This window comes from Desulfitobacterium hafniense DCB-2 (assembly GCF_000021925.1).
Classification (GTDB): domain Bacteria; phylum Bacillota; class Desulfitobacteriia; order Desulfitobacteriales; family Desulfitobacteriaceae; genus Desulfitobacterium; species Desulfitobacterium hafniense.
The window spans coordinates 1195244-2117989 of the sequence record NC_011830.1 but is presented as its reverse complement, the minus strand read 5'-3'; the positions used below and the strand labels follow the sequence as shown (position 1 = coordinate 2117989).

Sequence of the window (922746 nt, the reverse complement as noted above, 5' to 3'; positions counted from 1 at the left end):
CATACCCCGGTTCAGAGCATGCACCATAACCACGGAACCCAAGCCGTTATCCCCATCCACTTTAAGAAGTACCGGAGTCCTCTGCTCCATGCTTATTTGAGGCTGAGGGTTAACCGCGCCCATTTGGATGCGTCGCAAATACACAGGAAAACGGCTTACACCATGGCTCTTGATTCCCCGCAGTTCCGCGTAGAGCAGGTTATCTACTACAATTTGCCCATCGGCTTCTGATACCCCGCAGGCGGTAAAGGCTTGCTCCATAAACCTTCTCAGGGTATTGACTTCATATCTGCTGCTGTGTTGCAATACTGCCACTCCTTCCGACACCGATCATCTATTGTCCGAACAGTCAAATCCATTTTAACATTCAGAAACCTTTTTTCTCAATAAATTAATTATCTTATGATGTTCAGACGAAAAAAGGGGCCAGCAACGGGATGCAGATGATGATAATCAGCAGGCGCACCAATTGCAGTATACTGATGGTCAGAGAATCGGCCTTCATCTCTTCGGCAACCACAAGCATTTGATTCAGGCCGCCGGGCGCCGAACTCAACAGACAGGTGATCATATCCCAATGGGTCAGGTGACGGATATACCAGCCCACAGCAAGATTGCTGAGCACAATCAGGAGAGAGAACCCGACAATCGGCAGGAGCATCTCCCGAATCGTCCGGACTATCTCCGGCGAAAACTCCAACCCGATACTCATTCCAATTCCCAGCAAGGCGATTTGCATCACACTATTGGGGAATTTATACTGCTTTTTAAACAGTACATTGGTTATGGCCAAGGCAGCCATAGCTCCGATGACTCCACCCCCGGGAAAGTTCAAAGCCAGCAGAAGCAATCCTCCCAAAGTGCCTATCAGGTAAAGGGGAAGGATTTGCCAGGTGGTTAACGCGGATACCGGCTGCTCCTGAGCAGTTTTTGACTCCGGCCCCTGGGAATCTTCCAAGTCCGCTCCCCCCAGAACAGCTCCGGCAGGCTCTTGATCAACCGCGAGGTCTTTGCTTTTCTGTCTTCCCTGCAGCCAACGGGCGATTAAAGGCACCACACTGATAATGACCACTAAACGTACAAATTGATAAGTGGACACAATGGGCACCGCGGCGTCGTAAACTAAGGCCAGCACTGTCATTTCCGAGATTCCGCCGGGGGCAGCCGCAAAAAGAGCCGTGGCCATATTGGGTGTGAATTGATGAATAATAAAGGTCATGCCAAAGGTTGACAACAAAGTCCAAACTGCGATAACGAGAGACGGCCGCAACACTTTACCCAGATCGGCCAGCTTCTGATCATTGATTCTGGCCCCTAAAGACAGACCGATCACGATCTGCAGGATATTAACGATGGTCAGGGAGAGTTCAGGGAGTCCTCCTCCTAAAACCTGATATATTCCTAAGATCATCATCGGTCCCATAATGGAAGGCGCCGGAAAATTAATCTTCCTAAACAATCCATAGCCTGCAACTGCCAGGCCAATCATCAAGCCTAAATCCAATAAAAACAACATCGCTTTACCTCTTCTTTAATCCGTTCTTTGCTTATTTCTTCCGATTGCTATATTCAGCCTATTCCCTTGGATTTCCTTCCGGGAAGATAAAATTTCATTTTTAGTAAGAATCACGGCAAGAACCGTCACCCTTGAGAGCGCCGAATAACAAAGCCGGTTTTTGGCAATAAAAAAGGGCGGCAGCTTGACGATTGCTTTCCCCCTAATTTAATTATACCATTAAATTTTTTCAAATAACATTCTTATAATCCCCAGCCATTATGTGTAACATAGGTGAAGAAATGTCATGAACAGGGGGTTGGGCTTTGGAGAAAATTCAAATGGAACAAGAATTGGAAAACAGGCGTCTGGAACAAACCCTAGCCATCGTCGAGGAACAATTGGCTGCAGCCAGACTAAGGAGCGAGGATAATAAGGCTGAGATACTTGCCGCCAAGCAGGAAATGCGGGAAGATACCTCTCATTCCATCTCCGGCCTCTGGTCCATGGATAATTTTCACGCCCTTGTGGAGTTAAGCCAGTACGCCAATCCCGTGTCGGCAAAAGTCTCCGAATATGAACGGGACGCCAACAAGATCCTGATCCTGGAAAAGTTGCTTGATTCACCTTACTTTGCCCGCCTGGATTTTACGTTCGCTGACGAGGAATCCCCGGAGCAGATTTATATCGGGCGGTCTTCCCTCCAGGATGACAAAACCCATGACATCACTATCTATGACTGGCGATCACCCATCGCCAGTGTCTTTTACCGTTTCGGCACAGGGGAAGCCTTCTATGAATCTCCCGGCGGCAGAATAAGCGGAACGGTCAGCTTAAAACGTCAATATGAGATCCATAAAGGGAAACTGGAGTATTTTTTTGACGCAGATCGGCAAATCATGGATGAGTTCCTGCGCAAGCTGCTTTCCCAGAATACTTCCCCGACCATGAAAACCATCGTCGAGACCATCCAGCAAGACCAGGATCGGGTGATCCGCGATCTGGAAATGGAATTGCTGATGGTCCAGGGAGCTGCCGGCAGCGGCAAAACCTCCGTTGCCCTCCATCGCGTCGCCTATCTGATGTATCAGGGTCTCGCGACTAAGTTATCCAACAACGACATCGTCATTATCTCCCCCCATACCCTCTTTGCAAAGTACATTGCCAACGTCCTGCCCGAACTGGGAGAGAGCAATGTTCATTCTTTGGTAGTTGATGAAATACTGCGCAAAGTGCTGCAGCGGGAAACCATCCAAACCAGGAATCAATTTCTGGAATCCCTGCTCTCCCCCGGCCGCTCCCAAGACAGCCCTCAAAAGAGAATGCTCCTGAAAAACAGCCTGGCCTTTAAAGCTTCGAGCCAGTTCACTGAGATCTTAAAGCGTTTTATTGCCGACTTGCCCCAGCGCTGGAACCGGTTCAGCGATATCTATTATGACGGGAAGTGCCTGGCCAGCCGGCAACTCTTAAAAGCACAACTCCTTAAAGACCAGAAACGGACTCCTGCTCCCTTGAGCTATTCCCTGCAGCACCTGGAGAAATCCATTTTAAAATCCGTCCACAAGCAGCGCGCACATCGTCTGGAAAAGCTGAAAACCTTCATTGGGGAACGGACCGGGCAGGAGTTTGCCGTGGAAGAAAGGGCCCGCAGGTTATCACTTCTGGAAAGCACCGCTTTGCTTAAGCAAATAGAGAAATTCACCCAGTTCGATTGTGCCGAACTTTATCAAAAGCTCTTCAGTGACAAACCTTATTTTTATCGTTTGGCCAAAGGCTTGGAGCTGCCCGACTGTATAGAGGAGATTATTGACTTTACCTGTGCCAATCTTAACCGGGATGTCCTGGCTTATGATGACGCCCTGGCCTTAACCTTTCTCCACCTGAAGACAAAAGGTTATAACGGCTATCAAGGGATCAAGCAGGTGGTTATCGACGAAGCTCAGGATTATGATCCTCTTCATTTTGAAATCTTTCAGGCTCTGTTTCCCCAATCCCGCTATACCATTTTAGGGGATATCAAGCAAACCATCGGCAAGCAGGAAGATCTATCCCTTTACGACCGGGCAAGGCAAATATTCAATAAGCAGCACTCAGCCCTGGTAACCTTGGATAAAAGCTTCCGCTGCACCAAGGAGATCTTAGAGTACAGCACCAGGTTTCTCGAGCCAAGCTTTAAACTCAACAGCTTCAGCAGAAAAGGCGATCCTCCGGCCGTCCTGACCGCTCCCGATCAAGAGAGTCTCGATCAGCTGATCATTAAGGAGATTAACGCTTGCCGGGAAAAGGGATATCCATCCATCGGGTTAATCTGCAAAACTGAGCAAGACGCCGGCTCTCTGTATGAGCGGCTGAAGGAGCAGGTTCCTCTTCAGTTGATCAGAAACGACGTGGAGATGGAGTTGAAAGGTGTGTTCGCCATCCCCGTCTATTTATCAAAAGGCCTGGAGTTTGACGCTGTACTCATCTGCGATGCCGATCAAGAGCATTATGACAGTGAAGATGACAAAAATCTTCTCTATATCGCCTGCACCAGAGCCCTGCACCGGCTCAACCTGTTTTACACCGGGGATATCAGCCCCTTGCTCTAAAGCAAAGCTTTTAGGTAAAGCACTTGGCGCTGCCCACAGGGCATGTGTACAAAGGAAGACCTGCCCTCCAAAAAGAGCAGGTCTTCCCTATTATTCTAATCCTTTACTGATTAACGATTATTGATTACTGATTGGCAGCTGCATACATTTCCGCGGCGATGCAGAGGTAGTAGCAAAGCCCCAGCTGCTGACTTTCCAGCATACCGCGATGAAAATCATCCTCCAAAAAGAATCTGGCTTGAGCGGCAAAGGTCTGGGCATCGACAGGATGTCCATGGTCCTTTAAAAAGGCCAAATGCTCCTCTATCTTTTTTTGCAGCCTGGGATCATTCCCTTTCCAGCCGGCCCGCAGGGCCTCGGCCAGGAAATCCATAAACTGCTTGGCTTCAGCGGCACTATCGTTCATCTCCTGGGCTTGCTCAGTCTCTACTTTGGGCAGCTCATACCCATAGTGATCCTTAAGGTATTGACTTTGCTCCGCCAGAGCGGTATTCCAGGCATCGGCGTTAAGTCCCTGAAACATTGCTGATTTTTCCATAATTTCTCCTTTCTTGGTGAGAACAATCGACTCGCCAATGGTCTTCAGCAAACAATCCAGTCTCTGCCTGCGCGCTATAAGCAGTTCCTGTTGTTTGGTCAGACACATCAAGCGGCCCGGTTGGTCCTCCAGGGCTTTTTGGATATCGCTGAGGGAAAAATCAAGCTCACGGTAGAACAAGATCTGCTGTAAACGCTCCAATTCCTCCGCCCCATAGAGACGATAGCCGGCATCCGTGATCTCACAGGGCTTGAGCAATCCTATTTTGTGATAGTGATGGAGTGTTTTGACCGTAACTCCCGCCAATCCGGCGACTTCTTTAACCGTGTACAGCATCATTCTTCACCTCGCGTTAAGCATAAGCCCTCCTCCAAGGTAAGAGTCAAGGCTTTTTCCCACTGTCTTGGAGACCGCTTCTTCATCCTCTACTTACAGGACAGCTTCTTAATCCTATACTTACAAAAGTTTTCGTAAGGCATTCACCTCTTGGGCTTTGCGCAGATACTCTTCATGAAGGCTTTTTTTATCCTCTTCTCCCAATCTTTGATTGAGCTTTCCGCCGAGGCAGGCCAAGTCACATTCAAGCTGGAGAATGCGGTTGCGAATTGTCACCAAATCCAACCCGCCCTTATTCTGTGCCCCTTCATTTTTTCTCTTGCGCAGATAATCATCATAATTTCCCTCATAGATCTTTAACGCTCCCTGCTCCAACCGCATAATTTTCGTGGCCATCCTTTGGACAAAATACCCATCGTGAGAAACCAACAAAATGCCGCCTGCATAGCGCTCCAGGACCGCTTCGATTTTTTCCTTAGCCCCCATATCCAAATAATTGGTCGGTTCATCCAAAACCAGAAAATTGGCTCCGGAGAGAATCAGCCTGGCCATGGCGACCCGGCACCTTTCCCCCATACTCAGCCCCTTAACCTTTTTAAAAACATCGTTTTTCCTGAAGAGAAGGCAGGCCAGCAGGGTTCGGATATTTTCTGCCGATTTATCGAAGGTTTTCATGTTTTCCAGGATCGTACCGCCCAGGTCAAGTTCTTCAAATTCCTGGGAAAAGTAACCGATGCGCAGAGCCGGGTCCAGGGAGAGCTGTCCTTGAAAATCGCGGTCAACCCCACAGAGAATTTTTAAAAGCGTGGTTTTTCCCGCTCCATTATCCCCCAGCAAAGCTGCCTTTTCACCCCTGCCCATGGTAAAGGATACATCGGTAAAGACGGTATGGTCTCCATAGGCCTTCGTTAATTGGCTGGCGCGTATGACAAGGGGCGACAGCTTCTGGTTCTGAACAGGAAATTTGTTGATAAAGTCAAAGGCCGGGAGGAGGGCTTGCCGGGGTTTGGGGATTTTGTTGCTTAATAACCGGGCCAGCTCTTTTTCTTTGGCTTTAATGGCGCTGGCCTGAGTTTTGGCGGCATTCTTATAGTCGGAGTTTTTTTGAGCGCCGGCCAGCCAGCTTCTTCGCTGGCGAATCCCTTCGGTCAACTGCCTGATTCGCAATTGCTGCTTTTCATACTCTTTGGCGGTATGCTTCTCTTCATTTTCTTTTTGGGTTTTATATGCGGAGTAATTGCCTTTATAGGCTTTCAAACCTGAGGGCGTCAGTTCCCAGATCCGGTCTGCCACACGGTCCAGCAGGTACCGGTTGTGGGACAGGATTAAAACAGATTGTTTGATCCCTTTGATAATCCTTGCCAAGGTCGCCGCACTATCCATATCCAAATGATTGGTAGGCTCATCAAGAATCAGCAAGTCAAAATCCCTGGTCAGGGTTTTACAGAGCATCAGCTTGGTTTTTTCGCCGCCGCTCAAACTTGCTGCCGGGAGCCCCCACAAAGATTCATGGACCTCGAATTGATGCAGGGATTTCTTTACCATGGTGTCCAGCGGTCCGTAGACATTGGCATTTTTACTGACTGCTTGATAGAGTTCCTCATACACGGAGGCACCTGGTTGAAAATCGGAGTATTGCTGCAGATAGATGATCAGCCCATTAGGGGGCGTATACTCAATGCTGCCCTGATCCGGGGTTTCCGCACCGGCCAGGATCCTGGCAAGGGTCGTTTTCCCTATGCCATTGCTGCCAATCAGACCAACCTTCTCCCCTTGATTTATGCCACCGCTGACATTTTGCAGGACCATCCTGTCATGATAACTTTTAGACACTCCCTCAAATACTATATTCATTTGCCCTAGCTCCTTTTTTAATGTTCTGGGGAGAAGGGCACAAAAAAAGACGATAGAGAACATCTTCGTCTTGGTTGCTTAACCGGATTTTGTAACTGGATTAATAGCCTAAGAAAAGGTATAGGAAAAAACAGTCAGCAAACTAAAGATGTGCCCCCTCCTGAATTTCTGGATTTAATTTGTGGTTCTTCGCGATCAATTCAGTGTTACACATCGTTCTGTACCTCCTGTTCTTAAGGATAGATTAAGGATATCATAGCACATTTCACATTGCAAATAGATTAACACCCCTCCAGTTTAAAAATCGGCTGTTTTTAAAAATGACGAAGCCTGCTTCCTCATTTTTAAAACAGCTGAATTTTAACACAGTGCCTAATCTATCCTATGATCTCCTGCAACAGCTTCTTCCCCTTTTCTGTAAGCAAGGGATAGAGCAACCCCCAGGCCTGCCGTTGAAATGTGGCCGGCTGCCCAACCTTTTGCTTTAACTCACCAAAGGGTATCCAATAAATGCAGGCCAGCAGCAGGGAGTCGATGATTTGTTCATACTGACCGAGAAAATGCTCGTCAAGGAGCACTCCATCTTTATTGAAGACAGCAAAGGCCTGCCTGAACAATTTGGTGTTGGTTTGATAGACCTTGCTCTGCTGTTCCCGTATTTTGGGGGACACTTGAGCAAGCTGGGCATGGTGCCAGAAATAAAAGGCATTGTCTTTCACCAGCGTCTGAAGATGCATAAACAGAGCGTTCATTTCGCCCAGTGATTGGGGAACTTGCGGAGGCCGGTACTGACCGGACATTTCATCAAGGATCGCTTCAATAATGTCTTCTTTCTTTTTAAAATGATAGGTCAGATTTCCCTTGCTGATTCCCATGACGCCTGAAATATCGCGCAGAGATACGGCATTGAAACCTCGTTGATTAAATAAGTCCTTCGCTGTTTTCAATATTTCCTGTTTTGTGCTGTTTTCCATCATGACTGCTCCTATAATTACTCCCTACAATCCATTCCTATAGCTATTCCTCTAACCTACTTCTATAGCTATTCCTTAAGCGTTCCTCAACTATTCCTGGCAATCCCCGCATCCGGTACTTGCTTAAGCTGCAGCCCGGTCATGATGCGCATTTCCCTGGCTGCAAACAGGATAACCAAAACCACCGCAATGCCGTCCGCCAGAGGTCCGGCCCATAAAACGCCGTTGATTCCCCAAAAGATGGGCAGAATCAGCAGCAAGGGCATCAAGAGTATAACCTGCCGCACCAGGGACATCCAAAAACCCATCCTGGCTTTGCCAATCGAAGAAAAGAAGGTTGAGGTCACCGGCTGAATTCCGTTGGCGAAGGTCATAAACAGGTAGATATGCATGTACTGAACGGCAAAATCATAAAACAAAGGGTTGCCGGACCCGAAAATGCTCAATATAGGGCGGGGGAAGATCTGGATGCACAAAAAAGCGATGACCGAAACCATCGTGGCATAGGAAACCGCCAGCTTATAAGCTTCTTTGACCCGGTCATACCGCTTGCTGCCATAATTATAACTAAATATAGGCTGGCAGCCAAGGGATATCCCGATCACCACCGACATGAGGAAAGCCATGACCTTGATCACCGCTCCCGCCGCGGCCAGGGTGGCCTCGCTTCCGTATATGGATTGAGCACCATAATAGCGCAAGGCATTGCTTTGGACAATCTGCACTGCCGCCGCAGCCAAATGGGTGAAAAATGCGGCAGATCCCAAGGCACAAACCCCTTTGATCACAGCACCCCGCAGCTGGAAACCTTCTCTCTTTAAAGAAACAGACTTGAATTTTACGCGCAGGTAGTAAATGGCCACCGCGCTGGACAGCATTTGCCCCAGGGTCGTAGCCAAAGCAACTCCCCCAATCCCCATCTCCAACCCAAACAGAAACACAGGCGCAGCGATCAGATTAAAGATCACCCCTGATAGTACGACCAGCATGGAAAAGGACGGGCTGCCATCGGCCCGGATCAGGTAAGATGCTCCTACCGCCAGAATTCCGAAAGGAATACCGATGTTGGTGATCAGGGTATAGGGTATAGCATACGTCATAATCGCCTCGGTGGCCCCAAAGGCATACAGCAAGGGCCGCAGGAAAACCGTTGCGGCGATGCTGACTGCCAAACCGCTGACCACCATTAAAACAAGGGCATTGCCAATAGTTTGGCTTGCTTCCTCCGGCTTGCCCTGACCCATATAAAGGCCGAACTTCGCCGCGCCCCCCATCCCAAACAAGGCGGAAAGAGCAGTAATCAGGATCGCCAGGGGAAAAGCCACATTGGTGGCCGCTATGCCTAGATCCCCTACACTCCAGCCGATATAGACCTGAGCAATGAGATTATAGACCTGATTGGTCATAGCACTAATGATCGCCGGAATGGCAAATTTCCAGATCATGCCGGGGATCGGCTGCGTACCCAGCACGTTATTCCCTTGATTCATTTTGACGGACGGCATACCGCCACCTCCATTAGCCCAACCGTACTAATTTTAGTTTAGCCCATCCGTCCTAATGCGTCAAGGAGCAGTGAGAACTTTCCTATTTCACCTTATCTTCACCAAGGCAACCGGGCCCTGCCCTTGTGCCTGGCTACAATTTCCCGACCCGGCCCCTGCGGGGGAGGTTCCAATGAGGGTTTAGGCCACAGCTTTTCTATAGACATTGACTGCCCAGCTGAGGGTGATCCCCAGTAAGGGTATCATCACCCCAAAGGCCCAAAAAACTTTCCCATCCCAAATTGTGCCGCCGGCCAGGACGCGGGAAGCTTCCACCACATAGTACAGGGGATTCAGATGAGCCAGCACCTGCAGCCAGGCCGGTCCAAGGGAAATAGGCAGCAAAACCCCTGCCAGCAGGGTTACGGGAAGCTGCAACCCTGTGACCACAGCGGCTATGGTACCAATGTCCTTGGCTACAAGCCCCAGACTGCTGCTTGCGGCAGATACCACCGCTGTCAGCAGGCAAAGCAGCACCAGCAGTACGGCAAGCCCGCCGGCGTGAATATGAAATCCGGCAAAGCTGACAACAATGATCACGATCAGGGCCGGCAGCAAAAAGGTAACGATGTCTTTCAGCACATTTCCCATCAGCAGGGAAAAGCGGCTGACCGGTGAAACCCTGAAGCGTTCGATAATCCCTGTCTTCAGCTCATGATTGATGATCCAGCCTATCCCGGTCCCGCTGCTTAAGGCAAACAAGGCCAGCAAGCCGGGTACGAAAGCATCGGCGACACCTGCGCCACCAACTGTAGGCAGCCCGCCCAAAAGAGGTGCAAACAAAGCAAGATAGAGCAAGGGTGTTGTCAGCCCCATAAACAGCCAAATGGGCGAGCGGATTTGCTCCAAAAGCCTCCGCCGGCAAAGCAGTCCTGTTTCAAGAGCGATTTTCATGCTATGTCCTCCTTTCCATCACGCAACAGTCTTCCCGTTTGTTTAAGAAACACATCATCCAGGGATGGGGTGGCTATGCTGACCGATTGGGTTTGGACACCTTCGGCTTCCAGCATTTCAAAGATGCGGGGCAGAACCTGAGCTCCGTTCTTAGCATAAAGATAGATGTCCTCCCCTTCAAGACGGATTTCATTGATAAAGCTCACTTTGTCAAATAGTCTCTTTGCTTGTTGGGTCCGATCGTCGGCAAGCCGGATTTGAATAACGTCGCCGGAAATCTGCTCCTTGAGCTCCTGGGGGGTCCCCTCGGCCACGATGATTCCGCAATCCATAATAGCCAGCCGGTCGCTTAAAGCATCCGCTTCATCCAGGTAATGAGTCGTCAGGAAGATCGTCGTGCCGCCTTCTTTCAGTTTGCGGATTTGCTCCCAAAGATTGGCACGGTTCTGCGGGTCAAGCCCCGTTGTCGGTTCATCGAGGAACAGTACTTCCGGCCGGTTGATCATGCCCAGGGCGATTTCCAGCCGGCGTCTTTGTCCTCCGGAATAGGTCCTCACCACCCGATCCGCCAGCTCGGCTAATTCAAATACGGCCAGCAACTCCCCGGTACGTTGTTCAGCATCATGCCGTTTCATTCCGTATAGCTGCCCGGCCAGGATCAGGTTTTCGCGCCCCGTTGCTTCCCAGTCCGCCCCGCCCAACTGGCTGACATAGCCAATATGGCGCCGCACTTCCTGGGGCTGACCCACAAGATCATATCCGCAAATAGTCCCTTTACCTTCATCAATCGGCAGAAGTGTTGTCAGCATACGCAGGGTTGTGGTTTTTCCCGCTCCGTTAGGACCGAGAAAGCCAAAAATCTCACCTCGTTTCACCGCCAGCGTGACACCACGCACCGCTTCCACTTTGATGATTCTGCCTTTTGCTTTGACCGAAAAGCTCTTTCTCAAGTCCGTAATTTCAATAGCATTGGACATGCAATCACTCCCTCATCGCCAAAATAATATTTTCGCAGTATTCAACAGCATTGGTAATCAATTATATTGAATACCACTATATAATAACATAGAGTAGCTGGCCATTCAAGAGGTCAGACAATTCTCCTAAGCTTTCGCGATAATCTGTGTGAACCTCTCCGGCCTGCGCTGCGCCTTCCTCTATTCTTCTGATCCCCGACTCGGGACCAAAATCAAATTTAATATTATGTTAATGATTAATAATAATTCGTTAAGATTTTACTGCTATAATTTAATTAGTCGAACTTTTCACAATACGAAATGACCCCCACGGCGGGCAGAGAAAGGAGGTTATGTTCAGCTCATTTTGTAATAATTTTCACTATATAATAATTTAAAGGAGGCCTAACAGTATGGATTTGATCGATCGAATCACCAATGCTAAATTAAGTCGACGCTCCTTCATTTTAGCCAGTGCCGCCGCCACCGCCGGCCTGTCTCTTACCGGCTGCGGCAGCAGCTTAACCCAGGCCACAGCCGATCAAGCCGCCGGCAAAGAAGGCAAATGGATCACCGCCGCCTGCTGGCATAACTGCGGCGGGCGATGTCTTAACAAGGCCTATGTGGTGGATGGGGTGGTCATCCGGCAAAAAACCGACGACACCCACCCGGACAGCCCGGACTATCCGCAACAACGGGCCTGCGTGCGGGGACGCTCCCAACGGCAGCAAGTCTTTGGCGCCGATCGCTTAAAATACCCGATGAAGAGAAAAAACTGGGAACCGGGCGGGGGCAAGAAAGAGCTCCGGGGCCGGGATGAATGGGTGAGAATCTCCTGGGATGAAGCCCTGGACTCCATCGCCGGCGAAATTAAACGCATCAAGTCCGAACAAGGCAATCGTGCTTTCTTTGCCGACGGCGGCCCCGCTGCCAAAGTTCTGGCCCTCTATGGCGGCTATGTAGCCAATTGGGGGACAACTTCACTGGGTTCATGGACTTATACCCCGGGTCCCGTCGGTTTCAGCTCCTCCAGCGGTGACAGCATCAATGACAGGCTGGATATGCGCAATTGTGACACGGTGATTATGTTCAATATGAATCCTGCCTGGAGCTCCGCCGGTAATCCGGTCTATCATTTCCTTCAGGTTAAAAAAGCCGGAGCCGATTTTATCGCCATTGATCCCTTTTATAATGATTCCTACGGCCTGCTGGAAGCCGATTGGATTCCCACCCGGCCGGCTACGGATACAGCTCTGATGATTGGGGTGGCCCACACCTTAATCGTCGAGGATGATCCCGTCAAAAACCCCTTAATCGACTGGGATTTCCTCAAAAAATATACCATAGGCTTTGACGCCGACTCCATGCCCCCGGGCACCGATGCCAAGGACAACTTCAAAGACTATGTTCTCGGCACCTATGACGGTGTCCCCAAAAATGCGGAATGGGCTGCCGAAATCAGCGGCGTCGCCCCGGACAGAATCCGCTATCTGGCCCGGGCCATGAACAAAAACAAAAAAGTAGCCCTTCTCTATGCCTGGTCTGCCGGAAGAACACAAAATGCCGACAACTTGCCGCAAATGGCGATGATTCTCGGGGCCATGACAGGCCATATGGGGAAATCAGGGCATATGTGCGGAGTGAGCTGCCACAGCGGTGCCGCTAACGGCGGGGATACCTTAGTATCTCCGGGTAAAAACGGCCTGCCTACTGTAGACAATCCTGTCAAAGACAGTATCAACCATACCGAAATGTGGCGGGCCATCGTCGATGGCAAATACAATTTTACAGGCAACAAAAAATTCCTGAAGGGCGAAATGAGAGATATCGATATCCGCCTCATCTACCATGATAATAATGCCCGGCTCCAATCTGCCGACGGCATGACCAAAGGGATCGAAGCTCACCGCAAAGTGGATTTGGTCGTCAGTCACGGTCAGTTCCTCACCACTAACGCCAAGTATTCCGATTTTGTCCTCCCCGTCACCACGGAATGGGAAAAAATCGGCGGTTTTTTGACCGGTAATCGTGAAATGTTGATCATGTATTCCCAAATTACCGAGCCTCTCTACGAGGCCCAAAGTGATGAATGGATTGCCAGAGAACTGGCCAAACGCCTGGGTGTAGATGCTTCTAAAGCCTTTCCCATCGACGCCAAGCAGCAGTTCTTCAACCAAATCGCCGGCAGCACCGTCATTTTGCCCGATGGTAAAACGGCCGCTCCCCTTGTCACCATTACGGCAGAAGACATTGCCCAGTGGGGTGTCCAGGGCAAACCACAGCAAGGCCAGATCAGCCTCAAGGAATTCCAGGAAAAAGGACTCTATCAGATTGAGCGAAAACCGGGAGATAACTACGGCTACATCGCCTTTAAGGATTTCTGCGACGATCCCGAGGCCAATCCCCGTCCTTCCGCCAGCGGTAAATTCGAATTCTACTCACAGGTATTGGCCGACACGGTCAATGCTATGGGCTATAGTGAGATCAAGCCCATACCCACTCATATTCCCCCTGTGGAAGGCTATGAGGCAACCTTTAAAGACTGGCAGGGCAAAATCAAAGGCGACTATCCTTACCAGGTGATCAATCCCCACTACCTCCGCCGCTCCCACACCGTCTTCGATAATGTGCAGTGGCTCAGAGAAACCTGGCCCAATCCGGTCTACATCAGCACCCAGGATGCCAAGGAAAAAGGGCTTGCCGATGGGGATACGGTCTTACTAACCAGCCAGCACGGCAAAACCCTGCGCACCGCCTGCCTTACCGATCGCTTTATGCCCGGCGTCATTGGTCTGCCCCATGGCTCCTGGGTCGATATGGATGAAAAAACCGGCATCGATACCGGAGGAGCGGACAATATTCTCTGCGGACCGGTCTCCACCGGCCAAGGGGTCTCCGGCTGGAACAGCTGCGTCTGCAATATGGAGAAATATTCCGGCGCCTCCCTAATCGCCGATGTGCAAAAACCCCAGCGGATTATTCTCTAAGAAAGGAGCGTGAAGGATTATGAGTCAATACGGATTCTATTTTGATATGACCTCTTGCATCGGCTGCCGCACCTGTCAGGTGTCCTGCAAGGATAAAAACGATCTGAACGTGGGAACGATCTTCCGTCAGGTCAAAGCCTTTGAAACCGGTTCCTATCCAAAGCCAGGGATTTTTCACTATTCCGGCACCTGCAATCACTGCGAAAACCCCAAATGTGTCGAGGGCTGTCCCACCCAAGCCCTGCACAAGCTGGAAAACGGCATTGTGGATCATGATAAAGCCAAGTGCATCGGCTGCCGCTACTGTACCTGGAACTGTCCTTACGGCGTCCCCCAATTCATCCCCGAACTGGGACAAATCAGCAAATGCAACATGTGCAAGGATCTCATCGAAGCAGGGGAAAACCCTGTCTGCGTGGATGCCTGCCCCATGCGCGCCTTAGAATGGGGAGACTTAGAGGAGCTCAAGGCCAAACACGGGGACAGTGTCCAGGAACTCCCCTTCCTGCCTGCTGCGGCGGTCACCAAGCCCGCTCTGCTGATTCAAGCCAAAAACAACGCCAAGCAAAATGATTTCAAAGCAAAGGAGATCTAACTATGGGCGAAACCAGTTTATTGATCTTTTCCTTCTGCATGCAAGCCGCCATTGGGATCATGTTCTTTATCACCATCAGCAAACAGCTTTACCAGGATAAGACCTTTAAAACAGCTTCCTATGCTGCCGCAGGGTTGAGTCTCGTCGGCATTCTGGCCTCCCTGCTGCATCTGGGCCGACCCATGGCTTTCTTAAATTCCCTCTCTCATCTGGGCACATCCTGGTTAAGCAATGAAGCCCTTTTATGCGGCTTCTTCGCCGGCATCGCCGTCCTCTATGCCCTGGTGCAGCACTTTAAGCCTGGCAACGCCAGCCTGGATCTGCTCCTGCGCTGGGGAGGCAGTCTGGTCGGTCTGGTCGCCGTCTTCTCTATGGGGAAACTCTATTCCTCCACCACGGTGCCGGTCTGGCAGGGAGCCAATACCTTCATCGATTTCTATACCACGACCCTTGCCATCGGTGCTCTGCTCTTTATCGCCACCAGCCTCAAGGAATTGCAGAGTGTGGATAAAAAGATCTACGGAGCCATTGTCCTGGCTGCAGTGATCTTTCAGGCCGTCTCTGCCGTTCCCCATGCCTTAAGTTTAGGTAAGGCAGGCATGGCTGCCCAAACCAGCGCAGCCATCTTAAGCAGCATGACCATGGTTATCGCCCTCAAATGGCTGCTGATCCTGGGGGGCGCGGTGCTCCTCTTCTGGCCCTCCAAGCAAAAGTCCGGCAGCGGCTTTAAAGCCGGTCATGTTTATCTGGCCTGTGCTCTCCTGGTCTTTGGCGAACTGATTGGGCGGTATGTCTTTTATGCGGCGATTGTGACCACAACCATCGGCATTACCTGATCATCCTGATTACCCTGATCATCGTGCCCAAGTAAACGATAAGGCCCTTGACCTTCCCGGCAGGAAGTGTCAAGGGCCTTATCTTGATCTTATGCAAATAATAATCTCCCTTTGGGTTTTGGAATGGTTCTTCCTAAGGATTTTGCAGTTTCTATCCATTCGTTAATAACTATTTCGACATTCCTTAAAACTTCCTGGTGCGTTTTGCCGTCAGCACAACATCCTGGCAATTCCGGCACTTCTGCAATATATGCCTCGTCTTCATCGCTCCAGTAGATGATTATCTCATATTTATGCATCAATACCACCTCCAAGTTTATATTTCAAAATAATTTGTCTTACCTGCTTAACTTGATACGGCTTTGCTTTAGACCCATTTGGTTGAATATTTATAATTTCATCCATGCCGTCTTTATGAAAAATATGATGACTACCGCTAATACGTTCCTTAAAATCAAGGTGTCCCAACACTTTGCAGAGATCAGCAAAATCTATATCTTTACAGTAGCGTTGCATAAAGATAGCAACGAAAAAGTCAAGGTTTAAATTTGCTCATATTTAAGCAAATTTCCTCGAAATCACCGGTTATTCCTAATTATTTCTGTAAACATCATGAAAAAATCCTTATAATAAGAGATAGGGTAGTCCTTGCCCAAATCTCAAATTATAAGGAGATAACAATGCAGGACAAGGATACTACGCAATCCACATTTATGCAAGCCTTTCAGCCGTTTTTTTCGAAAGATCTATGGGAAACTATTCACCGGGAGGTCCCTGGCCTTGACCTTCGGTCTCAAAAACTAACAACCAATCAACTCACTCTCCTCATTAGCCATGCTCAACTTCAAGAATACAGAGCTTTGCGAAAGATCAGTACAAGTGTTCACCATGACAGTTTAGGTCAAGCTATCGGACTCGAAAGCATTAGTCACAGCCAGATTTCCCGAAGGTTAAAGACCTTACCCACTCAAGTTCCGGAAATGCTTTTTAAGGGCACTTTACATAACGTAGCTCAAAAGCAAGGGTATGGGAAGATTCGGCAGCAACTCGGAAAATTGTACATGATTGATGCATCCACCATGAGCCTATGCCTTTCCCGCTACCCCTGGGCAGTCTTTAGAAAGAGCAAAGCCGGTGTCAAAATGCATCTGCGTTTAAGCTTTGATGCAATGGCTGTCCCGGATGAAGTGCTCGTTACCCCGGCCAAGACCGCCGACCGCAAGAAACTGGATGAGCTCATTGTTCAAGACCAAGAGGCTTTGAATATCTTTGATCGGGGTTATGTGGATTATAAGCTCTTTGATGATTACTGTGAAAAGGGAATACGCTTTGTGACTCGTCTCAAAAACAACGCGGTGATAGAGTTTACTGGAGTAGAACGTCCAGTCAAAGAAGATGGGCTCATCGAAGAGGACGTGGATGTCATCTTAGGAGCAGGTTCTCGAAAAATGAAGCATACCCTTCGGGAAGTGACGATAGATGATAACGTCCATGAACCCTTCACCATCCTGACGAATGATTTTAACCTAAGTGCCGAAGAACTCGGTGAGATCTATCGCTATCGCTGGCAGATTGAGTTATTTTTTAAATGGCTCAAGCAGCATGCTCAAATTAAACACTTTTACGGCACGAGTGAGACCGCAGTCATCAACCAAATCCTCCTAGCCCTGATGATGTATTGCTTATTAGTTCTGCTCAAGCTTGAGGCGGGCTATCCAAGAGATTTACTCACTTTGCAGCGACTGCTGATCGCCTGTCTGTTTGAGAGGTATGAAGAGTTTTTGGAGAAGCTGCGACGACGAAGGAGAAAGGGCTCCAAACGAATCCGTTATGAGGAGATCTATAGAATGACGGAGCATTCTATCTTGAAAGAAGAAGAGACCCAATGGCTCGATGATTTAACCTATGACCCAGTGATACTGTAAAGCATATGTGTAAAAATGTGGAATAGGACTGCCTTTTAGGTGAATGTTCCTTTTGGCAGAAGAGAGAGAAAGCAAATGGTTGTATACACCATATAAGGGATTTATGAACAATTGAAATTATGAGGGTTTTTCTATTGACATAAGCTTTTTATTTCAATGCAACGCTACTGATATCTTTATCTTTTGTTCCACATAGTATTTTTAGTAACTCAACTTTCGCACCCCAGTTGAGGGAATAGAGCCTTGATATAACTGGGTAATGCAGCAATCCACTTTTGTAATTGACTGAGTGATTCGTTATTCTCTGGTTTATTGGGTAGTAGATTAAGAACAAACGTCATTAACTGACGTAGTGCTGTTTTCAAGTCTAAATCCATAACCTCATCAGCAAAAAGATAAAAGAGTCCCCCAAGAGAGCGTTCATCATTGTTTTCTCTTCGTTCCCACTCCAGGATGAGGTAACGGGTAAAGACTATGGTTGTGTGACTAACCATCATATCGAAGGATCGGCCCTGAAATTCAGTTCCTAGCTTCAAATGCGATTTGGCCATTTTGAAAAACGTTTCGATACTCCAACGCATCCCGTAAATTCTTACGACTTCAGTAGTTTCTAAGGAAAGATCGGTGGTTAAGATCGCTAACCACTCTCTTCGGTTGTTTCGATTCTGGACGAAAACAACTTTTAAAGCTAAGCCTGAAGGGGTATGAACACGCACTGAACCCAGTATTTCTGCTTTCGGGTTCTTTGGGACTCTCGCGTAGAGCTCTCGTAAACTGAGTGATTTTCCTTCAAAGAGATAACGCTGCTTAAGTTCTTTAACCATTCCAATAACGTGAAGCTCCTTATCCCTTAGCTTTTGCAAAAGTGGAGCATGGGTAAACCAACTATCCATTAGGACGTAATCCGCTGAGAATCCGGCTTTGAGAGCTCGTTCAAGCATTTGAACCACGGTGTCCGGTTTAGGGCTCATCGCTTCCAGGCGACGCTTATAGCCTACGGAGCGTTTGTCTAAGTCCTCTCTCATTTCACAAAGACGATTTTTAGCTTTTGCAGAACTCATCAATGTAAAATCAAGGGGTGCGAAGCTGAACCCGTCAGACCAGCCCAAGGTTAGTAAGGTGTAACCGCGAACAAAGCGGCCCGAAACATGGTCAAACACTCGGGCTAAGAGTTCAACTTTCTTGCTTCGTTCGCGCTCCATTACAGAATCATCTACGATAAAAACACGGATACGCTGCGCAGAGGTGAGCTTTTCAAAGCGTCCGACCATCTTGAGGCTGAGTAACTGGTAAAAACGCCTCCAGTTATACCGAGAGTCATTGAGAAACCGATAAACAACATCTTTACCTGGAAGAGATTCTGCCCGGCTTCCTTCTAACAGCCGAAACAGATTTCGACCTTGAAAAACGAGTTGGAAAATGATTTGGAAGACAACGAAGCTTGAAACCCCATAGGACTTGCGGATCCCAGCGGCTCGAAGCAGCTGACTAAGCTTAAGGGAAGAAAAAATTAAAGAAAGCTGATTTTGATGCTGTTCAGGCAGAGAGTTGTGTTGTAACATGGAGATACGCACCTTTCTGTTTTGGAAATTATGGTTGTTTGGTCACTTCCATTTTACCAATTCGAAAGGTGTTTTTCTGTCAATGAACAAAATATTTTTAGCCTAATCCAGTAGTAGACTGAGTTTGAACAGATTTTCGCGCTGCGAAAGTTGAGTTAGTAATATCTTTTCGAATTGACCCATCTGCCCGATCCTCCTACATGACCATTATACCAGTTTTCTGTAATACAATATAAGAAGTATCTTACATATACTTCGTTGTATTTACAGTATTTCCCTCTTGGTTATCTACTGGACAGTAAAAAGTTCTAAAACTTTAAGAAGCGAGAGCATTGTGCACAAAGCTAGCCCTATCCTGCCTGGATTGAAGCGTTGCTGCATAAGCCTCACTCCCTTCTTCATAATATTTCCATTCTATTATACCATTTTCTAACTCTGATATCATCTTTTTTGCCGGTCAACGGGATTCAACAGCAAACTACGCAACAGATCATCCTCCTTCACCCCACTTCGGGCCAAAATGCAATTTTAATACTATGTTAATGATTAATAATAATTGGTTAAGATTTTACTGCTATAATTTAGTTAGTCGGACTTTTCACATACTATATCGTGCGATACCTACATAAAGAAAGGAGGCCACATTCATTCAGTCTATTTAGTAAAATCTTTCACTATTTTGTAATTTTAAGGGAGGCTTAACAGATGGATTTCATTGACAAAATCACAGGTGCTAAATTAAGCCGGCGCTCCTTCATTTTAGCCAGTGCCGCCGCCACAGCCAGCCTATCTCTTGCCGGCTGCGGCAGCAGCTTAACCCAGGCCACAGCCGATCAAGCCGCCGGCAAAGAAGGCAAATGGATCACCGCCGCCTGCTGGCATAACTGCGGCGGACGATGTCTTAACAAGGCCTATGTGGTGGATGGGGTGGTCATCCGGCAAAAAACCGACGACACCCACCCGGACAGCCCGGACTATCCGCAACAACGGGCCTGCGTGCGGGGACGGGCTCAACGGCAGCAGGTTTTTGGCGCTGACCGTCTGAAGTATCCGATGAAGAGGAAGAACTGGGAACCGGGCGGAGGCAAGAAAGAGCTCCGGGGTCAGGACGAATGGGTGCGGGTATCCTGGGATGAAGCCCTGGATGCCATTGCCGGAGAAATAAAAAGAATCAAAGCGGAAAAGGATAACCGTTCACTTTTTGCCGATGGCGGCCCCGTCTCCAAGGTTTTGGCTTTATACGGGGGATATGTGCCCCATTGGGGAACCACATCCCGGGGTAACTGGACTTATACTCCCGATGTCATCGGTTACAGCCCGGAGTCCAATTCGGGGATCAATGACAGGTTGGATATGCGCAACTGTGATACCGTTATTATGTTTGGCCTCAATCCGGCCTGGAGTTCCGCCGGCAATCCCGCCTATAATTTCCTTCAGGTGAAAAAGGCCGGGGCCGAGTTTATTGCGGTTGATCCTTATTATAACGATACTTATGGCCTGCTGGAGGCGGATTGGATTCCCTGCCGGCCTGTTACGGATACGGCACTGCTTCTGGGAGTTGCCTATACTTTACTGGAAGAAGACGATCCGGTCCACAATCCTTTAATTGACTGGGAATTCCTGAAAAAGAACACCCTCGGTTTTGATGCTGAGAGTATGCCGGAAGGCACCAACCCCCAAGACAATTTTAAAGATTATGTTCTCGGCACCTATGACGGTATCCCCAAAAATGCAGAATGGGCTGCCGAAATCAGCGGCGTCGCTCCGGACAGGATCCGCTATCTGGCCCGGGCCATGAACAAGAATAAAAAAGTAGCCATTTTAACCGGCTGGGCCTCTGCCAGAACTCAAAATACGGATAATCTGCCTCAGCTCTTTATGACCATCGGAGCCATGACCGGACATCTGGGAAAATCCGGCCATATGTGCGGAATCAGTTGCCACAGCCGCTCCAGTAACGGGGGCGACATGCTGGTAAAACCCGGCTCCAATAAATTGCCTTCAATTAAAAACCCAGTTGACGACAGCTTTAATGATACGGAAATGTGGCGGGCGATTGTCGACGGCAAATATAACTGGACAGGTCATCAGAAGTATTATAAAGGGGAAACACGGGATATTGATATCCGCCTGATTTATCACGACAGCGGTGCGGCCTTGCAATCCAGAGACGGGATGACCAAAGGTATTGAAGCTCACCGCAAAGTGGATTTGGTCGTCAGTCACGGTCAGTTCCTCACCACCAACGCCAAGTATTCCGACTTTGTCCTCCCCGTCACCACGGAATGGGAAAAAATCGGCGGGTTTTTAACCGGTAATCGAGAAATGGTGATTATGTATTCCCAAATCACCGAACCCATGTATGAATGTCAAAGTGACGAATGGATTGCCATCGAACTGGCCAAACGCTTAGGGATCGATCCGGATCAAGCTTTTCCCATCGATGCCAAACAACAGTTTTTCAATCAGATTGCCGGTGCAACCACCACCCATGAAGACGGGATAAGCAAAATCCCCATGGTCACCATCACGGAGGCCGATATTGCCGAATGGGGTGTTCAGGGCAAGCCTCAGGAAGGACGGATTGGTTTAAAAGAGTTCCAGGAAAAGGGTATTTTCCAAGTTGAACGAAAACCGGGAGACAACTATGGCTTTATCGCCTTTAAAGAATTCAGAGATGACCCGGCAGCCAATCCCCGCCCCAATTCAGCCAGCGGTAAGATGGAAATCTACTCTCAAGTGCTGGGAGATACCATCAATAACCTGGGCTATAGTGAGATCAAGCCCATACCCACTCATATTCCCCCTGTGGAAGGCTATGAGGCAACCTTTAAAGACTGGCAGGGCAAAATCAAAGGCGACTATCCTTACCAGGTGATCAATCCCCACTACCTCCGCCGCTCCCACACCGTCTTCGACAATGTGCAGTGGCTCAGAGAAACCTGGCCCAATCCGGTCTACATCAGCACCCAGGATGCCAAGGAAAAAGGGCTTGCCGATGGGGATACGGTCTTACTAACCAGCCAGCACGGCAAAACCCTGCGCACCGCCTGCCTTACCGATCGCTTTATGCCCGGCGTCATTGGTCTGCCCCATGGCTCCTGGGTCGATATGGATGAAAAAACCGGCATCGATACCGGAGGAGCGGACAATATTCTCTGCGGACCGGTCTCCACCGGCCAAGGGGTCTCCGGCTGGAACAGCTGCGTCTGCAATATGGAGAAATATTCCGGCGCCTCCCTAATCGCCGATGTGCAAAAACCCCAGCGGATTATTCTCTAAGAAAGGAGCGTGAAGGATTATGAGTCAATACGGATTCTATTTTGATATGACCTCTTGCATCGGCTGCCGCACCTGTCAGGTGTCCTGCAAGGATAAAAACGATCTGAACGTGGGAACGATCTTCCGTCAGGTCAAAGCCTTTGAAACCGGTTCCTATCCAAAGCCAGGGATTTTTCACTATTCCGGCACCTGCAATCACTGCGAAAACCCCAAATGTGTCGAGGGCTGTCCCACCCAAGCCCTGCACAAGCTGGAAAACGGCATTGTGGATCATGATAAAGCCAAGTGCATCGGCTGCCGCTACTGTACCTGGAACTGTCCTTACGGCGTCCCCCAATTCATCCCCGAACTGGGACAAATCAGCAAATGCAATATGTGCAAGGATCTCATCGAAGCAGGGGAAAACCCTGTCTGCGTGGATGCCTGCCCCATGCGCGCCTTAGAATGGGGAGACTTAGAGGAGCTCAAGGCCAAACACGGGGACAGTGTCCAGGAACTCCCCTTCCTGCCTGCTGCGGCGGTCACCAAGCCCGCTCTGCTGATTCAAGCCAAAAACAACGCCAAGCAAAATGATTTCAAAGCAAAGGAGATCTAACTATGGGCGAAACCAGTTTATTGATCTTTTCCTTCTGCATGCAAGCCGCCATTGGGATCATGTTCTTTATCACCATCAGCAAACAGCTTTACCAGGATAAGACCTTTAAAACAGCTTCCTATGCTGCCGCAGGGTTGAGTCTCGCCGGCATTCTGGCCTCCCTGCTGCATCTGGGCCGACCCATGGCTTTCTTAAATTCCCTCTCTCATCTGGGCACATCCTGGTTAAGCAATGAAGCCCTTTTATGCGGCTTCTTCGCCGGCATCGCCGTCCTCTATGCCCTGGTGCAGCACTTTAAGCCTGGCAACGCCAGCCTGGATCTGCTCCTGCGCTGGGGAGGCAGTCTGGTCGGTCTGGTCGCCGTCTTCTCCATGGGGAAACTCTATTCCTCCACCACGGTTCCGGTCTGGCAGGGAGCCAATACCTTTATCGATTTCTATACCACGACCCTTGCCATCGGCGCTCTGCTCTTTATCGCCGCCAGCCTCAAGGAACTGCAGAATGTGGATAAAAAGATCTACGGAGCCATTGTCCTGGCTGCAGTGATCTTTCAGGCCGTCTCTGCCGTTCCCCACGCTTTAAGTTTAGGTAAGGCGGGTATGGCTGCCCAAACCAGCGCAGCCATCTTAAGCAGCATGACCATGGTCATCGCCCTCAAATGGCTGCTGGTCCTGGGGGGCGCGGTGCTCCTCTTCTGGCCCTCCAAGCAAAAGTCCGGCAGCGGCTTTAAAGCCGGTCATGTCTATCTGGCCTGTGCTCTCCTGGTCTTTGGCGAACTGATTGGGCGGTATGTCTTCTATGCGGCGATTGTAACCACAACCATCGGCATAACCTGAGCATTGTGAGCATCGTGCCAAAAAATCGAAACCACTTTATTTTCTTCCGTCTGTCCACAAAAAAACCTTGACAAAAGAATCCGCCCCATGATACTTTATTAAAAACCGTTGATGTAGAGATCAAACCGTGAAGCGCACTTACAGAGAGCCGGGAGGGCTGGAAACCCGGCAGAAAGCGGTACGGCAAATGGACTACAGAGGGCGCATGGAACGAAAGCCTGGGCTTTTTAGTATGATGCGACGCAGGCCAGCGTTATGAGGCAGGAGTGTGTTGGCACTCTGGAAGAGTTGGGTGATAGTAGTCTATTACCAAGCAAGGTGGCACCGCAGGTATAAGCCTGTCCTTGATTACGGGTATCCGTATCATGGGCAGGCTTTTTTGCATATTCCCGACACCTTCTGATCTCAAAAAACCAACAAAAAGAGGAGAGGAAGATAAATCATGAAAAAAACACTGGCAAAAATCCTTACTTTAATGCTGCTTCTGGCTGCTGCCGGCTGCAGTGCGGAAACCACCCCCAAAAACAGTGACTCGGCCAATGCCATCCAGGTCGGTTTAGTCCAGCTGGCCGATAATGGTGCCTTCACGGACATGCGGGAAGGATTTATCGACAAGCTGCGGGAGCTGGGGTATACGGAAGAACAATTGGTCATCGACTACAAAAACGCCAATGGGGACACAGCAACCCTGAATTCCATCTTTCAAACCATGGTGGATGCTCAAAAAGACCTGATCGTGACCATCGGAACCCCCGCAACTCAGGCCATTGTCAATATGGACAGCGGCATTCCCGTGTTTTTCATCTCCGTTTCCAACCCAGTAGGGGCTAAAGTCATTACGGATATGTCCACACCGGATAAACATGCCACCGGCACCTCCAACGCCATCCCGGTCAGCGAAATGTTCAAGCTCTCTGATCAGCTGACACCTGACCGCCAAACTTACGGGTTGATTTACAATACCGGTGAAGTCAATGCCGTAACCACCATTGAACAGGCTAAAAACTATCTGGACTCCGTCGGCTTAAACTATAAAGAAGCTATCGTCACCTCTTCCTCCGAAGTTCAGCAGGCCGCCGAGTCTTTGGTCGGCAGTGTGGATGCCTTCTTCATTCCCAATGACAGCATGGTGCAAAGTGCTATGCCCCAGGTTGCTGAAATTGCCAAGCAGGCCAAGCTGCCTGTCTACGGAAGTTCTGCCGTCATGGTCCAATCCGGCGCCTTTGCCACAGTCAGCATCGATGACATCACTATCGGCGGCATCACAGCCGAAATGGCAGTGAAGTTCTTAAAGGGCACGCCAATTGAACAGATTCCGGCCATTACAGTGTCCGACTTTACCACTGTCATTAACCAATCCACCGCGGACGCTATCGGCGTGACCATTCCCCAGGATATACTAAGCCATGCCGCCATCATCGAATAACCACCCTGACACATATTCTCACAGGAGGTAGGATTATGACTTTGCTTCTCGGCTCCGTCCAGCTCGGATTAATCTACGGCATGCTGGCTCTTGGCATCTATATTTCCTTCCGCATCCTCAACATTCCGGATCTTACCGCCGATGGGAGCTTCACTCTCGGACTCTCTGTGTCCGCTGTCATGACCCTGGCCGGCCACCCTTTTCTCGGTATTCTGCTGGCTGTTGCCGCCGGGGCTGCCGCGGGAACCGTAACCGGGCTGCTGCAGACCAAACTGGAGATCCATCCCATCCTTGCCGGAATTATTACCATGAGCAGCTTGTACAGTATTAATCTCTATATTCTCGGGAGCCGCTCCAACCTTTCCCTGATCGGCAGTGACAGCCTCTTCAGTCCCCTGGCCTGGCTTCCGGCCAACAAGGAAGTATTGAAGACCCTGGTCCCCTTTATCGTTTGCTTTCTTTGTGCCGCCGCTCTGATTTGGTTTTTCAAAACCCATCTCGGCCTCTGCATACGGGCCACCGGGAATAACGAAGACATGGTCAGAGCTTCCTCCATCAATGTGGATGCCATGAAAATCACGGCCATAGCCATTTCCAACGCCTGCATCGGACTGTCCGGCGCCGTCCTTGCCCAGTATCAGGGATATGCCGACATCAGCTCCGGCATTGGCATCATGGTGGTCGGTCTCGCTTCCGCTATCATCGGAGAAGCCATTTTCGGACGGCGTTCTTTGACGATAGGGCTGCTCTCGGCCATCTTCGGCTCTCTTATTTACCGCTTCATCATCGCCGCCGCCCTGAAATCCAGCATTTTCCCCGCCTATATGCTCCGGGTTGTCTCAGCCGTGATCGTGGTGATTGCTTTATCCCTGCCCGTGATTAAAAAACACCTGGAATTACGCAGCATGAGAAAGCAGGTGGAGCAGGATGCTTAAGATCATCAACGCAACCAAAGTCTTTTTAAGCGGCACACCCAACGAGCATATAGCGCTGAATAACATCAGCCTCTCCCTGGCCCAAGGTGAATTTGTGACCCTCATCGGTTCCAACGGTGCCGGAAAATCCACCCTCTTTAACGCCATCGGCGGCACTTTCTGGCTAAACCGCGGCCGGATTTTTCTGGAAGAGGAGAACATCACTTACCTGGCTGAGCATAAACGGGCCGCCATGATCGGACGTTTGTTTCAGGATCCACTGAAGGGAACCGCTCCCGATATGACCATCGAGGAGAATCTGGCCCTGGCTTATAACCGCCAAGGCCGGAATGGTCTGCGCCTAGGCGTGCACCCTCAGGATGTGAAAATCTTCCGTGAGAAAATCGCCCAATTGGATATGGGCCTTGAAAACCGCCTGCGGACCAAGGTAGGACTGCTCTCCGGCGGCCAGCGGCAGGCCCTTTCCCTGCTCATGTCCACCATTGCCGGCCCCCGCCTGCTCCTGCTCGATGAGCATACTGCAGCCCTGGACCCGGCAGCTGCCGAAAAGATCATGGCGATTACCCGGGACATCGTCAGTCAGGAGGGCATCACCACCATGATGATCACCCACAATATCCAGACCGCTCTGACAACCGGCTCGCGAACCATCATGCTGGACCAGGGCAAGATCATCCTGGATCTCGCAGGTGAGGAGCGCAAAGAAATGACGGTTCCCCGTTTGCTGGAATTGTATTCTCAGCAAAGTAAAACCGCCTTCGCTAATGATCGCATGCTGTTAAGTTAAGTTTAAATCCAGTTTATATCTCTTAAGCCTCTTAAGCCTCTTAAGCCTCTTAAACCTTTTAAGCTTTTTAAGTCTGTAAGTCTGTTTAAAACTAAGCATTCCTATTCCGGCAAATAATTCCGCATACTGCTCACCCCGGTGGCTACCGTGGAGAGATTGTGCAGCAGCGCCGAGCTGCCGGGAGAGATAATCCCCAGCACACCAAGTGTCAACAGACCGGAATTAAAGCCCACCGTAAAGCGGAAGTTATTTTCGATCCTTCTGATCAGCAACGAGCTTAACCGGCGCAAGGCAACGATGGATTTTAAATTGCCCTGGGTTAAGACCACATCGGCGATATCCCGGGCGATATCCGCGCCGTTTTTCATGGCAATCCCTACATTTGCTGAGGAAAGGGCCGGCGAATCATTGATTCCGTCTCCCAGCATCATGACTCTTCTGCCTTGCCGCCGCAGCGAATTAATATAGTCGGCTTTTTCCGCCGGCAGCACCTGGGAGCGATAGTCATCGGCATCAATCCTTCGGGCAATGGCCTGAGCCGCTTTCTCACTATCTCCGGTGAGAAGAGCGATATGATGGATGCCCAGAGCCTTCAGCTCACCAACTATCCCGGCGGCTTCAGGCCGGATGGGATCTTCGATGCAAAGCATTCCCGCCAGTCTGCCCCCTACGGCCAGAAACAGCAAAGAGTACGCTTCCGCCTTCTTATCAATAACCTCCTGCTCGGCAGCTGTTACCTCCACCTTTTCATCCTCGAAAACAAAATGCCCGCTGCCGATGACGACACGCTTGTCCTCCACATAAGAAGCAATCCCATGGGCTACAATGTACTCCACATTGGCATGCATTTCCCTGTGCTTCAAATTCTTTTCATTGGCTTTGGCCACCACAGCAGCCGCTACCGAATGGGGGAAATGCTCCTCCAGACAGGCCGCCAAACGGAGAACCCGGTCACGCCGATACCCGCCAAAACCGATCACATCAACTACATAAGGCTTGGCCTCGGTCAGGGTTCCGGTTTTATCGAAGACAATGGTATCGACCAAAGCTGCTTCTTCAAGGAATTTCCCGCCTTTGATAACAAAACCGTGCTGAGTTCCCTCCCGCATCGCTGTTAAAATAGCGATGGGCGTCGTCATCTTCAGCGCACAGGAGTAATCTACCATGAGAGCCGCCGAAGCCAGGGCCACACTTCTGGTCGCCAGATAAACACCTCCGGCGATCAGAAAGCTGTAAGGCACGATGGCATCGGCCATGTTTTCGATTTTTGATTGTACCGCCGCTTTCAGCCCCTCGGATTCATCGATAAGTTTTATGATCTGATTCAGTTTTGTTTCACTCTCTAAGGCGGTTACCCCGATCAGCAGCTCGCCCTCTTCAATGACCGTGCCGGCATAAACCGTATCCCCTGGGATACGCCTCTGCACGAGGGACTCCCCGGTCATAGTGGATTGATTGACCATGGCCTCCCCTTGGAGGACCACACCGTCCACAGGGATATAGCTCCCCATTCTGGCCACCACCTGCTCGCCGATGGCAATATCCTTCAGGTTGGCCAGACTTTCCTGCCCATTGCGTCTGACCCAGGCGGAATTCACTCGCAAAGCCAGGCCTTTGGCCAGATCATCCCGGGATTTCTTGTGGGTCCATTCTTCCAGCAGATTGCCTACGGAGAGAAAAAACATGACACTGCCTGAAGTGTCATAATCTCTCTTTAAAATGGAGACGCTGATTGCCGCAGCATCCAACACGTCCACATTGAGCTTTTCTCTGCTCCAAAGCCGCTTAACCGCCTTCAAGACATAGGGCAAGGCTCCTTTCATCATCCAGAAAGCCTTCAATCCCGACGGCATATAGAGCTTTGTCAGGACCCTTTTGCCAATCATATATACCAGCTGGTTAAGGTATTGATCCGTGTAAGCATTGTAAGGAACTTCTCCCACCGGCAGCTCATAGTCTTTCAATTCCGCCCTCTTCAGCGCGGCTACGGCCTCAATGACCTCTTCGCGGCACCCTTCTTCGTAATTCACGGCAAGGCTGCCGGAGAGCCGGTAGGGCTGGACCTTATGTATAAAACTGTTCTTAGCAAGACTATGGCATAACGCTGCCGTTTCCTCTTGGGAAAAACCGCCTCCGGGAAATTTAAAGCGAATTCTTCCGGGAATATCATGGCTTATTGTATAGTTCATATCCGGCACCCAATGAATACTTGTCTATTCATGCTCGGAGACAAGCTTTGCCTCGGCCATGATATCGTCCACATTGGCCTTCGCTTCTTCAATCATTTTGTCGCATTCAGCCTTGGCCTTTAAGCCGGTGGCCAGGGTCTTAACATAAGCTTTCTTGGCCGTTTTGCTTGTCGCCAGCTTCAGGCCAAAGGTTCCCGCCATTAGCCCCAATCCGAACAAAGTTATTTTTTCTTTCCCTAACATCATAAGTTCCTCCCTTTCATTATTAAAAATGCATATATAATGATAATCATTATCATTATTTTAATAGAGTATACTACTCCCTTTTTTCTCTGTCAAGAGCATAGCAGGGGTCGCGCCTGGAAAAGATCCGGACTAGCAGCACTAGAACGGATTCAAAATAATCTCTGGCCATAATGAATAGTGCTATGATATAGTGAGTTAAAGAAAGAGGGAGTGTATTGATGTCGGTAATTCTGTAAGGGTTTTAAGTTAAGAACATGAAACGAGCAGATTGTTCTGCTTTTATTAGTGTTGTCAAAAACTGCCTTACAGATTGAATGAGCATCCATTATTTATAATGGTGTAATTTGTAGCGCAGTGTCACACTGTGCTTTTTTTGTTTTCTTTCTATAAGGCAAAAATTAGAAAGGAGCATACCATGTATACATTTACAAACCAGTTTATTTCTAATGATAAAAATGTTGAGTTCCTGAAAGCCGCTATGATGGGGCCAAATGCCATGCGCTTAGCGGAGGAATTGTCATCACACCTGAACATTGATGAGACTATGCGCATACTTGACCTCGGCTGCGGGTGTGGTCTTTCCACCCTTTTGTTAACGAAAAAATATGGCGCCTCCGTTTTCGCCGCCGACCTTTGGATCTCGCCAACTGAAAACTATGAGCGTTTTCAATCTCTGGGGATTGCTGATAAAGCCGTGCCAATTTCCGTCGACGCGACCAAAGGGCTGCCTTTCGCCAAGGGCTATTTTGACTTGTTGTTCACCGTGGATGCCTACCATTATTTCGGCGATACGGCGGCAATGCTCCCTTCCCTTATTCCTTTTGTGAAAAAGGGGGGCTATATCGCCGTGGCTATTCCTGGATTAAATTACGAATTTGAGGATAAGGTTCCCGATGAAATGCAGCCGTTTTGGAATAGCGAGATGGCAAGAACCCTGCACTCTCTTGATTGGTGGAAAGATTTGTGGAAGAAAGCAGAAGGCATTGAAATGGTGGACAGCCGCGAAATGGCCTGCTGCAGAGAGGCGTGGCAGGAATGGCTGACCGCTTATCATCCCATTGTCGCCGAGGACATCAAAATGATGGCGGCTGAAGACGGAAAGTATTTTAATCTTGTTCAGTTGATTGCTAAAGTACTCTAATACCTTTGTTCCAAACTTTGCCCCTCAAAATGCCAAAGACGGACTATCAGCTTTACGCCGATAGTCCGTCTTTGGTTGTCACATTCCCCTTGTCTACTGCCCGATCTGAATGCTCCCTTTTTTCTTACCGCACCGACCAGCCCAAACTTTCCTGCTGGATGTTAAAGAGCTTTTTATACAGACCGTTTTTCTCAAGGAGGCTCTCATGAGTTCCCTCTTCAGCCACTCTCCCCTGGTCCAGGACAATAATCTTGTCGGCGTTGCGGATGGTGCGCAGACGGTGAGCGATGACAATCACCGTTTTGCCCCGGATCAGACGGGAAATGGCCTGCTGGATGGCGGCCTCGCTCTCCGGATCCAGAGAAGCGGTGGCTTCGTCCAGCATGACGATGGGAGCATCCTTCAGCAAAGCCCTGGCAATGGAGAGGCGCTGGCGTTCGCCGCCGGATAAAGTGGAACCGTTCTCACCCAAAAGGGTATCATACCCCTCGGGCATCCGGCTGATAAACTCGTCGCAGCGGGCAGCTTGGGCGGCGGCCAGAACCTCTTCCCGGGAGGCCTTCATGTTGCCGATGCGAATATTGTTGTACACCGTATCGTTGAACAGGACCACATCCTGAAAGACAAAGCTCATATAGCTCATCAGATGCTCCGGGTCCAAGGTCCTGACATCCACTCCCCCCACTGTGATCCGGCCCCCGCTCACATCCCAGAAGCGGGCAATCAGCTTGGAAACCGTGCTTTTGCCGCTGCCGGAAGGCCCTACCAGGGCCGTTATTCCCCCAGCGGGAATGGTTGTGGTCATATTGTGGATGGCCCCTTCCCCTTCCCGGTTATATTGGAAATCCACCTTTTCAAAATTAATGGTAAAGTCCTTAAGCTCCAGCTCCTTGTTCCCTTCCATGGGCTGGATGCTCATCAGCTTCTGCATGCGCTTTACGGCGATGCGATGATACAGAAACTCCGGCAAAAGAGCCAGTTCGGTTACGATGGGACCATAGATGCGCACCACAACCAGCATATACAGCAGCATAGGCACAAATTCAATCTGGCCCCCGGTGAGCAGGGTTGTTCCCACCAGGACGGTAAGACCGATACCCGCCTGCAGAACCACCTGAGCCCCGGTCACGAACACCCCGGTACCGAACTCCATAGCTATGGCCAGTTTTTTCATGGTCCGCAGGGCTTTTTCCAAGGCGCTGAACTTCTCTCCGTCCAGATTGCAGGCGCGAATGACCTTGATTCCTTCAATATATTCCTGCACCTGTCCGGCCGCCGCCATCTTGGCCTCCAGGTGCTTTTTGTGAAGCTTGCCATAGAATCTGCGGCTGATAAAAATAATAGCGAAGGCCAGGGGCACCGTGATAAAGATGGCCAAAGCCATCCGCCAATCATAGAAGGCCATCATCACACAAATCACGGTGACCGAGATGGCATTCGCTGCAATCTGGGGCACCACATGGCTGAGGACATGTTCGCTGGTGGCCACATCATCCATCAGATGGGTGGTGACTTCGGAAATATCTTTGTCATTGAAAAAGCTCATGGGCAGCTTGCGGATCTGCTCCGCCAGAGTAACCCGGGTATTCTCGCTTTCCAGATAAGACACGATATAGGTCTTTTTATAATCGTTTCTCAGGCTGAGGAAGATGAGCAAGGCCGCCAGAATCCCGGCCCCCAAAAGCATCCACATTTTCGTCCAGGCTACCTCTCCCCCGGAAAGAGGTTTGATCAATTCTATAATCATCTGGATCATGACGATAAAAGAAAGCATCATAGAAAAATTGCTCAGGGTGCAGGCGGCAATGGCCTTTTTCAGATCCTTGTAGCCTTTATCGGTCAGCATAAAGGCGGCTTGTAATTTAGGCATGAGCGAAAACCTCCTCCTGACTCATCGTCCAGCTGGCGGTGTCCATATAGGTCTTCCACATAGCGGCGTATTTGCCGCCCCTGGCCAGCAATTCCTCATGGGTTCCTTCCTCGCACACCTTGCCTTCCTCCACTACCACGATCTTATCCGCACCCTGCACCGTAGACAGGCGGTGAGCGATCATAATCACAGTTTTATCCTTCATCAGCCTTTCAAAAGCCTTTTGAATCAGGTGCTCATTTTCTGGATCAGCAAAAGCCGTAGCCTCATCCAGTACCACTATAGGAGCATCTTTCACGATAGCCCGGGCGATGGCAATCCGCTGCTTTTCACCTCCCGACAAATGCACTCCTCTGGTGCCGATCACCGTGTCATACCCCTGGGGCAGCTTCATAATAAAATCGTGGCATTGGGCGGCTTGAGCCGCTTCCCTGACCTCCTGATCGGAAGCCTGGGGGTTGCCCATGCGGATATTGTCCATGACACTTTGTTTAAAAAGGAACACATCCTGAAAGACAAACGTCACCTTCTCCATCAGGTAATGGCTGTTCATCTGCCGCACATCTACACCGCCGATGGTGATCTGTCCCCCGCTGACATCAAAAAACCGGGGAATCAAATGGGCGATGGTGCTTTTACCCCCGCCGGAAGGGCCCACAATCGCGGTGATCTGCCCCTGCTTCGCCACAAAGCTCACCCCGGAAAGAGCCTCGGTTTTCTTGTCTTTGTCGTAAGAAAACACCACATCCCCAAAGTTCACATCATATTGGGTCACCGTTTGGGGATTAGCCGGCTGAGGGAGCTCCGGTTCCGCCAAGACCCTGTCCATGGCCTCCACCCCGCCGATGATCTTCATGGCGTTGCCGTTGACATACATGATCTTCATCAAAATCGTGGCCACCGACTGGACAAAAATCAAATAGAAAATAAAATTACTTAAAAAGCCGATATAGTCCGTGGTTCTCATCCCGATGAAAATTCCCACCGGCACCACAAAAAGATAGATATTGTTGACCAGGGCGACAAACGCCGAAAAAGAGTTTTGCCAGCTTAAGGTGTAAGGGATGACCATGGAGGTATAGGCCTTGATGGTGTCATGAAGACGGCGGAAGGAATAGACCGTCTGCCGGAAAGCCTTCACCACCGAAATTCCCCGCACATACTCTACCGAAGCGTTGTTCATATCCTCCAGAGAGGCCTGATATTTTTTCATCATGGCCTTGGACCCTTCATTGCCATAGACGGACATCTGGATCAAAAAAGCGACGATAACTCCCGCCAGGGCCGCCAGCCCCAGCCGCCAGTCCACCGCCAGCAGAATCACGATCATCACCACCGGCGCCACAAAAGCGGCCACCAGATCGGGCAGTTGGTGGGCAATGAACCCTTCCACCTTTTCAATATTATCATCGGTGATTTTCCGCAGCTTGCCGCTGCCGATCATCACATGAAAACCCAGGGGAACCTTGGCCAGATGGGTGGCAAAGTTGACCTTCAGTTCGTACAGGGTGCCGAAGGCCGCCAGATGGGAGCAGCTCAGGGCCCCGAAATAAAGCAGGATATTTCCCACCACTCCGCCAAAGGCCAGCCAGCCATAGCGAATCATCAGAGCACTGTTCAGGACCTCCAGATCCGGCAAAGCGGTTAAGACTTCCTTCACAATCAGATAGATAGCGATATAGGGCACAAAGCTCACAATGGATGCCAGGGCCGACAATACTCCGGCGCCAATGATCAGCGGTTTTTTGGTACCGGCAAGTTCGAGCAGACGCGCCGTGCCGGTTTTTTGCTTCCCAGCGGATGACATAACAGATATCTCCCCTTTCAGTGAACAGCTCTTTTTTGAGTTAGTTCAAGTAATCAACTCTGGTTAGCTAAAATTAGTGCAAGGAATCGGCTTTAGTTAGCCAAAGCTAACCTTGTGTTAAAAAAATAAACCCCTGCGATGAAACTTTCCTGCCTCCTTTCTCTTCCCGGGTTAGCGTAAGCTTCTTAGGTTAACAGCCTTTTTAGTTAGCTTATGCTAACCAGTTGATTTTATATTCCCCCTTTCCTATAGAGTTGGAAAGAGGGAATTATGCACCGATAAACAGTTTTTTCCATCCTGCCGCAAAAAAGCGGAAGATACTGCTGGTATACTCCACAGCCCGCTCCCGGGGAACATCGTGAAGCACCATCTCGAAAAAGGCGGAAAACTGCGCGTTAACAAAAATGTGAATTACTTCTCTGGAGACATCCTTGATCATGTAGCCCTTTTCCCGGGCCAGTCGGATATACTCCAAGGTCATATCCACTTCCATCTCGATCAGGATATGGACAAAGCTCTCATAAGCGGTTTTTTCCGCTGCCGAGAGGAGCAATTTAAAGACCTCCAGATGGTCATAGATATATTCTGTCCACCTCAGCAGACTTTGCTCCGAGGAAGACCAGTTATGGTCAAAATCATAGGAGTCCTGCCCCCGGAGATAGTCCTCCCCTTGCTGCCGGAACATTTGGATAAAGCCATGAAAACAAGGAGCCACCAAAGCCTCAAATAAGGCGGCCTTGTCTGTAAAATGACGGTACAGCGCACCGGTCGTCACCTCGGCCCCCGTGGCAATCTTGCGCAGCGAGGCAGCGGAGAAGCCCTTGGCCAAAAATTCAGCTTGAGCGCTTTTCAAAATAGCTTCCCGTGTCTGTTCTCCGTCACGAACCATGTCCTGAGTACCTCCATGCTTTACATTAAGATAACATCGTTATCTTAATCCTTAACGGTTATTTTGTCAAGGACCTTCGGCAAATTATTGCTCTTCTTCTTCTTCTCAAAGTCTGCATGTTCGACCGGTCTTTGGGCTCATAATACCATAATAAGCATAAAAACGAAGGAGTGAACAGATTTGGATTACTTAATTATCGCGCTCCGCATTATCTCTGTTATGGCACTGTTCCTGTTTTTGGTTCTGAAAACCGGCCGGCGCAAGATCGCCGAGCTTCCTGTCTATGACTTTTTATCGATTATCGTGCTGGGCAGCGTGATCGGCGCCGATATTGCGGAGCCCAATATTCCTCATCTCCCCGTCTTATTCGCGGTAGTACTCATCATAGCCCTGCAATATCTGGTAAGCTCCCTCTTGATCAACAACAAAAAAATTGCCCGTAAAATCACCTTCGGCCCCACTGTCATCATCCAGAACGGCCAGTTTATCAAAGCCAACATGAAAAGACTGAAATACTCCATCGAAACTGTCCTGATGCTATTGAGGGAAAAGGATATCTTCGACCTAAATGAGGTTGAATATGCTATCGTCGAGGGCAGCGGCAGTATCAGCGTTCTTAAAAAACCTCAGTATCTGCCCTTGACTCCTTCGGACATGAAGCTTAAGCCTGGCGCCAAAGGCCTGCCTCTTCCTCTGATTATTGATGGCAAGGTCCAGGACGGCAATCTTCAGCAACTCAAGCGTGACCGCTCCTGGCTCGCTGCAGAATTGGCTCAGGCCGGTATCCCTGATTTCAATGAGGTGTTTTACGCCGATTGCACCAGGGAGGGCAGATTATACATATCAAAAATAGTACAGGCCCAAAACTTCCATGATGACTTCACGTTGTAGTTACCTGTAAGCAAGCACTCCCTATCCGGTTTTGAGCGGACAGGGAGTGCTTTTATTATTAGATGTTGGTCTTTAATTACTGGGTGTCGGCCTTTAATTGTCGTGTGCCGGTCTACTTAATGAGCTCTCTTAGCTTCTGCTCTATCTCGGCATTGATGACCGCCTCTCCTCCAAATATTGTGGCTCCGGTCATCTCCCTTGACTTTAAGTAGTCCATGACGTCATTGGGTATCGTGTCGTTTAACAATAAGATGGGTGCATTATGGTTGGCTGCATAGACACTGCCGGCCAGGGCATCGGGGAAGTTGTTGCCCGTGGCAATGCCGATATTTTTGCCCGATAAGTTAAAATACTTTGCTACGGCCAGGGAGGTCTGATACCGGTCCGGGCCGCCAATTCTGATGATGTTTTCTTGCTTCAGAGAGGTTAATTGAGCCACTTCATCTTCGACCTGCTGGCTGATGACTCCTTCCAGGCCGATGATATAAACTTTGATGGGTTTGATCTGAGCTAGTTTGTTTTTTACTCCTTCACTGATGCCGTTTTTCTCCACCAGGAGAATGGGGCTTTGGATTGCGGCGGCGGCACTGCTTACGGATAGGGCATCGGGATAGTTTCCGCCATAAGCCAGAATGACCGGCCTGCCTTGTTCCACATCAAGTTCTTCTGCAATCTTCAGAGCTGTTTCGTAGCGGTTGGCTCCGCCCAGCCGGACGACCTGGCTGTATCCATGGGCTTGGATTGTTTCTTCCACCGCTGCCGGGACGGCACCGGTGCCTCCCAGGATGATGATGGTTCCTGCTGTTTCTACATGCTCTTTCAGGTAGTTCAACAGGCTCTCCTGATCCTGGGCTGTGCTGCCTACCAGCAGCAGAGGAGCATTGAGTTTGTAAGCCAGGACGCTTCCCGCCAGGGCATCCGGGTAATTATTGGCTGTGGCTAAAACTACATTGGCGACTTTGCCCGGATAATTGGCTTGGGCGATGGCGATGGCCGTTTCCACCCGGTTAGAGCCGAAAAGCCGTTGGACTCCGCTCAGGGATTGATGCATTTTGAAATCCCATTTGACGATGTCCTGCTCTACGGTGATGATGGGGCTTTTGTAGCGTTCATAGCCTGCTTTGGTGGCTAAGAGATAGTAGTCCGACTCGGGAAAGACCATATAGGCATAGGCGCCATAGCTGTTGCTGACCTGAGGATTGGCATTGTCGTTGGGCTCAAACCCGGTAAGGGTCGGCAGCGCCACCAGGGTATCCGGGGTTTTGCCGCCGGCCCGGTTGCGGGCAGTATCGGCATAGTAGAGTTTGACGTCCACTCCGGTGATAGGCTGGTTGGTGGCGGAGTCCAGGATGATGCCATAGGGGTCGATTAAGGTGCTGGTCAAACTGATGGCTCCGTCCTTGTCTACTTTGACCTCGATTCTCCCAATGGCAATTTTCTGTCCGTTGCCCAGATCAAAGGTGACCTTAAATTGGGATTCGGTTCCGTTGGCCAGGTTTTTCACCTGGATGGTGCCGTCGGCGGAGAGGCTGATGGAGGAGGCTGTTCCTTGGTCTGGAGCAAAGCCTACTTTGTCAAGATTGCCGAACTCCGTTCTGGTACCGTCGGGTTTCTTTTCCAGGATGGCTTCCTGGGATTTGAAGGAGAGAGTCTTGGTGCCATTGCTGTCGTTGGTGATCTGGGCATTGATGGTCTTCGTGGTTGAGTTGGCGTGATTATCGGTGACATTCACCGGGATTGCGGCAGAGTTTGCCGGTGTTGTGGGTTGGGTTGGCGTTGGATTTGAGGTTGAGGGTGAGGAATCGTCATCATTATCACCCCGCGAGGATGCCTCCCGGTTGATGGTTACTGCATAGTATTGGACGGTGGTTCCGTCTTGCGCTGTGACCTTGATGTAGGCTGTGGTGGCTCCCCCAGAGGTAAGAGCCAGGGTGGAACTTCCTGTTATTTCTTGGCTAAATTCTGCATCGGTGTACAGCTTCACTGTGGCGTTGGCTGCTGCTCCTATGTCTGTAAGTCCGATACTGGATTTGGCATGGGCTACGTTCACAGAAGCTGTCTTCGGTGCTTCTTTTGTACCGGCTTGATTGCCCGCTGTGATCGCCGTTCCTGCTATAGTAGCAATGCCCGCGTCATTGCTTGCCGGTGTTCCTGTGTATTCAACCTTGACCATCAGTCGGGTCACTTTTATGGGTTCACCTGTGCACTCCTCATTGTCATACCACTCAATAATCCTGAACCGGTCTGCCGGGTCTTCCAGTATTCTGGAATTGTCACTCTGCCTTGCGCTGGCGATTTGGCTGTACAGAGGTACAAAGGCTATAGTTTTCCAATAGTCATTATGGTTGGCTGCTTTGCCTGAAGCCACTGTTTCCTGGTAGTTCGGATTGCTGTCGATCAGTGAATCCTCCGCCACTTTCAGCATTTGTCCGTCCAGTCTCAGGGTTTTCACCGCTTTGGCTCCCTCAGGCGCATTGACGAAGATGCCGATGAAACGGGCCTTGTTTCCATTGTCCGGATGGCCATTGTTCGTATCAATGGCGGTATACACCGGTCCGGAATACAGCCTTGTGTCTTTCGCGTAGGTGCTGTTGCTTATGGTCACCATGCCGGGATTTGTCAGCGCCCTGCTGAAGGTCGGGAACATATTGGGCTCATTCACCAAATCCAAGTCCTTCCCTGCGGCCAGTGCTCCATAGAACGTGCTGTTGGTGTAGGTGTCATAGCCTTCCTTGGTGATGGTTAAGGTATAGGAATCATAATAGGTCATGCCGCTGACGGACAAGGTGTATTTTCCGTTGGCATAGGTTGCACTGTTTACTGTGACAACAGTGGTCGGTGTGGTATCATTGCTGATGGCAAATGCGTCTGCATCCAGTCCGATGTCAGACATAGTAATCTCAAGGGTAGCCGGAATTGGCGTCTGGCTTGCCACAAAAGAGGCTACCTTTACACTGCCTACGTTCATCATACCGGCTGTACTGTTCAGGGTGCCGGAATTTTGCGTATCATTGCTGACAACATTGACATTAGCATCTATATACCCTGCCGCGGACAGGATCCGGGTGCCTTCAGGCAGCCAGAGGGATGCCGTCCCGTCAGAGGCCGCAACGGCACGGTAGGTATAGTCTGCCGCCTCCCCGCCGCTCACTTCGCAGCGGATCTCGACGGCTGCGGCTGGGTTGGTGGTGACTTTGACGAGATAGACATCATCACCTTCGAACATATTTTTAATGAAACGAGGCGGATTGGTTCCCTCCATCACTACAGGACCGATGTTGCCGGTGCCGATATAGACATACTTGCCCATTATGGACGCCCGCTGTTCAGACGCCCCCTCACCGCCTCGTATATAGACGTTTCCAGCGCTGTTGGCAATAGTGACGGTATTGCCCGAACTATTCCCGTTAGCACGCACGCCGACACCGCCGAGGCCCGTGCTGCCATTGCCGCCGCTGGCAGTCACATTGGCTCCGTTTCCAATGGTGACAGTGCCGAAATGGGCGTATACCGCATGTGAGCCATTGACATGCCCGCTGCCACCAGTGACAGTAACCGTACCGCCGCTGATCTCCAGATTGCCATCATAGACATTAACAGCTGTATTGCCCGACCCGGCATCGCTGCCGCCGCCGGTTGCTATGACAGTACCACCACTGATAATCATATTGCCTTCACGGGCATAAATAGCCGCACCGCCCGGTCCGGCATTGCTGTTACCGCCGGCAGCGGTAACCATTCCGCCGCTGATCTCCAGCCCAGTGAACGCATAAACACCGACTCCGCCGTAATTGTTAGCAGAGTTGCCCCCGCTGGCTGTCAAGACACCCCCCGTAATGGTGATTTTCCCACCCTTGGAATGGTCGGTTGACGGAAAAGACGCCTCAATCCCATTACCGCCACTTGCATTGGTTACTAAGCCTGCACCGCCGATGGCGTTGACGGTCCCATTCACGATGGCGATATTACCCCAGCCGATAAGGATGCCTCTGCCGCCCACACCAGCCGTATTATTACCACCTGTAGCATTGACCGTGACACCCCCGTCGATGGTCAGCTTTGCACCGGACGCGGTAACAAAGGGGATGGCGCTAATCACGTTGATGCCGTCACTCCCGTATAAGGCTGCAGAATCACCCCCGGTTGCATACAGCGTTCCTGTGCCGGTAATGAGCAGATGCTGGTCTTGCTCAGAAGCAATCCCAGGGCCAGAATCGTTGCCCTTAATTCTACATATACCGGACACGTCGATTGTCATCGTGTCTGCTTCGGTGTCCGTCTTTTTGAGCAATAGCCCCGTATTCTCCCTCCACTCCGAACTGCCTGCAGGAGCCGTAATGTCAAGGTTATGCAGGTTCAGCGTGATATCGTTGGACACAACCACATATGTGTTGATACAGGGGATTGAATTGCCGTCTATTGTGACATTTGAACCGTCATCCGATTGGACATCAATTTTGACGACGGCGGTCGGAGCCTTGAATATGGTAAGGGTATCGCTGTTCCCCGCTAAAACGATCGTTTGATCGCTGCCCGACCAATTATAGCTTTCGTTGTTTATTCTATAATCCGGATCTGCCGGCGGAGAGCCGGAACCAGTGACAGTGCAGGTTGCGTTCACAGTACTGTTCAAAAAAGGAATGTTCAGTGTCCCTGTGGTTTGGCCGTTCGTGCCGCCGCCGCTCCATGCATAAGTGTAACTCCCCGCGCCTGTGCCGGACGCTGTGATGGCGACGGACGTCCCCGCCAGCACCACTGCCCCGTTGCTGATGGCAGTCCCCCCCGCCGTGGCATTAATACTGCTGCCTGTAGCTGTCCCAGAAGGGGTCGCAGAAAAGCTGACCGTATAATATCTCAGCGTCGCAGTGCTATTACCAGCGCTGATGTTGAGCATTCTTCCCGTATCGACGCCATTAACATAAATAGAATAGTAGCCGTTGGGGAGCGAAGCGGTATAGATTCCGATTCCGGTTTCGCTTTTCGAGGCGGTGATGGTGGTGGTACCCTGCTTCAGTTCCACGCTGCCCGTGACATCTGCAGCCAAATTGTCAATATCGTGGTAAATCGTTGCGGTATAGGTTGCCCCTGCAGGGCTCACCGTAAAGCTCACATTAAAGCTCTGAGCCATGACAGTACTGCCCGAAACCGTCACCGTAGCCGTGTAAGTTCCTATCGCCAGCCCCGTATTGGGCCGCACAGTAAAGTTGGTGTTGGAACCTGCCGCAATATCGGAAATACTGGTTTGGTCAAGGGTAAAGCTGCCTGGGTTTTCTCCGCTCAAAGTGATGGTCAGTGCTCCTGTCCCCTCGGCACCAGTATTCATTACGGTTACAGAGTAAACTGGCTGCGGTCCGTATCCCTCTGTTGCGGCAGTAAAGGTAAACTCGGGTGCAGTAACCAGAGATATTCCCGATGCTGTTGTGAAGGTGACGGCATTGGAATAACCGGTGATTACCGCATTTGGCGTCTGACCATTGTTATGAGTCATTTTCACTCTCAGGGTGTAGGTTTTATTGGCCTCCAGGTTCACTACAGCCGAGGTGGAACTGTTGTCCAAGGTCCCTTCGACTGAAGCTGCCGTCCAGCTTAGCCCATTATCCTCGGATTTTTCAACTTCAATGGTTATAGCTGAAGAAACGAGTTCTATTGCACCTGCTGTCTGGGCAAAATTCAGTGTCGGCTCAGTTGTATTGGTTCCGCTTACCGATAAAAATGGAGCATAATATACGAAAGCCTCGTCTGCATCGTCTTGATCCAGTTTTATGAAGATATCAGCTCCGGTGCTCCCGCTTATGGTATTGGAAGCTTTCAAAGCCTCACCAATTTTGAAGCCGTTATCTTCTGTATCAAGCTCTATTTGATTAATTGTAACATTAGGGGCTGGAGTTAAGGCTTCCCAGCCTCCGACGATTTCCAGTCCGACTGTGTTTCCTTGGATAGTATTGTCCTCTAGGGTAGCATCGGTATCATTATAGGGGAGCAAAGCGATGCCTGCGCTGGAATACCCCGGAATCTTATAGCTGTCGTAATAGCGGACGGTATTATGGGTTACTGTGTAGTTTCCTCCATACAAATACATCCCGTATTCAAATGCATCCGATTCTCTCAGGCGATCAGGATAGTTCGTTCCGGTAAAGGTATTGTAATCAAGGGTGACATTGTTTGCGTTATAAATGTGTACTGCATCACGGAATGCATTTGAGCTGCTAAAAATGCTGTGGTCGATGGTAATATTCCCTGTACAATTATAGTCGCCATAAACACCGTAGCTCAGATCCGAATAGGTAGTGTAGCCGCCAAGCCCCTGGGCGGCAAGCAGGTTATTCTGCTCCGCAAGTTTGCTGTTTTTAAACCAGAAATTATCAAAGACAACACCTGAAACATCAAGATCGGCATCATCATTCAGCAAGATAGCCGCAAATACGCCTGTAAGTCCCTGGGCATTTTCTGTAATTGCCGCATTCCTCAGAGTAAGGTTTTCTACCGTGAGGCTTCCGCCATCCTTGACATACCAGAAGATGTTCCCCCGGTATCGGCGGTTGCCGTCTTTGTCGGGCATGCCGAGGTGATAGATGGTCTGATCGTCAAAGCTCTGTCCCACACCGCTCAGAACCTCAATCGTCGCACCATTGCCCCTTATGGTCAAGGGACGGTTGATCTCCGCTCCTCCGATCTGGTAAGTTGTGTTGGACGTCAAAATTATTGTGGCCACAGCCGGATTATTGATTGCCTCCGTAAGCTCGGCAGAATTCATGGCATTTACCGACGTGCCTGAAGTATGATTCACGCCGACCTGGATGGTGCGGGTCGCTGTGGCTGTCCCGTCACTGACCTGAATCGTAAAGCTGTCATCGCCCACATAGTCCTGGGCCGGTGTGTACGTGACGGCTGTAGGTATTCGGGTATCTGTACTTCCTACTGTTCCATAGATGCCCCCCGAGCCATTGGTGCTGGCGGTTGCCGGGAAGCCATCAAGGGTACCATGGCTGGGGCCGCTGACTACTGTCCAAGTCAGGGTCTGGCCTACATCAAGGTCACTGACGTACAGCTGATCCCGAAGGTCGGTAGGGTTTGGATATTGACGTACAGCGATGGTTGGAGTTCCCCCGACAAATTGGGGGCCTGAGGAATATGTCGTTGCCGAATTTGAGGGTGAGCTGATTACGCCGTTGATCGTTTGTTGTACATAGTATCCGTTGCCCGGAACGACATTACTAAACTGATGGGTAGCCGTTGTAACATTGTTTGCCGTCTGTATTACACCATTGGGATCATACAGAGTGATGTTTGCGCCAGGAAATATATTGCTGACGGTAATCTGCCCGTTGCCGCCGCTGATGGAGGGAGTACGCAGATCGACTCCAAAGAAGGGGCAATTTGCACTTTCGATAGTATTGGCGTATTGGGTTACATAAAAGCCTGCACTATCGGGGGTTATATTTTCAAAACGATAGGTTCCATTTCCCACTGGTGTGGGGCTTTCTGATATTAATATGTCTGGGTCTGTTCCTTCGACGACTTTATACAAGCGGATGGTTGCATTTGAAGATACATTGGTGACATCTACAGATTCTACTCCTTTTGTGGCCACAGGTATTCTAAAAGTGGGGTTCACAAATGACGATAAGCTCTCCTGTCCGCCTACCGACTTTGTGACATAATACCATGAACTGTGGGGCAATACATCTTCAAAACGATAGGTTCCATTGCCCAAATCCCGATAGGTGGTGGATGCTAATTGGCCGCCCACAATATAAAGTTTAAGCTCCGCACCGGCTTCAACGTTTGTTACATCGATATATTCTGCTCCCCCTGTGACAGTGGGAGGCTGCGGTGTTTGGGCAGCGGCGTCCCTGGTAATGGTGACTTTATAATACAGAGTTGTTTCGTCTGCTGCTTCCACCTTGATATAGATGTCCGTTGTGGCTCCCGCTGTCAGATTCACGCTGCCTGTTGCTTCTGTAGCAAAGGTGCTGTCCGTCCCGTAGAAGGTTACGATGGCTCCGGCATCATGCTTCACGATATTGATGGCGGCTACGGTCGTTGTTGTATTGGTTACCGTGATGGCTGCGGTCTTCGGTTCTCCGCTGGTTCCGGCTTCACCGCCTGCCGTGATGATCTGTCCCAGTACGCTGCTCAAGCCTGCGTCATTTGAAAGAGGATCCGTTGTCAGGTCAGTTATATTATGTAAATCCAGATTGTCTATACTATATCCAATTGCATATTCCATTCCGGTATAAGTTAATGTAAAACTGCTTATTCCGGTAAAGTCTGCTCCTGAAAAGTTTAGCTGTTTGAGTGTGGGCGCACCATTATCAAGTGCGATTCCTCCTGAATCTGATCCACCTTTATTGGTGGAAATAGTATACTCAGCATCTTCATCTGAAAGCTCATTCCACAAATCAAAAGACTTAAGATCAAAAACCTTTCCCGGTATCGAAACAGTAAGAACGATAGGTCCTTTTTCTACTTCATTCAATACGGTCCATGACTCTCTATCATCAAATTCATAGCTGCCTAACATTTGTGTGCTTGATCCTGTCACTGAAAAATCAAGAGTATAGCCGCCTTCAGTCCACTGGGCATGAGTTGGATCTGAGAAACTCTCTAAGCCGTTAGCAATATCGAATGTGAAAACTTTCGATCCCGGATCCGCATACACCGGTGTACTCCCCACGAAGCCCTGCAAAAGAAGCAGCAGGGACAGTATCAAGCTTACTAATCCGCGGGCTCCTTTTCCCCTTCGCTTGTTTCCTTCCTTTGTCATATAATCGCATTCCTCCTCAAAATAACTTTGATCACTAAGAAGTTTACATTGCTGATGAGTTCGTTATAGTTAAGATCCTTTTCTTCTTTGTTTTCTTTTGCCATTATGGCCCCCTTTTAACTCTTTATTGGTCCCCCCGTGTCTTATGGGCAAAAACAGCTTGACTATAATTGTAGCAAGCGTTTCTCGCAAAAAACTCTCAAACCTTATAAGATATTTTTGGCGAAAAAAATCACACATAGGATAATAAATTCTCCTAATGTGCGTTCATTCGTGCTTTGGCGGTTGCCGAGGGGGTCAGGAAATAATGTGCCCCATTTTTAAAGTGACAATCTCCTGCAATAAAAATTTTTGATTTATTATAATTTCTTCCTTACCCTTATTCCATATTAATATTTTTAGCCATTTCTCATAGTCAAAAATCTGTGAAAAAATCGATTCTTTGGCCAAATATTTAGTTGACAAAACCCGTTTTACACTTGTAAAATTAAATCATTCGACATTTGTAAAATAAGGAGCGGCAGATATGACAGACCTACAAAAAATTCCCGATAGTGAGCTGGAAATTATGATGATTATCTGGGATGCGGATGAAGGAGTAACCTCCGATTACATTATGGATCGCCTGGATAAGACCTGGCAGAAAACCACCGTGCTTAATTTTTTAAGCCGGCTTGGCGATCGCGGCTTTTTAACAGTTCATAAGCAAAGCCGGTTCAATGTTTATGAAGCCCTGGTAAAAAAAGAGGATTATCTGCAAAAGGAAAGCAAGACATTTTTGCAGAGAATGCACCACAATTCCCTGACCAGCCTGGTTGCCTCCCTCTATGACGGCGCCGGCATTTCCAAGGAAGATTTGCAGGAGCTGAAAAAATTTATCGAGGAGGCGGAATAAATGCTGGGGAATATTCTCCTGGTTTCCCTCACCCTGTCGCCGGTCATTGTCCTGCTGCTCATGATTTCGCCGTGGTTACATAAAAGGTACAGCGCCCAATGGCGTTACCTTGTCTGGCTGGTATTAGCCCTCCGCCTGATCATTCCCTGGCGGTTTGAGCTGCCTGACGCCCCTGTCAACCTACCCGCGCCGCCCCAGCAAACGATTATGTTTCAACAAGACGATCGGCCCGGCCTGTTCATGGGCAACAGCCACCTGGAGAACAGCCATAACCCGCCTGGGACTGCCTCCGGTTCTGCCCCGGTCTCTGCCTCCGATTCTGCCTCAGCCCCAGTCTCTGCCTCCATTTCTGATTCAGCCTCTGATTCAGTTTCAACTTCGTCCCTGGCCCCGGCAGATAACACCTCTGTGATCACCCTGCAGGAACTATTGCTTATCCTTTGGGCTTTGGGGGCCGTGTCCTTCTTCCTGTTCCATCTAATCAGCTATACACGGTTCAGGAGAAAAATCAAGCCATATTGCCGCAAGACTGATTCCGCGGTGCCGGACAGCGTTTTCGAAAGTGTCTTGCTTGATCTAAAAATCAAAAGCAGGCCCCAGCTTCTCAACTGTTCTAAAATCGCCAGCCCCATGCTGACAGGCTTTTTCAAGCCGGCAATCTTATTGCCTGACCTGGAGTATACCCGGGAGGAATTGTCCCTCGTCCTGCAGCATGAGCTTACCCATTACAAACGGGGCGATACCTGGTATAAGCTGCTTTTGCTGGCGGCCAATTCCGTCCACTGGTTCAATCCCCTCATCTATTTCATGGTCAAGGCGGCCAACCGGGATCTGGAGTATTCCTGCGATGATCTGGTGGTCAAAAACAGCGACCTGAGTTTCAGAAAAGAATATTCCCTTACCATTCTGAAAACAATGCAAAACCAGCAAACGCCAGTCCTTTCCACAGGTTTTTCCGCAAGCGGCGAGAATGCTAGGAGCAGATTTGCCAATATTTTAGACGGCCAAAACAAAAAAAGAGGGATTTGGGCCCTGGTTTTGGTGCTGGGTCTGGCCGCTGTCAGCAGCACCCTGGTCGCTTGCAATCAGGTGCAGGAAAGCGTCAATAGCCTGGAAAGTACCAATATCCAGGAAAGCGCCAATAGTCAGGAAAACAACCCAGTCCGGCCGCCGGGCAGTTATGCCGAAAATCTATATCAATATAAAGGCACTGATGTGGACGATAAGGCGAGAGTAAGTGCCCTTGTCCAGGCACTCCAATTTACGGATTTGCCTGTTCAATCCATCGAGATCAAAACGGACAGCGAACCTTATCGGATTACGGTCAAGTATCAGGTGGGCAGCCGGGCCGATTATCGCTTTCCCCAGGATACTCTCACCGGCTTAAGCAGAAATGCGGCCGTGCTGTTCAGCTTAATTCCCAAGGTCGACCATATCTTTTTGGATCTTTATGATGAGTATGGCTACTTCAGCGGAAGCCCTTATAGCCGGGAGGATTTAGATACATATTACGGCATGGACTATTTTACAGCCGATCAGGTGAACGAAGCCGCAGACAGCCTGGAGTCCTTTACCAATTACCTGGACCAGGTATCTGCCCTGAAAAACGCGGAAGAATTTTACAGTGAGGATAAGCTGATCAGGAAGCAACACGAGGAAAGGATGAAGCAGATCTATGCTGTGATCGGGGATGACTGTGAACTCGTCGCGACCAGCTTCATCACCAACAACCCCATGAATTTCCAGGGAACCCTCACCGAGGCCATAACCGTAAGTCCCGAAATCCGGAAACTGGTGGAGCAAAACAATCTGCTCACCCAATACAAAGACAAAGAGATAACCTTCTCAGTGGATATTAGCCGCAATTTTAAAATAGACGGCCCCTACACCAATTATTTGTTTGCCTTTGACGGAGAGAAAATGATTGCTTATATGGAACTGTAAACAGCCGGCGCCGTGCGCCTATATAGATACATTAAAAGAAGGAAGATGACCATGCCAAATGAATTAAAACGCTGCGATTGGGCGGTAAAAAGCAAGCTGGAACAGGAATACCATGATCAGGAATGGGGCGTTCCCGTTCATGATGACAAAAAGCTGTTCAAAATGTTAATTTTGGAGGGTAAGCAGGCAGGGTTGAGCTGGGCTACCATCTTGGCAAAAATGGCTACTCTTTGTGCCGCCTTTGACGATTTTGACCCGGCGATTCTTGTGACTTATGATCAGGCAAAAGTAGAAGAACTTCTCCAAAATAACGGAATTATTAAGAACAGACAAAAAGTCAATGCTGCTATCAGCAACGCCAAAGCATACTTCACAATCTGTGAGCAATTCGGTTCTTTAGACAACTACTTATGGTCCTTCGTCGATCATAAACCCATTGTTAATTCCTGGCTTACCCTGGAGCAGGTTCCCTCCAGCACCTCTGTCTCAGATGCCATCAGCAAGGACTTGAAAAAGCACGGTTTTAAATTTGTCGGAACGACCACCATCTATGCCTTTATGCAGGGTGTGGGGATGGTCAATGACCATTTAGTTTCCTGCCCTTTTTATCAGCGCAGTCAGCTTTCGTCATAGAAACCAAGGCCTGTTCAGCCCTTCTGTTTAAAAATCCGGCAATTCTGAGCCGACTCATCTAGATGAATAAATTTCAAAAACGGTAATTTTTAATGATCCCCTGGGATACCCCTTCCACCACATCTTTCCAGAGGTTGACCGGTTCCCTGGCCAGTTCTGTCTGCACCGTCTCCCTTAAAGGGGCCTGGCTGCCGCAGATTTGGCTGTCTTGATAACGCTGTTTAACCTGCCGGACTGCTGCCGCTACCTGATCATCATAGTGATTCTGTTCCAGGATCTCATCAGCGATGACCCGGCCTAATTTGGCTTCAAGGCTTTGCTCCAGGCTCTCCTCCATGATATTTTCCGGTCGGTATATAATTCAGGAAAAATTGAAGCCTAAGAACGGGAAAACCGATCTTAGGCTTCAATTTTTCCTTTTCACTTGGAAATATGCCACTTAATCCTTCTAAACCCTGCGCTTCCATTGGAAATCAATCTTTTAAGCTCCTGATATCCTTTTCAGACAACCCCGTCGCTTCGGCAACTTTCGTTATTTCAAAGCCCAGGTCTAAGAGCTTTTTGGCCACTTCTGCTTTACCTTCCGCTTTACCTGCTGCTATGCCTGCCGCTCTGCCTTTTTCAAGGGCTTCTTTCAACCGAAGCTCAGCCTCTCTGATGGCTGCTTTTTCATCCAGCACAGCCTTGCGCCGATCAAAATAGGCTTCTCTGATTCTCGGATCATCACTCGTTTCCTCCCAAGCGGTCATCGCTTGATGCAGTACGGGATCTTTCATAGCAATCTCCTCCAATGTCTGCAAGATTTCCTGATTATCCGCTCCTTCCAGGAGCAATAACCAGCGTACCAATTCATTTTCCCAGGGACTGATTTCCCGGTTTCTCCACTTTGCCAGCAACTTGGGCAGCTCCATGAAGTGCATTTCCAGAGCATCGGTCAGCTGAAATTTCTCTTCATCTTCATAGAGATGAAACACATTGTGGTAGTTTGAAGTCTGCTTCAAATAATTAAAATCCAAAATATTGATCGTAACTGCTTTGGCTAGTTCTTTATAGGCCATACCTTCGCGAATCTGACGAGAGTACATCTCAGCCCAATAGTAAAGCGAGCGTTTCTCCATGTCATATTGATTGCTCAATTGGATTTCAATATTAATCTGCATCCCTTCACTGGTCTCGGCCCGAACATCAAGGATCGATTTTTTATCTCCTTGGTATTCTTTGTTCAATTCCGGATTCATAATCGTAATTGCTTCGATCCGGCGTTCCTGGGGCAACTTGAGGGCAGCATTGAGAAAGGCGATCAGGATGGCTTCATTGCCTTCTTTGCCAAAAATAAGCTTAAAGGCGTAGTCGATTTTAAGACTGATGAACTCCTTCATACTTTCACCTGCCTTTCTCATTGAACATCTCCTACAGTAGGCTACCCATATTATACCATAATCTTTTCATGCAGACATGATTAATCTCTGTTCGATGGATCATTCAAGGCCAGGCCCATCCTAATGAGTAGGGATGGCCAATGTCAGCTTTAGGCATAGAAGTTCACCCGCCTATCTCATTCATGTTGCGTAAAACCGGCTCATAATCTTCGTTTTGCATCGAGTGTCGATTGGGTTTGGCAAAGACACCATCCAATAAAAATCTTTCGTAATCTTCGCCATAATTGCGGATATCCAATTCAAGATCAGAATGCAGACAGGGTTTAAGCTTACCATCAGGGGTAATTCTAATTCGATTGCAATAGTTGCAGAAATGATTGCTCAAGGGGCTGATGATTCCCACTCTGCCTTTGCTATTGGGAAGTTTATAAAGGCGTGCCACTGCTCCCTGCCCTTTAACAGCTAAAGGCATCAATTGTGGCACTCTTTTTAAAATCTCCGTACCTGACAAAAAATGTTCCCGATCCCAGCCGCTTGCTTCTCCTATGGGCATGAGTTCTATGAAGCGAACTTCAACATCATCTTCCCGGGTCAAATTCACAAATTCTTCGATTTCATCATCATTGAATCCGCCGATAAGGACAACGTTGATCTTCAGAGGCCATAACTTGGCCTCTTTGGCCGCTTGAATTCCTTCAAGGACAGAAGAAAGCTTGCCGCCTCTCGTAATCTGGGAATATTTCTCCGCATCCAAGCTATCGAGGCTAATATTCACTCTTGTTAGTCCCATTTTCTTGAGTTCATCGGCATACCCACTGAGTAAGGTTCCGTTCGTCGTTAGTCCTAAATCTTTTAATCCCCGTGATTTAAGCTGAGCGATCTGATGAATAACGTCGATAATTCCCTTCCTGACAAGAGGTTCTCCTCCTGTAATTCTTATCTTTTGAAAGCCTAAATCAACAGCGCTGAAAGCTATTTGCTCAATTGTTTCGAGGCTGAGAATTTCCTTATGGGCCTTCTTCTTGATTCCCCCTTCCGGCATACAGTAGCTACACCTTAAATTGCACATCCCTGTTACAGATATCCGCAGATAGTTAATATCTCTTCCATGGGAATCCAGCATAATTCCACACTCCTTAAACATAAGGGCTGTCTCTGTTTCTCTAATATAATGCAATTAATATGCCAAGCCGGTATAAGCAAAAGCAAAACCAGCAAACGCCCGTTAAATAAGGGTTTTATGGCCGTTCTCGTAATTATTACAGCAAATTCATTTTTGTCTTTTGTCATTTTTGAAAACTTTTTCTTAAATTGAAACAAATGGGACAAAAGCAAAGCTGCCTTAAACTTTTATGTGTCGAGGCAGCTTTGCCTTTGTCCCTGCTCATTATCACTGACCGTGATTACGCCCTTGGCTTGCATCTTCTGTATGCTTTCCATGGTGAGCAGACTGACCTGGCGATGCCAATACCGCCAAGATAAATAGCCAATTTATTCTTGATTAAATAGCTATAATCATTTATATTAATAGCTAACATGATGAATGGAGGTGGCCCCATGCGGATCAATGCCACAGACCTGCAAAACGCCTTCGGCAAATATCTGGCCCTGACCGAAAAGGAAGATATCATTATCACCAAAAACGGCCGGAGCGTCGCCAAGCTCACCCGCTATAACGAACCGGATTATTTTCTGCTCCACGAAGAAGCGCTAAAGTACAAAACGACCAGAAAGATCAGCTACGAAGAGTATAGGGAGCTGGTGGAATCCTCCGATCAGCGCTACGAACTGATCGACGGTGAAGTCTACCTGCTGGCCTCCCCTGCTTTTGACCACCAGGTAGCAGTCAATGAGATCGCCTGGCATTTTTACAACTATTTTAAAGGAAAACCCTGCCGGTCTTTGACCGCGCCCCTGGACGTAAGGCTCTTCGGCTATGCGACTAAATTTGAGGAAGATCCCAATGTGGTGCAGCCGGATATCGTGGTGGTCTGCGACGAAGAGAAAGTCAATGCCGACAACCGCTACGAGGGGATTCCCTCCCTGGTGGTGGAAGTCCTGTCCCCATCCACGAAAGGCAAGGATATGGTGACGAAGTTAAACCTTTACATGAAAAGCGGCGTCCGGGAATACTGGATTGTGGATTTGGCGGAGCAGAGCATCACTCACTATGCTTTTTCCCCGGAAAGGGATATCGAAGGTCTGACCATTTTCCGGGAAGATGAAACCGTCCGATCTCCGCTTTTTCCAGGCCTGGAGATACACTTGCCGGATCTTTTTGGGGAAATTCGGCCCAAGTCCCGGCAGGACTGAGTAGTAATGCCGGCTCTATACGCTTACCGTCCCCCTGGGCCAGGTATGTAAAGCCCGCGTCCTTTCGTGGTGTCCGCCGCAGTATCCCGGGGATTGACCCCCGTTTCCGCACCAATGTTGTTGGCGCCGCTAACGGGGTTACCTGTCCAAGATTCGAATCCGGTTTCCAATCTTGGACAGACCTTTTCCCTGCGCGAAGATTATTATTTGTTATTGCACCTGAGAAATCCTCCCAACAGGGCGTCTTCAATCTCATCTTCAGTGCCTTGGACGATGCGTTCCCGGTAGGATACCTCCCCAGGGCTTTCCTGGGGCCATAGGTCATCAAACCATCTTATAAATGCCTCATGATCGTAGCGGAGGGGTAATGCTTCAATATAAAGTCCCCCGACTTTACCGCGATATAAAGCGTCCTGATGGGGCAAAGCTGCAATCCGGGTGATTAAACCGCCAAACTGCCCTTTGAAATTCGGCATACCTGCCGCGCCGTTATTGATGACCGCTCCATGCCCCCAGGCCAGGGCGGCAGGCGCGCAGGTATGTGTTGTCGCCAGCACATCTATCCTGCGCTCGGACATCCAGCGGGCGAGTTCGGTTTGCCGCCCGGCTTCCGCTAAAAATTCCCTGGAGCACCCCCATCCCGCCAGAAACTGTTCATCACCGTGAGAGATCGCCACTCGTTGCTTCCCGACTTCAACAACAGCGACACCGGGGCGCCTTGCCAGCGCAGCTTTATATTCGGGCAGGAACGCAAGCGCCTCTTTTAATTCCCGATGAATGAGATTGGAACGCTCCACGGCCTCCTGGGAAACACAGTCCGGATAAGCGCATCCGCAGCCTGCACCGATGTCGGTTTCCCGTCTGAGTTCCGCCTCCACGTTGCCGATCAGCTTGATGTACGGCTCAGCCAATCTCTCCGTATGGATAAAATCCTGAGCAGTCTTGTCAAACCAGTGCATGTCTCCGTTAACCACCACCAGGGAAGCATTCTCTTCATCAGCTAAAAGCGCAAGCGTTTTCAAGGCTTCCGGATTGCCGTATATCCCGCCGGCCACATAGAGTGTATCACAATGGCCACAAGGTTCGGCCTCAAAAAGTTTGGGCGGCAGGGCATAATCGGCGGGACAGCTTCTTCCTGCTGAAATCATTTCTTAAGCACGCTCCTCTATTTCGCCTGCCGCTGCAATCGCTTCGTGTGCTGAGCCACTCGGTCCACTTTCTTTCGCCTCACGGGCTGAGACAATCAGCCCCGGAATGATATAACCCAGAGTGCACAAAATGAGCCCGTACAGGTTCACGGCCAGCAGAACCCCATTGGTGCCGCCGCCGATCCCAATGCTTGAGGGAACCGCGCCGACAGTAAAGGCGATACCTAAAACGATACCGGTCCAAAAACTCAAATGAAAACCCAGCCGGGTAGGCTTTACCAATCCGTGCAGCAAAAAGATCGGCGCCAGCCCCATCACCATGGTTCCGCTGATTGTTGTCGCTTTCAAAATATCTGTTCCGACAATCATGGGCAGATTTCCGATTAAAGCAAAGACGAGCATGACAAACATGCCGATAATGCGCGCTTTATTGCCGAAATCTTTTCCTGCCAGGGCGGGCAGCTCCTGGGCGCATAGTTTGGCCAGACTTGAGAAAGTGGAATCCAGAGTCGAACCGGCGGCGGAAATCATAATGACCGCCATGAAGAAGAACATTGCCGTGGACATCACTTTACCCAAGGCAGCAGGAACATTCCCTGAAGACGGCAGACCCAGCAAGGTGTAATGAATGCCGATAAAGCTGAAGATCAAAATAGCGAAAAAACCCAGCACGCCGGAGGCAATAAAAGCTTTCACCATAATTTTTTCTTCACTGATGAAGCCGCGGTCAGTCAAAACCGGGTCGTGAAACGGGTAACTGAAGATCTGCAAAAGTGTTACCAGCAGCATGTCTACACCCGTGCTGAGACCCCACACGCCCGATGAAACATATTCACCGATCGGATGCTTAGGTACAATCCAAGCGATGACGAATACTAAAACCACAACGAATAAAACGGCCTGAATCGTGTCGGTAACAATAGAACTGCGCAACCCTCCCCGCATGGAATAAGCAAGCGTGATAAGCGTAAAGAGCACCGCTCCCCAAATAAATGCCGTGCTGCCGCCGTCACCGTAATAAGCACCAACCACTGAAGAATTGCTCCAAACCTCATTGAACAGGCGAATCAGAATGGCTGCCGAAAAAGCCAGCGCCGCGGCCGGACCGTAATTTGAGGTGAGGAAACTAACCAAACCTTTGGCTGCGAATTTGGTACGCAGGCGATAAATGGCAAAACCGGCCAAAGGTATGCACAGCCAGTACGAGGCGTAGGCAAGTCCGCCTACAATGCCGTACTGAGCGCCCAGATTGGCCGCATTGGTGACGGATTTGGCAAAAATCCAGCTGATAAAGATACTGGCGGTCAATAAGAAGGGTGATGAGGCACGTCCATGCTTATCTTCACCGCGGAAAAAACCGCCCAGTGTTATGACACGAGGAGAAATAGCCATCATAATCATTCCGTAAACAATTAAAAAACCCCAAAATAAGTAGCCTTGAAAACTTTCCATTACGCAATCTCCTTTTTCATCTGATACCATAAACTCTGCTTTATACAGTCGCAACGGTCATTGCTCTTTCGCATCAAGCCGCCATCATCATGCCGAAGCCCCGAACATTACCGACGGTCCCTCCAGGACCTCCCACCCGGCCTCTGTCAACACTTCCTGGGTATTTTTTACAGTCCAGCCGCGCACCGTGCTTTCGCTGGTATCCCGGGGATTGGAGCCCACCTCGGCCCACAGGAGGCTGGCTCCGGCCATAGCTCCGATCTTATTGGGCTCATGGGTGCAATTTCCTACCACATCGTAACCCACAGCCAGACGGACCGCCGCCAGGATAGGCGCCATTTGCGCATAGGACAACGAGCCATGGGCCGCCAGGGGCGAACCCGGGATATTGACCCGCCGTCCGGCACCGCTGTAAGCCGGTTTCATATCCCGGGTGATGAGGGTCTTTTCCACCAGTTCCTCCAGGGTATGCTCCGGTCCTACCGGCTCCAGGCAGGTTCCAACCTTTAAGCCTGCCTTGGCGGCCAGGTCGATGGTTTGCAGCCTTTTCCGGGGATCAATTTTTGTAATGACACCCTCCCCCAGGCGCACCGCATGGTAAATTCCGTCGAAGCCGCTCTTTTTCAAAGCCCTGGCTTCATCCTCGTCAAAATCCCCCACATTGGCAATCAGGGGAACTGCTGTTTTTAAAGCCTGCTTCACTTCCCTGCCCACCTTCAGGAAATCGGCAAATTTATAGGTAGCGGTGGCCATCAGATAAATGGCGTTGGCACCTCCCGCTTCGAAATTCAAGCAACTTTCGATAATTTCTTCCAGAGGGCGTACTTTGGAGCTGGTAAAAATCTTATTCATGGCCGCAAAAGAACAGAATTGACAGTCCCGGGGACAGGAACCAGAGTTCAATCCTACCTGGGCATGGACTTCCGCTTTGCCCTGGCAGGCGTCATCGCTCATTTTGCGGGAAGCATATTGAATTAAATAGGATTCTTCAGACAGGTAATCGACAGCAAACAGCGCTCTCAATTCAGCGGCGCCGATTTCTCCGCCGCCCAGAGCCTTATCTACGATTTCACGAATAGTTTTATTCATCATCTCTTCCTCCAACTCTTTTATTTGGCTTTTACACGACAGACCCGCCGCAGCTTGAACCGCTGCCGGCCGTGCAGGCATAACAGTGATTGTGAACCGTGATTTCCCGCCGGCAGAGATCTTCTTTCCGGCAGGCGGAGATATGCTGGGGGGAATCGGGCAGCCCCAGCATCTGATTAAAATCACAATCATAAAGATAACCATCCCAGCTGAGGGAAACCATATCCCGGCACATGACATTTTGGACGGTGGACGGATTAAAGGCCCCCGCCAGCTGTTCCATGTAGCGCTGGAGATTGCCGGAATTCTTCAGGAAAGTTAAAAACCGGCCCACCGGGAAATTGCCGATGGCAAATAAACTATTGAAGGTAATGCCATGCTGATCCAGCAAAACCCGGCGGTAATCGGCCTCGATCCCCTGCTGGGCCGCCGGCAGAAAAGCGCCCCCCGGATTGTAGACAAGGTTCAGCTTTAAACTGCCGCCCTCCCGGCCATAGCCCAGTTCATTGAACTTTTTCAGCAGTTTGATCGAGGACTGGAAAACCCCATTCCCCCGCATGCGGTCGGCATCCTTCTCCGTATAATAAGGCAGGGAGGAAACAACTTCCACCTGATGCTCCGCGTAAAATTCCGGCATCCATCCATATTTTTCATCGTCCAGTACCGTCAGATTGGTTCTCGTCATCACCTGGCGGTTCAGTTTTTTCGCTTCCTGAATCAGCCAAGGAAAATTAGGATTTAATTCCGGCGCGCCGCCGGTGATATCCAAGGCCTTGATCCCATGGTCCGCCATGACCTGTAAGCCTTGGGCCATAACAGCCTGGGACATGGATTCCCTCCGCAGCGGCCCCGCTTCCACATGGCAATGCTTGCAGCTTAAATTACAGATCTTGCCCACGTTCATCTGCATGGTCTGAATCGCCTCTTTGCTTTTCAGAGGAAGAACGCCGCTCTCCTGCAATCTTTCCAGAAAAGGTTTGATGTTTAAATGATTTAAAGATTCCAGTTGGGAATCGCTGTTTTGTGCTGTTGCCTGCAACAAGCCCACACCCCTTTCTCTCTCCTTCAGAAACGCTGATAACTCCGAAATTGTCAGACCTAGAATCCAATTTTCTTCACGATATTTTTCATTTGGACGCCGTGCACAAGAGAGGCCCCGCCGCGAATGGCACAGGCCACATGGATCGCTTCCGTCATCTGTTCCTCGTTGGCGCCCTTTTCCAAAGAGCTCTGGGTATAAGCTTCGATGCAATAGGGACATTGCACGGCGGTGGCCACTGCCAAAGCAATCAAGGCTTTTTCCCGCGGGCTCAGGGCACCTTCCTCAAATACCGAACCGTAATAGGCCATGAATTTCTGCCAAAGGTCCGGTGCTTCCTCACCCATGGTGGCAAATTTGGCCAGATCAGCAGAATTGTAATAGGTATCCATTAAACATTTCTCCTCTCGTCCGCACGTTGTGCGTTTCATATAAAGACTATAGAAAGACTGTGACATATAAAGACTGTTTCACCTCTCCTGCTATTGCAAATGTCCATCAGCAATGGCAACAACTTTGTCCGCCCGGGCAGCCAGCCCCAGATCATGGGTGACAACCACCAAAGCGCAGCCTTGAGCCGGCAAACCCAATAAATAATCACCCACCCAGGAGCATAATTGGGGATCCAGGTCGTTGGTGGGTTCATCGGCAAACACCACTGCCGGATCAAGAAGCAAGGCCCGGGCAATGGCCACCCGCCTTTTCTGCCCGACACTCAGCTCACTGGGGTAATAATCGAGCCGGTGTCCCAGTTCAAATTCCTGCAACAGATTAACGGCCTTCTCTTTCATTTGCCTGTTTTTGGCCAGATAGGCAGGAACCAGCACATTGTCGAGAACGGTTAAAGAGCCGATCAGATTGGCGCTTTGAAAGATGAAGCCAAATTCCTGATTGCGCAGACGGTCCTTGCGGTCTTCCGCCAGTTTGCCAATGTCTTCGTTTTTATACCATATTTCGCCGACCGTAGGGCTCAGCATCAGTCCCAGCAGGGACAGCAGAGTGGATTTGCCGCTGCCGGAGGGCCCGGTGACCGCCAGGGATTGTCCCCCATCAAGTTCCAGGGAAATTCCCTGCAAAATCACTTCTTCACCATAGGTCTTGCCGATATTTTTCGCTGAAAGCAACATGTCTGAACTCCTTTGCCTCCTATTAATCAATGTCACCCCGCTGGATAGCCAGGGACGGATCGATCTTTCCTACCTGCCCCAGGGGCACGCTGACCGCAATGAAACTGATCAGGCTGAACAGACAAACCAGTCCGAAAACTCCTGCCACCAGGGTCGGGCCGCCGGGTGCACGAAAAGGAAAGGTGCTTTGGGTTTGCAGCAGATTCAAGATCAGCCGGTACAATCCCCCGCCTGCAGCCAAGCCAAGCAGGATGCCGCCGGCCGTAAGCAGCAGCGCTTCCCCGGCAATCAGCCTGCGCAGATCCTGCTTCGTAGCCCCCAAAGCCCTGTAGAGCCCCAGTTCGCTTTTGCGGTCCCAGGCCATGGACAGAAAACGCCCAAAGAGCTGGAAGATGGAAGCCAGGACCAATAAAATTCCGCAGCCCAGCATGATCAGGAAGACCACCTGCATCTGACCCTGGATTTCTTTAAAAACGCTGCTCTGCTCAATCACCTTAAACTTTCCCAGACGGGAGATCTGATAGGCCACCGTGGCCGACCGGCCTTCTTCCACCTGGACCAGCAGGGCGGAAACCAGGGTTTCCGGTTCTCCGTACCTTGCCCAGAAATGATCATATCCGGCAATGTTTTTCGAAAAAGCCCGCACGGTATCCATATCCATGAGAATCGACTGATCCATGCTGGTCCCGGTAAAGTCCAGGCGGGCCGCCACTTGGACGGGATTGCCGAGGATATTGGCGGAAGCAGCCTCAAACCCGCCCACATTGCTGCCGATAATAATCTCGTCGGCAGCCAGCTTACGGCCGATCAGCTGATCGGTCCAGGGCTGGATCAGCCAATCGCTCTCAGGGTCAAAGCCGATCAAGCGCACCTCACCGGTAGAGGAACAGCAGCTTTCATTCAGGGTCTGGCCAAAAAATTGCGGCGTCACCCGGACTACCCCATCGATTCCTGCCACCTGCCCAGCAACGTCTTCAGTCATATAAATCACCGCCGGGGCTCCTGTAAACAGCAGGTCCGTATCCGTAAGCATAGTTTCCGCCTGAGCAGGGATCACCAGAATATCGGCCCCCAAACGCTGTTTGCTGGTTGCGATGCCTTCCGTAACCCCGTAGTAGACAATAAAAAGGGCCAAAAGAACCGCCACGCTGACGGTCACCGACAGCATGGTCGCAAGGGACTGCACCCTGCGCTTGTTCAAGCTGTGGAGAATAAGTTTTCTCATAACTTTCGTCATGCCTTTCTAAGCAAAAATACCGGCAATCATTAGAACGTTCTCTTATGCCGCTGAACATCCTCCGCTTTGAACAGTTGAATACCGGCGGCAAGGATTAAAAGGCCATAGATGATCCTGCAGAACAAGGCCGTGGTATGGCAAGCCATCCCTTCTTTCATACAGATACCGATGACTGCATCCGTCGTGATGGCAATGCCGGCAGCCCCTAAGCCTATGATCACGATTGAGGACAAACGGCGGAGCTGCGGTTCCTTCAGAAAAAACTGTCCGGCAGATACTAAGAGCAAAAGAACAGCCACCGGGATTTCCGCCCGGAAGGTCCAATGACATTTCATGGGCACACTGCCCCCCGCAGCCGTCTCGATCAACCCGCTGCAAGGAGGAAAGACAAACATGCCGGCCAATAGGATAAGGGAAAGGGCGGTGGCCAAACCGGCGAGGATCCACCATAGTTTTGAGGACAAAGGATCCACCTCTTTCTAAACAACTAGTGTTCTCCCATGAAGGAGACCATCTGGACGTAGAGCCCGTCAATATAAGTATCCAAGTCGGCAGGCGCCTTTTCCAAGGCTCCGGCTCTGGCAATCTGGTGCCAGATTTCTCTGAAGCTGTCGTCCACTGTCTTCTTGTCCCCGGCAATCCAGGTATAATCTTTGATCAATTGAGCGTTCAAAGCAGCGTCACCGGCAATATAGCCTTTATCCATAACCATTTGAGCGGCTTCATCAGGCTTTTCTTCCAGATATTCGCAGGCTTTGGTAAAGGCTTGTGACATGCGTTTGCCGATCTCGGGATTAGCGTCCAGAGTTCGCTTGTTCATGCCGATAAAGCAGCAGAGAGTATCTTTCAGGCCCGGATCAAAGGTATTGGAATAAAATTTGATTTTTCCATTCTGAACAGCCATTTCCGGGAAAGGATCGTAAGTAGCAAAAGCGTCCACTTCTCCTTGATCCAGGGCCTGCTCCATTTGGGCATTGGGGTAAGAAAGCCAGGTCACCTTTTTTGGGTCTTTCCCCAGTTTCACCATTTCCGAGGCAATTTGGATCTGAGCAATACCGCCAATAGCGGCCGCAACTTTTTTTCCTTCCAGATCGGCTACGCTTTGAATGCCGCTTTCCTTGGCAGCCGCTCCCTGAATACATCCTTTGTGCAGGGAGTCGATAATCATTAATTCCAATCCCTGTTCCATAGGTTTGAACTTATCAGGAGTCAGTTCAAAAGCATCCAATTCGTCATTGGCCATCAAAACCGCCACATCACCGGTAATTTTCAATAATTTAACATCAAGGCCGGCTTCCTTAAAAAATCCCTTTTCATAAGCCACAAAAATGGGGGATTCGCAGGTTCCGCCCCAATAACCGACCACAGCCGGTATTAAATCGCTGTTTTCACCCGTCTGCGGGGTGTTGTCAGTGGGGGTTGTGTTGGCCGGAGTGGCATTTCCACCCCCACTGCAGCCGGTCAGGACCAAAGCCGCTGCCAGCAGCAAAACCAAAAGCAAACTCAACCTGTTTCTTTTCAATTTAACTCTCCTCCAATTTAATTGTTTTATAGTTTGGATTTATATTGCAGCATTCCAGAATAGCCATGATCTCCCTGCGCAAGCGGACAAACTCAGAAGAGGTTCTGTCCCGGGGATGTTGGAGGCCGATAGTCACTTCCCCAATTGCCTTACCGGGCCGGGAGGACAGAATAACCACACGGTCGCTTAAGTACACCGCCTCCTCAATATCATGAGTTACCAGAATGATAATGGGTTGATCCCGTTGCCATATTTTAATGATTTCATCTTGAATGGCCATGCGGGTGAAGGCATCAAGAGCGCTCAGGGGTTCATCCAGCAGAATCACCCCCGGGTCCTGAATAAATGTGCGGGCCAGAGAAGTGCGGCTGGCCATGCCTCCGGAGATCTGATGGGGATAAGCCTTCTCAAAGCCCTGCAAGCCCACCAGTTCGATATATTCCTGTACTTTGGCCTGCTCCTGCTTAAAAACCCTGCGGGCCTTGAGACCGAAAGCGATATTGTCGTAAACCGATAACCAGGGAAAGAGGTTGGTGTCCTGAAACACGAACCCCCGGTCATAATGAGGTCCGGCAATCATCTCCCCGTTATAGCTCAATGTCCCGCCCTGGGGTTGATCCAATCCTGCCACAAGGCGCAGGAAGGTGGACTTGCCGCAGCCGCTGGGTCCCACCAGAGCCACGATCTCTCCCCGGGTAATTTCCAGATTAAACTGAGCCAGAGCATGAACCTCCTTGTTGTCTGTGTCATGATAAATGCGCGTAATATTGTCAGCCAGCAAATGGCGTTTCCCTACCATCTCACAGTCCCTTTCTGCCATTTCAGCAGGCGGTTGCGCAGTCTAAAGAGGGTATCCATCAGGATAAAGAAAATTATAATGAAGATGCCCACCGTGCTGAATATTTTAGCGTATTCACCCCAGGCCTCGGCCCATTTGATATACCAGCCCAGTCCTGCTTCCACCCCCAGCATCTCCGCAATAATCAAGGCTCCGAAGGAAGAGCTTAAACCCATGAACAAGCCGGTGAACATGGCCGGCAAGGCGGCGGGGAGCGCCACATGGAGCATGATGTAAACTTCACCGGCACCCAAAACCCGGGCCGTCTCGACGAGCCGTTTATCCGTATCGCGGATGGCCGAACTGACCATCAGGGTCAAAGGAAACCAAATGCTTAAAACGATCAGGAAAACGCTGGCTTGGCGGCTGGTGGCAAAGAGCACCATGACGATGGGCAGCCAGGCCGCCGAAGGAACCGGCCCGATCATTTTCAAAACCGGCATGAACCAATAATTGCAGATCTGGCTCCAGCCCAGCAGGATCCCTGAAATCATGCCGCTGATGATGCCGATCACAATTCCCGTAAACAAGAGTTTCATGGAAAAGTAAAGACTCACCGCCAAGGTCTCCAGGTTGGACGTCACAGAGCTCAGAATCTTGTCGGGGCTGGGGACAAAAGGCAGGCGGAAATGCCCCGTTTTCAGGGTGGCCATATCCAGCGCCGCCACCAGCAAGACGGCCGCCGTCAGGAGCCAGGACAAATACAGCATTTTGGCCCGCAGCTTCGGCAGCAAAAAGGCAGCCAGACCAAAAATCATATATATTCCCAGGCAGGTTTTTAAGAAGGCGGGATAGGTCACGGATTGGTAGCCCTTGGGATAGACATTGGGCAGGGTCAGATGCAGGATCAAGGCCGCCAGAAGCGCTCCGGCCGGGGCGAGCATCTGGAGAATCTGCGGCAAACTTGCCGTACGTTTTACCTCTGCCTGCTTTGCTTTTGGCAAACGATAGTTTCTATCACTCTCTGTTATAGCCACTGGATTTGATCAGCTCCTTCCCAATTAAAATTTGCAGTGGCGCTCCTTTTGCTTCAACCTAAATTTCCGCCAAGTTATCTATATTAACAAGTTATTTACATTAATTAATAACCCGAAGAGCTTTCTGCAGCGGCTCAAAATTTTTCACACCTGAATTCTGCCTGGAACCAGGCTTGTTTGCTTCACGAAAATGGGAATTTCTTTGACAGAACATCCCTTTGGCATTTTTTTGCTTGCGGAGACTTACCAAATACTTATACAACCCGTTCACCTCCCGGCAATTATACAAAGCATGCCTTGCTTTATTATCCTACGATTGTCCCATATCTGTAGGTGGGATTAGGGCGTCCCGGTTTCAGGCATTTTAGAACAGCGATAGTGGCGGTGATCTTATCTGCCTGGACCTTAGCAATCTCTTCTTTCACAATCTCCTCCAGCAGATCCGGCTCCATCTGGACCCGGGCGTTCAAGGTCAGTTGAGCCTTCCGGCCGGTGCCGGCGGATTCACGGATATCCAGGGAATCTTTCGCGCCGGTGATATTGCCGATGACATAGCCTTGGTCCGTGGCAATCAGCAATTTCACATGGCCGATGGCCGCATTGAGGCTGCCAAAGCGGCTGCGCAGGGAATTCAGCAGGTTCCTGCCCAAAGTATCCCAATCTGCCCCTTGGCTTTGCAGCTCAATGGTGGCATTCAACCAACCCAAAACCGCTTCTCCTTCTGCGTAAGTATCGTAATCCACTTCCGCCAGATGGGTCCCGGCTCCGCTGCGCTGCTGGGCCTCATGGAGCCAGGCTGCCAGGCCCTCTCCGGTTTTGGCGCTGATGGCGTATACGGAAGCCAGCGGCCACTCCTCTGCCGTGCGCTTCTTCAGGATCTCCACCGCCAGTGGGGTTAACAAGTCCGTCTTGTTGATAACAATCAAATCCGCTTCCTCAAGTTGTTTGCGCAGAATATAAGCGGCACTGGGATGAAGTCCTGCCGTCCTGCCGTCCAGAATATCCGTCAGCTGCCGTGGGTCCACCAGTACAGAAAGGGGGGCAACACTGAGTTTATCCGCAAATTTTTCTTTTAACGGCTGCAGAATAGTTGCCGAAAGATCAGTGCAGCTGCCCACCGGCTCGGCAATAATAATGTCGGCAGGTTTATGGGCATTGACATGGTCAATCGCTTCCATAAAGCCTGGAAAGTTGCAGCAGAAGCAGCTGCCGCTCACCTCGGACACTTCAGTGCCGGTTTGCTCCAGATAAACGGTATCCACCAGTTCGGAAGCCTGATCATTGGTAATAAGCCCGACCTTTCTGCCCGTTTGACTGAGCCGGCGGGCTGCCTCGCCGAGCAGTGTTGTTTTTCCCACACCTAAAAATCCGCCGACTAAAATAAGCTTGGTTTTCATACGCATCCTTCTTTCCGTTTATACTTGTCATCTTATGCTTGTCATTCTTTTCACGATTCAAGATAATTTTGATAATGCCGATTTGTTATCCAGTTAAGTTACTGACTCCTTATCCAATTGAACTAATTGAGGCTGGGGCTTACCCTCTCCGCTAATTCTTCTTCACAGCATTGGCTTTCGGTCTTTCTCATCAAAGGTTCCAATACCCAGGTAAAGAGGAGTCCGGCTGCCAGCCCGCCAAGCACAGGTGCCAGAATATAGACAAAGAAAAACCCGCCGGATTGATCAGGAAAAGCAGCCGCACCCCAGCCGAAAATCCACGCCACAAGACGGGGCCCGAAATCCCGGGCCGGGTTCAAGCCGGCCTGAGTCAAAGGAGCGATCAGGCAAAGAACTGAGGTTACCGTCAAACCGATAAACAGCGGAGCTAAATTGTTGTCCGGTCTCCCCAGGTTGCATCCTTCCGTCAGGGAAAAGATCATCAAGACCAGTAAAAATGTACCGACAATTTCAGCACCGATGGCCAGGGGCATGGAGACAACCGCAGTGCTCCCGGGCAGTTGATAATATTCTCCGAACATTTTGGCTATCGACATGGACTCAGGTGTACCGCGGACAATTTGCTGGGCGCTTTCCAAAGCAACGATGGAAGGATTAAAAAGGACATAGATAAGCAGCCCGGCGCAAAAAGCGCCTAAAAATTGACCCATCAGATAGACAGGCAGTTTCTTGACCGTCATTCTTTTCGTGGCCACCATGGCCAGGGTGACTGCAGGGTTGAGGTGTGCGCAGGATAAATGACGGGTGGCATAAATAGCTAAGCTGACGCCGATCCCCCAGATGATCCCGATTTGCAATAAACCGGTATGAGAATTAAATAAGACCGATACGGCTACCGAGCCACACCCGAACAGGACCAATAGAAAGGTACCCAATAGTTCACCGAGAAAATCACGTTGATATTTCATTGGCAAAACTCCCTCGTTGTTATTTATGGTTATAGACAAATGACCATAGACCATTAACCAAGCGGCATCCATGTTCTATCAGCAGCAGCAACCACCTCCCGAACCGCCATAATGATAAGTAGGAGCGGTCACCACCACATCCGTCCGCTCTAACCGCCGAAAGTAAGCGGCTGTTTTCTGACACACGGGGTGGGGAATATCCCTCGGTACAATGCTGCCTTCATCATCCCATAGCCGCTCTTTGCCGAAATAGATGATTGTTTCCCCGGCAAAAATACGGGCCCCTCCCTCAGGCACCGGTTGCTTATAGGCAACCAATTCCAGGGATTCCAGCAGGATATTTTCGGTTAAGGAATAGCGCTCTTTATCTAAAAGCCGGTAAGGCCTGCGGGCTCTGATTTCAATAGTGCCAAATCCTGCCCCGCTGATTTGCTGCAGATAGTCCTCATAGCTCAAGGCTCCGGACAAGCACATGGCCCTGAGGCGTTCATTCTGCCGCAAGTGCTCCGGTATGGGCTGGGAGGCAATCGGGTCGGATATATAAAGCCGCCCCCCCGGCTTTAAAACCCTGTGCATTTCCAGAAGAGCCCGGTTCAAGTCTTCTCCTTCAAAAATATTAAAGAGGCAGTTTTGGGCAGCCACATCCACACTTTCATCCGCCACAGGCAGATCAAGGGCATCCCCTTCCCGCAAGTCAATAAAAGCGGATTGAAACCAGCTGTTGGCTTCCTCGGCAAGCTTAAAGTTAGAACGGGCTTTGGCCAACATTTCCGGCACCCGGTCCACAGCAATGACCGAGGCGGCCCGGCGGGTAAAGTAAGCAAATTCCAGAGCTTCCAGACCACCGCCCACACCGACGTAGAGAATGGTGTCCTGAGGCTTAAGCTCCCCCAAGTGAACCGTGGTGCCGCAGCCATAATTCATCTCACTCATGGCCGTCGGCACAGTCAGCCCGGGAAGATAACGGCTGGGTTGTGAGATGCAGCATAGGGAGGCCTGGGGTGTCAATGCCGCCTCTTTGTATAACTCGTGAGTGATCTTTAAGTAACTCATGATTTTCCTGCCTTCTTTCTTTGTCTCATTTCAGTGCATCACAGTGGGATACAGCGCATCAAAACTGTACACCGGCTCCGGGGAATCCTGCCCAGGAGTTTGTCCACTAACTCAGTAAATTGTTGTCACGATTCTCTCTGCTCAGGCTGACTCTGCGGTCAAAGACCTGATCCACCAATCTTACGGTTCGTTCCGTATTATCCAAGGATGGGAAAATAACATAGGATTTGATAGCGGCTTCGACCTGCTGACGAACGACTTTGGTCAAGAGCTCGGTATTCTTTTCATAGACCCTCTCTGCCAATGCTCTATTGATTAACTTCCGAACCGTATCGGATACGGTCTCTCCCCTTTTCTCGGCAATCCATTTGAGTTGATCCACCATGGCTGCAGGCATTTTTACCGTGACAGATTTAAGTTCTGATCCCATCTTAGATTCCTCCTGATTTTCGTCTTACCGGCTAACTCCTTAATTATCAACTTATTAAAGGATACTTAATGCTTTTTGTCTTACCGGCCCTTTCACACCAGAAACATATGCAAGAAACATGCCAAACGCGGTCAAGTTCACAATCCCTTGTCTATCAGGCTTTTCCAGCCTTTTGCCCCAGGAGCGCCTGGCCTGATTATGTCTCAATATAGCAAAGGTTTTTCATAATGAAACTTCGCCCGGACCGGCAGATGCCGACAGGGCCTGACGCACTACGTTATGAGCAACGTTTTGCATCAGGCCCTTTTCCTTTAGGTATCTATATACTTCATTCAGGTGTCTATACTCTCATCAGGTATCTATACACTCATTTGAATCACTTTGGCCCAATCCGGAGCTGTTCCTTCTCCTGACAACACGACGATAACCCTCATTCCTTGCGGCGGCTGCGGCGGCCAGGATGTATAACCGTCGGTCAGCACGATTCCCACCTGGGGCAGCGGCCTCAGTCTCGATGCACCTTCCAGGCCGGCCCCCATATCTGTTCCACCACCGCCGGCAAGCCGGATTTGCTCCGGACGAAACATCCTGCGGCAGGATTGAACCGTATGATCCACGGCCAGGACCTGAACTCCTTCTTGCTGGCCTAATGCTTTAAGAATGCCGGAAATCTCGGCAAGGGTCCGGGCCAGCATCGAATCGGATATACTGGCGCTGGTGTCCGCTATGATGGCAACCGCCGGCACAGGCCGCCGCAGGGAGGGCAAAATAACCTCTCCCTTGCCAACCTTTCCCTGGCGCCGGGAGGGACGGCTGTAAGAATAATCCGTGGCTCCTGCCGTATCCGCTACAGTGCGGCGGATTGCCGAGGCAAGCTGCTTTTTCCAGTCGATTTTGGGGCGGAGCTTTTCCTCAGCCCACCGTACTAAATGTCCGGGAACCTTTCCCTGACCTCTGGCCTGTTCTTCGATTTGATGGGCCACATCCCGCCGGATCAGCTCTCCCTCCACCGGGCTGATACCGGATGCTGAACCTTTGCCGGGAGGCTCCTCCTCCCAAGGTGCCCTTTGACCTGTAGCACAGGAACCGCAGCGGCCTGAACCAGGCATAGGCCGTTCCTCTTCTTCACAACTTTGACTGTTTTTCTTCATAGGATCCTTCTTCCCCGGATCTTTCTCCCCTTGACCATGCTTCTCATGGGCTCTCTCCGCAGCCTGGGCATCCTGGCCATTCTCATTATGGGAATTGCCTCTGTTATTTTGATCACTCTCCTGCCCGGGTGCATCCGTTTGTTCATTCTCTGGGGAGCCGTCTGCAGATTGCTTTTCCTGACCCGCCAATGCAGTATAGTACTCCTCTGCAAGCAGATTATCCGGCAGGCCGAGGGATTGAGGGGTAACCGGCTGCACAGGAAACTTGACCCCTTCACGGATCAGGTCATCGTTGATTTCCGCATCAGCAGCCAGATTGCTTAATTGGGGATTAAAGTATTTCATTCGCTCCGGATGATCCCGAAGCAGATGACAAATCTCATGGTAAAGAACTCCCCCCATTATTTCCGGGGTCCACTGGGATAAAACTCCAGGATCATAATAGAGCCGCCAATACATATCCACGGCCAGAGTCCCCAAGCCCGGCTTTGCTGCCGGTTGGAGAGCCCATGCTGCCGAAGCCAGATAAGGGCGTTCTTTGATCAGGCGCAGACGGGCTGCCTGCAATTCCTGCGGAAAAGTCACGCCATGAACACCTCCAGGCATTTTAAGGCTTCAATGGTTTCCAGGAGTCCGGAAGAATCACCGGCCCAACAGGCACCTGTTTGCAAGGTATTTTCATCCGCCGTGATTTTCCGGGTTTCTTCCCTCTGCCTGCTCATCTCTTCCCCCAGCCGGGTTGAAGCTTTGTTTAAGCTATAAAAAGGAAGGTACCCCGGAAAAAAGTAAGTATAGCGATAGTTTTTGAGTTTCGGCAGAAAAACCGGGGGATAGTTCTCGATAACCTTTTTCAGAAGAGGGGCAACATCCTCGGCCCCAATGGAAAAGGAGTGAATCCGGCTGTTGGCAATACTGATCCGTGATGAGCAAATGGGCTTATCCTGTTTAAGGGTATAAAGGCGGTATTCTTCCCATCCCTCTTGATTAAGGCAGACTTCTGTCTTCCATAAACCGGGACGTTGACGATGAATTTTTTCAAGTTCTTCAACCCAGCCTTCACCCAGAGTGATTTTAAAAACCACATAGATAAGATAGGCCGGCAGATTTGAACTTGTGCTGTTATAGAAATCCAGTCTTGGCTCATGGCCGGACCCCATGCCCACGACGACCTGGCCATATTTATAAATTTTTGAGGCATTCTCCGCCCAGGGAAGGCTTTTATAATGGATGGCTGGAGGATTCACATCAGGCCCCCTTGCTGCAGCAGCGGGACAAACTCATGAAGCTCTTTTTGGGGCAGAGGAAATTCGGGCCTTCGCGCCGCAGCTAATTTTTTGGCGGCCACCGCTGCCACATCTTTTTTCCCCTGCTCCGCAGCCAGAGCAAGGACGATCCAGGCGGCGGCCCAGCGTTCTTTCGTCAGCCTTCCTGTAGCTGCCGTTATGACTGCGGTCAATATGGCAAAGGACTGATCTCCCCGGTCCGGCAGTTTAAGCCGGGTTGGGTCGGCCAGTATTTCTTCCGGATCCGGCAGATCCAAATCTTTGCGCCAGGCGAGGAATTCCAGGCAGGCACCCTCCCCGATGCAGCCCGCCAAAAGTGCGGCCACCACATCATCATCTGCCGTCACGGAATCTGCTGCCGCCAATAACCGGGCAGCCATGGCCCATGACCTTGGCGACGGCCAGGCACGGCCGGCTTGACTTTCATCATGGGGCACCTGCAGCAGCAAATGAGGTCTGTGCCGGATAAAGGAGGCAAGCAGCCCTTGTTTAGCCGTCACGGCATCTTCCCAGCCTTGAGGGAGCCGGGCTAAATGGCTTATAGACCATCCATGAATCATGCCATCAATCCACCCCTGGGTGTCCAATGACCAATAAAGGTGGCAGAATCGGTTGGCCAGCGGGGGGGACAGATCCCATCCGCCAACCGCCTGTTCCGGCGGATTGGCCGAGGCAACCACGGAAACACTGCCGGGCAAAGTCAAATCGCCCACCGCCCTTTCCAAAACAACCCTCAATAAGGCAGACTGAACAGCCGGTGGGGCTGTGGATAGTTCATCCAGAAAGAGCACTCCTTTCCCGGCTCGTACCAGGCGATGGGCCCAGGCCGGAGGCTCCAGGTGTACGCCTGCTTCACCCACTACAGGCAGGCCGGAAAAATCCGCAGGTTCACGAATGGAGGCGATCACCACTTCCAGCGGCAGCTCAAGAGCCTCCGCAAGAGAAGTTATGGTCGCTGTTTTTCCCACACCGGGAGGACCCCAGGCAAGTATGGGAACCCCGGCCTGCAAAGCAATCGATAAAGCAGGTACTATGGACATTGTCTTGCACCTCATTCATTCTGTAGGTTCATTCTACAAGTTATATTTTGCCAGATACTTTCCGGATTTATAACTTAAAGCAGCCATAATGCCTTATATCCAGCCAATCGAATAGGAGGTCACCCATTAGGTGCTTTGAGCCATCTTTCAATATAAAGTCGTATCCACAGTTCTTTAACATGTCTCTTAACCACTCTCATTAGCAATTCATGGTCTATGTTATCAAATAATCCCTTGATGTCGAGTTCTATGAAAAAATCATATTTCCAACATCTTTGTCTTGCCTGTCCAACCGCATTTATAGCCGCTCTATTAGGACGATATCCATAGGAATTTTCGTGGAATATTGGCTCTACCACTGGCTCAACATACGCTGTTCTTAATCCACTAAGTTGCCTCGTTTAACGAGGCGGTGCGACTACCTGGCGCACAAAAAACACCCTCAATCCATAATGAGGGTGTTTGATACTTTTGGGTTTTGATAGCAAGGCGGATCTGGAAATTAATAGAGTGCAGGTTTAATTGAGGTTGTGCTCAATCCCTATTTCGGTGAAAATATGACTCGGTTGGGTTTCAAGGCCAGATGGGGCGTCAATTCCTCGATGGTTCCGAACTGCATGCATCCTGCCTGGCAGTTGTGGACGCAGCCGGGCAACCGGCCTGAGGCTACACGGGTCTCGCACAGATCACAAAGCTTGGTAGGAAAAGGGATGTAATTCCACTCCCACTGATCAGGATAGACCTCGGTAGGACCGTGTTGCAAAAGCTTGATCCCGTATTTGCCGAAAGGAAGTTCTAATTCCTTCTTGCAGGCCACCTCGCAGGAATGGCAGCCTGTGCAGAATTCATAATCGATTAATAAGGCGTATTTTTCAGTATTCGCGGACATAGCTGAACCCTCCCGTCTTGATCAGTCTTTCCGTGAGATTTTCATCGTTTTCCGGGGTGACTTTGTAAACCTTGCAAAGCTGGGTCTTATAGGGGGCACCGTAAGCGGTCGGACCAAATTGATATTGGGGGATCAAATTATTGGGGTTGCTGTCAAAGGTTCCATACAGAGAAGGTTCTGCGCCTGCTCTTTCCGGATACCACCACCCATGCTCGGCCCGGCACTGCCGCAGATCGAGGGAAGGATTTAGTTTCAGCTTTTGTTTGCATTTGCCGCGCTGGTTTTCCATCCATACCCAGTCACCTTCGGCCAGGCCGTATTTTGCGGCGGTATCGGGATGAAGCTCGCACAGCGGCCAGGGGTGGAACTCTCTCATGGTCGGCTGATTGCGTCCTTCGGAATGGAAGAATTCATAGGAGCGGTGGCCTGCAGTGAAGATCAGTGGATACTGTTCGAATAACTGCGGCGTGCTGTAAGGGCTTTCCGGCGGTTCCTCGTGAGCAGGCAGCGGGTCGAATTTGCCCCAGGCGGCGTAAGCTGTCACATAGAATTCATATCTGCCGGTTGGCGTATTGAATCCGGGCTGGCCATCGGCTCTTAACAGGCCTTTTTTGTATTTATAGTAGGTGGCGTTCCAATCGTCATACACGTAACCCAGGTTGGGACCATTAACGACATCGTCGAAGGTCAGATCACCCTCGCTGGGCTCTGCCCACTGTCTCAGGTAAGCGTTGACAAAGTCGATGTCGGTTTTGATGTTTTTGAATCCGCCTTCGGGATCGAGCACATGACCCAGCTCGGCAGTGATTTGGTCGTCGCTTTTGGCGTCATAGTATTGAGTGAATTTGCTTTCGATCTTGAGCGGGACAAAGTTATGACTGGCGGCATTGCGTTCAGCGCTCATGGCAATCGGCAGAACGAGATCGGCGCAGGCGATATTGGTAGGCGTCATGTAGTAATCCAAGCTCATAACGAAGTCGACTTTCTTCAGCGCTTCTCTGACTCTGGGAGCTTCAGCCGCCATGTTTGATATGGGGTTGGTTCCGAATAGGACGATCATTTTTATTGCATAGGGGTCGCCGGTTTCGATGGCCCTTAAGATGGCGTCAGGCTGGGCGGTTGCGCCCTGATGGCCGACGGTAAAGGGCGAAACATTGGCACCCAGGCGTTTGTTTTCCAGATCTTCTTTAGGAACATACTCGATAAGGGAATTCATTTGGGAATCCAGAGCATTGGTGTGGCGAATTAATAGGTCGCCGCCGGGCACGTCCAGATTACCAGTTAAGGCTCTCAGGTGATGAACCGCATGGCTGGCCGCCATTCCGTTCTTACACTGGTCGAGCGGCAGTCCCCATTCGATGCTGGCCGGTTTGGCTTTGCCATACAGGCGGGCCGCTTCGATGATTTTTTCTTTGGGACACCAGCAGATGTCGGCTACTTTTTCCACCGGGTATTCGGCACAGCGCGCGGCAAATTCCTCAAAACCATAGGACCACAAGTCGCAGAACTCTTTATCATATAATCCTTCCTGGATAATGATATTGGCCATACCCAGAGCCAGCGCGGTATCGGTGCCGGGGCGGATTCTCAGCCAGACGTCGGCACGGGAAGCCAGCCAGGTCAGACTGGGATCAATCACGATCAGCTTGGTGCCCTGTTTCATCAGGTCAACGATCCAGTGACCCAGCGTACCGTCGGCATTGCAGGCCAGGCCGTTCTTGGCCCAGTTGACGATGACTTCCGGCACTTCAAACTCGGGGTGCTCGTAGCCGACCGGATGCTGGGCAGCGGTATCGATAATTGTTCTGGCGCCGCAGGCTTTGGCAGCAGCCAGCATCCGGGGAATATAGCAGCAGGAGCCGCTGAGGAAAGCCAGGGAAATATTTGGGGAGTGGAACCCTCCATAATTCAAAGCAGAGGACTGGATACAGATATTACGACCGGTACCGTTGATGGTCGCAATGCTCTCCGCGCCAAATTCCTTGGTATATTGGCTTGATTTTTCCTTTACGAGGGCGTAGGCTTCATCCCAGGAGATACGTTCCCATTTATTTTCGCCCCGTTCGCCAACTCTTTTCATCGGGTATTTCAGGCGCTCGGGATGATACATGATTTCCGGCAGATTCAGACAGCGCATACAGGTTTTTCCCCGGTTAAACGGATGGGTGTGGTCGCCCTCCACTTTGGCTACTTTGCCGTCTTTGAGGTAATAGAGTATGCCACAGGAGTTGTGACAGCCCGGAGCGGTAAACTGCTGATCGCGTACAACAGTGTATCCGTCTTCCTTCCAGGTTTTTACTCTTTTCCCGTAAACATTTTCGTTCCGCATATAAACTTCGTTGTTGGTCGGTGGTTTTTGGTATTTCATTCAGACACTCCTTCCTAAAATCAGTCTTTCTTCCAAAATTTCTGACCGATTTGCACCTCCCTTCATTAAGTTTTCAACGGGAATCTTGAAATGGTTTGCAGGACTCTAGACCCTTATCGTGGATAAAGCTGCTAAGTTTTGAGCATTAGTGCCAACATCCGTAACTGCGGCCGTTATTTCTTCAGTGGCGGCCGCTTGGTTTTCGGCAATGCTGCCAATAGCGTTAATTTCTGCGATGATCTCTTCAATAGAGTCCTTCATCTGAGTAAGAATTTGGGTCACCGTTTTGGCAGAAACGTTGCTTTGCATGGCAAGCTTTCTCATTTCTTCGGCAACTACTGCAAACCCTCTTCCATGTTCTCCTGCCCGGGCAGCCTCTATGGAGGCATTTAAACCAAGCAGGTTGGAATACGAAGATATATCGGAAATAGCGCTTATTACGGTATCAATTTCTTTAATTTTAATTGCCGATTCATTTGCTAACTTGACCGCGGTATTGATTTTTAGGGAAAGGCCCTGGGAACCGGCAGCGACTTCTTGTAAGCCGGCATCGACTTGTTGAAGCGTAGCAGCCAAACCGTGTGATATCTCTTCAATTTTATGTTCTCTTTCCAGGCTCTTGCCAATTCCGACGCATCCGATTATTTCTCCATTGGCCCCTTCAATCGGATAGGCGATTGATAAGAAGGGAAATCCCATCTCATGCTTGGGCACGATAGTGACTTTCCGCTTCCGTGCTTTCATAGCTTGCAACAGATGGTTATCCGGCAATAATTCTGTTTTGGCATGAGGGTCTTTTCCCTTTATGGCCATTTTATTCCCGGGAAAATAACGATAGCTATGTGTTTTGTTGGTGATGGTGGCCATCATATCCTCGTTCAGCAAATCTTTTAAATGAATCAATACCTCTTCATAATTTTCCAGTATTTCCTCATCGCTTTTCTCGCAGTAATCCAATGAACTGATCTCCTTTTCAGAGTATTTGGCTCATACCCGGACACTGTACCGATTGACTTTCCAAAATGCGTATTTTGTCGGGATTAATGCCTGTTGGGATCAAATTCTTAATTAGTGCATTAAATATACCAGGCGAAAGTTGGACTGAATTGAAGAAATTCCCACTCGAAATATTGTGTCATAATGATGCCGTGTCAATTTGACGCATCTAAAATTCCAGAGAAATTCAGATGAAGAGGGGCTATCTCCAAAAGATACATATCATTAGGAGATAGCCTTGCAACCGACGGGATTTTCAATCTTATCGAAAAATTGTCCGGAACGATCGGCAGATTGAGCTTTGATATGAAAACGCTTATTTGGGAGCAAACAGGAGCATTTTCGGTTTATCCTTCATCAAAGCGGCAAGCTCTTCGACAGGGCCGTAGCGCATTACCAGAGCCTGGCAATGATGTACACAGGTTGGCAGCTTTCCGGCCGCCACGCGGTCTTCACATAGATTGCAGAGAGTGGTGGGCACAGGGATAAAGGTATACTCCCACTGATTATCATCAATTTGCCAGGGGCCAATCTGGGAAACCTGAATGCCCCACTTTCCTTTTGGCAATCCCAGTTCTGTCTTGCATGCCATTTCACAAGTATGGCATCCCGTGCAGAATTCGTAATCAATTAATATTCCATTGCGTGACATACGCTATTCCTCCTCGTCCTTGTAGATAAATTTGATCATTTTAAAGTTAAGCCTTATAGACTTTACAAATCTGGTTTTTATAGGGCGCACCGTAAGAAGTCGGACCATAATCAAACTGTGTGGTCAAACAATTTGCATTGGACTCAAACACGCCGTAAAGGCTGGGTTCCGCTGCTTCTCTTTCCGGGAACCACCAGCCGTGCTCAGCGTTCACCACGCCCTTGAGCATGCCGGGATGGAGTCTCGCCTTTAGTTTGGCCTTGCCATGTTTGTTTTCCAGATACACCCAATCTCCGTCTTTGATGCCTAAAGCCGCAGCGTCTTCCGGGTTGATTTCCGTGATCGGATCGGGATGGAATTCCCGCATGGACTCCAGCTGACGATGTTCGGAGTGGAAGAATTCATAACATCTTTGTCCGGTGGTGAGAACAAACGGATAGTCTTTCATCAGTTCAGGCGTGGAAACCGGGCTCTCGGTAGGCTCCGCCCAATACGTTACAGCGGGAAGATCAAAATCTTCAAACATGGTCGCTTTGAGTTCGATTCTTCCGGTGGGCGTATTGAAACCGGGCTGTCCATCGGGACGCAGTAAACCGTTTTCATATTTGCGATAGTGAACTTCGGTATAATAGCCGGAAGGGCCCAGTTTTTTCAGTTCATCAAAAGTTCCTTTATAGGTAGCGCTCTGCAAATCCGTCAGAACATAATTGAGAAGCTCCGGGACATCAGCCCAGGGTGCATCCTCCGGGTTGAGGCGTTTCACGAGGTCCAGCGCGATTTCCTCATCGGATTTGACATCCCCGCCGTCAATAACTTTGGTAATTGTGCGCAGAGGATTCCACCAGCCGCGCAGGCCCCAACGTTCCGGACTCATGGCCACGGGGAGAAAAATGTCGGCACAGGCTACGGCAGTCGGCGTCATGAACAAGTCGGCCACCACAATGAAATCAACGGATTTCATGGCGTCATAAACTCTTTTCGCTTCGGCGCCCATATTGGCGAAGGTATTCGTGCTCATGATATGCAGCATTCTGACCGGGTAAGGTTTCCCGGTTTCGATAGCGGCCAGCATGGAGTCGGTCATATGCTGATTGATAAAACCATATTTACGGATGGGGAATTCATCGCCGAAGCGGTCTTTGGAAATATCAGGACTGACGTTGTGCATCATAGCGGCTCTGACATCGGATTGGATATAGCCGGTGTCCACCAGGACGCTGCTTCCCGGAATGTCGATGTTGCCGCTGAGCGCCATGATGGAAACGATAGCCTGGGAGGTAGCGACGCCGTGCTTGGCCTGGTCAATGGGCACGCCCCACTGCATGGCCCAGGGTTTGGTGGTGCCCAGCTTTTTCGCAATATCTATAATCTTTTCCTCGGAAGTCCAGGCAATCTCGGCTGCTCTGGCCGGGGTCATATCTTTGACCGCTTCCTTAAGCTCTTCAAAACCATAGCACCATTTGTCCACAAACTCACGATCATAGACACCTTCATTGATCATATAATTCAGTATACCCATCGCCACGGCGCAGTCGGTGCCGGGACGGATTTGCAGCCAAACCTCCGACTTGGCGGCGAGCCAGGTCAGACGGGGGTCAACCGTAATCAGCTTGCTTCCCAGCTTCATGGCGTCGACGACCCAGTGGCCAAAGAAGCCGTCGGAATTGCTCATGATCGGGTTACAGCCCCAGAGAACAATATATTTCGGCGGTTCCCATTCCGGATGATCATATTGTTGTTCAAAAAGCTGGCCAAGGTCGGCGATAAAAGAACCGCCCAAGAAGGTGTGCATAGCCATTAAACGGGGTGCATAGCAGGAGTCACCGCTTAGGAATCCGCCGCCGATATTGGGGCTCTTATATCCTACCAGGCTCAAAACCGGGGACTGCCAGGTTGCATTGCGTCCGGTACCGAAGCAAGTCACAATAGATTTGGGCGTATATTCTTCCCAGATCTTTCTGACCTTGCTCTCAATGATGTCGTAAGCTTCATCCCAGGTAATTTGTTCCCACTTATTTTCTCCTCTTTCGCCGACGCGTTTTTGCGGATGGATAATCCGGGTCGGATGATAGGTTGCCTCCGGTACGGCAAAACAGCGCATGCAAAGTCTGCCGTTGTTGATATTGCTGTTGGGGTCGCCTTCGACTTTGATCAGTTTATTATCTTTGGTATAAAACAGTACTGAGCATCCCTGGTGGCAGCCTGGACCAGACCATTGGCAGGTTCGGGTTACGGTATATTCACCTTCCTGCCACTGCCAGTCCTTCTTATAGACATCCTGGTTGATGGGATTCCTGAGATTCCACATATTGATTTCCTCCTTAATACAATTCCTTAATACAATTCCTTAATACAATTAGTCAAAATTAATGAATAAATGTGCGAATTAATCAGTCACACACAGGGTTAGCGGCCGGGTTCAATCACCTCCTTTTTTGATTACTAGAAACAATAGGGAATTAATGCTCATCTACCAATGTTTGCAAAAAACATGCCAACCATTTCACATAAAATCCGCCTAAACATTTAAAGACTGCTCATAATGTGTTTTTACGGAAATTCCCGCTAAAGAATGCAAAATAACCATAGGCTCAACAGGTTTTTTACGGTATATTTACAGCCGGTTTATTATGTCATTCTGAAGCTTCTCAAATTGGCATAAACGTAATTTGCCAATTTGAGATAAGAAATTGGCTTGATTGCCCGAATCTCCAGTACAAGGCAGGGGGATTTTGCCTCTAAAGGCTGGCACAAATTTTGCACTATTATGTTTTGCGAGCGCAATACAATAAACGCATACCAGTATTTATAACCCCGGAAGCACTGTTATCTTTGTTTTATTGTTTGAGCTTGGAATAATACGGGTTAATGCTTGAAAATATTTAAAAAGAGGTGATCGTTCTACATTCTTCAAATTTATGAATTATTACGCTTATGAATTATTACGCGTCATGTTAGGAAGCTGCTTCCTGTTGGATGAACAGGACAAGCAAAAAGTAAATGAAGGAGGATTAATGGATGGATAATAAGGCAGTGAGTTCAAACAAGCCTACTCATTCAATGACTACAATGACCTTTACCCTTAATGTTCAATATGGAGAGGAAACGAAAGCCTTTACTTTTCAATATGAAGATTTTTTCAAAGCAGTTTTAGCAAAATCATTGGAGGCCTTTGGTATTCCCGAAGCAGATTCCGCCAAATATATCCTGAAATATGATGGAAAGCCTTGCTTCAAATCCGTCAGAATTTACGACTTTGCGGAAATCGTTGATAATTCCACGGTTACGCTTGAACTCAAATAACAACCGATCTGAAAAACAAATGATCGGAACAGCAAAAATAAATAATACGAAAGAAAGAGACGCAACAAACCTTGTTTTGTTGCGTCTCTTTCTTTCGGCACGGGTTTTCTGTTTTATAAAACTTATAGCTGTTTGGAAAAATAATCTTATCTTTTCATTTTACCAAGAAGAGATTGCAGCCGCTGCTGACTTTTGAAGCTGTCTCTTCCCAGGAAAAGGTAACATAGTAAAGCCAGCAGCACAGGAATAACCAATAATAGAAACATTGTGCTGTATCCCGTCGCCTTAGCGATAAAACCACAGGCAATCATCCCAAAGGCTGAACCGATATCCATTCCGCAATAGAATGTGCTGGTAGCTGCGCCGCGTCTGGCAGGAGAGGCTTTGCGCACAGCCATTGTCTGAAAGGCTGGGAGAAGTCCGCCATAGCCTATACCGTAGCAAATGGCTGCAATCATAAAGTGAGAGAAGTCCCGGGCAAAATACAAAACGATCAGCGCTGTGGAGGTTAAAATAATTCCCGGGATTATGGAGTAACTGAAACCTTTCCTGTCGCTTAACAATCCGAAAACCGGTCTGGTAAGCAGAGAGGAAATGGCGTAAAGCGTGAAAAATATACCTATGTTCGATATATTTAAGGAGTCGGCGTATAAGGAAACAAAAGCTATGATCGAAGCGTGGGTGATAATGACAAGCAAGATCATGACAGTAGGCAGATAAGCATTTTTTTCTAAAAAGAAAGATGTTGGCTCATTGGGTCGGGGTGTGATTTTCTGGGGATACTTGACAAACATTGCTGAAAAAGCGCCCAGGCCCGCTATAAAAGCAGAGACGTGAAAAAGGGCGCTGGCACCCCAGGAATGAAAAATAAATAAACCGACGGCAGGAGAAACAGCCATTGAGATCACGGTGGCAAGTCCGTAATAACCCATACCTTCCCCCAGTCTTGAATTAGGAACAAAATCAGTGACCATGGCCCCGACCGCTGTTGTAGACAGACCGAAGCCTAAGCCATGAATCAAGCGAAAAGTAAGGATAAATGGGATAACGGGAAAAAGACTGTAAGCAAATACAGACGAAACGATGATTGCCGCACCCCATAAAAAAATAACTTTTCGTCCTTTGGTATCCACTGCCCGTCCGGCGAAAGGGCGAATGCCAAGAGCCGTAACCGTAAAAACGCCCATAATTAATCCAATAATATCTTCAGTTGCATCCAAGTGCCGGACAAAAAGCGGCAGGGTAGGTAAGAGCATATGGAAACTTAAACAGACGAATTGGTTGGCGAAGAGCGTAAAAAGATAATTTCTGGTCCAGAGACGGGGTTTGGTTACAGTATTTTGAGAGCTTTGTGCAGACATTGGAGATAGTCCTCCTGGTAATAGTTAATCCTTCAAGCGGAAAGCAGGAATGGTTTTGTCGGGTCGTATTACTTGGGCTGAGTCCATTTGGCCCGGCATCTGAATTGAGAACCGCCTTCATTGGAGCGGGTGACCAGTCTGCATGGGAACTCGCACATCATTTTATTATAGACGCAAAAAACCTTTTCCGGCGGTTCAAAGATAAAGCCGCAATCATTACATTTTTCTCCGGCCTTAACGATGAGCTTGCCGCAAGAAGGGCAGGTGAGAGATCGCCATTTCGGCATAGTCGGACAAAGTCCGCAATTGTTGCACCCTCCCAAACACATTCTTAATCACTCCTTTGAGATTGTTTGTGCCGTGATATTGAAAATAATCCTCTATAAAATCAACTAATGTGCAAGAACCATGCCAAAAGGGGCCGTGACTGTAGTCACGGCCCCTTTTCAGATAAATATTTCTGATAAAAATAATTTGGATCACATATTAAGTTCTCTTAAACGGCGATATAAGGTTGACTTGCTGATGTTCAGGATTTTTGCCGCCTTCGTTACACTATTATTCGTTTTTTCTAAAGCCATAATAATGGCATTTAATTCCATTTCCTGTAATGTGGATGAACGACCATAAGCTTCATGGGTTGCAGGTATTTCCATAGCCGGAGGCCGTTTGGGCTTTTCGACTTTATCGGCTCCCAAGATATCTGTCGGCAAATGCCTGGCTTCAATGAGAGAGTTATCCGATAGATTGATACCATAAATAATCGCATTCTCCAGTTGGCGGATATTGCCCGGCCAGCTGTATGAGGTCAACAGATACAGGGCCTCTTCGGACAGAGCTTTTTTTCCGTATCCGTTGCTTCTACAGTAATTCGACAAGAAATACTGGCATAATTTTTCGATATCGCCGCTTCTTGTCCTAAGCGGCGGAATGTGGATGGTCAGAACCGATAAGCGAAAATAAATATCTTCGCGAAACGTTTTCTCCTGCACCATGCGCCGGAGATCTTTATTGGTTGCAGCAATGACGCGGAAATCCACATTTTTTGCTTTTCGTCCACCAATCCGTAAGACCTTCCTGTCTTCCAAAACACGCAGCAGTACCGCCTGAATATCCAGGGGCATGTCGCCTATTTCGTCCAGAAACAAAGTACCCTTGTCGGCCAACTCAATTTTACCGGGGCGGCCGGTGCGATCGGCACCGGTAAACGAACCGCTCTCATAGCCGAATAATTCGCTTTCGATTAACGACCTAGGGATAGCGGCGCAATTCAAGGCGATAAAAGGTCCCTCCGGCCGGTAGTCGTTGTGAATGGATTGCGCAAGCAGCTCTTTGCCGGTGCCGCTTTCTCCCAACAACAAAATATTTGCAGAGGTTTTGGAGAATTTTTTAGCTAAGGATAAAGTCCCTTTAAACGAGGGGCTCTCCCCGATCAGGTCATCAAAATGGAAACTGGCATTGGTTCCGGCTCTTTTCGTAGCGTTCAGATTATACGTTCTGGCATTCTGAAACCTCAGTACCGCCAGTCCCCCATTTTTATTGTCACCCAGAACCACTTTCATGCTGACAATATAGGATTGGGGCGTATTGCCGAAATAGAATATTTCTTCCTTATCGGTAAGATCTTTGCCTTCAGCAACCCAGTCTAACAGTAAACAATTCTTGGACAAATAGCCGGTAATATTCACATTTTCTTGAGAATCGGGTGGTATCTGCAGTATTTTCCGGGCGGTTTCGTTCATTTCTAAAATATTGCCCTGGCAGTCAATTGTGATGATTGCCTCGCCGGTCAAAGACAAAGTAGTCCGCAGCAGATCATGGGTGGTGAGAATTTGCTGATTCGCAGCAGAGAGCTCGCTATTGGCCAGAAGTAATTGCTGATTATTATCCGCTAATTTTTCATAACTCTTATGGAGCTTGAGCTGGGCTTCAATAGCCTTGGTTATGGCTGTAATCAGAGCGAGGGTATGGGTACAGAGAACTTGATACCCTTCCGCCCAGGGGGAGTCATTTAAATGCTGGATCAGAGACAAGGCGGCGATGACTTCGTTGTTCTCGTTAAAAACCGGAGCCGATGAAGCTACAATGTCCTGCAGTTCCCAAAGGTAGTGTTCCGGGCCGAACAGCTGCACCGGTTTTTTGTGCCGTAAGGCAAGCGCATGGGCGCATGTTCCGGTAGTGCTTTCACTGCTGGATAAGGTGAAATGCAAGTCTCTCTTCTCAAGAGGATTCATGAGATACCTATAGCTGTTTTCATTTAGGAGACTGTTGCCTGCGGTATCGATTAAATGCATTTCATAATTGGAGGAGTGAATAAGATTTTTGAACACGTCGAAAAGTGGTTTGGTCACCTCAATGAGAAATGCGCTCTTCTTCACTATTTTTTCGTACTGTTCACGATGCAGATAATGATTAACGGCATTTTTATAAGGATCAACCCCAGCTAGGCGGGATCTTATCCATGATTCCGCCACCATCTTGTCCAGATGCGGACAGGCAAGCGGATCGGCGCCGCTATCGGCGACAAATTGCGCCTTAAAAGCAAGAATGCCTTCCCAGCGTTCTTTAGTCATTACCGGTTTATTCCAAGTCTGATTTGGGGTTCGTTTTAATTTTTTTTTAACGGGAATCATAAACACATTATTCCCCCTTATTTAATAATTCTTTATATTTACTGTTGGTCTGACTACGGTAACAGCTAAAACGATTATAATAAAATTCACAATTATATTATAACAAACAAACATCAAGATTTCTATTAGTTTACAAACATGGCGAAGAACTTTGATTTCATGCAAGTATCTTAGGTGAATATACTTAAAATTAATCGATAAATTTCAAATTAACACGTGTCATTTTGGTTCGTATCATTCTGGCTGTGTTTGCAAAGGCATAGAAAAAAGAGGAAGCAATACATAAACGCATTGCTTCCTCTTTCAAGTTTTAATTTACGTTTTTTAAGCTGATTCCCAAATAACTTAAAAAAGCATTAAGATTCCGGCTTTTTTGGAGGCGCCGGTGGAGCTGAGTCCAAGCCCCCCGCTTGACCGGGAAGAGGCGGCAGGCCTCTCAGTTTTGCCCCGCATTTAACGCAGACAGGCGCGGCTGCGGGATTTACTGCGTTGCATTTCGTGCAGATGTTTTTCATCTTTTCCGCTGTTGCAGGTCTAAAGCACATTCTTACCACTCCTTTCAATAAAATGAATAACATGCTTAGAAAATAATAACAGGGGTTTTGTCTAAGCGAACTGTCAGTTAAAAGTTTATTGCAAGAAATATGCCAGATATTGATCAACCGGAAACAGTCCGGGACCGGAAAACAAAGTGCAAATTAACACGTGCCATTTTGGCTCGCGTCATTTTGACCATAATGTTTGAAGATATACAATAAAGTGCAAGAGGATGTTTGGTAAGGCACCCTCTTTTCAGTATATTTCAAGGTTGATTTATCTATATAAAAAAATTTTAAAAAATTAAGGAGTTGATCTTAGGGAGGCGCCGCCAGGGTTGAGGCAAAGCAATTGAATAAAACAGCATCGTGAATACCGGACATCGGGACAAAAGATTACTTTGGCATTGTCTTTGCATGTAAGTTAATTTAGAAACCTGATTTTGGGATCAAAACTAGGAAAGGAAAAAGGTGTTCATTATGATCAAAAATAGTACCGGATTTTTGTAGCGTAAATTCTTTCATTTAATCCCCACGATCATCAGAACAAAGCGTGCAAATCATGTTGGATTCATCTGATTTATTGATTAGGAGGTCAAGTTTATGAATGAGTTTATAGCGATCTTCAAAGAAAAAGGTAAGGTATTGTTACCGATTCTCTTATTTATTGTTTTCCAAAGTGCATTTAATGCCTTTTCTCCAGTCTTAAAAGGAATTTCCGCGGAATTCCCCGAAGTGTCCGTTACCCTTATTCAAATGGTCATCACGCTGCCTTCCTTATTATCGTTGCCCATGCAACTTTTAAGCGGTGTTTTTTCTACTTACCTCCGCAAGAAAACCTTGGTTCAGATTGCGCTTTGTTTCATGCTTATCGGCGGGCTAGCACCGATTTTGGTTCATAGCAGTATTTATGCCATATTTGTCAGCTGTGGGTTGATCGGGCTGGGACAAGGATTGCTGATATCGGTCTCCGCGGCATTGATTACCGAGCATTTTGACGGGAATCAGCGTGGCACCGTATTTGGCTTCAAACAAGTCGCCAGCAGCGCAGGCATAATGTTCCTGACTCTTTGTATTGGTTATTTAGCAATGAGTGCCTGGTACAACGCTTATTGGGTCTACCTTTTGGTCATACCGGTATTAATTGTGGTGACAATGTATCTTCCTAAAGGCGAGCTGGATGCCAAACTTTTGGGTAAAGGCGTAGGAGCCAGCACTGTTAAGGCTATTTTGAATCCTTCCTTTTTCTATATGTGTTTCATGCTCTTTTTCATGGGTGCCTTATTATTCACATTTTACACCAATATCTCTATGATGGTGGTAGAGAAAGGATTGGGGGAAGCTTCCGCGGTAGGTCAGGTTACCGCCCTCAATTCATTTATGACCATAGGTGTCGGTTTAATTATTGGCCTTGTGCTTAGAGCAGCGAAAAAATATTTGATGGTTGTAGCCATGGTCGTCCTAAGTATTGCTTTTTTCATTCTTTTTTCAGCAAATACCTTTGCGGTTGTTTGCTACGGCGGTATTGCGTTTGGTATAGGCGCAGGTTTGCAGCAGGCCAGTACGCTATATTTTTTGTCGGAAGCCGTTCCCAAGTCGTCCAGTACGTTAGGGATTGGCCTTGGAATGGCCTTTATCAGCTTTGGAGTTAATTTTTCACCTCTGATGGTTAACACCCTCAAAGGCGTCATTTTTAATATGCCGAATGCTTCCGGCAGTATGCTGGTAGCCGCCTGTGGGTACATCGTTCTGATGATTATTGATATTATCCGGGAAACATTTTTTAACAAAGATTCTAAGATTGGGTATCCTGCGTCTAAAGCAATTTAATAACTCAAAAATGCTGTGAGGCATGTTCGGGAAAATCCTCCTTTGCCAGCCCGTTTTCCGGTGAGGCTTAGGCAAAGGAGGATACTATCCGAATCTGCGACTCGAAGTGGGTTCAGCTGTAACTCATATGGGAACGAGGTGAACGTTCTATCGGACAAGGATAATGGCGGACAGCATGACTGTTTAGTTAAAGAAAAGCGAAAGGCCTGATGACAATGACAGGATCAGATCAAAGTGCTCCAACCTATTTTGACGATATGAAGCTCACTTCTTCTCATAAGAGAATGTTATGGTTGGCAGCAATATGTTACATGTTTGACCAGATGGACGTAGGTACCTTTGCTTATGCAGCACCGGTATTGGTTAAAACCTGGGGACTTACGATGGAACAAATTGCTCAAGTAAATTCCTACGGTTTTGTGGGAATGTTTTTGGGAGCTATTTTTGGCGGCTGGATTGCGGACAAGATAGGACGAAAGAAAACGATCATCTTATGCGTTGCCATATTTTCACTCGGATCCCTGGGAAACGCTCTGGCATTCAATTTTCATACATTAGCGATCACCCGTTTTTTTACCGGCCTGGGTGTTATCGGTATGTTGGTCGTGGCGATGGTTTATATAGCGGAAATGATGCCAAGCGAGCATAGGGGAAGATATCAAGCCCTAACCATGGCCTGTGGAACGATCGCCATCCCTGTGGGTGCGGCATTTGCCCGGTGGGTTGTTCCGCTGAGTACTGAAAGCTGGCGTTATATTTTCGTCCTGGGCGGCACCAGTATTTTATTATTGCCGTTTTGTTTCATTGTTTTTAAAGAGTCCCCGCGTTGGCTGGTGTCCAAAGGACGGATAACGGAAGCAGAAAAAGTTATTCGCGAAATTACCGGGCGAGAGGTTGATTTAAGTTCGGAAGTCCCGGAGAAAATTAAAAAAAGCAGCAGTCTATCCACCTTAAAACTAATACTCAGTAAGGAATATCTTAAGCGGACCATTATACTTGTTATTATCACGGATGGAGTAGTATTGGGGGCCCAGATGTTAGGCGGTTTTTATCCTGCTATCCTGCAGGAATATGCTGGGTTTCAGTTAACATTGGTGTTGTCGATCATGGCCTTATCCTGGTGGGGAATACCTTTTGGCGATCTGTCCGCTTCTTTGGTTTCCGATAAGGGCGGTCGCAAGGGGCCTTTGGCTTTATTTTCAATTATTAATGGGATGACCTTTGTCGTATGCGGCTTTTTTCCAACACCGGCAGTCATTATCGCAGCGGTATTTTTAAGCAGGGTCTTTGGCGGCGGCTCGGTGTCTATCCTTTATACTTATCTGGCTGAATCCTATCCTACCCACATCAGAAGCACCGCCGTAGGGTTAATTATGGGACAAGTCCGCATCCTGTCCGCCGTCATTGTGCTTATCGTCCCGCCGATCTTGGCGACATATGGCTGGTTGGGGGTTCACTTGGTCAATGCAGGAATAATAATCGTCACAGCAATCGTCGCTTTGATATTTGGACAGAAAACAAGCAAAAGAACCTTGGAGGAAATAAACAAGGCGCCGGGATAAACAGCAGGCATGCAACCAACTTTATCTGCATTCCCGTTGTATCTGATAGTTAAAAAAATAATTTTTAGGAGGTTTTATTTTATGAGTATTCCAAAATTTGACCCCAGTGAACTTAAAGTCATTGCTGAAATCCCCAATCGTTTTGGATACCAGCCCATCCCCATCTACAATTTTCCTGTCACAGGCAAGGAAGCGATCAAAGCTTTGTTTGAAAGAAAACCGATTTGGCAGGTTATGCTGAACATGGGAGTGGAAGCGGCGCCATTTACGCCGCCTATCCACCCGGATTACGTAGCCAGAGCGCTGGTCATCGATGGAACATTTGTTCCTGGGGTGACCAATACGACAGGCGGCAAGGATCTTTTCGGCATTGAGTGGGAATACGTGCCTTCGGCGAGAGGCTCCATGGTCCGGCCCGGCAAGCCGTTTATTGAAGATGCCAATGAGCTTAAGGATAAGGTCATTTGGCCTGATATCGCCAAATGGGATTGGACGGGCTGTCAAAAGGCCAATGAAACGTACTTAAATAAGACGAATGCCATCCACGGTATGCTTTTGAACGGCTGGTTCGAACGCCTGATTGCTTTTATGGATTTTGAAGGCGCGGTGCTGGCCATCAGTGATGAGGACCAGCAGGACGCTGTTAAGGAATTTTTTGACAAGCTCACAAACTTATATATTGAAATTTGTGATAAACAGCTTAAACATTTTCCTCAGATTGACTATTTTGTAATCCATGATGACTGGGGTTCGCAGAAAGATACCTTCTTTTCTCCGGCAACCGTTAGGGAAATGATTGTTCCTTATATGAGAAGGCTGACTGATTTCCTTCATTTTAAGGGCAGATACTGCGACCTGCACAGCTGCGGCAATCTGATCAAACAGGTTCCCAATATGATCGAGGCGGGCTTTGACTCCTGGAATCCGCAGTTAATGAACGATATTGGAAAAATCTATGAACTGTACGGGGATAAAATCATTATCGCCACCGCGCCTGACGATTTGTTTGATCCGGAGACAGCTTCGGAAGAAGAGCAAAGAGCTTCGGCCAAAGCATACGCGGAAAAATACTGCAATCCGAATAAACCCACTACGTTCAGTCAGTACGCCCAGGCGGACCTTAAGATCATGACGACTGCCTTCAGAGAAGAGCTTTATAAGCAGTCCCGTCTTCTATATGGCGTCTAACAGCTTTGGAAAAATAATTTTAGGAGGAAATTCATGATTATCATTGGCGAAAAAATCAACGGCGCTATTCCTTCCGTCGCGAGAGCCATTGCGGAAAGGAATTCTGACTTCATTCGCAACCTGGCAAAGATTCAAGCCGATGCCGGCGCAAACTTCATCGATGTCTGTGCCTCCACCGATGTTAATATCGAAGTGGAGACTTTAAGATGGCTGATTGATCTGGTGCAGGAAGTGACCGATACCCCGATCTGCATCGACAGCCCCCATGTACAGGCGATCGTCGAGGCTATTCCGTTCTGCAAGCGCCCTGGTCTGATTAATTCCGTATCGGGAGAAGGAGATAAAATCGATGTAATCTTCCCGCTCATTGCCGATACCAAATGGGAAGTAGCAGCGCTATTATGCGATGACAGCGGCATTTCCAAAACCGCGGAGAAACGGCTCGAAGTCTTTTCCCACATCATGAAAAGGGCCGGAGAATTTAATATCGCGCCGTCCCGCCTGCACATCGACCCCCTGGTGGAAATGCTCTGCACCTCGGAAGACGGCATCAACATGATTGTCGGCGTCATGAAGGAAATTAAACGCCAGTATCCGTCTGTTCATATCACCGGCGGCTGCAGTAACGTTTCTTTCAATCTGCCGGTCCGTAAACTGGTTAATCAGGCCTTCCTGGTCCTGGCCATGAATGCGGGTATGGACAGCGGCATTATCGACCCGACCAATCAGGATTTAGCCGGCATGATCTTCGCGACCGAAGCCCTCCTGGGACAGGATGAATACTGCATGGAATACATCAGTGCCTTCCGTGACGGAAGATTCGGCCAGAAAAAATAACTTATCTGATTTCATTAAGGAGGAATTTTAAAAATGGCGAAAATAGAAGAAGTCAAAGCAATGGTAGAGGCCGGAAAAATGAGACAAGTTCCCGTTCTGGTTCAGGAAGCGCTCGCTGAAGGAAGTGCGGCTCAGGATATTCTGCAAGCCATGGTTGATTCGATGAGTGTTGTTGGAGACAAATTTTCCGCCGGAGAAATTTATGTTCCGGAAATGCTGATGTCCGCTAAAGCCATGGCTAAAGGCGTCGATGTTTTGAAACCGCTCATGGCAAACGGCAGCGGCAGTTCCTTAGGCACCTGCATCATCGGAACTGTCGCCGGTGACCTGCACGATATCGGCAAAAACCTTGTTTCTATGATGATGGAAAGCGCCGGGTTTGCAATAGTGGATCTGGGTGTCGATGTGCCGGCAACGAAATGGATTGAAGCAATTAAAGATCATAAGAACGTCACCTTAGTGGCTTGTTCGGGGCTTTTGACCACCACGATGCCGGCGTTGAAAGAAGCTGTCCAGACCATCAAAGGAAGCGGACTTACAGGATTCAAAGTGATTGTCGGCGGTGCTCCTGTTAGCCAGCAGTTCGCTGATGAAATTGGTGCTGATGGATTTGCCCCGGATGCCGGCAGTGCCGCGGTCAAAGCGAAAGAACTCGTATCTTGACAGTGAGAGAAGGACTATTTACTATTTTGAAGCAGCAGTAACATCGGATAGTTGTCTAAAAATCCGCACCCATAAACAAGCAAAAAAGGGCCGTTGTTCACGAACTGGTTAGTTCGTAAGCAACGGCCCCTGGTTTCTCCTCCTGCCTGCCGGAGACATCATCCCTGAAGCCTCCCCATCTAATTCAATTGGCCTGTCGCCGCTTTCACCGTGGCTGCCGTTATCAGGCCATTTTATTACCTTCCCTGATCACAGCATGTTCCAATAGATAGTGGAATGCTTTTTCCGCTTTAAGATCATACTCTACTTTATTGACAAGAGGCCCCAGATTTTGTCTGGCATTCTCCGGCGCCATATTAATACTGAGGGCAAATTTCTCACAGCCTTGGTTGAGCTCTTCTTCGCTGACGGTATAGCCCTTTTCTTTAATGACCTTATCCAGGATATAGTCTGCTTTCAGAGAATTCTCGGCATCTTGCCAAACTTCTCTTTTGAAGTCTTCGCTTTTTCTATTCATCAGCTGGAGATAAAGATCCAAGGTTCCCCCTTCAGCCTCCAACTGGCCGGAGAATTGTTCCAGCATGCTCATGGCCCGTTGCATGATCAGGGACTCCGGGATCTTGACTTGGCATCTCTTAAAGAGCTCACTCAAAATGGCATTATTGCGCTGCATTTGTACCCGTTGGGCTGCAGCTTCCTCAAGATTTTTCTTAATTTCAGCGCGGAATTCTTCCATTGTGCTCACGTTGCCCACCGTTTGAGCAAAGGCGTCATCCAAGGGCAGCATCTCGATTCTCTCCACCTTTTTCACTGTGACGTTAAAACAGGCCGTTTTGCCCGCAATCTGAGGCTGCAGATGATCCTGAGGAAAAACTTGTTCGATAGTAAGGATATCTCCCTTTCGGGCACCCTTAAGCTGGAGTTCGAAGCCCATGGTGTCCGGGCTGTCGTCAAGCAGGGCTTTGTAATCCACGACCGGTTCAAATTTTGTACCATCCAATTCACAATCATAGTCTACGGTAACTGTATCACCCTTTTCAGCCGGCTCCATCTCTTTATCGGTAATCTTTTTATTCTTGTACTGAAGTTCCTCCAAAGACTTTTCAATATCGGCTTTCTTTACTTCCCTGGCCTTCGGCATGACAACCTCTATTCCTTCAAGTTGTCCCAAGGTCACTTCCGGTACGACGGGTACACTGGCTTTTACACTTAATTCTTGCCCTTTTTCGATCTCTCCTACTTCAATATCCGGATCCCCAATCGTATCGAGAGCCAGACCCTCCACTGCTTTCTTATATTCATCAGCCATGATCAAGTCCAGAGCTTCCTGGTAAAAGACTGTGGAACCATATTGGGATTCGATGACGGAACGGGGGACACTTCCTTTACGGAACCCTGCCACCTGATAGTTCTTCTTATTCTTCTTATAGGTTTTCTCCAGAGCGTCCGCAAAGACTTTGTAGTCAATCGTAAACCGGAAGTGGGCTTCACTGTTCTCAATGTTTTCTAATACGGCATTCATCAGCTCATACTCCCTTTCTCTAAATCGCCTGATAAGGGCAGGTTCCGGAACCCATCCTGACCCATTCCTTGTAAGCCCACTCATTCTCTTTCAAGAGGGTACGGCCCACACCGACAAAATCGGCAATACCGCCGGCGATCATTTCATTGGCTTTATTCCCTGTTTTAATTCCGCCGGTAACCATAACCGGAATAGTGACCTGGGGCTTGATCGCTTGGCCCATATAGGCAAAGAAGCCCTCTTCCCCATGGCGGAGATAACCGGAAATGCCCCCGGAGAGATCCAGACAGTCCACTCCTGCCGCCTCTAAAGCCTGTGCCGCAAGGGCACTATCCTGGACTGTGTTGCCGCCGGGGAGACGGTCGTCTGCTCCCAGGCGATAAAATATGGGCATACTTTTACCTACGACACGCCGCACACTTTTGACCACTTCCAAGGGGAAAGTCAAGCGCCGTTCCAGTGAACCGCCATACTCATCGTGACGGATATTGGTGAGAGGGGAGTAAAACTGGTTGACTAAATAGCCATGGGCACCATGAATTTCCACGAAATCAAAACCGGCTTTTTGGGCCCGGCGGGCGGCCCGGGCAAAGTCCGCAATAATTCCTTTGATCCCTTCCTGATCCAGCTTCCTGGGCAGGACCCGGCAGTTTTTCCGATCAGCCTCTCCGAATCGTGTCAGATATTGGGATTGGATACTGGAGGGACCGCAAATATTCCCCATGGATCTCGCTCCCCCATGGCTGATTTGGATTCCCACCACCGCTCCCTGCTTATGGATTTCGGCAGCCAGATGCTCCAGGGCTGGAATTAAGTCATCCCTATGAATTCCTAACTGACGGGGATGAGCCTTCCCCTCAGGGTTAACATAAGCATGCTCGACAATAATCATGCCCACACCCCGGGTGCGCATCCGATAGTGCTCGATTAATTTATGGGTTATGGCACCCTGCTCTGTGGCAATATCCAGAGCCATAGGGGGCATAACGATGCGGTTCTTTATTTCTAAATCTTTAATCCGGATCGGCTCAAATAATGGCAGCATAACTATCACCCCCTAATCTTTTCGATGGTCTATCATTTAAACCGGCTTTTTTTCCGGCGGTAAAGCCACCGATTCAATGCCCAACTGATTTAAAATCCCAATGGTTCTGTGGGGCACCATGATTAAATCATCATAGCGGGCGGCATGTTCTATGACCCGCAGCATCGGGATCTGGCTGGCCAAATCCACAGGGATATCCACATCGGGAACTTCTTCCACATAGGCTAAAGGAAGCTCTTCTCGGATGGCTTTGGCAGCCAGCATATCCAAGGCGGTGACCCCATCCATATTGTAGAAAACGGAATGGAAGTCAAAATCCGTCGTACAGGTCAGCCCCACTAAGGAAAAACCGCCTTCCTGACAGGCTCCTTCAACCAGAGCGGCACCAATCTCCATCCCGTCTTGATCCTGAACCTTCCTGAGGGCAACCTTATATCCTGCTTCGCTGTGACTCAAAACCTCAAGCTTTTTCAGGGCATCTTTAAGGATATGGGGCTGGAGGGTAGGTAAATCCCCGCCGCTGATCAAAACCGCATCGGCCAGCCGCTCCTGGGCGCCGGACTTAAGAATATAATCTGTAGCATATTGCATGCAATCATCAAAGCTCCCTCCCTGATCGGAGAAGACCCCGGCAATTCTCTCCGGGTGCTTAACCTGAGCCAAAAGAGTATCCAGATAAGGGCGATCCCCATCCATGTTATAACAAATCCAAAAATCAGCTTCTTCCACGGAAAGGCACACATCCATCACATCCAGCACACAGGCCTCATAGAACTGGGTGGCCTCCTCGTAGGTAAGAATACCTCCCCGGGCTTCTGTCAAACGGGTCTTGCAGTCCCCTACCCGCGGTACTTTCGTGAATACTAAGATTGCTTTTTTCATTTTCGCTCTCCTCCACTATAAATCATCGGCATTGGCTCACAAGTACTCCGCTCGGGACATTCCTCACATTGATCCCGATACCATTCCGGGATCTCTGCCGGTGTACAGGCTTGAAAACCCATCTTTTCATAGAAACCCAGCGCATATCCTCTTGCTAAAGTTGACACAGTATACTCCCGGTTATTTTCCTGTTCAGAAAATGCATATCGGCAGCATTCCCAGGGATTCGCCAGGATCTTCCCTAAGAGCAGCCTGCCGGCACCCTGGGATCGCTTCCCATCCTTCACCCCGATAACCTCCAGAAAAAACCTGCCCTCAGCAAACTCCGCGATCTTGGCCACGGCCGTTATTTCTTCATTCTCTTGAACGGTGAGCAGTTCTTCAACATCTCCAGGTATGCCCATACCATAGGCACCTAAAATTCCCATCACTTGCTGTTCACTTTGCCCTTGGGCAAAGGCAATGGTTGCCGCCATGGAGCCAGGCCTCCTTCTTTGTTTACTTTGTTACTTTGTTATATTTTGTAGTACCTCGCTATACCTTGCTATTGTTATACCTTGGCAACCCTGCAGGGAATCCCGTTATAGGTCCAGGTCCCTACTAAGGGATCCGAAGCGTCAAAATCCCCACTGGTGAGCAGATTGGCATTGGCCAGCCAAATCCCCCCCAGTTCCGGTTCCGACGCCTTCATCTCCGGATACCACCAGCCATACTCCACGCTCACCACATGATCGCACATGGGAACAAACCGGGTCCTGAAACGGGCTTTCCCTCTCTCTGTCTCCACATCCACCAGGGAGCCTTCCTCGATGCCCAGTTTCTCTCCCGTCACCGGACTCATTTCCGCAATCGGCTCCGGATGCAGCCGCCGCAACTTTTCCAGCTGATGATAGCTGGAAGCGTAGTAAGGCTGGAACCGGGCACCGCTCATGAGCATCAGGGAAAAGTCTGCATTTCCTTGGGGAAGTGCCCGGGGACTGGGCAGGGGATCCGCTCCCATTTCCCGGAGCAGTTCGCTGTAGATCTCCACCTTCCCGCTTACCGTGGCAAATCCTTGGGGTTTTCCCTGCCCATCGGGCTCCTCATATTTCAGATACTCATTGTCCTGATAATAAAGTCCGCTGCCGGAAAAATCATCCCAGGTAGTGCCCAGGGGGGATAAACTGTATTCCAGGGCTTCACGGTAAGTCTGCCAAGGCCATGCCTTTTCCTGCCCCAGTCTCAGTCCTAACTCTCTCCAGAAATCATAGTCCGGGCGGCGTTCATAATAAGGCCCGACGGCCTGATCCCCTCCATAAGCAATATTGGCCACCCCGGCCTTAGTCTCCAAAAGGGGCCGCTCCAGCACCCCGGCGCTGGGCAGCACATAATCCGCCAGCATGGAGGTGGGGGTTTCAAACAGCTCCAATACCACCAAAAGGTCCAGACTCTTTAAGGCTCTGTAGACCAGCTGAGTGTCGGCTTGAGTCAGGAGTGGGTTGGAAGCCATCACGATCATGGAGCGGATGGGATAAGGCTCTCCTGTCAGCATGGCCTTCCAGACGCGATGGGGATGGGCAGAGGTTAAATAGCGCATGGGCAGGCGCTTCTTGTGCTTCATGGTCTGCTCGCGAACTTTGGCATAGCCTTGATAGGATTGCAACAGGAGCTTCTCCTGGGATACCGACCGAGGAGATGTTGCGGCATAGGGTTCGCTGAGTTCCAGCTCCAACTCCGGAATAAAATCAGGCATCTCACTCAAGTGGGAAGCCCCGGGCACATCCAGATTGCCGGTGATGGCTCTTAAGATGGCCAGGGCACGATGGGTGGGAAAACTGTTTAAGCCCAGTTGATCGATCCCTCTGCCGCTGTACAGGCAAGCCGGGGTACTTTTTCCATAGAGGCGGGCAGCTTTGACAACATCCTCTGCTTTCACACCCGTAACCTCTTCCACATAAGCGGGAGTATAAGGAATGAGATGGTCACATAACCGCTCAAAACCATGACACCAATTCTGCACAAACTCTTCAGCATAGAGTTTCTCTTGAACAATCACATGCAAAAGCCCTAAAGCCAGTACCGCATCCGTCCCCGGACGCACCGGCAGCCACAGCTGAGCTTCCTGTGCCGTCCCGGTTAAACGGGGATCCACCACAATTAAGGGTTTGCCCCGGCGTTTAAATTCCTGAACGGTATGCCAGAACAAAGAGTTATCCGACTGAGAGGGGTTAACCCCCCAGAGGATAGCGCATTCCGTCCCCTCCGGGTCCAGCTCCATATCCACAGGCCAGCCATAGGTCAGGGTATTGGCCCAGATGCCGGGGTTCCAGCAGATTTGACCGATGCCCATATTGTTGGGACTGCCAAAAAGAGCCAAAAACCGGTGCAAAGGCCAGAAGGTGGTGTGGGGTCCGCCGATACTGGTGGCCAGGACCTCCGGGCCAAACTCTTCCTTGAGACCGGCCAGCTTAGCGGCTATTTCGTCCAGGGCCTGTTCCCAGGATATTCTTTCCCAGCGGCCGCTGCCTCTTTCCCCGACCCGCTTAAGAGGATAGTTGATTCTTTGGGGATGCTCCATCACTTCGCTAATCAACGGCCAACGCTTGCAGCCCCGCATGATCCCGGCATTATGGGGATAGCGGGAAGAATCCGGCTGCACTTTGCGGACTTTGCCATTCTCCACCGTAGCCAGGAGTCCGCATTGATAGCCGCAGAAGCGGCAGTTGGTCGGAACGACTTTTCTTTCACTCATACGCCTTCACCTTGATGCTTTCTGATTATCATGATGTTTTCTGATTTCGGATAGCTTTTCGCCATGGATATTGGTCAATTGATATCCGCAAAAAGGAGTCAGCCCACCGGATTTGCCGGCAACGATCATGCTGCATTCCCGCAGTTTTTTTAAGTCCATCGTGCGGGCATCAATATAATTTTCGATGAGGATGGTTAAACCCGGTTCAAGATCCGGATAGTTCATCAAAGCAATATCGGCAAAAACCGAACCTTGGGGACTCTGGGGATTAATGGCTTCCCTGTATTCCCGGGGAGTGAGCCGCCGCGAAAGGGAGGCGATTCTACCCTGATCCTCCACCAGGTAAGCGGAGCTGGAACATAAAGGATTGGAACAGCCCAAGGGCCAAAAATCATAGGGTTCGAGGATACCCTCACTCTGCTCAGCCAGCATAAAGATCACATCTCCCATAGTCAAACGCTTGGACAAGGGCACATCGAACCGCCCGGAACCAAAGGCCGGCTGGTACGCAATTCCCACAATCACATCTTTGTTGGCCAGGGCAAACTTAAGCACTTCCCCCAGCTGCTTTTCATTGATTCCTTCGATCACCGTCATGGCTAAAACCACTTGTACCCCCGCCTCACGGCAGTTGGCAATGGCTTTAAGCTTGGCGGGCAATAAATTCTCACCCCGTATTTGCTCATAGACCTCCCCTGTCAACCCGTCAAATTGGAGATAGATGCCGCTGACTCCTGCCTCGGCAAGTTTCTGCAGATAATCCGGGTTCCGGCCGATCACCACCCCGTTGGTATTCACTTCAATAGCCTGAAAGCCGATCTCCCGGCCTAAACGGATAATATCGGCCAAATCCTCACGGGTGGTGGGTTCTCCCCCCGTCAGCTGGATACTGGTATCGGGGTTGGTGTGTCTAAGAATATAACGGTACTTTTCCCCAAGTGCCTCTAAGCTTGGATTGGGATCGGGACGAAAATCATTGGCTGCCATAAAACAGACCGGGCAGCGGAGGTTGCACCCTTCCGTTACCTCAATCTCCACTAGGGTCGGCTGGCGCAGATGAGCCTCGCACAACCCGCAATCACTGGGACACCCATCCCGGACGGCCACAGGCGAATGAGGAGGCAGCGCCGGCAGGTTAAACTGCTGCATCCATTGATAATGATTGACATCCGGCCATAAATAAACGGTAAAATAGCCGTGCTCGGAACATTCCTTCTCCATATAAACCGCCTGATCATGAACGGTAATCCGGGCCTGGACAACCTTCAGACAGAGGGGACAAACGCTTTGTGTCTGCGCTAATGTCGTCCCTTCTTCCCATTGCAGCTTCATACACTTCTTCCTCCATTTTGCAAATCAAGTTATTTTCATCACTTAAGCTATTAAAATTGCCTCTGCCTGGGAACGATGTTTCCGCAGCAGCCAGCTGCTGCGGAAACAAGTACAACCGCCCTTTAAATCTGTTTTGTCCAAACCTTTTGTAAGAAAGCTTCATCACCATGGGGAAGTCTTGACCGATATTTTTCTTCTCCGGGCAGCCAGGTGCGATCCTGACCGGCATAGACCACCAGATTGCGCATGATTACTCCGCCCAGGATTGCCAGGATCCCGGCCACTCCTGTGGAGAATCCATTAGGAATGAGAAACAGTACCAAGGGCACCACCGTGCCCAGGAACATAAACCCGATCCGGAAAGGGTTGGCAAAGTTCCCGCTGGTCCAGCGCTTAACAGCCGCCACTTCCCGCTCAGTAGTTCCCGAACTCTTAATCCAAAGATAGCCGATCCATATAACCAATTGGAAAGCACAAAGCCCCGCCCCTATGGCCGGGAAAGCACTATAAATCACAGGTGCCGCCCCGCTCAGCCAACCTACTACCACATAGGCGGATAGGCCCGTCAATAAAGAAGAGGTTAAAAAGAGCACCATCATGCCCGGCCCATTCCAGAAAGGACGGGCTTTATGCCGTGCCAGGAGTGCCCCCGGATAGGCAGCAACTACAAAACCGGTGAAAATACAGACAATGGCCAGGATTTTACGAAATCCGACCAGGCCGAACCAAGGAAAAGCTTCCAGCCAGGACGTACCTAAAAAGAGGCCGGCGACAATGGCGATGGACATATTCCATGCCCCAAAGGTTAAGATGGCTTTAGGGTTCATAAATACCCGCAAAGCCTGGAAAGGTCTCCCTAATTCCAGGACTAACAACCCGGCTCCCATAGCGATAAACACTGCCCCGGCCAGAATCCCCACCGTGGAGAGATTGCTGCCTGTCAATAATTCGGCGATCCCGGCAAAGAGCAGCATGGCGGCCCCCATGCCGGCAAAAAAGAAGTCCACGGCTAACATCCAGCCCCATGTTTCATGTTTTTGGCTCATTTCTATCCCTCCCATCAATAAAGATAATAGACAAAGGGTTCAGTCCCCAGTTCTTCCAACAAGCGCCCTGTGGTCTTGGTTTTATTGACCAGTTTGAATACTTCGCTGTCCTGATCCTCAATATCGCCAAAAATCCGGGCTTTTTGGTGACAGGTTTGCACACACCAGGGCACTTTGCCTTGATCAACCCGGTCATCCTTACAGAAGTTGCATTTCTGGACGGTTCCCTTTGCCCCATTGGACACACGGGCCCCATAAGGGCAGGCCATGACACAGGCTTTACAACCCACGCATTTGTTTTCTTCCACCCAGACGATGCCGTCTTCACGCTGCTGGGATGCCCCGGTGGGGCAGGCATCCACACAGGGAGAATTGCCACAATGCATACATAAAGAAGGAATATGGACCATCCTCACATGAGGAAATTTTCCCAGGGGCCCATGGGTCATGACCGGATTATAAATCATATCGATGGGCAGTTCATTATTGACCCGGCAAGCCACTGTGCAGGACTGACAGCCCGTACATTTCCGTGTATCAATAACCATTGCATAACGTGCCATCTTATTTGTCCTCCCTTCTGTCTGAGCTGCTTACCTTATAGACCTTGCACAAGAGACCGCGGTTGGCCCAGCTGCCGCTCAATGGATCACAATCTTCATCTGCCGTACTGGTAAGAACGTTGGTGTTGGATTCCAGACAACCACCCAATTCCGGATTGCGCAGATCTCTTTCCGGATACCACCAGCCCCGTTCCGTGAAGACTGTGCCGGGCCTGATGCCTTCGGTTAAGCTGGCTTTTTGTTTAATGCGGCCCCGCCGGGTCTCCACCCAGACCCAATCCCCTTCCTGAATGCCATACTCTGCCGCAGTATCAGGATTGATTTCCATATGGGGTTCATGGCGGATAAAGCGCAGTTCCTTAATATTGAAGTGTTCCGAATGATGAAAAGGCATTACACCTGCCCCTGTGGTTAGGATTAAAGGATACTCTTTAGCAAGTTCCGGATAATCCACCTCATTTTCAACGGGAGCTATATAGGGTGGCAGGGGGGGATAGCCTAATTCCTCCAACACACTGGAGTAGATCTCCACTTTACCCGAAGGGGTGCCAAATCCGCCTTTTTCTTTGTATTTGAAATACTCCCGTTCCGGGAAGTGGAAACGGTAATACTCCACGAATTCATCATAACTTTCCACACCATAGCCCAGATCTTTAATCCGGTAAAAATAAGCATCTTCAAGAGTTTCCCAAGGCCAATGCTCTTTTTGCCCCAGGCGGATGCCCAGATCCCGCCAGAATTCAAAATCGCTGTGCCGCTCATACATGGGCTGAATGGCCCGTTGTGAACACATTAAGAAATCCGAACAGCCATAGGTGGAGGTAATCGTCGGCCGCTCAAAGGAGCCCGCCATGGGCAGCACATAATCGGAAAGCATGGCGGTGGGGGTCAGCCAATAGTCGCAGGTTACCATAAAATCCACCGCTTTTAAGGCGGCCAGGACCTTTTGGCTTTCACCATAGGAATTGACCGGATTCGTCGCCGAAACCAGCAAAGCTTTCACCGGATAGGGTTCTCCGGTCAGGATAGCGTTAAAGACTGTGGGAGGATGGGCCTCACACATCCATTCTGCGGTAGGCGCCTTGCCCCAATACTTCTTGGCTATTTCGGCGATGCGGCCGTATCCGGGCCAGGTTACCAGTTTGAATTTATCCGAGCCCAGTTGCTTGGCCCGCTGCTCTTCCGTTAAGAACTCATTGAGTTCCATTTCTTCGTCAGTCACAAATTCCAGACTGGGGCCGGTGAGAAGATCCGCTCCGGGGCAGTCCAGGTTGCCGGTAATGGCTCTTAAGATGGCCCGGGCATGCTGGGTAGCGCCGGCAGGTTTGCCGATTTGGTCAAGAGCCGTACCCCACTGGATATTGCCGGGTTTGTTCATGGCGTACATCCGTGCCCCTTCACGAATAAGATCGGCGCTGACTCCGGTCAAAGGTTCAGCCCATTCAGGAGTGAATTCTTCCACATGAGCAGTCAATTCATCAAAACCCTGACAGTATTCATAGACAAAATCATAATCAGCTAAGCCTTCATAGATGATGACATTGATCCAAGCCAAGGCTAAAGCCAGGTCTGATCCAGGGCGTACGGGTATCCAGAGATCCGCTTTGGCGGCTGTTTCCGTATAGCGTGGATCAATAACGATGACTTTCAGCCCGTTCGCTTTAAGGCCGCTGACGCCGCTCATTTCAGGCAAAGTGGATATTGCCGGATTCTGTCCCCACAAGACCAGACATCGGCTGCTGCCCAGGTCAATTTCAAAAGGACTCCAGCCATAAACGGCTGTTTCGATCATAAAGGTGGGAATCCAGCATAAATGGGCGTTGTGGAAACCGTTAGGGCTGCCGAAAAGATTCATAAAGCGCCGCCGTGCCCAGTCATCGGTACGGGAAGTTCCGCCGGCTGTGGCTACAGCCTCTGCTCCATAATGTTGGCGAATCTCTGCTAATTTGGTGCCGATTTCATCGATAGCTTGTTCCCAGGTAATTCTTTCCCATTCCCCCGAACCACGCTCCCCCTTGCGTTTCAACGGGAAATTAACCCTTGCTTCATGGTCCAGATGGATGAGATTGACATTGCCGCGACAGCATAAACCGCCGGAATTGGTTGGGTACTCCGTGTCTCCTTCGAAATGAAGGATCTTGCCGTCTTTGACATAAACCAAGCAGCCGCAGTTCTGGTGACAGAAATAGCAGCAGGCTTTTTTGACTTCGACACCTTCTTGTTCCAAATCAATTTTCGTGCTCATTTTTTCCCTCCATTGTTCAGTAATGGGATCGTGAATTTAATAATAATGCCCCTATTGAAATACAATGCAATTTTCATGCCAAGCTCGCAATCGCTACAAAGGGCCTAAAATCAAGGCCTTTGCTTGTACTGCATTAGTGAACTCTTTCATTTTGAAAAAAACAGTTTCTTTTTAGGAATTTTCCCTGGAAGTGAAAACTGCTTCCGGCTGGAAGCAGTTAGTGGAAGCAGCTTTCTCAAAGGCAAGCCAGTGGTTTAACTGCCGGCCTTTAAAACATTTTCTTCTTGAATTTGATCGATACTCTTGCCTTTGGTCTCATTTCTAATCAAGAGGAAGGCCGCCAGTAAACCGAAGAGCAAGGGCACGACATAGAAAAGAAAGGCACTTGAGTAACCCAGATTTAAACCGATAATCATACCGGCCACAATGGGGGCAAGGGCTCCGCCCAGCCGGCCAAAGGCTTGACACCAGGACACCCCTGTGTTGCGGATATCTGTGGGATATCCCTCCGCCATCAGCGGCTGAACTGCTGTAATGGAGTAGTTGATGGCAAAGCCAAGGAAAATATTAGCCGCTAAGATTGCCCAAAAACTACTGCCCACGAAAGCCATGATCAAAATAGCCACAATTCCTAATCCATAGCTGCCGATCAGATTTTTTCTGCGGCCAATCACTTCAGCCACAAAGCCTGTTGAACAGTTGGCAATGACCGCAGCGGCATTTTGAGCAATGGATAGTCCATAGGCTGAGGACAGCTGCAGACCTTTTTCCAGCATTAAAGAGGGCAGCCAGGCGTTAATGCCATAGACCGTAAAGCAACCGCAGAAATAGGTAATCCAAACACCGGCCGTTGTCATGCGGTAAGTTTTGGAGAAAAGGGCCTTCGGTCCGACGACTTTGGATTTTGGAGGGACAACCAGGGCGTTGGGATCCCAATTGGTAACCTTGCCCGTTGCAACCTTCTCAATTTCCTGAAGTCTCTTGACCGCATCTTCATTTCTCCCTTTGTTGGCTAACCAATAGACGGATTCTTTCATTTTGAAGTGCAGGAAGATCGAGTAGATGAAGGGGAAACCGCCTACCAGATAGCACCATCTCCAGCCCACCCGGGGAACCAGATAGGTAGCCACCAAGCCTGCTAAAACCCAACCGACAATCATCCAGGCCATCCCAAAGGTAATGAAAAGGGCGCGGCGGTTGGTAGGAGTGGATTCAGAGAAGATCGTTGTGACGACCGGAATACAGGCTCCCAAGCCAAGGCCGGCCAACACCCGGAATAAAGCATAGAAGCCGAAGCTTGGTGCAAAGAAAATCGGAATGTTCAGCAAGGAATAGATAGCGATAGAATAGACTAAGGTCCTTTTCCGCCCTATCTTGTCTGAGACTATACCGGATATGGCACCTCCAATAATTAAGCCAAAAAGGCTCCATGAGGATAAGCTGCCTTTTTCCACAGCGCTTAATCCCCATTCCGCAGAAATCTGGGGCATAGTATAGGAGACGATCATATAGTCATACCCATCAAAAACCATCGCCAATCCCAAGAAGAAGAAGATAGACCATGTAAACTTATTGACCCCAAAGGAATCCATGACTTCGGAAATGCTGAAATTTTTCATTTTCAGTAAATTCTCCCTTCACATCGCACCTTAGTTCCTGTACCTGCCGAAGCTTATCCTTCAGCACCTGACATGATAAACTTTTCACATTTATGAGCGACTGGATGTATTTCCGATGTGTTTCATAGATCAGCATCACCCCAGCTTCAGAAGGCAGTATAGAGCGGTTACACCGTACTCTATACTACCTTTGTGAATCAAGGATTGCAACCAGTTTACGTTGCATAGGCTTCTCTTCTCTTACTTCTCTGTACCTGCTTCACCCTCAGGTTTTTCCTCCGGTTTTGCTTCCACCTGAGTTAAATCGGTTTTGCATTTTGGGCATTTTTTCTGTTTAACTCCGCCTACCACTGGAACCTTCATTCCACAATTAGGGCACTCAATAGGTCTTGATGCTGATGCCGGTCTAAAACACATATAAAACTACCTCCTCATAAATTTTGTACTGGATATTCAAAACATCATTTGGCACTTTCTCCACCGACAGATACCGCCGCCTGCTTTTTCAATGAGGGCAGTGAAAAGGCGACCAGGGATGCCAGCAGCATGGCTGCAGCTCCTACGCCAAAGGCGCCTGTAATGCTGCCCGTAGCATCAGCCGCATAACCGGCAAGCATGGGGCCAAAGAAACGGCCCACCAGTCCCATGGTGGAAACAACCCCTGCACCGGAGCCGCCGACTTCTGTGGGGAAATAATCCGAGAAACTGGCCAGGATGACCGGAACCATGCCCATGCCCACTCCCATCACACCGATGAGGATATACATGGCGTTCAATGTACTGCCATAAATAAACATGTAACCCAAGGTTGCTGCAGTCCACCAGATGCCTGCAATGCAGATCACCGTTTTCCGTTCCAACCGATCGGACAGGGGCCCCCATATTTGTTGCCCGATTAGCTGGCATAAGTTATAAATCGTTACAGCCAAACCACCTTGTACAGCCGTAAAACCGGCATTGACAAAGGATACCGCAACGAAAGCCGTGGCTGTCATATAAGCAACCTGCCAGAAAATGAACATACTGGACACATGCCAGGTAACTTTCATTTTAAGCACATCTTTGAAGCCGGCATCTTTCATAGCCGGAGCAGCTTTCACAACCTGATCGGCGGGGGTTCCCACCGGAATCAAACCTTTTTCAGAAGGCTTATTTCTGACGACTAAATAGATTACAACAGTACAAATAATGGCCAGCACTCCTAAAATGACAGCGGCTGTTTGCCAGCCATAGGCCTTAGCCAATTGGGGCAGCACAATTCCGAAAGCTGCTCCCGTCAGCACGCCCCCTGCCGTAATGGTGCTCATGGCTCTGCCCCGTTTGCTGGGATGGAACCAGGCACCAATCAACTTGGGAATCGTGGCACTGTAGACACCGGCCGCCCCGAAACCGACCAGAGCAATGATCAGCACTGCTTTGAGGAAGCTGTCGGCAAGCAGTCCAAAAAGTATGACGGCAATGCCTAAGACCAGACCGGCCAGAGATACGGCTGTTCTCGCCCCTGCCCGGTCAGCCAGATATCCCCAAATAAAGGAACAGCCGGCATAGCAAAGGCCAAAGACGGATACGATAGTGCCTGCCGATGTATTCGATAATTCCAGGGACTGCTTAATCGGCGCCATCAGGATAGGAACAAATTGGACGCCGCACATGAGAATAATCTGGGTTAAAAACCCTCCGAAAACAACAAGCCAGCCATAGTGTAATGAACTTTTTGACTGAGTCAATCTACATTCCTCCATTACGCTTATTCATTGGCAAAAATAAATACAGCACTATTGCATGATGTACCTTGAAGTCAATTAATCCGATCAGCTATGATGTAGTTATATGGATGATAACTTCAAGTACACTCAAAGCAATAGTGCCGGTGGATTTAATTAACTTAAAGCCCTATTCAAGGATGAATTTAACTCTTTTCATTGCCGCTGCGTACGGTGGTTTGATAGCCCCTCATCGGCTTGAGCATGAATTTATCTTTGACATAGTATAATCCAAATTTCTCGAATTCCTTTTTCGTCATCTTAAGCGCTGCGGAGATTTCATTGAAACTTAGACCTTTGCCAGCTTCTTCATTGAGATACTTGAGCTGTGCTTTGCCATCGAGTGCCAAAAATTCTTCTTTAGTCATACCTTAACCTCCGTTCAACAAAACATTGGAGCTTATTTTCCGGGCAACCTTAACCTTAAGGAAGAAACATAACTACCTTTTTACCTTTTTCAGCCATCTTTTTGGCTAGTTCTTCCACAGGGCCGTATTCCATAGCCTGACCTAAGCAATGCAGGACACAAGAAGGTTTTTTTCCATCTTTAATGCGCTCTTCACACACATCACAAAAGTTAGTCGGAACAGGAACATAGTTCCATTCCCATTTTTCCGAATCAATTTTCCAGGGACCCACCTCGGTCAGTTTGATCCCCCATTTTCCGACGGGAAGATTCTTTTCGTTTTTACAGGCAACTTCACAAGAGTGACAGCCAGTACAATATTCATAATCGATCATCAAGCCATATTTCGCCATTTTTAGTTCCTCCTTTCTTCAGTTCATCTTAAGCTTCTCTGTAAACCTTACAGAGAATACTCTTAAAGGTATCGCCGAAACCGAGTTTTCCATTATGTTGGTGGGGCATCAAGGTATTGATATTGGATTCCCACACGCCAAAGAGGGACGGTTCTGCAGCTTCTTTCTCCGGGAACCACCAGCCATGAGTAGCATGGACAACTTTGGGATGAATGGCCTCAGTAAGATGAGCGACCATTCTGGCCTTCCCAAACATGTTTTCAATAACGACCCAGTCCCCTTCGATGATGCCTAACTCAGCCGCGGTTTCCGGATGGATTTCCATTTCCGGGTTAGGATCAATTTCCCGCAAGGTTTTGAGCTGTCTGTGTTCTGAATGGAAGGAGGTATATTTTCTGGCGCCGGTTGTTAAGGTCAAGGGATATTCTTTAGCAAGCTCCGGTGTGCTGTAAGGGCTGTAAGGCGGCTCTTCATGATAAGGCAGAGCATCATCGCCCCAGGATTCAAACAGAGTAGAGCACAATTCAACCATTCCGGTAACCGTATTAAATCCAGGCTCGCCATCAAATCTCAGGAGACCCTTTTCATGTTTTTTATAGGTATAGCCGGGTTGATAGAGGCCTTTTTCACGCAGCTCTTCAAAGCCAAACCCTGTATCAGGTTTAAGCTGCTCAGTGAAGAAATCGGAAACATTGTCCCAAGGCCAGGCTTTGGGATTGAGTCTTTTACCCAGTTCAAAACAGACTTCGAGGTCAGACTTTGTTTCGCCCACCGTTAAGGCTTTGTTCATAGCGCCTGCAAATACGGCATTCCGTCCATAGTGAGTCAGAACCACGCCATCATGCTCGGCAAAGGTGGGCAGCGGTAAGAAAATGTCGGCAAAAGCCATGGCCGTAGGTGTCATGAAGGTATCCTGTACAACACTGAACTCCAAGGACTGCAGGGCCCGATACCAACGATCCGGTTGAGCTGAGTTGGTGGGGGTGATGAAGTTGCTGCTGTTGAACCAGCCCATTCTCAATTTGTAAGGCTTACCTGTTTCCAAAGTATTCAAGGTTTCATCGGGGTGAGTTGTCGCCAAAGCGGTGCTCACTGCTGGCCATTGCTCTGCCCCAATTCTCTTATTCCAAAGTTCTTCGGAGAGATTTGAACGTGATTCAACACGCCATTTGCCCATAAGGGATGCAGGTGGTCCGATTGTTACTCCACCAGGTACATCAAGGTTACCGGTGATCGCAATCATAGCCAGTAAGGCATGACCCAGTTGAACCCCATTGGGATTCTGGTCGACAGCTAATCCCCAGCCAAGGCTTGCCGGTTTAGCTTTGGCGAAGACACGGGCCACTTCATAAATCTTTTCAGCAGGAACCCAGGTGATTTCGGAAACCTTCTCAGGTGGGTATTCCATAACCCGCTCTACGAATTCATCCCAGCCATAGCACCAGTTTTCTACAAAATCATGATCGTAAAGCTCTTCTTTAATGATTACGTGAAGCAGTCCTAAAGCAAGGGCGGTGTCCGAACCGGGTCTGAGTTGAAGGACATGCTCAGCTCTGGTAGCGAGCCAGCTGATCCTTGGGTCAACCATGATGATCTTGGTTCCCAGCTTCATCATATCAATAACAGAGTGACCGAAGAAGCCGTCGGGATTGGACTTCAGGGGTTCTTTACCCCAGAGCATGAGATATTCAGGAGCCTTCCAGCCCGGATGGTTATAGCGGTCTTCAAAGTGACCGGCAAAGTCGATTTCAGGATAGCCTGCACCCAGAATATAGTCGGTGATAGCACAGCGTGGGCCGTAGCAGGACCAACCGCTTTGCGGGTAGCAAACGTTTGGTGTGCCGATGGAAGCAAAGCCCAGGGGGTAATAGTACAGACAGGCTTCACGGCCCGTTCCGCCAAAGACAACGATGGATTCAGCACCATGGTTCTCTTTGAAATAATTGATTTTGTCGACGATGGTATCCCATGCTTCATCCCAGGAGATCCGTTGCCATTTGTTTTCTCCTTTGGCACCAAGGCGTTTCATCGGATAGATAACCCGTTGGGGATGATGAGTATATTCTGGGAGAGTCAGACACCTCACGCACAGTCTGCCATTGGTGATGGGATGTTCAGGATCTCCTTCTACCTTGATGAGTCTGCCTTCTTTGACAGTCAGAATCATACCGCAACCTACAGGGTGATCTCCCGGCGGTGACCATCCACATGTTCTCACGGTATACGAACCGTCGTCCAGCGTTTTTTTCCATTGTTTTTCCATTTTGTTTTCTCACCCTTTCGTATTTTCAGGTAGTCTCATGATTTAGATAGAATTTAACGGACACCCCCCTTAAAATCCGGCCCACCCTTGCTGACCGTGGAAGGGTTCCAGCCGGAATTAATAAATTTAGGTTGTACGCCACTGTTTAATGCAATAAGCGTGCCAACTTAATACATCGATCTACAACCCGCATAATGACTGGGTTCCGCCCTTATCTGCACTTTTTGCGGCTTTGTGTTTCATCTTAATTTGAGATGACCAGGATTGTATAGGACTTCACAAATGGCTCAGCTCCGCCTTTTTCTCAAGCGTCCTCTTTTGTGATTATTGTGTCATTTTCGAATCATTTTCAGATCGGCTGCCCAGGAATAATAGCAACTATAACAACAAAACCCCCTTGCCCATATTAGTTTGAGCAGGGGGTTAAACCTATTTCTTTATGAAGAGTGATGTTTCAGAGTGAAGTCTTCACTGGGGATTATATTTACAAGGCCTTACTATCCCATCCTCCGGCGCCGTCTTATATTTATTGCAGGGGTTGGAGCAGCTTATACCGGCCAAAAGACAGTGCACCACAGGACGAGGCGGACGCTTGGGCAACTCTCCTCCGCATTTCTTGCATTTTACGGCTTCATCGGGATCATCAAAGTTCAGGGTTTTGCATTTCGGACAAACTTTAGGGCGGGGTTGGGGCGGTTTACAATTCCCACAGAATGGATTGCACGACCAGCACATTTTACCAACCTCCTCCTATTTCCTTTACAAAACCGCAGTCTGCCTTCAGCCAAGTAGTATAGATATCCTCCACAAAATCATCCCGATGGCGAAGTGTTGGCAAGTGGATCGTTTGCCCTTCCTGCCTGTTATCCGTGGGGCATAATAAGCCTTTGCTGATCGTTTTGGTACTTAAAGAAATGATTTGCTGCTGATCTTCAAAAAACTGCGGATTGACAAGATAGACCGCCGCCACAAGATCCCCCAGATAAAAGCAATTGCTTTTTAGATGCAGCATCGTGTATTCCAGCCAGGAAATGGAGCGTTCCACTATATAGCGGCCGATTGGACTCCGATTCCTGGTCAGTCTGTGGATGAAATCCGCAGTAGATACAGAAACATTAATGTCCATATCCCGTGTGATGAGAAAAAGATCTTTTCCTTCCTTTAAAACCCAATGGGTGGCTGCCGGGTCAACTGATAAGTTCCACTCATCAAATGCTTTCCCGTCCGGTATTACGTCATGAGTTAACCCACCCATGACCACCAACCGATCCAATTTCCTGAAAAAATTCTGATCTTTAATATAGGCCGCGTAGAGGTTGGTCAGGGCTCCTGTTGCTAAAATAGAGATTTCACCAGGGTGATCGTTCACCATCTTTACCAAATAATCCGTTGCCTCACTATCAAGCCCATAGCGATTAGTACACCCTTTGTACACAGGAATATCCCTGCGGCCGATCTCACTGAGCATATTCACTGTATTTTGATAAACGATATCGACTTTGCTGTTGCCATAGGTGGTGGTAATTGCGCAGATGTCGAGCTCCTCTTTACCCAATAAATAGAGTAAAGACAGTCCGTCAACTATATCGCACCCTGGAACACCCATGGTGTTATCACAATCATAGATTATCTTCATTTCCTATCCCTCCGCAAGTTATTGCTGCCAGCGCCTCTGCAATAATTTATATGCAAAATCCGTGCCAAACCAACAAACCCGCTCTCTGTCAGATCTGAAGGTTAATCCTCATAAATTTTTGTCCCAAAACGTGTATTATTTTTAGAAATAATTTTCAATATGAAAAACCCTCTGCCTCAGCAAAGGGTTCTTGGGTCTTCAGTACTCAAAGCCATAATCTTTTAATTTCCGATATAAGGTTGAGCGGCTGATCCCCAATAATTTAGCGGCATCCGGTATGGAATTTTTAGCATGAAGCAGCGCAGTTTTTATAGCATTTTTTTCCAAATGTTCCAAAGATAGGGAATCAGTTGTGAAATTAGGCTCATCCTGAAATGGACTGGAGTCCAGCAGGATATATTGAGGGAGGCTATCGGTATCGATAACATCATTGTGGGCCGAGTTGACGGCATAAATCAGCGCATTTTGCAGCTGTCTTACGTTGCCCGGCCATTCGTATTCCTGAATCTTCCTGAGGGCTCCTTTCGTGATCTTAGGGGTCTTCCACCCCTGCTTTTGACAGTAGTTTTTGATGAAATATTGACTCAGCACATCAATATCATTTTTTCTGTTTCTTAAGGAAGGAATAGTGATGGTCAATACAGAAAGCCGGAAATACAAATCTTCCCGATATTGTCTTTCCTTGACCATTTTGAATAAATTTTTATTGGTGGCGGCAATCAGTCTGAAGTCTACTTTTTTGTAGCGCCGGCCGCCGATCCGCATGATTTGCTTATCTTCCAAAGCTCTCAGCAAAACGGCCTGGAGCTCAAGGGGCATGTCCCCAATTTCATCGAGAAAAAGTGTGCCGCCATGGGCCAACTCGATTTTCCCCGGTCTGCCAGTCCGTTCAGCCCCGGTAAAGCTTCCCCCTTCATAGCCAAAAAGCTCGCTCTCAATCAATTCCCGGGGCATGGCCGCACAGTTGACCGCCATAAAAGGTCCCAGCGGGCAGGAATGATTATGGATCGCTTGGGCAAAAAGTTCCTTGCCTGTCCCGCTTTCACCCATGAGCAGGACATTTTCCGATGAGGTTGCAAAACGTCTGGCAATGGAGACGGCTTTCTTTATTTCTTCAGATTCACCGACGATGCATTCAAAGCTATAGGTGGCAATGGAACCCGTACGATTGGCCGCTTGAGCATTGACTTTATCCACATGATTGAGCCGTAAGACAGCGGCTTCGATCTGCTGGGTCTTTTTGTTCAGCACCGGCCGGATATTAATTATATAGGGTTGCTCATCATTGCCGATGACGAGATTTTCTTCAATGTCCACACTTTTTCCGGCCGTGATCAGGGCTGCAACCTGAGAGTGTGTATGCAAAAATTCATTGATGTTTTTATGAGATTTTTCCTCGGGCCTTATTTTAAAAATCCGGGTTACCTCCCGATTCATGTTAATGATCCTTCCTGAGGGATCAAGGGTGATAATCCCTTCGTCCATGACTTCCAGTGTCGTCTCCAGGGTGTCCATCGTGGTGTTTAACTCGTGAATTACCTTAATCAGATTACTGTTGCTCTCTGTCAGCAATTCATTGGTTTGATTAAGCTTCAGCTGAGTCTCAATCGCTTTAGCCAAGGCAGTAATCAGTCCCAGGGTGTGGGAGAGAAAATTATTGAAATACTCTCCTTCCAATCGATACTCAATCGGTTGACCCAGGATGATTGAAGCAATAACTTTTCCCGATTCATCCATAATCGGTGCCGCTGAACCGACAATATTATGCAGTCCCACGCAGTAGTGTTCCGGGCCCAATATTTGGATCGGTTTTTTCAACTCCATACATATGGTATGAGCACAGGTGCCGATGGTGCTTTCATTCCAGGCCACCCCTTCAGTGGGGACTCTCACCATATCCCCGGCTTGAAGTAAAAATGCTCCCGTATAATCGCATAAGTATAAAATGAAGCCACTTGGCAGCACTGCCATATCTCTGAATTTCTCCATCAGAGGTTTGGTGATTTCGATTAACGGACGGTTTTTTACAATTTTTTCAGCGTGCTCTCTCGAGTTGGGATAGGGCTTGCTCATGGAGTTATAGGGATCGATTCCCCTGTCTCTTGACCTTAGCCAGGATTCCGCCACCTCATTGCTAATGTCATCACATTCACGAGGATCTACGCTATGGGGTTCGTTTAGAAATTTCTCCTTCCACCTTAATATATTGTCAATCCGTTCCTGGGTAATCAATGCTGAACGCTGTTTATTTGTCAGGGAGTCCGAACCTCGGTTATTTACCATTGGCGATCACTCCTAGTAAATAATAACGTTACGGGGTTAGGTTATACGATAGTTCGACAATGTACAAAGCAAATCCTCTTTGGCATTAAGCTTTGTTACTTAAACCGCTCAGATTGTCAGAACCATGCCGTCATAGGCCAGGGACACCTGGGCATAATCCTTTAATTTCTCCTGGAGCTGAGCCGCTGTGATCGGGGTACTGTAGTGCATGGCCAGATGGGTTAATACCGTATGCTGGGCCCGGATGCTCTCCCCTAAGGCAATAGCTTCCTGCCAATTCATATGGCTATGGGGAAACCAGTTGGCGCCGTTAAAGGTGGCGTCGCAGATCAGGGTATCCACACCTTGAAGCTGCCGGGCGGTTGGGGCAGGCAGCCCGGACGTATCTGTAAAATAAGCTGCTCTTTTTGCTCCTGCCAGGAGGATGCCTCCGGTCTCGATACTGTGCCTGGCCGGTAAAACGGTCAGTTCTATGCCTTCAAAAGCGTAGCTTTTGCCGAACTCCCAGGGTTCGATCACAAAGACCTCTTCCAAAAAAGGATAGGCCTTAGCGAAGTCATCTACAGCGCTTGGCGGTAAAAACAGGGCAACCGGCCGCTTCCGTTCCAGCTTGACATAGTATTCCAGATCCCCGATACCACCGAAATGATCATAATGCCAATGGGTAACGAACAGATAATCAACAGATTGAATCCGTTCCCTGAGCAATTGCTTGCTTAAATCAGGGGAGGCGTCGATGAGAATGTTCTCTTTTCCCGTCTCCAGAACCGCCCCGCTGCGGGTTCTGGCCCAAAAAGGGTCGGCCCGGGCTTCCCGGCAAGCTATACAGTTGCAATGAAAAGCCGGAACACCGAGTCCGGCAGTGGTTCCCATTAATGTAAACTTGACTCCCATTCCCTATCCCTCCTTAACTCCTTAATTATAGGAAAGCTGAATCGCTTGTTGCGGGCACTGCCCCACACAGGTATAACAAGCACTGCAGGCATCGGGATGCAGTGCTTGAGCGACTTTCCGGTCTCCTGCCTCCACCATGGCCAGGACTCCTGAAGGGCAGAAATCCACGCAGAGTCCATCCCCCATACATCGTTCGGTATCCACAAAAAGCTCAACCCGTGCCCCTTCTCCCTGAGACTGAGCTCTTCGGGAACCCACTTTATCCATAACAGGGTGGAGGTAGATTTTCTTTCTCTCCTCCGGAATACTCTTTTGGGATAGCTTCAGCAAAGCCTGAGCTATAGGCTCAAGCAAGGCTGTGGGGATGGCAAGATACAGTTCAAAATCGTCAATCTCACTGGAAGCCCGGGCACCATAACAGCCAAAGGAAATATTCATTTCCCCCGAGGTCATGGTCTGCACAATTAAATCGGCGCAGGCCGAATTGAACCCTGAGGTTTTAAAATCCTGACGCTCCCCGGTGGCGTAGGTTTGCGCACAGCAAAGCCACATAGCCTGCTCGGGCCACAGAGTAAAGACCACCACATCGGGTTCGAAGGCTGCCTTCTCTAAAGGAGCCAGAAGGGTGGCCTCATAGCTTCCCGCTTTAAATTCAGGACGGGAGCTGATCATTTGACGGGCGGTTTCGATATTGGGCATCTTTTTAAAGAGCAGATAAAGATCCCCTGATCTCAGTTTGGGAGACATCTCCACCAAGCCCAGAACCCCGGTTCCGTCAGGGCAGGCATGGCTGCGGGGGGGCATATAGAGACAGTTGCCCCGGCGTGCGGTAATGATGGATTGGCAATGGCGCAAGGGCACGGTAGGTTCGATCCCTTGGGCCGGCTTTTCTTCTCCAGGCCTCATCATTCTTACCGCCACCGGATCCCAACGCAGGGAAAGAGTCTCTTTGAAAATCTTATTTAATTCCTTATAGTTCATGTTGAAATCTCCTTTAGCACCTTAGTTAATCTGCCATAACTCTTTCCCATAATTTTTCTCCTTCAGGCCCTTCAAGCAGTGATTGAGCTCTTTTCTTTAAGCCGGCAAAATCCTGCTCAAACTCCAGGAGCAGGTTTAAAACATGCTGGACCGGGATCTGGTTTTGGTTCTTGCTTAGATTGAGGACACACCCTAAGCAATAAGCCGTAAGGATTTCCACCTTAGATGCTTCAACTTCCCTTAACCGGGCCTGCACAAGACTTTGGGCCAGTTCCGGGTCAAAATGGGACACTTGCCCGCCGCTTCCGCAGCACAGGGCTCTGTCGCGGTGATGCTCCATTTCAACCAAGGAATAGCCTTTCCCGGCCAGGGCTTTTCTGACCTGGCCGGCAAATTTACCGGCCGGCCGGTCAGGACATGAATCGTGGACCGTAACAATTTTTCTCTGGTGTTCTGCAAGTGGAGCATTCACTAATTCCGAATCCTCCAGAGCCTCATAAATCGTCTGGATGGCAATGCCCATTTCCAGCGCCATAGGTTGCAGCTGATAGTAGCAATTAGGGCAGGCAAAGATCAGTTTTTTTACTTTAAGTCTGAGGAGCTTATCCTTTAATCCTTGGCTGAAGCGGGCTTCTCTCTCCTTTAAACCCAGCTGATACAGGGGTAAGCCGCAGCAATCGGTTAAAAGAGAAATAGTCTTACTCTCTTGTTGAAGGGTTTTGAATAAGACATGAACCAAGTGCGGATCGTAAGTGAGCATGCTGCATCCCGCAAAAAAGGCTGTATCACACTCCCGGTCCGGATTCAGCTCGCCATACCCGATGCCATTGGCTTCACGGATCAGTTTCATAACGTTTAAAGGCCGATCCGGAAACATATACCGGAAGTCCTCAATCTCTATTTCTCCTTTAGCTACAGATTGCTCGCGTAGTGCGGCAAACATATACTTAGGGCTTAAGCCCGCTGGGCAGACACTTTCACACAGTCCGCAAAGGGAGCAATTATAGGCTTCTGATACAGTCGGCTGACGTGTGGCAAGGCTCACTAAGCTCTCATCAATCCTCTCTAAGAGTTGGCACTCTGCTCTACACAGGCCGCAATCCGTGCAGTTATCGATGATTTCCTGACAGGCGGCCAGAGTTTCTTCAGCATGATTCATGATTCTCTCCTCTTCTTTCCTCAGCCTAAATCCAGGTTGTTTCAGCATTTTCATGTCATTTCTTTCACGAGAAGCCATCCGTTGGCTAACTGGTTCCCCTATGGAAGCGTGACCAGTGCTCTGTACACCTAAGCCTCGCATTGCTCGACGATGTTACAGAGTGCTAATCTTGAAAGAGCTTAAGATAACGTTCATACCCCTCCTCCCCTTCAAACATTTGGGCCGCCTTTCCTTTGACTTCACTGTAATCTTCTTCAAAACCCAGCAAGGTATTAAGTGCATGGCGTATTTTGATTTTACGATCGGCAATATTACCGAAATTCAACACACAAGCATGACAGTAGGCTAATAAAGTATCCGCTCCGGCCTTACCGGCTTCCTCCAAGTTCTGCACTTCATGCTCCGTGGCCCATTCCGGTCGGAAATGACCGAGTTGACCACTGCTGCCACAGCAAACTGAGTTTTTACCATGGTGCCTCATCTCTGCCCGCTGATAATTTCCCCGGTCCAGGGCTTCTCTGACCTGCCTGCCAAAGATGCCCTCAAAACGATCCGGGCAGGAATCATGAATGGCGTAAACTTCCGAGCCTTGGTTGGCTATAAACTCATCCGCCAAGGCCTCGTAGACCGTAATAACCTCCAGATCCGGCAAGACCCCTTCTTTCTTGAACTGATAGTAACAGTTAGGGCAAGCAGTAATCAGCCGCTTTACCCCTAATTGACGTACTTTCTCCCCTAATTCTCCTTTGATTTTATCCCCTCTTTCCGGAATCCCAATATGATACAAGGGAATACCGCAGCAATGATCAAGAAGCAACACTTTTTCATACTTTTCAGCCAATGCTGCATAGACCTTTTTCGTCAACTCCGGAGAATAGGTCAGCATGGTACACCCCGGTAAAAACCCGGTCTGCGCCGGCAAGGATGTGTTCAGTTCAGAATAATCAATCCCGTAATACTCTCTGAACATGCTCATTACCGTGACCGCACGGTCCGGAAATAAATATTGATATTCCTCAATAGTTATTTCCCCCTGCTGCACCGCCTCCACTCTGCGCTGCTCAAACATTCGCCAAGGACTCAAACCCAGGGGACACATGGCCTCGCATTTCCCGCAAAGCGCGCACCCATAGGCTTCATCCATCTCTATACCTCTCCTGGCGATCTGCCCCGGAGACTCATTAAGCTCTGTTAAGATACGGCAGCTTTCCGCACACTGGCCGCAATCAGTGCACTCAGCACCTATCCTTTTTGCCCAGCCCTTTTCCTGATTCAATGAGTTCACCTCGTTAATTTTGTCCAACTTGAAATTAGTGCTGCTTATATTTACATGCAAAAATTGTACCAGCTTGATTTGAACGTCCCTGAGTAAATCTCAGGAGCTTAAAACACCAGTGGATTCGCCTTACGGCGGCTTTCAGCCGTTCTCGAACCAAGGCTGCCTCAATACTCAAAATTCTCTTTTTGACACTTTTAGTCCTAATTTGAAAAAACAATCCCCAGGATCCGGAGCTTTTCCGAACTATAACCCGATCAAGGCACCTAATGGCGGCAAGATAAAAGCAGAAACCAATATCACAGCGATCGTAGGAATAATACCGGCCTTTACCATATCGACCATCTTGTAATACCCTTTACCATAAGTAATCAATGGGACACAATCCAGAGGGAGTAAAAAAGTTATACCTGCACCGAAAGCAACAATAATCGTCAATACGGCCGGGCTGGCATTAATAAGCTCTGCCAAGCCGGAAATCGGTACGGTAGCCATTCCGCAAATTGCCGGACCAACCGGACAGATCCCATGAAGGACGGCCATCACCGTTGCCGTAACGCCGGCCAACATCGGATAACTCCAGCCGGAAGCCCCTCCCATTACGCTATCTACAATCCAGGCAGCTGCTCCAGTAGACATAATGCCTGCTGCAACGGCATTAACACCGCCGATCATCAGCACCACTTCCCAGGAAACCCCTTTGATAAACTCATCCCAACTAAGAACTTCGATGCCGGGAAAGAAAAAGGCGATCAGGCCCATGACCGCAATTCCAGTAGCGTCCAGCCAGGGAATCCAGGTACTGGCGATCCAAGCTGCAAGCATTACTGCAATAATTATAATAATTTTCTTTTCTTCTTTATTTAATTTTTCCGTTGTTACGACCCTATTCTGAAGGATATCGATAGATTTTTGACTAATGTCTTCCGGCTTAAAGATCATGATCAGTGACAGCCAGCAGACAGGTACGATAATGATCGCGAAAGGAATTCCCATCAGCATCCAATCCAAGAAAGAAATTGTTATGCCGGTTGCTTCCTCCAGCAAACCCATTGCCATAATATTGATGGAAGTTCCTGCGGGAGTCATCGTCCCTCCAATCATCGCTCCAAAGGGTATCCCGATCATTAAACATTTACCCAGATTGCTTTTTCCCGGGATGGCATTGTCGGTAATCAGAATGGATAAGGCTAAGCTCATAAAAAGAGAACACGCGGGAACATTATTGCAAACTGCGGATAAAAGTGCCGTACCTGCCATAAATCCCAATACTAAACGCTTTGAATTCCCTTGAGACCATTTGATTAGAACCCCGGCAATTCGTGTCGCTAAGCTGGTCTTGATTAAAGCAACGCTGATAGCGAAGGTGGCAATAATGAAGAAGATTACAGAACTGATAAACTTGGACCACGTTGTACTCCAGTTGAAAATTTCGAAATAGGGCATGCACACCATCAGGAGCAATGCGGTAATAGCAAGGGGCATCACTTCAGTGACCCAAAGCACAATACCAGCCATCAGAATGGCAATAGACATTTTACCCGGTTGCGTCAACCCTGCTGTCTCAGGCCAAAAATACCCGGTGAACAAAATTAAAATTCCTAATCCTAGTCCTAACCACTTTTTCTTCATTCCGATCATCCCTTCAAGCTGTATAGTTAGCAAGAGACTATTAATAATTTGCCGTTACCTTTTGGTTTGGCTCTAAGAAGTTAGTGAAAAAAAGTATGAGTATGAATAGAGCAAGGCATTTCCTAAGAAATGCTTGCTCTGTTTATTTATAATTAACTTACCGTGTTACCCTAATCTTCATTTTTGGGCTTTTGTTTTGAGGGATCACCTGAACCTTCCGTTCCGTCAAAGCCGCATTTTTTACATACCTTCATGGTCGGTGGATTATACATTCCGCAAGCCGGGCACTTTACCGGCTTGTTAGCCGTTGGTGGTCTAAAACACATCGTTCTTCCTCCTCAATCTAAACAATCTTATTTCAAAGCCTCCAGAGCAATGGAACCAACATTCAAACTCTTGTCCACATTAAGCTCCGTCATCGCATAAGGTTTAAACCCTTGAGCCTCTATCCGGAGCGCATATTTTCCGGCAACTATTCTCTTGAACCAGAAATCGCCGAAATCATCCGATTGGCAGGTCCAGCTCTGCCGGGTGGCTAAATCCGTCAAGGTGATGGCTGCATTTTCAATGATTTCATTAGCCTGGGGATCATAAACTTCTCCGGCAACAAACAGCTTGGGAAGGTTCACATAATAAACACGGGGTTTCAGGCCAAGCTCGGGTTGCATAAGTTCTGCCTGAGCAATCAAATCCTTAAATTCTTCTTCTTCACCAAACTTAAGCGCTTCGGTGGCGCAGGCATCCACACAGCGGGGAACTTCTCCTTCATCCACGAGATGAGCACAGCCGGTACATTTTTGGGGAATCTCCAAAGCTTCATTCCAATAAATTGCACCATAGGGGCAGGTGTCCACCAACTCCTTCTTCCCCCGGGCTTTTTCGGGATCGATAATCACTAATCCGTCTGTACGTTTATAGACAGCTCCCTGATCTTCCGGGCGAATACAGGCGGGATGATCACAGTGCATGCAAGGCCGGGCCACATACTCCACTTTTACTTTAGGCACACTGCCATGGACCGTTTCTTTGACTTTCATCCAGAATTGCCCCATATCAGGCTGCGGTTTGGCGACGGGTGACCAGTCATTATCGACATGCTCATCCTTGCAGACTAATTGACAGCCATAACAGCCATTGCATCTGGAGACATCGATCACAAATACTTTCATTATTCTGCACCTCCTACAATCCAGGATGAAAGGCATACACCGGTGCCTGGATCGTATTCTCTGTTAAAGGCCTCGGGGTATTCAGCTTTTAAAGCATCCAAATCACATTTTTCGATGTTTATCAGAAATCCGCTGGTTACTTCACCGGCACAATTTTTGGAGACAGTATTGGAAACACAAATCAAGTTGTTAGCCCCGCCACGGTCACCTTCGCCGGCTTTGATCGGATCCAGGCGTGCCCCGTGATCCTGGTAAATGGCACCCGGTCTGATTCTTTCGGTGACATAGGCGCCGCCGAGAACCCAGCCATTATCGTTAAACAGTTTCACGATATCTCCACTTTGGATGCCATGCTTTTCTGCATCCACAGGGTTAATCCAGACCGGTTCATAGAGATAGCCGTCGGGTCCTGCCACCTTGCAGGTTGGAATTTCTCTCAGCCAGGAGATATCATCCAGATTGGCATGAACTCTCCAGCGTGGGTGGTTGGAAACGATAAGATATGGATATTTTTCAGATTTTGGATGGAGCAAGCTTTCCGAATGACTTTCCCCGAAAGCAATCCATTGGGGATATGGCTTGCGCTCTTGATCATCGGGGAATACATCAGCCAGGTCCTGAGAGAAAATTTCCAACAATCCGGAAGGAGTCTCTAAAGGATATTGCTTGGGATCCTGATAAAATTTGCCGAATCCGGGGATATCGTCTTCCCAGCCATCCGCTGTAGGAATCATATAATACCCTTTTGCCAAGAATTCTTCGAAGCTGATCTTAGTTTGAACACCGGACTCCATAAAGCCTTTTTCGATTAGATCCATCTCCGACATGCCATCAGTATACTGTTCCAGAAGCCCTAACTTTTGAGCTACTTCACAGACGGCTTCCCAGTCACTCTTGGCTTCGCCAACCGGCTCAATACATTGCTCTTCATAGAAAAGATGGTTGAAATTGCCGCTTAGGGTATCGACGGAGATATCACGGCTCTCCATCTTGGTGCTGGTGGGGAGAATAATATCGGCAAACAAGCAATCATTCTCCAACCAGGGGTGTTGGGCAACTATGCACTCAATTTTAGAATTGCGCAGCGCTTCGATCATCTCATTGCCACCGGTCCAGCAGGTGGTCCAGCAAGGAGTATCGGTCCAGATCATATGAATTGGGGCTCCACCTTCAATGGGATACTGGTACTCGATAAACTGATCTTCCCGTGGGTAACCTGCCATGGTTTGACCATACCAGGTAAGGGGTTCATCACTTTGAATAGCTTTGGGAATCAAGGTTTTGGGCAGGAACTGTGGTGACATGGTATAGCGCCAGCCCGTATAAGCAGATTTTACGGTTGGAATAAATTCGCTTCTGGGTGCCGGCATTTGTTCGTTGCTTCCGAATAATTGCCATTCAATGAATTTGAACTGATTGCGGCCCGGCTTTCCTAAGCCCTGCATCGCCAGGAGGCAAACCTCCATGCGCGCCGGCTCATGGGAATAGCAGGAACGGATGTAAGAACCCCCATTGCTGTGGGCAATAGTTGTTGCCTCTTTAGCCCATTTTCTGGCTAAGGCCTTAATGGTCCGGGCGGGAACACCACAGATTTTTTCAGCCCATTCCGGAGTTTTCGGTTCGGTTCCATCTTCACCGAGGGCATGGCGTTTCAAATAGTCAAACCCGATGGTGTGGGTTTCAATATAGTCCTTGTCATAACTATCTTCTGTGAGCCAGATATAAGCTATAGCAAATTGCATCGCCAGATCCGTATTAGGGAGAACCGGAATCCATTTATCAGCGTGAACGGCTGCTCCGTAGTTGAGGTCCGGGCAAATATATACGGATTTAATTCCGATATCTGTAAACCAGTAAGAAAGACGGCTGGCTTGCTGACCGCCCCAGCCCCAAGGAGTTGTTTCAGGATCACATCCCCAGAACAAAACCATTTTAGAGTTTTCGGAGATATCTTTAAAAAGATTAGTCTGTTTTCCTTGACCTACCGGGTCCTGACCCCAGACATGCTTTGCCCCCCAGTACCAGCCTTCCCAGCTGTCGGCATTCCGCGCTTGGAGAGTATAGCCGCCCAGGAGATCCAACAGCTTCATCTGACAACCATGGGCTGCGTGAACGGTTTTGGTTTCTCCATGACCATCCCCTTGAGCCAGGACGGTATAGGGGCCATATTCCTTATACACTCTTTTCAGCTCTTTAGCGATCAGATCGGTTGCTTCATCCCAGGAAATGCGGACGAATTTGCTTATTCCTCTATTTTGGGGATTGCGCTCTCCCTCAGGATCCCAATCCACTCTTTTCATAGGGTAGGGTATGCGGTTTTTGGAATAGGTTCTTTTCTTATAAATCATGCTATAGGGCGGTAACAGAGATTTCATGGTAGGTTCAAATATCTTGTCGTTGACCTGGAGCCGCCAGGGTTTCATTTCCTCCGGAGTATATTCTTTATCGTAGCGGAAGTTGCGGATTCTGACCACCTTACCATCCTGGACATCCACTGCGGCGGAATTTGAGCCTGAGCCGAATCCGCACAAGCCGATACCTTTAATACAGGTTTTTTTGTCTTTTTTACTCACCGATTTATCCTCCTTTACGAGCTGTCATGGGGTTAATTGTCATGGGGTTAATATGGATTATAAAAATTAAGTTGGTGAAGTTCCCTCCTTTTATTGACAAATTCCTAACTAAAATTATGAATAACTTGTCATTTTAAATCGTAATCTTAGCTCTTCTGTCAGTCGAATCTATCTATTGCAAATTTCGTGCCAGCCTGCCAAAAATCAGAAACACACGGGAGTCCCCAGTCTTATGCAGCGCAAGGCCGGCATTAATCATTCTCATCGCCTTCCTATTCTTGAGAAAAAACCGAAATCTGCACAACACTTTATCAATACTGAGATAGCTTAGATGCCGATCAAAGGACCCAGTACGGGCAAGACAAAAGCACAAACCAAGATCATGGCAATGGTAGGAACGATTCCGGCCTTCACCATATCGCCCATCTTGTAATAGCCTTTACTGTAAGTGATCAAAGGCACACAATCTAAAGGAAGGATAAAGGTGATGGCCGCACCGAGAGCTACAATCATCGTTAATACCGCTGGACTGGCGCCTGCCAGAAGGGCTAAACCAGAAATCGGTACAGTGGCCATGCCGCAAATTGCCGGACCCACCGGACAAATGGCATGGAGAATTGTCATGACCGATGCCGCAGCCCCGGCCAACATGGGTGTGCTCCAGTTGGCAGCTCCTGCCATAATACCATCCACCAGCCAGTTGGCGGCGCCTGTAGCCATAATCCCTGCTGCTACTGCCTGGACACCACCGATCATTAAAATAACTTCCCAGGATACCCCTTTGACAAATTCATCCCAAGTAAGGACCTCAATTCCCGGAAAGAAGAAGGCAATCAATCCCATCACCGCGATTCCGGTTGCATCAAGCCATGGAACCCAAGTGCTGGCAATCCAGGCAACGAGCATAACGCCGATAATTGTAATAATTTTCTTTTCCTGGCTGGTCAGCCTTCCTGCACTAATGACCATGTTATTGATCGTATCTTCAGATTTCTGACTAATGGCTTCCGGCTTGAAGATCATAACGAGAGAAAGCCAGCTGATCGGAACCATAATGACAGCAAATGGTATCCCCATCAGCATCCAATCCAAGAAGGAGATCGTCATGCCGGTGGCCTCTTCCAACAGACCGATGGCCATAATGTTGATGGAAGTACCGGCAGGAGTCATTGCACCGCCGATCATGGTGCCAAAAGGAATCCCGATCATTAAGCATTTGCCAAGGTTGCTTTTGCCTGGTATGGCGTTGTCGGTAATCAGGATGGACAGCGCTAAGCTCATAAACAGCGAGCAAGTCGGAACATTATTGCAAACTGAAGATAGAAGAGCACTCCCCACCATAAATCCCAGCACCAAACCCTTGGGATCTCCTTTGGACCATCTGACGAGAACCCCGGCGATACGCGTTGCCAGGCTCGTCTTGATTAAGGCGACAGTAATAGCAAACGTGGCAATGACGAAAAATATCACAGAACTTATAAATTTAGACCAGGTTGTGCTCCAGTTTAAAATATCGAAATAGGGCAAGCACACCATAAGCAGCAAGGCGGTGATTGCTAAAGGCATCACTTCAGTCACCCATAAAACAATCCCCGTCAGCAAAATAGCAATAGCCATTTTGCCGGCTTGAGTCAGCCCAGCAGTCTCAGGCAAAAAATAGGCGATCACCATGATTAGAATTCCCAGACCAAGACCCAGCCACTTTTTCTTCATTAAGACCATCCTTTCAAAATGCTTGTCTGACTGACAGAACTCGATTTAAAATGACAACCCCATTAAATGCAAAAACCATACCAAATTGCAGATGTATATAAAAATAAGAAGAAGAGGTGCATTCGGGTAACGTTTTTCTATATTAATTCACCCCTTCTTACCCCAACCAACCTTTTCATTTCTGCGAAAAGGTTTAAGTTTTAAGAAGGATTTTATTACTTCTAGGAAATCGTGAAAAAAAGTTTTTAAAAGCAATGCATAATCTTCATTTGTAAGGTACAATGTAACCATCACAACATCGGAGGTCAGAAGATGCATTATCAATCTAACGTAGAAAATGTCAATCCATATATTGGCCCTACTGCAGATATAGACATCTCTGGTCGATGGCGGGGTATTATGCAAAGCAAAAAGGACTTCTTGGAAAAAGGTACGGATCCTCGTCTCTCCCCTTACGTCAGAGATGAAATCGCCAATTCCTGGATTCGCTCCCAAAGCTATAACCTAACCCCTGAATCAATGGGTACGGCGCCAACGATTAGTTCCCGTGAGCTAAACTCCATATTTGAGCAGAATAAAGAGTTGATCGACATCGCCTTCCCTCTGTTAGACAGTTTTAAACCATTGCTCACGGAATCCGGTTACATGGTATCTTTGGTCGATGGCAGCGGGATAGTACTCTACCGCAACGGTAATACAAAAATGGTCGATCGCTATGGAAATACTATTGGCCCGGGTGTCCTATGGAATGAGGCGACGATTGGAACCTGCGCTCATGTCTTGAGCATTCGTCACAAAAAACCTATCTCTTTGTTAGGTCCGGAAAACTTTCCCGCTTATTTCCAGAACGATATCACCTCCACTGCTCCTTTATTTGATAGTGACGGAAAAGTTATTGCCGTTTTGATCTTACTGCAAAAACTTGGTGATGACCCTTGGGATCTTGATCTCCACAACCTGCAGTATCTGACTCTAGGGTGGGTCACATCTCTGGCTATGGAAATCAAAACTCAGCTCAATCTGAAACTCAGCAATTCATTGTTCAAGAGTACGAATACCGCTTTACAGACTGCCATCAAAATGATGACCGAAGGGATGGTTATTGTTAGCCGGGAAGGGCTTATACAGCATATAAATTCTCCTGCGGCGCAAATATTTAACTGTAATACGAATGAGGCAATCGGCCGCAATATCATGGAATTTCTTGTGAAGAACGACGCATTGGCAGAAGCTCTGCGGCAACTTAAAATGATCCATAATATTGAAGTCGAAGTCCTTAATGACTACGGAACCCAAGGCTATACCTTTTCGATACAGCCACTCCCCGCCGATTCTTCCGGCTCCAGTGGTGGTGTTGTCAAAATCGTCGATACCGAAAAAGCCAAAAACATGGTATCCTCAAGCAGCGGAGCCAAGCTGGATTTCGATTTTCAAAGCATTAAAGGCGCCAGCACCAAGATGCTGCGGACCAAAAGCCTGGCCCAACGCTTCGCCAGATCACCGGCCAATATCCTATTAATTGGCGAAAGCGGCACTGGAAAAGAACTCTTCGCCCAAGCCATTCATAATGAATATCGGCCTTCAGGGCCCTTTATTGTCCTTAATTGTGCCGCTATTCCCAAGAACCTCATTGAAAGTGAATTATTCGGGTATGACAGCGGTGCCTTTACCGGCGCCAAAAAAAATGGCAGCCCGGGAAAAATAGAGCTGGCCGAAGGCGGAACCCTTTTCCTGGACGAAATAGGTGATATGCCTATAGAAATTCAGGCGGTATTACTGAGAGTCTTGGAAAATAAGCAGGTTATGCGCATCGGCGGCAGTAAATACCGGGCCGTCGACTTCCGCATGGTGGCCGCGACTAACAAAGACCTGGCAACCTTAGTCCAAAGCGGTCAGTTCAGACAAGATTTATATTATCGTCTGTCCGTACTCAGAGTGGATATTCCGCCCCTTCGCCAGCGGGATAGTGACGTGCTTTCTTTAGCCGAGTTTTTTATCCAGAAGTACAATTGGCGCAGCAAACTTCCCAAGCTCAGCCATGAAACCAAAATAAAGCTCATGGAGTACACTTGGCCGGGCAATGTTCGCCAGTTAGAGAATGCCATTATCTATGCCTTGAATGTGTCAGAAGATGAATTGATTCTTCCAGAGCATTTGCCTGACGAAATTATCCACAATAAAAATCATCCTGCCTCCTTATCCTTGAACCCCATTGAACTCTCCAAAGAAAACAACCTGAACGAGGCCGAACTCAGAGATGTGGTCTCCCTGAAGGAAGCGGAAAAAATAGTCGTACAGAATGCTCTGGCTAAGTCGGGGAATAATATCTGTATTGCCGCCGAATTATTGGGATTAAGCAAGTCCACTCTTTATCGCAAATTAAAGCTCCTCGGCATCGATGAATAATTAGATTACGCCCATGCTGGGCGAACAAGCATAGGCTGCCGACCGGGTAATTGGTCGGCAGCCTTATTGTAATACTTATATCAACCCTTCCTGTTTAAAAAACCCGGAGGAGCGGAAGAATTTTTGGCCTGCCATGATGTTGAAAACATGATCAAACGAGAACTGCTTGGATTTTGGCGGCTTTCAGCCGTCCACGAACCAAGACTTCCTCAACAGTACAAAATTCTCTTTTGATACTTTAGTCCTAATTTGAAAAAAGGTAAGCCATTATTCCGAATAAGCTCCGGCTAAGGGGCGCGAAAAGGAATATGCGCTTTATTTCCTGCTATTCGCCAGTATGATATACTGAACATACTATTTTAATGGCCGGGAGGGACACTCATGGTACCAGCCTCAACGATCCTGATCATCGATGACGACAATGATATATGTGAAGTCATTGGAGCATTGCTGCAGAGTGAGGGCTTCCTGACCTTGCGGGCGCGTAATGGACAAGAGGCTTTATCCTTGCTGAACAGCAGTGTCGATCTGATTATTTTGGATATCATGATGCCCGGTGATTCCGGTTTTACGATTTGTGAAAAAATGCGCCGAATCACCACTGCCCCCATCCTCTACTTAAGCGCTAAAAGCTTGACTGCAGATAAAGAAATGGCCTTTGATTCGGGCGGCGATGATTACCTGACCAAGCCCTTCATCCCGGCCGAACTCTTAACAAGAGTCAAGGCCATACTCCGGCGCTATCAGGTCTATCGGGGAAAAAAACTCAGCTCCAAGTCCGACAGGGATTTGATCAGGATCAACAATCTGGTTGTGCATCCTACCTCCGGGGAAGTGTTTCTGAACGGAACACCCTTGCTTTTGCGGCCTAAAGAGTACCAATTGCTGGCCTTCCTGGTCCGGAATCGGGGGACGGTTTTTTCCGTCCAAAACCTCTATGAACAGCTTTTGGGGGAATCCTATCTCCCCTCGGCCAACAATACCGTCATGGTACATATCCGAAACCTGCGGCAAAAAATAGAGGCAGATCCTCAACACCCGAAATATATCCTTACGGTTTGGGGGGAGGGGTATAAATTTGCTTGAGATCAAATTAGGCACCAAATTAGCCCTTTGCGCCTTGTCTGCCTTTATAATTGCCGCGGTGGTTTTTTTTATTGTCCATAAAGCCGGCACACTGTGGATTGATCATAAGTTCAGCGATCCTGCCTTTGTCGAGCAGCAACAGGATTTGGAAATCCAAAACCTTCAGGAATATATCACTAACAGTCAGGCTTCCGCCTTGGATTATCATGTTGTATCCAACTGGGTGAAAGAGCGTCAGCTTACCACTTTATTCCTCTACTACGGCGACCGCCTGATTTATGATTCGACGATCACTTATCATGCCGGAAATTTAGCAAGCGGCAGATTAACCTCCCCTTTACCCTGGCAGAAAACCTATCCTCTACAATTCAGTGATGTTGAGGTTACCGCTGTTGTCAGTACATTGGCCCGTCACCGCTTTGTCGATCAGCTGAATATTATCGGCCTGACCGTATTCTTTTTAACCTTCCTCCTCATTATGCTTTACTATGTGCGCAGAAAGGTGGTTTACATCCATCAATTGGCTCAGGAGATCAAAAACATCGAAGGGGGCAACCTTAATTTCCCCATTACCATAAAGGGGGAAGATGAACTTGCCTCCCTGGCCCAGGATGTTGACAAAATGCGCCATGCTCTGTTGAAGCAAATTATCCGCTTTCAAAAAGTGCGCAAGGATCGGGATCAATTTGCCGTACACATGTCCCATGACCTGCGTACGCCCGTAACCAGCCTGATCGGTTATCTGGATATTGTCAATCAAAAACGCTGTCCCAGCAAAGTAGTCCAGGAGCAGTATCTGCATAAGGCGGAAGAAAAAGCGCTCCAGCTGAAAAGCCTTTCGGAAAATATGTTCACGCATTTTTTGACCAGCATGGATGAATCCAAAGCGGAGGACATCTTTTGCGACAGCGCCGCCATCAATCTTTTAATCGATGATGGACTTATTCTTCTGGAATCCCATTTATTCCAGTGCCTTGCTTCAAAATACGAGGGAGAAGCGGCCTTCTTTGCCATTGGCAAGACTTCCCTGGAGCGGATCCTGGACAATATTTTCTCCAATCTTCTCAAATATGCCGATCCGGCCTTTGCCATCGAGATTTCCTGCCACAGAGGGGAGCAGGGTTTGGCCATCTCCTTTGGCAACCCTATCCGCACAGAAGAAACCGGCGCTGTTGCCAGCGCCGGAATCGGCCTGAACAGTGCCGGTGAGATTGCCCGGCAAAATGGCGGCTCCTTGCACATCCATAAGCAGGACGGAGTATTCCAATGTACTCTTTTTATCCCGGAAATCCCTTAAGGCTGGACAGCGTTAAGAGCCGGAAGGCCGATGATCCGTGTGCAGGCCTTTTGTGCCAGCGCTTCACTGTGGGTGACCACGATCATTCCCATTTCACGCTCTTCCACCACCGAAAGCACCAGCTGCCAGATTTGCGCCTGGGTGATAACGTCCAGCATGGTGCTGATTTCATCCGCAAGCAGAAATTTGGTTTGGGGCCCCAGGATCCGGGCAATGCAAAAACGCTGCAGCTCGCCGCCGCTCAGCTCATTGGGCCAACGGTTAAGCCACTGCTTTTCGATGCCGATTTTTTGCAGGAAGGCCTCATCGGGAACCCAGGACTCCTCCAGAATCTGGCGCATTCTCCAGCGGAAATTCACGGCCTTTTCCGGATGCTGATAAATGAGCTGGACAGGGCAGTAGCCGGTGGTAGGCAAAGGCTTGCCCTCAAACAGAATTTCCCCCTCCGTAGGAGCCAGATAACCTGCCAAAAGCTTGGCAAGGGTGCTTTTACCATAGCCGGAGGGGCCCACAAGGCCCACCCGTTCTCCTTTATCCACGGAAAAGCTGACGTTTTTTAGAATCAAATCCTTTTTAGAATAGCCGAAGCTGATATTGTTGACCTCAAGTAACATGCTTGCATCTCACCTCTCCTCCCCGCACTTCACGCATTTCCACATTGCCTGCGCAGCTGTCGGTCCGCTGCCGGCAGCGGGGAGCAAAGGGGCACCCGCTGGGCAGGCTGCCCGCATAGGGCTGGAGGCCGGGAATAGGAACAAAATCATTCTGAGGCAAAGCATCCCACAACGCTTTCGTATAGGGATGGCGCAGCTGCTCCTTTCCGGCGATAAAATCCTCCACAGGTGCTATTTCGATGGTGGTTCCCGCATAAAACACGGCAATTCTATCGGCAATACTGAGGGCTAAATCAATATCGTGGGTGATGAGCATGACCGCACTGCCTCCATCGGCGATCTCACGGAAATAGCGCATGGTCTCTGCCGCCACTTCTGGATTAAGTCCCGGGGTAGGCTCGTCGGCAATGATAAGATGGGCGTCCGTGATAACCGCCGTAGACACCAGTACCCGGCGCGCCATACCGCCGGAAAGCTGAAAGGGATATTTCTCCGCCGTATCCGGTGCAAGATTAAAGCGCCGGAACACCTCCTGCTGCTGTTTTTCCGTGCCATAAATGCCGCGGACCTGTTTGCCGACCCGCATGATCGGGTCTAAAAAGCCCACCGACTGAGGAACCAGGGCTATTTCTTTACCCCGCAGTTTCTTTTGCAGGCGGGGGGTAAGCTCCTGTCCGCAATACTTCATGGAGCCGGAATAGGAGCTGTTGTAAGGTAATATCCCTAAAATAGCATGAGCCAGCAGGCTTTTGCCGCTTCCCGACGAGCCGACGACCGCCAAAATTTCTCCTGCATTGATAGCTATATCCAAGCTGGATATGACTTTCAGCTCCTTTTGATTCAATCCCCGGTCGTACATCCGGAAAGAAATGGATAGATCCTTTACCTCCAAGACGGGTGGCTTTGCTTTGTTCTGTGACATAGTTCCTCCTATTCCTGTGCGCTGTAGGGATCGATAATCGTCCGCAGATTGTCCCCGATGGCATCGAATAACAGCACAATGGCCAGGAGAGCCGCACCGGGCAGTACCGTAAGCCACCAAACCCCGGAAGTCAGATAGCGCATGGATTCAGATAAAATGACGCCCACCGCCGGCTCTTCCGGAGACAGTCCAAAACCCAGAAAGGTGATGGAAGCCTCGTGCAAAATGGCATGGGGGAACAATAAAATAAGTCCGACGATATACTGAGGAAGCACATGGGGCAGGATATGCCCCACGGCAATAAACATGGGGCTGCGCCCCATCCTGCGGGATGCCTGGACAAACTGCCCATTCTTTACCGCCAAAACCTCGGCCCGGACGATACGGGCCAAATTAGGCCAATGGGTGATGGCGATGCCGATCATAACCCCCTGCAGCCCCTTGCCCAGCATAAAAGAGATGAGCATCAGCAGAATCAGGTGAGGAATGCCCTGCACCATATCAATCAGCCATAAGACCACTTGATCCGCTTTTTTCCCCATCACTGCCGAGAGGGTGCCCAAAATGACCGCAATCACAGAACTGATGCCTGCCGCTAAGACACCGATCAGAATACTGGTGGAAAGTCCTTTGACAGTACGGGCCAGCATATCCCGCCCCATCCAGTCCGTACCGAACAGATGGGAGAAGGAGGGCGGCTGATTTTTGTTTTCAAAATTAGTGGCATAGGCCTCCGGCGACATGAGAACGCCCGCTGCCGCTATCCCCACCAGTATCAGCACTGCCGACGTGATAATGGTTAAAGTCCAGGTGCGGCGATTGATTAAAGGCCTCTTGATTGTAACTGTTTCATTCACCATGAGCTGCCTCCCTGATTTGAGGGTCGATCACCGGATAAAGGAGATTGGCAATCATATTCCCGCAAAATACAAACAATGCGCTGAACAACGCGATTCCCATCAGCAGCGGCGTATCCCCGTGGGTTCCTGCCAACACCGCCGCTTGCCCCAGACCGGTGTAGGAAAAAACGTTTTCTGCCAGCACCGAGCCGCCGAACAGCTCACTGATGGCCGCAAACTGCAAAGTCACCGCCGGCAAAAGAATATTGCGGAACCCATGACGGCGTATGGCCTGCCATTTCCCCTCCCCTCTCGCTTGGGCGAAAAGCATAAAGTCGCTTTCCAAAATGTCAATCAGCTTCTGCCGGGTGTGCAGGGCAATACCGGACACACCGGTGATCGAAAGTGTCACCGCCGGCAAAACCAGATGATGAAGCCGCTCCCAGATGGTCACCTCGCTGGCCAGCTTGCCGATGGGGGCCGAAAGCCCCAGGGGAAACCAGCCCAGCTTCACCGCAAAGACCATCATCAGCAGCAGCCCCAGCCAAAAGGGCGGACTGGAAGACATTAATAAACACACGGTTTTGATCCCTTTATCAATCGGATTATGGCGGCAGGCAGCGGCAATGACACCCAGCAAAAAGCCGAAAATGCCAGAGAGCACCCAGGCAACCCCCATCAGCATCAGGGATTGGGTAAAACGCTCTCCGATCACCGCCGTCACCGGCTGCTGAAAATAGTAGGATTTCCCCATGTCACCCTGGGCCAAGGCTTTAAGCCAGCTTACCAGACGGCCTGCCGGAGGCTGGTCAAGGCCCCAATACCGGGCAATCGCCTCTCGTTGCTCTTCACTGATCGCACTTTCTGATCCCACATAAGCACTGATAGGATCAATGGGGGATGCGTCTGCCAGCAAAAAGGTAACAATGACCACTGCAACCAGCAAAGTAATCCCTCGTAAAAAGCTCACCCCGATCATTTTTGCTATGCTTTTATTCATCGCACTCTCATTTCTCCCTTTTCATGCAAAACGCGGCCAACCACAACCGGGTATGGCCGCGTTTTACCGATCCTTCGTTCCGGTTTATTTCACAGAGCTCCAATCCATGATGTTGCCCAATACCGCAAAGCCGTGGTCGTGAGGATGGATCTTCTGTTCCCCGATGCTGATTCCATCCCGGACAAAATACAGATGGCTGATATTGACGATATAAATATAGGGCGCGTCACCAAGGATACTACCTCCCGTGGTTCCATCCCACTGAGCTTTCTGCCAGTATTGATTGGCTTCTTCCTGTGTAGTTGCCGCTACGGCTGCCTCCAGATACTTGTCCACTTTTTCATTTTTGTAGGCAACAATATTATACCAGCCGCCTTTGGCCGCATAAGCGCCATAAAGTGCATTGTATACAGGAGTGGGGTTATAATCGCCGCCCCCCAGCATAAAGGCGTCCTTATGCTTGCGGGGGTTACGGTCGGCGGAGGAAAGCCCTTCGGTAATCACATTAATGCCAAAGGCCTTGGCCTGCTCTTTGAAAGCCATGGAAATCGATTGGCGGGTCGAATCGTCCGAGGCATAGATCAAACTGAACTCCGCTTTCAAGCCATTCTTTTCGCGGATCCCATCGCCGTCCGTATCCACCCAGCCGGCGTTTTCCAGAATCTGCTTGGCAGCTTCCACATTGCCGTCGGTGAGGATAACCTCTTTGTTATCCCAGGGCAGGCCCTGAGCAATGGTATAGGCGACGTCTCCATAACCGTTGAGCACCGTATCGATAATCTTCTGACGGTTGATTCCGTTGGCCAACGCCTTGCGGATGGCGGGATCACTGGTCACTTCATTGCCGATGGGGTACCCTTCTTTGCTGGTTTCACCAGGCTTTTGCACAGGCAAAGCAACTGTACGGAAATCATTGGTTTTGCAGTCGACCAGATTGTAGCCGGGCATTCCCTTGACCGCCAGATTTTCTGAGATTTTCGCTACATCGACTTGTCCGGCCTGCAATGCCGCATAGGCCGCATCGTCACTGAGGAACAGGAGCACAAGGCGTTTGAAGGAGGGCTTCCCGCCGTAATATTGCTCATGAGCCTCCACAATCAGCTGCTGCCCTTTATCCCACTGTACGAATTTATAAGGACCGGAACCGATGGGCGCCTGGGCATAAGCGGCCGGATCGCTGTAAGCATGCTCCGGTACAATTCCCAGGGCGGCCGTCTGATAGATAAAGGTGGACATAGGGGATTTCATATGGAACATGACCGTCGTATCATCAATGGCCTCGGCCTTGTCCAGCAGGGTCAGATCAATGGTGGAAATGCCGTTTTCCTTGGTTTTGTTGTAAGTAAAGGCCACATCCTTGGCGGTGAGCTTTTCACCGTCGTGGCAAATGACATCATCTCGAACAGTGAAAGTCCAGGTAAGGCCGTCCTCGCTGACTTCATAGCCGGTGGCAAGGTCATTTTTCAACTGGTTATTGGTATCCGTATCCAGCAGCTTACTTTGAAAAAGCGGAGTACCGTGGCTGCCCCATCCGGTGCAAGGGTCATAGCCCGATTCCTTCTCCCCGCCCACGGCGACGATGACTTCGTCTTTTGCAGCTGAAGGGTTGCCGGAAGATTGGGCTGAGTCCGCCGGTGTTTGTGCAGAGCAACCTGCGGCAAGAAGCGAAATAACCATCAGCCCTGCTGTCAGTTTGGTTTTGATCCATTGTTTCTTCATAAAACTTCGATCTACCTTTCCATCTTTTAGTGGTTAGCTTCACCTAACTCTATAAAAGATTATAGTTTTCTTTGGCTTTTGTCTCAATCCTTAAGGAGCAGATTTAAGATTATTTAAGAATTGTCCCACGGACCGAAGGCTGCTGGTCGATATATGGCCTTTCAGCGAATCACAACAGGTGGGTCGGAGGTAAACCACAAGAGGGCTCGTAAGATTCGAAACCGGTTTCGAATCTTACGAGCCCTCTTGTGGCCGTACTTTCGCAATTCCGGCAGCTGCCGGTTAAGATATTATATATGCTCACCGTTTCAAAGGGTCTCTCCACCTTTTCTCTGTCCCGGCTTATGGACTGCCATTGTTTCCTTGTTATCAATGCCTGGAGATCTTTCTGAGCCCCTCAAGATCTTTGATGACAATATAGCCTCTGCCCTTGTCAATCAGGCCTTTTCTTGAAAAATTGTTTAGGTGCTCAGTGACCTTGGGCCTTGTCGTGCCGATGAAGCCGGCCAGTTCATCATGCTTGATGAACAGTCTCGGGTCCTGCGCATTGTGCACAAATATGCCGTACTTCTTATAATTCAGAAGCAGATAAGCCAGTCTCTGCGGGATATTCGAAACGATTTCCTGGGCCTGCACCTGCATGCTTCTTATTTTTAAGGCCATATACTTTAAGATCAGCATCATCAGCTCAGGTTTGGAAGCAAGCAATTCCTGGGCTTTTTCTCTCGGAATAAACACAATTTTTACTTGTGTCACGGCCACCGCGCTGCAAATACTTGTACCGCCGTCGATCACTGCCGTTTCTCCGGTAATACTGGGGGCTTCAAGAATGCACAGGGTTTTTTCCGTCCCATCCGAATAAAGAAAAAAGTTCTTTATCTTTCCTTCATCCAAATACACAAGCCCCGAAGCCGGCTCATCCTGGTAATAAATCATTTCCCCAGGCCCATACTCAAGAGGAGTCCCTAAATGCTTTAAAATATCTCTCGTATTATCATCGAGGTTATAGTATTTTGTATAAATAGCTAACACCTCCTGGCCCCATTAAAATTGAGTCCTCCGGCAAAGGAAGACTCAATTCATACTGATAGTTTAGAGAATAATGATCTTGGGAGCTGTTTTATGAATTTTCTCTGCACCGTGTTCCGTCACATAATAATTGTCGTTGATATATACGGTTTGCACTTGATCAATAAAATAAGGGTGCAGGGAGATATTCATTCCGGTCCTGATTTCCATGGTTTCTTCGCCAAATTCATGGGCTGCCATAAAGGCAGGACGCTCAACCAGGTCATAGCCCTGGGAATGTCCGTACAGGCGCCCTTCCTGACTGTAGCCTCTTTCGGCGACAAACTGATTGTATTTGGCGACGATTTCCTTAGCCGGCCTGCCGGGAGTCAAAAGGTCCGCAGTCAATTGCTGAGCCTGTACCGCTACGTCCCAGGCTTCCTGCAATTCCTGATAAGGCTCCCCGAAGCAGAAGTTTCTGGCGGATTCGCAGTAGTAGCCTCCGGGGCCGGATACTTCCACCAGGAGCACACCATAGTCTCCTTCCTGAACTCTTCTGTTGGCATATTGGAAGGTAGACATGCCGCAAGGTTTGTACGGCTGCGCCGTGGCCATGAAGAGCAGGTGTTCTTCGCTTCCCAGGTTCATCAGAAGCTGCATGACCTCCGCTCTGATCTGATACTCCATCATGCCGGGTTTGACAATGGCAGGCAGCGCTGCCCATACCGCATCATGTATTCTGGCCGTTTCCCGGACCAGTTCCATTTCTTCAGCGCTCTTCAGCCCTTTGATCATATCGAATTCATCGGTGATGTCGACGAATTCGATATGCGGGAATGCTGCCAGTACTTTTCCCATCAGTCCTGCATTGATGGAAGCTTTGCCGATCCAGCCCACTCTTTTGGGGTTTCTCTTGCGCAGATAGTCGATGACCAGGCCCGCTTCCAGGTCAGCCGTATAATTCAGGGTGGGGCAAAATGGGGCATAGAGTACTTCTTTGACTCCTCTCAAAGCCCATTGAGGAATTGGGGAGCCGCTGGTTCTGACCAGGGTCATTTCCTCATCTGCCGGGAATAAAACCGTCATGTGATAATTATATTCGGCTGGTACATCGGTCAGCCAACGGACATATCCTCCCAGGTGCATGTTGTTGCCTTGAGTAAAGGCACTGTCCAGATCATATTTTTTCAACAGCTCCTTCGTTGCGCCCCATCTTCTTCTGAGTTCCCGGTCGGATATGGGCCTCCTGATTCTTTCAGCTGCACTCATTGTGTTCACTCCTTTCCTGCTTTTAAGTCCGGAAGATTGTTAATGGTGTCCGGTGCAGTTTCTGCGGTCCGCTTGGCTTGAGAATGAAGCTGTCGGCACAATAGACGGTTCTTTCAGCGGATATGAGGCTGGTATTGGCTGCCAGGCACATATCTTTAGCCAGCTTCATGGTTTCACCAGGCTGAATGCTGGGTCTTTCAATATGGTCATAGCCCTGGCCGTAAACAAACAGGCCGGTCTCCTGATTATATCCTTTGCTTTCCAGGTAAGCGTTGTATTGACCGAAGATCACCTGGGGATCCGCACCGACCTGGAGCAGGCCCGCCAGTTTTTCCTGGGCGGCAGCGGCTTCTCTCCAGCCCTGTTCCAGGGCGCCGGAAGGCTCGCAGCCGATGGAGAACATCCTGCCCACGGTGGTAAACAATCCCCCCGGTCCACTGCATTGCAGTTTGACATAGAGCTCGTCTCCCGTCTGGAGTTCCCTGTTCTGAAAGAAGCTGGGCAGCAAGCTGAATTTTTCCCCTCTGGGTGCGCTGCCCATGATGACGATCATTTCTTCCCCACCATGGTCGGTAACCAGCTGCATGATTTTCGCTCTGACTTCGTATTCCCGTACGCCCGGCTGGATCAGGGCAGGCAGATAGCCCATGACTTTATCCTGAAGGGCTGCGGATTTTTCCAGAAACTTGATTTCATCTTCGCTCTTGACGGCGCGGATTTCATCAAAAAGGGAGGAAGCATCCACGATTTCCACGCCGGGCAGCTTTTCGGCAATGTAGTTGTAGTAGTTCCACATAATCATTTCCATACCGGCGATTCCGACTTTTTGGACATTGTTCTCCTGGACCCATTTGACGAATAGTCTGCCTTCCCAATCCCAGGTAAAATTGAATACGGAAAAGTAGGGTGCCGCGGCCCAGGGTTTTCCGATCCGCAATAGGTGGGAAGGGGGATAGAGATCCAGGGGCGGGCCGCTGCAGGCAATATAGCCGATGTCTCCGTCCTTGGTCAAAAATGAGGACTGGGGGTAATGATTTTCTGCCGTTGTGTCCGTCAGCCAGCGATTGCAGCCCCCCATGTATTGAGTGATGTTCTGCGCCAGGATGCAGTCAATGTTTTCTTTTTTCATGACTGCCTGCAGTTCACGCGAGCGTCTTGCCAATTCCCTGGTGGGAATGGGTGATTTCAGCCTTTCATGAAATACTTCTGCCATGGTGTTTCCTCCTTTGATTTTTTAGAACTGAGGTTATTTTGTTGCCGGCGGATGAATGGAATGATTTGCTCCTTCATCCGTTTTTATTGTCCTTGATTATGGCCTGCTTCTCCGTCCCGGATAGAACATTCCCCAAAATATATTTCAGAAAACCAGGGAAAGGCAAGATTCAGCCCACAAGATCAGGATCCTTTTTCGTAAGCAGGATTGCGATGCAAGCAATCACGGCGGGAATAATGAAAGTCAGGAAAACGCCCCTTACAGGAAGATTGGCCGTAAGCAATACACCGACAACGGTCGGGGCAACGGCGCTTCCCAACCGGGAGACTGCGGAGCCCCACCCCATGGCCGTGCCGCGGAAAGCTATGGGATAAAAGTCCGGAGCTGCTGCCAGAGTCATGCTTTGAACCAAAGTAACAGCGCATCCGGCCAGAAACAGCAGTGTATAAAAGATAAACGTGCTCATCTGAAAGCTCAGGAGGCTGACCAAAACCGCCGACATGGCATAGAGAACCGGCATGACCTTTTTGTAGCCGTATTTATCGCCCAGCATGCCCACAAAAGGGGTGGTGAGGACTCCCCCCAGAAGGAAGATGGCCAGGAACATCACGCTGGATTTCAAAGGATAGCCCAGCATGGTCATCAGTTTCGGAAGCCAGGTGGAGATTCCGAAGAAGAGATACAGGTTGCAGAAAAAGGCGATCCAGATATAAATGGTGTTTTTGGCATAACCGGATTTGAACAAGCTCCCCAGGGAAGCCTTTTGCTGGTTGACAATGCTTAATTCGTATACATCTTCCTCAGTCTGCTCAAAGTCCGGGTTGGCTTTAGCCAGTACTTTCTTAATGGTTTTTGTTTCTCCTCTGGGAACATAAAATTTCATAGATTCCGGGACATTCCAAACAACAAAAGCAATCATAATCAAGGCGATTAAAGTAGCCAGATACAGAACACGCCAGCCGATGGATTCCAGAAAGGCAACGCCTGCCAGTGAAGCAACCAGCTGGCCGAGGGGTATCCCTACCATGACCATGGTCAGAAGCAGGGTTCTTCTGGACCTGGGCGTGTACTCAGACAGCAGGCTTATGACCACCGGAGTCAAAGCGCCCATCCCCATCCCGGCGATAAAGCGCACGACTGCAAAGATGGAGGCACTGTGGATAAATGCAACTATACCGTTAAAGACAGAATACACAAAAATGCCGATGATAATGGTTTTTTTGCGGCCGATCACATCGGACAGCATCCCGAAAAGCAAGGCGCCAAACATCATGCCGAACATGCCCGCACTGGCCAAAAGACCGGTCTGGGTGGCATTAAGGTTTAATTCCTTCATGACCGACGGAAGGGTAACGCCGTAAATCCCCATGTCATACCCGTCAAATATCAAAGCAAGCAGCAGCAGAACGAATATAATCAGAAAATAACGGTTGAACTTAGCCTCATCAATAACCTTATTTACGTTTATTTTTCGCATCTTTCTATCCTCCACTTCAAATCGTTGGGATATCGGATATTTCATTATCGATGATGTTTGATTGTCCGGTCATAATTGGCTTCTAAAGCACGGATCAGGCGGGCAATGGTCTCAACCGCCGGGGTAGGAACCCCCAGCTTTTTCCCTTCATTGGCAATGGCTTCGTTAATGCAGCCAATCTCGGTCTTTTTCTTATTTAAAATATCAAAGACCATGGAAGGGACATGCCCGGGCACGGCGTAAGTCACTTTCATCACATGCTTTAAGGCTTCTTCCCTGCTGATGTTCATCCCCTTGGCCCGCGCCACATCTGATACTTCAAAAATGATCTGCCTGGCAATCTCATAAGATTCCGGCGTATTGATCATCAGGTCTGTGACATTGACCTTCAGTATGGCGCAAAGGGTGTTTTCGCAGGCGTTTACCATCAGCTTGCGCCAAATGCGTTCATTGACATCCGGTGCGATGTCCGCATTCAGGTTCACTTGATTCATCAAGTCCACTAATTTTTCCAATTTCGGGGTCACAACGCCGTTCAGAGGCCACATCGAAGTTCCCACTTTGCTTAAGGTGGTCATTTCGATATGACCGGGAGCTTTCACATCGCTTGTCAAGGTGCTTAAACCATATACGATCTGGTCTTCGGGAATATATTCTTTGATAATGTCCACATTGCCGATGCCATTCTGCAGAGTCACGACCATGGTGTTTAGGGTGACACAGCTGACCATGGCATCCTGAACCGCCTGACGGGTGCCGGTATATTTAACATAGATGATTGCAACGTCAGCTTCGCCAATCTCTGCAGGATTACTGGTGGCCCGGGCTTTCACAACCCATTTATTATCTCCTTGGGTCATAATCAAACCGTTTTTGTTTACAGCCTCCACATAAGCTTTGTTTGTGCTGTAAAGACACACTTCGTCGACGACGCCGGCCAGGGAGCCGCCAAACAGGCTCCCCATGGCGCCGGCACCAATAATGGCTACTTTCAAAACCTACCACCTCACAGTTTTTTTAATAAAATAGTTTAATAGTTTTTTTGATGATGGGATGATCCTTAACTCGAGTTTGACAGTAACGCCTTAAAATTTGTTATTGTTAAATTGTAATTATGGCTCCCCATGCGGATTTGAAATGTACAAATGAGTAAAATACCTATTCGAAAACCAAAATGTAGTGCCGCACAATATGAATATTTTTATTGAAGAATATAGATTGATTTGGTATAATTGTAGTGATATGTTTGCGCGAATTAAAACGGCCTACAACCGGGACGGCTCACCACGCCGTTACCTTCAACTTGTTGAGAGTCGCCGCGAAGAGGGTAAAGTTCGTCAGAAAGTCCTTTGTAACTTGGGGAGAGTGGAGGATCTCCAAAATGGGAAACTTGACGACCTTATTCGCTCTCTAGCGAAGTTCTCAGATACGCTCGCAGTGGTTGATGCTGCGGAAGATCTTTTTGCGGATTGGAGCAAAGAGTTTGGTCCTTCTATGGTCTTTCGTCGGCTTTGGGAAAACCTTGGCCTCCATACAATTCTCGATGGACTCTTTAACGAGAGAGACTTGAGCATCGATGTTCAAGAGGCTATTTTTTGTATGGTCTTAAATCGTTTGACAGAGCCTACCAGTAAATTGGGGGTTAGCGATTGGAAAGATTCCGTCTATCGCCCTGAATTTGAAAGCTTAAAGCTTCACCACTTCTATAAAGCCATTGACTTTCTCGATGAAAACAAAGACACCCTCGAAGAACAGTTATTTTTTCATCATACCAATTTATTCACACAACAGCTGGATTTGGTGTTCTTTGATACCACCTCCACCTATGTCGAAGGAGATGCCGGAGCCTTTGACCTCTTGGAATACGGTCATTCTAAGGATCATCGTCCCGACCGCCTTCAGGTCATGATTGGCCTATTGATGTCCAGAGACGGGATTCCCATAGCTCATCATGTGTTCCCAGGAAACACATCGGATACCGATGCCTTTATTGAAGCGGTGAGTGATTTGAAAAAGCGCTTTACTATCCAGCGAGTCATTGTTGTTGGGGATCGGGGCATGATGGGAAAACGAACGTTGGAACTGCTCGAAGAATTACAACTTCACTACATCCTTGGGGTTCGTATGCGCAATGTAAAGGCCGGCCCAGAACTCGCAACCTCTCCGGAACCTTATGTCTTCACGAAGGATAACCTAAAGGTTAAAGAAGTCCTCCATCAGGGTAAACGCTATATCGTGTGTTTAAACGAAGAAGAAGCCAAACGCGATCAGTGGGTCCGAGAGCAAATCGAAGTGAAACTGAGAAGCAAGCTGGAGCATGGAAGTATTAAGGATTTAATCGGCCATAGTGAATACAAAAAATATCTTAACGTGTCTGCCGAAGCAGCCACGATTAATACCGATAAATTGAAGCAAGCGGCCGTTTTTGATGGACTCTATATCCTCCAAACCAATACAGAGCTCCCAACGGAAGAGGTAGCCACAGCGTATCGTGACCTATGGCAAATAGAACGGGCCTTCCGGAATCTTAAGAGTACTCTCGACTTACGCCCTGTTTACCACTGGAAAGAAAGGCGAATCTCTGGTCACATCATGCTTTGCTTTTTAGCCCTAGTGGTCCAGATCAGGTTCCAGAAACTCCTGGAAAACTGCGCAAGCGAGTATGGCTATACGGAGGTAATAAGAGCTTTAAGAAAAGTTCATGCCGTTAAGCTTAAACTAAAGGACCAGGATCATTTAGTCAGAACGGAAATCCATGGAGCAGCAGCTATGGCTTTTAGGGCAGTGGGGCTTCGGGTTCCTGAACGAGTACAGAAGATGCAAGATAATTACCATAAATAGTTAATTGTAGTGGCACGCCCAAAAATGAACCTTTCAAACCCTTGAAATTCAATAGTTTCAGTTTTTGAGGTGTCAAACTCGAGCTTAAGCATTCACTCCCTTTTATTCTTTTCAAAGGTTTATCTAAATCTTCTTATAAGTCAATCAAGACATCTGTTGCCCACACCACAATTCAAAAAAAATTGATCTTAAAATATTAAACATCAATCCAGATAAAATAAAAAAAAGAAACTTCGAATTGTTAGTCCGATAGTTTCTTTTATAATAAGTAGGCTAGAAAAGCATCAAAAAGGCAGTTTAAGCATTGCTATATTAAATGCAATCACTCAAATTCAAAGCTTTTTCGTTTGCTTTGTGACCATATAAATATTCCAGTAAACCGATCTGGTTTTTGATGATAATATTGCGATATTGTTTATCAATAAACCCCTGTTTCTTTAAGGAATTAAGTGTTTTGGTAACGGTTGTTCTACAAGCTCCTACTAAACCGGCAAGCTCTTGATCAGAAAATTTAATGGATAAGCTGATCCCATCCTGGGTTGTTGTTCCAAAATCTGCTGTCAGTCTCAACAACATATGAATGATTCTTTGCTCCGCCTCCAAAAAAGCCATCTCCTGAATTTGAAAAGAAAGCATGCGTATTTTTCTTGTCAGTGACTGCAAAATTATAAAATACAAATCCGCATCGAATTTCAGCAGTTTTTTCAATTCTTCTTGTGTTAAAGCAATAATCTCTGAACTAATCATCGCACTTGCACAGCATGGTCTGGGGAATAAGTCTATGGCAGAAGTTTCTCCAAAAAAGCCTCCCTGTTCATGAATCGAAAGGGTCTTTTCACTCCCGTCTCCCTTTAAAATATATACTTTTACCCTACCGCTTTTAACATAGAAAAAGGTATCTCCGGGATCGTCCTGAATATAAATCGTTTCCGATGCACTGTAAACCTTGGTTTTGCAGATTCCATGAAACTTCAAAATGTTCTCAAACCTTTTTTGATCTCCCTTAATCCAGGGAGAATCATTATTGTCAAACATTCAACTCACCTCCTTTACAGAGATATCTACTCAGAAGAGGATGGTTTCAAAATCTCATGACCCTGCTATTGATTAAGCAATTATAGATTACACGATCTATTATCTATATTCTAATCAGTCTCCCGTAAAATCAATGTCCCATCCGGTACATAAACAACCTATGATGATATTGTTCTTTTCGTTTTTCTTCCTCTGCAAAGGAAATTCCTCCACAGTACATTTTTCGGCTGTACCGGTGATAAAAAAGCGTACCATTGCTTCGCTGGGCTTCATGCCGGCCTGCTTACTTTCTCGAGCAAAGAGGCCATTCCGGGTTCCATTTTTTCCATATCCATATTAAAAACGATGGCCACAAGGTTAAGCGAAAGATCCGCTAAGGTGAAGCCCTCACACTCGCCCAGGGACTGGAATATTCTGTTGTATACTCTGCAGAATATTTCCGGTTAAAGGGAGTGTAACCAAAATGGATGTTGAATTATCTGCCCGGACGCCAACACAAATTGCGTCTGAAATTAACTTAATTAAAAGCCGGACCGACAAAATCATGCTCCAAAGCTGTGTCCAAATCGGGCGCTGCCTGACGGAAGCCAAGGCAATGCTCCCCTATGGGGAATGGGGGGAATGGCTGAAGGAAGAGGTCAGTTATTCCCAGCGGACAGCCAATCACCTGATGCGGATCTATCGGGAATTCGGGTCTAAATCCGCCTCACCCGGCGTGAGCTTGCCAGATTCGAATCCAGATTCGAATCTTAATTTCTCCCAGGCGGTTATCCTCCTGGGAATTCCGGCGGAGGAGCGGGAAGAATTTTTGGCCTGCCATGATGTTGAAAACATGAGCAAACGAGAACTGCAGGCGGCTGTTCAGGAAAAAAAGCAGAGCACGGAACTGGTCCCGGTCGTCAAGGTAACTCCAAAGGTGAGAAAAATACAGCCCAAAACCGTGCAGCCAACCGCCGAAACCTACACCGAAAGCATGAAGTATGACGAGCAATTTGCCCTGCACCGCGACAACATGATCAGCGCCTATAGTGAGATGCTGAAAACACTCGTTGCCCAGAGCAGGATAGACACGGCGCGAAAGGAAGTCAACCGGAAAAAGGCCTTGGAAATTGCGACCAACATGGTTGCGACACTGCAGGAATACCCCCCTGCCATTAGAACGAATTTATCCGTTAAAACAACTAACCCGGAATAATGCCATAAAGCAGCTACCCTTGGGCTACGCTTTAGGGGGGCACGATGATGGCTATCTCGATGCCGTGTGTAGCCTCCTGGGCCAGGAAGAGGATTTCCTTCATGCCGCTATGGTTGATCCTTACATCCGGTTTCAGCCCCCGTTCAACAAAATGGCGCTCAGCCTCCTCAATATCGTCCACCCGGAAGGCGATGCCGGTGATCCCTTCGCCCTTGCGCTCCAGAAGCCGGGTCGCACCAATGGCGTCATTGCTGCGCGTCGGCGCCACCAGTTCAGGCTCCCCACGCCGGGGCAGCGCCACGGCAAGACCCGGCCCGGAATCGTCGAGAGGACCGTAGAACTCTAAGCCCAGCAGCTCTTCCATGTCTTGCTTGGCCTTATGAATATCCCGCACATTAACGATGGTACGCCGAAAGACACTCCCTAGGTTTAGGTTGGAAGTGTCTTTATTGATTCAGGAATATTTTCATTGATTGTTGCTATTATCGACTAAACCGATAACGAGCGCAAATTTGCGTTCATTATTTTCTTGTCGGTGCCTTGAAGGTATAGCCAAAGCAACTATACCTTCAAAAGATTCGGTTTAATAATTAAACTTAATTTGATCATATGCACTGGTACTGGCTGTCAGAGTAATTATATTTGGTTTCTCAGCGTCAGAAGGATCATTATGGATTATCTTACCTTTTCCTTCTAATGGATATAAATTACCTCCTGTCCTAAATGCATATATGCGAATATCCTATCTGCTGAAATTGTTTTTTAATATCTTTGCCATCCTCAAATACCAGAAATTTGAAGGTAGTTTCTGCCGCGCCTACTTGTAAATCGTTCATAATTATATCATGGGAGACTTCGTTTTTAACACCTGGAACAGACGAGCCTGACACGCTCTAGTCACTTAATATTTGCTTGCCGTCTTTCCAACAGTCATAGGACGTACCGAGCAGCCCTTTCCATGGCCCATTCTCGTTATACTCATAATATAAATAAATCCACCGTAACCTCTCTCCATCAGAAGGGTCCTCAAATTTTATCGTTCCTTTTTTTTCCGAATAGTTTAAGGTTACCGGCAGTTTCCCCTGCATTGTTGCTCGTTCTTTTAAAGTCTCTTCTAAACTATCTAAGGTTACCGGTAGTATCTCATCCTTCACTTCTCTTTTAGGAGCAAACGCATCTGCTCTCAGAGTGACAAGCTCAGTAATATCCTCACCATTTTTAAGAAGCTGAAACTTAAAGGTGGCTTCGGTCGCGCCAATTTTCAAATCGCTTATTGTTAATTCAAACTTATCAAAATCTAAGTTATTGCCGAACGATGCATTATTGTATACCCCTACATTACAGCTAGCCGTCTTTCCCCCGTTCTTAACTGTTACCGTAATAACTGTTGTCCCCTCTTTTAAGCCTGCAACCTTTCCTGAGTCGCTTACTGTCGCTACCGCTGGATTACTCGAAGACCACGTTACGTTACCGCTATTTCCATATACCGGGTTACCAGATGCGTCAGAGGTTTCCAATAGAGCCGTCAGCGTTTCGCTTCCCCCAGCCGGTATGTTTAGTATACTTTTGTTTAAACTTACACCTGTTGGATAAACACTATCGCTCCAAACAGTACTTCCCTGGTTTAAATTTTCTATCACACGCTCCGGTACAATCCCTGTTCCGCCAAATACATTAACTTTATTTGCCTTAGCCGCTCTTTGTTGGTAATAGCTCTTTGTATTATCTGGAGGATCATTATTTACCAGAATGACCGGCTCCCCAATCTTGGCCGCATACGCTCCGCCGGATAAAGCATCGGCAAATACTTCTCCTGTAGCCAGACATATCTTTTCTGATTTAAATTCATTCTCAAATCTTTGATTTACGGCTATATTTCTAGAATATTTATCCACTCCCAAGATTCGCTCTGCTTTGGGAAATTCATTGTACACCAAATCGCTAACGACATCCGAATAACCTATAACATAGCTTTTATTCACATTTGCACTAGAAACATAATTCTTTACCGAATCCGGAACTCCGTCACTTGGCACCATGATAATCGGCATTTGTTTAAACCCAGCAATCGAACCCACAGATAAAGCGTCGGGATAGTCCTCTCCTGTTACCACAAACAATTCCAGAGAATCTTGGGCAGCAGTAATTTGTTTGGCAACCTCCACGGCTGTCTCATATCTATCACAGCCAAAAACGCGGTTAACATCGATACCCATTGCTTCTAATTCCTCTTCAACCGACGCATAGATTACACCTGTTCCGCCTATGATGATTACATTTTTCACCTGTAAACCGCTTATGACCCGCTTTGTCACTTCCGGCATACTATTTGATTTTGTTAATAAAATCGGTGCATCATACTTGTATGCTAAGGGGACAGCCGCCAAGGCATCTGGATAGTTTTCCCCATAAGCCAGTACAGCATAGTCCGATTTTGTCCAGCCAGATTTGGCAATTTCGGCTGCCGTTTCGTACCGATCGTAACCAGCCAATCTTATTACGGTCGGCGACGTGTCCGCCATGGTTACCGCGGGGAAACAAAACGTAAAAACAAATGCGAGTATGAGTAGTGAACCCGTAATTATTTTGCGCATGGACATAACAAATTCCCCCTCCATTTTTATTTTTTCTTCGTAAAATATATCACATCTACTACCCTTATCAGACTGCGTAAGTGGCATTCTTTCCATCGTCATGGAGCCATTAACCTCATCAGTTCACCTCACAACCTACCAACGGCAATTGACCAATGGAAGGCTATCTTTTGCGGGCATATATCCTGACCTGTAGCCCACTCCAAAGTTATATCCTTTTCCTTGATGGTGTTAAACAAGCTTTAATTCTTCAACTTGCTGTAAAAAGGCATTTCAAGCAATGCCGGCATATCATAGATCTTTGTTTCACCGTTTTCAAAAAACACTTGCAGGCAGTAGTTTTCCAAAGCTTTAACTTCCTTTGGCCTTGGCACCATATGAATCTCTCCCTGTGTATAATTACTCTCTTGTATACTTTATTCTATCACAAAACTGACACAAAACTGATGCAAAAAATAACTGTTCTTCTACTATCAGTTCGTTGATGATGTGCGCAGCTTCCTTGCTTTGAGGCAACCTGGCGTTTACCCGCATCAGCCGGCTCTTTAAACAGTTATTCAGCAGGAAAGGCCGCCCTTTTATTTAAAAGAGCGACCTTTCCTCTAAACATGCTTTTATTTACAGATTACTTCTTAAAAACAGGACGAGGAATCCTTTCCACATCGAAGTTCTCGTTTCTGTCCTCCTTGATATAGGGCAACAGCATTACCTTAGCCTTAATTCTCATCTGTCTTGTTCCGGGGTTGCCCCAGAGAACCTCAACCACTTTGCCTTCCACAGCATAATCCTGATCGATGGTGCACAGAGAAAGCATTTCCCGTGTTTTAGCGGAGAGCATGCGTCCGGAGGAAGCTCCAATCATTCTATCGCCGTCATATACAGCATCAATGTGCATACCACCATTGTTGCGGACATAGTCGTAGTCGCCCACCATATCCATGATATCACAGCTGTTTCCGGCCTCAAATGCCGTGGCAATGACCTTCAGCACATCCACCTTATCCCAGATAAGGTGGACCATGGTGTTATGATGTCCATCCAGCTCCGCCTTGAGCGCTTCTTTTCCTACAAAATCATGGCCACCCGCAGGCTCGATATCCGCTCTTTTAATTCTTTTTTCGTAGCATTTAGTTCTATGATGTCTTTGAATAGGCCGAAATAGGGAATTCTTTGCATGGCTGTTCTGCCGCGATAAAGCATCTCAAACAAAACAGACTTGCAGAGGATGACTAATAACTCGGGATCATCATCCTGAGCCGGATTGTTTTCAACCATGATAACAAAACCAATAACGCTGTCCTTATCCCGTATTCTACAGCCAAGAAAGCGTTGTGGAAAAAAATCAAATGAGCCAAAAACAGGTTTGTCATCATTCAATAATTGCGCATATATTTCCAGCCTTCTCAACTTTCATCAGGTCATCAAATACCAAATGGCCATCAGGGAACAATACAGCCCATGTCTCTTCATCTTCCGCTCTGGAATTGCTTCTGGCAAGAATCTTCCAGCTTATATCGTAAACGAAGACCGGATTGCCCATGACCTCTGAAGCGACATTGACAATATGCTGCAAACCATGGCGTTCAATCAGAGCGTTCAGTATTATTGCTTTTTTCTCAGGAAACTCCATATCGTTTCTCCCATTTTCTTCATGGCATCCTTAGTGCGAATTGCACCCAAACGACAGCACTGCTGCCTGAACCCGATTGGTGACCTTATTTCCAGCTTATATCCGCTTCTTTCCTGGGCACCGTTCTGAAATATCTCACAGCCGGATAGCCGATGACCATACAGGTTACAATCTTCTTGCCCTCTTTTATCCCGAGAAAATCGAGAATCCTTTGGTTATCCTGAGCAGCCCTGATAAAGAATCCGGAAAATACGGTACCAAGCCCCAAAGCATTGGTCATAAGCTCCATATTTGAGGATGCTAAGACCCCATTCACCTCAGAATTCGCTGTAACGATGATTACCGCTGGGGCATTAAAGAAGAGCCTATCGTTTTCCTGCGGATTGGCCTGAAAGCCCTCATACATTTTTAGCCACAGTTCCGCGTATCTTTTTAAACCCAGCGTTTGGGGAGCTGGATTGGCCAGGAGCGCCTCGCCTGTTTCTTTCAGACTTTCTATTGCTAAGGCTGTCAATTCCTGCAGTCCTTCCCTTACCACAATATAAGACACATCCTGCAGATTGCTGCCGGTTTGAGTATATCTGCCGGCTTCGATAATTTTGGAAATTTTCTCCTCTTCTACTTCTTTATCTATAAATTGTCTGCACGACCTTCTGTACTTAATAAAATTCAGAAGGATATCTGCATCAACAGAAAATTCCCTTCGATCATAAGCTTTTACCTCTGCCATGTTATATTCAATCATGGATACGGCATCCTGAGGGCATATGGCAATACAATGTCCACATTGCATACACTGCTTATTCTTAATCTGCGCTTTGCCCTCAACTATAACAATTTTGCCGGGAAAGCAATCTCTGACACATAACCCACAGCCAATGCATTTTTCACTGTCTATATTCACCATAATCTTCATCCACACCTTCATGAACCCTCTATCTCCCCGGGAAGCGGGAGACACGAGTTAGAGTAAAGTTACACGCTTTTGCCTATAGTTTAACACAGGTCATTCCAGTTGCAACACTGAACAACAAGCCCATTTTTCTTAACTGCCTCCGACGCCTTACAAAACACAGCTGATCCGGCAGGAAAACCACAGCTGCATTCTTTGATTTTCCGGCAATTGCTGGACATCCATAGCGATGGTTTCAGCGATCTTCTCCAGCCGGTAAGCATGGGTATTGCGGTGCATAAACAGCTCTTTGCCGGTCTGGGCAATATTGCAGCCGTTGAAAATATAGGTGCGCAGGCAGCGGACGAAGTCCGTGCCATATATGTTATCATGCTCGTGAACGCGCAGTATATTGGGATGGCACAGGCTTTTCAGACTGGTCGAATTGTCCAGTGCGCCGATCAGATCAGCAAAATAGTAATCGCCGAAATTCCAGAGAATATTTTCCGGGCTACCCTTTTCCCCCTCATAGAGTGCTGCTTTGCTTTGGATATAATAATATCTCAGTTCACTGAAACGGTCAAAAATATGACTGCATCCGCAATGAAGTCCAAGCTTGGACAACAGGTCGGTCAGTCTTTGTTGATATACTTTATTCCTTTCTCTTTTTGATTGCCTTGTTATGACGATAATGGAATTTTCATAAGAGAAACTAAATCACATCTTCCTGAAGCTTTTTGATGCGGAAGAGACAGAATTCTGCCTACTTCCACCGCATGATTTCGATTTGCTGCCTGGATACCGCTTATACGGAGCTTGGCACCGAGGTCCTGGTCCTCTGGGGCGAACCCGGCACCCGTCAGAAGAAGATCCGGACCAAAGTCGCCCGTTATCCCTACAACAACGTCCTGCGCAACGAAAGCACGGATGTGGCGGCCCTGCCCAAAGCCCAGCCTCTAAAGTAAACCATCAGCGGATACGCCTGCGGTATAATTCTGCCGCAGGTGTTTCCTGTTGAGTATAACGAATGTAATTATCGGTTTATCTTGACTCCATCGGTAAGATAACGGCTTAATGTTGCATTTTGGGGCTCATGTGATATACTGATGTGGAATATTTGAATAGAGTGCCTTAACTATTGCCCAACAGCAAAACTGAGCACACCTGAATGCATTCCAGCCAGGAAATGAGGAATGCCGTTCAGGTTTTTTTGTTTTTAAGGAGATGATTGATTGGCAAAGGATATGACACAAGGCAGTCTTGTTAAAGTGTTGGTGAAGTTCAGCCTTCCCCTGCTTCTTAGCGGCTTGCTGCAACAACTGTATAACTGGTCGGATGCCTTTATGGTTGGTAATGTCGAAGGTGAGCTCTCGCTTGCGGCCATTGGCTCAACCATTCCTATATCCAATCTCATAATTATGATGATTACGGGCTTTTCATTGGGCATCTCTATATTGTCCGGCCATCTATACGGAAGTGGAGAGCATTCAGAACTGAAAAAAGTTCTGTCCTCTTTTACAGTCGTGCTGAGCGGAGTATTTTTGTTTGTGGTGGTTGGCGGCATTATATTTATGAAGCCACTTCTCCAACTTCTGCAAACGCCTGAAGATATATTTTCGATTGCCAACAGCTACTTATGGATTATCTTACTTGGCATGCCCTTCCTTGTCGTCTACAATGTGTATTCTACTGTACTGCGCGGTATGGGAGACAGCAAAACATCATTTTTAGCGATTGTGGTTTCTTCTGTGATCAATGTCCTTCTTGATATTTTATTTGTCGTCATACTCCATTATGGTGTGATAGGGGCAGCAGTTTCGACCCTCATCGCACAGGTATTAATGGCTGTATTCATGGTCTGCTACTCTACAAAAAAATATCCTATCATGAGATTTCGTATAGAAAAGCATTGCCTGGATGGGAGTATACTACGCAGAGGGCTTTCTTTAAGTTTGCCGACTGCAATGCAATCCAGCGTTCATTCAGTAGGCAATCTCCTGTTACAAAATCTCATGAATGGGTTTGGGACACAAACCGTAGCCGCAATTACAACGGCATACAGAGTGGACGGGGTGATTATGCTGCCGATTATCAACCTTGGTTACGGAATTTCCACAGTAGTAGCCCAAAATACAGGGGCCGGAAACCATCAACGTGCAAAAAGAGGGGTCTTTGTTGGTATGGGCATCATTGCAGCTGTTGCCATTATTCTTACGGCAGCAGTAATTCCCACCGGCGGGGCCTTGGTTTCCCTATTTGGTGTAACAGATGAATCAGCAGCTATTGGCAGAACATTTTTTAATATCATTGCGCCGTTCTATCTTGTGTTTGGCATTGCGATAGCAATAAGAAGCTTTCTCGAAGGTGTTGGGGATGTATTGTTTACCAGTATCGCAAGCATTGTCGCACTGGGAATAAGAATTATATTGACTTATACCTTGGCCGCACCATACGGAAACAGCATTATTGCACTTGCGGAAGGCTTATCATGGGGAGCATTGCTCTTGATGTGCTTTATGCGGTTTGTGTGGAAGCACAGGAAATCAGCCTCGAAGGGTTAGCCCAAATCGATAGGAAAAAAACAACCAAGGCCTGTTCAGCCCTTCTGTTTAAAATCCGGCAATTCTGAGCTGACTCGTCTAGATAAATTAATTTTAAAAACGGTAATTTTTAATGCTCCCCTCGGATACCCCTTCCACTACATCCTCCCAGCGGTCGATCGGTTCCTTGGCCAGCTCCGCCTGCACCGTCTCCGTTAAAGAGGGGCATGGCGGCCACAAGTCCGGCTGTTGTGATAGTGCGGCTTAACCCGCCGGACTGCTGCCGCTACCTGGCCTCTTCAAGGGTGAAGGTAAAAACCGTCCCTTCATTTTCTACGCTTTGGGCCATAATATCGCCGCCAAGCCGGCGGATGATGGTTTGGGCTATGGACAAACCCAGTCCATAGCCTCCATTTTCTCCTGTGCGCGACTTATCGGCCCGATAAAACCGGTCAAAAATTCTCGGTAAATCTTTTGGAGCTATGCCTTTGCCGCTGTTCCTGACTGAGCAAATCACTCCATATCTGCTTTTCTCCAGGGATACAAGGATTTCCCCGCCCGGCTCGGAGTATTTGATAGCGTTTTCCAATAAAATCGCCAATACCCGGCGAATCATCTCCCGGTCGCTGTTTATGACAATACCCCCTTCAATCGCCTTGGACAGCGTAAGCCCCTTTTCGGCTGCCGCCGCTGCCATGGACGCCATATCCCTGCTGAGGGTATCGCTTAGATCAAAAGGCGCCCTGGACACCTCAACGCCTGCGTTCTCCATTCTGGCAAGGGTTAACATGTCGTTGATGAGCTTTGCCATTCTGTCGGTGCCGATTTTCATATAATCAAGCCATTCATGCTGGCTCCGTATGGTTTCGTCCTGATTGGACAGGAGTGCATCATAATTTGCTGTGATAATCGAAAGAGGCGTTTTCAGTTCATGGGAAGCATCGGCGACAAACTGCCGTTGCTTTTCCCAGGCCGCAGCGATAGGTTGTATGGAGCGGTTGGCAAAATAAAGGCTTATCAGAAAAATAACGGCCAGCATAACAAAGCCAACCAAGACAAAGGTAAGCAATAAATCTCGTAAAGTCTTTTGGGTATCCGTAATATCCAAAAACGAAATCTTATAATTATCATCAGAAGTTTTGGTAACGGAACGTCCATCCTCATATAACTCGGTTACGCTCAACTGGGTAACGGCATACAGCCAAAGCCGTCCCGACAGGCTGACGGTGGATTGCCCCCCCTTTTGCCAGGCAGCCGCGGCGGCCTCCGCAAAGGTTTCTGCCGGCAGGTCCATAATGGTGTCGATATTGACGATGCTGCCGCCCTTATCCACAATCAGGGTAAAAGAAGGTGAATAGTCCGCTGAAACCATGTTGATCATCCGGCCCGATTCCGGCTGTTCAGGAGCATTTTCCGAAGATACCATCAGCGACATCGACATGCTGTTCAGCTTTCTTTGGTTTTCAGTATGCATATTATTGGCTGTCGTCAGATAGACCGCACTAAAGGCCACGAGCATAACCAGGGAAGTAATCACCATGTTGAGTATGAGAAACCTGTTGCGCAGTTTCTTAAACATTTACCTCCCTGCCTCCCCGGCAAGCAAGGTATAGCCCGCGCCCCGTATGGTGCGTATCATACTCCCTGAGTGAATTTCCGACAGCTTTTTCCTGAGCAGTGAAATATGCGCCTCCACGTGGTTGTCCGCGGCATCGGTATCATGGCCCCAAATCTTCTCTATGATCGCGTCCTTTGACACAATTATATTTTTATGATTGATCAGCAGCTCCAGCAACTGAGCTTCCTTTAGGGTAAGCTTGATTTCCTGTCCGTTGCTTTTCAGCATCAGAGCATGGGGTAAAAGCTGCAGGTCAGCAAAGGAGAGCGCCCCCTCATTAAGCAGGGCGGGAGGTCTTCCGGGTTGACGGTGGTGCTGAAACCGTCGGGTGCTGTAGTGCTCCATGTTTGGCCGCCGTCGCTGGAATAGCTTATCACGGCTTTCTTCTTCGCTCCGTCAATACAAAAACCGATTGTATACTTTATTTTTGCCGCCATCTATGCCTTTATGCAGGCTGTGGGAATGGTCAACGGGAATAAAAAACTCATTGCGTAAGCTTCAAATTACATCGCGTAACCGGGTAGCTATATCGTAGATTTAGGTAATCAGATGCTCTCTCTTTACGACAGCCTCTTTGCTTTCAAAAATTTTGCGAACAAGATTTTTTGATTAGCAAGGCGGCTGTCACTTTAAGTTTTCAATTACTAGAGATTCAATTTATCTGCCAACCCGTTAAAAAGTCGCGGTAAAAATAAAGACAACGGCAAGGCTGTGAGAAAGCCAATCGGCCACCGGGTTAGCCAAACTCTTAAAAGAATATCTGTAAAGCCCACATTGACAATGGCCATAACAAACGACATGACCATGGAAAAGGTTAAAGCCATACAAACACTTATGAATAATGTCCGCTTATTAATGAATTGTCCGACTTTAACCTGTGCATTCTCCTGTACATTCATTGAACTGATCATCTCCTCTTCATTGCTGCAAATATTAATTGGGAGTTCCCATTTGCAAGTTCAGCACCAGGCGATGAGACAGATGAAATTGCACTGGGGGATGCCCTATAACTATTGAGAAATGCGGGACGGAATCCAATGCGCGGCAAATTCGGCAACGGCCCTGAGGTTTTCCTGCTTGGCTTTCCGCAAATCGTCTTCTTCAAGCGGCCCAGGCTCCTCGCTTTAGGGAGCTCCTGGAGATATTCATACAAATGCCTTCCTCCTTCCTTTAATTGATATGGGATATAATTAGAGGTGTTAAATTAAGTATAGGATTTATTCAAAAAATATGGTAATATGTCTAACACTCCCTTTTGAGGATAACTCTTCTTATCGTCAAATCCATATCCCAGCCGGTTCTCATACCCGTTCTGACCCGCCGATGAGCCGGATGATTTACTCCGCTATCCTGAGCGGTCCAATCTTATTCTTACGGTACGCATTTGCAAATTTTCGGCAGTATTGATCCTGCCCTAATAAAGCTTCCGCAGCCAGCAAAGCGGCCATTAAATCCCTGTCCAAAGGATCCATGATAGCCGAATTCATACCTGCAAACACTGCCAGTGTTAAAAAATTTTGATTCACTACCTTTCTTAGCGGCATCCCAAAGGAGATATTGCTCAAGCCTGAAGTCACATTAATCGTAGGATAAAGCTCTTTAATTTTCCGGGTTGTTTCCGCAAAATTAAGCAGGGATTGATTATCCGCCGACAAAGCAATCACCAATGGATCCATATGTATTCTGTCCGGTGCGATGCCATAGTCTTCTGCTTTTTCAATAATTTCTTTGGCTATATCCACCCTTGTCTGAACATCTTTGGGAATTCCCGCATTATTACACGTTAACGCTATTGTCTGCCACCCTGAGTTCTGCATCAGGGGAAAGATTACCTCGCATTTATCACCTTCCAAAGATATAGAGTTTATCAATCCCGGCCGTTTGGCATGATGAATAACTCTTTCTATAGCTCTGGCATTGGGGCTGTCAATACAAAGAGGCGTATCTGTCACATCCTGAACTATATCCATCAACCATAGCAAGGTTTCTGTTTCAGCTTCCGGTGCTGTACTTGCACATACATCAATGAAGTCAGCCCCGGCTTCAGCTTGCTTTATCGCCAGTCCCCGTATAAAGTCTTCATCTCTGGCTTCTATTGCCTTTTTGACACTAGGAATAGTGCCATTGATTTTTTCACCGATAATGATCACGTTGATTACACCCTCTTACTTGTTTCTTATTCATTAACATCCTCCCGCCTGTTTAATGGCTAATTAACAAAACAGCATGGCTAAAATCATACCTAATTCCATTCCCTCTTGAGCCTGTTCAGTCGGTAGGAATTTGGAAAAAATAGTTTCTCTTGCTAATTCCATCACCTGTTCCATATCGCTTTTTTCAACAATAGTGTTCGGCATTGAGTCTAGCATACAAAATCCCTCCTTGTCCATAATCACACAAACAGGGTATCTAATAGGAACCATACTGCAGGGCAAATTCAGTAACGGCTCTAAGATTCTCCGGCTTAGCATCATTAGGTGACATCAGACCTTTATCCGTTGTCAGAATAAACCCGCCCCCCGGAGCCAAATCATCAATCAGCCCTTTTACTACATCAAGACAATGCTCTCTTGTTCCATAACCTAAATCATTCGTCTTAAGCCCGCCGGCAATGCACATGGTTTTGCCAAGAGCTCTCTTGGCTTTGCGCAAATCATCCTCCTCAAAAAAGCCAAGGATTTTGCCTTTCGGCAGATCTTGAATATATTCGTATAGATGCTCCCAATTCTTCTCGAATAAGATAACTATTTTATGCCCGCGGCCTGTTACGGCATCTACATATTTTTTAAACGAAGGCCAGTAGACTTTTTCAAATTCTCGAGCTCTGATAAATTGCGGCAAGTGCAAAAACAGTTGAACATATCTGTCATCGGCTGGCTGAGGCGCTGTTCCAAACGTTTTTTTGATCATCAGATCCACCAATACATCGCTGGCCTCCGCGACTTTCTCCGGACATCTCTTGATATCCTGCATAATTCCTTTAAAATCCCGTAGATAATTCATGATGGCATCGGTGGCCATGCAACTGCACGCGCCGTTGTTAAACACAGGAAACCCGTGTTCTTGTTTATACCTTTCACTAAGCATTCCCCGAGTCTGGACATACTGCATAAAAGCACCTACGGCCTGAGCGTATTTGCTGAATTTCTCTTGAACGGTTCCTTCTTGGAAAATTTTGTGCTTTCTGGGCAAAAGAGTATCACGGATAAATTTTATAGGATCGGCAATCAAAAGATCGTACTCATCGGCGCCCATAAGCTCCGCATGCCCGGTAGCTATTTGAATGGTATCCATTTTATTATTATAAATTCCGCCCCCCAAGGAATAAACGAAATTCAAAGGAAACGTAACCCCCCCGAAAATCGCTCCATCAAAAGAAAAATCTGTAAACGGCTTGGAATATGCCTGGTACTCCTGCTCCACATCTTTTAAAGCGTTTTCCAAGGTTATGCCGTAATAAGAAAGTGCCCAGTTATCTATCTGCGATAAAACAGGAACTCGGTCAGGCTCCCTTAATTCTATGGCGTCATTGACTCTACGTACCCTTTCTTCGTACAGGTTTAATTTTTCTGACATACATATATACCTCTCTTCATGAGATTTATACACTAATGTGCGCTATCCCTATCAGCTAACCCAACCCTGACATATTTTTATCCCTTCAGCAGCATTGGTGGTGAAAGCGTCAGCAGCTATCTTCTCACAGGCTTCCTGGGTTACAGGGTTCCCCCCAATAATAATTTTGACATCCTTTCTTAGACCCGCTGCTTCTAATGCTTGAACTGTAGTTCTCATCGATTCTAAAGCCAGGGTTAAAACTCCGCTCATGCCGACAATGGCCGGTTTATTTTCTCTTACTTTTGCGACGAACTCCTCAGCCGGGGTATCAATGCCTAAATCAATAACCTTAAAACCAGCGGCCTCTGCCATGCATCTAAAAATATTCTTGCCGATATCATGCAAATCACCTTCCACCGTGCCCAGAAGTATAGAAGCTATTTCCTTTCCTGTGGCAGAACCTAAAGAGGGTTTCAGCTTTTCAATGATATCAGTCAACAGGCTCCCGGCAAAAACCAAATCTCCTACGTAATATTCACCTTGCTCAAACAAATCGCCAATAACAGCCATTCCACCTTGACAGGCAGCCACAACTTTTTGGGTCTCTTCCTGAGAGGGATTCGTCTTCAGAAACTCCCCCAGCATTGCGAAGACTTTCTCCTCCTCCAATGCCCCAACGGCGGCGGTCAATTCCTTGAGATCAATCATAGCCATTCCTCCCCTTTTTACTTAACCTATACCTAAATCAGTAAAATAATCTGAAGACAAACATCATTACCGCATCCTCATAGTCTTGCAACGTGCACACATTTTCAATATCCGCAATGATCGGGTATTTTTCCTGATACTCTTCCCAAGGTGTATAATACTTGGAACGAATCATGGATTCCATGGCCGTCTCCTTTCTTTAATACTCACCGTACTTTCTTACAGTAGCAATAACAGCTCTCAAATTCTGCATAGAATTTTCATCAAGAGATAAAATGGGCTTATCAAAATTAAAGATATAGTTGCCGTTTTGGCCTAGGATTTCAACTGTCTTTCTAGCATAATCCATACATTCTTTTTCACTGCTGGTTTCAAGCATCGTGACTGGGTATAGGCCGGAGATAATATGCTTTTTATTGGTTCTTTCCAACACCTCTTTCATATCTCCGTACTCATGCCTGACTTCGGGATTTCCAGGGAGTTCGTTTATATAATCAATATACCGAACCATATCTCCCTGCAGTAGAAGCCAGCAATTGGAGCCTCTCTCATAGATGAACTGAACAAGTTGCTTGAAGGAGGGCCAAAAATATTTTTCAAACTGCTTGGTATTCATAAACGGCGGCATATGAACGGGAATCATGGTGCGATTGTAGTTGGAAGACATTGGAGAAACGGCGCACCTCTGCAGGTAAGGCAGCACTGCATCGCATGCTTCAGCAATTTTGTCCGGACAGCGGCGAATATCCTTGGAAATCTCTGTGAAGGAGCGGAGAACATCAGCCAAAAAGTCATAGGGAGCTTCTGTCACTCCTCCGATGGGTAAATGGGCATAACCATATTTTTCGTTGATTTTGGACATGGCCACCAGCTGAGCTTTCTTATAATCTTCATAAGCCGCCATAGCCTTAGCCAGATTAAGACTCTTCCTTACCGGGTCACCGCCGAATCCTTTATATACTCGGGGCAGAGCTTTGGTTAATATAAAGCTGTAGGGATCCTCAATAAACTCATCATATTCCTTAGCTTCCATGGACTTAACTTCAGGGTGTTGAAGAACACCGCTTGAGCTCATGACAAAGGCTTCCGATTCCAGAATCTGATAATAGGCCGGGGTTCGCACATTCATGGAAACAGGTGTCAGATCCGTTTCCAATTGGGCTGATACTTTGTCCATGAAGGAAAAGTAAGCCGTCTTATCCCACTGAGTGTGTTTTAAATCCATTTTGCAATATTGAATAGCGGCTTCGTGCGTTACCTGGATGCGAATTGGTATGCGCTTGGGTTTGAGCCCATCGTAGATGTCGGTAAACAGTTGATTCCGTTCTTGCTTTAATTGAATCATCGGTCTCTCCACTCACTCTCCAAAAGATTACCCTATACATCCAGCTTAAACAGGCGAATTGCGTTGCCGCTGGTGATGAGTTCTCTCTCCTTCTCCGTGATGTCCAGACTCTTCACACACTCAATACCTTGCGACATCCAATTGTAGAATACAGGGAAAGAACTGCCGAACAAGACATGGTCGGCACCACAAACCTTAATCGCACACTCTACCTGGTCTTTGCCCCAAGAGGCTGGGTGAGTCATATCGAAGTAGATATTATTCTTTAGATACATCTTAATGCGGTCGGATTCCGAAATATCCAGACGCAGCATGGCTTCTTCCTTTTTACCCTTGTGGGGCATGAGCAGATTGTAGTTGGCAAACCAATTGCCGCCAAACATCGTGTGAATAAATTTAAGATTGGGGAACTCTTCGAACATGCCGCTAAACAGTTCCCTGCCCACTGCTGTAGCCTGGTCAATGATCCGCCCGAGCTCACGGCGCAGATTTGTGTATTCATAAACGGATTGCCAGTAGACCGGCAATGGTGTATGATGCACAACCACGGGTACATTCAGCTCATTGAGCACTTTCATATAAGGCTTAAAGGCCTCATCATCCAGATAAAGCTGTCCGTAATGACAAGCAAGCTGAACACCTACCATTCCCAAATCTTTGACGCAGCGCTCCAGCTCATACAGATTGTCCTTTCCACCCCAGGGAGGGACGCAAGCGGTAGCGTAGAGACGTCCCGCCGAGCGTTTGCACATCTCAGCAGCGTTGTCGTTGACGATTTTGCAGGTATCCACCTTTAACCATTCTTGCCAAACCGGTACCCGCAGAATTGCTTTGTCTACACCGTTGTCGTCCATGGCCTGAAGCTTAGCCTCAAGTGAGTAGTCACCCTCAACATAATTAAGGTTCTGATAACCCTTGGGTTTTTCCAAAATGATTTGACGCTTACCGGTCTCCGGTATGGTCCCTAATGAGGCAATTTCTCCATATGAGCGGGGGGCGGTGCTCAGAAAACCATCCAAGATCTTCTCATTCGTAAATAGATCTTCCGGGAGATGATGCATATTGATATCGATAATCATGACTTTCCTCCTCCATTCCAACTTCTTGCTTTTTAGGATAGGCCATAGTTATAGTATAAAAGTTGTTGAAAAATTTTAAAAATACAGTATAATTCTACCTAGATATAACTTTTAATTATACCTGAATGGAGGTATTGTTCATGAACTATCTCCGTCTAAAATATTTTACAGTGATTGCTAAACATCTTAATTTCTCCAAAGCCGCTCAAGAACTCTATATCAGTCAGCCCGCCTTAAGCAAACATATCATGGAATTGGAAAAGCACTTCGGTACCGCTCTGTTCGTCCGGACAAACCGTAATCTGATCCTTACCGCGGCTGGAAAAGTGCTACTATCTGAAGCTGAAAAAATCTTCGCTAGGGAGCCAGAAGTTTTTCACCTGGTGAAGGAAGCCTCTGCCAAAGAAGCAGGAAAATTGAGCATTGCCTTTGTCAGCACCAGCTTGTCTTTTCACATACCCTTGCTGGTCAAGCATTACAATCAGGATTATCCGATGGTTGATGTAAGCCTGCAGCGGCTCCCCTGGGGTAAGGTGGAACACGCCGTTATCAATAATCAAGCGGATATTGGCTTTATTATATCTTTTGACGATCATTATCTGCCTTTTTTGGATTCTCATGTGCTCACCCGCACTTATTCCGCAATCGTCGCAGCCCATGACCACCCTCTTGCCACGCAGGACAAAGTTCATATTTCTCAGCTAAAAAATGAACACTTTATCCAAGTATCGCCGAGCACCCAACCCATTCCATATAATTACATTATACTGTTGTGTGAAAACGCCGGCTTTACCCCTAACATTGCCACCACTTGTCCCTTAGTGGAGACGGTTTTAATGATGGTACAGGCAGGTCTCGGCATCTCAGTGCTTTCGAGGCTTGCCCCGGTCAAAGGCATGGATAACCTGAAATTCATTGATATCGAGGGAGTAACCCCTTCATCTTTTTCGGTAGTATGGAAAAAAGACTCGAACAATCCTTATTTAGAGAGATTTATTAATAGGATAAAACAATATCAATGGCCGGAATTTGTCTAAAAACCAAAACTCCGCGCTTCCTGTCCCGAGGCATTCTACTGACTTTGCTGCAGTGTCATAGCTGTCCAACAATAAAAAAGCTGAAACTTACCCCAAGTAAAGTTTTCAGCTTTTTTGTTTCAAGGAAATAATACCCCTAAAAAAGCACATCATGTTCCATGAGATAGTGAAATGCTTTTTCCGCTTTAAGATCGTGCTCCACTTTATTGACAAGAGGCCCCAGGTTTTGCCTGGCATTCTCCCCAGCGGACAGCCGATCACCTGATGCGGATCTATCGGGAATTCGGGCCTAAATCCGCCTCACCCGGCGTGAGCTTGCCAGATTCGAATCCAGATTCGAATCTTAGTTTCTCCCAGGCGGTTATCCTCCTGGGAATTCCGGCGGAGGAGCGGGAAGAATTTTTGGCCTGCCATGATGTTGAAAACATGAGCAAACGAGAACTGCAGGCAGCTGTTCAGGAAAAGAAACAGAGCACGGAACTGGTCCCGGTCGTCAAGATAACTCCAAAGCTGAGAAAAATACAGCCCAAAACCGTGCAGCCAACCGCCGAAACCTACACCGAAAGCATGAAGCATGACGAGCAATTTGCCCTGCACCGCGACAACCTGATCAGCGCCTATAGTGAGCTGCTGAAAACACTCGTTGCCCAGAGCAGGATAGACACGACGCGGAAGGAAGTCAACCAGAAAAAGGCCTTGGGAAATTGCGACCAACATGGTTGCGACACTGCAGGAATATCCCCTCGCGATTAGAACGAATTTATCCGTTAAAACAACTAACCCGGAATAATGCCATAAAGCAGCTCCCAGACTACCTATCCCAAGGTAGCTGCCATTTTTCTCATGTTATGAGCTATACAATGTAATCCCCATTCTAATTTGACCTTTGCCAGGCCCTTAAGCATAAATCGTTGCATACCAAAATTGCCTTTGATGTCACCAAAAACACTTTCTACTCCTATAGACCTTAGGCTGCGCATTTGAAGCCCATATTCACTCTTCAAATTTGCCCCAGCCTTAGCTTTGAGTTCATTGCCGCGTCGATTGATGTAAATCCTTTTGTTGTATTCCGGTTTATCGGTCTGTTTTATGCATCGATCACGGTAAGGACATCCTTGGCAGTCGCGACTTTCATAAACCCTTATAGTGCTCTTGCAGCCATGTTTACTGTTCTGCGTACGCGTAGAGTTGTAGATTAGCTCCCTTCCATAGCTGTAAAGGTATTCCTCCTTTTCTTCATTATACTAGTTTTCTAACGTGATGTAACTTTGTTTATGTAAAAGCTCAATCACTTCACTAAAAATATCTACCAGAACATATTTATCTTCATAATTCGTTAAAAAACGCTTGAAATCTCTTGATTTCAAGCGTTTTTTCGGCTGTGTTTTCACACAGCCCCTTTTTCGTCAGACATTGCCCCTAAGCATCGTAGGTGTAGTCTACCAGTGTTAGTTTCCATAAAAAAGAGAGCTGATTGCCAGCGATAATTAAGCACTCCTAAAAGGATCAACATTAGGAAGGCCTTTTTACTTTAAAGAATGACTGACCGTATTTAAGCAGCTCATCTTCAATGATTTTTGTTCTTTCAGGATGTGCCACAGTCTTTACTGAAATTACAGTACCTACACCCGGAAGCATCTTATCCGCAACTTCACGTACGTGTGCGCATATCTCCTCTGCCGTCATACCGGCTAAGTCTAAGAATTGGCCGTCACAAATCCCGCCTACTAATGCAAGTTTATCACCAAACTTCTGCTTGCACGCATAGGTATTATTAGAGACATGGACAACATTCCATGAGGATGCGCCCATATCAGCTATTTCTTCCGCCAGAGGAGCCATAACTCCGCAGCAATGGTGTTCATACATTACTCCCTGAGATGTAACATTATCAATGATTCGTTGCAAATGTGGCTTAATAAGTTGGCGCCAGGTATCAGGCGACATGAATAGCCCCTGTCCCGAACCGTAGTCGTCGTGCATGCACAATGCATCGGGCTTGTAATATTTAATATAATGATTATGAAGCTTGATTTTATGGTCAGCAATGATTCCAAAAAATTCGTAACATGCCTCGGGCTCAATTATCAAATCACAAAGAAGATCCGCTATTGGCGTCATGGAAAAGGCTCGTTCCCACGGTCCTTGGCCATCCTTGACTATTATAAACTTATTTCTGTCTAAACTTATAGCATCGGTTGAAAATTTAGCTTCCCAGTCTATCTCCTCAACATCGGGAATATTAACATATTCCTTCCATTTTGTAATATCTTTGACTATATACTGAGTTGCATCGGGATTAAATGCGCCTATCTTTGGCTCAAACTTCCAATTTTGTCCGAACCAATCGACTGCATCATTTGAACCTGTGGCTTTTCCTTCGTATACCACATGCAAAAAACCAGGCTCAACAGTGCGAATATATTGAATATCTTTCATCAAAGGTAGAAATTCCGGTACTTTATGTTGATAGACAAGCAACATATTTTCTCTAGGTGTTATAGTCATGTGTCTTTACTTCCTTTCAGCTTCCACTATTTTTTAGCCGGTGTGGCAAAAACCCATGTAATATCAAATCATCTTAAATTTTTCAAACAGATATACTTTAGCTAAAACAAGTATACATTTCTTTCACTTTCCGAGCAGCACCTGGTGCGTCGGAGGCATATCCGTCTGCACCGATGTGATCTGCATAAGATTGTCTTACAGGGGCTCCACCGACAAGAATTTTCACCTGATTTCGCAAACCTGCTGCAGTTATTGCTGCGACGGTATTTTTTAAGGATTCTAAAGTCGTTGTAAGCAGCGCTGAACATGCGACAACGTGACAGTCGGGATTGGCATTAATCGTTTCAATAAATTTGTCAGCAGGTACATCAACTCCTAGATCAATTACTTCGTAGCCGGCACTCTCTATCATCATAGCGACGAGGTTTTTGCCTATGTCATGCAAGTCACCGGCCACGGTACCAATTATGCATTTGCCCGCTTTCGCTCCCTCACCTTCTGTCATCTTGCCTTTTAGGATTTCCACACCTGCCTTCATCGCCTTTGCGGCTACAAGCATTTCTGGAACATAAATCTCTCCCGCTGAAAATTTTTGACCTACCTCATTCATAGCATCGGTCATTCCGCCAATAATTTCATTAGCTGCGATTCCTTCATCAAGTGCCTGCTGAACCAGTCCAGGAACAACTTTAATCTTTCCACCTGCTACGGCCTTTGCGATCTCTTTTATTTTTGTCATATTGTTACCTCCCATTATTATTTAAAATGCACTTTGGATTTGAATGGTATGTTTAAAGTTAGATGAACAATATTTCAGCTAGATCATTGCTTAATAAGTAAAAATGATTAACAAAGATAGCAATTTATTCTGTTATTCAATATATAATATAGCTTATTTAGCACATCACTTGTATTCCGAAAATTCAATAGATGTCATAAAGGCAGACTATACACTAATGTAAAATGATATATTCAAAGAAGTCCAACTAGTCAAACTAGTAAAACAACCGACGATAGTGTATTATAGAATTAACTCAATAAGCGTGGGGGTATTGTTATGCGACTTGAGCAATTGCGTTATCTTGTGGAAATCAGCCATACCCGCTCTATCACAATAGCGGCCGATAATTTGTTTATGTCTCAACCAAGTTTAAGCATTGCTATGTCATCCTTGGAGAAAGAGCTGGGCGTCAAGTTGTTTATACGTTCCAAAACCGGTGTTACCCCCACCGCGGTTGGTGCAGAGATCCTCGAGTTGTCTCAGGATGCTTTGATGAAAATCGAAAAAATTTACGTTGTCGCTTCTAAAGAACAAAAAACCGAGCAGCTTAACATACGCGCCCTCCCAGCTATTAACTGCGGCATTATGCCTAAAGCTTTATCAAAATTTCAAAATAGCCATCCTTCGATCCGAACCTACGTCCGAGAAGATAAAACGCAAACCATATTAAGCACTTTATTTCAACAAGGGAAAGATAAGACTCGCAATTTCGGTATTGTCAGTATAAGTGACGCTGTAAATGCCCTTTTTGAAGACAGATTCGCTGAATCAGGTGTAGCTAAAGAGTATCTGTGTTCTGATGAGCAGGTCTGTTTTGTCGGTGCCGCTCATCCCTTAGCTGAAAAAAAACAAATTACGCAAAGTGAGATCCACAAGTTACCCAAGATAAGGTATCAATATTATGAAAATGAGCCTAACGACTATTATGCTTCCCTCATAAGATCGACAAATGATAAGTCCTTTCAATCTATGTACACTACAGAACCTGTTTTAACAGTCGGTACGGTGGACAGCTTGAAAAAACTTGTAGCCGAAAATCTCGGCGTGGCCATTATGCCTAGCATTCTTGCTTACGGTGACAATTATTTTCAAAGTGGCCAACTTAAGATCCTGAAATTTTCCGATATTACTATACCAATGCATTACTATATTGTTTATAAAGCCAAATATCCGTTGAATCCAATTGAGAAGGCCTTTATCCATTATGTAAAGGAAGTTTTTCAGGAGTTTAACGATATGAGGGCTCAATTTGAAATTTGAAATTGCCTGACAGATGCACGACAAAGAAGCCTGCCAGCAGGATGCTAGGGGCTTCTTTTGATTTTCCAGACTTAAGGTTTTACTGCCTTCGTAAGGATTATTAACCGATTGAAGTTCTTAACCTTTCATCACTTCTGCAATCTTTTCTTCTATTTGATCCCCTTCTGCCTTTCCGGCCATTTTCCCTTTATACTCGCCATCATTGAAAAAAAGGATCTGCGGAACCCCTTTAAGAGAAAATCGTTGAAACAAAGCTTGGTCCTCTTCCACATCTACATAATAAAAGCCAAATTCGCCCTTATACTTGGGAGCTAATTCTTCTATTTCAGGTACGACTTCCTTGCAGACATGGCAGCTTTTTCTAGAGTAAACGACCAGGCAAGGTTCACCTTCATCATAGATAATTTCTTCAAAACTATCGAAATCGAGTTGTTGTATAGGCATTTTTATATCCTCCTCTAAAATCGGAATCAAGAGGAAACTCCTGAATCAGAGCTTCCTCTTGGATATGTGTGATGTTTTTAAACCTAAAGGAACAATATTTTAGCCAAAGGATAACCGATAAAGATATATAAAAGTAAGGCAATAACAGTAACCGGGAAACCAATACGCAGAATATCTTTGGTCTTATAAATATCCTTGTTTCCAAACGTCATGGCAGCTTGAGGAGAAGCGCCAGGGGTTAGCATGGCCAAAAATACAATTGCGCTTAAGACCATGGCCGCCGATTTTGGATCAATACCAAATTGTTCACAGAAGACGAAGATAATCGGCATCATAAGGAGAGCTATGGCAGCGTTGTTGGCAAAGCTACTTATGAACACAGCAAAGGTGAACAAAATAGCAATAAAGAGCAGCTCCGATTTCCCGCTTAAAAATGGAGTCAGGATCTGAATTAATAAATCTTTAAAACCAGTGGCATCGCTGGCCAGAGCAGCAGAGCCGTAAAGCGAGGATGGGATCATGAAAAATACGCCCCAGTTAAAGTGTTTGGCAGCCACTTCTTTATACTCCAATAGCTGGCGGTTTTGAAAGTGAACAATGCTAAAGAAAACAACCCAGAAGACAGTTACGCCCAAGGGACCGATGGTCTCCAGGAATGCCACAATGGGATTGCTGGTGGGCAGGACAGAAGGAGCCATTAGCATGAAAATGTAAATCGGAATCATTGCTAAATACAGCTTTTGGGGCAGACCTATCGGGGGCAATTCTTGTCCCGCTGCCAATTTTTCAACGCTGACGTCTCGTAATTTGCTGACATCAGGACGAATAATGAATTTTAGCCCGAGCAAATAGAGCGACGTAAACAGGAAACCCATAATGGTGAGAAAAACCATAAATTGCACGAAAATTATCGGATCCGCATTGCCGCTCAACTCATTATACGTACCTAAGATAGCGACCATCACACCTTTGTAAGGGAAGACGGATCTCGCAAAATTGATTACAAGAAACAACCCAACAAAGAAATAAGGCCAAATCTGATCATCCGAATTGACATCCAGGCCTTCCATTAATCGCAAGGTAATCGGCCACATCAATATCAGCGTAGCAACAGCAGACGTGACACCGGTTATGAAAAAAGCGGCAGCAAACACCAGAGCCATAAACACATAGGGACGGCCATTGAGAATCTTTCTGGTTAGAATCCAACGGGCAATATACTTGGGAGCGCCGGACGCGGTAAAGGCGCCGAACAAAACCATGGCAACCATGACGAGCAGGACTATATTGTTACCAAATGCGCTGGTAAAAACACTTGTAAATCCCTTGGCACCGTTTCCGGCATAGCCAGACAGACCAATAAACAGCAATCCGCATATACTGGGCCATATGGTGCTGACAGTCGACCACCAAATAATCATAGCGAAAAAGGTTCCGGCAACTTTCATCCCCATCGGTGTAAGAGGTTCAATTGGAGGCATAACCCAAAATACAGCAATAATGATAAAGCCGATGAGAGTATAGATATGAGTTTTGTTCAAAGGCATTCCTGCTTTGGAGTCAACTACTTCCTTATTCAATTTATTCGAATTATTCACTTCGATCACTCCTTATCGTAGTATTAAAACTATAGGTCTAAAGTTCCTCGCCGAAAGATACGCAAAGTTCCTGTTTATCACCGTAACCGGTGGTTCCGGCAACCTTAATCTGGTTTGCCAGCTGACCTGCGGCCGCACCAGGTACCCTGAAGGTCTTGATATCCAATCGGGGGATTGGGGTTTCCTGGGGCTTTGCCAGGTGTGGCACATAGCTGTATGGATAGCGGTAAGTCCGATAGACAGTTGGCGCAACAGCATTAGTGAAGGGCGACCAGAATTCCCAAACCACCTCATGATCCGCGGTAACTTCGAAAACCCGAAAACCAGTACCTTCTGTAATAAGCGTATTGCCATTGGGCAGACGCTGGGCAGAGCTTGTCAGAGGGCTGTAGAAACGGTAGTCAAAGATACCGGCTGGTTTATAACCCAGCTCACTAGCGGTCAACTGCCAAACAACTTCCATCGTGACAGGATTTAATTCAATCACTCTGGATCGATCGGCGTGGTCGGCTTTAATGCCGTCTTTTGACACGTTGCTGGGAGTCCCGTAACCCCCCCAACTTCCGTTGTCAAAAATCAGGATATTACCCGCGCCAGGCAAGCCTTTTGGAATCATATGGACATGATGCTGTCCGATAATTTGACCGATGCGCCGCAATTCTTTGGTGGCGGAAAAATCAGGCCCCATTTGCCAGACAATGACACCGCTTTTCTTGTCGATGATGGCGCTAATGTTAGCTTCACGACCGTCCCAGATGATGTTTTCCGGATGGAACCGTTCGTCGCCGGCATCGTACCATTGGTTGGGGCCAAGATAGCTCATGGAATTGATATGGAGCCAATCTCCCATCCCGCCGCCGTTTTCCAGCATATTAGGGTTGCGGTACATAGCATTTTTAGCCGCATCAGAGAAGTTCATTTCTTCAAAATGATCGCTGGCCCGCCATGACCAAAGGATGTTGCCTTCCCAGTCTACTTCGATAAAGCAGTCATCTAGCAAACGTTTTTCGGAAATTTTGGTATTGAATAAATTTTCATGGCAAAGGATGAGAGTATTACCGCCGTCAGTTCGGCACTCCATGCCCGGAATATAATAACCGACCGGATTGCCGTCACGTTGGTAGTCGTGGTGCTGTCTGACCATCCATTGTGGTTTGTTGTCGGGATCTTCGATATACTCCAGCCTATTGAATTTCCAAACCACATTACCTTCCCAGTCAACCTGCACCAAGTCCGTCTGATCCTGGTACCCATACGCCGGATCCCGAATACCCAGGCTGCCAATGACATAACCGCCGGGCAGCAATTTGTTGGGAAAGCCGTGCAAATCTTTCCACAACCGTACCACATTCCCGTTCATATCGATCAGACCGGCTCCCAACTCTCTTATAGACATTAACGTGTAGCCGTTGAAAGCTTTTTCCGGATTATATAAGGTAACTCCCGTAGGGTGAACGAAAGAATAACCCATTACTTAAAACACTCCTTTATTTAAGATTGGATACGCACATATCCATTTTTTTAGCATAGCCGGTTGTTCCTGCCACATCTACGACGTTTTCAACAGTACACGCTGCCGCTTCCGGTACCCGGAAGCGGCGGTTATCCAGCCTAGGGATCGGAGTTTCCATCGGAATGGGAACCTGTGGAACATAGCTATAAGGATAACGGTAAGCCCGGTAAATGTAGTCAACCTTAGCTTCAAATGGTGCCCAATACTCCCAGACGATTTCTAACTCCGGGGTAACTTCAAAAAGACGAGCGCCAACGCCTTCCGTAATCAGTGTATTGCCATTCGGAAGCCTCTGCGCGGAGCCGCCCAACGGACTATAGAAACGATAATCAAGAATACCGGGGCGACCGTATCCCAACTTGCTGGCGGTAACTGACCAAACCACCTCCATGGTAACAGGATCAATTTCTAAGATCCTGGAACGATCCATGATGTTGACTTTCACGCCGTCGAAAGAGGTGTTATTAGGCAGACCATAACCAGCCCAACCGCCGTTATCAAAAACCAGGATATTGCCCTCACCAGGCAAGCCTCTCGGAATCATATGAACATGATGCTGTCCGATAATCTGACCGATGCGCCTCAATTCTTTGGTGGCGAAAAAATCAGGTCCCATCTGCCACACAATAGCACCGCTTTTCTTGTCGATGATGGCGCTAATATTAGCTTCACGAGCACTCCAGATGATGTTTTCGGGATGGAACCGTTCGTCGCCGGCATCGTACCATTGGTTGGGGCCAAGATAGCTCATGGAATTGATATGGAGCCAATCTCCCATCCCGCCACCGTTTTTAAGCATATTAGGGTTACGGTACAACGCGTTTTTTGCAGCCTCGGAGAAATTCATTTCTTTAAAGTGATCACTTGCCCGCCATGACCAAAGGATGTTGCCTTCCCAGTCTACTTCGATAAAGCAATCGTCCAACAGGCGCTTGTCAGAAATTCTCTTTTTGTAAATTGTTTCGTGGCAAAGAAGTAAGGTGTTGCCATCGTCTAGACTGCATTCCATGCCGGGGACATAACTGCCGACTGGGTTGCCTTCCCGCTGATAATCGTGGTGCTGTCTGGCCATCCAGCGTGGCTCGTATGCCGAATCTTCAATGTATTCTTTTTTGTCAAATTTCCAGACTACATTACCGTCCCAATCAACTTGCACTAGATCTGTTTGGTCTTGATAACCAAAAGCTGTGTCCCGAATCCCCAAGTGTCCAAATACCTGGCCACCAGGCAACAATTTGTTGGGAAATCCCTGGAGGTTCACCCAGTTGCGGATGACATTGCCGTTCATATCGATTAGAACGGCCCCCACACCGGCGACGGGCATGATGGTATAGCCACTCCAGGCTTTTTCAGGATCATAGATGGTGACCCCGGTGGGGTGTATAGAAGGTTGACCCAAAATAAAACACTCCTTTAAAAATAGGATATTGTTGTATCAAGTAACCTTACGCCAACCTTAGGTTAAGGTTGCCACTTCCAATATTTTCTCAATTAAGTTACTCGTACAACTTTCCATCTGTTGCTTTTTCTTGTTTCAAATACCAGCTTCCAACTTCTTTATTTGCCAAGCCCTCCTTTTTCCGTCCTTCCCAAGATGTTCATGACCATCTTGGTACATGACTTTGCTGACTTCCAACTGTTCAGCCATACATCACTGCATGGGGTATCATGTTGAAAATCTTGATAACTTTAGATGGACACCCTTGACTTCGACTGGTGGCTTACACTACCAAGCCCACCGCGGACTCACCGCCCAACCACAGGCCGGGCGCAAGTGAAAAAAAAGACTTAATTTGGTAAAAATGATATATAAAAATAAGTTATTATTAATATAGCTTATTTAACTCATCTCTTGTATTTCAAAAATTAAATAGATACATAAAGGCAAACTATGCACTATAGCGAAAATGGTATATTCAAAAAAAGATAATAAAAGCCTGAAACAGATAATGGCGGGGAAATTAATTTCCCCGCCTGCTCAATATATGTGGTAACTTTAAAACTAGAGGAACAATATTTTAGCCAAAGGATAACCGATAAAGATATAGAAAAGCAGTGCAATAACCGAGACCGGGAAACCAATCCGCACAATGTCTTTGGTTTTGTAAATATCCCTACGTGCAAACATCAGAGCCGCTTGAGGAGACGCGCCTGGGGTTAGCATGGTCACAAAGACTATCGCGCTTAAGATCATGGCCCCCGGCTTTGGATTAAGACTCATTTGTTCACAAAAGACAAAGAAAATCGGCATCATAATAAGCGCTATGGCAGTGTTGTTGGCGAAGTTGCTTATGAACAAAGCAAAGGCGAACAGGATGGCAATAAAGAGTATCTCCGATTGCCCGCCCAAGATTGGGGTCAAGATCTGAGTCAAGAACTCTTTAAAACCAGTGGCATCGCTGGTCAGCGCATTGGCGCCGTAAAGAGAGGCCGGGACCATGAAAAATACGCCCCAGTTAAAGTATTTGGCAGCCACCTCTTTATACTCCAATAGTTGGCGGTTTTGAAAGTGAACAATGTTAAAAAAAACAACCCAGAAGACAGTTACGCCCAAGGGACCTATGGTCTCCAGGAATGCCCCAATGGGATTGGTGTTGGGCAGGACGGAGGGAGCCACCAGCATGAAAATGTAAATCGGGATCATCCACAAATATAGCTTTTGGGGCAGTTCTATCGGGGGCAATTGTTGTTCCGCTGCCATTTTTTCGACGCTGACGCCTCGTAATTTGCTGACATCAGGACGAACCATAAATTTTAGCACGAGCAGATAGGCGGCCAGAAACAAGAGACCCATAATGGTGAGTAGAATCATGAATTGCAAAAAAATGGCCGGATCCGTGCTGCCGCTCAATTCATTATACGTGCCTAAGAGAGCGGCAATCGTACCTTTATAAGAGAAGATCGGCCTCCCAAAATTGATCATAAGAAATAATCCAACAAAGAAATAGGCCCAAATTTCATCGTCCGAATCAACTTCCAGAGCCTCCATCAAGCGCAGGGTAATGGGCCATAGTATTATTAGGGTAGCAACGCTCGACGTGAAACCGGCCATGAAAAAACCGATCAAAAACACGAAGGCCATAAACACATAGGGACGGCCATTGATAACTTTTCTGGTCAGGACCCAACGGGCAATATATTTGGGAGCGCCAGACGCAGCAAAAGCGCCGAACAAAACCATAGCAAACATGACGAGCAAGACTACATTGTTACTGAATGCGCTGGTGAAAACACTTGTAAATCCCTCTGCACCTCCTCCGGCATAACCGGATAGACCAATAAGCAGCAGTCCGCATATACTGGGCCATATGGCACCGACAGTCGACCACCAAACAATCATAGCGAAAAAGGTGCCGGCAACTTTCATCCCCAGCGGTGTGAGAGGTTCAATGGGAGGCATAATCCAAAATACAGCCACAATGACAAAACCGATGAGGCTGTAAATGTGCTTTTTGGTGGATACTTCCCCTTCGCTTTCGACTACTTCCGTGACCGGTTTGTTCTTATTCATAACTTTGATCACTCCTTAAACAATAAAGGCTAAGCGCAGAATTTCTGTTTGTCGCCATAACCAGTGGTGTCGGTAACTTTAACCCGGTTCGCCAATCAGCCTGTTGCCGCTCTGGGTATCTGGAAGGTCTGATATCCAATCCGGGAATCGGGGTTTCTTGGGGTCTGCCAAATGTTGTGCATAGCTGTGGTGATAGCAGTAAATCCGATAGACCGTTGATTCAATGGCATTGGTAAAGAGCAGCCAGAATTTCTAAACCACCTCATGATCCGTGATAACTTCGAAAGACCGGAAACCGCTCCCTTCGGTACTAAGAGTATTGCCATTGGCAGACGCTGGACAGAGATGGTCAGTGGCTCTAAACTTCCATCGCGACAAGGTTTAATTGATCACTCTGGAACGATCACCCAAACTTATTTGTGATAAAATTAACTATCGTTTTAATAATACCTTACATATTGCATCCCTTGTATTCCAAATATTTTATAAATGTCATAAAGATAAACTATCTCAACGTGCCTTGAGGATACAAAAAATGTTTATCCACCTCGTTCTCTTTTGCGGACAATCGGTCGGACACACTCTTGAATGCGCTTAAGTAGGTTTTTCTCGCTTTTGGCAATACGTTCTTGGCCTCTTTGTCACCCCTTATCTTGGCGATTATTGGGATCCAGTTTTCCTGAAAAAGGCAGGATAAAATCGTCTATAGTAAGCTGTAGGCTCAGTTTACGGTACGTAATTTTACCTTCAAGTGCACGGTTTTTATAACCAAAATCGATATTCTATGCACTAAGAATGGCAAAAATGCCCGAAAACCCTTGCCAAATCAGAATTTCCCTAACTTTTAACGCCCTTTAGCAAGCCCTAATTATTAATTTTTATCGTTTTAAAAAACCATAGGTCCAGCTTATAATTCGTAATCGATTCCGAATTTGCCCGTACCATACAAAGAATCTCCGGTTCAATTAGTGCAAAAAAGGCTGTCACCGAGACAGCCTACTTTTTTGCTACCTTATGCCTTGAGGATATAAAAATAATAACGTCATTCTAAAGGGGCCGTGTGAAATCTTAATTTTCTCACGGCCCTCTTTAAACCCAAAAAGGTGATTTAATCAAAAAATAAATGGCAAGACTACCTATCCCAAGGTAGCTGCCATTTTTCTCATGTTATGAGCTATACAATGTAATCCCCATTCTAATTTGACCTTTGCCAGGCCCTTAAGCATAAATCGTCGCATACCAAAATTGCCTTTGATGTCACCAAAAACACTTTCTACTCCTATAGACCTTAGGCTGCGCATTTGAAGCCCATATTCACTCTTCAAATTTGCCCCAGCTTTAGCTTTAGCTTTGAGTTCATTTCCAGGATTTTATGCTACACCCTTTGGCTTCGATGCACTGGCCGGCAATTTCGCAATACAGCACATTTTTCAGCTGTACCTCTGATAAAAAAGCGCCTTTCAGTTTCAATTGAAGCTAAAAGGCGCTTATATGCTATTCACTTTGTCGGGATTAATTCTCTTTGTTGGAGCTAATTTATATCCTGCCCCGGCTGAATTATGTCGGGATAGAAATAGGCTGCCATTGCCGCGTATTGATCCTGTGCCGACAGGCAGGTATCCCTTAGATATCCTTTTTCTCTTTTGTATTCCTTGAGGCCACGGTAATAAAACACCTTATGCTCATGGTCAATGATCAAGGGCATGATATCATGCTTCAGGCATTCCTTAAACATAATGATTCGGCCCACTCGTCCATTACCATCCTGAAAGGGATGTATACTCTCAAACCGATGATGGAAATCGACAATATCCTCTATGGTAACCTTCTCTTTATCATGATAATCGGAAAGAAGTTTGCCGACCTCCGACGGTGCCGTTGTCTCCATGTCCCCAACCATATTCGGTCTTGTTTTATAATCTCCGACCCGAAACCATTCCTTGCGCTCATCCGACGTACGACCTTTCAGGAGCCGGTGGAATTCTTTGAGCATTCCTTCCGACAGTTCCCCATCCACATTGGCAAGCATATAATCAAAGCAGAAAAAGTGATTGACTGTTTCAATAATATCGTCAACGCTCGCCGCTTCATTCGGTTCCATAGTGATCGTGTTCGTTTCATAAATATACCGGGTCTGTTCTTCAGAAAGGTGGCTGCCTTCAATCCGGTTGGAGTTATAGGCCAGTTTGATCTGGGTCCGATGGTATAGACCGCCTTTCAGCTTCATTTCCTTTTCTTCCAGCAGCCGAGCCAATAAGCGTTGTTTCATAAGCCTCACTCCTTTCTGCATAATATTTCCATACTAATTATATCACTTCCCAGCCCTTTTATCATCTTTTTGTTTGTTATTTGAGCTCTTTCACCTTCTGTCACGCCTAGCCGGTGAGAAGCAAGCATATCTTATATTGTGAACCATAAGAGGGCTCGTAAGATTCGAATCCAGATTCGAATCTTACGAGCCCTCTTATACAGCCCGCCCTCTTGGAATTTCAAAGTTCATTCTTTTTTAAGATGCTGGCGAAATTCCGAGGGGGAAACCCCGGTTTGCTTTTTAAAGGCTTTACTAAAATAGAGATTATCGGAAAAGCCCACGCATTCGGCCACCTGTTTCACCGAAGAACAGGTTTGCAGCAGATCTTTGGCCCGTTGGATGCGCAGCTCGGCCAGAAATCTGGCCGGCGCTCCTTTTTCATATTTACCTGCCCTGTTCTCCCCTTCATCAGTGGTCATCTCCATCCTCATTGCTCCACAGGTTGACCAAATGAACCGCGCCGCGAAATCCGACCAAAGGCGGGTCATAAGGGTGCAGCCGCCATTTAGTGTCGGGATTGGCAATCTGCATGTCACCGTTGCGCCCCGCCCATTCCAGAGCTTCACCGCTGGCCATGAGCAGGCCTTTTTTATGCTCCCCGATCACCTGTGACCATTGGTCTTCCCCAAAATAAGGAATCTCTTCACTTCCCATCTCGGGACAATCACACCAGCAGGTTCCTTGGGGAAGGGAAAGCTCCTTACAGCCAAATTCCAGAATCCCTTTGACCACATCGGCATGCCCGCCCAGAGAGAGCATCGCTTCCTCCGGATGGGAGCGTGTGATGTGCCGGAAATGGGGGATCACCGGTGCCAGCTGGCTGCGGGCAGTTTGCCGCTCCTGGTTGAGGAAGGCTGCATCCACCGGGATTCCGGACAGTTGAGCGATCTGTTCCAGCCAGAGGCGGGTTCCCTCCAGGCCATAGGGACGCCCGAGCAGATAAGGTGTGCCGAAGCGCTTTTGCAGATGCCTGGCGGCGGGTTCCCCCTCCCGGCGCAGGACCAGGTTGATATGGGCGCTCCCCATGCTCTCGATCTCTTCCACAGAGGTATGGGAAGTCATCACGCAAACCGCTTTCATACCGAAGGCTCCCTCCATCAGGCGGAGGATCTCCCCGGCATCAGCCTGGAAGCGGAACAAATCGGCACAGGAGCCGATGATATTAAAGGTAGGCCGCTCTGTTTTTTCGATGGTTACCGGCAAGGTTTTGGCCAGGAGAAGCAGAGCTTCCTGGATGCCCCGATGCTGATTGACCGCAAAGCCGCCATAACCGAAAGGCAGTAAACGGACATCAGGGTAATCCCCCTGCAGTTCCTCGCAGAGGGCCGGAAGATCCGTCCCGATGACCTCGGGAATAGCGGAGGGCAGCAGAAAAATCACCCGGGGCCGATCCTGCTTTAAGACATGATCGAGGGTATGGTTGAGCCGGCCTGTTCCTCCCAGAGCAATATCCGCCTCGTCGATATGGGTGGAGTAAAGTTTGCAGCCGTCGTGAACCCCGGCCCGTTTCAAGGTGACACCGCTGTAAAGCATATGCCCCATACAGCCGAATTCCACAAGAGCAGCACCCTTGATCGTGGCCAGGGTCCACAATGTGCCCATCCGCCCCGAGGGTACCGGTTTAAACCGATGCAGTCCCATAAGCCATTCCTCCTTGCTCCTTATTCTCCTTATTTTCCTTTGACTCCTTATTTTCCTTTTTCGCCGCTACCCCTAAAATCCTTGTCAATAAACTCCGCGTCCGCTCATAACCCACCTGTCCGTAATAATCCATCATATTGGCTACACAGGGAATCCTGATATCCGTATAGGACATATAGCCTATACATAAATCCGGATTCAGCTTTTGCAGAATAGGCAGCTCCGCCTCCTCATTGACCATCCGGCAGACCAGAGGGTCCTGCCCCCTGGCAATAAGTTGCCCGGCATGATCTTTATCCTCAGGATAATACTCCTCCAAATGGAGCAGCAGGGGTTCCATACCAAGGCCGGTCAGGTAAACTGACAGGGGAATAGGCAAGTCGACCCTGGGCGCGCAGACAAACCGCAGCCCGTCGAGCCTTTGTTGGGCCTGATTTTCCAGAGCCAGGGCCCGCCGGCGCTCTTCGGCAAAGGCATCCCCCCAGGACAGGCCGAAGCGTTGGGCGATGTCCTCATAGGCCTGGTCGATATCCTTTACTGCATAACGATGGTGCAGACTGACATAGGGAATTCCCAATTCCTCCTGCATCTGCACGGCAAGGGGCTGGGTATAAGGAGACAGCACCAGATTAAGCGCTGCATCCCCTGCGTTCTGCAGATCCTCCAGGGAGGCACCCGGTGCCAGATAACGCAGATTAATGCCCTGCCTGACCAGCTCAGGAAGCAGTGAGGGCTCAGGAATATGGTCCTCCTCCGGTGCCCGGCCCAGCACATTGATGCGCCTGAGATCCGTGGCTTTCTTTTCCATCAGCAACCCCAGAGCCTTCATGGTTTTCCAGGAGCCGGGGGGATGGCTGACATTCTTGAATTGACCCAGCATCACATAAGTAACCCGTGCCGACAGTTCCGGTTGAATTTCCTGAATGATTCCTTCCATATCCTCGCCGATTAACTCCGGAATACAGGTGGCGATGAGCAGAATCGCTCTGGCCCCTGCCTGATCCATCTTTTTCAGGGCATCCCGCAATCCTTCCCGGCAGCCAAACACCACCTCTTGATCACTGAGAGTATACAGCCAGTGCAATTCCCCCTGCCTGCCCTCCGGATGGGGGTTAAAGAGCCGGGAATGAGTGGCACACTCCTGAGTTCCCACCAGCAGAGAGGAAAGGCCTTGAATATCCTTGACAATCACGGAGGCGATCCGCATCGGACAGTGGGACCCGGGTGAAACGGCAGGGGTCAGGAATTTAATCCCCGTGCCGGATTTGACTGAGGACAGATGCTTTAAATGCTTTAATTCTTTCAAGTCTTTTAACTCTTTTAACTCTTTTAATTCCTTCATACCTTAGCAGCCCCCTCCAGCAGGTGTTTGGCCAAAGCCCTATAATGCCCGGCCATCTCCGAATCCGGGAAAGCCTCCACCACGGTTTTGCCCTGGGCTTCGGCCTGCTGCACCGCCGGATCCCGGGGCAGACGGTAAAGAACCGGCGCTCCAATCTCCGCCGCCGCCTTGTCCACCAGTTCCTGCTCTCCTGCAAAGTTTTTGGCATTGAGAATCAGCCCGCGCAGGGAAGCATAGCCCCGCTTGCCAAAGCTTTTGACGGCGTGGGAGATGTTGGCCGCCGCATACAGGGACATCATCTCACCGGAAGTGACGATACACACCTCATCGGCGTAGCCGCCCCGGATCGGCATGGCAAAACCGCCGCAGACCACATCGCCCAGGACATCATACAGAACCACATCAGGCCGGTAGATCGTATAAGCGTCCAGCTCCTCCAGCTTCTCAAAGGCCGTGATGATCCCCCGTCCGGCACACCCTACCCCCGGCACAGGTCCCCCCGCCTCCACACACAATACTCCGGTGCTGCTTTCCACTACCAGCTCCTCAAGGGTGGCGTCGCTTTGCTCCCGCAGGGTATCCAAAACGGTGGGGATATTTTTCCCGCCGGTCAAATTACGGGTGGAATCAGCTTTCGGATCACAACCGATTTGCAGTACCTTCAGACCCATGGCCGCCATGGCTGCTGATACATTGGATACGGTGGTGGATTTGCCGATGCCGCCCTTGCCGTAGATTGCAATTTTTTTCATGTCAAAGTTCCTCCGGATACTTTCTTTTGCTGCTTCTGCTGATCGATCAGGTCATAGAAAACACAAGTAGGCCTCCCGGTCCGGGATTCCTTAATAATCATCGCCTCAATCTGGAAGGCTTCCCGCAATACCTCGACGGTCATTACTTCCTCCGGCGTTCCGTGACGGATGATTTTCCCGCCCCGGATGGCCACCATATAGTCGGCAAACCTGGCCGCCAGGTTCAGATCGTGGAGGACCATGACGATGGTGCAGCCCTGTTCCCGGTTGAGCTGGTAGAGCAGCTGCAACACTTCCAGCTGATAAGAGAGATCCAGATAGGTGGTAGGCTCATCGAGGAGGATCAGATCCGTCTGCTGGGCCAGGGCCATGGCGATCCAGACCCGTTGACGCTGGCCTCCGGAAAGATTATCCACGGCCGTCGTTTCCAATTCCGTCAGTTTGGTTACCTCCAGGGCCCAGGCGATGATCTTCTTATCCCCGGCCTTAAGCTTGCCCATGCCCCGCTGATGAGGAAAGCGCCCGTAGGCCACCAATTCACCTACCGTCAAACCGGCCGGAGCCTGGGGAGACTGGGGCAGAATCGCCATCTTCTGGGCCACTTCCTTGGTGGACAGGCGCCGGATATCCTCGCCGTTCAGATAGACCATGCCTCCCTTAGGCTTGAGGATGCGCCCCACAGCCTTCAAAACCGTTGATTTTCCGCAGCCGTTGGCTCCGATAATGGTGGTGATCTTTCCCTGGGGAATCTGCATATCCAGATTGTCCACCACCATTTTATCTTCATAGGCGATGGCCAGACACTCTGTGGCAATACTGTTCATCTACTTCAGCTCCTTTCATGCTGTTTTGCTTTTGGCCAGCAAGTAGAGAAAATAGGGTGCGCCGATCACGGCCACCACGATACCGGTAGGAATTTCCGCAGGCTGGACGATCACCCTGGCGATAGTATCCGCCACCGCCACCAGCACCCCTCCTACCAAAACACAGGCGGGAAGCAAAATGCTATGCTTCGGACCCACCAGCCGCCGGGCTAAATGGGGAGCGATCAATCCCACAAAACTGATGCTGCCGCTGACCGCCACTGAGGAAGCCGCCAAAGCAACGGCTGCAGCCAGGAGCTTGCGCCGTTCCTGTTCCACCGCCACCCCCAAACCGCAGGCCTCATCCTCACCCAGATTCAGCACATCCAGCACCCGGCTTTTCATCATGACATAAGGAATAAGCAGGAGCAGCCAGGGCAAAAGGGCCAGTACATAATTCCAGTTGGATCCCCAGATACTACCCGCCTGCCAGGTGGCGACAAAATCGAACTGGGTGTCGTCCAGCTTAACCACCAGAAGGGTGGTAAGAGCCGAAATTCCCGCCTGGACCGCCACACCGGTCAGGACCAGACGCATGGGCGCGATTCCTTCCCCTTTTTTGAAGGCCAGGATATAGACAAGAACCGCAGTAACCCCCGCTCCTATTAAGGATAAAAAGGGTAAAGTGAAGATGGACAGAAAGGACTGGGCACCAAAAAACATGACATAGAGAATGACCATCAGTCCCGCACCGGCATTGATCCCCAGGAGTCCGGGGTCCGCCAGTCCGTTCCTGGCAATACTCTGGATAATGCAGCCGGATAAAGCCAGCCCCCCGCCGATAAGCATCGAGATCACGATCCGGGGCAGCCGGAAGCTGAACAAAATCAGATTTTCCTTGCCCGTACCGCCCCCAAACAGGGTGCGCAGGGTATCCAGGGGAGTCAGCTTGGCATAACCCGAGTTCATACTGATCAGCAAAGAAAGAAGGAGCAGAGCCACACATCCGGCCAGGATCATCCGATGACGCCGGGCTACTTTCCTTTTGTACAGTTCGTTTTTTTGTTGTTGAATGTTCAGTTGAGTGTTCATTACAATGCCCTCTTTTGCCTGCGTGCGAGATAGAGAAAGAAAGGAACGCCGACCACAGCGATCAGAGCGCCGACGGGTGTCTCAAAGGGGGGATTAAGCCTCCTGGCCCCCAGATCCGCCAGCACCATGAGCAAAGCCCCCATGACCGCCGAAGAAGGAATGATCCAGCGATAATCCACACCTACCAAATAACGGACAATATGGGGAATGATCAGTCCCACAAAGCCCACGGCACCCACCACAGCAACGGAAGCCCCGGCCAGGATGACCACGATCAGAGAACAGAGCATACTGATGGTCAGGGTGTTCAAGCCCAATCCTTTGGCCACCTCTTCACCAAGGCTGAGCAGGGAGATGGAACGGGAAAGGATCATGGCCCCCAGCAGGGCGCCCAGGATCCATGGTGTCATGATCTTAATCTGAACCCAGTTGGAACCGGCCACCCCTCCCACCGTCCAAAACATAATATCCTGAGCTACGTCAAAATACAGAGCAATGCCCTGACTGAGGGCGATCAAAAGAGCGCTGACCGCGGCACCGGCCAGCACCAGCCGCATGGGAGTGGCTCCTCCCCGCCTCATAGAGGCGATACCGTTGACCAAAGCCGCCCCCAGAGCCGCGCCTAAAAAGGAAAAAAAGATAACCTGCATATACCCCATACCGGGAAAAAAAGCAAAGCAAAGAGACAGGGCAAAGCCGGCCCCGGCATTGAGCCCCAGCAGCCCGGAGTCCGCCAAAGGATTGCGGGTTATCCCCTGCATAATGGCTCCGGCCACAGCAAAGGCCGCCCCGACCATGGCACTGGCGATGACCCGGGGCAGACGGAGATCCACGATAATTAAATGCTGAGTATTCATAGAGTCAAAGCGGAACAAGACATCCCCGATCACGGAGAGGGGGATTTCCGCCGCTCCCTTGGTGATGGAAAAGGCCATCAGCAGTATAAGCAGTCCCGTTCCGCCCAGAATAATGAGGCTCCCCGCCCAGGTACGGCCTTTTTTCTTGTCCTGCCCTGCCTTAAGCAGTTGCGCTGACTCTTTGGTATGTTTCATTGACTGACAGCCCCCTTGTTGCTATGCACCGACCTGCGCCCTATGCAAATTGCTGTAGATGCCATTTTTCCGTAAAAGCTCCTCATGGCCCCCTTCTTCGGCAATACCCTCCTCCGTCAGGACCACGATCCGGTCGGCATGGCGAATGGTCGCCAGCCGGTGGGCAATGATCAGAGTGGTACGCCCCTGGGCCAGCTCCGCCAAAGCTTGCAGAATCGAAGACTCGGTCAGGGTATCCAGGGAGGACGTGGCTTCGTCCAGGATGAGAATGGGCGGATTTTTCAGGAACATGCGGGCAATGGCGATGCGCTGCCTCTGTCCTCCGGAAAGCTTTACCCCCCGTTCTCCGATCAAGGTATCCATGCCCTCAGGCTGTTCCCGGATGAAATCGTCCAGCTGGGCCCGGCGGGCCGCTTCCCATAGTTCTTCTTCTGTGGCACCAAGCTTGCCGAAGCGGATGTTCTCCCCAATGCTGCCGGAGAAAAGGAAAACATCCTGCTGCACCACCCCGATCTGCTGCCTTAAAGAAGCCAGCTTAAGCTTGCGGATATCCATCCCGTCAATGGTGATGCGCCCTTCATCCGCTTCATAGAAGCGCAAAAGCAGACTGCATAAGGTGGTTTTACCGGCACCCGATGTCCCTACGAAAGCCACCGTTTCACCGGCCCGGACAGACAGATCGATAGTGTTCAGGACCGTGCTGTCCTCACGATAACCAAAGCTCACCTGCTCATAGCGGATATCCCCCCGCAAGGAGGATACTTCCACCGCATCCGGAGCATCCTTGATCTCCGGCTCCGTATCGATAATTTCCACAAAGTTCTTAAAACCTGCCATCCCATTGGGAAAGCGGACGGAGAAAGCCGCCAGCATGCGGATGGGCATGACCATCACATTGGCAATGAGAATGAAGCTGAACAGTTCACCGCCGGTCATCCTGCCATTCAAAGTAAACCAGCTCCCCCCCAACAGAGCCAGCACCGGCAGCAGACTGATAAACATATAGGTAACGGCTTCGTTTTGAGCGACATTCTTGAACCCGTCAATTTTGGCTTCACAAAAACGTTGATTGTCCGACACAAACAGCCTTTTTTGATGGTCTTCGTTAGCAAAAGCCTGCACCACCCGGATGCCGCCGATACCATCCTCCAGCCTTGACAAAAAACCGCCGACAGCGCCGAACATGCGCTTTCTGGTCACTACCAGCCGGCGCATAAAATGCATATTGATCGCCAGCAGGATCATCACAAACAGGCTCAGAGGCAGGGCCAGCTGCCAGTTGGCGTGAAACATCATCACCATGGCACCGGCCAGGGTAAAGGTGGAGATCAAGAAATGCTCCGGTCCATAATGGGCCATATTGCCGATATCCATGAGGTCGTTGGTAATCCGGGAGGCCAGTTGGCCCTGCTTATGATTATCAAAAAAGCGAAAGGACAGCTTTTGCAGATGAGTGTAAATCTCAATCCGCATATCCGTCTCGATGTAGAGCCCCAGTTTTTCTCCCCAATACCCTACCACAAATTTCAGCACTGTATTCACGATATAGATCAACCCGAGCAGGATACAGGCCCCCAAAATCAGCTTCCACTCTCCCCTGGGCAGGAGGGTATCGACAATATGTTGGACCGTAAAAGGAAAAAACAATTCCAGCAAGGCGGCCGCTACAGCACAGGAGACATCCAGGAGAAACAGTCCCTTGTAGGGGCTGTAGTACCGCAGAAACCGTCTGATCATCATGATTGATTTGCCCCTTTTTTCGTCAATAGTTGAAGGTTTCAGCAAAGAGAAACCGAGCGTTGGCCGTCCGAACAGGCAACGCCCGGTAAATTTTCTACTTGCTTGTCAGCTCTTCAACAAGGGCGCGAATCCCGATTTCCATGCCCAGAGGTCCGCCGGAAAAGGAGGAGCGATCGACAGAAATCACCTGCCCCGCTTTCACTGCAGTCAAGGACTGCCATACGGAGCTGTTGGCATTTAAATCAGCCAGTTTATCTTCATCCACGGTATTGGTTATTTCGTCATAGAGGATGATAAAGTCAGGATTCAAATCCGCCAGGCTCTCCAGGGATAATTGCCCCGGTTTTTCATAAGGGCTTTTCAGGCCGATGCCTTTTTCCGGGTTAAAGGCAAAATCCGGCATCCAGGAATAGATATCCTTTTCCTGAAGTCTGATGAAGACAAAGGTTTTATCCTGATAAGGAGCAAGCTTGACTTTGGCATCCGTCAGCAAGCCCTCTAATCTGGCAATTTCAGCCTCAGCTTTTGCTTCTTCACCCAACATCATGCCATACTCTCTGATCACCCCCTGCCAGGTGGACCAATTCTCACCATAGCCGGGGATCGGTCCGCCGGCCACGGCTATGACGGGGGCTATTTTTTTCAGGTCTTCCACAATAGCGCCCTGGGTGCTGTCAATATAGAGGATGACATCCGGGTTGACTTCCACCAATTTCTCCAGATTGGGGGCTTTCGTGGCCCCTACATCGATAATTTCAAACTTCTCCGCATAAGGGATCAGCGACCCCCACCCTTTGTAAACCGTCTCCGTATCCGTAGCCGCCACAGGAATCTGGCCTAAAGCCACAATGGCTTCGTAATTATGAAAATTGAGCAGAGCAATGCGCTCCGGCTTCTTATCCAAAACGATTTCATTGCCCACGGCGTCCACATAGGTCCTGGGCCAGGCTGCTTCCTCCCCTGTCCCCGGCGTGTTTTCCGACGGAACCTCAGCATTAGTGTTGGCCGGCGCTCCGCCGCAGCCTGTAAGCAGTCCCAGCATCAGTGAGATGGACACTATCAGTACCCTTAGTTTTTTCATGATCATACCCCTCCAATAGCGTTCGAGTTAGTTGTAGCTAACTCATCAGTGTCAGTATAGCAAGGGATACTTTAAATTGAAATGGACTAAAATTCAAAACCCCATGGATTTTTGCTGACTCTGCTCCTGCCTGGCTAAGCTAACTTATAGGGCAAAGCCCTCCCGGTATTCCGACGGCGAAACCCCCGTGTATTTCTTAAACGCTTTGCTGAAATAAAGACTGTCCGTATAGCCGACCCATTCCGCCACCTGTTTCACAGAACAGCCTGGAGAGCCCAACAGCTCTTTGGCTTTGCTGATCCGGCATTCGATTAAGTAATGGATGGGACTCATTCCCGTATGACGTTTGAATAAATAGGAAAACTGCCGCCTTTCGACGCTAAACTCATCAGCCACTTTTTGCACGGTCAGTTCATCGGCATAGTTCAAGCGGATATATCCCATGGCCTCTTCGATCAGCTTGCTGTTCTCTTGGCCAGGCTGCCCGCAGGCTGCTGTGAATATTTCCTGCAATAAGGAAAGGAAAAGGACTTTGGTCTGGAACTTCGCCGCCGCGCCAGGTATGCTTTGGATGTCGAGAATCTGCCGTACCAGATGGGGAACTTTGGCGCTGCGGCCATGAGCCAGTGAAAAATCCTTGTGAAACAAAGGATATTCATCCCTCTCATGCTGGGGAATATGGTAGTGAATCACAGCATACTCCCATTCCCGGTCACCGATGACTTCCTTGCTCAGCCGCATGCCGGGACCGGCATGAACGACCATCCCCGGCTCTATAACATAAGGCTTGCCGTCGAAGGTAAAACAAGCGCTGCCGCTGAAAGGAATAACCAATCCTCCCCCAGCCGGATTGGTATGCCGGTCGAGGACTTTCAACTGGGGGGATACCCTCTCCCCAAAGGCTCCCACAAAAGAGACATCCGCTTTGGCATAATAGTCGATAATTTCATTAAGGCTGATTTCCAAGGCTTTTTCCTCCAAGGGGCTTATTATTTTAGCAGCAACCGCTTTTTCTGCGTATGATAATCATTATCATTTAAATTAAAATATACTACACCCTTGTGGGGATGTCAAGGATGCTAAGTCTTTTTTGTGGATTACTTCCACCCACCTGTGCAATTGAAAACGGCTGCATTTTTTTCGTAATGCAACCGCTTATTTGGGAATTTACTGTCTCCAATTTTCCGACCTGTATTTTCATCCATTTTCCTTGAAAACTATTACCTGGCTAAGGGTTTCTTTTCCAGTGCCTAACTTCCCCGGTAATGGCATCAATATAGCGAATTGGAGTTCTTGATTTAACATCACATAGTCGGTAAACAAGAGTATCTGACTCTTCTTCGCCATAGTTATGATCCCATTTCAACTCAAAATCCAAATGACTCATAAATATTTCCTTGGCTCTCTCTTCTGTCAGTGCCGGTTTTATCGGCAACTGCCGCAACTGTTCACTATCAAAATCAGGTCCGTTGTAATAATCAACCAGCCCTGTGGTACGGTTGACAGTAACTGTGACTATGGAGTCTACAGGTATGCCATGACCATTGTGAGCTGTGAAAACGAACGCTTCCTTTATATCATCATCTATATCATCATCCCAATTTTCCTGTTCCTCATTTTCATCTCCAGCTTTGGGTACCGTTAGTTGAAGGAAGCCGAAATACTCCGGGATCACCCATTCTAAAAACTCAATGGCAATGGTATAGCATTCTTCGCGGGTCAGCTGCCTATCACCCTTCCGCTCCATAAACCAGATAAAGCTCCTCACTTTTCCAGAACGTTTGGAAACAAAAGCCTTAACCGTATCTTCTGTTTGCCGCCTGAAAAAGCCGTCCATGGACAAATCCTTTTCCATCACCTGCCAATTACGATCCCGCCAGACAATGCCCCTCTCTTTCCCCATATCCACTTCACGGATCATCTCAAGGTTTTCCGTAATACCCACCACTTCTGCAATTCCTAAGTCTCGGCGAACCTTCTTTAATGAGAAGGTTGGCAGGGGAACATAGGTTTCGCCTTCGCCTTCCCCTTCATCACTGCTCATTTTTGTTTCCGGACATAAATTAGCTGCTCGATATTTCCGGAAAACGGCATTTGGTTCATATACCAAATAAAGACCGCCTTGTTCCACATCATGGACTTCACTATGCAATGAATGAATCTTGAGTCGGAATTGAAGAGTATGGCCTATGTGTTCCTTCAATTTTTCTTTAGATATTAGGGTAGAAGGTATTTCCGGAATTCTCCTTACTCCTTTATAGGAAGAGGAAAAGGTTACAACCTCTCCTAATGGGTCGATATCCATATAGCACCCGGCATGCTCTAAAGGTAAGCCCATCACGATTTGTTCGTAATAGAAACGATCAGCATGGGACAGTTTTTTTGTTTTAGAGAAGGTTAAATCTTTCCAAGCATCCGGGTAATGAGTACATAAAAATTGCTCCGCACATTTTCTTTTTTCAACTTCATCCATGGCTATGGCAGCGGGTTCTTTCTCTTGCCGATCAATGGATAAATAGGTTAAGTTCCCTTGAGCATCAAGGTGAACAGAGATCGCCTCATCCCGCTTTTGACCGGTCCATAAAAAAATGGCTTCTCCTTCTGCGTTTTCGCTTTCAAGATAATCCTCAATAGTCAGCTCATAATCGTCAGGAATCTTTACTACTGAATTTGCGATTCTTAATAATTCCTTTTTCGGCAAACTTGTCACTCCTCTGTTATCTGACCTAGGAGGCCCCTATATTCAAAGGCCGCCAAGGATGGCGGCCCCTTTTACTACAGCTTTGTTGTAAATTCCTCTAAAGTAATTCCTGCCTGCTCAAGTATGCTCTGGAGCGTGCCTTGCAACATACCAATCGTCATCTTTCTGAACAATGACAGTCACTTTATAAGTCATACTTATCTCACTCTCCATATAGGATTCTAACCTTATTCTACCATAAACTCAGAGTATAATGTCATCTTATAAGACCTCTCTGAAAATGTTCCCGTACAAAATGAAGTGCATGGATGCGCTTCCCCCTGCGTCCTATGTCATAATGAAGTAAACTGCGAACGCCGTTAACAGAGATGGTAAACCCAGTAAAAAAAGCTTTGTTGATATACTCATTCTTTTTCTAAAGTCATCTTCACCGGAATAATTACCTCTCATTCTATCTCCGCTAACAAATACTCCGGCAAATAGGGCCGAAATCGCCGTCGGAATTAAGCCAATAATTAATAACGCATTTACTGTATTTTCCGGATTCCCAACCAACCACGAAATTATTAGTGTCGCTAAACTTACGATAATTCCAATTCCCAAAAACTTTATTTCCCATCCCTCCTTCGCCAATAGATATAAGAAAAATATTCTGCAATAATTCAATCCTTAACATATTGAATTAGATTTAATGACTCAATTTTGATATTAATTGGAGAGTCCAATAGCTCCCCTGTTTTAAGATAAATACTAAATGTCTCACCCGCCCCTATTCCTGCTACTGAGCCAAAATCCTCCTCCAGTAACTTATGGTCATTATCATATCCAGTAACTCTGCCTATTGTTGGCGTAAATCCTCGCTCACTGACTGAATAACAACTTACATAGCTTCCGCCTTTTGTGTTGAAATTCTGCTTAATCTCGAAGCTGGCTATAATATGACCTCCATCGCTGTTTCTATCATAATGATTAAAGATAGATGTAAGGTAAATAGAGGAGCTATAATCCTGGTAAACCAGGTGATTTATTTGTTTGGTTTCATTCTCATCCATTTCAGGAATCCATGCAGGCTGAAATACAAAATTTACGTCAATAACCGGGTCTTGTTGAGTAATTTCAAATCCTTTCTGAAAAGGTATCCGTTTGCTTAAAGCCTCTTGAGAATATAGATTATTCCAGACAAAAAATACTGCTAGAACTGCAATTATAATAAGAACCATCCATCTATACCGCTTCATGATTTCCCTCCTTAAGCAAATATATATAAATTCCGACTGCTGTTAGCCGAAGTCTAACCTTTCATCTACCCTTTAACATCTATCTGCCCATCTAAACGGATCGTAACCTGGTTTATACCAACCTTTTCATTTAATTTTGCTTGGGAACCCAGGCAATTAATTAATTGCTGTTCTGCATACCGCCTGACTCCCTCTGGCACATTTGAGTTTGAGATAACTGCACTTGCACGCACAATAGCTTCAATGTTTCGAGCAGATTGTCCAATTTGTTCATTAAGAAATATTTGTCTGGCTCTTTCTTCTCTCTCCCCGGCATAAACCAAATCAATCAATGCCCCTACCACGCCTTTAGCATCTACTTGGAAAGGTGATTGCTCGGTAAACGAAGTTATTCTTACTGCCTCAGGATAAGTAAAATCATAGAGGGGGATCTTCCGGTTTCCATTATTATAAAAAACCACTGGTCTTTTATAGCTGGAAATGACCTTCCAAAAACTATCAGGAGATTTTTCATTATCAGCCATAACTACATAATCCCTAAAAGAGCTGTCCAATAAAGACTCAGATGGAAAAATCTCTGCGGAACTTGCTGCTACTGAAAAACGATAATTTTCTATACCTCTGGCCGAAAGCTCGCAAATTCTTTGTACGGTAGTCAATTTCATGTGATTCAAACATGTTTGTTCAAGGTAATGAATAATTCCCCAAACCGGAACCCCTTCCTTACCTAAACAACTCACACTACCAATTTGTATTTCTTCAAACTCCGGATAATCTTCCATCTATTATTCTCCTCTTAAAAATTCTATATCTTTTGATTTCGCTAAGGTTTTCATTAATATAGTTTCTTAAATCATAGAAGCTTCTCCTTCTTTTTGTTGTAAAATAGTTACAAGTTCCTTGCCGGAATCCCAAGCGCTCATGATTCGACAATTTTCCTGCGTGTACAATGCATAGGTTTAAATAACCATTCTGCGATCTTAAAAGGCGCCGGGGAGGATATTAACATGTGCACAGCGATCACGTTACAGTCCCAACAGATGGAGAATTTTTTCGGGCGAACCATGGACTTTTCTTATTGGATTGAACCACAGCTCTATGTAGTACCCAAAAATTATGTATGGACTAATATTTTAAACAACCATAGGTTTTATAATTATTACAGCTTCATCGGCATCGGCCAGGAAAGCGATGGTGCACTGGGGTTTTTCGATGGTGTCAATGAAAAAGGCTTTGCCGCTGCAGCACTCTATTTTACCGATTATGCCCAATACGCCATGCCTATGATCCATTTGGGAAAGAAGCCTGTTGCCTCTTTGGATTTTCTTCATTATATTTTGGGAAGATGTGGATCTATCGAAGAATTAAATATAATCCTGCAGAACCTCTCTCTCATTGGTCTGCCCGATCCTATAACACAGACTGTTGCCCCCTTGCATTGGCTTGCCACAGATAGAAGCGGGCAATGCCAGTGAGACCTACTGGGGAAACATTCAGTTAAAGCCCTTCGGTCAGGGAGCAGGAACCCGGTTGCTGCCGGGAGGTTATACCTCCCCGGAACGATTCGTAAAAACTGCCTATCAAAAAACACATATACCACTGCCAAAGAACAGAATAGAAGCAGTAATGGCCGTCTTCCACCTTATGGAAAGCGTTTCTATTCCCAAAGGAGTCATTATCACCGAGCGCAATACTTACGACTATACCCAGTATGCAGCTTTAATGAATACACATACTTGAGAATACTTCTTCAGGACGTATGACAACAGCCAGATTGCAACGGCAAGCCTTTGGGATCGTTATGAATATAGTGTACGGCCAATCTGCCTGGGAAAACTGAACCGTCCGGTTGTGTTTGAGAAAGTGCCTAATCCATAGCTAAGCAGACACCACGGCAAAGCAGGATTAAAGTAAGCGGAGATTCCGCCTAACGTTTCAAGGGTTTGCGACGTCGGGGTATTACATTCATATTACTCCCCAATGTCGCAAACCCTCTGTTGTGAAGTCCCTGTTTCCTATTTAAGCTCATTTAACATTTGGATTATCAAAGGCTTCGTTCTAGGCAAATCACTCTTAATTATCTCCCAAACTATCTCTGAATCAACTCCGAAATATTCATGAATTAATATATTCCTCAATCCTATCATGCTTCTCCAAGAGATATCTGGATAATTACTGACTGTCTCTTCTGGGATACTCTTCGAAGCTTCTCCTATTACCTCTAAATTACGAATAACAGCATCGAACACTAAGCTATTCTTCGTAAAATCCTCATATGATAATTCCCCAACATACAGTTCTATCTTCTCCATGCAACCAATAATATCTTCTAAATACATAACATAATTTCTCTTGATCATTGGTATGATACCTCTCTCAGTATATTTTCCTTGATTTGAGGTTTAAGTGCATTAGGAGTTACTAAATCAACTTTTCGATTTAGAATTTCTTCTAAATAAAGCTTTAATTCTACAAATTGAAAACCTACTGGTCGCGTAAACTCAACTATTAAATCTATATCACTGTCTTCATTCTGCTCATTTCGAGCATAAGAACCGAACACACCTATTTTCTTAACAGAATATCGCTTTTCAAGTATCGGCTTATACTCTCTTAACCTTGCTTCAAGAGCATTCTTATCAAGCATAAATAATCACTTCCTCATTAAAAGAATTCTTCATGAAACTTGCTTTTCCTTCAAGCAAGACCCCCTCCCACTAATATTATATACATAAAATGGGATTTCATAATCATGGTCATATGGGCTGAGCTTGCCGTCTGCACGCTTGCGACGAGTTCAGGAGACATTCCTATTTGTTTGGTTACTTCCACTTGGAGATTAATTAACATCGCATTAGACGCTACGTTACTCCCGGTAAGAAAACCGCCGAGCCCGCCCATAACCGGCGAAAACACTATAAATGCGATCGTTGATAAGGTTACCGGAACCCATTGTTTTAAAGACAGCTGAACCGCTCTCTTGATAACATGCTTTTTAATTTTGAATAAAGCAATGGTTCCTGAAGATTGTTCCATATCGCCAAGGGAAATATCATTTTTTGTCGAATATAAGCATTAAGATTCCTTTTTCCGCCCCAGCCTCCTCTCCCTTTTGGGTGATTGTGATCACTTGCATTTAAATGGAGTTGTGGAGGTCTGTTTTTTCGCTGGCCAAAACGGAGCTCTCGTTGTACTGGAGTACCAGGCCTTTGAACTGGAGGATGTTATATGATTACAATTCAAGATGTCCTTAATGCTGATGTTTTTCAAAACTATAATGTTCTGGCCGGTGAAAACGGTCTCTTGCGGGAGGTCACAACGATCACCATCGCCGAAGTTCCGGATGCGGCCAAATGGTTAAGAGGAGGTGAACTTGTCTGTTCAACAGCCTTCTTTATCAGCAACACGGGCTTAGAACAAAGTGAATGGGTTGAAAGTCTAATCATCAATGGCGCATCCGCTTTAGCCATTAAAACCAGCCGCTTCCTTGGCGTACTGCCCAAAAGTATCATTGAATGCGCCAATAACCATAACTTTCCGATCATTGAACTGGATCATGAAGTTACATGGCCGGCAATCATTGAATCGTTTATGGATTATGTAACAAATCAACGGATAAAAATAATGCAGCTTATTGAAGACGTCCAAAGGGATTTAATCAATCTTGTTTTGGAAAACAACACCATACAGACCCTTGTGAATAAAATCTCCGAATTAGTAGGGAATACCATCATCATCGAGGATGCCAAACTCAACGTGATTGCCGTGAGCAATGTTGAAGGAGATATCCAGTCTAACCTCGACTCCCCTGTTTTTAAGGCAAGGATTAACGAACATTTCAGGCAAAACGTCTTGAAATCCAACTTTTATAAAGCCGTCAAAATGGGCGAAAAAAAAGAACATCTTGAAATCAATCTCACCATACCTCATTCAGAAAAAATAAGAAACTACATGTTTCCCATCTTTTCCAATAAAACAATTTACGGTTTTATTTCCTTGTTAGAGAGCCAGCAAATTTACTCATCCACCGATCTGATGGTATTAAAAAACTCATCAACTGCCATCGCCCTCCAATTAATGAAGCAGTACCTGAACCAGCAGACATACAGAAAAAAGAACCTGGCCCTTATTGAAGATATCATTCATGGACGGATTCATACCCAAATTGTCTTTGAATATGATTTTCTTAACATAAATTTAGCTAACCCTATGGTCGCTGTCCTCATGGACTATGCAGAACCTAATCTTGAAAACAATTATTTTTGGGAACGCTCTGAAGATCTCATCACCATGACGATCAGAAAACATCTCTATAAACACTTTAATCAAGTGATTATCGGCAATAATGGCTCATTATTTACTTTACTGGTCTCCTTTCAGCCGAATCAGATTGAGAAAGTAAATTCCCTGGTTAAAGAAGCTGTAGAACATGCCTTGGCAGAACTAGCGAAGCAATTTGGCGAGGATAAATTCAGCATCGGGATTGGCGGCGCTTATCCTCAGCCGGAACTGGTGGAAAAAAGCTTTAAAGAAGCCAAAACCGCTTTATCTGTAGCCAAGAAATGTAAGATCAGGCGGGGTAATGTGCTTCTTTTTGAAGAAATAGGTATTCATCGCATTATTTTTATGGTTCAGGATACCGCCAAAATAAGAGAGTTTTGTGACGATCTCCTCCTCGAACTAAAAAAATACGACGAAAAAAACAGCGATGTTCTCTTGGAAACCCTTCACGAATTCCTCTTGTGCGATTGCGTAGTGAAAGAGACAGCCAAGAAAATGTTCGTCCATCCCAACACGGTAACCTATCGCATCAAGAAAATAAAACAACTCCTTAAACATGACTTAGCTCTCCCGGAATTTAAAATGGCGTATTTATTCGCTTTAGAAGCCAATGATTTCCTGAAGGAATTATTTTAAGCTTTTTATTGAAAGAGCGGATGCCGCGCAGGCATCCGCTCTGAAGTTTCATATCGGCAGGAATTACTTCAGTCGTTTTTAACCAACCTTTCGTAATGACTTGGTTTCCGATCATAGACCAGGTGAGTACCGGGCACCACTGATTTCATGCGGGCATTGCAGAAATTGCAGTAAGCTCCCGTGGCATGAAGGGGCTTATTAAGCAATGTTGAGGCAATGATACTTCCCGATGGATCAACGATAAAACTTGCCCCATCTGCAGAATTGCCCAGAACGCCGGAATAAACGGCAATAATAAAAATCCGGTTCTCCGCCGCCCTGGTTCGGGCTAAGGGAACTGCCTTGGCCAAGGACATGCCATGCTGCCAAAGAACGGCATCAGCCCCTTTAAGCATCAAGCAACGGGCAGCTTCAGGCAACAGCATCTCTTGTTCGTGCAGAAAGCCTATTCTGCCCATGGGCAGATCTTTAACCACGGGGAATTGGTTTTCCGGGTTAGCAACGTCCTGTTGAGGAACCGAATCCGTTGTACGATAGCCTGCTAAGACTCCCTTGTTGGAGATTAAGCGGCTTTTTGTTTGCCCATCTGTGGAATCAGTCACAACAATAAATTGATTGTCTGCCAATAAACCTTGATAAGGTGCAACTTCTTCTTCACCCCTTGCCGTGGGCAAAACAATCAGATTCGGCTCCAGTTCCAAAAGGCGTTTAACATGGGTCATCCGGGCATCTTTTAAACCGCCGTCAGTGAGGGAACTGCTTACGGTGACGAATGGGGTTAAATCTTCGGGAATAACAGGCTCTGTCAAATAGCGATACATCGGCAGCTTTGCTGTTTCAGTGGTTAAAATACCGTACAAGTCCGGACACCTGGGGGGCAGTTCCTCATCGGCAGCACATTGAATCTCACCCTGGGCATCCGTAGGAATTTCTACCGATACGATCCCATTCTTATGGGAGGGGGCCTGGGCCACACAGGTTCCCTCCGGGCTATAAACAGCGGAACGGCCTGCATAGGTAACCGTATCTGCTTCCACGCCCCATTTATCGGACACTGCCAGCCACACTTTATTTTCACGAGCTCTGGTAGCCAGCATATAGTCGATTTGCGCATTACTTAGTTTTTCAATCTCCGGTCCGGATGCCGTAAGATTGGCCAGGTCAATAATCAGCTTAACCTTTTCCAGGGCCACGCTGCGGACCAATTCCGGCAAACGGGCATCTGCGCAGATGATGAGACCCACCTTGCCGAACTCCGTATCTGCTGTGACGACTTCTGCTCCTGGTTTAAACCATCTTCTGTCAAAATGCCAGAGATTGCTTTTGGATTTTCTGGCGATCTCCTCCCCTTGGGGGTTAAAAAGACTGGCCAGGTTTTCATTCTTATCGGCATAACCAAAAGCAATATAGGTATGGGTTGTCTGACAGATTTCCTTTATCTCAGCCAAAATCTTTTCCACTGCTTCTTCATACTCCGGCTTGTCAAGGGGAGCTAAAAAGTAAGCAGGATAAACGCTCTCCGGAACAATCAGCAAATCATGATGTTGAGACGCTTCAAGAATTGACTTTCTTATTTCAGCCCAAGCCTGATGAGAGTCTTGCCAGGCCTGAGCCTCAACTTGTAAACATGCTAATCTCATATGTTATTCACCCTTTACTTGGAAACATCCACATCTCATCCGTATTTATTTGTGTGTTATTTCCTTTCATCCGCTGCTTCTCTATGGATTCATCTTGCGATAAGGGAATTCTAACTGATTAAACTGCATCGCTTATTTGTCTTCCCCTCTAAAACTGCATCAATACCACGTCTTATGGATGCAACAGAGCGTTCGATCAAGTCCTCCTCTTCCGGCAGTAAATCGATGGGCAATATCTTTTCCACTCCCTGCCGCCCAATCACAGCGGGAACATTCAGCACCAGGTCTTGATAGCCCAGTTCACCTTCCAAGTGAACTATACAAGGCATGACCCGATGCTTATCCAGCAGGATAGACTCGATCATTTCTGTTAAGGCGGCAGCGGGAGCATAATAAGCACTGCCATTGCCTAATAAATTGACGATTTCCGAACCGGCCTGACGTGTCCGTTCCATAATTTTTTCAATTTCAGCTTCCGGCAATAGCTGCTGAATGGGTATACCATGGACAGAACAATAGCGTACCAGCGGTACCATATCGTCCCCATGAACCCCCAGAACAAATCCTGTTACATCTTCGGCAGATACCTTAAGCTCGCTGGCTACAAAATAGCGGAAACGCGCTGAATCAAGAACTCCCGATTGTCCAATAATCCTGTTCCGTTTAAACCCCGACTCTTTGAAAGCAACGTAGGTCATAATATCCACGGGATTGCTTAAAATGATCAGAGTACTATTGGGCGAATGTTGAACAACCTGCCGGACGACATGGGTGACGATTCCAGCATTGATATCGCATAGTTCGTTGCGCGACATTCCCGGCTTACGGGCGATACCGGCCGTGATCACCACAACATCCGAATCAAGTGTATCCTGATAATCTGAGGTACCCGTTACGCGGACACTGGAACGAGTCAAAGGACCGGCTTCCATGATATCCAGAGCTTTCCCTTTCGTCGGATTTTCGTTTGCCTGGGTATCCAGTAAAACAATATCTCCCAACCCTTTCATAGCCAGCATAAAAGCAGTTGTTGTACCTGTGAATCCGGATCCGATCACTGATATTTTTGCCATGAAACCGACCTCCTTAGGCACGCTTCACATAGTTGCCATCCCCTGGTTTTCCCAGTAGTTTACCTTCGGACATAATGATTTGGCCTCTCAATAAAGTCATGACGGGTTTGCCGGTGCATTGGAAACCGTTGAATGGCGACCATTTGGCTTTAGAGCAGATCCCATCATCCTGAATGGTCCACTTCTTTTTCATATCGACCAAGACAAGATCCGCATCTGCTCCCACCCGAATGCATCCTTTTTTCGGGTACAGTCCGAGAGCCTTAGCCGGATTCTCGGCATACATCCGGACAAATCCGGCCAGGGAAAGTTTATTGTTATTAACCGCTGTCAGCATTACCGAACTTGTGGTATCGATACCCGGCAGGCCGAAGGGGGATGTCCAAATAGACCCTGAATCTTTATGTCTTTTAGTTGAAGGAGCATGATCGGAAGCTAAAATATCCAGCTCTCCCTTACCCACCAATTCCATTAATTCCTGGGATTCCCGGGCTGAGCGGGAGGGCGGGGTAAATTTACCAAAGGAGCCCCGCGCGGCCAGGGTATTTTCCTCAAGGTATAAATATTGGGGACATATCTCAGCAAGCACCTTGGCCCCGGCCTCTTTTGCCTCCTGAACTATACCCACAACATCGGGGTGGCTTAAATGGGCAATGGTTACATGGGCTCCCGTCTCTTTGGCGATAAAGCAAACATTGGCCACGGAGATAGCTTCTGCAGCTTTGGAACGCCATTCCTGGATTACATGGCCGTCATCCCGGTTATTTCCCTTAAGAACTTTTTCATTCTCCGCAGTTAATGAGTCGTCTTCACAATGAACCAAAACCCTTCCTCCGAAGGAAGCAACTTTGGTAAAAGCACCATGGAGGCTGGCGCTGTTTTGTCCGGGAACACCATGGGTTGTGCAGGTAAATACCTTAAAATAAGCTATCCCTTCCTGCCAAAGCTTTTCCAACTGGTCATATTGACCTGGCCAGATATGCGCAGCAAAGCCAAAATCCACTAAGGATCGCTCTTCAATATAGCTCTTATATTTTAAGAAATCTTCAACCGTAAGGATGGGGCGGCTGTGGGTATGTTCAATGACAGTGGTCACCCCGGCCATGGCCGCCGCTGTCGTGCCATGAATAAAATCCTCACGATCGGTTTCCGTTGGATCCATAAAATGCACATGTTGATCAATAAAGCCCGGCAACACGAGAAGCCCCTCAGCATCAATGGTTTGCTTGACATTTGCCAAAGGTGAAGAGCTTATTGCCTCGATTTTCCCGTTATTAATTGTAATATTGCCTTCAATCTGCCCCTGCTCTGTTTGGATTTTTGCGTTGATAATCTGAATGTCGTACATAAGTTACACTCCTAGTTCGTCTGATTTAATTACCTTAATTTTGATCGCCTTAAATGATGGTTAAACCCCGCGGATGTTTCGTCATCCGTTTTGCCCCGTCAGCGGTTACCACAAAATTATCGCCGATCTGAACGGAAGCGCCTTTAGCTTTTACCGTGGGATGAATGGCAAGGTACATATTCTCCTGGAGAACCATGGGATCAAAAGCATCAAAATAAGGGCGCTCCACCAGCCCGTAGCCCTGGCCGTGTCCGCACAAACGAATTTCGGGATCAAATCCGTTCCTGGTCAGCCAGTCGTTGCAGGCGGCAAAAACCTCTTTGCCTCTGACACCCGGTTGGCAAAGCTTGGCGAGATAGTCCTGAAGCTCGATTCCGGCTGCCGCAACCTCCAGCATTTCCGGAGCAGGCGCACCGACATTGAAGTAACGGTGAAGATCGGCATAATACCCCACCATCGTCGGCACCTCGAACAATACATTGAGAGCGTCCCCCGCTTCAATGATCTTGTTCTGATAATGAAGGGCAAACATAGGACCGGCCAGTCGTGACGAACCAACAAAAAGATTGGAGAGGTACTCGTCCGCACCCATTAACAGGGCAAGCCGGTAGAGGTCTGCACCAAATTCCCGTTCCATGCGCCCAGCGTAAACAAGGGAAGGAATAGCATAGGCGGCCGCATCGTGCAAGTCACAGGCATCCTGCAGGAAACCCAGCTCTTCTGCCGATTTGACGGCAACCAGATAGTCAAACTCATCGGTAACGTCCACGGTCTCGGTTCCCGGAAGCCCTTCCAGAAGGTTATTGTAGAAACCGGCGGTAATCAGGTTCATGCCGATCAAGCCCAGCTTCCGGCAGCCTTTCTTTTGGATGACCTCCACTGCTTTTTCAGCGGCAAAGGAATCTGCATAACAGGCATTATTAAAAACAGGGATGGCGATATTATTGGTCAGGCCAACTTCCCAAGGTATGGCTTTGCCGCCTGTTCCGCCGTGACTGATCATGGTCATGGCTCCGTCTTTGTCAAATAAAAGGTAAGTGTAGTGCAGAGAACGCACCTCGGCAAACCAGCGGACATATTGGCAGAGGACCCCTTCATTGGCCTGAGTGACAAGGTAATCCAGCCCCCGCTCCTTCATGAATTCTTTAGCCAGCTGCCAGCGGCGTTCCATCTCCGCCTTTGCAGGTCTGCCCTGAAAACGAACATTATGCTCAATTTTTACCATGTTAACGCTCTCCCTTACTGCAAATTTTTACAACTTCCATTGCTTTGAAAACCGCTTCCGCTGTTGCGAAGGTATTGGCGGTTCCGCCCAGATCTTTGGTCCGGGGGCCGCCGGTGGTTAGATTGTATTCCACAGCCTTCTCAATCAGCCTGGCACCCCTTCGTAAATTGTCATCGCCGCGCTCATTGCCAAGGGTGTCCAGCAACAGGCCGGCGGTAAGGATACTGGCTAAGGGATTGGCAAACCCCTTACCTACTGCCCGGGGGAATGTACCATGATTAGGACGAAACTGCGGAGTTACTCCCCCTACGTCCGCCGTGGGGGTAATTCCCATGCCGCCGGTAATATAGGCGCCGATATCCCCGATAATATCCCCGATCATATTCTCACAGGCAATGACATCAAAGCGGTCCGGATCCTTGATCAGATGCTCTGCCAAAGCATCCACCTGGGTGAATTGCAGCCCTATATCCGGGTAACCGGCACTTACTTCCGTGAAAATCTTCCGATAGAAGTCAAAGCAAGTAACATTGCCATGCTTATTGCCCAAGGTCACCATCTTTTTACCATCCTGGCGGCGTCCATGGCGGCCGCGGGCGAGCCGGAAACAGGTGTCGGCAAATTTCTCCGTGACGTTACGGGTAACGACAATCGTATCATAAGCTGCGTCCTCTCCGATCATATGACCGGGGCGGATATAGAACCCTTCGGCCAGCTGGCGTACCAGAAGCACATCGATCTCTTCTCTGTTCCTGAGGGGACAGTCGATGCCTTTGCGAAGTCTTAAGGGGCGCAGGCCGATACTGTTGCCCATGCCACTGCGCAGGAATTGCAGAACCTGCATACCGGTCTTATATCCCGGATATTCGGACTTGGACATGTCTGCATCATAGTGACCTGCCGAGCCACAGAGCATGGCATCTGCTTTGGCAATGTCTTCTCCTAAGTTATCCTCACACATCTTGCCGGTTTTGACTGCGTACTCAACGCCCGCCTCATAGTATCGGCAATCCAGTTCAAATCCGCCGAGTATCTCCTGTGCCTTCTGCATTGCTTTGGCACCCAGCGGAATCACGTCTTTACCTACCCCATCCAAAGGGATTACCGCGATAGTGTACTTTTTCATAGGTCTCCTCCTCCCGGTGCTGTTATGGACCCAGCAAATTCAACTAAATTTAACCAAAAAACTTCAGCAGATTGGGCAGCCACAGGGCTACTCCCGGCATATAAGTGAAAATCAACAAGCTTATTAAACTAAGGATAACGAAGGGCATAAGGGCTCTAACCATAGTTATATAACTGACATTGAACTTACTGACTCCAGCGAAAATGTGTATTCCAAAGGGTGGTGTATTGGTTCCAATCGCTGTGTTTAAAACAATCAGCAAGCCGAATAGGGCGGGATCCATTCCCATTCTTTGAATAACCGGGAAAAGAATGGGGACCATGATGACCATGGCCGAGAAGCCGTCAATAAACATACCCAAAATGATGAACACTAAGGTGATAATCAACAAAACCATGGAGTCGGGAACATTTAAGAGCAACTGTCCAACCGTTTGCGGAATTTGGGCAATGGTCATAACCCATGACATGATTGTTCCGGCCGAGATTAAAACCAAAATCATGGTGCTGGTCTTAGCCGATTCAATCGCAATGCTAAAGATCTCTTTCAGCTTAAAGGAGCGATAGACAAACACTTCGATGATCAAGGCGTATACCACGGCTAAAGCGGCAGCCTCCGTAGGGGTAACAAATCCACCGTAAATACCCCCTAAAATAAGCACTGGAGCTATAATCGTCCAAAAACCTTCTTTTAAACTTTTTAAAAAAGCCTTCAAATTGAATTTACCGGTCACAGGAATTTTATTTTTAACAGCATAGAAAACACCATAGGCAGCTAAAATAACACCGAAAACTATGCCCATACTGAGTCCGACTAAAAACACATCCTGTACCGACGTTCCGGTGATCGTAGCATATAAGATCATGGCGACTCCGGGGGGAATCAATGAAGACAGACTGCTGCTGGTGCTGATCAGCCCGTAAGAAAAAATATCATCGTAATTACCCTGCCGTAAGGCGACAAGGAAGACACTGCCCAGGGCCAGCATGGATGCCGTTCCCGATCCTGATATAGCTCCAAAAACCAGAGAAGCAAGTACTACGGTTATGGCAATCCCGCCTTTGAGATGGCCTACCATCTCCTTTGTTAAATTAATAATTTTTTCGCCCATGACACCTCTGGCAATAATATCTGCCAAAAGCACGAACAAAGGAAGACTTAATAAGGTAAAGGAATTGACCCCTGAAATCATTCTCTGCACCACAATAGTCGGTTCTACTCCTGTTATAAATAAGTGAATGGCTAAAGCCGCAGGCATAGCAAGAGCTATAAATACAGGAAAACCAATGAATAACAAGGCGATCATCATAATTACCAAAAAAACACCTGTTGTCAATTTATTTCCCCCCCGATTGCTTGTCTTAGCTTAATAACCACAAGCTTTAATGCATTAATAGCCATAAGGAGCACACCAACCGGGAAGCCTAAATACACCCACACCATCGATGCGTTAAGGGTTGTCATCGTTTGCCCGGTACTATAGACATCCAACGTCATATTCCAGCCGATATATACCAAGTAGGTCAAAAAAGCACATACCACGGCATAAATAAAGATATCCAAATACAAGACCGTTTTTTTCGGAATAAATCTTGCAATCAAATCCATGGTTACATGCCCGGTGGACCTCATGAGAAGGCTTGCTCCGATGAATATGACCCAAACCATGATATATTGTGTGATCTCGGCTGCCCAAGGAAGTGTTGAGCCGCTCACAGCGCTATACAAAATATTGATAAATAAAATTAATGTTGCTGAAATCATCCCTAAGGATACTACTGTCTTTTCTAGCTTAGTTTGGATGGTATCGAGTGAAATAAGGGCTTGAAACCTGGATGAGTCTTTAACAGTATCACCCATTGATAGTCACTCCTTTTTGTAATTCCGGAGGGTTGGACTGTGCCCAACCCTCCGGAGAAGTCTTTTAATTCAGCACTTGAACCGCCTGTTTAATCCCATCTAAAATTTGCTTGCCTTTTTCTCCATTTACTTTTACGTATTCCTCTTCCATCTTGCCGGTTTGCTCTTTGAGTTGATTGACCAAGTCATCGGTTGGTTGATAGAATTGAACTCCCGGCATATCCTTCCTGGCTTTTTCTGTCGTAGCGTTAACCACATTGGCTGCTTCAGGAGCAGCCATTTCTGCAGCATCGCCAATAATCTTTTGCAGATCTTCGGGAAGAGCGTCATACCAGCTTTTATTAACCATGACCAGGCTTGTTAAGGCAAAATGTTTCGTCTCCGTCATGTTTTCACATACTTCATAGAACTTGTTTTCATACATCTGGGAGATAGGGATATCCAGTGAATTGATCCGGCCTGTTTGTAATGAGGTATATACTTCGGAAAATGCAATAACATTGGGAGGAACGCCTAAGTTGGTGTAATAGGTTTTAGCAATGTTGCTGCCGATAATGCGAAGCTTCATATCCTTTAGCTGACTTGCTTCAGTAACCGGTATCTTAGACGAAATTGTTGCATAGCCTTCAAACAAGGTGGCTAAGGCCTTGAACCCTTTGTCGTCGCCTGCAGCCATAAATGTTTTAAAGGCGTCAGATTTATACAGTTTTAATAGCTTCTCTTGATCCGTAGGGAACAGATAGGGAATATCAGGCAAAGTAAAAATGGGTTGGAAATCTGTTACCGATGTTGTCGGGAAAACAACCATCTCAATAGATCCTGTTTGCAAACCCTCAACTTGCTCCTTTGAATTGCCAAGTTGGGAATTCGGATAAATTTGCACAGCTATTCTGCCGTTGCTTTCTTTTTCTACATATTCTTTTATCTTTAGTGACACGGCGTGGCGCGGACTTTGTTCAATTTGGGTGTGTCCTATTTTCATAACGATCTGCTTTTCGTTTGACCCTGCCATCGCAGAGTCTCCATTATTATTGGTTTTTGAAGCACATCCAGTGAAGGTAAGGCTTAAAGCAAGGGTCAGCACTAACCCCAACACCTTTTTCATCAATAATTACCTCCCTAAAATTTAAAATTCATCTTTTAACACTGAAAGCAATAATGAGCTCCTTTAAAAGGTACATTCCCCCCTTATCAGAATTTACTACCAAAATTTTAAAGAATAGCCTGCTTCAAATCTTGGTATCCAACCCTAAAGTGAATCATTTAAGAACTTTAAATAGTTTTAGCTTTTTCAAATTTTCAAGTTCTTACGATTTATTATACATTGGAAATTTTCAGATTTAATTATCGCTAAGAACCAAAAATATACGGGATAATTTGTTCGTGATAAATAGGGCTAGCTGAAAAAAGCCTAAAAGCACAATCCGCGGCATTATAATCAGCAAAAAGAGGCTATGTTTCTTAACAAGAAAAGCATAGCCTCAAAACTAGTTAGTCTACGGAGCATAGATTGTTTTCGCCAGGTTCAGCCTCTACAATAAAGCCGAGGTGAACATGATGGATATCAAAAGAAAAAAACAACTTCTTGAGGAATATAAGAACAGAAAACCCGAAATGGGTGTCGTTTCTTTCCGCTGTACTGCCACAGGAGAAGCTTTCCTGGGTATTGCCAAAGATACCAGAGCTGTTTTCAACAGCACCCGCTGTAAACTGTCGGCCAACGGGCACCCTAATCAACGGCTGCAGGAGCTTTGGGACCACTATGGAGAAAGCGGATTTGAATTGTCTGTGCTTAAGGTTTTGAAATACGAAGATCCTCAGGCTGATCACACAGATGAACTGGAAGCGCTGCGTGAGCAGTGTCTGGCCCAGGATAAACAAGCAAGGAGGATTTGGCGATGAACAAGGATATCGTGATGACTGCCGAGCAGTATGACCTCATCGACGGGAGAAGGGCTTATCGGTCGGATATCAAACGCCTGACCCTGGGCGCACCCATCATGGCCGACAACCAGGCTATGCCGATTGCCGCCCAAGTATGGAAAGAAACAACAGAGGGCAGATTAGAAATCAGTACAGAGCTTCCCCTTCATCAACTCATCGATCTGATGATTCTCCTCAGCCGCACCCTGCTGCATTTTCGCGAAGCTTACCGGCTGCCCCTGCTCTATGATCCGGAGAAACCGACTGTGGAACGCCTTGGTGTTCAGGGGGGTGTTCTCTCCGTGGCTGTTTGCACTGAAAACCTGGATATCAGGGAGGACATTCAGAAATTCTCCCAAGCCCTCAATGATCTGGGCGAACTGACCGGAGAACGGCTGCGCGTGCTGTCCCGCATCTTAGAAGAACTGGAGTAGTTTACTTTAGAAGAATTTGGAGTAGCTTACTTTTAGAAGAATTGGAGTAGTTTACTATGGAAAACAGGTGGATTCTGTCGCCGGCCAGACAGCTGACAGAGGAAGAGACATCCCTTGTCTGGCAAAAGCCCGCCACTCACATCGAAAGTGAGGCTGAGCGCCGCATCTCTGCAGAAGTGTACCGGAATTGGACACGGGGTGAAATGAAACTAACCACTATCCTTTTGGAAGGAGATGCCGGCTCCGGCAAGACACAGCTTGCCAAAGCCCTCTCGGCCAACTTTGGTCTGCCTTATACGAAAGTGACCTGTTTCGCCGATATGGACAAATCCGACATCCTGGGTTCCATCCTGCCCGTACTGCCGGAGGACGGAAACAAGGCTGAAGCCGTAACCTACAACTATTATCCCTCGGAAATTGTCCAGGCTTATGAAAAGGGATGGCTGTTGGAGATTCAGGAACCTACGGTCATCCGGGACGCGGCGGTGCTGATGGCTCTTAATTCGGCCTTGGAGCCGGAGGGCAGTATCAATCTGCCCACCCGGATTGCCCATCGTCATCCCGATTTTATCGCAGTCATTACCACAAACCGCGGCTACAACGGCTGCCGCCCTCTGAACGAGGCTTTGCGTGACCGTGTGCAGCACAGTGAGAAGATGGATCTGCCTGCTGTGGAAGTCATGATGGAACGAGGGTTGGCTAAAACCGGCTGCACCGATCAGGAACTTCTGCTGACCTTTGCCCGGGCTATCGTTTTGCTGGATCAAACCGCCAAAGCCAACGCCATCAAAGGTGTAGCCGGTATGCGTTCCTATTTTTTCTGGGTGGATGCCGTTCTGCAGGGTTCAAAAACGGTGGAGGCCCTCTATCACAAGGTGATTTATAAAATCACCACCGATCCCGATGAAATCCTGATTCTTGAGCAAGCTCTGGCAAAACAGGGCATGTTGGCAGCCCTGGAAAAGGTGTCCCAACAGTCAGGAAGAGCCCAGGGCGAAATCATGGAAATCCACGCCGAAGGAACTATGGATGCCCAGTTCTCCGCCCCGGCACCGGATGATATGCCGGCGGTTGCCTTGCGCAAGTCAGCCGACAGTGAAGGACATGCTAATGATGATGGAGAAAATACCAGCTCTACTCAAAGCTCGGATCAGGGTGAGAACGGCAATCCCATCTACCACGAGCTGCAGCCAACTTCCCCTGAGGAATTGGAGCGGCAAAAGCGGGATTTCCGCAAGCATCTGAACCAGCAAGCCCGGGAAATGGTCAAAGGATCCTGCCACGAGAAGGTCAATCTGATTGTCCACCGTCCGGAAGCAACTCTTGCTCATCGGCGTGAATATGAGCAGATTGCCTCCGGCTTGCTGCCGGTCATCCGGGAATTGGTGCGCAAAACTGCTCCCTTGTTGGAACATGAAGTGGCCACGGAATTCGGGAAATCCCGTCTTTATGGAACGAAGTTCCATGCCGAAAAGCTGGCTTCTCCCGATTTTCGCTGCTTTTCCCAGAAGTGCCCGCCTAATGAAGAACCTTCTCTGGCGGTAGCACTGCGCATTGACGAATCGGCCTCCATGAGTGCCTTTGGACGGTTAACAGCCGCCAAACAGGCGGCTGTGGCAGTTTATGAATTTTGTACAAGCTGCGGCATACCCACCTTGATTTACGGGGATACGGCAGATCGCTCACCTTTGGAGCGGATGTCCCTATACTCCTATATTGACTATGAGAACCCATCCCTCAACGACAAGTATTCCCTCATGGCGATTCAAGGACACAGCAACAACCGGGACGGCATGGCCCTGCGCATCCTGAGCGAAAAACTGCTGCAAGCTCCCCAAAAGACCAAGCTGCTCATCAGCATCAGCGACGGTCAGCCCAAGGCCCTGCCCGACTACACCGGCGAGGTTGCCCTAGCCGATATGAAAGAGGTCATCAGGGACTACAGCCGCCAAGGCATCGTATTTCTGGCCGCTGCCATTGGGCAGGATAAGGAGACCCTTTGTGATATTTACGGGCCGGAACGCTATCTGGACATTACCGATTTACGGCAACTGCCGGCCCGGCTGGTTCAAGTCATTGCCAAATATCTCTAGCTGAATCTATACTGGACTTACCGCCCTTGAAACCCGCTGCCTATAGAGGCAGGGGTCTTAGGGCGGATTAGTTCAGTGATAAACGTATAACTTCCTGGAGGTGATCACGATGGATTGCGCCAAAGTGGGGCGTTTAATTTTACAATTGCGCAAAGAAAAGGGTCTGACTCAGCAACAGGTTGCGGATATGCTGAATATCAGCAACAAGACGATTTCCAAATGGGAGCGCGGCTTGGGCTGCCCCGATGTTACCCTCTGGTCCGGGCTTTCCGCAGTGCTGGGGGCGGATATTCAAAAAATGCTGGAGGGAAAGCTCGATCCCAACTCACCCGATGTGGGGAAGATTGATAAAACTCTATTCTATGTCTGCCCAGCCTGCGGCAACATTCTGACCAGTACGGGGAAAGCCTCCCTCGCCTGCTGCGGACGAAAACTCCAGCCCTTAAAGCCGGTGCCCTGTACCGCAGATCATGCCATCACCGTGGAGAAGCTGGACATGGACTATTTTATTACCATTGACCATGACATGATGAAAGACCACTATATCCCCTTTGTGGCTTATGTACTTTATGACAGAATGCTGCTCACCCGCTTGTATCCGGAGCAAAGCGCGGAAGTCCGTATTCCCATACTGAAAAAGGCCGGCCATCTGTACGTGTATTGTACAAGGCACGGCCTGCAAAAATATTCCGGTGTTTTTGAGTAAGTTTTCAGAGCCATGCCCATGAGCGAATTTTGTTCATGGGCATAGTGAAATAAATTTGTCATAAAGACTGGTTTCAGTAGGAAAAAACTCCTTTATGTCGAAAATGACAATTATAAATGGTAGATTACTTGAGGGCAGAACAACATTAATTGAGGGGTTTTTCTATTATTTATACCTTCCCCTATATTAAGCAGCAGGCTATACATTCTATACCCTATAAAATAAGCCGATTAAGATCATGTCCCAATCGGCTTGCTCTGTACTATTATTGCTTAATCAGGCATTTTTCCACAGGCATAATAAAGCAAATACCGTTGGCGGGGGAGTTCAGCCCCGCTTTTTCCTGGATGGCGGCCATGATATTTTCCACGGCATCCTCGTTGACGATACTTAAGATGATTTCTTTTTCAGTATCGACGGTAATTCCCATAATCGATTTATGCACCGGGCCGGAACCGCGGGCGTTGATGACGGTCCCTCCTCCTGCTCCTGCCTGGCGGGCGATTTCCACCACCTCGTCGGCGAAGCCGGCGTTGACGATGATGTAGAGAGCTTTAAGGTTGTTATCGTTTTCCATTTTCAATAGTCTCCTGCATTTTTTTAATAAGATCACTCAAAGCGCCTGGAACCTAGCAGCGCTTAGCAACCGATAACCCTTCCACAGGTATTGTAAAGGCAATTCCTGTATTCGGTTGATCAAAGTTGAACTTCTTGATCAGCATTTCCAGCACAGCATCGGATTTTTCGCCAGGCAACAGGCAGGTTATGACCACCTTGTTTTCTTCCGGCACCATCCCCAGTATGCTTTTAAGGTATCCCGCATTGATCGTACCCCTGCCATAGACGATGTTGACCAGCCGCCCTCCCCTCTCCGTGAGAGCGTCTAAAAGTGCCTCTTTTTGTTTTCTTCCGGCGATCAGCGTCAGAAAAACCAAGCCGTTTAAACAATTATTCATGACGATCCTTTACCTCCATGATGAAGCTCTCCTCATTTGTTTCCTTTTTTTGAACATCCCTTGTTTCAGTTTTCCCCGCCTGGGCAGCAAGTGCAGCCAGTTCCTCAAGCTCCGCTGCCTCGGCCTCAGTGATGAGCTTCCGTGTCTTGCTAAGCCGTATATCATAAATTATGCCTAAAGCCTGCACAGCGATTAAGGGTGTAACCGAGATAAAGGCAATGATCCCGAACCCGTTGATCAAAACCGACTGGGCACCCGGTCCCGCTGAGGCCGCTACAGCCTGGGCCGTTCCGAGGGTAAGGGGAGTTAAAAAGGCCGATGTCAAGGCGCCCCCTGTAACTCCCCCCGAATCGAAGGCCAGACCCACGAACAGCCGGGAGGAAAATCTGAGCATAATCAGCGCTATGGCATAGAGAGGAATCAAAAACCAAAGAATATTGATTTGGGTCAGGATCTTCACCATGCAGATCAAGGCGGCAAAGCCTATACCGATAGCCAGGGTGATGCGTATAGACATTTTTGTAATATGACCGTTGGTTATTTCTTCAAGCTGTTCCCCCAGTACGGTGACGGCCGGTTCCGACAGGGTAATGGCAGCGCCCAGCACAAACCCCACCAGCAACAGCAGCCATTTAAACCAACCAGGACGGGCAGCATCCAGAAAAACTTCACCAATGTATTTGCCGGCAAAGGCAAAGCCGAAGTCGATTCCCGACAAAAAGATAAGCAGACCGACATATACGACGAGGGTTCCCAGCAGGATCTTGATGAACTCCCTTTTGGACAGCTTAATCAGAAACAGCTGAAAAGGCAAAAATACAATCACAATCGGAAATAGGGCCAGGGCAACGCCTCCCATATTGTCCAGGATGATTTCACCCAGATGCTCCACAGCTCCCGGATTATACAGCCCGGCGGGAGGAATTACTCCGCCGTAGACCCCTTTGAGCACGATGCCATAAATAAACACCGCCAGAATCGGACCTACTGAGGCCAAACCAATGATGCCGAAGGTGTCTTCGTTGGTTTTGGATTTGGACATAGTGGCGGAAATCCCTAGACCCAGCGCTAGGATAAAGGGCACTGAGACATCACCCGTGGTGGCTCCGCTGCCATCGAAGGCCAAAGCGATGAACTGTTCGGGAACAAAAATAACCACAATAAAGATCACGATATAAAACACGGCGAAAACGATTTTGATATTCAGGTCTTTCAGAATTCTGAACAGGGAAAACCCGACAAACAGACCTATTCCCGTGCTCAGAACCCATACGAAAACCATTTCGTTAACGCCTGCCATAATCATGTGGGTCTGCTTCGCCAATACCCACAGGGCCGGTTCGGCGACGGTGGCCAGAAGTCCAAACAAAAAACCGACGATGATAATGAAAAGGGCTTTTTTCAGCCGGATCAGCGAACTGCCCACCAGCTTTCCGATGGGCAGAATACTGATATCAAGTCCGTTCAAAAACAAGGCCTGTCCGACAACCACACCCAGATAGCCCACGGCCAGCTTTACGTAATCGTAAGCATTTTCCATGGGCGCTACAAAACCGCACACAATGATGATCACTGCGGCCAGGGGCAGGGACGATATGAAAACTTCTTTAAGGGTGTTAAAGTATTTCATGCTGATTATTATAGCACAGGCACAAGTATCTTGTCTTTTTCTGCCAACACTTTATCACCGGAAGAATTCTCGTTCAGCCACCAGAATAGCCAAACATTATAGACAGAACCTCCCTTATAGTGTAAAATTACACCATAAGGGAGGTCTTTCTTATGACTGAACATCAGTTTTCCACCGCTCTGGCCTACATAGAGAAGAAGTTTAAGAACATGGTGCTGTCATGACCAGTATCCTGTTTGATGTTTTTTACCGCTCCTATGATAACTTTATGAAAACTTTCCGGCTGGACGATCATGAGGCTATCCTCAGCCAGCTCAGGGCTCTGGCCGCTAAAGGCCGGCCCGGCCCGCCAGAACCCTTTAAGATCGCCGACATCGGCGGGGGTACGGGGGTATTGGCTCATAGCCTGCTGGAGCTGGGCCATGACGTTACCATCATCGACCCGGCCCAGAGGATGACGGCTATCGCTAAAGAACGAAACCCCCGGGTTACAGTCATTAATGAAGCCTTGGCGAAGGTAAGCCCGGAGCCCCTCTACGATGTAATCATTTTAAGGGATTGTTTTCACCACATTGCCGACCAGGGGCCGGCACTGAGCAAGCTCTCCCAAATCCTTCAGGATGACGGGCTGCTGATCATTCAGGACTTCTCTCCTAATAGTTTAAGAGCTCAACTGCTCTTTACACTGGAACGGTGTCTGCTGGAAAAAATATATCCCATTCCTTCCTCCGACCTGGCCGCCATGATGGCCCGGGCCGGTTTTAGCGGCACCATTATCCGGCTGAACAGCCGCGATTATTTGGCGATAGGGACTAAATCAAGTAAGCAAAGCACTAAAGAAAAACCTGCCGAGGTGGAACAATGAGCAAACTTCGTTTGTATCCTAAAGTGGCCCGCTTGTTTCTGGGAGGGCACATCGTAGCCGGCGAGGACATCGCCAACTCCTACAGTCTGGTCAGCCCCGGCTACGAGCAATGGTTTTTAAACACCATGCACCGCTACAATGATGAAATGATTGGGGAATTAAGCAAACACCTGGACCCTTCCCAATCCTTACAGATTCTGGACCTGGCCGCAGGAACCGGCTATAATGCCCAAGCCATGCAGGGGTTGTTTCCTGCCTCCCGGCTGACCCTGGTGGATATTTCCCCCGGCATGCTGAAGGAAGCCCGCCAAAACCTTGGTGAAGACGTTTCCCTGATCACCTCCGATATGCTGAACTATTTGGCAAACTGTGCTGACAACACTTTTGATGTTGTGATCTGTGCCTGGGCCATCAAATACCGGAATCCCCTGCACGTCATCCGGCACTGCCACCGGGTTCTGAAACCGGGAGGTTATCTGGCCGTTATCGTCAATACCAAAGACACCCTGCCCCAAGTGGCCCGCATTTACCCCCAGCTGTTAGCCCGGCATGTCCCTAAAATCACCAAGTTGATGCTGCCCCTGCCCAATCCCCGGGATTTGGCAGCCTTCGATGGCTGGTTCCGGAAATATTCCTTCACTAAAATCAAGAGCCAAAAGGGCTTTCAGGATTTTATCTTTCCGACAAGCCGGGAGTTAGCTGAGTTTATCGTATCCACCGGAGCCCTGGCGGGCTTCGATGTCATGCTGGATTTAAGAGACCCCGCCGTTTTTGCCGATCTGGTCCAGCTCTTAGCAGACCATCATTTTACCGGAACCACCCACCGCTATGTGTACGGGATTTACCAAAAACTCAGCTGCAGCCAACGCAATCTTCGGAGGAGGAAAGCCAATGAATAAACGGATGATCGCCCGCATGTGCCTGGACAAAGGGACTCTGGCCAATTTTCTGGAAATCCACCGCCGGTTCTCCCCCTCCCCCAACTACCGGCTGAGGAACATGGTAAAATGCGGCCTCAACGCCATTAAACACGACCGGTTGATCCGGCATGAGCAGAGCTATCTCCTGAACTCCTTTATTCCCCCCCTTAATTCTCCCGCCTTTTTGAACATAGCCCTGCAGGTACCGGGAGAAGGGCCGGATTTCTTCGATAATCATGTTCAGGGAAAGCGCCTGGCCCCCATTTCCACTTATATCGCCGTCACCGGAAAATGCCGGTACAATTGCTGGCATTGCAGTGCGGCCTCCGCCGGACAATCTGCCGGACAAAAGGAACTGAGCACCCCGGCCCTGATCAGGATTGTGCAAAAACTGCAGGATCTAGGGGTGGGAATCATCGGTTTTACCGGCGGCGAGCCCCTGCTCAGGGATGATCTGGAGGAGATTGTTGCTGCTGTGGACCGGCAGAAAAGCATGGTCCTGGTGTTTTCCACCGGCTTTAACCTGACTTTAGAGCGGGCGGCGGCTTTAAAGGGGGCAGGATTATTCGGCATCGCCCTCAGCCTGGATTCCGTGCGGAAAGAGAGGCACGATGAGCTGAGAGGCTATCCGGGAGCCTACGACCAGGCTTTGAACGGGATCAGGAATGCCCGGCAGGCTGGACTGTATACTATGAGCCAGACGGTGTGCACCCGGGAGCTCATGGCAGAGGGGGAAATATTCGAACTGGCCGAAATGCTCAAAGGGTCAGGAATCCACGAGATGCGGATCATGGAACCCCTTCCCTGCGGCAGATTGTCCGGTCCCAGCTCTGCCCTGCTTTCTGCCGAGGAACAAAACCAGCTCAAACAGCTGCATATTACATTAAACGGCGATCAACGCTACCCGAAGGCTTCCGTTTTCCCTTATTTTGAATCCGCCGAGCAGTTCGGCTGCGGTGCCGGCACCCAGCACAGCTATGTGGATGCCGCGGGCAACTTCGGGCCCTGCGACTTTTTAGAAGACCTCAGATACGGAAACCTTTTGACCGACGATGTCCGGGAAGTATGGCAGAAAATGCACCAGGCTTCCGGCGGACCAAAATGCTCCTGCCTGGCTAAAGACCCGGAACAGTGCAACTCTGCTCTCCCTAAATTTTATCGCCTGCTGGGTGGGATTCGGCCATGAAATCAGGCCATGGCACCCTAACCTATGGCGGCTTTTCTATCCATTACGCCTTATACGGCAAGGGCAACCCTCTCCTTTGCCTCCATGGCCTGAACTTAGATGGAAGGATGTTTGCCGGCAAAAATATGAAAGAACTCTTTCCGGACAGGATGATCGTAGCCCTGGACCTGCCCGGTTATGGCCGCTCCGACTTTATCCCCGGGGCAGGGGTATTGGAAATCAGCAAGCTGATCGATCAGTTAGCCGACAAACTGGATTTAAACCAGTTTGAGTTATGCGGATTTTGCCTGGGAGGAATTTTTGCCCTGGATTATGCCATCCGCAACCCAGACCGTCTATCCAGACTGTACCTGATCGAAACCATGATCTATCTGCCCTGGTGGATGACCCTCTGCAATACCTCTGTTTTCCATATTCTTTACAGAGGGTTCAGCCGGAACAGGTTGTGCCTTGCCCTCCTGGAAATGGTCCCCGCCCTGAAGGGTCTGAGAAAAATGCAGAGCCTGAAGCTTACCTCCAGGCTCTGGAACAACCGGGTTAATTCTATCTATATCAACATGATGAAGGAATACCAAAAAATCGATCATCTGCAAAGAAGCAAAGCGGTGTCCTGCGAGACCATGCTGATCTTTTCCGATCAGTCTTTCAAGATGATTCGCAAGACAAACTATGGCTTACAGGCAGCACTTAGACATTCTACTCTATATCGGCTTCCTGCCGGCGGGCATTTTTCTCCGGTATCCGGCTTGACCTTCCCGATCTGCCGAGGAGGCCGGTAAGAACAATCAATCTTAAAAAACTCACGGTAACGCGCTTAATACTTAATGCCGGCCGCATCAAAGCAGGCCTTAGCGGCTTTGACGACCGCATCGGAGGTCACGGTTGCACCGGAGACGCTGTCTACAATGGGAGCATTTTTCTCAACGATGGCCTTGGCCAGGGTAGGCGCGGCGAGCTGTCCGATATCAGGCGTCTCGTTAGCTGCGTCCACATCGCAGGCAGTAACCACACCTTTATCAAAGGTGATAGTAACCTTCACTTCGCCCATGCCTGAAGCAGTGGCTTCCTGAGTTCCGGTGTAAGCCGCACTGGTAGGTTCTGCGGTCGTGCCGGAGGCCGGGGAGTTTCCGCAGCCGGTCATCGTAAGGGCCGTTAAGCAAATAAGAAACGGAACAATAACTTTTTTCACAAAAAACATCCTTTCTCTTAGGGAAACCTATAGTGTACTGGGGATTATGCTTCTTTCAGTCTCTCAGCCAACAGATAAGGGAAGGTGTTGCAGGTGCTGGACAGATTGTGACCGCAAATAGCGAAATTATAGGTGTTGGCATACATATCGCCTACCATGATCCCGATGTTGTACAGACCTTCAATAGGCTGGTCGTTTTCGTCGCAGACCTGCATTTCCGGATTAGTGCGCAAACCGCCGGTCACGCACAGGAAATTGGCGAAGCCGATGGTATACTTCATGCCATAAAAGGGACCGGTCTTGATGGGGGCCAGTTCTTTGGCATTTTTTAAGAAGTCGGGATCGTAGCCTGCCTCGCAATACTCATTGTATTTTTTGAGGGTTTTCAGGGCCTGCTCGCCGTTTAAGCCTTCCAGCTTGGTGACCAGCTCCTCCAGCGTATCGGCCTTGACATAAGTGCCCTTCTCGACTCCTTCTTCCCAAGCGGCCAGCATTTCTTCCGGCGTCTTGGTTCTCGGACCGTTCCAGGCATTGTCTCCGCCCAAAGTGGTGCCGAAGGTTGCCCACTCGTCATAATGGTGGGCATAGGCAGAATCCCAGATATAGTAGGCAGCTTTTCCGGGCTGCTGCTTGGTGGCCCAGGCGGAATAGGAGCACAAGGTATCCTCATTCATATAGCGAAGGCCGTCCGCGTTGAGGTTAATGGTGCATACATTGCTGATCCCCTTGCTGTAAGGACCGTTCAGATTATCGACCATGGCTGCGTTGGGATAAGCTTTCTGCCAAGCTGCGCCGGCCCACAGACCCATCTTGTGCCCGTCACCCGGATACAGACCGCCGAACTGGAAGCCGGCATTGTAGTCGATTTCCCTCTCGGCCAGAATATCCAGAGCCTGAGGACAATAGGCCTCCATCATTTCCTTGTTTTGAGAAAAATCACCTGTAGCCATGACAATCGCCTTCTTGCCCACATACTTGATATACCGGCCGCCGGAGTCCTTAGCGATTACGGCAGTAACGCGTCCGCTCTTGCCGTTGGCCTTGTCGCCGCGGATCAGATACAGCGCGGTAGTCTCGAAGTCAATCTTCCCGCCGTTCTTGAGAATCTCGTACTGATACATATCGTTGACCAGCGCCTGGCCAAAGGCGGCCCCGAAGAACGGGTTGCTCTTGAAGACCTCGCTTGTGCCCTCAGGAAAGACAAAGTTGTGGGAAGCGGGAGCAAAGTCAAACAGGTAATCCTCGTCATGGTAGCCAAGCTCCAAAGTGACGCCGGCACCATGGTTTTCCATCTTGTCGATCAGCCAGTTCATGGATTCGGTATTGTGCTTCAGCCAGGTACTCCACTTTTCCTGATCCACGTTGTATCCGGCCGCCATGAATTCCTGCTTGAGACGGTGGGCCATATCTTTCGCCTTATAATTGATACCCTTTTTCTGCTGGGTTTTGGTATCAATACCGTGGTTGGAACCGCCGCGCTCAACATGTTTGGCGGAGGCAGCAAAGACGATGACGGAGGAGCCCAGCTCAGTGGCCCGGCAAGCCAGGCACAGACCGGAGACTCCGGCACCGATCACAATGATGTCGGCGGTTTTGGTTTCGTCTATCTTATCCTCCGGAATGGCCTCCGGCTCCATCATAAAGGAGGGGACGCCGGCTTGAGCCTGGGAAGCTCCCGGAGTGTCTGCACCCGCGGGAGGCGGATTGGTGCTGCCGCAGGCAGTCAACAGGCCCAGTGCACCGGCGCCGACCGTTGCTGTAGACATACCTTTGATAAAGTCGCGGCGCGAAAAATTTTTCATCATTCATGCCTTCTTTCCTTTGTCTTGGGGTTAAATAGTCAACCCGATTGTGTTAATCTTAACAAAGAGCCAATACTTGAAAAAGCACTTTATGTTTGACATAAAGCAACTGCAAGTTGCATGTTAAGACCAAAGGAGAGAGCTTATGATTGAACTGCATCAGCTCAGGTATTTTTCGCGTGCGGCAGAGACCCTCAATTTTTCGCGGGCAGCCGCAGAACTCTTTATTTCACGGCAGGCACTGACCAAAAGCATTCAAGTACTGGAGAAAGAATTAGGATGGAAGCTATTTAAAACGAACAACGGCAAGATTTCATTGACACCTATGGGGGAGGTCATGCAGGCTCAGTGCCAGCCGGTGTTGGCAAGCTACGACATGATGCTGGTGCAGCTGGAGCACTATGCACCCCACAAAATGCGCCTTCTGCGTGTCGGAGCTGCCGTGGGTACCATTCTTTCCCTGCCGGAAAATTGCATCCAGAGTTTCTGTGATGCACACCCTGATGTGCAATTGGCGATCGAACAGACCTCAACGGACAATGTGCTGCAGATGGTGCACAGCGGTGAAGCAGATGTGGGGCTTGTGGGAAGCATTCCCGACTATCTGAACGGCTTCAGCATACAGCGCCTGGTACAAAAGGGGACCTATGTCGGCATTTGTCCCGGGCATCCGTTGTATGGACGGGACAGCCTGGAGCTCCGGGATTTGAAAGATCAGCCCTTCGTCACTGCCGGAGCGAATAATCATCTGCACCGCTTCCTTGTGCAGGCTTGCCATAATGCGGGATTTTCTCCCGCCATCGCCTTTATGAGCAGCAGTGAGGATGTATTGCTTCAATATGCGCTGGAGCACAAAATGTTATTTTTTGCTTTTGGGGACTGGACTTGCCAGATACCGGACGGCCCCTTGCAAATAGTGCCTCTTAAGGTCGAAAAGGGAAAGAGTTTCGGCACCTTTCTCGTCTGGAAAAATGAGTTGAAACCGGTCTCGGAGCAGTTTCTGGCGTACCTGCTGAAGACTGTGGACACTACTATGTGAAAGAATTTGCTCAGGCACAAGTCTGTGCTGAAAAATTTTAGTTATTTTACCCCCATCCTTGCCATAGCATAGCAAAGACGGGGGTGAATCCATGCCTTTCAGTCTTGGTGAATTATTGGTTGTTACGCTGATCATTCATATGATCGATACCTTTGCCTACGCCGTGCGCCTGAACTCTGTCAAAACCGGCCAGTTTGCTTTATCCGTTACCCTGTTCAACCTCTTTTACCTCATCTCCCTCGTTGCCCATACCATTCAAGCCCCTTTGATCGGCAGCTTGATCGACAGTTCCCTCAGCCAGAGCATAGATCCCCTTCCTCAATTGCGCAGGCTTATCTTGGCGGCCACGGCCGGCACCTTTGCCGGTATCCTTTTTATGCCCACCTTTTTGCAATTCTTCCACCGCGCCGTATTTAATTTGGAGAGAGCGGGTTCTGTTCCTGCCATTGTGCGGGAAGCTGTAAAGATACGCAGCCCGGGCCGGTTGCTGCATTATTTTACTTTGCCGAGCAAAAAAATGGTTCGCAATCTCCCCTTCCAAAAGATCCCCAAAGAACTGATCGCTCTTAACGCTCTGGTTACCGGCATATACACCGTCGGGGGCATGTCGGCCTATTATGCCGCTATCCTTGTTCCGGAAGGACACCGCCTGGCGGCGGCTGCTTCAGCCGGCTTCCTTAACACCTCAGCCAATATCATTTTTATGCTTTTTGTCGATCCTAAGTCTTCGATTATCACCGATCAGGCCTTGCGGGGCAACCGCCCCTATGCCGATGTCAAAGCCCTGGTCGTTTTTTTGATGAGTGCCAAGCTCCTGGGAACATTCCTGGGACAATTGCTGCTGGTTCCGCTGGCCCAGGCGATTGCCGCTTTTTATCTTTAAGTGATGGTTGTACCTTCTGTACATTCTGGTCATACTGTGCATAAGGTACAGCATATGATACCATTGGAGGTGAGGGAGGAATGACCATGTTGACTGAATTACAGTTTACTGAAGCCAGAAGTCAGTTTTCAACCCTGTATGACTCTGTATTCAACTCTTTCAGCCCGGCTATTGTTAAAAGGAAACAGACTGAACAAATCGCAATGCTTCGGGTTGATCTGCTCAAGATGGTGCTGGAAGATTACAAATTAAATCCGGAAATTATTCAAGAAGATGATGGCTCAATAACACTTGCTCTTGACGCACTTGAGGTTTATGTCAACAACTCAACATTAGATTTAGCCGCTGCGGATTTAATTGAAGACCTTAAGCTCTATGCTCAAGATTATTTAAAACGTTCCCAGCTATTTCTCCATTCGCCAAACCGAACACACCATTTTCCCTATATATTGAGGATTATGTTGTGCGAAAACGATGATGAAATCCGTGCGCTGGCAGGGTTATAAACTATGGCACCAAAGTTTGGAGATTTGAAGCGTTTTTGTGATAAAAACGGTTGGATCATGGTCCTGAACACGGATCATTGGTACTATGAAAAAGTCCTGAATGATGGAACTCTTCTGCGAACCAAAATAAGCCATGCCGTTAGCAAAGAGATTCCCCAAAATCTATGGGATAGAATTCTGCGCAAACAACTTCACATAACTGAGAAAGACTTTTGGAAAGGACTTTAATTGACCCTAAAAACCATATGTATCATCCAAAGCAGCCCTAACCGGCTGTTTTTTTGCTCTGCCGGCTTTCATTTGGCCCGCCTTTGCATGACAGACCCTATACCAGCCGCCAATAACCCCACAACGGCTGAAACCAGCGCTTTAAAAACCACCATATGCTTTACGCTTTCAACAAAGTATTCCATCGGCGGAGCATATAATTTAATCCGAAAACCCGGCCAATAGCAAAGCATCAAATATACGGCGATAAACACAGCAACAAATAACATTAAAGAAGTAATCGGCTTTTTCATTGATCCCTTCCTACTTTCCCACTTCAAAATATAACTTATCTTGTCTATGATTTCGGATAATACCTCGTAAATTCACTGTCACACGATATATCGTGCAGAGTCGTGGGCGGCGTTGTATCGCTTTCCTCCCCCGCTTGAAGCAAGGGCTCATACATCATCAGCGCATGATTCTCTGTGACAAACTCATCGGCGAGCAAGCCGCCACTTAGATCAAACGTCTTCCGCTTGATCACATTGTGCCTTGTATAAGCGCCCCACCATTCCTGCTTGATTAAGTGTTCGCTTTCGTAAATTTGGAAGGTGCGTGAACTGGGATGCTCACATCGCCATTCCCCTTCCAAATCATTATCCCCTACTCTAACCAGCAGTTGATATTCATAGGGAGTATCATTTCTGATCTGGAGATCCACGTAATTATAGACAACCGTTGCACCGCTGCCGAAGGGCTGAGTCCGGTTGGCATCGGGAAAAACGTCATGGGTGTGGCGCCAGCGTTCTATGATCGTCAAGGAGGTATGAAGAGTCATCCAATAGATCAGATTGGAGAGCTGGCACAAACCGCCACCTACACCCGCCGTAAATGAGCCGTTTGTCAAAACCATTCCTTTTTGATAGCCTTTAGCTTGCGTCGGCTTTCCGACCAAGCGCCAAAAGGAAAACGTCTCCCCTGGCCTCACTATGATCTTGTTAAGTTTTCCACAGGCCAGCTTCAAGTTAATTGCTTTATTTTCCTGCAGCCACATATCCACATGGCGCAAACGCCTGTACAATGGCGTTTTATGGACTGCCACACTATGAGCAAGCTCCCTCTCTCCTGAGCTCAAGGCATATCTGTTTGACCGGTTAAATGTCCACTGCCAATATCGCCGCCAGGTGAAATATATCCTCCCTAAGATCATGCGCAGTTTTGAACGGGAAACCGGCTTGCTGGTTTGATAACGATAGTCCAAGCCATTTACCCCCTCTCCATTAAAGAGTCCTGCAAGTACCAGGTTGGAACAGGGTTCCTCATATCATCAAACCAGCCTAGTACCTCCTCTGCCTGTTTCTTCATTGTGACAACTTCTTCTTCGCCGAAGGGAATGGCCCAGGGAATTGAGGAGAGCAGGTTGCTGGAAATGTAAAATGCCAACAGCCTGAAAAATTCAAGGGGAGGTTTCCCGCCAAAATAGCCGTCCAGCTGACCTGTGGCGAATTGAGGACTGACTGCTGCGCTCCACACGATGCGATTGAATTCCTCCCAAGGGTCGCCGAAATCAAAGCGGTTGAAATCAATGATGGACAGGGTATTCTCTCCTGAGACGATCATATTGCCTGTGTGATAATCGCCATGCTGATAGTACTGTGGTCTGCCGGCAAGGAGATGACGGTTATTTTCGATATATCCAGTCATTTCAGTGTCACCGTTCAGCTTTATCCCGCAAGCCTTATATTTTTCAATTTTCTGGCTGGCCTTGCGGTTAAAGCGGCTGCTCCATTCTTCCCCTTCTTCCGGAGCGGGAAGGGAATGAATCCGTTTGAGCAGTTCACCGGACTCTTTTCCCAGCCGATACTGCTCTTGCTCCGTCAATCGTGGCAGAACAATCTCCGCATCCTCGCCTTCACACCATGTAAGCAGCAAATACACACTCCTGCCATTGTCACATATTCCAAAATCTACAGGTCGGGACATGGGCACACCTAAGGCCGCAACCTGCCCCATCATGGCAAACTCGGTCTTTTTTCTGCTGTATTCCGAGCTATCGGCTATGCGCAGAAGGAGCCTCCTGCCCTCCGCAGTTTCTATGTAATATTTCTGATCACCGGACCAGCCTTTATGGAGCGGCTCTACTTTGACAAAGGTTTCATAACCCCTGATATTCTTCATTTGTCCCCCTCCTTTTAGACTCCAAATGAGTAAAATCATCTTCTTCAACCCCATTATGTTTAGCACCAGGGTTATAAGTGGCAGACACAAGGAATAAGGAAAGCTGCACTAGTACATCCCCCCTTATTCTAAACATAAAAAGGCGGCTAAATCTATAGGAAGATCATTGAGATCAATTCCCAAGAGATAACCGCCTATCGTGTATAGTAGGATAACTTTCTTTCGACCCGGCCAAATCAGCCTGATATTTTTCGGTACTCACCAGGCTGCAAACCCGTGTTCTTCTTGAAGAGCTCGGCAAAACGGCTGGCACTTTTATACCCCACGGTTTGGGCAACCTGACCGATGGTAAGATCCGTCCCGGAGAGCAGATATTGGGCCTGGCTCATCCGCCGCTGCTGGATGTACTCGGTGATGGTGCAGTCATGAACGATCCGGAAAGAGGTTTTCAGCTTGGTCGTGCCCATGCAGGCAATTTTGGCGAGCTGTTCCAGGGGCAGTTCGCAAGGGTAGTGGTCGTTGATATAGGCGGTTACGGTTTCGATCTGCTTTCTGTCACGGTCTGCCAGTTGGAGCTTCGTGCTCTGAAGATGTCCTTTATGCCGCTCTACCACCAGGGATACCGCCTCGGCGACCTTGCCTTCGTAAAACAGCTTAGCCGCGATACCATTGCCCCGATAGTTTTTCACCTGATCCAGCAGCCGCACCATCTCCGGGAAATGCTCGGTCTGGTCAAGAGTTTGAAAGGCCGCCAAAGGATTCACATACTCCCCGGGATATTGCCGCCTCAGATAATCCTCATAATAGGCCGGCATAATCTCAATGCCAATGCAGCGAACGGGGATTCCCCCGTGAATCAGCACCCGGCAAGGAGCGTCGCCTCCCACAAAGGCCTTGGTGCATCCGGCGCTCAGGGGACGACAAGGGCTCAGCTCCTCACCCGAAACCGACTCATAATAGGTAATGCTCAGACAGGCCGGCAAACGGAACTCAATCATCATGTCCTGATTAAAATAAAAGTCATGGATCTTGATATCAAACAGATCTCTTTGCCCATAGGTCCAGTAGTATCCGGCGCCATGCTCCCCGATCAGCTCCCAGCACAACCCCATTGCACCGAAACGCTTATTTTCCGGTCTGGGAACAAATCCGTTTTGAGTAAGGATGGGGGCATAGACTTCCTCAATAACATCGGTCACTGGGATCACCCTCCTGCCACGATCGGACGCAATTTTATCGGAAACAGACGAAGCTCCGCAAGAGCCATTGCCCGAAAATCCCCGGCATAGTATGTTTGAGATATCACAGTTAGCTTCGTCTAACTGTGATATTAGCACATATCCAAATTGCCGTCAATCGGAGGGATATGCCAGCTTTTATTGAGGAGGATTTATTTATGGCCAATCAAACTTACCTGAACAAGCAGGGCCTGACCGTTAAGGATCTGGTCACCATCGGCATTTTTACAGCCCTGCTCTGGGTTACCATGCTCATCGGCGGACTGCCTCTGGCTCCCAACCCGGTCACCACATTTTATATGCCTTTGAGTGCTGCACTCTTGGGCGGCCCCGTGTTTCTGCTGCTTGTGGCCAAAGTGCCCAAGCGAGGCCCCATCGCCCTGGCGGGGATATTGATCGGCATCATCTGGTTCGCCGCCGGCATGCACTGGGCCATGGATCTCGGGTATGTCCTGGGCAGCATTCTGGGAGATTTCCTGGCCGGAACGAAGAAGTACAAGAGTGTCAAAATGAATATTCTGGCCTATATCTGCCTGAGCCTTGGCTGCACAGGTTCCTATCTCTGCTTTTTTGCCGACCCGGTCACCTGGGGCAGCTATATGCTGGAGGGCGGCACCTCGGCAAGTTATATCGACACCATGAATGCCGCAGCCCAAGGCTGGATGCCCTACGCAATCCTTCTTGGCACCGTGGCCGTGGCGGCCTTCAGCGGCTGGGTGGGGAGCAGGCTGCTCAAAAAACAATTTGCCAAGGCAGGCATCACGGCATGAACGGAAGCCCACTCCTTAGGTTCGATCCCCGGACCAAAATCCTGCTGATTCTGCTCTGTGTCCTCTCTACCGCTATGGCTCCCAGCCTGAACTATGTACTGGGGCTGGTGTCGCTGATTGCTCTCCTGGGGATTTTAGGTGGGAAAGGACTCTACGCCTTGGTCGGGCTGATGGTCTACGCTGTCCTTTTTCTTTTGACAAAAGCCGCCCTTGCCGGCGGGGAGACAACCCTGCATACCACTCTGATCGCCTTTCTGGGCCTCTTCCATAAGGTCTACCCCTGCGGATTTCTGGCGGGGATCGTGATTGCCACCACTAAAGTCAGCGAATTTCTTTCCGCTATGCATCGAATCCGCGCCCCCCAATCCCTGACCATCCCTCTGGCGGTCATGCTGCGCTACCTGCCCACTATCCGGGAGGACTGGCGTTTCATTAAAGACGCCATACGTCTGCGAGATGTGTCCCCTTCCCTCAAAGGGCTCCTCACCCAGCCTGTCATGACGGTAGAATGCCTGTACGTCCCCCTCATGATGTCGGCCTCCCGGGCCGCGGACGAATTGTCCATTGCCTCGGTCACCAGAGGAATTGAGAACCCTGCCCCCCGCACCTGTCTGACCCAGATCCGCTTCGGGTTCGTGGATTTGTTGACGGTGTTCTGCTTTGGGGTTTATTTTGCCACGGGGCAGTTCCTGTAAGGAGGTGAAACTGTGATCCAGTTTGAAAATGTTTCTTTTGCCTATGCCGGACAAACCTCCGGGAACCTCAGGGAGTTAAACCTTACCATTGAAAACGGCGAATGTGTGCTGTTCTGCGGCCGCAGCGGCTGCGGAAAAACCACCGTCACCCGGCTGGTCAACGGTCTTATTCCCTACTTCTTCGCCGGGAAGCTGAGCGGACGGGTGGTGGTCAACGGTCTGGACATTGCCCGGACCCCCATGTACCAAATCGCCGGGAAAGTGGGATCCGTCTTCCAAAACCCGCGCACCCAGTTTTTTAACGTGGACACCGACAGCGAAATAGCCTTCGGCATTGAGAACGAAGCTCTGCCAACCGAAGAGCTTCACCGGCGGGTCAAGGGAACGGCAGAGGACCTCCGCATCAGTCAGCTGCTGGGACGGAATATTTTTGAACTGTCCGGCGGCGAGAAGCAAAAAATCGCTTTTGCCTCTGTTTATGCCATGAATCCGCAGGTCTATCTGCTGGATGAACCCTCTTCGAATCTGGACATGAAAGCCATCCGGGAACTTAAGGACCATCTGCAGCTGATCAAGAGCCAGGGAAAAACAGTGCTCATTGCCGAACACCGGCTCCACTATCTTATGGATCTGGCGGATCGGATCGTCTATCTGGAGGAAGGGCGGGTCGCCGGAATCTACACCCCCTCCCAGCTGGCAGCTTTGCCCGATGATGCGCGCTCCCTCATGGGCCTGCGGGCCGTGGACCTCAATAGGGTCCATCCTGTGGAGAAGCGCACCCTTACCGGCTCCCCTGTCCTGACCCTGCAGAATGTAGATTTGCGCTATAAAAAGCACACCATTCTTGAGAATATCTCCCTGCAGGCTGCCGGCGGCGAAATCATCGGTGTGGCCGGGCATAACGGGGCGGGAAAAACCACTTTCTCCAGAGCCCTCTGCGGCCTGCACAAGGACTGCGGGGGCAGCTTTTTTTGGAAAGGCAAGGAAACTCAGCCTAAAGCCAGGCGAAAAAGCGCCTATATGGTCATGCAGGATGTGAATTATCAGCTTTTTGCTGAGAGCGTGGCCAAAGAGTGCGCCTTCGGCATCAAAAATCCGGATCACTCTCTGATCGAGAGGACTCTCACAGAGCTTGGCCTGCAAGGACTGAAGGAGCGTCATCCCAACACCCTCTCCGGCGGACAGAAACAGCGCGTCGCCGTAGCGGTCAGCATGGTATGCGGCAAAGAGGTGCTGGTCTTCGACGAGCCCACCAGCGGCCTCGACTATGACAGCATGGCCCAGGTGGCGGAACTCCTGAAAAAGCTGGCCCAGCAGGGCAAAATCATCTTTGTGGTGACCCATGATGTCGAATTGATTGGCCAGGCTTGCTCCCGGGTCCTCCATTTCGACGCGAAGGGAGTGCCGCAAGATCTGGCGGTAACCCGTGATAACGAGGCTGGACTCCGGGCTTTGTTCGGGATGGCCCAGCCTCAAATTGCAAACAAGCACTGAACACAGTTGTTCAGTGCTTAATCTAATAATTCCATTTGGTCACGTTTCGCCATAATATCATTAATCGCTCGCATAATTTCACCCCAAGCATATTATACCGTATTTTTCCATAACAATAAACCCTTTGGGCTATCGTATAACGTCCCGGGAAGTTCCGCGGCGTCATCTTACATTCATTAACTCTTAGGTTCGGAAACTGCCTGTTATGTAATTGCCATGGATGGCAGCCGGCTCAATCAACCCCTCTCTTTTTCTGGGATTTCGTTGAGATTATGGAATAGTGCCTGTATTATCGCATCAATACGGATAAACTGGTCCATTGACTACATCGCTTGCATAGTCCCCTCGATGTTCAGGTTTTGTTGCTAGATTTTCTAACTGCTCATGGTCAAGCAATTCATTAATACATGCCTGTGAACCACCAATATAAGTCCATCTGAAATCGATCTCGGTCGCTACACACCAAGTACGGTCATCCGGCCACCACAAGCTGGGACTGAGAGGCTCTAAACCATTTTTGTCCATAAACACACCTTTGGCAATCTTATTTAACGGTACATTCAGTAAGTAATAGCTTCGATCTGGTAGTTGAATACGAGGCACAGCTTTATTGACACGTTGCATAGCCTCATTGATACCTCCATAACCCTCCCAAAAACAAACCCAACATCGCTGTGGGCTATTCGTGTAAATCGATAGCAGCTCTGTTAGCGGAATTAGCACTTCCCTTGGACATTGGCCCACCAATGGTGGATTACTCCATGGTTTTGGAGCTACTGTAGAACTAACAGGTTTAATAGTATAGGTGGTGTATATCGGATTACCCACGCCGTTGTTCGTGCAACATGCGATTTTAACGCATCCCCTGTCCGCTTGTCAGGATAAAGGATCTTGACCCTAATTAGCAGAGAGTACTAATGAAAAGCAGAAATTTTCAAACTATACTAAAATACATAAAAGTATGGGATCTCCTTCCATGAGAGCACCCAAAATTAGTGAAGGTAAGATCAATTGTAAGGAGGATGATAACTTGAAGCTGACAGTTCTGGTAGATAACAACACGATTTTGTCCAATAATCCCCATTTCCAAGACAGGTACTTTCTAAGCGAACCCGGGCTTTCCATCTTTATTGAAGCAGACGGAAAAAAGGTTCTTTTTGATACCGGTCATACCGGTATTTTTCTGCAGAATTCTGAAAAAATGAATCTTGACCTTTCTGACCTTGACTATTTGGTTCTTTCCCATGGGCATATCGATCATACGGGAGGTTTAAAAAGTTTAATTGATTTTTATCAAAATCAAGGAAAAACCAACTTAAAGGATAAACCAACTTTAATCGCCCATCCGGAGTGCTTTTTGTCTAAAATAGACAGTCCCTGGGGTGAAATAGGCTGCGGAATTCCTGAAGCCGAAATAACTTGTCATTTTCAACTGCAACTCAGCAGAGAACCCTTATGGCTTACCGAGAATTTAGTATTTTTAGGAGAGATCGAACGAAGCAATGACTTTGAAAACCTCACCCCCTTGGGGAAAGTCCACAAGAATACCGAAGGTCAGGACGATTATATCCTGGATGATTCAGCCCTCGTCTACAAAGGCAGCAAAGGGTTGATTATTATCACCGGCTGTTCTCATGCAGGAATATGCAATATCACGAAGTATGCGCAAAAAGTCTGCCGGGATGAACGTGTTATTGATATTATAGGTGGGCTTCATTTAATCAATCCGGGTCCTATCCAGATGGAAAAAACCAAAGAATTTCTTAAAAACGTTGCTCCCCAGACCATTCGGGCCTGTCACTGTACCAGCTTGCGGCCCAAAATCGCCTTGGCAGAAAGTTTAAATATGGAAGAAGTCGGGACGGGATTGCAGCTTGAGTATTATTAATCTGCGTCGGTTTTGATTGGGGTAGATGTCCGTAAAATCCTCCTGGAACTCTTCTCTATATACACCCAAAAATTCCGCAAGGGAAACTGATCGGAAAAATAGGACTCTACCTTGCGTTCATAACTGCCGTCGATTACCTCCTCAATATGAAAAACAGGCCATTGGGCTAAATAGCGCCGCTCCTCTTTCGAAAAGGTCTTATCCGGCAGAGCCAGATGCAAGATCAACATAGCAAGTATCAATAAAAAAGGAAGCATACCGACAGCATGCCGGAGCATGGCAAAATTTCCTTTGTTCTTCATTCTTATATCCTCATATCCATATTTTTGTATTCCTCGTATTCTCATCTCCTCATATCCTTATATCCCCATCTCCTCATATCCTACTATCCTCATCTCTCCATCTCCTTCCTCCGAGCTAAAATCGAAAATAGATAAAGGGGTTATAGGTTGACCCCACCATAGAGGCCGTCGCCAAAAACAGCAGCACACAATAATACAGGCTTACCGCCCATTGATGGTTACCGCCACAACCTCTTTGCCATAACGATGCCAGCTTCCCCGGTCCAGGCGATGCGGCAAGGATACCAACGCTGTATAAAAGGGCATAAGCTTTTAGCTTCATAATGGCTTGAGCATCAATAAACCCCTTTCCTCCCCTTCCCAACATACTTCCCAGAAAACCCAACCCATCCGCCAGGCTGGTAAATTCAAAGAACACCCAGCCTATAACGACCAGCAGCAACAGGTAGCTGTGCCGGACGGCCCGGGGCCAGCCCGGCAGCCGGGTCTGCAAAAACAACTTTTCTATACCTATTAAAGTTCCAAAATAAAGCCCCCATAAAACGAAATTCCAGCTTGCACCATGCCAGAGCCCGGTGAGAAACCAGACGATGAGCAGATTCCGCAGCAGTTTCCATTTCCCGGCACGGCTCCCGCCCAGGGGAATATAGACATACTCCTTAAACCATGAGCCCAGGGAAATATGCCACCTCCGCCAAAATTCCGAGACGCTTTGCGCCATATAGGGATGCCGGAAGTTTTCCTTAAAGCGGAAGCCAAACATCTTGCCTAAGCCGATGGCCATATCGGAATAGCCGCTGAAATCGAAATAAATCTGCAGGGTAAACGCTATAATCCCAGCCCAAGCCAAAAAAGCCGACATTTCTGTACCGGGCATGGCTTTTACTTCGGCCCAGAGCAGGCCCAGAGGATTGGCCAGCAGCATTTTCTTGGCCAGGCCGCCCAGGAACCGCCCCATCCCGGCGTACAATGCCTTGACGGTCATGCTCCGGTTCCCTAACTGGGATTCGATGTCTGCATACTTCACAATCGGCCCGGCCACCAGCTGGGGGAACATAGCAATATACAAGGCAAAAAGCAGCAGGCTTTTCTGAGGTTTTATTCTTCCCCTATACACATCGATCCCATAGGATAGGGTCTGAAAGGTGTAAAAGGAGATTCCCAGAGGAAGGGCCGGTGCTTCCCCCGGCACATTCCAGCCTCCCATGGCTGTGAATGTACTTAGGATCATGGCCAAATACTTAAAATAAATGAGGGAGCCTAAATTAAACACCAGGCTGATGATTAAAAAGAGCTTCCTCTTTCCTCCGCCGGCCTCATCGCTGCCCCAAAAAGTGCCCAGCCCATAATTGACCAGGATGGAACCGCAGAGCAACAACACATAGACGGGCTCTCCCCAGGCGTAGAAAAACAGGCTGGCCGTAAGCAGAACACTATTCCTCAGCCGCCTTCCCAAGCAATAATAAAGAAGAACGGTGACCGGCAAAAAAGCAAAGGTAAAGAGCAGGCTGCTGAAAAGCATCGGTCTCTCCTCTATAAGGATTCAGAGAGTTTCTGCAGCCAGAGCTGATAAAATTCTTTCTGAAAGTGGATACCATCTTCAGCATATAAAGCGGGATTTTCCCTGGCCAGGACTCCGATATCGACATAATGAACCGCTGATTGGCCCGCCACCTCTTTTAAGATCCCGTTATATTCCCCGATTCCTGCATAGCGGGGTTCTTGTTCTAAGGCTTCCTGAGTTACAGGGGTTATGGATTGGAGATAGATTTCAGTGCCGGGCAGCTCTTCCTTGATCCTGTTGATCAGCTTCGTTAAATCCTCTCTGAATAATTCCTGAGGATCCTCCACCGGCATGAGGATATCCACGGACCCCAACATGATAAAGACCTGATCCGGCTTCTTCTCAGCCAAAGCATCCAGATCATCATAAGAAAAGCCGGCTGTGGCCCCCGCCCCCGCGATAACCTGTTCTTGGGGGAGGATTTCATTAAAGGCAAAACCTTCGGTAAGGGAATCGCCTATAAATACACTGTTCTCAAATTTGGCCGCGCCATCCGTCACCTTAGCCACATCCTCTTCGGCAGTCCCGGTCCCCTTCCCGCAGGCCGTCATACCCAGCAGAAGTATCCCCATCAGGAAACCTGCGATTATCTTTTTCATCTTAACAACCCCTCTTTTCTTGATCGGATGAACAGATGTTACTACAGCCAAATGCAGAACAGGTGCAGATGAGGTCAAGTTGGGATATGTCTTAGGCTACATTGCAGTTTTTATTAAACGGAACAACTAAAACAGGCCGGCGTTGTCACTGCCGGCCTGTTTTGCTGTACCTCTGCTTATCTTATTCTCTTTTTTGACATTTCCTCTACTCCCGCTGGGCAAAATTTAGGAAAGAAAAAAGCCGGTATCCAACCCTGTTATTCATAGCGAAGAGCTTCGATGGGATCAAGTTTGGCAGCTTTATTGGCTGGATAGTATCCGAAAAATACGCCAATCACCATGGTTACCGAAACGCTTAAGATGATGATGCCGATGGAGGTGCTGGCCGGATAGCCTAAAAGGGTCGAGCCGAGCATCCCCAGGATAAGGCCCAGGATAATCCCGATGATACCTCCTATCACACAGATAATCACCGACTCCACGATGAATTGCATCTTGATATAAGAATTCCTGGCCCCCAGGGCTTTCCTTGTCCCGATCTCACGGGTGCGTTCTGTAACCGATACCAGCATAATATTCATCACACCGATACCACCGACTAACAAGGATATGGCAGCGATGATGGAAATGGCGATGGAAACCGTGCTCAGCATGGAGGTCATACTGGAAATCGTACTCTCCATGTTCATGACGCCCACTTCCCATTTCGTGTTTTTTTCGTAAACCTTGGTGAAGTAGCTTTTGATGTCTTCGGTAAAGGTGGCGGCATTCACACCGGTTTTGGTAACGATGGTAAAGGACTGATAGTTTTTGGTGGTGCTGTCCTGTTTGGCTAAACTGACCGGTATATAAAAGTTAGTCCTTGTATCCCGCTCTGAAGAAGAGTCAGGTCCAAAGGCCGAAGCTTCATATTGGTAAACCCCAATAATGGTGTAGACTTCGATGTCGTCTGAAGAATAGATTTTTATTTCCTGGCCTAAGGGATCTACTCCGGCTGAAAACATGTTATTCACCAATTTATCCGATACCACGGCAACTTTTTTTACGGACTTCACATCTTTCTCCGTTATAAACCGGCCGAAGAGAAGATCTAGATTATTGGCCTTTTCATAGCCATCATTAACTCCGGTTACACTGATATTGGCATAGAGCCTGCCGTCCTGAGCTTTCGCACTGCCCACACCTTGAGATAAACTGATGGCTTCAACTCTGTCCCCGAATCGTGAGGCAAAGGCTTCAATCGTGTCCTCTGAGAAAAGATCGCTTTCTTCCGGGGTAGCCGCAGCCTGGTTGGGGCCACGAGGTCCGCCGCCAAACTCATCCCCGCCGCGTTCCCTGACACTGACCACAATGGAATTAGCCCCCATCTCTTCCATCGTGGATGTGATCGAAGCCGTCAGGGAGTTGCCGACGGTTACTATGGCGATGACTGAGGCGATGCCGATAATGATCCCCAGCATGGTTAAGATTGCCCGCATTTTATTGGCCTTTAAGGCGGCCAAGGCCAGTAAGATATTTTCAACCATGTTCACCCGTTCTCACCTCGCTCCTCACTCTGGCACCCGCTGCCTATAGAGGCGGGGGTCTTAGGGCGGATTTGTTCATCGATAATTATGCCGTCTTTCAGAGTCACGATCCGATCTGTTTCTTCAGCCAACTCGTAATTATGGGTGATCAGGACAATGGTGGTGCCTTTGGTTTCATGGATCTGATGAAAAAGGTCCATGACCATCCGTCCTGTGACCGAATCCAGGGCGCCCGTGGGTTCATCCGCCAGGATGATCGCCGGATCATTGGCCAAGGCCCTGGAGATGGCGACCCTTTGTTTTTGTCCGCCGGAAAGCTCATTGGGCAGGTGATCCAGGCGATCTTCCATCCCGACCAGTTTTAAAAGCTCTTCAGCCTTTTCTCTTCTTTCTCTGCTGCCCATTCCTGCATAGAGCATGGGCAGTTCAACATTTTTCAGGGCGGAATTGCGGGGGATGAGATTAAAGGTCTGAAAGACAAAACCTATTTTCCTGTTTCTAATATCGGAAAGCTCGAGATCCGACATATTCTGGATTGGCGCGCCGTCCAGTATATATTCACCTGAGGTAGGGCGATCCAGAGCACCGATGACATTCATCAGGGTACTTTTTCCCGATCCGGAGGCTCCCACTATGGATATGAATTCCCCTTTCCCTACCGTGAGTGAAATATTCTTTAAAATTTCCAATTCATTGGGGGTGTCAATATAAAACTTTTTGACAAGGTCGCGAATTTCTATCATCTTTTCATTCATAATGCCTCCGCCTTATTTCATAGCTGCCCCGGGGCGGGCCTTATCCCCGGTTCCGGCACTGGCAGCATTATTCACCACCAGGACACCGTCAGCCAGCCCTTCTCCGGAAATCTCAGTATAGTAATCTGTCATCATGCCCACTTCTACCACCGTCTCTTCCATCCTTTGCCGGCCATTTTCCCCGGTGAGGATATAGACAATACTTTGTCCCTGGTTGTTGACACTGACAGCATCATAAGGTACTGAGTATACATCAGCTTTCTTTTCGATAATGATGTTAAGCCGTGCGTTCATGCCGATTTTCAACTGGTCATCAGGCTCTAAAATATCAACTTCTGTCTCAAACTCTACCGTTGTATTGGAAGTATCCGTGGTGCCATTGGCGGTCTTGGTGGAGGCAGGGGAAATTCTCACCACCTGACCGGCAAAGAGTTCATCTTCAGTTGCATCTGTTTTAATATTGACCATCTGCCCCGGCTTGACTTTATCGGCGTCATATTCTTTGACATAGGTTGTTATGGTAAGCTTCTCCGCATCCTCAACCACGAATAAGAGACCGTTTCCCGGCGAACCCGCTTCAGCATACACGGCGGTCACAACACCGCTTATGGGGGCTTTGATGGTGGCGTCGGCGAGATTTTTTTCCAGCTTATCCAGCGCTATTTTCTGGCTGTCATTGTTATAGTCAGCCAGAGCACTGTTGTAGTTTGCTTCGGCTGTTTTTACATCCTGGGCAGCCTTTATTTTGGCGGCTTCCAGGCTTGCCGCCGCTTTATTATAGGTGTTCTGGGCCAGCTTGTAACCGGCTTCCGACTGATCCAGCTCCTGTTTGGATACCGCGCCGAATTTATAGGACTCTACATTGTTTTCATAGGTATTTTTCTTCGTTGTTAAATCATTTTCTGCCGACTTCAGACTGTTTTCTGCATTGAGCAGTTCCGTATTCATGCCATTTTCATATTGCTTTTTCGTATCTTCATAGATCCGCTTTTTGCTTTCTAGATTGATGGTTCCGGTTTTTTGCGACGCTTCAAAGGTGCTGCGCTGTTGCGCTATATCAAGCTCTAAGGACGATGTGTCCAGCTGAGCCAGGGGCTCCCCGGCCTCAACTTTGTCCCCAATATTGACATAGATTTCTTTGACTGAGTAGCTTAAGGTTGAATAGACTTTTTGGGTGTTTTTGCTTTTAATACTCCCTGATACATCGACACTATTGATCAATTCAGTTTTAGCGAGTTTGGTATGGGCGACATTGGCAGAAGCGCTTTTATTCCCCCCCAACAAAGCTGTTATCCCCCATATGCCAATGACCACAACCGCCAGAGCGGCTATAAGGGTTGTTCTTTTGGGTTTTCTCAGTTTTTTCAGCAATTTTGATTTATCCATCCTGGCTCCTCCTCAATTACGTTTCTGTTTTTAATTTTGTGGAACTATCCATTACTTTAAAAAGAACTTAAGTTTCTATGATTATTCAAGCGGTCTACAACTAAAATAGGGAGGTCGGGAAAGGCCTGGTGAACTTCGTAGACAAAATTCCCCGGTTCCATTTTTTCCGGCTCCCCTACTACCAGCTGCCTGATGCACTCGTGCCTTATATAATCGATGGCTATCCGGTTGACATCCTCTCCCCAGTATACCTTCATTTCCGCATTCATTGACTTGCACACATTAAACAGATATTCCAGATAGGTATCTTCAAGTTTTTGCACCTCTTTAGATGGCTGTACGCTTAAGATCTTCATCTTCATGGCCAGGGATTTGGCAAGGGTATCCCCTGCTTTTATGAGCCTTGCACAGTTTTTCTGGTCTGTGACACACACTAAAATTAGTTTTTCCAACCCCATTCCATTCACCTGATTTCTTTGCTTAATAACTAAAATCATAACAAAGCATTGTGGCAAGAAAATGGCATGAGGATGAAAGATTATGGCAAGCATAAACATACAAGGGCAGATAACTTCCGGTATACGGGAGTCATCTGCCCTTGTAAACTATTGTTAGGCATTATATTTTACTACCTAACTTATACTCATACGATAGCGTTCTGATTAAAAGAAGCATCTCGTCGGCGGGTTTGCATTTCAGGAGGCCGAAGCACCGCTGCAGGATAACGTGAACGTAAAGGTACTGCCTTCATTCAAATGGCTTTCCACATAAATTTCTTCACCTAAACGCTGACTGATTTCAAAGGCGATGGCCAGCCCCAACCCTGTTCCCTGCGTGGAGTGGGCCTTATCGGCTTTGTAAAACCTTTCAAAGATATGGGGGAGGTCTTCCGGAGCAATCCCCATTCCCGTATCCGCTACAGACACTTTAACCCTATCTTTATCGAGGACAGTGCCTAAGGAAATCCTGCCGCCTGATTGAGTATACTTTATGGCATTATCCAGAAGAATGATCAGAACTTGTTCAACTAAATCCATGTTGCTCATGACTTTCAGATCATGGACCAAGGGTGAATAATCAAATCTTAAGCCTTTTTTCTGGGCCAGCGGTTTATACCGTTCAGCTACACTGCCCGTTACCTCGTTGATCAGGAATGCTTCGGTGTGCACCTGCTCTGTGTGAGACTGCAGGCGGGACAGGGTAAGCAGATCGTTGATCAGTCGTGTAAGCCGCATGGTTTCATGGAGCATATGATTGTAATAGCGGTTTTTGGTCTCCTCATCACTTACCATGCCGTCGGCCAGTGTTTCCGATAAAGCCCTGAGGGCCGATACGGGTGTGCGCAGTTCATGAGAAACATTGGCAACATACTCGCGCCTGGTTTGCTCCAACCGTTCTGATTCTGTTATATCGCGGAATAAACCAACGACACCGGCAATATGATGGGTTTCATCCTCCAGCGGACAAATTGTGACTCTTAAAAGCATCTGCTTCCACTGCAAACTGCGGACGATGGTATATCCTTGGGCGAGAACAGCATCAAAATCTTCCCATAGTTCTTGACTGGGTATTAAACTCATCCGTCCCTCGCCTGGGTTTTTACCAAAAATCCTCTGGATCGACGGGTTAATATGAGTAAAATTCCCCTCATTATCTATGGCCACAATTCCTTCGGCGAGACCATCAATGGTTTGTTTCAGCCGGTTTCTTTCCAATTCCAATGCGGAAATGGTCTCAGATAACCTTGCGGATAAATAGTTAAGGGAGTGGGCCAGTTCGCCGATCTCTCCCCCATATTTTTCATTGGCCTGTTCCTTAAGATTGCCGTTGGCCATACTAATGGCTACATCACGCATTTGTTTTAATGGATGAGCAATATACCGTGCGGCTCGATAGAGGGGAAAAGATAACAGCAAAAGAACACCTAAGGCGCTTATCCAGATGGAGCGGTTAAGTCCGGATAGGGCAGTAAAAATCTCTATCTGCGGCTTGCCCAGGAAAACCATGCCAACAATGCTGTCGTTATGCGCAATGGGCTGGCCTACTATCAAAAAGGGCCCCTTGTTAGCAACCACACTATCCCCGGATAAAACGGAGCTGAAATATTCTTTCAAAACAGGGTTAAGGTTCAGCCCAATCTCCGCATTTTTTCCCCGGAACAAAGTGGTTAAAATTTCTTCATTTTTAATAATCAGGTTGCCCTGCCCATCATAAACATGAACAACAAAGTTCCATATCCCTTTGTTAAGATTAAAATGTTCCTCAAGGTCATCTTTGCTCATAGTCCCCTGTTGATATTTCAACACCAAATCAGCGATGGCTTCCGCACTGGGTTTAAGTTCGCGGGTTTGCAATTCTCTAAACATATCATTGGTTGTAAACCAAAAAAAGATGGTGATCAGGAAGCTATACAAGGCAATTGTGGTGATCATTAGTATTAGGATGCGCTTGAGAAACGAGCTCTTCTTCTTCACGGTACTTCCATTCCTGCTGTAGCAGCCTCTAGTGATGGCTGCAGCCTTTGCAAAGATTGACTGCATCTACAGCAAATCCTTTTGTATAATTCACTTTTGTTAACTTAATACCTCAAATTTGTACCCTACTCCATAAATGCTTTTAATGCCCCACTTCATCTTCTCACCGGCCAGTTTTTGGCGAATGCGCTTGATCTGTGTATCCACGCTTCGCGTATCGCCGAAGTAATCGGAACCCCAGACATTCTGAATGATCTGCTCCCGGTTAAACACCTGGCCCGGATGAGCGGCAAGCAGATATAAAACCTCAACTTCCTTGGGCGTGCAGCTGACCGGCGTTCCATTCAGGCGCAGTTCATAGGATGAGATATTGATCTCCAGTCCGTCATATTTCAAGATGGGCTCAGTGTCTTTGCTTTGGGGAAGCTTGCGGCGCAGAACGGTTTTTACCCGGGCCACTACCTCCCTGGGGCTGAAAGGCTTGACAATATAATCATCCGCTCCCAGCTCAAGCCCCAGGATCTTGTCGATCTCCTCACCCTTGGCAGTCAGCATGATGATGGGGACGTCCGTGGTTTTGCGCAGGGTCCGGCAGACTTCCATGCCGCTGAGTTTGGGCATCATCAGATCAAGGATAATCAAATCCGGTGCGGTTTCATAAGCTTTTTGCAGAGCCTCTTCCCCGTCATAGGCCGAACCGTAAGTAAATCCTTCCGCTTTCAGATAAGCTGCAATCGTCTCGTGAATGATCAACTGGTCATCACAAATCAAAATATGTCCCGCTGTGCTCAATGAAACTCACCTCAAACCTATTTTGTCAATAAGCTGTTTAATTCATCCGCCGCTAAACTATAAGCATTGATTGCTTTTTGGAGCTTAACTTTTTGCTGGTTTAAGGCAATGGTATCGTCCACGACACTGCTCCCTTTGGCCGTTCCCAATCCTTCCTTGGATTGAGTGATACTCAATGTGTACTCAGCATCCTCAAGGTTGATTTTTGCTATTTCCAGATCCCCTTCAAGATTCTTCAATTCATAGTACTTATTCCAAAGGGTTGCTTCCAGATTGGGCTTTACTTGTTCCAGTTTAGCCTGGTTATTGCTGACGCTTGCTTCAAGCTGGTGAAGCTGATTCAGGTTATTGTCTATATAGGTATTATACCTGATGATATCACATTCTATCTCGGCTAGTTCCAATTGGCCCTGCTGGCTTAGATAGTCATAGCTGTCTTCCCAAGCTTTGCTTATCTCGTTGGCAATATCCCCATCATCAAACAGCACCGGTTCTCCAGCTAATGGTTCCAGCTTTGTTTGCCCGGCCAGTTTTACGCCCAGATCCCTTTCCAGCCCCTTGAGATTAAGGCTGATCTGCCTCTGGGTTGTTTCTATCTTGGACAGCATCTGAACTCTTTGCGCGTCATATGGCTTTAAGGCTGATTGGGGAAGACTCCCTGAGTTGATTTGGGTCTGTGTATGTTCTATGGTTTTATCCAAGGCGGCCAGCTCACTCTGAGTATTGGCCAGCTCTTCCTGAAACACGCCTATCTCCAAATACTGTTTCTTGACACCGGCTTTCAATTCCTTTAATTTTTCTTCTCTTTCATGTTTGGCCCCATCCAGTTCAAGCAATCTTTGTTTGGGATATAAAAGCTCTTCTTTCCTATAGGTTACATTCTGCTCTTCATCGCCACCAACAGATTTTCCCCTGGCCCAGTTTGATCTGTCCACGGCCTCCTGGTATTGCTTTTCATAGAGGTTAATTTTGTCATTCATCAGTTTTAATTCCTGGTTATGTTCTTCGATAGTCTCATAAGCTTTCTCTAAAGTCAGGGTATCAATCACTGTAACTGGCTCAACTGACTCAACCGTCTCAACTGCTTCAACGGTCTCAACAACCTCACCTGTCTCACTCTTAACCGTTGTATTATCCGCACCTGCTGTTTCCTCCCCGGCCAAAGTCGCCATAGGAACGGAAACTGCAATCATTACTATCAAGGCCATGACCAGGCTTAGTATCTTTTTCATGATATACCCTCCCTATTCGTCTATTGTGATATGCCAGGGCCTATGCCGCTGGCCAGCTCCATCTTCATTTGAAAAAGCCAGGCATCCAATTCCGCATTTTTCACCTGGATCTGAGCCTCCATATAGTCTTTTTCCGCAGTGATCAGCTCGTCCTTGCCTGCTCTTCCTAAATCATAGTTTTGTTTGACAAGATCATAATCACTTTGCGCCGACTCCAGGAGGATTTTGGTGTTTTCCCAAGTCCTCAGCCGTGACTCAAGTTCGCTGTATCCTGAAGTCAAATCAAGCTCTACCTGGATCCTGGCTTTAGCGATTTCATTTTGCCCCTGGGCCAGGTCATACTGGGTTGTGGCCTGATAATAATCAAGGGGCATGCTCTGGCTTTTATCCGGAGCCTCGATGGCCTGCCTAACTTTGGTTACTTCCAGAGAACTCTCAGCACTTGTCACTTCATATCTGCTGGCTAGACCGGCTTGGATATAGTCCTCCAGAGGTCTGAGGGTGGCCGACGGTTTGATGTTTTGGTCTATAAAGTTTGCGTATTTATTCAGCACCGGCTCTCCCATAACTTTATTTAAATTAATCACATCGGCATCGTAGGATCTCTGGTATTTTTTAAGGGTAATCCGTTCCTTGGCCAGATTCGCGGCGATCATCCCGGCATCATATTCCGATATCCCGCCGGATTTAAGCTTATTCTCCGCATCTTCATTTTCAATTGTAAGTTTATCCACAAATTTCTGCTGCAGCTCGACTTTGTATTTGTTTTTCAACATCGTTATGTAGTGCTGATAGGCACTCAATCTTACCGAGCTTTCGGTTATTTGCAGGTCTCCGTAACTCAGATCAATCTGATACTGGGCATTCAAGGGAGCATAGATCACACTGCTTGCGCTCCAGGCATTGGTCACATGCAAGTCCTTGCCGTATCTGTCAAGAGTAAGATCGGCCGCACTTGCTTTAGCTTTAACCTCTGTTGAGTATTGGATCGCTTTGATGGCAACTTTTTCGATATCCAGACTATCCTCTGCTCCATAGGCCGTGTAAGCACCAAATACCATGATCAAGGCCGCAGAAATCCCTACTATGTATTTTTTCACCGTATTCACCTGCTTTGTTAATGTATTGTATCTTGAACAATAGCAAAAGAATATGGCGGAAAAATGGCATGGCTATGAAACATTGTGGCAGACTCAGCGTTAAATAATTACAAATTAATAAAAGACAAGGGGTTTAGAGATCGCCCAAAACGGCGGAAATCTAAACCCCTCGATACAAATCAGGGCTGCACCGGCAAGGTAAAGAAAAAGCGGACGCCGTCCCGGGTATTTTCCACACCATAAACCCCATGATGAAGTTCCAGTATCTCCTTGGACAGAGCAAGTCCCAGACCCGTACCTGCTTTGGCTGCTCTCGCCTCCCCGCGGTAGAATTGCTCCCAGATCTTTTTCCTGTCTGCTTCTGCCAGGGGGCTTCCCTGGTTTTCTACACTGATTTCCGCGGTCTGCCCCTTGTCACTGACGGCAATGGCGATGGCCCCGCCCTCCTCCGTATGCCGGATGGCATTACTGAGAAAATTGGTGATCACGCGGCTGATCAGTCCTTGATGCCCTACGACCCGCAGAGAACAAAGGTTTAAGGTAAGGGTGAGATTTTTCTCCCCGATGGGCTCAGCCAATGACCTGGCTGCTTCGGCAATCGCCTGATCGATGGCAAAAGGAGCCATTTCCGGCTTATAGGTGCCTGAGGCAAACTTAGCCAGATCCAGCATATTCACAACCAGCAAATCCATCCGCTCTATTTCCTCTTCCATGGCCTGAAAATAATGTTCCCTTTTTTCAGCGGCAATGCCGTCTTTGATAATCGCCAGGCAACTTTTCATCACAGCCAGGGGGGTTTTCAGTTCATGAGATACTCCGGCGATAAATTCCTTCCGTGTCTTTTCCAAGCGCTTCTCTTGATCGAGATCCCGCTTCAATTGCTCAATATATCCTTCCATCCGGCTGGACAGGTGATTGATATTTCGGGATAACTGGCCGATTTCATCCTCAGAACCCACCGGCAGCTTTTCGGTAAAATCCATCGCCGCTATCTTCCCGGTGATCCGGTTGATGGATAGGAGGGGCTTGGCCAGCCATTTGGAAAGAACGAAGGCCAAAACCAGCATGCACAGCAAGGCAACTCCCAAAAAGTAAGGGTAGAATTGCCGGATCACACCGATGGCCTCATCCACCGGCTGGAGAGAAGTCATGGCGAGAATATATCCCTTTGCCCCATGTTCCCTAATCGGTTCGCTGATCAGCTTATACTCCGCAAAATTCTCTACAGCCCCCCATTCTTTGCTGTCCTGAAGAGGCTGCCCCTGCTCAGCCAGCAGACCGGCTTGAAATTCTTTGACCTGTTCCAAAAAATAATGTTCCTGATAGGGAAAGGCAATATCTTCCGGTCGTTCCGGAAATACGGTTTCTGTTATCGTTCCCTTATACAGCCCGGTGCTCAGGTGACTATAAGCCTGATCGGCCTGAGGCCCATGGAGCTTGTGGGCAAGGTTTAAATTGACAACACCCGTCGAGCCGGTCTGGATATGATAAGGTATCCTTTCCTCACCTATATTGACAGTATCAATGATGACCTCGTCGCCGACCGTTAAGGATGATAGAACATCGGCAGAAAATTCCCCGGCAAAAGAGTACATGGGTATCCGCCAACGACCCTGCGCTTCATCCTTCAACTTCACTTCAATATAGTAATCTTCTACATCGCGGATCCGTCCATATTCATCCAATTCCGTAATCCAGACCCGGTTATGCTTATAGAGCTCTTGGGAAGCCGCTTCCGCTCCCATCATTGCCGCCCGCTCTGTGTATTCCTTCATATCCAGTCTGAGAGTATCAGATTTCCTGTCAATATAATACTTCTCAAAAAAGTAATTCTGGGTGATGCCCATGACTAAAAACAGCGTGGAGAATAAGAGAGCGGTCAGCAGGAACCATTTAAAGACAATGCTTTTCGTCATAGCTGTTCCTCTGTGAATTTATATCCCGAACGGATCACCGTAACAATGCTGCTGCCTTTGCTGCCCAGCTTGGAGCGCAGGTTGCGGATATGGCTGTTCACTGTCTTTTCATCACCATAAAAATCATAACCCCATAGTTTCGTGATCAATTGTTCTCTGGTTATGACCAGCCCTTTGTTCTGCATTAAGTAAGCGAGAATTTCGAATTCCGTATGGGTCAGATTGATGGGATCGCCCTCTACGGAAACACATCTTGACCCCAGATTGAGGAGAATTCCGCCGGCTGAGATCTGCATTTCCTCCACAGTGTCTGAGGTTTTTTCCAGAAACCGTTTTACCTTGGCCATGAGCACCCGGGGACTATAGGGTTTGATCAGATAATCATCCGCACCCAGCTCATAGCCCAGGAGAGAGTCATCCTCATCGGAACGGGCCGTCAAAATGATAATGGGGATACCGGAATTCCTGCGAATTCTGCGGCATACCGACCAACCGTCAACCTTGGGCAGAACAATATCCAAGATCACCAAATCCACGGAGTTGGCTAGAAAGAGCTCTAAGGCTTTTTCTCCGTCTGCAGCCTCTAAGGCCTGATATCCATTCTCAACCAAATAATCGACGATCACTTCGCGCAATATATCTTCATCTTCAACCACCAATACTTTATTCATCCCATACCTCATCTGGCTTATACCTCAGCCGCCTTCCTGCAGCAGTTTTTCCCATGGGCTTTGGCCATATAAAGGGCCTGATCGCAAAGTTTATAAAGCATATCAATCGTTGTTTCCTGATCCGGAGTGATGCTGCAGTACCCCACGCTTATGGTATAGTTTATTTTAAGGCCGGTGTCAACAGAGGAGTTCGCGATGGTCCCCCGCAGCCGCTCCGCAACTTCTTTAACCTGTTTCTCATCTGTCCCGGGAAGCAATATGGCAAATTCCTCTCCCCCATATCTGCCGAACAAGTCATAATCCCGCAATTGTTTTCTAAGGGTATCGGCAAAATCCTGCAGTACGGCATCCCCGACAAAGTGCCCGTACTTATCGTTGATTTTTTTAAAGTCGTCAATATCAATCAGCAAGAAAGCGATTTGCTCTTGCTCTCTCAAGTACAATGAAATAACCGCATTGGAGCGCTCGATAAAGGTTTTGCGGTTCAATATATTGGTTAAGCCGTCAAAGGACGCCGCTTTCAGCAGTTCCTCGTCCTGTTTTTCTTTGTCCAAGAGAATAAACCCGGTGCTTCCCACCAGCATTACGATGTAGAGGAGTAAAAACAGCCAGGTATTGAAAATGCTTGTCGAGGCCAAATTCATATCCATGTCTGTCGTTAAAGCCGCAACCGCCCTGAAGAGCAGAAACAGTATGGTAATACTGTAAAGGACGGCAATTCCTTTCTGCAGCCGGGAAGCTTTCTTATCTCTAAACAGCTTATACACGGGATATACCATCAATATGGCTGTGATCGAGGAGGCAAAGGTGATCCTGACGTTCTCCTGAAAGCCGTATGCTGTCACCCCAATAAAGACAACGATACACCCAATCAGCAGGGCGTTATAGGCCCGTCTTACTTTTTCGGTATAGTTATTTTTTAACATCATCAGGGCGATCAGCTCCAAAGCCGCTCCCGTAAACAAGGCTGAGTTGCCCACCGCTACCAAAGCCATGCTGGGCACAGCACCTCTCAGGCCGAGAATAAGCCAGGCCATTGGCTGGAGAAATTTCGCCAATAGAAACATATTGACCGCCCTGCTTCGGTCTTGCGGCCCTATATAGGCCATAATGAGCGCTCCTGTTAAAAGATGGCCTAAAACGAGAACCACTAAAATCGTCGCCATATTGATGTTGTAAAGAATCATTCTGTATCCTCCCACAGTTATGAAACTAAATCTTAATTAGAACAGTTGTTATTATACAGCAAAAGAAAGTCAGGGAAAATATTCTGAGGAACTGTAAAGAGATAATTTTTCTCTTTTTAAATATTTATCGCTAAAGAGCTGTCGCAATAAAGATCCAGCGTAAAAAAATAAAGCAGGAAAAGTCCTGCTTCAAGATCAGCCATTCCCCCGTTGATCCGCTTCCTGCAATTTCATAAAAGCTTCGTAACGGGTGCGCAGGGCCTGCTCATGCTCTTCTTCATCCCTTTTCAATTGTTCAAAGAACTTTTTGACCTTCGGGTCCGCCGCATTTTCAGCCAGCGTTTGATAATGTTTCTGGGCCTTTATCTCATCCTCGATGGCCTCTAAAATACCATTCAATATTTGCTGCATACAAACTCCCTCCTCTCCTCGGCCAATGCTTAGCTCAGTTTTACTGCAACCAATGTGATATCATCCCTGATTTTTTCATAGCTTAAAAAACTGGTAAAATCTTTATGAATTTCTTCCACTATCTGAGTGGGCTTCAAGCAATAAATTTCTGTGATCAGCTTTTTTAAGCGCTCCTGATAGAGCCCATTCTCAGACTGCTGCTCAGGCAATCCATCGGACATAATAAACAACGTCATGTTTGGCGATAAATGGTGGCAGGAATCCCCATACTTTAACAGGTCAGGGTGTATACCTGTGGAAACAGGCAGTCCCCCATTATTCAGCTCTATGATATGCTCTTCATCCTTGATTAATAGAGGGCAAATGTGAAACCCCGCATTGCAATAAGTCAATTCTTTGGTCTTTAAATCAAAAACAACCATGAACAGGCAAACCAGGTATTCTTCGGGATACCCCTCTTTTAGATAGTGCTCAACAAAAAAATCCACGATTTCCTGGGGAGACAGCATCTGTCCCGGGATATGCTTCAGTCGGAAAAAACTATTGATCGTGTCTTTGACAAAAATGGCCAGCATCGCGCTGTCCAGGCCATGTCCGGAAACATCGGCTATGTAACATACATATTGTTCAAAATAATCATTGAGCAGCCCGTGATCGACTCTAAAAGCATCGAAGATATCTCCGCCCAATTCTTCAGCCGGAATATATAAGGAAGCAAAAGAGATCTGCTCCGTATCAGGAAGGCGCTCCGGCAGGGTGCGTTTATGAATCTTAACCGCATTCGCTATTTCAACATCCAGCTTTTTTCGTATTCTCTCATACTCAATATATTTTTCATTGCCATAAATATAGATATACTCTTCCTTCAGCAGAAATTTGAGGTGAAGGCTCACAATCCCTTGCTGGCCTTTCAACAAAAACCTCTCCCAGCCGGATGGCTCCGCCGCACTGGCTATAAAGGCTTTGGCCTTATCACCATGCCTGTCTTCAACGATATCCCAAAAACTCTTATGTTCTAACTCTGCTTCTTGATAGCCTAAGCGGGCCTGCATGATCCGATTGGCAAACACAATCTTCCCTTCAGTATTGCAAACCAGGATATGGTCATCCAGCATATCGGTTATGGTTTTCGTTATTTTTACCAGCTCAAAGTTGCTCTCCACCGATATGTACCTCCCAACCCTTTATAACGGGTTCTTCCTTCCATCTCGAAAATCCTCTTTGATCCAATTATAACATCTTATCCAAAAAATGCTTTAAAAAATCGTCTTAAATTTGCATTTTTCGACAAACGAAGTTCTATTTATTTTTTCTTGTAATTACTTTGATATCCAAGTAATATAGAGATAAAGATAGTTTGATATCAAAGTAAATGGGGGAATTTCAATGAATCGTTATCTGGGTGAACTGAAATTAATTGCAGAAGCGAAAACAGGTTTTCCTAAAGGCATCACCAAAATTACGGACCGGGTTTATTTTATGTTGGGCTATGGCGGCAGTACCGCAACCTTGATCGAAGGCCAGGAAAGTTGTGTCCTGATCGATACCCTGAATGGGCGTGAAGCTGCTGAAGAGGCCTTAGCGGAACTTCGCCAATTCACAGCTAAACCGATTAAAACCATTATTTTCACCCATTACCACCACTTTGACCATACCGCCGGCGCCGGGGTTTTCGCTGCCGGGGGGTGTGAGATCATCGCCAGAACTCCGCTCTATCCCCAATACACACGCTCTGAGCTGCTCAAAGATATCGCAGCTATCCGGGGAGCAAGACAATTTGGAGTGGGCCTGACACCGGGGGAGATCATTTCTATGGGCATAGGCCCTATGAATGAGCTCAACAGCACCAAAGCCATCCTTAAGCCGACACGGTGGTTTTCCGAAGATCGCTTGACACTGAACCTCGACGGCATTGAAGTACACCTGGTTGGGGCCCCCGGAGAAACCGATGACCAGTTGTTCGTTTGGCTGCCCCAGTTTAAGGTGCTGTGCAGCGGAGATAATTATTACCATTCCTGGCCTAATCTTTACGCCATTCGCGGCGGGCAATACCGGGATATCAGTCAATGGGTAAGCTCACTTGACGCCATGCTTGCCTATGATGCCGAGCATCTCTTACCAGGCCATACCAGGGTGATCAGCGGCAAGGAAGCTGTCCGGGAGAATCTGACCAATTACCGTGATGCCATTCAGTACATATTGGAAGAAACCTTAAAAGGCATGAACAAAGGAATGACCATCGCTCAGCTGGTTGACACAGTCAAATTGCCTGAAAAGTGGGCGGTCCTGCCCAATCTCCAGGAGTATTACGGCACCGTGGCGTGGACTGTCCGCTCCATTTACACAGGCTATCTGGGCTGGTTTGACGGAAATCCTACCAAACTGGGATCTTTGCCGGTCAGAATTAAAGCGGAAAAAACCCTGGCCATCATGGGCGGGGCTGAAAAAGTCTATGCCACAGCCAAACAGGCTATTGAACATGAGGATGAGCAATGGGGCGTTGAACTGTGTGATATCCTCCTGGATGCCGGAGAAAAGGTGGCAGAAAGCAAAGCCCTTAAAGCGGAAGGCCTCCTCCATTTAGGTCGGATGCAGGTCAGTGCCAATGCCCGGCATTATTATCTGGCATGTGCCAAAGAGCTTCTGGGCCAGAGCGGTCCGGCTAAACTGGCCGGCGCAGCCATGGACATGGCTAAGAGGAACGAGGGATAAGAGTTCCCCATAAGTGATAACCAGCATAAGTGATAACCAAAATTCAAAAGCAAAAAGCAAAAGTAAATTTAAAAGCAACCAAGTTTTGATCTGCCCCTGTCAAACGGACAGCCCTCAGTCTTGGTTGCTTTTTTTGATGGGCATTATTTCGATACCTTCTTTATCCCGATGTTATATTGATCCCGATGCCCTATTGATCAGGAAAAGTTCATATAGATGCGCTCCAGGACCTTTCGGAAGATTTCCCTTTCTTCAGCACTGATCCCCTGGTACTCCAGCATAGCCAGGCTTTGGGAGATCTGAAAAAAGGCCGGTTCCAGCTCTCTTCCTTTTGGAGTAAGAAAAACCAGGGTTGACCGGCTATCCTGAGCATTCTTCATGGTGGCCAGATAACCTGAATCGATCAACTTATTCACCGAATTGGTGACTGTGGAACGATCCCGGTTGACTCGTTGGGCAATTTCGCTCATGGTTAATTCGGAGTCCCGGAATAAAGCGGCCAACACAGCCCCGTGGGAAGGAGCTATATCCGTAATCTCCCGCTTTTCAAGCTCTGCGAGGATAAAACGATTGGCCCGCTCATTGATTCTGCTCATTAGATTAATTGTATTATCTGTCTCTATCTGCTTCATAAACAAATTATAATTTGATATCAAAGCAAATGCAAGCCGTTCCTTGGCTATTCTCCCAGCAGATAATTATTCCCCTCATTGGCTTCTGCCAAGGTTCTCATCTCAAAGGATTTGCATCCTGAGGCAATAAAAGGATCCGCTTGAGCTATACTGGTAGCTTCAGCTAAATCCTCAGCCAGGAGAACGACCATTCCCCCAGGATAATCTGTAAAAGGCCCGCAAAGTACAAGTCTGCCCTGACTCTTCAATTCTTTTAAATATTCCACGTGGTCCTTGATGATTTCCTCATGAAGAGGCTTTATGTTCTTCATTAAATATACATACATTATCGTCCATCTCCCTTGTTCACACCTTACAAAATTGCTTCCAGCTTTCCTCTTCTACTCGATAAGTATCTCCCACGTGAATGTGCAGCCCATTTTCACCGGTATACTTGATTGGCATACCGGGAGCGCATATACCAAATTAGGGATATAAAATAGCCGATGATCGGTGACAGACCATATCCCATCAAGGGGACGGGAAAGTTGCCAGGCACTGTGGCAACGAGAATGATGAGATAATAAACGCCGATGCATCTTGAAATTAACCCGGCATTTTCAGGAGGAAATAATAGAAAAGGTATCGGTAAGATTGCCAGGGAAACCATTGCCATAATTAACCACAAGAACCCTATATCCGCTACCATACTTACTATTCCCTCCACATGATTTACTGGAGGCAGATTGTCCAAATACACCCAGGATAAAATAGTACATACTGAAAAAACGCTTAGTATAAATAAACGTAATCGTTTACTTTTCGTCTGGCTGCCGATCAAAATCATCATTGGGATCGCAAACCCAGCCAATTGGGAAGCATCCGGCTGAAGAAGCAACATAAATACTGTCCCTATTGCCGCAATGCTGCCCAACCCAAGTTCTTTCGTCTGCACTAGCTGTCCTATCCTAATCATAATTATTGGCAATACAATCATGGCGATGTTAAGCCTTATGATTCCAATCGATATCCACCGGTGTACGCCTTCCATGCCGGGGTTTAGAAAAGTCAACAATATAAGGCACATGGCGAGGGACAAGAGGATGGTTTTATGTTTACTGCCACTGAAGAAATCAAACTTGTATGTAACCACTATCCAGTAAATCAAGCACATTGCCAGAAAACAGACAATATTTTGGCCCCAAACCAGAGCTGGAACATGATTTAGATACATGGCCAGCACTCCTATGGCTATAGAAGGCACCGCTGTCATAATTGGTATCAGCCTTTGTAAGAGCAATGGATTCACTTTCCTTTCGAGCACCATAATCCATGGGGCCGGGACCTGGCTATTCCCTGCCTGGCTATTTCCCTTGCCGGACAGATCCGGCAATTGTTCCCGATCCTCTGTCGGCTCTTTCCCAAAAGAGCCTCTGAGCAGAGTTCAAATGTTGCAGCGCTGCATCATTTGAACTCTTCCCCATCGGCTGGTGGAGAGCATCCGCTCGTGCGTTACCGAAAATCAGCTATCTTCTTCATCAGCACATCGGGGCAATCAATTAATGGAGAGTGACCGCTGTCTTTTAAAACGATCAGCTCCCCTTTTTCTCCCAAAGCCTCAACAGTTCCTTTGGCAGCAGCTTCCGATATGATACTATCCTTCTCACCCCAAAGGCTCAGCACCGGGGCCTTTATTTTATTGATCAGGTTAGTGCCCTCCGTGTACCCATTGTGTTTATCAGAAATATTAAATAAGGCCAAGGCCCAGTAGATATCTACTAAATTCCGCTGCTTTAAGGTTGCATTGATATACAGTTTATTGTCTTCCGGCAAGGGTTTGCGGTGAGAATAAATAGCTCTGTCCCATAAAATGCTCATCGTCTGAAAATTCTTATTTTCAATCGCCTGAAGGCAGGGAGCGACTTCCGGGTCTTCAGCCATTTCCGCCCTATCTTTATAGACCTGCCCCATCAGCACTTTCCCCTGCTCATCTTTTTTAAACAGAGGGCAGCCGCTATGGCCTACAGAGTCTATCAGTACGATTTTCTTTACTCTATCCGGATAATCGGCACTAAACTGCAAGCACACGCTTCCTCCCGCAGACCAGCCTATTATTGTAAAATTCTCCACTGCCAATTTATTGACAAAGGCAGACAGATCATCAGAAAGCTCTTTGATCGTATCGATTCTATTATTATAGGTGCTGTCGCCAAACCCTCGCAAATCGATGATATAGGCTTTGAAGCCCGGCGGCAGTCTTTCAGCTATGGGCAGAAAATGAACTCCCGAGCTCATATTGCCATGTACCAGAAGCAAAATATTATTGCCATTGCCGGCTTCCCGATAAGCCAATGTTTCACCATTTTCCAACTTCAATTGTTTTACCGTTAAATGAGCAGCCATTTCATAAATCTCCTTAGATATGGTGCTTGGTTCCCTATACTTATTATATACTTTCCCGGCCTTAATAGCGATAATGGCCCCTATGCTATCGGTTCTTCTCACTCCTGGCGAAAAAGAAGGTGCCGATGATCAGGCAAAGCACTGTCAGCCCGACAATGGCGGCAAAATTGACCACCGGATTAAACATCACCACACTGCTGTATTCCGGTGTACCCCTATACACCACCGCCCGCACCAGGTCCAGGCAATAGGTCATGGGCATCATCCGGCTCAAAACCAGTAAAACCCCGCTGGAATGATTAATGGGAATAATTGCGCCCGATAAAAACATTTGCGGCATGGTGATCAGCATAACAGCCAGGTTCGCCGTCTTTCTGTTTTGAATAAGCCCAATCAGAATCATGGCCAGGGCCCCGGCCGAAAGACAGATCAAAGGAGACAGGGCCAAAATCAACAGCAACTGGGTGAAGGGCAGGGTGATGCCCATAACGAGCCCGACAATCAGCGTTCCCACCATACTGAGGACAGCGCCGAACATGGAGCCAAAAATCTTGCCGATCACGATCCCATAGCGGGATACCGGAGCAATCAGCATCTCTTCACTGAAATTAGAGTCATGGTCGTCCACTAAGGAAGCCACTCCCATGGTGGTGGTCATAAACAACATGTTCACCAGCATCCCCACCAGCATGAAGGTGCCGAACTGAAAGCCGAGGCCCCCCGCCATGTTCTGCATCAGATTGCCGCCGATCATGCCCATCATGATCATGGGCATAGCCAGGCTCATGATCAAAGTGCCGGGGGATTTCAAGGCCACGGTAACCTCCCTTGCGAAAATCGCCAGAACTGTACTTGCCTCCCGATAGATCCGGGACTTTTTCCGGGTTAAAACCTGCCCGCTCATTGTGCTTCACCTCCTGATTTGTTTAAGAATTCGATATAGGCATCCTCTAAGGACGGCTCATGGATTCTGAGTACCGTCAGCGGTGTTTGCAGCCTGGCGATCAGTTCCTGAGCCCTTTGCCCCTGGAGGGGGACACTAATCTGTCCGTTGAGTTTATAGGACAGATTTAACCCGGACAGTTCAGCGGTTAAAGCGTTCCTGTCGGCAGCGTCCACAATCAGCTCCTGGCGGAGCAGGCTTTGCTTCAGTTCCGTCGGGGACTGGCAAGCCGCGATTTTGCCGTGGTTGATAATACAGACTTTATCCACCTTTTCCGCTTCGTCAATATAGTGGGTGGTGAGGAACACCGTGGTGCCGTATTCCTGGCGCACCCTATCGATGTAATCCCACAGCCCCCTGCGGCTTACCGCATCCAGTCCCTGGGTCGGTTCGTCAAGGAACAGCACCTCCGGCGTGTGCATCAGGCTGCGGATGATTTCCAGCTTGCGCTGCATTCCGCCCGAAAGGTTTTTAACCGGCTTGAACAAGGCATCCTCAATGCCCACAATTTCAGCTAAATCCAACACCCGCTTGCGATAGGCGGCCGGCATGAGTTTAAAGCTGGGTTGATAGGTGCACATGCCATAGAGTGCGGCGTGGAAGCGGATATTCTGTTCCGCGGTAAGCTGGACGTCCAGGCTGGGCTTCTGAAAGATGATGCCTATTTTTTCCCGCACCTGCCGCGCTTCTTTTTCTACATCAAACCCGGCAATGTTCACTTCTCCGGAAGTCTTGGCAAGGGTGGTGGTGAGAATAGAGATCGTGGTGGTTTTGCCTGCACCATTGGGGCCGAGAAAGGCAAAGAACTCCCCCTTGTTCACCGTAAAGCTGACTCCATCCACAGACGGGGTTTTGGCGTTTTTGTACTGCTTAACCAGATTCTTCACCTCGATTACGCCCATGCCGACCCCTCCTTTTTGCCCAAAATAAAACGTATTAGTTTGTTCATTCCATAAACTAAGAGCATAATCACTGACATAGCAAAACCTCCGTTTTCTTTGATACCCTTATGGTAAAGGTTCAAAATTAACGGAGGTTAAATGGAGTTTAAACGCAATGTAAACCGGGCAGAAAAACTTCAAAGGTTGTTCCTTCGCCGATGGTGCTCTCGACCCTAATGCTTCCCCCATGCAGGTCCACAATCTTCTTGACCAGGGAAAGCCCCAGCCCGTTGCCGCCTGCCGAACGGGCGCGGGCTTTGTCGGCCTTGTAAAACCGCTCAAAGATATGAATCCGGTCCTCCGGCCCAATCCCGATGCCGGTATCCCCAATGGTCACCTGGGCTGCATCGCCTTCCTGTTTCAACCCTATGCTGATCTGCCCGCCTTCCGGCGTAAACTTAATAGCGTTGTGCAGGAGGTTGGTCCATACCTGGGACAGCAAATCTTCATCACCGCAGAGAATGCATAGAGGCAGCTCCGCCTCCAGGGTCAGGTTCTTTGCCGACCATTGGGGTTCTAACAGCAGGGCGACATGTTCCAATTGTTTATCCAGGCGGAAATCCTGCCTGTTCAAAGGCAGTTTGCTGTTATCCAAGGTGGTCAGCTTCAGCAGGTTTTCACTCAGGCTGGATAACCGCTTGCTCTCCCCTTCAATAATTTCCGCATAGCGCCGGCGCTGTTCGGCGGACAAATCCTCTTTTTTCAGCAGCCCCGCAAACCCACTGATGGAGGTGAGGGGCGATTGGATCTCATGGGAGACGTTGGAGATAAAATCCTGCCGCATGGTTTCCAGATTGCCAAGTCCCCGGGCCATGTCATTGATGGCTTCGGCCAGGTCATGATGCATATTGGTTGCTTTGGCGTCCAGAAATACATCAAAATTTCCCCGGGCGATCTGGGCCAGAGCATCGGTCAGGATATCATGGATGTTTTCATGGGGCCTTTGTCCCCTCCCCATGCGCCACGAGGCTGTCAGCCCCATCACCATGGCAATAAGGGCCAACGCCGTGAGACCGGAAAACACTTGCCGCAGCAGCTCCGACGGCGGCCCTGTGACACGATAAATCTGGGCCGTGATCCCATATCCTCCCGCCAGAGCGCTGCCATAGATCAGGATCAGCATCAAAATTCCCCGGATCACAGAAGGAGGCCCCGGTCTGGGACGTTCATTCCTCATACCTGCACCTCCAGCCGATAGCCCAACCCCCGCACGGTGGTAATCTTGAAGCCGGATTTTTCGGCGGGGAACCGTTCGCGCAAACGGCCAATGTGGACATCCAGCGTTCGTTCATTGCCGTCAAAATCGTAGCCCCACACACCTTCAAGGAGCTGGTCCCGGGTAAAGGTCCGTCCGGGAAAGCCTCCCAGTTTGAACAGCAGCTCAAATTCCTTCATAGGAATATCCTCACCCACCCCGTTGAGGATGACGGAATAGCTGTTTTTGTCAAGGGTGACATAACCGATTTGAATGGTTTGGGAGGCTTCAATTCTGTAGCGCCGCATCAGCGCTTTGACCCGCAGGAGCAGTTCGTCCCCATCAAAGGGTTTCGTCAGATAATCGTCCGTCCCGGCTTCAAACCCTTTCACTTTGGCGGGCTTTTCATGTTTCGCCGTCAGCATCAGGACGGGCAGATCTTTGTAACCCTGCCGCAGTTGGCGGCAAAGCTCATAACCGTCCATATTCGGCATCATCAGATCAATCACCGCCAGGCTGGGGTTCGCTTCGCTTATTTTTTCCAGCGCCTCGCGCCCGTCCCTGGCTTCACACGTTGCAAACCCGTCGTTTTTGAGAAGGGTGCAGACCAGTTCCCGGATCGTCGGGTCATCGTCCACAATCATAATTTTGCTCATAAAACTTCACCTCGCCACTGCGTCACTTTGTATGCAGGGTACTACACCAATGTAAACGGAAGTTAAACGAATTGAAGTAATCAGCGGGACTGTTTAGCTTTGACGTATTCTTTAGCTTCCTTGCCGGTGATGTGTTCGACGTCAATAGCCATAATGTAAGCCTGGGTGCATTTGCTTATCTCCTGCTGTTTGGCTTCTTCAGACTGGTCCCCTGAATACTTTTCCACCAAAGCCTGAAAAGCCTCCAGCCGTTCATCCCCTTCGACAATTCTTGCTTTGCCGAAAGCGATCACGCTGCGGAAATAGGACGTATATTCTGCACTTACTATGGTGTCTTCATCGATTACGGCAAAAGATACCTTAGGGTTCTTCATCATGGCCTCGAATTTATGGCCGGCTTTTGCCGAATGAAAATAGATTTTATCATTGCAATAGACATAGTTGAAGGGGACGGCATAAGGGTAATCATCATCACCCAGGCAAGCCAGGACACCATTGGTGCACCTGTCCATGACGGCCACGGTATCTTCCCTTGATAATAATTGTTTGCTTCTTCTCATCTCTCTGAACATTGGTATTTCCTTCCTTCTATTCCTGAATTCCTGACCGGTACCGGTACGCACAAGTCCGCGAGCCGTAAGCCGCCTGCCTTATATACAGTCATGGACCATCTGCCCACCGGCTCGTTTTGCTGATTTACCATCTAGTATTCCATAATACCCCATTGCTTGTAAAGGATTTAAATCCAGAAGCCAGAAAAGCCCATTCACCCGAAATGAATAGGCTTTTACAGCACCTTTATTAATCAATTCCACTAAAGTTTTTCTATTTTGATCTCAACATCTCTGGGTAACGCCAACCCGCAGGCGACCTCAATCCCTTTTATGACAGCGGATGGTACGGGACAGGCAGGATGCTTGCAGTATTTCTTGCCCAGTTCATAGACCTGGGATTCCCCCAGCTTGGCAAAACATTCTTTAAATCCATCCACTTCTTTCAGTTCCTGTTCCAAAGGCTTAAGATTAGGGCAGGCTGTCTGAAATTCAATCAGGGCCTTTTGCTTATCTTCGGAACTCACCTTGATGAGCGATTTCAGACCACAGACACCCGGGTTCACTTTCACTTCCACCATATACTTCCAACTCCTTTCTCTATTTCCCCATTATATCCCCTTCCAGCCATTGCCCAAAAGGGGAACTTCCGCTTTTTCAGATCACGTTTGACAGTGTTTTTGGGCTCTAATCCCATCTCTTATAAAAACATGTCTGCCAGCGCTACCTTCAGGCCCTTAAAATATCCCGACTCCACATAGTCATGAGCCCCTTTATGAAAGGCCGCGCTGTCGGTTATCTCATTTTGGTCAAGGCTATAAATGGTTACCAGATTGTTTTTCGGATCGACCATCCAGTATTCCTTAATTCCGCATTGCTTGTAAAGTTCCAGCTTTTTCAGGATATCCTTACTTCTGGTGGAAGGTGAAAGAACTTCAACCACCAGGGTTGGCACCCCTTGATACTTGCCTTTTGGGTCCATATTATCCCTGTCGCAGATCACGATGATATCCGGCTGGACAACACAAATATTGTCTTCGGCCTTGAACAGGGTAATGTCAAAGGGTGAAGTGAGAGGAATGCATTTTTTATTCTTGAACCAGTTATAAAAGGTGCCAAATAGTTCGTGAACAGCATATTGGTGCTCGTAAGAAGGAGACGCCAGATTATAGATGACGCCGTCGATCAGCTCGAACCGCTGCTCGGAAGCCTCCACCAGTTCCAGAAATTCTTCGTAAGTCACCCTTCCCTCACGGGTTTGATATTCAGCGGCCCCTTCCGCCACCAGACTTTTCCGGGGGTCGTCACAGGACAGGATTCTGGCGATATCCTTGCCGTTTTTGGTCACAATGATCTCTTCATTGACCTCCACAAACTTTAAATACTTGCCAAAACTATTCTGGACCTCCGTCGAAGGAACTCTCATCATCAGCCCTCCATATTAGCTATTCAACTACAATTATTCATAAATTTAGCTAATATGTCAAGTTCATCTTTTTACAATTAGCTAATCAAAATTCGTCAGCTGGATTTCACTTATCTCCTGCTTCTTATTTTTCCACCTCCGCCCCTGGCAATTTTACATTGGGAATGGGAATGCACTTCCCGAAGAGCAATCCGGTATATTCCGGGGTGGTGTACTTTTGGGCGAGGGACTGCATCACTGCAGCGGCTTCTTCTCACCCTCGCCCAAGGCCTTAACCATGCTCACTACCATCAGGATCATAATAAGCATGAACGGAAAACTAAAGATAAAGGCAACTGTCTGAACTGCGGAAAGCCCGCCGGCTACGAGGAGCATGGCAGCTATAGCTCCCTCCACAACACCCCAGACGATTTTCAGCCTGGCATCCGGATTAAGATCGCCGCCGGAAGTAAACATGCCGACAACGAAGGTCGCGGACTCAGCCGAAGTGATGAAGAATATCGCCAATAAGATCATTGTCAGCAAAGCCACGGGACCGCTTAAAGGGAAATGACTGAGCATGGCAAAAATACCGCTGGAGACATCTTCGGCAACGGCGGCGCTGATTCCTCCACTGCCAAACAACTCGATGTGAAGAGCGCTGCCCCCGACGATGCTGAACCATATGGCACTTAACAAGGGGGGCGCAACAAGGATACCCAGTACAAATTCACGAATGGTTCTCCCTCTGGAAATCCGGGCAATAAAGCTTCCCACAAAGGGTGCCCAGGTGATCCACCAGGCCCAGTAAAAAACCGACCAGGAGCCAATCCAATCATAACCTGTACGTTCGGCCACTGCTCCCTGGGTATCCAGAAAAAAGCTCAGGGACACAAAATTTTGCAGATAATTACCCATCGATTCAAAAAAAGTATTCAGGATATATTTTGTCGGTCCGACGATCAGGAGGAAAAGCATCAGCAGGAAGGCAAGAACCATATTGGTATTGCTGACGAATTTAATGCCTTTATCAATTCCGCTGGCAGCCGCGATGGTAAACAAAATGGTGATGATCGCGATTATTACCAGGGCCATAGAGGTGGTGTTCGGCAGACCATAGACGTAATTCATTCCGGTGGTAAGCTGTTGGGTGCCCAGTCCGAGGGATGTGGCGACTCCGAATAGCGTTACGACAACGGCAATGACATCAATGATTTTGCCGATCGGGCCTCTGATGCCCTTCTCTCCGATTAACGGGTAAAATGTGGAGCTGATTAGGCCGGGCAGGCCTTTGCGGAATTGAAAATAAGCCAGGGACATTGCCACCACTCCATACAAAGCCCAGGGATGCAGTCCCCAGTGGAAAAACACCGTACGCATGGCAATGCTGGCTGCTTCCGGCGTTCTGTTGGCTGCGAAAGGAGAGGTGTCAAAATGCATAATCGGCTCGGCAGCGCCCCAGAACACCAGACCGACGCCCATGCCTGTAGCAAACAGCATGGCAAACCAGCTGCCCCGGCTGTACTCCGGCTCTTCATCATCCTTACCGAGCTTGATATGGCCGTATTTGCTTACGGCCAGACCAATACCAAAGGCAACAAAGGCAGCCGCCGATAACATATAGGCCCAACCCAGATTCTTAGTGAAAAAAGAAAAAATAGCATTGAGGATTTGGGAAACACCCGATGGCGTCACCAGTGTAGCGATGATAAAGGCTGACGAAACGATCAGTGAACTCCATACTATCGTTTTATCTACTTTGCTTGCACTTTTCATAAAACCCTCCATAGAATACTCCACTCTACAACAGAGCCCGGATTCATCCGGGCAATAGCATCAACCTGTCATTCAAGTTCTTGACAACAGCGTATTTATGTTTTTGATCAAAAGCTTCATCAAATTATTCGCTCGTACATATCCGGATCATATACAGCTTTTCTGTTAGGACATTGTTTAGGACATAACATACAATTCTCATAGTTCTCGTTGGGAAACCAAATCCCGGAAATAGATTTCAAGGGCAGCAGCAAGGAACTGCTTGTCAGCTCGACCCCTATCAGTTCTTTGACATCCCCGATTATGGCCAACAGTTTCCTTTGTTCCAAAATACTCCAATCCACAACCGAACCCGGATTCATCTGGGCCAGGGACTCTGTTTTATAATTCTCCTGCAAATGAACCTCCAGAGCGGCCTTGGCGGAACGCATGGCTTTTTCACTCAAGGCATTGGCCCAGAAGTTTAACACCATGTCATCAATGGAATTCGCCCATGCCGCAAGCTCCTCGCCACAGGTCACAACAGCCGGGAAAAAGTCACTCACCTCACGCAAATTAACCCTGAGCACCCGGCTGTTTAGCTCAACTCCCTCAATCACCACAGAGCTGTCCCCACTTGCTTCCAGGACAGCTTTTTTATACACCGCCTTAGGACGGGCGATGGCCGTGGCCTCTTCAACCAAGGCTTCAAACTTATCCACATAGGATGGTCTGACATGCAGCTCTTTCAACAGATCGGGCAGACTGACATTGAAAGAAACAGAGTCCAGAACAACCGGTTCCATCTTCAGCACCTCCTTGACCTGACCGGCAAGCTAATCGGCATCCAACCAATGGGGACGGCCTATAATCGCTGCCTGAACTTTCGTATAAAGGTACAAACCTTTGGCATAACTTGTACCGGCCAGATGCTCATCGGCAAAATTCACCATCACTTCGTAATCAACAACACCCGCCTTCTCTGCCGAACACGCCGCCGCTTCTTCGAATTGCCGGCGGGCATAGTCTTTGGCTTCCGTCAAATCGGCAAAAGTTCTGCGTTCCCAAGGACTATGCAGGATAAAATCGCCTTGGGCGGTGTGCCGAATCAGGGCCTCCAGGGTCTCTATTTGCCAGCCTGAAGCAGCTCCTACGGCATTCGCCACTTCAGAATGTTCGGGAATAATCAGGCGGCACTGTAACTTCTCAGCAACCTTAGGCAAATAATCCTTGACCGGCGCCCCGATGGCGATCACCGGGAAGTTCACCTGCACTGACAGATTTAAAGGTCTTTCCGGACAAGGCGCAAACAGCTCATCCAAAAAAATTTCCGCTTGAAGGCTCCCCTTGCTGTGACCGGACCCTTTTGTATAATTCAACATACTCGCCAACAAAGCCAGGCTCAGCTTTTCGGTCACCTGATGCAGTGCCAGGTCGATGAACTCCTCAGCAGACACACCCAGTCTGTGGGCCATCATCTTTATCCCCAGTCGGGCAGCGCTGACATTCCCCGGAGTATAGGACCCCCGGACATGCAGAAGATCCGTGGGGGTAACCGATGCTTTAACCAGCAGCCCAAATTCCACGAGACGTTGCAGATTTAAAAAATGCGGCTCTATACCCAGCTGTTTGGCCAGGGTTAAATGAGTATGGGGTCCGGATTTCAGGTTTTCCAGGGCTGCCGATTCCACCTCATTCAAGGTCAGGGGAGTTTTGTCTTTGAGAAAAATATAACTGTCCGCAGGCTGGGCAAAAGGCACCGTCCACACCGCCTCCAGCTGCTCCTGCAGCTCTTCAACAAGGTAAGGGTACTGCCCCGCAGCCATGGCCAAGGGCCAGACCCGCTGGGGGCCAACCAATACCTGACCTTTGTTATCGATCTTAATATAGCTGTCGCCGCCCAGTCCGTAAGTAAAGATAGCAGCGGCCCGGACCCGGGTCAGCCATCCCCCCACAGTCGCCCCGGCCGGGTTCACCTTGGGAACACCGTCTTTTAACACGGCGATATCTGTGGTTGTTCCCCCCATGTCCAGAATGATTGCCCGCTCAGCCCCTGTTAAAGCCGTCGCCCCGACAATGCTGGAAGCGGGACCGGAAAGAAGGGTCTCAATGGGCTTCGCCATGGCCCCTTCCTCTGTCATTAGGGTGCCATCCCCTTTAACGATCATCAACCTGGCCTGAATCTTAAATTCCCTTAATACTGTTTTTACCGACACCATCAATGCTTGGATGACGGGAATCAGTTTGGCATTTAAGACCGCCGTAACGGTACGCTCCTGGAAACCCAAAGACGACGTAAGCTCATGGGCACACACCACCGGGACACCTAATACTTCACCCACAAGCTCCCGTACCCGCAGTTCGTGTTCAGGGTTTCGAACGCTTAAATACCCTGAAATGGCTATGGCATCCACTTTTCCCTGCCATTGAGCGAGGGTTGCGCGGATTTCCCCGGGATTCAGATCGGCTTGGGGATTGCCGGAGATATCGTGCCCTCCCTGCAGCACTGCATAATGCTGGGTGGGGAGGGTGCCGGCAGGTTCACCTCCGATCAATAATAGCCCTGCCTCGCACCCGCGCCCTTCCACCACAGCATTGGTCGCTAATGTCGTCGATAAAGAGACAAGCCTGATTTGCTGCCAATCATGGACCTGCTTCCCGTCATGTTCCTGAAGATTAATCAGGCAATTGCGGATACCAATGACCAAATCCTGATGAGTGGTCAAGGCTTTGGCCTTGGCGATGACCTGCTGCCTGGAGTCTAAAAGCACACCATCGGTATATGTTCCGCCTGTATCGATCCCTAATAGCAAAGGAATCCCCCCTAACCAACCTCTGCTCTGCAAATCAGTCTTCGTATAAGCCCTTGCGATGAGCCGTCAGGTAATTCATACAATAGGAGTCCTGACCCAATAAAGCCAGGGATGCATAGACAACCCCCATCATCCCTTTATCGGTGGGATTGAGAATATAACCATCCATCCCCATGGTCATGGTCTGGACCACGAACAGCCTGTTTAATACTTTGCGGTTGGGCAGCCCATAGGAAACATTGCTGAGACCGCAGGTAAAATGCACCTTAGGGTATAACTGCTTAATCAGTTTGATGGACTCCAATACTTCCACACCTGCTTTTTCCACCGCACTGATCGGCTTAACCAGGGGATCAAAGTAAATATTCTCGTCGGAAACACCGGCTGCCGTAAGTTTCTGATAGAGGCTTTGGGCAACACGCACCCGATCCTCGCCGGTTTCCGGCATGCCCGTATCATCCATGCATAAGGCCACAAGTTTCGCCTTGTACTTAACCGCTGAGGGCAGGACCGCCTCAAAACGCTCCTTCTCGTCGGAAATGGAGTTGATCATGGGCTGACCGTATTTAGCAAGCCTTAAACCCGCTTCAATGGCTTTGGGATCGGGGCTGTCAATACTGAGGGGAGCCTCCACCGCTTCCTGGACCGTATTAACCAGCCATTCCATGACCTCGGCCTCGTTATTCACCATCGTTCCGCAGTTGACATCAATATAATTGGCTCCGGCTGCCAACTGCTCCCTGGCCACTTGTTTGATATACTCGGCATCCTTCTTTTCTACTGCTTCTTTAATCGCTTTTCTGCTGGTATTGATCAGTTCTCCGATAATTAGCATCTCATAACCCACTTTCTCTTCATTTTATTTTCCCGGACAGTAAGTTCAAAAGGGTTCAGGTAGTGGTATGACTACCTGAACCGTATCCCGCTGGTACTCTGCAACACTTAAAACTCGCCTTGCCTGCTCAGTTAAACCGGCGTTAAACCGCCAGTTTCTCACACAGCTCCTTGGCGGCCATGGCATCCGCCGCATAGCCGTCCGCACCGATTTGGCTGGCAAATTCCTGGGATAAAGGCGCTCCGCCCACAATAACCTTCAAGTTCTTGCGCAAACCGGCTTCCGTCAGGGCATCAATGGTATCCTTCATCGCCGTCATGGTCGTCGTCAACAAGGCGGACATGCCAATGACCTGAGGATTATATTGCTTGGCCGCTGCCACGAATTTTTCCACCGAGACATCCACACCCAAATCCACAACCTTAAAGCCGCCGCTTTCCAGAATCATGATCACCAGATTTTTGCCGATATCGTGAAGATCCCCGGCCACCGTGCCGATGAGGACCGTTCCCTTGGAAGGAATATCCGCATCCTGAATCAAAGGCTTAACCACCTCCATGCCCACGGCCATGGCTCTGGCCGCCATCATAACCTCCGGCACAAACATTTCCCCGGCTTTAAACTTAGGGGCCACGATATCCATACCGGCGATCAGTCCCTGATTGATGATGGTTAGAGGCTCTACTCCGCTATCGATAAGCTCCTTGGTGATTTGACCGGCGCTGCCAAAATCTCCCCGGAAAACGGTATCCGCTAACTTAGTTAAATCGCTCATGACTATTCCTCCTTCAAAACACATGATATTTTATATCTTTTCAGATACACTCAGCTTACCATTACACCCGGCTTACTGTTTGTCGGATTCTTCTCCCCAGGATTTCCCCGCAGTTTTGAAAAACCCGATCAAGATGATGGCCATAATGATCATCGTCGGCAAAGAACCAGCCGTTGCCGCCGTTTGCAGGGGTGTCAGTCCTCCCAGGAACATTAAGGTCAGAGAAAGACCGCCAATGATGATGGCCCAGGATAAGCGGTTCCATTTCGCCGGATCTTGCCCTTTTTCTAATTTGTTCGATGAAACCATGGCCAGGGTGTAAGCAATGCTATTGATGGAAGTAGCCGTGGAAATAAACACAAGTATCAAAATAGCTACCAGGAAAACACTGCTGAAGGGCAGGGTACTCCAGATTTCTACAGCAGCTCTGAAACCGCCTGATTCCGCAACAATTCTGCCAATGTCAACTTTGTTGTTCACGAAAGCGTCGATGCTGTAGTTACCCAGGACAGCGAAATACAAGAAAGCGCAGAGGACACCTGAGAATGTTGCGCCTAAAGTAAATTCTCTTACCGTTCTTCCTTTGGAAATCCTGGCCAGGTAAATTCCTGTGCTGAGGGCAAAAGCTAAAAACCAGGCAAAGAAGAAAATCGGCCAGTTTTGAGGAAATCCCGTTCCCAAATGGGCGTCAGTATAAAAGCTCATCCGCAAAAAATCGTTCAAGTAAACGCCAAGGGCGTCGAAGGTATTGTTAAGCATAAAAGCCGTTGGGCCTAAAATGGCGACCAAAGCCAAGATAGCATATCCTAAATAAATCCGGAAATTACTTAAACGGGCTATCCCTTTTTCCAGACCACCATAAACGGATATGGCAATAATAACTGTCCAGATTAGGATGATCACAGCATCCACTGCGAGAGTACGGGGTTGCCCGGATAATTTAGTGAAAATTTCACTGATGATCGGGGTACCTAAACCAATGGAGGTAGCAACACCGGCGATGATCCCGATCATGTAGAAGATATCGATCACTTTTCCTAAAGGACCGTGGACGCGCTCGCCTAAAAGACCCTCGCAGGCAGTACTTGGTCTGAAGACATCCTTTTTGAGAACGTAGAAAAAGTAGCCAAAAACCACACCAACAGCCACATACAAACCGTAAGCGCTTATTCCCCAATCGAAGAAGCTGAAAGCCAAAGAATACTTCCAGGCTTCCGGGGAGAGTGGCTCCGCCCCAAAAGGCGGAGCCGTGAGGAAGAAATAAAATTCCATGCTGCTCCAATATAAAATCGTTCCCGTGGTTCCGGCACTGAATAACATGCCTAACCAGGTCAGGGTACCAAATTCCGGTTTTTCATCTCCCAATCGTTTATTGGCGAATTTGCCAAAGATAAAATAGAGAATGATCCCCAGGTTGGCAAAGACGAACAGCTCGTAAGCCCATCCCAAATCCCCGGTAACGAAAGCAAACACCTTGTTGATTGTAGCGCTTCCGGCTTCAGGGTATTTAATAATATAGGCACATATTAATGAAACTAACACTAACGGGGGAAAGAATATTTTTTTATCTATTTTGATGGAACCTTGTCCCTCGTTCATAACTTCCCTCCTCGTAAATGAGAAACTGAAATTCACTGCTTTTCTTTCAGTTTCAAGTATAATCAGCCTGCTTTGTCATGCACTTAACGTCATTGCCCCATCCTTATGCTTGAAGTTCCTTGATCAGCTGTTCATTAAATCCGCAGCCAAGGACATACTCTGTTAACTTATCCTTTATATCTGCCGGCATTTCAGGCTTGCAGTAGCTTTCCAGCATTTTATGTTCTTTTTTCTGGACATTATTGAGGAGGCTTTCACCAGGATCACCGGCAACCGAGCCTCTTAAGCTGATATCAGGCAGGAAAGGCTCCTTACGGCAATGCTGCATCGTGTGCACCGAACTTAAAAACTCTCCGGCTACCCCCACCTCCTGTATCACATCCAGGGCCAGGGTTTCTTCATTGACCGCTAAGCCGGCCACATAGCGTTTGACCATCCCGATGATTTCCAGGTCAACGATAAACTTCTCATAACTCATGGCGTTGTAGCTGTCCATAATCCCGGCACTATGAATAATGACATTTGTTTTTGCCGTATAGGTGGCCAAAAATGTCAGCATACTTTCATACCCGGCCTGAACCGACAAGGCCTTGGCATCACTGATGGCACCGCCGCCCCGGCAAGGCAGACCATAGGCCTTGGCTAAACGGGCGGCATACTGATAGCACAACGCCCCTTCCGGCGAGCCGCAGGCAATACTTCCTGTTTTCATATCGGAAGTCGTGGATTGGGAACCGTAAATGACCGGGGTCCCCGGATTGATCATTTGGGCCACGGCAATGCCCGCTAATACTTCCGCATTGGTGATCGCTATGGTGGAAGCAAGAGTGACCGGTGCCGTCGTCCCCGCCATTGCACAAGCGGCGATAACGATGGGCTGTTTATATTTGTTGAACACCATCATGGTATCCAGCATATTGGTATCCAGCTGGAGGGGGGAATTTGTATTGACTATGGTCAGACATCTGGGTTTCTCCATTAAAGCTTCTTTACCGCCAAATACAATGGCGAGCAGATCCATCAGCTTCTCTGTATCTTCGGCACTGCCCGAACCCGCAACAAGTACCTTGTCCGAGTGCACTATCGCGGCATAAAGCATGGCCACAATCTGAGACTTTGCGATGTCATTAGGCTGAACCACTACTCCGCCATTGGCCTTATGATGCTCTGACTGATGAAAAAGCTTAAGGAATTTAACATAGTCACTCATTAATGCATCCCGTTTTTTTCCGTCTGCACTGCACACGAAAGGAGAACCATATCCAGGCAAAAGCTCTACATGGTCGCCGCCAACTTCAAAGTCATACTTGGAATTTCTGGCATACATCTTAAATTGACGGGGCGCCTTGCTCACCCATTCCATGAGCTGTGTGCGGGTAAAGAAAGCAGTTGACCCCTCAACTTTGATGCCCTTTTCTTTCAACATTTCCACTACTTTAGGGTGGTTGAACCGCATACCTGTTTGTTCCAGGATAATCATCGAGGCTTCGTGAATTTGTTTTAAATCACTATCCATCGTTTCAAGCGCCATCATAGAAAAATCCTCCCTTATCCTGCCAGCTTTTTATCCTGCCAGTTTTTCGCACAGTTCCTTGGCGGCCATGGCATCCGCCGCATAACCATCCGCGCCGATCTGGCTGGCAAATTCCTGGGATAAAGGCGCTCCGCCCACGATAACCTTTAAGCTCTGCCGCAGACCGGCTTCCGTCAGGGCATCAATAGTATCCTTCATCGCCGTCATGGTCGTCGTCAACAAAGCGGACATACCGATGACCTGAGGATTATATTGCTTGGCCGCTGCCACGAATTTTTCCACCGAGACATCCACACCCAAATCCACAACCTTAAAGCCACCGCTTTCCAGAATCATGATCACCAGGTTTTTGCCAATATCGTGGAGATCCCCGGCCACCGTGCCGATGAGGACCGTTCCTTTGGAAGGAATATCCGCATCCTGAATCAAGGGCTTAACCACCTCCATGCCCACGGCCATGGCTCTGGCCGCCATCATAACCTCCGGCACAAACATTTCTCCGGCTTTAAACTTAGGGGCCACGATATCCATACCGGCGATCAGCCCCTGATTGATGATGGTTAAAGGCTCTACCCCACTATCGATAAGCTCCCTGGTGATTTGCCCGGCATTGCCAAAATCCCCCCGGAAAACGGTATCCGCTAACTTCGTTAAATCGCTCATGATTATTCCTCCCGTGTATCTTTTATTGAACGTTCTTATTCGTAGGGTTGACTCAAATTCAACCTATTTCTCTTTATATTTTCTTAAGGCGGCATCAACGTCTTTGTCCAGAACCGGTTCTACATAGTCATCGATCAGCTTCTTCCAGCGGATGTTGGCTCTCTTTTCTGCCGTAAGAGCACCGTCTGCTTCCCACTGGGTGGGATTATTGCGATCGCTGAGGACCGGGCGGTAGAATTCCTTGCGGAAATGGGTGAAGGTATGGACATGGGTGAGGAATTGGCCCTGGGGACCGACCTCCTTGGTGACATCGAAGGCCAGGGTGTCTTCATTGACTACCACGCCCTGATCAATGCGGCGGACCATGCCGATGATTTCATCATCGATCATCATCTTTTCCAGGGAAACCGTGTTATAGGTGTCGATGATTCCGGCGCCATGCAGGATGAAATTGCCGCCGGCCATTTGGGCCATGCTCAAGGTCAGCATCGACTCGTAAGCCGCCTGGACATCGGCGCATTTGCTGTCGGAAAGAGCGCCGCTGATCCGGCAGGGCAGGTTATAGAATTTAGCCAACTGACCGTTGACAAGGGAGAATACCGCATCTTCCGGGGTGCCAATGGCCAGGGAGCCGTTGCTCATCTCGGCATTGGAAGAGGATGCGGAATAGATGATCGGTGTTCCTTCACTGACCAGCTGGGAGAGAACGATCCCGGCGAGAACTTCCGCATTCTGAAGGGCGACCGTGCCGGCTACTGTAACCGGAGTGGTGGCCCCGGCGATGCAGAGAGAGTTCACTAACTGAGGCTGGCGGTGTTCCGCATAGGCGATAATAGCCCCGGCCATTTTGTCATCATAGCTGAGAGGGGTTAAGGTGCAGGGAATGCCGACCACAATGGGCTTGTCTTTAATGGCCTCCAAACCGCCGAAAACGATGGATGCCATCTCAATGTTCTTTTTGGTCATCTCATAGCCCAAAACGGTGGCCATCAAGGGCTTGTCACTGTGTTTCAGGGTCTGATAAACCATCTCCAGACTGCGCATCTCCGGGTCCACGTCCTGAGGTTCGCAGGGAATATGGCTCATGATGTCGATGTTGTTCATCTTATGTTCAAGCTTGCAGAGATTAATGAAATCCTGCAGCTTAGCTAAACGCCGGCCATTGTCCATATCCATGACAAAGGGCGCTCCATAAGGACCCACATAAGCTGTGTTCTCAGTATTGATCAAAACATTCTTCTCGGGATTCCTGGCGTAAAGTGTGAAGGAAGAAGGCGCTTTCTTTCTTTCCCTTTCCACCATAGCTCTGGGGAAATAGACCTTTTGCCCATCAACCTTGGCCCCTCCTTTGGCCAAAATTTCCCGAGCCGGAGCATAACTAAAAATCACACCCACTTCCTCCAGAATCCGTAAGCTTGTCTCGTGGATTTGTTCAATTTCATTCTGGGACAGAATCTGATACCTTTGCATCGCTGCAACCTCCCTTTAATTTTTTAATGACCCACCCTAATTTTATGCAAAATTCATGCCATTTTAAAAAGTCAGAATTATACCCTTGTCTTTGGCCCTGAGCGCAGGTTTTTGACTAAAATCGTTTAGAGTTAACAACTATTGTCTAATATTGTTTAGCATTGTTTTGAATTTATGGAAAGATTGTGCATCAAAAAAAGGGTTAGTTTTTTCAACTAACCCCCGCTCATAGCCGGTAAAATGTTTTATGTAATTTTATATTTTTTAATCCTGTAGATCAGGGACTGACGATGCATCCCCAACTGCTTGGCCGTTTTGGAAACATTCCCTTGATTCTCCATTAAAGCTTTAATGATCTGCTCTTTTTCTTTCTGAACAATGGCTGAAAATACACCGGTGCTTTCCGGTTCCGGAGGTTTACTCTCCCTGTTTCTATCCACAGGCTCTTTGGGGAAGCTGCTGCCCTGGGCTCCATGGTTCGCTGCATTATCGATTGAAAACAGATACACCGGCAGGTGGTCCTTACTGATTCTAAGATCCTCATCGGTAACGAAGTTCATGGCCGATTCGATGCAATGCTTCAGCTGCCTGACATTGCCCGGCCAGGGGAATTTCAGAAAAAAACCCAATACTTCATCATCAAGGGCCAGGATATGTTTTTGGAAGCGCTCGTTAAACACGGAAATAAAATGATTGGCCAGCAGGAAAATATCACTTTTGCGCTCAGCCAAGCTGGGGATCATAATATTGACCACAGCCAGGCGGTAGAAAATATCCTCCCGGATCTGTTTGCTGCTGATCGCCTCCTGAGGGGGAGTGTTGCTGCTGCTGATAATACGCACATCGACTTTAATGCGTTCATTGCTCCCCAGATGAGCGATCTCCTTTTCTTCCAGGACGCGCAGCAGCTTTGACTGTGACACCAGGGGCATGGAATTGATTTCATCCAAAAACAAGGTACCCCCTTCAGCTTGCTCGAAAAGGCCTTTCCGCTCCAAGGCCCCGGTATAGATTCCTTTCGAGGTGCCGAAAAGGATGCTTTCCAGAAGGGTTTCGGGAATAGCGGCACAGTTAATGGCCAGGAAGGGCCCTTTGCTCCTGTCGCTGTTCTGATGAATACAGCGGGCAAAGAGCTCTTTCCCGCTGCCCGTTGCTCCGGTCAGCAGCACGGGAGAATCGCTTTTGGCAGCCCTGATGGCCATTTTCTTGCATTCCTTAAAGAGAGGATGCTCGCCGATCAGACTGTCGATGCCAAACCCTTCAGAATCACTTATGGGTGAAAACATCTCTTTCTGAAAGCGGATATTCCGCTCGATAACCTCCATAAGATGGGTCACATCTTTTTGGATGGTATAGGCGCCAAACTTTTTCCCGTCTAAAAAAATGGGACGGGCATTGCAGATTTGATAAATCTCACGGCCATTAACATCATAGCGGAAACTTATATCCTCCAAAGGCTTTTCGGAAGTTAAGGCCCTGAGCATCGGGCTTGTTTCCTCATCCAAACCATAAATCTCAGTAACAGTACGTCCGTAAAGCTCTTCGTTGGTATAACCATCCAGCCGCTCGGCAGCTTTGTTGACATAGAGCAACCGGCCATTATTATCACACAAATAGACTGAGGCATCAATCGTATTGAGTATATCGAAGAAAAATGGGTATTGAGCTATGATCTCCTTGAGCCTGGTCTTCATGCCATCACCTCATTCTGTCACGTTATGATCCAGAAGGGACTTTAGAGGTAGGTCAATAGTTCTTTCTGATGAAAATTATGGGATACTCCCCATCTTGTTCATCTTACCATGACTCTATTTTTGCTGTCCAGCCAAGGCATAAAGCGTAATAAAAGTTTGATCTTTCAACAACAGCTATTTCACTTTTGAAATATAGATGGACAGATTGACCGTAATGATAATCATTTCATACCGTTTAATTTCGGAAGCTGAACAACTCTGAAAATCAGAAGGAGGCGTATTTTCATTAGAAAATACGCCTGGTCCGCTCTCAATCTTAAACATGAATCATGTCAGGAATCAGAAGCTTCTGGAAAAAAGATCATCATCGTCGTCATCTTTTAAGGACAAATCCTGATCTGCGGCAGCTACGCAAGCTTGCTGCATGGCAGGATAGCCGATGGTTCCTTCCACGCCTACGACATGCTGCACTTCGCAGGACGCAGCTCCGGGAACACGGAATTTCCGGATATCCAGCATGGGCACAGGAGTTTCTTTGGGTTCGGGAAGCTGCGGCACATAGCTGTAAGGATAACGGTAAGCGCGGTAATAAATCGTGGCCGGATTAGCATTAAAGGGCGAGATAAACTCCCAAACCACTTCCTTCATCCGGGTCACCTCAAAGAAACGTCCCCCGCACCCTTCCGTAATCAAGGTATTGCCATTGGGGAGGCGTTGGGCCGCACTGGTTAAAGGACTGTAAAAGCGGTAATCGGAAATTCCGGGCTGTCCGTAATCCATCAATTCGCTGGCCTTGAGCTGCCACACCACTTCCATGGTGACCGGATTCAGCTCAAGGACCCGGGAACGATCGGCCATGTCTACTTTGGTTCCATCTTTTGAGACATTATTGGGGGCGCCATAGCCCGCCCAGCCTCCGTTGTCAAAGATCAGGATGTTGCCGGCACCGGGGAGACCTTGGGGGATCATATGAACATGGTGTTGCCCGATGATTTGGCCGATCTTCCTCAGTTTTTTATCCTGGGCAAAATCCGGCCCCATTTTCCAGACCACTTTGCCGGTTTCTTTGGAAATGATGGCCATAATATTGGCTTCACGGGCATCCCAGATGATGTTATCCGGATGGAACCGCTCATCCCCTTTATCATACCATTTATTGGGACCCAGGACACTGGCGGAATTAATATGCATCCAGTCCCCCATGCCGCCCCCGGCCTCATGCATGTTGGGATTGCGGTAAAGAGCTAATTTCGCTGCCGCACTGAATCCATACTCATGAAAATGATCGACGGCATGCCATTCCCAGACAATATTCCCATCCCAGTCCACTTCAATGATCACATCATCCAAAAGCTGCTTATCCGAGATTTTTTTGTGATAGCAATTTTGATGACTAAGGATTAGGGTGTTGCCACTGTTGGTCTTGCACTCCATTCCCGGAACATAATACCCTACAGGGTTTCCCTCTCTTTGATAGTCATGATGCTGACGGGCCATCCACTGGGGCTTTTCCCCTTCATCTTCAATATATTCCTTTTTAGCAAATTCCCAAACCACTTGGCCATCCCAGTCCACTTGAACCAGGTCAATTTGATCCTGATAGCCGAATTTGCCGTTCCTACGGCCACGGCTGCCCATCACATAGCCTCCGGGGAGCAATTTATTGGGAAATCCATGCAGATCCTTAAAGACGCGGACCACATTTCCATTCATATCGATTAAAACGCAGCCTAAACCGGGGGCCTGCATAATGGTATAACCATTAAAGCATTTTTCAGGATTATAGATGGTCACTCCGGTAGGATGCACAAAAGGCTGACCCATTTCAACCACACTCCTTATCCTTTAATGAAATCCAGGAATCTCCTTTTGCCTGAGCTTCTTAATTTATTCACCTAATTTATTCACCTATGAATCATTCACTTATCCTTCACTTATTAATTAAGGAAGGAATCGTTCCCTGAGTCCTTCACCTCAGGAGCAGGCTTGCGTATGGGGGAGTTGTCCGCCCGCCAGATGGCAAAACCCGTATAGCCATAGATTATGGAGAATATGGGGACAATCCAGCACATAAAGGCATAGGGGGCGTATTCATAAGCACTGACGCCGAGGACGCCCAGGATATAAAAAGCATGCACGCTCCAAGGCAGAAGAGGGCTGGCAATACAGCCGCTGTCTTCCACAGTTCGAGAAAGAACCCTCAAGTGCAATCCTCTTTCCTTAAATACAGGTGCATAGGCCCGGGCGGGAATAATCATGGCAATCGCCTGGCTTCCTGTCCCGATCAACATGATATAGCTGGCAAAAATGACCGAAACAATGAGCCGTCCAGTCGTTGTCGCCCACTTTAAGCTGGCATCAACAATAACTCCCAGCACCCCGATTTTCTCCAACACGCCGCCAAAGGAAACCGCTGAGATCAACAGCATCACTGTGCCGGTAATACTATTGATTCCCCCACGGGTAAGCAGGGAATCCAGTTGGGCCACACCGCTGCTGCCCACATAGCCCTTGATGGTTGAGTTAATAATTGCAATCATGGACTGCCCCTGGAATAAGGCGGCCACAATGGCCCCAAGCACAACCGATACCATAAGCAAGGGGACTGCCGGAACCCGGCGATAAGCCAGAAGGATCAATAACACAGGCGGCACCAAGGTCCATAGGGAAAGATTAAAGGTCGTTTCCAGTGATTGCAGGAGAATGGTGACATCCGCTCCCAAATCGCTGCCGCCGCTGTGATTGATACCCATGATGATGTAAATGACGGCGGTTACTACCGCGGCAGGTATAGTGGTCCACATCATCGAACCAATATGGCTGAATAAATTCACTTCACAAACAGAAGAAGCAATATTGGTTGAATCGGATACCGGAGACATCTTATCCCCAAAATAAGCTCCGGAAACGATGGCACCCACTACTAAGGGCAAGGGATAGCCAAGAGCCTGACCAACGCCCAGTAAGGCAATACCGACTGTTCCCATGGTGCCGAAGGAGCTTCCTGTTGCCGTTGAAGCAACAATACACAGTAAGAACGCTGTCACCAGATAACCGGACGGGGAAATAAGCTTTAGCCCCCAGTAGATAATCGTCGGAATAGTACCGGCAAGAATCCACACACCAATAAGCATACCTACAGCTATTAATATTAAAATCGCGATATGAACCCGGTAAATAGAATCAAACATCCCTTTTTGCATTTCATCCCAGGAATAGCCCCAAAGCTTACCAATCAGGCAGGCAATTGTTGTGGCAATAATAATGGGAAGAAGCGCAGGCAGCTTGGCAAAAACTACCCCCCAAAGGATAACAAGTACCGGAATGATAAAAGCTACGACAGCCAACATAAGCCCTGGTTTTTTTCTGCTACCATCATTATCCATTAACTGACCCCCATTCAATTATAATTTAACTCCATGCATGGACCCTTCTAAGGCGATTATATTATCTGAATCTTTCTAAATCTGTTGTCGGATTAACATCTTGAAAATTTATTTTATTTTTTATCCTTAAGTTTTTAAAATCTTATCCTATTCCATCGAAGAGCAATCATAGCAAAAGGGAGTACCGCCTGCCGCCTCAAAAAGCAGCCAAGGGGTACTCCCTTCATGAATTGTCCGGCTCAGGGGTGCTCAGGCTTCCATAACCTCTTTTAATTTCTCCGGATCATGGATGATGATAAGATGGGTGTGTTCTTTTAAGGCCTGGATCTCTTTCAAATGCTTCAGGGCCTGATTGACCGTCACCCGATGCATCCCCAGGGTATTGGCTATATCCTCTTGCGTAAGAGGAATGGATGAACTTCCTCTTTTATCCTCAAGGATACGTCCTTGATGGAGAAGATAAATCAATTTAGCCACACGGACAAGAGGTTTATTAAAAACGCAGTCTTCCACCTGGGTGGATAGGATATGAACCTTGCGGGAAAGGGTTTTGATAATAGATAGGGTGAGGTCAGGAAATTTAGGGATGATCTCCTGCATAATTACCTCCATGGGATAAATATATATTTCACAATCCGTGACGGCAAAAAAGTTGTAATCACAGGGTTTGCGGTTAAAAAAAGGCGTCTCGCCGAAAATAGACCCGGCTTCAATATACCAAAGAATTTTTTGACTGCCGGAAGGACTCTGGGCCACTGTTTTGATCCGTCCCTTATGCAAATAATAGATGTAGTCTATTTGATCACCGCTATGGATAATGATTTCCTTCTTTTTGAATCTTTTAAACATCCCATGTGCAGCAGGGGCAGTCCAGTTAGCGTGCGGATTTTCGCATATCCAAGGTGAACCCAGCAATTCGAAATCATTTGATCCATCATTCACAAAAATCCCTCCCCCACCTGATTCCGTTAATTGCTTTTAAAATAGCATACTTTTCAAAACCAAGCAATCACCTATTCTCTTTCCGGAATTCTGCAGAATAACGATAAAACAAGGAACCACCAGGAACACATGCCTATTTATCTAAAAATAAAAAATTCTTTAAAAGATGTTAATCTGACAACAGAATAAATAAAAGACAGCTCCTATAATCATTTTTAGAGGGGTGCCAAATCCCGTCGACAATCTTTTAAACGATAATGAAATGTTAGGAGAGATGATCATGAAAACCTATCCTGCAGAACCCTTTCGGATTAAGGTCGTTGAACCCGTTCGGTCGATGAAGCGGGCAGAGCGTGAAGAGGCCATGAAAGAAGCAGGCTACAACACTTTTTTGCTGAAGAGTGAGGATGTCTATATTGATCTGCTCACAGATTCCGGCACTACTGCCATGAGCGATAAACAATGGGCCGGTATGATGATCGGTGATGAAGCCTATGCCGGGAGCAGGAATTTCCTGCACCTGGATCGGGTGGTTAAAGAATATTATGGCTTCAAGCACCTGGTCCCTACTCATCAAGGACGGGGGGCGGAAAACCTGCTCTCCCGGCTGATGATTAAACCCGGGGATTATGTGCCCGGCAATATGTATTTTACCACCACAAGATACCATCAGGAAGCCAACGGAGCTACCTTCAGAGATATTATCATTGATGAAGCCCATGACTCAGCCAACCGGCATCCTTTCAAAGGAAATATCGATCTCAGGAAACTCCAGACCTTAATCGATGAAGTAGGCGCGGAGAAGATTCCTTACATCTGCCTTGCCGTTACTGTCAATCTGGCCGGAGGACAGCCCGTTTCTCTGGAAAACATGAAGGCGGTCCATGAGCTTGCCCACCAACACGGCATCAAGGTGTTTTTTGACGCTACCCGCTGTGTGGAGAACGCTTACTTCATCAAGAAGCGGGAAGCAGACTACCAGGACAAGACCATCAAAGAAATTCTCTTGGAGATGATGAGCTATGCCGACGGAGCCACCATGTCGGGTAAAAAAGATTGTATGGTCAATATCGGCGGTTTTCTGGCCATGAATGATGATGAATTGTTCCTCAGGGCTAAAGAACTGGTGGTGGTCTTTGAAGGAATGCCTTCTTACGGCGGCATGGCCGGCCGGGACATGGAAGCCATGGCCATCGGGATTACGGAATCGGTGGATTATGCTTATATTGAACACCGTGTGGAGCAGGTGGCCTATCTTGCCGATCAGCTTTTAGCGGCGGGGGTTCCCATTGTGGAACCGGTGGGCGGCCATGCCGTCTTCCTTGATGCCAGACGGTTTTTGCCCCACCTTGAGCAGGACCACTTCCCGGCACAGGCTCTGGCCGCCCAATTATATATAGAATCCGGGGTACGCTCTATGGAAAGAGGAATCATCTCCGCCGGACGTGATCTTAAAACAGGGGAAAACCGCCATCCTAAACTGGAGCTGGTAAGGCTGACGATTCCCCGCCGGGTTTATACTTACGCTCATATGGACATCGTGGCCAGAGCGGTTATTGAGCTTTACCAGCAAAGGGAGACCATCAAAGGGCTTAAATTTGTTTACGAACCGGAAATGCTTCGTTTCTTCACCGCCAGATTTGAACACATTTGATTAATGCTTCACCAGCTCATGAATCTGATACTCCAAGGTGGCCTGAACCGATTCTGAGTTCCCGACCACTGTGGCCTCTGAGATATATCCCTTATTATAAAGCAGAGAATAGCTGACAGCGGCAGGAAGGCTGTCCTGGGGAACACTCATGACGCAGCCCCCTGCTTTGGCGGCTAAAGCGGCAGCCAATAAAGCGTCTCCCTTAGGCTTTCCCTGAACTGCATCCTGAGGAGAAACTAAACTCGAAGCGATATAAACGGGAATTTCATGGGTGAGGAGATTCTGGAAGATGATCTGCTGGGTTCCATAGCGATCTGCTCCGCCCCAGCGCTTCACAGCGTATTGGCCGCTAAGCTGGGTTTCCACAGCGGAACTGATGATGCCGGTCCCGCCGAGCAGCACAACTTCCCCAGGCGAGATTTGCTTTAACCGGTTTTGGGTCTCTTCCGGCAGGCTGTGGGTATCCGTCAGCAAGATGGAAGCTCCTTGGGCTGCCGCAAAGGAGCTTACGGCAATAGCGTCAGGCTCTCCGTATCCGTAAGCAAGATAGACTCTATCTGATGGACCGACCAACTCCGCTATTTGCGCAGCTGTATCATAACGGTTGGCACCTGCCAAGCGCTGGGTGGTTATCCCGAAGGTTTGCAATTCGCTTTCAATTTCGGCGGAGATGGCACCCGTTCCCCCGATCATATAGACTGTTTCCGCCCCCAGATTGAGAATTTCATGAAGAACTTCATTGCTCAGGCGCTGGGAAGAGGTCATTAAAATGGGAGCATCATATTTTTTCGATAAGGGCACGGCGACCATAGCATCTGCCACCACATCGTCCCGGGTCAGAATAACGGTGGAGGCCTTTGCCCATCCGCTTTGAGCCACTTCCACCGAGAGCTGCATGTTATCGGCAGCCTGAGCGCCGATGCGGCTGCCCGGGGTGTAGGCCGGCACAACTTCCACAGTCCCCACCACATGCCCGCCATAGATAATGCTGACAGTGCCCGTCTTTTTGGGGGTGATGGTAAAAGTAAAGGTGCCGTCAAATAACGTAGTGTAGTTCGACGAGCCGGCACCGACTTCTGTCCCGTCCACAGTAAGGGATTGGCGGGCAAGGACTCTGCCATCAGGGTCAGCAATCTTTACGCTTACCTTGCTTTCCGAATGAACCACCGGCTTGCCTGTTAGGGTGATGACCGGTTCAACCACTTTAACCGTCCCGCCGGCATAATTATCATATTGATCCCACAGAAATATGGAGTAGCTGCCCAGCTTATCAAAATTAAAATTGGCTATGGAATAGCTCCCCTGACCCCCGCTTATGGAAACATAAGTCACCTCATCATCAGGATCGGTAATATAGCCGGATACCGAGCCGCTATAGGGATCGCCGTTCAAATCATACAATCGGAAATGGATGGTATCCGCAGAACCGATCACCGTTTGCGCATCCCCTGCATCCACGACTAAATAGGCCAGCACCCCTTTGTTCCAATCCACATCATCATCAGCTGCCCGGACGGTTCCGGGAATTAGGGTTACCAGCAGGACAAACAGGCATACTGCAAGAGCCAGGCTCTTTTTCTTTTTGGCCACCACTCAGATTCTCCTCTCTTCTTAGTACTCTATAACCACCTAATTCCTCATTCCTCCGCCTTGTCCTACGAAAATTTTCCCCGCCGGGCAAGGCAAGGTTAAGGTGTTACAGAGCACTGGCGCAAAATCACTCATACCGCAAGGCCTCAATCGGATTCATGGCAGCGGCCTTTTTGGCCGGAACGACGCCGAACACAATCCCGATCAGGGCGGAAAAGCCAAAGGCTATGCCCACCGAGGATAGGGATACACTTGTTGTTACACCGAAAAGCCTGCTGGCGACCAGAGAGCCTCCCCATCCCAAAAGGATACCGAGCATCCCGCCAATCAGGCTGAGCACCACCGACTCGATGAGGAACTGGAAGAGTATATCCCCTTCCCCGGCTCCGATGGCTTTGCGTATGCCAATCTCCCGGGTCCGCTCCGTAACGGATACCAGCATAATATTCATCACACCGATTCCCCCCACCAGCAGGGATATTCCGGCGATGCCCCCTAAGAGCAGGGTCATGGTCTGGGATATTTCTTCCATGGACTCCAGAACTTCGGCCTGGCTGGTAATGGTAAAATCATTTTCCTGGCCGCTTTGAATCTTATGAGCCAGCTGCAGGGCATAGGTAACCTGGTCCTGAGCCTCAGTCATCAGCTGAGCCGACTCGGCTTCAATATAGATCTGGCGCACGCTTTTGCTCCCCACCAGACGGGACTGTACGGAGGAAATAGGCGCATAGATCATATCATCATTATTAGTCATCCCGGACGAGCCCTGGCTCACCGTAACGCCAACCACTTGATAGGGAATATTGTTCAGTTTGATGTTTTTGCCGATAATATCCGTGTTGGCATCCCCGAAAAGATTTTCAACCACGGTAGGGCCAACAACCGCCACACGGGCGGATTTCGTGATATCCTCTTCGGTTATAAACCTTCCCTGGGCTATTTTGATGCTGCGGACATCGGCATATTCCGCAGTTGTCCCCATGACACTGGTGGAGGTATTGCCCGTGCCATAAACCACCTGAGCATTGGTATTCACCACCGGAGCCACCGCCTTGACCGCGGAGCCGGCAGCTCTCACCTTCGCCACATCCTCCATGGTCAAGGTGTTGGCACTCCCCGCCCCGCCCCGCACCCCGCCAAAGCTGGACTGCCCTGCAGAGACAATGAGCAGATTGGAGCCCAGCCCCTGAATATTGGCGGTTACGGATTGGGTCGCCCCATTGGCTATGGCCACCATAATAATCACGGCAAAAACGCCGATGATAATTCCCAGCATGGTCAAGGCCGAGCGGAGCTTGTTGGCATAAAGAGCCCGTAAAGATACTTTCATCAATTCCAGGAAGTTCACACCGCTCCTCCTTTCTCCCGGTCAAGGGGAGCATTAGCCACGCGGGAGTTTTCGACGGCTTCGTCTTTCTCGATCTCCCCATCCCGGAAGCGGATAATGCGTTGGGTATACTCCGCTATATCCGGCTCATGGGTAACCAGCACAATGGTATTCCCTTCCCGGTGCAGACGCTGAAAGATGGCCATCACTTCCTCGCTGGCCTTGCTGTCCAGGTTTCCGGTGGGTTCGTCGGCTAAAATAATGGCCGGCCGGCACACCAGAGACCGGGCAATCGCTACCCGCTGCTGCTGGCCTCCCGACAGCTCTTTGGGCCGGTGGTATACCCTGTCTCCCAAACCCACCGACTCTAATGCTTCCACCGCCCTTTGATGACGCTCTTTAGCATTGATCCCGGCATACAGCATGGGCAGCTCCACATTCTCCAAAGCCGTGGTGCGCGGTAAAAGATTAAATCCCTGAAAGACAAAACCGATCTTGCGGTTGCGGATTTTGGCTAATTCTTTGGCTGTGGCCTTGGCCACATCCACACCATCGAGAAGATATTCTCCTTCTGTGGGAATATCCAGACAGCCCAGGACATTCATCGTTGTGGATTTCCCTGAACCGGAGGGCCCCATGATGGATACGAACTCTCCGGCCTTGATGTGAAAGTCCACCCCCCGCAATGCGTGGACCTGAATATCCCCGGTTGTATAGATTTTCTTAATTCCTTTAAGCTGGATCACCCTTGGTCCCCCCTATCTCATGGGCCGTGCGCTTCCGCCAAATCCGCCGCCGCCGCCCATACCGGGCATCACTCCGGCGGGGGAGTTCATATTCCTGTTGGAATTGGCATTCGTGTTGGAACCGGATGAGCTTGTTCGTGTCCCTGCCACAATCCTTTGCCCTTCTGTTAAACCGCTTTTAATCTCTACATTGGTCCCATCATCCAGACCCGTCTCGACGGGAACAAACTGTGCTGTCCCCTGGGGTGCGGACCTCTCCGAATTCCTGGGTTCAGCGGCTCCTGCCTGAGCGCCTTCCCCTTGAGCCTGTTCCTTTTGAGCTTCTGCTTGTTCCCCTGGAACTTGTTCCCTTTGGGAAGGCCTTCCCTGCATCTGCCCCTCTGGGGATGGACTGCCTGAAGATGGCGGATTGGAGAGCAGGAGAACCCCTTTCTGATCTCCCTGGGTTTGTACGGCTGAACTCGGTACGATGAGGACATCTTTGGCTTCGGCTATGATAATCCCCACATTAGCATTCATTCCCGGCCGTATGGCGTCTGTTACTTCATCCATTTGCATCGTCACCTGGAAAGTGGTTACATTTTGAGTCGTTGTTCCTTTTAGGGCCACCTGGGTCACCGTTGCGCTCATATAATCCTCCGGCGCAGAATCCAGGGAGATATTGGCCTTCTGACCTGTTTTAATCTTTGTCACTTCATCCTGAGAGACATAGGATTCTACGATCAACAGCTCTCCTCCGGTGGCTAAATTGAGCACGGTGGTCGTATCGCTTAAGGTCTGCCCTTCTTTTACCGGAATTTCAATAATCACACCATCTGAAGGCGCAACCAAGGTTGCTTTGGCCAAATTCTCCTGTGCTTTCACCACGGCGGTTTCTGCCTGGGCCAGGGAAGTTCTCTCCTGAAGACGGGCTAATTTCACTTCGGCGATTTCCAGATCGGCTTTTGCTGAGTCCACAGCCTGTTCCGCTCCGCCATTATATGTATTTTGAACATTGATCAGGTCAGACTGGGCCTGAGTGAGGGCGGTTTTGGCCTGTAAGATACTCGATTCATCTCCGCTTAGTTGGCTGGCGGCCAGATTATTGCCGGCAATCAGCAGACTTTGTTCCGCAATGGCCAGCTGATTCTGCAAATAAGCCGGATCAGCGTTTTGCTCCGCTGTCCGGAGCGCTTGCCTGGCTTTAACCAGCGTCCCTTCTGCTTCCACTTTCTGTTGCTGCCAGTTCAGCTCAGCTTCTTTCAGACTGGCCATACTCTCGGTCACCTCCTGCTGCAAGGTTTCCGTATCCATCTGGGCCAGAGCCTGACCTGCTGTTACCGCATCGCCGACTTTTACATAGATTTCCCGCACCTTGCCGTTTTGTTCGAAGGCCAGGGGAACCTCTTCAGGATACATCACAGTGCCTGTAGCCGTAATCTCCTGGATAATATCACCCTTCTTAACTGTGGTTGTCATTAAAGACGTTTGTTGGGGTTTCTCCTGAAAATGCTGGTAAGCCCAGAAACCCCCTCCGCCCAATACAACAACTCCAAGGACCAGAGTAATCACCAACTTTTTTTTCATACCCTCTCTCCTCTATCCCTTGTTTCTGCCCAGACTAACTGTTTCGTTAATAGTTTCCAGATTGCTCCTCCATAATTATAACGGTCCATGCTTAAAGACTACTTAGTGTTAGCTGAAAATTAACTGAATGTATGCCGGGGGACCTGGGACGCAAAAACGCCGCCCATCCTGATGAGCAGCGTTTTGGGGTGTTATCATACGGATTGCCACACTCATTGCCTTAGTGATAAGATTAACTTAAGAACACATGGGGGCACTGAAATAACCATGAGGTGTAACAAATGATATATTTAGAACAGTTTACCTTTCCCGACGGAGACAGGGAATCCATCTTCTTCCAGGACAAGGTTAAACGAACCTGTTACGACTCCTATTATCCCTTTCAGGTCCTGCCGGGACGGGGGCTGGAAAGGCTTGATTTTGATCTCATCACCATTTTATATGGAGGAAACGGCTCGGGAAAATCGACCCTCTTAAATATCATCGCCGAAAAAACGGAAATCCCCCGGGATGCCATCTATAACAAATCCAATTTCTTCCCCGACTATGTCGCCATGTGCGAAATGCAGCTTAAAGTCTTCCTTCCTGAACACAGCCGGATCATTACCAGCGATGATGTGTTTGACTATATGCTTAACATACGCAGCTTAAATGAAGGAATTGACCGGAAACGGGAACAGCTTTTCGACGACTATCTGGAAGCGAAATATTCCCGGTTCCAATTGAAATCCCTGGCCGATTACGAGGAGCTGAAAAGAGTAAACCATGCCCGGTTTAACTCTCAGTCCCGTTTCGTCAGAAATGAATTGATGGATAATGCCCGGGAGTATTCCAACGGGGAAAATGCCTTCCGCTATTTCACGGAAAAAATAGATGAAAAGGGCCTTTATCTTCTGGATGAGCCTGAAAACAGCCTTTCCCCAAAGCGTCAGCTGGAATTAGTGCAATTTATCGAGGACTCGGCAAGGTTTTGGCAATGTCAGTTTATAATCGCCACCCATTCCCCTTTTCTCCTGGCCCTCAGGGGAGCCAAAATCTATAATCTGGATGAAACCCCCGTGGCTGTAAAGCGCTGGACGGAGCTGGAAAATGTCCGCATCTACTATGATTTTTTCAAAAAACGAGAAAGGGAGTTTTGATTGACCTTTTAGTAAATAAAGTCATGATAGTGGTTAGGCCACTGTCATGACTTTTTATCATATACGGCGAAAAGACTTTCTTGCCGTATAGATACATTGGAATCTTTTTAGAAGAATAATCTTGAATCATACACATAAATATTAGGGACAACCTTTGCCCAAGGAGGATGAAGTGAAGAAAAATCTTTATAAATACATCGTTTTGGGGATCATTTATATAGCGTTTTCCTTTATATCTTCAAGCCATATCTGCCTGGCTGCCGCCGAGATATCATCATCCCCTTCAGAGAAACAAGAAAAAATGGTCCGAGCAAGAATTATCAGCATTGATCTGCAAAAGCATCAAAACTCCGCTCAGTCTGTCGAGTTAATTACCTTAGAGGGGGCGCATAAGCAGCAAAGATTTGTTACGAGTTTTTATGCTACCGGTATTTTTTACGGAATTACTCTTAGAGAAAACGACGAGGTGTTCGTTACCCTTTTTCTTAACGGGGATGGGGCTGTGGAGAAAGTGAGTATTACAGAGATTGCCCGCGATAAGTATATGACCTACCTCTTATTGGGTTTTATTGGGCTTCTCGTATTAATCGGAGGATCCAAAGGCATTCGGGCTATTCTTTCCCTGCTTGCAACCTACTTTGCGATTATTTACGTTCTTTTTCCGCTTATTTTACAAGGCTATGATCCAACCTATATTACGATCGGTTTATGCTCGGTTATCGCAATTTTTACGTTGCTCTTAGTCGGAGGCCATAATAAGAAAACTTTTGCCGCTCTTATCGGAACCCTCTGCGGTCTCTGCGCTGCAGCCTATCTTACAATCACAATCGGCGATTTAGCACATTTTACCGGAGCCATTGATGAGGACTCCTATCTGTTGGAATATCTTCCCCAAGATTCTATATTCAGTTATCAAGGCTTGTTTTTTGCCGGAATCATTATCGGTTCTCTCGGCGCGGTCATGGATGTCAGCATGTCCATTGCTTCAGCCGTAAATGAATTGAAAGAAAAGACCTATTCGTTAAGTTCTTTCCAATTAATCAAAGCAGGTATGAATGTCGGAAAAGACACCATTGGTACCATGGCCAATACCTTGATCTTGGCTTATACAGGCGGTTCCATCTATATGCTGCTCCTTTTATCTGCCGAGAATATATCTTTGCATCAGCTTATCAACCGGGAAATCATTGCTTCGGAAATCTTAAGGTCTATGGCCGGAAGCATCGGCCTTACGATTACGGTTCCAATAACTGCGATTGTTGCCGGCCTCCTTTTTCAACGGCAACATCCCTGACCAGACTTTTCATCGTCCTGTTCTTGCCCTGGCTTTTGGCGCTGTACATGGCCTCGTCCGCTTGGGTGATCAGCTCTCTGACCGGAACCCGGCCTTCCGCCAGGCCGATGCTGAGGGATAGGGTCAAATCCCCGTAGTGCTCCGGCAAGATCAGAGCATTCACCTTCGTCCTGATTGCCTCCGCCGCCAGGTAGGCCTCATCCTTCCCGGGATTTGCAAAGATCACCACGAACTCATCCCCGCCGAACCGTATGACCTGTGCCTCGCTCCCTATGCTGCACCTGATGCATTCCGCCACGGATTTCAGGATACTGTCCCCGGCCAGGTGTCCGTAAAGATCATTGATGGATTTAAAATTGTCAATATCGATAAACAGCAAAGCCGTATTGCCCAATTCCGGACTTTCTGCCTTATCATAGTCCAGCATATACTGCTTATTGAAGAAGCCGGTCTGCGGATCGATGGAAGACCGTTTCATCAGCAGCTCTTTTTCCTGCTTCAGCTTCAGCTTGGCGGAGGTTATATCGTTGACCACCAGGAGCTTGGTTGAATCCCGATCATCCGGGTCTATGGGATGCTGAGTCATTGTGAGATATTTTTCTCCGCTTTCCACCACAATGGTTATCTCCTGCTGTTTATAATTCGTGTCAAAATCGTAGGTTTTGATCAGCTGCGTTATCTTATCCCCCGGCTCAATGGCCTTATTCTCCAGAATTTCTTTGGCCAGGTTGTTGATGCTGACGATGGTTAAATGCCGGTTGATGATGAGGATGCCTTCGCCGGAATTTAAAAACAACCTTCTGTACACATAGTCGGACTGTATATTCAGGAATTTGAACTTGATGATGGAGCGGAAAATATAAACAATAAAAATAAGAATGGCAAAATACATGAGAGAAAGATTGCTCTCCAGCCCAAAGTAAGCAGGCAGGATGTATTCGGAAACTATGCTGATCAGACAGGCCAGTCCGGTCCCGCTCAAAACGAATCGCAATTGGGTTCTTAATTTGCCGTCCTGCGTCATTTTATAGTGCCGCACAATAAGAATCAGGGCGAACACAGCCGGCAGACTGAACAAGGCGGACATGACCGGCGCGACGACCGGGTCGGTCAGCCGCCAGAAGGTCGGATCCGCATAATCGATGGGAAACAGGTACCTGGCCAGAATGGTCAGGGTGTTGATGGTCACCGACATATAAAATAACCCGTCCAGCTTCCTGCCGATAAACCGGTAGATAAACAGCAAAAAAGCAACCGCCATGTTGAGCATGCTGTAAAAATAGATCGTTTTCAGCACCAGCCCCAGGGTGGAAATATCGTCGCCGGCGATGCTTATGCTCAGAACCATCCAGAGGATAACCACGGTTAAGAAGCCCAAAAAGGACTCATTGACTTTATCCTTGCTTTTATTCAGATACACAAAAGTCCAAATAAATATCATAATCCCATAAACGATGGAAAAGGTAATATACTGCACGTTGCGCCCCACTTCTTTCCGCCAGGTGTCCGGGGTATTTCAGCCCAAACGGCCTTATACCTAATTATATGGATTTTGGCGGGCAAATCCAGAGAAAAAAGTACGGCGGCGGGGTCCCCTTTGCGGCGGAAGGCAGGATGTTTGCGGCACCGGTGTATATGAAGCCGGAGTAAGGGCTGTTCCCTGCGGTTTCCACCGTTAAAATCCGGCAGTTTGCAAAATTACGAAGCCTGCTTCCTGATTTTTAAAAAGGGCGGATTTTCAACATGGTTTCCGACAGATCCTCCACGATGTCCTGCCAGTGGCTGACCGGCTCCTCCCGCACTCTCTCTTCCAGCCCGGTCAGCCGCTCCTCCCAATCGGCTTTGACCTGCCGGACCGCTTCCGCCACCCGGCCCCCATGGTTATGCTGTTCCAGGATCTCCTGTGCGATGACCCGGCTGATTCCGGCCTCCAGGCTTTGTTCCAGATTCTCCCGCAGGACGGATTCGGGCGGTATCACCTTTCCTTTGTCGTAACGCTGCAGCTTTTCCTCCAGCCAGGCCAGAAACTGGGGGGTGCTCATGGCATTCAGTTCCACCCTGTTCCCCTGCAGCCAGCTCTCCCACTGAGGCTCAATATAGCTGGCCACCCCTCTTCTGCGTCCTGATTTTTCCACCTTTTCCACTTCCAGTTCCATAGCCACAGCTTCTTCGGGCTCCAGCCCCAGATTGATGATCTTTACCTTTCTGCCGGGCCGGGCTCCCGTTTCGTTTTGCAGAGTTTCATAGATAGTGGTGCCATAGGCGTCCGCGTCATGAATGCAGAAAAAGATGATCTCCTCTTCGGCATGTTCCCCCAGAGCATCCAGCAGGTCCCGGACCGCCCGGCTGGCATACCCTTTGCTGGTGAGCAGGGCCATATCGTATTTTTCCGGGATTTTTCTTTCCTTGAGCACATTGAAGAAACCCTCTTTTTCGATATAGAGAACTTTGTTGAACGTCCAGAGGGGCTTGCGGTAATTCTCCACCGCAATAGTACCGATGGAGATATCCTCGCCGCGATGGGGATGATAGAGGGTTCCCCGCTCATCCCGGTACATGAGGGGGATGTCGCCGTGCCGTGCCTCATAGCCCCCCACCAGGTCCCGGCAGAAATAGTTGTAATCCGGCTCTCTGCCGGTCTCCCGGATTACATAGGGCCTTACGGCATAATAAAGCTGGCGCAGGCTGAAGCGGTACTCGCCGTTGCCGCTGGCTTTGGCAATGGCCCGCTCCAGGCAATCCGCCACGATCTCCTTATGGGATCTCTTTTTGCCCACAGGCAGCTCCGTCAGGACTTTCCCGGCCCGGCGGACGGCCCGGGCGGCTGTCTCCCTGATGACATCCTCCACGACGGAAAGATCCGGCTCCTTCCCATCCGTCACCAGCGGCATATAGGGGGTTATGATATTGACGAGAAGCCGGACAGGTTTGCTCCGAAAAGAGAGGTACAGCCCGCAGCCCAACAGTCCCAGTTCATGCTTCTCCCGATCGTAGAGACTGACTTCGCCCGTGATGGGGGATTTGTTGAGCAAGACCGTTATGTCGGGGCTGGAAGAGGCTTCGGCGTAGACTTCGACCGCAAAGGGGATTTCCGCTCTATGTTCCCCCTTGGCACTCTCCACATAAAAGACGCCCTCCCCTTTGCTGTAGCTGCACCATTCCTCCCGCTCCCCGATCCGTCCCAGTCTCGCCGGCCTGACATTTTTGACCGCTGTTCTCATTTCCCCCAGCAAACCTTCCGTCTCGGCAAAGGTCAGGTCCCCGGCGGGAGTTTTGGGATAGAGGGCAGCGATTTTCCCTCCTTTGCCCCCGGTGCAGCCGTCAAATTGCTGGATAAGCTCCCGGACGGTGCCGCCGAAGGCCTGGAACAACTCGAAGAAATTCTCGCTGGTGTACCACCAGGGGGAGGTCTTTCCCCGGTAGCTCTCCCCACCGGCATAGCGAACCGCCGTCTGCGCCCAGCTTGAGTTGATGGGCAGTCTGCCCAGCTGGAAGCTGATCATGGTCCCCATTTCCTGAGCATCGCCCAGGCTCTCGGGCCGGGCCGTCCCGTCGGGCTGAAAATGAATCCGGTAACGCCTGCCCCTTGTGGAAACATACAACTCTCCCCCTGAGGCGGCCACCGCTCCGGCCACCACCCGCAGGCCGTTCCCCAGCGCTCCCCGGGTGGGCAGCCTCAGGTATTTAGAGGATCTTAAGGGCCTGTTGATGGAAAAGAGTGCGGGATCCAGCCCAGGTCCCTGATCCCTGACATAAAAAAAACCGTCTTCAAAACCGATCTCACAATGACCGCACACATCCAGGGCATTATCCGCCAGTTCCTTGCAGACCAGCATGGACAATTTGCTTTTGGGTACTCCCGCCTTTTGGGTCAGTGTCTCCATATTCCGGAACAGTTTCCAGTCTTCACGCTCGAAAAGCATATCCTGCACTCATCTCCCTGCATAGATAAGGATGTCGGCAATTTATGGAATATGATATGCTTCTACCCCCGCAAAGGGGAACCCCTGCAGCACGAAAAGACGCCCGCCTTCCCTGGGCAGGAAAAGCCGGGCGTCCTGAGTACAACGGTTCCCATCAACAAGATGAGGCGATTAATACAGTGAAACTACCACATATAATGCGGTAGTTTAAAAAGCAGCCTAAAATCTTTCGGGTTTAACGGACAGCTCTTTCCCATAAAAAGTGGCGGGCTATGTGTCGCACAGCTCCTTTAAAAACGGTGGCACATGGGTGTTGAAGATGTGCACCACGGTCTCCACCGGCACAATCATGCCGTCTCTTCCCCACTTTGTAGTGAGGGAGGCCAGCGCCCGGATGGTATAGTCAAGTTCAAGCAGCTCCGTTTCCGTCCAGTGGTGATGTTTGCGGACCGCAACATTGCGCTTCACCGCGGAATATCCTCCCCTGTAGCCGTATTCCAGGATCGAATTGTTGTCGTTTTCCCAGTAGATTTTGCTGAAAAGAATCTTATGCTGCAGAATGTTCTCAAACATAATACGATGACCCTCGTCCCAAGTAAGGCCGTCACCGATCTTATAAAGGGAATGTTCCATCATGTCGTCCCATATCCACTGCGGAACAGAATAGATATCACAGAAATAGGAATAAAAGGTTGATCTCGGTATGCCGCTCAAGCGGCAAACATCCATTACCTTAATCTCCGAAAGGCTCCTTGTCTGAAGCAATCTTTCCAGAGTTTTTTCCAGAGTACTGCAGAGCTTCATCTGTCCTTCCCGCTGCCTTACCCCACTAAGATTCACCTCCAGTTGTGGACGCTTCTATCCTACAGAGGCATCCGGACATTTAATTTTATGTACATTTTATCACAAATCTTTGAAAATGTGAATCATTTATAGCATCCCAGCAAACCTGGCTTGGCCTTCTTTGGACAGTTTTCAGTATCTGTCCAGAGCCAATAACTTTATAGACAAAATAGCGGAACTGTACGATGAAATTTCCGGCAATGATTTGTAAAATGAAATCGCGCAATTATATTATCAATCGTTGGGAGGAGAAAAAACAATGAGCACCACTATCTCACGCAGGGACTTTTTTAAGACTGCCGCTTTAGGGGCAGCCGGCATCGGCCTCATGGGACTGACAGGCTGCGACACATCCGTAGTAAATGAGACTCCCGGGGCGGACCCCACATCACCGGAAGGCTCCGCCGCGCTTCCCGACCCTTTCACCCTTGAAGAGTTTAAGGATTCACTGGTACAGCTTGACCCTATTGCCAGTTTTGTTGGCGAGGTTACAGTAGACATCGTCGTTGTCGGCGCCGGTGCGGCCGGTGTACCGGCGGCAGTCACCGCCGCTGAGGAGGGCAATTCCGTCGCCGTGCTGCAAAAGCAGAGCACGGTCGTCTCTCAAGGCAACTGCGGTTCCGGTCTTATTATCGACAAAAGTGACACCGAGGGGCTCCTTCGTTATGTCCAGCAGACCAACAGTCTGAACAGCTGGCGCTCCGACCCTGAGCTTCTTAAAGCCTACGTTATGCATTCCGGCGAGGCCGTGCAATGGGTATACGACCGCGCCCGCCTGACCGGCACTTCCGCCGGCAAGCCCAATGACAAAGGACTCTTCGCTTACCTGGACACCAGCCAGGATTTCACCGGAGAATGGACCGACCATCGTTACAGCAAGTTCGACTACGGTACGGCTAAAGCCCATATGTATGCGCCCTGGATGGGACCGAAACCCAATAATATCGGCACGTACCTGAGCTACGTGCTGGACGAGGCCGCCCAGCAATATTCCGACCGCATGAAGATTTATTACAGCACTCCGGGGGTTCAGCTTATTGTGGATGCCGGCCGGGTGAAGGGCGTCGTTGGCAAGCTTGCCGACGGGACTTATGTGAAGTTTAATGCTAATAAAGCCGTTATCCTCGCCACCGGTGACTATCAAAACAACTCTGCCATGGTGAAGCACTGGTGCCCGGATGTAGAGAACTTCGACAAGAAACAGTTCCAGAAGACGGGCGACGGCCACCTCATGGCGGTCACCGCCGGGGCTGTCATGGAAAAACTCGGGCATACCAAAATGCTCCACGACTTTGATGCCGGCCTCATGTATGAGGAGCCCTTCCTTTCCGTCAACATGAAAGGCAAGCGCTTCTGCAATGAGTTCATCGGTTTTGTCTACATGAACGACATGATGCTCCATCAGGATATGTACAAGGGCGGCAAGAACTACGACGTTCCGGAGAAGGGTTCTCTCGGGTGGTATTGCCAAATCTACGACAGCGACTACATGAGCCATGAAGCTTTCGAATCCTTAGTCCCCCCTGCCGTCATGGAAAAATACATGCCGGGAATTACCGATGAACACTATGCCGCCTCTCATAATGGCGCAGCCCGCACAGGCGTCTTCCCCCACCTGATCGACACCTGGCGTGCCGACAGCCTCGACGAGCTGGCCGACAAGCTCGGCATTGAGGATAAGCAAGCGTTCCTGGCCACTATCGAGCGCTACAACACGTTGTGCTCAAAGGGTGCGGATGAAGACTTCGGCAAGGATAAAAAGTGGATGAATGCTATTAAAAAACCTCCTTTTTATGGAATCCGGCGCCATCTGCGCGTCTCGGCCCTCTGCTCCGGTGTCTATATAAACGCCAACGGACAAACTCTCGATGAAAACAAGACACCTATCGAAGGACTTTATTGTGCCGGCAACCTGGGCGGACAGTTCTACGGCGCGGCGGATTATCCCTTCCATGCTACAGGCCTCTCCATCGGGCGCTGCTTCACCTTTGGCCGTCTGGCCGCTAAGCACGCCGCCTCCCTTTCCGGCGGCAGTGGCAAGATCGCCGAGTCCGGCACCACCACCGTTGCCGCAAGCTCTGTCGGTTCTTCCGGCAATTGGAAGGACGGCACCTATCAGGGCAAGGGCTCCGGGGTCTTCGGAGACGATATTAAGGTGAGCGTCACCATCGCCGGCGGCAAGATCACCGCCATCACCGTAGACGAGCAGAAAGAAACCGAAACCATCGGCGGCGTGGCATTGCCCACGTATATCGAAGCGGTGATCGCCAACCAGTCCACCGGGATTGACGCGGTCTCCGGCGCTACTATGACACTAAAAGGTTTCACTGACGCAGTAAACGATGCCCTGGCCAAAGCATCTGCCTAATGACGTAAAAGCAAACCATTTCTTAAGATACAAAGACTGCCGCCTAAGCCTTAATAGGGCCTTGGCGGCAGTCTTTTTGTCAACTTATCTGATAAACTCCTGATCCACCACATCATACAGTCCCCGGGTGGTGATGCGGATCTCCGGGATCACCGGGAGGGCAATAAAGGACAGGGCGATAAAAGGATGGGTATGGGCCGGCACCCCCATCTCATGGGCATAGCCGATCATTTGATTCAGAGTATTCTCTACAGCCTGGTATCCGGCATCGCTGATTAAACCCATGATAGGCAGGGGCAGGGTGGCCAGCACCCTTTGCCCACGGATCATGGTATAGCCTCCCTGGACTCTCTGCAATTCCTGCAGGGCGAGCAGGATACTTTCATCGTTGTCACCAATGGCCACCACATTATGCGAATCGTGGGAAACGCTGGTGGCGATTGCTCCCTGCCGCAGATTAAAGCCAAGCACGGGAGCCACGGCGAAATGTCCCGTCCCTTTGTGGCGCTCCACCACAACCACCTTGTTGTATTGGGCATTGGGAACAAAGCAGCCATCCTGGGCGGGCAGAACATCCCGCACATGCTTCGTAGTGATTTGACCTTCGATCATTTGAATCAGGGAGGACGGGGAGTCAGGAACGGCTAATTTCAGATCATCGGCACTGAGGTTGGGAAGGTGGACGGTCCGGCGCAGCTGCTCCGGACAGGGCTTAATTTCAATCTTCTTTTCCCGATCCACCTTTTTCCCTTTGTGGTAGACGGCATGAACCGCTACCTCTTCCAGGCTGTCCAGGATGACGAAATCCGCCTGATATCCCGGGGCAACTGCCCCCAGTTTCGTCAGGTTGTAGCATCTGGCCGTATTGATGGTGGCCATTTTGATGGCTTTAAGAGGCGGAATGCCCAAGGCGATGCTCTTCTTGATGTTATAGCTGATATGCCCTTCCCTCTGGATATCGTTGATATGTTTGTCATCGGTACAGAAGGAAAAGTTCCCTGTATCCATGCTATTGTCCCGAATCCCCCGGACAATAGCCTCCAGGTTTCTGGCACCGGAGCCCTCACGGATCAGGACCTGCATACCGTTGCGTACTTCCTCCAGAGCATAGGCATAGTCGATGCATTCGTGGTCCGTTTTGATACCGGCCAGGGCATAGGCCGCCAGCTGTTTGTCCTGGAGATAGGGGGCGTGCCCGTCTTTGATGCGCTCCCGGAAAAGGCGGAGTTTTTTCACCATGCCTTCTTCTGCTTCGATAACGGACACATAATCCATCACCTCACCCAAGCCCAGAACACGAGGGTTAGCCAAATAGGGTTCCATCTTTTCCGCTGAGAAAACACCACCGTTTTCTTCAAAAGGCACCGCCGGAACACAGGAGGGCAGCATCAGAAAGACATTAGCCGCCAAACCTTCGGTCTGCTCCAGCATATAATCCAGGCCCTCTTCACCGGCCACGTTAACTACTTCATGGGGATCAATGATAAACGTAGTGGTTCCCCATTGGAGGGCGGAGTGAATGAGCTCCGGCGGTGCAACCAGGGTGCTCTCCAAATGGAGGTGGGCGTCGATGAAGCCCGGGCAGAGATACTTCCCGCTCAGATCCACTTCTTCCCGGCCCTGGTACTGCCCCACACCCACAATCACTCCGTCTTCAACGGCAACATCCCTGACCAGAATTTCCTCTGAGAACACATTGATGACCTGGGCGTTCTTCAGCACAAGCTGTGCCTTCTCCCGCCCCAGGGACTTTGGCGCCAGCTTTTTTAAATTCCTATCGTTCATAGACCATACCTCCCCATCTATCTTCCTGTTCCTTTATTTTCTGATTCTGTATCCATCCCATCAACTACTTAAAAGGCAATAAAAAAGATTATAAAACATTTCAAATAGAACACAGCCGGCAATTGAAAAACTGCCGGTCATTCCGTTCGAAATTTTTATAATCAACTATTTACGGTAGTTGGTAGAGACGTTCAACCCATTATGAACTTATATAAAAATTTTATTATTCAGTTCAGTTCGATTTTTTCCCGGACTTTTCTCTGGTTATGATCACGCTTGCCGCTAATTTTGTTCTATATTATAAGCAGTGAAAAGGTAAATGTCAAGGAAAGAAAGTCCATGTTATAATGAATGACAAGATACCTGAAGAATGATAGAAATCAGGAGGATGGATCATGAGCATTACCGTCAGAGAATTTACACCTGAAGATATTCCCGCCATGCTGCCCATTTGGAACGAGGTGGTAGCTACCGGGATTGCGTTTCCCCAGATGGAACCCCTGGATGAAAAAACCGGCCTGGAGTTCTTCGGCGGCCAATCCTTTACCGGGGTGGCCATCGAAGAAGCTACAGGCAACATGGTGGGATTGTATATCCTCCATCCCAACAATGTGGGCCGCTGCGGACATATCTGCAATGCCAGCTATGCCGTTAAGAGTGAAGAACGGGGAAAACGCATCGGTGAAATTTTGGTTAAGCACTGCCTTGCCAAAGCGAAAGAAATCGGGTTTCAGATCCTGCAGTTCAACGCCGTCGTCAGTACAAATACGGCAGCCCTGCAACTCTACGCCAAGCTGGGTTTCGTTCAGCTTGGGGTCATTCCCGGAGGCTTTCTTATGAAAGACGGAAGCTATGAGGACATTATTCCTCATTATTATCTGCTGTGATATATGCTGTGAGAAAATATAGTCCTCACTGAACCACGAATCCATTTCTGAATTGCCTAGTTCAGCTCAGCCCGATGCCTGAGCAAGATTTTTCCTGGCAATCGCCATCATCAGCTTAATGCGGTTAAATTGGTTGACATCGCTGGCACCGGGATCGTAATCGATGGGAACGATATTGGCCAGTGGGTTGGACCTGCGCAGCGCTCCGATCATGCCTTTGCCTGTAACATGGTTGGGCAGGCAGGCAAAGGGCTGTAGGCAGACAATATTGGGAACGCCGCTGTCCACAAGCTCCACCATCTCCCCGGTCAGCAGCCAGCCCTCACCGCATTGATTGCCCAGGGAGACCAAGGTTTCGGCCTTCCTGGCGATTTCTTCGATGGGCAGGGGCTGCCGGAAGCGGCGGCTGTTTTGGAGTGCTGCTCTGGCCGGTTTTCTCAGCCATTCGATGAGGCGGATTCCGAGCCTGCCCAGATGCATGCCTTGCTTCGTACCGGTGAGGAATTCATAATTGAAGCCCTTGCTGTACATATCGGCGAGGAAAAAATCCATAAGATCCAGCACCACGGCTTCGCCGCCTTCTGCTTCAATAATGTCCACAAGCTGATTGTTGGCGTTGGGATGGTATTTGACCAGTATTTCACCCACCACGCCGACTTTGGGCTTTATCTCATGGTTCACTTCGATCCGATCAAAATCAGCGATCATCTCCTTCACCAAGCGGCGATAACCACCCACACCCAGGCGGGGCATCGCCCCGACCATGCGCCGGGTCCAGCGGGCCGCCAGATCGTCTGCCGCCCCTTTGTCCCGCTCATAGGGCCTGGTCGCATAGAGAACGCGCATCAGGACATCGCCCAGCAAAACGCCCAGCACCAGTTTTACCAGCAGCCCCGATGAGATTCTGAAACCGGAGTTGGTTTCGAGGCCGGCATGACTGAAGGAGATCACCGGCACCTGTTCCATGCCCAGATTCTGAAGAGCCTTGCGCAGCATGCCGATATAATTGCTGGCCCTGCACCCCCCTCCCGTCTGGGACATAAAGATGGCGGTCTTATCCAGGTTGCATTCCCCTGATTTCAAATAGGAAATCACCTGGCCCAGGGTCATGATCGTCGGATAGCAGGCATCATTATTGATGTATTTCAGCCCCTCATCCACCGCGTGACTATCTGCCTCCGGAAGCAGCTTGGCATTATAGCCAAAGGAATTAATGGCGGCCTCCACCAGATTGAAATGGATGGGGGACATCTGGGGCAGGAGAATGGTATAGCGTCCCTTCATTTCCTTCGTAAAATACCGGCGTTCAAAGGTGTAGGGTTTATCCACCGGATGCACACCACCCCGCCGGCGCTCCTCTGCCGCAGCCTTCAGGGATCTGATCCTGATCCTGGCCGCGCCCAGATTGGCCCCCTCATCGATCTTCAGCAGGGTATAGAGCTTATTTTTGCAGCTGAGGATCTCCTCAACCTGGTCTGTGGTCACCGCATCCAGACCGCAGCCGAAGGAATTCAGCTGGACCAGCTCGATATCCTCGTGTCGGCCAACGAATTCCGCCGCCTTATATAAACGGCTGTGATACATCCATTGATCCAACACCCGCAGCGGCCCGGACAGCGTCACACCGCCCGCCACGCTGTCCTCGGTCAGCACCGCCATCCCCAGGGAGGTGATCAGGGTATCCATACCATGGTTGATCTCAGGGTCCAGATGATAAGGCCTTCCGGCCAGCACTACGGCTTGCAACCCCTCTCTTTTGATGACGGCCAGAGCCTTTCGGCCCATCTCAGCAATATCTTTTTTAAACCGCTCATCTTCTCTCCGGGCAGCCCGGAGAGCTGCTCCGACCTCCTCCGGCTGCACACCATAGCCGGCCAGTTCATCAGCCAGTCTCCGGGCCAGTTTTTCGTCCGCGTCATAGGGCAGAAATGGATGCAGAAAAGTGATCCCCTTCTCCGCAAAATGGGGTTGCATGTTACCGCCGATGACTTCGGGATAGGTGGCGACGATGGGGCAATTATAATGATTGTTGGCCCCAGGATCTTCTCTTCTCTCATAGTTGATGGCGGGGTAGAAGATCACCGGGACGCCCTTGTCGGCCAGCCACTTGATGTGCCCATGCACAAGCTTGGCAGGATAGCAGGCCGTATCCGAGGTAATGGTATCCATCCCCAACTCATAGAGGGTCTTTGAGGAGGCTGGGGAGAGCAGGACAGAATAGCCCAGTTCCGTAAAGAAAGTGAACCAGAAGGGATAATTCTCATACATGTTGAGCACTCTGGGGATACCGATGACTCCTCGGGGTGCGACCTCCCGGGGTAGGGGCTGGTAAGCGAAGAGCCTTGCGTATTTCCGGGCATAGAGATTGGGCACCTGGGGCCCCTGTTTTACCCCGCCGCTCCCCTTCTCGCACCGGTTCCCGGTGACGAACTTTTGCCCATTGGCAAAGCTGTTGATGGTGAGCAGGCAGTTATTCTGACATCCCCTGCACCGGGAGTTGGAACTGCCGGCTTGAAACTCTGCCAGCATTTGTTCTGAGAGCAGGCCGGACCCGGACTCCGGCGCAGCTTTTTCGAGAGCGATGAGAGCGGCCCCGAAGGCGCCCATAAGCCCCGCGATATCCGGCCGTATCACCTGACGCCCTAAGACACTCTCGATACTCCGCAGCACGGCATTATTCAGGAAAGTGCCTCCCTGCACCACAACCTTTCCCCCCGCATCCCGGGGATCTCTCAGCTTGATGACTTTGTAAAGGGCATTCTTGATCACCGAATAGGAAAGCCCTGCGCTTATATCGCCAAGAGTCGCCCCTTCCTTTTGGGATTGCTTGACTTTGGAATTCATAAAGACAGTGCAGCGGGTGCCGAGATCCACCGGAGACCGTGCTAAAAGGCCCTCCTCAGCAAACTTCTCCACACTCATATTCACTGACTTGGCATAAGTCTCAATGAAAGAGCCACAGCCTGACGAGCAGGCCTCGTTAAGGATAATATGATGGATGGCCCCATCCTTCACCCTTATGCACTTCATATCCTGTCCGCCAATATCCAGAATGAACTCCACGCTGGGTAAAAACTCCTCGGCAGCTTTGTAATGAGCTATGGTCTCAATCTCGCCGTAATCCACACTGAAACCGGCTTGAATAAGCCCTTCACCGTAGCCTGTAACCACCGAATTGGCAATATAGGCCCCTCTGGGGAGGCTGGCGAAAAGTTCCTTGAGCATCATTCTTACCGTACCCACCGGATTGCCTTCGTTGCCTTTGTAGAAGGTATACAGCAGTTTCTTATCCTTGTCGATAAGGGCCCCTTTGGTGGTGGTGGATCCTGCGTCGATGCCGAGATATACAGGACCGTGAGCCTGGGCTATATCCCCTCTCACCGCTGCGTGCCGTCTGTGACGTCTCTCAAACTCCGCCAGTTCCTCCCCACTGGCAAACAAGGGAGGGAGGTGTCTGCTTTGCGTGGATACCGAAGCTCCGGCAGCGGCAATCCTGTCCAGTATCTCCGCAACCCCTATTCTATTCTGGCCTTCGGACAACAGCGCCGCGCCTATGGCGACAAAATACTGAGAATGCTCAGGGAAAATAACCTCCTCTTCCTTCAGTCCGAGGGTCTCTGTGAACCGCCCTCTCAGTTCAGACAAAAAAGACAGAGGGCCGCCGAGAAATGCCACGTTGCCGCGGATGACCCGGCCGCAGGCCAGACCGCTGATCGTTTGGTTGACAACGGCCTGAAAGATCGACGCCGCCAGATCGCTCACGGGCACCCCCTCATTGATCAGGGGCTGAATATCGGTCTTGGCAAAAACGCCGCAGCGGGCTGCGATGGGATAGATCACCGTGTGTTCCTTGGCGAATCGGTTGAGACCGGCCGCATCCGTATTGAGAAGAACAGCCATCTGATCGATGAAGGCTCCCGTCCCCCCCGCACAGGTTCCGTTCATGCGCTGCTCCACCGCGTCCTTGTAGAAGGTGATCTTGGCATCCTCACCACCCAGCTCAATGGCCACGTCGGTTTTCGGGATGAAAACCTCCACTGCTTTTGAGCAGGCGATCACTTCCTGCTCAAAAGGCAGATCAATAAGCCGGGAGAGCAATAACCCCCCTGAGCCTGTGATGCATGCCGTGACCTGCAGTCCCGGAAAATCCCCTTCAAGATCGGCGATAAGCTCGCCGACTTTAGCAAATACGCTGGACATATGACGCTCATAGCGGGAAAAAATCAGCTCCCCCCTGGGGTTGAGGAGGGCGATCTTAACCGTGGTGGACCCTATATCGATGCCAAGTTTCAAGCCTTCGTTTTTATCTTCTTGACCAATTATGGTATTCATAAGGAATCATAACACCTCGCTTTACAGAAGCCCATTGTAACCAACAGCACGTTATAATCAACATGTGTTGCTTATTTTATATATGTATATTACAATAGAACTGCCGTAAAGCTCAATAATCAATAAAGAGAGGTTTGTTTTATAATCAACAGATTAGCATTTCTGTTGATAAAAACAGAAAAATAATATGAATAAACATGATGATTTACGGGTTATCAAAACCAGAAAACTGATTAAGGAGGCTTTCTACGAAGCCGTCCATGAAAAAGGCTTCGATAAGATCACGGTCAGCGATATTGCCGGCAAGGCCATGATCAACCGGTCTACCTTTTATCTGCACTACAAAGATAAGTTTGATCTGTTGAGAAGTCTGGAAGATGAAGTGCTGGAGGATATTGAAGAGATTTCTTTATCCGTTACGAGAGAATCTATTCAGGCCAGCCGCCTTACCGGAGCACCTTTTCCCCACATTGTTAAGCTGCTTACCTATGTCCAGGAGAACTCCGAATTCTTCCAATTAACGGTGCGTGATAATACCTATCTGTCTTTTTACAATAAGATGGGGGATCTGATCAGTAAAAGAACCTTTGAGGTTATCTTTCCTCAACTGACATTGGATGGGTTATTTTCTAAATATCTCAAACATATTGTCGTAGCCATTTTCAGCAGCATTATCAACCAATGGATTAAAAACGGCATGCAGGAAACAAAGGAAGACATCGCCTCTCTGATAACCAAAATAGCTCTGTCGTTTTTAGCCATCAACTGACCTATAGACAGCAAAAAGGAGCCTGCCCTTGGGGTAAGCTCCTTAACTCTCACTTTTTTATTGATTCACATTATACCTTATGGTGTTCTCCACTCATCAGCGGTATTATGAAAATCCCCTATATAAACTGAAAAGAACTATATTCTTGCGCTGAGAATCTCCGCAATATCGGCTATTCCCATTTTCTGTTCAGCCTCTTGCCGCCCGCTCTCCCGTTCAAAGGTTATCCTGCAGTACGGGCAGGCTGTGGCGATTAAATCCGCCCCCGTATCCAGCGCTTCCTGCCAACGATGTTGACCGATCACATTTTCCTTGTCCTTTTGCACCCAGAAGCGTCCCCCTCCCCCTCCACAGCAGAAAGAATCCTCTTTATGCCGGGGCATCTCGATCAGGCGGATACCGGGAAGTGCCCGGAGGAGCTCCCGCTGTTCCTCATAGAAGCCGTTATAGCGTCCCAGATAGCACGGGTCATGATAAGCAACCACAAGCCCCGGCCCCTGGGACGGTTTTATTTTTCCCCTCGCCACTAATTCCGCCAGCAAAGCCGTATGGGGTATCACCTCATAACTGCCGCCGAACTGAGCATACTCATTCTGCAGAGTATTAAAGCAATGAGGGCAGGCCGTGACTATCTTCTTAATCCCCTTCTCCCGCCAGAGTGTGATGTTTCTCCCCACCGTTTGCTGAAAGAGTCGTTCATCGCCCAACCTCCGCGCCGTTTCCCCGCAGCACCATTCCTCAGCACCGAGAATGGCAAAATCGACCCCGGCCCTTTGCAATATTCCGGCAAAAGTAACCGCCGTCCGGCGGGCAAGGAGGTCAAAGGCAGGAGCGCACCCTACGAAATACAAATACTCGGCCCCAGGATGTTCTGCCCAAGTCGGAATCCCCATCTCCCGGGCCCAGGTATAATCCACATCTTCAGAGCGTTTGCTGCCGGAAGGAATCCCCTGTTCAGCAATCCCGGCCAAAACTTCCGTCACCTCCGGAGGGAGCTCCTTATCCCGTGATACAAAAAAACGGCGGATATCAATGATCTTGGTCAGGTGCTCACAGGACACCGGGCAGACTTCCATACAGGCTCCGCAGGTTGTACAGCTCCAAAGATATCCTTCTTCAATAATTCCGCCGGCAATTCTGCCCTGACCTTTAGCTTTGTTTTGACCTTTTTTATGTCCCTTTTTGCTTTGCTTTTCTTTATCCTGCTTTGAGACTTGGAAAACAGCCGAGCGCTTCTCCATATATTTGCGGAGACGCCCATTCATTCTCTTCGGCTTCAATTCCTCACCGCACTGATAGGCAGGGCAGCTGCCGTTGCAGCGCCCGCATTTGGCACAGCTGAAAGCGTCAAACAACTGTTTCCAGGTGAACTCCTCCGGCTTGCCGACCCCGTAACGGCCGCTTCCGTTTTCCCCGCAATGAACGGGCGGCAAGGCTCCTTGGGGTGCCAAGGTATGCCAGTAAGTGTTAAAAGGCGCAAACACAATGTGCAGATGTTTGGAAAGAGGTATCAAAAAAAAGAACGCAAATATGGCCAGAAAATGAACCCACCAGCTGATTCCTTTCAGGAGAACTTCATCGCTTTTCCCGTAATAAAGCCACTCACTGATGACGATCACCAAAATCAGAGCCTGAATGATAAAAGCCTCAGCATTGTTTTTCAGCCACTCGGGCTTGACCAACAAACGCCGCGTCAGGCTGGCGATAACTCCCCCAATAACCAGCACAAGGAAAACATCTCTGACCAGCACGAATCCCGGTGTACTGAACACAGCCGGAAAAGGCCGGTCAAAAAGACGGCTGCTCACCATATGAATACTGCTGAAAATCAAGAAAACAAACCCCCACATGATGAAAATGTGCGCCACGCCAAACAAAGGATGTTTCCTTATTTTCTGATGCAAGACCACTTGCTGAAAAAAATAGCGCCAGCGTCTGAGCGGCCGGTCACCCCGTTCCTCCGCCCGTCCCGCTCGGATGACACGAAGTTTTTCATAGATCGAAACAGTGAAAAATCCAAGCGAAACCGCCGCCAGGATAAAAAAAATAATGCGTTCCATCATCTCTTGCCTCTCCATAATCTATACCGCTCAGCGTTTCATACAGGTGAAGGAGCTTTCTGTCCAGCGTCTGAACCGGCAATTATAACAGGAAATCTCCTCTTCGGCAGTCTGCTCATCTTCATGATCCGGAGCGAAGCAGGGACACCCGCCGGCGATTTCCGCCGCCCGGGCCCAATCCTTTTTTCCCCCGCCGTACTGCCATTGTCCTTTTTCATTGATGATCCAAATGCCCATTCCGCCTCCATCCCTCATTCCTTTCCTCTTATACTCAGTATTCTTTTTCAGTCCTCTTCTTCGCTATCCCTTTCAGCCCTTTTCCTCAGTATTTTTCCAGATGATTATTCAGGCAGGTTTCCCATTCCCGTATCCCTTCGCGGCGATAGACCAGAAAAACACGTTTGCCGTCCAGCAAAACGGTCTTTAATTTATCGCCCATCCGGACCTCCTCATCCTCGCTCAAAATGTATCCATCCAGGCTTTGCACAACATCCATCGTCCCCCTGCCGATCATTTCCCCCACCTTAACCAGCATTCCCGGCTCTTTGATTTTCAGTTTACCCTGGAACCGCCCGTCGTTATTGGTCATGCGCAGACCCACCCCGGCCAGCGCCCCGATCACGCCCAACCCTGTCCCGCCATGCTCTGATAAATGAATATTTGCTTTCTTGGCCAGCTCATAAGCCTCCGCCTTGGTGACGACTCTTTTCTTAGCCTCATAGCCGAAATCAATCAAAGCGTCTTTTTCCCGGATTTGCTCCTCTATGGCCAGACAAAAACCCGGATCAGAGCCAGGTGCACTCTCCCGCTTCAAGAAGCTGCTTATATCCTGCATTAAGGCTTCTATACATCCTGTTTCCATATCGGCCACAAAACACATGGAGCTATTGTGGGAAGTATAGGGAATGTCAGGATGAAGATAAAGCTGATGGCGCGTCACCGCCTGACAGCATCCCCAATGTCTGCTTTCGATCAGTTCAATCAAATGATTGGCTGTCTCGCCGGTGGCTCCTACCTCCAGATTGTCCGTATCATCGATACCAATATATGTAAGCACCAAGCTGTCTCCCTTCCCCATTGCACTTTTGTCTGATCAGCCTGAGCCCTTATCCCCACGAGACCAGGCGCGGCTTGAGGCGTTTAATCAGGATAGAGGCAATCACTCCGCCGATGGCTCCGAAAATCAGATGCAGGATGGCGGCATAGCTGAAGCCCATCGCCAGAAAAACCATCGGAATGTCCAGAATCACGCCCAAGGCTATACTGGCAAGGAGCTTGGAAAAACTGATGAGTGCCCCGATAATTGCTCCCACCCAAACCGAACCCAGCTTAAGCAGGAATAAAATAGCCAGAAAATCAATCAAAACCCCGGGCACAATGCACTTGAAAGCCAGCAAGGGACCTTCTTTGCCCAGTCCAAAAACTATAGCCAGGATTCCCGAAACGATTCCCATAATGGTCCCGGAACCGAACTTGGGGATCAGCCCTTTTCCCAATACCAAAAGCCCCATCCAGTAGATGCTGGAATGGCCCGGCACCCCAATCGGCAGCTGCAGCAGGAAACGGCTGACACTGATCAGCGTACCGAACATCGTTAACCTGATGACATCCGCCAGGCCCAACCGGAATAAAAAGGGCGAGGATTCTTCCATGATGTCCATTTCGCCTGAATTCACAGACTCCTCAATTTTCATAGCATTCTTTCCTTTCTCTGCCCTGCTGCTTTAATCCGCAACATACAGCTTGCCGACAATTTTAATCAGCACTTTGTCACCCTGCTCCGGATCGAGCAGAGATACGGTACCATCGGTACCGGGCCGTAAAACCACCTTAGCGGCCTCCTGACGGGTCAGGCTCAGGCTGCTATCAGGGTCCGCGATATCCCCTATCTCCACCCGGCTGTAGGCAGCAATGCCTGCCGAATTAAGCACAAAATCCAATGAAGCAGCCTGATCATCACGCTCCGCCGCAGCTTCCCCTTTGACTGCCTTCTCCTGTTCACTCAGCTGGCCGACGGCTCCGCTGTCCACATAAGCCACTATCGCATCCTGCTGCACCACAGGGACCAACTGTCCGGTCATACTGCCCTGAGCTTTAGCCTTGGCTTCAAAGAGATAGGATCCGCCGGCAATCAGTGCAATCGCCATCAGGCCCGCCGCAACTCTAAAAGCAAATGACGGTTTCTTCATTATTCCGCCCCCCGGTTATCTCTATTTTTTCTGCGCCGGAGGATCTCATAGATTATCCAGGCCCCGATAATGGCCAGACAGACCCAGGCGAAATACTTGGCGAAGATAGCCTGGGGGCTTGGTGTATAGCCCGATTCCTGAACAGGTTCATGTGCATCGCCCGATTTCTGTACCGTCTCCGGTGCCGGGGCCGGCTGCTCAGATTCTGCCGCCGCAGGCTTTACCGTGTCTGGGTCTGCTGAGGCAGACTCTGTCACGGGAGATTCCGGTTCCGTCGCCCCAGGTTCTGTGGCAGCGGGCTCTGTCACGACGGACTCCGGCATGGTCGGAGTGGCCTGCTCAGGGGCCGTTTGAACAGGGTTGACCTGCTCCGGTTCAGTCTGAACAGGTGTGACCGGGCCTGCCGCCGCCTTTTCCCCGGCAGTTTTAAACCGGATCGTAAGACCTTTGCCATCCGTGGTGGAGGCCAGCAAAGAGCCGCCATTTTTGGCGATCAGATCGGGGGCCACATAAAGGCGGTAGTTGGTTCCGGGTTTTAAAGGTTCCACCGGCTCGACCCAGATATATTGGCGCTTGGAAAAATCCACAGTGTCATCGATTTTGGTGACACTGATAGGGACTTCCTTTTCCTCATCGTCATACAGGTGAAAACATTCCTTATTGCGGCTCCAATAAATCAGATAGACCACATTTTTATCAAAATGCAGTGTGAACTTGGGCTTTAGGGGCACGTTCTGATGATCCATGGCGTTGGTGCCATCCTCCAGAGTTGCCGATGTCAAGCCCAGCGGTTTGAAAACGCCGTTTACCAGCGGTCCCGTGCCGTCCCCTCCTGCGGCATACACAGCGGCAGGCCAGGCACTCAGCAGCATGATCAGCAGAATAACTGCGAAAAATCTGCGGTAACCCCTATCATTACTGTATCGATTAGCCATAGGCTCCCCCTCTTTCTTTTGGCTCTCTTATCACTGAGCTAATCCGCCTTTGACCCAGATTTTATAGGCGACAGGTGCCCAAGGACTGCTAAGTCCAACCATTAGGTAGTTTGCTTGAGCAGCTTATCTGCCCGGAATAAGCTCATCTGCCCCAGAATAGAATCAGGGGCAGGACGCAGAAGAACAGAATAAACAGCGCCGCCTGCCCGTCAATACGCTGAAAGCGCAGCTCCTTGGCCCGGTTGAAGCTGGAGCCGCCGCTATAACACCGGCTTTCCATGGCGGCCGCCAGGTCGGTGGCCCGCTGTAACGCGCCGATAATGAGCGGCACGAGCACCGCCAGCCCGGTTTTAATGCGCAAAAGCTTATTGGTGGAATGAAAAGGGGCTCCCCTGGATTTCTGAGCGCGGATAATCATTTCCCCTTCCTCCAGAATCGTCGGCACAAAGCGCAGGGATATGCTGGTCATCATGGCAAACTGGCTGACGGGAAGTCCGACATGCCGCAGCGGCGCGAACAGGGCCTCCACCCCGCCGGCCATCCGCATGGGCGATGTTGTCATCGTCAGCAGGGTGGAGTTCAGATAGATAATCAATAAGCGCAAAAATGTAATGACACCCCTGTACACACCTTCCCAGGTCAGGGTAAGGGGACCGACGCTTAAGATAGGCCGGCCATCGGTGGCAATAACCTGCACGGCGAAGCTCAGAAAAAAGACCAGCCACAGCCATTTCAAGCTGCGCAGCACGGAGGGCCAGCCGATCTGTGACAGACTTATAGCCACAATCATGAGCAGCGTGCCCAAAGCCATCACCTGCCAACCGTCGTCGATCAGAATAGCCAGGATGATTACGAACCCGCCAACCAGCTTGGTACGCGGGTCAAGACTGTGAATCGGGGAATCTCCCGGCACATATCTGCCAATTTTCACTCTGGCCATCTGCATGCGCCTCCTTGGTTTCCCAGCCTGTTCCTGACCCGTTCGATCTCTGCGGCCGCTTCCTCCAGCGTTAGTTGCCCGCAATGAACCGGCCAGCCTTTTTCCCGCAAATCCGTCAGCACATTTAAATATTCGGGCAATATTACCGCCTCGCCCAGCGTACCGCTCAAGACTTCCCGCACCTTCCCCTGGGCCTTGATCCGGCCTTTCTCCAGAACAGCGATCCGATCGGAAAAGAGTATCAGCTCATTTAAGCAATGGGATACCAGAAGCACCGTGATCCCTTTTTCCCGTTGCAATCTCTTGACGGTCTCCAGGATTTGGCTGCTGCCTTCCGGGTCAAGCCCGGCGGTGGGCTCATCAAGAACCAGAATCTCCGGTTCCATAGCCAGAATACTGGCTACCGCCACCCGCCGGCGCATCCCGCCGCTTAAGCTGAAGGGCGATTGCCCGCTGACCCCCGCCGGCTCAATGCCTACACCCAGAAGCGCTTCCTGTACCCGCCGATCGATTTCCCCTTTGGCCAGGCCCATATTTTTAAGTCCATAGGCCAGCTCATCATAAACCGTCCCTTCAAACAACTGCTGCTCGGGGAACTGGAACACCAGCCCCACCTTCTGCCAGAGCTGTTCACGGTATCCCTTGTCGGCCACCGATCTTCCCAGTACCATGAGTTCACCCGCCTCCGGTAAAAGCAAACCGTTCAACTGCTGGATAAGGGTGGATTTTCCTGAACCGTTGGCACCGACCAGGCTTAGGAATTCACCCCGCTCCACAGTAAGAGTGATTCCGTCCAGGGCTTTCTTGGCATGAGAAGTTCCCGGATGATAGGTATAGCTTATTTCCCGTGCCTCGATCACCAGCATAGCGCATCCACCAATTCCCGGCGCACCGTGATCCGGGGATCAAGGCTTCCGCCCCTTTCATTCAACTGCCGGACCAACCGGGAAATATCCGGCGGACGCAGCATACCGGGCAGGCTGTCCCGGCCGAAAACCTCCCAAGGCGGAGTATCGGATATGATCTTTCCTTCGTCCATGACGACCAGACGATCCGCTTCCGCCAAATCTTCCATGTTGTGAGTGATGAGCACCGTCGTCATACCCCGGCGGCGGTTCAAAGTCAGCAGATAGGTCATCAGATCCTTGCGGCACCAGGCATCCAGCATGGAAGTGGGTTCATCCAGGACCAGCACATCCGGCTGCATGGCCAGAGCGGAAGCGATGGCCACCCGCTGCTTTTGTCCGCCGGAAAGAAGATGAGGGGCATGCTTCCTGAACTCGGTTAACTGGAGCAGTTCCAGAACCTCATCCACCCTGCGGCGAACCTCGCCTGCCGGCAGATTCAGGTTTTCCGGCCCAAAGGCAATCTCTTCCTCGACTACCGGATTGACAATCTGATTTTCCGGATTCTGAAAAACCATGGCCACTTTTCGCCTGATTTCCATCCGGTATTGACGTCTTCTGGTATCCATCCCGCTCACCATAACCCGGCCCCGGGTAGGAAGAAGCAGTCCGTTCAACAGTCTGGCCAGGGTGGTCTTGCCGGAAGCGTTTTTGCCGGCAATCCCCAGGAATTCTCCCTCCCGGATTTGCAGGTTGATGTTTTTAATGGCCGGGACCGCACCACCCTGAGGGGTGGGGTAATCCTTGCCTGCACCGATCAGTTCAATCATGGACTCCCTCTTCTTTCCGCAGCTGATTTTCCGCCTGGATGCTATCACTGGAGTGACTCTCAGTGGGAGAAGGAATCCCCCACTGAAAGAAGTCTCATTCAATTACTGGTGGTCGTGAATTCGAAGGAATAGGTTTTACTCGTTTTATTGCCGTTATTGAAGGTAAATCCGGCCAGAATCTCAATCACATAGGTCGTGTCAGGCTTCAGTTCCCGGCTCTTCAGGGTCAGCCCCAGAGGCGCATGACCGCCAATCCGGTCGAACCACCAGTCTGTGATCTCCATATGCCCTTCACCGGTGATAGGTATCGTTACCACATTAGGGAGATCAACCGCTGTTTTGGTCTCCTTTTCATAGAACTTGACATAATTCTGCAGATTGGACTCAAAGGTGCTGAAGAAGCCAAAGGAGAAGTACCAGACCAGCTCAACCCGGTTATAAGGAATGAGGTTATTGTAACGATACTGGATCCTGTCCTCACTGTCCTTAAGCACCGTCGCTTCCGGTACAAAGTCATCGAACATTTCCGCCGGACGGCTGTTGGCTCCTGAGCCATCCCCCGTACCATCTCCTGCACCGCTGCCGGCGCCGGCCAGTATGGCGGAGCGCATAGCACTTTCCTGGATGCTGCTGACAGCACCGTCACCACCCACCATGATCAGGTTGGTGATTTTGCCTTTATGATTCAGCAAGAAATCAGCTGTGGGGCGCGGGATTTCCTTATCCACCAAAATGATGGGGGACAAGGTGCGGGCGGATAAGTTGCCTGCCACCAAAGCATCGGCAAAATTCAGAGCAGTAACCACATAAACCTGGCTTGTACTCAATCCCAGTCCTTCAGCCACCAAAACAGAGGTTTCATAGGCATTCTTACCGCCATAGCGGGTGGCTTCCGGCAGACGATCCGCCAGGGCCTGGGGGATTACTCCGGTCCCGCCTACCACAATGGTCCGGGATACTTTCCCATCGTCCAGGGCCTTAGCGGTGGCCGCCGGTAAGCCGTCACTGCGGGTAAAGAGAATAGGAACTCCGTAATATCCCGCATAGCCTGATATGGCCAAAGTATCCGTATAGCGTCCCTGCTCGGTGTTCACGATGATCGCCTGACCTGTGCTTCCCAAAGCCCCAGCCAGCAGAGCTGCCGTCTCGTATCTTTCCTGACCGCCGTAACGTGTGACATTGGCTTCACCGTACAGCCCGGTCAGCTCGGCTTCCGCCGCTTCGGAGATCACACCGGTTCCCCCTGCCAGGACAACTTTTTGGACACCCAACCTTTGCAGTTGGGCAAGGGTTTCCGGGGTGATGCGGTCTTTTTCGGTAAACAGGATCGGGGCATTGAGCTTATAGGCCAAAGGAACGGCAGCCAAGGCATCGGCATAAGCATAGGCATTGACCAGAACCGCTTGATCGGCCCTGCCTTTCCAACCGTAATCTGCCACCTGATTGGCGGTATCAAATCGTGTGCTTCCGGCCAGCCGCAAAGGCCTATCCACCGGATCGGCCATCACGGCATAGGTAGAGAAGTGATAGGTCGTTATAGAAATCGTTCCCGCAGCGGCATCATAGACTCCGCCTAACTTGACCCAATCTTTTTTATCCGGATTCCACCAATAGATGGCCAGTTGCTCGAATTGGGTTCCGCCGGGCAGATCTGCGGAGGTGACCGGGAAGCTTACGGTAATGGGAACATCAAACTGAGCCTCTCCCTCATTGATCCCCTCAATGCTGAACTCCCGTTGGAATTTTACCGGATCGAGCATCAGTGAGGCGGACTCAGCCTTGGGAACTTCGGTCACCGAACCGATCTCTACTTTGAAGCGGACCGGACCGGCACCTTGTTCTAATCCTGCCAGTCCTTGCAAAGCTCCGGGCGGAATCACCAGCCTGACCCCATCGTTTGTCTGCAAGGTCTGCTGAGACGTTTCCCCAATTCCGGCCTCGGCATGACCTTCTGTGAGACGGGCCGCCTGTCTCTGCTCTTCCGTCACCTTGGCCAGATTCTCCAGAATCTTCTTGTTGGCTTCCGAATTATCGGGAGCGTTAGTGGCTGTGCCCTGATTTGCCGGTGGGTTGTTGGGAACCACTGCCGGAGTTCCTCCGGCTGTAAACTCGTAGGTATAATCCATGCCTAAAGTGCTGCCGTTATTGGCCGTAATACCTGCTCCGGCTTCCACCACATAGACGGCATCCTTTTCCAGGCCGCGGTAGGTCAGGGTCAGCCGGCGCAGCCGCTTGTCCGCCGAAACACCGCTGTCTCCGTAGTGGTGATAATTCTCGGTCGCGTAAGCAATAGGAGTCGTTGTGTCTTTTTTATAAAGCTTGATTTGGGAAAGGTTGGCAAGATAATGGGCATCGCTTAAACGATTGGCAATATTGTCCGGACTCATAAAACCGGCGGTGAAATCAAACTGGATGACCGCGTTGTTCGGGTCTGTGTTCAGTGCTGTGATTGTTACAGTGAACGAGCCCACGTTCTGCCCGCCGACGATGCAGGACAGAGCCGTACTTTCATTACCCGCCGCATCCACTGCCTTAACCTGGACAGTAACCTGGCCGGAACCAATATCAGTAATATAAGCGCTGGTCACGGTTCCTGCCACAACTTTAATCGGGGTATCCTCACCGGCGAGATAAATCCGATACTCTGTCACACCCACATTATCCCGGGCCGCCGTCCATTTCAAATTGGCATTGACCTGCTTATCCTTGTCTCCGGTCAGGGAAGCACCCACCGGCCAGGTAGGGGGAAAGATATCCGCACCCCCGCCGGGTGTTCCGGTTCCCGAGCCGGCAGTCAGCTGGGTAACGGATGTATCAACATATCCCGTCGCTTTAATCACAATGGAATGGGAGCCGCTGCTGTCAATAACACCTTCCCGAATATGGAGAACTCCTGGGCTAAGTGTGTACTGAGCAGAAGTCAACGATACGCCGTCGAGCAGAACATGGGTCACTGCCTGCCGCCAGGCCGCATTATCCGTGAAACGAATATCAACCGCCTGTCCGGGCAGTTTATCCTCACTGTCCGGTGTCAGCCCAGGCGCCGGCTGCTGTGTCTCATCCGGCGGAGTGGTCACCGTGGCATGGAGGTTGACCTCACTCTTATTGCCGGCAAAATCCTCTGCCTCCACGCTGAAATAATAACTTGTTCCGGGGGAAAGCCCGCTGACTTCATAAGTGGTCTCCGTGCCGCCCACTGTAGCAAGAAGCAGTCCATTCTGATAAATATTATAGCGCAGATTATTATAGGCTGTACCATGATTATCCTGGGCATCCGGCCAGCTTAAGGTCAGGGCAGCACCCGGAGTCGCCGCCATCAGACCGAAGGACAGAGCGGAACCCGTGGTCACCGGTGCCGGATCGAAAGACAAAGCCGAACCTGTGGTCACCGGCATCAGACCGAAGGGCTGAACCGATGCAGCACCTGCCTGCATCGTCCCCAGGTCGTAGGACAGAGCGGCACCAGCGTTCCAGTAAGGCTTCGTCAAAGACTCCGCTGCGGTGGTAAATTCAAAGATATATGCAATATCCGTCAGGCTGCCGTTGTTGAATTCAAACCCTTTGGCGATTTCTATCACATAGGTGGTAGATGGCTTCAATGCCAAACTCTGGAGTTTGAGACCCAGTGGAGAGTGTCCTCCGATCTGCTCAAAATACCAGTCCGTCATTTCCAGCCAACCAGTCCCGCCAGAATGGACAACTGTCCCGATATTGGGCAGCTCAACCTCTTTGAGCGTGTCTTTTTCAAGAAGCTTTACTTTACCGCTTCCATCTGCCCCGGTACCATTCAGGTTTTTATCAAAGCTTCTAAAGAAACCATTGGTCAGATATAAGATGAGATGGACATCGTCATAGTCTACCGGCTCTACAAACCGATATTTCATCGTCATCGCTGCTGAATCATAGGTGATCTCGTTAGCTACCGGCGCAAAATCCACCACACCGTTGCTAATCTGGACAAGTTTATTGTCCACCGGCTGATCTATAAAGTTCTCCAAAACTCTGCCGTCAGTAGAACGCACTTGTTCCTGACCGCCAATGGTATAACTCAGAGTAACATCTTGGGGAGTGCTCATGGTATTTGCCAGCGCATTCCATTGAGATAGAGTCAAGATGATTTGATTTGGAGTGTCACCAAGATTGACAGCAGCTATAGCGGCCTCCACCCCATTAACCTTAGCCCGGAACTGAGCCGCTAGTCCTGAGACGTCCTCCACCGGCCCATCGAATTCAAGCACGATGTTCTTGCCAATTCTATCTGTAACAGTGCTTGTGATCTGAAGCGGTGTAACCGCCACCCCGGTCACAGGCAACGTGAGCTTATTGCTTGTAACATTGTTTACACTGACCTGAACTTCAATATCTCCTGCATTGGAAACAGTCAGGGTATGATCACTGATGTAAGCATTGGCTGTATTGGTAATGGACCATTCCGCATCCAGTCCTGTCACATCAAAAGGCTGATCATCCTCCCCCACCCCCGCGATGGTCAGATCATTAAGATCATAGGTTACGGGAATTCCACTGTAGTTCAGGGCAGGAGCACCGCTTATGGTAAGGGTTTTCAGTTCCGGTGTGGGGTCAAGACGCATATAGAGAATCCGGCTGTTGCCATCAGCGATATAAAGATTGCCCCTATCATCCCAGGCCAATCCATGCGCTGTAAATACAGAGGATTTAAGGCTGTCATTAGCAGGCGCTGTAGGAGTGTTTTTATCGGCAACTATGGCCAATTGACCGGAACTGTCGATTGTATAGATATAACCGCTGCCGCATAAATAGAGAGTCCCAGCATGAAAGCCCAGCCAGTGTGTGCCTGGAATCTTAGAGTCTTCAGCTGGTCCGGGAGTAGGATCGCCATTGGTTTCCTTTCCGGCAATGGTGGTAATAATCCCTTGCGGATCGACCTTGCGTATCCGCCTATTCCCACTATCACTGATATACATATTCCCTGCGCCATCAAAAGCAAGAGCGTTTGGTGTCTTAAGCTGTGCCGCAGTTGCCGGACCGCCGTCACCTGAATAGCCTGTTGAAGTTCCCGCCACCGTATAGAGCTTATTGGCTTCCATTGCAGTGGCAATTCCATACAAAGCCTCTTCCGCCCCATAATCTCTTGCCGGAATTATCCCAATTCTAGCACCATTGATAATATAGAGATTGCCCGCGTTGTCCATGGCAATATCTTTGGGTTGTATACTTACCGCATTGAGGTCGGCACCATCATCCCAATTAGATGATGTGGATGACCCGGTCCCGGCAAGGGTATAGATATTCCCCGCCACCAGATCCGCACCATGTTCTATTCCCCATAATGGACCATGCTGAGCCGGTATGATGCGCACGCTGTTTTTATCCGCAAGGTATAAATTGCCCGCCGGGTCAAACATGGTTTTGACAGTCCCATTTATGGTAGCGGCGCCCGCCGGTCCACCGTCACCGCTGGAAGAAGCCGTTCCATTTCCCACCACAGTATGAATATAGTTTTTCTTAACATCGATACCGTACAAGGTACCGTCCTGAGCCGGAATCACCCTGATCCGGTTGTCAGTTGGAATATACAGATTCCCGGCATCATCAAAATTGAGGCCGCCATTGGGGATTCTAATTGTGGCATCTTTGGCAGGGCCATTATCCCCTAATTCCCCTGTCGCTTTTTTGGTCCCCGCTACAGTAGCGATTTCTCCCACGCCAATTCCAGGGAAACTCAATAAAGGAGCCGGCTGCGCAGCTGCCGCATACACCCTTGCCGAAGGAAATGTGCCCCAAAGGCTGAATACCATAATCAATAAAGTAAACCAGGCAACAGCTTTCCGCTTATAGACTTTTGCTGGAGACCACTTTGAATTCATCTCTTTTATCCCCTTATTTCTAAATATCAATCATCATCCACTTTGTTTATAGCTACTCTGGCCTGTCCTAATCTGCTTAAAAGGAAAGTTTCCCCGAAGTTAACCGAGGAAACTTTCCAGTTTTTTGGCCACCTTACGGAGAGAAATTAGTTATTTGGCCGCTCCTGATCCGGCCCAGGAGAATCCTACTGAACCCGCAGCATTGACCGGCACAACACGCACATAATAGGTTCTGTTGGAAACAAGGCCGGTTAAAGTTGTCGAATCACCGATAACACCGCTATCTGCTAAGCTGTACACTGCCGTCAGCGGGTCAGCATAAACTGTTGAATCGGCAATATACACATCAAAAGTATCGGTATACGGAGTAATGTTGCTATAATCCCAGGCAACATCCAGTTCCCCAGAAGATGTACCTGCCACAGCTGTCGGGATATTATCCAGCCACCCTGGCAGATCATCGCTCACTGTAGTAAAAGAAAGCGATCCTGGGGTACTGAAGGTATTGCTGCTCACATCGGTAAAGCTGGGCAACGTCAGGCTGTAGCTGTGGCTGGCATCATCGGCCCGGTTATAGACAGGATTGGTGTTGCCGTTCACCGTCTCAGGAAAGAAAAACGTAGTTTGGGCTGCATTGGCATGAGGGGTATAACATTCCGCATTGGCGGTTGCCGACCCGTTAATCGTTGGATCCTGGACCACGGCAGGACTGCCCATAAGATCCGTCCGGACATAGTTGCTGCTCAGGTCAGACAGGAATGTTGAAAGTGACGAAGAGTCGATAGGCCTGTCAAAAACAACCCCCAGATTGGATTCATAGCTCCAGTCCGTCCCAGCAGCCGGACCGCCGAAGAAGGTCACGACGGGAGCCACATTGCTGTAACCTCCAAGTGAGTCAGGTGTTCTGAAGGTGAAGGTAAAGCCCACCCTGTCGGTATAGTTGCCCAGGGTTTTTCCGGGGCCGCTTCCTGAGCCGCCACCGCCGGCACCTTGGGCATCAGCCAAAGTGGCGGCATTGATGACCACATCATACAAGGTATCGTCTGCCAAAGCGGAAGCGAAGCTCAGGGTAACCGTGCTGCCATTGGTCAGACCCGAATCGGTCACACCGCTTGCATTACTGCCCACCTGTAAATTGGTGTAAGTGAAAGAAGCCGGCGTATAAGGAGAGTTGTGCAGCTTAACCTGAAACTGTCCCCCTGTCACCTGGCTGGAGGCTAAGGATTTATTGAAATAGAGATTCAAGGTTGCCGTACCGCCGGTTTTGGTATATTCATACCCGTTAAAATCCAAGGACTTATTGCCCGTACCGGAGCCTGTGCCGTTGTAATTCAGCGCGAAGGCTGAAGGAACAAAGGAAGCGATCATCAAAACCGCCACCATGAGAACTGAAAAAAACTGCGTTCTTTTACGGCTTAAGAATTCTTTCATCATAATTTACCCTCCTTTAAAATCAGAGCAGGAGCACTCCACCGGGTCCTACTGATAGGCTTATCCCCGTCATTATCAAACACCAATCTTACTCTTCTTCCTGCTTCACCTTGATTGCAAAGCACTTTTCTTCCCTCCTTTTCAAACGTGAAGGCCTATCCGTTTCCAGACACACCCTGAGGACTTTCGTCCTGGCCGGCAACCGTAGAATTCCCTTAGGTCTCACCAGCTTGGAGATATATTATATTGGTGCCTGAACCTTATGTATTAGGCATATATTATATATGCCTTTAGTCAAAATCATTATAACACAATATAACCAAATTGAAAGTACTTTTTATTAGCTTTCAAGATGGTTTATATTAGTTTATGTAGATTTTTATCCCCTTTCTTTTCCTAAAACAATAGAAAAAGAGTTTTTTACTTGTCATGTTGGCATAAATACAATATGACTTTAGGCATTATTTGCTATAGCACCGGCTTTCAAAACAGCTGTTGTGCACTATTTCTATTACAAGTTCTGGTTCATTTTGATGGGAGCGATATTTCTTTTCAGGAGCTCAAGCCTTGATGATTGCTGCAATTCATGGCATAATATCCCATAGGAGGTGAGCCACCAAGTGGATTTTGGCAGTCACTTAAGACAACTAAGAGAGAATCATATGCTTTCAACCTCCAGGTTATCTAAGCTATCCGGCTTAAGCCAATCCTTTATCTTCAGGATCGAGTCTGGAGAAAAACAACCGACCCTGGAAACCCTGCGCAAGTTGGCCCAAGGGTTGGGCATCAGCCTGGGAGAGCTGCTCGGTGAGGAAATGCTGAGCGAGCCTCAATCACCAAAAATCAGCCGGATTATCGGTAATATACGAAAACTCCCCGTTGAGCAGGTGGATGCCCTTGATTTATTTTTGGCTTCCCTTTCTTCCAGTTACGCCGTGGGGGAAAACCCGCTGACAGTACAGGCCATTAATCTCAAAAATTCTGCCGGGGACGGCTTTGAAATGGAGGTAGTCTTTTCTTCCAATGTCTCGGCTATTATGGAGCATAGAATCCCTGACGGCACAAACCGAAATATGGCAGGATTCCATCTCTATGACGGTGAGATGAAGGAGATTCCGATTGAAATTATTTCGGGAAGCAAGAAAATGCTGGGGCAAAGGGCGGAAAGAATCTTCGTGATCAAACCCAAAATCCGGCTTACGGACGGAAGATTTTATAAGCTAACCATATCTAAGCTGCTGCAGGCTAATAATTATAAGTACTTGAAAGAAAACCACACCATATTGTTTACGACACGGGAGATTGTCGATATCACTCCATATAATAAGAAGCTATGCAGCCCTTATCTTTCCTTGGCCCTGGAGAAAAGCAATATCAATTCCGGTGACGAAAATATCCCGGTTAATACCGAAATCAGACTGACTTTTTCCAATAATGTGATTACGAAAGCAGTGCGCGATAATAACCTGCATTGCTTTTCTTTGCGCAGCAGCAAAAACCAGATTGTAGAGATCGATGTCATCATGGGGGACCCCGATGATAATTCCGATAAGAAAAAGGAGATTGTGATCCGTCCCCAACAGCACCTACTGGCAAATACTCTTTATATCCTGACCATTTCCGAAAACCTGCAGGGGGGCAATCAGAAGCTGCTGGGAAGGGATAAAGCGATTATCTTCACTACCGATGAGACCGGCGCCGCTACTGCCGGACAGGGCGGGGTAGGGATTGCCTAGACTTATCTACATCTACCCCAAGATAACACCATCAAAGCAGATTTTAAAAAGAGCCCCTCATCGCAGAATTAGACTACGATGAGAGGCTCTTTATTGTAATCCTCCAGCAGTGCATTTACGTTTAGAGCGTCACACAAAAACAAACATATCTGCCTACCCTCTCCCAACTTCCCTATGGTGTATTGCAAAAAAAGAGGGCTCTTTCCTTTTACTGAACAACACTTTCGCATGCCCTCAAATGGTGCGTCAATGCACCATTTGAACTCCCTTCCCCATTTCACCGATTCTTCTCGCTCCTGGCAAAGAAGAAGGTGCCATGATATGAATTCAACTTATCCATTTGAGCTCCTAAAAATGGTTGAAAGTTTTAAAAAAGCAGCGATTTTCTGTGATCGATAAAACTATTTCAGGCTAAAAGGGCAAGATAAAAAAATATAGTCAAAGAAGGTCAAAACCCCGCCTTGAACCTCCTGCAGAAAAGTTATATAAATAAATTGTAAAGGTCAGTTTTGGTCAGTCAACATAAGCGAACTCAAGGAGGTGGCGCTGTATGTTTTAGTTAAATTATAAGGCTTTGGAGCCTTGCTTACCCTTACCATTGCTTAAATTCAAGTAAAAGTACAGACGGAGGTGTTGTTTATGTTTGATTTAGTCCCCTTTGAAGGAAGAAATTCAGGTTTGCCAAGGAAATCCCGCAATCTCTTTGACATTGACAGCATTTTCGAAAACTTTTTTAATGATACTCTATTCCCAGCCTTTTACAACCAAAGCGGTCAAATGCGGGTGGACGTCAGGGAAAATGAGAAGGAATTCATTGTCGAAGCCGAACTTCCCGGTGTGAACAAAGAGGAAATCCAGATTGACTGCACTGAGGATAGGCTTACTATAACCGTCCAGAAGACCGAAAGTACGGAAGAACAGAAGGATAACTATATCAGGAAAGAAAGAAAAGCCAGCTCCATGGCCAGGTCATTTGCCATAGCCAATATCAGACATGAGGAAATAACGGCTAAATATGAAAACGGCCTGCTTACCGTTACCTTGCCTAAGCATGAAAAGACTGCGCCCAAAGGCAAAAAAATTGATATCCAGTAGTTCCCCTTTAAAAAGAGCGCCGGACTTCCCCGGCGCTCTTTTTCCTCCACTATTCTGTTCCCGCTTTTAAAGCCTCACTCATGGAAACCGCGTGTACCTTCCTGGCACACAGCAGTTTGCTAAGCTGATAAGTCAGCATGATCGCCCCAAAGCAAACAACCACATACAGCGGATTAATAACCGTCGGCAGCACCAGATTGATCATCCCGCCCACATAGCCGTAGATGGCACCCATGGAAGCCGCCATGACCGGAATGCCGATCAGAAATCCGGCCACGATCACCAAGGTCGAACTGTTCAGGATCAGAGCATTGATCTCGCGGCGCCGGTAGCCAAAAATCTTAAACAACGAGATGGTATTCTTATTCTCCTCAATCATGAGGGAGGTTACCAGATAGATGATAATCAAGCTCACCATACAGGCGATCAGAGTCATCATCCCTACCATGGAAAGCATTGGCCCCAGCAGCTCATCCATAGCGGCCGCAGTCTCACTTAAAGATTTTGTTCCTGCCAGCTGTTCATCAGGAACAGCTAATTTTTCAGTGCTCCAGAGTCCCGTATAGCTGTTGGCGGGCAATCCGAGCTGCCTGTTCAATGCCTCAACGGGCATAAAGATAAACTGCCCCGCGTAGGAATCGGCCACCGCGTCAATAGAGAAAACATAGGGCTGCCCATCCTGCTTGCTGATCAAGCTTACCCTGTCCCCCGCCTTGATTCCCAGCTTTTCCGCCAAAGGCTTGGTTACGTTGATCTGATCATTGGGAAGGGGCTGCCCCTTGCTGTCGGTCAGCGTTAAGAACGCGGAATCCGGCTCTACACCGGTCACATAAAATTCTATTTCTTCCTCGTCTTCAGGATAAAACCTCCCGGCGTTGAAAACTTCCGCCCCTGCCGGCGCTTGCCCGTAGTGCAGGTCCTTAAAAGCGTATTCATATTCGAACCGGTAAGTGCCTTCGGTACTGCTTTTGAACACATAACCCATGGAATTCATGATCGTAAAACCCAAGAGCATAAGGACCGAAGCGCTGATGACCCCCAAAAAAAGGAACAAAAGACGGGAAATGCTTCTCAGCTGCTCCCGCAGCTTGAATTTGGTGCCGAAGGTGAATCTCTCCAGCTTAAAGGCCCGCTCCAGAGCGTTCACTTTGGTTTTTTGTTCACTCCCTTTCATCAACTCCGCCGGAGAACGTCGCAATTCCAGGCGAATGACCAGGTAGCTGCTGAGGCCCAGAAACAGCACAGGAGTCAGTACGCCGATGAGGGCATGCCAAAGGTTCAGTTCAACACCTGCAACAGGAACATTGTAGTAAGAAACCATCCCTGTGATCGCCGGCGCCACGGACAACAGGGCCAGCAAACTTCCTGCCGCTCCCCCCGCAACGGCCAGCAGCAGAGGAATAGTCATATAGTGGCCCATCAGCTCACGCCGCCGGTAGCCCTGGGCGTAAAGTGTTCCGATGATCACCCCTTCCCGGCGGATCATGCGCCAGATCATAATGCCGATAATCAGGCAGCACAGCAAAAACATCGCCGCCGGCACCGGAATGCTCATGGTTTTCAAACCGGTGATCGACGCCCAGGCCATCCTGGCCCGTTTATTGTTCATAATGTCAACCCATTCAGATTCTGTGACGCCTTCGGCATGCAAACGCTCCCGGAATTGCACTGCCTGCTGGTTCAGGCTCTGGGTTCTGTCCTGAAACCTGACAGAATAAAAGAGGGACCCGTTGCCGATATCCGCAAATTCCGCAGGGTCGATAACGCCCACACCGAAATTACTGGGGGATACCATGATATCGTAGACATTTTTTAAGGGATAGATATAGTGAGGCAGGGATACATAGCCCACCACCGTAAAGTTTTTACCGGCTGCCTTGATACTGTTTCCCAGTGAATAGCCGTTGGCTTTGGCAAAAGCGGGGTCAAGCAGGATTTCTCCCGGGCCGGCAAGCCCCCGCCCCTCGATGACCGCCGGGATGTTCAGCTTTTTTGTTTTACTTAAGAGCCGCAGGGTCAGCGAATCCGAGAGGGCAGCGTCAAAACTCCTGTACTCCTCAATGACGGCATGAACCGCTCTCTCCAATTCCCCGCTGTCGGGAATGGCTTTGTCCGTTGCAAAGGACAGATCCTCCTGCTGATGTCCCTCTGTAAAGGTGGTGATCAGCGTATCAAGGTTCTGGGCTATGCCTGCCGCCACAACAAAGGTATAACTGCCAAGAACAATGAGCATAAGAACGCCTAGGTAGCGCAGTGGGTTTTCTTTCAAGATCCGCCAAACTCTCTTGTTCAGCGCCATTACCACTCAATCCTTTCCGCCGGAATAATTACCTGGTTGACTGCTGCTTCCACGATTTCCCCGGATCTCAGTTTAAACACCCGGTTGGCCATGGCGGCAATCGCTTCATTATGAGTGATCATCAAAATGGTAGTTCCGTATTCTCTGTTCACCCGTTCCAAAAGCTGCAGAATGCTGCGGGAGGTCTGATAATCCAGAGCGCCGGTCGGCTCGTCGCATAGCAGGAGCTGCGGATTCTTGACAATAGCTCTGGCAATAGAGACTCTCTGCTGTTCACCACCGCTTAGTTCTCTGGGAAACCGCCGCTTTTTATCGGTCATTTCCACCGCCGCCAAGACCTCGTCAACGTTCAAGGGCGCTTTGCTGATGTTGGCAACGACTTCAATGTTTTCCCCCACGGTAAGGTTGGGGACCAAATTATAGAACTGGAAGACAAAACCGATGTCTTGACGCCTGTAATCGGTCAGTTGGTCATCGTTCAAATGGTTGATCTCAACCCCGCCAACCATGACCTCCCCGCTGTCGCCGCGATCCACACCGCCAATGATATTCATCAAGGTCGATTTGCCTGAGCCTGAGGGTCCGAGGATGACACCGATCTCCCCCTTTCCCAGCTTCATCCCGATTCCTTTCAAAACTTCATTGGTCATGGCGCCGGATGCGTAGCTTTTCTTTAGATTCGCAACCTCAATCAACATGCTCCTGCTCCTCCTTCTTACTTATAGAAACAGCGCTTCAATATATCGAAATACCCATCCCACTCCCGAAGCAGGTCAAGGCTCAGATCTTCAAAGGACTCGACCCGGTCCCTTTGCTGTTCGGCAAAACTTAAGATAGTCCAGGTAATAATATTGAGCATTTTTTCCCGCTCCATATCTTCACGAAATTTTGTCCAATCAATATTTTCATACCCTCTGCCCAGACCGTCGGCAATGAGATGCCTGCCCGTTTCAGCGATTTCCGCTTTCACTTCCCCTGCATCCTCATGGGCTGCGACTTTGAGAAAATTAATGGCATGGGGAAACTTTTTGTAAATCTTGAATTTAATCAGGCCGATTTTCCTCATTCTTTCAAAAAGATCGGTTTCCTGCCAATCCACCTCATCATAAATGCTTTCGATGACCTCTACCACATAGTCCAGCAGAAACAAATACAGCTCCTTTTTCGTGTTAAAATAGCTGAACAATGAGCCTTTGGAGATGTCTGCTTCTTTGGTCATCTCATTGGTCGATGCCTTTTCATAACCATTGCGGGCAAATTCTTTAAGGGCCGCATTAATGATACGTTCCCTTTTCTCCGCTTCTAAGCTATAGAATTTTGGATAAATGACAGCCACCTCATTTCTATCTAGTTCTATATTGAGATAAATCACAATGACCCAAGTGGTCATTTTTATAATACTGCAAAATGACCACTTGGGTCAAGATACTTCCGCATGCAGCAAACCATTTCTGTGCGCCTTGAAAATGCAAAAAAAGCCGCCTAAGCCTGACGAAGCTTTGGCGGCATTTTCTGATTCCCAACCACAGCACAGCGTTAATGCCGCAAAGGGTCCTGATCAACTCGGGCCTGAAGGGCCTGGCGGCAGACTATAATTTCTATAATAAATTATGGTATTCTCTTCTTCCATCAACAATGGCGTATATAATTACTGCTTTTTCTTCCTGATCTATTTTGTAAAACACAAGATGTTTTTCAACTATTATTACTCTATAACCCTGCTTCCTCAAAGCCGAATATCTTGGCACACTTCCCGATTCCGGAAAATCTTGCAGCCGATTGATTGCTGCTTCTATTTTATCCAGATATTTGAGTGCCACATCCACATCTCCTGAATCATCTGCTATATAGAATATGATATTACGGAGCTGCTCTTCCGCCTTATCCGTCCGTAGGATTTGATACTTCATACATTCTTCCTCTCTAACAAAGAGGCACGAAGTTCATCGAATGAATCCTTCATCAACGCTACACGGCCGGCTCTCACATCATCTTCCGCCTCTGCCAACGTTCTCAGCAGCTCCAATTCTGATTTCATCTGATAGTAGTCCTGCAGCCCAAGAACCGCCGTATCCCCACGCCCGTTTACCGTAATAATAACGGCCTCCCTTGTTTCTTTACACTGCTTGGATATCTCACTATAATGATTTCTTAAATCTGCAGATGGCCGAATTACTTCCCTCATACGCTCACCTTCTTTTTCCATATATTATATAGTCATATTATATCTTAGAACGGCTATTTTGTCGATCACATACTGCAGCGCTGTGATAAAGCGCTGTTCATATCAACAGCCGTAAGGCTGACAGTGCCGTCATGCAGATAATCAGATACCGGAAAAACCTCTCATTGATTTTTTTAATGACCCAAAGCCCCAAAGCCGCTCCTAAAGCGACCATCGGTACCATCACCCCTGCCAGTATGAAGGACTGCAGCTCCATATTATGCCAGGCAAATACCTGAACGGGCACCTTGATAGAATTAATAATGAAAAAGAACAAGGCATTGGTCCCCATAAAATCATTCTTGTGTAGTCCCAGGGCCAATAGATAGACGCTGAAAATCGGACCGGCCGCGTTGCCGATCATGGTAGCGAACCCGCTTAAAATTCCCGCCGTAATATAAAACCATGTCCCGGTAGGCACGGTAAAATTCTTTCCCATTTTTTCTGTGTACACTAAAATACCCAGACAGAATAAAATAATCGTTCCGATCAAGATGACAAACACCTGATCAGCGATGACTCTGCCAACGACAGCACCAAGGAACAGACCGATCAAGGCCCAGGGCAGAGGTGCCAAAACCTTTTTCCAATCAATACTCCTGCGATAAGACCAGACAGCAAAAATATCTCCCACTAACAATAGAGGGAGCAGAACCCCTGTCGAATCTTTCCCGCCAAAAACAGTAGCCAGAACAGGTATCACAAGCATGAGCACACCGCTGACACCTGTCTTGGAAAAGCCAACTAAAAAGGCCGTTAACATCACGACCATGCCTTGTATCCCGGTCAGGTCCAGCATATGTAGAACATAATCCATCTTATCCATCAAATTTCACTGCCAATTCAGCTAAGGCCTCATCGTGTACCCGATACACTGTCCATTCAGCCATGGGAACCGCACCTAACTGTTTATAAAATTGAATGGACGGCTCATTCCAATCCAAGCACCACCATTCCAACCTTCCACAGTTTCTCTCTAAAGCCAGTTTAGCAAGGAAAGCAAGCATCATCTTGCCGATACCCTTTCCTCTCATGTCAGGCTTCACATATAAATCCTCCAGATAAATACCCGGTCTGCCCAGGAAGGTGGAAAAGTTATGAAAGAACAAGGCGAAAGCAACCGGTGCATTTTTGTATTCACCGATTACAACCTCAGCCATTTTGCGTTCAAATAGAGACTCTATTAATACTTCTTCTGTCGCTACAACCTCATGGGCCATTTTTTCATAGTCGGCTAATTCCCTTATCAATTCCAGAATTAGCGGAGCGTCATTGATTTCCGCAAATCTTAATTTAAAATCCTCTAACTTTGTATCCACTGTTATTTACCTTTCCTCTCCTATTAAAAAATCCCCAAATTAGTTATCACTAACCTATAAGTATAACCAGGCAGCTTAGCCATTGCATTTCTGAAAGCTGTTCTGCCAAAGCAAGCTGTGCTGTAATCAGTCCGGTTATCGGCATCAGAACATTGTTTGTCAGCATACTTCACGACGATATTCGAAAGCGCGTCCTTACACCCATTTCGCTTTCCGGCCATATTTCTCCTCCATGGTTTTCGATGATTTTACATATGACTAAGCCTGCCCATAATTTGATAAACGCGCTTACATTAAAAACCCCATTGCCTTCCGGGGCAAACCGGTAGGCAACGGGGCAGATATTCTGAAAATTACAGATTGAGCTATCGAGTAATTCAGAGTATAATGATAGATTGTGTAATTGGTGTGCCAATATCATAATTAATATCTGTAGAAAGGTCGCTTTTATACATGAACAAACAAGCAAAAATAACCGCTGTAGTTCTAATGCTCGGCGCATTTATTTCCGTACTTAACCAAACTCTCATTAATCCTGCCTTGCCGACGATTATGGAAGAACTCCACATTGAAGCAACGACAGCCCAGTGGCTCGTATCAGGATTTACCCTCGTCAACGCCATCGTTATCGCCATATCCGCATTTTTAATGGATAGATTCCGGACGAAACAACTCTTCCTCTCTATTTTTGTCCTGTTTCTCGCCGGGAGCCTGCTGGCCTCCTGGGGAGTGAATTTTACTGTTTTGCTCATAGGGCGTTTACTGCAAGCCATATGCGCGGGGATCATGATGCCGCTGTCCATGACCATAATACTTCTCTTGTTCCCCCACGAAAAACGCGGCTCAGCTATGGGCATGTACAGCTTGGTCATTATGGTTGCGCCTGCCATTGGACCTGTCTTGGCAGGAGTGCTTACCGATAAAGTCGGTTGGCGGATTATGTTCCTTGTCATGGCGGTGCTTGCAGGGGCGATAATATTGCTGGCCTCGCTGATCATGAAAAATTACGGTGATGTAAAACAAACAACCCTTGATAAACCATCCTTCACGATGGCTTCCCTCGGCTTATTGGCCTTATTGTACGGTTTTTCCCTGTTAGGGAATATATCCATGATTTTAACCGCTTCCGCTTTAGTTCTCGCTGGGGTCGTGATTCTGTTTCTGTTTGTCCGCAGGCAATTAAGCCTTACGCAACCCTTCTTGCAGATTAAAGTCCTTGGCAATGCTCAATACCGCAACGGTACGATAATTTTAATGCTTATCCAGGCTTCCCTCGCCGCAGCAACCATTACCTTGCCGATCTACATCCAAACCGTACGGGGAATGTCCGCCACCGTTTCGGGTATGGTCATGATGCCGGGTGCAATTTTGGGAGCTGTATTTGGCTATTTTGCAGGAAAGCTCTACGATGCCTTCGGCGCAAGATATGTCGGACTTTTCGGCGGGTTTTTGCTGCTTCTCGGTTCTTTAGGCATGGCATTATTTGATTTTGATACGACAATTGGGTTTATGACAGCCGCTTACACCTTGCGCTCCGTCGGGCTTATGCTAGCCAACACCCCCATCAATATGTGGTCTATAAAGAAGCTGCCGGATGAAATTCTCCACCATGGGAACGCCGTCGGAATCACCCTTCGTCAAGTTGCCACAACCCTTTGCACTGCAGTCATGGTCTCCGTAATGTCGTTCGCCTCTTCGGTATATGCCGCAAAAGGGGAAATACAGTCACAGATGTACGGTATTAGCATGACTTACTGGTTAAGCGTCGTTATCGGGCTTGTTGCGCTTATTTTGGTAGCCGTCAAGGTAAAAAACAGGAAAAAAACCGTCGCAGCCGTCACCGAAGCCGTTTACGAACTTGATATAGCTATGAGAGCCGACCCTTACACGGTTTCCTGTGATGATAATCTGAAGCAGGTTGTCGAAAAGTTCATAGGTTACAAAACAAGCGGATTGCCGATTATTGATGCGCAGAAACACTTAATCGGATTTGTTTCGGACGGCGATGTTATGCGGTATTTCACCAAACAAGACCTACGATTTGTCGCCGAATTCTATTCAGCCGTTATTCCCGATACGGACACTCTTAACTCCAAAGCGAGAAAGCTGTTAAGCATGAATGTCATGGAGATCGCTTCCCCAAATGCTATTGCCGTTTCACATGACACACCGCTTCTTGAAGTCTGTGAGATATTCAGCAGACGTAAGATAAACAAACTTCCTGTAACTCAAAACGACATCCTCATTGGTACGATCAGCAGAGGCGATATTATGCGGGCTTTGATGACCCGGTTGCCATTGGGTGGCGAAGATTGAGATCGGACTATAAAAAACACAAAGGTATCGCTGAACGCCTTATTCCAGAGTTTATCAATGCCTTTGTGTTTTTTAATTACTTAACACCTGCCTGAATTTTTAACTCCTTGAACAGCGGCAACCAGCCTCTTTTCCAGTTTGTCACTATTTTTAGCTATACCAATAATAACCAAAGCCATGACTCCCCACCCCCACAAGGGCATTGCTATATTAAAGGAACCCAGGGCTGAGGCGGCCAGTATTTCCCAAGGCCTTGTCAGCAGCATGATGACTACATATCTTCCTAAACTTATCTTGCTGAGTCCGGCTACGAAGCCCATAGCATCATCGGGGAAAAAGGGCAGAAATAATAGTACTATGAGCAGCAGTTCTCCCTTCCTGGATGAAAAATACTGTTCGTACTTATCTAAAACTTTAGGACTTACGAACCTCTCCACAAAGGTTCTTCCGAATTTTTTGCCAAGCATAAACACTATGGAAGAACCAATGAGGATTGCCAGCATACTGATCAAAAATGAACCCATCATACCAAATACTGTTCCACCTACTACAGCACTTACATTGCTGGGTATTGGGGCAATAATAACCGATATTAATTGAAGAATAAAGAACGCTAAATAAGCTTTTTCTCCGTACCCCTCAATATAGTTCTTAAATTCTTCAGCAGTGGACATATAATTTAAGATACCGCTTGATTTCAAGTAAACAACTATCCCTATGAGTCCGGCAATCACTGCCAGCAAGTAAACCCAAAATTTTATTCTATCCTTAGACTGATTCATATAGCCCATTTAGCCTCCTTGTTGACCTTTTCATATTGTCGATGGATTCATTATGAGCTATAGAATTTAAGAATTAATAAAAAAAGTCTTAAGAAACCCTCACTTTATTCTTTAAGTATTTCTTAATAACAAAAAACAGCAATAAAAAAGACCGGCCGATAGATCTGCCGGAAAGATTTTTAGCTTTATACAGCATTTTTAGTAGTCGCTCTTATGACCGGCTGTTCAAATGCTTCCATAGCTCCGCTAGTCTGATTTTCATATCCTGCTTCGATACGCCCTCATCGCGAATAGGTAAGCAACAACTATGATACCGACACACCACGCCAGGGCTATCCAGATATCGTTTCCGACGGGTTCAGCATTCAGCAAAACGCGTATTGTTTCCACGATAGACGTTACAGGCTGATTCTCTGCAAAAACACGGACGACTTTGGGCATCGTTTCAGTCGGCACAAAAGCTGAACTGAGAAAGGGCAGGAAGAGCAGTAGATATGAGAACGAGGACGCGCCCTCCATCGATTTTGCCGTGAGCCCCGGAATGACCGCGATCCATGTCAGCGCAAGCGTGTATAGTGCGAGTATTCCCGCTGCCGCGAGCCAGTTAAGTATGCCCGCGTTTGAACGGAAGCCCATAATCAGCGCAACGAGGATAATAATAACGACGGTAAGCATGTTGGACACCAGAGAGGTCAGCACATGACTCCACAGCACCGACGAACGACTGATCGGCATGGAATTGAACCGCGAGAAAAGCCCTTTCTGCATATCCATAAACAACCGAAAGGCAGTGTAAGCTATGCCGGACGCGATAGCAATCAACAGAATGCCGGGCAGTTGGTAATTAACATAATTCACATCAGCGCCCATGCTCATTCTTACCGCGCCGCCGAACACATAGACAAACATCAGCATCATCGCAATCGGCGTTAACGCAACCGTGATAATCGTGTCCGGGCTGCGCAATATGTGCTTCATTAAGCGCCCGGTCAGTACGACTGTATTGTTTTTCATTTTGTTTGCCTTCCTTTACCGATGATTGCGAGGAAAATCTCCTCCAGTGTCGGTTGTTTTTCGATATATTCTTTTTGGGCAGGCGGGAACAGCTTTTTGAGTTCTTCAAGGGTTCCGTTAGCGATAATTTTGCCCTCGTTCAGAATCGCGATTTTGTCGGCAAGCTGTTCCGCTTCATCCAGATACTGCGTTGTGAGCAGAATCGTCACGCCGCTGCCGGCAAGCTCCTTAATGGTTTTCCAGACCTCAAGCCGCCCCTCCGGGTCAAGCCCCGTCGTCGGCTCGTCGAGGAAGATGAGGTTGGGCTTTCCCACAAGGCTCATTGCTATATCCAGCCTGCGCTTCATGCCTCCGGAATACGTATCCGCCCGTTTGTTTGCCGCGTTAGAAAGCCCAAAACGCTTGAGCAGTTCCTCGGCAACTTGGGCTGGTTTGGGAACACCCCTTAGCTTTGCGATCAGGATAATGTTTTCCAGCCCGGTCAATATCTCATCCACAGCGGCGAACTGCCCGGTCAGACTGATATTTTCCCGCACCTTTCCCGGCTGACGTGCAACGTCAAAGCCGCAGATGCTGGCGGTTCCGACCTCAGATTTCAGAAGTGTGGAAAGGATGTTGACCACCGTGGTCTTGCCCGCCCCGTTGGGGCCCAGCAGGGCGAAAATCTCGCCGCGCCGGACTTCAAAATCCACGCCTTTCAGGACTTCCGTGTCCTTGAAGGACTTCCGCAGACCTTTCACTTCAATCGCTTTTTCCACCCCGATATCCCCCTTTTACTTTGTTTTATCCGTAACCTTTTTCATGGCCTTGCAAACTTCTTGGTCAGCAGATTCTTGATAGATATCGGCATAAGTTTTTGAATCTTTGATCAGATCGTCGCAGAAAGCTGCTACGTCCCTGCCTGTCACTTCCAGTACGCCTTTCCCCAAGGCCGCGCCTTCTTCAAAAAGATCGATAATCCCCGAGAGTAAGCCCATCCCGTCGGTTAGCTCAACAGGGCCTACCTTAAAGAGATATTTTTGAAGCTCTTTATAAACAATCTGATAATCTCGGGGGAGCGCTTTGACACGGGCCATGTGCCCTCGCCACTCTTTTTTGCCTTCGATGATATCCTGTATTCTCATTGTATCCTCCTATTTACCTAATTTTTTAGCGATATTATGGTTGAGCTGCTCACGCCACTTATCGCGATAAGTCTTTGCCCCTTCTTCGCCGGCCAACGCTGCACAGAAGCCTTTGATATCGTCACCCAAAACCTCTTGAACACGCTGACCCTCCGCCGCCGTTTCTTCGAGCAGGCCAAGCACACCGTCAAGAATCGGCATGAGGTTGCGACCGGTGAAATCTGAGTGCGGCCAAAGATTCAAACTGATTTTTTCCCAAGCCGCTTGATAATCAGCCGGCAGTTTTTGGACTCGCGATTCAAAAGCTTTCCATTCTTTAGTCATGTCGCTGCCCGTAATTTTCTCCCAAAAATTCATTATATTTCTCCCTTCAACTCGTTAAGTTTTGATGATACGAACTCCCATTTTTCCCAGAACTTCCGTAGTTCTTTGCGCCCCGCGTCGTTGAGTGTAAAAAACTTGCGCGGCGGCCCCATATCAGATGGCTTTTTCGTAATTTCCACCAACTTGTTTTTCTCAAGCCGCACCAAGATGGTATATACTGTTCCATCCACAACATCCGAAAAACCAAGGGCATTCAGCCGCCGCGTGATCTCATAGCCGTAGATCTCCTCGTGGCTGATGATCTCAAGCACACAGCCTTCCAGTACGCCTTTGAGCATTTCTGTAAGGTTCTCCATTGTAACCTCTCCTTACTATTCTGTATCACTTGTATTCGGTATCACTTACTACTAGTATATAGTACCACAGAATAGCGTAATTGTCTATGTAATCTGCTGGCAAATGAGGCGAAGTCCTGGTTGGCCCTTATGCTTAGAAAGTATATAGCGCAAGTTGCTTTCTAATAGTGTAAAAAAAGGGATTTTTGAGATTCAAAGTTCTACCCTCGTATCTCAAAAATCCCTTACTAAATTCCTTTCCTGACTCTTCTTTTGTACACAGCAATCTGCCCAAGAGCAACTTTGCGGGGGTTGGGGTCAATTTCCGCTGGCAGGTAAAGTTAAATTCGTAATTTTTCTTTAATGATGGAAATTTGTTTCGTGGTTGGCGGTTCTTCCATATTTAGCACAATAATTTTCTTCTCAAAAAGCAAAATGTATTCACCTGTTGGCGTATCATCATAATACTGCTGATAAGCTTCTACCGTGCCGAAAATTTTATTGTCAATGGGCTCATAGCTTTCATCATCTCGCCACTGGGGTATCTCAAGCAGGTGATTCTTGGCGAGATGATAAATAAACTTAAATTGCGGTTCTAAGATATCGTATACGAGCCGCGGAGGTGCGTCTTTGGCAGGCAATGAATCTTGCCGGTAATTGCTTTGGGTAAGAAACAATGTGCTATTTATCTCTTTTTCATAGGAATAATAGTCATAATCGAGATCACCGTATAAAGCTTCACAGGTGAGGGGGATATCATCCCTATACAGCCTGTACTCATGGCTGGTTGTTGCGGTAACCGGCCAAACAACGGTGCGATAATCCGAGTCAGCACCTATATTAAAGCCCAATTTAATCGTGAACAATACAATGAAGGCGAGATAGACAAAATCAGCAATGATCAGCACAGTAATCGATATCACTTTATTGATCGCAGCCGATGCCTTTTTCATTTTCAAATAGTTGATTGACAACCGAAATACGATGAGCAGAATGGGCATTTGTATGATGCATAGGAATACACCGAACCAGCTTATTTTAAAAACGAGGTAATACAAAAAGTAACCAAAGCCAGCTAAGAAAAAACTCATAAAGATAATATGGACTATTCTGCGCACCATGCTGATATTTTCAACACATTCTCCGCCACCGGCGATGGAGCGCTCTGAGCGTTTACACCAAATCAAGTAATCCAGCAAGAAATACACTTCATAAATGACAACCGCCAGAATCATGGCAGCAGAAAACAATCGACCGGGATCCGACAGAAACTCGATTGGATTCAATTGAAATGAATTAAACTGCACAACCAAATTAAACACGCAAACCAGCATCATAATCATTATCGATGGAAGAAAGCTCTTTCTCATACATCGTTTGATATTGTCAAATTTCTCTTTTTCATCCGTCTCAAATGGTATAGGATTGTCAGCTTCGCTGTAAAAGATCTGCATTTGATTGAATTGAGTTACAAAATTCCAACCGGCGGCCTTGGCATAATCGAAATATGTTTGCTGATTATCCGTAATATCGGGATTAAATACTGACCCCTCAGAAAAATATGTAACAGTGTATTTTAAACTCTTCGGCTCTCCTTTGCGAAATGTCCATAAAAAGGCACCGCACTCCTCCAGAAATAACCCCTTGGCAGCCAGTTTCTCCAGTTTAATTTCTATGTCCTTATAACGGTCAAATCTAAAATTTATTACCTTTTTCACTTTATCTTTCATCACTGCCCACCACCTTTTACGAGTGCTTCGTAATCACTTTTCTGCTTTGTTAGTCGGCGATATTCCTTTTCAAGCATTTCTTCACCAAGATTAGTAATGATATAGCTTTTTTTTCGATTCTCCGTTTTCGTCTCTATAATCATTTTTTCCTTGACAAAGTTATCCAATAAGCTGTATAGGGTTCCAGGGCCAATGAGCACTCTGCCGTCGGTAAGCTCTGCGGCCATTTTCATAATATCGACACCACAGGCCTCATTTTTCAGGCAAATAAGGATATAAAACATTTGCTCTGTTAATGTCTGATATTTTTCTCTGGCCATGTCATCATTCCTTCATAAATATCGAATATCGATATAGTTTACCAACAGGATAACATCGAATATCGATATTGTCAAGATATTAAAAGCAGTGCCTCCAAAGCTGGAATCCATACAATATGTCGATAGCAATCTATCCCATAAATCTTCTGGAATATACCTTATCCCTGTTTCTATTCCAGGATTTATTTACCAGCTATTATCAAGAGAGATCCTTTTAGTAATGTCCGTCTAATCTAATAACTAAAGTAAGGAAGGTGCTCCAATGAAATTAATTTTCGTACTCGCTCTGACAGGATTGCTTGTTTTCACCGGAATCACAGGGTGTACACCGGCCAAAAATAGTACTGTTGATCCAGCAATCCAGAGTCAAGCCGATGCAAGCCAGAATCCAACAGCCTCAGATCAGGATCAGATCGACAAAACAAAAATCAGAAATACAGCCTTTCAATGGCTAAAAAATCAAGAAGCCAAAGTCAAAGAATGGGAAACCGCCCAAGTAATCGAGACCAAGTACACCGATGATCATAACGTTTATAAAGCGGATGAGATAATAAATATTAAAGGAATGGATACGCTTAAAGTTGTCTTTGAAATGGAAGATGATATCTGGGGAAGTATCGCAATAGCTGTTTATGTCGATAAGGCCACTGAAGAAGTATTGGGAATGGATCCAATCGCCCGCTAGCTCCTTATGACCGAACGCCTGGAAACAACAACATCCCCTCGTTTAATGTGGTTGAAGTAGTAGCCTTGCCCTGCATACTTTAACCGGTAATCGGCGTTACTCAGTCTTTTAATTGTTTTCCACGATATACAATAAAAGTAATGGCATTAAGTGCAATTGCAACTGTGAGAAGTAAGCCTGCAACCAAAGCCACTGCGGAGGAAGTATCCATAAGTGCCGACCAATCCTCTATTTTTACCAGATGATCGGTATAGAGAATTTGCATCCACAAGGCGATAGCACAGGCACTGAGGCTTGCTGCGGCGCAAAATGCAACCCGATTCCTTGCCTTGGCCTTATTGCCCTGAGCGAGAATAACCACCGGTAGCGCCCAGGCAATCAGTCCAAACACCAAGCTCCCTATATTCAGCCAATCTGCTCCTAACATAACGTTCTCCTTTCATACCCCATAATAAATGACGTATTTATTTTCCGTGACGGCTTTTCTAGGCATTTTCCCATACCTTCTCATACAACCAGCCGCGCCGGAGCGATACATTTTTATTTTAGATCACTTGTATTTACAATTCAAACTCTTTGCTGGTCAGCTCAATAAGTGTCGGCCTTTTATGACCTCCCGGGCATTCAAATCAATGGTCACTCACTTAGCGGGCCAGAGTCCCGAAACGTTCAAAAGGCCAATAGCGGAAAAGGGTTCTGCCCGTGATGCTGTCGATGGGCAAAAATCCCCATTCCCGGGCAGAGCGATCAGGCGCTTGATAAAATCATCGGAAGCATGGGCTTCGCTTGGCGGGTGGAAGACAATGACATCTCCCGGATGAAGCTCATCGAAATACTTGAAAAAGAACTTATCCACGATAAGCCGGTCCTGAAGCTGAATCGTCGGCAGCATGGAGCCGCTGGGAACATAACGGGGTTCGATGACAAAGGTGCGAATCAGCCAGGATAAAGCAAAAGCGATAACTATAACCCCGACCCATTCCAGGATGCTGCGGGCCGTGCTTTTGCCGGCGGGTTTGAGATTTTTTGCGTTTTCCATGTTAGTCACCTCATTTTAGAAGCTGCTGCTCCAAAGTCGTTTTTAGTCACAATCATTCTGGGTGAGAACAGGCAGCCTGAGGCTGAAGCGGGTCCCAACCCCCACTTCGCTTTCCGCCCATATTTCCCCTCCATGGTTTTCGATGATCTTTTGGCAGATGGCCAGGCCCAGCCCCGCTCCCCCGAAGCTCCTGGAGCGGGATTTTTCCGCCCGGTAAAATTGGTCAAACACATGGGGCAAATCTTCCGGTGCTATGCCTGTCCCATCATCCGTTACGGAAATATGCAAATCAGCCCCCTCCACCTTGGCTGCAATGGCTATGGTTCCTTTTTCCCCCAGATATCGCCTGGCGTTGCTGATTAAATTATCAAACACCTGGGCGATCTGGTCCGGATTGGCCTCAATGGGCACCGAGGGAAACGGTCTGGCCAGCAGCAGTTGAACCAGCTGATCCGCAAATTCCAGTTCCACAGGGGCAAGGATGGATTCCAGCATTTCCTTGGCATCCCAGAGGCAGAAGGCCCCTTGGGAATCGTCCATGTCCAGCTGGGAATACTCAAAGAGCCTTTCAATCAAAGTATCCAGCAACGCGGTTTTATTTTTAAGCACACTCAGATAGCGGTTCAGCTTCTCTGGATCATGGACCGCTTTCGGCAAACCTTCCACATAGCCCCTGATGGAGGACAGCGGAGTCCTCAAATCATGAGAAATGCTGGCAATCAGCTCTTGGCGGGAATGATTCAAATGATTTTGCTGTTCCAGGGAAGCCTTTAAGTTCTGCCGCATCAGGTCAAAAGCCTCACATAAGGCACCCATTTCATTTTCTTTTTGATAAGAGATAGAAAAATCCAGATTCCCCTCGGCAATCTTTTGGGTAGCTTCCAGCAATTGTTGCAGCGGGAGCAGATAATTCCTGGTCAGATACCAGGATAAGACTGCAAAGTAACCCACAAAGGGTATCCCTATTATGACAATTCGTAAAGATATATCTTGCCCGCCGGCATCCAAATTACTGCCAACTGCCGCCGGAGTCATTAACACCGGAATCAAGAGGATAACAAAAAAGGACAGGATGAATTTCACCCGGATATCCAGCTTCATTTTGCCCCTCCACTGAACTTGTAGCCCACGCCCCAAACGGTTTTGATAAATGTGGGATTGGCGAGGTCCGATTCGATTTTTTCTCTCAGTTTCTTAATGTGGACGGTCACGGTATTTAAATCACCGCTTTCATTAAACCCCCAAACATTGGCAAAAATTTGCTCCCGGGTCAAGACCTGATTGGGGTGCAGGGCCAGAAACCGCAGCAATTCGAATTCTTTGGTGGTCAGCTCCAGAGGACGGCCGGCCAAGGCCGCCTCATACCCCTGCACATCAATTTCCAGACCGCTGTATGACAAGAGCCGGGTTTTGGGCTCGGGAACAGCGCTCATCTTGAATCTGCGCAATTGAGCCTTCACCCTGGCCACCACTTCACCGGGGCTGAAGGGCTTGACAATATAGTCGTCCGCCCCCAGTCCCAAGCCGAGGATTTTATCCACCTCGGCCTTTTTCGCGCTTAACATGATGATGGGGACATTGGATTCGGCGCGGATCCTCCGGCAGACCTCCATCCCATCAAGGCCGGGCATCATGATATCCAGAATCACCAGCTGGGGCTGGTTCATCCTGAACAGCTCCAGGGCCTCATGACCATCCCTGGCGACCAAAGCCTCATACTGTTCGTCGCTTAAAAAGTCTTTGACCAGTTCCGCAAGCTCCACCTCATCGTCGGCGATCAGAATTTTTTCTTTTGTCATCCAGACACCCCTCCCTTAGGTTAGCATGTCCTTTTTTCTAAAATAGAACAAGCTCGCGACAAACAGGCAAAAAGACGTAATCGAGCTGCAGAATTTACATTCTTAATTATTACAGCCAGAAATAAACTGCCACCTTGGCAAAAGTGAAAAATTGCTATGGAATTTATGAAAATTTGATAAACTCGCCTTTTAAACTAAGAGCACCGAACTGCTCGGTGCTCTTTGGCGTTCATTCATTTAAGTAGGTGCTCACCCTGTCCTGAATCAATTGGGCAGTCACCTCCGCTGTCTTCTGTCCTGTAAAGAAGGCCGCGGTTTCTTCCTGAACAATGGCAATAATCTTCTGGTCCGTTCCGATGTAGACCTTCGCTTGACTGAGCAGGTTTTCCAGATAATCCACATCCTCCTGGGTGGGGGGTTGCAGTGTTATTGATTGACCGGGAATGCCGTCGTCCTTGATCATCATTTTCCCACCTCTTGTTTGGATAGCCTGGGTGAAATTCTGGGCAACCTGGGGAAGCACACTCTTATTAATCGGCAGTCCTCCCTGAGTCATCATCTCATCAGAGACCAAAAATTTCAAAAATTCCCAGGCCAGTACCTGATGGGCCGATTGACTGCTGATCCCATACAGGGAATCCGTGGCAAAGGACACGTTTCCGGGGGGCTTTAAAAGCTGAACACCCTCGCTGAAAATCGCCTTGGTCGTTTGCAAAGCCCAAAACCCTTGCAGAGAAGTGAAATTAAAAACAAGTTTACCCCGGGCGGCCATGTCCATAATGTTGGTCTGGGCCGTATCCGTATTCACCAGTTTGTGGTCAATCAGATATTTACTTAAGGAAAGTAAATCAAGAAATTCCTGACCGGTAAAATTGGCAGTCTTCTTCTCCGGATCGACCAGTTTATCATAGTTTTCTTTAACCAGCGTCCCAATCAGTCTTTTTTCATCCATCCCGGCCAAGGCATACATCCCCTGGGTTTCCCCGTTTTGCTTGTCGTTCATGATCTTTTCCGCCGTCCTGACAAAATCCTGCCAATCCCAGTTGCTGTCGTCGATTGACACCTGGGAATCAGCCAGTAAGGTTTGATCGGCGGCAATCATATCGATGCTGATATTAACCGGCAGCCCATAGAGTTTATCTTTGTACTCTAAAGCCTTGAAAATATTCTGGTAGTACTTGCCCCTGTCGAAGCTTTGATCCGACTGCATCAGCCCGCCCAAATCAACTAAAAGATTCTTATCCGCATAGGTCTGATAGGGCAGGTTGTTCAATAAAATAATATCGCTGCCCTGGCCGGACATGAGCTGGGTATTCATAGCCGTGACATATTTTTCAATATCCCCGGACTCCGCCGCCCTGACACCTTCACCTTTTTCCGAAGTACTGGAAGTGTATTCTTTCACTTCCACCCTAACGCCGGGATGAAGTTCTGCAAACTTTTTTACCGCCGTATCCAGGTACGTATCTTTGCTCACCACCGCAATGGTCAGGGAATTAGGATCATTTGCTCCCCCGGCAGCCTGAGTATTGCCGCAGCCGACAGTAAATACCCCTATGCCCAGGATCAGAACCAGGCTTAGAATAACTCCGCATTTATTTTTGATCATTAAAACACCCCTTTTCCTTTAATTATTCAGAATACAGATATTCACCCCATTTTCCTGATCGAAAAAATGGGCCTTGGCCATATTAAAACCTACCCTGACTTCCTGTCCGGTTGCGGCGCGCAGCTCCGGACTCACCCTGACAACCACCTCCCTGCCGGCGATCCTTACATAATGGTAAGTCTCAGCCCCTCTCAATTCGCTGAACTCCAGCCTTCCCTCCAATGCCCACTCGGAATGACGGTCCCCAAAATCTCCGCTGCCCCAGAGATGTTCCGCTCTGATCCCCAGGACCACTTTCCGGTCCAGATACCCCTGCTCTTTTAATCTTTGTCCCCCGGCAGCAGGAACAGGCAGCAGGGCGTCGGCCAGCTTGGCATAAATACAGCCCTTTTCCTCGATCATCAAAACTTCCAGAAAGTTCATCCCCGGGCTGCCTAGAAAACCGGCCACAAACATATTGACCGGATGGTCATAGATGGCTTGGGGGCTGTCGATTTGCTGGATCAGGCCGTCCTTCATCACCACGATTCTGGTGCCCATGGTCATGGCTTCGGTTTGATCATGGGTTACATAAACAAAGGTTGTCTGCAGATTTTTGTGAAGTTTGGCAATTTCTATTCTCATCTGGGTTCTCAGCTGGGCATCCAGGTTGGACAACGGCTCATCCATCAAGAAAACCTTGGGTTTCCTGACAATGGCCCGCCCCAGGGCCACCCTTTGCCTTTGCCCGCCGGAAAGTTCCTTGGGTTTGCGCTGAAGCAGAGCTTCAAGTCCCAGAATCCTGGCCGCTTCCTCTACATTTTTCCTGATCTCGACCTTGGGCAGTTTTCTCAACTTAAGTCCAAAAGCCATATTGTCATAGACCGACAGATGGGGATAAAGAGCGTAATTTTGAAAAACCATGGCGATATCCCGGTCCTTGGCGGCCACCTCATTAACCAGCCGGTCGTCAATATATAATTCACCGGCTGAAATCTCCTCCAGCCCGGCTATCATCCTTAAAACGGTTGTTTTGCCACAGCCGGAGGGACCTACCAGGATTAAAAATTCCTGATCCTTGATTTCCAGAGAGAAATCCCTGACTGCCGCAACCCCGCCGGGGTAGGTCTTAGCTAAATTTTTCAGATGTAAACCCGCCATCTGCTGCCCTCCTATCAATAAAAGTAACCACGGTTAAAAATACAGAGCTGAATACCAGCAACACCTCCCCGGTCTCCATGACAAGGGGCATTTTGATGAGCCATAGCAAGGCAGTACCCAGGCTTAAGGCGGCCAGCAGGAAAATACTGCAGAACACTTCCACTTTGAGCAGCTTTTCCTGCAACAGCTGGGTCTGGTAGAGTCCCAGCAAGAACAGCGGCCAACCCAGAAAGATGTTTAAAAACAAGTTCCAGTTCTGGATGGTATTAAGGACATTCAGCTGAACTTCTCCGGGCGGCGCTGCATAGCCGGCGCTTTGCTGCCTGGTTTCAATCCCCTTCTTAATGAGGTCGGCCCAAAATGAAACATCAATCAGTTCATTGGGAATGTTCTGCGGCGGAATATATAAGCTAAAGCTGATTGATTTCCAGACCAGCAGCAGCACGGCAGCAAGGGCCGATACCGCCGCTATACCAAACACAAGCCTGACGGCGTCCCCCTTGATCATCTCCCACCAATAGTTATCCCGGAGTCTCAGGCGGCAGAAATGATCAATACCCTTTATTTTTCGCCTGAGCAAGCTGAAAAGCATCACCATGGCCACCGTCCCCGCCCCAAAATGGCGCAGCTGATTCCCTTGTTCCATCAGGAGACCCGCCAGATTATAATCGATGATTTTGTAGTTGGCCGTGTCCTGGCCGATGGAGGCCAGGGCCGAGGCCAAAACGGCGGTATTGCGGCCTGTGGTACCGGCATCCTTGGTTGCCACTGCCAATGAGGTTATGCGGGCATCCGCTTCCAGTTCCAACAGTTTTTTCGCCGGTATGTACAAAGTGCCGTAGCCCCGGTCCGTCAGAGTCCCGATCAGAAAACGGTCATTCCCGGCCACCCCGACTATCTTAAATTCCCGGCCATACAGTTCTATCTCCAGGCCCACCACATTGCCGTTCTGAAAAAGTGCCTGGGCCAGCTCTTCATCAATGACGGCCACCTGCTGGTTTTCCTGTTCGAAGGTTAAAAAATTGCCTGAACGCATGTTGATTTGCTGGAATTGAGCATACCGGTCATTCACCCCCAGCACCTGGGCCGGGCTCTGATTCTTTTGATAAGCGGCAGAAGTTGAAGCTTCCATGGCGTAAGCCAGATCGTAGTCCCGGAGGCTGTATTGGCTAAGCTGCCTCAGATCTTGCAGGGAAAAGGACCCTTCTTCCGGCTGATGGGAGCCGCCCAGCCAAGTGGCGGTGATTTTGCCGGTTTTGTGCAGGCCGCCAAGATCCGCCAATTGAGCAGGCAGGGATGACCCCAGAAGAGTGCTCCAGGTTAAGACCAATAGACCCAGGGCCAGAACAAGATAGGCCGGGTAGGCTGATTTATCCTGTTTCAATTGAGCCGGTTTCAATTTGCCCCCTCCTTTAGAACCCTGTCCCCGTCCTCCACCGGTTTATTGCTTTGCCACACCACTTCACCCATCACCATATCTGTAAGCGCAGACATTTCACGATCCCTGTCTTCCACATTGACGTTTACTTTTTGCAGATAGTTCTCCGTCCCTAAAGGCCCTTTTCTTGATTCCAGAACGAAGACATAGGAGCCGCTGCTGTCGTCATAAACCGCGCTGTTCGGTACGAGGGTATCGTAAGGCTTGGTTTTTTTGCTTAAATAGATTTCTCCCTTTTCGCCGCCGCTCAGGCCTTCCAGAGAGACGTCGATCCACAGATCCTTCTCCTCGCCGTTATGACGGCTGTTTTCCACGATCCTGTCGATTGTCCCCTCGGTTTTCTGATCCCCCAGGGAGAGCATATTCACACTCACCGTATCTCCGGGTTTGACATAATCAAGCAAATCCTTGTCAATGGGCACGATCAGCCGGAACCCCTGCCCCAGGTCAGCCAATTTAAACAGAGGCAGGGAGCTATTGGTCATCGACCCTGCAGGGAAATTCAGTTCTGTGATCAGGCCGTCCACAGGCGCTGTATACACGCCGTTGTTGGCCACCTGTTGGGCCAGAGCAGCCACCTTTCTGGCCTGTATTTCCAGATTAAGCTGAATATCCTCACAGTGCCTTTGCGCGTCCGCCAGGTTCCTGGCGGCATTTTCCAGGTTTACCGCCGTTTCGGCTTCATGATCAAACAGGACCTTCAGATTATCGTAATCTCTTTGTTTTTGCGCCTGCTCTGCCTGGGCTCCGGCCAGGGACAGCTGGAGCTGCCGGTAGCGGGCCTGTTCATCCTGATAATCCGACTTCAGACCGTCCACGTCCAGGATGATGATGGTCCGGCCTTTGCTGACCCTGTCCCCCTGCTCCACCCTGACCTCCTTGACCCGCAAATTGGCATCTGCATATTCCTCCCGGGTTGATTTGACCTCCACCGTCCCTTCCCCGAATATTTCTTTGATTAACGCCCCGTTGGTGGGCCGGACCGTCTGGACCCTGGGCAGAGCAAAGTTATTGATGGTATTGGAGAAGAATGTTAACCCGATCATTGTCATTAGGAAGAGCAGGCTCAGCTTTCCGATCAACTTTTTTCTTTGCCCATCACCTGCGATTGCTTCATTCCCCAATTTCCTGTCTCCCTTCCTGGACTAGTGCAGCGGCAACACAATAGCCCTTGTAGAGTAAGTGTGCAAGAATTTATATAGCAAGGCCTTCCTTGCTCAGCCTTTGATTCCGGAGAGCCGGATTCCTTCCAGCAAGTATTTTTCGGCATAAAGGAAGTTCAGCAGCGCCGGCAGCATATATAAAACGGACGCGGCAAAGGCCAATCCTTTTTCACCGTCGATGATTCTGGAAAGATAGAGGGAAAGAGGCTGTTTGGCCGCATCCTGTAAAAAAATCAAGGGCTGCTCCACCATGTTCCAGTTATCGATAAACACAAGGATGGCCATGGCTGCTATACCGCCCCTGGACATGGGCAGAATGATTTTGAGAAAAATCTGGAACTGGCTGGCTCCGTCCACCCGGGCCGCTTCAAGATAGGAGTCCGGTATTTGCTCCATATACTGTTTTAAGAGAAATACGCCAAAAGTGCTGAAGATGCCGGGCAGGATAATGGACCAATGGCTGTTAAGCAGGCCCAGCTGGCCGGCCATTAAATAATTGGGCACAAGCGTGACCTGGAAGGGCATCAGCATCACGATGATATACAAAAAAAACAGGAAATTCCTGCCCCTGAACTTCAGTTTGGCAAAGGCATAGGCCGCCAGGGTTGCCACCATCGTTTGCCCGATGACAATGGGGAAGGTGAGCAGCACAGAATTCCAGAACATGAACAGAAACTGGGTCTTTTTGATGAGTACGTTATAATACTGCTTCAGCACCACCACCTCGGGGATCAGCTGGAACCGGGCAAAGTGATCCCCGCTGTCCTCCTGATAGCTGCTTAAATTTTTGTCCGTCACCGGGTTATAATGAGCGGCGATTTCCTGTTCACTCATCAAGGAATTGGTGACGGTTACAGCCAGGGGAAACATCAGCAGGACAGCCAGTACCAGCAAAATTGCAAAATGGATCAGATTTCTGATCCGGTGGTTACCCTTCAAACACACACCCCCCTCTCGCCGGGTCTAATTAATCATATTGGTGATCTTTCTCTCCACGATAAAAAGCAATAAAACGACGGCCACGATAAAGGCAGCCATAATAAAGGCCGCAGAAGTCAATTTCTGATAATCCAAAGCCATAAACATATTGTTCATGTAGTGCTGCAGCATATAGATGCTGTTATGGGGATAATCTCCGGAGATAAGATACGTCTCCCGGAACACTTTAAAGGAATTGATCATCGAGATGACAAAAACAAAAAAAGTCGTGGGGGTCAAATAGACCAGGGTTATGCGAAAAAACTCCTGATAGCGGCTGGCCCCGTCGATCCTGGCCGCTTCGTAGTATTCAGCCGGTATATTCTGCAATCCGGCCAGAAACAGAATGACGCTGTAACCGATGTTTTTCCATAGATAAATCACCAGGACCACCACTCTGGACCAGTTGGTTTTCATCCAGTCCACAGACGGGTGACCCAGGGCATGGATCAGAGAATTTAAAACGCCGTTCAAATCAAAGAATGCCTGCCACACCAAAACCACCGAGGCCACGGGTACCACCAAAGGCGTGATCATAATGGTGCGGAACAGGTTCCGGCCCGGTAATTTTTGGTTCAATAACATGGCCGCTCCCAGGGAGAGCATCAGATTAAGGGGTACACAGATTAAAGTAAACTTGGCTGTATTGGCCAGAGCTGCTAAGAAGCTTGGTTTTTTTAACAAAGCGCCGTAATTATGTAGTCCGACAAACGTACCGTTAAGGGGACTGTCTACCAGGGAATAGTAAAAGCCGGTGACAAAGGGGAGCAAATAAAAAAGAGCAAAGCCCAGCAGGCTGGGCCCCAGGAAAAACCAGGCCAGACCGCCGTTATTCGTTTTTAATTTTCCAGTTTTCATCCTGACCACCCTAAACCAGCTGAGTCATTCTTTTTCTTTCCATATCCGAGACCCCTTTCCTGAATATCAAAGCCCGTTCGATTGGGCAAGTTCATCTTACCGAGATCAGGCAGACGATGTTGGAATTTTAACTTAGCAAAATCTTAAGAAGTGCTTATGAAGTACTTATTCTTTTCTTAAGCTGTCATACACTGCCAACGCGTCGGTAATATTGTACTGCTCGGACATATAAAACAGCTCCTCATTCTGTACTTAACCACAGAACAAGGAGCTATAGGACTTCCAGCTTATGGACTTCTTAAGGTTTTCTTATTGTTATAATGGAATTTTTACTGTAAATGTCGTATTTTCCGGGTTGCTTTCCACAGAGATCGTGCCGTCGTGAGCCTTGACAATTTCTTGGGCAATAGCTAAACCCAGTCCTGCTCCGCCGGTGTTTGTGGAACGTGCGGAATCTAAGCGGTAAAATTTCTCAAAAATAGTTTCCAGCTTTTTCTGCGGGATGGGGTCTCCCTGATTCGTAAACGTTATCACCATAGTCTTGTCCTGCTGCCCGGCAGCAATGTCAATGACGCTGTTTTCATAGCTGTAAGCGATGGCGTTTTTCAGAATGTTATTGAATACACGGGCCAGTTTGTCGGCATCTCCCCATAGAGTGAGGCCGTCAGGCACATTGACGGACACCTGCTTGGCCTGGGGAGCCAGCATGGGATAGAATTCATCGGCCAGCTGCTGGAGCATGAACTGTAAATTGATTTTTTCTTTATTCAAGACAATCGTTTGCAAATTAAATCTGGTGATCTCAAAAAACTCATTGATCAATTCTTCTAATCGATAAGCCTTTTCCAAGGTAATACCCACATATTTTGCCTTTTGTTCCGGAGGCATATCAGGTGCTTCATCGAGAAGACTTAAGTAGCCGATTACGGAGGTCAGAGGTGTCTTGATATCATGAGCCAAATAAACGACTAAATCATTTTTGCGCTGCTCGGCCTCCAGGGCGGCTTTCTTTTGTTTTTCCAGATTGTTTTTGATCTGATTCAGCTTATTTTCCATAAAATCCAATTCCGGTGATAAGGCTATTTCAGCGGCGGATTCCTCAACAAGTTTATCCATTCCGGCACTGACTTCATCAAAATATTTAGTAAACCAGGAAGTCGATAAGTTAAGCAAAATAACTACGAAGACAAGAATCACAATAAAGGTAATAATTTCTATATTACTGTAAAATACAGACCGATAAATTAATACCGCAACGTTTTCGCGCAAATCAAACGCAGTCATTAAAAAGCGGACTATGCTATCGCCCACACTGAAGTTTTTTTGAATGACAAAACGCAGGAAGATAACTGTTGCAGCCGTGGCAAAAACAATCAAGAGCATGCGAAGAAATAATTCCCTTTTTAACTTTGTATAATCATTCCTTCTTTTATCCCGCTCACTTTTCAATTTTATAGCCAACCCCCCATACCGTTTTGATATATTTAGGATGTTCCGTGCTGTCCTGCATTTTTTCCCTTAAATGCCGGATATGAACCATGACCGTATTATTGCTGTTGGTAAAATATTTGTCTCCCCATACCTCATTGAACAATTCTTCCGAACTGACTACCCGGCCGCGGTTGGAGCAAAGGACCCAAAGAATGGAAAACTCCGTAGGCGTGAGGGATAGTTTTTTTTCATTCAAGGTACATTCATGGGTATTCATGTCTAAGACCAAGCCGGAAAAGGCAATCACGTGTTCCTCTTGGTTTGGCTCTGAAGAATTATATTTGGTAAATCTCCGCAGCTGCGCCTTGACGCGGGCAATCAGCTCCAAGGGGCGGAACGGCTTGGTGATATAGTCGTCCGCGCCTAAGGTCAGCCCGGTAATCTTATCGATTTCCTCTTCCTTGGCTGTCAGCATGATCACCGGAAAATTATGCTTTTCCCGGATTTGCCGACAGATTGAAAAACCGTCTACATCAGGGAGCATGACATCCAAAATGGCCAGATCCAGCTTTTCCTTGGCAATACAGTCAAGGGCATCCTTGCCGTTATAAAATTTAAAGAGATTATAGTTCTCATTTTTCAGATAAACTTCCACCAAATCGGCAATAGCTTGTTCATCATCAACAATCAAAATATTGGCAGCCAAAAGCGTCAACTTCTTTCTTTTAAGTATATAACCCCATATTATTATACCGCAAAGCCAAAAATCCATTTTGCAGCTTTTTGCTTATGAAAATCTTAAGATTTTCTGAATATCACCATACCGATAAGGGACAGCCCACCCTATCGGCAAACTGTCCCTTTGGCAATTTTCTTGTCCTGCTCAATCAGGTGATGGGGAAATTAAAAGGCCAACGAGACAAGCCGGTCGATCACTTCGGCAAAGGGCAAGCCTGCGGCCGCCATCATTCTCGGAAAACGGCTGTATGAGGTCATGCCGGGCAAAGTATTCACCTCGTTGAGGATTACTGTTCCATCTTCTTTCAGAAACATATCCACCCGCGCCAGTCCCCTGCAGCCCAAAGCGCGATAGATGGCTTTTGCCGTCTCCTGAACCCGCGAGCGCGCCTCTGGGGAAATGTCGGCGGGAACGATTAGTGTTGAGTTTTCGGAACCCTTTTCCGGCTCATTCTCCTGATGGATTCTGAAAAAGCCATGAGACAGACAGATCTGATCGACCTCACCGGCCATCAAATCCAGATCGTTTCCAAATATCGCACAGCCTACCTCGCTGCCGACGACAGCCTCTTCAATCAGCACCTTCGAGTCATACTGTCTGGCGATTTCCACCGCACTCAGCAATTCTTCTTGGCGGCATACCTTAGTGACGCCGAAGGATGAACCCGAACGGGCCGGCTTGACATAAACGGGATAAGCAAGCCGTTCGGCGTCAATAGTCTCCTTCGCAGTGACCGTCCGGAACTTTGGCGTGGCAATTCCTGCCTTTCCAGCGACGATATAAGCCAGGGATTTGTCCATGCACAGAGCCGAACTCGGGATATCGCAGCCCACATAGGGGATGCCGGAAAGCTCCAACAAACCCTGTATCGCGCCATCCTCGCCAAATTTGCCATGCAGAACGGGAAACACCAGATCCAAGGGGATCCTTTGGTATTGCCCCTGCTCCAGAACAAGCAATCCCTGGACGCTTCTGTCCGGTGACAGGATAGCCGGACGGCAACTGCCCTTTTCCCAATTGGCCTCAGGGTAGTGACAAAGCTGCCAAACCCCATCTTTCGTAATCCCGATATAGAAGGGTTCATACTTTTCGAGATCCAGGTTTTTGGCCACCTCCCCAGCAGATTTAACGGAGACGGGATGTTCTTCGGAACAGCCTCCGAAGATAATTGCGATTTTCAACTTACTCATAAGCTTTCTCCTTTCAAATTTCCTTTTCCTCTGCGATAGCAGTTCCTTCCGGAAGCGGATACCCGATTTCAAATACATCCGTATAAAGCATATTTTCGGAAATAACTTGCTTGGATTTGTTGTCGATCACCTGCCGGCAAACGGAAACCCGCTCAAATATTTTTCCCTCTTTTTGGAGAAAGCGCTTATCACGATTAACAACCTCGTAACTATACCCTTTAGCCTGATCCATAAAAATACGGCCATAGATGTAAGGCCCATCAATGGATAGTTCAATTTGGAAGGTAAGATTGGTATCGTTTTTGACCTTTAAATCCAACCACCCTTCGTGGATTGTCGCGTCCACACCATCCGGTTCATCCTCATCGGGAGAAGGAAAATCTTTAATCTCATGAGCATGCCGTTCGACAATCGTGAGGGGAGTATGCAGAAAGAGCCAAAACAGCAAATTGCTGAGATGACACAAACCGCCTCCCGGAACCGTAACCAATTCGTCATTGACCACGCATAGACCGTCCTTATACCGCTCATTTTTCTCGGCATATCTCACCCGCTGCCAAAATGAAAATGTTTCGCCAGGGCGGATCAATAGGCCATTGACGGGCTCCGCAGCAAGGCGCAGATTAAACACCTTGTTCTCCTGGTATTTTATATCCATGCCGGTATTTTCATTGAGAAGCTTCGACTTGGTTTCATAAATGCAAAAAGGCAAAAACTCTGGAGCCTTTGCTTTGGCATAGTGGTTCCGGTCAAGGTACATCTTGGTATAGAAGCATAATTTCCGTTGTATCCTGCGGACCGGCAGCAGGAATGGGAATAACTGAGTCAATCTTTTTCTTTTCATGTCGAGACCCCTTTCAGGAATATGGTTTCACCACCCTACCGCCGTTTTAAGTACAGCTGGAAAGCCCGGTTAACGGGAAGCTAAAGCAGGGCGCGGACGATCTCCTCCGTATGCATGCCGCGGGAGCCTTTGACCAGAACTGCGTCACCGGGAGACAGAAAGGATTTCAACTCCTCAGCGGCCTGATAGTTATTGTCCAAAACGCGGCAGTCGATCCCGGCCCGGACGGAGCGGGCACCCTCGGCCACGGCTTTCGCCTCCTGACCGACGGTGAGTAAAATATCCACTCCGTTTTCCGCAGCGCAGACGCCGACTTCAAAATGCGCCTGCCGGGAATACTCCCCCAGTTCCAGCATATCCGCCAGCACGGCTACTCTGCGGCCGGCCCGGAACCCCGCAAGAACACTCAGGCTGCTTTTGGCCGCGCCGGGACTGGAGTTGTAGGAATCATCAATGACGGCAACCTCATTGACATGGTAAATCTGCTGGCGCATGGCCAGGGGGCGGTAATCCCTGAGTGCGGCGGCGGCCCGTTTCAGAGGCACGCCCAGCCGCTCCGCCACGGCCAGAGCGGCCAGGGCATCCAGAACATGGTGCATTCCCAGTACCGGCAGGGTCACCTCCACGCTCTCGCTCCCCGGAGCAAGGCAGCGGAAAGCGGTGGTTTCCTCTTGAACCGTAATCCCCTCCGCGCGAAAATCACACCAAGGCAACCTGCCATAAAAAACGGTCTCATACCCTGTCTTGCCGCGGAGTCCGGCCAGCATCGGATCGTCCCCGTTTAAAAACAGAACGGAACCCTGAGTGAACCGGTCGGTGATGTGCAGCTTCTCCCGCAGGATGTTCCCCTGGGTTTTGAGCTGGCCGATGTGAGTAATGCCGAGGTTGGTCATGACGGCGTACTTCGGCTCGGCGACCTGAGCCAGGCGCGCCATTTCGCCGAAATCGCTTATCCCCATCTCCACCACCGCCGCTTCGTGTTCCCAGGAAAACTGAAACATCATCAGGGGCAGTCCGATCTGGCTGTTATGGTTTCCTCCCGTCTTCATCACCTTGTATCCTGCGGAAAGTGCCAGTGCGGTCATTTCTTTCGTCGTCGTCTTCCCGGCGCTCCCTGTGATCCCGACGACAGGGATGGAAAATCTCTGCCGATAGGCGGCGGCAATCTGCTGGAGCGCCAGCTGAGTCGAATCCACCGCGATCCAGGCTTCTTCCGCCTCCATCCGCATATGCTCCTGGGTCAGTGCCGCGGCTGCACCCGAGGCGAATGCGGCGTGCAGAAAGGTGTGGGCGTCCGCCTTTTCGCCTTTGAGGGGGACAAACAGGGAACCGTCGGTCACTTTCCGGCTGTCGGTCACCACCGAGGTCACCATCGTATCCGGGTCCCCGCAGAGTAATTTTCCGCCGCAGGCGGCAACGATTTCGCGTACTGTCATTTCCATTGCAAAAAGCACCTCACAGCTCTCGTCGTCAAGATTGCTATTTCCGGTTTTGCACTAGCGGAACAGCATGTTTTACACTGTATGTATTCCGCCAGGTCTTATGCTCACTTCCGCCGGCATTCCCAGATGCCGCCGCACGCTGAGCTCCGGCTCAGCTAGGCGATGAGAAAATCAAAGTAAGTGTTGGGATAAGGTTCGTGTTTCAGGCTGTAATGCCACCACTCGCAAGCGTAGGAAACAAAACCGCTGGCCTCCATGATCGAACAAAGATATTGACGGTTTCTCGCTTCGGCTTGGCTGATTCCATGTGCGCCATGATGTGAGACTGAATCCATCAAATCAAAATCACCGCCCATGGGCACAAGTGTTCCGGAAGCTAAATGATAAAGGGTTAAATCAATGGCGCTGCCCCGGCTGTGGCCCGACTTGGCAGCCACATATCCTTTTTCGATGATCTCGGATCGGTCAATATTCGGATAGTGTTTCTGTTTCGTCCGGCCATCTTCCGGCTGTTTAGACCAGCGCAGAAAGCAATCTACGGCGCATTGAGGGCGGTAACCATCCCAAAGAAGCAAGCCAAAGCCCAAGGATGCGGCGTTTTCCCGTGCTTTTTCCAAGGCCGCGCACAACGCTCTCGTACCGACAATTCGATTGGCTGCATAGCCGTCCACCGGTTTGCCGGTAAAATTATCCCAGGTGGCGTATTTAGCATCCCAACGTATTCCTGATACCAACTCGTCCACAAAGACAAAATCACTTTTCATGGTCTTTCTCCTTTCAACGACACGATTCATCCTTTCATATTGACATTTTTCTTTGCTTTTATCCGAGACCCCCTTCCAGGAATATAAAAACCTGTCCGATTCGACATTTTCATCTTAGCGAAATCAGGCAGGCGATGTTGGAATTTTAACTTATGGATTTCTTAAGATTTCCTTATTTCCATATCCGGAGATTCAGATTAAGGAGAAAATCACCCTATCTTAAGGGTTTATTAAGGCATCTACCACTGAAGTCAACAATGTGCTATACTCTTTTTAGATGAATACGAACCTTCGAGGTAGGGTGAAATTCCCGACCGGCGGTAATGATTGCCCGTGCAATTCAGCCCGCAACTCAGTGTAGCGCCAGTGCTGCACCGACTGACTTGGTGAGACTCCAAGGCCGACGGTATAGTCCGGATGGGAGAAGGTACAAACCAGCTTAGGCCAAGTGGCCTTATGTTTGTTATGTTTGTATGTTTATGCCTCGAGGAACACCATTTCCTCGAGGCATTTTTGTTCTTTCTGATCTGAGGGTTTTATTCTCTACACATTTACTATTGGGGGATTTATCAATGCAACAATCAAAGCAAGCATCCAATCGGAGTATCTGGCTCATCGCACTGGGGGCGGCCATGTGGGGCCTGGACGGGGTCTTCATCGTATCCTTATTGCAACATGTGTCATCTTCACAAATCGTCTGGTTAGAGCACCTGTTACTGTTCTTATTTGCCGCACCTGTGCTCATCTGGAAGCGTCAGGAGCTGAAACAACTCAATGGCGGAGACTGGCTGGCTGTCTTATTTATCGGCTGGGGCGGCTCAGCTTTGGCCTCCATTCTGTTCACCGCCGGATTTACTTATGGCAATCCCAATGTGGTCCTTCTCCTGCAGAAAGTTCAGCCCATTTTTGTTATTCTTCTCGCCTCCTGGATGCTTAAGGAACGGATGAGAAAAGATTTCTATGCCCTGTTTGTTGTGGCCCTGATCGGCGCCTACCTGCTTACTTTCGGCCTGCACCTGCCAACTTCCGGAGTCAGCTTGGCACAGCTGCTCGGTTCCTTATGTGCCATCGGAGCAGCCGCCCTCTGGGGTGGATCCACCGTCATGGGCAAGCGTTTGATCGGAAAATTATCCTTCACCACCTTGACTGCCCTGAGATTTGCTGTCGCGCTGCCGCTCTTAACCATCATTGTCCTGGTACAGCAGCCCAACTGGGCCGACCTCGGTCAAAGTCTCCATCTGGCTCCGGTCTGGGCCAACCTGTTGTACCAGACCCTGGTGCCCAGCCTTTTAAGCCTCTTGCTCTATTACCGCGGCCTGAACGGCGTCCGGGCTTCCCATGCCACCATTGCCGAACTGGCTTTCCCGGCCACCGGCCTGCTTGTAAACTGGCTGATCCTCCACCAAACCATCGATTTAGGGCAATGGCTGGGCTTTGCCATCGTCTGGCTGGTGGTGCTGCAGTTATCGCGGATGCCTAATGACCCTAAGTCTGCGGTGAAAACTTCCGAAAGAGCCAACCTGGCCGGTTTATAGCACTTTATGCCTTATACCTTATGCCGAAGCCTGAGCTAAACAAATACCATTTCTTTAAGGACACAAAGACTGCCGCCTAAGCCTTGATGGGCTTTGGCGGCAGTCTTTAGTTTCTAAATTACTTGTAAAGCGGAGCGCCCACTGGCTTAACTACACAGCCCGGCCCACATCGTTTCCGGCCCGGATCGCCAAAGCGATATTATAAGGCTCATGGCAGTCCCCAATGGCGTATTTCTCCTTCACCCCAATACCCTCAAGCAAAGACTTGTTGGGCAGCAAGTCGGCGGCATTGATGATCGAGTCGGCGGGGATCACGGTTTCCACTCCGTAATCCGAGGCAATGGTAATCTTGCCGTCGCCGATTTCCTTGATCGTGGCTCCCGGATAGGCTTTGACACCCAGAGCATAGAGGGCTGTCGTCATAAAACGCTGGGCATGATGAGACTGTTGCTTATCCAGATCCTCGTTGGGATTCGGTGTCACAATAGTGACCTTCTTCTTGCGCACCGTCAGCCATAAAGCGGCATCGAAGGCCTGAGCATTGGAACCGAATACCACCACGTTTTCGCCGGTGTTGTTGCCCATGAACCGGTCATAGTCGATAATCGGTACATTGCCGCCGCTTACGCCCACCTCCCCCGGCAAAGAGCCGGTGGCAAGGATTACGGCATCGGGGGCTTCGCCGGCGATCAGGGCGGCGTCCACTTCCTTGCTCAAAACGACGGTCACGCCGGTAACCTCCAACTGCCTGGCCAGGTAATCCTTAAGGTCGCCGAGGTTTTCGTGAGGTCCTTTGACCATGCCGGCAAAAGTGAGCTTGCCGCCGAGGGCACCGGTCTTTTCATAGAGGGTGACTTTGTGGCCGCGGGCGGCGGCGATGCGGGCGGCTTCCATACCGGCAGGACCGCCGCCGATGACCATAACCTTCTTCGCCGCTGCAGCCGGTTGAAGCTCATAAGTCTTCGGACCTTTGTCGGTCATTACCCGTTGCGTCAGGGCGTTAACACGGCAATACCCCATCTCACGGTTCATCTCGTTGGAGCCGATGTGGCAGTGGAGGCAGCGGGTGCAGGGGGCGATTTCGTCGCCGCGTCCCTCCTTCAGTTTGTTGACGTATTCAGTATCAACGGTAAGGGGGCGGTTCATAAGATAGAAGTCGACTTTGCCCTCGGCCAGTGCCTTCTCAAAGTAATCCGGGGCATGGGCCGGATCCATGTAGGTGACGGTGCCGCAAGGGATCTTAAGCGCTTCTTTGTAACGCCCGACAATATCGATCAGCATGCCGGCGCCGCTGTGGTTGGCGATCAGCTGGCCTTGCCAATGCCTGGAGAAATCCCACTGGGTGCCGTATCCGGTGGCGCCCTCAATCCCGTTTAAGATAAAGTAAAGGTCGCTGCCGAATTGACAAGGGTGATTGTCGAGGGGGCCTAAGCGCAGGTGCATGGCATCGCAGCCGGCGGCCTCGATCAACCTGGCCAGGCCGATGCCCTCTTCAATCGTCGTTACTTTATTGTGGGGCGCAGTCACCGCATTGTCTAACGTCGCCAGGGTGGCGTTGTTGGTAAGGTTGTCGTTTTCCTCAATGCAGTCGATCAAGACTTGAACGACAAAGTCGCTGCCGCAGGCTTGTTTGATTTTTTGGATGCATTCGGTCACGAAGCGCGCCCGGTTTTCCAGACTGCCTGGGCCGTATTCATCCGTGCGGGCGTTGTGGAAACGGGAAAGGAAATGCTCGCCCAGGTTAAAGCCGGCGGCGTTGATCTCGAACGCGGCAAAGCCCATTTGCTTGATCTGCTGAGCAGTGTTCACATAGCGGGCCTGGAACGCAGCAATGTCTTCTTTCGTCATGTCGTTAACCGGCTTCAGCGGAAACCCGTACGTCTGATAACCCAGCTTGGCGCCGTATTTGCCGCACTCGGCGACGAGCTTCCTGCCGAATTCCAGCGCTGCCCCAGATGCCGGGCTGCCGTCGGAAGGCGGCTCCAGCGCGGCGACCATTTCCACCCAGATCAGCTCAACGCCGCCCTTGGCAAACTGTACGTAGTACTGGAGGAGCTCATCGGTAAGCCCGGCGAGGTAAGTGGCCGATCCGGCGGCGGACTTGACCATGCGGTGGCTGAGGTTGAGGGGGCCGATCTGCAGAGGCGAAAACAGGGTCTTGAAGTCGGTAGTGTTTTGACGGTAGTCGTAATCCTGCGGATTAAGATAGGCCGCCGCGATCAGTTCACCTGCAGCTGCCGCTCCGGCCGCGCCTCCTGGGGCACCTTCCGCGGGGCTGCCGGAGCCGGAACCGCTGCCTGCCGGCGCGGCGGGCGAGCACCCGCTAAGTCCCGCTCCCGCGGCAACCACCCCGGCCGCTCCGACACCTTTGAGAAATTGACGTCTTGATAAACTCATAACTCCTTCTCCCTTCTAAGATGGCTTCTCCCACGCCGATAGATTTGAAATTATTTGCCCATAGCGTACTTAGCCGCGTTGGCACCGGCCAGCCGGCCGGAGGTTAACGCCCAGCTTTGGGCCTGACCGCCGTATGGGGTGTAAGGAACATCACTGGAGAACAGAACACCCATGGAGTCCTGGCCCACGGCGTAGAGATTCCCGATGGGAGAACCGTCGGCCCGCAGCACGTTCATGGCGTCGTCCACGTTCAAGCCGCCGCAGGTAGCATAGGCGTAGCCTGAGCAGATCACTGCGTAGTAGGGTCCCTGAGCGCCGTTCAGGCTATCCTTAAGAGTCGCTGCGTCGCAGCCGATGGCTTTGGCCAGATCCTCGGCGCTTTCAGCAGTGAGGACGTTCTTATAGCCGGCTCCCACCTTGAGGATTTCATCGATATTGGCGATGGGCTTGCCTGCCTCCACGGTTCCACCCTGATCCATGAACATGGACTTATTGACCTTGGCCAGGCCTTTGGTCTTGATCGCCTCGATCTGAGCAGCAGTGTAGATATTATAGTACCGGTATTGAGGGGCCAGGCAGATCTCCTCTCTCGTGTTCCACAGCTTCCCGTTCCCATCCACAGCCAGAGCGTCAGTGGCGATAGCCAGAGAGGTGAGGACCTGCTTGCCGTCGGCATCCAGATCGTTGTTCTTGATAAGATTGGCCACCTGGTTGATGTGCACCATAGGGGGAATATCGGGATTCATAAGCGCACCGCCGGCAGAGAGGCCGAGCTTGATGCCGTCGCCGTCGTCCACCGTCATGGCGACAGTGTTGGCCGGGCCGTCCAGGTATTCCTTCATCATGTCAGCATTGCCAATAAAGCCGCCGGTGGCCAGAATGACGGTCTTGCCATAGATCTCATAAATGGTGCCGTCGTGGTAGACGGCTTTCACCCCGGCCACCTTGTCGCCGTCCATCAGCAGTTCCTGAGCAGTGAGCTCCAGCATATATTCGGCGGCAGGGTTCTGAGCCTGGGCCTTTTTGACCGCGTTTTCGAACATATAGGTCTTGTTGGTGCCGAAACGGTTCTTGGTTTCACCGCCATAGTAGCACCAAATCTTCCAGTCAGGGTAGGGGCTGAGGATAAAGCTGCTCATGGGGGAGAACTGGAATCCCCAGTCCTTGATCATCCAATCCAGGGTCTCACCAGACTCGTCGATGGCCATACGGATCATCTCCGGCTTGGCGTCGGCGCCGCAATAGTCCTTCCAGGCCTTGTAAAGGGCGTCGGCGTCGATGTACTCTTTGCCGCCGAACTCCTCATCCATCTTAACCTGGGAGTTTGCGGCCATGGGACCGCTGGTGGTGGCGCTCTGTCCGCCCAGCTTAGCCGTGGTCTCAATGCCGAAAACCTTGGCCCCCGCCTGGGCAGCGGACAGGAAGGAGGTGATGCCGGAGCCGCCCATGCCTACGATAATGACATCGTAGCCCTCCTTTTTCACAATCTTGGTGGACCTAGCTACCTCGCCATACCACTCAGAGCTCCTACCGCCGGCGGCCTCAATGGCCTGCTCCACGCAGCCGCGCACACCATTGGAGGAGAGGGTGGCTCCACTGATGCCGTCCACCGCCAGAGATTGGGCCTCCAGGATCCGGGGAATATAATTGTCAAGAACGGTATAGAAAATCTCGCCGGTGTAAGTCTCTTGCTCCTCCACGATGTTGATGTCCGTGATGGTATTATCCTTGAACGTCACATCCGCCTTAATCATTCCGGTCCAGCTGAAGCCGGGAGCCTGACCGCTGTAAGTACCGTCGGCTACAGGGGTCTTCTGGTCGGTATCCTCCCCTTTGGCCTGGGCCACGCAGTTCGCGGCGGCGGTCAGGACCGCTTTGCTTGTGTAGCTGGCGCCGCTTATGCCGTCGATGTCGGCAGACTGCGCCTCCATGAGCATTCCGGGAAACCCTTCGATGGCTTTGCCGCCGACGGCGGGAGTCTCGTCAGCTCCCTCAATCTTCACGTCGGTGATGGCATTAGCATCAAAGGTCATGGTGACGGAGACCTTGCCACCGAATCCCGCTGCCTGGGCAGTATAGGTGCCAGGGGTATAAATTCCTGCTTTCGTTCCTGTTTTAACTCCGGAGCCGGAGCAGCCGGTCAGTACCAGACTCAGTGCCAGCAGGCAGAGCAAGAGTGTGCCGCAATGCTTTTTCATTCCTTTCATTCTCCCTTTCCTTCCTTTCTTCTCCTTGCCGACTTGTTAATCGGAACTTTATAAAAAAGATACATTAATCATAAACTTGGGGGTTACACCGGAGTCAACACTATTTGTGAAAGTATTTTTATTTAATTGTACTTTTTTTAACAATATTGTATGATTGAAAGTGTATACCCCTTAGATTCTTAAGCAAGGAGAGAACAGTCATGAAATATCGTATAGGCGAATTTTCTAAGCTGCTGGGGGTTACAGTGGATACGCTGAAACATTACGAATCATTGCAAATCATCGAACCGCTTAAGGATGAGAAAAACAATTATCGTTACTTTGACGACTATGATGCCAGAACCATTATTAAGAGCAGAACTCTGAGAAGCCTGAACTTGCCTTTAGACGATGTGGCAAAACTCATGGCAAGTGATTCGACAACAGATGTTGTTGAGATAATGGAAGAATCAAAACAGGCCTTAAAGGAGCAAATTCATAAAAACACCCTGCTTCTGAATAAAATGACAGAAGTTCAGGATGAAATAATCGCGATTAACTCATCGCTGCATAAATTTAAAATTAAATCCCTGCCTGGGCTGTATCGCCTGCAGCATACAGATAAAGATCATTTGTTAAAAAATAGTTCCATCGAAAATGCCGTCAGCAGCTGGATGAATGCTTTACCCTATACATTTTCTTGTTTCCGAATTAAGACGGAAGAATTTTTATCCGGACTGGAGATTTATGACTATGACTGGGGACAGGCTATTTGGGAAAATGAATTAGAATATGTTGATCTGAAAATTACTGAGGATATTGAATATATACCCCCACAGACTTACTTATCTACGGTATTATCCAGCACGAATCGTGAATATTTCCTAAGTAATTCAAGAGCCTTGATCATGAATCAGATCAATGAACAGCCCTATGCCATTATGGGAGACATTGTCGGCAAGTTGATCTTTACGTCGATAAAAAATGGGCGGCGCATCTCCTATATTGAAATATACATCCCTGTTCAGGGAGAACTTTAGATTCTCATTGAATCCCCCCTTATAATAGGAAAAACAACTAAGGCATCAGAACTTTTTAGGTTCCGATGCCTTTTGTCAACGATTCCTCATTTCCCCAATAAAAGATAGCGGATGACCGGTATTCTGCTAACGATTTCATAGAAAAGTATGGGTGCGGCGAAAGTGAACGGCAGCAGAATCAGATAAACCGCCGCCATGGGCAGCTCGGTATAAGTCGTGAGCCAATACGCCGCCGTGACCAGAAGAGGATAATGGAACACATAAAGCGCGAAACTGCGTTTTTGCAGATACTTCGTTAAGGAATTGCTGAAATCAAGCCATCTCTGCGCACATCCCAGAATAGCGAGAATCATCATCCAAAGGTATAGGTTCGTGAGCGGGTGCTGCAGGCAGGCGTCGGACGCATAGTTCTGGCCGAAAAAATACAAAACTTCAGCGACCCCCAACCCGACGGCAATGATGGAGAACAGGACAGCATGTTGCTTAAGCTTTGCCAAAACGGTGTCATGGGAAAATACATAGTAGCCGAGCAGGAACATCAGCCAATAAATCCCGTTGCGGAAGACAACGACAACAGGCAGATTGAGCACAAAGGAAGAACCCCATACCGGCAGGAAGAGCAAAACCATCAGCGGCAGGCTGGCCTTCCCCGCCAATGTCCAAAGTCTGTCCCGGCGATCAAGCTTACGAATCAGCAGCAGAAGCATGGAAATCACAAACAGCTCCAACAAAAACCACAGCGGTCCTATATTCAGAGTATACACCAGATATTTTACAAAACCCGGAACCGCCTGCCCGCCGAACATATCCACATAATGGGCGGTAACCCACCCGTTGAGCCAGCCCAGTAAAAACGCGCCGCCCAAATATGGGACGATCAGTTTGTGCACCCTTTCCCGGGCGAATTGCCCGGCGCTGCGTGTCTGCAGGGAATACCTGGCGCTGATGCCGGCAACCACAAACAACAGGCACATAAACCAGGGGTAAAGAAAATAACAGATGCTGTCCAGCGCCGGAATTCCCTGTATAGGAATATTGCTGACAACCCCCGCGCTGTTAAAAATATAAACCACATGATACATGAGTACAAGTACAATTGTCGCGGAACGGATATTATCAAAGTACTTTTTCCTTGGCGGAGCGATATTACCGGACATTATTCCTCCTCCTCCCTTCCGTCGTTCTCCGGAGGCCTGTTCTGGGAGAAGATCGCCTTTGCCAGTTGGGCAAACATATCCTTCGGGGGGATGGCAATACCCTGCTTTTCATCGGCTAAAACAATCAGTGTGTCACCCGGCTTGATATTAAAAATCTCTCTCGCTTCCTTGGGAATAACAAATTGTCCTTTTTCGCCCACCTTGACAGTCCAGGCATATTTTCCTTCGGGAGAAGCCATAGAATTATCTCACATCCTTATAGTATAATTTGTGTCTTGAGTATGAAAAGTATGAATGGTATCCTTATTATAAATCGATTATCTTGCGCAGTCAAGGTATCCGCAACGCTTGCTGTTTTTTTCGGGCATGCTGATTGCCAAAGACAAAACCAGCTCATTTATGCTGCGCTTATTTACCTCCCCCTTAACCTCAAGTCATTTTATCTTCGGGTATACCCTTCCTCTGTTCCCTATGGCCGTGTTGCAGATTGCCGTATGCTTTGCGGTGGCCTTTATTCTTGGGTTGGCTATTAATATAAATGCCTTGCTCACCATTGTGGTGTTGATTCTGGCAGCAGTTTTATTTATTGCCATCGGTCTGTTATGCGGAGCATTATTAGCCAATTTAACTGCGTGGCTTTCCGACATTTGGTTTGATCTCGATTTGGTCGGTGGTGCATTTAAAAGCATTGCCGAGGCTCTGCCATTCGTTCATGCTGTTGAAGCGGGAAGAGCCGCGCTTGCCGGAGATTATTCAGCCATATTCCCGGACTTATGGTGGGTCATCTGTTATGCCGCTGTGATTATGGCGATTGCCATATTGGTCTTTACAAATAAAATGAACAGTGACACCACCTAAAAATAGGACGTCCTCTAAAATTCCCGATGTCATCCAGGAATCAGATAAAAAACAAGGCCAAAATCTGCACTTCTTCGGCCTTGTTTTTGCTTATTTTCTTCACATTTTCCTTTTGGCGCTTATTAAGCTGCTTATTAAGGCTGCTCCACTGCAGATCAATGGCAAAGTGAAGAACCCCCATTTGGTAATAATAAAACCGCCCATCATGGAACCAAGGGTAATCCCAATATATAAGGCTGTGTTATTTAAGGCAAGGGCCATACCACGAGTTTCTGGAAATTCTTCCGCCAAACGGGCTTGATATGAAGTAAAGGAAGCATATCCAATCAGTGCCCACAAAAACAACAAAAAATAAACCCAAGTTCCCGCTGAAAGGAAAAAACCTAATAAGGCAAGTATGCCGACAAGCATGACTGTACTGAATATGGAAACCTTTCTTGCACCAATTTTATCTGTAACTCTTCCACTGAACAGACTGCCAGCCACAGCTCCTATACCATAGGCAGTGATTGAAGCCGCAAGTTCACTTGAAGAAAAATGGTTATCTAAAACCAATCCTGTGCCGAGAAATACATAAAGAGCATACATGGCAATTGCCCAAAAAGCAGTGACACTCACTGCAGAAATAATTTTCAGGGCGCTTCCTTTCACCTGTGCTTCTGCTGGATGTGCTTGATTTGTTGATGCCCAAACCCTGAAGTTTAAAATTGACAGTAAAGCAGCAATGACAGCTAAACTAATAAAAACAGAACGCCACCCCAGAAATTGTTCCAACAAAGTTCCCAGCGGCGCTCCTGCCCATAAAGCCGTAAGATGTCCTGATACTACAATAGAAAGCCATACTCCCCTACGTTCAGGCAATGCTGTATCGCCAATAATTGCATAGACTAAAGGGGTTATTGACGCAACAGATAAACCGGCAAAAATACGGCTGGTTATTAACATTGCAAATGATTGGGAAATGGCTGTCAAAAAATTGGCTATGCCAAACGAGAATAAACCGCAAACAATCAGAAGGCGGCGGCCTTTACGGTCTGAAAGCCATCCAAAAAGCGGGGCACTGATGGCATACATCAGTGAAAATACAGTAACCAGCCACCCTGCAACAGCAGGAGTTATTGCGTATTCTTGAGCAATAAAGGGTAACAAGGGAGATATCACAAACAAATCAGTACCAATGATAAATAAGGTAAACCACCCTGTAAGAAGATAAATGGCTTCTTTTAAGCTAATACGAATATCAACCACCCTTAAACAATATATTGGCATCTCGATCATTTATGAGTATTTCCAGAGACTTAATAAAATGAAAAAATCTCCACTGCTTTAATGTAGTGGAGATTTTCGCTTAGACGCTTTCCTGGGGAATCGGCACGCTTTTAGGAAGCTTTTTCATCTCGAAAAGGATAACGGTGGAGGTAATCAGGACCGCTAAACTATCGGCGATAGGAGCTGTTCTCCATACCCCTTCGATTCCCCAAAAATTCGGCAGAATCAGAAGCAGCGGAATGAAGAGCAGCACCTGCCGGGATAAGTTGAGCAAGGTGGATTGAAGCGGCTTGCCCACAGCCTGAAAATAACTGGAGCAGAGAATTTGAATTCCGATCAGGGGCAAAAGCGCAAAGAAGACCAACATGGCATGAACGGTAAGTTGGGTAAGAGCCACATCATCTTTGCTGAAAAGACCGATAATTTGATAAGGCCAGATCCGGATCACCACATAGCCGACGACGGCCAGGATGGTGCTGAAAAGAACGGATTTCTTCAAGGTTTCTTTGATCCGGTCATACTGCTTGGCCCCGTAGTTAAAGCCGATAAGCGGCTGAGCGCCCTGGCTGATGCCGACGATGGGCATAAAGATGATCGTGGAGATGCTCATGATGATGCCTACGGCCGAAAGGGCTATATCACCACCATAGACCATCAGGGTCTTATTTAAAATCGTTTGCTGAATACTGTTGGCAATTTGCATAGCGAAGGGAGCAAAGCCGATCACCAGAATGCTGAAAACGATAGATGGTTGGGGTTTAAGGTTTCTGAGGTGAATTTTAATCGTGCTCCGGTTGGTGAAGTAGTACCCCAGGACAAAAAGCGCTGAGACGGTTTGACTGCAGATGGAAGCCAGGGCTGAGCCTTTGATCCCCAAGCCCAGTTTGAAAATGAAAGTATAATTCAAAATGACATTCAAGACTGCACCGATGATCTGAGTGAGCATGGCATAACGGGGATTTCCTTCAGCACGGATAAAGTTGTTCATGCCAAAGGCAATGGAACCGGAGACTGAACCCAGCATAATAATATGGGTAAAATCCCTGGCATACGGCAGAACTTCCGCACTGGCACCGAACAATTTCAGAATCGGGTCGGTAAATATGAGATAAACAATGGTGAGCAGCAAGGGCAGCAGAATAAGCAGTCCGGTAGCATTGCCGGCAATTTTTTCTGCTTCTTCTTTTTTCTGTTCACCCAGACGAATGGAGATCAAGGCCGTGGCGCCAATAGCGATCAGCATCGAAGTAGCCATATTGATAATCATAATCGGGAAAGCCACCGTGGTTGCGGCAATTCCAATATAGCCGACGCCCTGTCCGACAAAGATTCGGTCCACGATATTGTATAAAGCATTGACCAGCATGCCGATAATTGCCGGCAAGGAGAACTTCCAAAGAAGTTTGTCGATTTTCTCATCACGCATTTCTAAATTCCTATTCATTATCTGTCCCCTCTAAACTCTTTTTATTATTCTAAAAAATATCTATAAATTTTCATATATTCTATTAAGTATTTCAAGCAATTTTTGTACTTCCTGTTGATCGATGCCTTTCAAAACTTCCTTTAACTTTTTTTCAGTCAGGGGTATCAGGATATCTTTTAATTCTTTTCCTCTATCTGTAAGATATATTAAATAGGAGCGATTATCCGCTAAATTCACCTCTCTGAATATCAGCCCTTTTTTCTCCAGCTTTTTTAATATTCTTACAGTTGTGGGCTGGTCCTTGAATGTCAATTCCGCTATGCATTTAGGTGAAATCCCATCTTGTTGCCATAAGCGCTTTAGTGTCCCCCATTGCTCTGGTGTGATATCATATGGTTTCAAAATTTGAATCAAGGCATTTTTAAGTTTGTTATTAGTCCGATTTAAAACAAATCCCAATGAATTATCAGGTCCGGAAGTCATTATTACACCTCCCCAATATAATTGTCAAGACAATTATATTGATTAACTTTTAATGGGTCGGGTTGGGAATGCCAGATCATGTTTTTCCATCCCATCGAGGATTCCGGAGATGAAGGTTATATCTTTTACTTTACTGAAACATACTGGCTATCTTCTAGATAAAATCGCCAAGGATAATCTTTAGCTTCCTCAGCATAATCAATTCCCACCCGTTTAGCAGTTACTATGCTCAAGCTTTCCTGGCTTTCCTCTGCCACATAGAGTTTGCCGCCGCACAAATCTTCTCCATTTAAGCTTTTATCAATTGATAAAGCCCTGCATAACTTCCCCGGTCCATTGGTCAGCCCAAGTATTTGGCTCTTGTTTAACTGATGATATGATTTTTTAAACCGATTTTGGGCCATCAGCTCAGAGCCTTCCCTTGGTTCAGCCGCCCTGATCAATACAGCCTGCGGGTTTCCTTCTTCTCTGGTAACCACATTAAAGCAATAGTGCATACCGTAGATCATAAATACATAAGAAAACCCTGGCCCTCCATACATCACTTCTACTCTGGGCGTTCTTTTTCCGCCATAAGAATGGGCAGCTTTGTCTTCAATACCCCTATAGGCTTCTGTCTCAACAATTCTTGCCGAAACTTTCTGCCCTTCTATTTCGTGTACGAGGACCTTCCCCAGCAGTTCTCTGGCGACGATTAATGAATCTCTATTATAAAATTCTCTGCCTAATCGTTTCATTTTATTGCTGTATTCCTTTCCACATTTCAGGACCTTTATCATATCTTCCTCTTTTTTGCCGGATTTGCCCGGAGCAATCCATCCCTTATCGAGAGGATTTAGAGTTTCTGGGAATCAAGGATAAACAAAGATGCGTCCTGCCCCATGAATTTAGCTCCGGTATAAAAAGTCCTGGTTTGAATCTTTCTGTAGCCTATTTCAGTCATGAGCTCAACCAGCTCTGTTTGTTCAAATCCGTTATGAACCTGATCTGAAACTACTTTTTCATTTTTATCAAAATCCACGATCAATAAATGTCCGCCTTCTTTTAGTACCTCATACAATCTTGATAAAACCAGTCCAACATCAGGGATATGAAGCAATACCTGAGCCATAAAAATATAGTCGGCATGCAAGCCCGCAAGGCTGTCTTTTTCAAAGTCAAAGCATAATGTGGTTGCTTTCTGTAGATTGGAACCGGCTATTTTCTGCTTAATTTGCTCAATCATGCCTTGTGATGTATCCAGAAAAAGCATCGAATCAAACTCATTCAATAAGTTCATGCCCACAAGGCCGGTTCCACACCCAAAATCAATAGCACTCTTGCTTTTAGCCTCAACTAAATATTCGCGAATAGCAGCTGCTGATTCCTTGGCAATTTCCACTCTTTCAGGTGTGTCATATCTATCAGCTATCATTTCAAATTTATCCGTATTCCCCATGATCACCTCTCCAATCTACTTTGGCAAACTGTTGTTGCAATATTAAAACCAGCCCTTTGAAACATTCAAACCCTCAGGCAACCACGAAATGCCCTGCTGCTATAGAAGGAGGGTGCGCTGTTATGATAAACGAAGACATGGTCGTAGCGACGGTCAGCAAAGATGGCTCCGCCGAGCTTTCTAATGTCGGAAGGTGTCTTCAGCCAGCTGGACGTCTTGAGATCGAAATTACCAAGTCTCTGCAACTCTTTGTATTGTTCCTCCGCTAGAAGCTCAATGCCCATGGCCGCTGCCATCTCAACTGCATTGCCCTCCGGAAATATTCCTTTCTTGTTTCTCTCTTCCTGGCCTTTACCGTCATAGCAAATATTCCTGCGCCCGCTTGGCGTTTCCGGTGAACAATCGTAAAAAATGTATTCACCCGTCACTTCATCCTGAGCAACAACATCGGGTTCACCGCCGGTTCTTTCCATTTCACTGAGTGACCAAAGTTTTTCCCCACTCTCTTCCAACCTTGCCTGCACCTCAGCCCATTCAAGACCTTTATGCCGGTTCATATTTTCCTCAAAGCGTTTCTTTAATAGTCCGATTAATTCGCTGTTTGTCACTGCTATCCCTCCATCTTCATCTCATTCTCTAATTACGTACTATGGTTCGTATTTTTTTCAGATTGCTGATCTTTCATGCCCATGATCTTGGTGTGCTCCCCGTCAAGTAGATAGAAAAGACAATTGAGAAATTTAGAGAATGGAGACCCTTTGCTAACATTAGAAACGACTTCAATGTTTTTCCCACGGTAAGATAGATTATTTTATCAATTTTTGATAAGCTTTTTAGGTAACGCTTATCGATTATTATTTTGTTCCTTGGAGGTTTTAGTTTTGAGATTAATTGCAGTACTATTCACAGCCCTGGCTATGCTACTAAACTTCGCAGTACCTGTCTTCGGCTCTCCAGATAAAGTACCGGTTCCGGAACTAAGCAGCGAAGGCGCCATTTTAATTGATATTACCACAGGCCAGACCCTCTTTGCCAAAAATCCCGATCATCCTTTTGAACCGGCCAGCACTACCAAAATTATGAGCGCTCTCATTGCTCTGGAAAAAGGAAATCTAAATGATCTGGTAACCGCCGGTCCCTCCGTGCTGGATCAGGAATTAACCCAGGGAACACGTATCTATCTGGAACCAGGTGAGCAAGTGACCCTGGAAAATCTGCTATATGCTTTGCTGCTTAACTCTGCTAACGACGCAGCGGTGGCCATTGCAGAGCATATTGGCGGCGATGTTCAAGGCTTCACAGATTTGATGAATGCTAAGGCCAAGGAAATCGGAGCATTAAACACCTCTTTTAAGAACCCCAGCGGCTTAAGCGAGGACGGTCATCTAACTACAGCCCGGGATCTGGCAATGATTGCCCGTTTTGCTTATCAAAATCCTGTCTTGAGAGATTACGTCAAGACGAAGACGAAGATTATCCCCAGAAACAGAGAAAATATTCCCACGGAAATGTATAACATCAATGAGTTTATCTGGACCGAGCCTACCGTAACCGGTATGAAAACCGGTTATACCACTTCAGCCGGTAATACCTACGTCGCTACTGCTGAGAGAGACGGACGCGCCTTACTTGGCGTTGTTTTAAAGTCGCCAAGCAAGACAAGCATCTATACGGATATGAGAAACCTTTTCGAATATGGTTTTACCAACTTTGAAAATGTAGTCTATAAGCCCAAAGGCACGGCGCTTTCCAGTCTAATGGTGAGTGATACCCCCGTTAATCTCATTCTTACCGACGAGATAATCCATACCAGAGAAATTGGCAGTACCGCCCCCCCGGATATATCGCTTCATGTACTGCCGATTGCTTCCGAGCTCAAAGAAATAAGGAAAGATCAGGTTCTAACCAGCGTCCAAACGGTAGAGGAGGATAGGGTTCTTAATTCCTTTGCCTTAATGGCCGACAGCAGTGTTATCCCCCCCATACCCCCCCAGCCGCCCAGTAAAAAATCCTTCAATTGGGCTGCGCCAATTATCTCAATCTTGTTATTTTTTCTCTATATGGTATATAGGAGAGTATCCTATCTAAGAAGACATCGAAGCATTGAGCGGAAAATGACAGCCGGAAGATACCGGGACAGGGATCTCTTTTAAGGATAGTGTTTAAAGGCAGCGGATTCGCTGCCTTTTCAGCACTGTTCACATGAATTCACTCTTTTGGGGGACACTATGGCTATATGGCAATTTCTACAGGGAGGTACACTATGGAGAATCAGCAAACAAACCAGAAATCCTTAGATCTTGATGCCGCTCGGGTCAGTCATAACAAGGGGTATCTCACTACCAACCAGGGGGTCGGGGTTAGCAATACGGATGACTCTCTCAAAGCAGGCAAACGGGGCCCTACCCTCATGGAGGATTTTATCTTTCGGGAAAAGGTTACCCATTTTGACCATGAACGGATTCCCGAGCGGGTTGTTCACGCCCGGGGCTCAGGTGCCCATGGTTACTTCCAGGTTTACGAGAACCTGTCTCATCTGACCAAGGCTCATTTTCTCAGCGATCCCAATCTGATTACGCCGGTCTTCGTCCGTTTTTCCACCGTTGCCGGGTTTCGCGGCTCTTCGGATACGGTGCGGGATGTCCGGGGGTTTGCGGTTAAATTCTACACACAGGAAGGCAATTATGATATCGTGGGCAACAACATGCCGGTATTCTTTATTCAGGATGCTATTAAGTTCCCCGATCTCATCCATTCCCTAAAACCTGAGCCCAACAATGAGATGCCCCAGGCGGCCTCAGCCCACGACACCTTCTGGGACTTTGTGGTGAATACTCCGGAGACCATGCACAATGTCATGTGGCTGATGTCTCCCCGCGCTGTTCCCAAAAGCTTTCGCATGATGGAAGGCTTTGGCATCAATACCTTCCGTCTGGTCAACGCCAAAGGTGAATTTAAATTTGTAAAATTTCACTGGAAGCCTGTTCTGGGTGTCCATTCCCTGGTCTGGGATGAAGCTCAGAAGGTGGCCGGCAAGGATCCTGACTTCAACCGCAGGGACCTTTGGGAAACTATTGAGCATGGCCAGGCCGTCGAATTTGAACTTGGCATTCAGGTGCTGAAGCCGGAGGATGAGTTCAGGTTTGATTTCGATATTCTGGACCCTACCAAGCTTTGGCCTGAGGAATTAATCCCCGTTCAGAAAATCGGCAAGATGACACTGAACCAGAACCCGGACAATTTCTTCGCCGAAACGGAACAGGTGGCTTTTTGTCCGGCCAATGTAGTGCCCGGTATTGATTTCAGCAATGATCCTTTGCTCCAGGGCCGGCTGTTCTCCTATCTGGACACTCAGCTCTCTCGTCTGGGAGGTCCCAACTTCCACCAGCTTCCCATTAACCGTCCCCTGCCCAAGGTAAACAACAACCAACGGGACGGCATGCACCGCATGACCATTGACGAGGGACAGACCAGCTACTATCCCAACTCCTTGAATAAGGGTGAGCCTCACGCCGCCCGCGCTGGGGAAAGTCACTTCGAACACTATCAGGAAAAAGTGGATGGCCATGTTATCCGGGAGCGCAGCGAGAGCTTCCGGGATCACTACACCCAACCGGCTATGTTTTGGAACAGTATGTCCGACTGGGAAAGACAACACATCATCGATGCTTTCCGATTCGAGCTGGGCAAATGCAAGCATAAGCATACCCACCAAAAGCTTGTGGATATGCTGGGCAACGTGGATCCGGAGCTGGCCCAAAAGGTGGCGGAGGGCTTAGGGGCCACACCTCCGGCCAACGGGGCCAATCCCACCACGGCTTCTTCTCCCGCTCTCAGTATGGCCAATACCGCCAAGAGCCCGAAAACCAGAAAAGTGGCTGTCCTGCTTGAAAGCGGTTTCGATAAAGCTCAGTTTGATGCTCTTACCGCTACCCTTATTGCTGCCGGCGCTTGTTTTGATGTGGTGTCCTGTAAGCTGGGACCGGTTACTGCCGGTGATAACGGCAGGGTAGAAGGCAACCAAACCTACGCTACCACAGCTTCGGTCTTTTACGATGCCGTTTATATCCCCGGCGGTTCCCACACTGAGGCCCTCAAAGGCTCGGCGGATGTAAAGGGTTTCCTCCTGGACACCTTTAACCATTATAAGACCATTGGGCTAAGCGGTGAGGCGTCGGCCCTGCTGGGCCTGTTGCCTTCCGGACAAAAGCCGGCGCCAGGTATCGTCTGCGAGTCGGCCGGAAACATGGAAATCTATGCCAACAACTTCCTGGCAGCTCTCACAACAGGCCGCCATTTCGAGCGGAATGTCCACTAAAATAATCCAAAAGGGACCCCAGCGCTCTATCAGATAAGACAATCTGAAGACGCTGCGGTCCCTTATTTTTTGCTCCGTTCCCCGCGGCATGTCAATCCGCCCAAGTTAACGGCACTGTTATAATCTCCTCTTCGCCCGAATAAATTGTATCATAATCAAAATGGGAAAGGGAGCATGGCGATGAATGATAACAACATCAACACATGTCGGTACAGGGTGGATGTGCCGTATCCGCCGGTGCGGGTGGTCGGCCCCAATCCCGTTTATGCCTGTGAGATGCTTGGCAACATGGGGGACGCCGTTTCCGAAATGAGCGATGTTACTCGGTATTTCTATATCTCCGTTGTGACGAAACCCCAGTATAGTTGGATCTCAGCCTGCTTTCGCGATATCAGCATCGTTGAAATGCACCATCTCAATATATTCGCCGAGCTCGCCCTGCTGCTGGGAGCGGACCCGCGGCTTTGGAGCTGCCGGGATTGTATGCAATGGTGGTCCCCTTCCTATATCGGTTATCCCCACGGGGTGCGCCCTCTGATCGCCGAATCAATCCAAGCAGAGGAAGCAGCCATCCGCAAATATTCCCATCAGGCGGATACCATCTGCGATATGAATATTGTAGCCATCTTACGCCGCATCATCCAGGACGAGATGTACCATCTCCAGATTTTCAGAGAGATGTACCAGCAGGTTTAACAAACACTATCCCACACTTTTATCTGCTGCTTGAAAACCGTTTCGTTTTGAGCATTTACTCATATTAAAAAAGAATCTGTTATATAGCGCTAAGGAAGATGAGCCTTTCAGTATTATGAATTCGGATCGGAGGTCCAGCCTTTCATACAATCTTTAATATCAAAAACCAAACCTTTGTTCCTTATAAAGACTACGTTTTCATCAGGATATGTCGCAATATCATCCTTTTCACGAGTACCTGCATCAAGTATCTGCAGGATCTCCGAACCATTGTTAATGAATTGATGGGCGATCTCCTGACCGGCAGGTTTGGAAATGACATCACCCGTTTTAATGGATACCTCTTCACCATTCATCCTCAATAGACCACTCCCCTGCATGATGAGAAAAAACTCCTCTTGCTTCGAATGGGAATGGTATTTTACGCTCTTGCCGCCTGGTTTTACATAATCTATGTTGACATAGATTTTTTCACATCCCAAAGCGTTACCTATTAATAAGGTTTGCATTTTTGATTGAAAATCCGGATCATCGATATGCTCCCTGGGCATGTTATCAATGTTTAATATTCTCTTCATGCAGGGCCCTCCATTTTTTACCCGTATTGTATCGCGTTTGCTTCATACCATGACCTCGTTTTCCCAGGCAAACCGCTTCAGTAATCGGTGGAGTAGATATCCGCCCACGCCAGTGTGTCATACCGCCCGAACAGCATGGCGATGTGTACATCGCCGGTAAAAATATCCACATTATGCAGGGTGGAGGCAAATCGGTAGTCGCGGGTAAAATAGCTGTCCGGCGAGCCAGGTAGCTGGCCTTCTTCCTGGCCTGAAGGGAATTTTTTGATCACGTCTTCATAAGCGTCCCCCAGCTTGATGTCACGGAAAATCACATCGAGATAGTCGCGGATGTTGATCGCCATAAGATATTGGTTTTTGTCATCGCTCTTTTCCTTGGGGAGAGTGCGGAAGGTATAGCTCCAGCCGTCGGCATTGACCAGGGTATAATCAGCATAGCTGTCTTCACGATACTCATAGGCCCCTTCGGGCAGCTTAAGCAGCTTTTTCGCCTCATCCAGGGTCATGCCGATGGCAAGCCCGTGAAAGGATTTTAGTTCATCGCGGCTTACCTTTTTTAAGTAGTCCGTCTCCTGGGGCGGTGAGGCAAATGGTCCTTCACGGGGTATCAGGGTAAATTCGCTGAACTTTAAATAATACGACTCTCCCTCCGGGATTTCGGTGAAAGTCGCCTTCACATCCTGCGTATGGTAGACCTCCATTCCCGGATCCCCCTCAAGAATCCTGCGATCTAAGTCGGGCAGCACGCGATCCGTCTGGATTTGATACAGTTTAAAAACCGCACTGTAACTGCCGTTGCCGTTATCGGTAAGCTGCTTTAAAAGCAGCCGGTGCACCCGGATCACATCCTCAATCACACTGCCCATCTGAACATCTCCGCTGGCCGTCATACTGGAGATCCCTGTGCTGTATCTTTTCGGCTTGATCCCGAAATACTTCATCAGGACATCATCGACCTGCTTCTGCGTGCGGATATTAGCCGACGTTCCCTCCGCCGGCTCCGTATTCATGAAGGCAAAGTAGATCACATCGTCCTGCAGCGTATTTTCATTGATGGTAAATACTCTGTTATCCACCAGGGTGTGGTGATCCACAAAGTAGTTGTAGTATTTCTGTACAGCAGGGGCTGTCGGCTGCGTTGCCTCGTGTTCTGTCCCGTTAGACACAGGGGTATCCTGTGCCGGTGCTGAAACACCAGGCGGTTCGGAAGGTGGAGGAGTGTTGTCCGTCTGATCACCGGACAGAGCCGGGTTTGTGCAGGCGGACAGAAGCATGACGATCAGCAAGGACGCACACCCACACCACACTTTGCTTTTCTTATTTTTAATGCTATTCCATTTTTTTACCGCAGTCATACCCATTGCCTCTCCCTTGATAACGTTTATTTCAAATCAAAACGTCCCATGATTCGGGCAGTTTACCAAGGTCGCTTTGCATCTGATTATGAATATTTTACCATAAAGGAGGGTGTCTATATATCTTTTTAATAGCTTAAACTGAGGAAAGTTTAGTTATATTGTTTATCAATACCGGAATTGCATTTCAACAACGGTGGCCAATGGGGTTAAGTCCGATACATGCGCGCAATAATAAAAAAGAACCTACTGATTGTAAGCTCTCCTGGATAGACAATATCTTATAAATCAATCTTATTGTTACTAGCCTTACTGCCTTGAATCATCTCATGAACTCAAACGCCTTTTCTTTACTCTCAAAATGACCCGATTGGAATACCCCCTGCTATCAGGAAAGGTTGCCAATAATCTTATCGAGAACGTTAATACAGGTTTCAATTTCTTCCCGGGTAATGCCCCGTGTCACTTCTTCATTTGTTTTTTGGCCCAAAAACATAAGCATTTCCTTCATATTTCTGCCGCTTTCTGTCAGATGAATTAGATTAGTACGGCGATCGTTGGGATGAGGGGTTCGGAGCACCAGATTGTTTTTTTCCATCGTATTAATGATCCGCGAAATGCTGGGCTCATCTTTTCCAGTGGCCTCAGATAGGCTGCACTGGGTCTGGCCATCCTCACGATACAGGTAAAGAAGAATCTTCCACTGTTCCGTACTGATCACAATATCTTGATCTTTAAAATTCCTGGCTAGCTGCCGGGTGATCAGGAGTGCCGACTTATTGGCCTTATAGTCAAAAGATCCACGGGTATATTTATCAACGGATATCATAGTATTCAACATCACCTTGTTCAATTCTCTATTGTTAACGTCCTTCAATACCTTAATGGTCAGATATTCTTTAAAACAAAGAATATTTTTGCGATAAATTTATTTTATTAATCATTCTTTTTTTATTTTGCTGTTTCCTGTGTAACTTTTATATTCAATAAAAGCATTAAATATGGCTACTGCTACTTAAAAATTTATCACTTTTTTATCTTCTCCGCAAGTTCCAAGAAGCCCTATCATAGATAGAATTATTTCCAGCCTATTGCAGCTTTTCATAGGTTTCTTTTAAAAGCAAAGCATCTCTTTCTAAAAGAGGCCCTTCAGCTATGATGCATCCCCGGACATCATAATCTTTTATAGCCCTTAGACATTCCTGATAATTAAAGTCACTTTCCAGTAATGGAGCATGACTTCTTTCCCCTTTCACTGTGTATCTTATTCCACCCATATGGATGTGTAAATCCTCCAGGGCCGTTCTGCCTAAATGATCAAGGACGTACTTAAGAACACCGGCAAAATCATCATAATTCTTAAGGCCGCCGTTTGATCTCGCGTGAATATGAGCAAAATCAAGGCAAAGCTTACATAAGGGCACCTCTTGACAAAGAGCAACCAGCTCTTCCAGTGTTCCGAACTGAGACCCTTTTCCGGTTGTCTCAAGCCTGTAATCTATGCCACAACTCGAAAGCCTCATCAAATTGCTTTTAATTGTAGCGTAAGCAGCTTCCTTGGCGTCACTCATGTAGAATCCCGGATGGAATACCAAGCTCCTTCCTCCAACCTTTGCTAACCCTTTTGCCGCATCAATTATTCTGGTGATTGATTGATTTTGTTTAGCAATATCATTGGAATTTAGGTTGATATAATGAGATGCGTGGGCTGAGAGATAAAAGCCTTCCTTTTGCTTTGCCTCCAGGATAGCCCCCTTGTTGTTATCCGTCACATTGACACTGTGGACAAACAGCAGTTCCATGGCATCCAGCCCTATAGACTTTAAATAATGTATGCCGGTTGCATAATTAAACCGTTTCGTCCCATCACCCAGGGGCAAACCGGAAATACCAAATAATAATTTTTCCATGCTGATTCACAATAATCCGGGTTCTATTTATTCAATAAAACCCGGATTCCTTTCAAATGTCAGCGGCCGTCTTTTCTGCGAGCTGTAATAGTTTCCCCGCCAATACCCCAATTATCAGTATTGACCTCATCGATTACCACAACCGTTGTATTAGGATTTTTGCCCAACACATCCACAAGCAATTGGGTAGCTCCCTTGATAAGCAATGCTTTCTTTTCCGGAGTGACGTTTTCATTCGTGATTCTGATGTTTACATAGGGCATAATAATTGCTCCTCTCCATTTCTTAATTACATAATGTATCCGAACCGATCTTACTAAGGTCTTTTTTCTCATCACCTCCCTATCTCTTCCTTAAATAAAGCGGGACAAAAAGTTGATACTAATCAACAAAACAGTTGAACCAATGAGGAGTAGAAATAGCTTATCCTGTTTATTTTCGCTGGAATTCATCGTCGCACCTCATTGATCCACTGAATTTTGTGCTGAACACCCTTGGTTTGATTTTGCTCCCAATTTCCTCTTAAAATCAATCAAATGATGCCTTAATCTCAAAATAATTCTATTGACAATCATTCCCGGACAAAAAAAGCGGCACCAGAATCTCCGCATCAATAATGAGGAAAATAAGACAACCACTAACACCAGCCACTCGGTGATATTTCCCTGCATTCCGAATAGGGTGGCAAACGGTTCATAACCGGCCACTCCCGGCGACTGATAGATTACAGCGCCCAATAAGGCAATATATACCAAAGCATACCTGACCAGGGTAGCCTTTTCTTCTACCCCCCGGCTGCAGCAAATAACCTCTTTGCCTACAAATACTTTGGCCAATAACTCTTGCAGGGCTCCAAAGGGACAAAGCCAGAAGCAGTATAGGTTCTTACCAATCAGAAAAGTTAATATCGGAATAACCATTAAAAATATATACCAAACCAGGTTCTGCTGAATTGAAGGAAGATACCCCATTAACAAGGAGGCCAGATTTGAAAGTGAGATAGGTGTGTTGTATTGGAAACCAATCAACACCAGACTTCCTGCCATGGTTAGCCAGCGGATTCTATCACTTTTCAGCGCTATCCCCACAAGCATCAGGATAACCAAGGCCATAACAGAACCTTCTCTCACTCCAAAAACCCATGCCGCTTCTTCATCTTCTACGTCCAGCCCCAATTGATTTCTGGCCACCTCATGACTGCCGATCGAAATCGCTTCGGCAATGCCTCGGGAGCTATACGTTGCTCCCGATATGGCATTGATGTCCTGTTTGATCGATAGGGGATCGGTTATTTTTCTAGCTTCGAACTGCTTGAGAAAATCATATTTCTTAATAACTCTAATATATGAAGGTGTATCCTTGTGTTCAATAATAGCTGTGCCAACAATAACCCCATGGGGGTCAATTCCTGTGGCGATGACCATGGGTCCGCCATAGGAACTCCCCTTTGCGATGACAACATAGCCTTTGACCTCTTCTTCACCATGGGGGCCCTGACTTATCCCCTTTAAAGTAAGGGGGGCAGACGCAATCTTCAGGAAAGACTGCGCCTCAGGCAGGACCTCTTCAGCTTGCAACAGCACAGCCTCTCCTGGCTTGACCCAGCTTAAGCCTATAAAAACAGCCAATATTAAAGATAAAGTCATGATAAGCGCTTTTTTCATCTCTATTTTCATACCCTTAGCAGTCACTCCCGGTCGGGTCGATTATATACTCCAGATAGGCAATGCCGACAATACGATAACGGCCCGCAGGGTTGCCCCTCCGATCAGTGTGGCCACCTCGCTTAACAAACCGAAGATCTTGCCACTCTTTTCGTTTTGCTTTTTCTTGGGATAGACGTTGTTGAAAAGCGGCAAAACCAATCCGACAGCAATTAACAAAATCCAAAAATAGGCGGCTAGTCTTCCGGTGACAACTATTTGGGCAGAATCAGCAGCAACCGGACCTTTAGCCCCTGAAAAAGAGAGCAGAAGCAAAGCCGCTAAGAGCACCCATTCCACCAAGAGGAGGCTGATGTTTATCCTGGTTACCGCAGCCCCCCCTTGCTGAACGGGTTTTTCGATGATGCGGGCCAGCAGGGATGAAGAAGCCAATCCCATGATCAGTGCCGACACTACAAATAATCCCGGTACAAGGATCGTGTTCCAGAAGGGTTGAGCAAAAAGAACGGAAAGCTGCCCCCCGGTGTATATGGCTGTTACCACTGCCAGTAATGCTCCCGCTCCTGAGATCATTGCCGGAACTTGCTTGTTTTCACGTTTATGATAGGCACTCCAAAAGGCCAGGACCATAAACATGATTAAGAGATAGACCCCCCAAGTCATCACCGACGTAGGATTACCGATCATGGTTAAAATTCCAGTGATGCTGACACCCAGATTCAGGGAAAAAAGAAACAGCCCCACGGCCAGGCAAGGACCTGAAATAAAATAACCGGCCCGCACCAAATTACTCTCTTTGCCAAACAAACCTTTTTCCGCTGCAAAAGATGTCAGATAAGCACCCGAGCCAAGACCGCCAAAGAACAGGAAGCCAATAATAAGCCAGCCCCAATTTCCCACTGATTTCCCTCCTATCTTAAAAAACCCTCACGGCGCATAAGACTATGGTGGCCCTCAGAGTCAGCCCTCCGATGAGCACGGCAAAGTCAGTTGATAGACCATTAAAGAATGAAGCCAGCTTTCTTTGCCGTTCTTTGGCTGAGACAATATAGTAGACCAAAGGAAAAACTAAACCGATGGCCACCACCAACAGCCAGAATGGCAGGGCTAAGGAACCACTGGTAAGCATGTGTGCAGAAGCAGCAGCACCGGCCCCTTTTGCGCCTGTTAAGGCTAATGCCAGAAGCATCATGATCAGAATCGATTCTAAGCCAAGCAACACCAGATGAACCTTGTTCGTCTTTGCTTCACTTGACCGATCCCCTCCCTGCTCCCCTTTCTTTTCCAGGAAATGCGCGCACAATGCGGTAGCGGCGAGACCTGTCGATAAAGCGGAAACAACAAATAAGAAGGGAAGAAGCAAGGTGTTCCAGAACGGTACAGAGGTAACCACAGCCAGTAAAACCCCGGTATAGGCTCCGGTTCCTAATGCAAGAATTGCTCCTAGAAGAGATAGCATTGCAGGCACTTCTCTGTTCTTCCCTGTATAATAAGCAGAAAGAAATCCAACCAGAATGAACAGCGATAATATATAAATCCCCCAGGTCATAACCGAAGTAATATTGGCGAACATTCTTAAAACACCGAGCGGATCAGAAAAAGCTATACCCAGATCCAGAAACAACAACAAACTTCCGATGACGATACAAGGTCCGGACAAAAAGTAGCCCGCTCTGCCCAGTTTGCTGTTTTCCCCCAACCAGCCTTTTTGAGCTGCAAAAGACGTTAAATAAGCCCCTGCTCCTAATCCGCCTAAAAACAAGTAAATGATAATTTTCCAGCCCCAATGATACATATGATCCTTATCCTCCATTCCGCCGCTTAGCTTTGGCAATATAAATTGAGTTCCTGTTGAATCCGCTGGATCTGTTCCTTGTCTTCTTCAATATAGTTCTCAGTAAAGACAGCAATACTTCTCCAGAATTCGTTCTGAGACGATTTCAGGATATCCTGACAGAATTGGGGTAACCACTTTAGCAGGTGAAGATCCATGAATTGTTCCTGAGCGGATAAAATCCTCTTTAAACTTTCGAAATTCCCCTCCCGAAAAGCCTGCAAAGCATCTTCACTCAGGGCATACATAAACTCCAGCTCTACCCCGATCTGATCATCAGGCTCCTTATAGACCTCGCTTCTTTCATAACCATTCTCTCTGTAAAACCTTTTGACATTCATGGTAACATCCTGCATCATGAGCCGGTTGGCGTTGCGGTATACCGATTCATAAGGAGGAGCTTCCAAGTGATAAGGTCCCACAAAGAGTCTGGTAAACTCTATCGTTGCTTCATGATAGATCTTTTGTAGCTCTTCAGCAGATAGCGGTGACAGACCTTTTCTGAGTCGAGCTTCTGCACAGTCTGGGGCCATTGCTTCACCACGTTCCAACTCTGACCAGGAGATCATGTCTGCGAAAAGCTCTTCCGGGCATTCCCACATAAACAGACTTCGCAATAGATCGAACACAACACATCGATAAGCCAATATTTCCTGCATTTCGTTATTACCCAGACTACTCAAAACGTCCCATCCCTTCGCGTCTAAATCTTAAGCGCACTCTACTGCTTCATCTTCACAAAACGCATGGATGGATTGGTGGCAAAGGCCTGGAAACCGATGGCTTCCTTAACCGCTCCCTCAGCATCGAGCTTATCGATATCCTCTATTTTTAAGACTTGAACCGGACACCCCCGGACACACATGGGTTGTTCCCCTGCGTCAATCAAGTCATAACAGCCTGTGCATTTTTCCACCTTTTTAGTATGGGGATTCATCTTCGGTGCCTGATACGGGCAAGCATAGATGCAATATCCGCACCCCACGCATTTATCGTGGTCCTGAATCACCAGCCCATCTTCCCGTTTGGTATAGGCTTTGGTAGGACATACTGAAGCACATTGAGGTTCCGCACAATGCATACAGGAATGGGAAAGATAACGCTCCACCATTCTGCCGTTGATCTCAACCTCAAAGCTATCCAGGGTCCTCCAGCTTACACCTACATCCACTTGGTTCTTGACCATACATGCCGTTTCACAGGAATGGCATCCTACGCAATAATTCTGATTGTAAAGAAATGCTTTCTGACCAGCCATCGTTCAGGACTCCTTTCACATCAATCAAGCTTTCGTGATTTGCACTAAATTTGTATTATAGGTGGAGATTCCGTCTAAATCACCAATCGCGTCGGGAGCTAAGCTATTGATCGTATTCCCGTCTGTATACTTGTTCCAATAGCTCTTGAAGCTCACCGCCACGCCTGCTTTAACTGCACTATTGCTGACCTTTGCTTTCAGCTTGACCTGCCCCCTGTCATTTTGAATCAGACAATAATCTCCATCTTTAATTCCCCTGTCCTCTGCGTCCTTGGCATTAATGGTGACAAAGGGCTCACCCAGGTTTTCCTGGATATAGGGGACATTATGCCATTGTGAGCTCAGCAATTGGGGTGAAGCCGGGGTCAGGAGGTTAATGGTGTATTTTGCAAATAAGTCCGGAGAACCGTCCTGACTCTCTTCTTCCGGCAGATACTCCGCCACCGGATGCAGTCCTGCTTTGGTGATATTCTCAGAATAAAATTCGATTTTCCCCGAGGGCGTATTAAATTTGTGGTCACTGAAAACATTTCCGAAATCCACCTTGATCCAGTGATTTCTCCTCAGATTCTCATAAGTGATGTCTTTAAAGATGGGCTTATTCAGAATCCCCTTCTTAATGATATCGGTGGATGTTTCATTGAAACATTCATCAGTGAACCCCATTTGTTTGGCCAGCTCATTAAACAACTGCACATTGGATTTGGATTCTCCCATGGGCTCCAGCCCTTGTTCGCTGTAGCGGACATACCAACCGAGATAATCGGCAATGACATCTTCAAATTCAATAAAATGAGCAGCGGGGAGGATAATATCGGCATAGTCCGCCGTATCCGTCATAAATACTTCGTGAACCACTGTGAATAAATCTTCTCTCGCCAATCCTTTCTTGATCAAGTTCACATTGGGAGCCGAAGGAATCGGATTGCCGCCGAAGCAGATCAATACTTTCACCGGATTCTCCTTCGTGGTGGGAAGCTCTCCGGCAATCGCCTTGCCTAATTCATTCATATTAATGGTCCGCATCTTGCGGGGGGCTAAATCCGGTCGTTTCGTATAACTGTTGTCAAAAGGATAGTGATTGTAGTTAACATAGCTGAATCCCCCACCTTCGACACCGACAACTCCCATCAAGGCGGGGAGAAATGAAATAGCTCTGACCATCCCCCCGCCATGGGTCCGTCTTTCAAAACCAAAGCCCATTCTAATGATCGAGGGCTTAGCCTGGGTATACATCTTCACAAATTCCCTTATTTCTTCTTCGGTAACTTCACATAATTGAGCCACCTTACTGGGCGGATAGTTCTGGACTTGTTTTTTAAGCTCCTCGAAGCCCATCGTGTAGTTTTCGACAAAGTCCTTGTCATAAAGGTTCTCATTGATGATAATATGTTGGACGCCCAGGGCAAAGGCGGCATCGGTTCCCGGTTTAAGCTGAATAAATAAATCCGCTTGTGAGGCCAGGGGATGGCGATGGGGATTAACCACAATGAGTTTGGCCCCATTATCCCGCGCTTGTTGAATGAATTTCACAGAATGGACATTGGTATAGGATTCATTGGTTCCCCAGGTAACATAACACTTTGTTTTCGCAAAGGTTTCCGGATCGATGGATGAGAAATCGCCATAAGTGTAGGGCAGCGCCGCCTTGCCACCGGTATTGCATACCGTTCTGGTAATATTGGTCGCTCCGATCTTATTGAAAAACCGCCAGGGAACACCATGCTGATGAACAAACCCGATGGTCCCCGAAAAATTATAGGGCATGATCGATTCTGAACCGTATTGGTCGATGGCTTCCTTAAGTTTTTGGACGATCGTAGCATAGGCTTCATCCCAGGTAATCTTTTCCCATTTTCCTTCCCCTTTTTTACCGACACGCTTAAGGGGATGTAAAATACGATCAGGATGGTAAAGCACATTGATGTGGGTTTGCCCCTTGACACAAGGCGTCCCTGCGGTTATGGGATTCTTAGGGTCGCCGACAATCCTGACGATCCGCCCATCAACCTTCTCCCCAATCAAAGAACAGGTATCATAGCAATTGCGGGGGCAGGTATGAGTGGTGAAGGTTTTTTCTCCGGTCTGAACACCTATTACACTTTTGCTGCCTGAATTTTTGTCCGTACATGCTGTCAGGCCAAATAACCCCATACTTAAACCCAAAGCTGTTGAACCCTTTAAGAAACTGCGGCGGCTAAATCCTTTGCTACCCTTTGCATCAGTCATTTAAGTACCTCCTTTTTAACAAAACAACTTTGATCTTTATTCGACTCATTAATTCGTTATTTTCTTAACAATAGCCTATGTTGCTAACTCCAAATATCGGGGAGATCCGTTGTGAAAATACACATTATCCCTTGAATGACTTGAGATCGGGGCATAGAGCGAAACCATTGCTCCGCTCTATGCCCCATTAATTCAGATGCCTATACTAAAATGTCAGCTAAGTCCTCGTCCTGAGTCAAAAACTCCTGCAAGAGTTCACGATCCCAGAGGAGAATTCCCCAAATCAGTTCGATCAATCCCCCATAGTAGCCTAGGCTGCCATGTTGTTTCGCATCCTGGGCAAGGCCGGGAATCCAGGAAAGCAAGTGTTCATCTATAAAGGAGGCCTGCCGGCCAATCCTCGTCTTTTGCTCCTTCCGTTCCTGTACATCCTGCACATTCTCACTCATAAGAGCTAATGCAAGCAATTCAATCCCAATATGATCTTCAGGCTGGTGGTTTTTCTCTACCATTTCCAAGCCGTTGTCCGCAAGGATTTTCCTGACTTCATACGTTGCTCTTGAAAACAGCAGCTGCCCTTCCGTCCGATACACGGACTCCCACGGCGGGGCTTTAGGCCGGCCAGGCCCCAAAAAGAGGATGGTGTACTCCACCATAACTTCTTGCCGGGCTTCATTTGGCGGTATAGTCTTAAGATCTGCCGTACATTTTCTTAGCTGCTCCAGCCCGGACTCCATCTGCCGGTTAGCCGGCTCTAAAGGGAAGTTTTCCCGTATTTCTCCGTCCAAGGTGTTTGCCGTTGATGCCGCGAGGGGCTCCAACAAGCAATTGCCCAGAAACTTATACAGCTCGGTTCGCAACTTCCAAACCTCAGTCCAGGAATACATCATGACCATCCCACCTCCTTTCTGACCATTTTCCCTTCAGCAGGTTATTTGTTCTCCGCTGCTTGTCCTTGCTTCACCGTTGGTATGAAGTCGGCTCTTCCTAAAAGAAACCGGCTGCTGAGGTACGAGAAGAGCAAGGCACCCATGGACAGCATGCCGATGATGATGGCCAATTCAACCCAGGTTGGCGCATAACTGCCATGAAGGGACCACATATCTCCAATGTTTTCAGTAAATTTTCCATAGGTAACACCGGGAGCCCCTTGAACATTAGGATGGATAAACGAGGAAAACAGCAACCAGAAGCGTTTGCAAAATACTCCTAAAATCACGATTGCCGAAGCAAAAATAACATAATTCGTATTCTCTCTGTTCTTCTTAAATACCAGAATCATAAAGGGCAGGATAAAGCCAAGGATGATTTCCCCCCAGAAAAACGGAGCAGCAAACCCGCCGGTCATTTCCCTTAATACAGCCATGGTCGACTCTTCTCCCGGATAAAGCATCGTCAGAACTTCTGAGAAGACGAAAAAAGCATCAACGGCAACACAGGTAACGAGAAGGCCGGCTAAAGTCCCAATCAGTTTTTTCTCCACTGCAAATAGTTTCAATCTGTTCAAGGCCAACAAGGCGATAATCAATAACGCCAGTCCTGAATCCAAGGCCGAGGCAACGAATAGAGGTGCCATCAGAGCACTGTGCCAGCCTGCGCGGGCTATCTGCAAACCAAAAATCCAAGCTGTGACGGAGTGGACCAAGACTGCCGTCGGCAGGGCGATTCTGGAAATAATCTTTAACTTCCTTTCATCGGGCTCCGATCGGCTCATGAAATAGAGGTAGACCAGATTCAACGCCAGGTACAAGGTAATGACCACCACATCCCACATCAAAGGCGAACGAAATTGAGGATGCAGGATTAAATTGCAAATCCGCCACGGGCTGCCAATATCCACAATAATGAATATCCCGGCGATCATAATACAGACCGTAGAAAGAATGACTGCAGGCTTCGCTACAACTTTAAAGGACGGGATATTGAATACCGTCGCCGAAGAAGATACAATCAGCCCCCCGGCGGAAAGACCCACAAAGAGCATGAACATGGCGATATAGGATCCCCAGGTAACGACATTATTCATTCCTGTTACCCCAAGTCCATTGACCAGCTGGAAAGCCCAGGCTCCTATGCCCATTAGAGTTAACAGCCCCAACACTACCCTTCCCATAGTTAGGTTTCCCTTCTTATCCATCCAACGATACCTTCCTTCTAATCCAAATAATATACTTGCGGCTTCGTCCCTTTTTCCGCTAAAAGCTGCTCGCCATGCCTCTCCCGAATCAAGCGGGAAACTTCACTATCCGGATCATTCAAATCACCGAATTTCCGGGCTTTGGCCGGGCAACACTTTACACACATCGGTTCTAAGTCAGTGTCGGTGCGCTCCTTGCACATTGAGCATTTTTCCACGACACCCACTTTGCGAAGGGGCACATCTTTATCCCCATAGTTAAAGCCAGGATCACGCACCGGTTCCTCCCAGTTAAATACCCGGGCATTATAGGGGCAGGCGGCCATGCAGAAGCGGCAGCCAATGCATCTGTCGTAATTAATCACTACCCTGCCCGACTCATCTTTATAGGTAGCACCTACCGGGCAGACCTTAACACAGGCGGCATTTTCGCAATGCTGGCAGGCAACCGGCAGGAAACGCCTTTGCACATGGGGGTAGACCCCTGCGGCCGTATCATACTCTTCCCCGCCTTCCGTGAGCACACGGTTCCATAACATGCCCATGGGGACATTATTCTGCATCTTGCACGCATTGGCGCACGTGGTGCATCCTGTACAACGCTTTAAATCAATCACCATTCCTAATTTCTTGGACATCTTTCTTCACCCCTTAAGCTTTCTTCACTTCAACCAAAGTGTCATAAAAAGGAAGGATCGGACCGTATTTCCGCTTAAATCCACGGGGATTAAAAGTGTCATTGGTTAAATAGTTGATATCTCCCTCAGGCATATCTTTCGACCACCAGCCTTCTTCCATCCTGACCGACCCGGGTCGGAGGGAGTCCATAAACTTGCAGCGGGCCTTCAGTTTGCCCCGGTCATTGAACACCTCAACCAGATCCCCATTGGCCAATCCTCTGCTCTTGGCGTCAAGGGGGTTGAGCTCCAGCCTTGGTTCGGGGCAAAACTGCCGAATCCAGGAAACTCTCATGAACTGGGAATGAACATGGAACCGGGAACGGTACTGAGCAAATTGCAGCGGATACTTTTGCTTTAACTCCGAACTCAATTCCACCGGTTCTTCATAGGCCGGTAAAGCTTGCGCGAACTCGATCATGGCTTCATTATAGATCTCCAGTTTCCCGGATGGCGTCTTGTACTTCTGATCCAAGTGGCCTATGCAAGGTTCCGTCGGGCAATTCAAACGCATAATGAACTTATTGGCTTTAAGGGCTTCCACTGTGATTCCCTTCAAAAAAGGATCGGGGGAATTCAACTGGGCTCGTATATAATCCTCCGGAGTTTTGGGCATGTATTCTTCAAGTCCAAATCGGGCGGCCAATAGTTTTTCGATCTCAAAATCGCTTTTGCTTTCAAAGAGGGGTTCAATGACTTTTTCAGAAAGAAGAGCATGGTTTCTGTTCACTTGGAAGCGGGTGATCTCATAGTTGCTCTCAAAACAGCTGCCGATGGGAAGGACAATATCGGAGTAGGCGACACTGGCATTGTCAAATATGTCCACCGTAACCACAAATTCCAATTGCTTTAACCATGCCTCAGCATGATGAAAATTAGCAAAATGCTGCTGGAAGCTGTTGCCAAGGTTGAGAACGGCTTTGACAGAATTCGGCTGAGTCCCCATAAGGGTCGTAGGGATTTCCATGGGCGGGATCTTAAACTGAGGCGGCAAAGACCAGGCGCCAAGTTTTGTAACCAAGCCCCAATTGTACTTATGAAACAGCGCATTGCCCACGCCTCCCCCGACCCGCCCGAAATTACCGGTCAGCGAACCGAGGATGGCTGCGGCATGCCCAAAGATATCGCTGTTGGAAATCTTCTCCGCTCCGCCAAACCCCCAGCCCAGATAGCCCGGGCCGCCCTGAGCATATTGCCGGGTTAAGTCGATGATGATCTGTTCCGGTATTTCTGTCATCTCAGCGGCCCAGGCCGGCGTATAGTGCTTCATTTGTTCCTTTAATGCCGACATGACGGTTTTGACCTTTACCCCGTTGACCGTGAATTCTCCTTCTAATTCAGGCTGAACTCCAGTAGCGTTATAAGGCTGCGCCGAATTGCTGAGTGCGTCCCATACCATAAACGGATTCTGGGCAGGCCCGTCGGCAGAGTCATTTTGCCGGAGCAAGTGCTGATTATCCTCTCTGATTAAAAAGGGCGCGGAGGTATTCTTCTGCATGAAGTCGTGATTATACCAGTCATTGGCAAGGATGTGGTTAATCATCCCTAAGAGCAGAGCCGGGTCGGAACCTGGTCTGATCGGAATCCATTGGTCGGCTTTCGTCGCCGTCGTACTGTAGTTGGGGTCGATGACAATAATTTTGGCACCTGCCTCCTGAGCGTCAAAAAAGAATTGGGAGTCGGCGACTGTCGTTTCAAGAATATTGCAGGCGATCAGGATGATGGTCTTGGCATTGACCCAGTCTGTAATCTCATGCATGGCATAACCAAAAGGAGCATCCCCGGTTACTTCTTCAACCCCGCTGGCAATTCCGGTATCGATGGACGTTTCCAGGGCAACGGGAATTCCTAACAAGGATGACAAAAGGGGCATCGTATATTCCTGATTTGCCGAAATCATCTTCAAAATGGATTTGCCGCCATATTGGCTGTGCAATTCTTTAAATTTGTCCGCAACCGTTGTAATCGCCTCATCCCAGGAGATCGGAACAAATTTGCCTTCCCCCCTTTCCCCTACTCTTTTCAAAGGAGTTTGGAGACGGTCAGGGCTGTACACCCGCTGCAGTTCGCTCAGCCCTCTTGTGCAGAGCACGGAATACCGGTGATCCGGCCAATCATTCGGTTCAATCTTTACCAGCTTACCGTCCCGCACTGTGCATTTATACGCACAGCGGCCACCACAGCCCGGGGGGTGATACGTATAGGCTATCCTTTCTTCAGAATCGCTTGCCGCGGTGGCGGGGCGCAACCATCTGTCGGCAAAGAGCAAGCTGCCGGACAATCCCAGTGTTGCTGTTCCAGCCACACCACCCTTAATGAAGTTACGTCTCGAAATGTTCATCATGATTTTCCTTTCTTTTTGGTATTAAGTATTAAAACTTTCGCTAAAGCTATTTCGTTTTTATACTTTCTTTCTCTTCTGTAGGAAAATCCATGAATTGCCTCTTTTATTTGTAAAAAACACAGTAGCTCCCTTGTTAATTCCCCCCTCATTACAACCTGTGTGGAAAATGACATTTTAAAAGTATCTGGATTGTGATAAACCACATTATCACTTTCTTGGTTCCTGAAAGGGTGAATTCGCCGGCAAATTCTGATAAAATGAGGTGAATTTTTAATATCTTCCCCCAATAAATGGAGGTATCAATAAGATGGCTCAGACCTACTGCAATGTCTGCACTGCCGATTGTCCCGCCTCATGCCGCCTCCTGACCGATGTCGCCGACAGCCGGATTATCGGCATAAAAGGTGATCCCCGGGATCCTTATACCCGGGGGAAAATCTGCGCCAAGGGCTATGCACTGAAAGAGCTGGTCTACTCTCCCGACCGGGTTCTTTATCCCCTTAAACAGCAAGGAAAAGGGAGTGGAAATTGGCAGAGGATTTCCTGGGAACAGGCTTTCCTGGAAATCGGGAACAAACTGGTGGGCATAGCACAAGAGTATGGCAGTCTATTGCCGGTCAGTATGAATAAATTCTTGGGAACTACCGGTCTTTTAAGCCAGAGTGTAGAAGGTTTTTTCAGTTCCTTGGGTCCGATCACCGCCCTTATGGGCAACCCCTGTGTATCTGCCGGAACCGACGCTTTTATTCTGAATTATGGTGCTCTAAAAAAACCCCTTCCTGAAGATATGAAGAACTCCCGGCTCATTCTCATTTGGGGGGCGAATCCGGCCTGGACGGCCATCCACCAGATGCGTTATATTTTTGAGGCTCAGGACCAAGGAGCCATCGTTGTTGTGATCGATCCCATCTTCACCTCTACCGCTGCCCGCAGTGATATTTATTATCGGATACGCCCGGGAGCAGATGGCGATCTGGCTTTGGGGCTTGCCAAGATCCTGGTTGAGGAAAATCTCATCGACCATGAATTTTTAGATAACTTCACCTTTGGCTGGCCTGAATACCGTGATTATTTGGAAACCGTCGATCTCAACCAGGTTTCATCTTCTACGGGTATTCCCCTCGCCGAACTGTACGAGTTGGCACGTTTGTATGGTACCATCAAACCCGCTACGATCAGGTTGGGCCCTGGCATTCAACGGGGTCCCTCCGGCGGACAAAACGCCAGAATCATTGACTGCCTGGCCGCCTTAACCGGCAACATCGGTATTTCCGGCGGCAATGTGCATTATACTTCCTATGAACAGTTACTCCATGCCGGTAAGTACGGTCAGCTTCGTTTGCCTTACGGAATAAGGCAGGGTTTATCTGAAAACAATGAAGGTAACACCGGCCATCGGATTCTGGGGACCGATTGGTATACGCATTTGGATACCCTTGATCCGCCTTTAAAATTCCTGTGGGTTGCCGGACGCAACCCGGTGGCCCAGGACCCCGACCCGGCACAACTTATCCAGGCCTTGAAAACGATTGATACTGTGGTTGTCGCTGAGCAAACTCTCTCGGCCACCGCCCAGATGGCTGATTATGTACTGCCTGTTTCTTCTCCTTTTGAATTTGAAGATGTGGTGATATCATTTTGGCATTATGGTGCGGCGATTAATCAGCAAGCCATTCCCCCTTTAGGAGAAAGCAAGTCGGATTTTGCCATAATGCACGGGCTGGCCTCCGTGCTTCATCAGCTCAAGCCGGGTTTAAGCTCTTTTCCCTTGCACGGAGATCCCCGGACATGGCTGACCCAGGAATTTACTTCACTCAATGATTTTCTGGGCATCACCGACTACCGCGAACTGGCCCATAACCCTGCCCGAGTGAACCTGCCGGCTGTCCCCTGGCAGGATCGTCAATTTCCTACGGCCTCCGGACTCTATGAATTTTACTCCTTTACAGCCGCCTTCCATCAAACCCCTCCCCTGCCCATTCCTGTTGACCAGCCTGTCTCATCACGTTCTTATCCATTCCGTTTAATGGTTTCCCGCTCCCCCATCACTCTAAACTCTCAGTTTTACACTATCGATTTATTGCGGCGTTTGGAAAACCTCCCTTTACTCCTCATTCATCCTGATACCGGCAAGCAAAAGAACCTGGCGGAAGGGGATCTGGCGAAAGTATATAATGAAATGGGTGAACTGGAATTGCCCGTTTCCTTCTCCCTCAGCCTCCCACCTGATATCGTGCTCACTTATATGGGGACAGAAGATATCCATAACACACTAATCAATACCCTGCTTAGTTTTGAGAGTACCGATCTGGGACAAATCTTCTCAGGAAGCCCTGGCATTGCTTATAACAATTGTTTCGTCAATTTGGTCAAGATGGGGTAGCAAAATGAAGCAAAAAGGTTTTGTTTTCGATCCAAACCGTTGTCTCGGATGCCGTTCCTGTCAGACGGCATGCTCTGTCAACCATAACCTGCCGCCAGGTATTACTCTGCGCAAAGTAACTGCCATTGAATTGGCCATGGACGGGCATCTCCTCAAATACTATCTTTCTTCATCCTGCAATCATTGTCTCAATCCTGAATGTTTTCGTTTATGCCCTAATCACGCCTACCGCAAGCGGCGAGACGGCATTGTCGTATTTGACGAAGGAAAATGCAAGGGCTGCGGCACTTGTATACGCAGCTGTCCTTTCGAAGCTCCCGTACTCCTCCCTGATACCGGCAAAGTCATCAAATGCGATTTATGCTTTGCTAAATTGGAAGAAGGTGAGGAGCCTTTCTGTATAGCGGCCTGTCCAGTGGAAGCTTTAAAGCTCTTTGATCCCTCGGAGCATCATGAGCACCTTTTGCTTAAGATCCTCCCCGGAATCCCCCGGATTCAGGTTACCCGGCCGGCTGCCCGCTACCACCCGCTCAAAATAGGGAAGCAAGTCGGCTTACAGCTCCCCAACCATACTATGATGAAGGAAGGTGGCAATAATGACTCATCCTGACGGACTATTCTATCAGCTCATTCAAGATCTTGCTCAAGGTAAAGGGTTGCCTCATTTAATCTGGCGCTTATCTCAAATCCTTAACCGGCCGGTGCTGCTTACCAATTCAGTCCACCGCGTCCTGGTCTTCCATGATCCCCATCATCTCAATCTTGATTTAGATGAGTTCTTATATGTTCCCCCTGTAAAACTCGATGAAGCGGATTTTCTAAACCGCTCTGAACATAGTTTGCATCATGGTCAGCTTACTTTAAATGGTCAGGTTTTCCCCTTTGTTTATTTGCCCTTGCTGGCCGGAGACTATTGCTTGGGCTATATTTTTGTTCTGGAAACCTACCCCCTTGCCGATTCACTAAAGCCAAAATCCCTGTCTGCAGAAGACAAGGAAACTATCTTCGAGGCCTCCATGCCCTTGCTGCTCTGCCTGAAAAACAGCAGTGAAGTCAGCTTAAGGCAAGAACAATACCGGGACGATTTCATTCGCGATATCCTTTACAACAATTATGATTCGAAAGCAGCCATCCATGAAAAAGCAAAATCCTGGGGGTGGAATTTACAAGGCTCCCTGCTTGCCCTGGTTATTGACTTGCCGGATCGAGATTTCAAAACGGCCCGGGAAATATTGCCCCGCTTATTTAACCACTCCTCACCGATTAGCGCTTATATCAACCTGCAATTGGTGATTATCCTCAATATTAACGGGTTAAAAAAGGTAAAGCTTAAGACTGCCTTGAATAATTTTATTAACAGCTTTCTCGATCGGCTCGCTGACCACGGAAAAGACCGTTCCTCCATCGGTATAGGAATAGGCTCAGGAGTCCCTTCCATCACTGATTTATATAAAAGCTATCAGGAAGCCAAGGTCGCCTGGGAATTAGGAAAAGTCTTTGATCATAAAAGCGTTTGCTACTTTGAAGAGATGGGGTTTCTTAAATTTATCTTTACCCAGCCGGCCAGGGAGCTGGAGGAATTCAGCCAACGGGTTCTCGGTCCTCTGCTTGAATACGACCAGGCTGAAAATACAGGATTGCTGGACAGCCTCAGGGTATTTATCGAGTATAAATGTCAGATTGCCGAATGTTCTAAAGCTCTCTACGTTCATGAAAATACCCTGCGCAACCGCATTAAAAAAATCGAACAAGTAACAGGCTTCGACCTGCGCCGGGTTGATCATATGGTCAATGTCTATATTGCCTTACAGGTATTAAACTTGGGGAAAGATGATTAATATAACCAATCATTAATATTGAAAACCAGATCTTTATTCCTTATAAGGATCTGGTTTTGATCAGGATAGGTTCCCATATCATCCTTTTCACGAGTTCCTGCATCAAGTATCTGCAATATATCCAAACCATTGTTTGATAAGGCGGGCAGGTCTTGAAGATAACGGATGGTTATTGAAGGGCTGCTATGTTTTTGCCGGCAATCCTGCCAAAGACGGCCGCTTCACCTAAATTGCCTCCGCCATTGTACATATCGGGCCACATGGCACCGCACTCACCGCAGCTATACAGGTGTGGGATGGGGTTTCCATCCAGATCAAGGACTTCTGCTTTGCTGTTTCTTTCCGGTCCGCCCTGAGTATTATACATGGTGGGACCCAGCTTCATAGCATAATAAGGAGCGGTGGCCACCGGAAGCAGTGAGGCTCCGCTGCGGCCGAACAGTGCATCGGCTCCTTGGGTGCAGCTGGCATTCCATTCATCCAAGGTCTCTTGAAGGGTTTTGGCATCCAGTTCACAGGCCTTGGCCAGCTCTTCCACCGTGTCGGCCTTGATAATCCAGCCTTTGGCAATTTCTTCTGCATTGCCGGCACTGAATGAACTGACCAGTTTGTTGGCGGCAACCTGGGTGCTGTCCACAATATACCAGGTAGGCAGGGGAACCGGCATGTTCACCCAACGTCCGCCAAAGTTGATCCTGCCGTGGCGGTTGGTCTGAGCTTCATTCATAAAACGTCTGGCATTGGGTCCGACCATGATGCCTTTCTGGGGTGTTACCGTTTTGCAGCGCTTGGCATCGGGGGGCATGAATCCCCACAACCAGCCGGCGCAGTTGCTCATATGCCAAAGCTTGGCTTTAACCTCCTGGGCCATTTTTATCCCATCCCCAGTATTATAGAGAGCTCCATAAGGGTAAAAGTAGGGTTGCTGAGTAAAGTTGGCCAGCATCTCTTCATTATTCTCAAAACCGCCGCACGCCAGCACCACACCATTGTTTGCCCGTACATTAAGGACTTTGCCGCTTTTAACAACCTGCACGCCCAGGATTGCCCTGGTCTCAGGGTCCTGAATCAAATGAGAGCCGGGTGAATCATACCAGACCTCGATCTTGTCAGCCCGCTTTTCCACATTATCATGGAGCAGTTGATAGAAGGCACCGTCGAAATTTTTGCCGCTGACCAGCCAGCAGATGCAATGGTCGCTGCCGGGCAATTCCGGGTATTCATTCCAAATCCACGGCTTGCCTGATCCGCCCATTCCTTCATCGAGTACATCAGCATTTGCCCCAAGGCTGATCAGCCACTCACGATTTTCCTTAGCTCCATCGGCGAAAGCCCGAATGATCTCATCGGAAATGGTGTGGGTGAACAAGCCGCTCATGGCTTTCACATACTTAAACAGCTCATCGGCATTGTCCGTGCCCATGATACCTTGGCCGGAATACTTGGTATTTCCCCCTTCCTCGCCTTTGGCTGCCTTTTCAATCAGAAGGACCTTAGCACCTGCATCGGCCGCAGTGATGGCGGTAGCTGCTCCCCCTGCACCGAAACCGATAACGACCACATCTGTCTCATGATCCCAGGATTGCAAAGCGGTGCCATTATTGCCGGCCGAGGCGGGCTCAGAGTTGCAACCCGTCAAGAAGGTGGCTCCAAGGGCGGCACTTCCGGCCAAAAGTCCGGTGTTTCTGATAAAATCTCTCCTGGAAAATCTCTTGTTCTCCCTTTCTTTCTTGGTGTCAGACATTTTCAATCCCTTCCTTTTCCTTACACTTTCCACACAAACGAGATAGATATCCCTTTCACAATCTCAGGCCTGCCACTGCTGTCAAGGGTGTTGAGAAAGTTCAGATAGCGAAATGATATCTCACATTTGCATAGTAATTCTTTAAGAATCAAGCGTCAAGAAACAAATTTTCACTTTATTTTTCTTTTCTTTTAATTATTTCTCAGTGTTTTAAAGTGTTTGACATTTTAGTATGGAAATATTGTTGTATATTAGTGAATTATAAATTTTAATAGATATTTTTTCAGATAAATACAAAGAATAGACCTTTTGCCAGGGGCGGCAAGAATTTTGTATCTTTACTGCATGCAGCTCAAATGATGCAGCGCTGCAACATTTGAACTGTCTTCCCCATGGGAGAGGCGAGTTGGGGACCGTATTCCCGGTAGGTTTTCATCAGCCTGGCCGCCGTGCTGCGGGATATTTTTACCCTTTACCTAATCCTAAAAAAGTGCTATCTTTGAAGTATAGAATATTATTCTACGCTTGGAGCTGATCAAATGGCATATAAAACCCCCAAACATGTTCAAGAGAAAAAGGATGCCAAGAAACATCATATTCTCGATACCGCTTTAAAATTATTTGCACTAAAGGGCTTTGAGAACACCTCGATTCAGGACATTTGCCAGGCAGCGGAGGTATCTGTGGGGTCAATGTACTTTTATTTCCCCAGCAAAGAAGACATTTATGAGGAAGTATACTCCCGCATCAACAATCAATCTCTCCAGCACTTGGAACGGGCTGTCGCTGGTGCCGCAAATCTTGAGGAAATCATCCGGAAAGTAATCGAAACCATCGTATTGTCTGCTCTGCCCGACCGTACCGAAGCACAGTTTTTTCTTGCCAACCGAACCATGAGCAATCTCAAAATCAAGCGTGATGATTCCCTGCAAAAGTTCGCCCGCTGGTTTAAGGCCATACTTGATGAGGCTGTTGAAAATGGGGAATTCAATCCTCAAAATACGGAACTGGCTGCGGTAAGCTTTATTTACGGCACCTACCAGAGCGTCCGTTACTGGAATGTTTTTCAGCTTGAGACATCCCCGGAAGAAATGATCGATACCCTTTATACTTATCACAGCAAAGGTCTTGGCTTAGAAAACTGCACACCAAAGTAAGGGAGCAACCCATGATGTTTATTAAAGAATTCGGGCAAATCGATATCAACAGCATTCAGGAAGTCGGCGGCAAGGGGGCTAGCTTAGGTGAAATGACTCGGGCCGGACTGCCCGTTCCACCGGGCTATTGCATCACCGCCGGGGCTTACCGCCAATTTGTGAGCCGGGCGGGCTTAGCTGAGCTCTTGGCTCAGTTTGCCGAGCCCTCGACTATGAAGAATGAGGATATTACTCTCCTTGCCCAGGAGATTTCCCAACGCATTCTGGAAACTCCCCTCCCGGAAGAATTGGAGCAGGAGATTGTTCAGGCCTTTACCCAAATAATCGGTCACGGCTCTCTGGCTGCGGTCCGTTCCTCGGCCACAGCGGAAGACCTGCCTGAGGCCTCCTTTGCCGGGCAGCAGGAATCCTATCTCAATATCCCCCGGTCTGAGCTGCTCAATCATATTAAGCAGTGCTGGGCTTCCCTTTGGACGGAGAGGGCCATTCATTACCGCATCAATAACGGCTTTGACCAGCGTCAGGTTTATTTGGCTGTCGTTGTACAGCAGATGGTGGACTCGGAAGTTTCCGGAGTGGCCTTTAGTGTCAATCCCATGAATGCCAAGGAAAATGAGATGGTCATCGAATCGGTCTGGGGGCTTGGGGAAGGTATCGTTTCGGGCAAGGTAACCCCGGACCACTATGTGATTAATAAACAAAATGACCCGCTCATCCGTTACGTCATCGCCGACAAAGAGAAAATGGCAGTGCGCCCTTTGCACGGATCGGGTACACTTTTTGCTGAGGTTGCCGAGGCTCAGCGGCAAAGGAGTTCTTTGAGCCAAAAGGATATTCTGGAGCTTACGGAGCTGATTAAACGCATAGAGGAACATTACCAGCTCCCTCAGGATATTGAATGGGCAAAAACAGGCAACCGCTATTACATTCTGCAAGCGCGCCCGATCACTACCCTGGATAAAGCCCCAGTTCAAGTTGATGAGTCTATAGGTGAGAGTGAATTCTTCAACTTTGATCCGGAGCTTGAGTGGACAAATCTCGGCGGAGTCAAGGAGCGCTACAATAAACCCTCTTCGGTCCTGGGCTGGTCCATTCTCGAACCCTGTGACACCGAAGGCGGGCTGTATGCTTACCGCTCAATCAGCAAGAAGGAGCTTCCCTCCCCCCTATTTGCTGCCAATATTTATGGTTACTTATATCTCAACTTTACCAGCCTCAAGTCCCTTCAACCGCTGAAAATGCTTGAGCCCTATGCTGCTGTCCCGGATTGGCAGCAGTTCGCACCCAAGCGGGCCTGGTTCCAGGAGCTTACCCTCACCATCGGGTCCATAAAAGCCGGGAACAAACTTATCAAATCTTTGGCCAAAGACTTTTATGCCATGCTGCCCGGTTATCTGGATAAGATAGACAAGTATAAAAAGACCGATGTCACTGGTCTGACTACGCCGGAACTTCTGGATTATATAAAAAACAACCTGGAGCTGGCCAAACAGTTCTTTCAGCTTCAGCTGCCCAGCTTATCGGTGACCGAGGCTCTCTACAACATGCTGACCGGTTTCATGAAAAAGTGGCTGGGAGACAAGGATTTGACCTTAAGCTCCAAGCTGGTCTCAGGCCTGCCCGATAATCTGACCGTCCGGACCAACAACAAACTATGGGAGTTGACTGAGACCATTGCCTCATCGCCCTATTTGCGGGAATTATTGGCACAGAGCACTATTCCCGAATTTTTAAGCAGGTTGGCTGATTCTGCAGAGGGGAAAGCTTTTCAAGCCCAATTGACTGATTTTCTGGGGGACTATGGGCATCTCAATGTCAACATGGATATCGCCGAAGACTTCTGGTGGGAGAACCCGGGGATCGTATTAGCCATGGTGAAAGGCAGCCTTACCGCCGACAAACGGATTAATCCGGAAGAAAGGGAGCAGCAAAAGCAACAAGAACGGGAAGAAACTGAAGTCTTGGTCCGCAGCAAACTGAACTTTGTACAGAGAGCAATCTTTGCTAAACTGCTTAAATCCACCCAGTCCTATATGCTTCTGCGAGACAACCGCCATTTTTACGTCACCATGCCCTTCTCCTTAATCAAAAAAGCTGTGGTCACCCTTGGGGAAAGGCTTACAGCACAAGGATATTTGCTTGACCCGCGGGATATCTACTATTTGACCTTGGCAGAGATCGAAGGATTGCTGTCCCACCAGCTGACCTGGAGCCAGGGCTATGAGAAGATCAACAGAAGGAAATCGGCCCCCCGGGTTGCCCTTGATGATCTGCCATCCTTATTTAAGGGCTGGCCTAAATTAAGCGGGGATGCAGCAACAGCCAGGCAAGCATCTTCTGTCCCCTCAGCAAACAGCGGGCAGGAATCAGCTCTTCAAGGTGTGGCCGGGAGTCCGGGGCAGGTGCACGGCCAGGTCAAAATCATTTGTTCTCCCGCCGATTTCTCACGATTTCAGGCCGGAGATATCCTGGTTGCGGAAAATACCGATCCGGCCTGGACTCCCTTGTTCTCTATCGCCAGCGCGGTAGTCACTGAACATGGCGGCCTCCTGAGCCATGGAGCAATCGTCGCCAGGGAATACGGCATACCTGCGGTGCTGGGGGTGAGGAACGCCACCAAAATCTTCAGGGATGGACAAACCATCACGGTGGATGGTAAAAAAGGTGCCGTCTATCCCGAGTCATAGCAGTGATGATCCATGAGCACCTAACTATTTTCCTTGATACATTGTATTTTTGAATCCCAGTATACTATTTTAAAACACAGTTCATCCTACATGGAGAACTGTGTTTTAAAATAGTATACTGTTTCCCTGTAGTTGATTTTTCCCTGAAAAGTCAACTACAAGTTGCTTTAAGGTTGACTTTGTAAACTTTATACTATAAGTGGAGGTGACATTGATGAAAGAAATCAATCTGGCGTCGGTCCTTGTGGCCAAACGCAGGGAAAAAGGAATCACCCAGGATGAACTTGCAGCCTATATCGGTGTTTCCAAAGCATCTGTTTCTAAGTGGGAAACAGGGCAAAGCTATCCCGACATCACATTCCTCCCACTGCTTGCTGCCTATTTTAACATCAGCATCGACGAGTTGATGAGCTATTCTCCGCAAATGGAGCGCTCGGACATCGCCAAGCTCTACACCCGGTTAGCCGCCGATTTTGCTAGTCGGCCTTTTGAAGATGTGATCGCGGAGTGTGCTGCCCTCATCAAAAAATATTACTCCTGTTTCCCGCTCCTTGTGCAACTGGTCAAGCTGTACACAAATCACTTCATGCTGGCGGGAACACAGGAGCGCCAAGAGGCCCTCCTGAACGAAACCGTGACGCTATGTGAGCGGATTCAGGCAGAAAGCGGCGATGTTCAGCTGGCCAAAGAAGCGGTTTCATATCAGGCCCTTTGCTCTCTGGCTCTGCAAAGGCCACAGCAGGTTCTGGATTTACTTGGGGAAGGAATCCGCCCCATGCTGCCGGAGGGTATGTTAATCGCACAAGCCTATCAGGTTATGGGCAACATCGGCAAAGCCAAAGAAACCTTGCAGACAGAGCTATATCAGTATGTAATGGTGGCCTTTCAAGGGCTGCTGAACGTCCTGCAAATGGCTACGGACCATTTTGAAAAAGCGGAAGAAGCCTTTTTGAGGGCCTCAGATCTGGCACAAATTTTTAATATGAAACAGCTGAACCCCAACAATGTCATCCTGCTTTACGCACTGGGCGCCCGTATGTATTGTGCGAACAATTCCCACGCCAAAGCTATTGAACTGCTTGGCAACTATGTGGATACCTGTGTGGGAGGATTCTTTCCCTTCGAGCTCCATGGGGATGCCTTCTTTGATCTGATTGACCCGTGGCTGAAGGATTGCGGTGCAGCCGCCCCCCGTAGTGAGCAGGTGATCAAGGAAAGCATGCTGCGGGATGTACTGATGAATCCAGCCTTCGCTTCGCTGCAGGATGACCCTGGCTACCGGCGGCTCGTCCAAAAAATGGAGAGATTTATAGGCAGGTAACATGGAGGTTATGGACATGGATGAAAAAATAATCATTGGCGAAGGAACACCATACCCTTTGCAGGGAATTTTGTCCTTGCCGGATCATTGTTCGGCAAGAGTTCCGGCTGTGGTTCTGGTGCACGGCTCCGGCCCTGCGGATAGGGATGAAAGCATCGGCGCCAATAAGCCGTTCCGCGATATTGCCGAAGGGCTGTCAAATAAAGGAATCGCCGTACTTCGCTATGACAAGCGCACAAAGGTTTACGGAAAACAGCTGCTGAAAGCAGGCCCCAGCGCTGTAACTGTGAAAAGCGAGACCATCGAGGACGCCATCCTCGCCGCCAAACTGCTTAAAAATGATGACAGAATTGACCCTGACCAGGTATATATTTTGGGTCACAGCCTCGGCGGGATGCTCGCGCCGCGTATTGACGCGGAGGGCGGCGATTTCGCGGGCATGATCATCTGCGCAGGCTCACCGCGCCTTTTTAGCGACATTTTATTGAGTCAAAACGAGGATATGCTGGGCCAACTGCCAAAGTTGCTGCACTGGATCGCCAATAAGCAAATCGCAAAGCTCAAAGCCAAATTCACCGCCATCGCCGGCATGAGTGAAGAAGAAGCCAAGCAGGTGAAGGTTTTTGGCAAAACCTACGCATGGTATTTCAAGGAGATGGACGCCCATCCAGCTGCCGATTACCTTGCCAGGACGGAAAAGCCCGTTCTGATTTTGCAGGGCGACAAGGATTTTCAAGTCACCGCAGAAAAGGATTTCGCTCTCTATCAGCAAATCTGCATCGGTAAGCCCAATGTCTCTTTCAAGCTCTACCCCGGACTGAACCACCTGTTTATGAAGTCGGTTTACGGCAGGGTCAAGGATTTCAAAAAAGAGTACAAAGTCCCCCAAAAAGTGTCTGCAGAGGTTTTAGCGGATATCGCAGAGTGGATAGCAAGGTATGATTGATTTCGCATCTTCAACAATCTAATAAGCGCTGCCTCAGCATATCCCAATCCTCTCTAAACTGACGTGCCAGATTAGGCCGCCTCCTTACTGCCAAGGGATGGTAGGAGACGATGCAGGGGTATCCCAGTATAACATGCCATGATCCTCTCAGATTCTTTACGTGGGCCTCCTGGTCATCAAACATCGCCTGAACAACGGTATCTCCCAGACAAACCAGCAATTGCGGCTGTATGGTTTTTATTTGTTGGATCAGAAAGGGTTTACTGAAGGTCCTGGCTTCTTCTTTATTGTATCGGCGAAGGGGCCGGCATTTTAAAAGATACGTTATATAAATGTCATCCGGCGCCAAATCAGCTTGATGCAAAGCTGTCTGCAACGTTTGCCTTGTGCCGCAGACATATTCATGGCCATCTTTGTCTTCACGGGCGCCTGGATTATCTAAAATTATAACAACAGGCGCCTTGGGATTACCCTCTCCCCAAATGATCCGCGCTTTTTCCGTGCAGACTTCACATTCCCTATAAGCGACGGCTTCTTTGGGCAATTTATCTTCCGGCCAAATCACCGGTTCAAAACACGAATCCATATTAACTCTCCTAACCCTGCTGGGATTATTAGGACCAACTATTTAGCTATCGCTTTAATGGTTATATTGTCCATAATTTGCGATATATTTCATGATCGCATTACCACCCATTACATATTACCTATCACTCATTACCCATACCCATTTCCTTCCCTGCACTTTTGCCACCCATTACGCATGAAATTTGCTTCGTCAGCTTGCATCGATGCATGGTGTTATTAGGAAAAAATAAACCGTTTTCTCCCAAAACCAAACAAAACCATTGATAAATATAAACGTTATGCAGTATAATATCATTGGAAGAATGTAAATCATGTTTATGTCAGTTCAATAGCGACGTTCACAAACTTCATCCTCTCACCAACACTAACACAAGCAAATAAAACAAACATCACCATTAAGCTGCATGTTCCCGAGCTAATCGGATACCAGTCAATCGTGCTGGTTGTGACAGTAAATTTAGATTAAAAACTGAAAAAGATCTCCGAGCCGGAATGAACCTAAAGAGCAATTCTATGGACACCGGACAGGGCCCAGGCCCTCGGGGTATACTTGGAAACGGGTATGCCTTCACGTTTGAAAAGGAGGTGGATTAAAGCCAACTGTGTATGAAATCAGTTATGGCTCCGCTTTCTATTGGCGGAGCCATTATTTTTTTAAATTTTAAAACTGTTAGGTGGTGAATTTCATTGGCAAGTATAAAAATGAAACAAGTCATGGAATTTTTTGCGGAGAACTATGATATAAACCTCAATGATGCTGAAGAATATTTCATGGCCATTGTTTCTGTCGGATTGTCTTTAAATAAGGAAATGCGAAAAGATGTAGCTGCAATCTATAATCAGAACAAATTAATGTTTTTTGAAAGCACTAAAGAATTTTCAGGATATAATCATGTTTTGCTGAGCAGCGGCGACCTGGAACAAGAAATTTATGCTAAAAAAACTTTAGGTATTTTGCTAAGCGCTGAACAGTCCGAGCTGATCAAAGTGAAGATCTTACGGCTGATCAAGAAGCATTACAAAGATATCTATGTTTACGCTCAAAATAATAATTACGATGGATTTAGAAAGAAATTATCAGCCATAGAAGACACCAGCAAAAACCTCAAGGTAACAGAAACCCTGATTGTTTTATTTTTTTACACTATGAAACAATTAAATGAAAATATAATCAACCTGCAAGTAGTCGAAAATGCCTTTAATGCGGCGAGTTTGTTTATTAACATTAACCCTATCAATACGGATATTCAAAATGAATTAAAAAGAGAAACCCGATTAGCCCAGGTAAAACAGATCGTCAAGGATGAACTTGGAACAATAAAAAACTCTTCAGATATTCTTTATAGTAACCATAAAGATTTAAAAACTATGGTAAGTTGTTTGCGCAATCTCCTGATCATCGACAAATTAGATCTTGATTTCATTGCACCCAAGGTTAACCAGGATGATTTGGATAAAGTTATGCTGGCCTTTATAAAAACAACAGGAAAAGCGGAATTTGATGAAACTCAAGTTGTGCAATCCTTCGGTGCCGGATATATTATGAAAATGCTGCTTAATGAATACTTAAGAGCGAGGGAGCTTTATCTTACTTATAGTGATGAAGATGCCCTCTATTCCGAATTAAAAGCTCTTAAGGAAAAGCTGGATACTGCATCATTGGCAAAGGACACTGTTGAAATCCAGGCGCACCAACTGAAAAGCGAGATTGAAACGCATGAGCTTAAACTGAAAAATGCCTTATCAGAGCAAAGCAGATTTTATGAAGCACAAATCAATGAGTTAAATAAGGAGATCGATAGACTTAAAATAAACCTGGATGCGGAAATGAAAAATAGAGAGGAACTTTTTCAGCTTCGGGAGTTTTTCATCGATCTTAAAAACGACTATTCACCTACAGATACCTCCTTGGATCTATCGAGGTTTATCGCCAACAAGAAGCTCTTAATCATCGGCGGGACCCCAAGTTGGCGGAAACGTTTGGAGGCTAAATTCCCCACCATCCTTACGGCAGATGGCTTTAATGACAAGATTGAACTGAGAAGTTATGGAGAGGTGGATTTTGTTCTCTTCTATTCAAGCTATATGAGTCACAAAACCTATTATAAAACCGTCGATTTCGTAAGAGCCAATGATATTCCGGCCGGTTATATTGGTAAAACAAATATGGATTTAGTCGAATTTGAAATAGCTGAAGAATTAAATAAGCGATTAGCGGCTCATTAGTGGATTTTTAAGCATGTTCTCGGTTTGAGCATAAAACGACGGTATGAGACCTGAACATTTTGATGAAATGTTCAGGTCTCATACCGTCGTTCCTTTACTGTGGAGATAATGGGACTCGAACTGTTTTGCATTAAGGAAGCGTCGTGTTCCCATGAATCTTCAAATTCGTTTTAATCCTGGGCGGATACTCCTTCAGCGTCGTTGCCATGTTGGTGGCGATCTTCAAGGCCTCTTTTCTGTTTTTTTCCTTCTTCACCGGATCTATTCTGTCCAGGGCGACGAGGGCTTTCAGCAGCTCTCCGTAATCGTTGAGCATGTTATCACGGTGCGTGGCGTATTGGGCATCATACCTCTCGCTGTCGGGATGAACACTTTCGGCAGGCCGCACCGGTTTCGGCTTGATGACTCTCGTTACGACTGGAATTGGTTCGGCGGTCCTTGCCAACTCTTGTTGCCTGGCTTCGCTGTTTTGGTCATTTTCCTCTGGCGTCTGCTTCCTTTCCTTGACGGTCTGCTCCAATTCGCGGACAGACATGGTTTCCACCTCGTGTCTGCCATAAATTGCTCCCGCTCTTCATCCGGGACGCCAAAGAGGATAAGTCCCTGCATATAGCCCAAATGATGCAGCGCTGCAACATTTGCACTCTTTTCCCCATCGGGTGAGGCGAGTTGGTGACCGTATTCCCGGTAGGTTTTCATCAGTCTGGCCGCCGTGCTGCGGGAATAACTGACTGACTCCTTAAGCCAGTTGATCCACTCCCCATGAGGTACCAGTTCCTTGGCCTCCGTCAGCCGCCGCCCAATCTCGACGGCGTTGACCAGCAGCATTTGACCGCTTTGTTCCTTAATAAGGTTAATCTCGGACGCGATTTGCCCAGGCGTCCGGGCAGATAGTATATCACTCATATTATGACCCATCCTTATCCGGCATGTCTTTTTCATACTACGTTATAGAATATGCCGGCCTCCAGACAGGTGTGTGTACATCAGAAGCAACCTTATTCAATTGACCTGTAACCATGATACAGGATTGACATTCTTCTCGGACAGTTCCCTTGAACTTCATCAATTAGGCTTAGGAGGATTTCGTGCCGTAAATATTAGGCTGTCCCTTTTGGTAGCATATATATGCCGCAGATAATGGCTTGCAAGCAATTCCAACTGGTTAAGCACCAGGCCATGCATAAACATAGCTATTGCACCCAGCATAATTGCTGGTAACATAATAATCAGCCAAGTAAAATGTTTAAGCTTCCATGCTGAGCACTCTAAGACTTCAGACATTTAAGAGAAAACTATTGAGGAGAAAGGATTTGGTTGACATGAGTATAAGCCCAAACCCAAACATTGCTGAAATAGCTGCTCTCTTTGGGGAAACATCCCGTGCAGCGATACTGACAAGCTTACTGGATGGCCGTCTGCATACCGCCAGTGATCTGGCTTATCGAGCAGGGATAACCCCTCAAACCGCCAGCTTCCATCTTGGCAAGTTGGCAGAAGGAGGGCTCGTCAGCGTTGAAAAACACGGCCGTCATCGCTATTATCAGCTGGCAAACGGCGAAGTTGCCAGCCTTTTGGAATCCTTTCTGGTTATTTCTCCCCAACCTGAGGTCAAGTCTTTAAAACAATCCGCTCAAATGGTCATGCTGCAAAAGGCCCGAACTTGTTATGATCATTTGGCTGGGAAACTAGGTGTAGGGATTACTGATTCCATGCTGGATTCCGGTTATTTGAAAAAGGACGGCAAAGAATTCGTCCTCACCGAAGCAGGAGTACAGTTTGTAATTAATTTCGGACTTGATTTGGAAAGCATCAAGAAAAAGCGACGCTCCTTATCTCATGCCTGCTTGGACTGGAGTGAGCGCAGCTATCATCTTGCCGGTGCTTTAGGAAATCAACTTATGCAACATTTTTTTGACTTGGGATGGATTACACCCCTGCCGGGCATCCGGGCTGTCAAGGTGACCGATCAAGGAAAAGCAGGCTTTAAACAATACTTCAATATATCCCTGTAATTACTCCCTCGCTGCCTCGTTCAATTTGCTGAGACCCTTTTGTGATTGAAATCTTTATTGACAAGGAAAATACCTATAATGATCAGCAACCCGCCGGCTAACAGGGAAGGATATAATGGATCGCCTAAAAGCAGCCAACCGGTCAGCACCCCAAAAAACGGGGCTAAAAACAAAAAAGCACTGGTTTTTCCCGGTTCTCCCTTTTGCAACAGGTAATACCAAAGGGCAAATTGAACAATCGAAGATATGAGGCTTAGCCATAACAGAATAAGCAATGCAGTTCCGTTTACAGTAAAGAATGGGGTTTCCAGTATAAAGCTGCCAACCCAAAGGATCAGTCCGCCGAAAAGCATTTGATAAGCCGATAAAACCCATATATCCGTTAAGCCGCCCCACCTTTTCGTTAATAATGTAGCAATTGCCCAAAAAACGGCTGAGAGAATACCGAAGAATACCCCTATCCTAAATTCAATTTGCGCCCCCATGGTAATACTCACTCCAACCAAACCTAAAATGACACCTATCCATTGATAAAGCCGGTAGCGCATTTTTAGAAAGACAGTGCTGAATAAAACCACCAGCAATGGATTCGTAAACGTGAGAATGGCCGATTCACTGGCTGTAATTGTCCTTAAACTTAAGAAAATACACCCCATCACTCCTGCAGTCTGGAAAGCTCCAATGATCAATAGTTTAACCCATTGGTCTTTTGTGGTTGGATGGGTTCTTTTTAATACGCCTACAATGATTCCCATGATGCCCCCGGCAAGGATGAAGCGCAGTGCCGCCAACAACAACGGGGATGAATAAATCAGACCGATTTTGACGACTGCGAAAGAGGACCCCATCAGAAATGTCGTCACCACTATCAAAAGCGTAAATCTGGAAGCACTCATTTTCCCATCTCCTTCTCATGCTTTGCTCATTAGAATCATTATAGCCGCTTAATACTTCAACAACCCTCGAAGTATGCAATACATTACAGAAGGGATTTCTTTAAACTCAGAAACAATTGTGCCGTCCGATTGCTTGGTGAGATGGCCAGCTCCCGCTGCAGGAGTTGGACATAACGATCATAATGCCGAATAAGGGAGGGCAGGTCGTTCTGCGCCGCATAAACTTGCAGCAAAAAGCAATGGGACTCTTCATCCAGTTCATTTATGGCCACAAGTTTCTTAAAGACCTGCAGCGCTAAGGCTGAATTCTGATTCTCCAAAAGGTACCGGCCCAGCTTTTTAGCAAAGCTGCAATAGATATCCCCTAATCTCTCCTTTTCAGCTAAGGACCATTGGTAATCCTTATCCCCAAAAAGTTCCCCGGCAAATAAATGAAACGTCTGGATTGCTTCCTGGAGATTAGCCTCGGTGATGCTCGGCAAGGTACGGACTTTATTTTCAAACTCGATGAAATCAATATAGAAATCCTTTATTTCCATGACATAGCTCTCACTGGCGACCACAATGGCCGAGCGTTTTCCATATTGCTCTAATACTTTTCGTAATTTATAGACGGTTGTATTCAGATAGGTTTCCGCATTCTGGGGAGACATGCCCTGAAAAACATCCTCCATGATTCTCCATTTGGAAGTCAGTCTTTCCCGATGGACTAATAGATAGGCAAATAACTCCTGCCCTTTGGATGAGCTAATCATCACAAAGTCGTCGTTGGTATTTCTAAGATCCAGTCCGCCTAAACAATAGACGAATAAGACCTTGGCCTGTTCAACCGTGTTCCGTGAGGAAATCCCGGCAGCCTTGCGTTGCAGGACACGGCTTACCGTCCTTTCCAGCCTTTCCTGTTGGATCGGCTTGACGATATAGTCAAATGCCTGAACTTCAAAGGCCTCCACGGCATAATCTTTATAGGCGGTTAAAAAAACCACATAGAGATCCGGGAATTCCGCCAAGCTTCTCCATGCAAAATCAAGTCCGCTTTCCCCTGGCATTTTAATGTCCACAAAGGCCAGCTCCACAGGGTTATGCTTAAGAAAATGATACGCATCTCCGGCGTTCAAGAATTCGCCGACGATTTCCACCCTGGGGATCTTGGCCAGCATTTTGTTCAGAATAAATAAGGTCGGTTGATCATCATCGATAAGAATTGCCTTCATGCTTCTCCCCCTGCAAAAATTGATTTACCGGATGTTGAGAGAGAAAAACTGAAGGTGCTTCCTTTTCCCAGTTCACTTTCCACCCATATCTCCCCGCCGTGACTATGCAGGAATTCTTTACAGAGCCTAAGCCCCAGCCCTAAGCCCTTTTCTCCTTCAGTTCCCCGGGTCCCTGGAGTGGCATCCTCGAACAGGGTTCTTAACCTCGCCGGGTCCATCCCGATTCCGGTATCCGTAACTGAAACAATCACGTTGGTGGAGGATGAGTGTGCCTGAATGGCGATTGTTCCGCCTTTGGCCGTAAATTTTATGGCGTTGTCCAGGAGATTGCGCAGAACAAATTCCACTAACTCCCTGTCTGCATAGACATGCAGATTGGCTGTGATCCTGTTTTTGACCTCTATCCCTTTCCCTTCCGCTTGCCTGGCATAAATCCTGAGGGTTTTTTGAGTGTTTAGATACAAGTTGATTTGGGAAGGGTTTAGACTTACTTTCTCTTTCTGTTTTTGAAACCACTTCAAGACGTTTTCCATCATAGCATAGGTATATTTGACCTGATCTGACACTGTCGTTAAAAGGTTGTGATAGTCTGGGTCATGATAGACTGGGTCACGTTCCTTTCCCTCCAGCAGTTCCATCAGACTGACCAGGGTTGCGATAGGGTTGCGGATATCATGGGTAATTGCCTGAATGAGCTGATCTTTTGTCATATTGAGCTCAGTCAGCTTCTGCGTCAACTGAGCCTGTCTTTTGTGAAGAATTTGATCCGTTATGTCCTGGGTAAAGAATACAGCATAGGTCACATTTCCTTCTTCATCATAAATAGGCGTTCCGTTAAACAGCAAATGGGTCTCACCGGTTATCCCCTTCATCATAAAGTGATATTGAGATACTTTTTCTCCACTGAGCACTTTGATCTCCGGGATATCACAATAGTCCATTTCTGTTCCGCCGGCATAAAAATACAATCCTTTGCGGAAGGCCGAGCCAATCGTAAGATCGGCGGCAGCTTCGACAAATTGGGTTTTGACGGCCTCGGTATAAAACAAGTAATTACCGTTGCGATCCACAATGGATAACAACGCCCGGTCCGATATGGTGCTGAAAACCATCTCCATTTGCCGTTTCAGCAGGGTTAACTCTTTTTGAACCAGCTCTCCGCTGCATTCTGAATCCGAGGTCTTCTGTCCCCGGATTCTGTCCTCCGTAATATCCGTAAGCACCGAAACCGTTCCCCTTTTCCGGAAATTATATTCTTGAAGAGGATACACTTTTACCCGGAAGAATCTGGCCTTTCCCCAAGCTGAAACATCGATCTCAAACTCATCTTCATGCCCATTCTTACAGGCCGATTGCCATTGGGGCCAGGCAGAGAGCACCGACTCAATATTCTTGCCGATGACATTGCGCTTCACCCCGATAATGTCGTAGATAAACCTGTCTACGGCAACATTATGATCAACGACTCCGCCCTGTTCGTCGACGATGATCATCCCTTCCTGAATCGCATCGATGGCTGCCGCTCTTGCCAGGGGCAGCCATGGCAAGAAACGATACCTGGATATACCTAAAAAAATACCCATGCCTGCAATAGACACCGCAGGCAGCATTTTATTCTTTTGGGCAATGTCAAGCACAGATTCTACGGCCAAAACAGCCCTTACCTGTATAGGCAAAGAAAATACACCGGCGATTCCCACATCTTGCACCCTATACCCACAGATAACCAACCCTAATGAAAAGATCGCAAAAAGCAAGGTTAATTGCTGATGAAACTTCACTGAACAAACCCCTAATCTAACTTTGGAATTCATCACTCAAATCAGTCTGACGTTATCGTAGCATCACCCTTTGGTTTTGCATAGCCATGAGCAATTAATGACTCATGGCTTCGCTTTTACTAAGACCATAGCAAGCGGGTTGTCAGAATTCTGTCAGATTCCTATAGTATTATTTTACGAAAAAGACCGTTTATTGTCTATTAATGCAAATATATGCAAGTTTATTGTTGATTTTGAAACTTGAGCGAAAGCTGTGCATTTTTTCCGGAAAGGTGATGGAACTGTACGAAATGTATTACTTTGCTTTCAACAAATCATCGGAACCCATGTTATTTGCCGATCCCAATACAGGAAGGATCTTCGATGTCAATCAAGCCTTTCTGGCTCTGCTGGGTTATGCCAAGGATGAAGTCATGGTCAAAACAACCTTTGATCTGGGATTATTGCCAGAAGAAGACAGCCAGCCCCGCCAGCCCCTATGGGTTAAAACCAAAAATGGCTCTTTAAAATCCGGGATGGTTTCAGCCACTGATTTAGTGCATAAGGAAAAAATGATGCGCCTTATGGTTTTTCAGGAACAATCTGAGAACGGCAACTTTACCCTTGAAGAAATGCTGACCCAAACCATCAGCCTCATCTCCAAAATCAGCGAATTTCGGGACCCCTATACTTCAGGGCACCAAAAAAGGACGCAAAAACTGGCCTGTGCCATTGCCTCAGAGATGAAGCTTTCAGGGGAGGCGATCCATCATGTTTCTATGGCTGCTGCGATTCATGATGTGGGAAAAATATATATTAGCTCCGATATTTTGAACAAACCAGGAAAGCTGACCCAACTTGAGTATCAGATGCTCCAAACCCATGTGGAAGTTGGTTATGAAATTATTAAAGATTTCCAGCTTCCTTGGCAGATCCCGGAAATCATCAGCCAGCACCACGAGCGGTTGGATGGCTCAGGCTATCCCAAGGGCCTGACCGCCTCACAGATCTTCCTTGAAAGTAAAATCCTCGCCGTGGCAGATGTTGTCGACGCTATGAATTCACACCGCCCTTACAGGCCGGCCCTCGGGATAGAGGCTGCCCTTGAGGAAATCTGCAATTATAAGGGTGAAAAATATGATTCTGAAGTTGTTGAGCATTGCGTGAGACTTTTTAAAGAAAAGCAAGCAATGCCCAATCGCTTCAAAATATGATTTTAATAGCAAAGGAGGGATACCACACATGCAGGTCGTCGTATTTAAGCTCAATGATCAGGAGTTCGCTTTCCACATCCAATCGGTAAAAGAAATCATCAAAATTACAGCCATAACCCATGTTCCCAATGCTCAGGAGTCTGTCCAGGGAATTATCAATCTCAGAGGAATGGTTACACCGATTATTAACTTAGCAGAGAGATTTGGCTTTAAGGAGAAGCCCACTACCGAGCATTCCCGAATCATTATTCTTAATATTTTCGAAAGTACGGTTGGGGTTATCGTCGATAGCGTTTCCGAAGTCTTAATGTTCAAGGATGAAGATATACTAGCCCCTGGTGATGAACCGCTGGTCCTTGAAAAATTCATTCATGGCATTGGAATGCTGGACGATCGGTTGCTTATTCTTTTGAAGCCTGAGGAGATTCTCGGTGGAATATCTCAAAGTGCCTGAGGCTTGATATCTTGACTCATCTCACCCCGTATTGAACACAGCATCACCTTTAGTTGAATTTCAGAAGGGAGAAACATAATGAAAGCTTTACAGAATCTCAGAGTAGGAACCAAAATAATCGCTCTTGTGATGTTAATGGCCGTCTTTCTTTCCGTTGTGGGTTACACAGGCTATTACAATAATCTGAAGTCCAATGATATTATCAATACCTTGTACACCGACAAGCTTAGATCCATATCTTTGCTTAAAGAAGCCCGGGCAGCTAACCGCAACATTCAAGGCATCTCTTACCGGTTACTGACAGCCCCTCTCACTCAAACTGAATATCTTGAACTGAAAAACGAGATGGATGCTTTAATCACTCAATTCAATGAAATCTGGACCAATTATAAACAGACCAATCCAGATACTTATGAACAGGATATGTTCCCAACCTTTGAGTCAGAGTTGGAACAATATCGGACCGAGCGCGAAGAGGCCCTGGCCATTGCCTCAGCAGGGAATGAGGAGGAGGGGTTCCGGTATTTTACAAGGGAAGTTACCCCCCACATGGAGAAGCTTAACTCCATCCTCCTGGAAATATCCGATTACAACGATCGGACATCCAAAGAAATGATGGATCAGGCCAATGAAGATTTTAAAAGCTCTACTCGGGTCATCATCATCGTCTTGGCCGCAGCAGTGGTGTTGGCAATCGCCGTGGGCACGTTCATAGGCAGACTTATTTCAGTACCGTTAAATAAAGTCGTGACCAATGTCAATGAGATTGCCCGGGGCAATCTTACCGTTGAAGCGGTCAAGCTGGATACGAAAGATGAAATCGGGATCCTGGCCCAAGCGGTCAACCAAATGGCTGCCAATCTTAAAGACCTGATCAAACATGTCAGTGTCTCGGCGGAACAAGTGGCTTCTTCCTCAGAAGAGCTCTCGGCAAGCTCTGAGCAGCAGGCACTTGCCACAAGCCAGGTCGCCACAGCCATTGCTGATGTAGCCGCCGGAACGGAAAAACAATCCATGGCCATTGATGATACGTCCATGGCCATTGAACAGATATCTGCAGCGATTCAGCAAGTAGCCGCCACCAGCAGCGAGGTGGCCGAACAAGCCAGCAATACTTCCCTGGCGGCCCAGGATGGTCAAAAAGTCATCGACCAGGCTATCAAACAAATGAATAGGATCGGTCATGCTACAGACGTCACCCAAGGAGCCGTTGACAAACTGGCCCAGGGCTCCAGAATGATTGGCGAGATAACGGATGTGATCTCCGACATTGCCTCCCAGACTAATTTACTGGCCCTTAATGCTGCAATTGAGGCCGCCCGGGCCGGCGAGCAGGGCCGCGGTTTTGCAGTGGTTGCTGAAGAAGTGAGGAAACTGGCCGAACAATCCTCCAAGGCAGCCAACCAAATTGCGGAGTTAATCAACGAAAATCAACTCAATATCAATAACGCCGTAACCGCCATGCAGACTGGAAACCAGGATGTGCAGCAGGGCATCGAAATGGTATCTTCTGTCGGCGCGACCTTTGAGCAAATTGCCGGCTCAATCAACCAATCCGTCAACAGCATCCAGGAAGTATCCGCCAGTGTCGAGGAAATGGCCGGTGGAAGTCAACAGATCGTTAATGCCATCAACCAGATCGACACGATCAGCAAACAAAATCTCAGCCAAAGCCAGACCGTTTCAGCGGCCACCGAAGAACAAAGCGCTTCCGTGGAACAGATCTCTTCTTCCAGCCAGGCCTTAGCGAAAATGGCCCAGGATCTTCAGCTTGCTGTGAGCAAGTTCAGCGTCTAGGCCGAAAACAAATCAGGCACCCTACGCTTCATTCAGCGTAGGGTGCCTTTACACTCATTTTTCTATCCTCGGAACTCAATTAATTCACCGTCAGGGCCTTGAAAAACAACTCTTTTCCAACCTGTTTCCTGAGGTGTTCTGGGCTCGGGAATATGTGGCTCAGTTGCGACTGGAATCCCTGCGTTTTTAAGCTTTTGGTAATCTGCATCAAAATCATCGCTAATGAGACAGAAATGATACCCCCTATTCTCCCTTTCCTGTGTCCATTGTTCAAACTCTAGCACAGTATCGCCCAACTTAAGGTAAACAACCTTTTCTCGAGGTTCGGTACCCCGGGAACATCGTGTTCAAAATACTTTTTGAACCCAAAGTTTTTTTCATAAAAGTCAATCGACTTTTGTCTGTCTTTTACAGAAAATGCAACATGGTCAATTCGTATAAACATTACTCAATATCTCCTGTACTCAATCTCGAATTTTAATTTGCAACACAACCCAATTGGCAGAACTGGTATTATTGAATCCATGGGTCTCACCATGAGGGGAGAAAATTATATCCTTTTCTTTCAGAGGCATTTCCGCATTGTTGATTGTGATGGTACCTTCACCAGAAATTACATAAAAGACTTCATCGATGTCAGAGTGCTTATGGTCAGGTGTTGTTTGCCCAGGGGCATAAAGCAAAAGTCCTGTATCCAGCCTGCCTTCTTTGAATATGGTCTTGCGAGCGCTTTTTTCAGTTGCCAAATCAAGAATATCCCCAATATTAATTTTATTCATCACTTTATTGCTCCTATCTTTTTGAAATTTAAAGTTGCTTTCAGCTATTATTAACAATTTAAATCCAAATCAAGCTTAAACGTTAATGCTGTATACTCACTATAATAGTGTTACAAACTATTCGCAAGAAGGCACTATTTTGTGCTATACTAACCAAATAGTAAGTATTGAGTATTAACCGGCAGGAGTGATTATAATGCCCTGTGATAAATCATGCCCTATTGAGCATACAGTCAACTTGATCGGGCACAAATGGAAGGTGCTTATTCTAAGAAATCTATTCAATAATGGTACACAAAGGTTCAGTGACCTCAGTAAAGGAATCAGCAAAATAAGCCAGAAGATGCTGACACAACAGCTTCGGCAGCTGGAGGCAGATGGGATAATTTATCGAAAAGTTTATCCGGAGGTACCACCAAAGGTCGAATACTCTCTTACGGCGCTTGGAAACTCTTTAAAACCGATTTTGGATGCAATGAATAGTTGGGGAATAAACCATCTAAAACAAAGTCAACTGGATCAGCACAATAATGAATAATTATCGTACCACGTTCATTACGCATCTCAGCATAAGCGAAATAGCTGAACTGTTATCTGTAACAAGTTATCTGCAACAAGTTGTCAGCTTTATAAAAAGAAAAGACATTAGCGCATCTTTACCTCCCGGTATCAACTCACGCTAATGTCTTTTCCTATTTTTTATTTTGAACAGCAGATTACCCGTTATCATACAGCCTTTGCCCAAAGCTCCACATGGCATTCAGTTCACAAAATTCAGCGATATAATATATTTCTCCCCAGCCAATTACCTTATTTTCAGCAGTATAAAGCTTCTGACTAATGACCAGCAGGGGATGGCCTTCTTCAACATTTAACAAGGGGCATACTCCTCCGGAAGCATTTTTAGCGCAGATTTTCAAATCCTTCTTAATCGAAAACAAGGATGTTTTTTTTCCGGCTAACTCAGGGAACGTAGCATACTTAATTTCCCTTTCGACCAAAGGCAGGCCACGGTTGTAAGGCAAATACTTAACATCGTACGCAATCGGGGCACCCTCCGCCAAGAGAAGTCTCTTGATGACAATAACATAGCGGTCGTCAGGAATCTGCAACTCATACATCATTTTGGTGCTGGGAGGAACGACATTCACTTCCAATAATTTGCTGGAGGCGGCAGATCCGCCGGCATTATTCATTTCATTAAAGTTTAAAATATATTTGTCTGTTACCGGTTCGCGGACAAAATATCCTTTTCCGGGCGCAGAATAAGTATAGCCTTCCTGTTCCAATAAGGACAGGCTTTTTCTTACCGTCACTCTGCTGATCTGGTACTCTTGGGACAACTCATTTTCAGAGGGGAGCATATCGCCAGGTTTTAATACGCCCAGCTGAATCTTTTTTCTTAGTTGGTCCACTAATTGAATGTACAAAAGTTCTTTCATTGCCAGCTCCTCAAACAACACATTTGCCGGGACGAGCATTTATTATGCTTCGAACCAATCCAAACATAGTTTCACCCCTTCTGAGGGGTCGACCGTATAGGCATCGGCTCCGATAAAATCGACGCCGTTTTTGACAATTGTCCCCCCGAGAATAATCTTGACCGAATCCCTTAAACCGGCGGCAGTTATTAATTCCACTGTCTCTTTCATGCCCTCCAGCGCAACAATCAGGACGCCGCTTATCCCCACAATCTGGGGCCTAAACTCCTTGATACGTGCGACAAAGGTTTCCGGGGCAACATCAACCCCTAAATCCAGAACTTCAAATCCAGCCATTTTCATCATGCTGCCGAAAACATTTTTGCCAATATCGTGCAAATCGCTTTTGGCAGTCCCCAACAAAACTTTGCCAATCTTGCATTTTTTGCTTTCAGTGGTATAGAGATTCATTTCTTCAATCTTCAGCACATTGTTGAAGATGATGCCGGACATGATCAGATCGGCAATGAAATATTCGCCTTTTTCGTAAAGCTCCCCTACCTTTTCTATCCCGGTCTGGATCTGCTTCAGAATAGATAAAGGCTCCAAGCCCTGGCTAAGCTCCTCTTTTACCAGCTTCAAAACGGCTTTCTCATCTAATTCTGCCATTGCCTTAATCAATTTGTCATCCATTCCGCTCACCCACTTTCTCACTGCCGATCGATTAAATCAATTAATTTCCGCTCAATAACTTGTTAATATTTGTATTTTATTATAACTTTCCCAATTTATATGGTCAAGTTCTCAGCATAACCCAGGCGCACGGGAAATAAAGATAAGGGGCCAAAGGCCCCCCATACTGTTTGTGACAGTTTTGCTTGTTTCAGGCTGTTTTTACGCCTATCTGTAAACTCCGTATTCTTTGGTAAATTCGAACATTGCTTTGACGTTTTCAGGTTTTGCTTCGTCAATCAGCGCCCCACTGTCCATCATGAAGCCGCCGTCTTTGCCGCAAACATCAATCAGTTTCTTACAATAATCTTTGACCTCCTGGGGAGTCCCGAAGTATAGTAACGAATTAGGCACATTGCCGGAGATGCAGGCCACATCGCCCAGTATTTCTTTGGCTCTGAACATATCCACATGTTCAAAGTGGTATAAGACTTTGCCTTTAGGTACGTCTCTTAAAACCTCCAGGCGCGTGTTCATACTGCCTTCACCGTAAACCATTGGGGTAAGTCCGGCATCAATCAGCCCCATCAGCAATTTTCTCAGGCTAGGCCAGTAAAAGGTTTTATATTGCTCATCAGACATGAAATCATCGACCCCTTTATGCAGCCAGATCCAAACAAAGGGGTTGCCCATGGTTTTGGCCGAATTAATGCCTGATTCGATAGCAATCGGGACCATGGCCTCAACGGCCCTCAACAATTCCTCCGGATGTTTGCGCATATCCATCAGAGCCGGGACTGTACCGCGCAGGGTATCCGCCACCATATCAAAGGGGGCAAAGGCAAAAGCGCCCCAGGCGGCCGGAAAGCCTTTTTCCTTCAGTTTCTGACGATACTCAAAGATCGAGCCAAACCAGCGTGCCAGTTCTTCACTGGCTTGCATCAGGGTATTCAAGGATTTCTGCACTTCCGGCAGGGAGAAAGGGTAAAAGGAAGAGAACCAGCCCAGCCAAAGGGAATCCCTCATGGAAGACAAATTGCTGAATGCTTCGAGGGCACCGAAAGACCTGGGGATCCACTTGCTCATAATAAAGTTGGTAGGATCGGAAATCAACTCTTCATATTCGTTGGCTTTCATGTATTCCCCTTCGAGGAATTGATACATGCTGTTTGCTCTAACCCCATGCCCAGGCCATCTGAACCATTTAAGGTCCAGCAATTCCATAACTTTGGCCGGATACAGCAAAACGTTGTCCCAGGCCAAATCCGGGTCAAAATCCGCATAAAGCTTGTCATGGGCCTCAGCTGCTTTAGCATAATCGTTCATGGCCTCTTCGAGGGTTACCCCATAATGGTAAAATGGGAAAGCCTGAAAAATAGGAATAAGGGGCACCCGGTCAGGGACTTTAAGCTGAATGGCATCATTTACTCTTTTAAGTCTCTCTTCATATAATTGTTCAGGTGATTTATTCACACCAAACACCTCCACGCTTTATGTACCGGAATCGTTATTTAACCCATTCCTGGCAGATCTTTACCCCTTCAGCGGCATTTACCGTGAAGGCATCCGCCCCAATATGCCTGCAGGCATCTTCCGTTACCGGGCTGCCTCCCAAAATGATTTTAATCCCGTCACGCACGCCGGCGGCTGTTAAGGCATCCACCGTAGCTTTCATGGCGCCGAGCGTCAGGGTCAAAAGACCGCTCATCCCTACGATCTGCGGCTTTATTTCTTTTACTTTTTCTACAAATACGCCGGCGGGAATATCAATGCCCAAATCATAAACTTCAAAACCGGCTGCTTCCATCATGCCTCTGAAGATATTTTTGCCGATATCATGCAAGTCACCTTCAACAGTACCTAAAACCATTTTGCCGATTTTTTCCGTGCTTGCCTCTCCAATCACCGGTTTTAAAATGCCCAGTGCGTTGTTCAGCAGCTCGCCGGCATAGATCAGATCGCCAACAAAATATTCGTTTTTCCCAAATAAATCACCAACAATAGCCATACCCTGCTGGCACGCTCCAACCACACTATTGACCTCGGCTTCACCGGGCTCTGAGGTAACAAATTCATTCAGCATTTTTTCCATTGATTCTCCGTCGAGATTACCTAAGGCCTGCGTCAATGCCTTTAAATCCATCTTTACATCCTCCCTGAATCAATCTTTCCAACCGGTTAAATCCAAACTGAACACAAACATTTCGTGTTAAAAAGATAAGACAACACCTCCTCATCTCTCAACCCGATATTAACTTGTATTAATAAGTTGTGGTTTAAAAATAGCTGCCTTTTGGATTTGGCAGTTTGCTGCGTATATTTTTTTCAAGCAATATTTCACTCAGATTATTTATAGATTTTCAACTTATTAATACAAGTATTATCAACTTAATTATAGTTGGGCTATCCGGATTGGTCAATCGTTTTTGTCGTTATTTTCTGACTTTATTGTTTCGCCCTTGTCCTATCTGTTGATCCACCCTTGACGGCATAATAAGCAAGGCACTCTACGGAATTTAACGTAGAGTGCCTCCGATTTAGTGATTGATGGTTATTCCACCAGCCTGCCGTCGATAAACTGAACAGTTTTATCGGCAAATTCAATCGTAACGGTATGGGTAACCCCAGCCGGGGAATTCGGCCCCGGCAGCTCGCTCCCCATAGTAAACGTGGAACCGACGTCGTCAAAGGGATTATGAAATACCCATGTGGGACGGTAGCGCTGTCCCGTACCGATAACCTGATGATTTTCGTCATAGGTTATCTCCGGTGTGTAGGAGCCGAGCAGGTCATGTCCGTTTTTCAGCTGAAAATGAATTTCCAGGTGATTATCCTTAACCTCATAGGTCATGTCCATGTCCTGAGAAGAGACGGAAAAGCCCACGGCAAACAGACTAATGAGAACAAGCAGACATACCACCGCACTCCCCACCGCGACAGCGGCCCTGCGGATATAACTGATCCGCACTTTTTTCAGGCAGTCAACTTCCTTATCTCCGGCAATGGGGACCTCTTCCCTGATCTCACCTGCCATCTCGCTGTGAAAGGTCCGGCATTCTTCGCAGCCGGCCAGGTGTTTTTCGATTTCTTCGTTACTGGCTGCGCTGGCCAGGCCTTCAATATAGGTGGGCAACAGGTCCCGGATAATATCGCATTTCATACCCTTCTCCCCTTCATGATTTTTTGTTTTCCCCTGTAAAACGTGACCCGGGCCCAGGTTTCATCTTTATCCAAAATCTCCCCGATCTCACGGAAGCTGAATTCCCCCGTCAGCGTTTAGCCCCTAAACCCGCTATATCTTGAAACTATAAAAGCATAGCCAACCCACACCATTCCTAAAGTTCCATAGAGCCAAGCAGCGTTGCCGACTGCGGCCAGCAGCATCCCGAACATGCCGCTGCCCGCCGCAATCCCCATGTCCAAGGCGTTCTGCTGCAAAGAAAGGGCGGTCGTGCGTTCGTTCAATTCAGCTTTTTCGGTCATCCAGGCCATTAATACGGCGATGCTGCCAAAATAACCGGCCCCGGAAAATAATCCGGCGGGATAAAAACAAAGAGGCACTTGCGGGATGATTGAGAAAAGAATGATCCCGCCGCCCAATAATAAAAAGGACCAGCTGTTGATGGGCAAGCGGCCCCAACGATCGGAAAGCCAGCCGAAACCAAGATTGCCCAGGATTCCTCCCAGGGAGAAAAGGGTAAAAAAATAACCCGGATTGCTAATCTTGGTTTCATCTTTAAGAAATAAAACCGCAAAAGAGATCAGGATCCCGTAAATCAAGGCGGCGGCAAAAGTATTGCTTATAATCAAGGGACACTTTTGTAGAAATATCCATAAATTGAGCCTTTGCCGCAAATTCATTTCCCTTGGGTTTGTTTCCTGAGGAGGCCCGGCTTTCTTTAAAGAAATCAAGAAGATGGGCAGCATCCCTAACAAAGCCAACCAAGCCGTCCCCTGAAAAAACAAAGGATACCTGTAATTTTGAATGATATAAAGAGCACCAACAGGGCCAACCATCAAAGATAATGACGCCACCATCCGCAAGATGCCGATATATTGACCTTTTTGGCCACTGCCCCCGCAAGTGGCGGCCGTTGCCGAAGCGGCCGGAAAATATGAAGCCAACCCTACTGCCTGCAGCAGGCGCAGCAGGACAACCTGCCAAACTGTTCCGGCATAACAGAGCATAACCGAGGCAAGCAAAAAAGAGGCGCTGCCCAGGAGCATGACAAAGCGCCTGCCCCGCACATCGGCCAGGGGTCCGAAAAAGAAACGCAGGATTACAGCCGCAGCCAGAAAGAGGGTTGACTGCAAGCCCACGATCATATCCGTACCGCCCATCCTGACCAGCAGTACCGGTGTTACCACCATAAAGATATTGTTGTAGGTATAGATAAAAAAAGCGGAAATCAGGAGAATCAGGAAATCCCGGCACTCCCTGGCCGGTTGTTCGGAACACATGCCGCTCACTTCCTTCTTGCCAATGATTATACGTACTCCTTTAAGCGGGGTAAATCAGCAATAACCAATCTTCCTCTGCCCTTATGAATCAGCTTCTGCTTTTGAAATACGGATAAAGCATTAAAGACGCTGTTACGGCAAGCACCGACCATCGTCGCCAGTTCCTCGTTATTAAAAGGAATCTCAATATAGCCCTGCTCATTCTGAGGAAATTCTTCCGCCAGAAGAACGAGAAGGGCAGCCAGTCGTTCCGCCGTATTGTATAAGGATATATTGACGATTTCTTCTGCTTCCACCGCCATATGGTGAAAAATGTAACTTGTGAAAGCAGCAAAATATTGAGGGTTGTTCATAACAAAGGTGTAGAGCAGGGAGAACTCACAAGCGTAAAGTGAAGTTGGTAAAATGGCCGTGGCCGTGGTAATCGTCCTTTTTTCTTTAGCTAAATTCTGAAATCCTAAAAGAGAGCCGTTCGTATAGTAAAACAAGGCTTTTTCCCGGCCTTCTTTCGTAACCACGTGAAGTTTGATGATGCCATTGATAATAAAATAACTGTAAGGGTGGGGCTCTTTGTCATGCCAAAGGATTTCACCCTTTGGCAAATGCCTTACCGTGCAGGGTATAAGTTCATTTTTAAATATTTCTTGGATGCTGAGCGATAAATCGTTTCCTTTTAAAAACTGTTTCATAATTTTCGCCATGAAAACGACTCCTTTCCAGGTATACTCGCTGCTTCTTCCTTCTTTCCATCTGTTTTTGTCCCATTCAGACATTACAACTTAATCCCATTATACTACATTTCTTCCTCATAAACGGCCATTAGTTTGGCTGCCCTTGCTGAAGCTGTGACCGCAGGCGGAAGCAGAAAGGCCATCCCTCCTGCTCCCGCCCTCACCTCATTTAGAGATGAACTCCCTGCATAAAGAAGATCAGACGCGAGAAGATTTCACCAAGGATGACACATCCCAAAAAGAAGCGGGCGGCATTTTTACTGCCTAGCTTGCCCTTCAGAGCCAGATAAGCGCTAACGGCCGGCGCCACCAGCCCAATTCCCCAGCGTACCATATCCAAACCCACTGTTGAGGGGAGTACCACATCCATGGTCTGAAGGCGCAGCTGCAGCAGAAACGCTAGAGACACGATAATCTGCACCGCCACTGCGCTTAAAGCCACAACGGTCATTTCCTTGCCGGCTTTTTCCTCATGATACTGCATATGAAGAGTATAGATCACCGCTGCTCCAAGCAGGAATGCACTGCTGAAATAATAAACCACCGTCAGGCCGCCGTTCCAGGCCGGGATGCCATTGGCTCTCACATAGACCAAGGAACAAACCAGAAGCAATCCACAGGACACCACGCTGCCGATGATATAAAGCGCTGTAGGTATCTTTTTATCTTTGTATACCAAAAAGGCGGCAACCAGGAGAATGATCCCGAAAACCAGAGACCAAAGCCCTTCCTGGGCGATCATAGAACCCAGATTATGAAAGGCGTTGAGAAAACGGAAAGGCCTGCCCAGGTGGGTCGCCGAGGCCAGCATAGCGATGCCTGCAAGAACCAAAAGAAGAGGCATAGCCTGACGCGCTGTTTTTTTCCGGACCTCTGCAGAGGGAATGCCGCTGGCCTGCCAGAGTGTATAGGACAGGAAGGTTCCTGTGCATAAACCCATCAACAACGTGAAAACGACCAAGGATAAATTAAGTTCTGCCATAGTTCCACCTCCTACACATAATAAACGGACGGCCCGGTTCCGAATTTGGGCAAAAAGGGCTGGGCGTGTTTGGCGGCGATAAGACGGGAAATCTCACTGTCCGGATCGCTGATCACCCCGAAGATCCGCGCCTCCCCGGGACAGGATTCCACACAATAGGGTTTTTCACCCTTGGCAATGAGTTCCATGCAAAAGGTGCATTTGCTCATCACTTTTTTCTCTGTATCAAATTCCGGGGCATCGTAGGGACAAGTCCAGACACAATATTTACAGCCGATGCAGACATCCTGATTGACTGAAACCAGCCCGTTATCGTCCTTGTGCATCGCTCCTGTCGGACAATTCTTAACGCAGGCCGGATCTGCACAATGATTGCACAGCCGGGGCCGGAAGGCCAGCACCGGATTCGGATAGTTTCCGGCCGGCTGATACATGATCCGGCTGCCGATCATCTCCACACTGCTCCAATGAGCGTCTCCCGGGACTTTATGATTGATTTTACAGCCGATGACACAAGTTTGGCAGCCTACGCATCTTGTGGTGTCAATCAACATTCCGTATTGTTTATTGGACATGGGTCAACCCCCTTTGTAATTTATACTTTTTGCACTTCCACCAGAACATCATAAAAAGCTGAATTGGTCTGACTGATGGCTTCTTCAACCGGATTAAGGGTTAAGTGGGTTAAGTTTTGCAGATTCCCTTCAATATAGTAATCCGGCGACCAACCGCTGGCTATGGCAGTAACTCCGGGCACAATGCCTTCCGTCACAAAGGCTTTGACCACGCAATGGCCCCGATCGTTGAAGACTTTGACCTTATCCCCATGGGTGATGCCCCTGGCTGCGGCATCCACCGGATTGATCTGAATTTCCGGCTCTGATTGCACGATGCGCAAGGCGGGGTAAAGCATGTGCTGAGTGTGGACATTCAGGCGGTCATGATAATTGATACACACCAAGGGGAACTTTTTGCCAAGTTCTCCCCGGGGATTCTCCAGCATGGGCTTATAGGTCGGAACATGCTCACCCAGCTCTTTGAGTCTTTCCGTGTAAAATTCGAATTTGCCGGTTGGGGTCTTATACTTTTGATCCTTGAAGGAATAGACAGGGTCAAAGATACCGTCAGAGCGGGTGAAAATCCCTTCTCCCACGAATTTATCCCAATTAAAGGAAGCGAAGGCAGGATGCTCGGAAGTCATAAAAGTACGCACCCATTCCTCATCGGTTTTATTCCAGAGATGCCCGAAACCCAGTCTTTCGGCGACACCGGAAGCAATTTCGCAATCGGATTTGCTCTCGCCCATGGTGGGGATAGCGGGCTGATCGAGCATAACCCAGGGAGAGCGCACTAGAATGTCCCAAACTTCCCAATGGGTTTTGCCCGGCAGAACCAGATCGGCATATTTGCCTGTCCAGGTCCAGAAGGGATCCACATGAACGATAAAGGGAATGTTCGGCAGAACCTTATTGATCACGCGATTGGCATCCGGAGATTGATTGACAAAGTTGGAGACCCCAATCCAAAGGAATTTGATTTCCCCTTTTTCAGCCATATCATAGATATGGGCACTTTTTCTCTCGGTAATCGGTTTGCCGCCAATATCGGTCCATTCCTTAAAATTGAAATCAGGTACGGTAACACCGGGAATAGGGTTGATGGAAGAGGTTCCGCCCATATGGGAAGCTCCGCCCCCGGAAACACCGATATAACCGGCTACGGCTGCCAAAGTGGCCACTGTCCGGAAGGGTGAAAAAGAATGATACACCCGCTGCATCCCTTGACCCATGCGGATACCGGCCGGCTTCATGGTCGCGTACTCATGGGCCAGTTGCTCCACAACCGCTTCTTCCAGCCCGCAGATTTCAGCCGTGGCTTTAATGGTATACTTGGCAGCTTCGTCAACCAAATCGACAAAGGAGGGATGGCATTTCAGGCCCTCGGCAGAGGTATATTCCCCGGCAAGGGCAGGATTTATATTGGGGGTATCCGCAGGGACAATGGTCCGGGAGTTTTCGTCCCAAACAGCATATTGCTCACCCAGGCGCAGATATTGGCCATTGTCGTTGCGCACAAGCAAAGGGGCGCAGCTATTGGCTTTAAGCCAGGCTGTGTCATGCAGATTGTGGGAGATGAGGTAGTTGATCATGCCCAGAGCCAGGGCCGGATCAGTCTGAGGCCGGATGGGGACCCATTGGTCGGCGACCGCTGCAGTGCTGGATTGGCGGGGATCGATAACGATGATTTTGGCGCCGTTTTCCCTGGCCTTAATGATGTAACGCAATTCGCTGGTATGGGTATCGGCAAGATTGCGGCCCCAGATGATCACCAGTTTGGAGTTCAGATAGTCCCGGGTATCATGGCCGCCACGCTCCTGACCGAAGACCAGCCTCATGCCCATACTGGCGCCGTGGTCCCCCATCAGCCCTTCTGTGATGTACGTCGTGCCGCCGAAACATGCACCTAAACGGGTGGTGGATTCCCAGGCCAGCTTGGCCAGATTCCCTGACATGGTAAAAAAGGATGCCGCTTGTGTTCCATAGTTTTCTTTGGTCTCGGTAAGCTTTTCAGCGATGATATCATAAGCCTCATCCCAGGTAATCTGTTCGAACTTCCCTTCTCCCCGCTCTCCCACTCTTTTCATGGGATAGAGTACACGCTCCTTAGGGTCCTGCAGGCGTTGGGCATAACTCATTCCACGCAGACAGGCATTGGGATAATCATCCCGCCCCGGCAAGAGCCCAGGGGTGACGGCGACGATTTTGCCGCCTTGCACATGTCCCTTCAGATGACAGCGTGAGGTACAGTTAACAGTGCAGCAGCTGTGAACGTATTTGACCGTTGCCTCATCCGCGGCCTTCAATGCCGGCGAGCCGGAGCTCAAAGCACCGGCTATGCCCAGGGAGCTCGTCACTGTAACTGCCCCTACCCCTTTGAGGAACATCCGCCGGGTAATCTTGGGGCCTTTAAAGGATAAACCCATTGAAACTTTTTTCATTAAAATCCTCCTTCCAATTAGTGAATAATATTATGAGTACTTGCTCCTATCTTAACAGCGATCCTTGTTCCCTTCTGCACAATATTGGGCGTAAGTCCACGAGTACATAATAAAAAATACGACCCTCATCTCCACTTCCCGGTGATAAGAGTCGTATTTTTCAACTCTGGAAAGATGTCATTTCCCTCTGGTACCCCCTTGGCGGCACACTATCATTTTCTCAGGTATATGGGCACTGTTGTGAATAACTATGCTTTCGAAAAGAAACGGAAATATCTCCATTTATTATTTGATATAATATAAATGTTGTTACGTTCAGAATTACCTAAGAAATATAGATAAAAAGGAGTTTACTTCACAATGATTCATTCTTTTTTAATGATCGGACAGTCAAATATGGCTGGCCGGGGCTTTTTAAACGATGTTCCACCTATTTATAATGAACGCATCAAGATGCTCCGAAATGGGCTTTTTCAATTTATGGAGGAGCCCATAAATTATGATCGCTCAATTGCCGGTGTTGGTCTTGCGGCATCTTTTGCCGCTGCATGGTGTAAGAAAAACAAGCGGGATGAAATAGGTCTTATTCCCTGCGCCGAGGGAGGCAGCAGTCTTGATGATTGGTCAGTGGACGATGCACTCTTTGCCAATGCCATAGCACAGACAAAGCTTGCTCAGCGTATTAGCACATTGGACGGAATAATCTGGCACCAAGGAGAAGCTGAGTCTCATTCGGGAAAGTATCGTGACTATTACGATAAGTTCTTTGTAATTATTGAAAGACTGCGCCAAGTACTTGATGTTCCGGAAATTCCTCTGATCATTGGCGGTCTTGGTGACTATCTTGGCCACGGCATAATGGGAGGGTATTTTAATGAATACAGCCAAGTCAATGAAGAACTTAAAAGGTTTGCCCACAGTCATAACAACTGTTACTATGTCACAGCTGAGGGATTGACTTGTAATCCGGACGGTATTCATTTGAACGCTGTATCTCAAAGGATTTTTGGTCTGCGCTACTATGAAGCTTATGACCAAAAATGTCATATTCTTGGGCCTGTTAGAAATGAAAACAGCGCGAATGAGATAGATAACGATAGACCACATACCAAGGCCGAAAAAGCACAGATGATCAACGTACTCTTTTTTGGTGGAAAGATTTCTTTTGAAGAATACCAGCAGAAGATGTCACAAATCGGTGACTAACAAAGCAATCCCTAATTGCTTTTTAGCATACCTGACAATAAAAAAGCAGAAAAACCCTGGCTGCAGCTTCCAGGATTTCTGCTTTCAGCGGTGCTCTGCTGGGAATCAGTGACATCAAGGTCATTGATACTCTATACATAGTATGGTGCTGACCTAAAATGTGTTACAAAAAGCAGAAGCCCAGCGCATCAACTTTGCACCGGGTTTCTGCTTACAAGAAGAGTATCTTTCACACTATACTATATGTCCCTAACGCCATAGATGTGACAGGCACCGATTAGTTTTCGGTGCTTTTTTCGTGCGTGAGCAGCTCCCCCACTCCGACGTCCAGGTAGGTGCAGAGCTTATCTATAAGATCTTCCGGGGATTTGGCTTTGCTCTATGTGCACCTTGTTGGGAATAGGCTGCCGTCTTGGCTGTGGCGGGCTTTTGAGGCCTTGCCGCAGCTGCTTGCTGAGATGTCTTTGCTTTTGGCACGATAACGGTGTTGACCAATGGATAGGGATGCTCCTTCACTTCGGGTAATGTTTTACCGATTCGTTTTTGAATGTCGCGCAATAAGGGCTTTTCTTCAAAGTCACAAAACGTAATTGCCTTGCCGCCGAGGCCGGCTCTGCCTGTACGACCAATCCTGTGAATATAGGTTTCAGGAACCTCCGGCAGGTTGTAATTGATGACATGAGAAAGTTCTTGGATATCCAGCCCGCGGGCAGCAATATCTGTTGCAACAAGAATTCTTGTTTTCCGTTTTTTAAAAGCATGCAAAGCCTGCTCCCTGTTGGCTTGAGATTTGTTTCCGTGAATTGCTACTGCTGTAAATCCCTTTTTATTCAGTTCTTTTACTATTTTATCTGCACCATGTTTTGTCCGCGAAAATACGAGCACAGAATCATATTCGTTGTTTTTCAGCCAATAAGTCAACAGAGCCGCCTTGTTGGCCTTATCCACAAAATAAACTTCCTGTTCAATGATATCAAGCGGAGAAAATTCCGGCGTCATTGCAATCTTCACAGGTCCTTTTAAGATGGTATCCGCGAGCTTTTCTATTTCAACCGGCATAGTTGCTGAAAACAACATGTTCTGCCTTTCCCTGGGCAGGTAAGTGATAATCCTTTTTACGTCGTGAAGCATACCCATATCCAGCATTTGATCAGTCTCATCAAGCACAAAATGTTCCACATGGCTTAAATCGATAAATCCTTGGTTGATTAAGTCAAGCAGTCTGCCCGGGGTTGCCACCAGGATATCAATTCCCTTTTCCAGTTTCCTTGTTTGCGGGGCCTGCCCTACACCGCCAAAAATGACCAGCGTCCTTAGGGGCAGGTTGACTCCGTAAGCAGTGAAGGACTCTGCGATTTGAGTCGCCAGTTCCCGGGTCGGTGCGAGAACTAAGGCTCTGATCTGTCTTTTGCCTTTTAGCAAACCCTGCCCCATGGCAAGGCTTTGCAAGATCGGAATTGCAAAAGCGGCGGTCTTGCCCGTGCCTGTTTGGGCACATCCCAACAAATCCAGCCCCTCAAGCAGGTGCGGAATCGCCTCAGCCTGGATAGGGGTTGCCTCTGAATATCCTTGCGCTGCCAGCGCCTTTTGAATCGGATTGATTATCTTTAGTTCGTTTAATAACACTTGTTTCACCTTTAATCCTTTAATATTGATAAAATTGGTCGTTTTTTTCTTACACTTTGTGTCATTATAAAGAAGTCTCCTTGTCTGATTATCACGGTATCAAGAGTATGTCACCTATGTGCCATATAATAATGTTGTTAATAGGTAGCTATATTTAACTATATTAATTACTATTTGCGATCTTTATCATAGCTGTTAATGCTCTATAACTATCCATAATTGTTTTTCCATTATACGATACAATATTAGAGCCAACAAGCTCTGCCCCAGGCATTATTGATGCCCATTCTGCTTGACCGCTGTTCAAGAAAGTAATTTTCATTTCAAGTGGCCCTCGTATTTTTACAGGAGCAATATTCCTTGCCTTGATTAAGGCAGCTTTACTTTTTTCTTTTATTTTTTCAAATACTACAGAGGGTGTTAAACATTTTGCTGCATACCTTCCATATGACGTTTTAACTACAACTGTTTCAATGGTAGCATGCACGTCTTTTACTTCCTCCTCCAGAATGTTATCACCTGATACCAAAACAACTGGAACATTAAAATAACCGGCAACACATGCATTCATATAAAACTCGCCAACATCTTTATCATTTATATTAGTGTTTGAAACCACACCGCCATGGAAAGAGTGACTCAAAACCCCGCTTACATTCATTCTGGAATGATAGCCTATAAATATGACTGCATCAAACGATGCATCTAATCCTTCCATCATAGCACCCTTACGCGACGAACCAGTAATTAATTGAGCCTTATTGTTTAAAGATTCTATAAGTATATTAGTTCCTGCACCATGAAAATCATTAACCACGATTTCTGTTGCACCAACCTCAACAGCTCCTTCGATGGCTGCATTCACCTCTTGGGTCATAAGTTCTCTTGATCTCTGGTAATCCCGCTCCCCAGGCAATACCTGATTAACAGCAACAATTCCGCTTATTCCTTCAATATCGGCTGAAATATATATTTTCACAGTATCACACCTTACCTCAATAACTTCTTTTGCATAAGAGACTTGTTTTTATGATTATCAAAGTTAAAGAGACCCGGCTTCCTCAAGTTCCCTGATGATGATCTTTTGCATTTTCATCATCGCCTGTATTTGAGCGTCCGTGCCGGTTAAGGCTCTCATGTTATAGGGTACGATCTGCCAGGACAGACCAAACTTATCCTTAGCCCAACCACATTGCTCCGCCTCTTTGACATGAGACAGCTTATCCCAAAAGTAATCGATCTCATCCTGGTCTTCACACTCGATCGTCATTGATATGGCTTCGTTAAAATGGAAGTATGGGCCACCGTCCAGCGCAAGATACTTTTGTCCGTTTAATGTAAATTCAGCAGTTATTATTTTACCAGACATACCTTTAAAATGTTCATCAAGAGCTTCATTGGGATACCTTACAATTTTCTGTATTTCAGAATTGGGGAATACATTGACGTAGTAATTTATTGCCTCTTCACAATTATTGTCACCGAACCATAATGACGGTACTATCTTTTTCATGTTTCCTCCTTGCTGGAATCTCCTGCTCTTCAGAATCGATGGGGTGCCGGGCCATAATGGTCAAAGTGTTGACTACCACTGACGCATAATACATCCCGGCTGTTTCCTTCCTTAAAATTCGGCAGTTTGGAAAATCGCGAAGCCTGCTTCCTGATTTTTAAAAAGGGCGGATTTTCAAGATGGCCTCGGAGAGCTCCGCCACGTATAGCGCCAGTGGCTGACCGGATCTTGCCAATATCTCAAAAGCTACCGGACACACTTCAACCACATTCAACACACTGTAAAGACTCTCTAACCTTTCCGGCTGGTTTGTATACGGATACGTCTTGCAGCTTTCAGGTTTCACATCACCTAGTTTACATTCCCCATCTTCAGCCAGAAAATCACAGGGCCGGTGCTTGGTTTGATAATTATACCCTACTTCGTCGAATCCAGAAAGAACTCTTTGAACTGATCAGCTGTTAGCTTCATGTATCCCGCTGCTTTTTCCAGTTCCTCTTCATCGGCACGATTCTTCAGGAAGGAACGAAATCTGAAATTGTCAGCCTCTATCATCTTTGCCGCTTTTTTAACTTCACTCGGTTTCAGCATATCTTCTGTTTCATCTCACATTATTAGCAGTATTGGCAACATAATGTGTAGCATAGGCTTTTTCTATAAGGGCATCTCCGGATTTACTAAAACGCAAGGGGATTTTTTTGCCTTTTACACCCCACCGGTTATATGCTGTCCATGAAGGCTTTAACTGATTCTCCAGAGCATATGCCCTCAGTTCTTTCATAATAAATGACAACTTCCTCAAGTTGGCCTTACATACCTTTTCAAGGTACGGTACACGGCCGCACCGCCAATCTTCATAATCTTTGGCAGATAATACTCCGATTTTCATCAGCAGCCCTACAGGAGATATGTAAATCTCCTCCGTTAGTGTACTGCTTGCCATAGAGTGTATCTTATGTTTTAGTTCCTCGTTATTCATTCTTCATCCCTTCACTTGCTTTGGTCCTTCCTCAGCGACGACGTTCCAGTTCACGCCAAATTTGTCTCTTACTGCGGCATGGAACACACTGTAGAAGGTCTCGGTCGGCGGGAGCGTCACCTCGCCACCCACGCAAAGCACGTCGAAGATAGCCGTCGCTTCCTTGCCCGTAGGTACCGTGGCGGTTAGCTTGATGTTATCACCGTTCTTGGGTGGTGCAGCTTCATCGGCAAACCAGACGTTCGTACCACAGACGATCATCTCAGCGTGCATGACCCAAGTACTCAGCAATTCAGGCGGCGTCTTTGAGCCCTCCGGCATATAGTCACCGTAGGGCAGAATTTTTGGTTCGTCACAATTGAAGACGGCGCGGTAGAAATTCAGCGCATCTTTGCAGTTCCCGTTGAATGTAAGGTAAGGTGTAATCATGGTTTCCTCTCCTTTGTTTTGCCTTTGGCTTAATCAGGTAGTAACTGCGAAACAGAGTCTCATCCTCTTATTCTTTCCCAATATTTCTAACGAGCAATCTTTTTCAGCCGGATCTCAACAACGTTTATCATCCAGTTAATTTTCTGCTGTACTTTTAGATCCGAGCTTTTCATTTGCTCTAATTTTATAAAGATTGACTGACTTTAGTCGCCTCAAGATAGACAAGCGGAAAGGCGGCTCTTAATACTTTCCGCCGGCCAACAGAAAAACCATTTTTCTCAATAAACCCGGTATATTCCTCCGGTGTCCACTTCGAGTAAGTTTCAAACCCGATAAGTTTCAGTATTCTGGCGTTCAGATTCCAGGTAGAGTTTTTCAGGTGCCCATGGGCAAAGGTCGGCGCGATCAGTAATCCGTCAGGTTTCAGTACCCTGCGGATACTCGCAAGGGTTGCTTCGGGGTCTGGCATAATATGCAAGGCATTGGAAATGATGACCGCATCAAACGAGTCATTCGCAAAGGATAACGCCGTAGCGTCTTCGAGGGAAAATCTAACATTTGCCGGAGCAATTTTCTTTTTTGCGGTTTCAATCATCTTGGGGGAGAAGTCCGTCGCCTCAACTTGCCGGACAAATTTGGCTATGCCAAGGGCCATCAAACCGGTTCCGGTGGCGACTTCCAAAACCCGCATATCGGCTCTCAGCACTTCCGACATCAGACTGTACATTTCTTCGTATGCCGCTTTGTTAAACCGATTAATCTCGAAGTCATACAGCCCGGAATACCGGTCCCAAAATTTTTTGTTGTTGCGCATAGTCAATTACTCCCTTGACCTGAAATTTAATCGTCCAGGCTAAGCTCCACTTCTAAAACATCACGAACAAATTCCTCAAACTCCCGGGGCGAAAAACAGTTATGAAAAACATAATTCGGCATTTGTACCTTTAAAATATTGTAAACTATTGTCATAATATAATAATAAGACCAAACATATGTTCAGGTCAACCTGATAACATATATTTGGTCTCAAAACTTAAGTTACACTCACAAAATAGTTTCATAAGAATCCTTCTACAATTACCACCGATAGACACTATCCAATCCTTCCATCATTGTACCCTTATGGGATAAACCAGTGGCTTTTGGCAAACAACTGCAAGGATGTTTGTATGGAATCGGCCGAAAACTATTGGACTCCCGTTTACAATATCCTCGAAACCGACTGCAAAATCGTCCTCGCCCACCCAAGTATGTCAAGGCCATTCGCGGCAAAAAAACCGATAGAGCACGATTTGGTGTCCGGCAGCTTTATCCCTCCGGCAGAGATTCGCCAGTTTCGGGATTTGATGCGCTATCGGAACAAACTGACCAACTTTTCCACCGGAGAAAAGAACCGTGCTCAAAACTGCCTGACGGTTTCCAATATCAAATTGGATGATGTGTTTTCCGACGTTTTTGGAAAAAGTGCGTCATTCCAAATCAACTGCCTCTCCTTTTTTGTTTATCATGCCTTGAGAATGCCAAAGAAGATAAGGTTCCGGATCACTCCGTCTTCTCTCAAAAACGCAGACGCCGCTTCAAGGATACGGAAGTGTTTCGGGCGACTTTCAATACCGTGGTTAAGCGCTGCGCCGAAGCGGGCCTCATCGGCGGCGCTATTCGTCGACAAAACGATAGCCGACCCCGATTTCAGTCAGTATAAATCGCGGCTTTGCAATGTTCTTCTCTATTTTACGCCGCAGATTGGCCATAAAAACCCGGATAGTTTTCGTATCGCCTGTTTCACTATAGCCCCATACTTCCTTAACGATATAGTTGTGGGTCAGAACCTTCCCCTTGTTGGCAATCATGAGCTGCAGCAATTTGTATTCCATCGGAGTTAAATGGACCTCATTCCCATCAACGAGGACTTTGCGTTTTTCATAATCCACCGTTAAGTAATCACAGGAAAAAACGGATAGGGATGGAGGCGCCAATTGTTGCTGGAGCCTTCTCTTAACCGCGCGGATTCTCGCCAGCAGCTCGCCCATATGGAAAGGTTTCGTAATATAATCGTCCGCTCCCAAGTCCAATGCTTCGATCTTTTCTTTTTCCTGCTCTCTTGCCGATACCACAAGTATTGGCGTACCGGAAAAGCCGCGAATTTCTCTGATGACCACCAGCCCGTCCTTATCCGGCAGTCCGAGATCCAGTAATACCATATCCGGATGATTGGATGTAAATAAAAACAGCCCTTCATCCGCGCTTTCGGCAACCGTGACCTTATAGCCCTCCTTTTTGAGGGAAACCGCGACGAAGTTTGAAATATACCTATCATCCTCAATCAGCAACACAGTGAGTTCATCCGTCATTTTTTATTCACCTCCATTTGGAAGGGAGAACACAAAACGGGCGCCTCCGGCCGGCTGATTTTCCGCCCGGATCGCTCCGCCATGAGCTTCTACAATAGCCTTGCAAATTGCAAGACCCAGCCCCATTCCGCGTTTTCCATCAATAATATTGTTTTTTGGGGTTGTAAACCCATCAAACAGCCTGTTCATGATATCTTCGGCAATGCCATTTCCATTATCACAGACTTCAAATACCACGTCATTTCCCAATATACCTACTTTAAGATCAATACAGCTGTCAAGGGGTGTATGCTTGACGGCGTTGTCCAGTAAATTTACAAGAACCTGCACGACAAGCTTGCCGTCCATGGGTAATGAAATCACCTCATTGGGCAACGAAACCTCTAAATGTCTGTTTTGCAGAATTCGAGACATATGAGAAGTCGCTTCGTTCACAACATCATCCACAACCTCGTCCTCTTTGTGCAAAAAAAGCTGGCCTTCTCCTATACGCGTCATATTCAATATGTTCTCTACAAAATTGGCCAGCCAGATCATTTCTTCGCTAATGTCGGCGGCCAGCTTTTTTTGCTCTTCAAGCGATAATTGCTCAAATTTGTCCGTTAGCAGCGAGCTTGCACCGGTGAGCGCCGTGAGCGGGGTACGCAAATCATGGGCCACCGAACGCAGCAGCGTACTGCGCAAGCGCTCCCGCTCCATAGCGACCCGTATTTCTTCCCGTTCACGATAGCTGTACTCTCTGTCCAACGCGGCCCCAAGCTGTGTCGCCACGGTTTTTACTACCAGTTCCTGCTGGAAGGTCAACTCATCCCTTCCGCAATATAAGGTGAGCGATCCCATTTGCTTTGCAACGCCTTGTATGGGAATTGTGAGCCCTTCCATATCTGATTGGGCATACTGTTCGCTGAAATATTCCTGATCATCCCCGTCCAGGATAACGCGGCTTGCATATCCTGTATGATCATAGATGTACTTAATTCCCCGCAGAATGATATTGCGTTTTCCTGTGATATGCAGGAAATCTTCGGCCACTTTATAGAGCAACCTCGCCGTCAGCTCGCTCTGATGGGAAATGCTTATTTGCTTTTGCAGGCGGGAGGTGATCGTGCCCGAAACAACGGCGGTTACAAGAAAGAACAGCAACAGCATCACGTCTACCGCACTGTAGATCAAAAAGGCATAACGTGGCTCCGTAAAGAAAAAATCGAACAATACCACGCCGGCCACGGATGCAGCAATGCCATAAATATATCCATTGGTCAGTATCGTTACAAACAGAACGCCAAGCAGAAACATCATGAGTATGCTTTCTCTGCCTGCGCCAAGTCTGGCGATCAGGAGCGAACCTAACAGGGATAACGTCAGTACAACCAGCACCTTCATTACCGAACGGGAGATTTCTCTGTTTTTCCTGTTTATCGTCACGAGTCCATAACCTCCCTTCGCCAGAGTACATAATTAACGTTATTTCATATCCAGTATACGGGAGCAGTCTTTCGTATTTCCTGCGATGATCAGGTGCTGGTTCTTCATAAAAACATGCTCGGCGCTGGTAACGGGGATTATTTTCCCGTTTTTCTTTATAGCGATGATATTGATATTATATCTGGAACGGACATTTACCTGTTTAATGCTTTTATCTACCCAGTTATCCGGCACCTCGATCTCAAAGATCGAAAAATCCTCTGCCAATTCAAAATAGTCAAGGACATTGCGCGCGCTATATTTCCGTGCGGCCTTCAGCGCCACGTCCCGCTCGGGATGAATGACCTCGTTGGCTCCGTTGCGCAGCAGGAACTTTTCATGAATCGTTCTGTCTGCTTTTGATACCACATACTTTGCTCCAAACTCCTTCAGCAACGATGTGATTTCCAAAGACGCTTGAAAATTATCGCCGATGCATACAAAGCATATGTCAAAGTTGCTTACGCCCAAAGAACGCAGCAGCTTTTCATCCATACAATCGCCGATATGGGCACGCGTGACGCAGGGCAGCAGGTCGTTTATCTTTTCCTCTTCCTTATCGACGATCATGACTTCATTGCCAAGCTCCGTCATCCTTGTGGCCAAATGCTTTCCAAACCTGCCAATGCCGATGATCAATACTGTTTTCATGTTCTTCCTCCCTAGCCGATGATAATCTTTTCTTCCGGATTTCTAAGCTTCGATTTCGTTCCCATCATTACAGCCATTAACAATGTCAGGCTGCCTACGCGCCCGCTGTACATGAGCAGTATGATGACCATGCGTGACAGCGTATCCAATTCTCGTGTGATCCCTGTGGACAGCCCTACCGTGCCAAGGGCCGACAGCGTTTCAAAAGCCGCATCTTTCACAGGCAATCCCTGCGTAGTAATGAGCAAAAATATGCCCAAAATCGATAACATAATGTATATTGTCGTACTGCAATAGGCCCGTTTGATCGTATTGTTCTCCAATCTCCTGTGGAAAATATTGATGTCGTCCGTATTCCTGATGTAGGATATCGTCGCCAGCAAGATGACCATGATGGTGGTCGTCTTGATACCGCCGCCTGTAGAACCGGGAGATGCTCCGATTAACATCAGCAGCATGGACAAAACCGTGCCGCCTTCAGTTAACGCAGCAGTATCCACCGTGTTAAAACCGGCTGTTCTTGGCGTGATCGATTGGAAGAGCGAGGCCAGCAGCTTATCGATCGGGTGCATCGCCGCGAGCACGTTGCCCTGTTCCATGGCATAGAACAGAATTGCGCCGCCGATAATTAAAAACGCCGTCGACAGCAGAACAATCTTGGTATGAAGCTTATAGCGTACGTAACGCAGCTTGTGCTCCATGATATCATCCCAGACCACAAACCCAAGTCCGCCGATGACGATCAGCGTCATAATCGTCAGATTGACCAGCACATCGCTCTGATAAGGTATCAGAGATGTGTATGGGGCAAATCTTCCCATCAGGTCAAAGCCCGCATTGCAAAAGGCGGATATCGAATGGAATACGGCATAATAAACGCCTGTCGCTACACCCATCTGAGGACAAAAGCGAATAGCCAACAATATCGCACCCATGCCCTCAACTATCGCAGTACAGATGATTATGCGTCGAATCAATCGCACAATACCGCCTATTTGAAAAGCGCTGACCGACTCCGTCAAAACACCCCGTTCCGCAAGACCGATCTTGCGCCGGGCCATCATCAAAAAGAGAGTAGCCACCGTCATAAAACCCAATCCGCCGATTTGAATCAGGCATAAGATCACGATCTGGCCGAACAGGCTGAATTGCGTATATGTATCATGCACAACCAACCCTGTCACGCAGGTGGCGGAAGCGGAAGTAAACAAAGCATCGATAAACGGGAGAGAAGCTCCGTCCCTGCTGGCGGCGGGGAGCGATAGAAGAAGCGTTCCTATCAATATGATACCGGCAAAACCAAGCGCGATCATCTGTATGGAATTGGCTCTGAATTTCCCTAAAAACATCATAATGTTATTATCAACCTCTCAGGCAAGCGAGTATCTGGTTTACAGAAAAACCATTTTTTAGTATTACCGTATTATGCCAACTGAAACAACTATAAGGAGGACAATCATGCAGACACCTCCCTTATGACAATAGTATAACGAACCGGACATAAACATAGTGCAAATATGCTTCCGGTTTGTGTTAATTTTGTATAAACGCCGCTTATTCCTGCTTTGAAAAAAATGGTTATAAGATCAAAAATGATAGATTTACTGAAAAAGGAATCTTAATAGGAAAGAATATTTGTAATGAGCAAATTGGAAATTAAGATTTTAACCAGAGATTACAGCAAAGGCCGGGGGGTATTCGATCTGTCCTTCTCAGTTAGCCAGGGTGAGGTATTCCGGCATTGGCGTTCATCATACAGATGATGGCCAATACCGGAAAAGAGCTGGAAAACGCAAAGTATGCCACATTCTTCACCTGTTCAATCCGGATGGGATCATTGCGGGGGAATCAGCGGCGATTTGGGGCATAGCTGTTCTTTTCGTAGGCGCCATTATCTTATTCTCATCCGCAATCGCAATATTTGCAAAAAAGATTTGCCCATTTAGCAAAAGGAAGAATTGACTATGCCATCATGCGGGCGGTTTCCACGTATTCAAGTAAAGGAGGATCCCCAAAAAACTTATACTTTGTGATACGTAAAAAAGGCATATCTTCATTGTGAAAACATGCCCGCTCCTTTTGTTGTGTTTCTATATTCAGTTGTTTGCGAGATGGGGCTATGTCATCTATAGAATAGGCCCAAAACGCTATATATGGTATCTGAACCGTCTTATTTGCCCTTTTGACCACTATACGTCATCACTATTATGCTCTCCACACTCACTGTCCAGGGAAACATATCCACCGGCTGTACCTCTACCACCCTATACCCACCGTTCTGCAGTATCCCCAGATCCCGGGCCAAAGTCCCCGCATCACAGGAAACATAAATGATCTGCTCTGGCTTTAGCTCCAGCAATCCCTCCAGCACTTTCCGGTGGGCTCCGGCCCGGGGCGGATCAAGGACTACGATATGGGGATAGTCTCCGATCTGCTGAAAGGTGTCCTCCGCTTTGCCGACCATAAACTCCACATTATTCACTCTGTTGCGCTTGGCATTTTCCCTGGCATCTTCCACGGCATAGGGGTTTTCTTCAATTCCCCAGACCTTTTTGGCCTTGGCAGCTAAAGCCAGGGTAATGGTTCCGATTCCGCAGTAAAGATCCCAGACCACTTTCTCGGTGGAAAGTTCCGCCCAGTCCAGCACTTTGTTGTAAAGTTTACGGGTTTGAACCGGGTTCACCTGCAGGAAGGCCAGCGGGGAGATCTTAAACCTAGCCCCCAGCACATCCTCGGTAAATTCTTTTTGACCAGCGATTCGCTCCGGCTCACCCGAACTGTTGATACCCCAAACCGAGTGGGTTCCCCCGCCCATCTCTGACCATACATCAGCCTGTCGGACATCCTTCAAAGAGTCCAGAATCAACATCCCTTCCCCCTGGGAATTTTCCCGGAAGGTCAGCGCGTTCAGGTCAGGAAAGAGATTTTTATCCTGTTGGCCAAGAATTGCCTCGGCTTCCCGGACCCACCGGTTCATCGATTCACTGATCAGAAGGCAATCGGTGAAGGGAACTGTCGCTTTGCTTTTTTCCTGATAATAGCCAAGCGTATTCCCCTCTCCGCGATGAAGCCGCGCTTTGTTCCGGTAACGCCAGGGTTCATCCATACCCAAGGTTGGATGGACTTTGACTTTTTCCAGAGGGATTTTGCCAATCCTGGTCAGAGCATCTTCTACCCAGCGCTTTTTCCAGAGCAGGGTCTGGGCATAATTGAGGTGCTGCAGCTGACAACCGCCGCATCGGCCGAACACCGAACAGGGTGGTTCGATTCGCTCTGCCGAGGTTTTGCAGAGGCTCAGCAGTTGACCTCTTTGCCAGTTCTTTTTCTCTTCCACGATGCGAATCTGCCCTGTCTCCCCCGGCAGTAATCCGGAAACGAAGGTAGCTTTTCCTTCATGATATCCCACCCCGGAGCCATCTGAAGAAAGGCGCAGACATTCTATAGTAATCGGACGATGGGTATCGGCCGATTTCTTAACCATAGGTTTTGTATCCATTGAGTTTTTGCTCACAGAGTTGCCTCCCCCACACTATTTCCAGTTCATTGTAAACCAAAAGAAACCCCTCTGTCCAATTAGAGATGTGAGAATGATCCTCATTTTTCTGTTGACAAAGAAAGATAACAGCGTTATCATAACATTGTTATATAACATCGTTATGTAGCAATGTTATCATTCTCTACTGACAACAGGGACGCAATAGCGAAACAAGGCGCAATGACTGAGCAACCGGGCAGCATAAATCAGATTGCAGGAAGGAGGGTACAAAAATTTTTTACCCCCGAAGTTAGATCAATCTAACTAAGGAGAACCCCCGCTGCGCTTTCACAGAAGCGGGTTTCATTTTAGATGGAGAAGGGAGAATTTAAAAATGGATACTACATTAGTGGAGGAAAAAGAAAAGCAAAAGCATTTTATTTTATCCGGAAACCTCTGGAAGGTTATGGCTGATTTATCCTGGCCGGCGATTGTGGCCATGGTGTTATACGGTATGAATTCCGTGATGGATGCCTTCTTCGTCGGTCGGTACGTGGGCGAAGCCGCTCTGGCCGGGGTTTCTGTGGCTTATCCTCTGTCACAGATCAGCGTCGCTTTCGGCTCTCTGATCGGAGTCGGTGCCGGCTCGGTTTTGAGCATCGCCCTGGGTGCCAAAGACAGAAAGACCCAGGAACATTTGCTGGGCAATGTCAATTTACTTTCGATCATCGTCACCGCTGTATACATGCTTCTGGGCCTGGCCTTCTCCACCCAGCTGATCGCTATGATGGGCGGCAGGGGTGAAGCTCTCATACTGGGGGATCAATACTTCCGCATTACGATTTACGGCGCCTTCTTCTGGGTATACGGATTGGCCGGCAATATGATCATCCGGGCGGAAGGTAAAATGAAAACAGCCGCTGTGATGATGGGCTTCGGCTTGGCCGTGGACGTAATCTTTAAGTATTTGTTCATTGTGGTATTCCAATGGGGCGTTGAAGGGGCGGCCTGGGCAACCAATATCGGCATGTTGGTCTACACCCTGGTCAGCTGGCTTTATTTCAGCAAAGGCTGGGCAACCTTTCACTCCAAGCTGGCTTCCCTTCGCTGGGATCAAAAAATCGGAACTTCCGTGCTGCGGCTGGGGGCTTCATCCCTGATTATGAGTGTCATGAGCCTGGTTCAGGCTATATTCGTCTTCAACGCCTTATCCAAATACGGCACAACGTGGGATGTGGCCTTCTACGGTGTGGTCTACCGCATCTTCACTTTCCTGCTGACCCCTATTTTTGGCCTGATGCGAGCTTTGCAGCCGGTGATCGGCATCAATTACGGTGCCCGGCAATATGAGCGGGTGATCAGTTCCTACAAGATCTTCGCCGTAACTGCTCTGGTATTGACGCTGCCTTTCTGGTTTTTATCCATCGCCATCCCCGGTCCCATTCTGGGCCTGATGATGAAGGATGCAGCCTTCAGCGGTGCAGATCTCCTGTACTTCAGAGTGTATATGGCCATTTTGCCGGTGCTGTCCTTTATCTTTATGGCCATGACCCTCTTCCCATCTGTGGATAAAGGCAAGCCGGCGGCCATGATCGGTATCGCCCGGCAGTTGGTATTTTACGTTCCGGTCATGATCTTTTTGCCCAAAGCAATCGGCGTTGCCGGGGTTTATTACGGCTCACTGGCCATTGACGCCGTCATCATCCTCTGGACCCTGTTCATGGTGCGCAAAGAGTTTTCCCAGCTGCGGCAAAAAGCCCGCTCCGATAAGCCGGAAAGTATAGCCTATTCCTTATAATTACGCAGAAATTTCTCCATGGCTTGTATGGAGTCGTTGCTGATCACATGTTCGATAGCACAGGCATCCACGCCGGCCGTATCGGCGTTCAGCTTCAGAACCTGAGTAAAAAACTTTTCCAGTATGCGATGCTTATTGGAGGTAAGCTTGGCCAGTTTTCGTCCTTCCGGAGTTAAAAAGATCTCCCCATACTTTTCATTGGTAATCAGGCCCTTTTCAGAGAGGGTTGCCATGGCTCTGTTGGTGCTGGCTTTGGTAACGCTGAGCCGCTCGGCTATGTCGGATAGCCTGGCACCGCTTCCTTTCTCTGAAAGTTCGTAGACTGCCTCCAAATAATTTTCCATAGTAAAGGTCAGTTTTGTCATTTTACACCCCTCATTTTTTCAGTTCCAGGTCATTACTAGCAAAAGAGATTGTCCCAATTTATCGTGTTGCATAAATATTTATAGAACAGAAACACTAGAGTCCCGATTTTCTGTCTTGAAAAATCGGGGCTTTTAATTATTCAGAAGTCCCCGGCATCCATCACCCGATATCCCGCATCCCTTAATGCCTGAGCAAATAGTCCCTGACCTGCAATGAGCTTCCCGGTAAAGCTCCCATCATATATTGTCCTTACCCCACAAGTCGGGCTTCGTGATTGCAGGATGGCGAAGTCTATTTCTTCATCCTTAATAGCCCTTAAGGCCAATGCCACTCCTTTGCGATATAACGCGTCCACATCGGCTCCATTTTCGTCTCTTATTTTCCCCGCCACCATCTCTGCACAGGCCCTGGGGGTTCCCATTCCCGCCATTATCTCCGGGCAGATTTCCATAATTTCTTTGTCCTTTAGATAATTGACTACTTTGGGGTTTAAATTATTGCCGCCGTTATATTTGCAGTTGTGTCCCAGCAGGCAGGAGCTTACCAGTATCTTCATAATCGCCCCCCTCTATTTTTCACAGTTGCACTGATATACCGATCACCTGATGCACAAAAACCGGTAAGCCAGCAGAGAACAGCGACGGCGATCAGAATGATCAGCGGCATCGTCCAGTTAGCGGTTAGATCGTGCAGATACCCAAAAAACATAGGCCCGAAGGCAGCCAGGAGATAGCCAATCGATTGGGCCATCCCGGAGAGCCTGGCCGCTTCGTCGGCATTTTCCGTGCGCAGGCTGAAGAGCATCATCGCCAGACTGAAGGTAAATCCTCCCCCAATTCCCAATATGATAATCCATAATAAGGTCAGCCCTGACCCGCCCCAAAGGAGCAGCCCCGCAAGCCCTATGATCACGCACACCGAACCGAAAGTCACCAATGAATGCTGACTGGCCTTGCGCCCGGCCAGAACAGAGCCCACAAAGGTCATGGGGATCAGTGCCAGCTGCATAAGGGAAAGCATCCAGCCTGCTTGGCCTGAATTCATCCCCGCCTGAATTAAAATGTCCGGCAGCCAGGCAACCATGCAGTAAAACACCATGGATTGCAGCCCCATGTACAAGGTGACCTGCCAGGCCAAAGACGATTTCCACATGTTTATGCTTTTGGCGTCCGCTCCCTGCGCCCTATTCCTATGCTTAACTTCTTCAGAGCGTCTATAGGTTTCTGCTTTGGCCTCCCTAGTGATGGATTCTCCGGCAGCTGAGCTTCCTTGGCTGTTCCGCCTTAACTGGGGAATCCAGCAGAACATGGCGATCAGGCTAAGTACCGCCCAAATCCTTAACGCCCCGGTCCATCCTAAGCCCAAGCCCACCGCTAAGGGAATACTGATACCGGAGGCCAGTGCCGCAAAGGTATTCATGGAAACGGTGTAGACACCTGTCATCACTCCGACCTGTCTGGGAAACTCTCTTTTTATCAGACTTGGTATTAATACATTGCCCACTGAGATGGAAAGCCCCAGAATTGCCGTTCCCAGAAACAAGCCGAAACTTCCCGACCAGGAACGCAGTAAAATTCCAGCGGCAAGAATGACAACGGAGCCAAACAACACCCGTTCCATCCCAAATCTGCGGGCCAATCCGGGAACAAGGGGAGAAAACAAAGCGAAGGCAAACAGGGGCAAGGTAGTCATCATACCCGCTAAGGTGTTGGAAATATGCAGGCTGTCGCGCATTAAACTGACCAAAGGTCCAACTGAAGTCAAAGGTGCCCGCAGATTGGCTGCGAGCAGGGCGATTCCCAGCATCAAGATCAGGACTGTTCTATTTGGCGAAGATGAATGCTGTGTTGGTTTAGTGCTTAACTGATTCATTGTTCTATTTTCTCCTTAAATGACATACTTTCCTTTTATTCATTGATCAAATGACTCAGAGACTTCTTAGCATCCTCCAGATAATGATTGACGCTATCTAACGCCAGCTGGGAGTCGCCGGCTTGAATTGCTTGAAAGAGATTGGTATGGATTTCGTTTTCATAATTGATAGGATTTCTGATTCGCAAAACCTCATCCACCGAACGCTGTAAAGCATCGGTAATGTGCTCGTACATTTCAATAAACATTGTATTATGGGTGGCTTTTACCACAGATTTATGAAAAGCCGTATCCGCCTCTATAAATCGGCCCAATTCATGGCTTTGGGCCGCTTCTTTGCAAAGTTCAAGGCAAGCTTCAATGTGTTGCAAATCCTCTGCCGTTCTTTTCCCGGCGGCCAGCTGAGCGGCTTCTCTCTCCAATCCTAAGCGAACCTCTAAGGTTTCATAAAGATTGCTTTTTTGAACTTTCTTTGCCAAGGCCAGGGCAAAGTTACTGTTGGCTTTTACCGTAGTCCCGATGCCTTGACGGGTCTCCAGCAACCCGACATGAACCAGGGCTTGGATTCCTTCTCTTAGGGTATTTCTGCTTACATCAAACCTATCCATCAATTCCGGCTCCGCAGGTATTTTTTCACCAATCTGCCATTGTCCGCTTTCGATCATATGCTCCAGTTGGGCAGTTACCTGCCCCACTAATGTGGATCTGCTCGCTTTCTGAATGGACACCGAAGCTCCTCCTTTCCAAACGTAGGATGATTGGTTTATAGTATATTTATAAAGAATCTTGTCTCTTTTGTCAAGTAAAGGCTTGAGGAGATGAATGATGCTCCGGACCATTGAAAATACCCCTATCCGTAGTATTGGATAGAGGTGTTTTTGCTTACTGGAGATTGGCTGGCTATTAGGTTAAGTCATGGCTGCCGCCCTCAATTCATTTGTTTTGCTCAGGAAATTTGTTTTCCTCTTTCCTGTCTTTTTCCGGGTAGTGTTGGCAATGGTCAAGAAGGCAATGCCCTTTTTCGTCAGCCATCATGCAATGTTCCCTATGCTTGGCACACCTGTACCAACCATCGTTTTCACTTACAAAGGCCCTGCTCATGAAGAACCAGCTTCCTTTCCTTACCTTTCTTTTTATTGTGTTTTCTATAGTATATCATTTTTTCAAATTACTTTTTCAGATTCACTTGCCGATGGTTTTCAAATGGTGCACCGGTGCAACATTTGCAGACCTTTACAAACTTAATAAATTATGGACTAAAAACGGAGCAGCCACCGACATATAAATGGCGGCGATTCCCATGGCCACCCCGGACATGGAACCCTGAAGCGTTCCCTCAGCCAGAGCCGAAGCTGTGCCCTGACCATGGGCCGTCGTTCCATAGGCTAATCCGCGCACCAGAGGATTGGTCACTTTGAACAGATTTAATAAAACGGGGGTCATAAAGGACCCAATGATGCCGGTAGCAATGACAAAAACCGAAGTGAGGGTCGGATCGCCGCTTAAGATACCGGAGACGCTGACGGCAATGGGCACGGTCACGGATTTGGGCACTAAGGAGGTCACAATGAGCTTATCCAGCCCTAACCATTCAGCCACCAAAACCGTCGTAACGATATTGACCGTCGTTCCCACCACGATCCCGCCCACCACCGGCAGGATATTTTTTCTTAATACCTCCCGGCTCCGGTAGAGGGGAATGGCCAAAGCCACTGTGGCCGGCCCCAGCAGGTAAGTCAAAATAGCCTTGGTATCCTGGTACTGGCTCACTGTGATGCCGGAAATCCAAAAAACGGCGATGATTAAGGCGGTGCTCAGGAAGACCACATTGACCAATGGACTGGGATAACGCTTACTTAAGAAACGGCTGAAGGCATAGGCGCCTACCGTAATAGCCATCATCATCAATACAAACAACAGGTTCATTTAAACTCCTCCTTTAGGTGAACAAAACCGGACCAGCAAGGCGGTCACTGAGTTCATAACCATAACACATACTGCCGTGCCCAAAACAATGGACACTAAAAGCTGGACGCCGCTTAACTGGAACAGGCCAATCCATTGCATCAATCCTACGGCAATGGGAATAAAGAAAAAAGCTAGATGTTTAAGCAGCAAATCTGCTCCTTCTTCGATCCATTCCATTCTAACAATTCCCGCCAGCAATAACAAAAATAAGATAATCATACCCAAAACATTTCCCGGAATGGGAAGATGGCTTTTTGCCGCTACCCAATTTCCCAATTGATAGATTACCCAAAGCAAAGCAATCTGCAGGATAAAACGCAACCCCTGAGCCATGAACTCTCACCTCTTTCTCTTTCTATATACGATTATAGAGTCATTCTTTTCATTTGTAAAATAGATAGTTGTCATCAAATCTATCTATTTAATAGATAGATAAAGTCAGGAATCTGCACTATTATTCCCTGAAAAATAAAAAAGACTTTTCCTCCCTAAGATAGGTAAAAGCCTTTAACTACACATATTTCCCCAAGCCAATCAATTTTTGACAAAGAACCTGGCGGCAAACTGCAGCCATAAATTAGCCGCATGGGACATGGAGCGTCCTCGTTTCCAAATGATAAACATCTGGTGAATAATCTGGGGATTGGTCACCGGTATAACGGCAAAACGCCGCGGGTCCATCTCCCGGCAAGCGGCCCCCGGCAGGAAAGCGATTCCCAAATCGGCGGCAACCATCTGGGTCATCAGTTCAAACTGAGAGGTCTCAAAAATAATGTTCGGTGCAAAGCCCTCATTTTTACATTTGCTGATGATCTCGTCATGCAAGCTGAATTCGCTGGAATATAAAACAAAGGGCTCATCTGCTAATGATTTGAGATCGATGGATGCCAATTTGCTGATGGGATTGCGAACGGAAACGATAACATATAAGGGATCTTCAGCAAAGGCAAAGGATTCAAAATACTGACTGTCCGGCACGCTGCAGACCACTCCCACATCTAAGGTTCCGTCTAAAATATCCATGATCACTTTCTTCGACCCGCGCTCAGAAAGGCTGATCTCTATTTGCGGGTACTTCTTTTTAAATTCTCCCAGCAATTCGGCAAATAAGGTGGTTCCGGTAATGGGCAGCAGGCCAATGGCGATCTTTCCTCGTTCCAGTTTAATGCGGTTTTGAAATTCATGGGTTAAATTTTCGAACTTGGTTACGATCTCCAAGGCTTGATCGAGAAATATAGCCCCTGTATCCGTCAACTGCACATATTTGGATGTCCGGTTGAACAAGGAAGTACCCAGTTCCCCTTCCAGATCCTTGATCAATTTGCTGATGGTTGATTGGGTAACGTGACATTTTTCCGCGGCTTTACTGAAACTCTTCTGACGAGCTACTTCAACAAAATACTCCAAATGCTTGATTTCCATAGTAAACCTCCCCAACGCCTGAACCTTGCCCAACTCTCATCAGCGTTATCCTTAACGCTTTTGCTGACATTTTATCATCTCCTTCGGGAAATAAAAAGCGCCCTTCAGTTTCGTTGGGAAACCAAAAGACACTTATGTTACTATTTATTCCGTTTGCATTCCCACTCACCGATAAGGCCGGTAGAACACATAGTCCAGCAACTCACGGCTGAAGCCGGCAGCACTGAGGGCTGCGGCAGCTTCCGGCGGATAGTCCTTGACGACAATCCGGGTCTGGGCCGGGAAGACCCGGCGTCCGGCATAATCCTGGACGAAAGCCTCCAGGGCTGAAGCCAGATGCTCGGGCGCAAAAATCCGCAGATTCCTGCCCTGCCGTTCCAGCACGGCCACAGGCACACCGGTGCGCAAGGCCACTACCGTTCCGGGCAGATTGTGAAATTTCCTGTCCGGCTGGTGAGGCAGGCTTCTGCCCCAGGGCTGGGCCGGATCGCCGGCGTTCAGCCAGAGGATCTGATCCCGAGGCTGGGTTAGGGTAAGCATGGTACCGGCATAATCCTTCTCCCGGATAAACTGGATTCCCGACAGCCCCTCAATAAAGTAGCCCCGGCGCACCCGGCCGGTATATTCCCAGATGCGCAGGGTTGCCAGGGCCGTGCTCCAGCCCATTCCCTGGATGGTTTCCCGGCAAAGGATCACTGCCCGGTCAAAATTGCGCTCAAGCTGCTCTTCCACGCTCAGGGCCTTAGGCGGGCGGATCACTTCCCAGCGCCCGGTGGCCAGAATTCTCATCCGGGCGTTCACCCGCTGCCGAGCCTGTCTTGCCGTATTCTTTTGCAGCTTATCCCGGTCCAGCCACTGGCGAACGGGAATAAAGCTGTCCGCGCTCACCAGCCCTCGGGCTGCCAGTTGGATCAGGGTATCATAGGGGGAGCCTTCCACCAGTCCGTTCAGCCGTTGCATAAAGCTGGCTCCATAATTCAACAAAGCCTGATAGATCACCTTTTCCTTGCCTGTTAAGGTTTCCAGGGTCCCGGACAGATCCGCCTCCCAGTCAATGTCAGCAGTCAGGTGATAGCTGAGTCCCCCATCGGGACTGAGCCGCCAGAACAAGGTGCCGCCGGCCAGACAGGCATCCATCAGCTCCGGACGGTAATTTCCCACCCGGGCAGGCAGCAGAATAGTTTCCCAGGCTTCCGCCGGAAAGGGCTGATCCCTGAGGGTTTTCAGCGCGGTCTCCAGCTGTTCGGCGGCGGGGGCTGAAATCTGCATCCGGCTGGTCACCAGGGCGGCATAGCGCTCGGCCGGCAAAGTGGTTACCTGACGGCGGCTTTTAAGCGTGGCCTTTCTGGCCCGGTCATAAAGCTCCCCATGGTAATACAGCCCTTCCTGCTCCACCGCTTTTCCTTCGGCACAAAGCAAGGCCAGAAGCTCAAGGGCCCTCCCCACAGGCCACAGGTAACGTTCCCCCACCTGCTCGGCTGATTGGGCTCCCCGGTAGCGCAGCAGCCTGCGGACCAGCCGTTGGCCGGCCTGTAAATCCCGGCCGGATAAAGCCTCCTCATAGTCCTGGGCCTGCTCGGCGGCAATCCACAGGCCGGGCTCGATGTACTGAACCCGCCCCTCGGCCGCCAAAGCTTCCAGCCATTCAATGGGGACCTCCAGTTCTCCCGCCGTCAGATCCCCTTCCATCATCAGCAAGGCATGGAGCTGGTCCGCATCCTGGGGAAGTCTGGTCCGCTCGGATACGCGGGCCAGCTGCTCCGGAGCCGGCTCAATCCCCTCCCCTTTCTTTAAAGCTGACTCTATGGCCTGATGAATAGGCTGGGGCGTGGGCGCATAATCGTACATCATGGCGGCTTCCGTCTGCCGCCTCAGGGTCAGGGACATAGGTGAAGGGACATCAAGATACAGCTCCCGAACCTGGATATCTCCTGCCCGGATGCCCTCCAGGAGATATTCGACTCCGTCCAAGTCCCAGTAGTCCTCCAGGCATTCCCGCCTGGTTTCCCGGATCAGCGGATGCTGTTCCTGCTCCACCAGAGAAGCGAGGAGTTCCGCACTGCGCATGCGCTGAATCCACAAGGGCTGGCGCTGATTGCCTTTTACTCCCATCAAAAGAGCCCGGGCCGTGTTATAGCGGAAATTCATATTATAGAGGGGGGTGGCCGGCAGCAAAGCGGCTGCAATCCGCCGGGCGGTAGCCGGCACCACCTCTTGGAGCAGGCCCTGGGGCAGGGGACTGCCGTCATAAGGAAAGAGCAGAAAGCCGTCATCATCGGCCACTGCATTGATGGTGGTCTCCATATGGCGGGCGGCCACTTCCCTGACCAATAGGGACAGAGGCTCATTCACCGGGCGGCCAAAGACGGAATGGACCATCAGCTGATGGTTGCCGCTTTCATCCTTAAAATGCTCGATGATCATGGTTTTGTCATCGGGCAGGCTGCCGGTACTCTGGAGTTGGCGTTGGAGAAAGCCCAGAGCGCTTTGGGCGGCAGCCTCATCCAGCCCCAGCTTTTTCAGCTCTTTGAGCAAGGTCCCTGATTGAGCCGCCTGGGTCAGCCGGCGGAAAATCTCACCAAAGGCCAGGCCGGTGCGCAGCCTCCGTCCTTTCAGATCCCCGTGCCAAAAGGGCAGTCTGGCCCCGGCTGTAGTGGCCGGGGTTACAGTCACAGTGTCCTTGGAGATGCCGGCAATCTGCCAGGCAAAAGTGCCCAGCAAAAACCGGTCCCCGAGCCTCGATTCAAAGACAAATTCCTCGTCCAGCTCCCCCAGCTTAACTCCGCTTTCCGTCCGGCAGGCGTATAACCCCCGGTCCGGGATGGTTCCTCCCGCGCTGACGGCCAGCATCCGGCTGTAGGCATCCCCCCGGACCTGGCCATGGAGCCGGTCATAGATGATTCTGGGGCGGACAGGGATATCCCGCTCATGTTCGTAATCCCCCGCCAGCATGCCCAGGATTGCCCGTACATCCTCCTCCCTTACCTCCCGGAAGGGATAAGCCCGGGGCAGCAGGGCCAACACATCCTCCACCGTATAACCGTCGCCGCAGGCCATGGATACCAGATGCTGGGCCAGAATGTCCAGGCAAAGCCGGGGCGGCCGGGAGTACTCGATTCCCCCCTGGCGGGCCACTTCCGCAGTCAGTCCGCAATAGAGGCCTTCCACCCCTTCCCTGGGAAACATGTGCATGACGCTGGTCCGGTTGGGATTGTGTCCGGCCCGGCCCAGGCGCTGCATGGTGCTGGAGATGGAACGGGGACAGCCGATCTGGAAGACCTGATCGATCTCCCCCACGTCGATGCCCAGCTCCATGGAGGAAGTGGCACACAAGAGCCTCAGACTCCCACTGCGCAGAGCCTGCTCCACTTCAAAACGCTGTTCCTTAGCTAAGCTGCCATGATGGGTGCGGGCAAAGCCCTCTCCCCCGAGCTGATTGATAAAATAGGCCAGCTTTTCCGCGTAAGCCCGACCTTCCACAAAGGCAATGGCACTGCCGGCACCGCCGCAATAGGCATAGACCGTTTTGGCCAGCTCTTTCCAGACCGTATCCTTTAAGGCCACCCGCTGATCGGATAAGGGGCTGGTCACTTCAATGCGGATCTGCTTTTCCATCCGAGGGGCAATCACCGTCACCGGATCGGGAGAAAGATAACGGGCGGCGATATCTAAAGGCTCGATGGTGGCCGATAAGCCAATCCGCTGCAGCGGCCGGCCGCACAACCTGTCCAGTCTAGCCACGGACAGCATCAGGTGCGCCCCCCGCTTGGAATCGATCAGGGCATGCAGTTCATCGATGACGATCGCCTGGGCGGTGCGCAGGATTTTCTGCCCGGATTGGCTGGTCAGCATCAGGTAAAGGGATTCGGGGGTGGTGATCAGAATATGGGGCGGCGTTTTAATCATCCGGTTCCGCTCTTTTTGCGGGGTATCGCCGGTGCGCATGCCGATGTGCAGCTCCGGACCGGCCGGGGCACCTGCTTTTGACCTTTCCGCCAGAATTCCCTCCAGGGGGCGGCGCAGATTCTCCCGGATATCACCGGCCAGGGATTTCAGAGGAGAGATATAGATGAGTTGCATCTCTTGCTTTAAAGCCCCCCTTGCAGCCTGTTCCAGCAATCTGTCGATAAAGACCAGAAATGCCGTCAGGGTCTTACCGGTACCGGTAGGGGCGGATACCAGCGTATGCCGGCCGGCGGCAATCACCGGCCAGGCTTGCTCCTGAACTGCCGTGGGCGCACCGAGGGCGTTGGTAAACCAGCGCTCCGTCAGCTTATTAAAGATTTCCAGTGAAGGTTCGGACATGGGCATCTCCTGCTATCTCTTGATTTCTTCTTCCCCTTACGGCTCACTATTGCCGTCCGGGTATTTTGATTCACTTTGACTTGAACAATTCATCTACGGTGACCTGCAGTACCTCTGCCAGCTTAAAGGCTAAAGAAAGGGTAGGGTCATATTTGTTGTTTTCAATGGCATTGATCGTTTGCCTTGACACATTACACCTTTTGGCCAAATCCTCTTGAGAGATATTCTTTTCTTTTCTGTATTGCCTGATGTTATTGTTCATTTTAATTGCCGTATTTTCTTTTATTCAGAAAAAGACTGCCGGTGAACAAAATTGCAATTAAGCCTAAAGAAGCAACCGGTGTACTTTCCATGCTGAAATTGTGGTATTTTTGAAAGAATAGGGCATACATCCCCATAACAAACACTACTGCGGTGTAAATTAAAAAGGTATGTGTGCAGGTTTTGGTTAAAATATAGCTTCGGCGCTCATCACCTTGTCGGAAAACCGCTGCCAGCATAAAGATCAGGCAAACAGCCCCTAAAATCAGAAAAGCATAAGCCGCGTAGACAGCGACTATTTGCCAGGTTTGGGCCCCGGCTAAATTTGAACCCATCAAAACTCCCCCTTTAATGTCAAATGTTCTTTACATTTTTAGTATAGCAGGGAGTTGGGAAATGTCAAAACCTTTTTACATTAGTGCTTCATTACTGGGCATTCAAGAGCCTTAAGCCCTTTGCAGGTACAATGGTGAAACGCTTCAAGGTTTCATAAGTCTGCCAAAAAGAATATGGCAGACAAGCTTGTTGTTATATGATATGGTTAATTTGATTATTGAAAATATCGAATATTGCTCGTTTTCCCAGTCCAGCATTGTTAAGCGAGGAGATGAAGCTATTATGTACGAAGAATTATCCGCACCCCTGCCGGATAAAAAGCGGTATCTGGAAAGAATCGGCTTTACCGGCGAACTGAGGCCCAACCTGGACACGCTCAATCGACTTATCCTGGCCCAGCTGCACACTGTTCCCTTTGAAAATCTCGACGTTTATGATGTTGGCCGGGATATTCTCCTGGACACCGAATCCCTTTTTGACAAAATTGTCGTTCAGGGCAGAGGCGGCTATTGCTTTGAACTCAACGGGCTTTTCATGAGCCTTTTGCAGGATATTGGCTTCGATTGTTATCCCGTTATGGTGCGGGTAGTCTGGATGGCGACGGGCTATATGCCTATTTCGCACTGTGCCGGAATTGTCACTATTGAGGGAACACGGTACTTCTGTGATGTGGGTTTCGGCGGCCCGGCCCCCTGCAGCGCGCTGAGGCTGGATGACCCCGGGGAGCAGCAATCGGGAGCGAACCGCTTTGTTTTTGCTCAAGCCCCTGATGGCGACTTTATCATTTACAGGACAGTGGATGGTGGCAGGGAGCAACTCCTCAAATTTAACGATCGCCCCTGCCAGAATGTGGATTTCCTTGCCCCCAACGAATATTTATCCCAGAATAAACAATCCGGCTTTAAACAAATGCGTATGATCAATATCGCCCGGGAAGGCGGCAGTGCCGCGATCAACAACAATGTTCTGAGACTCCATCAGGGCGGGCAGGTGGAAGAAACCCTGCTCGACACGGAAGACAAGCTCAGGGAAGCGCTCCTGAATTATTTCGGTCTGGCGGTCAGCTTTCCTCTCAAACTTTAACCGTATTCATGGCTCAATTTTTCCTCAGTCTCTGAAATCCCAATCATAGTTTTCTCATATTTAACCTTGTTAAATCACCGTTTTAGGGTTGGGTCCTCCACTCTCCTTAAAAATTCGCCTGTTTTTAAAAAAGTCATCTAGATGAGTCCATCCCCGAAACGGCGAATTTTAAAATAGCCGAACCGGGTGACCCGGCTCCGGATGGGTTAACCCTGAAAATATACTCGCACCACCAGCTGTTTTGTGCTGTGCCGTATAAGCCCCAATGACCGATCCATGTTTCGCCGCCCATACGGAAGATCCGGTAGCCGGTATCCGTACCGTCCGCAGTGAACACCTGGTAGCATAGCCTGGGGGAATAGGAGGATACGTCCATGGTCAGAGGCTCGGGGCCATTTTCTCCCCTTGAACTCATGATCTCAATCCTGTCCCCCACATCCGCTGTGATATATTGGGGGCCTTCATAGAGAACATTTCCGACAAAGGCAGCTCTTGTAGCGTCGGTAATGCTCACCTGGAACCGCTCCGGATAAATGCCGAAGGTTGTACCCACGGCACTTTCCAGGAAATATCCCGGCGTGGCTGAACTCCAAAGGGCAAGGGAGACGATTCCCTTCGGTTCATATTCTCCCCTGTTCAGCACTGTATTGCTGGCAACATAGTCGTCGATTTGCCGGCCGGATTGATCATAAAACTGAAACTCGGCCGAGGAATACTGGTCATCCGGGCACCTTAGAACGGTCATACCGGGAATAGTGCCGCCCACATAGCTGGAATCGGCCACACCGTTGATCGTGCGTTGGATGCGGGCCAGATTTTCATTATTGCTGAGGATTACATCATACTTCGAAGGTGTTTTGCTGAAAGAGCAGACAACTATTTTGTCTTGGGAAATGGCTCCGTCTTTACACCGATAATAGCTCTCCAGGCTGTATTGATCACCTTCCTGCCGAAACAGCGCTGCGCCCAGATCGGATCTCGCTTCGCTGCGGTCGGCAAGAAACCCCAGGATATACCACCCCTCCTCCCAGGTTTCGTAAGTACCGAACACTGTAATCTCGTTTTCCGCCAGCCCCAATGCCCGGGCGATAGCCGCTTCGGGGGTTGGGCTGTTTTTGGGATTGGTCAGAAAGCATAAGGCAACTCCAATACAGAAAATCAAAGCCACAACCCTAATCCATGAAGCCGGCTTTTGGTAATTCAAGATATTTTTCACTTTTGTTTCACCCCCACCTCCGAAGACCATCAGGAAAAGCAATCCCGTCTCTTCTTGCGCTGTATCTAACGTGTGCAAACAAATATTAATTCTCTCCCATTTTCAATAGGTGATTTATCGTACCATCCATATTCTTCTTTGATGCGGAAGCCAGCATCCTGCAAAAGCGTTGTCAGCTGTTCATAGTAATAATATTTGAGTGCCAGATTATCGGCGAATCGTTCAACCACCCCGTTGCTCGCCATAACTTCATAGGCAAAGCCAGGATATATTATCTGATTCTCAACATCGATCCGCTGACCCCAATGTTTCTTGACTACTTTGCTGCCTGTTGCATCATCCCAGCGCTCCCATTGGACCGTTTCAGGATAACACCAACTTTCATCAAGTGTCCCAAAAGGGCGAAAAACATTGATAATGACGATACCGCCATCATTCAAATGCTCGCGCATGCAAGCCAAACATCCGTTTATATCTTCAGCCCTGGTCAGCGCCTGAAAAGCCCGAAATGGGGCGATTATCATGTCAAAAGTTTTCCGGAGGGAAAAGTCTGCCATATTTCCCTGCACAAGGGCCAGCTTTTTCTTCGTTCCGGCAGCTACATTGGTGAGCTTCGCTGAAAAGGCAGCAAGCATATTTTCTGAGAGATCAAGAGCGGTAATATCGTGCCCTGCCTCAGCAAGAGGAATAGCGATCCGGCCTGTTCCGCAGCCCAGCTCAAGGATTCCGCCCCCAAAACTACCGGCATACTCAAGATAAAAAGGGATGTCCGCCGTGACAAGCTCCCGCTGATCCAAATCATAAAGGTGCGCCGAATTCCTATAAGCATTGACCTGATCCACCTGCGTTCCTCCTCTTTATGTTATCAATGTCTTCATCTCACCTATTCCGCTTACCTCCACCGTTCCCCGCCAGATCATGCCCTGTGGGGATTTGGAAAATCCCCAGGTCAAAATCGATCGGCAGCCCATGTCCGCGGGGCTGAGCTGTCTGCCGTTGAGCATGCTGGAAAAATCTTTATTATTCCAGCTTCGTAACCCATTTCGACGCTTTGCGGCTTCATTCCTCCTGTCTGAATAGTTTTATCTACCCTGGCTAGGCACACTATTATCATATGAAAGAGCATTTTCTATGTCTAACCACGAATTGGTTCCGCTGAAAAATTGCTGCTGTCCGCATAAGAAAAACCGCCACCCCGATTATTAGGTGATGGCGGTACCATAAGGTTTTTAATTTTTTCCTTTTCCAAAGTAGATAAAAAAGCCGTGCTTATTTCAAAAGCCTTGTTGCTTTTCTTCCTTTCTTTCTAGCTATCAAGAGATCATTTCCCAATCCAGGACCTGAGCTGCTCCTCAATCTCTTTAGTTAATATCATAAAACACTCAACCTAAATGGACCCTAAACAAACCCTAAATGAACCCTAAATGGAAATTACCCCACAGGACTTATGTCCTATGGGGTAATTAACTTAAACCCTTATTTATCAATGATTTTCATCTTTTCATTGTCTAAACATGTAGATTATGCGCAAAAAAATTATTTTCTCTTTTCCAAATCCTTAAGTACTCTCTTGCATACGCCATCAAGTTCAGCGGCCTTGGCATAGGCCCAGACATACCCGCTCCCTTCCATATAACCTCTTTGCTCCAACTGCTCAAGCAAGCGGACCTCTTCCTTGCCCATAATCCGCTCACCCTTGATCAACTCTTCCAGTTGATAGAGGTCACAATGAACCTGGTCTTTGATGATTCGGTAATTCCCCCGTCCGTTTTCCAGAATCCGAGCCAGGCCTGCTTCCGCCAATCTCTTCCGCAGCAAATAGGTGGTGGCATGAAAATTGGTTTGGGCTTTTTCTGAATTGTAATCAGGCCAAACCGCATCACTTATTTTTTCCCAGCTGACCGGCACCCCCTCTTTGTGAACCAAAAAAGCCAATACCTCCTTGGCTTTGGAGTTTTTCCAGGCCAGCGCTTTTCCATCCAGAAAAACTTCAAAACCCCCAAAACATTGAATAAAGGGTTTCCCGGGCCGATCCGTTGAACCTTTGGTTTTCAATAACCGTTTTACTGTTTTTCCCAGCCTGTCTTTGCTTAAAGGCTTCATAAGATAGTCCATCGCCTGCAATTCAAAGGCCTCGACGGCATATTGGTTAAAGGCAGTCACAAAAACGATATCAATAGTTTCATTCAGGTCCAGGATCTGCCCGGAAAGCTGAAGCCCATTAATACCTGGCATCTCAATATCCAGAAAAACGACATCCAAGGGATGCTCTTTAATATAGGCTAATAGCTGTTTCCCTGTATTAAACAGTCCGCACAACTCAAGCTCCTTAACTTCCGACACCATTCTCTCAAATCGTTCCAACGCATGCCTCTCATCATCCACTGCAGCAATCCGTATCATGATTGTGTGTCTCCCCATTTCCAGTTTCACTATGTATTCCCACCGCTCCCACGCAGGCGGGCATCCCACGCCGCTGCTGCCAGTGAAGCAGGTCACCCTCGGAAACAAAACTGAACCTTGGTCCATTCTCCTTCCCGACTGGTTACATGCAATTCTTCCCCGCAGAAGTGCTTCAACCGTCGCTGGATATTGGCCAGCCCCACTCCCCGCCTCTCGGAAGAGGAGTTATCGCTCAGCCACAAATTCTTTAATTGCTCTTCTCTTATTCCCACCCCATTGTCCCACACTTCAACGTGAACCCTATCCCCTGCCAATTGGATGGTCAGACGGATGGTTCCCCCCTCCTCACGCTTCATCACCCCGTGGCGGATGGCATTCTCCACCAAAGGCTGGATGGTGAGAGGCAGGATCCTCTTCAGCAAAGCGCCCGGATCAACCTCATACAACACAGTAAGGCGGTCCTCAAATCTGGCCTTTTCAATTTCCACATAGGCTTCCACCAGCCGGAGTTCATCCTGCAAAAGCAAGAAACTATCCGTCCGGGGCTCAAAGCATCGCCTTAAGTAATAGCTCAAATGGGTTATCAGCTGCTCCGCCCGCAGCCCATCCGTCCCGCATAAGGTGATAATGGCGTTTAGCGCGTTGAACAGGAAGTGGGGCTTAATCTGTGATTGGAGAAAATCCATTTCGGCCTTCAAGGCGGCTGCAACCGACTGTTTCAGCTGCAGGAGGGTTTCGGTCCTGGCCCGTACCTCCAGGGCGTCGAAAGGCTTGATCATAAAATCATTAGCCCCGGCCTTAAAGCCCGCCGCGATATCGCCCGGAGAATGACGCACTGTCAATAAGATAACCGGCAATTCAAACAGGGAAAACTGCCGCCTGATCTCCCGGCACACCTCATAGCCTGACATTCTGGGCATCATCACATCCAGCAGAACCAAATCGATATCCGAACGGCTTTTTAACAGCTCCAAAGCTTCCAGCCCATTGGTCGCCCAAAGCACGTTATACGGTTCATTAGCGAATAAGCGGGCTAAGACCTGTAGGTTGGCCGAATCATCATCCACAGCCAGCAGCGTGAACTTGCCCGTGCCCCCTTGGGGCAGCTCCGTCCTGCCCCAGGGTTCATCCATTGGGTATTTTTCCGGGGGCCGGACGGACGCCGGGGCAGAGCACGAATCTTTTGCCGCCAGCGGCAGAGTAAAGGCTATCCGGGTTCCCCGCTCCGGCTCGGACCAATCGATATAAATTTCCCCGTCCATCATCTGCACCAATTTCCGGCAAATAAAAAGCCCTAAGCCTGTCCCGCCATACTCATTGGGAGAGTGGGCCTGCTCGAAAAGTTGAAAAACCGTATCCCAGTCGGATGGGGCAATTCCCACTCCGGTATCCTCAACCATAATTTTCACATGGTTCTCCAGGACCTGGGCGGAAATGGCAATCGTTCCCGCACTGGTAAACTTCATGGCATTGCCGACCAGGTTATGGATAATCTGCCGCAGCCGGTTCTCATCCGCATAAACAAAAGGCAAATCCTCAGGAACCCTATTGATCAGCCTGATTTTTTTCGCTGTAATCAAGTGCTTAAGTAAATCAAAGACCAGGGAAACGGTCACCCGGACATCGACCTCAGCCGGATGAACCGTCAATTCATTGCGCTTGATTTTATCCAGGTCCAGAATGTCACGGACCAAAGCGGACAGCTTTCGGGAGGTGTCCCTGATCACAGCCAGATTCTGCAGATGATTTTCGCTCAGTTCCCCCTCGGTCTCCAGCATGGCTTGGGATAAATTGATGATGCCGTGGAGAGGAGTTTGAAACTCATGGGAGGTATGGAGCAAAAACTCGTCTTTTTGCTTGTCGGCTTGCTGAAGCTCTGCAGCCATGCTTTCAATGGTCTTATAGGCTTCGGAAAATTGGTACGACATGATGAACGAAGCCAGAAAACAAAAGCTCAAAATCGCATAATATCCTAGTTTATAATCAAGAACCACACTGCTCAGATAGAGCCCATAGTCGATTAAACCCAGAAGATAGCAGCCCAAGGCCAGGATAAAGAGTCCCAGGCTTTTCCGGTTGAATTCGCCGTATCTTCCCTGCCGGAAAGAATAGAGCAACAGCCCCACGATGATGATGTTAGCCGCCATTTGAATAAAGCTGAACAATAAATTGAAGGGGGAATACCATTGGAAGGGCGTGACAAGGACAACACCGCTATACAAACCCATCCCATAGATAATACCCTTGGTCAGCCAGCGGGGGATCAGTCCTTTGCACATGGTTTTGATGAACATGGCCATGGGAATCAGGGAAGAGTACAAAGAGATGGCCTGGATCTTATAATAGATTTCCGTGGGCAGGTTAAAGTACTCAATCAGGAGCCTGTCCCCGGTGGAGGCATAGGACCAGGCAATCACGACGCAGCTTAAGCCAAAATAGAGGGGACCTTTTTCCTCTCTGCGGATAATAAAGACACTCAGCTGATAGCACCCCAGCATGAGCAGGGACACAATCAGGCTCACATTAAGCAGCGTCGTATTGGTATTTAAGGTATGAATGCCTTGGGCACTGCCGAAATATAGACGATAGGGAATCCCTCCCTGATTATTTTCATAGTTGGCCACATGAATCAAAATTTCCGCCGTATCCCCCTGCACGGGAAAAAATACATTATACGGCTTATTCTCGTATTGATACTCATCCTGGGTTAAAGCGGGCTTACCGCTCCCCCCCGCCTGATTTCCATTCACATAGATCGCGCTGGCCATCCGGATGTTGGAAATCCTCAGCCCATAAACCGTATCCGAAGGCTTCAGTTTGATCGTCAGGCGATAGGTAGCGGCTCCCCTGGCATGGTCAATCCTGGTTGCCATATCATTTCGCCAAAAACCCGGAACTTGAATAACATTTGCCGCGGAATCAGGTTCTCCACCCGGTTCCAGCAGCTGATGCCAATAAAATTCCCATTGTCCGTCCAAGGGAACAACCTGATCGGAAGCAGCATCCCAATCCCGCAAATCCAGAACCCCTTGCTGAGATAGTTCTGATTTGAGGACTTTATTATCCGTGGTCTCCAACAGGCCAAAAAGCAGAAGAAAACACCCGAAACTCACTGCAACAAGCGCCATCAGCATTTTTCTCATCCAATGATCGACTCCATATCCATCATATCAGTTTTTTGGAAATGAATATGATCCAAATATTCTTCATTATGCCATAAAAGCTCTCCATCGGATAGCCATTAAATAACAAAACACTGCTATGACGGCAGCTCTATTCAACTTGTCTTCAGTACATGAAAAAGTCCGGCCACAGATTGCCCTGAGACCGGAAGCTTTTTGGGTGATCAGATGAGGCCGTCTTGAGCACGAATTTCCTGGCGCAGCTGCTCGAATTGGGACTCATCGACAATCGCCGCCAGTAAGATATCCCGGCCAGAGGCGGCTGTTCCGCCCCCATCACTCATTCCGCTGGCTGAAGTATCGGCTGCCATTAAAGGACCTGCACCCCCGCCGCCACTGCCCAGGGTTAAATCCGCTAAGCTGCCCATCTGACCGGTGAGTGGATTCATGAGATGATCGGCGGTCGCTTCAGAGAACTTATGAATTCGATCAATCTGTACATCCGTTATTCCTAAGTCTTTGATGCGGTTGGCGATAACTTCAGCTTGTTCCACCGTGTTGAAATACGCAAGGATATTTCTTTCCGCCATATTTCGAACCCCTTTCCTTAGATGATATTTGTTGTTTTGGCCTTTGAAGAAGGTGATTCGAATTTAGAATCGGTTATTTTCAGCTATTCTATTCTTCTTACCTCACTAACCATCTCTGCTTATCGCTGACTATCGCCAAAGTATCCCCGCTTAAAGACAACCTCGCCATCGATCAGCACCCAGGTGGTTTGCGCCTGAACATCCAAGGGATGCCGGTCAAAGACCGCAATATCTGCGTCTTTACCCGCCTCCAGGGAACCTACCCGCTCCGAAATCCCCAGGATTTCAGCAGGATTCAGGGTTATGGCCTTAAGGGCCGTCTCTTCAGCCAGTCCCGCTTTGACCGCCAAGGCCGCGCACACCGGCAGATAATGTACGGGAACAACCGGATGGTCGGTCATCAAGGCTATTTTCAGCCCGGCTTTATGCAGGATCGCCGGGGTAGCAAAGGTCAGTTCTTTTAACTCCACTTTTCCCCTGGGGCCGATGAAGGGCCCTGCGATGACGGAAAAGCCTTCTTCCGCCAGCTCATCAGCGATTAAATGCCCTTCAGTGCAGTGCTCCAGGGTCATCTTAAGGCCAAACTCTTTGGCAATGCGAATTGCCGTGAAAATATCATCGGCTCTGTGCACATGAGCTTTGACATTCAGCTCACCTTTCACCACCGGGATCAAGCTTTCCAGCTTCAGGTCAAACCCTGAACCTTTCTCTTTATTCTCCAGATAATTTTTGGTTTTAAACAGATACTCTCTCCAGATCGCTGCGGTGGCCATTCTTGTCGAAGGGCTTTGTTGCTTGGCACTGTATCTTTTCTTCGGATTTTCACCGAAAGCAACCTTCATCGCCGCCGTTTCCTGGAGAATCATCTTATCGATTCTTGTCCCTTTGGTTTTAATCGTGGCAAATTGCCCACCTATCACATTGGCACTGCCGGGACCGGTGCAGATGCAGGTCACGCCATGTTCATAGGCTTCCGTCAAAGCTCTGTCCCTCGGATTAATAGCATCGATGGCCCTAAGGTGGGGTGTCGCCGGGTCAGTACCTTCATTGCCGTCCGCTCCCTCAAAATCCAGCCCGTCCTCCCACATACCTGCATGGCAGTGAGCGTCAATCATACCAGGCATGATAAAACCGCCTTCAGCATCAAGGGTCGGACAATGTTCGGGAATGCTCAAATCCTTGCCCACGGCAATGATTCTGCCCTTATCCACGAGCAGTTGGCCATTCTCAATCGGTTCACCTGTCATCGTAAGCAGCGTTCCATTTTTAATTAATAACATACTAATCTCCTCCTGTTTTTACAGCTATAGAAAAAACCGCCCAAAGAAAAAAGCACCCCCCTCCTGTAAAGGCAGGGCACTTTTTCTGTCCGCAATTAATTCTATATCCCTAAGATCTAAAAAAGATATCCAAGGTCGCCGCCTTTGGATATCTCTTTTTACATTATAGCACATTTAAGCAACAAAGTAACCTGTTTATGACTCTTACTTGCCGGTCTGGTTTTCAAGTTTTATAATCGCTTTTAGATACGGAGCCATATGTGCCTGAAAGGCGGCTAACACCTGATCAAGCACCCCTGTACGGCAGGCCTCGATGATCCTTTTATGTTCATCATGTTTTTCCATAACTGAGCCTAATGTTGATATATCCCTGTTCATCGCCGCCAGCAATTGGAAGTATTGGTTTTCTAAAATCTCCACCCTGCGCAGGCTTTCTGATCGTTTCCAGAAAAATTCATGAAAAGCCAAGTCACAGGTATTAAAAATATAGTTTTTCTCCCTGACATCCATGGCCGTTTCCTTGTCTGCCCTGATCATCTCCTGATTCAGCTTCTCCAGATAATCTAATTCCTGTTCCTGTAAAAGGGATTTTTTAAAAATAAGGGTCAGCACCTGCATCTCCAGCGGAATTCTTATGGACAGGATTTCTTCAATGTCTTTATAACCTAAATTAAGCACCTGACTGCCCTTCTTGGGCAAAAATATCAGGATTCCCCGCATATTCAACTCTCTTAAGGCCTCGCGTATAGGGGCTCTGCTTATCCCCAGCTCTTCTGATATATCCGTTTCAACCAGCCGATCCCCGCTCTTCAATTCCCCGGTGAGAATCTTATTCTTCACATAGGAGACCACGGTCTCACTTAGATTTGCTTTTGAATAGGTGATCATATGATTTAATCGATCATAAGCATTATTCAGCATGCGCCCACCTCTTGGTATTATACCCCCTGATCATTTCCTCAATTTTTTCAGGAGCTGCTTCTGCTTTTACCACTGCTTCGACTTTTTCACCATTTCTATAGATGGCCATAACTCCCAGAAAATCAACCAAAACAGTCTCTTTGAATTCTGATACTAATGCTTCAAACCCAGCCTTAGCTCTCTCCATATGGATCCTCATCCCTATCTTCTCGCAAATTTCCTTTTTAAATTGTAGATTGTCTACAATTTTTTAATTTAATTATAGCACTAATAATCTCACTGGCAAGAAAATAGTTACCATATTTTTCTTCGATTTTCTACAAATATCGACTCTAAAATTACCCTTGTCTACCGTTGTATCCACACCATTAAAGCCATGAGCGTATTCCAGGTGCCATGGGCGATAATCGAAGGCCAGAGGCTGCCGGTCTTTTCGTAGAGCCAGGTTAAAACGACTCCCCCCACCAGTAAGGGAATAAAGCGCAGAACATCAAAATGCAGCAAAGCGAAAAGCCCCGCCGTAAAAAGAATCCCTTTACCCCTGCCATAGCCTTGGCGAAAGGGTGGATAAAAAATTCCCCGAAAAAAAACCTCTTCCTTGATCGGAGCAATCATGCCGCCCAGGATAATAAGCAGCATCAGCTGCCAATCGTATTGAGCACCCATAAGCACGAGGGTGAAGCTTTGGGGCGCAGGTGTTCCTAATTTGTTGGCCAGGAAATTCCCGATCAGCCCTACGACCACCAGGAGAAAAACTCCCATCATCAGCCCCAGTAGAATATAGCGAACATGAGGTCTGACCAGGCCTAACTCTCTGAGAGGACGGCGGATGAGCTTAAAAAAACATAAAATGATGATAAGGTAAAGCAGAGCCTCACCCATTCCCACGGTCAAAAAGCGAAAGAACCCCTCTAATTGATCTAAATCCTTAGGAGTTCTAAGCCAACCGAGAAAGAATTCAATTCCATAGATAATGAGCAGCAGAAAAAGCCCTTGCCAAACATTCCATACCGGATGACGGGGAGGGATTCTGCTATCCTCTTTATTTACCGTTTCTTTTTTATTTTTATCTTGAATTTTATCTTTATTTTTATCCTTATCTTTATACTTATCTTTCTTATTACCTTTGGGCACTTTTCGGTATGATTTATTGTCCATGGATAATTTCTTCCCAACTTTCTCTATGTAAAGCCATTATGTCAGGCAAATCTCATTCTATATTGTAAACGAAAGGGCTAAACGTGTCTACATGGCATGGCTGTTGGGGTTATGGCGTGCATACACAATTTCTTCCGGTTTTCTTGGCTTTATATAGAGCCATATCAGCTTTATGCAGCAGTTCCTCCAAGGAGTTATCCACGGAAGGCAACGCCGTGGCTACACCGATGCTGGCCGTGACCACTCTATCCACATCGGAAATTTCGGATGGGATATTCAGCTTGACGACAGCCCTGCGCAAACGTTCACCCACCAGCATAGCGCCAATCCGATCCGTATCCGTAAGAACGCAGGCAAACTCTTCCCCGCCCCATCTGGCTACCAAATCTGAAGAGCGCTTTACATTTGACTTTAAGGTTTGGGCAATTTTATAGAGGCATTTATCCCCCTCCAAGTGACCGTAAAAATCATTGTACTTTTTAAAACAATCCACATCGATCATCAATACGGATAAGCTATTCCCGTTACGCCTGGCCCGATTCCACTCTATAGTCACCGTTTCATTGAATTTCCGGCGATTGGCGATTTGCGTCAATTCATCAATATAGCTATTTTCTTTTTGCCGATCCCTGTATTTCTTTTGCTCCACATGGTTTCGGAGCCGGCCTTTGATGATGGGCAAGCTGAAAGGCTTCGTGATATAATCCACTACCCCCAATTGCAGAGCATACTCCTCATTCTTTTCGTTTTTGAGGGCGCTAAGGAAAATTACCGGAATATCCCGCGTCTCCGGCATTTCCCGCAGACGAATGCATACCTCATAGCCATCCATCACCGGCATAATAATATCCAGCAGGATAATATCGGGCTGGCTTTTTCCCGTGGCCAGCTCTAAGGCCTCAATCCCGTTGTCGGCGGTCATCACGATGTAATCTTCTTTAAGAGCACTTTCTAAAAGCTTTAAATTAAAAAGCTGATCATCCACGATTAACACTCTGGGTTTGGAGGGTTCTTCATCTTTTAGCTCACAGGATATATCGCTGGCGAAATCAGGCTTTTCGCACCAAGCCGCCCCGCTGATCCCTGTATGAATCTCATCAGGCTCCAGGAATGGGGTTGAAGAAGCTCTTTCTTCTTTTGACAAATCCTTAATGATGGCAAAAAGACAAGGCTCATTATGCCACTTCCCCTGCCAGATACGCGCTTTTGCAGGGATGGAGGTTCCCTCCTTTTTTTCCAGGGACAAAGGGAGACTTTCTTTTTTGCCCGCAAACAGCTCAGCTAAGATCTTTTCACCTTCAGCCATCTTACCGGCGCTGGTAATGGTCAGGATATGCATGTTCATTAATCCTTCATGAGGATAGCCCAGCTTCTTAGGCACGGCAGTATTTGCATATAATAATCTTCCTTCCCGATTAATAATGAGGATCATATCCTCAATCGTTTCCAGAAAATTTTTCATATCAACGTCTTCCACACTACGCATCTCCTATCGAGCCCTCATGAACCAATAAAAACCTATCAAATCCCAGTAACTTGATAATTCGCTATATTTCAGGAATCACCTCTCGATTTCCAAGAACAACATTAATTTTCCCCGGTGAAGTTGGGCTGGCTGGCATTGAGGAAGCAAAAAGGAATGCCGCCGGCATTCCTAAACTGTCTTTATCCCCTTCATTATCCAATCGCCAGGTTATCCAGAAACTCATCATAGCTCAACCGAACATCCAGCATCTCTTCAGGAGTGATCTGAATAATGCGGTTGGCAATGGTCTGGATGAATTGATGGTCATGGGAGGTAAAGATAATATTGCTTTTATAATCCGTCAGCCCATTGTTCAGGGCTGTGATGGATTCCAGATCCAAGTGATTGGTGGGCTGGTCCAAAAGAAGCACATTGGCCTGACTCAGCATCATTTTAGCCAGCATGCACCTGACCCGCTCGCCGCCGGAAAGGACTTTAAGGGATTTCAGGGCTTCTTCCCCGGAAAAGAGCATCTTGCCCAGAAAACCACGGACATAGGTGTCGGTTTTATCCGCGGAAAACTGCCGCAGCCAATCCACCAGGCTCAAGTCCACATCCTGAAAATACTCTGTGTTATCCTTGGGGAAATAGGCCTTGGTAATGGTGACGCCCCATTTATAGCTGCCGCTGTCCGGCTCCATTTCTCCGGCCAATATCTGGAGCAGAGCGGTATAGGCCCCTTCATTGGTGCCTACCAAGGCAACTTTATCCCCTTTGCTCAGAATAAAGCTGACATTATCCAAGACCTTAACTCCATCGATGGTTTTGGTCAAACCTTCTACCGTCAGGATATCATTGCCCACTTCCCGCTCCGGTTTAAAGCCTACATAGGGATATTTGCGGTTGGAAGGTTCAATATCTTCGATATTCAGCTTATCCAGCATCTTTTTCCGGGAAGTGGCCTGTTTGGATTTGGAGGCATTGGCGCTGAAGCGGGCGATAAACTCCTTAAGCTGTTTGGCCTTTTCTTCTTTCTTTTTGTTAAGATCCCGGGTCATTTGCAGGGCTAACTGACTGGATTCATACCAGAAATCATAATTGCCCACATAAAGCTTGATCTTGCCAAAGTCCACATCCGCCATATGGGTACAAATCTTATTGAGAAAATGCCTGTCATGGGAAACGACGATGACCGTTCCCTCAAATCCAATCAAAAACTCCTCCAGCCAGCGGATGGATTGGATATCCAAATGGTTGGTGGGCTCGTCCAAAATGAGGATGCCGGGATTGCCGAAAAGAGCCTGAGCCAGAAGCACCTTAATCTTTTCCACACCGGTCAGTTCAGACATAGCCTTCTCATGCAATTCTGTGCCGATGCCTAAACCTTGTAAAAGAGTCGAGGCTTCGGACTCCGCTTCCCAGCCGTTCATCTCTCCGAATTCATGCTCCAGCTCCGCAGCCTTGATTCCGTCCTCATCGGTAAAATCAGCTTTCCCGTAGAGGACTTCCTTCTCCTTCATGATGGCATAAAGCCGCTGGTTGCCCATAATGACCGTATCTAAAACCGTATACTGATCATACTGGTAATGATCCTGCTTGAGCATCGATAGCCGGACTCCCGGCGCGATGGTCACATCCCCGGAGTTCGGCTCAACTTCTCCCGAAAGAATTTTGAGAAAAGTGCTTTTTCCGGCACCGTTAGCGCCAATCACGCCATAACAATTACCTGGAGTGAATTTCAAAGAGACATCTTCAAAGAGCTTCCGCCCGCCATATCTTAAGCTCACGTTATTAACACTAATCAATTTATGCCCGCCTTTATGATCTTTATTTTTGTATTTGCATACATCATAAGAGTATAGCACAAATACGATCATAATGCATTAATCTTAAGCCCTCTTCTCCCCACCTCATTGGCATACAGATCGATGGTTGTCCGGGGTTTCACTGCTTTCAGGTCACCTTGATAGATGATCCGGCCTTCGGCATGGAGCAGGTTTTGCGGCCTTACCAGGTTTCTGGGTATCTGTAAATCCATAACACCGCTTTCTTTTAAGACATAGTACACAAATTCCGAACACATAAAGCGATCCTCACTGGACAAGGGCTTATCCCATATACTATCCCAAAGGCCCCGGTAATTATATTTATAACGATCACTATGCGCAATAAAGTGATCCAACACTTCTTTCACTTTGTCATACTGCTGCTTGGTTACCTCGACTTCAACAATAGCGCCGGGTAAATTCTCACAGAAGCCATAAACCCCTTCATGGATATCTTCCCTTCTGAACCGCCCGATAAAAGGGTTATAAGGATTCCTTCTGCCAAAACTGTACATATGATTCAGATCGCTGTCCAGGGACAGCGCCGCATGGGTATAGTCGTCTTTCTTCAACAGATGAATAAGCCTGGACAGAACGGTAGTGGTGCGGGTCAATACGATATATAAATAATATGTTTGCATAATGAGTTCTTCCTCCATGAATTTAAATTAAATGACATGCTTAATTATGACACAGAGAATTAAAGAACTCCTAAAGAAAATCTTAAAAAATGATTAATTTTATTCATTGGCTCTTTCATCTTTTTTTAATGTAGTGATATGAAAAGTAAAATAATAGTATTTAAAGATAAACATGCCGGCGATCAGAACTCTGGCCAAAATACTGTTAGTGAAAACAAAAGCGAGGAGAAGCATGGCTGACGCGAAGGCCAGTATGCTTGCTTTCGTTTTAAAGGTCATGGCGCGGGTGCTGACAAAACTCTCCAGATGGTTTTTATACAACTCTGTTCCTAAAAACCAAGTGTTGAATTTTTCTGAACCCCTGGCAAAGAAAAAGGCTGCGGCCAGGAGAAAGGGTGTGGTTGGCAGCAGAGGCAAAAGGACACCGACAGCACCCAGTCCGAAACACAGCAATCCCAAGCCTATACACATATATTTTTTGATCACCTTCATCACTCCCGCTCTTTAAAACTAAGCACACAGGAGACATCCCTTAACTGGTATGAGGAATGATGCCGGCATCATTCCTCATAAAAAATTAATTGATCTTTCTTTTTCTTCTTCAGCTAAGCACTTGACGGAAATTTTTGAGCAGCCGCAAGTTAGCAACAGCTAACTTGTAAGATCACAATATACTATGGGTGACCATTTGTCAATGTTTTTTTCACATCCTAGTTCACCTTATCATACTGAGGCGCATAGAGAATCTTTCCCTCATTGTCCATAATAATAACCTCACCCATCCACATCCATTCATCGCCGCGAACAGGTTCAGCATGTTCATCCAAAGTGAATTTATCTAAAATCACCTTATGAATCAAGCCAAAGCTATCTGTTGCCAGGGCTGAAAGGGTTAAGGTTTGGCCTGCGGAAAGGGTAATTTTTTCGTCAATCTCAGTCCCTAGACCACCAGAATTCAAAGCCTTTTCGGAAACAATACTGCCATCCACATCCACAACAAAGCGTGCTTTCTCTATGGTATTATTTTGTACCGGCGTTACCACCATGCTCAAGTTCCCTTTGCTGCGATACTCACCGGATGATTCAGCAGGTGTCTTTCTATAGATCGTTCCGCTTTCACGCTCAAATCTTGCCTGGACAGCCGGCAGCACCCTGGCGCGCAGGTCCTCCCATACCTCCAATTTTTCGGTTCTCTCCGTGCCGTCATCTGCTATGACCACCTTAGCATCAATGGTATCAAAAATATTTACCGGGAGGGTGCCGGAAAAGCTGGTTCCGCTTCTGGCCATTTCCGTACTTTGACCTGATACATATAAAGTGGCAAGAGTCTCCGCCTTCGTTTCCTTAGGTGAGATGTTAAAGGTTACGGGGACAGTGAGACTGTCTCGGTCAAAAGTGCCCAATGCATAATCATAGCTATCGATAATGCTTGCCTGGCGTTTCAGCATCGAATCGATATTGGCGTAAATACTGTTGATCTGGCTTGACTGGGCAGATGTCATATCCATAAGTTGATTCCGTGTATTTTGGAGTTCATCCTGCAGACCTCCGATCCGGACCAGGGTCACCACCTGTAAAAGGATGAGTATGGAAATTATAATCGGGACTATGTTTTTTTTCATTACTTACCTCCATTGTTACGTTTGTAAACTCTGCCCCTCTTTAATTCGACTCACCTTAGCGTCTCTCCTTCTCATTCAATACTACTCAGAAAAAGGGCCGAAAGCTGATTCGCGTTTTTCATCCTCTACCAGTGCCGCCTAAAAGAATAGCAAAAGGCCTGCCGCCCCACGTTTGCAAACGTTTGGTGACAGGCCCTTCTGCTCCAGCTAAGATAATCGGTTTTTGAAATCCTCATAGCCAAAACGGCGAATCAGCTTAAAGCCTTCTTTTTCATTGTAGAGCATAATATTGGGCAGGTTTACCCCGTTGAACATATTATTCTTGACCATGGTGTAATGAGCCATATCGCAGAAGATAAGCTTGTCCCCCGGCTTTAAGGGTTCGGCAAAGGAATAGTCGCCGATCACATCCCCGGCCAGACAGGTATTGCCGCCCAACCGATAGGTGTAGGGATGTTCCCCCGGCTCCCCTCCATTGATAATCGCCGGACGATAGGGCATCTCCAGGACATCGGGCATATGGCAGGCCGCCGAAGCGTCAAGTAAGGCGATCTTCATTCCATTATCCACGATATCCAGCACCTTGGTGACTAGGAACCCTGTATTTAAGGCGATGGCCTCTCCGGGCTCCAGATAGATCTCCACTCCGTATTTTTCCTGCAAATGAAGAATACAGCGGACCAGGGTCTCAATATCATAATCAGGGCGGGTAATATGATGGCCGCCGCCCAGATTCAGCCATTTCATCTTCCGGAGATGTTCACCGAATTTCTCTTCCACCACTTTAAGGGTGCGTTCCAGGGTATCCGAATTCTGTTCGCATAGGGTATGGAAATGCAGCCCAGCGATTCCCTCAAGTTCTTCAGGCCTGAAATTGGCCAGGGTCACTCCCAGCCGGGAATTCTGATAGCAGGGGTTATAGATATCCGTGGCAATCTCCGAATACTCAGGATTAACCCGAATTCCACATTCAATGTGGCCAGGATGGTTTTTCACCTTATCTTTGAATTTGCGCCACTGATCAAAGGAGTTAAACACCATATGATCACAATACCCCAGCAGCTCGTCAAACTCCTCTTCGATATAGGCCGGTGAGTAGACATGAACTTCCTTGCCCATCTCTGCAACGCCAAGTCGCGCCTCAAACAAGGAGCTGGCGGCGATACCCTTCAGGTATTGGCCCACCAAAGGAAACACAGCATGCATGGAAAATCCTTTCAAGGCCAGCAGGATCTTGCACCCTGTCCGCTCTTGAACGGATTGCAAAATCTCCAGATTTCTCCTGAGCAGGTTTTCATCCACCACATAACTGGGTGTGGGCAGTTCTTTTATATTCATGACTTTATTCCTCATCCAATAATGTGGGGGCAAAATCTTCCCGCCAAGGCAATCCGTACTTATTCAGGTCTGCCATAAAGGGATCGGGATCAAACTCTTCAACATTATAAACGCCGGGCTTCTGCCATTTTCCTTCCATAATCAACTTAGCGCCGATCATGGCCGGTACCCCGGTGGTATAGGAGATAGCCTGAGAGCCCACTTCAGCATAGCATTCCTGGTGATCGCAGATATTGTAGACATAATAGGTGCGGGGCTGACCATCCTTGACTCCTTGGATAATGCAGCCGATATTGGTTTTGCCCTTGGTTCGCGGTCCCAGGGAGGCCGGATCAGGCAGGACAGCCTTGAGGAAATGGAGGGGAATGATTTGCTGACCCTCAAACTCAATAGGTTCGATGGAAGTCATGCCCACATTTTCCAGAACCTTTAAATGGTTGAGATAATTATCGGAGAAGGTCATCCAGAAACGGATCTGTTTGATTCCCTTAATATTCTGTGCTAAAGATTCCAGCTCTTCATGATAGAGCAGGTAGATATTCTTGGGCCCAATCTCCTCAAGATCATAGACCTTCTTCACGGACAGGGGATCGGTTTCAATCCACTCTCCCTCTTTATAATAACGACCCTTGGCAGTGATTTCCCGAATATTGATCTCCGGGTTGAAATTAGTGGCGAAAGGATAACCATGATCCCCGCCATTGGCATCGACAATATCGATGGTATGAATCTCATCAAAATAGTGCTTTTGGGCATAGGCGCAGAAAACACCGGTTACCCCGGGATCAAAACCGCTTCCCAATAAAGCCGTTAATCCGGCTTGGGCAAATTTTTCCCGGTAGGCCCATTGCCATTTGTATTCAAATTTCGGCACATTGGGGGGTTCATAGTTGGCAGTGTCCACATAATGAACGCCGGTGGCCAGACAGGCCTCCATAATGGTCAGGTCCTGATAAGGAAGGGCCACGTTGATCACCAGCTCCGGTTGAAACTCCTTAATGAGTTGGATGACTTCTTCTGTCTGATCGGCATCAACCTGAGCGACCCTGACTTTAGTCCGGCTGCCGGTTAATTTATCTCGAATATCCTCGCATTTTTTCAGCGTCCGGCTCGCAATGCAAATTTCCTCAAACACCTCAGGAACTTGACAGCATTTGTGGGCGACCACATTGGCCACACCGCCGGCCCCAATAATCAAGGCTTTTCCCATGTTAAGACCTCCCATTTCAAATAAATTCACAAAGATGATTATAATGAATGTCGAAGAGTTTATCAACAAGAATTATCCATTGCTGTCCATCAGATATTTCCCTTCATAGTCCAAATGCTCTTTAAACAATCTTTTGCGGAAAACGAACATCAGAATGCCCACAGTAATCAGGATTAAGGATAAAGCTTGGGATACCCGCAACCCGGGAATCAGGTAAAGACTGTCCGTGCGCAGCCCTTCAATCCAAAACCGTCCCAGCCCATACCCGATGAAATAGGTGGCCAACAGCTGCCCGGTAAATTTCGTTCTCTTGCGAAAATAGATGAGCACAGCAAAAACAGCCAGATTCCACATGCTTTCATAGAAAAAAGTGGCTTGGTGCCATTCCCCTAACCGGTCGATCAACACAGCATAGGGAAAAAACTGCAGGTTAGGATTGGTGACCAGGTTGCCGAAAGCCTCCTGGTTCATAAAATTCCCCCAACGGCCAATGGCTTGTCCTAAAATTAAACTGGGCACCACCATATCGATCAGCCTAAACAAAGGAAAGCCATTTCTTTTGGCAAAGATCAACGCCCCGATAAAGCCGCCGATCACACCGCCGTAAATAGCCAAGCCGCCTTCGCGGATGGCAAAGATGCGCATGGGATCATCGGCGTAGTTGGCCCATTCAAAGATGACATAATAAGCCCTGGCCCCGATGATTGCCAAGGGCAGAACGATGATTAAAAAATCGAAGATCATATCCCCTTTTAATCCCTGCCGCTCTGCTTCCCGACTGGCTAACCATACTCCCAGGATAATGCCGAAGGCAATAATTGCCCCATACCAGGCAATGTTCAAACCTTCAATACCAAAGAGATTTTGAACTAAAAAACGATCGGTCATGTGGTGCTCACCTTTCTATGCTTCTTTAAGTCCTTCTCAAAGTGTACCACAACACTATTTGTCATACAAACAGTTGTTCACAGGTTTTGTCCGGCGATGAAATCCCCCACTACTCTGGCAAACTCCTCGGGGCGCTCTTTCTGGGGCCAGTGCCGGCAGCCTTCCATAATATGCAGTTGGCAATTGGGGATCAGCTTGCTGGCCGCCAAAGCGTCTTTGAGGGGCACCGCCTTATCCTTGCTGCCATGGATCAGAAGGGTTGGCATGGCTATTTCCCCGAGGCGGCTATACAAATCCGTGTGCAAACCGGTCCTGGTGATTTCGCTTCTTTGAAAGGAGATAAAGGGTTTCCCGGCCTCAGGCTCCAGCATCCCATCCCGGACCTCTTCCACCAAAGCCTCGGTGACCTTTGACTTATCTCCGAATAAGTTGTAGGCCAGGGACCAACGAACAATAGCGGGGTACTTGCCGGTCCATTGGTATAAATTGTCGTTTAATTTCGAGCGGGTGTACCAATGAGTCAAACGGTGATAGGGAAGCTTGGGAAACAGCCCCCAGGCGTCGACAGGCACCAATAATCGGATCAGCCCGGGATAATTAAGGGCCATATTCAAACTAATGCCACCGCCCAGGGAAAGCCCCACCAGCACCACCGGCGGGCATTGGAATGCTTCGATAATCCCTTTCACTGTTTCAGTGTAGAACTCAAGGGTGTATTCACCGTCAATGGAGTCGCTGCCGCCATAACCGGGCAAATCGGGAGCAATCACCCTATAGTTTTCTCCCAAGAGCCGTATAACCTCAGCCCAGGACATCATGGCTGAATCCACTCCGGCGCCATGTAACAGGACAATCGTTGCCACGCCATTTCCGGCATCAAAGCATTGTATGTTTATGCCCTGCACCGTAATCATCTTCTTATTAATATCAACAGCCATTATGCTCAACCCCCTCCATTCTATTCTTTCTTAATCATTCCCCTTTTATTATTAAAGAAAGCCCGGCTGTAGCTGAGCCGCTGGGGAAAGCGGCTGCCTAGCTGCCCTTATGCTTAGAAAGTATAGTGTGCAAGTTTTTTACTTTTTACATAGTGAGAAATCCCCTGCCGGTTTAATCTCCGCAGGGGATTTTACTGCTTATTCTATATCTGCATTAACACATTACTCATAACGCAAAGCTTCAACAGGACTCATCTTAGCGGCTTTGCGGGCCGGGTAAAGGCCGAAGAAAAGCCCGATGGTCGTGGAAAAGCCAAAAGCAATCACAATCGTGAGGGGGGAGATGGCCGGCGGAATCTTCGCCAAGCCCGCGGCCAGGACACCGCCGCCGATGCCAAGCAAAGCACCGATGGCCCCGCCTATGGAACAGATGACCACTGCCTCAATGAGAAATTGGATCATAATATCCTTATATCTGGCTCCTAAAGCCTTGCGGATGCCGATCTCCCTTGTCCGCTCAGTCACTGAGACCAGCATGATATTCATGACCCCGATCCCCCCTACCAAGAGGGAGATCGCAGCGACAGAGCCGATTACCAGCTGCAAGATGGTCATAATGGTGTCAATCTGTTCCACATCCTGCTGCAGGCTATAGGCATAATACCGATCCTCCGCATGATGACGGCTGTTCAGGATCTTTTTGGCCTGGTTCATAGCGCTGTCGGTTTTATCCTTGCTCACGGCACTGCCTTCCACATAAGGAACATAATCGATATTAACCATGGTCCGCAAAGCGGAGTAGGGAATATACAGGGATGAACGCTGATTCGGCCCGCCCATCAGGAAACTGTCATCCCGCTGGGTTATGCCAATGACCGTATAGGAGGCGCCAAAGATCGTGATTTGCTTTTTCAGAGCTTCTCCCCGGCCGAACAGGTCTTCTGCCAGCTTGCTGTCGATGACCGCTACCCTCCGGCCTCCCTTTTCATCTTCTTCGGACAGGAACCGGCCTTTTTCCAGCTGAATATTTCTGATCTGCTTGTACTCAGGCCAAACCCCATAAGCATAGACCTGTTTGCTCTTTCTTTCATATTGGGCAGAAAAAGACCATGAATCAGCCGGGGAAATGTATTGAATATCGGTGGCTACATTGCGGATGACCTCTAAATCCTGAACGGTCATCATATCAGCTTCGGTAAGAGAAGATTGTTCATCACTGCGGGGATAGACACAAAACAAATTGGTGCCCATCTTCTCCAGAGAAGACATAATCGCCGCCTGGCCCACCTGCCCGATGGCCACTACGGTAATGACGGCCGCTACCCCGATAATAATGCCGAGCATGGTCAGGGCCGAGCGCATTTTGTTGGCTCTGATCCCTTCGAAAGCAACCTGAATGCATTCTTTTAAATTCATACCGGCTCCTCCTCAGCAGGGAGTCCGGCCAGAATGTCTCTGGCCTGAACCGGCTCTTGCACCCCTTCATCTTCCCTGAGCAGACCATCCCGGAATTTAAGGATTCTCTGGGTATGCCGGGCGATTTCCGGTTCATGGGTGACCAGGACGATGGTAGCCCCTTGCTGATGAAGCTCCTGAAAGATCGCCATCACTTCTTCTCCCGAGCGGGTGTCGAGATTGCCGGTGGGTTCATCGGCCATGATGATGGCCGGATTATTGACCAAAGCCCGGGCAATGGCTACCCGCTGTCTCTGCCCCCCCGATATTTCTGTGGGGCGATGAGCCGCCCACTTCAGCAGCCCCACTTTTTCCAGGGCATTGTAAGCTTTCTCTTTTCTTTCCTTTTCCGCAATTCCGGCATAGATCATCGGCAGCTCAACATTGCGCAAGCAGGATATTCTCGGCAAGAGATTAAAGGTCTGGAAGACAAAGCCGATTTTAAGGTTGCGGACCTTGGCCAGATCTTGCTCCTCCATATGGGAAACATCCAGTCCATCCAGGATATACTGCCCGGCGGTGGGCGTGTCCAGGCACCCTAAAATATTCATCAATGTGGATTTCCCTGAACCTGAAGGGCCCATAATCGCCACAAAACTGCCGGCCGCGATATGGAAGGTAACCCCTTTCAAGGCCGTAACGGCAATTTTCTCCGTATGGTAGACCTTAACTAAGTCAGTTGCTTTGAGCATTAACGATCACCTGCACTCCGTCCTTGATTTGTCCATCGGGGTTCAGAATGACCTTTTCTCCCACTTGAAGACCCGCGACAATTTCCATGAACAGCTCATTGCTTAAGCCTGTCTGCACTTCTTTTTCGCTCACTATCCCATCCTGCCCCACGACATAGACCAGTTTCTGACCTTCACCCTCAATAACTGCTTCCAAGGGAACTAACAATGCTTGCTCTTTTTGCTGGAGGATGACTTTAAGATTAACATTAAAACCGGGTTTTAAGGGAGATTCTCCTTCTGTAGCCGGCACACTAATCCTGATTTTCACTTGGGTTTGCTCACCTTGAGAGGTTGCCACCACCTCGGCTGTAGGAGCAATGGTTTCAATACTGCCAAGCAGGGGTTCCTTAAGCAGGGCGCTGTTGGTTATTTCCACCTGATCTCCTACCTTAAGCAGGGCGGCGTCCACTTCATTGATCCCTGTTTCAATCAAAAGCTGAGCCGGATTACCGATTTGCGCCAGGAGGGTTCCATTCTCCACTTCCTGACCGGCCTTGACCGCCAAATTCAGGACGGTCCCATCATAAGGGCTATGTATCGTGGCTTTCTGCAATTTTTCCTGGGCTTTCTGGTAGAGCACTTCGGCTTGCTTCAGCTGAGCTTTAAGCAAAGGTAAATTAGCCTCTTGTTCTACCACTAAGTTTTCCTGGGCCTCAGTCACCTTTTGCCCGGCCTGCTCCAACTCCTTAAGGCTGGCCGCACCGCTTTCCATCAGGACTTTTGTATTGTTATAATCCTTTTGGGCCGTGTCATAGGCTTGTTGAAAAAGTCTGATGTTTGATTCACTGTTGATGATTTTGACCCGGAGTTCCTTGCATTCCAGATCCTTTTGGGATGCTTCCACACTCAAGCTGCTGGTATCCATCACCAGGATAATCTGGCCTTTGCTTACTTTATCTCCAGCCTTGACCGGAATCTCCTGGACCGTGGTCTTGGTATCCGCCTTAAATTCAGCCAGGTCTTTAACTTCTAATTTACCGCTGGCAAAGACATTTTGTTCGAAGTCGTCCTGAACCACTTCCGCCGCACTTACAGGGATCAAGCCGGCCTGCCGGCTCAAAACCTGGGAAGCAATCAGCACCCCGACGAGCAAAATAAAGACGACGATTAGTTTTTTGCGGTGTCTCCGCAAAAATGAACCCCTTCCATGAACATTGTTTGCAATACTGGCATCTGGTTGCATAATCTCCTCCTGATAGATAAAATAATTTCTTTGCATAAATTACCAAGATATCAATAGGTTCATTATAACAGTAATTTCCCAGCAAACTTATAAAGAAACTATTAATTTTTCCATAAAAACTATGATTTTCCTGATGATCTGCTAAGACTTTTGCCTTTTTTTAAAATTGATTTTAATACCAAGAGTATTTATCTTTGCATAGACTTTTAGTAAAATAGATAAGTATCTTTAATTGTATCTTCAATCCTAATTATTAGAATGAGCTGGGAGAAAAACATGGATATTATTATCAAAGAAAATTATGAACATATGAGTCTATATGCCGCAGACATCATTGCCGGTTATGTTCGGTCCAAGCCGGATTGTGTGCTGGGACTGGCCACGGGAAGCACTCCCATCGGCACTTACCGGGAGCTGATCAGAAAACATAAGGAAGAAGGCCTTGACTTTTCCCAAGTCAAGACCTTTAATCTGGATGAATACCTGGGAGCCGGAATGGATTTGGCGAAGCCTTATCCACTGGATCAAAGCTATGCCCGCTTCATGCACGAAGAGCTGTTAAAACATATTAATATCAAAAAAGAAAATATCCACATACCTGATGGCTTAAGCAAAGAACCAAAAAAGTTCTGCCAGTGGTATGAGGACGAAATCAAAAAGGCCGGGGGTATCGATCTGCAGCTTTTAGGACTTGGCGGCGACGGTCATTGGGGTTTCAATGAACCCGGTTCATCTCTCGGTTCCAGAACCCGGGTTGTGGTCTTGACTCAGCAGACCCTGGATGATAACTATGAAGCCTTCTACAAGAAAGCCGGCATCGAGCGCAGCCAGATGCCTCATTTTGCCATCACTATGGGCATCGGAACCATCCTGGAAGCCAGGAATATTTTAATGATCGTCAATGGCCCTAAAAAAGCCGGCATGGTCGCCCAATGCTTAGAAGGTCCCGTGACCTCTCAGGTTACCGCATCGGCTATCCAGCTGCACAGCGGCGAAATCACCGTAGTGCTTGATGAAGGAGCAGCTTCCCAATTAACAAACTCTGCTCATTACAGACATACCGAAAACATTAAATGTGCGTATGGGTTGTGAAAATTTTAAGTTTCAAAAGAACTCTTCTCTTTCATCGGTGGTATAAAAAAGCTGCCTCATTTCTTGATCGTTAATTGAATCCCTACAGGCCAGGAGCCGTTTCCTGGCCTGTTCTCTTTCCAGGGAAGCTCTGGCTTTTAGATCCTCTAACACCTCAGGTATCCCGCCCTGGACCAGCCTTCTTTTAACCTCGGCAAACAGGGCCTGGTTTCCGCACAAAAATTGCCCTTCCTCCAGAACCTTAGCCGCCACCATGGATTCAAATCCGACAAATTCCAATTGCCTCTCCACTGTGGCAAGATCCTTGATCACATAATCGATTTCCTCTTTATAACCGGGATGTTTAAGTAAATAAAATTTCCACTCATAGATGGCGGAGTCCAGCTCTTTGATCATCTCTTCAGACAAGCCTTGATAAATAACCACGATATCCAGATCAGAGCCATTGACCAATTTACCTGTGGAAAACTCAGGCCTTGGTTCAAGATGAGCCATGTCATAGGCCACATCGCCTGCTATAATAAAGCAGGTTTTTTCTTGAATACCTTGCGGATCCGGCTGAGCTGCTATGATTTTTTCCATAATATCCTTGGCCAGCGCCAATTTATCTTTACTGATCCTGATGATGGATTGATGGAGCTGTTCCGCCTTGATCCGAGCTTCCTCAGACTGTTCCTGCAAACTAAGCACCGTGTAATTGTAAAATTCTCTGATGATCGAAGGAGAAAGCCGGGCAAATCCTTCCACCTGTTTGTCCAGCCTGAGATACTTGGTGCCAATGGCTGTCGTGACAATATCAGCACATTGATTGCACTCCTCCCAAAGATCAAAAAGATTCAGGGCGGTTTTTTCGTGGATTTCTTTACCTGTCAGGGGTCCATGAGCTTCAAGCAAATGAATAAGCTTCTCCATACGCAAAATCCTTTCAATGATAATGCAAGGCCTTCCCACCGGGTTTTTCAATGTCATTCCTCTTCACAGTCCATAAATTTCCTGATTATTTGTCCTGAAATCGGGTAAATTAGAATCAGTGATTCAGCCTCAAAAAACCTAAACTACTAAACATCTTGGGAGGTAATCAATCATGGCAAAGTACAATTTACCTGTAGACAAAAACACGGTAGCAACCCAATTTAACGTCACCTTAGGTCCGGATGCCACTTCCCGTCAAAACGGTTCCGTTGGTGGAGAAATGGTTCGTCGTACATTTGAAAGCTTTGGCAAACGATAAATAACTGCCGCTAAAGGCCAGCAAACGCTGGCCTTTAGTATTTTTACGCTCTATTAAAATCTTTATTCCACTTCCCCCGCCCTGAAGCGGGTCCCCTATTTCAGTTTAACCCTTTTCAGCCTAGCATAACACTCTCCTGCCTTCTGAGCAACTTTCTCAGACGCTTGAGCGAACCGACCTTTGAATTGGTGCATGAGTTGACACTTGACAACTCTCCCTTACTTTACTACAATAGACCCTAATTTAATATCTCCAATCAAGATTTGCAGAGCTTTCTGCATTTCGGAGTAGCAAAACAAAAGCTGTGATAAGAACAAGTAATAACCCGTACCGCAAACAGAAAGTTGCCGGCTGATGAGAGGCGCTTGGCAGGCTGGTTATGAATACCTCTTTGAGCTTCACACCGAACATCTTTCAGTAGGCTGTGACGGTTTCCTGCACACGTTATAGTGCTAGAGTATACCCATATCCATGGCGTACTCGAAGAGGCGGGCAATGGGAATTGTTCGTAAAGGTAAGGTGGTAACACGGGAGCATACTCTCGTCCTTCTGGCAATGAAGGACGGGAGTTTTTTGTTTTTATTTTAATCAAGGAGGAGTCACTATGCAAACAATAGCAGAACAATTTCAGATCATTACCAAAGGAGTCAGTATGCTGGTCAATGCTGAGGAACTGAAAAACAAACTGGCGGAATCCCATAAAAACCGCCGCCCTCTGGTCATCAAGCTGGGGCTTGATCCCAGCGCACCGGATATTCATCTGGGCCATGCCGTAGTGCTGCGCAAAATTAAGCAGCTGCAGGATCTGGGTCACGAAGCGGTGATCGTGATCGGCGATTTTACCGGCAAGATCGGTGATCCATCCGGCAAAGCCAAGGGCCGCACAGCCCTTTCCGATGAACAGGTTAAGGAAAATGCCCGCACCTATTTCGAGCAGATCTTCAAGGTGCTGGATAAGGAAAAAACCACGGTCCGTTATAATAGTGAATGGCTCAGCAAACTGAATTTCGAGGATGTTCTCAAGCTTGCCGCCACCACTACGGTGGCCCGGATGCTGGAACGGGACGATTTCCAAAAGCGGTTCAGCGGCAATGTCCCCATCGGCATCCATGAGTTCTTCTACCCTTTAATGCAGGCCTATGATTCAGTCGCTCTGCAAACAGATATAGAGCTGGGCGGCACCGACCAGACCTTTAACATCCTCATGGGCAGGACGTTGCAAAAGGCCATGGGGCAGCCCCAACAGATCGCCATGTTTATGCCGCTTTTAGAAGGGCTGGACGGCGTGGAAAAAATGAGCAAGAGCCTGGGGAACTATATCGGAGTCTATGAGCCTGCCCCGGTGATGTTTAAAAAGGTCATGGAAGTCCCCGATCCCTTGATTCTGAAATACTTTGAACTGGCCACTGATGAACACCCGGACCGCATCGAAGCCTTCCGGGTAGAGCTGGCCCAGGGTAAAAATCCCCGGGATGTCAAATATGCTTTGGCCGAGATCATCACCCGGCTGTATCACACAGAACAGGATGTCATGACTGCCAAAGCATATTATGAGGCCGCCTTCAGCAAGAAGGCCATCCCCGCTCAGCTCCCCGTGCTGCCCGTCAAGGCCCGAAGCCGGCTGATTGAGCTTGTTCCCCTCCTCGTCCAAAGTGGCTTTACCGCCAGCAATGGGGAATTCAGACGTCTGGTTCAACAAGGGGGCGTCCAGCTCAATCAGCAGAAAATCAGTGATCTGGACCGGGTCTTAGCCGATGGAGATGTCTTGAAAATCGGTAAAAAATGTTTTGTTAAAATTGTGACTGAAGGGCCCGGTAATCCGGCATCTCACAAGTAACCTCCAGATTCATGCCCTCCAGGACCCTGGCCACCTGTTGGCGCTTATCGACCACATAGGCTCCTTCCCCGATGGCATAGACATCCACATCCGGAGTCGCCGGGGGTTCCTTTCTGGTGATGGATACGCCGAGCAGTTGGCTGCCCCCTCCCGCCAGATACCACAGGGGTATATCATCATTGCTGTTGCCTGCCGCCAAACTGATCTCCAGATTGGGCAGAATCAGGCGGGCCATCGCCGTGATCAGAGCAGTATCCCAGGGTGAGCAGCGGGACCTGTCCTTATAAAGAGTTCCCGGAAAAGGCATAAAACGGGATAAACGCAGCTGATAGAGTTTTTTAAACTGCTGCAAATAGAACAAATGCTCAATTCTCTCCTGATCGGTTTCCCCCAGTCCCAGGAGCATCATGGAGCGGCTGGGCATATCCGCCTCTTCACAATGGTGCAGCAATTCACGGCGCCGTTCCAGACTATCACCGGGCTTGGCCCTGGCAAAGATCGCCGGCGTGTTGCACTCCAGGGAGCTGGTAACGCTGTCGATGCCCAGTTTCTTTAACTCCAGAACGGTTTCTTGCCGAAAAGACGGTCCCAGATTGATTTCCAGCTTTAAGCCTGAACGGGTTTTAATGGCTTGCACAAGCTCCAGCAGCTGTTCGTCATACCCTTCGTCCAGATCCGTTCCGCCGCTGATATGGAACTGCTGAATCCCCAAACTTTCAATGAGTTCCAGACCTGTCAGCAAAACATCGGTGGGAAACAGCTTTTCTGTATAATAAGTGCAATAGGAGCAACGGGGCTTGACCAGGCAAGGGAAAATACCGCCTGAGCCTGAAGACCACCATAAGCGTTTACCAAAAACTTTGTCTCTGACTTCTGCCGCCTGGGCAAATAAATCATAGGCTTTATCCGGATTCCGGGCACTTTGCAAAATGAGCAAAGCCTGCTCACTGGTTAAATTCGGATACATGTCACTCCCTCTTTTCCATAGGATTATCCGCTGTAGAATTGTCCCGCTGTATTGAATTGTAGCTCTGCGTAAACGTACAGCGTCAACGCAGAGCTACTGGGTTGCAACGGCTGCTCAGCCGGCCACAATCATTATTGGCCCATAATCTCCTTAAGCTGGTCAGCATTGAAATCGTATTTGAAGAAGTGGCTGTAGAAGTAGGAGATATCTTCCGCCAGCTGGCTGTCCGTTACGATCTCGGGATAGAGTTTGTTCATAGCCCACATAATGGTCAGGGGCTGTTCGGTGGTGCGGTTGCCCCAGACATGAGCAATGCGGGGGACGATATAGATGGCGCCGTTCTTGACAGCGGTAATCTCACCCAAACGGGCGTCTGCCAGGACGTCTTTCTTCTCGGCGGCGCTGGCTACGAACATCACATCCGGATTCCACTTCAGCAAATCCTCCAGAGTATAGGTCAGGGATTCTTTATTCGCTTTCGTCATAGCCTCGCTGGTCACGCTGATGCCGCCGGCTTTATCAATCCACCATTCGGCGATCACATGGGGTTGGGAGAATTTGCTCACGTTGCCATAAACCACGGTTTTCTTATCGGCATCCTTAATATCTTTGGTCAGGTCTGCCGTTTTGGCCAACATATCATCGAAGTATTTCAGATAATCGGCGGCAACTTCCTGCTGGTTGAGCACTTCGCCCAGGAGAGTGATGCATTCTTTGACATCTTCGGTCTTCGTCCAGGAAAGCTGAACCACATTGAGTCCTTGCTTTTCCAGCTGTTCGGTCAGGTCGGTACTCATGGTCAGGCAAACATCCGGTTTGGCGGCCAGGATATTTTCCATCAGCAGTTCGTTGTCCGCACCTTGGAAAGGTTTCAGATTCTTGATATGAGGTGTGAATTGGTACTGATATTTTTCCCAGGTGGGGCTTTTGACAAAGGATGGGGAGCCTTCGTTGGCGAGTCTTTCCCCTGCGCTCAGGGTTTCCACAAAGGCGTTAAGAACGCCGATGGAGCCGAAGGTTCCTACAGTTTTAACTTCAGCAGGCAGAGTCACTGTGCGTCCGGCCATATCGGTGACTGTGCGTTCAGTTGGAGTGCTGGCCTCTGGTGCAGCCGGTGGATTGGCAGGGGCCTGGCTGGTTTGTCCGCAGCCGGCCAGGCTCACAGCAAGCAGAGCCGCCATAAGCAGGGCAAGAATTTTTCTTTTCAGTTTCATGATACCTCTCCTTTTGTTTTGTTTTTTAATTATTCATAACCGGGATACACACTTTCATAGCGGTATCCATAGCATCCAATCTGGCTTCAGCTACACAGACAGGGGTAGAATAAAGCCTGGTCAGATTCTCGGTGGTTACGACCTCATCAGGGTGTCCTTGGGCCATGATCACGCCGTCCCGCATGAGCACCGCTTTGCTGCAGGCCAGAAAGGCGTGATCCGGAAAATGGGACGTCATTAAGATGGCGTACCCCTGCTCAGCCAAGGCTTTGATCACCTTGAGCATTTTTACTTGGTTATAATAATCCAGATTGGCGGTAGGCTCATCCATGACCAGAATTTTGGCCTGTTGGGCAATGGCTCTGGCGATCAGCACCATCTGCTTTTCTCCGCCGCTCATCTCATTAAAGGGATAGCTGCTCATGTGCAGAATTCCCATCTTCTCCATGGCTTCTTCAGCCAGCTTCCGATCCCGTGCCGAGGGCCGGGCTCCCAGGGACAGATTGACGACCCGCCCCATCTGTACGATCTCCGCGGCTTCGTAAGGGAAAGCCACCGTGGTAGCCTGAGGGACATAAGCCATCATCTCCGCCCGCCTTTTGGGGGAAATTTTGCTTAACTCCAAACCATTCAGGGTAATCCGGCCGCTTTTCATTTTATTGAGGGAAAGGATGCATCTGAGCAGAGTGGTTTTACCGGTCCCGTTGGGCCCCAGCAGGCAAAGAATCTCATGGCTGTCCAGATCAAAGGAAATATCTTTGAGGATGATTCGTTCCGGTTGGTAGTGGAAACTTAAGCTTTTAACACTCAGCATCAGGACCACCCCTTTTTCACTCTGGACAGCAGGAGGACAAAGACGGGAGTACCCACCAAAGCTGTCAGTACGCCGAGGGGGAGTTCAACCCCTTCCACACCGCGGATGATATTATCGATCAGGAGCAGAAAAACCCCGCCGATAAAGAAGGATGTGGCCACCAACTTAGAGTAATTGGCACCGGTAAGCATCCGGGCAATATGGGGGACGACCATGCCCACCCAGCCGATAATACCGCAGATACTGACGGAGCAAACCGTCATCAGGGTGGAGCTGCAGATGACTATCAGCTTGACCAGGGGCACATTGACCCCCATGGTGGCCGCCTCATCCTCCCCGGCAGCCAGAGCATTGATTTGATTGCGAAACAGGAAGAGCAGCGCCAGGGAAAGCACCATGGCCGGCAGCATCAGCATCACATCCTGATTGGCCCCTTTGCCCAAGCCCCCCATCAGCCAAAAGGTAATGGCCGGCAATTGGTTTTCCGTATCGGCTAAGGTCTTGATAATAGAAATCAAAGACTGAAACAAGCTGGAAACCACAACCCCGCCCAGAATCAGGATCGTAATCGTCTGCCTCCCGAAGACATAAGCGATGATATAGGCGGCTATAACGGCGATCATGCCAAAAGTAAAGGCCGTGGTCTGGATCTGCCACCATGAACCATCATTGATCATGGCCAGAGCCGCTCCGAAGCCCGCCCCCGCCGACACGCCCAGCAGATCCGGCGAGACCATAGGGTTCTTAAACAGGGTCTGGTAAGAAGCACCGGAAACGGACAGGGCCCCTCCCACCAGAATACCGAGGGCAATCCTGGGCAAGCGTACCTGCATAACCACCGTTTCCAGGGTAGAATCCCAGTATTGGGGGATGGGTAAAAATTGGGAGAGGATGATATCCATGACCGTCTGGGGGGGAATCGGATAGCGTCCCACCAGAAAGGAGCCGAAAAACAATGCCACTGTTAAAGCTACCAGGAGCAGGATCTTGACACCAAAATATTCACTGTTTCTGATCTTCAATCTTGACTCCCCTTTATTACTGAATGAAGTGTTGTTCAAAGATATTCAGGCCCGCACATGAGCTCCACTTCAACCTCTTCTCCTGCTTGATACCCGGCAACACCGATGGGCACGATCAAAATTGCGTCCATTTTCAATAGGGAATCGGGCAGATTCCGATCCCAGCCCAGGGGAGTGGCTTCATAGCCCCCGTCCTTCCCGGTCACCATCAGCCTGAAATAGAATTCGTAATCAGGCCGCTTCTCAAGAGCTTTGGTTAAGCTGACCTTGACTTTCGGCCGCTGGGGTGCCGGCAGTCCGTAATAATGATGGACCAGACCGGAGACACACCAATCCATGGCCAAAAATGTGGCAAAAGTAGGTCCGGGCATATTGATCACCGGTTTACCAGCGATGATGGCCATACCCACCGGTCGGCCGGGAATAGCCCTGACTCCGTGCCGGAAAAGATCGGCCCTTTTTCTCAGGAGAGCGGTGTTGAAATCCTCAGCGCCCTTGGAGGAGCCACCGTTGATCAAAACAAGATCAGCGGCCTGCAGGGCTTTATCCAAAGCTTCCGCCAGTTCCTCAGGCTTGTCCTTGATAATGGGATAGCAGGTCACATCCGCTCCCCATTGCTCCAGCAAAGCGGTTACCATTAAGCTGTTGCTCTCGATGGTTTGACCCCGCTCCGGTCTGATTCCGGCTGTAATCAATTCGCTTCCGGTGGGGATATAAATGACTCTGGGCTTCCGGAGCACTTCCAAATGATAAATGCCGCTCAGGGCCAGCATGCTGAGGTGCAAAGGAGTCAGCCTGACCTGAGCGTCGGCGATCAGATCCCCCTGGCGCACTGCTGTTCCTGCCGCTCCTACACAGTCTCCTGCTTTCAGAGTAAGGCCCTTGGCCAAACTAAGCCGGCCGTCGCTGTCGTAATGAGTATCCTCGACGGGAATAACCGTATCGAACTCATCGGGGAAGTCATCCCCGGTATCGGCCTGAACATAGTCCACACCTTTCACCCAGCCTGAAGTATCGGGGATGCCATTCATAAAATCACTGGAGCGGACGGCAATGCCATCCAACTGGGAGATGCGGTAAACCGGCATGGTATTTTGAGAGTAGAGGGGTTTTGCCGTAACCCGCCCTAAAGCGTCTTTTAAGGAGACCCATTCCCTTTCCTGTTCCGGATTCCAGGAGCTGGACAGCAGCTCCAAAGCCTCCCCTCTGGTGATAAACAAATTCGTATCTTCACTCATGTTGTTTCTCCTTTGCTTTGTTAAATTATTCTTTAATTGCCGTCACTCCAGCTCAAAATGAGCTTTTCAAATTCCTCGCCGAGGAAAAGAGGCACATCCTGCCAGTGCAGCAGGCTGGATATGGCCGGGTGCGGGAGGCTATGGCCCTTAAGCCCGGCTGCGGCGGGAATACTGAGGATCAGCGGATCGGCCATAAGCCTTGTATAAGCGCCGCTGCGCAAAAGCTTAATCAGCTGCTTTTCGCTTTTCAGCAGCAGATCGCCGGGTAAAGCCAATTCCGGTTCCAGGTCAAAGAAGCTGGCCACGGTGATGTCCTGCCTGCAATCGGCTTGCCGGAGAGCGGCCCGCAAAGAATTGGCCATTACCTGATCGCCGATTATCAGCAAAGCCCCTGTCCCTGCCGCCGGCCAAGCTCCATCTTCTCCGGCGGCCAGCCAAGCAGCACCAGTTCCCGTCTTGGCATCCTTAATGATCCGATTTTGCTTATCCGCCATGGTCTGCCCTAAAGCCTCCAGCACCATCCTGCTGTGCCTTATCCCTAAAGGAGCCGCCGCCACATAGGGAATACCGTAATTTTTATAGAGGTATTGGGCAGCCGCCCAACCGGACTGGGATACCACCAGATTGACCTCCGCGGCGGGAGCCCGCCGCAGTTGATCCAGTTCCGTCCCCATCCAAAAGCTTACGTTAACCCGGAAGCCGTTATCTTCCAGCAGACGAATTAGATCTCTGCTGTTATCATTGGCCGAGAAATCCAGGGGAGTCAGGCCTAAAATATTCACATGTCCGGCAGCCGTTGGGATTCCGGGGACAGCGAATCGCTGGAGCAGCCGCAGGTGGGCGGCCGAAATTCCTTTGTTGTAATAAGAAAATCCGGTCGTAGCAAATCCTAAGGCCGCAAAACCGCTGCGCGCCTCAATCTCCCGGGCAATACCCTTCATATCCCTGCCGATGATCGCCGGCACAGGGCTGCCCAGCAGAGCAATGAATTCCGGCTTGAGCTTCTCTGCCGCTTCAATCGTCTGGCTGATCAGCCGTTCTTCATCCCCCAGCACTGCTTCAATGGTTCTTAGATTGGAACCAAAGGTGCTGCGCGTGCTTTCCGTCCAGCGGGGTTCGTCATAGGTGACATAATTGCGGGTACAGCATGAGGCATCATCGATAATGATCAGACAATTCAATTCATACAGCGCAGAGCAGACTCCGGAGTAATCGCTGGCAAAAGGCGGGAGATAGACAGCTAGCCGTTCCATGATGCTCACTTCCCCTCATCCTTTTTCTCGTTCAGGTGTTCCCAGTCCGCTGACCTGGCGGCAGCTTTGCCCATCAGCCCCATCAGCTTGCGAATACCGTGGAACCCATAAAAGGATTCGTCATTGAACATATTCACAAAATGCCTGGCCTTCAGCAAAAAAGCGCAGTCATAGCCGATTGCCAGGCATTCCCTGTCCAGGCCATAACCGGCAACGGCTTTGACACCCTCCCGGTTGATCACGGTGACCTGGGGGTGATGATCGGCCAGCCATTGCCCCTCCTCAGCATCCTCCCGGGGAGAATGGGGGGCAAAGACCGCCTTCACTTGAAAGCCGTAGCCCAGGAGAGCCTTGGCCAAAGCAAAGGGCCGCATAGAGGCGGAAGAATCCACAACAATCGGGATATCTCCCACCATTTCCCTGGTGACTATGATGTCCAGCAGGGTCTGCCGGATCTCCCCGCCAAAATCCGGGCAGGACTTGCCCAACAGGCCGGCGAGATCTTGATAATGCTGCAGAACTTCCTTTAGATCATAGGAAACCGGGTTGTCATAATAAGGAATGTCCAGCTTTGCCGCCATGTTTTGAGCGGCAACCTGACCCATCGGCATTAAGACCAGGTTTAACCGGCTGGAGGCCATCTTCTGATAGTCCGCAAAGGTCTCACAGGTGAAAAGCTCCCGTATGGTGACAATTCCCCACTCCTTCAGGACAGTAAACAACTCGCTCTCCGGGTCGAGGGAAACATAATGGCCGATGAAATTGAGGCTATTTTCCTTTTGCTCCGTATATTCCAGCAGCCCATACATCTGGTTGTGCTTGCGCATACCCTGGGATATTTTTTCATCAGCCGCCACGGGATTAATATGACAAACTGTGAAATAAAGCCCGGGAAAACGGCTTTTCAGCTCCCGCAAAAGAGCTTTTTCATCAGTACCCAGAAAATCATCGATACAATTGAAGTACAGCACAAAGGCCTTGGGCACCGGCTCCAGCACTTCCAGGAGCTCCTCCACCGCATCGCCGATATTCTCAACATATTGCCCGGAAACCGCATCCTCTTCCCCAATATATAGAAAGGAGAGAAACTCCTTTTCCCCGTTTTGCAAAGCGCGGATAGCGTTGCGGCGGCCGCAGGCCGTGGGGCAGATATGGAGACTGTGGCTTTCCGGGATGCGCAGAATCGTTTTTGACCGGCTCCGGTTGGGAATATAATAGAGAAGATTATTTTGAACCCTTTTACTCATGTTCGCACACCTCAATATAGGAAACTTGCTTCAGGTGGAGTTTAAAACTCCACCTGAGGCTTAGTTGACTTATCCACTGTGTGGAGGAAACGCCGGGCCAGAGTGCGGTAGCATTGGGCAATCTCCGTTTCCGGAAAAATCTCCATAACCGTCTTGCCCTGCTCTTCCCCCTTCTGGATCTCGGCCGCCCGGGGAATCACGGCAATAAGCTCGCCCTGAGTTTCCGCCGCCAGCTGCTGCACCAACTCCAGCTCCTTGTCCACATTGCGCCGGTTCAGGATCAGCCCTCCGTAACGGGCATAGTCCCGGCTGCGGAAATTGGCCAAAGCTGCGGCGATATTGGAAGCTGCATACATGGACATCATCTCTCCCGAGGTAACGATAAAGACCACATCCGTATACTCCCCCCGCAGAGGCATGGCAAAGCCGCCGCAGACCACATCTCCCAGCACATCGTAAAGCACAATATCCGGCTGGTAGACTTCATAAGCCTTCATTTCCGCCAAGGTATCAAAAGCGGTGATAATTCCCCGTCCCGCACAGCCGATGCCGGGCATAGGACCCCCTGCTTCCACACAAAGCACTCCGTTATATCCCTCCTGCACAAAGTCGCTCACCTGCAGGTCATCCCGTCTGCTCCGCACCAGCTCCAAAACGGTGGGAATGGCTCGGCCCCCGGTCAGCATCCGCGTGGAATCCGCCTTGGGATCGCAGCCGATCTGCATCACTTTATAGCCCATCCCGCTCAAGGCGACTGCCAAATTGGAGGTGGTGGTGGACTTGCCAATCCCTCCCTTACCGTAAATAGCTGCTCTAATCATGGTTTATGCACTCCTTACCCGGTGGGATTGTCCTGCCCAGTTTGACTGCGCTGCCTGAGCGTCTTTTCGCCGCAAAGCAGCCGCACTGCAGCTGGTTCCCCCTTTTTTAGCAAACGGTCCTCAGCTTCCTCCATCAAAATCCCCGTGGCATTGACAAAACAATCCACTGTGTCTCCCATCCGGATAGGAACAATCTCATAATCCTCCCCGGTCCAACGGAGACCTACATGAGCATGACGGCCGGAGCGGATTCCGCTTTGGTAATCCTCATGCAGCCGGGCTTTGATCTCCGGCCGCTCATAACACGGACACCCCAGAAAGCGTTCCATAATCGCCGGCAGGTACTGCTCAGCCTGAGTCAGAGCCGCATGAGGAGGCGCAGGAATTCCCACGACACATTTCCCCTGGATTTCTGCCAGCAGCATGGCTTTCCCACCGGGGTTGAACCCCATGCCCTGGACCAGTACTCTGCCCAGTTTTTCGACAGCCTGGACGGTATAATCCCCATACCGGGCTCCGCTGCGGCCTAAGCCCCCGATCAGGATCAGAACATCACAGCGGGAGATAACCTGCAGAATAGCCTGGCAGATCAGGTCTACCCCATCCCCTGCCACCGGTTCTGTCCAGGCCTCCCCGCCGCATTCCTGAAGGATCCCTGCCAAGAGAATGCTATCCGACTCCACTACCTGTCCGGGGCCGGGCCGGCGGCCGGGTGCCACCAGGTCGTCCCCCACCGGAATGATGGCAGCTTTGGGCTTTTTCCATACGGTTATCGTTTCCACTCCGGCAAAACGCAGGATCGAGAGATGAGCCGGGTTTAGTCGGTAATTGGCCGGAACAAGCCGCTCACCCCCCCTGATGCTGCTGCCTGCCCCCTTGATTCCCTGCCCCGGTGCGGGCAGGGCCTTGATTTCCACTCTTCCATCTGTCCAATGCTTTACCTGTTCCAACGGAATCACTGTATCAAAAGGCGGTTCAATCACCGCGCCCATGGCCCGGAGACAAAATTCATGTTCAGCCAGCACCCGGCTGCCGCTCTCAAGCAGCTTTTTAGCCTGTTCCCAGTTCACCATAATTCCGTCATGCTGGGCGGTATCTGCCGAAGGCACCGAGAAGGCCGCATAGGTCGGTTCCGAAGTCACCCGGCCCAAAGCTTCATTCAGTGGTACGAATTCCTTGGCCAGTTCAAATTTGGCCTGGTCGAAAAGGATCGCCAAAGCCTCATCCCGGGAGAACGGATCATTCTGCTGCCGATGACAGCGTGTGGCACAACCGATGCAGGATGAGGAGGGGCAGCTGATGTGATCATGCTGATTATTTGCCATGGTGTTTCTCCTTATAAAAACAATACCAACAGAAAAAGCGGCCTGCCTTTCTAAAGCAAAACCGCCTGATGACGAAAACAGCAAAAGCCAGCATCCGATCTGTCAATCCTGTATTTTCTGCTTCCTTTTCATCAGTGAAGGCCAGCTGGTTTCCTGACTGACCCCGTGAGCGGTTTGCTCAGGCTCCTCCGTCATGAGATAGTCTTTTAGACAAAGGAGCTCGGAAAACTATTCAATTTCGTTGTTTATCCATAAACATAACATAACATAAATAAACATAAAAATAAATATCCTGATTTTATTTTACACTAAATTAGGTTATATAGGTTTATATAGTTATAAAATTGGGGTATACAAAGCTATGTTTATGCTCAAAAAAGAAGTGCCTGATATCAAAGCACTTCAATCTCGGTAAATGTCAGCCCTGTGAGCTCGTGTCTTTTATAGACTTCCACAAATCGCTCGGAGCAATAAACGGTAACACCGTAGCCCTTGGCTCTGAACAGATCCGCTCCTTTGAGGGATTCTTCTCTTAAATAAAGGTAATCCCGCGCTTCAACCCGCTCCTTGTTCTCGGCACTATAGGTTTCGTAGCCGCATTCCGGACAACGATCGAGCAGAATAACATTTGATTTTTTATAAAATTCGGCACTCACAGCGACATGAAGCTTGTGATAGACCGGCGGTTCCGTGGGTATCTTATGGATTCTGATCCCCTGGCGCCGGAGCTCCTTTAGTTGCAGATCCGATAGATCACGGACGGATAGTACATGAGCTTTCTCTAAGCTGTAACCCGTAATCTTTTCTCTTTCCAGAACGTCTTTGGCCTTCCCTGAGATATGGTTGATATAAAACCAGAGAAAATCAGGATAATTATCATTAGACAAAACAATAGGGTTATCGGTTCCCCAGTCATACATTGTGCTTTTTTTCCATTCTCTTTGGCATAGGGGACAATGGATCTCTTTTCTTGGCCATTCGCCTACACTTGCTCCATAGGCGTAGGGCTCTTTTTCTCCTTCATCAATTTCCAAACAATAATAACGCATCTCATCACCTTCCAATATATACTCTACCTTCCAGCATATACTCCGATAATAAAAAAGAGCCGGTGTATTCGGCTCTGGCAGACGTCATGTAATAAGTAAAGATGAGCGATCATCCTACCCATAAATTTGCTACACTTATTCTCCCCCGAAAACTTGTGTTTCCGGAATGGGGCAGGTATCCTGACTTGAACTCATCCTCATCCCTTACCTTCCCGGTTTTCACCAGTGGATCCTCTAAGGGACTCGTCCTTCTTACAGTAGCGGGGCTGTCCCGGCTTCACACCGGAGTTCCCTATTAATGCATTTAAGCAACCCTATTCCGCCTGATATTCAGTTTTTTCCTAAACTTTTCCTTATAACCAACATTATATCAAGTATCACTGTAAGTCAACAGAATATTTTGCCTACAGCAAAGAGCAGCATATATTATTGGTAAGAAAGGATGAACTTCGGGAAGAAATCAATGATACGAAAGCGAAAATTGCCTCCGGCGAACAGTCCTTTTTGATAATGTAGACACCCTGTTTGCAAAGGTGGCCCTTGGTGATTTATATGCAGATTTAGAGAATGTTTCTGGACTATTGCATTGATAATTAGCATAAATCCTTTTCAACTCCAGGTCCTGCCGGGTACTTAAGATGTATATGATCAAGGTTTCAAAGAATCGCTTCGCCTTTTCCTTGTCTTCCACCTTCTCCAAATTGAAAACTAATTCATGCAGGATGGTATAGAAATTTTTTCATCTTTGATAAAGATTGCCCGCATCGCCCTCAATACAATCAGGAGCAACATATTGCCGACCAGTTCTTGATCAGTGTATGTGGAGAGGTTGTAGAGGATGTATCTGTACTCCGGGATATATTGGGTTACCGTATCAGGCAGCTGTTCATAATGGTCGATCATCCCAGATAGTTTCAGCGGACCGTCCCATTGCTCCTGACCGTGATAGATTACCAGCGGAATGATGACCGGTAGTCTATCTGTCGGAGATTCCTTTAGCTTACTTTCCCATATCCTGACCATATATTTCAGCAGCTGCAGGGCTATGCTTTGGGATGGGTAGCTATGAGGTAAGGTTGGCGATAGCATAAGCTACCGCCGCGCTCCCTCCAGAACCGGACGGACATCTCTCGATGTATCCGGCTCGCCATTTACCTTCGATTGCCGAACTAATCTCAGGTATGAATTTGTTGATAGCAATCAGGACATACGACTAGCGTCTTGCGCCTGCGTTCAATCATTACGCGTTCCCATGCACGCTCGCCTTTCAGTTCCTTCAGTTTCTTGACTTGGTGGAAAGTTAATTGCCCACTCGTTTTTTCGCAGAGTTCACACTTATGCAGACGTATACGATTGGTGAAACTGTTCCTTTTCTCATATCTTGTGTATTGTGGGAGGAGTGACACCCGTGCATCATTTATTGCCAGTCTCTCTCGATGAAAGCCGCCGTTATAAAACGTTGCCACTCTTTTGCCACTTTTTATTGTGTACTCCACCATAAACGTCTTTTTCATCACGTAACGGGCTTTTATTCTTGAAACTGATGTCCTGTATTTTCTAGCGAACGTTTTCAGCATACTGTAATCGGCCTATTTTGATGGAGTTGTTCGCAACCCTATAGTAATTGCGAATCCCTCTTATCTCTTGGTTGTATGCTGTTAAAATGTCGATGTCAGACCGGTTAACAAGCTTGCCCCGGTGCAATGCCTTGTAGGACTCCTTGCCATCTGAAGTCAGAACTGTCTTGAACGCCTTGTACTCGCGGAGTTTGCCCACCCATTTTTCGTGCGGGACCAGCAGTTTGATGGAACCTGTTTGCGAACGCATAATGGCTCCATCTTTTCGTCTCTTTGCGCACTGCTCCCGTGAGACGTAAATATCATATCCGAGAAAGCGGGCTTTATCCCCTGAATGTGTAATCTTTGTCTTGGCGTCCGACATTTTGAGTTTAAGCTCTCCTGCTAAGAACTGTTTGATGTCTGTTTTGACGCGTTCGGCGTCGGTTTTGCTGCCGATAACTCCGACGATGAAGTAGGCTAAGCACCCAGCGCCTTGCCGCATTGCTGCGGCAGGTTTCCGGATGCTCGCCCCCGAACCGTACTTACCCCTCTCGGGGTATACGGCTCTCCATTTACTCAGAATCTACAGAGTGTATTGCCCTGTGGCACTCGTTGCACACAATTAGCGTCTTTCGGCGCATTTTCAGCATGACCCGTTCCCATGGGTGGCTGCCGGTCAGGTCTTTCAGGCGCTTCACCTGATGGGAGCTGACCAGAACATGTTCCTTGCCGCACAACTCACACCTGGCGGCCTTCATGCGGTAGAACAGTTCCTTGGGTTCGTAGTTGACCACGTATTCCGGTTGGTAGTCCACATTTGCTGGCAGGGGGGCAACTATGCGAGGGAATCCATCTTGATAAAACGTGACCCTCCGGATTCCTGACTTAGTCATGTACTCCACGATAAATGCGCCATCACGGCTATATTTGGCATTAATCTTTGAAACCGTGGTTCTGAACTTACCCGCCAGAGTCTTGTACAAGCTGTACTTCATGACGTAATGAAACTTGTTTAGTACCGAGGCGTTGTTGGCCATCCGAAAATAGTTGTAGATACCCCGAAGCTGGGCATTATACATGTTGACGATTTCGCGCGGCTCCAGTCCCATGAAGTCGGTTCTTGGCTGCGGTGTCCATTTTTCCTTGCCGTTACCGTCCGAGGCTACTTTGAGCACACCGTATTCCCGCAACTTACCAACCCATTTGTCTTTCGGGACATACAGCTTGACCTTTCCGGAGTGCACCCGGCTCTGACCTCTGGATGTCCTTCTGGTGGTGTTGTCCTGGCATACCGCGATATCGTATCCCAGGAAGCGCGCCTTATCCTGTCCGTGCGTAATCAGAGTCTTTTCCGGGGAGAGGGTCAACTTCAGCTTGTCCGAGAGAAACCGACAAATGTCAGCTTTGACTTTCTCTGCATCCGTCTTGCTGCCGATGATTCCCACGAGAAAGTCGTCACAATAGCGCACGTATTGGATTCTGCGGTAGGTGCCATCCATCGGGTCATTGGCGGGGCATTCTAGCATCCGCTTGCGCAGGGCTCTGATTTCTCTTTGCGCCGCTTTCTTTTCCTCATCCGTCAGGGTTAACCACAGGCGGTCGTACTTTACTTTCCGATACTGGTGGGTTCGCTGGGCGCGTCCGTAGTCCTTGCCTGCCTGGCGGCGATTGCCTTTGTCGAACCGCTGTTTATACTCTTCCATATACAAATCCAGCTCATGGAGGTACAGATTGGCAAGAAGGGGACTGGCACCTGACCCCTGCGGAGACCCGCTGTAGGTGGCATTGTACTGCCAGTCTTCCAGGTATCCAGCCCTGAGGAACTTCCAGATCAGAGAGATAAAGTTCTCGTCCTGGATGCGCCTGCGCAGGATGTTCACCAGCATGTGGTGGTCGATAGTATCGAAATAGGCTTTGATGTCACCCTCGACAAACCACTTGACCCCATTGAAGCTGCGCTGCATCCGGGCGAGCGCCGTATGGCAGCTTCTGTTCGGTCGAAACCCGTGGGAAGAGTCCAGAAAAGTTGGCTCGTAGATACTCTCAAGCAGCATGCGCACGACTTCTTGCACCAGCTTGTCATTTGCCGCCTGAATCCCCAGTGGCCGTTGTCCTTTCCCACTTTTCTTGGGGATGTAGCGCCGGCGCGCTGGTTGTGGCTGGTAGCTGCGGTTCTTAAGCGATTGAATCAGGGATTCAATGCGCTCCATACCGGTACCGTCCAGCGTTGTTCTATCCACTCCCGGGGTCATGGCTCCATTGTTGGCGTACAGCTTCTGATACGCTAACAGGTAGAAGTCTGGGTTGTAGAGATTCCGATACAAACGCTCAAACCGGTAGTCTTGCTTTTGGGATTGCCTCTGTAGATTTTCCAATACAATTTGGGGACTTCTCATAATGCCTCACGCATCCTTCCTTTGTTGTACTGGAGAATAAACTGCCCTCCTTTGCCATGTGACGGGCTTTCCCCGTCTCGGACTACTACGAGGGCTCCGTAGCCGTGCCGGATTTTCAGGACAGTACTCCATAGCTGATTGTTACAGCACTCCGGCTTAGGCTATCCCCATTTAGGCCAGTCTGAACAGGCATGTCCTGCTGTCGGATACGATTTTCGCCATTTTCCGCTGATTGCGGCTGGAAGGCAGGGGATATGGCGGCATGCACATGACGACTTTATGCGCACCCCCGCTGCCACACGGCGTTTGTAACCATCTTCCGCCGTGGTCTACGCTAGCACTCCTCTGGCTGTCGTTCAGGTAATCCAACTTTTATCCTCATGCAGGACTTTTCATCTCGACGCTCAGTCGCAGCCTGATGGTTGGCTGACTTGCGCCTTTCCCGGCATGCTATGCTCCCCGTCTGGTTTCCCTTCAGGGTGAGCCGGGTGATGATAGGCGATTCCATATCTAGCCCACCGCCTTGCCGGGGCGGATTTCAGACTGACCCGCGCCATGCTTTTCAGCATGTCTTACGGGCGCACGCCGTCAGCATAACGTGCGTATTGAATAATTTTGAATGTATCATCGAATACATCGTGTGCTGGCGTTTCACGTTGTTTCACTGACAGCGCCCTTTGTTCTTTCATGCGGCTCTTTTTCTCGCTGGGGGTCAGGTTGCCCCAGATTGCCCGTGATTCTTTACGGTATTTGCTGGCCATGTACCGGGCGTGGCAGTAATTGCTACTTGGTTTTCGTCCGTGCGTTTTTCGGATGTCAAAGGCGGCTTTGTACTCACTCATAAACGTATCCAGTTCGCTGAGATATATGTTTGACAAGATGGGGCTGATGCCCGACCCTTGGGGGACACCGTCGTAAGTCATGTTGTATTCCCATTGTTCCATGTACCCTGCTTTGAGGAACTTCCACATTAGCGATATGAATGATGCATCGTCAATACGCCGTTGGAGAAGCTCAATTAATACGTGGTGGTCAAAGCTGTCGAAGCAGGCTTCGATGTCGCCCTCAACGAACCAGTTTACACCCGTGAAGTTCCCTTGTATCTGCAGCAGCGCCGTTTGGCAGCTCCGTACCGGTCGGAATCCGTGCGATTTATCCGAGAACGTTGGCTCAAAAATGCTCTCAAGAATCATTCGGACAACTTCTTGCACAAGTTTGTCATTGGCGGTGGATATGCCGAGGGGCCTTTTCTTTTGGCTGTTCTTTTTCTCGATGTACACTCTTCGCGCTGGGTGCGGTTGATAGCTTTGGTCTTTTAGGGATGCGATGATTTGCCTGATGCGTTCTTCGTTAATTCCACTTATGGTTGTACCGTCCATCCCCGGCGTCATACTGCCTTTATTAGCATAGATGTTCTGGTAGGCCAGCCAGTAAAATTCGGGGTTGTACAAGTTCCGGTATAGCCGCTGGAATTTGTACGATTCATCCTTGGATTTTTCAGTCAAACTTTTTAATACTGTGATTGGACTTCGCATAGCGCCTCACGCGCCATCCTCTCCTGAAGTATTATTGTGGTAAACTGCTCCCCTTCGCCGCACGCTATTTGGCGTGCTGTGACGTCGGTCTGTTGTGCAGACTCTGCCACATGTGAGCGGCTTTCCCGCTTCCTTTTTACGGCTATCCCTGTTGGTTCAGGGTTCTCAGACTACTACGGGAGCTGTGTTGCCTTGCCCACGTTTATGGGTTTAGGCAATCCCCATTTAGCTAGACGCGATGAGCTTTCCGTGTTGTCGGTTATGACGTTCGCCATTTGCCGCTGTCTTGCGGTCGCTTGCCATTGAGTATCCGTGTTTGCGCCACAAAAGACCGCATTCACCTATGGCATCGCACGTATCATCTCTTTTCGTGCGTGGGCTCGATTAACCCAGCTCTGACTATCATTTAGGCAGTTTAGCTTTTAACCTCATACACGAATTTACATTCCTGAGCATCGTGCCCTTTAAGAGATTGGGGCGCGGTAGCTCTCGCTCCGTTGGAGCAGCGACATGCTGCACTCCCCGTCCGGTTTCCCTTTCGGATAAATCGCGAAATGTAGGGGGGCTTTCCGTGATTTACGGATTGCATGAACATTTCCCTCTGCTTGCTCAAGACAGAATCGTCAGCTAGCCTTGTAGACATTTTTTTTCGCCTGTCTGCGTATGGGCGCACTTTATGCTCAAACAGGAAATAGAAGTACCCTTCATTCTCACGAATCTTCACTTGAAACAGGAGGTCGGAAAAGCTTTCCTGCAGCTCCTGATCGATATAGCTGTCCTTTTGCGGCAGGACGGTTTTCAGATCAACCAGTGCCCGAACCTCCTGCGGAAGATAGTTCTCAAGAAAACTCCTGGCCGTGCCGACATCACCAAAGGTTTCTTTAAAAAATTTATCGTGGGGATTGTGAATAAGACTCATATTCTTCCCCTTCTTACTTAATATTAATATATCATAGTTTGAGGTTATAGAGTAATTAATACCTGGATTTTAGAATAATTACCTTTTATTCCCTCAATAAAATTATACCAAACATACGTTCTAAATACAATCACTTATGCGAATATTATTTGAATCTTTAAAATCGGATTCGTGTCCGCTTTTAGCCATCTCCTCTGCTATAACCCTTCTGATAAATATCTTGCCCCAAGTTTCCAAGCGCTTGGAAATTTGGGGCATTTCACATGGTTTCGTTCTCCTGCTTAGGACTAGCTCACCTCTAAAGCTCCGAAATTCCCAAACGTTTGGGAATTTCAAATGGCATTAACCCCTTAACCGACTTTAATCGCCCTCTCATGGCAGTTATTTTGACACAGTTTACACCTTGTACAGGCGGATTCATTGCTGACATAGGCTCTCGAATTACCCTTGACTCTGATCTTTAATTTTCCCATCATATTAAGCTGATTATAATCGGCCTGCTTAACCTCTTTTAATTCCAATACCTTAGCCGGACATTGGCTGATACATAACCCACAGCCATCACACCGATTTAAATTAATGCTTACACTCATAAACCAACACTCCCCTAAATTAAATTTTACGGATTAAACCGATAGCCGGTTCCCCAGACGGTCTCTATATATTCCGGGTTGGCCGGGTCTCTTTCGATTTTCTTCCTGATCTTTTGAATATGAACCGGGACGGTTGCCAGATCCCCGTAGTACTCCGCCCCCCAAAGCAGATCAAAGATGCGCTCCTTGCTGAAAAGTATATTCGGGTTGGAAGCAAAGAAGAGCAGGAGTTCGTATTCCTTGGCGGTGAACTGAACTTCTTTGCCATTGACATAGACTTTATGGGAGGCGGTATTGATTTCCAGCCCACGGTGATTAATCACCTCTATGCCCTGGTGCTTACCTGTCAGACGTTCGTATCGTTTCAAATGGGATCGGATGCGGGCCATGAGCTCCGCGGGGCTGAAAGGTTTCGTCAAATAATCGTCGGCACCGTAATCCAGTCCCCTGATTTTATCAATATCTTCACTGCGGGCCGACAGGACGATAATGGGAATCTCCAACTTCTTGCGGACTTCTTTAATGATCTCAAACCCGTCCAGCTGGGGCAGCATTAAATCGACGATCAGAATATCATAAGTCCCGGAGACAGCTTTCTTCAGCCCCGTTGCTCCATCCAGGACGATATCGACCTGGTAGCCGTTAAGCTGCAGGTAATCCCGTTCCAGTTCGGCAATATTGACATCATCTTCGATGATCAGGATATTTTTCATTGCCATAGGCCCTCCATCCTATTGTCATGATTGAACTACACTATTTCGCGCGGAGCAAAGTATTGAGAGGATTTATTAAGATGATTTACTAATAGGCAGCTTTATGGTAAAGCGGGAGCCGGCCCTGTCTGTACTGGCAGCTGAGATCGTGCCCCCCTGGGCTTCAATCAACTCTTTGGCTATGGCCAAACCCAGTCCCGTACTTGTGAAATCTTTGGAGCGTTCCGTGTCAAGCCGGTAAAAGCGGTTAAAAATATGGGGCAGCTGCTCTTCCGGAATTCCCGGGCCATTGTCGGCAATGTCGATGCAGATATCATCTTCCTGAACATATAGCTCCATTGTCACCTTTAAATCCTGCTCCGGCCCATACTTCATGGCATTATCGATGATATTGCGGATCCCTTGATACACCCGTTTCCCATCAATAGTGACCGCATAGTCCCGGTCCGTTCTGTTCTGATAGAAAAACTTGAATTGCCTTTCTTCAAACTCAAATTTTAACTCGGTGGCCAAATCGTCCAGATAAGCGCCTATGCTCAGGACTTCATAATTCATCGCCACTTTGTCCAGATCCAGCTTGGAAAATAAAAACAGATCGTCAATCAGCTTATTCATATAGGCAGTATTGCTGTAAATCGTCTCCAGGTAACGCTTTATTTTTTCCGGTTCGCCGACGCACCCCTCAAGAATTACTTCCAGATAGCCCTGGATCGAGGTAATCGGCGTTTTTAGATCATGGGAGATGTTGGCCACCAGAGTCTTTCTGTTTTTCTCATACTCCTGATTGCTTCTTTCGCTTTCCTGCAGTTTAAAAGCCATTTCATTAAAAGCGTAAATCAGCTGCGTGAATTCATTTTCGACTTCCGGCTCAATTGACACCTGATAATTTCCTTTGGCGATTTCATCAAAGCCCTGCTTCAATTGTTCCATCGGTTTAAAGACCCTCTTCTCCAGACGCCGGAAAAAACCGAGCTGGAGTATTTCCCGGGTGATGAGGATCAAGGCAAAAAATACAGCAATGGCTTTGAGCCCGATCCATTGAAAGAGCAGGTATAAAAGAAGCAAATTCAAAAGGACTCCGACCGGGCGCAGAAACTTCATGGACCTGCGCAATTCCCGAAATTCCCCGTGCTGCCTGCCCTTATGAAACTCCTCATGATACAATTTATGAAACTTTCTATCTGGTCTCAATCCATCTGGTCTCAATCCATCTGGTCTCAAGCCATCACCCTCTTCCTGAAACATCTACCTAAAATAACCCTTAACATCAATCCACCTGTTTTAATTTTACTTTATTATTTTAAATATCTTATAAACCAATTGAGTTAATTTCATAATGTTAGTCTGAAAATAGAATAGACTAACAGAATTTCGGAGCATACGTTTTTAAAAATTAAGCGGCAATTCTCATGGACTTGTTTAGTCGGTCAACTGCTAATTTGCAGAGGGTATAAGCAAGGATTGAAAACTGAAAATCTACTTGGGCACTTTTTCCGCGATGACGGATATTGTTGAGCTGGAAATACTCCTTTAGATACGCATTGACTCGCTCTACAGCGGTTCGTTGTTTGTAAAGCTCAAAGTAACGGTCGCTTCCCCTAGCTGGTACTGTGTACTTTCTGGGATCTGACAAAGTCTTAATCTTAAATACCTTTTGGCAGGTATCACTATCTTTGAGGGGACACTCCTGGCATTCCTTGGGTCGAGTGTATTTCAAAGTATCATAACGCGGATCATGGCTATCGTAGCGGTACGAATAACCCTTCTGGCATATTGGACGAAAATATTTATCATTGTCTTCTGGAAGTTGCTCGTTTCGCTTATTGTAATCAATGAGTGCCCGTGCTCCTATACATCTCGCTTGCTGGTATATGGGGATATAGTCATATCCAGCATCTGCGAGGATATAGGAGGGGTTCAAGTAAGGATGTTTTTCACTCAGCGCTTTAAGCAAAGGAATAGCCATTTTCCCATCATTTATGTTCCCTGAAGATAGTAAAGAACTTAAAACGTACTGACCCTTACAATCAACAAGGAGGTGCCCTTTGAAGCCATACCAGAACACGTTTTTTCCTTCTGAATTCTTTTTAATCCCCCATTGAGGATCAAGAGGAATGTGTTGTGCTAATTCTGTGAAGGTGCAGGAAAGTTGATCTTCAATCTTCTTCTCAAATATGGGGCGATTCTTTTCTAGCTCCTCTTGTTCCTTAAGCCATGCCTCTCTTTCTGATTTGGGCTTCCGTCCACGCTTTTTAGGAGTCTTTTCAACCGGAGTTTCTTCTTGCTTTTTTTCAGGCTTGCGATCTCTCGCTTCGATATGAGTAGCATCTATTGCCACAACACATTCTGGATCAATAAACCCTTCTTTAAATGCCTGAAGCACCAAATCATCCTGAGAGTTAGCCAAAACAGAGGAGTCATCTATCTTTTTGATCATTCGGCAATAAGATGCTTCGCTAGGAACCGAGTCAGCAAGCGTAAATCCACAGTCGAAACGAAATTCCAGGCTGTTTTTCAAACGCTTACGCAAGTCCTTAATTGTAGGGATTCTTTCAATGACTCGAATGATCAAAGAGTAGATCATAGCGGTGTAGTTTAGTTGAGTTGGAGCTCCGAAGATTGCCTTTTTTGAAACCGCCTCAAGTAAAGGGTTAATGTCCAAAGGCCCAAGAATTAGAGCATATGATTCTCTTGGAGAAGTTTCTAGTATTTCCTCCAAGGAAAATAGACGTTCTTGGCGAATATTAAACATCAGGGAGTACTCCTTTCCTACCTCTCGGTGTTTGGTTTTGGACGACTACAATTTCGAGATGTTGGGGAGGTACTCCTTTTTAATTTGTCAAAAAAAGCTGAAATATTAAGGGTTTCGAGTTATGAAACTAACTCAATTATAAAAACTTTATAAAAATCAAAAAGGATCTTTATATTTTTGCCCCTTTCTGCAAAAAAGCCGGCTGCCACGTTCTTCGCGGCTGCCAGCTTTTGCTTTATTTCTTTACTATGTCCCTAAACCCGGTTCAATACCCTCTATCGCTCGTAGAGAGTCATAGGCATAAAACAGGCAGGTCTTCTGACTTGAGCAGGAAAAGACTCCTCTCTTACAGCGGCGGGACCGTGCGGGCCTTGCACCCGGCTTCCCCTTTAATCAGAAGATGGCTCCATCTTCCGAAACCTGTTTTGACTTGATTCAGTTTTACGGCCATTATAGCATAGTATAGATGGGGTAAACACCTAAAACTTTGAGAATCTACAGTCAATTCACCCCAATTTGAGCCCAGCCGTTGAATATAAGCCAAATGATGCAGCGCTGCAACATTTGACCTGTAGTCGGGTCTGCAGCCAAGCAGAAATGCAAAGGCAGGCTTTCCACTTACCTTCTGTTCGGATTACCCGGAAACCAACCTTTTTTCACCCGTTTTTCCTGCTCAAAAATTTCATGGATGCTCCAGAGGCAGGAAAAGCCTGTCACGCTGACGATGGCGGAAAGCATATTATTCGCGATAAACAGAGAGGCGCCTATCAAGACTATCCCGGCAACCAAGAATAATGGCCAGATCCTTTTTCCGAAATAGTATTCACCTTTGATGACAATGGGATGAAACACGCCGATGATGATAAAAGCCATTGCCCCGATGATCACACCTTGAAAACTTATCTGAATCCCCTCCCTCCGGACTTATTAATCCGTTAATGCCCAGTACTCTTTAACACCTAGTTCTTCACATTTCCGGCGGTTAAATTTTCCGCAGGACTGGGAATTTCAAGAGTCACAGAGTCCTAGAAGTTTATTTTAATCCCATAGCTCTCTTTTGTCACTAGTATAGTACGCTCAATGGCTTCCGGAATGCTGCTTCCCGACAACCAAAAAACCGAGGCCCAGCCTCGGTTTTATACACATACAACACTCCAGCCCTACTTGGCAACCTGACTTATTAGCGAATCTTCCTTATTTCCAAGTCGAATAGGCTGTCTGTCAAAGATAGGCACGAGTAAAAACGTCACTAAACAAGCAATCCACTCCAAATAAATCACATGAGGGAACACCCGTACCGCCGGGATAAACTGCCACAAAACAATGACGGCAATCCCCACGAGATTCGTATAAAAAGCGGAGTTCCTTCGGGCAAGCCCCGGGGCAAAAACCGTGAATAAAAACACGATGGTAAAGGCCGTGGTCAGACTGAGCCCGATCATAATCGTCTTCAAAATTCCACTGACCGTTAAAGCTAAGATAAAGGTCAGAGCACCTAAAGCGATCACCGAAAACTTCGTCACCCACATTAAATGTTTCTCATCGCTGCCCGGGCGTAAAAAGCGCTTATAGATATCTTGTGAGAACAGTGTCGCAGAGCCTAACAATAAGCTTCCCGCTGTGGAAACGTCCGCTGCCCAAAGAGCAGCCAGAGTAATTCCGGCCAGAACCGGCGGCAAGGACATAATCATCTGGGGCAGCGCCAAAGTCGCGCTCATATCCGGATACATTCCCTTGGCGGCAATCCCCATCAAGGCGGCCAGGAAACCGATGGGCAGCATCAGGAGTCCCCCAATGACAAACCCATTCCGTGCAGTTTTGGCATCCTTAGCACTTAAGGAAATCTGCACTGTACCCTGCAGGGACATGGTTTGGGTCATCATCACCGCAAACCAGCTGGCAATGGCAATCCACCCCAGACCACCCACCCAATGAAAATAAGGCACCTCCTGGGGAAGCTTGACGGCGATTTGGGCTATCCCTCCCTGATTGATGAGGGTAGCAATGGTCGCTATGGCTATGCCCAGATAGATTAAAACCACATTCAGGATATTCGAAATGCCGGCAGACCACATTCCTCCGACAAAAGTAATGCCAATGAAAACGATGGCACTGGTAATAATTCCCGACTGCAGAGTAAACACGGAAGGGAGCAAGGAAGCCAGGATCGCTCCCCCTGCCAGGTATTGCAGGGATGTTATGACCAGTTGAATGGTAATTTGACTCAGTACACAGATCACCCGGCCCTTGACATCATAGAACTTCTCAAACATTTCGGGAACTGTAGTGATATTCATACTACGGTATTTGGCGGCCGCCAAAATTCCCATACAAATTGCCCCTGCCCCCCAGGCCACATTATACCAGCCGGCAGCAAGACCTACATTATAGGCCTGTTCCGCCACACCGATGGTGGAAGCTCCGCCGATAGCTAAACCTGTAATCAACACGGCAATGAGGGGAGTCGTCATCTGACGGCCGGCAAGGAGGAACCCTTCCGTTCCCTTGGCCCGTTTTGAGGCATAAAAGCTTATTCCAAATAAGGCAAAAATATAAAGAATCACAATCAGCAAAGGAATATTGAACATTTCCGCCACCATCCTACTAAATTATTAAAAATCACCCTATTAAATTTTCATAAGTTTCCTACTGAACTTCTGTACTTCACCTTTTATAACTACACATTACTTTTCCCTTATCTCTTTTGATACAGCGGTATGGTTGCTCCCCCATAGGGCATTAAAATCACATCCTGATTTTCCTGATCAACCCCAGCCAATTCTATCGCCTCTGCGAAGGAGTTGGCCCCGATCATTCCCATAGGTTTGACCAATTCAGACTCTATCTCCGAGTAGAGAATGACTTTTGCCTTAGCGGCCGATTCCACGGCAGCATAGAAGATGTAGCCGGGAATGGTAAAATTTTTACGCAGCTCCGGATCAAGGGTTTTCTCTTTAAGGGGTTCACTCCATCCGAAAAACTCATCCGCTCCGGCGCCTTCCCGGCACTCAGCCAGAAGAAGAATCGTACCGCCGGGTTTGACGGCAAGTGCCGCATTAAATAAGGTCTTGGTACTCTGATAGAGGGAGATATCCTTAGGGAAGCCTCCGCAGCTGGCAATGACGAGGTCGGCCTGCTTATCAATCGGCACGCCATAGTTCTCATCAGCCCATGCGCAGCCCTCTTCCCAAGCCTTTAGCCAGTGTCCGGCCACAAATTTAGCAATCCGGCCATCAGTATGCATAATGGTATTAATGAGAAAATCAGGATTCACAAGACCTGTCCCATCCACCATATCTTCATGTAAAGGGTTATTGATAAGTGCTCCTACCCCAATCAGTGGATTAGACTGCTCAGCGTTGGGGTCTAAGGAATGGAGATGGTTCTGAGCAATGGTCTTCCGGCTTGCTACTCCGGGGATAATGGACTTGCGCCCGCCACCGAAGCCTGCCATCAGGTGATGAACGATTCCTCCGGTGAGAATAACCTTCCGGTCCACAACTAAGCGGTTAACAACGACTTCCGTTCCCCGCGGGGTTGTTCCCACATACACCATCTCCGAATGATCGCAGTCATGATCCACCACCTCAATTCGAGCATACACCTCCTCTCCGACAATCTTCTTTTTCTCCTCAGGAGTTTGTCCCCGGTGAGTTCCGGTAGCCGTCAGGATCAGCATATCCTCATCCGGGATGCCTAAACCATTCAAGCGATTCACAATCGTGGGCAGATAGTCAGGGAGCTTTAACAGACGTGTGATATCACTGACCACAATCGTCACCTTATCCCCTGCTTTAAAAAGGGTATTGAAAGGCGCAGAAGCGATGGGGTCATCAAGAATTCTCCCGATTTCCTTAACCACATCCTCTACAGGTTGAATCGCTTTGGCATGGAGCTCTTGAATAACATATTGCGGATTGAGCAGAAAACTCTGATAACCTTCACCATATTTGAACTGATATTCCTTCTTCACACATTTTCCCTCCTTCTCAAAGTCTCAGATTCCTTTGCACCCTGTCATTGAGCACTGAATCATCCTAAGATAAGGGAAAGGCCCCTTATCTCAGGCAGAGATAGGGGAACCTTTCCTCTTGGCCTATGGGCGGAGCGTATCGAGAGTTTTCTTAATTTCTTCGAGGAAATCCTTGGTGTTGACGGTTTTGATATTGGGCAGTTCCGAGATCAAAGCCAGATCCTTGGTCATAATTCCGGCTTCGATGGTCTTTAATGAGGCTTCCTCCAACTGAGCGGCAAAGTCGGCTAAATCCGGCAAACCATCCAGCTCTCCCCGTTTCTTAAGGGCGCCTGTCCAGGCAAAAATCGTCGCAATGGGGTTGGTGGATGTCTCTTCACCCTTAAGATGTTGATAATAGTGACGGGTTACCGTACCATGGGCCGCCTCATATTCGAAATTCCCTTCGGGCGAAACCAATACCGAAGTCATCATCGCCAAGCTTCCGAAAGCAGTCGCTACCATGTCCGACATGACATCCCCGTCATAGTTCTTACAAGCCCAGATATAGCCTCCTTCAGAGCGAATAACCCGAGCCACAGCATCGTCAATAAGAGTATAGAAGTATTCAAGCTGAGCCGCTGCAAAGCGTTCCTTATATTCCTTGTCATAAACTTCCTGGAAAATATCTTTAAAGGTATGATCATATTGCTTGGAGACCGTGTCCTTGGTAGCAAACCACACGTCTTGTTTTACATCGAGGGCATAATTAAAGCACGCTCGGGCAAAGCTCTCGATGGAGCTATCAAGGTTATGCATGCCCATGAGAATTCCCTTGCCTTCAAAGTTACAGATGGTTTGACGGGATTCCTCCCCATGTTCACCTGAGAAAACCAGCTCCGCCTTGCCGGGACCACCCACCCGATACTCCACATTTTTATAGATATCGCCATAGGCATGACGAGCGATGGTAATCGGTTTCTTCCAGGTGGTGACCAAAGGCTTGATCCCTTCTACCAAGACGGGAGCGCGAAAGACCGTTCCGTCGAGCAAGGCCCGAATCGTTCCATTGGGGCTTTTCCACATTTGCTTCAGATTGTATTCCTCAACACGCTGGGCATTGGGTGTAATCGTCGCACATTTAACCGCTACCCCATATTTTTTGGTGGCCAAGGCTGCATCAACGGTGATCTGGTCATCGGTTTCATCCCGTTTCTGCAGACCCAGATCATAATACTCGGTCTTCAATTCAATATAGGGATAAAGCAGGATTTCCTTGATATAGTCCCAGATAATCCGGGTCATTTCATCTCCGTCCATTTCCACCAGGGGGACATTCATTTGAATTTTAGTCATAGCTTCCTCCTTATATTAAAACCACTTTGGGTTAGGTTGACGATTTTCCGCTTCCCTATGCAAATCTTCGTAAATATACATGAGCTCCTTATCAAAAAGGGAGCGCTTCATATCCACAGCAAAAGCTCTTACCCGGGCCAGCAGCTCATTGGCTTCTTCCTCGGAAATCTCTTTGCCGTATTCATTGCGGAACTTAGCTTTGATGGCCGCAGTTCCCGAGTGCTTGCCAATCACAATCTGACGCTCCAGGCCCACTTCCTCCGGTTTAAACACTTCGTAAGTGAGGGGATTTTTCAAAGCCCCATCAGCGTGAATCCCCGACTCATGGGCAAACATATTGCTGCCCACGATAGCCTTCCAGGCAGGAACAGAACGTCCTGACGCTCTCGCTACAAACTCTGAAACCTCGACAAAACGCTCTGTGGCAAATTTCAGATCGACTCCGGCCAAATACTTCAGGGCCATGACAATTTCCTCTAAAGCTGCATTACCGGCCCGCTCGCCCAAGCCGTTGACCGTTACCCCAATATGGCTGGCTCCCGCTTTCACACCGGCTAAGGCATTGGCCGTTGCCATACCAAAGTCATTATGAGTATGCATCTCCACATCGATATCGATGGTTTCTTTGAGCTTCGTGATTCGCTCAAAGGTCGTGAAAGGCTCAAGGATCCCCACCGTATCGCAATAGCGAAGCCGGTCTGCCCCCGCCTCTTTGGCCTGACGAGCAAATTCCAGGAGAAAATCCAGATCGGAACGGGAGGCATCCTCCGCATTCACGGATATGTAAAGCCCGTTTCTCTTGGCAAATTCAGCAGCCTTGACCATTCTGGCCAAAACGTCTTCCCGTGTGGTCATCAGTTTATGTTCGATATGAATATCTGAGGTGGAAATGGATATAGCCACCGCATCGCATCCACATTCAATGGATTTTTCAATATCGGCTATGACCGCCCGGTTCCATCCCATAATACTGGCTTTCAAACCCATTTTAACAATATCACGGATTGCCTTCTGCTCATCGCCGCCCATGACCGGAACCCCGGCTTCAATCTGATGGACACCGAGATCATCCAGCATCCGGGCAATCATCAGCTTCTCCTGATTAGAAAATACTACTCCTGCGGTCTGTTCTCCATCCCGCAATGTCGTGTCCACGATGGTTAATTTTCTTTCCTCCACGACGATTTCAGCTCCTTAGCATTTTTGGCAATTATTCATCGACCTTAATACTAACACAATCTAGAAATTTGTGAACTATTATACGCCAACAAATACTGTATACTTTGCGAATAATAAAGAAAACCCGGCTTCGCCGTGCCTTAAACGCATACTTACAGATGAGGCGAAGTCGCTGGTTGCCCTTATGCTTAGAAAGTATACAGCGCAAGCTTATACTTTCTGATAGTGCAAAAACAAGACTTCCTTTCTGTCGGATTATACTCCAGAAAAGAAGCCCCATTGCTTATAGCTTTGCCGCGAAGTCCTTCAATTTTAACCCTACATTGCGCAATTCATCGATAGTTGCAGTATTCTCCTGAATGGCGGCTGCTTGCTGCTGGGAGATCGCTCCTGATTCCTCCGCTGAAAGGATCATAGTCTTGACCGCCGAAGAAATCGCCTCAATGATGACCTTTACCTGCTCTGTGGAATGTTTGCTTTCATCGGCCAATTTTCGGATTTCCTGAGCGACGACACCAAACCCCCGCCCATATTCTCCAGCCCTGGCGGACTCGATGGCTGCATTTAAGCCAAGCAGATTGGTCTGATTGGATATGGACTTGATGGAATTGATGATGACTTCCGTTTCAGCAATTTTCTTATCGGACAATTGGGCCTTCTCGGTAAGTGCTTGCCCGACTTCCGCCAGCCTTGCCGCTCCAGAAGCAATCTCATTCATCGCCCCGGCCATTTGGTCCAGCGTATCAGCTAATTGCTCAGCAACCTGATTGACATCCTGCTGTTTTTTTCGGCCTGTAGCACAGATTATGGTACCTACGGAATTGTTATTTTCATCGAGGATCGGAATGTTAACCCCTTTAAATGGCATGCCGTCACGGACATTAAACGTTGTTTTTCTTTTTTCCACCATACACTTTTCCGTGGCTTTTCCCCATACCTTGCTTCCCACAGTGATGCCAATCGGTAAATCGGAACCTTCCACAGCTTGTAAGTATTTTTCGCCATCAGTTACATAGAGTGCCATATCTTCAGGCAGAGACTTAACGATATGAGGCAAAACACCAACCAGAGCCTGCAACGCTTCCTGCCCTTTCAATACTTCCATCTTCTTTCCTCCAGACTTCGCAATTGAACGAAACTTGGGATTCACCATCATTTTACTATGGTTTTTCAAGGGAAACAATCTTGTGAATAATTATTTTGAAATTTCCAATTATAAAACGTTGATGCTGTTACCAGAGTCGATGCCTTACCAGAGCATACGCTTTCATCTCTTTTCTTGTGCTATGATGCACATGAAGCCGGACATATTTTCACTATATCTGCACATCTATGCTATATGTGGATAGCGTAACATATTTAGGTATAATCGTCTTTGTTCAATATCGACAATCATTTCTAATAATTTTTTACATAATTGCATAAACGTTCCTGATTCCACGTCAATTCTTTTCAGCAAAATAATTATCCTTTGCCTATCTCATACACATCTCGCTAATAAAGCTTCCCTTCCAAGACCATGTCCGGAAAGGAAGCTTTTCAAGCAAATCTTCTGAGCTTTATGAACTTCAGGCTTAAAATTTCGCCAGCTGCTCCTTCAGCAAGTCGTTGACCACGCCAGGGTTCGCCTGGCCTTTAGTGGCCTTCATAATCTGGCCGACCAGGAAACCGATGGCCCGGTCTTTGCCGGCCTTATAATCTTCCACCGATTGGGGATGAGCGGCAATCACTTCATCCACCAGCTTCAACAAGGCAGCCGTATCGCTGATTTGGGCTAAGCCCTTCTCCTTGATGATAACTTCCGGATCCTTCCCGGATTCAAACATTGCTTCGATAACCGTTTTGCCGATCTTACCGCTGATGGCACCTTTTTCGATCAAAGTCAGGAGTTCAGCCAGCTGAGAGGGCCGAACCGGGGATTCTTCCACACTGATTTGTTTGGCATTGAGGAGACGGGTGAATTCCCCCATCACCCAATTGGCCAGGGCCTTGGCATCGCTATAGCTCTGCAGCGCTTCATCAAAAAAATCCGACAGCGCTTTCGCCGCGGTAAGCACTCCTGCGTCATATTCCGTCAGTCCCAGGGACTGATAGCGTTCCCGGCGAGCCCCGGGCATTTCCGGAAGGGTTTGACGAATTTCTTCCACCCACTCCCTGGCGATGACCAGGGGCACCAGATCCGGCTCAGGAAAATAGCGGTAATCATGGGCCTCCTCTTTAGAACGCAAGGAAAGGGTGACTCCCTTCCCCTCATCCCAGGTCCGGGTTTCCTGAATAACTTTTTCCCCATCATCCAAAAGCCGGGCTTGCCGCTCAATTTCATATTCCAGGCAGCGCCGTACCGAGCTGAAGGAATTGAGATTCTTCGTTTCGGTCCGGGTACCAAACTCCTTCTGTCCGTGGGGGCGCAGGGACACATTGATATCAAAGCGGACCGAGCCTTGTTCCATCCGGCAATCGGAGACTTCCGTGTACTGAATGGTCCGCACCATTTCTTCTAAAAAGCTTACCACTTCGGCAATAGACCTCATATCCGGTTCTGAGACAATCTCCAGGAGCGGCACTCCGGTCCGGTTGTAATCCACAAAAGACTCCTCCGAGGTGGAGATGGTGGCACCGCTATGCACCAATTTTCCGGCATCATCTTCCATATGGGCCCGGGTTATGCCCACCCGCTTCTTTTCTCCGTCCACTGCAAATTCCAACCAGCCGTTTTTGCAGATGGGCAGATCATATTGGGATGTCTGAAAGTTCTTGGGGGCATCGGGATAAAAGTAATTCTTACGATCGAATTTAGAGAAGTCGGCAATGTCGCAATTTAAAGCCAGACCTGCTTTAATGGCCAGATTGACCACTTCACGGTTGAGGACCGGCAATACTCCGGGCAGCCCCAGGCAAACGGGGCAGACATGGGTATTCTGCTCTCCCCCAAACTCAGTGGAGCAATTGCAGAAAATCTTGGTCTTGGTGGCCAGCTCCACATGAACTTCCACGCCGCAGACCATTTCATAACGTTCAAAAATGCTCATTACCGCGCACCTCCTTTGCCTAAACCCGGTTTCATGGTATGGAAGGGGGTATTTTTCTCGAAGGCGTAGGCCGCTTTATAGAGGGTTCCTTCGGCAAAATGTTTCCCCATCAGCTGCATGCCCACGGGCAGTCCGTCCGCAAAGCCCGCTGGAATGGATAGAGCAGGAATTCCGGCCAGATTAATAGGAACCGTGCAGACATCGGACAGATACATGGTAAGAGGATCTCCGGATTTCTCCCCGATGCGGAAAGCGGTGGTGGGTGTTGTCGGGGAAAGGAGCACATCAAATTTCGCCAAAGCCTCTTCGAAGTCCCGGACGATTAAGGTCCTCACTTTTTGGGCTTTCAAATAATAGGCATCATAATAACCGGCACTCAAAGCATAGGTGCCCAGCATAATCCGGCGTTTAACCTCTGGGCCGAAACCTTCAGCCCGGGTTTGGCAGAACATCCCGATCACATCTTCAGCCCCTTCGGCCCGCCGGCCATAGCGAACCCCGTCATAACGGGCCAGGTTGGAGCTGGCTTCTGCCGTGGCAATCAAATAATAAGCCGGCATAGCATATTCCGTATGGGGCAGGGAGCATTCTTCAACGATCGCTCCCAGACTTTCATAAGTACGCAGGGCTTCCTGAAGGACCCCTTCCACATGGGGATCCAGCCCTTGTCCAAAGTACTCCTTAGGTACACCGATTCGTAAGCCCCGGATATCCTCGGTTAAGAATTGGGTATAATCCGGTTTTTCAAAGACCGCCGAGGTGGAATCCTTCGCATCATGTCCGGCGATAGCATTAAGGACCAGGGCATTATCTCTTACAGTTTTCGTCACCGGCCCGATCTGATCCAGGGAAGAGGCGTAGGCGATCAGGCCATAGCGGGACACGACACCGTAGGTAGGCTTTAGACCCACCACACCGCAGAAAGCTGCCGGCTGGCGAATCGATCCCCCTGTGTCGGAACCCAGGGCATATACCGCTTGGTCGGCGGCTACCGAAGCTACTGAGCCTCCGGAAGATCCTCCCGGTACCCGTTCCGGATCCCAGGGATTGCGGGTGGCGAAAAATCCGGAGTTCTCCGTAGAAGAGCCCATAGCGAATTCATCCATATTGAGCTTGCCTAACAGAACGGCGCCTGAGTCATGTAACTTCTCCGCCACCGTAGCCTGATAAGGGGGAATAAAATTCTCAAGAATTTTAGAGGAACAGGTAGTGCGGATTCCTTCTGTGCAAAGATTATCTTTCAGGGCCATGGGAATCCCCTCTAACATCCCCAGCTTCTCTCCCCGCCCTAGTTTTTCATCCACAGCCTTGGCTTGGGCAAGGGCTTCTTGCTTAGTAACTGTAATAAAGGCTCTGATATCGGGATCTACGGCTTCAATTCTATCCAAAAACCCTTGGGTAAGCTCTGTGGCACTGAGCGTCTTGCCCGCCAATAACTCATGCAGCTCACCAATGGTCAGTGCTGTCATCTCCATGAAGATCTTTTCTCCTTTCCGAATAAACAAGCGAAAGCATTTAAAAAGGCACTTTATTTAAGAAGGTATTTATTATAGAAGTTAAACAATCCGCGGTACTTTAAAGAAACCATCCTGGGCATCAGGCGCATTAGCCAGCACCTTTTCCCGGGCCATGGAGGGCTTAACCTGATCTTCCCGCAGCACATTATGTAAGGGAACTGCATGGGCTGTAGGTTTTATATCGTCCGTATTCAGCTTTTCCAGCATGGCGGCATAGTCCAGAATGGAGTTCAACTGTTCTGTATTGGTCACCAATTCTTCTTCCGTCAATTCCAAGCGGGCCAGAAAGGCCACATGTTCTACTTCTTCGCGAGAGATTTTCACTTCATTCACCATCCCTTTGTACAAAATAAGGGCTAGAGTTTAATACTATAACCCCAAAATGTATATTACAACAATTTTATGGGTAAATATACATTTTTCTGGAACAAAAATCAAGTTTTCAGGGCAAAAGTTCCGCAAATTCCTCTTCGCTTAAAACCGGAATTCCCAGTTCCTTAGCCTTGGCGAGCTTGGAACCGGCCTTCTCCCCGGCGACCACAAAGGCGGTTTTCTTGCTGACGCTGCTGGCAGCCTTGCCCCCAAACTCTTCGATCATGGTCTCTACATAGTGGCGATCCCAGCGTTGCAAAGATCCTGTCACCACAATGCTTTTCCCCGCAAAAATCTGAGGTTTGGCAGAATGCTGCGCACTCATCACTACTCCTGCCTGGCGCAGTTTATTCAGAAAGTGGTGGGTGCTTTCCTGCTGGAAGAACTGAGCGACACTTTGGGCCATAGCGGGGCCCACATCCGGGATCTCCTGCAATTCCTCCACCTGAGCTTTCTCCAGGTCTTCCATGGTTCCGTATTTTTGGGCTAGGATCTTGCCGGCTTTTTCTCCCACATGGCGGATTCCCAGACCAAAGATAAGCGGAGCCAATCCTCGTTCCTTGCTGTCTTCGATAGCTTTGAGCAGATTCTCGGCAGATTTTTTACCCAGCCGCTCCAATGGAACCAGGGCATCATATTCCAAAGCATAGAGATCGGCGGCATCCTTAATCAGTCCGGCTTCCAAAAGCTGATAAATAACCGCCGGTCCCAGTCCATCAATATTCATGGCATTCCGGGACACAAAATGAATAATGGCTTCCCGCTGCCGGGCCGGACAGGTGATGCTGGTACAGCGGTGGGCTGCTTCCCCTTCTTCCCGGATGACCGGACTCTGGCACTCAGGGCAGAGCTCGGGCATCTCAAAGATCCGCTCCCCACCTGTCCTTTTCTCCGGCAGGATTTTCACTACTTCAGGGATGACATCTCCAGCCTTTTGGATCAAAACATGATCCCCGATGCGAACATCCTTGGCGCGGATATTATCCAGGTTATGAAGAGTAGCCCGGCCCACGGTGGAGCCGGCCACAAAGACCGGAGTCAAATAAGCTGTGGGAGTCAGCACTCCTGTCCGCCCTACCCGAATCACAATGTCCTCCACAACAGTTTCCACCTGCTCCGCCGGAAATTTATAAGCGATGGCCCAACGAGGACTTTTGGCCGTAAAGCCCAGTTCCCGCTGCTGAGCGATATCATTGACCTTAATCACCAGTCCGTCAATATCATAAGGATAGTTATGGCGTTTCTCTACCATTTCCCCGCAATAAGCAATAACCTCTTCTATGGCGGAAAAGACCCGATATTCAGGGTTAACCGAGAACCCCTGCTCCTTAAGATAATCCAGTACGGCAGTCTGGGAAGCCAGCTCTCCCTCTTCAGGAGTCAGGACCTGATAAGCAAAATACCCTAATTTGCGCTGGGCCGTAATCCTGGAGTCAAGCTGGCGCAAAGAACCGGCCGCCGCATTCCGGGGATTGGCAAAGAGAGGCTGTCCAGCCTCTTCCCGTTCCTGATTCAGGCGCAAAAAGGAACCTTTAGGCATATAACCTTCTCCCCGCACATCCAGGCGGTCGGCCTGCTTACGCAGCCGCAAGGGAATAGCGGGTATGGTCTTCAGATTGGCGGTAATTTCTTCACCCACTTCACCGTCGCCACGAGTAGCGCCGCGCACCAGCGCTCCATCTTCATAAGTTAAAGCAACGGTTAAGCCGTCGATCTTAAGCTCCACCACATACTCCACTTCGGCAACCATCGAACGGACCCGGCGGTCAAATTCCAGAAGATCTCCGGCATCAAAAGCATTATCCAAACTAAGGAGGGCTTCAGCATGACGAACTTTAGGGAATTCCTTGGCGATATAGCCGCCGACCCGTTGGGACGGGGAATCGGGAGTCAGGAATTCCGGATGTTCTTTCTCCAGGCGAATCAATTCCTGCAGGAGTGCGTCATACTCTGCATCACTTAAGGTCGGCTGATCCAAGCCATAATATTGATAATTGGCTTCCTCGATTTGTTCACGTAAGGCCTCGATTCTTTGTGACACATCGGACATAAATATTCCCTCCTTGCATTGATTAAAAATATTCAGGTTGGAGCGCTTTGCTCACAGGCCATCTTTGCTCGGGTCGCGTAGCTTTAGGCACAACGGTCACTCCATAGCTCCAGGGCTGGTTCACTCGCTTTCTTAACAGCATCTGCGGCGGATGAGTATGCTTTGGGGTGTGCCGCCTTGAGCGAAACTGTCCACCGGACACTTTCGTCGCCAAACCCCGCTGCTATCTGCATGTTAACCGTGACTCCGCTTCGTTAAGAAAGCCTCGTTCACCCGACCGCCCCTCCGCTAAATCCGTTCCCTTTTGTGCCTAAAGCTACGTCTTGCGGGACTTTAGCACTTCTTTTGAGACTTTTGCGAGTCTTTTCTGGAGTCTTTTCTGGGACCCTTTCTGGAGCCTTTTCTATAGCCACCCCTTAAACCTTTCCCAGGATAGCCGACCTTGCCGCCTCAAGCGGCGTCGGTAAAGACGGAAAAAGCGGCCCGGGTCAACAACCTGCCCCATCTTCCCCACAAAGCCCTGCTCACTCAGACCCGCAAAGCTGCCCAAGCATTTTGCTTTACACTAGGGAGCGAATTTAAGCAAGCGGAAACAAAACTTCGCGAAAAGCACGCAGCGGAGTCGGGTTGGAAACAGGACGTTTCCAACCGCCCACTGAGAACAAGTGCGAAAGCAGTGCTTTCGAGGAGCGATTTGGGCGGGCACCCGACGGAGCGGAGAGCTTGAGCGTTAGTTTTGTCCGCGCAGCTTATGGAGCGACCGGTGTAAAGCAAAATCCTGGAGACCTAGCTTTCATGCCTTTCAAAGCAGGCATTCAGCTTTGTATTGTACAGGAGAGGCGCTGCGGGTCACCCTCACAACGCCATCTATAGTCTAACCCGTTAAAGGAACTCAATTCTCCGGGAGCTATTTATTGAAGGAAATATTTCGACAAGGGGGGAACCACCTGCTTCTTCCGGGACAGCACCCCAGGAAGGAAAATGCTCTCCTTGTCCAGGGGTTTATCAAAAGCCTTGGCTATCTCCTCAGGCTTGGCGCCGCTGATGAACAATTCCGTGTTTTCCTCCAAGAGGTCGGTCACCATCAGCATCAGGTAATTCATAGCCCGCTGGCCGCGAATCTCTTCCAGCCTTTGGGATAATTCGGCCCGCAATTGATCCAGACCTTCCAGCCCCATGACACTGAATTGACCGATGCCAACCCGGAGCTCTCCCATAGTAAATTCTTTGAGATCTTCTTCGATCAGCTCATCCACTTGCCGCTCCCCAAGATTGGAAGCTGCCTTGAACATTTGCACCCCAAATTCCTTGGGATCTACTCCGGCGATGCTGGCCAGGTAAGTGGCATTCTCTCTATCGATCTCGGTGCAGGTGGGAGATTTAAAAATAACCGTATCGGATAAAATAGCTCCCAGCATGATTCCTGCGATAGCTTTTTCCGGAACAACATCCCAATCCCGATAGCATTTGGCCACGATGGTGCAGGTGGAGCCCACAGGCTCATTGCGGAAGAGGATTGGCTCTCCGGTTTGGATCCCGCCTACCCGATGGTGATCGACCACCTCAAGAATCTGGGCTTGATCCGTGCCCACGACGGCTTGGCCAAATTCATTGTGATCCACGAGGATCACTTGTTTCCGGCTCAGGCTCAGAAGGTGATAGCGGCTGATCAAGCCGACGACCTTGCCCTGTTCATCCAGGACAGGATAATTGCGGAAACGGGTTTCCAACATCTTCTCTTTGACTTCAGAGATCAGATCATCTTCATTAAAAGCGACGATACCCTCTGTTTTCATGGCATTTTGCACCGGGGCAGTCATGGGCAGGAGCCGGGCCGCCGTAAAAGTATCATAGGGCACAGAGATGACCACGCAATTCTGCTGACGGGCTAAGTCTTCCAGCTCCGGCGCTAAGGTCGCACCCCCCGTAAGAATCAGGGCCGATACCCCTTGGCGGAGAACGCTTTCCTGGGCGGTCTGCCGATCTCCCATCAGGACAATATTGCCATTGCCTACATAAGCTTCCAGAGTCTCATGGCGCATGGCCCCCACATAGACATTCCCTTTAAGATCCTGCTCTGCACTGCCTACCAATAAGCGTCCGTTCAGTGTTCTGATCACGTTTTCCACCGGAATATGCAGGGATTCCAACTCATGATCCGCCATGCTCTCAATGTAAGAACCGGATAAATCACCTACCGTGATCATCCCGATCATTTGCTCGGTATGATCCACCACAGGCAGGGTCTTTTGGTTACTCTCTTTCATAATCTTCCAGGCTTCCAGAAGAGAGGTTCTTGGTTTAACCGCAGGAATAGGACCATTGAGCATATCCTTGACGCGAAGATGAAGATCCTTTAAGAGCTCCGGAGCTTCCACTCCGAAAGCATTTAAGACGAATTCCGTCTCACGGTTGATTTTTCCGGCCCGGTAAGGGATAACATGGTCCATGCCCAGGCGCTGTTTTAAGCGGGCATAGGCAATGGCTGCGCAAATAGAATCGGTATCCGGGTTTCTATGACCTACGACATGGATTTTTTTTGACACGTTGTTCTGTCCTTTCCCATAACGACATGAATATATCAGACTAAAGGTTCTCAATCAAACCAAGCATTCCCAATCAAAGCTTAACAAGCCTGGCATATTCCGCCATAAGCTTCTTGATCTCGCCCCCAAAGACCACGGAAAGTTCAGCCGAACTCCCCTCGCCTTTGATAGCTACAATCACACCTTTGCCAAATTTGGCATGTTCCACTTTTTCTCCCACTTTATAGTCCACCCCGGGGGCATCCTGGACGGGATTGCCAATAGTTCTCTCCCCGGTTCTCCAGGGTGATGGGCCTCCCGAGGGCGTCGCTGCCGGCCTTGCCGCAGCTGAATGGGCCTTCTGGGCCCGGGTGGGCGGGGGATCAATAGGATCCCGGTCCACCAGGACATGGGTGGGAATTTCCTGAAAGAACTCGGAAGGGCGGTTGTATTGAGTTCTTCCGTAAAGCATCCGCTGCTGGGCATAGGCCAGATAGAGACGCTCCCGGGCACGGGTTATGGCCACGTAGCAAAGTCTCCGCTCTTCCGCCAAAAGCACCGGATCAAGCATGGAGCGGCTGCTGGGGAAGATTCCTTCCTCCATCCCGCCCAGGAAAACCACCGGGAATTCCAGCCCTTTGGCACTGTGGATGGTCATCATCACCACAGCATCATCTGCCTGATCCAAAGAGTCGATCTGAGCTACTAAGGACACTTGCTCCAAAAACCCTGTCAGTCCGGGAACCAGGGCATCCTCAATCCCCTCCTGGACCACCGCGGTTTCGTAGTTATCCGCTTTCTCGTCATATTCAGCGGTCACGGATAAAAACTCCCGCAGGTTTTCCAGCCGGGCTTCCGCTTCCGGCGATTTATCACTAACCAGATTATCCCAATATCCGGTCCGTTTTAATACTTCTTCAACCAATTTGGTTACTGAGCTCTCCGCGGCGGCTAAGGCCCTGAGCTCTTGCATCAGGTGGGCAAAAGCCAGCAAAGGTTTCTTGGCCCGTGACTGCAGCTCAGGTATATAGTCGGCCTCCATGATCGCATCCAGAACAGGCATCTCCTGTTCATTGGCATAATCGAGAATCTTTTCTAAAGTGCTCTCTCCCAAGCCCCGCTTGGGAACATTCAAAACCCGGGAAAAGCTCACTTGATCCGCCGGGTTATGAAGAATGCGCAGATAAGCCAGGATATCCTTGATTTCCATCCGTTCGTAGAACTTAAGTCCCGAAAAAATCCGATATGGGATTCCTTCCTTCATAAAGCGTTCTTCAATAACCCGGGATTGAGCATTGGTGCGGTAAAGTACGGCAAACTCATTAAATTTGCGACCTTCCACATTGAGCAGGCGTTGAATGCGCTCACCCATATAACGGGCTTCATCATGCTCATTGTCTGCCACGTAATAGACAATAGGCTGCCCGTCCTCATTTTCCGTCCATAGGGATTTTTCTTTTCTCTCCGTATTGTTCTGAACCACTGAATTGGCGGCCTGGAGAATAGATTTGGTTGAACGGTAATTCTGCTCCAGCTTCAAGGTTTTGGCTTCGGGATAATCCCGTTCAAAATCCAGGATATTCTGCACATCGGCCCCGCGAAACATATAGATGGATTGGTCGTCATCCCCCACCACACAGAGGTTGCGGTATTTCTTAGCCAGAAGATTGACCAAAGCGTATTGGGCATGGTTGGTATCCTGATACTCATCCACAAGAATGTAGCGGAATTTATCCTGATACTGGGACAATACTTCAGGGTTCTCCCGGAACAGCCGGACCGTCAGCATGATGATGTCATCGAAATCCAGAGCATTATTGGCCAGGAGCTTCTTTAGATACAGTTCGTAGACCCGTTCTGCCTTTTGCTCAAAATAATCCTTGGCCCGGCGGGAAAAATCCTCCGGTGTCAGCAGCTTATTCTTGGCATCACTGATCACCGCTTCGATAGCCCGGGGTGCAAATTTCTTCTCATCCAGGTTCAGTTCTTTCATGCAGGATTTGATCAATGCCAGCTGATCCCCACTGTCATAAATGACAAAACTCCGCGAATATCCGGGCAAATAGCCGATCTCGCTTCTTAAAATCCGCACACAAGCAGAGTGAAAGGTTGCTACCCAAAGCCCTCTCCCTTCACTGCCTACCAGGCTGTAGACCCGGTCACGCATTTCCTGGGCTGCTTTATTGGTAAAGGTAATGGCCAGAATGTGCCAGGGCTCAACGCCTTGGGCGATTAAATGGGCGATACGGTAAGTTAAAACCCGTGTTTTCCCGGAGCCTGCCCCTGCTAATATTAATAGGGGACCTTCCCGATGCTCTACCGCTTGGCGCTGAACCGGGTTCAAATCCTCTAAACGATACATCTCACTCCACCTCACTATTCGACTTATTATTATATCATAGGATGGGGAGCTTATTTAAGACTTTCCTGGAGATTTCCTTTCAGCTTAACATGAAACAGGCCGCCGTAGTTGAACGGCGGCCTGTTTAAGCCATAAATGTTACATCGTCATCGTCCAGAGGGATGATAAAAATGATATCCCCATGAGCAACGCTGGCAAAATCATAATTATTACCATGATAATTTTTACTTAGGTTATTTATTCAAACTTATAGTTGCCGCTGGCATCAATGGTAATCTTATTGTCCAGGGTTATTACATTAGTATAGCCTTCAGCCTTCAGATGAGCCTGAGCTACTTTCGCACGGGCGCCTACCGCGCAATGAACCAGGACTAAAGCATCTTTGTTGGGAATGGCTTCCTTCACTTTGGCGATGGTGGCGGCATGATCCACAGTGAATTGATCTCTGACACCGAAATTCAAAGCGCCTTCAATATGTCCGGCATCATATTCACTCTTGTCACGGGCATCGAGGACATAATATTCTTTACCAATCGTTCCTTGCATTTTTGCTACCCAGGCATCCGGCTTAAGCTGCTCGGAGCTGGCAGTAATTTTCGTGGCGCCAAAATAGCCTTTGGCATCAAAAGCAGTCCAGCCGTCAAGGGCAAAAGCATTGACATAGCCTTTGTCTAAGAAAGCTTGAAGATTCTTTTTCGCTCTGCCCCCGGATTTGCAATGAACGAGGACGACGGCGTCTTTAGCTACACCTTGCAGTTTTTCGTCGATAACATCGGTATTGCCGGTGCCAAGGGTGGCATTGGCATCGATGTTGATGGAGCCTTCCAGGGCTTTTTCCAGCTTGATTTCATCAGGAGTTCTTAAGTCGACGATGTAGTAATCCTTGTTAATGGTCCCTTTCATTTTGGCTGACCAATCATCCCAGCCTAAGGTGTTGGACTCTACGGTAGGAGCAGTTGCCGCCGGTTGTTCAGGCTGCGCCGGGGTTTCCGGTTTAGCAGGTTCCTGACTTGCCGGCGGTTGGGCAGGCGTGGTGGATGCGGGTGCAGAGCCGCAGCCGGTAACGAGACTGAGAACAAGCAGCAGAGAGATGACCAGTGTTAAGGCTTTTGATTGTTTTAGATGTTTTAACATTCTTTTTCCCCCTTTTTTATTTAAACTGACTCGTAATGAGCCAATTTAATTCAGAAACCTGGCCGGTTCAATCATTTCCTGCAAAGGTCCATGCTTCTGATCCTGATTCAGGAAAGCTTGGAGAAGGCCTTCTAATTCAGCAAGAGCCGCCATGAAAAGGCGTCCATTGACGGGAAGAGCTTCAATAGCCTTTTGCAGATCCGGCAGCCAGTCGAAATGGTCCCGGCAAAACTGCTTAGCCTCTTTTTCAAAACCGCCCCCCACCAAAAAGGCCAGCAATTCCAAAAGAATGATCAGGTGGTCCGGCATCATCGTGTATTCAGGCGGGATTTCCAGGCCAAAGGATTTAAGAATATGCTGAACATGGTGTGCGGAATCCCCCATCAGGTACCCTTTTTGAGCTTTAAAGGACACTTGAAAGCTTTCATCCCCGGTCCAGGGCTTGTAGATCGATTCAATGGGCGGGGCAAAGGGCTTCTGGACTCCTAAGAAGCAGTGATTATAGGCAGTCACCCACTCCTCATAGGTCAGGGCATCCTGCTTAAATTCGCTTTCTCTGGGCAGCCCTGCTCCTTGACTTAGTTCTTTTACCTGCAGATCGACAAGCCCCTTGCGGACCGCTGCACAGAACTCCTCATCAGGGAAAGTGAAAAACTCTGCCAAAAGCTGCAGCAAATTCTGTAAGGCCTGCCGGGAGGCACAGGTGTTATTCATAGTTACACCTTCATTTTCGTTTAATGATGAGAATCCAGAGAAAGTTTGCTTTCGGCATAATCGAACACCAGGATAATCAAGCCTACAGCCCCTATAATCAGAGACCATTCACTCCAGGTCGGTGCATAAGCATTGAACACATGCACAGCCTTGGCCGCCGCGTCGGTCAATTGCAAGGGCACCACTTGGCCGGCGTAGACAAAGTCCAGTCTGGAAAAGAGCAGGCCAAGCATGGTCAGGATTCCGGCCCAGAAGGATAGCCCCGGTGATGAGAATTTAGATCGATAGAGAATCAGCAAGGGAGCCACAATTCCTACCAAGACTTCCATCAGCCAGAAAGGTACTGCCATCGGACCGGATATCAAGGCTTGAGCGGCCTGAGCCACTGCCTGATTGCCGCTGCCCAGGGATGTGCCTACCTTGATGGCCTGGAAGAGCGCAAAGACAAGCAACCCACCGGCTAAGATCTGACTGAGTGTGCGGGCAAGGTCTTTGCCCTGAGGGTTTTGTGAGAAGGACCCCGGGGATTCTTTTCCGGATAGATAATGAATCATGGTCAGCACCGCAGCACCGGAAACCACTGCCGAAACCACCATATACGCCGGATAATAATACCCGTCCCAAAAGCTGCGGGTGGTAGTGAAACCAAACACTCTGCCTAAATTGATGATGGCGGATAATTTAACGATCAAGGACACATAAGCAATTCCGGTAGCGGCTTTGTGATTGTTTTTCATGGTGAAAAAGAACTCACCGAACAGCAGCACCAGATAGAACCCATAAAAGACTCCCATCCAAAGGATTGGGCTGGACAAATTAGGCGAAAGCAGGAGGTATACCATCTTAAAGGGATTGGACAGCTCCACGGCCAGCACGATGAAAGCGGCAAGCAGCAGGAGTATGGAGGCCAGCAGAGCGCGCTTGGAGAGAACTTCGAATTTCCTGATGCGGAAGACATGGCCTAAGGAACCCACCAGCCCTGTCCCGGTAGCGGCCACGGCAAAGAAGACATAGCCGGAAATCAAGGCTCCCCAGGGAACGTCCGGGCTGACGCCAAAGGCATGTTCCCCGCTGATCAGGTACTTATTGATGGCTCCCGCCACGGCAAAGGCCAACAAAAGAAGAGACACATAGGTCCAAATACTTCGCCGATACTTTCTTTTTTCCATGGGCTCACCTCCTTAAATACGTTTACTCTTGGCATAGTAGATTCTCGGCTTGGTCTGGAGATCAGCCCGGAGTTGGATAAGGTCTTGGTTCTTGAGCAGTTCATGAAGAGGGCTGCCGGGGTCGTCCAGGTCGCCAAAAACGCGCACATCGTTCATACAAGTGGATACGCAGGCTGGTGTTTCCCCATTGACCACATACTCGGCACAGAAGCGGCATTTCTCCGGCACTCCGTGCTCATTGATGACCCGGGCATTATAGGGGCAGGCTACCATACAATATTTACAACCAATGCACTTCTGGGCGTCAATTAAAACAATTCCATCTTCCCGCTTGTAAGTCGCCCCCGTTGGGCAAACCTTTTGACAAGGAGCGTCGTCACAATGCTGACATTGAACGGGGGTAATCAGCCGCTGCACCTTGGGATATTTCCCTGTCTCCTGTTCGATGAGGCTGTTAAACTTCAGAGTTGGCGCTAACCCCCACTGGGTCTGGCAGGCGATTCGGCAGGCATTGCAGCCTGTGCAGCGGTTGGGGTCAATGAACATTACATAGTCAGCCATCATTTCCCCCCCTTTGTAATGGTCACGATGCATTCCTGTCCCATCACATGACCGGTCTTCTTATCGATACGGGCAGGAATAAAATCGTTGTAATTCACACCCTGGCCATAGCCAAGTTCCAGTTTTTCAGAAAAGGTCCCGTAGGTTGAGGGCAGCCAAACACATTCCGGGTGAAGGCCTTCCGTTATATGGACCTGCACCTGTTTGGAGGTTATATCACTGGACACTGTAACCCAATCCCCCTCCTGGATACCTAACTCACCGGCCCGGGAACTGTTCATCCACATATAGGTTCCCTTTTTCTCTTCGGTAATGGCCATTAAATAGGGGTTGTTGGTGGTCATGATGTGGGAATGCCAGGGTTGCTTGCCATGAATCAGACGAAATTGGTTGACTTCCGCCGGCTCCACTAGAGGGGGCACCCAAGTGGGTACACCCAGGTATCCTTCTTTTCTCCAGGCTCCTATAGAGAACTCTATTTTTCCGGTAAAGGTGCCGAAGGTTAAGCCTTCCTCTTTAGGCAGCACTGAGGGCATCAGCTCGATGCAGCCCTTTTCCCGCAGCTCATCCACACTGACCCCAATGGGACCCAGAGCCACCTCCAATTCTTCCTCCACGGTATAGCCGTAGAGGTTTTCGATTCCATAAGCCTTGGTCAAGCCTTTCATAATATCCAACAGATCGAGGCTTGAAGTGGTGCTCTCCAGAGCTTTAAAGCGGGTAGCCACTTGAGTAGCCGGCCAATAGATATTGCCATTGATGACCTTGGGATGTTCCGTCCGCTCCAGATAGTGGTTCTCAGGCAAAATATAATGGGCGGTGTAGAGAGAGGTCTCATTCCAGTCATAGGGAATGCTTACCACTAAATCCGCATTCTTAATCTTCTTTTGGTATTCCGGCTCAGGAGCTGAGCGCAAAGGGTTGTAGGAGTAGAAGAACACCATTCTGGCTCTGCCTTTTTCGATCATGTCGGGGATTCTTTGCGGAATACCCCGGGAAGGTTCCACTAAGGGATATTCTCCTACCTCACCGGCTCCGTCGGCTCGGATTCCTTTAGCGGCGACAGGTCCGTAATAGGTGGCCTCAGGATGACCAAAGGTGGTACTGGCGGCGGGGAACAATCCGCCGGCTTTCCAGAAGTTGCCCAGCAGAGCATTGATAATAATATTGAGCATCATGGTCTCATTGGAGTTTTGGTAATGGGCGGCCAATCCGTGATAGCCGGGATCCAGGAAAGCATGGGGAGCACTTCCGGCCAATTCCCTGGCCACTTCACGAATCTTATCGGCGGCGATGCCGCAAATCGTGGCTGCCTGATCGGCACTGAAGTCCTTATTATGCATCCAGAATTCGTCAAAGCCATAAACATATTGCTCCACAAAACTCTGATTATAAAGGTTTTCCGTAATCAAGGTGTGGGCGATTCCTAAAAAGAAAGCCAGGTCTGTGCCGGGCCGAATGGGAATCCATTCGTCGGCGATGGTCGCCAATTCACAGAAGCGGGGATCGACAACGATGATTTTTCCCCCTTTGGCTTTGGCTTCCGTGATCCGTTTCATAGCAGCGGGAATAATTCCCCCGGCATAGTTTCTGCCTACAAAGAGCATGGTTTTGGCCTGATCGAAGTCCGGATTAAACATACCGCCCACCATGTTTTGCCAGATGTTGGTTTTTGCTGAAAAGCAGGTCGCATAATGAGTTATATAGGTAGAAGAACCGATGATATCCATGAATTGCTGGGCATAACTTTCCTTGCCCCCATGGCAGGCCCAGACCATCTTGTCGCCGCCATGTTCTTCAACGATGGCTTTCATCTTCGCACCCACCTCCTGGAAGGCCTCCTCCCAGGTGATGGGTTGGAAATTGTTTTTGTTATCCACACGCTTCATAGGCTGAGTTACCCGTCCAGGGTTATACACATTCTGAGCAATTCCATGCCCCCGGGCACAGATATGCCCTCTGGATTTCATATGAATGTCGTTGCCTTCAATTTTCCACAATCTGCCGTTTTTCACATAGGCCCACACTCCACAGTAGCTGGAACAGCCATTGCAAAGGGATGGAACCCGTGTGACCTCTGCATGCTTAGCCTCTTCGGCAAAAGCTTGGAAATCCATCTTCAATGCTTGGGGCAGAGCAACGGCTGTCGTGGTCGCAGCAGCAAGTTTTAGAAACGACCGACGTGATATTGGCTGCATAACCTTCCCTCCTTGTCCGTAATTCATCAACCACAACCTGCCGCACCTGTACTCGGTGGGAGATAGTTCAACGGAGTTAATGGGTAATATTCCTTAACAAGGCTGTGCACCGGAACCGCCCCCGTGGCGGCTTCCTGAGCACTCCAATAACTCATGCCATACTTCAGAGCCACGCAATCATATCCCAAGGTGACCAGGCTCCGGGCGCCCTGGCTGGCATCCATACCGTCATAGCCGATTAAAACAATCCGTTGATCCGGTGAGTAGTTCTTAACCTGATCCGAAGCGGCCAGTTGGTCCAGCGGAATATTGACGGCTCCATCAAGATGCCCCTGCCGGTAATGCTTCGGTTCACGAATGTCCACCAAAAGATAGTGCTCTGCAGGCCCTTGCTGCAGCTCACTATCAAGTTCCTCCGCAGTAATGACTCCTTTATAATTCCGATCCAGATAGGTTCTGGTGGTGTGAACGATATACTCCTGGGTTTTCCCCTCAGGGTACTTAATTTCCGGAAGGGCATTCTCTCCAAGGGTTGCTGTTGTCATGTCTGTAACCAGGGTGTTATTGAGCGGTTGGGCAGGAAATGCCTCATAACCGGTGGGTGATGCTTCCTTGGTCCAGCTTTGCATGCCATAGAGAAGCGGTACCGCCTGATATCCCAACTGATTCCAGGTGGCTGCCGTTTGTGCCGCCAGATGGCCGTTATAGTCAATAACCACCAAGGTTTTGTCTTTAGGCAAACTTTCCAGCCTTTCCGGGTTAGAAGTTTGGGCGTAAGGTATGCTGACCGAACCTGGGATATTGCTGCTGACGAAATCCTGATTAGCTCTTATGTCCACTAAGAAGTAATGACCGTTACACTCCCGGACGATTTGATAAAGCTCTTCAGGCGTCATGGCGGTGACTTTATCCCCGGCCAGAAATTCGTCCACCACTTGCCTGACGGATTCAAACTGCTCCACCAAGGGCGCTTCACTAATGCCCGGATCAACCACAGTCGCCGGGCTTGTATTGGCACACCCTGCCAAAGCAAATCCAAGCAACGACACTCCCAGCAGAGTCTGGAATCGAATCCGATGTTTCATTGGCTCCCCCTCCTTTTTAATGTCCTCATATCTTGTGATAATACTCACATTCATAAAACGAGCAGTACCTTTGGTTCATTTAATGCCAGGATACAGAACTGCTGAGATACAGATGGATCTCTGACTTGTTCATTCCCTGCTCTTTATGTAACATTTATCACAACTCTCATCCTTATCCTAACATAACTCCCTTTACTTCATCTGTGACTAAAGTACAATTGTGAAGAAAATGTGAAAAGCATCCTTCCTCAGGCTTATTGGCAAGACCACAGGGCAGCTGATTTAAAAAAAGGTGAAGCGCAAGCTATGCCTGCCTTCACCTTTTCTAAGCTTTATTAAAACTATGCCAGCTGCTATTGAACGAGCTTTTCTAATTCCTTAGGATCTTTAATATCCAGACGTCCCCGTGATAAGGTTAAAATACCCAGCCGCTCAAACCCTTTCAACTCCCGGCTGATAACTTCCCGTGCTGTACCCAGCTCCCGGGCAAAGCCCTCATGGGTCATATAAACGGGAGAGCGTCCACCATTACTGCTGGCGAACAAAAGCTGAGCCAGCCGTTTTCTTACCGGAACAAAGGCAATACTGTCCACCACCTCCGTCGCCTCGAAAAGCCGATTGGATATATCGTTGATCACAAACCGATAAAAGGGTTCCGATTCGGCAAAAGACCGTGCGAAAAACCTGCGGGATACCCAAATGACCTTAACGTCGGTCTCAGCTGTAACCGTGACCGTGTTGCATTTAAAATCACCTAACACACAGGCCGCCGACAGAGGACAAATCCTGCCTTTAAAAATATGATAAATGGTTACTTCCCGCCCGTCCTCCGAATTCATAGCCACCCTCAGCTCTCCGGACAAAAGTAAAGCCAAGCCGTGGCAATAGGAACCCTTTTCCGCAATGATGGTACCGGCAGGGACTTCTTGAATATTTGAATGTTCCACCAAGGCCTCAATCTGCTTATAGGATAACTCTTGAGCAAAGCTGAAGGTTTCGATTAATTCCTCAACGATACCTTTAGTTTTACCTCTCATTTATCACCCTCCTCAATTTACTTGCTCTTGCTGTTGCCTATTCGACACTGAGCAAGGATTTCCCTTTTAAAACAATTCTTTAAAAGCAATTGACAATGACTTGCTTTTCATTATATCGTATTATATGAATATAATGATACAAAAAAATTAAAAAGTCCTATCATACAGAAAGGCGGTATCTCTTTGGATCATGGTTACGCAAAATACAATGAGGTCGCTGAATTGCTTAAAGTTTTAGCTCATCCGGTAAGACTTTGTATTGTGAGCAGGTTGCTGGAAATGGGGGAATGCAATGTAACCACCATGCATACTTGTCTCAATGCTCCTCAGTCCACCATATCCCAGCATCTGCAGAAATTGCGTTCCGCCGGCATCGTGGAATACCGCAGAAACGGTCTGGAGATCTACTACAAAATAAAGAACAAAAAAATCAGCCAACTTGTCAGCGATGTCCTTCAAGAAGTGTGAAAGAAAGGATTGGCCAACATGAAGAAAAAAGTGCTCATTGTCGGCGGAGTGGCCGGGGGAGCCTCCGCAGCGGCGCGACTAAGACGTCTGGATGAAGATGCGGAGATTATCCTCTTTGAACGTGATGACTACATATCTTTTGCCAATTGCGGATTACCCTACTATATCGGAGGAACGATTACGAAACGGGAGCGATTAATGGTTCAGACCCCGGAAGATATGCAGGCCCGCTTCAACATTGATGTGCGGATTCGCAGTGAAGTCATCCGGCTTGATGCCGCTAACAAGAAAGTTCTCGTCAGAAGTCAGTCCAGAGGAACCTATGAAGAGAGCTACGATGCCCTCATCCTCTCCCCCGGCGCTAAGGCTTTGCGGCCTAATATTCCCGGCATCGACAGCGAGAGAATCCTCACTCTCCGCAATATCCCCGATACGGATGCTATCAAGGGCCTGGTGGATCAGAAAGGCGTGCAGAGCGCCATTATCATTGGCGGTGGTTTTGTCGGAGTTGAAATGGCTGAAAACCTCAGGGAACAGGGATTGAATGTCACTCTCGTGGAAGCCGCTCCTCATATCCTCGCCCCCTTTGATACGGATATGGTGGTCCTTGCCGAGAAAAAACTGGTGGCCCACGGAATTCGCCTTATCCTGAACGATGGTGTGAAATCTTTTCAAGATCTGGAGAACCAGGTTGAAGTGACCCTGGCCAGCAATAGGAAACTCCAGGGAGATCTGATCATCCTGGCCATCGGCGTCATTCCTGATACAGGATTCCTCAAAGAAAGCGGTTTAGAGCTGGGGCCCAAAGGTCATCTGATCGTCAATGAACGTATGGCAACGAATCTTCCCCATGTCTATGCCGCAGGGGATGCTGTGGAGGTTCTGGACTATATAACCAAGACGAAAACGGCCATTCCTCTGGCCGGCCCGGCCAACAAGCAAGGCCGCATTGCAGCGGATAATATCGCCGGCTTAAATTCAACCTACAAGGGCACTCAGGGGACTTCCATCATCAAGATTTTTGAACTCACTGCCGCCAGTACCGGTGCTAATGAGAGAACACTGCAACGGGCTAATCTGCCTTATCACGTCATCCATATTCATCCTGTTTCTCATGCTTCCTATTATCCCAACGCTTACCCGATGACCCTGAAACTTATCTTTGGTGCCGATGGGAGGATTTTCGGCGCCCAGGGCATCGGCAGGGATGGCGTCGATAAGCGTATTGATGTCATCTCCACAGTCATCCGCCTGGGGGGTACTGTCGAGGACCTGACCGAGCTGGAATTGGCCTACGCACCGCCCTTCTCTTCAGCTAAAGACCCTGTGAATATGGCCGGGTATGTGGCTCAAAATGTCTTAACCGGCCAAGCTCATATGCTGGTATGGGATGATCTGAATAAGATCGACGAAGAATATACTTTTGTTGATGTTCGGACTAAAATTGAATTTGCCAAGGGTCATGTAGAAGGTGCTATAAATATTCCCGTGGATGACCTTCGCCAACGAATCCAAGAGCTGGATCCTGGAAAACTCATTGTTGTCTATTGCGAAGTGGGATTAAGAGGCTACTTCGCCGAGCGGATTCTTACCCAAAAGGGCTATCGGGTCTTAAATCTCACCGGCGGCTATACCACTTACTCTGTCCAGGGCTTTGATCCCAATCAAGCCTTGGATGACTACAAAAAAGATTTCAACCCTTACCCCTGCTGCGCCGACGAAGACATAATCGATCCCGATACCCAAAGGATCAAGCATCAATAGTTTTATAGATCAAACATCAATAGTTCCATAACGGTCATTTCCCTTAAAGAACAAGAGGGCTCTCCAATTATTGAGATGCCCTCTTGTTGTCATTTGCTTTCTGGGGAAGGTGTCGTCTGCAGATGATAATCAGGGTTGGTGATTTCAAAGTTGGAGCTGTTGATGCCTGACGTTACATATACCTTCTTATCGGCGGTGATGAATATCGCTTCCGTATCAGGAATCTTTTCAATCATTTTCATACCTTCCTCAAGGCCCAGCAGGAAGGTTCCGGTGGATAAGCCATCAGCATTAATAGATTCTTTCGTAATGATGGAAACACTGATCAACCCATTTTCCCCAGGATAGCCTGTATCCGGATCAATCAGGTGATGATAAACTTTACCACCTTCTTCGAAGTACCGTTCATAGGTCCCGGATGAGACCATGGTCTGGTCATTGAGCAGAACCACGCCCATGGATTTACCCCTGATTTCATAAGGATCCTGCAAACCAAGCCGCCAAAGGGAGCCATCGAGTTTAGTATTCATCGCCACAATATTGCCGCCAAGATTAACAATGGCGTGTTCGATCCCGGCCTCTTTGAGGATCTTTACCGCCTCATCCGCAGCATACCCTTTAGCGATAGCTCCTAAATCCACCACCATACCCTCTTGGTTCAGCTTAGCACTGGAATTGTCTTTATCGAGAATAAGATTATGATAATCCACCAAAGGCAGCTTTTTATTTATTTCATCAATACCAGGAACCCGGGCATTATCCGAGCCGATATTCCAAAGCTTGACAATGGGACCGACAGTGATATCGAATTTTCCTTGCGAAAGCTCAGCGAGATATTTTGCTTTCTCTAAAACATAAAATGTATCGGGGTTTATTTTCACAAACTCCTTACCGGAAGCTTTATTCAACTGGATTATCTCACTGTTCGGATAGTCATCATTAATCGTCATTCTTTGCTCAATATCGGTGAGACGATCAAAAACCCTCTGAAAGATTTCGTTATCTTTTATCTCATCGTAGATGGTAATCTTGGCCACTGTTCCCATCAAAAAAGTTGTTTCGACGACAGGTTCAAATTCCTTCACCTTGGTCTCTGCAGACAAGCATCCCACCAGGGAAAAGCTTAAACATACACAAATTAACATCACAAGCAGCCGAGATTTGAAGGATGACGGTCTTAGATTTTGCATAGTAGAAGAAAACCTCCATCTTTGCGAGTAATCATCTTGTCCCAAGCCTTATTATAGTATGAAACAGTGTTTTTTTATAGAAGAAAGAAATGAAGAAGCAGCCGAAACCGCTTCTTCATGGTCTTAGTATTCTTGCCTAAACCCTATTATTTGGCACCTTCGAGGGCCTTTTGCGCCAGTTTGAAGAACTCACCAACTGTTACGGATACTCCAGCGATATCATCGGAATGACCGGCATCATCCTTATAGTTGATCTTGGTCGGATCTTGGGTCTTTAAGAGATAAGCTTCGGCTTTTTGAGCTTGCACAGCCCATTCACCCTGGTTTCCAGGAGCGAGTTTGTAATCGCCCTCAGTGGATTGAACGTCTTTATTCGGCTTGGTAGCATCTTCGGGGATACCATTCCAATCCACACCGACAATCGTTCCGTTCTTAACGACGATACTGGTCATATACTTCCAGCCGCCTTTGAAAGCCTCTTCGGCAGCATAGTAGATGCCGTCTTTATAAGAACCTTGGGCAATGGGTCCTTTGTCTAAGGCAGCTTTAGCCAGGTCAAAGAACTCAACAACATGAATGGATACACCGGCGATATCGTCGGTATGACCGGCATCATCTTTATAGGTGATCTTGGTAGGATCCTGGGTTTTTAAGAGATAGGCTTCAGCTTTTTTGGCTTGTTCATGCCATTCCGCCTGAGCTTTACCTTTTTCTACCAGACCATATTCCCCGTCAGCAGATAAGGTGTCCTTATCTTTGCCGCCGTTAACATTTAAGCCGTTCCAATCAGCAGCCACGATGTTGCCGTTGATAACCGTCAGGCTGGCAAAGTATTTCCAGCCGCCGCTGCCATACATAGCATCCTCAGCATAGTAAGCACCGTCTTGATATGGGCCTTTGCCTACAGGGCCGGCATCCAGAGCTTGCTTGGCTAAATCAAAAAACTCATTGACATGAATGGATACACCGGCTATATCATCCGTGTGCCCTTCATTATCTTTAAAGGTAATCTTAGTGGGATCTTGGGTTTCAATCAGATAAGCCTCGGCTTTTTGAGCTTGCTCATGCCACTCAGCCTGAGCTTTTCCTTTGGCTACCAGACCGTATTGACCGGATGCCGAGAAGGTATCCTTATCGGGTCCACCTTTTTCATTGGCGCCATTCCAGTCGGCAGTAACAATTTTACCATCTTTCACTTCGATGGTGGCGGTATATTTCCAACCGCCATCAAAGTCGGATTGTGCAAAATAAATCCCCTCTTTATACTTTGCCTCTTGGGCAGGAGCCGGATCTTTAACCGCAGTAGCCGGTGTAGTTTGACCACCTGAGCATCCACTTAAAACAAGAACAGTCCCTAAGGCAATAACTGACGCTAATGATTTAATCTTTTTCATTTCCTTCCTCCTCCTTGTGAAACTACCTTTATACACTTTTCATTAAAGAATTAAGTTATTTAGAACAGCCCCTCTCCCTGTCCTCCTTCCCTTAGTCTCTATGAAACAATTCTGAGAAAGCTCTCGTGGAGAAAATGAAGATTACCACAAGCTTGCATATTCAATAGATGCATTTGCAATAGATGTCTCAGCAACATATGTAATTGCAATATTTGTCACAACAAGCTTTTCTCAAGTAGACTTTATCAAAAAGAGGTTTTGCTGTCAATACATAATTCAGAACTCTTTTAAATAATTATTAGATAAACAATTGTCTGAAAAATCAGCCGCCAGGACACAATTAAAAAACAGCGGGCAGGAATCCCCTTGGGAACCCTTACCCGCTGTTTTTCGATTACTTTTTAATTGTTTTCAAGTTTTCCAGCTCTATAGTATTATGCCGTTTTCTATCAGCCAAATCATCACTGCCAAGGCAAGGAAGCTGGCCAGAGCTACCCCATCCTTCAGGGAAAACTTAAAGTGATAATGATACAACTCCTCAGGACTCACTTTGTCAACATACTCCTGAATCTTATCAATTTTATCGAAGGAATCAACGATAAGATTGACGATAACCTGGGAAATCCCTTTTACATTGATTTTAAACTTACGCTTTCCTTCCCCAACCACTGTACGCATCTTATCTCCCAAGCTCTTCTTCACTTCAGAGCCTGTATCTTTCAGCTGGGCTACGATACACATGATGATTTTCAAATAGTCCTGAACCGGCAGCCCCAGCTTGTTTAACGGCAGGAAAAATTTATCCAGCATTCCTATAAAAGTCCTCATTGGGGTGGTATGGAAATACAGGATGCTGATATACCAAATCACAAAAAGCTTGAAAAGCCTTAGCAAAACCGCCCCAAATCCTTGGAAAGCAAACATTGGGTTCTGGGAAAAATGAAAAAAGACAGCATTCATCATCAGGCCAAAAAAATAGGGAATGAGTACGATAATCCCAAAGGAAGCCCCGCTGATCATTAAGGTGCGCAAATTAATCTTAAAAATCCAGGCAACCAGGATTAAATAAGCACTTAAAAGGCCAAAGCTTAAGGAGCTTCGGAACCAAAAGGGCATAACCATAAGCAGAATCGCCAGGATCAACTTGATCAGTCCATCCATCCTGAAGCATTCTGCTTTATTTAACCCCTTATTTTCCTCATCAGAATTCATTACCGTTAAATCCTTCGCCATAAACCACTCAATCTCTTCTCCAGTATTTCATCTTGCTTCCCTTTGCCATGAAATTCTATCCTATTCTTTTCTATTGTTTCCTATTCTTCCCTCCGCTCTATCATCCCGGTTTTAATCTCAGCACGGGGAAGGTCCTCGTCCTCTTCACTCTTGAAAGGGATCTGTTCTTCCTCATTCACATCAGGTTCGGCGGTCTTAGCAAAAATGTCCTTTTTACTCACTTCATTAATGGCCAATTCGCCTATGCTCCCGGTGATCAAGCCAGTAACCACCGCGGATATAAGAAGGATCGGCAAATAGTAGAACACCACCACTTGACCAAGGATGAAGGACGCTACAGTGATCTGGGTCGTATTGTGAACGATGGCCCCGACAATGCTGACTCCTTTAATGCTGAAAAATCTGGAAAGTTTTTTATAAAGCAGCCACATGACCAAGGCACTTAAGAGACCGCCCGTCAAGCTGAAGGCCAGCATCATCACACCCCGGGTCAGTATAGCCACCACGAAGCACCGGACTACCACGATAAATAAGACATCCTTCAACCCTAAAAAAGCAATGGCAATCATCGTGATAATATTGCCCAGGCCCAGCTTAATCCCCGGCACGGGAATGGGCACAGGAATAAAGGATTCCAGAAAAGATATGATAATCGCATTGGTAACTAAGATGATAATTATGGCAAAACGCTTATTTCTATTCATATTCATCACCCTCAATAGTCACGATAGTTCCCGCAGGCAGGCAGGCCGCGAAATCACCGGGCTTGCTCAAAGATCCGGTTTTTACACAGATTTGATCGGGGCATTGGGATTCTAAAAATCTAATCTTGCCATTCTCAGCAACGATCGTCAAGGCAATGCCGCCTTCATAATGGAAATGCTGAGGCTCAGTGACTTTATCCAGATTGATCCTGGCCACTTCCTTGCCGTCCCGGGTAATCACTGCAATGCGTTCGTGTTCCCCATTCCCCCCACCTGGATTAAGCTGATTCCAGAGCCAGGGCACCGCCGCTCCAACTCCGATGATCAGCACAACCAGAATAATGAGCAAATCACCTTTTTTTCTTTTACCTTCTGCTTGCATAGTTCTCTCCAGTCCCCTATATCCGGCAATTAGTAAGTTCAATCTTTGACGAATTCGTACTCTTTGCTTTCGTCAAAAAATTCAAAGCTGTCCTTTAACCCATCTGTGACATAGATCTTTTTATCTCTGGTGATAAAAACCGCTTCCACCCCGCCATAGTTTTCGAGCATCTCCCGGCCTTTTTCCAAACCGAGAATATATACTGCCGTATCCAGAGCATCAGCCAGCAAAGAGGAATCCGTCACCAAGGTGACGCTCATCAAATCCGATTGGGCCGGATAGCCTGTGTGAGGATTGAGAATATGGTGGTAGCGCACCCCGTCTACTTCAAAATAGCGCTGATCATCACCGGCCGTCACAACCGCTTTATCCGCCACAGTAATCATACCCACGATCTGATCCTCTTCACCGGCAGGACGAGGGTTACGCACCCCTACGGTCCAGGAGCTGCCATCCGGCTTAGTCCCCAAGGTCACCACATTACCGCCGAGGTTGATAAAAGCTGAGGTGATGCCTTGCTTTTTATAGACTTCAATAGCCGCATCTCCGGCGTACCCTTTGGCAATACCACCCAGGTCCACCATCTGGCCTGCTTGTTTAAGATAGGCTGTGTTTCCCTCAATAAGCAGATTTTTATAATTAACAAGAGGCAGCAGCTCTTTCAATTCTGTCTCAGAAGGAATCCGGGCATTGTCCGTACCAATCCCCCAGCTTTTCACGATGGGACCCACAGTCACGTCAAAGGCTCCGCCGCTGAGTTCAGCTACTTCCTGAGATTCTTTCAAGACAAGCAAGGTCTCCGGCTGGAGTTCTACACTTTGCTTCCCGGCATAATCATTGAGTTTATTAACGTCTCCTCCTGGAGCATTGAAGGTCAAAAGTGCTTCCAAACTCTTTATCTTCTCCAGTGCTGCGTCGATGGCAGCCTGTCCATTATCGCCAAAGACTCTTTGCGATATTACCGTACCCATGGCAATATCCGTGCTTTCAAACTTCTTAACTTCTTCCTGTTGTACAGGTTTCCCATTGCATGCAGTCAGTAGTCCCAGTGTTATCAAGGCAACTGCTACAAACGATAGTTTTTTTCTTCCGCACTTTTTCTTGTCAAACAACAACTCCAGCTCCTTTATCTCTAAACCCTCTTTATTGCTTATAGTGACCAGCCTAGCACTCTGTAACACCTAATTCCTCATTCTTCCGCCTTGTCCTGCGCAAATTTCCCTCGCCGGGCACGGCGAGTTTTAAGTGTTAGAAAGTACTAGAATTAGCTTAACCCGATTTACCTTAATTCTCTACAAATAATACCATACGAATCTTGAGATTAAAATAGCTTATCCTTTAATCACAGATCTTACACAACTGCTTTCTCAGCACTCTATATTGCCATGATACAACCCTACAAAAAAATCCCTGCAAGGGTGCCTTCGCGCTCCCCTTTGCAAGGATTCTTTGTGTGCCTGACTATTTTCTTCGTGACAGCAGCTCCTGGGAAATAGCCTCCAGGCTTACCCCCCGTTCTTCCAACAGGACCAAAACATGATAAATGAGGTCTGAGACTTCGTAGCGAATTTCCTCAGCCGAACTGTTTTTTGCAGCAATGATGGTCTCCGCGCATTCCTCCCCAACTTTTTTGAGGATCTTATCAAGCCCTTTATCAAACAGATAGGTTGTATAGGCTCCTTCCGGACGTTCCATATTTCGTGAATGAATCACTTCCGCCAGCAGCTCCATGGTCCTGCCCAAGGGTATTGCCGGAACTTCTTCAGGCGCTCCCAGAGTTACATAGCCTTCTCCCTGGACTCCATAATGAAAGCAGGAGTAAAACTCTTCATGACAAGCCACACCCTTTTGCCTGACCGTCAGCAGAATCGTGTCCCGGTCACAATCAAAGCGGAGATCCACAACTTCCTGGGTATGGCCTGACGTTTCTCCTTTCAGCCACAGAGATTGACGGCTGCGGCTGTAATACCAGGCCCTTCCCTCCTGAAGGGTGCGCCTGAGTGCTTCTTCGTTCATATAAGCCAGCATCAGGACCTCTCGCGTATCCACATCCTGCACCACGACAGGAATTAAACCATCAGCATTCCAGCGTATCCCTTGGGGGAGCTGGGTCTGTGATTCTTTAGAGTTAGATGTATTCATCAAATCTTCGCCTCTTTGCCTATGATTTAGTTTGGTTTTGCTGCGGGAGAACCCATCTAACCCTTCCTCACCGGAATCCCCCGCTCCTCCAGATAAGCTTTCGCTTCCCCAATGCTGTATTCCTGATAATGAAAAATCGAAGCGGCCAACACCGCATCCGCCTCCCCTATGGTCAGCCCTTCTGCCAGATGCTCCAGAGTTCCCACCCCGCCGCTGGCAATGACCGGCAAAGAGACTGCTCTGCTTACAGCCCGGGTCAGCTCCAAATCATAGCCATTTTTCGTCCCGTCCCGATTCATGGAAGTCAGCAGGATCTCACCGGCACCTAAGCGCTCCACTTCCTCGGCCCACTGCAAAACATCCTTCCCGGTGGGAGTCCGCCCGCCATGGATATAGACTTCCCAGGCTCCCGGACGGGTCTGCCGGGCATCGATGGCTACGACGATACATTGGCTGCCAAAAGCATGAGCCCCTTCCTCGATCAGTCCGGGAGTCTGGACAGCCGATGTATTCAAGGATACTTTATCCGCTCCGGCTCTGAGCATCTTGCGAATATCTTCCACCCTGCGCAGCCCCCCGCCAATGGTAAAAGGAATAAACACTTGTTCCGCCGTTCTGCGCACCACCTCGACCATGGTCTCCCGTCCTTCAGCCGATGCCGATATATCGAGAAAAACCAATTCATCTGCCCCTTCTCGATCATAGAGAGCCGCCAATTCCACCGGATCTCCGGCATCACGGAGATTGACGAAATTTGTTCCTTTGACTACGCGACCTTCATGAACATCCAGACAAGGTATAATCCGTTTCGCTAACATCAATCTTCCCCCTTGCCGTTCTTATTTGCCTTCACTACGCTGACCAACAACCCTCAGGGCCTCTGCCAGCGAGAAGGCACCGGCGTAAAGAGCCTTGCCCACAATGGCCCCCTCAAGGGACACACCTCTATTCGCTTCTTCCTGGAGCAGCCTGAGATCTTCCAGCCGGGAAACCCCGCCTGAGGCCACTACCTGCAGACCGCTTAAGCGGGCCAATTCAACGGTGCTTTGAATATTGGGACCCTGAAGCATACCGTCCCGGGAAATATCCGTAAAGACCAGATGCTTAACGCCCACCTTCTTCATGCGCAAAGCCAAATCCAGAGCCTTAATCTCAGTCTTCTCCGCCCAGCCCTGCACCGCTACCAGGCCATCCTTAGCATCAATTCCTATCACGACGGCTTCCTCAAAGCGCTGGACTGCTTTTTCCACCAACTCAGGGTTGCGCACAGCTACTGTACCGAGGATAACCCTTTCAACTCCTAATTTCAGGAGCTCCTCTATTCTCTCCAGAGTCCGAATCCCTCCGCCAACCTGCACCCGCAGCCCGGAGGATTGAATAAGCTTAAGTATCACGGCATCATTGACCGGCTTACCGGCAAAGGCGCCGTCCAAATCCACCACATGGAGGGAGTCCGCTCCTTGTTCCTTAAACTTCCGGGCTACTTCTACCGGCTGCTCCCCATAAACGGTAGCATCTTCCATTCTTCCCTGAAGCAGGCGGACGGCTTTTCCCTCTTTAAGATCGATGGCTGGAAACAGTCGCATCCTCATTCACCCACTTTCCAAAGTTCTCCAATAGCTTAAGACCCCAAGGACTGGACTTCTCAGGGTGGAATTGTGCTCCCCAAACATTATCCCTTCCCACCAAAGCCGGAAAAGGCACTCCATAGTCGCTCATTCCAGCAAGAATCTCCTGCTCCTCACTGGCCACATAATAGGAGTGAACAAAATAAAAATAAGCTTCATCGGGAATCCCCTCAAGAAGCCGGCAAGGCTTTTCCTGATGAAGGGTATTCCAGCCCATATGAGGAATCTTGCGGCCGGCCGGGAACCTGACCACTCTCCCGGGGAGCAGTCCCAATCCCTTATGCTCACCATGCTCCTCCCCGACTTCAAAGAGCACCTGCATGCCGAGGCAAATCCCTAAGAAAGGCTTTCCTGAATGGGCGTAGTGGATTAAGGGCTGAATCCATCCCTTTTCTTCAAGAGCTGCCATAGCATCGGCGAATGCTCCCACTCCCGGCAAAATGATGCCCTTCACAGCCATCAGTTCAGCGGGAGATTCCAGAACCTTAGCCGGATATCCTAATTTCCAGAGGGCTTTTTCCACACTGCGCAAATTTCCGCGACCATAATCGATGATTCCTATCATAGCGAAAAAGACCTCCTTAAAGTACTCCCTTTGTCGACAAAACTCCTTGAAAACGAGGATTCTCGCGGAGAGCCAAGCCCAAGGCCCGGCCAAAACCTTTGAAGATCGCCTCCAGAATATGATGGCGGTTCTTGCCGGAGAATAACCGCATATGCAAGGTTATGCCCGCCTGAACGGATACCGCCCGGAAAAACTCCTCCGCCATTTCCACAGGGAATCCTCCTACCATCCCCTCGGGACACTCCACATCCCAAACCAGATAGGGACGATTGGAGAGATCCAAAGCAACCTGCACCAAGGCTTCATCCATGGGAAGAAGAGTATCGCCTACCCGCTCAATGCCACGACGCTCCCCCAAGGCTTCCCTGATAGCCTGCCCGAAAACAATGCCGCAGTCTTCGATGGTGTGATGAGGGTCCACCTGCAAATCCCCTTCAGCGGCTACTTCCAGATCAAGATAACCAAACCGGGCCAAGGCTTCCAGCATATGATCAAAGAAGCCGATACCCGTATCGACCTGAGCCGTACCGGCTCCGTCAAGATTCAGCTTAACCCGAATCCTGGTCTCTTTGGTTTGACGTTCAATGTGTGCTTCACGCATTTCCAAAACCTCACTTACAAGGTGTTATCCTATGACTGAAATGACTGAGCTATTTTAGAATCTCCCCAAGTGCTTTGATAAGTCTCTCATTCTCTTCAGGCAAACCGGTGCTAAGCCGCAGAGCCTTGCCCACCAGCGGCAGATTCCCCATAGTGCGGATCAAGAAACCCTTCCCGATCAATTCCTGATAGACCCGGTCCGGATCCTCGGGCTGAAAAAGAAGGAAATTAGCCCGGGTTGCAAAAACCTTTACCGAAGCAAAAGCGGTCAGAGCCTCAGCGATCCTGGCCAGTTCAGCGATCAGAATCCGACCTTGTTCAGCATATTCCTCCCCATAATTCAGTGCGATCACTCCCGCTTTTTGGCTGAAGCTGTTCACATTGAAAGGCTGCCGGGCCCGGTTCAAGGCTCCGATGATGGAGGGTTGTCCCAGAAGATAGCCAAGCCTGAGAGCAGCCATGGCAAACAGCTTGGAAAAGGTCTTCATCACTAAGAGATTGGGGCAGTATGGAATCTGATCCACAACACTCTCCCCGGAAAACTCTCCGTAGGCTTCATCCACAATGACGATCTTGCCCGACTCTGCCACGATTCTCAGTATCTCTTCCCGAGGGAACAGGGTTCCCGTAGGGTTATTGGGATTGCAGAGGACAATCATATGGACCTGAGGTTGGGCCGCTGCCTTAAGTATCCCTTCCACATCCAGGCGGAAGTCCCTGCTGGTTTCGGTGAGAAGAAGCGGAACTTCCAGAACCTCCGTGCCGGTCACCCTGGCCGCAGCTTCATACATACTGAAGGTGGGCGGATGAATAACCACAGCTCCCTTCTCGCCGCCAAAGGTCGTCATGAGCAGCTGGATCAGCTCATCAGAGCCGTTTCCTGTTAAAATCCCCTCAGCGGGCACTCCTGTATAGCGGGAGAGGGCCTCCTTAAGTTCTTGAGCCCCACCATCAGGATAACGGTTAAAAGCAATGGCTGAACCCAATAATTGCTCAATCATTCCTGGGGGCCAAGGCAGAGGATTTTCATTGGCATCCAAGCGTACACAGTCCGGGATGGACTTGCTTTCATAGGCTTTTAATGTTCGTATGGATGGTCGCATCCATTCTTCAAGGTTCATTTTATCTACCATAGCTTCCTGGCCTCCACAGCCCGGGCATGGGCTTCGAGTCCCTCTTTCCGGGCTAAATGAGCGATGTGCTTGCCGTCCCGCTGCAGGGCCTTTTCCGAATAACTGATCACACTGACTTTCTTCATAAAGGTATCCACATTTAACGGAGAATAAAAGCGGGCCGTACCTCCCGTAGGCAATACATGATTGGGGCCGGCAAAATAATCGCCTACAGGTTCCGGTGAGAAACGGCCCAAAAAGACAGCTCCGGCATTTCTTACCCGGCCCAGCCAGCTATAGGGTTCCTTAATCACCAGTTCAAAATGTTCGGGAGCTATCTGGTTGACTAAATTCATGCCCTCAGCCAGATCCTTAACCAAAATCGCCGCCCCATAGGTCTCCCATGAGGCTCGGGCGATATCCTGCCGTGGCAGCAGCTTTAATTGACGCTCCACTTCCGCCACCGTCTCCTCCAGCACTTTCCGATCAGGAGAGACCAAAATGGAGGAAGCCAAGGGATCATGCTCAGCCTGGGAAAGCAGATCGGCGGCAAGCTCTTCCGGCTGCGCGGACTCATCGGCTAAAATGAGTATCTCACTGGGACCGGCCAGCATATCAATATCCACGGTGCCAAAGACCTGTTTTTTGGCCAGGGTGACATAAATGTTCCCCGGTCCGGTGATTTTATCCACAGGAGAGATTTCCCCTGTGCCAAAGGCTAAGGCGGCAATGGCCTGAGCCCCTCCTACCTTATAGATTTCCGTGACTCCGGCTTCCGCGGCGGCTACCAGGACCTCCGGCAGCAAGCTGCCATCCTTGCGCGGCGGACTGACCATCACGATCTCTTCGACCCCTGCTACTACAGCGGGGACTGCATTCATCAGCACTGAAGAAGGATAAGCAGCGGTTCCCCCCGGTACATAGATGCCAACCCGTTTAAGGGGTAGCAACAGCTGCCCCAGAATACTGCCGTCTTCCTGGGCATCCAACCATGAGGTGCGTTTTTGCTTTTCGTGGTAAGAGGTGATCTTCTCCTTAGCAAGCCGCAGAGCTGCCAGGAATTCTTCATCCACCTGAGAGTATGCCTTCACTAGTTCTTCTGCTCGAACGCGCAGCCCGGATGGGCGGAGATCCACTCCATCAAATTTTTCCGTTAAGGCATAGAGGGCTGAATCCCCTTCTTTCTTAATCTCAGAAAGAATTTCCGCTACCTTATGTTCCAGCAATTGATCATCGCCATAGGATTTGCGCGTAAGCATAGTCAAATCCAATTCCTCAAGGGTCTTAATCTCCATAGCTGTTCCCTCCATCTTAGCCAACTCTCCCGAGCTTAAGGAGCTCTGCCGAGAAGCTGACGCAGCCTCTCAGTCAGCTCATTAATGCGTTCATGCTTCATCCGATAAGCGACACGGTTGGCAATCAATCTTGTCGTCGCTTCGAGAATGGGAGCAATTTCTACCAGTTTATTTTGCCGCAATGTAGTGCCGGTGGACACGATATCCACAATCATCTCCGCCAGCCCTACCCGGGGGGCCAGCTCGATATTGCCATGCAGCTTAATGGGCAGAACCTGCATCCCCTGCTCCCGGAAAAAGTCTTCCGCTACCCGGGGAAACTTGGTGGCCACCCGCTGATGATTTAACCCGCTCAGATCAAATTTGCCGTCCGGCAGGCGGGGAGGCACCTTTTCTTCCGGCATAGCTACGACAAAACGGCAATAGCCGAAACCAAGATCCAAAAGCTCCACCACGTCTTTGTTTTCTTCCAGCAGGGTATCCTTACCGACAAAGCCTATATCCGCCGCCCCATATTCCACAAAGGTGGGAATATCCGTGGGGCGGCAGATGATGATCTGAGCTTGAGCCTTTTCCAGAGGAAAGACTAATTTCCTCGACTCTTCACTGACCTCTTGGCATTCAATTCCTATCTTCGTCAAAACCTCCAGGGAGTCTGTCAATAATTTTCCTTTAGGAAGAGCGATGGTTAAGAAATTCCGAGCCAACCTCTCTCAACTCCTTGACCTTTATTTTATCACTTTAACTAGTTAAAGCATTAGCGTATTATGGTTATTATAACAACCTCATTTTTCCCTGGCAATAGTTTTTTAATATTTAATGACTTCCGGTGAATTTCCTGCCTCTTCTACCCATAGCTTCAGGACTGCCTGTAAGAGTAACAACATGTCCCAGAACGCGACAACGTTGTCGTGTTCTGGGACATGCTAAAATCAATACCGCAGAAACTCGGCAGATCATTTTTTCGCTTGATCTTTTGTAAGATCGGCTCATGCTGAAGAATCTGTTCAAATGCTTGCCGCATCTTTGTTCGCCATACTTTTTCTACATGTTTAATCTTATCCTTGTGACCAGTAATAAGATCTCCTTTTCCTCTTATTACTTTTCACAAGCAAATATACGAGCTTCTGGGTCGTACGGGTAACGATCAAGACGGTTATTATAACTGGCAGCTACCGCTTTTTCCACTGTTGCCAATACATCATTCCCGGGGAGAAAGACAATTATGAAAATCATAATTTGGCATTTATTCAACGCACTCCCTTTAGCTTCCGAACATTTCTTCACTCTTGATCATTGCCAATACTGTCTATCAACCTATCGAAATCTGACATAAAAAGCCTGTCCTGAATGACACGATATTTTTCAAACTCACCCTCCGCAAATTCCTTAGCAATTGCAGTGGTCACTTTTCCCGCATTTTCTAATATATCCTTTTCATTGAACTGCAGAAAAGCATTGAGCCTTTTGGCCCAGTCTTCCATTGTCATTGGAATATTCTTCTCCGCCTGGCTTTCAGCGTAATCAAGATACATGGTAACGAAACGGTCCAATGATCTGATTTCTTTTTCCGAAAGGTAGTTCTTGGCGACAGAAACATCGCTTTTTACGATTTTGCCATGTGGCGCGTTTTTCCATGTAGTCAGACCCATATGGGCTTTTATGCTGTCCGCTCTGTTATAAATGACTTCTGCCGCCGTGCAGCCATGAATCGCATAATGCAGTTTGTTTTGAACGGTCTTAAAGAAATCCTTTGTCAATTTGGTGTGAAGATTATAATCTACAGCAGTAGCATAAATATCCGTAATTTTTTGATAGAACCTTCTTTCACTGGCTCTGATTTCTCTGATTTCTTCCAGCAAATGCTCAAAATAGTCTTCATTCAAGAAGGTCCCGTTTTTTAATCTTTCTTTGTCCAAAACATAGCCCTTGATGGCAAAAGTACGTAATACACCGGTTGCCCACTGTCTGAATTGAGTTGCTCTGATTGAGTTTACTCGATAGCCGACCGAAATGATGGCATCAAGGTTATAGAACTTTGTATTATACTCTTTCCCATCAGTTCCAGTATGTCGGAATTCCCGACATACTGAATTTTCGTCAAGCTCTCCCTCGTTGAAAATATTCTGTAAATGCTCAGTAATTGTATTTCTGCTTTTATCAAAAAGCTGGGCAATCAATTTTTGAGTTAACCAAACTGTCTCATCTTCAACTCGAACTTCTATTGTATTTTCATTTGCTTGCGAAGAGAATATTAGAAATTCTGCTGTACTGTTTCTGATTTGTAATTTATCCTGACGCTTTTTTTTATTATCCATCACAGCAATACCTCCAAAAACATGTAAACTATTGTCATAATATAACTAAGACCAAACATATGTTCAGATCAACTACTAAACATATATTTGGTCTCAAAAACTTAAGTTACACTTCGCGAAAAAACTACTTTCTGCACAGTTATTTACGCATTCGATTCCAAATCGGCTGAACTAGCTTGGTAGGGGAAATTAAAAAACGCATGCGAGGTCTGTTATGCTTCATTATCTGCTAAATCCTAACCTAACTCCAATCAACCGGAAGCATGTCTTTAATCACCTTACGCACACTATTTCCTTAATTCCTTTACGGTCGGCTGATGCTACAGCTTGTTCCCGAGTCAGAGGTTCCAGACACATCTCCACTCGTTTCCCCGTTTGGCGGAGTTTCCGAGCTTCGGCGATCACTTGGGAAACATCACTGCCGCAGACAAAAACCTCCGGGCTTTCAGCATTGGAGCAGGCCATTTGTTCGATGATCGCCTTGAGATTGATCGCAAAACCAGTGGCCGGGACATCCTCCCCAAATTCACCGTACAGAGCGTCATAGCGCCCTCCCTCAACAACGGGGAAACCCACTCCGGGAACATAGCCTTCAAAGACCGCCCCCGTATAATAGCTGAAGCCGCGCAGAATACCCAAATCCAGAGACACATAATCCTGGACTCCGAAATCCTTTAAGTACCGATAGACCTGCCTCAGGGCAGCCACCGCTTCCAGCAGGGAAGGCCGCCGGCTCCACTCCAGAACCTGATCCAGCATATCCTCTTGGCCGTGAAGATGGGGAAGCTTTAAAAGAACGTCCTGAACCTTTAATTCAAAACCGTAGTCCTTAACCAACCGCTCAATCCCCACAAAATCCTTGCGGGCCAGCTTCTCCTGATAATGGAGCTGGAATTCCTGAGGAACCCCCAACTCGGCCATAATACCGGTAAAGATCCCCATATGTCCCAAATTGATTTGAAAGTCCATGCCGCCGATTTGGCGGAGAGCTTCAATCGCTAAGGCGACCACTTCGGCATCCGCCGCAGGAGAGGCCGAGCCAATCAGCTCCACTCCCACCTGCCTGAATTCTTGTTTATGAGATTTAGAATAGCGGAAGACATCTGCTGCGTAACATAAGCGCAAAGGAAAGGTAGTCCCCCGCATCCGGGTGCTGACCATCCGGGCGATGGGAGTGGTTAACTCCGGACGCAGCACCAGGACATGGCCCTGACGATCAAAGAGCTTAAAAAAACTATCCTCTTCCTCTTCGACCGGCTGGATGCATGCCCCATACTCCAAGGTCGGAGTGACAACCTTCTGATAAGCCCATGCTTTGAATAAATCCAGCGCAGAGGCCTCTGCCCGCTCTTGTAAGGCTAACTCATCAGGAAGAAGATCATGCATCCCTTCCGGGATTCTTAAGCCCAGAGAACTTCGCAGCATATTAATCCCCCCCCTTTTCCTTCTCCTCCAGACGCTTCAGGACCATCTGATAACCGTCGGCCCCAAAGTACAGGCACCGCTTAACCCGGCTGATAGTCGCCGTACTGGCACCTGTGGATTGGGCGATGGTGGTATAGGTCACATTCTTCTCCAGAAGTTTGGCCACTTCCAGACGCTGAGCCAAAGACTTAATCTCCGCCACCGTAGCGATATCCTGAAAGAACCTATAGCACTCTTCCCGATCCTTTAATAATAAAATAGCGTCAAAAAGCGCATCCGTTGAGGAATCACGCAGGCGCTGATCAATTCCCTTGAAATCATCGTCTTTATATTCATCCATCATCGATCATCTCCTTATACTTCTATACTTTAATTTATTAAAGTATAGGGCCCTTGTCAATATTCATAGCCTCTCTTCAGAAAATTTGTTTAACCTTCCAGAACTTTCTATTGAAAAAATTACTTGCCAAGACTCTATGCTTTATGTTAATATAGTGTCTATCAAGATTTCGACTGAAACTTGGTACAAAGTTAATAAACACTCTTATCCAGAGTAGGTGGAGGGACTGGCCCGATGAAACCCGGCAACCGACATGAAAATGCACGGTGCTAAATCCTGCAGGAAATACTGGGAGATGAGAGGAAACCCGACTATAACTCTGCGGATTTCCTCGTGGAGTTTTTTGTTATATTCAGTTAGAACCTAACGAGGGGGAACAGCGTTGATTAGAATTGAGAACTTAACAAAGGTTTACACCTCCCGCAAAGAGCAAGTTACAGCCATTGAAGATATCTCCCTGCATATTCCCAAAGGAGCGATTTACGGCATCATCGGTTTAAGCGGTGCCGGTAAAAGCACCCTGGTCCGTTGCATCAATCGCTTGGAAGAGCCCACCGGGGGTAAAATCATCATCGATGGTCAGAATTTAACAGCCATGTCCGCGGCAGAGCTCCGGCAAGCCCGCCAAAAGATCGGCATGATCTTTCAGCACTTCCATCTGCTCCAGTCCCGCACCGTTTTTGATAATATTGCTTTTCCTTTAGAAATTGCCGGTTTTAAAAAACCAGAGATAGCAGAGAGGGTTAAGGAGCTGCTTCCCCTAGTAGGCTTGGAGGATAAGGCCCATGTCTACCCTTCCCAGCTCAGCGGCGGTCAAAAGCAAAGAGTGGGGATTGCCCGTGCGCTGGCCACCAACCCTAAAGTGCTCCTTTGCGATGAGGCCACTTCCGCCCTTGACCCCCAAACCACTTTATCTATCTTGAATCTCTTAAAGGATATCAATCAGCGTTTCGGCTTAACCATTATTATGATTACTCACGAAATGAAAGTGGTTAAAGAGATCTGCACCGATGTGGCCGTCATCCATGAGTCAAAAATCGCTGAACAAGGGCCTGTGGAATCCGTCTTTATTCAACCCCAGTCCAGCGTCGCCAAGGAATTCATCTCCACTGTATTTCCCAATGAACTCCCTGAAGATTTGCTTCGTGAACTGGCCACTCATCCCAATTCTCAGATTGTGCGCATCCAATTCCTGGGTTCACGGGCATCGGACCCCATCATTGCCGACCTTATGAAAGAATGCGAGGTTCGGGCCAATATCCTTTATGGAAGCATCGACCACCTCCGCTCCACTCTCTTTGGCACCTTAACCTTGGAGCTGCAGGGAGATCCCGGACAACTGGCTTTAGCTCATCAATATCTAGCCCAGCGCGAACTCAAAGTGGAGGTGATCCAAAATGTTTGATTTTACCAACCCTCAATACTGGGAAACCATCTATCAACTTCTGGTCCCTGCTACAGGAGAGACCCTATACATGGTTATGGCCTCTACTCTGCTGGCTTATCTTCTTGGTGTTCCTCTGGGGGTCATTCTGGTCATCTCTTCTCCCGATCATATCTCGCCGAATCCTTGGATAGAACGCACCCTCGGCACAGTGATCAACATCTTTCGCTCGGCACCTTTTATCGTTTTGCTTCTGGCTTTGATTCCTGTCACTCAAGCCATCATGGGCACATACATCGGTACCGACGCTGCAATAATCCCTCTGGTCTTTGCCACAGCACCTTTCGTGGCCCGCATGGTGGAGAGTTCGCTTAAAGAAATTCCTTACGGAGTCATTGAAGCGGCCCTATCCATGGGCTCTTCCCCTTGGCAGATTATCCGTAAAGTTCTTTTGCCTGAAGCCAAGGCCTCTCTCATCTTAGGCGCCGCCATCACCACGATCAGCGTCGTCGGCTATACCGCCATGGCGGGGACCATAGGAGCCGGTGGCTTAGGAGACGTGGCTATCCGCTACGGGCATCAACGTTTTCGGACCGACGTGATGATTATGACCGTCATCATTCTCGTGATTATCGTCCAATTGGTTCAACTCTTTGGCACCAAACTGGCTCGCCGGATTAGTAACCACTAAGCATGTTCCAAGCGCTCACTCAAATTCATGGCGGGCGATACCGGTACTCCTGTCAAGTTCTTTGGGGAGGAGGCTTGAGCATATATCTTCTCAAGGGTATCTCACAATGAAGGGTATCTCACAAAAAATGTCTTCATGTGTATCTTCAGAGGAAAAGAAAGAAGAATTTAAGGAGGAAATAAGAATGAAACGTAAACTCTCGACTTTAATTATCGGCTCCGTAGTAGCCCTATCCTTGGTACTTACCGGGTGCGGAAGCACCCCTCAGAAAACCGATACCCCACCCGCCTCCGGTAATGCCAATGAGCCTGTGACGATCAAAGTAGGCGCTACCCCCGTTCCCCATGCCGAAGTGCTTGAATTCGTCAAACCCAAATTAGCAGAACAAGGCATCAATCTGGAAATTGTTGATTTTACGGATTATGCTCTTCCCAACCCAGCCGTTAACGACGGATTACTCGACGCCAACTACTTTCAACACACTCCTTACCTGGATACCTACCTTGCTCAAGGCATGAAGCTGGCGATCATCGGCACTGTGCATATTGAGCCCATGGGCTTCTACTCTGAAAAAGTAACCAAAATCGATGAGCTCAAAGACGGTGATGCTATTGCTATCCCTAACGATCCCTCCAATGGCGGCCGCGCTTTAGCCGTCTTAGAACAAGCCGGATTGATTAAACTTAAAGACGGTGCCGGTGTTACCGCAACAGAATTGGATATCGCTGAGAACCCGAAAAAGCTAAAAATTCAAGCTATTGAGGCTGCTCAGCTCCCCCATGCTCTTACCGACCCCAAAATTGCCGGAGCTGTCATCAACACCAACTACGCTTTAGAAGCCGGCCTCAATCCCACTGAGGATGCCATCGTCCTTGAAGGCAAAGATTCTCCTTATGCCAACATCGTCGTAGCTAAAGAAGATCGCAAAGACGATCCCAACCTCAAAAAATTAGTGGAAGCTTTGAACACCCCAGAAGTTAAGAAGTTTATCGAAGATACCTACAAAGGTGCTGTCGTTCCTGCCTTCTAAGAATTATTACTTCAACTCATAAAGAAAGAGCCGTTCCTCAGCTGAGGGCGGCTTTTCTCATTGCTATGCATTCTATATCTATTTTAATCTTAACGATTTAATCTTTGCTCTTACCCTTGGCTAGATTCACTAGGTATAAATCCTTAATTTCTCGGTCATGTTTACTGGATTCCATTTGTAAAGCCTCAACCTTAGTACCTAAAATCTTAATTTCACTTTTGACTTCCTCATTAAACTGTTTCTGAGTCTCCCGCCAATCATAAAAAAGAATATCCAGCTTCCTACCAAAGTCTTGCTCCATCCTGACCTGAGATTGCCTAAGGACAACTAGATCCGTCTCCATCCTGGTTTGAGATTCCTTCAACCCGGTTACATCTTGCTTTACTTCAGTTAGCTCTGCCTTTATCCCTGCTACATCTTGCTTTACCTCAGTCAGCTCCGTCTTCATGCCAGTTAATTCATTAAGTACTTTTCCAAAATGCTCCAGCATCAAATCCTGAAATTTCTCATTATCCATGAATCCACTTCCTTATTCCTAGGAATGGAATAATTATATCATATCCCCTAAATTAACCCAAGGATAAGTTTCTTTAATGCCTGTACTTACCCCTGCCATGATTACCATATTTTTGATGGCATAGAACGGGTCACTCCTCACACACTATAGACAAATTACCCAGGATGAAGAACTAATCAACATTCTGGAACATGAGGAGAACATCTCTATGAATTCCTTCGATAAGAAAATTCAGACCCGCTTGCGCATGCACCCGGAAATGCTGCGCCACATTCTAACCGAGCCCAATGAGGAGACCCTCACGACCTTGACCCGCTATAAACTATTTGAATCCAAGGGAGCCTATCTCGGCCAACTCCTGCTTTCCCTGCTTCCTCAATGGGAATACCTGGCCTGCGAAGGCAATGCCCATTTAGGGCAAATTATTCGCAACCTGGAAAAGACCCCCATCAGTCCGGTTTCCCAGGAATCCGATTTTCTGCGGGCAAACCTGTTGCGCATCCGCATTCTTGCCGAAACTCCGGGAGTATTCCCTTTCTCTCCCTTCATCATTCAGGAACATCTCCTTAACTTTTTAGAAGGTGCGGATCTGATCGCAGATTTGCCTCAACTGACGGTCATTAACTTCAGCAGGGATGAGCTGAGACCCTTAGCCTCCGAACTGGCGCAATACAGGCTAAGCCCTTTAAGCCGCCGCTATGTGCAGAACCTTTTCCACCAGGAACGTCAGGAAGCCATTCTCGCCAACCTTGCTTATCTATGCAAAAATTATCCTTTGCTGGGTACTTGCCGGCAAGCCTATGCTTTGCTGCTCTCCCTGGACAACATTGAAAACTGGAGCAAACATCCCTTCTGCCTCCGCCTGGTATCCAACCGCTTCTGGGATTACCGCACCAAGGAGATTCTATAGTTCATCCATGGGCCGGCCTTTCGTCTCTTCGCCAAGAATGAGGACATTAAACACAACGAGGATGAGCACTCCGGCAAACATCAGGAAAACCGTTTCCGTAGGCATTTCCGCTCCCAGCATACGGCCTACCACCATAGGTGCTAAGATGCCGCCGATGCGGCCAAACCCGGCGGCCCAACCGGCACCGGTGCCCCGGGCTCTGGTAGGATAAAGCTCAGGAGTATAGGTGTAGAGAATTCCCCAGGCGCCAAGGTTAAAGAAAGACATGAGGGAACCAAAGACCAGAATCATCATTACACTGTTGCCCAGTCCAAAGAAATAAGCGCTGATCGCTGTCCCTAAAACGAAAGCGGCCAAGGTAGGCTTGCGCCCAATGCGATCGACCAGAAATGCCGCGCTGAAATAGCCGGGAATCTGCGCCAAGGTCATAATAATAACATAGCTGAAGCTCTTGGTCAGGGAAAAACCCTTTAAGGCAAGAATAGAGGGCAGCCAGGTAAAAATTCCATAGTAAGAATATACGATTCCAAACCAAAGCAGCCAGAGAAACACCGTTCTGCGCAGGAACTTCCGGGAAAACAATTCCGCTACCGTGACTCGCTTCAGCACCTTAGTCTTGGCCGTCCCCTTCTGGGGCTGCCTGTGTTCACGTTTTGCCTCCTCAGCAGTTCTGCCCGCCTTTACGTCAGGTCCTGCCTCCCCGGCGACCAGGCGGTACACTGCCTCAGCCTCCTGGATTCTTCCCTGTTCCTCAAGAAACCGCGGTGACTCCGGGATGTACTTCCAGAGATAAAAAACGTAAAGAGCCGGAATGGCACCAATGAAGAAAGCAATATGCCAACCATAGTTGGGAATGATCAGATAGGATATAACGGAGGCCAGGAGCCACCCTATAGCCCAGAAGCTCTCCAAAAGGACCAGAAATTTTCCCCGGTGTTTAGCAGGAGTGAACTCACTCACCAAGGTTACCGCAACCGGCAATTGCCCTCCCAAACCAAACCCCACCAGAAAGCGAAAGAACAAAAGGGAGGCATAGCTCCAGGCCAGGCCGCATAATCCGGTAGCCAAAGAATACACCACCAAGGTAAAGGCAAAGACCTTTTTTCTGCCGATTCGATCCGCCACACTCCCGGACAGAATAGCTCCCAAAGCCATTCCTAACAGGCCGACACTCCCGATATTTCCCACCTGTTCCGGTGTTAACCCCCAAGTCTTCATCAACACCGGCAGGACAAAGGAAATAATGCCCGTATCCATGGAATCGAACATCCATCCCAAACCTGCAGAGATAAGGAGTATATAGTGAAATCTCTTAACCGGTAATTTTTCTATTCGTTGTGATATACTCATCTTTATCCTCCTGTGCAAATAGCTGATATTTTTATTAGGCAAATTGCTGATAATTTTATATAGTTTAGCAAATTTTAGTAAAAAAATAAAGAAGCTTGGGGATAAGCTTCTTTTTGCATTTTCAAATTTCCTGCTTTCATGATCTATCACTTATTAAAAGGAGCTGAACTATCTTTCTTACTCTAATACCTGGAGGCTCATTTTATACTCATAGATAATCTCCATATACTGCTCTGACGTCCCCCCTTCAGTCAGAACCTTATAACATCGATAGAGAAGCCTCTGATGAACCCCTTCACGCCGGGCTAAAAAAGTAAGCAGACGTTTCACCCCAGGATCCTGGGTCATGGCTGCATGCTTCTCATACAAAAGGCGTGCTCTCTTTTCCAAAGCAGCGTTTGCTTTCAAAAGTTTATCCGGTTCAGAGTACTGGTTTACATAGGAAAGAGACCAGGGAGTATCCTCATGATCACTTAAGCGAGTAACCTCCCCGCCCAGCTTGGTAATCATTGCCGATAAAGTCTCTAAATGAGCAAGTTCTTCCGCCATGATGAGTCCCAAAAGTTCACGCAAAAAACGGTTGTCTATATTAACCTGATGATTTAAGTACTGAACTGCCTGGGTGAGTTCTCCATCCCTTCCACCATAATGCTCCAGCAATTCTTTAGCCAGGACCGGATCGGGCCTTTCCACATGGATTGGATAAAAGAACCTTTTTCGATAGATGTACACACCCTTCCCCCCTTGAACGTCGTCCTGCCTTCATTATATGAAGATAGGACAACCTAAGGTCACAGGAGGAAAAGCCGAACTAAAGACCTTTTACCCCAATATCTTTCCGATAATGAGCGCCGGGGAAATTTATTTTTTCTACTAAAGCATATCCCAATTGACGGGCCTGGTTAAGATCATCTCCCCAAGCCGTTACCCCCAAGACCCTTCCGCCGGAGCTTTGCAGTTCTCCCCCCTGGGAAAGGGCAGTCCCGGCATGAAAAATCACGCTCTCTTGAGCAGGGACTTCAGGCAAAGTGATCGGAATGCCTTTGGCATAGGCCAGGGGATAGCCCGGTGCGGCCATAACGATACAGAGTGCGGTTTCTTTTTTCCAAGCCAGCTTTAGATTCTCGATCTGTCCTTCCGTACAGGCCCACAGAACCTTGAATAAATCCGATTCCATACGGGCCATCACCACTTGGGTTTCCGGATCACCGAAGCGGACATTAAATTCCAAGGTTTTCGGACCGTCCTTGGTCAGCATCAGCCCGGCAAAAAGAACTCCTTGAAAGGGCATCCCTTTATCCTTCATGACTTGTAAGGTGGGCTGCACGATGGTTCTTAGTGCCTCCTCTTCCAACTCTGGATTCCAGAAAGGCGGGGGGCTATAGGTACCCATGCCGCCGGTATTCAAGCCCAGATCCCCATCCAAAGCCCGTTTATGGTCCTGAACAGGGACTAAGGCAACCGCATGCTCACCATCACAGAGACAGAGCAAGCTCACTTCCTGCCCTTCCAGATATTCTTCAACCAGAAGCAATTTTCCCGATTCGCCTAAAGAGCCGTCCATTAACTCATCCACAGCCGTCAAAGCTGTGTCCAAATCCATGGCCACAATCACACCTTTGCCGGCTGCTAAGCCATCGGCCTTTAAGACGATCGGTGCTCCCATCTGTTTGATATATTCCTTAGCCTGCTCCGGTTCAGAGAATACCCGGCTTTGAGCTGTGGGAACCCCCGCCGCCTCCATGATTTCCTTAGCAAAAGATTTGCTGCCCTCCAGCCGGGCGGCTTCTTGAGTGGGTCCGAAAATCCTCAGTCCTTCTTTTTGGAAAGCGTCTACAATCCCTAAAGTCAAAGGTGCCTCAGGGCCCACAATTGTCAAATCAATGCCTTCTTTTTGGGCAAATTCAAGCAACCCGGGGATATCTGTAGCCGCAATCGCCACATTCCATTCCTGAGTTCCGGCGTTTCCCGGAGCAACGTACAATTTCCCGACCTCCGGGCTTTGGGCTATTTTCCAGGCAAGGGCGTGCTCCCTGCCGCCATTGCCTACTATTAAGACTTTCTTAGCCATGGGGCACCTTCTTTACTATTTGATTTAGACTGCTTCAGGAAAACTCTAAAGCTGATTCTCCAGGATTTTGCTTTACACCGGTCGCTCCATAAGCTGCGCGGACAAAACTAACGCGCAAAGCCCTCCGCTCCGAAAGGACCTGCGCCGCTGAGTCATTCTCTGTGGCGTCGCGGCTTGGGCGAAACCCTCGTCCGGGTTTCGTCCCGCCAAATCGCTCCTGCTCAATGGCGGGTTGGAAACGTCCTGTTTCCAACCTTTCTCCGCTGCGTGCTTTTCGCGAAGTTTTGTTTCCGCTCGCTTAAATTCGCTTCCTACCGTAAAGCAAAATCCTTGGGCTGTTTTTGGAGTTTGAGCGGGCAGGGCGTTGCGGGAAAGGTGGAGTAAGTCGCCTGACTCCCGGCTTAAGTCGCTTTTTCCGTCTTTGCCGACGCCGCTTGGGGCGGCAAGGTCGGCTACCTTAGGAAAGGCTTTGAAGGCAACCCAAGAAATCCTCACAAAAAGTCTCGGGAACCAGGTCCTTAAGGAAAAGCTAAAAGAGACCCGCAAGACGTAGCTTTACGTACAAAAGCGTACGGATTTAGCGGAGGGGCGGTCGGGTCAGCGAAGCTTTCTTAACGTAGCGAAGCCATGGTTCACATCAGGTATTACCCTGAGGTTTGGTGTAGCTGTTAAGAAAGCGAGTAGACCAGCCCCGGAGCTATGGAGTACGCGTTGAGCGTAAAGCTACGCGACCCAGGCAGGAGCCTTTTCACTCTCTGCCAAAACCGCACAGCGACATGACAGCTATACTCAGTGCTTAAAGTGACGGCGGTTCGTAAACACCATAATCAAATTCAAACGGTCAGCCGCTTCGATAACCTCAGCATCTCTGACGGAGCCCCCCGGTTGAACCACAGCCCGCACTCCTGCCTTAGCCGCCTCCTCCAGGGAATCGGGGAATGGGAAAAAAGCATCGGAGGCCAGATAAGCCCCTTGGGCTTTATCCCCCGCCTGTTCTAAAGCAATCTTAACTGAGCCAACCCGATTCATCTGTCCCGCTCCCACGCCAAGGGTTTGACCGGCTTTGGCCAGTACAATGGCATTGGATTTAACATGCTTTACCACCCGCCAGGCAAAGTCCAGTTCACGAAGTTCTTCAGGTTCAGGTTGGCGCTTGCTGACGACTTCCCATGCGGAGATCGGCGTAGTCCCCTCATCCTCTTCCTGAATTAGAAATCCTCCTTGAATGGAACGAACTTTCCAGGGCGTATGGGCTGGCTTCCCGTCCTGTGCTACTTTGACGAGACGAAGGTTTTTCTTTTCCTGTAGTATTGCCCTGGCGTCAGAGCTGAACTCATGGGCAACGATAACTTCATAGAAGTGAGCCTTAAGTGAGGCGGCACATTCAGCATCGACGGTCCGGTTAAAGGCAATAATTCCGCCAAAGGCCGAGACCGGGTCCGCTGCCAGGGCCTTTTCATAAGCTTCCAAAGCAGTTTTCCCCAAGGCTGTACCGCAGGGATTGGTATGCTTAATAATAGCACAGGCCGGCTCACTGAAATCCTGAACAATCCCCCAGGCCGCGTCCATATCCATCCAATTGTTATAGGATAATTCTTTACCCTGAATCTGTTCACCATAGGCCAAGGTGCCCGCTGCATCCGCCCCCCGGTAAAAGGCCGCCTTCTGAGCAGGGTTTTCCCCATAGCGAAGATCCTGAGCCTTTTGGCCCCCAAGTGTTATGGTTGCAGGGAAAGGTGAAGAAGAAGAGGAAACGGATTCCTCAGCAAGTGCGGCAGTCAAATACCCGGCAATGCATTGATCATATTCGGCTGTATGGGCAAAGGCCTCTGCCGCCAAACGTTTACGCATATCATAAGAGATTTCCCCTTGCTCACGCAGGGCCTGAAGCACCTCCGGGTACCGCTCCGGATTGACGACGATACTCACCCGCTCCTGATTCTTTGCCGCCGCACGAACCATGGAAGGACCGCCAATATCGATATTTTCAATAGCCTCCTGGAACGAAACCCCCGGCCTGGCAATGGTCTCCTTAAAGGGATAGAGATTGACCACCACAAGATCGATCAACCCGATGCCATTGTCCTCCAGCTGCTGCAAATGCTCTGCCGTAGCCCTGGCCAAAATACCCCCATGAATCCTGGGATGAAGGGTCTTGACCCGCCCATCCAGAATCTCCGGAAATCCCGTGACCTCGGTAACATAGCGAACAGGCAGCCCCGCTTCGGTCAACGTTTTAAAGGTGCCGCCGGTAGAAATCAAGTCAAAGCCCAATTCCACAAGTCCTCGGGCAAGCTCCACAAGACCTGTTTTATTGGAGACACTGAGCACAGCTCGACGATTCATCAAAAAACCCCCATCCAATTCCTTTACAACTGCTCATTTTATTTTACTATGCCTATAGCTTAACTACGATGCGCCCATTTCTTTTGATCCGTCCACCGACCACCCATCCTACCGCTTCCGGATAAAGACGGTGCTCGGCTTCCAAGATACGGGCAGACAAGGAATCTTCCGTATCCCCCGGCAAAACCGGCACCGCTTCTTGGGCAATAATGGGGCCGCTGTCCAGACCTTCATCCACAAAATGAACTGTGCATCCGGAGATTTTGACCCCGTAGTCAAGGGCTTGCCTTTGAGCATGCAATCCTTGGAAAGAGGGCAAAAGGGAGGGGTGGATATTGAGTACAGGAATCTGAATATCCTGGAGAAACTCCTTGCTTAAAACCCTCATAAATCCGGCTAAGACCAAAATCTCCACCTTTTGTTCCCGCAGCCAGGTCAGGATCGCTTTCTCCTGCTCCTGGCGGGAAGAAAACCGGCTCAAGGGAAAGGCACCATGGGGTATTCCAGCCTCTTCCGCTCTTTTGAGAGCCAGGGCCTCTTCATGATCCGAACCCACAGCCACCAGTTCCCCGTTTAATTCGCCAAGCTTCCAGGCTTCAATCAAGGCTTGCAAATTACTCCCGCGCCCTGACGCAAGCACTCCGATCCGCATCAAAGATAACTCACTCCTTCGCTTTGCCCGCTTACCTCTCCTAAGACAAAGCACTTTTCACCGGCTGCCTGAAGCTGAGTCTGAATAAAATCGACATCTTCAGGATGGACGATCAGCACAAAGCCAATACCCATATTAAAGGTGCGCAGCATTTCTGCTTCCTCCACCTCACCCAGCCTTTGCAAAAGGGTGAAGAGGGCCGGGACCTGCCAAGCCGAACGAGCGATTTTTATTCCCAATCCTTCAGGGAGAATCCGGGGAATATTTTCCGTAAGACCTCCCCCGGTAATATGGGCCATACCAAGAACTTTGCGGCTTTCGATCAGAGGCAGGACAGTCTTGACATAAATCCGGGTGGGCCTAATTAAAGCTTCACCCAAGGTTTCTCCCAGCTCCGGATAGTTTTTCTCCCATAGGTCAGGAGTAAAAATTTTACGAACCAAGGAATAGCCATTGCTATGAAATCCTGAAGAAGGAAGTCCGATCAGAACATCCCCTGCCTGGATTTGTGAACCGTCAATCAGGTCAGGCCGATTCACAGCCCCCACAGCAAAACCGGCAATATCGTATTCCCCTTCGTCATAAAAGCCCGGCATCTCTGCCGTCTCTCCCCCAATCAGGGCACAGCCCGCCAATTCACAGCCCTTGGCGATTCCGCCGACCACCTGGGCTACCCGTTCCGGAACCAGCTTTCCTACGGCCAGATAATCGAGAAAGAACAAAGGCTCCGCACCTTGAACTAATATATCATTGACACACATAGCCACTGCATCCTGGCCAATGGTATCATGACGGTTCATCTGAAACGCCAGCTTAAGCTTCGTTCCCACACCGTCCGTTCCCGAGACCAGAACCGGTTCCGGATATTTTTTAAGATCCAGGGCAAACAGCCCGCCAAATCCACCCAGTCCGCCCATGACCTCCGGTCGAACAGTCCGTTTTACCGCCGGCTTCATCAGTTCCACCGCCTGGTTTCCTGCATCAATGTCCACCCCGGCCTGCCGATAAGAATATCCCATTACAGAACCACCTTTCTATGCAACCCACTCAGCGTTATCTCTTAGCACTTGCTTTTAAATTCTGCCCATTTCTCTCTGGTTCCCGCAGGTATCCCTGCAGGGTAATCCCCATTAAAGCAGGCCAGACAGACTGACAACTCGCCTAAAGCCCGCTGAACGCCCTCTTCCGATAGATAATGCAGAGAATCCGCTCCTACATAGTCACGTATCCCCTCCCGATCCAGCTGAGTAGCAATCAGCTTCTCCCGTTCCGCCGTATCGATGCCATAGTAACAGGGATAAAGAACCGGCGGCGAGCAGATGAGGAGATGGACCTCCTTGGCTCCCACCTTTCTCAGCAATTCGACGATGCGGGAACTGGTGGTTCCTCTCACGATGGAGTCATCGATCATAATGACCCGCTTGCCCTTAATCACTTGGGCATTGGCATTGAGCTTCAGGCGGACCGCTACTTCCCGCATTTCCTGGGTGGGTTGAATAAAGGTTCTTCCCACATATCGGTTCTTCAGCAATCCCTGGGCAAAGGGGATGCCGGATTCCTCAGCATAGCCAAGAGCGGCGGTCATCCCCGAATCAGGTACCGGTATGACAATATCGGCATCGACAGGATATTCCCGGGCCAGCTCAACACCCATTCTCCTCCGGCTCTCGGTCACATTCAATTGATCCATGGTACTGTCGGGACGGGCAAAATAAATGTATTCGAAGGCGCAGACCGCTGTTTTCTGGGCGGGAAACCCCTGCCGGGAATGAAGCCCTTCCTCATCGATGGTAACAATCTCTCCAGGCTGAACATCGCGCACGAATTCCGCTCCGATAGTATCCAGGCCACAGCTTTCCGAAGCCAGAACATACCGTCCTTCCAGCTGACCAATACATAAAGGGCGGACGCCATGGGGGTCGCGCATCCCCAGAATCTTGTCTTCTGCAGCCACTACTAAAGCATAGGCTCCCTGCAAATCCAGCATGGTTTTGACGAGGGCATCCTCTAAGCTCCCCCGGCCGTAGCGGGCGATCAGCTGGACAATCACCTCTGAGTCAACAGTGGTCTGAAAGACTGCCCCTTCTTTAGCCAATTCCTCCCGCAATTCTCCCGCATTGGTCAAGTTGCCATTATGAGCCAGAGCCATCATACCCTTTTGGTAATGAACCACTAAGGGTTGGGCATTGGTCAGGAGACTGGAACCTGTGGTTGAATAACGGACATGGCCGATGGCCATTTTACCGTCCTGTTCAAGTTCCTTAAGAATTCTTTCCGAAAAGACCTCCGCCACCAGTCCCATTCCTTTATGGACTTGGATATCCCGGCCATTGGATACAGCAATCCCTGCACTTTCCTGTCCCCGATGCTGTAAGGCATAGAGCCCGAAATAGGTGAGACGGGCCACCTCCTGCTCAGGCGCATAAATACCGAATACTCCGCATTCCTCATGGGGTTTATCATCCCAGGGTTCTCTCAAAGCGATGCCCTCCTAATTTTAATCCTTAAGGACTTCTTTAACACGTCGATACACTTCCGCATAGGCTTCTTCAACCTTGCCCAGATCACGGCGAAAACGATCCTTATCCAGCTTTTCCTGAGTTTCTTTATCCCAAAAGCGGCAGGTATCGGGTGAAATCTCATCTCCCAAATAGACTTTACCCTCCGCTTTGCCGAATTCCAGCTTAAAGTCTACCAAGATGATGCCGGCCTGGTCCAAAATCTTTTGCAGCTCTCCATTGATTTTCAGTCCCAGCTCCTGAATCTCTTTAAGGTCTGATTGTTCAGCCCAACCCATCGCTAAGGAATGGGACTCATTGACAAAGGGATCTCCCAGAGCATCATCTTTGTAGTACAGTTCCACCACAGGCCGTGATAAATTCAGCCCCTCTGCCACTCCCAGACGCTTGGCCAGGCTGCCGGCGGCAATATTGCGCACCACCACTTCCAGGGGAATCATCTCCAGCTTGCGCACCAGCATTTCCCGATCGTTGAGCAGCTCTATAAAATGAGTGGGGATCCCGGTCTTTTCTAAAACTTCGAAAAGGAGGGCGGAGAGACGATTGTTAACTATTCCCTTATCCCCAATGGTCCCTTTCTTCTCCCCGTTAAAAGCAGTGGCATCATCCTTATACTCTACCCAATAGATCCCTTCCTGATCGGTTGTATAAACCTTCTTGGCTTTTCCTTCATATAACATTTGGCCTTTTTCCATAGCACACTCTCCTCATATAAATTGCTTCATGTAAATCGTTTCATGCCAATCACTACAGTAATTGCCACCAGCTTCAGCCTGTACATCACCTCAGCTACGCTGGTTTCCCAAAGAAATTTAAAGAAGCCCGACTCTCTTGAAAATGGTATCCACATGCTTCGTATGGTAGCTGTAATCGAAAAGTTCGGCAATTTCCTCTTCGCCTAAATACTTCCGAATATCCTGATCCTTAAGCACCAAGGATTGGAAAGCCTCCTTAGTCTCCCAAGCCTGCATAGCATTCCTTTGGGTCCAGGCATAAGCGTCTTCTCTGCTCAGTCCTTTTTCCACCAGGCTCAGCATAACCCTTTGGGAGAAGATCAGGCCAACTACTTTATTGATATTTTCCTGCATGGTTTCCGGGTAAACCCGCAATCCCTGGATCAGCTTAATCATTTTATCCAGCATATAATCCAAGGCAATGGTGCTGTCAGGCAGAATAATCCGCTCAGCCGAGGAATGGGAGATATCCCGCTCATGCCAAAGAGCCACATTCTCTAAAGCAGTCTGGGCATTGCTGCGGATAACCCTGGCCATACCGCAGATTCTTTCTCCGGTGATAGGGTTTTTCTTATGGGGCATTGCCGAAGAGCCCTTTTGTCCTTTGGCAAATGGTTCCTCCACCTCATGAACATCGGTGCGCTGAAGATTGCGCAGTTCTGTGGCTATTCTGTCCAAGCTGCTGGCTACCCCGGCCAGAGCAGTCACGTAAAAGGCGTGGCGGTCACGCTGCACGACCTGGGTGGAGATGGGATCCGCCTTTAATCCCAGGGACTCACAGACCCATTCTTCCACAAAAGGCTCAACATTAGCAAAAGTTCCCACTGCCCCGGAGATTTTTCCCACCCGAATCTCCTCCCGGGCAAACTGCAGGCGGCTGATTTGGCGTTTAATCTCCTCGTACCACAAGGCAAATTTCAGCCCCATGGTGATGGGTTCCGCATGGATGCCATGGGTTCTCCCCATCATCAAGGTATCTTTATGCTCAAGAGCTCTCTCTTTCAGCACTTCTTCCAGCCGTACCAGCTTCGCCAGCAAGATGTCCGCAGCTTCCACCATCTGCAGGGATAAAGCCGTATCCAGAACATCTGAAGAAGTGAGACCCAGGTGAATGTATTTAGCTTCCTCACCTACATATTCCGCTACATTGGTGGTAAAAGCCAGCACATCATGGTGGGTGATCTCTTCAATTTCCTTGACTCTTTCCCAGGAAAACGCCGCCCGCTCACGGATCACCTTAACTGCATCTTCCGGAATCCTGCCCAGCTTTGCCCAGCCTTCACAGGCTGCTATCTCAATCTTGAGCCAAAGCTCCAGCCGATGTTCATCCGTCCAGATCCTCCCCATCTCAGGAAGGGTATACCGTTCAATCATCTGCAAACCCCTTTATCGGTTATTTAGAATAAAGAAAACCCTGAAAGCACTGCTTTCACACCTGTTGCTTCGCCCGAAGACACTGTCGACCCACTTGTTTGCCCTAAACGCATACTTGCAAATGAGGCGAAGTCGCTGTTCATAAAAACCGGATTACTTTTGAAGTTTCTCCTGCAGAGCTTTATCCTTCTCTTCCACCCCTTGCGCCATCTTGACCCGGTAGTTATGCAAAGCTTCTTTCAACTGATCATCAGCATTGGCCAGCATCTGAACCCCTAAGAGTCCGGCATTCTTAGCCGCGTTGATCCCTACAGTTGCCACAGGAATGCCGGGAGGCATCTGGACGATGGCATAGAGGGCGTCCACACCCTCCAAGGCGCCGCTGCGAATAGGCACCCCGATCACCGGCAGAGTCGTCGCTCCGGCCACGACACCGGGCAAGTGGGCAGCCATTCCTGCCCCCGCAATAATCACCTTGCCCCCCTGTCCTTCAAATTCCTTAACCCAATTCAAGGTTCTTTCCAGAGTTCGATGAGCAGAGGACACCTTGACCTCAAAACTTACCCCGAATTCCTTCAGGACTTTGATAGCATCCTCCATCACGTTAAAATCCGAATCACTGCCCATGACGATACCAACCAAATTCATATTGCTTCCTCCCTTTGCTTTGTCCCTTGTTTCATTAATCGGTAATACGATTATCCTCTAAAATAATTCACGCCGCCTGCAAAGATCGGCTGATATTTATTCCCGCTGATATTGATGGCCACACCTTCACCCACACGCTCGGAGTGCCCCATCTTGCCCAGGACACGGCCATCCGGACTGGTGATCCCCTCAATGGCTTCATAGGAGCCGTTGGGATTGTAAAGAACTTCGTTGCTGGGACATCCTTGGTGATCCACATATTGAGTGGCCACTTGTCCCCTCTCCATCAGCTTCCTGACCACATCCGGGCTGGCCACAAACCGGCCTTCCCCATGGGATACAGGGATGGTATGAATATCTCCCAACTCCATCCCACTGAACCAGGGAGATAAGGTGGAGACCACTTTGGTCTGCACCATACAGGAAACATGGCGTCCGATTTTATTATAGGTTAAGGTTGGCGCCTCTTCATCCAGATCCATGATTTCCCCATAGGGCACTAAACCTAATTTGATCAAAGCCTGGAACCCGTTGCAGATTCCCAGCATTAAGCCATCTCTTTGCTTAAGCAGTTTCATGACCGCTTCTTTGATGCGGGGATTGCGGAACATCGTGGCGATAAATTTACCGGAACCGTCCGGCTCATCCCCGGCACTGAAACCGCCGGGGAGCATAACCATTTGTGCTCTTTCTATCCCTTTGACAATCCCGGCAATAGACTCTTCCACATGGTCAGGGGTCAGATTGCGAATCACTAAGGTCTCCACCACAGCCCCGGCTTTGGTGAAAGCCCGTTCTGAATCATACTCACAATTCGTCCCCGGAAAAACAGGGATAAACACCCGGGGCTTGGCCAGTTTAATGGCTGGCCGTTGTGAATTTCGTTCACTAAAAGAAATCTTTTGCGGCTGATCTACGGTTGCAGTTTTGGTGGGGAAGATTCTCTCCAAGGGTTTTTCCCAAATTGCCAAGGCTTTATCCAGGAAGATTTCCGCTTCATTCAGTTCGATGGCAGGCTTTTCCTGAGTGCTGCCCAGAACCATGTACCTGACTTCGCCAAGGGCATCCCTAAGCTCAACTGCTGCGGGAATTTCCAAAATAATGGAGCCATAATCCGCTCGGAACAAATCCGCCCCGGCCATAGGTGAGCTGAACTTCATGCCGATCCTGTTGCCAAAGGCCATCTTCGTAAGAGCAGCAGCCAGCCCCCCCATTTTTACAGTGTGGGAAGACAGGACTTTACCTCCATGAATCAGTTCATGAACTTTATCATAATTCCCGGCGAGATGTTCAAAATCTATCACTTCATCCCTATCCCGCTTTGCCGGAACCAGGACCACCTGGCTGCCTGCCTGTTTAAACTCCTGAGAAATAACTCTATCTGTATTTAATACCCCTACTGCGAAAGCCACTAAAGTGGGAGGCACGTGCAGATCCATGAAGGTTCCGGACATGCTGTCCTTACCGCCAATAGCGGGAATTCCCAGCTTCTTTTGGGCATAGAAGGCTCCTAAAAGAGCAGAGAAAGGTTTGCCCCATTTCTGAGGATCCTTGCCCAGCTTTTCAAAATACTCCTGCAGGGTTAAGTGAATGCTTCGATAATCGGCTCCCAGGGCCACCATTTTCGTAACCGCCTCCACCACGGCATAGAGGGCACCGTGGAAAGGACTCCATTGGGCACATTGGGGATTATATCCGTAGGTCATCGCCGTCGCCGTGCGAGTATCTCCGGACTCCACAGGAATCTTGGCCACCATTCCTTCGGCCGGGGTGGCTTGATATTTTCCGCCAAAGGGCATCAGCACTGTATTCGCGCCAATGGTACTATCGAAGCGTTCCACCAGGCCTTTTTGACTGCAGACATTCAGATCCTGCAGATTGGCTAACCAGGCATCCTCTAAGGCCATTCCTGCTAAACTCATATCACCTGCCGCTGCCCCTGATGAGCTGTCGGCGGCAGCACCTGAAGCGGTCTCTCCGCTTCTGCCCCCTTGGGGAAGCTGTCGGAAATAATTCTCGCTGCTTTCCGGAAGCAGCACAGATACATCCGTCTTTTGCTTCACGCCGTTCGTGTTCAGAAACTCCCGGCTGATATCCACAATGGTTTGGCCCCGCCAGGTCATATTCAGCCGGGGATGCTCACTGACCTTAGCCACTAAAGTGGCCTCCAGGTTTTCCTCATCCGCATAGCCGACGAAAGCTTCCAGGTTTTCCGCGGCGATGACCACCGCCATCCGCTCCTGTGATTCAGAGATAGCCAGCTCCGTACCATCCAGGCCCTCATATTTCTTGGGAACTACGTCCAGATCGATCTCTAAACCATCGGTTAATTCACCAATAGCTACCGACACCCCACCTGCCCCAAAGTCATTGCATTTCTTAATCATCCTGCTGACTTTAGGGTTGCGGAAGAGGCGTTGTATTTTTCTCTCCGTGGGGGGATTCCCCTTTTGCACTTCTGCTCCACAAGTGGCCAAAGATTCCGTAGTATGCTCTTTGGACGAGCCCGTAGCCCCTCCGCAACCATCCCGGCCGGTACGTCCTCCCACTAAAACCACCACATCCCCGGGTTTAGGCGCTTCCCGCACCACATTTTCCCTGGGTGCCGCGGCGATAACCGCGCCGATCTCCATCCGCTTGGCGATAAAACCTTCGTCATAAACTTCGGCAACTTGTCCGGTGGCTAAGCCGATTTGGTTGCCGTAAGAACTATAGCCGGCTGCAGCAACTGTAGTAATCTTTCGTTGCGGCAGCTTTCCAGGCAAGGTTTCCTCTACTTTGGCCCGGGGATCGCCGCTGCCGGTAACCCGCATGGCCTGATAGACATAAGTCCGCCCGGATAAAGGATCCCGGATGGCCCCGCCCAGACAGGTGGCCGCGCCTCCAAAAGGCTCGATTTCCGTAGGATGGTTATGGGTTTCATTTTTAAACATGACAAGCCATTCTTCACTCCGGCCATCTACATCCACATTGACAACAATGCTGCAAGCATTAATTTCATCAGACTCGTCAAGATCCTGAAGAAGTCCCTTCTTTTTCAGCTCCTTCATGCCGATCACAGCCAAATCCATCAGACAGACATCCCGGCTCTCAGCCTTTTCCCCATAAACCAACCCCCGGGACTCCTGATATTCCTCATAGGCTTTGCGAATAGGCTCCGCAAACTCCCCTTCCGCGATGACGATATTTTGCAATTGGGTAAAAAAGGTAGTATGGCGGCAATGATCCGACCAATAGGTATCGATAACCCGAATCTCCGTAATGGTGGGATCCCGTTTCTCTTCATCCCGGAAATACCCCTGACAGAAAGCCAAATCCTCCAGGCTCATGGCCAGGCCTGCTCCTTGATAGAACTGTTCCAGCTCTGTTTGCGCCATCCCTGTGAAACCCTCAATGGTTTCCACATCCTCAGGCAGTTCAGGAACAAAGGCCAGGTTTTCAGGTTTCTCCAAACCGGCCTCCCGGGATTCCACCGGATTAATGCAATACTGCTTGATGCGCTCCAGTTCAGCTTCTGTGATCTGCCCCTTAAGAACCATCACTTTCGCAGCAGCAATCTCCGGACGCTCCTTTTGGGTAAGAATCTGAATGCATTGCCTTGCTGAATCCGCCCGTTGATCATATTGACCGGGAAGGTACTCCATGGCAAATACACGGTCTTGGGGAGCAAGCTTAAGTTCTTCATCATAAACCCAATCCACGGTCGGTTCGGAAAAAATGATCCTTCTGGCCTGAGCGTATTCTTCAGATGTAATACCTGCCACATCATAGCGGTTGATGATCCTTAAATCTTCCAAGTTTTTGATGCCCAGGTTTTCCTGAATATCCTGCAGCAGCCCCTGGGCTTCGATATTAAAACCAGGCTTCTTCTCCACATAAATACGCTTTACGCTTTGCAGTTCCATGATACCCTCCCTGTTCAATGTCTTCTTAGCTATTACCCACTAACCAATGAAACAATCATTAGTGAAAAAAAGACAGGTAGATTCCACCTTGCTTAAAAAGAGTGAAACCTACCCGCCTGGGCTTGTCTCCACGACTATCCGCCACCAGGCTCCACTCTTGAGCGGGTGCAAGTGACGAAACGTCCTGGACATAGGAAATATGCTTCCTTTGTCCCATGGGTGTGATCCGACAGCAGACCAAGGTCCATTCCTTAAAGAATCCACCTTAGCAGGCAACCGTCAGACCTGTGCCCTCGGGCAATACCCTGGGCACAGTTTCGCTCATAGTCAGGCCATTTACGGCAGCCCGGTAGAAACTTGCGGACCCTATCTCCGCGATTATATGAACGCCCTATTTAAATTTTTTGTTTGCTTTGCAGTAGCTATCTTCTGGAATAATTGTACCGTTTCTTAATTCATCGGTCAACACTTTTTCGAACATTTTATTGTTTTTAAACAAAATCGTTCGACTTTTTTACAGGAACTCCCTGCCCTTTCCGCCTGTAAATATCCTCTTCGATCTGTAGCTTCTTAAAATCTTAAGAATAGAATACTACAGGATCAACCGGAGCCTTATTGGAATCCTGAGAAAAAGAACCTTGAGAAAGGAATCCTTAAAAAGTTAGAGTGCCTAAAATTGAACCACAGTGTTAAAGGAGGCCGAAAAATTTGACTCACAGTTTGCTCGCTTGGGTGAGTATGCCGGCAATTGACTCCTCGTTGCCGGGTGATATTGCTGTCTATCATATGGAATCAGAAAAGCTCCTCGGGATGATTCCCGTGGGGATCGGCCCCGGATACTTAACCTGCTTTCCGGAAGGTAAAAAACTTTATGTCCCCAATCGCGGAAGTGCTACCCTTTCCGTAATTGATTGTGACTCCTTCATTGTAAAAAGGACCATCCCCGTCGGAAAAAACCCTCAAGCTCTGGTAATCGATTCTGCGGGTGCCAAGGGGTATGTTGCCGGCACTGAAGAGCAGATCATCTCGGTTATCGATCTGCATAAAGATGAAGTGATAAATACCATTCCCTTAAATTTATACCCCAGCGGCCTTGCTCTATCCCGTGATGGCAAAAAGCTTTATGTATCCCACCAGGCTGGCTGTTCCATTTCCATCATCGACACAGAGCATCATCAAGCTGCGGACACTTTTCATCTCAAGGATTACCCAAAGAATTCTCCTTTATCTTCCCCAGACCTAGCTTTATCCCCCGTAGGCCTGGCCTTATCTCCTGACGGTACCCTCCTCTACCTCATTCTATCCCCTGAAAATCGGGTTTCCGTAGTCGACCTTGGCCTGCGGGGGGAAGTCGCCTCAATCCCGGTAGGCCGGAATCCCCAGCGGATTGCGCTCCATCCCAGTCGGCCCCTCGCTTACGTTACGAACCATGATTCCGATTCCATCAGCATTATCTCCACCTACGAACATCAGGTACTTGCAACCATACCGTCACTATCTGCTCCTCGTGAGCTTACCCTGACTCCGGAGGGTTCCCAACTCTGGGTAACCAATGGTTGCCAGCTTACTCTGATCGATACTGAAACCAAGGCAATCATCAGCACTCTCTATGCCCCGCTCTCAGTCCAAACCCGTCAAGGGGTTGCCATAAGTGAGAGCCATCGTCAATTGCTTCTATCTGAGGTCCTCCCCTGCAACACTCAAAGGCCCTATTCCTTTGTCACGGAAAAGCTCTATTTTAAACCGCCTAAGCCCTTTGACCTTACCATTCATCACCAGTTCCCCATACCCGCAGCTATTGCCGAAGGATTAATCTTTGAGGAGGCCGAAGTCAAACATCATTCCATCAGTATCCTCCCCATTCCACTTCGGCCTAATTATCATCATCTCACCTTTTCCCTGCGGATTCCTTATAAAATTATTTATCGAGATGAGCAAAACCAGCTTCACGAGCTAAAGGATGCTATCCACCATGTGCTCTCTGCTGTAGAAACCCATCTTACTCCATCTCGAATCAAACAGAATTTCAACTTAAGGATCTTTACTCAATCCGAAGTCATTGGCAAGTCCGTTCCCACCCCCAACTCCCTGGACCTCATTATCCGGACCCAGCTTGTGGCCATGCAGCAGATCCACCCCACAGAATAAACCAAAGGGCTCCTTACACAATCCGTGTTAAGGAGCCCTAAAATTTCCTCGTTCATACTGTAATCATCGGTAGAAAATCTCCCCCCTGCTGTAAAATATGAGCTTGCCGGTAAACAAAGTCAGAGTTTACACTCCAGGTATGATCCATGCGATCCCCATGACGCATGTAAACATAATTATAGCGATCCGCTCCATAGATCAAGATATTCCGTCTCGTGCACTCCTGAAGAAATTTCACATCCTCCCCTAAGTTGACGGAGGGAAACCTCACCTTCCCGAAAACCTCTCTCTTGATCATAAAGGTCCCCCCCGACAAGGACGGTCCCCTTGTATAACGGTTTTCAAAAAACACTCCTTCCTCAAGGGAGTAGGGAACGGCGGTAGGCAAGCGGATCCCTAAGGCAAAATTGGACTCAAAATAAACAAAATGGACCCCTTTACCCACAATCTGTGCATTGGTATATTGGAAAGCCAGCATCAGATCCTCTAAGAAAAAGGCTCCATAATAGTCATCGTCATCCATTTTCCCGATATAATCATACTTGGCCATGTCGATACCATAATTAAGACAATCCCCCAGAGTGTAGCTCTCGTTTAAAACTAAAAACCGGATCTCTGCCAAATCCTTTAACTTCTCATAATAGATCTCAGGCCGGGCGCGGGAGGTGTTGATAATCACGATGTATTCGACCTTCGGATAGTGTATGCGCTGAAGGTTAGCATAGATATTCTGTAAATACTTTGGCTTAGAAGTGGGTAAGATGATGGACACCCCGGGCCTCTCTATTCCTTGGTATTTCTCCCGAAGTTTTCTGATTTGGCTTTTCTCCTTCTCCATGCGGATTAGTTCATCCATAGCCTCGCTCCTATTTGTCATAATACTGTCTCTTCTTTTGTCACTCTGCTCCATTCTATGCAATCTTTCTAAGGAAAACCTACAAAAGCACAACAAAATGCCCTTCCAAAAAATTCATTTTTCGCCAAGTGCCCTCAAATTACTCTCCCAGAATAATTTTACCTTCATAAAAGATAAAAAACTTCTAAGATTCTGTATAAGAAAGAGGATTCTCTTCATTTATTGTGAATATATTAACTAGAGAGGATGATTCACTTGAACAAAAAAAGCAGAACCTTAGTCATTACACTTTTCTTGGTATGCATCACTTTGCTGGGAGGAAACCACTTTGCAGTCAGTGCCTCCGCTCTCCAGGCTAATTCCGAGGCCCCTCTCCTAACCTATAAAGGCACCCATGGTGTGGAGATTCGCAGCTACGTACCCGGTTATGACCTGGACAAGCTCAAAGAAATCTATGATGAATTTGCGAAGAATACCATAGGGGAGGAAATCGCTTATTTATCCCACATCAATCTCTACCCTGATTATCCCAGAGGGACGAATACCGTAGGCATGTGGCACGGGGAGTGGTTTAGAGACCAGATTGCTCCAGGGCGCTATATTGATCTTTTTGGCGTGGGGGATGATAATCCCTATGTCCTCAATACCCTCTCTCATGAATACGGGCACCATTTTCTCTATTATTATCTGAATAAAAAAGAAGGCATATCCAATAATTATCTTGATTCTGAATACGCAAAAATCCGCAATCTCAACCACTATACAGAAATCGACAACGGTGACCACTGCTGGTCAGCCGTGGAAATTGCTGCCGAAGACTATGTACAACTTTTTGGCAGTCCAAATTTAACCCGGATCCGTTCCTATCAGTATACCCCCCAGGAAAACGCTCATCTGCCCCTGGCCTGGGAAGTTCCCGGGCTCTATGATTATTTTGTTAATCTTTCCGGACTTAAGGGTAAAGAAGATCGGGATGCCCCCAGTATGCCCTTGCTTCAACTCACCGAGGTAACTTCCGAAGGACTCTTTTTCCAATGGGATGAAGCCACAGATGATTCCAGGGAACCTCTCATTTACTCTATGGTGGGGGTAACTCACCCTACTGAAGATTCTACCGTCAAATATCTGATGAGTATCACCAAGGAAAACAATTGTTATAAATCCTCACTCAGCAGAAGACAATTAAGGGAGGACCGTATTGAGGACATCCTGGTCAAGCTTATTGTTATGGACCAAAGCGGCAATGCCGTATCCAATAACATACAGATTGATCTAAGTCGTCCTGAGGACTACTTCTTCCTGATGCCTTCTCCGGTTCTGTACCTCAAATAATTACATGATAATTACAAAAATTTAAGCGGTTAAGATTTCATTAGCATGAAGTCCTAACCGCTTTTTCATTCGGGTCTATAAGTTCAATTTTCGTAGTAGTTCCCCAAAAATCCCAATCGTCTCATCCTTGTATCGGATCTGTTCAAACCTGGGATCAGTGCCATGAACCGGCTAAAGACTCTTACAAAAAACCAACACCGGCTGAATCACAAACTGATACCCTTCAACAAACCATTACAAGAAACCATTACAAGCTTTTGATCATGATATCGACTAATATCGATCAAAAGCAGATGGGATAAGAGGGTGTTAAGCTGTATTTTGTCTTAGCTAAACCAATTTCTTTATCTTCAGATTGGCAAGCGCTTGCCAATCTGCCGAGACTGGCAGTGGGAACCATTTTCCATAAGGAATCAGACCTCTGGCCTCCACCAGACGGCAATCGGTTTCATCCTATCCTCCGCCACGGTTCCTGCCTTAATCAGGAAAACGCAGTTCATGGTCATGGCCGCTCATCCTTTTAGGTGACTTACTCATAGGATATGAGGCCAAGGTCTCAAATGTGACAAATCTTATTATTATTTTATTTATTAGTCAATCTCTTCCTTCGCCTGAGTGACCATACCTTCCCCTGGTCGAATACCGTGCCTTCTCCGTCCAGAATACAGGGCTGCTTTGCACTATCGCTCTATCCTATTCATTTACCCTCATAGTATAATAGCGGATTCCCCATATCCAAACGCTCGCCGAGAGCCTGCAGGCCAAGCGTATTTTCCATGATTTAAAGGCTTAAGCCCTATAGAGCCAAGTAGAGCCAAGGACAAAAAAAGAGCCGGCAACCCTTTATTCATACGGGTTTCCGGCTTTTCCATTCTTACTCCCACTCAATGGTCCCAGGGGGTTTTGAGGTAATGTCATACACTACCCTATTGACACCCTTCACTTCGTTGACAATGCGGGTGGAGATCTTCTCCATCAGATCGTAGGGAAGTCTTACCCAGTCCGCCGTCATAGCAGGTGGTCAAGAAGTTTTGTATTTGACGGTTTTGAAGTTATCTTTTTACTGTACTCATGTTACCATATTTTGATGCTCAACTCAATTGAGTAAGCAAGCTATTTCCTCCAATGGAATCAATAATAATTGCAAAAAAAGACTATACATCCCTTCCGCTCTTTGTCACCGCCTTTAATATAAAGGGAGCAGAAATCTATTTATCCTACTCCCTTAACGAAGTTATCTTATGCGAACTCCCATTTTATTAAGTTCTTTTACTATCTTTTGAGATGAACTTTCTAAAACTCTCTCAACTTGTGGCAAAATGCTCTTATCAAGATTACCATGAACATTTAGATTTACCTCAACTTTACCTAAACCGAACCCTCCCCTACTTTGACTAGCAAAACTCTGAGCCATTTTATTAACTAACTCTACACTGGCTTCATGAGGATAAACCCTTGTCCCTTTCGGGAGGTCAAAAATTTCCCAGCCCCGCTCATGTAACGTCGTTAAACCCCCACGCCAACTGCTTGTTCCAGCCCAATTCTGCCCAATATCAAGGTTATCTTCTCCTGACATCTGTGTCCTAACCCAACGAGTAATAGGATTATTACCAAACCAGTCTTTTAGCTTATTCCAACCATTTTTGATAGAGCCATCTGTAATATTAATATCATTTAAAATATCTCTATTCATTGAACGAATCTTTTCAACCACACCATCTTTTAATTCCTGGGCCTTAACAATACCCTCATTTTTTTGCCTTGTTGCATCCTTAATAAGCCTATCCGCTTGATCTGCACTAATTACCCCTGTCTCGTCTCTCATCCTGATAATATTTTTAACAGTTTCCTGATACTGCTGCTCAGCCTTATCTACCGCCTCTTTTCTCTGCCGTTCAGCATTAGCAATAACTTCAGATGCTTGTTCAGCTGTGATTCTTGTACTATACTCCTTTAACCGTTCCAAGATAACCTTTGACTCTACCTCACTATCAGATAGAGATTTAACGGCATTGACTCTCATTTTCTCTTGAATTTCATTGATCTCTTGCTGCTCTTCTAAAGTCAAAGCTCTTTTATCCTCACTGGCTTTAATGAGAATTTCTTGAATTTGTTTGGTGTAATTGTCTATCTCAGCTTTTTTAGCGTTATTGTCATTTTGTAATTTAGCAAGAACCTCTTTTTCTTCAGCATCACTCAAAGTGCGCGAATTAGTGAAAAATAGTTCCATGTCAGAAAGAAGCTGTTGATGGTGTTTATCTAACCCAACCTTGATCTGAGATGTCATCGAACTGTATTGACCAACCATGTCATCAGCAATTTGTGAAGTTATGGTTGTGCTATTGATATATAGATTAGATAGGGTCTCAGTGGCCTGATTATCTAATTCTAAATAGGCTCCTACCGCTTCCTTGGTTCCCTCAGTGATTTGGGTTGTTGTGGTCTCCACTACAGCACCCATGCTTTGACTTGCTAATTCAACTTGTTCAGCAGTCATTTCCACATGATCTGCAAAAAGATCAACTGCTGGAACTGCCTCTTGTGACATACTCTTATTTATGCCATAACCCACTGCAGCAATGCCACCAGCAGCCAACACAAAAGGGGCCACTGCAACTGCTGCACTACCTAAACCAGCCGTTAAAGCCCCTAAGCCACTTACCCCACCAGCTACACTTGCAGCCGTACCTATACCGGCAGTAGCAAGTTTTGCTCCACCAAGAGCTGTACTTAATTTGCCTAAGCCCCCTGCAATACTTCCGACTGTACTAATGGCTCCACCACCGATTTTGAGAATGCCCCCAAAGGCAACTGTTAAGCCAACAATTTTAGTTGTTGTGTCCAGTGTACTTTTATCTAATTGACCTAACCAATCGGCAAATTCTCCAACCTTTAAGGCAGCTGTCTCAACATAAGGAATTAGAACTTCTCCTAATTTAATTCCTACATCAATAAACTGGTTCTTAAGCATTAGAAGCCTGGACCCTGTGGTCTGATATCTTTGCTCTGCTTCATTGCTTAAGGCAACATTTTCTTCCCATGCTTGAGTAGAGGTTTCTACTGCAGAAGATAACAACTCCGACGCTCCAGCCATACGAAGTAAAGTATCCGATTCGCGAATTCCAGTAATACCCAAATCAGATAAGATTGTTGTTAAGTTTTTGCCTTCTGCACTTGAGCCAGCCAGACCTTTGACAAAAGCATCTAAAGCGGAAACCGCATCTTCATTAAACAAATTAGCAAAATCTTGACTAGACATCCTTGCTACATCTGCAAAGGCTTTCAGATCGCTTCCACCTTCAGCAACGGCTGTCTGTATCTTTTTGAGTGTTGTGGTCATGGCTGTACCACCAGCTTCTGCCTCTATACCTAAACTGGACATAGTTCCAGCTAATGCAGCTATTTCAGCTTCTGACATTCCAACTTGTTTACCCTGTGCCGCTAATCTCAAAGACATAGACACAATCTCAGATTCAGTGGTTGCCATTGTGTTCCCAAGTGCGACAATGCTTGACCCTAGCCTATCAAATTGAGTTTGCGGCATTTGGGTAATATTAGCTAATCTTGCCAAATCAGTGGCTGCTTGCTCAGATGTAAGATTGGTTGTATCACCAAGCATCACCATAGTTTTAGTAAATCCAAGGATACTCTCGGTTTTAATCCCTAACTGTCCTGCTGCTTCTGCCACTCCTGCTATTTCACTGGCCGTTTGTGGCATCTGCTTTGATAAGTCTCGAATACCTTGACTTAATCCAGCTAATTGTTCCTCTGTCGCAGTCACTGTCTTTTTGACTCCGGCAAAAGCAGACTCAAATTCTATCCCAAATTTTAATGATGCCGCTCCCAATCCTACTAATGGAGCCGTAGCCTTGAGAATTACTCCCCCAACATTACCAACGCTCTCACCTGTTGTTTTTAACTTCTGGGATGTTTCCTCCAAAGCTTTTCCAGCATTGAGCCACTTGTTTTCACTTTTTGCCAACTCATCATTGGTTTTTTGAAGTTCGCCTTGCATTTTGGCTAAGCCTTCTTCGGCCTGATTCATTTTGACAGTATAGTTATTGATGGTTTTAGAATTATTCTCTACTTGTTTCTGTTTTTGCTTATATTCCTCAGTTAGCTTATCAACAGACTCTTTAGCCTTATTAGCTTCTTCAGATTCTTTGCCGTACAATTTTATGCTTTCATTGTATTTCGCTGTGGCCTCTTCAAGTTTCTTTTTAAGCTCATCTCTGGCCTTGATATTGTTCTGTAGCTTCTCAGTGGTCTTCTGAATGCTGGATTGATAAATATCTACCTTTTGCCTTTGCAAATCAATCTGTCTGCTTAAACCTTCCGTAGTCGCTTTTAATCGCTCAGTATTTGTTCCGAATACTCCTAGCTGCTCAGAACTGGCCTTAAGTTCTGATTGAGCAAGCCTTAACTGCTGATTTACACCTTGGATGCTACTATTAAAACCTGAGCTATCAAGTACCATTTTAGCTGTTATTCGTTTTTCCAAATCATCTGCCATATTTTCCCTCCTTCCCTATTAAAATAAGACTTGATCTATAAACACCCGCTCTTCTTTGGCTGATTTCTCTTCACCAATATCAAATCCATTAAATTTAGCATGGATTTCCCAAAGTGCCCCTATCTTTCTAGGCGTTGATGTCCAAAATTCTTCTTCGTTCATTTTTAACAAAACTGTAGAGACATAGTAAAACCAGTCAAAATCTAGCCATTCCTCAGATTCTGACTGGTTATCTAGTTTTTTGGGGTTTTATTCCCCTTCTCATTTTTATCATTTTGGTCAGATAAAACCCCTTCGATCAACGCAAAAGTAATTTGATCCATTAACTTCATCGTATTGTAATCAAAGCTTAATTGCTCTGCCAACTCATCTTCCGTAAACTCTTTCTCCGGGCAAGCGCAACTCAAAATTTTGATGATACAGTTATAAATATCTTTACCAGCTAAAAACTCGTTAAAAATAACCAGGGCATCATCATAACGCTTGGTGAATTTTAACAATGCCCTAAAGTCTAACCTAAAGGTATACTCCACTCCACCCAATACAATTTTAAACTCGTTCACCGCAACATTGATTTTACTCATAATCTTCATCTCCCTATAATATTCCATATTTTTCAAATGAAAAGGAGTGCCCAATATTAGACACTCCCCAAAATTCTATTACTTTTACCCTTGCTCTTGTTCTCCATTCTCAACAATTTTTTGAGTTGGAATAATGACTTGCTCAAAAAACTTAGTTTGAATATCTGCGGGACAATCTGGATCTTTGTCGCTGACTTGGTATTTCCACATGCCATTATAACGCAAAGGCATAAAACTTGCCTTCATGGAAAAACTCTGAAAACTAACTGTGCCCTCCTGTCCCTTGGCTGAGTCCTCTGGCAATTCCATTTTGCCTTTAAATAAAATTCCATATTGTTTACCGCCGTCAGAAGTGTTAGCCACATAGAGCAGAGCAATATAAGGGGCTGTATCACCGACTCTAGAAATAACTCCTCCTTCTTCGGCCAAATCACTTCCCAACAAGTCAGCACGCTGAGCATTAGTCAAATCAATAAGGTCGATAGACACCTCAACATCATCAAAGGAGGTAATTTGTGCCCAAGCTCTATTCTCGGCATAAGCTTTAACTGTACTCACTTTTGGCGATATGCTAATTTCTTTAACCCCCTCTAGGTAAATAGGGGTATCATATGTCACTCCTGAAACACCATCCGCTGTCAACTTAGCATAATATAGCTTTTCTAGTCCCACAATAGCCATTTTTTAACATCCCTCTTTCTTTTATTTATTTTTCAATGTGATCACAAATCTCATCACCTTATGGTAGAGTTTTATGTCATTTTCGTACAAATCAACCGACATTGACCTTTTAAAACCATAGCTGATCATTGTGTCTTTGACTGCATTCTCTATTGCCGTATAATCTCCCATTGAAAATATATCCACCTGAATATAATAGTTAGTTGCTATCTCCCTGTTCTCTGCCCATGCTTCCCCAAACTCATCAATGATTTCATATTCTAAGTACGGTTTTTCAGGAGCCTCCGCATGAAGAAAATAAACCCTTTTATTAGGTAAGAGATTAACGATCTCCGGGCTTGATAACACCTGATTTAATAACTGTTTTATATTTGTTGCCATACTTTCCCACCTATTTTAGTTTCAATAATTCCTCCGTTAAGATTTTGATTGCTTTATCTTTTGTGCTGTTTACAGAACGTTCGAAGAACCCGATATGGCTTTTATTTCGACTGGTTCCGAACTCATTAAATTTCGAATACCACGCGCCCAGTTTTACTCTTCCGACAGTGGCAAAATCCTCTTTTTTCACTGATGTTTTGATTTGCCGTTTAAGATTCCCTGTACTCTCAGGGGCATTTTTCATAACTTCTTCATAAATTGGCTCAAGGGCTTTTTTCATAGCCTTCTTTTCCTGGGCATCTGTGATCGTCATATCCTGTAAAATCTGCTCAAGATCCTCAAACCCATTTATATCAATGTAGGCCATTTAAACTACCTCCTCCCCCATAATTTGCAGCCATTTATGACGCTCATCCACATCAATAACGCCGATAATATCAAAGATCCTGTTATTATATTTGATCTGCATATCGGCATTAACTCCGGGAATATATCGGCAGATAAACTTGACTACATTTTTATTGTAGGTAGTTTTAGCAGTCCAGAATTCCGATCCCTTCAATGGGTATACTGCGGCCCAAATAGTCACATGATCCTGATATCTTTCATCTTCCGGCAATGGAAATCCATTTTCATTTGTTGTTTTGTCAGATAAAACCTGAAGGGTAATCCTTTTCCTCAAATCTCCCGCATTCATGGTGCATCACCGCCATAGCAGTATTTGAGTTGAGTGATCATAGATTCAACGGTAAATCTGACCTTTTCAGAAATTTTTCCTACCATTTGCCGACTGTCAAACCAATCTGAAACCAATATAAGGCAAAATAACTTTGCCATATTGTTTTGCTCATCAAACTTAATGCCTGTAGCATTGTGGAGGTAGATTTCTGCAGCATCAATTAAGAGTTGAATAATGGAATCTTCTTCATGGAAATCCTGTTCTATTTTTAAGAAATCTTTCACTGTAGTTAAATCTAAGATCATATTTCCTCACTTTCTACCTATATCATAGAAGAAAGGGAGAGTAAATTAGCTCTCCCTTCCTCTTACCTCTCCTTAAAACTCAATTTTGAATGCTGCTCGGCTGTCACCTTTGACAGTATCAAATCGTTCAATCACACGAACAAAAGTTTGATTATATGTAAAGCCCGCTTCCTTACTTACAGCAATCTCATATCCTTTTCTGTCAAAGAACTTGATCAAGGCATAGAGGTTGACAATATAGAACACTTTCTTGTCTGTAGCTGCCGGAAGTTCCGTATCGTCTAATACAACAATTTCCCTTCCCTTGAAGGTCTTGCCACCTTCTACCGCTAAGGAATCATTAAGCAACGGTCTCCCTTTAGCATCAGTGAGATTATCTAAATAATCATAACCACTCTGGTTTGTTAAAATAATAGTATTTTTGAGTAAAGAAGGTTTGACCTTCGTATTCAAGCATTTAACAATACCCTTATAATCCGTTGCTTCAAATTCTACCGAATTGGCTTCAACGATATTAATAATCTCCTCGTTTTCACTATTCACAGCACATTCAGCAAAATCAGGAGCGATCAGAGAATTGAAGAAATCAACGGTCGTATCTTCAAGGACTGAATTTTCCACCGGAATAATTTTGCCATAGTCTTCTGTGGCATATTCTACAGGTTTGGTTGTGATCATTTCCTTAACCATTTCGTTATCAGTTGCTAATTTGGCAAGTTTTTTTGATGTAGAACCTGAGCTAATAGGCATCTTGCCACTGGTCGTTGTTGTTGGAATCACATGGCAGTACTTCTTCAGAGAAGGAAAACCATCTGTAAGCACTTGCACCTGATTAACAAAACCTTGAGGCAAAATCGCGCCGGAATTGCCAATGTTAACACTTGCTCTTTCTTCCGCAGTCATTTCACTACCCAATAGAAATTTCCCAATTGCTCTATATTCCATATCTTGATCTACTGTTCTTTTTTCCATTTTTGAATCATCCTTCCTATTTTCAAGTTTATTCTGAACTTCTCTTTCTTCAGCTTCATCAAGCTCACTCTGAAGTTTGATCTTGGTTTCCAAGGTTCTAACCTCTGGCATTTTTGCTTCAGCCTCATTCACCTTGTCATTTTCTAAGAGACCTCTTACCTCTTCCTTTTTGGTGCTTAATTCTTGGCGTAATTCATCAATCTTTTTCATTTATAATCATCCCTTCTCTTCCTTTATTTCCTTGTTTTTTGAATATAAAAAAGAACTTCCTAATTTAAAGAAGTTCTAATTCAAGCTGTAATTTTCGTTTGAGCAATTCCTTCCTTTGTTTCTCCTTAAAATCATCTAACGCTCTTGTAATGACGGCCTCTGTTTGCTGATATGACGGGTTAGTCACAATACTCACATCCACAATCTTGGCAATATCTTTGATCCTTCTCTGGTAGAGTTTACTTTCCTCATTATATTCCCATTTTTCACAGTCTGGATTGTCCCAATTTAAACGGAAAGCGAAGGAACATTTACTCAAATTTCCTGCTCTCATATTCTCCTTTAAATCCCTTGAATAACTCGTATCAGAGGGATAGGCTTTAAATTTTAACCCAATCCCATCAACTTCCAATTCAAGATTATCGGCAGAAGTACGGGCAAGGATATAATTATTGTCGTGGTTTATCAACGCTCTGACATCTGATAAATCAGTATTTTTCAGCGCATCTTTATCAATAATCTCCTGGAAGTCACCCATGACCTCAGACCATTGCTCAAATTTCAAGGCGTACCCTTCAAAATACTCTTGTCCATCTTCGTTGCTTCTGATTTCAAAGTTAGTTGTTAATGCCCTTTGTTCAATTTCCTTATTCTTCAATATTTTCACCTCCCTTCAAGGGAGCATTAGTATATTGCTGGCCGACCATACTTAACGGAATATACGTCCCATTCACCAGCAATTTATCTCCATCAGGATCTGTTGGCAAATCTTCCTTTTCTCTAACCTCATTTGGAGTCATGAAGCCTTTATCAATGGCTATACCGTAACCCTTCATTCTAGTTTCAAAATCTGCCCTCAAAATAGCATCCACATTAAATTTGAAGAACATTCCTTCGTTTCGCTCTTGTTCCGTGAGGAGTTTCCAGGTAAGCTCACTTTCATAAGCTGTAATCACCGGCAATAGTGTATCTAAATAAAATTCCCTTTGGTTAAGTTCCATATTGCTGTATTTTTGTTCCATGTTCAATTGATTGGGCTTGATCCCAAATGCGGCAGATATTTGTCTGGCTGACCACATGCTCAATTCTAAAAATTGGCTATCAACAAGTTTATTATCCAGTGTCGTAAAGTTAAACCCCAGTGGAACCGGCAATATCCGTCCTGCGTTACTAATTCCGTTTGCCATTGACTCAAACTTTGATTGCATCGTCTTCATGGCTTTTTCGCCTATGTCTCCGGTGTATTGTAAAAGTCCTTTGGAAAACATCCCTTGTTTCCAGTACGTGTTAATAAACTTTTGACCATTTTGAGCATTTTCAATAGACATTTTGAGTATATCTTGAATTGCCAGCCCTGTTATACCATCAAGACTAATTGCCGATCGAAAATGTAAAATTTGATCATGGCATAATTTATATTCCTTGCCGTTATTATCCGTATAGATGTACCAAACTGCATTATCCTTGCTGATTAATCCCGCATCATCTACCCAGATTTGAACATTTTTATGGTCTAATATATATAGCCCTTTAACCTTACCGGAATCTCTTCCACTTTTAACCATATCAATATAACAAATAGAGTTTCCGAAGTGGTTTTTCTGAAACTCTATTGTTGTCCAGAAGTTCCAGGCCGACATGTACGGATTCGGCCTTAGCTTCAAAAGTGAATAAAGATAATGTCCTACAGCTTTTTCAGTGCCTTTCTGCGTTTCGCGGAATAACTTTAAAGGTAATTTGGCTACAGCCTCAGATAGGGTTTTAATACAGATAAAATATGTAATTTCGCTTAACTTGTCTTTATTAACAGACAAATTATTGATCCCAAGCAAACGCATAAACTCATCATTGCTATAACCATTTATATTTCTGGTTTCATACGAATCTCTAAATAATCCCAACTAATTCACCTGCCTTTTCTTATGGGGAACCTTATAAAGTAAACCCCTAACAAAAATAGGATCACCCCTGCGGCATATATCCCTAGAATAATATTAATCATGAGACTAGCTAAAATAATTAAGAGTAACCCTAAAAACACAAAGATATCCTCCAGGTAATCCCGGAGGAACATTTTAATTCTATTCATTTTTATCACCCCCAACCTAATTTTGACAAATATTCTTCGGTGATCAAATCACTCAAATCAACACTACTTTTATGAAACATTGCCAGCTTGTAAGCGCATAAAGTAGCATCTATCGGATCAATTCTTTGTTTTTGCGCGTCCTTATCAATTTTTATCAATCCATTGTTTTTCCTAATCCTGGTATTAGCCATAGCAAAGGTAAGTAATGGATTTTTTAAATAGACTACATTCTTCAAATAAACCTGTTCTCTGAATCCAGTTGTGGCATCATTTAAAGACTTAGCACTTTGCCATACATCCACTACGATATATCCCTTATCGCTCATTTCCTGCATAAATAAACTGGCATTATTCGGATCGACACAAATCATATTAATATTCCAGTTGTTTTCTTCACAGGTATCAACAATATATTTGATAATATCTTTCTGGTTTACAATCTCACTATCCGTTACAGTGAGGAATTTTTGCCTTTGCCATAAATCATAAGGCTGCTTATCCACCCTGATTCTTTCTTGCAATCTACCCCTTGGAATAAAAGAATGGCTCAATAAGACATACTTTCTTTCTTCCTCCTCATCATCAATTGGAAATAAAAATGCCACACTTGAGAGATCGATTTTTGCACTCAAGTCCACACCCACATAAACATCTCTACCAGACAAATCAAATGGAAGTTGATCAACTTCGCAAAGCTTCCATTTTTCCATGTCCATATAGCCGGTATTCGTTTTTTGCACCCATATATTCAGATTCTTGGTCATAAAATCGGTCATTTTTTCTGAAATATCACAGGCAATCTTATAATCATCCCGCATAGACTGGATACCAATAGGGTTGTACATTACGATTGGATTGGCTTTTTTCCAGTTTTCTTCATTGGATAAGTCTTCTTCATCTTCTTTGTCCAATTCGCAGATCATTACAAAATATGTATTGTTTTCGATACTGCCATTCAAAACATTAGAGCAGTATTGATATTCCTGGGTATAGGCTGGATAAGTGAGATCTTTTCCTGCGGTTGTAATAATCATCAACAATGGCTCCGGCCTTGCTTTCATCCCTGTAGCCATGACCGAATACATCTCATCCGTAGGGTGTTGATGGTATTCATCTATACAGGCGAATTGTGGATTTTCACCATCTCCGGTTTTGCCATCTTCCTTGCTTAGTGGTCTAATAAAACTGTCACTTTTAACATGCCTGATTTCATCCCTGGTAATTTTAAACTTCTTTTGAAGCGGGCTGCTCTTAAGCATCAACTTAGCTTCATTGAAAACAATCTTACTTTGTTTCATCTTTGTTCCAAGACAATAAGCCTCAGAGGCATTAACACCAAAGGCACTAATTTCATATAAGGCAACTCCAGCCATAATTTGCGACTTTGCATTCTTACGGGCCACTTCGATAAAAGCTTTTTTAAATCTCCTATAACCAGTGTCTTTGTGATACCAGCCATAAATATTACAAAGAATGAACTTTTGCCAAGTGGTCAATATAATGGGCTGCTTCGCCAATATCCCTTTGCTATGTCGCAAGTAAGAAAACCACTTAACGATTTTAAGGGCTTTTTCCTCGTTCCATACATAGGGAAATGCATCCGTGCCTTCTCGTTCTATATCCAATAAAAAACGCTTGCAAGCTGATTTGTGCTTCTTGCAAGCGTTTATTTTTCCAGTGATGATATCATCACTGTATTTGATTAACTCCTGTAACATGGTCACTAGATATCACCGAAATCCTCTTCAATGGGATCTCGTTTCGCTTCCTTTTTAGGAATGACCAATTTTAGCCGTGAGTTAATGGTTAATCCCATTTCAGCGGCATGTTTTTTCATTTCATTAGAATATTTTAATTGGATGCGGATTAAGGGGTTTTCTACCATATTTGTAAAGCCAGCTTTATTGGTCTGAGTTATCACTAAATCCTGATCTGCAAGCTCTGATGTAGCCTTGAGATATTGGGCATATGCTACACAATAACTTGCTAAAGTATTGACGTCTAAATTAGTAAGCAGCTTTAATTCTTGCAACTCATGACTGATTTTTCTAAACTCACTTTTAGCAACCTTGTCCTTTAACCAAGATGGGCATTTTATTTTATCATCCTTTGGCTTAAGCTGGCTTTCCGCTTCTCTTCTTTTTTCAATATCGTCTTTGGTCAAATGTGTTTTACCTTCAGCGATTAATAAATCCACTGATTTTCTTTTGCGTCCACTCATCAACACCACCCTCTTTCTATCTTACCCTTACCCCCTCAACTATCAAAAAAGGAGTTTTGTGAAAAGAAAAGGGGCACCTGCGACTTTCCTTCTCTCCCAACAGTTTTTTGCATATACCCCCCATAGGTATTATCCACTCAATCCATTATCTTCCACAAACGCCTCTTCCCATTTCCTTTTCAATTCCCTCAATACCATTTTCACTTTTTCATTTTTCCCATTTTCTCTCATCAACCTATGTACCTTCTGATGAACTGTCTCACTCAAAGGTATCAGGTTATCCACCTCTAATCTCTTCTCCCAGGCCTCTTTCAATTCCTCAATATGGTGAACTGACTCACAGAAAACAATCTCCCTGTCAACATAGTAACTCCACAGACACAGTCCATGATACTTTGCTTTGACATAATCCCTTGTCCTCACCCACTCATCCGAAGAGTAAAAAGCTTGCTCCTTTTTATCATCCCTTCTCTGCTTATATTCCTTATGCCTTTGTTTCTGTTTCTCCTCAAACTCCCTTTGGTGCTTATCACAATAAGTAAGGCTATAGTCAATAATCTGACTACAGCCACTTCTTCCACATAATTTTTTTAATGCCATATTTATTCCACTGCCGTGACCACAGATTCCTTATTCCTATTCCTTGCCTCACTTCTCATCTCGTACATTTTGTTCAAGCAATATTTCTTATTGGCATTGTAATTTCTCAACCAGTCATCCTGTTTAAAATTCATAAATGCCTCTGATGTTTTTTCGTCTTTAGCGAACACAAAGAAACACTTGCCATTCTCATCTATTGGACCATAACATTCTGCCCCATTGGTCATCAGATAGGCGGCAAGATTAAAATCACTTGTTTTAAATTTTTGATTATCCATTATTCATTTCTCCTTTACACATATAAATGTTATTTTCTTATCAAAGCTATTTACACGTACTATAATACGTGTTATAATATAATTGACGAAGGGGGAAAACAGATGAAGAGCTACTCCTCAAGAGAGATACTTCAAATCCTAACTGCAGATGGCTGGTATCACATCAATACCGAAGGTGATCATCATCATTATAAACACCCAACAAAAAGGGGTAAGGTAACCGTCACACACCCAGTAAAAGATATCCCCATTAGAACCGTAAAATCCATATTGAAGCAAGCGGGGATTACACTCCAATAGTCCCCGCTATTCCCCCTAAAAATAAATCAAAAGGATGATGAGCTTTGAAAAAAGACCGCTATATCTATCCAGCTATTTTTGACTATGCCGAAGACGGAATATCAATTGAGTTTCCTGATTTACCTGGTTGCTTACCCTGCGCTCACTCTGACGAAGAAGCTGTGAAAAATGCTCAAGAAGCCATGGCTCTGCATCTATATAATATGGAACTCGATAAAGACGATATTCCTGCTTCAACTCCGGTAACGCAATTACGTCCTGAAGCTAATCAAGCTATCGTGCTTGTTGAAGCTTGGATGCCATCCTTCCGTGACAAAATGGAAAACAAGGCAATCAAAAAAACCTTAACTATTCCCAAATGGCTTAATGATATTGCGGAAGAAAAACAGGTTAACTTTTCAAGAGTTTTACAAGATGCTCTTAAAAATTATCTTGGTATTCAGTAAAGCAGTCCTAAGGGCTGCTTTTTCTTTTCCTATCACCATAGAAAAAGAGCCATAATCGGCTCTCTAAAATAATTTTGAACTATAAATTAGTTATCTGCTTTCCAACTCAATTAACTTTAACCTCAGCAAAGACACAAAATTTGTCCCAAGCTAACTCCCTTCGTACTTCTTCTGATCTTATCTAGGATATCATCTAAACAAGGCTCTGAATAATTAGTGGTTACATTAACTCATGAATTAAAACCTATTCGGCATAATTTATTCAATTAGAAGGAAATTACTCATTTATCAAGAATCAATGTTTATAAATATTTTAAAGGAGGTTAAAGATGGAATTATTAGAACTATTAAAAGCGTATATCGACAAATTTAAAAGAAAAATACCCGAAAAATGGCTTATGCATTTTGAAAAAAACCCTCTTATACCAATTGGTACAGTTATGTCGGTAATTGGGGTTTTTTTCTATACCCTGGGATATCTGTTTTTATACGGATATTACTTTGGAGGTGAGGAGCTATCAGTAGACCCTTCCTTTTTAAAAATCTTGGTAAAATTTGTCCCATTTAACCATTCGAGTGTAACCTTGGTCGGCTTTTTATATCTTATAACTGTTTTGATTATAAGTGTTTGGTTGGTACAATTATATTTTAAATGGAATCAGAAACCTAAAATGGAATTTTATATACATCTAATTCTTGGATTATGTTTATTATTTACAGTATCAGCTTTTCTTTCTTTTTCTTTTATAGGCAGAGTCTCTATAAAAATATCTTCGTTATGGTTTGGTCCTTTTTTCATTGTTCTCTGGCTTTTTTCAGGAGCAAAAACAATAAAGAAACCTTTAGTTTTGTTTGGAGCAACAAGTAATGGCCTACTACTTCTTCTCATTTCTGCATTAATTTTTAATTTACTTAAGCTTCAATGTGCTGAGTTATTATATAATATAATGCTTATAGTAATAATAGGAATTTTCATACCAGTTTTTTCGATTTTTCTTTACGGACTCAAAAAAATTAAAGATGATTTCTTATATCCAATATGCATTAATCCTTTAATACCTGTTTTAATCATTTTGATACTTAAAAAATTAGATAAATGCTCAGGCTATGAGCTTATCATCTTGATCTCAAGCTATATTATATTGTTTTTTCCTGCATTTTTTATTTTAAAGATAATCAGAAAAAAAATTGATGAAAAAATCAATTCACCCAAACAAGATGAAGAAATCATACTAGACACCAAAACAAAACCTCTAAATTTAGGTTCATTTTTATTATTGTCTGGTGTTAGTGTATTTTTCATATTTTTAATACTTATACCGTTCTCTGCTCTCCAATCAGGTAAATATGTTCGTTTTTTTATTGAATCTGACTCGAGTTTGACACCTCAAAAACTGAAACTATTGAATTTCAAGGGTTTGAAAGGTTCATTTTTGGGCGTGCCACTACAATTAACTATTTATGGTAATTATCTTGCATCTTCTGTACTCGTTCAGGAACCCGAAGCCCCACTGCCCTAAAAGCCATAGCTGCTGCTCCATGGATTTCCGTTCTGACTAAATGATCCTGGTCCTTTAGTTTAAGCTTAACGGCATGAACTTTTCTTAAAGCTCTTATTACCTCCGTATAGCCATACTCGCTTGCGCAGTTTTCCAGGAGTTTCTGGAACCTGATCTGGACCACTAGGGCTAAAAAGCAAAGCATGATGTGACCAGAGATTCGCCTTTCTTTCCAGTGGTAAACAGGGCGTAAGTCGAGAGTACTCTTAAGATTCCGGAAGGCCCGTTCTATTTGCCATAGGTCACGATACGCTGTGGCTACCTCTTCCGTTGGGAGCTCTGTATTGGTTTGGAGGATATAGAGTCCATCAAAAACGGCCGCTTGCTTCAATTTATCGGTATTAATCGTGGCTGCTTCGGCAGACACGTTAAGATATTTTTTGTATTCACTATGGCCGATTAAATCCTTAATACTTCCATGCTCCAGCTTGCTTCTCAGTTTCACTTCGATTTGCTCTCGGACCCACTGATCGCGTTTGGCTTCTTCTTCGTTTAAACACACGATATAGCGTTTACCCTGATGGAGGACTTCTTTAACCTTTAGGTTATCCTTCGTGAAGACATAAGGTTCCGGAGAGGTTGCGAGTTCTGGGCCGGCCTTTACATTGCGCATACGAACCCCAAGGATGTAGTGAAGTTGTAATTCTTCGAGCAGTTCCAACGTTCGTTTTCCCATCATGCCCCGATCCCCAACAACAATGACTCGCTGGATAGTAAAGCGCTTTTTCAAATCACTCACCGCTTCAATAAAGGCATCGGTATCCGATGTGTTTCCTGGGAACACATGATGAGCTATGGGAATCCCGTCTCTGGACATCAATAGGCCAATCATGACCTGAAGGCGGTCGGGACGATGATCCTTAGAATGACCGTATTCCAAGAGGTCAAAGGCTCCGGCATCTCCTTCGACATAGGTGGAGGTGGTATCAAAGAACACCAAATCCAGCTGTTGTGTGAATAAATTGGTATGATGAAAAAATAACTGTTCTTCGAGGGTGTCTTTGTTTTCATCGAGAAAGTCAATGGCTTTATAGAAGTGGTGAAGCTTTAAGCTTTCAAATTCAGGGCGATAGACGGAATCTTTCCAATCGCTAACCCCCAATTTACTGGTAGGCTCTGTCAAACGATTTAAGACCATACAAAAAATAGCCTCTTGAACATCGATGCTCAAGTCTCTCTCGTTAAAGAGTCCATCGAGAATTGTATGGAGGCCAAGGTTTTCCCAAAGCCGACGAAAGACCATAGAAGGACCAAACTCTTTGCTCCAATCCGCAAAAAGATCTTCCGCAGCATCAACCACTGCGAGCGTATCTGAGAACTTCGCTAGAGAGCGAATAAGGTCGTCAAGTTTCCCATTTTGGAGATCCTCCACTCTCCCCAAGTTACAAAGGACTTTCTGACGAACTTTACCCTCTTCGCGGCGACTCTCAACAAGTTGAAGGTAACGGCGTGGTGAGCCGTCCCGGTTGTAGGCCGTTTTAATTCGCGCAAACATATCACTACAATTATACCAAATCAATCTATATTCTTCAATAAAAATATTCATATTGTGCGGCACTACATTTTGGTTTTCGAATAGGTATTTTACTCATTTGTACATTTCAAATCCGCATGGGGAGCCATAATTACAATTTAACAATAACAAATTTTAAGGCGTTACTGTCAAACTCGAGTCTGAGGTATCTGAGGCTATCCTAATAAATGACGAGAAATATACTGGTCATGTCGTAGCTTATAAAGATGGAGTTTTCTATATTTCCCACAAATGGGAACTGCTTAAAATAAGAAGCGATCAAGCATTAATAGGTAATAGCACCGATGAGCACTTATTTCCAAAAGACACAAAATAAATCTGTGACTAAAACTGCACTTTACCTAAATGGTTACGGGATGCCGGGGAGGAAGCAGGTCTAAATTTCTCGCAGCTCCTTCAAACATCAATTAAAGACGCCCTTGGAATCAATGAATCCAGAATACAACCTTAAGCAGCCGCTAGGGCTGCTCTTTTTTGTGATACCCTTTTACCCTTCCTATCCTTCTCTTTTCAATCTCAATAACTGATTATAAATAGGTTCCTCAACCCATCTACTTTTATTTTTCCCATGCTTTGCTTGCTGCCGGAAATGAGTCCAGGGTATCTTCCCTTGACACATTTCAAAACACCTTTTTCTATTAGTAGATCCATTTCTGATTTTAATATCTTTTCCAATTCCTTATCTCCTCAATATCGCTCTATTCAATTCAATCATAAAACTTTTATAAATCCTGTATTGCGTCTTTTCCAATTTGGCATCAACCATTTCTTCGATCCTATTAAATTGCTCATCCAACAGTACCTTTAACTTGTCCTCTGTTGACGGCCTTGTCTTCTTCGGCTTTTCTTTCGAATCAATAACTTCCATAACTCTTCTCCTCCCCGATCCGTGACCCATACCCGGTTTGTCGGACACAGGAGAGTTAGGGTAAAATAAGACCTGTGGAGGATGATAAACGTGTCAAAAAACGGGAAACGGTATAATCAAGAATTCAAACATGACATTATACGCTTAATCACTGAAGAAAACCGTTCAGTTTCAAGTGTGGTTCAAGATTTTGGGGTCAATGAGCAAACTGTGCGCAACTGGCTTAAGCAAACCAAAGAGAGGCAAGATCCTATCAAGACCAAGATAGCCGAGCTTGAAGCTGAGCTTAAAGCAAGGGATAAAAAGATTGCCGATCAGGAGTTAACGATAGATATCTTAAAAAAGGCTACCGCCATCTTCGCCCAAAGCAACCGGAAATAATCTATCAGATGATTAAAAAAGCCAGCAGCTCCAGCTGCCCGGTTGAGAAGATGTGCGAAACCTTAGAGGTATCTCGGAGCGGTTATTATGATTGGGATAGGCGTGAACCCAGCAAGCGTCAAAAAGAGAACGAAACGATTCTTAAGGTGATGAAGGAAAGCCATACCAAGGCTCAGGCAATGATTGGTCTGGATAAACTTTGGAGCGATGTCAAAGAGGCAGGGTTTCAATGCGGTAGAAACCGGGTTTACCGATTACAAAAGCAACATGGACTATACAGTGTTCGAAAGAAGCCCTATCGCGTCTGTCTCACCGACTCGAATCATGATTTGCCCAAAGCCCCGAATCTCTTAAACCAAAAATTTAAGGTTGAGCACCCGAATAAAGTCTGGGTCACGGATATCACAGAATTTAAAACAGCTAAAGGAAGCAAGCTGTATCTGGCTGCCATCAAGGACTTATTTCATAAAGAAATTGTGGGTTGGGCTTTGGCTGAACACATGAGGACTGAGCTCTGTTTGGAAGCCTTAAGGAACGCTGTCAAGCGTCATAGACCGCTCAAAGGGTTGATTCATCATTCGGATCAAGGGCGGCAATACTGCAGCACCGTCTATGTCGAAGAATTAAAGCACTGGGGAATGATACGAAGTATGAGCAGAAAGGGCAACCCCTTTGATAATGCCTGCGCAGAGTCTTTTTTCAGCACCATTAAATCAGAAAGGCTCCATCACAAAACATACAAAGACATCGAGGAAGCAAGGCGGGATATCTTTTGGTACATCGAATGTTTTTATAATCGACAACGGAGGCATCAAGCGTTAGGGAATCTGACACCGGCAGCTTTTTTAAAGAAGCACTGTGAGACCCAAAAGGCTGCTTAGGGTCAACTTGGTAGGCGCCTGTCAAGGGGCGGTGTCAGCCGAGACGAAGTCCTTGCCCTTGATAGGCCAACTAGCTAAGACCCTTATGTCTCAGAACAGTTTAAAGACTGTTCTGCTGCCACCCGGCGAGGGCGGGGTTTCAGGGGCTGGCCCCTGAGAGAGCAGCTTGGAGCATTTACTTAAGATGAAAAAAGAAGCAATCCTGCGATTCTGGGAGAATCCCTAACTCTAGAATGTCCGTTTTATCGAGAAAAGGTCAGAGAGGATGTTTTGTAATTCACGGACAGATACTCCAAGTTCTTTGGCTATTTCTTCTTGGGTCAGTCCGCAAGGTTTGCATTCTGATTTTCTATCTCCACCATTCTTAACCCCAACCAAATCTACATATTCCTTAATCGCCTTCCGCATTTTAGCTGGATTATTGCTTAATCTTCCAAAGTTAGCGGCAATGAGTTGGCGAAGTTTTAGATCTTCATTGATGAGTTCTTCACGGATTATTGAGGGGATGAGATACTAGGTGTTTCACCACCCACCTTCTTGCTCCTCCACTGGCAAATTACTCAAAACCCTGACATCATCCTTAGAAATCTGAACTTCTTTGGTGAGAATTTTATTTTTTATTTCCTGTCCAAAATTTGAGGCGATTTTGTCTACGGCTTTGGCAAAGGAGCCATCATCACGAATTGTTCTCTCTGATACTTTATGTTGAGTGGCTAGTTTTTCGGCTGTTTTTACCAAGTGGCAACTTTCGCCACTTGATTTTGTATTGTCACTTTTTCTATCTCCTCCATGTTTAGCTTTCTCCCTCTCATATTGCAAGCCCCTAAAATATGCAATCTGGGTATCCGTTAGATTTCTTTTGTCCAGTTGGTTTTTCAACATCCAGTCAATGACTTCATCTTTGGTTTCTAAGGGAAGGGTGTAGGTGGAGACTTTTTTAGAAATGTGCATCAGAAGCATGATCTAACGTCTCTGGTATATCCACTACAGCCAGAGTTTTTCCAAGTGGGCGCAAGATTTTAAAAATAGTAGAAAGTTGTGGATCCGTGTTATTATTTTCTATTCGGGCTATATGAGTTTGCTTCACTCCACAAAGAGAATCAAGTTCTGCTTGAGTTATTCCTTTTTCTTTCCTAGCTGCTAAAATCTCGCCAATCAATTTTACTTGAAAATCAATCTCGTCTTTATCCTCCTGTGTTAAAGAAGACAGATTTTTTTTAATATCGTCCCAATCTCTACCAATTGCCATATTTATTTACTCCTTTCCAAGAAGTCTTTTAAGTTCCTCTTTGCTAGTTCAATTTCCTGTCGAGGCGCTTTTTGAGTCTTCTTTATGTAGTGATGAAGAATAACAAATGTATCGTTCTTCCAGTACACATAGAAAAATCGATCATTAGTAGGTCGAAGCTCCCAAATATCCTCCTCAATATATTTTGAAGATGGTAACCCTGCACGAGTACCATATATTTTTAACAGTTCAAAATACTGATATATTTTTTTCAGCCTTACCCGACTATCTTTACTGGTGTTAGCCTTTTCATCCAGCTCTGCAATATAATCAGCAATCGAGGATTTACCATTTTTATCCTCGTAAATTATTACTTTGAACACCTTTTAGTATTCCCCCTTCCTTTTATATTATATAACTAATTCGTTCTAATTGCCACTAAAAAAGAATGAATTAGTTCTTTTTTATTTCTTAAGCATAGGGTCTATGATGGAATAAGAACTCAATCAAAAACATGAGCTTAGAGCGTTTTAATGACCTTCTGAAAGGTTTTAAATCGAATCAGGCAAATTCCCCTGTCCCTTGTCTATGTCGCTTGTTTAGACCGTTTAAATTGATTTAAGGAGATTATTGCAAATATGCAGAATATGTCAAATATCTCAATTAAGTTACCCTATGATTATCGCCTTGCAATCCACTATTGTAAATGTTGCAGTTAAATTCTCCTTTAACAACACATTCTGGATTTTCACTTTTGCCGAAGACATAAACAATTTTCTCTTTGTCCCACTTGCTTACGATTTTTTTAGCTTCTCCCTGCTCAATTGATTTCCACAGCTTTTTCCCTGGTCTGTATTGGATTGTAAAAGATTTATCGGGATATAAGCGTATACGAATAACCTTGCCTTGATATTCCATGGTTAAAATGGCTGCTTCAGCTCTGAGTTTGTTGTCCATACCTAAAAAGGTTTTAATGTTGATTGACTCTCCAGTATTTGATTCAGTATTATTTTCGATGCTATCAGATAGCAAAGATGTATTGCTTTGTTGGTTTTCTTCTAGCACTTTGATTTTATCCCTGAGTCGTTTGTTTTCTTCCTCTAATTTGCTAATTGCTAGCAACAAATCATCAACACTAGGAGTAGGTACCGGCTCATCAAAGGGTAACTCTTTACCGATATGAACGGATTTCATTTTTCCCTCTTCTCGCCAAAACACTTGCCAATACTCAACACCTTTAGGGGTTTGTTTGAGACAATACAGGGCCTTAGAGGGTATAGGTTTGTCTTTAATTGTTATTGGCTGATCTAGGTGAAATGATCGAATTGTTTTCCAAGAACTCATTTTCAATTCTCCTTTGCTATCTGCTAGCAATAATATATCATGGATGCTAGCAGATAGCAATGTATTGACTCTTTTTGATTCTTTAAATAAAAAGAAGCGGCCACTCTTTTTGTGAATGGACACTTCTTCAGATTTAATCTTACATTTTTATTCGATTCTTATCCTGGACAGCTACACTTTCTAAAGCACAAAAGCTATCAAAGTTTTGCTTTAAATCACCCATTGCTAAATTGGCATAATGATTGACTTGCTTTAAACTTGCGTGACCCAATATTTTTTGGAGAATGAAAAGACTCCCATTATTGACTATCCACATATTGGCAAAGGTATGCCTAAATAGATGCAATGAGTATTTGTTTACTCCTCTTTTTTTACAATACTTTGTTATTCCGATTTGCAAAGTTGTCCTTGGTAAATATTGACCGAACTCATTACAAAACAAAAAATCTTCTTCGCTTTCTGCCTTTCGATAGTCTAGATAATCCGTCAAAATCTTATTCAAACTCTTACTAATGGGTATATATCTTTGCTTTCCATTTTTTGTTCTGGGAACTATAAGCATACTCATTTTTAAATCAATATCTTTAATCCTTATACTTCTAAGTTCCAAAGCCCTAACACCTGTACCAAGTAAAAAATTAATAATGACCCAATTACGATATTCCGCAAATGATTTCATGTTGGGCTTTTTTAGGAGAATCTGAAGTTCATGAGGTGTATATATTTGCTTGATTTCCTCAGTGGTTTTTATTTCGTTAAAGCCAAACTTTTCGATTAACCCCAAACTCATACCGTACTTAATGATTGGAGATATCCCATGGATATAGGTATTAATTGTCACTGCCTTTACTCCTGTATTCCTTAAATACAAGATATAATTGTCTATCAAATCTCGATTAACTTCTGAGGCCATAAGTTGAGATAGGTCGATGAACTTATTAAATGTATTACAACTTACCTCATAAAATCTGAGGGTATACTCCGATAAATTATTGACCAAGCATTTTTTTAGATATCGTTTTTGTAATTCTGTAAAAGTAATATCCTCTCCTTTACTCATGATCATCTTCTCTAGACCTTTTTTCGTTTGCATCGTAACAACTCCTAACCTTAAATTAGTAAGCCGATAACGACAAAAAACAAGTGGTTATGATAACGCCAAAAACAGGCTGAAATCATAACCACCATCAAATACTTAAAACTTCTTTAATTCCTTGAAAACCCTGTGTTTACAGCCTTATTGCCTTACTCCCACTCGATGGTCCCAGGAGGTTTTGAGGTAATGTCATACACTACCCTATTGACACCCTTCACTTCGTTGACGATGCGGGTGGAGATTTTCTCCATCAGGTCATAGGGAAGTCTTGCCCAGTCCGCCGTCATGGCATCCTCGCTGGTCACGGCGCGGACAACGATGGGATAGGCGTAAGTCCGGCCATCTCCCATGACGCCAACGCTTTTTATGGTAGGAAGTACAGCGAAGGATTGCCATACCTCTTTGTAGAGTCCTGCATTACGGATTTCTTCCACGATGACGGCATCAGCCTCCCGAAGGATGTCCAGCTTTTCTTCCGTAACCTCGCCGATAATGCGAATCGCCAGTCCCGGTCCGGGGAAAGGCTGCCGCCAGACGATCTCGTCGGGGATACCTAATTCAGCACCTACTTCACGAACCTCATCCTTAAAAAGCATATCCAACGGCTCAATCAGCTCAAACTGCATATCTTCAGGAAGTCCGCCCACATTATGATGGCTCTTGATGGTTTCGGCGGTATCCGTACCACTCTCCACAATATCCGGATAGAGAGTGCCTTGAACCAAGAAATCAATCTGCCCTAATTTGCGGGCTTCATCTTCAAAAAGGCGGATGAACTCATTGCCGATACCGATCCGTTTGGTCTCAGGATCGGATACTCCGCCGATCTTGGCCATAAAACGCTCCCGGGCATCCACAAAAATCAGCTTAAGATGGAACTGCTCCGTAAAAATCTTCTTGACCTGTTCCGGTTCATTTTTACGCATAAAGCCATGATCCACAAAGACGCAGGTCAGTTGGTCGCCGATGGCCTTATGAACAAGAACGGCTGCTACAGAGGAGTCCACACCGCCGCTGAGGGCGCAAAGGACCTGCCGATCTCCCACTTTCTCCCGAATAGCTTTGACTTGGGCGTCGATAAAGGACTCCATCGTCCACTCCCCATGACATCCGCAGATATCAAACAAAAAATGCTTAAGCATGGCCTGCCCGTCTGGAGTATGCTTTACTTCCGGATGGAACTGTACTCCGTAAAAATGACGTGTTTCGTCCATCATAGCAGCTACCGGGGTATGGTCTGTATGAGCGGCGATAACGAAGCCTTCAGGAAGCTCAGTGACTGAGTCCCCGTGGCTCATCCAACATTGGCGTTCTCCCCCCAGGCCTTTCCACAGGCCCTTGGCCTGATCTACATGGAGCATGGCTTTGCCATATTCCCGAACTTCGGGATGCATTACCTTTCCACCTAGCTGAACCGTCATCAACTGCATACCATAACAAATACCGAAAATAGGAATGCCTAATTCATAAATGGCCTCATCCACCTTGGGTGCCCCTTCTTGATTGACACTGGCTGGTCCGCCGGAAAAAATAATTCCTTTGGGGTTTCTTGCTTTAATCTCCTCCACAGGTGTTTTATATGATATCATCTCCGAGTACACATGAGCTTCTCTGACACGCCGAGCAATCAGCTGATTATATTGGCCACCAAAATCCAGAACCAACACGAGTTCTTGAGCCATCTTTGTACCTCCATCCTTTTTATCAAAAATTCACAAAAACAAACAGTATGCTTAAAAGAGCTCGGCAAATCTGCCGAAGCTCTATTCTTGTTCATGCTTCAACTTCTTCTTTTAGCCTTCTGAGCTATAAGCTTCCGGCTTTAGAATACCAACATAGGGCAAATTGCGATAGTGCTCATCAAAATCAAGTCCATATCCTACCACAAATTCATCAGGAATCGTAAACCCATTATAATCCGGCACTACCTCAGCTTTACGGCGATCCGGCTTGTCCAGCAAAGTAACCACCTTAATACTGAGCGGATTCCGGGCAGCCAGATTCTCTTTTAAGTACTTCAGAGTTAAGCCTGTATCAATGATATCTTCCACAATCAATATATGGTGATCTTCTACACTTCGCTCCAAATCCTTGAGAATCCTTACTACACCGGAAGAATGTGTAGAAGCGCCGTAACTGGAAACAGCCATAAAGTCATACTTTAAAGGAATTCTAATCTCCCTGATCAAATCCGCCATGAAGGGAACTGCCCCTTTAAGAATTGCTAGAACTAATAAATTCTGGTCTTTATAATCACGGGTGATTTCCTCACCCAGCTCCGCGACACGTTTTTGAATTTCTTCACGGCTGAGCAATACTTTGCCAATCTTTTCTTCCACCCTAATAACACCTCCGCCAACTAAAAGTCATTCTAGAAATAAAATTATAACAGAGGCCTTCCATCCAGTCAAACGAAAAGCGAACGATTTGCGGAATCTAAACCCCAAAGTCCGGGGAGAGAAAGTTAAAAGAAAGAGGCCTTCCAAATTCTCAGAAGCCTCTTTCCGCTGACACAAATTAAACCTTTCTCATCTGATTTTCTCAGCAAATTATCCATCGTTAATTATTAATGGGTACAGAAATATTCATCGTTTCACCGTAATCTTTAAACTCCATCATCAAGGACATCATTTGACCATCGGTCTTGCTCTTAGCTTCGATAATGACGCGGTGAATCAGTTTATCTCGTTTTCCAATGAACATAATATAGGCGAAATCGGTCCAACCATTTTCCATGATTTGATTTTGAATCGTCGGGTTAAATTTCAATACCCAAGTATTTACCTTATCCAGCTTCTCTTGTCCCTGAAGCACCACCTCACCATACTCTTTAAATTGCAGAGATGATAATGGATTGAGCTCCGCCAGAAAGGCTTCATGGGCAGCCGGGACACTGGGATACCGAATCCACCGTTTTGTAAATGGGTCTTGCATGTAGAGACCTTCACTAGTGAGAATCATTTCCGTTTTTGTGCCCACAACCTCCCCTGAGATTCGAGTGTTCCCACCGTCCTTTTCTCCTAAAATCTGATTGAGTATGCGATCCTTTCCTTCTACCGTTTGATGTTGGATCATAGTGTAGCGAAAAGAGGTCGCCTGGGTCAATTCTTCTAGGCCGTGTGTAAGCAACTCTATGGGGTCGGGTTTCCATAAAAGTTTCCCCGCAATTCCCCCTAGTAACACGGTACTGATTAAGATGAGTAACAGTATGCCTCTTTTCTTCATATGCTGGCCCCCCTGGCGGAGTTCTTATCACACTCTATGTATTTTCAGGTTGCCTTATTCCATGGTAAATTTTACAGGGCGGCAATAATAATCTCTCGACAAGCCGTAACCTCTTGTCATCCATGTACATATATTAAATCAAGGAATAACAAAAAATCTCCCCTGTTTCTCACTCTTATGAAGCCACTGCAGCGTGGCAAGAACTCGAAAGGGGATCAATCTTTATGTTATTCCGTAAAAGAAACTCTTGGCTTTGCCAGGATAATGTGCAATTGCCTAATAACAGTCCTCAGTTATGTCAAGGTGATGTGCAATTGCCTAATAACACTCCTCAGTCTCGTCAAGGTGATGTGCGATTGCGTAAAAACAGTCCTCGCTTTTGCCAAGGTAATGTACCATTACGCCAAAATAATACGTCTATCATGGCTTTATTCTGCAGCCTTCCTTTGGGGACCAAGCTAGATGTGAGAGCTGGAGATCGCATATGGAGGGGCAACTTTTCCGGGGTTTCGAACTGCATAATCACTTTAACAGAAGCACAGCTCCTCTCCGATTCGTTCAAACCGATTATTGGAACTAAGCACAGTATTCGGATTCCCGTCTCAGACATTAGCTTCGTCAAGGAAGGATGTATTCAAAGATGGCCGTGCGTAGTGAGAAACTGCAATTGCCACTGCATCTCTTGACCATTTGAAAGATTGGACACACACGTGTAGATTAGATACACATGTGGGCCAATCTTTTTTCTATAAAAAAACTGAGAATCACGAAATACGTGATCCTCAGCACTTTTTTAGGTTTAATGTGTAATTTTAGCAACGTGAGGCAGCCAGCCGCGATTGATCATCAATTGCAGGAGACGGTAGTTCCAATCCAGGCTTTCATCCAGGAATTTGCGGAACATAATTCCAATATGCAATTGATAGGAGTTTTGCAAAGCAGCCAGGATATTAACCTGAGCCGCCTTAGCCATTGTTCCAACGGCAGCCGCAATTTCCATATCCGTCATTCGAGCATCTTCAGGAATATTCAACTTCTCCTTATGCATTTTATGATTGGTGAAATGGAATTGAGGAACCTGGGCATTGCTTTCTTTCAAAAGTCCTTCACACTCTTCAATTAAAGGGCGTGTAAGCTTTTCCATGGCTTCTTCGATACGTTCTTTCAGTTCAGAATCCTGGGCATGGTTATACATAATCTCCAAAGTACATAAATTATGTCGTCCTTGAGAGATTATACCATAAATACCCCCGCCTTCAAGATAGTTAACAGGTTCCCGGTCGACAATACCTTGCACTGTCGCCCGTGTAGCGGATTGAACTTTATCCATTATGGTCATAGAGCCACCTCCTTGAAATAACTTCACATAGCTATTAATGTACATTTTTAAAGTATTTATTCTTTATTAGAGATACTTGCTTGCTCTTATTTCTCTATCTCCCTCTTATTACTCTTGTCACAAAAGCTTTTATTAGAGCCACAATTATTGCACAAGCGGACTTTACCTATTTGAGAAAAAAGACCCCACAAGAAGTTCTTTCTGAACCCTGTGAGGTCTGGTCTGGTTTGCCGTATAAATTATATGTTCCAAAAGGAAGTAAGGTTCCATGGGTGTTAGTGTGGTTTTAGTGCACTGGAACATGCCGCCCAGTCGGCAAAATAAAGCCTATTATTAATTTATGTTTATAATGATTTTCATGTCTGCGTTACCCTTATGTTACTTCTCACGTACTGTTAAATCATTAAGTGTTTTAAAGTCATCAAGTCCTTTTCTCATTTGCTCACACGCATCCACAAAACCATTATAATTAACGCTTCTATCTTCCTCATTGAGCAGCCTGATTCTTTCATTAAACACAAACAAACAATTTTCTAAGCGTGTATATATTTTATCATAATAATAAACCTCGAATTCCTTCATAAAATTAATTACCTCACTTATACAGTCATTTCTTGTTGCCTTCATTGGCATAAATAGGTATAATTCAGTTGGGCATTACCCTTTAGGGTAATTCTATAAGAAGCCAAATGCTCTGGGGAGGGTAGCTGGCTTCTTATTATTTTTTTGTTTTTTGATTTTTGGGTTTCTTTGTTTTTTTGATCCTTTAATTTCTTTGATCTGATTTTGTTTTCTTCGCCTTCAGAGATTTAACTTTCTAGTCCATCATCCTTCCAAAACGCGCATTTCATTCCGACTCATAGCCATACCTTTAATCGTAATCCTGCTCAGCATAAATCCTATTGCTTCATCCCAATATTACTACCCTTTAAGAACATATATTTCTTATATATTAGAACATATGTTCTGATATTGTTCAAGGGGTAATTTGTCGAAAATCCTCTACGTTCAGTTTTCACCAGCTGCCAAGATCTTCTGTAATTTTAATGTATGTCTATAGACGGAATTTCCTGATGTTTGTCGAAAAAGCGAAAAATATCTCTATTAAGAGATGATTTTAAGTCTTATCCATGATCTATTTCCTTATGATTCTTAATTTGTACCGGGATAGACTTTTTGTCCAGGCTCATCAAATAACTTTTTGCTTCCTCATATAATTCATAGGCCAGCTCAACAAACATCTTATAGGTGATAAACATCTTTATATACTTAGGCAGCAGTTGGTACCCTCTCTCGACCACAAATCTAAACTTCTCTTCACCCGTCTGCAATGCATACTCTTCTGCTTGCTTTTCCAATCTCAACATCAGCGAGAGTAATATCTTTCCCGCTTTCGCCCTTCCCTGGCTGACCAGATAAATAATAAAGGCTGCCACAACAAGCAGCAGCCCCCAAAAATCCTGGACATAACCTAATGCAGTTTCCATAGGCCATTCCCCCCTTATAATCCTAACTTCGCCGTCTCGATTCGATCACTGCCGGCATAGTAGTAATTCCCGTTACCGTTTATCCCCAGTACCCCAATCCAGTGCTTATTTTTGGCATGAACTTCATCGGCAAAGGCCTTATGGATCATCGGACATTTCAATTTAAAGCTGAGCAAAAGCGCGGTCCCTACATCTCCGTCGGCATAAACCACAAGATTATCCACCTCATTCTCTCTTTTCAAATCCGCAAATAACCTTACCCACGGAAATTTAGTTCCTGGGCAATTCGGCCTATTGACACTGTCAATGCGATAATGGCCGATTATATGATTTATGTCCAGTATCCTCATCTTTGACCATCTGTAATATACGACCGTTTCTTAGAACCAGGTAATGAGCACTTACTTGGGATTTTGGGTTCTGCATCCAGCTTAAGCAGCCAGGATAATAACCGGCAGTGGTATGGGCCACAATGGCCAGCGGCTTGCGGCCATTGCGCCCGGCTCTAAAGTTCGGTGTACCTACCCGTTCAATTTGTGGCGTTTAACTTACTCTCCTTTCTGCTCGATGCGGTCAATCCTCTTGTGAGCTTGTTTGGATGACTCTTCAACTCGGCTAAGGCGTTCGCCCATGGTATCCATGCGTTGCCCTTGTGCCCGCTGCTCTATCCGGATATCGTCTACCCCACGTTTTAAATATTCCATGTCCGTCCGGATTACTGTATCTATTTCTGCATCTTTTCTTACTTCGTTTTTAGCTTCCTTTGCCCTTGCCGACCAGCCCAAGATGATTCCAGACAAAGTTGCCGCAATCCCAATTAGTGCTGTAATAAGTGTAAAGTCCAAAAGCATCACCTCTTTCAAGCCTGTACATTATATGAATTTCGCATCAGTATTGTGACTGACCTATTTTAGAGCATAAAAAATACGCCCTGTGTGGCGTTAGTGTTGGTGTTGCACATTAAGGGGCTATTGCGCAGTAAGCAACTCTTCTGCAGCTTCCCGATACTCAGGAATTTTAATGTCAGTTAAAACAAAAGGCAGACCAGTCTGAATATTGACTGCTCCGTTCTTAATCCAGTCTGCAAGCCACTTCACATATAACTCAACCATGTTAAATTACCCCCTGTGCAATTAACAATTGTTGTTGTAGCTCTTCGTATGTCAGCGTGTGCTCTCTGTAAGAGTCAACAACTACTGTCCTAGTTTGGACATCAACATGATATGCGTCTACGTCCCTTAAAGTAGTGTCTCCATAAGGTAAATCTATAAAATCAATAGATTCTGGCCTTAATCCTTCTTGGAGATTACCAGACATTTCCTCCAAGCAGTAATTCAAAACCCTGCCATTGCTCGGGTCAAAGATAATTCTTTTACCATATTCCATATTTAACACCTCGATATTATTCAATTGCAATCCAATTCATGGTTTTTGCATTATACGAGTTAAAAACGAAGTAACCATTTCCTACGCTTAAAATATTGCCTGTGTTTATATAGGTTGCATTTACTCCTTGGGCAAATGAAATCCAGTATACTTTCGAGTTATTACCCACATCGCGCATAAGTATCCAGTGAGGGGTAAAGTCTAAGCCGCTTATTGTCTGATCGTTGCCTGTTGCTGCTACAGTTCCAGTAGCTACCTTTTTCATCCCCGCCCCATTTATAGCTGTTCCAGCCAACCCCAAAATGCTTTTACCAGCCAAGATATTTGCAGCTGCCCAATTCGGGTCATAGACACGAACATAAGCAACAGACCCATCATAGTATCCAGCAGGCGGTCTAAGCCAAATCTCATTTTCAACATATACACCGGTAGCTCCTGTTGCCCACTGAGTATTATCTGTGAAATTTGGTATAGAACCGTTTACCAACCCGCCTTCTGTTCCTACCGTATACCCAGCCAATACTTGCCCTGCTCCTGCTGTTCCGTATTCACCCCCTTCACCCTGTAAGATGAAAACCGGTCCTTCGGCATTATATCTAAAAGTATAAATACCGCCAGCTTTCAATTTTCCAGATGTAATTAAGTTCAAATCAGCTTTAAGTATATTTTTTGCCCCTAATCCATTGATGTTTAAAGTAGATGACCCTGTGTTAGTCACGTTTATTTTTACTGAAATAGCCATACCATCCACATATGATGTAGGAGCAGGGTTTAATGTTACTGCATAGGCATTTGCCGCGCCTGTGGCTACAGCATATGGTATATGTTGCACTTTATCCGCCTCATGCGCAGCAAAATCATCTATTTTCTGTGACAGCAATGGATGTAATTCTTCTTTTGTTATTTTTCCAGCCACTATTTCACTCTCCTTGTAAGAATCATTTATACCTTTTTACATCGTATTAAGGTCTATTGCGCATTAAGTAAATCTTCCACTTCCCCCCGATACTCAGGTATTATTATATCATTCAAGACAAACGGCAAGCCTGTTTGAATATTAATTGTTTCTTTTTTAACCCAACTAACAAGCCAATTGACATACATCCCGTTAACCATATTAAATAACCCCCTGACTAATGAGGAGTTGCTGTTGCAACTCTTCATATGAAGGAATATGTTCTCTGTAAGAATCGACAACAATAGTCCTAGTATCAACGTCTACATGGTATTCTAAAGCATCTTGAAAAGTTATATCACCATAAGGTAGGTCTATAAAATCAATTTCAGGGGGGCCTTAGCCCCTCTTGTAAATCCCCAGTCATTTCATCAAATGTCCCGTTTAATACTCTTCCATTGCTAAGATCAAAAATAATACGTTTACCATATTGAATCACGCTACAGTCCTCCTTGTTAGGAAATTGCTATCCAGCTAATGTTGTTGTCTGATGGTGAAATAGGAAAATCAAATGATGTCCCAATGCTCGATGCCAAGTTTAGTATCGCTCCACCAAGTTCCGTATCTCCGCCATATTGGCCGTCATAGCCACTACTATAACCTCTCCTAAATACAGTTCCTTGATAAGAACTACCATAGGTATACGACAAACTTGCGATAACTATACTTGGCACAAATGATAAACCCGAGATATTTATATAATATTGATTTGATGTACCGCCCCTAGAAGTTGGAAATGACTTCTGGCTGGTCGATGATCTTGCAGACCCAATGGCAAATTTCTTCATCTCTGCCCCATCTACAGCAGTACCAGCCACACCACCTATTGTATTTCCAGCTAAAATTCTGTTTGCTAACGCTGCCGCCAACTCTGCTGTAACCGTCCCGCCAGGAGTGTAACCCGCTGGGACTACCTTGGTCGGCTTTGCGCTTCCTGTGATTTGCAGTGTTGCGGTTTGGGAGGGAGTGTTGGGCATCGTTCCTGTAATTTTTACCCCATCTCCCACATACGCTGTCTTTGAGGTTAAGATATCTGCAGCTACGGCTGTTGCATCGTTTTCTATCCCCCCTTCACCCTGCAATATAAAATTTGTTCCGTCGTAACGAAGGGTATAGACTCCATTCAGCTTTAAATTCCCTGAGCTAACATCACTCCCGTTTGCTTTTTTTATTGCCTTTGCACCCTTGCCGTTCCAGTTCAGGGTGGCCACACCTGTGTTTTCAGCATGGAACTTAACCGTAATGGCCACTCCAGCCACCAGAGCAGGCAAAGGCGGGGTTGTAGATGCTGTATAAGCATTAGCACTTCCCGCCGTCACCGCATAAGGTATCTGTTGCGTAAAATCCGCCAAATGCATAGCAAACGAATCATACCCCGCCACTCCTCCGGGCACATCCTTTTTCATCTCATCAGCCATCTTCGACTCTGTCACAGTATCATTAGCCAGCACTGACGCTGATATCGCTCCATCCGGACCGATGGGCACATTCTTCCATACCTGAACAAATATTTCTGTTCCTATATTTACGCCTTCCGCCAACCGAACTATTTTCGGGTCAACAACACTGTATCGCTCCGTGCTCAGCACCGTACTATTCCGGGCAACGGTCACCGTATCTGTTTCCTTAACGAAGGTTTCCAAAGGTATTTCAAAATCAGTTTGACCCTGCTGATCAGCCATCAATGCATATGAGTAGGTTACCAGTTTAGGGATGCCGGTGGCTGTAACCAGCTGAATTTGCTGATCGGTATAGGCTTTGCTGCTTTGTTCGGCTTCCCCAAGCTGCTCTTCCAGAACAGCTAATCCAGCTGTGGCTTCATTCACTTCTTGCCCCAACTGGTTAAAATCTTCCTCGGTAACAATTTCACCATATTGCCAGTTTGTCTTTGCCATTCTCACCCCTCCTTAACTCGAATGGTCTGCGTTATAATCGTATCTGCGGTAATCGGGACATAAACTTCATTTGAGCTGATGACATTATCAGAAACATCCTTAAGCTCGATTAAAACTACTGTCGGCACCACGCCACTAGGAACAATATATTGCATATGAACCAAGCCTTGCTCTGTCTCTTTAATACTAAAGTCGGTGATTTCGTAGCTCTCATTTAATACGACCTTAGCTACTTGACCATCTACATGGTCTGCCACATTGGATAAAAACTCTGTTGATATCACTTAACGCTCACCTCCAAATCTGCTACGGCAAAAGGTGTCATTCCTACCCTCCATGTTGAACCCAGCCGGGTTTGCCTCTCTAATGTACGGAAACGTATATGCTCTTCCATGGAGATATGATCACCTAAAGCGGTTTGCTGGTTATAGATCAAGTTTGCCGGTTTGATGGTTTTTATTGTCCGCTCGACCTCTTTAAAGAGCGCCGCATTTTCAATGGCGGTCTCCACGAAAAGTAAAAAGTCTTGACCATCCGCACTCACAATTGCTTTCTCCTCACCCACCAGAAAATCCAAGCGGTCTTGAAGATAACGAATAGTGAACGGCGGCTTCGTTGAATAACGGTTAATAATCCGTTTTTTCCGGAAGTCCAGCGTTTCATTCGTGGGATCAGCCTGGATGCCCAGCATCCTTTCCCGGCGTTTTACCGCCTCATAGCCTGAAGTGAGAACAAATTGGTCAGCGAGTTGCTGATCCACTGTCTCACCTAGAGACTGTATTTCGGTATCCACTGCATCAGCTAGAAGCTGAAAGTCTAAAATGTTATCAAACAATTGGGGCCAATATTCTCTAATAGACTTACTCATTGATAATCACCGTCCCCAAGATTGGAATTTCTTCCTCATCAAGCAAGAAATTGGCCTCCGTCCCATTAAGCTTTGTTCCAGTCACATCTTCGACGCCTTGGACAGTAAGCATCCGGGCATCAATTTGTGCCATACGGATGATGATCTGGGTTTGCGCAGCCCAGGTTTTTCTTTGTTCTAAAAGATAGGCATCTAAGATCGCTTCCACATCGGATTGAACCTGCCCGGGAGTTACACCTGGCGCAAGCGTGAGTGTCGTTTCCACATCCACCGTAACCTTATCCACCCCGGCTATCGTCACGGCATGGCCGATCGGTGCCTGCCCCAGTCCCATCCCCTGATTCTCTTCCGGATCCATAGTGGATTGAACCTCATTCACTAATTCAGGAGATGGCTTAGCCCAGTCAGAGGCAATAATCGTGCATTTCACAGTGCCACCCCCAGCCCAAGTGGGAAAGACTTTGGTTCCTCCTACACCATTGATAGCATTGACTTTTTGCCGATAATCTGCCATATTCCCGCCAAAAGCCGGTTCGTTTACCGTCTCATAGTATCGGGAGAGCAGGGCTTCGTCTGTCTCCTCATCCTCACCTGGAACCAGCACCTCGGTGAGTTCCGCCCTGGCCAAACTATTGACATAGGCGATAGGGAGCAAATCCCCAAATTGCTGATTGCCTGCTGTGCCGGCCGTTTCACATTCAAGGACATACGCGCCGGTACTGATCTGTTCGATAGCGGTATAATTCAGCCCACCGATGCTGTAGCGGCTGCCTAGCGGAATGTTAAGAAGGGCATTATTACTATCCAGAAATCCGCCACGCCGCCAGGCTTTTGTAGCCACCTTCCGCTTGATTCCAAACTCAGCGGCCCGGCGGGTTAAAAATTCTCCGCTGGCCGTATCCGCGAAAGAAAGATTATTGTTAACCACTAACTCGGCATATGCCTGAGCCAGCTCCGCCGCTCCCGGGGCCAGGGCATCGTAAATCAGACTGCCCTCCCGCTTGTCGATGGTCTCCGGCACCCTGGCGAGCATCCTGACCAGAATCGCCTCATAAGTCTGATGTTCATACATTAATCGCCCACCTCCTGAGTCATATTGAATCTCCCATAGGTGCTGATCACGGTAAACTCAATCAGCAGGCTATCTCCCGCAGCTGTGGTCTGCACATTTTCGACTCCTGTGATCCGGTCATCTTGAGTCAATGCCTCTTCAAGCATCCTAACAGCTTCAGATTTCACAAAAGCCCGATTCATGCCTATCAATTGACCCAACTCACTACCGTAATTCGGGGTATAGATCAAATGGCGAAACCGCTGGGTCTGCAGAATCTTGGCCGCGGCTTGTTGCACAGATTCCAATCCGTCCAGCCTCCCAGTGATGCGCCCTTTGGCCGGGTCAAGCCTCCAGGTAAGGGAAGGCCGTTGGGCATACTGAATCACCCCATGGGTAATGCTTCCACCTGTGGGGATCATAAAGACACCACCACCTTATCTAAAATGACATAACGCTGCCCACCCTGGACTCTAAGCATCAAAACCCTATCCCCCGGGGCAAGTCCGGAGCGAATCACGATTCTTTGGGTTAAAGCTTCCGACGTGTCACTCGTAGAACCATCATCGGTGTATTGATGCGTATGCTGCAAATCCACTTCGTATTTTGTCATTCTCTCCGGCACCATTAAAAAATCCGCTGGCAGTATAAAGCGTTGATCGACTTTGACACTGAGCGGATGCACTGTTAAGATCTCGCCAAAAAGAATATTCACAGGGTTGGATGCGTTAACGGCATCCGCCCCAGCCGCTTTGATTAGGTCCAATAAACTAGACATTCTATCACCTTCCCAGGCTTGTTTTATTTATCAAATAACCCTTAACTCCAGACTCATCGTATGATTCACCCCATCGAAGCGGTGGGTGCATTCATCGACCAGAAAAGGCTGATTGATTCCATACTCGGCAATTTGAATGCGTACATAGCAACCGCCTCGGACCCGGATATCGCCTAATGCTTCAATTTTAAGGGATTTCGTCTCCCGATTCTTAAGAGTGAGTAGATTTTTAAGCATTTCACTAATTTGGGCCTCGTTCATCTCTTCATCTATAGATTGACAAAGCTGCAGCACTCCCCATTTGGCTATATTGGCACTGCAGGGCTTTTCGTAGGGTTCCCGTTTACCGGTTTCTTTATTGTCCTTATATAAATTGATGACATTATACGTATCAGAATCAATAGAAACCTTATGACTGAAGTCTGTCATCAGGCTATGATCACCAATGATAAAATCCAGGAGAAAATCCTCAACATTCCGAATGGTCAGTGCGCCAAAATCATCAAAGAAGACATAGTTCTTGCCTGTATTAATGAGCGTCAGGTCCAGCGCCTTACAGATCATATCCATCATCTTCTGATTGTCTTCGGAGAAAGTCGGTATCCTATACTTTGTATCATCAATGCGACCTGTCTCAAGTTGGAACCGGGCAGCTATTTCCCTGACCAGCTCCGAGACTGTAATATTCGTATAAATACTAGTATCACTGGCCATAAGATAGCGCAGCTGATCATAGCAAGTAATCTTCACCGCCTCATCCTTACCTCCGTCTATACTAAAGATATAACCATAAAAGACATTAGTACCATCTTCCATCTGGACATGGACAATGTTCCCATTGGCGTACTTAAAGGCCAGTTCCTGAGCGGGTGCATTTTTGATGAGCGTAAAATCTAAGCTACCAGCCTTGCCGATCCGGCTTGTTTTCCAATTCACATCAGCGACGATCTGAGAGATGTCCCATACGTTTCCGTCTTTATTGTCGATCACGATTTTCAGCATCTTTTATTCCCTCCCTTCATCTGGACCTATTATGGCAGTTTCAACACCCGGCCGATCTGCAGCCGCCTAATTTCCGCGTCCGTGATGTCATTTAGCTTTTGTATTTCCGGCCAGCGGGCACCATTGCCCAAATGCTTCTGAGCCACCGCCCACAGGGTATCCCCAGCCACCAGTGTATAGGTCTTAGGGGGCTTGGTTTCATTGGGCCTGACCGGTGCCGGAGGCGGCACTGCCACTGTGGACGCTGATTTATCAATAAGATCTTCTATAGGCACCTTTTGTGCCGCATAGGGGACGTAACTTTTGAGCTTAAGGGAGTATTCAAGATCCCCTGAACCACCGGCAACCTCTTCCCAGTCAAAGCTCTCAATACTAGCCAAAGTGTTGATCTCAAATCGGTCGGAGGTAAAAATAAAGCGGATGGGTTGTTTAGACTCCATCCACCTGATGATAAGCTGGACATATTCGATAGGCTGCAAGAGTGTTTGAACTGTCACAAAGGGATAGCGCTGGGCTGGAAAGATGCTGCTGAATCCGTATTCAATGCGCTGGGGATTCTTAATAATGTTGATCTCACCCAGGGCGATGATGTCATAAGTTTTGTTGTTGCCGGACTTACTGGCGTCAAGGCTTCCCGGCATGACGGGAAGCTCGAAGGATTCGTCCCGGTTGTTGAAGCTGAGTTCAATGCTATAAGACATTGGAATCACCTGCCTTTCAAGGGTAGTGTTTACCCATACACTGCTGATGCCGACGATGCAATATCTTTCTCCAGCATCATCTTAATCTTTGCCACAATAGTATCCGCATCGCTTCCGTTGCGGATGTCTCCTGTAGTCACGGATACGGTCGGTGTCAAGGTTACAAAGTTCTGGATGTTCTTCATTTCCGCCAGCTCCCGCATAATCTTCAGATCTTCACTGGAGATATCTACGGTGTCTCCGATTTTACCGACTTCGCCCACATGGTCTATGCTGGAGAGGGCATCATCTATATTAGGGATGGAGCCATCCCAGCCATAATCTTCTTGCATCTGAAACTTATTATCAAATCCTAACTTTTCCTTTAGTGCATCCATTGAAAAATTCTCTATGGCTTCTTGTCCAGCCTTTTTAAACTCTGAAAAATCAGCTTTAAATTGGATCTCTTTTATTTGTTTTGCCTCAATGCCTAAAAGATTAGCAAAGAATCCAGATACCTCATTTATTCCCCTTATTGCTCCATTGAGTATTCTCAAAACTGCATTAATTGCACCTTCAGCAACATCAACAATAAACCCAAAGGCATCAGAGAACACTTTCTTGACTCCGTTCGTTACGACGCTAAGTGCTCCCAAAACAGTGATAAGCCCTATTACAAGACCAATAACCAAGCCGATAGGGTTTATATTCATAACGTAATGTAGCAGCCTTTGTTTTAAAGCTAATAATGAAATGCCGCTCGCCAACATTAATGTTACGATATTCCACTTTGCCATTAGACCTCTAACAATAGGTATCAGGGTTCCGGTTATAAAGGTAATCCCATTCGCTATAAGGCCAACTGCATTGTACGCCACCCAAGCTGCAACAACCCCCATGATGATAGGTATCAACCCCAAGAGAATTACACCCAGATTATATATTAAGGTTCCTATACCCAATAATATCTGCTGGATAGCCGGCCATCCATCTTGAAGCATTGTCAGCATCCATTGGATTCCAGTAACTACCGAAGTTAGTCCAATGCTTAAAATGTTTAAAAAAACTTTTGCTCCCTCAGACTCAAAGCCCTTGATAATCATGTCGAAGAGAGGGGATAATGCCTTTGCTGCCTCCTCACCCGCTTTAGCCAGGCTAAAATTGAATGTCTGAATGATCCTCTGCCACTTTGCAGCCGGCCTATCCAGCATCTTTTCAAAAGCTGCTTCCGTCATATTTTGTTGATTTAATAACTCATCCATTCCTTTAATGAATCCATCCACATCCCCTTGCAGCCCGGCTTGGTATGCCGCACTGCCCTGGAGCATTGTTCCGCTCATATTAAAGCCTTCGGCAATTGATGTGTAGTCGCCGGACATAAGTTCCTTCATGGAAAGAGCTGCCCCCTCTAATCCTTCTGCAGGATTCAGTTTTGAGAGCCGCGCCGCTAAAGCATTAAGTTGAGTTAACTTATCAGGATCCATGGTAGTGGACATAAAGGACATTGCTCCCGAAAGGGAGGCATTTACATCTTCTCCCCATCCCAAGGCCTGCTTTGTAATCCGGTCATAAATCACCGCACCTAAAGGCTCGCTCCCGGTTTTTACACTGAAAGTATCCATGATCTGCTGTTGCTCCATTGCAGCACCAATTGTTGGCTCACCGATTACTTTAGCTGCCTCTATTAAGCGGTCTGCAACATCGGACATTTTACCGAACATTTTTAACGCCGAATCGATCGTTGCCACATTGCCACCTCCTTTTGGGTTTCCTGGCGAAAACAAGGTTTCGGCTAGTATGGTGTATTAGATATTATCTTCTTTTCCTTTTAGCCCTGGCCGCCTCGTCTTTCTCCTTTTTAATCCTGATATCAATCATGGCATAAACAACCGCCTTTTCCTTACGGGGTAATCTTACCAATGCCCCGGGTAAAATATGAAGCTCGTGGAGGGCGTAGTAAGCGTAATTCGCCTCACCATCGCCCTCCTCAATTAGTTTTTTGCTTCTTCGACCAAATCGTTCATGCTCTTGTCATAACCATTGACTTCACTGACAATATTGGAAAAAGTGGCATATTCGCCATCCTTCATTTTCGTTTTCATAGCTTTCAACAGATTTTCAGCCCCCAGCACACCCCAGCTTTGCTGAAGCTCCTGAGATTTGAAATCAGGAACTGTTGTTGTTTCAATAATTAACTTAGCCACAAAGGCATCCTGATCCGTTTCAACAAGCCGCTGACCTTTATGGAAGGTTGTTTTGCGGCAGCTCCTCCTGATCTCGTCACCTGTGGCGGCTGAAATAGGCTTAAACTTCATAATCTTTTCCTTCCCGCCAAGACTTACTCTCCGTTCAATCGGTTCAGCCTCTTCAAAGTTGTCCATTAAGAAATCCTGCAAATCACTCATAATTCTTAATCCTCCTAAACTCCCAAAGACTTAAAGCGCTTATTAACGCAAGCAAGAGAAGGAGACCAGAATACTGCTGATCTCCTTTAAAACTCTCCTTCAAGACAAGTTGGGGATGTGTCCCATACCATGTCCATAGCTGCAGAACATTTTTATCCCGTCACCGGACGGCTGAACTGATCCAGCATATCAATATCCTCAAAGGTAAAGGGCATCTCCTCTTCCAAAGGATCGTCTGAAGTGATATCAAAAGACGCTGCTGTAACGCTGTCCAGATTGCAGCCCTTAAGCACAATGGTCTGCTTTCCTACACCCGAGGCCGGATCTTCATTGACGATCTGAAGATCAAAATAGAAATCCCGCCCGGTTTTCACATAGTCGATCATCAGCTGCCTGAACAGGCTCGTAATATAATAGATCGTCAGGGTCCCACTGCCGGTCCAGCCAGCAGCCTTCTTTCCCACATTCGTCCTGCCGAGAACAGGGACATCTGCTTTATTCTTTTCGATAGTTGCCTCAATGGATTTAGCATAAAATAACTCTTCCACCCGACCATTGATCGTAGCAAAAGCTTTGGCCTGCTTGCCACCCACTGCGTCTTCCGCTCTTAAAAATGCCATCTTATCTCACCTGCACTTTCTATTTAATCCGCACACGAACATAAATCTTTTCAATGCTGTCTACCGGCCATGCGTAAGCCTCAATATAGACCGCATCCACATCATTTCCGGACTGGACAGTTAGATCAGTCTGACCATCAAAATTCTTAATTGCGTCAATATCCTGCAAAGTGTTCATGTAGTTAATGCACTCTGATTTCAACAGGTTCCGTCCATCTGCATTATTGGACACCTTACCGATATAGAACTTAGAAAAAATCCGCACAAAATCATTGTTGATTCCATCCAAGACCCTGATCACCCGGTTCTTGGCAAACTGTTTTCCTTTATCCGCCGTGAAACTAGTCAGTGTATTAATGTCCTGTTCCACCAGCGCCTGGTTGTCACTGGCGGTAAATAAAAATTCCCCCGCCTGCAAAGCCGCGATGATCTGTGCATTGGTATATCGGGGGGCCACATCAACAGCCTCATCATAGCCCTGGTAAGTGAGGGATTCGTTCACCCGTGCCCCTGCCGTGGCACCGGCTACCCACGCTGTCGCCTGAGCGGCCGTCAAGATAGTTCCATCAGCGAGTACCACACCGTTTTTAACACTAATCACACCCTCATAATCAGCCGCCGGATAGTTTTCGAGAACGACCTGGATCTTCTTCCCTTCGTCATCCCGGAGCCGTTTGGCAAAGGCAGTGAAAGTGGCTTTGAGCGCATCATCCGTGCTGGGAAGTGCGATAGTGTTAAAGTCGAAGATCTCCACAGCAGCCAGATAATCGATATAAGCCTGATTGGTTACGGCTCCGTCGGAGCCGTTGATCAGTGGAGCGCCTGCTGTTTCCGTTAAGGCACCGGTACCGGAAAAGATGACCCAATCATTTGCAGCAAGGCCGGCGATATCAGACACAGTTTGCTTATCGAGCTCGGCTCCATCCACTAAGGTGGACACATCAAACTTTGTCTCATCATCAATATTTTCCTGGATAACAAGGGTAATGTCGTTACCACGGGCTCCACCCCACTTGGCCGTTACCGTCAAGTTTCCGACCGTCACCGCCGCCTTCGTGCCGGCGTTCAACCGGTAGAGGAGCAACGTCTTGGCCCGTTTCAAAGCCTCATTGATCAAGCGTAATTGGGCATCCATAATGGAGTACCCCAATTTTGGGAATACATCGTCACCGGCTTCGATGGTGATCATTTTACCGGGTTCACCCCAGCTCAGAATCAGGGGCATGGATACAATCCCCCGTTCCCCCAAAGTCCCTGCCGCCTGGGGCTCAGATTTGAAATTGATATACACGCCGGGTCTCACCTTGTTTTGAGCTGTAAATGTTCCTGCTGCCATTTTTATTTAGCCTCCTTTGTTCGAAAGTCCTCAGAAATTGAGATAACCTCACTCTTGGTATAGTTGGCACCGTCCTGCAGCAAAGCCTCCAGCACATCCCTTTGCTGTGCTGTGAATTGCTTTGATTGCAGAATCTGCAGCTTTGAATAGACCTTTTCAATAAGTTCATCTTTCCTAGCCACGAATAAATCCCTCCTGTTCCATGGTCTGCATCAGTGGCTCCAGTGTCGCCTCTTTTATAACCTGGAAATTATAATCCACATAAAAATGCAGTACCCCTTCGACGATTTCATGTCCCATTTTCGTGCCTCGCATTAGTCCGTCGCTCTCATCAACCACTGGGATCAACTCCATTGCTTCGTACAGTTGCTCAGCCACATCGTGCATGTCCTGATTTTGTCTATTCCCTTCGCCTTCTCCCTCATCTACCACTACCGGGAAGTAGCCAATATCGAAAGAGTGGTTCCGCTGATATCGCCGGCCAAGAAGCTGATTCTGCGACACCGGGAAAAGCTTGACAAAAAAACAAGGCTTATCAAAGCCTTGCCGGATCTCTTCGCTATAAACAGAGATGCCGGGGAAATGTTGATGCAGTATTGTCATCACACTGTCCCGAACCCCATTGACTGTAATAGCGCTCATTGGATCACCCCCTTCGACAGTCAGTCATTCATGATTTGCCCCATTGCCCGTTTGGCCGGATACTTGGGCATCTCTTGATCCATCTCCTGCATGGAGATGTTCATCATAAATCTTCCTTCTGCCCAGCCATTTTTCTTTTCCGGCCTACATCCCGGTAAAGCCGTAGTTCTCTGATAGGCCATCCTCACCTCCTTGCTTTCCCTCTGACTGTTATCACCAAAGCCTGATTAAAGCGGCTGGTCTATAGTTCACCCAGCCGACCGAGAGGAGAGTCGCCGAAAGGAGTACTCCTATAAATAAGGAAAGGCGCCCATCTCTTGACGCCTTTCACTGATACCATAATACTACGGAAATGGTGTTAAATACTTCGCAAATTCTACACTTATATTAACCTCATCCTTAAAGCAAACTTTCTGATTATCCTTTTTTTATCTCCATAGTATTTTGTTTGCCCTATGTGCAGCTCGCCGATGATTCCAAAGTCTGTATAGCAACTCTTAAAATATTTCATCTCCACTAATCGTGCTTCCTCTTCCGACAACTCTTCTAAGACATCCTCGATGCACATCACAACATCTTTCATCCTTCTAACTCTCTGCTCATTAGCAATAACCCCTGCTACTTCATCATACGTTGGGTCACTGATCCGATTCTGTGAAAACCTCCCCGTCGGGTCTTTACCAAGTCCCGATTTAGCACCTCTATACAGCAACTCTTTATCGTATTCACCAATAAGTTTTTTATAGGTCCGATAATTCCTAAGTTCTGCCTCGACATACTGGTGAATATGCTTCTCAATTCTTTCTTCCACTGCCACTCCACTCCTTTATCTGCTCACACCTACTCTATCAACTCACTGGAACATCACGCATCCACACGATATATATTGCTGTGGTGCCCGCATGACCCATAGGGAAGGTGCTCTTCACAACGCTTAAAAATTAACAGTTCTATTTATTTCACTTCTGATTTCTTCTATTCGCTTTGCAACGTCTCTGAGGGAAGTGCAATCTGATTCCCTGATTTGACGCTTTACAAGTTCCTTAAGACAATGATTGAGATCTGAGCAATAAGCAACTGCTTTTAATTCTTTCTGCCCCTTTATCTTTTTACCGTTACTAACGGATTTTGTGTTAAGAATATATTGGTATTCATCAGAGGTGATGCAGTATTTCTCATTTATGTCGATTCGCATACTATCTCTCCACCTTTATGTCCAACTTCTCTACGCTCCGCCTGGAGAACCACTGATCCTACTTAAGTAATTCGCACCGCGACAACTTCAACTTGATTATTAATGAGCTGATGTACTGACTTGGCAAAACATGATATACTAAGCTAGAAATTATTTTTCTTCTGCCCGTTAAATCTGCCAGGACTTGCGGGCATTTTCTTTTTGTTCAGGCATTTTCATTAGCCTGGCTTCCCTTCAATAGAAATGCACACTGCATTTGACTTTTTCCTTAAGCATTGTGATCCACCTCCACCTTTTCCCTTTGGATAGTCAGGGCTTTATGGTCCCTCCCCTTACTAATATCTCAGCCCATTTGCTCTTAGGGAGATTATCCAACTTTCGAGTACGGTAAGACGTGATTGACTTAAGCCACTTCAAAGGTTTTATTCTATACAGCCTGCAACCGCTCATTCATTTCACCTCCCATCCGATCGATAATCTCTAAAATAACTACTGGCAAGGGTATCTTTAACGTTCACGCCGACGGAAAGAGTTGCAATCCTTGAAGCTTGGTTTTCTCCAAACACATTTCACTCCAACTTCATATTTCATGAACTCACAACACCACCTTACTTCATAAATTATGATGTGTCAATATCTTTTATTCATATTTCATGAATATTCATCTTGATTAAGATCATAGTTATCTATATAATCAACACAAGGGAGTGGTTATCAATGGAAGCAATTAAATTGAGGGTGGCGGAAAACCTACGCAAATATCGCGAAAGAAAAGGTATAACCCAAAAACAATTAGCCGACCATCTAGGGGTCAGAGATAATACGATATCATCATGGGAGAAAGGGACCAACTCTATCGACATCTCGACTCTTCTGAACATCTGCAATTTCCTAGAGATTAACCTGGACGATATCTATGGAATAAGTGACAAAAAAATATCCCCCGTTGAATTAACGGAGGATGAATTGGCTCTTATATCAAATTTCCGCAAGCTGTCACATGATAACAAGATGAAAGTTCTCGGAATGGTCGAATTAAAAGCTGCCGAAGACGTCTAAAAATAATAAAAAAGAGGCTTCCTGCAAGTTCAGCGAACTTATAAGAAACCTCTAAAAATTGAGACTCGTGTTAGCAAAATTGGCTATAGCCACATCGCAACACGAGTCTCACTTATTTCAGGCATTTATTTGTGGTTTAAGGCTTTACATCATGCCGCCCATTCCACCCATGCCGCCCATACCAGCCATAGCAGCCGCACCATTATCCTTTGATGGGATATCGGAAACTAAGCACTCGGTAGTAAGGAGCATAGCAGCGATGGAAGCTGCATTCTGCAGGGCAGAACGTGTCACTTTAGCGGGGTCAACGATACCGGCTGCAATCATATCTTCATATGCTTCGGTCAGAGCGTTGAATCCTACCCCACGGCCGCCATTGCGAACCTTCTCCACAACGATGGAGCCTTCAAATCCTGCATTATTGGCAATTTGACGGAGAGGTTCCTCCAAAGCACGGCATACAATAGCTACACCGGTCTTTTCGTCTCCGGTCAGCTTAAGGCTGTCAAGCGCTTTAGCAGCATCCACTAACGCGCAGCCACCACCGGCTACGATACCTTCTTCAACTGCTGCACGGGTTGCAGCTAAAGCATCTTCAATGCGGAGTTTCTTTTCTTTCATTTCAACTTCTGTTGCAGCACCTACTTGAATCACAGCAACCCCGCCGGCTAATTTAGCCAAACGCTCTTGAAGTTTTTCCCGGTCGAAATCAGAAGTCGTTTCGTCGATTTGCTTTTTAATGGCTTCCACACGGCTCTTAATATCATCTTGAGAACCGGAGCCTTCAACAATGGTGGTTTCTTCTTTAGTTACGCGAATTTGACGAGCACGGCCCAGCATATCAATCGTAGTGTTTTCCAGCTTTAAGCCAAGATCTTCGGTAATGACGGTACCACCGGTGAGGATTGCGATATCTTCCAGCATTGCCTTACGGCGATCACCGAAGCCAGGAGCTTTTACAGCAACGCAGGTAAAGGTTCCGCGGAGTTTGTTGAGAATGAGGGTAGCCAAAGCTTCCCCTTCGATATCTTCGGCAATAATCAGAAGTTGACGGCCGGCTTGAACGACTTTCTCAAGAACAGGGAGAATGTCGGCGATAGCGCCAATCTTTTTATCGGTAATTAAGATGTAAGGATCATTTAAAATAGCTTCCATCTTATCAGTATCGGTGATCATATATGCAGAGAGATAGCCCCGGTCAAATTGCATACCTTCGACAACTTTGAGCTCGGTGGTCATTCCTTTAGCTTCTTCTACGGTGATTACGCCGTCTTTGCCGACCTTTTCCATAGCATCAGAAATCAGAACGCCGATGTTGTCATCGCCGGCGGAGATAGAAGCTACTTGAGCGATGGATTCCTTGCTTTCAATGGGCTTTGCATTGGTTTTAATATCCTCGACAACAGATTCAACAGCCTTCTCAATGCCTCGCTTGATGCCCATAGGATTAGCACCGGCAGCTACATTCTTTAAGCCTTCACGGATAATCGCTTGGGCCAATACAGTTGCAGTGGTGGTTCCATCCCCTGCTACATCATTGGTTTTGGTTGCAACCTCCTTGACAAGTTGGGCCCCCATATTCTCGAATGGATCTTCCAGCTCAATTTCCCGGGCGATAGTCACACCATCATTGGTAATCAAAGGAGCGCCGAATTTTTTGTCCAAAACCACATTACGGCCTTTAGGTCCAAGAGTTACCCGGACAGACTCAGCCAGGGCATTAACACCACGCTCTAATGCGCGGCGAGCTTCTTCATTGAAAACGATTTGTTTTGCCACCTGTAAGTTCCTCCTTAAAAATCAAAATTCAAGGGTCAATAAGTAAAAAACACTGTACAATGTCAAGTTCATTAAGTGAATAAAGCAAAGAGTATTATCTTAGCCAATAACCGCTAAAATGTCAGTTTCCTTAAGAATAAGATACTCTTGACCATCATACTTTACTTCAGTACCGGCATATTTGGAATAAATCACGCGGTCACCCACTTTAACATCCAGGACGATGCGCTCTCCTTTTTCCATTTTTCCAGGTCCTACTGCAACGACTTCACCTTCTTGAGGCTTTTCTTTAGCCGTATCCGGCATGATGATTCCGCTTTTTGTCTTTTCTTCCATGGGGAGTGCTTTAATGACTACCCGATCACCTAGAGGCTTAATGTTCATTGAAGAAAGTCCCTCCTTAAGAACTCAAATATTATTTTGATATTGTTAGCACTCATTCCTATTGAGTGCTAACATCATACTATAATAATATGCAAGGTGGATGAAGAAATCAAATCCTGTCATTTGCATTTTTAAGAGATTTACAAGCGAAAACCTTCTATTTTCTCCTTATATCTTCCCCTTATTGCATCACTCTTAAATTGACAGAATCTCATAGCTTCGACTTGCATTCACTAAGCAATATATTGACCAGTCCCCGGGGGGTTTATTCATCCTTTGGACAAAAAATCATCACGGCGCCTTAGAAGAAGGGATATCCAGCCCTCCCGGCCAGATACCCCTTCTTCTCATTCTTTTATTACCCTATGCCGTGCCTGCTCAATTTTACACGGCAAACCATCAATGAGTTCTTAATTTCTCATAGCGTTTGCGAATCTCTTCGATTGCGGACCCCAGAACAACTTGAACCATAGAATGGTCAAGGTTCAAAAGATAGACCTTGGTTTTACCGATCTTTAAACTGGAATCGGCATATTCTTGTTCAAGAAGAATCCCCTCTCTTAATGCGTAGCGAATAAGCTCTTTCACTTGGGATATGGTAACTCCCAGATGATCCGACAGGGTGAGCCTCGCTTTGGTGGAAGCAATATACGTCATGCTTAGCTGAAGCTGAGCTATGATTGAGATTGCTTGTTCAAGATCCTTTTCAGGCTCATATTCCTGCGGTCGCTCCTGAGGGAGAAACTCGCCGAAAAAATCTCCGGAATCACTAAAGGCTTGAAGTTCGTGGTGCATGCTTCCCTTCACGCCGATAACTTTAACATCTTTTCCCCAGGCCCTTACTTTTCGAAGTAAAGGCAAAAAATCCCCATCCCCAGTCAACAGAAGAAACACATCAAAGGTTGCGGTACGAGTGAGCAAGATCTCCTGCGCTTCCAATATGAGCTCCACATCCGCCGCATTTCGCCTTAATCCCGTACTGGCAAAATTGTTTTTTCCGTACACATGGCGTGTATATACATGAATCTTCTCAAAGGAAGTCTGGGCACGCCAGAATTCTTCCCGATCGAAATTAGCATAGAGATAAATAGCGGATAGAACATAGTCATTTTGTTTAGCATACAGTTGAATGGATTCCATAAGGATTTCCGGAGTTAATTCATAACCTTGTTCAAAGAGTCCAGTCCATATATTTTCATAATCAATAAAAGCAATCGCCTTCAAAACAATGTCACCCCATTTCCACTTTCCCTTACTATAGAGTACGCAGGAAAAGGACAGGAGTGACAAGCAAAAAAATTTTTATATTGAATTGAACCTAAAAAACCTCAAAAACACGCTGAAGATGCCTATTGGTGAACAGGCACAGCACACTCGCTGGCCTCCCCTTTGAGGATCTGAATTCCATGGGGCAAAGCAGGGACAAGGGCTGCCCAACATTCCTTACAGGCCTTAGGCGAACCCGGCATATTGATGATTAAAGTCTGCTTGCGCAAGGCCGCCACTGCCCGGCTCAACATAGCCTTCGGAGTAATTTTGTAGCTTTCATAACGCATTACTTCAGCAATCCCGGGGACCATACGATCCGCAATAGCAGTCGTCGCCTCCGGGGTAACATCACGCAAGGAGAAACCCGTGCCACCTGTGGTCAGAATAAGGTCTAAGCCCTCTTCATCGGCCCACTTTTTCATCGTTTGGGCCAAAAGCTCCTGATCATCCGGAAGAATAGTATAGAGAACGACCTCGCCGTCGATCTCTTTCACCAGTTCCTTGAGAACAGCACCGGAAAGATCCTCTCTTTGCCCCTGAGATCCTTTATCACTGGCGGTTATAACCCCAACCCTCAGCATTACTCCATCACCTCAACACTATCTCCCACATTAATAGGGCCGCCTTCCAGAACACGGATGAAGATCCCTTCCTTGGGCATAACACAGTCCCCCGCTTGATAATAAATAGCACATCGGGTGTGACATTCTTTACCGATTTGTGTCACTTCGCCCACGCCGGTTTCACCAATCTTTAATTTTGTGCCCAGGGGCAGGCTCACCAGATCGATTCCTTCGGTGGTTAAATTCTCGGCAAAATCTCCCGGTCCCACATCAAGCCCCATATCCTGCATCTTCTTGATGCTTTCCATCGCCAGCAAGCTTACCTGACGATGCCAATCCCCGCCATGAGCATCTCCTTCGATACCAAAATTAACCTTCAGTACTCCCTCCCCTACATTTTTTTTCCGCATCCCTTTTTTCTCACTTGTACAAACTGCGATAATCTTCGCCATCATCGTTCCTCCTAATTTGTTTTAAATCATTCGAATTTATCTATTAAGTTGTGCTCTTTAAGTGATCTTCGCGAATAAAATGCCCGCTCTTGCCGCCGGTTTTCTCCATAAGCCGGATATCACTGATAACCATGGTCTTGTCGATAGCCTTGCACATATCATAAATAGTTAAGGCAGCAACACTGACAGCCGTAAGCGCTTCCATCTCAACCCCGGTTTTACCCGTGACTTTGACAATTCCTTCGATTTCTATGGTTCCGGGAGGAACAATTTCGAAATTCAGTTTTGCTCCGGTAATAGCCAGAGGATGACACATGGGAATCACATTTGAAGTTTGTTTGGCTGCCATGATTCCCGCGACCTGGGCCACCGCCAGCACATCCCCTTTGGCAATCTGTCCTGAGCGAATCCTCTCCAAAGTCTCCGCCTGCATTTCCACCTTACCCCGGGCCGTAGCCACCCGGGTCGTCTCCGCCTTAGCCGAGACATCCACCATACGTGCCCGGCCTTCTTCATCAAAATGTGTCAGTTCCATCATTATCCTCCAATCTGGGACATAATCCGTTGATCCTGCCAGGCCTGATCATTCATATGATGTTCAGCCGGCTTATTCCAAATCGCCTGGGCAAAAACATCCCTGACTTCATTATCACTCTTGTTGGAGCGAAGCACTTCACGAAAATCCACTTCTTTGGAACTGTGTAAGCACAGGCGCAGCTTCCCGTCGGGAGTCAGGCGAATTCGATTGCAAGTGCTGCAAAAATGCTTGCTGATAGCGCTGATAAAGCCCACACTGCCCTTAAAACCCTCTGAAGTGATATATTCTGCAGGACCGCCTCCTTGAATATCGTGAGTGGCTTTCAGGCCCTCTAAGCCCAGTATTGCTTTCATCTCATCGATAGATACGAAATCACTGCGTTTATCCGAGCTGATCCCGATAGGCATCAATTCGATAAAGCGAACATGAAGCGGATAGTCACGAGCTAATTCCATAAAACGGGGTAGCTCATGGCTATTGAAATCACGAACCACCACCACATTGAGTTTAACCGGATGCAGCCCTACTTCGAGAGAGCGGTGTATTCCCTGAAAGACTTTCTTAATATCCCCACCACGGGTAAGTTCCCGGAACCTATCTTCATTGAAAGTATCCAGGCTTATATTGACCCGATTGACTCCCGCCTTTTTCAGATCTTCCGCCATGTCCGCAAGAAGTATCCCATTGGTGGTCAGCATCAAATCTTCCACTCCTGGAATTTGCGAGGCATTCTGCAAAAATTCCAGGACTCCGGACCTGATTAAGGGTTCCCCGCCGGTGATGCGGAACCGTCTAAAGCCCAATGTGGTGCTAATGCGCATGACACGCAATATTTCCTCATAGGTTAAGATGCGCTCATGAGGAATCCATTGAACTCCTTCAGCGGGCATGCAATATTTACATCGTAAATTGCAGCGATCTGTAATGGAAATCCTCAGGTATTCGATCTGGCGCCGATATTGATCTTGCATAGATTCCCCTCACCTTCACGTTCATTATTCCACAAAATAAATAAGCCCCACGGTCTGTAAAACCGCGGAGCTCCCGCATACCCTACAGACTCCTTTCCAAATGGGAGGCATTACTGTTTCCAATAATACCCGGTGCAGAATGCACGACTGGTAAACCATAGCTAACTTTAGGTTTCCAGTTTCGGAGCACATAAACATATTCTATTTGCTGATTATTCCATGTTTCAAAATAATTATAGCAGAATGAATGTAACTACTTGTAGTATACACCATTTTGGAGATTGCCAAAAGAGTTCAAAGCAATAATATTTCTTAATCCTTATTAATATTTCTTAATATATTCCAGATAAATAACATTTTTTCCATTAAAAATAATAAAAAATGTTCTTTTTTACAGCATTAAATACTATGACTATTGTGTTGCCGCAGCTCCAGGCACTCCTGAGGGGTATTCATATTGCTTAAAAAAAGATGTATTGCGGGAAAATCCCGGAAATCCTTCTCCCTTAGATAACGCACTCTGCTGTATTGCTGAACAAGTTTTGTCAGTTTAAGATGCTTTGCCTTTAAGCTCTCGGCAAGCAAGGGGAGGCAATTCTTGTGGTAAAAAGCATGAAGAGGGTGAACTACACCCTCAATCTCGGGGACTAGAATACTCTCGCCTTCAATTTCTCCAGCCATAAATCGAATCACCTTTGTATTCAAAAAAGGCATATCGCAAGCAGCAAAAAAGGCATGATCATAGCGGGCTTCCCGCAAGCATGCTTCCAATCCACCTAACGGCCCATGATCCGGATAATTATCCTTGATCACCTTTACTCCATAGTCAGCGTAAAGCTCCGGATGATTGCTGCTAATCATCACTTCCGCAAAAACCGCATTGAAGACAGCTAAGCTGTGTTCGATGAGCGGTGCCCCATCCCATTCAATAAAAGCCTTGTTGCAACCCATGCGGGAACTTTTCCCACCGGCCAGAATAATCCCGGTCATCGGCAGAAGGGTTTGTCCATAATCAGCACCCATATCCTATGTCTCCCTTGTCTCTATCAACGTTTAAACTTTCGTCTTATATTGTAACATAGATAGAGAAAACATGCCTAGGGTAGAGCTGTAGAAGGGTTTTATCTCATTGTTGCCTTTGTTCTGTAACAAAACGAGAGTGCCTCACGCTATATACTGGATATAGCCAGACACTCTCCTATTCTTATCCACTCCGCGGATAAGTCAACTACGCCTCAGATAGAGTCGACACTCCACCTGAGGCGAGTTTTCTTTATTGCTTAAATTACTTCAGAGCCTCCACCCGTACACCACAGACCTTATATTCGTAGGTCTTGGTTACTTTATCATACGCCCCATTGGTTAAGACATTGGTCGGTGACTCCCTATAGTGCAGGGTCATAAAGAGCACCCCTGGCGGAACTCGTTTGGTTACCCAAACCTTGGTCACTACCTCACCGCGGCGGGAAACTACCTTGATTTTCTCACCATCCTGAATCCCCAATCGCCGGGCGTCCTTAGGATTAAGCTCAGCCAATTCCTCGGGGGCATGCTCATCCAGCGCCGCCGAGAAACGGGTGGAGATGTTATAATGCTGCAGCTTGCGGCCCGTGGTCAGCAGGAATGGGTACTCTTCATCGGGCAGCTCATCCGGCAGTTGATGCTCAATCACCGTAAACACGCCTTTGCCGCGGGTAAATTTCCCTTGGTGCAGGAACTTCGTGCCCGGATGTTCGGCATGAGGAACCGGCCATTGCAGGCCTTTTTTGCCCAGACGCTCATAGGTAACTCCGGCAAACTGCGGTGCCAGGGAGGCAACCTCCAGCATGATCTCTGCAGGCGATGGGTAAGCCATCGGGTACCCCATCCGGTTGGAAAGCTCGCAGATGATTTCCCAGTCCGCCTTCGTATTGGCGATAGGCTTAATCGCCCGGTTAACCCGTTGCACCCGACGCTCGGTATTGGTGAAAGTACCGTCCTTTTCCGCAAAGCTGGCCCCCGGTAAAATAACATCGGCCAATTCGGCAGTCTCAGACATAAAGATGTTCTGAACAACCAGAAAGTCCAAGGCCTTCAGGCCTTTACGCACATGATTGGCGTCGGCATCGGTCAGCACAGGATCTTCGCCCATGATATACATGGCCCGCAATTCCTTCTTGACTGCTGAATCAAACATATCCGGAATCATGAAGCCCTGATTGGGATTAAGGGAAACTCCCCAGGCCTCTTCAAACTTAGCCCGTGCCTCTGGGTTGGTAACACTCTGATAGCCGGGATAAACATTGGGCAGAGCTCCCATGTCGCAGGCTCCCTGCACATTGTTCTGCCCCCGCAGCGGGTTGACCCCGGAGCTTTCTTTGCCGATATTTCCGGTCAGCATGGCCAGATTGGCCAGGGACATAACATTATCCGTACCACAAACATGTTCCGTGATTCCCAGGGTGTAGAAAATCTGAGCTCGCTCCACACTGGTGTAGAGACGGGCAGCTTCTGCCATCAGCTCCACGGGAACTCCAGTGATTTTGCTGACTTCTTCCGGCGGGAATTTCTTGAGATTTTCCCTGAGTTCTTGATAGCCTTCGGTTCGCTCCTCAATAAAAGCGCGATCCTCCCAGCCGTTCTCGACAATGATGTTCATGATCCCGTTGATCAGGGCAATATCCGTACCTGGTTTCAATCTCATCCAGATATGAGCATCCCTGGCCAGTTCGATCTCCCGCGGATCAGCTACAATAAGCTTGGCTCCCCGGGCCAGAGCCTGCTTCATCTTGGTGCCGATAATCGGATGAGCTTCTGTAGTATTGGAACCAATCACAAACATGACTTCGGCATTAGGGATTTCGTTGATAGAATTAGTCATCGCTCCTGAACCAAATGAAGTGGCAAGACCTGCCACAGTGGGAGCGTGTCAGGTACGGGCGCAGTGATCAACATTATTGGTTCCGATCACTGCGCGCATAAATTTTTGCATCAGGTAATTTTCTTCATTGGTACAGCGGGCTGAACTGAGTGCTGCAAAAGAATCTGGCCCATAATCCTCTTTAATCTGGGAGAACTTTGCGGCAATTAAATCAAGGGCTTCATCCCAGCCTGCCGGGACGAATTCTCCATCCTTTTTAATCAAGGGAGTGGTCAGGCGCTGAGGGCTGTGGATCAAATCCATGCCAAAACGGCCCTTGACACAAAGGGCTTTACCGTTCACCGGTGACTCCGGATTGGAGGTTACCCCGATCACTTTGCCATTGCTGACATTCAGGTCAAAATTACAGCCTGTGCCGCAGAAAGGGCAGGTGGTCTGTACTTTTTCGATGTTCCAGGCCCGAGCCTGGCCGACCATCTTTTTCTCCACCAAGGCTCCCACTGGGCAAACCGAAACACAGGAACCGCAGAAAACGCATTCCGATTCACTATAAGGAACATCAAAGGCCGGTCCCACCTGGGAGTCAAACCCCCGTTTAAAGAAATCCAACACACTTCGCCCCTGAATCTCTTCACAGGCCCGCACACATTTGCCGCAGAGAATGCATTTATTCGGATCTCTGAGAATAAAGGGGTTGCTGTCATCAAGGGGCAGCTCACGCCGTTCTCCCCGGTAATCTTCGCCAGTCACACCATATTCATAGGCATACTGAGCCAGCGCACAGTCTCCCATTTTCTGACAGGTCATGCAATCCAAAGGGTGGTTCGCCACTAAGAGCTCCAGAATCACCTTGCGGGACTTGCGCACCTTTGGTGTCTGGGTCTTCACAACCATCCCCTGGGTCACCTGGGTAACGCAGGAAGGCGGCAGATTGCGCATACCTGCGATCTCAACAATACAGAGACGGCAAGCTCCGGCATTGGTGAGTTCCGGATCCTGGCAAAGGGTTGGAATCGGAATATCGTACATACGGCATGCTTCCAAGACCGTGCTCCCTTTGGGTACGACAACTTCTTTTTCGTCAATAGTTAAGTTAAGCCATTCCACTAAATCCACTCCTCCTTCTAGGCCCGGATAACCGCGCCAAATTTGCAGGAATCCATACAACTTCCACAGCGGATACATCTTTCCCCATCGATCACATAGGGGGTATTCTTATTGCCGCTGATACAGTTAGCCGGGCAATTTCTGGCACATAGTCCGCATTTTTTGCATTTTTCGGCATCGATAGAGTAGGTCAGAAGTTCACTGCAGACTCCGGCCCGGCATTTTTTGGCGTGGATATGCTCTTCAAATTCTTCCCGGAAATACTTTAAGGTAGCCAGGATAGGGTTGGGCGCATTCTGACCTAAGCCGCACAGTGAAGTTTCCTTAACTGTATAGGCCAGGGTTTCCAGTTTTTCAATATCATCCTCCCGGCCTTCACCACGGGTGATGCGATCGAGAATCTCCCACATCCGTTTATTCCCTTCACGGCAGGGGGTACATTTTCCGCAGGACTCACTCTGGGAAAAGTTCAGAAAAAAGCGGGCAATATCCACCATACAAGTGGTTTCGTCCATAATAACCAGACCACCGGAACCTACCATAGCACCGGCCTTAGTTAAGGTATCATAATCTACAGGAAGATCCAGCATATCTTCCGGCAGGCACCCCCCTGAGGGACCGCCGATCTGGACTGCCTTGAACTTTCCACCATCTTTAATGCCGCCGCCGATATCAAAGATAATATCTCTTAAGGGCATTCCCATGGGGACTTCAACCAGCCCTGTGTTATTAACCTTACCTGTTAGCGCAAAAATTTTGGTCCCCTTGCTCTTCTCCGTTCCGTACTGGGCATACCATTGGGCTCCGTTTCTCAAGATATGAGGAATATTGGACCAGGTCTCAACATTATTGATATTGGTAGGCTTACCCCATAATCCGCTTTGGGCCGGGAAAGGAGGCCGCACACGGGGCATGCCGCGTTTGCCCTCGATAGATGCCATCAAAGCGGTTTCCTCACCGCAGACAAAGGCTCCGGCTCCGGCGTTGATTTTCAAATGAAAATTAAATCCGGAACCCAGGATGTTATTCCCTAAGAATCCCGCTTCTTCGGCTTGTTTGATGGCAATTTGCAGGTTCTTGATCGCCAGAGGGTACTCTGCTCGACAATAAACATAGCCCTCATCAGCACCAATGGCATAAGCGCCGATCAGCATACCTTCAATGATCGCGTGAGGATCTCCCTCGAGAAGACCGCGATCCATAAACGCACCCGGATCTCCTTCGTCAGCGTTGCAAATCACATATTTTTTATCGGATGGGGTAGCCCTGCATAAGCTCCATTTCAGACCGGTTGAGAAACCGGCCCCTCCCCGGCCACGCAAGCCGGATTCCTTGACCTCTTCGACAATGGCCTCCGGGTCCATCGTAAGGGCTTTTTTCAAGCCTTCATAGCCTTTGTGAGCCAGATAGTCATCGAGCTTGGTGGGATCGATAAATCCACAATTTTTAAGAGCAATACGAGTTTGCTTAGCAAAAAAACTAATATCCTCATAACTTAAAGCAGGTTCCCCCGACTGGGGATCCACATAGAACAGGCGCTCCACTTTTTCCCCTTGAGCTAATTCCTTCTCTACCAGCTCCGGAATATCTTCCGGCTGAATTCTCCGGTAGAATCTTTGCGCAGGTTCAATAACTAAAGTCGGCCCTTGCTCACAAAAACCACGGCAACCCGTGGCAATGAGCTCCACATCTTTTGCTAACCCTCGACGTTCTATCTCCACGTTAATTAAGTCGATGATTGTATTAGCTCCTGAAGAGATACAGCCTGTACCTGCACAGATAAAAACCTGTTTTTTAGCTTCTGTGTTCATCCCTATTCCCCCTACTTATACTCTGCCAGGATTCCTGGGATTTGATCTGCATTCAATCTTCCGTGGACATTCCCATTAATGGACATAACGGGAGCTAATCCACAGGCCCCAATACAGTTGACGATCTCTAAAGTAAAGCGCCCGTCTTCCGTGGTCTGCCCATCCTTAATCTTTGTATCCTTCTCTATGGCTTCCAGAACTTTAGCGCCTCCTCGAACATGGCAGGCCGTGCCTAAGCAGACACTAATCACATTGCGCCCCATAGGGGTAAGGCGGAATTGAGCATAAAATGTAACAACTCCATAAACCTTAGCTGAAGGTATGCCCAGCCCCCTGCTGATGTGCTTGATCACATGTTCAGGCAAATACCCATAAAGCCCTTGCGCTTCCTGCAAAACAGGAATAAGCGCCCCTTTCTCCCGCTTATGATGAGCTAATATCTGCTCCAATTGCTCCTCTTTAGGATCAACTAACTCTTTACACTCCTCACACAAAATAGTTCTCCTCCCTTTTCCACTAAATTCAAAGCGTTTCCTTAAAACGCATGGCACCCTGTTCAGTGATCAACATATCTACCTTCTTATCGTAAACTTCAACGGGGATTCTGTCCACAATTTGGCAGTGAAAAGCGAGAGCAATCTTAGGCGTCCCTTCTCTCACCCTTTCGAAAAACCGATCATAATATCCGCCCCCATAGCCAAGGCGATTTCCCTGCCCATCAAAGGCGGCCCCAGGAACAAAGATACCGTCGATCTCCAAAGGATCTACCTCAGTGAGTTCTTGCTTTTTGGGCTCACGGATCCCCCACATTCCCGACTCAATATCTTTTGCCAAATCTCCGATAAGTGCCGGTATAAGCACCCCTTTAGGGGCACATCGCGGCAATACCAACCGCTTCCCCAAGTCCAGGACCTTCTGGGCTAGCTCAGTCGTCTCTACCTCATCACGGAAATTCATAAACAGCATGATAGTGCCTGCTTCCTGAAACTCACGGGTCTGAGTCACGATAGCCCGAATCCTTTGGCTTTTAGAAGCCCGTTCTTCCGGTGTCAACGCTGATCGCAGGGACAGTACATGTTCCCGCAATAACCGCTTCTCCTCAGACACCTTTCCATCCTCCTTCATATCCCCTGCTAAAACAAAAGCAGCTCTTCCATTTTATCGAAAATTCAGTCAATCCTACTAATGGATTCGTCAAAGATTAAAATATTCCTTCTCCAAACTTCGATAAAAATACTTTAACTGCTCACTATGCTTGCTAATTAAGGTTAACCCAAAACCAAAGGCACCAAAACAGGAACTAAAAGAGATAAAGAAAGACCGCTTATGATAGCTACTATACTGACACCTTTAGGTCCCACCGCCACCAAGAGAGGAAGTGTGGAGTCCATAGCTGTTGCCCCACTGGGAGCAACAAGAGCCAGCGGCCCAACTCTCCTGGCTAAAAAGGGGGCAAATATTATGGCTAAAACCTCTCTGAATATATTGCTCAAAAAAGCAATTGTACCCAAGGAGACTGAATGAAGGTCAGAGATCAAAACACCGGATAAGCTGTACCACCCAAACCCGGCACCAACTGCTCCCCCTTCGCGAAGGTTCCATCCAAAGCATAAACCTACCAGCATAGCCGCCGCAATACTGCCGAGCACCACACCCACAGGTGCTAAAAACACCTGCCAACCGACTTTGAGCATATGTCTCCAAATATCGCGATTCAACCCTAAATCAATACCTACCATAACCAAAGTAAAATCAAGGGCTAAGGTCGTAATGGTGGGCAAATATACCGTCCATACCTGAGGAAAAAAAATCATCCCTCCGAAAACTCCTGCGATAAACGCTCCAATAATTGTAAACGTCATACGGTAGGGATGAGTCGTCTCGGTGCTATCGACTTCCAGCTTATCCTGCTGTGGAACCATGCCCGCTTTCCCGATGAAAGCTCTTTCCAACAGCAGAACAGCCACTACACTTCCTATAATTGCCGCAACGGCAAATAGAAAGGCCTGCAACCCAAAGTTCCCCAGCTGGGAGAGAGTGTCCTGATCAACGCCAATACGCAAACCCATGGTTAATAAGAGAATCAATACCCCGATCATCATCCCCCGCCCCGCTTGATTCAAGACAGCCTTAGGCAATAAACGAAACCATCCCACAAAAGCTCCTGCTATGAGGCATACAAATAAAACCCACATGTTCGTTCTCCGTTCTTATAAATAAAATAAACCAGTAAAGCTTCCAATCATCTATAAGGGCTCTCCCTCATGGTATATGAAACTCTGTAAACACATGTTTCTATTTTATCTCGAACAAAGGGTAAAAGAAAAGCACTTTGTGATACTTTTCTATTTTTAAAGTTATCCCCATATCCATCCCCCTAAAAAACCCCTTGTTCCTAACTTATCCACATTATCCACAGGATCTGTGGGTAATTATGGACAATACTCTCTCATAGATCCAACACCTCTCAGCCCGCCAATATCAGTTAGTCACAGAGTTATCCACATTGTCCACAGAGTTAACTATCCACAGAACATATTATCCCTTGCAAAATTGCTTACCCGAATGTCCTACCGACTAGTGCGATAGTGCCTTTTCGACTGTCCTAACCTGTTGCGAGACCCCCGCATTACATATAGAGGCTGCTGCAAATTTCCAGGCGCTTGGAAATTTGCAGCAGCCTCGTCAACCTACTGACAGCGTTTAAACCAATTTTCTTCTATACTTTTAAGCCAAATTCAGTCCCGGTATAGCATTCAAATTCCAAGGAGCATAATCCTTATCCAAATAACGGTAATATCCGGCAGTCGCGATCATGGCCCCATTATCCGTACAGAGGATTGGGGGCGGGTAACTAAAAGCAATTCCTCTTTTTTGAGTTGCCTCAGTGAGGCGTTCCCTTAGCAGAGTATTAGCTGCTACTCCCCCGGCCAGAACCAGAGTGGGAGCTTTTGTCCTAGCCAAGGCCAGCAAGGTCTTACGCACCAAGACATCGACGATGGCCTCCTGAAAAGAAGCCGCCACATCGGCAACATTTACGGTCTCGCCCTTCATTCGTGCCGAATTCAAGGTATTGAGCACCGCCGACTTCACGCCGCTGAAGCTGAAGTCCAGACTGCCGGGCTCAAGCATTGCCCTGGGAAATTCGTAGGCATGTGGATTCCCTTCAAGGGCAGCCTTCTGAATATATGGTCCACCCGGATAACCCAGCCCTAAGGTCCGGGCCACCTTATCCAAAGCCTCTCCGGCAGCATCATCCCGAGTCTGCCCAAGAACCTGGTATTTTCCATGTCCTTCAAAATAGACCAAATGGGAATGCCCTCCCGAGACAAGGAGAGCCAGCAAAGGAAACTTCAGCCCCGGATTATGAAGAAAGTTCGCATAGATATGTCCTTCCAAATGATTAACTCCCAGCAGCGGAATCCCTGCCCCATAAGCCATCGCCTTTGCTCCTGCCACCCCTACCAGGAGAGAGCCCACAAGCCCCGGTCCATAGGTTACGGCAATTCCCGCCAAATCGCCAAACCCCATCTTTGCCTCTTGCAAAGCCTGCTCCACAACACTTTGCAAATGCAGGATATGCTCCCGAGAGGCCACTTCCGGCACAACTCCGCCATATTTTTGATGGGTCTTTATCTGTGATGAAATAATATGACTGAGCAGCTCACAGCCATTGCGAAGCACAGCAGCTGAGGTCTCGTCACAGCTTGTCTCAATTCCAAGTATATTAATATCTTTATTGTTCACCGGCAACCTCCTGATATCAGCCTGCTTCTCTAGTCTTTGCCTATGTCAAGCCACATAATGAGGGCATCTTCACGATTATCTGAATAATAGCCTTTACGAACTCCCGCTGTCACAAAGCCAAGACGTTCGTACAATCTTTGGGCGGAGGTATTGGAAGCTCGTACCTCAAGGGTCATACGTTCCATACCTTCCTTAACCATCAAATCGATCACAGAGCGCATCAGAAACTCTCCACCGCCCATCCCCTGATACCCCGGCGCTACAGCTACGTTGGTAATATGTCCTTCCTCGAGGATAAACCAGAGCCCCATATAGCCAATGATATTGCCCTCGTGTTCCAGACAAAAGTACCGCGCATATTCATTATCTCTCAATTCGCTGACAAAAGACTGGGGAGCCCAAGGCGCCGGAAAGCAGGCATGCTCTATCTCCAGAATTGTGGATAAATCACTCTCTTGCATGGGGCGAATCATCATTTCCCCTTTTGCGCCTCCTCTTTCTTAGCCCAATTGGTCTCAGCTTCCGATAACCGAATATAATACGGTTCCACAAGCTTTTCCTGGCTTCCCTTCTGCCATTCATTCCAGACACACCGAACAGTATACGCTCCCCGCGGCAAAGCTAAATAATCCGGGAGAAGCACTGCCTTATCCCCCAGGATGGCCTTGATCTTCTCTTGATAACGGGAAACAGCGTCACCGACAAAAACAATGGGCTTGCCTTGTTCCGCCAATTCCTTAAGCCAAAGTGCCGGCTCTACCGCGAAAGGCTCTCGGCTTCGTATGGGGATTTCCTCCCTTTCCGACCATCGGTACTGAGCTGTATACCATTCATTCTTGCGGGCATCAAGAATCGGTACGATCTCTTCCTTTCGGCTATGTCCGGCCCAAGCCAAGGAATCCAAGGAAAGCACACCTATTAAGGGAAGCTTAAGCACTTGCGCCAACCCCTGAGCTGTGGCAATCCCAATACGGATTCCTGTGAAAGAACCCGGTCCTCGCACCACACCAATAAAATCAAGATCCTGGAGCTTCCAGGCCGATGCCTCCAGGACTTGATCCAGTACAGGAATCAACCTCTCCGAATGGGTTTTGGATGTATGCAAAAAACCTTCCGCCACCAGCTGCCCGTCATCCGCCAGAGCTAAAGCTGTGACTTTGGTGGTTGTATCGATGGTGAGATACTTCATCGTTCCTCCTAGTATTCGAAAGGATTAACAAGATTTATTTCTGTGATAATATCTTTGAGCCGTTCTGCCCAGGCTTCCGCTTGGGAAGAAAAGCCGATTAAGCGCGGCTCCTCACCTGATCCTTCAATCCGGATTGCTAATGAATCATCGGGCAGGATATCCTCCGCAATTCCCGGCCATTCAATCAAGCAGATAGCATCCTCTTGAAAAGCATCTTCTACCCCGATTATCTCTACCTCTTCCGGATAACGCAAACGATATAAATCCATATGGATCAGCCGCACGGGACTATCCTGAGCCATCCCTGAATACTCAATCTGAAAGGTAAAGGTTGGGCTGGTCATGGGTTCCTGTACCGCCAGGGCTTCCCCAATTCCTTTTGCTAAGGCAGTTTTTCCCGCCCCCAGATCGCCGGCAAGACACACCACATCTCCACCACGAAGCACTTTTCCTAAATTGTAGCCCAGGGCATGAGTATAATCTGCACTTAAGCTTTGAACTTCCAGCTCCATCCTGACTTCCTTCCTTTAATCATTCGCTCTGAATTCTAACTATAATGTCTATTTACGTATCCTTAATTCCCAAAGTTTCCGGCCTTTTCTCAATCATTCGGAAAGCTAATCCGTGATCACCTTACCGTTGATAATCACCGTTTCCGGGCGTGACTTTAAGACAAAAGGATGTTCACTCCAAATCACGATATCCGCATCTTTACCCACTTCCAAAGACCCTAAGCGATGATCCACACCCAAAATTTCCGCCGGGTTAATTGTAATGGCCTTTAAAGCCTCTTCTTCATCCATTCCGGCCCGTGCCACCAGCGCTGCACAAAGGGACAGCTGTTCAATCGGAGTCACCGGATGGTCTGTAATAATAGCCACCTTAACACCTGCTTGTGTCAGGACATGGGGGGTCTCAAAAGACTTATCTTTCAATTCCACCTTAGCCCGGTTGACCAGTGAAGGACCCACAACGGCAGGATATCCATACTCGGCGATTTCCTCAGCAATCTTATGTCCTTCGGTACAATGTTCAATAACCAGATCCACATTGAATTCTTTAGCAATGCGGATAGCCGTCATAATATCATCGGCCCGGTGAGCATGGGCCCGCAGAGGAATCTCACGTTTAATCACCCGGATTAAACTTTCCATCCCCAGATCCCGCTCAGGTACCTTTTCCGGGTCCTCGATGCCTTGTTCTAACTTTTCCAGATAAGTCTCAGCATCCACCAGCGCTTGACGAAGCAGGGCGGCAGTAGCCATACGGGTCATAGGCATTTTCTTTTGTTCCCCACCATAGACCATTTTGGGATTCTCTCCAAAGGCTACCTTCAGCCCTGCCGGCTCCCGTACAATCATCTTATCCACGACTTTGCCGACTGTTTTCAACACGACACCTGTCCCACCAATAACGTTGCCGCTGCCCGGTGTGGAGAACACAGCCGTAACTCCTCCTAAACGAGCATCCCGTAAACCTTCATCCTCCGGATTGATGCCATCGATAGCACGAAGCTCAGGGGTAACCGGATCGGTCATTTCGTTGAGATCATCCCCTTCGTTTTGGTAGATCTCCTCTCCCAGCCCCACATGACAATGGGCGTCAATAAAGCCGGGTAAAATCAACTTCCCATGGGCTTCAATAATCTCCGCTCCCTCAGGAGCAACCAGATTCTCCCCAAGAGCTTTTATCTGTGTGCCTTCCACCAGGATGCCGCCAATGAATTCCTGACCCTTCATGGTCTTGATCAGACCATCACGGATAAAAAGGCTAGTCTTTGCTTTCATGATTACCTCCGTTATAAACAGTATTGCTTTTAGCTTGTTCTTATAGACAGGGCTATATGGATACCATGGCGTCCGCTGCAATCTCCTTCATGGAGAGACTGACTCGCTCACGGGCGGTATCGATGCCTAGAACACGGACTTTAACGATGTCTCCCACGGAAAGCACTTCCATAGGATGCTTAATAAACTTCTCGCTGATTTGAGATATATGCACCAAACCGTCGTGTTTGACCCCTATATCAATAAAAGCTCCAAAATCAACGATATTTCTCACAGTTCCTTCCAGAATCATTCCCGTTTTTAAATCCTCCAGATGGGTAACATCCTGACGCAATTTCGGCCTGGGCAGATCCTCCCGGGGATCCCGGCCAGGGCGTTGCAGAGCGGCAAGAATATCTTTGACTGTAGGAACTCCGGCACTGAACTCCCGAGCACATTCCTCAGGATTTAACCGGGCAATCCCCAGCCGTACTTCATTAGGACGTTCTTTTAGATCCATGATAGTGAATCCTGCCTTGTGCAGGATATTTTGAGCCAGCTCATAGGATTCCGGATGAACCGGTGTATTTTCCAGAGGGTTGGCCCCTTCAGGAATACGAATAAAGCCGGCGCACTGCACAAAGGTCTGCTCCCCAAGACGGGGAACCTTTTTCAGCTGCTCCCGTTTTTGGAACTTCCCATTACTTTCCCGAAAAGCCACAATATTTTTGGCAATGGTCGGTTTAAGCCCGGCCACATATTGAAGGAGGGAAGGCGAGGCCGTATTCAAATCCACACCTACAGCATTAACGGCGGATTCAACGACACCATGCAAGGATTCCTCCAAGCGCTTAGGCTGAACATCATGCTGATATTGCCCGACACCCACGGCTTTGGGTTCGATCTTAACCAGCTCAGCTAAAGGATCCTGCAAACGCCGGGCAATGGAGACAGCACTGCGCAAAGAAAGATCAAAATCCGGAAACTCTTCTCCAGCCAGTTTAGAAGCAGAGTATACGGAGGCTCCGGCTTCACTGACGATGATATATTCCGAAGCCAGGTCACTTTCCCGAATCATCTCAGCAGTGACTTCCTCAGTCTCACGAGATGCTGTGCCATTGCCAATGGCGATAACCTCCACTTGATATTTAGCAATAGTATCTCTAAGTACCTTCTTCGCTTCTTCCCGCTTGTTTTGAGGGGGATGAGGGTAAATAACACCGACATGAAACAGTTTTCCGGTATCATCCACTACAGCAAATTTACACCCTGTCCGAAAGCCCGGGTCCAATCCCAGTACAACTTTCCCCCGTACCGGAGGTTGGAGCAGAAGCTGTTTCAAATTCTCAGCAAAAACCTTGATGGCTTGCTCCTCCGCCTTCTCAGTCAGAGCTCCCCGGATTTCCCTCTCAATAGAAGGGGCTATTAAACGTTTATAAGAATCATCTGCAGCATTACGAACAATCTCCGCTGCGGGTCCATGCTTCACATAAGCCTGCTCGAGCAGAGCAAGCATACGCTCTGTAGGAACATCCACTTTAACGCTGAGAACCTCTTCCTTCTCACCGCGATTGAGAGCCAGGATACGGTGAGGGGGCAGCTTTTTCACAGGTTCCCGGTAATCATAGTACATCTCATAAGGAGAGCGTTCCTCAGCCTTTTTGGCCGAAGCTGCAATATCGCCAAAACGAAAGGTTGCTTCCCGGATTCTCTTGCGCATGGCGGCATCATCAGAAATCATTTCCGCAAGAATATCCGAAGCCCCAGAGATTGCTTCTTCTGAGGTTTCGACACCCAGTTCAGGGTTAATATACTTTTGAGCTTCCTCTAAAGGCTGGGCCTTGGGATATTGCTCCAATATCCATAGAGCTAAGGGTTCAAGTCCCTTCTCCTTAGCTATAGTAGCCCGTGTACGCCTTTTCTGTTTGTAGGGCCGATAGAGGTCTTCCACCTCTTGGAGAATTGAAGCGTTCTGAATCTGCTCTGCTAACTCATCTGTGAGTTTGCCTTGCTCTTCAATCAACCGCAGGACTTCGCTTTTCCGTTGCTTTAAGTTCCTTAGATATTCCAAACGCTCTACGATACTGCGCAGGGCGTTCTCATCCAACTCTCCGGTGGCTTCCTTACGATAACGTGCAATAAAAGGAATGGTATTCCCCGCATCCAAGAGTTGAATGGCTTCTTTGACCTGATGGGCACGCAAGCTAAGTTCTTGCGCGATACTTTCCGCAAATTCCAAAGGATAATCCCTCCTGATAGTTCTCAATTTTTTATTATACCATTCTTTTCCCAAAAAGTTAAAGAAAGATAGGGAAAGTGAAAAGCAAGCCCACTAGAGACCTGCTTAAAACTATCCTGAGAGGAAGTGATTTCTTTTATAAACAATATCCTGCTGAGATGATGTATCTCAATCAAACAGGGGAACTCTCATCTCCTCCTTTTCCAGACAGAACCCATTGGCATCTAAGTGATCTATAGTGATAATCAGCTCTTCTTCCACCTGTTCAAAATCAATAACTTCTTGGTTGAGCTTTTGATATGCCGGATAAAGTGTTTCCGCTTCACCAGTGGCCGGTGTAACCTTTACCAGCTCTCCACCCTTGGCAATCGTCCCATAGGCCAAGCCGATAATGGTAATAAACTCTTGATCATTAAGCCATAAGATCTTCTTTTTCGGAGTATATTTTCCTTCAGGTGCAAAAGAATTCCACATTTTTATCCGGTTCTCCTGATTGATCTGCAGCCGAGTCCAACGATTGCTTACATTATCTTTGATATAAATATCTCCAATGGTTTCCCATTCATCCGGGTAGATATAAGCTGTAAATTGCTTATTGGGCGAACTGCCATGAACCACATAATTTCCTTGGAGAATAAAGGCCGGGACATAGGGATTGGTAGTCACACGAAAAAGCTGCCCTGTTTGCTCGGTAGTTACCGGTTGCGGAGTCTCTTCCTTCACTGCTCCCCGATCAGTTTCACTTGGGTTAGCTGCCGCGGTCTTTACTTTCTTAACATAAGCAGCATAATTGGCTCTTTGCTGTTGGATTCTTTGCTGCGGCGTTTGTTCGGGATCGGTGACCAGCATTGCCGAATAAGTCGGTTCCTCCACACCGGGCTCCCTAAAAGAAGCACTTAAAGGAAAGATATCAAAATTCAAGAACAAGATACAGAATACCACCCCCAGGAAAAAAAGGGTGCCGCGAATAATTCTTCGTTTCTTGATAACGCTCCCTCCTTAATCTGTTTCTAATCGAATTACACCATACCATTATTTACCATATTCTTAGAATTGATTCTCTGTTGCTGTTTCTCAATCCTTCTTTTAGCAAGGATATGCCAAATTGCTTTAGGAATCGTGCCGATAAAAAGGAAATCATCAAAAAGCGAACCGGCCTGAACCAGTTCGCTTTAATTCCATTATACATTTTAAGAAACTCAACATTGAGCCTGCTTTACTTAACGAGCAGCATTTCCTATCCTGCGCTCTACAACTACTTTCTTCGCGATCTCAACAATATCGGACAAAACGGCTCCCCCTGTGGCCAATCCACCAGCGCCAGGCCCCTTCCAAAAAAGATCACCCACCAACTGCGTTTCCAGTGATAAGCCATTATCCACACCGGAGACGTGACTGAGAATTGCTTCCCCTGATAACCACTGCACACTCACTTTAGCCCTAATTCCTTCCCGTCTTTTTTCCGGCTCTGACGAAGAGTGCTCAATGATGGCTGCCTCGGCAACTAATTTAGGCACCCGCCCCTGTTCTTTTTGCTCTGCGACCTCTTCCGGCGTCAGCCCTTGGATTCCATTAATCTCCACCTCTTCAAGAGGAATATTCAGCTCAAAGCATTCCCGGCAGAGAATAACAAGTTTACACGCCGCGTCCAAACCGGTTACATCCATAGTCGGATCACTTTCCGCATAACCAGCCTCTTGCGCTTCGCGCAATGCCTCCTCATAGCCTTTTCCAGACTCCGCCATTTGAGTCAGAATATAATTAGTGGTCCCATTTAAAATGCCACAAATTTTCTTCACCTGGTCTCCGGCCAGCCCATATTGAATGGTTCTAAGGATCGGAATCCCTCCTAAGACGCTCCCTTCATAAAGCAGGCAAATTCCTTTACGCTGGGCTATTTCTTGCAACTCCGCGCCATGAAGAGCCAGTAAGAGCTTATTGGCTGTCACTACATGCTTTCCTTTAGCCAGCGCCTCTTTGATAAAGGAATAAGTGGGATGCTCACCACCCATAACTTCCACTACTACCTCAATCTCCGGGTCATCGAGAATATCCTGGGGTTTCTGGGTTAGAACAACACCCTCAATCGCCCGCTCTTTACTTATATCTTGAACAAGGGCCTTGCTTACAACCAATGTGGCCCCCAGTTTGCGAAGAATCTTGTTTGAATGGAGCAGTATTCCTTTTATCACCCCTTGGCCCACATTCCCACACCCTAATAGACCAATCTTCACTGTATTTTCCTTCATCTCTTTGTTCCTCCCCTTCATCGGTCCTTGACGTTGCCTGCAATATTATGGCAAGAGCATATAAAAAGCCCTTCCCTATTCCAGGAAGAGCTTATGTGTCATATTTTGCTCATCTTCCAGGAATAATCCTGCTGGAATTAGCACCACTGCCATATAGGCCGGTTGCCGGGTTTCATCGGGCCAGTCCCTCCACCACTCTGGATGAGAAGTATTCAATTTTTAATTATTATATGACAGTAAACAAAGTAATGTCAATAGAGCAGATTGATATATTACAGAATAATGTAATCCCTTCACTATAGAACTCTGAAGCAGTGCTACAGAATTTGTATTCCTTCGTTTAGACTGCCGCTTCGAAAACCCTCTAAATCCAGAGTAACATAGGTAAACCCTAATTCCTTGAGGGGCTTGACAATAGTATCGTGGTCCAATTCCATAAGTTTTAAAAAATCCTTTTTAGGAATTTCCAATCGGGCCATATCCTGATGATAACGCACTCTTAAATTTGTAAATCCCAGTTCTTTAAGTAAAGCTTCCGCTTGCTCTACGCGCCGAAGCTTTTCGATCGTGATCTCCTCTCCGTAGGGAAAGCGAGAAGATAGACAAGGGCTGGAGGGCTTATCCCAAGTTGAAAGTCCCATCTTCTTGGACAATTGACGAATCTCTTCTTTGCTTAAGCCCGCTTCCTGCAGCGGACTCCTGATCCCCAAAGCTCTGGCTGCCTGCATGCCGGGGCGGTAATCCTTAAGATCGTCGGCATTGCTCCCGTCAAGAACCCAATTGATCTTCTTCTCTTGGGCAATGCCTAACAGCTTTGTAAACAGCTCATTTTTACAATGAAAACAACGATTCTGGGGGTTCTTTACAAACTCCTCTTTGCCCATTTCTTCAGTTTCGATGACCAAAAACTTTGCCCCAAACTCTTTGGCCTGCTGCAAAGCATTGTTATAATCGGCTGAAGGCATAGTTTCCGAAGCACCGATGACAGCAAGACAGTGATCCCCCAAGGTTTCATGAGCTACTTTTAAGAGAAAGGTGCTGTCCACCCCACCCGAAAAAGCCACCACAACCGCTTCCATTTCTTTGATAATTTGCTTTAAGTGATTCAGCTTTGCCTGCATGATTTACCTCCAGATTACTCAAGCTTAATTAACTTTCACGCTTCAATCGATTATGCTTTAGAATTATCGCTAAAATAGTAGTTTCTCAGTTTCTCCATTTTTCGAGAATATTCCTCTTGAGTCAAGATTCCTTGCCTGACTAATTCCGAAAGCACTTTCGTATAGCGTTCTAATTCTTTCATCTTTTTACTTGAAACCTTCTTTTGATTGTAAAACTGTATGACTTCTTCTAACTCATGATTATCCAGCACACCGATAGCTTGCAACTTAACCAAGCTTAACTCGCCTTCCTCATTAACCGCAACGTTATTGGCGTTTTTGATCAATGGCTGTATAGCCAGCCTTACGGCAAGAAATATAATAATGAAAAGTAATATCGAATATACAAGGATTCCCTCTATTGTCATAGCTCCCCTCCGCGAGTTAAATAAATCAGTTACTCACCAATCTTGTTCCCAGTGTAAACAGTTCAAGGCTGGATTCCTGCTTAGCTCCGCTTAACTAAGGTATTCTCAAAAAGCATAGAATTTTCCTCTTTTCAGAATGAAGTATATTTAGGACATAAAAAATTCACTTGCAAAGCCCATAGGAATAATATAATATTATAAACATCTTAGCAGGCTTAAAGCGAATTAAATATGGACTTATGTCAAAGCTCTTATCAAGAGAGGCGGAGGGACTGGCCCCATGAAGCCCGGCAACCTACATATGTGAGGTGCTAAATCCAGAGAACCATCAGGTTCGAAGATAAGAGGACGTGGAAACAGTTCACGACCTCTTTGGAGGTCGTTTTTGTTAGTTCGAATCTTCTTTGAGGCTCAACAACATGAATAACCTTTGCCAATGTGTTCATACGAGGAGGAATGAAAATGAATATTTTAACCGAACTGGCTCAGATCGGCAATCGCCGGGATCCTTACGGGGCGATCAGCTTTCCTGTTTACCATTCATCTACCTTTGCTCACCCCGGCTTCGGCCAAAGCACAGGCTTTGATTACTCACGAACCGGCAATCCCACCCGCCAAGCTTTAGAAGATGCTATGGCAAGCCTGGAAGAGGGTACCAAAGGGTTTGCTTTTTCCTCAGGCATGGGTGCCATCACTACCATCCTCTCCTTATTCTCTCAGGGCGAGCATCTTCTCGTCACCGAAGATCTCTATGGAGGAACCTACCGTATCCTTGAGGAGGTCTTCAGCCGCTTTGGCCTCCAAGTCACTTTTGTTGATTCCAGTGATCTCGACACCATCGCAAAAGAGATCCGCCCCCACACAAAAGCCATCTTCACCGAAACACCTACCAACCCTCTAATGAAGATTGCCGACCTAAAGGGGATCGCTTCCTTGTGCCAGAAGCACGGTCTCTTAAATATAGTGGACAATACTTTTCTTACACCCTATTTGCAAAAACCACTGAACTTGGGAGCAGACATTGTTATTCATAGTGGCACCAAATATCTTGGCGGCCATAATGATGTCGTGGCGGGCCTCGTCGTGGTTCAAGGAGAAGAGCTTGCAGCTCGCTTTGGACGTTTGCAGAACTCTCTCGGCGCTACATTGGGCCCCCAAGATTCCTGGCTAATTATCCGGGGATTGAAAACCTTGGCCCTGCGCATGAGAGCACAAGAAGAAAATGCCCTCCAGATTGCACAATGGCTGGAGACGCATCCCCTTGTCACCGCGGTCTGTTATCCCGGACTTAAGCATCATCCCGGCTATGCAACTCAGCTTGAACAAGCCCGGGGCTTCGGTGCTATGCTATCTTTCCGGGTAAAAAGTCCCAGCTTAATCCCCGAGATATTAAAATCCCTCAAAATTATCTCCTATGCGGAAAGCCTTGGTGGTGTAGAATCTCTAATCACTTATCCCGCTACCCAAACCCATGCCGATATCCCTCACGAAGTAAGGACAAGGCTTGGGGTGGACGATTGTCTTCTCCGGTTATCACTGGGTATTGAAGCCGCCGAGGATCTCATTGGCGATTTAGAACAAGCTTTAAAATAGATGCTTTAGGCATCTTCGCCAACGGATTTCTTATAAAACCCCTTCAGATTCTTTACCGTTTCATCAATGGTCTCATGTTTAACCGAGGTCGCATCAAATTTCACCCAAGCAAAGACCATCTGTACGCAGATCCCTATTCCAAATGCGGAAATAACTGTACCAATTCCTACGGGTCCGCCAAAAATCCAGCCTATCAAGCACACCGTTACTTCAATAATCCCACGGCAAAGCCCTATAGATAATTTAGTCTTTCTCTCTAAAGCCACCATCAGACTATCCCTTGGGCCTGCTCCAAAACCAGAGGCAATGTAGAGATAGGAACTAAAGGCGCAAAGGAATAAGCCAAGAATGAGCATAACCATCCCTGGAATAAAACTCTGCATCTCAGGGATTAGTTTTAAAGGCAATAATAAGTCGATATAAATTCCAATGGCAAATATATTAAAGATAGTGCCAAAACCCAGCTTCTCTCCAAGCAACACAACGATGATAGAGATCACCAAACTGGCCACTATAGAAACATTGCCAATCGTCATGCCCACAGTATCGGCAGTCCCCCGATGGAACACATCCCAAGGAGCATAGCCTAAATTGGCTTTCATGGTCATCACAATTCCCACGGATAATAAAAAAGTGCCTAAAAATAAATACACAAGCCTTTTCCATAAACTCATATCCGCACTTCTCCTCAATATCTCCTGATCGATTATCTAATAAGTGTAACATTTTATTGAGCACATTTCCAAACCTTTATTTTATTTCTAAGAATATCTTACTCATAAAACGGTATTAGGGCTGGGAGACAACCAAAAGAAAGCTAATGCTTGTAATGATAAAAAACGCTATGCCCGTTAGATAAAACCAGAATTTCACCCCGTAAATTTCAGCCACTGGTCCCGCGATTAAAAGTCCCAGCGGCATCGTTGCCGACATGAAGCTGCTCATGATAGAAAAAGCACGCCCTTGTACCTCACGAGGGATTTTCTCCTGCATATAGGCTATGTAGGGGATATTATAGAGGTTTCCGCTTGCTCCCATAAACGTGCATAATGCTGCAAAGAGCCAGAAAGCGCTCTCATTCTGAGGAAGTAAACCACAGAAAAAAGCAGTAAGCCCTAGTCCCAGAAGTCCAATATGCACCACGAACAACTTCTTTTTGATCCGGCCATAGGCTCCGATCAGCAAAGCACACAACATCATTCCCCCCGAATAGCCAAATTGGACTATACTGGCATGCCAAGCGCTTGCTTTAAAATAGTCACTGGCCATCAGGGCAAAGAACGAAGAAAGCGGCATATAAAAAACCATAGAAAGTGCAGCTGCTAAGGTAACGATACACAGTTTTTTATCTCTCTGAAAAACAGCCACTCCCTCGTGCATTTCTTTTCGAAAATTTGGGGCAAGCTGTTTTTCTTTTTTTAACTCAGGGATTTTGACCGCTGCCACAGCGATGCTTGCCAGCAATGCTCCTACTAAATCCGATAATAGTACGATAGGGAGTGGAAAAATTGCATACAATGCCGCCCCCAAAACCGGCCCCAGCATCAAAGCACCCGTCTGAGCAAATTGACTCCACCCATTCACCCGAACAAGCTCTTTTTCCGGAACCAGCAACGGTATCACCGATTGAATCGCCGGAGTATGAAAAACACTGCCAATGGCTCGAATTCCGAGGACAGCACACGCCGACCAAAAGGGCGGATTCACAACGATAAGGATCAGTGCATAAACAGCGGCTACCATCCCTATAAAAAGATCGGCACAGATAATTACAGTTTTTCGTTTTAAGCGATCTACCCAGACCCCAGCAAAAGGTCCAAGCAATAATTGCGGCAAAAAAGCAAACAACCCTGCCATAGCCAACATAAGTGGTGAAGAGGTATTGCTGGCAATCCACCAAATTAACGTAAACTGTACCGCTGAACTTCCAACTATAGAAATTGTTTGACCGATAGTTATCGTAAAAAAGTTTCTCTTCCATGGCTGTTTTCCATTGCTTGAATCAATACTCATCCTCACATCTCCTCTTTTTAAAATATACCGACGTTTGGTATGTATGTTTTCAAAATATTAGCTATTCTCTACAAGCCATTTGTAAAGAATAGCTACTTCTATTTTTGGGAAAGCGAATGGAGTTCGCCAATGGATTGAAGAACCTCTTCTGTAACTATAGGGACCCCTATTTCTTCAAATACATTTCTTGCAAAGGAAATGATATCCTTTAACTCATTGGGAGTCCAGGAATACATCCACGGGTTAAACCAAACGTTAAAAAACAAGAGAATCATCTGGGCAAGCTGACGGGGTTGAGCTGTATGAATAGAACCGTCTCTAATACCTTCCTCAATAACACCTGTAAGCAGGTCGGCTGCGGAGCCCATAGTATCACGCATATGAAGAGCCAATAACTGAGGATTTCTAAGAAACGGCGGTACGGTCTGATCGAGAGCCTCGTGTTGGGCCGATTGGATAGAAAACACAAGCATCTTGCAAAGTTTATCCAACCCGGATAGACTGCGCTCGTGAGCAATTGTTTTTATATCGGCTATCCCCTGCTCAGCTAATCTTTTATTCACCGCATCCATGATTTCTTCTTTTGAATTGAAGTGATGATAAATAGCGCCCTTGCTCAAATCTCCCAATCCATCGATGATATCCTGGATCGTCGTATGCTCATATCCTTTGGACATGAACAATTTCATAGCTGTATCGAGAATGCGGTTTATCGTTACTTCAGGATACTTATTGCGTGCCATTGTGATACCCCGTTTTTTATTACATACTTTTGGTATGTATCATAGCAGGTTGCTACGTAGATGTCAAGGCAGCTAAGAGTTTATCTGCCTGTCTATGACTGCTCCCACTGCTGCTCCGATGGTGTAGGCCACTAAATCCCTCCACAAAAAGCCATACCCCAGCACCAAACCTCCCAGCCGGGTTTGCCTTATAGCATCAATCCAGGGAGCATGATAAAGCTGACTGATTTCAATTCCAAAAGCGAAAAGCAACGCTACTGCAGCAAGCCAGCCGGTTCCTTTCGACCTGAAAATAAAGCAAAATATAAAGAAAACCATAAGTGCCCATAAGGCATCTCCCAAGTAGAGATTGATTGCTCCGGGCAAATACCCTGAAAACTGCCGGCTGCTTAAGCCAAGCATTATTGTTACTCCAACCAAGATAAGGTACGCCCATCGATTTCTTTTTATTGCCATAATCATTTCCTCTTTTGACAACAACCAATAAATTTCAATAGCTCCTCCACAGCTTGATTATACTTAATTTTCTCAACCTAGTTTAAGCATCATTAAAACATAAGCTACAAGTTATCCTATTAAAAGTAATTTTAACAAGCTGAGTACGGAAAGCGTAGCGAGGATGATTCCTCCGCTTCTTTCCATCAGCTTTATCTTTTCATCGGGCATGGGGAGTCTTTCCCTTACCCAGCCAATATATCTCCTGCTATAGGTAAGGGTATATAATACTATTCCCGCAAGCAGCCCAAAAATCCATAAAGATATATTAAACCACTCGGGCATCGCTTTCCTCCTTAGGCTAAATTAAGACTGAGGATTATAATTTGATCTGTTTATTCTGGCCATCAGATATTCATCTTCATATTTGCCATTTCTTATTGCCGCCAAGCGCTTTACTCCTTCTTTTTCAAAGCCAAACCTTTCATACAAATGTATAGCTCTGGCATTGTCTGCGAATACAGTCAACTCAATCCTAACCAACATTAGCCAGTTGTCCGCAACATCTACAAGCCTTCCTAACAAGGCACTGCCAACACCCTGATTCTGGTAGTCTTTATGAATCATTATGCCAATGCCCCCACTATGCCGCAGGCGCTGATTAGGATATACCGTTAAGCCTGCATGTCCGATGATCACTTCCTGACCATCCTGAGATCTGGCTACCGCCACAAATTGATGCTGGTTGGCATCTAAATTGGCGATAAAATCCTCATTCCGCTTTAACTGCTCGGACGGGATACCTAAAATATTTTCAAAAACCCCAGGCATGCGCCTTAATTCATTTATCCCCTTCCCATCACCAATTTCTATCGGTCGAATATAAAACTCCATTCTTATTCCCTCCTGGCAAAAGTTACTGCTGCATTCCTACCCTATGCGGCTTCAATATCCTATTGTTTTTCCATTCCATCATTCTTCTAATTCTGAATCCCTTTCTCTCTTTAGTCCGGCCGTTCTAATGAGGCTGAGTAGATTAACCAACCCCTGTGAACCAAGAAAAATGCCTATTCCAATAAGCAATTCGGTTATTGGTCCTCCTAAAAAAAGTATCCGCAACCCGGTGGGTTCCGGTAATCCATAGCCGGAAGTATGCAAACTGGCTGATTTAGTCACCAATTCCGGCAGTGAGTTCCCAATAAAATAAAGCCCCAATACTGAAAAGCCTATTCTCTGTAGCTCATTCGCCCCTAATCCGACAGTCTCATTTCGATTCTTTTCCTTAACCAAAATTTTAGCTAATTTATCAGAAAAGCACCACAGCAAAATACCAAATAGGATCGTAATTAACGAATACACTAAATTAATCAATGTATAGTCAACTATCATATTTGCCGTTACAGGTACATTAAGTGAAAGCAGACTGGTCCCTTGAACGATAAAGAAAATCCCGATAAGCTTACACCCTATACTGGCAATCTCACGCTGGTTCATTCTTTTCCCTCCCTTAAACAACCTATCACCTTTACATCAGCATTCAAGATATTGGCAAGGCTTCTCTATTCAAATTCCGGCTCATTATGGAGACTCATACAACGTCTTTAATGCACCCAATTCGGAAATAGCGACTTCCCGTTGCACCTGGGAGGCGGTAATATTGTTTACGATATTATCCTTGTGTGTAACAAACACAAGAGCCTCCGCCCCGACGGGGATATATTCAAGCTCCGTTCCTGAACTCTCAGCCATCTGCCTAATCTCTTGCGAAGGGTCCGGTACGAGAATTAAATCGACGTCTCCTGCGATAAGCATCTCATAAGACCTCATTGTTTTGGAAGCTTTCTGCGGAAGGCCCGGCCATCCGTCCCCACCGCCATCCACGTGCAGAAACATCCTTTTATATATCCTCTGTACAAGCGGAAGCGTGGAGGTCGAACCGTCGATGCGCGGATAATTTTCCGCCGTGATACCGATGGATGCAGCGTCCTCCGACGGTGTCGGCGTTACCGTTTGCACAACTGATTTTTGGGCCGCCGGCAACTGAGACGGCACCGGCCCTTCCGCATTCCCCGTTTTCGTACAGCCCTGTATAAGAAGAGGTATCATAGCAAGCACCAAGCCCGCTGTAATTCTCATTACAGTTTTTCTAAGTTTGATTATTCTTATCCTCATAGTTCCTCCATGACTGACTGCCATAACAATCAGTTAAAAATGAATTATTGCCGGGCAAATCCATTGCTCACGTGCTTTCCCAATTATATTTAATCAGGCCAAAATGATAAATTTCAATATCACATGCAAACCATTCATGATTTACCGTCATATTACAGACGAACTTTGCCTGATTGTAACCATATGTTTCATCTATAATATCAATGATAAACACACCAGCCTGTAGTTTCGTTGTGAAATCTCGAATATCCCACTCTTTTTGATAATTATCTCTGCCGGTACAGTAGATCCTGCAAAAATCAAAGTCCGCTTTTGGAAAAGAAACCATTGCCTTTCCGATTTGTTCTACCTGATTACCATCAATAGTTCGTATCCCATCTTCCATGACAAAGGTTATCATGTCACTCTCTACTCTAATACTGCTCAACCTGGCATCATGTAAGCTGATTGGCAATATCATATTAGGTTTTACATATTCCTGCATCCCGGCTACCTCCGCTAACTGACAAATCTCTGTTTCTTTAAGATATAGCTTCGCCAAATTAGAACATTCTTCCTTCTAATCCTTAAATTTGTACAGAATAAAGTGCAAGCACTGAATGACGAGCTTTCTCGTCATTCAGTGCTTGTCGATGGGAATTCTGACATTAAACCCTAAACTTCCCGATTGAATTTTGGAGCTCATCCGCCATCTTGGCCAGTGCTTGACTGGATGCGGCAATCTGTTCCATAGATGCGGACTGCTCTTCGGTAGCAGCCGAGACAGTCTGAGTTTGGCTGGATGCCTCATTGCTGATATGCTCAATATCCCGTATCGAATCCACGATTTGCTGGCTTCCGGAAGCCATCTGTTGAATTGCTGCTGAAATTTCCCTGACTTGGGTGGAAACTTCACCGATAAGATTTACAATCTCTTTAAATGCCTGTCCAGCAGAGTTTACAACTTCAGATCCAACCTTTACTTCACGGGTGCCATCATGCATAGCATTGACTGCACTGCCGGTTTCCTGCTGAATTTCTGCGATCAAGCCGGCAATTTCCTTAGCCGCTTCCTGGGATTGCTCAGCCAGCTTGCGTACTTCCTCAGCAACTACGGCAAATCCTCTGCCTTGTTCGCCGGCACGAGCAGCCTCTATCGCCGCATTCAGTGCCAACAGATTGGTTTGGGCGGCAATTCCGGAAATCGCATCAACTATCTGACCGATTTCTTTCGATCGCTCACCTAATTGCCTAACTACCTGAGCTGTACCTGCTACCGTGATTTCAATGTTTTTCATCTGGCTCACCGCTGCTTCCACAGCCTTATCTCCTTGGCCAGCTGCAGTTGCAGTCATTTCAGCAGATCTCGAAACAGTATTAGCATTAGCCGCAATCTCCTGAACACCTGCCGACATCTGCTCCACGATGGATGCTGTATCATCTATAGCAGCTTCTTGCCTGGTTGCTCCTGCAGCTACATCAGTAATTGTTGCGGCAATCTGGTTCGTGGCAGAGGCTGACTGCTCGGCACTGGCCGTTAGTTCCTCTGAAGAAGCCGCTACTTGTTCTGAAGTGTAAGCTATATTTTTGACTAAAACCCGCAAGTTGTCCGTCATAGTATTAAATTCAGCAGCCAGCTGACCAACTTCATCTTGAGAAATAAGATCCATTCTTCTTACCGCTAAGTTGCCTTGGGCGATTTCGCGAACTGTTCCTACTAACTGAGCCAGGGGATTAGCAATCATCCTGGCGATATACCAACCTATGCCCAAAGCCAAAACTATAGCGGCGAAAGTTATTCCTATCATAAGTTTGCTTACCATTGAAGCTAACGACTTACTTTTTATCCCTTCATCATCGGCAATTTGGGCATTATAATCAGCAAGTTCCTCTAAAAGGGCATTCACAACATCGAGGTCGTCAGCAGCATTAGCAGCAAAATATGTATAGGCTTCATCCTGCTTTCCCGCTAATGCCAAATCCACTGCTTTGCTTCTTTCTGTCCGGTATATCTGCAATTCATCCATCAGCTTTGGTAATCGTTCTTGTTCGTATGTGTCCATAGTTGTCTTGCCATAATCGCTAAGGAGGGTGTCTACTTCCGCCGCCCGCTCTTGGACATCCTGGAGAATCTCCTGCTGTCTGTCTTGATCCTGAGTGATAAATAATTCAAGAGTCATTGCCTCTACTGCCCTGCTTTGCCCCCGGGCTGCATTGAGCCATTTGATTGGCAGCAAATTATCCTGATACATACCTTCCAAAGAAGCAGCTAAGTTATTGGCGGAATATATCCCCACGAAGCCTACAAGCCCAAGAAATACTGCCATGAGCAGGACTAAACTATTAATTTTTGAGGCTGTTTTCAGATTGCGGAATTTTTGCATTGCTGTTACCCCCTTTTGCTTACGCTACAAATAATTTCTAAAAGTAAACATTCCTTAGTGCAGTTTCTATACTTAAATAATTCTATTGAGATTTATAAATTCCTCTAACATAAGTTTAAGTTTAGGGCAATTATTTATTAATAATAAAAGAGGAAGCCTTTTTGGGCTTCCCCTTCTACACTGCACTAAGCTAAAGTGCAATCAATATTTCCTGTAAATCAAGTTTCAATGTTCTCCATGCAGGATAAATCATCGCCAATATTCCCACCAAAAGAGAACCGATAACCAAAGCGCTTCCTAATCCGACATGAAAGGCAAAGGAAAATTTGCCATAGCCTAATAACGGCCCCAGAACGAGAGGAGCAACGATTCCTATACTGTAGCCAAGAAGACTTCCGACAAGGCTGATGATCAGCGCTTCTCGGCCAAGCAAGAATAATATATGCTTTTGACGAAAGCCAATCGCACGGAGCACTCCCAGTTCCCGAGTCCGGTCATTCACATTTCCGGCCAAGGTCACGATAATCACCATGGCTCCAATTAAGCCCATGGCTAAGGAGATAGTCCGGGAAAAACTGGTGAAGCGCTCCACATTCTCTTGGGAGCCTTGAACGAGCTGAGTCACTTCCGTGACATTAGCCGACTCCAGAACAGGCCTTAATTGGGCTACGGTCTGTGCAGCATCCGGCGTGTTAAGTTCGATCAAGGACCATTCGGAAGTAATTCCTGTAAGAGTTCGGGCAGTATGGATCGTTGTAAACACTCCTTGGTCCTCAGAGCCCCCTGTCTCCGCCATAATTCCTACCACCGGATAGTTTCCCTTCCCTAAATCCAGTGTATCCCCTATCTTCAGGTCAGAACTCATAGCCAACCGGGAACCGATGACCACCTGGTTGTCTTGAGCAGCCATGCCCTCAATTTTCCACCATGGCTTCATCTTAAGCTCTTGGTCGAAGTCAACGCCGATAATCATAAAGGTTTGGCCCGGGGTTTCCGCTGAGCCAATAACTTTGGGAGCAATGATCACTTCCTGGCCCACCTCTTGGGAGACCTTCTCCCCAGTACCGGCATCCAGCTTCTTGACCTCATACTCCACTCCTGAGAAAGATAATCCGCCATAGCTTAAATTCAAGTGCTCGGAGCGCGGGCTAATCACTACATTGGCACCGTATTCGGTTAAACTTTTCTGCAAATTTGCTTTCATTTCCAACGCCAGAATCGTTAAGGCGGAAATGGCCGCAACGATAAAGGCAAAAATCAGGATCAAAAAGAGGGTTTTGCCCGGTCTTCTACGCAGATTTTGCAGAGCGATGTGGTTAAGTGTCATATATACCTCCGAGATAGAAGTAAGCAAAATTCCTTAGAAATAACGCAAGGCTTCAACAGGATCAAGCCTGCTGGCCTGCCAGGCTGGATAGATGCCGGCTATAAGGCTGATCACCAGGGCGGCTGCCAGAGAATAAAGGGCAAGCAGCGGCTGAAAGGGTACCTGAACGGTCATCTGGACCACAGTGGAACCCAATTGCATCGCCAGCCCCATGCCCAGAGCAAAGCCCATTAAACCTCCCAAGGCGCTGATCAGGCTGACTTCATAAAGAAACATACGCAGAATATGCTTTTTCCGAAAGCCAATGGCGCGCAAAATTCCAATATCCCGTGTCCGTTCTTTAACTGCCGAGATCATGGACATGGCCACTACAAAGCCACTGGTCATGAGCAAAATCACGGATATCACCGCAGCAAAAAGGCTGAACTGAGCGACGGTATCATCCCTTGATTCTATGGTGGACTGGAGAGCGGCCACTTTAGTACCGGGAAGTTTTTCACTTAATTGCAGGCTGACATCTTCAATGGGACAGGTATAGCAAAGCACTGCTGCTTCAATAAGGCTGATAGCGGTGGGCTTATCTTCAACTTTTTGCAAGGCAGGCAAATCCATAAAGATCGCCTGGTCATTCTCCAGGGAACCTGTGGGTTGGATGATTCCTCCTACCCGGAATTTTTCCCCTTTAATTTCAACCTCTTGCCCAAGGCTAAGATCAAGGATGCGTGCCACTTCGCTGCCGATCAGAATCTCGTTGCTCTTTGGGAGCTGGCCAACTGCCAATCCCTCAATCGTCCACCACTTTTTTAGGCGCAGCTCCTCAGGGAACTGCACCCCCACCAGGAGTACTCTCTTCGTGTTTATCTCCCCTTCGGCAAGCAGTTTAGGGGATATGGTGGCTAACGTCTCATTATTCTTAATGGTTTTCATCTGCGGGATCATGTCCATATCCAGCTCTTGGCCCGGGCTGGTTCCCACGGTCACCCCGCCAAAGGATAAGGTTTCGCCAGTCTTGGGGAGAATGAGAAGATTGGAGCCAAACTGGTCGATTTTATCAGCTACATCCTGTTCCATAGAGCGGGTGGTGGTAAAAAGAAAGACACTGGAGGCCACACCGATGATGATGCTGAATAAAAGCAAAAGAGAACGCAGTTTGCGCCGTTTTAAATTCCCCAGAGTAATGGTGAAGAGGTTCATATCACACCACCGACCACAGGCTGAGGAGCTTTTTCAATAATTCCATCCCGGATCTGCACCGCATGGGAGACATAGGCAAGATTCTCCAGATTATGGGTCACCATAATGATCGTCTGCCCCTCTTTATTCAAGGCTTGGAAGAGTTCCAGAATTTCCTTGGCCGTCTTGGTGTCAAGGCTTCCTGTTGGTTCATCGGCGAACAGAATCACTGGATTATTGACGATGGCCCGGGCAATGGCCACCCGGTTTTGCTCGCCACCGGAAAGCTGGTTAGGCAGGCGCAGGGACTTACTGCCCAGCCCCACCTTTTCCAGAACTTTTTGAGCCATCTCACGCTGAGTTCGATCAGAGTGCCGGGTGATCGCTAAAGGGAGCATCACATTTTCCAGGGCGGTGAGATAGGGTATCAACTGATATTGCTGAAAGACAAAGCCAATATACTCGTGGCGGAAATCAGCTCTGCGCTCTTCATCCAGCCCATAGATATCAATATCATCGATGAAGACCTTACCCTCTGTGGGCGGATTCAAGGCACCGAGGATGCTGAGCAGGGTGCTCTTCCCTGAGCCGGAAGGTCCCAGCAAAGCCAGAAACTGACCTTGAAGAACCTGGAGATTCGTATCTTTCAGGGCATAGACTGTTCCCTCGCCGCCTTGATAGATTTTTGCTACATGATCGACCTTGATTAAACTCATCTTCAACCTCCCTGCTGCTCAAGGCTATTTACCTGAATACTGCTGGATTCCATGGGCAAGCTATTGACTAAACTCTGGGCTTCCAGGCATCCAGGATCCCTTGATCTACCTCCAGGTTATCCCCATTTTGAGTATAGATGAGGCGATCCGGCGGATAAGCCTGGCATCCTCCGCTTAAGCCTTTGAAAGAGTCCAAGGCCCAGGTGGTGTTGCAGGCATTGCAGACCAGCTTTTTCCCTTCAATCCGGAAAGAGTCACTGTTGCAGGGCTCGCAGATACTCACAGCCACAATGGCTTTGCCATCGGGCAGAGCGATAGCGGTAAGCGGAATGGTCTTGTCATTGACCTGATATTGAGTATAGATAAATTTCTTTTCCTTAAGTTCGGATAACGTGGTGACCACCACTTTGCCGTTTGCGGCCTGAACAGGTGGCGTTTCCACCTGGGGAAGAGGAGACCCGCTGTAATCGAAGGTTTGACCAAGAGTTGCGACAGCGTATTGATCCCCGTCGGAGCCTTTGTTCCCCAGGAAAAAGCTTCCAGCAATAATGGCGATTCCTAGTACGATCACTCCGCCAATCAGAGGCGCCTTACTTTTTTTCTCAGGTTGGGTGAATTTTTCTTTTTTACTGTTTTGGTTATTGCTCATCAGATCCATACCTCCATAATTTTTGTTTGGACAGTCATACCATATACAATACAAGTGAGCGATCGTCCACGGTCTGTACCTCACGAAACCTCTCAGAAAATAATAGCTTAAACGTAATCTTTACAAACTGGCCTTTCCTAAATATAATCAAAATACGAGAGTTTTTCAAGTAAGCCTATCATCTTTCTAATATTTTCTTGTTCTTCGTTCAGGGCACCGCCTTTCACACTCACTTTCTTTGCCTAAAACACTATGCTATACTGATTAACTGAAATCATCAGATCAATCCAATCAATCAATAAACTTCTACTAAACTTCCGACAAATGAGGAGGATACTCATGCAGCATAAATTCTCAAGAACTGAGCTTCTTATCGGCAAATCCGCCTTGGCGAAGCTCAGCCAAAGCACAGTCATCATCTTCGGCATAGGCGGCGTAGGCTCTTATACCGCAGAAGCCTTAGCACGGGCCGGCGTGGGGCATTTAATCCTCGTGGACTACGACGAGATTTGCCTGACCAATATCAACCGTCAGCTTCATGCTCTCCATTCCACCATCGGTAAAGCAAAGGTTGATGTCATGAAAAACCGCATCTTGGATATTAACCCCAAAGCAAAGGTGGATGCCGTTAAAGAATTCTTCTCCGCTGAGAATGCGGAAAGCTTCCTGGGCCAAAAGCCGGATTATGTGGTGGACGCCATCGATACCGTCTCCAGTAAAGTTGCCTTGGCTAAGGAATGCAGCCAGCGCAATATTCCCTTGATTGCCAGCATGGGCGCCGGCAATCGCCTTTCTGCCGAAAATTACCGCATTACAGATTTATCCAAGACCAGCGGTGATCCTTTGGCCAAGGCCGTGCGGAAATTACTGCGCAAAGAAGGGATTACCAAGGGAATCAAAGTCGTCTATTCTCCCGATCTCCCCCTTACTCCTCTGGATACGGAAGCCGACTGCCGCTCCAACTGCATTTGCCCGGGGGGCGATGCCCATTGTGCCCTTAAACGGCAGATTCCCGGCAGCATTTCCTTTGTTCCTCCTGTATCAGGACTTCTCATGGCCGGGCAGGTCGTGAATGACCTAATTGCCGATTGTCCCCGGGAGGCCTGAAAACTAAGAAGACCGAAAGCAAACGGCTTGGGTCTTCTTTATTTTTACCGATAGCTGTGATTTCCCTATGAAAAACTTATGAATTTCTTATGAATTCCATGAACAATTCCGAGTTATTACTTTCCAACAGCTGTTTGGTCCACTAAAATTAGACTATGTTGAAAAAGAGGTGAATCTCCATGCGAATTCTCTTGGTGGACGATGAAAAAAATATCAGCAATGTCCTTAAAGCTTATCTGCAACAAGAAGGGTTTCATGTGACCACAGCGGTCAATGGCCTCATAGCCTTGACCTTATTTAAAGAAAACTCTTACGACCTTGTCCTTCTCGATCTTATGCTGCCAGGTTTATCCGGTGAGGAAATCTGCAGAGAGATTCGTAAAATCTCGGCCACTCCCGTTATTATGCTCACAGCCAAGGTCGAATTGGAGGATCGGCTTCAAGGCCTTAATCTGGGCGCCGATGACTATATTGTTAAACCTTTCAGTCCCCGGGAAGTGGTAGCCCGGATCAAAGCCGTGCTTAGACGAACCCACATCGAGACCGCTCTCCTTGCCGACAGCATCACCTACGATAACGGTTTGACCATTGATAACGCACGGCACGAAGTCCGCTTTCAGGACGAAGCGATCCTCCTTACCCCCACTGAGTTCAAAATCCTTGGTGCTTTGGCCAAGTATCCGGGAAGAGTGTATTCCCGGGGACAGCTGGTACAAATCGTCCAAGGCCATGATTTTGGCGGGGATGAACGGGTGATTGACGCCCATATCAAAAAATTGCGCCAGAAACTGGAGGGTGTACCCGGTGATCCCAAAATCATTCTGACGGTCTATGGAGTCGGCTATAAATTCAACGCCCATAAGGAGGAGTAGCTTCATGCGTAAACGCTTATTTCTCTCCTTCCTGGCCATTATTCTCCTGACCTTATTGCTCAGCATTCTGTCCGTTAACTTTGTCTTCCAAAAACATTTCAGTGATTATCTCGCCCGCTCCACGGAAGTAACTCTGGAACAATTGCCCGAGCGTTTAAGCAGCAGTTTCTTCAGCCATGGGTGCTGGAATTCCGATTCTCTGTATAACATCGCCCACTCTCTTCCCTTTGGAACCCATATCGTGATCAAAGAGCCCTCCGGGAAGACCATCTTGACCCTCATCAATCCCATGGAATCTATGCTGAAAAATGATCCCGGTCTATGGATGGACATGGGTTTAAACTACACCATTGAGGAATGGAAAAACAAGACCCTTATGATCTCCGGTCCCAATGGAGTCTTTGCTGTTGCGGAAGTTCGCTATCCGGCCAGGGCCAAGGTTTTGAACCCTGCTGATCAGTCTTTTATTTCCGCTATCTACCAATCCTTGTTTCTGGCCGGAGCTTTGGCCTTGATCATTGGCATAATCCTGAGTTATTGGATCAGCCGGCGCCTGACTTCCCCTTTGCAGGGGTTGACGAAGGCCGTGCAGAGGGTAGGGGAAGGATTTCTGGACGAACAAGTCCCGGTTGCCACTAAGGATGAAGTCGGTCAATTGGCTACCGCTTTCAATGGGATGGCCGAAAGCCTGAAAAAGCAGGAACGGCTCCGCAAGCAGCTCACTGCAGATATTGCTCACGAATTGCGCACTCCCTTAACCTCTATCCGCAGTTATATCGAAGCCTTCCAAGACGGAGTTCTGCCAGCCGACAAGGAGAACCTTGCCATTATCAATGAAGAAATTGAGCGGTTGACAAGGTTATCCAGCGATCTTAAAGATCTCAATGTCGCGGAGATGGGAGCCTTACGCCCTTATTTGACTCAGGTCAATCTTTCCGCCCTTATCGATAAAACAGTGAATATGCTCTCCCCGCTTATCCAGGAAAAAGGAATTTCTTTAACATGGCACAAGCCTGAATCAATTCTTATCGAAGGGGATGAATACCTGCTAACCCGCCTCTTCTACAATCTTCTTCACAATGCTTACAAATTTACGGAAAGTCCGGGCAAAATTGAGGTTCAAATGGAGCTTCGCCATCAGGAGGTCCTGATCACCATTTCCGACTCTGGAATCGGTATTCCTGAAGAAGATCTTCCCTTTATTTTCGAACGGTTCTATCGCTCAGAAAAATCCCGCTCTCGGGAAACTGGCGGTACAGGCATCGGCCTCGCCTTAGCTCAACAGATCGCTCTTCTTCATCAAGGGACACTTACGGTCGAAAGCTGCCCAGATAAAGGCAGCCGATTTATGCTCCTACTTCCCCTAACCATTGGAGAAAAATCCACCTCCGTCTAAAACAGAAAGTTTCTCTGCCGTAAGGAGTCCGAAGGGTTTAATTCACATGATCTTCACAACAAAATTCACACGATATTCATGATTATCCGCTATGATGATGTTGTTATGGTATTGCCCATTTAAAATCAACTATTGTAGGGAGGAATTGAAATGATAAAAAAACTCGCTTTAGGAGTCATTACCGCAGCCCTGCTGATTGTCGGAACTACTGCCGTCTTTGCAGAAACCGGTGGTTCCGCGCAACCTGCTCAGAATCAAGGCTGCTACGGGCCACAATGCGGAGCGTCACCCTGCGGTCCTATCAATAACAGCTACTAATTCTAAGTCTGCGGCCACTTTCTGACCCACTCAGTCGCTAAAGGCTGATTATGTAAAAATTGTAGCCATGGTAGTTTTGAAAATTAAAATAACCATGCTATAATTTTTATATTAGAAAGGAGTGTTGCCTTTTGAAATGTCCAGTCTGTGATGCAGAACTGACCATGTCCGAAAGACAAGGTATAGAGATTGATTACTGCCCTAAATGCCGGGGTGTCTGGCTAGACCGAGGTGAGCTGGATAAAATCATTGAAAGAAGCAATTCTTTTGCCAATTCCGTAAACCCTGCCCCAGCCTCAAGTAATGCTCCTAATCCCGGACAGCAATACAGCGGACAAACTTATGAGCAGCCTTATGGGCAGCCTCAGCACAACCCCAATTATTCTAATCAGGATTACTATTACAAAAAGAAACGGCGTAAATCTTTCCTTGAAGAGTTATTTGACTAAACAGAGGACGTGTGAAATCTTAATTTTCTCACGGCCCATAAACTTAGAGACACTAATCTATTAAAGATGGCACGACCACCCTTACACCAGGGTAGCTGCCATTTTTCTCATATTATGAGCTATACAATCACCTGCCTTAGCTCTGCAGACCTCAATCCGGAATCTTGGCGTTTATAGACTCTTCATAGCCTTTAGTGACTCAATTGTGCCAAATCTTTCTATACAACTTCATTTACTAAATGTTTGGATTAGAGTAAAATTAACTAAACATTTTCCAAGCTTTGAAAACAAAGAAAACTTTGCTTGTTGGAGGAGAGACTGGATCATGGATACTATCAAGGCCATAGAGTTAAGAAAAAGTGTGCGGAGCTATCTGCCCAAACCTGTAGAAGCAGAAATTATAACCCAACTTGTGAGAGCCGGCAATAGTGCGCCTAAAGTGGGGATCTTCCATACTTCAGTCATTGAGAATCCTGGAATATTAGGAGAAATTAACGAAGAAGCCTTAGTACAATACAAAAACTCCGGCGACAAACTTCTGATGGGGCGGGCGGCACTGGAAGGGTATCAGCCCCTATACGGCGCTCCTGTCTTCTTTCTCTTTTCTGCCCCCTTTGCCAACCCTCTGAAAGAAGCCACCACCTCCTGTGCCGCAACATGTATTACCATAGCGGCAACAGCACTGGGACTGGGTTCTTGTTATATTCATTCTGCCTTACAGGGTATCAGAGGAAATTCAAAACTTATGGAAAAAATCGGTATCCCCTTTGGCTTAACTCCTATCTGCGGAGTCGTGGTAGGCCATTCTGCCGAACATTCCTTGCCCCCCCACCGTTCCATCACAGAAAATGTGAATTATTGCCGATAGAAAAAGCGCCTGCCCCGTGACTTGGTTGGGGCAGACGCTCATATTTATAGATTCAGATGATTAGCCCACTTGACTTATTGTGTTCTTTATTGCCCCTCTATGCCCGGCATCAACCGGGAAAAGATGTCTCAAGAACCCTTTGTTTAAGATGGGGAATTTATCCACCAGTTTATGCATAAAGAAACGATCTACACCAATTGCCCCCGAAGCAGCTGCAAAGTATAAAACAAATAAAAACCCAATAACCATTTGGGGGTTAGAAGATACTGTCCCGGAAAGTAAAAAGGAAAAATTCATGGTTAGGGCAAAAAATGCTGCTAAAGTGGTAAAACAACCAAGAATAAGACCCAGACCGATCATTACTTCACCGGTTTTAACCATAACAGCCATGATATCTGCATTAGGTAAGAACACATGGCTGATCAGCCAACCCCAAGTGTCGGTTACATTGGCTTTCCCGGTTTTACCCGCAGCTGCCATAGCTTCCGCCGTCTGAGCCAAGCCGCCTTTTAAGAATCCACCGACTGAGTCTCCGTTAAAACCGGTTTGGAACTTACCAATGCCGGCATTAAGGAAGTAGTAACCAAAGTAAAAGCGAATCAATAGGGCAATAACGGACTTGATTGGATTTTTCATCTAAAACCCTCCTGCAAAATTATAATTAAGATCAGTGCTTTTTTGATCTGAGGTTAGGCCTCCTCTCCCCGCCTCAGTAACACTTATATCTATATCAAGATTACGTTGCAAATATCATGCCAATACTAAAAAGGCTTATTCTCGCTATGCTATTCAGAATTAACGGTTAACTAATTAACACTGTCAAGTTAACAGTGTTAACTTAAGCCCTATTCACTTTGCTTTTATATCCGTCCTGTGCTAAAGAGACAGTTGTTAACACTGATGGCAGAAAGCAAAATTGTCTATGAGACTGCCATGAGGATTACCTTAAACAGATTAGGGAGAACGATTATGCGTGATGAACTATTTGAATCCTTTCCTTTTGGGATAATCCGTATAGACTCCACCAACAAAATACAGCGGATGAATCATTATGCCAAACAACTGACTCATGCTCTGGATCCGGAATCTTTAGAGACCCTTCTCACCTTAAAACCGAAAAATGATATTACCACATGGTCTGTGGCCAATCATCAGATTGCTTTAAATGTCGAACTCTTTATGGTAAGCGGCGACTCCAACCGCCTGCTTCTGCTTGGGTTGGAACCGAATTTTACATCTGCACTTCCTCCCCAGTTTGAACGAGCGCTTGAAGATCTGACCACAGATCCGGAAGAGATCGTGCTGCGAATTGTAACTATGATCAGCGAGGCAACCTCTTTTGAACGTTTTGATTTGGTACGGGTGAATCCCCAGCTTCGCAAATACAGCTATGCTTACTCCATTGGTTTGGAAATAGAGGGCAGTATCTACGCACCTTATTCTCAGATTCGCAAGACCGGTTTAGGCTGGATTTTAGAAACGGAAGCTCCCCAACTGAGCTCCTCTCTTCAGCCGGAAGGTTTCTCCTTCAGCGAGGATCCCATGCTCTATCGGACAGGATTTCGTTCCGCCCTGAGAGTTCCTATCCTCTTTGGTCACGAGGTAATCGGCGCCATCTTATTGGGCGGCACCAAAGCCTTGCAATTTGAGATAGAAGATGCCTATTTAATTAGCCAGATTTCCCGGCACTTCAGTCAGGCCTTTTATCATTCCGGAATAATCCAGGAACGCTCTTATCAGGCTATGGCTACATCAGCCTTTCTGCACAGCATGGCGGAAAACCTTAAAGATGATCACATCCTTGATTTTCTCAATGACTATTGCATTCAATTGCAAATCGCCACTCAGCTGGAAAGCATTTATCTTTGTCTCCTTGATCAGACTCACCAACAGCAAAAACTCCTCGTTAGCGCAGGCAGAAAATTTCCCCAGAAAAATGAGTGGAAACCTTTGGACAAGGAAATCGCCGCAATGCTTCAAGCAAAGAGTATTGTCTGCTATAGCTTAGTCCATACCTCAATCCAAAATACGGACGAACTTTTGAACCAGGGATTTACCTCTACTCTTTACGCTCCCATCGAACATCGGGAAACTATTGTCGCCGCGCTGGTGGCCGCCGCAATGGACGAAAAAGCTTCTTCCCCCTATATGTCCGGATTATTCAAAGTAGCTACAGAGCAACTTAGCTCTGTAGTAGCCCGCCTCCCAAACGCTCCCGGTGCTGTCCCTGAACCAAACTCTTCTCGGCAGCTCCCTAAGCCAACAAGAAAAGATCGTCTACAAGATCAAGAGACTTCCGGATTTTCACGAATTATCGGCAGCTCCAAAATCATGCAGGACACAATCCAGAACGCTGCCCGAGTTGCTCAATATGACTTCCCCATCTTGATTACCGGTGAAACAGGAACCGGGAAAGAGCTGCTGGCGAAAGCGATTCATCAATCAAGTCAAGTTGCTCAGGGTCCGTTTATTGTGGTTAATTCGGCAGCTATACCGGCTAATCTTTTAGAATCCGAGCTTTTCGGTTATCAGGAGGGGGCCTTTAGCGGCGGAGTGAAAGGCGGCAAGCCCGGAAAAATCCTGCTGGCCAATCGAGGAACTTTGTTTCTGGATGAGATTGGTGAGCTTTCTCCGGAACTGCAAGCAAAGCTCTTAAGAGTTATCCAGGAACAAGAAATAGAACCTTTAGGCGCTATCAAGCCCATTCCGATTAAGGTCCGCATTCTCTCCGCAACCCATCGCGACCTTAGTTCGATGGTTGAGCAAGGAGAATTCCGGGAAGATTTATTATATCGACTTAATTCTATTGAGATCAAAATCCCTCCCTTACGAGAGCGGGGGCAGGATATTCTGGAATTAGCCGAGCATATGCTTCAGTTCCTTGCTCAAAGTCATGATACTCCGGAAAAAACCCTTTCCCCTGGCGCTCAAGACCTCTTTCTCAAATACACTTGGCCGGGCAATATCCGCCAACTCCAAAATATTATCAACCGGCTTTACGTTTTTGCGGAAGGTTCCACCATTCATACTCAGGATCTGCCTCCCGACCTTCGGGTGGCTGAAACGGACAAGGGACATTCCGAAAAAGAGGAAATCGCAGGCTTACTTGCAGAGTTTGGAGGAAACAAAACCGCTCTGGCACAATATCTGGGGATTACCCGGACCGGTCTTTGGAAAAAGCTAAAACGTCTAGGACTTCAATAAGTGAATCAGGGGGACAGGTACCATTATTCAGATGAATAATGGTACCTGTCCCCCTGATTCACCCCTGCCAAAGGAACCCACTCACCCGTGGGAAAAAGTCTCCATTCTCCGTCCGCCATAAAGTTCAGCGGATAGATCTTCCTGGCCAATAATGCCGCAGGCATCAGCCCGGCAATGTTGGCAGTGACGGAATTGCTTTAGATAAACTTCTCCGTCACTACGGGCTTTATTGATTTGTTCGCAGGTGGGGGCCGGAATATCCTTCAGCTCATGCTGAGGTATAAGAGGGATGATATTATGCACTGTTGCCCCTGCCTGCTTTACAGTACGGGCAATATCTCCGATGCAGTGATCATTGATTGTGGGAATGAGTACTGTATTGACCTTGACTATTATCCCTCTTTGACTTGCTTGCTGAATCCCGCGCAATTGATGAGCAAGCAGTATCCGCCCCGCTTCTTCACCTCTGTAAACTTTCCCCTCCCAAAGGATATGAGAGACCACCTTGGATGCGCTCCAAGGGTCTACTGCATTGACTGTCACCGTAACAGTGCGGACTCCCAAATCATACAAAAGATCCGCTTTGCCGGGGAGAGCTAATCCATTGGTACTCAGGCATTTAATTAAGTGGGGGTACGCTTTGTGAACCTGCCGGAAAGCTTCGACTGCATGAAAAGAGGCCAGAGCATCCCCGGGTCCGGCAATCCCCACTACCGTGATTTCCGGACACAGTTCCAAGGCTTTGCCCACTATATCAACTGCTTCTTCTATGGGAAGGATGCCTTTGGCAACTCCGGGACGCAATTCCTTACTATTGCAGGCCCGCCGGCAAAACCGGCACTGGATATTGCAGGCGGGGCTGATCGGCAGGTGAAGTCTGCCCTTTTTCCCATGGACTGCTCCGTTGAAGCAGGGATGATCAGAGATATTAGGAGTTCGCAATTGATGCTCCATCTGAGTTTCTATCAGCTGCTCTATTTGATTGATGATCTGCCTTCGCAAGGGTCTTATACCCTGAGCTTCAATTTCCACGGCCATTTCAGCCACGACTTGCCTTTTCCTGAGTTGGGTGCCATGTTCATCATTAATGCTTATGATGAGCCCTCCTCTCCCTTTGCTTTTTCAGATAGGAGATATATCCTGCCAAGATATCTTCAATAAAGCCGGTCATCTCCAAGACCTGAACATTGTGTCTCTGCAGCACTGCCTTAGCGTAAGATCCTACTTTGACCGCAAAGAGAACCTGGCAGTCAGATAGTAAGGAGATACTATCTGCAAAAGTCTGATCATCATGCTCACCGAAACGGCAGGGAGGACTGTTTTCACGACGTTCCGCGAAGGTCCAGGCATAGGACTCCTCATTGATTTCCACGATATAAAAGCAGGGACTATGCCCAAAATGCTGACTTACGAATTTCCCATCCTTAGAGGCAAAGGCTGCCAACATAAGCACCTCCCCTTTCCTTCAGAGATAATATTCCGTTACCTCTTCATCAGCAAAATGCAGAAGCTTGAGGATCTGATTGCGATAATCGACAAATTCAGAGGCTCCCCGATTGCGGGGATGGTACATATCCAATTTTAACTCTTTCATGATGCGCCCCGGCCGGGGCGACATCACAATAATTCGATTGGAAAGATAGATAGCTTCGTCCACATCGTGGGTAATAAGGATCATGGTGGTACCGCGCTGCTTCCAGAGATTGATCAGCTCATCCTGGATATTCATGCGGGTAAAAGCATCCAGGGCACCCAAAGGTTCATCCAGAAGCAGAACATCCGGTTCATTGGCCAGTGCCCTAATCAGAGAAACCCGCTGGCTCATGCCTCCGGAAAGCTGATGAGGGTAAGATTTATGAAACTCCTCCAGCCCAATGAGTTGGAGCAATTTTGAAATGCTTTCTTTTTTCTCCTTATATTTCCCCTCTGCTTTCAGCCCGAAAGCAACGTTATCCCAGACATTGAGCCAGGGGAAAAGCGTCGGATCCTGAAAAACCAACCCTCGCCTGGCACTGGGTTCCTCTATCCTTTCACCATCGCAAAAAGCTCCTCCATGAGTGGGTGTCTCCAACCCGGCGATAATTCGCAAAAGGGTGGATTTACCGCAGCCGCTGGCCCCCACGATGGACACAAATTCTCCCGGCTGAATATCTATACTCACATCACTTAAGGCAGTCAGGGTCGTAGCCAGATCATTGCGGGCAAAAATTTTAGTAACATTCTTGATTTGGATATACCCTTTTCCTCCGTTCATTGGATCGTCCCTTCCTGCCAGCGCAATACTCGTTTTTTCACTTGGGTCAGCACGATGTTCACCACGGTAAAGGTCAGGCAAATGACAATAACCGCTGCATACATCTTGCCAAACTCCGCCCAGCCCTTTTGCCAGTTGATGTACCACCCCAAGCCTGACTCCACTCCCATCATCTCCGCAACCATAAGGGTAGTGCAGGCTACACTCATGCCCTGGGTTAACCCTTGAAAGATATTCGGCATAGCGGCAGGAAGAGCAACTTTAAAAACAAGCCGTCTCTGCCGTGCACCCAGGGTTCTGGCGACTTCAAAATAGGATTTGCGCACATTCGCAACTCCTGTCAGAGTGGCTATGGTCACCGGATACCAGACCCCTAAAGCAATGAGAAACACACTTCCTTTAAACAATGAAGACGCTATGATCAGAACAATAGGCAGCCAGGTGGTGGAAGGAATCGGGCCTAAGATCTTAATGATCGGCATAACCCAGTAATGAACTTTTTTCGACCATCCGGCAGTCACGCCGGTGATGAGGCCAACAATGCCTCCAAAAAAGTATCCCGTAAACAGCAGAATGAGCGAATTTCTGATGCAATCCAACAGCAGCACCCGGTCCTCAATGATGGCATTGAGAATCTTGTCCGGCCAGGGAAAGTAGGGAAGGGGCAATTTTCCGGTTTTAAGGGTCAGATAATCAAATATAATCAGCAAAATAAAAACTGCGCTATAGAAAGGAGCTTGAGCCCTTAAGCTTTCATGAACTTTTTTGGAGAAGAAAGATCCAATGAACCGTCCCAGCAGCAGGAGCACAAAGAATCCCACAAACAGCGGATAAACCGCTGTTGTGGTATTGAATTTATAGTTGGGCAGGAAATAATATTGCAGAAAGAGGATTACGGCCACGGCTACAGGTGCACCACTGATCATATAGTCTAAAGTTCGCTGCCATTCAGTCTTGGGGCGTTTTTCCAATTCTGCCAGCTGGTCGCTGGTCAACGGCGGTGTGGTGCTCATGATAATTTCCCCTTTCGCTCATTAATTCTTCAGATCTTCCAGCTCAAACCGATGCCAGACTTGTTTCTTAAAGGTTTCAGCATCAAGATTCTGATCGATGACACCCAATGCCTTATATTCGTCGATAGAATCATAGATGGATTTTTCCGTGCCATCGTTGGTGACGTTATAATTATAGAGCTTAAGCAAATCCATGGCATAATCAACACTGCCACTGATATGCTTATTATCCAGGAGAATCTGAGCTGTTTCTTCTTTATTTTCCTCCACCCACAGACTGGCCTTGTAAATTGCTCTGGTAATTTTTTCGGCAGTTACAGGATTCTCACGGATAAAATCTCCTGAGATACCCAGTACGCAGCAGGTTTCATTCTTAAAATCTTCATCCAGAGTAGTGGAGCGAATTCTTTTCACCAGTCCTTCCTGGACCCATTTCTCAGCTAGTTGATCCGCAAGTACGGCTATGGAAGCTTCACCTTTCTGCAATACCTGAAGAGCCTGTTCGGCAGGGAAGTCCTTCCAAGTAAAATCTCCTGGAACGTACCCATCATGGGCAATCAGACGATAAGCAATGTTATGATAGATACCGCCGATCCCGCCATTAATGGCCACAACCTTTCCTTTGGCATCCGCAAAGGAATTGATGGGCGAATCAGCCAGGGCAATGGCCGAGGCGCAGCCGGTGTGCAGGCCGACCGTAAATACCAGATCCACTCCGCTGGTGATGGGTTTAAGCCAGCCGGCAACCATGCCTGCCGAGGTATCGATCTTCCCGCCCACAATAGCGTCACGGGTATCTTCGGCACGGGTCAGCTCCGTATTAAGTCCTTCCGCCTCGAAAAAGCCTTTTTCTTGAGCAATGGCGATGGGCGCCTGGCACAGCCCGCCATTGTACCCAATATGAATCACCCGTTTGGCGGCCGGCTCCGCTTGATAGGCTGCCTCATATTGCTCCGGGGTCAGATTGGCGGATTCTCCGGGCTGCGGCTGTTCTGTCCCGACTTGGCTGCTTTGGGCCGGAGCCCCTTGGTTCGAAGCGCAGCCTGTAAGACTCCCTGCCAGCAGCGCTCCTGCAAGAAGCACTGCGGTTAATCGGAATACCAAGCCTCTTTGCGGTTTTCTCATACTCATCTTCTCCTTCTCATCATCTATTTTTCCTGGCTCATCCTTTGAGGTAACTGAAAGGATCCTTTTCGTACCATTCCTTTTTATAAGGAAGGTTCACATGTTGGGCCAAACGCCTGGGCAATGAAGTATTCTCAAAGGCAAAAGCGATCCGTTTGACCAGGGAGAACAGCCCTCTGTATCCAAAGTAGGCCCGATCCACATCGAATAACTGAATGGCCGGCACCCCCATCTTCGCTACCCAACCCTGGGTGCCGTTGTGGGCAATCACCAAATCCGGCTGATACCGGGCGATTTGATTGGCCAATTCAAACAGTTGGTTGCTTACCGACACGTGAACTTCGGGCAACTCATCAACCAAGGAGCCATAAACAGGCTCTGCACCGTTATCATAGTGATAGGCTCTCACACCGATGACTTCCAGGCCCAGGTCCTTGAGAACTTTTGCTTCTTCGGCTACGCGGATGACCCCGCCGCTGATCAATACACGCTTGCCCTTTAGGGCCGGCAGGAAGGGCTGAAGGGCTTCGTTCACCTGCTTTTCCTCTTGGTCTGCCAGCCGATTAGCTTTCTCTTCCAGGTCGAAATGCTCTGCCACCGCAAGGAGCCATTTTCTCACTGCTTTCGTACCGATAGGCATTCCTTGGATTACATAGGGTAGAGCGTATTTATCCTGCAAATAAGCAAGCAGATAATCGTCATGAACATTGCACATGCTGATATTCAACGCAGCCTGAGACATTTTACGGTACTCAGCCAAGGAACTGTATTCTGTGTAAACCTGTACATTAAGGTTCAAGGCCTTTAACAAACGCACCAGTTCTTCCTCATCGGCAGGGCCGATGGAGGTGGCGTTAAACAAATTGACCGTGCGGCTTTTCCGGTAAGCAAATTGTTGAGCTGCCAACTCATATCCGGGATCATTTTCCTTAAGGGGAATAAAAGCCTCAGCGGGAAGCGGTTCTAAAGGAAGATGCTTAAGCAGTCCGTGATAAAAGGAATCATAAGCCGTTGCCACCACACGGGTTCGAAAGCCCGGGCAATGAATGGAGACCAGATGAGCAGCAACTCCTTTCTGGGTTTGATGAACTACTTCTTCCACATCATCACCAATGATGCTTGGGGTACAGGTGGATACTACAAAAATGATCTCAGGACGGAAGGTTTTGTCCGCATATTCGACCGTTTCTCTAAGCTTTTTTTCCCCGCCGCCGATGACGTCTGACTCCTGCAAATTGGTTGACAGCCAGACCAGGGCCTGCGGCTTCTTTCCCCGCTTCGCTTTGCCTTTATTGGCTGCGGGCCCAAGACTATGCAGTGTGCTTCCGCACCCCACCGGACCATGCATAATGATGACTGAATTCTCCACCGTTGCGGCCATCATCAGGGACAACTGCATCTGGCAGGCACCGGCTTGCCAAAACTTCCTGTTTTTTTGCAGCATGCATCCCGATTGGGCGCAGTCCAACAGTTCTTTCCCGCAACCGCTGAAGCTGTCCCCTATGGTCAGACGCTGTTCCCGGGTGGGGGGAATATTTTGTTCATAATAGCTCATGTTTGACCTCCTACTTCGGGGCGACAAGGACATCGATCAGATCTTCAAATAAGTGCAGCCCGCCCCGGTATCCTGAATACCCCCGGTCCACAATGATGCGGTTGTATACGGGGAAGCTGACGCTTAAGTAATGGAGACCCCGGCCGACTGCCAGCTCCTTCTCCAGTGAACTGCCTAAGAGATAAAGAGGTGCATAGGCATCAAAGTAACGCTGCCCCTGGTCCTGAGGATGCCTTTGCCTGAGAGTCACACCGATGCGGCTGGTGTCCCTTTCAAATATCAACTCACCCAGTAAATTCTTCGCCTGAAATGCCTCCCTGAGTCTTTCTTTTTGTCCGTCATGAAGAAGATCGGTTATGAAAATATCTTTGGGTACCCACCCCAATTCCTTTTCTAAAAACTCGGCATAGGGGATGGCATAGTTGGAGTTAGTGATTATGGCTGCATAAAATTTGTAGTCAGCATCGGTAAAAATATCCACAGCCCGTTGGAAATAGCCATAATACTCTTTGTTTTCCTGGGCAATAACCTCTTCAACCCTTTGCGGTTCTATCTCCAGCTTTTCAGCAACCTCCCTCAGAAAATGGTCAGTGGCTTCAGGGCCGATGGGCAAATCAGTAATCCAGTAGGGTGTTCCATGTGTTTGCTCAAAGTTCTTCACAAACTCCACTCCCCACACATGGGAAAACAGAATATTTAAAGTGGCTGACGGAGCACTGGTAAGGTTGGCGAAGGTCTGATCTGGGGTAAAGAAGGTATTGGCTTCCAGGCCCAGCTTTTCTAATAGCCGTTTTATTTCACTTAGATCTCCCCGGAAAAACGGGTCGTAAGAGGGCACCAAACCAAAAAGATTGACCAGTTTAGGTTTTTTAGAGTTAGACCTGGGCAAATACTTGTTAAAAATACCTTCCAGGGTGATGGAATAGCCCGCATAGGCATCTCCCTTAAAACTAGGAGTGCTGATGGCGATGACAGGCTTTCTCCCGCCGGCAAATTCACTGACAACACCCTGCACGTCATCTCCGATCATCTCGGTCATGCAGCCGGTAGCTACGACGAATAAGTCGGCATCAATAAGGTCCAGCGTGGATTGAATTTCCTCATGCAGACGGTCACTGCCGCCAAAGACAATTTCCGTCTCGGTCACGGCACTGGTAGGCGCACTTTGACCACTGGCATAGCTGGAACCGCAGTATCCGGCTCCAAAAGCCGCGGCACCGCTGAGATTGCCTCCGCAGCCGAGGGCGCTGTGAATTATGGGCACCACCCTGGGCAGAGCACTCATGGTGGCCAGAGCCCCTCCCAATGCGCAGGATGTTCGCGGTCTTTCGATAAAGATTGCCATGGTTTTCCTCCCCTAAAGTCTTAATCAGATAAAAGCGGCTAAATCCCCGCAGCATTTCCCCCGACGACCACTCCCCTTTCCAAGGCCAACAATTGATCTGACCAGCTTGTCGCCCACTCTTGCAGTTCTTTTATTTCCAAGGGAGCGGGAACCTTAGAGCTTTTATGCTCCACAATTTTTTCGGCCAGGCGGGTATATACTTTTGCTTGTTCGGATTCAGGAGCAGCTTCAATGGTGGTCTTTCCCTGCAACTCACTTTGGGTTACTGTAATGGAGCGGGGAATATATTCCACCACCTGGGTCTGAGTCCGTTCAACAAAATCATCGACAATGGCTTTGGCATAGCCCTGGTTGATGGAATTGGCAATGACGCCCCCCAACAACGCTCCACCTGAATTGGAATATTTCTTGATCCCTTTAAAGAGATTATTGGAGGCATAAATGCTCATAAAATCTGATGAGGAAACCGTAAACACATGTTCGGCGATCCCTTCCCGAATCGGAATCGCAAACCCTCCGCAAACCACGTCCCCTAATACGTCATAAATGACAAAATCCAAATCCAGGCTTGCAAAGACTTTTTGCTGCTTAAACAATTCCACCGCTGTGATAATCCCCCGTCCCGCGCAGCCCACACCCGGGGCCGGGCCTCCTGCCTCCACGCAATAGATTCCATTGAAGCCCTCAAAGATTACTTCGGATGCTTTCACCACACTTTTTTCCCTCAAGGTATCCAGCACCGTAGGGATATACTTTCCTCCCCGCAGCGTATTGGTGGAATCGCTCTTAGGATCGCAGCCAAACTGCATCACCTTATACCCGAGCTTTGACAAAGCTGCACTTAGATTTGATGTGGTGGTGGATTTGCCAATCCCTCCCTTGCCATAAATTGCAATCTGTGTGATTTTCTTTTCCATAACACCCTCCGCAAAAATTAGTTCTGTCTACTCCATACACTTCCGATGTGATCACTAAGCTAAAATCTTTACACAAAAGAAAAAGAGATCAAGTATATACCTTAAGATAAGGTCCTGCTTAATCTCCAGTTTACTGGTCAATTATTATCAAGTTGTCAGGTTTTGATGCTTAATCCCTATAGATTATGATCCTTTAACTAGGCTGTTCCTTTTCTGTTAACTTGGTTTTTTAACCTGAATTTCTCATTTTTATCAATCTGGATGACAATACCATCTTGAACAATTATCGTGACAGAACCATGTTTCATTGAGTCAATAATTTCTAATAGTGTTACTACCCATGAAGGATTAACCTGGCTGACGGCGGGTTGGACTTTTTCGCTCTCTTTAATCCTCAACACCTCCTGACAAGGGTACTTGATCAAGGCATTCCTGAATACGCCGCCTGAAACTATCTATGCTGTATACGCAGGTTTTCCCGCAATTTGCTTAACTATAGAGGAAATTCCAATTCCCCTGGAAAAAAGCACTTCTTTATGGCATTTTTTTGCTGCCTTTTTGGTATCCCACATACTGGCATGTGAACAAGCTCCCAGAATTACGATTACCAAATCCACGTCTTTAATTAATTTCTCTAAATTCCTTTTATTATGTTTCTTCGGAATGCCATCATAAAAGTGAATTTCGACCCGGCCTGTTTTTCCCAGAAGCTTACCATATGTTTCTTGATTATGATTTTGCCCACCTACGATAGCAATCCTCATTTTAATCCCTCTCCTTCCACTAGATGATAACACTTTTCAACACTTACTTATCCAATCAATTTACTATGTTTTGCATTAAAAAAAGAGAGCTGCAAACTTCATACCATTCTTTAATTTGTCTATGCAAAAAATTATATGTTTTTATTTTAATATTATTCCTATAGGATTTATAAATATATCTTAAGGGGTATTCTATTCTACAACAGATCTTTTGTCAATAGGAATTTCATCAAATTTTCTTCCCTTACATTCCCGGATTCTCTTATGTTCTTTCAATCTGGCATAAAAGTGCTTTCAACACCGGGAACCCGGAGATTGGATCGCGATTATAGAAATCAGTCAAATTATTGGCATTGGCATGGCGCCAGGGTTCCGCCTGGATCGGCCCTCCCCCGCCCACATTAAGTTCTACCACTCCCTGGGGAATGTCTTCCGTTACGGCAGCATAAAACTCCACACTTCCTCGTTCCGTAAGAATGACAACCTTATCGCCATTCCGGACACCACGAAGGAAAGCATCTTCCGGATTAATAATGACCTGAGGTTTTTCTTGAAGTTTGAGCAAACCAGGGATATTCAAATGCTGGGAACGGAAAGTAGATTGAATTCTCGCTCCGGTATTCAAAATCAAAGGATATTTCTTATACAAATCCGGGTTGCCGAACTTCCCTTCTGCGGGTTCTGAGTATACCGGCAAGCCGTCGTATCCATATTGGAGCAGTATGCCGGCATTGATTTCTACTTTGCCGGAGGGGGTATTAAATCCTGCTTGACCATCAGCCCGCAGCAACCCTTTCGCGTATTTTTGATACTGCGGTTCCGGCCGGGGTAAAAGAATTCCATCTTCTGCTTCCTGCAATCTCTCCAATACTTCAGGATTTTCAGCAAAAGCCTGCTTTAAAAACTCATCATCACCTTGAGGAAACAGCTCGCCATATCCTAACCGTTCAGCCAAAGCCGCCAAGATTGCCAAGTCGCTTTTTGCTTCACCCACTGGTTCAATCACTGGTCGTCTTAAACGCAGATAACCTGGATAACGCTGATAAGATGTGTTTTCAAAATAGGTTGTAGCCGGCAGCACTACGTCTGCGAATTGAGCATCCCGGGTGAGAAAACGATCTATTACCACCAAGAAATCCAAGCTTGCAAAGGTCTCTTCCCATATGTGGGTTTGGGGATAGGAGGTCAAAATAGATGCACCTATATTGATCAGCCCTTTGATTGGGTAGGGTTTACCTTCTAAGACTGCTTTGGGGAATTCCATAAATTGAGCACTTTCCGTGAGTTCGTAGAACAGTGGGTATTCTGCCGCACCAATCGGAGCTATGCCTTCAGGTTTATAGGCAAATAATCTTTGGTTCCCTGATCGCAAGGCCTGATTGATGATCAGTCCACCGGGTACATCGATATTTCCGGTTATGGCCCAAAGAAGATAGACCGCTCGAATGGATTGTACTCCCCCATTGGAATACTCCAATCCGGTATACGTCCTTAAAGTCGTATGCTTCGTTGTTGCAATCAGACGGGCCAATTGAATGACTTGCTCAGCTGGAACCCCAGTAATTTTCTCCACTTCAACAGGGGAAAATTCTTTCACATATTCCCTTAGCTCGGCAAAGCCTATAGTCCAGCTCTCCACAAATTCTTTGTCATATAATTCTTCTTCAATCACCAAATTGAGAAGACCTAAAGCTAACGCGCCATCCGTCCCCGGGCGAACAGCGATCCACTGATCCGCTCTTTTGGCAATATCGCTGCGCATATGGTCAATGGCAATAATCCCTATTCCTTTCTGCTTCGCTTTTAGAATCCGGTCAAACATAAAGGGCGGGGAATCCGTAGCAGGATTTGCTCCCCAGACAACAATCAGCTTGCTGTTCTCAATATCCGGTTCTAAAGCGGGTCCCAGCAGCCCGAAATTCGCCTTAGGTGCCAATACACCGAAAGAGGTGAAACATAAGGAGCTTACACTAGCCACATTAGGAGAGCCAAAAGGCCAAAGAAATCTGGAAGTCATGGTTTCCCCACCACCGGTGAACTCCGCAAAAGACTGTTCAAAGGTTCCCCTTCCGCTATGACTGGCTACCGCTTGAGGGCCATATTTCTCCTTAATTGCCAGGAGCCTCTCAGCCACATAATTCAAAGCTTCATCCCAGGTGGTTTCCCTAAATTGACCGTCTCCCCGTTTTCCTGTACGAATCAGCGGTTTTTTCAAACGATCAGGTGAGTGAACCACTTCAGGTGCATGTTTTCCCCGAATGCATAAGGCTCCAAAAGGAACCCCCTTTAAAGGAGAGATCTCCACTAATTCACCGTTCTTAACTCCAACTTCTACAGCGCACCCTCCCGGGCAAATCCCGCAAATTGTTTTCTGGGTTACCTTGGTACTCATTTTCATCCCACCTACCCCTTCTTATTTTGTCAAACATAAAGTGATTCCGCCTGCCTTAATGACCCTAATTCCTGCCTTAACAATGACTGTATCAATTATCCGCTTGAGTCCTCCATTCATGGTTTTCATGGTTATATAATAAAGGCCCCATAACATCAGTATTTCACTAATGTCATAGGGCCTTTAGTTGACTAATCAGCCATTGAGTTAAGGAGATATTCAATTATATACCCGACTAAACCTAGTTGATTACTTTTATTTATAAAGCAATTTTAATCTAACACTATTAAAATGTCAATGCCTTCTTCTATAATATCCTGCCCCTGCCGCCACTAACTCCTGAAATATCTTTTGACTGCTCTTATCCTTCATCATCACTTCAGGATGCCATTGCACTCCTATGCAGAAATGGGCGTCAACTTTCTCAATCCCTTCGATGATCCCATCGGGAGCGACAGCGCTGATCACAAATCCTTGAGGAGCCTCGGAAACTGCCTGGTGATGAACACTGTTAACTGCGATTCGCTCTTCACCAAGGAAGGTCCTTAATCGGGATTCCTTGAGAGTTATTTCATGCCAGGAGAAGTCCCGGGGGGCTTTCATCTTATGCTCCATAGATTCTGGGCATTGGCTGATAATATCCTGAAAAATCTTTCCGCCTGCGGCTACAGCCAGCACTTGAATCCCTTTGCATATCCCTAAGAGAGGAAGGTTCACTTCCAGAGCCTTTTGGGTCAGGAGAATCTCACTGAAATCCCGATCCGGCAGACAATCTCCGATTCCCCGCAGCGGATCTTCCCCCAGCAAAATAGGAGAGATATCCCCTCCACCCGTAAGGATAAGTCCATCCATAAGGGCAATGACTTCCTCGGCATCTTCAGCGGCAGCGACTGGGGGTAATAGTATGGGCTGCCCTCCCGCTTCCCTAACCGCTTCCACATAGCGGGCCCGCGGATAGGATTTTAGCTCCTCATTACAATGAGCAGCAGTTATGCCAATGACAGGTTTGCGCTTCATTATGTATCTCCTCTCCATACATTTCTCTACACCGTCTTTATAGCGTATGATTATTGGGCCGCTCAGAGCCTCTTCCCTAAACATACTATTCAATACTCTGCATTAAGTGATGAAGAATAAAAACAGCATTAGTCGTTCCGACCAACGCTGCCGCTGTGTTTATCTTAATTTATCTTCATTCCATGTATTATACTCATTAAATATCAGTCAGTCCTAAACTGATTTCAATCGCTTGATCCACCCTCAGCATCACTTCTTCATCAAGAACGGCGACCTTCTCCTTGAGGCGGCTTTTGTCAATCGTTCGGATCTGTTCCGTCAAAATGACCGAATCCCGTTCCAAACCACTGCGCTTGGCCCGCACCTCCACATGAGTCGGCAGCTTTGCTTTAGCAATCTGAGATGTAATCGCAGCTATAATAGTCGTCGGACTAAACTGATTTCCGATATCATTTTGGATCACCAACACAGGGCGGGTACCGCCTTGCTCGGATCCGACGACGGGGTTGAGTTCAGCATAGTAGATTTCCCCGCGTTTTATAATCATCTCTGACACTCCACATTAGAATCTTCATAAACCACCTGGACCTCTTCCTCAGCAAGGAACAGCTCTCTGGCAATGGCTAAGTTCAATTGAGCCATTTCCTCATAACCTTTACGCATCTGTTCGCGGATTCCCCGTTTCCGGCGTTCATGAAGAACACTGTTGATTGCTTCACGTATAAATTCGCTACGATTTCTATTCTCAAGCGTAACGACATCATCCACTTCCGCGAGCAAATTCTCCGGCAAACTAATCATTATCCGCTTACTCTCTGCCACACCAGCACCCCCAAGTCATTTAGCCACAGCTATACTTCATTATAGACAATAACCCTAAAAAGTGTCAACGAAGTATGACGTTGAGATAAGCTAAAAAACCTTCAAATCAGCCTTATTCGCCATGTAAATTTTGGCATTCCTTGGTTTTCGCCATTAATTAGCTTATTTTTCGGGATTATATCTATTATATGAGTATAGCCTCAATGATATACTCTCAATCTGCATTCTGCTAAATTTTCTTCTGCTTGGCAAGAATTCGTTCCACTACGCTTTCATGGGCAAGTCTTTCCAATTGATCATCTAAAAGAGTTAAGTTCCCGGCTTCTCCTCTTCTTTCCATGGCTAATTTCAGCAACACATCAGCAAAATGAGGATTCTTAGGCAGCAGGGGGCCATGCAGATAGGTTCCAAAGACATTTTTATAGCGCATGCCCTCTCCTTGATCCTCGCCATTATTCCCATGACCATGGATGACCTTGCCCAGGGGTTCTAGTCCAGGGCCAAGATAAGTTCTCCCCGAATGATTTTCGAATCCCACCAAAGTAGACAGGGAACCGGAATTCACCTCTGCCAGCTCTTCAAGCTCTAAATTCACCACCACATTGCCGATCAAGCGGTTGGCACCGGCCACGGTCCAGAGATCCAGAATCCCCAAACCGGGAATCCTCTGCCCCTCAGCGGTCTGATAGTATTGACCCAGAAGCTGATAACCACCGCAGATGGATAATACCACCAGTCCATCTTCAATGGCTGCCTTTAATTCCTCAACCCGTCCCATCAGGTCAGCCACGAGTATGTTTTGTTCCCGATCCGATCCTCCCCCGAGAAACAAGATATCCAAAGCATGAAAATCAATCTGCTCCCCTAAAGAAACATTTTGCACCTCAAAATCTAACCCACGCCAACGGGTTCGTGCTGCCAAGACCAGAATATTTCCTCGATCCCCATAGAGATCCAACAAATCCGGATAGAGATGGCCGAGTTTGATTTTCAAATTTACCCCTCCCCTCTTTGGATGTGTTGCCTGGAATTCAGCTCGCAGCTCTTAATCTGCCTGTTCGCCAGAAGTTCCCGTGTGGGAAAAAGCAAGGTGTAGGTAGGAAGGATAAAAATTGTTGCCTGACCTGCCAAGCCCTCAGATAGTTTCTCCAGAGCATTGCTCATTTCCCGTTCAAGGTGCAACTTGTCTGCCGGTACTCCTGCATATTTGAGGCGGACCGCCATATCCTCCGCCCGCAGCCCGGAACAGACAATTCTTTGAATTCGTTCCTCTTCTCGGCCTAAACACTCAAAGTCTACATCCCACAGCCAGGAAATATCCCGGCCATCGGCCGCTAAATCATTGATGCCGATGAGCAGACGAATAGGATGCTCTTTACGGCTTAATACGGTCTGAAGCACTTGATTAAAGCCGGTGGGATTCTTAACCAGGGTCAAAGTAACTGCTCCTTGGGGCAGGATGAATTGCTCCATGCGGCCGGCCTGTGGTATGAATTCACTTAAGCCCCTCTGAATTTCCCGATCTTTTATTCCTATACGCTTGGCTGCCGTCATGGCCGCTAAAGCATTGTAAAGATTATAATATCCTTGCAGGGTTATGGAATAGGAAGTCGGCTCCACCCTGAATTGGATTCCATCTTCCCCCGCTTTGACATTCTGAGCCAGTACAGGGGGCTCCGGACGCTTATAACCGCAGGGGCAGGCATAGATTCCTAATTGTCCATAATGATAAAGAGTATAGACCAATTCTGCTCCGCAATGAGGGCAGAACCTGGCTTCCCGAGTCTCTGTGCTGTAGATTTTGCTGTCCGGAGTCTGCTCCACCCCATAATATAAAGTATGGATTCGCTCCCGACCGAATTGAGCCACCAAGGGATCGTCAGCATTAAGAATCAAATGCGTTTGAGGGGGAATGGCGTCCCGGACAAGTTTAATGGTGGTATCCAGTTCTCCATAGCGATCCAACTGATCTCTGAAAAAGTTCGTTACGATGGCGACATAAGGGGTAACCTGCTGACAGAATTTCGGTACCGTAGCCTCATCCACCTCCAAGAGGGCCATCTTTACTTTGGATCGTCCCCCCCAACCGGTATTAGCCAGCAACGCCCCGGTAATCCCTGTGACTAAGTTAGCCCCTGCCTGATTAAAGGCAAAGGTCTTCCCGTCCGCCTTGAGTATCTGGGCCAGGAGGTTGGCTGTGGTAGTCTTGCCATTGGTTCCTGTCACCATAATAATCCCATCCGTATAAGCGCTGCTCAGCATGCCCATGAGCTGAGGTTCAACCTGCAAAGCTATTTTGCCAGGCAGGGTTGTTCCCTTTTGCCCAGCAGCTTTAATATACTGCTCATGCCCTTGCCCGCCCATAGGGCAAGCCAAAAACGACTTGTTCGTCTCACGCCTGTATCTCCTTTTCACCCGATGTCCCAATTTTAGCATTCCTTAAGGGACTATATCAAGGATTAACACAGGTTCCTGTCAGAACTACTTGAAAATAAAGCAGGGAACGGACTTCGCCGTTCCCTGCCAGGCTCTTACTTAGCAGCCATGTTCCTCTTCTTCAGATAATTTTGATTGACACAAGTCAAGGGAGCTTCCCCTCTCAGCACAGCGGCAATATTTCCAGCGGCAATCTCGGCCATGGCATCCCTGGTCTCAACAGTAGCATTGCCGATATGAGGAGTAAGGATGACCTGATCCAGCTTTTCCAGCCCTGCCGTGATCTGAGGTTCAAACTCATACACATCCAGAGCTGCTCCGGCAATGCTTTTATTTTCCAGAGCCTTCAACAAAGCTTTCTCATCGACCAAAGGCCCCCGAGCGGTATTGATCAGATATGCCGAAGGTTTCATGGTTTCCAGCTCCCTTTCCCCGATCATATGATGAGTGGCAGGACTATAGCTTAAGCTCAAGCTCACAAAATCCGCAGTTTTCAACACACCTTCCAAAGACATATAGGTGAACCCAAGTTCTTTCTCCTGCTGTTCTGAGAGGCGTGTTCGGCTGGTATAGACGATTTTCATATCAAAACCTTTCGCCCGCCGGGCAATAGCCTTCCCAATATTCCCCATGCCGATAATCCCGAGGGTCTTGCCTGTAACATCCACTCCCAGATGGTACAAAGGAGCCCAACCTTTAAAGCGTCCGGCACGGGTCTCTTTATCCCCTTCAACAATGCGGCGGGCGATGGCCAGAATAAGGCCGAAGGTCAAATCCGCCGTGGCATCCGTGGAAACATCCGGAGTGTTGGTTACTGGGATATTGGCTTCCCCAGCTGCAGCAATATCAATATTGTTATAACCGGCACCATAATTGGCGATCACTTTCAGCTGGGGGTTGGCTTCGATAATATCTTTATCAATCGCATCGGACAAAAGGCAGAGCAGAGCATCCTTGCCTTTCAGACCGGCAATGATTTCCTCCTTGCTCAATAACCGCAAATCATCATGCATAGTTACATCAAATTCTTTAGAGAGAATCTCATAAGCAAGTGAAGGAATCCTTCCTGTAATAAACACCTTTTTTCTGTTTGAATCTACATTTTGTTTCATATATTAAAACCACCTTCCGCAATGTAAAACACTCTTTGCTGGTTCTAAAATACCATAGCACTCACCCAAAGACAATACCTGGAAAAAAAGCTTTTATCTTTGAAAAACTGTTAAATTTAAAAACGTTCCAATAAAAGAGATAGTTCAGATAATTATCTTAAATCTGTATACCTGTGCTGGACAGTCCCCAAAAATCATCTTATAATTTAATAGCCAATTTCCTTTTGGTAAAATCTATTTGTGATGTATTTATGATGTAGTTGTATTGAGCAAAAGACAGGAGGGAAAGCCCGTGCTCTATTCTTATCTGGATAAACGGCCCACCCTGGGGAAGGATGTCTTCATCGCCGATGGAGCAAAGATAATCGGCGATGTCCATATCGATGAGGGTGCCAGCATTTGGTACAATTCCGTAATTCGCGGTGATATAGCTTCTATTTATATTGGTAAAGGAACAAATATTCAGGATCTCTCCGTAATCCACGTTAATACTAATGTGCCCGTGATCATTGAAGATGATGTTTCCATAGGCCACTCCGTAACTCTGCATGGGTGTACCATTAAGAAAGGAACCATGGTCGGCATGGGTTCCACGATTCTTAACGGAGCCATTATTGAGGAGGGCTCTATGGTGGCTGCAGGCTCCCTCATCACAGAGAACAAACAGTTTCCCCCTCATGTTCTGATTATGGGATCACCGGCTAAAGTGGTAAGAGCGCTCACCTCTGATGAAGTAAACGCCCTTAAAGAAACTGCCGAACGTTACTCCCAAAAAGCGCGGGAACATCGGGAAAACAGCCCTCTTCCTATAGCAAAATGCTAAGATCTGTTTAAAAATCCGGCAATTTCGAAATGACTCAGCAAATGAATAAATTTCAAAAGCGGTGATTTTTAATATACCGGTCGAATAATACACTTCCCACAGAAAAAGCACCTTCCTCAAACTGCTATGCTCCCCTTAATGACATTGACTTGACAGGGGGCAGTTCAAATGGAAAGTGCTTTGTTTTATTTAATATACACCCGTGGAACCCGCTTCGATATTCCACAGACAATCTCATAATTTATCGTATCCAACCAACCGGCCATTTCCGTGGCATCGATCCGTTCATAACCATCCATGCCGAGTAGGGTAACCACATCCCCTACCTGCACCTCCGGTATTTTCGTGACATCCAGCATGGTCTGATCCATACAGACTCTCCCAATCATGGTGGTTCTTCTGCCTTTAATTAAAACTTCACCCTTATTGGATAGATTCCGGCGCAGACCATCGGCATAACCGAGGGGAATCGTCGCCACCCGGGTGGGATAGGCGGTTCTGAAGGTTCTGCCATAGCTGATGGTTTCCCCTTGGGGGACCACCTTGATATGGCTGATCTTGGCTTTCCAGGAAAGTACGGGCTCCAAACCTAAATCATTGCCCACATGCTGGGAGGGAGGAAGTCCATAGAGAATAATCCCCGGCCGCACCATGTCCAGATGAGCCTCCGGCAGCTGCAGCAGAGCTCCGCTGTTGGCCGCATGCCGGATAGGGATATGAATTCCCTGGGCTTTGATTTTATCACACATCACTAAAAATTTCCTCAGTTGCTCCCGGGCAAACCTCAGATCACTATGATCCGCCGTGGCAAAATGAGTATAAATTCCCTCTATGTAAAGACCAGGCAGCTTGGTACAGCCGAAAAGTTCTTCCCAATCCTCTTCTCTGAAGCCAATGCGCCCCATTCCTGTATCCACTTTAAGATGAATTACTGCCTTCTTGCCCTGTCTCTCTGCTTCTTTCGCTAAAATTACTGCTTGATCTAACTGATACACCCCGCAAATAATATCTTCTTTAACAACTGTCTCTATGGATTCTTCGGGTAAAGAACCGATGAGCATGACTTTGATATCCGGATACGCTCTTCTAAGCTCCAAAGCTTCATTCAATAAGGCAACTCCGAAACGACGGGCACCTCTTTCATAAAATGCTTCTACTGCTTGTAAGGCTCCATGTCCGTATGCATCAGCTTTGACTATGGGCATGATTTCACTTTCAGTCAAGGCCTGAATCCGGTCATAATTCCTCTGCAGCGCTTGTAAGTTGATCTCTGTCCAAACCGGTCGTCTATTTTCCATGGTGCCCCTCCTTAATGATTATTCTCCAGACTTCTCCGTGCCTTGGGCAGCTGATCCGCCACCTCACCGGCTGTGTATCCGCTTAAGCCGAATTCACCGGTCAATTGATCCGCTGCCTTGCCATGGAGATATACCCCCAGACAGGCTGCAGCTAAAGGTTCCACCCCTTGGGCTAACCAAGCCAGAATACTCCCTGTAAGCACATCTCCCGTCCCTCCGGTCCCTAATCCTGGATTACCGGTAGGGTTAAGGAATGCCCGCCCATCCGGGGCAGCAATAATAGTAATCGCTCCTTTAAGAACAATGATACTTTCCCATTCTACAGCCTTACTTATGGCCAGTTCAAGCCGATTGGCCTGCACTTCTTCCGTCGTACACCCGCACAAGCGAGCCATTTCGCCGGGATGAGGGGTAAGGATTAAAGGCCCCCGGCCCTGGCGCCAACCCAGAATTCCTGGTTCCTTGGCCAAAACATTCAAAGCATCGGCATCAAGGATTACCGGAAGAGGAAGATTGCGTAGAACTTCCTCTATAACCAGCAGCAACTCAGGCTCTTGCCCTAATCCCGGGCCTATGGCTAAGGCTTGGGCCTTCTCCGCCCGTTCGTAGATAACAGGCCAGGCATTGCCATTGAGGGCCTTTTCACTTTCCGCACCCCAAACCGTAGCTTCTGTCAAAGCAAGATCGATTCCTTCCGCAAGTCCACGGGGAACAACCATCTGCAATAAACCTATCCCCGAGCGCAGGGCGGCTTTACCAGCCAACAAAGCGGCGCCGGTCATTCCTTCCGAACCTGCCACCAAAACCCCCCGACCATGGGTCCCTTTATGTCCCTGCAGACTGCGGATGGGTAAATATTGGCACACATCCTCAGTCAATATAGATGTAGTCAGCTTTTCATCATCCAGGAAGCGTTCCGGAATGGAAATAGGGTCTACGCTGACCCGACCCGCATATTCGGGTCCTACCCCTAAAAAATGACCGAGCTTGGGCAGACCAAAGGTAACCGTGGCATCAGCCATGATGGCCTTGCGGTAAACTTTTCCCGTATCTGCCTCCACACCACTGGGAATATCTACGGCAACAACAGGCACCTGAGCCCGATTGATTTCTTCCACATATTCATCAATTAAGCTGGGCAGGGCGCCGCGAAAGCCCGTCCCATAGATAGCATCTATAATCACATCAGCCTGAGCAAGCGAGATTCTCACCAGTCTGCGCTGTTTTTCTCCCTCGATAGTGAAGAGCTTACCCCCGGTATTTTGGTACAGCCGATAATTGAGGGCTGCATCACCTTTGAATTCTTCAGCCCTGGCGAAAGAATAGACGGTTATATCCATTCCTAAGATCAAGAGGTGCCGGGCAACAGCTAAGCCATCCCCGCCATTATTGCCTTTACCCACAAAGACCGTAGCTCTTCCCGCCGACAGTTGAATATGCCGGTCTTCAAGCATTTGACGGACTTCTTGAATCACTGCCAAGGCTGCATTTTCCATGAGCAATAAACTGGGGATACCAAAATCCCGAATTGCCCGTTCTTCCAGTTCGCGCATTTGATGGGCACTGACCACTCTCATAGCTCCACCCCCACCTATCTTTATAGAAAACCCCGAAAGCACTGCTTTCGCACTTGTTGCTTCGCCGTGCTTTAAACGCATGCTCGTAAATGAGGCGAAGTCGCTGGTTGCACTTATGCTTAGAAAGTATATAGCGCAAGCTTATACTTTCTGACAGTGCTAAAAAAGTATGGCCATTCCTACAGCGTACTCTTTCTCGTGGGAAAGGCTTATGCGGATCTGGGTTCCCCCCCGTCTATGCAGCACTATCTCGGCCTTTTCCGTAAGGAATACAGCAGGTTCCCCCAAATCATTGCTGAGGATCTCAATATCATGCCAGGAAAGGCCTCTTAGTCCTGTCCCTAAAGCTTTAAGTACCGCTTCTTTACCTGCAAAACGCGCCGCCCAGCTGGATACTGCCTTATGCTGCAACTTCTCAATTTCACGTTCGGTAAACAAACGCTCCCGAAGCTTTGGTGTTCGCTCACAAGCTTTAGCAAAGCGCTGAATTTCTACAATATCCACTCCTGGGATCATAATATGCCTCCCTAAAAATCCCTACAACTTTTCCAACATATCCTCATCTTCCATAGTGGTTAAGGGCAAATGCATGGTTACAGTCGTGCTGATATTGGGTTGACTCTTGATCTGTAAACCATACTCTTTACCATAGTGGCCAATTAAGCGTTCATGAACATTAGCCATACCCACTCCATTACCTGAACCAACACCGGGTTTTAACACTTCCTGGAGACGTTCCGGCTGTATGCCGACTCCATCATCAGCCACAGTAATATACAGCTCCTGGCCTTTTTGCTCCACTTTCACAGAGACGACCCCATTGCCGATTTTCTCCGTAATCCCATGCTTGACGGCGTTTTCCACGAGGGGCTGAACGCTTAAGCGCGGAACCAAGGCATCCATGAGCTCTTCGGGAATCTCACTTTTAAAATGAAGCTTACGCCCAAAGCGAGCTTTTTCGAGAATTAAGTAAGTCTTAACAAAGCTCATTTCCTCCCGCAAAGTAATCAAACTTCCATGGGATTTGAGCGCCTTGCGGAAAAATTCCGCAAGATGAATCAACAATCGTCGTGAACGATTGGGGCTGGTGCGGCTGGTGGCAATAATAGTATTGAGAACATTGAAAAAGAAATGGGGATTGATTTGAGCTTGCAAGGCATTCAGTTGTGCTTCCGCAGCCAGTTTCGCCTGGTGATCAAGTTCTGCTAGTTCAATTTGAATCCCCAGTAGATCAGCCATCCCAATAGCTAAGCGAATCAGATCCGATGAGAGCTGTCCAACCTTGGTTTCATACAATTTCATGGTTCCCACTACTTCACCCTGACACTTCAGAGGTACGATAACAGCCGCCGCCAGAGGACAATCACAGGTGTTCTGTCTGGGACAATTCAATTCTTTTTGAGTTCGTACTATCTTATAAACTCCGGATTGGATCACATCCCGTGTCGCCCGGGTAAGAATTTTATCTCCCGGATGATGCTGATCGCAGCCCACGCCCAAGTAGGCCAGCTGCTTTTCACAATCTGTGATTGAAACAGCCGCCACTTGGCCAATCTCTTGAATGATTTTAGCGATGTACTCTGCGTTTTGTTCATTAAGCCCCCGGCGCAGGTAAGGAAGAGTCTGGTTGGCTATTTTGAAGCTAAGCTCCGCGTTTCGCTCTGTAGCCTGCCGGGCAGTTTTTTTATATTCCAGATTTAAGTGATATAAAAGAAAAAATGTATTGCCTATTAAAAATAAAATTAACAGATTCATCTGGCCTGTTACTAAGACCAGCATTAATTCCACACCGAGTATGACTATGCTTTCAAAGATCATCCATCATCCCTCATGTCCTCTATAATTCATAGAGAGTTTCGACAGATGGCTATCCACTTCCTGTATTCTAGCGAAGGATTTCCTGAAGTTTTTCTTTCCCTTGTTCAGAGCCTACCGCCAGTAGGATATCTCCGTCGTCCAGGATAAACTCCGCTCCCGGAGAAAATTGCTCGATTCCCCCTCTGACCACAGCCACCACCGTTAAACCTGTTTTCTCCCTTAATTTTAAATCGCTTAAGGTTTTTCCCTTGGCGCTGGAGCCTTTGGCAACTTCAATTTCGGCCACATCCATCCAACGGCTGGCCAAACGATCCGTATAGTTCACGATTTTCGTGAGATGGGCATCGATCTTCTGATCGAGCTCACGTCTTTGTTCCATCAGCTTTTTCAGCTCATCAAAATAGACCTGAATTTCTGCTTTCTGGTCAAAACCCCTCATAAATTTTTCGGCCATGCTTTTGGAGACTACCGTAATCCCCACCCCTTGGCTTACCATGACTACACCCATCGTTTGGAGGATAGCAATGGAACGCCGGATGGTCTCCGGAGATACATTATAACGACCCGCTAAAGTAGAGCGTCCATGAATTTTTTCCCCTTCCCGGTATTCTCCCATAACGATAGAATGAGCAATATCTATCGCAATTTCCTGATAACGTGCATTATATTCCATCGGATTCCTCTCCTTGATTCATCTTATCATTAACCTTTAATTCTGCTACTAAGTGAACTACAAATTCTTACACTTAAATGCTTACTAAGATAACCCATATACAAAATAAACATATGTACAAAATATACAATTGACTGCTACCAACCCATATGATACTATTAAGTTGTTAGTTATGCAACTTAATATGGGCTTAATTTCCCAAGGGGAAAACGGGGGAACCAATTTAGGGGTGAATCGTTTTAAACGTAGAGCATGTTTCAGCTCGAACCCGTCAGCTAACCTCGTAAGCATTGAAGCACATGAGGCGTAAACACCTGATTATGTAATATGCTTTTTCTTGGGAACCGCGAGGTTCTTTTTTGATTCTAAAGACTTATTTTATATCTGCAAATAGAGGAGGGCAATCACTATGGCAATAGAATTTCTACCCCCTAACCCAAGACAGGCTTCACAAGCAAGAGCTTTGGAATTAAAACAAAAAGTTCAATCCTACAACAAACGCAAAGAAACGATTCCCTGCGGCCTTGCCTTAAGCGAAGAATTTAATGAAAACCGAGACTTTATACTGGATCAGTTAGATGCTGACCTGGAGCATTGGCAGGATTGGAAGTGGCAGCTTAAAAACCGTATTCAGGATGCTGAAAACTTGAGCACCCTGCTTCCCCTGACCCCCAAGCAAAGACATGAAATCAACGAGGTGGGCAAGGCTTACCGTTGGGCTGTTTCACCCTATTATTTAAGCCTGATCGATAAAGATGATCCTCAGGATCCCATCCGTCTGCAAAGTCTCCCCTCTGTGGAAGAGATCCTCGACGATTCCGGAGAAGCAGATCCCATGGGAGAAGAGTATACATCCCCTGCGCCTTGCATCACACGTCGTTACCCGGATCGCCTCATTATTAATGTAACCAATTTGTGTGCTATGTATTGCAGGCACTGCCAACGCCGACGGAATATCGGGGAAATTGACCTCCATGAAACCCGTGCTAACCTGGAGGCCGCCCTGGATTATATACGCTCCAATCCAGAGATTCGGGATGTGCTAGTCACCGGTGGCGATGCTCTCCTTCTCAGCGATCAAATGCTGGACTGGTTATTGGGAGAATTGCATGAAATTAAGCATGTGGAGATCAAACGTATCGGCACCCGGGTTCCCGTCACTCTGCCCATGCGCATTACCGATGAGCTCTGCGCTATTCTTGAAAAATATCCACCCCTTTATATCAATACTCAATTCAATCATCCCCAAGAGGTGACCGAGGAGACCAAGAAAGCTGCTGATCGCTTAATCAAAGCGGGAGTCATCTTAGGCAACCAAGCAGTTCTTCTTAAAGGAATCAATGACCAACCAGAGATTATGAAACGCCTTAACCAAGAACTTCTTAAAATTCGCGTTCGCCCCTACTATATTTTCCATGCCAAAAATGTTAAAGGCACGAGCCACTTTATTCCCCGCATTCAGGACGGGTTAAGGATTATGGAAAACTTGCGCGGCTACACCTCTGGTTTGGCCATTCCGACCTATATTATTAATGCCCCGGGAGGCGGTGGCAAAACCCCCATCTTACCACAGTACCTTATTTCCCTAAACGATGAAGAAGCAGTCATCAGAACCTGGGAAGGTAAGGTTGTGCATTATCCTAATCATTAACTATCTATATAAGGAGGAATCGGTATGAATTCACAAAAACTAACCCCTGACCCAGTCTATCAGGCCATCCTCCAGACCCATACCGACAGCCTAAAGCGCTATCTCTCTTTAGCGCCTGCCCTCAGAACTCCTTCTCAAGGGAATAAGAGTGGGGCCAATCCGGCCAATCAATACTATCAAAATCTACAGAGTCAAGCCAAATCATTCGAAGAAGGCTAATAACCTTATCCAAAGTCAAAAATTTATCTTGCCAAGCGATTTACGGCTGGCCCCCTTTCCTTAAATTGAATGGGTGGTGTCAGCCGTTTTATTTTGCGCCTTTTTCCCTTGCCAGGTTCCCCTTCTCTCCAGTTCACGGTCAATGGCATTAAGAATTTCCCATTTTTTCAGGCTCCAAAGAGGGGCTAGCAAATCCTTGCGGGGGGCATCCCCAGTCAGGCGGTGAATAACCGTCTGCGCAGGCAGGATTTCCAGTGTATCGCAAATCAAATGGATATACTCATCCTGAGAGAGTAAGGGAAAAGGACTCTGCTCGTAGATATCAGCCAGAGGTGTCCCCTTCAGCACATGCAAAAGATGCAGCTTAACTCCCTGCACATCGAGTTTGGCTAACGTTTGTGCTGAGCCGAACATATCCTCCAGGGTTTCCCCCGGCAGCCCATAAATCATATGGGTACAGACCCGTATGTTTCTGCGGCGGAGCTTATCCAAACCCTGAAGAAAATCCTCAAAAGTATGTCCTCTCCCCACCCATTCCATAGTCCGATCATGAATGCTTTGCAGGCCCAGCTCCACCCAGAGATACGTTCGTTGATTGAGCTCTTCCAAATAATCCAGCACCTCAGCCGGCAAACAATCCGGACGGGTGGCAATGGACAGCCCCACCACACCCTCCTCCGCCAAAGCTTGCTCATAGACTTCCTGCAAGCGCTTCAGTGGGGCATAGGTATTGGTATAAGCCTGAAAATAAGCCAGATATCTGGCACTGGACCATTTCCGGTTCATGACTTCCTTAATTTCACAGAATTGTTCATGAATAGATTTTTCCGCCTGACCGGCAAAGTCTCCGGAACCTCTGGCGCTGCAATAAATACACCCTCCCTGTCCAACCCGGCCATCCCGATTAGGACAAGTAAATCCTGCATCAAGGGATACCTTGAACACTTTGTCACCAAAAAAATGGCGCAAATGTTGATTTAAAGTGTAATAACGCTTATCCCCATTTTGCCAATTAAAGTTTAATTTTTCTTGCCTACCGTAACTCAACTTGGTATTGCCTCCCATTTCCTCGGCTGAGCTGCTGATTATCCCTGGAATAGTTCCAGTTTCTCACCTGAGGGACCTCTAAAGAAAAAATTATAGCGTCCTCCTTCCATCTCACGAGGTTCTTCATCAATACATTCTACATGGTGATCCTTCAACCAGGCTACCGCCGGAAAGATATCTTTTACTCCCAGTGCCAGATGATTGACCACGCCATCCCCGAATTTCCTTTGGTCATTAACTTCAATCAGCTCAATGACAGTTTCCCCGCATTTCAAGAAAATAAGCTCTACATCCCCGGGTTTAATCCGCTCGATGAGTTCAAAGCCAAGTACCTCAGAATAAAAAGCGGCGGCCCGATCCATATCGATTGCTTTAATCCCAATATGGGCTATACCCTGGAACAATTTCTTCTCGCTCACTTCAATACCTCCACTATCTTTTTTGAACTCCACTTATAGAGCCTTATTGGTGACGATGGGCGGCTTCCCAGTTGAGAAGCCGCACTTTATGATCAAGACCACTGGCATACCCCACCAAATCCCCCTTCTTACCTACTACCCGATGACAGGGTATGATGATAGCTATGGGATTCTTGTTATTAGCCAAACCCACGGCCCTTTGGCCTTTAGGGTTGCCAATATTTTGAGCAATCTCGCCATAACTGCGGGTTTCCCCATAGGGTATTCTGCACAGCTCTTCCCATACTTTAAGTTGAAAATCTGTTCCCCTGGGGTCCAAAGGAAGATTGAATTCTTGGCGGATACCCGAAAAATAGTCTTCCAACTGCTCCATAACCTTTTGATTAGGCAAAGCTCGAGGAATAACCAATGAGCCAGGCACACGCTTCTGCACCCAGGTTCTCAATTCACCTTCTTCTTTTTCCGGAGTCCCTAAGCCTACCCAACAAAGGCCTTTCTGAGAACTGGCCACGCTGATATTCCAAGTGAAATCTGCTTGCTTATATTCTCTGGCATAGAAAGTAACTATCTCTTTTCCTAATAATTCAGAGACCGGAAAGTGGTAATATTCCCCTTCCCAATAGATTTCAGCCATCTCTTGATCCTGAATAAGTGTTTTGTGCAATTCCTCCTCAATTTCCCATCGTTCCTTGGCTGAGGGACAGGCTTTCATCAAAGAAAAAATCCAGACCGCCAGCCCTCTTTGGTTGACATCCCGGGCTTCGAGAAAGGGATACACCCTCTCCACCAAGGGATCCACCACTTCGGGAGCATTAATGGATAGGTTAAGCAACCCCCAAAGAGTCCCTTCCTGCAAGCTTTCATCTTCCAAAAGATTAGCAAGCATCCAGTTAAAGTGACCGCACTCCTTAGGGTTAGAGGCCATGATACTGCCAATCGCCTCAGCGGCATTCCAAGCATTGCCGCCGGATTCTTCATTCAAAGACCAAAAATACCGGCGTACCAGTTCCACAGAAGAATCCTTCTTCTGTTCCTCCGCCAAAGCGGAAGCCACCCCCAGCGCTTCTACTGCACGCCAAAAACCCAATCCATCCTTTATATAAATCCTGTTTACTAAGGTGCGAATTGCTTTTTTACTGCTGACAAGAACCAACTTCTCTAAGTCCTGCCAATTTCGTTCCAGTAAGATTTTTTCCATCCTCTCCATCGTTTCACCCACTTTTCTGATTCTCGACCTATTTATTAATCATCCTCTAAAAGTGGAATTTTTTCAATAGCAAAATAAAGCTAGCGGGGATTTCCGCTAGCTTTATAGCTTCGCCAGATTGAAAATACTCATCCTAGTCTTTAATCTCTTTAACCTTAGCCCAAAAATTAGACTCAACCAATACTTCTCCCCCGATACCAAAGTTGCTGTACTCATGCTCATCGAGAACAACAGTAAAGGAGGCCATTGGCAATCCTGTTGCTTGAGAGGCTGCTTGGGATATTCCATGAATCAGACTTCGCTTCTGATCCATAGTAAGTACAGGACCATCGAAATGAATCATTGGCATAAAATGACACCTCCAAAAAGCTTCTTAATACATCTATTAAGCTTCCCGAATTATAACCGAAACATGTAAAAATAAAGAAGGAAAATTTCAATGAATGGAGAATAACCATGATAAAGGAATGGATTAATAAGGCCATGGAGGTCTTGCCGTTACAATGGTGTCTCCATGGCTTTTTAGCACTCTTTTCGCATTAACATATACAGCACGAAAGGATTGGGCGTTAAAATACTTTAGGTATGTTACTCATGATAAGGAGGAATGGCAATGTGTGAAGCAAATGCTTATTTGAAAGATGGTGTTGAGGAAGTTCTATTTATGGAAGCGGTGGATATTATCGAACCTCATGACGAAGGGCTGAAGCTCGTCGATATTTACGGCAAGCAAAAGTTTATCAGAGCGAGTATTAAGGATATGAATTTGCTCAATCATCGCATTGTGCTTGAGAAAGGTTGATATGTATGAGCATTGAATTGAAATCCATCGGGACCATTCATACTCCCTATATACCAACACTGCCGATTCCTGAGCAACCTGTGCAGGACGCTCCCGGGGAATTCTGGATTTCCCTTAACCCTGAGTATGTCGAGGGATTGAGCGAGCTTTCATCTTATCGCTACATTACACTGCTTTTTTACCTTGACAAGGTATCTGAAAAGAGTTTAAAAGTTAACCCGTCTATAGCGCCCGAATTGGAAGTGGGGGTTTTTGCCAGCCGCTCTCCCCGCCGTCCCAACCCTCTCGGCTTAAGTGTGGTGGAGCTTAGAGGAATTGAAGGAAACGAGATTCTCATTTCCAGCATTGATGCCTATAATGGTACGCCTCTATTGGATATTAAACCCTATATTAAGTCCATTGATATAAAGGCTGATGCCAATGACGGCTGGATGGATACCCTTCCCGACAAGGAGCATCTCCTGGCTCATTTCCTGGGCCTCCCCCACGACCATGCTCATGAGCACTCCCACGACCATGCCCATGAGCACTCCCACGACCATGCCCATGAGCACTCCCACGACCATGCCCATGAGCACTCCCACGACCATGCTCATAAACACTCCCACGACCATAACCATTGATCTAGTGCTGATAACAAACAATGCTCCCTGGAGAATCAGGTTTACCTCTTCTCAGGGAGCATTTTCATAGTGCAATGCATACTCGGGTTTAGTGCACCGGTTTTTCCTGCCCCGCTACATTAGGGGTAGGTGCCTTGGGTTGAGTGTACTGGGGATTATTTCGTGTGCTATCACTATAGCCGGGGCCAATTTCTCCCTTGCTGTCTGCACCAAGGTCTTGGCCATATGCTGCGGGTCCACCATACTTTTCATTAGGATTCTCCTCATATTGGATGCCATTGCCCTGGTTCCATGGACCACGGGCATCCCCCGCACCGGTGGATAGATTCATATACTTCTTCGTGAATTCAGTATCCCGGAAATTCGCATCTGTTCCCGTGCCTTTTAGAGTTTCCAGCGCCTGCAAAAAGGAGAAGTTATGAGATTCTTCCCGACTGAGGAGGAAACGAATCATATCTTTTACACCTGCATCGTCAGTTTGTTGAAGCAAACGCTCATAGATTAGTTTTGCCCGAAGTTCGGCCGATGAATTGGAGGCTAAATCTGTATAAAGATCGCCGGTGGTCTCGATATAAGCCGCGGTCCAAGGAGCGCCCATGGAATTCGTAATAATCGGTCCTGCAGGTAAGAGCGCCATGTGAATCGCCGGAAAATCCCGGGATACATTATCAGTTGGGCCAAGAAGCATGGCGATACATTCCCCAACCATCTCAAAGTGGCTTAACTCCTCTGCCGCGATATCCTGCAGCATATCCCGAAGCTTAGGATCGTTGCAGCCAACGGCTTGAGAGAAATATTGCATTGCCGCTTTCAATTCTCCATGGGGTCCACCAAACTGTTCAAGCAAGAGATTAGCAAAACGAGGATCGGGGCGATCGACACGTACGGTGTATTCCATATCCTTGATATGTTTAAACATACGAACCCTCCTTTAATTTAGCTATAAGTAGTCGAATTTATTATCCTCAAAAAGGGAGAAACTATGCGAATAAAAATGCCCAACAGACAATGGTTTCATCTGTTGGGCTATCTTTTTTAAAAGCTTAATTCAATGCTTGCTTTAATTAAATTTTGAACTGAGCAATTTCCAGACTTAATTTTCCGGCCAGCTGTTCAAGTTCTTCTGCCGTTTTGACTACATTGCTAAAAGCACTGGCTGTTTGCTCCATGGATGCACTCACTTCTTCTGATGCGGCAGCGGTTTCCTCGGTTACTGCGGAGATATTCTGAATCACGTCCACGACTTGATTCGAATCCATGGTCATTTCTTGAATCAAAGCCGTAGTATGCGCAATTTTTTCTCTAATTGCAGCCATGGCTTGAGATATCTCAGCAAAGGATTGGCTGACATCCGCCACAGATTGCACAGTGGCTTGGGAGTGATTCTTCACTTCTTTCATCACACCCACCGCATGATAGCTCTCCCTTTGAATATCTTCCACAATCCCTTCAATACCTTGGACCGATTGAGCAGATTGCTCAGCAAGCTTACGGATCTCATCCGCCACCACGGAGAATCCCCGACCGGCCTCTCCGGCCCGGGCAGCTTCAATGGAAGCATTTAAAGCCAAGAGATTGGTTTGCTCTGCAATATTTGTAATTGCAGCAAGAATACTGCCAATAGCTTGGGATTTACCATCAAGATTACGGATCACTTCACTGATCTGATCAACAGCTAAGCTGCTGTCTTCCGTTTTTACACGCAAATGCTCAACCGACTGCAGCCCCCGCTCATTGGCCTGTTTAGCATCCATGGAGGAGTTAACCATTTCCACCGAGTTCGCCCCGAGGGTTTGGATTTTTGTGGCAAGTTCCGTAACCATTCGAGTACCTTTTTCCGCCTGAGCCGCTTGGTCGGAAGCACCGCCGGCAATCTGAGCTGCTGTGGCATTAATCTCTTCACTGGAGGCCATCGTCTCCTCGGCACTGGCTGCCAACTTTTCGGCAGAGGTATTCATCTCTTCAGCAACATGCTTAATATTTCCGATCAGACCCGCCAACTGAATGACCATTTGATTTAAGGTGTTGGTCAATGCACCGGTTTCATCCCGGGACAAGGCCCTGGCCCGAACTGTAAAATCCCCGGAACCAATTTTCTCGCTATAGGCAAACAAGGCTTTAAGGGCTTTAGTGAAGCCACGGGTGGCAAGTATTCCAAAAACTATAGCTAACGCGGCAAAAATTACACAATAGGTCAAAGTATTTCTGAGGATTTGGGAGACCGCTTTATTGATCTCGTTATATCCTAATACGCCAACGAACTTCCACTGGGTCTTGGGATAGGCCGCAATGACACTGAATTGCTCTTCTCCACCATATGTATAATCGACAATTCCTTGTTCCTGAGCCACGGCCTTCTTAAGTTCTTCCACAGGGATCTCTTCCCCAATCAAGGCAGGGTCAGGATGCGTCATAATTTTGCCGCTTTGATCCAAAAGGAAGATATAGCCCTGACGGCCAATCTTCATATCCCCAACTAAAGCACTTAAAGTATCGAGGGCAATATCAACGCCCACCACCCCGGTTAATTCCTTTGTGGATGGGTCCAGGACAGGTCTGGCCGCTGACACCACTAACCTTTTTGTCGCTGTATCCACATAGGGTTCGGTCCAAATAATCTGCCCGCTGCCTGCCGCCTGCCGGTACCAATCCGTAGCCGTTGGATCAAAACCCGGAGGCAACTCTGCCGCGGGGTACACAATCATCTCCCCACTCTTTGTTCCTAAATAAATATTCAAGATGTCAGGGTTGCTCTCTTTATAAATTTGGAAGCTCTGCAAAGCCTCCTCACTTTCCCCCTGCAGGGCGGCAATCAGAATACGATCTTCCATTCCCAGCCGCTTTAGATTTTGTTCATATCCTTCAAGATACAATGTCGTGGAATCTTGTATACGTTGCATCGATTGTTCTGCTGTATTCTTAAGCTCATTTTCCAGCGCATTACTCGCTCCCTTGTAGCTAAAGAACCCCAGCAGCGCTGTCGGGATCAGGGCTGCAAAAAGTATGACTGCCGTTATCTTTTGTCTAATCGAGAAAACCATTCTTTTACCCCTCTCAGAAACATCCTAAATTTTTTTCTTTTTCAACAAATTATACATATCTTCAAATAAATCAGCAATATATGTCGAAATAAAAGACCATATTTTGTTGAAGCGCTTAAAGCCTATGCGAGAGCAGTGGTTCATTCGGGATACTCTTGTCAGAAGAAATTATTTCTAATGCCTGCTCCTGTCTTGTTTTTTACAATGAGATATGCTATTTTTATGAATAAGGCATTTCGAGAGTTAAGACGCTCAGTAGAGATTTTCTTGCGCAAGAGAGTCCAATGGGGGTCTTTTTCTGTTTAGTCGTAATAAGGAGAGGATAAGAGATGGATTTCTTCGGTAAAAATGTATTTAATGACGCCGTGATGCGTGAGAGATTACCCAAAAATACGTATAAGGCACTCCACAAAACCATTGATGAAGGCCTTCCTCTGCAATTAGAAGTGGCCGAAGTCGTGGCTAACGCTATGAAGGATTGGGCAATTGAAAACGGGGCAACCCATTATACTCACTGGTTCCAGCCCATGACCGGTTTTACCGCGGAAAAACACGACTCATTTATTTCCCCCACCAGTGACGGCAAAGTAATTATGGAGTTTTCCGGTAAAGAGCTGATTAAGGGTGAGCCTGATGCTTCTTCCTTTCCCAACGGCGGAATCCGTTCCACCTTTGAAGCCAGAGGGTATACTGCCTGGGATTGCACTTCACCGGCCTTTTTACGAGAAGATGCAGGCAAAGTTATCCTCTGCATTCCTACCGCCTTCTGTTCTTACACCGGGGAGGCCTTAGATAAAAAAACCCCCCTCCTCCGTTCCATGGAAACCATTTCCAAACAAGCCCTGCGTATCCTGCGCTTATTCGGCAACACCACAGCCAAACGGGTTACTCCTACAGTCGGTGCCGAACAAGAATACTTTCTCATTGAAAAAAAATACCATCAAAAACGTTTGGACCTCATGCTTACAGGTCGTACCCTATTTGGTGTTCTACCTCCCAAAGGTCAGGAAATGGAAGACCATTATTTTGGCATCATCAATGAGCGGGTTACTGCTTTTATGCAGGAAGTCAATATCGAGCTCTGGAAGCTGGGTGTCCTGGCCAAAACCCAACATAAAGAAGCAGCTCCCGGCCAATATGAGATTGCTCCTATATTCACCAGTACGAATATTGCTACAGACCATAATCAAATTATCATGGATACTTTGCACAAAGTGGCTAACCGTCATGGCCTGGCCTGCCTTCTTCATGAAAAACCCTTTGCCGGTGTCAACGGTTCAGGCAAACACAACAACTGGTCTTTAAGCACCGATGAAGGAGTTAATCTGCTGGAGCCCGGTAAGACTCCCCACGAAAACGCACAGTTCCTGACCTTCATTTGTGCCGTCATCAAAGCTGTGGATGAATATGCTGACCTTTTGCGGGCATCTGCAGCTAACTCTGGCAATGATCATCGTCTGGGAGCCAATGAAGCCCCCCCCGCCATTATCTCCATTTTCCTTGGTGATGAATTATCCGACATTATCGAGCAGCTTAAAAACGGCAAACCCAACTCATCCAAACAGGGCGGCGAATTGACCATTGGTGTATCAACCCTGCCGTCCCTGCCCAAGGATTCCACAGACCGCAACCGGACCTCCCCCTTTGCCTTTACCGGCAATAAATTTGAATTCCGTATGGTTCCCTCTTCCCTTTCCATTGCCGGTCCTAATGTAGTGATCAACACTATCGTCGCTGAAGTGCTCTCGCAAATGGCTGACCGCCTGGAAAAAGCTGAGGATTTCCATGGCGAGCTGCAAGCTATCCTTCAAGAAATCGCCATCCATCATTCCCGTGTCGTCTTCGACGGCAATGGTTACTCTGAAGAGTGGGTTAAGGAGGCCGCAAGACGGGGTCTTCCCAATCTCTCTTCCACAGTGGAAGCCATTTCCGCACTGATCAGTGAAAAAACCATTGAACTCTTTAAGCATCATGGCGTCTTCAGTGCCACCGAACTCCACTCCCGTTATGAAATTTATTTGGAACAATACTCCAAAACCATCAATATTGAAGCCCTGACCATGGTGGATGTCGCCAAGCGCCAAATTCTCCCCGCCGTCATGCGTTATTCCACAGAACTGGCTCATTCTATCAATACCATCCGCACAGCGGACCCGGAAGCGGAGGTACTGGCGCAAAGGTCTTTACTCAACGAAATATCCCCTTTGCTCAAGGAACTCAGTTTTAAAACCAAAGCTCTTCAAGATGCAACCTGTGCAGCAAAACAGCTTCACGGAGACGCCTATAAGCAAGGCATCTATTACCGGGACGTGGTCTTTAAAGCCATGAATGAACTGCGCCAGACAGCTGACCAACTGGAAGTACTTGTGGACTATGACATGTGGCCCTTGCCTTCCTACACTAAAATGCTCTTTAGACTATAGCAAGTTATTATACCTTTACTCAGTCGGCGAAATCGCCGGCTTTTTCTTTTTTAGGGGTCTCTAGGTGGATTCAAATGTTAATGCTATAATAGTAGCGAATTTACAATCATCCCATTAATCATAATTAGAATTTCGAGAGGGTGACAGCATGGAATCACCGGAATTTATTGTACGCATTGATTTTGTCGATCGCCCCGGTTTAGGTTATGACATATTTCAGCGCTTTGAAGATCATAACGCTGATAAAATCGTCATGGAAGTCTCTCATGGGCAGCAAATGATGATTAAATTTCGTTCTCCTGATCAGGAGGGATCGGAGACTCTCATCCGGGACCTCCTTACCGTTCAGGGTGTCGTATCAGTAACTCTTGTTGATTACATGCCTTATGAACGGCGGGAGCAGGAATTAAAAACGATTCTCGACTTAGTAAGCGAAGGAATCATCGCCGTCAATACAAACCATAAAGTGACTCATATTAATGAAGTTGCGGCACAAATTTTTCATACGACCCCGGAGGAGGCTTTGAACCAAGATGCGGAACTCTTATTTGAAGCAGATGCTCCAATTTTCGAAACCTTAAAAACAGGAATTCCTTATAGCTTAAAAGAGCGCAAGATTCGAAAAAACCAGAAGCTCATACACTTTTTGACAAGTGGTGTCCCCATCCTCAATAAGCGAGGACAAATCATTGGGGGAGTCATGACCATCAAAGATTTTCGTCAAGTGGAAGAACTCCTCTCCAAGGTTGAACGTAAGCCTCAGTCTATAAACTTTGATAGTATCATCTATGAGAGCCGGCGTATGCGGGATCTCATTGAGACCGCCAAAACAGTAGCCCGGGGAACCTCCACCATACTCCTGCGGGGAGAAAGCGGCACAGGAAAGGAACTGTTCGCCAAAGCTATTCATGCCGAAAGTCCGCGTTCCCGACAAGCCTTCATTCCTATTAATTGTGCGGCTTTACCGGATACCTTGTTGGAGAGTGAACTCTTTGGTTACGAGGAAGGCTCTTTTACCGGAGCAACTAAAGGAGGGAAGAAAGGGCTTTTCGAGCAGGCTCACGGGGGCACCCTTTTCCTTGATGAGATCGGGGAAATCACGCCTCAGGTTCAGGTGCGCTTGCTTAGAGTACTGCAGGAAGGAACGATTCGCCGTATCGGAGGTTCGAAAGAGATCCCTGTGGATGTACGAATCATTGCCGCCACTCACCGCAATCTCGAAGAGTTGATTGATAAAGGACAGTTCAGGGAGGATCTTTATTATCGCCTCAATGTGATTCCCCTGCATATTCCCTCATTGCGGGAGAGACCTGAAGATATCCCTTTGATCGCCCAAGTCTTAACCCGAAAGATTGCCAGAAAGCTTGGCAAATCCGAAGTGCACCTTACCAAGGAAAGCGCGGACCTGCTCAGGGCTCAAAAATGGCCCGGCAATGTTCGTCAACTGGAGAATCTCCTGGAGAGAATTATTAATTTAAATTCGAACTCAGAGATCAAGCCCGATTCTTTCTATGAGTGGGGGGATTTGACACCGGCGCTTCCTGTGTCTGAATCGGAAAACACAGCTCATCAACTTATCATTCCTTTTGGCGAACCCTGGCCTCCCCTTAAAGACATTGTTGCTCAAGTGGAACGTCAAGTTTTACTTAAGGTGCTGGCGGAACATCCCTCTTCGCGTAAGGCGGGTAAAATACTGGGCGTCTCCAATACAACAATTTTAAACAAAATGAATTCCTATGGACTTGGCAAGATGGATGAACCCGAGGGATAATTTAAAGGAATAAGCAGAATGTGCAAAAATTTTTCACCATGTGATAAGAAAAGTTGTCAACTTTTCTTATCACATTTTTATTTTAGATACGTATATCGTTATTCTCTTGCAACGATTCGACAGTTACCCTACGAAATACAAGAAAATATCCTAAAATATTTAATAGTTTTGCAATTATTTTTGGCATGGGATTTGCATTATCATAAAGCACGCACTATTCAATTACATTATCGGGAGGAGAAATTTTATGAGCAACCAAGAAAACGGTATGCACCGCGGTCTAAAAAACCGGCATATCCAAATGATCGCTCTAGGAGGAGCGATTGGCACAGGTCTTTTTTACGGTTCTGCTGCAACGATTGAGCTGGCCGGTCCCGCAATCACATTTTCCTATCTTATTGGTGGATTAGTTATCTTTTTCATCATGAGAATGTTAGGGGAAATGGCCGTCGATGAACCTGTTTCCGGATCCTTCAGTCATTTTGCCTATAAGTATTGGGGGGAATTTCCCGGATTTCTTTCTGGTTGGAATTATTGGTTCAATTATATCGTCGTAAGCATGGCTGAATTGACTGCCGTCGGGATCTATATCAATTTCTGGTTCCCCGACATCCCTCACTGGCTAACTGCTCTGGTCTGCCTCGTCCTCGTTACTCTGCTTAACCTTATTAGTGTCGGCACCTTTGGTGAATTTGAATTCTGGTTTGCGATTGTTAAAGTTGTGGCAATTATCGGCATGATTGTCTTCGGATTATTTCTTATCTTCTCTGGAATCAACGGTGAAGCTACAGGATTTGATAACCTTTGGATTCACGGCGGGTTTATTCCCAATGGCATGATTGGTATTTTGTTCTCTTTGGTACCGGTCATGTTCAGCTTTGGCGGAATTGAGCTCATCGGTATCACGGCCGGTGAAGCTGATAACCCCCAAAAATCCATTCCTAAAGCCATCAACCAGGTTATGTGGAGAATTCTTATTTTCTATGTGGGAGCCTTATCTGTCCTGATGGTTCTTTATCCCTGGAATCAGGTGGGTGCTGACGGAAGTCCCTTCGTTATGATCTTCTCTAAAATTGGCATTCCTGCGGCTGCAACCCTCCTCAATATCGTTGTTCTAACCGCTGCCCTTTCCGTGTACAACAGCGGCGTCTACAGCAATGGACGTATGCTGTACAGTCTGGCTATGCAAGGCAATGCTCCGAAGCTTTTTGCCAAATTAAACAAACGGGGGATTCCTGTCGCCGGAGTGCTGGTCTCTTCCGGAATTACCTTAGTCGGTGTTATTCTCAACTTCCTGTTGCCCGGCAAAATCTTTACGTATCTCATGGCTGTGGCGATCATTGCCGCAGTTATTACCTGGACTACGATTATTATCGTAAACCTTAAATTCCGCAAGGCAAAAATCGCTCAGGGTGAAGGCGATGCTCTTCACTTCAAGACCCCTCTACACCCTTACACAAACTATTTTTGCGCCGCCTTCCTTGTGATGATTGTCATCCTTATGGCCTTTACTGAAAGCATGAAAATGGCTGTATTGGTTCTTCCCATCTGGTTGCTTATCCTCTGGATTAGCTTCAAAATCAAAAAATCAAGAGAAAGTAAATAAAAGCCTTAACATTGGCATGAATCTTGCATAAAGATTAAGACAGAACTTGTTCCAACTACTATGCCAAATACCGACCGCTCATCATTTCGATAACCGGGGTATGAATAAAATTAAATGGAGGTATTTGTTATGGCAATCAAGTATGTACCCGAACCCTTTCGAATTAAGGTGGTAGAGCCCTTGCGGATGCTTACCCAAGAAGAAAGAGAAGAGAAAATCGCCAAGGCTAATTACAACCTTTTCAACTTAAAAGGAGAGGATTGCTACATCGATTTGCTGACTGACTCCGGAACCAATGCCATGAGCCAGGAGCAGTGGGCTGGTGTGATGAGAGGCGACGAGGCCTATGCAGGAGCTTCCAGCTACTTTAAACTCATGGAAGCAGGCAAGGATATTTTTGGCTTTGGCTATATCCAACCTGTTCACCAAGGTCGTGCAGCAGAGAAAGTTGTCTTCCCCTTACTGCTCAGCGAAGGTAAATTTGCAATTTCCAACATGTTTTTTGATACCACTCGCGCCCATGTCATCTTGTCTGGCGCCAGACCCATTGACTGCGTGGTAGAAGAAGCCAAAGATCCATCCAAACGCGCTCCCTTTAAAGGGAATATGGACGTTGCCAAGATGGAAGAAGTCATCAAAGAGAAGGGTCCGGAAAACATTGGTTTGGTTGTCATGACCATCACCAACAACTCTGCCGGCGGACAACCCGTCTCCATGAAAAATCTTCGTGAAGTTTCTGCTTTAGCTAAAAAATATGGTATTCCTATGTGCATTGACGCAGCCCGCTATGCGGAAAATGCTCACTTCATCAAACGTGATGAGCCAGAATACAAGGACGTATCCATTAAAGATATTGTTCGTGAAATGTTCAGCTACGGCGAGCTCTTCACTATGTCAGCTAAGAAAGACACTATCGTCAATATGGGCGGCCTCCTTGGTGTTAAAGATGCCGATTCACCGCTGGTCTTAAAAATCAAAGCTAATTGCATCAGTTATGAAGGCTTCTTCACTTATGGCGGTCTTTCCGGTCGTGATATGGAAGCCTTGGCTATCGGTCTCTACGAGGGAATCGATGAAAACTATCTCCGTTACCGAATTGGTCAAATGGAATACCTGGCAGCCCGCTTAGATGATGCCGGTATTGCCTATCAGTCCCCTGTCGGCGGCCATGGCGTATTTGTTGATGCTGCTGCCATGTTCCCCCATATTCCTTACAATGAGTTCCCTGGTCAGGTTCTTTGCGTGGAGCTTTATAAAGAAGCCGGCATTCGGACTTGTGATATCGGTTCTTATATGCTGGGCAACGACCCGGATACCGGCGAACAGCTAAAGGCCGACTTTGAATTCAGCCGCCTTGCCATACCACGCCGGGTCTACACCCAGGCCCATCTTGACATTATGGCTGATGCCTTGATCGCAATTAAAGAACGGGCTCACACTATTAAACGCGGATATAAAATCACTTGGGAACCCCCCATTCTGCGCCACTTCCAGGCATCACTGGCACCCATCGAGTAATATACTGAGCGGGAAGCCCGGAACCCCATTGTCGATAGGGCTCCGGGCTTCCCTCCTTTTCATTGACAAACAGTGATACAAAAACATTCAGGCTGTTTTGAGGCATCCGCCTGCGGTTAGTGTTATAATAAACTCACTATCAGCATAATCCCCTTAAATTTATTTAATTTGCTCCAAGAGCATTTAAACAGGAGGTTAATTTATGTCTATCAATGTTTTACACACCGATAAGGCTCCTGCCGCTATCGGCCCCTATTCCCAAGGAATCAAAGCGGGAAATCTGGTGTTCACTTCAGGGCAATTACCACTTAATCCTGTGACCGGTGAGTTAGAAACCGATATACGCAAAGCGACTCATCAATCCTTGGAAAATGTAAGGAACATCCTGGAAAGTGCCGGAACTTCCCTGGCTAAAGTCGTTAAAGTAGTCGTTTTCTTGAGAGATATGAACGATTTTGCCGCCATGAATGAAATCTACGGAACCTTCTTTACAACGAATCCGCCTGCCCGTTCAGCAGTGCAAGTAGCCCGGCTCCCCAAGGATGCCATCATTGAGATTGAAGCTATTGCTTTAGCCGACTAACATAGGAAACAGCAGCCACGACTTTTTTAGTCGCGGCTGTTTTTTATTAATGCAGCATACTTTCTGGTTTTTTTATGCTTGCCGATAAATCTTTGCAAAAGACACATACTATAACAACTAAACAAAAGAGGTGTTTTGCATGATTAACGAATTGATGCTGCGCTTAATGAACCCTTTAACAGATGGTATGCTCAAGAACATGCTTACCGAGTCTTATCCAAATAACCCCATGGTCATGACCACAACCTTTGAAAAACTGACTTTGCGGGCTGTGATCGAAGCAGGGATTCGGGCAGAGACAGGAAAAGCACTGACAAGGCCCATGGGCAGCCCCCTGCGTTTATCCCCTTGGGAGCAGTTGTTGCTGAACCCAAGACAGCTTTTTGAGCTCCCTACCCCGGACGATACGACCATTGACACTAAGGTGGTCATCGGGCCCCAAGCCCAAAAGCCCCTCAAGCTGGATACTCCTATTCTCATCACCGGCATGTCCTATGGAGGTTCTCTGAATCTGCCCATGAAAATCGCTCTAGCCAAAGGGGCCTCAACAGCCGGAACAGCCACCAACACCGGGGAATCGGCAGTATCTGAGGAAGAGCGGGAAGCCGCCGATTTCCTGATCGGTCAGTATAATCGCGGCGGCTGGCTGAATTCTCCCGAGCAGCTGGGGCTGGTGGATGCCATTGAAGTTCAGCTGGGACAAGGCGCCTGGGGCGGTGCTGTCTCTTCTTCCGTAAAGGAAGAGGATATGGATGAACACCTCCGGGTGCTCTGGCAAATCGATGAAGGAGGCAGCACCGGAAAAAGCTCACGCTTACCTGAAGTCAATTCACCGGAAGACCTCGTTAAACTCATCAAAAAGCTGAAAAAAGAGTATTCTGTTCCGGTAGGAATCAAAATCGCCGCCACCCACTTTATGGAAAGGGAATTGGAAGTCATCGCCAAAACCGAGGCCGATTTTATTTGTATCGATGGTCAAGAAGGCGGAACTGCAGCTTCTTCCCCCACTTTGGAAGATGATATGGGCTTACCTACCCTCTTTGGCTTAGGAAGAACGATCAATTGGCTGAAAGGGCAGAACCTAAGGGAACAATTCACAGTCATCGCAGCCGGAGGTTTCCGTACTCCGGGCGAAATCCTCAAAGCCCTGGCTCTAGGCGCCGATGCCGTCTACATAGGGTCCATCGCCATTATAGCTGCACTCCAAAATCAAATCACCAAAGCTCTTCCCCAGCATCCTGCTCATCAGTTGGCACTGTATAACGGCTCCCTTGCCGAGGAGTTTGATATTGAAGAAGGAAGCAGGTGCCTTGCGAACTTCCTCCTCTCTTGTCAGGAAGAGCTGAAAATGGCCTTGCAGGCCATGGGTAAAAAAGCTATTCAAGAGCTGGGCCGGGAGGACCTGGTTTGCCTGGATCCTGAGCTGGCCAGAAACCTTCAGATCGGCTATGCAGGCACTCCGGCAGCAAATTACTGGGGTTCCCCCCTGGCAGCCAGATAACACGGGAGTTTTTTCATTGCTGTTTTAGACAGAAAAAAGGAGGGGCAATCCCCCTCCTTAACTAGTTTCTTCGACAGTGTATCCTATTCATTTTCAAACACTGCTCTGTAAATTCTCTATCTGAGCCGTCTTATTCGTTGCCTTCTGCAGGTGCTTTAGTGACAACCACTTCACCCTTGGTGGAAGCAAGGACTTCACTTTGCTGACCCTCTTCGGCAACGGTCACGACTTCCAAGTTGTACTTATAGGTCCCGGCTTCGCTGAAGGTTACTTTGAACTGGCTTGCAGCATTCAGGAAAGGGAACCCGGTTTCAGGACCATAAAAGGCGCTGTTTTCTGCATTCAAAGGAAGTGCTTGATAGGTTCCGTCATTTTCAAGATATTGAAGAACCATGTTCTCTTTTTTCCCTTGGGTTAAAGTGATCTTGACCCGAACTTTGGTGGTAGCCGCTGCCGGCTCAGCGACAAAGCTGTTGGGAGCGGTGGTCACTGCAAAATCGACCGTTTCCCCTACAGTTAATTCTTCAGCTAATCCGGAAACGATAGCAGGTGCGGCAAGAAGTTTTGCATCCCCGGTTAACTCGGTATTTTGAACGGTAAATTTACGTCCGTCCTGGTATTGAATGGTGATGATAGCTTTGGTAGGGACATCTTCAACAGTTCCGTTGAAATCACCATAGGTCCAGTAACCATCGTTTTCAAAAGAGCCATCGATATTGAAGGGAGAAGAAAGCTGTTGGCCGGTTAATTCAAAAAGCTTGGCATTTTTAGCACGGGTTGCTGTATTGGTTGCCAGGACTGTTTCTTTAATTTGCTGTTCTTCGCCATCTTCATCTTTAATCGTTTCTACTTTGACCAGGCTTACTTCAATGCTCTGCAAATCCACAGGAAGTTTATCCACTAAAGAGAACCCAACATTATAGCCATTAACTCCAGACGCTTGCATTACACCAAAGTCTTCAGCTTTGACATGATTGAGGGCTTCTTGGTTAAGATCTTCGGGATTACCGGCAAGCTTTGTATTAACGACTTCATAGACACGACCATCCAAATAGGTCACTTTGATAACTGCTTTGGTAGGAACATCGAGAACACTTCCGTTCCATTTACCGTAAGACCAGTAACCGTCAGCAGAGAAGTTTCCGTCAATATTGAAAGGTGAGGAAAGCTGGGTTGCGGTGGGGTAAGAATTAAAGAGCTTATTCATACTGGTGTTTTTGGCAAGAACGGTTTCCCCTCTGTAAAGGGTCACTTCAACACTTGCCAAATCCCGCGCGCTTCCATCAACGATTTGAAGTCCTACATTGTAACCGTTAACACCGGATGCCTGCATGACAGCGAAATCTTGGGGACGCACATGGTTAAAGGTAAGAGCTTTGTCTGTAACAGCAGTAGTTCCACCTACAGCCACAATGCTCTTTTCCCCCAATTTAGGAAGCAAGAGATCTTCTGCTTTTTTGCTGAGCTCTTTTTGAGCCAAAACGATAGGAGAATTGGTTTTGGCAGCAAGAGCCGACACAACTAAGGCGTCCACGAGATGCTCATCATAACCATTGCCCACATAAACCTTGCTGTACTCCAGATCGGTGAAGGTTTTTAATACTTCTAAGTTAGTATCAAAACGGTCATCGCCGAAAATACGCAGCTTGCTTTCACCATCGGTTCCGGGCAATTCTTCATATACTTCTTCGCTGATCAGTATTTCTCCACCCAGTACATAGGTTGCTTTCACTTGATCCTTGATTTCATCAAGGTATGCCGCCTCGATTTCAGGCAATCCATCCTGATCGGCCAGGAGGATGGGTATATTCTTCGCAGCGGCGATAGATGCTACAGAAAGCGCATCGGCATATTTATATGCCGTGGTTACCATGATTCCCTCGACATCGTCAAGGTGGCTGGCAATATTTTTAGCCGTCTCGAAGCGATCTTTACCGCCTAATTCTTCTTTAATGACGATTTCTAAATTATTCTCTTTAAAAATCTTTTCTAAAGCATCTTTTTTAATGGCACCGCTTACGGTGTAAATTTCTTCTACTTTTAGAGTTTTAAGTGCTTCAATGGTTGCTTCCGGAATATCCGCACCATTGGTCAGAAGAATCGGTGCATCAATAGAATTAGCGAAAGGTGCTGCAGTCAAAGCATCCACCAAATTTTCCTGTTTGCCGGAAGCAAGAATCGCTGCTTTAGAGGTTTCCCAACCTTCTGTGGCAACTTTCGCTGCAGTTTCAAAACGATTTTCACCGTGCAGACGATTCAATGATACTTTACTTTCAGCAGGTACTTGGGTGTCAGCCAATACGGCTGCTGGCAAAGCTGTGCCAAGAACCATAGCTGCAACTATAACACTGGATACGACACGAGCTCTTGTCTTCTTCATTCGAATATCTGCCCCCTATAATATAATACTATTTCCCGCGTCGGCAACTGCATTATTTAGCAGCATCTTGCATATATTATTACACATAAAATATATACATTATCTTGCCTTTTGCAATCACTGAACGCAATATCAATGTTATATCAATAATCCACATAAGTCACTAGTATATTATTGGGAATCAATAATATATACTTTTCTGACATATTTATATATCATATATACACATTATAATATACAGTACGATATACAATATAATATACCTCATACTATCGATTCGATAAGCTCGGCGTCAGCATAAACCTCTGTTTAAAGAACTAAAATAGTACAACTTGATCAGTAACTTATATAAGTCAAATGGAATATTTTGGATTATAATAATGTGTAAGTGTGTATTGGGTAATGACCCGTTTATCCATATAGGAGGGAATGAAATGCATCTTTTCTCGCCGGCTAAGCCTCAAGTCAATTCTTTAGATACTCCTCAGGCTAATTCTCGGTCCTTTCAATATAATATAAATAACCTTCCCCCAAGCCCCCTCTCATCTTCTTCACCATCTTCCACTCCTCCACAAACCCTCGAACGGCCATCTGCACAACCCCCAGCAAATTCTATTTTGCAAAGCAATTTAAACCCCGTGCAGGCCAACTTGGCAAATTCGCAACCGGTTGCGAATTCTACCAGCACTCCGAATTTAACACCGAAACCTGCCGCACCAGCCCCGGTTGATGTTAACTCGGAACTCAAATCTCTTCTGCAAAAGCAAGGTGTTAATTTTCTGCAGAGCTTTGGCCCCGCTTTCGCCCGGGAATTTGGGGCACCCTTAGCACGAAATATCGCTCCCCAGCTTGCTGATCGTTTGGGTCCTCCCCTTGCTGAAAAAGTTGCTCTGCCCTTAATACAAAAAGTAGGCTTCCCTTTGGCCAAAAGGGTAGGCCTACCTTTAGCTAAAAAACTAGGTGGACTGGTTCTGAAACGAATTGGTCTTTAAACTCTTTTCCAAATCAATGCGGCTCCGATCATGATTAAAACCAGGGGCCACATTTTACTTATGCTTTCCCATACCGGGAACCACTGGTTGACTAGCAGAAAGATGCCAAGAATAATCAAAATTAGCCCAGCTGTCCTGCCGCTCTGAGAGTACCTCTTATTCGAACTATAGGATGATCCGGAATAGGATGTGGAGTTGGCAAAGGAATCTATTCCGAAATCCCGGGCAGTATTCTTGACATTTTGGACAACTTCATCCACTATATCTTCTACATGTCCCCTTTGCCCTCCGGACGCAAGAGGGCCCTCACTCTGATCGCCGGGGACAACAAATAAGGCGGCAATATAAAGAAAGATGCCGGCTCCACCCATCAATAAGGTGATAAGAGCAACTAAACGAACCAGGGTGACATCTACATCAAAATACTCGGCCAGTCCACCACATACTCCACCGATCATTTTTTCCCTTGAAGAACGATACAAACGATTGGTCATAATTAAATTCCCCCTGCACCATCTCCAAAATTCGCCAAATAATTGTTTAATAAAGATAGCATCCGCTACGATTTGCCTCTAATATCCCCTGCTTCACTTCATATATAATTTATACAAGGCATGGGTACCGCTGTTTTCCTCTCCTTCGGCAGCCAGTTGTTCATAAAGTGATTTTGCCAGCTCAAGGCCGGGGGTCATCAACCCCATCTCTTTAGCCGACTCTAAAGCAATGTTCATATCCTTGATAAAATGCTTCACATAAAAACCTGGTTCGAAGTTTCCGGCTATCATCCTTGGTCCAAGGTTGCTCAGGGACCAGCTGCCTGCCGCCCCTCCCGCGATGCTGTCGAGGACCCGGCTGGGATCCAAACCGGCCTTTTGGGCGTAAGCTATAGCTTCACAAACCCCAATCATTCCCCCCGCAACGGTGATTTGGTTGGCCATTTTCGTATACTGTCCTGCACCGGCCGGTCCCTGCAGGATTATATTTTTACCCATCGCTTCAAAGATCGGCTTGACCTTGTCAAATACCCCTTCTTCTCCCCCTACCATGATGACCAAAGTACCGTTTTGGGCTCCCACATCCCCGCCGGATACGGGTGCATCCAAAACATCAATTCCACCGGCTTTCCCTGCTAAGGCAATCCTTTGGGCCAAAAGGGGGCTGGAAGTTGTCATATCAATAAGAACAGATCCGGGCTTGGCATTAGGTATCAGCCCCTCTTCACTTAAGTAGACTTCTTCCACATCCTTGGGATAGCCCACCATAGTGATCACCACATCGGACAGCCTGGCAAGCCCGGCTACCGAATCCACCCACTGCACCCCTAAGGCAAAAAGCTCTTCAGCACTGCTTTTCGTCCGGTTGTAAACCGCTACAGAATACCCATCCTTCAGGAGATTCTTGACCATACTGCGGCCCATAACTCCAGTACCTACAAAACCGATTTTAAGATTACTTTTGCTCATTGTTGCTACTTCTCTCCTTCTGCAAAATCTACATTTGCTTTCCTAAGCCCATTACTTCTTAACACTTCTATAATATTATAACAGCTTATCCTCCTCAGAGAAAATTAAAAGGAGCATCGCACCACCTTTAAGACTCTGCAATGCTCCATCAACTTTGAAAAACCGGACCTGTCCCTTTGATTCGCTTATCCTTTTCCGCCTTTGAACTCCGGTAAGGGTAAGCCAAGAATGCGCAGGTAGTGAATCGCTTCTCTTAAGACATGATCGGCCAGCAAGGGAAGAATCAAGGATCGCAACTGACAGCATAAGATGGCATCCGTTCCCGCGGCTTTAAAGTCCTTGAACTCTCCGGTTACCCGGATGGTTTCACTGGTAATTCTCCTGAAGCTCTGGTCGGGTACTGTTCCATTTCCCAACTGATTTAAGAGCTGTTCATAAGCTTGGGCAAAATGGTCAGCCCGGGTAATCATGGCCTTTTCTTTAGGGTCCAGCAAATGGCTGATCACTTCGGCATGTTCCTTCATAATATGGTCCCAGAACATTTGCATTTCCACCATGTGGCAGGTGGGATCCGTATACTGATGGTTTTGCAGTTTCCTGATCTGCTTCATATACATTTCTGTTTCTTTCATTTGATGTTCATACAGGGACGGGAAATTATGACTGGTGATACAGCACTGCAAAATGGCCTTTAAAGCCCGATCCGTAAACTCATAGACATTGCATGCACAGGCCAGAGCCTTTTCGTTTAATGCATAGACTTGTTCGGCTATTTCCTGCTCACAGGGAACCATGCCCATCCCCACGCCCATATAAGGGTGTAAGCTCATGGTTTCTACAGTCAACTGAGAGTTAATCGGTATACAGGTAAGCTCCTGGGTCTTTTGCTCCGCCTTCAGGGTCTTATTGGTAAACAGCTCTCCCGACTTCATCACTTCAATGCCCACTTTTCCATCGGCCAAACAATTGGCTTCATGGAGAATTTCTTCAAAGCTGCATTTGAGAGCATCGGCTTCCTGCATCCAATCCGCATCCTTACACATAAAGCCGCTTTCCAAAAAGATGAGATGCTCTTTTATAATCCTCGCCCAAAAAAGATGCAATTCCAAGGATTCCCGAATGAAATCGCCAGTCATTGGCAGGGTACTCATAGAGACAACTCCTTTCCATAAAATGCCCCGGGGCATAGTTTTTTCTGACACAGCATATTCAGAAAGAGGGTCTATAGCAACCTATCCATACAATCCTTTTTATTCCATTATACAGTCCGGGTTCTGCTCCTTTAGTAAAACGTCAACTATAGGCAAATTATTCATTCCGATATACTAAGAAAGACTGTAAGAGGCGCTTCATTCATACCTCTTACAGTCTTTCCTACTATTCTATATTTTGAATGTTCTCTCCAGTTTAACGATTGGATTGCAATGCTTTCACCAGGGCATAAGCAGCTTCGGCACGAGTCATTTTCTTGGTGGATTCAAATTTATTTCCCTCGATGTTCATGACCCCCAGACCCTTGGCTAAAGCAATATAACCAAGACTACCATCGCTAAAGGTATCGGCATCCTCATACGGAGCCTGGAAGAGCTCCTCAAGCTGAGCGATCTTCTCCAATTGCAGCATCCGAACCACTAGTTTGGCTTGAAACTCGCGGCTGACCTGATCATTAAGGGACAGATTCTCTTTGACCCACCCCAGTTCCTTGACTTGCTTCAAGAGCTCTTCATCGCTTAATCCTTGATAGGACCAGACGCCATTCTTGGCGATCAGCATGGAGCTTAGCAACGATTTTACGGTGACATGCTCATCAGGTCTGAATTGATCACCATACTCACCAAATGCTCCGGCCTGGCCAAGGAGTCTGATTTCTTCCTCAGCGAAGCTGCCTGAGATATCACCGAAGTTATAGGGTCTTGGTTGCTCCTTAATGGGCTTGCCCTGCCAATCGAGGAATTCACCGGTTTTAGCATCCATAATGTTGGAGACGGCAAAACTGTTGTCCATTTTAGGTTGATACACTAAGCGGATATCCGATAACTGACCATTTTTGTTAATCTGAACATATTTGAGTTCCAGAGGTCTTTTCTTTAAGAAGGTATCCTCACCTTGTTTTTGGTCCATAGCCTGGGCGATATCCGGAAAATTCACATTAGCGAAATCCATGTTATAGCTGACGACTTTTTGGGTATTGCGTTCTACGGAGACGGAGAAACCATTGCCGGGGACATGTACTCCGTTAACAACCCGCTCATAGCTGAAATCGTGGTTGGGTTGATCTTCGGGATACTTTTGACCATTGTCCATAACCTCTAAATACTCGACCTGCTGAACCCGGTCAGGTTGAATTTTCTTGATGAAAGCATCGGCAATTGCTTTCGCCGCAGTCCGATCAATGGCATCTGGGCCTTTGGGCTGCGGGTTAGGAGAATAGGCACTGAACCCAAGGACTTCACCTGTGGCCGCATCCACCCGGGCATAGACATAGTTGTATCCATCCGTGCTTTCTTCCTGACTCCAATCAAAGGACCAGACACGTTTCTGGCTTAAGCCACCTTCCAAGCCAAGATTGGCACCGCGCAGAGTGAGGCTGTCCGGTATTTCCACCCATTTCTTGGCACTTTCGATAGCCTGCTCCTTCGTCAGCAGCTTAGATGCATCATCCACTTCTTTTTGCTCGGCCGGCGCTAAGGCATTTTCTGAAGACTTCGCCATTCCACCCATACCACCGCCGGCCTCCATAACGGCATCGCTATTAAGCCATTCGCCAGAGTTAAGCTTGAGGGGTTCCCCTGTTTGGGCATCAATCATACCGCTGAAAGATTGATTGCTTAATTTGTAAACTAAAAGGGCATCTTTCTTGGCGTCCTTTTCCTGACTATCCAGCGGTCTAATACCGTAGTTAAGGAAATATTGCAGCTGAAGAAGATTATTTTTTACAAATGCCTCACGAGCCTTGTCTGCACTGATAACATCTTTGGGATCGGGAATGCTTTCTTTGCTCCAGTTGAGAGAATAGCTTGTAATCGTACCATCATAAGCATTCACTTGAACTGATACACCATTGCTTGGGAAAGCAACGCCATTGGCCACCCGCTTCCATTGCACTGAATAGGTCGTATAGCCATAATCTATGACAGGAGTGATTTGGGTGTTTTCCGGCACCAATTCCATCTGATTGAGCCGATCTCCCAGAATTTTGTTCACCAGACCCTGAGCGATATCTTTAGCCTCTGCATAGGAATATTTGGGAACACTGGTCTGCGAAGATGAACTTGCAGGATTCCAACTGTTCATATGAATGATTTCACCGGTGCTTACATCCACTTGAGCGTTAAAACTACCCCCGGCATCATCTGTGGAATTCCAATTTAAGGACCAAGTCTCTCTTTCATTATAGTTATTGTAGCCCGAAGTAAACTTTGTATAGGCTGCAGGAATAGTAAAGTTATTTTTAACGAGTTTAATAGCATCTTCCAAACTCACTTTAACCTGTGCCGGGGCGGCAATCGTTTCTACCGCACTTATGGTTTTTGCACTCACCTCAGCTGCCGCCATCACGGAGGCAGGTAGTGCACCCTGCACTAATAAGGCCACAGCCATGGGAATTGCTAACTTATGCATTTTTTTCTTATTCATTTTTCCATTCCTTTCTTACCTTGTCTTTTTCAACCTCTATTACCATTATAGACGAAAAACTCACGGCCAATATGACGCTGAAAAGCAAACCAGAAATAAATTAATTATTGTCAATCATTATGCTTTTATTACTATTTCTAATATAGTACATTTTTCTAAACATTTATAATAATCAGAAGGGGTTTTGTTTTTTTTGCAGAATAGTTATATAAGTACTAAATTGAACAGGAGTGAGCAGAAAATGAAACGCAGCATTTGGGTCTTTTCCGTTCTCTTAGCTACCATATTTCTTCTTGGCCATTGGATTCCTGGTTTTTCGGCGCACTCTACTCTTAATTCCTCCGGTCAACCCGCTCTGGCCTCTGCTTTCACCGACCCCGTTACGCCAACCGAGCGCAAAGAGATGGAAACTTTAGCACTGGATTTTACAAAAAGGTATTATACCTATACTTTGGATAATTATTTGGAAGAAGGCCTAAAGCTCCTGCCCCTCCTGACACAAGATTATCAACCGATCTATATGGGTTCTCTTGAGAAAAGCTTCAGCGCAGCCGAAGCCGTAAATGCCAGGTCGACCGTGGAAAGCGCCTTAGTCCTGGGGCTGGAAAAAACTGCTTCGGATTCGAGCTTGATTAAAATGCAATTTAAAGCAAAGGTTTTGACCCATGATGTTGTAACCTTGAATCGCTACAGTGTTGTTTTGGACTTAAAAAAAGAAGATGACGCATGGTTGATTAACGATATAGTGGAAGAAGAGCCTGTTGCCTTTTCCAACCTTCAGGATTTACTCTAATTTTCGTAGAATTTCGTTTTAATTAGGCTTTAATACCTGATAAGGTAGATTAAAACTCCCGTGAAAATGGTCTGTGACTCACATAGACCTTTCCATCGGGAGTTTCTGTTTTGTATCATTGGCCTATTAAATTGCTCATGAGGTGATACTCCGAGCCTTTAAATCTTAGAGAAAGAAAAGCCAGGTTACTATCCCAAAAAGAGGAAGCAAAATGCAGACACTATACACCATATAGCCGAAAAAGCTGGGCATTTTTACTCCGGATTCTTCAGCTATAGACCGCACCATAAAGTTTGGTGCATTGCCGATATAGGTAACTGCTCCAAAGAACACTGAGCCGGCAGAAATCGCCAGGAGATATAAGGGCTGTTCCACTAAGAACTGAGCCACTGCAGGCCCTTCAGCCACACCGGGATAGAATTGACCTAAAGCGGTGCTAAAGAAAGTCAGGTAGGTCGGGGCATTGTCCAGGAAGCTGGATAATGCTCCGGTAATCCAGAAATATTGAGCCGGCTCTTTTACTGCTGCAGTAATGAAAGACAAGGCTCCGGACTCTCCGGCCTTCAAAATCGCTAAAGCAGGCGCCATGGTGACAAAGATTCCGAAGAAAAGATAAACAATCTCCAGAATGGGTCCCCAGGAGTATTCATTTTCCTCACGAACTGTCTTGGCTGTGATTTTCATAGAAATAACCATAATAGCCACAAGAACCAGATTGCGAATAACATCCTGCCAGCCAAGATGAACCCCTAGAATCGATACTTCGCTCATCTTAACATAACCGCTAAAAAGAATCACACCAATAATTGCAGCTAACAGAATAAAGTTCTGAGCGCCCAGAATTTCCAGCTTTTTCTCTGGCGCTGAACCTTCATTGGCGATGTTCTGCGTTGCCGCCACCGCTCTATCGCCGGCGGATGAGGCAAGGGCCAGGCCGGCTTCTTTTTGTTCCTTAGCCAGATAGTATTTATCAAAAGCAATATACATGAGCAATAACCCGGCCAGTACAACAGCCATGGGGGTTATGAGGCGCAAGGTCCAAAAGAAGGGGACTCCATGCAAAAAGCCCAGGAAAAGCGGCGGATCCCCTAAGGGGGTCAATGATCCTCCTACATTGGCAACCATGAAAATAAAGAAGACCACCATAAAGGCCTTATACTTACGGTCCTTATTCACACGCAGGAAGGGGCGGATCAACAGCATAGCCGCTCCTGTAGTTCCCATCCATGAAGCAACAATAGCCCCGATGGTCAGGAAACCTGCATTGACCCAAGTGGTCCCCTTAAGGGATGTGCGAACTAAAATTCCACCACCCACTGTAAATAGGGAGCCAATGAGAATGATAAAGGGGATGTAATCAGCGATAAGTAAATGGAGCAGCTCATCCACGCCTTGTTTTCCATAAACTACAATTAGTGGAACAGCAAGCAATGCTGCCCAGGCAGCCGACACCTTCCCAAAATGATGATGCCAAAACTTAGGAAACAGAACAGGTCCGAGGGCGATGGATAACAACATACCGACAAAAGGAATGACAGAATATAATGGTAATAACGTTCCTAAAGAGTGTTCCATTTTTTCCTCCTTAAATTAATTGGCAGGCAAAGCAGCCTTTTTTAGAATTTAAATAACTTTCGCACACCGAAAGTGACGCAAACTAAAAAGCGTCTACGTCTATGTTACAACACAACGCTCCTTATGAACATACCAAAAAGTACAACTTTCTGTTTCTTTTTATTTTTATAACTATTTAACAAAAAATAAATAAAAAGATGACACACCCCAGCTTCAATAGCCCTTCTCCCATAGACGCCGGTACTGACCTTCTTTTCTCATCAACTCTTCGTGTTTCCCCTGCTCAAGAATTCTTCCCTTCCCCAACACCAGTATTTCATCCATATCTTTAACAAGTTCAAGATGATGAGTAATCACGATGAGTGTCCTATTCTCTGCCAAAGCAAATAGTTCTTCTTTAAGCTCCCGTTCCGTAACCGGGTCCAGTCCACTGGTCGCTTCATCCAAAATAAGGATAGGCGCATCTTTTAGTAAGACGCGGGCGATGGCCAGACGCTGCTGCTGCCCACCGGAAAGCTTCATCCCCTCTTCACCGATTAAGCAATCATATCCTTGAGGAAGAGAAAGAATAAAATCATGAATTCTTGCTCTGCGGGCTGCTTCGTATAACTCTTCGTTAGTGGCTTCCGGCTTGGCCAATAAGAGATTTTCTTTGATTGTAGCATGAAAAAGATAGGGTTTTTGAGACACTATGCCCATGTTTTCCCGAACAACCTGGGGAGTTAATTCTTTGATGTTTACTCCCCCTAAGCGAATTTCCCCGGCAGCGGGTTCCCAAAATCGAACCAATAGATTAACTAGGGTGCTTTTCCCCGCTCCACTTTGACCCACGATACCAATCCGTCTGCCTCCTGGTATCTTAACCGAAATGTTATCCAATACCCAGGGGCCATTCGGCTCATAGCGAAAACGCACATTCTCGAATGCAAGCTCAGGTTCAAGGCCAGGGGCATCCAGCCTGCCTTTCTCCTTCTCCAGATTACGGCCTTCATCGATTAGGTGCTTAAGACGCCTTCCCGCCGCCTCATTTTCCTCCAAATACTGCTGGCCGGCGGGCAGGGTCGCTACAGCCTCGAAACTGCTCAGTACCCCCAAGGCCAACATACCCAATAGAACCCCGTCAATCTGTCTTCCCTCTACGAGAATTATTCCCAGAACCAGGACAGCCAGCATTCCCAAATGAGAGCTCATCCCCATCAGGGCATTTGCCGTTCCTGTTACTTTAGCCATTCTTCGCTCAGAGTGACTGAGTTCACTTTGGGCTTCTTGAATCCTCTGGAACACAGCTCCGGTCTGTCCAAAGGCCAGCATTTCCGGCATCCCCTGCAAGCTATCCAAAATAAAAGTATACATCCTGGCTTTGGCCTGGATTTTCATCTGACCGATACCCTTTCCTAAAGCCCGGACAAGCAAAGGCAGAGCAACACCTGCAGCCAGAAAAAATGCTGCCAGGATCATAGTGAATCCTTGATTAAAATAAGCAAGGAAACCTCCATAGCAAAGCAAAACCAGCACGGCCACAAGGGGGGGAGCCAGGACCCGCAAAAACAGGTTCTGCTGTACTTCCACATCTCCCACAATGCGGCTGAGCAAATCCCCGCTACGCAACTCTTTAAGCCGGGCAGGAGCTAATGGTTCAATACCCTTATAAACAATCATCCGCATACGGCTTAACACCCGAAAGGTGACATCATGGGAAACCAGGCGCTCAAAATAGCGGAAAACCGCCCGGGAAATCCCAAAGAAACGAACCCCCACAATCGTGATCATCAGATCCATAATCGGGGGCTGCAAGGCTGCCCGAGCCAGCAGATAGGAAGAAGTCGCCATCAAACCGATGTGGCTGGTAACGGTCAGGGCACTTAACAGCAAAGCCAAGCACACCCTGGGCCAGAGAGGAAGTATTTCTTTGATGATCCACCTCAGATTTTTCATTCCTCTTCCCTCCCATAGGTGCTTACGAAATGGGTGTAGAGCCCTTGATTATTGAGTAAGGTCTGTGGAGAGCCCTCCTCAATAATCCTCCCCTTATCAAGTACCAGGATCCGATCCGCCTCAATCGTCGTCCTCATGCGATGGGTGGTAAAGATTACGGTCCTGTCCTGACAAAGGCCCTCCAAGGCTATCAGCAAATCCTTTTCATTTTCGTTATCCAAGCCGCTGGTCACTTCGTCCAGCAACAGCAGCGGCGCATCCTTAAGAAAGGCCCGGCTGATGGCTATGCGCTGCGCCTGCCCCCCGCTTAAACGGGCTCCTCCCTCACCCACAAGGGTATCATAGCCTTGGGGAAGTTCGCTGATAAACTCATGGGCCATGGCCAGTTGAGCAGCCCTTACCACGTCTGCCCAAGCTGCCCCGGGGTTGCCGAAGCGAATATTCTCCATAATCGACCCGGCAAAGAGATAAGGTTTCTGGGGAACGTAAGAAATCATCTCCCGCCAAGCTGCCGCCGGGATCCTGTTTAATACCGTATCGTTAATCAGCACCTTTCCTTGTGTCGGTTCTACAAACCTAAGCAGAATCTGCAGAAGGGAGCTTTTTCCCGCGCCACTGGGTCCAATCAAAGCCACCCGTTCACCAAGGCGGAGGGTAAAGTTAATATCCTTTAAAACTCTTTCTCCCTCTTGCTCATAGCATAGGTCCACCTGTTTAAATGTAAGCCAAGGCGCGCCTTGCTCTCCCCTGAACAAATGACCGGGCTCCTCCGCCCCTCCGCCCAATTCCACCCCATTCAACTCAGATTCCAGCTGGTTCTCTAGCTCAAGGACTTCGAAAATGCGCTGAGCAGCATTGCTCCCGGAGAGTCGTGCATGAAAAGACAAACCAAGAGTCCTTAAGGGCAAATAAAACTCCGGAGCTAAGATCAGAATGAAAAGCGCCTCAGCATAGGGAACCGTGCCATTAATCAAACGAAGGCCCAAGGTTACGGCAATGATTGCGGTGCTGATCATCCCCATAAACTCCAGGACAAAAGCCGATAAAAAAGCTACTTTCATGACGCTCATGGTACTCTTCCGAAAGGCCTCGCTGACCCGGCTGATCACTGTGGCTTGGTCTTTACTCCGCCCGAACAGCTTCAGGGTGGTTAAGCCTTGAAGCATATCAAGAAAATGAGCGCTCATACGGCTTAAGCTTTGCCATTGCCGTAAAGACTTTTTCTCAGCAAGTTTGCCAATCAAGATCATGAAGAAAGGAATGAGGGGGCCGGTTATGATTAAGACAAGGGCAGATTGAAAATCCTTAGGCAGGACAAAAGCTAACGTAAGCATCGGTACTAAAACAGCTAAAATGAGTTGGGGAACATAGCGGGCAAAATAATCATCCAAGGCTTCAATTCCCTCTACCGCTGTGTTGAGCAGTTCCCCTCCCCGCTCCCCCCGGGCATACACAGGCCCCAGCGCCAGGATCTTGTGCAGAAACCGCACCCTTACCCTTTCCTTTACCCGGATGGCCGCCTCACGGGCAGTTACTTCACTGCAATACTGGAAAATCCCCCGTACACCGATGACACCCAAAATGGCCAGAAGATATCCTTGCACTTGGCCAAAAGGTGCGTCTTCCAGAAAAACTTGGGCAATCACCTGGGAGAGGAGCCAGGCCTGAATAATCGCCAGCAAAGCTATTCCCAGGCCAAGGGCTATGGTCCCTAAAAGGTATCTTTTAACATGTTTGCCTTCCCGCATCAAACGCTTATCGAGCATAATTTAAAAAGGGGCAAGAATCCCTTGCCCCATCCCCCTAAAATTAAATATCTTATCCCTAGTTTACATGATGGATAACTTTTCAGCAATTATAATTGATTTCCTGCTTAATAATGAACATCCTTCGCTGTGACACGTTTGCGGAATACCCAGTAGGTCCAGATCTGATAAGCCAGAACAATCGGCACCAAAGTCAAAGCGACTATGGTCATGATCTTTAAGGTGTAGGGGCTGGATGAAGCATTGTAGATATTCAGGCTCCATTCAGGATTCAGGCTGGACACCATGACCCGTGGGAAAAGTCCCAAGAACACGGAGAGCACTAAAGATGCAATAGTCAGGCTGCTGGCTATAAATGCCTTGCCAGCGGCTTTCTTATAAGTAAACAGCACGGTCAGAATCATGGCCAGGGCACACACCAGAATTCCCAGGGTGGCCGGAGTGCTTAGGAAAAGATCAGTTTGTAAATAGGTCATAGCCGCGAGAAGGACAAGGACGACAAGAGCTGCAACGCTTACTGCTTTAGCTATGCCCCAAGCCCTCCGAACCATTTCACCTTCCGTCTTTAAGGTCAGATAGAGGGCGCCATGTACGGTGAATAAAAGGAGAGTGGTGACTCCGCCAAGGAGTGTGTAGGGTGATAAGAGGTCAAAAAAGGTCCCTACATACTGCATCTCCCCATTGATAGGCACACCCCGTAAGATATTGGTAACTGCCACACCCCAGAGAATGGCACTAAGCAAGCTGCCGACGAAAATTCCTCCATCCCAAGCAGAGCGCCAGCGCGGAGAGCGATCACTGCTGCGGAATTCAAAAGCTACGCCGCGAAGGATCAAAGCCACCAGAATAAAGAACAGGGCTAAATAGAAACCGCTGAAAAGAGTGGCATACCAGTTGGGAAACGCAGCAAAGATAGCACCACCCGCGGTAATCAGCCATACTTCATTGCCATCCCAAACCGGCCCGATGGTATTGATCACAATACGGCGCTCGGTATCGTTTTTGCCCATGAAAGGGAGAAGAATCCCTACCCCATAGTCAAAGCCTTCTAAGAAAAAGAAACCGATGAAGAGTACGGAAATCAGGATAAACCACAGAATATTTAAGTCCATAATGATGCCCCCTTCGCTACATCAGTTGAGGAATCTTCATCCTCAGCCTCAACAGGCCCTCGCTTGACGAACTTCAGAATAAGGTACACATCAACAATGGCTAAAATACCATAAAGCAGAGTAAAGCCAATCAGGCTGGTCCAGATATACGCAGCGGGTACAGAAGTGGAAAGTCCATCCGCCGTCTTCTGCAGACCATAAACAATCCAGGGCTGACGGCCTTGTTCTGCCAGGAACCACCCCGTCAAGTTGGCTATATAGGGCAATGGAATCATCCAGGGAAGAAGCTTTAAGAACCACATCGTATTTTCGAAACGCTTCGTCTTATAGAGGAAAGCCCCCAGCAAGGCGATCAGGACCAATAAACTGCCGACCCCCACCATAATCCGGAAAGACCAGAACAAGGAGGTGACCGGGGGAATATAATTTCCCTCGCCATACTTTTGGACAGCTTCTGCTTGTAATTCATTCATTCCCTTGACCTCAGCGTCAAAGGTTCCATAAGACATAAAACTCAATACACCAGGAACTTTAATCTCAAAACTGTTGGTATTGTTTTCTTTATCGACAATAGCAAACACATTGAATCCGGCAGGGCTCTCCGTTTCCCAATGGGCCTCAGCGGCAGCCATCTTCATAGGTTGGGATTCAACCAAATGCATGCCTTGAGCATGGCCGATGCCCAGGACACCAAAAATACTGATGATGCCGAAAATCAAAGCAAATTTTGCCGACCGCATGAAAACATCCACATGTTTTTTCTTGGCGAGATGATAAGCGCTGATCCCTAAGACAAAGAAGGCCCCCGTGGTAAATCCGCTCAGCACAGTGTGCGGGAATTGATAGAAAACGTGCTGATTGGTCACTACCGCCAAAAAATCCACCATTTCTGCACGGCCATTGCGCAGGACATAACCCACAGGTTCCTGCATAAAAGAATTGGCGATTAAAATCCATAAAGCCGATAGATTGCTGGCAATAGCTACCAGCCAGATGCTCATACAGTGGACTTTCTTGGATAATTTATCCCACCCAAAAATCCAAACCCCTAAAAACGTCGATTCGATAAAAAATGCTAAAAGTGCTTCAATCGCCAAGGGTGCGCCAAAGATATCCCCCATGAACCGGGAATACTCAGACCAATTCATCCCAAATTGGAATTCCTGGACTAACCCTGTCACGACACCCATGGCGAAGTTAATGAGAAAGAGCTTACCCCAGAACTTGGCCATTTTCTTATAGGTTTCATCCCCCGTCCTGACGTACCAAGTTTCCATGAGGGCAACGAGGACGGACAGCCCCAGAGTCAGCGGCACAAATAAAAAATGATAGGATGTTGTCACCGCAAACTGCAACCTGGATAAGATTAGTTCGGTCAACTTTATTTCCCCCTTACCTTTCTTAATTATCATATACTATGTACGAAAATCTATTTATATTTATTATAAATCTAAAAAATCAATACGTCCAGAGTTTATGTGAATTTTTTAGTTATGAAAATAAGGGAAGACGTTTTATGGATTAAAAAAGGCTGATGCTTTAAGCTCCCCCACATCAGCCTGCCTCAATTACACTATGTTTCAGTAGTTGCCCTGTACAGATCCACTTGGAAATCTTTTCAATCCTCTTTATAATATCATAATTAACATAAGTTATCCAGCATCTTAAAACCTGCTAATAATGAGTTCATACTTTCCTGATCTTTGATGGCCACCCTTATATAGTTTCCCTCCAGCCCCGCAAAGTTTCCGCAATCCCTGACCAGAATTCCCTGTTTCCCCAACTCCTGAATAAGGTTTTTTTTCCCTTTGCCGGCATCGTCCCGATCGGTACCTGAATCTTCCGCTTCTAGGACTTGAATCAGGGCAAAATTAACCTTACTGGAATATAGACGCAAGCCCCAATACTTCTTTCCCTTGCGCCCTTCAGCAAAACTCCGGTAAAATGACTCTTTGCTTTCCTGCAAGAGCCGCCTTACCCGCTTCCCATACTCTGCATCAGCCAAAGCAGCCAGCCCGGCTTCTTCCGCCAAACTGTTAACAGCCCAAGGGTCCCGTTGATCCTGCAGACGGCCAAGTAGTTTGGCTGCCCCAAAAACTGCCCCCAGGCGCAGCCCCGGAATAGCATAGAATTTGGTTAAAGAATATAACACCAACAGATTGGGATACCTTCGTAAATACCCTTTGCCTGACCAGCGGCTCTCATCCTCCAGAAAGTCAACAAAAGATTCGTCTAAAACGACCCAAGTCTGATGTTTTAAGGCCAGGTTGAGAATCACTTCAAACTGCTGCTTCGACAGGGCACTGCCGGTAGGATTATGAGGAGAATTGATAAACACCAGCTCATTTTCCGCGAGGGCTTGCTCCCATTCTCTATGACTTTCTTCGTTCTGAAAAGAAAGCTCCCCCCACCCTTTTACGCCAAGGATAAGCTTATTTACCTCTGCGCCGCAGGCCAGGGCCGCCCGTTCATATTCACTAAAGGCCGGCTGGGGTATCAGCACTTTGCGGGGCCGGAGACCATGGAGAATCAGAAAAATCAACTCACCGGCTCCATTGCCCAGAAGTATCTCTTCAGCGTTAAGAGCGTAATATTCTGCCATCTTCCCCCGGAGGCGCCGATAATTCGGATCAGGGTAATGGATTATATTGGCAACTCCTTTTTGAAGGGCTTCCCAAACTCCCTGAGGAGGGCCAAATGGATTAATATTAGCGGACAAATCAATAAAGTTCTGTCTCCCATACTGTGCCGAGGCGTCCAACAGATTTCCGCCATGCATTCATAACCCCTCCTTCAGTACCGCCATCATAAGTCTCCACCCACTCCACTATAACTGGCCGGAATTGAATACGGCTTTCTCTCTCGAGATTCTTTTTTTCAGTTGTGGATAAATCCGGGGGAAAAATTCCCGCCAGCAGGGTTCCGCTATGAGCTGTAATAACTCCCAGCCCTCCTTTGCCCAATGTCCAGGAGAGAAACTCCTCAAAAAAGGGTTTAGGGTTAATATCCTGGTTGCAACGGGCACTTATGGTGCCGGCTTGGGCGATTTTCCCTAAATCTCTTTGCGCCATCCCTTCGTAGAAAAGAGCCAGAGCGTTCTTGATCTTAGGTTCATACTTGCGATAATGGCCCGGCAAATCTCTGCGGGCATTAAAGGCCAGAGTGTCTAAAAAGCCCCCTCCATCCAACATCAGCAGCTGAGCCGAAATCTTCGGTCCCAGGGATTTGATATAAGTGCCGTCTCCATGGGCTAATTCCGTAACTCCCGGAAACATGATCGGATCAGAAGGCTCTATGGCCAAGGCTAAACGCGCCTGTTCCTCAGACTGCCAAGGTATGGCCAAGGCCTGAGCTACCGCGCTGACCGCTGCCGTCATATCCGCAGTGGAGCTGGCCATGCCTTTGCCGATGAGCAATTGGGATTGCATATGAATCTTGCCTGTCAAAGGAGGCAGATTCTGAATCCTGGCAAATCGCTCCAAGGCCTGGCGGGTCTTTTCTTTACCCTCGGGAAGTTGCCAAATCCAGTCCTTAAGCTCCTGCTGATGGCCGGAATTGTCCCTGGCGACGGATTCCGAGAAAAGAATTTCCGCCTTTGCCTCCACAAACCGGTTGATGGGACAACCAACTAAAAAAGGGGTGCCGTCTTTCGCTCCTTGAACCCATTCTCCACAGGTCCCGGGGCATTTTGCCCAACCTAATCCCTTCATCAGTATTCAATCCCCCTTCGGCTGCGTATCCCCGCTTGCAAAGGATGTTTAATGGGATTAAGCTCCCACCAATGCTCCACAAAGGGAAGTAATTCCTCAGGCATATCCCGCCCGGTCAAAATCCAATCCAGGCCCTCGGGTTTCAGTCCGATCAGTTCCTGCAATATCCCCATTTCCAGGAATCCCTTATTCAGGGCATGACTCACTTCATCAAGAATAATAAGACCCCAATCTCCTTCTTCAATCTGTGTCCTGAGGAACTCGACTCCTTGTGCCACAAGGGGCAGAGCGACATTCGGATCCCGGTTCTGGCGAAAACACTCCCCGCAGCCACTGCAATGCCTTAAGCCTGTTCGAATCATACCCGACCAACGGCAGCCTACACCAAATTGGATTAAGGGTATACCTAAACGCCCCATGGTATAAAGCTCACCCATATAGGTACTTCCTTTGAGGAATTGAACCATCAGAACTTTAATACCCTGTGACTGTGCCACCAGGGCCTCCCCCAGTGCTGAAGTGGTTTTCCCTTTTCCTTTGCCTGTATACACTCGAATCATGCCTATGCTCCTTGCCGTATATGCTCCGCCCAATGTTGTAAAAGCTCCGGTTGTCCTGCAAAGTTGATATGAAGATAGGAGGCCACGATATTATCCCGTGCATAGCCGTCCATCCTTAAGGATCTCTCACCTTTGACCAGTTCAAAAGCAGGAAAAGCTTCATCATCACAACTTAAATAGTTTACTTTTGAATAATGAAATTCATGACCGTAGACCATATTTCCTGCCTTACTCAGAAAATTATCCCGGCGGAAGATTCCCTGGCGGTAGCCCATGCCCTGGAGCTTTGGCGCCATCTCCGCCGCAATGGGAATCAGTCCGGCCATGGGGTAGGTTCTGCCTTCGAAATCCGTAACCTGGGTGCCCAGATACATATATCCCCCGCATTCCCCGTAGATAGGCTTCCCTGATCGGGAGAACTGCCGTAAGGATTCCAAAAAACTCTGGTTTTGGCTGAGCCGTTCTAAATGCAGCTCCGGGAATCCGCCGCCAAAAAAGAGTCCATCCAATCCAGCCGGCAGAGACGAATCATGAAGGGGGCTGAAGGGAACCAGAACAAATCCCAGGTTCTCTGCACAATCCAAAGCATCCTGATAGTAAAAGGAAAAGGCCTCATCCCGGGCCACTCCCAAGCGCAGGGGATGGTAATTGCGATTCCCCGCTGCTGCTTCTTCACTTAAGCCTTCATGGAGAATCGGTTCTCCGCCCCATGAAGCGGTGCCCTTAGGGCAAGTTAGCTCAGCGACAGACTGCTTTTCCGGCGGAGCTTCCTGTATAACCCTTTGCTGCATAATCCTTTGGATCTGTTCCAGGTCAATGGTGCGGTTCACCACGCTGATCAGCTCATCAAAAAAACTCTCCTGAAAAGCTTGTTCCTGAGAAGGGACCAACCCCAGATGCCGTTCGGGCAGACGGATTCCCTCTTCTTTAGGCAGCACTCCCAAGATGGGGACTTGAATTTCACTAAGGGCTTCACGCAGCAAGCTTTCCTGAGCTGGAGATTTCACCCGATTGAGAATGACTCCGGCGATCTTGACCTCAGGGTCAAAGGTGCAAAAACCATGGACCACGGCCGCTGCACTGCGTGATAAATTACCCGCATCCAGGATCAGGACCACAGGGGCATCCAGCAGTTTGGCAATATCCGCACTGCTTCCGTACCCTTTGGTTCCGGATACCCCATCGAAAAGTCCCATAACTCCTTCGATGACCGCCCAGCAATCCTGAGAAGTTCTTGCAAAAATCGGAATTAATTCTTCCCTGAGCATCCAGCGGTCTAAATTTCGGGAAGAACGGCCTGTAGCCAAAGTATGATAGCTGGGATCGATGTAGTCGGGACCAACTTTATAGGGTTGTACAGGCAGCCCTCTCCGAGTCAGAGCAGCCATAATCCCTGTGGCAATGGTCGTTTTGCCAACTCCGCTATGGGTCCCGGCGATAAGAATACGGGGAGGCAGGGAATGGGGCATTGTCTTCACCTCTTTGTAAAAGATTTTGGGGACGCCTAGTTGCATGTGAGCTGTGTTTGCGAGTCTTTTCAGAGCAGACGTTTATTGCAATTCCGGCAATGGATGAGAGAGCTATCCGGGTCGCGTAGCTTCACGCACAACGCGTACTCCATAGCTCCAGAGCTGGCTCACTCGCTTTCTTAACTGTTACGCCAAACCCCGCTGCTTTCTGCATGTGAACCAGTGGCTCCACAATGTTAAGAAAGCCTCGTTCACCCGACCGCCCCTCCGCTAAATCCGTCCGCTTTTGTACGCAAAGCTACGCTTTCGGGTCTTTTAGATTCTCTTGGATCTTTTACGAGCTTTTTCTGGAGTCATCTCTGGGGCCAGCTCCAGCGTCTTTTCCAAGGTAGCCGACTATGCCGCAGCGGTGTCCGTAAGGCTGAAAAAGTTGCTTGAGTCGGGCCATTTATTCCACAACGCCTCGCTCACCCAGACCCGAAAAGCAGCCCAAGGATTCTTGCCTTACAAAAGAAAGCGAATTTAAGCGAGCGGAAACAAAACTTCGCGAAAAGCACGCAGCGGAGAGCTTGAGCGTTAGTTTTGTCCGCGCAGCTTATGGAGCGACCGGTGTAAAGCAAGAATCCTGGAGACTCAACTTCCGGAGCTCTTCCAAGTCAGATTTTCTACATGATGCTATTGACCAAAACGATACCCGAAAGGATGAGCGCAAAACTGATCCACGTCCCCAACCGGACTAACTTCCGGCACCGCTCAATATCACGCCAGGTCAGCTCATGGAGAGGATCACCCATTTCAGCCCGGTGATGAACCTGACCATGATAGATGTTCTTCCCTCCCAGCTGGATCTCCAGCAATCCTGCGACGACACTCTCCGGATTACCGCCATTGGGGCTGGGATGGGTTTTGGCATCCCTGCGCCAGATGGTCAGGGCATGGCCTACCGGCAGTTTATAAAACCAGCCGGCCAGCAGCAGAATGCCCACTGAGAGACGGGCCGGCAGATAATTCGCCCAGTCATCGGTCCGGGCGGCAAACCAGCCAAAATCTTCATAACGCTCATTGCGATAGCCGATCATGGAGTCCAGAGTGCTTACAGCCTTAAAAGCCATCGCCAAGGGTGCGCCGCCAATCAGCATATAAAATAGGGGGGAAAGGATTCCGTCCACAAAATTCTCCGCTAAGGTCTCCACCGTACCCCGCACTATTTCCCCTTCCGGCAATTGAGCAGTATCGCGGCTGACAAACCAGCCCAGTTTATGGCGGGCTTCATCAAGGTTTCCTTCTCTTAATGGGGTGAGCACCAGATTTCCGGCCTCCAGAAGGGATTTACCGGCCAGGGTGGAGCCAAGGAGAAGCACTTCAATGATAAGGCCCAAAGCGGCGGAGATTTCTTGGGCTCCCTCAATGACACCCGCTGTCAAGGCATAGCTTCCGATCACCAGGGCCAAGGTGAGCAGAGCGCCCTTGAGACGGCGGAGTTGGGGGCTCCCCTGGTTAAAACGCTGTTCATACCAAGCGATAGCCTTCCCCATGTAGATCACAGGATGAGGCCATTTGGGCGGATCACCCACGGCTTGATCCCATAGAAATCCCAGACCAAAAGCCAGGGGATGAAGCATTAATATCATGAACATCATCCTTTATGCAGACCCATCATGGCACGGATTTTTTCCATATCCATACTATTTCTTACCCAGTCCGCCAGTTCATTAAAAGATTGCTCACGAATTGCTGCCTGGGACATGGTCTCGCCCACCGGGCGTGTTCCTCCTCTTCTCTCCCAAAGCCATTCCAGGAGTGCGGTCCGCAAGGGATCATTATCAAAGATCCCATGGAGGTAAGTTCCTACAGCACTGCCGGCCGACATACCATCCCCATAGGCCGTTTCCTGGGCTTCGATCTCAAAAAGAGAATGACCTTCTCCCTGGGAACGTCCCATATGAATCTCATAACCGGTGATCTCGGTCCCCTGACAGCGTGCCAGGAACAATTCCCCTCCCACGACCTTGCCACGGCTTTGCACCGTGTGTTTATCCAACTCAAACTCGGTCTCCATAGGAAGAATACCCAGCCCCGCAATTTCCTTTAAGTCGGATTCCGTGCCCAAAGGATCCCGGACGATTCGTCCCAGCATTTGATAGCCGCCGCAAATGCCGATAATCGGGACATCTTCTTGCCAGAACTTAATGATTTTCTCACCCAGGCCGCTCTCCCATAAAAACCGCAGATCCGATAAGGTATTTTTACTTCCGGGGATAATGACACAATCCGGCTCTCCCAGCTCAGAAGGTTCTCGGACATAGCGGAGAATGACATCGGGCTCATCTTCAAAAGGATCGAAATCCGTGAAATTGGATAAATAGGGTAAGCGGATGACCGCCACATCCAAGGCTTCATCCCGGCTCTTCCCTTGATCCCGTTTGCTTGTATTCTGTTCTTCGAGAACCACGGAATCTTCTTCCGGGATCTTGAATTGATCATAGAAGGGTACGACTCCCACCACAGGAATTCCGGTTCGCTCTTCGAGAAAATCCAGGGCGGGCTGCAAAAGCTTAATATCCCCACGGAATTTGTTCATCACAATTCCCTGAACCAATTGGCGCTCTTCCGGCTCAAGGAGTTCAAGGGTGCCGACCACGGAAGCCAGGGCTCCCCCACGGTCAATATCCGCCACCAGGAGCACGGGGGCCTGGGCTTCCTTAGCCACGCGCATATTGACAATATCATTTTGCTTGAGATTTACTTCGGCAGGGCTCCCGGCTCCTTCAATGACCACAATCTCATGTTCCTCAAGAAGTTCGTGGAGAGCTTCTTCCACAATGGGCCAGGTTTTTCTCTGATAATCGCCGTGATATTTGAGGGCAGAAAGAGTCCCCTGGGCTTTGCCCAGAACAATCACCTGGGAGCCCGTATGCCCCGTAGGCTTGAGCAGAACAGGATTCATCCGTACATCAGGCTCCAATCCTGCAGCTTGAGCCTGCACCACCTGAGCTCTGCCCATCTCTCCTCCGGAGCGGGTAATAAAGGAATTTAAAGCCATGTTTTGCGCTTTAAAGGGTGCTACATGATACCCTTCCTGATAAAATATCCGGCAAAAAGCCGCTGCTAAGACACTTTTTCCGACATTGGAAGATGTCCCTTGGATCATCAGCCGGGCTGCTGCTTTTTTTCCACTCATTCTCTCACCTCATTTTTAGATCTCCCGGTTTACGGCGAGATAGATCAAGGCGTTGACACAGGTTGCCGCTAAGGGGCTCCCCCCCCGATTCCCCAGGATTGTAATGGAAGGAAGCTCCTGATGCTCATCCCAAAGCAGATCCTTGGATTCCCTGGCTCCCACAAAGCCCACCGGTATGCCAACCACCAAGGCCGGCCGGGTCTCGGGATCCTGAGCTAGCTCCAGCACTTCCAACAAAGCGGTGGGAGCATTGCCAATAGCCACAATAGCTCCTTTCAGGCGCTCCTTGTTCAAACGCAGAGCCGCCATGGAGCGGGTAATCCCCCATTCAGCAGCCTGATCCGCAACCCGGGGATCACTGAGAAAACATTCCGCAACGCCGCCTAACTGGGCTAATTGCTTCTTAGCAATTCCCGCTCTGACCATTTCCACATCGGTAATCACCGGAGCCCCTTGCTGCAGAGCCTTAAGCCCGGCCTCAATCCCCTGAGGATGAATGCGGATTACCGATTCCAGGGTAGGGTCCCCACTGGTATGGATGCAGCGCTCCACGACTTTTAACTCCTGCTCAGTCCATTCCTGCTGCAAGTATCCGTGAATAATCCGCATGCTTTCCCGCTCAATTTCCAGCGGGTCGGTTATAAATCCCTTCATGCCCCCAAGGCCTCCTTGATTCTTAGGCTTGCCAACTGTGCAATGACATCATCCGCACCCAGTTCATTGGCGAATAAAATCTCTACATCAGGGTATTGTTCCTTGATCTCACGAATCTCCTCATGGATATCCACAGTAACATGCATGCCCCGAAATAAAAAGAGGGGCATAATGATAATCTTCTTGGCACCCTCTTGAATTTTTTCCAGGACTCCATCAGGTAAACTGGGCTTATCATGATCCATAAAAACCGGAGTTACCTCTTCCCCCAGGATCTTGCTCACTTTATGAGCTACCTCAATCAATCCTTGATTAGCCTCCTGGCGGCGGCTCCCATGACCTAAAAGTAAAAATTCAGTTTTCACAATGCTCCTCCACCTTTCTCATAAACTCTTCAATCGTCGCTGTATCTTTTTCTGCCGCCATCCCCGCTTGGGTTTCCTGGGGCCGTTCCAACACAATAATGGGAATGCCCAGCTGCAGACAGGCCTGGACTTTCTCATCCGTACCACCGACGGCACCGCTGTCCTTGGTGATCACTACATCGATGTTTAGCTGCTCCCAAAGTCCTTCATTGAATCTTTGGCTAAACGGCCCCTGCATGGCAATAATCTGGTAAGGCTTCAACCCCGCCTCTTCACATTGGCTGAGAACCTGGGAGGTGGGAAGCACCCGGACATATAACTGACAATCCTTTAATTTCGGGCTCTCCATCCAGTCCCGGAGATTTTTGCTTCCGGTACTGAGAAAGATCCGCTTACCCAACCGGGCTGCCAATCGGGCAGCCCCCTCAATAGTGGCGGTAAAATAAAGGAGGGGGTGAACAGGATAAGCTCCCGAAGGGCGCTCCCAGCGGAAATAGGGCAAATTGCATTCACCGGCCACGCACCGGGCTAAATTCCGGATATTCTGAGCATAAGGGTGGGTGGCATCAATCAGGGCATGAATTGCCTGTTCCTGCAGAATCTTCATCAGGGAATCTTGATCCAGAGCACCCGAACAGGTACGAAGACCCTGACGTTCAGCCAGTTCAGCCCCGTATTCCGTTAAGGTTGAAACCAGGACCTCATGACCCCGTTCTTGCAGGGCCAAGGCTAATTCCCTGCCATCCTCGGTTCCCGCCAGGACAAATAATCTCATAGAATATATCCCCTGGGGGTCACCATATAAGGACCGATGACACGGGTATGTGAGTTGCCGATGACGACCGTAGTCAACATGTCAATGGGGGATTGGGTAAACTCTGCCAGAGTGGTGATGATCACTTGCGACTCTCCACGCAGCGCTTCTCTGACAATTCCCACAGGGGTTTGGGGATCACGATAGTCAAGTACAGCCTGACGAACCCATTCAATCTGATCCTGACGGCCTTTGCTCTTAGGATTATAAATGGCCATCACAAAATCCCCTTCAGCGGCCAGCTTGACCCGTTTTTGGATAACCTCCCAGGGCGTGAGCAGATCACTCAGACTAATGACCGCAAAATCGTGCATCAAAGGTGCTCCCAGCAGGGATGAGGCAGCATTGGCCGCACTTACTCCCGGGATAATCTCCAGAGAAATATCCAGAGCATCTTTTTCTTCCAGACATTCGATCAGAATCCCCGCCATGCCATAGACTCCTGCATCGCCACTGCTGACCAGGGCGATAGACTGGCCCTCCAAAGCGATCTCCACTACTTCGCGGCAACGATCAATCTCCTGGCGCATACCGGTGGCCACCACTTTTTTATCGGCCAGCCAGGGGCGAATCAAATCAATATAGGTCTTGTACCCGGCAACCACATCCACTTCATTCCATACCGACTGAGCCCGTTGGGTCATATGCTCCGCATCCCCGGGACCAATCCCTACCACATAGATTTTGCCTTGCTGATGGCCACCGTGACCCCGTTCCATTTCTGCTTGGGAAGAACCAACTCTCCCTGACTCGTTCCCAGTAAGCTCGCTGCTTCGCATACACCATCCACTCCAATCTTCTCTTTGACATATTCCGATGGCCTTAACCCTCGTTGCTCATTCATATTCTGGATTGCTTGAGCTGAAAAAGTATGAAAAGGTATACCCAAAGTTTGGGCTGCCTCGATAATTCCCGCTTCATCTGCTTTTAGTTCAATGCTGTATAGCCCCCGAATACTCTTTGGGGATATCTCTACTTGCCTGAGACTTCCCGCAATGGCTTCCATCACCTGCTCCCGGCTAACTCCCCGGCGGCACCCTATTCCGATACCGAAAATCCTCGGCAGCAAATGCAGGGGTCTGCTTTTTCCCTGGAGCTGCCCGGGCCCAGGCACCTCATGCCCAAACACCTCATTTCCAGACACCTGTTTCGCTGTAATCCATAGCTGGGCATGTTCTTGATCATCATCCTCAAGAAAATGGTAATGAGGATCTTGACGCAGAGGGTGTTCCTCCGGCAGACAATCGGTCCAGACCTTGAGATACCCCTGCTCCAGCAGCAAAGAATTGACTTCCTTCAGACCTGATAAAGGTTCCACTGACCAGCCGAAACGCCGGGCGTACTCATCAGGTGCGGTCAACCCCTGAACATCTGTAGCCGTGGTGATCACCGGTCGAGCATTGATCCACTGGGCTACGGATTTCGCCCAGGCATTGGCTCCTCCTAAATGGCCGGATAAGAGGGAGATGGCAAACTCGCCTTTTTCATCCAGCACCAATACGGCCGGATCCCGATCTTTCCCCTGCAGAAAAGGGGCAATATGGCGAACGACAATCCCCGTAGCCATGATAAAAATCAGGAGGGAGGAACTTTCCCATAGTTTAGGCAGAACGTCATTCAGCTTGTCAAAATAATGAGGGCGGAGGCCAGGGGGCGCTTCTTTCACTTCTTCCCTTTCCTGAACATGCTCCTGGCCCTGAAGGCGCCGGTGCAGATAGAGGGAGACCGCTTCCTCTTCAGGCCACTTTCCGATAATCCGGCAGGCTGTCTGTAAGCCTTGGTCCCTCAGCACCACAATGGCTGTTTTCATGTAGAACGTCCTTGCCGGTATTCATGAGTAAATTCCGGGTCATACAGCTTAGAACGGGTTCCTTGATCCCGGAGAAAGTCTCCCACAAGAATTTGGGCATGTTTGCGGATTCCTGCCTCTTTTACCTGATCGGCAATGGTTTCCAAAGTACCCTCCAGGATGTGCTGATCCGGCCAGCTGGCCCGATACACAACAGCCACAGGTGTATGGGGAGGATATCCTTTCCTTAGGGTCGCCACCACTTCCCCTATATCCTGCACACTGAGAAAAATGGCCATGCTGGCCTGATGTTGAGCCAGTAATGCCAAATCTTCCTTTTCCGGCACCGGGGTTCTTCCCGCCAACCGGGTAAGAATCAGGGTCTGGCTGACCTCCGGCAGAGTAAACTCCTTTTTTACCGCAGCGGCGGCGGCAAACACCGAGCTAACTCCCGGAATCACCCCGTAAGCAATACCCTTTTCTTCCAGGCATTGCATCTGTTCCTGAATAGCTCCATAGACACTGGGATCTCCGGTATGCAGGCGAACGACCTTTTCCCCTCTTTGGACCCCTTCCGCCATGATAGCGACAGTCTCTTCCAAGGTTAACCCGGCACTATCAAATAAGGCTATGCCCTCCCGGCAATGCTGCAGTATATCCGGATTGACCAGGGAACCTGCATAGATGACCCGCTGGGCTTCTTCAAGAGCCTTTTTGCCTTTTAATGTGATTAAATCCGGATCCCCGGGACCCGCTCCCACAAAGAGAACCTGACCCAAGCCAGAATTAGTATTCTCAGCCAAGCTTTTCACTCCTGTCCTTCTCTTTATCATTCTGTATCCAAAATTTTGTCCAAGTCGCGTAGCTTTACGCACAACGCACCTTCAGAGCCGAGTCCTGAACCGAGTCCAGAGCCGAATCCTGAACTGAGTCTTGAGCTGAGTCCTGAAAAGATTCTTGAACAAATACTTGAAAAACTGCCCAAGGATTTTGTTTTACAAAAGAGAGCGAATTTAAGCGAGCGGAAACAAAACTTCGCAAAAAGACTGCAGCGGAGTCGGGTTGGAAACAGGACGTTTCCAACCGGCCATTGAGCAGGAGCGATTTGGCCGGCGTCCCGACGGAGCGGCTGGCTTTTCGCGTTAGTTTTGTCCGCGCAGCTCATTGAGCGAACGATGTAAAACAAAATCCTGGAGACAATATCTTTCAAACTATCTCGCTCACGATTGAGGCTTCCTGCAAAGCACAAGACTCAAATAGTCCACTTTTTCCAGCACTTCCTCCGGATCAAGCAAACGAATCTCTTCCCCCGCCTGACCTACCCGGGTAGCTAAAACCGCCTGTGACCCGGTCCTTTGGACATGATTCAGCACCTCCGGCAGATTCCGCGATACTTTCATTAAGACGAGATTAGGGTAGTGCTCATACTCCTCTAAACCTTCAATCCCCGGCAAAACAATCAGAGGCTCATCACCTGTGGCTAAAGGCCAATTCACTCGGGCAGCGGCAGCCGCCATAGCCGTGATCCCTGGGATGGTCTCTATTTGGTCCGGCTCAAGCCGCTCTCTTAGAATGGTCAGTAAATAACTATAGGTACTGTATAAGGAAGGATCACCTAAGGTAAGGAAGGCAACAGAATGCCCTTGACTGAGCTCCGCCTCAATCTTCTCCGCTGCACTCTGCCAAGCAGCCTGGAGTATGCTTTCGTCGGCGGTCATCGGCATTTCCAGCTCTAAAATGCTGACTCCGGAGGGGCAGTGTGACTGGGCAATTTCCCAGGCAACACTTTCCCGCTCCATCTTGGATTTGGGTATGGCGACAACTTGAATAGCTTGTAATATTTCCACGGCCCGTAAAGTAATGAGCTTAGGGTCCCCCGGCCCTACGCCCACCCCATAGAATTTGGCCTTTTCCCCGATCAGGGTGGTTACTGTGTTTTTGTCTTCATGCTTATCCTTCTTCACTTTGTTCCTCCTTAGTTCCTCGTCTTGCCACCAGCTTGCAGTTCTGCAGTGCCGCTCCCTTGCCAGGGGTCTTGGCTCCTGTGTTTGAGCGGAGACCTTAGCTTCCTTTCCTTCCTGAGAGTATAAATACAGGATTTTGGGCCTGGGCAAGATGAATATCCTTAATGCCCTTCCAGCGCACAGCTTGGATCGAAACCACATCAACATCTTCGTATTGCAAGCTTTTCAGGGCCTCCATACCATGAGCCAATGTCTCTAAAGTTACGGCAGTCACCACTGCCCGTCCCCCAGGTACCAGAGGGGCTTGGTGTAAAATCTCCCGAATCTGTCCATGGCTTCCGCCAATAATGCAGACATCCACAGGCGGGATTTCCTGCAGAGCCAGCGGTGCGGAGCCACGAATCAAGCGCAGGTTGCTTACCCGGAATTTCTCCTGATTCTTCAGGATCAGCTCTTGTGCCTCCGGATTTTCCTCCACCGCATAAACGCAGCCGCGATGAGCCAGAAGAGCAGCTTCAATGCTTATACTTCCCGTCCCGGCTCCCACATCCAAGACCCGGCTCGCGGGGATAATTCCCGCCTTAGCCAGAACTTGAACGCGAATCTCCGTCTTGGTCATGGGGACATCACCGCGTATAAACTCCTCATCCTTGATGCCAAAGCTCCTGGGCAGGGAGAGGACAGATTGTTCCGGCTTATGCTCCGCTTCTTCCGGATAGAGGATCATCACCGCATTGGCGAAATCTTCTTCTGAATTCATGAGCTGATCAGCATCTGTATTCAGCCAACGCTCTTCCGCATAGGTTAAGGCGTTGCCAAGTGAAATCCGCGGATTGCAGCCATAGGTGCGATAATACTCAGCGATCTTCCGGGGTGAGTTTTCACCGCCAGTAAGAACCCCCACTGGCCGGCTGAGATGTAAAGGCAAGCAGTTCAGCGGACGTCCATGGACACTAAGCAGCTCTGCATCCTGCCAGGGTATCCCTGCCCGGGCAAAGGCCAGCTGAATGGAGCTGAGGCCCGGCAATACTTGAATTTCTTCTTGAGGAAACTCCCTTTTCAGCCAAGGAAGCAGACTATAGAAACCTGGATCACCGGAAACCAGGACACTGGCTTTTTTGCCCTGCTGCAATACTTTCTGCAAGGTTTGCCGAGTTTCCGCCAGATTTCCAGTGACCCGGTATGACTCTCCCTGGAAATCCGGGAACAGCTCCAGGGCTCGTATCCCTCCTACCAAAACATCGCTCTGAGCGACCATTGCTTCAACAGCCTGGGGAACCCATGCTCTCGTACCAGGGCCTATCCCCACTATTTGAATCATCCCATCACCTTCCCCTCGATTAAGCTCAATAAAAAAGCAAGCTAAACAAAAAAGAGCCCTGAGCGGCTCTTTGGTTCTTCCCTTCGGTATTTCCGAAATCGTCACTACATCATCCATCGCTCGTGGACGTAGCGCAATGTTCAAGGCAGGTCTCCTGGCTTCCAGTCTTTATGCCTCTTCCCTTCCCAGGCTCATCCCAGTGGGCCTTAAGAGGCACTCGTGGTTCACAGTGGCGGGACCGCGCCGGATTTTCACCGGCTTCCCTTTTCTTCCTCTAAAGAGGAACCTTGAATACTATTCGGTTGTTAAGACAACTTAATTCGAATTACTAAACTATTCTCTATTTTCGCCAAAATTCCTCCTCCACCGGCGGCCAATGCCAAAATTCTTTGCCGATCTCCATAGCCGGATCATCCCAGGCGATGATCTCTCCGTTAAGCAAAGTAAAGGCAGTTCCCACCTGAAGTTCCCCATGTACATGGTCTTGAGCCCGGTGGCTTGCCCTTTCAGCCAGTTTAAATAAAAGGCTCCCCCAGCCCTTGCTGCGAATTTCCTCGGCAGCACCTTCAACTGTCGGCAACTCCGCGATGGTCTGCAAGGAATTTTGATCCATACCAGCCAGGGCGGCATGGGCCACCAGGATCTCCATCCGGGCATCGGCAACATGAGTATGAGTATGGAATATTCCCCCGGCCACTTTAATGAGTTTGCCAATATGACCTAAGAGAAGCACCTTTTCGATCTTGCGATAAGCAGCCTCTTCCAGCAAAAAGCCCACAAAATTACTCATCTGAATAATGGCTTCCTCAGGGACCATGAGCTGCTCCCTGGCTACCTTAAAGCCATAATTGCCGGGAGTCAGAACAATGGCTTTGTGTCCATAAGCGACGGCTTGATCCAATTCAGGCAGGATCGAATTCTTAAAGGCTTCTTCCGACATCGGCCGAACGATACCCGTTGTACCTAAGATCGATACCCCTCCCATAATTCCCAGTCGGGGGTTCAAGGTCTTTAGAGCAAGCCGTTCCCCTTCAGGCACTTCGATCACCACCAGGATTTCTTCCTGGGGAAATACCTCCCGTACCGCGGCCTGAATCATGGACCGGGGAACAGGATTGATAGCGCTTTCCCCCGGAGGAATCTGCAGACCCTTTTTGGTGACAACTCCGATGCCCCGCCCGCCGCGAATAAGGATTTCTCCTCTTTGAGAAAGGAGCTGCACCCTGGCGACCACTTCCAAACCATGGGTGACATCGGGATCATCTCCCGCATTTTTGATAATGCTTACCCAAGCAACATCTTCCGCCCTGTCCCATCTATGTACAGGCAATTGAAGCCGTTCGCCCTGAGGCAGCGGGATATCCACCTCTGTTCCCTGATGCAGTCCTTTCAGCAAAAGGCAGGCAGCTTTTGCTGCCCCTGCTGCACAACTGCCCGTAGTAAAGCCCGTTTTCCATGAATGCCTGTCCTTCGTCTTTTTCCTCATATCAGCCGCCCCACCCATTATCGTATTTAACTATAATGCTATCATTTCACCTCATAGTTTCAAAATCCTTCATTTTGGCACGAACCTTTTGCTCATAGTTTTTATAAAAAACGTTCAAATCCCCAATATAGTTGTCTTTCCAGGGTTTGTTGCGGCCGCAATAGTGAATAATCGCTGTATTGCTGCGGACCCAATCCAGATCAATTTTAGCATCCCAGTACTTGGGGTTCAGATTATAGAGGGCATAATACCGCTCACTGAGATTATAGATTTTCGCATCTACAGTCAGGGTTCTATCACTATACACCCCATTAAGAACATCCTGGTCAGGCAGGAATAAGCGGTGCTTGTATTCTTCAATATATTGGTAGACTTCATGAACATCCTGTTCCTGGCGCAGCAGGGACAAGTTCATCATCATCACCCCCGAATTGACATAGGTGCTGTCTTCAGCCATATTAAGTCTGACGTGATTGAGTTTTTTCAATAGTTCCTTAACATGGGAGGCTGCTGCGAAGAAGTTTCCTTGGAAGTCTATGGTGTAGAGCTCCTTTAGAGGATTGATGACGACAAGATCAGGATCCAGGTACAAAATTCGTTCAAGGTGATCGGGAAGATAATTCACTGCAAAAATCCGGTAATACATTTCCTTGGGATAGCGGCTGGTAATAGGTGCCTTGCTCAAACCTTCATCAGACAGCTTAATTCCTTCAACCTTACATCGTGAGCTATCAATGGCCTGATCGATACGTGCAAAGTCCTCCTTGGACATAGCGGAATGAGCTACATAAACCGTAAACTGCTCCCCTGGGTTGGAGTCAAGCAGAGAGGTCAGCATAACCATTAACTGTTTTACATAACTTGAGTTCAGGGTGACTAAAATATTCATCGTTTTACCCCTTTGCTGATTGATCTTATCCTGATCGATCATGCTGATTTATCTTAGAACAAGAGAATAGTGCGATGCAGCAGCTTAACGCCAAACAAGGACTGGGATGTCAAAACATCACCAGTCCTTGTTTTCTACCTGGAGAGCACCGCCATAAATTCTTCTCCGGTGATGGTTTCCTTTTCCAACAAATAACGTGCTAATTCATGAAGCTTTTCAATATTTTCTTTTAAAATTTCAAAGGCTTTTTTGTGGGCGCTTTTGATAATGGATAAAATCTCCTCATCAATCCTGGCTGCGGTTTCCGGAGAACACATCAAGGAAGTATCGCCGCCAAGGTAAGGATTATTCACTGTCTCTAAAGCCATCATATCGAAATTCTTGCTCATCCCCAGACGGGTAACCATGGCCCGGGCAATTTTGGTGGCTTGTTCAATATCATTGGAGGCTCCTGAAGTATAGGTTCCAAAGATCAATTCTTCGGCTGCCCGGCCCCCTGTAAAGGTGGTGATTTTATTGAAGGCCTCTTCTTTGCTCATGAGAACGCGCTCATCTTCTTCCACTTGCATGGTATAGCCTAAGGCCCCGGAAGTCCTTGGAATAATGGTAATCTTATGCACAGGAGCAGAGTCCGTTTGTTTGGTGGCTACTAAAGCATGGCCAATCTCGTGGAAAGCAATAATCTCTTTCTCGCGATGAGAAATCACTGCCCCCTTCCGCTGATAACCGGCAATCACAACTTCCACAGACTCCTCCAAATCACTTTGATTCACCCGGCTTCTCCCGCAGCGAACAGCCCGTAAAGCTCCTTCATTAATGATATTGGCTAATTCCGCTCCGGATGCTCCGGCAGTGGCCCGGGCGATGGCTTTAAAGTCGATAGGGGAGTCCATTTTTACCTTTTGCCCATGAACTCTCAGGATGGCTTCCCGGCCTGCCAAATCCGGAAGCTCCACAGGGATCCGGCGATCGAAGCGCCCCGGACGCAGCAAAGCCTTGTCTAAGGACTCCGGCCGGTTGGTAGCGGCGAGAATCACCACACCCTTCTTGCCGTCAAAACCATCCATCTCGGACAGAAGTTGGTTCAAGGTTTGCTCCCGTTCATCATTGCCTCCGCCGAAGGAGCCTCCATCCCGTTTTTTGCCGATGGTATCAATCTCATCGATAAAAACGATGCAGGGGGCTTTTTCATTGGCTTGTTTAAATAGATCTCTGACTTTGGCCGCGCCCATACCCACAAACATCTCTACAAATTCACTTCCGGATATGGAGAAAAAGGGCACTTTTGCTTCTCCGGCAACGGCCTTGGCCAGCAAGGTCTTCCCCGTTCCCGGAGGACCCACCAGGAGAGCCCCTTTCGGCAGATCGGCTCCAATGGCGGCATAACGGCTGGGGTCGTGAAGAAAATCCACGATCTCAGTCAGAGCTTCTTTCGCCTCATCCTGACCGGCCACATCGGCAAAGGTCTTACCTGTCTGGGCTTGAACGTAGATTTTAGCATTGCTCTTGCCAAAGGTCATGGCGTTCATGCCGCCGCCCATCTTTCTCTGCATCAGATTTCCCAGCAGCATCCAAAGTCCAAATAAGAGAATCATGGGGAGAATCCAGGTTAAGAGAATGTTCATGAGGGGGGAGTTCTCCTTGGGGATAACCTGAGAATATTTATCCACCCCGGCAGCCTTAAGACGATTAACCAATTCAGGGTCTGCCATGGCGCCCGTAACAAAAATCGTTTCTTTGCCTGTTGAATCCTTGGTCATAAAGGCAATCTGATTATCCTGAACTTCGACTTCCGAAATCGTTCCACTCTCAAGATAGGACAGGAAAGAGCCATAATCCACTTGGGTAACCTGTCTTTTCAGCAAGTGCGGAAACACAAAAGCATTCAGAAGCAGAAGAATCAACAAGGCAATCAGGGAATAATAGATAAGCGGTTTCTTCGGCGTTGGTTTTTCATTCATTTTTTTCACTCCATTATTTTCTATAACTAACCGCTTCCGTGAGCCTTATTCTTTTCGATTGAAAATTCTATTTCGGTTGAAATTCATACATCTCTTGCATAAAGGCTTTGACATTTTCCATGCACTCAATAAATCGTTGATATTCCTGTTCACCTTTATATTCCAAAAAAACACCGCATCGTCGTTCAAGATCCTCTTCGATGCGATAAATTGTGTCTTCACCGTGCCGGGTCAGGGCAAGTTTCACGAACCGTTCGTCCTCAGGTGTACGAATACGCCTTAGAAATCCTGCTGCCTCCAATTTCTTGCACATAGAGGAAGCATTCCCGCTGGAAAGGCCAATAATACTTCCCAGACTTCCTATAGTATGAGGTGCCCCGTCTTTAACTTCCACCAAGATCCGAGTCTGCATTAAAGTTAAACCGTATTCTTCAACAATCGGGCGAAATGCATTGGCCATACCTTCGGTTATCGTCCTCAAGAAATCCCAGATTTCATTCTCAAACACCATGCTTCTCATGCTTTGGCCTCCACCACGCTCTCCAATATTATCTTTACACTATATATAGTATAGGGTATACTTTGTTTAGTCAATACATTTTAAGACACGATAAAACTTTGTTGTTTATTATTGGACAAAAAGTCTGAGGATTACATATACTAAAAGATAATAATAATGAGGAGGAGGGAGAATCATGAAAAACTTGCCGATGCTTTACCGTGTGATCTTTATCGCCTTGCTTCTCCTCCTGCAAATCTTTGCTCTGGTTATGATCATCTGGAGATTCAGCAGTTATTTTATTTATTTTTATACCGTTTGCACATCGCTCAGCATCGTTGCTCTGCTTTATATATTGAACAGCAAATCTGACCCCGCCTATAAGATTGCCTGGGTTATCCCAATCCTTATTTTTCCTATCTTTGGCGGGCTGTTTTATCTTTTATTTGGCCGCAATAAATTAAGCAAGCGTAAAAAGCGCGAGATGAAAGCTGTCAATGAAAAAATGAATCAGTCCCTCATCCCGAATCAAGCCATCCTTCAGGAACTTGAGGCGCAAAACCACCGTGCAGCTAATCTTTCACGTTATATCGATAAATATTCCTATTGCCCTGTTTATCAAAATACCATTACTGAATATTTACCCCTCGGAGAGCTGATGTATGAGCGTTTGCTGGAAGAGTTAAGAAAGGCCGAAAAATTCATCTTCCTGGAATACTTCATTATTGATGAAGGAGTCATGTGGGATTCTATCCTGGAGATTTTAGTGGAGAAAGTCCAACAAGGTGTAGATGTCCGGGTTCTTTACGATGATGTAGGCAGTCTCTTCAAGCTGCCCTATGGCTATGAAAAGAAGCTGGAGGAGAAAGGAATTAAGTGCAGTGTCTTTAACCGTCTGATTCCCGTTCTCTCCATTCACATGAATAACCGGGATCATCGCAAGATCGCCGTGATCGATGGAAAAACAGCCTTTACAGGCGGAATCAATCTGGCGGATGAATATATTAATGCGTATGATCGGTTTGGTCATTGGAAGGATAGCGCTATACTCATCCAAGGAGAAGCTGTCTGGAATTTCACCGTGATGTTCTTATCTTTATGGAATTATGAGACCGAGACGGATGAAGACTACACCCGGTTTAAGTTACCTGTGCATGAGGCGGAAGCCTACCCCAGCGATGGGTTCGTCCAGCCTTTTGGGGATAGCCCCTTGGATGAAGAACCGATGGGCGAAAACGTCTACCTCACTCTCATCGTTCAAGCTGAACGCTATATCTATATTAACACACCCTATCTTATCCTTAATAATGTAATGCTTTCAGCCCTCTGCTCTGCCGCTAAGCGAAGTGTCGATGTGCGCATCGTGACTCCTTATCGCGGGGATCGTTGGTTTGTTCATTCCATGACCCGTTCCAACTACGAATTTCTGGTGGAAAGCGGCGTAAAAATCTACGAATATTCACCCGGCTTTATCCATGCCAAATCCATCCTGATCGATGACGTCCACGCTGTGGTGGGAACCATCAACATGGACTACAGGAGCCTTTACCTGCACTTCGAATGCGGGGTCTACCTCTATAACACCCAAAGTGTCCTGGCCGTAAAAGAAGATTATTTAGCAACGTTAACCAAATGCCAGCAAATTACCCTGGAAGACTGTCGTGCTGTCAGATGGTACCGTAGATTAGGGCGTACAATCCTCCGTATTTTCGCCCCATTGATGTAGAATTAAACAGGAGCTTTTCAGCATCTTCGTGGATCTGCTGAAAAGCTCCTGTTTGAGTTTATAAACACTTAGCCTATTTATTTTAAGAGGAGATGGCAATAAAGAACTCAGGACATCCGTTTAATCCGAATAGCTGGATATTCCATCACACAGACATACTCACAGATTCCGCATCCTGTACAGATCTCCGGATCAACCACCGGATATTGAAATCCTTCCATCATAATCGCTTCATCAATCAATGGACAGCTGTTGTAACAGGAGCGGCACACATCATCCTGATAAGCATAACAGCGGTCTTGATCAATTTCGGCAATGCCGATTTTTACTTCACGCATGTCTAAGGGCACCAGGGCGCCGCTGGGACATACGTCAGGACACTCCATGCACAGTGAGCAGGGGATTTGACGGGGAATAAAGTAGGGTGTCCCCAGATTTAAACCCTGATCCAGATGGGCGCTTAATAAGGTCTTATCTGGACAGATCTCTATGCATTTGCCGCAGCGAACACATTTCGCCAAAAACTCTTCATCCCCAACCGCACCCGGGGGGCGAAAAACCTTAGGAGCAGCGGCTGCGAGAGCCTTGGCAGGCCTATAGCTTAAACCTGCCAAGACCACTAAGCCCACACCCTGCAAAGCAGTTCTTCGGGATATCCTCCCCGCCGCCGGGGCAGCTGCTTTCAGGTTCTTGGCCATAGTCATACTTTCTGGTTCCGGAGATTTCTCCGGTTTCAGCGAAAACTGCAAAGCCCTGGCCGGACAGACATCGATACAGCGGCCGCAGCGGGTACACAAACTTGAAGCCGCGTATACCTTTCCTTCTTCAATCATGTTTTTTAAGCTTGCGGCGGTATAATCGCAAGCCTTTACACATTGAAAGCATTGTACACACTTATCTGTATCGCAGCGAACCTTGACGGGACTCCAGCGGGCGCTCAGGGCATAGAATGCGCCGATTGGACAAAGCATCCGGCACCAGCCACGCCTGTATCCTGCCAGTTCCAAGACAATGATGATCAGGATAAGCAAAACTTCCAGCCCTAACCCGAACAGAAAGGCTCTATAGATGATACCTATGGGGGATAAAGTCTGAAATACAGGAATCCCAACAACCAAACTAAGGACTAAAAAGAATGGTAAAGCCCAGTAATATTGATTCTGTTCATCGATGACATTTTTATGAATCTGAATCCGTGTTAGCCATGGCCATTTTCTCTTTAGAGCATCAACTCCTTCAATCAGGAATCCTATCGGGCAAATCCAGCTGCAGAAAGCTTTCCCTAAGAAGAGATAGAGCCCGGCAATCCATAGTGCACTGATCAGGAAAGTCATGGTGATGGTTTTTGATGCCAAGAGGACTTCCCCAAAAGCCAAAGGATCTGTTAAGGTCAAGCCGAGAATCCGGCTGGAACTCAACGTCCCCAGCACCTGGTACATTCCCGTAAGGGGTAATAGAAAAATTAAGATCATGCCTGCTTGAACAAGGCGCCGACACCGATTCCAGGAGAATTTAAGCATTACTCCGCCATCTTTCTTAGACTTTTTCTATTTTAACAGCACAAATCTTGAATTCAGGCTCTTTGGAAGCAGCATCCACGGCATCAATGGTTACAGCATTTACCAGGGGATCCGGTTCAAACCAAAGAGCAAAGAGCAGACCGGGTCGCGGTTCGCCAGGCTTCCCTACTCTGACCGGTATTTCGACCTTGCCCCTGCGGGAAACCAGCCGGACCGTATCCCCCTCTTTGATCCCCAATTCAGCAGCGTCCTGGGGATTTAATTCCACATACTGTTTGGGCACCGCCCGCATTAAGGTAGGGCATTTGCCTGTCATGGTCAGGGTATGCCAGTGTTCAAGAATCCGGCCGGTCGTTAAATAGTAGGGGTACTCCTCATCCACCACTTCTGCAGGACCCAGATACGGTCTGGCAAAGATAACCGCCTTGTGATCCTTTGCGGAATAGAAATCAATGCCTTCTTTGACATAGGGATCCTCGGGAGCCACATAACGGCGCACGGCCCCTTTATTGCCCTGGTGATCCTTAACCGGCCACTGAATGCCATGGGCCTCCCTAAGGGCCGGATAGGTGGCCAGTTCCATATGAGTCCCTGTTGTACATTTAAGGTATTCGTTCCAGACATCTTCGGGAGTTTTGAAGGGAAACAGCTCCCCATAGCCCAGGCGCTGGGCAAGGTCGAGAAGAATATCCAAATCCGGCTTAGCTTCACCGGGGGGGTTGATGGCTTTAGCCAAATGCTGGGTACGGCGATCCGTATTGCCGTACACCCCTTCTTTCTCACACCAGAAAGCTGCCGGAAGAACCACATCGGCATACTTGGTGGTAGCTGTGGGGTGGAACGCCTCCGCTACCACCAGGAAGACCTTTTCAAACCCCTCCTGATAAGCATTGACATTCGGCAGGGAGTGAGCCGGATTAGTGCACATAACATAGAGGCACTTAACCCGGCCGTCCCCGCAGGCCTTAAATAACTCCATGGTATGGAGACCGGCTTGAGGACTAATGCGATCAGCCGGCACGCCCCATAGCTCGGCCACTTCTTTCCTGTGCTTCTCGTTAGCAATGACACGATGTCCGGGGAGTAAATGAGATAATGCTCCCGTTTCCCGGACACTGCCGCAGGCACTGGGCTGACCGGTCAGGGAGAAAGGAGTTGAGCCAGGTTTGCAGATTTTCCCGGTAAGCAGATGCAGATTATGAATAAGATTATTAGCCCAGACACCGGCTACCCGCTGATTAATACCCATCGTCCACATGGACATGGTGTTCTTGCCTTTTTCACCGAAGAGGCGGGCAACCTCTTGGATTTGAGCAGCTGGAAGGCCCGTTACTTTTTCAGCCTTTTCCGGTGTAAATTCCTTAAGGAACTCCTTATAAGCTGCAAAGGTTATAGCTTCTTTGCCATTGGAAAAGCTCGTATGTTTAGCGATGAACTCCTCGTCCGCCATTCCTTCCTCGATGATCACATAAGCCATGGCGTGGAGAAGGGCCATATCGGTCCCCGGTACAAATTGCAGCGAAATATCGGCAATTTCATGAGAGCGATGACGTCTCGGATCGGCGATAATTATTTTGGTATCAGGATCTTTTTTCTTTTTATCCGTCAGTCTGCCAAACAGAACCGGATGTGCTTCCGCAATATTGGAGCCGATAATAAAGAACACATTGGCATGTTCAAAATCCTCGAGGCATCCCATGGGTTCATCGGCACCAAAGGTAGTGGTAAAACCGCCTACCGCGCTGGCCATGCAAAGCCGCGGATTCCCGTCAATATTATTGGTGCCGATGGCTCCCTTGAAGAGTTTATTGGCCACATAACCTTCTTCCGCCAACTGCTGTCCGGAACCATAGAAGGCTACGGAATCCGGACCATTGTTGGCAATGGATTCCTTAAACTTTGCAGTAACCAGTTCCATGGCTTCGTCCCAAGTACAGGGCTCCAATTTGCCATTTTTACGTATCAAAGGCTTGGTAACACGTTCGCTATGGGTAATGACCTGTGGCAAATAATAGCCTTTGGCGCAGAGCAGCCCTTTATTGCCTTCATTATCCGGATCCCCTTTTACGGCAGCTACTTTGCCATCCTTCACACCGATCAGCACACCGCAACCGGTTCCGCAATATCTGCATACGGATTTAACCCATTGATCCACATCTATCTGCTTAGGGGCGCTGGGGGCTGGTTCAGGCGGGTCAACCTGAATCGTCTTGGTTTGACTGGTACATCCTACTGTCATCATTGCTGCCGAAATTGCACAGGTTTTGAGAAAATTTCTTCTACTGAATTCCATGGTCTAACCTCCTTCAAAAATCAACTTATCTGATTAAACATGGCATTGCCGGCAGACGGTCAGCTCCGGATGAGGGGTCTTGGGAGCGCCTCCCACACCCTCGTTATGACAGGTGCCGCAATTCTCTCTGCCTTCAATGGCATGGGAAGCCGGCGGCGGAAAGCCTTCTACAGTTGCACTGCCCATTGCCGTCCCAGGCTCTTTCTCCCCAACCGGAGCAGGCGGATTGGCAGACTGGTCCACAGGCTGACTTTGGCAGCCGGTTAACACAAGGGCACTGAGCATTAACACCAGCAGCATTAACAACAGGACTTTTGCTGTTTTTTGGCAACGAACCATAATTCTCTCTCCTTATCATTCTTTCTTAGTTGGGCATGGTACCACAGTGATTGCAGGATTTTCCGCGATACATGCCTTGATACATCGGCCGCAGCCAATGCAGCATTCCGTCCGGATGATGGGATAGCGAAAGTCTCTTAATTCAATGGCCTTTATGCCCATCGGGCAGGCATAAAGGCAGGAACTGCAAAGTTGTTCATGATAAGCGAGGCAATGATCCTGATTGATTTTGGCCACACCTATAGCATAGGATTGGCTGGACTCCCGTTTCTCTAGAACTCCACTTGGACACACTTCAATACATCGCAGACAGAATGTGCAAGGCTGTTCATCAGGAACAAGGTAAGGAGTTCCAACTAAAACTCCTTCATCCGGTCCGGCTATGTGAATAGACCTATCTTCACAAGCTCCACTGCACTTCCCACAGCGTTGACAGCCGGCCAGAAAAGCGATTTCCTCTATCGCTCCAGGAGGTCTTATGAGGCTTTTCCCGGGGGCTGTGGCCTTGACCGCATTGATGGTCAGCCTGCAAAAGTCATTGACCACAGTGCCCAGGAAGTCTCTCCGACTGATGGGTTCATTTCCCTTAAGCAAAATTCACACCTCCTTCAGGGAAATCCGTGTCCATAGCTATATAAACCGGATAGACTCCAGTGACTCCTGGCAATGCACCAATCCCGCTTTCAATCATCTGCACCGCATCATGTACCAGCTCATTTTCCATGACCAGAATGATATCCCCATTCATGACTCCTTCCACAGAAACCCTTTCCAGATCTTTTAGCCGGCTTAAAAGCGGCTCCTCAAAACCGGGCAGGCATTTTACTATTAAACTTGAAATCACCATAAAGCATTCGGTGCCCCCTTCCCTCTTTTTCTTGCCTCTTTAATGGAGAATGCCCTAATTTTCGCAAAAAAAATACTTGCTTTTAATATAGCAAGTATTTCTTACGAGAACGTTAGTCAAATATTCAGAAATTCTTAACAAAATCTTCACATTTTCTTGTGATATTCTTAACAAAAACTTAAGCAAAAATCTACTGGGAAAACTTATACCCGATTCCCCATACGGTTTGGATATATTGGGGCTTGGCCGGATCCCGTTCGATTTTCTCTCTCAGCTTGCGAATGAATACGGTAATCGTGCTGGTATCATTGACATACTCGTCTCTCCACATATGGGCAAAGAGCTGTTCCCGGGTAAAGACCTGATCAGGATGCTCCGCCATAAACGTGAGCAACTCAAACTCTTTGGGAGTCAAATAAACAGGCTTGCCCCGCACAAAGACCTCATGACTCTCACAGTTGATTTCCAGCTCCCCTTTACTTATTTTGGTGGTCTTCCTTACTTTGGAAACGGACTGTTCTTTGTCAAATGAACGCCGCAGGAGAGCTTTAACACGCAACCCCAATTCAACGGGGCTGAAGGGCTTGACAAGATAGTCATCGGCGCCGAGATTAAATCCCACGCTTTTGTCGATAATCTCCCCCTTGGCCGAAAGCATAAGAATGGGGACCTTGCTTGTTTCTCTGATGGTTCGGCATACCTCATAGCCATCGATCAGGGGCAGCATCACATCAAGTATCACTAAATCCGGACTTTCTTTTTGAAAGGACTCCAGGGCCCCTTCGCCATTGTCCGCATAAAGCAGTTCATAAGCTTCCCTCTTGAGGACTTGCTCGACAACTCTATAGATGCTCTCTTCGTCATCGACCAACAAAACCTTATAGGTGCGCTTCATCCCTTTTCCTCCTTGCGCCTCGCTCTATATTTCTTTATTACCCCCTGGATCGACTTTGTCGGGATCCTTCGGTAAGAGTACCACAAAAGTACTGCCTTTGTTTAATTCGCTCTCGACCCATAGTTCTCCTTTGTGAAGGCTGACTAATTCTTTGGCCAAAGCTAGGCCCAGACCTGTACCTCCATATTTTCTGGAGTTGGAGCTGTCTATCTGGGTAAACCGTTCAAAAATCTCTTCCTGCTCTTCAGGAGGGATGCCAATTCCGGTATCAATAACGCGGATCATGAGCCAATTGTCCCTTGGCCCATTTTTCACCTCAATTTCCACCCGTCCCTCAGCAGGGGTGAATTTAATGGCGTTCCCGACTAAATTCTCGATGACCCGGCGCAGTTTCTCCGGATCCGCGCGCAGCAAAGAAACCTCAGGATCAAGGCTTATTTCCCAGGTTATGCCTTTCTTCTTGGCCAAAGGGGCGATAACGCTGTCAATGGCCCCCATAACATCGGCCATATCCACATATTCTAATTTCAACTCAAGGCGCCCGGCTTCGATCTTGGCCAGATCAAGGATGTTGTTGATCAGCTTCAACAGGTTTTGGCTGTTGGCTTTAATGTACTTGAGATTCTGCCGCTCTTGTTTTAATTCCTTGGGGAGATCCTGAAGAAGCAGATCGGTAAAAGCCATGACGGAGGTCAGGGGAGTCCTTAATTCATGGCTCATAATGGCCAGAAACTCCGACTTGTAGGTATTGATCTCATTCAGTTTAATATTGGCAGCTTCCAATTCATCCTGCTTGATTCTTAAGTCTTCATTGACCAATTTCAGCTGATGGGTTCGCTTTTCCACCTTGGCCTCTAAATTCTGATAGAGATCCTTCAACTGATCGGCCATTTCTTGGATATGCTGAGCCAGTTCTTTTATTTCACCCTGAGCCTTAATGCGATTGAGGTCAATATCAAAATCTCCTTGTCCCACTTGGGCCGTGGCGCCCTTCAGCTCCCCCAAAGAACGGGTGACCAGGCGGGTGACCAGCAAGTACATGGAGATCACAATCACACCGATCAGCAGCAGTGAAAAAGACAGATGGCGGTATACATTGAGCTTAATCCCGTGCAGGAAAATATCCATAGGCATAATCAGGCTGATGGCTCCGCCTAAATCCTCAACCTTATACCCTTCTTTGCAATGTCCGGTGATATCCAAATCACCAATCGGCTCGCCATGACAGGAGAGGCATTCTTCCTGCATATGCAAGGGGACCATATAGCGGAAAACCCGCTCTCCTGCCACTACATCTTCGCCCCAGATTTCGGCAAGATGGGGTTCATTGCTAAACCTCAGCAATCCCTGGGCTTCATAATCATCCGGAGCATTGCCGGCGGAGCGGTAGTCAAGCCGCGTCTGTTTAATGGAGTAATGGGTCAGCTGCCCAAAGATATCGCCGATTTGCATGCCAACCGCTGCCGGATTAAGATGCTTAAACTCAAAATTTCCCTTGGAGTCATAATTAATGCGGTTCTGATTCTTCGCGATGACTTCACGGGTGGCGATGAGCTGCTTTGTGATAACCTGGGCTTTCTCATGCATTTCTAAAGTAGCTTGAGCTCTTTGGTTGCGATAATCCCAGATGAAATTGATGAGCATAATGAATACCACCACAATGGTGGTGAACAGCATAAACCGATGCGTTAAACTATCCTTCATCATATCAGCTCACTTATCAGGTAATCATACACGCAGAGGCCAAAACTTAAACTCTGCTTATTGGAAATTGATATGGATAACGATGAGCACCGCCAGGAGAATGGTCATAAAAATATGGTTAAAATAGGAGGATTTGATCTCTTTGCTTCTGGCCATGATGTTTTTATCCAAGCCTGAGGTCACAACCAAGCTCATGGGGATCAAAGCCAGGACGCCGGTGATGTAGTAATTGGGGGAAATTTCATTTTGCGGCCAAAAAGCTAAAGACAAGAAGTACAAACTATGATAGATCACCAGGACAAAAACAATCCACCCCAAGCAGGTATGCAGAAATTCAATGGCTTTCTTGCCTTTCATACGCCAATCCGGATCTTCCACAAATTCCAGGAAGAGAACCTTAAACACCGCCAGGATCAAGATGCCCGCGATAAAGAAGCAGGCTATTCCTCCGGCTTGTTTAACAGTGCTTCGGGTCACCGCCGTGATGAGCAGAAATACGATGGACAGGCCTAAAGCAAAAAGCAGCTTTTGATAGGTTTTGGTAAAGCGGTTAAGGAACAGCACTCAATCACCTCATTCTTAAATCTTAAACTATTTTCAGGAATGTTTAAAGATGGTTAGTGGAAAAAATTGACCAAAGTGCCTTCATCCCATGATGGGTATGGCACCGGCGTAAAACAGGTAGCGTCCGATTATTTGGGCGCTGAAGAGCAGGATGAAGCTGAGATAAAAAACGGAGCGCAAGCTTTTGCCTGGGTTTTTAAAGTTTTGAAAGCTATACACCACAAAGTTGATTCCGCCCAGAAACAAAAGTGTACAGTAAAGCAGGGGCAGCAAAGAGTATGACTCGGAGTTGAAAAGGAAGAAAGCCAACTGAACCAGCAATACTCCCAGGGTAAGGATTGACAGCTTCCAAAGCAAACCTCTTACCTCCGGAACATTCGGAAAATCCCTGACGGTCTTCATAAATAAGGCACAGACAACGGCTCCCAGAATAAGCATGGTGGCGAAAAAACTAATGTAGGTATTGGCAGAGGCCCAAGCAGGAATAGGCGTCGTGTAATAGATACTGGACATACTGAATACGGCAATCAGCCCCAGGGCGGAAGTGAACCATCCTAAAGCCGTGCCCGGCGCCTCCCGCCGGTAGAAGACAATCGAGATCACCCAGAAGAATAAAAACAACCCGCTGAAGACAATCTCACGGCTCAGCCATGACGTAAGCAAATTAGCTACCGATGCATAAGCCTGTGTGGGTGAACCAAGGTGAAATATAGAGATCACTAAGGCGACACACATGAGAGGACCTACCACCAAAAGGGGGCGCCGGGTTAGTTTAGCTACAATCTCAGGTGCTGTTTTGCCGGTCAGAAAGGTTCTCAGCCCTACGGCAACGACCCAGATCCCTACCGCACATTGAGTCAGAATACTGAAAAGAATTAAAGACCATTCACCGCTATACATTTTAATCCACCTCATTCCAGTTTATAAGCCTTATTGCAGAGTATATATGTCAGTAGTTTAACATGATTGCCAATAGAGAAATATACAAAAAAACCAGGAAATATTTGTAGCCGATTGCTAAAGAAAGTGTTATAGAAAAAGAATCCTGCTTTCTAAGACTGAAGAAAGCAGGATTTAAATAAGGTATTGTACTAATTGGGATAATTAGGGGAGTCGATACTTAGGTCAGCCCAATCGTCGACGCCACCATCCCTGCGTAAAACACATAGCGGCCGATAAATTGTCCGCAGATCAGGGCGGCTAAGGAAGCGTAAAGCAGGCTGGAGGATTGGTTCTCAGGCTTGGCGGATTTTTGCAGAGTAGGCCAGAGCAGAATAACGGCTCCGCCCAGAACCAGAATCCATTTCACTGTAATGATCAAACTCATACCGCCGAGGATTGCCGCACTGGCTTGAGCAGCCGGTCCTCCCAGGCCTAAGTTGATGGCATAAGGTATGGCCACTGCGGCTTGAATAATCACCGCAGCTAAAACCAGATAACCGAAGATCTTTTTATCGGCATTTTGCAGTTCTTTCATGCTTACGGCGAGGAACAAAAGGGCCCCCACAGCAATGGCTGTGGCATAGAAGTCCACGAAAGTATTGATCCCCTGCCAGACCGGTACGGAAGCGGTGGTGTAGAGCTTGCTCATGGAAAATACGGCAATCAGACCGATACCGCTGCCCAGCCACCGCAGTCCGGCGCTTAAAGCGGAAGCATCCGCTTTAAACCATTGGACCAGGGCATAGAGGACGGCAACACCCATGAACATTCCGCTAAAGAGCACTTCCCGGCTCAGCCATGAGCTGCCCAGATTGAACAGGGAGTTCAAGGCGTGAAACGGTTGGCCCAGATGGGCCAAAGAAGCCAGAACACCAATGACACTTAATCCGGCGGCTGTTGCCGCTGCACCTTTGAAGACTTTTCCTTTATACAGCTGATGACTTAGAGTCATGAAAAGCATGATCCCGATTGCGGCCTGCATGCAAAAGGAAAAAATCAATAACGCTGTTTCTCCTCCCATGATCAGTCCTCCTTCACTATAAATTCTTTATTGAGAGCAACGGTTTTGGGTTTGATCAGAACGGAGGGGGTTGTTTTGGCAGAGCTGGGCAGCACCGGCAAGTCACTTACGGCATCCGCCCCATATTTTGCCCGCAGTTCGTCAAGCTCTCCCCATTTGATAGCTCTCATGGTGCAGGCATCGACGCAGGCAGGGTTCTCCCCTTTTTCCACTAAGTTTTGGCACATATCGCATTTGCTGACCTGGCCGGTTTCTTCGATAAATTGAGGAACCCCATAAGGGCAGCTCCAAGTGCAATAACGGCAGCCGATGCATTTGCTTTTATCGTGGGCGACAATCCCATTCTCCAGCTTATGCATAGCCTGAGTTGGGCAGCCTTCCACACATTTAGGTTCTTTGCAGTGGTTGCAGGTGATGGAAAGGTAGTAAATCCAAGGCGTGGGGAACTTCCCGCCTTCAAAGCCTTTAACTCTTCTGAACAAAGTTCCGGGCTTCAGGTCATTGCGATCGTTACAAGCAATTTGGCAGGTTTTGCATCCGCCACAAGCGGTCATATCAAAGTAGAATCCATATTGCGCCATTATTTATTCCCCCCTTGTGCAGCAACAATCCGTTTGGGCCATAAATAGTCGGTTTCCAGTTTGCTGTCATACTTCTCGACTTGAACATTACATGTGTTGTATGCCTGCACCCCTTGTCCGGTAGGAAGTCCTCCATTCAGTACATTGGTGGCGCCTGCCTTACAGATACCGGTTTCGTCGTCCACTTCCGCCCAAGCGCCCTGACCTAAAGTAAGGGTTCCCGGCATGATTCTCTCTGTGATATACACAGGCCGGATCACTTGGCCATGACGGCTGCTGATTTTCACGATATCATTTTTAGCGATTCCTCTGGCGGCAGCATCGGCAGGATGAATATAAAGTCTGTTTTGGAACGCCTCTCTGAGCCAGGAGATATTATCCAAGGTGGAATGGCTGCGGCGTGCATAGTGGATCGTGGTGAGCTGGAGCGGATAGCCGCTCTTCTCTTTCTTCTCAAAGTTGGCGAAGGTCTCTTCATAACCTTCAGTAACATATTGATACTTAGGGATGGGAGCTAAGGTGTTCCAGCCATAAGCATTGATCGTATCGGCCAAGCCTTGGCTGTGGATTTGGAATTTGCCGCTTTCGGTGCCCAGCGGGTTCTTTTCAGGGTCCTCAATGAAGTCTTTATAGTCAATATAGGTGTATTGGTCTCCAGGGGAACGGGGCACCTGATAGACTCCTTGTTCCTTAAATTCTTGATAGCTGATGCGGCCTTCCTGGGGAGTCCCTTTCACTCCCAGGGCGGCAATATCCTCAGCGGTAATGGTCACCAGCTTCTCATAGCCTGAGCCGTCTTCCTTCATCACGGTGCAGCCGGCCACCATATTGAAGAGCTTCTGCTCAGGGGAAAGGGGATCAAAATCAGCAGGATCCAAGCCCAGCCGCTTGCCGATCTCGGCATACATCCAATCATCATCTTTGGCCTCAAACATGGGTTGGGTGATTTGGCTGTAGAAAATGATCATTTCCGGGTTGCCCGTTAAGAAACCGCCCAGTCTTTCCCACTCGGTGGTAGCCGGAAGCACGATATCTGCATATTGGGCCGTGGCGGTAAGGAAATGGGCCGATGTTACCACAAATTCAACTTTGCGGAAGGCTTCGATTCCTTTCATGATATCGGTATTCTGGTTGAGCACATTGCCCGAGCCGATATTCCAAATCATGCGGATATCGCAGGGCTGTTTGCCTCTTACTCCTGCAGTGTACTCCCCATTGATCACCGCGTCCCAGGCTTCGTCGATAACGATGCCATGCCAGTCTGTTTTAAAAGGATCGGGGCCGGGGAAGGTAGGCTCTTTATAGACAGGATTAGCCGGAGATTTGCCGCCGGCACCTCCCGCTTTGACAAGAGCCGGTCCGCCATAGCTTTGGGTATTATGACGGTTATTGGAGCAGACGCTGGCCCCTGGTTTCCCTACATTTCCGGTCATCCAGCCCACGGTCAGGAAGGCCTGGCAGAATTGTTCCCCTACGGAGGTTCTGGCCGCTGCCGAGGAACTGGTGAAGGTCATGGGTTTCGTCACGGCAACCTCATGAGCGAAAGAGCGGATCAGATCCGGATCGGTTCCGCAATGCTCGGAAGCCCATTCCGGAGTTTTGGGTGTGCCGTCATAGGTTCCCAGAACATAATCCTTAAAGTTCTCTTTCGGATCAGCACCTTCCGGCATATGCTCGGCATCAAAGCCCACGCAGTATTTATCGAGGAATTCCTGATCATGGAGGTTATTGGTGATCATATAATGGGCCATTCCCAACAATAAGGCCGTATCGGTTCCAGGTCTTACCGGAATCCACTGATCGGCAAGGAGTTGGGCTGTGTCGTTATAGAGTGGATCGACGATAATGAATTTGGCCCCTGCTTCTTTGGCCTGTTTAAAGTTATAGGCAGGATTGCCGCCACTGCTCCATACGGGATTAGCTCCCCACAAGACAATGAGTTTGGAGTTTCTCAGATCCAAGCGGTCGTTGGAGCCTCTGGAACGGCCGCCGTTCATAAATTGCTGAGGTTTTGGCCATGCTCCATCTGAAGTACAACCCCAGTAGGTCATAGCTCCGCCGTAAGCATTAAGAGCCGGACCCGTGCTTTTAGCGAGAATGGCTTTATTGCCATAGGTTTCTTTGACACGTTTTAATTCGGCGGCGACATGATCCAGGGCTTCTTCCCAGGAAATTCTTACCCACTCATCTTTACCCCGGAGCTCTCTCTTGCCGCCGTCCCCTGGGTTCCAATTTTTGCGTTTCATGGGGTATCTTAAGCGATCGGCGCCAAAAATCTGCTGGCGCTGGGATCTCCCTCTGGCGCAGCCCCTTTGCTGTGGATAATCCGGGCTGTCCGGATGGGTGTCATCGGTTTTTTGACGGACAACGACGCCGTCCACCACCAAGGCCTTGTTCAGGCAGCGTCCGCCGCAGTTATGCCAGCAAGCCGCTGTAATCCATGTTCCTTCTTCATTGGCAGCCTGACCCGCATTGGTGGTGGTCAGAGTATTGCCACAGCCCACTAAAGATAAGCTGGCAGCAGCAGCGGTACTGGCTTTAATGAAGTTTCTGCGGCTGATTGTCATTTCATTGATCTTATCAAAGAACTTTGTCATGAGTATGAATAGCCTCCTTTTAAATTAGTCCAATGTTGGTAACGACCATGGCGGCGTAAAAAATATACCGGCCAATAAACTGACCACAGACCAAAGCTATACCGGCCAGATAAATCATCCCTGTGGCAGACTTCGCCTCCTGCTGAAGAGTGGGCCAAAGCAAAATTCCTGCTCCGCCAAGAACAAGGAGCCATTTTAAGCCAACCGCTGCACTCAAGCCATTGAGGATTTCGGCGCTGGCATGGGCGGCCGACCCGCCAAGACCCAGGTTAATCCCATAGGGTACCGCTACGGCAGCTTGAATGACGACGGCGGCCAGGACGATCAAACCAAGGATCTTTTTATCCTTACCCTGTAATTCTTTAAAACTTAAGGCCAGGAAAAGCAAGGCGCCGACGGCAAGGGTTGTTCCATAAAAATCAGCAAAGGTATTGGCCCCCTGCCAAACGGGAACCGAAGCAGTGGAATAAAGTTTCGCCATGGAGAATACGGCGATTAAGCCAATCCCGCTGCCAGCCCATCTGAGCGCTGCTTTAATCCCTTGATTCTCCACCTTGAGATATTGGACCAGAGCATAAAGCACGGCGATGCCCATAAATACACCGCTAAACAGGACTTCTCTGCTCAGCCAGGAACTTCCCACATTGAGAAGAGAATTCAGGGCAGCCAGTGGTTTCCCTAAGTGAGCCAGGGAAGCAATTACGCCGATGATGCTTAAACCGGCGGCCAGATAGGCCGCTTTCTTAAACTCTTGATCAGCGTGGAGGATCTTGCCAAGGGTCATAAATAGCATAATTCCGATAGAGGCCTGCATGAAAAAGGAAAATACCAGTAAAGCGCTTTCACCCATACTTAAACCTCCTTATACCTGAAGTCTTTTTGAGCAGCAATTCTTTTCGCCTTGATCACCAGGGACGGCTTCGTCCGGGACGCTTCAGGCAGAATTGCCAATTCACTGGTGGTGTCACCGTGTTTAGCCTTCAATTCATCCGTATCTCCCCACTCCAGGGCCCGCATCGGGCAGGCATCCACACAGACGGGGTTCTTGCCTTCATCGCGCAAGTCCTTGCAACCGTCACATTTTCCTACTTTCCCCAAATCTTTGATGAATTGAGGCACCCCATAGGGGCAAGCCCAGGTACAGTACCTGCAGCCAATACATTTGCCTCTGTCATGCTGAACAGTGCCGTCTTCAGCTACATGCATGGCCCCGGTAGGACATCCTTCCACACATTTAGGCTGAGCGCAATGGTTGCAGCTTCCTGAATAGTGGTAGGCCCCGGGAGCCGGATAAACCCCTACTTCGTAGGTTCTGGCTTGCCTAAAGATCGTGCCTACTTTCAAATCATTTTTATCTTTACAGGCAATCTGACAGGTTCTGCAGCCAATACAGGCCGTCATATCAAAATAGAATCCCAAATAACCCATTTACTGCACGCTCCCTTCTAAAAAATGATCCGTTGGGGTTTTTCTACATCCGGGATTAATGAAGCTCCAGCATATTTCTCAAGCTGAACGATACAGGTATTCCAGCCGGAAGCACCTTGTCCCGTAGATACCGGACCGCAGAGAATGTTGTCTGCTCCGCCTTTATCAATACCGGTTTTTTCGTCCATGTCCACCCAAGAACCATGAGGCAGGCCGATGACACCCGGCATAAAGCGCTCGGTAACCAAAGCAGTGCGCAGGACCTTGCCATGTTGGCTGGTTAACAAGACGGTATCTCCATCCATGATCCCTTTAGCTTTGGCATCCTGAGCATTGATGAAGACAGGATTAGGCCAGGTTTCTCTGAGCCATTGGACATTATCAAAGACGGAGTGGGAGCGGCGCAGATAGTGAGGATTAATCACTTGGAAAGGATAGTCTCCTTTGGCCTTGCTCTTCCAATCACTGAAAGTGGCTTGATAGCCTTCAACCGGTGGAATATAGGCGGGAATCGGCTCGATCTTGCTATATCCCATATTGTTGATTCTCTGGGCAAGAGCACGGGAATAAATCTCCATCTTGCCGCTTTCGGTGCCTACCGGATTGGCCGCCGGATCATCTCTGAATTTCTTATAAGCGATAAAGCCGTAATTATCTCCCGGTTTTCTTTCGACCTGATAGAGGCCTTGCTCTTTAAACTCTTTAAGGGTGATTTGACCTTCCTGGGGCTTCCCTTCCACTCCCCACTCAGCAATATCTGCTTCCGTGATGGTAACCAGAGGGGCTTTTGTCTTGCCATCCGGTAAAGTCACCTTGCTGCCGGCAATTTTATTAAAGAATTGTTGTTTTTCGTCAATAGGAAAGGCTTTGCTGACATCTACCCCAAGACGCTTTCCTAATTCTATGGCAATCCATTGATCGCTTTCACATTCATACATTTTTTCGGTAATTTGGGAATACATAATCAAGATTTCCCGGTTGCCGGTGACAAACCCGCCAAGTTTTTCCCATTCTGTAGTCAGGGGCAGCACGAAGTCTGAATACTTAGCGTTGGTGGTTAAGAATTGAGCGTGGCTTACCACCAGCTCCACCTTGCGATGGGCTTCGATCCCTTTGGTCATACCGTCGGCAGTTTGCAGACGGGCACTGGTATCGTGGTAAATAGCGCGGATGTCAATGTCGCGCATTTCTCCCTTTTTCCACTTCATTTGACCTGTAAAATTATACTTTCCGTCGACGATGGCCCGCCACATTTCCGTATGGTTGAGGCTGTCGTCCACAGGATTCTCCACGGAAGGCAGTCCATCTTTACCTGCGCTCACCAAGCCCGGTCCGCCATTGCTGGAGCCGGTGTGGCAGCTTACTCCGCACATATGCCCGGATTTTCCCATATGCCCGGTCATGGCTCCGATGGTCATCACCAGTTGGGGAAGGCTATCGGCATTCTGAGTTCTTGCTGACGCCCAGCCAAAGATAAAGTCGAACTGGACCCCGGCCGCCCGGAATACATCCTGACCGTCTGGGGTGTGGGCTACAAATTTGCGGGTTAAAGGCTAAAAGGGGTTAACGAAAACCGAGGCACCCATGGCCTCGGTCTTTTATTGCCCTCTAACAGAGAGGACCCCAATATATACACTCCTCAACTGAAAGAGCAGTTCAGAGATCTTCAAAATGAATAAGACGTGTACAAATCTTTTCAGCAAGAGCGCGGTTATGGGTGACGGTCAACAACCCCATATTGCGCTCTTTGATGATCTTCAGCAACACATCCCAAATCTGAGCCTGGGTGATCACATCCAGCATGGTGCTTATTTCATCGGCGAGGATAAAGCGGGTCGGGTGGCCCAGCACCCGGGCGATACAGAAGCGCTGCAATTCTCCTCCTGAAAGCTCGTTGGGATAGCGTTTCAGCCATTCCTTCTCAATCCCCAGTTCCTCAAGGGTTTGGTCATCAGGCTCCCACCCCTCCGCCAGGGAGGCTCCCAGCTTCCAGCGGGGATTGAGGGCTTTTTCAGGGTGCTGATAGATGAGTTGAACCGGACAATAGCCCTTTTCTGGTAAAGGCTTGCCGGCCAGCAATACCTCTCCCCGGATTGGTTTAAGATAACCGGAGAGGATTTTGGCCAGGGTGCTTTTGCCACACCCGGAAGGCCCAATCAGTCCCACCCTCTCCCCTTCTTCAAGCTGAAGATTGATATCCTGAAGAAGCCAAGGTTGGCCATAGCGGAAGCAAATATTTTTTCCCTCAAGAAGCATGGACACACCTCACTTCACAATCTCCCACTCTGCGCATCGGTACTTCCCCGGCACATTCCCGGCTGATCTGTGCACAGCGGGGAGCAAACCGGCAGCCTGTGAGGATGCTTCCTGCATAAGGCTGGGAACCGGCAATAGGATGAAAACCGTTTTGGGGAAGAGCCTGCCATAAAGCCCGGCTATAGGGATGACGCAAGGCCTCTTCACCCCCCAGGAAATTCTCAACCGGTGTGACCTCCACGGTGGTACCCGCATAGAAGACGGCAATCCGATCCGCGTATTTTAAAGCCAAGTCGATATCATGAGTAATGAGCATCACACCACAGCCCTGGTCGGCCAGTTCACGAAAAATCCGCATGGTCTCCTCGGCAATTTCCGGATTGAGTCCGGGAGTCGGCTCATCGGCTATGATCAGCTTGGCATCACCGAGCACTGCGGTGGCAACCAAGACCCGGCGGGCCATCCCGCCGGAAAGCTGAAAGGGGAATTTTTGACCGACCTCCTCTTGGAGGGCAAAGCGCTCAAAAGCTTTCCGCTGCTGCTCCTGGGTCCCTTGCTCACCGCGGACCTGCTTGGCAACCCGCATGAGAGGATCAAGGTAGGATACGGATTGGGGAACCAGGGCGATCTCATGACCACGCAACTTTTTCTGGCGTTGGGGGGTGAGGGGCTCTCCCTCATACTTCAAGGTACCCGCCATGGTGGCATTGGCAGGGAGAATTCCTAAGATAGCATGGGCCAGCAGACTCTTGCCTGAACCGCTGGAGCCGACGACCGCTAAAATCTCCCCTTTATGGATGGTGACATCCAGATGGGTTATGACCTCCAGCTCCCGCTGCCTGAGCCCTTTTTCATACATCCGGAATTTAACGGACAGATTATTCACTTCGAGAAGACTCATACCTATCCCTCCTATTCTTGAGCACTATAGGGATCGATCAGCCGTCTCAGGCTTTCCCCGATGGCTTCAAACATCATGACGATGAGCAAGAGCATCACGCCCGGGAAGAACGCCAGCCACCACATCCCCGTGGCCAGGTGTTTCATAGCTTCAGAAAGTATGACCCCCACCGCCGGCATATCGAGAGGCAGTCCATAACCTAAAAAGGTAATGGCCGCTTCATGAAGAATAGCGTGGGGAAAAAGCAAAATCAGTCCGATCACGAATTGCGGGAAGACATGGGGGGCAATATGATCTTTGGCAATGGTCCAGCTGCTCTTGCCTAATTTTTGGGCGGCCTGGACATAGTGGGCATGGCGGATCTGGAGGACTTCAGCCCGCACCACCCGGGTTAGAGCCGGCCAGTGAGTTACGGCTACGGCAATAATCACTCCCTGAAGCCCCCTCCCCAGCATAAAGGATACCAGCATCAGCAAGACGATATGGGGAATTCCCATGCACAAATCCACAAGCCAGCTAATGCATTGATCCACCTTGCCACCGGCTGTAGCCGCCACGATGCCCAGGACCAAAGCGATGACCGCGCTGACCGTGGCCGCTAACAGGCCAACCAGAATGCTGGTGGACAAACCCTTAATCGTCCGGGCAAACATATCCCGTCCCAGATAATCGGTGCCAAACCAATGAGCTGCCGAGGGTGCCAGCTTTTTGGCCCCATAGTCCGGCGCATAGGCTTCCGGACCCATCGTCACACCCACCACCGTGATGGCGATCAATACTGCTGCGCAAAAACCCAACATCAAAAAGGTCTTGGTTCGCCGGTTAAAGCCCCCATTCCTTGTCAATTCAGCTGTCATTGTGTAGTTATCCATGGGGGTTAGCCTCCTTTATATGGGGATCGACGATACCATAGATGAGGTTGGCCAGCAAATTCCCTGTGAAGACGAAGACGGCACTGAACAAAGCAATTCCCAAAAACAGGGGCACATCGCCGCGCAGTCCTGCCTGAGTCACGGCATTGCCCAGGCCTGGATAGGTAAAGACCTGCTCTGCCAAGACAGAGCCCCCGAATAATTCACTGAAAGAGGCAAACTGCAGGGTAATCGCCGGTAGCATAATATTGCGAATGCCGTGCCGCTTAACAATGCTGTAGGTGGACTCTCCCCTTGCTCTGGCAAAGAGCACATACTCCGACTCCAGAACATCGATCATTTTCTGCCGGGTATGCAGGGCAATATTGGCTACTCCCACGATGCTTAGTGTAAAAGCGGGCAAAATCAGGTGATGTATCCGCTCCCAGAGCGTTACCTCGGAGGCAATCTTGCCGATGGGAGCCGCTAAGCCAATGGGAAACCACTGCAGGTTCACAGCGAAGACCATCAGGATCAAAAGCCCAATCCAGAACGTCGGAGCTGAAGATAAAGCCAGACAAAACGTTTTGATGAAGCGATCCAGCAGCCTTCCCCGGTTAACCCCGGCCAGGATGCCAAGGACAAAGCCCATTACCCCGGAAAGAACCCAGGCTACTCCCATTAAGGCTAAGGATGCTTTCACCCGTTCCCCGATCACTTGGGTGACCGGCAAGCGATAAGTGCTGGAAATCCCCATATCCCCTTGCAGCACATGCCCTGCCCAGATTAAAAAACGCTCCGCCGGGGGCTTATCCAGCCCCCAGTAACGGGCTACATTATCCCTTTGCTCCTGGGAGACATTGGACTCTGAACCTACAAACCCATCAATGGGATCAACCGGTGACGACATCACCAAGGCAAAGGCAATCACACTCATGGCGACGAGCAAAGTGATCATACGCAAGAAGGATGGCACGATTAGCTTCTGTAAGACCTTATTTCTCAGTTTCATCTGCGCTTCCTCAAGTCTCTTCATTTTTTTCTAATGGCAGGGATCGTTTTTCTGGACACCCTTTTATCAGGATTCAAAGGTCCACTCATTCAGATTGGCGATAACCGGCACTCCATGGCCATGGGGGTGAATCCGCTGCTCGCCGAGGCTTAACCCATCCCGTACAAAATAAGTGTGGTCGATATTGACAATCCACAGGAAGGGATAATCGACGCTGGTTCCTGTCTCGCCATCCCACTGGGATAGCTTCCAATAGTCTATGGCTTCTGCCATGCTGGTTGCCGCCAAGGCTTTCTCGATATAGTCATCCACTTTGGGATTGGCATAGGAGGCAGGATTGCTGGTTCCGACGCCAATCATCTGAGAATAGTGAGCATTGTAAAGGTCGATCGGATTATAGTCACCGCTTCCCCAACAGGTGGGTATAGTGCGGGTCAGGGCTTTACAGTCGGCCCAGGCCAATGCTTCGGCGATAAGATTAATGCCCAGCTTCTTGGCATCTTCGCTCAACGCCACAGCCAGATTATAGCGCTGTAAATCATCGGTTCTTCCGGAAATCTTGAATTCAGCCTTAATTCCATTCTTCTCCCGAATGCCGTCTCCATCAGTATCGATCCAGCCCGCTTCTGCCAAGAGAGCTTTTGCTTCTTCCACCCGGCCATCTTCGAATTCAGGAGTGTTGTTCCAGGGCAAAGCATCCACCCGGCCGTAGGCAGGGGTTCCGATCCCGTTAAGAGCGTTTTGGATAATAGTTTCCCGGTCAATGCCAATGTTTAAGGCCTTGCGCACAGCATAATCACTGGTGACATTGTTGCCGATCACATTGCCCTTGCCATCCTTGGTCTCCCCTATGACGGGCAAATTAAATCCCCGATTATCCACAGTCTTAATCCTCGCCATGCTCATACCCGGAACTTCTTCGTAGGCATATTCAGGATTGACCATGACCACATCCAGATTTCCTGATTTGGCTGCCGCTAAGGCGGCCTCCTCATCCAGGTTCAGAATGGTGATCTTTTTAAAGGCGGGCTTGGTTCCATAGTAATAATCATTGGGGACGACGATGAGCTGCTGCTCTTTATCCAATTGAGCTACCTTAAAGGGGCCTGTCCCGATGGGATTGTCCCCGTAACCCGGCCCGTAAGCATGCTCCGGAACAATGCCCAGCAGGGCTGTGGTGGAGGCAAAGGCCGACCATTTCTTATTCAGGGTAAAGACAACGGTAACTTTATCTTTAGCTTCGGCTTTTTCCAGCATTGTCAAATCCACGCTGGAACCGCTTGCTTTGGCGGTCATATAGGTAAAGGCCACATCATCGGCAGTCAAAGGTTCTCCATCGGAGAATTTCACATCATCGCGAAGAGTATATGTATAGGTTAAGCCATCGTCACTGACTGTATAGCCGACAGCCAAATCAGGCTCTGCTTCGATTTGGGCATTGAATTTCAGCAGGTTGCTATGAAAAATTCCGTCCCCGTAGATGCCGTACCCGGTGCAGGGATCATAACCGCCGCTGGTCATTCCATACCCTATATAAATAACCAGTTCATCTTTGTTGGTCTTTTCTTTGGTAACCGCTGCATTGCTTCCGCCGCAACCTGCCAGAACAAGGGCTAGACTCATGATCAGCATACCTAAAACTGTCCACTTTTTATTATACCTTTTCATCTTAATCATCCTCCACTTCTTTGCCACAGGTTTTAAAGAAAGCTGCCTGGATTCTTAACCTTACTTTGTTAAGTGCTCAAAATACTTCGTTAAGTGCTCAAAAATAAAAAACACCATGAAGCACGTATTTAACGACCTCCATGGTGTTAAGGCAGGTTCATCCTGCCGCTATTGCTATTTGATTCCCGGCTCTGCATAAGGTTTTGAAAAACAAGGACACCAACAACTAACAACACTTAAGAAGAGAATATACTATAGTCCCGCTTATTGTCAAGACAATTCAGTTTTTGATTTTTAAAAAATCAGACTATTTAAAAGCATGACCTTGGCCGTATCCTGATTAAGGCTTAAGAATCCGTTTAAGGCTGCCTGTGGGAAGCCGGCTTTCGGCAAGCCAGGCCTGCAGAATCTCATTGTAGAGCACCGGGTCTTCGAAATTAAAACCATGACCTGCGCTCTGGACTATATAGCCTTCAGCATGGGGAAGAAATGATACTAAATCCTGCGCAGAACGGATCATTACCCCTCTTTCCTTCTCCCCCACCAGAACAAGGGTTGGTACCGGGTTATTCTCCAAACCCTCAGGCAGCTTAAAGGCCGCATTTTCTCTAAGCAATCCTGCCAATGTCTCAGCCGATATGGACTTGGATTCTTCATAATATCTGGGAAAATATTCTGCGGGTATGCTCAGGGTTTGGGCCTGGAGTTTAGCAAACCATTTTTTCCGGGTCAAGGGAAGGGTCAGTTTTACGGTAGGCTTAATCAGACTGGACACTCCCCAAAGGGAACGAACCAATGCACTATGAACAACCCCAGTGTGAACTACCTCCGGTGAGTCCGCCAAAAGCTGCAGGAGAATTTGGGCGCCGATGGAATGTCCCACCACATGGGCTTTACCATGATGCCCTTTGCTTTTGATCAGGGCGGCCATCAGTTGGGCACATTCTTTAATGGAAAAAATCTGAAGCTCCCTACTCTTCCCATGTCCGGGCAGATCAGGGACAAGGCAATGGAAGTCATTCAGAGCTTTAATCTGCTTATCCCACATCCAGCCGCTTAAACCGCCTCCGTGGATAAACAGCATACTAACGTCTTGTGCCTCGTTAAATTCCTGAAGGAATATTTCCATAGTGATCTACCCTTTCCTGCCCAAACCTTTGCTGTGGGAACCGGCCCACCATGAGCCCCCTTCGTGTTTTATCTGCTGCTGCTCTCCTTGGCAGCCCTCTTGTTTAATCGGTTGGCCAAGGAAATACCAAGCCCGATGATGCTTTCACTGTGCAGCATAGGCTCTATGGAAGGATCAAAAAGGATGGTGGCGTTGGCTTTAACCTCTTCGTCCCCCTCCCAGATAACCACACAGACAGGGATTTCCGGGAAGGCCTGAAACAGCACCGATGAGCTTCCCATTTGGGCGGGCTGCCCGCCTAAAGAGGCCGCCACAGTGTCCAAAAGCTGGGCCTGATGGCCAAAAGCCTTGAGCAAGGGTGAGATGGCCGTTTTAAGAAAAGCGGCATAAAAAATCATCCCTCCCGGTATTTCCTTAATGCTCACCCACCTGGGCTCTGCTTCCGACAACGGCTGGGCATAGGCCAAATAGTTAAGAATAATGATGGCATCCATAATATCCGGAGCATGCCCATCCGCTTTACGGTATACTGTCTCCTGCTTGCTATCCGCAATGTACTCCTGAGCAAAGAATATCACTGAAAACTGCCCGGTATCCTCGTTATAAGACACCGCTCGTGTCGCTGTAATCTCTGCCGGCTCCCTCTTTTTTATGTCCTGCCAAAATTTATGGTAGGCAACACGGTAATTCGTCTCCATTCTTATCTCCTCCACTCCGCTCTCATCATTCATTCCACGCCACTGCGCACTAATTACGCTTAACCCCCCCCTTCCTGCCCTCCCTGACATCCTGGAAAATTAATCAGACAGAGTCAGCTCCAACATCTTTTTTGTGGTATTGGCATTTCTGATGGTAACGGATTTATAAGTCTTGGTTCCTACGATTTTGGACCACCGGGTGCGGGAAAAGGTCTTTAACTGTGCTGACCAAAATATCACAGGGCCATGAGCAAATACTTGTTCATACTCCGGTTTGGTGGCCCCTACTTCGGCAACTATGTCTGCGGCTGTGGCAGGATGGATAACAAACAGGGCATTATGTTTGGCCTCAGGGTCCTCATCCCACCAATCCGGCGCATGCTCCAAGGCTTCCCGCATGCTCTCCTCATCGATCAATGCTAAATCTACAGGAAATTTAAATTCCTCTTCTAAAATCACTTTGCATTTTTCAGCAAGCATGAGGTGGTCCTGGGCTTGAGCATCGAAGATGACATTCCCGCTGTTGATGTAGGTCACTACATTTTGAAACCCTGCTTTTGTAAAGCATTGTTTTAATTGAGCCATGGGGACTTTATTTTTCCCGCCTACATTGATCCCCCGCAGCAGGGCGATATACTTCATATAAAACTTCCCCCATTTTCATTATTAAGGAATACATGCTGGGCAGAGAAGGCCTTGCTCTTACAAGGTATAATAGCGCTGTACGGAAGGAAGCAAGGTGAGGGCCTGAATGAGTAATGCCCCAAAAATATAGCCCAGATGAATAGCGACAAAGCCTTTAATGATATAAGCTTCGACTGCAATGAAGATAATTAAAATAAATCCGATATAGAGTGAATAGGTCCAGGCCCAGTCTTTATCAGCAAACAGGTTGAGCCGATTGGCTATTGGCAAAGGTTGATTTCTTACTAACCCATAGGCTGCCAGCAAGGGCAAAATCCCTAACAGGGTGAGCAGAATGATGCCGGGGATCAGAAAGCTGCTAAAGATGGAACCTTCCAGTATGGTGACCGGCATCTGAATTATCCCCCCGCTGGGATCGATGATCAGAACCACCCCGCCAAAAATTGCGCCTAACCCTAATATAATGTGCAAAGCGATCAATAACTTGCTCGCAAAAGGCCTTCTTTTAATTTTAAACCCCATGCTATCACTCTCTTTTCCCACAGATAATGGTGTATTCTATTCTCTTAGCTGTATGATCGACAGGCAGCGTTAGTGCTGGCAGGTTAAACAATAATAAGCATTCCTGCCGCCAACTGTCTTTTGCTTTATGGGCTCACCACATTGAAGGCAAGGCTGTCCCGTGCGATCATAAACCTTAAAATACGGAATCATTCCTCCGCTTAACTTATCCCAGGAGGCAAAGGGCTCTTCGATATATCCCCCTTTGGCAATCGCTTGCTGAAGCAAATCAGGGATGACCCCATACAGCCGATCCCTCTCCCCATCGGTTAAGGTGGGGGTTTTGCGTTCCGGCAGTATTCCCGCGGCAAATAAAATCTCGTTGGAATAGGCGTTGCCTATGCCTGATATGTTTTTTTGATCCATGAGCAGAGGCTTAATCATGCCTCTTTTCCCGCTAAGGATATTCAAAAAAGCGGCCAAGGAAAACTCCGCATCCAAAGGATCAAGACCCAGCCCTTCCTTGATAGCGTCCACCTGGGATGGCGCGAGCAGCTTAAGGTAACCTAATCTTAAGTCGCAAAAATGGAGAATGGAGTGATCGGCAAACTTCAGCCGGATATGGGATCTGCCCGGCAATTCTACAGGTTCTCCCGCCACTTCATAATACATTCTGCCATCAAGCATCATATGAGCGCAGAGGGCTTTCCCTGAGCTCAGGGCAAGGATGAGGTATTTCCCATATCTTAACACCTGCTCAATACTTGTATCCTGCACCCATCTCACAAACTCATCGGTAGGAACATTGGTGCTGCGCGCCCTGGTGATTTCGGTTCCCACAATTCTCTTATCAAGGACGGATAGCTGTAAATAATTCTTGTACGTTTCCATTTCAGGAATTTCCGGCATAATGCTCACCTCAAACATAGTGTTGCCAGACAAACCCAGTCTGACTCAACTATCGGCATATAATTAGCAGAGACCCCTTTGCCGAACTGCCAATTTCTCTTTGACACTGGGGAATAAGTCCATATTCGTGTGCGGCAAAAACCGGCTGCCGCCGTATTTATCCATAAAGCTGCTGCTGGCATTCATTTCGAAATAAGTGATCTTTCCGGCTATTTCCTCTATTTCTTGGCGCTTGCTATGGGAAAGCAGAACTTGGCGCGCTCCTTCACCTGAGCTGTTACCCAGGCGCAGCATCTGCTCCCGGGGAAGATCGGGGTAAAGCCCTATGGTAATTGCCGATTCAATAGGTAAATACTGACCGAAGGCACCTGCGGCATAGAATTTGGCAATCTCTTCCCACTGGCAGCCTACGCTTTCCATCAATACTTCAAGGGCGGCGTTTACGGCTCCTTTGGTGCGCATAAGGCTGTTAATATCCTTTTGGCTTATGAATATCTCCTTACCCGTTGCGCTTTCGCCGGCAGGAACGATGGTAAAGCGCTCTCTCCCATCTGTGAAGCGGGCGGCTCGATTAATGAGCCCATTGAGAAAAAGTTCCGCTAAGGAGTCAATCAATCCTGAACCGCAAATTCCCCGTGCCGGGGCATTATCAATGGTTGTATATCGCACATGATGTTCAGAGTCTATGCTGACCTGATCGACTGCCCCTTGTTCAGCTCTGATTCCCCACTCTGTTACTCCTCCTTCCAAGGCCGGGCCGGCTGCTCCTGCACAGCCTACCAGCCATTCCTGATTGCCCAGAATAAATTCTCCGTTGGTTCCGATATCGACCAGGAGTGAAACCTCTTCCTGCTTATGCATACCGCTTACCAGAATCCCCGCCAAGACATCCCCGCCAATATAGCTGCCGATGCTGGGCAAACAATAGATGGGGGCGAGGGGATGGACAGCCAGGCCGATTTCCCCGGCACAAAATATCCCCGCATTATTAACCGCCGGTCTGTAGGGCGCCCGGCAAATTGAACCGGGGTCCAGCCCTAAGCATAAATGAACCATGGTTGTATTAGCTCCGATACATACTCCACTGATTGCTTGCGGTTTCAAGTCGGCTTCCAGGCATGCTTGTTTGATAAGGGCATTGAGTGTATTGACAATCAAGGTTTGCAGCTCTTTCAACCCTTTTTCTTCTCTGGCCGCCATAATGCGGCTGAGTATATCATCGCCAAGCTTAATTTGACCGTTATAGTCCGAAGCTTTAGCTATAATATCCCCATTAACCATGTTGACAAGATAGACAACCACCGTAGTTGTTCCTATATCAATTGCTAATCCGACATGAGCATCGGTGTGATCCCCAGGTTCTGCATCAATTGCTTGGTAGCTTGCAGCTTTGCCATCCTCATTAATATCATTGCCGGCAGCCAGTGTGACTGTAATTACTTCATTATCGTCACGAACAAGCTTTACGAGATGATTCATAAGGGCTAGCGGAATCTCCACGGGGACGCCCAGCCTTTGCTGCAAATTTTGGCGGAGGGTGTCAACCATGCCCTTATTGCCTTGCTCATGGCCTTGAAGTATCTTGATGCTTATTTTCCTTGTCAGTGGATCGAGCTCAAAATCACTGACAACTCTCTGGTCCGCTAAAATGACCGGCCGATAATGATTCATGTTCATCCCCCCTTGTCTAAGTATAACTGGAAAGCCGGGAAATTGTTAGAATAATTCAAATATAAAAGAGGAGTTGCCGCCGGCAATTCCCCTTAGAGTTCTGGGTTCCTCAATTATTTCCGGAATGATAGGATTCACCAGGCAAAAGCCTAAGTCTGTAGATATTATTCTCGGTGTGAATCTCTACATAGTCCATGGCTTTAATAACATTAGTTATCCGGCTTAAATGAGTCCTTGAGCATTGGCCATCCTGGATGTATAAGAGTTTTCCCCTCGAGCCGATTTCAATATCCTGCAGCCAAACCACACGTCCCCATCTATGAAGGGATGTGGGAACTTTAGGCAGGGTGATATCATAAACGCCCTCAATAATTCCTACATCATTGTTTATGTTCATACATATCTTCCCTCCTTAAGCATGAATTGGCTTTAGATAATTATTTTGCCGGCGACCATCTTAAAACAGGCCAGGGGAGATCCAAGGGCTTAATCGCCCTCTTTTCGCCGACATTCTGTATTTTAGCGTTGCAATACCCTTTATCCTCCAGCATCAGCAGCTGCTTGACATCAATATCCATGATCGTCCCGGTATAATCTGTTACCCGTATGGAGGTGATGCGATCGCCTTCCTTGTACGTCCCGACGATGATGTACTTATCATTCTTGATGCATTTTTTGGTCTGAGCATCAATCACAGGCAGCATATCGATGGTTCCTTCGTCTGCAACCAAGGCTACCCCTGAAGCATGAGCATTGCGGCAGCCATGTTCCTTAATGTATTCCAAGGTGCTCGCCAGCCCCATATCCTGCATTGTTGCCGAAATTTCATCAAGCAGGCGATAACCCAGGGTTCTGTGCCGCTCCTTAATGATTGCGATGACTCTTATCACTATAAACACCTCTTTTAGTTTTTTATCCTGTTTCAAATCAATGGATTATCTCCTCATCCTTCTGTCAGAGCATAATCTACCGCCCCGCTGGCATGAATTAACGTGGTATCCAATAAAGACACTGCCGAATCCTCTTGTTTGATTAATAAGCCAATTTCCGTACAGCCAAGGACTATTCCCTGGGCACCCTGTTCGACTAAGTCGGCGATGATTCTTTTAAATTGGTTTCTTGACTCCTGATTGATGATGCCCAGGCATAGTTCCTGATATATTACTTCATTGACGACTGCCTTATCTCCTTCTTCCGGCGTTAAAACTTTTATTCCCTGAGCTTCCAGGCGTGAGCTGTAAAATTCCTGCTCCATGGTGTAGCGGGTTCCTAAAAGTCCTATGGTTCTTATATTGCTGGTCAACGCCTGTTGAGCCGTCATATCCGCTATATGCAGCAAGGGTATCTGTAGCCCGGCTTGAATCTCATCAGCTACTTTGTGCATGGTGTTCGTGCACAGAACTATAAATTCCGCTCCTGCCGCCTCAAGGCTTCGTGCGGCATTGGCCAGAATCTCCGCAGCCTTTCCCCATTCACCGCTGCTTTGACAAGTCTCAATTTCTGCAAAATCCACACTGTATAAAATACACTGGGCTGAGTGCAATCCGCCCAGTCTCCGTTTAACTTCCTCATTGATAAGCCGATAATATTCGGCAGAGGATTCCCAGCTCATGCCGCCGATCAATCCTATTGTCTTCATTGGTTGCCTCCTCTATAACATAAACCCAATTTGGTTTAGGCCTGCTTAGCGAACAATCAACCTGTACCCACTTGCTGCTTTGGCCTTACAGCAAAGCGTTCTCCAGGGCTTCCTGCAAATTGCCATACCTATATGCAAAACCGGCCTGCTGCATCTGCTTGGGCACAGCCCGTTGTCCGTGCAATAGCATTTCCGCCATCTGACCCAAGGCTATTTTCAAAAGTATTTCCGGAACGGGGAACCATGACGGTTTATTTAAAACCTTGCCCAGGGTTTTACTGAAATCCTTCATTTTGGCCGGATGGGGAGCGACGGCATTAATCGGACCGGATAACTCCGGATGTTCGATAATAAATCTGATCATGCTGATTAAATCCTGGCTATGAATCCAGGAAAGCCATTGCTCTCCCGTGCCCAAAGGACCGCCCAGATAGAATTTAAAGGGCAGGACCATTCTATTCAGAGCGCCTTCATTGCCCAGAACGACGCCAATCCGAGGAGTTACTACCCTTGTCAAAGAGTCTTGGACTTTATAGGCTTCTTCTTCCCATTTTTGGCAGACTTGAGCCAGAAAATCCTTGCCAGGTCCTTCAGACTCCGTGATCTCTTCATCCCCACGGGGGCCATAATAGCCAACTGCCGAGGCGTTGATCAAAACTTCAGGCTGAATCACACCCTCATTAATAGCTGTCACAATGGCACCTGTAGTTCTAAGCCTGCTGGCGATAATCTCCTCCTTTACGGAAGGGGTCCAGCGGCGATTGCCGATGGATTCGCCCGCCAGATTAATCACAGCATCAATTTGCGTCAGGTTTTTAAGCGAAGCCAATGGGAAAATATTATCCCATTCGATTACCCCTGCCCCGCCAGCCAGGGTGCCGGCCATTCTCTGAGCGTTTCGGGTGACAATATAAACCTGATAGCCATTCTCAAGCAACTCCTTGGTCAGATTTCTACCCACAAAACCTGTTCCGCCAAAGATTAAGACGTTCATAATGCTCATCCTCTATGTATTTTTACATGGACCGGCCTTATCCTGCACGGGAAGCTGCTATGTAAAAATTAAAGGCTAACATTTTCTGTCAGCCTCATGGTGCTAAATCCGCTTCCCAGCATATGTTTCATCCCCTATGATGATTATAACCCGGATAACCTGATTTGGAAATACTTCCAGCTCTTTTGGCCCTGCTGCTTGCCACTTTCTCACTTCGGTTTCTAAAGCTCCGACATTTTCAACGGCTTTCCTGGTCAGGGTCTTCCATCATTGCCGCTTCCCTGACAAAACGTTCATAAGCCATAGCCTTGCCTGTTCTGGTGCGGAAATTCTTGGCGATGAAATGCTCTGCTTTTACCCTATCCTTGCTTATTTCCATGGCTCCGAGGTTCTCCAGCAAATCGGCATCCCATTGGATCTGGAAATCCAGGCCGTCAATTCTCGACGGTGTATGATGGTTTCCCACGATATAACATACCCTGTCGATTTGGGCAGCATTATATCCTATCTCTTCAAGTATCTTTCTGGATACCGGCGGCCCCTCTAATTCCTGGAAACGGGCCTCCATTGAACCGTGCTTTCTTTGCGCTTCGATAGCCCCGATATCGTGAAGTATCGTTACAATGGAGACAAGCTCTCTTTCCTCTTGCGGGTACTCTTCTCCCTCCATAATGCTTTCCGCATTTTGAAGCACCCTTAGGGTATGCTCAATTCCATAGGGGACTTCCCTAAATACTTCTTTCATTTTTTCAATCACTTTTTCTTTATACATCTTTTGCTTCACTTCTCCTGTTTACAGTAATTCAATAGCCGCATTTGCCATCGTGTTATCTCCCTATTTTTTAGTTTGGTAGAGCGCTACCTTGGGGTGGTAGAGGTCCCACGTTCAAATCGTGCACTCCGGATACTAACAAAGTCAGGGAAAGGCGCCAGGATTTACACAAGCATCTATATTTTTTGTTTTATCGTTGATGATTGGCATAATAATCTTCGGCAACAAGCCCGTACATTGAGCAATCACAGATTCCCTGATTGCACCGGTCCCCTTGTTTCAGAGTCCCTTCATACAGCAGCCCGCACTTCTTCATTACCTTCCCTGAGTTAGGATTGCGGGGATCATGTCTGGATTCAATCCTATTGACTTGAACCTCCGCGAAGAAAAAACGCATTAATTCAGCAAGGGCTTCGGAGGTAACTCCCTTGCCCCACCATCGTTTACCGATGCAGTACCCTACATGAACCATGTCAATGCGGTCATCCATTTTGACAATGCTGATGCTGCCGATAGGCTCGGAGCCATTCTCTTTGAGCACAATCGCCCATTGATAAAATTTTTCGTCTTCATATAGGCTGACCCAGTCTTTCAGCACTTCTAAGGAAACTTCCACATTCTCATGGGGAGGCCAGGTCAAATATTTCGTTACTTCCCCATCATTGGCCCAATTCTTAAACATGGCTTCCGCATCAGTTAATTCAAACCTGCGCAAGATCAGCCCCTCAGTTTCCAGTTCTTTGGTTCCCCTATGTCTCATGGTGCAGCCTCCTCCCGCCAATAACCGGCAGATAGCTGGGTTGCCGCTAATCTGCCCCGGCAGTAAATTTCCTCGGTCTGCAGCACACCTTGCGAGGAGCTGCGGAACCGGGTTTGATAACCAAAATCTCCCTCCTGATAGGAGTAGTCAGAGAACAAAGTTCCGGTGCATTCCCCGGCCCATTCCAATAAATGTTTACCCCTGCCCTGCTTCAAAAAACCATAGATCTCCTTTTCGGAAACACCCGCACCAGCCAGGGCATAGCCTACATAATCGCAGGACCAAATCGGTTCACTCCGCTCCTTATAATAGATATATTCCACTCCGCTATAAGGATTAAAGCCGCGGTATGAATCACTAAAAAGGTAATCCCCCCAGGAGAGTTTAAAATCCCAATCATAGATCTGACCCGGACTATAGGGATTATATGCGGAGCTTTTCTTAACATAACACTCGATACGCCCCTTAATGAGAACTTCTATAAGGGCTCCCATGAGCTCAGCCTTAATCACCACAATCACCACCCATGCTATTCCTTAACTGCTGCTTATCGATTTTACCCAAGGGTGTATAAGGCAGTTGCTGGACAAAGACTATCTCTTTGGGCAACTGAAATCGGGCCACCCGGGGGCGCAGCCATGCCAAAAGCTCCTCCTGGGTTAAGCAGGCGCCTTCCTCCCTAACCACAAAACCCTTCAGTCTTTGCCCGAATCTTTCATCGCTGATGCCGATGACCGCCACCTCTTTGATGTGAGGATGATTTCTCAGCACCTGCTCCAGATCGGCGGGATAAACATTTTCTCCGGCCGAAACCACCATGTCATCTACTCGGCCGCATAAGAAGTAGTAGCCTTGATGATCCCGATAACCTAAATCACCTGTTTCCAGCCACGGCCCGCTTTTATTGCCCATGGACCAGGCGTTCTTAATACAGAATTGGCCCACACTGCCGATGGGGACTTCATGTTTATTATCATCCATTACCTTGAGCCGAACACCTTTGATGATTTTACCGAGAGTATTGGCCGCATAGCTTAAATCCTGGGGGGTAGCGATTATATTTAACCCCGCCTCCGAGGTTCCATACAGATTGTACAGGACATCCCCCAGCTTCTCCGTTGTCTCCCGGGTAAGCTTAGGATTGAGTTCCGCCCCGCCGGAAACAATGCAGGCCAGGGATTGCAAATCTTCCGGATTTTGCTTCAGCATTTTATCAATCATCAAGGGTACGACGGTCACTACTTCAACCTGATGCTTGCGGATCAGCCGACAGGCTTTCACCTGATCAAAGCCCTTTTGAATCACGACCTTTTTCCCCAAGGTGATCAACACCAGTAAAATTGCCAGGCCATAGCCATGATAAAGGGGGGTGGCTATATAAGCGGTCTGATAATGGGTAAGCTTCAACCTGTTGATTAAGGTCAGGAAGGGGTTCAGATAGTTGTAAAGGGAAGGTTGATGAGCCGCTGCCCTGGCCTTTCCCGTTGTCCCGCCTGTCAGTATCACCAGCCTGCCGCTTGAGGAAGGCTGGATTTGCAGATTTTCCGGGAAGCTTTGCTCAGCAAGGTTATTGAGCGCCGGCAAATGCTCATGATAGCTCAAAAGCTTACCTTTTTGATAGACTGAAGCCTCCAGCAAGGGGCTTGCTTCAAAATCGTAGATAACCAGGTTGAAGTCAATTTGCTCTGCTAACTGATTGAATTGACTGCTGCTCATTTCCGCATTGAGCAAATAGATATCCGCACCGGATTGGGCAACAGCGAATAAGGCTTTGATCAAAGAAGTATGGTTCTTGCAGATCAACCCTACCTTATTCCCTCTTTGCAGCTGATACTTCTCCTGCAAAAGCAAAGCGATGCGGCGGGACCGGGCATACAGTTCCCGGTAGGTCAACTCTTCCTTTTCATCGATTAACCCGATCTTTTCACCATATACCTTGGCCGCCAAACTCAATAAAGCCATGATATTTATGCCATGTTTACCGAGAGCGACGGCCAAACTATAGAGCCCCAAGGGGGAAAGCAAGCCTATTTTAAACAAAGTGTAGAGCAATTTAATCATGGCTTCCATCCTATCTGCGCTTTGTTAAATAAGCAGGAGCGGCACATTCCCAGATTCCTCTGCAGACAATCGAGGCAAACTGCCCGGGCAGCAGCCACCAGGGCCGGTATTTGGATCTTTGTGTATAAATTAGCTTGGCGACAATCTTTCCCGCCTGCTTAGGGCTCATGGCCGGCAGTTTTTGATATTCCTTGGTCGGCAGGATCATGGGAGTTCTGACCAAGGGCAGATAGACTGAGGAAGTGGCAATGCCCATCGCATTCAGCTCCGCAGCCGCCGAGCGGAACCAGGTATCAAAGGCCGCTTTTGAGGCCTGATAGGCGGCCCAATGGGGGAGCGGCAGGAGCAGGACATTGATGGTGGATATGTTAATGATCTGTCCCTTATTTTTCTCAAGCAGGGGAATAAGGGAGAGGGCTAATTGCACCGGCGCCAAATAATTGATGGCCATGGTTCTGGTAAAATCATGATAGCGGTCTAAAGAATCCTTAATCCCGCGCTTGATGGATAAACCGGCGTTGTTGACGAACACATCCAAACCAGCGGGCAACTGCTCAATGAAATTCAGCAATTCTTTCACCTGTTCAGGCTCTCTGAGGTCAGCCGGGAAAATGCTTACTGCAGCCTTTTTCTGTTCAATGTTCTGCTTGACCTGGAAGAGCTTGGCCTCTGTTCTGGCCACTAAAATCAAATGACACTCACTATCTGCCAACTGGTAAGCCAGCGCTTCCCCGATGCCGGAACTGGCGCCGGTGATCAGAATTGTCTTGCCCCTAAGCTTGGCCTCCAGCCTGCTTCTGTTGAGCGCCCGAGGGGGGAATAAAACAGCTTCCCATAAACTCTTGGTATGCATAATTACCCCTTTTCCAGGCCTGGGCTATTGAGGAGCGGAAACCAGTTTAACAAGAACGATTTCCGGCCGGCTGCAAAATCGCAAGGGCAAAGTGCTCTCTCCCAAGCCGCCATTAACTATCATATTTGTGGAGCCCGTCGTGAAATGACCATAATCGTATTGAGGAAAAAGCCCTTGACCGGGAGCCACGATGGCCCCGATCAGAGGCAGTCTGACCTGACCGCCATGGGTATGTCCCACCAACACCAACTCAACCCCGGACGCAGCGGCAGGCTTAAAGATATTGGGGGCATGAGCCAATAACAGTTTGGGCTGGGCATCGGCAATGCCATGAAGGGCCTGCTCCAGCTTATCTCTGTGTAAATAGGGATCATCGACCCCCGCTATCCAAAGCTGGGCCTCCCCTTTGGCTAATTTAGCGTTCTTATTGTCTAAAATCTTTACTCCATGCTCTTCTAAGCTGGACTTAATTCTGAAATCGTGCCGCCACTCGTGATTTCCCGGTACAAAGAAAATGGGCTTGGCTGCCAATCCCTGAATCAGAGCTAAGGTGGGCTCCACATCAGGATTATCTTTATCGATAAAATCACCGGTCATCGCCACCATATCAAAGTTCTGGCGATTGATGAGTTCTATAAGCTTATCCTGCCGCTCACCGTACTTTTTGGCATGCAAATCTGTCAAATGAAGAATGGTAAAGCCCTCAAACTCCTGGGGCAAACCATCAATGGCAATCGTATAGTGTTTTACGGCCAGGGAATGGACATTGAAGTACAGGTAAGACAGCAAGCCAATGCCACCGATGATAAATGTTCTGCGGGATAACCCTTTATTCGCTGTTCGCATTTAGACCTTCCCTTCCAATATCCATAACATCACGGCACACGCTTCAGTTTTCCACTCCTTTATTATTTATACCAGCCGCGGATGGCTTCCATACTTCATTACAAAGGATTATCCCCCGTAGAAGCTGGCAATAATCTTAGCCGCCGGAAAAAAAATCGCTTGCCCCAGCAGCGTGCCAATGAGCTTAGCGGCGATCAACAAAATCACCAGGGCTTTCACATCACCGTAAGGCCGGTCTCCTCTTAAGGCTTGATCCGTAATAACAGCGGATTTCGGGTCAATAAATAAGGTCAGCAAAATGGTGGCGAGACCATTAATCATCCCCGAAGAACCTACAGCCGCAATTCTGTACTGTTCAGCAACTAATAGGGCCGAATAGTTCGCGGCAAGAACCCCCACTGTATAAATTCCTGTCACTAAGGAATTTATGATCAGCAACCGCTTGGGGATTTCCCGATATCTAAGCCTTTCCAGCATCGTTTTATTGGGCCGGGTAGCCCTTTTCAGCATACGTTTAACATTGCTTATTTGCAAGGCTTCAATCACTAACAAAGGAACCGATCCGGTTGTCTCCAGCCGTTTCACAGCAACTTCAAAGAGCCGCAGAAAGGTTGGAATCAACAGAATTCCCAACAAGGTTCCTATGGTCGCAGCGAAGATTACCCTGCGGATATCGTCGATAGGGTCAATTCCTGCGGCAAGGCTTTCCCCAATGATCCAGCCGATTAAGGGAGCCTGAAACATATTGGCCGTCCGGGAAACAAGCACAAACAGGTTAAATAAAGAAACCGACAAGGCGAATTGTCCGCTTTTGACTGAGTTGAGCCGGACTGAGTAGGAAAGGGTGTCGATAAGGTGGATAATCAAGGTTAAAATCATCAATTCCAACAAAATAGTTTCCATTAAGCCTTAACCTCCTCCGCACCCTGAAACTTCACTCTGACCTTCGTCCCTTGGGGGCCGGATTGGAGGTCAATCAGAGCATTATGCCGTTCAGCTATACTATAGCATATAGCCATACCGAGGCCGGTCCCATTGAGCTTTGTGGTGAAGAAGGGGGTCCCTACCTTATCTTTTATCTCATTGGGTATGCCTCTCCCTTGATCTTCTACTTCAAGGATAACATTTCCTTGTTGTATATAGGTAGATATGGTGAGCTTGCCTTTGATCGGCATGGCTTCAAGACCATTGCGGACCAGATTCAGGATGAGCTGACACAGCTCCTTTTTATCCAGATATAATTCAGGCAGGGAACCTAAATTAAGCTCGATGCTCTTATCCTCCATCTTGGTATGAACGGACAATATTGGATAGAGATGCTGGATAATGGTGTTTAAATTGATGCGTTTAAAATCGACCACCCTGTCCTGGCTTAAGGATAAGTATTCTGTGATGATTTCATTGGCCCGGTCCAGCTCTTCAATCATCAGCTGGAAAGTCTCTATTTCGTCGGCATACTTGTCTTTTTTAGAAATATACTGCAAATAGCCTCTTACGGTGGTCATGGGATTGCGGATCTCATGGCCGATACCGGCCGCCATCTGACCGATTAGATCAAGACGCTCCAGGCGGGCCATTTCCTTTTCCAAGCACTTCTTCTCCGTAATATCCTGGCTCACCAGCAGGAGGCACATTTCCTTCCCAATCATGATCTTTTCAGCTGAAAAAAGGCACGTTCTTTTTATTCCGGATTTAGTGATCAGCTCGATCTCACGATTCAGTATGGTGCCGTGCTGATTTAAAGTTTCATAGATATGTTCATAATCACTTTGACGAATCAATTCTGAAAGCTCCCCGCTCTGTTTATTAAGCAATTCACTGCGGTCATAGCCTAAAACTTCAATAAAGGTATCGTTGACATCGATGACTCCTTTTCCCTCCATGGATAGTATCATCATCAGCGCGGGGCTTGCTGCAAAGGCAGCCGCTATTAATTGTTCAGAATTCCGGCGGGCGATCTCGGCCTGCTTTCTCTGGATAGCGCTGAATATCACTTCTCCCACTACTTTAATAAGGCGAATATCTTCTTCAGAAAAGGATTGGCCTTGATGGCTGGCTACACCAATAAAGCCGACATTTTCACCAGCTTGGGTTATGGGAATATTAAGGAGCAGCTGTGCTTTAAGAGTTTGCTCTTTTTCTGCATAGTTAAAACCATCTTTTTCACTTAATTTCCTATACCGCCTCGGTACAGCTTCCACTGTCAGTTCCGGAGCTAAAAATGGCGTTATCCCCGGCGGATTCCACTCCATGACTTTTTGATATTTCCTGCCTTCTTCATAAAACTGGTCAACGAAGATACAGTCGACTCTTAAGAACTTGCCGATCTTTTCTAAAGCGCTGGTTATTTCTTCATCAATTTTATCTACCGGACAATTGATAAATCCTGTCGATAGTGTTGTCACAAATCTTTCAAATTCAACGCGATAACTTAAATTATCTTCCACACGCTTCCTGGCTGTTATATCCTGGATTTGTACTATGCTATAAAGAGGAATCCCCATCTCATCCCGTACCAGAGAGACACTGGATAATCCCCATTTTATTTCACCCGTTTTATGCACAAAGCGGTTTTCTAAATGACATGTCGGTATTTCCCCTGAGAGAAGTTTTTGGATCTCCTGGAAACCCAGCCCAATATCTTCTGGATGGACCAGCTTCGAAAATAGCAGTTTAGACAATTCAATCGGGTCATACCCAAAGAACTGGCAAAAATAGGCATTGACTCTTAAAAACTCTCCTTCTAAGGACAATAAGGCCATGCCAATCGCTGCAAAATCAAAGACAATTTCATAATCCTCCGGCAATTTTGTGCACATTGTCGCCTCTCTCCCTCCTTCATAAGAACATTACTTCTAAAATACAACATTTACCATACTTTTGCACTATTTTCCTTATTTTTATTGGTACTTTTTTACCAGTCAGTTGGTCTTTGGACAACAAAAACACCCACAAAGTGCCGCCTTGGCCCTTTATGGGTGTTTTTCTGTTCTGCTGCGCTGAGCATGGTTCAGCCTATTCTTCCGGTAATATAATCTTCGGTCCGCTTATCTTTCGGATTAGAGAATATTTCTGTGGTCTTATCAAATTCGATAAGGTCTCCCATCAGGAAAAAGGCTGTATCATCGGATATCCGGGCGGCCTGTTGCATGGAGTGGGTTACGATGGCGATGGTGTAGTGCTTTTTCAAACTTTCCATCAGTTCTTCGATCTTATAGGTGGCAATAGGGTCCAAAGCGGAGGTCGGCTCATCCATCAAAATGACATCCGGCTGGACTGCCAGACATCTGGCGATACACAAACGCTGCTGCTGCCCTCCGGAGAGGCCGTAAGCATTATCATGAAGCCGGTCTTTTACTTCATCCCATAATGCTGCGTTTCTCAGGCTGGTCTCTGCAATATCCAGCAAAAGTTTCTTATCTTTAATGCCATGAATCCGCGGCCCATAGACCACATTGGCAAAGATGGATTTCGGGAAGGGATTGGGTTTTTGAAAGACCATGCCGACTTTTGTCCGCAATTCCTCCACCCGGACGGATTTATCAAAGATATTCTGCCCTTGATAGATGATTTCTCCGGTGGTTTTAACACTGGGAATATTCTCAATCATTCTGTTCAGGGTTTTAATAAAGGTCGATTTTCCGCACCCGGAAGGACCGATAATCGCGGTGACCTTATTCTTTTTAATCTGCATCTTGATGTTCTTAAGCGCCTGGTCTTCTCCATACCATAGATTCAGCCCCTGAACATCAAAAACAACACTCTCATTCTTACTTCTATCTTTCGTCATGAGGTTCCTCCTGTTTAGAAGCGTTGTTGGAACTTGTTGCGGATGATAACAGCTACAGAGTTCATTAAAAATAGGATGACGAGCAGGACAACAATGGTTGCGGCGGCGAGATTGGCATACTCAGGCTTCAGCACGGCATCCAAAGTCCAATAGTAGATCTGGATGGGTAATACGGTGAAGTCATCCATGACCGAGGTGGGAATTCTCATAATGAGGGTCGGAATTCCCAGCACCACCAAAGGCGCTGTTTCCCCAATGGCTCTGGACATGGCCAGGATCGTACCGGTCAAAATACCGGGAATGGCCACGGGCAGAATAACTTTTCTCACTGTGGTCCATTTGTCCGCCCCCATAGCATAGGAGGCTTCCCGCAAAAAATCCGGCACAGCCCGGATGGCTTCCTGGGCCGCCACCACCACAATAGGGAGCACCAGCAAAGACATGGTCAGGCCTCCGGCCAAAATGCTTGAGCCCAGATTCATCAGTCTCCCGAACACTGTCAGACCTAATAGGCCGAAGATAACGGAAGGCACACTGGCCAGATTGGATATATTGACATTGATCAAATACTGAAGTCTGCCTTTTTGGGCGTATTCCTCCAGATAGATGGCTGTGGAGACACCCAGAATGATGGTCACAGGGATAACGATCAACATCATCAGGATGGTTCCGATGATGGCTCCGTAAATCCCCGCCTTCTCAGGAAATATGGAAAGGTTGCTGGTCAGAAATTGCCCATCCAGCCAGCCCATACTGTCCAGCCCCACCTGATAAAGGAGCACTCCCAAGACAAGGATAGAGAACACTGTGGATAAGGAGAACAGATAGTTTAACGCATTGTTTAACCTTATTCTGTTGCTGATGCGCTGACTGTCGATCATGAATTTCGGGCGGCTTATCATCAATACACCTCCCTGTATTTACGGGAAATATATTGAGCAAGCAGGTTGATCCCTAAAGTGAAAATAAACAGGATCAGGCCTACGGCATAAAGACTGTAATAACCCAAGGTGCCGCTTCCGGCATCCCCGCTGGTAAATTCCACAATATAAGCGGTCATGGTCTGCATGGACTGGGTTATATCGAGGGTGAAATTCTTGGAGCTGCCGCTGGCGATGGTCACAATCATGGTCTCACCGATGGCTCTGGATAGGGCCAGGACGATGGACGCCATAATTCCGGAGATCGCCCCAGGTATGATCACCTTGAAGGCGGTCTCCAGCTTTGTGGCACCTAGACCAAGGGAGCCTTCCCGAATAATCTCCGGCACTGAATTCATAGCATCCTCCGACAAGGAAGCCACCATGGGGATAATCATAATGCCCATGACCAGTCCCGGGCTTAAGGCATTTTTAGCCTGCAGGGAAGGAATGATCTTCATCAGCAGGGGAGTAACAAAAGAATAAGCAAAAAATCCGTACACGATGGTCGGTATGCCTGCCAGGACTTCCATCATGGGCTTAAACACCCTTCTCAACTTGTCCGAAGCAAATTGACTTAAATAAATTGCCGCCGCCAAACCTACCGGCACGGCAACCAGCATGGCGATGAGGGTGGTGATGATCGTACCGCTGATCAGCGGTAAAATTCCGAAAGAAGGGTCTTTTCTTAAGGGTGCTAATTCTGTGCTGAATACTTCTGTCAGGGGAACCGCGCTGAAAAACTTGCTGGCATCCGTAACCAAGATGATGACAATCCCCAGGGTTGTGAGCACGGACAGAGAGGCCATGAGCAAAAAGAAATTGGGCATCACCTTATCGGAGATATGCTTCTTTTGGGCACTATTATTGCGAATTTTATCTCTTACTTGAGTATCCTCCATAATTCACCTCTGGCTCTATTCATTATAAAGCACGGCACTTCCGAATAAAGCACAACACTTCCGGGATGGGAAATCGGAACACTTCCCACCCCAAAATCGTTGTGACGGCTCACTGCTTAAGTGCCTTTAAAGCTGAGGTATACTCCGCATAGGTTGCTTCAGGCAAAGGAGCAAAACCGTTATCGGCAGCGAATTTAGCCGCACCTTCAGGTGATACGACAAATTGGGCAAAATCCAAAACCTGAGGCTTTTCTTTAGCATAATTAAGGTTCAGGTAGGTGTAAACCAACCGGGTAAATCCGGCATAATCAAGATCTTCGCCGATGGTATTCAGGGCCGGCTCCACAGGCCCCTTGCCGAAGTCCACTTTAACCGCCGTTAATTTATCGGTGTTCGTTGCATAGTATCCATATCCGAAGAAGGCAATGGCATTTTTATCCTGGGCAACCAGATCCACCAGGGTGGAATACTCTTGCTGCAGATTTACAGAAGACACCAAATCTTTTTTGTCCAGAATGGTTTCATAGAAAAACTCATAGGTTCCGTGATTTTCATTAGGTCCGTAGAATTTGATTTCTTCTTGAGGCCATTCGGCACGAATATCGGACCAAAGAACGTTGTCATCCCCTTTGACTGCTTTCGAGGTAAACATCTTGACAATTTCATCATCGGTCATTTCTTTTGCCCAGTCGTTGTTCTTGTTGATGACGATGGTCAGTCCGTCATAGGCGAGTTTAATCTCCATGACATTCGCGCCCATCTCCAGCCCTTTGCCCTTCAGTTCTTCCACTTCAGAATCCTTGATGGCTCTTGAAGCATCAGCGAAATCCGTTTCACCGGGGATGAATTTTTTGAAACCGGCACTGGACCCGGCCCGTCCGACCTGTACACTGACACCGGATTGGCTATTCGTCATATAGTCTTCAGCGATATGGGCCATAAGGGGATAAACCGTACCTGAGCCGTCAATAACCACGTTGCCTTTTAGTTTCTCGACTTGAGCCGGCTCGTTATTGCCTGCCGCCGGTTGATTGGTTGGATTGTTGCTCTGCTCGTTGGTTTGGCCACAACCGGCCAGAGAGAAGATCATACCCATTCCTACGATTGCCGCCAGAATTTGCTTTTTAAACATCAATTAATACCCTCCTATTTTCCAATCGTTCTTTTCCTTTGAAGAGCGCTCTTTGGGCTTTTGCTCTCCCACTTCTGCAAAGGAGCATTCATGTATGGAAGCTTTTTTTCTCATTTGCATAGCCCAAGTATAGCAAGCCAATGTTTTTTTGAAGTTAACACTGTGTAAAGTTTAAGTTAAGTTTAAAATTGCTTATTTCAAGGCTTAAAGCTTCTTTTGTTGCTTTTATCATCGTCTATTACCCCCAGATACCAAGAGAATTCAGGAGCAGTTTTCAGCAGATTTGTCTCACAAAAAGCAGGCCCCCGGCCAACACTGGGCCGAGGTTCTGTTGGTGGGAGAAAGCCTCATCCTGGAATCCATAAATCTAAAAGTTTTTAATTATAAGATCAACCAGAACTGAAAATGGGCCCTTTACAGGCCCATTTTCAGTTCTATAGCTTAAACCGGCTTACCAGTACCTGAAGATGCTGGGCGCATTCATCCAGTACCTCCGAGGCGCTGGTAATCATCTGCATGGATGCAGCCTGCTCTTCCATTGATTCTGATACTTTACCGATGCCGGCAGAATTCTCTTCCGTCATCCTGACTGACCTGTTAAGCCTTTCCTCAACCTCCGACCGCATCCTATCCATCTCCAGACTGGATTCATTTAAGTCTTGTACCCGTTCCTCAACCGTTTTGATGGCTTTCGCAATTTCCAGGTACTTATCCTTGGTGATGTTCACACTTTCCACTTGTTCACTATTGATCTTTACTAATTTCTCCATAGTATGAACAGACTGAGTGTTATCCTTCTTCAGGTCATTGACGATGCCCTCAATAATCCTTGTGGATTCCCTGGACTGCTCGGCAAGCTTTCTGATCTCATCCGCCACAACCGCAAATCCTCTGCCATGCTGACCGGCCCTCGCTGCCTCAATGGCCGCGTTTAAAGCCAGCAGATTGGTCTGCTCGGCAATGCTTGTAATCAGCTGGGTCGCCTTCTCAATTTTTTGAGAGCTTTCCTTGGCTTGAATAATGCTGGAATATACCTCATGGTTGGCCGTACTGGATTCGTTGGTAATAGTTGATAAAACTTCAATGATGATCAGCCCTGAATGGATCAGTTGGTTCATGTCATTGGCCGCTTTGGTCATTTCCTCTGAATTCAAGCTGGCTTCCATAATAACCTTGCTCAGTTCGCCGGATTTTGCAGAGCTTTCACGAACGGCCTGAGCCTGTTCCAGGGTTCTTGCGCTTATTTCTGCCGCATTCCTGACGACCTGTTCTACCGCCTGAGAAGACTGCTGAGCATTCAGCTTAAGTTCCTGAGAGGAAGAAGCCACTTCGCCGGCCGATTTTTCCACTTCCTGAATAATACGTTTTAAATTGTCTCTGATCGTGATGATGGCCCGCTCCAGATCCCCTATCTCATCTTTGCGGGTTATTGCCAAGGCATTGATACCCGTGCTTTGCAAGTCGTAGTTGGCCATTTCATGGGTAACTCCGATAACCTCACTGATCCGCTTACTTATGGATTGTGCCAAAATCATAGCTAAAAAAAGCGCCGCCACTATAATAAGCACAACCATGATACCCAGACTTCTTTGCAAATCCCCTATGCTTCCATAGGCTTCCTCCTCTTCGACTTCGATAACCAAACCCGCCAAGTAATCTCCGATCCTGACCAAAGACAGGGTACCGATCACAGGTTTTCCCTGATAATTTTCATAGGTAGTGGTTTGATGGAAAGCCACCTCTTCATTGGTCAGTGGCCCGGCGAGCAGACTTGTCGCTTCGGTTTCGATCGAATCTTTTAGTGGAATATGTACGGCGGCCTGCTCCTTCATGGTATCTGTAAGCAGTAACCCCTCGGCATCGATCAAGTAGGATTCCCCCGTTCTTCCCAGCTTATCGATACCATTCTGAACGATCCCGTTGATCTTTTCCTGATTTAAAATAATATTCAGCACGCCGCCAGGGGTCTTTTCCTGTGTATTACTATAGATAGGCGTGGCCAAAACAATGAGGTTATCATCGATGAAGGCATTCCTGAATATGGGCGACCAGTTCTGTTCTCCCCCCATGGCTTTTTCATTGAAATCCCCGGAGAAGATCACGGGAGCAATATCATTTTGAGGGTATCGATTGCTGAAGACTATCTCACCATACTTATTGGTGATAACGATATCTGTGTAATCATGATCTTCTAAAGGAATGTCGAGGAATTCTTTAAACCTATCCTTAAGTTCTGCCAATTCGAGTTTGGTATAATCGAAACTATTAAGCTTGGCCATTCCTTCACTGATTACTCTGGAGTTCGCCAGAATCCGGGCATCGACTTCTCGGTTATAAAAATACTCCCTCATCCGTTCCTCTGTTAAGGCGGCATACAGTTCATTGGCAGCGCTAACCTGTTCTTTGATTTTGTTGCCGGCATTATTCATAAAGATCAGGCTTAAGAGGATTAGGGGTATGAGCACAGTGAACAGCACCATAAGGATTAGCTTGTTATGGATTTTTAAATTATCCAGTCCGATACTTCCGGTTTTTGACAGTATTCTTTTCATGTTGAACCCCCTACACCTAAACTATCCTAAGAATTTCATTCCGAGTTCGATAATTCAGGGTAAGTGTAGCACCGGATTGTATGAATTTCGTTTCCTCTGTGTAAAGTTTATGTAAACTATCTGATATATTGGAAGTATTGGCCGCGAATTGTTTAGGATTTACATACTTATCAAAAGCAGGCAAAAAAGAGAGCCAATCAGCCCTTTTCAACAGCATACCTATGCAAATGCAAAAAACGCGGGAGTAGTCCAAGCCTCTTGGTTTATTGCGAATAAACAGCCGAAAAGGCTCAATAAAAAATCTCAGTCATGTATGGCCGGCTTTGCCTGAACCTGGCATACATAACTGAGACCGACTATTTATGCTGTTATTGTTTACGCTGCTGATTGTTCAGCGCAATTTAATAAAGCGTCACCCTCTTTATCCCCCGTTTTATGAAATAGTCTTTTACTTCCTGCATCGTTTCATGTTCGGGCGGAAGCAGAGCGGCCAATTCATAATTCCTTCCTGAATTTTTATACTTCTCCGCTCCCAGCCTGTGGTATGGCAAAATGTCAATTTCGTTTAAATTCAGGTTCTTCATTAAGTCGGCAATTCCGCTCAAGGCCTCGGGCTGAGAATTAAATCCCGGAATCAGCGTGTAACGTATAATGATGTTGGCCCCAGCTGAAACCACAGTGGTGAGATTGTCTAAAATCAATTGATTATCTTTTCCTGTGCCCCGAAGATGGGCCTCCGCAGAAATATGTTTAAGGTCAAACAAAAACAAGTCGATCAGCGGCAGCATTTCAATGAGGGTTTGGGTGTCCGTATAACCGCTCGTCTCGACTGCGGTGTGGATATTTTCTGTTTTAAGCAACGTAAGGATTTTCCGGCAAAATGCCCTGTGGGCCAGTGCTTCTCCGCCCGACAAAGTCACTCCGCCGCCGGACATATCATAATACGATTTGTCTTGCAGTATGATTTCCATGATTTTATCAAAATCCGGATTTTCTCCCGATATTTCCAAAGATGTTGTGGAGCACTCCCTTACACAAATTCCGCAGAAATCGCATTTTTGCCGTGTGATGTCCAATTTCCCTTCACGGATTTCGAATACCTGCTGCGGGCATTTGGCGACACATGTCCCACATTTTATACACGTCGCTTCCTTGTGGATCAGTTCCCGGGTAAAGCGTTGCGATTCAGGATTGCTGCACCACCGGCATTGCAGATGGCATCCCTTCAGGAACAGAACCGTTCGAATACCGGGGCCGTCATGCAGGCAATATCTTTGAATATTGAATATTAGATCTTCCATCTTCCATCTTTCCTCAATTCCTTCTAATGACTCGAATGAAGTGTACGGTTAATAATATCTTCCTGCAGGATCGTCTCGATGGTCGTGAACAAGACACTGAAACCCGCTACTCTTACCATAAGCAATGGATATTTTTCAGGATTTTTTTGAGCATCACGCAAAGCATTAACATCAAATACATTGAACTGAACATGCTGTCCTTTATTCATGAAAAAGCTCTTGACAACATCCACCGTTTTTTGAAAATCAGTCTCATTAAAGCTGGATGGACTCAATCTGATATTCAAAAGCGCGCTGCCCAGCGGCTTATACGGATCAATTTTGCGGACGGAATTAAAAAGCGCCGTCAGGCCGTTCTTATCCATGCCGTGCGAGCAGGATACACCGCCGTCCGCTAAAACACTCCCCATCTTCCTGCCGTCCGGAGTCGCGCCTACCTTCGAAGCCCATAGAACATTCGTAGCCAGGGTGTACACGGCTATATTGTAGGTTCCGTTGCGCGGGCTCCTGTACTTCGCAGCTTCGCGGCAGCAATGATACACCACATCCCGGCCCAGCCTATCGACAAAGTCATGGTCATTGCCATATTTGGGAACATGATTGATAATGCGCTGGCGCAGCAGCTCGTCATCTTCATAATTATTTTGCAAAGCGGCTTTCAACTGATTCCAGGTCAGGCTTTTCTCCACATAAATCAATTTCTTGATCGTTGCCAAGGAGTCCGCCACATTGGCCATTCCCACCAGTTGCAAGGTAGTGGTATTGTACCGGGCCCCACCTTCCAGATTGCTTTTTCCGTTCTCCAGGCAGTCAGACAGCAGCATGGACTCGAATGGGGTGGGACAAATTTTGCCGTGAAGTGCATCCAGAATATTATCACACGTCACATGCTGTCTCAAATAGTACGATAATTGTTCATAATAAGCTTTCTGAAATTCCTCAAAGGTTGTAAAACTCTCCACACAGCCGGACTGAAAAGCCTGCTGCGTTTGGCTGACCGGATCAAATCCGTCGAAAATGGTAAGCTCCAATATCTTTAGGATATTCAGAAAACCTCCGGTCAAAAACGGTTCTGTTTTATGTGGCACATTCATTTCCGTGCAGCCGATAATGGCGTAATCCCTGGCCTCTTCTATGGTGTACCCCAGTTGCAGCATGTTGGGGATAATGACTTCGTCATTAAACAGCGCCGGCATGCCTGTGCCGTAAGAGACCACTTCCAGCGCGTGGCGGATAAACTCTTCAGGGCACCCATAAAACCAGCGAACAGAGAGGGAGGGTTGAGGAAGATGGACTTTGGCCGTCGCCTCCAGGCATAAATGAGATAATTCGTTTACCGCACTCTCTCCGTTTGCGTTCTGGCCGCCCACAACGATATTCTGAAACATAGGATAGCCACCAAAAACGACGGAAGAGACCTTATTCCTGATTTTATTCAATTCAAAAAATTTCAGCCAGAGGCAGTGCAGCAGCTCTTCGCAAGCGTCTTTATCCGTTTCCGCCGCATAATAAGGATACATGTATTGATCAAACCGGCCCGGAGATACACTATGACCGTTGGATTCCAGGTGCAGGACCAATTGAACAAACCATAGCGCTTGCAATGCCTGCCAAAAGTTTTGTGCGGGCTGAGCGGGAACTCTCCGGCAATTTTCGGCAATCTGCAGCAGTTCCTCTTTTCTTTGGGGATCGGCGGTTTTTTCAGCCTGCGCCAGGGCCAGTAATGAAAAACGCCCGGCAAACTTGCATACCGCCTGACATACGATTGTTAAAGACTGATAATATGTTTTTTTATCATTATATTCCGGATCGCAAATATCAAGGCCATTCTCCAATTCCTCTATCTCAAGCATGAAACCGGCAAGGCCCTTCTGAATAACCTTTTCATAATTGACCAGCATATGGCCGATTCCCGAACCGAGGCAGGTCAGGAGGAAAATAAGCTGTTGGGACGCCTTCGCGGCTTCTTCAGGAAATAAATTCAAGGCCTGATCCGTTATGGTATTGCCTTTCCACTTCTCATATATCTGCCGCGCAATGGCTTTATTGTCTTCACTGATAGTAAATTTGTCCGCCTGCCGCAGCGCGAACTCATCCATTTCATCCACCAGGAACTTCATGTCGTATTCCGGAAAAACCTGGCAGCCCCGCGGTTTTCCGGCATAGCTGCCGACGATCAGTTCTTTGTCGTTAATACAGATATCCATATTCAGCAAAACTTTTTCCAAAGCTTTCGCCCGGCGGTAAATATAGGAGCTGCCAAAGGTCTCTTCATAGCTCTCCGTTACCAATAAAGCCCTGTCCATAAAAATTTCCGGTACAGTGGCTACTATTTCTTCACGCAAGGCCCTGATCCGCTCAGATACCTGTTCCTGTTTTTTTCCTTTATCCTTCATGAAAACAACATTATACATGGCGAATAACCTCCTTTCATCACGCACACCCACACAGTCCGACATGAAAACAGGGCTGCCGCAAACAACCTGATTTAATCAAATATGGCTTCGCCGGCAGCCCTGTTTCCAGATATAAGTTTGTCAGATGGATTCCTTATTTCTTCTGCGCCAAGGCATAGGCCACATCGATGCAGATATCTTCCTGCCCTTCCGTGCACTGACGTCTGCCGATCTCTTTAATGATATCCCTGGGGTCCACACCGTAGCGGGCTCCGGCTCTCTGCGCGAACAGCAGGAAGCTGGAGTAGCATCCGGCATATCCCAGCATGATCCGGTCATTGTCCACTTCCATAGCCCGCGGCATCAGCGGCCTTAAGTATTGTTCGGCGATATCCATGGTCTTGTACAGATCGATTCCGCAGTCGATCTCCATGCGATCCATAACGGCGGCGAATATTTCTGTGGGGCAATTGCCTGCTCCGGCGCCAAACCCTTTCAGGCAGCAATCAATATATTCGGCGCCTGCTTCAACTGCCGCTTTGGAATTAGCCACAGCCAGCTGCAGATTGTTGTGCCCGTGAAAACCGATGGGAACATCCACCGCTTTTTTCATGGCGGCGATCCTCTCGTAGGTTTGCTCGGGGAGCTGATATCCGCCCCCATCAAGCAGATAAATCACTTCAGCGCCATAGGACTCGGCCATTTGGGTATAGCGCACCGTATCCTTAACCGGGATAATCCCCGCGCAGGGCAGAACGGCTATAGGAATCATACCTAACTGTTTGGCCATCTTGATATGCTGCTCCGCGATATCCACCTCGGTGATCTGGGTGCACATGCGCGCATATTTGGCACCGAACTCCTTAGCCAGATGCAGCTCATGCCGGGTACCCACTCCGGGCAGAATAATAATCGATAGATCGGCGTTTTTAACTACGGGAGCCACAGCCTCCATATACTCCCTGTCCGTAGCCGCCGCAAACCCGTACTGCAGAGCTGAGCCGCCCAGCCCGTTGCCATGTCCGAATTCAATTGCCGCCACCCCGGTACTGTCTATTTGTTCAGCCAGAACAGCCATTTGTTCCGGTGTGAACTGATGGCTTTTGGCATGGCTGCCATCGCGTAGGGTTAGATCAAAGATTTTAACTTTTTTCACGCTTGTTCCCTCCTCTTTGCTGATTCGTACTCGCAGCTAATTTGCACCCGCAGCCAATTTGTGCTTGGCCATTTTCTCAGCCACGGCCAATGCCGCACAGGTTTCCAAGTCCAAATTGCCGCTGTACTGGGGCAAATAATCTCCGGAACCTTCGACCTCGATCATAACGGTTACTTTGTTGCCGTCAAACATCGGCGGGATTTTCAGTTTATAACCGGGAACAAAGGCTTGGACTTCTTTAATTATTTCTTCCACCGATTCTGTGATCTTTTGCTCGATGGCTGGGTCGACCTGGTCGATCAAGGCATAAATCGTATTGTTCATCATCATCGGCGGATCGGCCGGATTGAGCAAAATAATCGCCTTGCCTTTTTGAGCATTGCCAATATCCACAATACCTTTAGCCGTGGTCAGCGTAAACTCATCAATATTCTGCCGGGTCCCGGGTCCGGCGCTTTTACTGGCAATCGTCGCCACAATCTCGGCATAAGCGGTAGGGACCACCCTGCTGATCGCATAAACAATGGGGATCGTGGCCTGCCCGCCGCAAGTGATTAAATTAACGTTCATGGCGTCGATATGCTCCTCCAGATTAACCACGGGCATCACATAGGGCCCCACTGCCGCAGGCGTCAGATCGACTGCGATAATTCCGGCGTCCTTCAGCAAGGGTGCATGCTGTGCATGGGCGTGGGCGGTGGTCGCATCAAAAACGATATCAATATCCTTTCTGTCCAGAATAGCCTGGATCCCTGCAGCGCTCGTCGCAACGCCTTCTTCCCTGGCCAGGCGCAGCCCCTCGGATTCGGCAACAATGCCGGCAACCAGTTTCAGTTCCAAATACTCGGATCTTCTCAGAATTTTATACATCAGATCCGTACCGATATTGCCCGGACCGATAATGGCAGCGTTTAATCTCTGTTTGCCCATAATAATCCACCACTCCTTCTTTCTGACTTATTTTTATTGCATCCTGTTAGGCAGGAACATAATGATATCGGGGAAAATGCAGCAAAGAATAATACAGATAATCTGCATGGCCATGAACGGTATAACCGCCCAATACAATTTGCCTATCGGAATATGCGGAACAAACCCTTTCATATAGAAAACCGCATAAGCCACCGGCGGCGACAGCACCGAGACCTGAATCATCAGCGTGAATATAATACCGAACCAGATCGGATCAAAGCCCAGCGAATAGACGATTGGCGTAAACAGCGGAACCCCGATTAACAGTACGCCATAAGAATCCAGCAGCATTCCCATTGCCACGAGCAGAACAAGAATAACGGATAAAATGACCCATTTGTTCTCACCAACGCCCACGACCATGTCAGCGATCACTTTATCACCGCCCAGGCCGATGAAAATAGAGGTGAACATAGTGGCACAAACAATAATCCACATAATCATAGATGTTGTTTTCATTGTGGAAAAGCACGATTCTTTAAACATTTTCCAGTTGAAGTTTTTATACATGATCGCGATAATCATCGCGCCGACGCACCCCAGAGCGGAAGCCTCGTTCGGCGTAGCCGCTCCAAGCAGAATCGACCCTAAAACCAGCAAAATCAAGCTGAGAGTCGGTACCACGGAGACAAGGATCATTGCAGCCTTTTGCCCCGCCGAATATTTCTGGCTCTCTTCTTTGGAAATCGGCGGACCGTAAGACGGTTTGATATAAGACAATACCACCACATATATGCTATAAATCGCGGCCAGGCAGATACCTGCGCCCATACCGCCCGCAAACAATTTGGCAATCGACAAGTTGGACAGGGAACCGTAAATGACCAGAATAACGCTCGGCGGAATCAGCGTGCCCAAGCTGCCTGCCGCCATAACCGTACCGCAGGCCAGTTTTTCCTCATACCGGTGTTTGAGCATCGTCGGCAGCGCCAGCATAGCCATAATGGAAATTGAAGCGCCGATAATGCCGGTTGCGGCTCCCATCAAAGCTGAAATCACAACGGTTGCAAGGGCCAAGCCGCCTTTAAGCCTGCCGAAAACGATATAAAGCGAATCAAACAGCTTATCGGCCGATCCGGACTTTTCCAAAAGTGCGCCCATAAAGATAAACAAGGGTATGCATACATAGGAGCTTGTCGTTACGACCTTATAAACCGCTCGCGTAAAGATATTTAAAACATTTAAATCGCCCCAAAAGAAGACTCCGAAAATAACGCCCAAGCCGCCTAAAATCCAGGAGAGAGGATGGCCCAGCAGCAATATGCTTATGAATACGACCATCATAATGATTACGATTGTTGTTGTGCTCATGATCTAAATCTCCTCTCCCTTTGTAAAAAGCACGAATACCCTCAGCCATTTGGCAATACCCTGAAAGAGCAGCAGCAGAAAAGCAAATGTAATGACGACTTTCAGCGGGTAAAAGGGCGGAGCCCATTGCGTAAAGGTTGTTTCCCTTATCGAGATGGAATACAACGTATTTACCGTGCATTTCCAAAGCAGGACGCTGACAAACGGAAAGAATATCAAAGGAAATAAAATCAACTCCAGCAGCTGCTGTGTTTTAGCAGAAAACTTTGCATACAGCATATCGGTGCGCACATGGCCTTCATAAGTCATGACCCACGCTGCTCCGACAATAAAATGAGCGCCGTAAAGAAGCATCGCCACTTCCCACGACCAGATTGTAGGGCTGTCAAAAACATAGCGCAAAAGCGCTTCTCCTGCCTGCAGAATGACAATCGGGATGATCAGAAAGCTAAAGGCCTTGCCAACAAATATACTGATTTTATCCATCGTCTCAACATATTTTCTTATCACAAATGATACTTCCTCCTTCTGCGGAATCCTTCTAACCGTTCTCTTCAGGGTGTTATAACTATTCAGCATTTCGGAAATGACAACGGGAGGATTGTTCACTTTCTACTCTGCTGAATAGTCATCCCACACTCTATTTTGTTAGGATAGCAGCTTATTCATTGGCATCCTTATGGTATTTGGGAATCTGAAAACCGGCGGCTTCGCTGGCTGTCAGACCCGTACTCCAATGGGCGGTCAATTCCTTATACGGATAGTAATTTCTATAGAATTCATAAATCGTCTCATATGTTTTGGCAGTCAGACTGTCCTGGCCTTGTTTCTCTGTCTCCGCAGCCTCTATCTCCATCATATCCTGACGCATCGCTTTAAATTGTTCGGCATCTAAACGTCTGAAGTTTACCTTGCCTGATTCATCGAGTTCTTTTAAATCCTGAGCGCTGGTTATTTCAGCTTTAGCAAAGACATCGATCATCTTGGCGTCAAATACGGATTTGACAATGATCTTTATATCTTCCGGCAGCTTGTTCCAGGCATTTTTATTGACAACAACCGTCTCAACAAAAGAGCAGTTCCAAAAATCCGGATAAATGCCATAGGGCGCAATATCTGTAATCCCTAAATCATGGTTATAAGACAGATAACAGTTCTCCAGCATATCCACGGCCCCTGAAGCCATCGCGGTAAAGATTTCTTCGATCGGCAGGGTAATAGCCGAAATACCCTGGGCGACCGCAATATCGGGAGCCGAAGTCCGGAATTTCTTGCCCTTCATTTCGGCAATGCTTTTGAAATCATAGCGCGAGGCTAAGGTATCGGGCGGCCATATCCTGTAAGAAATAAATTGTAAGTTAAGCTTATCGAAGGCCTCCTGCATTAACTGCTTGCCGCCGCCTTGCTCCAGGAATATCATCCGGTCCAGCGGTCCCATGGACATATTGCCGTCAGCAATCGGAACAAATGCATATTCGACACCTTTAACATAGGACGGCCAACTTGAATGCATTTCGAAGACCCCTTCACCGCAAGCCTGGAACGCTTCCATACTGCTGGCAAACGAACCGCTTGGATACAGTTCTATTTTCATCCTGCCGTTCGTCGCTTCATAAACCTGGTCGCATACTTCTTTGAACATTTTATAATCCATTTGTTCAGGATTATGCACCACCTGGAACTTCCAGGTAAACTCCGGCACAGCAGCCTTTCCGCCGCTCTCCCCTGTTTGAGCCGGCGCATTGCCGCCGCCGCACCCGCTTAATAAAAGCAACGCGCTAAGTAACATCACTAAGGCCCCTGTAAATCTACGCTTCATATGACCTGCTCCTCCTTAAAAGTTTTTTACGCATACTTTTTGCGCATTTTATTGACATAGCCCGACTATGAACGTGCAAATGATTCCCCCTCTCCTCAGGATGGCTGAGAATCGTTAATTGAGTTTATTTTCTAACATGTTAGCAAGAACTTTCATGCATTACAATTCGTTTTACCCATATAAAAACTTAAACAAGTAACAAAAAGAACAAAACAATTGTTTCTTCGGCCCGTATCGGTTACAATTTCTAGCAAAAAAACGAACAAAACATTCAACCATCTATGCATTTGTGGAGTGAGAGCTGGCGCCTTTACGCTTCAAAACTAATACCTCGAAAAGAGGAAAATCGTCGATTAATATCGAAAATTCGAATAGTACTAAAATCTTCAGATTAGCATCACAGGGAACCCCATTAATTCCATTATGGAGTTAATGGTGAAGTATCCTTAAACGCTTTAGGGGGATATCTATGGAAAAACGTTTGTCTCTGCAAAAAGAAGTGTTTCTTTATGCTCTTATTATTGGCTTTACACCCTTATTGCTTACGCTCTGGGTGCTTCAATTGTCGGTGAATGAGGCTGTTGAAAAAAGAATTGAACAGGAAGCGATTGAAATCGCTTCCCATGTATCTGTCAATATCAATGTCATCAATACCTTCTCGCAAATATTACCGGACAGGGAACTTCTGCAATCGGTCTCCAACAATTTAAGAGAACGAAACGGCGCCCATGTTGTTTTTCTTGATATTTTTGGCAAGGCCTTGATTGACCCCTATCCGCCCAATTACGGGCTGCAGGTTATTGGCAAGGAAAAAGGGCGGGCCCTTAAAGGAGAAACCTATACCACAAAGGTCGAAGGCGTCTCAGGCCGGGCTATCAGGGCTTTTGCCCCCATTATAAATGATGCCGGAAAACAAAAAGGAGTGGCCGTCGTCGCTTTTCTGGAGCCTGATATTAAACTGTTCACATCGCAGTTTTACAATTCCAGCATCACGGTTCTCCCTTTGACGATTATGATCATTATCGCCTTGTCTTCTTTCCTGGCGCACAGTATCAAGCGAAGAATATTCGGTATGGAACCCATTGAGATCGCCACTCTGGTGTCGGAGAGAGAAAGTCTGTTTCAATCCGTAACGGAAGCTATTATCGCTACCAATGAACGGTTGGAAATAACCGTTGCTAATGAAGCGGCCCTGTCCCTATTTCCGAAAGGTTCCCAGGTGATTGGCGAAAACTTCCTGACCCTTATTCCCAATCCCGGTCCGGCCCATGTCATTGAGACCAAAAAGCCTGAATACAACAAGCAATTGCTCGTTAATGGAGAAATCATGCTTGCCAATATTTCTCCTTTATTAATCAGAGATCGGGCATGGGGAATCGTTGTCACCCTGCGCAATAGGGCAGAGATCAAACAATTGGCGGAAGAATTGACCGGCGTTCGGAATATGGTTCAGGCTTTACGCGCCAAAACCCATGAATTTTCCAACAAGCTGCATGTCATTTACGGCCTGCTTCAACGCGGTCATTACCAGGAAGCAGAACGCTACGTTGACCGCCTGGCCGAGGAAAAAAGCTTCATTAATTCGGTCGTCAACCATGTCCAACCTGTTTCAGTCAGGGAACTATTGCTCGGAAAGGCCAGCGAGGCAGAAGAACGAAAAATCAAGCTCATTATCGATTCGCAAAGCTTCTTGTTTGAACTACCCGATACTTTTGATGAAAATTCAATGATCGTTGTGCTTGGCAACCTTATTGATAATGCTTATGATGCGGTGGAAAAACATCCTGATCATTCCAGCGTGTTCATTTCCTTGAAGCAGGACGAAAGCAAAATTGAAATCCTGGTCAAAGATAACGGTGCCGGTATTCCTGAAGAAAATTTCCCCATGCTATTTAATCCAGGCTTCACAACCAAATCCAAGGGAACAGGGTTCGGGCTTTACAACATAAAAACACAAGTCTCTCTGGCGAAAGGAACTATTGCCTTTTCATCTGATGCTGACGGCACTTCTTTCTTGGTTACAATTCCCTATCCCATATTAAAAAAACAGAAAAGAGGGGAGTCTTATGAAAAAGATCAGGGTATTGATTATTGAAGATGATCCCATGGTCGCCGAATTTAACAAAAGTTACGTCGAACAAATCGGGCATCCTTTCAAAGTAGTTGGGACTTGTTTTACGGAAGCCCAAGCGCTTGAAACCCTTAAAACAAATATGCCTGATTTGATATTGCTAGACGTTTTTTTACCGAATGGAAATGGTATGCACTTGCTGAAAACAATTCGGGATAATAATTTTTTATTGGATGTTATTCTGATCACTGCCGCTAAGGATTCAGTCACCGTTCAGGAAGCCCTTCGCTATGGCGCCGTGGATTTTTTGATTAAACCTTTTGGCTTTAAACGATTCAAGCAAGCCCTGTTGAATTATGTGCATTTAAAGAAGGTTATCGATACAGAGCAAGAAATTAATCAGGCTGATTTAGATTCACGCTTTGACTTCTTGGAGATTGACTATACGACCTCTTCTCTTCCCAAAGGAGTTCACTTATTGACGCTTAAGCTGATTACCGACTATTTGTACGATCATCCCAACCCAAAGTCTTGCCACGAGATAGCCGCAGATCTCTCGATGTCAAGAATTACAGCCTGGAAGTACTTGGAACACTTGGTGAAGCAGGGACAAGTTACCGTGTCTTTAGAATACAAAGTTGGGAGGCCGACGAAACTATATAAACTCAAATAGCCGTCAATCATGAACATAGCAGAGGCGATAGCTTTCTATGCCTGTAAATTCCATGACCACGTTGTTTTTGGGACGAGTCTTCTTACTTTTGATATAGATGAAGAATCTTCCTCCCACCGCTTATCAGCGGTCTTTGTTTACCACTGGCAGAAGTCTCGTTCAATCATCAAAAGCAGGCAAAAAAGAGAGCCGATCAGCCCTTTTCAGGAATCAGCCCTCTCTTTATGTTCCCGATGCCTAATTCACGGAAACTCAGCCTGGCAAACCCTTTTCTCTATTGATTGAGATCCGAGCGCTTGCCGGTTTCCACATACACAACTTCTTCAGCGATATTGGTGCAATAATCTCCCATACGCTCCAGAAATCTGCCCACGAAAATGAGGTAGGTCGCTTGATTAATCGTTTTAGGAGCTTCCATCATGAAGACAAGCAATTCCCGGAAGACCTGTGCATAGAGATGATCCACTTCATCATCCATGAGGGCCATCGCTTTGGCCGCTGACCCATCTTCCGTTTTATAGGCTTCGATGCCCTTGATAACCATCTGCTGAACCAAGTCCGCCATCCTCGGCAAATCCACTAAGGGCTTCAGCAGCTCCTGCCCCCCTGTACGGAGGGTATGTTTGGCCACGTCAACGGATAAATCCCCGATTCTCTCCAGGTTGATGGATATTTTAAAAGCGGCCACGATCTTGCGCAGATCTTTAGCAAAAGGCTGTTGTTGAGCAATCAACAGCATGCAGGTCTCTTCGATGTCTGCTTGCAGCTCATTGATCTCCAGATCTCCGGTAATGACGTTATCAGCCAGCTCTAAATCCTGCTTGGCCAGGGATTTTATCGCGGCATCCACCCGGGAGTTTACTTTTTTGCCCAATTCAAACACCTTTTCATTGAGTTCCTCTAAGGATTTGTCAAACATTTGCCTGTTAGCCAATTAAATGCCTCCTTTTTTAAACATCCTTGGGCCTGGAGTAGTTTACAGCCAACCGGTAGCCAACCCCCCGTACCGATTCAATAATTGGTGAAACCGATTTAAGTTTACTCCTCAGGTTGCTTATGTGAACATCCACCGTTCTGGTATCCCCGCTGACGGTATACCCCCACACTTTCTGCAGGAGGTACTCTCTGCTGAAGACCTGGTTGGGGCGTTTCATAAAGATATGCAGGAGCTCAAATTCCTTTCCTGTCAGGGTGACCTGTTCTCCTTTTATCGTAACCATATAGCTCTCCGGCCAGATCTCCAAATCACCCCAGGTAAGAGAAAGGGGCGGCGGCGTTGAATTGCGCCTTTCTTCTCTCAGCCGGGCCTTAATCCGGGCCAGCAACTCCCGGGGGCTGAACGGTTTGGTGATATAATCATCAGCACCCAGCTCCAGGCCGATAACCCGATCAGCCACCTCATCCCGGGCACTGAGCATAATGAGGGGGATGTTCGCCGTCTCCTGGTTCCCCCGGATTTTTTTACACACGTCCAGCCCATCCAATTCCGGAAGCATCACATCCAAAAGCACCAGATCCGGCTTCTCCTTATTTAATAACTCTAAGGCCTTATTCCCTTCTTCAGCGATCATGACCGTATAACCCTCACGTTCCAGATTGTAGGTGACAAGCTCTTGAATGACCGCATCATCTTCCACGAGCAAAATTTTAACCATAGTATCCTCCAAGGCAATCCATTACGTTCGATATAAATCGATACTTGATCCTTTATATTTATCATAATGATTGCTTGTTAACTCAAGATGAAGCTTAGGTTAAGTTATGGTTAAAAAAACAGGCTGTGGAAAACGATACGTATCGTTTCCACAGCCTGTTTAAGCTTCTTTAATTCTTGCTCAGGTTGCAGCTCAGATTACTTTACTGCTTTGTCAAATCTTTGGGACACATCCGCCCAGTTGACGAGGTTCCACCAGGTCTCCACCCAGGCTGCCCGTTTATTCTGGTATTTCAGATAATAGGCATGCTCCCAGACGTCTACTGTAAGGAGGGGCACAACCCCCCATTGGGTGAGATTCTGATGCTTTTCGGCTTGCAGAATCTCCAGTTTTTTAAATTCCGGATTCCAGACAAGCACTGCCCAGCCGGACCCTTCGACAGCCACAGCGGCGGCGGAGAATTGCTTCTTAAAGGCTTCAAAAGAACCAAAGTCCTGGCTGATTCTTTCTCCCAGAGAGCCGGCGGGAGTGCCGCCGCCATCAGGAGTCATATTCGTCCAGAATAAAGTGTGCAACAGATGGCCGGAGCCATGGAAAGCCAACTCTCTTTCCCAGTGCTTGACCAGACCGAAATCTCCCTTTTCACGGGCTTCGGCCAGCTTGGCCTCTGCGTTATTTAATCCATCAACATAGCCTTTGTGATGGATATCGTGGTGGAGCCGCACTGTCGCTTCGTCATAATGGGGCTCCAAAGCGTCATAAGCATAGGGTAGTTCTGGTAATTGATATGGCATAGTGTTTCCTCCTTAATATTATTTTCCAGTTGACTCTGCTGCTATTATCTTCAACCTCACTGGAAATATCACTGAAATATTAAATAATAATGCTATGCTAGGGGGAAAACTTGTATTATAGTATCCTTATATACAAAAAAACGCACCGATATATTCTTTTATATTCTTGCCCAGAAGCTTTTCTCCTCCTTTGTTCTTCACTAAAGGAGGGATTATCCCCATTTTTTATAGGGATAACAAGAGAAGTAAAGTACACCAATCAAACTGCTAGGAGGAACACAGAATTGGAAGTAAAACCGCTCAAAAAGCTGAGGCTCTACGGGTTCAATAATCTTACCAAAACCCTGAGTTTCAATATGTATGATATATGTTATGCCAAAACTCCGGAGCATCGGGATGCGTATATACAATACATCGACGAAGAGTACAACGCGCAAAGACTGACCAGCATTGTCACTGAGGTCGCCCGGATCGTGGGGGCCAACATTTTAAATATTGCCAAGCAGGATTACGATCCCCAGGGAGCCAGTGTCACCATGCTCATCGCCGAAGAGCATTTAGGCCCGGAGAACCCGGACAATGATCCCTTTAGCCCCGTGTATACCGACAAAGAAGGGCCTCTCCCCGATGCAGTGGTTGCCCACTTGGATAAAAGCCATATCACCGTGCACACCTATCCGGAAAGCCATCCCCACGGCGGGATTTCCACCTTCCGGGCGGATATCGATGTCTCCACCTGCGGGCAGATTTCTCCTTTGAAGGCACTTAACTTCCTGATCGAAAGCTTCGCCCCGGATATCATCGTCGCCGATTATCGTGTCCGCGGTTTTACCCGGGATGTGGATGGCAAAAAAGTCTTCATTGACCATAAGATCAATTCGATCCAAAACTATGTCGATCGGAAATACCGGGATCTCTATCAGATGATCGATGTTACCGTCTTCCAGGAATATATCTTCCACACCAAGATGATCCTTAAAGACTTCGACCTGGATAATTATCTCTTTGGCACCGCCAAAAAGGAACTGTCCATCAATGACAAACGTAAAATCAAACAACGGCTGAAGAAGGAAATGGCCGAGATTTTCTACGGAAAGAATATGCCGAGAATCTAGAACACTTCATCCTCAACAGCCCAAGCTGCTCAACAGCCCAAGCTGCTCAACACCCCGCTCCTGGTCCAGCCCGGGAGCGGGGTGTTTTTCTGCTCATCCCGATTACCATGTTTTCGTTTACAGTGACTGGGGATTTCCATCAGATTGTATGGGAGCCGGGATGCGCTCCAGGTTAATCCTGCCGGCAGCCATGGAGATATCCATGTCAATCTTTGTCCTGGCCGCTTCATAATTGGGACTTACCCAATCCTGTGAGCTCAGAATTAAACCGTCGCCGGCAAAATTCGTTTCACTGGCAATGCCGCTCATAGTGATCTTTAAACCTACGCTCTCCGGCACGACAAGGTTGAGCTTGGTGGCACCGGTACTGAGATCCAGCTTGGTCCGTCCACCCGTATCACCGAATCTCAGCTCAATATCGCTGGCACCGGTGCTGATGTCCAGATCTTCAATCTGCAGCCGGCTGAAGTCCATGGCCCCTTGAACAGCTCCTGCATTGAGCTCTACTTTAGTATAGTATACTTGATCGGAGAGATTGAGCAGCAGCTTATGATCACCTGAGCGGGGCCTTTTCTCTGAATTGAACTGCAGCTTCGTCGTGTCGCCATCGGTTCTGTAGTTAAACTCAGGAGGACCGTAATTGGTGCGTCCGTTCCATTCATAAGTTCCTTTAGCCAATTGGCTTGGCTCAGACCGCCCATCGATCCCCCGGACACTCATATCCACTCCCCCTAAGTTCAGGGTGAGCCTGACTTTTTCCACCTGAGGGTCTAAAGGAGCGGCCAGCTCCATGGTCTGGCCTGAGCCATGAGCGCCCGGAAGCCACTTATCCGGTGCAGGGCTGCCTAAGATAACCGAATACCCCACAAGCCCGATCAGAAATGCCACAAGAACGGCACTGAAAGGAATGCGTTTGTTAAAGAACAGAGCCAGCCCTGCGAAAATCAAGAGCAAAGGCCAAAGGTCAAGAACATTGCTCCAAAAATTCCACGGCAGAAAACCATACATATTAGCAAAAAAAACAATCCCCAGCAGAATCAGAAAGATCCCTTTAAACACGGAGTCCACAGCTCGGCGCATCTTAATCCCTCCTTATGATAATCCCAATACCGATGATGATCAAAATGAGGGGCCACATTTTCCCCCAGGCAAAGAAATGGGGAAACCATTGATCCAGGAGAAAAATGACTCCCAGAACCATCAGGCCGATTCCTATATACCGCTTTCTCTGGGATGGGTTGGCTGTCCTCAAGTCCTGGGCGAAGCTTTGCGCAGAGCTGCCGATATCCTGAACACTTTCTTTCATCTCATCCACCACCGTCCCACCATGGTGATAACCTCCTCCTGCCCTATAGCCCGGATTGACGGGGATCACCGCCCAGGCAATAATATAGAGGAAGAAGCCAACACCTCCCATGAAGAAGGTCAGGAGGACAACCAAACGAATTAAGGTAGAGTCAATATCAAAGTAATCCGCAAGTCCCCCGCAGACTCCACCCACTTTTTTATCTGTTTCTGAGCGGTATAATTTATCTGTCATGCTCATCCCTCCGAGGTTTATTTATCGTTACACCTTTATTACGGAACGCAATCCCTAATTGTTTCAGCTCGCTCATTAAATCTTTACTCTTTCTATTTATTTAATCCATTGTCCCTGAAGAAATAGTCTTCCCCATTGCTTATACCGTACACCTGCCTTAAGCTAATATGCTCGTCAGGATACCCTTTTATTTGACTTCTCTGCTATAATAGGGGTACGTAAGACAAACCGAGAGGGTGGGAGAAATGTCTGATAAACTTTTTACGCGCAGGGAAGCCATCTGGATTGGTACTCTTGGCCTATTGCAGCTGGGAATCCTTACTTCCGCTTCTGTAGGCTGGTGGGATTTCAAACCTATTAGGAACCAATCTGAAATTAATTTATCCATTCTCAACGCCCCCCCTCAAAAACAGGAACATGATAGCAATGAACTTCTGCGTATTGCCGTAGCCTCCGTTATTACTCCCATGGAAAACGTGGATCTCTATGGGGATTTATTAAATCTGCTGGGTGAACGGGTAGATATGCAGGCTCAAATGGTCCAGCGGGAAAACTATTCAGACACCAATCATCTCATTGAAAATGGGGATGTCCAGGTGGCCTTCATCTGCTCCGGAGCTCTGCTCGGGAGAGATAAGGCTGAACAAGCTGAACGTATCTTGGTTGCCCCGGAAATTGCCGGTTCCTCCAAATACCGATCCTATATTATTGTTCCTGCCCATTCCCCTGCCCACTTTTTCAGAGACTTAAAAGGAAAAACCTTTGCCTATACGGATCCGCTCTCTTTCTCCGGGCGTATCGCTCCCCAATATATGCTGAAAAAAGCCGGCTATAATCCCTCCAGCTTTTTTTCCAAGACGATATTTACCTATAGCCATGACAATTCCATCAAAGCCGTTGCCGAAGGACTTGTCCATGGGGCTGCCGTGGACAGTTTAATCTACGATCTCACCCTATCCCGCCGACCAGAACTTATGGACAAAATAAAAGTCATTGATCAATCGGAAGAAGTCGGCAATCCCCCCGTAGTGGTTTCCTCTCAGATTGATCCCGAACTACGGGCTCGTATCAAGAATGTCTTCCTTACTCTTCATTTAGATGATGAAGGACGCAAAGCCTTACGCCTGCTTCAATTCGATCGCTTTGTCCATGCTGATTTAGATCTCTATGATCGAGTCTGGGAAATGTCTCAGGAAGTGGGGGTTGGCTGATGACCATTATAAAAAAGCTTTTTTATTGGCCTCAGTCCGCTCCTATCAAAATGAAAATCATGGGGATTGTTATTCTTTTTGTCTCTCTGCTGGGCCTGATCGTCATCATGGAAACCCGCTCCCATATGCAGCAGATTTTAAGGGAGCAATTGAAGGAAAGAGGCCGGGCTATTGCCAGTGATGTAGCAGCAAGAAGCACTAATCCTATGCTGATTGGGGACTCCTTTTCATTATATGAAATCCTTCAAGGCCTTCCTTCTCACTACGAAGATATCCGTTACCTGATGATTTTTGATAAGAATGGTGAACTTGTGACCCATACTTTTGGAGAAGGTGTTCCCAGCGGCCTCCTTAATTTAAGATCCATACCCGCCGACCTTTCTCATGACAACACCCTCTCCTTTAACTCCAATGAAGGTGAAATTATTGATGTTCTTGTCCCTATAGCAGACGGTAAAGTGGGCTGGCTGCGGCTTGGCATGTCGGAAATCAGCATTTACAGCAGCATCGATCAGTTATCCCAGCTGCTCCTGATCACTACGGTAATCATCTCACTCCTCGGGATCTTCGGAGCAATCCTTATCTCCCATTTAGTAACAAAGCCAATCCGCGATCTGGCGGCCGCCAGCCAAGGAATCTCCCTTGGTGATTACAGCTTGCGGGTATCCATCTATGGTACTGATGAAATAGCCGATTTAGGACATAATTTTAACGCCATGGCCTTAAGTATCCAAAACTATGCCCAGGAACGAGAAGCTTTGGTCGAGGAATTGCAAGCCAAGGAAACAGTCCGGCAAGAATTGCTCAAGAAGGTCATTTCTGCTCAAGAGGATGAACGTAAACGCATTTCCCGTGAGCTTCATGATGAAGCCAGCCAAAGCCTGACTTCCCTTATCCTCGGCCTAAAATACCTCAGCGAACTGGAAGAGCATGAAAAAAGTCCCGCTATGGCATCCGAGCTCAAAGAGCTTGCCTCCTCAACCTTGAAAGAAGTCCACCGCATTGCCGTTGAACTTCGTCCTACGGTCCTTGATGATATGGGCTTGGTTCCTGCCATTGAACGTTTTGTCAAGTTCTTCAAACGACAGTACCGTTTGGATGTGGATTTCCATGCGCAAAATCGGATTGCAAGCCGTTTGCCCAATGAAATCGAAATAACCCTCTACCGGATTGTTCAAGAAGCTCTAACCAATGTAGCCAAGTATGCGGAAGCCCGCAACGCAAGTATTGTCTTGGAAATCAAGCCGGATTATGTCAATCTTATCATAGAAGATGATGGCAAAGGCTTTGACGTCGATCAGGTCCTTAAGTCTTCGGCCAGTGATAGCCATCTGGGAATCGCCGGCATGCAGGAACGAACTTCACTTTTAGGAGGTGAGTTCACCATCGAATCTTCCCCAGATCAAGGCACTGCGGTATATGTCCGTATACCTATGGAAAGGAGATAGATAGATGACTCGCCAAATTAGACTACTTCTGGTAGACGATCACTCTGTTTTGCGCAGCGGTCTAAAAATGATTCTTAATTCCCAAAAGGATATGGTCGTGATCGGAGAGGCAGATTCAGGAGCAGCTGCTATCGCGAAGATCAAAGAGATCAATCCGGATATTATCCTGCTGGATATTTCCATGCCTGATATGAGCGGCCTCCAAGCTTTAGAAAAGTTATCAAAAGTAAGTTCAGCTAAGATATTAATGCTCACTATGCATGCCGATGAAAAATACCTGCAAGAAGCTTTAAAATCCGGGGCTAGTGGCTACGTGCTTAAGCAGGCCGCTGATACGGAGTTGCTCCAGGCCATTCGGGATGTAGCCGGAGGTGAAATCTACCTGGATTCCAGTTTAGCTCAGAATCTGGTAAAATCCATGTACAGTCCCCGGAAGGATAACAACAGATCCGCTTCAAATCTGACTGAACGGGAAAAAGAAGTTTTACGCTATATTGCTTTAGGCTATACCAATAAAGAGATCGGCGAATCTTTATCGGTCAGTGTTAAAACTGTAGAAACTCATAAAGCACGCATCATGGAAAAAATACAATGCCACAAACGCTCGGATCTGGTCCGTTACGCTATTGAACAGGGGTATATCTCCACCTAAACCTAAATGATTAACAAAAATTATTAATAATTTATACTTTAACGAGTAGGGGTTTTCCCCTATTCGTTTTTTTTTATTACTTTGTGCTTAAGCCCATAAACACCAGCTGTTCCCACAGAGCCCTCAGTTTATTATGGCACTGCCCTATTTTATGGTCAGGGAATTCCCTGACTCTTCGGGGTTCTTACCGATTTACCTAAAATTAATAATTGTTAAAATTGATAATGAAAGTAATCACAAAAAAGGAGGTTCTATTTATGGAATGGCATGCTCCATGGGACATCCGTGTAACACTGGATCTGTTCCTCGGAGGGTTGGGAGTCGGATTATTCCTCCTCTCAGTCCTGCTCACAGTCTATGACAAAAATCGTTACCACAAACTTGCTGCAATGGGGGCTTATTTAGCTCCAGTCCTGGTCGGCGGAGGGGTTCTTTTCCTTCTATCCGAGCTTGGTCGCCCCACACGATTTATTTCCACCCTTTACAACTTTAATCCCCAATCCATAACCTCCTGGGGAAGCATTGTCCAAATGATTTTCGTTATCCTTTCTTTAATCTATGCATGGCTCTATTTCAAAAACAATACCTCAGGTTCTCTATTTAAGGGCGTATTGGGTCTAGGCGCAATATTTGCCCTATTAGTCGGTGGGTATCACGGTCTTTTACTCTCATCCCTTGGTCGCCCCCTCTGGGTAGGAGGTATGGTGACTGCACTGTTCCTTGTATCATCCCTATTAGGAGGCACTGCGCTCATGATTTTAATCAAGGAGTTGGGAATTTCCATCGGAGTTCCTAAGAACGTGTCTGGGGAAGTAGCCTCCGTTTCTGACGTTAAAGGCTTCAACTTCAGCTTCCTAGTGTGTATTCTAAGTGCTCTTCAGCTGGTTCTTGTTATAAGCTGGCAAGTCTCTATGACCCGCAGCGGTTTAGAACCAGCAGCTACCTACAGTAATCTTATGGAGCAGTATGGTGGATTGTGGATTGGCTTAGTTCTAATCTGTGGTTTGATTCTTCCACTTCTCGGCAGCCTCTATTCTTTAATCAAAGACAAGACGGCAGAAATGTCCAAAGGAATGGGGCTGGCACTTTCAGTCCTCATTATCGCTGGCGGATTTACCTTCAAGCATCTTGTTCTTTTAGCAGGTCAAATAAAACTACCCTTCCTTTTCTAATTATCTATCTAAACCCTCTATAACTTAATGCTTAGCCCCATATCATATACATGTTAACTTCTGTAATTAAAGCGTTTGGTCAGTTGTCCAATATTCGATTAGAAAATTTTGTGAGGTGGACTTAATGAAAATTACACGCAGAAGATTTCTGCAAGCTTCGGCAGCGACCGGGCTCTTAGTTGCTGGATCTACAGGTTTTCCGGCTCTTCAAGCTCTCGCTCAAGGCGAAAATACCGCCCCTAGTGCAGAAGGAAAATGGATGAGCACGCTCTGTCAAGGATGTACCACCTGGTGTGCCATTCAAGCCTATGTCGTGGATGGCCGAGTGATTAAAGTCAGAGGAAATCCGAACAGTAAAGCCAGTCACGGCAAAATCTGTCCACGTCCTCATCTAGCCATTCAACAGCTCTATGACCCAGACCGAGTTAAAGTTCCAATGAAACGCACTAACCCCGTGAAAGGGCGTAATGAAGATCCCAAATTCGTCCCTATCACTTGGGAGGAAGCTATTGATACTATCGCCGATAAGATGATGGAACTTCGCAAAAATAATGAGCCTGAGAAATATATCTTCTTCCGTGGCCGCTATTCCGGAACAACGGATATCCTCTACGATGCAACCACCAAAGTTTTTGGCTCTCCCAATAACATTTCTCACAGCTCCATCTGTGCAGAAGCCGAAAAATTCGGCCCCTATTATACGGAAGCCTACTGGGATTATCGGGATTACGACTTAGCTGAGACTCGATATATCCTCAACTGGGGAGCTGACCCTGTAGCCTCCAATCGCCAAGTCCCTCATGTTATGAATATATGGGGTAATGTCGCAGACCAAGCAACGATTGTTACTATCGACCCCCGTCTTTCCGCATCCGCTGCCAAATCTCAAGAATGGATGCCTGTTATTCCAGGAGAAGATGGAGCTCTGGCTGTCGCTATTGCCCATGTCATCCTCACGGATGGGTTATGGAATAAAGACTTTGTGGGTGATTTCAATGATGGAGTTAATCTCTTTAAAAAAGGAGCAATAGTTCCTGAAGAATCCTTTACTGAAAAATATACCTCTGGCATAGTCAAGTGGTGGAATCTAGAACTGAAGGATCGTACTCCGGAATGGGCTGCCGAACGGGCAGGTATACCTGCAGATCAGATTATCCGTGTTGCCCGCGGCTTTGCCAAAGCAGCTCCTCGATCTATCTCCTGGTTGTCCCCTGGTTCTTCCATGCAAGTCCGTGGAGCCTATACCACCATGGCCGCTCATGCCCTCAATGGTTTGGTAGGCTCAGTCGAGAATATTGGAGGTACTTTGAGAGGCTCGAGTGTACCCACCGGTAAGCTCCCCAGCTATGAAGCTTATCAGGATGATGTCTCCAAAAAGGGAACCAAAGCCAAAAAAATCGATCAACGAGGCAATAAGGAATTCCCTGCCTTGAAAGACGGAAAATCCGGGGGTGGCGTACTCACAAATCGTGTGGCTGACGCAATGTTAGAAAAAAACCCGTACGAGATTAAAATGGCAATCGCCGATTGGTGTAACCTCCCCTTCTCTTGTACCGGCGCCCAACGCTGGGAAAAAGCCCTGGAGCAGCTTCCCTTCTTGGCTCATATTACAACCAACCCCTCTGAGATGACTCAGTATGCTGATATCGTCCTGCCTGCACCCATGCATGTCTTTGAGAAATGGTCCTTCAACAAGAGCAAAGCCAATAAATATGGTTTTGCCTCTATCCAACAACCTGTGGTAGAGCCCCTTTGGGACGTAGTAAACGATGAAACCGGTGTTTCCTGGCTTCTTGCTGAATCTTTAGCCAAAAAAGGCTTCCCCAATCTTTTGGACTATTTTAAAAACGAAGTCAAAGACCCCGAAACCGGTAAAACTCCGAGCTCCCACGAGGAATTCACCATGGCTTGCCTTAAAATGTTAACGCATACCCTCTGGGATCCCAGTGCCGTGAAAAAAGGGGATGTTCTTAATGGCTGGCAGGATTTTGTAGATAAGGGAGTATGGAACACTGTCGAACCTGCTTATTTTAAAAACTGGGATAAATTCGGTACAAAAACCACCAAATTTGAATTCTATAGCGAAACCTTAAAAGCCGCCCTCGAAGGTCATGCTGAAAAGCATAAAACGACGGTTGATGATATTATGCAGGCAACCAAATATTTAGCCAAGGGAGAACAAGCCTTTGTTCCTCACTACGAAGAGCCTTTCCGTCATGGTGATGCTGCGGAATACCCCTTCATCTTCTTTGAGCATCGTTCAAGACTGAATCGGGAGGGTCGCTCGGCCAATACTCTTTGGTATCAAGAATTTAAGGATGTAGACCCCGGTGATGAGGCTTGGGATGATGTAGCTAAAATCAACCCAGTGGATGGGGCAAGTCTTGGTATCCAATCCGGAGATACCATCCGTATTACCTCTCCACAAGGGAGCATCACCTGTACGGCTAAGCTCTGGGAAGGCGTTCGCCCTGGAACAGTGGGTAAATGTTATGGCCAAGGGCACTGGGCCTATGGTAAGATTGCCTCTTTGGAGTATGGCAAAACACCGCGCGGAGGAAATAACAACGAAATTCTTCCTTCAGACTTCGAGCGCTTGAGTGGAAGTACTGCCCGTCACGGTGGAGTAACCCGGATCAAAATCGAAAAAGTTTAATTCACAAAACGCGGAGGTGAATAACATTGGCACGATATGGAATGGTCATTAACTTGCAAAAATGCGTGGGCTGTGGAGCCTGCGGCATTGCCTGCAAGAATGAAAATAATGTGGATCAGGGGATGTTCTGGGCCCATCATATAAAGCAGACAACAGGTGTGTTCCCTAATGTAACTTATGAATATGTCCCTACCCTTTGCAATCATTGTGATAATGCAGCCTGTGTCAGAGCTTGCCCAACCAAAGCCATGTATAAGGATGATAAAGGGTTGACCCTCCACGATCCCAATAAATGCATCGGCTGTAAGAGTTGCATGCAAGCCTGCCCCTACGAAGTCATTAACTATAACTCCAAAGAACCCCATGGCTATTGGCGAGATAAGATCTCGGTAATTGAGCAAGGGACTACAAATGGAGCAGAAGTAGCGGAAAAGGTTGAGGAAAAAGTCCCCTATTATAACCCTGATCGAGCAACAACTTACGCCGGTATTCGTCCCAAAGGGATTGTCGAAAAGTGCACCCTGTGCGACCATCGCTTAGCCAAGGGAGAAATACCCTACTGCGCAGCTTCCTGCCCAGCTGATGCTCGAACTGTTGGGGATTTCGATGATCCAACAAGCGAAGTCAGTCAACTCATTGGTAAGTATGGTTACAAACAATTAAAACCTAATGCTGGAACTCAGCCAAGAGTGTTTTATATCAGAAATTTCTAAGATACGTCTACTATTCATCAAAACTGCAAACGGGCCGACTACGGCCCGTTTGCTAAATACTCGTTTACTTGAAAGGTTGGGTTTAGCAATGACTGCTCTCCTTGATACCCAAGAATTAACCCAAACAGCAAACATCTATAAACTAATCTCCCTGCTCTATGGTTCCCCTACCGATGCAATGGAAGATGTATTATCCTTTTTAAAGGAAACTCTAACGGATATCAGACCAGATCTGATCCCTATAGTATCCGAAATGGAAAAATTCTTCGTCGGTAACACAAATCTTGAGGATCTAAAACTGGAACATGCAAAATTATTTGTTGGACCTTTTGACCTGCTGGCACCGCCTTATGGCTCTATTTATTTGGATGGTCAACGCCGACTCATGGGGGATTCTACTGTCGAAGTGTTACAGGCATATCGGGAAGCTGGTCTGACATTATCAAATGATTTCAAACAACCTCCGGATCACATTATCACCGAACTGGAATTTTTGTATTACCTTATTGCAAAACACCTTGAGACCAAGGACAACAAGTGGCTTACTATGAAAGATGCCTTTAATAATAAATACCTAAGGCCTTGGATCATGGATTTCGCCAACAGAATTGAAAACAACTCCAAAAACAAGTTCTACAAAGGATTAGCCAAATTAACTCAAGAGTTAGTTAGCTAAATAATAACAACAAAAAGAACGCCTCCTGTGGTTATACAGGGGGCGTCTACGATTAAAGAGGAAACACCAATGAATATAATCCTTGGTGTTTCAGGCAATGCAGAAATTTTCGGCTTTCTTCAATTCTTCATAGTCCATTATGCATATTACAACAAGGAAAACCGCAAGAATTGTATATTTATCACATACTTTTTATGCCTAATTTTATACAATAGGGTTTGACCTTTATATTAACAATTTCACAAGGTTAAAACTTTACTTGAAGGAAAGGATGAATATCAATGAGGTCCAAAGCAGTATTATACCTTGTATACCTGATACTGGTCACAAGCCTTCTTGCAGGCTGTAACTCCGAATCAACTACCCAACCATCGCTATCACCAGCACCATCACAGTCGACTATATCAAATACTCCTACACAAGATCTATTTCAGACTAATTTGCTAGAGTTTGACGCTTGGAAAGCAAAAATGAGTGGGGAAATCAACAAGGACTACTATGTGATAGATCTTCGTACCCCTGCTGAGATCAAGCTAGAAAAAGCTATAGAAGGCTCTATTAACATCGATGCCAATGAAACATTGGCCAAGGGCGACATGACCATTATTAACGAAAAATTAACAGCCATCCCCAAGGACGCCTTAATTCTGCTTCACTGCAAATCTGGAGGGCGTGTCAAGGCTCACCTGGCTAAATTTGTAGAAGCAGGTTATACCAATGTATATGGACTCAATGGCTGGACAGCCTTCGACTCTAAAGGTTACATTGGTGCCGCTAAAATCAATGCTAATACTGAGCACTTAAAACCTAATGCGTGGCAAGCCAAAATGATTGGTGAAATCGGTAAAGATTACTACATAATCGATACACGCAATAAGGTCGATCATGAAACTGGTAATATCAAGGGAGCCATGAATCTAGGTGCTGCCGAAACCTTCACTGTGGATCACGTTGCTACAATGGCTATCGTAGAGCAAGCCATTCCCAATAAAGATTCTGTTATTCTCGTACATTGTAATGCTGGGACTAAGGCTAGAGTAACCCAGGCTCACTTAAAGGCAGAAGGCTACATGAATGTGTTTGTTTTAGACAACAGAATGATTATCGACAAGGCTGGTAACTATACATTCGAGTAAGCCTTATAGCACGTCCTACCTTATTCGACTCACACCTATTAGAACAATTGGAGTCTTCTAGCAAATACTAATTGTAACCTTAAGACCGAAACGAGTACTTACCCGTTTCGGTCTTTGCATATGACTATTTTTTAATTGCCTAATTGGAATCTTTCTGCAGCTACCAGCAGACTTTTACTCACAGTTTTATATTGACTAAATCCTTTTATAGTACTATAATTTATTCATATTCACTTATGTGCATATGTAGATGAAAGGAGATATGCTTATGACATCATCATTAACTAATATCTTTAAAATATTATCTGACGAAACTCGATTAAGAGTACTTATTCTCTTGTACCAGGAGGAACTGTGTGTTTGTGAGCTCAGTGGAGTATTAGATCTTCCACAACCTAAAATTTCAAAAAGTTTATCCAAATTGAGAGACACAAACCTGGTTTCTGATATGAGAAAGGAGAAATTTGTTTTTTATTCATTAAAAAAGGAAAATCAAACTCTCATTAATATCTTAAGGAGTATTTTGAGGGACCTAGAATCTTACCCTCAACTCATCACTGATCAGAATCGCCTCGAAGACAAGGAAATATACCTGAATGCGTGCTGTAACCTCAAAGAGGATTAATCAACCAATGGAGAGTTAGATTTATAAGGAGTCGGATTTTATGTTTATTTTTGATTGGTTAAATAACCAGCTGTTAAAAATGCAGTGGCTTTCGGATTTAACAGAAAGCTTAGTTGAAAATGTGTTTGGCCTTAGCATCTCTGATCGTTTAGGCGGCAGCATTCACTTTTTCATCTACGATGTCCTTAAAATATTCATCTTGTTATCAGTATTAATATTTATAATTTCCTATATTCAAAGTTACTTCCCACCTGAAAGGACAAAGAAAATCCTCGGTAGATTTAATGGGATCTCGGGAAATATTCTCGGTGCACTCCTAGGTACCGTAACTCCCTTTTGTTCATGTTCCTCCATACCCCTTTTTATTGGATTTACCAGTGCCGGCCTCCCTCTAGGTGTTACTTTTTCGTTCCTCATCTCTTCTCCACTTGTCGATTTAGCCTCTGTAATTTTGCTGGCAAGTATCTTCAATTGGAAAATTGCTATTGCCTATGTGGTTGTGGGGCTTGTTCTTGCGGTGGTCGGAGGAACCATTATTGGAAAGTCAAAGTTAGAAAAATATATCGAGCCTTTTGTGCTTAACAATAAAATGGCTGAGGTTGAACAAGAAGAGCTGACCTTTAAAGATCGAATCGATTTTTCTAAAAATCAAGTTCTGGATATTATTAGAAGAGTTTGGTTATATATACTGATTGGTGTCGGGATCGGGGCTGCCATTCATAACTGGATTCCTCAGTCAATAATCTCTGCTGCACTGGGACAGGACAAATGGTATTCTGTATTACTGGCTACATTTGTCGGTATGCCTATGTATGCTGATATTTTTGGAACGTTACCAATTGCTGAAGCTCTTGTCTTAAAAGGAGTCGGACTCGGAACTGCACTATCCTTCATGATGGCTGTTACGGCACTGTCTCTTCCTTCACTGATTATGCTAAAAAGAGTGGTCAAAATGAAGCTTCTTGTCATCTTCGTCAGTGTTGTTACCATAGGGATTCTCATAATTGGGTATACCTTTAATATTTATGGTTACTTGCTATTGTAATTAGTGTAAAAGGAGGAATAGCATGTCAAAGAACTGGTACCCGGTAATTGACTATGAGACCTGTACAGAGTGCGGTGCCTGTGTCGCAAAAGTACCCACGGGGTTTACGAACCAAACACCAATAAACCAAAGGTAATTTTGCTAATAATAATTGAAAGGGGATATTTATATGGTTATTAAAATTCTAGGGACAGGTTGTGCTAATTGTAAAAAGTTAGAGGCAAATGCTAAAGAAGCGATTAAAGAATTAGGGCTTGATGCTGTTGTCGAAAAAGTTGAGGATCTTCAAGCCATTATGGCCTATGGCGTCATGAAAACCCCGGCTCTTGTAGTTAATGAACAAGTAAAAGTCATGGGAAAAGTGCTCTCTGCGGAAGAGATAAAGAAATATCTTAACTAAGATTGATTTCCAACTGCTTTCTCTTAAAGTCATAGCCTTTACTGAAAAGAGACCGGTGTGTACGGTCTCTTTTCTCATATCCGTTTACAACATCTTCTTATAAATTTGTAAACCCTTCGTCCGTCGCTTCATATGCCCCAAGAAACACAACTCCACTATCAATTAAATCTTCAATGATTTCTCTACGCTCTATGGGAAAGCATATGGCCGTATTACACCCTGATCTTACACTCCGCGGTGTAGGTATCGAGGCATAGGGGCAATCTAAACGCTTAAGCACCCGTTCTGCACCGAGCGATTGAGTTAAGGATGGAAATGTAACCAAGGCACGATATTCAATTAATGATCCATAAAGCATTAATCCATCTCTCCTTCCATCATTATTCCTTTCCCTCATACAGTCCTCTCGAATTCCTTCGCCAAATTCCTAACAGCTTGGATCGCTTCAGCAATTTCTTCAGATTGAGTAAAATGCGACGGACTAAACCGAATAACTCCTTGACTGATCGTTTTGAACATTCGGTGAGCATGAGGTGCGCAATGCATTCCCGCTCGGCTCCGGATTCCATAAACTTGATCCAATCGATCAGCAACGAACATAGAATCTAGTGAACCGATATTAAAAGAGACAATAGGTGCTCGGTTTAAAGCGTTATTCTCTCCGTAAATCTTTACCTCTGGAATTTCACTTAACCCATCTATAAGCTGTTGGCATAGCTCAAGCTCTCTTTTCCGTATCACATGTAACCCTAAGCTTCTGAGATACTGAACACTTGCTCCTAGTCCTGCAATTCCCACTCCGTTCAATGTGCCACTTTCCAACGCATCCGGTAAGAAATCGGGCTGGTTTTCCGATTCAGACAAGCTCCCGGTCCCCCCGTAAATTAAAGGTTTGAGGTTAACGCCCTCCCGGAGTGCTAGACCTCCAGTTCCCTGGGGACCGAGTAAGCCCTTGTGACCAGGAAAGGTCAAAATATCTATAGGTAGGGTCTCAAGATCGATGTCAAACACTCCCGCAGTCTGGGCTGCATCAACGATGTATTTTACGCCATGTTCCCCGGCGATTTTTCCAATCTCCTCGATGGGTAATAGAGTTCCAGTGACATTGGATGCATGCAAGGTAATTACGCATTTTGTATTTTTTTGAAAGGATTGCCGATAGTGCTCTAAAGAAAATTCATTGCCCGGTTCGCCAGAGACTTCTGTAACAGAAACACCGTATCTTTCTAAGGCTTTTAAGGGACGAACCACTGCATTATGCTCCAATGATGAAGTAATGACATGATCGCCTGGGTATAACAATCCAACCAGCGCTTGATTAATGGCGTGTGTAGCATTGCTTGTAAAAGCAATACGCGAAGGATTCTTTAGCCCAAAAAGCTCAGCTAACTCCACTCGTGTATCAAAAACTACATTTGCAGCCTGAATAGACGCGGAATGAGTTCCCCTACCAGAATTCCCACCCATATTAATCATAAAGTCAGCCATAGCTTGAACTACTTCAGGAGGTTTAGGCCATGTAGTTGCAGCATTATCTAAGTAAATCATAACGCACTTCCTCATGATTTTTTATAAGCACTTAATTAGGTTAGTAAAGCAAATCCTTTATTGCTAATAGAACTGGATGATACTCATCTTTCGCGTTGCCGTATATTCCTTCCTCATTTTAGAAGCCTATATAAAACATATAAAAGCTGATGCACATAATGATTAAACCCATGAGGATTTTTAGTAGGTTGCTTAATTTACCATATTTCTCACTAGATGATAACGTATGTACAAAACCGACTGAAGTCCCTGCAATCAAGATCAGAAAACTGTGCCCTAAAGAATAGAGCAATAAAAGTAAGATACCCCACATAAGGCTTCCTTCCTGTGCCACTACAGCAAGTAATACCACTAAAACAGGCGTTGCACAGGGAGATGAGAAGAACCCTCCTAAAATTCCTGCCAAAAAAGCCCCTCCAAAACCACGCTTCGTATTTTTACTGATGGCGTATGAAGATGGAACAAAATCATATATCCCCCAAATCTGCAATGCCATCAAAAGCATAAGTACACCAAGAAATATGTACCACCAGGAACCCGTTCCATGCAAAAGTCTCCCCAAAAGCGAAGCAACTGTACCTAAAACGGTAAAGGTAAGCGACATGCCTAGTGCAAATACTGCCGAAAGCCAGAAAGCCTTTCTTGCATCTCGCTGTCCAGCACCACCTACATAACCAATCACAAGGGGGACACTGCTTAGCGCACAAGGTGTAATGGATGTTAAAATCCCAGCAACTAAAGCCAAAAAAGGCGCCAACCAAGTATTTACTGATATTGCTGATGCAATCGATTCCAGCCACAGATTTGTTGTTATACCCATTATTCTAATCCCATTTCCTTCAAGATCTCTAACAGTTGATTTTTGGTTAGACCGCCTTCATGTGTCGTAAACACATGTTCTCCTGTCTCTCTCAAAGAATAGAGCGTCATTTGTGTTGCTTCAGGATCTTTCGGTTTATACGGCTGACCTTCAGCATCAATAAAAATCTGTGTCGGTATTAGGTTGATGGGATAGCCTTTAGCAAACTCCTCATATTTCCATACATCAACAAACTTTACAATTGCTCTTCCTTGCAGCTCTTCATTCAATTCTTTTAAGACGGGAGCCATTTCTTTGCATGGAATACAAGAATCTGCTCCAAAGTCAATAACAACCGGTACCCCATATGACTTTAACTTTTCTAGCTCAAGTTCTTGAGTAACATGCAATGCAAAATCAGGATTAATGTTACTTTCCGATGCAAGGCCACTATCTGAATTCTTCATAGCCCATATACCAGCGACAATGGACAATAGCAAAAGAGGGATAACGATTTTTAGGACAATTCGATTGGATTTCCGGTTTTCGTTCTCACCCATTAGATTAACCTCCCAGTTAATTTCCACATAAGATACAGCAGAGCCTTTTAGTCCCTATTTATTGAGCAACGATGTTTTGGTATCTTCTATTTGACGAAGAATTATGGTCTCAGCGAAATCAATCATTTCATAAACCTCATTATGCTTAATGGAGTAGATAACCTTTGAACCCTCTTTTCGGCTTTCCACAATACCTTGATTTTTTAGGACAGCCAGGTGTTGAGATGTATTCGATTGCTCTGCGTCAAGATTCGGTAGGATATCGCAAACGCACAGTTCACCATTTCTTAAAAGCTTTATAATTTGAATTCTTGTAGGGTGGCTAAGGGCTTTGAATACATTAGAAATAAGTTGATTACCCATATTATTGTTCATTATCACACCTCATTCAGATAATTACATTAGTATTTTCTAATATTTTAATTTTATTATATTATATGAATTTGATTTTGTAAATAATTCCATTAGCAATTAGACCTATTCCTCGGGTCCGACCGTCTGGCAAGTCAATAACTAAAAAACGATGCCTCCTGCGGTTATGTACAGGAGGCGTCTATGATTAAGGAGGCAAGAAACCTTTCTTAAGCTATGCAATAATCTAGCATTTTCTTTAGTTCTTTAAAGTCTATAGCAAGAAATTCGCTGACAGTATAAAATAGAGAGCGATAAAACTCAGTAAAACTCTTACAGGTAATATCATGGATTCTCTGAGAATTGTACTTTGAGGAGTGTTCCTCAAGCAACTTAATCTGAGCCAGTAAAATCCCATCAACTTGCTCTCTTCTATCGGCTTGACGGATTATGATTTCTTTATTAACTAGCTCTTCCATTTGCTTGAGTAGGCCGCATAACTCTTTAAATCCTTCTTTACGATGAGAAAGATTAGTGTAATCTTCCCGAACTCTTTTACGCACCTTTGTATTTACCTTCCATGTCTGAAGAGCTTTTTCGAATTCAATACAACTAGGGCAAACTTCCTTAATACCGACGAAACATCGATCAAAGTGCTCACCCAGTAACGATAGGATAAACTGAAACGAAGGATCACGTGATAGACAAGTATATAAGAAAAAATAAACGTCTTTCCTTGACTGTGCCCTTGCTAGTTCAGAACGGTCCATCGGCCATCCCCCATTCTTAAACTTCTCAGTTTATTCTAACTATTATTTTCACATTAAACAAGCAGGAATGTCCCCATTTTTCGTCAGGATTATTCCTAATTATTCAAGGTGTATCTACGGAAAAACCCTACAATGGCTGCCATTAAAGACGACCGGGAATTCAAGGTCTTGAGTATCTCTCAATCCGCTTTGTAAAATAAGTCATATATACGAAGGTAATGTATTATGAATGGTGAATTGACGCAACTCCTGAGCATACACATAGAAACCTTCTCCATTAGCTGAATAGGCTTTCTGTAGTAAATGCTGGACTTTCTTCTTTTCCTCCTCGTTTAAGTGGCTTCGAATGAGTTTTAATACCACCGTTTGCCATTGCTTTCGTAACAAAGGAAATGAAATATAGTCATAGGTTTTCCATTCTCCATCTTTCTTCATTCCACCCATGGTCACCAGCATATGGACATGGGGATTGAAGTTCATTCGGAATCCAAACGTATGCAGTCCGGCTATGACACCCGGGGTCAATTTGCACTTTTTCTTAAACCACTCTTGAACTATCCTGACCGTCTCATCCACTAAGTGTTAGCAAGTGTCGATTTTTTTGAAAGATGACTCTGAGCCCTTCATCTATTGTGAAGATGACATGTCGATGATTAACCTGCATGACATCTTCAGCCATCATTCGGCTTTACTCCTCTGTTTCTCCACTGGAACATGTTGTGCAGAATCTCCCCTTACAACGGTAAGTGACTATTCGTACGTCATGACAGCCTTCACAGACCAAAAGCTTAAATCCATTTTTAGAGTTACCACAGTTACGGAACTTTTCAACCTCTTTTACGACAAATTGAAAAAAGCCCCTTGCTCCGAATGCAATAGGATTCGGAGCAAGGGGCTTTCCTTCTCTCTTCAAAGGAGTGGGTTATTTTTACATATTCGCTTTCAAGCTCTTAGTCAAAAAATCAACAAGCTTATCCTTGTAAACTTTATAACTCTCCGGCTCCTGCTTGGCAAATTCCTTCAGCTCCCATGTAAGCTCTCTGAAGGTCCGGTCCAGGCTTTCATATAAAAAGGCCACTTTATTGGCTTTGGCCTTGTGATAGGCCTCGTCAAGCCTGTTGCTCATCCGGCCGATGGCCTGGGCGGAAGTATCCTGCTTAAGGCTTTGCAGATCCAGGCTCAGTTGCTCGGCCCTGGCCTCGCTCTTCGCTTTGGCTTGGTTCAGCTCCTTAACTTTGCTTAGCAAGTTGACCTGTTCGCCGCTCAGCCTGGTGATCTGGCCTTCCTGGTCCGTCAGGACTTGCTGGAGCTCTGCCCTTTCCTGCAAGGCCCGGTTCCGCTCCGCCGCAGCCCGGTTCCGTTCCTGAACCGCCTTTTGCAGCTCCCGGGTCGACATGCTCTCCAGATCCAGCTCGGCGATAAACTGAGCCCGTTCCTCCTCCGGGACTCCCAGCAGGATGAGCCCCTGGGTGTAGCTCACTTTGGCAAGCGCTTTCCAATCTGGTAAGGTGGGCTTTGGAGTCCCATACTCCTCAAACAGGCGGATCAGGTTGGTCGCCGTTCTCTGAGAGTAACTGACCGACTCTTCCAGCCACCGGCCCCATTCCCCATAGGGGACCTTACCCTTGGCCTCCGCCAGGCGGCAGCCGATCTCGATGGCATTATGGAGAAGAACTTTGCTTACCTGACGCTTAATCGTATTGATTTCAGCGGCTATGAGAAGCGGTGTGCGTTCAGTGCTCACTTCCTCCATGATAGCTCCCTGCCTTTAATCGGGAATTCCCGCTCTTTTTACTTGATTTACTCATAGGCTATGCAGTCAAAGCCTTAAGTGTGACAAATTCAACTAAAGAGACGGGACGGGTTCTCTCTACCGATCAATACCACAGAAAGGAAGATGAACGCACACCAGCGGTGTGCGACATCCCCGTCTATGATTAAGAAAGAAACACAACGAAATAGTCTTGATGTTGAATCATTTTTTTGCCTAAAGCGCTTTTTGTTCCACTTTAAAATATTTTGCTCCCATCTTCAAGGCCACATTAACTAAGGCAATCATAATCGGCACCTCAATTAAAGGCCCGATGACTGCGGCAAAGGCTTGCCCGGAGTTAATTCCGAAGACAGCTACAGCCACGGCAATGGCTAACTCAAAGTTGTTGCTTGCCGCAGTAAAGGACAGAGTCACCGCCTGTTCATAAGGGATGCCCATCCGATAGCTCATAAAAAAGGAGACGAAAAACATCACCAAAAAGTAAATTACTAACGGTATAGAAATTCGCACCACATCCATGGGCAGGGTTACGATATACTGCCCTTTTAACGAAAACATAATGACAATTGTAAAGAGCAGTGCGAGCAACGCTAATGGACTAATCGTGGGGACAAAGGTTTTTTCATACCATTCCTTCCCTTTCCTCGGCAGCAAAAACATACGAGTAAGCATCCCCGCCAGGAAAGGTATACCCAAATAGATAAGAACACTCTTCCCTACTTCCCCCATACTAATGTGAATTTCTAAACCCTGAGCTATACCTAACCACTGAGGAAGAAGGGTGATAAAGAAATAAGCAAATACAGAGTAAAATATAACCTGGAAAATTGAGTTCAGCGCTACAATGGCTGCTGCATACTCGGAATCTCCCTTTGCTAAGCTGTTCCAGAGAATCACCATGGCAATACAACGAGCTAACCCGATCAAAATAAGTCCTGCCATATATTCCGGATAATCATGGAGGAAGACCACAGCAAGCACGAACATAAGGAGGGGACCGATTATCCAGTTCTGAACGATCGATAAAGACATGACCTTCTTATTCTTGATAACGAGTCCCATCTCCTCATACTTTACCTTTGCTAACGGTGGATACATCATGACGATAAGTCCGATGGCAATGGGAATGGATGTAGAACCGATGGACAAAGAATTTAACCAATCCGACACCCCTGGGAAAAGATAGCCAATTCCCACCCCGATGCCCATGGCCAGAAAAATCCACAGCGTCAAATAGCGATCTAATACCGAAAGCCTCCGACTGGTTGGCAGATCAACACTCATTTAACATCCTCCTCGCCTTTTCCTTACCTTCACGAAATTCTTGCAAGCGCTTTTCATCCTCTTGAATCACAGGGATCAGCGGAAGTATTACCTCTATAAAAGGATTATCCTCGTTTAAAGAATAATAGGTCCATTGTCCTCCCCGACGCTCTTTAACCAAGCCACCCTGACGAAGTCTCCGCATATGTTGAGATACTCCGGGTTGACTGATTTCCAATACTTCAGTCAGATCACATACGCATAACTCTTGATTGTGGATTAAGCTTATAATTCGCAATCGTGTCTTATCCCCTAATGCTTTAAATTCTTCAACAAGACTTTCTAGAATTTCCGTTTCATTCATTGAATCCCCCCACTTTTTAATACACATAATCAAATGATCTTTTTTACTTTCCTTTCTAAGGCAAATTTCTTAATCCGTTCCTCGATTTCGTCCCTTACCCGCCGAAAAGTAATCATACGTTCTTCTTCAGAGCCTTCTGCCTGAGCAGGATCATCAAATCCCCAATGATCTCTCTTGACATGAGGAGGGGCAATCGGGCAACGATCCTTGGCATCTCCACATAAGGTAATCACATGGTCCGCCTGACTTAGTATTGCCGGGTCAAGAATATCTGAGGTCTGTTCAGATATATCCACCCCAACTTCGGCCATAACTTCTACTGCCTTCGGATTCAAGCCATGGGCTTCAACTCCTGCACTATAGACCTTGTACTGATCGCCCAGATATTTCTTGCCAAAACCTTCAGCCATCTGACTACGACAGGAATTACCGGTGCAGATAAAATAGACTATCTTATTGCTCATAAATTTCCTCCCTAGTAAAATTTCGTCGTACAATATAAGTATATGCTTATTTGCCGATATGTCAATTGAACCATCCTCGCTACTAATTGAGGATGGTTCAATAAAGATTATTATTCCTGGTCACAAGTGCATTATTCTGGCCCGATCGCCTTGAACAGACAGGCTTTGGATATAGATATTGGGGATAGAGAGAGATAACCTAGTCCATGAAAACCTTAAGGCTATATTTAAAGTCTTCTAAGATTGCTAAGTGCGAATTAATTAAACCATTCAAAAGTAATGCCATGCCTTTAAAGAAATCTTCTGATGTAAATTCAAATATTCTTTCTGAAAATTTAGGAATCCAAGTGGCTAAATGATTACTAATAAAGTCTTCCTGCTTTAGAAGAAACAACCCTAATTCTTCGGACTCTGAGTTCTTAATCGCCTCTAAAGATTTAATGGTTAAATAATTGATATACTCAAGTTCTGCACCTAAAAAGTCATCTGGAACAGAATTCATATTCGCCATCACGATATTGGCATCGAGGTATTGCTTGCGAACTTCAATCGTGCTTTCATCCATTAGCCTTGGCTTGGGTTCATCACTTATATAGATTGAGGCGTATGGGCTTACAGGTGGTTTTCCCGGACCAATAAACAGCCTCGTATATTCTCTAGTCAAAACCGCTTCATAAGAAGCAAGGTCTTTTCCACGTAGTGACATTTGAATCGTAATTAAGCCTTTTACTAAATTATCATCGTCTGCTTCTTCATGGATCAATTCACTATATACACCTTGAAAGCGATCAAGAAGTTCCTTCTTAGGCCCTAAAGTAATAACGTTACTCAGGAAACGATAAAGTTCTTGTTGTGTGATAAAGATCTGTTTTAGTTCTTGGATTTCCATTGAACTAGCCTCCATTCTTTCCGAAAGGGACATGGAGCCAGAGCGAGTGCCCTGGCTCCTCTAGAATATTACTTATGCTTTTTCGACTTTGATAATCATATCGGCATAACAGGGCATACCCATAATCGGGCTATGAGCATTCGGATCAACTAAACCACTGTGGTTTGGAGTATAGTCCTTACTCTTAGAAGTTGGGCCAATTCCAGGTGAGAAGCGGCCACCCGTACCGAATCCAAGTTTGATTGTACCCGGTCGCATTCCCTCTGTAACAAAAACCTTACCCTTTTCTTGTGCGCCGAGAGGATTCTCTAAAATAGCTAAATCTCCGGTTTTCAGACCTAATGCTTTAGCATCGCTAGCATTAATGGCAATCGTGCCTACACATAAAGTCCCTTCCATAAATTCTTTCTCGACTTCTTCTAACTCGCCTTTAGCATTCATATCAATAATTTTATGCTTAAACGAGTTATTCAATGGCATCCATATTCCTTCTACCGGTGTCTCAGATAACCAAGGTACCATTTGGGTTCCCGTCATTGCATGGTGAACACGACCGCATATGAGCTGGAATGGATACTCATCCTTATACTTTGCATATTCCGTATTGGTATAAGGATTCCACTTTGTTTCGAACCAGTAGAAAGTATTAGGATATTTATCATATCCAATTTCTTTTAGTCCTCGTGGGATAATACCGGTTTCGCTAATGAGCTTGTTGTACTTATCATAACCACTAAATGTGAATTCGAACAGCTTAGAATTCGTTTTGGCCACGGCCTTACTTGCCACATGCTTACCTGCTTCTTTATCATAGATCTTAAAGCGGTTCCAACTCATAGGCCAAACAGCTACGCCTTTGTTGTTACGCATCCAATCAACAGTAACAGGTTCACCTTTTACTGTCTTTTTCTCATGGTCAATTGTTACCCGGCCAGCATCAAGGGAGTCAGGGGTTCCTATAAGTTTATATCCTAAAGGAAGATGGGGATAGGGTACAGGCTCTCCTGCATGATTTCGTCCCGGGGCGGGTGCCAGCATTTCATTAACGAAATCCTCTTCACTCTTATACTTATCCCAAAAATCGCTTGCCTTGAAGTCCGAATCACCCAATTCATTAAATTTTTTAGCTAGCATATTCATTATGTCAGTCGGACATTTAGCTTCATGAAGCGGATTGATTACTCGATCTCTTAACCAGAGAACTTGATGTGATGGGTATACATCAGATAGACTCATCCGTTCAGCATAACTTGCTTCCGGAAGAATAACATCTGCATACATACCGGTTTCCAAGTACAGCGTATCGATATTGACGACAAGTTCTACTTTATAGTTCCCATTGGAATCCTTTGCCGTTAGGGCATCAATCCAGTCCCTCGTATTTCCACCGGTCATTACTGGGTTACCGGTGCGAATCATAAAGCCTTTGATGGGATATTTATGTCCCTTGAATGGTCCATAATTTAGAGTGACACCTTCTCTAAATCTTCTTGGGTAGTCTCCTACAACATCATCCCATGCAGCAGGCCAATCACCATACCAATCCATATGGAGACTTTCTACTTCGGATTCAACTTCTTGATCACCAATGACTCTTTTAACCTTCTTTTTCTTAAAGTTAGACCCTTTAGCGTCGCCACCCTTGTCACTCTTCACGAGTTCAGTATCAATTGCACCACCCGGAACGTCAATATTTCCAGTGATAATATTGAGCGCCGTTCCTAGAATGGATGCTGGATAGCCATTGAAGTGGTGACCGGGGCTTTGCATACCCCAAACGAGAGCTGCCGGTTTCGTTATACCGAACTCGTGAGCCACCTGAGCAATTTGTTCCTTAGGGAGTCCAGTTCTATCAGCTGCCCAGTCTAAGCTAAAGTAAGATTTACCGTTAATGGGGTCATTTTTACCCCACCAAGTTTTGAATTCTTTCTCAAACTCATCCCAGCCAACACTAAGTTCCTTGAAACTCCAATCAATATATTTTGTTAAGGGGTTATTTTGATTATCGTTTTCGAGGATATATCTTAGCATTGCCGCAAAGAGATCACCGTCTGTACCCGGTCTAATCGGCATCCAAAGATCCGCTTGCGAAGCTGTATTGGTGTGAGCGGGATCGACTACAATCACCTTGCAGCCATTTTCTACTTTAGCTCCCACGGTTCCGCGGCTCTCATAGTTTATCCGAGTGGCTACAAATGGATTCCAACCAACGTAAATTATTAGTTTAGAATAGTAGGTGTAGTCCTTTTTGAGGCTACCATCTGGTTGCCTAACGAGGACTGGCCGCATAACATCAGGCTCAATTCGTTTACCACCTAACATGAGCTTAGGTCCATGACGACGTGGAGTATCACAGATAGAGCCATGTTCTACGCAGTTCGGGGTCCCGTACGCATGAAACAAACGATAATATTGGTCACGGTCTGTAACATCCCCACAATCCATGATTACTGATTCGGCACCGTAGTTTTTCTTGATATCGACTAATTTCTTTCCGATATAGTCAATAGCTTCTTCCCAAGTTGCGCGTCTAAACTTTCCTTCTCCGCGCTCTCCTTCTCTGATCATAGGATACTTATTACGGTCTGGAGAGTAAACCAATTGCATACCGGATGCACCTTTAGCACAGCAAGCACCATCGTTAAAAGGACAGCTATCATTCCCGTAAATCTTAACAATACGACCGTCCTTGACCCACATTTCCATCGCGCACTCACTCGGGCACATTACATCTGCGGTATATTTTACTTCTACATTACCTAAACTTTTTGCCAGTTTCTCAGATTCCTCTGCTGAAACTTCTTTAATGTTCAGCATATTCGCGCCAAGACCCAATCCTGCTGTAGCTGAAACCGCAGCGGAAATTTTTAAGAAATTCCTTCTTGATAGAGAAAAGGAATTGTTTTTGCTAGACATACTATACCTCCTTGACTAATTCTTAAATTTCACACCGGGCATGACCTTACGACATTACCGCGGCAAGGCCAGCAAACACTAAGGAATACCTCATAGAGAATGCTCCGATCAACAATAACACTGAAACTATCGTTAGTACGGTACGATTTTTGCTTACATTGCCAAAGAGCAAAAGAGCAAGAGGTGCAAGCAATCCCAGTGCTAACTCTCCTCCAAGGAACCATGCCGATTTCCAAAGAGTTTGTGCGGCTAATTGCGATTCAAGTCCGGAAGTTGTTAAAATCAGGCTTCTGGAGGCAATCCATACAAGGCTAATTACGATTAAGCTGATCGTTATCCTTGTAACTGAAGAGATAAACTTATCATTTAACTCTTTCTTTGCGGTAAATTGGGTTACGAGTAAAAGAATACCCAATCCGGCGAGGAGACTTGTCGTTATGAAGTATATAGGAAGTAGCTGAGTATTCCATAATGCTTTCGCACTAATCATACCCAATTCGAATCCTGGGTAAGCACTTAATAATAAGGCAAGCACAAAGACTATGCTGCTCAGACTTTTGTTTCCATTTGCTGTTGCAGCTGTCTCTGCAACGGCTTGCACTGAAACTGAACCTGTGATGAATCTTTTCGCAAATAAGAGCAAGGTAATTCCGTACAAAATGAGGAGCCATCCTCCCCAAGACATAGGGGACTGAATATTAAAATTAAGTGGATTGATTACATATAAGAAACGCATCGGTTGTTGAAGATCGAGAATTAAGAACACGGGAGCTAGTATGAGGGTAGCTAAGGAAGTAAATGCTGCTGGGCGAACAATTACGTCATACTGCTTCATACCAAATACTGTGCTTAAAGAGGCAATCATTACACTGCCTGCACTAATGCTAATTAAGAAGAAATAAAATGGAACCAATGCATTCCAATTTGATTCATTCATAAATGTATACATATCATTAACCGTCAATTGATTTCCCCTCCTTACTTGGGCTGTTGATTAAAGTCAGCCGATATATAGAATACTTGAGGTTTTGTTCCTTTTTCCGGCTTAATCACTTGAACAGCATTTCGAGAAATAAGCTGAGAGACTTCGCTGCTGGGATCATTTAGATCTCCAAAAATCCGAGCTTTGCCCATACAGTTTTTTACACAGGCTGGTTCACCGCCGTTATCTACACGATGATCACAGAAGGTACATTTATCTGCAACTTTTTGGGTTTTGCTCATATAACGAGCATTATAAGGGCATGAAGCTACACAGTAGCCACAGCCAATACACTTCTTCTTATCAAGCAATACCATACCATCTTCACGCTTATAAGAAGCTTTAACGGGACAGACCTCTACACAGGGAGCATTCTCGCAATGATTGCAAAGTCTTGGTTGATAATATCTCTTGACCGTTGGGAAATCACCTTTTTCAGTCATGTTCACCCATGATCTGAAAACACCAAAGGCAACTCCATTTTCCATTTTGCAGGATACTGAGCATGACATGCATCCTACGCATTTCCTTAGATCAATCACCATGCCATATTTTTTTTGTTTGTTATCTTGGGGCATACCCTGACCTCCTTACCATTTTTTAATAAGAACTTTGAAGTTACAAAAAATTAAATATCACTCCTTACACTCACTTTCACAAGTCCTAATTCATTCTACAAAAATAAACAGGATGCTAGTATCAGGTGAATGTAATAATAAATTACAGCAATCACCCGAAAAGCACCCTGGGTAAACACCTTGGTAAAATTAGTTTAGGTGTGGATAAGACCTCTTTTTAATGCATACTTAGTTAATTCCACTTTACTATGAAGATTTAACTTTTTCATGAGATTGGATCGATGATAATCAACGGTCTTGGCACTAATATTTAAAATAGGAGCGATTTCATTATTGGTATGCCCCTTCGCAAGAAGGATAAGGATTTCTCTTTCTCGCTCGGTTAAAGTCTCATATTCATCTTCACTTCCATGCCTATAAGCATTAACCACAATATCTGATATTTCAGGATCTAAAAATGAACGTCCCTGGTACGTTGTTCGAATAGCATTTACTACTTCATCGGCTGCTGCCCGTTTAAGAACATAACCTGCCGCACCAATCTTTAAAGCTGGAAGAATGTATTCTTTATTTTCATGTTGGGTTAGAAGAATGACTTTGGTCTTTGGAGACGCTGCAAGAATATCTTTTGTAGCCGTTAGTCCATCCATTCCTTTCATTGCAATGTCCATCAAAACAACATCGGGATTTAATTGCTGCACCATCAATACTGCTTGAGCACCATTATCCGCTTCGCCAATTACTTCTAGATCACTTTGCAACTTTAAAAGTAATCTAATACCCTGACGAAAAATAGTATGGTCATCGACCAGAAAGACCTTGATTTTCTTCATATCTGTCCTCCTCAAAATTTTGATAATCCAACTTTAGTTCTATCCGAGTACCATTATTACTCCTAGATTTTATTTCTATTTCTCCCCCTATAAGTTCTGCTCTCTCCGTCATTCCTAATAGTCCGAATGATTCCTTTCCATCTTTTTGAGCTAACGCTTTTTCTATATTAAACCCATCACCATCATCTTCAATATATACAAATAAAGAATCCTGACCAAATTCTAATCCCAAATATAGGTTTTTGGCATTCGAGTATTTAACTGCATTGGTAATCGATTCTTGGACAATACGAAAAATTGTTATTTCTGTTTCGTCAGTTAGTCGTAATGGGTCTCCAGTAAATGCAACATGAGGTTTAATCCCTGTGTTACTTAATCGACTTTCTACATACCACCGTATTGCAGGCAACAGTCCTAAATCATCTAGAAGAGATGGTCTTAAATCATAAATAATTTGATGTAATTCTTTTAGAATCGACGAAGTATTATTCTTTAAATCTTCTAGAACCGTTAAAGCATACTCCTTGTCAAATTCCATAATTTCAATAACGGATTTTAGACCTACACCAAGCGCTGCAATTGATTGACTGCTTTCATCATGTAATTCCCGAGAAATTCGTTTTCGTTCTTCCTCTTGTGCTGTAATTACCTTATTTAAGAGCTGCTTCCTTAACATCTCTTTCTTGTTGAGTTCAACCCACAACTCGGCATTTTCGATTGCTACACCAAGCTGCAACCCAATCGAATTCAACAGGTTAAGATCTTCTTTTGTAAATGATTCTAAGTTAGAAGCGATAATATTTAAAACTCCCAAAACTCTATCTTTATAACTTAGGGGTACATATACGTGGCTTAAGGCTTTTGTTCCATCAGGTAAATATAATTGTTTAATAGAGCAAGCTGTACTCAATGAAGAATGCACTTGAATAGAGTTTGAGTTTGGTTTTGGAAAGTTACTACAACTTTGAAATTGTTTAGTCTGGGTCAAAGCTTCTTCAGGCAAAATACCAATTTGACACATTAATTCAGCTTTATTATCATTATCTCTTTCATTATATAAGAAAATCCAACCAGCTTGTTTTCCAACAACTTGAAGTATTGTATTCAATGCCTCATATAATTTGTCTTTCAAGTTCATATGACCACTTATTGCTTTAGAAAGCTCATTTAGTGCGGCTAGTTCACGATTTTTTCGGATAATTTCCATAGAAGTTTTCTTTTTCTCTGTTATATCTCTGGTTATAGAGATAATGGCCGGATTTCCCTCATAGGTAATATTACAATAACTTGCTTCCATGTAGAGTTTTGTACCGTCTTTTCTATTAAAAAGAATTTCAATTTGCTTTGGTAGATTTAGCCCATGCTTTGAACGTTCCCAGACCTCTTCAATCTGCTTTCCGCTTTCAGAATCTATGATCTCGTTGGCTTCCATTTCTAAAAGTTCTGCTTTGGTATATCCTGTTAAATTTTCGTATTGTTCGTTTACGAACTTCATGGTACCTTTTTTATTTAGGTTATCTTGAAATACTGCAATCCCTTCCCCGGCGGCACTTATGGCTTCGAGTAGTGTTCGATTACTCTCCTCAGATTGCCTTAGCATCTGCATACCCGTAAATAAGTCCTTCCTCATTCGATTTAGGCAGAGTGCTAATTCTACGATTTCATCCTTACCTCTTATAACGATATCCTCTTCTAGATCCCCCTTACCGAGTCGAAGAGCATAAGAAGCTAACCTTTTTAATGGTCTTGTAATTAAAGTACTTAAAATTAGAGCTGCAACTGCTCCAAGTAAAACTCCGTATAGTGTAAGATTCAACATGAGTTTCCTTACATTATAAACCCATTGCAAAATGCTATTTTGACTAAATCCAATATGAATTTCGGCATTTAGTCCCTCTAAAATACGAACTCCTACATCACGGATTAAGCCCTGTGACTGCATATTTAAAAGTATAGTATTCTTCATTTGATTGGATCCTAAAATATTAATGTTTGTCAAATTACTTGGGAACCCCCCACTAAATGTATGAGCAATCACATTCCCGTAATTATCAATAACATAGACATAGGATATTCCTGAACCAGTTTGCAGCAAGTTTTCTATTGTACGCTGTACGATGAGAACGTTTCCATCAAGTAGAGGGTTAGCAACATTATCCGCGGCCATTCGCGAATAAGTTAAGCCCTGTTCCTCTAACTGTTGAGTCATCGCTTGCTCAACAATTGTGGAGATTGCACCCATAGTTAAAAGCCCCATGACAACAATCAATATTACTGTAATGATAATCATCTTGGTGCTTAGTTTCACTTGCTTTCACCATCCATTTTTTTTAATAAACCAAATTTATCGGCCCAGTTTCTTAATACGTTATAGTCCTCATTGTTGGCATAGGTGAAACCATGTGGCATTTCAGACCTTTCCCAATGGTAAAGGCCTGCCTTATCTTCCCCTTCGGGATCGAACTTTACTAATGCCTGAGTAATTTTATCAATAACATCTTTATCTACTCCTTTAGCAAAAGCGATACCACTACTTGGATATTCCTCTGAAACAGCGATAATTTTCAATAAACCGGCGTCCTCAAGAGATTTTGCCAATGTATCTTGCATACCGCCAGCTTCAAATCGGCCACTCATAACTGCATTTGCGACTTCAGAATGAGAGGCGAAATTTTGATAATACTTAAGCGAAATAATTTCTATCCCCTTTTGCGATAACATGATTCTCGGTATTAAGTGTCCTTGGGTAGATGCAAGATCGCCGAAAGCAAAAGATCTCCCCCTTATGTCTGATATCACCTTTATTTGACTATTAGGACGGGTCACAATCGCAGCTTTATACATATCCTTGTCTTCATTATTAAGTCCTTTAACGGTAATAATTGCACCAAAAGTTTCAGAAGCTTGTAAATACCCTAGTGTTCCAATTGCTGCCATTTGAATTTTTCCTTGTCCTAACTCCTCAACAACACTTGAGTTGACAGGAGTAACATGGATCTCAAATCGATATCCAGTTTCTTTTCTTAAGTAATTTAATAGTGGAACATACATCTTTACATCTTCTTTAGTCTCTAATCTTCTGTCAAAGCCAAAATAAATAGCATCGGATATTTCGGGGGAATTAGATCGGGCTTCATTATAAGAACGGTTGGCTAAATCAATATCGATAGCCTCTTCTCCTTGGCTACTGCAGCCTGTAAGCATTGAAAAAGAAAGAATGATTAGTAGCAAAAAACGTAAAAAGCACTGGCCATGATTCTGTGGATTCATAAATTTCATTTCATCAATACCCAAAGTTTTCACTCCATAACAATATTTATAATATATATCATTACTCCCCCTATTTTTTTCATCGGCTTATGGTAGTTGCGAAAGCCAAATTGATTATTACGAGATTACTATTTCGAAGAATTCTAAGCTGATGGGACACTTTATTGAACATACTTTAAGATTCACCTTATTAACCGAGGCGATTCAATGCTTTATCTATTGCGCCCTGAATTATTTGATGACAGCACTTTCCTAAGGGATTATTTTTTTGGCATTGTGAATTACTCATTGCTCCAGTAATTTTTAGAACTTCACTCATTTTAGTAGCACCATCGTTTAAAACAGCATTTATTACTTCTTCTTCAGTAATTTTACTACAATAACAGGCATACTTTGGATTAACATCCTTCTTAAACCATATTGGCACTTTTATTTGTTGCTTGTTAAATTTCTTTTTGGACTCTGTATTGTAGTAAGTTATATCACATTCTTCATTCATGCACAAAAAATAATCTGGGTCACCGACTAGTTCCACTATTTCATCAAGCACTAAATGCTTTACTGTTAAATTCTTTACAAGTGTTCCTTCTTTATCACATATAGGGCATTTATTCAAAATTTACCCTCCTAGAATTATTTATGCCAAAACTTTATTCTGACTTGGTTGCCCGAATAAAACAACTCACAATTGCCCAACGAAATTCTTTAATCTCCCCTTCAGTTAAATCTCCTAACATCCCTCGCAAACTAGGATCCTCAAGATCATACTCACGAGTCACTTGGAGCTCGATATTTTCAAACCCTGCACTGGATAGCTTTCCCCTATATTCTTCCTCAGTCATTGCTCCAGCAATACATCCGGCCCAAGCAAGGATGTTGTCTCTGATCTTCTCAGGGAGAGGTCTCTTGATAACAATATCGGAAACTGCGAAACGCCCCTGAGGCTTTAATACACGATAAGCTTCCTTTAGAACTCCATCTTTATCACCTGAAAGATTAATTACACAGTTTGAAATAATAACATCGATGCTTTTATCCGGCAAAGGAATTTCCTCGATATGTCCCTTTAAAAATTCGGCATTCTCAATACCGGATTTCCTTTGATTTTCTTTTGCAACAGCCAACATCTCATCCGTCATATCCAGTCCATAGGCTTTACCTGTCGGGCCAACCCTTTTAGCTGAGAGAAGAACGTCCAGCCCCGATCCACTCCCTAAGTCAAGGACCACTTCGCCTAAGTTTAAGTTCATTAATGCAGTGGGGTTACCACATCCAAACGAATTGGCGATAAGCTCAGGGTCTAAGCCCTGTAGGTCACTTTCATCATAAAGATTGCCGGTAATGGGATCCACTGCATCGCTGAGTCCATCACTGCAACATCCGGGGCTCCCGCAACACCCTTGGCCCCGATTAGCAATGGCAAAGGCATACTTCTGCCTTACTCCTTCTCGAATATTATCCATTCCATCCATCTCCTTGTTTATAACGCTTTATTCCAACATATCAATTTATTTTGATATATTGGAGCAAAAAAAGAGGTTATAAATTATAGTCTAAGCTCATCTGTCTGATATATTCCCTTAGAGTCTCTCGATTAAGAGAGTAAAACTTCCATTTTCCCCTTGTCTCTTCCTTAACCAGCCCCGCATCCACCAACTCTTTCATATGATAAGAAACTCTGGACTGATTTACTTCTAGTGTTGATACGATGTCGCAGTTACATAGTCCTTCTTCCGGGGAGTTGCAGCATAGTTCTTCGAATTCACCCCTTTCAAATTTAACTAGAAGCATTAGGATTCGATAACGATTAGGATCACTCAGCGCTTTGGAAATCATAACACTATCTTTCATGGATATATCATATCAAAATAACTTGATTTGTCAATTGCCAGTTTGACGTTATTTAATATGGTAATAAAGCTCATCATCAATAATAGTGTCTATATCAATAATTTCTACCATTTTTATATGTGAAAAGAGTATAATTTATATGCAACTGTCAATAAAACAATATGGGGGTTATTTTGTGGATAGGAAGTATAAGATTTGCAAACAAGCTGAAGATTACTATCGTCAGGGAGATTACTTCTGTTCTGAAGCTATTGTTCGGAGTATCCGTGACGAATTCGATCTCGACGTCCCCGATGATGTTATCGCCATGGCATCGGGCTTTCCTGTGGGAATGGGGGGATCAGGGTGCACCTGTGGTGCTTTAGCGGGAGGCATCATGGCCCTTGGTTTGTTTTTTGGACGCAGTGAACCCGGTGATCCAAAGGTAAATCATACCATGGCTCTGGCCAAAGAGCTTCATGATTATTTCACTGCTCAGCATAAATCGACCTGTTGCCGAATCTTAACTAAAGGTATGGAACTAGGTTCTTCTGTGCATATGGAGCAGTGTATTGCCATTACAGGTGAAATTGCTGAAAAGACGACAGAACTTATTGAACGGGAGCTCCCGAAAAAATCTTAGTTCTGAAGTATTGGTCCTTATACACTTCTTGATAAAAGGAGACCTAAGTGGGTCTCCTTTTACTTACAAGCTAAATCGTCTTCGCTGTTTTAGCACTAATTTCAACTGCTTCTTCTTCCAAGAATTCACCTAAGAGCACGGCACACCCTTGATAGTACCCGGTGTCCGCTTTTTTCACCAGGTTAGCTAAAAACTCGCAAACCCAATTCTTGATATGTGCGCCAAAAAACCGAACTTGCCAATCCTCCAGAATCCTCTTCTCTGAACCTTGAGCAATGGACTGCTTTTGACATAATCCTGCCATAAAGAATAGTTCCACCGCGATATGATCGGGGATAAGATCCTGTCCCTCGGGAAAATGAATATCCCAGTCCTTAAGAATCTTATACATCGCCCGGGCAGGTTCCTGCCAAATCCGCCCATAGGTTCCATCCATATTCCGATGGGTATAGCAGGATTCATAGGGAAAAGTGAGTTTAGGGCCGGGAATAATAAACAGTTGCTCATAATCCAATTGAATCTCCCGGAGGCCTTCAGGAACAGCACTGGCTTTCGCTAATGAGTTCAATAGTGCCGTTTTTCCTTCCGAATCAGGAAGTGTACGCAGTAGCTCACTTTGGAAACCTGAATCAAGCCAGGACTTATTAATTTCTCGACCAAGCATATTTGCGAACAAGTTGTAGAAAACAGCTCGAGAACCATCGCTGCTTTGCTCTTCATCAGAGTGCATCTTAACAGTCATGTATACCTCCCCAGCTCGGGCTTCGTGCCTTTGGTAGCCAGTGGTTTTTGAAAGATAAAAACCATGGATATGGATTGGAGCGATGGTGCAGGAATTCCTGCACCATCCACTCATTTTCAACCCTTTTTTTCACACTAAGCAAACGTTTAAAACCTTGTTAAGCCTTTTCGATTTTCACATGGGAATCATAGAAAGAACAGCTTCCTCCAATCTTATCTTGAAGACATACATTGCCAATGGAGTCATCCAAGCGCATAGCATAATTGATATTAACCCCTTTGCTCCGACGTTTATCGCCAGCTACTGTCTTTTCGTCGATAATGGTATCTGCCGAGCCGTAATGCCAGTGTCCGTATCCAATGCAAGTGCTTACAACTCCCGGGCGCATTCCGGGACGCAGGCGAAGTTTGCCTACAACTCCTTCCTTGCTCGTCGGTCCACTGACTTTTACAACGTCTCCATCCTTAAATCCAAGTTTCTCGCCCTCTTCGTCATTCATTTCGATGAAATTCTCCGGCAGAACCTCCATAAGCCAAGGGGCATTTACCGTACGGCTGTGAGATTGGAAGGCCGGCTTATACGTTGTGGCAATAAAGGGGTATCCATCATCCCTGATCTCTTGATCTTTGGCATTCATAACAGGTAAATGGAGAGGCAATCCGTCAAAATTCTTCCCAGTCATGGAATCGACAGTTGTTGCGACTTTTTCAGCATAGATGTTGCACAGTTTCCCCAGTTTATTTTTCATAAATAAGCCATCATACGTTCCACTGGAATCGAAAATTCCGCCTCGGTCCAGGATATATTGAACTTGATCTTCTACGGTTGCACCTGGGATCTTTCCATACTGGGTCGCAAGGTTGGCAACCAATTTAAAATACCAATCTTCTTCTTTATTCAAGGGCATTCCAGTACCAAAGCCATTATCGCCAAAGTTGGGGAACCCCATCTTTTTAGCTATATCAATCATAATGTTCTCTAGGGACTTTGTATTCGGAAAGACATGGGTCATGGGTTGACGTACCGAGGATACCAGTCCAAGAATTGTGGGGCCTGCTCCTTGAGCACACCATTGCTCCATATAGGTCACATCGGGAAGAATATAATCTGCAAACATAGAAGTATCACCGATAACGATATCTGTGGAGATAAAGAGTGGAATCTTCTGTGTATCTTTTAAAGATTCGATCAAGCTCTCCTTAATTGCAGGTACAGAATAGGCCGGAGTTCCCATGTGCAGCCAGAGTATTTTACAGGGATAAGGATACCCTTCAACAATTCCTGCTACAGCCTCTTGATAGACATCTTTGCTTAGGGGAAACCATGGGCGTTTCGCAGGGTAGCCCTTCTTCTTAAATTCCGTACTCTCCTCATAGTTAATCTGCTCCCGAGAAATGCGAATTCCTTTGGGTTTAAGGGCACCGGGGTTAAGGTCAGCAATCTTGTAGAGGCCTTTATCCCCCGCATAACTTGTAGTGCTACCACCTATTTGATATCCACCGCGATGGTCGATATTCCCAACCAGAAGATTCAAGATGCAAATAGCTCGACAAATATGAAAGCCATTGGTATGCTGGGCTGTTCCACGGTAAAAATCAGCCACGGCAAGTTTTCCGTATGAAGTAAATTCATCCGCTACCTTTATCATCAATTCTTCCGGGATTCCGCTCAATTCTGCATATTGAGCCAATGACTTTTCCGAAGCTCTTTCACTAAGCTTTTGGAATACGGTTTTACATCGAATACTATTTACAGTCACTTCACCGAAAAGATCAGCGGCATTAGCCTTTGCAGCAAGGGTGAGGGCACCGTCTACCAAGACCACATAATCCTCTTTTGTACCACCAAGTCCAGCCGCATCTCCGTGTAAGAATTCACCATTATCTTCACGTACAAGATAGGTTGCATCGGACCAACTGCTCTCCCCTCTTTTAGCGGCCGCTTCCTTGGTGGGAGCCTCCAGGAAAGATTTATCATAGCGCTCATTGGTAATAATCCATTGAATCATACCTAGTGCAAAGGCTCCATCGCCTCCAGGGATAATCGGCACCCAAGTGTCCGAATGAGAAGCCGATACAGAAAAACGGGGATCTACCGTGATCATTTTCCCACCTTTAGTGAGAAAGTTGACCATTTTCCGGCTGAGGCCATTCATCGGGAAATTGGCTTCACCATAGTTGGCACCGAAATTCAGGATAAGCTTAGCATTTTCAAAATCAGGTTTCAAATGATGTTTTCCGGCAAAGGTATGGTCAGAAGCAATATGATGACTTTGTTCGCATGCAGTGGTGTGTTCAAACCAGTTAAGCGAACCCAGTCCACCGTTGACAAAACGCTTGGATAAGTCAGAGCGGGCGTTCTCGATCCGCCCGGCAAGAAACACAAATTGGTTGGCCTTGGGCCCAAGTTCGGGGGCTTCCGGATCAATGAGAGTGTCCATATCGCGGACTGCCCTCAGCCCTTCTACCTTTCCTTCTCCAAAGAGGTCACCCCCTTCGATAATCTCCTCGTACGCTTGTTCCCAACTGATGGTTTGCCACTTATTTTCTCCCCGTTTGCCAACCCGTTTCAACGGTTGTTGAACCCGCAAAGGATCATAGAGAACCTGCACTCCTGCCTGACCCCTGGGACAGAGTTTTCCCGCTTCTTTACGGGCTTCTTGAGGATCAGTTGAATACTCAAGGGGCTTATCCAGAGTCATTTGGCTATATGGATTGCCATCGATTTTAATAACAACCCCGTCTTTAACTTTACCGCGAATATTGCAATCGCTGCGGCAGCCTAAACAAACGGAGTGTACAAACTGAACACTTGGATCTGTATCTAAGGTATCTATGGCCGGCGAGCCTTCACTCCAGCTGGGAATTTCAACATCAGACTTTGCAAAAGCCAATGGAGCTATAGCCACAGTAGCACCTAAGGTAGTAGCTCCCTGTAAAAACTTACGGCGTGACAAATTCATTAAGAAACGACCCCCTTTCCAGTAGTTGAAACAACCTTTTGATCAATCTTAGAAGAAACGACTTTTGTTAAGATACCAATGAGAATAGTGCCAAGCACCGCCAAGACGATAGCCATGAGCAAATGACTGGACTTTGGTGAATACTCCAAAAGAGAATTTCCGGTCAGGGGAAGCTTTTGGCCGCCAATGACAATATTGATTCTCATTAATAAAGTGCTGAGCACCACGAGAATTGCTGAAAAATTGATAACCGGCCCTTTCCGGGCCAGGGAAGAAATCGAGAGAAGGGCAAAGGGTAAAAGTAAGCCGATGATATTTTCAAGCCAAATAAACGTCAACCCTTCTTCATGGAGCAGGTAATACCCCATAGCATACTGAGCGTCGTTACCGTTAAGGAGTACCATGACCATAATGGCCATAAGTGCTAAATCAGCGAGAACAAACCATTTAAAGAATTTTGCCAGGAATCGCTTTTCCACCGATAAATTGTTACCGGTCATTTTTCCGTGGATCCCTAACACTAATAAGACCATTGCTGTGCCGGATGCCAGGCCGGAGAAAAGGAAGATAACCGGCATTAAGGCCGTGTTCCAGAGGGCATGGGCTTGCACATTTCCAAGCAAAAGTCCTGTATAAACCTCTAATCCTACAGCCAGAAAAAAGGCTGCCGGACCAAAGATTTTGATGTTTTTCTCATTATTTTGGGTCAAGCTCCAAAGATAAAGAACTAAGGATATACCATAAAACAACAGAATGAATACCCCATAGGACATCGGTGAGGTGGCGTGGAAATTAAATAAAAGCTTGACAAACCGCAAAGGTTGCTCTAAGTCAAAAATCAAGTGAAGGGGCGCAATTATTAATAAGGATAGCCCGACCACAGCGCCAACTTGGGCAGTTTTCTTAAGCTCCTTAACACCAAAAATTGGCCCTAAACTGGTAACCAGCACTGCTCCTGCACTAATTCCTGTGTAAAAAAGATACATAGCGATCAGCAATCCCCAGGGCATCTCATGAGCGGTTTGAAACAAATGAACAGTAGGCATTATTTATTCCCCCCCACTATTTCAAAATTAGGGCGAAGGGTTTTTTCATCTGCGCCAATGTAGTAGGTCTGCGGTCCGTTGTTCGTTTCCGGCTTAGATACTTTGACTGGATTGGTTGCCACAAATTTAGCAACTTCGCTTGTGGGATCATTTAAATCTCCGAAGATGCGAGCCCCACCGATACAAGTATTCACACAGGCTGGTTGTAATCCCGCTTCGACCCTGGCATAACAGTAGTCACACTTTTCCGCAGTTCTTCTTTCGGGGTTAATAAACCGAGCATCGTAAGGACAGGCGGCAATACAGTATTTGCACCCTATACAGAGATCATAGTCAATGACCACCGTACCGTCTTCTTTTTGAGTTGTGGCTTTAACCGGACATACTTTGACACATGATGGATTCTCACAGTGGTTGCAAAGACGCGGCAACCGCTGGCGGGAAACATTGGGGAACTTTCCGGTCTCAAGCTCATCAACCCAGTTGCGGAAAACACCAAGAGGCACATTGTTTTCACTTTTACAAGCCACTTGGCAAGCGTGACAGCCTACACATTTGCGCAGGTCAATCACCATGGCATACCGTTTTCCCATTTTCTCAACTCCTTAGGTTCTTATTGGTGATTACTTTCACCTAAACTTATTTTAAGATCTTCCTCAATTTTCTGTAGAAGGTAAAGTCCTAAAAAAAGTTAATCTTATCCTGACAAAAAATAATCGCTGTCAGGATTTCCCCGACAGCGATTATTTTTATATAATTCCATTCTCCATTGCATAACGTACCAGCTCCGCACGTTTATGCATCTCTAGCTTTTCCATGACCCGTGCTTTATAGGTTTCCACCGTCTTTACACTGACATGAAGCAAATCGGCAATATCCTGGTTGGTGTGTCCTAAAGCAAGATTTCTCAGCACTTCCAACTCCCGCTCACTGAGCTGCTTCAGCTTCTTGCTCTCCTTTTCAGGCTCCCTCGGGCTGACCAAATGCCGATACACGAACTCCGCAGCCATGGTTGGGTAGATAAACATTTCCCCACGAGCCACGGTGCGAATGGCGGATAAAAGTTCCACATCGGCGGCCTTTTTTAACACATACCCTTTCGCACCCACCTGTAACACCGCTTTAAGATATTCTTCATCATCGTGCATGGTAAGGACTAATATTTTTAGATCCGCATGTTTTTTTAGGAGTTCTTCAATACAATCCACCCCGTTTAGTTTCGGCATGGTTAGATCAAGGAGTACGAGATCCGGGTGGAGGTCATCCACTCGATCAATCGCCTCCTCTCCGTCAGAAGCCTCGCCAATGACCTCCAGGTCAGGCTCAGCATTAAGAAGAACCTTAAGCCCCGCCCGAAGAACCGCATGATCATCCGCTAAGACAATCCTAAGCTTCTTGTTCACCGTTTACTCCCCTTTCCCCATTTTCCATAAATTCGTCCTGAATAGGAATTTTAATAAACACCGTTGTGCCCGTACCGAGTTTTGATTCAATGTTTACGGAGCCTCCGAGTAAGGCAGCCCGCTCTCGCATCCCAAAAAGGCCTAAACCATGACTGGGTTCGTTTGTGACATTTTCAGTGTCGAAGCCTACACCGTCATCCTCAACGATGGCTGTAACCCAATGCTCCCGCCAATCCAACACTACAGAAACAGAATCCGCCTGAGCATATTTGGCTACATTAGTCAACGCTTCCTGAATAATGCGGTAGAAGGCTACCTCCGCCGATGCCGTAAGCCTTTGTCCCTCGAATCCAGAAGCATGAAAGTCCACTTCGGTACCATACTTCTGTTGGTAATCACGGATATAGCGTCCAAGGGCTGGAATAAGCCCCATATCATCCAGAACGCTGGGGCGCAGTTCTCTCGCCATATGGTGCACTTCATCCAAGGTCTGAGAGACAACCTGCCTCATTTCTTGTGCTTTTTCCCCAACTGAACTAATCGAAGTTTCCGCTTCCAATATCTTTAAGCCAACCATCAATGAAGTTAATGCCTGACTTGTTTCATCATGTAACTCACGGGAAATCCTTTTTCGCTCTTCCTCTTGAGCAATCATCACCTTCTCAAGAAGTTGAATACGCATTCCTTCATTTTCTTTTAGCTTGGCGAGTAAGTTTTCACGCTCACGATTGGTTTCGCTGAGACTATTAATCATTTGATTAAAGGCCTGAGTTAAAACTCCTATTTCATCTTCTGCTCTAACTGTTCCTTGAACAGTTAGATTACCACGAGCGACCTTTTGGGTGAGGGCCACAAGTTCTCGTACAGGTCGGGTTAAGACCTTAGTTAAGATAACCGCTGCCGTAATCCCTAATGCCGAAACAAATAAGGCTGTTGCCACGAAGCTCCATACCATGGTTACTACGGCTTCCCTTAGGCCTAGTTCGTCCATCCCAACCCGAACAGTGCCTAACTTACCATCAAGAATGGGGACCGCTACATCTCGTACTACCCCAATCTCTGTTGCAAAGGCAGTAAGATGGGATCGTTCCGCATCCCTTACACTATTGGCCTTGAGCAACTCATTAGGAAAGACATTCCCAAAAGTATGGGCCAAGACATTTCCATCTGGATCAAGCACAAAGATATAGACAAGATTTTGATTATTCTTAAGGGTTTCATTAATCATTTCATACACGGAAAAAGTATTTTTGATGAGAAGATCGTTTGTCGAACGTGCTGCCACATCACTGCCTATAGATATTGCCCGCATATCTAATTGATCGCGTAAATTAGTGGTCAAAATGTTTCCCATAATCCACACACTCATGCTGGTTAAAAGCACGACAATGCCAATGACTAAGCCTAATATCTTATACTGAATTTTCAAGTTGTTAAAATGCAGCCACATTCGACGCAAATAGTGTTTTACCTTCATGCCATTCTACCCCTCAAATTGAGTCAGTTCATACTTAATTCAGCTCTGGAACAGCTTTTATCATTACCTCTATGGCCCCATAGTCCTGATGGCTGGGCAGGGCAAATCGTTCGTAGTTCAGATTTTTTAATGCCTCCTGGCCTAATGGATCGCTGTCCATGCGTAAAAGAGCTTCTTGTAAAACTGTCCGCAGGTTTGGATCAATAAATTTATTGACAACTACTGGCGGACTGCCTACTTCTTGCGACCGGTTGATAATCTTCAATTTAGTGGCCAGCGTTGGATCTTTGGATAAGGCGAACTCGTATACTAAGGAGTCAACACCTGCTGCATTGACCACGCCATCCAGCACTGCTTTTATGGAATTATCATGACTGTAGGTATAAACAACCCGATTAAAGAAATTATTGGAAGAAGCTTGAATTTGATTCACCAGATACATTGGGTAGATGGTTCCCGAAAAGGAAATCGGATCGGTATAGCCAAAGACCGAACCCTTAAGTTGTTCAAATCGGCTGATTTGACTCTGGGCGTTGACAATGATATAGGACTGATAAGTAGATTTACCATTAACTACGGGCACCGCCAGAAGATCCAAATCATCCTTATTTCCAACCACATATGCCCCTGAACAAATAAAAGCAACATCCACGGCCTGAGTTTTGACAAGATTGTTAATCTCTTGGTAGCTCCCCCGTTGAACCAATTCCACTGGCCGACCGATTTCTTTTTCCAGATATTCGTCAAACCTATCATATTCCTCCAGCGTTTCCCGAGGGGATAACACTGAAGCCACTCCCACCTTAAGCACGCCTGTATTTTCTAAAGGTTGTGGATTGGCTTGGGAATAGTCAACATTTTTCAAACTGACATAGGGCAGAGTGGAATTCACTTGACAGCCTGTCAATATCAATGTAGCGAAAACTATGAAAATGATAGATGAATACCTTCTCTTTGTTACTCTCATAATAATCGATACCTTCTTTTCTTTTTGATAAAAGAACTCCAAATTATATAAAGAAGTATACCATAGAAAAAGAGTCTGTAGCATAAGTCCACTTCGGATCATTCAAAAAGGCCTTCTTTCTGACTTTTCACTACTTATAAATATTTTTGAATATACATATTGACGATCATCGATATTACAGCGTAAAATAGTCATATCGATGATAATAGATTTGAGGTGAGACTGAGTATGGAAAACGAGCATGAATACAACGCGAAAGTATTCAAAGCATTTAGTGACCCGAATCGCTTGCTGATCTTGAAAATGCTGCAATATGGCGAGCGGTGTGCCTGTGAGATACTAGACGATTTGGCTATTTCCCAATCTACACTGTCCCACCACATGAAGATATTATGCGACTCGGGAATTGTTAACTATCGCCGACATGGTAAGTGGATGCTCTACTCCTTAAATCAGGAAAATTGCCAATCTGCCAGAAACTTCTTAACAGAAATCACATCCATGAAAGATCTCTGCGATATTAATGAACCCAGACAAATATGTTAAGTAATATTCAAAAAAGCAAGGAGGAATAACAAATGAAAAAAATGCAACTCTTCGAACCTGCGATGTGCTGCCCCACCGGTATATGTGGCGTGGGTGTGGACCCCGAATTGCTGCGGATTTCCGCTGTTCTCAATGCTCTAAAGAATAATGGTTTCGAAGTGGATCGTTTTAATCTGACCAGTGCACCGATGGAGTTCATCAAAAATAAGGCTATCAATGACTTACTTAGCAGTAAGGGAGTCGACGCTTTACCTGCTGCTCTTTTAGACGGCAAAATCATTATCACCGGCAGATACCCCAGCAATGAGGAATTCTCACAGCACCTGAATATTCCCGTGAGCCAATTAAGCGAACCTAAAAAACTTCTTAATACTCTTCCCAAAAACCCTGGGTGCGGTTGTCCGGACGGAGACTGTTGCTAATCGGAGACTGTTGCTAACCTGACGATTCTGACTTTAGCTATATGAGGGACTGCCCCTCTCTTCTTTTTATCTCTTCTCACTCAATAGTCAACTCTTCCTTTGAAATGCTTTATGAAATGAGGTTTGAACTATGAAACTTTTCCATCCAGACAAGATTCAACTTACTCAATATTTATTCTTCACAGGCAAAGGCGGCGTGGGAAAAACCTCCACGGCCTGTGCCACGGCGGTAAATTTAGCCGACAATGGAAAGAAGGTCCTCCTGGTGAGCACTGATCCGGCTTCAAACCTTCAGGATGTTTTTAATAGGGAACTATCCAACAAAGGTGTACCGATTCCAGAGGTCCCTAATCTTATGGTAGCTAATCTCGATCCTATTCAAGCTGCCGCCGATTACCGGGAAAGTGTCATCGCGCCTTATCGGGGCAAGCTACCCGAGGCAGTGCTCAAAAATATGGAGGAACAGCTTTCCGGTTCCTGCACAGTAGAGATTGCGGCGTTTAACGAGTTTTCCCACTTCATTACGGATCAAGAAATGGAAAGCCAGTACGACTATATTATTTTCGATACTGCTCCTACCGGGCATACCCTGAGAATGCTGCAGCTCCCTTCGGCGTGGAGCAATTTTATCAGCGAAAATACCCATGGTGCCTCCTGCTTGGGACAGCTCTCCGGGTTAGAGAGCCAAAAAGAGATCTATGCCCAAGCGGTGAGAACCCTTGCCGACGGCTATAAGACAACCCTCGTTTTGGTCTCTCGCCCTGAGGATACTCCTCTCAAAGAAGCTGCCAGAGCTTCTCAGGAGCTCGCTGAGTTGGGGGTCAGCAATCAACTCCTGGTGATCAATGGGGTTATCAGTTCCTATGATGACTCCATCTCTGCAGGCCTGTATGGGAAGCAGCAAAAAGCTTTACAGGATATGCCAGGGCAATTGCAAGGCTTAACCGCATATACAATACCCCTGCGGGCTTATAATATTACAGGTATCGACAATGTGAGGGCTCTGCTTACTAAGGATAATTATGCTTTAAGTGATGAAATACTATCTGTACAGCATCTCCCTCAACTCAAGGATGTTATCAATGATCTGGATGTTTCCAATCGAAAAGTCATCTTCACCATGGGCAAAGGCGGCGTTGGCAAAACCACTATTGCTGCCGCCATCGCCATGGGGATTTCTGCTCGTGGAAAAAAGGTTCATTTGACCACAACTGACCCGGCAGCCCATCTTAAGTTCGTGATCCGTGAAACGGATGGCATCACGATGAGCCATATTGACGAAGATGCCGAGTTGAAAAAGTATCAAGAAGAAGTCCTCTCCAAAGCTCGTGAAACCATGTCTGAAGAAGATTTGGCCTATATCGAAGAAGATCTGCGTTCGCCATGCACTCAAGAAATCGCGGTATTTCGTGCCTTCGCTCAAATTGTGGAAAAAGCAGAGGATCAGGTGGTAGTGATCGACACGGCCCCCACGGGACATACCCTTCTCCTACTCGATTCCACCCAAAGCTATCATAAAGAAATTCAGCGTTCCCAGGGAGATATTCCTGAATCTGTGAAAAAGCTCTTGCCAAGACTCCGCAGTGCTGAGGAAACAGAAGTAATTATCGTCACCCTGGCAGAAGCTACCCCTGTATACGAAGCCTTGCGGCTTGAAGCCGATCTAAAACGTGCGGACATCGCCACCAAATGGTGGGTGATTAACTCTTCACTCTATATGACGGATACCACGAATCAACTCCTTGCTGCCAAGGCAAGCAATGAAATCGAGTGGATCAATAAAGTAGCTGAACATTCTCATGGCAAGTTAGCCGTCATTCCATGGAGAGCTGAAGACATTAAAAGTGAGAATCTCCTTGAGCTTTAAACGAAAAACATTCGTTTTCTAATCAACAGTATTGCGTTCCCCCTAAAATATGGTTAAAATTGAGGTATCACTTATTTCCATCTATGCCGCTCTCAGATAAGGAGGCCTCTATGAGAATCAAAGAACCCATGAATACCCTGACTCATTTTATCCCCTTCATTGCCGCCTGGTTTGGGCTCGTTTCCTTAATACTCCTATCCTATGGAAGTCTCTCCAAGGTCATTACCATGACCATCTACGGGATAAGCGTTATTGCTTTGTATGGAACCAGTTCACTCTATCATGCCCTGCGGACCACTCCCAAAAAAGAGCTTGCTTTACGCAAAATCGACCATATGATGATCTATGTACTTATTGGCGGTTCCTATACACCTGTCTTTTACTATGGTTTGGACGGAGTCTGGCGTTGGGTCATGCTCATCGCTGTCTGGACCCTGGCTGTGATCGGAATCGTTTTAAAGATATGGTTTATTAATGCGCCGCGTTATGTATCCACAGCTTTCTATGTAACCCTGGGCTGGATCGCCCTGGTGCCCATCGTGCAGCTGGTCCATAACCTCCCCTTGGGGGCCCTGATCATGATGGTGGCCGGCGGTGTGATGTATACTTTGGGAGCTGTTATCTATGCTGCCAAAATCCTGCGGATACCCCGCCTTCATCTTGGCTTTCACGAAATCTTCCATATCTTTATTGCCGCCGGGACTCTGATCCACTTTCTGATGATCCTGATCTATTTTGTCCCTATGACCAGCTGATCTAAACCTGCTAAGCATAAAAAACAAAAATCCCCCTGGATTGAGCAGACAAGAGTCAATCCAGGGGGATTACTATTTCCGGAGCTTTACCAGGCCTTGCTTATTGGAGGCTTGCGGCCAGACGCTTGCCTAGCTCCACGCATTCCAGCAGATTCTCTTCACTGGGGGTCCAAAGAGCGCGGACACCGTCGTCGACAACCTCAAAACCAGCCTTCTTCAGCTCTTCATTCAGCAGCTTGATCACTTCGCCGCTCCAACCGTAGCTGCCAAAGGGAACTGCTTTCTTATTCTTGAATTTCATGCCTTTGATCTCTTCCAGAATGGCGGCTATGGAAGAGAGATAGCCATTGTTGACCGTTGGTGAGCCTACGGCGATAGCCTTGGAACGGAAGACCTGAGCGATCACCTCGGTACTATCGGAACGGGCTGTGTTGTAAAGCTTGACAGTAAGATTGGGGTTGGCCAGGCGAATTCCCCGGGCAAGGGATTCCGCCATTTTGCGGGTGGAATTCCACATCGTATCGTAAAGGATCGTCACCTGCTCTTCCTGGTACTCAGCAGCCCACTCCAAATATTTATGCACAATCTGCAACGGGTTGTCCCGCCAAATGACCCCGTGGCTGGGGCAAATCATGCTGATAGGCAGCTCCATCTTCACGATCTCCTGGATTTTGGCGGTGACCATTTTGCTGAAGGGAGTCAGGATGTTGGCATAGTATTTGAGCGCTTCGGCATAGAGCTCACCGGTATCCACCAGGTCGTTGTACATATGTTCAGAAGCAAAGTGCTGGCCAAAACCATCATTGCTGAAGAGGATATTATCCCCGGTTAAATAGCAGAACATCGTATCCGGCCAATGCAGCATTCTGGCTTCAATGAAAATAAGCTCCCGGCTGCCAATATTCAGCCGATCCCCGGTCTTGACCTCGACGAAATTCCAATCCTGATGATAGCTCCCCTGGAGAATCTTCTTGCCGTTGGCAGTGCAATAAATCGGCGTATTCGGGATCTCTTCCATAAGGAAGGGCAGGGCCCCGCTGTGATCCACTTCATTATGGTTCATGACAATATAATCAATCTCGTTTAAGTCGATTTCCTGCTTGAGCTTAGCGATGAACTCACGTCCGAAGGGCTCCCAAACCGTATCGATCAATACAGTTTTCTCATCACGAATGAGATAAGAGTTATAGGAGGATCCCCGCTGTGTGGAGTATTCTTCCCCATGGAAATTACGGAGCTCCCAGTCAATCTTTCCGACATATGTAATGGTATCGTTGATTTTAAAGGACATACAAAACTCCCCTTTCTCTTATTTGCAATTACTGTAATATAGTTTGTCCGCAAATGCAAGTTTTTCGACAGAAAAGACCGATCCTTCCTCAAGTAAAGATCGGTCTTGATCGGGCTTCCCATTCATCATTTTTTTCAAGGATTGGTGAAGAAAACCAGCCCCATGGTAAAGGAAAAGACTAAGAAGAGTACCTGCAGCCCCACCAGCAACCTGGCTGTAATGGATTCCGGAAACACGGAGCTCCCTGTGGTGGCAAAGTTGGTAATGCTGAAATAAAGAAAGGTCAGCAATTCTTCAATCGGCTCATCTTCGACCTCCGCCGAAAAGCTGCTGTAGTCCAAACGGTAAAGCCAGGTATAGACTGCGGCAAAATAGAGAAGCTGGACGGTAATGGCACCGGCAATAGGCCAGTATACATCCATCAAATGTCCATCTGCTAAAATAAGAACAGAATAAATATAAGCAGATAGTCCTGCCGTAACAATACCCGTATAGACCACGCTGCCAATCTTGCCTGCTACGGCCTTATCCTCTTCCTCCCTTTGCCTTATTCCTCTGAATATCGAAGTGAACAAATAATAGGCCACAGTTCCTGTCATCGCCGGAACCAACAGCCATACATTTGCGTGTGCCGCTCTCTTGGCCTCAAACCGCTCTTCTTCTTCCTGGGGAGGAATCGGCGCAGTCCGCTTAATATGACCAAGAAAGCTGGGTCTTGGATAATTTGAAAGATAAGAATCTGCATAAGATGAGTAATCTGCTATAGATCCATACACCAACCATCCGCCCTTCCTCTCTCTGCTCTATATGGTATTATATTCCTCAAGCAGGGCTGGGTTACCATTTCCTTATTTTTGTACTGGTTTCACGCTTTCAAAATTCCTCAGTTCGGAAACGGTGACAAAACGATAGCCCTGCTCCCTCAGCCGGTCAATGATCGGACCTAAGGCCCGGATGGTTTGCTCCCGCTTCTCTCCCCCGTCATGAAGCAAAATGATCCCTCCCGGAAAGCTGTTGTTGACTACATTTTGAACGATTTGGGCCGGCCCCGGATTCACCCAATCCCTGCTGTCTATACTCCAAAGAGTTAAAATATGCCCTTGCTCCTTAACCCCCGCCAAAACTGCGTTGGAAATAACTCCGCCCGGCGGTCGGTAAAAGGCCGTGCGCTCCTGAAGCACTTCCTGCAAAACCTCATCGGTACGAATCAGCTCTTGAACAAATTTGCTGGGGGTGTAAGTATGAGAATAGCCATGATTGCCAATCTCATGTCCCTCCTGGCGGGCCCGCAGCAATAAATCCGGATTATTCTTAGCACTTTCTCCCAAGACGAAGAAGGTGGCTTTGACATTCTTTTCTTTGAGCACATCGAGTATATATCCCGTATAAAGAGGATCAGGCCCGTCATCAAAGGTCAAGGCCATCACTTTTTCTTCTGTATGAACTAAATAATAGGTTCCCGGATGCTTCGTAATAGCCGGAAAAGCCAAGTCCGTATAACGGATACCGATTCCCAGCAGTACCAGCCCCAGAACCATCATACTCAAACGCAACCCTTTGCGGCTAAAGATAATGATCCGCAAATCCATCCCTCCTCTTAGCCCGATGTTTAAACATATGCATTTATGCCTGTTCCAAACACAATTCTCTAAACAAAAAAAGATATCGACAAGGAAGAGTCTCCTTGTCGATATCTGAAATCAGCATAGTATCAACTATGATTTGAAATTATGCTCTGCCGGTTGTCTGAAGCTACTGGCGGGGGGCCCACAGCATTACCGTCACTCCCACCAGGCAAATCGCGGCCCCGATCCAATCGTATGTATCCGGCATCTTCTTGTCCACACCCCATCCCCATAAGACGGCAAGGATGATGAAAACCCCTCCATAGGCGGCATAAACCCTGCCAAAGCTGGGGAATTTCTGCAGGGTGGGGATAATTCCGTAGAATACCAAAATAATGGCTCCAATCACGCCGTACCAATAAGGCCTGGCCTCTCTCAGCCAAAGCCAGACCAGATAACCGCCGCCAATCTCAGCTAACCCGGCCAGAATAAATAAAATCGCTGCCTGAACCATAGGCATTAACCCTTATAAGTATGCCAGTGGATTTTTTCCCTTAGGAGCTCATCCTCTGAAGGCCCTTGCCGTGTTTCTGCAGGATAGCCTAAAGCTATAATAGATTCCACTTGAAGATGGTCAGGAATGTCCAAAAGCTTTTTCACATACGCGCCGGCCGGAGTGCCGTCCTGATAATTCCGTTCCCTAATCTGAACCCAGCAGGAGCCCAACCCCAAATCCTGAGCCTGCAGCTGGAGAATGATGGTGGCGATGGACGTATCTTCAACCCACACATCGCTTTTTTGAGGGTCCGCGCAGACGACAATCCCCAGTGCAGCACCCTTAAGCGGCTGGGCTCCGACTTTAGCCAGGGAAAGCTTGGCCAGGACTTCCTGATCCTCCACCAGGATAAATTCCCAAGCTCTGGTATTGCGCGAGGTCGGGGAGAGCAAAGCAGCGCGAATCAATTGCTCCACTTTTTCCTTCTCAATGGGGGTATCCGTGTACTTGCGAATACTCCGGCGCTTTTGTAAAAGCTCTTTCATATCCATAGTGATCATTCCTCTCTTGCTTTTGCTTGCCTAGTGCATAACATTACAGGTGGAGATTACTCCACCTGTAGCTTTATTATAGCACAATTAGCCTCGGCTTACTAAAATTCACAGAATTCTTAGTCCTATCCCAGATTAGAGGCATCCATAAGATGAAGCATCTTCAAGCCCATCTCCAGCTCAAGGCGATTTTTACTATCTTCCAAATCCAATTGGCCGACTTCCTTGATCCTCTCCAAGCGATAGAGGATGGTTTTATAGTGGATAAACAGTTCTTTGGCAGCCCTGCTGGCATTTCCGTTGCATTCCAGAAATACTTCCAGAGTTTTCAGTAGCTCAGCTTCATTGTCCTTATCATATCTGAGAATCCTCAGCAGAGCCTTGGGAATGAATTCTTCCAGGGAGTTCCGCTCGGCAAATTTACAGAGAATACGGAACACCCCTAACTCCGAAAAAGCCACAATGGCGCTCTCATTGCTGATCATGCCGCCATAGCTCAAAGCATCCAAAGCCTCTTTGTAACTGCGGGGGATTTCCTCCGCTCCGTGAGCTAAATCGCCGATTCCCACTTCCACGATCAGCTTCTTCATCCGCTTTTTGACCTGCTCTTGAGCCTGCTTGGCAATCTTTTTGATTTTCTCCAGGGAATTCTCCTGAGGATTAGCTGCAACCGGCCAAAGCAGTACAATAATATCCACTTTATTGCCGATAATGAAGTCCCGGGTGCGGGTTTTTATGACTCCCGAAATGGTTGAGGTAATTTCCGATTTAATGCTTTGCAAAGCCATCTTTTGCTGGGTGCGATGCTCCACATGATAAGCGTCAAGATTCTTCAAATCAAAAAGAACCACATAGTAAGGGCGATTAAGATCCCACTCCATGAGATTGATGCGCTCCTGGGCATTGGTTGAGCTCAGCTCCCCGGAAAGGATGTGCTCAATCAGATCATTCTTGAATTTATACTCCACTTCTTTAACAGCAAAACGCTTCACCATATCCAGGGTGGTCACCGTAGCGGCCTGTTCAATACTAATAAAATCCATCTCTACAATAGGCTTATTCAACTCCACTATGGTTAAATATCCCTTGAGCTGATTAAAAGCCTGAATAGGAACGACGACCTGGGGAATACAGCGTCCGTCAAGATCAGGGTAGCATACGGATTGCCGGTAATAGGAAAATTTGTCGTTCAGGTTCTCCCTTAAGGCAAATTCTTCAGGTTCCTCAAATCGCTCTATTTGAGGATTGGTGCTCTGCAGGCATTTAAAATTCTTATCATAGACCACCACCGGATTGCCGACCAACTCTTCCAGGGTTTGGCAGATGACCGCTAAGCCCTCACATTGCAAAGCTAAGGTTGTAAACCGCTCCTGAACATCTTTATAATACTTGAGCTTCACTACCTGGGAGTTAAAGAGCTGCTCCATCACCGGATACATAATATCCACAAAACGGACACTGCCATCCACTTCAATCACGGGCAGCCCATACTCATTGGCCGCCTCAATAATTTCAGGCGGAATATCGTTGACAAACCGCCGTACTTTTATAGCCAAGGCTGAAACCTCTTTCGTGGCCATTTTATGAATAAATTCCCGATAGTCCATCCCTTCACCCGGACCTGAGTATAGGCTGGTGAGCAGAAGCTCCCCTCCCGATAACCAGTTGACAATATCCGGCGCTTCGATGATGGTAACACCTTTGACTATATTATCAAGCTTCTGATAACCTGCAACCACTTGAGAGGTCTTCAGAGGTCCCACCTTCAGCAGATCTTTGACTGTAATCTCCAATGTTACCACCTCTTGCACCGTATTATTTCCGGGCAGATGCTCTGAGCAGCTTCCCGCTTAAAGCTTAATATCCCGATTGCAATCCTTAGTGTAAATATAGGTAAAGGGAGTGCGTCCCACCCCATAGCATGCTTGGGGAACATAGGGGCCAAACCAAATGAAGTCTTCCTTCTTCACCGGAATCCACCGTTCATCAATGAGATAGACCCCTTCACCTTCCAACAGATAAAGTCCATGCTCCTGAACATGGGTCTCAATAAAAGGATGGCATCCTCCCGGCAAAAAGCTTAAGACATGGAAGTTGACATCAAAGCCTAAATCCGTAGGCAGCAAATCCTTAATCCGCACATTCTCCATGCCGTCATAGGGCGCATAGGGCATATCATTGAGACGGCCCACCACAATCCGCGCCGCATGTCCCTCCACAGGGCGGTAACGCTGTTTATAAAGAAGCAGCTTCCAGGAGGCATCCCCGACATTGCGAAGTTCCACTCCCAGGGAAGCGGGAGCGAAAACATAACCGCTTTCATCGATGCTGTACTCCTGCCCTTCCACCAAGACCTTGCCCTGGCCGCTCAGGCAGTAGACAAAGGTCTCGATTCCCTCTTCCTGAAAGGGCTTCACGGTGCCGCCGCCAGGCAGCACCTCCACAGTATACATGGCGAACTGGGGGCCATAATGGGGGGAGGCAATAATACTGACATGACATTGCTCAAGATTAGGAAGAACATTTTTCACCCGTCCCTCAGGAGGAATCAAGGCATATCTTCCATGTTGGACTACAGCTCGTGTGGATAACAGATCATTAGGATAACCCATTTTAACTTCTCCCTTCTATTTTAGCATAAAAACTTTGCCAATTGAGATTATATTCTTAATGTTCGCCATAAAGTCAAGTTCCCCTTTATCCTAAGATGACAAAAACGCACACTTTATAGTCCAGTTATCTTGCCCTTATTTCCTAAAAAAGATGATAAAATCCCCTTAATTCCCGATCTTTATTTATCCAAAAGTGATAAAAGAAGAAGGGAGCGTGAGACGATCCCTGCCCGGACCGCCTCACGCTCTGCCTTATCTTATCTTTTCCTAATCCCTATACTTCAACCACGCACATAATTTCCACTGCGGCTCCACCGGGGAGTTGGTTGGTGCCCAAAGCCATGCGGGTGTGTCGTCCTCTCTCCCCAAAACAGGTGAGCAGAAGTTCAGACGCCCCATTCATCACTAAAGGCTGCTGGGTAAAATGTTCCGCACTGCGCACATAACCGATGACCTGAACAAATTGCTTAATCAAGCTCAAATCCCCCAGATGCTCCTTCAAAGCTGCCAAACAATTGGTCATGGCAATTCTGGCTGCTTCCTGCCCCTGCTCAACGGAAAAATCCTCGCCGACTTTGCCCAGGAACACATACTCCCCTTGGCGTTTCGGGGTATGACCGCAGACATAAAGCAAATTTCCCGTGGGAATGACTCGTGCATAATACCCATCCGGTTCCGAAGGAGCGGGTAATTCCAAGCCATACCTTAGCAGCAAAGTCTCTTCAATCTCCAGCATGAAGCCTCCACTCCTTCAACTTATACCTGTACCGCCGTATCCAGCAGCACATGATACAGCACATTAACACCGTCGGCACAGTCTTCGCTGCTGCTCCACTCGGCAGGATTATGACTGATCCCATCCTTGGAACGAATGAAAATCATACCGATAGGGCAGATATTCACCATTTGCATAGCATCGTGGCCCGCACCGCTGGGAAGACAGAAATACTGCAAGCCGATTTTTTTACACGCTTCTTTAGCCGCGATTTGGAATTCCTTGGAACAAGGAGCCGGCGGAATCCGTTGCAGAAGTTCGGTCTCCAACTGAACTCCTCTTTCCTGGCAGATCCTGGCCAGGTCCTTGAATATGGCCGCCTCCACTTGATCGCTGACCTCCTGGGAGGTATCCCGCAGGTCCAGAGTAAATTCCACACGGCCAGGAATAATATTAATTCCTCCTGGAAAAACATTGAGCCGGCCAACCGTTGCTACCGTGCTTCCTGTCTTTTTAGCTTCCCCCTCGATGACCTGAATCATTTCCGCCGCAGCCACTAAAGCATCCTGGCGGAGATTCATGGGAGTGGCGCCGGCATGCCCTGCTTCCCCTTTAACAATAAGTTTCATCCATAGCTCGTTGACAATTCCTGTCACGATCCCTACGGAAAGATTATTGCATTCCAAGACCTTGCCTTGCTCAATATGGAGCTCGATAAAAGCCTTAAGTTCTTCCGGAGAGCGAACGGCGTCCTTGATTTTATTGGGGTCATAGCCCTGATTGCGCATAGCTTCGGCCACAGTAATGCCGTTTCTGTCTTTGATCTCTAAATCTTTTTCGGTAAGGTCACCAATCACGCCGCGGCTTCCGAACATACTAAAGCTAAACCGGGAGCCCTCTTCATCATTGAAAGCGTAGACTTCAATGGGGTGTTCAGTGCTGATTCCCTGCTCATTAAAAGACTGCAGCACTTCGATGGCTCCGATGATGCCAAGTCCGCCATCATAGATTCCGCCATCACAGACCGTATCAATATGAGAACCTGTGAGCACCACCGGTGCCTTGGGATTCCGTCCTTCCCGACGGCCAATCAGATTTCCCACCGCATCTTCCCTGACGATCAATCCGGCTTCCTGCATATAGGATATGACTAGATCTTTAGCAGCCCGATCTTCAGGAGTAAATGCATGCCGTGTCACTCCGCCTGATTCTCTATAGCCTATTTTCCCCAACTCCCGTAAGCGCCGATCAACCCGTTCACTATTAATCATAATGCCACCTCTTCACACTGCTGATAAACATTGAATTATCTTAATATTCTTATCCCTATTTTTTATTAATTTGCACCTATTGTCTTTGGCAACTTTGGATAATTATCTTTCCATATTTCTATCCTTTTACTGTTCACCCTTGGCCAATTCAGGGCGGACACTTCCTGAAGCCTTATTGCACCCGGATATGGAAACCCGGCTTAAAACATCATCTTCTTAGCCAAATCCGCTGAAATTTGCTGAAGAAAGCTCCGCTTATAACCCTCAAGTGCCGGAAATTACGGCCTTCCGAGGCCCAAAGCTCCTTGTTTTAGTCTGATTGGATAAACACTGGCTCACTAGATTGTCTCGAAATGATAAAGCCAAATGAAAATATTCAGTATATTCTTAATGTAAATTGGCCAATTAAACAAACCCTATGGTACCTTGCACATCGTTAAGATTACAGTTAGGGGGCATGAACGTGTTTAATCTCGTCATTAAAAACGGTAAGGTTGTGACTGCGGACAAAATTATTGAAGCCAGCTTAGGGATCAATAATGGCAAAATCGCCGCAATCATCGAGGCTGGAACAGAGATCCAAGCCGAAAAAGTCATCGATGCCAAAGGCAATTATGTCTTTCCGGGAGCCATCGATACTCATGCGCATTTAAACGATCCTGGTTATCTCTGGAGAGAAGATTACGCTCACGGTACAGCAGCTGCAGGAGTCGGAGGATTTACCACCATCATCGACATGCCGTTGCAAAATGAACCGGCCATGACCGATGGCCAAATTCTCGATAAAAAGCTGGAAGTCGTTTCTCCCAATGCCTATGTAGATTTTTGTTTCTGGGGCGGTTTAGTCGATTATAACCTTAATCAGCTCAAAGAATTGGACGAAAAAGGCTGCGTCGCCTTTAAATCCTTCATCGGGCCAGTCTCCCCGGATTATGTATCCCTCACCATCGGCCAGGCCAAAGAGGCCATGGAAATCTGCAAAGAGTTCGATGGCCGGGCAGGCTTCCACTGCGAAGATTATTCCCTGATCAAATGGGAAGAAGCAAGAGCCAAACGCAAAGACACCAACGATTGGCAGGATTTCCTGGACTCCCGTCCCGTGATTGCCGAACTGATCGCCACCCAAAATATTATCGATTTAGCCAAAGAAGTGGGAGCTAAGGTGCATATCTGTCATGTCAGTCATCCCCGTGTGGCGGAAATCATCCGCCAGGCCCAAAACGAGGGTGTGGATGTCACCGCTGAGACCTGCGGCCATTACCTCACCTTTACGGATCAGGATGTCGTCAAAAACGGCAGTCTTTTCAAATGTGCTCCTCCTCTACGTGATGCCGCAGCCGTGGAAAGGATGTGGGAATACGTCAATAACGGAACCCTGTCGGCCATTGCTTCCGACCACTCTCCCTGTGAGCTTAGTGAGAAAAGTGAAGAAAAGCACGGGGTCTTCGGAGCCTGGGGCGGAATCAGCGGCATCCAGAACGTTATGCAGGTAGTCTTCAGCGAAGGGGTCGTTAAGAGAGGCTATTGCCCTACCCTGCTGGCCCGCTCTTTAAGCGAAGGCCCGGCCAAAGCTTTCGGCATCTTCGGCAAAAAAGGTGCCATCCAAGTAGGCTTTGACGCCGATCTCGTGATCCTGGACCCGGAAAAAGAATGGGAGATCACACCCGAATCCCTCTACTATGTCAATCCCATATCAGCCTTTGTGGGCTTAAAGGGCAAGGGACTCCCTGTCTGCACTCTCGTCCGCGGCGAAGTCGTCGCCCAGGACGGACAATTAGTCGGACAAAAAGGCCATGGCGAATACGTAAGAAAAATCAAGTAAGGGCACAATGATTAAAAAGAATAAAAAGGAGGTTCAACCATGAGTCATTATGATCTAATCCTGCGCAACGGAAACGTGGTTTGTCCGGATGGTGTCAGAAAAGCAGACATTGCCGTCAGTGATGGTAAAATTGTGCTCATAGCTGAAGAAATCCCCGGAGATGCCAAGGAAATCATCGATGCCGCCGGCAAGCATATTTTCCCCGGTATCACCGATGGCCATGTCCACTTTAATGATCCCGGCAGAACAGAGTGGGAGACCATTACCACAGGGTCCAGCGCTTTAGCGGCCGGCGGCGGAGTTGCCTACTTTGATATGCCCCTCAACTGCAGTCCCTGCACTCTGGACGCCGTGAACTTTAACAACAAACTGGCCGTAGCCCAGAAAGATTCCTTGGTCGATTACGGTTTCTGGGGAGGGTTGACCTCTGCCAATTTAGATAAATTGGATGAACTGGCCGAGTGCGGAGTCATTGGTTTTAAGGCTTTCGCCTGCCACAGCGGTATCGATGAGTTTCCAAGAATGGATGATTATACGGCTTTAGTGGGTATGGAGAAATTAGCCAAACTGGGCCTGCCCCTTATGGTTCACTGTGAAAACGCTGAGATCACCAAGGAACTTACCGAATTATCCTTAGCCAACAATCGTACCGGCGTACGGGATTATTTCGCCGCCCGCCCCCCCATTACGGAAATCGAAAACGTTTCCCGGATGATTACCTTCGCTGAGGAAACCGGATGCAAATTGATTATCGCCCATATCAGCACTGCCAAAGCCGTGGAGCTTGTAGCTCAAGCCAGAGCAAGAGGTGTGGATGTCTACTGTGAAACCATCGGTCATTATTTATACCTCACCGGTGACGATGTCGAGCGTTTAGGTACGGTAGCCAAATGCTCTCCTCCCATTCGCGATGGGGAAAACCAGCTTCAGATGTGGGGCCGGCTCTTTAATGACAACATCGCTTTCGTTTCTTCCGACCACTCCCCCTGTGATCCCAAGCTGAAAAACGGTGAATTCATGCGTGTCTGGGGCGGCATCTCCGCTTGCCAGACCACCTTGCAAGGCTTGCTCACCCATGCTTACCATGACCGGAAATTCCCCTTGGTTAAGATCGCTCAGTTAACTGCCCAGCATGTCAACGAAATCTTCAAGATCAAGGACAAAGGTCAAATCGCCCTGGGCTATGATGCTGATTTTGCCTTGGTCGATCTGGATCATGAATTTACCCTGCAGGCAGAAGATCTCTTCTACAAACATAAGGTGAGCCCTTATGTGGGAGACCGTTTCCGCGGCTCTGTCAGCCAAACCATTCTCAGAGGAACCACGATCTATAAGGACGGAAAAATTGTTTCCCAACCCATCGGTAAACATTTAAGACCCCATCAATAATCAAAGCCTGAACCTGTAAAGGCAAAACCAAAAGAAGGAAGTGAAGGCGATGTCCTTAAACACTGACAATCATGCCGATGTGCATATTGAACACGCTCCCGGTGTAGAAGAAACCCTTTATCCTAAAAAAGCCAAAGACCGCACCATGGGACCCATCCCCTACATGTTTATGTGGATCGGCGATGGGGTCAACCTGGGTAATATGACCCTCGGCGGCAGCATGATTATTGCCGGAGTGGCTACCTTAAACATCTTCCAAACCTTTGCCGCAGCCATCATAGCCATCGGCATCATTTCCCTTGTTTTTACTTTGAACGACAGGCTGGGCTATCGGACCGGTATTCCTTATGTTATGCAGCTGCGCATGTCCTTCGGTGAGAAAGGTTCCGTTATCTCCTCTCTCTTGCGCGGTATCCCAGCCATCGTCTGGTACGGATTCCAAAGCTGGGTCGGTGGTACTGCTCTGAATGAAATTCTTAAAGTCTTTACCGGCGGGGCCTTTGACAACATTGCTATTTGCTTTGTCGTCCTGCAGCTGGTGCAGATTGTCCTTTCCATGTATGGCTTCCATGCTATCAAATGGGTAGAAACTCTGATCTCAGTCGTCCTCATGGTCGCCTTTGTCTATGTATTCGTTCTTCTGCTCACCAATTACAGTGATGTGATCGCTCAAAAATGGGTCTATACTAAAGGCACTTGGGGCCTTGAATTCTGGGCTTTCATTATGGTCTTAATGGGCAACTACGCCGCCATCTTCCTCAGCGCCGCCGATTACTCCCGTGAGCTCAAACAGGGATATGGCGATGTAAAGCGCGGCCTCTTCTACTTCTCCCCCATCGTCATCGCCTATGGTGCAGTCATCGTCATTGGTGCCATGCTTGCTTCCGCTACCGGCAACTCCAACCCTGTTAAGGCCTTGGCTATTGTTTTCAACAATGACTTTGTCACCGTCTTCGTCTCCGCCTTTATCGTCATGGGCGCCATTGCGGTCAACATGGTGGCCAATATTATTGCCCCAACCTATGTCATTCAATTGCTCACGAAAATCAAATACAAGCCGGCCGTTGTCATCACTGGTCTCCTTGGCCTTTGCTCCTTCCCTTGGGTACTAGTCCAAGACTCTTCTTCCGCAGGTCTGGCCACGTTCATTCTTATCTACTCCGCTTTCTTAGGACCCATCGTCGCCATCATTTTAGTTGAATACTATATTCTAAGAAAACAAAAAGTGAATGTAGTAGACCTTTACAGGGCGGACGGTCCTTTCGCAGGCTATAATCCGGCGGCCATCACAGCCATGCTCATCGGTGCCGCAGCAGCCTTTACCCTGGTCGACCTGGCTTGGATCATCGGTCTCGTCGTCGGCGGTCTATCCTACTACCTTCTCACCAAATACGCGTTTAAAGGCTCCAAGTTCAAGGAAGGCACTATTTTTGAAAATAAATAATCCAGTCGGCTTCTTAACTTGAATTTATTGAAAACTGCTTCCGGCACCATGGCCGGAAGCAGTTTTTTTTACACTGTCGGACTCTGATGCCCCATTACGGCATCATTGCTGAATGAAAATTATGTTGCCTTATATCCCCTCAAAACATCAGGCCAACCAACGTAAAGCAGCCAACATAAGGCAGCCAGGCGACCGCTTTCGCCCAAGACAACAAGTGGGCTAATCGTGTCGATCTGGCACCAGCCAAGCCTTCTTGGCACTGCTTGTCGTTCTGTAGTAGTACAGTTGGCCAAAACTGTTGAGGTTTTAAGTTCTACCAGTGACCCCTTTATTTCGACTATTGAAAGGAAAGTTATAGACTGGGCAGAGGATATAAAGCATAATAGTATCAAATAATGAAACCGAGTTTTATATTACGAAACAACTCGCACTAACTTCTTACTGCCAGGCGGTTACCCAAACCGCGTTTTCAATACCCATTTTGTGAAACGACGTTTTACAATACAAAACAAGGAGGAGTATTTATGGCCTTATGGGGAAACGAGACAAATGACACCCGCTTGACTGAATCTTTGGCGGCCGGTCGGGTAAGAATGACTGGAGCCCAATTCCTGGCTGCTTTCTTAGCGAAGAAGGGGGTTTCCCAAATCTATGGCATTCCTGGTGCGGCTATTCTGCCTTTCTACGATGCCGTTCGTGAACTCAATATGGAATCCTATAATGTCCGCCATGAACAGGCAGCCATCTTTATGGCTGACGGCTATTCACGGGCCACAGGAAAGGTAGGCGTGTGCGCCGCCACCTCCGGACCGGGCGCCACCAACTTTCTAACAGGTTTATACAGTGCCTACAGCGATTCCGTCCCTCTGCTGGCCCTGACCGGCCAGGTTCCCACTTCCCTGATCGGCAAAGACTCTTTCCAGGAGGCCCCTATGGTTGAAATGGCCCGCCCAGTGACCAAGGCCGCTTACCTGGTGGAGAAGGCGGGGGACCTTCCCCGGATTCTCAAGGAAGGATGGGAGTTGGCCACCACAGGAAAAAAAGGCCCCATCTTGCTGGATCTCCCTTTGGATGTCCAAAAGGGCCTTGTGGAAGTGGATTGGAGTGAATTCGATTTTAGCCCACCCCAGCCCCCCAGGCAGGAGATTGCCCAAGATACATTGAATACAATATTGTCCATGCTCTATGAAGCCAAAACTCCTACCCTGCTGGCAGGCGGCGGCATTGTTCAGGGCAACGCAGCGGAACTGCTGCGGGAAACGGCCGAGCTTCTCCAGATTCCCGTAGTGTCCTCCTTAATGGGCAAGGATGCCTTTCCTAATGATCATCCCCTCTATGGAGGGTTGGTGGGCACGATGTGCCAAACTCCCCTGGGCAATAAAACCATCCTGGAGTCCGACCTTATTATCAATTTGGGAGGCCGCTTCGATGGCCGGGGGACAGGAGACAGCCAACGGTTCCAGTCGGGACGAAAAGTCGTCCATGTGAATCTGGATAATAGAGAGCTTTCCCGCCATATCTCTACCGAACTTGCCGTAGCAGCGGATATAAGGGACTTCCTGGAACACTTCCTCGCCTTTCTGCGGGATAAGGGTTTCATTCCTACCCCTCAGGCCCGGCAACGAATTCTCGACTTACAAGAGGAGCGCATCCGCTTGGCCCGCCGCACGAAGTTCGACACCCTTCCCCTCAAGCCCCAGCAAGCCATTGCTGAGGTACGGGAGGCCATGGCCCGGGATGGAATTCTCACCTTGGATTGCGGCATCAGCCAGATCTGGGCTACCCAGCTTTTTGAAGCCTATGTTCCCCGCTCCTTCCTGATTACCGGCCGGGCGGGAACCATGGGATGGGGATTGGGAGCTGCACTGGGAGCCAAGCTTGCATATCCTGACCGGCAAGTGGTTAATCTTCTAGGGGATGCCAGTCTTGGCATGTCTTTGCAGGAACTGGCTACGGCCGCCAAACACAATATTCCCGTGGTGGTGGTGGTCCTCAACAACTCCTTATTCGGACTGATCCGTCAGCAGCAAAATCTGCTCTTTGAGCAGCGCTGTATTTCCACCGATCTTGAGTATGAAAACCATGTGCAAGGTCATTCCCGCGGCTTGGACTTTGTGGCCACAGCACGGGGAATGGGAGTAGAAGCGGAATTAGTCGACGGACCGGATCAAATTCAGGGAGCTCTGGCGCGTGCTTTCAGCCAAAACCGCCCTTACTTGATTGAGGTTCTCGTGGATCCTCTGGCCCAATGTTCCGTTTCCCTTGACGGAACACTCACCGGTGTCTTGGAACTTGAATGAAGACGATGAATATGTTGGGAGGAATTCTACATGCATGTAAAAAAAGACCAACTTGTTGCCAACTTATCCTTTCTCTTTAATGACCTGCCGATGATGGAGCGCTTCCAGGCGGTCAAAGCGGCCGGACTTAAACGGGTGGAGTTTATGTTCCCTTACGATTTGGACCTTGCCCAGCTCAAACAGGAATTGGCGTCCCACCAATTAGAGATGGTTCTCTTTAACCTCCCTGCCGGAGACTGGGGAGCCGGTGAGCGGGGTATCGCCCTTGATCCCAGCCGTCAAGAGGAGTTTAAAGCGGGAGTAGAGAAAGCTGTCGCCCTGGCTCAAGCTCTTCATGTCAAACAAATCAATTGCCTGGTGGGGAAAGTCCGTGAGGATCAATCCCCGGCGGAACAGCGGGCTACTCTGATCGCCAATATCCGCTATGCCGCCGAGCAGCTGCAGCAAATTGGCGTCAAGCTGCTCCTCGAGCCCCTGAATCGCTTTGATGCCCCGGGATTCTATCTTAATACCACCGAAGATGTTCTGAAGGTCATTGCCGAAGCTGACCATGAGAATGTTTTCCTCCAATATGATACCTATCACGCCGCCCGGGAAGGAGAGGATCTCTTACAGATCCTGCGGGAAAAGCTGCCCCATATCGCTCATATTCAAGTAGCCGATAACCCCGGACGTCATCAGCCGGGTACGGGGGAGATCGATTACCACGCTTTCTTTAAGACCTTGGCGGAAGTCGGCTATTCCTATGCCGTCTCTATGGAATATGTTCCTCAGCCGGATACAGTGGCTTCGTTGGAGTGGATTAAAGCGTTTGAATAGGGGCCTGCAAGCAAGGTCTCTGGGCAGGATCTCCAGGATTTTGCTTACAGCGGTCGCTCCATAAGCTGCGCGGACAAAACTAACGCTCAAGCCCTCCGCTCCGAAAGGTGACCTGCGCCACCAAGTTGTTCTCTGTGGCGTGGCGGCTTGGGCGAAACCCTCGCCCGGGTTTCGTCCGCCAAATCGCTCCTCGAAAGCACTGCTTTCGCACTTGTTCTCAATGGCGGGTTGGAAACGTCCTGTTTCCAACCTTTCTCCGCTGCAGGCTTTTCGCGAAGTTTTGTTTCCGCTCGCTTAAATTCGCTTCCCTGCTGTAAATCAAAATCCTTGGGCTGCTTTTCGGGTCTGAGTGAGCGGGGCTTTGTGGGAAATGTTGAGCAGTAAGTTGCCTGACCTGATTTGGCCTGAACTGATTTGACCTGGGCTGACCTGAGCCGCATTTTCCGTCTTTACCGACGCCGCTTGTGGCGGCACGGTCGGCGACCCCAAGAAAGGTTCTGAGGATGGCCGCCAAAGATTCTCAGAAGCTCCCCTAAAGTCCCTCACAAGAAGGCCCGGATACTCAGGGCCCCAAGGAATAACTGAAGGAAACCTGCAAGCAGTAGCTTTACGCACAAAAGGGAAACGGATTTAGCGGAAGGGCGGTCAGGTCAACGTGGCTTTCTTAACGAAGCGAGCCACTGGTTCACATCAGGTATTGCCCTGAGGTTTGGCGACGAAACTGTCCGGTGGACAGTTTCGCTCAAGGCGGCACTCTCCAAAGCATATTCAACCGCCGCAGATGCTGTTAAGAAAGCGAGTTGACCAGCCCTGGAGCTATGGAGTACGTGAGTCTCCGATCAAGAAACCTTCCGGTGACGAAACCATCCGGTGAATGGTTTCGCCCAAGCCGCAACGCCACAGAGGAAAACTTAGCGGCGCAGGTTGGTTTCAGGAGATCACGCCCGAAGGTCCGTTGTGCGTAAAGCTACGCGACCCGACCTTACCTGACCCAAACAACTTTACACAGGAGGTATTCACATGAAAATTGGATTTATCGGACTCGGTATTATGGGAAAACCCATGAGCTTGAACCTGCTCAAGGCAGGTCATGAAGTGGTGGTTTATAATCGCAGCCCAAAAGCTGTCCAGGAATGCGTTCAAGCCGGTGCTGAGGCGGGAGCATCTCCTAAAGATGTGGCTGAGCGCTGCCCATTGATCATTACCATGCTGCCCAACTCGCCCCAAGTGAAGGAAGTCATCCTGGGACCTGACGGAGTCCTGGAAGGAGCGCGGCCGGGCGCTATGGTCATCGATATGAGTTCTATTGCTCCCGGAGCCAGCCAGGAAGTGGCGCAAAAGCTTGCGGAAAAGAACGTCCGTTTTATGGATGCACCGGTAAGCGGTGGTGAGCCCAAAGCCATCGACGGTACTCTTTCCATTATGGCCGGCGGAAAGTCTGAAGACTTTGAGGAATTCCTGCCTGTATTAAAAGCCATGGGCTCTTCAGCAGTCCTTTGCGGTGATGTGGGTGCCGGCAATGTTACGAAGCTGGCCAATCAGATCATCGTGGCCGTGAATATCGCTGCAGTATCTGAGGCTTTGACCCTGGCCACCAAAGCCGGAGCCAATCCGGAAACGGTTTACAAAGCTATTCGGGGCGGATTAGCAGGCAGCACCGTACTGGATGCCAAAGGGCCGATGATGCTTGAGCGCCGCTTTGATCCAGGGTTCCGCATCAATCTTCATATCAAAGACCTTAACAATGTCATGGAGACCGGCCATGATATCGGCTCTCCTCTGCCCATAACGGCAACCGTCATGGAAATGATGCAGACTTTAAAAAGCTATGATCTGGATCACCAGGATCATAGCGCCTTAGTTCAGTATTATGAAAAACTTGCCGGTATTGAAGTAAAAAAAGCGGACTAACCCACTCATAGCGTAAGCATAAGTATAAGTATCGCTATACTGAATCCGCCTATACTATCCTTACTCAGGGGTGTCGCCAACAGCTTTATCCATAACCGGCGACACCTCTTTTCCCTTTTCTCCAAAATCTTCAACGTTGATGATTTTAGAATGTTTACCCCATTTTTATAGTGCTTTTGCTCCTTGGGCCTTTTCACTTTCTTCAAAATCTGAAACGTCTCAGATTCTGGATTTTTCGCCCTATTTTGTACACTCTATCTCTCTTTGACCCTTTCTTTGCTGCTTTTGCGCTATGTTTTTCCTAATGGTCAAATTCAGAACATCCTTAATACACTATATGAATTCCATGGCAAAATGTTCCATTAACCCTGACTATATTTTGAAAAAAAGCGCCGGCCTATGTGGGTTTAAATTTCGTTATCGCGAATTTTATCAAAAACCTGCAACAACTCTGTTTTAGAAGAGGGCGCAATATCCCTAATGGCTTTTTCCAGCTTTCTAAGGTTTTTTTCGATGTACTCCGCTTCAATACCAGGCGAATATACGGTAAAAAAAGAAACGTGCTGTTAAGTTCCATTGCGGCTGTATTTGGCAGTTCTGTACAACCCTGGGGAGATGCCTCCGGCCTTCATGCAGCACTCCAGTTTCCGGGGAGGAAGTTTGAAGATACGTTTATGCATGAATGCAGAAATGCAGGCATAAGGATATCTCCTGTAATGCGTTACTGCTCTATAAAAGATAGCCATACAGATAAACTTCTTGTTGGATATGGTCATTTAAGCCATGAACAAATTCAAGAAAACGTATCTGTGCTTCATCATTTTCTTGCCAAAACTCTATAACGGCCGGCCAGGCCCCAAGATGGTTTTGGCATCCTCTCGGTCATCCCTCCCCTGGGGCCTAATCTAGCTTTTTTGAGAATATCTGGTATACTATTACCAATCCACAGGAAATGGAGGAAATCGCCATGAGTGAACCAGCTATTCGCAAAGCACTAACTGCTGAAGAAATCTTTTTAAAACAAGACAAAGAACGCTATCTGTATGAAATGCGTGAGAAGGCCTTGCTGGATCATGTCTCCGCCATTGAGGGCGCTAAGGAAGAAGGTATCGCCGAGGGTATAACTAAAGGTATCGCGGAGGGTAAGGCTCAGGCAAACAATGAAATAGCATTGAAATTATTAGAAATGAAACTGCCTTTATCTGATATTGTTAAAGCTACAGGTCTAACCGAAGAAGAAATCCGTAAGTTGCACTAATTTACTTTTTCTCTCTCAAGCTTGGACTAAATGAAAATTCGGCCGTTTTGAGATCGACTCAGCTAGATGAGTCAATCCAAAACGGCCGAATTTTTGATCTGTGAACCCCTATTCCTTGTTCAGTGCGTCAGCGCTTTTTACTTTGCCATAACCTTCGCTGTCTTCCCGGCTATGGTTTTTTCCCGATGTTCCAATCCTTTCATTAATAAGGTGAAGATCAGAGTCGAAGCACCCAAGGCCAGCCATCCCGTTTCCATACTGATATAGCTCAAGGCGATTCCCATTCCCAGAGGGCCTAAGGTATACCCTGAATCCTCAATAATGGCCATGGTCGAAATCATCCTCCCTCTGTGGGAGGCGGGAGTGTTATCCACAGTAAAAGGAACTACCGTAATCGCCATCATGATCTCGCCAAGGGTAAAGATAAACGCCCACAGGAATAACCATTCCAGAGAGTTCAGCACCCCAATCATGCCGAAGCCCACGGCATAAAGAATTCCGCCCATGATCCCCCGGTGAAGGTAGGGCAGATGCCCGGCCAATCGCGTGATAATCGGGGTAAAGATGATCACAATCAGACCATTAAAGGCCGCCAAAAATCCAAAATATTGGGATCCTATGACTGGATAATTCTTCATGACCTGCATGGGCAGCATAAAAGACCATTGGGAATAGGTGAAATTATAACCAAATACGATCAGGGCAAAGCAAATGAGCAAAGGCCGCAGCCTAATCACCTTAAAGATGGAGCCTTCCACCCTGCGCTCCAGATAGCGTTCTTCATCCTGAATCTCTTCATGGGCCTTCTCCAAGGTCTCCTTAATAAAGGCGGCGATCAGGACCAGAGACATAAAAATCGCCAGACCTTCCCCTATAAAGACCCAGGGCAGATGGTGCCGATAAAGAAATCCCCCCAAAACAGGTCCAATGGCGAAGCCAATGTTCCAGCCCATATAAGACAAGGCATAAGCTCCGCTCCGATTGGCCGGAGTCGTCAGGTCGGCAATCAATGAATCGTAAGCAGGTTTTGTGGTCGAATTTAAGGCACCTGCCAAGATGATCAGATGAATCATCGTCAAAGAAGGCTCCATAAACCCGATCCGAAAAAAGACCAACACAGCTGAACCTGAAAATAGGAGAATAACTCTTTTTCTTCCAAAGCGATCCACAAGCTTTCCTCCGCAAAGAGCGGCCATAAGGCTGATTCCCCCGGAGAGACTGAGATAAAACCCCGCCTTTCCCTCAGCTAAGCCGATGCTTTGCGTCATAATGATGGTCATGAGGGGGGCTACAAAAGCCCCGATAGCATTGATAATCCGGGCAATAAAAATGACATAGATTTCTTTGGGCATACCTCGGTAAGGATTAAGCATCGTTCGTAATACTGACATCTTCGTTCTCTCTCTTCCGTCAAATAAATAAAGCCACGGACTCCTCCTGCTCGAGGATACCGTGGCTTGCTGAATTACATTAATTAAATACATTAATAAAACAAAAAAGCAAAGTCACGGACATAATAGCCCGTGACCCTATAGTCCATTTCCCTTATTTGTAAGAAGCAATGGTCAAATAGGATAATCCCAGGCCGCGGATGAAGTTACAGGATTTACACCATAAACATCAGCTTGGATGAGCAACATAGTCATAATCACGGCCTCCTTTCTGACCTCGCCAATAGTAAAGTTTTCCATGCATCGAAAACTGTATCCAGTATACAATTTGCCGAATCCCCTGTCAACAATTTTATAAGCAAAATGCTTCCCCCGGGGCGCAGCTTTCATCACTTTACCCTTTAAGGAAGCATTTTGCTCGTAAGATTAACCTAGATATCTGGGAAACAGAATATTATTTTCGAGATGAACATGCTGGAAAATATCGCTTTCCAACTCCGCCAACTTTTGATAGGTGATTCTGTAGGAATTGCAGGCATCCGCCGGCACCGCAAAATCATTGGTAATCGTTCTTAACTCTTTGAGAATGTCTCCAGCCCCATCATGCTCCGCCTTGAGTTCCTGGATGATACGGCGGATTTCTTTTTGAATATTTGCCGAAGGTTTTGTCTCCTGCTCCTTCATCAAGGGGAACTCGATTGCTTCTTCTTTAATAAGGTGCTGTTCCAGCTCCAGCTTTAAATGATGAAACAAACGATGCACCCCTTTAAGTTCCGGATGGCTCTCCCCATGAACCCTTAAAATCATGGTGATCAATTTACTTATTCTGGGAAGCTCTGCATTAAGATAGGCATGATGGGTGTTAACCACGTAGTCACTTAAGGGACCGGACTCTTCTTGACTCCAATCCTGTTCCGTGTCCCTGATGTTTTTGAGCTCTGCATAGAGGTCATTAATTCGCCCTAAAATCTCTGTTTCATTATGACCTTCCCTCTGCAGAACCTCCCTGAGAATCCGCTCTCCTCCGCAGCAGAAGTCAATACGATATTCCTTAAAGATATCTGCCGCCTTGGGAAACTTGGTGACAATATCGCCAATTTTTTGACCAGCATTGAATTGCGTCATGGTAAACTCCTCCTTCATCTCTTCTCTCAGCCCTCTGAATCAATTGACTTATCTTATGTTCATATCATATCTTGCCAGAGTTTTCGACGCTGTGATTGCAGTCAAATCTAATCTTGATTTAAATCAAAAGTAAAAAAGCAACAAAAAAGCGCCGCCCTTCCCCTTGGAATCACAGCACTGCTTGAAAATTTTTTGTACCCTATATTACCCTCTATATTAAATCATTATTACATCATTGCTTCTAAATCTTGGAGACGGTTGATGATAATGCGTTTATTGCCGACCAGTTCCAGGATGCCTTCATCTTGCATCCCGGATAGCTTACGGCTCATGGTCTCCCGGGTCACTCCGATAAAATTGGCCATCTCCTCCCGGGTCAAAGCTATATTGAGCATGACTTTGCCGTCCTTATGTTCCCCAAAATTCTTCGAAAAATTGAATAACAAGCCGGCGATTCTGGCCTCCACATCCTTGGTGCTCAAGGTCTGAACCAAGTTCTCAAGATTGACAAGCCGATCATGGACACTCTCCAGGATTTTTAAACAAATCTCCGGATTTTCTTTTAAGATCCTATCCAGATCATCTTTGGACAGAGTGCAGACACCGACATCCTCCAAGGCTTCGGCATTATATGGAAAAGCGCTCTTCTTGAGAAGGCTCAGATCGCCGATAAAATCCCCTTCACTAAGAATATAGAGGATTTGTTCCTTACCCTCTCTGGTATGTTTAAAGGTCTTGATTTTTCCGTGATTGATGATGTAGAACTTATCTGACACATCCCCTTCGAAGAAAAGGACCTGGCCCTTTTTATAACGTCGCCTTGTGATCAAGCCGCTGATCACCGCCAGCTGTTCATCAGCAAGCATGGCAAATATCGGAGCCTTAGCGGCGCAGAATTGCCCTTCGGAATGGCATCCACAGCTATGGCAGGCAGTACAAGATTTCATGGATATGCTCCTTAATTCCATATTTAGATTCAATGCTATAATTCCTCAGTATGTTTTAATTATTCGCGAAAGTTATGTGATTCTCCTTTACTGCCGCTCAAGCATTGGAACCTTCCCTTGCTGATTTCCATGCCCAAAAGAAGCGCCGGCCTATTGGCCGGCGTCTCTGAACTCTTCTTAATGCAAACCCAGCCCTTTTCGTTTCGCCACGATATGGGCCTCGATAGCATTAGCTACTTCCACAGGATCATCCCCTACCGCCACTTTGCCGCCGGTCAGTCCTTCCACATCCTCGGTCAGAAGCTTAACAAGCTGAGGGGCACCCGTGATAAAGGGGGTGGGGGAGAGATGAGTATAGGCTCCATAAGCCACGGCAAAGACACCGTCGATAGTCGCTTTTTGCTCCATCCATTCCGGAGCTGTGACAGCGATTGGGAGCTGGGGGATATCCACATCCAGATGATCCGCCAGAGCGGTAACCAGCATGCTGATGCGTCCCGTATCGGTACAGGTGCCAAAGCTCAGCACCGGAGGAATTTTTAAAGCGGAGCAAATCTCCTGCAGCCCAGAACCGGCTTCCTTAATGGCGTCCAAATTGCAAAGCCCGGCTACTTCCAGGGCGTGATTCCCGCACCCGCCGGCCACGACCAGGATATCTTTCTTGATCAGCTGTTTCGTCAGGTTAACCGTATTCCAATCCTGGGGACCATTCCTTAAGGTGGAACAGTTGGCCAGAGCCACCACTCCTTTGATCTTGCCGGCAGCGATCACTTCCACCAAAGGGTCCAGCTTATTCCCCAAGGCGCCCAGGACAGCTTCCGTCGAGAAGCCGGCAATGGCTTTTGCCTTATACTGAGGAACCTTGGGAGTGACTTTGCCTTTTCTTTTCTTGAAATTATCGATAGCTAACTCAATCAAAGCCTCCACGATTTTATCCGTTTCCGAAGGATCATAAGGAAATTTATGCTGCAAGCCGGGGATGTCGATGATGGTGCTGATGGAGACCAGAGTGGCCTGATATTTCTCAGCATACATATCGATGGCCGGAGGGGAGCAGTTTTCTTCCATAGCCAGGACATCCACTGTCCCGGTAGCCAGCAGCGGCTCAATGGCCAGCCAGTTGCCCATCAAACCTACAAACACATCATCCATCTCGAAGCGCTGCAGGAGCTCCTGTCCGGTCTCGATGGAGCCTACCACACGCAGGCCTTTGGCGCCCGCTGCCCTGGCCTTTTCCTGCACATCCGAGGAGCGGGCTCTTTCAATCATAGCCGCCCCGATCCAGGGTTGATGTCCATTAAAGACGATGTTGACATGTTCCGGGCACATGATCCCTAAGTCTACATCCACTTCATGAGGCTGAGGGGTGCCAAAGAGAATATCCTGGACCATCTCCAGCCCGATTTGTGAGTTATAAATCGTCGCCAGACCTAAGCGCAGAGCCTTCAAGGCCAGGGAGGCATAGTTGCCGTCCACATTGGTGAGGCAGCTGGCCACACAGTTTTGCTCCTCATGAACGGTTCCGGCAGGGTAAATATTTAAATCCCGCCAGACCTGTTTCCGTTTCTTCGGCGCAAAGGCTTCCACCATCAGGTTCTTCTCTTCCACTCCGATCTGCTGCTGATGCTCCAATAGATCGGCTAATTGAATGGCCATCTTATTCATATCCTGATCAGTGTCAATCCCCAGTTTTTCACACATCCATTGGAGTTTCTCCGGCTCCTTGATCTTAAAGGGGGTTTTGCCCTCCCCGGTAGCTTTCAGGGTGCGAAAAGCTTCATAAGCATGGTGGCTGTATGTACCTGCTCCCATAATGTTCTGCAGGAGCAGCTTGCGCATCGCCATAGCATCAGGACCAATACCGCAAACGCCCCGATCTTGTTCCCCTTTTTCATTGATTCGGCAAGGACCTTGGGAACATTGCTGGCAAGTTAAACCCTGCAGGCAAAATTTACAGCGGATTTTTTCCTGGGCTTGATAGCGGTCAAAGACGTTGGACATCCCGTCTTCACGAATTCTGACCAGCATCTCCTCTACAGAATCGTGATAACTCACCCGGCCTTCGGTCTTCTCCAGAACCGTTTCACTCATTAATTTCACTCCTTATCGATGGGATGATGCCTTGCTTCATCCTCTATAACCTTCAACAAAGAGTTTGCTCCATTTCCCCTTTTCCTATGTATGGGAGCCAATATTGGTTTGTAATGTTACTCAATTTTTGTTAGAATATGATTATGTTACATTCAGGGGGGCATAACCTGTGGAGTACGTCGATCCCATTAAAGATGTGGAGAGTATTAATGCGATTAAAAAAATATTGAGCAATCACTCCCAACGGGATCTTTTACTTTTCGTTTTCGGTATTAATACCGGATTGAGAATCAGCGACTTACTGGCTCTCAAGCTCAGCGACGTGTGGGAGGATGGCCGGATTAAAGAGTTCTTGCTGATTCAGGATGGAAAAAGCGGCGAAGAAAAAGCCTACTACATTAATAACCGGATTCAGGAAGAGTTATTGAAATACTTAGCCCTGGCCCGTTTGAACGGAAGCGATTATCTCTTTAAATCCAAAAAAGACAACCTGCCCATTACCCGTCAGCAAGCTTATCGCATCATTAATCATGCCGCACGGCAGGTGGGTATTCCCGGGAAGATCGGCACTCATACTTTAAGAAAAACCTTCGGCTATCATGCTTTCCGAGCCGGTGTCGCAGTTTCCATCTTGATGAAAGCCTTTCACCATCATTCTCCTTCGGAAACCTTAAAGTATATCGGTATCAATAAAGAAGAAACCCGCTTCATCAAAGTCAATGTCAATTTGTAACGTTGAAAAGCAAAAACTCCACTGTTGCCAGTGGAGCGTATACCAGGGGTCAGTTTTCATTATTCTCATTGGGTTCCATATCCACATTGGTCAATTCGGTAACCATATCTTCAATGACCTGGACCTGTAAGGTTTCACCATCTTTAATGAGCTTGAAAATCCCGTTATTAAAGTCGGTGCCGAATTCTTTAAAGAAGATACCTTCATAGACGATTTCTTTGCTGTGTTTAAAGACCAGCCGGAAGTTTTCTCCTTCCTTCATAAGATAAGCCCGGATACCCTTTTCATAGTTGCAGTCCGGATCTTTAATATAGCGGGCTACCGAGATGATGTGAAGGTCCACGAAAGGGATTTCCTTTAAAAGCAAATTGACAATAGATTCCTTGGTAATCTGCTCCCAGCGGCTTTGAACGGTTTGACCCATGATAATCTGGGTGGCTCTCTTTTCCCGGGCTGTTTCGGCGATTACCTTGTAGACGGGACGCTGCTCATTATCCTTGAGAATAAAACCGTCTGCCTCAACTTCCTTGGCCAGTTTTTTCCACTTGGTGATATACATGGATTTATCCGCATCCAACTCATCAAAAGGTTTGGCATCCACGGTCAATATATAGAGCGGGCAATCAAACATTTTCGCAATCTTGCTGCCACGTCGTATGAGTCGCTCACCGTTAGGGCCATAATAAATACAAACCAGGAGCCCTTCGTCCATATGTTTTTTCTTTTTAAACATTTGTCCCACCTCAGAATCCAGCGACAGGAGCATTTTTCCTCTCACTGATTAACTTAAATATGACTATAGCTCATGAACCCTTTTCAGTCAACCACTATAAGAACATAAAAGAAAAGGAGGAGGATAGATGGTTTGGCTTTATCCTATTTTAGGGATACCCTTTCTGTTTGCTTTCCTGGTTCCGGTCCTACATAAGCGATTCACTCCCCAAATACATACAGGCTGGTTCGTCGTTTGGATTCCCTTGCTGATTTTTGGCATTCTTTTATCTACAGTTCCCACTATATCTTCAGGAGGAATCATTGACCTAAGTCTTCCTTGGATTCCTGCCTATGATATTAATATCACCCTTTTCCTAGATGGTTTATCCCTGATCTTTGGCCTGCTCATCAGTGGGGTAGGATTTCTGGTGATTCTCTATTCTATCTATTATCTTTCCAAGCATAAAGAAGCCTTGCACAATTTCTATATCTATCTGCTCTTATTTATGGGAGCAATGCTGGGGGTTGTGCTTTCCGACAATATTTTTGCCCTTTATGTTTTTTGGGAAATGACCAGTATTTCTTCCTTTTTATTGATCGCCTACTGGTTCGAACGGGAGAAGTCCCGCTCCGGTGCCCGTAAATCACTGTTGATTACGGTTTTTGGCGGCTTGGCCATGCTGGCAGGATTCATCCTGCTGACCATGATGACCGATACCTACAGCATTCGTGAAATGGTCCATAGTCTTGACGGGATTCACTCCCATACCTTATTCCTTCCGGTCATGGTCTTGATCCTGCTCGGCGCCTTCACCAAATCTGCTCAATTTCCCTTCAGCATCTGGCTCCCTGACGCCATGGAAGCTCCCACTCCGGTGAGCGCCTATTTGCATTCGGCCACCATGGTGAAGGCAGGCATTTATCTGGTAGCCCGCTTTACTCCAATCTTCGGCGGGGGAGAAGTCTGGTTCTGGCTGGTTACAGGGATCGGTCTTATGACCTTGTTCTACGGTTCTTTCAACGCCATAAGGCAGACCGATTTGAAAGCTTTATTGGCTTACTCCACCATCAGCCAGTTGGGTCTGATCATGAGCTTATTGGGACTGGGCTCCGCCGGGTTGGCCCCTGAGGCCGGGAATGCCCAGGCTGCCTATGCTCTCGCTGTGTTTACGGGACTCTTTCATTTGGTTAATCATTCTACCTTTAAAGGCTGTCTCTTTATGGTGGTGGGGATTATCGACCATGAAACAGGGACCCGGGATATTCGGAAATTAGGCGGATTAATGCATATCATGCCTATTTCCTTTACCCTGGCTCTCATCGGCTGCTTATCCATGGCCGGGTTGCCTCCTTTTAACGGCTTTTTAAGCAAGGAGCTGTTCTTTACTGCCGTATTGAATGCTTCGGAAATATCTGTACTCATTCCGGTTGTGGCCTGGCTCGCCAGTGTCCTGACCTTTGTCTACTCCCTGATCATGGTCTTTAAGACCTTTACGGGACAGCCGCGGGTCAAATCAGGGAAACAAGCCCACGAAGCCCCCCTGGGCATGTTGCTCCCCCCCATGGTCTTGGCGGCATTGGTTGTGCTCCTCTTTTTCTTCCCCAATGTTCTGGTCCACTATGTATTGGCCCCTGCCTGGGCGGCGGTCCTGCCTTCCCTTGCCCGGGAAAATCTTTTAACCGTTCATGTCAGCCCCTGGCATGGGGTGACTCCCGAACTGCTGATGACCCTGGGCGTCATTGTCCTCGGCGGTACTCTCTACAAAACCCTGAAAAAATGGGTAAAGCTTTATCGCACTTATCCCCAAAGCTTAACCTTGAACCATATCTATGAAACTGCCCTGGAACTCATGGAGTCCCTTTCCCTGGCTCTGACCAAACGGTATATGACAGGCTCCCTTCGGGACTACCTTATCTATATCCTCAGCTTTATCGTGGTAGCGGTGGGCGGAGCCCTGGTCCTGGCCCAGGGGATCGCTTTTGACCCTTCCCATGACGCTGCTTTCAGCATCTACGAGCTGGCCTTGCTGGCGGGCATGGTGGTTTGCGCCATCACGGTTCTCCTGGCTGAAACACGCCTGACTGCCATTATTGCCGTGGGAGCTTTGGGCTTTCTTGTGGTCTTTTTCTTTGTCCTCTTCCGCGCTCCCGATTTAGCCCTCACCCAACTGGTTGTGGAGACCATTACCACCGTCTTATTTTTGCTTTGCTTTTACCATTTGCCCAAGTTGAAAAAAGAAACCACTCCCCTTCCCTCTAAAGTGGTCAATGGTTTGCTTTCCCTGGCCGTTGGTCTGGTTATGACCTTGGTTGCTCTCTCCGCTAACGGCAATCCCCTCCCTGAATCCATTGCCGGTTATTACGAAAATGCTTATGAGCTGGCCGGAGCCAAAAATATCGTCAATGCCATTCTCGTGGATTTCCGGGGATTTGATACCATGTTGGAAATTTTGGTCCTGTCCATGGCCGGCTTAGGGGTCTATACACTGATCAAACTGCGTATGGCGGGAGGGAAATAGCATGAAAGATCCTAATGATGTCATTTTACGGATGGTCACGAAAGTCGTCGTGATCATTATTCTGACCTTCGCCGTCAACCTTTTCGTTTCCGGCCATCACCACCCAGGAGGCGGCTTTATCGGCGGGCTGGCCTTTGTGGCGGCCATCGTCCTCCTCTTTCTCGTCTATGGAATCGAAAAAGTCCGCCAAAACTTCCCGGTGGATTTTAAAGCCCTGGCCGGAGTCGGCGTGTTGATTTCTGTCTTGACAGGAGCCCGGGGCATGTTCATAGGAGAGCCCTTTTTGACCCAGGCTTTTGGTTATGTCCATCTTCCTTTGTTCGGAAAGACCGAGATGGCCACCGCCGTGTTGTTCGATGTGGGAGTTGCCTTAGCCGTTATTGGAACGTCTTTAACCATTATTATGAGTATAGGTGATGATCGATAAATGGAAACATTGATGGCAATCGTGATCGGAATTTTATTTACTATAGGAACCTACTTAATCCTCTCCAAAACTCTGCTCCGCATTATTTTAGGAACCTCTCTGATCGGACACGGGGTCAATCTGCTGATCCTGACCATGGGCGGCTTAAAAAAGGGCGGTCCTCCGCTGCTGGGCCTGAAGGAGAGTCTTTTCACCGATCCCCTTCCCCAAGCCCTTTTGCTGACGGCTATCGTGATTAACTTCGCCACCACAGCCCTCTTCTTAGTCTTGAGCTATCGTACCTATAACGTGTTGGGAAGCGATGATTCAGAAGCATTAAGGGGGTGTGATGATGAATAATTTAGTAATCCTGCCCCTTGTCCTGCCGGTTATGGCCGGAATGATCATGGTTATCCTGCGCAATCATATCCGCCTTCACCGGTTCCTGAGCCTCCTCACAACTACCCTGGTGGGAATTGTGTCCCTTGTGCTCATGAGACAAATCCAGGCAACGGGAATCCAAACCCTTCAGCTGGGGGGGTGGGAAGCTCCCTTCGGCATCAGCTTCGTGGCCGATATGGTGGCGATTCTGCTGGTCTTGGTCACCGCCATCGTCACCTTTTGTTGTGTTTCTTATGCTTTCTCTTCCATCGGCAGCCAACGGGAGCGGCATTATTTTTATCCCTTAAGCCAATTTTTGATCGCCGGGGTCAACGGTTCCTTCCTGACCGGGGATATTTTCAACTTATTTGTGTGCTTCGAGGTCATGCTGGTTGCTTCCTATGTACTGATTACCCTGGGGGGCACCAAACTGCAGCTTAAAGAGTCCATTCCCTATATTCTGATCAATATGATCTCCTCTTTTCTCTTTCTGATTGCTCTGGCTTTTCTCTATCGCCTGACCGGCACCTTGAATTTAGCTCATTTGTCTGTACGGGTAGCGGAAATCGGACAGGATGGCTTGATGACCGCGGTAGCCTTTTTGTTTCTAATTGTCTTCAGCCTGAAAGCCGGTCTTTTCCTTTTCTTCTGGCTGCCCGGTTCTTATAGCGCTCCCCCTACAGCTATCGCCGCTCTCTTCGCTGCCTTATTGACCAAAGTGGGGATCTACGCCATTATGCGTTTATTCTCCCTGGTTTTTTACCATGAACCCGAAGTTACCCATCTGCTCATCGGGGTTCTCGCTGCCGTGACCATGCTGCTGGGGGCTATGGGGGCCGTTGCTTTTGGGGATATCAAGAGCATCCTCACCTATAATGTGGTGATTGGGGTGGGCTTTATTCTGGCGGGCTTTGCCTCTTTCACGGAAACGGGCCTGCGGGGCTCCATCTATTATCTGGCTCATGACATGATCGTCAAGGCTCTCCTTTTCCTCTTGGGAGGAACAATCCTTCATCTGACCGGCACGGGAAAGCTTAAGGATATGAGCGGACTCATCCGCTTGCACCCTCAATTGGGCTGGATGTTCTTTGTCGCCGCTTTATCCATATCCGGCATTCCCCCCTTGAGCGGCTTCCTCGGCAAAATCTTTGTCACGGAAGGAACCTTTCGCGCCGGTTACTTCTGGCTCGGCGGCATCGGCCTGCTCACCAGTCTGATGGTTTTGTATTCCATGTTAAAACTGTTCATGAACGTCTTCTGGGGCTACACAAACTTTACCGAGGAAACGGAAAAAGGAACCACCAAAGGGCTGCTCCTTCCCATCGCCCTGCTTACCGCCTGTACCATCGCCTTAGGCCTGGGAGCAGAAGGTCTCCACGGGGTCGTGGATTTAGCGGCAGCGGGGTTGCTGGATCCTCAGACCTATATTGAGGCCGTTTTCCAGGAGAGATACCCATAAGTGCGCATGAAGAAAAGAGGTGATTTCCAGTGCCAATGCAGGTGCTAATCAATTTATTTATCGGGGTTTTATGGATGTTTCTTCAGGATGATTGGAGCATCTTAACCTTTGCCAGCGGGTATTTATTTGGTATATTGGTCCTCTTCATTTTGCGGCGCTTTCTTGACAGCAAATTCTACCTTTTTACCTTGCACGCCGTTATACAGCTCTTTTTTCTCTTTATCTATGAGCTTTTCACCTCCAGCATCCTGGTGCTCCGGGAAATCATCAAACCGCAGATCGATATTAAGCCGGGAATTATATCCTTCGCAACCAGCCTGGAATCGGATATGGAAGTCACCCTTCTGGCACTCCTCCTTACTCTAACCCCAGGCTCCGTGGTGATGGAGATCACTCCGGATAAGAAGCTGTTCTATATCCACGCCATGGATATTCCCGAGCTCAGTGACGCGGTGATCCGCTCTAAGGAAAAGTTCGAAGAAGCTATTAAGAAGGTGACGCGACCATGATCGAGGGAATCTTATTCTGGGTTATATTTTTATCCTTATGTTTCTCAACCCTTTCCATCCTGATAACGATTTACCGTTGCCTCAAAGGGCCCACGGCCTCTGACCGCGTGCAAGCCCTGGATGTGCTGGGCATTAACATTATTGCCTCGGTAGCCATTTTTTCCGTGCTCCTCAGGACCACCGCTTTTTTTGAAGTGATTTTATTGATCGGGATTCTGTCCTTTATCGGAACCATCGCTTTCGCACGCTTTATCGAGAGGGGGATTGTCATTGAACGGCAGCACTTTGATTGAGTTAGGTATCGGGATCATTATTTTAATGGGAACCATCTTCGGCTTCCTCAGTGCCATTGGCTTCATTCGTCTCCCGGATGTCTATAATCGTGCCCATGCTCTCGCCAAAAGCTCTACCTTAGGAGTATTATTTGTTCTGCTGGGAACCTTCCTCTTTTTCTTATTTGTGGAGGATTATTTCAGCATCAAATTATTCCTGGGCATTTTCTTTGTGTTTCTGACCTCTCCCGTTTCCTCCCATGTGATCTGCCGCTCTGCCTATCGTGCCCAGGTCCCTTTGGCTAAGGCAAGCGTTCGCGACGATTTGAAAGAAGTGCTGGAGAAAGCTTAAATTTTATCACTGAAGGTCTTGTTCAAAACCTGAAAGGCAACCACGGACCACTTAAACATTAATTGAGTGGGACCAAGGTTGCTTTTCTTTTTCCAGTTGAAATAATTGAAAAAATATTAAAAAATTATGTATACTTATTCATTGCCTACTTATAAATCTTAAGGTCTTATGATATTATTATGTGTACTATAATAGTTTCTTTATATAGATAAATTTTTAAAATTGAGGAGAGTGATGTTGGAGTGATTGCTTTTTCGGTCATTTTCTATATGGTCATGATGCTGGCCATCGGGTATTATTCTTACAAAAGAACCACAAACCTATCCGATTACATGATTGGAGGACGAACCCTGGGCCCTGCGGTCACAGCTTTAAGCGCCGGTGCCTCGGATATGAGCGGCTGGCTCATGATGGGGCTGCCAGGGGCTATGTTCGCTGCGGGAATCAGTTCCGGCTGGATTGTGGTCGGACTTACCATCGGCGCTTATTTCAACTGGCTCTATGTAGCTCCCCGCCTGCGTTCTTACACAGAAATCGCCAGCAATTCCATTACCATCCCTTCTTTCCTTGGCCATCGTTTTCGTGATACTTCCCATGTGATCCGTTTAGTTTCCGCACTTGTTATTATCATTTTCTTTACTTTCTATGTTTCTTCCGGTTTGGTTTCCGGCGCCGTCCTCTTTAATACCACCTTTGGCATCGGTTACCATACGGGGCTTTGGCTGATTCTTCTGGTCATCGTGGGGTATACCCTGATCGGGGGATTCTTAGCGGTCAGCTTTACAGACTTTGTCCAGGGATTAATCATGGTCACCGCTTTAACCATGGTGCCGGTGGTCACCCTCTGGCACAGCGGCGGCCTCGGCTCTTCCTTCACCACCATTCAAACCATTGATCCGGCACTCTTGAATATCTTCACCGGAACCAGTGTCATCGGTATCATCTCTCTTCTGGCCTGGGGTTTAGGCTATTTCGGCCAGCCCCATATTATTGTCCGTTTTATGGCCATCTCTTCGGTAAGCGAAATCAAAAAATCCCGCCGTATCGGCATGAGTTGGATGGTCTTTTCCGAAGTGGGGGCTATGCTTACCGGTCTCCTGGGAATCGCTTACTTTGCCACCCATGGCCTGACTCTGGCCGATCCTGAGACAGTGTTTATCGAGCTGGGAAAAATCCTCTTCCATCCCATCGTCACCGGGCTCCTGATCTCCGCTATTCTGGCCGCCATTATGAGCACTATTTCTTCGCAGCTTCTGGTGACCTCCAGCTCCCTGACCGAGGATATTTACCGGATTCTCTTCCACCGTGAGGCCAAAGATAAGGAATTGGTTTTCGTCAGCCGTCTCTGTGTTTTGCTCGTTGCTCTACTGGCCACCTATCTGGCCTGGACTCAAAACGATACCATCCTCAATCTGGTAGGCTACGCCTGGGCCGGCTTTGGTTCCGCCTTCGGCCCCGTTATTCTCCTCAGCCTCTACTGGAAACGGATGAACAAATGGGGAGCTCTGGCCGGTATGATCGTGGGCTCTGCCACCGTAATCCTTTGGGAGCAGTTCCCGACCTTCGCCGCCGTCTATGAAATGATCCCCGGCTTTATCATGGGCTTGCTTTCGATCATTATCGTCAGTCTGCTGACCACTGAGCCCTCCCAAGAGATCCTGGATGAGTTTGCTAAATCTGCAGCTGAGACAAAAGGTAACTAAGGGAGCTTAAATTAACCGAAAAAGCGGCTGTCACATTGGATTGTGACCAGCCGCTTTTTTCAACTTTCATCCCAGACTTGCTCAAGGAAAGAGCATCAATATTCTTTAGCTGTTTTCCTCAATGATATTGCGCGCGATTTTCACTCCGCAGGCCTCGGCCTGAGCCAGTCCCCGGGTAATTCCCGCTCCGTCTCCCCCGGCATAAAGTCCTGCAATCTCCGTCTCAAAGTTATTTTTCAGCTTGGGACGGGAAGAGTAGAACTTGGCTTCCACGCCATAAAGCAAGGTGTGCTCAGAGGCTATACCAGGCGTCACTTTATCCAGGGCCTCAATCATCTCAATGATGCTCTTCATGGTGGAATAAGGAAGCACCAACCCTAAATTACCAGGTACAGCTTCTTTGAGGGTGGGCTCCACAAAACTTTCTTTGACCCGCTTCTCTGTGGAACGGCGGCCCTTCATGATGTCCCCAAAGGTCTGCAGCAGCACGCTGCCGTTGGATAAATCATTAGCCAGCCGGGAAATGTTCTTGGCATACTCCGTAGGCTTGTTGAAAGGATAGGAGAAGTTATGGGATACCAGCAGGGCAAAATTGGTATTATGGCTGCCCAGATTCTTATCTCGGTAAGCATGGCCATTGGCCAGCATAACCCCGGTATGATTCTCAATAACCACATGGCCGGAAGGATTGCTGCAGAAGCTTCTCACCGTAGTCCCTACAGAGGTCCGATAGAGAAATTTCCCTTCATACAAATTCTCGTTAATATCTTCCATGATGGTATCCAGGGTTTCTACCCGAACCCCCACATCCACCTGGTTGCTGCTCATTTCCAGATTGTACTTCTTCAAGACATCCTTGAACCATTCCGAACCATCCCGTCCGGGAACCACGACTACTTTAGGAGCATAATACTCCTCTCCCTTATTGGTACGGATGCCTTTAACCTGCAGGTGTCCTTCCGCTTCAGCGGTCATAATATCGGCGACTTCCGTTTCGAACACCATGTCGATTTTTCCTTTGAGGTACTCATAAATATCCTTGAGGATTTCCAGGTTTAATTCTGTTCCCAGATGGCGGACTTGGGCCCGGAGCAGCTTCAAGCCGGCTCCCAGGGCCTTTCTCTCAATCTCCTTTACCGTAGGAGTGCTGGGATCGGTCAGTGAACTGGTCGCTCCATGCTTTAAGTTAATCTGATCCACATAGTGAATGAGGCTCAACACCTCCGAAGGAGGCAAATACTCGGTGAGCCATCCGCCAAACTCGGTGGTGATATTGAATTTCCCATCAGAATAGGCTCCCGCACCGCCAAAACCGTTGGTAATAGAGCAGGCAGGAGTGCAGCTGGCGAACTCTCTTTGCTTATTGGGGGGCGGACATTTCGAAAGAGTCTTTTTCAAAATAGGACAACTGCGTTTATAGATATCCCGTCCTTTTTCAATCAAAAGAACAGCAGATTCAGGAGCTTGCGTCGCTAATTCATAACTGGCAAAAATTCCGGCGGGGCCTGCCCCAACGATGATCACATTATACTTTTTCAAGGCTTATTCCTCCTCGGTTAAACTTAACGGCAGTCAAAACTTAACAGCAGCCAAACCCTAACAACTATACCTTATGCTCTTCAATAATTCAAGTCTAAAATCCGAACATTTTATTAAAAAATCGACTTTTTGTTTGGATTTTTTGCTCCACTGCCAAATAGCTCCCTTGAATTTAGTATTCAAGGGATTTTATGACAATAATAGAATATTTGTTTCTATTGATGCAGAACATATATTCTATTATAATAGATAGCGCAGACCCTGGCTCCCACTCCATTCACAAAGAGCGCTTCATTATGAATATGGTTTTTCTACATAGGTGGTGATTGGATCTTGAGCAAATCGATCATTTTTCATATTGATGTTAACTCGGCCTACCTTTCCTGGGAAGCCGTCTATCGCCTTCAGCAGGGAGATCCTCTGGATTTAAGGACTATCCCTTCCGTGGTGGGCGGCGATCCCTTGACCCGGCACGGGATTGTTCTGGCCAAGTCGATCCCGGCTAAGGAATATGCTATTAAAACCGGGGAGACTTTATACTCCGCCCTCGCCAAATGTCCGGACCTGATCATTGCCAGGCCTAATTATCTCCTCTTCCGTCAGTGCAGCGAGGCTCTAAGCCTTATTTTAAGAGACTATTCCCCTCTAATCCAACAGTTTTCCGTGGACGAATATTTTCTGGACTTCACCGCCATGGACCTTCTCTTTGGGGACCCTCTGGCTACCGCTTATAAAATCAAGGAGCGAATCAGGAACGAGCTGGGCTTTACCGTAAATATCGGTATTTCCACCAATAAACTGTTGGCAAAGATGGCTTCCGAACTCCAAAAACCCGACCAAGTCCATACCTTATTCCCTGAAGAGATTGCTGAGAAAATGTGGCCCTTACCCGTGGGGGAACTCTTCATGGTCGGAAGGGCAACCACCCGCCAGCTCCTCTCCCGCAATATCAAAACCATCGGAGAGCTGGCGCACACCGACCCTCGCCTCTTGAAAGGGATCATGAAAAGTCACGGCCTGCTGATTTGGAATTATGCTCACGGCATTGAAAACTCCCCCGTCCGCCCCGGCGGCCGGGTAGCGGTCAAAGGCATGGGCAATTCCACCACCACATCCTTCGATGTAAAAAACCGCAGAGAGGCTCACCTGGTTCTTCTCTCCCTTGTGGAAACGGTCAGCGCCCGCTTAAGGCATGATCAATACTTTGCCCGGCTGATATCCATTTCCTTTCGAACCCATGAATTCCTTTCCTATTCCCATCAACGCAAACTCTCCCACGCTACAGACTGTACCAATGAGCTATGGGAGATTGCCTGCCAGCTCTTTGACGAATTATGGAAAGGTCAGCCCCTGAGACATCTGGGAGTCCGGGCCTCTGAGCTCTGTCAAAACGATTTCCTGCAGTTTTCCTTTTTCACTAAGGATTACGAGCGGGATCGGAAAGTGGACCAGGCTGTCGATATCATTCGCCAGCGCTTTGGCTCTCAGGCTATTATGCGCTCCTCTTATCTCCACTCCGGCCTTAAATCCATGACTGGGGGAGTCATCGCTGAAGAGGAGTATCCGGCCATGACCAGCCTGCTTTAGCTCTAAAAAGGAGGGAGTGCTTTTCGTGAAGGTTATGATGCAGCCCCTGGAGATGATCGCCCATTTCAATGATCAGGGCATGCCCCGGCCCCTTAAATTCAAGGCCTACTTCGAAGATAGCCCTGTCGTCATTGCCGTCGACAAAATCATCTCCAAATCCGAAGAAAAACTGGCCGGCAATCCCATGCTTATTTTTCGCTGTCAAAGCATCAGCAACGGGCTTCTTAAGATTTATGAGCTGAAGTATGAACTTCATACATGCAAATGGTTTCTCTATAAGATGTGAGCAAGGAGGACCATGAGCCCCCTTAACCTGCTCTCAGTCCCCCTTGCTTAAAGGTTCATGATTTTATTTTCAGGATCTTTTCTTCCTTTTCCAGCATGGGATCAGGCCTTTGGAGAATGAGCCATACTTCGTCCGACGCTTTGAGCGATGGGCCGGAGCTCTGCGGCGAGTCGGGCAAACTGCTCCGGAGTCAGAGATTGCATCCCGTCGCTTTGGGCTTCCTCAGGATGGGGATGGACTTCGATCAGCAGCCCATCGGCTCCTACCGCTACAGCGGCCTTGGCTAAAGCAGGAATGATATCCACCCTCCCAGCCGCATGGCTGGGATCCACAATGACCGGCAGATGGGAAAGCACTTTCACCAGGCTCACCGCACTGAGGTCCAGGGTATTGCGGGTGCTGGGCTCAAAGGTGCGAATCCCCCGCTCGCAAAGAATCACCTGAGCATTCCCGCCGGCTAAGATATATTCTGCAGCCGCAAGCCATTCCTCCACCGTGGCCGCCAGGCCCCGCTTCAGAATCACCGGGTTTCTTACCTCCCCCAGCAGCTTAAGAAGGTGGAAGTTTTGCATGTTGCGGGACCCTACCTGCAGAATATCCACTTTATCCACCAGCACATCCAGGCTGCGTTCATCCATAACCTCCGTCACAGTAAGAAGTCCATATTCCGCTGCAGCTTCCCTCAGATAGTCTATTCCTTCTTCCCCTAACCCCTGGAAGCTATAGGGGGAAGTGCGGGGCTTATAGACTCCCCCTCTTAAAATCTTGCCGCCGGCTGCTTTGACCCCTTGGGCAGCGGCCCGCATCTGTTCTCCGGATTCCACGGCACAAGGACCGGCCATCAGCACGACCTCACGGGCTCCGATAGTCGTATCCCCTATCCTGATCGTACTTCGTTCATCCTTTAACCCCACTAAAGGCAAATTCATAACTCCAAACCCCCTGATATAATAGTCCACGGCGCCCTCTTCCTGAGATGAAAGCCGTGGACTTTCTGTCTTACCGCTCACTGCGCAGAAAAATTTCTTTATATTATATCCCACAAACCATTGCCCATACAAGGTATCGCCAAGCTATCTCCTTTTAATAAGTTTCCTTTTAATAAGGCAACCGTATCATTCCGAAAGGATCCACCTCCAGGTTAAAGGTTTCTCTTCGACCGTTCCATTGTATACTGAAACTACAGCTGTCTTCAGCCTTTCTCACTAAACCGCTCCCTCCGCCCAACCTGGCAAAGCCATCGGGACCTAGAGTATGCCATGTTCCACTGATGCTGCCATAATTACCTTCAAGGCTATAGTTAAAGGATTCCACTTGAGAAGGATTCCCCTTGTATTTGGCTGCAGAACTCCCTTCACTCCAGCTCTCATACCCCAGCACACCCTGATCATCTTTATAAAATTGGCCAAAGCAGTCAAGCACTACCTCAACCATCCAGTATTGACCCTCTCCCCGGAAAACCAGCGTCTTCCCGCCATTTAAGTCTCTCAGCACCAATTCCCTGATCGCTTTTGAGCGTTGCACATAGGAAGCATAGTCCGGCCCCATCGTCTTTAAGCTTTCTATGTCCAGCAAAGGGCAGTACACGATGAACATATTCTTCGCCGCCAGGGTCTGGAAAAGCTGGCTGTGAGGCAAAAACACCGCCATCATTTCGTCGTTAAATCTCCAGTAATGCCCGGCCAGCTGCTCCCGTTCCCTATGGGAGGAAAAGGGGTAGATCCATACTAAATCCTCAGAGCCACGGATGCGAAATATCTCAGGTTCAATGCCCAGCAGCACCGTATCCTCAAATCCTTCTCTTGCCACCGCTTCAAGCTTAAGCCCTTTTTGGGCAAAAAGCTTTGTTACCTCGCTCAAGGTCAGGGGACGATACTCCAGCTCTTCTTTGGTCATTCCCGAGGATAACCCTATCGAACCGGCGATCATCAGAAAAATCAAAGTGATGACAGCCAAGGATTGTACCGTTTTCGCCCTGCTCATCATCATGCCCTCCTCTTATCTTATTCTCAGGAAAAAATAAAGGAATTAACACTATTAACCAGTGTTAATTCCTTCTTCTATTTCAGAGCAGCAAAATCCTTTTTTAGTTCGATTCATTATTCGTGCTTACTTTGCGCTGGTTTCTCCCCTGCAGCCAATTCTTAATATAGGCATAAACCGCGGGAACAGCCGATATGCCAATGATCGCAAAGATCACCAAGGTAAAATTATCCTTTACAAAAGGCAGATTGCCAAAGAAATAACCTGCGCAAAGAGCTACCGTAACCCACAATAAAGCCCCTACGAAATTATACGCCAAGAACCTCAGGTATTTCATGGTGCCGACACCTGCCACAAAGGGGGCGAAGGTGCGAATAATCGGCAGAAAGCGGGCAATGATAATGGTCTTACCCCCATGCTTTTCATAAAACCTTTGGGTCTTCATCAGATTCTCATGGTTAAGGAAACGCATTTCTTTGGAGAATACTTTCGGTCCCAGGAAACGGCCGACCTCATAATTCACCGTATCCCCGATGACGGCAGCCGCCAGCAGTAAGAAAAACAAAATCCACACATCCAAGGCACCGCTGGCTGCGAAAGTACCTACCACAAAGATCAAAGAATCTCCGGGCAGAAATGGGGTCACCACCAACCCTGTTTCGGCAAAGATAATCAGAAAAAGAATGAGATATGTCCACACTCCATAAGAAGCTATGATTTCACCAATATGACTATCCAAGTGAATAAAAAAGTCCAACACGGTCTGCAGCAATTCCAAAGTTTAACCCCCTACCATCTTATAGAAAACCCATTTGTCAGCTAGTCCTCTCTTCCGAATTATCATAGCGTTTTATAGAAAAAAAATCAAATAAACTGCTTAAGATTTAAGAAAAGATTAATAAAAAGAAAAAACCGCCTGGAAGAGACGGTTCAGCTTTTGACAAGAGTTACCTCTTGTCTATATAAAAGGTAGGAGAAGAATGTCGTTACTTGTATACTATCACAACACCTTAAACTACAGGTGAAGAAACTGTAAACAAAATGTTAACATTATGTGAAGGAAATTGGCAAAGCCCCTTCACCTTCTCAACCTTCTTGGAATAAGACCGTGGAGAGATATCTTTCCCCCGTATCCGGGAGTAGAACGACGATGTTCTTTCCTTTATTTTCCGGTCTCTTGGCGATTTGGGTCGCCGCATAAGCCGCAGCACCTGAGGAAATCCCAACCAGCAGACCTTCCGTCTTCGAAAGTTTTCGAGAGGTCTCAAAAGCTTCCTCATTTTTGACCTGGAAAATTTCATCGATGACTTCTGAGCTATAGACACCGGGGACAAATCCGGCACCAATACCCTGAATCTTATGAGCTCCGGGAGTTCCTCCCGACAGCACCGGTGAATCTGCCGGTTCCACCGCGATAACTTTTACCCCCGGTTTCTTCTGCTTCAGGGCTTCACCCACACCGGTTACCGTTCCGCCGGTGCCCACTCCGGCCACAAAGATATCCACTTCTCCATCTGTATCTCTCCAGATCTCTTCAGCGGTGGTTTGCCTATGAATTTCCGGGTTAGCCGGATTGTTGAACTGCTGTGGTATAAAGGAATTCTTATATTCAGCAGCTAATTCCTCAGCTTTTTGAATAGCTCCTTTCATGCCGGCCGGTCCTGGAGTCAGCACCAGCTCCGCTCCCAAAGCCTTGAGCAGGTTCCTTCTTTCCACGCTCATGGTTTCAGGCATGGTTAAAATCAAGCGATAGCCACGGGCAGCGGATACAAAAGCCAAGGCAATTCCTGTATTGCCACTGGTGGGCTCAATAATGACCGTATCCTTGTTCAGCAATCCTTTCTCTTCCGCGTCTTTGATCATGGCGTAGCCAATTCTGTCTTTGACGCTGGAAAGAGGGTTAAAGTATTCAAGTTTTGCTATGACCTTAGCCTCTAATTCAGTGGTCCTATTGTAATTGGACAGTTCCAATAATGGGGTATTGCCAATTAGGTCAGTTAAACTTCTGGCGATTTTCGACATGTGGGTAACCTCCTTAAATATAAAATTAAGCGCTGTTTCCTATACCGTCTCGTTATTCCTAGTATTCTTATTTGTTTTGTTGTCTTTATTGTAATCCTTTACCTGCTCTGCTGTCAATAGAAATTTAACTAAAGACCATTCTCATGAGTATCCTGGCTGTAATGGCTTAATTCCATCAGAAAAGCCTCCGAGGCTTTCGTAAAATAAGTTTGCTGGCCTCTCGCAATAAGGAACTCCCGTGACAGGCGGGGCAAGTTTTCTTCCAGGGGTATAATGGCTATTTCTCCCGCCTTAATCTCTTTTTGAATAATCAGCTTTGATACTAAAGCGATTCCCAGTCCGCTCAGAACCGCTGCCTTAACCCCAGTGTTGCTGCTGAATCCATAAGAATGCTTGACCGGAATCTTCAGTGTTTCGATAAAGCGATCACTGAACTCACGGGTTCCGGAACCCGTTTCCCGTAGAATCCAAACCTGATCCTCAAGATCCTGAGCGGTGACCCCTTTTATTTTTGCCAAGGGGTGACTTGGCAGAGCAATCAAAACCATTTCATCCACCATGAAAGGCTCCAGGATAAACTCCTTACCGGTGATCTTACCCTCGACTAAAGCTACATCCAACCGGTTCTGCCTTAATCCTTGAGCAATCTCTTCCGTATTCCCGATGGTGACATTAATATTGAGATTGGGATACCTTCTGGCCGTTTGACTGACCAATTCCGGCAGAATATATTCCCCGATCGTAAAGCTCGCCCCAATGCGGAGATTTCCGGAAACAATGCTTTGAATCTGGTTGATTTTTTCTTTGGCCTCCTGGTATTGATTGATGATTCTGCAGGCCTGCTCATAGAGGATTTCTCCAGCCGGAGTCAAATCAACATGCTTTGAGGAACGATAAATGAGCTTTGTTCCAAACTCATTCTCTAAATTGCGAATGTGTGAGCTGACAGCCGGTTGGGAAAGGAAGAGATCTTCGGCTGCTTTGGAAAAGCTTTTTTCTTCTGCTACTTTCCTGAAAATTTCTAAGGTTTCTATTATCAATGGGACTACCTCCTGTTTATAAGCATTCGCTATGTATAGTATAACAAATCGGGATTGCGTTTAGTTCCTTGCTAAGGTTAAAGTAGAGATACGTTTTTAATCGGTTTTAATATTTACCTTAGGAGGATATCATGGCCATCATAAATAATCCAGTCGAAAGAACAGAAAGACACTTTCCTTCAGCTAAATTCCCCATCGCTCCCTTCCTGCCGGGACTGCTTTTCACCATGGGAGTTGCCGCCTTCGCCACGGGAATAGCTACCCTACCCGGCATCAGCAAGATTGGCGCCATGCTTTGTGCGATTTTTATAGCCGTTCTTTATCGCAATACTTTGGGCTATCCGGAAAAATGCCGCCCCGGCATCCAGTTTACCGCTCAGAAAATTTTGCGCTTTGCGATTATCCTTTATGGCTTTCGCCTCAATATCCATCTGGTCCTGCAACAAGGCCCCTCCCTTTTGTTTCAGGGGGTATTCACCATTGTCATCGCCGTCTTTACCACCCTTTTGGTGTCTAAGTGGCTTAAGGGTGATCGGCAGTTGTCCCTGCTCCTGGGCATTGGGACCGGTATCTGCGGGGCGGCGGCCATTGCTGCAGTTGCTCCTATCCTCAAAGCGAAGGACGAGGATACCGCCATCGGGGTGGGTATCATCGCCTTAATCGGTACTCTTTTTACCCTTGCCTATACCCTGCTTTATCCTTATCTAGGCTTAACCGCCCTCCAATACGGAACCTGGAGCGGGATCACCTTACATGAGATTGCTCATGCGGCGGCGGCGGCCAATTCAGTGGGAGCCGATGCCTTGACCGCCTCCTTGCTGGCTAAATTGGCCAGAGTCTTCCTCCTTATTCCTGTAAGTTTCGTTCTGCTTTGGTGGGTGCGCCGCCAAAGCAAAGAAACTGAGGACTCGACTCAGAGAGCCTCCTTTCCCTGGTTTCTGTTAGGCTTCATCTTAACCAGTCTCATTGGCACCTATCTCCCTCTGCCCACAGAAGTCTTGAATGCCATTGCCACCCTCTCCTCCTTTTTAATGGCTGCCGCCATGGTCGGATTGGGACTTAATGTTCATTTAGCCAGCCTCCGTTCCAGAGCCCTGCGTCCCCTCCTCGCTATGCTCGTCGCTTCTGTCCTGGTTTCCGCCTTTTCTTATTTCACTCTGATACTTTAACAGCATCATTGCCAATTCATAAGGAACGCCCCTGTGTCTCTCTGCAAGGGTATATCTACCATTACAGATTTGCACAGGGGCAATTTTCTTTCCTTATTCAAGCATCATGAATAACACACTTCCTATTCTCAGCCGGCGGCTTTTCTTAGGGCCTGCTCGAGATCATAGATGAGATCCTCTGCATCTTCTATACCAATGGAGAGCCTGACCATATCCGGGGTAACTCCTGCCGCCACCAGATCCTCTTCCGATAACTGAGCATGAGTGGTGCTGGCCGGGTGAATGACCAATGACTTGGCATCGGCTACATTAGCCAGCAAGGAGAAGATTTCCAGGCTGTCAATAAACTTCTTGCCGGCCTCGATCCCGCCCTTAATACCAAAGGTAAAGATGGAACCCGCACCTTTGGGAAGATATTTTTGAGCGAGTTCATAGTATTTACTCTCTTTAAGGCTGGGATAGTTTACCCAGGCCACCTGAGGATGATTGCTCAAGAAATCCACGATTTTTTTCGTATTGGCCACATGCCTTTCCACCCGAAGGGAAAGAGTCTCCAGCCCTTGGAGGAACAGGAAGGAATTAAACGGACTCAAGGCTGCTCCCGTATCCCGCAAGAGCTGCACCCTGGCTTTGGTGATATAGGCTGCCGGTCCCAATGCTTCCGCATAGTTTAAGCCATGGTAGCTGGCATCCGGCTCAGTTAAGCCCGGGAATCGGCCGCTGCCGGCCCAATCAAATTTTCCTGAATCCACAATAATCCCACCGATGGAGGTTCCGTGTCCCCCGATGAACTTGGTCGCTGAATGGACTACAATATCCGCCCCAAACTCAAACGGGCGAATCAGATAAGGTGTACCAAAGGTATTATCAACGATTAAGGGCACTCCATATTCATGAGCGATCTGAGCCACAGCCTCAATATCGATAAGATTAATGCCCGGATTGCCTATAGTTTCAATATAGAGAGCCTTCGTTTTTTCGGTAACCGCTTTGCGAAAATTCTCCGGATCATCAGGATGGACGAATACCGTCTTAATCCCCAGCTTAGGCAAGGTTGTTGAAAAAAGATTGTAAGTTCCTCCATAAAGGGTACTGGCTGAGACAATCTCATCTCCCACTCCGGCAATATTTAAAATGGCATAGGTAACTGCAGCCGAACCCGAAGCGACGGCCAATGCTCCCACTCCACCCTCCAAGGCGGCGATCCGCTGCTCGAAAACATCGGTGGTGGGATTCATGATCCGTGTATAGATATTCCCGGTTTCTTTTAAGCCAAATAAATTGGCCGCATGTTCCGCATTAGCAAAGACGTAGGATGAAGTCTGGTAAATAGGTACAGCCCTTGAACCTGTGGTAGGATCGGCCGTTTGCCCTCCATGGACCTGTAGGGTATCAAATTTTAATTGTCTCTCGCTCATCATATCGCTCCTTTACCCTCAATCTGGCGCATTCTCAAAGTAATCAAATATGTTTACTCTACTTTAATAAAGTTTAAGTTCATTCACCTCTTTTGTCAATAGAAAAAACCTGATGTATTATATAATTTTTTATTATTTATTTAATCTATATTCTAACAGTTTTTAAGAAGAGAATAAAGAACAACCTTCTGAAAAAGCTCAGAAGGCTGTTGCTTTAGATATAGTACATGATGCCGCTATGGCCGCTCATCACATTATATTCGTGAACAAGATCCTCTAAGGTCAGCGAATCCACCAATTCATTAATGCGCTCAGTCATCTGATCCCACACCTTAACTTGAATACACTCCTGGATGCTTACCCCGCCTTCCTGAGGCAGTTCTTCATTGGCAACGGATAATTCTCCTTCCAGGACTCTGAGAATTGTGCCGACTTTAATCTCAGCCGCTTTGTCCGCCAAGACATAACCGCCCTGAGCCCCTTTTACACTATTGATGATCCCCGCCTTGCGCAATGCGGAAAAAACCTGCTCTAAATAGTTCTCAGAGATATTTTGTCGTTCAGCAATATTGGAAAGGGGCACATGTTCTCCTCGGGAATGAACGGCCAAATCCAGTAATGCCCGCAGCCCGTATCTGCCTTTTGTTGATATTTTCATTCCTTTAACACTCCAAGCTTAAGAATTCAGATGGGTTTAGTTTTAATGTAATACGGATTCCATACTTTGTCAAACCCTGCTCTGAGAATAATAGGGCTTTCCCCTAAAGCTTGATGCTTCAGGGGAAAGCCCTTTGTTCACCTATTATGCCGGCGGTTACTGCCTTAATCCATAAGTCTGAGTCACATCGAGAACAAAAATAATCCCATTCCCCGGTTGTTCAATATGAAGTTCATTGCGTATAGCCGTGACGATAGCCTCTGTGGTTTGGCTCTCCGCCAGGATCATGACAATTTCCTTTTCCGGTTCGATAGCCATGGAGAACAAGGTGTGAGTCTCGTGAATTCCTGAGCCACGGGCATTGATGATGGTTCCACCTCTTGAGCCGGCTTTCGTCGCTGCCTCTATGACCTCTTCAGCCTTACCTCTGTCCACTACAGTATAAATGGCATGATACATAGGAATTTCTGCACCTCGACTTTCTTGTTCACTGCGAAAGGAAAAATGACGGCCTACAAACCCCCTCACCGTAGTTGTAAAGGCAATGCCGTGATTCGGTTTATGCAGCGCTAATTTCTCATTAATCACTTTTAAGGCATACTCAGCTGTGCTTTTTTCTCCGAGCATCAGCACAATTTCTTTGCGGATATCCGTCAAATCCAAAAACTTTAGAATCGGATGATTGACCGTGCCTCGCCCTAAGAAAATCGTTCCTCCGGATATTCCACACTGTTTGGCAAGTTTGATTACTTTGCTGCCAACGCCAAAATTGACGACGAAGCAAATTAACTCAAATTCCTTTCCATCAGAGCTAAGCTTCATTTTCCTTTAATCCTTCCTTCACCGATTTCATCTTAAAAATAAAACCTAACGTTTGTAAAGCAATAATTGGAGTCATGGCAACCATGGCAATTACGCCGAAACCATCCACCATGACATTAGCCCCTTCAATAGCTTCAGCGGCACCTTGGGCAAAAGCCAGGATAAATGTTGCTGTCATCGGTCCAGAAGCAACCCCCCCTGCATCAAAAGCCATTCCTACAAATAATTTCGGCACAAAATACATCATAAGGATGGAGACCACATAACCCGGCAAAAGGAAATGCCATAACTGAAGTCCTGGGATCAAGATTCGAATCATCGATAATGAAACCGCAAAGGCAACTCCAATGGAAAGAGCTATCAAAACCACCGGTCTCTTTACATATCCACTTGTAACATCTTCTATTTGATGTGTCAAGACATAAACTGCAGGCTCTGCCAAAATGACTACCAAACCAAGAATAAAGCCGATGACGACAATGATCCATTTACTATCTAAAACGGCTACATTATAGCCAATCTTGCTGCCAACCTCCATAAAACCTGCATTAACTCCTGTCAGAAACAGAACCAATCCGATAAAAGTATAAACTAAACCCTTTAATACTTTACGGTAAGCCTTTGAAGATAATTTAAAGGAGATTTTTTGAAATAAGAAAAACATAAACATTATGGGCAGTAAGGCTATGAAGATTTCAAATGCTACGACGGGAAGTTTATTAATAAATGGTGCCAAAAGGGAGGACGAGACCTGAACGGACTCCTGAAGGCTCCCTGTGATCTCATCCTGCTTGGATAGGATGCTCATGATCATGACGGCAATAATTGCGCCGGCCGAAGTAACGGCTACAAGACCGAAGCTGTCTTTTTCCGAAGCCTTGCCATCCTTTTTTAAAGATGAAACCCCCAAAGCCAAAGCCAGCATGAAAGGCACAGTCAGCGCTCCGGTAGTTGCCCCGGAGGCGTCAAAAGAGATCGCCAGAAATTCCGAGGAGGTGAAAAAACTCAAGCCCAGGATGATCAAATAGAGAACCGTGAGTAACTTATACAAAGGAATATTATATATTATTCGGACTAAGCCAGTTGTGAGCATAACAGCAATCCCAATAGAAACCACCACAACAATGCTCAGCTTCGCTATAACCCCTGAAGTGACCATATCCACTTGCCCGGCAAGGATATGCAGATCAGGTTCAGCAATAGATATAAAAAATCCCAATACTAAACCTGCCGCCACAACAATCCACAATTTGTTGCTCTTCGTTAAAGCTCCTCCCATCAGAGTCCCTATTTTACTAATTCCTATATCCACTCCAAAAAGGAAAATAGCTAACCCCAAAACGATTAATAATGCCCCGAGAAGAAATCGGAAGACCAATAAAGGTTCCATGGGAATAATTGTGAAATTTAGAACCAATACAAGAATGATGATCGGGACGACGGATATTAATACTTCTTTTAATTTCTCTAAAAGTACATTCAAATAAACTTCACTACCCTTCTATCTATGTCTTATTGCGTCTTGGCACGCTTATAACGCAGGTATTCAATAAACTTCTCCACCTCCTCGATTTCATTTTGCGAAAGATCTCCACAATCGATTTTTTGGGGATGACCTTCATTAAGTGAACTATCTTCCAGATACCCCGCCGCTTTCATCAGCTCGTTGTAGCTTAAATCCAGGGCGAGAGCAATCGATTTCAGCACACAGGGTGAGGGATGCTTCCGCTCCCCATTTTCCAAACGGTAAATCTCCGTATGGCTCAGCCGGGCAAGCTCCGCAAGTTTGCGCAGAGAAATTTTACGCGCCACTCGCTGAGCCCAAATATAATGGCCTAGATCGACCAATTTCAGCACCTCTTTTTGGGTTAAATAAAGAAAATGTTTTTAATAATAACTTAATAATTATATCACCCTCTGTATCCTTTTGTCACCAAGTCATACCAAAATGGTGACAAAAGGATATATATCAGGACATTTTAAAGATTGATTATATTGAAACTATTCCATACAATTATTGACTACCTTACAAAGATTAGGTATAATGGAAGAAACTCGTTAGTTCTTGTGGATGAAAACCTTCTCGATTGCCTGTGGCTTTGGGGAGCAGGACACTTCCCATACGACGGGTGGAATTTAAATCTTGGAGGTTTTTTTTAAATGTTTGCAGACAAAGTTCTATCCTGTAAAGATTGTGGCGCAGAATTTGTCTTCTCTGCCTCAGAGCAAGAATTCTACGCAGAAAAAGGCTTTACAAATGAGCCTGGCCGCTGCCCTTCCTGCCGTTCTGCCAGAAAAGCTCAAAATCGTAACGGTGGTGGATATTCTTCCCGCCCACAACGGGAAATGTTCCCCGCTACTTGTTCATCCTGCGGAAAAGAAACGACAGTTCCTTTTCAACCTACGGGTGACAAACCTGTCTATTGCCGTGATTGCTACACCCCACGTAAGCGCAGCAACTGGTAATCTATAGCGTACATCGTCAATGAAGAACTTTGAGTCATTACTCAGAGTTCTTTTTATATACTATCTCTTTCTCCTTCGGTTGCCTTTCCAATCCGCCCATTCTTCCGATTGATTTTATTCTATTAACTAATTCGAAAAAGATATTTATTCTAATTACAAAAAATAATATATTAATTTTTAGCTATATTAAATATTATTATTTATGCTATATAAAAAATAAATGTTAACTTTCTATGAATTTATTCACAAGTTACTTGCTTATGCAACAAAAAATAGGTATGATAGAGCCATAAGGAACAATATTGTGAGGTTTTATTATGCCAACGTTTCATGAATATACTGCAAGATCGTTCGGATTTCATCTGAATAAGGCAGCACGTCTTATTGCCCAGCGATTGAGTCACAACTTCAAAGAACATGATTTTGAAGTTACAATCAGTAGCGTTGCATTAAATTAAGATGGTTACTGTCAAGGGAAAATTCGCCTCAGGTCTCCTTCAATTATTTATCATAATTGGTGTATACAACCATCCGAGTTTACTCCCCTCAGTCCAAAGAAAGACCAGGCAACAGATAGCCCTTTTCCACATTTTTACACATATTATCTCACAGAATCACAGGGTCATATATCAAGTCATTTAACCATCCTGTGTCTTCCTCAGTGATGATGTAATGCTCTGTCATTTGGTAGATCTTTTCATGGTTAATCCTTTTGGCAGCTTTCCTTCTTCGTCGTCGGAGTTTTTCTAAAAACTCCTCATAGCTCTCAAAGAGACAGGTAATCAGTAGTCTTTGCAAGGTGAGCAAGTCTCTTGGATATTCCACTTCAAGTTTAAGCAGCATTAAAGAACAATAAGTCATCAGTGCTAATAGAATTTGGTTGGTTACTGCGGTTTCGCTTGTACCGTAAAAGTGTTTAATTTGAGCGTGCTGCTTGAGCCATTTAAAGAACAATTCAATCTGCCAGCGATAACGATAGATCTCACCCAGTTCTTCGGCACTTAGTTCAAAATCATTGGTCAAGATCGTAAAGGGTTCGTTGATGGTATCATCTATGGTCACTTCCCGGAGGGTATGCTTCATTTTTCGGGAACCTGTTCCTAGGATGATATCCACGTCTTCCTCGATAATCCCATCTTCTTCTACGGGACGCTCAACGCCTGTAAACTCCATGATTGCGTTGTTTTTGAGACGAGTAACAAAGCGTATCCCTTTTTCGCAGTAATCATCAAATAGCTCGTAGTCCACATAACCTCGATCAAAAATATTGAGGGCATCCTTATCTTCAACAATAAGTTCATCCAGCTTCTTGCGATCGGCTATTTTGGCTGGGGTAATGACCACTTCATCGGGTAGAGCTATTCCATCAAAGCTTAAGCGTAGATGTATTTTTACACCGGCTTTGCTCTTTCTGAACACGGCCCAGGGATAACGGGAAAGGCATAGGCTGATAGTCGATGCGTCAATCATGTACAATTTACCGAGTTGCTGCCGAATCTTCCCATACCCTTGCTTTTGAGCTACTTTGTGTAAAGTGCGCCTAAAGAGCATTTCCGAAACCTTAGTAGGCAAAGTCTTTAACCTTCGAGAAATCTGACTGTGACTAATGCTCTTTAAACCGATGGCTTGACCAAGATTGTCACTTAGAACGCTCGTACTGATCTTTCGTAAAGCTCTGTATTCTTGAAGTTGTGCGTTACTAATGAGGAGAGTGAGTTGATTTGTCTTTAGTTTTTGGGTCCTGCGATCGAGGTCTGGGACCTGCTGATGGATATCTTTCCATAAATCTTTTGAAAAAAGCGGCTGAAAGGCTTGCATAAATGTGGAATGCGTAGTATCCTTGTCCTGCATTTTAAATCTCCTTATAATTTGAGATTTGGGCAAGGACTACCCTATCTCTTATTATAAGGATTTTTTATGTGTATTTACAGTGATAATCAGGAATATACGCTGATTTCGGGTCTATTTGCTTAAATTTAGCTAAATTTGAGCTTTGACATTTTTGTTGTTAGCTTTATGCAACGCTACTGAGTTACAATAGAACAATGGAGATTACTCCTCTATTTATGGCGGGAAGACGGCCAGACTCAAAACAGTTTGGCTCTGAGCAGCAATAAAGATGAGCCCAGCGTTTCCAGGATCATCAACACTATGGAAAAACATAACCTGGTGGTCAGAACCAGGCATCCTCATGATCGGCGGACGAATCTCATTTATCTTACGGAGACCGGAAGAAATCTTAAAGATGGACTTATGGCTATGGGAGACAAAACAAACGAAGAAACCACTCAAGGGATTGACCTCGAGGATTTAACAGTTTGTATCAGAGTCTTAGATAAGGTTATCGATAATCTTTCCGCTCTTAACTAGTGAAATTAATCATTACTCACCCCAAAGAGGGCTGACTTCAGGATTGGACAATCCTAAAGTCAGCCCTCTTTCTATGGTCTTCTTCATGTATTTAACATATATCAAATACACTTTAGCCCATCAACATAACGATATACCTCCAAGACTGCCCCGGGGGAAAGATTCTCATCAAGGATTCCGGCACTGCTGCCAAAGATATAGCTCCCAGGCAGGACCGTCCTTAATAATTCATCCACCTTGGGGACTCCACCGGCCTCAAACCAGTCCAGCCCATACCCGCCCATAAGACACATATCCCTGCCTACGGCTTCTCTGACTTCCGCAAGATCCATGACAGACTCCAAGGAATGAATCCCCTTAAAGCCCATTTCCTTTAAATCCTGGAGAATAAGCCGGATATCCCCATCTGAATGTAAGAAGATCGGCAGCTCTCTCCCTGCCAATTCCCGGGATGTGCGGCGCAAACTCTGCAGGAGTTCCTTAAGGTACGGAAAAAATATCTCCCGCATAATCCGGGGGGAAATATATAGTCCACGGTTATAGGCGATATCATCAGCGATCAAAATTCCATGAGCCCCGGAAGCGATAGCCTTCCTGCCCAGCTCCAGACTCTTTTGCATCGACTCCTTGACAAGCTCTGCAATTTTTTCTTGATCTCTCACCGTATCCATCAGGAAAGCTGTAAAATCGGCATAACCATGTCCCACACCCTGAAAAGGACCGTCAAGCAAAGCAAAGAGGAAAAAATCACTTTCCTCTTGCCACTGTTGCAGTTCTGCCCATGGTTTATCCGGCTTTTGGGAATCGGCCATAAAAACAAGGGCATCAAGGCCTAATAATTCATAGGCCTTCATCCTCGCCTCAAGGTCAAGGGGGGGCGGGCTGGGGAAGGAGGACTGTTGAAGAAGTTTGGCAACCAGGCCATCCTCAACAAAGAACTCCCCCTTGGGAAGCTTATCCACTGCCTCCCCATCTATCATTGCCAAGACCCTTTCAATCTTCGTCATATTCCCTCCGAGCAACTTACACTCCGTATTATCTCACGTAGTTGGCAGGATTTACGGTATCGCCATTGACGATGATTTCAAAATGGAGGTGGGAGCCTGTGGAACGGCCTGTGGAACCGACCAAACCAATGGTCTCACCCTGAGAAACGGATTGCCCCACCTTAACCAGTATTTTAGAAGCATGAGCATAACGGGTTTGGATGCCATTACCATGGTCAACCAAAATGCAATTCCCATAGTTGCCTTGCCTGCCTGCCGCAACGACTGTCCCGGCGGCCGCGGCCACAAAGGGATCACCGCTGGATCCCGCATAATCAATGCCTGTATGGAACTCGCTGCCGCGGTATCCATAATAGGAACTGACATAGCCTCCGTAAGGTCTTACTAAGGCCGGCACTAAACCGCTACCCCGGGAAGCGCTGGCTACCTGAACACGTTGAGGCCCCTTAGTCACCACTTGGGACACCGCTTCCTTAGTCACTTTCTCATCTACGATAGTCTTTGTGACAATTTTATCATTCTTCTGCACATACGAATATGTAACAACCTTTTCACCGTCGGCTCCGGCTTTGGTAACTTTCGATGTACCGCTGGCTAATTTATTGTCAACCTTGGTCTCCACATCAAAGGGTATAGTTTCGGTCGCCGTCTTGGTTCCCTCAAAGACGACGGTAAGATAGGGACTGACCTTCTCAATCGCAATTTTTTCTCCGGGCTTAATGATGGTATCGAGGGTTGCTCCGGGGTTAGCGGCAAGAACTTCCACGGTTTTCAAGTCATTCTTACGGGCGATCAACCACCAGGAATCGTTTTCTTCCACCACATACTCTTCTTTTTGCACATTGCCCTGTTTCAGCACCTCCAAGGCTTCTGCCACGGTGGTAATTGCTTCAGGCAAAGCTTCTACATCCTGAATTTCAACCTCTTCTTCAAAGGTTACCGCAGTCAATTTATTATTCTCATCTTCTTTGACGTACATTTCCTCGTAGGCTTTTAAAAGCTTATCCGCTTCCGCCTGGCTCGCTAAAGTGAACATGGGATGGTCTGCTATTTTTAATTCCACCGCTTCAATAAAGAAAGACAGCTTGCCTTTAAGCTCCTCTTTGGTTAAGGGAGTATAGCCATTATCGATTCGTGCCGTAGTATATTCGATTTGGTCATGGGTCTTGGCGACCTCTCCGACAGGAGCTCCTTCTTCATCAAGGACTTGCTCCAGCAGCTTTTCTCCGTTGTTGACGCTTTCCACTATACCCACCGTTTCACCATTAATGACTACATAGGCCGCAGGAGCTGTGGTATTAAGATAATATCCTCCGCCTCCCAGCGCCAGTAGGACGGCTAAGGCTCCGCCAATCATTTTGGGAGACTTCCATGGTAGTTTATTCAAGGATTCAATCCAGATTTTTGGCTCTAGCTTGATTTTCACAGGCCGCATACTTACCTCCTATTACACAAACAACTCAAAACTATTATACAGGATGGTTGTGATGATTTTGTGAAAATCTTTAAATTTTTTCTGTTTCACTCCTAAGAAATTATCTATTCCCACAATTCTCGACTTAATTCTTCAATTCTTTTTTTCCTTTTTGCGGTTTCGGAAGGATCAATCAGATACTCTCCATTGCTTAAAACCAAACTGTCCCCTTCCTTGGCTTCTCTGGGCAGAGCATGACGGGGAACATTGATGATAACCCGATCTTCTTGTTCAATCACCGCAAACTCACCTTCAAAACGATCAATAATTCCTTTCATTTTCAGGCAACTCCTTTCTAAGATGCAAAGATCCTTCAGGCAGTTTTCTCTTGGCTTATTGAACCTCATGGGTTGTTGTGGCAAATGTGAGTGCGGAACCATTGGCAGTCACTGTTATGGTCCCGACTTGATCGGTTCTGTAAATACCAATCCCTGCATCGCTTAACCGTTTAAGAACAGTTTCTGTTGGGTGACCATAGCTGTTATCCTTCCCTACAGAGATAATAGCATACTTGGGAGCTACAGCAGCGAGAAAATCTTTCGTCGTCGATGATTTACTGCCGTGATGACCTACTTTCAGGACATCAGCCTTTAGATTTACACCAGCGGCCAGCATTTCTTTTTCCGAGACATCTTCCGCATCTCCCGTAAAGAGAAAGGCATGGGGTCCATAGACTAAGCGCAGGACGATGCTGTAATTGTTCATGTCCTCATATTGGCCGGACAGAGGGGCAAGGATTTCTGCTGAAACGGCAGGCATGCCTTCCTCAAGAGGCCCTAAATCCAACTGGACTCCGGCCTTCCCTTCCTTGATTTTCAAGCCTTTCTCCTGGACAGCCAGCAAAACATCCTCAAAGGTCCTGGTAGTGCTGGTCACCTTGGGCATAATCACCTGCCCGATCTTAAACTTCTCGATAACCTTATCCAATCCTCCGATGTGATCCTCATGAGGATGAGTTCCAATCAGGATATGAATTTCCTCAATCCCTCGGTCTTGGAGATACTTGATTAAGAACTCGGCATCGGCATTATTGCCGGCATCGATCAGTATATTTTTGCCGTTGGGAATCTGAATCAGGGCTGAATCGGCTTGACCTACATCGATAAAGCTTACCTGCAAAGCCTTAGTATCCGCGTTATCTTTCCCTAAGAAACTTCCGGGGTTTTGCCCTTCTTTAACGCTGTTCCTCTGATCCTGAGAGTTCTGAGGATTAGGATTCGCCAAGTCTGCGCAGCCTATTAACAATATTGACAATAGGAGAACTAAAAGAAAGCTCCCTATCTTATAACCTTTCACAGCATCCCTCTTCTTCTATCTTTTGGAATAATTAAAACTTCTACTCTCTTATCTCTATGTACATCTATCTTATCTCTATATACAACCCAAAGAAGCTCCTGAAGGCTCCACACCATTCAGGAGCTTCTTATTAAGCTTTCGGCCCGGCCTGGCGGATTTCTTCAGCAGTCTGGGCAAATTGCTCGAAGTTCTTTTGGAAGCGCTGAGCCAGTTCCCTGGCATTGATATCATAAGCCTCTTTATTCTGCCAGGTCAATCTTGGATTTAAAACCTCACTGGGTACCCCTTCCACATGGTCAGGAACCAGGACGCCAAAATTCGGATCAGCGGTGAATTCAGCCTGCTCCAAAGTGCCCTGGAGGGCTGCCGTAATCATCGCCCGGGTATAGCCCAGTTTGATACGCTTGCCCACCCCGTAAGCGCCGCCGGACCAACCGGTATTGACCAGATAGACCCGTGTACCATAGGTGTCGATTCTCTCTCCCAGCATTTCCGCATACACTTGGGGTGCCAAAGGAAGGAAGGGAGCACCAAAGCAGGTGGAAAAAGTCGCCTGTGGCTCTGTAATTCCCCGCTCAGTTCCGGCCAGCTTGGAGGTATATCCGGATAAGAAATGATACATCGCTTGTTCCTTGGTGAGTTTGGCGATGGGAGGCAATACGCCAAAGGCGTCCGCCGTGAGGAAAACAATCACCTTAGGCTGTCCCCCTACACCGGGGATTACGGCTCCTTCGATATAGTCGATGGGGTAAGCCGCCCGTGTATTTTCCGTCAGTGTGGCATCGTCATAATCGGCAACCTGGGTGTCCGGATGAAGAACGACGTTTTCCAGAACCGTTCCAAAGCGGATGGCCTGCCAAATCTGCGGTTCTTTTTCCTCGGAAAGGTTGATGCATTTGGCATAGCAGCCCCCTTCAAAATTAAAGACCCCGTTTTTTGACCAGCCATGCTCATCATCACCGATTAAACAGCGCTCCGGATCGGCGGAAAGGGTGGTCTTTCCCGTTCCGGATAAACCAAAGAACAGGGCTACATCCCCATCCGCACCGATATTGGCCGAACAATGCATGGGCATGACTTCCCTTAAAGGCAAATAGTAGTTCATGACGCTGAAAATGGATTTCTTCATCTCGCCGGCATAATGGGTCCCCCCAATCAATACCACCCGCTTTTCGAAGGAGCAAATGATAAAGGCCTCGGAATGGGTTCCATGGACTTCCGGATCGGCTTTAAAGCTGGGGACAGCAATAATCGTAAACTGGGCTTGATGGTTATCTAATTCCTCTGGGGTGGGGCGAATAAAGAGTTGGTGTACAAAGAGATTTTGCCAGGCGAACTCATTGATGACCCGGATGGGAAGCCGGTATTCTTCATCTGCCCCGGCAAAGCCATCAAAAATAAACACTTCTTCTTTAGCTTCTAGATAGGCTTGGACTTCATCATAAAGCTTCTCAAAGTATTCCTGGGCAATAGGGCGGTTCACTGAGCCCCAATCGATCCGCTCATGGACCGAAGGTTCATCGACGATAAATTTATCGAGAGGGGAACGTCCGGTATATTTCCCCGTACTTACACGAAATGCTCCACTGGAAGCAAGAGTACCTTCTCCACGCTCAAGGGCCATGTCAACTAATTCTGATACCTCTAAATTATGATGAACAATTTGATCCATGATAACGCTGCTCCTTTTCCGTGATTAAAATATACAAAATACATGGGACGTGCAATACACATTCACCATTATAGCAGTAGCGCATGGAATTTGGCACCCATTTTTTCATTTTTGATGATTAATATACGAAAAAACTATGCAGCGCGGCTGGCTTTCACCAGGCTCTGCATAGTTTTTTTCTATTATCTCATCGGAATGAGGCAGCTTCAGTTGGCGGCATAGTAGTTAATAAGGCTTCCCTGGAGGATAATCTCTCTCTCGTCCTGAGTCAGCGGATTGAGCTGAAGCTTAACCTCTTTAATCCCATGAGCAGTAAACAACTGCCCTGTAACCGTTTCGGCTTCACTGATGATGCTCTGGCGAATTCCCGGGACAAAAAGCACATCATCCACATGGAAAACGATCTCAGGGTCATTATCCCAGGTAAAGGGCAACATTCCCCAGTTGATCAGGTTGCTCCGGTAACGTTTGGTAGCGTACTCCTGAGCAATATTGGCCCATCCTCCCAGGACCTTCTGACAGGATGCAGCCTGCTCCCGGGCTGAACCATCCCCAGGCTTCACGGCATAGATCACTGTACCGATCCCGGTATTGGCCAGTGCCTCCTGCAGCTGGGTATAAGCAGGGGCCGCCTGAAGGATTCGCTCTCCCAACCCGCGCAAACCGTCGCTCAGGCCGGTCAAATCCTTGGCACCGGCCACCAGGCTGCGGCGTTCTTTCTCCAAGGCTTGCACCCCTTTGGCACGTTCCACATACTGAGGCTCTTTCCGGGAAAGGGTAAATTCTGCAAGTCGCAGAGGGTTGGAGCGGTAAGAGGAGGTTTCTCCCGAAGGAATCAACTCATCGGTGGTGGTGACAGGATCGTGAATGACAGCCGCAAATTTCAAGAGAATATTCTCGGGGAGGGCAATCATCTCCGGCCAGTCGGCAATATTGGGGCCGAACTTCAATTCCGACTTAAGGAGGGGTTTGCCGAAACCTTGATACACTCTCTTGGCATAGATATCGGCATTAAATTCATAATCAGCTTCTGCGGGAGTAAAATCAATCTCCGTCGCCGGGGTCAGCCGGCCACCGCGAATCACTGTGGCGGCAATAGAACGTGCGTCCATCAAGGCAACTGAAGATATCTGCAGTTCTCCGGGTTTGGAGCCTTCCCGGTTAGGGAAGTTCCTCGTGGTATGACGAATGCTGAATTGGCCGTTGGCAGGCACATCCCCGGCTCCAAAGCAAGGACCGCAGAAAGCTGTCTTGATCAGTGTTCCGGCCTGCATCAGCTTGCCGATAGCGCCCCGCTTAATGAGTTCATAATAAATGGGCTGGCTGGAAGGATAGACGCTGAAGGACAGGTAGTCGTTCCCCACCGATTGGCTGTCCAGGATAGCGGCCACATCCATAATGTTTTCAAAGCTTCCGCCGGCACAGCCTGCCACGATGGCCTGATCCACATGGAGCCGGCCCTTGACGATCCGATCCGTCAGATTGAACTTAATCCGGGGATTATCCAGCTGCTTTCTTGCCTCTGCTTCCACCTGTTTAAGGATATCGTAAGGGTTCTCATTGAGCTCGGCAATGGTAAAGGTATTGCTGGGATGGAAAGGCATAGCGATCATGGGCACGATTTTGCTTAAATCCACCACCACCATACCGTCATAATAGGCCACTTCTCCCGGCTCCAGCTTGGCATAAGCTTCACTGCGGCCATGGATATCATAATACTTCTTCACTTGATCGTCGGTGGTCCAAATGGAGCTTAAGCAAGTGGTTTCTGTAGTCATGACATCAATACCGCTGCGGAAGTCCACTGATAGATTCTCAATGCCGGGGCCCACAAATTCCATGACCTTATTCTTAACAAAGCCATTCTTAAAGACGGCTCCGATAATGGCCAGGGCTACGTCCTGGGGACCTACGCCAGGGCGGGGCTTGCCTTCCAGATAGATGGCCACCACACCGGGATATTTCACATCATAGGTTTTGCTGAGAAGCTGCTTGACCAGCTCCGGTCCCCCTTCCCCCACTCCCATGGTGCCAAAGGCGCCGTAACGGGTATGGCTGTCCGAGCCCAGAATCATGCTGCCGCAGCCTGTCATCATCTCCCTCATATATTGATGGATGACCGCTTGATGGGCAGGAACATAGATACCGCCGTATTTTTGAGCCGCAGACAAACCGAAGACATGATCATCTTCGTTGATGGTTCCACCCACCGCCGACAAACTGTTATGGCAGTTGGTCAGCACATAGGGAATCGGGAATTCCTTCAAGCCGCTGGCCCTTGCCGTCTGCACAATCCCCACATAGGTGATGTCATGAGAAGTTAAGGCATCAAAGCGAATCTTCAGATCATCCATGTTTCCGGAGGCATTATGCCGGGAGAGAATCTGATAAGCCATGGTATTTTTACGGGCCTTTTCACGATCCGGGAATTCTTCCGTGGAAAGCTGCTCCGGATCAACGGTCTGACCATTAAGATCCCAAAGAACATTTGTATCTTTTACCTCCAAGGCTTGCTTACCTTGAATAAGGTATATACCGTTTTCAATTAAACGTATCATGTCCATCCTCCATACTCTAGGTTTTTCCTCCTGCTGAGGCATGGTTTTAATTTACCTACATTTCTTATAAGTATCAACCTTTTTACACCATGTATACAATATTTAACGCCTGATGAGGATTATCCTGCTCTTTTTTGCCAAAACAAACTCTAGCTTATCGAATCGGCTTGCCTATATTTTTATCTATTCTCCATTGAGGAGCTGTGCCATCATCACCCCAGTATTCGTCCAGGACCTTTATCTTATCTTCGCTCATCTCAAAAAATGAAGCCACATGAAAGGAATTTTCCTTTGACCAAACACGTGTAACAGTAATCACACTATTGCCAATGTGTTCTATTCGTTCAACTTCGCCACTCCAGCTTCCAGGATAATCACAATTGGCTCTCAGAAATTCTTTGACATTAAATTGCTCATTTGTATTATGCCATCGGATACAGGCATCTTCGTGAAAATACTTTGGTAATTCTTCTTCGTTCTGGGTAGCAATATGATTCCAGTACTGAGTTACAAATTTGTTTATATCCATTGATATTTCTCCTTGTAAGATTTTTGTTGTCTATGTGATTTGGATGCGAGCGCTGAATCCATAATACTGCGCTTTATCTTATAAGAAAAGACATACCCTCCTTGTGAGAAAGTATGTCTTTGGAGAACAATAGTGGAAAAAGTCTTCTCAAGTGAAGATTATGCTTATTTTCTTACCGCAAGGCAATAATTCACATTGTCAAATGCAGTCATCGGATGCAAAGGATTGGCGTGATTGTAGGCTTCAAAATATTGTCCTGTCACTTCCCCAGGCGTTAGATGCTCATATATCAAGAACCCGTGGGAGGAAAGTACATTCTCCATATCTTCATAAGAATAGCCGGCAAGCATTTTTTCATTGGCCGTCGCTGCCAACATCGCTTGTTTTTTTGCCCGTTCTCCCCCTTTGTCGGTGTAGGTGTTTTCATCAGGATAGTCAAATACAATAGAACTACCCACAGGTAAAAGAGCACTGAGCCCAGAAATCAGATCTACAAATGTTTGCACCGAAAGATAATAGACAACGCCTAAAATACTGCAAAAGCTGGTTTGGTTTTTATTAAATTTAATGTTTTGAGTCAAGGCCGTCTGCCATTCTTGTTTCATAAAATCGGCCGTAATATATTGGACATTATCGGGTATGGTTAGCTTGGCCTTTTCCAGTTTAGCCCTTTTATCCTTTGCCGTAGCTGGGTGATCAATCTCAAAAATCTGTATTTCCTTAGCCCAAGCAGGCTGGCGATAGGCAAAACTGTCATACCCTGCACCCAGAATCAGATACTGTCTTGCGCCGCTTGACACTGCAGCGTAAAGTGCTTTTTCTGTAAATGCCGCTCTGCCAAGGGGTGAAGGAGATAGTTGATTATCCACTACCCATCTTAAAGCCTCATCCGGTGTCCCTTTAAAGGACGGATTAAAAAACCCAATACCTTCCGCCATATTTTTCGATATTTGTCCGTATTCTTCTTCGCTTAAGAAGAGCCTTGCCATACTGTCATTAAAAATTTTCACTTCATTGTTCTCTGCGTGGTATGCCCTGGAAAATGTGCTGACCAGTGCCGTTACACTTTTCTGTTCCATTTTAATCACCTCATATACTTAATACACCTGGAGCCTACTCAGTACAAGGCTTGTAATTTTTCTCATTTTATGGTACATTAAGTACAAGAAATCAAAGAAATTCACATTTCTGTCACATATATTGTGGCAGATTTTTTATTTTTTACACAGGGAACAAAATGTCTAAGCTTTCTTTGGTTTGCTTTATCACAGGAACCCCTCCCCTAAAACGAAAAAGACTCGCACAGACGAATTCCAGATAGTAATATATGACAAGGTATGTCTTTTGGGATGGAGATGATGGGACTCGAACCCACAACTTCTCACATGCGAAGCAAGCGCTCTCCCGGTCCGTGCTTAAAGCACCCTCAAAATAGTGCTTGATTGATTGTTAATATTTGTTATTCAGAAAGAGGTTCGGTTATCGCCATCAAAATCTCATTCATTTTAGCATAATCACACAAGAAAGAAGCAGCGCTTGCTTCAACCATCTGCTTGTCGGTCACTTGAGAAAAGTCCACTTGATAACCTATGTTTTCAGCCAGATATTCGATAAAGAGCCTTTGCACTCTACCGTTACCTTCCCTAAAAGGGTGTAGGGCATTAATCTCGCTAAGGTAGAACGCCAAACGAAGTGGAACTTCATCTCGGGGGACGTCTTTAAGGTAGTTTTCTTCTTTTAATTTCCGAAATAGTATATGGGCATTTGGTTCAATAAACTGATAGTTGCAGAACATATTGCCTTTTGCCACGTTAACGCATCGAAGTTTGCCAGCCCATTCGTAAACATCGCCGAATACATACTTGTGGATCGTTTTCAAATGAAGCAGATCAAAATCACCTCGTATAACGTTTAATTTGGCATTTGCAATTCGCAAAGAGGTGATTTCTCTTTCTGCTATGCGCAGTTTTTCCGCATCCTCAATTCTCAGCTTGTTTATCAGCACATTAGAATGGGGATAGCAATATTTGTGATCCCATTCATAACTGTAATCATAATTGTTGTTCATGGTCATAGTCGTGGGCAGCTGTATGCTTTTTAACGAGTTCAGCTATGGTTTTCTCAACCAATTTATCATTTCCTGCACAATATCTGATTCTATCCTTATCAGACTGCGTAAGTGGCATTCCTTCCATCGCCATGGAGCCGTTAACCTCATCAATTAATTTTTCTAAATCTCTCACCTAAAACCACCTCGTCTTATTATACCATATTTTTACTTAAAACTTAAACAATAATCCAGGCTAAACCAATAAGAGCTACACTAGTCGAAAGATATGCCAGAATATTATGCGTTCATATTTACTGGTTAATTTATCTTTATAGCAGTTAGCTTATCTGCATCACTAGATAATTCCCATTTTTAATACAGGAACTCCGATATTATTGGCATGGTTAAGAATTCGTTTTATGCTTTTTGTAGACATATCTGTTAATAAAACAAAGACGGTATAAATCTGAACATACCTAAAAATGGTCAGATATTATACCGTCATTTATTTCATGATAGAGATGATAGGATTCGAACCCACGACTTCTTACATGCGAGGCAAGCGCTTTCCCACAGTGCTAGAGCTACATCCCCACGTCTTTAGCTAAGAGACAGGCTCCCGCGTCTGCCTCATCAAAATATTATTCCTAGTACTTAATCACCGTCAAAAGCATTTTAAACCGTTTCCTGGCTTCCAAACCGTGGGGAACGTCGGAGGGCATGATCAGGGTCTCTCCCTCTTTCACGATCAAGACTTTATCTCCGATGGTGATTTCCGCTTCGCCATCCAGAATCTGCACCATGGCGTCTCCCGAAGTGGTATGAGTGCTGATTCCCTCCCCCTCATCCAGGGAAAACAGGGTAATGCTGACGATAGGAGTCTGAGCAAGGGTGCGGCTGATCACTTGTCCCTGTTGGTAAGTAATCAGCTCTTTCAGGTCCAGAACTTGGGAAAACTCAATATTTTTCATAATTTGTGCCATTATAAAATCCCCCTTTTTCCTGCAGGCCATTTGCTTATGATTCAATCATTTGCTTATGACTTATTCTAACCTGAATTACCCTAAAAAAATGTGATTGGAATCACTTTCCAATTCTCTTTTTCAGCAAAGGACAATTTTAGTTGGATAGACTGGTTATGGGGGCAGGAATTCTGCCGCCCCGCCGGATAAATTCACGGGAAGAGAAGGGGTTCAGCTTAATCACCGGGGCGCTGCCCAGCAGTCCGCCGAACTCAACCCGATCCCCCACCTTTTTGCCGATGGCCGGTATCACCCGTACCGCGGTTGTCTTCTTATTAATCATGCCGATAGCAGCCTCGTCGGCGATAATCCCGGCGATGGTTTCCGGCTCCACATCTCCGGGGATAGCGATCATATCCAATCCCACCGAGCAAACACAGGTCATGGCCTCCAGCTTCTCGATGCTCAGGGCGCCGACTTCCACAGCTTCGATCATGCCTGCATCTTCGGAGACAGGGATAAAGGCTCCACTTAAACCGCCCACATGGGAGGATGCCATGGCTCCTCCTTTTTTCACCGCATCATTAAGCAGGGCTAAAGCAGCCGTGGTCCCATGGGCGCCGCAGCGTTCCAGTCCCATGTTCTCAAGAATTTCTGCTACACTGTCTCCCACAGCCGGGGTCGGTGCCAGGGAAAGATCCACAATGCCGAAGGGAACCTGCAAAGCTTGGGAAGCTTCTCTGCCAATCAATTCTCCCATGCGGGTAATCTTAAAGGAGGTTCGTTTAATGAGGTTGGCCAGTTCTCCCAAATCCGCCTGGGGGCTTTTCTTGACGGCATGGGCAACGACGCCGGGACCGCTGACCCCCACGTTGATCACCGCCTCCGGCTCTCCCACGCCGTGAAAGGCTCCGGCCATGAAGGGATTATCCTCCGGGGCGTTGCAGAAGACCACGAGCTTGGCTGCGGCGATGCCATCCTGAGCCGCTGTCCGCCGGGCGCTGTCCAGGATGACTTCCCCCATCCTCAGCACAGCATCCATATTGATTCCGGATTTGGTGGAACCGATATTCACCGAGGAGCAGACAAACTCTGTCTCCGCCAAGGCTTGGGGAATCGCTTCAATTAAGGAGCGGTCTCCCTTGGTTAAGCCTTTTTGAACGAGGGCGGAAAAACCTCCCAGGAAGTTAATCCCCACCGTCTTGGCCGCTCTGTCTAAGGCTTTAGCCAAGCGGACCATTTCTTCGGGATTAAAGTTGGAGCCTAAAAGGGCCACCGGAGTTACCGAGACTCTTTTATTGACAATAGGAATGCCGTAACGAGCGGCTAAGCTTTCCCCTACACTGACTAAATGCTCAGCTTGACGGGTAATTTTATCGTAGATTTTTTGTTCCACCTGTTGTACATCATCTCCGGCACAGTCCAACAGACTTATGCCCATAGTGATGGTACGGATGTCTAAATTCTCATTTTCCACCATTGCAATGGTTTGCAGTATTTCCTGAGGAGCCAGATGCATTTTCACTATAATCCCCCCTATACTCGATGCATGAATTCAAAAATATCTTCATGCTGGACATTGACCTTTAAGCCCCGGGCTTCTCCCTCGCTTTGCAATTGCTTGGTGAGCTCGGTTAAGGAGGAGGCCGTGGATTGAGTAACATCCACGATCATAATCATGGTGAAAAAACCCTGGAGAATAGTTTGACTGAGATCCAGGACATTGATGGATTTTTCAGCTAAGCGCCCGGTCAGCCAGGCGATAATTCCTATTTGATCCTTGCCTAAGATGGAAATAATCACGCGATTGGACGTATCACGGGTTGGTTCTAAGCTCATTTTTCTTTACCCCTTTTCTTTTTTGTTTTTTTCCTTTCTTTTCACCAATAAAAAAAAGCCAAATCTTAAGTTTGACTCCGGTACACGAGCATTTGCGAACCCGCTTATTGGCAGTTATCGCCTGCCTTAGCATCGTTCACAAACTATGCGCTCTGTCCTTTTGCCTGAGAGATTGAACAGCTTTGCTGTCTTGCCCCTTCGGCGTCCTTGCGGAACTCTCCAGAGTTCTGTCCGTTTTCAGTTCATCATGGTTAGCTTACCCTGTTCTCCTGAAAACCTCATCCAGTTATTCACTTCTTTTCAGTATTATAAACATCCTTGCTCATAATTGCAAACCTTTGTTTTTAAGACTCTCCCTAATATAATAGAAGTGAAGGTAAATTACTGCTCAATTAAGCAAACCCATTAACATAAGGAGTTGAGGTATTGACTATGAAGGTTATTGCTGTTAATGGCGGCCCCCGCAAGCAATGGAACACGGCTACATTATTGCATAAAGCCCTTGAAGGAGCGCAATCTGTAGGTGCCGAAACAGACCTGTTTCATCTTTATGATCTGAATTATAAAGGATGCATCAGCTGCTTTGGGTGCAAACGCAAGAACTCCAGCCGGATAGGGCATTGTGTCCTTAAAGATGAGCTGACCCCCCTTTTGGAAGAAGTGCTGAAGTGCGATGCCCTGCTGCTGGGTTCGCCCATTTACTTTGGCAATGTCACCGGAGCAATGCGCTCCTTCCTGGAGCGGCTGTTTTTCTCCCTTCTTTCCTATAATGAAGGCCAGCGTACTTTTTTCCCAAGAAAAGTGGCCTCAGGTTTTATCTACACGATGAATGTTCCCGAAGATTTCCTGCCTCAGCTTGGTTACGAAGCGGTTTTTAAAGCCAATGCCCGCAGCCTCGAACTCCTTAATGGACCTTCCGAATATCTCCTGGCCACAGATACCTATCAGTTTGACAACTACTCCAACTATGAAGCCTCTCGATTTAATGAGCAGCATAAAGCCCAGGTGCGCCAAGAGCGATTCCCTCAGGATTGCCGGCAAGCCTTTGACCTGGGAGCCAGGCTGTCCGGGCGTAATGCTGAATAGATCGTGAAAACTCTCTCCCTCCCCTATTTTTAATATATTATGGTTTGGCGGATTGGTTTCCAAACAAAAACGCATCCCAAATTGCGGATGCGTTTTCGCCTGTTTATCGCCTTTAATCCAGATATTGAGATTGGGTCAACCTGATCATCTCCACCTTAGAATCCGGCTTCACATTCGTATTGACCAATTGGTTATCTTCCCTGTTATAGTCGAAGATCATGAGCTGACCATCCTCCAGCAGATAGAAGCCTTCCAGAGGTCCTTCACCATGTCTGCTTTCAAAGGGTTTGTATTTGTCAGCATACACGTCCTTAATTCTCTCAGCGGTATCTCCTACCTTGGCACCGAGGTTGGTGGCGAAGTCCGCGGCAATAGCGTCAATCTCCAGCACTTTGCCGGAATCTTTTCCGACAATGAGCCTGATGCCTTGCTTATACTCTCTGCTGTACCAGGCTTCAGGGAAATGCCCAGGCTCATCATAGAAAGTTTCTTGATAGTCCTTGCCTAAGATTTTCTCTGCCTGGCTGAAGGGATCGCCCAGATGGATGTTTCCCAGGCTGGCACTTTGTTCTGTCTCGTTACCTTGTCCTACACCAGGGCCTGTCTGTCCTTGGTCCCCGACCGGCAAATCCGTCCCTACCTGCTGCCCGGGTTTATCCAGATCAGCATTTTGATCCTGGGGCGTCTTGGCCGCACAACCCGCCAGTAAAAGCACTGAAGCCAAAATAATCAGGAATCTCTTAAACACTGTGCATCACCTCGGTAGTTCTTCTTAACAGAGAGTATCTCCATCCCCATTTCTTTTACTCTTTTCACTGGGATTATTTTTTGCTCCGGGAAAGAGTGCGCTTTACTCCAAAAGCCCCTCCTCCCAGAACTACCGCAGCACCTAATCCATAAAGCATAGCGTCGGAACCTTCTCCTTGAGCCTCGTCACTTTTAGCGGAAACACCCTCCGCCTGCGCCTCATTCCTTGTCTCCCCACCGGAAGCCAGAGGATTCACAGCCGGCTCAGCTCCGCCTGCAGCTGCGGCTAAAGGCGAAGCGAATTCCCCTTCAACCACTTTCACCTTTTCCTTACCGAACCTATCATAAAGATATTGAGCACTTTCTTCACTATAAGGCTGAATGCCGATCTCTACATAATCACTCATAAGGCCGGTATGAGTGACAGAAAACCCCTTGTCCCCGAACTCACCGCGATGTTCCTCGAAGATAAATTGATAGATCCCTTTGTTCAGTTCCGCCAGTGCCGGATCAACTTCTTGCCCAGGGCTTACCACCGGATCACTGGGTTCAACCATCATGCTCGCCAGGGCCGGCTGGACACCTGAAACCTGGCCCATATCTCTGTCTTCACTTGCATACACCGGAGCGGAAGCGGCCAGAGTCAAGCACATCCCCAACATCAAAGTTCTAGAAATTTTAAATTTAAACATAGAATCCCCTCCCATTCCAATACCTCGAAGCATCATAGCTGCTACTGGTATATAAGACGGGAGGGGATGTTTCTATCTGACGATTTTCTTCATCCGTTTTTTGGAATTCAAATCACTAGAAACTAAAGGCTATAAACTCATTGGTCAGTTGCTCACTGATCTTCGTAACACGATTCAAGGCTTCCGATATGGATTTGGCCTCCGTTTGATTGATTGTGGAGCTATTGAGTATTTTGTTAATAATTCCATCCATGTCCTTAATTTCTCCGGCTAAGAAGTGGAGCAAAGGAACGGTGCGATGATTGGTTTGTTTTATATTGGCAACCAGCTGCTGGATGAATTGGATGGATTGCTTGCTTCTTTCCGCCAACTTTCTTACTTCATCGGCGACCACAGCGAAGCCTCTCCCCGCTTCTCCGGCACGAGCTGCTTCAATAGCTGCATTAAGAGCCAGCAGATTGGTTTGATCCGATATTTGTTTGATGGTATTAATCAGCTCATCAATCTTCTGGGTATTGGTATTGAGATCATTGGTAACTTCAATGGTTTCGTCGATACGCTCCACTTGCCTCTGGATGCGGTCGTGGGCTTCATGGATACTTGAATTCGTATCCTGCATAAAGTTCACGATACCTTCCATTGAACTCATAACTTCCTGAATATGAGCATTTAAGTCAAAGCTGATCCCTTGGGTGTTGGACAGTATTTGATTAAAATTAAATTCTACCACCTTTTCGGTCAGATGCAGTATATCCTCAGGTTTAATGGCCCGATTAAATCCGATAATAGATACCCTATGTTTATCAAAGTATTGTCCGTAATGAGTCCAGAGAACTCCCTTAGGCCCTACATAGCCCTGCATGCCAACGATGTAATCAGCTTGCTGCAATATTTCCTTAGCCTGATCATTAGTCATCTCAGTAAATGGGAGAAGACTATAATTTACATGGTCGACCTCATGCTCATGAAGGTATTGCTCTATGGCTTTGGCCTGGGAACCGTTATTGTTAAAGATCACCACATTGGCTCCTGCGGGAAGGCGGGCAACTCTTATGTAAAAAAGGTCTTCGGGAACGAGCTCCAGAGGGAAGATCTTTTGTCTGACCACATATTTAGAGGCTTCCTCCACCCTTGTGGGAAGGACAATATAAAGATCGTCGTTTAAATTGGCCGGAACCTTTTTGATATAATATTTGTTTCTCATCTGGACTTTATGTCCAAAGTATAGAGAGGTGACTCGGTGCAATTCATCAGCGACTGCCTGGGAACTCCCGATGGTAGATATATTCATTAAGCGATTATTCATTTTCCACCCCCATCATGTGAAAGTAACCACAATGATTAATGTATACACAATTTTGACATTTCTCTGCAAAAGTCCTCTATTCTTTCAATATGATTTTTTAATGCTAACGATTAAAATAAATGAGGTTACACCTTCCACGTAAAAAGGGGCTGCTGCGCAATGAAATAGTTCATTTCGCAACACACCCCCGATTAGCACTCCCTAAAGATGCTGCCCCAAATTGCCAGGTAAATCCTTGATAAATTTCTTCTTTACCTTCGATGTGATACAAGTCCATGGGTTTAGTCAGTTCCGGCGGAAACGGATTTTGCAATAAATTAATCTTCATGAGCAGCTCAGAAACAAATTGAGAACAGAAGTAGTGATTTTCTCTGCGCATGGGGATTTTCATGGCGGCAGTAAACAGCCCTAGAAAATTATATCTTAAGAATTGGTCGGCTGCTATAAACCGAGACAGTTCATTGATCAACATCGCGTGTTGAATTTCATTGATTTTTATCCGGTAAACAATACATTCGCAATTGCTCTTTTTTAAAAAAACACCCTTATTAAAATTTTCTCTAATAAAGCCGGCAGAAAATGGATTGTTGGGCGTAACCCGTCCAAAAGAATACATGGTTTTCAAGTCATGGTCAAGGCTGATGGATGTATGAACATATTTTTCCCCAGTAAAAAGAGTCAGAACCCTGGAAAGCCATGTGCCTGTTTTCGAAAACACAAGATAAACATACAAGGTTCGAAACACCTCCGCAGTTACTATCTTTTACGGCGATCCGGTCCGGTCAAAATCAAAAACAGGAACACACCAAAGCCGACGAGAAAAAACATCATCAGTGAAGCTATGGCAATAAACACTTCCCCTGTAGCAAATCCGGCAACTGCAGCCGAAAACATACCAAAGAGCAGCAGTCCCACCGACAAAGCATAAAGCCCTGCTCTTATCTTATTCATAGCATACTTTTGGCGGGTTTCTCTGGTCAATAGGCTGTATGTCAGCAGGGCACCACCGGCAACGATAAATATTCCTGACCCTGATATACTAACAGCATCCAGCTTCATGAAGTATAACATAGCAACATTAAAAAATCCAAATAAAATTATCAGCGACCCTGCTATAGTTCCGGCGAGAGAAATTCTTGCCGTCATGGTGGAATAAACGGCTTGTTTTGCTTTATCCTGGCCAATCTGCCGCATCTCCGCCACCAAACCGCTCAAATCCCCTAAGGACACGATCGCTTCCTTAAACGCCTGGTCTTCACTTATCCCCCTATTTTTATAGTCTAAGGTTTTCTCATTCAGATTGGTCGTTATCTCCTCCTTTAGATCAAAGAGCTGCTGACTTGCCCCCACTCCGGCGAATAAAGCGTCGATATAGGCTGAGATTTTATGCTCCAACTCGTGTTCAGTCTGTCTCATGTCCACCCATTCCTTCCTGATCTATCCTATTAAGAACCAACTTATCCAATATCTTTTTCGCCAGGCACCAATCCTTGATATTTTTCTCGTAAGTTTCCAAACCCTTATCTGTAATCCGGTAATATTTTCTTCTGCCGCCGGAGGTTTCGTCTCCCCAATAGGAAACGATACAACCTTCTTGTTCCATGCGCCGGAAAGCTGTATAGAGAGTCGCCTCTTTCAGTTCATATTGATGGCCGCTGAGCTCAATTATCGTCTTATAGATCCCATAGCCATAACTATCCCCTTGGCGCAAAACATTTAAAATAACGGTATCCGTATGCCCACGAATAAGATCGGTAGAAATTGTTGCTGCCATAGACTCTCACCTCTTGATATATAACGTATCACACATTACTATGTGTGTCAAAGTAATATGACAGACACTTTCTCATCAATTATTTTTTCATCAGTTATTTTTTGCACTATTATTATTGTTAATATTTCTATACGATAGTATAATATTAGTCATAAGGATAAAAATATACTATAGTATATAATCATTAGGGAGGCTTTACCGAGACATGATGAATAGAAGAGAACGCAAAAAAGAAGAAACCAAATCAAGCATCATCCACTGTGCCCTGGAACTATTCAGGGCGAAAGGCTTCCCGGAAACTTCTATGGAAGAAATCGCTGAAAACGCCGATATTTCCAAAGGCACATTGTACAACTACTTTGAAAATAAGGAGTCCATACTCAGTGCCTATGTTCAATCTGCCATCATGGATTTCGGCGAGGAGATGGAGGCTCAACTCAAGGAGCACAGAGGAATCGCAGCACAGCTTCGGCTCTTGCTGGATTTCAGACATGATTTTTTCGGCAAAGATCCGGAGCTGACAGCCATCTACTTAAGTTTCAGGATGCAGACCCTTTTTAATATTCCCTCAGCCAATCCTTTCAATCATCCCCACCGCAGTGGGTTAGAGAAGGTCATTCTCAATATGATTGCCGAAGCTCAAAAAAACGGGGAAGTGAGGAAGGACATCCCGACTCTGGTTTTAGCCAGGAATTTTCAGCTTATCACCGTAAATTATTTCATCTCCTGCCAGTTTGTTCAGGAACCTGCAGAGCTGGAGCAGTTGCGGGAGCAGCTCATTGAAGTGCTTTTAAGTGGGGCTAAAGCTTAAGGAGGTCACGTTATGGAAGAGCATTACACTTTATTCTTTAATGATATTGATCAAAGGGATCTGCCACTCGTTGGCGGAAAAGGAGCAAACCTTGGAGAAATGACCAAAGCAGGCTTTCCTGTACCCTATGGTTTTTGCGTAACCACCGCAAGTTACCAAGAGTTCCTTAGGGCCAATAACCTCCCTGCCTATATAGCTGAAACCATTAAAGACGCCGGCTTAGAGACGATTAAGACCATTGGCTCAGCCATTCGGGAAAGACTCAGGATGGCGGAGATTCCCCAGTCTGTCAAAGAAGCCGTCCTCCATGCTCTGCAAAAATCAGGGGCACAACACTACTATGCCGTCCGTTCCAGCGCCACCGCTGAGGACTTGGCTTTCGCCTCCTTTGCCGGTCAACAGGATACTTATCTGAATATCAAGGGGGAAGAAGGAATTCTGGATGCTGTTCGCAATTGCTGGGCCTCGCTGTTTACGGATCGAGCCATCCTCTATCGTATGCAAAACGGCATTGACCAGGAAAAGGTCTATATGTCCGTGGTGGTTCAAAAGATGATTTTTCCCGAAGTATCCGGAATTATGTTTACTGCCGATCCGGTGTCCGGACACCGGGGTCTTATCTCCATCGATGCCGGCTATGGCCTGGGGGAGGCTCTTGTCTCCGGACTTGTCTCACCGGATATCTATACCTTTAATAAAGCATCAGGCCAGATTCAGAGCAAATCCATCGCCGAGAAAAAGCTGGCTATCCTGCCCGTCCCGGGCGGCGGAACCGAAAAAGTGGCAATCACAGGGGAAAAAGCCACCCGTCAAGTTCTTGATGACTCTCTGATTCAGGACTTAGCCGAACTTGGTAAAGCTATCGAACAGCACTACGGCTGCCCCCAGGACATCGAGTGGTGCCTGAGCTCCGGGCTTTCTGCCGATGGTTCGCCGACTCTGAGCATTCTGCAGAGCCGGGCCATCACCTCCCTCTATCCTCTCCCCACGCCCCTCCCCCAAGATGATGCCTTGCATGTCTATGTTTCCTTAAATCATATTCAGGTTATGACCGATCCTATTTCCCCTCTCGGCATTGATATGCTGCGGCTGATGCTTCCCTTTGACAAAGGCACCCGCAGTGCTGAAGAGTATCAGCGGGTCAAAGAGGCGGCCGGCAGGGTTTATATCGATATCAGTGAAATCCTGGCTCTTAAAACCGCCCGCAAAGCCTTTCCTCTCTTCTTTAAAAATGTGGACGCTCTGGCTGCCGAGGCCATGGCTGAACTGATCAACCGGCCCGGCTTTACCGGTCGTATCAAAAAGGATGAAAAAACGGTTAAAGCTTTTAAAAGCTTTTTTAAGCCTATTGTCTTTAAGGCTATCCAAGCCATTCTTTTCAAGAGGCCCGAGGGTGCTATCCAATCTATCCATGACTATATTGAAAACCGGGTCAGGGATGCTGAAAAGGCCATAGAGCAAGCCAAGCCGGGCACCGACCGACTGGAAGCGATCAGGAGAACGGCAGATTTTACAGCTGATTTCAAAAATCTCCTGCCCAGACTGATACCGGCCATCGTAAGCTTCAAGGCTCTGGAGCATTGGGAAGAAAAACTGCTGGGAAGCCGGAACTACACCAGTATCCTTGTCACCGGGCTGGAAGGAAATATCACTACAGAAATGGGGCTTCTCATCGGCGATTTGGCTGATCAGGTACGCCGCTCCCCTGATTTAATTCATGAGTTTGAAAATGAAGATTACGGCACCTTGTTCACTCGTATTCATAACCTCCCCGGGCACGAAACCTTCAAGGAAGCCTTCCGCACTTTTATGGCCAAATACGATATGCGGGCCGCCGGTGAGATCGATATGGCCAAGGACCGCTGGATCGAGCATCCCGAGCCTTTAGCCAAATCCATTCTGGCCATCGTCCATTCTGCTCCGGAAGGCATTCACCGCCAGGAATACCAGCTTACCAAGGAAAAAGCCCTGAAGGCGGCGGATGATCTGGTTAAGGAAGTGGCGGACAAACATGGCCGGCTGAAAGCCAAGCTTGTCCGCAGGCTGATTAGAATAGTCCGCAACTATCTGCCTGTCCGTGAACATCCTAAATATTTGATCATGAAACTGATCCTGCTTTGTAAGCGGGCCTTTTTAGCCGAAGCCAAATACCTGGTAGAAAAAGGTCTGCTGGCAACCGAAAAAGATATTTTCTATGTGAACTTTTGGGAGCTTTATCAAGCCATACAGGATAACCACAGCCTCACCGGGCTGGTGGAGCAAAGGAAAGAAGAGTACCGCCACTATAAGAAGCTCAGTGCTCCCCGCCTCCTAACCAGCGACGGCGAAGAGCCTAAGGCCAGCTACCAGAGAGAAGATCTTCCCGTCGGCTCCTTGATCGGCATGCCTGTATCCTCGGGGAGGGTTGAGGGCATCGCCAGGGTAGTCACCGACCCTGCCCAAGCCTCTGTCAACAAGGGGGAGATCTTAGTCGCTCCCTTTACAGATCCCGGCTGGACTCCTCTTTTTATTAACGCTTCCGGTTTGGTCATGGAAGTCGGCGGCCTGCTCACCCACGGGACCGTGGTAGCCAGGGAGTATGGCATCCCCGCTGTGGTGGGAATAACGGATGTCACCAAAAAAATCAGAACCGGCCAGAAGATCCGCGTGGAGGGCGATGCGGGCTATGTCCTGATTCTTGATGAATAGGAGGGGATGCTTTATTCTTGGCTTTATAGGCTTGCTCTTTGGCATGTTTTCCATTGGTATGATGCAGCTTATTTTAGCAACGGCTATGCCCTTTATCGTAGGAGAAATCGGAGGAAGCGCTCTGTACGACTGGGTTTTCTCCAGTTACATGCTGGCCTCCATCGTCACCATCCCCCTTTTTTCCAAGTTTGCCGATATCTATGGCAAGCGGAAATTCTTCATCCTGGGCATGTGTTTCTTTGCTTTAGGCAGCCTCTGCGGCGGTCTCGCCACCAGTATGCCCCACTTCATCGGGGCAAGGGTCATTCAGGGGGTCGGAGCCGGAATCATCAGCCCCGTGTCCATGGCCATGGTCTCCGATATGTTTCCGGCTGAGCAGCGGGGAAAAATGATCGGCCTGTTTGGCCTGGTTCAACTTCTCTCCAATCTTCTAAGCCCGCCCCTGGGCAGTTTTATCACCAGGGAATTAGGCTGGTCCTGGATCTTCTTTTTGAACCTGGGGATGATTGCCTTCTCCATGCTCCTGGTGCTTCTGGGCAAAACGGTACAAGAGAACAAAAGCAGCATGAAGCTAAAGGAGATCGATATCCTGGGCGGTTTGCTTTTTGGAGGCTTCTGCCTTCTCGCCGTCACCCTTGCCAATGCCTTCAGCCATCAGGGCCGGTTCGGCTTGTTAGAATCTGCCCTGCTCCCGGCTTTGCTTTTCACCGGGGCAATGCTGGTGATCAACGAAAGAAAACAAAAGAATCCCATCATCAAAATGGAATTCCTCAAAACTAAAATTATTCGCCGCTCCCTCATCAGCGCCATTTTGTCGGGAGCCATCATGTACGGTCTGGCTGCGCTCCTCCCCCTCTGTGGAGTCATGCTCAGCCGGCAGGGCTTCCCGCTGGATGAAAGCAAAACCCTTCTGATCTTTATGGTCAGCCTCACCTCCGGGCTGCTTGGGGGCAGCCGCCTGAGCAAGCTTCAGTTAGGACAGGTCCCCAGATATCTCTGGCTTCTGCTTTCTGTCAGCTCTGTTTTTCTCTTGTATTCTCTTTATACCGTTAAGCTCGTCCCCTTCTGCCTATGCTTGATCCTGATGGGCTTATGCGCCGGCGGGATCATGGCCACCTTCCTGATCAATTCTCAAAACGCTGTAGAAAGTGCGGATAGAACGGTGCTCAGCGGCTTGGTCCAACTGGGGCGGTATTTTGGTGCCTCCATCGGAGTAACCCTGCTGATCGGCATGCTGCCCGAGGTCGGCCTCACCAGCGGAGTCGGGGAGTTTACCGGTTCTTTCGGACTCTTGGTGATCCTCTGCCTTGCCGGGGTGCTTAATGAGCTACTTTGACACTGGGGTGCTCAATAAAATTCTCCAGTACAGGAATGCTCAGCGGGCTCACTAACAGCGGATCACAGCGAACCCACTGTTCAAAATATACTGTATTATTTCTATTAAGAAGCCATTTTAATTTTTATATTTTTCCTGCTTATGCATGGTTGCTGTAATAATTAAGGATAAACTCCCGGAAGGCAGCTACGCTGGGGGAAAGGGGCTGGTTCCGATAAGTCACCAAGTAAAATGACCGCTCAAGCTCAAGGCCATCAATACTAAATGCCTGAAAGGCTTCTGATTTCAGTTCATTACCCACACTGAGGGATGAGACCACCGCCACTCCCAAACCTTCACTCACGGCATGCTTGATGGCCTCCGTGTTGTTCATCTCAGCCACAACCTTGAGCGTGTCAGGATCAATACCTTTTTCCTTAAGTGCCGTTTCAAATGTGTCTCTTGTGCCTGAGCCCCTTTCGCGGAGGATAAATTGCTTCTTCAGCAAACTCTCTACCGCTATACAGGGGCTGTCTGCTGCTTCTATATAATCCCTGGCGGCAATGAGCACCAGACGATCCTTGGTAAGGATCTCATAGTCCAGTTTATCCTCGTCTGTGCGGGTACCGACAATCCCCACTTGGTATTTCTTCTCCCGGACTTTTTTTATAACTTGGTTCGTATCTCCCTGATGAATCAGAAACCTGATATTAGGGTTTATTTTTTGAAACCCTATCATGAGCTTAGGCAGTAAATACTGACAGGGGATAGTGGAAGCCGCGATCTCCAATCTCCCCTCAATCTGACGATTATGCTGATTAAGGCTGGAAATGGCGCAATCTCTGGTTTCTAACAGATTAACTGCATACTGATAAAAAATATCCCCTGCGCCTGTAGGCATAACCTCCCGGCTGGAACGGTCAAATAGCTTTACCTCCAATTCAGTCTCCAGATCACTGATGTGGCTGCTGATGGTCGGTTGGGTCAGAAATAGGGCTTTGCCCGCCCGGGAAAAATTCCGCAAGCGATAGACTGAAACAAACGCCTCAATTTGCCGAAAATCCATATCATTCTCCCAGCTTTAATTATTAAAGAAGTCTGCTTAGCTTTGTAACCTATACTGTGGATCTAGTTCACGGGTTCTATAGGCTTAACCGCCGGCCGGCCGGCTTCAAGGAGCACCTTATTGCCAAAAAGGAAAACGCTCTCCAGGACCATGATCACGCCGGTTCCGATCAGCAGCACTTCGATGGCTATACTATCCGCCAGCGGGCCAAAAATGAGCATCCCCAGGGGCATCATGGTGCTGGAGATCATGGAGAGAATCCCGAAAACCCGGCCCAGAAAATCGGGTTCCACCTTTTCCTGAAGCATTACCGTTGCAGGAGTATTAAAAATCGGCATAGACACCCCTACGAAAGCCATGAAAACCAGGTAGAGCCAGAAAACAGGAATGACTCCCAGCGCAACGGTACAGACTCCAAAGCCAAGGGTTCCTAAGGCCATGGAATGAATCCTGTTCTTAAAGCCACCCCAGGTTGCCATCAGAATGCCACCGATCATCATGCCGACAGAGAAAGTCATTTCAATGGCGGTAAGACGCCATACATCATCCCCAAAGGTCCGGGCGACTTGAAGAGGTGTCAGAAAAGCCGCCGGTGCCGCCATAATCATGAACAAAGCACAAAAGACGAAGAAACTTTTTAGAAAAGCATGTTCCCTGATATACTTCAGCCCCTGGCTCATATCGGCAAAATAGCTGACTGTTTGCGCTTCCTGTGCTTTACGGTGGGCGGGCACATGTAAAAAGAACAACAAAACCGAGACACCCAGAGCCGCTGTAATAACATCGATGAAGAAAATCGCTTCAATGGTGGTAAAGGTCAGCAGGGCCCCGCTTAACATCGGTGATACCAGCATTACGGCGGATTGGATGCTTCCGTTTATGCCATTTACCCTGAGCAGCTTATCCTCCGGCACCAGCTGAGGGATAAATGCCCCCACCGCCGGCATTTGCACCGCTGCGCCAAGAGCACGGATAGCGGACATCACAAAGAGCAGCCACATCATTTTGTATCCGGCGAAAAACAGCAGAGCCAGAATCAAAGTAGATATGGCGATCATGGAATCTGCCAGTATAATCAGCCGTTTACGGTTATAGCGATCAGCCCATACTCCCGCAAAAGGTGAGAGAAAGAAAGTGGGCAGAAAACCGCAGATAATGGAGATCGTCATCATAATTCCTGACTGAGTCTCTAAGGTGATATACCACATAATGGCATATTGAACTAAGGATGAACCAAAGAGGGATATAGTCTGGCTGGTTAAAAAGAGTATCGTATTCTTCTTCCACTCCGGCTTGTTATTCAGGACCATCCGCTCCAATCGTTTCTTTGCAAACCTACTCCGTATTTTGTCTTTGTCTGTTGTCTATTATACTGCATGATATTGATCAGGTATATACTCACGGCCTCACCATGGAGGTATTTGTCCAGCTAAAAAGAGGCTGTTCGCACAGCCCCTCTCCTTTTATGATTCCTGTAAGGTCAATTCAAAGCTCTCTTCTTCGCCATTCCACTCAGCGGAGAATTGCCCTGGTTCGTTTTTATCGACTATATAGGTCTGACTAAAGCCAAATTCGCCCCAGAATATTGGCGACCCTCCATAGACATGGGTCTGTTCCTCATCAAAGTTACCTTGCCTAAACCCTCCTTCAAATCCGGATCTCTGCCCATGGAGACCATGTTGGAATCCATAGCTGATCTTTTCTATCTCCTCCGGATTTCCTTTGTAATTAATAAAAGGGGTTTTATTGACATAATACCTTGATTGCTTATAACCCTTTTCGTCAATCCACTTTTCTTCAAAAGCAGCGACCACGAGCTTGGCCTCCCAATGCTCCCCTTCCCCATAGAGAACCCATTTTTCCCCTTGGTTCAAATCATAAAAGACGGTTTTGCCTAAGGTAAAGGTGATGGGAGCGAGTTGAGCGAAGATCTTTTCCGCCTGTTCCATGTTTTCCATGTTCTCCTGAGCCACATTGAAGGTCATAACCAGCACCATATTTTTGGCGGCATAAGCACGGTGAGACATCCGCTGCATAAAAGGATTATCCTGCCTTTCTATGCCCTCTATAGTCTTTTTCCTCGCTAAAGTCGATTCAAATTCATAGATATACAACTGGCTGAAACCTTCCTCGTCTAAATTATAGACCTTGGGCCGAATATCCCCCAACAGGCATTCATTAGGATCGATGACCGGAGATTGGCTGGCTTTCAAACTAAGTCCTGCCTTTTTCAATACCCTTACCACGTCCTTGGTGCCGATCGTTTCCTTTTCTGCCACAGTCCCGGCTTTATAGCTCACCACACCGATCCCGACAGCTGCCAATATTAAGATGATCAGCCCCGCTATCGCTCCTGCCCTAAGGCGCTTAAACCACTTTCTAAAGGTATCCGGTTCCGGCAAGTTTTCCGGAATATCATCCAGCACAGGCTCCTCATTTTTTAATTCCTTGAGGAAGTCCCGGCAAGAGCCGCACTCTTCCAAATGCTTGGCTACCAGGTCCTTCGTCTTGGGATTGACATCCTCCTCCACATACAAAGGGAGAATATCCTGAATCAACTCACATGGGAGAGAAGTTGGCTCCTTCATTCTTTTCCCTCCTTTTCTGCATAGTTTTTACGGAACTGCAGCCTGGCCCGGTGTAAGGTAACTTTTACCCAGGGCACCGACTTCCCTATAATCACGGCGATCTGCTCATAAGCCAATTCATGCCATTCCCTCAGCCAGAATACTTCCCGATAGTTCTCAGGGAGCTCTTGAAGGACTTTTCCGGTCAGCGTCAGCTTCTCTTTGAATTCCAGAACCGTATCCGGTTCATAAGACGCCGGCCCCTTTAACACATCCGATTCGGGCAGTGGGAAACTTGTCTTCTGCTTTCTTTTCCACATGCTGTACACATTGCGCGCCACCTTGTACAGCCAGGTGGTCACCTGGGCTTCCCCCCGGAATCCGGAAAAAGTCCTCAGGACCTGAAAAAAGGTTTCCTGAGTCAATTCCTCGGCGAGATGGGTATTGCCTGTCAGGCCATAGAAGTAGTGGAAGATAGGCTTTTCATAGGTTTTATAGATTTCTTCGATGGTTTTCACTCTATCTTCCCTCCTCTACCCTATTAGTGCTGACCAAGGCCGAAAAGTTACACCGGGTATAAGAAAATGGTGAACGGGAAATTACTCCTTGTTCACCATTTTCTTATACCTACATCTGTATCTTACTCCATTTTTGCCAGATTTACCAACACTTCGGATGAAGATACAATCTCCTGCAAAGAGGATGTTATTTCTTCTGTAGCCGCTGCCTGAGCCTGACTCGCCAAACTTATTTCGTGAATTTGCTTGCTTATTTCGTCTTCAGCGGTTTTTATCTCCATTAAAGTATTAGACACCTTTTGTGAGGATTCACCGCTAACCCCTCAAAAAGAAGCTTTATTGCTGCCAAAGGAATATTGGCAAACCAGAACAAGCTAAGTTAGAACATTTCTTTGCTCATTTTGTTGATCTCTTTCGTTACGGTTTCATAGACGCCCGGGAAAGAATCCACAGGCAATCCGGAAGTCAGACAGGGAATAAAATATTTTTTGCCGTTCGTTCTGCAGGCTTCTTCAACATGCTTTACACAATTTTCCGGGTGTCCAATCCGGAAAATCAATCAGTCCGCTGTGGAGCCCACCCATAATCTGAGAAATCCTCGGGTTACTCTTTGTTGATGGCCCTCGATTGTTAGAATTTACCCTGTTTGTCAACAGACCCGAGCTTGGAAATTTGGAGCGAACTTTTCATGGGAGATTAGCGTACCTAAAAGTTAATATGACTGAATAAGAATACCGAGAACAGCATTTTAAGCGCTACTCCCGGTATTTGTTTTAATCAGCTTGCGTTGTACTACAGATTAATAGAGATTACTGTAGGAGGCACTGTTTACTTGATTATTCCAACGGGTCAGGAGCTTTTAATTCTTTAGATTCACAGCATCGAGCAAATCAACGTTAGCTTGCTTGACATCCCCCATGAGATTGGAAATCGCTTCAATATTTGCTGCTTGTTCTTCGGAAATAGCATTCATTTCTTCTGTAGCAGCAGCGTGTTCCTCGGAAATACTTGCGATACTCTGGACTTCATCCTGCAGACTTTCCAGTAAAGTCCATGTCTCACTGATTTTGCTGAATTGGTTGGATACTGCTCGTTCAATATTCATAAAGGACAGGTGAATACTTTCAAAACTATCTGATACATACTTTACTGCGATTCCGCCTTCCTCAGCGACGATATTGCCCCTGTTCACCTCATCCAGGACATTTTTGGTTTTGGCATTAATTTGATTTATGATATTGTTAATCTGCTGAACCGCAATGTTTGTTTGTTCGGCAAGCACCCTCACTTCATCGGCGACCACCGCGAAGCCTTTTCCAGATTCCCCTGCTCTCGCTGCCTCTATGGCCGCATTTAGGGCCAATAAATTGGTCTGATCTGAAATCGTCTTGATACCGGAAAGGAAGCGATTAACTTCCTCCATATTACTGTCCAGTTCCTGGACTGTCGCACAAGCTTTGGTAGAGGTCTCCTTAATAATGTCCATCTGATTATCCATCAGATGGATTTTTTCGGAACCTGCCGATACAACTTCACTTGCCTTTTGGGAAACTTCGGTTAATTGCTTGGATATTTCATTGATTCTGATGAATTCCTGATTGGCATCCTTTATCCCGATGTTGATGTGAGTGATACTATCGGTCTGGCTGATAACCCCATGGGTTATCTCTTGAATGGCTCGGGTTAGGGTGTTGCTGGACTCCTTTACAGAAGCGATACTTTGATAACAATTGCCGACATATTTGTCCAGGCTGGCAGTACTCAAAAGGATAGTGTCCAATGTCTTACTTAGGTTGGTAAGGTGTCCTTTGGCCTCAGCTTCTTTGGCGATAACTCTCTTGATTATTTTGTTTCCTGCCAGAGTCAAGAAAAGCAGGAAACAAACGACAAAGACCATCCCGAAAACAGATGCCATAAATTCATTGAAATTATAGGCCCGTTGGACTATTCCTATAAACAAAAGAAAACAGATTTCAGCTATGCCACTTATTGCTATGAGCCTGCCACTAAGATATGTGGCCGCAATGCACAAAAACATGGTTCCATACACCCCTGCAGACGCGGGGATATCCATTGCAATGTTGGAAGGTGCGGCAAAACCAACCAAAATAATGAGAGCACTGACAATGTCGGCTGGCTTTTTAAAATAAATCAGTATAGATTGAAAGGTCGCACCGACAGCTAATATAATCGCCGAATAAGAGTTAGAAAAAATCCCAATAAGGCTTAAAATTAAAGTCGCCAAAAACGCAAACCAATAGATAAGAGTAAAGGAAAAATTAATGAATTTTACATGTTCTTCCATAACTGTCTGATCACCCATATCTTGCTCCCTCCTATTTATCATTTTCTATGGATTTCGATAAACAAACGTAGTTGATTATAGAGAAACTCATAGATTATGTTTTTCCATAGGTTCTGCATTGTTATAATTTTTTAAGTGTTCCCTTTCACATAAAGAGGTTGCTATTTGTTAAGAAAAATATTTCAATAAAAATCAATTTATATATAAAATATCGGAACATGCAAATACGGCCGGTCAGTCAGTACTCGCGGCCAATTTTCTAGAAAAACAGGGCCTGCCGCCTTACGTTAATTTATAAACGTTTTGCGACAGCCCCTCATTCATTTATAGCAGGATGGCTATAACAGGATAGGCTCTTAAACTTGGCTAAGCCCGGCATTCTCCATTGAACGAGCGATTGCTGGGCCAATAGCTCGCATGCATTCAGCCATAAACTTGTTCATATCCAACGTGTTTGCAAGCTTATAGGCAAAGAAAATGAAACTTCCCTGCGGGCCATAGGTGTCAAGGGTGCGATAGACCTCTTTCACAATTTCTTCATCGGTGGCGTCCACCTGTGCCGCCCGGCCATTGGTATTAAAACCGCCAATAAAGGAAATTTTATCGCCATATTTTTTCTGAAGCGCGACAATATCATTAGTTGGCTGCACAGAGGTCCACGCCTGAGCGCCCATCTCGATGAAATCCTCGATGACGTCCTGAGCATAGCCGCAGGTGTGTTGTATGGGCTGCATGCCCAAAGATCTTATAGCATCGTACATGCGCTTGGTATGGGGTTTGATGATTTTACGGAAAGTGCTCGGAGACATGAACAAACCTCGTTCCGTAGCAATATCATCATAATTTGTAAAATAATCAGCTTTGTAGTATTTTGCCACTTTTTCAGCAACTTCGATCTTATAGTCAACAATAGCTCCGATCAATTCATCACAGGCTTCAGGTTCTTCGAGAAGTGCAATGAGTGCTTCTTCGAAACCCATCAGAGCAGCCAGACGCTCGAAGGGACCATTTCCGCTGCCGAAATCGATCGTCACTTCGTTCCTGTTGTAAGGTGTCAATTCGGCCTTAGCATAATCTTCCCAGTCGAAATCATTGACATTGGGGAACTTGACAAGTTTTTTCCAGTCCTGAACCGTTTCCGAAGTAAGAATATATTCATTGGGAGCGGGAATTGGTGTGCCGCTCCCCGATTCGGGAGTAATCCAGCGCACCCCGAATCCGTCGTAGCCACCGCCGACCGGACCTTTCTCAAACCAGGGGCCAGGTGCGGCACAAAAACCGACGGCAGCGTTGTCATACAAAAAAACGGGCGTCCAAAGGGGCTTTTCATGGTTCATTGCCATAAGATAATTTTCTCTTTTTGTAATGGTCATTACAAAACCCTCCTTAAAAATGTTCGAATGATATTATGCGTGCTATATACATTGTATAGCTTGATAAAGATATAAATAATTAAGTCAAGCTTAATGCATTGGAATAACGAAGTAAATTATACAGAAACATTGATTGTTAAGCGGATATTATATACAATGTGTATAGGACATTGTGGGAGGGACTGTCATGAAGCTCTGTATGGGAATCATAGAAGATGGAATCTCCGGAGATATTATTTATAAAAACTATCTGAATACCGATATTCCCTTTAATTTGGAGAGAGCGGAAATGTATTGCGAGAGTACGAAGGTTTTAAATGCCGGGGTTCTCAACATTGCTCATGCTGAGAATTTACCGGAAGAGATGATCGTGCAAGAAGGGGCGGCACTGATCTGCATCGGTATGCCTGCAGAATTGTATACTAAATCGCCGCTTATATTACTTGTACTTGATCAGTCCAAGAAAGTAGCCGAGCTGTCCAACGAAGTTAACCGGATTTTTTTTGAATATAATTCTCTGGAACTTAGACTCCATGAGGCGGTTAATAAGGGAAAAAGCATTCAATACCTGGTTGAGCAAATGGCGCAGTTTTTAAACAATGAACTGGTTGTGATGAACGCTGAATTCAAGTTGATCGGTCAATCAAACAGTACGATTCATATGTGTGAGATTTCTGGTATTAAGCAGCCTGACAGCCATGGCAGGCTCTCGACGGAGCATGTGGAATTTTTTAAGAATGATCTTATTTATTCCAATGTAAAAAACATGAGGGAACCTTTTATCTATGAACCCAGTATTTTCATTTGCCGGGTTATTTGTATGAATGTGTTCTTCCAGGATGATTTTGTATGCCGAGTCGTAATCGCCGAGGATCGCAGTACTTTTCGGGGTTATGAAGCCGGGCTTTTGCATTTTTTCACATCCTTTATTCAACTTGTATACGACCTGGCCGGCTACAGTGGTGACATTATGCCGCGAGAACATATGGTTGAGATTTTCTCCGCCCTTATCAGCGGCGAATCGATTGAAAGCTGGCGCTTGAAAAACAGTGTTTCACAGCATGGCTGGAATTATGACGGGCCTTTCCTGTGCGCCAGTATAATGCCGAGTGATAGGGATTACTATAACCGGACAATCCCGTATTATTGTCAGATGATCAATCGCGATTTCAAAGGCTGCTGTGCCTTTGAGTATGAACGTAAAATTGTTTGCATTGTCAATTTGGAGTATTACAATGGTTCGGGAGAATGTTTCAACTCGGTCTATTTAGAGACTCTGCGGGACGGTTATTTCCGAGTGGGATACAGTAATGTTTTTACCAGTATCGTGGATATTCAAGCTCATTATGTGCAGGCTAAAATCAGCTTGAGAATTGGCTTAGACCAATTCCCTTCCCGTTGGTATTATAAATTTTCAGATATTGTCCTTTTTTATATGGAATCCAAGCTAACTGAAGAACTGGACGGACAATTTCTGTGTTCCCCTAAAATCATCGGCCTGGATAGCTACGATAGGGCGAATTCGAGTGATTACCTTCACACATTAAAGGTTTACCTGGACAATCAAATGAACGCAGTCAAGACTGCAAAAGATTTATTTATTCATCGTGCCACGATGGTCAATCGATTAGAGAGAATTAAAGAGTTGGCCGGCATAAATTTCAAGGACCCTGATGACATTCTCTATATAAAAATATCTATCAGACTTTTTTATAAAGCTGATAGACGGGGATAGAATGTTTATAATGCGGATTAACCTGACATAAAAATATGCCTGGAAATTGATGTTGCTTCGATTTTCCGGGCATATTTCTTTTATTCTATGAATGATATAGTGTGGCTTTATATTAAACCATACTACATGATGTATAGATTAATCGCCTTAAAAGTAAATAATGTGTCTAATTTACTATCAAGCCTATTGGGCATACAATAAAGTCAATCAATTCCAAATATTTAAATGTTCAAATCCAAACGGATGTTTTTCTGTTTATTGCTCTGACTTACAGACTAGCCGGCTTGTAACTGTAACAGAACGAATTTGCACATTTATTGTTTCCGACTTTAATTAGTTTGTAAAGTATTAAAAGGGAGAATGAGAATGATCATCATCGGAGAAAAAATCAACGGTGCTATTCCTTCGGTGGCTAAAGCGATCGCCGAAAAGGATGTTGCTTTTATTCACAACCTTGCCAAAATCCAATCCAATGCAGGTGCAGATTTTATTGATGTCTGCGCATCCACGGATACAAGCATCGAACTCGAAACCCTGAAGTGGCTGATTGACTTAGTGCAGGAAGTCAGTGATACCCCTATTTGTATTGACAGTCCACAAGCCCAGACCTGCGTCGATGCCATCAAATTTTGCAAGCGATCGGGGCTTATTAACTCTGTATCCGGCGAAGGAGATAAGATTGACGTAGTATTTCCGGTCATTGCCGATACCCAATGGGAATGTGTTGCATTGCTCTGCGACGACACCGGTATTCCTAAAACCGCTGAGAAACGCCTTGAAGTGTTTGCTCACATCATGAAAAGGGCTAAAGAATTTAATATAGCGCCGTCCCGTCTGCACATCGACCCGCTTGTCGAAATGCTCTGTACTTCGGAAGAGGGCATCAATATGATCATGGATGTCATCAGAGAAATTAAGCGTCAATATCCGGATATCCATGTCACCGGTGGATTCAGCAACATTTCATTTAACCTGCCGGCTCGCAAACTTGTTAATCAGGCATTTTGTGTGCTCGCAATGAATGCGGGCATGGATAGCGGCATTATCGACCCTACCAATCAGGATTTGATCGGCATGATCCATGCAACGGAAGCCCTGCTGGGGCAGGATGAATATTGTATGGAATACATTGGGGCCTTTCGTGAGGGACGATTCGGTCAAAAAAAATAACCGACATGAATGCGGATATATATTTTAAAAGTATGGGAGGATTTAGTCATGGCGAAAGTAAATGAAGTCAAAATATCGGTGGAGATGGGAAAAACCAAAATTGTTCCGGGGCTGGTACAAGCAGCATTGGATGAAGGAAATACTGCGAAAGAACTTCTTCAGGCAATGGTTGATTCAATGAGTGTGGTTGGGGACAAATTTTCCGCCGGAGAAATTTATGTGCCGGAAATGCTGCTGGCCGCCAAAGCAATGGCCAAAGGCGTTGAGGTTCTAAAGCCGCATCTGACAGGTGATGCATCAGCTTCTTTGGGTACTTGTGTTATCGGGACGGTAGCAGGAGATCTTCATGATATCGGGAAAAATCTGGTTGGCATGATGATAGAAAGCGCAGGATTTGATATGGTTGATCTTGGTGTAGATGTCCCTGCTTCTAAATGGGTAGAGGCAATTAAAGAAAATGGGAACGTAACTTTAGTGGCTTGTTCAGGACTTCTTACGACAACTATGCCCGCTCTGAAGGAAGCAGTTCAAACCATCAAAGAGAGCGGACTTACCGGATTTAAGATTATTGTCGGTGGGGCTCCTGTAACGCAGGCGTATGCTAATGAAATCGGTGCCGACGGCTATGCTGGGGATGCAGGCAGCGCAGCAATCAAAGCAAAGGAATTAGTCAACGTGTAATTAATCCGACGCCTTACTCAGTTGGGGTTCATAGTGATTTTCAACTTTACTTATTCCCTTAATCTCGTATGTCCCGGAAAAATTGTGACTTAGGTTCTTAGTCTGATTTTTCCGGGACTGTATTGTTGTATGCGTTTTTTAGCAGAGCTTGTTTATTTCATGAATTTGGCAGGCAAAATCTTGGGACTGATATATCTGAGAAGGAGAATGCATGTGAAAATAATAATTTTGGGTGGCTTTTTGGGTTCAGGAAAAACAAGTGTACTGTTGCAGTTGGCAAAGTATCTAATCACTCAGGAAAGAGATAATAAGTCTGAGATTAAAGTAGCAATTCTGGAAAACGAAATCGGCACGGTAGGAATCGATGATAAAATTCTTGCCAACGCTGGATTCACTGTTGAAAATCTCTTTGCCGGTTGCGTTTGCTGCACTTTGGCAGGAGAGCTGGTTTCAAGCGTTAAAAAAATGCAAAACGAACTGAATCCTGCCTGGCTGATTATTGAAGCAACTGGTGTTGCCTTTCCCGGAAGCATTAGCAAAGCAATCTTTGAGGCTATTGGAGTTGGGGCCTATATATTAACCATTGTAGATGCAAAGAGATGGAGAAGATTAGTAAGTGCAATGGAACCGCTGGTAGCGGGACAACTTGAAGAGAGTTCGCAAGTATTGGTGAATAAAAAAGATCTTGTAAATGCCAGTGAACTTGCTCAAGTAAAAATAAGCGTCCAAGAATATTCCAGAGCCGCAAAGGTTATTTGCATATCTGCGAAGGAAGAAATACCTGTTCAATGCTGGCAGGATATGATAAGTGAAATGGGGTGATTAAATGAAAATGAATGGCAACGAAACTGAAGAATGCTGTCATGACCACCAGCACCACCAAACAGAACAACGAAGTGATAACATAGAGTCGCATCGACATAATGATGCGTTAGTGTGTTCGGGAAACAGAAATATTATCGGAGATTTAGAGGTTGTTAAAAAAAAGCTCCGTGATGAAATGGGCATGTTCGCAGAGTGGGTAGAAAAACGGGATGGTATTATCGGTCACATTAAAGCCTCCATTGAGGTCAGCGGCCCCGCTTTCGTATTATCAACTACTGGCGGTGAAGTAAGCAGCAGGGAAGTATCGTCCACAACTATTCATGTGAGCATTGTGGTCATTGTATTTCAAATGGATAAACAGAAAACGGAAGATCAGATTGAAGCGCTGTTAGATAAACTATAAAAAAACTGGCTGAGTGCGAAATAGATTATCCCTATTTGCACACTTTTTAGATACAGCAAAACAGGGGAAGGTCCAATGGCAGATACTATAAATATGTAGGTGAGACTATGGATTTTTTTGATGTACAATGCTTTTTAAGTGTTGCTAAAAACTTAAACCTGTCCCTCGCCGCAAAAGAAATGTTCATTACCCAACCGGCAATGAGCAAGAAAATCAGTGCGCTTGAAGAAGATTTTGGGGTTAAATTATTCAATCGGACTCGCCATAAAGTGGAGTTGACTTCAGCAGGAAAGTCCGTCCAAAAGAACTTTGCCTATATTCTCGATTGTTATGAGAATACAAAAATTGAAGCCAAAAAAATCGGCATATCGGAATATAATCATCTGTCCATTGGTTATCATGGCCCCACGGAGTGGGCAAAAATGAACGATGTGGTTCAAGAATTCCATAAGAGACACCCACATATTGAAATTGATGTGGTCGTGGGAGACTGGGGGCCGTTGATCCTTGATCTGATCAATGGCAAATTGGACGTTGTCTTCAGCGAACGGTCGGAAATTCTTGACGTTACCATACTTGACAGCATTTTCTTGTTTCGCGATTTTGCGGCATTGGCCGTTTCAAAGTCCAGCCCTTTAGCTCAATACGACCAGATCAAACCTGAGCTTGTTAAAAACGAAAAAATTATCATGACCAATAACAAAGGTGCGGCAAGAAGTTTAAAATACATTATTGAATGCCTGGGCAAAGCCGGATTTGATATGGAAAACGCCAAATTAGCTGATTTCTATGAAACGACCATCGCCATGGCTTCGGCAGGTATGGGAGTTGCGCCTATTCCAAGGTCATTTAAAATTGCCGGTCATCAGTCTGTTACTTATGTGGATATTGATAGCGATAAAATTCCCATGGACTTTGTCTTAGCCTGGCATATCAACAACGAAAAGCCTGCCCTCCATTTATTTAAAGACTTCTGCAAGCAGCACGAATGGCCCCTCACATGAAGTGAATACCGATACTTGCATCCTGGCTCAAATTTCTTCACAGGAGAAGGTTGAAAAGGTCCTTAGCTATACATATTGTTATAACCTTAACTTATATCAATATAACTTATGGGACAGACCCTGCTCCTCTGAAATATGATAGATTAATAAAGAAGGTTGTGAAAAAAGATTTAAGGAGGCGCTTATTCAATGAGTCATTTTACAAGGAGAGACTTTCTCAAAGGTGCAACAGCTACCGCTGCAGGGGTAGCCTTAACAGGCATTCTCACCGGCTGCTCCAGTGCCAGTGTCGGCACGGGAAATTCTGACCCCGTTGCTCCAGCT

The 922746-nt window shown here is 47.4% G+C and carries 847 protein-coding genes, 1 tRNA gene, 14 pseudogenes, 15 riboswitches and 1 other annotated feature (2 of these 878 only partly in view); of the genes and pseudogenes, 178 read left to right on the top strand and 684 right to left on the bottom strand.

The features are described 5' to 3' along the window. Together DHAF_RS09770 and DHAF_RS09765 are read right to left on the bottom strand one after the other, a co-directional pair. A protein-coding gene (locus DHAF_RS09770; protein ID WP_242659961.1) for an Ldh family oxidoreductase crosses the window boundary here: on the bottom strand, positions 1-315 show its start. It extends 744 nt beyond the left edge of the window; the window shows 315 of its 1059 coding nt (coding positions 1-315); its start codon is at positions 313-315; its stop codon lies off the left edge, out of view. Positions 316-409: 94 nt separating this feature from the next. Then, positions 410-1516 carry an AbrB family transcriptional regulator gene (locus DHAF_RS09765; protein WP_011461132.1) on the bottom strand — a complete coding sequence of 369 codons (1107 nt, stop codon included), beginning with the start codon at positions 1514-1516 and terminating at the stop codon, positions 410-412. A gap of 305 nt (positions 1517-1821) precedes the next feature. On the opposite strand from DHAF_RS09765, the gene DHAF_RS09760 reads away from it, so the two are divergent. Next, positions 1822-4083 carry a HelD family protein gene (locus DHAF_RS09760; RefSeq protein ID WP_041271952.1) on the top strand — a complete coding sequence of 754 codons (2262 nt, stop codon included), beginning with the start codon at positions 1822-1824 and terminating at the stop codon, positions 4081-4083. A 124-nt stretch (positions 4084-4207) separates the two neighbouring features. Here DHAF_RS09760 and DHAF_RS09755 read toward each other — a convergent pair whose 3' ends face one another. The 6 genes from DHAF_RS09755 to DHAF_RS09730 form a co-directional block, all read right to left on the bottom strand. Then, positions 4208-4960 (bottom strand): MerR family transcriptional regulator, encoded by a 753-nt coding sequence (locus tag DHAF_RS09755; protein WP_011461134.1) that lies wholly within the window; start codon positions 4958-4960, stop codon positions 4208-4210. Between the two features lie 117 nt (positions 4961-5077). After that, positions 5078-6811 carry a ribosomal protection-like ABC-F family protein gene (gene abc-f / locus DHAF_RS09750; RefSeq protein WP_015943765.1) on the bottom strand — a complete coding sequence of 578 codons (1734 nt, stop codon included), beginning with the start codon at positions 6809-6811 and terminating at the stop codon, positions 5078-5080. A gap of 377 nt (positions 6812-7188) precedes the next feature. Then, positions 7189-7788 carry a TetR/AcrR family transcriptional regulator gene (locus DHAF_RS09745; protein ID WP_011461136.1) on the bottom strand — a complete coding sequence of 200 codons (600 nt, stop codon included), beginning with the start codon at positions 7786-7788 and terminating at the stop codon, positions 7189-7191. An 83-nt stretch (positions 7789-7871) separates the two neighbouring features. Beyond that, positions 7872-9290 (bottom strand): MATE family efflux transporter, encoded by a 1419-nt coding sequence (locus DHAF_RS09740; RefSeq protein ID WP_011461137.1) that lies wholly within the window; start codon positions 9288-9290, stop codon positions 7872-7874. Between the two features lie 180 nt (positions 9291-9470). Further along, positions 9471-10223 (bottom strand): ABC transporter permease, encoded by a 753-nt coding sequence (locus tag DHAF_RS09735; protein ID WP_005813831.1) that lies wholly within the window; start codon positions 10221-10223, stop codon positions 9471-9473. Further along, entirely contained in the window at positions 10220-11200 is a 981-nt protein-coding gene (locus DHAF_RS09730) for a daunorubicin resistance protein DrrA family ABC transporter ATP-binding protein (RefSeq protein ID WP_011461138.1), read from the bottom strand. Before DHAF_RS09730 ends, DHAF_RS09735 begins: the two co-directional genes overlap by 4 nt. Before the next feature lie 392 nt (positions 11201-11592). On the opposite strand from DHAF_RS09730, the gene DHAF_RS09725 reads away from it, so the two are divergent. The 3 genes from DHAF_RS09725 to DHAF_RS09715 are packed head-to-tail and all read left to right on the top strand — an operon-like array spanning position 11593 to position 15597. Beyond that, positions 11593-14166: a molybdopterin-dependent oxidoreductase gene (locus DHAF_RS09725; protein ID WP_011461139.1), complete on the top strand. Its 2574-nt coding sequence runs from the start codon at positions 11593-11595 to the stop codon at positions 14164-14166. A gap of 19 nt (positions 14167-14185) precedes the next feature. Beyond that, positions 14186-14761 carry a 4Fe-4S dicluster domain-containing protein gene (locus tag DHAF_RS09720; RefSeq protein WP_011461140.1) on the top strand — a complete coding sequence of 192 codons (576 nt, stop codon included), beginning with the start codon at positions 14186-14188 and terminating at the stop codon, positions 14759-14761. A 2-nt stretch (positions 14762-14763) separates the two neighbouring features. Continuing rightward, complete coding sequence (locus DHAF_RS09715; RefSeq protein ID WP_011461141.1) at positions 14764-15597, top strand: dimethyl sulfoxide reductase anchor subunit family protein; 834 nt, start codon at positions 14764-14766, stop codon at positions 15595-15597. A gap of 89 nt (positions 15598-15686) precedes the next feature. Here DHAF_RS09715 and DHAF_RS09710 read toward each other — a convergent pair whose 3' ends face one another. Beyond that, the gene (locus tag DHAF_RS09710) at positions 15687-15896 is read right to left on the bottom strand and encodes a type II toxin-antitoxin system HicB family antitoxin (RefSeq protein ID WP_005813809.1); all 210 of its coding nucleotides are present in this window, start codon (positions 15894-15896) and stop codon (positions 15687-15689) included. Further along, the gene (locus DHAF_RS09705; RefSeq protein ID WP_049769570.1) at positions 15889-16113 is read right to left on the bottom strand and encodes a type II toxin-antitoxin system HicA family toxin; all 225 of its coding nucleotides are present in this window, start codon (positions 16111-16113) and stop codon (positions 15889-15891) included. The genes DHAF_RS09710 and DHAF_RS09705 overlap by 8 nt, the downstream gene beginning before the upstream one ends. Positions 16114-16277: 164 nt before the next feature. Between DHAF_RS09705 and DHAF_RS09700 the strand changes: the two genes are divergently transcribed. After that, positions 16278-17522, top strand: coding sequence for an IS4-like element ISDha3 family transposase (locus DHAF_RS09700; protein WP_011458871.1), 1245 nt, complete (start codon positions 16278-16280; stop codon positions 17520-17522). 209 nt (positions 17523-17731) lie between these two features. Here the strand turns inward: DHAF_RS09700 and DHAF_RS09695 are convergent, their stop codons facing one another. Continuing rightward, positions 17732-19084, bottom strand: coding sequence for an IS4-like element ISDha5 family transposase (locus DHAF_RS09695; protein WP_005808317.1), 1353 nt, complete (start codon positions 19082-19084; stop codon positions 17732-17734). A 705-nt stretch (positions 19085-19789) separates the two neighbouring features. Between DHAF_RS09695 and DHAF_RS09690 the strand changes: the two genes are divergently transcribed. From DHAF_RS09690 to DHAF_RS09665, 6 genes are all read left to right on the top strand, one after another. Then, positions 19790-22366 (top strand): molybdopterin-dependent oxidoreductase, encoded by a 2577-nt coding sequence (locus DHAF_RS09690; RefSeq protein WP_015943764.1) that lies wholly within the window; start codon positions 19790-19792, stop codon positions 22364-22366. A gap of 19 nt (positions 22367-22385) precedes the next feature. Beyond that, a complete protein-coding gene (locus DHAF_RS09685; RefSeq protein ID WP_011461140.1) occupies positions 22386-22961 on the top strand; it encodes a 4Fe-4S dicluster domain-containing protein in 576 nt (191 codons plus the stop codon). 2 nt (positions 22962-22963) lie between these two features. Then, the gene (locus DHAF_RS09680; RefSeq protein WP_011461143.1) at positions 22964-23797 is read left to right on the top strand and encodes a dimethyl sulfoxide reductase anchor subunit family protein; all 834 of its coding nucleotides are present in this window, start codon (positions 22964-22966) and stop codon (positions 23795-23797) included. Between the two features lie 442 nt (positions 23798-24239). After that, on the top strand, positions 24240-25223 hold the full coding sequence (locus tag DHAF_RS09675) for an ABC transporter substrate-binding protein (protein ID WP_011461144.1): 984 nt from the start codon (positions 24240-24242) through the stop codon (positions 25221-25223). 35 nt (positions 25224-25258) lie between these two features. Next, complete coding sequence (locus DHAF_RS09670) at positions 25259-26158, top strand: ABC transporter permease (RefSeq protein ID WP_011461145.1); 900 nt, start codon at positions 25259-25261, stop codon at positions 26156-26158. After that, the gene (locus DHAF_RS09665) at positions 26151-26945 is read left to right on the top strand and encodes an ABC transporter ATP-binding protein (RefSeq protein ID WP_005808997.1); all 795 of its coding nucleotides are present in this window, start codon (positions 26151-26153) and stop codon (positions 26943-26945) included. The genes DHAF_RS09670 and DHAF_RS09665 overlap by 8 nt, the downstream gene beginning before the upstream one ends. Before the next feature lie 101 nt (positions 26946-27046). Here DHAF_RS09665 and DHAF_RS09660 read toward each other — a convergent pair whose 3' ends face one another. Both DHAF_RS09660 and DHAF_RS09655 read right to left on the bottom strand, forming a co-directional pair. Beyond that, entirely contained in the window at positions 27047-29134 is a 2088-nt protein-coding gene (locus tag DHAF_RS09660; RefSeq protein WP_015943763.1) for a heavy metal translocating P-type ATPase, read from the bottom strand. A 24-nt stretch (positions 29135-29158) separates the two neighbouring features. Continuing rightward, positions 29159-29380: a DUF6110 family protein gene (locus DHAF_RS09655; RefSeq protein WP_015943762.1), complete on the bottom strand. Its 222-nt coding sequence runs from the start codon at positions 29378-29380 to the stop codon at positions 29159-29161. A gap of 415 nt (positions 29381-29795) precedes the next feature. On the opposite strand from DHAF_RS09655, the gene DHAF_RS09650 reads away from it, so the two are divergent. After that, positions 29796-30521: an SAM-dependent methyltransferase gene (locus DHAF_RS09650; RefSeq protein WP_015943761.1), complete on the top strand. Its 726-nt coding sequence runs from the start codon at positions 29796-29798 to the stop codon at positions 30519-30521. A gap of 124 nt (positions 30522-30645) precedes the next feature. Here DHAF_RS09650 and DHAF_RS09645 read toward each other — a convergent pair whose 3' ends face one another. The 3 genes from DHAF_RS09645 to DHAF_RS09635 all read right to left on the bottom strand — a co-directional run bounded on the left by DHAF_RS09645 (position 30646) and on the right by DHAF_RS09635 (position 35087). Then, a complete protein-coding gene (locus tag DHAF_RS09645) occupies positions 30646-32391 on the bottom strand; it encodes an ABC transporter ATP-binding protein (RefSeq protein ID WP_005809002.1) in 1746 nt (581 codons plus the stop codon). After that, a complete protein-coding gene (locus DHAF_RS09640; protein WP_011461147.1) occupies positions 32384-34198 on the bottom strand; it encodes an ABC transporter ATP-binding protein in 1815 nt (604 codons plus the stop codon). Before DHAF_RS09640 ends, DHAF_RS09645 begins: the two co-directional genes overlap by 8 nt. Positions 34199-34466: 268 nt before the next feature. Further along, the gene (locus DHAF_RS09635; protein ID WP_005809017.1) at positions 34467-35087 is read right to left on the bottom strand and encodes a TetR/AcrR family transcriptional regulator; all 621 of its coding nucleotides are present in this window, start codon (positions 35085-35087) and stop codon (positions 34467-34469) included. 180 nt (positions 35088-35267) lie between these two features. Here DHAF_RS09635 and DHAF_RS09630 point away from each other — a divergent pair, with 180 nt between their 5' ends. Next, positions 35268-35978: a DUF421 domain-containing protein gene (locus DHAF_RS09630; protein ID WP_011461148.1), complete on the top strand. Its 711-nt coding sequence runs from the start codon at positions 35268-35270 to the stop codon at positions 35976-35978. 112 nt (positions 35979-36090) lie between these two features. Here the strand turns inward: DHAF_RS09630 and DHAF_RS09625 are convergent, their stop codons facing one another. Continuing rightward, complete coding sequence (locus tag DHAF_RS09625; RefSeq protein ID WP_015943760.1) at positions 36091-44745, bottom strand: cell wall-binding repeat-containing protein; 8655 nt, start codon at positions 44743-44745, stop codon at positions 36091-36093. A 526-nt stretch (positions 44746-45271) separates the two neighbouring features. On the opposite strand from DHAF_RS09625, the gene DHAF_RS09620 reads away from it, so the two are divergent. The 3 genes from DHAF_RS09620 to DHAF_RS09610 are packed head-to-tail and all read left to right on the top strand — an operon-like array spanning position 45272 to position 48217. Continuing rightward, the gene (locus DHAF_RS09620; RefSeq protein WP_011461150.1) at positions 45272-45640 is read left to right on the top strand and encodes a BlaI/MecI/CopY family transcriptional regulator; all 369 of its coding nucleotides are present in this window, start codon (positions 45272-45274) and stop codon (positions 45638-45640) included. Beyond that, positions 45641-47584 carry a M56 family metallopeptidase gene (locus DHAF_RS09615; RefSeq protein ID WP_011461151.1) on the top strand — a complete coding sequence of 648 codons (1944 nt, stop codon included), beginning with the start codon at positions 45641-45643 and terminating at the stop codon, positions 47582-47584. It begins immediately after the preceding gene. A 51-nt stretch (positions 47585-47635) separates the two neighbouring features. Beyond that, complete coding sequence (locus tag DHAF_RS09610) at positions 47636-48217, top strand: DNA-3-methyladenine glycosylase I (RefSeq protein ID WP_015943758.1); 582 nt, start codon at positions 47636-47638, stop codon at positions 48215-48217. 73 nt (positions 48218-48290) lie between these two features. Here DHAF_RS09610 and DHAF_RS09605 read toward each other — a convergent pair whose 3' ends face one another. The 3 genes from DHAF_RS09605 to moaA (DHAF_RS09595) form a co-directional block, all read right to left on the bottom strand. Continuing rightward, the gene (locus DHAF_RS09605) at positions 48291-48554 is read right to left on the bottom strand and encodes a hypothetical protein (protein ID WP_005809041.1); all 264 of its coding nucleotides are present in this window, start codon (positions 48552-48554) and stop codon (positions 48291-48293) included. Between the two features lie 136 nt (positions 48555-48690). Further along, the gene (locus tag DHAF_RS09600; RefSeq protein WP_420794933.1) at positions 48691-49596 is read right to left on the bottom strand and encodes an Rpn family recombination-promoting nuclease/putative transposase; all 906 of its coding nucleotides are present in this window, start codon (positions 49594-49596) and stop codon (positions 48691-48693) included. A gap of 163 nt (positions 49597-49759) precedes the next feature. Further along, positions 49760-50719: a GTP 3',8-cyclase MoaA gene (gene moaA, locus DHAF_RS09595; protein ID WP_015943757.1), complete on the bottom strand. Its 960-nt coding sequence runs from the start codon at positions 50717-50719 to the stop codon at positions 49760-49762. A 434-nt stretch (positions 50720-51153) separates the two neighbouring features. Here moaA (DHAF_RS09595) and DHAF_RS09590 point away from each other — a divergent pair, with 434 nt between their 5' ends. Further along, entirely contained in the window at positions 51154-51909 is a 756-nt protein-coding gene (locus tag DHAF_RS09590) for a type II toxin-antitoxin system prevent-host-death family antitoxin (protein ID WP_015943756.1), read from the top strand. Between the two features lie 203 nt (positions 51910-52112). Here DHAF_RS09590 and DHAF_RS09585 read toward each other — a convergent pair whose 3' ends face one another. The 24 genes from DHAF_RS09585 to DHAF_RS09475 all read right to left on the bottom strand — a co-directional run bounded on the left by DHAF_RS09585 (position 52113) and on the right by DHAF_RS09475 (position 76873). After that, positions 52113-53057 (bottom strand): hypothetical protein, encoded by a 945-nt coding sequence (locus tag DHAF_RS09585; protein ID WP_011461155.1) that lies wholly within the window; start codon positions 53055-53057, stop codon positions 52113-52115. 3 nt (positions 53058-53060) lie between these two features. Then, positions 53061-54509 (bottom strand): SLC5/6 family protein, encoded by a 1449-nt coding sequence (locus DHAF_RS09580; protein WP_015943755.1) that lies wholly within the window; start codon positions 54507-54509, stop codon positions 53061-53063. A gap of 87 nt (positions 54510-54596) precedes the next feature. Further along, positions 54597-55598, bottom strand: a complete 1002-nt coding sequence (locus DHAF_RS09575; protein ID WP_193345599.1) for a radical SAM protein — start codon at positions 55596-55598, stop codon at positions 54597-54599. A 31-nt stretch (positions 55599-55629) separates the two neighbouring features. After that, entirely contained in the window at positions 55630-56646 is a 1017-nt protein-coding gene (gene arsS / locus DHAF_RS09570) for an arsenosugar biosynthesis radical SAM (seleno)protein ArsS (RefSeq protein WP_015943753.1), read from the bottom strand. Positions 56647-56696: 50 nt separating this feature from the next. After that, on the bottom strand, positions 56697-57029 hold the full coding sequence (locus tag DHAF_RS09565; protein WP_015943752.1) for an arsenosugar biosynthesis-associated peroxidase-like protein: 333 nt from the start codon (positions 57027-57029) through the stop codon (positions 56697-56699). A gap of 90 nt (positions 57030-57119) precedes the next feature. Continuing rightward, positions 57120-57764 carry an ABC transporter ATP-binding protein gene (locus DHAF_RS09560; RefSeq protein WP_015943751.1) on the bottom strand — a complete coding sequence of 215 codons (645 nt, stop codon included), beginning with the start codon at positions 57762-57764 and terminating at the stop codon, positions 57120-57122. A 22-nt stretch (positions 57765-57786) separates the two neighbouring features. Further along, positions 57787-58989: an ABC transporter permease gene (locus DHAF_RS09555; protein ID WP_015943750.1), complete on the bottom strand. Its 1203-nt coding sequence runs from the start codon at positions 58987-58989 to the stop codon at positions 57787-57789. A 41-nt stretch (positions 58990-59030) separates the two neighbouring features. Then, entirely contained in the window at positions 59031-59474 is a 444-nt protein-coding gene (locus tag DHAF_RS09550; protein ID WP_242659960.1) for a DUF4418 family protein, read from the bottom strand. A 14-nt stretch (positions 59475-59488) separates the two neighbouring features. Further along, entirely contained in the window at positions 59489-60523 is a 1035-nt protein-coding gene (locus DHAF_RS09545) for an ABC transporter substrate-binding protein (RefSeq protein WP_015943748.1), read from the bottom strand. Between the two features lies 1 nt (position 60524). Continuing rightward, complete coding sequence (locus tag DHAF_RS09540) at positions 60525-61322, bottom strand: ABC transporter ATP-binding protein (protein WP_015943747.1); 798 nt, start codon at positions 61320-61322, stop codon at positions 60525-60527. Further along, complete coding sequence (locus DHAF_RS09535) at positions 61316-62338, bottom strand: ABC transporter permease (RefSeq protein WP_015943746.1); 1023 nt, start codon at positions 62336-62338, stop codon at positions 61316-61318. Before DHAF_RS09535 ends, DHAF_RS09540 begins: the two co-directional genes overlap by 7 nt. 305 nt (positions 62339-62643) lie before the next feature. Next, positions 62644-63735, bottom strand: a complete 1092-nt coding sequence (locus tag DHAF_RS09530) for a GTP-binding protein (RefSeq protein ID WP_015943744.1) — start codon at positions 63733-63735, stop codon at positions 62644-62646. A gap of 122 nt (positions 63736-63857) precedes the next feature. Continuing rightward, positions 63858-64703 (bottom strand): MIP/aquaporin family protein, encoded by an 846-nt coding sequence (locus DHAF_RS09525; protein WP_015943743.1) that lies wholly within the window; start codon positions 64701-64703, stop codon positions 63858-63860. Between the two features lie 78 nt (positions 64704-64781). Next, positions 64782-65756 (bottom strand): arsenosugar biosynthesis arsenite methyltransferase ArsM, encoded by a 975-nt coding sequence (gene arsM, locus DHAF_RS09520; RefSeq protein ID WP_015943742.1) that lies wholly within the window; start codon positions 65754-65756, stop codon positions 64782-64784. Between the two features lie 106 nt (positions 65757-65862). Then, positions 65863-66186 carry a hypothetical protein gene (locus tag DHAF_RS09515; protein WP_015943741.1) on the bottom strand — a complete coding sequence of 108 codons (324 nt, stop codon included), beginning with the start codon at positions 66184-66186 and terminating at the stop codon, positions 65863-65865. Between the two features lie 359 nt (positions 66187-66545). Further along, positions 66546-67943, bottom strand: a complete 1398-nt coding sequence (locus DHAF_RS09510) for a DUF2201 family putative metallopeptidase (protein WP_041271948.1) — start codon at positions 67941-67943, stop codon at positions 66546-66548. Further along, positions 67919-68581, bottom strand: coding sequence for a hypothetical protein (locus DHAF_RS09505; RefSeq protein ID WP_015943739.1), 663 nt, complete (start codon positions 68579-68581; stop codon positions 67919-67921). Before DHAF_RS09505 ends, DHAF_RS09510 begins: the two co-directional genes overlap by 25 nt. Further along, a complete protein-coding gene (locus DHAF_RS09500) occupies positions 68578-69660 on the bottom strand; it encodes an AAA family ATPase (RefSeq protein WP_015943738.1) in 1083 nt (360 codons plus the stop codon). The genes DHAF_RS09505 and DHAF_RS09500 overlap by 4 nt, the downstream gene beginning before the upstream one ends. Before the next feature lie 119 nt (positions 69661-69779). After that, a complete protein-coding gene (locus tag DHAF_RS25065; protein WP_202796164.1) occupies positions 69780-70019 on the bottom strand; it encodes a reverse transcriptase domain-containing protein in 240 nt (79 codons plus the stop codon). Positions 70020-70201: 182 nt separating this feature from the next. Next, complete coding sequence (locus DHAF_RS09495) at positions 70202-70549, bottom strand: 4Fe-4S dicluster domain-containing protein (RefSeq protein WP_015943737.1); 348 nt, start codon at positions 70547-70549, stop codon at positions 70202-70204. Continuing rightward, complete coding sequence (locus DHAF_RS09490) at positions 70533-72917, bottom strand: molybdopterin-dependent oxidoreductase (protein WP_015943736.1); 2385 nt, start codon at positions 72915-72917, stop codon at positions 70533-70535. Before DHAF_RS09490 ends, DHAF_RS09495 begins: the two co-directional genes overlap by 17 nt. A 105-nt stretch (positions 72918-73022) precedes the next feature. Continuing rightward, the gene (locus DHAF_RS09485) at positions 73023-73874 is read right to left on the bottom strand and encodes a methyl-accepting chemotaxis protein (protein ID WP_015943735.1); all 852 of its coding nucleotides are present in this window, start codon (positions 73872-73874) and stop codon (positions 73023-73025) included. A gap of 355 nt (positions 73875-74229) precedes the next feature. Then, complete coding sequence (locus DHAF_RS09480) at positions 74230-74565, bottom strand: 4Fe-4S binding protein (protein ID WP_015943734.1); 336 nt, start codon at positions 74563-74565, stop codon at positions 74230-74232. A 46-nt stretch (positions 74566-74611) separates the two neighbouring features. Then, positions 74612-76873: a molybdopterin-dependent oxidoreductase gene (locus DHAF_RS09475; protein ID WP_015943733.1), complete on the bottom strand. Its 2262-nt coding sequence runs from the start codon at positions 76871-76873 to the stop codon at positions 74612-74614. A gap of 710 nt (positions 76874-77583) precedes the next feature. Here DHAF_RS09475 and DHAF_RS09470 point away from each other — a divergent pair. Further along, a complete protein-coding gene (locus tag DHAF_RS09470) occupies positions 77584-77868 on the top strand; it encodes a hypothetical protein (protein ID WP_015943732.1) in 285 nt (94 codons plus the stop codon). Positions 77869-78014: 146 nt separating this feature from the next. On the opposite strand, the gene DHAF_RS09465 is transcribed toward DHAF_RS09470, so the two are convergent. The 3 genes from DHAF_RS09465 to DHAF_RS09455 form a co-directional block, all read right to left on the bottom strand. Beyond that, entirely contained in the window at positions 78015-79229 is a 1215-nt protein-coding gene (locus DHAF_RS09465; RefSeq protein WP_015943731.1) for an MFS transporter, read from the bottom strand. Between the two features lie 68 nt (positions 79230-79297). Further along, on the bottom strand, positions 79298-79558 hold the full coding sequence (locus tag DHAF_RS25720) for a hypothetical protein (protein WP_015943730.1): 261 nt from the start codon (positions 79556-79558) through the stop codon (positions 79298-79300). Positions 79559-79708: 150 nt separating this feature from the next. Further along, positions 79709-81862 carry a sigma-54 interaction domain-containing protein gene (locus DHAF_RS09455; protein ID WP_015943729.1) on the bottom strand — a complete coding sequence of 718 codons (2154 nt, stop codon included), beginning with the start codon at positions 81860-81862 and terminating at the stop codon, positions 79709-79711. Between the two features lie 1139 nt (positions 81863-83001). On the opposite strand from DHAF_RS09455, the gene DHAF_RS09445 reads away from it, so the two are divergent. From DHAF_RS09445 to DHAF_RS09425, 5 genes are all read left to right on the top strand, one after another. Then, positions 83002-84228: an MFS transporter gene (locus DHAF_RS09445; RefSeq protein ID WP_015943728.1), complete on the top strand. Its 1227-nt coding sequence runs from the start codon at positions 83002-83004 to the stop codon at positions 84226-84228. A 293-nt stretch (positions 84229-84521) separates the two neighbouring features. Then, entirely contained in the window at positions 84522-85790 is a 1269-nt protein-coding gene (locus DHAF_RS09440; RefSeq protein ID WP_158304530.1) for an MFS transporter, read from the top strand. Between the two features lie 81 nt (positions 85791-85871). After that, the gene (locus DHAF_RS09435; RefSeq protein ID WP_015943726.1) at positions 85872-86978 is read left to right on the top strand and encodes a uroporphyrinogen decarboxylase family protein; all 1107 of its coding nucleotides are present in this window, start codon (positions 85872-85874) and stop codon (positions 86976-86978) included. A 33-nt stretch (positions 86979-87011) separates the two neighbouring features. Beyond that, positions 87012-87815, top strand: coding sequence for a methyltetrahydrofolate cobalamin methyltransferase (locus tag DHAF_RS09430; protein ID WP_015943725.1), 804 nt, complete (start codon positions 87012-87014; stop codon positions 87813-87815). 33 nt (positions 87816-87848) lie between these two features. Next, positions 87849-88478, top strand: coding sequence for a corrinoid protein (locus DHAF_RS09425; protein ID WP_015943724.1), 630 nt, complete (start codon positions 87849-87851; stop codon positions 88476-88478). A 223-nt stretch (positions 88479-88701) separates the two neighbouring features. Here the strand turns inward: DHAF_RS09425 and tig are convergent, their stop codons facing one another. The 26 genes from tig to DHAF_RS09300 all read right to left on the bottom strand — a co-directional run bounded on the left by tig (position 88702) and on the right by DHAF_RS09300 (position 121564). Further along, positions 88702-90000, bottom strand: a complete 1299-nt coding sequence (tig, locus tag DHAF_RS09420; RefSeq protein WP_015943723.1) for a trigger factor — start codon at positions 89998-90000, stop codon at positions 88702-88704. A 19-nt stretch (positions 90001-90019) separates the two neighbouring features. Beyond that, a complete protein-coding gene (locus tag DHAF_RS09415) occupies positions 90020-91045 on the bottom strand; it encodes an NADH:flavin oxidoreductase (protein WP_015943722.1) in 1026 nt (341 codons plus the stop codon). 36 nt (positions 91046-91081) lie between these two features. Further along, positions 91082-91927 carry a TIGR04282 family arsenosugar biosynthesis glycosyltransferase gene (locus DHAF_RS09410; protein WP_005809116.1) on the bottom strand — a complete coding sequence of 282 codons (846 nt, stop codon included), beginning with the start codon at positions 91925-91927 and terminating at the stop codon, positions 91082-91084. Further along, the gene (locus DHAF_RS09405) at positions 91924-92403 is read right to left on the bottom strand and encodes a GNAT family N-acetyltransferase (protein ID WP_005809118.1); all 480 of its coding nucleotides are present in this window, start codon (positions 92401-92403) and stop codon (positions 91924-91926) included. The genes DHAF_RS09410 and DHAF_RS09405 overlap by 4 nt, the downstream gene beginning before the upstream one ends. Before the next feature lie 74 nt (positions 92404-92477). Continuing rightward, a complete protein-coding gene (locus tag DHAF_RS09400; protein WP_015943721.1) occupies positions 92478-94658 on the bottom strand; it encodes a molybdopterin-dependent oxidoreductase in 2181 nt (726 codons plus the stop codon). Positions 94659-94664: 6 nt separating this feature from the next. Continuing rightward, on the bottom strand, positions 94665-95990 hold the full coding sequence (locus DHAF_RS09395) for a radical SAM protein (protein ID WP_015943720.1): 1326 nt from the start codon (positions 95988-95990) through the stop codon (positions 94665-94667). A 122-nt stretch (positions 95991-96112) separates the two neighbouring features. Then, entirely contained in the window at positions 96113-97036 is a 924-nt protein-coding gene (nrfD, locus tag DHAF_RS09390; protein WP_015943719.1) for an NrfD/PsrC family molybdoenzyme membrane anchor subunit, read from the bottom strand. A gap of 14 nt (positions 97037-97050) precedes the next feature. After that, a complete protein-coding gene (locus tag DHAF_RS09385; protein WP_011461174.1) occupies positions 97051-97599 on the bottom strand; it encodes a 4Fe-4S dicluster domain-containing protein in 549 nt (182 codons plus the stop codon). A gap of 1 nt (position 97600) precedes the next feature. Then, the gene (locus DHAF_RS09380; RefSeq protein WP_005809129.1) at positions 97601-99844 is read right to left on the bottom strand and encodes a molybdopterin-dependent oxidoreductase; all 2244 of its coding nucleotides are present in this window, start codon (positions 99842-99844) and stop codon (positions 97601-97603) included. Between the two features lie 254 nt (positions 99845-100098). Next, positions 100099-101463 (bottom strand): MFS transporter, encoded by a 1365-nt coding sequence (locus DHAF_RS09375; protein ID WP_005809131.1) that lies wholly within the window; start codon positions 101461-101463, stop codon positions 100099-100101. Positions 101464-101924: 461 nt separating this feature from the next. After that, a complete protein-coding gene (locus DHAF_RS09370) occupies positions 101925-103190 on the bottom strand; it encodes an MFS transporter (RefSeq protein ID WP_011461177.1) in 1266 nt (421 codons plus the stop codon). 182 nt (positions 103191-103372) lie between these two features. Further along, entirely contained in the window at positions 103373-103594 is a 222-nt protein-coding gene (locus DHAF_RS09365) for a hypothetical protein (protein WP_005809138.1), read from the bottom strand. Between the two features lie 55 nt (positions 103595-103649). Further along, on the bottom strand, positions 103650-103985 hold the full coding sequence (locus tag DHAF_RS09360; protein WP_005809140.1) for an oxidoreductase: 336 nt from the start codon (positions 103983-103985) through the stop codon (positions 103650-103652). A gap of 28 nt (positions 103986-104013) precedes the next feature. Continuing rightward, a complete protein-coding gene (locus DHAF_RS09355; protein WP_015943717.1) occupies positions 104014-106248 on the bottom strand; it encodes a molybdopterin-dependent oxidoreductase in 2235 nt (744 codons plus the stop codon). 468 nt (positions 106249-106716) lie between these two features. Continuing rightward, entirely contained in the window at positions 106717-106983 is a 267-nt protein-coding gene (locus DHAF_RS09350) for a hypothetical protein (protein WP_015943716.1), read from the bottom strand. A gap of 1 nt (position 106984) precedes the next feature. After that, on the bottom strand, positions 106985-107884 hold the full coding sequence (locus DHAF_RS09345; RefSeq protein WP_005809146.1) for a nucleoside hydrolase: 900 nt from the start codon (positions 107882-107884) through the stop codon (positions 106985-106987). Between the two features lie 198 nt (positions 107885-108082). Continuing rightward, the gene (locus DHAF_RS09340) at positions 108083-110167 is read right to left on the bottom strand and encodes a sigma-54 interaction domain-containing protein (protein WP_015943715.1); all 2085 of its coding nucleotides are present in this window, start codon (positions 110165-110167) and stop codon (positions 108083-108085) included. 108 nt (positions 110168-110275) lie between these two features. Further along, positions 110276-111061: an MBL fold metallo-hydrolase gene (locus DHAF_RS09335; RefSeq protein ID WP_015943714.1), complete on the bottom strand. Its 786-nt coding sequence runs from the start codon at positions 111059-111061 to the stop codon at positions 110276-110278. A gap of 21 nt (positions 111062-111082) precedes the next feature. Next, positions 111083-112042, bottom strand: a complete 960-nt coding sequence (locus tag DHAF_RS09330) for a DUF169 domain-containing protein (RefSeq protein ID WP_015943713.1) — start codon at positions 112040-112042, stop codon at positions 111083-111085. Positions 112043-112067: 25 nt separating this feature from the next. Further along, positions 112068-113201 carry a (Fe-S)-binding protein gene (locus DHAF_RS09325; RefSeq protein ID WP_015943712.1) on the bottom strand — a complete coding sequence of 378 codons (1134 nt, stop codon included), beginning with the start codon at positions 113199-113201 and terminating at the stop codon, positions 112068-112070. 163 nt (positions 113202-113364) lie between these two features. Next, positions 113365-114537 carry a (Fe-S)-binding protein gene (locus DHAF_RS09320; RefSeq protein ID WP_015943711.1) on the bottom strand — a complete coding sequence of 391 codons (1173 nt, stop codon included), beginning with the start codon at positions 114535-114537 and terminating at the stop codon, positions 113365-113367. A 186-nt stretch (positions 114538-114723) separates the two neighbouring features. Continuing rightward, positions 114724-116109, bottom strand: a complete 1386-nt coding sequence (locus DHAF_RS09315) for an SLC13 family permease (RefSeq protein ID WP_015943710.1) — start codon at positions 116107-116109, stop codon at positions 114724-114726. A 170-nt stretch (positions 116110-116279) separates the two neighbouring features. Further along, positions 116280-116435, bottom strand: a complete 156-nt coding sequence (locus DHAF_RS26065; RefSeq protein WP_005809157.1) for a hypothetical protein — start codon at positions 116433-116435, stop codon at positions 116280-116282. Between the two features lie 27 nt (positions 116436-116462). Next, entirely contained in the window at positions 116463-117278 is an 816-nt protein-coding gene (locus DHAF_RS09310; RefSeq protein ID WP_005809159.1) for a 4Fe-4S dicluster domain-containing protein, read from the bottom strand. Beyond that, on the bottom strand, positions 117278-119851 hold the full coding sequence (locus tag DHAF_RS09305; protein ID WP_015943709.1) for a molybdopterin-dependent oxidoreductase: 2574 nt from the start codon (positions 119849-119851) through the stop codon (positions 117278-117280). Before DHAF_RS09305 ends, DHAF_RS09310 begins: the two co-directional genes overlap by 1 nt. 327 nt (positions 119852-120178) lie before the next feature. Then, positions 120179-121564 (bottom strand): SLC13 family permease, encoded by a 1386-nt coding sequence (locus tag DHAF_RS09300; RefSeq protein WP_015943708.1) that lies wholly within the window; start codon positions 121562-121564, stop codon positions 120179-120181. A gap of 312 nt (positions 121565-121876) precedes the next feature. On the opposite strand from DHAF_RS09300, the gene DHAF_RS09295 reads away from it, so the two are divergent. The 3 genes from DHAF_RS09295 (at position 121877) to DHAF_RS09285 (ending at position 126353) form a co-directional block, all read left to right on the top strand. Further along, positions 121877-123970: a sigma-54-dependent Fis family transcriptional regulator gene (locus tag DHAF_RS09295; RefSeq protein WP_015943707.1), complete on the top strand. Its 2094-nt coding sequence runs from the start codon at positions 121877-121879 to the stop codon at positions 123968-123970. Between the two features lie 381 nt (positions 123971-124351). After that, on the top strand, positions 124352-125056 hold the full coding sequence (locus tag DHAF_RS09290; RefSeq protein WP_015943706.1) for a response regulator transcription factor: 705 nt from the start codon (positions 124352-124354) through the stop codon (positions 125054-125056). Continuing rightward, positions 125049-126353: a sensor histidine kinase gene (locus DHAF_RS09285; protein ID WP_015943705.1), complete on the top strand. Its 1305-nt coding sequence runs from the start codon at positions 125049-125051 to the stop codon at positions 126351-126353. Before DHAF_RS09290 ends, DHAF_RS09285 begins: the two co-directional genes overlap by 8 nt. On the opposite strand, the gene DHAF_RS09280 is transcribed toward DHAF_RS09285, so the two are convergent. From DHAF_RS09280 to DHAF_RS09235, 10 genes are all read right to left on the bottom strand, one after another. After that, complete coding sequence (locus tag DHAF_RS09280; protein WP_011461185.1) at positions 126350-126967, bottom strand: ABC transporter ATP-binding protein; 618 nt, start codon at positions 126965-126967, stop codon at positions 126350-126352. The two genes, DHAF_RS09285 and DHAF_RS09280, sit on opposite strands and share 4 nt — an antisense overlap. After that, positions 126957-127889: an ABC transporter ATP-binding protein gene (locus DHAF_RS09275; protein ID WP_005809174.1), complete on the bottom strand. Its 933-nt coding sequence runs from the start codon at positions 127887-127889 to the stop codon at positions 126957-126959. The genes DHAF_RS09280 and DHAF_RS09275 overlap by 11 nt, the downstream gene beginning before the upstream one ends. Before the next feature lie 8 nt (positions 127890-127897). Beyond that, on the bottom strand, positions 127898-128749 hold the full coding sequence (locus DHAF_RS09270; RefSeq protein WP_011461187.1) for an ABC transporter permease: 852 nt from the start codon (positions 128747-128749) through the stop codon (positions 127898-127900). Then, positions 128739-129728, bottom strand: a complete 990-nt coding sequence (locus DHAF_RS09265; RefSeq protein WP_011461188.1) for an ABC transporter permease — start codon at positions 129726-129728, stop codon at positions 128739-128741. Before DHAF_RS09265 ends, DHAF_RS09270 begins: the two co-directional genes overlap by 11 nt. 84 nt (positions 129729-129812) lie before the next feature. Next, positions 129813-131447 carry an ABC transporter substrate-binding protein gene (locus DHAF_RS09260; protein ID WP_011461189.1) on the bottom strand — a complete coding sequence of 545 codons (1635 nt, stop codon included), beginning with the start codon at positions 131445-131447 and terminating at the stop codon, positions 129813-129815. Positions 131448-131816: 369 nt separating this feature from the next. Continuing rightward, positions 131817-132479, bottom strand: a complete 663-nt coding sequence (locus DHAF_RS09255) for a Crp/Fnr family transcriptional regulator (RefSeq protein WP_005809180.1) — start codon at positions 132477-132479, stop codon at positions 131817-131819. 60 nt (positions 132480-132539) lie between these two features. After that, positions 132540-133724, bottom strand: coding sequence for a M24 family metallopeptidase (locus tag DHAF_RS09250; RefSeq protein ID WP_015943704.1), 1185 nt, complete (start codon positions 133722-133724; stop codon positions 132540-132542). Positions 133725-133746: 22 nt separating this feature from the next. Beyond that, positions 133747-134937, bottom strand: coding sequence for an aminopeptidase P family protein (locus DHAF_RS09245; RefSeq protein ID WP_005809184.1), 1191 nt, complete (start codon positions 134935-134937; stop codon positions 133747-133749). Positions 134938-135106: 169 nt separating this feature from the next. Beyond that, on the bottom strand, positions 135107-136414 hold the full coding sequence (locus DHAF_RS09240) for an MFS transporter (RefSeq protein WP_015943703.1): 1308 nt from the start codon (positions 136412-136414) through the stop codon (positions 135107-135109). A gap of 44 nt (positions 136415-136458) precedes the next feature. Then, the gene (locus tag DHAF_RS09235) at positions 136459-137409 is read right to left on the bottom strand and encodes a ketopantoate reductase family protein (protein WP_011461191.1); all 951 of its coding nucleotides are present in this window, start codon (positions 137407-137409) and stop codon (positions 136459-136461) included. A gap of 247 nt (positions 137410-137656) precedes the next feature. Between DHAF_RS09235 and DHAF_RS09230 the strand changes: the two genes are divergently transcribed. Next, positions 137657-139255: an IS1634-like element ISDha9 family transposase gene (locus DHAF_RS09230; protein WP_015943434.1), complete on the top strand. Its 1599-nt coding sequence runs from the start codon at positions 137657-137659 to the stop codon at positions 139253-139255. A 312-nt stretch (positions 139256-139567) separates the two neighbouring features. Here DHAF_RS09230 and DHAF_RS09225 read toward each other — a convergent pair whose 3' ends face one another. Next, complete coding sequence (locus tag DHAF_RS09225) at positions 139568-140290, bottom strand: Crp/Fnr family transcriptional regulator (protein WP_011461192.1); 723 nt, start codon at positions 140288-140290, stop codon at positions 139568-139570. Positions 140291-140404: 114 nt separating this feature from the next. Next, a complete protein-coding gene (locus DHAF_RS26060; RefSeq protein ID WP_015943702.1) occupies positions 140405-140563 on the bottom strand; it encodes a hypothetical protein in 159 nt (52 codons plus the stop codon). A gap of 190 nt (positions 140564-140753) precedes the next feature. On the opposite strand from DHAF_RS26060, the gene DHAF_RS09220 reads away from it, so the two are divergent. Continuing rightward, positions 140754-141485 carry a DUF3102 domain-containing protein gene (locus DHAF_RS09220; protein ID WP_011461194.1) on the top strand — a complete coding sequence of 244 codons (732 nt, stop codon included), beginning with the start codon at positions 140754-140756 and terminating at the stop codon, positions 141483-141485. A 31-nt stretch (positions 141486-141516) separates the two neighbouring features. On the opposite strand, the gene DHAF_RS09215 is transcribed toward DHAF_RS09220, so the two are convergent. The 8 genes from DHAF_RS09215 to DHAF_RS09185 all read right to left on the bottom strand — a co-directional run bounded on the left by DHAF_RS09215 (position 141517) and on the right by DHAF_RS09185 (position 147225). Next, complete coding sequence (locus tag DHAF_RS09215) at positions 141517-141879, bottom strand: VOC family protein (protein WP_005809200.1); 363 nt, start codon at positions 141877-141879, stop codon at positions 141517-141519. A gap of 499 nt (positions 141880-142378) precedes the next feature. After that, positions 142379-144181, bottom strand: a complete 1803-nt coding sequence (locus tag DHAF_RS09210) for a cell wall-binding repeat-containing protein (RefSeq protein WP_015943700.1) — start codon at positions 144179-144181, stop codon at positions 142379-142381. Between the two features lie 140 nt (positions 144182-144321). Then, on the bottom strand, positions 144322-144456 hold the full coding sequence (locus tag DHAF_RS26385; RefSeq protein WP_005809206.1) for a DUF2442 domain-containing protein: 135 nt from the start codon (positions 144454-144456) through the stop codon (positions 144322-144324). Between the two features lie 248 nt (positions 144457-144704). Continuing rightward, complete coding sequence (locus DHAF_RS09205) at positions 144705-145070, bottom strand: glycine cleavage system protein T (protein ID WP_242659959.1); 366 nt, start codon at positions 145068-145070, stop codon at positions 144705-144707. A gap of 74 nt (positions 145071-145144) precedes the next feature. Further along, positions 145145-145456 (bottom strand): hypothetical protein, encoded by a 312-nt coding sequence (locus tag DHAF_RS09200; protein WP_005809209.1) that lies wholly within the window; start codon positions 145454-145456, stop codon positions 145145-145147. After that, entirely contained in the window at positions 145449-145709 is a 261-nt protein-coding gene (locus tag DHAF_RS09195) for a hypothetical protein (protein ID WP_005809210.1), read from the bottom strand. The genes DHAF_RS09200 and DHAF_RS09195 overlap by 8 nt, the downstream gene beginning before the upstream one ends. A gap of 85 nt (positions 145710-145794) precedes the next feature. Beyond that, entirely contained in the window at positions 145795-146616 is an 822-nt protein-coding gene (locus DHAF_RS09190) for a nitroreductase family protein (RefSeq protein ID WP_011461199.1), read from the bottom strand. A 156-nt stretch (positions 146617-146772) separates the two neighbouring features. Beyond that, positions 146773-147225 carry a helix-turn-helix domain-containing protein gene (locus DHAF_RS09185; protein WP_015943697.1) on the bottom strand — a complete coding sequence of 151 codons (453 nt, stop codon included), beginning with the start codon at positions 147223-147225 and terminating at the stop codon, positions 146773-146775. A gap of 116 nt (positions 147226-147341) precedes the next feature. On the opposite strand from DHAF_RS09185, the gene DHAF_RS09180 reads away from it, so the two are divergent. Both DHAF_RS09180 and DHAF_RS09175 read left to right on the top strand, forming a co-directional pair. Then, the gene (locus DHAF_RS09180; RefSeq protein ID WP_015943696.1) at positions 147342-147566 is read left to right on the top strand and encodes a hypothetical protein; all 225 of its coding nucleotides are present in this window, start codon (positions 147342-147344) and stop codon (positions 147564-147566) included. A 267-nt stretch (positions 147567-147833) separates the two neighbouring features. Beyond that, complete coding sequence (locus DHAF_RS09175; protein ID WP_011461201.1) at positions 147834-149162, top strand: MATE family efflux transporter; 1329 nt, start codon at positions 147834-147836, stop codon at positions 149160-149162. A gap of 265 nt (positions 149163-149427) precedes the next feature. Here DHAF_RS09175 and DHAF_RS09170 read toward each other — a convergent pair whose 3' ends face one another. The 10 genes from DHAF_RS09170 to DHAF_RS09130 form a co-directional block, all read right to left on the bottom strand. After that, positions 149428-150720, bottom strand: a complete 1293-nt coding sequence (locus DHAF_RS09170; protein WP_011461202.1) for a sensor histidine kinase — start codon at positions 150718-150720, stop codon at positions 149428-149430. After that, the gene (locus DHAF_RS09165; protein ID WP_242659958.1) at positions 150721-151104 is read right to left on the bottom strand and encodes a winged helix-turn-helix domain-containing protein; all 384 of its coding nucleotides are present in this window, start codon (positions 151102-151104) and stop codon (positions 150721-150723) included. A 299-nt stretch (positions 151105-151403) separates the two neighbouring features. Continuing rightward, complete coding sequence (locus DHAF_RS09160; RefSeq protein WP_015943695.1) at positions 151404-151658, bottom strand: DUF2798 domain-containing protein; 255 nt, start codon at positions 151656-151658, stop codon at positions 151404-151406. 438 nt (positions 151659-152096) lie between these two features. Then, entirely contained in the window at positions 152097-152909 is an 813-nt protein-coding gene (locus tag DHAF_RS09150; protein ID WP_015943694.1) for a methyltetrahydrofolate cobalamin methyltransferase, read from the bottom strand. Positions 152910-152972: 63 nt separating this feature from the next. Continuing rightward, positions 152973-153128: a hypothetical protein gene (locus DHAF_RS25885; protein WP_015943693.1), complete on the bottom strand. Its 156-nt coding sequence runs from the start codon at positions 153126-153128 to the stop codon at positions 152973-152975. Between the two features lie 40 nt (positions 153129-153168). Beyond that, positions 153169-154335, bottom strand: a complete 1167-nt coding sequence (locus DHAF_RS09145) for a uroporphyrinogen decarboxylase family protein (protein ID WP_015943692.1) — start codon at positions 154333-154335, stop codon at positions 153169-153171. A 51-nt stretch (positions 154336-154386) separates the two neighbouring features. Then, positions 154387-155025, bottom strand: coding sequence for a cobalamin B12-binding domain-containing protein (locus DHAF_RS09140; protein ID WP_015943691.1), 639 nt, complete (start codon positions 155023-155025; stop codon positions 154387-154389). Positions 155026-155062: 37 nt separating this feature from the next. Beyond that, entirely contained in the window at positions 155063-155209 is a 147-nt protein-coding gene (locus DHAF_RS25880; protein ID WP_015943690.1) for a hypothetical protein, read from the bottom strand. 15 nt (positions 155210-155224) lie between these two features. Next, on the bottom strand, positions 155225-156370 hold the full coding sequence (locus tag DHAF_RS09135) for a uroporphyrinogen decarboxylase family protein (protein ID WP_015943689.1): 1146 nt from the start codon (positions 156368-156370) through the stop codon (positions 155225-155227). 32 nt (positions 156371-156402) lie between these two features. After that, positions 156403-157449 carry an amidohydrolase family protein gene (locus tag DHAF_RS09130; protein ID WP_015943688.1) on the bottom strand — a complete coding sequence of 349 codons (1047 nt, stop codon included), beginning with the start codon at positions 157447-157449 and terminating at the stop codon, positions 156403-156405. A gap of 125 nt (positions 157450-157574) precedes the next feature. On the opposite strand from DHAF_RS09130, the gene DHAF_RS09125 reads away from it, so the two are divergent. Continuing rightward, positions 157575-158486 (top strand): LysR substrate-binding domain-containing protein, encoded by a 912-nt coding sequence (locus tag DHAF_RS09125; RefSeq protein WP_080518266.1) that lies wholly within the window; start codon positions 157575-157577, stop codon positions 158484-158486. A gap of 264 nt (positions 158487-158750) precedes the next feature. Beyond that, positions 158751-159239 (top strand): DUF3102 domain-containing protein, encoded by a 489-nt coding sequence (locus DHAF_RS09120; RefSeq protein WP_015943686.1) that lies wholly within the window; start codon positions 158751-158753, stop codon positions 159237-159239. Positions 159240-159301: 62 nt separating this feature from the next. On the opposite strand, the pseudogene DHAF_RS25050 reads toward DHAF_RS09120, so the two are convergent. From DHAF_RS25050 to DHAF_RS09110, 3 genes and pseudogenes are all read right to left on the bottom strand, one after another. Next, positions 159302-159730: pseudogene (locus DHAF_RS25050) on the bottom strand (transposase); the annotation flags it as partial. A 268-nt stretch (positions 159731-159998) separates the two neighbouring features. Beyond that, positions 159999-160994, bottom strand: a complete 996-nt coding sequence (locus tag DHAF_RS09115) for a uroporphyrinogen decarboxylase family protein (RefSeq protein ID WP_015943685.1) — start codon at positions 160992-160994, stop codon at positions 159999-160001. A gap of 97 nt (positions 160995-161091) precedes the next feature. Next, positions 161092-161733, bottom strand: coding sequence for a cobalamin B12-binding domain-containing protein (locus tag DHAF_RS09110; protein ID WP_015943684.1), 642 nt, complete (start codon positions 161731-161733; stop codon positions 161092-161094). A 318-nt stretch (positions 161734-162051) separates the two neighbouring features. On the opposite strand from DHAF_RS09110, the gene DHAF_RS09105 reads away from it, so the two are divergent. Further along, positions 162052-163035, top strand: coding sequence for a LysR family transcriptional regulator (locus DHAF_RS09105; RefSeq protein WP_015943683.1), 984 nt, complete (start codon positions 162052-162054; stop codon positions 163033-163035). Positions 163036-163152: 117 nt separating this feature from the next. Here the strand turns inward: DHAF_RS09105 and DHAF_RS09100 are convergent, their stop codons facing one another. The 21 genes and pseudogenes from DHAF_RS09100 to DHAF_RS09005 form a co-directional block, all read right to left on the bottom strand. Next, a complete protein-coding gene (locus DHAF_RS09100; protein WP_015943682.1) occupies positions 163153-163479 on the bottom strand; it encodes a thioredoxin family protein in 327 nt (108 codons plus the stop codon). Positions 163480-163562: 83 nt separating this feature from the next. After that, on the bottom strand, positions 163563-165026 hold the full coding sequence (locus DHAF_RS09095) for an SLC13 family permease (protein ID WP_049769595.1): 1464 nt from the start codon (positions 165024-165026) through the stop codon (positions 163563-163565). 88 nt (positions 165027-165114) lie between these two features. Continuing rightward, positions 165115-166548, bottom strand: coding sequence for an aryl-sulfate sulfotransferase (locus tag DHAF_RS09090; RefSeq protein WP_015943680.1), 1434 nt, complete (start codon positions 166546-166548; stop codon positions 165115-165117). 16 nt (positions 166549-166564) lie between these two features. Continuing rightward, complete coding sequence (locus DHAF_RS09085; RefSeq protein WP_015943679.1) at positions 166565-167989, bottom strand: aryl-sulfate sulfotransferase; 1425 nt, start codon at positions 167987-167989, stop codon at positions 166565-166567. A 603-nt stretch (positions 167990-168592) separates the two neighbouring features. Continuing rightward, on the bottom strand, positions 168593-170101 hold the full coding sequence (locus DHAF_RS09080) for an SLC13 family permease (RefSeq protein WP_015943678.1): 1509 nt from the start codon (positions 170099-170101) through the stop codon (positions 168593-168595). 1136 nt (positions 170102-171237) lie between these two features. Further along, a pseudogene (locus tag DHAF_RS25045) lies at positions 171238-171471 on the bottom strand (transposase); the annotation flags it as partial. A gap of 161 nt (positions 171472-171632) precedes the next feature. Further along, positions 171633-172370 carry a Fic family protein gene (locus DHAF_RS09075; RefSeq protein ID WP_015943677.1) on the bottom strand — a complete coding sequence of 246 codons (738 nt, stop codon included), beginning with the start codon at positions 172368-172370 and terminating at the stop codon, positions 171633-171635. Between the two features lie 227 nt (positions 172371-172597). Beyond that, positions 172598-172837 carry a helix-turn-helix domain-containing protein gene (locus tag DHAF_RS09070; RefSeq protein ID WP_015943676.1) on the bottom strand — a complete coding sequence of 80 codons (240 nt, stop codon included), beginning with the start codon at positions 172835-172837 and terminating at the stop codon, positions 172598-172600. Beyond that, positions 172821-174053, bottom strand: a complete 1233-nt coding sequence (locus DHAF_RS09065) for a nitrogenase component 1 (RefSeq protein WP_015943675.1) — start codon at positions 174051-174053, stop codon at positions 172821-172823. Before DHAF_RS09065 ends, DHAF_RS09070 begins: the two co-directional genes overlap by 17 nt. Beyond that, positions 174034-175395, bottom strand: a complete 1362-nt coding sequence (locus DHAF_RS09060; RefSeq protein WP_015943674.1) for a nitrogenase component 1 — start codon at positions 175393-175395, stop codon at positions 174034-174036. The genes DHAF_RS09065 and DHAF_RS09060 overlap by 20 nt, the downstream gene beginning before the upstream one ends. Continuing rightward, the gene (locus tag DHAF_RS09055; RefSeq protein WP_015943673.1) at positions 175392-176147 is read right to left on the bottom strand and encodes a nucleotide-binding protein; all 756 of its coding nucleotides are present in this window, start codon (positions 176145-176147) and stop codon (positions 175392-175394) included. The genes DHAF_RS09060 and DHAF_RS09055 overlap by 4 nt, the downstream gene beginning before the upstream one ends. Next, positions 176144-176971, bottom strand: coding sequence for an ABC transporter ATP-binding protein (locus tag DHAF_RS09050; RefSeq protein ID WP_015943672.1), 828 nt, complete (start codon positions 176969-176971; stop codon positions 176144-176146). Before DHAF_RS09050 ends, DHAF_RS09055 begins: the two co-directional genes overlap by 4 nt. A gap of 15 nt (positions 176972-176986) precedes the next feature. Continuing rightward, positions 176987-178042 carry a FecCD family ABC transporter permease gene (locus tag DHAF_RS09045; RefSeq protein ID WP_015943671.1) on the bottom strand — a complete coding sequence of 352 codons (1056 nt, stop codon included), beginning with the start codon at positions 178040-178042 and terminating at the stop codon, positions 176987-176989. After that, positions 178042-179094 carry a FecCD family ABC transporter permease gene (locus DHAF_RS09040; protein WP_015943670.1) on the bottom strand — a complete coding sequence of 351 codons (1053 nt, stop codon included), beginning with the start codon at positions 179092-179094 and terminating at the stop codon, positions 178042-178044. The genes DHAF_RS09045 and DHAF_RS09040 overlap by 1 nt, the downstream gene beginning before the upstream one ends. Positions 179095-179115: 21 nt before the next feature. Continuing rightward, on the bottom strand, positions 179116-180834 hold the full coding sequence (locus DHAF_RS09035; protein WP_015943669.1) for an ABC transporter ATP-binding protein: 1719 nt from the start codon (positions 180832-180834) through the stop codon (positions 179116-179118). 94 nt (positions 180835-180928) lie between these two features. After that, the gene (locus DHAF_RS09030) at positions 180929-181915 is read right to left on the bottom strand and encodes an ABC transporter substrate-binding protein (protein ID WP_015943668.1); all 987 of its coding nucleotides are present in this window, start codon (positions 181913-181915) and stop codon (positions 180929-180931) included. A 144-nt stretch (positions 181916-182059) separates the two neighbouring features. Next, a complete protein-coding gene (locus DHAF_RS09025) occupies positions 182060-182881 on the bottom strand; it encodes a helix-turn-helix domain-containing protein (protein ID WP_015943667.1) in 822 nt (273 codons plus the stop codon). 262 nt (positions 182882-183143) lie between these two features. Beyond that, a complete protein-coding gene (locus DHAF_RS09020; RefSeq protein ID WP_015943666.1) occupies positions 183144-184616 on the bottom strand; it encodes a YcdB/YcdC domain-containing protein in 1473 nt (490 codons plus the stop codon). Positions 184617-184943: 327 nt separating this feature from the next. Further along, complete coding sequence (locus tag DHAF_RS09015) at positions 184944-185171, bottom strand: DUF5316 family protein (RefSeq protein ID WP_242659995.1); 228 nt, start codon at positions 185169-185171, stop codon at positions 184944-184946. 107 nt (positions 185172-185278) lie between these two features. Further along, a complete protein-coding gene (locus DHAF_RS09010) occupies positions 185279-185854 on the bottom strand; it encodes a hypothetical protein (RefSeq protein ID WP_011461212.1) in 576 nt (191 codons plus the stop codon). 65 nt (positions 185855-185919) lie between these two features. Then, positions 185920-186636, bottom strand: coding sequence for a BTB/POZ domain-containing protein (locus DHAF_RS09005; RefSeq protein ID WP_015943665.1), 717 nt, complete (start codon positions 186634-186636; stop codon positions 185920-185922). A gap of 225 nt (positions 186637-186861) precedes the next feature. Between DHAF_RS09005 and DHAF_RS26055 the strand changes: the two are divergent. After that, positions 186862-187594: pseudogene (locus DHAF_RS26055) on the top strand (linear amide C-N hydrolase). 275 nt (positions 187595-187869) lie between these two features. On the opposite strand, the gene DHAF_RS08990 reads toward DHAF_RS26055, so the two are convergent. Genes DHAF_RS08990 through DHAF_RS26580 form a run of 3 tightly spaced genes read right to left on the bottom strand, consistent with a single transcriptional unit; the run spans position 187870 to position 188890 of the window. Further along, positions 187870-188214 carry a HepT-like ribonuclease domain-containing protein gene (locus DHAF_RS08990; RefSeq protein ID WP_005809264.1) on the bottom strand — a complete coding sequence of 115 codons (345 nt, stop codon included), beginning with the start codon at positions 188212-188214 and terminating at the stop codon, positions 187870-187872. Further along, entirely contained in the window at positions 188211-188501 is a 291-nt protein-coding gene (locus tag DHAF_RS08985; protein ID WP_005809266.1) for a nucleotidyltransferase family protein, read from the bottom strand. Before DHAF_RS08985 ends, DHAF_RS08990 begins: the two co-directional genes overlap by 4 nt. Before the next feature lie 50 nt (positions 188502-188551). Beyond that, positions 188552-188890 carry an L-lactate permease gene (locus DHAF_RS26580; protein WP_005809268.1) on the bottom strand — a complete coding sequence of 113 codons (339 nt, stop codon included), beginning with the start codon at positions 188888-188890 and terminating at the stop codon, positions 188552-188554. A 192-nt stretch (positions 188891-189082) separates the two neighbouring features. Here DHAF_RS26580 and DHAF_RS08975 point away from each other — a divergent pair, with 192 nt between their 5' ends. Then, entirely contained in the window at positions 189083-190771 is a 1689-nt protein-coding gene (locus tag DHAF_RS08975) for a PucR family transcriptional regulator (protein ID WP_005809269.1), read from the top strand. A gap of 68 nt (positions 190772-190839) precedes the next feature. Here DHAF_RS08975 and DHAF_RS08970 read toward each other — a convergent pair whose 3' ends face one another. From DHAF_RS08970 to DHAF_RS08935, 8 genes are all read right to left on the bottom strand, one after another. Further along, positions 190840-192411, bottom strand: a complete 1572-nt coding sequence (locus tag DHAF_RS08970) for a nitrilase-related carbon-nitrogen hydrolase (protein ID WP_011461217.1) — start codon at positions 192409-192411, stop codon at positions 190840-190842. A 110-nt stretch (positions 192412-192521) separates the two neighbouring features. Further along, positions 192522-193484 (bottom strand): malate dehydrogenase, encoded by a 963-nt coding sequence (gene mdh, locus DHAF_RS08965; RefSeq protein ID WP_011461218.1) that lies wholly within the window; start codon positions 193482-193484, stop codon positions 192522-192524. Between the two features lie 13 nt (positions 193485-193497). Then, entirely contained in the window at positions 193498-194832 is a 1335-nt protein-coding gene (gene pyrC, locus DHAF_RS08960) for a dihydroorotase (RefSeq protein WP_011461219.1), read from the bottom strand. 49 nt (positions 194833-194881) lie between these two features. Next, complete coding sequence (locus DHAF_RS08955) at positions 194882-196057, bottom strand: M24 family metallopeptidase (protein ID WP_015943664.1); 1176 nt, start codon at positions 196055-196057, stop codon at positions 194882-194884. A gap of 1 nt (position 196058) precedes the next feature. After that, positions 196059-197183: an isocitrate/isopropylmalate family dehydrogenase gene (locus tag DHAF_RS08950; RefSeq protein WP_015943663.1), complete on the bottom strand. Its 1125-nt coding sequence runs from the start codon at positions 197181-197183 to the stop codon at positions 196059-196061. A 49-nt stretch (positions 197184-197232) separates the two neighbouring features. Further along, the gene (locus tag DHAF_RS08945; protein WP_015943662.1) at positions 197233-198519 is read right to left on the bottom strand and encodes a TRAP transporter large permease; all 1287 of its coding nucleotides are present in this window, start codon (positions 198517-198519) and stop codon (positions 197233-197235) included. Continuing rightward, the gene (locus tag DHAF_RS08940) at positions 198516-199043 is read right to left on the bottom strand and encodes a TRAP transporter small permease (protein WP_005809283.1); all 528 of its coding nucleotides are present in this window, start codon (positions 199041-199043) and stop codon (positions 198516-198518) included. Before DHAF_RS08940 ends, DHAF_RS08945 begins: the two co-directional genes overlap by 4 nt. 64 nt (positions 199044-199107) lie before the next feature. After that, positions 199108-200148, bottom strand: a complete 1041-nt coding sequence (locus DHAF_RS08935) for a TRAP transporter substrate-binding protein (protein ID WP_015943661.1) — start codon at positions 200146-200148, stop codon at positions 199108-199110. Positions 200149-200597: 449 nt separating this feature from the next. On the opposite strand from DHAF_RS08935, the gene DHAF_RS08930 reads away from it, so the two are divergent. The 4 genes from DHAF_RS08930 (at position 200598) to DHAF_RS08915 (ending at position 204199) form a co-directional block, all read left to right on the top strand. Further along, positions 200598-200945, top strand: a complete 348-nt coding sequence (locus DHAF_RS08930; protein WP_011461224.1) for a GIY-YIG nuclease family protein — start codon at positions 200598-200600, stop codon at positions 200943-200945. After that, complete coding sequence (locus DHAF_RS08925) at positions 200942-201400, top strand: DUF6530 family protein (protein ID WP_015943660.1); 459 nt, start codon at positions 200942-200944, stop codon at positions 201398-201400. Before DHAF_RS08930 ends, DHAF_RS08925 begins: the two co-directional genes overlap by 4 nt. A 56-nt stretch (positions 201401-201456) precedes the next feature. Beyond that, positions 201457-203493: an AAA family ATPase gene (locus tag DHAF_RS08920; RefSeq protein WP_011461226.1), complete on the top strand. Its 2037-nt coding sequence runs from the start codon at positions 201457-201459 to the stop codon at positions 203491-203493. Positions 203494-203602: 109 nt separating this feature from the next. Continuing rightward, positions 203603-204199, top strand: coding sequence for a helix-turn-helix domain-containing protein (locus DHAF_RS08915; protein ID WP_015943659.1), 597 nt, complete (start codon positions 203603-203605; stop codon positions 204197-204199). A gap of 265 nt (positions 204200-204464) precedes the next feature. Here DHAF_RS08915 and DHAF_RS08910 read toward each other — a convergent pair whose 3' ends face one another. From DHAF_RS08910 to DHAF_RS08900, 3 genes are read right to left on the bottom strand one after another with little or no spacing between them, the layout of a single operon-like run. Further along, complete coding sequence (locus DHAF_RS08910) at positions 204465-204776, bottom strand: P-II family nitrogen regulator (RefSeq protein ID WP_005809294.1); 312 nt, start codon at positions 204774-204776, stop codon at positions 204465-204467. 52 nt (positions 204777-204828) lie between these two features. Then, entirely contained in the window at positions 204829-205155 is a 327-nt protein-coding gene (locus DHAF_RS08905; protein ID WP_011461229.1) for a hypothetical protein, read from the bottom strand. After that, a complete protein-coding gene (locus DHAF_RS08900) occupies positions 205148-206785 on the bottom strand; it encodes a DUF1538 domain-containing protein (RefSeq protein WP_011461230.1) in 1638 nt (545 codons plus the stop codon). Before DHAF_RS08900 ends, DHAF_RS08905 begins: the two co-directional genes overlap by 8 nt. A gap of 220 nt (positions 206786-207005) precedes the next feature. On the opposite strand from DHAF_RS08900, the gene DHAF_RS08895 reads away from it, so the two are divergent. The 4 genes from DHAF_RS08895 to DHAF_RS08880 are packed head-to-tail and all read left to right on the top strand — an operon-like array spanning position 207006 to position 210535. Further along, a complete protein-coding gene (locus DHAF_RS08895) occupies positions 207006-207650 on the top strand; it encodes a class I SAM-dependent methyltransferase (protein ID WP_011461231.1) in 645 nt (214 codons plus the stop codon). Continuing rightward, positions 207647-208549, top strand: a complete 903-nt coding sequence (locus DHAF_RS08890; RefSeq protein ID WP_005809302.1) for a class I SAM-dependent methyltransferase — start codon at positions 207647-207649, stop codon at positions 208547-208549. Before DHAF_RS08895 ends, DHAF_RS08890 begins: the two co-directional genes overlap by 4 nt. Then, positions 208542-209756, top strand: a complete 1215-nt coding sequence (locus DHAF_RS08885; protein WP_015943657.1) for a radical SAM/SPASM domain-containing protein — start codon at positions 208542-208544, stop codon at positions 209754-209756. The genes DHAF_RS08890 and DHAF_RS08885 overlap by 8 nt, the downstream gene beginning before the upstream one ends. Beyond that, entirely contained in the window at positions 209753-210535 is a 783-nt protein-coding gene (locus DHAF_RS08880; RefSeq protein WP_011461233.1) for an alpha/beta fold hydrolase, read from the top strand. The genes DHAF_RS08885 and DHAF_RS08880 overlap by 4 nt, the downstream gene beginning before the upstream one ends. 35 nt (positions 210536-210570) lie before the next feature. Here the strand turns inward: DHAF_RS08880 and DHAF_RS08875 are convergent, their stop codons facing one another. Both DHAF_RS08875 and DHAF_RS08870 read right to left on the bottom strand, forming a co-directional pair. Continuing rightward, positions 210571-210954, bottom strand: coding sequence for an FMN-binding protein (locus DHAF_RS08875; protein ID WP_005809308.1), 384 nt, complete (start codon positions 210952-210954; stop codon positions 210571-210573). Positions 210955-210989: 35 nt separating this feature from the next. Continuing rightward, a complete protein-coding gene (locus DHAF_RS08870) occupies positions 210990-212750 on the bottom strand; it encodes an FAD-dependent oxidoreductase (RefSeq protein ID WP_005809310.1) in 1761 nt (586 codons plus the stop codon). 142 nt (positions 212751-212892) lie between these two features. Between DHAF_RS08870 and DHAF_RS08865 the strand changes: the two genes are divergently transcribed. The 4 genes from DHAF_RS08865 (at position 212893) to DHAF_RS08850 (ending at position 215403) form a co-directional block, all read left to right on the top strand. Beyond that, a complete protein-coding gene (locus DHAF_RS08865; protein WP_011461234.1) occupies positions 212893-213786 on the top strand; it encodes a LysR family transcriptional regulator in 894 nt (297 codons plus the stop codon). Between the two features lie 91 nt (positions 213787-213877). Then, the gene (locus tag DHAF_RS08860) at positions 213878-214669 is read left to right on the top strand and encodes a lipid II flippase Amj family protein (protein ID WP_011461235.1); all 792 of its coding nucleotides are present in this window, start codon (positions 213878-213880) and stop codon (positions 214667-214669) included. Between the two features lie 80 nt (positions 214670-214749). Further along, a complete protein-coding gene (locus DHAF_RS08855) occupies positions 214750-215175 on the top strand; it encodes a hypothetical protein (RefSeq protein WP_005809316.1) in 426 nt (141 codons plus the stop codon). A 3-nt stretch (positions 215176-215178) separates the two neighbouring features. Continuing rightward, positions 215179-215403, top strand: a complete 225-nt coding sequence (locus DHAF_RS08850; RefSeq protein WP_015943656.1) for a hypothetical protein — start codon at positions 215179-215181, stop codon at positions 215401-215403. Between the two features lie 68 nt (positions 215404-215471). Here the strand turns inward: DHAF_RS08850 and DHAF_RS08845 are convergent, their stop codons facing one another. The 4 genes from DHAF_RS08845 to DHAF_RS08830 form a co-directional block, all read right to left on the bottom strand. Next, positions 215472-215696 carry a hypothetical protein gene (locus DHAF_RS08845; RefSeq protein ID WP_005809320.1) on the bottom strand — a complete coding sequence of 75 codons (225 nt, stop codon included), beginning with the start codon at positions 215694-215696 and terminating at the stop codon, positions 215472-215474. Positions 215697-215740: 44 nt separating this feature from the next. Then, complete coding sequence (locus DHAF_RS08840; RefSeq protein ID WP_015943655.1) at positions 215741-216646, bottom strand: VanW family protein; 906 nt, start codon at positions 216644-216646, stop codon at positions 215741-215743. Between the two features lie 5 nt (positions 216647-216651). Continuing rightward, on the bottom strand, positions 216652-217563 hold the full coding sequence (locus DHAF_RS08835; RefSeq protein ID WP_015943654.1) for an aminoglycoside phosphotransferase family protein: 912 nt from the start codon (positions 217561-217563) through the stop codon (positions 216652-216654). Between the two features lie 236 nt (positions 217564-217799). Then, a complete protein-coding gene (locus DHAF_RS08830) occupies positions 217800-218762 on the bottom strand; it encodes a helix-turn-helix transcriptional regulator (protein WP_015943652.1) in 963 nt (320 codons plus the stop codon). Between the two features lie 197 nt (positions 218763-218959). On the opposite strand from DHAF_RS08830, the gene DHAF_RS08825 reads away from it, so the two are divergent. The 3 genes from DHAF_RS08825 to DHAF_RS08815 are packed head-to-tail and all read left to right on the top strand — an operon-like array spanning position 218960 to position 221760. Beyond that, a complete protein-coding gene (locus DHAF_RS08825) occupies positions 218960-219571 on the top strand; it encodes an MptD family putative ECF transporter S component (protein WP_015943651.1) in 612 nt (203 codons plus the stop codon). Further along, positions 219568-220266: an energy-coupling factor transporter transmembrane component T gene (locus DHAF_RS08820; protein ID WP_011461241.1), complete on the top strand. Its 699-nt coding sequence runs from the start codon at positions 219568-219570 to the stop codon at positions 220264-220266. The genes DHAF_RS08825 and DHAF_RS08820 overlap by 4 nt, the downstream gene beginning before the upstream one ends. Positions 220267-220278: 12 nt before the next feature. Next, positions 220279-221760 (top strand): ABC transporter ATP-binding protein, encoded by a 1482-nt coding sequence (locus tag DHAF_RS08815; RefSeq protein WP_011461242.1) that lies wholly within the window; start codon positions 220279-220281, stop codon positions 221758-221760. A gap of 297 nt (positions 221761-222057) precedes the next feature. On the opposite strand, the gene DHAF_RS08810 is transcribed toward DHAF_RS08815, so the two are convergent. Then, the gene (locus tag DHAF_RS08810; RefSeq protein WP_015943650.1) at positions 222058-222384 is read right to left on the bottom strand and encodes a hypothetical protein; all 327 of its coding nucleotides are present in this window, start codon (positions 222382-222384) and stop codon (positions 222058-222060) included. 406 nt (positions 222385-222790) lie between these two features. On the opposite strand from DHAF_RS08810, the gene DHAF_RS08805 reads away from it, so the two are divergent. Next, a complete protein-coding gene (locus DHAF_RS08805; RefSeq protein WP_015943649.1) occupies positions 222791-223648 on the top strand; it encodes an MBL fold metallo-hydrolase in 858 nt (285 codons plus the stop codon). Here the strand turns inward: DHAF_RS08805 and DHAF_RS08800 are convergent. The 16 genes from DHAF_RS08800 to DHAF_RS08725 form a co-directional block, all read right to left on the bottom strand. Beyond that, positions 223645-223950 carry a DHHW family protein gene (locus DHAF_RS08800; protein WP_015943648.1) on the bottom strand — a complete coding sequence of 102 codons (306 nt, stop codon included), beginning with the start codon at positions 223948-223950 and terminating at the stop codon, positions 223645-223647. The two genes, DHAF_RS08805 and DHAF_RS08800, sit on opposite strands and share 4 nt — an antisense overlap. A gap of 115 nt (positions 223951-224065) precedes the next feature. Then, positions 224066-225472, bottom strand: coding sequence for an MBOAT family O-acyltransferase (locus DHAF_RS08795; protein WP_011461245.1), 1407 nt, complete (start codon positions 225470-225472; stop codon positions 224066-224068). A gap of 11 nt (positions 225473-225483) precedes the next feature. Then, positions 225484-226113 carry an SGNH/GDSL hydrolase family protein gene (locus DHAF_RS08790; RefSeq protein WP_015943647.1) on the bottom strand — a complete coding sequence of 210 codons (630 nt, stop codon included), beginning with the start codon at positions 226111-226113 and terminating at the stop codon, positions 225484-225486. A gap of 257 nt (positions 226114-226370) precedes the next feature. After that, entirely contained in the window at positions 226371-227645 is a 1275-nt protein-coding gene (locus DHAF_RS08785; RefSeq protein ID WP_015943646.1) for an ABC transporter permease, read from the bottom strand. Then, positions 227642-228394 (bottom strand): ABC transporter ATP-binding protein, encoded by a 753-nt coding sequence (locus tag DHAF_RS08780; RefSeq protein WP_011461247.1) that lies wholly within the window; start codon positions 228392-228394, stop codon positions 227642-227644. The genes DHAF_RS08785 and DHAF_RS08780 overlap by 4 nt, the downstream gene beginning before the upstream one ends. Positions 228395-228406: 12 nt before the next feature. Continuing rightward, positions 228407-229780: an efflux RND transporter periplasmic adaptor subunit gene (locus DHAF_RS08775; RefSeq protein WP_015943645.1), complete on the bottom strand. Its 1374-nt coding sequence runs from the start codon at positions 229778-229780 to the stop codon at positions 228407-228409. 56 nt (positions 229781-229836) lie between these two features. Next, positions 229837-230232, bottom strand: coding sequence for an adenine nucleotide alpha hydrolase family protein (locus tag DHAF_RS08770; RefSeq protein WP_242659957.1), 396 nt, complete (start codon positions 230230-230232; stop codon positions 229837-229839). Positions 230233-230475: 243 nt separating this feature from the next. Continuing rightward, a complete protein-coding gene (locus DHAF_RS08765; RefSeq protein WP_011461249.1) occupies positions 230476-232254 on the bottom strand; it encodes an ATP-binding protein in 1779 nt (592 codons plus the stop codon). Positions 232255-232353: 99 nt separating this feature from the next. Continuing rightward, positions 232354-233046: a response regulator transcription factor gene (locus DHAF_RS08760; protein WP_011461250.1), complete on the bottom strand. Its 693-nt coding sequence runs from the start codon at positions 233044-233046 to the stop codon at positions 232354-232356. Positions 233047-233063: 17 nt separating this feature from the next. Further along, on the bottom strand, positions 233064-234278 hold the full coding sequence (locus tag DHAF_RS08755; RefSeq protein ID WP_011461251.1) for a TolC family protein: 1215 nt from the start codon (positions 234276-234278) through the stop codon (positions 233064-233066). Positions 234279-234298: 20 nt separating this feature from the next. After that, positions 234299-235378 carry a TolC family protein gene (locus tag DHAF_RS08750; protein ID WP_015943643.1) on the bottom strand — a complete coding sequence of 360 codons (1080 nt, stop codon included), beginning with the start codon at positions 235376-235378 and terminating at the stop codon, positions 234299-234301. Positions 235379-235557: 179 nt separating this feature from the next. Further along, entirely contained in the window at positions 235558-237294 is a 1737-nt protein-coding gene (locus tag DHAF_RS08745; RefSeq protein WP_011461253.1) for a sensor histidine kinase, read from the bottom strand. Further along, positions 237291-237977 (bottom strand): response regulator transcription factor, encoded by a 687-nt coding sequence (locus tag DHAF_RS08740; RefSeq protein WP_011461254.1) that lies wholly within the window; start codon positions 237975-237977, stop codon positions 237291-237293. The genes DHAF_RS08745 and DHAF_RS08740 overlap by 4 nt, the downstream gene beginning before the upstream one ends. 5 nt (positions 237978-237982) lie before the next feature. Then, on the bottom strand, positions 237983-239152 hold the full coding sequence (locus DHAF_RS08735) for a GGDEF domain-containing protein (RefSeq protein ID WP_005809346.1): 1170 nt from the start codon (positions 239150-239152) through the stop codon (positions 237983-237985). A gap of 195 nt (positions 239153-239347) precedes the next feature. After that, on the bottom strand, positions 239348-239563 hold the full coding sequence (locus DHAF_RS08730; RefSeq protein WP_005809347.1) for a ferritin family protein: 216 nt from the start codon (positions 239561-239563) through the stop codon (positions 239348-239350). 29 nt (positions 239564-239592) lie between these two features. Continuing rightward, a complete protein-coding gene (locus tag DHAF_RS08725; RefSeq protein WP_005809348.1) occupies positions 239593-240726 on the bottom strand; it encodes a SpoIIE family protein phosphatase in 1134 nt (377 codons plus the stop codon). Between the two features lie 223 nt (positions 240727-240949). Between DHAF_RS08725 and DHAF_RS08720 the strand changes: the two genes are divergently transcribed. After that, positions 240950-242275 (top strand): alkyl/aryl-sulfatase, encoded by a 1326-nt coding sequence (locus tag DHAF_RS08720; protein ID WP_005809350.1) that lies wholly within the window; start codon positions 240950-240952, stop codon positions 242273-242275. Positions 242276-242472: 197 nt separating this feature from the next. Here DHAF_RS08720 and DHAF_RS08715 read toward each other — a convergent pair whose 3' ends face one another. The 24 genes from DHAF_RS08715 to DHAF_RS08600 form a co-directional block, all read right to left on the bottom strand. Next, positions 242473-242871, bottom strand: coding sequence for a MarR family winged helix-turn-helix transcriptional regulator (locus DHAF_RS08715; protein ID WP_242659956.1), 399 nt, complete (start codon positions 242869-242871; stop codon positions 242473-242475). Between the two features lie 83 nt (positions 242872-242954). Continuing rightward, positions 242955-243233 carry a YciI family protein gene (locus DHAF_RS08710; protein WP_005809352.1) on the bottom strand — a complete coding sequence of 93 codons (279 nt, stop codon included), beginning with the start codon at positions 243231-243233 and terminating at the stop codon, positions 242955-242957. A 95-nt stretch (positions 243234-243328) separates the two neighbouring features. After that, positions 243329-244279 (bottom strand): hypothetical protein, encoded by a 951-nt coding sequence (locus tag DHAF_RS08705; RefSeq protein WP_005809354.1) that lies wholly within the window; start codon positions 244277-244279, stop codon positions 243329-243331. Between the two features lie 119 nt (positions 244280-244398). Then, a complete protein-coding gene (gene phaZ / locus DHAF_RS08700; protein WP_011461260.1) occupies positions 244399-245289 on the bottom strand; it encodes an intracellular short-chain-length polyhydroxyalkanoate depolymerase in 891 nt (296 codons plus the stop codon). An 85-nt stretch (positions 245290-245374) separates the two neighbouring features. Continuing rightward, positions 245375-246193 carry an ABC transporter permease gene (locus DHAF_RS08695; protein ID WP_005809359.1) on the bottom strand — a complete coding sequence of 273 codons (819 nt, stop codon included), beginning with the start codon at positions 246191-246193 and terminating at the stop codon, positions 245375-245377. Beyond that, on the bottom strand, positions 246190-247134 hold the full coding sequence (locus DHAF_RS08690) for an ATP-binding cassette domain-containing protein (RefSeq protein ID WP_015943642.1): 945 nt from the start codon (positions 247132-247134) through the stop codon (positions 246190-246192). The genes DHAF_RS08695 and DHAF_RS08690 overlap by 4 nt, the downstream gene beginning before the upstream one ends. Positions 247135-247279: 145 nt before the next feature. Next, positions 247280-248350, bottom strand: coding sequence for a sensor histidine kinase (locus tag DHAF_RS08685; RefSeq protein ID WP_015943641.1), 1071 nt, complete (start codon positions 248348-248350; stop codon positions 247280-247282). After that, the gene (locus DHAF_RS08680) at positions 248347-249024 is read right to left on the bottom strand and encodes a response regulator transcription factor (protein WP_015943640.1); all 678 of its coding nucleotides are present in this window, start codon (positions 249022-249024) and stop codon (positions 248347-248349) included. The genes DHAF_RS08685 and DHAF_RS08680 overlap by 4 nt, the downstream gene beginning before the upstream one ends. An 80-nt stretch (positions 249025-249104) precedes the next feature. Next, positions 249105-249596 carry a pyridoxamine 5'-phosphate oxidase family protein gene (locus DHAF_RS08675; protein WP_015943639.1) on the bottom strand — a complete coding sequence of 164 codons (492 nt, stop codon included), beginning with the start codon at positions 249594-249596 and terminating at the stop codon, positions 249105-249107. Between the two features lie 242 nt (positions 249597-249838). Further along, complete coding sequence (locus tag DHAF_RS08670; RefSeq protein WP_015943638.1) at positions 249839-250156, bottom strand: DUF6951 family protein; 318 nt, start codon at positions 250154-250156, stop codon at positions 249839-249841. 119 nt (positions 250157-250275) lie between these two features. Beyond that, a complete protein-coding gene (locus DHAF_RS08665) occupies positions 250276-251001 on the bottom strand; it encodes a type II toxin-antitoxin system Phd/YefM family antitoxin (protein ID WP_015943637.1) in 726 nt (241 codons plus the stop codon). Positions 251002-251235: 234 nt separating this feature from the next. After that, positions 251236-252756: a glycine betaine uptake BCCT transporter gene (locus tag DHAF_RS08660; RefSeq protein ID WP_015943636.1), complete on the bottom strand. Its 1521-nt coding sequence runs from the start codon at positions 252754-252756 to the stop codon at positions 251236-251238. A 119-nt stretch (positions 252757-252875) separates the two neighbouring features. Further along, positions 252876-253541, bottom strand: coding sequence for a hypothetical protein (locus tag DHAF_RS08655; RefSeq protein ID WP_015943635.1), 666 nt, complete (start codon positions 253539-253541; stop codon positions 252876-252878). Between the two features lie 30 nt (positions 253542-253571). Next, positions 253572-255548, bottom strand: a complete 1977-nt coding sequence (locus DHAF_RS08650; protein WP_015943634.1) for a hydantoinase/oxoprolinase N-terminal domain-containing protein — start codon at positions 255546-255548, stop codon at positions 253572-253574. A gap of 34 nt (positions 255549-255582) precedes the next feature. Beyond that, positions 255583-256383 (bottom strand): methyltetrahydrofolate cobalamin methyltransferase, encoded by an 801-nt coding sequence (locus DHAF_RS08645; protein ID WP_015943633.1) that lies wholly within the window; start codon positions 256381-256383, stop codon positions 255583-255585. A 142-nt stretch (positions 256384-256525) separates the two neighbouring features. Beyond that, on the bottom strand, positions 256526-257158 hold the full coding sequence (locus DHAF_RS08640) for a cobalamin B12-binding domain-containing protein (RefSeq protein WP_015943632.1): 633 nt from the start codon (positions 257156-257158) through the stop codon (positions 256526-256528). Between the two features lie 72 nt (positions 257159-257230). Beyond that, positions 257231-258757 (bottom strand): L-carnitine/gamma-butyrobetaine antiporter, encoded by a 1527-nt coding sequence (caiT, locus tag DHAF_RS08635; RefSeq protein WP_015943631.1) that lies wholly within the window; start codon positions 258755-258757, stop codon positions 257231-257233. Positions 258758-258860: 103 nt separating this feature from the next. Continuing rightward, the gene (locus DHAF_RS08630; RefSeq protein WP_015943630.1) at positions 258861-260291 is read right to left on the bottom strand and encodes a trimethylamine methyltransferase family protein; all 1431 of its coding nucleotides are present in this window, start codon (positions 260289-260291) and stop codon (positions 258861-258863) included. A 30-nt stretch (positions 260292-260321) separates the two neighbouring features. Beyond that, positions 260322-260954: a cobalamin B12-binding domain-containing protein gene (locus DHAF_RS08625; RefSeq protein ID WP_015943629.1), complete on the bottom strand. Its 633-nt coding sequence runs from the start codon at positions 260952-260954 to the stop codon at positions 260322-260324. Positions 260955-261017: 63 nt separating this feature from the next. Then, the gene (locus DHAF_RS08620) at positions 261018-262424 is read right to left on the bottom strand and encodes a trimethylamine methyltransferase family protein (RefSeq protein WP_015943628.1); all 1407 of its coding nucleotides are present in this window, start codon (positions 262422-262424) and stop codon (positions 261018-261020) included. 245 nt (positions 262425-262669) lie between these two features. Next, on the bottom strand, positions 262670-264118 hold the full coding sequence (locus DHAF_RS08615) for a sigma-54 interaction domain-containing protein (protein ID WP_015943627.1): 1449 nt from the start codon (positions 264116-264118) through the stop codon (positions 262670-262672). 339 nt (positions 264119-264457) lie between these two features. After that, the gene (locus DHAF_RS08610) at positions 264458-265942 is read right to left on the bottom strand and encodes an aryl-sulfate sulfotransferase (RefSeq protein WP_015943626.1); all 1485 of its coding nucleotides are present in this window, start codon (positions 265940-265942) and stop codon (positions 264458-264460) included. A gap of 113 nt (positions 265943-266055) precedes the next feature. Beyond that, on the bottom strand, positions 266056-267504 hold the full coding sequence (nhaC, locus tag DHAF_RS08605; protein WP_015943625.1) for a Na+/H+ antiporter NhaC: 1449 nt from the start codon (positions 267502-267504) through the stop codon (positions 266056-266058). 249 nt (positions 267505-267753) lie between these two features. Then, complete coding sequence (locus DHAF_RS08600) at positions 267754-268446, bottom strand: Crp/Fnr family transcriptional regulator (RefSeq protein WP_015943624.1); 693 nt, start codon at positions 268444-268446, stop codon at positions 267754-267756. Between the two features lie 280 nt (positions 268447-268726). Here DHAF_RS08600 and DHAF_RS08595 point away from each other — a divergent pair, with 280 nt between their 5' ends. Continuing rightward, on the top strand, positions 268727-270100 hold the full coding sequence (locus tag DHAF_RS08595; protein WP_015943623.1) for a tyrosine phenol-lyase: 1374 nt from the start codon (positions 268727-268729) through the stop codon (positions 270098-270100). Here the strand turns inward: DHAF_RS08595 and DHAF_RS08590 are convergent, their stop codons facing one another. From DHAF_RS08590 to DHAF_RS08575, 4 genes are all read right to left on the bottom strand, one after another. Next, positions 270101-271690, bottom strand: coding sequence for a cell wall-binding repeat-containing protein (locus tag DHAF_RS08590; RefSeq protein WP_242659954.1), 1590 nt, complete (start codon positions 271688-271690; stop codon positions 270101-270103). 127 nt (positions 271691-271817) lie between these two features. Continuing rightward, complete coding sequence (locus tag DHAF_RS08585) at positions 271818-273038, bottom strand: ABC transporter permease (protein WP_015943622.1); 1221 nt, start codon at positions 273036-273038, stop codon at positions 271818-271820. Beyond that, a complete protein-coding gene (locus DHAF_RS08580) occupies positions 273035-273763 on the bottom strand; it encodes an ABC transporter ATP-binding protein (RefSeq protein WP_005809408.1) in 729 nt (242 codons plus the stop codon). Before DHAF_RS08580 ends, DHAF_RS08585 begins: the two co-directional genes overlap by 4 nt. 12 nt (positions 273764-273775) lie before the next feature. After that, positions 273776-275329 (bottom strand): RND family efflux transporter, encoded by a 1554-nt coding sequence (locus DHAF_RS08575; protein ID WP_015943621.1) that lies wholly within the window; start codon positions 275327-275329, stop codon positions 273776-273778. A gap of 281 nt (positions 275330-275610) precedes the next feature. Between DHAF_RS08575 and DHAF_RS08570 the strand changes: the two genes are divergently transcribed. Then, the gene (locus DHAF_RS08570; protein ID WP_015943620.1) at positions 275611-276468 is read left to right on the top strand and encodes an AAA family ATPase; all 858 of its coding nucleotides are present in this window, start codon (positions 275611-275613) and stop codon (positions 276466-276468) included. Between the two features lie 172 nt (positions 276469-276640). Then, complete coding sequence (locus DHAF_RS08565) at positions 276641-277762, top strand: YibE/F family protein (protein WP_015943619.1); 1122 nt, start codon at positions 276641-276643, stop codon at positions 277760-277762. On the opposite strand, the gene DHAF_RS08560 is transcribed toward DHAF_RS08565, so the two are convergent. The 3 genes from DHAF_RS08560 to DHAF_RS08550 all read right to left on the bottom strand — a co-directional run bounded on the left by DHAF_RS08560 (position 277704) and on the right by DHAF_RS08550 (position 282489). Then, entirely contained in the window at positions 277704-279239 is a 1536-nt protein-coding gene (locus tag DHAF_RS08560) for a sensor domain-containing diguanylate cyclase (RefSeq protein WP_242659953.1), read from the bottom strand. The genes DHAF_RS08565 and DHAF_RS08560 overlap by 59 nt on opposite strands. Before the next feature lie 244 nt (positions 279240-279483). After that, the gene (locus tag DHAF_RS08555; protein WP_015943617.1) at positions 279484-281685 is read right to left on the bottom strand and encodes a hypothetical protein; all 2202 of its coding nucleotides are present in this window, start codon (positions 281683-281685) and stop codon (positions 279484-279486) included. Between the two features lie 270 nt (positions 281686-281955). Continuing rightward, positions 281956-282489, bottom strand: a complete 534-nt coding sequence (locus DHAF_RS08550; protein WP_041271938.1) for a hypothetical protein — start codon at positions 282487-282489, stop codon at positions 281956-281958. A 298-nt stretch (positions 282490-282787) separates the two neighbouring features. On the opposite strand from DHAF_RS08550, the gene DHAF_RS08545 reads away from it, so the two are divergent. After that, positions 282788-284896 carry an FAD-binding protein gene (locus DHAF_RS08545; protein ID WP_015943615.1) on the top strand — a complete coding sequence of 703 codons (2109 nt, stop codon included), beginning with the start codon at positions 282788-282790 and terminating at the stop codon, positions 284894-284896. An 84-nt stretch (positions 284897-284980) separates the two neighbouring features. On the opposite strand, the gene ade is transcribed toward DHAF_RS08545, so the two are convergent. Beyond that, positions 284981-286681 (bottom strand): adenine deaminase, encoded by a 1701-nt coding sequence (gene ade, locus DHAF_RS08540; protein ID WP_015943614.1) that lies wholly within the window; start codon positions 286679-286681, stop codon positions 284981-284983. Positions 286682-286819: 138 nt separating this feature from the next. Then, a riboswitch (purine riboswitch) is annotated at positions 286820-286916 on the bottom strand. 160 nt (positions 286917-287076) lie between these two features. On the opposite strand from ade, the gene DHAF_RS08535 reads away from it, so the two are divergent. Beyond that, positions 287077-287568: a GNAT family N-acetyltransferase gene (locus DHAF_RS08535; protein ID WP_015943613.1), complete on the top strand. Its 492-nt coding sequence runs from the start codon at positions 287077-287079 to the stop codon at positions 287566-287568. 66 nt (positions 287569-287634) lie between these two features. Here the strand turns inward: DHAF_RS08535 and DHAF_RS08530 are convergent, their stop codons facing one another. Then, positions 287635-291900 (bottom strand): 2-hydroxyacyl-CoA dehydratase, encoded by a 4266-nt coding sequence (locus tag DHAF_RS08530; protein WP_015943612.1) that lies wholly within the window; start codon positions 291898-291900, stop codon positions 287635-287637. 187 nt (positions 291901-292087) lie between these two features. Here DHAF_RS08530 and DHAF_RS08525 point away from each other — a divergent pair, with 187 nt between their 5' ends. Next, positions 292088-292669: a TetR/AcrR family transcriptional regulator gene (locus DHAF_RS08525; RefSeq protein ID WP_015943611.1), complete on the top strand. Its 582-nt coding sequence runs from the start codon at positions 292088-292090 to the stop codon at positions 292667-292669. A gap of 137 nt (positions 292670-292806) precedes the next feature. Here DHAF_RS08525 and DHAF_RS08520 read toward each other — a convergent pair whose 3' ends face one another. From DHAF_RS08520 to DHAF_RS08470, 11 genes are all read right to left on the bottom strand, one after another. Next, positions 292807-294732 (bottom strand): (Fe-S)-binding protein, encoded by a 1926-nt coding sequence (locus DHAF_RS08520; RefSeq protein ID WP_015943610.1) that lies wholly within the window; start codon positions 294730-294732, stop codon positions 292807-292809. Positions 294733-294759: 27 nt separating this feature from the next. Further along, entirely contained in the window at positions 294760-294966 is a 207-nt protein-coding gene (locus DHAF_RS08515; RefSeq protein WP_041272061.1) for a hypothetical protein, read from the bottom strand. 85 nt (positions 294967-295051) lie between these two features. After that, positions 295052-295786, bottom strand: a complete 735-nt coding sequence (locus DHAF_RS08510) for a hypothetical protein (protein ID WP_015943608.1) — start codon at positions 295784-295786, stop codon at positions 295052-295054. Positions 295787-295835: 49 nt separating this feature from the next. Further along, a complete protein-coding gene (locus tag DHAF_RS08505; protein WP_015943607.1) occupies positions 295836-296423 on the bottom strand; it encodes a hypothetical protein in 588 nt (195 codons plus the stop codon). 30 nt (positions 296424-296453) lie between these two features. After that, positions 296454-296918 carry a hypothetical protein gene (locus DHAF_RS08500; RefSeq protein WP_015943606.1) on the bottom strand — a complete coding sequence of 155 codons (465 nt, stop codon included), beginning with the start codon at positions 296916-296918 and terminating at the stop codon, positions 296454-296456. Further along, complete coding sequence (locus DHAF_RS08495; RefSeq protein ID WP_015943605.1) at positions 296918-297853, bottom strand: prolipoprotein diacylglyceryl transferase; 936 nt, start codon at positions 297851-297853, stop codon at positions 296918-296920. The genes DHAF_RS08500 and DHAF_RS08495 overlap by 1 nt, the downstream gene beginning before the upstream one ends. Positions 297854-297995: 142 nt before the next feature. Beyond that, positions 297996-298793 (bottom strand): energy-coupling factor transporter transmembrane component T family protein, encoded by a 798-nt coding sequence (locus DHAF_RS08490; protein WP_015943604.1) that lies wholly within the window; start codon positions 298791-298793, stop codon positions 297996-297998. Continuing rightward, the gene (locus tag DHAF_RS08485) at positions 298781-299659 is read right to left on the bottom strand and encodes an energy-coupling factor transporter ATPase (protein ID WP_015943603.1); all 879 of its coding nucleotides are present in this window, start codon (positions 299657-299659) and stop codon (positions 298781-298783) included. Before DHAF_RS08485 ends, DHAF_RS08490 begins: the two co-directional genes overlap by 13 nt. Further along, the gene (locus DHAF_RS08480; RefSeq protein WP_015943602.1) at positions 299650-300468 is read right to left on the bottom strand and encodes an energy-coupling factor transporter ATPase; all 819 of its coding nucleotides are present in this window, start codon (positions 300466-300468) and stop codon (positions 299650-299652) included. Before DHAF_RS08480 ends, DHAF_RS08485 begins: the two co-directional genes overlap by 10 nt. Positions 300469-300566: 98 nt before the next feature. Next, positions 300567-306317 carry a cell wall-binding repeat-containing protein gene (locus tag DHAF_RS08475; RefSeq protein ID WP_015943601.1) on the bottom strand — a complete coding sequence of 1917 codons (5751 nt, stop codon included), beginning with the start codon at positions 306315-306317 and terminating at the stop codon, positions 300567-300569. A gap of 150 nt (positions 306318-306467) precedes the next feature. Continuing rightward, positions 306468-307751, bottom strand: coding sequence for a fibronectin type III domain-containing protein (locus DHAF_RS08470; protein ID WP_005809449.1), 1284 nt, complete (start codon positions 307749-307751; stop codon positions 306468-306470). A gap of 115 nt (positions 307752-307866) precedes the next feature. Beyond that, a riboswitch (molybdenum cofactor riboswitch) is annotated at positions 307867-307996 on the bottom strand. A 372-nt stretch (positions 307997-308368) separates the two neighbouring features. Between DHAF_RS08470 and DHAF_RS08465 the strand changes: the two genes are divergently transcribed. Continuing rightward, complete coding sequence (locus DHAF_RS08465) at positions 308369-309484, top strand: helix-turn-helix domain-containing protein (RefSeq protein WP_015943600.1); 1116 nt, start codon at positions 308369-308371, stop codon at positions 309482-309484. Between the two features lie 639 nt (positions 309485-310123). Continuing rightward, complete coding sequence (locus tag DHAF_RS08455; protein WP_005809458.1) at positions 310124-310579, top strand: Hsp20/alpha crystallin family protein; 456 nt, start codon at positions 310124-310126, stop codon at positions 310577-310579. A 49-nt stretch (positions 310580-310628) separates the two neighbouring features. Here DHAF_RS08455 and DHAF_RS08450 read toward each other — a convergent pair whose 3' ends face one another. From DHAF_RS08450 to DHAF_RS08420, 7 genes are all read right to left on the bottom strand, one after another. Continuing rightward, on the bottom strand, positions 310629-312878 hold the full coding sequence (locus tag DHAF_RS08450) for an ABC transporter permease (RefSeq protein ID WP_005809460.1): 2250 nt from the start codon (positions 312876-312878) through the stop codon (positions 310629-310631). Continuing rightward, positions 312878-313576, bottom strand: coding sequence for an ABC transporter ATP-binding protein (locus DHAF_RS08445; protein WP_005809461.1), 699 nt, complete (start codon positions 313574-313576; stop codon positions 312878-312880). The genes DHAF_RS08450 and DHAF_RS08445 overlap by 1 nt, the downstream gene beginning before the upstream one ends. 17 nt (positions 313577-313593) lie before the next feature. Continuing rightward, entirely contained in the window at positions 313594-314268 is a 675-nt protein-coding gene (locus tag DHAF_RS08440; RefSeq protein ID WP_015943599.1) for a TetR/AcrR family transcriptional regulator, read from the bottom strand. Positions 314269-314476: 208 nt separating this feature from the next. Beyond that, positions 314477-314788 (bottom strand): type II toxin-antitoxin system RelE/ParE family toxin, encoded by a 312-nt coding sequence (locus DHAF_RS08435; protein WP_005809467.1) that lies wholly within the window; start codon positions 314786-314788, stop codon positions 314477-314479. Beyond that, positions 314785-315063, bottom strand: a complete 279-nt coding sequence (locus tag DHAF_RS08430; protein WP_015943598.1) for a type II toxin-antitoxin system Phd/YefM family antitoxin — start codon at positions 315061-315063, stop codon at positions 314785-314787. Before DHAF_RS08430 ends, DHAF_RS08435 begins: the two co-directional genes overlap by 4 nt. Before the next feature lie 97 nt (positions 315064-315160). Beyond that, positions 315161-315928: a sulfite exporter TauE/SafE family protein gene (locus DHAF_RS08425; RefSeq protein WP_005809472.1), complete on the bottom strand. Its 768-nt coding sequence runs from the start codon at positions 315926-315928 to the stop codon at positions 315161-315163. Continuing rightward, complete coding sequence (locus tag DHAF_RS08420; protein ID WP_005809474.1) at positions 315921-316421, bottom strand: GNAT family N-acetyltransferase; 501 nt, start codon at positions 316419-316421, stop codon at positions 315921-315923. Before DHAF_RS08420 ends, DHAF_RS08425 begins: the two co-directional genes overlap by 8 nt. Positions 316422-316874: 453 nt before the next feature. On the opposite strand from DHAF_RS08420, the gene DHAF_RS08410 reads away from it, so the two are divergent. Beyond that, the gene (locus DHAF_RS08410; protein ID WP_005809478.1) at positions 316875-318737 is read left to right on the top strand and encodes an MDR family MFS transporter; all 1863 of its coding nucleotides are present in this window, start codon (positions 316875-316877) and stop codon (positions 318735-318737) included. 80 nt (positions 318738-318817) lie between these two features. Here DHAF_RS08410 and DHAF_RS08405 read toward each other — a convergent pair whose 3' ends face one another. The 8 genes from DHAF_RS08405 to DHAF_RS08370 all read right to left on the bottom strand — a co-directional run bounded on the left by DHAF_RS08405 (position 318818) and on the right by DHAF_RS08370 (position 324366). Then, complete coding sequence (locus DHAF_RS08405; RefSeq protein ID WP_015943596.1) at positions 318818-319528, bottom strand: TVP38/TMEM64 family protein; 711 nt, start codon at positions 319526-319528, stop codon at positions 318818-318820. Between the two features lie 249 nt (positions 319529-319777). Further along, positions 319778-320533 (bottom strand): ABC transporter permease, encoded by a 756-nt coding sequence (locus tag DHAF_RS08400; protein ID WP_015943595.1) that lies wholly within the window; start codon positions 320531-320533, stop codon positions 319778-319780. Then, the gene (locus tag DHAF_RS08395) at positions 320530-321291 is read right to left on the bottom strand and encodes an ABC transporter ATP-binding protein (RefSeq protein WP_005809483.1); all 762 of its coding nucleotides are present in this window, start codon (positions 321289-321291) and stop codon (positions 320530-320532) included. The genes DHAF_RS08400 and DHAF_RS08395 overlap by 4 nt, the downstream gene beginning before the upstream one ends. Positions 321292-321306: 15 nt before the next feature. Further along, positions 321307-321657 (bottom strand): DUF1048 domain-containing protein, encoded by a 351-nt coding sequence (locus DHAF_RS08390; protein WP_005809485.1) that lies wholly within the window; start codon positions 321655-321657, stop codon positions 321307-321309. Positions 321658-321666: 9 nt separating this feature from the next. Continuing rightward, on the bottom strand, positions 321667-322014 hold the full coding sequence (locus DHAF_RS08385) for a DUF1048 domain-containing protein (RefSeq protein WP_015943594.1): 348 nt from the start codon (positions 322012-322014) through the stop codon (positions 321667-321669). Beyond that, complete coding sequence (locus DHAF_RS08380) at positions 322014-322337, bottom strand: PadR family transcriptional regulator (protein ID WP_005809489.1); 324 nt, start codon at positions 322335-322337, stop codon at positions 322014-322016. Before DHAF_RS08380 ends, DHAF_RS08385 begins: the two co-directional genes overlap by 1 nt. A gap of 320 nt (positions 322338-322657) precedes the next feature. Beyond that, positions 322658-324046 (bottom strand): DUF2812 domain-containing protein, encoded by a 1389-nt coding sequence (locus DHAF_RS08375; protein ID WP_005809491.1) that lies wholly within the window; start codon positions 324044-324046, stop codon positions 322658-322660. Next, on the bottom strand, positions 324046-324366 hold the full coding sequence (locus tag DHAF_RS08370) for a PadR family transcriptional regulator (protein WP_005809492.1): 321 nt from the start codon (positions 324364-324366) through the stop codon (positions 324046-324048). The genes DHAF_RS08375 and DHAF_RS08370 overlap by 1 nt, the downstream gene beginning before the upstream one ends. 262 nt (positions 324367-324628) lie before the next feature. On the opposite strand from DHAF_RS08370, the gene DHAF_RS08365 reads away from it, so the two are divergent. After that, entirely contained in the window at positions 324629-325051 is a 423-nt protein-coding gene (locus DHAF_RS08365; RefSeq protein ID WP_005809494.1) for a hypothetical protein, read from the top strand. Positions 325052-325151: 100 nt separating this feature from the next. Here DHAF_RS08365 and DHAF_RS08360 read toward each other — a convergent pair whose 3' ends face one another. From DHAF_RS08360 to DHAF_RS08285, 16 genes and pseudogenes are all read right to left on the bottom strand, one after another. Next, positions 325152-325478, bottom strand: a complete 327-nt coding sequence (locus DHAF_RS08360; protein WP_015943593.1) for a hypothetical protein — start codon at positions 325476-325478, stop codon at positions 325152-325154. Between the two features lie 217 nt (positions 325479-325695). Further along, a pseudogene (lepB, locus tag DHAF_RS08355) lies at positions 325696-326090 on the bottom strand (signal peptidase I). Positions 326091-326132: 42 nt separating this feature from the next. After that, on the bottom strand, positions 326133-327191 hold the full coding sequence (locus DHAF_RS08350; protein WP_015943591.1) for a sensor histidine kinase: 1059 nt from the start codon (positions 327189-327191) through the stop codon (positions 326133-326135). After that, a complete protein-coding gene (locus tag DHAF_RS08345) occupies positions 327188-327889 on the bottom strand; it encodes a response regulator transcription factor (protein ID WP_015943590.1) in 702 nt (233 codons plus the stop codon). The genes DHAF_RS08350 and DHAF_RS08345 overlap by 4 nt, the downstream gene beginning before the upstream one ends. A gap of 229 nt (positions 327890-328118) precedes the next feature. After that, on the bottom strand, positions 328119-329498 hold the full coding sequence (locus DHAF_RS08340) for an ABC transporter substrate-binding protein (protein ID WP_015943589.1): 1380 nt from the start codon (positions 329496-329498) through the stop codon (positions 328119-328121). An 18-nt stretch (positions 329499-329516) separates the two neighbouring features. Continuing rightward, complete coding sequence (locus DHAF_RS08335) at positions 329517-330638, bottom strand: ABC transporter ATP-binding protein (protein ID WP_015943588.1); 1122 nt, start codon at positions 330636-330638, stop codon at positions 329517-329519. Next, positions 330607-332037 carry an ABC transporter permease gene (locus tag DHAF_RS08330; protein ID WP_015943587.1) on the bottom strand — a complete coding sequence of 477 codons (1431 nt, stop codon included), beginning with the start codon at positions 332035-332037 and terminating at the stop codon, positions 330607-330609. Before DHAF_RS08330 ends, DHAF_RS08335 begins: the two co-directional genes overlap by 32 nt. Next, a complete protein-coding gene (locus DHAF_RS08325; protein ID WP_015943586.1) occupies positions 332034-333200 on the bottom strand; it encodes an efflux RND transporter periplasmic adaptor subunit in 1167 nt (388 codons plus the stop codon). The genes DHAF_RS08330 and DHAF_RS08325 overlap by 4 nt, the downstream gene beginning before the upstream one ends. A gap of 93 nt (positions 333201-333293) precedes the next feature. Continuing rightward, complete coding sequence (locus DHAF_RS08320; protein WP_005809506.1) at positions 333294-334178, bottom strand: carbohydrate ABC transporter permease; 885 nt, start codon at positions 334176-334178, stop codon at positions 333294-333296. Between the two features lie 24 nt (positions 334179-334202). Beyond that, complete coding sequence (locus tag DHAF_RS08315; protein ID WP_005809508.1) at positions 334203-335075, bottom strand: carbohydrate ABC transporter permease; 873 nt, start codon at positions 335073-335075, stop codon at positions 334203-334205. A gap of 315 nt (positions 335076-335390) precedes the next feature. Continuing rightward, entirely contained in the window at positions 335391-336536 is a 1146-nt protein-coding gene (gene vanS, locus DHAF_RS08310; protein ID WP_018305055.1) for a vancomycin resistance histidine kinase VanS, read from the bottom strand. After that, entirely contained in the window at positions 336514-337212 is a 699-nt protein-coding gene (vanR, locus tag DHAF_RS08305) for a VanR-ABDEGLN family response regulator transcription factor (protein WP_015943584.1), read from the bottom strand. The genes vanS and vanR overlap by 23 nt, the downstream gene beginning before the upstream one ends. A gap of 197 nt (positions 337213-337409) precedes the next feature. Further along, positions 337410-338435 carry a D-alanine--(R)-lactate ligase VanI gene (vanI, locus tag DHAF_RS08300; protein WP_015943583.1) on the bottom strand — a complete coding sequence of 342 codons (1026 nt, stop codon included), beginning with the start codon at positions 338433-338435 and terminating at the stop codon, positions 337410-337412. A 13-nt stretch (positions 338436-338448) separates the two neighbouring features. Next, positions 338449-339279: a glycopeptide resistance accessory protein VanW gene (vanW, locus tag DHAF_RS08295; protein ID WP_015943582.1), complete on the bottom strand. Its 831-nt coding sequence runs from the start codon at positions 339277-339279 to the stop codon at positions 338449-338451. Between the two features lie 80 nt (positions 339280-339359). Next, positions 339360-340715 carry a UDP-N-acetylmuramoyl-tripeptide--D-alanyl-D-alanine ligase gene (locus DHAF_RS08290; protein ID WP_242659991.1) on the bottom strand — a complete coding sequence of 452 codons (1356 nt, stop codon included), beginning with the start codon at positions 340713-340715 and terminating at the stop codon, positions 339360-339362. Positions 340716-340876: 161 nt separating this feature from the next. Next, on the bottom strand, positions 340877-341485 hold the full coding sequence (locus tag DHAF_RS08285; protein ID WP_015943580.1) for a D-Ala-D-Ala dipeptidase VanX-I: 609 nt from the start codon (positions 341483-341485) through the stop codon (positions 340877-340879). A gap of 283 nt (positions 341486-341768) precedes the next feature. Further along, a riboswitch (FMN riboswitch) is annotated at positions 341769-341918 on the top strand. 139 nt (positions 341919-342057) lie between these two features. Here DHAF_RS08285 and DHAF_RS08280 point away from each other — a divergent pair. Further along, on the top strand, positions 342058-343020 hold the full coding sequence (locus DHAF_RS08280) for a DMT family transporter (protein ID WP_015943579.1): 963 nt from the start codon (positions 342058-342060) through the stop codon (positions 343018-343020). A gap of 150 nt (positions 343021-343170) precedes the next feature. Here DHAF_RS08280 and DHAF_RS08275 read toward each other — a convergent pair whose 3' ends face one another. Both DHAF_RS08275 and DHAF_RS08270 read right to left on the bottom strand, forming a co-directional pair. After that, positions 343171-345417: an oxidoreductase gene (locus tag DHAF_RS08275; RefSeq protein WP_015943578.1), complete on the bottom strand. Its 2247-nt coding sequence runs from the start codon at positions 345415-345417 to the stop codon at positions 343171-343173. 50 nt (positions 345418-345467) lie between these two features. Then, positions 345468-347624, bottom strand: a complete 2157-nt coding sequence (locus tag DHAF_RS08270; protein ID WP_041271937.1) for an FAD-binding protein — start codon at positions 347622-347624, stop codon at positions 345468-345470. A 200-nt stretch (positions 347625-347824) separates the two neighbouring features. Here DHAF_RS08270 and DHAF_RS08265 point away from each other — a divergent pair, with 200 nt between their 5' ends. Beyond that, a complete protein-coding gene (locus tag DHAF_RS08265) occupies positions 347825-348643 on the top strand; it encodes a MerR family transcriptional regulator (protein WP_015943576.1) in 819 nt (272 codons plus the stop codon). 86 nt (positions 348644-348729) lie between these two features. On the opposite strand, the gene DHAF_RS08260 is transcribed toward DHAF_RS08265, so the two are convergent. Both DHAF_RS08260 and DHAF_RS08255 read right to left on the bottom strand, forming a co-directional pair. Continuing rightward, on the bottom strand, positions 348730-349800 hold the full coding sequence (locus tag DHAF_RS08260) for an acyltransferase family protein (RefSeq protein ID WP_015943575.1): 1071 nt from the start codon (positions 349798-349800) through the stop codon (positions 348730-348732). Further along, complete coding sequence (locus tag DHAF_RS08255; protein WP_005809523.1) at positions 349800-350039, bottom strand: AbrB/MazE/SpoVT family DNA-binding domain-containing protein; 240 nt, start codon at positions 350037-350039, stop codon at positions 349800-349802. Before DHAF_RS08255 ends, DHAF_RS08260 begins: the two co-directional genes overlap by 1 nt. A gap of 109 nt (positions 350040-350148) precedes the next feature. Between DHAF_RS08255 and DHAF_RS08250 the strand changes: the two genes are divergently transcribed. Next, a complete protein-coding gene (locus DHAF_RS08250; protein ID WP_015943574.1) occupies positions 350149-350658 on the top strand; it encodes an ABC transporter permease in 510 nt (169 codons plus the stop codon). A gap of 99 nt (positions 350659-350757) precedes the next feature. Here DHAF_RS08250 and DHAF_RS08245 read toward each other — a convergent pair whose 3' ends face one another. The 6 genes from DHAF_RS08245 to DHAF_RS08220 all read right to left on the bottom strand — a co-directional run bounded on the left by DHAF_RS08245 (position 350758) and on the right by DHAF_RS08220 (position 355882). After that, positions 350758-351936: an MFS transporter gene (locus tag DHAF_RS08245; protein ID WP_005809526.1), complete on the bottom strand. Its 1179-nt coding sequence runs from the start codon at positions 351934-351936 to the stop codon at positions 350758-350760. A gap of 70 nt (positions 351937-352006) precedes the next feature. Then, positions 352007-353371, bottom strand: a complete 1365-nt coding sequence (locus DHAF_RS08240; RefSeq protein WP_005809528.1) for an MATE family efflux transporter — start codon at positions 353369-353371, stop codon at positions 352007-352009. A gap of 42 nt (positions 353372-353413) precedes the next feature. Further along, entirely contained in the window at positions 353414-353836 is a 423-nt protein-coding gene (locus DHAF_RS08235; protein WP_005809529.1) for a MarR family winged helix-turn-helix transcriptional regulator, read from the bottom strand. A 125-nt stretch (positions 353837-353961) separates the two neighbouring features. Beyond that, positions 353962-354573 carry a DNA-3-methyladenine glycosylase gene (locus tag DHAF_RS08230; protein WP_172636477.1) on the bottom strand — a complete coding sequence of 204 codons (612 nt, stop codon included), beginning with the start codon at positions 354571-354573 and terminating at the stop codon, positions 353962-353964. Positions 354574-354671: 98 nt separating this feature from the next. After that, positions 354672-355274, bottom strand: coding sequence for a class I SAM-dependent methyltransferase (locus DHAF_RS08225; protein WP_005809532.1), 603 nt, complete (start codon positions 355272-355274; stop codon positions 354672-354674). 65 nt (positions 355275-355339) lie between these two features. Further along, complete coding sequence (locus DHAF_RS08220; protein ID WP_005809534.1) at positions 355340-355882, bottom strand: DUF4256 domain-containing protein; 543 nt, start codon at positions 355880-355882, stop codon at positions 355340-355342. A gap of 273 nt (positions 355883-356155) precedes the next feature. Here DHAF_RS08220 and DHAF_RS08215 point away from each other — a divergent pair, with 273 nt between their 5' ends. From DHAF_RS08215 to DHAF_RS08205, 3 genes are all read left to right on the top strand, one after another. Then, entirely contained in the window at positions 356156-357427 is a 1272-nt protein-coding gene (locus tag DHAF_RS08215; protein WP_015943573.1) for a D-alanyl-D-alanine carboxypeptidase family protein, read from the top strand. A gap of 110 nt (positions 357428-357537) precedes the next feature. Beyond that, positions 357538-359592 carry a catalase gene (locus DHAF_RS08210; RefSeq protein ID WP_015943572.1) on the top strand — a complete coding sequence of 685 codons (2055 nt, stop codon included), beginning with the start codon at positions 357538-357540 and terminating at the stop codon, positions 359590-359592. Positions 359593-359766: 174 nt separating this feature from the next. After that, positions 359767-360288 carry a ferritin-like domain-containing protein gene (locus tag DHAF_RS08205; RefSeq protein WP_026198660.1) on the top strand — a complete coding sequence of 174 codons (522 nt, stop codon included), beginning with the start codon at positions 359767-359769 and terminating at the stop codon, positions 360286-360288. 113 nt (positions 360289-360401) lie between these two features. Here the strand turns inward: DHAF_RS08205 and DHAF_RS08200 are convergent, their stop codons facing one another. From DHAF_RS08200 to DHAF_RS08130, 15 genes are all read right to left on the bottom strand, one after another. Next, positions 360402-360866: a cupin domain-containing protein gene (locus DHAF_RS08200; protein WP_015943570.1), complete on the bottom strand. Its 465-nt coding sequence runs from the start codon at positions 360864-360866 to the stop codon at positions 360402-360404. 77 nt (positions 360867-360943) lie between these two features. Beyond that, a complete protein-coding gene (locus DHAF_RS08195; RefSeq protein WP_242659952.1) occupies positions 360944-362221 on the bottom strand; it encodes a hypothetical protein in 1278 nt (425 codons plus the stop codon). A gap of 388 nt (positions 362222-362609) precedes the next feature. Continuing rightward, positions 362610-363050, bottom strand: a complete 441-nt coding sequence (locus DHAF_RS08190) for a MarR family winged helix-turn-helix transcriptional regulator (RefSeq protein WP_011461324.1) — start codon at positions 363048-363050, stop codon at positions 362610-362612. 259 nt (positions 363051-363309) lie between these two features. After that, on the bottom strand, positions 363310-364131 hold the full coding sequence (locus DHAF_RS08185; RefSeq protein WP_015943569.1) for a TIM barrel protein: 822 nt from the start codon (positions 364129-364131) through the stop codon (positions 363310-363312). A gap of 59 nt (positions 364132-364190) precedes the next feature. Beyond that, the gene (locus tag DHAF_RS08180) at positions 364191-364394 is read right to left on the bottom strand and encodes a 2-hydroxymuconate tautomerase family protein (protein ID WP_015943568.1); all 204 of its coding nucleotides are present in this window, start codon (positions 364392-364394) and stop codon (positions 364191-364193) included. A gap of 198 nt (positions 364395-364592) precedes the next feature. After that, positions 364593-365807 (bottom strand): 4Fe-4S binding protein, encoded by a 1215-nt coding sequence (locus DHAF_RS08175; RefSeq protein ID WP_018305046.1) that lies wholly within the window; start codon positions 365805-365807, stop codon positions 364593-364595. Between the two features lie 30 nt (positions 365808-365837). Next, positions 365838-366695: an NrfD/PsrC family molybdoenzyme membrane anchor subunit gene (gene nrfD, locus DHAF_RS08170; protein WP_005809553.1), complete on the bottom strand. Its 858-nt coding sequence runs from the start codon at positions 366693-366695 to the stop codon at positions 365838-365840. Between the two features lie 16 nt (positions 366696-366711). Then, positions 366712-367590: an NrfD/PsrC family molybdoenzyme membrane anchor subunit gene (gene nrfD / locus DHAF_RS08165; RefSeq protein WP_015943565.1), complete on the bottom strand. Its 879-nt coding sequence runs from the start codon at positions 367588-367590 to the stop codon at positions 366712-366714. A 26-nt stretch (positions 367591-367616) separates the two neighbouring features. Next, on the bottom strand, positions 367617-368312 hold the full coding sequence (locus tag DHAF_RS08160; RefSeq protein WP_015943564.1) for a TorD/DmsD family molecular chaperone: 696 nt from the start codon (positions 368310-368312) through the stop codon (positions 367617-367619). 38 nt (positions 368313-368350) lie between these two features. Continuing rightward, on the bottom strand, positions 368351-368887 hold the full coding sequence (locus tag DHAF_RS08155) for a 4Fe-4S dicluster domain-containing protein (protein WP_015943563.1): 537 nt from the start codon (positions 368885-368887) through the stop codon (positions 368351-368353). A gap of 24 nt (positions 368888-368911) precedes the next feature. Continuing rightward, on the bottom strand, positions 368912-371116 hold the full coding sequence (locus DHAF_RS08150; RefSeq protein ID WP_015943562.1) for a molybdopterin-dependent oxidoreductase: 2205 nt from the start codon (positions 371114-371116) through the stop codon (positions 368912-368914). 200 nt (positions 371117-371316) lie between these two features. Next, the gene (locus tag DHAF_RS08145; RefSeq protein ID WP_015943561.1) at positions 371317-372006 is read right to left on the bottom strand and encodes a TorD/DmsD family molecular chaperone; all 690 of its coding nucleotides are present in this window, start codon (positions 372004-372006) and stop codon (positions 371317-371319) included. A gap of 41 nt (positions 372007-372047) precedes the next feature. Next, positions 372048-373253, bottom strand: a complete 1206-nt coding sequence (nrfD, locus tag DHAF_RS08140; RefSeq protein ID WP_018305044.1) for an NrfD/PsrC family molybdoenzyme membrane anchor subunit — start codon at positions 373251-373253, stop codon at positions 372048-372050. A 17-nt stretch (positions 373254-373270) separates the two neighbouring features. After that, positions 373271-373891, bottom strand: a complete 621-nt coding sequence (gene dsrO, locus DHAF_RS08135) for a sulfate reduction electron transfer complex DsrMKJOP subunit DsrO (RefSeq protein WP_015943559.1) — start codon at positions 373889-373891, stop codon at positions 373271-373273. A 13-nt stretch (positions 373892-373904) separates the two neighbouring features. Then, positions 373905-376274: a molybdopterin-dependent oxidoreductase gene (locus tag DHAF_RS08130; protein ID WP_015943558.1), complete on the bottom strand. Its 2370-nt coding sequence runs from the start codon at positions 376272-376274 to the stop codon at positions 373905-373907. A gap of 307 nt (positions 376275-376581) precedes the next feature. On the opposite strand from DHAF_RS08130, the gene DHAF_RS08120 reads away from it, so the two are divergent. The 3 genes from DHAF_RS08120 to DHAF_RS08110 are packed head-to-tail and all read left to right on the top strand — an operon-like array spanning position 376582 to position 380495. Next, positions 376582-378657: a molybdopterin-dependent oxidoreductase gene (locus DHAF_RS08120; RefSeq protein ID WP_015943557.1), complete on the top strand. Its 2076-nt coding sequence runs from the start codon at positions 376582-376584 to the stop codon at positions 378655-378657. A 4-nt stretch (positions 378658-378661) separates the two neighbouring features. Beyond that, complete coding sequence (locus DHAF_RS08115; RefSeq protein WP_015943556.1) at positions 378662-379267, top strand: 4Fe-4S dicluster domain-containing protein; 606 nt, start codon at positions 378662-378664, stop codon at positions 379265-379267. Beyond that, positions 379254-380495 carry a PucR family transcriptional regulator gene (locus tag DHAF_RS08110; RefSeq protein WP_015943555.1) on the top strand — a complete coding sequence of 414 codons (1242 nt, stop codon included), beginning with the start codon at positions 379254-379256 and terminating at the stop codon, positions 380493-380495. The genes DHAF_RS08115 and DHAF_RS08110 overlap by 14 nt, the downstream gene beginning before the upstream one ends. 169 nt (positions 380496-380664) lie before the next feature. Here DHAF_RS08110 and DHAF_RS08105 read toward each other — a convergent pair whose 3' ends face one another. Beyond that, positions 380665-382239: an FAD-dependent oxidoreductase gene (locus DHAF_RS08105; protein WP_015943554.1), complete on the bottom strand. Its 1575-nt coding sequence runs from the start codon at positions 382237-382239 to the stop codon at positions 380665-380667. A 539-nt stretch (positions 382240-382778) separates the two neighbouring features. On the opposite strand from DHAF_RS08105, the gene DHAF_RS08100 reads away from it, so the two are divergent. From DHAF_RS08100 to DHAF_RS08085, 4 genes are all read left to right on the top strand, one after another. After that, positions 382779-383396: a TetR/AcrR family transcriptional regulator gene (locus DHAF_RS08100; protein ID WP_015943553.1), complete on the top strand. Its 618-nt coding sequence runs from the start codon at positions 382779-382781 to the stop codon at positions 383394-383396. Positions 383397-383407: 11 nt separating this feature from the next. Next, positions 383408-386083 carry a PEP/pyruvate-binding domain-containing protein gene (locus DHAF_RS08095; protein WP_015943552.1) on the top strand — a complete coding sequence of 892 codons (2676 nt, stop codon included), beginning with the start codon at positions 383408-383410 and terminating at the stop codon, positions 386081-386083. A 214-nt stretch (positions 386084-386297) separates the two neighbouring features. Next, entirely contained in the window at positions 386298-387404 is a 1107-nt protein-coding gene (locus DHAF_RS08090) for a helix-turn-helix domain-containing protein (protein WP_015943551.1), read from the top strand. Positions 387405-387420: 16 nt separating this feature from the next. Further along, a complete protein-coding gene (locus tag DHAF_RS08085) occupies positions 387421-388350 on the top strand; it encodes an alpha/beta hydrolase family protein (protein WP_015943550.1) in 930 nt (309 codons plus the stop codon). 10 nt (positions 388351-388360) lie between these two features. Here DHAF_RS08085 and DHAF_RS08080 read toward each other — a convergent pair whose 3' ends face one another. Beyond that, positions 388361-388936: a uracil-DNA glycosylase gene (locus tag DHAF_RS08080; RefSeq protein ID WP_015943549.1), complete on the bottom strand. Its 576-nt coding sequence runs from the start codon at positions 388934-388936 to the stop codon at positions 388361-388363. A 470-nt stretch (positions 388937-389406) separates the two neighbouring features. Continuing rightward, positions 389407-389539, top strand: a riboswitch (molybdenum cofactor riboswitch). Positions 389540-389625: 86 nt separating this feature from the next. Between DHAF_RS08080 and DHAF_RS08075 the strand changes: the two genes are divergently transcribed. Then, positions 389626-391164: a hypothetical protein gene (locus tag DHAF_RS08075; RefSeq protein ID WP_015943548.1), complete on the top strand. Its 1539-nt coding sequence runs from the start codon at positions 389626-389628 to the stop codon at positions 391162-391164. 130 nt (positions 391165-391294) lie between these two features. Here the strand turns inward: DHAF_RS08075 and DHAF_RS08070 are convergent. Beyond that, positions 391295-392106 (bottom strand): annotated as a pseudogene (locus DHAF_RS08070) (DUF3102 domain-containing protein). Between the two features lie 380 nt (positions 392107-392486). Between DHAF_RS08070 and DHAF_RS08065 the strand changes: the two are divergent. Further along, the gene (locus DHAF_RS08065; protein WP_041272059.1) at positions 392487-393179 is read left to right on the top strand and encodes an ArsR/SmtB family transcription factor; all 693 of its coding nucleotides are present in this window, start codon (positions 392487-392489) and stop codon (positions 393177-393179) included. A gap of 20 nt (positions 393180-393199) precedes the next feature. Here DHAF_RS08065 and DHAF_RS08060 read toward each other — a convergent pair whose 3' ends face one another. From DHAF_RS08060 to DHAF_RS08050, 3 genes are all read right to left on the bottom strand, one after another. Beyond that, positions 393200-394075, bottom strand: coding sequence for a DMT family transporter (locus DHAF_RS08060; protein WP_015943546.1), 876 nt, complete (start codon positions 394073-394075; stop codon positions 393200-393202). A gap of 83 nt (positions 394076-394158) precedes the next feature. Continuing rightward, positions 394159-395289: a response regulator gene (locus DHAF_RS08055; RefSeq protein ID WP_005809602.1), complete on the bottom strand. Its 1131-nt coding sequence runs from the start codon at positions 395287-395289 to the stop codon at positions 394159-394161. Continuing rightward, positions 395286-397070 (bottom strand): sensor histidine kinase, encoded by a 1785-nt coding sequence (locus tag DHAF_RS08050; protein WP_015943545.1) that lies wholly within the window; start codon positions 397068-397070, stop codon positions 395286-395288. The genes DHAF_RS08055 and DHAF_RS08050 overlap by 4 nt, the downstream gene beginning before the upstream one ends. Before the next feature lie 203 nt (positions 397071-397273). On the opposite strand from DHAF_RS08050, the gene DHAF_RS08045 reads away from it, so the two are divergent. The 3 genes from DHAF_RS08045 (at position 397274) to DHAF_RS08035 (ending at position 400514) form a co-directional block, all read left to right on the top strand. Then, positions 397274-398263, top strand: coding sequence for an HD domain-containing phosphohydrolase (locus DHAF_RS08045; RefSeq protein ID WP_041271935.1), 990 nt, complete (start codon positions 397274-397276; stop codon positions 398261-398263). A gap of 28 nt (positions 398264-398291) precedes the next feature. Beyond that, a complete protein-coding gene (locus DHAF_RS08040; RefSeq protein WP_005809606.1) occupies positions 398292-398717 on the top strand; it encodes a chemotaxis protein CheW in 426 nt (141 codons plus the stop codon). 78 nt (positions 398718-398795) lie between these two features. Continuing rightward, complete coding sequence (locus tag DHAF_RS08035) at positions 398796-400514, top strand: methyl-accepting chemotaxis protein (protein WP_015943543.1); 1719 nt, start codon at positions 398796-398798, stop codon at positions 400512-400514. Between the two features lie 62 nt (positions 400515-400576). Here DHAF_RS08035 and DHAF_RS26675 read toward each other — a convergent pair whose 3' ends face one another. From DHAF_RS26675 to DHAF_RS08025, 3 genes are read right to left on the bottom strand one after another with little or no spacing between them, the layout of a single operon-like run. Next, positions 400577-400798 (bottom strand): VOC family protein, encoded by a 222-nt coding sequence (locus DHAF_RS26675; RefSeq protein ID WP_338009697.1) that lies wholly within the window; start codon positions 400796-400798, stop codon positions 400577-400579. Continuing rightward, a complete protein-coding gene (locus DHAF_RS26370) occupies positions 400792-400959 on the bottom strand; it encodes a VOC family protein (RefSeq protein ID WP_242659951.1) in 168 nt (55 codons plus the stop codon). Before DHAF_RS26370 ends, DHAF_RS26675 begins: the two co-directional genes overlap by 7 nt. A 19-nt stretch (positions 400960-400978) precedes the next feature. Continuing rightward, a complete protein-coding gene (locus DHAF_RS08025) occupies positions 400979-401293 on the bottom strand; it encodes a cupin domain-containing protein (RefSeq protein ID WP_015943542.1) in 315 nt (104 codons plus the stop codon). Between the two features lie 196 nt (positions 401294-401489). Here DHAF_RS08025 and DHAF_RS08020 point away from each other — a divergent pair, with 196 nt between their 5' ends. Next, positions 401490-401831: a winged helix-turn-helix transcriptional regulator gene (locus tag DHAF_RS08020; protein ID WP_015943541.1), complete on the top strand. Its 342-nt coding sequence runs from the start codon at positions 401490-401492 to the stop codon at positions 401829-401831. 178 nt (positions 401832-402009) lie between these two features. Here the strand turns inward: DHAF_RS08020 and DHAF_RS08015 are convergent, their stop codons facing one another. The 11 genes and pseudogenes from DHAF_RS08015 to DHAF_RS07970 form a co-directional block, all read right to left on the bottom strand. Then, on the bottom strand, positions 402010-402735 hold the full coding sequence (locus DHAF_RS08015) for a GntR family transcriptional regulator (RefSeq protein WP_015943540.1): 726 nt from the start codon (positions 402733-402735) through the stop codon (positions 402010-402012). Positions 402736-402777: 42 nt separating this feature from the next. Beyond that, positions 402778-403407 (bottom strand): cobalamin B12-binding domain-containing protein, encoded by a 630-nt coding sequence (locus DHAF_RS08010; RefSeq protein WP_005809612.1) that lies wholly within the window; start codon positions 403405-403407, stop codon positions 402778-402780. A 207-nt stretch (positions 403408-403614) separates the two neighbouring features. Next, on the bottom strand, positions 403615-404859 hold the full coding sequence (locus DHAF_RS08005; protein ID WP_011461347.1) for a uroporphyrinogen decarboxylase family protein: 1245 nt from the start codon (positions 404857-404859) through the stop codon (positions 403615-403617). 34 nt (positions 404860-404893) lie between these two features. Further along, on the bottom strand, positions 404894-405529 hold the full coding sequence (locus DHAF_RS08000) for a cobalamin B12-binding domain-containing protein (protein WP_005809616.1): 636 nt from the start codon (positions 405527-405529) through the stop codon (positions 404894-404896). Between the two features lie 408 nt (positions 405530-405937). Further along, positions 405938-406546 carry a zf-HC2 domain-containing protein gene (locus DHAF_RS07995; RefSeq protein WP_005809618.1) on the bottom strand — a complete coding sequence of 203 codons (609 nt, stop codon included), beginning with the start codon at positions 406544-406546 and terminating at the stop codon, positions 405938-405940. Next, positions 406543-406659, bottom strand: a pseudogene (locus tag DHAF_RS26365) (RNA polymerase subunit sigma); the annotation flags it as partial. The gene DHAF_RS07995 and the pseudogene DHAF_RS26365, both read right to left, overlap by 4 nt. Positions 406660-406662: 3 nt before the next feature. Continuing rightward, entirely contained in the window at positions 406663-407847 is a 1185-nt protein-coding gene (locus tag DHAF_RS07990) for an MFS transporter (RefSeq protein ID WP_005809620.1), read from the bottom strand. Positions 407848-407873: 26 nt separating this feature from the next. Beyond that, positions 407874-408548, bottom strand: a complete 675-nt coding sequence (locus DHAF_RS07985; protein ID WP_015943538.1) for a Crp/Fnr family transcriptional regulator — start codon at positions 408546-408548, stop codon at positions 407874-407876. A 199-nt stretch (positions 408549-408747) separates the two neighbouring features. After that, positions 408748-409560 (bottom strand): dimethyl sulfoxide reductase anchor subunit family protein, encoded by an 813-nt coding sequence (locus tag DHAF_RS07980; RefSeq protein WP_015943537.1) that lies wholly within the window; start codon positions 409558-409560, stop codon positions 408748-408750. An 11-nt stretch (positions 409561-409571) separates the two neighbouring features. Continuing rightward, positions 409572-410135 (bottom strand): 4Fe-4S dicluster domain-containing protein, encoded by a 564-nt coding sequence (locus tag DHAF_RS07975; protein ID WP_015943536.1) that lies wholly within the window; start codon positions 410133-410135, stop codon positions 409572-409574. A gap of 20 nt (positions 410136-410155) precedes the next feature. After that, complete coding sequence (locus tag DHAF_RS07970; RefSeq protein WP_005809626.1) at positions 410156-412558, bottom strand: molybdopterin-dependent oxidoreductase; 2403 nt, start codon at positions 412556-412558, stop codon at positions 410156-410158. 360 nt (positions 412559-412918) lie between these two features. On the opposite strand from DHAF_RS07970, the gene DHAF_RS07965 reads away from it, so the two are divergent. Further along, entirely contained in the window at positions 412919-413764 is an 846-nt protein-coding gene (locus DHAF_RS07965; RefSeq protein ID WP_011461349.1) for a sialate O-acetylesterase, read from the top strand. A gap of 348 nt (positions 413765-414112) precedes the next feature. Here DHAF_RS07965 and DHAF_RS07960 read toward each other — a convergent pair whose 3' ends face one another. The 8 genes from DHAF_RS07960 to DHAF_RS07935 all read right to left on the bottom strand — a co-directional run bounded on the left by DHAF_RS07960 (position 414113) and on the right by DHAF_RS07935 (position 419125). Next, on the bottom strand, positions 414113-415390 hold the full coding sequence (locus tag DHAF_RS07960) for a DEAD/DEAH box helicase (RefSeq protein WP_041272058.1): 1278 nt from the start codon (positions 415388-415390) through the stop codon (positions 414113-414115). Between the two features lie 163 nt (positions 415391-415553). Further along, positions 415554-416369 carry a M55 family metallopeptidase gene (locus DHAF_RS07955; RefSeq protein ID WP_015943534.1) on the bottom strand — a complete coding sequence of 272 codons (816 nt, stop codon included), beginning with the start codon at positions 416367-416369 and terminating at the stop codon, positions 415554-415556. Positions 416370-416432: 63 nt separating this feature from the next. Beyond that, positions 416433-416903 carry a VOC family protein gene (locus DHAF_RS07950; protein WP_005809631.1) on the bottom strand — a complete coding sequence of 157 codons (471 nt, stop codon included), beginning with the start codon at positions 416901-416903 and terminating at the stop codon, positions 416433-416435. Next, on the bottom strand, positions 416869-416997 hold the full coding sequence (locus DHAF_RS26575) for a hypothetical protein (protein ID WP_274532759.1): 129 nt from the start codon (positions 416995-416997) through the stop codon (positions 416869-416871). The genes DHAF_RS07950 and DHAF_RS26575 overlap by 35 nt, the downstream gene beginning before the upstream one ends. A 323-nt stretch (positions 416998-417320) precedes the next feature. Then, a complete protein-coding gene (locus DHAF_RS26050) occupies positions 417321-417494 on the bottom strand; it encodes a hypothetical protein (protein WP_015943533.1) in 174 nt (57 codons plus the stop codon). A gap of 10 nt (positions 417495-417504) precedes the next feature. After that, positions 417505-417882 (bottom strand): hypothetical protein, encoded by a 378-nt coding sequence (locus DHAF_RS07945; protein WP_005809638.1) that lies wholly within the window; start codon positions 417880-417882, stop codon positions 417505-417507. Positions 417883-417885: 3 nt separating this feature from the next. After that, complete coding sequence (locus DHAF_RS07940) at positions 417886-418311, bottom strand: VOC family protein (protein WP_015943532.1); 426 nt, start codon at positions 418309-418311, stop codon at positions 417886-417888. Positions 418312-418495: 184 nt separating this feature from the next. Next, the gene (locus DHAF_RS07935) at positions 418496-419125 is read right to left on the bottom strand and encodes a class I SAM-dependent methyltransferase (RefSeq protein WP_005809641.1); all 630 of its coding nucleotides are present in this window, start codon (positions 419123-419125) and stop codon (positions 418496-418498) included. 322 nt (positions 419126-419447) lie between these two features. Here DHAF_RS07935 and DHAF_RS26360 point away from each other — a divergent pair. After that, positions 419448-419780, top strand: a pseudogene (locus tag DHAF_RS26360) (IS110 family RNA-guided transposase); the annotation flags it as partial. Between the two features lie 186 nt (positions 419781-419966). On the opposite strand, the gene DHAF_RS07930 reads toward DHAF_RS26360, so the two are convergent. The 5 genes from DHAF_RS07930 to rlmD all read right to left on the bottom strand — a co-directional run bounded on the left by DHAF_RS07930 (position 419967) and on the right by rlmD (position 426288). Then, entirely contained in the window at positions 419967-420662 is a 696-nt protein-coding gene (locus DHAF_RS07930) for a response regulator (protein WP_011461351.1), read from the bottom strand. Between the two features lie 3 nt (positions 420663-420665). Further along, positions 420666-422087 (bottom strand): sensor histidine kinase, encoded by a 1422-nt coding sequence (locus DHAF_RS07925; protein ID WP_015943531.1) that lies wholly within the window; start codon positions 422085-422087, stop codon positions 420666-420668. A 39-nt stretch (positions 422088-422126) separates the two neighbouring features. Then, on the bottom strand, positions 422127-422777 hold the full coding sequence (locus DHAF_RS07920; RefSeq protein ID WP_015943530.1) for a potassium channel family protein: 651 nt from the start codon (positions 422775-422777) through the stop codon (positions 422127-422129). Between the two features lie 11 nt (positions 422778-422788). After that, positions 422789-424129: a TrkH family potassium uptake protein gene (locus DHAF_RS07915; RefSeq protein WP_015943529.1), complete on the bottom strand. Its 1341-nt coding sequence runs from the start codon at positions 424127-424129 to the stop codon at positions 422789-422791. Positions 424130-424947: 818 nt separating this feature from the next. Continuing rightward, on the bottom strand, positions 424948-426288 hold the full coding sequence (rlmD, locus tag DHAF_RS07900) for a 23S rRNA (uracil(1939)-C(5))-methyltransferase RlmD (protein WP_015943528.1): 1341 nt from the start codon (positions 426286-426288) through the stop codon (positions 424948-424950). A gap of 358 nt (positions 426289-426646) precedes the next feature. Between rlmD and DHAF_RS07895 the strand changes: the two genes are divergently transcribed. After that, on the top strand, positions 426647-428050 hold the full coding sequence (locus DHAF_RS07895; RefSeq protein ID WP_015943527.1) for an MATE family efflux transporter: 1404 nt from the start codon (positions 426647-426649) through the stop codon (positions 428048-428050). Here the strand turns inward: DHAF_RS07895 and DHAF_RS07890 are convergent. The 10 genes from DHAF_RS07890 to DHAF_RS07845 form a co-directional block, all read right to left on the bottom strand. After that, positions 428038-428415 (bottom strand): metal-dependent transcriptional regulator, encoded by a 378-nt coding sequence (locus tag DHAF_RS07890; protein ID WP_005809664.1) that lies wholly within the window; start codon positions 428413-428415, stop codon positions 428038-428040. The genes DHAF_RS07895 and DHAF_RS07890 overlap by 13 nt on opposite strands. Before the next feature lie 140 nt (positions 428416-428555). Next, positions 428556-428972, bottom strand: coding sequence for a 2-thiouracil desulfurase family protein (locus DHAF_RS07885; RefSeq protein ID WP_015943526.1), 417 nt, complete (start codon positions 428970-428972; stop codon positions 428556-428558). Continuing rightward, positions 428969-430288 (bottom strand): CynX/NimT family MFS transporter, encoded by a 1320-nt coding sequence (locus DHAF_RS07880; RefSeq protein WP_015943525.1) that lies wholly within the window; start codon positions 430286-430288, stop codon positions 428969-428971. Before DHAF_RS07880 ends, DHAF_RS07885 begins: the two co-directional genes overlap by 4 nt. Positions 430289-430323: 35 nt before the next feature. After that, the gene (locus tag DHAF_RS07875; RefSeq protein ID WP_015943524.1) at positions 430324-431016 is read right to left on the bottom strand and encodes a FadR/GntR family transcriptional regulator; all 693 of its coding nucleotides are present in this window, start codon (positions 431014-431016) and stop codon (positions 430324-430326) included. Between the two features lie 505 nt (positions 431017-431521). Next, positions 431522-432214, bottom strand: a complete 693-nt coding sequence (locus DHAF_RS07870; RefSeq protein ID WP_005809671.1) for an LrgB family protein — start codon at positions 432212-432214, stop codon at positions 431522-431524. Next, entirely contained in the window at positions 432215-432589 is a 375-nt protein-coding gene (locus DHAF_RS07865) for a CidA/LrgA family protein (protein WP_005809673.1), read from the bottom strand. It abuts the gene before it with no gap. A gap of 201 nt (positions 432590-432790) precedes the next feature. Next, the gene (locus DHAF_RS07860; protein ID WP_005809674.1) at positions 432791-433678 is read right to left on the bottom strand and encodes a LysR family transcriptional regulator; all 888 of its coding nucleotides are present in this window, start codon (positions 433676-433678) and stop codon (positions 432791-432793) included. Between the two features lie 165 nt (positions 433679-433843). Next, positions 433844-437983 (bottom strand): DEAD/DEAH box helicase, encoded by a 4140-nt coding sequence (locus DHAF_RS07855; protein WP_015943523.1) that lies wholly within the window; start codon positions 437981-437983, stop codon positions 433844-433846. Between the two features lie 70 nt (positions 437984-438053). Further along, complete coding sequence (locus DHAF_RS07850; protein WP_005809677.1) at positions 438054-438245, bottom strand: helix-turn-helix transcriptional regulator; 192 nt, start codon at positions 438243-438245, stop codon at positions 438054-438056. A 1-nt stretch (position 438246) separates the two neighbouring features. Then, positions 438247-438579 (bottom strand): hypothetical protein, encoded by a 333-nt coding sequence (locus DHAF_RS07845; RefSeq protein WP_015943522.1) that lies wholly within the window; start codon positions 438577-438579, stop codon positions 438247-438249. A gap of 283 nt (positions 438580-438862) precedes the next feature. Between DHAF_RS07845 and DHAF_RS07840 the strand changes: the two genes are divergently transcribed. Next, positions 438863-439663: an arylamine N-acetyltransferase family protein gene (locus tag DHAF_RS07840; protein WP_015943521.1), complete on the top strand. Its 801-nt coding sequence runs from the start codon at positions 438863-438865 to the stop codon at positions 439661-439663. Between the two features lie 133 nt (positions 439664-439796). Here DHAF_RS07840 and DHAF_RS24735 read toward each other — a convergent pair whose 3' ends face one another. From DHAF_RS24735 to DHAF_RS07735, 21 genes are all read right to left on the bottom strand, one after another. Next, on the bottom strand, positions 439797-440879 hold the full coding sequence (locus tag DHAF_RS24735; RefSeq protein ID WP_242659950.1) for a hypothetical protein: 1083 nt from the start codon (positions 440877-440879) through the stop codon (positions 439797-439799). Positions 440880-440944: 65 nt separating this feature from the next. Beyond that, complete coding sequence (locus tag DHAF_RS07830; RefSeq protein WP_015943519.1) at positions 440945-441721, bottom strand: class I SAM-dependent DNA methyltransferase; 777 nt, start codon at positions 441719-441721, stop codon at positions 440945-440947. A 694-nt stretch (positions 441722-442415) separates the two neighbouring features. After that, positions 442416-443282 (bottom strand): response regulator, encoded by an 867-nt coding sequence (locus DHAF_RS07825; RefSeq protein WP_015943518.1) that lies wholly within the window; start codon positions 443280-443282, stop codon positions 442416-442418. A gap of 92 nt (positions 443283-443374) precedes the next feature. Continuing rightward, positions 443375-446425 (bottom strand): hybrid sensor histidine kinase/response regulator, encoded by a 3051-nt coding sequence (locus DHAF_RS07820; protein WP_015943517.1) that lies wholly within the window; start codon positions 446423-446425, stop codon positions 443375-443377. Between the two features lie 203 nt (positions 446426-446628). Next, complete coding sequence (locus tag DHAF_RS07815; RefSeq protein WP_015943516.1) at positions 446629-446994, bottom strand: hypothetical protein; 366 nt, start codon at positions 446992-446994, stop codon at positions 446629-446631. 119 nt (positions 446995-447113) lie between these two features. Next, the gene (locus tag DHAF_RS07810) at positions 447114-448274 is read right to left on the bottom strand and encodes an amidohydrolase (RefSeq protein ID WP_015943515.1); all 1161 of its coding nucleotides are present in this window, start codon (positions 448272-448274) and stop codon (positions 447114-447116) included. A 204-nt stretch (positions 448275-448478) separates the two neighbouring features. Next, a complete protein-coding gene (locus tag DHAF_RS07805) occupies positions 448479-449195 on the bottom strand; it encodes a GntR family transcriptional regulator (protein WP_005812550.1) in 717 nt (238 codons plus the stop codon). Beyond that, positions 449185-449382, bottom strand: coding sequence for a hypothetical protein (locus DHAF_RS07800; RefSeq protein ID WP_015943514.1), 198 nt, complete (start codon positions 449380-449382; stop codon positions 449185-449187). The genes DHAF_RS07805 and DHAF_RS07800 overlap by 11 nt, the downstream gene beginning before the upstream one ends. 161 nt (positions 449383-449543) lie before the next feature. Then, positions 449544-450353 carry a CPBP family intramembrane glutamic endopeptidase gene (locus tag DHAF_RS07795; protein ID WP_015943513.1) on the bottom strand — a complete coding sequence of 270 codons (810 nt, stop codon included), beginning with the start codon at positions 450351-450353 and terminating at the stop codon, positions 449544-449546. Between the two features lie 109 nt (positions 450354-450462). Next, complete coding sequence (locus DHAF_RS07790) at positions 450463-451830, bottom strand: diguanylate cyclase domain-containing protein (protein ID WP_015943512.1); 1368 nt, start codon at positions 451828-451830, stop codon at positions 450463-450465. Positions 451831-452030: 200 nt separating this feature from the next. After that, positions 452031-453623: an ABC-F family ATP-binding cassette domain-containing protein gene (locus DHAF_RS07785; RefSeq protein ID WP_041272056.1), complete on the bottom strand. Its 1593-nt coding sequence runs from the start codon at positions 453621-453623 to the stop codon at positions 452031-452033. Positions 453624-453691: 68 nt separating this feature from the next. Then, positions 453692-454303: a hypothetical protein gene (locus DHAF_RS07780; RefSeq protein WP_005812540.1), complete on the bottom strand. Its 612-nt coding sequence runs from the start codon at positions 454301-454303 to the stop codon at positions 453692-453694. 81 nt (positions 454304-454384) lie between these two features. Beyond that, positions 454385-454777 (bottom strand): YbaN family protein, encoded by a 393-nt coding sequence (locus tag DHAF_RS07775; protein ID WP_041271932.1) that lies wholly within the window; start codon positions 454775-454777, stop codon positions 454385-454387. Positions 454778-454995: 218 nt separating this feature from the next. Beyond that, a complete protein-coding gene (locus DHAF_RS07770) occupies positions 454996-455907 on the bottom strand; it encodes a hypothetical protein (protein WP_011461404.1) in 912 nt (303 codons plus the stop codon). 207 nt (positions 455908-456114) lie between these two features. Further along, positions 456115-457245, bottom strand: a complete 1131-nt coding sequence (gene nspC, locus DHAF_RS07765; RefSeq protein WP_011461405.1) for a carboxynorspermidine decarboxylase — start codon at positions 457243-457245, stop codon at positions 456115-456117. A 4-nt stretch (positions 457246-457249) separates the two neighbouring features. After that, positions 457250-458455, bottom strand: coding sequence for a saccharopine dehydrogenase family protein (locus DHAF_RS07760; protein WP_011461406.1), 1206 nt, complete (start codon positions 458453-458455; stop codon positions 457250-457252). A 72-nt stretch (positions 458456-458527) separates the two neighbouring features. Then, complete coding sequence (gene lgt / locus DHAF_RS07755; RefSeq protein ID WP_005812530.1) at positions 458528-459343, bottom strand: prolipoprotein diacylglyceryl transferase; 816 nt, start codon at positions 459341-459343, stop codon at positions 458528-458530. Positions 459344-459420: 77 nt separating this feature from the next. Further along, positions 459421-460281, bottom strand: coding sequence for an alpha/beta fold hydrolase (locus DHAF_RS07750; protein ID WP_015943508.1), 861 nt, complete (start codon positions 460279-460281; stop codon positions 459421-459423). Between the two features lie 222 nt (positions 460282-460503). Beyond that, complete coding sequence (locus tag DHAF_RS07745; RefSeq protein WP_005812525.1) at positions 460504-461697, bottom strand: ABC transporter permease; 1194 nt, start codon at positions 461695-461697, stop codon at positions 460504-460506. Continuing rightward, on the bottom strand, positions 461694-462428 hold the full coding sequence (locus DHAF_RS07740; RefSeq protein ID WP_005812523.1) for an ABC transporter ATP-binding protein: 735 nt from the start codon (positions 462426-462428) through the stop codon (positions 461694-461696). The genes DHAF_RS07745 and DHAF_RS07740 overlap by 4 nt, the downstream gene beginning before the upstream one ends. Further along, positions 462412-463653 carry an efflux RND transporter periplasmic adaptor subunit gene (locus DHAF_RS07735; RefSeq protein WP_015943507.1) on the bottom strand — a complete coding sequence of 414 codons (1242 nt, stop codon included), beginning with the start codon at positions 463651-463653 and terminating at the stop codon, positions 462412-462414. Before DHAF_RS07735 ends, DHAF_RS07740 begins: the two co-directional genes overlap by 17 nt. A 276-nt stretch (positions 463654-463929) precedes the next feature. Between DHAF_RS07735 and nagB the strand changes: the two genes are divergently transcribed. Then, positions 463930-464745, top strand: coding sequence for a glucosamine-6-phosphate deaminase (gene nagB / locus DHAF_RS07730; protein WP_011461409.1), 816 nt, complete (start codon positions 463930-463932; stop codon positions 464743-464745). A 12-nt stretch (positions 464746-464757) separates the two neighbouring features. Here nagB and DHAF_RS07725 read toward each other — a convergent pair whose 3' ends face one another. Continuing rightward, the gene (locus DHAF_RS07725) at positions 464758-465657 is read right to left on the bottom strand and encodes a hypothetical protein (RefSeq protein WP_015943506.1); all 900 of its coding nucleotides are present in this window, start codon (positions 465655-465657) and stop codon (positions 464758-464760) included. A gap of 172 nt (positions 465658-465829) precedes the next feature. On the opposite strand from DHAF_RS07725, the gene DHAF_RS07720 reads away from it, so the two are divergent. Together DHAF_RS07720 and tyrS are read left to right on the top strand one after the other, a co-directional pair. Further along, a complete protein-coding gene (locus DHAF_RS07720) occupies positions 465830-465976 on the top strand; it encodes a small, acid-soluble spore protein, alpha/beta type (RefSeq protein WP_005812514.1) in 147 nt (48 codons plus the stop codon). Between the two features lie 295 nt (positions 465977-466271). Then, positions 466272-466528 (top strand) — a binding site (T-box leader). 52 nt (positions 466529-466580) lie between these two features. Then, positions 466581-467813 carry a tyrosine--tRNA ligase gene (gene tyrS, locus DHAF_RS07715; protein WP_015943505.1) on the top strand — a complete coding sequence of 411 codons (1233 nt, stop codon included), beginning with the start codon at positions 466581-466583 and terminating at the stop codon, positions 467811-467813. Here the strand turns inward: tyrS and DHAF_RS07710 are convergent. The 30 genes and pseudogenes from DHAF_RS07710 to ligA form a co-directional block, all read right to left on the bottom strand. After that, positions 467767-468780: a radical SAM protein gene (locus DHAF_RS07710; RefSeq protein WP_015943504.1), complete on the bottom strand. Its 1014-nt coding sequence runs from the start codon at positions 468778-468780 to the stop codon at positions 467767-467769. The two genes, tyrS and DHAF_RS07710, sit on opposite strands and share 47 nt — an antisense overlap. Before the next feature lie 131 nt (positions 468781-468911). Continuing rightward, on the bottom strand, positions 468912-469994 hold the full coding sequence (locus tag DHAF_RS07705) for an ABC transporter substrate-binding protein (RefSeq protein WP_015943503.1): 1083 nt from the start codon (positions 469992-469994) through the stop codon (positions 468912-468914). Between the two features lie 25 nt (positions 469995-470019). Continuing rightward, on the bottom strand, positions 470020-470808 hold the full coding sequence (locus DHAF_RS07700; protein ID WP_005812501.1) for an ABC transporter ATP-binding protein: 789 nt from the start codon (positions 470806-470808) through the stop codon (positions 470020-470022). Then, the gene (locus DHAF_RS07695; RefSeq protein ID WP_005812499.1) at positions 470808-471869 is read right to left on the bottom strand and encodes a FecCD family ABC transporter permease; all 1062 of its coding nucleotides are present in this window, start codon (positions 471867-471869) and stop codon (positions 470808-470810) included. The genes DHAF_RS07700 and DHAF_RS07695 overlap by 1 nt, the downstream gene beginning before the upstream one ends. Further along, on the bottom strand, positions 471866-473068 hold the full coding sequence (locus DHAF_RS07690) for a molybdopterin molybdotransferase MoeA (protein WP_015943501.1): 1203 nt from the start codon (positions 473066-473068) through the stop codon (positions 471866-471868). Before DHAF_RS07690 ends, DHAF_RS07695 begins: the two co-directional genes overlap by 4 nt. Before the next feature lie 32 nt (positions 473069-473100). Next, a complete protein-coding gene (locus DHAF_RS07685) occupies positions 473101-474321 on the bottom strand; it encodes a nitrogenase component 1 (RefSeq protein WP_015943500.1) in 1221 nt (406 codons plus the stop codon). A gap of 5 nt (positions 474322-474326) precedes the next feature. Continuing rightward, positions 474327-475568: a nitrogenase component 1 gene (locus tag DHAF_RS07680; protein WP_015943499.1), complete on the bottom strand. Its 1242-nt coding sequence runs from the start codon at positions 475566-475568 to the stop codon at positions 474327-474329. 41 nt (positions 475569-475609) lie between these two features. Continuing rightward, positions 475610-476389 (bottom strand): nucleotide-binding protein, encoded by a 780-nt coding sequence (locus tag DHAF_RS07675; RefSeq protein ID WP_015943498.1) that lies wholly within the window; start codon positions 476387-476389, stop codon positions 475610-475612. Positions 476390-476403: 14 nt separating this feature from the next. Continuing rightward, entirely contained in the window at positions 476404-477714 is a 1311-nt protein-coding gene (locus DHAF_RS07670) for a molybdopterin molybdotransferase MoeA (protein WP_015943497.1), read from the bottom strand. Positions 477715-477819: 105 nt separating this feature from the next. Next, positions 477820-477952, bottom strand: a riboswitch (molybdenum cofactor riboswitch). A 154-nt stretch (positions 477953-478106) separates the two neighbouring features. Then, positions 478107-478763, bottom strand: coding sequence for a double-CXXCG motif protein (locus DHAF_RS07665; RefSeq protein WP_015943496.1), 657 nt, complete (start codon positions 478761-478763; stop codon positions 478107-478109). 153 nt (positions 478764-478916) lie between these two features. Further along, a riboswitch (cobalamin riboswitch) is annotated at positions 478917-479095 on the bottom strand. A 376-nt stretch (positions 479096-479471) separates the two neighbouring features. Then, positions 479472-479852 carry an Rpn family recombination-promoting nuclease/putative transposase gene (locus tag DHAF_RS07660; RefSeq protein WP_242659948.1) on the bottom strand — a complete coding sequence of 127 codons (381 nt, stop codon included), beginning with the start codon at positions 479850-479852 and terminating at the stop codon, positions 479472-479474. A gap of 86 nt (positions 479853-479938) precedes the next feature. Next, positions 479939-480262: an HNH endonuclease gene (locus DHAF_RS26755; protein ID WP_420794932.1), complete on the bottom strand. Its 324-nt coding sequence runs from the start codon at positions 480260-480262 to the stop codon at positions 479939-479941. Positions 480263-480320: 58 nt separating this feature from the next. Then, positions 480321-480824, bottom strand: a complete 504-nt coding sequence (locus DHAF_RS24725; RefSeq protein ID WP_049769563.1) for a group II intron reverse transcriptase/maturase — start codon at positions 480822-480824, stop codon at positions 480321-480323. Between the two features lie 70 nt (positions 480825-480894). Beyond that, positions 480895-482718 carry a reverse transcriptase/maturase family protein gene (locus DHAF_RS07650; protein WP_015943495.1) on the bottom strand — a complete coding sequence of 608 codons (1824 nt, stop codon included), beginning with the start codon at positions 482716-482718 and terminating at the stop codon, positions 480895-480897. A 587-nt stretch (positions 482719-483305) separates the two neighbouring features. Continuing rightward, positions 483306-484253, bottom strand: a pseudogene (locus DHAF_RS07645) (reverse transcriptase domain-containing protein); the annotation flags it as partial. A 415-nt stretch (positions 484254-484668) separates the two neighbouring features. Continuing rightward, complete coding sequence (locus DHAF_RS26750) at positions 484669-485172, bottom strand: Rpn family recombination-promoting nuclease/putative transposase (RefSeq protein WP_015943493.1); 504 nt, start codon at positions 485170-485172, stop codon at positions 484669-484671. A 350-nt stretch (positions 485173-485522) separates the two neighbouring features. Next, positions 485523-485765: a 4Fe-4S dicluster domain-containing protein gene (locus DHAF_RS07635; RefSeq protein ID WP_015943492.1), complete on the bottom strand. Its 243-nt coding sequence runs from the start codon at positions 485763-485765 to the stop codon at positions 485523-485525. 26 nt (positions 485766-485791) lie between these two features. Further along, on the bottom strand, positions 485792-486478 hold the full coding sequence (locus DHAF_RS07630) for a response regulator transcription factor (RefSeq protein WP_015943491.1): 687 nt from the start codon (positions 486476-486478) through the stop codon (positions 485792-485794). A gap of 75 nt (positions 486479-486553) precedes the next feature. Next, positions 486554-487669 (bottom strand): sensor histidine kinase, encoded by a 1116-nt coding sequence (locus tag DHAF_RS07625; RefSeq protein WP_041272054.1) that lies wholly within the window; start codon positions 487667-487669, stop codon positions 486554-486556. Positions 487670-487871: 202 nt separating this feature from the next. Beyond that, positions 487872-489230 carry an IS1182-like element ISDha8 family transposase gene (locus DHAF_RS07620; RefSeq protein ID WP_015942731.1) on the bottom strand — a complete coding sequence of 453 codons (1359 nt, stop codon included), beginning with the start codon at positions 489228-489230 and terminating at the stop codon, positions 487872-487874. Between the two features lie 291 nt (positions 489231-489521). Next, a riboswitch (cobalamin riboswitch) is annotated at positions 489522-489669 on the bottom strand. Between the two features lie 179 nt (positions 489670-489848). After that, positions 489849-490133: a DUF4491 family protein gene (locus tag DHAF_RS07615; RefSeq protein WP_041271930.1), complete on the bottom strand. Its 285-nt coding sequence runs from the start codon at positions 490131-490133 to the stop codon at positions 489849-489851. Positions 490134-490390: 257 nt separating this feature from the next. Beyond that, the gene (locus DHAF_RS07610) at positions 490391-491818 is read right to left on the bottom strand and encodes a sodium:solute symporter family protein (RefSeq protein ID WP_015943488.1); all 1428 of its coding nucleotides are present in this window, start codon (positions 491816-491818) and stop codon (positions 490391-490393) included. A gap of 107 nt (positions 491819-491925) precedes the next feature. Further along, a complete protein-coding gene (gene larAH10 / locus DHAF_RS07605; protein ID WP_005812390.1) occupies positions 491926-493203 on the bottom strand; it encodes an NPN-dependent 2-hydroxyacid racemase, LarAH10 family in 1278 nt (425 codons plus the stop codon). Between the two features lie 123 nt (positions 493204-493326). Further along, a complete protein-coding gene (locus DHAF_RS07600; RefSeq protein WP_005812388.1) occupies positions 493327-494538 on the bottom strand; it encodes an NADP-dependent isocitrate dehydrogenase in 1212 nt (403 codons plus the stop codon). 15 nt (positions 494539-494553) lie between these two features. Continuing rightward, positions 494554-495717 carry a homocitrate synthase gene (gene nifV, locus DHAF_RS07595; RefSeq protein ID WP_005812386.1) on the bottom strand — a complete coding sequence of 388 codons (1164 nt, stop codon included), beginning with the start codon at positions 495715-495717 and terminating at the stop codon, positions 494554-494556. Positions 495718-496000: 283 nt separating this feature from the next. Continuing rightward, positions 496001-496822: a methyl-accepting chemotaxis protein gene (locus DHAF_RS26565; protein WP_015943487.1), complete on the bottom strand. Its 822-nt coding sequence runs from the start codon at positions 496820-496822 to the stop codon at positions 496001-496003. Between the two features lie 469 nt (positions 496823-497291). Beyond that, positions 497292-498746: an Asp-tRNA(Asn)/Glu-tRNA(Gln) amidotransferase subunit GatB gene (gatB, locus tag DHAF_RS07585; protein WP_005812379.1), complete on the bottom strand. Its 1455-nt coding sequence runs from the start codon at positions 498744-498746 to the stop codon at positions 497292-497294. Then, positions 498746-500221, bottom strand: a complete 1476-nt coding sequence (gatA, locus tag DHAF_RS07580; protein WP_005812377.1) for an Asp-tRNA(Asn)/Glu-tRNA(Gln) amidotransferase subunit GatA — start codon at positions 500219-500221, stop codon at positions 498746-498748. The genes gatB and gatA overlap by 1 nt, the downstream gene beginning before the upstream one ends. An 81-nt stretch (positions 500222-500302) precedes the next feature. Next, on the bottom strand, positions 500303-500587 hold the full coding sequence (gene gatC, locus DHAF_RS07575) for an Asp-tRNA(Asn)/Glu-tRNA(Gln) amidotransferase subunit GatC (RefSeq protein WP_011461445.1): 285 nt from the start codon (positions 500585-500587) through the stop codon (positions 500303-500305). A 118-nt stretch (positions 500588-500705) separates the two neighbouring features. Further along, a complete protein-coding gene (gene ligA / locus DHAF_RS07570; RefSeq protein WP_015943486.1) occupies positions 500706-502685 on the bottom strand; it encodes an NAD-dependent DNA ligase LigA in 1980 nt (659 codons plus the stop codon). Positions 502686-503127: 442 nt separating this feature from the next. On the opposite strand from ligA, the gene DHAF_RS07565 reads away from it, so the two are divergent. Continuing rightward, the gene (locus DHAF_RS07565; RefSeq protein ID WP_015943485.1) at positions 503128-503412 is read left to right on the top strand and encodes a hypothetical protein; all 285 of its coding nucleotides are present in this window, start codon (positions 503128-503130) and stop codon (positions 503410-503412) included. Next, the gene (locus tag DHAF_RS26665; protein WP_080510930.1) at positions 503313-503558 is read left to right on the top strand and encodes a hypothetical protein; all 246 of its coding nucleotides are present in this window, start codon (positions 503313-503315) and stop codon (positions 503556-503558) included. The genes DHAF_RS07565 and DHAF_RS26665 overlap by 100 nt, the downstream gene beginning before the upstream one ends. A 38-nt stretch (positions 503559-503596) precedes the next feature. Here the strand turns inward: DHAF_RS26665 and DHAF_RS07560 are convergent, their stop codons facing one another. The 9 genes from DHAF_RS07560 to DHAF_RS07520 all read right to left on the bottom strand — a co-directional run bounded on the left by DHAF_RS07560 (position 503597) and on the right by DHAF_RS07520 (position 515470). After that, a complete protein-coding gene (locus DHAF_RS07560) occupies positions 503597-505231 on the bottom strand; it encodes a putative manganese-dependent inorganic diphosphatase (RefSeq protein WP_011461447.1) in 1635 nt (544 codons plus the stop codon). 73 nt (positions 505232-505304) lie between these two features. Continuing rightward, positions 505305-507572, bottom strand: a complete 2268-nt coding sequence (gene pcrA / locus DHAF_RS07555) for a DNA helicase PcrA (protein ID WP_015943484.1) — start codon at positions 507570-507572, stop codon at positions 505305-505307. A 237-nt stretch (positions 507573-507809) separates the two neighbouring features. Beyond that, the gene (locus tag DHAF_RS07550) at positions 507810-508706 is read right to left on the bottom strand and encodes a rhodanese-like domain-containing protein (RefSeq protein ID WP_005817189.1); all 897 of its coding nucleotides are present in this window, start codon (positions 508704-508706) and stop codon (positions 507810-507812) included. 45 nt (positions 508707-508751) lie between these two features. Next, positions 508752-509420, bottom strand: coding sequence for a TorD/DmsD family molecular chaperone (locus tag DHAF_RS07545; RefSeq protein WP_005817190.1), 669 nt, complete (start codon positions 509418-509420; stop codon positions 508752-508754). Between the two features lie 20 nt (positions 509421-509440). Further along, positions 509441-510589: an NrfD/PsrC family molybdoenzyme membrane anchor subunit gene (gene nrfD, locus DHAF_RS07540; protein WP_015943483.1), complete on the bottom strand. Its 1149-nt coding sequence runs from the start codon at positions 510587-510589 to the stop codon at positions 509441-509443. A 12-nt stretch (positions 510590-510601) separates the two neighbouring features. Beyond that, positions 510602-511150: a 4Fe-4S dicluster domain-containing protein gene (locus DHAF_RS07535; protein ID WP_015943482.1), complete on the bottom strand. Its 549-nt coding sequence runs from the start codon at positions 511148-511150 to the stop codon at positions 510602-510604. Then, positions 511150-513348, bottom strand: a complete 2199-nt coding sequence (gene srrA, locus DHAF_RS07530; protein ID WP_015943481.1) for a respiratory selenite reductase catalytic subunit SrrA — start codon at positions 513346-513348, stop codon at positions 511150-511152. The genes DHAF_RS07535 and srrA overlap by 1 nt, the downstream gene beginning before the upstream one ends. A 26-nt stretch (positions 513349-513374) precedes the next feature. Then, positions 513375-514487: a rhodanese-like domain-containing protein gene (locus DHAF_RS07525; RefSeq protein ID WP_018304949.1), complete on the bottom strand. Its 1113-nt coding sequence runs from the start codon at positions 514485-514487 to the stop codon at positions 513375-513377. Between the two features lie 299 nt (positions 514488-514786). Further along, the gene (locus DHAF_RS07520; protein WP_015943479.1) at positions 514787-515470 is read right to left on the bottom strand and encodes a Crp/Fnr family transcriptional regulator; all 684 of its coding nucleotides are present in this window, start codon (positions 515468-515470) and stop codon (positions 514787-514789) included. 183 nt (positions 515471-515653) lie between these two features. On the opposite strand from DHAF_RS07520, the gene DHAF_RS07515 reads away from it, so the two are divergent. Together DHAF_RS07515 and DHAF_RS07510 are read left to right on the top strand one after the other, a co-directional pair. Then, a complete protein-coding gene (locus DHAF_RS07515; protein ID WP_005817201.1) occupies positions 515654-515938 on the top strand; it encodes an ArsR/SmtB family transcription factor in 285 nt (94 codons plus the stop codon). 18 nt (positions 515939-515956) lie between these two features. Further along, positions 515957-517702: an FAD-dependent oxidoreductase gene (locus DHAF_RS07510; protein ID WP_015943478.1), complete on the top strand. Its 1746-nt coding sequence runs from the start codon at positions 515957-515959 to the stop codon at positions 517700-517702. A gap of 89 nt (positions 517703-517791) precedes the next feature. On the opposite strand, the gene DHAF_RS07505 is transcribed toward DHAF_RS07510, so the two are convergent. The 17 genes from DHAF_RS07505 to DHAF_RS07425 all read right to left on the bottom strand — a co-directional run bounded on the left by DHAF_RS07505 (position 517792) and on the right by DHAF_RS07425 (position 534033). After that, complete coding sequence (locus tag DHAF_RS07505; protein WP_005817203.1) at positions 517792-518814, bottom strand: FAD:protein FMN transferase; 1023 nt, start codon at positions 518812-518814, stop codon at positions 517792-517794. A 224-nt stretch (positions 518815-519038) separates the two neighbouring features. Continuing rightward, the gene (locus tag DHAF_RS07500; protein WP_005817204.1) at positions 519039-520286 is read right to left on the bottom strand and encodes a hypothetical protein; all 1248 of its coding nucleotides are present in this window, start codon (positions 520284-520286) and stop codon (positions 519039-519041) included. Positions 520287-520712: 426 nt separating this feature from the next. After that, positions 520713-521519 (bottom strand): energy-coupling factor transporter transmembrane component T, encoded by an 807-nt coding sequence (locus DHAF_RS07495; RefSeq protein WP_041271929.1) that lies wholly within the window; start codon positions 521517-521519, stop codon positions 520713-520715. Positions 521520-521599: 80 nt separating this feature from the next. Continuing rightward, the gene (locus tag DHAF_RS07490; RefSeq protein WP_005817206.1) at positions 521600-522229 is read right to left on the bottom strand and encodes a Gx transporter family protein; all 630 of its coding nucleotides are present in this window, start codon (positions 522227-522229) and stop codon (positions 521600-521602) included. Continuing rightward, positions 522216-522605: a NusG domain II-containing protein gene (locus tag DHAF_RS07485; protein ID WP_011461457.1), complete on the bottom strand. Its 390-nt coding sequence runs from the start codon at positions 522603-522605 to the stop codon at positions 522216-522218. The genes DHAF_RS07490 and DHAF_RS07485 overlap by 14 nt, the downstream gene beginning before the upstream one ends. A gap of 38 nt (positions 522606-522643) precedes the next feature. Further along, on the bottom strand, positions 522644-523786 hold the full coding sequence (locus tag DHAF_RS07480) for an FAD:protein FMN transferase (protein ID WP_005817208.1): 1143 nt from the start codon (positions 523784-523786) through the stop codon (positions 522644-522646). Positions 523787-524066: 280 nt separating this feature from the next. Beyond that, on the bottom strand, positions 524067-524747 hold the full coding sequence (gene hisIE, locus DHAF_RS07475; RefSeq protein WP_005817209.1) for a bifunctional phosphoribosyl-AMP cyclohydrolase/phosphoribosyl-ATP diphosphatase HisIE: 681 nt from the start codon (positions 524745-524747) through the stop codon (positions 524067-524069). A 56-nt stretch (positions 524748-524803) separates the two neighbouring features. Further along, on the bottom strand, positions 524804-525565 hold the full coding sequence (gene hisF, locus DHAF_RS07470; protein WP_005817210.1) for an imidazole glycerol phosphate synthase subunit HisF: 762 nt from the start codon (positions 525563-525565) through the stop codon (positions 524804-524806). 21 nt (positions 525566-525586) lie between these two features. Then, complete coding sequence (hisA, locus tag DHAF_RS07465) at positions 525587-526333, bottom strand: 1-(5-phosphoribosyl)-5-[(5-phosphoribosylamino)methylideneamino]imidazole-4-carboxamide isomerase (protein WP_041271928.1); 747 nt, start codon at positions 526331-526333, stop codon at positions 525587-525589. Further along, on the bottom strand, positions 526305-526940 hold the full coding sequence (gene hisH / locus DHAF_RS07460) for an imidazole glycerol phosphate synthase subunit HisH (RefSeq protein WP_015943474.1): 636 nt from the start codon (positions 526938-526940) through the stop codon (positions 526305-526307). The genes hisA and hisH overlap by 29 nt, the downstream gene beginning before the upstream one ends. A gap of 16 nt (positions 526941-526956) precedes the next feature. Continuing rightward, on the bottom strand, positions 526957-527547 hold the full coding sequence (gene hisB / locus DHAF_RS07455) for an imidazoleglycerol-phosphate dehydratase HisB (RefSeq protein ID WP_274532758.1): 591 nt from the start codon (positions 527545-527547) through the stop codon (positions 526957-526959). Between the two features lie 43 nt (positions 527548-527590). Beyond that, entirely contained in the window at positions 527591-528673 is a 1083-nt protein-coding gene (gene hisC / locus DHAF_RS07450) for a histidinol-phosphate transaminase (RefSeq protein WP_015943472.1), read from the bottom strand. Then, entirely contained in the window at positions 528667-529947 is a 1281-nt protein-coding gene (gene hisD / locus DHAF_RS07445; RefSeq protein ID WP_015943471.1) for a histidinol dehydrogenase, read from the bottom strand. Before hisD ends, hisC begins: the two co-directional genes overlap by 7 nt. Positions 529948-529982: 35 nt before the next feature. Then, positions 529983-530654, bottom strand: a complete 672-nt coding sequence (hisG, locus tag DHAF_RS07440; protein ID WP_015943470.1) for an ATP phosphoribosyltransferase — start codon at positions 530652-530654, stop codon at positions 529983-529985. 576 nt (positions 530655-531230) lie between these two features. Continuing rightward, entirely contained in the window at positions 531231-532265 is a 1035-nt protein-coding gene (locus DHAF_RS07435; RefSeq protein WP_015943469.1) for a virulence RhuM family protein, read from the bottom strand. 273 nt (positions 532266-532538) lie between these two features. Next, positions 532539-533690 carry an ATP phosphoribosyltransferase regulatory subunit gene (hisZ, locus tag DHAF_RS07430; RefSeq protein ID WP_015943468.1) on the bottom strand — a complete coding sequence of 384 codons (1152 nt, stop codon included), beginning with the start codon at positions 533688-533690 and terminating at the stop codon, positions 532539-532541. A gap of 1 nt (position 533691) precedes the next feature. Then, positions 533692-534033, bottom strand: coding sequence for a YerC/YecD family TrpR-related protein (locus DHAF_RS07425; RefSeq protein WP_015943467.1), 342 nt, complete (start codon positions 534031-534033; stop codon positions 533692-533694). Between the two features lie 198 nt (positions 534034-534231). Next, positions 534232-534332: riboswitch (SAM riboswitch) on the top strand. A gap of 80 nt (positions 534333-534412) precedes the next feature. Here DHAF_RS07425 and DHAF_RS07420 point away from each other — a divergent pair. The 3 genes from DHAF_RS07420 (at position 534413) to DHAF_RS07410 (ending at position 537135) form a co-directional block, all read left to right on the top strand. Next, positions 534413-535435, top strand: coding sequence for a methionine ABC transporter ATP-binding protein (locus tag DHAF_RS07420; protein ID WP_015943466.1), 1023 nt, complete (start codon positions 534413-534415; stop codon positions 535433-535435). After that, positions 535428-536105 carry a methionine ABC transporter permease gene (locus DHAF_RS07415; RefSeq protein ID WP_015943465.1) on the top strand — a complete coding sequence of 226 codons (678 nt, stop codon included), beginning with the start codon at positions 535428-535430 and terminating at the stop codon, positions 536103-536105. The genes DHAF_RS07420 and DHAF_RS07415 overlap by 8 nt, the downstream gene beginning before the upstream one ends. Before the next feature lie 184 nt (positions 536106-536289). Next, positions 536290-537135: a MetQ/NlpA family ABC transporter substrate-binding protein gene (locus DHAF_RS07410; RefSeq protein ID WP_015943464.1), complete on the top strand. Its 846-nt coding sequence runs from the start codon at positions 536290-536292 to the stop codon at positions 537133-537135. Positions 537136-537232: 97 nt separating this feature from the next. Here the strand turns inward: DHAF_RS07410 and DHAF_RS07405 are convergent, their stop codons facing one another. Beyond that, positions 537233-537652, bottom strand: coding sequence for a hypothetical protein (locus DHAF_RS07405; RefSeq protein WP_015943463.1), 420 nt, complete (start codon positions 537650-537652; stop codon positions 537233-537235). Positions 537653-537860: 208 nt separating this feature from the next. Between DHAF_RS07405 and DHAF_RS07400 the strand changes: the two genes are divergently transcribed. Beyond that, positions 537861-538562 (top strand): hypothetical protein, encoded by a 702-nt coding sequence (locus DHAF_RS07400; RefSeq protein WP_005817226.1) that lies wholly within the window; start codon positions 537861-537863, stop codon positions 538560-538562. On the opposite strand, the gene DHAF_RS07395 is transcribed toward DHAF_RS07400, so the two are convergent. From DHAF_RS07395 to DHAF_RS07340, 12 genes are all read right to left on the bottom strand, one after another. Then, complete coding sequence (locus DHAF_RS07395) at positions 538557-539912, bottom strand: MFS transporter (protein ID WP_015943462.1); 1356 nt, start codon at positions 539910-539912, stop codon at positions 538557-538559. The genes DHAF_RS07400 and DHAF_RS07395 overlap by 6 nt on opposite strands. A 177-nt stretch (positions 539913-540089) precedes the next feature. After that, positions 540090-540644 (bottom strand): manganese catalase family protein, encoded by a 555-nt coding sequence (locus DHAF_RS07390; protein ID WP_011461471.1) that lies wholly within the window; start codon positions 540642-540644, stop codon positions 540090-540092. Positions 540645-540723: 79 nt separating this feature from the next. After that, on the bottom strand, positions 540724-541983 hold the full coding sequence (gene purD / locus DHAF_RS07385) for a phosphoribosylamine--glycine ligase (RefSeq protein WP_015943461.1): 1260 nt from the start codon (positions 541981-541983) through the stop codon (positions 540724-540726). 72 nt (positions 541984-542055) lie between these two features. Next, positions 542056-542478 carry a hypothetical protein gene (locus DHAF_RS26745; protein WP_018306665.1) on the bottom strand — a complete coding sequence of 141 codons (423 nt, stop codon included), beginning with the start codon at positions 542476-542478 and terminating at the stop codon, positions 542056-542058. A 294-nt stretch (positions 542479-542772) separates the two neighbouring features. Continuing rightward, on the bottom strand, positions 542773-544329 hold the full coding sequence (gene purH / locus DHAF_RS07375) for a bifunctional phosphoribosylaminoimidazolecarboxamide formyltransferase/IMP cyclohydrolase (RefSeq protein ID WP_005817232.1): 1557 nt from the start codon (positions 544327-544329) through the stop codon (positions 542773-542775). A gap of 52 nt (positions 544330-544381) precedes the next feature. Then, positions 544382-544981 (bottom strand): phosphoribosylglycinamide formyltransferase, encoded by a 600-nt coding sequence (gene purN, locus DHAF_RS07370; protein WP_041271927.1) that lies wholly within the window; start codon positions 544979-544981, stop codon positions 544382-544384. Beyond that, entirely contained in the window at positions 544981-546000 is a 1020-nt protein-coding gene (gene purM / locus DHAF_RS07365; RefSeq protein WP_011461474.1) for a phosphoribosylformylglycinamidine cyclo-ligase, read from the bottom strand. The genes purN and purM overlap by 1 nt, the downstream gene beginning before the upstream one ends. Before the next feature lie 41 nt (positions 546001-546041). Then, positions 546042-547460 carry an amidophosphoribosyltransferase gene (purF, locus tag DHAF_RS07360; protein ID WP_011461475.1) on the bottom strand — a complete coding sequence of 473 codons (1419 nt, stop codon included), beginning with the start codon at positions 547458-547460 and terminating at the stop codon, positions 546042-546044. Between the two features lie 18 nt (positions 547461-547478). Continuing rightward, positions 547479-548195, bottom strand: coding sequence for a phosphoribosylaminoimidazolesuccinocarboxamide synthase (gene purC, locus DHAF_RS07355; protein WP_015943458.1), 717 nt, complete (start codon positions 548193-548195; stop codon positions 547479-547481). Between the two features lie 117 nt (positions 548196-548312). Continuing rightward, complete coding sequence (gene purB, locus DHAF_RS07350) at positions 548313-549608, bottom strand: adenylosuccinate lyase (protein ID WP_015943457.1); 1296 nt, start codon at positions 549606-549608, stop codon at positions 548313-548315. A gap of 153 nt (positions 549609-549761) precedes the next feature. Next, complete coding sequence (purE, locus tag DHAF_RS07345) at positions 549762-550256, bottom strand: 5-(carboxyamino)imidazole ribonucleotide mutase (RefSeq protein ID WP_005817242.1); 495 nt, start codon at positions 550254-550256, stop codon at positions 549762-549764. Positions 550257-550306: 50 nt separating this feature from the next. Then, positions 550307-554161, bottom strand: coding sequence for a phosphoribosylformylglycinamidine synthase subunit PurQ (locus DHAF_RS07340; RefSeq protein WP_015943456.1), 3855 nt, complete (start codon positions 554159-554161; stop codon positions 550307-550309). A 304-nt stretch (positions 554162-554465) separates the two neighbouring features. Continuing rightward, a riboswitch (purine riboswitch) is annotated at positions 554466-554567 on the bottom strand. A gap of 302 nt (positions 554568-554869) precedes the next feature. Here DHAF_RS07340 and DHAF_RS07335 point away from each other — a divergent pair. Next, entirely contained in the window at positions 554870-556309 is a 1440-nt protein-coding gene (locus DHAF_RS07335; protein ID WP_015943455.1) for a YncE family protein, read from the top strand. 52 nt (positions 556310-556361) lie between these two features. Here DHAF_RS07335 and DHAF_RS07330 read toward each other — a convergent pair whose 3' ends face one another. Continuing rightward, a complete protein-coding gene (locus DHAF_RS07330) occupies positions 556362-557165 on the bottom strand; it encodes a glycosyltransferase family 2 protein (RefSeq protein WP_015943454.1) in 804 nt (267 codons plus the stop codon). A 246-nt stretch (positions 557166-557411) separates the two neighbouring features. Here DHAF_RS07330 and DHAF_RS07325 point away from each other — a divergent pair, with 246 nt between their 5' ends. Continuing rightward, positions 557412-558497 carry a hypothetical protein gene (locus tag DHAF_RS07325; protein WP_242659946.1) on the top strand — a complete coding sequence of 362 codons (1086 nt, stop codon included), beginning with the start codon at positions 557412-557414 and terminating at the stop codon, positions 558495-558497. Between the two features lie 874 nt (positions 558498-559371). Here DHAF_RS07325 and DHAF_RS25005 read toward each other — a convergent pair. The 16 genes and pseudogenes from DHAF_RS25005 to DHAF_RS07250 all read right to left on the bottom strand — a co-directional run. Then, a pseudogene (locus DHAF_RS25005) lies at positions 559372-559512 on the bottom strand (GMP synthase (glutamine-hydrolyzing)); the annotation flags it as partial. Between the two features lie 219 nt (positions 559513-559731). Continuing rightward, positions 559732-563010: a phage tail tape measure protein gene (locus DHAF_RS07320; RefSeq protein ID WP_015943452.1), complete on the bottom strand. Its 3279-nt coding sequence runs from the start codon at positions 563008-563010 to the stop codon at positions 559732-559734. 18 nt (positions 563011-563028) lie between these two features. Next, positions 563029-563172, bottom strand: a complete 144-nt coding sequence (locus DHAF_RS26045; protein WP_193345590.1) for a hypothetical protein — start codon at positions 563170-563172, stop codon at positions 563029-563031. Between the two features lie 71 nt (positions 563173-563243). After that, positions 563244-563594 carry a hypothetical protein gene (locus DHAF_RS07315; protein ID WP_041272053.1) on the bottom strand — a complete coding sequence of 117 codons (351 nt, stop codon included), beginning with the start codon at positions 563592-563594 and terminating at the stop codon, positions 563244-563246. 84 nt (positions 563595-563678) lie between these two features. Then, positions 563679-564275, bottom strand: a complete 597-nt coding sequence (locus tag DHAF_RS07310) for a major tail protein (protein ID WP_015943450.1) — start codon at positions 564273-564275, stop codon at positions 563679-563681. Between the two features lie 21 nt (positions 564276-564296). Then, positions 564297-564656 (bottom strand): hypothetical protein, encoded by a 360-nt coding sequence (locus DHAF_RS07305; RefSeq protein WP_015943449.1) that lies wholly within the window; start codon positions 564654-564656, stop codon positions 564297-564299. A 10-nt stretch (positions 564657-564666) separates the two neighbouring features. After that, a complete protein-coding gene (locus DHAF_RS07300; RefSeq protein ID WP_015943448.1) occupies positions 564667-565023 on the bottom strand; it encodes an HK97-gp10 family putative phage morphogenesis protein in 357 nt (118 codons plus the stop codon). Further along, positions 565024-565353 carry a phage head closure protein gene (locus tag DHAF_RS07295; protein ID WP_015943447.1) on the bottom strand — a complete coding sequence of 110 codons (330 nt, stop codon included), beginning with the start codon at positions 565351-565353 and terminating at the stop codon, positions 565024-565026. Continuing rightward, the gene (locus tag DHAF_RS07290) at positions 565350-565640 is read right to left on the bottom strand and encodes a head-tail connector protein (protein ID WP_015943446.1); all 291 of its coding nucleotides are present in this window, start codon (positions 565638-565640) and stop codon (positions 565350-565352) included. Before DHAF_RS07290 ends, DHAF_RS07295 begins: the two co-directional genes overlap by 4 nt. A gap of 72 nt (positions 565641-565712) precedes the next feature. After that, positions 565713-566822 (bottom strand): phage major capsid protein, encoded by a 1110-nt coding sequence (locus DHAF_RS07285; protein WP_015943445.1) that lies wholly within the window; start codon positions 566820-566822, stop codon positions 565713-565715. A gap of 64 nt (positions 566823-566886) precedes the next feature. Further along, complete coding sequence (locus DHAF_RS07280) at positions 566887-567480, bottom strand: HK97 family phage prohead protease (protein WP_015943444.1); 594 nt, start codon at positions 567478-567480, stop codon at positions 566887-566889. After that, the gene (locus tag DHAF_RS07275) at positions 567470-568723 is read right to left on the bottom strand and encodes a phage portal protein (RefSeq protein WP_015943443.1); all 1254 of its coding nucleotides are present in this window, start codon (positions 568721-568723) and stop codon (positions 567470-567472) included. The genes DHAF_RS07280 and DHAF_RS07275 overlap by 11 nt, the downstream gene beginning before the upstream one ends. A gap of 193 nt (positions 568724-568916) precedes the next feature. Continuing rightward, complete coding sequence (locus tag DHAF_RS07265; protein ID WP_338009696.1) at positions 568917-570629, bottom strand: terminase large subunit; 1713 nt, start codon at positions 570627-570629, stop codon at positions 568917-568919. Between the two features lie 5 nt (positions 570630-570634). Beyond that, a complete protein-coding gene (locus DHAF_RS07260; protein WP_015943440.1) occupies positions 570635-571132 on the bottom strand; it encodes a phage terminase small subunit P27 family in 498 nt (165 codons plus the stop codon). A 129-nt stretch (positions 571133-571261) separates the two neighbouring features. Beyond that, positions 571262-571732, bottom strand: a complete 471-nt coding sequence (locus DHAF_RS07255; protein ID WP_015943439.1) for a hypothetical protein — start codon at positions 571730-571732, stop codon at positions 571262-571264. A gap of 2 nt (positions 571733-571734) precedes the next feature. After that, positions 571735-572010, bottom strand: a complete 276-nt coding sequence (locus DHAF_RS07250) for a DUF5659 domain-containing protein (protein ID WP_015943438.1) — start codon at positions 572008-572010, stop codon at positions 571735-571737. Between the two features lie 102 nt (positions 572011-572112). Between DHAF_RS07250 and DHAF_RS07245 the strand changes: the two genes are divergently transcribed. The 3 genes from DHAF_RS07245 (at position 572113) to DHAF_RS25965 (ending at position 574276) form a co-directional block, all read left to right on the top strand. Beyond that, on the top strand, positions 572113-572310 hold the full coding sequence (locus tag DHAF_RS07245; protein ID WP_015943437.1) for a type II toxin-antitoxin system HicA family toxin: 198 nt from the start codon (positions 572113-572115) through the stop codon (positions 572308-572310). Between the two features lie 44 nt (positions 572311-572354). Next, complete coding sequence (locus DHAF_RS07240) at positions 572355-572756, top strand: type II toxin-antitoxin system HicB family antitoxin (protein WP_015943436.1); 402 nt, start codon at positions 572355-572357, stop codon at positions 572754-572756. Positions 572757-573085: 329 nt separating this feature from the next. After that, positions 573086-574276 carry a hypothetical protein gene (locus tag DHAF_RS25965; RefSeq protein WP_015943435.1) on the top strand — a complete coding sequence of 397 codons (1191 nt, stop codon included), beginning with the start codon at positions 573086-573088 and terminating at the stop codon, positions 574274-574276. Here the strand turns inward: DHAF_RS25965 and DHAF_RS07230 are convergent. The 3 genes from DHAF_RS07230 to DHAF_RS07225 form a co-directional block, all read right to left on the bottom strand. Next, on the bottom strand, positions 574212-575810 hold the full coding sequence (locus DHAF_RS07230; protein WP_015943434.1) for an IS1634-like element ISDha9 family transposase: 1599 nt from the start codon (positions 575808-575810) through the stop codon (positions 574212-574214). The two genes, DHAF_RS25965 and DHAF_RS07230, sit on opposite strands and share 65 nt — an antisense overlap. Positions 575811-576365: 555 nt before the next feature. Further along, on the bottom strand, positions 576366-576524 hold the full coding sequence (locus tag DHAF_RS25960) for a hypothetical protein (RefSeq protein WP_015943433.1): 159 nt from the start codon (positions 576522-576524) through the stop codon (positions 576366-576368). A 4-nt stretch (positions 576525-576528) separates the two neighbouring features. Continuing rightward, positions 576529-576717, bottom strand: a complete 189-nt coding sequence (locus DHAF_RS07225; protein ID WP_015943432.1) for a hypothetical protein — start codon at positions 576715-576717, stop codon at positions 576529-576531. A gap of 81 nt (positions 576718-576798) precedes the next feature. On the opposite strand from DHAF_RS07225, the gene DHAF_RS07215 reads away from it, so the two are divergent. After that, positions 576799-577979, top strand: a protein-coding gene (locus DHAF_RS07215; RefSeq protein ID WP_085930657.1) for an IS3-like element ISDha7 family transposase whose coding sequence is annotated in 2 segments (ribosomal slippage) — positions 576799-577051 and positions 577051-577979 — 1182 coding nt in all. Because the reading frame shifts where the segments join, the coding sequence is not laid out codon by codon here. Positions 577980-578207: 228 nt separating this feature from the next. Here the strand turns inward: DHAF_RS07215 and DHAF_RS26740 are convergent. The 35 genes and pseudogenes from DHAF_RS26740 to DHAF_RS07055 form a co-directional block, all read right to left on the bottom strand. Next, on the bottom strand, positions 578208-578387 hold the full coding sequence (locus tag DHAF_RS26740) for a helix-turn-helix domain-containing protein (RefSeq protein WP_148213283.1): 180 nt from the start codon (positions 578385-578387) through the stop codon (positions 578208-578210). Positions 578388-578501: 114 nt separating this feature from the next. Continuing rightward, positions 578502-578939 (bottom strand): hypothetical protein, encoded by a 438-nt coding sequence (locus tag DHAF_RS07210; protein ID WP_015943430.1) that lies wholly within the window; start codon positions 578937-578939, stop codon positions 578502-578504. Then, positions 578917-579228: a helix-turn-helix domain-containing protein gene (locus DHAF_RS07205; RefSeq protein WP_015943429.1), complete on the bottom strand. Its 312-nt coding sequence runs from the start codon at positions 579226-579228 to the stop codon at positions 578917-578919. The genes DHAF_RS07210 and DHAF_RS07205 overlap by 23 nt, the downstream gene beginning before the upstream one ends. 2 nt (positions 579229-579230) lie before the next feature. Continuing rightward, positions 579231-579590 carry a type II toxin-antitoxin system RelE/ParE family toxin gene (locus DHAF_RS07200; RefSeq protein ID WP_015943428.1) on the bottom strand — a complete coding sequence of 120 codons (360 nt, stop codon included), beginning with the start codon at positions 579588-579590 and terminating at the stop codon, positions 579231-579233. Between the two features lie 280 nt (positions 579591-579870). Further along, a complete protein-coding gene (locus DHAF_RS07195) occupies positions 579871-580551 on the bottom strand; it encodes a hypothetical protein (RefSeq protein WP_015943427.1) in 681 nt (226 codons plus the stop codon). Positions 580552-580690: 139 nt separating this feature from the next. After that, positions 580691-581644 (bottom strand): tyrosine-type recombinase/integrase, encoded by a 954-nt coding sequence (locus DHAF_RS07190; protein ID WP_015943426.1) that lies wholly within the window; start codon positions 581642-581644, stop codon positions 580691-580693. Positions 581645-581796: 152 nt separating this feature from the next. Continuing rightward, a complete protein-coding gene (gene guaA / locus DHAF_RS07185; RefSeq protein ID WP_015943425.1) occupies positions 581797-583329 on the bottom strand; it encodes a glutamine-hydrolyzing GMP synthase in 1533 nt (510 codons plus the stop codon). Between the two features lie 111 nt (positions 583330-583440). Next, a complete protein-coding gene (gene hpt / locus DHAF_RS07180) occupies positions 583441-583986 on the bottom strand; it encodes a hypoxanthine phosphoribosyltransferase (RefSeq protein ID WP_005817255.1) in 546 nt (181 codons plus the stop codon). Positions 583987-584206: 220 nt separating this feature from the next. Continuing rightward, positions 584207-584872 carry a hypothetical protein gene (locus DHAF_RS07175; protein WP_015943424.1) on the bottom strand — a complete coding sequence of 222 codons (666 nt, stop codon included), beginning with the start codon at positions 584870-584872 and terminating at the stop codon, positions 584207-584209. Positions 584873-585671: 799 nt separating this feature from the next. Then, the gene (locus DHAF_RS07170) at positions 585672-586211 is read right to left on the bottom strand and encodes a DUF3231 family protein (protein WP_015943422.1); all 540 of its coding nucleotides are present in this window, start codon (positions 586209-586211) and stop codon (positions 585672-585674) included. Between the two features lie 378 nt (positions 586212-586589). Continuing rightward, entirely contained in the window at positions 586590-586793 is a 204-nt protein-coding gene (locus tag DHAF_RS07165) for a hypothetical protein (RefSeq protein WP_015943421.1), read from the bottom strand. A gap of 542 nt (positions 586794-587335) precedes the next feature. Next, positions 587336-587698 carry a hypothetical protein gene (locus DHAF_RS07160; protein WP_015943420.1) on the bottom strand — a complete coding sequence of 121 codons (363 nt, stop codon included), beginning with the start codon at positions 587696-587698 and terminating at the stop codon, positions 587336-587338. Positions 587699-587712: 14 nt separating this feature from the next. After that, a pseudogene (locus tag DHAF_RS26655) lies at positions 587713-588232 on the bottom strand (N-acetylmuramoyl-L-alanine amidase). Between the two features lie 14 nt (positions 588233-588246). Next, entirely contained in the window at positions 588247-588543 is a 297-nt protein-coding gene (locus tag DHAF_RS07150) for a hypothetical protein (RefSeq protein ID WP_015943419.1), read from the bottom strand. 123 nt (positions 588544-588666) lie between these two features. Beyond that, positions 588667-588810 (bottom strand): hypothetical protein, encoded by a 144-nt coding sequence (locus DHAF_RS26040; protein ID WP_005817277.1) that lies wholly within the window; start codon positions 588808-588810, stop codon positions 588667-588669. 1 nt (position 588811) lies between these two features. Beyond that, positions 588812-589084, bottom strand: a complete 273-nt coding sequence (locus DHAF_RS07145; protein ID WP_015943418.1) for a hypothetical protein — start codon at positions 589082-589084, stop codon at positions 588812-588814. 16 nt (positions 589085-589100) lie between these two features. Beyond that, entirely contained in the window at positions 589101-590000 is a 900-nt protein-coding gene (locus tag DHAF_RS07140) for a hypothetical protein (RefSeq protein WP_005817280.1), read from the bottom strand. Positions 590001-590053: 53 nt separating this feature from the next. Next, complete coding sequence (locus tag DHAF_RS26035) at positions 590054-590200, bottom strand: hypothetical protein (RefSeq protein ID WP_015943417.1); 147 nt, start codon at positions 590198-590200, stop codon at positions 590054-590056. A 294-nt stretch (positions 590201-590494) separates the two neighbouring features. Then, positions 590495-591934: a hypothetical protein gene (locus tag DHAF_RS07130; RefSeq protein WP_015943416.1), complete on the bottom strand. Its 1440-nt coding sequence runs from the start codon at positions 591932-591934 to the stop codon at positions 590495-590497. A gap of 2 nt (positions 591935-591936) precedes the next feature. Further along, positions 591937-592218: a hypothetical protein gene (locus DHAF_RS07125; RefSeq protein WP_005817286.1), complete on the bottom strand. Its 282-nt coding sequence runs from the start codon at positions 592216-592218 to the stop codon at positions 591937-591939. After that, positions 592215-592802 (bottom strand): putative phage tail protein, encoded by a 588-nt coding sequence (locus DHAF_RS07120; RefSeq protein ID WP_015943415.1) that lies wholly within the window; start codon positions 592800-592802, stop codon positions 592215-592217. The genes DHAF_RS07125 and DHAF_RS07120 overlap by 4 nt, the downstream gene beginning before the upstream one ends. Beyond that, positions 592795-593874, bottom strand: coding sequence for a baseplate J/gp47 family protein (locus tag DHAF_RS07115; protein ID WP_011461486.1), 1080 nt, complete (start codon positions 593872-593874; stop codon positions 592795-592797). Before DHAF_RS07115 ends, DHAF_RS07120 begins: the two co-directional genes overlap by 8 nt. Continuing rightward, positions 593874-594275: a DUF2634 domain-containing protein gene (locus DHAF_RS07110; RefSeq protein ID WP_005817290.1), complete on the bottom strand. Its 402-nt coding sequence runs from the start codon at positions 594273-594275 to the stop codon at positions 593874-593876. Before DHAF_RS07110 ends, DHAF_RS07115 begins: the two co-directional genes overlap by 1 nt. Further along, positions 594272-594631: a DUF2577 domain-containing protein gene (locus DHAF_RS07105; RefSeq protein WP_005817292.1), complete on the bottom strand. Its 360-nt coding sequence runs from the start codon at positions 594629-594631 to the stop codon at positions 594272-594274. Before DHAF_RS07105 ends, DHAF_RS07110 begins: the two co-directional genes overlap by 4 nt. 30 nt (positions 594632-594661) lie before the next feature. Beyond that, positions 594662-595633, bottom strand: a complete 972-nt coding sequence (locus tag DHAF_RS07100) for an XkdQ/YqbQ family protein (RefSeq protein ID WP_005817294.1) — start codon at positions 595631-595633, stop codon at positions 594662-594664. Positions 595634-595662: 29 nt separating this feature from the next. Beyond that, positions 595663-596334, bottom strand: coding sequence for a LysM peptidoglycan-binding domain-containing protein (locus tag DHAF_RS07095; protein WP_005817296.1), 672 nt, complete (start codon positions 596332-596334; stop codon positions 595663-595665). Between the two features lie 29 nt (positions 596335-596363). Continuing rightward, on the bottom strand, positions 596364-598034 hold the full coding sequence (locus DHAF_RS07090) for a hypothetical protein (RefSeq protein WP_005817298.1): 1671 nt from the start codon (positions 598032-598034) through the stop codon (positions 596364-596366). Between the two features lie 270 nt (positions 598035-598304). Further along, positions 598305-598718 (bottom strand): phage tail assembly chaperone, encoded by a 414-nt coding sequence (locus tag DHAF_RS07085; RefSeq protein WP_005817300.1) that lies wholly within the window; start codon positions 598716-598718, stop codon positions 598305-598307. Positions 598719-598870: 152 nt separating this feature from the next. Beyond that, positions 598871-599338: a phage tail tube protein gene (locus DHAF_RS07080; protein ID WP_005817302.1), complete on the bottom strand. Its 468-nt coding sequence runs from the start codon at positions 599336-599338 to the stop codon at positions 598871-598873. 19 nt (positions 599339-599357) lie between these two features. Further along, positions 599358-600674, bottom strand: coding sequence for a phage tail sheath family protein (locus tag DHAF_RS07075; protein ID WP_005817303.1), 1317 nt, complete (start codon positions 600672-600674; stop codon positions 599358-599360). A gap of 2 nt (positions 600675-600676) precedes the next feature. Then, the gene (locus tag DHAF_RS07070; protein WP_005817305.1) at positions 600677-600856 is read right to left on the bottom strand and encodes a hypothetical protein; all 180 of its coding nucleotides are present in this window, start codon (positions 600854-600856) and stop codon (positions 600677-600679) included. After that, a complete protein-coding gene (locus DHAF_RS07065; protein ID WP_005817307.1) occupies positions 600849-601316 on the bottom strand; it encodes a phage tail terminator family protein in 468 nt (155 codons plus the stop codon). The genes DHAF_RS07070 and DHAF_RS07065 overlap by 8 nt, the downstream gene beginning before the upstream one ends. A 20-nt stretch (positions 601317-601336) precedes the next feature. Beyond that, positions 601337-601498 (bottom strand): hypothetical protein, encoded by a 162-nt coding sequence (locus DHAF_RS26030; RefSeq protein WP_005817309.1) that lies wholly within the window; start codon positions 601496-601498, stop codon positions 601337-601339. Between the two features lie 200 nt (positions 601499-601698). Continuing rightward, positions 601699-602127 (bottom strand): transcriptional regulator, encoded by a 429-nt coding sequence (locus tag DHAF_RS07060; protein ID WP_015943413.1) that lies wholly within the window; start codon positions 602125-602127, stop codon positions 601699-601701. Positions 602128-602250: 123 nt separating this feature from the next. Continuing rightward, positions 602251-602511, bottom strand: a complete 261-nt coding sequence (locus DHAF_RS07055; protein ID WP_005817313.1) for a DUF5405 family protein — start codon at positions 602509-602511, stop codon at positions 602251-602253. 717 nt (positions 602512-603228) lie between these two features. On the opposite strand from DHAF_RS07055, the gene DHAF_RS07050 reads away from it, so the two are divergent. Further along, positions 603229-603570 (top strand): helix-turn-helix domain-containing protein, encoded by a 342-nt coding sequence (locus DHAF_RS07050; protein ID WP_005817315.1) that lies wholly within the window; start codon positions 603229-603231, stop codon positions 603568-603570. Positions 603571-603714: 144 nt separating this feature from the next. On the opposite strand, the gene groL is transcribed toward DHAF_RS07050, so the two are convergent. The 23 genes from groL to DHAF_RS06930 form a co-directional block, all read right to left on the bottom strand. Further along, positions 603715-605349 carry a chaperonin GroEL gene (gene groL / locus DHAF_RS07045; RefSeq protein ID WP_015943412.1) on the bottom strand — a complete coding sequence of 545 codons (1635 nt, stop codon included), beginning with the start codon at positions 605347-605349 and terminating at the stop codon, positions 603715-603717. A gap of 99 nt (positions 605350-605448) precedes the next feature. Next, positions 605449-605733 (bottom strand): co-chaperone GroES, encoded by a 285-nt coding sequence (groES, locus tag DHAF_RS07040; RefSeq protein WP_005817319.1) that lies wholly within the window; start codon positions 605731-605733, stop codon positions 605449-605451. A 399-nt stretch (positions 605734-606132) separates the two neighbouring features. Next, positions 606133-606957 (bottom strand): NYN domain-containing protein, encoded by an 825-nt coding sequence (locus DHAF_RS07035; RefSeq protein WP_018306448.1) that lies wholly within the window; start codon positions 606955-606957, stop codon positions 606133-606135. Between the two features lie 125 nt (positions 606958-607082). Continuing rightward, positions 607083-607583, bottom strand: a complete 501-nt coding sequence (locus tag DHAF_RS07030; RefSeq protein ID WP_015943410.1) for a MogA/MoaB family molybdenum cofactor biosynthesis protein — start codon at positions 607581-607583, stop codon at positions 607083-607085. Continuing rightward, complete coding sequence (locus DHAF_RS07025) at positions 607583-608017, bottom strand: MOSC domain-containing protein (RefSeq protein WP_015943409.1); 435 nt, start codon at positions 608015-608017, stop codon at positions 607583-607585. Before DHAF_RS07025 ends, DHAF_RS07030 begins: the two co-directional genes overlap by 1 nt. Before the next feature lie 43 nt (positions 608018-608060). Further along, positions 608061-608552, bottom strand: coding sequence for a cyclic pyranopterin monophosphate synthase MoaC (moaC, locus tag DHAF_RS07020; protein WP_015943408.1), 492 nt, complete (start codon positions 608550-608552; stop codon positions 608061-608063). 2 nt (positions 608553-608554) lie between these two features. Beyond that, positions 608555-609526: a GTP 3',8-cyclase MoaA gene (moaA, locus tag DHAF_RS07015; protein ID WP_015943407.1), complete on the bottom strand. Its 972-nt coding sequence runs from the start codon at positions 609524-609526 to the stop codon at positions 608555-608557. 72 nt (positions 609527-609598) lie between these two features. Further along, positions 609599-609725: riboswitch (molybdenum cofactor riboswitch) on the bottom strand. A gap of 200 nt (positions 609726-609925) precedes the next feature. Beyond that, the gene (gene mobA, locus DHAF_RS07010) at positions 609926-610549 is read right to left on the bottom strand and encodes a molybdenum cofactor guanylyltransferase (protein ID WP_005817332.1); all 624 of its coding nucleotides are present in this window, start codon (positions 610547-610549) and stop codon (positions 609926-609928) included. Positions 610550-610811: 262 nt separating this feature from the next. Further along, positions 610812-613493, bottom strand: a complete 2682-nt coding sequence (gene fdhF, locus DHAF_RS24985) for a formate dehydrogenase subunit alpha (RefSeq protein WP_015943406.1) — start codon at positions 613491-613493, stop codon at positions 610812-610814. Positions 613494-613510: 17 nt separating this feature from the next. Next, on the bottom strand, positions 613511-615304 hold the full coding sequence (gene nuoF, locus DHAF_RS06995; protein WP_015943405.1) for an NADH-quinone oxidoreductase subunit NuoF: 1794 nt from the start codon (positions 615302-615304) through the stop codon (positions 613511-613513). An 11-nt stretch (positions 615305-615315) separates the two neighbouring features. Then, positions 615316-615798, bottom strand: a complete 483-nt coding sequence (gene nuoE, locus DHAF_RS06990; protein WP_015943404.1) for an NADH-quinone oxidoreductase subunit NuoE — start codon at positions 615796-615798, stop codon at positions 615316-615318. Between the two features lie 28 nt (positions 615799-615826). Next, complete coding sequence (locus tag DHAF_RS06985; RefSeq protein ID WP_005817342.1) at positions 615827-616429, bottom strand: 5-formyltetrahydrofolate cyclo-ligase; 603 nt, start codon at positions 616427-616429, stop codon at positions 615827-615829. Positions 616430-616572: 143 nt separating this feature from the next. Further along, positions 616573-617499: a LysO family transporter gene (locus DHAF_RS06980; protein ID WP_005817344.1), complete on the bottom strand. Its 927-nt coding sequence runs from the start codon at positions 617497-617499 to the stop codon at positions 616573-616575. 532 nt (positions 617500-618031) lie between these two features. Then, positions 618032-619051 carry a tRNA (adenosine(37)-N6)-threonylcarbamoyltransferase complex transferase subunit TsaD gene (tsaD, locus tag DHAF_RS06975; RefSeq protein ID WP_015943403.1) on the bottom strand — a complete coding sequence of 340 codons (1020 nt, stop codon included), beginning with the start codon at positions 619049-619051 and terminating at the stop codon, positions 618032-618034. 29 nt (positions 619052-619080) lie between these two features. Next, positions 619081-619527, bottom strand: a complete 447-nt coding sequence (rimI, locus tag DHAF_RS06970; RefSeq protein WP_005817348.1) for a ribosomal protein S18-alanine N-acetyltransferase — start codon at positions 619525-619527, stop codon at positions 619081-619083. Next, entirely contained in the window at positions 619524-620240 is a 717-nt protein-coding gene (gene tsaB / locus DHAF_RS06965; protein WP_005817349.1) for a tRNA (adenosine(37)-N6)-threonylcarbamoyltransferase complex dimerization subunit type 1 TsaB, read from the bottom strand. Before tsaB ends, rimI begins: the two co-directional genes overlap by 4 nt. A gap of 8 nt (positions 620241-620248) precedes the next feature. Beyond that, positions 620249-620752 (bottom strand): tRNA (adenosine(37)-N6)-threonylcarbamoyltransferase complex ATPase subunit type 1 TsaE, encoded by a 504-nt coding sequence (tsaE, locus tag DHAF_RS06960; protein WP_005817350.1) that lies wholly within the window; start codon positions 620750-620752, stop codon positions 620249-620251. 105 nt (positions 620753-620857) lie between these two features. Further along, on the bottom strand, positions 620858-622027 hold the full coding sequence (locus DHAF_RS06955; protein WP_015943402.1) for an amidohydrolase: 1170 nt from the start codon (positions 622025-622027) through the stop codon (positions 620858-620860). Positions 622028-622079: 52 nt separating this feature from the next. Beyond that, positions 622080-624245, bottom strand: a complete 2166-nt coding sequence (locus DHAF_RS06950) for a Tex family protein (RefSeq protein ID WP_015943401.1) — start codon at positions 624243-624245, stop codon at positions 622080-622082. Between the two features lie 168 nt (positions 624246-624413). Then, positions 624414-625118: a DUF4652 domain-containing protein gene (locus DHAF_RS06945; protein WP_015943400.1), complete on the bottom strand. Its 705-nt coding sequence runs from the start codon at positions 625116-625118 to the stop codon at positions 624414-624416. Between the two features lie 347 nt (positions 625119-625465). Further along, positions 625466-626494, bottom strand: a complete 1029-nt coding sequence (locus tag DHAF_RS06940; protein WP_015943399.1) for a homoserine dehydrogenase — start codon at positions 626492-626494, stop codon at positions 625466-625468. Positions 626495-626600: 106 nt separating this feature from the next. Then, positions 626601-626702, bottom strand: a riboswitch (SAM riboswitch). A gap of 109 nt (positions 626703-626811) precedes the next feature. Continuing rightward, on the bottom strand, positions 626812-627615 hold the full coding sequence (larE, locus tag DHAF_RS06935; RefSeq protein ID WP_005817361.1) for an ATP-dependent sacrificial sulfur transferase LarE: 804 nt from the start codon (positions 627613-627615) through the stop codon (positions 626812-626814). 50 nt (positions 627616-627665) lie between these two features. Beyond that, positions 627666-628022, bottom strand: a complete 357-nt coding sequence (locus tag DHAF_RS06930; RefSeq protein WP_005817362.1) for a hypothetical protein — start codon at positions 628020-628022, stop codon at positions 627666-627668. 248 nt (positions 628023-628270) lie between these two features. Then, positions 628271-628369, top strand: a riboswitch (SAM riboswitch). Positions 628370-628478: 109 nt separating this feature from the next. Between DHAF_RS06930 and DHAF_RS06925 the strand changes: the two genes are divergently transcribed. Then, positions 628479-629615, top strand: a complete 1137-nt coding sequence (locus DHAF_RS06925; RefSeq protein WP_005817365.1) for a trans-sulfuration enzyme family protein — start codon at positions 628479-628481, stop codon at positions 629613-629615. 5 nt (positions 629616-629620) lie between these two features. Here the strand turns inward: DHAF_RS06925 and DHAF_RS06920 are convergent, their stop codons facing one another. The 14 genes from DHAF_RS06920 to DHAF_RS06855 all read right to left on the bottom strand — a co-directional run bounded on the left by DHAF_RS06920 (position 629621) and on the right by DHAF_RS06855 (position 641206). After that, entirely contained in the window at positions 629621-630289 is a 669-nt protein-coding gene (locus tag DHAF_RS06920) for a YczE/YyaS/YitT family protein (RefSeq protein WP_015943397.1), read from the bottom strand. A gap of 115 nt (positions 630290-630404) precedes the next feature. After that, complete coding sequence (locus DHAF_RS06915; protein WP_005817369.1) at positions 630405-631628, bottom strand: MFS transporter; 1224 nt, start codon at positions 631626-631628, stop codon at positions 630405-630407. A 98-nt stretch (positions 631629-631726) separates the two neighbouring features. Next, positions 631727-632371 carry a TetR/AcrR family transcriptional regulator gene (locus DHAF_RS06910; protein WP_005817371.1) on the bottom strand — a complete coding sequence of 215 codons (645 nt, stop codon included), beginning with the start codon at positions 632369-632371 and terminating at the stop codon, positions 631727-631729. 72 nt (positions 632372-632443) lie between these two features. After that, a complete protein-coding gene (locus tag DHAF_RS06905) occupies positions 632444-632827 on the bottom strand; it encodes a ribosomal maturation YjgA family protein (protein ID WP_015943396.1) in 384 nt (127 codons plus the stop codon). 111 nt (positions 632828-632938) lie between these two features. Next, entirely contained in the window at positions 632939-633151 is a 213-nt protein-coding gene (locus tag DHAF_RS06900; RefSeq protein WP_005817375.1) for a hypothetical protein, read from the bottom strand. 21 nt (positions 633152-633172) lie between these two features. After that, a complete protein-coding gene (locus DHAF_RS06895) occupies positions 633173-633700 on the bottom strand; it encodes a GNAT family N-acetyltransferase (RefSeq protein ID WP_015943395.1) in 528 nt (175 codons plus the stop codon). A gap of 78 nt (positions 633701-633778) precedes the next feature. Beyond that, positions 633779-634300 (bottom strand): hypothetical protein, encoded by a 522-nt coding sequence (locus DHAF_RS06890; protein WP_005817379.1) that lies wholly within the window; start codon positions 634298-634300, stop codon positions 633779-633781. A gap of 84 nt (positions 634301-634384) precedes the next feature. After that, positions 634385-634978, bottom strand: coding sequence for a type 2 periplasmic-binding domain-containing protein (locus tag DHAF_RS06885; RefSeq protein WP_015943394.1), 594 nt, complete (start codon positions 634976-634978; stop codon positions 634385-634387). A gap of 67 nt (positions 634979-635045) precedes the next feature. Further along, positions 635046-635462, bottom strand: a complete 417-nt coding sequence (locus DHAF_RS06880) for a hypothetical protein (protein ID WP_015943393.1) — start codon at positions 635460-635462, stop codon at positions 635046-635048. 163 nt (positions 635463-635625) lie between these two features. Next, entirely contained in the window at positions 635626-637341 is a 1716-nt protein-coding gene (locus DHAF_RS06875; protein WP_005817384.1) for a methyl-accepting chemotaxis protein, read from the bottom strand. A gap of 190 nt (positions 637342-637531) precedes the next feature. Beyond that, on the bottom strand, positions 637532-638668 hold the full coding sequence (locus DHAF_RS06870; protein ID WP_015943392.1) for an ABC transporter permease: 1137 nt from the start codon (positions 638666-638668) through the stop codon (positions 637532-637534). Between the two features lie 33 nt (positions 638669-638701). Then, positions 638702-639862 (bottom strand): ABC transporter permease, encoded by a 1161-nt coding sequence (locus DHAF_RS06865; protein WP_015943391.1) that lies wholly within the window; start codon positions 639860-639862, stop codon positions 638702-638704. Continuing rightward, entirely contained in the window at positions 639859-640557 is a 699-nt protein-coding gene (locus tag DHAF_RS06860; RefSeq protein WP_005817390.1) for an ABC transporter ATP-binding protein, read from the bottom strand. The genes DHAF_RS06865 and DHAF_RS06860 overlap by 4 nt, the downstream gene beginning before the upstream one ends. Before the next feature lie 67 nt (positions 640558-640624). Then, positions 640625-641206 carry a DUF2318 domain-containing protein gene (locus DHAF_RS06855; RefSeq protein WP_015943390.1) on the bottom strand — a complete coding sequence of 194 codons (582 nt, stop codon included), beginning with the start codon at positions 641204-641206 and terminating at the stop codon, positions 640625-640627. Positions 641207-641545: 339 nt separating this feature from the next. On the opposite strand from DHAF_RS06855, the gene DHAF_RS06850 reads away from it, so the two are divergent. The 6 genes from DHAF_RS06850 (at position 641546) to DHAF_RS06830 (ending at position 646216) form a co-directional block, all read left to right on the top strand. After that, positions 641546-642313: a tRNA threonylcarbamoyladenosine dehydratase gene (locus DHAF_RS06850; protein ID WP_015943389.1), complete on the top strand. Its 768-nt coding sequence runs from the start codon at positions 641546-641548 to the stop codon at positions 642311-642313. Positions 642314-642492: 179 nt separating this feature from the next. Further along, a complete protein-coding gene (locus tag DHAF_RS06845; protein WP_015943388.1) occupies positions 642493-643185 on the top strand; it encodes a response regulator transcription factor in 693 nt (230 codons plus the stop codon). Positions 643186-643189: 4 nt separating this feature from the next. Beyond that, on the top strand, positions 643190-644581 hold the full coding sequence (locus DHAF_RS06840; protein ID WP_015943387.1) for a sensor histidine kinase: 1392 nt from the start codon (positions 643190-643192) through the stop codon (positions 644579-644581). 150 nt (positions 644582-644731) lie between these two features. After that, entirely contained in the window at positions 644732-644899 is a 168-nt protein-coding gene (locus DHAF_RS26025) for a hypothetical protein (RefSeq protein ID WP_015943386.1), read from the top strand. A 131-nt stretch (positions 644900-645030) separates the two neighbouring features. After that, the gene (locus DHAF_RS06835; protein WP_015943385.1) at positions 645031-645348 is read left to right on the top strand and encodes a TFIIB-type zinc ribbon-containing protein; all 318 of its coding nucleotides are present in this window, start codon (positions 645031-645033) and stop codon (positions 645346-645348) included. Between the two features lie 325 nt (positions 645349-645673). Beyond that, entirely contained in the window at positions 645674-646216 is a 543-nt protein-coding gene (locus DHAF_RS06830; RefSeq protein ID WP_015943384.1) for a nitroreductase family protein, read from the top strand. A 60-nt stretch (positions 646217-646276) separates the two neighbouring features. On the opposite strand, the gene DHAF_RS06825 is transcribed toward DHAF_RS06830, so the two are convergent. Further along, positions 646277-646852: a DoxX family membrane protein gene (locus tag DHAF_RS06825; RefSeq protein WP_015943383.1), complete on the bottom strand. Its 576-nt coding sequence runs from the start codon at positions 646850-646852 to the stop codon at positions 646277-646279. A gap of 333 nt (positions 646853-647185) precedes the next feature. Between DHAF_RS06825 and DHAF_RS06820 the strand changes: the two genes are divergently transcribed. Continuing rightward, positions 647186-649420 (top strand): sigma-54-dependent Fis family transcriptional regulator, encoded by a 2235-nt coding sequence (locus tag DHAF_RS06820; RefSeq protein WP_015943382.1) that lies wholly within the window; start codon positions 647186-647188, stop codon positions 649418-649420. 81 nt (positions 649421-649501) lie between these two features. Here DHAF_RS06820 and DHAF_RS06815 read toward each other — a convergent pair whose 3' ends face one another. The 17 genes and pseudogenes from DHAF_RS06815 to DHAF_RS06735 all read right to left on the bottom strand — a co-directional run bounded on the left by DHAF_RS06815 (position 649502) and on the right by DHAF_RS06735 (position 666172). Beyond that, on the bottom strand, positions 649502-650458 hold the full coding sequence (locus tag DHAF_RS06815) for a radical SAM protein (protein ID WP_015943381.1): 957 nt from the start codon (positions 650456-650458) through the stop codon (positions 649502-649504). 46 nt (positions 650459-650504) lie between these two features. Beyond that, the gene (locus tag DHAF_RS06810; RefSeq protein WP_015943380.1) at positions 650505-650867 is read right to left on the bottom strand and encodes a NifB/NifX family molybdenum-iron cluster-binding protein; all 363 of its coding nucleotides are present in this window, start codon (positions 650865-650867) and stop codon (positions 650505-650507) included. Positions 650868-650885: 18 nt separating this feature from the next. Then, positions 650886-651674, bottom strand: a complete 789-nt coding sequence (locus tag DHAF_RS06805; protein WP_015943379.1) for an ABC transporter ATP-binding protein — start codon at positions 651672-651674, stop codon at positions 650886-650888. Next, positions 651671-652687, bottom strand: a complete 1017-nt coding sequence (locus tag DHAF_RS06800) for an ABC transporter permease (RefSeq protein ID WP_005817406.1) — start codon at positions 652685-652687, stop codon at positions 651671-651673. Before DHAF_RS06800 ends, DHAF_RS06805 begins: the two co-directional genes overlap by 4 nt. A gap of 21 nt (positions 652688-652708) precedes the next feature. Next, positions 652709-653812: an ABC transporter substrate-binding protein gene (locus DHAF_RS06795; protein ID WP_015943378.1), complete on the bottom strand. Its 1104-nt coding sequence runs from the start codon at positions 653810-653812 to the stop codon at positions 652709-652711. Positions 653813-653849: 37 nt separating this feature from the next. Then, complete coding sequence (locus tag DHAF_RS06790; protein WP_015943377.1) at positions 653850-655367, bottom strand: nitrogenase component 1; 1518 nt, start codon at positions 655365-655367, stop codon at positions 653850-653852. Positions 655368-655377: 10 nt separating this feature from the next. Further along, positions 655378-656712: a nitrogenase component 1 gene (locus DHAF_RS06785; RefSeq protein WP_015943376.1), complete on the bottom strand. Its 1335-nt coding sequence runs from the start codon at positions 656710-656712 to the stop codon at positions 655378-655380. A gap of 38 nt (positions 656713-656750) precedes the next feature. Beyond that, on the bottom strand, positions 656751-657629 hold the full coding sequence (gene nifH, locus DHAF_RS06780; protein ID WP_015943375.1) for a nitrogenase iron protein: 879 nt from the start codon (positions 657627-657629) through the stop codon (positions 656751-656753). A gap of 197 nt (positions 657630-657826) precedes the next feature. Continuing rightward, the gene (locus DHAF_RS06775; protein ID WP_011461520.1) at positions 657827-658027 is read right to left on the bottom strand and encodes a YezD family protein; all 201 of its coding nucleotides are present in this window, start codon (positions 658025-658027) and stop codon (positions 657827-657829) included. A 57-nt stretch (positions 658028-658084) separates the two neighbouring features. Further along, complete coding sequence (locus tag DHAF_RS06770) at positions 658085-658393, bottom strand: DUF2325 domain-containing protein (RefSeq protein ID WP_005817412.1); 309 nt, start codon at positions 658391-658393, stop codon at positions 658085-658087. Positions 658394-658655: 262 nt separating this feature from the next. Continuing rightward, on the bottom strand, positions 658656-660785 hold the full coding sequence (locus DHAF_RS06765) for a molybdopterin-containing oxidoreductase family protein (RefSeq protein WP_020502638.1): 2130 nt from the start codon (positions 660783-660785) through the stop codon (positions 658656-658658). 294 nt (positions 660786-661079) lie between these two features. Further along, positions 661080-661802: a gamma-glutamyl-gamma-aminobutyrate hydrolase family protein gene (locus DHAF_RS06760; protein WP_015943373.1), complete on the bottom strand. Its 723-nt coding sequence runs from the start codon at positions 661800-661802 to the stop codon at positions 661080-661082. A 196-nt stretch (positions 661803-661998) separates the two neighbouring features. Then, entirely contained in the window at positions 661999-662349 is a 351-nt protein-coding gene (locus DHAF_RS06755; protein WP_005817423.1) for a type II toxin-antitoxin system PemK/MazF family toxin, read from the bottom strand. Next, positions 662346-662624, bottom strand: a complete 279-nt coding sequence (locus DHAF_RS06750) for a CopG family ribbon-helix-helix protein (RefSeq protein WP_011461523.1) — start codon at positions 662622-662624, stop codon at positions 662346-662348. The genes DHAF_RS06755 and DHAF_RS06750 overlap by 4 nt, the downstream gene beginning before the upstream one ends. A 229-nt stretch (positions 662625-662853) precedes the next feature. Next, positions 662854-663618: a type 1 glutamine amidotransferase gene (locus DHAF_RS06745; protein ID WP_005817427.1), complete on the bottom strand. Its 765-nt coding sequence runs from the start codon at positions 663616-663618 to the stop codon at positions 662854-662856. 2 nt (positions 663619-663620) lie between these two features. Beyond that, a pseudogene (locus DHAF_RS06740) lies at positions 663621-665020 on the bottom strand (MurT ligase domain-containing protein). Between the two features lie 135 nt (positions 665021-665155). Then, positions 665156-666172, bottom strand: coding sequence for a 2-hydroxyacid dehydrogenase family protein (locus DHAF_RS06735; RefSeq protein WP_005817430.1), 1017 nt, complete (start codon positions 666170-666172; stop codon positions 665156-665158). A gap of 292 nt (positions 666173-666464) precedes the next feature. Here DHAF_RS06735 and DHAF_RS06730 point away from each other — a divergent pair, with 292 nt between their 5' ends. After that, complete coding sequence (locus tag DHAF_RS06730; RefSeq protein ID WP_015943371.1) at positions 666465-666995, top strand: gamma carbonic anhydrase family protein; 531 nt, start codon at positions 666465-666467, stop codon at positions 666993-666995. A gap of 185 nt (positions 666996-667180) precedes the next feature. Here DHAF_RS06730 and alr read toward each other — a convergent pair whose 3' ends face one another. The 5 genes from alr to DHAF_RS06705 form a co-directional block, all read right to left on the bottom strand. After that, positions 667181-668293: an alanine racemase gene (alr, locus tag DHAF_RS06725; RefSeq protein ID WP_005817433.1), complete on the bottom strand. Its 1113-nt coding sequence runs from the start codon at positions 668291-668293 to the stop codon at positions 667181-667183. A gap of 11 nt (positions 668294-668304) precedes the next feature. Continuing rightward, complete coding sequence (locus DHAF_RS06720; RefSeq protein ID WP_015943370.1) at positions 668305-669870, bottom strand: bifunctional ADP-dependent NAD(P)H-hydrate dehydratase/NAD(P)H-hydrate epimerase; 1566 nt, start codon at positions 669868-669870, stop codon at positions 668305-668307. Between the two features lie 159 nt (positions 669871-670029). Next, positions 670030-670386 (bottom strand): holo-ACP synthase, encoded by a 357-nt coding sequence (locus DHAF_RS06715; RefSeq protein ID WP_015943369.1) that lies wholly within the window; start codon positions 670384-670386, stop codon positions 670030-670032. Between the two features lie 21 nt (positions 670387-670407). After that, positions 670408-671688: a histidine kinase gene (locus DHAF_RS06710; RefSeq protein ID WP_005817438.1), complete on the bottom strand. Its 1281-nt coding sequence runs from the start codon at positions 671686-671688 to the stop codon at positions 670408-670410. Between the two features lie 67 nt (positions 671689-671755). After that, the gene (locus tag DHAF_RS06705) at positions 671756-672361 is read right to left on the bottom strand and encodes a GntR family transcriptional regulator (RefSeq protein WP_005817440.1); all 606 of its coding nucleotides are present in this window, start codon (positions 672359-672361) and stop codon (positions 671756-671758) included. A 177-nt stretch (positions 672362-672538) separates the two neighbouring features. After that, positions 672539-672666, top strand: a riboswitch (cyclic di-AMP (ydaO/yuaA leader). A gap of 104 nt (positions 672667-672770) precedes the next feature. Between DHAF_RS06705 and eam the strand changes: the two genes are divergently transcribed. Continuing rightward, positions 672771-674012, top strand: a complete 1242-nt coding sequence (gene eam / locus DHAF_RS06700) for a glutamate 2,3-aminomutase (RefSeq protein ID WP_005817444.1) — start codon at positions 672771-672773, stop codon at positions 674010-674012. Between the two features lie 24 nt (positions 674013-674036). Continuing rightward, on the top strand, positions 674037-674231 hold the full coding sequence (locus DHAF_RS06695) for a hypothetical protein (RefSeq protein ID WP_015943368.1): 195 nt from the start codon (positions 674037-674039) through the stop codon (positions 674229-674231). Between the two features lie 60 nt (positions 674232-674291). On the opposite strand, the gene mnmL is transcribed toward DHAF_RS06695, so the two are convergent. The 4 genes from mnmL to DHAF_RS06675 all read right to left on the bottom strand — a co-directional run bounded on the left by mnmL (position 674292) and on the right by DHAF_RS06675 (position 677253). Beyond that, a complete protein-coding gene (mnmL, locus tag DHAF_RS06690; protein ID WP_011461526.1) occupies positions 674292-675296 on the bottom strand; it encodes a tRNA modification radical SAM protein MnmL/YtqA in 1005 nt (334 codons plus the stop codon). Positions 675297-675316: 20 nt separating this feature from the next. After that, the gene (locus DHAF_RS06685) at positions 675317-675697 is read right to left on the bottom strand and encodes a VOC family protein (protein ID WP_005817449.1); all 381 of its coding nucleotides are present in this window, start codon (positions 675695-675697) and stop codon (positions 675317-675319) included. A 43-nt stretch (positions 675698-675740) separates the two neighbouring features. Continuing rightward, positions 675741-676904 (bottom strand): DVU0298 family protein, encoded by a 1164-nt coding sequence (locus DHAF_RS06680; RefSeq protein WP_005817451.1) that lies wholly within the window; start codon positions 676902-676904, stop codon positions 675741-675743. 133 nt (positions 676905-677037) lie between these two features. Next, complete coding sequence (locus DHAF_RS06675; protein WP_005817453.1) at positions 677038-677253, bottom strand: tautomerase family protein; 216 nt, start codon at positions 677251-677253, stop codon at positions 677038-677040. A gap of 264 nt (positions 677254-677517) precedes the next feature. On the opposite strand from DHAF_RS06675, the gene DHAF_RS06670 reads away from it, so the two are divergent. Both DHAF_RS06670 and tsaA read left to right on the top strand, forming a co-directional pair. Next, on the top strand, positions 677518-677706 hold the full coding sequence (locus DHAF_RS06670; protein ID WP_015943365.1) for a CooT family nickel-binding protein: 189 nt from the start codon (positions 677518-677520) through the stop codon (positions 677704-677706). Between the two features lie 5 nt (positions 677707-677711). After that, positions 677712-678329: a tRNA (N6-threonylcarbamoyladenosine(37)-N6)-methyltransferase TrmO gene (gene tsaA / locus DHAF_RS06665; RefSeq protein ID WP_005812360.1), complete on the top strand. Its 618-nt coding sequence runs from the start codon at positions 677712-677714 to the stop codon at positions 678327-678329. Positions 678330-678417: 88 nt separating this feature from the next. Here the strand turns inward: tsaA and DHAF_RS06660 are convergent, their stop codons facing one another. Together DHAF_RS06660 and DHAF_RS06655 are read right to left on the bottom strand one after the other, a co-directional pair. Continuing rightward, complete coding sequence (locus tag DHAF_RS06660; protein ID WP_005812359.1) at positions 678418-679248, bottom strand: manganese catalase family protein; 831 nt, start codon at positions 679246-679248, stop codon at positions 678418-678420. 145 nt (positions 679249-679393) lie between these two features. Continuing rightward, positions 679394-681370, bottom strand: a complete 1977-nt coding sequence (locus tag DHAF_RS06655) for a methyl-accepting chemotaxis protein (RefSeq protein WP_005812357.1) — start codon at positions 681368-681370, stop codon at positions 679394-679396. Positions 681371-681699: 329 nt separating this feature from the next. Between DHAF_RS06655 and DHAF_RS06650 the strand changes: the two genes are divergently transcribed. The 6 genes from DHAF_RS06650 (at position 681700) to DHAF_RS06625 (ending at position 690772) form a co-directional block, all read left to right on the top strand. Further along, a complete protein-coding gene (locus DHAF_RS06650; RefSeq protein ID WP_005812354.1) occupies positions 681700-683793 on the top strand; it encodes a glutamine synthetase III family protein in 2094 nt (697 codons plus the stop codon). 148 nt (positions 683794-683941) lie between these two features. Then, positions 683942-685564, top strand: a complete 1623-nt coding sequence (locus DHAF_RS06645; protein ID WP_005812353.1) for a sigma 54-interacting transcriptional regulator — start codon at positions 683942-683944, stop codon at positions 685562-685564. Between the two features lie 247 nt (positions 685565-685811). Continuing rightward, positions 685812-687170, top strand: coding sequence for an amino acid permease (locus DHAF_RS06640; RefSeq protein ID WP_005812351.1), 1359 nt, complete (start codon positions 685812-685814; stop codon positions 687168-687170). Positions 687171-687299: 129 nt separating this feature from the next. After that, complete coding sequence (locus DHAF_RS06635) at positions 687300-688688, top strand: tryptophanase (protein ID WP_015943364.1); 1389 nt, start codon at positions 687300-687302, stop codon at positions 688686-688688. Positions 688689-688890: 202 nt separating this feature from the next. After that, positions 688891-689271, top strand: coding sequence for a RidA family protein (locus tag DHAF_RS06630; protein ID WP_005812348.1), 381 nt, complete (start codon positions 688891-688893; stop codon positions 689269-689271). A gap of 139 nt (positions 689272-689410) precedes the next feature. Continuing rightward, positions 689411-690772: an FMN-binding glutamate synthase family protein gene (locus DHAF_RS06625; RefSeq protein ID WP_005812346.1), complete on the top strand. Its 1362-nt coding sequence runs from the start codon at positions 689411-689413 to the stop codon at positions 690770-690772. 130 nt (positions 690773-690902) lie between these two features. Here DHAF_RS06625 and DHAF_RS06620 read toward each other — a convergent pair whose 3' ends face one another. Further along, positions 690903-693152 (bottom strand): cell wall-binding repeat-containing protein, encoded by a 2250-nt coding sequence (locus DHAF_RS06620; RefSeq protein WP_005812345.1) that lies wholly within the window; start codon positions 693150-693152, stop codon positions 690903-690905. A gap of 650 nt (positions 693153-693802) precedes the next feature. Here DHAF_RS06620 and DHAF_RS26335 point away from each other — a divergent pair. Next, on the top strand, positions 693803-694144 hold the full coding sequence (locus DHAF_RS26335) for a hypothetical protein (protein ID WP_242659942.1): 342 nt from the start codon (positions 693803-693805) through the stop codon (positions 694142-694144). On the opposite strand, the gene DHAF_RS06610 is transcribed toward DHAF_RS26335, so the two are convergent. The 4 genes and pseudogenes from DHAF_RS06610 to DHAF_RS06595 form a co-directional block, all read right to left on the bottom strand. Then, positions 694141-694638, bottom strand: coding sequence for a PspC domain-containing protein (locus tag DHAF_RS06610; protein WP_011461534.1), 498 nt, complete (start codon positions 694636-694638; stop codon positions 694141-694143). The genes DHAF_RS26335 and DHAF_RS06610 overlap by 4 nt on opposite strands. Positions 694639-694731: 93 nt before the next feature. Beyond that, positions 694732-695613: pseudogene (locus DHAF_RS06605) on the bottom strand (NAD(P)-dependent oxidoreductase); the annotation flags it as partial. Positions 695614-695792: 179 nt separating this feature from the next. Beyond that, complete coding sequence (locus tag DHAF_RS06600; RefSeq protein ID WP_015943362.1) at positions 695793-696758, bottom strand: DUF2935 domain-containing protein; 966 nt, start codon at positions 696756-696758, stop codon at positions 695793-695795. 256 nt (positions 696759-697014) lie between these two features. Then, positions 697015-699243 (bottom strand): YcdB/YcdC domain-containing protein, encoded by a 2229-nt coding sequence (locus DHAF_RS06595; protein WP_015943361.1) that lies wholly within the window; start codon positions 699241-699243, stop codon positions 697015-697017. Between the two features lie 241 nt (positions 699244-699484). Here DHAF_RS06595 and DHAF_RS06590 point away from each other — a divergent pair, with 241 nt between their 5' ends. Further along, positions 699485-700036 (top strand): hypothetical protein, encoded by a 552-nt coding sequence (locus tag DHAF_RS06590; RefSeq protein WP_005812335.1) that lies wholly within the window; start codon positions 699485-699487, stop codon positions 700034-700036. A gap of 165 nt (positions 700037-700201) precedes the next feature. Here DHAF_RS06590 and DHAF_RS06585 read toward each other — a convergent pair whose 3' ends face one another. The 23 genes from DHAF_RS06585 to DHAF_RS06475 all read right to left on the bottom strand — a co-directional run bounded on the left by DHAF_RS06585 (position 700202) and on the right by DHAF_RS06475 (position 727107). Next, positions 700202-701611, bottom strand: a complete 1410-nt coding sequence (locus DHAF_RS06585; protein ID WP_011461538.1) for a sodium:proton antiporter — start codon at positions 701609-701611, stop codon at positions 700202-700204. 213 nt (positions 701612-701824) lie between these two features. Then, a complete protein-coding gene (cydC, locus tag DHAF_RS06580) occupies positions 701825-703546 on the bottom strand; it encodes a thiol reductant ABC exporter subunit CydC (protein WP_015943360.1) in 1722 nt (573 codons plus the stop codon). Beyond that, positions 703543-705312, bottom strand: coding sequence for a thiol reductant ABC exporter subunit CydD (cydD, locus tag DHAF_RS06575; RefSeq protein ID WP_005812330.1), 1770 nt, complete (start codon positions 705310-705312; stop codon positions 703543-703545). The genes cydC and cydD overlap by 4 nt, the downstream gene beginning before the upstream one ends. Before the next feature lie 107 nt (positions 705313-705419). Further along, complete coding sequence (cydB, locus tag DHAF_RS06570; protein ID WP_011461541.1) at positions 705420-706424, bottom strand: cytochrome d ubiquinol oxidase subunit II; 1005 nt, start codon at positions 706422-706424, stop codon at positions 705420-705422. Then, complete coding sequence (locus DHAF_RS06565) at positions 706415-707803, bottom strand: cytochrome ubiquinol oxidase subunit I (RefSeq protein WP_011461542.1); 1389 nt, start codon at positions 707801-707803, stop codon at positions 706415-706417. Before DHAF_RS06565 ends, cydB begins: the two co-directional genes overlap by 10 nt. Positions 707804-708066: 263 nt before the next feature. After that, complete coding sequence (locus DHAF_RS06560; RefSeq protein ID WP_005812326.1) at positions 708067-709203, bottom strand: pyridoxal phosphate-dependent aminotransferase; 1137 nt, start codon at positions 709201-709203, stop codon at positions 708067-708069. Beyond that, on the bottom strand, positions 709145-710134 hold the full coding sequence (locus DHAF_RS06555) for a GHMP family kinase ATP-binding protein (protein WP_015943359.1): 990 nt from the start codon (positions 710132-710134) through the stop codon (positions 709145-709147). Before DHAF_RS06555 ends, DHAF_RS06560 begins: the two co-directional genes overlap by 59 nt. Then, positions 710134-710694, bottom strand: a complete 561-nt coding sequence (locus DHAF_RS06550) for a cob(I)yrinic acid a,c-diamide adenosyltransferase (RefSeq protein WP_005812322.1) — start codon at positions 710692-710694, stop codon at positions 710134-710136. Before DHAF_RS06550 ends, DHAF_RS06555 begins: the two co-directional genes overlap by 1 nt. A 2-nt stretch (positions 710695-710696) precedes the next feature. Further along, entirely contained in the window at positions 710697-712163 is a 1467-nt protein-coding gene (locus DHAF_RS06545) for a cobyrinic acid a,c-diamide synthase CobB (protein WP_015943358.1), read from the bottom strand. 665 nt (positions 712164-712828) lie between these two features. Next, positions 712829-713794, bottom strand: a complete 966-nt coding sequence (gene cbiB, locus DHAF_RS06540; RefSeq protein WP_011461545.1) for an adenosylcobinamide-phosphate synthase CbiB — start codon at positions 713792-713794, stop codon at positions 712829-712831. 5 nt (positions 713795-713799) lie between these two features. Then, a complete protein-coding gene (locus DHAF_RS06535) occupies positions 713800-715344 on the bottom strand; it encodes a cobyric acid synthase (protein ID WP_005812308.1) in 1545 nt (514 codons plus the stop codon). 15 nt (positions 715345-715359) lie between these two features. Beyond that, complete coding sequence (locus DHAF_RS06530) at positions 715360-715998, bottom strand: precorrin-8X methylmutase (protein ID WP_005812307.1); 639 nt, start codon at positions 715996-715998, stop codon at positions 715360-715362. Next, entirely contained in the window at positions 715995-716363 is a 369-nt protein-coding gene (locus DHAF_RS06525) for a sirohydrochlorin chelatase (RefSeq protein ID WP_005812305.1), read from the bottom strand. The genes DHAF_RS06530 and DHAF_RS06525 overlap by 4 nt, the downstream gene beginning before the upstream one ends. Continuing rightward, positions 716353-717138 (bottom strand): precorrin-6A reductase, encoded by a 786-nt coding sequence (gene cobK, locus DHAF_RS06520; RefSeq protein WP_005812303.1) that lies wholly within the window; start codon positions 717136-717138, stop codon positions 716353-716355. Before cobK ends, DHAF_RS06525 begins: the two co-directional genes overlap by 11 nt. Next, the gene (cobJ, locus tag DHAF_RS06515; protein ID WP_026184126.1) at positions 717135-717821 is read right to left on the bottom strand and encodes a precorrin-3B C(17)-methyltransferase; all 687 of its coding nucleotides are present in this window, start codon (positions 717819-717821) and stop codon (positions 717135-717137) included. Before cobJ ends, cobK begins: the two co-directional genes overlap by 4 nt. A 26-nt stretch (positions 717822-717847) precedes the next feature. After that, positions 717848-718987, bottom strand: coding sequence for a cobalt-precorrin 5A hydrolase (locus DHAF_RS06510; protein ID WP_011461547.1), 1140 nt, complete (start codon positions 718985-718987; stop codon positions 717848-717850). After that, entirely contained in the window at positions 718984-719799 is an 816-nt protein-coding gene (gene cobM / locus DHAF_RS06505; RefSeq protein WP_005812298.1) for a precorrin-4 C(11)-methyltransferase, read from the bottom strand. Before cobM ends, DHAF_RS06510 begins: the two co-directional genes overlap by 4 nt. Before the next feature lie 387 nt (positions 719800-720186). Then, positions 720187-720930, bottom strand: a complete 744-nt coding sequence (cobI, locus tag DHAF_RS06500; RefSeq protein ID WP_011461549.1) for a precorrin-2 C(20)-methyltransferase — start codon at positions 720928-720930, stop codon at positions 720187-720189. A gap of 97 nt (positions 720931-721027) precedes the next feature. Continuing rightward, positions 721028-722368: a bifunctional cobalt-precorrin-7 (C(5))-methyltransferase/cobalt-precorrin-6B (C(15))-methyltransferase gene (locus DHAF_RS06495; RefSeq protein ID WP_005812294.1), complete on the bottom strand. Its 1341-nt coding sequence runs from the start codon at positions 722366-722368 to the stop codon at positions 721028-721030. Between the two features lie 10 nt (positions 722369-722378). Continuing rightward, positions 722379-722556, bottom strand: a riboswitch (cobalamin riboswitch). A gap of 35 nt (positions 722557-722591) precedes the next feature. Next, positions 722592-723755, bottom strand: coding sequence for a cobalt-precorrin-5B (C(1))-methyltransferase CbiD (gene cbiD, locus DHAF_RS06490; RefSeq protein WP_005812293.1), 1164 nt, complete (start codon positions 723753-723755; stop codon positions 722592-722594). Positions 723756-723783: 28 nt separating this feature from the next. Beyond that, on the bottom strand, positions 723784-724668 hold the full coding sequence (locus DHAF_RS06485) for a glycosyltransferase family 8 protein (RefSeq protein ID WP_049769562.1): 885 nt from the start codon (positions 724666-724668) through the stop codon (positions 723784-723786). 92 nt (positions 724669-724760) lie between these two features. Further along, complete coding sequence (gene ftsH, locus DHAF_RS06480; protein WP_005812291.1) at positions 724761-726587, bottom strand: ATP-dependent zinc metalloprotease FtsH; 1827 nt, start codon at positions 726585-726587, stop codon at positions 724761-724763. A 67-nt stretch (positions 726588-726654) separates the two neighbouring features. After that, positions 726655-727107: a MarR family winged helix-turn-helix transcriptional regulator gene (locus DHAF_RS06475; protein WP_015943353.1), complete on the bottom strand. Its 453-nt coding sequence runs from the start codon at positions 727105-727107 to the stop codon at positions 726655-726657. Between the two features lie 175 nt (positions 727108-727282). Here DHAF_RS06475 and cls point away from each other — a divergent pair, with 175 nt between their 5' ends. Beyond that, positions 727283-728812 carry a cardiolipin synthase gene (gene cls / locus DHAF_RS06470; RefSeq protein WP_005808122.1) on the top strand — a complete coding sequence of 510 codons (1530 nt, stop codon included), beginning with the start codon at positions 727283-727285 and terminating at the stop codon, positions 728810-728812. 107 nt (positions 728813-728919) lie between these two features. Here the strand turns inward: cls and DHAF_RS06465 are convergent, their stop codons facing one another. The 50 genes and pseudogenes from DHAF_RS06465 to DHAF_RS06220 all read right to left on the bottom strand — a co-directional run bounded on the left by DHAF_RS06465 (position 728920) and on the right by DHAF_RS06220 (position 781960). Beyond that, positions 728920-730332, bottom strand: coding sequence for a 4Fe-4S dicluster domain-containing protein (locus tag DHAF_RS06465; protein WP_015943352.1), 1413 nt, complete (start codon positions 730330-730332; stop codon positions 728920-728922). A gap of 16 nt (positions 730333-730348) precedes the next feature. Beyond that, positions 730349-732625 carry a nitrate reductase gene (locus tag DHAF_RS06460; protein WP_005808118.1) on the bottom strand — a complete coding sequence of 759 codons (2277 nt, stop codon included), beginning with the start codon at positions 732623-732625 and terminating at the stop codon, positions 730349-730351. Positions 732626-732658: 33 nt separating this feature from the next. Further along, the gene (locus DHAF_RS06455) at positions 732659-732964 is read right to left on the bottom strand and encodes a hypothetical protein (protein ID WP_015943351.1); all 306 of its coding nucleotides are present in this window, start codon (positions 732962-732964) and stop codon (positions 732659-732661) included. Positions 732965-732979: 15 nt separating this feature from the next. Further along, positions 732980-733558, bottom strand: coding sequence for a 4Fe-4S dicluster domain-containing protein (locus DHAF_RS06450; protein WP_015943350.1), 579 nt, complete (start codon positions 733556-733558; stop codon positions 732980-732982). Beyond that, complete coding sequence (locus DHAF_RS06445; RefSeq protein WP_005808112.1) at positions 733551-733811, bottom strand: chaperone NapD; 261 nt, start codon at positions 733809-733811, stop codon at positions 733551-733553. Before DHAF_RS06445 ends, DHAF_RS06450 begins: the two co-directional genes overlap by 8 nt. A gap of 190 nt (positions 733812-734001) precedes the next feature. Further along, a complete protein-coding gene (locus DHAF_RS06440; RefSeq protein ID WP_015943349.1) occupies positions 734002-734706 on the bottom strand; it encodes a response regulator transcription factor in 705 nt (234 codons plus the stop codon). A 24-nt stretch (positions 734707-734730) separates the two neighbouring features. Beyond that, positions 734731-736413 carry an ATP-binding protein gene (locus DHAF_RS06435; RefSeq protein ID WP_015943348.1) on the bottom strand — a complete coding sequence of 561 codons (1683 nt, stop codon included), beginning with the start codon at positions 736411-736413 and terminating at the stop codon, positions 734731-734733. Between the two features lie 54 nt (positions 736414-736467). Beyond that, on the bottom strand, positions 736468-736974 hold the full coding sequence (locus tag DHAF_RS06430) for an iron reductase (RefSeq protein ID WP_015943347.1): 507 nt from the start codon (positions 736972-736974) through the stop codon (positions 736468-736470). A gap of 81 nt (positions 736975-737055) precedes the next feature. Beyond that, a complete protein-coding gene (locus tag DHAF_RS06425; protein WP_015943346.1) occupies positions 737056-737874 on the bottom strand; it encodes a dimethyl sulfoxide reductase anchor subunit family protein in 819 nt (272 codons plus the stop codon). 220 nt (positions 737875-738094) lie between these two features. Continuing rightward, positions 738095-738937 carry a dimethyl sulfoxide reductase anchor subunit family protein gene (locus DHAF_RS06420; protein ID WP_015943345.1) on the bottom strand — a complete coding sequence of 281 codons (843 nt, stop codon included), beginning with the start codon at positions 738935-738937 and terminating at the stop codon, positions 738095-738097. A 2-nt stretch (positions 738938-738939) separates the two neighbouring features. Beyond that, positions 738940-739518: a DMSO/selenate family reductase complex B subunit gene (locus tag DHAF_RS06415; RefSeq protein WP_005808099.1), complete on the bottom strand. Its 579-nt coding sequence runs from the start codon at positions 739516-739518 to the stop codon at positions 738940-738942. After that, complete coding sequence (locus tag DHAF_RS06410; RefSeq protein ID WP_005808097.1) at positions 739518-742115, bottom strand: molybdopterin-dependent oxidoreductase; 2598 nt, start codon at positions 742113-742115, stop codon at positions 739518-739520. Before DHAF_RS06410 ends, DHAF_RS06415 begins: the two co-directional genes overlap by 1 nt. Positions 742116-742134: 19 nt before the next feature. Beyond that, positions 742135-742965: a dimethyl sulfoxide reductase anchor subunit family protein gene (locus DHAF_RS06405; protein ID WP_011461565.1), complete on the bottom strand. Its 831-nt coding sequence runs from the start codon at positions 742963-742965 to the stop codon at positions 742135-742137. 2 nt (positions 742966-742967) lie between these two features. Continuing rightward, positions 742968-743543 (bottom strand): 4Fe-4S dicluster domain-containing protein, encoded by a 576-nt coding sequence (locus DHAF_RS06400; protein ID WP_015943344.1) that lies wholly within the window; start codon positions 743541-743543, stop codon positions 742968-742970. A gap of 17 nt (positions 743544-743560) precedes the next feature. Beyond that, a pseudogene (locus DHAF_RS06395) lies at positions 743561-745018 on the bottom strand (molybdopterin dinucleotide binding domain-containing protein); the annotation flags it as partial. Positions 745019-745199: 181 nt separating this feature from the next. Continuing rightward, a complete protein-coding gene (locus DHAF_RS06390) occupies positions 745200-745799 on the bottom strand; it encodes an ABC transporter ATP-binding protein (RefSeq protein WP_015943343.1) in 600 nt (199 codons plus the stop codon). Next, complete coding sequence (locus tag DHAF_RS06385) at positions 745789-746700, bottom strand: oligopeptide/dipeptide ABC transporter ATP-binding protein (RefSeq protein ID WP_015943342.1); 912 nt, start codon at positions 746698-746700, stop codon at positions 745789-745791. Before DHAF_RS06385 ends, DHAF_RS06390 begins: the two co-directional genes overlap by 11 nt. An 11-nt stretch (positions 746701-746711) precedes the next feature. Next, on the bottom strand, positions 746712-747572 hold the full coding sequence (locus DHAF_RS06380) for an ABC transporter permease (protein WP_005808079.1): 861 nt from the start codon (positions 747570-747572) through the stop codon (positions 746712-746714). Continuing rightward, positions 747565-748563 carry an ABC transporter permease gene (locus DHAF_RS06375; protein WP_015943341.1) on the bottom strand — a complete coding sequence of 333 codons (999 nt, stop codon included), beginning with the start codon at positions 748561-748563 and terminating at the stop codon, positions 747565-747567. Before DHAF_RS06375 ends, DHAF_RS06380 begins: the two co-directional genes overlap by 8 nt. A gap of 66 nt (positions 748564-748629) precedes the next feature. Continuing rightward, positions 748630-750231, bottom strand: coding sequence for an ABC transporter substrate-binding protein (locus DHAF_RS06370; RefSeq protein WP_015943340.1), 1602 nt, complete (start codon positions 750229-750231; stop codon positions 748630-748632). A gap of 340 nt (positions 750232-750571) precedes the next feature. Beyond that, on the bottom strand, positions 750572-751360 hold the full coding sequence (locus DHAF_RS06365) for an alpha/beta fold hydrolase (RefSeq protein ID WP_015943339.1): 789 nt from the start codon (positions 751358-751360) through the stop codon (positions 750572-750574). A 68-nt stretch (positions 751361-751428) separates the two neighbouring features. Continuing rightward, complete coding sequence (locus DHAF_RS06360) at positions 751429-752058, bottom strand: DUF3786 domain-containing protein (protein ID WP_015943338.1); 630 nt, start codon at positions 752056-752058, stop codon at positions 751429-751431. Positions 752059-752157: 99 nt separating this feature from the next. After that, entirely contained in the window at positions 752158-752700 is a 543-nt protein-coding gene (locus DHAF_RS06355) for a DUF1697 domain-containing protein (RefSeq protein ID WP_015943337.1), read from the bottom strand. Positions 752701-752760: 60 nt separating this feature from the next. After that, entirely contained in the window at positions 752761-753225 is a 465-nt protein-coding gene (locus DHAF_RS06350) for a hypothetical protein (protein WP_015943336.1), read from the bottom strand. Positions 753226-753294: 69 nt separating this feature from the next. Next, on the bottom strand, positions 753295-754113 hold the full coding sequence (locus tag DHAF_RS06345) for an Fpg/Nei family DNA glycosylase (protein WP_015943335.1): 819 nt from the start codon (positions 754111-754113) through the stop codon (positions 753295-753297). A 63-nt stretch (positions 754114-754176) separates the two neighbouring features. Next, entirely contained in the window at positions 754177-755790 is a 1614-nt protein-coding gene (locus tag DHAF_RS06340; protein WP_041271926.1) for an ASKHA domain-containing protein, read from the bottom strand. Between the two features lie 103 nt (positions 755791-755893). Continuing rightward, complete coding sequence (locus DHAF_RS06335) at positions 755894-756181, bottom strand: hypothetical protein (protein ID WP_005808060.1); 288 nt, start codon at positions 756179-756181, stop codon at positions 755894-755896. Between the two features lie 40 nt (positions 756182-756221). Further along, a complete protein-coding gene (locus tag DHAF_RS06330; protein ID WP_035213278.1) occupies positions 756222-756674 on the bottom strand; it encodes a hypothetical protein in 453 nt (150 codons plus the stop codon). A 53-nt stretch (positions 756675-756727) separates the two neighbouring features. After that, positions 756728-757423 carry an aspartate/glutamate racemase family protein gene (locus DHAF_RS06325; protein WP_015943333.1) on the bottom strand — a complete coding sequence of 232 codons (696 nt, stop codon included), beginning with the start codon at positions 757421-757423 and terminating at the stop codon, positions 756728-756730. Positions 757424-757508: 85 nt separating this feature from the next. Further along, on the bottom strand, positions 757509-758417 hold the full coding sequence (locus tag DHAF_RS06320) for a TIGR01777 family oxidoreductase (protein WP_015943332.1): 909 nt from the start codon (positions 758415-758417) through the stop codon (positions 757509-757511). Positions 758418-758655: 238 nt separating this feature from the next. Then, the gene (locus DHAF_RS06315) at positions 758656-759201 is read right to left on the bottom strand and encodes an HD domain-containing protein (protein ID WP_018213848.1); all 546 of its coding nucleotides are present in this window, start codon (positions 759199-759201) and stop codon (positions 758656-758658) included. A 178-nt stretch (positions 759202-759379) separates the two neighbouring features. Next, a complete protein-coding gene (locus DHAF_RS06310) occupies positions 759380-759949 on the bottom strand; it encodes a GNAT family N-acetyltransferase (protein WP_015943330.1) in 570 nt (189 codons plus the stop codon). Further along, a complete protein-coding gene (locus tag DHAF_RS06305) occupies positions 759946-760473 on the bottom strand; it encodes a DUF5680 domain-containing protein (protein ID WP_015943329.1) in 528 nt (175 codons plus the stop codon). The genes DHAF_RS06310 and DHAF_RS06305 overlap by 4 nt, the downstream gene beginning before the upstream one ends. Continuing rightward, positions 760454-762019 carry an AMP-binding protein gene (locus DHAF_RS06300; RefSeq protein WP_420794925.1) on the bottom strand — a complete coding sequence of 522 codons (1566 nt, stop codon included), beginning with the start codon at positions 762017-762019 and terminating at the stop codon, positions 760454-760456. The genes DHAF_RS06305 and DHAF_RS06300 overlap by 20 nt, the downstream gene beginning before the upstream one ends. Position 762020: 1 nt before the next feature. Next, positions 762021-762863 carry an SDR family NAD(P)-dependent oxidoreductase gene (locus DHAF_RS06295; protein WP_015943327.1) on the bottom strand — a complete coding sequence of 281 codons (843 nt, stop codon included), beginning with the start codon at positions 762861-762863 and terminating at the stop codon, positions 762021-762023. A 24-nt stretch (positions 762864-762887) separates the two neighbouring features. Next, the gene (locus tag DHAF_RS06290) at positions 762888-763709 is read right to left on the bottom strand and encodes a metallophosphoesterase (RefSeq protein ID WP_015943326.1); all 822 of its coding nucleotides are present in this window, start codon (positions 763707-763709) and stop codon (positions 762888-762890) included. Between the two features lie 108 nt (positions 763710-763817). After that, positions 763818-764612: a lipid II flippase Amj family protein gene (locus DHAF_RS06285; RefSeq protein ID WP_015943325.1), complete on the bottom strand. Its 795-nt coding sequence runs from the start codon at positions 764610-764612 to the stop codon at positions 763818-763820. Next, on the bottom strand, positions 764612-766528 hold the full coding sequence (locus tag DHAF_RS06280; RefSeq protein WP_015943324.1) for a sensor histidine kinase: 1917 nt from the start codon (positions 766526-766528) through the stop codon (positions 764612-764614). Before DHAF_RS06280 ends, DHAF_RS06285 begins: the two co-directional genes overlap by 1 nt. Before the next feature lie 191 nt (positions 766529-766719). Beyond that, a complete protein-coding gene (gene pstB, locus DHAF_RS06275; protein ID WP_015943323.1) occupies positions 766720-767499 on the bottom strand; it encodes a phosphate ABC transporter ATP-binding protein PstB in 780 nt (259 codons plus the stop codon). 14 nt (positions 767500-767513) lie between these two features. Then, positions 767514-768401, bottom strand: a complete 888-nt coding sequence (gene pstA / locus DHAF_RS06270) for a phosphate ABC transporter permease PstA (RefSeq protein WP_015943322.1) — start codon at positions 768399-768401, stop codon at positions 767514-767516. Beyond that, the gene (pstC, locus tag DHAF_RS06265) at positions 768401-769321 is read right to left on the bottom strand and encodes a phosphate ABC transporter permease subunit PstC (RefSeq protein ID WP_015943321.1); all 921 of its coding nucleotides are present in this window, start codon (positions 769319-769321) and stop codon (positions 768401-768403) included. Before pstC ends, pstA begins: the two co-directional genes overlap by 1 nt. Before the next feature lie 109 nt (positions 769322-769430). Continuing rightward, positions 769431-770453, bottom strand: a complete 1023-nt coding sequence (locus DHAF_RS06260; RefSeq protein WP_015943320.1) for a PstS family phosphate ABC transporter substrate-binding protein — start codon at positions 770451-770453, stop codon at positions 769431-769433. A gap of 434 nt (positions 770454-770887) precedes the next feature. After that, positions 770888-773005, bottom strand: a complete 2118-nt coding sequence (locus DHAF_RS06255; protein WP_015943319.1) for a methyl-accepting chemotaxis protein — start codon at positions 773003-773005, stop codon at positions 770888-770890. Positions 773006-773406: 401 nt separating this feature from the next. Next, the gene (locus tag DHAF_RS06250) at positions 773407-774306 is read right to left on the bottom strand and encodes a glycyl-radical enzyme activating protein (protein WP_015943318.1); all 900 of its coding nucleotides are present in this window, start codon (positions 774304-774306) and stop codon (positions 773407-773409) included. A 23-nt stretch (positions 774307-774329) separates the two neighbouring features. After that, the gene (locus DHAF_RS06245; RefSeq protein WP_015943317.1) at positions 774330-776720 is read right to left on the bottom strand and encodes a glycyl radical protein; all 2391 of its coding nucleotides are present in this window, start codon (positions 776718-776720) and stop codon (positions 774330-774332) included. A 136-nt stretch (positions 776721-776856) separates the two neighbouring features. Then, positions 776857-777858, bottom strand: coding sequence for a 4-hydroxy-2-oxovalerate aldolase (gene dmpG / locus DHAF_RS06240; RefSeq protein ID WP_015943316.1), 1002 nt, complete (start codon positions 777856-777858; stop codon positions 776857-776859). A gap of 36 nt (positions 777859-777894) precedes the next feature. Then, positions 777895-778788 (bottom strand): acetaldehyde dehydrogenase (acetylating), encoded by an 894-nt coding sequence (locus tag DHAF_RS06235; RefSeq protein ID WP_015943315.1) that lies wholly within the window; start codon positions 778786-778788, stop codon positions 777895-777897. A gap of 33 nt (positions 778789-778821) precedes the next feature. Continuing rightward, the gene (locus DHAF_RS06230; protein ID WP_015943314.1) at positions 778822-780141 is read right to left on the bottom strand and encodes a TRAP transporter large permease; all 1320 of its coding nucleotides are present in this window, start codon (positions 780139-780141) and stop codon (positions 778822-778824) included. Positions 780142-780144: 3 nt separating this feature from the next. Next, on the bottom strand, positions 780145-780651 hold the full coding sequence (locus tag DHAF_RS06225; RefSeq protein WP_041271925.1) for a TRAP transporter small permease subunit: 507 nt from the start codon (positions 780649-780651) through the stop codon (positions 780145-780147). 151 nt (positions 780652-780802) lie between these two features. After that, positions 780803-781960, bottom strand: a complete 1158-nt coding sequence (locus DHAF_RS06220) for a TRAP transporter substrate-binding protein (RefSeq protein ID WP_015943312.1) — start codon at positions 781958-781960, stop codon at positions 780803-780805. 469 nt (positions 781961-782429) lie between these two features. Here DHAF_RS06220 and DHAF_RS06215 point away from each other — a divergent pair, with 469 nt between their 5' ends. Continuing rightward, entirely contained in the window at positions 782430-784055 is a 1626-nt protein-coding gene (locus DHAF_RS06215; protein ID WP_015943311.1) for an ATP-binding protein, read from the top strand. After that, a complete protein-coding gene (locus DHAF_RS06210; protein ID WP_015943310.1) occupies positions 784027-784704 on the top strand; it encodes a response regulator in 678 nt (225 codons plus the stop codon). Before DHAF_RS06215 ends, DHAF_RS06210 begins: the two co-directional genes overlap by 29 nt. A gap of 274 nt (positions 784705-784978) precedes the next feature. Here the strand turns inward: DHAF_RS06210 and phoU are convergent, their stop codons facing one another. The 3 genes from phoU to DHAF_RS06195 all read right to left on the bottom strand — a co-directional run bounded on the left by phoU (position 784979) and on the right by DHAF_RS06195 (position 787153). Continuing rightward, complete coding sequence (gene phoU, locus DHAF_RS06205) at positions 784979-785638, bottom strand: phosphate signaling complex protein PhoU (RefSeq protein ID WP_015943309.1); 660 nt, start codon at positions 785636-785638, stop codon at positions 784979-784981. Positions 785639-785654: 16 nt separating this feature from the next. Then, the gene (locus DHAF_RS06200; RefSeq protein ID WP_015943308.1) at positions 785655-786359 is read right to left on the bottom strand and encodes a response regulator transcription factor; all 705 of its coding nucleotides are present in this window, start codon (positions 786357-786359) and stop codon (positions 785655-785657) included. A gap of 197 nt (positions 786360-786556) precedes the next feature. Then, positions 786557-787153, bottom strand: a complete 597-nt coding sequence (locus tag DHAF_RS06195) for a superoxide dismutase (protein ID WP_015943307.1) — start codon at positions 787151-787153, stop codon at positions 786557-786559. A gap of 284 nt (positions 787154-787437) precedes the next feature. Here DHAF_RS06195 and speD point away from each other — a divergent pair, with 284 nt between their 5' ends. Further along, the gene (gene speD, locus DHAF_RS06190; protein WP_015943306.1) at positions 787438-788268 is read left to right on the top strand and encodes an adenosylmethionine decarboxylase; all 831 of its coding nucleotides are present in this window, start codon (positions 787438-787440) and stop codon (positions 788266-788268) included. A gap of 117 nt (positions 788269-788385) precedes the next feature. Here speD and DHAF_RS06185 read toward each other — a convergent pair whose 3' ends face one another. Both DHAF_RS06185 and DHAF_RS06180 read right to left on the bottom strand, forming a co-directional pair. Continuing rightward, positions 788386-789348 (bottom strand): LiaI-LiaF-like domain-containing protein, encoded by a 963-nt coding sequence (locus DHAF_RS06185; RefSeq protein WP_015943305.1) that lies wholly within the window; start codon positions 789346-789348, stop codon positions 788386-788388. Between the two features lies 1 nt (position 789349). Then, on the bottom strand, positions 789350-789808 hold the full coding sequence (locus tag DHAF_RS06180; protein ID WP_015943304.1) for a PspC domain-containing protein: 459 nt from the start codon (positions 789806-789808) through the stop codon (positions 789350-789352). 245 nt (positions 789809-790053) lie between these two features. On the opposite strand from DHAF_RS06180, the gene DHAF_RS06175 reads away from it, so the two are divergent. From DHAF_RS06175 to DHAF_RS06125, 12 genes are all read left to right on the top strand, one after another. Next, entirely contained in the window at positions 790054-791019 is a 966-nt protein-coding gene (locus DHAF_RS06175) for a substrate-binding domain-containing protein (RefSeq protein ID WP_015943303.1), read from the top strand. Further along, positions 791019-792467: a HAMP domain-containing sensor histidine kinase gene (locus DHAF_RS06170; RefSeq protein ID WP_015943302.1), complete on the top strand. Its 1449-nt coding sequence runs from the start codon at positions 791019-791021 to the stop codon at positions 792465-792467. Before DHAF_RS06175 ends, DHAF_RS06170 begins: the two co-directional genes overlap by 1 nt. A 4-nt stretch (positions 792468-792471) precedes the next feature. After that, positions 792472-793119: a response regulator gene (locus tag DHAF_RS06165; RefSeq protein WP_015943301.1), complete on the top strand. Its 648-nt coding sequence runs from the start codon at positions 792472-792474 to the stop codon at positions 793117-793119. Positions 793120-793376: 257 nt separating this feature from the next. After that, positions 793377-794291, top strand: coding sequence for an NrfD/PsrC family molybdoenzyme membrane anchor subunit (gene nrfD, locus DHAF_RS06160; RefSeq protein ID WP_015943300.1), 915 nt, complete (start codon positions 793377-793379; stop codon positions 794289-794291). Positions 794292-794415: 124 nt separating this feature from the next. After that, positions 794416-796947, top strand: coding sequence for a molybdopterin-dependent oxidoreductase (locus tag DHAF_RS06155; RefSeq protein WP_015943299.1), 2532 nt, complete (start codon positions 794416-794418; stop codon positions 796945-796947). Positions 796948-796973: 26 nt separating this feature from the next. Continuing rightward, positions 796974-797660: a 4Fe-4S dicluster domain-containing protein gene (locus tag DHAF_RS06150; RefSeq protein WP_015943298.1), complete on the top strand. Its 687-nt coding sequence runs from the start codon at positions 796974-796976 to the stop codon at positions 797658-797660. A gap of 88 nt (positions 797661-797748) precedes the next feature. Further along, positions 797749-798336, top strand: a complete 588-nt coding sequence (locus DHAF_RS06145) for a TorD/DmsD family molecular chaperone (RefSeq protein WP_015943297.1) — start codon at positions 797749-797751, stop codon at positions 798334-798336. A 281-nt stretch (positions 798337-798617) separates the two neighbouring features. Continuing rightward, on the top strand, positions 798618-799472 hold the full coding sequence (locus DHAF_RS06140) for a rhodanese-like domain-containing protein (RefSeq protein ID WP_015943296.1): 855 nt from the start codon (positions 798618-798620) through the stop codon (positions 799470-799472). Positions 799473-799722: 250 nt separating this feature from the next. Next, positions 799723-800097, top strand: coding sequence for an ArsR/SmtB family transcription factor (locus DHAF_RS06135; protein WP_338009694.1), 375 nt, complete (start codon positions 799723-799725; stop codon positions 800095-800097). 40 nt (positions 800098-800137) lie between these two features. Continuing rightward, positions 800138-801142 carry a permease gene (locus tag DHAF_RS06130; RefSeq protein WP_015943294.1) on the top strand — a complete coding sequence of 335 codons (1005 nt, stop codon included), beginning with the start codon at positions 800138-800140 and terminating at the stop codon, positions 801140-801142. 22 nt (positions 801143-801164) lie between these two features. After that, positions 801165-801278, top strand: a complete 114-nt coding sequence (locus tag DHAF_RS25645) for a 4Fe-4S binding protein (protein ID WP_015943293.1) — start codon at positions 801165-801167, stop codon at positions 801276-801278. A 33-nt stretch (positions 801279-801311) separates the two neighbouring features. Next, entirely contained in the window at positions 801312-801542 is a 231-nt protein-coding gene (locus DHAF_RS06125) for a thioredoxin family protein (RefSeq protein WP_015943292.1), read from the top strand. Between the two features lie 97 nt (positions 801543-801639). Here DHAF_RS06125 and DHAF_RS24965 read toward each other — a convergent pair whose 3' ends face one another. The 22 genes from DHAF_RS24965 to DHAF_RS06025 all read right to left on the bottom strand — a co-directional run bounded on the left by DHAF_RS24965 (position 801640) and on the right by DHAF_RS06025 (position 820754). Then, positions 801640-801900, bottom strand: a complete 261-nt coding sequence (locus tag DHAF_RS24965; RefSeq protein ID WP_015943291.1) for a putative Se/S carrier protein — start codon at positions 801898-801900, stop codon at positions 801640-801642. 35 nt (positions 801901-801935) lie between these two features. Continuing rightward, the gene (locus DHAF_RS06120; RefSeq protein ID WP_015943290.1) at positions 801936-803090 is read right to left on the bottom strand and encodes an aminotransferase class V-fold PLP-dependent enzyme; all 1155 of its coding nucleotides are present in this window, start codon (positions 803088-803090) and stop codon (positions 801936-801938) included. A gap of 118 nt (positions 803091-803208) precedes the next feature. After that, positions 803209-803910, bottom strand: a complete 702-nt coding sequence (locus DHAF_RS06115; protein WP_015943289.1) for a cytochrome c biogenesis CcdA family protein — start codon at positions 803908-803910, stop codon at positions 803209-803211. Next, entirely contained in the window at positions 803910-804449 is a 540-nt protein-coding gene (locus DHAF_RS06110) for a thioredoxin family protein (protein ID WP_015943288.1), read from the bottom strand. Before DHAF_RS06110 ends, DHAF_RS06115 begins: the two co-directional genes overlap by 1 nt. 54 nt (positions 804450-804503) lie before the next feature. Beyond that, complete coding sequence (locus DHAF_RS06105; protein WP_015943287.1) at positions 804504-804824, bottom strand: ArsR/SmtB family transcription factor; 321 nt, start codon at positions 804822-804824, stop codon at positions 804504-804506. Positions 804825-805030: 206 nt separating this feature from the next. Then, positions 805031-805570 (bottom strand): hypothetical protein, encoded by a 540-nt coding sequence (locus tag DHAF_RS06100; protein WP_015943286.1) that lies wholly within the window; start codon positions 805568-805570, stop codon positions 805031-805033. A 201-nt stretch (positions 805571-805771) separates the two neighbouring features. After that, complete coding sequence (locus DHAF_RS26845; RefSeq protein WP_274532756.1) at positions 805772-806146, bottom strand: transposase; 375 nt, start codon at positions 806144-806146, stop codon at positions 805772-805774. Between the two features lie 112 nt (positions 806147-806258). Then, entirely contained in the window at positions 806259-806483 is a 225-nt protein-coding gene (locus DHAF_RS26840; protein WP_080518262.1) for a transposase zinc-binding domain-containing protein, read from the bottom strand. 15 nt (positions 806484-806498) lie between these two features. Continuing rightward, a complete protein-coding gene (locus DHAF_RS06090) occupies positions 806499-807323 on the bottom strand; it encodes a DUF3102 domain-containing protein (RefSeq protein WP_015943285.1) in 825 nt (274 codons plus the stop codon). Between the two features lie 234 nt (positions 807324-807557). Continuing rightward, complete coding sequence (arsB, locus tag DHAF_RS06085) at positions 807558-808628, bottom strand: ACR3 family arsenite efflux transporter (protein ID WP_015943284.1); 1071 nt, start codon at positions 808626-808628, stop codon at positions 807558-807560. Further along, the gene (locus DHAF_RS06080) at positions 808618-808971 is read right to left on the bottom strand and encodes an ArsR/SmtB family transcription factor (protein WP_015943283.1); all 354 of its coding nucleotides are present in this window, start codon (positions 808969-808971) and stop codon (positions 808618-808620) included. The genes arsB and DHAF_RS06080 overlap by 11 nt, the downstream gene beginning before the upstream one ends. A gap of 29 nt (positions 808972-809000) precedes the next feature. Further along, positions 809001-809435 carry an arsenate reductase (thioredoxin) gene (gene arsC, locus DHAF_RS06075; RefSeq protein WP_015943282.1) on the bottom strand — a complete coding sequence of 145 codons (435 nt, stop codon included), beginning with the start codon at positions 809433-809435 and terminating at the stop codon, positions 809001-809003. Between the two features lie 199 nt (positions 809436-809634). Continuing rightward, positions 809635-810324, bottom strand: coding sequence for a TorD/DmsD family molecular chaperone (locus tag DHAF_RS06070; protein ID WP_015943281.1), 690 nt, complete (start codon positions 810322-810324; stop codon positions 809635-809637). A 72-nt stretch (positions 810325-810396) separates the two neighbouring features. After that, a complete protein-coding gene (locus DHAF_RS06065) occupies positions 810397-813240 on the bottom strand; it encodes a molybdopterin-containing oxidoreductase family protein (RefSeq protein ID WP_015943280.1) in 2844 nt (947 codons plus the stop codon). A gap of 46 nt (positions 813241-813286) precedes the next feature. Beyond that, positions 813287-814204 (bottom strand): NrfD/PsrC family molybdoenzyme membrane anchor subunit, encoded by a 918-nt coding sequence (nrfD, locus tag DHAF_RS06060; RefSeq protein ID WP_015943279.1) that lies wholly within the window; start codon positions 814202-814204, stop codon positions 813287-813289. Positions 814205-814218: 14 nt separating this feature from the next. Beyond that, complete coding sequence (gene dsrO, locus DHAF_RS06055) at positions 814219-814800, bottom strand: sulfate reduction electron transfer complex DsrMKJOP subunit DsrO (RefSeq protein ID WP_015943278.1); 582 nt, start codon at positions 814798-814800, stop codon at positions 814219-814221. A gap of 194 nt (positions 814801-814994) precedes the next feature. Then, positions 814995-815633: a response regulator gene (locus tag DHAF_RS06050; RefSeq protein WP_015943277.1), complete on the bottom strand. Its 639-nt coding sequence runs from the start codon at positions 815631-815633 to the stop codon at positions 814995-814997. Next, positions 815602-817941, bottom strand: coding sequence for a PAS domain S-box protein (locus tag DHAF_RS06045; protein ID WP_015943276.1), 2340 nt, complete (start codon positions 817939-817941; stop codon positions 815602-815604). The genes DHAF_RS06050 and DHAF_RS06045 overlap by 32 nt, the downstream gene beginning before the upstream one ends. After that, the gene (gene phnD / locus DHAF_RS06040; RefSeq protein ID WP_420794924.1) at positions 817938-818936 is read right to left on the bottom strand and encodes a phosphate/phosphite/phosphonate ABC transporter substrate-binding protein; all 999 of its coding nucleotides are present in this window, start codon (positions 818934-818936) and stop codon (positions 817938-817940) included. Before phnD ends, DHAF_RS06045 begins: the two co-directional genes overlap by 4 nt. Before the next feature lie 157 nt (positions 818937-819093). Next, the gene (locus DHAF_RS06035; protein ID WP_015943274.1) at positions 819094-819519 is read right to left on the bottom strand and encodes a Csac_0668 family 2Fe-2S cluster-binding (seleno)protein; all 426 of its coding nucleotides are present in this window, start codon (positions 819517-819519) and stop codon (positions 819094-819096) included. A gap of 34 nt (positions 819520-819553) precedes the next feature. After that, a complete protein-coding gene (locus DHAF_RS06030; protein WP_015943273.1) occupies positions 819554-820366 on the bottom strand; it encodes an arsenite methyltransferase in 813 nt (270 codons plus the stop codon). 76 nt (positions 820367-820442) lie between these two features. Beyond that, complete coding sequence (locus tag DHAF_RS06025) at positions 820443-820754, bottom strand: ArsR/SmtB family transcription factor (RefSeq protein ID WP_041271924.1); 312 nt, start codon at positions 820752-820754, stop codon at positions 820443-820445. A 139-nt stretch (positions 820755-820893) separates the two neighbouring features. Here DHAF_RS06025 and DHAF_RS06020 point away from each other — a divergent pair, with 139 nt between their 5' ends. Further along, on the top strand, positions 820894-821376 hold the full coding sequence (locus DHAF_RS06020; RefSeq protein WP_015943271.1) for a C-GCAxxG-C-C family protein: 483 nt from the start codon (positions 820894-820896) through the stop codon (positions 821374-821376). A 70-nt stretch (positions 821377-821446) separates the two neighbouring features. Here the strand turns inward: DHAF_RS06020 and DHAF_RS06015 are convergent, their stop codons facing one another. From DHAF_RS06015 to DHAF_RS05985, 7 genes are all read right to left on the bottom strand, one after another. Then, on the bottom strand, positions 821447-822118 hold the full coding sequence (locus tag DHAF_RS06015) for a TorD/DmsD family molecular chaperone (RefSeq protein WP_015943270.1): 672 nt from the start codon (positions 822116-822118) through the stop codon (positions 821447-821449). Between the two features lie 157 nt (positions 822119-822275). Further along, positions 822276-825080, bottom strand: coding sequence for a molybdopterin-dependent oxidoreductase (locus tag DHAF_RS06010; RefSeq protein WP_015943269.1), 2805 nt, complete (start codon positions 825078-825080; stop codon positions 822276-822278). Continuing rightward, a complete protein-coding gene (nrfD, locus tag DHAF_RS06005; RefSeq protein WP_015943268.1) occupies positions 825080-826126 on the bottom strand; it encodes an NrfD/PsrC family molybdoenzyme membrane anchor subunit in 1047 nt (348 codons plus the stop codon). Before nrfD (DHAF_RS06005) ends, DHAF_RS06010 begins: the two co-directional genes overlap by 1 nt. After that, positions 826126-826719, bottom strand: coding sequence for a 4Fe-4S dicluster domain-containing protein (locus DHAF_RS06000; protein WP_015943267.1), 594 nt, complete (start codon positions 826717-826719; stop codon positions 826126-826128). Before DHAF_RS06000 ends, nrfD (DHAF_RS06005) begins: the two co-directional genes overlap by 1 nt. A gap of 156 nt (positions 826720-826875) precedes the next feature. Then, positions 826876-827529, bottom strand: a complete 654-nt coding sequence (locus tag DHAF_RS05995; protein WP_015943266.1) for a response regulator — start codon at positions 827527-827529, stop codon at positions 826876-826878. Further along, entirely contained in the window at positions 827513-829006 is a 1494-nt protein-coding gene (locus DHAF_RS05990; RefSeq protein ID WP_015943265.1) for a HAMP domain-containing sensor histidine kinase, read from the bottom strand. The genes DHAF_RS05995 and DHAF_RS05990 overlap by 17 nt, the downstream gene beginning before the upstream one ends. Positions 829007-829040: 34 nt before the next feature. Continuing rightward, the gene (locus DHAF_RS05985) at positions 829041-829898 is read right to left on the bottom strand and encodes a substrate-binding domain-containing protein (protein ID WP_242659941.1); all 858 of its coding nucleotides are present in this window, start codon (positions 829896-829898) and stop codon (positions 829041-829043) included. Positions 829899-830201: 303 nt separating this feature from the next. On the opposite strand from DHAF_RS05985, the gene DHAF_RS05980 reads away from it, so the two are divergent. The 4 genes from DHAF_RS05980 (at position 830202) to trhA (ending at position 833563) form a co-directional block, all read left to right on the top strand. Next, complete coding sequence (locus DHAF_RS05980; RefSeq protein WP_015943263.1) at positions 830202-830519, top strand: ArsR/SmtB family transcription factor; 318 nt, start codon at positions 830202-830204, stop codon at positions 830517-830519. 32 nt (positions 830520-830551) lie between these two features. Then, positions 830552-830941: an arsenite efflux transporter metallochaperone ArsD gene (arsD, locus tag DHAF_RS05975; RefSeq protein ID WP_015943262.1), complete on the top strand. Its 390-nt coding sequence runs from the start codon at positions 830552-830554 to the stop codon at positions 830939-830941. A gap of 130 nt (positions 830942-831071) precedes the next feature. Then, complete coding sequence (gene arsA / locus DHAF_RS05970) at positions 831072-832808, top strand: arsenical pump-driving ATPase (RefSeq protein ID WP_015943261.1); 1737 nt, start codon at positions 831072-831074, stop codon at positions 832806-832808. 110 nt (positions 832809-832918) lie between these two features. Beyond that, entirely contained in the window at positions 832919-833563 is a 645-nt protein-coding gene (gene trhA / locus DHAF_RS05965) for a PAQR family membrane homeostasis protein TrhA (protein WP_015943260.1), read from the top strand. A gap of 100 nt (positions 833564-833663) precedes the next feature. Here trhA and DHAF_RS05960 read toward each other — a convergent pair whose 3' ends face one another. The 9 genes from DHAF_RS05960 to DHAF_RS05920 form a co-directional block, all read right to left on the bottom strand. Further along, the gene (locus DHAF_RS05960) at positions 833664-834854 is read right to left on the bottom strand and encodes an anaerobic nitric oxide reductase flavorubredoxin (protein ID WP_015943259.1); all 1191 of its coding nucleotides are present in this window, start codon (positions 834852-834854) and stop codon (positions 833664-833666) included. 134 nt (positions 834855-834988) lie between these two features. Continuing rightward, a complete protein-coding gene (locus tag DHAF_RS05955) occupies positions 834989-835633 on the bottom strand; it encodes a hypothetical protein (RefSeq protein WP_041271923.1) in 645 nt (214 codons plus the stop codon). 69 nt (positions 835634-835702) lie between these two features. Further along, a complete protein-coding gene (locus tag DHAF_RS05950; protein ID WP_011461631.1) occupies positions 835703-836443 on the bottom strand; it encodes a polysaccharide deacetylase family protein in 741 nt (246 codons plus the stop codon). Between the two features lie 163 nt (positions 836444-836606). After that, positions 836607-836933 (bottom strand): YnfA family protein, encoded by a 327-nt coding sequence (locus tag DHAF_RS05945; protein ID WP_011461632.1) that lies wholly within the window; start codon positions 836931-836933, stop codon positions 836607-836609. A 5-nt stretch (positions 836934-836938) separates the two neighbouring features. Beyond that, positions 836939-837466 (bottom strand): nitroreductase family protein, encoded by a 528-nt coding sequence (locus DHAF_RS05940; protein ID WP_015943255.1) that lies wholly within the window; start codon positions 837464-837466, stop codon positions 836939-836941. 125 nt (positions 837467-837591) lie between these two features. Then, positions 837592-839259 carry a PucR family transcriptional regulator gene (locus DHAF_RS05935; protein WP_015943254.1) on the bottom strand — a complete coding sequence of 556 codons (1668 nt, stop codon included), beginning with the start codon at positions 839257-839259 and terminating at the stop codon, positions 837592-837594. A 57-nt stretch (positions 839260-839316) separates the two neighbouring features. Further along, complete coding sequence (allE, locus tag DHAF_RS05930) at positions 839317-840078, bottom strand: (S)-ureidoglycine aminohydrolase (RefSeq protein WP_005813779.1); 762 nt, start codon at positions 840076-840078, stop codon at positions 839317-839319. A 274-nt stretch (positions 840079-840352) separates the two neighbouring features. Continuing rightward, positions 840353-840814: a RidA family protein gene (locus DHAF_RS05925; protein WP_005813776.1), complete on the bottom strand. Its 462-nt coding sequence runs from the start codon at positions 840812-840814 to the stop codon at positions 840353-840355. Between the two features lie 20 nt (positions 840815-840834). Continuing rightward, positions 840835-842064, bottom strand: a complete 1230-nt coding sequence (locus DHAF_RS05920; RefSeq protein ID WP_005813775.1) for a Zn-dependent hydrolase — start codon at positions 842062-842064, stop codon at positions 840835-840837. A 463-nt stretch (positions 842065-842527) separates the two neighbouring features. Between DHAF_RS05920 and allB (DHAF_RS05915) the strand changes: the two genes are divergently transcribed. The 8 genes from allB (DHAF_RS05915) (at position 842528) to DHAF_RS05880 (ending at position 853007) form a co-directional block, all read left to right on the top strand. After that, entirely contained in the window at positions 842528-843886 is a 1359-nt protein-coding gene (gene allB, locus DHAF_RS05915) for an allantoinase AllB (protein WP_015943253.1), read from the top strand. 39 nt (positions 843887-843925) lie between these two features. Continuing rightward, positions 843926-845275, top strand: a complete 1350-nt coding sequence (gene allB / locus DHAF_RS05910) for an allantoinase AllB (protein WP_005813769.1) — start codon at positions 843926-843928, stop codon at positions 845273-845275. A 49-nt stretch (positions 845276-845324) separates the two neighbouring features. After that, on the top strand, positions 845325-846719 hold the full coding sequence (locus tag DHAF_RS05905) for an NCS1 family transporter (protein ID WP_005813767.1): 1395 nt from the start codon (positions 845325-845327) through the stop codon (positions 846717-846719). Between the two features lie 524 nt (positions 846720-847243). Continuing rightward, positions 847244-849019, top strand: coding sequence for a thiamine pyrophosphate-binding protein (locus DHAF_RS05900; RefSeq protein WP_015943252.1), 1776 nt, complete (start codon positions 847244-847246; stop codon positions 849017-849019). 30 nt (positions 849020-849049) lie between these two features. Then, positions 849050-849838 (top strand): hydroxypyruvate isomerase, encoded by a 789-nt coding sequence (hyi, locus tag DHAF_RS05895; protein ID WP_015943251.1) that lies wholly within the window; start codon positions 849050-849052, stop codon positions 849836-849838. Between the two features lie 1020 nt (positions 849839-850858). Further along, on the top strand, positions 850859-851749 hold the full coding sequence (gene garR, locus DHAF_RS05885; RefSeq protein WP_015943250.1) for a 2-hydroxy-3-oxopropionate reductase: 891 nt from the start codon (positions 850859-850861) through the stop codon (positions 851747-851749). A 401-nt stretch (positions 851750-852150) separates the two neighbouring features. Then, the gene (locus DHAF_RS25635) at positions 852151-852591 is read left to right on the top strand and encodes an aminotransferase-like domain-containing protein (RefSeq protein WP_018306375.1); all 441 of its coding nucleotides are present in this window, start codon (positions 852151-852153) and stop codon (positions 852589-852591) included. A 110-nt stretch (positions 852592-852701) separates the two neighbouring features. Beyond that, positions 852702-853007 (top strand): Rpn family recombination-promoting nuclease/putative transposase, encoded by a 306-nt coding sequence (locus DHAF_RS05880; protein WP_005813751.1) that lies wholly within the window; start codon positions 852702-852704, stop codon positions 853005-853007. A gap of 137 nt (positions 853008-853144) precedes the next feature. Here the strand turns inward: DHAF_RS05880 and DHAF_RS05875 are convergent, their stop codons facing one another. The 4 genes from DHAF_RS05875 to cooS all read right to left on the bottom strand — a co-directional run bounded on the left by DHAF_RS05875 (position 853145) and on the right by cooS (position 858561). After that, positions 853145-854380, bottom strand: a complete 1236-nt coding sequence (locus DHAF_RS05875; RefSeq protein WP_018306374.1) for an MFS transporter — start codon at positions 854378-854380, stop codon at positions 853145-853147. A 444-nt stretch (positions 854381-854824) separates the two neighbouring features. Then, entirely contained in the window at positions 854825-855523 is a 699-nt protein-coding gene (gene ric / locus DHAF_RS05865) for an iron-sulfur cluster repair di-iron protein (protein ID WP_015943246.1), read from the bottom strand. A 227-nt stretch (positions 855524-855750) separates the two neighbouring features. Continuing rightward, positions 855751-856470: a Crp/Fnr family transcriptional regulator gene (locus DHAF_RS05860; protein WP_015943245.1), complete on the bottom strand. Its 720-nt coding sequence runs from the start codon at positions 856468-856470 to the stop codon at positions 855751-855753. A 177-nt stretch (positions 856471-856647) separates the two neighbouring features. Continuing rightward, entirely contained in the window at positions 856648-858561 is a 1914-nt protein-coding gene (gene cooS / locus DHAF_RS05855) for an anaerobic carbon-monoxide dehydrogenase catalytic subunit (protein WP_005813738.1), read from the bottom strand. Positions 858562-858730: 169 nt separating this feature from the next. On the opposite strand from cooS, the gene DHAF_RS05850 reads away from it, so the two are divergent. Then, complete coding sequence (locus DHAF_RS05850) at positions 858731-859294, top strand: tyrosine-type recombinase/integrase (protein WP_005813736.1); 564 nt, start codon at positions 858731-858733, stop codon at positions 859292-859294. Positions 859295-859343: 49 nt separating this feature from the next. Here the strand turns inward: DHAF_RS05850 and DHAF_RS05845 are convergent, their stop codons facing one another. Continuing rightward, the gene (locus DHAF_RS05845; protein ID WP_015943244.1) at positions 859344-860027 is read right to left on the bottom strand and encodes an adenine nucleotide alpha hydrolase family protein; all 684 of its coding nucleotides are present in this window, start codon (positions 860025-860027) and stop codon (positions 859344-859346) included. Positions 860028-860154: 127 nt separating this feature from the next. Between DHAF_RS05845 and DHAF_RS05840 the strand changes: the two genes are divergently transcribed. From DHAF_RS05840 to putP, 8 genes are all read left to right on the top strand, one after another. Then, complete coding sequence (locus DHAF_RS05840; protein ID WP_015943243.1) at positions 860155-862527, top strand: Na+/H+ antiporter subunit A; 2373 nt, start codon at positions 860155-860157, stop codon at positions 862525-862527. Between the two features lies 1 nt (position 862528). Continuing rightward, positions 862529-862954 (top strand): Na(+)/H(+) antiporter subunit B, encoded by a 426-nt coding sequence (locus DHAF_RS05835; RefSeq protein WP_005813730.1) that lies wholly within the window; start codon positions 862529-862531, stop codon positions 862952-862954. Beyond that, positions 862955-863293, top strand: a complete 339-nt coding sequence (locus DHAF_RS05830) for a Na(+)/H(+) antiporter subunit C (RefSeq protein WP_005813728.1) — start codon at positions 862955-862957, stop codon at positions 863291-863293. Continuing rightward, on the top strand, positions 863286-864773 hold the full coding sequence (locus DHAF_RS05825) for a Na+/H+ antiporter subunit D (RefSeq protein ID WP_015943241.1): 1488 nt from the start codon (positions 863286-863288) through the stop codon (positions 864771-864773). The genes DHAF_RS05830 and DHAF_RS05825 overlap by 8 nt, the downstream gene beginning before the upstream one ends. A gap of 35 nt (positions 864774-864808) precedes the next feature. Then, the gene (locus DHAF_RS05820; RefSeq protein WP_005813725.1) at positions 864809-865282 is read left to right on the top strand and encodes a Na+/H+ antiporter subunit E; all 474 of its coding nucleotides are present in this window, start codon (positions 864809-864811) and stop codon (positions 865280-865282) included. Continuing rightward, on the top strand, positions 865279-865575 hold the full coding sequence (locus tag DHAF_RS05815) for a Na(+)/H(+) antiporter subunit F1 (RefSeq protein ID WP_005813722.1): 297 nt from the start codon (positions 865279-865281) through the stop codon (positions 865573-865575). The genes DHAF_RS05820 and DHAF_RS05815 overlap by 4 nt, the downstream gene beginning before the upstream one ends. Further along, the gene (gene mnhG, locus DHAF_RS05810) at positions 865547-865906 is read left to right on the top strand and encodes a monovalent cation/H(+) antiporter subunit G (protein ID WP_018306371.1); all 360 of its coding nucleotides are present in this window, start codon (positions 865547-865549) and stop codon (positions 865904-865906) included. The genes DHAF_RS05815 and mnhG overlap by 29 nt, the downstream gene beginning before the upstream one ends. A gap of 242 nt (positions 865907-866148) precedes the next feature. Continuing rightward, positions 866149-867609, top strand: coding sequence for a sodium/proline symporter PutP (gene putP, locus DHAF_RS05805; RefSeq protein WP_015943238.1), 1461 nt, complete (start codon positions 866149-866151; stop codon positions 867607-867609). Positions 867610-867714: 105 nt separating this feature from the next. On the opposite strand, the gene DHAF_RS05800 is transcribed toward putP, so the two are convergent. Beyond that, a complete protein-coding gene (locus tag DHAF_RS05800; RefSeq protein ID WP_015943237.1) occupies positions 867715-869148 on the bottom strand; it encodes an NAD(P)/FAD-dependent oxidoreductase in 1434 nt (477 codons plus the stop codon). Between the two features lie 333 nt (positions 869149-869481). Between DHAF_RS05800 and DHAF_RS05795 the strand changes: the two genes are divergently transcribed. Together DHAF_RS05795 and DHAF_RS05790 are read left to right on the top strand one after the other, a co-directional pair. Further along, positions 869482-870735, top strand: a complete 1254-nt coding sequence (locus DHAF_RS05795; protein ID WP_005813715.1) for a Y-family DNA polymerase — start codon at positions 869482-869484, stop codon at positions 870733-870735. 25 nt (positions 870736-870760) lie between these two features. Beyond that, entirely contained in the window at positions 870761-871021 is a 261-nt protein-coding gene (locus tag DHAF_RS05790) for a hypothetical protein (RefSeq protein ID WP_015943236.1), read from the top strand. A gap of 101 nt (positions 871022-871122) precedes the next feature. On the opposite strand, the gene aroF is transcribed toward DHAF_RS05790, so the two are convergent. The 5 genes from aroF to DHAF_RS05765 all read right to left on the bottom strand — a co-directional run bounded on the left by aroF (position 871123) and on the right by DHAF_RS05765 (position 876066). Next, complete coding sequence (aroF, locus tag DHAF_RS05785; RefSeq protein WP_018306370.1) at positions 871123-872082, bottom strand: 3-deoxy-7-phosphoheptulonate synthase; 960 nt, start codon at positions 872080-872082, stop codon at positions 871123-871125. 37 nt (positions 872083-872119) lie between these two features. Next, the gene (locus DHAF_RS05780) at positions 872120-873010 is read right to left on the bottom strand and encodes a hypothetical protein (RefSeq protein ID WP_148213281.1); all 891 of its coding nucleotides are present in this window, start codon (positions 873008-873010) and stop codon (positions 872120-872122) included. Between the two features lie 97 nt (positions 873011-873107). Beyond that, on the bottom strand, positions 873108-873782 hold the full coding sequence (locus DHAF_RS05775; protein ID WP_005813709.1) for a DedA family protein: 675 nt from the start codon (positions 873780-873782) through the stop codon (positions 873108-873110). A 308-nt stretch (positions 873783-874090) separates the two neighbouring features. Beyond that, positions 874091-875026: a cysteine synthase A gene (gene cysK, locus DHAF_RS05770; RefSeq protein WP_015943233.1), complete on the bottom strand. Its 936-nt coding sequence runs from the start codon at positions 875024-875026 to the stop codon at positions 874091-874093. 128 nt (positions 875027-875154) lie between these two features. Further along, entirely contained in the window at positions 875155-876066 is a 912-nt protein-coding gene (locus DHAF_RS05765; protein WP_005813706.1) for a LysR family transcriptional regulator, read from the bottom strand. A 131-nt stretch (positions 876067-876197) separates the two neighbouring features. On the opposite strand from DHAF_RS05765, the gene DHAF_RS05760 reads away from it, so the two are divergent. Next, a complete protein-coding gene (locus DHAF_RS05760) occupies positions 876198-877235 on the top strand; it encodes a YeiH family protein (protein ID WP_005813704.1) in 1038 nt (345 codons plus the stop codon). Between the two features lie 128 nt (positions 877236-877363). Here the strand turns inward: DHAF_RS05760 and DHAF_RS05755 are convergent, their stop codons facing one another. The 5 genes from DHAF_RS05755 to DHAF_RS05735 form a co-directional block, all read right to left on the bottom strand. Next, on the bottom strand, positions 877364-878653 hold the full coding sequence (locus DHAF_RS05755; protein WP_015943232.1) for a homocysteine synthase: 1290 nt from the start codon (positions 878651-878653) through the stop codon (positions 877364-877366). Between the two features lie 214 nt (positions 878654-878867). Further along, positions 878868-879311, bottom strand: a complete 444-nt coding sequence (locus DHAF_RS05750; protein WP_005813701.1) for an RrF2 family transcriptional regulator — start codon at positions 879309-879311, stop codon at positions 878868-878870. A gap of 156 nt (positions 879312-879467) precedes the next feature. Continuing rightward, positions 879468-880133 carry a P-II family nitrogen regulator gene (locus tag DHAF_RS05745; RefSeq protein ID WP_015943231.1) on the bottom strand — a complete coding sequence of 222 codons (666 nt, stop codon included), beginning with the start codon at positions 880131-880133 and terminating at the stop codon, positions 879468-879470. Further along, on the bottom strand, positions 880123-881616 hold the full coding sequence (locus DHAF_RS05740) for a DUF1538 domain-containing protein (protein ID WP_005813698.1): 1494 nt from the start codon (positions 881614-881616) through the stop codon (positions 880123-880125). Before DHAF_RS05740 ends, DHAF_RS05745 begins: the two co-directional genes overlap by 11 nt. A 29-nt stretch (positions 881617-881645) precedes the next feature. Further along, a complete protein-coding gene (locus tag DHAF_RS05735) occupies positions 881646-881981 on the bottom strand; it encodes a helix-turn-helix domain-containing protein (protein ID WP_015943230.1) in 336 nt (111 codons plus the stop codon). Positions 881982-882293: 312 nt separating this feature from the next. On the opposite strand from DHAF_RS05735, the gene DHAF_RS05730 reads away from it, so the two are divergent. Next, entirely contained in the window at positions 882294-882599 is a 306-nt protein-coding gene (locus DHAF_RS05730; protein ID WP_011461672.1) for a zinc-ribbon domain containing protein, read from the top strand. Positions 882600-883205: 606 nt separating this feature from the next. Here the strand turns inward: DHAF_RS05730 and DHAF_RS05725 are convergent. Further along, on the bottom strand, positions 883206-884450 hold the full coding sequence (locus DHAF_RS05725) for an IS4-like element ISDha2 family transposase (RefSeq protein WP_015943229.1): 1245 nt from the start codon (positions 884448-884450) through the stop codon (positions 883206-883208). A gap of 180 nt (positions 884451-884630) precedes the next feature. Between DHAF_RS05725 and DHAF_RS05720 the strand changes: the two are divergent. Then, positions 884631-884969: pseudogene (locus DHAF_RS05720) on the top strand (MarR family winged helix-turn-helix transcriptional regulator); the annotation flags it as partial. 101 nt (positions 884970-885070) lie between these two features. On the opposite strand, the gene DHAF_RS05715 reads toward DHAF_RS05720, so the two are convergent. The 14 genes from DHAF_RS05715 to DHAF_RS05650 all read right to left on the bottom strand — a co-directional run bounded on the left by DHAF_RS05715 (position 885071) and on the right by DHAF_RS05650 (position 898356). Continuing rightward, the gene (locus tag DHAF_RS05715) at positions 885071-885976 is read right to left on the bottom strand and encodes a uroporphyrinogen decarboxylase family protein (protein ID WP_005813690.1); all 906 of its coding nucleotides are present in this window, start codon (positions 885974-885976) and stop codon (positions 885071-885073) included. A gap of 28 nt (positions 885977-886004) precedes the next feature. After that, entirely contained in the window at positions 886005-887411 is a 1407-nt protein-coding gene (locus tag DHAF_RS05710) for a peptidoglycan DD-metalloendopeptidase family protein (RefSeq protein WP_015943228.1), read from the bottom strand. A gap of 104 nt (positions 887412-887515) precedes the next feature. Continuing rightward, positions 887516-887728, bottom strand: a complete 213-nt coding sequence (locus DHAF_RS05705; protein WP_011461676.1) for a DUF3006 domain-containing protein — start codon at positions 887726-887728, stop codon at positions 887516-887518. Between the two features lie 55 nt (positions 887729-887783). Continuing rightward, positions 887784-888746, bottom strand: coding sequence for a ComEC/Rec2 family competence protein (locus DHAF_RS05700; protein WP_005813684.1), 963 nt, complete (start codon positions 888744-888746; stop codon positions 887784-887786). Positions 888747-888876: 130 nt separating this feature from the next. Next, positions 888877-890418, bottom strand: coding sequence for a phosphoenolpyruvate carboxykinase (ATP) (gene pckA / locus DHAF_RS05695; protein ID WP_005813680.1), 1542 nt, complete (start codon positions 890416-890418; stop codon positions 888877-888879). A 206-nt stretch (positions 890419-890624) separates the two neighbouring features. Continuing rightward, the gene (locus tag DHAF_RS05690) at positions 890625-892976 is read right to left on the bottom strand and encodes a hydratase (protein ID WP_015943227.1); all 2352 of its coding nucleotides are present in this window, start codon (positions 892974-892976) and stop codon (positions 890625-890627) included. 154 nt (positions 892977-893130) lie between these two features. Next, positions 893131-893505 carry a nuclear transport factor 2 family protein gene (locus DHAF_RS05685; protein ID WP_005813674.1) on the bottom strand — a complete coding sequence of 125 codons (375 nt, stop codon included), beginning with the start codon at positions 893503-893505 and terminating at the stop codon, positions 893131-893133. 164 nt (positions 893506-893669) lie between these two features. Further along, complete coding sequence (locus DHAF_RS05680; protein ID WP_015943226.1) at positions 893670-894584, bottom strand: class I SAM-dependent methyltransferase; 915 nt, start codon at positions 894582-894584, stop codon at positions 893670-893672. 380 nt (positions 894585-894964) lie between these two features. Next, complete coding sequence (locus tag DHAF_RS05675; protein ID WP_020502637.1) at positions 894965-895579, bottom strand: Fic family protein; 615 nt, start codon at positions 895577-895579, stop codon at positions 894965-894967. Continuing rightward, positions 895557-895748, bottom strand: a complete 192-nt coding sequence (locus tag DHAF_RS05670; RefSeq protein WP_005813666.1) for a hypothetical protein — start codon at positions 895746-895748, stop codon at positions 895557-895559. Before DHAF_RS05670 ends, DHAF_RS05675 begins: the two co-directional genes overlap by 23 nt. Positions 895749-896071: 323 nt before the next feature. Then, a tRNA-Ala gene (locus DHAF_RS05665) sits at positions 896072-896149 on the bottom strand. Between the two features lie 53 nt (positions 896150-896202). After that, complete coding sequence (locus DHAF_RS05660; RefSeq protein ID WP_015943224.1) at positions 896203-896538, bottom strand: cupin domain-containing protein; 336 nt, start codon at positions 896536-896538, stop codon at positions 896203-896205. A 136-nt stretch (positions 896539-896674) separates the two neighbouring features. Further along, positions 896675-898042 (bottom strand): PFL family protein, encoded by a 1368-nt coding sequence (locus DHAF_RS05655; protein WP_011461680.1) that lies wholly within the window; start codon positions 898040-898042, stop codon positions 896675-896677. 11 nt (positions 898043-898053) lie between these two features. Beyond that, positions 898054-898356 carry an ACT domain-containing protein gene (locus tag DHAF_RS05650; protein WP_011461681.1) on the bottom strand — a complete coding sequence of 101 codons (303 nt, stop codon included), beginning with the start codon at positions 898354-898356 and terminating at the stop codon, positions 898054-898056. A gap of 142 nt (positions 898357-898498) precedes the next feature. After that, positions 898499-898589: riboswitch (glycine riboswitch) on the bottom strand. A gap of 199 nt (positions 898590-898788) precedes the next feature. Here DHAF_RS05650 and DHAF_RS05645 point away from each other — a divergent pair. Next, a complete protein-coding gene (locus DHAF_RS05645; protein ID WP_015943223.1) occupies positions 898789-899442 on the top strand; it encodes a flavodoxin family protein in 654 nt (217 codons plus the stop codon). 112 nt (positions 899443-899554) lie between these two features. Here DHAF_RS05645 and DHAF_RS05640 read toward each other — a convergent pair whose 3' ends face one another. The 6 genes from DHAF_RS05640 to DHAF_RS05615 all read right to left on the bottom strand — a co-directional run bounded on the left by DHAF_RS05640 (position 899555) and on the right by DHAF_RS05615 (position 903961). Then, on the bottom strand, positions 899555-900190 hold the full coding sequence (locus DHAF_RS05640) for a hypothetical protein (protein WP_005813658.1): 636 nt from the start codon (positions 900188-900190) through the stop codon (positions 899555-899557). Between the two features lie 73 nt (positions 900191-900263). Then, positions 900264-900881 carry a hypothetical protein gene (locus DHAF_RS05635; RefSeq protein WP_015943222.1) on the bottom strand — a complete coding sequence of 206 codons (618 nt, stop codon included), beginning with the start codon at positions 900879-900881 and terminating at the stop codon, positions 900264-900266. Between the two features lie 115 nt (positions 900882-900996). After that, positions 900997-901500 carry a methyl-accepting chemotaxis protein gene (locus DHAF_RS26730; protein ID WP_242659985.1) on the bottom strand — a complete coding sequence of 168 codons (504 nt, stop codon included), beginning with the start codon at positions 901498-901500 and terminating at the stop codon, positions 900997-900999. 856 nt (positions 901501-902356) lie between these two features. Beyond that, on the bottom strand, positions 902357-902920 hold the full coding sequence (locus DHAF_RS05625) for a hypothetical protein (RefSeq protein WP_015943220.1): 564 nt from the start codon (positions 902918-902920) through the stop codon (positions 902357-902359). A gap of 23 nt (positions 902921-902943) precedes the next feature. After that, a complete protein-coding gene (locus DHAF_RS05620; RefSeq protein WP_015943219.1) occupies positions 902944-903603 on the bottom strand; it encodes a permease prefix domain 1-containing protein in 660 nt (219 codons plus the stop codon). After that, positions 903590-903961 carry a PadR family transcriptional regulator gene (locus DHAF_RS05615; protein WP_015943218.1) on the bottom strand — a complete coding sequence of 124 codons (372 nt, stop codon included), beginning with the start codon at positions 903959-903961 and terminating at the stop codon, positions 903590-903592. Before DHAF_RS05615 ends, DHAF_RS05620 begins: the two co-directional genes overlap by 14 nt. Before the next feature lie 205 nt (positions 903962-904166). Between DHAF_RS05615 and DHAF_RS05610 the strand changes: the two genes are divergently transcribed. From DHAF_RS05610 to DHAF_RS05600, 3 genes are read left to right on the top strand one after another with little or no spacing between them, the layout of a single operon-like run. Continuing rightward, positions 904167-904772 (top strand): TetR/AcrR family transcriptional regulator, encoded by a 606-nt coding sequence (locus DHAF_RS05610; RefSeq protein WP_011461687.1) that lies wholly within the window; start codon positions 904167-904169, stop codon positions 904770-904772. A 12-nt stretch (positions 904773-904784) separates the two neighbouring features. Then, complete coding sequence (locus DHAF_RS05605; protein WP_015943217.1) at positions 904785-907460, top strand: phosphoenolpyruvate synthase; 2676 nt, start codon at positions 904785-904787, stop codon at positions 907458-907460. After that, positions 907453-908796 carry an MFS transporter gene (locus DHAF_RS05600; protein WP_018306283.1) on the top strand — a complete coding sequence of 448 codons (1344 nt, stop codon included), beginning with the start codon at positions 907453-907455 and terminating at the stop codon, positions 908794-908796. The genes DHAF_RS05605 and DHAF_RS05600 overlap by 8 nt, the downstream gene beginning before the upstream one ends. A gap of 139 nt (positions 908797-908935) precedes the next feature. On the opposite strand, the gene DHAF_RS05595 is transcribed toward DHAF_RS05600, so the two are convergent. From DHAF_RS05595 to DHAF_RS05565, 7 genes are all read right to left on the bottom strand, one after another. Beyond that, a complete protein-coding gene (locus DHAF_RS05595; protein ID WP_015943215.1) occupies positions 908936-909841 on the bottom strand; it encodes a selenium metabolism-associated LysR family transcriptional regulator in 906 nt (301 codons plus the stop codon). 62 nt (positions 909842-909903) lie between these two features. After that, positions 909904-911151 (bottom strand): MFS transporter, encoded by a 1248-nt coding sequence (locus DHAF_RS05590; RefSeq protein ID WP_015943214.1) that lies wholly within the window; start codon positions 911149-911151, stop codon positions 909904-909906. Positions 911152-911304: 153 nt separating this feature from the next. Next, a complete protein-coding gene (locus tag DHAF_RS05585) occupies positions 911305-912429 on the bottom strand; it encodes a DUF2275 domain-containing protein (protein ID WP_015943213.1) in 1125 nt (374 codons plus the stop codon). Then, the gene (locus DHAF_RS05580; RefSeq protein WP_015943212.1) at positions 912426-912926 is read right to left on the bottom strand and encodes an RNA polymerase sigma factor; all 501 of its coding nucleotides are present in this window, start codon (positions 912924-912926) and stop codon (positions 912426-912428) included. Before DHAF_RS05580 ends, DHAF_RS05585 begins: the two co-directional genes overlap by 4 nt. 122 nt (positions 912927-913048) lie before the next feature. Further along, positions 913049-913207: a hypothetical protein gene (locus tag DHAF_RS24945; RefSeq protein WP_018306282.1), complete on the bottom strand. Its 159-nt coding sequence runs from the start codon at positions 913205-913207 to the stop codon at positions 913049-913051. A gap of 578 nt (positions 913208-913785) precedes the next feature. Next, the gene (locus DHAF_RS05570; protein ID WP_015943211.1) at positions 913786-915249 is read right to left on the bottom strand and encodes a methyl-accepting chemotaxis protein; all 1464 of its coding nucleotides are present in this window, start codon (positions 915247-915249) and stop codon (positions 913786-913788) included. A 338-nt stretch (positions 915250-915587) separates the two neighbouring features. Continuing rightward, the gene (locus DHAF_RS05565; protein ID WP_015943210.1) at positions 915588-916604 is read right to left on the bottom strand and encodes a uroporphyrinogen decarboxylase family protein; all 1017 of its coding nucleotides are present in this window, start codon (positions 916602-916604) and stop codon (positions 915588-915590) included. A gap of 187 nt (positions 916605-916791) precedes the next feature. Between DHAF_RS05565 and DHAF_RS05560 the strand changes: the two genes are divergently transcribed. The 7 genes from DHAF_RS05560 to DHAF_RS05530 all read left to right on the top strand — a co-directional run. Then, positions 916792-918339 (top strand): PucR family transcriptional regulator, encoded by a 1548-nt coding sequence (locus DHAF_RS05560; protein ID WP_015943209.1) that lies wholly within the window; start codon positions 916792-916794, stop codon positions 918337-918339. A gap of 366 nt (positions 918340-918705) precedes the next feature. Further along, positions 918706-919509 carry a methyltetrahydrofolate cobalamin methyltransferase gene (locus DHAF_RS05555; protein WP_015943208.1) on the top strand — a complete coding sequence of 268 codons (804 nt, stop codon included), beginning with the start codon at positions 918706-918708 and terminating at the stop codon, positions 919507-919509. Positions 919510-919557: 48 nt separating this feature from the next. Beyond that, the gene (locus DHAF_RS05550) at positions 919558-920190 is read left to right on the top strand and encodes a corrinoid protein (RefSeq protein WP_015943207.1); all 633 of its coding nucleotides are present in this window, start codon (positions 919558-919560) and stop codon (positions 920188-920190) included. A 213-nt stretch (positions 920191-920403) separates the two neighbouring features. Further along, a complete protein-coding gene (locus DHAF_RS05545; protein WP_018306281.1) occupies positions 920404-921012 on the top strand; it encodes a GTP-binding protein in 609 nt (202 codons plus the stop codon). Positions 921013-921016: 4 nt separating this feature from the next. Then, positions 921017-921418, top strand: coding sequence for a hypothetical protein (locus tag DHAF_RS05540; protein WP_015943205.1), 402 nt, complete (start codon positions 921017-921019; stop codon positions 921416-921418). Positions 921419-921525: 107 nt separating this feature from the next. Further along, positions 921526-922422, top strand: a complete 897-nt coding sequence (locus DHAF_RS05535; protein WP_015943204.1) for a LysR family transcriptional regulator — start codon at positions 921526-921528, stop codon at positions 922420-922422. A 189-nt stretch (positions 922423-922611) separates the two neighbouring features. Next, on the top strand, positions 922612-922746 hold the start of the coding sequence (locus DHAF_RS05530) for an FAD-dependent oxidoreductase (protein WP_015943203.1). Its footprint extends 1662 nt past the window's final position; 135 of the gene's 1797 nt are visible here — the first part of the coding sequence; the start codon lies at positions 922612-922614; its stop codon lies off the right edge, out of view.

Excerpts from the sequence above, each read along its gene's own strand:
- DHAF_RS09765 (WP_011461132.1), bottom strand. The coding sequence starts at position 1,516 with ATGTTGTTTTTATTGGATTTAGGCTTGATGATTGGCCTGGCAGTTGCA.
- DHAF_RS09755 (WP_011461134.1), bottom strand. The coding sequence starts at position 4,960 with ATGATGCTGTACACGGTTAAAGAAGTCGCCGGATTGGCGGGAGTTACG.
- abc-f (WP_015943765.1), bottom strand. The coding sequence starts at position 6,811 with ATGAATATAGTATTTGAGGGAGTGTCTAAAAGTTATCATGACAGGATG.
- DHAF_RS09745 (WP_011461136.1), bottom strand. The coding sequence starts at position 7,788 with ATGATGGAAAACAGCACAAAACAGGAAATATTGAAAACAGCGAAGGAC.
- DHAF_RS09740 (WP_011461137.1), bottom strand. The coding sequence starts at position 9,290 with ATGCCGTCCGTCAAAATGAATCAAGGGAATAACGTGCTGGGTACGCAG.
- DHAF_RS09735 (WP_005813831.1), bottom strand. The coding sequence starts at position 10,223 with ATGAAAATCGCTCTTGAAACAGGACTGCTTTGCCGGCGGAGGCTTTTG.
- DHAF_RS09730 (WP_011461138.1), bottom strand. The coding sequence starts at position 11,200 with ATGTCCAATGCTATTGAAATTACGGACTTGAGAAAGAGCTTTTCGGTC.
- DHAF_RS09725 (WP_011461139.1), top strand. The coding sequence starts at position 11,593 with ATGGATTTGATCGATCGAATCACCAATGCTAAATTAAGTCGACGCTCC.
- DHAF_RS09720 (WP_011461140.1), top strand. The coding sequence starts at position 14,186 with ATGAGTCAATACGGATTCTATTTTGATATGACCTCTTGCATCGGCTGC.
- DHAF_RS09715 (WP_011461141.1), top strand. The coding sequence starts at position 14,764 with ATGGGCGAAACCAGTTTATTGATCTTTTCCTTCTGCATGCAAGCCGCC.
- DHAF_RS09710 (WP_005813809.1), bottom strand. The coding sequence starts at position 15,896 with ATGCATAAATATGAGATAATCATCTACTGGAGCGATGAAGACGAGGCA.
- DHAF_RS09705 (WP_049769570.1), bottom strand. The coding sequence starts at position 16,113 with ATGCAACGCTACTGTAAAGATATAGATTTTGCTGATCTCTGCAAAGTG.
- DHAF_RS09700 (WP_011458871.1), top strand. The coding sequence starts at position 16,278 with ATGCAGGACAAGGATACTACGCAATCCACATTTATGCAAGCCTTTCAG.
- DHAF_RS09695 (WP_005808317.1), bottom strand. The coding sequence starts at position 19,084 with ATGTTACAACACAACTCTCTGCCTGAACAGCATCAAAATCAGCTTTCT.
- DHAF_RS09690 (WP_015943764.1), top strand. The coding sequence starts at position 19,790 with ATGGATTTCATTGACAAAATCACAGGTGCTAAATTAAGCCGGCGCTCC.
- DHAF_RS09685 (WP_011461140.1), top strand. The coding sequence starts at position 22,386 with ATGAGTCAATACGGATTCTATTTTGATATGACCTCTTGCATCGGCTGC.
- DHAF_RS09680 (WP_011461143.1), top strand. The coding sequence starts at position 22,964 with ATGGGCGAAACCAGTTTATTGATCTTTTCCTTCTGCATGCAAGCCGCC.
- DHAF_RS09675 (WP_011461144.1), top strand. The coding sequence starts at position 24,240 with ATGAAAAAAACACTGGCAAAAATCCTTACTTTAATGCTGCTTCTGGCT.
- DHAF_RS09670 (WP_011461145.1), top strand. The coding sequence starts at position 25,259 with ATGACTTTGCTTCTCGGCTCCGTCCAGCTCGGATTAATCTACGGCATG.
- DHAF_RS09665 (WP_005808997.1), top strand. The coding sequence starts at position 26,151 with ATGCTTAAGATCATCAACGCAACCAAAGTCTTTTTAAGCGGCACACCC.
- DHAF_RS09660 (WP_015943763.1), bottom strand. The coding sequence starts at position 29,134 with ATGAACTATACAATAAGCCATGATATTCCCGGAAGAATTCGCTTTAAA.
- DHAF_RS09655 (WP_015943762.1), bottom strand. The coding sequence starts at position 29,380 with ATGATGTTAGGGAAAGAAAAAATAACTTTGTTCGGATTGGGGCTAATG.
- DHAF_RS09650 (WP_015943761.1), top strand. The coding sequence starts at position 29,796 with ATGTATACATTTACAAACCAGTTTATTTCTAATGATAAAAATGTTGAG.
- DHAF_RS09645 (WP_005809002.1), bottom strand. The coding sequence starts at position 32,391 with ATGCCTAAATTACAAGCCGCCTTTATGCTGACCGATAAAGGCTACAAG.
- DHAF_RS09640 (WP_011461147.1), bottom strand. The coding sequence starts at position 34,198 with ATGTCATCCGCTGGGAAGCAAAAAACCGGCACGGCGCGTCTGCTCGAA.
- DHAF_RS09635 (WP_005809017.1), bottom strand. The coding sequence starts at position 35,087 with ATGGTTCGTGACGGAGAACAGACACGGGAAGCTATTTTGAAAAGCGCT.
- DHAF_RS09625 (WP_015943760.1), bottom strand. The coding sequence starts at position 44,745 with ATGACAAAGGAAGGAAACAAGCGAAGGGGAAAAGGAGCCCGCGGATTA.
- DHAF_RS09620 (WP_011461150.1), top strand. The coding sequence starts at position 45,272 with ATGACAGACCTACAAAAAATTCCCGATAGTGAGCTGGAAATTATGATG.
- DHAF_RS09615 (WP_011461151.1), top strand. The coding sequence starts at position 45,641 with ATGCTGGGGAATATTCTCCTGGTTTCCCTCACCCTGTCGCCGGTCATT.
- DHAF_RS09610 (WP_015943758.1), top strand. The coding sequence starts at position 47,636 with ATGCCAAATGAATTAAAACGCTGCGATTGGGCGGTAAAAAGCAAGCTG.
- DHAF_RS09605 (WP_005809041.1), bottom strand. The coding sequence starts at position 48,554 with ATGGAGGAGAGCCTGGAGCAAAGCCTTGAAGCCAAATTAGGCCGGGTC.
- DHAF_RS09600 (WP_420794933.1), bottom strand. The coding sequence starts at position 49,596 with ATGAAGGAGTTCATCAGTCTTAAAATCGACTACGCCTTTAAGCTTATT.
- moaA (WP_015943757.1), bottom strand. The coding sequence starts at position 50,719 with ATGCTGGATTCCCATGGAAGAGATATTAACTATCTGCGGATATCTGTA.
- DHAF_RS09590 (WP_015943756.1), top strand. The coding sequence starts at position 51,154 with ATGCGGATCAATGCCACAGACCTGCAAAACGCCTTCGGCAAATATCTG.
- DHAF_RS09585 (WP_011461155.1), bottom strand. The coding sequence starts at position 53,057 with ATGATTTCAGCAGGAAGAAGCTGTCCCGCCGATTATGCCCTGCCGCCC.
- DHAF_RS09580 (WP_015943755.1), bottom strand. The coding sequence starts at position 54,509 with ATGGAAAGTTTTCAAGGCTACTTATTTTGGGGTTTTTTAATTGTTTAC.
- DHAF_RS09575 (WP_193345599.1), bottom strand. The coding sequence starts at position 55,598 with ATGAATAAAACTATTCGTGAAATCGTAGATAAGGCTCTGGGCGGCGGA.
- DHAF_RS09565 (WP_015943752.1), bottom strand. The coding sequence starts at position 57,029 with ATGGATACCTATTACAATTCTGCTGATCTGGCCAAATTTGCCACCATG.
- DHAF_RS09560 (WP_015943751.1), bottom strand. The coding sequence starts at position 57,764 with ATGTTGCTTTCAGCGAAAAATATCGGCAAGACCTATGGTGAAGAAGTG.
- DHAF_RS09555 (WP_015943750.1), bottom strand. The coding sequence starts at position 58,989 with ATGAGAAAACTTATTCTCCACAGCTTGAACAAGCGCAGGGTGCAGTCC.
- DHAF_RS09540 (WP_015943747.1), bottom strand. The coding sequence starts at position 61,322 with ATGGTAGGGAAACGCCATTTGCTGGCTGACAATATTACGCGCATTTAT.
- DHAF_RS09530 (WP_015943744.1), bottom strand. The coding sequence starts at position 63,735 with ATGAAAACCAAGCTTATTTTAGTCGGCGGATTTTTAGGTGTGGGAAAA.
- DHAF_RS09525 (WP_015943743.1), bottom strand. The coding sequence starts at position 64,703 with ATGAAATATCAACGTGATTTTCTCGGTGAACTATTGGGTACCTTTCTA.
- arsM (WP_015943742.1), bottom strand. The coding sequence starts at position 65,756 with ATGAGTTACTTAAAGATCACTCACGAGTTATACAAAGAGGCGGCATTG.
- DHAF_RS09515 (WP_015943741.1), bottom strand. The coding sequence starts at position 66,186 with ATGGGATCAGAACTTAAATCTGTCACGGTAAAAATGCCTGCAGCCATG.
- DHAF_RS09510 (WP_041271948.1), bottom strand. The coding sequence starts at position 67,943 with ATGCCTGGAGGTGTTCATGGCGTGACTTTTCCGCAGGAATTGCAGGCA.
- DHAF_RS09500 (WP_015943738.1), bottom strand. The coding sequence starts at position 69,660 with ATGTCCATAGTACCTGCTTTATCGATTGCTTTGCAGGCCGGGGTTCCC.
- DHAF_RS09495 (WP_015943737.1), bottom strand. The coding sequence starts at position 70,549 with ATGTCCGCGAATACTGAAAAATACGCCTTATTAATCGATTATGAATTC.
- DHAF_RS09490 (WP_015943736.1), bottom strand. The coding sequence starts at position 72,917 with ATGAAATACCAAAAACCACCGACCAACAACGAAGTTTATATGCGGAAC.
- DHAF_RS09480 (WP_015943734.1), bottom strand. The coding sequence starts at position 74,565 with ATGTCACGCAATGGAATATTAATTGATTACGAATTCTGCACGGGATGC.
- DHAF_RS09475 (WP_015943733.1), bottom strand. The coding sequence starts at position 76,873 with ATGTGGAATCTCAGGAATCCCATCAACCAGGATGTCTATAAGAAGGAC.
- DHAF_RS09470 (WP_015943732.1), top strand. The coding sequence starts at position 77,584 with ATGGATAATAAGGCAGTGAGTTCAAACAAGCCTACTCATTCAATGACT.
- DHAF_RS09465 (WP_015943731.1), bottom strand. The coding sequence starts at position 79,229 with ATGTCTGCACAAAGCTCTCAAAATACTGTAACCAAACCCCGTCTCTGG.
- DHAF_RS25720 (WP_015943730.1), bottom strand. The coding sequence starts at position 79,558 with ATGTGTTTGGGAGGGTGCAACAATTGCGGACTTTGTCCGACTATGCCG.
- DHAF_RS09455 (WP_015943729.1), bottom strand. The coding sequence starts at position 81,862 with ATGATTCCCGTTAAAAAAAAATTAAAACGAACCCCAAATCAGACTTGG.
- DHAF_RS09445 (WP_015943728.1), top strand. The coding sequence starts at position 83,002 with ATGAATGAGTTTATAGCGATCTTCAAAGAAAAAGGTAAGGTATTGTTA.
- DHAF_RS09435 (WP_015943726.1), top strand. The coding sequence starts at position 85,872 with ATGAGTATTCCAAAATTTGACCCCAGTGAACTTAAAGTCATTGCTGAA.
- DHAF_RS09430 (WP_015943725.1), top strand. The coding sequence starts at position 87,012 with ATGATTATCATTGGCGAAAAAATCAACGGCGCTATTCCTTCCGTCGCG.
- DHAF_RS09425 (WP_015943724.1), top strand. The coding sequence starts at position 87,849 with ATGGCGAAAATAGAAGAAGTCAAAGCAATGGTAGAGGCCGGAAAAATG.
- tig (WP_015943723.1), bottom strand. The coding sequence starts at position 90,000 with ATGAATGCCGTATTAGAAAACATTGAGAACAGTGAAGCCCACTTCCGG.
- DHAF_RS09415 (WP_015943722.1), bottom strand. The coding sequence starts at position 91,045 with ATGCTGCCATTATTTGAGCCGATCCGGATTAAAGATTTAGAAATAAAG.
- DHAF_RS09410 (WP_005809116.1), bottom strand. The coding sequence starts at position 91,927 with ATGAAAAAAGCAATCTTAGTATTCACGAAAGTACCGCGGGTAGGGGAC.
- DHAF_RS09405 (WP_005809118.1), bottom strand. The coding sequence starts at position 92,403 with ATGGCGGCAACCATTGCCTTTGCCCAAGGGCAAAGTGAACAGCAAGTG.
- DHAF_RS09400 (WP_015943721.1), bottom strand. The coding sequence starts at position 94,658 with ATGAGTGAAAGAAAAGTCGTTCCGACCAACTGCCGCTTCTGCGGCTAT.
- DHAF_RS09395 (WP_015943720.1), bottom strand. The coding sequence starts at position 95,990 with ATGAAGCTGCAATGGGAAGAAGGGACGACATTAGCGCAGACACAAAGC.
- nrfD (WP_015943719.1), bottom strand. The coding sequence starts at position 97,036 with ATGAGCCAAAAACATGAAACATGGGGCTGGATGTTAGCCGTGGACTTC.
- DHAF_RS09385 (WP_011461174.1), bottom strand. The coding sequence starts at position 97,599 with ATGGCACGTTATGCAATGGTTATTGATACACGGAAATGTACGGGCTGT.
- DHAF_RS09380 (WP_005809129.1), bottom strand. The coding sequence starts at position 99,844 with ATGAGCACGAAAATTGATTTGGAACAAGAAGGTGTCGAAGTCAAAAAA.
- DHAF_RS09375 (WP_005809131.1), bottom strand. The coding sequence starts at position 101,463 with ATGAAAAATTTCAGCATTTCCGAAGTCATGGATTCCTTTGGGGTCAAT.
- DHAF_RS09365 (WP_005809138.1), bottom strand. The coding sequence starts at position 103,594 with ATGACTAAAGAAGAATTTTTGGCACTCGATGGCAAAGCACAGCTCAAG.
- DHAF_RS09360 (WP_005809140.1), bottom strand. The coding sequence starts at position 103,985 with ATGGCGAAATATGGCTTGATGATCGATTATGAATATTGTACTGGCTGT.
- DHAF_RS09355 (WP_015943717.1), bottom strand. The coding sequence starts at position 106,248 with ATGGAAAAACAATGGAAAAAAACGCTGGACGACGGTTCGTATACCGTG.
- DHAF_RS09350 (WP_015943716.1), bottom strand. The coding sequence starts at position 106,983 with ATGTGCTGGTCGTGCAATCCATTCTGTGGGAATTGTAAACCGCCCCAA.
- DHAF_RS09345 (WP_005809146.1), bottom strand. The coding sequence starts at position 107,884 with ATGAAGATAATCTATGATTGTGATAACACCATGGGTGTTCCAGGGTGC.
- DHAF_RS09340 (WP_015943715.1), bottom strand. The coding sequence starts at position 110,167 with ATGGTAAATAACCGAGGTTCGGACTCCCTGACAAATAAACAGCGTTCA.
- DHAF_RS09335 (WP_015943714.1), bottom strand. The coding sequence starts at position 111,061 with ATGGGAGTCAAGTTTACATTAATGGGAACCACTGCCGGACTCGGTGTT.
- DHAF_RS09330 (WP_015943713.1), bottom strand. The coding sequence starts at position 112,042 with ATGAACTATAAGGAATTAAATAAGATTTTCAAAGAGACTCTTTCCCTG.
- DHAF_RS09325 (WP_015943712.1), bottom strand. The coding sequence starts at position 113,201 with ATGAATCATGCTGAAGAAACTCTGGCCGCCTGTCAGGAAATCATCGAT.
- DHAF_RS09315 (WP_015943710.1), bottom strand. The coding sequence starts at position 116,109 with ATGAAGAAAAAGTGGTTAGGACTAGGATTAGGAATTTTAATTTTGTTC.
- DHAF_RS26065 (WP_005809157.1), bottom strand. The coding sequence starts at position 116,435 with ATGTGTTTTAGACCACCAACGGCTAACAAGCCGGTAAAGTGCCCGGCT.
- DHAF_RS09310 (WP_005809159.1), bottom strand. The coding sequence starts at position 117,278 with ATGAAAGTATTTGTGATCGATGTCTCCAGATGCAATGGCTGTTATGGC.
- DHAF_RS09300 (WP_015943708.1), bottom strand. The coding sequence starts at position 121,564 with ATGAAGAAAAAGTGGCTGGGTCTTGGTCTGGGAATTCTAATCATGGTG.
- DHAF_RS09295 (WP_015943707.1), top strand. The coding sequence starts at position 121,877 with ATGCATTATCAATCTAACGTAGAAAATGTCAATCCATATATTGGCCCT.
- DHAF_RS09290 (WP_015943706.1), top strand. The coding sequence starts at position 124,352 with ATGGTACCAGCCTCAACGATCCTGATCATCGATGACGACAATGATATA.
- DHAF_RS09280 (WP_011461185.1), bottom strand. The coding sequence starts at position 126,967 with ATGTTACTTGAGGTCAACAATATCAGCTTCGGCTATTCTAAAAAGGAT.
- DHAF_RS09275 (WP_005809174.1), bottom strand. The coding sequence starts at position 127,889 with ATGTCACAGAACAAAGCAAAGCCACCCGTCTTGGAGGTAAAGGATCTA.
- DHAF_RS09270 (WP_011461187.1), bottom strand. The coding sequence starts at position 128,749 with ATGGTGAATGAAACAGTTACAATCAAGAGGCCTTTAATCAATCGCCGC.
- DHAF_RS09265 (WP_011461188.1), bottom strand. The coding sequence starts at position 129,728 with ATGAATAAAAGCATAGCAAAAATGATCGGGGTGAGCTTTTTACGAGGG.
- DHAF_RS09260 (WP_011461189.1), bottom strand. The coding sequence starts at position 131,447 with ATGAAGAAACAATGGATCAAAACCAAACTGACAGCAGGGCTGATGGTT.
- DHAF_RS09250 (WP_015943704.1), bottom strand. The coding sequence starts at position 133,724 with ATGAGTGCAGCTGAAAGAATCAGGAGGCCCATATCCGACCGGGAACTC.
- DHAF_RS09245 (WP_005809184.1), bottom strand. The coding sequence starts at position 134,937 with ATGGCAGAAGTATTTCATGAAAGGCTGAAATCACCCATTCCCACCAGG.
- DHAF_RS09240 (WP_015943703.1), bottom strand. The coding sequence starts at position 136,414 with ATGCGAAAAATAAACGTAAATAAGGTTATTGATGAGGCTAAGTTCAAC.
- DHAF_RS09230 (WP_015943434.1), top strand. The coding sequence starts at position 137,657 with ATGTTTGCGCGAATTAAAACGGCCTACAACCGGGACGGCTCACCACGC.
- DHAF_RS09225 (WP_011461192.1), bottom strand. The coding sequence starts at position 140,290 with ATGTTTGACAATAATGATTCTCCCTGGATTAAGGGAGATCAAAAAAGG.
- DHAF_RS26060 (WP_015943702.1), bottom strand. The coding sequence starts at position 140,563 with ATGAAGCCCAGCGAAGCAATGGTACGCTTTTTTATCACCGGTACAGCC.
- DHAF_RS09220 (WP_011461194.1), top strand. The coding sequence starts at position 140,754 with ATGGATGTTGAATTATCTGCCCGGACGCCAACACAAATTGCGTCTGAA.
- DHAF_RS09210 (WP_015943700.1), bottom strand. The coding sequence starts at position 144,181 with ATGACGATGGAAAGAATGCCACTTACGCAGTCTGATAAGGGTAGTAGA.
- DHAF_RS26385 (WP_005809206.1), bottom strand. The coding sequence starts at position 144,456 with ATGGTGCCAAGGCCAAAGGAAGTTAAAGCTTTGGAAAACTACTGCCTG.
- DHAF_RS09195 (WP_005809210.1), bottom strand. The coding sequence starts at position 145,709 with ATGGAGTTTCCTGAGAAAAAAGCAATAATACTGAACGCTCTGATTGAA.
- DHAF_RS09190 (WP_011461199.1), bottom strand. The coding sequence starts at position 146,616 with ATGGTGAATATAGACAGTGAAAAATGCATTGGCTGTGGGTTATGTGTC.
- DHAF_RS09180 (WP_015943696.1), top strand. The coding sequence starts at position 147,342 with ATGCGGAAGAGACAGAATTCTGCCTACTTCCACCGCATGATTTCGATT.
- DHAF_RS09170 (WP_011461202.1), bottom strand. The coding sequence starts at position 150,720 with ATGTTTAAGAAACTGCGCAACAGGTTTCTCATACTCAACATGGTGATT.
- DHAF_RS09165 (WP_242659958.1), bottom strand. The coding sequence starts at position 151,104 with ATGGAGCACTACAGCACCCGACGGTTTCAGCACCACCGTCAACCCGGA.
- DHAF_RS09160 (WP_015943695.1), bottom strand. The coding sequence starts at position 151,658 with ATGAATGTACAGGAGAATGCACAGGTTAAAGTCGGACAATTCATTAAT.
- DHAF_RS25885 (WP_015943693.1), bottom strand. The coding sequence starts at position 153,128 with ATGCTAGACTCAATGCCGAACACTATTGTTGAAAAAAGCGATATGGAA.
- DHAF_RS09145 (WP_015943692.1), bottom strand. The coding sequence starts at position 154,335 with ATGTCAGAAAAATTAAACCTGTACGAAGAAAGGGTACGTAGAGTCAAT.
- DHAF_RS09140 (WP_015943691.1), bottom strand. The coding sequence starts at position 155,025 with ATGATTGATCTCAAGGAATTGACCGCCGCCGTTGGGGCATTGGAGGAG.
- DHAF_RS25880 (WP_015943690.1), bottom strand. The coding sequence starts at position 155,209 with ATGGAATCCATGATTCGTTCCAAGTATTATACACCTTGGGAAGAGTAT.
- DHAF_RS09135 (WP_015943689.1), bottom strand. The coding sequence starts at position 156,370 with ATGATTCAATTAAAGCAAGAACGGAATCAACTGTTTACCGACATCTAC.
- DHAF_RS09130 (WP_015943688.1), bottom strand. The coding sequence starts at position 157,449 with ATGATTATCGATATCAATATGCATCATCTCCCGGAAGATCTATTTACG.
- DHAF_RS09125 (WP_080518266.1), top strand. The coding sequence starts at position 157,575 with ATGGAGGTATTGTTCATGAACTATCTCCGTCTAAAATATTTTACAGTG.
- DHAF_RS09120 (WP_015943686.1), top strand. The coding sequence starts at position 158,751 with ATGCGGATCTATCGGGAATTCGGGCCTAAATCCGCCTCACCCGGCGTG.
- DHAF_RS09115 (WP_015943685.1), bottom strand. The coding sequence starts at position 160,994 with ATGACTATAACACCTAGAGAAAATATGTTGCTTGTCTATCAACATAAA.
- DHAF_RS09110 (WP_015943684.1), bottom strand. The coding sequence starts at position 161,733 with ATGACAAAAATAAAAGAGATCGCAAAGGCCGTAGCAGGTGGAAAGATT.
- DHAF_RS09105 (WP_015943683.1), top strand. The coding sequence starts at position 162,052 with ATGCGACTTGAGCAATTGCGTTATCTTGTGGAAATCAGCCATACCCGC.
- DHAF_RS09100 (WP_015943682.1), bottom strand. The coding sequence starts at position 163,479 with ATGCCTATACAACAACTCGATTTCGATAGTTTTGAAGAAATTATCTAT.
- DHAF_RS09095 (WP_049769595.1), bottom strand. The coding sequence starts at position 165,026 with ATGCCTTTGAACAAAACTCATATCTATACTCTCATCGGCTTTATCATT.
- DHAF_RS09090 (WP_015943680.1), bottom strand. The coding sequence starts at position 166,548 with ATGGGTTATTCTTTCGTTCACCCTACGGGAGTTACCTTATATAATCCG.
- DHAF_RS09080 (WP_015943678.1), bottom strand. The coding sequence starts at position 170,101 with ATGAATAAGAACAAACCGGTCACGGAAGTAGTCGAAAGCGAAGGGGAA.
- DHAF_RS09075 (WP_015943677.1), bottom strand. The coding sequence starts at position 172,370 with ATGAAACAACGCTTATTGGCTCGGCTGCTGGAAGAAAAGGAAATGAAG.
- DHAF_RS09070 (WP_015943676.1), bottom strand. The coding sequence starts at position 172,837 with ATGGAGATGACCACTGATGAAGGGGAGAACAGGGCAGGTAAATATGAA.
- DHAF_RS09065 (WP_015943675.1), bottom strand. The coding sequence starts at position 174,053 with ATGGGACTGCATCGGTTTAAACCGGTACCCTCGGGGCGGATGGGCACA.
- DHAF_RS09060 (WP_015943674.1), bottom strand. The coding sequence starts at position 175,395 with ATGAAGGAATTAAAAGAGTTAAAAGAGTTAAAAGACTTGAAAGAATTA.
- DHAF_RS09055 (WP_015943673.1), bottom strand. The coding sequence starts at position 176,147 with ATGAAAAAAATTGCAATCTACGGCAAGGGCGGCATCGGCAAATCCACC.
- DHAF_RS09050 (WP_015943672.1), bottom strand. The coding sequence starts at position 176,971 with ATGAACAGTATTGCCACAGAGTGTCTGGCCATCGCCTATGAAGATAAA.
- DHAF_RS09045 (WP_015943671.1), bottom strand. The coding sequence starts at position 178,042 with ATGAACACTCAACTGAACATTCAACAACAAAAAAACGAACTGTACAAA.
- DHAF_RS09040 (WP_015943670.1), bottom strand. The coding sequence starts at position 179,094 with ATGAAACATACCAAAGAGTCAGCGCAACTGCTTAAGGCAGGGCAGGAC.
- DHAF_RS09035 (WP_015943669.1), bottom strand. The coding sequence starts at position 180,834 with ATGATGATCAGACGGTTTCTGCGGTACTACAGCCCCTACAAGGGACTG.
- DHAF_RS09030 (WP_015943668.1), bottom strand. The coding sequence starts at position 181,915 with ATGAAAAAACTAAGGGTACTGATAGTGTCCATCTCACTGATGCTGGGA.
- DHAF_RS09010 (WP_011461212.1), bottom strand. The coding sequence starts at position 185,854 with ATGAAGCGGTATAGATGGATGGTTCTTATTATAATTGCAGTTCTAGCA.
- DHAF_RS09005 (WP_015943665.1), bottom strand. The coding sequence starts at position 186,636 with ATGGAAGATTATCCGGAGTTTGAAGAAATACAAATTGGTAGTGTGAGT.
- DHAF_RS08990 (WP_005809264.1), bottom strand. The coding sequence starts at position 188,214 with ATGATCAAGAGAAATTATGTTATGTATTTAGAAGATATTATTGGTTGC.
- DHAF_RS08985 (WP_005809266.1), bottom strand. The coding sequence starts at position 188,501 with ATGCTTGATAAGAATGCTCTTGAAGCAAGGTTAAGAGAGTATAAGCCG.
- DHAF_RS26580 (WP_005809268.1), bottom strand. The coding sequence starts at position 188,890 with ATGGAACAATCTTCAGGAACCATTGCTTTATTCAAAATTAAAAAGCAT.
- DHAF_RS08975 (WP_005809269.1), top strand. The coding sequence starts at position 189,083 with ATGATTACAATTCAAGATGTCCTTAATGCTGATGTTTTTCAAAACTAT.
- DHAF_RS08970 (WP_011461217.1), bottom strand. The coding sequence starts at position 192,411 with ATGAGATTAGCATGTTTACAAGTTGAGGCTCAGGCCTGGCAAGACTCT.
- mdh (WP_011461218.1), bottom strand. The coding sequence starts at position 193,484 with ATGGCAAAAATATCAGTGATCGGATCCGGATTCACAGGTACAACAACT.
- pyrC (WP_011461219.1), bottom strand. The coding sequence starts at position 194,832 with ATGTACGACATTCAGATTATCAACGCAAAAATCCAAACAGAGCAGGGG.
- DHAF_RS08955 (WP_015943664.1), bottom strand. The coding sequence starts at position 196,057 with ATGGTAAAAATTGAGCATAATGTTCGTTTTCAGGGCAGACCTGCAAAG.
- DHAF_RS08950 (WP_015943663.1), bottom strand. The coding sequence starts at position 197,183 with ATGAAAAAGTACACTATCGCGGTAATCCCTTTGGATGGGGTAGGTAAA.
- DHAF_RS08940 (WP_005809283.1), bottom strand. The coding sequence starts at position 199,043 with ATGGGTGATACTGTTAAAGACTCATCCAGGTTTCAAGCCCTTATTTCA.
- DHAF_RS08935 (WP_015943661.1), bottom strand. The coding sequence starts at position 200,148 with ATGAAAAAGGTGTTGGGGTTAGTGCTGACCCTTGCTTTAAGCCTTACC.
- DHAF_RS08930 (WP_011461224.1), top strand. The coding sequence starts at position 200,598 with ATGATGGATATCAAAAGAAAAAAACAACTTCTTGAGGAATATAAGAAC.
- DHAF_RS08925 (WP_015943660.1), top strand. The coding sequence starts at position 200,942 with ATGAACAAGGATATCGTGATGACTGCCGAGCAGTATGACCTCATCGAC.
- DHAF_RS08920 (WP_011461226.1), top strand. The coding sequence starts at position 201,457 with ATGGAAAACAGGTGGATTCTGTCGCCGGCCAGACAGCTGACAGAGGAA.
- DHAF_RS08915 (WP_015943659.1), top strand. The coding sequence starts at position 203,603 with ATGGATTGCGCCAAAGTGGGGCGTTTAATTTTACAATTGCGCAAAGAA.
- DHAF_RS08910 (WP_005809294.1), bottom strand. The coding sequence starts at position 204,776 with ATGGAAAACGATAACAACCTTAAAGCTCTCTACATCATCGTCAACGCC.
- DHAF_RS08905 (WP_011461229.1), bottom strand. The coding sequence starts at position 205,155 with ATGAATAATTGTTTAAACGGCTTGGTTTTTCTGACGCTGATCGCCGGA.
- DHAF_RS08900 (WP_011461230.1), bottom strand. The coding sequence starts at position 206,785 with ATGAAATACTTTAACACCCTTAAAGAAGTTTTCATATCGTCCCTGCCC.
- DHAF_RS08895 (WP_011461231.1), top strand. The coding sequence starts at position 207,006 with ATGACCAGTATCCTGTTTGATGTTTTTTACCGCTCCTATGATAACTTT.
- DHAF_RS08890 (WP_005809302.1), top strand. The coding sequence starts at position 207,647 with ATGAGCAAACTTCGTTTGTATCCTAAAGTGGCCCGCTTGTTTCTGGGA.
- DHAF_RS08885 (WP_015943657.1), top strand. The coding sequence starts at position 208,542 with ATGAATAAACGGATGATCGCCCGCATGTGCCTGGACAAAGGGACTCTG.
- DHAF_RS08880 (WP_011461233.1), top strand. The coding sequence starts at position 209,753 with ATGAAATCAGGCCATGGCACCCTAACCTATGGCGGCTTTTCTATCCAT.
- DHAF_RS08875 (WP_005809308.1), bottom strand. The coding sequence starts at position 210,954 with ATGTTTTTTGTGAAAAAAGTTATTGTTCCGTTTCTTATTTGCTTAACG.
- DHAF_RS08870 (WP_005809310.1), bottom strand. The coding sequence starts at position 212,750 with ATGATGAAAAATTTTTCGCGCCGCGACTTTATCAAAGGTATGTCTACA.
- DHAF_RS08865 (WP_011461234.1), top strand. The coding sequence starts at position 212,893 with ATGATTGAACTGCATCAGCTCAGGTATTTTTCGCGTGCGGCAGAGACC.
- DHAF_RS08860 (WP_011461235.1), top strand. The coding sequence starts at position 213,878 with ATGCCTTTCAGTCTTGGTGAATTATTGGTTGTTACGCTGATCATTCAT.
- DHAF_RS08855 (WP_005809316.1), top strand. The coding sequence starts at position 214,750 with ATGACCATGTTGACTGAATTACAGTTTACTGAAGCCAGAAGTCAGTTT.
- DHAF_RS08850 (WP_015943656.1), top strand. The coding sequence starts at position 215,179 with ATGGCACCAAAGTTTGGAGATTTGAAGCGTTTTTGTGATAAAAACGGT.
- DHAF_RS08845 (WP_005809320.1), bottom strand. The coding sequence starts at position 215,696 with ATGAAAAAGCCGATTACTTCTTTAATGTTATTTGTTGCTGTGTTTATC.
- DHAF_RS08835 (WP_015943654.1), bottom strand. The coding sequence starts at position 217,563 with ATGAAGAATATCAGGGGTTATGAAACCTTTGTCAAAGTAGAGCCGCTC.
- DHAF_RS08825 (WP_015943651.1), top strand. The coding sequence starts at position 218,960 with ATGGCCAATCAAACTTACCTGAACAAGCAGGGCCTGACCGTTAAGGAT.
- DHAF_RS08820 (WP_011461241.1), top strand. The coding sequence starts at position 219,568 with ATGAACGGAAGCCCACTCCTTAGGTTCGATCCCCGGACCAAAATCCTG.
- DHAF_RS08810 (WP_015943650.1), bottom strand. The coding sequence starts at position 222,384 with ATGCAACGTGTCAATAAAGCTGTGCCTCGTATTCAACTACCAGATCGA.
- DHAF_RS08800 (WP_015943648.1), bottom strand. The coding sequence starts at position 223,950 with ATGAAGAACAAAGGAAATTTTGCCATGCTCCGGCATGCTGTCGGTATG.
- DHAF_RS08795 (WP_011461245.1), bottom strand. The coding sequence starts at position 225,472 with ATGCTTTTCAGCAGCCTGCTCTTTACCTTTGCTTTTTTGCCGGTCACC.
- DHAF_RS08790 (WP_015943647.1), bottom strand. The coding sequence starts at position 226,113 with ATGAAAAAGATAATCGCAGGTTTCCTGATGGGGATACTTCTGCTGGGT.
- DHAF_RS08780 (WP_011461247.1), bottom strand. The coding sequence starts at position 228,394 with ATGAATGAAAAGATGATAGAAATTCGCGACCTTGTCAAAAAGTTTTAT.
- DHAF_RS08775 (WP_015943645.1), bottom strand. The coding sequence starts at position 229,780 with ATGGATAAATCAAAATTGCTGAAAAAACTGAGAAAACCCAAAAGAACA.
- DHAF_RS08755 (WP_011461251.1), bottom strand. The coding sequence starts at position 234,278 with ATGAAAAAGATACTAAGCCTGGTCATGGCCTTGATAGTAATGATTGCA.
- DHAF_RS08745 (WP_011461253.1), bottom strand. The coding sequence starts at position 237,294 with ATGACGAAAAGCATTGTCTTTAAATGGTTCCTGCTGACCGCTCTCTTA.
- DHAF_RS08740 (WP_011461254.1), bottom strand. The coding sequence starts at position 237,977 with ATGAGGTATGGGATGAATAAAGTATTGGTGGTTGAAGATGAAGATATA.
- DHAF_RS08735 (WP_005809346.1), bottom strand. The coding sequence starts at position 239,152 with ATGATTCTTTACAACATCAATATGGCGACGATTTTAGTGGTTCTCGTT.
- DHAF_RS08730 (WP_005809347.1), bottom strand. The coding sequence starts at position 239,563 with ATGCAGCAAATATTGAATGGTATTTTAGAGGCCATCGAGGATGAGATA.
- DHAF_RS08720 (WP_005809350.1), top strand. The coding sequence starts at position 240,950 with ATGAATCGTTATCTGGGTGAACTGAAATTAATTGCAGAAGCGAAAACA.
- DHAF_RS08715 (WP_242659956.1), bottom strand. The coding sequence starts at position 242,871 with ATGAGCAGAATCAATGAGCGGGCCAATCGTTTTATCCTCGCAGAGCTT.
- DHAF_RS08710 (WP_005809352.1), bottom strand. The coding sequence starts at position 243,233 with ATGTATGTATATTTAATGAAGAACATAAAGCCTCTTCATGAGGAAATC.
- phaZ (WP_011461260.1), bottom strand. The coding sequence starts at position 245,289 with ATGGCTGCTCATTTAACGGTAAAACAATTGAAGTTGGAAAATGGTGAA.
- DHAF_RS08695 (WP_005809359.1), bottom strand. The coding sequence starts at position 246,193 with ATGAGCGGGCAGGTTTTAACCCGGAAAAAGTCCCGGATCTATCGGGAG.
- DHAF_RS08690 (WP_015943642.1), bottom strand. The coding sequence starts at position 247,134 with ATGGGCGTAATCGAGGTGAAGAATCTGGTTAAGCAGTACAAAAACGCC.
- DHAF_RS08685 (WP_015943641.1), bottom strand. The coding sequence starts at position 248,350 with ATGAGGAATGAACGTCCCAGACCGGGGCCTCCTTCTGTGATCCGGGGA.
- DHAF_RS08680 (WP_015943640.1), bottom strand. The coding sequence starts at position 249,024 with ATGAGCAAAATTATGATTGTGGACGATGACCCGACGATCCGGGAACTG.
- DHAF_RS08675 (WP_015943639.1), bottom strand. The coding sequence starts at position 249,596 with ATGTTCAGAGAGATGAGAAGAAGCAAACAATTATTATCAAGGGAAGAT.
- DHAF_RS08670 (WP_015943638.1), bottom strand. The coding sequence starts at position 250,156 with ATGGTGGAAGTGAAAGTGAACCCGGGTGTCTGTGGTCTGAAATCGCTC.
- DHAF_RS08665 (WP_015943637.1), bottom strand. The coding sequence starts at position 251,001 with ATGAGAGTTCCTTCGACGGAGGTCCAGAATAGTTTTGGCAAGTATTTA.
- DHAF_RS08660 (WP_015943636.1), bottom strand. The coding sequence starts at position 252,756 with ATGAAAAGTGCAAGCAAAGTAGATAAAACGATAGTATGGAGTTCACTG.
- DHAF_RS08655 (WP_015943635.1), bottom strand. The coding sequence starts at position 253,541 with ATGGAACCGGTTGTTCTGGACTCTGTTTCTTTCAATGTCAGTCTGCCC.
- DHAF_RS08645 (WP_015943633.1), bottom strand. The coding sequence starts at position 256,383 with ATGCTAATTATCGGAGAACTGATCAATACCAGCAGAAAAGCGATTAAA.
- DHAF_RS08640 (WP_015943632.1), bottom strand. The coding sequence starts at position 257,158 with ATGAGCGATTTAACTAAGTTAGCGGATACCGTTTTCCGGGGAGATTTT.
- caiT (WP_015943631.1), bottom strand. The coding sequence starts at position 258,757 with ATGAACGAGGGACAAGGTTCCATCAAAATAGATAAAAAAATATTCTTT.
- DHAF_RS08630 (WP_015943630.1), bottom strand. The coding sequence starts at position 260,291 with ATGATGGCGCTTGAAACGATGGATAGTGATTTAAAACAAATTCACGAA.
- DHAF_RS08625 (WP_015943629.1), bottom strand. The coding sequence starts at position 260,954 with ATGAGCGATTTAACGAAGTTAGCGGATACCGTTTTCCGGGGGGATTTT.
- DHAF_RS08620 (WP_015943628.1), bottom strand. The coding sequence starts at position 262,424 with ATGCAAAGGTATCAGATTCTGTCCCAGAATGAAATTGAACAAATCCAC.
- DHAF_RS08615 (WP_015943627.1), bottom strand. The coding sequence starts at position 264,118 with ATGAAGACCAGGCTCAAGGAGATCATAGCTCAATACCCATTTTTCTTC.
- DHAF_RS08610 (WP_015943626.1), bottom strand. The coding sequence starts at position 265,942 with ATGGGTCAGCCTTTTGTGCATCCTACCGGAGTGACCATCTATAATCCT.
- nhaC (WP_015943625.1), bottom strand. The coding sequence starts at position 267,504 with ATGGATAATGATGGTAGCAGAAAAAAACCAGGGCTTATGTTGGCTGTC.
- DHAF_RS08595 (WP_015943623.1), top strand. The coding sequence starts at position 268,727 with ATGAAAACCTATCCTGCAGAACCCTTTCGGATTAAGGTCGTTGAACCC.
- DHAF_RS08575 (WP_015943621.1), bottom strand. The coding sequence starts at position 275,329 with ATGAAAAAAAAGTTGGTGATTACTCTGGTCCTTGGAGTTGTTGTATTG.
- DHAF_RS08570 (WP_015943620.1), top strand. The coding sequence starts at position 275,611 with ATGATATATTTAGAACAGTTTACCTTTCCCGACGGAGACAGGGAATCC.
- DHAF_RS08555 (WP_015943617.1), bottom strand. The coding sequence starts at position 281,685 with ATGCTTTTCGAGCGTGAAGACTGGAAACTGTTCCGGAATATGGAGACA.
- DHAF_RS08550 (WP_041271938.1), bottom strand. The coding sequence starts at position 282,489 with ATGAAGCTCTGCAGTACTCTGGAAAAAACTCTGGAAAGATTGCTTCAG.
- DHAF_RS08545 (WP_015943615.1), top strand. The coding sequence starts at position 282,788 with ATGAGCACCACTATCTCACGCAGGGACTTTTTTAAGACTGCCGCTTTA.
- ade (WP_015943614.1), bottom strand. The coding sequence starts at position 286,681 with ATGAACGATAGGAATTTAAAAAAGCTGGCGCCAAAGTCCCTGGGGCGG.
- DHAF_RS08535 (WP_015943613.1), top strand. The coding sequence starts at position 287,077 with ATGAGCATTACCGTCAGAGAATTTACACCTGAAGATATTCCCGCCATG.
- DHAF_RS08530 (WP_015943612.1), bottom strand. The coding sequence starts at position 291,900 with ATGAATACCATAATTGGTCAAGAAGATAAAAACGAAGGCTTGAAACTT.
- DHAF_RS08525 (WP_015943611.1), top strand. The coding sequence starts at position 292,088 with ATGAATAAACATGATGATTTACGGGTTATCAAAACCAGAAAACTGATT.
- DHAF_RS08520 (WP_015943610.1), bottom strand. The coding sequence starts at position 294,732 with ATGATGGAACGCATTATTTTTTTTATCCTGGCGGCGGTTTCGCTTGGA.
- DHAF_RS08515 (WP_041272061.1), bottom strand. The coding sequence starts at position 294,966 with ATGGGCATTTGGATCATCAATGAAAAAGGACAATGGCAGTACGGCGGG.
- DHAF_RS08505 (WP_015943607.1), bottom strand. The coding sequence starts at position 296,423 with ATGAAAATTGAGGAGTCTGTGAATTCAGGCGAAATGGACATCATGGAA.
- DHAF_RS08500 (WP_015943606.1), bottom strand. The coding sequence starts at position 296,918 with ATGAAGAAACCGTCATTTGCTTTTAGAGTTGCGGCGGGCCTGATGGCG.
- DHAF_RS08495 (WP_015943605.1), bottom strand. The coding sequence starts at position 297,853 with ATGGCTAATCGATACAGTAATGATAGGGGTTACCGCAGATTTTTCGCA.
- DHAF_RS08490 (WP_015943604.1), bottom strand. The coding sequence starts at position 298,793 with ATGGCCAGAGTGAAAATTGGCAGATATGTGCCGGGAGATTCCCCGATT.
- DHAF_RS08485 (WP_015943603.1), bottom strand. The coding sequence starts at position 299,659 with ATGCTGGTGATCGAGGCACGGGAAATAAGCTATACCTATCATCCGGGA.
- DHAF_RS08480 (WP_015943602.1), bottom strand. The coding sequence starts at position 300,468 with ATGATTGAACTGATCGGTGCAGGCAAGGATTACCCCACCCCTCAGGGT.
- DHAF_RS08475 (WP_015943601.1), bottom strand. The coding sequence starts at position 306,317 with ATGAATTCAAAGTGGTCTCCAGCAAAAGTCTATAAGCGGAAAGCTGTT.
- DHAF_RS08470 (WP_005809449.1), bottom strand. The coding sequence starts at position 307,751 with ATGATGAAAGAATTCTTAAGCCGTAAAAGAACGCAGTTTTTTTCAGTT.
- DHAF_RS08455 (WP_005809458.1), top strand. The coding sequence starts at position 310,124 with ATGTTTGATTTAGTCCCCTTTGAAGGAAGAAATTCAGGTTTGCCAAGG.
- DHAF_RS08450 (WP_005809460.1), bottom strand. The coding sequence starts at position 312,878 with ATGGCGCTGAACAAGAGAGTTTGGCGGATCTTGAAAGAAAACCCACTG.
- DHAF_RS08445 (WP_005809461.1), bottom strand. The coding sequence starts at position 313,576 with ATGTTGATTGAGGTTGCGAATCTAAAGAAAAGCTACGCATCCGGCGCC.
- DHAF_RS08440 (WP_015943599.1), bottom strand. The coding sequence starts at position 314,268 with ATGACCACTTGGGTCATTGTGATTTATCTCAATATAGAACTAGATAGA.
- DHAF_RS08435 (WP_005809467.1), bottom strand. The coding sequence starts at position 314,788 with ATGAAGTATCAAATCCTACGGACGGATAAGGCGGAAGAGCAGCTCCGT.
- DHAF_RS08430 (WP_015943598.1), bottom strand. The coding sequence starts at position 315,063 with ATGAGGGAAGTAATTCGGCCATCTGCAGATTTAAGAAATCATTATAGT.
- DHAF_RS08425 (WP_005809472.1), bottom strand. The coding sequence starts at position 315,928 with ATGGATAAGATGGATTATGTTCTACATATGCTGGACCTGACCGGGATA.
- DHAF_RS08410 (WP_005809478.1), top strand. The coding sequence starts at position 316,875 with ATGAACAAACAAGCAAAAATAACCGCTGTAGTTCTAATGCTCGGCGCA.
- DHAF_RS08405 (WP_015943596.1), bottom strand. The coding sequence starts at position 319,528 with ATGGGCTATATGAATCAGTCTAAGGATAGAATAAAATTTTGGGTTTAC.
- DHAF_RS08400 (WP_015943595.1), bottom strand. The coding sequence starts at position 320,533 with ATGAAAAACAATACAGTCGTACTGACCGGGCGCTTAATGAAGCACATA.
- DHAF_RS08390 (WP_005809485.1), bottom strand. The coding sequence starts at position 321,657 with ATGAGAATACAGGATATCATCGAAGGCAAAAAAGAGTGGCGAGGGCAC.
- DHAF_RS08385 (WP_015943594.1), bottom strand. The coding sequence starts at position 322,014 with ATGAATTTTTGGGAGAAAATTACGGGCAGCGACATGACTAAAGAATGG.
- DHAF_RS08380 (WP_005809489.1), bottom strand. The coding sequence starts at position 322,337 with ATGGAGAACCTTACAGAAATGCTCAAAGGCGTACTGGAAGGCTGTGTG.
- DHAF_RS08375 (WP_005809491.1), bottom strand. The coding sequence starts at position 324,046 with ATGAAAGATAAAGTGAAAAAGGTAATAAATTTTAGATTTGACCGTTAT.
- DHAF_RS08370 (WP_005809492.1), bottom strand. The coding sequence starts at position 324,366 with ATGGCCAGAGAAAAATATCAGACATTAACAGAGCAAATGTTTTATATC.
- DHAF_RS08365 (WP_005809494.1), top strand. The coding sequence starts at position 324,629 with ATGAAATTAATTTTCGTACTCGCTCTGACAGGATTGCTTGTTTTCACC.
- DHAF_RS08360 (WP_015943593.1), bottom strand. The coding sequence starts at position 325,478 with ATGTTAGGAGCAGATTGGCTGAATATAGGGAGCTTGGTGTTTGGACTG.
- DHAF_RS08350 (WP_015943591.1), bottom strand. The coding sequence starts at position 327,191 with ATGAAGCTGGATATCCGGGTGAAATTCATCCTGTCCTTTTTTGTTATC.
- DHAF_RS08345 (WP_015943590.1), bottom strand. The coding sequence starts at position 327,889 with ATGACAAAAGAAAAAATTCTGATCGCCGACGATGAGGTGGAGCTTGCG.
- DHAF_RS08340 (WP_015943589.1), bottom strand. The coding sequence starts at position 329,498 with ATGATCAAAAATAAATGCGGAGTTATTCTAAGCCTGGTTCTGATCCTG.
- DHAF_RS08335 (WP_015943588.1), bottom strand. The coding sequence starts at position 330,638 with ATGGCGGGTTTACATCTGAAAAATTTAGCTAAGACCTACCCCGGCGGG.
- DHAF_RS08315 (WP_005809508.1), bottom strand. The coding sequence starts at position 335,075 with ATGAAAACTGGAAAATTAAAAACGAATAACGGCGGTCTGGCCTGGTTT.
- vanI (WP_015943583.1), bottom strand. The coding sequence starts at position 338,435 with ATGAGTAAGTTGAAAATCGCAATTATCTTCGGAGGCTGTTCCGAAGAA.
- vanW (WP_015943582.1), bottom strand. The coding sequence starts at position 339,279 with ATGAAAAGAAAAAGATTGACTCAGTTATTCCCATTCCTGCTGCCGGTC.
- DHAF_RS08290 (WP_242659991.1), bottom strand. The coding sequence starts at position 340,715 with ATGACAGTACGCGAAATCGTTGCCGCCTGCGGCGGAAAATTACTCTGC.
- DHAF_RS08285 (WP_015943580.1), bottom strand. The coding sequence starts at position 341,485 with ATGAAAAGTGATTTTGTCTTTGTGGACGAGTTGGTATCAGGAATACGT.
- DHAF_RS08280 (WP_015943579.1), top strand. The coding sequence starts at position 342,058 with ATGCAACAATCAAAGCAAGCATCCAATCGGAGTATCTGGCTCATCGCA.
- DHAF_RS08275 (WP_015943578.1), bottom strand. The coding sequence starts at position 345,417 with ATGAGTTTATCAAGACGTCAATTTCTCAAAGGTGTCGGAGCGGCCGGG.
- DHAF_RS08270 (WP_041271937.1), bottom strand. The coding sequence starts at position 347,624 with ATGAAAGGAATGAAAAAGCATTGCGGCACACTCTTGCTCTGCCTGCTG.
- DHAF_RS08265 (WP_015943576.1), top strand. The coding sequence starts at position 347,825 with ATGAAATATCGTATAGGCGAATTTTCTAAGCTGCTGGGGGTTACAGTG.
- DHAF_RS08260 (WP_015943575.1), bottom strand. The coding sequence starts at position 349,800 with ATGTCCGGTAATATCGCTCCGCCAAGGAAAAAGTACTTTGATAATATC.
- DHAF_RS08255 (WP_005809523.1), bottom strand. The coding sequence starts at position 350,039 with ATGGCTTCTCCCGAAGGAAAATATGCCTGGACTGTCAAGGTGGGCGAA.
- DHAF_RS08245 (WP_005809526.1), bottom strand. The coding sequence starts at position 351,936 with ATGATCGAGATGCCAATATATTGTTTAAGGGTGGTTGATATTCGTATT.
- DHAF_RS08240 (WP_005809528.1), bottom strand. The coding sequence starts at position 353,371 with ATGAATAGGAATTTAGAAATGCGTGATGAGAAAATCGACAAACTTCTT.
- DHAF_RS08235 (WP_005809529.1), bottom strand. The coding sequence starts at position 353,836 with ATGACTTCCGGACCTGATAATTCATTGGGATTTGTTTTAAATCGGACT.
- DHAF_RS08230 (WP_172636477.1), bottom strand. The coding sequence starts at position 354,573 with ATGAAACGATTAGGCAGAGAATTTTATAATAGAGATTCATTAATCGTC.
- DHAF_RS08225 (WP_005809532.1), bottom strand. The coding sequence starts at position 355,274 with ATGGGGAATACGGATAAATTTGAAATGATAGCTGATAGATATGACACA.
- DHAF_RS08210 (WP_015943572.1), top strand. The coding sequence starts at position 357,538 with ATGGAGAATCAGCAAACAAACCAGAAATCCTTAGATCTTGATGCCGCT.
- DHAF_RS08205 (WP_026198660.1), top strand. The coding sequence starts at position 359,767 with ATGGCGATGAATGATAACAACATCAACACATGTCGGTACAGGGTGGAT.
- DHAF_RS08200 (WP_015943570.1), bottom strand. The coding sequence starts at position 360,866 with ATGAAGAGAATATTAAACATTGATAACATGCCCAGGGAGCATATCGAT.
- DHAF_RS08195 (WP_242659952.1), bottom strand. The coding sequence starts at position 362,221 with ATGACTGCGGTAAAAAAATGGAATAGCATTAAAAATAAGAAAAGCAAA.
- DHAF_RS08190 (WP_011461324.1), bottom strand. The coding sequence starts at position 363,050 with ATGATATCCGTTGATAAATATACCCGTGGATCTTTTGACTATAAGGCC.
- DHAF_RS08185 (WP_015943569.1), bottom strand. The coding sequence starts at position 364,131 with ATGGAAAAATTATTATTTGGTATTTCCGGTTTGCCCCTGGGTGATGGG.
- DHAF_RS08180 (WP_015943568.1), bottom strand. The coding sequence starts at position 364,394 with ATGCCCTATGTAAACATCAGAATCACGAATGAAAACGTCACTCCGGAA.
- DHAF_RS08175 (WP_018305046.1), bottom strand. The coding sequence starts at position 365,807 with ATGAAAATAGAGATGAAAAAAGCGCTTATCATGACTTTATCTTTAATA.
- nrfD (WP_015943565.1), bottom strand. The coding sequence starts at position 367,590 with ATGTATCATTGGGGCTGGAAAATTATCATTTACTTGTTTTTAGGCGGA.
- DHAF_RS08155 (WP_015943563.1), bottom strand. The coding sequence starts at position 368,887 with ATGGCTGGTCAGAAAGCATTTCTTTACAATCAGAATTATTGCGTAGGA.
- DHAF_RS08150 (WP_015943562.1), bottom strand. The coding sequence starts at position 371,116 with ATGACTGATGCAAAGGGTAGCAAAGGATTTAGCCGCCGCAGTTTCTTA.
- DHAF_RS08145 (WP_015943561.1), bottom strand. The coding sequence starts at position 372,006 with ATGATGTATTCCTGGACTGAGGTTTGGAAGTTGCGAACCGAGCTGTAT.
- nrfD (WP_018305044.1), bottom strand. The coding sequence starts at position 373,253 with ATGGATAAGAAGGGAAACCTAACTATGGGAAGGGTAGTGTTGGGGCTG.
- dsrO (WP_015943559.1), bottom strand. The coding sequence starts at position 373,891 with ATGTCCAAGAAATTAGGAATGGTGATTGATTTAAAGCGTTGTACAGGA.
- DHAF_RS08130 (WP_015943558.1), bottom strand. The coding sequence starts at position 376,274 with ATGATGAACATTTCGAGACGTAACTTCATTAAGGGTGGTGTGGCTGGA.
- DHAF_RS08120 (WP_015943557.1), top strand. The coding sequence starts at position 376,582 with ATGGCTCAGACCTACTGCAATGTCTGCACTGCCGATTGTCCCGCCTCA.
- DHAF_RS08115 (WP_015943556.1), top strand. The coding sequence starts at position 378,662 with ATGAAGCAAAAAGGTTTTGTTTTCGATCCAAACCGTTGTCTCGGATGC.
- DHAF_RS08110 (WP_015943555.1), top strand. The coding sequence starts at position 379,254 with ATGACTCATCCTGACGGACTATTCTATCAGCTCATTCAAGATCTTGCT.
- DHAF_RS08105 (WP_015943554.1), bottom strand. The coding sequence starts at position 382,239 with ATGTCTGACACCAAGAAAGAAAGGGAGAACAAGAGATTTTCCAGGAGA.
- DHAF_RS08100 (WP_015943553.1), top strand. The coding sequence starts at position 382,779 with ATGGCATATAAAACCCCCAAACATGTTCAAGAGAAAAAGGATGCCAAG.
- DHAF_RS08095 (WP_015943552.1), top strand. The coding sequence starts at position 383,408 with ATGATGTTTATTAAAGAATTCGGGCAAATCGATATCAACAGCATTCAG.
- DHAF_RS08090 (WP_015943551.1), top strand. The coding sequence starts at position 386,298 with ATGAAAGAAATCAATCTGGCGTCGGTCCTTGTGGCCAAACGCAGGGAA.
- DHAF_RS08085 (WP_015943550.1), top strand. The coding sequence starts at position 387,421 with ATGGATGAAAAAATAATCATTGGCGAAGGAACACCATACCCTTTGCAG.
- DHAF_RS08080 (WP_015943549.1), bottom strand. The coding sequence starts at position 388,936 with ATGGATTCGTGTTTTGAACCGGTGATTTGGCCGGAAGATAAATTGCCC.
- DHAF_RS08065 (WP_041272059.1), top strand. The coding sequence starts at position 392,487 with ATGAGTATAAGCCCAAACCCAAACATTGCTGAAATAGCTGCTCTCTTT.
- DHAF_RS08060 (WP_015943546.1), bottom strand. The coding sequence starts at position 394,075 with ATGAGTGCTTCCAGATTTACGCTTTTGATAGTGGTGACGACATTTCTG.
- DHAF_RS08055 (WP_005809602.1), bottom strand. The coding sequence starts at position 395,289 with ATGAAGGCAATTCTTATCGATGATGATCAACCGACCTTATTTATTCTG.
- DHAF_RS08045 (WP_041271935.1), top strand. The coding sequence starts at position 397,274 with ATGCAAATATATGCAAGTTTATTGTTGATTTTGAAACTTGAGCGAAAG.
- DHAF_RS08040 (WP_005809606.1), top strand. The coding sequence starts at position 398,292 with ATGCAGGTCGTCGTATTTAAGCTCAATGATCAGGAGTTCGCTTTCCAC.
- DHAF_RS08035 (WP_015943543.1), top strand. The coding sequence starts at position 398,796 with ATGAAAGCTTTACAGAATCTCAGAGTAGGAACCAAAATAATCGCTCTT.
- DHAF_RS26370 (WP_242659951.1), bottom strand. The coding sequence starts at position 400,959 with ATGTTTATACGAATTGACCATGTTGCATTTTCTGTAAAAGACAGACAA.
- DHAF_RS08025 (WP_015943542.1), bottom strand. The coding sequence starts at position 401,293 with ATGAATAAAATTAATATTGGGGATATTCTTGATTTGGCAACTGAAAAA.
- DHAF_RS08020 (WP_015943541.1), top strand. The coding sequence starts at position 401,490 with ATGCCCTGTGATAAATCATGCCCTATTGAGCATACAGTCAACTTGATC.
- DHAF_RS08015 (WP_015943540.1), bottom strand. The coding sequence starts at position 402,735 with ATGAAAGAACTTTTGTACATTCAATTAGTGGACCAACTAAGAAAAAAG.
- DHAF_RS08010 (WP_005809612.1), bottom strand. The coding sequence starts at position 403,407 with ATGGATGACAAATTGATTAAGGCAATGGCAGAATTAGATGAGAAAGCC.
- DHAF_RS08000 (WP_005809616.1), bottom strand. The coding sequence starts at position 405,529 with ATGGATTTAAAGGCATTGACGCAGGCCTTAGGTAATCTCGACGGAGAA.
- DHAF_RS07995 (WP_005809618.1), bottom strand. The coding sequence starts at position 406,546 with ATGAAATGCGATATTATCCGGGACCTGTTGCCCACCTATATTGAAGGC.
- DHAF_RS07990 (WP_005809620.1), bottom strand. The coding sequence starts at position 407,847 with ATGTGTTCCGAACAACCGGCCAGGGAGTGCCGGGATTTCCTGATTCTC.
- DHAF_RS07985 (WP_015943538.1), bottom strand. The coding sequence starts at position 408,548 with ATGGCGAAAATTATGAAACAGTTTTTAAAAGGAAACGATTTATCGCTC.
- DHAF_RS07980 (WP_015943537.1), bottom strand. The coding sequence starts at position 409,560 with ATGGCAGAACTTAATTTATCCTTGGTCGTTTTCACGTTGTTGATGGGT.
- DHAF_RS07975 (WP_015943536.1), bottom strand. The coding sequence starts at position 410,135 with ATGTCCAATAAACAATACGGAATGTTGATTGACACCACAAGATGCGTA.
- DHAF_RS07970 (WP_005809626.1), bottom strand. The coding sequence starts at position 412,558 with ATGAAAAAAGTTTCAATGGGTTTATCCTTTAAAGGCCCCAAGATTACC.
- DHAF_RS07965 (WP_011461349.1), top strand. The coding sequence starts at position 412,919 with ATGATTCATTCTTTTTTAATGATCGGACAGTCAAATATGGCTGGCCGG.
- DHAF_RS07950 (WP_005809631.1), bottom strand. The coding sequence starts at position 416,903 with ATGAAAAAGATAGTACCGTCATTATGGTTCGGTGACAATAATTGTGAA.
- DHAF_RS26575 (WP_274532759.1), bottom strand. The coding sequence starts at position 416,997 with ATGTATTATGCGTCAGTGGTAGTCAACACTTTGACCATTATGGCCCGG.
- DHAF_RS26050 (WP_015943533.1), bottom strand. The coding sequence starts at position 417,494 with ATGCTGAAACCGAGTGAAGTTAAAAAAGCGGCAAAGATGATAGAGGCT.
- DHAF_RS07945 (WP_005809638.1), bottom strand. The coding sequence starts at position 417,882 with ATGAATAACGAGGAACTAAAACATAAGATACACTCTATGGCAAGCAGT.
- DHAF_RS07940 (WP_015943532.1), bottom strand. The coding sequence starts at position 418,311 with ATGATTACACCTTACCTTACATTCAACGGGAACTGCAAAGATGCGCTG.
- DHAF_RS07935 (WP_005809641.1), bottom strand. The coding sequence starts at position 419,125 with ATGCGCAACAACAAAAAATTTTGGGACCGGTATTCCGGGCTGTATGAC.
- DHAF_RS07930 (WP_011461351.1), bottom strand. The coding sequence starts at position 420,662 with ATGACGGATGAACTCACTGTGTTGCTGATTGAGGATGATAGGTATATT.
- DHAF_RS07920 (WP_015943530.1), bottom strand. The coding sequence starts at position 422,777 with ATGAAAACAGTATTGATCATCGGCATTGGCAGGTTTGGAAAGCATTTG.
- DHAF_RS07915 (WP_015943529.1), bottom strand. The coding sequence starts at position 424,129 with ATGATGTTTTTAGGGAAATTCAGAGCCAATTCCATACAGATGATCGCG.
- DHAF_RS07895 (WP_015943527.1), top strand. The coding sequence starts at position 426,647 with ATGGATACTACATTAGTGGAGGAAAAAGAAAAGCAAAAGCATTTTATT.
- DHAF_RS07890 (WP_005809664.1), bottom strand. The coding sequence starts at position 428,415 with ATGACAAAACTGACCTTTACTATGGAAAATTATTTGGAGGCAGTCTAC.
- DHAF_RS07885 (WP_015943526.1), bottom strand. The coding sequence starts at position 428,972 with ATGAAGATACTGGTAAGCTCCTGCCTGCTGGGACACAACTGCAAATAT.
- DHAF_RS07880 (WP_015943525.1), bottom strand. The coding sequence starts at position 430,288 with ATGAATCAGTTAAGCACTAAACCAACACAGCATTCATCTTCGCCAAAT.
- DHAF_RS07870 (WP_005809671.1), bottom strand. The coding sequence starts at position 432,214 with ATGAACCTGTTGTTTGTATTGATGATGATGGCTATTACGGTAGGCGCC.
- DHAF_RS07865 (WP_005809673.1), bottom strand. The coding sequence starts at position 432,589 with ATGGCTCAGGGGTTGCGTTTTATCCTGCAGATTGCTTTGCTTTGGGTA.
- DHAF_RS07860 (WP_005809674.1), bottom strand. The coding sequence starts at position 433,678 with ATGGAAATCAAGCATTTGGAGTATTTTGTTGAAGTAGCTCGTCAGAAG.
- DHAF_RS07855 (WP_015943523.1), bottom strand. The coding sequence starts at position 437,983 with ATGTCCGAACCTTCACTGGAAATCTTTAATAAGCTGACGGAGCGCTGG.
- DHAF_RS07850 (WP_005809677.1), bottom strand. The coding sequence starts at position 438,245 with ATGAACAATAACATCAGGCAATACAGAAAAGAAAAGAATATCTCTCAA.
- DHAF_RS07845 (WP_015943522.1), bottom strand. The coding sequence starts at position 438,579 with ATGGGTTCAAATTTAGCCGGGGCCCAAACCTGGCAAATAGTCGCTGTC.
- DHAF_RS07840 (WP_015943521.1), top strand. The coding sequence starts at position 438,863 with ATGTACGAAGAATTATCCGCACCCCTGCCGGATAAAAAGCGGTATCTG.
- DHAF_RS07825 (WP_015943518.1), bottom strand. The coding sequence starts at position 443,282 with ATGATACGGATTGCTGCAGTGGATGATGAGAGGCATGCGTTGGAACGA.
- DHAF_RS07820 (WP_015943517.1), bottom strand. The coding sequence starts at position 446,425 with ATGAGAAAAATGCTGATGGCGCTTGTTGCAGTGAGTTTCGGGTGTTTT.
- DHAF_RS07815 (WP_015943516.1), bottom strand. The coding sequence starts at position 446,994 with ATGGCGGAAAGAAATATCCTTGCGTATTTCAACACGGTGGAACAAGCT.
- DHAF_RS07810 (WP_015943515.1), bottom strand. The coding sequence starts at position 448,274 with ATGTTATTAATTAAAAATGGAACGCTGCTTACGATGACAGGTGAACCG.
- DHAF_RS07805 (WP_005812550.1), bottom strand. The coding sequence starts at position 449,195 with ATGCTGAATAATGCTTATGATCGATTAAATCATATGATCACCTATTCA.
- DHAF_RS07800 (WP_015943514.1), bottom strand. The coding sequence starts at position 449,382 with ATGGAGAGAGCTAAGGCTGGGTTTGAAGCATTAGTATCAGAATTCAAA.
- DHAF_RS07795 (WP_015943513.1), bottom strand. The coding sequence starts at position 450,353 with ATGGACAATAAATCATACCGAAAAGTGCCCAAAGGTAATAAGAAAGAT.
- DHAF_RS07780 (WP_005812540.1), bottom strand. The coding sequence starts at position 454,303 with ATGGAGGAAGAACTCATTATGCAAACATATTATTTATATATCGTATTG.
- DHAF_RS07775 (WP_041271932.1), bottom strand. The coding sequence starts at position 454,777 with ATGAAGGTGATCAAAAAATATATGTGTATAGGCTTGGGATTGCTGTGT.
- DHAF_RS07770 (WP_011461404.1), bottom strand. The coding sequence starts at position 455,907 with ATGAAAAAAAACATAGTCCCGATTATAATTTCCATACTCATCCTTTTA.
- nspC (WP_011461405.1), bottom strand. The coding sequence starts at position 457,245 with ATGAATATAAAAGAACTGCCCACACCCAGTTATGTGGTGGATGAAAAC.
- DHAF_RS07760 (WP_011461406.1), bottom strand. The coding sequence starts at position 458,455 with ATGGGAAAAGCCTTGATTATTGGGGCCGGCGGTGTGGCCAATGTGGTC.
- lgt (WP_005812530.1), bottom strand. The coding sequence starts at position 459,343 with ATGACCGATCGTTTTTTAGTTCAAAATCTCTTTGGTATTGAAGGTTTG.
- DHAF_RS07750 (WP_015943508.1), bottom strand. The coding sequence starts at position 460,281 with ATGGCTGTTGATATTAATAAGAAGATGATTACGGTGCAGGGCATAAAC.
- DHAF_RS07745 (WP_005812525.1), bottom strand. The coding sequence starts at position 461,697 with ATGAATTTAAAAGAATGCATTCAGGTTGCTTTCGAAGGGATCAGAGCC.
- DHAF_RS07740 (WP_005812523.1), bottom strand. The coding sequence starts at position 462,428 with ATGCTCAAAGCAACTGACTTAGTTAAGGTCTACCATACGGAGAAAATT.
- DHAF_RS07735 (WP_015943507.1), bottom strand. The coding sequence starts at position 463,653 with ATGCAACCAGATGCCAGTATTGCAAACAATGTTCATGGAAGGGGTTCA.
- nagB (WP_011461409.1), top strand. The coding sequence starts at position 463,930 with ATGGATATTATTATCAAAGAAAATTATGAACATATGAGTCTATATGCC.
- DHAF_RS07725 (WP_015943506.1), bottom strand. The coding sequence starts at position 465,657 with ATGGAGAAGCTTATTCATTTGCTTGAAGCTCATGGACCCCTGACAGGT.
- DHAF_RS07720 (WP_005812514.1), top strand. The coding sequence starts at position 465,830 with ATGGCAAAGTACAATTTACCTGTAGACAAAAACACGGTAGCAACCCAA.
- tyrS (WP_015943505.1), top strand. The coding sequence starts at position 466,581 with ATGCAAACAATAGCAGAACAATTTCAGATCATTACCAAAGGAGTCAGT.
- DHAF_RS07710 (WP_015943504.1), bottom strand. The coding sequence starts at position 468,780 with ATGTATCCGAATTTAACCAGTGAGCAGGCTTTGCTCATTTTGCAAAGT.
- DHAF_RS07705 (WP_015943503.1), bottom strand. The coding sequence starts at position 469,994 with ATGAAACTGAAAAGAAAAATTCTTGCCCTGCTTATGGCGGCTCTGCTT.
- DHAF_RS07700 (WP_005812501.1), bottom strand. The coding sequence starts at position 470,808 with ATGCTGAGTGTTAAAAGCTTAAGTTTCCACTACCAACCGGAACGAATC.
- DHAF_RS07690 (WP_015943501.1), bottom strand. The coding sequence starts at position 473,068 with ATGAGTGAAGATACGAATTTGTTTATCACCAGAGGGGAGGCTTTGGAG.
- DHAF_RS07685 (WP_015943500.1), bottom strand. The coding sequence starts at position 474,321 with ATGGAACGGCTAGCTGTCTATCTCCCGCCTTTTGCCAGCGATTACTCC.
- DHAF_RS07680 (WP_015943499.1), bottom strand. The coding sequence starts at position 475,568 with ATGAGTAAAAGGGTTCAAAATAATCTTCTCTATTATATTCCCAACCGG.
- DHAF_RS07675 (WP_015943498.1), bottom strand. The coding sequence starts at position 476,389 with ATGATTAGAGCAGCTATTTACGGTAAGGGAGGGATTGGCAAGTCCACC.
- DHAF_RS07670 (WP_015943497.1), bottom strand. The coding sequence starts at position 477,714 with ATGGCAAATAATCAGCATGATCACATCAGCTGCCCCTCCTCATCCTGC.
- DHAF_RS07665 (WP_015943496.1), bottom strand. The coding sequence starts at position 478,763 with ATGCGTTATTATTGTTTGGAAATTGATGAAGGAGAAAAAGAGCCCTAC.
- DHAF_RS07660 (WP_242659948.1), bottom strand. The coding sequence starts at position 479,852 with ATGCTATCGCCAACCTTACCTCATAGCTACCCATCCCAAAGCATAGCC.
- DHAF_RS26755 (WP_420794932.1), bottom strand. The coding sequence starts at position 480,262 with ATGGTGGAGTACACAATAAAAAGTGGCAAAAGAGTGGCAACGTTTTAT.
- DHAF_RS24725 (WP_049769563.1), bottom strand. The coding sequence starts at position 480,824 with ATGCGGCAAGGCGCTGGGTGCTTAGCCTACTTCATCGTCGGAGTTATC.
- DHAF_RS07650 (WP_015943495.1), bottom strand. The coding sequence starts at position 482,718 with ATGAGAAGTCCCCAAATTGTATTGGAAAATCTACAGAGGCAATCCCAA.
- DHAF_RS26750 (WP_015943493.1), bottom strand. The coding sequence starts at position 485,172 with ATGAGTCTTATTCACAATCCCCACGATAAATTTTTTAAAGAAACCTTT.
- DHAF_RS07635 (WP_015943492.1), bottom strand. The coding sequence starts at position 485,765 with ATGAGTGTAAGCATTAATTTAAATCGGTGTGATGGCTGTGGGTTATGT.
- DHAF_RS07630 (WP_015943491.1), bottom strand. The coding sequence starts at position 486,478 with ATGAAAAATATCCTGATCATCGAAGATGATGTCAATATTGCCGAACTG.
- DHAF_RS07620 (WP_015942731.1), bottom strand. The coding sequence starts at position 489,230 with ATGTTTAATATTCGCCAAGAACGTCTATTTTCCTTGGAGGAAATACTA.
- DHAF_RS07610 (WP_015943488.1), bottom strand. The coding sequence starts at position 491,818 with ATGTTCAATATTCCTTTGCTGATTGTGATTCTTTATATTTTTGCCTTA.
- DHAF_RS07600 (WP_005812388.1), bottom strand. The coding sequence starts at position 494,538 with ATGACTAAAATTCAAATGAATGTCCCCCTGGTGGAAATGGACGGAGAT.
- DHAF_RS26565 (WP_015943487.1), bottom strand. The coding sequence starts at position 496,822 with ATGGAAGTATTGAAAGGGCAGGAAGCGTTGCAGGCTCTGGTTGGTGTT.
- gatB (WP_005812379.1), bottom strand. The coding sequence starts at position 498,746 with ATGAGCATTTTTGAACGTTATGAAATGGTCTGCGGCGTGGAAGTTCAT.
- gatA (WP_005812377.1), bottom strand. The coding sequence starts at position 500,221 with ATGGAGATGACAGCACTGACCATTGGTGAGCTGCATGAGTTATTGGCG.
- ligA (WP_015943486.1), bottom strand. The coding sequence starts at position 502,685 with ATGTCCGATGTGTCACAAAGAATCGAGGCCTTACGTGAACAAATCGAG.
- pcrA (WP_015943484.1), bottom strand. The coding sequence starts at position 507,572 with ATGTATCGTTTAGAGGATTTGAACCCGGTTCAGCGCCAAGCGGTAGAG.
- DHAF_RS07550 (WP_005817189.1), bottom strand. The coding sequence starts at position 508,706 with ATGTTAAAACATCTAAAACAATCAAAAGCCTTAACACTGGTCATCTCT.
- DHAF_RS07545 (WP_005817190.1), bottom strand. The coding sequence starts at position 509,420 with ATGAATAACACCTGTGCCTCCCGGCAGGCCTTACAGAATTTGCTGCAG.
- nrfD (WP_015943483.1), bottom strand. The coding sequence starts at position 510,589 with ATGGAAAAAAGAAAGTATCGGCGAAGTATTTGGACCTATGTGTCTCTT.
- DHAF_RS07535 (WP_015943482.1), bottom strand. The coding sequence starts at position 511,150 with ATGGCTGACTATGTAATGTTCATTGACCCCAACCGCTGCACAGGCTGC.
- srrA (WP_015943481.1), bottom strand. The coding sequence starts at position 513,348 with ATGCAGCCAATATCACGTCGGTCGTTTCTAAAACTTGCTGCTGCGACC.
- DHAF_RS07525 (WP_018304949.1), bottom strand. The coding sequence starts at position 514,487 with ATGAATGTGAGTATTATCACAAGATATGAGGACATTAAAAAGGAGGGG.
- DHAF_RS07520 (WP_015943479.1), bottom strand. The coding sequence starts at position 515,470 with ATGAGAGGTAAAACTAAAGGTATCGTTGAGGAATTAATCGAAACCTTC.
- DHAF_RS07510 (WP_015943478.1), top strand. The coding sequence starts at position 515,957 with ATGAAGAAAAAAGTGCTCATTGTCGGCGGAGTGGCCGGGGGAGCCTCC.
- DHAF_RS07500 (WP_005817204.1), bottom strand. The coding sequence starts at position 520,286 with ATGAAAAAGATTAAATCATTAGCGTCAGTTATTGCCTTAGGGACTGTT.
- DHAF_RS07495 (WP_041271929.1), bottom strand. The coding sequence starts at position 521,519 with ATGGCGAAGGATTTAACGGTAATGAATTCTGATGAGGAAAATAAGGGG.
- DHAF_RS07490 (WP_005817206.1), bottom strand. The coding sequence starts at position 522,229 with ATGAATATGAATAGAAATAAGCGTTTTGCCATAATTATCATCTTAGTT.
- DHAF_RS07485 (WP_011461457.1), bottom strand. The coding sequence starts at position 522,605 with ATGCAAGCAGAAGGTAAAAGAAAAAAAGGTGATTTGCTCATTATTCTG.
- hisIE (WP_005817209.1), bottom strand. The coding sequence starts at position 524,747 with ATGAATACATCTAACTCTAAAGAATCACAGACCCAGCTCCCCCAAGGG.
- hisF (WP_005817210.1), bottom strand. The coding sequence starts at position 525,565 with ATGTTAGCGAAACGGATTATACCTTGTCTGGATGTTCATGAAGGTCGC.
- hisA (WP_041271928.1), bottom strand. The coding sequence starts at position 526,333 with ATGCGACTGTTTCCAGCCATCGATCTTAAAGAGGGAAAAGCCGTCCGC.
- hisH (WP_015943474.1), bottom strand. The coding sequence starts at position 526,940 with ATGATAGGAATCATCGATTATGGTCGCGGAAATTTGCGCAGTGTGGAA.
- hisC (WP_015943472.1), bottom strand. The coding sequence starts at position 528,673 with ATGGTAGATAAAATGAACCTTGAAGAATGGATGCGACCATCCATACGA.
- hisD (WP_015943471.1), bottom strand. The coding sequence starts at position 529,947 with ATGGAGATTAAGACCCTTGAGGAATTGGATTTGACTATGCTTACGCGC.
- DHAF_RS07435 (WP_015943469.1), bottom strand. The coding sequence starts at position 532,265 with ATGGATAATAAAAAAAAGCGTCAGGATAAATTACAAATCAGAAACAGT.
- hisZ (WP_015943468.1), bottom strand. The coding sequence starts at position 533,690 with ATGCTGCGAAGTTCTCTGGGCTTAAGAATCCCGGAAGGGATGCATGAT.
- DHAF_RS07425 (WP_015943467.1), bottom strand. The coding sequence starts at position 534,033 with ATGATGGATGAATATAAAGACGATGATTTCAAGGGAATTGATCAGCGC.
- DHAF_RS07415 (WP_015943465.1), top strand. The coding sequence starts at position 535,428 with ATGTTTGATTTTACCAACCCTCAATACTGGGAAACCATCTATCAACTT.
- DHAF_RS07410 (WP_015943464.1), top strand. The coding sequence starts at position 536,290 with ATGAAACGTAAACTCTCGACTTTAATTATCGGCTCCGTAGTAGCCCTA.
- DHAF_RS07405 (WP_015943463.1), bottom strand. The coding sequence starts at position 537,652 with ATGGATAATGAGAAATTTCAGGATTTGATGCTGGAGCATTTTGGAAAA.
- DHAF_RS07400 (WP_005817226.1), top strand. The coding sequence starts at position 537,861 with ATGAATTCCTTCGATAAGAAAATTCAGACCCGCTTGCGCATGCACCCG.
- DHAF_RS07395 (WP_015943462.1), bottom strand. The coding sequence starts at position 539,912 with ATGAGTATATCACAACGAATAGAAAAATTACCGGTTAAGAGATTTCAC.
- purD (WP_015943461.1), bottom strand. The coding sequence starts at position 541,983 with ATGGCTAAGAAAGTCTTAATAGTAGGCAATGGCGGCAGGGAGCACGCC.
- purH (WP_005817232.1), bottom strand. The coding sequence starts at position 544,329 with ATGAATCGTCGAGCTGTGCTCAGTGTCTCCAATAAAACAGGTCTTGTG.
- purN (WP_041271927.1), bottom strand. The coding sequence starts at position 544,981 with ATGCGGATCGGAGTGCTTGCGTCAGGGCGCGGGAGTAATTTGCAAGCC.
- purM (WP_011461474.1), bottom strand. The coding sequence starts at position 546,000 with ATGGGATATTCTTATCGGCAGGCCGGGGTGGACATTGATGCAGGAAAC.
- purC (WP_015943458.1), bottom strand. The coding sequence starts at position 548,195 with ATGGAAAAAGGCCAAATGTTATATGAAGGAAAAGCCAAGAAGGTTTAT.
- purB (WP_015943457.1), bottom strand. The coding sequence starts at position 549,608 with ATGATTGAACGGTATACCCTTCCTGAGATGGGGAGGATCTGGACGGAT.
- purE (WP_005817242.1), bottom strand. The coding sequence starts at position 550,256 with ATGAATTTGGTTGGTATCGTCATGGGCAGTGATTCGGATTTTAACGTG.
- DHAF_RS07340 (WP_015943456.1), bottom strand. The coding sequence starts at position 554,161 with ATGGAACTGCAAAGCGTAAAGCGTATTTATGTGGAGAAGAAGCCTGGT.
- DHAF_RS07330 (WP_015943454.1), bottom strand. The coding sequence starts at position 557,165 with ATGGATGAACTAATCCGCATGGAGAAGGAGAAAAGCCAAATCAGAAAA.
- DHAF_RS07325 (WP_242659946.1), top strand. The coding sequence starts at position 557,412 with ATGATTCACTTGAACAAAAAAAGCAGAACCTTAGTCATTACACTTTTC.
- DHAF_RS07320 (WP_015943452.1), bottom strand. The coding sequence starts at position 563,010 with ATGGCAGATGATTTGGAAAAACGAATAACAGCTAAAATGGTACTTGAT.
- DHAF_RS26045 (WP_193345590.1), bottom strand. The coding sequence starts at position 563,172 with ATGAACGAAGAAGAATTTTGGACATCAACGCCTAGAAAGATAGGGGCA.
- DHAF_RS07315 (WP_041272053.1), bottom strand. The coding sequence starts at position 563,594 with ATGAGTAAAATCAATGTTGCGGTGAACGAGTTTAAAATTGTATTGGGT.
- DHAF_RS07310 (WP_015943450.1), bottom strand. The coding sequence starts at position 564,275 with ATGGCTATTGTGGGACTAGAAAAGCTATATTATGCTAAGTTGACAGCG.
- DHAF_RS07305 (WP_015943449.1), bottom strand. The coding sequence starts at position 564,656 with ATGGCAACAAATATAAAACAGTTATTAAATCAGGTGTTATCAAGCCCG.
- DHAF_RS07300 (WP_015943448.1), bottom strand. The coding sequence starts at position 565,023 with ATGGCCTACATTGATATAAATGGGTTTGAGGATCTTGAGCAGATTTTA.
- DHAF_RS07295 (WP_015943447.1), bottom strand. The coding sequence starts at position 565,353 with ATGAATGCGGGAGATTTGAGGAAAAGGATTACCCTTCAGGTTTTATCT.
- DHAF_RS07290 (WP_015943446.1), bottom strand. The coding sequence starts at position 565,640 with ATGATCTTAGATTTAACTACAGTGAAAGATTTCTTAAAAATAGAACAG.
- DHAF_RS07285 (WP_015943445.1), bottom strand. The coding sequence starts at position 566,822 with ATGAAAAAGATTGATGAATTACGCCAAGAATTAAGCACCAAAAAGGAA.
- DHAF_RS07265 (WP_338009696.1), bottom strand. The coding sequence starts at position 570,629 with ATGTTACAGGAGTTAATCAAATACAGTGATGATATCATCACTGGAAAA.
- DHAF_RS07260 (WP_015943440.1), bottom strand. The coding sequence starts at position 571,132 with ATGAGTGGACGCAAAAGAAAATCAGTGGATTTATTAATCGCTGAAGGT.
- DHAF_RS07255 (WP_015943439.1), bottom strand. The coding sequence starts at position 571,732 with ATGGCATTAAAAAAATTATGTGGAAGAAGTGGCTGTAGTCAGATTATT.
- DHAF_RS07250 (WP_015943438.1), bottom strand. The coding sequence starts at position 572,010 with ATGGATAATCAAAAATTTAAAACAAGTGATTTTAATCTTGCCGCCTAT.
- DHAF_RS07245 (WP_015943437.1), top strand. The coding sequence starts at position 572,113 with ATGAAGAGCTACTCCTCAAGAGAGATACTTCAAATCCTAACTGCAGAT.
- DHAF_RS25965 (WP_015943435.1), top strand. The coding sequence starts at position 573,086 with ATGGAATTATTAGAACTATTAAAAGCGTATATCGACAAATTTAAAAGA.
- DHAF_RS07230 (WP_015943434.1), bottom strand. The coding sequence starts at position 575,810 with ATGTTTGCGCGAATTAAAACGGCCTACAACCGGGACGGCTCACCACGC.
- DHAF_RS07225 (WP_015943432.1), bottom strand. The coding sequence starts at position 576,717 with ATGGAAGTTATTGATTCGAAAGAAAAGCCGAAGAAGACAAGGCCGTCA.
- DHAF_RS26740 (WP_148213283.1), bottom strand. The coding sequence starts at position 578,387 with ATGCGGAAGGCGATTAAGGAATATGTAGATTTGGTTGGGGTTAAGAAT.
- DHAF_RS07210 (WP_015943430.1), bottom strand. The coding sequence starts at position 578,939 with ATGCTTCTGATGCACATTTCTAAAAAAGTCTCCACCTACACCCTTCCC.
- DHAF_RS07205 (WP_015943429.1), bottom strand. The coding sequence starts at position 579,228 with ATGGCAATTGGTAGAGATTGGGACGATATTAAAAAAAATCTGTCTTCT.
- DHAF_RS07195 (WP_015943427.1), bottom strand. The coding sequence starts at position 580,551 with ATGAGTTCTTGGAAAACAATTCGATCATTTCACCTAGATCAGCCAATA.
- DHAF_RS07190 (WP_015943426.1), bottom strand. The coding sequence starts at position 581,644 with ATGCAAACGAAAAAAGGTCTAGAGAAGATGATCATGAGTAAAGGAGAG.
- guaA (WP_015943425.1), bottom strand. The coding sequence starts at position 583,329 with ATGGCTCAAGAACTCGTGTTGGTTCTGGATTTTGGTGGCCAATATAAT.
- DHAF_RS07175 (WP_015943424.1), bottom strand. The coding sequence starts at position 584,872 with ATGAAGAAAAGAGGCATACTGTTACTCATCTTAATCAGTACCGTGTTA.
- DHAF_RS07170 (WP_015943422.1), bottom strand. The coding sequence starts at position 586,211 with ATGACCATAATGGATAAAGTTCAATCCGCTACACGGGCGACAGTGCAA.
- DHAF_RS07165 (WP_015943421.1), bottom strand. The coding sequence starts at position 586,793 with ATGAAGGAATTCGAGGTTTATTATTATGATAAAATATATACACGCTTA.
- DHAF_RS07160 (WP_015943420.1), bottom strand. The coding sequence starts at position 587,698 with ATGGAAACTGCATTAGGTTATGTCCAGGATTTTTGGGGGCTGCTGCTT.
- DHAF_RS26040 (WP_005817277.1), bottom strand. The coding sequence starts at position 588,810 with ATGGTTGAGTTATATGTGAAGTGGCTTGCAGACTGGATTAAGAACGGA.
- DHAF_RS07145 (WP_015943418.1), bottom strand. The coding sequence starts at position 589,084 with ATGGAATATGGTAAAAGAATTATCTTTGACCCGAGCAATGGCAGGGTT.
- DHAF_RS26035 (WP_015943417.1), bottom strand. The coding sequence starts at position 590,200 with ATGGTTAACGGGATGTATGTCAATTGGCTTGTTAGTTGGGTTAAAAAA.
- DHAF_RS07130 (WP_015943416.1), bottom strand. The coding sequence starts at position 591,934 with ATGGCAAAGACAAACTGGCAATATGGTGAAATTGTTACCGAGGAAGAT.
- DHAF_RS07120 (WP_015943415.1), bottom strand. The coding sequence starts at position 592,802 with ATGAGTAAGTCTATTAGAGAATATTGGCCCCAATTGTTTGATAACATT.
- DHAF_RS07115 (WP_011461486.1), bottom strand. The coding sequence starts at position 593,874 with ATGTATGAACATCAGACTTATGAGGCGATTCTGGTCAGGATGCTCGCC.
- DHAF_RS07110 (WP_005817290.1), bottom strand. The coding sequence starts at position 594,275 with ATGATCCCCACAGGTGGAAGCATTACCCATGGGGTGATTCAGTATGCC.
- DHAF_RS07105 (WP_005817292.1), bottom strand. The coding sequence starts at position 594,631 with ATGTCTAGTTTATTGGACCTAATCAAAGCGGCTGGGGCGGATGCCGTT.
- DHAF_RS07100 (WP_005817294.1), bottom strand. The coding sequence starts at position 595,633 with ATGCTGAAAATCGTGATCGACAATAAAGACGGAAACGTATGGGACATC.
- DHAF_RS07095 (WP_005817296.1), bottom strand. The coding sequence starts at position 596,334 with ATGTCTTATAGCATTGAACTCAGCTTCAACAACCGGGACGAATCCTTC.
- DHAF_RS07090 (WP_005817298.1), bottom strand. The coding sequence starts at position 598,034 with ATGTTCGGTAAAATGTCCGATGTTGCAGACCGCTTAATAGAGGCAGCT.
- DHAF_RS07085 (WP_005817300.1), bottom strand. The coding sequence starts at position 598,718 with ATGAGTGATTTGCAGGATTTCTTAATGGACAACTTTGAAGAGGCTGAA.
- DHAF_RS07080 (WP_005817302.1), bottom strand. The coding sequence starts at position 599,338 with ATGGCATTTTTAAGAGCGGAAGACGCAGTGGGTGGCAAGCAGGCCAAA.
- DHAF_RS07075 (WP_005817303.1), bottom strand. The coding sequence starts at position 600,674 with ATGGCAGCAGGAACATTTACAGCTCAAAACAAGGTGAGACCCGGCGTG.
- DHAF_RS07065 (WP_005817307.1), bottom strand. The coding sequence starts at position 601,316 with ATGAGCGCTATTACAGTCAATGGGGTTCGGGACAGTGTGATGACAATA.
- DHAF_RS26030 (WP_005817309.1), bottom strand. The coding sequence starts at position 601,498 with ATGGCCTATCAGAGAACTACGGCTTTACCGGGATGTAGGCCGGAAAAG.
- DHAF_RS07055 (WP_005817313.1), bottom strand. The coding sequence starts at position 602,511 with ATGCGAATCGACATAAATGAGAAATACTGCATCACCTCTGATGAATAC.
- DHAF_RS07050 (WP_005817315.1), top strand. The coding sequence starts at position 603,229 with ATGGAAGCAATTAAATTGAGGGTGGCGGAAAACCTACGCAAATATCGC.
- groES (WP_005817319.1), bottom strand. The coding sequence starts at position 605,733 with ATGAACATTAAGCCTCTAGGTGATCGGGTAGTCATTAAAGCACTCCCC.
- DHAF_RS07030 (WP_015943410.1), bottom strand. The coding sequence starts at position 607,583 with ATGCTGAGGGTTGGGGTTATAACCGCCAGTGATAAAGGATCTCAGGGG.
- DHAF_RS07025 (WP_015943409.1), bottom strand. The coding sequence starts at position 608,017 with ATGGCGAAGATTATCGCAGTTTGTACAAGTGAGAAAAAAGGGATGCGG.
- moaC (WP_015943408.1), bottom strand. The coding sequence starts at position 608,552 with ATGGAACTGACACATTTTGATGAAGAAGGCCGGGCACGTATGGTGGAT.
- moaA (WP_015943407.1), bottom strand. The coding sequence starts at position 609,526 with ATGCAAGATCAATATCGGCGCCAGATCGAATACCTGAGGATTTCCATT.
- mobA (WP_005817332.1), bottom strand. The coding sequence starts at position 610,549 with ATGGGTGCTGATTATGGACAAACCCTTCTGCCGATGACCGGGATTATT.
- nuoF (WP_015943405.1), bottom strand. The coding sequence starts at position 615,304 with ATGAACACAGAAGCTAAAAAACAGGTTTTTATCTGTGCAGGTACAGGC.
- DHAF_RS06985 (WP_005817342.1), bottom strand. The coding sequence starts at position 616,429 with ATGAAGGAGGATGGAAAGGTGTCTGAGGAGAAGCGGTTATTGCGGGAA.
- DHAF_RS06980 (WP_005817344.1), bottom strand. The coding sequence starts at position 617,499 with ATGTGGGTTTTATTTGTATGCCTCATAGCAGGAGCTTTTGTGGGATGG.
- rimI (WP_005817348.1), bottom strand. The coding sequence starts at position 619,527 with ATGATGATTCGCCCCATGCAAGAGAGTGATTTATCCACAATTCTGGAG.
- tsaB (WP_005817349.1), bottom strand. The coding sequence starts at position 620,240 with ATGAAGTATCTCACCATCGATACAACCACCAAAGTCACAGCTTTAGCT.
- tsaE (WP_005817350.1), bottom strand. The coding sequence starts at position 620,752 with ATGGAGCTGGAAGTTCAAAGCTTAAGTGCAGATTATACTCATGCCCTG.
- DHAF_RS06955 (WP_015943402.1), bottom strand. The coding sequence starts at position 622,027 with ATGAAAGCAAAGACTAGCCTTTTTATCCGTGATGGTCTGATCAAGACC.
- DHAF_RS06940 (WP_015943399.1), bottom strand. The coding sequence starts at position 626,494 with ATGAAGGAAAATACAGTGAAGATTGGTCTATTAGGGTGTGGGAATGTG.
- larE (WP_005817361.1), bottom strand. The coding sequence starts at position 627,615 with ATGCAGGCAAAGCTGAATCACTTAAAGCAAATTATCAAAGAAATGGAA.
- DHAF_RS06930 (WP_005817362.1), bottom strand. The coding sequence starts at position 628,022 with ATGACAATAGAGGGAATCCTTGTATATTCGATATTACTTTTCATTATT.
- DHAF_RS06925 (WP_005817365.1), top strand. The coding sequence starts at position 628,479 with ATGAAAATGAATATTTTAACCGAACTGGCTCAGATCGGCAATCGCCGG.
- DHAF_RS06920 (WP_015943397.1), bottom strand. The coding sequence starts at position 630,289 with ATGAGTTTATGGAAAAGGCTTGTGTATTTATTTTTAGGCACTTTTTTA.
- DHAF_RS06915 (WP_005817369.1), bottom strand. The coding sequence starts at position 631,628 with ATGAGTATTGATTCAAGCAATGGAAAACAGCCATGGAAGAGAAACTTT.
- DHAF_RS06910 (WP_005817371.1), bottom strand. The coding sequence starts at position 632,371 with ATGGCACGCAATAAGTATCCTGAAGTAACGATAAACCGCATTCTCGAT.
- DHAF_RS06905 (WP_015943396.1), bottom strand. The coding sequence starts at position 632,827 with ATGGCAATAAAAAGAAATCGATGGGCGTACCTTATCTTGGTTGGAGTA.
- DHAF_RS06900 (WP_005817375.1), bottom strand. The coding sequence starts at position 633,151 with ATGCCCGAGTGGTTTAATATATCTTTATGGATTTTTGGGCTGCTTGCG.
- DHAF_RS06895 (WP_015943395.1), bottom strand. The coding sequence starts at position 633,700 with ATGGAGTTTTATATTCGACCGATAGAAATTGGTGATGGGAAGGGGATA.
- DHAF_RS06890 (WP_005817379.1), bottom strand. The coding sequence starts at position 634,300 with ATGAACCAGCGTGAGATTGCCAGTATAGGGTGTAAGCTTATCGGGATT.
- DHAF_RS06885 (WP_015943394.1), bottom strand. The coding sequence starts at position 634,978 with ATGAGGATAAGAATAATCAAACTTAGAAAAACTGTAATGAGAATTACA.
- DHAF_RS06880 (WP_015943393.1), bottom strand. The coding sequence starts at position 635,462 with ATGCAGGAATATGTAAAACCTAATATGATATTGCCAATCAGCTTACAT.
- DHAF_RS06875 (WP_005817384.1), bottom strand. The coding sequence starts at position 637,341 with ATGCAAAAATTCCGCAATCTGAAAACAGCCTCAAAAATTAATAGTTTA.
- DHAF_RS06870 (WP_015943392.1), bottom strand. The coding sequence starts at position 638,668 with ATGACACTTAACCACATCGCTCTGCAAAATCTGCGTAGAAGACCGGGC.
- DHAF_RS06865 (WP_015943391.1), bottom strand. The coding sequence starts at position 639,862 with ATGAACCTCTTCACCATTACTCTGGGGAATTTAAAACGGCGCAAACTG.
- DHAF_RS06860 (WP_005817390.1), bottom strand. The coding sequence starts at position 640,557 with ATGAGTTTAATCAAGGTCGATCATGTAGCAAAAATCTATCAAGGCGGC.
- DHAF_RS06855 (WP_015943390.1), bottom strand. The coding sequence starts at position 641,206 with ATGAGCAATAACCAAAACAGTAAAAAAGAAAAATTCACCCAACCTGAG.
- DHAF_RS06850 (WP_015943389.1), top strand. The coding sequence starts at position 641,546 with ATGCAGCATAAATTCTCAAGAACTGAGCTTCTTATCGGCAAATCCGCC.
- DHAF_RS06845 (WP_015943388.1), top strand. The coding sequence starts at position 642,493 with ATGCGAATTCTCTTGGTGGACGATGAAAAAAATATCAGCAATGTCCTT.
- DHAF_RS06840 (WP_015943387.1), top strand. The coding sequence starts at position 643,190 with ATGCGTAAACGCTTATTTCTCTCCTTCCTGGCCATTATTCTCCTGACC.
- DHAF_RS26025 (WP_015943386.1), top strand. The coding sequence starts at position 644,732 with ATGATAAAAAAACTCGCTTTAGGAGTCATTACCGCAGCCCTGCTGATT.
- DHAF_RS06830 (WP_015943384.1), top strand. The coding sequence starts at position 645,674 with ATGGATACTATCAAGGCCATAGAGTTAAGAAAAAGTGTGCGGAGCTAT.
- DHAF_RS06825 (WP_015943383.1), bottom strand. The coding sequence starts at position 646,852 with ATGAAAAATCCAATCAAGTCCGTTATTGCCCTATTGATTCGCTTTTAC.
- DHAF_RS06820 (WP_015943382.1), top strand. The coding sequence starts at position 647,186 with ATGCGTGATGAACTATTTGAATCCTTTCCTTTTGGGATAATCCGTATA.
- DHAF_RS06815 (WP_015943381.1), bottom strand. The coding sequence starts at position 650,458 with ATGGCCGTGGAAATTGAAGCTCAGGGTATAAGACCCTTGCGAAGGCAG.
- DHAF_RS06810 (WP_015943380.1), bottom strand. The coding sequence starts at position 650,867 with ATGTTGGCAGCCTTTGCCTCTAAGGATGGGAAATTCGTAAGTCAGCAT.
- DHAF_RS06805 (WP_015943379.1), bottom strand. The coding sequence starts at position 651,674 with ATGAACGGAGGAAAAGGGTATATCCAAATCAAGAATGTTACTAAAATT.
- DHAF_RS06800 (WP_005817406.1), bottom strand. The coding sequence starts at position 652,687 with ATGAGCACCACACCGCCGTTGACCAGCGACCAGCTGGCAGAATTGGAA.
- DHAF_RS06795 (WP_015943378.1), bottom strand. The coding sequence starts at position 653,812 with ATGAGAAAACCGCAAAGAGGCTTGGTATTCCGATTAACCGCAGTGCTT.
- DHAF_RS06790 (WP_015943377.1), bottom strand. The coding sequence starts at position 655,367 with ATGAGCTATTATGAACAAAATATTCCCCCCACCCGGGAACAGCGTCTG.
- DHAF_RS06785 (WP_015943376.1), bottom strand. The coding sequence starts at position 656,712 with ATGGCAATCTTTATCGAAAGACCGCGAACATCCTGCGCATTGGGAGGG.
- nifH (WP_015943375.1), bottom strand. The coding sequence starts at position 657,629 with ATGGAAAAGAAAATCACACAGATTGCAATTTATGGCAAGGGAGGGATT.
- DHAF_RS06770 (WP_005817412.1), bottom strand. The coding sequence starts at position 658,393 with ATGAGGATTGCTATCGTAGGTGGGCAAAATCATAATCAAGAAACATAT.
- DHAF_RS06765 (WP_020502638.1), bottom strand. The coding sequence starts at position 660,785 with ATGAGTACCAAGGTAACCCAGAAAACAATTTGCGGGATTTGCCCGGGA.
- DHAF_RS06760 (WP_015943373.1), bottom strand. The coding sequence starts at position 661,802 with ATGAAGCGCAAACCTGTCATTGGCATAACTGCTGCTCATTGTAATGAG.
- DHAF_RS06755 (WP_005817423.1), bottom strand. The coding sequence starts at position 662,349 with ATGATTATAAAACGCGGGGAAATCTACTATGCTGAACTCAACCCCGTC.
- DHAF_RS06735 (WP_005817430.1), bottom strand. The coding sequence starts at position 666,172 with ATGAAACAAAATGTAGATTCAAACAGAAAAAAGGTGTTTATTACAGGA.
- alr (WP_005817433.1), bottom strand. The coding sequence starts at position 668,293 with ATGGAAAATAGACGACCGGTTTGGACAGAGATCAACTTACAAGCGCTG.
- DHAF_RS06720 (WP_015943370.1), bottom strand. The coding sequence starts at position 669,870 with ATGAGAGTGGTCAGTGCCCATCAAATGCGCGAACTGGAAGAACGGGCA.
- DHAF_RS06715 (WP_015943369.1), bottom strand. The coding sequence starts at position 670,386 with ATGATCCCAGGAGTGGATATTGTAGAAATTCAGCGCTTTGCTAAAGCT.
- DHAF_RS06710 (WP_005817438.1), bottom strand. The coding sequence starts at position 671,688 with ATGATCTTTGAAAGCATAGTCATACTCGGTGTGGAATTAATGCTGGTC.
- DHAF_RS06705 (WP_005817440.1), bottom strand. The coding sequence starts at position 672,361 with ATGGAATATAATGCACGTTATCAGGAAATTGCGATAGATATTGCTCAT.
- eam (WP_005817444.1), top strand. The coding sequence starts at position 672,771 with ATGGCAATAGAATTTCTACCCCCTAACCCAAGACAGGCTTCACAAGCA.
- DHAF_RS06695 (WP_015943368.1), top strand. The coding sequence starts at position 674,037 with ATGAATTCACAAAAACTAACCCCTGACCCAGTCTATCAGGCCATCCTC.
- mnmL (WP_011461526.1), bottom strand. The coding sequence starts at position 675,296 with ATGGGAGGCAATACCAAGTTGAGTTACGGTAGGCAAGAAAAATTAAAC.
- DHAF_RS06680 (WP_005817451.1), bottom strand. The coding sequence starts at position 676,904 with ATGGAGAGGATGGAAAAAATCTTACTGGAACGAAATTGGCAGGACTTA.
- DHAF_RS06675 (WP_005817453.1), bottom strand. The coding sequence starts at position 677,253 with ATGCCAATGATTCATTTCGATGGTCCTGTACTTACTATGGATCAGAAG.
- DHAF_RS06670 (WP_015943365.1), top strand. The coding sequence starts at position 677,518 with ATGTGTGAAGCAAATGCTTATTTGAAAGATGGTGTTGAGGAAGTTCTA.
- tsaA (WP_005812360.1), top strand. The coding sequence starts at position 677,712 with ATGAGCATTGAATTGAAATCCATCGGGACCATTCATACTCCCTATATA.
- DHAF_RS06660 (WP_005812359.1), bottom strand. The coding sequence starts at position 679,248 with ATGTTTAAACATATCAAGGATATGGAATACACCGTACGTGTCGATCGC.
- DHAF_RS06655 (WP_005812357.1), bottom strand. The coding sequence starts at position 681,370 with ATGGTTTTCTCGATTAGACAAAAGATAACGGCAGTCATACTTTTTGCA.
- DHAF_RS06650 (WP_005812354.1), top strand. The coding sequence starts at position 681,700 with ATGGATTTCTTCGGTAAAAATGTATTTAATGACGCCGTGATGCGTGAG.
- DHAF_RS06645 (WP_005812353.1), top strand. The coding sequence starts at position 683,942 with ATGGAATCACCGGAATTTATTGTACGCATTGATTTTGTCGATCGCCCC.
- DHAF_RS06640 (WP_005812351.1), top strand. The coding sequence starts at position 685,812 with ATGAGCAACCAAGAAAACGGTATGCACCGCGGTCTAAAAAACCGGCAT.
- DHAF_RS06635 (WP_015943364.1), top strand. The coding sequence starts at position 687,300 with ATGGCAATCAAGTATGTACCCGAACCCTTTCGAATTAAGGTGGTAGAG.
- DHAF_RS06630 (WP_005812348.1), top strand. The coding sequence starts at position 688,891 with ATGTCTATCAATGTTTTACACACCGATAAGGCTCCTGCCGCTATCGGC.
- DHAF_RS06625 (WP_005812346.1), top strand. The coding sequence starts at position 689,411 with ATGATTAACGAATTGATGCTGCGCTTAATGAACCCTTTAACAGATGGT.
- DHAF_RS06620 (WP_005812345.1), bottom strand. The coding sequence starts at position 693,152 with ATGAAGAAGACAAGAGCTCGTGTCGTATCCAGTGTTATAGTTGCAGCT.
- DHAF_RS06610 (WP_011461534.1), bottom strand. The coding sequence starts at position 694,638 with ATGACCAATCGTTTGTATCGTTCTTCAAGGGAAAAAATGATCGGTGGA.
- DHAF_RS06600 (WP_015943362.1), bottom strand. The coding sequence starts at position 696,758 with ATGAGTACCCTGCCAATGACTGGCGATTTCATTCGGGAATCCTTGGAA.
- DHAF_RS06595 (WP_015943361.1), bottom strand. The coding sequence starts at position 699,243 with ATGAATAAGAAAAAAATGCATAAGTTAGCAATTCCCATGGCTGTGGCC.
- DHAF_RS06590 (WP_005812335.1), top strand. The coding sequence starts at position 699,485 with ATGAAACGCAGCATTTGGGTCTTTTCCGTTCTCTTAGCTACCATATTT.
- DHAF_RS06585 (WP_011461538.1), bottom strand. The coding sequence starts at position 701,611 with ATGGAACACTCTTTAGGAACGTTATTACCATTATATTCTGTCATTCCT.
- cydC (WP_015943360.1), bottom strand. The coding sequence starts at position 703,546 with ATGAAAAATCTGAGGTGGATCATCAAAGAAATACTTCCTCTCTGGCCC.
- cydD (WP_005812330.1), bottom strand. The coding sequence starts at position 705,312 with ATGCTCGATAAGCGTTTGATGCGGGAAGGCAAACATGTTAAAAGATAC.
- cydB (WP_011461541.1), bottom strand. The coding sequence starts at position 706,424 with ATGGACTTAAATATTCTGTGGTTTATCCTGATTTCCGTACTCTTCATC.
- DHAF_RS06560 (WP_005812326.1), bottom strand. The coding sequence starts at position 709,203 with ATGCATGGCGGAAATCTGTTGGACGCCTCGGCACAGTATGGGAGACAG.
- DHAF_RS06555 (WP_015943359.1), bottom strand. The coding sequence starts at position 710,134 with ATGAAGGGATTAGGTTGGGCAAAATGCCCCGGGACCTGTGGAGAATGG.
- DHAF_RS06550 (WP_005812322.1), bottom strand. The coding sequence starts at position 710,694 with ATGATTCGAGTGTATACAGGCAAAGGAAAAGGGAAAACCACTTCAGCA.
- DHAF_RS06545 (WP_015943358.1), bottom strand. The coding sequence starts at position 712,163 with ATGCCCCATTCCCTGCCTCCCCGTATTCTTATCGCCGGGACCCATAGC.
- cbiB (WP_011461545.1), bottom strand. The coding sequence starts at position 713,794 with ATGATATTAATGCTTCATCCCCTGGCTTTTGGTCTGGGATTTCTATGG.
- DHAF_RS06535 (WP_005812308.1), bottom strand. The coding sequence starts at position 715,344 with ATGAGTGGAAAAAAAGCAGCAGCCCGGCTGATGATCCAAGGGACATCT.
- DHAF_RS06530 (WP_005812307.1), bottom strand. The coding sequence starts at position 715,998 with ATGAAGGGATTTATAACCGACCCGCTGGAAATTGAGCGGGAAAGCATG.
- cobK (WP_005812303.1), bottom strand. The coding sequence starts at position 717,138 with ATGAGATTATTTGTCCTGGCGGGAACCGAGGATGGCAGGGAATTAGCC.
- cobJ (WP_026184126.1), bottom strand. The coding sequence starts at position 717,821 with ATGACCCAACGGGCTCAGTCGGTATGGAATGAAGTGGATGTGGTTGCC.
- DHAF_RS06510 (WP_011461547.1), bottom strand. The coding sequence starts at position 718,987 with ATGAAAACAGCCATTGTGGTGCTGAGGGACCAAGGCTTACAGACAGCC.
- cobM (WP_005812298.1), bottom strand. The coding sequence starts at position 719,799 with ATGATAAAGAGAAGGACAGGAGTGAAAAGCTTGGCTGAGAATACTAAT.
- DHAF_RS06495 (WP_005812294.1), bottom strand. The coding sequence starts at position 722,368 with ATGGATGATGTAGTGACGATTTCGGAAATACCGAAGGGAAGAACCAAA.
- cbiD (WP_005812293.1), bottom strand. The coding sequence starts at position 723,755 with ATGGGTGGGGCGGCTGATATGAGGAAAAAGACGAAGGACAGGCATTCA.
- DHAF_RS06485 (WP_049769562.1), bottom strand. The coding sequence starts at position 724,668 with ATGATCGATCAGGATAAGATCAATCAGCAAAGGGGTAAAACGATGAAT.
- ftsH (WP_005812291.1), bottom strand. The coding sequence starts at position 726,587 with ATGAATGAAAAACCAACGCCGAAGAAACCGCTTATCTATTATTCCCTG.
- DHAF_RS06475 (WP_015943353.1), bottom strand. The coding sequence starts at position 727,107 with ATGAGAAGCATGGTGTTTGAGAATGAAATCTGGGATTTCTTGAGGACG.
- cls (WP_005808122.1), top strand. The coding sequence starts at position 727,283 with ATGAAAAACTTGCCGATGCTTTACCGTGTGATCTTTATCGCCTTGCTT.
- DHAF_RS06465 (WP_015943352.1), bottom strand. The coding sequence starts at position 730,332 with ATGCTTAAATTCTCCTGGAATCGGTGTCGGCGCCTTGTTCAAGCAGGC.
- DHAF_RS06460 (WP_005808118.1), bottom strand. The coding sequence starts at position 732,625 with ATGGAATTCAGTAGAAGAAATTTTCTCAAAACCTGTGCAATTTCGGCA.
- DHAF_RS06455 (WP_015943351.1), bottom strand. The coding sequence starts at position 732,964 with ATGGTTCGTTGCCAAAAAACAGCAAAAGTCCTGTTGTTAATGCTGCTG.
- DHAF_RS06445 (WP_005808112.1), bottom strand. The coding sequence starts at position 733,811 with ATGGTGATTTCAAGTTTAATAGTAAAATGCCTGCCCGGTTTTGAGGAG.
- DHAF_RS06440 (WP_015943349.1), bottom strand. The coding sequence starts at position 734,706 with ATGAAGCGCACCTATAAGGTTTTGTTGGTCGATGACGAAGAGAGCATC.
- DHAF_RS06435 (WP_015943348.1), bottom strand. The coding sequence starts at position 736,413 with ATGATGAAGGATAGTTTAACGCATCGGTTTATGCTGTTCACCACCATT.
- DHAF_RS06425 (WP_015943346.1), bottom strand. The coding sequence starts at position 737,874 with ATGTATAGCGGTGAATGGTCTTTAATTCTTTTCAGTATTCTGACTCAA.
- DHAF_RS06420 (WP_015943345.1), bottom strand. The coding sequence starts at position 738,937 with ATGGGAGGAGAAACAGCGTTATTGATTTTTTCCTTTTGCATGCAGGCC.
- DHAF_RS06415 (WP_005808099.1), bottom strand. The coding sequence starts at position 739,518 with ATGGCGCAATATGGATTCTACTTTGATATGACCGCTTGTGGCGGATGC.
- DHAF_RS06410 (WP_005808097.1), bottom strand. The coding sequence starts at position 742,115 with ATGACAAAGTTCTTTGATAAGATCAATGAAATGACAATCAGCCGCAGA.
- DHAF_RS06405 (WP_011461565.1), bottom strand. The coding sequence starts at position 742,965 with ATGGGTGAAAGCGCTTTACTGGTATTTTCCTTTTTCATGCAGGCCTCT.
- DHAF_RS06400 (WP_015943344.1), bottom strand. The coding sequence starts at position 743,543 with ATGGGTTATTTGGGATTCTATTTTGATATGACGGCCTGTATTGGCTGC.
- DHAF_RS06390 (WP_015943343.1), bottom strand. The coding sequence starts at position 745,799 with ATGCTTCTTGAGGGAAAAAATATTTGCTTCCGCTATGGCCAACCTTGG.
- DHAF_RS06385 (WP_015943342.1), bottom strand. The coding sequence starts at position 746,700 with ATGAGTCTTCTCGAAGTGAATAATCTGTCCGTTAAATTCCGGATGTAT.
- DHAF_RS06380 (WP_005808079.1), bottom strand. The coding sequence starts at position 747,572 with ATGGATAACTACACAATGACAGCTGAATTGACAAGGAATGGGGGCTTT.
- DHAF_RS06375 (WP_015943341.1), bottom strand. The coding sequence starts at position 748,563 with ATGAAACTGAGAAATAAGGTCTTACAGAAGCTAATCGTGCCATCCTTC.
- DHAF_RS06370 (WP_015943340.1), bottom strand. The coding sequence starts at position 750,231 with ATGAAAAGGTATAATAAAAAGTGGACAGTTTTAGGTATGCTGATCATG.
- DHAF_RS06365 (WP_015943339.1), bottom strand. The coding sequence starts at position 751,360 with ATGGAAATATTCCTTCAGGAATTTAACGAGGCACAAGACGTTAGTATG.
- DHAF_RS06360 (WP_015943338.1), bottom strand. The coding sequence starts at position 752,058 with ATGGAGACGAATTACCGTGTTGCCTACCATAAATTTTGGCAGGACATA.
- DHAF_RS06355 (WP_015943337.1), bottom strand. The coding sequence starts at position 752,700 with ATGAAGTATATCGCCCTGCTGCGGGGGATCAATGTAGGCGGGAAAAAT.
- DHAF_RS06350 (WP_015943336.1), bottom strand. The coding sequence starts at position 753,225 with ATGGGGTTTAAAATTAAAAGAAGGCCTTTTGCGAGCAAGTTATTGATC.
- DHAF_RS06345 (WP_015943335.1), bottom strand. The coding sequence starts at position 754,113 with ATGCCGGAAATTCCTGAAATGGAAACGTACAAGAATTATTTACAGCTA.
- DHAF_RS06340 (WP_041271926.1), bottom strand. The coding sequence starts at position 755,790 with ATGAACATGAATCATTATCGGCCGGTCATTTTAGCGGACCAGAGAGTT.
- DHAF_RS06335 (WP_005808060.1), bottom strand. The coding sequence starts at position 756,181 with ATGAACATAAACAATGATGTAGGAATTATTGAGGGCGTTTATGATATC.
- DHAF_RS06325 (WP_015943333.1), bottom strand. The coding sequence starts at position 757,423 with ATGAAGACAATAGGATTGATCGGCGGCATGAGCTGGGAATCCTCTGCC.
- DHAF_RS06320 (WP_015943332.1), bottom strand. The coding sequence starts at position 758,417 with ATGAACGTCTTAATCTTTGGCGGAACAGGTTTTGTGGGTAGAAATCTG.
- DHAF_RS06310 (WP_015943330.1), bottom strand. The coding sequence starts at position 759,949 with ATGAGACATAGGGGAACCAAAGAACTGGAAACTGAGGGGCTGATCTTG.
- DHAF_RS06300 (WP_420794925.1), bottom strand. The coding sequence starts at position 762,019 with ATGGAAGCCATGATTAAATTGCTCTACACTTTGTTTAAAATAGGCTTG.
- DHAF_RS06295 (WP_015943327.1), bottom strand. The coding sequence starts at position 762,863 with ATGCATACCAAGAGTTTATGGGAAGCTGTTTTATTCCCCCCTCGGGCG.
- DHAF_RS06290 (WP_015943326.1), bottom strand. The coding sequence starts at position 763,709 with ATGCGAACAGCGAATAAAGGGTTATCCCGCAGAACATTTATCATCGGT.
- DHAF_RS06285 (WP_015943325.1), bottom strand. The coding sequence starts at position 764,612 with ATGGAAACTATTTTGTTGGAATTGATGATTTTAACCTTGATTATCCAC.
- DHAF_RS06280 (WP_015943324.1), bottom strand. The coding sequence starts at position 766,528 with ATGTGCACAAAATTGCCGGAGGATTATGAAATTGTCTTTGATTTTGCA.
- pstB (WP_015943323.1), bottom strand. The coding sequence starts at position 767,499 with ATGACGAAAGATAGAAGTAAGAATGAGAGTGTTGTTTTTGATGTTCAG.
- pstA (WP_015943322.1), bottom strand. The coding sequence starts at position 768,401 with ATGATAAGCCGCCCGAAATTCATGATCGACAGTCAGCGCATCAGCAAC.
- pstC (WP_015943321.1), bottom strand. The coding sequence starts at position 769,321 with ATGGAGGATACTCAAGTAAGAGATAAAATTCGCAATAATAGTGCCCAA.
- DHAF_RS06260 (WP_015943320.1), bottom strand. The coding sequence starts at position 770,453 with ATGTTTAAAAAGCAAATTCTGGCGGCAATCGTAGGAATGGGTATGATC.
- DHAF_RS06255 (WP_015943319.1), bottom strand. The coding sequence starts at position 773,005 with ATGAAAAGAATACTGTCAAAAACCGGAAGTATCGGACTGGATAATTTA.
- DHAF_RS06250 (WP_015943318.1), bottom strand. The coding sequence starts at position 774,306 with ATGGAAGATCTAATATTCAATATTCAAAGATATTGCCTGCATGACGGC.
- DHAF_RS06245 (WP_015943317.1), bottom strand. The coding sequence starts at position 776,720 with ATGTATAATGTTGTTTTCATGAAGGATAAAGGAAAAAAACAGGAACAG.
- DHAF_RS06235 (WP_015943315.1), bottom strand. The coding sequence starts at position 778,788 with ATGGGCAAACAGAGATTAAACGCTGCCATTATCGGTCCGGGCAATATC.
- DHAF_RS06230 (WP_015943314.1), bottom strand. The coding sequence starts at position 780,141 with ATGAGCACAACAACAATCGTAATCATTATGATGGTCGTATTCATAAGC.
- DHAF_RS06220 (WP_015943312.1), bottom strand. The coding sequence starts at position 781,960 with ATGAAGCGTAGATTTACAGGGGCCTTAGTGATGTTACTTAGCGCGTTG.
- DHAF_RS06215 (WP_015943311.1), top strand. The coding sequence starts at position 782,430 with ATGGAAAAACGTTTGTCTCTGCAAAAAGAAGTGTTTCTTTATGCTCTT.
- DHAF_RS06210 (WP_015943310.1), top strand. The coding sequence starts at position 784,027 with ATGAAAAAGATCAGGGTATTGATTATTGAAGATGATCCCATGGTCGCC.
- DHAF_RS06200 (WP_015943308.1), bottom strand. The coding sequence starts at position 786,359 with ATGGTTAAAATTTTGCTCGTGGAAGATGATGCGGTCATTCAAGAGCTT.
- DHAF_RS06195 (WP_015943307.1), bottom strand. The coding sequence starts at position 787,153 with ATGCCATATCAATTACCAGAACTACCCTATGCTTATGACGCTTTGGAG.
- DHAF_RS06185 (WP_015943305.1), bottom strand. The coding sequence starts at position 789,348 with ATGCGCCGAGCTGTGGACTCCGTGTTTAAAGGGATCTTTCTGATTCTG.
- DHAF_RS06180 (WP_015943304.1), bottom strand. The coding sequence starts at position 789,808 with ATGACAGATAAATTATACCGCTCAGAAACAGATAAAAAAGTGGGTGGA.
- DHAF_RS06175 (WP_015943303.1), top strand. The coding sequence starts at position 790,054 with ATGTCTGATAAACTTTTTACGCGCAGGGAAGCCATCTGGATTGGTACT.
- DHAF_RS06170 (WP_015943302.1), top strand. The coding sequence starts at position 791,019 with ATGACCATTATAAAAAAGCTTTTTTATTGGCCTCAGTCCGCTCCTATC.
- DHAF_RS06165 (WP_015943301.1), top strand. The coding sequence starts at position 792,472 with ATGACTCGCCAAATTAGACTACTTCTGGTAGACGATCACTCTGTTTTG.
- nrfD (WP_015943300.1), top strand. The coding sequence starts at position 793,377 with ATGGAATGGCATGCTCCATGGGACATCCGTGTAACACTGGATCTGTTC.
- DHAF_RS06155 (WP_015943299.1), top strand. The coding sequence starts at position 794,416 with ATGAAAATTACACGCAGAAGATTTCTGCAAGCTTCGGCAGCGACCGGG.
- DHAF_RS06145 (WP_015943297.1), top strand. The coding sequence starts at position 797,749 with ATGACTGCTCTCCTTGATACCCAAGAATTAACCCAAACAGCAAACATC.
- DHAF_RS06140 (WP_015943296.1), top strand. The coding sequence starts at position 798,618 with ATGAGGTCCAAAGCAGTATTATACCTTGTATACCTGATACTGGTCACA.
- DHAF_RS06135 (WP_338009694.1), top strand. The coding sequence starts at position 799,723 with ATGAAAGGAGATATGCTTATGACATCATCATTAACTAATATCTTTAAA.
- DHAF_RS06130 (WP_015943294.1), top strand. The coding sequence starts at position 800,138 with ATGTTTATTTTTGATTGGTTAAATAACCAGCTGTTAAAAATGCAGTGG.
- DHAF_RS25645 (WP_015943293.1), top strand. The coding sequence starts at position 801,165 with ATGTCAAAGAACTGGTACCCGGTAATTGACTATGAGACCTGTACAGAG.
- DHAF_RS06125 (WP_015943292.1), top strand. The coding sequence starts at position 801,312 with ATGGTTATTAAAATTCTAGGGACAGGTTGTGCTAATTGTAAAAAGTTA.
- DHAF_RS24965 (WP_015943291.1), bottom strand. The coding sequence starts at position 801,900 with ATGCTTTATGGATCATTAATTGAATATCGTGCCTTGGTTACATTTCCA.
- DHAF_RS06120 (WP_015943290.1), bottom strand. The coding sequence starts at position 803,090 with ATGATTTACTTAGATAATGCTGCAACTACATGGCCTAAACCTCCTGAA.
- DHAF_RS06115 (WP_015943289.1), bottom strand. The coding sequence starts at position 803,910 with ATGGGTATAACAACAAATCTGTGGCTGGAATCGATTGCATCAGCAATA.
- DHAF_RS06110 (WP_015943288.1), bottom strand. The coding sequence starts at position 804,449 with ATGGGTGAGAACGAAAACCGGAAATCCAATCGAATTGTCCTAAAAATC.
- DHAF_RS06105 (WP_015943287.1), bottom strand. The coding sequence starts at position 804,824 with ATGAACAATAATATGGGTAATCAACTTATTTCTAATGTATTCAAAGCC.
- DHAF_RS06100 (WP_015943286.1), bottom strand. The coding sequence starts at position 805,570 with ATGGACCGTTCTGAACTAGCAAGGGCACAGTCAAGGAAAGACGTTTAT.
- DHAF_RS06090 (WP_015943285.1), bottom strand. The coding sequence starts at position 807,323 with ATGGAGGAAGTGAGCACTGAACGCACACCGCTTCTCATAGCCGCTGAA.
- arsB (WP_015943284.1), bottom strand. The coding sequence starts at position 808,628 with ATGAGTGTTGATCTGCCAACCAGTCGGAGGCTTTCGGTATTAGATCGC.
- DHAF_RS06080 (WP_015943283.1), bottom strand. The coding sequence starts at position 808,971 with ATGAATGAAACGGAAATTCTAGAAAGTCTTGTTGAAGAATTTAAAGCA.
- arsC (WP_015943282.1), bottom strand. The coding sequence starts at position 809,435 with ATGAGCAATAAGATAGTCTATTTTATCTGCACCGGTAATTCCTGTCGT.
- DHAF_RS06070 (WP_015943281.1), bottom strand. The coding sequence starts at position 810,324 with ATGGAAATCCAAGAACTAAAACAGATCTTTATCACACAACAAGAACTT.
- DHAF_RS06065 (WP_015943280.1), bottom strand. The coding sequence starts at position 813,240 with ATGTCTAGCAAAAACAATTCCTTTTCTCTATCAAGAAGGAATTTCTTA.
- dsrO (WP_015943278.1), bottom strand. The coding sequence starts at position 814,800 with ATGCCCCAAGATAACAAACAAAAAAAATATGGCATGGTGATTGATCTA.
- DHAF_RS06050 (WP_015943277.1), bottom strand. The coding sequence starts at position 815,633 with ATGAAGAAAATCAAGGTCTTTCTGGTCGATGACCATACTATTTTTCGT.
- DHAF_RS06030 (WP_015943273.1), bottom strand. The coding sequence starts at position 820,366 with ATGGATAATATTCGAGAAGGAGTAAGGCAGAAGTATGCCTTTGCCATT.
- DHAF_RS06025 (WP_041271924.1), bottom strand. The coding sequence starts at position 820,754 with ATGAAAGATAGTGTTATGATTTCCAAAGCGCTGAGTGATCCTAATCGT.
- DHAF_RS06020 (WP_015943271.1), top strand. The coding sequence starts at position 820,894 with ATGCAACTGTCAATAAAACAATATGGGGGTTATTTTGTGGATAGGAAG.
- DHAF_RS06015 (WP_015943270.1), bottom strand. The coding sequence starts at position 822,118 with ATGACTGTTAAGATGCACTCTGATGAAGAGCAAAGCAGCGATGGTTCT.
- DHAF_RS06010 (WP_015943269.1), bottom strand. The coding sequence starts at position 825,080 with ATGAATTTGTCACGCCGTAAGTTTTTACAGGGAGCTACTACCTTAGGT.
- nrfD (WP_015943268.1), bottom strand. The coding sequence starts at position 826,126 with ATGCCTACTGTTCATTTGTTTCAAACCGCTCATGAGATGCCCTGGGGA.
- DHAF_RS06000 (WP_015943267.1), bottom strand. The coding sequence starts at position 826,719 with ATGGGAAAACGGTATGCCATGGTGATTGACCTGCGCAAATGTGTAGGC.
- DHAF_RS05990 (WP_015943265.1), bottom strand. The coding sequence starts at position 829,006 with ATGAAGGTAAAACACTATTTGCGTCGAATGTGGCTGCATTTTAACAAC.
- DHAF_RS05980 (WP_015943263.1), top strand. The coding sequence starts at position 830,202 with ATGGAAAACGAGCATGAATACAACGCGAAAGTATTCAAAGCATTTAGT.
- arsD (WP_015943262.1), top strand. The coding sequence starts at position 830,552 with ATGAAAAAAATGCAACTCTTCGAACCTGCGATGTGCTGCCCCACCGGT.
- arsA (WP_015943261.1), top strand. The coding sequence starts at position 831,072 with ATGAAACTTTTCCATCCAGACAAGATTCAACTTACTCAATATTTATTC.
- trhA (WP_015943260.1), top strand. The coding sequence starts at position 832,919 with ATGAGAATCAAAGAACCCATGAATACCCTGACTCATTTTATCCCCTTC.
- DHAF_RS05960 (WP_015943259.1), bottom strand. The coding sequence starts at position 834,854 with ATGTCCTTTAAAATCAACGATACCATTACATATGTCGGAAAGATTGAC.
- DHAF_RS05950 (WP_011461631.1), bottom strand. The coding sequence starts at position 836,443 with ATGGATTTGCGGATCATTATCTTTAGCCGCAAAGGGTTGCGTTTGAGT.
- DHAF_RS05945 (WP_011461632.1), bottom strand. The coding sequence starts at position 836,933 with ATGGTTCAGGCAGCGATTTTATTTATTCTGGCCGGGTTAGCTGAGATT.
- DHAF_RS05940 (WP_015943255.1), bottom strand. The coding sequence starts at position 837,466 with ATGGATATGAAAGAGCTTTTACAAAAGCGCCGGAGTATTCGCAAGTAC.
- allE (WP_005813779.1), bottom strand. The coding sequence starts at position 840,078 with ATGGGTTATCCTAATGATCTGTTATCCACACGAGCTGTAGTCCAACAT.
- DHAF_RS05925 (WP_005813776.1), bottom strand. The coding sequence starts at position 840,814 with ATGCTGGAGATTGAAGAGACTTTGCTGCTAAGGTATGGCTTGGAATTA.
- DHAF_RS05920 (WP_005813775.1), bottom strand. The coding sequence starts at position 842,064 with ATGATTAATAGTGAACGGGTTGATCGGCGCTTACGGGAGTTGGGGAAA.
- allB (WP_005813769.1), top strand. The coding sequence starts at position 843,926 with ATGAGTCATTATGATCTAATCCTGCGCAACGGAAACGTGGTTTGTCCG.
- DHAF_RS05905 (WP_005813767.1), top strand. The coding sequence starts at position 845,325 with ATGTCCTTAAACACTGACAATCATGCCGATGTGCATATTGAACACGCT.
- DHAF_RS05900 (WP_015943252.1), top strand. The coding sequence starts at position 847,244 with ATGGCCTTATGGGGAAACGAGACAAATGACACCCGCTTGACTGAATCT.
- hyi (WP_015943251.1), top strand. The coding sequence starts at position 849,050 with ATGCATGTAAAAAAAGACCAACTTGTTGCCAACTTATCCTTTCTCTTT.
- garR (WP_015943250.1), top strand. The coding sequence starts at position 850,859 with ATGAAAATTGGATTTATCGGACTCGGTATTATGGGAAAACCCATGAGC.
- DHAF_RS05880 (WP_005813751.1), top strand. The coding sequence starts at position 852,702 with ATGGAGGAAATCGCCATGAGTGAACCAGCTATTCGCAAAGCACTAACT.
- DHAF_RS05875 (WP_018306374.1), bottom strand. The coding sequence starts at position 854,380 with ATGCTTAATCCTTACCGAGGTATGCCCAAAGAAATCTATGTCATTTTT.
- ric (WP_015943246.1), bottom strand. The coding sequence starts at position 855,523 with ATGACGCAATTCAATGCTGGTCAAAAAATTGGCGATATTGTCACCAAG.
- DHAF_RS05860 (WP_015943245.1), bottom strand. The coding sequence starts at position 856,470 with ATGAAATCTTGTACTGCCTGCCATAGCTGTGGATGCCATTCCGAAGGG.
- cooS (WP_005813738.1), bottom strand. The coding sequence starts at position 858,561 with ATGAGTGAAACGGTTCTGGAGAAGACCGAAGGCCGGGTGAGTTATCAC.
- DHAF_RS05845 (WP_015943244.1), bottom strand. The coding sequence starts at position 860,027 with ATGTTTAAAAAGAAAAAACATATGGACGAAGGGCTCCTGGTTTGTATT.
- DHAF_RS05840 (WP_015943243.1), top strand. The coding sequence starts at position 860,155 with ATGGTTTGGCTTTATCCTATTTTAGGGATACCCTTTCTGTTTGCTTTC.
- DHAF_RS05835 (WP_005813730.1), top strand. The coding sequence starts at position 862,529 with ATGAAAGATCCTAATGATGTCATTTTACGGATGGTCACGAAAGTCGTC.
- DHAF_RS05830 (WP_005813728.1), top strand. The coding sequence starts at position 862,955 with ATGGAAACATTGATGGCAATCGTGATCGGAATTTTATTTACTATAGGA.
- DHAF_RS05825 (WP_015943241.1), top strand. The coding sequence starts at position 863,286 with ATGAATAATTTAGTAATCCTGCCCCTTGTCCTGCCGGTTATGGCCGGA.
- DHAF_RS05820 (WP_005813725.1), top strand. The coding sequence starts at position 864,809 with ATGCAGGTGCTAATCAATTTATTTATCGGGGTTTTATGGATGTTTCTT.
- DHAF_RS05815 (WP_005813722.1), top strand. The coding sequence starts at position 865,279 with ATGATCGAGGGAATCTTATTCTGGGTTATATTTTTATCCTTATGTTTC.
- DHAF_RS05780 (WP_148213281.1), bottom strand. The coding sequence starts at position 873,010 with ATGATGATGAGCAGGGCGAAAACGGTACAATCCTTGGCTGTCATCACT.
- cysK (WP_015943233.1), bottom strand. The coding sequence starts at position 875,026 with ATGTCGAAAATCGCCAGAAGTTTAACTGACCTAATTGGCAATACCCCA.
- DHAF_RS05760 (WP_005813704.1), top strand. The coding sequence starts at position 876,198 with ATGGCCATCATAAATAATCCAGTCGAAAGAACAGAAAGACACTTTCCT.
- DHAF_RS05755 (WP_015943232.1), bottom strand. The coding sequence starts at position 878,653 with ATGAGCGAGAGACAATTAAAATTTGATACCCTACAGGTCCATGGAGGG.
- DHAF_RS05750 (WP_005813701.1), bottom strand. The coding sequence starts at position 879,311 with ATGAAAATATCAACAAAAGGCAGATACGGGCTGCGGGCATTACTGGAT.
- DHAF_RS05745 (WP_015943231.1), bottom strand. The coding sequence starts at position 880,133 with ATGAAGCTTAGCTCTGATGGAAAGGAATTTGAGTTAATTTGCTTCGTC.
- DHAF_RS05730 (WP_011461672.1), top strand. The coding sequence starts at position 882,294 with ATGTTTGCAGACAAAGTTCTATCCTGTAAAGATTGTGGCGCAGAATTT.
- DHAF_RS05725 (WP_015943229.1), bottom strand. The coding sequence starts at position 884,450 with ATGCAGGACAAGGATACTACGCATTCCACATTTATGCAAGCCTTTCAG.
- DHAF_RS05715 (WP_005813690.1), bottom strand. The coding sequence starts at position 885,976 with ATGACGAAGATTGAAAGGGTCTTGGCAATGATAGATGGGGAGGCAGTG.
- DHAF_RS05710 (WP_015943228.1), bottom strand. The coding sequence starts at position 887,411 with ATGCGGCCTGTGAAAATCAAGCTAGAGCCAAAAATCTGGATTGAATCC.
- DHAF_RS05705 (WP_011461676.1), bottom strand. The coding sequence starts at position 887,728 with ATGAAAGGAATTATTGATCGTTTTGAAGGTGAGTTTGCGGTGATTGAA.
- pckA (WP_005813680.1), bottom strand. The coding sequence starts at position 890,418 with ATGGATCAAATTGTTCATCATAATTTAGAGGTATCAGAATTAGTTGAC.
- DHAF_RS05690 (WP_015943227.1), bottom strand. The coding sequence starts at position 892,976 with ATGATACGTTTAATTGAAAACGGTATATACCTTATTCAAGGTAAGCAA.
- DHAF_RS05685 (WP_005813674.1), bottom strand. The coding sequence starts at position 893,505 with ATGGATATAAACAAATTTGTAACTCAGTACTGGAATCATATTGCTACC.
- DHAF_RS05680 (WP_015943226.1), bottom strand. The coding sequence starts at position 894,584 with ATGGAACAGAAAAGTGTAACGGCACTGGTCAGCACATTTTCCAGGGCA.
- DHAF_RS05675 (WP_020502637.1), bottom strand. The coding sequence starts at position 895,579 with ATGACCATGAACAACAATTATGATTACAGTTATGAATGGGATCACAAA.
- DHAF_RS05660 (WP_015943224.1), bottom strand. The coding sequence starts at position 896,538 with ATGGCACAAATTATGAAAAATATTGAGTTTTCCCAAGTTCTGGACCTG.
- DHAF_RS05650 (WP_011461681.1), bottom strand. The coding sequence starts at position 898,356 with ATGAGCTTAGAACCAACCCGTGATACGTCCAATCGCGTGATTATTTCC.
- DHAF_RS05645 (WP_015943223.1), top strand. The coding sequence starts at position 898,789 with ATGAAGGTTATTGCTGTTAATGGCGGCCCCCGCAAGCAATGGAACACG.
- DHAF_RS05635 (WP_015943222.1), bottom strand. The coding sequence starts at position 900,881 with ATGTTTAAATTTAAAATTTCTAGAACTTTGATGTTGGGGATGTGCTTG.
- DHAF_RS26730 (WP_242659985.1), bottom strand. The coding sequence starts at position 901,500 with ATGCAGGATACGAATTCAAGTATCCATGAAGCCCACGACCGCATCCAG.
- DHAF_RS05620 (WP_015943219.1), bottom strand. The coding sequence starts at position 903,603 with ATGAGACAGACTGAACACGAGTTGGAGCATAAAATCTCAGCCTATATC.
- DHAF_RS05615 (WP_015943218.1), bottom strand. The coding sequence starts at position 903,961 with ATGGCAGCAACAATTTCTACCGATCTTATTCGTGGGCATACGGATACC.
- DHAF_RS05610 (WP_011461687.1), top strand. The coding sequence starts at position 904,167 with ATGATGAATAGAAGAGAACGCAAAAAAGAAGAAACCAAATCAAGCATC.
- DHAF_RS05605 (WP_015943217.1), top strand. The coding sequence starts at position 904,785 with ATGGAAGAGCATTACACTTTATTCTTTAATGATATTGATCAAAGGGAT.
- DHAF_RS05600 (WP_018306283.1), top strand. The coding sequence starts at position 907,453 with ATGAATAGGAGGGGATGCTTTATTCTTGGCTTTATAGGCTTGCTCTTT.
- DHAF_RS05595 (WP_015943215.1), bottom strand. The coding sequence starts at position 909,841 with ATGGATTTTCGGCAAATTGAGGCGTTTGTTTCAGTCTATCGCTTGCGG.
- DHAF_RS05590 (WP_015943214.1), bottom strand. The coding sequence starts at position 911,151 with ATGGTCCTGAATAACAAGCCGGAGTGGAAGAAGAATACGATACTCTTT.
- DHAF_RS05585 (WP_015943213.1), bottom strand. The coding sequence starts at position 912,429 with ATGAAGGAGCCAACTTCTCTCCCATGTGAGTTGATTCAGGATATTCTC.
- DHAF_RS24945 (WP_018306282.1), bottom strand. The coding sequence starts at position 913,207 with ATGGAGATAAAAACCGCTGAAGACGAAATAAGCAAGCAAATTCACGAA.
- DHAF_RS05570 (WP_015943211.1), bottom strand. The coding sequence starts at position 915,249 with ATGGGTGATCAGACAGTTATGGAAGAACATGTAAAATTCATTAATTTT.
- DHAF_RS05565 (WP_015943210.1), bottom strand. The coding sequence starts at position 916,604 with ATGACCATTACAAAAAGAGAAAATTATCTTATGGCAATGAACCATGAA.
- DHAF_RS05560 (WP_015943209.1), top strand. The coding sequence starts at position 916,792 with ATGAAGCTCTGTATGGGAATCATAGAAGATGGAATCTCCGGAGATATT.
- DHAF_RS05555 (WP_015943208.1), top strand. The coding sequence starts at position 918,706 with ATGATCATCATCGGAGAAAAAATCAACGGTGCTATTCCTTCGGTGGCT.
- DHAF_RS05550 (WP_015943207.1), top strand. The coding sequence starts at position 919,558 with ATGGCGAAAGTAAATGAAGTCAAAATATCGGTGGAGATGGGAAAAACC.
- DHAF_RS05540 (WP_015943205.1), top strand. The coding sequence starts at position 921,017 with ATGAAAATGAATGGCAACGAAACTGAAGAATGCTGTCATGACCACCAG.
- DHAF_RS05535 (WP_015943204.1), top strand. The coding sequence starts at position 921,526 with ATGGATTTTTTTGATGTACAATGCTTTTTAAGTGTTGCTAAAAACTTA.